The 710,432-nt window shown below is 59.0% G+C and carries 634 protein-coding genes, 2 tRNA genes, 1 other RNA gene, 11 pseudogenes and 2 riboswitches; of the genes and pseudogenes, 340 read left to right on the top strand and 308 right to left on the bottom strand.

Going from position 1 to position 710,432, the window contains the following annotated elements; translation table 11 throughout:
- The first annotated feature begins 580 nt into the window (after positions 1–580).
- The 23 genes and pseudogenes from rpmH (at position 581) to D3Z90_RS27510 (ending at position 23,017) form a co-directional block, all read left to right on the top strand.
- Positions 581–715 carry a 50S ribosomal protein L34 gene (gene rpmH, locus D3Z90_RS26715; protein WP_002551315.1) on the top strand — a complete coding sequence of 45 codons (135 nt, stop codon included), beginning with the start codon at positions 581–583 and terminating at the stop codon, positions 713–715.
- Positions 716–728: 13 nt separating this feature from the next.
- Positions 729–1,133 (top strand): ribonuclease P protein component, encoded by a 405-nt coding sequence (gene rnpA, locus D3Z90_RS26710; RefSeq protein WP_045186563.1) that lies wholly within the window; start codon positions 729–731, stop codon positions 1,131–1,133.
- On the top strand, positions 1,126–1,371 hold the full coding sequence (gene yidD / locus D3Z90_RS26705) for a membrane protein insertion efficiency factor YidD (protein ID WP_082071379.1): 246 nt from the start codon (positions 1,126–1,128) through the stop codon (positions 1,369–1,371). Before rnpA ends, yidD begins: the two co-directional genes overlap by 8 nt.
- A 2-nt stretch (positions 1,372–1,373) precedes the next feature.
- On the top strand, positions 1,374–3,056 hold the full coding sequence (yidC, locus tag D3Z90_RS26700) for a membrane protein insertase YidC (RefSeq protein ID WP_136478853.1): 1,683 nt from the start codon (positions 1,374–1,376) through the stop codon (positions 3,054–3,056).
- An 84-nt stretch (positions 3,057–3,140) separates the two neighbouring features.
- The gene (mnmE, locus tag D3Z90_RS26695) at positions 3,141–4,511 is read left to right on the top strand and encodes a tRNA uridine-5-carboxymethylaminomethyl(34) synthesis GTPase MnmE (protein ID WP_136478852.1); all 1,371 of its coding nucleotides are present in this window, start codon (positions 3,141–3,143) and stop codon (positions 4,509–4,511) included.
- 515 nt (positions 4,512–5,026) lie between these two features.
- Complete coding sequence (mnmG, locus tag D3Z90_RS26690) at positions 5,027–6,919, top strand: tRNA uridine-5-carboxymethylaminomethyl(34) synthesis enzyme MnmG (RefSeq protein ID WP_136478851.1); 1,893 nt, start codon at positions 5,027–5,029, stop codon at positions 6,917–6,919.
- A complete protein-coding gene (gene rsmG, locus D3Z90_RS26685; protein WP_136478850.1) occupies positions 6,916–7,560 on the top strand; it encodes a 16S rRNA (guanine(527)-N(7))-methyltransferase RsmG in 645 nt (214 codons plus the stop codon). Before mnmG ends, rsmG begins: the two co-directional genes overlap by 4 nt.
- 18 nt (positions 7,561–7,578) lie before the next feature.
- The gene (locus D3Z90_RS26680; protein ID WP_045186348.1) at positions 7,579–8,370 is read left to right on the top strand and encodes a ParA family protein; all 792 of its coding nucleotides are present in this window, start codon (positions 7,579–7,581) and stop codon (positions 8,368–8,370) included.
- A gap of 9 nt (positions 8,371–8,379) precedes the next feature.
- Positions 8,380–9,252 carry a ParB/RepB/Spo0J family partition protein gene (locus tag D3Z90_RS26675; protein ID WP_136478849.1) on the top strand — a complete coding sequence of 291 codons (873 nt, stop codon included), beginning with the start codon at positions 8,380–8,382 and terminating at the stop codon, positions 9,250–9,252.
- Positions 9,253–9,401: 149 nt separating this feature from the next.
- Positions 9,402–9,809, top strand: a complete 408-nt coding sequence (locus tag D3Z90_RS26670; RefSeq protein WP_136478848.1) for a F0F1 ATP synthase subunit I — start codon at positions 9,402–9,404, stop codon at positions 9,807–9,809.
- A gap of 16 nt (positions 9,810–9,825) precedes the next feature.
- Positions 9,826–10,695, top strand: coding sequence for a F0F1 ATP synthase subunit A (gene atpB, locus D3Z90_RS26665; RefSeq protein ID WP_136478847.1), 870 nt, complete (start codon positions 9,826–9,828; stop codon positions 10,693–10,695).
- 143 nt (positions 10,696–10,838) lie between these two features.
- A complete protein-coding gene (gene atpE, locus D3Z90_RS26660) occupies positions 10,839–11,096 on the top strand; it encodes a F0F1 ATP synthase subunit C (protein WP_002555987.1) in 258 nt (85 codons plus the stop codon).
- A gap of 57 nt (positions 11,097–11,153) precedes the next feature.
- Positions 11,154–11,624 carry a F0F1 ATP synthase subunit B gene (locus tag D3Z90_RS26655; protein WP_136478846.1) on the top strand — a complete coding sequence of 157 codons (471 nt, stop codon included), beginning with the start codon at positions 11,154–11,156 and terminating at the stop codon, positions 11,622–11,624.
- A 12-nt stretch (positions 11,625–11,636) separates the two neighbouring features.
- The gene (locus tag D3Z90_RS26650; RefSeq protein WP_136478845.1) at positions 11,637–12,173 is read left to right on the top strand and encodes a F0F1 ATP synthase subunit delta; all 537 of its coding nucleotides are present in this window, start codon (positions 11,637–11,639) and stop codon (positions 12,171–12,173) included.
- Between the two features lie 21 nt (positions 12,174–12,194).
- Positions 12,195–13,739, top strand: coding sequence for a F0F1 ATP synthase subunit alpha (gene atpA, locus D3Z90_RS26645; protein ID WP_136478844.1), 1,545 nt, complete (start codon positions 12,195–12,197; stop codon positions 13,737–13,739).
- Between the two features lie 50 nt (positions 13,740–13,789).
- Entirely contained in the window at positions 13,790–14,650 is an 861-nt protein-coding gene (gene atpG, locus D3Z90_RS26640; protein ID WP_136478843.1) for a F0F1 ATP synthase subunit gamma, read from the top strand.
- Between the two features lie 27 nt (positions 14,651–14,677).
- Entirely contained in the window at positions 14,678–16,054 is a 1,377-nt protein-coding gene (atpD, locus tag D3Z90_RS26635; protein ID WP_136478842.1) for a F0F1 ATP synthase subunit beta, read from the top strand.
- Between the two features lie 44 nt (positions 16,055–16,098).
- Positions 16,099–16,518 (top strand): F0F1 ATP synthase subunit epsilon, encoded by a 420-nt coding sequence (locus D3Z90_RS26630; RefSeq protein WP_045186333.1) that lies wholly within the window; start codon positions 16,099–16,101, stop codon positions 16,516–16,518.
- Positions 16,519–16,641: 123 nt separating this feature from the next.
- On the top strand, positions 16,642–18,009 hold the full coding sequence (gene glmU / locus D3Z90_RS26625) for a bifunctional UDP-N-acetylglucosamine diphosphorylase/glucosamine-1-phosphate N-acetyltransferase GlmU (protein ID WP_136478841.1): 1,368 nt from the start codon (positions 16,642–16,644) through the stop codon (positions 18,007–18,009).
- A gap of 186 nt (positions 18,010–18,195) precedes the next feature.
- The gene (locus D3Z90_RS26620) at positions 18,196–18,975 is read left to right on the top strand and encodes a DeoR/GlpR family DNA-binding transcription regulator (protein WP_136478840.1); all 780 of its coding nucleotides are present in this window, start codon (positions 18,196–18,198) and stop codon (positions 18,973–18,975) included.
- Positions 18,975–20,810 (top strand): glutamine--fructose-6-phosphate transaminase (isomerizing), encoded by a 1,836-nt coding sequence (gene glmS, locus D3Z90_RS26615; protein WP_136478839.1) that lies wholly within the window; start codon positions 18,975–18,977, stop codon positions 20,808–20,810. Before D3Z90_RS26620 ends, glmS begins: the two co-directional genes overlap by 1 nt.
- Positions 20,811–21,142: 332 nt before the next feature.
- Positions 21,143–22,159, top strand: a pseudogene (locus D3Z90_RS27515) (cache domain-containing protein); the annotation flags it as partial.
- A gap of 93 nt (positions 22,160–22,252) precedes the next feature.
- The gene (locus D3Z90_RS27510) at positions 22,253–23,017 is read left to right on the top strand and encodes a methyl-accepting chemotaxis protein (RefSeq protein ID WP_371922342.1); all 765 of its coding nucleotides are present in this window, start codon (positions 22,253–22,255) and stop codon (positions 23,015–23,017) included.
- A gap of 64 nt (positions 23,018–23,081) precedes the next feature.
- Here the strand turns inward: D3Z90_RS27510 and D3Z90_RS26605 are convergent, their stop codons facing one another.
- From D3Z90_RS26605 to D3Z90_RS26565, 9 genes are all read right to left on the bottom strand, one after another.
- Entirely contained in the window at positions 23,082–25,031 is a 1,950-nt protein-coding gene (locus tag D3Z90_RS26605; RefSeq protein ID WP_136478837.1) for a response regulator, read from the bottom strand.
- Entirely contained in the window at positions 25,021–25,896 is an 876-nt protein-coding gene (locus D3Z90_RS26600) for a sensor histidine kinase KdpD (RefSeq protein WP_136478836.1), read from the bottom strand. Before D3Z90_RS26600 ends, D3Z90_RS26605 begins: the two co-directional genes overlap by 11 nt.
- Complete coding sequence (locus tag D3Z90_RS26595) at positions 25,889–26,899, bottom strand: ATP-binding protein (protein WP_136479054.1); 1,011 nt, start codon at positions 26,897–26,899, stop codon at positions 25,889–25,891. Before D3Z90_RS26595 ends, D3Z90_RS26600 begins: the two co-directional genes overlap by 8 nt.
- Positions 26,896–27,300: an anti-sigma regulatory factor gene (locus D3Z90_RS26590; RefSeq protein WP_136478835.1), complete on the bottom strand. Its 405-nt coding sequence runs from the start codon at positions 27,298–27,300 to the stop codon at positions 26,896–26,898. Before D3Z90_RS26590 ends, D3Z90_RS26595 begins: the two co-directional genes overlap by 4 nt.
- Positions 27,297–27,659: an STAS domain-containing protein gene (locus D3Z90_RS26585; protein ID WP_136478834.1), complete on the bottom strand. Its 363-nt coding sequence runs from the start codon at positions 27,657–27,659 to the stop codon at positions 27,297–27,299. The genes D3Z90_RS26590 and D3Z90_RS26585 overlap by 4 nt, the downstream gene beginning before the upstream one ends.
- Before the next feature lie 3 nt (positions 27,660–27,662).
- Complete coding sequence (locus D3Z90_RS26580) at positions 27,663–28,511, bottom strand: STAS domain-containing protein (RefSeq protein WP_136478833.1); 849 nt, start codon at positions 28,509–28,511, stop codon at positions 27,663–27,665.
- Between the two features lie 250 nt (positions 28,512–28,761).
- Positions 28,762–31,917 carry a CusA/CzcA family heavy metal efflux RND transporter gene (locus D3Z90_RS26575; protein WP_136478832.1) on the bottom strand — a complete coding sequence of 1,052 codons (3,156 nt, stop codon included), beginning with the start codon at positions 31,915–31,917 and terminating at the stop codon, positions 28,762–28,764.
- Between the two features lie 24 nt (positions 31,918–31,941).
- Positions 31,942–33,180 (bottom strand): efflux RND transporter periplasmic adaptor subunit, encoded by a 1,239-nt coding sequence (locus tag D3Z90_RS26570; RefSeq protein WP_136478831.1) that lies wholly within the window; start codon positions 33,178–33,180, stop codon positions 31,942–31,944.
- Between the two features lie 68 nt (positions 33,181–33,248).
- Positions 33,249–34,520: a TolC family protein gene (locus D3Z90_RS26565; RefSeq protein ID WP_136478830.1), complete on the bottom strand. Its 1,272-nt coding sequence runs from the start codon at positions 34,518–34,520 to the stop codon at positions 33,249–33,251.
- A gap of 303 nt (positions 34,521–34,823) precedes the next feature.
- On the opposite strand from D3Z90_RS26565, the gene D3Z90_RS26560 reads away from it, so the two are divergent.
- The 4 genes from D3Z90_RS26560 to hcnC all read left to right on the top strand — a co-directional run bounded on the left by D3Z90_RS26560 (position 34,824) and on the right by hcnC (position 39,566).
- Positions 34,824–36,167: an OprD family porin gene (locus D3Z90_RS26560; protein WP_136478829.1), complete on the top strand. Its 1,344-nt coding sequence runs from the start codon at positions 34,824–34,826 to the stop codon at positions 36,165–36,167.
- Between the two features lie 437 nt (positions 36,168–36,604).
- Positions 36,605–36,919 (top strand): cyanide-forming glycine dehydrogenase subunit HcnA, encoded by a 315-nt coding sequence (gene hcnA, locus D3Z90_RS26555; protein WP_136478828.1) that lies wholly within the window; start codon positions 36,605–36,607, stop codon positions 36,917–36,919.
- Positions 36,916–38,310, top strand: coding sequence for a cyanide-forming glycine dehydrogenase subunit HcnB (hcnB, locus tag D3Z90_RS26550; RefSeq protein ID WP_136478827.1), 1,395 nt, complete (start codon positions 36,916–36,918; stop codon positions 38,308–38,310). The genes hcnA and hcnB overlap by 4 nt, the downstream gene beginning before the upstream one ends.
- Positions 38,311–38,312: 2 nt before the next feature.
- Positions 38,313–39,566 carry a cyanide-forming glycine dehydrogenase subunit HcnC gene (gene hcnC, locus D3Z90_RS26545; RefSeq protein ID WP_136478826.1) on the top strand — a complete coding sequence of 418 codons (1,254 nt, stop codon included), beginning with the start codon at positions 38,313–38,315 and terminating at the stop codon, positions 39,564–39,566.
- A gap of 16 nt (positions 39,567–39,582) precedes the next feature.
- On the opposite strand, the gene D3Z90_RS26540 is transcribed toward hcnC, so the two are convergent.
- A complete protein-coding gene (locus tag D3Z90_RS26540) occupies positions 39,583–40,458 on the bottom strand; it encodes a LysR family transcriptional regulator (protein WP_136478825.1) in 876 nt (291 codons plus the stop codon).
- Between the two features lie 124 nt (positions 40,459–40,582).
- Between D3Z90_RS26540 and D3Z90_RS26535 the strand changes: the two genes are divergently transcribed.
- The 12 genes from D3Z90_RS26535 to D3Z90_RS26480 all read left to right on the top strand — a co-directional run bounded on the left by D3Z90_RS26535 (position 40,583) and on the right by D3Z90_RS26480 (position 53,028).
- Positions 40,583–41,539 carry an AraC family transcriptional regulator gene (locus D3Z90_RS26535; protein ID WP_136478824.1) on the top strand — a complete coding sequence of 319 codons (957 nt, stop codon included), beginning with the start codon at positions 40,583–40,585 and terminating at the stop codon, positions 41,537–41,539.
- 147 nt (positions 41,540–41,686) lie between these two features.
- Positions 41,687–43,018: an aromatic acid/H+ symport family MFS transporter gene (locus D3Z90_RS26530; protein ID WP_136478823.1), complete on the top strand. Its 1,332-nt coding sequence runs from the start codon at positions 41,687–41,689 to the stop codon at positions 43,016–43,018.
- Between the two features lie 117 nt (positions 43,019–43,135).
- On the top strand, positions 43,136–44,389 hold the full coding sequence (locus D3Z90_RS26525; protein ID WP_136478822.1) for an OprD family porin: 1,254 nt from the start codon (positions 43,136–43,138) through the stop codon (positions 44,387–44,389).
- Positions 44,390–44,536: 147 nt separating this feature from the next.
- Positions 44,537–45,493, top strand: coding sequence for an AraC family transcriptional regulator (locus D3Z90_RS26520; RefSeq protein WP_136478821.1), 957 nt, complete (start codon positions 44,537–44,539; stop codon positions 45,491–45,493).
- Between the two features lie 106 nt (positions 45,494–45,599).
- A complete protein-coding gene (benA, locus tag D3Z90_RS26515; protein ID WP_136478820.1) occupies positions 45,600–46,958 on the top strand; it encodes a benzoate 1,2-dioxygenase large subunit in 1,359 nt (452 codons plus the stop codon).
- Positions 46,955–47,443 (top strand): benzoate 1,2-dioxygenase small subunit, encoded by a 489-nt coding sequence (gene benB, locus D3Z90_RS26510; RefSeq protein ID WP_136478819.1) that lies wholly within the window; start codon positions 46,955–46,957, stop codon positions 47,441–47,443. The genes benA and benB overlap by 4 nt, the downstream gene beginning before the upstream one ends.
- Positions 47,444–47,467: 24 nt before the next feature.
- Positions 47,468–48,478 (top strand): benzoate 1,2-dioxygenase electron transfer component BenC, encoded by a 1,011-nt coding sequence (gene benC, locus D3Z90_RS26505; RefSeq protein ID WP_136478818.1) that lies wholly within the window; start codon positions 47,468–47,470, stop codon positions 48,476–48,478.
- Between the two features lie 65 nt (positions 48,479–48,543).
- Positions 48,544–49,305, top strand: a complete 762-nt coding sequence (locus D3Z90_RS26500; RefSeq protein WP_136478817.1) for a 1,6-dihydroxycyclohexa-2,4-diene-1-carboxylate dehydrogenase — start codon at positions 48,544–48,546, stop codon at positions 49,303–49,305.
- 17 nt (positions 49,306–49,322) lie between these two features.
- Entirely contained in the window at positions 49,323–50,444 is a 1,122-nt protein-coding gene (locus tag D3Z90_RS26495) for a muconate cycloisomerase family protein (protein ID WP_136478816.1), read from the top strand.
- An 11-nt stretch (positions 50,445–50,455) separates the two neighbouring features.
- The gene (gene catC / locus D3Z90_RS26490) at positions 50,456–50,746 is read left to right on the top strand and encodes a muconolactone Delta-isomerase (RefSeq protein WP_136478815.1); all 291 of its coding nucleotides are present in this window, start codon (positions 50,456–50,458) and stop codon (positions 50,744–50,746) included.
- Between the two features lie 41 nt (positions 50,747–50,787).
- Positions 50,788–51,720, top strand: coding sequence for a catechol 1,2-dioxygenase (gene catA, locus D3Z90_RS26485; RefSeq protein WP_136478814.1), 933 nt, complete (start codon positions 50,788–50,790; stop codon positions 51,718–51,720).
- Positions 51,721–51,822: 102 nt separating this feature from the next.
- A complete protein-coding gene (locus D3Z90_RS26480; RefSeq protein ID WP_136478813.1) occupies positions 51,823–53,028 on the top strand; it encodes a benzoate/H(+) symporter BenE family transporter in 1,206 nt (401 codons plus the stop codon).
- A gap of 2 nt (positions 53,029–53,030) precedes the next feature.
- On the opposite strand, the gene lpdA is transcribed toward D3Z90_RS26480, so the two are convergent.
- Positions 53,031–54,431 carry a dihydrolipoyl dehydrogenase gene (gene lpdA / locus D3Z90_RS26475; RefSeq protein ID WP_136478812.1) on the bottom strand — a complete coding sequence of 467 codons (1,401 nt, stop codon included), beginning with the start codon at positions 54,429–54,431 and terminating at the stop codon, positions 53,031–53,033.
- A gap of 209 nt (positions 54,432–54,640) precedes the next feature.
- Between lpdA and cfaB the strand changes: the two genes are divergently transcribed.
- Entirely contained in the window at positions 54,641–55,825 is a 1,185-nt protein-coding gene (cfaB, locus tag D3Z90_RS26470) for a C17 cyclopropane fatty acid synthase CfaB (protein ID WP_136478811.1), read from the top strand.
- Between the two features lie 6 nt (positions 55,826–55,831).
- Here the strand turns inward: cfaB and cls are convergent, their stop codons facing one another.
- The gene (cls, locus tag D3Z90_RS26465; RefSeq protein ID WP_136478810.1) at positions 55,832–57,271 is read right to left on the bottom strand and encodes a cardiolipin synthase; all 1,440 of its coding nucleotides are present in this window, start codon (positions 57,269–57,271) and stop codon (positions 55,832–55,834) included.
- Between the two features lie 128 nt (positions 57,272–57,399).
- Here cls and D3Z90_RS26460 point away from each other — a divergent pair, with 128 nt between their 5' ends.
- The gene (locus D3Z90_RS26460) at positions 57,400–57,927 is read left to right on the top strand and encodes a DUF3617 domain-containing protein (protein WP_136478809.1); all 528 of its coding nucleotides are present in this window, start codon (positions 57,400–57,402) and stop codon (positions 57,925–57,927) included.
- 7 nt (positions 57,928–57,934) lie between these two features.
- On the opposite strand, the gene folE2 is transcribed toward D3Z90_RS26460, so the two are convergent.
- Complete coding sequence (folE2, locus tag D3Z90_RS26455) at positions 57,935–58,822, bottom strand: GTP cyclohydrolase FolE2 (RefSeq protein WP_136478808.1); 888 nt, start codon at positions 58,820–58,822, stop codon at positions 57,935–57,937.
- Between the two features lie 27 nt (positions 58,823–58,849).
- The gene (locus tag D3Z90_RS26450) at positions 58,850–59,206 is read right to left on the bottom strand and encodes a glutamine synthetase (protein WP_136479053.1); all 357 of its coding nucleotides are present in this window, start codon (positions 59,204–59,206) and stop codon (positions 58,850–58,852) included.
- 164 nt (positions 59,207–59,370) lie between these two features.
- Here D3Z90_RS26450 and zigA point away from each other — a divergent pair, with 164 nt between their 5' ends.
- Together zigA and D3Z90_RS26440 are read left to right on the top strand one after the other, a co-directional pair.
- Positions 59,371–60,579: a zinc metallochaperone GTPase ZigA gene (gene zigA / locus D3Z90_RS26445; RefSeq protein ID WP_136479052.1), complete on the top strand. Its 1,209-nt coding sequence runs from the start codon at positions 59,371–59,373 to the stop codon at positions 60,577–60,579.
- A 76-nt stretch (positions 60,580–60,655) separates the two neighbouring features.
- Positions 60,656–61,627 (top strand): GTP-binding protein, encoded by a 972-nt coding sequence (locus tag D3Z90_RS26440; protein ID WP_136478807.1) that lies wholly within the window; start codon positions 60,656–60,658, stop codon positions 61,625–61,627.
- Here the strand turns inward: D3Z90_RS26440 and D3Z90_RS26435 are convergent.
- Positions 61,624–62,016: a DUF3301 domain-containing protein gene (locus tag D3Z90_RS26435; protein WP_136478806.1), complete on the bottom strand. Its 393-nt coding sequence runs from the start codon at positions 62,014–62,016 to the stop codon at positions 61,624–61,626. The two genes, D3Z90_RS26440 and D3Z90_RS26435, sit on opposite strands and share 4 nt — an antisense overlap.
- Positions 62,017–62,134: 118 nt before the next feature.
- Here D3Z90_RS26435 and pdxY point away from each other — a divergent pair, with 118 nt between their 5' ends.
- Entirely contained in the window at positions 62,135–63,007 is an 873-nt protein-coding gene (gene pdxY / locus D3Z90_RS26430; protein ID WP_136478805.1) for a pyridoxal kinase PdxY, read from the top strand.
- On the opposite strand, the gene D3Z90_RS26425 is transcribed toward pdxY, so the two are convergent.
- Entirely contained in the window at positions 63,004–63,489 is a 486-nt protein-coding gene (locus D3Z90_RS26425) for an acyl-CoA thioesterase (RefSeq protein WP_133213681.1), read from the bottom strand. The two genes, pdxY and D3Z90_RS26425, sit on opposite strands and share 4 nt — an antisense overlap.
- A 314-nt stretch (positions 63,490–63,803) precedes the next feature.
- On the opposite strand from D3Z90_RS26425, the gene D3Z90_RS26420 reads away from it, so the two are divergent.
- Positions 63,804–65,564: a cation:proton antiporter gene (locus D3Z90_RS26420; RefSeq protein WP_136478804.1), complete on the top strand. Its 1,761-nt coding sequence runs from the start codon at positions 63,804–63,806 to the stop codon at positions 65,562–65,564.
- 138 nt (positions 65,565–65,702) lie between these two features.
- Here the strand turns inward: D3Z90_RS26420 and D3Z90_RS26415 are convergent, their stop codons facing one another.
- From D3Z90_RS26415 to uvrD, 3 genes are all read right to left on the bottom strand, one after another.
- Entirely contained in the window at positions 65,703–66,110 is a 408-nt protein-coding gene (locus tag D3Z90_RS26415) for an SMI1/KNR4 family protein (RefSeq protein WP_136478803.1), read from the bottom strand.
- A gap of 111 nt (positions 66,111–66,221) precedes the next feature.
- Complete coding sequence (locus D3Z90_RS26410; protein ID WP_136478802.1) at positions 66,222–67,076, bottom strand: Tim44 domain-containing protein; 855 nt, start codon at positions 67,074–67,076, stop codon at positions 66,222–66,224.
- A gap of 108 nt (positions 67,077–67,184) precedes the next feature.
- The gene (gene uvrD, locus D3Z90_RS26405) at positions 67,185–69,368 is read right to left on the bottom strand and encodes a DNA helicase II (RefSeq protein ID WP_136478801.1); all 2,184 of its coding nucleotides are present in this window, start codon (positions 69,366–69,368) and stop codon (positions 67,185–67,187) included.
- 224 nt (positions 69,369–69,592) lie between these two features.
- Between uvrD and D3Z90_RS26400 the strand changes: the two genes are divergently transcribed.
- Positions 69,593–72,472 (top strand): EAL domain-containing protein, encoded by a 2,880-nt coding sequence (locus tag D3Z90_RS26400; protein WP_256658291.1) that lies wholly within the window; start codon positions 69,593–69,595, stop codon positions 72,470–72,472.
- A 36-nt stretch (positions 72,473–72,508) separates the two neighbouring features.
- Here the strand turns inward: D3Z90_RS26400 and D3Z90_RS26395 are convergent, their stop codons facing one another.
- Complete coding sequence (locus D3Z90_RS26395) at positions 72,509–72,841, bottom strand: hypothetical protein (protein WP_136478799.1); 333 nt, start codon at positions 72,839–72,841, stop codon at positions 72,509–72,511.
- Between the two features lie 88 nt (positions 72,842–72,929).
- The gene (gene zwf / locus D3Z90_RS26390; protein WP_136478798.1) at positions 72,930–74,372 is read right to left on the bottom strand and encodes a glucose-6-phosphate dehydrogenase; all 1,443 of its coding nucleotides are present in this window, start codon (positions 74,370–74,372) and stop codon (positions 72,930–72,932) included.
- Positions 74,373–74,475: 103 nt separating this feature from the next.
- Here zwf and hexR point away from each other — a divergent pair, with 103 nt between their 5' ends.
- On the top strand, positions 74,476–75,342 hold the full coding sequence (hexR, locus tag D3Z90_RS26385; RefSeq protein ID WP_038616018.1) for a transcriptional regulator HexR: 867 nt from the start codon (positions 74,476–74,478) through the stop codon (positions 75,340–75,342).
- A gap of 111 nt (positions 75,343–75,453) precedes the next feature.
- Positions 75,454–75,672 carry a PA3496 family putative envelope integrity protein gene (locus D3Z90_RS26380; RefSeq protein WP_136478797.1) on the top strand — a complete coding sequence of 73 codons (219 nt, stop codon included), beginning with the start codon at positions 75,454–75,456 and terminating at the stop codon, positions 75,670–75,672.
- Here D3Z90_RS26380 and D3Z90_RS26375 read toward each other — a convergent pair.
- Positions 75,614–76,576 (bottom strand): LysR family transcriptional regulator, encoded by a 963-nt coding sequence (locus tag D3Z90_RS26375; protein WP_136478796.1) that lies wholly within the window; start codon positions 76,574–76,576, stop codon positions 75,614–75,616. The genes D3Z90_RS26380 and D3Z90_RS26375 overlap by 59 nt on opposite strands.
- A 189-nt stretch (positions 76,577–76,765) precedes the next feature.
- Between D3Z90_RS26375 and D3Z90_RS26370 the strand changes: the two genes are divergently transcribed.
- Both D3Z90_RS26370 and oadA read left to right on the top strand, forming a co-directional pair.
- A complete protein-coding gene (locus D3Z90_RS26370; RefSeq protein WP_136478795.1) occupies positions 76,766–78,181 on the top strand; it encodes an acetyl-CoA carboxylase biotin carboxylase subunit in 1,416 nt (471 codons plus the stop codon).
- Positions 78,182–78,192: 11 nt separating this feature from the next.
- On the top strand, positions 78,193–80,001 hold the full coding sequence (gene oadA / locus D3Z90_RS26365) for a sodium-extruding oxaloacetate decarboxylase subunit alpha (protein WP_136478794.1): 1,809 nt from the start codon (positions 78,193–78,195) through the stop codon (positions 79,999–80,001).
- 114 nt (positions 80,002–80,115) lie between these two features.
- On the opposite strand, the gene D3Z90_RS26360 is transcribed toward oadA, so the two are convergent.
- From D3Z90_RS26360 to D3Z90_RS26350, 3 genes are read right to left on the bottom strand one after another with little or no spacing between them, the layout of a single operon-like run.
- A complete protein-coding gene (locus D3Z90_RS26360) occupies positions 80,116–80,790 on the bottom strand; it encodes a GNAT family N-acetyltransferase (RefSeq protein WP_136478793.1) in 675 nt (224 codons plus the stop codon).
- A gap of 15 nt (positions 80,791–80,805) precedes the next feature.
- Positions 80,806–81,252, bottom strand: coding sequence for a GNAT family N-acetyltransferase (locus D3Z90_RS26355; RefSeq protein WP_136478792.1), 447 nt, complete (start codon positions 81,250–81,252; stop codon positions 80,806–80,808).
- Between the two features lie 11 nt (positions 81,253–81,263).
- Complete coding sequence (locus tag D3Z90_RS26350) at positions 81,264–81,893, bottom strand: FMN-binding negative transcriptional regulator (RefSeq protein ID WP_136478791.1); 630 nt, start codon at positions 81,891–81,893, stop codon at positions 81,264–81,266.
- A 90-nt stretch (positions 81,894–81,983) separates the two neighbouring features.
- Here D3Z90_RS26350 and D3Z90_RS26345 point away from each other — a divergent pair, with 90 nt between their 5' ends.
- Complete coding sequence (locus D3Z90_RS26345; RefSeq protein WP_136478790.1) at positions 81,984–83,513, top strand: PLP-dependent aminotransferase family protein; 1,530 nt, start codon at positions 81,984–81,986, stop codon at positions 83,511–83,513.
- Between the two features lie 19 nt (positions 83,514–83,532).
- Here D3Z90_RS26345 and D3Z90_RS26340 read toward each other — a convergent pair whose 3' ends face one another.
- The 4 genes from D3Z90_RS26340 to aspA form a co-directional block, all read right to left on the bottom strand.
- Positions 83,533–84,561, bottom strand: a complete 1,029-nt coding sequence (locus tag D3Z90_RS26340; RefSeq protein WP_136478789.1) for a histone deacetylase family protein — start codon at positions 84,559–84,561, stop codon at positions 83,533–83,535.
- Between the two features lie 119 nt (positions 84,562–84,680).
- Positions 84,681–85,673, bottom strand: a complete 993-nt coding sequence (locus D3Z90_RS26335) for an AraC family transcriptional regulator (protein ID WP_136478788.1) — start codon at positions 85,671–85,673, stop codon at positions 84,681–84,683.
- A 59-nt stretch (positions 85,674–85,732) separates the two neighbouring features.
- The gene (locus D3Z90_RS26330; RefSeq protein ID WP_136478787.1) at positions 85,733–86,725 is read right to left on the bottom strand and encodes an asparaginase; all 993 of its coding nucleotides are present in this window, start codon (positions 86,723–86,725) and stop codon (positions 85,733–85,735) included.
- Positions 86,726–86,888: 163 nt separating this feature from the next.
- Positions 86,889–88,313, bottom strand: a complete 1,425-nt coding sequence (aspA, locus tag D3Z90_RS26325; RefSeq protein ID WP_136478786.1) for an aspartate ammonia-lyase — start codon at positions 88,311–88,313, stop codon at positions 86,889–86,891.
- 178 nt (positions 88,314–88,491) lie between these two features.
- Between aspA and D3Z90_RS26320 the strand changes: the two genes are divergently transcribed.
- Positions 88,492–89,409, top strand: a complete 918-nt coding sequence (locus tag D3Z90_RS26320) for a LysR substrate-binding domain-containing protein (RefSeq protein WP_136478785.1) — start codon at positions 88,492–88,494, stop codon at positions 89,407–89,409.
- A 6-nt stretch (positions 89,410–89,415) separates the two neighbouring features.
- Here the strand turns inward: D3Z90_RS26320 and D3Z90_RS26315 are convergent, their stop codons facing one another.
- On the bottom strand, positions 89,416–90,036 hold the full coding sequence (locus D3Z90_RS26315) for a hypothetical protein (protein WP_136478784.1): 621 nt from the start codon (positions 90,034–90,036) through the stop codon (positions 89,416–89,418).
- Between the two features lie 268 nt (positions 90,037–90,304).
- On the opposite strand from D3Z90_RS26315, the gene purE reads away from it, so the two are divergent.
- The 5 genes from purE (at position 90,305) to D3Z90_RS26290 (ending at position 94,630) form a co-directional block, all read left to right on the top strand.
- Positions 90,305–90,796 carry a 5-(carboxyamino)imidazole ribonucleotide mutase gene (gene purE / locus D3Z90_RS26310; protein WP_009402441.1) on the top strand — a complete coding sequence of 164 codons (492 nt, stop codon included), beginning with the start codon at positions 90,305–90,307 and terminating at the stop codon, positions 90,794–90,796.
- 10 nt (positions 90,797–90,806) lie between these two features.
- Positions 90,807–91,889, top strand: a complete 1,083-nt coding sequence (locus tag D3Z90_RS26305; protein ID WP_136478783.1) for a 5-(carboxyamino)imidazole ribonucleotide synthase — start codon at positions 90,807–90,809, stop codon at positions 91,887–91,889.
- A gap of 93 nt (positions 91,890–91,982) precedes the next feature.
- Positions 91,983–92,228, top strand: coding sequence for a GlsB/YeaQ/YmgE family stress response membrane protein (locus D3Z90_RS26300; RefSeq protein ID WP_136478782.1), 246 nt, complete (start codon positions 91,983–91,985; stop codon positions 92,226–92,228).
- 44 nt (positions 92,229–92,272) lie between these two features.
- Entirely contained in the window at positions 92,273–92,806 is a 534-nt protein-coding gene (locus tag D3Z90_RS26295; RefSeq protein WP_136478781.1) for a DUF3299 domain-containing protein, read from the top strand.
- Between the two features lie 66 nt (positions 92,807–92,872).
- Positions 92,873–94,630 (top strand): S8/S53 family peptidase, encoded by a 1,758-nt coding sequence (locus D3Z90_RS26290; RefSeq protein ID WP_136478780.1) that lies wholly within the window; start codon positions 92,873–92,875, stop codon positions 94,628–94,630.
- 10 nt (positions 94,631–94,640) lie between these two features.
- Here D3Z90_RS26290 and D3Z90_RS26285 read toward each other — a convergent pair whose 3' ends face one another.
- Both D3Z90_RS26285 and D3Z90_RS26280 read right to left on the bottom strand, forming a co-directional pair.
- Positions 94,641–95,537, bottom strand: a complete 897-nt coding sequence (locus D3Z90_RS26285) for a D-hexose-6-phosphate mutarotase (RefSeq protein ID WP_136478779.1) — start codon at positions 95,535–95,537, stop codon at positions 94,641–94,643.
- Positions 95,538–95,609: 72 nt separating this feature from the next.
- Positions 95,610–96,011, bottom strand: a complete 402-nt coding sequence (locus tag D3Z90_RS26280) for an acyl-CoA thioesterase (RefSeq protein ID WP_009402429.1) — start codon at positions 96,009–96,011, stop codon at positions 95,610–95,612.
- 364 nt (positions 96,012–96,375) lie between these two features.
- Here D3Z90_RS26280 and D3Z90_RS26275 point away from each other — a divergent pair, with 364 nt between their 5' ends.
- The 8 genes from D3Z90_RS26275 (at position 96,376) to D3Z90_RS26240 (ending at position 106,825) form a co-directional block, all read left to right on the top strand.
- Positions 96,376–97,665: an MFS transporter gene (locus tag D3Z90_RS26275; protein ID WP_136478778.1), complete on the top strand. Its 1,290-nt coding sequence runs from the start codon at positions 96,376–96,378 to the stop codon at positions 97,663–97,665.
- A gap of 160 nt (positions 97,666–97,825) precedes the next feature.
- Positions 97,826–98,827, top strand: coding sequence for a phosphate ABC transporter substrate-binding protein PstS (locus tag D3Z90_RS26270; protein WP_136478777.1), 1,002 nt, complete (start codon positions 97,826–97,828; stop codon positions 98,825–98,827).
- 138 nt (positions 98,828–98,965) lie between these two features.
- Positions 98,966–101,254 (top strand): ABC transporter permease subunit, encoded by a 2,289-nt coding sequence (locus D3Z90_RS26265; RefSeq protein WP_136478776.1) that lies wholly within the window; start codon positions 98,966–98,968, stop codon positions 101,252–101,254.
- A 17-nt stretch (positions 101,255–101,271) separates the two neighbouring features.
- Positions 101,272–102,942, top strand: a complete 1,671-nt coding sequence (gene pstA, locus D3Z90_RS26260) for a phosphate ABC transporter permease PstA (RefSeq protein WP_136478775.1) — start codon at positions 101,272–101,274, stop codon at positions 102,940–102,942.
- A 97-nt stretch (positions 102,943–103,039) separates the two neighbouring features.
- The gene (pstB, locus tag D3Z90_RS26255) at positions 103,040–103,873 is read left to right on the top strand and encodes a phosphate ABC transporter ATP-binding protein PstB (RefSeq protein ID WP_136478774.1); all 834 of its coding nucleotides are present in this window, start codon (positions 103,040–103,042) and stop codon (positions 103,871–103,873) included.
- 90 nt (positions 103,874–103,963) lie between these two features.
- Positions 103,964–104,722 (top strand): phosphate signaling complex protein PhoU, encoded by a 759-nt coding sequence (gene phoU / locus D3Z90_RS26250; protein WP_136478773.1) that lies wholly within the window; start codon positions 103,964–103,966, stop codon positions 104,720–104,722.
- 162 nt (positions 104,723–104,884) lie between these two features.
- On the top strand, positions 104,885–105,781 hold the full coding sequence (locus D3Z90_RS26245; RefSeq protein ID WP_136478772.1) for a response regulator: 897 nt from the start codon (positions 104,885–104,887) through the stop codon (positions 105,779–105,781).
- A gap of 147 nt (positions 105,782–105,928) precedes the next feature.
- Positions 105,929–106,825, top strand: a complete 897-nt coding sequence (locus D3Z90_RS26240; RefSeq protein ID WP_136478771.1) for a peptidoglycan DD-metalloendopeptidase family protein — start codon at positions 105,929–105,931, stop codon at positions 106,823–106,825.
- Between the two features lie 6 nt (positions 106,826–106,831).
- On the opposite strand, the gene D3Z90_RS26235 is transcribed toward D3Z90_RS26240, so the two are convergent.
- From D3Z90_RS26235 to phoB, 3 genes are all read right to left on the bottom strand, one after another.
- Entirely contained in the window at positions 106,832–108,172 is a 1,341-nt protein-coding gene (locus D3Z90_RS26235) for a hemolysin family protein (RefSeq protein ID WP_136478770.1), read from the bottom strand.
- A gap of 115 nt (positions 108,173–108,287) precedes the next feature.
- Entirely contained in the window at positions 108,288–109,598 is a 1,311-nt protein-coding gene (gene phoR / locus D3Z90_RS26230) for a phosphate regulon sensor histidine kinase PhoR (protein ID WP_136478769.1), read from the bottom strand.
- A 42-nt stretch (positions 109,599–109,640) separates the two neighbouring features.
- Entirely contained in the window at positions 109,641–110,330 is a 690-nt protein-coding gene (gene phoB / locus D3Z90_RS26225) for a phosphate regulon transcriptional regulator PhoB (protein ID WP_028942483.1), read from the bottom strand.
- Positions 110,331–110,476: 146 nt separating this feature from the next.
- Here phoB and D3Z90_RS26220 point away from each other — a divergent pair, with 146 nt between their 5' ends.
- A complete protein-coding gene (locus D3Z90_RS26220; RefSeq protein ID WP_136478768.1) occupies positions 110,477–110,848 on the top strand; it encodes a hypothetical protein in 372 nt (123 codons plus the stop codon).
- Positions 110,849–110,919: 71 nt separating this feature from the next.
- Here D3Z90_RS26220 and ubiA read toward each other — a convergent pair whose 3' ends face one another.
- Together ubiA and D3Z90_RS26210 are read right to left on the bottom strand one after the other, a co-directional pair.
- A complete protein-coding gene (gene ubiA, locus D3Z90_RS26215) occupies positions 110,920–111,807 on the bottom strand; it encodes a 4-hydroxybenzoate octaprenyltransferase (RefSeq protein ID WP_136478767.1) in 888 nt (295 codons plus the stop codon).
- Positions 111,807–112,370, bottom strand: a complete 564-nt coding sequence (locus D3Z90_RS26210; RefSeq protein WP_136478766.1) for a chorismate lyase — start codon at positions 112,368–112,370, stop codon at positions 111,807–111,809. Before D3Z90_RS26210 ends, ubiA begins: the two co-directional genes overlap by 1 nt.
- A gap of 168 nt (positions 112,371–112,538) precedes the next feature.
- On the opposite strand from D3Z90_RS26210, the gene D3Z90_RS26205 reads away from it, so the two are divergent.
- The 5 genes from D3Z90_RS26205 to D3Z90_RS26185 all read left to right on the top strand — a co-directional run bounded on the left by D3Z90_RS26205 (position 112,539) and on the right by D3Z90_RS26185 (position 115,398).
- The gene (locus tag D3Z90_RS26205; protein ID WP_136478765.1) at positions 112,539–112,706 is read left to right on the top strand and encodes a rubredoxin; all 168 of its coding nucleotides are present in this window, start codon (positions 112,539–112,541) and stop codon (positions 112,704–112,706) included.
- A 34-nt stretch (positions 112,707–112,740) separates the two neighbouring features.
- The gene (locus D3Z90_RS26200; RefSeq protein ID WP_136478764.1) at positions 112,741–113,889 is read left to right on the top strand and encodes an NAD(P)/FAD-dependent oxidoreductase; all 1,149 of its coding nucleotides are present in this window, start codon (positions 112,741–112,743) and stop codon (positions 113,887–113,889) included.
- Between the two features lie 188 nt (positions 113,890–114,077).
- Positions 114,078–114,353: an HU family DNA-binding protein gene (locus D3Z90_RS26195; protein WP_003213368.1), complete on the top strand. Its 276-nt coding sequence runs from the start codon at positions 114,078–114,080 to the stop codon at positions 114,351–114,353.
- Between the two features lie 139 nt (positions 114,354–114,492).
- Positions 114,493–114,900: a hypothetical protein gene (locus tag D3Z90_RS26190; protein ID WP_136478763.1), complete on the top strand. Its 408-nt coding sequence runs from the start codon at positions 114,493–114,495 to the stop codon at positions 114,898–114,900.
- Positions 114,901–115,023: 123 nt separating this feature from the next.
- The gene (locus tag D3Z90_RS26185) at positions 115,024–115,398 is read left to right on the top strand and encodes a helicase (protein ID WP_136478762.1); all 375 of its coding nucleotides are present in this window, start codon (positions 115,024–115,026) and stop codon (positions 115,396–115,398) included.
- 23 nt (positions 115,399–115,421) lie between these two features.
- Here D3Z90_RS26185 and D3Z90_RS26180 read toward each other — a convergent pair whose 3' ends face one another.
- From D3Z90_RS26180 to exbB, 6 genes are all read right to left on the bottom strand, one after another.
- On the bottom strand, positions 115,422–116,822 hold the full coding sequence (locus D3Z90_RS26180) for an aminoacyl-tRNA deacylase and HDOD domain-containing protein (protein WP_136478761.1): 1,401 nt from the start codon (positions 116,820–116,822) through the stop codon (positions 115,422–115,424).
- A gap of 78 nt (positions 116,823–116,900) precedes the next feature.
- Positions 116,901–118,976, bottom strand: coding sequence for an ATP-dependent DNA helicase RecG (gene recG / locus D3Z90_RS26175; protein WP_136478760.1), 2,076 nt, complete (start codon positions 118,974–118,976; stop codon positions 116,901–116,903).
- A gap of 9 nt (positions 118,977–118,985) precedes the next feature.
- Entirely contained in the window at positions 118,986–119,906 is a 921-nt protein-coding gene (locus tag D3Z90_RS26170) for a hydrogen peroxide-inducible genes activator (protein WP_136478759.1), read from the bottom strand.
- A 93-nt stretch (positions 119,907–119,999) separates the two neighbouring features.
- Positions 120,000–120,737 (bottom strand): energy transducer TonB, encoded by a 738-nt coding sequence (locus D3Z90_RS26165; RefSeq protein WP_136478758.1) that lies wholly within the window; start codon positions 120,735–120,737, stop codon positions 120,000–120,002.
- A complete protein-coding gene (exbD, locus tag D3Z90_RS26160; protein ID WP_136478757.1) occupies positions 120,734–121,159 on the bottom strand; it encodes a TonB system transport protein ExbD in 426 nt (141 codons plus the stop codon). The genes D3Z90_RS26165 and exbD overlap by 4 nt, the downstream gene beginning before the upstream one ends.
- Positions 121,160–121,162: 3 nt before the next feature.
- Positions 121,163–122,173 carry a tonB-system energizer ExbB gene (exbB, locus tag D3Z90_RS26155; protein ID WP_136478756.1) on the bottom strand — a complete coding sequence of 337 codons (1,011 nt, stop codon included), beginning with the start codon at positions 122,171–122,173 and terminating at the stop codon, positions 121,163–121,165.
- 196 nt (positions 122,174–122,369) lie between these two features.
- Between exbB and D3Z90_RS26150 the strand changes: the two genes are divergently transcribed.
- A complete protein-coding gene (locus D3Z90_RS26150; RefSeq protein WP_136478755.1) occupies positions 122,370–123,227 on the top strand; it encodes an SDR family oxidoreductase in 858 nt (285 codons plus the stop codon).
- Between the two features lie 12 nt (positions 123,228–123,239).
- Here the strand turns inward: D3Z90_RS26150 and D3Z90_RS26145 are convergent, their stop codons facing one another.
- The 5 genes from D3Z90_RS26145 to D3Z90_RS26125 form a co-directional block, all read right to left on the bottom strand.
- Positions 123,240–123,965 (bottom strand): hypothetical protein, encoded by a 726-nt coding sequence (locus tag D3Z90_RS26145; protein WP_136478754.1) that lies wholly within the window; start codon positions 123,963–123,965, stop codon positions 123,240–123,242.
- Between the two features lie 58 nt (positions 123,966–124,023).
- A complete protein-coding gene (locus D3Z90_RS26140; RefSeq protein ID WP_038615925.1) occupies positions 124,024–124,404 on the bottom strand; it encodes a RidA family protein in 381 nt (126 codons plus the stop codon).
- Between the two features lie 23 nt (positions 124,405–124,427).
- Positions 124,428–126,536 carry a bifunctional GTP diphosphokinase/guanosine-3',5'-bis pyrophosphate 3'-pyrophosphohydrolase gene (gene spoT / locus D3Z90_RS26135; protein WP_136478753.1) on the bottom strand — a complete coding sequence of 703 codons (2,109 nt, stop codon included), beginning with the start codon at positions 126,534–126,536 and terminating at the stop codon, positions 124,428–124,430.
- Between the two features lie 60 nt (positions 126,537–126,596).
- Positions 126,597–126,863, bottom strand: coding sequence for a DNA-directed RNA polymerase subunit omega (rpoZ, locus tag D3Z90_RS26130; RefSeq protein ID WP_028942466.1), 267 nt, complete (start codon positions 126,861–126,863; stop codon positions 126,597–126,599).
- A 202-nt stretch (positions 126,864–127,065) separates the two neighbouring features.
- The gene (locus tag D3Z90_RS26125; protein ID WP_136478752.1) at positions 127,066–127,944 is read right to left on the bottom strand and encodes a LysR family transcriptional regulator; all 879 of its coding nucleotides are present in this window, start codon (positions 127,942–127,944) and stop codon (positions 127,066–127,068) included.
- Between the two features lie 244 nt (positions 127,945–128,188).
- Here D3Z90_RS26125 and D3Z90_RS26120 point away from each other — a divergent pair, with 244 nt between their 5' ends.
- The 4 genes from D3Z90_RS26120 (at position 128,189) to D3Z90_RS26105 (ending at position 133,540) form a co-directional block, all read left to right on the top strand.
- Positions 128,189–129,571, top strand: coding sequence for a glutamine synthetase family protein (locus tag D3Z90_RS26120; RefSeq protein ID WP_136478751.1), 1,383 nt, complete (start codon positions 128,189–128,191; stop codon positions 129,569–129,571).
- A gap of 18 nt (positions 129,572–129,589) precedes the next feature.
- The gene (locus tag D3Z90_RS26115; RefSeq protein WP_136478750.1) at positions 129,590–131,083 is read left to right on the top strand and encodes an aldehyde dehydrogenase; all 1,494 of its coding nucleotides are present in this window, start codon (positions 129,590–129,592) and stop codon (positions 131,081–131,083) included.
- 14 nt (positions 131,084–131,097) lie between these two features.
- A complete protein-coding gene (locus tag D3Z90_RS26110; protein WP_136478749.1) occupies positions 131,098–131,877 on the top strand; it encodes a gamma-glutamyl-gamma-aminobutyrate hydrolase family protein in 780 nt (259 codons plus the stop codon).
- A gap of 112 nt (positions 131,878–131,989) precedes the next feature.
- Positions 131,990–133,540, top strand: a complete 1,551-nt coding sequence (locus D3Z90_RS26105; protein WP_136478748.1) for an APC family permease — start codon at positions 131,990–131,992, stop codon at positions 133,538–133,540.
- Positions 133,541–133,561: 21 nt separating this feature from the next.
- Here D3Z90_RS26105 and gmk read toward each other — a convergent pair whose 3' ends face one another.
- Together gmk and D3Z90_RS26095 are read right to left on the bottom strand one after the other, a co-directional pair.
- Entirely contained in the window at positions 133,562–134,182 is a 621-nt protein-coding gene (gmk, locus tag D3Z90_RS26100; RefSeq protein ID WP_136478747.1) for a guanylate kinase, read from the bottom strand.
- A gap of 13 nt (positions 134,183–134,195) precedes the next feature.
- Positions 134,196–135,059, bottom strand: a complete 864-nt coding sequence (locus D3Z90_RS26095) for a YicC/YloC family endoribonuclease (RefSeq protein WP_136478746.1) — start codon at positions 135,057–135,059, stop codon at positions 134,196–134,198.
- A gap of 241 nt (positions 135,060–135,300) precedes the next feature.
- On the opposite strand from D3Z90_RS26095, the gene rph reads away from it, so the two are divergent.
- Both rph and D3Z90_RS26085 read left to right on the top strand, forming a co-directional pair.
- Positions 135,301–136,023, top strand: coding sequence for a ribonuclease PH (gene rph / locus D3Z90_RS26090; RefSeq protein ID WP_136478745.1), 723 nt, complete (start codon positions 135,301–135,303; stop codon positions 136,021–136,023).
- 25 nt (positions 136,024–136,048) lie between these two features.
- The gene (locus D3Z90_RS26085) at positions 136,049–136,417 is read left to right on the top strand and encodes a DUF4870 domain-containing protein (protein ID WP_136478744.1); all 369 of its coding nucleotides are present in this window, start codon (positions 136,049–136,051) and stop codon (positions 136,415–136,417) included.
- A gap of 63 nt (positions 136,418–136,480) precedes the next feature.
- Here the strand turns inward: D3Z90_RS26085 and D3Z90_RS26080 are convergent, their stop codons facing one another.
- Entirely contained in the window at positions 136,481–137,260 is a 780-nt protein-coding gene (locus tag D3Z90_RS26080; protein WP_028942456.1) for an exodeoxyribonuclease III, read from the bottom strand.
- Positions 137,261–137,341: 81 nt separating this feature from the next.
- On the opposite strand from D3Z90_RS26080, the gene pyrE reads away from it, so the two are divergent.
- Positions 137,342–137,983, top strand: coding sequence for an orotate phosphoribosyltransferase (gene pyrE / locus D3Z90_RS26075; protein WP_136478743.1), 642 nt, complete (start codon positions 137,342–137,344; stop codon positions 137,981–137,983).
- 31 nt (positions 137,984–138,014) lie between these two features.
- Here the strand turns inward: pyrE and D3Z90_RS26070 are convergent, their stop codons facing one another.
- The 7 genes and pseudogenes from D3Z90_RS26070 to coaBC all read right to left on the bottom strand — a co-directional run bounded on the left by D3Z90_RS26070 (position 138,015) and on the right by coaBC (position 144,005).
- Positions 138,015–138,650, bottom strand: a complete 636-nt coding sequence (locus D3Z90_RS26070) for a DUF799 domain-containing protein (protein WP_136479051.1) — start codon at positions 138,648–138,650, stop codon at positions 138,015–138,017.
- A 20-nt stretch (positions 138,651–138,670) separates the two neighbouring features.
- Positions 138,671–139,039 (bottom strand): DUF4810 domain-containing protein, encoded by a 369-nt coding sequence (locus tag D3Z90_RS26065; RefSeq protein WP_136478742.1) that lies wholly within the window; start codon positions 139,037–139,039, stop codon positions 138,671–138,673.
- 33 nt (positions 139,040–139,072) lie between these two features.
- The gene (locus tag D3Z90_RS26060; RefSeq protein ID WP_136478741.1) at positions 139,073–139,750 is read right to left on the bottom strand and encodes a CsgG/HfaB family protein; all 678 of its coding nucleotides are present in this window, start codon (positions 139,748–139,750) and stop codon (positions 139,073–139,075) included.
- A gap of 136 nt (positions 139,751–139,886) precedes the next feature.
- Positions 139,887–140,792, bottom strand: a complete 906-nt coding sequence (gene argB, locus D3Z90_RS26055; protein WP_136478740.1) for an acetylglutamate kinase — start codon at positions 140,790–140,792, stop codon at positions 139,887–139,889.
- Between the two features lie 29 nt (positions 140,793–140,821).
- Positions 140,822–142,201 (bottom strand): annotated as a pseudogene (locus D3Z90_RS26050) (phosphomannomutase/phosphoglucomutase); the annotation flags it as partial.
- A gap of 133 nt (positions 142,202–142,334) precedes the next feature.
- A complete protein-coding gene (gene dut, locus D3Z90_RS26045) occupies positions 142,335–142,790 on the bottom strand; it encodes a dUTP diphosphatase (RefSeq protein ID WP_136478738.1) in 456 nt (151 codons plus the stop codon).
- Positions 142,791–142,796: 6 nt separating this feature from the next.
- Complete coding sequence (gene coaBC / locus D3Z90_RS26040; protein ID WP_136478737.1) at positions 142,797–144,005, bottom strand: bifunctional phosphopantothenoylcysteine decarboxylase/phosphopantothenate--cysteine ligase CoaBC; 1,209 nt, start codon at positions 144,003–144,005, stop codon at positions 142,797–142,799.
- 131 nt (positions 144,006–144,136) lie between these two features.
- On the opposite strand from coaBC, the gene radC reads away from it, so the two are divergent.
- The gene (radC, locus tag D3Z90_RS26035; protein ID WP_136478736.1) at positions 144,137–144,823 is read left to right on the top strand and encodes a DNA repair protein RadC; all 687 of its coding nucleotides are present in this window, start codon (positions 144,137–144,139) and stop codon (positions 144,821–144,823) included.
- On the opposite strand, the gene D3Z90_RS26030 is transcribed toward radC, so the two are convergent.
- Positions 144,807–146,396 (bottom strand): ABC transporter substrate-binding protein, encoded by a 1,590-nt coding sequence (locus tag D3Z90_RS26030; RefSeq protein ID WP_136478735.1) that lies wholly within the window; start codon positions 146,394–146,396, stop codon positions 144,807–144,809. The genes radC and D3Z90_RS26030 overlap by 17 nt on opposite strands.
- Positions 146,397–146,757: 361 nt before the next feature.
- Between D3Z90_RS26030 and rpmB the strand changes: the two genes are divergently transcribed.
- Positions 146,758–146,994, top strand: coding sequence for a 50S ribosomal protein L28 (gene rpmB / locus D3Z90_RS26025; RefSeq protein ID WP_010225868.1), 237 nt, complete (start codon positions 146,758–146,760; stop codon positions 146,992–146,994).
- 11 nt (positions 146,995–147,005) lie between these two features.
- Complete coding sequence (rpmG, locus tag D3Z90_RS26020) at positions 147,006–147,161, top strand: 50S ribosomal protein L33 (protein ID WP_010225867.1); 156 nt, start codon at positions 147,006–147,008, stop codon at positions 147,159–147,161.
- A 72-nt stretch (positions 147,162–147,233) separates the two neighbouring features.
- On the opposite strand, the gene D3Z90_RS26015 is transcribed toward rpmG, so the two are convergent.
- A complete protein-coding gene (locus tag D3Z90_RS26015; protein ID WP_136478734.1) occupies positions 147,234–147,599 on the bottom strand; it encodes a cupin domain-containing protein in 366 nt (121 codons plus the stop codon).
- 196 nt (positions 147,600–147,795) lie between these two features.
- Here D3Z90_RS26015 and D3Z90_RS26010 point away from each other — a divergent pair, with 196 nt between their 5' ends.
- Entirely contained in the window at positions 147,796–149,289 is a 1,494-nt protein-coding gene (locus tag D3Z90_RS26010) for an aldehyde dehydrogenase (protein ID WP_136478733.1), read from the top strand.
- A 94-nt stretch (positions 149,290–149,383) separates the two neighbouring features.
- Entirely contained in the window at positions 149,384–150,523 is a 1,140-nt protein-coding gene (locus D3Z90_RS26005; protein WP_136478732.1) for an MFS transporter, read from the top strand.
- Here D3Z90_RS26005 and D3Z90_RS26000 read toward each other — a convergent pair.
- Together D3Z90_RS26000 and D3Z90_RS25995 are read right to left on the bottom strand one after the other, a co-directional pair.
- Positions 150,520–152,082: a phospholipase D family protein gene (locus tag D3Z90_RS26000; RefSeq protein WP_136478731.1), complete on the bottom strand. Its 1,563-nt coding sequence runs from the start codon at positions 152,080–152,082 to the stop codon at positions 150,520–150,522. The two genes, D3Z90_RS26005 and D3Z90_RS26000, sit on opposite strands and share 4 nt — an antisense overlap.
- 62 nt (positions 152,083–152,144) lie before the next feature.
- Positions 152,145–153,575, bottom strand: coding sequence for a PLP-dependent aminotransferase family protein (locus tag D3Z90_RS25995; RefSeq protein ID WP_136478730.1), 1,431 nt, complete (start codon positions 153,573–153,575; stop codon positions 152,145–152,147).
- Between the two features lie 177 nt (positions 153,576–153,752).
- On the opposite strand from D3Z90_RS25995, the gene D3Z90_RS25990 reads away from it, so the two are divergent.
- Positions 153,753–153,983 carry a DUF1127 domain-containing protein gene (locus D3Z90_RS25990; protein WP_136478729.1) on the top strand — a complete coding sequence of 77 codons (231 nt, stop codon included), beginning with the start codon at positions 153,753–153,755 and terminating at the stop codon, positions 153,981–153,983.
- Positions 153,984–154,047: 64 nt separating this feature from the next.
- Here D3Z90_RS25990 and D3Z90_RS25985 read toward each other — a convergent pair whose 3' ends face one another.
- On the bottom strand, positions 154,048–155,352 hold the full coding sequence (locus D3Z90_RS25985) for an FAD-binding oxidoreductase (RefSeq protein WP_136478728.1): 1,305 nt from the start codon (positions 155,350–155,352) through the stop codon (positions 154,048–154,050).
- 114 nt (positions 155,353–155,466) lie between these two features.
- On the opposite strand from D3Z90_RS25985, the gene D3Z90_RS25980 reads away from it, so the two are divergent.
- Complete coding sequence (locus tag D3Z90_RS25980) at positions 155,467–155,820, top strand: YkgJ family cysteine cluster protein (protein WP_136478727.1); 354 nt, start codon at positions 155,467–155,469, stop codon at positions 155,818–155,820.
- Positions 155,821–155,823: 3 nt separating this feature from the next.
- On the opposite strand, the gene D3Z90_RS25975 is transcribed toward D3Z90_RS25980, so the two are convergent.
- Positions 155,824–156,312 carry an Lrp/AsnC ligand binding domain-containing protein gene (locus D3Z90_RS25975; protein WP_136478726.1) on the bottom strand — a complete coding sequence of 163 codons (489 nt, stop codon included), beginning with the start codon at positions 156,310–156,312 and terminating at the stop codon, positions 155,824–155,826.
- Between the two features lie 156 nt (positions 156,313–156,468).
- Here D3Z90_RS25975 and dadA point away from each other — a divergent pair, with 156 nt between their 5' ends.
- The 6 genes from dadA to D3Z90_RS25945 all read left to right on the top strand — a co-directional run bounded on the left by dadA (position 156,469) and on the right by D3Z90_RS25945 (position 162,489).
- The gene (dadA, locus tag D3Z90_RS25970) at positions 156,469–157,770 is read left to right on the top strand and encodes a D-amino acid dehydrogenase (RefSeq protein ID WP_136478725.1); all 1,302 of its coding nucleotides are present in this window, start codon (positions 156,469–156,471) and stop codon (positions 157,768–157,770) included.
- Positions 157,742–158,095, top strand: a complete 354-nt coding sequence (locus D3Z90_RS25965) for a RidA family protein (protein WP_136478724.1) — start codon at positions 157,742–157,744, stop codon at positions 158,093–158,095. Before dadA ends, D3Z90_RS25965 begins: the two co-directional genes overlap by 29 nt.
- 94 nt (positions 158,096–158,189) lie before the next feature.
- Positions 158,190–159,263 (top strand): alanine racemase, encoded by a 1,074-nt coding sequence (gene alr / locus D3Z90_RS25960; protein WP_136478723.1) that lies wholly within the window; start codon positions 158,190–158,192, stop codon positions 159,261–159,263.
- Between the two features lie 108 nt (positions 159,264–159,371).
- Positions 159,372–159,920: a cupin domain-containing protein gene (locus tag D3Z90_RS25955; RefSeq protein WP_028942437.1), complete on the top strand. Its 549-nt coding sequence runs from the start codon at positions 159,372–159,374 to the stop codon at positions 159,918–159,920.
- Between the two features lie 141 nt (positions 159,921–160,061).
- A complete protein-coding gene (locus D3Z90_RS25950; protein WP_178084197.1) occupies positions 160,062–160,484 on the top strand; it encodes a cytochrome c5 family protein in 423 nt (140 codons plus the stop codon).
- A 139-nt stretch (positions 160,485–160,623) separates the two neighbouring features.
- Positions 160,624–162,489 carry an acetyl-CoA hydrolase/transferase C-terminal domain-containing protein gene (locus D3Z90_RS25945; RefSeq protein WP_136479049.1) on the top strand — a complete coding sequence of 622 codons (1,866 nt, stop codon included), beginning with the start codon at positions 160,624–160,626 and terminating at the stop codon, positions 162,487–162,489.
- 76 nt (positions 162,490–162,565) lie between these two features.
- On the opposite strand, the gene D3Z90_RS25940 is transcribed toward D3Z90_RS25945, so the two are convergent.
- Entirely contained in the window at positions 162,566–163,138 is a 573-nt protein-coding gene (locus D3Z90_RS25940) for a xanthine phosphoribosyltransferase (RefSeq protein ID WP_136478722.1), read from the bottom strand.
- Positions 163,139–163,201: 63 nt separating this feature from the next.
- Positions 163,202–165,211 (bottom strand): DNA helicase Rep, encoded by a 2,010-nt coding sequence (gene rep / locus D3Z90_RS25935; RefSeq protein WP_136478721.1) that lies wholly within the window; start codon positions 165,209–165,211, stop codon positions 163,202–163,204.
- Positions 165,212–165,476: 265 nt separating this feature from the next.
- Between rep and D3Z90_RS25930 the strand changes: the two genes are divergently transcribed.
- A complete protein-coding gene (locus D3Z90_RS25930) occupies positions 165,477–167,141 on the top strand; it encodes a bifunctional diguanylate cyclase/phosphodiesterase (protein WP_136478720.1) in 1,665 nt (554 codons plus the stop codon).
- An 87-nt stretch (positions 167,142–167,228) separates the two neighbouring features.
- Here the strand turns inward: D3Z90_RS25930 and D3Z90_RS25925 are convergent, their stop codons facing one another.
- Complete coding sequence (locus D3Z90_RS25925; protein ID WP_136478719.1) at positions 167,229–168,617, bottom strand: NorM family multidrug efflux MATE transporter; 1,389 nt, start codon at positions 168,615–168,617, stop codon at positions 167,229–167,231.
- 156 nt (positions 168,618–168,773) lie between these two features.
- Here D3Z90_RS25925 and D3Z90_RS25920 point away from each other — a divergent pair, with 156 nt between their 5' ends.
- Positions 168,774–169,694 carry a LysR substrate-binding domain-containing protein gene (locus D3Z90_RS25920; RefSeq protein ID WP_136478718.1) on the top strand — a complete coding sequence of 307 codons (921 nt, stop codon included), beginning with the start codon at positions 168,774–168,776 and terminating at the stop codon, positions 169,692–169,694.
- A 45-nt stretch (positions 169,695–169,739) separates the two neighbouring features.
- Here D3Z90_RS25920 and D3Z90_RS25915 read toward each other — a convergent pair whose 3' ends face one another.
- Together D3Z90_RS25915 and D3Z90_RS25910 are read right to left on the bottom strand one after the other, a co-directional pair.
- Positions 169,740–171,137, bottom strand: a complete 1,398-nt coding sequence (locus D3Z90_RS25915; RefSeq protein ID WP_136478717.1) for a VOC family protein — start codon at positions 171,135–171,137, stop codon at positions 169,740–169,742.
- An 81-nt stretch (positions 171,138–171,218) separates the two neighbouring features.
- The gene (locus D3Z90_RS25910; protein ID WP_136478716.1) at positions 171,219–172,130 is read right to left on the bottom strand and encodes a LysR family transcriptional regulator; all 912 of its coding nucleotides are present in this window, start codon (positions 172,128–172,130) and stop codon (positions 171,219–171,221) included.
- Positions 172,131–172,265: 135 nt separating this feature from the next.
- Here D3Z90_RS25910 and D3Z90_RS25905 point away from each other — a divergent pair, with 135 nt between their 5' ends.
- A complete protein-coding gene (locus D3Z90_RS25905) occupies positions 172,266–173,756 on the top strand; it encodes an aldehyde dehydrogenase family protein (protein WP_136478715.1) in 1,491 nt (496 codons plus the stop codon).
- Positions 173,757–173,867: 111 nt separating this feature from the next.
- Positions 173,868–175,154 (top strand): FAD-binding oxidoreductase, encoded by a 1,287-nt coding sequence (locus tag D3Z90_RS25900; RefSeq protein ID WP_136478714.1) that lies wholly within the window; start codon positions 173,868–173,870, stop codon positions 175,152–175,154.
- Between the two features lie 3 nt (positions 175,155–175,157).
- On the opposite strand, the gene D3Z90_RS25895 is transcribed toward D3Z90_RS25900, so the two are convergent.
- The 8 genes from D3Z90_RS25895 to D3Z90_RS25860 all read right to left on the bottom strand — a co-directional run bounded on the left by D3Z90_RS25895 (position 175,158) and on the right by D3Z90_RS25860 (position 182,833).
- On the bottom strand, positions 175,158–176,588 hold the full coding sequence (locus D3Z90_RS25895) for a mechanosensitive ion channel family protein (protein ID WP_136478713.1): 1,431 nt from the start codon (positions 176,586–176,588) through the stop codon (positions 175,158–175,160).
- A 68-nt stretch (positions 176,589–176,656) separates the two neighbouring features.
- Positions 176,657–177,157, bottom strand: coding sequence for an outer membrane beta-barrel protein (locus D3Z90_RS25890; RefSeq protein ID WP_136478712.1), 501 nt, complete (start codon positions 177,155–177,157; stop codon positions 176,657–176,659).
- 40 nt (positions 177,158–177,197) lie between these two features.
- Positions 177,198–177,881, bottom strand: coding sequence for a DUF3313 domain-containing protein (locus D3Z90_RS25885; protein WP_136478711.1), 684 nt, complete (start codon positions 177,879–177,881; stop codon positions 177,198–177,200).
- Between the two features lie 134 nt (positions 177,882–178,015).
- A complete protein-coding gene (locus D3Z90_RS25880; RefSeq protein WP_256658288.1) occupies positions 178,016–178,495 on the bottom strand; it encodes a hypothetical protein in 480 nt (159 codons plus the stop codon).
- Positions 178,492–179,283 (bottom strand): winged helix-turn-helix domain-containing protein, encoded by a 792-nt coding sequence (locus D3Z90_RS25875; RefSeq protein ID WP_136478710.1) that lies wholly within the window; start codon positions 179,281–179,283, stop codon positions 178,492–178,494. The genes D3Z90_RS25880 and D3Z90_RS25875 overlap by 4 nt, the downstream gene beginning before the upstream one ends.
- Before the next feature lie 140 nt (positions 179,284–179,423).
- Positions 179,424–180,920, bottom strand: a complete 1,497-nt coding sequence (locus D3Z90_RS25870; protein WP_136478709.1) for a YifB family Mg chelatase-like AAA ATPase — start codon at positions 180,918–180,920, stop codon at positions 179,424–179,426.
- A 730-nt stretch (positions 180,921–181,650) separates the two neighbouring features.
- Positions 181,651–182,346 carry a DUF4225 domain-containing protein gene (locus D3Z90_RS25865; RefSeq protein WP_218571414.1) on the bottom strand — a complete coding sequence of 232 codons (696 nt, stop codon included), beginning with the start codon at positions 182,344–182,346 and terminating at the stop codon, positions 181,651–181,653.
- Positions 182,333–182,833 carry an Hcp family type VI secretion system effector gene (locus D3Z90_RS25860; protein ID WP_136478707.1) on the bottom strand — a complete coding sequence of 167 codons (501 nt, stop codon included), beginning with the start codon at positions 182,831–182,833 and terminating at the stop codon, positions 182,333–182,335. Before D3Z90_RS25860 ends, D3Z90_RS25865 begins: the two co-directional genes overlap by 14 nt.
- Before the next feature lie 592 nt (positions 182,834–183,425).
- Between D3Z90_RS25860 and D3Z90_RS25855 the strand changes: the two genes are divergently transcribed.
- The gene (locus D3Z90_RS25855) at positions 183,426–183,728 is read left to right on the top strand and encodes a DUF6124 family protein (RefSeq protein ID WP_136478706.1); all 303 of its coding nucleotides are present in this window, start codon (positions 183,426–183,428) and stop codon (positions 183,726–183,728) included.
- A gap of 41 nt (positions 183,729–183,769) precedes the next feature.
- Here the strand turns inward: D3Z90_RS25855 and D3Z90_RS25850 are convergent, their stop codons facing one another.
- Complete coding sequence (locus D3Z90_RS25850) at positions 183,770–184,033, bottom strand: accessory factor UbiK family protein (protein ID WP_136478705.1); 264 nt, start codon at positions 184,031–184,033, stop codon at positions 183,770–183,772.
- 372 nt (positions 184,034–184,405) lie between these two features.
- On the opposite strand from D3Z90_RS25850, the gene glnK reads away from it, so the two are divergent.
- The 3 genes from glnK (at position 184,406) to sutA (ending at position 186,909) form a co-directional block, all read left to right on the top strand.
- Positions 184,406–184,744 (top strand): P-II family nitrogen regulator, encoded by a 339-nt coding sequence (gene glnK / locus D3Z90_RS25845; protein ID WP_002555808.1) that lies wholly within the window; start codon positions 184,406–184,408, stop codon positions 184,742–184,744.
- A 41-nt stretch (positions 184,745–184,785) separates the two neighbouring features.
- Complete coding sequence (locus tag D3Z90_RS25840; protein WP_136478704.1) at positions 184,786–186,108, top strand: ammonium transporter; 1,323 nt, start codon at positions 184,786–184,788, stop codon at positions 186,106–186,108.
- 474 nt (positions 186,109–186,582) lie between these two features.
- Positions 186,583–186,909 carry a transcriptional regulator SutA gene (gene sutA / locus D3Z90_RS25835; protein WP_136478703.1) on the top strand — a complete coding sequence of 109 codons (327 nt, stop codon included), beginning with the start codon at positions 186,583–186,585 and terminating at the stop codon, positions 186,907–186,909.
- A gap of 61 nt (positions 186,910–186,970) precedes the next feature.
- On the opposite strand, the gene D3Z90_RS25830 is transcribed toward sutA, so the two are convergent.
- The 6 genes from D3Z90_RS25830 to D3Z90_RS25805 are packed head-to-tail and all read right to left on the bottom strand — an operon-like array spanning position 186,971 to position 191,542.
- The gene (locus D3Z90_RS25830) at positions 186,971–187,666 is read right to left on the bottom strand and encodes an HAD family hydrolase (RefSeq protein ID WP_136478702.1); all 696 of its coding nucleotides are present in this window, start codon (positions 187,664–187,666) and stop codon (positions 186,971–186,973) included.
- The gene (gene xerC, locus D3Z90_RS25825; RefSeq protein WP_136478701.1) at positions 187,663–188,562 is read right to left on the bottom strand and encodes a tyrosine recombinase XerC; all 900 of its coding nucleotides are present in this window, start codon (positions 188,560–188,562) and stop codon (positions 187,663–187,665) included. The genes D3Z90_RS25830 and xerC overlap by 4 nt, the downstream gene beginning before the upstream one ends.
- Complete coding sequence (locus D3Z90_RS25820) at positions 188,562–189,299, bottom strand: DUF484 family protein (RefSeq protein ID WP_136478700.1); 738 nt, start codon at positions 189,297–189,299, stop codon at positions 188,562–188,564. The genes xerC and D3Z90_RS25820 overlap by 1 nt, the downstream gene beginning before the upstream one ends.
- A 13-nt stretch (positions 189,300–189,312) precedes the next feature.
- Positions 189,313–190,143, bottom strand: a complete 831-nt coding sequence (gene dapF / locus D3Z90_RS25815; RefSeq protein WP_136478699.1) for a diaminopimelate epimerase — start codon at positions 190,141–190,143, stop codon at positions 189,313–189,315.
- Positions 190,144–190,147: 4 nt separating this feature from the next.
- A complete protein-coding gene (lysA, locus tag D3Z90_RS25810; protein WP_136478698.1) occupies positions 190,148–191,395 on the bottom strand; it encodes a diaminopimelate decarboxylase in 1,248 nt (415 codons plus the stop codon).
- A gap of 9 nt (positions 191,396–191,404) precedes the next feature.
- Positions 191,405–191,542 carry a lipoprotein gene (locus D3Z90_RS25805; protein WP_128321863.1) on the bottom strand — a complete coding sequence of 46 codons (138 nt, stop codon included), beginning with the start codon at positions 191,540–191,542 and terminating at the stop codon, positions 191,405–191,407.
- Between the two features lie 190 nt (positions 191,543–191,732).
- On the opposite strand from D3Z90_RS25805, the gene cyaY reads away from it, so the two are divergent.
- From cyaY to rnk, 3 genes are all read left to right on the top strand, one after another.
- Positions 191,733–192,065, top strand: coding sequence for an iron donor protein CyaY (cyaY, locus tag D3Z90_RS25800; protein WP_136478697.1), 333 nt, complete (start codon positions 191,733–191,735; stop codon positions 192,063–192,065).
- 1 nt (position 192,066) lies between these two features.
- Positions 192,067–192,288, top strand: coding sequence for a DUF1289 domain-containing protein (locus D3Z90_RS25795; RefSeq protein WP_136478696.1), 222 nt, complete (start codon positions 192,067–192,069; stop codon positions 192,286–192,288).
- A 133-nt stretch (positions 192,289–192,421) separates the two neighbouring features.
- Positions 192,422–192,841 carry a nucleoside diphosphate kinase regulator gene (gene rnk, locus D3Z90_RS25790; RefSeq protein ID WP_136478695.1) on the top strand — a complete coding sequence of 140 codons (420 nt, stop codon included), beginning with the start codon at positions 192,422–192,424 and terminating at the stop codon, positions 192,839–192,841.
- 3 nt (positions 192,842–192,844) lie between these two features.
- On the opposite strand, the gene D3Z90_RS25785 is transcribed toward rnk, so the two are convergent.
- The 3 genes from D3Z90_RS25785 to D3Z90_RS25775 form a co-directional block, all read right to left on the bottom strand.
- Positions 192,845–195,691: a class I adenylate cyclase gene (locus D3Z90_RS25785; RefSeq protein ID WP_136478694.1), complete on the bottom strand. Its 2,847-nt coding sequence runs from the start codon at positions 195,689–195,691 to the stop codon at positions 192,845–192,847.
- Positions 195,692–195,813: 122 nt separating this feature from the next.
- Positions 195,814–196,059, bottom strand: coding sequence for a TIGR02647 family protein (locus tag D3Z90_RS25780; RefSeq protein WP_136478693.1), 246 nt, complete (start codon positions 196,057–196,059; stop codon positions 195,814–195,816).
- Between the two features lie 84 nt (positions 196,060–196,143).
- Positions 196,144–196,428 carry a hypothetical protein gene (locus D3Z90_RS25775; RefSeq protein ID WP_136478692.1) on the bottom strand — a complete coding sequence of 95 codons (285 nt, stop codon included), beginning with the start codon at positions 196,426–196,428 and terminating at the stop codon, positions 196,144–196,146.
- A 147-nt stretch (positions 196,429–196,575) separates the two neighbouring features.
- Here D3Z90_RS25775 and D3Z90_RS25770 point away from each other — a divergent pair, with 147 nt between their 5' ends.
- The gene (locus D3Z90_RS25770) at positions 196,576–197,241 is read left to right on the top strand and encodes a glutathione S-transferase (RefSeq protein ID WP_136478691.1); all 666 of its coding nucleotides are present in this window, start codon (positions 196,576–196,578) and stop codon (positions 197,239–197,241) included.
- Positions 197,242–197,295: 54 nt separating this feature from the next.
- Here the strand turns inward: D3Z90_RS25770 and argH are convergent, their stop codons facing one another.
- The gene (gene argH, locus D3Z90_RS25765) at positions 197,296–198,690 is read right to left on the bottom strand and encodes an argininosuccinate lyase (RefSeq protein WP_136478690.1); all 1,395 of its coding nucleotides are present in this window, start codon (positions 198,688–198,690) and stop codon (positions 197,296–197,298) included.
- 219 nt (positions 198,691–198,909) lie between these two features.
- Here argH and D3Z90_RS25760 point away from each other — a divergent pair.
- The 8 genes and pseudogenes from D3Z90_RS25760 to rsd all read left to right on the top strand — a co-directional run.
- A pseudogene (locus D3Z90_RS25760) lies at positions 198,910–199,017 on the top strand (sensor histidine kinase); the annotation flags it as partial.
- Positions 199,014–199,760 carry a LytTR family DNA-binding domain-containing protein gene (locus tag D3Z90_RS25755; RefSeq protein ID WP_136478689.1) on the top strand — a complete coding sequence of 249 codons (747 nt, stop codon included), beginning with the start codon at positions 199,014–199,016 and terminating at the stop codon, positions 199,758–199,760. The pseudogene D3Z90_RS25760 and the gene D3Z90_RS25755, both read left to right, overlap by 4 nt.
- Before the next feature lie 117 nt (positions 199,761–199,877).
- Entirely contained in the window at positions 199,878–200,819 is a 942-nt protein-coding gene (gene hemC, locus D3Z90_RS25750; protein WP_136478688.1) for a hydroxymethylbilane synthase, read from the top strand.
- Positions 200,816–201,583, top strand: a complete 768-nt coding sequence (locus D3Z90_RS27215; protein ID WP_256658286.1) for a uroporphyrinogen-III synthase — start codon at positions 200,816–200,818, stop codon at positions 201,581–201,583. The genes hemC and D3Z90_RS27215 overlap by 4 nt, the downstream gene beginning before the upstream one ends.
- Positions 201,584–201,628: 45 nt before the next feature.
- Complete coding sequence (locus D3Z90_RS27210; protein WP_256658285.1) at positions 201,629–202,723, top strand: uroporphyrinogen-III C-methyltransferase; 1,095 nt, start codon at positions 201,629–201,631, stop codon at positions 202,721–202,723.
- The gene (locus tag D3Z90_RS25740) at positions 202,720–203,958 is read left to right on the top strand and encodes a heme biosynthesis protein HemY (protein ID WP_136478687.1); all 1,239 of its coding nucleotides are present in this window, start codon (positions 202,720–202,722) and stop codon (positions 203,956–203,958) included. Before D3Z90_RS27210 ends, D3Z90_RS25740 begins: the two co-directional genes overlap by 4 nt.
- A gap of 217 nt (positions 203,959–204,175) precedes the next feature.
- The gene (locus tag D3Z90_RS25735) at positions 204,176–204,694 is read left to right on the top strand and encodes a disulfide bond formation protein B (RefSeq protein ID WP_136478686.1); all 519 of its coding nucleotides are present in this window, start codon (positions 204,176–204,178) and stop codon (positions 204,692–204,694) included.
- 222 nt (positions 204,695–204,916) lie between these two features.
- A complete protein-coding gene (gene rsd / locus D3Z90_RS25730; protein ID WP_136478685.1) occupies positions 204,917–205,387 on the top strand; it encodes a sigma D regulator in 471 nt (156 codons plus the stop codon).
- A gap of 16 nt (positions 205,388–205,403) precedes the next feature.
- Here rsd and D3Z90_RS25725 read toward each other — a convergent pair whose 3' ends face one another.
- On the bottom strand, positions 205,404–206,069 hold the full coding sequence (locus tag D3Z90_RS25725) for an FKBP-type peptidyl-prolyl cis-trans isomerase (RefSeq protein WP_136478684.1): 666 nt from the start codon (positions 206,067–206,069) through the stop codon (positions 205,404–205,406).
- A 227-nt stretch (positions 206,070–206,296) separates the two neighbouring features.
- On the opposite strand from D3Z90_RS25725, the gene D3Z90_RS25715 reads away from it, so the two are divergent.
- Positions 206,297–207,409: an AlgP family protein gene (locus D3Z90_RS25715; RefSeq protein ID WP_136478682.1), complete on the top strand. Its 1,113-nt coding sequence runs from the start codon at positions 206,297–206,299 to the stop codon at positions 207,407–207,409.
- On the opposite strand, the gene D3Z90_RS25710 is transcribed toward D3Z90_RS25715, so the two are convergent.
- A complete protein-coding gene (locus D3Z90_RS25710) occupies positions 207,385–207,867 on the bottom strand; it encodes a TIGR02444 family protein (protein WP_136478681.1) in 483 nt (160 codons plus the stop codon). The genes D3Z90_RS25715 and D3Z90_RS25710 overlap by 25 nt on opposite strands.
- A gap of 50 nt (positions 207,868–207,917) precedes the next feature.
- On the opposite strand from D3Z90_RS25710, the gene D3Z90_RS25705 reads away from it, so the two are divergent.
- From D3Z90_RS25705 to D3Z90_RS25685, 5 genes are all read left to right on the top strand, one after another.
- Entirely contained in the window at positions 207,918–209,828 is a 1,911-nt protein-coding gene (locus tag D3Z90_RS25705) for an ATP-binding cassette domain-containing protein (RefSeq protein ID WP_136478680.1), read from the top strand.
- Positions 209,828–210,415, top strand: a complete 588-nt coding sequence (locus D3Z90_RS25700; protein ID WP_136479047.1) for a mechanosensitive ion channel family protein — start codon at positions 209,828–209,830, stop codon at positions 210,413–210,415. The genes D3Z90_RS25705 and D3Z90_RS25700 overlap by 1 nt, the downstream gene beginning before the upstream one ends.
- 85 nt (positions 210,416–210,500) lie before the next feature.
- The gene (locus D3Z90_RS25695; RefSeq protein ID WP_136478679.1) at positions 210,501–211,133 is read left to right on the top strand and encodes a LysE family transporter; all 633 of its coding nucleotides are present in this window, start codon (positions 210,501–210,503) and stop codon (positions 211,131–211,133) included.
- Positions 211,134–211,314: 181 nt separating this feature from the next.
- Positions 211,315–213,213 (top strand): FTR1 family protein, encoded by a 1,899-nt coding sequence (locus D3Z90_RS25690; RefSeq protein WP_136478678.1) that lies wholly within the window; start codon positions 211,315–211,317, stop codon positions 213,211–213,213.
- Positions 213,214–213,272: 59 nt separating this feature from the next.
- Positions 213,273–213,722: a YaiI/YqxD family protein gene (locus D3Z90_RS25685; RefSeq protein WP_136478677.1), complete on the top strand. Its 450-nt coding sequence runs from the start codon at positions 213,273–213,275 to the stop codon at positions 213,720–213,722.
- 8 nt (positions 213,723–213,730) lie between these two features.
- Here D3Z90_RS25685 and elbB read toward each other — a convergent pair whose 3' ends face one another.
- Positions 213,731–214,396 carry an isoprenoid biosynthesis glyoxalase ElbB gene (gene elbB, locus D3Z90_RS25680; RefSeq protein ID WP_136478676.1) on the bottom strand — a complete coding sequence of 222 codons (666 nt, stop codon included), beginning with the start codon at positions 214,394–214,396 and terminating at the stop codon, positions 213,731–213,733.
- A 101-nt stretch (positions 214,397–214,497) separates the two neighbouring features.
- Positions 214,498–215,136 (bottom strand): DedA family protein, encoded by a 639-nt coding sequence (locus tag D3Z90_RS25675; protein ID WP_136478675.1) that lies wholly within the window; start codon positions 215,134–215,136, stop codon positions 214,498–214,500.
- 207 nt (positions 215,137–215,343) lie between these two features.
- Between D3Z90_RS25675 and hemB the strand changes: the two genes are divergently transcribed.
- The gene (gene hemB / locus D3Z90_RS25670; protein WP_136478674.1) at positions 215,344–216,354 is read left to right on the top strand and encodes a porphobilinogen synthase; all 1,011 of its coding nucleotides are present in this window, start codon (positions 215,344–215,346) and stop codon (positions 216,352–216,354) included.
- A gap of 82 nt (positions 216,355–216,436) precedes the next feature.
- Complete coding sequence (ppk1, locus tag D3Z90_RS25665) at positions 216,437–218,617, top strand: polyphosphate kinase 1 (protein WP_371922341.1); 2,181 nt, start codon at positions 216,437–216,439, stop codon at positions 218,615–218,617.
- On the opposite strand, the gene ppx is transcribed toward ppk1, so the two are convergent.
- Positions 218,604–220,106, bottom strand: a complete 1,503-nt coding sequence (gene ppx, locus D3Z90_RS25660; RefSeq protein ID WP_136479046.1) for an exopolyphosphatase — start codon at positions 220,104–220,106, stop codon at positions 218,604–218,606. The two genes, ppk1 and ppx, sit on opposite strands and share 14 nt — an antisense overlap.
- 242 nt (positions 220,107–220,348) lie before the next feature.
- On the opposite strand from ppx, the gene trxA reads away from it, so the two are divergent.
- From trxA to D3Z90_RS25630, 6 genes are all read left to right on the top strand, one after another.
- A complete protein-coding gene (gene trxA / locus D3Z90_RS25655; protein WP_136478672.1) occupies positions 220,349–220,678 on the top strand; it encodes a thioredoxin TrxA in 330 nt (109 codons plus the stop codon).
- A 229-nt stretch (positions 220,679–220,907) separates the two neighbouring features.
- On the top strand, positions 220,908–222,167 hold the full coding sequence (gene rho / locus D3Z90_RS25650; protein WP_038615733.1) for a transcription termination factor Rho: 1,260 nt from the start codon (positions 220,908–220,910) through the stop codon (positions 222,165–222,167).
- A gap of 126 nt (positions 222,168–222,293) precedes the next feature.
- A complete protein-coding gene (gene ubiD / locus D3Z90_RS25645; RefSeq protein WP_136478671.1) occupies positions 222,294–223,760 on the top strand; it encodes a 4-hydroxy-3-polyprenylbenzoate decarboxylase in 1,467 nt (488 codons plus the stop codon).
- Entirely contained in the window at positions 223,761–224,729 is a 969-nt protein-coding gene (locus D3Z90_RS25640; RefSeq protein ID WP_136478670.1) for a CDP-6-deoxy-delta-3,4-glucoseen reductase, read from the top strand.
- A gap of 272 nt (positions 224,730–225,001) precedes the next feature.
- On the top strand, positions 225,002–225,715 hold the full coding sequence (locus D3Z90_RS25635) for a gamma-glutamylcyclotransferase (protein ID WP_136478669.1): 714 nt from the start codon (positions 225,002–225,004) through the stop codon (positions 225,713–225,715).
- Positions 225,716–225,783: 68 nt separating this feature from the next.
- Entirely contained in the window at positions 225,784–226,425 is a 642-nt protein-coding gene (locus tag D3Z90_RS25630; RefSeq protein WP_136478668.1) for an energy transducer TonB, read from the top strand.
- A 22-nt stretch (positions 226,426–226,447) separates the two neighbouring features.
- On the opposite strand, the gene D3Z90_RS25625 is transcribed toward D3Z90_RS25630, so the two are convergent.
- Complete coding sequence (locus tag D3Z90_RS25625; RefSeq protein ID WP_136478667.1) at positions 226,448–227,425, bottom strand: NADPH:quinone oxidoreductase family protein; 978 nt, start codon at positions 227,423–227,425, stop codon at positions 226,448–226,450.
- A gap of 156 nt (positions 227,426–227,581) precedes the next feature.
- On the opposite strand from D3Z90_RS25625, the gene D3Z90_RS25620 reads away from it, so the two are divergent.
- Positions 227,582–227,986 (top strand): flagellar basal body-associated protein FliL, encoded by a 405-nt coding sequence (locus D3Z90_RS25620; protein WP_136478666.1) that lies wholly within the window; start codon positions 227,582–227,584, stop codon positions 227,984–227,986.
- A 12-nt stretch (positions 227,987–227,998) separates the two neighbouring features.
- On the opposite strand, the gene D3Z90_RS25615 is transcribed toward D3Z90_RS25620, so the two are convergent.
- From D3Z90_RS25615 to D3Z90_RS25600, 4 genes are all read right to left on the bottom strand, one after another.
- A complete protein-coding gene (locus tag D3Z90_RS25615) occupies positions 227,999–229,117 on the bottom strand; it encodes an ABC transporter permease (RefSeq protein ID WP_136478665.1) in 1,119 nt (372 codons plus the stop codon).
- Positions 229,117–231,840, bottom strand: coding sequence for a ribosome-associated ATPase/putative transporter RbbA (gene rbbA, locus D3Z90_RS25610; protein ID WP_136478664.1), 2,724 nt, complete (start codon positions 231,838–231,840; stop codon positions 229,117–229,119). Before rbbA ends, D3Z90_RS25615 begins: the two co-directional genes overlap by 1 nt.
- Positions 231,837–232,796: an HlyD family secretion protein gene (locus D3Z90_RS25605; protein WP_136478663.1), complete on the bottom strand. Its 960-nt coding sequence runs from the start codon at positions 232,794–232,796 to the stop codon at positions 231,837–231,839. The genes rbbA and D3Z90_RS25605 overlap by 4 nt, the downstream gene beginning before the upstream one ends.
- A gap of 92 nt (positions 232,797–232,888) precedes the next feature.
- On the bottom strand, positions 232,889–233,338 hold the full coding sequence (locus D3Z90_RS25600; protein ID WP_136478662.1) for an EVE domain-containing protein: 450 nt from the start codon (positions 233,336–233,338) through the stop codon (positions 232,889–232,891).
- A gap of 179 nt (positions 233,339–233,517) precedes the next feature.
- Between D3Z90_RS25600 and D3Z90_RS26895 the strand changes: the two genes are divergently transcribed.
- On the top strand, positions 233,518–233,658 hold the full coding sequence (locus D3Z90_RS26895; protein WP_165392175.1) for a hypothetical protein: 141 nt from the start codon (positions 233,518–233,520) through the stop codon (positions 233,656–233,658).
- Between the two features lie 18 nt (positions 233,659–233,676).
- Here D3Z90_RS26895 and D3Z90_RS25595 read toward each other — a convergent pair whose 3' ends face one another.
- The 4 genes from D3Z90_RS25595 to D3Z90_RS25580 all read right to left on the bottom strand — a co-directional run bounded on the left by D3Z90_RS25595 (position 233,677) and on the right by D3Z90_RS25580 (position 235,087).
- On the bottom strand, positions 233,677–234,285 hold the full coding sequence (locus D3Z90_RS25595; RefSeq protein WP_136478661.1) for a 5-formyltetrahydrofolate cyclo-ligase: 609 nt from the start codon (positions 234,283–234,285) through the stop codon (positions 233,677–233,679).
- Between the two features lie 82 nt (positions 234,286–234,367).
- A non-coding RNA gene (ssrS, locus tag D3Z90_RS25590) (6S RNA) lies at positions 234,368–234,545 on the bottom strand.
- An 18-nt stretch (positions 234,546–234,563) separates the two neighbouring features.
- Positions 234,564–234,881 carry a cell division protein ZapA gene (locus tag D3Z90_RS25585; protein ID WP_136478660.1) on the bottom strand — a complete coding sequence of 106 codons (318 nt, stop codon included), beginning with the start codon at positions 234,879–234,881 and terminating at the stop codon, positions 234,564–234,566.
- Entirely contained in the window at positions 234,878–235,087 is a 210-nt protein-coding gene (locus D3Z90_RS25580) for a TIGR02449 family protein (RefSeq protein ID WP_136478659.1), read from the bottom strand. Before D3Z90_RS25580 ends, D3Z90_RS25585 begins: the two co-directional genes overlap by 4 nt.
- A gap of 152 nt (positions 235,088–235,239) precedes the next feature.
- Between D3Z90_RS25580 and D3Z90_RS25575 the strand changes: the two genes are divergently transcribed.
- The 10 genes from D3Z90_RS25575 to gcvP all read left to right on the top strand — a co-directional run bounded on the left by D3Z90_RS25575 (position 235,240) and on the right by gcvP (position 247,498).
- Entirely contained in the window at positions 235,240–235,794 is a 555-nt protein-coding gene (locus D3Z90_RS25575) for a YecA family protein (RefSeq protein ID WP_136478658.1), read from the top strand.
- A 22-nt stretch (positions 235,795–235,816) separates the two neighbouring features.
- Positions 235,817–237,151, top strand: a complete 1,335-nt coding sequence (gene pepP, locus D3Z90_RS25570; protein WP_136478657.1) for a Xaa-Pro aminopeptidase — start codon at positions 235,817–235,819, stop codon at positions 237,149–237,151.
- A complete protein-coding gene (gene ubiH / locus D3Z90_RS25565) occupies positions 237,148–238,341 on the top strand; it encodes a 2-octaprenyl-6-methoxyphenyl hydroxylase (RefSeq protein ID WP_136478656.1) in 1,194 nt (397 codons plus the stop codon). Before pepP ends, ubiH begins: the two co-directional genes overlap by 4 nt.
- Before the next feature lie 2 nt (positions 238,342–238,343).
- On the top strand, positions 238,344–238,826 hold the full coding sequence (locus D3Z90_RS25560; protein ID WP_136478655.1) for a DUF4442 domain-containing protein: 483 nt from the start codon (positions 238,344–238,346) through the stop codon (positions 238,824–238,826).
- 9 nt (positions 238,827–238,835) lie between these two features.
- Complete coding sequence (locus tag D3Z90_RS25555) at positions 238,836–240,053, top strand: 2-octaprenyl-3-methyl-6-methoxy-1,4-benzoquinol hydroxylase (protein WP_168198529.1); 1,218 nt, start codon at positions 238,836–238,838, stop codon at positions 240,051–240,053.
- 115 nt (positions 240,054–240,168) lie between these two features.
- Complete coding sequence (locus D3Z90_RS25550; protein WP_136478653.1) at positions 240,169–241,170, top strand: extracellular solute-binding protein; 1,002 nt, start codon at positions 240,169–240,171, stop codon at positions 241,168–241,170.
- 113 nt (positions 241,171–241,283) lie between these two features.
- Positions 241,284–242,906: an iron ABC transporter permease gene (locus D3Z90_RS25545; protein ID WP_136478652.1), complete on the top strand. Its 1,623-nt coding sequence runs from the start codon at positions 241,284–241,286 to the stop codon at positions 242,904–242,906.
- A gap of 121 nt (positions 242,907–243,027) precedes the next feature.
- Positions 243,028–244,110, top strand: coding sequence for a glycine cleavage system aminomethyltransferase GcvT (gcvT, locus tag D3Z90_RS25540; RefSeq protein ID WP_136478651.1), 1,083 nt, complete (start codon positions 243,028–243,030; stop codon positions 244,108–244,110).
- Between the two features lie 46 nt (positions 244,111–244,156).
- Positions 244,157–244,540 carry a glycine cleavage system protein GcvH gene (gcvH, locus tag D3Z90_RS25535; RefSeq protein ID WP_136478650.1) on the top strand — a complete coding sequence of 128 codons (384 nt, stop codon included), beginning with the start codon at positions 244,157–244,159 and terminating at the stop codon, positions 244,538–244,540.
- Positions 244,541–244,621: 81 nt separating this feature from the next.
- Entirely contained in the window at positions 244,622–247,498 is a 2,877-nt protein-coding gene (gene gcvP / locus D3Z90_RS25530; protein WP_136478649.1) for an aminomethyl-transferring glycine dehydrogenase, read from the top strand.
- A 50-nt stretch (positions 247,499–247,548) separates the two neighbouring features.
- Here gcvP and D3Z90_RS25525 read toward each other — a convergent pair whose 3' ends face one another.
- The 3 genes from D3Z90_RS25525 to D3Z90_RS25515 all read right to left on the bottom strand — a co-directional run bounded on the left by D3Z90_RS25525 (position 247,549) and on the right by D3Z90_RS25515 (position 250,041).
- On the bottom strand, positions 247,549–247,863 hold the full coding sequence (locus D3Z90_RS25525; RefSeq protein WP_136478648.1) for a DUF2388 domain-containing protein: 315 nt from the start codon (positions 247,861–247,863) through the stop codon (positions 247,549–247,551).
- Positions 247,864–247,917: 54 nt separating this feature from the next.
- The gene (locus D3Z90_RS25520; protein ID WP_136478647.1) at positions 247,918–249,624 is read right to left on the bottom strand and encodes a GspE/PulE family protein; all 1,707 of its coding nucleotides are present in this window, start codon (positions 249,622–249,624) and stop codon (positions 247,918–247,920) included.
- A 96-nt stretch (positions 249,625–249,720) separates the two neighbouring features.
- Positions 249,721–250,041, bottom strand: coding sequence for a hypothetical protein (locus D3Z90_RS25515; RefSeq protein ID WP_136478646.1), 321 nt, complete (start codon positions 250,039–250,041; stop codon positions 249,721–249,723).
- Between the two features lie 126 nt (positions 250,042–250,167).
- Between D3Z90_RS25515 and D3Z90_RS25510 the strand changes: the two genes are divergently transcribed.
- Positions 250,168–250,638: an Lrp/AsnC family transcriptional regulator gene (locus D3Z90_RS25510; protein ID WP_136478645.1), complete on the top strand. Its 471-nt coding sequence runs from the start codon at positions 250,168–250,170 to the stop codon at positions 250,636–250,638.
- Positions 250,639–250,642: 4 nt separating this feature from the next.
- On the opposite strand, the gene D3Z90_RS25505 is transcribed toward D3Z90_RS25510, so the two are convergent.
- Entirely contained in the window at positions 250,643–252,034 is a 1,392-nt protein-coding gene (locus D3Z90_RS25505; RefSeq protein ID WP_136478644.1) for an inorganic triphosphatase, read from the bottom strand.
- Positions 252,035–252,161: 127 nt separating this feature from the next.
- Between D3Z90_RS25505 and argE the strand changes: the two genes are divergently transcribed.
- Positions 252,162–253,319, top strand: a complete 1,158-nt coding sequence (argE, locus tag D3Z90_RS25500) for an acetylornithine deacetylase (RefSeq protein ID WP_136478643.1) — start codon at positions 252,162–252,164, stop codon at positions 253,317–253,319.
- A gap of 114 nt (positions 253,320–253,433) precedes the next feature.
- Positions 253,434–254,732, top strand: a complete 1,299-nt coding sequence (gene argA, locus D3Z90_RS25495) for an amino-acid N-acetyltransferase (protein WP_136478642.1) — start codon at positions 253,434–253,436, stop codon at positions 254,730–254,732.
- A 70-nt stretch (positions 254,733–254,802) separates the two neighbouring features.
- Here the strand turns inward: argA and D3Z90_RS25490 are convergent, their stop codons facing one another.
- Entirely contained in the window at positions 254,803–256,179 is a 1,377-nt protein-coding gene (locus tag D3Z90_RS25490; RefSeq protein WP_136478641.1) for a glutamine synthetase family protein, read from the bottom strand.
- A gap of 581 nt (positions 256,180–256,760) precedes the next feature.
- Between D3Z90_RS25490 and D3Z90_RS25485 the strand changes: the two genes are divergently transcribed.
- From D3Z90_RS25485 to D3Z90_RS25440, 10 genes are all read left to right on the top strand, one after another.
- A complete protein-coding gene (locus tag D3Z90_RS25485) occupies positions 256,761–258,119 on the top strand; it encodes a glutamine synthetase family protein (RefSeq protein ID WP_136478640.1) in 1,359 nt (452 codons plus the stop codon).
- A 48-nt stretch (positions 258,120–258,167) separates the two neighbouring features.
- Positions 258,168–259,526, top strand: a complete 1,359-nt coding sequence (locus D3Z90_RS25480; RefSeq protein ID WP_136478639.1) for an aspartate aminotransferase family protein — start codon at positions 258,168–258,170, stop codon at positions 259,524–259,526.
- Positions 259,527–259,695: 169 nt separating this feature from the next.
- Positions 259,696–260,793, top strand: coding sequence for a polyamine ABC transporter substrate-binding protein (locus D3Z90_RS25475; RefSeq protein ID WP_136478638.1), 1,098 nt, complete (start codon positions 259,696–259,698; stop codon positions 260,791–260,793).
- Positions 260,794–260,955: 162 nt separating this feature from the next.
- A complete protein-coding gene (locus tag D3Z90_RS25470) occupies positions 260,956–262,050 on the top strand; it encodes a polyamine ABC transporter substrate-binding protein (RefSeq protein ID WP_136478637.1) in 1,095 nt (364 codons plus the stop codon).
- Positions 262,051–262,109: 59 nt separating this feature from the next.
- A complete protein-coding gene (gene potA, locus D3Z90_RS25465; protein ID WP_136478636.1) occupies positions 262,110–263,252 on the top strand; it encodes a polyamine ABC transporter ATP-binding protein in 1,143 nt (380 codons plus the stop codon).
- On the top strand, positions 263,249–264,169 hold the full coding sequence (locus tag D3Z90_RS25460; RefSeq protein WP_136478635.1) for an ABC transporter permease subunit: 921 nt from the start codon (positions 263,249–263,251) through the stop codon (positions 264,167–264,169). Before potA ends, D3Z90_RS25460 begins: the two co-directional genes overlap by 4 nt.
- Positions 264,166–265,056 (top strand): ABC transporter permease subunit, encoded by an 891-nt coding sequence (locus tag D3Z90_RS25455; RefSeq protein ID WP_136478634.1) that lies wholly within the window; start codon positions 264,166–264,168, stop codon positions 265,054–265,056. Before D3Z90_RS25460 ends, D3Z90_RS25455 begins: the two co-directional genes overlap by 4 nt.
- Positions 265,057–265,237: 181 nt before the next feature.
- Positions 265,238–266,329 carry an efflux RND transporter periplasmic adaptor subunit gene (locus tag D3Z90_RS25450; RefSeq protein ID WP_136478633.1) on the top strand — a complete coding sequence of 364 codons (1,092 nt, stop codon included), beginning with the start codon at positions 265,238–265,240 and terminating at the stop codon, positions 266,327–266,329.
- Entirely contained in the window at positions 266,326–267,396 is a 1,071-nt protein-coding gene (locus D3Z90_RS25445) for an efflux RND transporter periplasmic adaptor subunit (protein WP_136478632.1), read from the top strand. The genes D3Z90_RS25450 and D3Z90_RS25445 overlap by 4 nt, the downstream gene beginning before the upstream one ends.
- On the top strand, positions 267,393–270,446 hold the full coding sequence (locus tag D3Z90_RS25440) for an efflux RND transporter permease subunit (protein ID WP_136478631.1): 3,054 nt from the start codon (positions 267,393–267,395) through the stop codon (positions 270,444–270,446). The genes D3Z90_RS25445 and D3Z90_RS25440 overlap by 4 nt, the downstream gene beginning before the upstream one ends.
- 110 nt (positions 270,447–270,556) lie before the next feature.
- On the opposite strand, the gene ilvD is transcribed toward D3Z90_RS25440, so the two are convergent.
- The gene (gene ilvD, locus D3Z90_RS25435) at positions 270,557–272,398 is read right to left on the bottom strand and encodes a dihydroxy-acid dehydratase (RefSeq protein WP_136478630.1); all 1,842 of its coding nucleotides are present in this window, start codon (positions 272,396–272,398) and stop codon (positions 270,557–270,559) included.
- A 511-nt stretch (positions 272,399–272,909) separates the two neighbouring features.
- Between ilvD and D3Z90_RS25430 the strand changes: the two genes are divergently transcribed.
- Entirely contained in the window at positions 272,910–273,578 is a 669-nt protein-coding gene (locus D3Z90_RS25430; RefSeq protein WP_136478629.1) for a magnesium transporter, read from the top strand.
- A gap of 103 nt (positions 273,579–273,681) precedes the next feature.
- Here the strand turns inward: D3Z90_RS25430 and D3Z90_RS25425 are convergent, their stop codons facing one another.
- Positions 273,682–274,878 carry a class I SAM-dependent rRNA methyltransferase gene (locus D3Z90_RS25425; protein WP_136478628.1) on the bottom strand — a complete coding sequence of 399 codons (1,197 nt, stop codon included), beginning with the start codon at positions 274,876–274,878 and terminating at the stop codon, positions 273,682–273,684.
- Between the two features lie 152 nt (positions 274,879–275,030).
- Here D3Z90_RS25425 and D3Z90_RS25420 point away from each other — a divergent pair, with 152 nt between their 5' ends.
- Together D3Z90_RS25420 and mutM are read left to right on the top strand one after the other, a co-directional pair.
- Positions 275,031–275,897 carry an HDOD domain-containing protein gene (locus D3Z90_RS25420; protein WP_136478627.1) on the top strand — a complete coding sequence of 289 codons (867 nt, stop codon included), beginning with the start codon at positions 275,031–275,033 and terminating at the stop codon, positions 275,895–275,897.
- A gap of 3 nt (positions 275,898–275,900) precedes the next feature.
- Positions 275,901–276,713 carry a bifunctional DNA-formamidopyrimidine glycosylase/DNA-(apurinic or apyrimidinic site) lyase gene (gene mutM / locus D3Z90_RS25415; RefSeq protein ID WP_136478626.1) on the top strand — a complete coding sequence of 271 codons (813 nt, stop codon included), beginning with the start codon at positions 275,901–275,903 and terminating at the stop codon, positions 276,711–276,713.
- 6 nt (positions 276,714–276,719) lie between these two features.
- Here the strand turns inward: mutM and ggt are convergent, their stop codons facing one another.
- The 6 genes from ggt to D3Z90_RS25385 form a co-directional block, all read right to left on the bottom strand.
- Positions 276,720–278,408 carry a gamma-glutamyltransferase gene (gene ggt / locus D3Z90_RS25410; RefSeq protein ID WP_136478625.1) on the bottom strand — a complete coding sequence of 563 codons (1,689 nt, stop codon included), beginning with the start codon at positions 278,406–278,408 and terminating at the stop codon, positions 276,720–276,722.
- Positions 278,408–278,659: a YfhL family 4Fe-4S dicluster ferredoxin gene (locus D3Z90_RS25405; RefSeq protein WP_017124885.1), complete on the bottom strand. Its 252-nt coding sequence runs from the start codon at positions 278,657–278,659 to the stop codon at positions 278,408–278,410. The genes ggt and D3Z90_RS25405 overlap by 1 nt, the downstream gene beginning before the upstream one ends.
- A 108-nt stretch (positions 278,660–278,767) precedes the next feature.
- Positions 278,768–279,247, bottom strand: a complete 480-nt coding sequence (gene coaD, locus D3Z90_RS25400) for a pantetheine-phosphate adenylyltransferase (RefSeq protein WP_136478624.1) — start codon at positions 279,245–279,247, stop codon at positions 278,768–278,770.
- A gap of 112 nt (positions 279,248–279,359) precedes the next feature.
- Positions 279,360–280,958, bottom strand: coding sequence for a GMC family oxidoreductase (locus D3Z90_RS25395; protein ID WP_136478623.1), 1,599 nt, complete (start codon positions 280,956–280,958; stop codon positions 279,360–279,362).
- Between the two features lie 28 nt (positions 280,959–280,986).
- Positions 280,987–281,520 carry a twin-arginine translocation pathway signal protein gene (locus tag D3Z90_RS25390; protein WP_136478622.1) on the bottom strand — a complete coding sequence of 178 codons (534 nt, stop codon included), beginning with the start codon at positions 281,518–281,520 and terminating at the stop codon, positions 280,987–280,989.
- A gap of 23 nt (positions 281,521–281,543) precedes the next feature.
- Entirely contained in the window at positions 281,544–282,977 is a 1,434-nt protein-coding gene (locus tag D3Z90_RS25385; RefSeq protein ID WP_136478621.1) for a coniferyl aldehyde dehydrogenase, read from the bottom strand.
- Between the two features lie 150 nt (positions 282,978–283,127).
- On the opposite strand from D3Z90_RS25385, the gene D3Z90_RS25380 reads away from it, so the two are divergent.
- Entirely contained in the window at positions 283,128–283,793 is a 666-nt protein-coding gene (locus D3Z90_RS25380) for a TetR/AcrR family transcriptional regulator (protein ID WP_136478620.1), read from the top strand.
- A gap of 39 nt (positions 283,794–283,832) precedes the next feature.
- A complete protein-coding gene (locus D3Z90_RS25375; RefSeq protein ID WP_136478619.1) occupies positions 283,833–284,687 on the top strand; it encodes a sulfurtransferase in 855 nt (284 codons plus the stop codon).
- 3 nt (positions 284,688–284,690) lie between these two features.
- Here the strand turns inward: D3Z90_RS25375 and D3Z90_RS25370 are convergent, their stop codons facing one another.
- From D3Z90_RS25370 to D3Z90_RS25345, 6 genes are all read right to left on the bottom strand, one after another.
- Complete coding sequence (locus D3Z90_RS25370) at positions 284,691–285,683, bottom strand: hydrolase (protein ID WP_136478618.1); 993 nt, start codon at positions 285,681–285,683, stop codon at positions 284,691–284,693.
- Positions 285,684–285,746: 63 nt separating this feature from the next.
- Positions 285,747–287,147, bottom strand: coding sequence for a pitrilysin family protein (locus tag D3Z90_RS25365; RefSeq protein WP_136478617.1), 1,401 nt, complete (start codon positions 287,145–287,147; stop codon positions 285,747–285,749).
- Positions 287,140–288,486 carry a pitrilysin family protein gene (locus D3Z90_RS25360; protein WP_136478616.1) on the bottom strand — a complete coding sequence of 449 codons (1,347 nt, stop codon included), beginning with the start codon at positions 288,484–288,486 and terminating at the stop codon, positions 287,140–287,142. Before D3Z90_RS25360 ends, D3Z90_RS25365 begins: the two co-directional genes overlap by 8 nt.
- A 118-nt stretch (positions 288,487–288,604) precedes the next feature.
- On the bottom strand, positions 288,605–289,198 hold the full coding sequence (gene rsmD / locus D3Z90_RS25355; RefSeq protein WP_136478615.1) for a 16S rRNA (guanine(966)-N(2))-methyltransferase RsmD: 594 nt from the start codon (positions 289,196–289,198) through the stop codon (positions 288,605–288,607).
- The gene (locus D3Z90_RS25350) at positions 289,198–290,697 is read right to left on the bottom strand and encodes a pitrilysin family protein (RefSeq protein WP_136478614.1); all 1,500 of its coding nucleotides are present in this window, start codon (positions 290,695–290,697) and stop codon (positions 289,198–289,200) included. Before D3Z90_RS25350 ends, rsmD begins: the two co-directional genes overlap by 1 nt.
- Complete coding sequence (locus D3Z90_RS25345; RefSeq protein ID WP_136478613.1) at positions 290,690–292,045, bottom strand: pitrilysin family protein; 1,356 nt, start codon at positions 292,043–292,045, stop codon at positions 290,690–290,692. The genes D3Z90_RS25350 and D3Z90_RS25345 overlap by 8 nt, the downstream gene beginning before the upstream one ends.
- Before the next feature lie 230 nt (positions 292,046–292,275).
- On the opposite strand from D3Z90_RS25345, the gene ftsY reads away from it, so the two are divergent.
- The 4 genes from ftsY to rpoH all read left to right on the top strand — a co-directional run bounded on the left by ftsY (position 292,276) and on the right by rpoH (position 296,418).
- Complete coding sequence (gene ftsY, locus D3Z90_RS25335; RefSeq protein ID WP_136478612.1) at positions 292,276–293,757, top strand: signal recognition particle-docking protein FtsY; 1,482 nt, start codon at positions 292,276–292,278, stop codon at positions 293,755–293,757.
- The gene (gene ftsE, locus D3Z90_RS25330; protein WP_065757980.1) at positions 293,754–294,425 is read left to right on the top strand and encodes a cell division ATP-binding protein FtsE; all 672 of its coding nucleotides are present in this window, start codon (positions 293,754–293,756) and stop codon (positions 294,423–294,425) included. Before ftsY ends, ftsE begins: the two co-directional genes overlap by 4 nt.
- Complete coding sequence (gene ftsX / locus D3Z90_RS25325; protein ID WP_136478611.1) at positions 294,422–295,450, top strand: permease-like cell division protein FtsX; 1,029 nt, start codon at positions 294,422–294,424, stop codon at positions 295,448–295,450. Before ftsE ends, ftsX begins: the two co-directional genes overlap by 4 nt.
- Positions 295,451–295,563: 113 nt before the next feature.
- Positions 295,564–296,418 carry an RNA polymerase sigma factor RpoH gene (gene rpoH / locus D3Z90_RS25320; RefSeq protein WP_136478610.1) on the top strand — a complete coding sequence of 285 codons (855 nt, stop codon included), beginning with the start codon at positions 295,564–295,566 and terminating at the stop codon, positions 296,416–296,418.
- A gap of 171 nt (positions 296,419–296,589) precedes the next feature.
- On the opposite strand, the gene D3Z90_RS25315 is transcribed toward rpoH, so the two are convergent.
- Entirely contained in the window at positions 296,590–296,823 is a 234-nt protein-coding gene (locus D3Z90_RS25315) for a hypothetical protein (RefSeq protein ID WP_136478609.1), read from the bottom strand.
- 190 nt (positions 296,824–297,013) lie between these two features.
- On the opposite strand from D3Z90_RS25315, the gene D3Z90_RS25310 reads away from it, so the two are divergent.
- Complete coding sequence (locus D3Z90_RS25310; RefSeq protein ID WP_136478608.1) at positions 297,014–297,523, top strand: DUF1993 family protein; 510 nt, start codon at positions 297,014–297,016, stop codon at positions 297,521–297,523.
- A 63-nt stretch (positions 297,524–297,586) separates the two neighbouring features.
- On the opposite strand, the pseudogene mtgA reads toward D3Z90_RS25310, so the two are convergent.
- Positions 297,587–298,344, bottom strand: a pseudogene (mtgA, locus tag D3Z90_RS25305) (monofunctional biosynthetic peptidoglycan transglycosylase).
- A gap of 33 nt (positions 298,345–298,377) precedes the next feature.
- Here mtgA and D3Z90_RS25300 point away from each other — a divergent pair.
- The 4 genes from D3Z90_RS25300 to trmB all read left to right on the top strand — a co-directional run bounded on the left by D3Z90_RS25300 (position 298,378) and on the right by trmB (position 300,626).
- The gene (locus D3Z90_RS25300) at positions 298,378–298,749 is read left to right on the top strand and encodes a DUF423 domain-containing protein (RefSeq protein ID WP_136478606.1); all 372 of its coding nucleotides are present in this window, start codon (positions 298,378–298,380) and stop codon (positions 298,747–298,749) included.
- A gap of 101 nt (positions 298,750–298,850) precedes the next feature.
- The gene (gene thiS, locus D3Z90_RS25295; protein ID WP_136478605.1) at positions 298,851–299,051 is read left to right on the top strand and encodes a sulfur carrier protein ThiS; all 201 of its coding nucleotides are present in this window, start codon (positions 298,851–298,853) and stop codon (positions 299,049–299,051) included.
- 48 nt (positions 299,052–299,099) lie between these two features.
- Positions 299,100–299,894, top strand: coding sequence for a thiazole synthase (locus tag D3Z90_RS25290; RefSeq protein ID WP_136478604.1), 795 nt, complete (start codon positions 299,100–299,102; stop codon positions 299,892–299,894).
- Between the two features lie 9 nt (positions 299,895–299,903).
- Positions 299,904–300,626 (top strand): tRNA (guanosine(46)-N7)-methyltransferase TrmB, encoded by a 723-nt coding sequence (gene trmB, locus D3Z90_RS25285; protein WP_136478603.1) that lies wholly within the window; start codon positions 299,904–299,906, stop codon positions 300,624–300,626.
- A 46-nt stretch (positions 300,627–300,672) separates the two neighbouring features.
- On the opposite strand, the gene D3Z90_RS25280 is transcribed toward trmB, so the two are convergent.
- The 9 genes from D3Z90_RS25280 to D3Z90_RS25240 form a co-directional block, all read right to left on the bottom strand.
- A complete protein-coding gene (locus D3Z90_RS25280) occupies positions 300,673–300,996 on the bottom strand; it encodes a DUF3392 family protein (RefSeq protein WP_136478602.1) in 324 nt (107 codons plus the stop codon).
- Between the two features lie 9 nt (positions 300,997–301,005).
- Complete coding sequence (gene hemW, locus D3Z90_RS25275; protein WP_136478601.1) at positions 301,006–302,220, bottom strand: radical SAM family heme chaperone HemW; 1,215 nt, start codon at positions 302,218–302,220, stop codon at positions 301,006–301,008.
- On the bottom strand, positions 302,217–302,813 hold the full coding sequence (gene rdgB / locus D3Z90_RS25270; RefSeq protein ID WP_136478600.1) for an RdgB/HAM1 family non-canonical purine NTP pyrophosphatase: 597 nt from the start codon (positions 302,811–302,813) through the stop codon (positions 302,217–302,219). Before rdgB ends, hemW begins: the two co-directional genes overlap by 4 nt.
- A complete protein-coding gene (locus D3Z90_RS25265; RefSeq protein ID WP_136478599.1) occupies positions 302,810–303,244 on the bottom strand; it encodes a DUF4426 domain-containing protein in 435 nt (144 codons plus the stop codon). The genes rdgB and D3Z90_RS25265 overlap by 4 nt, the downstream gene beginning before the upstream one ends.
- Positions 303,245–303,268: 24 nt before the next feature.
- Complete coding sequence (metW, locus tag D3Z90_RS25260; protein ID WP_136478598.1) at positions 303,269–303,889, bottom strand: methionine biosynthesis protein MetW; 621 nt, start codon at positions 303,887–303,889, stop codon at positions 303,269–303,271.
- A gap of 7 nt (positions 303,890–303,896) precedes the next feature.
- Complete coding sequence (locus D3Z90_RS25255) at positions 303,897–305,036, bottom strand: homoserine O-acetyltransferase (protein ID WP_136478597.1); 1,140 nt, start codon at positions 305,034–305,036, stop codon at positions 303,897–303,899.
- A gap of 129 nt (positions 305,037–305,165) precedes the next feature.
- Positions 305,166–305,756: a YggT family protein gene (locus D3Z90_RS25250; protein ID WP_136478596.1), complete on the bottom strand. Its 591-nt coding sequence runs from the start codon at positions 305,754–305,756 to the stop codon at positions 305,166–305,168.
- A 10-nt stretch (positions 305,757–305,766) separates the two neighbouring features.
- Positions 305,767–306,585, bottom strand: coding sequence for a pyrroline-5-carboxylate reductase (gene proC, locus D3Z90_RS25245; protein ID WP_136478595.1), 819 nt, complete (start codon positions 306,583–306,585; stop codon positions 305,767–305,769).
- 37 nt (positions 306,586–306,622) lie between these two features.
- The gene (locus tag D3Z90_RS25240; RefSeq protein ID WP_136478594.1) at positions 306,623–307,309 is read right to left on the bottom strand and encodes a YggS family pyridoxal phosphate-dependent enzyme; all 687 of its coding nucleotides are present in this window, start codon (positions 307,307–307,309) and stop codon (positions 306,623–306,625) included.
- 66 nt (positions 307,310–307,375) lie between these two features.
- Here D3Z90_RS25240 and D3Z90_RS25235 point away from each other — a divergent pair, with 66 nt between their 5' ends.
- The gene (locus D3Z90_RS25235; RefSeq protein ID WP_136478593.1) at positions 307,376–308,404 is read left to right on the top strand and encodes a type IV pilus twitching motility protein PilT; all 1,029 of its coding nucleotides are present in this window, start codon (positions 307,376–307,378) and stop codon (positions 308,402–308,404) included.
- Here the strand turns inward: D3Z90_RS25235 and D3Z90_RS25230 are convergent.
- Positions 308,401–309,021 carry a C40 family peptidase gene (locus tag D3Z90_RS25230; protein ID WP_136478592.1) on the bottom strand — a complete coding sequence of 207 codons (621 nt, stop codon included), beginning with the start codon at positions 309,019–309,021 and terminating at the stop codon, positions 308,401–308,403. The genes D3Z90_RS25235 and D3Z90_RS25230 overlap by 4 nt on opposite strands.
- Positions 309,022–309,176: 155 nt before the next feature.
- Here D3Z90_RS25230 and D3Z90_RS25225 point away from each other — a divergent pair, with 155 nt between their 5' ends.
- Complete coding sequence (locus D3Z90_RS25225) at positions 309,177–309,596, top strand: TM2 domain-containing protein (protein WP_136478591.1); 420 nt, start codon at positions 309,177–309,179, stop codon at positions 309,594–309,596.
- 42 nt (positions 309,597–309,638) lie between these two features.
- Here D3Z90_RS25225 and D3Z90_RS25220 read toward each other — a convergent pair whose 3' ends face one another.
- The 3 genes from D3Z90_RS25220 to D3Z90_RS25210 all read right to left on the bottom strand — a co-directional run bounded on the left by D3Z90_RS25220 (position 309,639) and on the right by D3Z90_RS25210 (position 314,423).
- Positions 309,639–310,328 (bottom strand): SPOR domain-containing protein, encoded by a 690-nt coding sequence (locus D3Z90_RS25220; protein WP_136478590.1) that lies wholly within the window; start codon positions 310,326–310,328, stop codon positions 309,639–309,641.
- A gap of 1 nt (position 310,329) precedes the next feature.
- A complete protein-coding gene (gene argS / locus D3Z90_RS25215) occupies positions 310,330–312,066 on the bottom strand; it encodes an arginine--tRNA ligase (RefSeq protein ID WP_136478589.1) in 1,737 nt (578 codons plus the stop codon).
- A gap of 137 nt (positions 312,067–312,203) precedes the next feature.
- Positions 312,204–314,423 carry a primosomal protein N' gene (locus D3Z90_RS25210; RefSeq protein ID WP_136478588.1) on the bottom strand — a complete coding sequence of 740 codons (2,220 nt, stop codon included), beginning with the start codon at positions 314,421–314,423 and terminating at the stop codon, positions 312,204–312,206.
- Between the two features lie 166 nt (positions 314,424–314,589).
- Here D3Z90_RS25210 and rpmE point away from each other — a divergent pair, with 166 nt between their 5' ends.
- The 3 genes from rpmE to D3Z90_RS25195 all read left to right on the top strand — a co-directional run bounded on the left by rpmE (position 314,590) and on the right by D3Z90_RS25195 (position 317,073).
- Positions 314,590–314,802, top strand: a complete 213-nt coding sequence (gene rpmE / locus D3Z90_RS25205; RefSeq protein WP_107024884.1) for a 50S ribosomal protein L31 — start codon at positions 314,590–314,592, stop codon at positions 314,800–314,802.
- 2 nt (positions 314,803–314,804) lie between these two features.
- Positions 314,805–315,626, top strand: coding sequence for a thermonuclease family protein (locus D3Z90_RS25200; RefSeq protein WP_136478587.1), 822 nt, complete (start codon positions 314,805–314,807; stop codon positions 315,624–315,626).
- Between the two features lie 178 nt (positions 315,627–315,804).
- Positions 315,805–317,073 carry a malic enzyme-like NAD(P)-binding protein gene (locus D3Z90_RS25195; RefSeq protein WP_136478586.1) on the top strand — a complete coding sequence of 423 codons (1,269 nt, stop codon included), beginning with the start codon at positions 315,805–315,807 and terminating at the stop codon, positions 317,071–317,073.
- A gap of 147 nt (positions 317,074–317,220) precedes the next feature.
- Here D3Z90_RS25195 and D3Z90_RS25190 read toward each other — a convergent pair whose 3' ends face one another.
- Positions 317,221–319,668 (bottom strand): penicillin-binding protein 1A, encoded by a 2,448-nt coding sequence (locus tag D3Z90_RS25190; protein WP_371922340.1) that lies wholly within the window; start codon positions 319,666–319,668, stop codon positions 317,221–317,223.
- A gap of 177 nt (positions 319,669–319,845) precedes the next feature.
- Here D3Z90_RS25190 and pilM point away from each other — a divergent pair, with 177 nt between their 5' ends.
- From pilM to D3Z90_RS25135, 11 genes are all read left to right on the top strand, one after another.
- Positions 319,846–320,784: a type IV pilus biogenesis protein PilM gene (gene pilM / locus D3Z90_RS25185; protein ID WP_136478584.1), complete on the top strand. Its 939-nt coding sequence runs from the start codon at positions 319,846–319,848 to the stop codon at positions 320,782–320,784.
- A complete protein-coding gene (locus D3Z90_RS25180) occupies positions 320,772–321,299 on the top strand; it encodes a PilN domain-containing protein (RefSeq protein WP_136478583.1) in 528 nt (175 codons plus the stop codon). Before pilM ends, D3Z90_RS25180 begins: the two co-directional genes overlap by 13 nt.
- A gap of 8 nt (positions 321,300–321,307) precedes the next feature.
- Entirely contained in the window at positions 321,308–322,234 is a 927-nt protein-coding gene (locus D3Z90_RS25175) for a pilus assembly protein PilP (RefSeq protein WP_136478582.1), read from the top strand.
- A gap of 24 nt (positions 322,235–322,258) precedes the next feature.
- Complete coding sequence (locus tag D3Z90_RS25170) at positions 322,259–323,548, top strand: type IV pilus secretin PilQ (protein WP_136478581.1); 1,290 nt, start codon at positions 322,259–322,261, stop codon at positions 323,546–323,548.
- Between the two features lie 4 nt (positions 323,549–323,552).
- Positions 323,553–324,071, top strand: coding sequence for a shikimate kinase AroK (gene aroK / locus D3Z90_RS25165; protein WP_136478580.1), 519 nt, complete (start codon positions 323,553–323,555; stop codon positions 324,069–324,071).
- 100 nt (positions 324,072–324,171) lie between these two features.
- Positions 324,172–325,269, top strand: coding sequence for a 3-dehydroquinate synthase (aroB, locus tag D3Z90_RS25160; RefSeq protein ID WP_136478579.1), 1,098 nt, complete (start codon positions 324,172–324,174; stop codon positions 325,267–325,269).
- A 16-nt stretch (positions 325,270–325,285) separates the two neighbouring features.
- Entirely contained in the window at positions 325,286–326,887 is a 1,602-nt protein-coding gene (locus D3Z90_RS25155; RefSeq protein WP_136478578.1) for an AAA family ATPase, read from the top strand.
- A 362-nt stretch (positions 326,888–327,249) separates the two neighbouring features.
- Entirely contained in the window at positions 327,250–331,695 is a 4,446-nt protein-coding gene (gene gltB, locus D3Z90_RS25150) for a glutamate synthase large subunit (protein WP_136478577.1), read from the top strand.
- 123 nt (positions 331,696–331,818) lie between these two features.
- Positions 331,819–333,237 (top strand): FAD-dependent oxidoreductase, encoded by a 1,419-nt coding sequence (locus D3Z90_RS25145; RefSeq protein ID WP_136478576.1) that lies wholly within the window; start codon positions 331,819–331,821, stop codon positions 333,235–333,237.
- A gap of 174 nt (positions 333,238–333,411) precedes the next feature.
- Positions 333,412–334,476 carry a uroporphyrinogen decarboxylase gene (hemE, locus tag D3Z90_RS25140; protein ID WP_136478575.1) on the top strand — a complete coding sequence of 355 codons (1,065 nt, stop codon included), beginning with the start codon at positions 333,412–333,414 and terminating at the stop codon, positions 334,474–334,476.
- Positions 334,477–334,562: 86 nt separating this feature from the next.
- Entirely contained in the window at positions 334,563–334,910 is a 348-nt protein-coding gene (locus D3Z90_RS25135; RefSeq protein ID WP_136478574.1) for a YgiW/YdeI family stress tolerance OB fold protein, read from the top strand.
- A 76-nt stretch (positions 334,911–334,986) separates the two neighbouring features.
- Here the strand turns inward: D3Z90_RS25135 and D3Z90_RS25130 are convergent, their stop codons facing one another.
- Entirely contained in the window at positions 334,987–336,216 is a 1,230-nt protein-coding gene (locus D3Z90_RS25130) for an MFS transporter (protein ID WP_256658400.1), read from the bottom strand.
- Between the two features lie 153 nt (positions 336,217–336,369).
- Here D3Z90_RS25130 and D3Z90_RS25125 point away from each other — a divergent pair, with 153 nt between their 5' ends.
- Both D3Z90_RS25125 and D3Z90_RS25120 read left to right on the top strand, forming a co-directional pair.
- On the top strand, positions 336,370–337,263 hold the full coding sequence (locus D3Z90_RS25125; RefSeq protein ID WP_136478572.1) for a LysR family transcriptional regulator: 894 nt from the start codon (positions 336,370–336,372) through the stop codon (positions 337,261–337,263).
- A gap of 80 nt (positions 337,264–337,343) precedes the next feature.
- Positions 337,344–338,117 carry a ParA family protein gene (locus D3Z90_RS25120; protein ID WP_136478571.1) on the top strand — a complete coding sequence of 258 codons (774 nt, stop codon included), beginning with the start codon at positions 337,344–337,346 and terminating at the stop codon, positions 338,115–338,117.
- Here D3Z90_RS25120 and trxC read toward each other — a convergent pair.
- From trxC to D3Z90_RS25100, 4 genes are read right to left on the bottom strand one after another with little or no spacing between them, the layout of a single operon-like run.
- Positions 338,114–338,548, bottom strand: a complete 435-nt coding sequence (gene trxC, locus D3Z90_RS25115) for a thioredoxin TrxC (RefSeq protein ID WP_136478570.1) — start codon at positions 338,546–338,548, stop codon at positions 338,114–338,116. The genes D3Z90_RS25120 and trxC overlap by 4 nt on opposite strands.
- Positions 338,549–338,579: 31 nt before the next feature.
- Positions 338,580–340,040 carry a protein adenylyltransferase SelO gene (gene selO, locus D3Z90_RS25110; RefSeq protein ID WP_136478569.1) on the bottom strand — a complete coding sequence of 487 codons (1,461 nt, stop codon included), beginning with the start codon at positions 340,038–340,040 and terminating at the stop codon, positions 338,580–338,582.
- Positions 340,041–340,098: 58 nt separating this feature from the next.
- On the bottom strand, positions 340,099–343,458 hold the full coding sequence (gene mscK, locus D3Z90_RS25105; RefSeq protein WP_136478568.1) for a mechanosensitive channel MscK: 3,360 nt from the start codon (positions 343,456–343,458) through the stop codon (positions 340,099–340,101).
- Between the two features lie 38 nt (positions 343,459–343,496).
- Complete coding sequence (locus D3Z90_RS25100; RefSeq protein ID WP_136478567.1) at positions 343,497–345,239, bottom strand: potassium/proton antiporter; 1,743 nt, start codon at positions 345,237–345,239, stop codon at positions 343,497–343,499.
- 167 nt (positions 345,240–345,406) lie between these two features.
- Here D3Z90_RS25100 and D3Z90_RS25095 point away from each other — a divergent pair, with 167 nt between their 5' ends.
- A complete protein-coding gene (locus D3Z90_RS25095) occupies positions 345,407–347,557 on the top strand; it encodes a dermonecrotic toxin domain-containing protein (protein ID WP_136478566.1) in 2,151 nt (716 codons plus the stop codon).
- Between the two features lie 69 nt (positions 347,558–347,626).
- On the opposite strand, the gene betA is transcribed toward D3Z90_RS25095, so the two are convergent.
- From betA to betI, 3 genes are all read right to left on the bottom strand, one after another.
- Positions 347,627–349,318, bottom strand: coding sequence for a choline dehydrogenase (betA, locus tag D3Z90_RS25090; protein ID WP_136478565.1), 1,692 nt, complete (start codon positions 349,316–349,318; stop codon positions 347,627–347,629).
- Positions 349,319–349,484: 166 nt separating this feature from the next.
- On the bottom strand, positions 349,485–350,957 hold the full coding sequence (betB, locus tag D3Z90_RS25085; RefSeq protein ID WP_136478564.1) for a betaine-aldehyde dehydrogenase: 1,473 nt from the start codon (positions 350,955–350,957) through the stop codon (positions 349,485–349,487).
- A gap of 29 nt (positions 350,958–350,986) precedes the next feature.
- Positions 350,987–351,652, bottom strand: coding sequence for a transcriptional regulator BetI (betI, locus tag D3Z90_RS25080; RefSeq protein WP_136478563.1), 666 nt, complete (start codon positions 351,650–351,652; stop codon positions 350,987–350,989).
- 474 nt (positions 351,653–352,126) lie between these two features.
- On the opposite strand from betI, the gene D3Z90_RS25075 reads away from it, so the two are divergent.
- Positions 352,127–354,073 carry a BCCT family transporter gene (locus tag D3Z90_RS25075; RefSeq protein WP_256658399.1) on the top strand — a complete coding sequence of 649 codons (1,947 nt, stop codon included), beginning with the start codon at positions 352,127–352,129 and terminating at the stop codon, positions 354,071–354,073.
- 202 nt (positions 354,074–354,275) lie between these two features.
- Positions 354,276–358,916, top strand: coding sequence for a dermonecrotic toxin domain-containing protein (locus D3Z90_RS25070; RefSeq protein WP_136478561.1), 4,641 nt, complete (start codon positions 354,276–354,278; stop codon positions 358,914–358,916).
- Between the two features lie 4 nt (positions 358,917–358,920).
- Here D3Z90_RS25070 and D3Z90_RS25065 read toward each other — a convergent pair whose 3' ends face one another.
- The 4 genes from D3Z90_RS25065 to gpmI form a co-directional block, all read right to left on the bottom strand.
- Positions 358,921–359,694, bottom strand: a complete 774-nt coding sequence (locus D3Z90_RS25065; protein ID WP_136478560.1) for a divergent polysaccharide deacetylase family protein — start codon at positions 359,692–359,694, stop codon at positions 358,921–358,923.
- Positions 359,695–359,702: 8 nt separating this feature from the next.
- Positions 359,703–361,031, bottom strand: a complete 1,329-nt coding sequence (locus tag D3Z90_RS25060) for a S41 family peptidase (RefSeq protein ID WP_136478559.1) — start codon at positions 361,029–361,031, stop codon at positions 359,703–359,705.
- A gap of 88 nt (positions 361,032–361,119) precedes the next feature.
- Positions 361,120–362,406: a murein hydrolase activator EnvC gene (locus D3Z90_RS25055; protein ID WP_136478558.1), complete on the bottom strand. Its 1,287-nt coding sequence runs from the start codon at positions 362,404–362,406 to the stop codon at positions 361,120–361,122.
- A 185-nt stretch (positions 362,407–362,591) separates the two neighbouring features.
- Positions 362,592–364,127, bottom strand: coding sequence for a 2,3-bisphosphoglycerate-independent phosphoglycerate mutase (gene gpmI / locus D3Z90_RS25050; protein WP_136478557.1), 1,536 nt, complete (start codon positions 364,125–364,127; stop codon positions 362,592–362,594).
- 214 nt (positions 364,128–364,341) lie between these two features.
- Here gpmI and D3Z90_RS25045 point away from each other — a divergent pair, with 214 nt between their 5' ends.
- Genes D3Z90_RS25045 through secB form a run of 3 tightly spaced genes read left to right on the top strand, consistent with a single transcriptional unit; the run spans position 364,342 to position 365,541 of the window.
- Positions 364,342–364,755 (top strand): rhodanese-like domain-containing protein, encoded by a 414-nt coding sequence (locus D3Z90_RS25045; RefSeq protein WP_136478556.1) that lies wholly within the window; start codon positions 364,342–364,344, stop codon positions 364,753–364,755.
- A 1-nt stretch (position 364,756) separates the two neighbouring features.
- Positions 364,757–365,011 carry a glutaredoxin 3 gene (gene grxC / locus D3Z90_RS25040; RefSeq protein WP_136478555.1) on the top strand — a complete coding sequence of 85 codons (255 nt, stop codon included), beginning with the start codon at positions 364,757–364,759 and terminating at the stop codon, positions 365,009–365,011.
- A gap of 41 nt (positions 365,012–365,052) precedes the next feature.
- Positions 365,053–365,541 (top strand): protein-export chaperone SecB, encoded by a 489-nt coding sequence (gene secB, locus D3Z90_RS25035; protein WP_136478554.1) that lies wholly within the window; start codon positions 365,053–365,055, stop codon positions 365,539–365,541.
- Positions 365,542–365,618: 77 nt separating this feature from the next.
- On the opposite strand, the gene trmL is transcribed toward secB, so the two are convergent.
- Entirely contained in the window at positions 365,619–366,074 is a 456-nt protein-coding gene (trmL, locus tag D3Z90_RS25030; RefSeq protein ID WP_136478553.1) for a tRNA (uridine(34)/cytosine(34)/5-carboxymethylaminomethyluridine(34)-2'-O)-methyltransferase TrmL, read from the bottom strand.
- Between trmL and D3Z90_RS25025 the strand changes: the two genes are divergently transcribed.
- Entirely contained in the window at positions 366,073–366,510 is a 438-nt protein-coding gene (locus D3Z90_RS25025; RefSeq protein ID WP_136478552.1) for a hypothetical protein, read from the top strand. The genes trmL and D3Z90_RS25025 overlap by 2 nt on opposite strands.
- Positions 366,511–366,769: 259 nt before the next feature.
- On the opposite strand, the gene ntrC is transcribed toward D3Z90_RS25025, so the two are convergent.
- The 4 genes from ntrC to glnA form a co-directional block, all read right to left on the bottom strand.
- On the bottom strand, positions 366,770–368,206 hold the full coding sequence (gene ntrC / locus D3Z90_RS25020; RefSeq protein ID WP_136478551.1) for a nitrogen regulation protein NR(I): 1,437 nt from the start codon (positions 368,204–368,206) through the stop codon (positions 366,770–366,772).
- On the bottom strand, positions 368,203–369,288 hold the full coding sequence (glnL, locus tag D3Z90_RS25015; protein WP_136478550.1) for a nitrogen regulation protein NR(II): 1,086 nt from the start codon (positions 369,286–369,288) through the stop codon (positions 368,203–368,205). Before glnL ends, ntrC begins: the two co-directional genes overlap by 4 nt.
- 255 nt (positions 369,289–369,543) lie before the next feature.
- Positions 369,544–370,092, bottom strand: coding sequence for a chorismate mutase (locus D3Z90_RS25010; RefSeq protein WP_136478549.1), 549 nt, complete (start codon positions 370,090–370,092; stop codon positions 369,544–369,546).
- A 131-nt stretch (positions 370,093–370,223) separates the two neighbouring features.
- Entirely contained in the window at positions 370,224–371,630 is a 1,407-nt protein-coding gene (gene glnA / locus D3Z90_RS25005) for a glutamate--ammonia ligase (protein ID WP_045181822.1), read from the bottom strand.
- Positions 371,631–371,961: 331 nt separating this feature from the next.
- Between glnA and thiI the strand changes: the two genes are divergently transcribed.
- Positions 371,962–373,416, top strand: a complete 1,455-nt coding sequence (gene thiI / locus D3Z90_RS24995; protein ID WP_136478548.1) for a tRNA uracil 4-sulfurtransferase ThiI — start codon at positions 371,962–371,964, stop codon at positions 373,414–373,416.
- A gap of 127 nt (positions 373,417–373,543) precedes the next feature.
- Positions 373,544–375,367 carry a translational GTPase TypA gene (gene typA, locus D3Z90_RS24990; RefSeq protein ID WP_136478547.1) on the top strand — a complete coding sequence of 608 codons (1,824 nt, stop codon included), beginning with the start codon at positions 373,544–373,546 and terminating at the stop codon, positions 375,365–375,367.
- Positions 375,368–375,525: 158 nt separating this feature from the next.
- On the opposite strand, the gene D3Z90_RS24985 is transcribed toward typA, so the two are convergent.
- The gene (locus tag D3Z90_RS24985) at positions 375,526–375,933 is read right to left on the bottom strand and encodes a YkgJ family cysteine cluster protein (RefSeq protein ID WP_136478546.1); all 408 of its coding nucleotides are present in this window, start codon (positions 375,931–375,933) and stop codon (positions 375,526–375,528) included.
- 199 nt (positions 375,934–376,132) lie between these two features.
- Between D3Z90_RS24985 and D3Z90_RS24980 the strand changes: the two genes are divergently transcribed.
- From D3Z90_RS24980 to D3Z90_RS24970, 3 genes are all read left to right on the top strand, one after another.
- The gene (locus D3Z90_RS24980; RefSeq protein WP_136478545.1) at positions 376,133–378,583 is read left to right on the top strand and encodes a glycogen/starch/alpha-glucan phosphorylase; all 2,451 of its coding nucleotides are present in this window, start codon (positions 376,133–376,135) and stop codon (positions 378,581–378,583) included.
- 141 nt (positions 378,584–378,724) lie between these two features.
- Positions 378,725–379,735, top strand: a complete 1,011-nt coding sequence (locus D3Z90_RS24975) for a class 1 fructose-bisphosphatase (RefSeq protein ID WP_136478544.1) — start codon at positions 378,725–378,727, stop codon at positions 379,733–379,735.
- 3 nt (positions 379,736–379,738) lie between these two features.
- Entirely contained in the window at positions 379,739–380,335 is a 597-nt protein-coding gene (locus D3Z90_RS24970) for a DUF924 family protein (protein WP_136478543.1), read from the top strand.
- Positions 380,336–380,409: 74 nt separating this feature from the next.
- On the opposite strand, the gene D3Z90_RS27505 is transcribed toward D3Z90_RS24970, so the two are convergent.
- Both D3Z90_RS27505 and D3Z90_RS27500 read right to left on the bottom strand, forming a co-directional pair.
- Positions 380,410–381,210: a methyl-accepting chemotaxis protein gene (locus tag D3Z90_RS27505; protein ID WP_371922339.1), complete on the bottom strand. Its 801-nt coding sequence runs from the start codon at positions 381,208–381,210 to the stop codon at positions 380,410–380,412.
- Between the two features lie 54 nt (positions 381,211–381,264).
- Positions 381,265–382,302, bottom strand: a pseudogene (locus D3Z90_RS27500) (cache domain-containing protein); the annotation flags it as partial.
- A 234-nt stretch (positions 382,303–382,536) separates the two neighbouring features.
- Between D3Z90_RS27500 and bamE the strand changes: the two are divergent.
- From bamE to tssD (D3Z90_RS24950), 3 genes and pseudogenes are all read left to right on the top strand, one after another.
- Positions 382,537–382,791 carry an outer membrane protein assembly factor BamE gene (bamE, locus tag D3Z90_RS24960; RefSeq protein ID WP_136478541.1) on the top strand — a complete coding sequence of 85 codons (255 nt, stop codon included), beginning with the start codon at positions 382,537–382,539 and terminating at the stop codon, positions 382,789–382,791.
- Complete coding sequence (locus tag D3Z90_RS24955) at positions 382,788–383,363, top strand: lipocalin family protein (RefSeq protein ID WP_136478540.1); 576 nt, start codon at positions 382,788–382,790, stop codon at positions 383,361–383,363. Before bamE ends, D3Z90_RS24955 begins: the two co-directional genes overlap by 4 nt.
- A gap of 171 nt (positions 383,364–383,534) precedes the next feature.
- A pseudogene (gene tssD / locus D3Z90_RS24950) lies at positions 383,535–383,879 on the top strand (type VI secretion system tube protein TssD); the annotation flags it as partial.
- Between the two features lie 444 nt (positions 383,880–384,323).
- Here tssD (D3Z90_RS24950) and D3Z90_RS24945 read toward each other — a convergent pair.
- A pseudogene (locus tag D3Z90_RS24945) lies at positions 384,324–384,611 on the bottom strand (amidohydrolase family protein); the annotation flags it as partial.
- A 1-nt stretch (position 384,612) separates the two neighbouring features.
- Here D3Z90_RS24945 and D3Z90_RS24940 point away from each other — a divergent pair.
- The 3 genes and pseudogenes from D3Z90_RS24940 to D3Z90_RS24930 all read left to right on the top strand — a co-directional run.
- Positions 384,613–384,993, top strand: a pseudogene (locus D3Z90_RS24940) (lipocalin family protein); the annotation flags it as partial.
- Between the two features lie 171 nt (positions 384,994–385,164).
- Positions 385,165–385,419: pseudogene (gene tssD / locus D3Z90_RS24935) on the top strand (type VI secretion system tube protein TssD); the annotation flags it as partial.
- A gap of 44 nt (positions 385,420–385,463) precedes the next feature.
- Entirely contained in the window at positions 385,464–385,751 is a 288-nt protein-coding gene (locus D3Z90_RS24930; protein ID WP_136478538.1) for a hypothetical protein, read from the top strand.
- Between the two features lie 55 nt (positions 385,752–385,806).
- On the opposite strand, the gene D3Z90_RS24925 is transcribed toward D3Z90_RS24930, so the two are convergent.
- Positions 385,807–387,171, bottom strand: a complete 1,365-nt coding sequence (locus D3Z90_RS24925; protein ID WP_136478537.1) for a formimidoylglutamate deiminase — start codon at positions 387,169–387,171, stop codon at positions 385,807–385,809.
- A 144-nt stretch (positions 387,172–387,315) separates the two neighbouring features.
- On the opposite strand from D3Z90_RS24925, the gene hutC reads away from it, so the two are divergent.
- The 14 genes from hutC (at position 387,316) to D3Z90_RS24855 (ending at position 404,598) form a co-directional block, all read left to right on the top strand.
- Positions 387,316–388,026, top strand: coding sequence for a histidine utilization repressor (gene hutC, locus D3Z90_RS24920; RefSeq protein ID WP_168198528.1), 711 nt, complete (start codon positions 387,316–387,318; stop codon positions 388,024–388,026).
- The gene (locus D3Z90_RS24915) at positions 388,023–388,595 is read left to right on the top strand and encodes a HutD family protein (RefSeq protein WP_136478535.1); all 573 of its coding nucleotides are present in this window, start codon (positions 388,023–388,025) and stop codon (positions 388,593–388,595) included. The genes hutC and D3Z90_RS24915 overlap by 4 nt, the downstream gene beginning before the upstream one ends.
- A 297-nt stretch (positions 388,596–388,892) precedes the next feature.
- Positions 388,893–390,572 carry a urocanate hydratase gene (gene hutU / locus D3Z90_RS24910; RefSeq protein ID WP_136478534.1) on the top strand — a complete coding sequence of 560 codons (1,680 nt, stop codon included), beginning with the start codon at positions 388,893–388,895 and terminating at the stop codon, positions 390,570–390,572.
- A 67-nt stretch (positions 390,573–390,639) separates the two neighbouring features.
- Positions 390,640–392,172, top strand: coding sequence for a histidine ammonia-lyase (gene hutH / locus D3Z90_RS24905; RefSeq protein WP_136478533.1), 1,533 nt, complete (start codon positions 390,640–390,642; stop codon positions 392,170–392,172).
- A 132-nt stretch (positions 392,173–392,304) separates the two neighbouring features.
- Positions 392,305–393,714 (top strand): amino acid permease, encoded by a 1,410-nt coding sequence (locus D3Z90_RS24900; protein WP_136478532.1) that lies wholly within the window; start codon positions 392,305–392,307, stop codon positions 393,712–393,714.
- Between the two features lie 15 nt (positions 393,715–393,729).
- Positions 393,730–394,935, top strand: a complete 1,206-nt coding sequence (gene hutI / locus D3Z90_RS24895) for an imidazolonepropionase (RefSeq protein ID WP_136478531.1) — start codon at positions 393,730–393,732, stop codon at positions 394,933–394,935.
- A gap of 10 nt (positions 394,936–394,945) precedes the next feature.
- Positions 394,946–395,749 (top strand): N-formylglutamate deformylase, encoded by an 804-nt coding sequence (gene hutG, locus D3Z90_RS24890; RefSeq protein WP_136478530.1) that lies wholly within the window; start codon positions 394,946–394,948, stop codon positions 395,747–395,749.
- 159 nt (positions 395,750–395,908) lie between these two features.
- Complete coding sequence (gene pip / locus D3Z90_RS24885; RefSeq protein WP_136478529.1) at positions 395,909–396,880, top strand: prolyl aminopeptidase; 972 nt, start codon at positions 395,909–395,911, stop codon at positions 396,878–396,880.
- Entirely contained in the window at positions 396,877–397,314 is a 438-nt protein-coding gene (gene dtd / locus D3Z90_RS24880) for a D-aminoacyl-tRNA deacylase (protein ID WP_136478528.1), read from the top strand. Before pip ends, dtd begins: the two co-directional genes overlap by 4 nt.
- A 260-nt stretch (positions 397,315–397,574) precedes the next feature.
- Positions 397,575–399,290, top strand: a complete 1,716-nt coding sequence (locus D3Z90_RS24875) for a glucan biosynthesis protein G (protein WP_305956104.1) — start codon at positions 397,575–397,577, stop codon at positions 399,288–399,290.
- Positions 399,283–401,856, top strand: a complete 2,574-nt coding sequence (gene mdoH, locus D3Z90_RS24870) for a glucans biosynthesis glucosyltransferase MdoH (RefSeq protein WP_136478527.1) — start codon at positions 399,283–399,285, stop codon at positions 401,854–401,856. Before D3Z90_RS24875 ends, mdoH begins: the two co-directional genes overlap by 8 nt.
- 170 nt (positions 401,857–402,026) lie before the next feature.
- Entirely contained in the window at positions 402,027–402,830 is an 804-nt protein-coding gene (locus D3Z90_RS24865) for a transporter substrate-binding domain-containing protein (RefSeq protein ID WP_136478526.1), read from the top strand.
- A 78-nt stretch (positions 402,831–402,908) separates the two neighbouring features.
- On the top strand, positions 402,909–403,871 hold the full coding sequence (locus D3Z90_RS24860; protein ID WP_136478525.1) for an amino acid ABC transporter permease: 963 nt from the start codon (positions 402,909–402,911) through the stop codon (positions 403,869–403,871).
- Positions 403,864–404,598: an amino acid ABC transporter ATP-binding protein gene (locus D3Z90_RS24855; RefSeq protein ID WP_136478524.1), complete on the top strand. Its 735-nt coding sequence runs from the start codon at positions 403,864–403,866 to the stop codon at positions 404,596–404,598. The genes D3Z90_RS24860 and D3Z90_RS24855 overlap by 8 nt, the downstream gene beginning before the upstream one ends.
- A gap of 127 nt (positions 404,599–404,725) precedes the next feature.
- On the opposite strand, the gene D3Z90_RS24850 is transcribed toward D3Z90_RS24855, so the two are convergent.
- From D3Z90_RS24850 to ubiE, 12 genes and pseudogenes are all read right to left on the bottom strand, one after another.
- On the bottom strand, positions 404,726–406,678 hold the full coding sequence (locus D3Z90_RS24850) for a methyl-accepting chemotaxis protein (protein WP_136478523.1): 1,953 nt from the start codon (positions 406,676–406,678) through the stop codon (positions 404,726–404,728).
- A 239-nt stretch (positions 406,679–406,917) separates the two neighbouring features.
- Entirely contained in the window at positions 406,918–407,631 is a 714-nt protein-coding gene (locus D3Z90_RS27495) for a methyl-accepting chemotaxis protein (RefSeq protein ID WP_371922338.1), read from the bottom strand.
- A gap of 141 nt (positions 407,632–407,772) precedes the next feature.
- A pseudogene (locus D3Z90_RS27490) lies at positions 407,773–408,834 on the bottom strand (methyl-accepting chemotaxis protein); the annotation flags it as partial.
- Positions 408,835–408,913: 79 nt separating this feature from the next.
- The gene (locus D3Z90_RS24840; RefSeq protein WP_136478521.1) at positions 408,914–409,621 is read right to left on the bottom strand and encodes a 16S rRNA (uracil(1498)-N(3))-methyltransferase; all 708 of its coding nucleotides are present in this window, start codon (positions 409,619–409,621) and stop codon (positions 408,914–408,916) included.
- Positions 409,618–410,409, bottom strand: a complete 792-nt coding sequence (tatC, locus tag D3Z90_RS24835) for a twin-arginine translocase subunit TatC (RefSeq protein ID WP_136478520.1) — start codon at positions 410,407–410,409, stop codon at positions 409,618–409,620. Before tatC ends, D3Z90_RS24840 begins: the two co-directional genes overlap by 4 nt.
- Positions 410,406–410,786 (bottom strand): Sec-independent protein translocase protein TatB, encoded by a 381-nt coding sequence (tatB, locus tag D3Z90_RS24830; RefSeq protein WP_136478519.1) that lies wholly within the window; start codon positions 410,784–410,786, stop codon positions 410,406–410,408. The genes tatC and tatB overlap by 4 nt, the downstream gene beginning before the upstream one ends.
- Before the next feature lie 3 nt (positions 410,787–410,789).
- On the bottom strand, positions 410,790–411,059 hold the full coding sequence (locus D3Z90_RS24825; RefSeq protein ID WP_136478518.1) for a twin-arginine translocase TatA/TatE family subunit: 270 nt from the start codon (positions 411,057–411,059) through the stop codon (positions 410,790–410,792).
- A gap of 25 nt (positions 411,060–411,084) precedes the next feature.
- Positions 411,085–411,420 (bottom strand): phosphoribosyl-ATP diphosphatase, encoded by a 336-nt coding sequence (locus tag D3Z90_RS24820; RefSeq protein ID WP_136478517.1) that lies wholly within the window; start codon positions 411,418–411,420, stop codon positions 411,085–411,087.
- 1 nt (position 411,421) lies between these two features.
- A complete protein-coding gene (gene hisI, locus D3Z90_RS24815) occupies positions 411,422–411,814 on the bottom strand; it encodes a phosphoribosyl-AMP cyclohydrolase (RefSeq protein WP_136478516.1) in 393 nt (130 codons plus the stop codon).
- 74 nt (positions 411,815–411,888) lie between these two features.
- On the bottom strand, positions 411,889–413,496 hold the full coding sequence (gene ubiB / locus D3Z90_RS24810; RefSeq protein WP_136478515.1) for a ubiquinone biosynthesis regulatory protein kinase UbiB: 1,608 nt from the start codon (positions 413,494–413,496) through the stop codon (positions 411,889–411,891).
- Positions 413,493–414,116 (bottom strand): SCP2 domain-containing protein, encoded by a 624-nt coding sequence (locus D3Z90_RS24805; RefSeq protein ID WP_136478514.1) that lies wholly within the window; start codon positions 414,114–414,116, stop codon positions 413,493–413,495. The genes ubiB and D3Z90_RS24805 overlap by 4 nt, the downstream gene beginning before the upstream one ends.
- Positions 414,116–414,886, bottom strand: a complete 771-nt coding sequence (gene ubiE / locus D3Z90_RS24800; RefSeq protein ID WP_136478513.1) for a bifunctional demethylmenaquinone methyltransferase/2-methoxy-6-polyprenyl-1,4-benzoquinol methylase UbiE — start codon at positions 414,884–414,886, stop codon at positions 414,116–414,118. Before ubiE ends, D3Z90_RS24805 begins: the two co-directional genes overlap by 1 nt.
- 133 nt (positions 414,887–415,019) lie before the next feature.
- Here ubiE and D3Z90_RS24795 point away from each other — a divergent pair, with 133 nt between their 5' ends.
- The 3 genes from D3Z90_RS24795 (at position 415,020) to D3Z90_RS24785 (ending at position 416,713) form a co-directional block, all read left to right on the top strand.
- On the top strand, positions 415,020–415,295 hold the full coding sequence (locus D3Z90_RS24795) for a polyhydroxyalkanoic acid system family protein (protein ID WP_136478512.1): 276 nt from the start codon (positions 415,020–415,022) through the stop codon (positions 415,293–415,295).
- A 223-nt stretch (positions 415,296–415,518) separates the two neighbouring features.
- Entirely contained in the window at positions 415,519–415,938 is a 420-nt protein-coding gene (locus D3Z90_RS24790; RefSeq protein WP_136478511.1) for a phasin family protein, read from the top strand.
- 10 nt (positions 415,939–415,948) lie between these two features.
- The gene (locus D3Z90_RS24785; RefSeq protein WP_136478510.1) at positions 415,949–416,713 is read left to right on the top strand and encodes a phasin family protein; all 765 of its coding nucleotides are present in this window, start codon (positions 415,949–415,951) and stop codon (positions 416,711–416,713) included.
- 71 nt (positions 416,714–416,784) lie between these two features.
- Here D3Z90_RS24785 and D3Z90_RS24780 read toward each other — a convergent pair whose 3' ends face one another.
- The 14 genes from D3Z90_RS24780 to gshB all read right to left on the bottom strand — a co-directional run bounded on the left by D3Z90_RS24780 (position 416,785) and on the right by gshB (position 430,612).
- Positions 416,785–417,399 carry a TetR/AcrR family transcriptional regulator gene (locus D3Z90_RS24780; protein WP_136478509.1) on the bottom strand — a complete coding sequence of 205 codons (615 nt, stop codon included), beginning with the start codon at positions 417,397–417,399 and terminating at the stop codon, positions 416,785–416,787.
- 13 nt (positions 417,400–417,412) lie between these two features.
- Positions 417,413–419,095, bottom strand: a complete 1,683-nt coding sequence (phaC, locus tag D3Z90_RS24775; protein ID WP_136478508.1) for a class II poly(R)-hydroxyalkanoic acid synthase — start codon at positions 419,093–419,095, stop codon at positions 417,413–417,415.
- Positions 419,096–419,199: 104 nt separating this feature from the next.
- Positions 419,200–420,048, bottom strand: a complete 849-nt coding sequence (gene phaZ, locus D3Z90_RS24770; RefSeq protein WP_136478507.1) for a poly(3-hydroxyalkanoate) depolymerase — start codon at positions 420,046–420,048, stop codon at positions 419,200–419,202.
- Between the two features lie 63 nt (positions 420,049–420,111).
- The gene (gene phaC, locus D3Z90_RS24765) at positions 420,112–421,791 is read right to left on the bottom strand and encodes a class II poly(R)-hydroxyalkanoic acid synthase (protein WP_136478506.1); all 1,680 of its coding nucleotides are present in this window, start codon (positions 421,789–421,791) and stop codon (positions 420,112–420,114) included.
- Positions 421,792–422,139: 348 nt separating this feature from the next.
- Positions 422,140–422,517 carry a gamma-butyrobetaine hydroxylase-like domain-containing protein gene (locus D3Z90_RS24760; protein WP_136478505.1) on the bottom strand — a complete coding sequence of 126 codons (378 nt, stop codon included), beginning with the start codon at positions 422,515–422,517 and terminating at the stop codon, positions 422,140–422,142.
- Positions 422,518–422,609: 92 nt separating this feature from the next.
- Positions 422,610–423,947: an ATP-dependent protease ATPase subunit HslU gene (gene hslU, locus D3Z90_RS24755; protein WP_136478504.1), complete on the bottom strand. Its 1,338-nt coding sequence runs from the start codon at positions 423,945–423,947 to the stop codon at positions 422,610–422,612.
- A gap of 77 nt (positions 423,948–424,024) precedes the next feature.
- Positions 424,025–424,555, bottom strand: a complete 531-nt coding sequence (gene hslV / locus D3Z90_RS24750; protein ID WP_136478503.1) for an ATP-dependent protease subunit HslV — start codon at positions 424,553–424,555, stop codon at positions 424,025–424,027.
- 164 nt (positions 424,556–424,719) lie between these two features.
- On the bottom strand, positions 424,720–425,991 hold the full coding sequence (locus D3Z90_RS24745) for a dihydroorotase (RefSeq protein WP_136478502.1): 1,272 nt from the start codon (positions 425,989–425,991) through the stop codon (positions 424,720–424,722).
- Positions 425,988–426,992 carry an aspartate carbamoyltransferase catalytic subunit gene (locus D3Z90_RS24740; RefSeq protein ID WP_038997542.1) on the bottom strand — a complete coding sequence of 335 codons (1,005 nt, stop codon included), beginning with the start codon at positions 426,990–426,992 and terminating at the stop codon, positions 425,988–425,990. Before D3Z90_RS24740 ends, D3Z90_RS24745 begins: the two co-directional genes overlap by 4 nt.
- Before the next feature lie 12 nt (positions 426,993–427,004).
- Positions 427,005–427,523: a bifunctional pyr operon transcriptional regulator/uracil phosphoribosyltransferase PyrR gene (pyrR, locus tag D3Z90_RS24735; RefSeq protein ID WP_136478501.1), complete on the bottom strand. Its 519-nt coding sequence runs from the start codon at positions 427,521–427,523 to the stop codon at positions 427,005–427,007.
- A gap of 54 nt (positions 427,524–427,577) precedes the next feature.
- Positions 427,578–428,012 carry a Holliday junction resolvase RuvX gene (gene ruvX, locus D3Z90_RS24730; protein WP_136478500.1) on the bottom strand — a complete coding sequence of 145 codons (435 nt, stop codon included), beginning with the start codon at positions 428,010–428,012 and terminating at the stop codon, positions 427,578–427,580.
- A complete protein-coding gene (locus D3Z90_RS24725; RefSeq protein ID WP_136478499.1) occupies positions 428,012–428,581 on the bottom strand; it encodes a YqgE/AlgH family protein in 570 nt (189 codons plus the stop codon). The genes ruvX and D3Z90_RS24725 overlap by 1 nt, the downstream gene beginning before the upstream one ends.
- Positions 428,582–428,643: 62 nt before the next feature.
- Positions 428,644–429,549 carry an energy transducer TonB gene (locus D3Z90_RS24720; protein ID WP_136478498.1) on the bottom strand — a complete coding sequence of 302 codons (906 nt, stop codon included), beginning with the start codon at positions 429,547–429,549 and terminating at the stop codon, positions 428,644–428,646.
- Between the two features lie 109 nt (positions 429,550–429,658).
- The gene (gshB, locus tag D3Z90_RS24715) at positions 429,659–430,612 is read right to left on the bottom strand and encodes a glutathione synthase (protein WP_136478497.1); all 954 of its coding nucleotides are present in this window, start codon (positions 430,610–430,612) and stop codon (positions 429,659–429,661) included.
- Between the two features lie 311 nt (positions 430,613–430,923).
- Here gshB and pilG point away from each other — a divergent pair, with 311 nt between their 5' ends.
- From pilG to D3Z90_RS24680, 7 genes are read left to right on the top strand one after another with little or no spacing between them, the layout of a single operon-like run.
- Positions 430,924–431,334 carry a twitching motility response regulator PilG gene (gene pilG, locus D3Z90_RS24710; RefSeq protein ID WP_136478496.1) on the top strand — a complete coding sequence of 137 codons (411 nt, stop codon included), beginning with the start codon at positions 430,924–430,926 and terminating at the stop codon, positions 431,332–431,334.
- Positions 431,335–431,379: 45 nt separating this feature from the next.
- Positions 431,380–431,745, top strand: a complete 366-nt coding sequence (gene pilH / locus D3Z90_RS24705; RefSeq protein ID WP_136478495.1) for a twitching motility response regulator PilH — start codon at positions 431,380–431,382, stop codon at positions 431,743–431,745.
- 11 nt (positions 431,746–431,756) lie between these two features.
- Complete coding sequence (locus tag D3Z90_RS24700) at positions 431,757–432,296, top strand: chemotaxis protein CheW (RefSeq protein WP_371922337.1); 540 nt, start codon at positions 431,757–431,759, stop codon at positions 432,294–432,296.
- 15 nt (positions 432,297–432,311) lie between these two features.
- On the top strand, positions 432,312–434,357 hold the full coding sequence (locus D3Z90_RS24695; protein WP_136478493.1) for a methyl-accepting chemotaxis protein: 2,046 nt from the start codon (positions 432,312–432,314) through the stop codon (positions 434,355–434,357).
- Positions 434,358–434,391: 34 nt separating this feature from the next.
- Entirely contained in the window at positions 434,392–439,707 is a 5,316-nt protein-coding gene (locus D3Z90_RS24690; RefSeq protein ID WP_136478492.1) for an Hpt domain-containing protein, read from the top strand.
- Positions 439,700–440,167, top strand: coding sequence for a chemotaxis protein CheW (locus tag D3Z90_RS24685; RefSeq protein WP_136478491.1), 468 nt, complete (start codon positions 439,700–439,702; stop codon positions 440,165–440,167). The genes D3Z90_RS24690 and D3Z90_RS24685 overlap by 8 nt, the downstream gene beginning before the upstream one ends.
- Before the next feature lie 55 nt (positions 440,168–440,222).
- A complete protein-coding gene (locus tag D3Z90_RS24680; protein WP_136478490.1) occupies positions 440,223–440,840 on the top strand; it encodes a hemolysin III family protein in 618 nt (205 codons plus the stop codon).
- Here the strand turns inward: D3Z90_RS24680 and D3Z90_RS24675 are convergent.
- Together D3Z90_RS24675 and D3Z90_RS24670 are read right to left on the bottom strand one after the other, a co-directional pair.
- Positions 440,837–441,556, bottom strand: a complete 720-nt coding sequence (locus D3Z90_RS24675) for a 16S rRNA (uracil(1498)-N(3))-methyltransferase (protein ID WP_136478489.1) — start codon at positions 441,554–441,556, stop codon at positions 440,837–440,839. The genes D3Z90_RS24680 and D3Z90_RS24675 overlap by 4 nt on opposite strands.
- 99 nt (positions 441,557–441,655) lie before the next feature.
- The gene (locus tag D3Z90_RS24670) at positions 441,656–443,062 is read right to left on the bottom strand and encodes an adenosylmethionine--8-amino-7-oxononanoate transaminase (RefSeq protein ID WP_136478488.1); all 1,407 of its coding nucleotides are present in this window, start codon (positions 443,060–443,062) and stop codon (positions 441,656–441,658) included.
- 190 nt (positions 443,063–443,252) lie between these two features.
- On the opposite strand from D3Z90_RS24670, the gene D3Z90_RS24665 reads away from it, so the two are divergent.
- The 3 genes from D3Z90_RS24665 (at position 443,253) to D3Z90_RS24655 (ending at position 446,458) form a co-directional block, all read left to right on the top strand.
- Positions 443,253–445,058, top strand: a complete 1,806-nt coding sequence (locus D3Z90_RS24665; RefSeq protein ID WP_136478487.1) for a flavin monoamine oxidase family protein — start codon at positions 443,253–443,255, stop codon at positions 445,056–445,058.
- Positions 445,059–445,294: 236 nt separating this feature from the next.
- The gene (locus D3Z90_RS24660; RefSeq protein ID WP_136478486.1) at positions 445,295–445,846 is read left to right on the top strand and encodes a cytochrome b; all 552 of its coding nucleotides are present in this window, start codon (positions 445,295–445,297) and stop codon (positions 445,844–445,846) included.
- Between the two features lie 33 nt (positions 445,847–445,879).
- The gene (locus tag D3Z90_RS24655) at positions 445,880–446,458 is read left to right on the top strand and encodes a YceI family protein (protein ID WP_136478485.1); all 579 of its coding nucleotides are present in this window, start codon (positions 445,880–445,882) and stop codon (positions 446,456–446,458) included.
- Between the two features lie 64 nt (positions 446,459–446,522).
- On the opposite strand, the gene D3Z90_RS24650 is transcribed toward D3Z90_RS24655, so the two are convergent.
- From D3Z90_RS24650 to ahcY, 4 genes are all read right to left on the bottom strand, one after another.
- On the bottom strand, positions 446,523–448,400 hold the full coding sequence (locus D3Z90_RS24650; protein ID WP_136478484.1) for a DEAD/DEAH box helicase: 1,878 nt from the start codon (positions 448,398–448,400) through the stop codon (positions 446,523–446,525).
- Positions 448,401–448,624: 224 nt separating this feature from the next.
- On the bottom strand, positions 448,625–449,410 hold the full coding sequence (locus D3Z90_RS24645; RefSeq protein WP_136478483.1) for an ABC transporter substrate-binding protein: 786 nt from the start codon (positions 449,408–449,410) through the stop codon (positions 448,625–448,627).
- Between the two features lie 85 nt (positions 449,411–449,495).
- A complete protein-coding gene (gene metF / locus D3Z90_RS24640) occupies positions 449,496–450,341 on the bottom strand; it encodes a methylenetetrahydrofolate reductase [NAD(P)H] (protein ID WP_136478482.1) in 846 nt (281 codons plus the stop codon).
- 103 nt (positions 450,342–450,444) lie between these two features.
- Positions 450,445–451,854, bottom strand: coding sequence for an adenosylhomocysteinase (ahcY, locus tag D3Z90_RS24635; RefSeq protein WP_136478481.1), 1,410 nt, complete (start codon positions 451,852–451,854; stop codon positions 450,445–450,447).
- Positions 451,855–451,875: 21 nt separating this feature from the next.
- A riboswitch (S-adenosyl-L-homocysteine riboswitch) is annotated at positions 451,876–451,980 on the bottom strand.
- 182 nt (positions 451,981–452,162) lie between these two features.
- On the opposite strand from ahcY, the gene D3Z90_RS24630 reads away from it, so the two are divergent.
- On the top strand, positions 452,163–452,564 hold the full coding sequence (locus D3Z90_RS24630) for an acyl-CoA thioesterase (protein WP_136478480.1): 402 nt from the start codon (positions 452,163–452,165) through the stop codon (positions 452,562–452,564).
- A 66-nt stretch (positions 452,565–452,630) separates the two neighbouring features.
- On the opposite strand, the gene D3Z90_RS24625 is transcribed toward D3Z90_RS24630, so the two are convergent.
- Positions 452,631–453,866 (bottom strand): sodium:proton antiporter, encoded by a 1,236-nt coding sequence (locus D3Z90_RS24625; protein WP_136478479.1) that lies wholly within the window; start codon positions 453,864–453,866, stop codon positions 452,631–452,633.
- 222 nt (positions 453,867–454,088) lie between these two features.
- Between D3Z90_RS24625 and D3Z90_RS24620 the strand changes: the two genes are divergently transcribed.
- Positions 454,089–454,922 carry an EamA family transporter gene (locus D3Z90_RS24620; RefSeq protein ID WP_136478478.1) on the top strand — a complete coding sequence of 278 codons (834 nt, stop codon included), beginning with the start codon at positions 454,089–454,091 and terminating at the stop codon, positions 454,920–454,922.
- Positions 454,923–454,947: 25 nt separating this feature from the next.
- Positions 454,948–455,334, top strand: a complete 387-nt coding sequence (locus D3Z90_RS24615; protein WP_136478477.1) for an MAPEG family protein — start codon at positions 454,948–454,950, stop codon at positions 455,332–455,334.
- Here D3Z90_RS24615 and D3Z90_RS24610 read toward each other — a convergent pair.
- The gene (locus tag D3Z90_RS24610) at positions 455,331–456,482 is read right to left on the bottom strand and encodes a murein transglycosylase A (RefSeq protein ID WP_136478476.1); all 1,152 of its coding nucleotides are present in this window, start codon (positions 456,480–456,482) and stop codon (positions 455,331–455,333) included. The genes D3Z90_RS24615 and D3Z90_RS24610 overlap by 4 nt on opposite strands.
- Positions 456,483–456,612: 130 nt before the next feature.
- Between D3Z90_RS24610 and D3Z90_RS24605 the strand changes: the two genes are divergently transcribed.
- The gene (locus tag D3Z90_RS24605; RefSeq protein ID WP_136478475.1) at positions 456,613–457,062 is read left to right on the top strand and encodes a cytochrome c; all 450 of its coding nucleotides are present in this window, start codon (positions 456,613–456,615) and stop codon (positions 457,060–457,062) included.
- An 81-nt stretch (positions 457,063–457,143) separates the two neighbouring features.
- Here the strand turns inward: D3Z90_RS24605 and D3Z90_RS24600 are convergent, their stop codons facing one another.
- The 4 genes from D3Z90_RS24600 to D3Z90_RS24585 form a co-directional block, all read right to left on the bottom strand.
- Positions 457,144–457,530, bottom strand: a complete 387-nt coding sequence (locus D3Z90_RS24600; RefSeq protein ID WP_136479044.1) for a DUF1090 domain-containing protein — start codon at positions 457,528–457,530, stop codon at positions 457,144–457,146.
- A gap of 131 nt (positions 457,531–457,661) precedes the next feature.
- Complete coding sequence (ligB, locus tag D3Z90_RS24595) at positions 457,662–459,341, bottom strand: NAD-dependent DNA ligase LigB (protein WP_136479043.1); 1,680 nt, start codon at positions 459,339–459,341, stop codon at positions 457,662–457,664.
- Positions 459,342–459,496: 155 nt separating this feature from the next.
- Entirely contained in the window at positions 459,497–460,687 is a 1,191-nt protein-coding gene (gene metK / locus D3Z90_RS24590; RefSeq protein ID WP_136478474.1) for a methionine adenosyltransferase, read from the bottom strand.
- A gap of 19 nt (positions 460,688–460,706) precedes the next feature.
- Positions 460,707–461,702 carry a metalloregulator ArsR/SmtB family transcription factor gene (locus D3Z90_RS24585; RefSeq protein WP_136478473.1) on the bottom strand — a complete coding sequence of 332 codons (996 nt, stop codon included), beginning with the start codon at positions 461,700–461,702 and terminating at the stop codon, positions 460,707–460,709.
- Between the two features lie 259 nt (positions 461,703–461,961).
- Between D3Z90_RS24585 and tkt the strand changes: the two genes are divergently transcribed.
- The 9 genes from tkt (at position 461,962) to D3Z90_RS24540 (ending at position 471,305) form a co-directional block, all read left to right on the top strand.
- Positions 461,962–463,959: a transketolase gene (gene tkt / locus D3Z90_RS24580; protein WP_136478472.1), complete on the top strand. Its 1,998-nt coding sequence runs from the start codon at positions 461,962–461,964 to the stop codon at positions 463,957–463,959.
- Between the two features lie 118 nt (positions 463,960–464,077).
- Positions 464,078–465,145, top strand: a complete 1,068-nt coding sequence (gene epd / locus D3Z90_RS24575) for an erythrose-4-phosphate dehydrogenase (RefSeq protein ID WP_136478471.1) — start codon at positions 464,078–464,080, stop codon at positions 465,143–465,145.
- Between the two features lie 12 nt (positions 465,146–465,157).
- Entirely contained in the window at positions 465,158–466,321 is a 1,164-nt protein-coding gene (locus D3Z90_RS24570) for a phosphoglycerate kinase (protein WP_136478470.1), read from the top strand.
- A gap of 32 nt (positions 466,322–466,353) precedes the next feature.
- A complete protein-coding gene (locus D3Z90_RS24565) occupies positions 466,354–466,572 on the top strand; it encodes a hypothetical protein (RefSeq protein ID WP_136478469.1) in 219 nt (72 codons plus the stop codon).
- Between the two features lie 51 nt (positions 466,573–466,623).
- Positions 466,624–466,950: an MliC family protein gene (locus tag D3Z90_RS24560; RefSeq protein ID WP_136478468.1), complete on the top strand. Its 327-nt coding sequence runs from the start codon at positions 466,624–466,626 to the stop codon at positions 466,948–466,950.
- A gap of 99 nt (positions 466,951–467,049) precedes the next feature.
- Positions 467,050–468,114, top strand: a complete 1,065-nt coding sequence (gene fba / locus D3Z90_RS24555; protein ID WP_045182031.1) for a class II fructose-bisphosphate aldolase — start codon at positions 467,050–467,052, stop codon at positions 468,112–468,114.
- Between the two features lie 216 nt (positions 468,115–468,330).
- Positions 468,331–470,451 carry a bifunctional diguanylate cyclase/phosphodiesterase gene (locus D3Z90_RS24550; protein ID WP_136478467.1) on the top strand — a complete coding sequence of 707 codons (2,121 nt, stop codon included), beginning with the start codon at positions 468,331–468,333 and terminating at the stop codon, positions 470,449–470,451.
- Positions 470,452–470,490: 39 nt separating this feature from the next.
- Positions 470,491–470,991, top strand: coding sequence for a YgjP-like metallopeptidase domain-containing protein (locus D3Z90_RS24545; protein ID WP_136478466.1), 501 nt, complete (start codon positions 470,491–470,493; stop codon positions 470,989–470,991).
- A gap of 17 nt (positions 470,992–471,008) precedes the next feature.
- A complete protein-coding gene (locus D3Z90_RS24540) occupies positions 471,009–471,305 on the top strand; it encodes a helix-turn-helix domain-containing protein (protein ID WP_136478465.1) in 297 nt (98 codons plus the stop codon).
- 56 nt (positions 471,306–471,361) lie between these two features.
- On the opposite strand, the gene D3Z90_RS24535 is transcribed toward D3Z90_RS24540, so the two are convergent.
- Entirely contained in the window at positions 471,362–471,814 is a 453-nt protein-coding gene (locus tag D3Z90_RS24535; RefSeq protein ID WP_136478464.1) for a GNAT family N-acetyltransferase, read from the bottom strand.
- Between the two features lie 240 nt (positions 471,815–472,054).
- Between D3Z90_RS24535 and D3Z90_RS24530 the strand changes: the two genes are divergently transcribed.
- Positions 472,055–472,792, top strand: a complete 738-nt coding sequence (locus D3Z90_RS24530; protein ID WP_136478463.1) for an ABC transporter substrate-binding protein — start codon at positions 472,055–472,057, stop codon at positions 472,790–472,792.
- Here D3Z90_RS24530 and yccS read toward each other — a convergent pair whose 3' ends face one another.
- The 7 genes from yccS to D3Z90_RS24495 all read right to left on the bottom strand — a co-directional run bounded on the left by yccS (position 472,793) and on the right by D3Z90_RS24495 (position 483,912).
- Positions 472,793–474,973, bottom strand: coding sequence for a YccS family putative transporter (gene yccS, locus D3Z90_RS24525; RefSeq protein WP_136478462.1), 2,181 nt, complete (start codon positions 474,971–474,973; stop codon positions 472,793–472,795).
- Between the two features lie 117 nt (positions 474,974–475,090).
- Positions 475,091–476,272, bottom strand: a complete 1,182-nt coding sequence (locus D3Z90_RS24520; RefSeq protein ID WP_136478461.1) for an NAD(P)/FAD-dependent oxidoreductase — start codon at positions 476,270–476,272, stop codon at positions 475,091–475,093.
- Positions 476,273–476,374: 102 nt separating this feature from the next.
- Positions 476,375–477,712 carry an ATP-dependent RNA helicase DbpA gene (gene dbpA / locus D3Z90_RS24515; protein ID WP_256658398.1) on the bottom strand — a complete coding sequence of 446 codons (1,338 nt, stop codon included), beginning with the start codon at positions 477,710–477,712 and terminating at the stop codon, positions 476,375–476,377.
- Positions 477,713–477,817: 105 nt separating this feature from the next.
- Positions 477,818–479,245: a multidrug transporter subunit MdtD gene (mdtD, locus tag D3Z90_RS24510; RefSeq protein WP_136478459.1), complete on the bottom strand. Its 1,428-nt coding sequence runs from the start codon at positions 479,243–479,245 to the stop codon at positions 477,818–477,820.
- A 58-nt stretch (positions 479,246–479,303) separates the two neighbouring features.
- Complete coding sequence (locus D3Z90_RS24505; protein WP_136478458.1) at positions 479,304–480,635, bottom strand: TldD/PmbA family protein; 1,332 nt, start codon at positions 480,633–480,635, stop codon at positions 479,304–479,306.
- Positions 480,635–482,077 carry a TldD/PmbA family protein gene (locus D3Z90_RS24500; protein ID WP_136478457.1) on the bottom strand — a complete coding sequence of 481 codons (1,443 nt, stop codon included), beginning with the start codon at positions 482,075–482,077 and terminating at the stop codon, positions 480,635–480,637. Before D3Z90_RS24500 ends, D3Z90_RS24505 begins: the two co-directional genes overlap by 1 nt.
- 32 nt (positions 482,078–482,109) lie before the next feature.
- The gene (locus D3Z90_RS24495) at positions 482,110–483,912 is read right to left on the bottom strand and encodes an acyl-CoA dehydrogenase (protein WP_136478456.1); all 1,803 of its coding nucleotides are present in this window, start codon (positions 483,910–483,912) and stop codon (positions 482,110–482,112) included.
- A 157-nt stretch (positions 483,913–484,069) separates the two neighbouring features.
- Here D3Z90_RS24495 and D3Z90_RS24490 point away from each other — a divergent pair, with 157 nt between their 5' ends.
- Positions 484,070–484,690 (top strand): hypothetical protein, encoded by a 621-nt coding sequence (locus D3Z90_RS24490; RefSeq protein ID WP_218571413.1) that lies wholly within the window; start codon positions 484,070–484,072, stop codon positions 484,688–484,690.
- A gap of 81 nt (positions 484,691–484,771) precedes the next feature.
- Here the strand turns inward: D3Z90_RS24490 and putA are convergent, their stop codons facing one another.
- Complete coding sequence (putA, locus tag D3Z90_RS24485; RefSeq protein WP_136478454.1) at positions 484,772–488,725, bottom strand: trifunctional transcriptional regulator/proline dehydrogenase/L-glutamate gamma-semialdehyde dehydrogenase; 3,954 nt, start codon at positions 488,723–488,725, stop codon at positions 484,772–484,774.
- Between the two features lie 354 nt (positions 488,726–489,079).
- On the opposite strand from putA, the gene putP reads away from it, so the two are divergent.
- The 8 genes from putP to D3Z90_RS24445 all read left to right on the top strand — a co-directional run bounded on the left by putP (position 489,080) and on the right by D3Z90_RS24445 (position 498,680).
- Positions 489,080–490,564 carry a sodium/proline symporter PutP gene (putP, locus tag D3Z90_RS24480; RefSeq protein WP_136478453.1) on the top strand — a complete coding sequence of 495 codons (1,485 nt, stop codon included), beginning with the start codon at positions 489,080–489,082 and terminating at the stop codon, positions 490,562–490,564.
- A 143-nt stretch (positions 490,565–490,707) separates the two neighbouring features.
- Entirely contained in the window at positions 490,708–491,544 is an 837-nt protein-coding gene (locus D3Z90_RS24475) for a 23S rRNA (adenine(2030)-N(6))-methyltransferase RlmJ (RefSeq protein WP_136478452.1), read from the top strand.
- Positions 491,545–491,672: 128 nt separating this feature from the next.
- Positions 491,673–493,430 (top strand): carbamoyltransferase, encoded by a 1,758-nt coding sequence (locus D3Z90_RS24470; protein WP_136478451.1) that lies wholly within the window; start codon positions 491,673–491,675, stop codon positions 493,428–493,430.
- Positions 493,414–494,544, top strand: a complete 1,131-nt coding sequence (locus D3Z90_RS24465; RefSeq protein WP_136478450.1) for a glycosyltransferase — start codon at positions 493,414–493,416, stop codon at positions 494,542–494,544. The genes D3Z90_RS24470 and D3Z90_RS24465 overlap by 17 nt, the downstream gene beginning before the upstream one ends.
- Positions 494,544–495,440: an antimicrobial resistance protein Mig-14 gene (locus tag D3Z90_RS24460; protein WP_136478449.1), complete on the top strand. Its 897-nt coding sequence runs from the start codon at positions 494,544–494,546 to the stop codon at positions 495,438–495,440. The genes D3Z90_RS24465 and D3Z90_RS24460 overlap by 1 nt, the downstream gene beginning before the upstream one ends.
- Positions 495,437–496,837 (top strand): PIG-L deacetylase family protein, encoded by a 1,401-nt coding sequence (locus D3Z90_RS24455; RefSeq protein WP_136479042.1) that lies wholly within the window; start codon positions 495,437–495,439, stop codon positions 496,835–496,837. The genes D3Z90_RS24460 and D3Z90_RS24455 overlap by 4 nt, the downstream gene beginning before the upstream one ends.
- 48 nt (positions 496,838–496,885) lie before the next feature.
- The gene (locus tag D3Z90_RS24450; RefSeq protein ID WP_136478448.1) at positions 496,886–497,842 is read left to right on the top strand and encodes a glycosyltransferase; all 957 of its coding nucleotides are present in this window, start codon (positions 496,886–496,888) and stop codon (positions 497,840–497,842) included.
- A 64-nt stretch (positions 497,843–497,906) separates the two neighbouring features.
- Entirely contained in the window at positions 497,907–498,680 is a 774-nt protein-coding gene (locus tag D3Z90_RS24445; protein ID WP_136478447.1) for a glycosyltransferase family 2 protein, read from the top strand.
- A gap of 10 nt (positions 498,681–498,690) precedes the next feature.
- Here D3Z90_RS24445 and D3Z90_RS24440 read toward each other — a convergent pair whose 3' ends face one another.
- Positions 498,691–499,293 carry a toluene tolerance protein gene (locus tag D3Z90_RS24440; RefSeq protein ID WP_136478446.1) on the bottom strand — a complete coding sequence of 201 codons (603 nt, stop codon included), beginning with the start codon at positions 499,291–499,293 and terminating at the stop codon, positions 498,691–498,693.
- A 221-nt stretch (positions 499,294–499,514) separates the two neighbouring features.
- Here D3Z90_RS24440 and msbA point away from each other — a divergent pair, with 221 nt between their 5' ends.
- Positions 499,515–501,329, top strand: a complete 1,815-nt coding sequence (msbA, locus tag D3Z90_RS24435) for a lipid A export permease/ATP-binding protein MsbA (RefSeq protein ID WP_136478445.1) — start codon at positions 499,515–499,517, stop codon at positions 501,327–501,329.
- A gap of 131 nt (positions 501,330–501,460) precedes the next feature.
- Positions 501,461–502,882 carry a bifunctional D-glycero-beta-D-manno-heptose-7-phosphate kinase/D-glycero-beta-D-manno-heptose 1-phosphate adenylyltransferase HldE gene (gene hldE / locus D3Z90_RS24430; protein ID WP_136478444.1) on the top strand — a complete coding sequence of 474 codons (1,422 nt, stop codon included), beginning with the start codon at positions 501,461–501,463 and terminating at the stop codon, positions 502,880–502,882.
- A gap of 48 nt (positions 502,883–502,930) precedes the next feature.
- Here the strand turns inward: hldE and D3Z90_RS24425 are convergent, their stop codons facing one another.
- Genes D3Z90_RS24425 through D3Z90_RS24410 form a run of 4 tightly spaced genes read right to left on the bottom strand, consistent with a single transcriptional unit; the run spans position 502,931 to position 506,308 of the window.
- Positions 502,931–503,893 (bottom strand): metal ABC transporter ATPase, encoded by a 963-nt coding sequence (locus D3Z90_RS24425; protein ID WP_136478443.1) that lies wholly within the window; start codon positions 503,891–503,893, stop codon positions 502,931–502,933.
- Positions 503,894–503,940: 47 nt separating this feature from the next.
- The gene (locus D3Z90_RS24420) at positions 503,941–504,750 is read right to left on the bottom strand and encodes an aldo/keto reductase (RefSeq protein WP_136478442.1); all 810 of its coding nucleotides are present in this window, start codon (positions 504,748–504,750) and stop codon (positions 503,941–503,943) included.
- On the bottom strand, positions 504,747–505,922 hold the full coding sequence (locus D3Z90_RS24415; RefSeq protein WP_136478441.1) for an FAD-binding oxidoreductase: 1,176 nt from the start codon (positions 505,920–505,922) through the stop codon (positions 504,747–504,749). Before D3Z90_RS24415 ends, D3Z90_RS24420 begins: the two co-directional genes overlap by 4 nt.
- Positions 505,923–505,975: 53 nt before the next feature.
- Entirely contained in the window at positions 505,976–506,308 is a 333-nt protein-coding gene (locus D3Z90_RS24410) for a multidrug efflux SMR transporter (protein ID WP_136478440.1), read from the bottom strand.
- An 86-nt stretch (positions 506,309–506,394) separates the two neighbouring features.
- On the opposite strand from D3Z90_RS24410, the gene D3Z90_RS24405 reads away from it, so the two are divergent.
- On the top strand, positions 506,395–507,285 hold the full coding sequence (locus D3Z90_RS24405) for a LysR family transcriptional regulator (protein WP_136478439.1): 891 nt from the start codon (positions 506,395–506,397) through the stop codon (positions 507,283–507,285).
- Between the two features lie 14 nt (positions 507,286–507,299).
- Complete coding sequence (gene waaA / locus D3Z90_RS24400; RefSeq protein ID WP_136478438.1) at positions 507,300–508,568, top strand: lipid IV(A) 3-deoxy-D-manno-octulosonic acid transferase; 1,269 nt, start codon at positions 507,300–507,302, stop codon at positions 508,566–508,568.
- Positions 508,569–508,640: 72 nt separating this feature from the next.
- On the opposite strand, the gene D3Z90_RS24395 is transcribed toward waaA, so the two are convergent.
- Positions 508,641–510,074 (bottom strand): TolC family outer membrane protein, encoded by a 1,434-nt coding sequence (locus D3Z90_RS24395; RefSeq protein ID WP_136478437.1) that lies wholly within the window; start codon positions 510,072–510,074, stop codon positions 508,641–508,643.
- Positions 510,075–510,216: 142 nt separating this feature from the next.
- Positions 510,217–510,321: riboswitch (TPP riboswitch) on the top strand.
- A gap of 162 nt (positions 510,322–510,483) precedes the next feature.
- Between D3Z90_RS24395 and thiC the strand changes: the two genes are divergently transcribed.
- Positions 510,484–512,373, top strand: a complete 1,890-nt coding sequence (gene thiC, locus D3Z90_RS24390; RefSeq protein WP_136478436.1) for a phosphomethylpyrimidine synthase ThiC — start codon at positions 510,484–510,486, stop codon at positions 512,371–512,373.
- 80 nt (positions 512,374–512,453) lie between these two features.
- Positions 512,454–513,746 (top strand): putative hydroxymethylpyrimidine transporter CytX, encoded by a 1,293-nt coding sequence (cytX, locus tag D3Z90_RS24385; protein ID WP_136478435.1) that lies wholly within the window; start codon positions 512,454–512,456, stop codon positions 513,744–513,746.
- Here the strand turns inward: cytX and D3Z90_RS24380 are convergent.
- Complete coding sequence (locus tag D3Z90_RS24380; RefSeq protein WP_136478434.1) at positions 513,715–514,461, bottom strand: RsiV family protein; 747 nt, start codon at positions 514,459–514,461, stop codon at positions 513,715–513,717. The two genes, cytX and D3Z90_RS24380, sit on opposite strands and share 32 nt — an antisense overlap.
- A 185-nt stretch (positions 514,462–514,646) precedes the next feature.
- On the opposite strand from D3Z90_RS24380, the gene D3Z90_RS24375 reads away from it, so the two are divergent.
- The 9 genes from D3Z90_RS24375 (at position 514,647) to D3Z90_RS24335 (ending at position 523,905) form a co-directional block, all read left to right on the top strand.
- The gene (locus D3Z90_RS24375; protein ID WP_136478433.1) at positions 514,647–515,264 is read left to right on the top strand and encodes an NUDIX domain-containing protein; all 618 of its coding nucleotides are present in this window, start codon (positions 514,647–514,649) and stop codon (positions 515,262–515,264) included.
- The gene (locus D3Z90_RS24370) at positions 515,255–515,707 is read left to right on the top strand and encodes a DUF1249 domain-containing protein (protein ID WP_136478432.1); all 453 of its coding nucleotides are present in this window, start codon (positions 515,255–515,257) and stop codon (positions 515,705–515,707) included. The genes D3Z90_RS24375 and D3Z90_RS24370 overlap by 10 nt, the downstream gene beginning before the upstream one ends.
- Positions 515,708–515,791: 84 nt before the next feature.
- Positions 515,792–516,604, top strand: coding sequence for a 3',5'-cyclic-AMP phosphodiesterase (gene cpdA, locus D3Z90_RS24365; RefSeq protein ID WP_256658284.1), 813 nt, complete (start codon positions 515,792–515,794; stop codon positions 516,602–516,604).
- A 103-nt stretch (positions 516,605–516,707) separates the two neighbouring features.
- Positions 516,708–517,316: a YqiA/YcfP family alpha/beta fold hydrolase gene (locus D3Z90_RS24360; RefSeq protein ID WP_136479040.1), complete on the top strand. Its 609-nt coding sequence runs from the start codon at positions 516,708–516,710 to the stop codon at positions 517,314–517,316.
- Between the two features lie 36 nt (positions 517,317–517,352).
- A complete protein-coding gene (gene parE / locus D3Z90_RS24355) occupies positions 517,353–519,257 on the top strand; it encodes a DNA topoisomerase IV subunit B (RefSeq protein ID WP_136478431.1) in 1,905 nt (634 codons plus the stop codon).
- Positions 519,254–520,240: an esterase-like activity of phytase family protein gene (locus D3Z90_RS24350; protein WP_136478430.1), complete on the top strand. Its 987-nt coding sequence runs from the start codon at positions 519,254–519,256 to the stop codon at positions 520,238–520,240. The genes parE and D3Z90_RS24350 overlap by 4 nt, the downstream gene beginning before the upstream one ends.
- Positions 520,237–520,755, top strand: a complete 519-nt coding sequence (locus D3Z90_RS24345; RefSeq protein ID WP_136478429.1) for a TIGR02281 family clan AA aspartic protease — start codon at positions 520,237–520,239, stop codon at positions 520,753–520,755. The genes D3Z90_RS24350 and D3Z90_RS24345 overlap by 4 nt, the downstream gene beginning before the upstream one ends.
- 10 nt (positions 520,756–520,765) lie before the next feature.
- On the top strand, positions 520,766–523,024 hold the full coding sequence (gene parC, locus D3Z90_RS24340) for a DNA topoisomerase IV subunit A (RefSeq protein WP_136478428.1): 2,259 nt from the start codon (positions 520,766–520,768) through the stop codon (positions 523,022–523,024).
- A gap of 176 nt (positions 523,025–523,200) precedes the next feature.
- A complete protein-coding gene (locus D3Z90_RS24335; RefSeq protein ID WP_136478427.1) occupies positions 523,201–523,905 on the top strand; it encodes a membrane integrity-associated transporter subunit PqiC in 705 nt (234 codons plus the stop codon).
- 116 nt (positions 523,906–524,021) lie between these two features.
- On the opposite strand, the gene D3Z90_RS24330 is transcribed toward D3Z90_RS24335, so the two are convergent.
- Positions 524,022–525,521, bottom strand: a complete 1,500-nt coding sequence (locus D3Z90_RS24330; RefSeq protein WP_136478426.1) for a HAMP domain-containing protein — start codon at positions 525,519–525,521, stop codon at positions 524,022–524,024.
- 134 nt (positions 525,522–525,655) lie between these two features.
- On the opposite strand from D3Z90_RS24330, the gene serB reads away from it, so the two are divergent.
- Positions 525,656–526,870, top strand: a complete 1,215-nt coding sequence (serB, locus tag D3Z90_RS24325) for a phosphoserine phosphatase SerB (RefSeq protein WP_136478425.1) — start codon at positions 525,656–525,658, stop codon at positions 526,868–526,870.
- Positions 526,871–526,915: 45 nt separating this feature from the next.
- Here the strand turns inward: serB and asd are convergent, their stop codons facing one another.
- Genes asd through D3Z90_RS24310 form a run of 3 tightly spaced genes read right to left on the bottom strand, consistent with a single transcriptional unit; the run spans position 526,916 to position 530,180 of the window.
- Entirely contained in the window at positions 526,916–527,779 is an 864-nt protein-coding gene (asd, locus tag D3Z90_RS24320) for an archaetidylserine decarboxylase (RefSeq protein WP_136478424.1), read from the bottom strand.
- A 9-nt stretch (positions 527,780–527,788) separates the two neighbouring features.
- Positions 527,789–528,598, bottom strand: coding sequence for a rhodanese-like domain-containing protein (locus D3Z90_RS24315; RefSeq protein ID WP_136478423.1), 810 nt, complete (start codon positions 528,596–528,598; stop codon positions 527,789–527,791).
- Between the two features lie 46 nt (positions 528,599–528,644).
- A complete protein-coding gene (locus D3Z90_RS24310) occupies positions 528,645–530,180 on the bottom strand; it encodes an HDOD domain-containing protein (RefSeq protein ID WP_136478422.1) in 1,536 nt (511 codons plus the stop codon).
- A gap of 130 nt (positions 530,181–530,310) precedes the next feature.
- Here D3Z90_RS24310 and motA point away from each other — a divergent pair, with 130 nt between their 5' ends.
- Complete coding sequence (gene motA, locus D3Z90_RS24305) at positions 530,311–531,162, top strand: flagellar motor stator protein MotA (RefSeq protein WP_136478421.1); 852 nt, start codon at positions 530,311–530,313, stop codon at positions 531,160–531,162.
- Positions 531,163–531,165: 3 nt separating this feature from the next.
- The gene (motB, locus tag D3Z90_RS24300) at positions 531,166–532,185 is read left to right on the top strand and encodes a flagellar motor protein MotB (protein ID WP_136478420.1); all 1,020 of its coding nucleotides are present in this window, start codon (positions 531,166–531,168) and stop codon (positions 532,183–532,185) included.
- Between the two features lie 66 nt (positions 532,186–532,251).
- On the opposite strand, the gene D3Z90_RS24295 is transcribed toward motB, so the two are convergent.
- Together D3Z90_RS24295 and rsgA are read right to left on the bottom strand one after the other, a co-directional pair.
- Complete coding sequence (locus D3Z90_RS24295) at positions 532,252–532,734, bottom strand: TIR domain-containing protein (RefSeq protein ID WP_136478419.1); 483 nt, start codon at positions 532,732–532,734, stop codon at positions 532,252–532,254.
- Positions 532,735–532,996: 262 nt separating this feature from the next.
- Entirely contained in the window at positions 532,997–534,028 is a 1,032-nt protein-coding gene (gene rsgA, locus D3Z90_RS24290) for a small ribosomal subunit biogenesis GTPase RsgA (protein WP_136478418.1), read from the bottom strand.
- A 91-nt stretch (positions 534,029–534,119) separates the two neighbouring features.
- Between rsgA and orn the strand changes: the two genes are divergently transcribed.
- Both orn and D3Z90_RS24280 read left to right on the top strand, forming a co-directional pair.
- Positions 534,120–534,662: an oligoribonuclease gene (gene orn / locus D3Z90_RS24285; protein ID WP_136478417.1), complete on the top strand. Its 543-nt coding sequence runs from the start codon at positions 534,120–534,122 to the stop codon at positions 534,660–534,662.
- 100 nt (positions 534,663–534,762) lie between these two features.
- Entirely contained in the window at positions 534,763–535,374 is a 612-nt protein-coding gene (locus tag D3Z90_RS24280) for a trimeric intracellular cation channel family protein (protein ID WP_136478416.1), read from the top strand.
- A 12-nt stretch (positions 535,375–535,386) separates the two neighbouring features.
- On the opposite strand, the gene queG is transcribed toward D3Z90_RS24280, so the two are convergent.
- A complete protein-coding gene (gene queG, locus D3Z90_RS24275) occupies positions 535,387–536,466 on the bottom strand; it encodes a tRNA epoxyqueuosine(34) reductase QueG (protein WP_136478415.1) in 1,080 nt (359 codons plus the stop codon).
- 63 nt (positions 536,467–536,529) lie between these two features.
- Here queG and D3Z90_RS24270 point away from each other — a divergent pair, with 63 nt between their 5' ends.
- The 12 genes from D3Z90_RS24270 to D3Z90_RS24215 all read left to right on the top strand — a co-directional run bounded on the left by D3Z90_RS24270 (position 536,530) and on the right by D3Z90_RS24215 (position 550,840).
- Positions 536,530–537,390, top strand: coding sequence for an NAD(P)H-hydrate dehydratase (locus D3Z90_RS24270; protein ID WP_136478414.1), 861 nt, complete (start codon positions 536,530–536,532; stop codon positions 537,388–537,390).
- The gene (tsaE, locus tag D3Z90_RS24265) at positions 537,378–537,848 is read left to right on the top strand and encodes a tRNA (adenosine(37)-N6)-threonylcarbamoyltransferase complex ATPase subunit type 1 TsaE (protein ID WP_136478413.1); all 471 of its coding nucleotides are present in this window, start codon (positions 537,378–537,380) and stop codon (positions 537,846–537,848) included. The genes D3Z90_RS24270 and tsaE overlap by 13 nt, the downstream gene beginning before the upstream one ends.
- Before the next feature lie 3 nt (positions 537,849–537,851).
- Entirely contained in the window at positions 537,852–539,276 is a 1,425-nt protein-coding gene (locus D3Z90_RS24260) for an N-acetylmuramoyl-L-alanine amidase (RefSeq protein ID WP_203542832.1), read from the top strand.
- Positions 539,273–541,180 carry a DNA mismatch repair endonuclease MutL gene (mutL, locus tag D3Z90_RS24255; RefSeq protein ID WP_136478411.1) on the top strand — a complete coding sequence of 636 codons (1,908 nt, stop codon included), beginning with the start codon at positions 539,273–539,275 and terminating at the stop codon, positions 541,178–541,180. Before D3Z90_RS24260 ends, mutL begins: the two co-directional genes overlap by 4 nt.
- A gap of 1 nt (position 541,181) precedes the next feature.
- On the top strand, positions 541,182–542,153 hold the full coding sequence (gene miaA / locus D3Z90_RS24250) for a tRNA (adenosine(37)-N6)-dimethylallyltransferase MiaA (RefSeq protein WP_136478410.1): 972 nt from the start codon (positions 541,182–541,184) through the stop codon (positions 542,151–542,153).
- A 97-nt stretch (positions 542,154–542,250) separates the two neighbouring features.
- A complete protein-coding gene (hfq, locus tag D3Z90_RS24245; protein ID WP_136478409.1) occupies positions 542,251–542,511 on the top strand; it encodes an RNA chaperone Hfq in 261 nt (86 codons plus the stop codon).
- A 12-nt stretch (positions 542,512–542,523) separates the two neighbouring features.
- Positions 542,524–543,825 (top strand): ribosome rescue GTPase HflX, encoded by a 1,302-nt coding sequence (gene hflX / locus D3Z90_RS24240; RefSeq protein ID WP_136478408.1) that lies wholly within the window; start codon positions 542,524–542,526, stop codon positions 543,823–543,825.
- A 96-nt stretch (positions 543,826–543,921) separates the two neighbouring features.
- A complete protein-coding gene (gene hflK, locus D3Z90_RS24235) occupies positions 543,922–545,088 on the top strand; it encodes an FtsH protease activity modulator HflK (protein WP_136478407.1) in 1,167 nt (388 codons plus the stop codon).
- The gene (gene hflC / locus D3Z90_RS24230; RefSeq protein WP_136478406.1) at positions 545,088–545,957 is read left to right on the top strand and encodes a protease modulator HflC; all 870 of its coding nucleotides are present in this window, start codon (positions 545,088–545,090) and stop codon (positions 545,955–545,957) included. Before hflK ends, hflC begins: the two co-directional genes overlap by 1 nt.
- Before the next feature lie 275 nt (positions 545,958–546,232).
- Positions 546,233–547,420 (top strand): ATP phosphoribosyltransferase regulatory subunit, encoded by a 1,188-nt coding sequence (locus D3Z90_RS24225; protein WP_136478405.1) that lies wholly within the window; start codon positions 546,233–546,235, stop codon positions 547,418–547,420.
- A 54-nt stretch (positions 547,421–547,474) separates the two neighbouring features.
- Positions 547,475–548,767, top strand: coding sequence for an adenylosuccinate synthase (locus D3Z90_RS24220; RefSeq protein WP_136478404.1), 1,293 nt, complete (start codon positions 547,475–547,477; stop codon positions 548,765–548,767).
- Between the two features lie 138 nt (positions 548,768–548,905).
- Positions 548,906–550,840: a methyl-accepting chemotaxis protein gene (locus tag D3Z90_RS24215; RefSeq protein ID WP_136478403.1), complete on the top strand. Its 1,935-nt coding sequence runs from the start codon at positions 548,906–548,908 to the stop codon at positions 550,838–550,840.
- 84 nt (positions 550,841–550,924) lie between these two features.
- On the opposite strand, the gene D3Z90_RS24210 is transcribed toward D3Z90_RS24215, so the two are convergent.
- The 4 genes from D3Z90_RS24210 to D3Z90_RS24195 form a co-directional block, all read right to left on the bottom strand.
- Complete coding sequence (locus D3Z90_RS24210) at positions 550,925–552,493, bottom strand: iron ABC transporter permease (RefSeq protein WP_136478402.1); 1,569 nt, start codon at positions 552,491–552,493, stop codon at positions 550,925–550,927.
- Positions 552,493–553,506, bottom strand: a complete 1,014-nt coding sequence (locus D3Z90_RS24205; RefSeq protein WP_136478401.1) for an extracellular solute-binding protein — start codon at positions 553,504–553,506, stop codon at positions 552,493–552,495. The genes D3Z90_RS24210 and D3Z90_RS24205 overlap by 1 nt, the downstream gene beginning before the upstream one ends.
- 174 nt (positions 553,507–553,680) lie before the next feature.
- Positions 553,681–553,767, bottom strand: a tRNA-Leu gene (locus D3Z90_RS24200).
- Between the two features lie 87 nt (positions 553,768–553,854).
- Positions 553,855–553,941, bottom strand: a tRNA-Leu gene (locus D3Z90_RS24195).
- A gap of 266 nt (positions 553,942–554,207) precedes the next feature.
- Here D3Z90_RS24195 and rnr point away from each other — a divergent pair.
- The 10 genes from rnr (at position 554,208) to D3Z90_RS24145 (ending at position 567,440) form a co-directional block, all read left to right on the top strand.
- On the top strand, positions 554,208–556,799 hold the full coding sequence (rnr, locus tag D3Z90_RS24190) for a ribonuclease R (RefSeq protein ID WP_136478400.1): 2,592 nt from the start codon (positions 554,208–554,210) through the stop codon (positions 556,797–556,799).
- Positions 556,796–557,542 (top strand): 23S rRNA (guanosine(2251)-2'-O)-methyltransferase RlmB, encoded by a 747-nt coding sequence (gene rlmB, locus D3Z90_RS24185; protein WP_136478399.1) that lies wholly within the window; start codon positions 556,796–556,798, stop codon positions 557,540–557,542. The genes rnr and rlmB overlap by 4 nt, the downstream gene beginning before the upstream one ends.
- Before the next feature lie 243 nt (positions 557,543–557,785).
- The gene (gene rpsF / locus D3Z90_RS24180; RefSeq protein WP_136478398.1) at positions 557,786–558,211 is read left to right on the top strand and encodes a 30S ribosomal protein S6; all 426 of its coding nucleotides are present in this window, start codon (positions 557,786–557,788) and stop codon (positions 558,209–558,211) included.
- 28 nt (positions 558,212–558,239) lie between these two features.
- Complete coding sequence (gene rpsR / locus D3Z90_RS24175; protein WP_009403887.1) at positions 558,240–558,470, top strand: 30S ribosomal protein S18; 231 nt, start codon at positions 558,240–558,242, stop codon at positions 558,468–558,470.
- Positions 558,471–558,506: 36 nt separating this feature from the next.
- Positions 558,507–559,406: a hypothetical protein gene (locus tag D3Z90_RS24170; protein ID WP_136478397.1), complete on the top strand. Its 900-nt coding sequence runs from the start codon at positions 558,507–558,509 to the stop codon at positions 559,404–559,406.
- 21 nt (positions 559,407–559,427) lie between these two features.
- Complete coding sequence (gene rplI / locus D3Z90_RS24165) at positions 559,428–559,874, top strand: 50S ribosomal protein L9 (RefSeq protein ID WP_136478396.1); 447 nt, start codon at positions 559,428–559,430, stop codon at positions 559,872–559,874.
- Positions 559,875–559,984: 110 nt separating this feature from the next.
- On the top strand, positions 559,985–561,382 hold the full coding sequence (gene dnaB / locus D3Z90_RS24160) for a replicative DNA helicase (RefSeq protein ID WP_136478395.1): 1,398 nt from the start codon (positions 559,985–559,987) through the stop codon (positions 561,380–561,382).
- A 100-nt stretch (positions 561,383–561,482) separates the two neighbouring features.
- Positions 561,483–563,786: a YgiQ family radical SAM protein gene (locus tag D3Z90_RS24155; protein ID WP_136478394.1), complete on the top strand. Its 2,304-nt coding sequence runs from the start codon at positions 561,483–561,485 to the stop codon at positions 563,784–563,786.
- Positions 563,787–564,051: 265 nt separating this feature from the next.
- The gene (locus D3Z90_RS24150) at positions 564,052–566,538 is read left to right on the top strand and encodes a circularly permuted type 2 ATP-grasp protein (RefSeq protein WP_136478393.1); all 2,487 of its coding nucleotides are present in this window, start codon (positions 564,052–564,054) and stop codon (positions 566,536–566,538) included.
- Complete coding sequence (locus D3Z90_RS24145; RefSeq protein ID WP_136478392.1) at positions 566,538–567,440, top strand: transglutaminase family protein; 903 nt, start codon at positions 566,538–566,540, stop codon at positions 567,438–567,440. The genes D3Z90_RS24150 and D3Z90_RS24145 overlap by 1 nt, the downstream gene beginning before the upstream one ends.
- Here D3Z90_RS24145 and D3Z90_RS24140 read toward each other — a convergent pair.
- Positions 567,437–568,024 (bottom strand): TIGR00730 family Rossman fold protein, encoded by a 588-nt coding sequence (locus D3Z90_RS24140; RefSeq protein WP_136478391.1) that lies wholly within the window; start codon positions 568,022–568,024, stop codon positions 567,437–567,439. The two genes, D3Z90_RS24145 and D3Z90_RS24140, sit on opposite strands and share 4 nt — an antisense overlap.
- A gap of 350 nt (positions 568,025–568,374) precedes the next feature.
- Between D3Z90_RS24140 and azu the strand changes: the two genes are divergently transcribed.
- Positions 568,375–568,821, top strand: coding sequence for an azurin (gene azu / locus D3Z90_RS24135; RefSeq protein WP_136478390.1), 447 nt, complete (start codon positions 568,375–568,377; stop codon positions 568,819–568,821).
- A gap of 79 nt (positions 568,822–568,900) precedes the next feature.
- Here the strand turns inward: azu and nadE are convergent, their stop codons facing one another.
- Both nadE and pncB read right to left on the bottom strand, forming a co-directional pair.
- The gene (gene nadE, locus D3Z90_RS24130; RefSeq protein WP_136478389.1) at positions 568,901–569,728 is read right to left on the bottom strand and encodes an ammonia-dependent NAD(+) synthetase; all 828 of its coding nucleotides are present in this window, start codon (positions 569,726–569,728) and stop codon (positions 568,901–568,903) included.
- Between the two features lie 3 nt (positions 569,729–569,731).
- A complete protein-coding gene (pncB, locus tag D3Z90_RS24125; RefSeq protein WP_136478388.1) occupies positions 569,732–570,934 on the bottom strand; it encodes a nicotinate phosphoribosyltransferase in 1,203 nt (400 codons plus the stop codon).
- Between the two features lie 469 nt (positions 570,935–571,403).
- On the opposite strand from pncB, the gene D3Z90_RS24120 reads away from it, so the two are divergent.
- The 6 genes from D3Z90_RS24120 (at position 571,404) to D3Z90_RS24095 (ending at position 577,921) form a co-directional block, all read left to right on the top strand.
- Complete coding sequence (locus D3Z90_RS24120; RefSeq protein ID WP_136478387.1) at positions 571,404–572,540, top strand: branched-chain amino acid ABC transporter substrate-binding protein; 1,137 nt, start codon at positions 571,404–571,406, stop codon at positions 572,538–572,540.
- 158 nt (positions 572,541–572,698) lie between these two features.
- The gene (locus D3Z90_RS24115; RefSeq protein ID WP_136478386.1) at positions 572,699–573,613 is read left to right on the top strand and encodes a branched-chain amino acid ABC transporter permease LivH; all 915 of its coding nucleotides are present in this window, start codon (positions 572,699–572,701) and stop codon (positions 573,611–573,613) included.
- 2 nt (positions 573,614–573,615) lie between these two features.
- Complete coding sequence (gene livM / locus D3Z90_RS24110; protein WP_136478385.1) at positions 573,616–574,899, top strand: high-affinity branched-chain amino acid ABC transporter permease LivM; 1,284 nt, start codon at positions 573,616–573,618, stop codon at positions 574,897–574,899.
- Complete coding sequence (locus tag D3Z90_RS24105) at positions 574,896–575,771, top strand: ABC transporter ATP-binding protein (RefSeq protein ID WP_136478384.1); 876 nt, start codon at positions 574,896–574,898, stop codon at positions 575,769–575,771. The genes livM and D3Z90_RS24105 overlap by 4 nt, the downstream gene beginning before the upstream one ends.
- Positions 575,768–576,484, top strand: coding sequence for an ABC transporter ATP-binding protein (locus tag D3Z90_RS24100; protein WP_136478383.1), 717 nt, complete (start codon positions 575,768–575,770; stop codon positions 576,482–576,484). The genes D3Z90_RS24105 and D3Z90_RS24100 overlap by 4 nt, the downstream gene beginning before the upstream one ends.
- A 669-nt stretch (positions 576,485–577,153) precedes the next feature.
- The gene (locus D3Z90_RS24095; RefSeq protein WP_136478382.1) at positions 577,154–577,921 is read left to right on the top strand and encodes an SDR family oxidoreductase; all 768 of its coding nucleotides are present in this window, start codon (positions 577,154–577,156) and stop codon (positions 577,919–577,921) included.
- Between the two features lie 33 nt (positions 577,922–577,954).
- On the opposite strand, the gene D3Z90_RS24090 is transcribed toward D3Z90_RS24095, so the two are convergent.
- From D3Z90_RS24090 to D3Z90_RS24080, 3 genes are all read right to left on the bottom strand, one after another.
- The gene (locus D3Z90_RS24090) at positions 577,955–579,064 is read right to left on the bottom strand and encodes an AGE family epimerase/isomerase (protein WP_136478381.1); all 1,110 of its coding nucleotides are present in this window, start codon (positions 579,062–579,064) and stop codon (positions 577,955–577,957) included.
- 55 nt (positions 579,065–579,119) lie between these two features.
- Positions 579,120–579,752, bottom strand: coding sequence for a TetR family transcriptional regulator (locus D3Z90_RS24085; RefSeq protein ID WP_136478380.1), 633 nt, complete (start codon positions 579,750–579,752; stop codon positions 579,120–579,122).
- 133 nt (positions 579,753–579,885) lie between these two features.
- Positions 579,886–580,254, bottom strand: coding sequence for a hypothetical protein (locus D3Z90_RS24080; protein WP_136478379.1), 369 nt, complete (start codon positions 580,252–580,254; stop codon positions 579,886–579,888).
- 328 nt (positions 580,255–580,582) lie between these two features.
- Between D3Z90_RS24080 and D3Z90_RS24075 the strand changes: the two genes are divergently transcribed.
- Entirely contained in the window at positions 580,583–582,643 is a 2,061-nt protein-coding gene (locus tag D3Z90_RS24075; RefSeq protein ID WP_136478378.1) for an AsmA family protein, read from the top strand.
- A 79-nt stretch (positions 582,644–582,722) separates the two neighbouring features.
- Here the strand turns inward: D3Z90_RS24075 and D3Z90_RS24070 are convergent, their stop codons facing one another.
- The gene (locus D3Z90_RS24070; RefSeq protein WP_136478377.1) at positions 582,723–583,253 is read right to left on the bottom strand and encodes a bacterioferritin; all 531 of its coding nucleotides are present in this window, start codon (positions 583,251–583,253) and stop codon (positions 582,723–582,725) included.
- An 87-nt stretch (positions 583,254–583,340) separates the two neighbouring features.
- A complete protein-coding gene (gene osmE / locus D3Z90_RS24065; protein WP_136478376.1) occupies positions 583,341–583,694 on the bottom strand; it encodes an osmotically-inducible lipoprotein OsmE in 354 nt (117 codons plus the stop codon).
- Positions 583,695–583,817: 123 nt separating this feature from the next.
- Here osmE and D3Z90_RS24060 point away from each other — a divergent pair, with 123 nt between their 5' ends.
- Complete coding sequence (locus D3Z90_RS24060) at positions 583,818–584,708, top strand: triacylglycerol lipase (RefSeq protein ID WP_136478375.1); 891 nt, start codon at positions 583,818–583,820, stop codon at positions 584,706–584,708.
- On the opposite strand, the gene D3Z90_RS24055 is transcribed toward D3Z90_RS24060, so the two are convergent.
- Positions 584,689–585,585: a DMT family transporter gene (locus D3Z90_RS24055; protein ID WP_136478374.1), complete on the bottom strand. Its 897-nt coding sequence runs from the start codon at positions 585,583–585,585 to the stop codon at positions 584,689–584,691. The genes D3Z90_RS24060 and D3Z90_RS24055 overlap by 20 nt on opposite strands.
- Before the next feature lie 98 nt (positions 585,586–585,683).
- Here D3Z90_RS24055 and D3Z90_RS24050 point away from each other — a divergent pair, with 98 nt between their 5' ends.
- Together D3Z90_RS24050 and D3Z90_RS24045 are read left to right on the top strand one after the other, a co-directional pair.
- Entirely contained in the window at positions 585,684–586,484 is an 801-nt protein-coding gene (locus D3Z90_RS24050) for a helix-turn-helix domain-containing protein (protein ID WP_136478373.1), read from the top strand.
- Between the two features lie 46 nt (positions 586,485–586,530).
- On the top strand, positions 586,531–587,538 hold the full coding sequence (locus D3Z90_RS24045; protein WP_136478372.1) for an AI-2E family transporter: 1,008 nt from the start codon (positions 586,531–586,533) through the stop codon (positions 587,536–587,538).
- A 69-nt stretch (positions 587,539–587,607) separates the two neighbouring features.
- Here the strand turns inward: D3Z90_RS24045 and D3Z90_RS24040 are convergent, their stop codons facing one another.
- Positions 587,608–588,873, bottom strand: coding sequence for an Hsp70 family protein (locus D3Z90_RS24040; protein WP_136478371.1), 1,266 nt, complete (start codon positions 588,871–588,873; stop codon positions 587,608–587,610).
- Between the two features lie 159 nt (positions 588,874–589,032).
- Here D3Z90_RS24040 and cbpA point away from each other — a divergent pair, with 159 nt between their 5' ends.
- Both cbpA and D3Z90_RS24030 read left to right on the top strand, forming a co-directional pair.
- Complete coding sequence (cbpA, locus tag D3Z90_RS24035) at positions 589,033–589,980, top strand: curved DNA-binding protein (protein ID WP_136478370.1); 948 nt, start codon at positions 589,033–589,035, stop codon at positions 589,978–589,980.
- Between the two features lie 2 nt (positions 589,981–589,982).
- Complete coding sequence (locus D3Z90_RS24030; RefSeq protein ID WP_136478369.1) at positions 589,983–590,288, top strand: chaperone modulator CbpM; 306 nt, start codon at positions 589,983–589,985, stop codon at positions 590,286–590,288.
- Between the two features lie 46 nt (positions 590,289–590,334).
- On the opposite strand, the gene D3Z90_RS24025 is transcribed toward D3Z90_RS24030, so the two are convergent.
- From D3Z90_RS24025 to cbiE, 23 genes are all read right to left on the bottom strand, one after another.
- Positions 590,335–590,856: a GNAT family N-acetyltransferase gene (locus tag D3Z90_RS24025; protein ID WP_136478368.1), complete on the bottom strand. Its 522-nt coding sequence runs from the start codon at positions 590,854–590,856 to the stop codon at positions 590,335–590,337.
- Positions 590,857–590,862: 6 nt separating this feature from the next.
- Positions 590,863–591,393 (bottom strand): GNAT family N-acetyltransferase, encoded by a 531-nt coding sequence (locus tag D3Z90_RS24020; RefSeq protein ID WP_136478367.1) that lies wholly within the window; start codon positions 591,391–591,393, stop codon positions 590,863–590,865.
- A 36-nt stretch (positions 591,394–591,429) separates the two neighbouring features.
- Positions 591,430–592,128, bottom strand: a complete 699-nt coding sequence (gene urtE, locus D3Z90_RS24015; RefSeq protein ID WP_136478366.1) for an urea ABC transporter ATP-binding subunit UrtE — start codon at positions 592,126–592,128, stop codon at positions 591,430–591,432.
- A gap of 31 nt (positions 592,129–592,159) precedes the next feature.
- On the bottom strand, positions 592,160–593,020 hold the full coding sequence (gene urtD, locus D3Z90_RS24010) for an urea ABC transporter ATP-binding protein UrtD (RefSeq protein WP_371922236.1): 861 nt from the start codon (positions 593,018–593,020) through the stop codon (positions 592,160–592,162).
- Positions 593,017–594,096: an urea ABC transporter permease subunit UrtC gene (gene urtC / locus D3Z90_RS24005; RefSeq protein WP_136478365.1), complete on the bottom strand. Its 1,080-nt coding sequence runs from the start codon at positions 594,094–594,096 to the stop codon at positions 593,017–593,019. Before urtC ends, urtD begins: the two co-directional genes overlap by 4 nt.
- Entirely contained in the window at positions 594,096–595,592 is a 1,497-nt protein-coding gene (gene urtB / locus D3Z90_RS24000) for an urea ABC transporter permease subunit UrtB (protein WP_136478364.1), read from the bottom strand. The genes urtC and urtB overlap by 1 nt, the downstream gene beginning before the upstream one ends.
- A gap of 96 nt (positions 595,593–595,688) precedes the next feature.
- Positions 595,689–596,954 (bottom strand): urea ABC transporter substrate-binding protein, encoded by a 1,266-nt coding sequence (urtA, locus tag D3Z90_RS23995; protein WP_136478363.1) that lies wholly within the window; start codon positions 596,952–596,954, stop codon positions 595,689–595,691.
- 204 nt (positions 596,955–597,158) lie between these two features.
- A complete protein-coding gene (gene cycA / locus D3Z90_RS23990; protein ID WP_136478362.1) occupies positions 597,159–598,574 on the bottom strand; it encodes a D-serine/D-alanine/glycine transporter in 1,416 nt (471 codons plus the stop codon).
- Between the two features lie 109 nt (positions 598,575–598,683).
- The gene (locus D3Z90_RS23985; protein WP_136478361.1) at positions 598,684–599,694 is read right to left on the bottom strand and encodes an iron ABC transporter permease; all 1,011 of its coding nucleotides are present in this window, start codon (positions 599,692–599,694) and stop codon (positions 598,684–598,686) included.
- Complete coding sequence (locus D3Z90_RS23980; RefSeq protein WP_136478360.1) at positions 599,691–600,638, bottom strand: ABC transporter substrate-binding protein; 948 nt, start codon at positions 600,636–600,638, stop codon at positions 599,691–599,693. Before D3Z90_RS23980 ends, D3Z90_RS23985 begins: the two co-directional genes overlap by 4 nt.
- A complete protein-coding gene (locus D3Z90_RS23975) occupies positions 600,635–601,423 on the bottom strand; it encodes an ABC transporter ATP-binding protein (RefSeq protein ID WP_136478359.1) in 789 nt (262 codons plus the stop codon). Before D3Z90_RS23975 ends, D3Z90_RS23980 begins: the two co-directional genes overlap by 4 nt.
- 126 nt (positions 601,424–601,549) lie before the next feature.
- Entirely contained in the window at positions 601,550–602,917 is a 1,368-nt protein-coding gene (locus tag D3Z90_RS23970; protein WP_136478358.1) for a PepSY domain-containing protein, read from the bottom strand.
- Between the two features lie 57 nt (positions 602,918–602,974).
- Positions 602,975–605,041, bottom strand: coding sequence for a TonB-dependent copper receptor (locus D3Z90_RS23965; protein ID WP_136478357.1), 2,067 nt, complete (start codon positions 605,039–605,041; stop codon positions 602,975–602,977).
- Between the two features lie 80 nt (positions 605,042–605,121).
- Positions 605,122–605,526, bottom strand: coding sequence for a DUF2946 domain-containing protein (locus tag D3Z90_RS23960; RefSeq protein ID WP_136478356.1), 405 nt, complete (start codon positions 605,524–605,526; stop codon positions 605,122–605,124).
- A 19-nt stretch (positions 605,527–605,545) separates the two neighbouring features.
- Positions 605,546–606,016: a copper chaperone PCu(A)C gene (locus D3Z90_RS23955; RefSeq protein WP_136478355.1), complete on the bottom strand. Its 471-nt coding sequence runs from the start codon at positions 606,014–606,016 to the stop codon at positions 605,546–605,548.
- A 46-nt stretch (positions 606,017–606,062) separates the two neighbouring features.
- Entirely contained in the window at positions 606,063–606,449 is a 387-nt protein-coding gene (locus D3Z90_RS23950) for a DUF2946 domain-containing protein (protein ID WP_136478354.1), read from the bottom strand.
- A 120-nt stretch (positions 606,450–606,569) separates the two neighbouring features.
- Positions 606,570–607,427 (bottom strand): SPFH domain-containing protein, encoded by an 858-nt coding sequence (locus D3Z90_RS23945; RefSeq protein WP_136478353.1) that lies wholly within the window; start codon positions 607,425–607,427, stop codon positions 606,570–606,572.
- 23 nt (positions 607,428–607,450) lie between these two features.
- Positions 607,451–607,888 carry an NfeD family protein gene (locus D3Z90_RS23940; protein WP_136478352.1) on the bottom strand — a complete coding sequence of 146 codons (438 nt, stop codon included), beginning with the start codon at positions 607,886–607,888 and terminating at the stop codon, positions 607,451–607,453.
- A 102-nt stretch (positions 607,889–607,990) separates the two neighbouring features.
- The gene (vapC, locus tag D3Z90_RS23935) at positions 607,991–608,401 is read right to left on the bottom strand and encodes a tRNA(fMet)-specific endonuclease VapC (protein WP_136478351.1); all 411 of its coding nucleotides are present in this window, start codon (positions 608,399–608,401) and stop codon (positions 607,991–607,993) included.
- On the bottom strand, positions 608,401–608,631 hold the full coding sequence (gene vapB / locus D3Z90_RS23930; RefSeq protein ID WP_136478350.1) for a type II toxin-antitoxin system VapB family antitoxin: 231 nt from the start codon (positions 608,629–608,631) through the stop codon (positions 608,401–608,403). Before vapB ends, vapC begins: the two co-directional genes overlap by 1 nt.
- A gap of 59 nt (positions 608,632–608,690) precedes the next feature.
- Positions 608,691–609,422 (bottom strand): cobalt-precorrin-6A reductase, encoded by a 732-nt coding sequence (locus D3Z90_RS23925; RefSeq protein ID WP_136478349.1) that lies wholly within the window; start codon positions 609,420–609,422, stop codon positions 608,691–608,693.
- The gene (locus D3Z90_RS23920; protein WP_136478348.1) at positions 609,419–610,516 is read right to left on the bottom strand and encodes a cobalt-precorrin-5B (C(1))-methyltransferase; all 1,098 of its coding nucleotides are present in this window, start codon (positions 610,514–610,516) and stop codon (positions 609,419–609,421) included. The genes D3Z90_RS23925 and D3Z90_RS23920 overlap by 4 nt, the downstream gene beginning before the upstream one ends.
- Positions 610,509–611,720 (bottom strand): precorrin-6y C5,15-methyltransferase (decarboxylating) subunit CbiE, encoded by a 1,212-nt coding sequence (gene cbiE, locus D3Z90_RS23915; protein ID WP_136478347.1) that lies wholly within the window; start codon positions 611,718–611,720, stop codon positions 610,509–610,511. The genes D3Z90_RS23920 and cbiE overlap by 8 nt, the downstream gene beginning before the upstream one ends.
- A gap of 117 nt (positions 611,721–611,837) precedes the next feature.
- Here cbiE and cobG point away from each other — a divergent pair, with 117 nt between their 5' ends.
- From cobG to D3Z90_RS23880, 7 genes are all read left to right on the top strand, one after another.
- Complete coding sequence (gene cobG, locus D3Z90_RS23910; protein WP_136478346.1) at positions 611,838–613,175, top strand: precorrin-3B synthase; 1,338 nt, start codon at positions 611,838–611,840, stop codon at positions 613,173–613,175.
- Complete coding sequence (locus D3Z90_RS23905; protein ID WP_136478345.1) at positions 613,168–613,794, top strand: precorrin-8X methylmutase; 627 nt, start codon at positions 613,168–613,170, stop codon at positions 613,792–613,794. The genes cobG and D3Z90_RS23905 overlap by 8 nt, the downstream gene beginning before the upstream one ends.
- Positions 613,791–614,525 carry a precorrin-2 C(20)-methyltransferase gene (locus D3Z90_RS23900; protein WP_371922235.1) on the top strand — a complete coding sequence of 245 codons (735 nt, stop codon included), beginning with the start codon at positions 613,791–613,793 and terminating at the stop codon, positions 614,523–614,525. Before D3Z90_RS23905 ends, D3Z90_RS23900 begins: the two co-directional genes overlap by 4 nt.
- Positions 614,525–616,225, top strand: coding sequence for a precorrin-3B C(17)-methyltransferase (gene cobJ, locus D3Z90_RS23895; protein ID WP_136478344.1), 1,701 nt, complete (start codon positions 614,525–614,527; stop codon positions 616,223–616,225). Before D3Z90_RS23900 ends, cobJ begins: the two co-directional genes overlap by 1 nt.
- Positions 616,226–616,326: 101 nt before the next feature.
- A complete protein-coding gene (locus D3Z90_RS23890; protein ID WP_136478343.1) occupies positions 616,327–617,016 on the top strand; it encodes a hypothetical protein in 690 nt (229 codons plus the stop codon).
- A gap of 65 nt (positions 617,017–617,081) precedes the next feature.
- Positions 617,082–617,774, top strand: a complete 693-nt coding sequence (locus D3Z90_RS23885; RefSeq protein ID WP_136478342.1) for a hypothetical protein — start codon at positions 617,082–617,084, stop codon at positions 617,772–617,774.
- Entirely contained in the window at positions 617,767–618,390 is a 624-nt protein-coding gene (locus D3Z90_RS23880; RefSeq protein ID WP_136478341.1) for a hypothetical protein, read from the top strand. The genes D3Z90_RS23885 and D3Z90_RS23880 overlap by 8 nt, the downstream gene beginning before the upstream one ends.
- Here the strand turns inward: D3Z90_RS23880 and D3Z90_RS23875 are convergent.
- The 14 genes from D3Z90_RS23875 to D3Z90_RS23810 form a co-directional block, all read right to left on the bottom strand.
- Complete coding sequence (locus D3Z90_RS23875; protein WP_136478340.1) at positions 618,387–618,983, bottom strand: MarC family protein; 597 nt, start codon at positions 618,981–618,983, stop codon at positions 618,387–618,389. The two genes, D3Z90_RS23880 and D3Z90_RS23875, sit on opposite strands and share 4 nt — an antisense overlap.
- A gap of 56 nt (positions 618,984–619,039) precedes the next feature.
- Positions 619,040–621,811 carry a hybrid sensor histidine kinase/response regulator gene (locus D3Z90_RS23870; protein WP_136478339.1) on the bottom strand — a complete coding sequence of 924 codons (2,772 nt, stop codon included), beginning with the start codon at positions 621,809–621,811 and terminating at the stop codon, positions 619,040–619,042.
- Between the two features lie 135 nt (positions 621,812–621,946).
- Positions 621,947–623,242, bottom strand: a complete 1,296-nt coding sequence (gene purD, locus D3Z90_RS23865; RefSeq protein WP_136478338.1) for a phosphoribosylamine--glycine ligase — start codon at positions 623,240–623,242, stop codon at positions 621,947–621,949.
- Between the two features lie 168 nt (positions 623,243–623,410).
- Positions 623,411–625,018, bottom strand: coding sequence for a bifunctional phosphoribosylaminoimidazolecarboxamide formyltransferase/IMP cyclohydrolase (gene purH / locus D3Z90_RS23860; RefSeq protein WP_136478337.1), 1,608 nt, complete (start codon positions 625,016–625,018; stop codon positions 623,411–623,413).
- A gap of 82 nt (positions 625,019–625,100) precedes the next feature.
- The gene (fis, locus tag D3Z90_RS23855; protein WP_003186237.1) at positions 625,101–625,421 is read right to left on the bottom strand and encodes a DNA-binding transcriptional regulator Fis; all 321 of its coding nucleotides are present in this window, start codon (positions 625,419–625,421) and stop codon (positions 625,101–625,103) included.
- Entirely contained in the window at positions 625,418–626,431 is a 1,014-nt protein-coding gene (dusB, locus tag D3Z90_RS23850; RefSeq protein WP_136478336.1) for a tRNA dihydrouridine synthase DusB, read from the bottom strand. Before dusB ends, fis begins: the two co-directional genes overlap by 4 nt.
- Before the next feature lie 222 nt (positions 626,432–626,653).
- Positions 626,654–627,940: a DUF3426 domain-containing protein gene (locus D3Z90_RS23845; RefSeq protein ID WP_136478335.1), complete on the bottom strand. Its 1,287-nt coding sequence runs from the start codon at positions 627,938–627,940 to the stop codon at positions 626,654–626,656.
- A gap of 40 nt (positions 627,941–627,980) precedes the next feature.
- Positions 627,981–628,859: a 50S ribosomal protein L11 methyltransferase gene (gene prmA / locus D3Z90_RS23840; RefSeq protein WP_136478334.1), complete on the bottom strand. Its 879-nt coding sequence runs from the start codon at positions 628,857–628,859 to the stop codon at positions 627,981–627,983.
- Between the two features lie 950 nt (positions 628,860–629,809).
- A complete protein-coding gene (accC, locus tag D3Z90_RS23835) occupies positions 629,810–631,165 on the bottom strand; it encodes an acetyl-CoA carboxylase biotin carboxylase subunit (RefSeq protein WP_136478333.1) in 1,356 nt (451 codons plus the stop codon).
- 17 nt (positions 631,166–631,182) lie between these two features.
- Complete coding sequence (gene accB / locus D3Z90_RS23830; RefSeq protein WP_136478332.1) at positions 631,183–631,641, bottom strand: acetyl-CoA carboxylase biotin carboxyl carrier protein; 459 nt, start codon at positions 631,639–631,641, stop codon at positions 631,183–631,185.
- A 98-nt stretch (positions 631,642–631,739) separates the two neighbouring features.
- Positions 631,740–632,192 carry a type II 3-dehydroquinate dehydratase gene (gene aroQ, locus D3Z90_RS23825; protein WP_136478331.1) on the bottom strand — a complete coding sequence of 151 codons (453 nt, stop codon included), beginning with the start codon at positions 632,190–632,192 and terminating at the stop codon, positions 631,740–631,742.
- A gap of 173 nt (positions 632,193–632,365) precedes the next feature.
- The gene (locus D3Z90_RS23820) at positions 632,366–634,159 is read right to left on the bottom strand and encodes a protein-disulfide reductase DsbD (RefSeq protein ID WP_136479037.1); all 1,794 of its coding nucleotides are present in this window, start codon (positions 634,157–634,159) and stop codon (positions 632,366–632,368) included.
- Between the two features lie 109 nt (positions 634,160–634,268).
- Entirely contained in the window at positions 634,269–635,048 is a 780-nt protein-coding gene (locus D3Z90_RS27485; protein ID WP_371922336.1) for a methyl-accepting chemotaxis protein, read from the bottom strand.
- 1,294 nt (positions 635,049–636,342) lie between these two features.
- On the bottom strand, positions 636,343–637,956 hold the full coding sequence (locus D3Z90_RS23810) for a PleD family two-component system response regulator (RefSeq protein WP_136478329.1): 1,614 nt from the start codon (positions 637,954–637,956) through the stop codon (positions 636,343–636,345).
- Between the two features lie 281 nt (positions 637,957–638,237).
- On the opposite strand from D3Z90_RS23810, the gene D3Z90_RS23805 reads away from it, so the two are divergent.
- The 4 genes from D3Z90_RS23805 (at position 638,238) to speA (ending at position 642,485) form a co-directional block, all read left to right on the top strand.
- Entirely contained in the window at positions 638,238–639,311 is a 1,074-nt protein-coding gene (locus D3Z90_RS23805; protein WP_136478328.1) for a DUF2333 family protein, read from the top strand.
- A 3-nt stretch (positions 639,312–639,314) separates the two neighbouring features.
- On the top strand, positions 639,315–639,851 hold the full coding sequence (locus D3Z90_RS23800; RefSeq protein WP_136478327.1) for an NUDIX hydrolase: 537 nt from the start codon (positions 639,315–639,317) through the stop codon (positions 639,849–639,851).
- Positions 639,852–640,046: 195 nt separating this feature from the next.
- Entirely contained in the window at positions 640,047–640,418 is a 372-nt protein-coding gene (locus D3Z90_RS23795) for a translation initiation factor Sui1 (protein ID WP_136478326.1), read from the top strand.
- A 153-nt stretch (positions 640,419–640,571) separates the two neighbouring features.
- The gene (speA, locus tag D3Z90_RS23790; RefSeq protein WP_136478325.1) at positions 640,572–642,485 is read left to right on the top strand and encodes an arginine decarboxylase; all 1,914 of its coding nucleotides are present in this window, start codon (positions 640,572–640,574) and stop codon (positions 642,483–642,485) included.
- A gap of 117 nt (positions 642,486–642,602) precedes the next feature.
- On the opposite strand, the gene D3Z90_RS23785 is transcribed toward speA, so the two are convergent.
- The 12 genes from D3Z90_RS23785 to D3Z90_RS23725 form a co-directional block, all read right to left on the bottom strand.
- Positions 642,603–643,499, bottom strand: a complete 897-nt coding sequence (locus D3Z90_RS23785; RefSeq protein WP_136478324.1) for a hypothetical protein — start codon at positions 643,497–643,499, stop codon at positions 642,603–642,605.
- Positions 643,496–644,437 carry a hypothetical protein gene (locus D3Z90_RS23780; RefSeq protein ID WP_136478323.1) on the bottom strand — a complete coding sequence of 314 codons (942 nt, stop codon included), beginning with the start codon at positions 644,435–644,437 and terminating at the stop codon, positions 643,496–643,498. Before D3Z90_RS23780 ends, D3Z90_RS23785 begins: the two co-directional genes overlap by 4 nt.
- Complete coding sequence (locus D3Z90_RS23775) at positions 644,434–645,366, bottom strand: hypothetical protein (RefSeq protein WP_136478322.1); 933 nt, start codon at positions 645,364–645,366, stop codon at positions 644,434–644,436. Before D3Z90_RS23775 ends, D3Z90_RS23780 begins: the two co-directional genes overlap by 4 nt.
- Positions 645,363–646,280, bottom strand: a complete 918-nt coding sequence (locus D3Z90_RS23770) for a hypothetical protein (protein ID WP_136478321.1) — start codon at positions 646,278–646,280, stop codon at positions 645,363–645,365. The genes D3Z90_RS23775 and D3Z90_RS23770 overlap by 4 nt, the downstream gene beginning before the upstream one ends.
- On the bottom strand, positions 646,277–647,224 hold the full coding sequence (locus D3Z90_RS23765) for a hypothetical protein (RefSeq protein ID WP_136478320.1): 948 nt from the start codon (positions 647,222–647,224) through the stop codon (positions 646,277–646,279). Before D3Z90_RS23765 ends, D3Z90_RS23770 begins: the two co-directional genes overlap by 4 nt.
- Complete coding sequence (locus tag D3Z90_RS23760) at positions 647,221–648,147, bottom strand: hypothetical protein (protein ID WP_136478319.1); 927 nt, start codon at positions 648,145–648,147, stop codon at positions 647,221–647,223. The genes D3Z90_RS23765 and D3Z90_RS23760 overlap by 4 nt, the downstream gene beginning before the upstream one ends.
- A complete protein-coding gene (locus D3Z90_RS23755; protein ID WP_136478318.1) occupies positions 648,144–649,076 on the bottom strand; it encodes a hypothetical protein in 933 nt (310 codons plus the stop codon). The genes D3Z90_RS23760 and D3Z90_RS23755 overlap by 4 nt, the downstream gene beginning before the upstream one ends.
- The gene (locus tag D3Z90_RS23750; protein WP_136478317.1) at positions 649,073–649,990 is read right to left on the bottom strand and encodes a hypothetical protein; all 918 of its coding nucleotides are present in this window, start codon (positions 649,988–649,990) and stop codon (positions 649,073–649,075) included. The genes D3Z90_RS23755 and D3Z90_RS23750 overlap by 4 nt, the downstream gene beginning before the upstream one ends.
- Positions 649,987–653,247, bottom strand: a complete 3,261-nt coding sequence (locus tag D3Z90_RS23740; protein ID WP_256658283.1) for a toxin VasX — start codon at positions 653,245–653,247, stop codon at positions 649,987–649,989. Before D3Z90_RS23740 ends, D3Z90_RS23750 begins: the two co-directional genes overlap by 4 nt.
- Entirely contained in the window at positions 653,244–654,095 is an 852-nt protein-coding gene (locus D3Z90_RS23735) for a DUF4123 domain-containing protein (RefSeq protein WP_136478316.1), read from the bottom strand. The genes D3Z90_RS23740 and D3Z90_RS23735 overlap by 4 nt, the downstream gene beginning before the upstream one ends.
- Entirely contained in the window at positions 654,092–656,158 is a 2,067-nt protein-coding gene (locus D3Z90_RS23730; RefSeq protein ID WP_136478315.1) for a type VI secretion system tip protein VgrG, read from the bottom strand. Before D3Z90_RS23730 ends, D3Z90_RS23735 begins: the two co-directional genes overlap by 4 nt.
- A 174-nt stretch (positions 656,159–656,332) precedes the next feature.
- The gene (locus tag D3Z90_RS23725) at positions 656,333–657,673 is read right to left on the bottom strand and encodes an MATE family efflux transporter (RefSeq protein WP_136478314.1); all 1,341 of its coding nucleotides are present in this window, start codon (positions 657,671–657,673) and stop codon (positions 656,333–656,335) included.
- A gap of 101 nt (positions 657,674–657,774) precedes the next feature.
- Here D3Z90_RS23725 and D3Z90_RS23720 point away from each other — a divergent pair, with 101 nt between their 5' ends.
- Positions 657,775–662,667, top strand: a complete 4,893-nt coding sequence (locus tag D3Z90_RS23720; RefSeq protein ID WP_136478313.1) for an alpha-2-macroglobulin — start codon at positions 657,775–657,777, stop codon at positions 662,665–662,667.
- A gap of 69 nt (positions 662,668–662,736) precedes the next feature.
- On the opposite strand, the gene D3Z90_RS23715 is transcribed toward D3Z90_RS23720, so the two are convergent.
- Positions 662,737–663,030: a hypothetical protein gene (locus tag D3Z90_RS23715; RefSeq protein ID WP_133216558.1), complete on the bottom strand. Its 294-nt coding sequence runs from the start codon at positions 663,028–663,030 to the stop codon at positions 662,737–662,739.
- A 104-nt stretch (positions 663,031–663,134) separates the two neighbouring features.
- Between D3Z90_RS23715 and pbpC the strand changes: the two genes are divergently transcribed.
- Positions 663,135–665,489, top strand: coding sequence for a peptidoglycan glycosyltransferase PbpC (gene pbpC / locus D3Z90_RS23710; RefSeq protein ID WP_371922234.1), 2,355 nt, complete (start codon positions 663,135–663,137; stop codon positions 665,487–665,489).
- A 118-nt stretch (positions 665,490–665,607) separates the two neighbouring features.
- Positions 665,608–667,272: a ShlB/FhaC/HecB family hemolysin secretion/activation protein gene (locus D3Z90_RS23705; RefSeq protein WP_136478312.1), complete on the top strand. Its 1,665-nt coding sequence runs from the start codon at positions 665,608–665,610 to the stop codon at positions 667,270–667,272.
- Between the two features lie 60 nt (positions 667,273–667,332).
- Here D3Z90_RS23705 and D3Z90_RS23700 read toward each other — a convergent pair whose 3' ends face one another.
- Both D3Z90_RS23700 and D3Z90_RS23695 read right to left on the bottom strand, forming a co-directional pair.
- Positions 667,333–667,740, bottom strand: a complete 408-nt coding sequence (locus tag D3Z90_RS23700) for a response regulator (RefSeq protein ID WP_136478311.1) — start codon at positions 667,738–667,740, stop codon at positions 667,333–667,335.
- 48 nt (positions 667,741–667,788) lie between these two features.
- Positions 667,789–667,995 carry a Flp family type IVb pilin gene (locus D3Z90_RS23695; RefSeq protein WP_136478310.1) on the bottom strand — a complete coding sequence of 69 codons (207 nt, stop codon included), beginning with the start codon at positions 667,993–667,995 and terminating at the stop codon, positions 667,789–667,791.
- Positions 667,996–668,317: 322 nt separating this feature from the next.
- On the opposite strand from D3Z90_RS23695, the gene cpaB reads away from it, so the two are divergent.
- Genes cpaB through D3Z90_RS23655 form a run of 8 tightly spaced genes read left to right on the top strand, consistent with a single transcriptional unit; the run spans position 668,318 to position 675,751 of the window.
- Complete coding sequence (cpaB, locus tag D3Z90_RS23690) at positions 668,318–669,247, top strand: Flp pilus assembly protein CpaB (RefSeq protein ID WP_136478309.1); 930 nt, start codon at positions 668,318–668,320, stop codon at positions 669,245–669,247.
- Positions 669,248–669,267: 20 nt separating this feature from the next.
- Complete coding sequence (locus tag D3Z90_RS23685; RefSeq protein WP_136478308.1) at positions 669,268–670,518, top strand: type II and III secretion system protein family protein; 1,251 nt, start codon at positions 669,268–669,270, stop codon at positions 670,516–670,518.
- Positions 670,515–671,705: a pilus assembly protein gene (locus tag D3Z90_RS23680; protein WP_136478307.1), complete on the top strand. Its 1,191-nt coding sequence runs from the start codon at positions 670,515–670,517 to the stop codon at positions 671,703–671,705. The genes D3Z90_RS23685 and D3Z90_RS23680 overlap by 4 nt, the downstream gene beginning before the upstream one ends.
- Positions 671,702–672,973 carry a CpaF family protein gene (locus tag D3Z90_RS23675; RefSeq protein ID WP_136478306.1) on the top strand — a complete coding sequence of 424 codons (1,272 nt, stop codon included), beginning with the start codon at positions 671,702–671,704 and terminating at the stop codon, positions 672,971–672,973. Before D3Z90_RS23680 ends, D3Z90_RS23675 begins: the two co-directional genes overlap by 4 nt.
- A 32-nt stretch (positions 672,974–673,005) precedes the next feature.
- Entirely contained in the window at positions 673,006–673,851 is an 846-nt protein-coding gene (locus D3Z90_RS23670; protein WP_136479034.1) for a type II secretion system F family protein, read from the top strand.
- Position 673,852: 1 nt separating this feature from the next.
- Positions 673,853–674,740, top strand: coding sequence for a type II secretion system F family protein (locus D3Z90_RS23665; protein WP_178084196.1), 888 nt, complete (start codon positions 673,853–673,855; stop codon positions 674,738–674,740).
- 14 nt (positions 674,741–674,754) lie between these two features.
- Positions 674,755–675,480 carry a tetratricopeptide repeat protein gene (locus D3Z90_RS23660; protein ID WP_136478305.1) on the top strand — a complete coding sequence of 242 codons (726 nt, stop codon included), beginning with the start codon at positions 674,755–674,757 and terminating at the stop codon, positions 675,478–675,480.
- A gap of 7 nt (positions 675,481–675,487) precedes the next feature.
- Complete coding sequence (locus tag D3Z90_RS23655; protein ID WP_136478304.1) at positions 675,488–675,751, top strand: DUF3613 domain-containing protein; 264 nt, start codon at positions 675,488–675,490, stop codon at positions 675,749–675,751.
- Between the two features lie 3 nt (positions 675,752–675,754).
- Here the strand turns inward: D3Z90_RS23655 and D3Z90_RS23650 are convergent, their stop codons facing one another.
- Together D3Z90_RS23650 and D3Z90_RS23645 are read right to left on the bottom strand one after the other, a co-directional pair.
- Positions 675,755–676,537, bottom strand: a complete 783-nt coding sequence (locus D3Z90_RS23650) for a response regulator transcription factor (protein WP_136478303.1) — start codon at positions 676,535–676,537, stop codon at positions 675,755–675,757.
- Between the two features lie 110 nt (positions 676,538–676,647).
- Entirely contained in the window at positions 676,648–677,118 is a 471-nt protein-coding gene (locus D3Z90_RS23645; RefSeq protein ID WP_136478302.1) for a prepilin peptidase, read from the bottom strand.
- A gap of 74 nt (positions 677,119–677,192) precedes the next feature.
- Between D3Z90_RS23645 and D3Z90_RS23640 the strand changes: the two genes are divergently transcribed.
- Positions 677,193–677,636: a TadE/TadG family type IV pilus assembly protein gene (locus D3Z90_RS23640; protein WP_136478301.1), complete on the top strand. Its 444-nt coding sequence runs from the start codon at positions 677,193–677,195 to the stop codon at positions 677,634–677,636.
- A complete protein-coding gene (locus D3Z90_RS23635; RefSeq protein WP_136478300.1) occupies positions 677,633–680,329 on the top strand; it encodes a PAS domain-containing sensor histidine kinase in 2,697 nt (898 codons plus the stop codon). The genes D3Z90_RS23640 and D3Z90_RS23635 overlap by 4 nt, the downstream gene beginning before the upstream one ends.
- Here D3Z90_RS23635 and D3Z90_RS23630 read toward each other — a convergent pair.
- The 7 genes from D3Z90_RS23630 to D3Z90_RS23600 form a co-directional block, all read right to left on the bottom strand.
- Complete coding sequence (locus D3Z90_RS23630) at positions 680,314–682,254, bottom strand: pilus assembly protein TadG-related protein (RefSeq protein WP_256658282.1); 1,941 nt, start codon at positions 682,252–682,254, stop codon at positions 680,314–680,316. The two genes, D3Z90_RS23635 and D3Z90_RS23630, sit on opposite strands and share 16 nt — an antisense overlap.
- Before the next feature lie 82 nt (positions 682,255–682,336).
- On the bottom strand, positions 682,337–682,897 hold the full coding sequence (locus D3Z90_RS23625; protein ID WP_136478299.1) for a DUF4136 domain-containing protein: 561 nt from the start codon (positions 682,895–682,897) through the stop codon (positions 682,337–682,339).
- A gap of 20 nt (positions 682,898–682,917) precedes the next feature.
- Complete coding sequence (locus tag D3Z90_RS23620) at positions 682,918–683,580, bottom strand: DUF4136 domain-containing protein (protein ID WP_136478298.1); 663 nt, start codon at positions 683,578–683,580, stop codon at positions 682,918–682,920.
- A gap of 19 nt (positions 683,581–683,599) precedes the next feature.
- A complete protein-coding gene (locus tag D3Z90_RS23615; protein ID WP_136478297.1) occupies positions 683,600–684,349 on the bottom strand; it encodes a methyltransferase domain-containing protein in 750 nt (249 codons plus the stop codon).
- Positions 684,346–684,651 (bottom strand): MazG-like family protein, encoded by a 306-nt coding sequence (locus D3Z90_RS23610; RefSeq protein ID WP_136478296.1) that lies wholly within the window; start codon positions 684,649–684,651, stop codon positions 684,346–684,348. The genes D3Z90_RS23615 and D3Z90_RS23610 overlap by 4 nt, the downstream gene beginning before the upstream one ends.
- Before the next feature lie 61 nt (positions 684,652–684,712).
- Positions 684,713–685,567 (bottom strand): MaoC family dehydratase, encoded by an 855-nt coding sequence (locus tag D3Z90_RS23605; protein WP_136478295.1) that lies wholly within the window; start codon positions 685,565–685,567, stop codon positions 684,713–684,715.
- A gap of 2 nt (positions 685,568–685,569) precedes the next feature.
- Positions 685,570–686,922, bottom strand: coding sequence for a 3-oxoacyl-ACP reductase (locus tag D3Z90_RS23600; RefSeq protein ID WP_136478294.1), 1,353 nt, complete (start codon positions 686,920–686,922; stop codon positions 685,570–685,572).
- Positions 686,923–687,092: 170 nt separating this feature from the next.
- Here D3Z90_RS23600 and D3Z90_RS23595 point away from each other — a divergent pair, with 170 nt between their 5' ends.
- Positions 687,093–688,370 (top strand): acetyl-CoA C-acetyltransferase, encoded by a 1,278-nt coding sequence (locus tag D3Z90_RS23595; RefSeq protein ID WP_136478293.1) that lies wholly within the window; start codon positions 687,093–687,095, stop codon positions 688,368–688,370.
- Here D3Z90_RS23595 and D3Z90_RS23590 read toward each other — a convergent pair.
- Complete coding sequence (locus tag D3Z90_RS23590) at positions 688,357–689,376, bottom strand: bile acid:sodium symporter family protein (RefSeq protein WP_136478292.1); 1,020 nt, start codon at positions 689,374–689,376, stop codon at positions 688,357–688,359. The two genes, D3Z90_RS23595 and D3Z90_RS23590, sit on opposite strands and share 14 nt — an antisense overlap.
- Positions 689,377–689,463: 87 nt before the next feature.
- Between D3Z90_RS23590 and D3Z90_RS23585 the strand changes: the two genes are divergently transcribed.
- A complete protein-coding gene (locus D3Z90_RS23585; RefSeq protein ID WP_136478291.1) occupies positions 689,464–690,252 on the top strand; it encodes a helix-turn-helix transcriptional regulator in 789 nt (262 codons plus the stop codon).
- A 32-nt stretch (positions 690,253–690,284) separates the two neighbouring features.
- Here D3Z90_RS23585 and D3Z90_RS27480 read toward each other — a convergent pair whose 3' ends face one another.
- Positions 690,285–691,013, bottom strand: coding sequence for a methyl-accepting chemotaxis protein (locus tag D3Z90_RS27480; protein ID WP_371922335.1), 729 nt, complete (start codon positions 691,011–691,013; stop codon positions 690,285–690,287).
- Between the two features lie 129 nt (positions 691,014–691,142).
- Positions 691,143–692,231: pseudogene (locus tag D3Z90_RS27475) on the bottom strand (cache domain-containing protein); the annotation flags it as partial.
- Between the two features lie 279 nt (positions 692,232–692,510).
- Between D3Z90_RS27475 and D3Z90_RS23575 the strand changes: the two are divergent.
- Positions 692,511–693,404, top strand: coding sequence for a PA4780 family RIO1-like protein kinase (locus tag D3Z90_RS23575; protein ID WP_136478289.1), 894 nt, complete (start codon positions 692,511–692,513; stop codon positions 693,402–693,404).
- A 4-nt stretch (positions 693,405–693,408) separates the two neighbouring features.
- Here the strand turns inward: D3Z90_RS23575 and cueR are convergent, their stop codons facing one another.
- Genes cueR through D3Z90_RS23560 form a run of 3 tightly spaced genes read right to left on the bottom strand, consistent with a single transcriptional unit; the run spans position 693,409 to position 696,649 of the window.
- Positions 693,409–693,813 (bottom strand): Cu(I)-responsive transcriptional regulator, encoded by a 405-nt coding sequence (gene cueR / locus D3Z90_RS23570; protein WP_136478288.1) that lies wholly within the window; start codon positions 693,811–693,813, stop codon positions 693,409–693,411.
- A complete protein-coding gene (locus D3Z90_RS23565; protein ID WP_136478287.1) occupies positions 693,810–696,212 on the bottom strand; it encodes a heavy metal translocating P-type ATPase in 2,403 nt (800 codons plus the stop codon). The genes cueR and D3Z90_RS23565 overlap by 4 nt, the downstream gene beginning before the upstream one ends.
- Positions 696,213–696,262: 50 nt before the next feature.
- Positions 696,263–696,649, bottom strand: a complete 387-nt coding sequence (locus tag D3Z90_RS23560; protein WP_136478286.1) for a hypothetical protein — start codon at positions 696,647–696,649, stop codon at positions 696,263–696,265.
- A gap of 147 nt (positions 696,650–696,796) precedes the next feature.
- On the opposite strand from D3Z90_RS23560, the gene D3Z90_RS23555 reads away from it, so the two are divergent.
- Both D3Z90_RS23555 and D3Z90_RS23550 read left to right on the top strand, forming a co-directional pair.
- The gene (locus D3Z90_RS23555; RefSeq protein WP_136478285.1) at positions 696,797–696,994 is read left to right on the top strand and encodes a heavy-metal-associated domain-containing protein; all 198 of its coding nucleotides are present in this window, start codon (positions 696,797–696,799) and stop codon (positions 696,992–696,994) included.
- Between the two features lie 116 nt (positions 696,995–697,110).
- A complete protein-coding gene (locus D3Z90_RS23550; protein WP_136478284.1) occupies positions 697,111–698,292 on the top strand; it encodes a multidrug effflux MFS transporter in 1,182 nt (393 codons plus the stop codon).
- Here the strand turns inward: D3Z90_RS23550 and D3Z90_RS26890 are convergent.
- Together D3Z90_RS26890 and D3Z90_RS23545 are read right to left on the bottom strand one after the other, a co-directional pair.
- Positions 698,276–698,440, bottom strand: coding sequence for a hypothetical protein (locus D3Z90_RS26890; protein WP_168198498.1), 165 nt, complete (start codon positions 698,438–698,440; stop codon positions 698,276–698,278). The two genes, D3Z90_RS23550 and D3Z90_RS26890, sit on opposite strands and share 17 nt — an antisense overlap.
- A gap of 123 nt (positions 698,441–698,563) precedes the next feature.
- Positions 698,564–699,577 carry a zinc-binding alcohol dehydrogenase family protein gene (locus D3Z90_RS23545; RefSeq protein ID WP_136478283.1) on the bottom strand — a complete coding sequence of 338 codons (1,014 nt, stop codon included), beginning with the start codon at positions 699,575–699,577 and terminating at the stop codon, positions 698,564–698,566.
- Positions 699,578–699,696: 119 nt separating this feature from the next.
- Between D3Z90_RS23545 and D3Z90_RS23540 the strand changes: the two genes are divergently transcribed.
- Both D3Z90_RS23540 and D3Z90_RS23535 read left to right on the top strand, forming a co-directional pair.
- Entirely contained in the window at positions 699,697–700,626 is a 930-nt protein-coding gene (locus D3Z90_RS23540) for a LysR family transcriptional regulator (RefSeq protein ID WP_136478282.1), read from the top strand.
- Positions 700,627–701,090: 464 nt separating this feature from the next.
- Positions 701,091–701,804, top strand: coding sequence for a helix-turn-helix transcriptional regulator (locus tag D3Z90_RS23535; protein WP_136478281.1), 714 nt, complete (start codon positions 701,091–701,093; stop codon positions 701,802–701,804).
- 56 nt (positions 701,805–701,860) lie between these two features.
- Here the strand turns inward: D3Z90_RS23535 and D3Z90_RS23530 are convergent, their stop codons facing one another.
- Positions 701,861–702,814, bottom strand: a complete 954-nt coding sequence (locus D3Z90_RS23530) for an adenosine deaminase (protein ID WP_136478280.1) — start codon at positions 702,812–702,814, stop codon at positions 701,861–701,863.
- 147 nt (positions 702,815–702,961) lie between these two features.
- Between D3Z90_RS23530 and D3Z90_RS23525 the strand changes: the two genes are divergently transcribed.
- On the top strand, positions 702,962–704,041 hold the full coding sequence (locus tag D3Z90_RS23525) for a calcium:proton antiporter (RefSeq protein ID WP_136478279.1): 1,080 nt from the start codon (positions 702,962–702,964) through the stop codon (positions 704,039–704,041).
- A 9-nt stretch (positions 704,042–704,050) separates the two neighbouring features.
- Here the strand turns inward: D3Z90_RS23525 and D3Z90_RS23520 are convergent, their stop codons facing one another.
- From D3Z90_RS23520 to D3Z90_RS23505, 4 genes are all read right to left on the bottom strand, one after another.
- Positions 704,051–704,731 (bottom strand): SDR family oxidoreductase, encoded by a 681-nt coding sequence (locus D3Z90_RS23520; RefSeq protein ID WP_136478278.1) that lies wholly within the window; start codon positions 704,729–704,731, stop codon positions 704,051–704,053.
- Between the two features lie 333 nt (positions 704,732–705,064).
- The gene (locus D3Z90_RS23515) at positions 705,065–705,649 is read right to left on the bottom strand and encodes a YigZ family protein (RefSeq protein ID WP_136478277.1); all 585 of its coding nucleotides are present in this window, start codon (positions 705,647–705,649) and stop codon (positions 705,065–705,067) included.
- Positions 705,650–705,659: 10 nt separating this feature from the next.
- Positions 705,660–706,322, bottom strand: a complete 663-nt coding sequence (locus tag D3Z90_RS23510; RefSeq protein WP_136478276.1) for a TetR/AcrR family transcriptional regulator — start codon at positions 706,320–706,322, stop codon at positions 705,660–705,662.
- A gap of 62 nt (positions 706,323–706,384) precedes the next feature.
- Complete coding sequence (locus tag D3Z90_RS23505) at positions 706,385–707,302, bottom strand: LysR family transcriptional regulator (protein ID WP_136478275.1); 918 nt, start codon at positions 707,300–707,302, stop codon at positions 706,385–706,387.
- 118 nt (positions 707,303–707,420) lie between these two features.
- Between D3Z90_RS23505 and D3Z90_RS23500 the strand changes: the two genes are divergently transcribed.
- Positions 707,421–708,767: an aspartate aminotransferase family protein gene (locus D3Z90_RS23500; RefSeq protein WP_136478274.1), complete on the top strand. Its 1,347-nt coding sequence runs from the start codon at positions 707,421–707,423 to the stop codon at positions 708,765–708,767.
- Between the two features lie 73 nt (positions 708,768–708,840).
- Positions 708,841–710,334, top strand: a complete 1,494-nt coding sequence (locus D3Z90_RS23495; RefSeq protein ID WP_136478273.1) for a CoA-acylating methylmalonate-semialdehyde dehydrogenase — start codon at positions 708,841–708,843, stop codon at positions 710,332–710,334.
- Positions 710,335–710,432 lie beyond the last annotated feature (98 nt).

Raw genomic sequence — 710,432 nt, 5'->3', positions numbered from 1 at the left:
GGATATCCCCTGAGTTGAAAGCCGGTGAGGCAAAAACAAGCGCCCATTGTACCGAGCACCAGCGCAGTTATCCACATGCACCTGCTACGAGCACAGCGATAAATCAGCAATTTAGTGGCAAAAATGACCCTTTGGCCTTGTGCATAAGCTCTGTGGATAACCGCACTTGAGGTCTATGCACAACTGGGGGTTGAAATCGGTGGATAACCGCCCTGTGGATAACAAGCTATTTAATCCACAGCTTTTCCGAGCCTACAGCACAGTAAAAACACCTCTTCTCGACAAGGTTTCAATTCCTTGTACATGACGTTTCACAAGGCCTGCAGCAATCTATCCACAGAAATGATCGGCTTAAGCTTTATAAGATTTACAGAAAAGCTTTAAATAATTCCTCTCTTTTTTTTTATGTTTAAGCGTTCGCAGGTTTAGTCCGTCCCCAGGCTCCACCGCAACGAAGAACTTTCCGTCTATAAGGAAAAGCTGGTTGGAAATTGACCTACGGCCGCGCTTTCTCTAGAATCGCCGGTCTCTTAAAACGGGGGCCATTCCGGCCCGTAGTCGACGAACCAGGTAACACGCCATGAAACGTACTTTCCAACCAAGCACCATCAAGCGCGCTCGCACTCACGGTTTCCGTGCTCGTATGGCCACCAAGAACGGTCGTGCCGTTCTGTCGCGTCGCCGTGCCAAAGGCCGTAAGCGCCTGGCAGTTTGATTTTTCGGCACTGGTGGTGAGTCAGGACTTCAGTCGGGAAAAGCGTCTGCTTATTCCCCGACACTTCAAAGCGGTCTTCGACTCCCCAACCGGCAAGGTTCCAGGGAAAAACCTCCTGCTCCTTGCTCGCGAGAACGGTCTGGATCATCCCCGTCTGGGGCTTGTGATCGGGAAAAAGAGCGTCAAGCTCTCCGTTCAACGCAATCGCCTGAAACGCCTGATGCGCGATTCGTTTCGCCTGAACCAGCACTTGCTTGCAGGTTGGGATATCGTGATCGTCGCGCGCAAAGGGTTGGGCGAGATTGAAAACCCAGAATTGCACCAACATTTTGGCAAGCTCTGGAAGCGCCTCGCACGTAGTCGGCCCGCTCCAGTGGTTAACACCGACTCTGTGGGGGTAGACAGTCAAGATGCGTAAACTGGCACTCGTTCCGATCCAGTTTTACCGCTATGCCATTAGTCCTCTGATGGCCAGTCACTGTCGTTTCTACCCCAGTTGCTCCTGCTACGCGTTAGAAGCCATCGAAAACCATGGTCTTTTACGTGGCGGGTGGCTTACCGTTCGTCGCCTGGGGCGTTGTCATCCGTGGAATGCCGGCGGTTTTGACCCGGTTCCGCCTGCTCCCTCTTCCCGTTCTTCTTCGATAGCCGAGTAATCATGGATATTAAACGCACGATCCTGATCGTCGCCCTGGCAATCGTGTCCTATGTCATGGTCCTTAACTGGAACCAGGACTACGGCCAAGCTGCCTTGCCGACTCAGAATACTGCTGCCAGCAACGTTGCCCCGGCGTTGCCGGATACCGCGCAGGCCGGAAACACTGGCGCCAGCGCCGATGTGCCGAGTGCCAACGCTGAATCCAGCCCTGCCGAACTGGCGCCAGTTGCCGTTAGCAAAGACCTGATTAGGGTCAAAACTGACGTACTCGACCTGGCTATCGATCCAAACGGTGGTGACATCGCCCAGTTGATGCTGCCCAAGTATCCGCGCCGCCAGGATCATCCAGACATTCCATTCCAGTTGTTCGATAACGGTGGTGAACGTACTTACCTGGCTCAAAGTGGCCTCACTGGCACCAATGGTCCGGATGCACGTTCGAGCGGTCGCCCGTTGTACGCTGCCGACAAGAAAAGTTATCAACTGGCTGATGGCCAGGATCAACTGGTAGTCGACCTCAAATTCAGCGATAACGGTGTCAACTACATCAAGCGCTTCAGTTTCAAGCGCGGCGAGTATGATCTGACCGTTACTTACCTGATCGATAACCAGAGCGCACAGCCTTGGACCGGTAATCTGTTTGCACAACTGAAGCGTGACGCCAGCTCGGATCCGTCTTCCAGCACTGCAACTGGTACTGCGACCTACCTGGGTGCTGCCCTGTGGACAAGTTCAGAACCCTACAAAAAAGTGTCGATGAAAGACATCGACAAGGGAAATCTGAAAGAAAATGTTACCGGTGGATGGGTAGCCTGGCTCCAGCACTACTTCGTTACTGCCTGGATTCCGAACAAGTCTGAAAACAATATCGTTCAGACGCGTAAAGACAGCCAAGGTAACTACATCATTGGTTTCACTGGCCCGGCGTTGAATGTTGCCGCTGGCGCTACCGGCGAAACCAGTGCCATGTTGTACGCAGGTCCTAAGATTCAGGACAAACTCAAAACGTTGTCCCCAGGCCTGGAACTGACTGTCGACTACGGCATTCTGTGGTTCATCGCCCAGCCAATCTTCTGGTTGCTGCAACATATCCACAACCTGCTCGGCAACTGGGGCTGGTCGATCATCGTCCTGACCATGCTGATCAAGCTGTTGTTTTTCCCACTGTCGGCTGCCAGCTACAAGTCGATGGCGCGCATGCGTGCCGTTGCACCAAAACTGGCCGCACTGAAAGAACAGCATGGCGATGATCGGCAGAAAATGTCGCAGGCCATGATGGAGCTGTACAAGAAAGAGAAGATCAACCCGTTGGGTGGCTGTCTGCCGATTCTAGTGCAGATGCCAGTCTTCCTTTCGCTGTATTGGGTACTGCTTGAAAGCGTCGAGATGCGTCAAGCACCTTGGATGTTCTGGATTACCGACCTGTCGATCAAGGATCCGTTCTTCATCCTGCCGATCATCATGGGCGCAACCATGTTCATCCAGCAGCAGCTGAACCCGACGCCTCCGGATCCGATGCAGGCCAAGGTAATGAAAATGATGCCTATCATCTTTACCTTCTTCTTCCTGTGGTTCCCTGCAGGTCTGGTGCTGTACTGGGTTGTGAACAACTGCTTGTCGATCGCGCAGCAGTGGTACATCACTCGCAGCATCGAGAAGGCTACAAAGAAAGCCGCTGCATAACGGGTTAGCCAGCTAACCTGTGGATAAACGCCCCCTCGTGGGGCGTTTTGCTATCTGTCGTTTTTTGTCGTGAGGCCTTCGAGCATGAATACTGTTCGTGAAACCATTGCCGCCATTGCTACCGCCCAGGGGCGTGGGGGCGTTGGAATCGTGCGACTCTCCGGACCTTTGGCGCAGCAAGCCGGGCTGGTCATCTGCGGAAAATCGCTGACTCCTCGGCATGCGCACTACGGACCGTTTCGCGCCGATGATGGCTTGATAATCGATGAAGGCATTGCTCTGTTTTTCCCTGGTCCGAACTCATTCACCGGCGAAGATGTATTGGAGTTGCAGGGACACGGCGGCCCTGTAGTGCTCGACATGCTCCTGCAGCGCTGTGTACAACTGGGATGTCGTCTGGCTCGTCCAGGGGAATTCAGCGAACGTGCGTTCCTCAATGACAAGCTCGACCTGGCTCAGGCCGAGGCGATTGCCGACTTGATCGAAGCCAGTTCTGCACAGGCTGCGCGCAATGCCTTGCGTTCATTGCAGGGTGAGTTTTCCCGTCGTGTGGATAACCTTACGGAAAAGCTGATCAGCTTGCGGATTTACGTCGAGGCGGCAATCGACTTCCCTGAAGAAGAAATCGATTTTCTTGCCGATGGCCATGTTCTGGGCATGCTCGATGATGTCCGTACCCACTTATCCACCGTACAGCGAGAGGCAGGGCAGGGGGCATTGCTGCGCGACGGCATGACTGTTGTGATCGCTGGCCGCCCCAACGCCGGTAAATCCAGCTTGCTTAACGTGCTGGCCGGTCGCGAGGCCGCCATTGTTACTGACATCGCCGGTACCACTCGGGATATTTTGCGCGAACATATCCACATTGATGGAATGCCGCTGCATGTCGTCGACACCGCAGGGTTGCGCAATACCGATGATCATGTGGAAAAGATCGGCGTCGAACGTGCGCTGAAGGCCATCACTGAAGCTGATCGAGTGCTCTTGGTAGTCGACTCGACGGCGCCCGAAGCAAGTGATCCTTTTGCCTTGTGGCCTGAATTTCTCGATCTGCGTCCAGATCCAGCAAAGGTCACGCTGATACGGAACAAGGCTGACTTGAGCGGTGAGCGCATCACGATGGAAAAAAGTGACGATGGCCACGTCACGATCACCTTGAGTGCCAAGGATTCCGACCAAGGGCTTGAGCTGCTGCGCGAGCACCTAAAGGCCTGCATGGGCTATGAACAAACCGCGGAGAGCAGCTTCAGCGCCCGCAGACGCCATTTGGAGGCACTGCGAAGGGCTAGCGCACACCTAGAACACGGACGTGCTCAATTGACCTTGGCAGGAGCCGGTGAACTGCTGGCAGAGGACCTGCGTCAGGCCCAGCAAGCGCTGGGCGAAATCACCGGAGCATTCAGCTCCGACGATTTGCTCGGGCGTATTTTCTCCAGCTTCTGCATCGGTAAATAATTTTCTTATCCACAGCCGGGTCCGCAATGGGCCTGGCCGCTGCGCTTTTTCCCACCTATTTCCCTTCCCATAGAGCTGCCTTCGGCACGACCTCTGCGCGTTCGCCTGTGCGCCTGACTTCAATTCGCATAAATAAGCCCTGTGGAAAACCTAGCCTCAGCTCCGTTGATAACTAGCCCTAAAAGCTGAAGATAACGACGCCTGTGGGTAAGTGACGTTTTAATCCACAGGCTTAAGACGCTTATCCAGAGTGCTCATGGTCGGTAGACCACAGGGTTATAAATCTCTGTACAGTACGAAAATAAAGGCTTGTAGATCTTTATCCACAGAAAATGTGCTCTATAGAAATAAACATAAAAACAAAGCTTTAATAAATTTCTCTCTTTTAATTTCTATTGCTCACCATTCATCCACAGCCTGGTTAAATTTTGTGCAAAAGGTTCCTTTAGAGGGGGGGAAGTCCCTATACTTGTGCGTTATCCCTATCTATTCCCGAAACAGGCACGAGGTGCGTGGTGGATTTCCCTTCCCGTTTTGAAGTGATCGTCATCGGCGGCGGCCATGCCGGTACCGAGGCTGCGCTTGCGTCTGCACGCATGGGCGTAAAAACCCTACTGCTGACCCACAACGTGGAAACCCTCGGTCATATGAGTTGCAACCCGGCCATTGGTGGTATCGGCAAAAGCCACCTGGTTAAGGAAATTGATGCGCTCGGCGGCGTCATGGCATTGGCCACTGACAAGAGCGGTATCCAATTCCGTGTTTTGAACAACCGTAAAGGCCCGGCTGTACGGGCTACACGCGCACAAACCGACCGCGCTATCTACAAGGCGGTGGTACGTGAAATTCTTGAGAACCAGCCCAACCTGTGGATATTTCAGCAGTCGTGCGATGACTTGATCGTCGAGCAGGACCAGGTACGCGGCGTGGTGACTCAGATGGGTCTGCGTTTCTTCGCTGATTCAGTAGTGCTGACGACCGGGACCTTCCTCGGTGGACTTATCCACATTGGATTGCAGAATTACTCCGGCGGTCGCGCGGGTGACCCGCCAGCGATTGCCCTGGCGCATCGCTTGCGCGAGCTTCCGTTACGTGTAGGCCGCCTGAAAACCGGTACGCCGCCGCGTATCGATGGCCGCTCTGTGGATTTCTCGGTGATGACTGAGCAACCTGGCGACACACCGATTCCAGTGATGTCTTTCATGGGCTCCAAGGAACAGCACCCACGTCAGGTCAGTTGCTGGATTACCCACACCAATGCCCGCACCCACGAAATCATTGCCTCGAACCTTGACCGTTCGCCGATGTACTCCGGGGTCATCGAAGGTATTGGCCCACGCTATTGCCCGTCGATCGAGGACAAGATCCATCGCTTTGCCGACAAGGAAAGCCATCAGGTGTTCATCGAGCCTGAAGGCCTGAATACCCACGAGCTTTACCCCAACGGAATATCCACATCACTGCCATTCGATGTGCAGTTGCAGATCGTCCGTTCGATCCGCGGTATGGAAAACGCCCACATCGTGCGCCCGGGCTATGCCATCGAATACGATTACTTCGATCCACGTGATCTGAAGTACAGCCTGGAAACCAAGGTTATTGGTGGGTTGTTCTTTGCCGGTCAAATCAATGGTACGACTGGCTACGAAGAGGCCGGTGCACAAGGTTTGCTGGCTGGAACCAACGCGGCACTGCGTGCTCAGGGCCGTGAAAGCTGGTGCCCACGTCGTGACGAGGCGTATATCGGTGTGCTGGTCGACGACCTGATTACTCTGGGTACCCAGGAACCGTACCGAATGTTCACTTCGCGTGCCGAATATCGGTTGATCCTGCGCGAGGACAACGCTGATTTGCGCCTGACCGAAAAAGGTCGTGAGCTTGGTCTGGTCGATGATCAACGTTGGGCTGCCTTCAGCGCCAAGCGCGAGGGCATTGCCCTGGAAGAGCAGCGACTGAAATCGACCTGGGTTCGTCCAGACACCGCACAGGGGCAAGCGATTGCTGAGAAGTTCGGCACGCCGTTGAGCCATGAGTACAACTTGCTCAACCTGCTGACCCGCCCGGAAATCGACTACGCTGGCCTGATGGAGGTGACGGGTGGCAGCGATGTCGACCCGCAAGTCGCCGAGCAAGTTGAAATCAAGACCAAGTACGCCGGTTATATCGACCGGCAACAGGAAGAAATCGCCCGCTTGCGTGCCAGTGAAGACACCCGCCTGCCCGACGATATCGATTACAGCGGTATTTCCGGTCTATCCAAGGAAATTCAGAGCAAGCTCGGTCAAACCCGGCCTGAAACTTTGGGTCAGGCATCGCGTATTCCTGGTGTAACCCCGGCAGCAATCTCCCTGTTGCTGATTCATCTGAAAAAACGCGGCGCAAGCCGTGAGTTGGAGCAAAGCGCTTGAGTTCTCAGGTCACCCCTCAACACGCTGAAGAGTTGTCCACAGGTGCCCGCCAACTCGGCGTCGAGTTGAGCGAAACGCATCACGCGCAACTGCTGGCTTACCTGGCCCTGCTGATCAAGTGGAACAAGGCATACAACCTGACCGCCGTGCGCGATCCGGACGAGATGGTTTCTCGGCATCTGTTGGACAGTTTGAGCGTCATGCCATTTATCCACAGCGAGCGCTGGCTCGACGTTGGCAGCGGCGGCGGGATGCCCGGTATTCCGCTGGCTATCCTGCATCCGGACAAACAAGTCACGGTTCTGGATAGCAATGGCAAGAAGACTCGCTTCCTGACCCAGGTGAAACTGGAGCTGAAGTTGGACAACCTCACAGTTATCCACAGCCGGGTCGAAGCGTTTCAACCGACGATGCCTTTCACTGGAATTGTTTCTCGTGCTTTCAGCAGCATGGAGAACTTTACCAACTGGACTCGGCACCTTGGCGATGCGCAGACGCAGTGGTTGGCAATGAAAGGGCTGCATCCTGCCGATGAGCTGGTAGCATTGCCGGCAGATTTCAGAGTAGATAGCGAGCAGGCCTTGACCGTACCGGGTTGCCAAGGCCAGCGCCATCTGCTGATACTGCGCCGCACGGCATGATTGGGAACACAAGCAAGAATGGCTAAGGTATTCGCTATCGCGAACCAGAAAGGTGGTGTGGGTAAGACCACCACCTGTATCAACCTCGCAGCATCGCTGGTCGCGACCAAGCGCCGGGTGCTGCTGATCGATCTCGATCCACAGGGCAACGCCACCATGGGTAGCGGTGTGGATAAACACGTCCTGGAACATTCGGTCTATGACTTGCTGATCGGTGAATGTGATCTGGCCCAGGCCATGCACTTCTCCGAGCACGGTGGTTACCAGCTATTGCCGGCCAACCGCGACCTGACAGCAGCGGAAGTCGTGCTGCTGGAAATGCAGATGAAGGAAAGCCGGTTGCGCACGGCGCTGGCGCCTATCCGCGAGAATTACGATTACATCCTGATCGACTGTCCGCCATCGCTGTCGATGCTGACGCTCAACGCCCTGGTTGCTGCCGATGGCGTGATCATTCCGATGCAGTGTGAGTACTTTGCGCTGGAAGGCTTGAGCGACCTTGTGGATAACATCAAGCGTATTGGTGAGCGTCTGAACCCGCAGCTCAAGGTCGAAGGCCTGCTGCGGACCATGTACGACCCGCGCCTCAGTCTGATCAACGATGTGTCAGCGCAACTCAAGGAACACTTCGGCGACCAGCTCTACGATACGGTGATTCCGCGCAATATCCGTCTCGCCGAGGCGCCGAGCTTCGGCATGCCGGCGCTGGCTTACGACAAGCAATCTCGTGGTGCGCTGGCCTATCTGGCCCTGGCAGGGGAACTCGTACGCCGTCAGCGCCGTCCATCACGCACTGCACAAACAACTTAAGGAATCCGTATGGCCGTTAAGAAACGGGGTCTCGGACGTGGGTTGGATGCACTGCTCAGTGGTCCCACCGTCAGTGCGCTCGAAGAGCAGGCTGTCAAGGTCGACCAGAAAGAACTGCAACACCTGCCGCTCGACTTGATCGAGCGCGGAAAATACCAGCCTCGTCGGGACATGGACCCGCAAGCGCTGGAAGAACTGGCTAACTCGATCAAGAGCCAGGGCGTGATGCAGCCTATCGTGGTCCGCCCGATTGCTGAAAACCGCTACGAAATCATCGCCGGTGAGCGTCGCTGGCGTGCCAGCCAGCAGGCTGGCATGGAAACTATCCCGGCCATGGTCCGCGATGTGCCCGACGAAGCGGCGATTGCCATGGCCCTGATCGAGAACATCCAACGCGAAGACCTCAATCCAGTGGAAGAGGCGATTGCACTGCAGCGCCTGCAAGTGGAATTTCAGCTCACCCAGCAGCAAGTAGCTGACGCTGTGGGTAAGTCGCGGGTGACCGTGGCGAATTTGCTGCGACTGATTTCGCTGCCGGATGTGATCAAGACCATGCTGTCCCACGGTGATCTGGAAATGGGTCATGCGCGGGCACTTCTGGGTTTGCCGGAAGAACAGCAGGTTGACGGGGCGCGTCATGTTGTCGCACGTGGGCTGACTGTACGTCAGACCGAAGCACTGGTTCGCCAGTGGCTCAATGGTAAGCCGGAGCCGGTCGAAGCGGCTAAACCAGACCCGGATATCACCCGCCTTGAACAGCGTCTGGCAGAGCGTTTGGGCTCGGCAGTACAGATACGTCACGGTAACAAGGGTAAAGGTCAGTTAGTTATCCGTTACAACTCGCTAGATGAGTTGCAAGGTGTGCTGGCTCACATCCGCTGAAACAATTCGATTTGTAGCGCATAGTCGGAAATCACTACCCAGCAGTTGAATAGGGGTTAAACCGCCCCTATACTCTGCGCGCATTTTGTCGGCACAAATTATGCCAAGTCATAGCTGACTGGCTGGTCGACTTTTGAGGAGCAGTTGTGATGGAAACCCGCACGCCAAACCGCTTGCCTTTCCATCGCTGGGCGGTTTTTCCGGTACTGTTGGCTCAATGCGTAGTGTTTTTGCTGGCAACTTTGGTGTTGTGGCAGTGGCATGGGGCAGTTACTGGATATTCAGCACTCTGCGGAGGGTTGATTGCCTGGCTGCCTAATGTGTATTTCGCCTGGAAGGCTTTTCGTTACACGGGAGCCAGGGCAGCGCAGGCTATCGTCAAGTCGTTTTACGCTGGCGAAGCAGGCAAATTGATTTTGACGGCAGTGCTGTTTGCACTGACGTTTGCAGGAGTGAAGCCATTGGCGCCGTTAGCAGTCTTCGGTGTCTTTCTGCTGACCCAGTTGGTCAGCTGGTTCGCGCCCCTGCTGATGAATATAAGACTTTCGAGACCTTAGGGCGTTTGAGGCAACCATGGCAGCAGAAACCGCTTCGGGCTATATCCAGCACCACTTGCAGAACCTGACCTTCGGTCAACTACCAGACGGCGGTTGGGGCTTTGCCCATTCCGCAGCAGAAGCCAAGGCAATGGGCTTCTGGGCTTTCCACCTGGATACCCTGGGTTGGTCGGTCGCACTGGGTCTGCTTTTCGTATTCCTGTTCCGTATGGCAGCCAAGAAGGCAACTTCTGGCCAGCCTGGCGGCCTGCAGAACTTCGTTGAAGTGATGGTGGAATTCGTCGACGGCAGCGTCAAGGACAGCTTCCACGGTCGCAGCCCAGTGATCGCCCCACTGGCGCTGACCATTTTCGTCTGGGTTTTCCTGATGAACGCCATCGACCTGATCCCGGTCGACTGGATTCCTCAGCTGGCCATGTGGATCTCCGGTGATCCGCACATTCCATTCCGTGCGGTCTCGACTACCGATCCGAACGCTACCCTGGCCATGGCCTTCAGCGTTTTCGCCCTGATCATTTTCTACAGCATCAAGGTCAAGGGTATTGGCGGTTTCCTCGGCGAACTGACCCTGCACCCGTTCGGCAGCAAGAACATTTTCGTTCAGATCCTGCTGATTCCGGTCAACTTCCTGCTTGAATTCGTTACCTTGATCGCCAAGCCGATCTCGCTGGCCCTGCGTCTGTTCGGCAACATGTATGCCGGCGAGCTGGTGTTCATCCTGATCGCTGTAATGTTCGGCAGCGGCCTGCTGTGGCTGAGCGGCCTCGGTGTGGTGCTGCAATGGGCGTGGGCTGTGTTCCACATCCTGATCATCACCCTGCAAGCGTTCATCTTCATGATGCTTACCATCGTCTACCTGTCGATGGCTCACGAAGATAACCATTAAGACCGCCTGGCGTGTCTGATGGCCCTTCCGCAGGTGCTGGGGAGGGTCGAAAAAGTCCGCAAGGGCAGTTGTACAAAACGATTTTGTTTTACCGCTTCAAACTAAAAAACCTAACCAATACGACGTAAAAGTCGGGAGGAAAGATGGAAACTGTAGTTGGTCTTACCGCTATCGCTGTTGCTCTGCTGATCGGCCTGGGTGCCCTGGGTACCGCCATTGGTTTCGGCCTGCTGGGCGGCAAGTTCCTGGAAGGCGCAGCTCGCCAGCCAGAAATGGTTCCAATGCTGCAAGTTAAAATGTTCATCGTTGCCGGTCTGCTCGACGCCGTAACCATGATCGGTGTTGGTATCGCACTGTTCTTCACCTTCGCTAATCCTTTCGTTGGTCAACTCGCCGGCTAATCACTCGAATTCTCGAGTGGTTTGGTGTGATGGACAAAGAACGAGCGAGGTGTTGGCGTGAACATTAATGCAACCCTGATTGGTCAGTCCGTTGCGTTCTTCATTTTTGTGCTGTTCTGCATGAAGTTCGTGTGGCCTCCGGTCATCGCGGCATTGCAAGAACGTCAGAAGAAGATCGCGGATGGACTGGACGCTGCCAACCGAGCAGCTCGCGACCTGGAGTTGGCCCAAGATAAAGCGGGTCAGCAACTGCGCGAAGCGAAAGCTCAGGCAGCCGAAATCATTGAGCAAGCCAAGAAACGCGGTACACAGATCGTCGAGGAAGCCCGTGACCAGGCCCGCGTCGAAGCTGACCGTGTGAAGGCTCAGGCTCAAGCCGAGATCGAACAGGAAATTAACAGTGTCAAAGACGCGCTGCGTGCCCAAGTGGGTAGCCTGGCCGTTGACGGTGCTGAAAAGATCCTTGGCGCCACAATCGATCAAAACGCGCATGCGGAGCTGGTTAATAAACTGGCCGCTGAAATTTAAGCGAGGGCGATCATGGCAGAACTGACCACGTTGGCCCGACCTTACGCTAAGGCGGCCTTTGAGCACGCACAGGCCCATCAGCAACTGGCCAATTGGTCAGCCATGCTCGGCCTGGCTGCTGCAGTGTCGGAAGACGACACTATGCAGCGCCTGCTCAAGGCCCCGCGACTGACGAGCGCAGAAAAGGCCGCCACGTTCATTGACGTGTGCGGTGACAAGTTCGATGCACAGGCACAGAATTTCATTCATGTTGCCGCGGAAAACGATCGTCTCCTGCTTTTGCCGGAGATTTCGGCCCTGTTCGAGCTGTACAAAGCTGAACAAGAGAAATCCGTGGACGTGGAAGTCACTAGTGCTTTTGCGTTGAACCAAGAACAGCAAGACAAACTCGCCAAGGTTCTCAGTGCACGGCTCAGCCGGGAAGTGCGCCTGCATGCGACGGAGGATGCCTCCCTTATCGGTGGTGTCGTAATCCGCGCAGGCGACCTGGTAATCGATGGCTCGGTTCGCGGCAAAATCGCGAAACTGGCTGAAGCATTGAAATCTTGAGTTTGAAGGGGCAGCAGAGCAATGCAGCAACTCAATCCTTCCGAAATAAGTGAAATCATCAAGGGCCGCATCGAGAACCTCGATGTAGCCTCTCAAGCCCGCAACGAGGGTACCGTCGTCAGCGTTTCTGACGGTATCGTGCGGATTCACGGTCTGGCCGACGTAATGTACGGCGAAATGATCGAGTTTCCAGGCGGCGTGTACGGTATGGCCCTCAACCTGGAGCAAGACTCCGTTGGTGCGGTAGTACTGGGCGCGTACGACTCCCTCGCTGAAGGCATGAGCGCCAAGTGCACCGGCCGCATCCTCGAAGTTCCAGTTGGTAAGGAACTGCTGGGTCGCGTTGTTGACGCACTGGGCAACCCAATTGATGGCAAGGGCCCACTGGGCAACACCGAGACCGACGCGGTCGAGAAAGTTGCTCCGGGCGTTATCTGGCGTAAGTCGGTAGACCAGCCTGTACAGACTGGCTACAAATCCGTCGACGCCATGATCCCTGTCGGCCGTGGCCAGCGTGAGCTGATCATCGGTGACCGTCAGATCGGTAAGACCGCCATGGCGATCGACGCCATCATCAACCAGAAAGACTCCGGTATTTTCTGTGTTTATGTCGCTGTCGGCCAAAAGCGTTCCACCGTTGCCAACATCGTTCGCAAGCTGGAAGAAAACGGCGCCCTGGCCAACACCATCGTGGTTGTTGCCAGTGCTTCGGAATCCGCCGCACTGCAATTCCTGGCGCCATACGCCGGTTGCACCATGGGCGAGTTCTTCCGTGACCGCGGTGAAGACGCTCTGATCGTTTACGATGACCTGTCCAAGCAGGCTGTTGCCTACCGTCAGATCTCCCTGCTGCTGCGCCGTCCACCAGGACGTGAAGCGTACCCAGGTGACGTGTTCTATCTCCACTCCCGTCTGCTGGAGCGTGCTTCGCGCGTTTCTGAAGAGTACGTTGAGAAGTTCACCAACGGTGCTGTAACTGGCAAGACCGGTTCTCTGACCGCCCTGCCGATCATCGAAACCCAGGCTGGCGACGTTTCCGCGTTCGTTCCGACCAACGTGATTTCCATCACCGACGGTCAGATCTTCCTGGAATCGGCCATGTTCAACTCGGGCATCCGTCCTGCAGTTAACGCCGGTGTTTCGGTATCCCGTGTGGGTGGTGCCGCTCAGACCAAGATCATCAAGAAGCTCTCCGGTGGTATCCGTACCGCTCTGGCTCAGTACCGTGAACTGGCGGCATTCGCTCAGTTCGCTTCTGACCTGGACGAAGCCACCCGTAAGCAACTCGAACACGGTCAACGTGTTACCGAGCTGATGAAGCAGAAGCAATACGCTCCAATGTCCATCGCGGACATGGCGCTGTCGCTGTATGCCGCTGAGCGTGGGTTCCTGACCGACGTTGAAATCCCTAAGATCGGTAGCTTCGAACAAGCGCTGATCTCTTACTTCAACCGTGATCACGCCGAACTGATGGCGAAGATCAACGTGAAGGGTGACTTCAACGACGAAATCGACGCTGGCATCAAAGCCGGTATCGAGAAGTTCAAGGCCACCCAAACCTGGTAAGCCGCAGCGGGGGCTTTGCAGCCCCCGCTTGCTAACCTGATAGGTGTTACATGGCAGGCGCAAAAGAGATTCGCAGTAAGATTGCGAGCATCAAAAGCACGCAAAAAATTACCAGCGCCATGGAAAAAGTGGCGGTCAGCAAGATGCGCAAGGCTCAAATGCGCATGGCTGCTAGCCGTCCTTACGCGGAGCGTATCCGCCAGGTTATTGGTCATCTGGCCAACGCTAACCCGGAATACCGCCACCCCTTCATGATCGATCGCCCTGTAAAGCGCGTCGGTTATGTAGTTGTGAGCAGTGACCGTGGTTTGTGCGGTGGCTTGAACACCAACCTGTTCAAGGCTCTGGTCAAGGACATGGCGGTCAACCGCGAGCAAAGTATCGAGATCGATCTTTGCGTGGTTGGCAGCAAAGGTGCGGCGTTTTTCCGCAGCTTCGGCGGTAACGTCGTTGCAGCGATCAGCCACCTGGGCGAAGAGCCGTCGATCAACGATCTGATCGGCAGCGTCAAGGTCATGCTGGACGCTTTCCTGGATGGTCGTATCGATCGTCTGTCCGTGGTATCGAACAAGTTCGTCAATACCATGACGCAAACTCCAACGGTCGAGCAGTTGATTCCGTTGGTTGCAACCCCGGATCAAGAACTCAAGCACCACTGGGACTACCTCTACGAACCTGACGCCAAAGAGCTGCTGGACGGCCTGATGGTGCGTTACGTGGAGTCGCAGGTCTACCAGGCGGTGGTCGAGAACAACGCAGCTGAACAAGCTGCCCGGATGATCGCAATGAAGAACGCCACCGACAACGCCGGTGATTTGATCAGCGAATTGCAGCTGATCTACAACAAGGCGCGTCAGGCTGCGATCACCCAAGAGATCTCGGAAATCGTCGGCGGCGCTGCCGCGGTTTAACGGTTCAAATATTCAGAGGATCCAGCTATGAGTAGCGGACGTATCGTTCAAATCATCGGCGCCGTCATCGACGTGGAATTCCCACGTGACAGCGTTCCGAGTGTGTATAACGCACTGAAAGTACAAGGCGCGGAAACTACCCTGGAAGTCCAGCAGCAGCTGGGCGACGGCGTAGTCCGTACCATTGCGATGGGCTCGACCGAAGGCTTGAAGCGCGGTCTGGAAGTTGCCGATACTGGCGCAGCCATCTCCGTACCTGTCGGTAAAGCGACCCTGGGCCGGATCATGGACGTCCTGGGTAACCCAATCGACGAAGCTGGTCCTATCGGTGAAGAAGAGCGTTGGGGCATCCACCGCGACGCTCCTTCGTTCGCTGACCAGGCAGGCGGCAACGACCTGCTGGAAACCGGCATCAAGGTTATCGACCTGGTTTGCCCGTTCGCCAAGGGTGGTAAAGTCGGTCTGTTCGGTGGTGCCGGTGTAGGCAAAACCGTAAACATGATGGAACTGATCCGTAACATCGCCATCGAGCACAGCGGTTATTCCGTGTTCGCCGGTGTGGGTGAGCGTACTCGTGAGGGTAACGACTTCTACCACGAGATGAAGGATTCCAACGTACTGGACAAGGTTGCTCTGGTATACGGCCAAATGAACGAGCCACCAGGAAACCGTCTGCGCGTAGCGCTGACCGGCCTGACCATGGCTGAGAAGTTCCGTGACGAAGGTAACGACGTTCTGCTGTTCGTCGACAACATCTATCGTTACACCTTGGCCGGTACTGAAGTATCCGCACTGCTGGGCCGTATGCCTTCGGCAGTAGGTTACCAGCCGACCCTGGCTGAAGAGATGGGCGTTCTGCAAGAGCGTATCACTTCGACCAAGGAAGGTTCGATCACCTCGATCCAGGCCGTTTACGTTCCTGCGGACGACTTGACCGACCCGTCGCCAGCGACCACTTTCGCCCACTTGGACGCCACCGTCGTACTGTCCCGTGACATCGCTTCCCTGGGTATCTACCCAGCGGTCGATCCACTGGACTCGACTTCGCGCCAGCTGGACCCGAACGTTATCGGCAACGAGCACTACGATACCGCTCGCGGTGTTCAGTACGTGCTGCAGCGCTACAAAGAGCTGAAGGACATCATTGCTATTCTGGGTATGGACGAACTGTCCGAAACCGACAAGCAGCTGGTATCCCGTGCTCGTAAGATCCAGCGCTTCCTGTCCCAGCCGTTCTTCGTGGCAGAAGTCTTCACTGGTTCTCCAGGCAAATACGTTTCCCTGAAAGACACCATTGCTGGCTTCAGCGGCATCCTCAAAGGTGACTACGACCACTTGCCAGAACAAGCGTTCTACATGGTCGGCAGCATCGAAGAAGCGGTCGAGAAAGCCAAGAAACTGTAATCCCGGCGCCCCGCAAGGGGCGCTAATCAGGTTGAGGCAAGCAGATGGCTATGACAGTCCATTGCGATATCGTCAGCGCGGAAGGAGAGATTTTCTCCGGTCTGGTCGAGATGGTGGTTGCGCACGGTAACCTGGGTGATCTTGGTATCGCTCCAGGCCACGCGCCGCTGATCACTAATCTGAAGCCAGGTCCGATCACGCTGACCAAGCAGGGTGGCGCCCAAGAGGTGTTCTACATCTCTGGTGGTTTCCTCGAGGTCCAGCCGAACATGGTCAAGGTGCTTGCCGATACCGTGCAACGTGCTGCCGACCTGGACGAAGCTCAGGCTCAGGATGCCCTCAAGGCTGCTGAGAATGCCCTGCACGAAAAAGGCGCGGAGTTCGATTACGGCGCCGCAGCCGCTCGTCTGGCCGAGGCCGCAGCTCAGCTGCGTACCGTCCAGCAAATGCGCAAAGGCAAGTAATCCGGTTCAGGCCGATCACTTCCGTTGCGATTGAGTTAAAGGGTAGCCTCGGCTACCCTTTTTCTTTTTCCGCGTTTTATATTCTGGTCACACCACTGGCCTTCTAGGATTGGTAGCCCGTCAATGTCTCTCGATATCGTTATTCTCGCTGCAGGCCAAGGTACCCGCATGCGCTCTGCGCTGCCCAAGGTACTGCACCCGGTTGCTGGCGACTCTATGCTCGGCCATGTTATCCACAGCGCCCGGCAGCTACAGCCTCAAGGGATTCATGTGGTGATCGGTCACGGTGCAGAGCTGGTACGTGAGCGTTTGGCGGCTGATGACCTGAACTTCGTCCTGCAGGACAAACAGCTGGGTACTGGTCATGCCGTGGCCCAGGCGTTGCCGGCGTTGACTGCCGAAACCGTGCTTATCCTCTACGGTGATGTGCCACTGATCGAAGTCGATACCCTCAACCGCCTGTTGTCCAAAGTTACGCCGCAGCAACTAGGTTTGCTGACGGTCACGCTGGAAGATCCAACCGGTTACGGGCGCATCGTGCGAGATGCCTTAGGTCAGGTTGCAGCCATCGTCGAACACAAGGATGCCAGCGACGCACAGAAAGCAATTCAGGAAGGCAACACCGGAATTCTCGCGGTGCCTGGCACGCGTTTAGCTGAGTGGCTGGGCCGCTTGTCGAATAACAACGCCCAGGGTGAGTACTACCTCACAGATGTTATTGCCATGGCCGTTGCTGATGGCTTGGTCGTTGCCACCGAGCAACCGCTCGACCCGATGGAAGTACAGGGCGCCAATGACCGTCGCCAACTGTCGGAACTCGAGCGTCATTATCAGTTGCGTGAGGGCCGTCGCCTGATGGCTCAAGGGGTGACGCTGCGTGACCCGGCGCGTTTCGATGTGCGCGGTGAAGTGACCGTTGGTCGCGATGTACTCATCGATGTCAACGTCATTCTTGAAGGCCGTGTAGTCATCGAAGACGACGTGGTGATTGGTCCGAACTGCGTAATCAAGAACACTACCCTGCGCAAAGGCGCTGTGGTTAAAGCTAACAGCCATCTTGAGGGCGCGATCATGGGCGAAGGTAGCGATGCCGGTCCTTTCGCCCGCCTGCGTCCTGGTAGCGTGCTGGAGGCCCGTGCCCATGTGGGTAACTTTGTCGAACTGAAGAACGCCCACCTCGGTGAAGGCGCCAAGGCCGGTCACCTGACCTACCTGGGCGATGCTGAAGTCGGCGCCCGCACCAACATTGGTGCCGGTACCATCACCTGCAACTACGATGGTGCGAACAAGTTCAAGACGGTCCTTGGTGAGGACGTGTTCATCGGCTCCAACAACTCCCTGGTTGCGCCTGTGGATATCCTTGATGGTGCCACCACGGCTGCCGGTTCGACCATCACCCAGAACGTCGAAACCGCACAACTGGCGGTTGGCCGCGCGCGGCAGCGCAACATCAATGGCTGGAAGCGACCAGAGAAGATCAAGAAGAGCTGAGTTATGCACAGCTGAACAAAAAGGCCGACTGAACTGTGTATAAGTCGGCCTTTTTCATTCTGTGGATAAATAAGCGGAACGCTTCAGGTTACTCAAAGGTGAAAATTTCATCTCTCTGCTTGACGCTTTTCGTCCTTTAGGTTTTGATTGGCATCACTAACTTTCGAAACGAAACTTAAAGACGCCATGTCGAAACGTAACACCCCCCAGCGCCGACACAATATCCTCGCCTTGCTTAACGAGCAGGGGGAAGTGAGCGTTGATGCCCTGGCCAAGCGTTTCGAAACATCGGAAGTCACCATTCGCAAGGATCTGGCGGCCCTGGAAGCCAACGGCTTGCTTCTGCGCCGCTACGGTGGTGCGGTAACCATGCCGCAGGAGCTGATCGCCGATCAGAGTCAGCCCGTCTCCCTTTATAAACAAGCTATCGCCCGGGCCGCCGTCGAACGTATTCGTGAACACGCGCGCATTATTATCGACAGCGGCAGCACCACGGCAGCGATGATTCCCGAGCTCGGTCACCAGCCCGGCCTCGTGGTGATGACTAACTCGCTGAATGTCGCGCGCGCCTTGAGTGAGCTTGAACACGAACCGGTGTTGTTGATGACCGGCGGCACCTGGGATCCGCACTCCGAGTCCTTTCAGGGGCAGGTCGCCGAGCAGGTTCTGCGTTCTTACGATTTCGACCAGCTATTCATTGGTGCTGATGGCATCGACCTGGCGCGCGGCACCACCACTTTCAATGAGCTGCTCGGCCTGAGCCGGGTAATGGCTGAAGTGGCCCGTGAAGTGATCGTGATGGTGGAGTCGGACAAGGTTGGGCGCAAGATTCCCAATCTCGAACTGCCCTGGAGCAGCGTCAGTACCCTTATTACCGATGAGCGTCTTTGTGATGAGGCGCGTAAACAAATTGAAGCCCGCGGCGTCCATGTGATTTGTGCCGCACTCTCCAAGGAGCAAAACTAATGTGTGGAATCGTTGGCGCCGTCGCTGAACGTAACATCACCACCATCCTGATCGAAGGACTAAAGCGCCTGGAATATCGCGGCTATGACAGCGCGGGTCTGGCAGTTCTCACTCAGCAAGGGAATCTCGAACGCCGCCGCCGTATCGGTAAGGTCAGTGAGCTTGAAGCCGCTGTCGCTGCCGAACCGCTGGCCGGTACGTTGGGTATTGCCCACACCCGTTGGGCGACCCACGGCGCGCCTACCGAGAGCAATGCACACCCGCATTTTTCCGGTCACGAATTGGCTGTAGTGCATAACGGCATCATCGAGAATCACGAAGCGCTGCGTGAGCAGCTCAAGGGTATGGGCTACGTATTCAGCTCCGAGACCGACACTGAGGTCATCGTCCACCTGTTGCACCACACCCTGAAGGCCATTCCAGATCTGGCCGACGCCCTGAAAGCGATCGTCAAGCAACTGCACGGTGCCTACGGCCTGGCAGTGATCAGCGCGCATCAGCCTGATCGCCTGTTGGCTGCTCGCAGTGGCAGCCCGCTGGTTATTGGCTTGGGTCATGGTGAGAACTTCCTGGCTTCGGACCAACTGGCCCTGCGTCAGGTAACTGACCGTTTCATGTACCTGGAAGAAGGCGACATCGCCGAGATTCGCCGTGACCAGGTAACCATCTGGGATTTGTCTGGCAAACAGGTACAACGCGAGTCCGTGCAGTACCACGAGGGCGCCGAGGCTGCCGATAAGGGCACGTATCGCCACTTCATGCTCAAGGAAATCCATGAGCAACCGACTGTCGTCCAACGTACTCTGGAAGGGCGTCTGGGCAAGGACCATGTCATGGTTCAGGCTTTCGGTCCGCAGGCCGCAGAACTGTTCGCCAAAGTGCGGAACGTACAGATTGTTGCCTGTGGCACCAGCTACCACGCCGGCATGGTTGCGCGTTACTGGTTGGAAGAACTGGCCGGCATTCCTTGCCAGGTCGAAGTAGCCAGCGAGTTCCGCTACCGCAAAGTGGTGGTGCAGCCCGATACCCTGTTCGTTTCAATCTCTCAGTCGGGCGAAACCGCCGACACCCTGGCAGCGTTGCGCAACGCCAAGGAACTTGGTTTCCTCGGCAGCCTGGCTATCTGCAACGTCGGTATCAGCTCGCTGGTACGCGAGTCGGACCTGACGCTGCTGACCCAGGCCGGTCCGGAAATTGGCGTAGCATCGACCAAAGCCTTTACCACCCAATTGGTATCGCTGATGCTGCTGACCTTGTCCTTGGGTCAGGTTCGTGGAACCTTGGCTGCTGGTGTCGAGGCCGAACTGGTCGAAGAACTGCGCCGCTTGCCAACTCGCCTGGGTGAAGCCCTGGCCATGGATGCCATCGTCGAGAAAACCGCCGAGCTGTTTGCCGATAAGCACCACACATTGTTCCTTGGCCGTGGCGCGCAGTTCCCGGTCGCGATGGAGGGAGCGCTCAAGCTCAAGGAGATCTCCTATATCCACGCTGAAGCCTACCCAGCCGGTGAGCTCAAGCATGGTCCGCTGGCGTTGGTGGACAATGACATGCCTGTGGTCACGGTGGCACCGAACAATGAACTGCTGGAAAAGCTCAAGTCCAACCTGCAGGAAGTCCGCGCCCGTGGCGGTCAACTGATCGTCTTCGCTGATGAGGCCGCCGGAATGAGCAATGGTGAAGGTACCCATGTAATTGCCGTTCCGCACATCATCGATGCCCTGGCGCCGATTCTGTACACCATTCCCCTGCAACTGCTGTCGTACTACGTGGCCGTACTCAAAGGCACCGACGTTGACCAGCCGCGTAACTTGGCGAAATCTGTGACGGTTGAGTAACGATTGCGGCTGTTTTAGAAATATTCATCTGCAATAAATAACGACTGCGGTAGCTCCCCCCAGGGGAAGCTCCCGCAGTCGTGTTCGCCTCGACGCTGGCATCTGCCAAGGCCTCATGTTTTGCCTGTGGGCCGGCTATCTTTGTCTGCATGGCGTTGATCTGAGTAACGCAGCGTAAGCTTGGTTGAGTAGTGCCGCAGGTACGCTATTCAATCCACTCGTCTTCGGTCTTGATCTTGGATGGCAAATAGCCATCATTGTGTACTCAAGATGTTCCCCCCCACGGCCGATACCGTGCAAACGCCCCGCAAAGACGAGTGAATTCACGCCCCATGAACAGAAGTCTTCGTTTCAGTCACAAAATTTTGATTGCCGCGTCATTGATCGTAATGGTCGCTTTCGCCCTTTTCACGTTGTACAACGACTACCTGCAGCGCAATGCCACCCGCACCAGTTTGGAAAACTACCTGGCTGAAATGGGCGAATCGACCTCCACCAACATCCGTAACCTGCTGGAAGGGCGGATCAGTCTGGTGGAAAACCTGGCGCAGAACATTGCCCAAGACCCCGCAGATGCTGAAACCTTGATGGGGCAGAAAGCCCTGATTTCGAGCTTCCTCACCGTGTACCTGGGGAAGGTCGACGGTGGCTTTAGCGTTCGGCCGGATTCGACGATGCCTGATGGTTACGATCCGCGTACGCGGCCTTGGTACCAGGATGGGATGGCTGCCAGCGGTGCCGTGCTCACTGAACCTTACATTGACCTGACCACCAACAAGATGGTCATTGGTATCTTGAGCAAAGTGTCCAGTAGCGTTGGTGTGGTTGGTGGCGACCTGTCGTTGGACGGACTGGTGCAAATCATCAACTCGCTGAAATTCGGCGGCATGGGCTATGCCTTCCTGGTTAACGACCAAGGCAAGATTCTGGTCCATCCGGATCAATCACTGGTGATGAAGTCGTTAGCGGATCTGTACCCAGGACGCACACCTGAATTGTCCAGCGAGCTGACTGAGGTTCAGGTAGACGGCCAGGACCGTCTGCTGACTTTTACGCCGATCAAAGGCCTGCCGTCGGCCAACTGGTACATTGGCTTGTCTATCGATAAGGACAAGGCCTACGCAATGCTCAGCGAGTTTCGCACGTCGGCGATCATTGCCACGGTGATTGCGCTGGCCATCATTATCGGTCTACTGGGCTTGCTGATTCGAGTGTTGCTGCAACCGCTGCTGACCATGACCCGTGCCATGGAAGACATCGCCGAAGGTGAAGGGGATCTGACCAAGCGCCTGGCCATTCACAGCCAGGACGAGTTCGGTGACCTGGGTAAGGCGTTCAACCGTTTTGTCGAACGTATTCACACCTCGATCCGTGAGGTCTCCTCGGCTACCGAACAAGTCAATGAAGTAGCGCTGCGCGTGGTCAGTGCCTCGAACTCCTCGATGGTCAATTCTGACGAGCAATCCAATCGCACCAACAGCGTGGCGGCCGCGATCAATGAGCTTGGCGCCGCGGCGCAGGAAATTGCCCACAACGCCGCCCAGGCTTCGCAGCAAGCGAGTTCGGCACGTCACCTGGCAGAAGAAGGTCAGCAGGTGGTCGATCGCAGCATCGCCGCCATGAACCGTCTCTCGGACCTGATTTGCACCTCGAGCTCGCATATCGAGACGCTCAACAGCAAGACGGTGAACATCGGCCAGATTCTTGAAGTGATCACCAGCATCTCCCAGCAAACCAACCTGTTGGCGCTCAACGCCGCGATCGAAGCTGCTCGGGCGGGTGAGGCCGGTCGCGGCTTTGCTGTGGTAGCAGACGAAGTGCGCAACCTCGCGCATCGCACCCAGGAGTCTGCACAACAGGTGCAGAACATGATCGAGGAGCTGCAAGTCGGCGCCCGCGAGTCGGTTGACACCATGGGCCAGAGCCAGCGCCACAGCCAGGACAGCGTCGAAATCGCCAATCAGGCGGGCGAGCGACTTGGCAGCGTGACTGTGCGCATCGGCGAGATCGATGGCATGAACCAGTCGGTGGCAACCGCCACCGAAGAACAAACCGCCGTGGTTGAGTCGATCAACATGGACATCAACGAAATCAACATGCTGAACCAGGAAGGCGTGGAGAACCTGCAGTCGACCCTGCGCGCGTGCGCTGACCTTGAGCAACAGGCCACTCGCTTGAAACATCTGGTTGGCAGTTTCCGTATCTAAACGCTTCTGCGCTAAATGCCCACGCCTTTTACTTGCATTCACAGGCGTGGGTCATGCGGTTCTTTCAGTTGCAACTGCTGGCAAGCATGAGCCTGACTTTCCCCAGCAGCTCTGTTACCTGAAACGGTTTGACCAGCATATCCATATGGCGACCCAGGAACGTCTGCCGATTGAGTGCCGGTTCGGCGTAACCGGTCATGAACAAGATCGGCAAATCCTGGTTCCAGCCCCTGGCAATGTCCGCAAGCTCTCGTCCGCTCATGCGCGGAAGTCCAACGTCGGTCAGCAAGAGATTGATCGAGGGGTCATTCTGCAGTCGTTCCAGTGCGGACTCGATGTCGCTTGCCTGGGTGCAGCGGTAGCCCGCATCCTCCAACGCTTCGGCGACAAACATGCGCACTGAGGCCATGTCTTCAACGACAAGAATGTGCTCGCCTGCACCTTGGTGGTCGAATTCCACGGGTGCGCTTCTGGGGTCCGATGAGTCGCTGGTCGCGGGCAGTAGAATCGTTACTTCGGTACCGCGCCTGGCCACACTGCGGATCTGCGCGTTTCCTCCAGATTGACGGGCGAAGCCATAGATCGTCGAAAGTCCGAGCCCCGTGCCATGGCCAAGCGGCTTGGTGGTGAAGAATGGATCGAACACCTTGTCGATCACCGAGTGCTCGATACCGGTACCGTCATCACGAACCGAAACGGCGATATAGGAACCGTCCGCCAGGTCTGGATCACCGTGGGAATAGGCGGCGTAGGTGCTGACCCATATATTGCCACCTCCCGGCAAAGCGTCGCGGGCATTGATCACCAGATTGAGCATGGCGCTTTCCAGCTGGATGGGGTCAACCAGCGCGATGGCGGCTTTGGTGCTCAACTCCAGCTTGAGGGCAATGCGTTCACCGATGGTGCGGGTCAGCAGATCCTCAAGCGAGCGGATGTGCTCGTTGATATCCACAGGGCGAGTGTCGAGCGGCTGCTGGCGCGAGAAGGCCAGCAGGCGGTGGGTGAGAGAGGCTGCGCTCATGGCCGAGTTCAGCGCTGCCTCGATGTAGAACTGGACCTTGTCGGTACTGGCAGCGGCGATTCGCTTCTGAAGCAACTCCAGGCTCGTGATGATCCCGGTGAGTAGGTTGTTGAAGTCGTGGGCGATGCCCCCGGTCAATTTGCCCAGCGCATCCATTTTTTGCACTTGTAGCAGTTGGGCCTCGGTACGTGCGCGTTCGGCCACTTCCTTGGCGAGTTGCGTGGTCGCATCGTCAAGTCGTGCCAAGTGGGAGCGTTCGCGGTGACGATGCTCGGTGACATCCTCGACAAAAACCAGGCTCAGCGCTGGCGTACGGTAAGGTGAAATCTGCCACTCGGTTTCTCGCACTTCACCCTGTACACGCATGCTAAGGGTACCCTTCCAGCGTTCTCCCTCGGCCACGCGCAAGCGCAATTCTTCAATGATCGCCACCTGATCTTCGGCAAAGCACTCACACAGCGTAGAGGGTTCGCGATTATCCTGAATCAATTGAGCGAAGGCATGGTTGCATTCATGCACCTTCAGCTCGGCGTCCAGTACCGCTATGGGCGCCGACACGTTGAAGAAAATTTCGCGAAAGCGCGCCTCGCTTTCACGCAGGGCGTTTTCTGTATCCCGCACACGCAGAAGCGTACGCAGCGTTGCCAGGAGAACATCGGGGTCTACCGGATGCACCAGGTAAGCATCGGCGCCAGCGTTCAGGCCGGTGATGATGTCACCTGTCTGGATCGAGGCTGCAGACACGTGAATGATTGGGAGTAGGGCGGTAGCAGGATCGGCACGTAACCTACGAACGATGTCGAATCCACTCATATCCGGCAGATTGACATCGAGAATCAGCGCGTCAATCTTCTCGCTGGCGATGAGTGCCAGTCCCTCGTTACCAGTACCGGCTTCGAGCACTTTATAGTCGTGAGGCTCCAGACGTCGACGCAAGGCGTAGCGGGTAGCGATGTTGTCATCGACGATCAATAAGTGGATTTCACGCTTCATCGGCAGGCTCCAGCGCGATGGCTAGCGGGATGATCACGAAAAAGGTCGATCCGTTACCCGGTGTGCTCTGCACCCCGACTTCGCCACCCAATAACCCGGCGAAGCGTTTGCACAAGGATAATCCTAGCCCAGTGCCGCGAAAGCGCTTCTGCAGCGGTGAATCGACTTGGGAAAAGTCTTCGAACAAGGCGCCGTGAAGCTCTGGTGCGATGCCGATGCCTGAGTCGGTCACGGCAAATCGCACGCGTTCGTTGTCCAACAGTTGCGCTGAAACGCGGACTTCCCCTTGTGTGGTGAATTTCAGTGCATTGGAGATGAAGTTGCGGAGGATCTGCGCAAGTTTCTTGTCATCGGTAAACAAGCGCGGCAGCCCCACCGGCTCCTCGAAAATCAGGTCGACCGCGGAGGTATCGACTATCGGACGGAACATGCCACGCAGCGCGGTAAACAAATCGAGCATGTCGAACCAGGCCGGAAAAATAGTGATGCGTCCAGCTTCTATTTTTGCCAGATCAAGCAAGTCGTCGACCATATCGCTCAGTTCGCGGGCGGAAGTACTGATAAACCCCATCTGCTTGTGTTGCTCGGGACTCAAGGGCCCGTCCAGTTCGTCGGTAAGCAGGCTGGCGATACTCAGTATCGAACCCAGGGGGGTGCGAAACTCATGGCTCATGTACGACAAGAAGCGGCTTTTCAGATCTGATGCCTGACGCAACTGTTCGGCTTGAGTGTCGAGTTCGGCATAAAGCGCCAGTACACCCTGGTTGGTTTCATCCAGCTCCAAACGCAGGGCATCGGCTTCTTGCTGCAGTTGCGCGATTCGTGCCGCTTGGTCGTCGAGTGGTTTTTCAGGTAACTCAGGCATGGGCTGCCTCCAGAGCGATGACCAGCACTGTGACGTCATCTCGCCCGCGACAGAAGTCACGGTGGAGGATGGCGGCAATCACGGCGGGATGTCGGTATATCAGGCCTGGGTAATCCTGCAGTTTCCAGCGCGACTGCAGGCCATCGCTGTGCATGATCAGCAGTTGCCCGTTCACCTCGGCGTACTCGAACGGTTGTGCCCGTCGATACTGGCCGCCAACGATCCCAGGGTGTGAGGCCAGTCCACGGGACTTGTCCACAGTGACCAGGCTGGCGCCGATATTGCCGATTCCGACAAACGTCAGCGCCCCATTGTCAGGGGCGAACTGCGCGATGGCTACCGCGCCTCCACGCGTTGCGGTCATGGCGCGATGGATATGTTCCAGCGCCTGCGCGGGAGGGATGAAAGGCGCTTGGGCAAAGGAATGCTCTCCGGCCCGGGCTGCGCGTTCAGCGTCCACACCATGACCCAGGCCGTCGATGACCAGAGCGCTGATGTGCGCCCCGTCGAACGCCAAGTGCCAAACGTCACCGCATGCCGGGTCATTGTGCAGCGAGTGCTGGCTGATACCGAAGCGTTGATCCGCTGCTTTGTCTTGACGCGAGTAAAGTCGCGCCAACAGCACCGCACCCCGTGAGTCGGCGTAGCTGTCGAACACTTCGGTCTGACGTGAGATAGCACCGAGTCCGATACCTTGGGTGCCTCCGGTGGAGTAGCCATCGGTAAGGCAAGCCTGCAGATCAAAACCTTGCGCGCGGTCTATCGCGAGCATTTCGATGCCAGCGCCATTCGTACGCGGCAACATTCGCAGATGTAGTTCACCTCGGGTGGCATGCTTGAGAATGTTACTGGCGAGTTCGGTTGCCACCAGCGCCGCGCGTCCGCTATCGGTATCGTCAAAGCCGCATTGATGAGCCAGTTGCTGTACGGTGCGCCGGGCGTGCCCCACCTGACTGCTGTCTTCGACCATGAGTACCTGGGTCGTGGTTCCGGCGATGTTCATGTCCATCGCGTGATCGTCACGCGAGTGCCCTGACCGGGTGCGGTTTCAAGTTCAAACTCATCCACCAGACGTTTTGCGCCTGTCAGACCCAGACCGAGGCCGGCTCCCGACGTCCAGCCGTCGGTCATCGCCAGTGCGACATTAGCGATACCTGGCCCTTGATCACGAAAGCTCAGGCGCAGGCCTACACGGCTGCCATCTTCGAGGATCTGCCACTCCATATCTCCGCCACCGCCATACACCACGGTGTTACGCGCCAATTCGCTCACGGCAGTGACCAGCTTGGTCAGGTCGATCAGGCGCATGCCACATTCGGTGGCCAGCTTGCGCGCGGTCTGACGCGCCAGCACTACGTCCTGTTCGAGATGGATGGGTTGAGTACCACTATCGCGCGGGGTCATTGTTGATATACCCGGCCCTGAAGCAGCTGCATTCCGCGTTCGACGTTCAATGCAGTACTGACGCCAGGCAAGGTCAGGCCAAGTTCGACCAGCGTGATGGCAACCGCTGGTTGCATACCGACCAGTACGGTTTCGGCATCCATGATTTTCGAGAGACCGGAAATGGTGCCGATCATTCGCCCGATAAAGGAGTCGACCATGCCCAGCGCCGAAATATCGATCAATACGCCGTGAGCCGAGGTCTTGCTGATACGTTCAGACAAGTCGTCCTGCAAGGTGAGGGCAAGTTGGTCATGCATGTCGACCTGGATGGTCACCAACAGAAAATCGCCCATCTGGAGAATCGGTATGCGCTCCATGGCTCAAACCGTCTTGCCGAGGGTGATATCCAGGCGAGTCAGCGCCAGTTTCAAGGCATCGGCCAGGTTGGCCTTGGTCACCACACCTTGCAGGTCGAGTCCCAGGTGCACAATGGTTTGGGCAATTTGCGGGCGCACGCCACTGATGATGCAGTCTGCACCCATCAAGCGGATCGCAGTCACGGTTTTCAGCAGATGCTGGGCCACCAGGGTGTCGACAGTCGGGACGCCAGTGATGTCGATGATGGCGATCTCGGAACCAGTATCGACGATGCGTTGCAGCAGGGATTCCATCACCATCTGGGTACGCTGCGAGTCGAGGGTACCGATCATTGGCAGGGCCAGGACGCCATCCCAGAGTTTGACCACTGGGGTCGAGAGTTCCAACAGTTCTTCCTGCTGGCGCTTGATGACCTCCTCCCGGGACTTCTGGAAGGTGCCGATGGTATGCATGCCCAGATCATCGAGTAAGCGGGATATTTCCCAAAGCTGTTCGGCCAGCAGCGCCGGACTGTCCTGATACTGATTCTGCAGGAGCGCGAACAAGGGGCCTTTGAGTGCAAAGATGAAGTGTGCAGTTTGCTGCGAGTCATGGCCCAGCAGAGCGCGGCTGCGGGACAGCTTTTCCAGAAACAGGCGAATTTCATCCCATCCCTTGGCGGCGATCATCTTCTCATCGTTGTCCGCCAGGCCGTTTATGACCAGTTGCAAAAACTCCGAGGTCTGTTGCTGCAAGTCCTGATCTTTCAGATTACGTGTGGCGCCACTGGCTTCCAGGCCGCTTTTCCATTGCGCAAGCAATTGAGCCTGGTTGTTCCTCATCGCATCGAGTGTGCTCTGCAGTGCTGCCATGTGCCTGTTGCTCCGTACAAATGGGGCGAGTCGGGAAAGATGAGTCGCGCGAAGTGAGTGACATTGGAACGACGCAATAGTTGTATGGCCCACGCAAATTAGTGACGCTCGTCGGCCAATTCCTAGGGACTAGAGTAGTTCGCAATTGAGAAAGCACTCACTGCATGCGTTTGCGTGGTATCGGCCGTACCAGAAACTTTTCTCAGGCAACGCCCACAACAGGCGTTGTGGGCGCTATTTCAGGCAGGTATCAAGGTTTTGCTTGCTCGCCGTCCTCGTCCTTGCGATGTGCCCAGTGATAAAGAGCCGGTAGTACCAGCAAGGTCAGTGCGGTGGATGACAGGATGCCGCCAATGACCACGGTCGCCAGCGGGCGTTGAACTTCAGCGCCGGTGCCGGTGGCCAATGCCATCGGGATGAAGCCAAGCGAGGCGACCAGCGCGGTCATCAGTACCGGCCGCAGTCGAGTCAGCGCACCCTCATCAACTGCGACGCGCAGGGTGCGGCCTTCTTCGCGTAGGTTGCGGATGAAGGAAATCATCACCAGACCATTAAGCACCGCCACCCCCGACAGGGCGATGAAACCAACTCCGGCAGAGATCGACAGGGGGATGTCGCGCAGCCACAGTGCGAGTACGCCGCCGGTCAATGCGAAGGGGATGCCGGTGAACACCAGCATGCCGTCCTTGAGGTTGTTGAACATCAGGAACAACAAGGTCATGACCAGCAGCAGGGCGACGGGTACGACGATCTGCAGGCGTTTGGCTGCAGATTGCAACTGTTCGAACTGACCGCCCCACGTGGTCCAGTAACCAGCAGGAATCTCGACGCTGGAAGCGAGGGTTTCGCTGGCTTGCTCGACGAACGAGCCCAGGTCGCGACCGCGAACGTTCGCGCTGACCACCACGACACGTTTGCCGTTTTCCCGACTGATTTGGTTGGGTCCCAGTTGCAGGTCGAGATTGGCTACCTGGGACAGCGGGATGAAACCGATCTGACTTGCACCTTGAGCGGCATTCGCCGGCACCGGTATCAGCAGGCTCGACAGGCCATTGACGTCGGTGCGCAGCGTTTCTGAAAGTCGCACGACCATGTCGAAGCGCCGGTCGCCCTCATACAGCGTGCCAGTCTGGCGCCCACCTACGGCGATGGCCACAGCATCTTGTACGGCACCAATGTTCAGGCCATAGCGAGCCGCTTTCTCTCGGTCGATGTTGATGGTCAGGACGGGCAAGCCCGTGGTCTGCTCCACCTTCACCTCGGAGGCCCCCTCAACGCCTTGTAGTGTGGAGGCAATTTTCGCGGCGGTACGGTTCAGCACATCCATGTCATCGCCGAAGATTTTCACCGCCACGTCACTTCGCACACCGGAAATCAGTTCGTTGAAGCGCAACTGAATGGGTTGTGACATTTCATAGTTGCTGCCTGGCACGCTGGCGGCGGCTTTTTGCACCTCGGCAATCAGTTCATCGCGCGACTTCTTCGGATCTGCCCACTGATCCTTAGGCTTGAGCATGACGTAGGCATCGGAAATGTTGGGTGGCATCGGATCGGATGCAATTTCTGCGGTGCCGGTACGGGCGAACACACGTTCAACCTCCGGCACTTGCTCGATCACCGCTTTTTCCAAGCGCTGTTGCATATCGACCGATTGCGTCAGGCTGGTTCCAGGCACACGTAGCGCCTGCAAGGCAAAGTCGCCCTCGCTGAGACTGGGTATGAACTCGCTGCCCATGCGACTTGCCATTACACCGGTGAGCAGTACCACGCCAACGGCTGCCGAAAACGCCAGATTGCGGTGGCCGAGTACCCAACGCAGGATCGGCGCATAGCGCAGACGAGCGTGGCGCATTACCAGGCCTTCCTCTTCCTTGACCTTGCCAGTCACGAACATGGCAATCGCTGCCGGCACGAAGGTGACGGAAAGAATCATCGCGCCAAGCAGAGCGATCACCACAGTGAAGGCCATCGGGTGGAACATCTTGCCTTCGACACCGGTGAGGGCAAAGACCGGCAGGTACACCACCATAATGATCAACTGACCGAAGATTAACGGTCGTCGAGCTTCGCCGGCAGCGGCGAACACTTCATGGAAGCGCTCGGCCTTGGTCAGCAGGCGTCCATGTTTATGCTGGGCATGGGCGAGGCGGCGGACCGCGTTTTCAACGATTACCACCGCACCGTCAACGATGATGCCGAAGTCCAATGCGCCAAGGCTCATCAGGTTGGCGCTGACTTTGTTGGTATACATGCCCGTGAACGTAAACAGCATCGACAGTGGAATCACCATGGCGGTAATCAGTGCTGCACGGATGTTGCCAAGGAACAGGAAGAGGATGGCGATGACCAGAATCGCCCCTTCGATGAGGTTCTTTTTAACTGTCGCAATCGCTTTTTCTACCAGGTTGGTGCGGTCATAAACGGTAATGGCGACCACGCCTTTGGGCAGCGTGCGGTTGATCTCGGCAAGTCTGGCCGCTACCGCCTGGGACACTGTCCGGCTATTCTCGCCAATCAGCATGAACACCGTACCCAGTACTACTTCACGACCGTTTTCGGTGGCGGCACCGGAGCGCAACTCTTTGCCGATACCGACCTCTGCAACGCTGCTGACTCGAATAGGCGTGCCATCCACACTTGAAATGACGATGTTGGCAATGTCGTCGATGCTGCCGACCTGGCCTGGCGCGCGAATCAGCAATTGCTCGCCGCTACGCTCCACATAGCCGGCGCCGATGTTGGCATTGTTGCTTTCCAGTGCCGCAACCAGATCGTTGAGGGTTAATTTGTAGGCGGCCAGACGCTTGGGATCCGGTGCAATCAGATACTGCTTGGCATAACCGCCGATGGTGTTGATCTCGGCCACACCCGGCACGTTGCGCAACTGCGGCTTGATGATCCAATCCTGGATGACGCGCAGGTCCGTTGGTGTGTAGGGCGTGCCATCTTCCTTGACCGCACCTTCCTCGGTTTCGACGGTCCAGAGGAAAATTTCACCCAAGCCAGTGGACACCGGGCCCATCAAGGCTTCGACACCTTCGGGCAATTGCTCCTTCGCCACTTGCAAGCGTTCGTTGACCAATTGGCGCGCAAAGAAAATGTCGGTGCCATCTTCGAAGATGACTGTTACCTGGGACAATCCGGAGCGCGACAAGGAGCGGGTTTGCTTGAGCCCAGGCAGGCCGGCCATTGCCGTTTCAACGGGAAAAGTAATGCGCTGCTCGGTTTCCAGCGGCGTATAGCCAGGCGCTGCAGCGTTGATCTGCACCTGAACGTTGGTGATGTCTGGCACTGCATCGATAGGTAGCTTTTGATAGCTGTAGATGCCGATACCGGCCATCAAAAGCACTGCGATCATTACGACGATGCGCTGCTCGATGGCGAACCTGATGAGACGTTCAAACATGTGTAGTCACCCCTTCCATTCGCATCAGTGGCTGTGCTCGGCGGACGCTTTACCAAGCTCGGACTTGAGTGTGAAGCTGCCACTTGCTGCTACTTGGGCACCGGGCGCGAGGCCCTCGATGATCTCCACAAAGCCGTCATCACGACGACCCAGTTTCACTGCCAGGGTGTCGAAACCTTCTGATGTACGGGCAAACACAGAAGGTTTTTCCTCCACGGTTTGCACTGCAGATTCCGGAACGGCGACCGCTGCGCGCGTGGTCTGCATCGTGACGGCAATGTTCACGAACAAGCCCGGGCGCCAGGCTCCGTTTGGATTGGTCAACGTCACACGCACGGTGGCAGCGCGATTCTGTTCGCCGAGCAAACTGCCGACGTAGCCAATCCTGCCATCGACCTGAGCATTCATATCGGGTGAAGAGACCCTGACTTCGCGTCCAGTCACGACCTTGCTCAGCTCGCCAGGAGGAACGGCAAAGGTGGCCCAGACCTGGCTCAGGTCGGACAGAATGAAGGCGTTGGTGGCTTCGCTGACCACTTCACCAATAGCCAGGTGCTTTTCAACGACAACAGCGTCGAAGGGCGCGCGTAGCTCGTAGCGGTTGCCACCTGCAGAACTGACTGAGGCGCCGATGGCCGCCACTTTCTGTCGCGCATTGGCCAGGGAAATTTCCGCTTCCTGCATCGCTTGGCGTGCTTGCAGGTAGTCTTGCTCGGCGGAGATCTTGTCCTGCCAAAGTTGTTTCTCGCGCTCGAAGGTCAGGCGTGCCAGTTCCATTCGACGCTGTGCAGCTTGCTGTTCACTGCGCAGATCGGAAATCTGCTGGCTGGCAATCACTGCAAGCAGTTGACCTTTCTTGACCGACTCACCCAAATTGGCATGAACGCTTTCTACTACCCCTGGAACCCGCGGAACGATGTGTGCGGTGAGGTCTTCATTGAAGCGAATTTCGCCAGGAAAGCTGGCAATCATACCCAGCTCCCTGGGCGCGGCAACGACCAGTTCGATCCCGGCAGTCTTGATCTGCTCGACACTGAGCGTCAGCTTGCCTTCCTCGTCATGCCCAGCTTCTCGATGAGCATCTTCATCGCCATGCTGGTCTGCGCTTGGCAAGGCTTTTGGGTCATGATCATGACCATCTTCCTCGCCGTGTTCGGCACTGCCGGGGGCCTGCTGCTTGGCGTTGGAATCCCAGGCTAGGCTGCCAAACCCCAGGGCTGCCACCACGGCAACGGCAAGGGCGATCTTGCGTTTCGTATCCATTGTTACTCCTGCTGATCGTAGGCATGGATGCGGTCAGGCGCGCATGCCGAAGAAAATCTCTGGTCTGCTCAGCGACTGCCGGCAAAAGATTCGAGGTCGCCGAAAACCCTTTCCACTTGAGCACGAGCGTTGGTTGCAGCTTCCAGGGAGCCGAGGTACTGGCTGCGAGCGGCGATCAACGTGCGCTGGGCGTCCAGTACTTCGATAAAGCCGAATTTGCCCATCTCGAATCCGCGGGTTGCGGTGTCGACTGCTTGCTGGGCCGAGGGCAGGATGCTCTTGTCGTAGGACTCAACCTCCTGCATGGCGGTGGTCCATTGGTTAAGCGCTGTCTGGGTTTCGCTGCGCAGCCTCAACTCCACAGCGTTTCGTTGGTCGCGGGCCTGATCGGCGCGTCGCGCAGCAGAAAGAATGTTGCCTTGGTTACGATCGAACAGCGGTAGGGGCATCGACAGTCCGACGACGTTGACCTGCTCGCGAACGGAGCGGTCATATTGGCTACCCACGCTCACCGTCAAATTTGGGATGCGCTGGGCCTTTTCCGAACCCAGCGAGGCGTCGCTTTGGTCGATCTGTGCAAGTGCTTGGCGCATCTCGGCGGTTTGCTCAAGCGTGCTCAACAACGTTGCCGAGCGTGGTGGCATACCCGGGGACAAGGAGGGAGCGTCGAGCCGGTCGAATGCGGTAACGGCACTGCCGGTCACTTGGGCCAACTGTTGATAGGCATTGGCTTTATCCGTTTGCGCACGGCGCAGTTGCAGTTTGGCTTCCGCCAGTTGCACCTGGGCCCGAGTCGCCTCTACCGGTGACGATTTCCCAGCCCGGACGCGACCGTCGACAATGCGCAATCCACGTTCTGTAAGCGCTAGCGACTGATTGGCCAACTCGACACCGGCTTGCGCACGCAGGGCGGCGTAGAACGCTTGCACGACGTCTGCTCGCAGGCTGTTCACACTGCGTTCCAATGCCATCTGAGCGATGCTCTGGCCAACCGTCGCCACTTCGATTCGGGCAGACCGCTTGCCGCCCAGTTCCAGCGGTTGGGCGAGGGTGACGGTAGTGGTGCTGGAGTCTCGATCGGTGTCCTCGATCTCGTATGAAAGCTCGGGGTTGGGGATAAGTCCTGCTTGCTGGCGAGCGCCTTGGGCGATGCCGATTTCCTGACGTGCTGCTGCCAGATCCGGGTTTGCCTCCATGGCAGTGGACAGTGCCTCGGACAGGCTGATGCTTTGCTGCGCGAATGCTGCGGGGGCGATAGTCCCCGCTACGAGTGCGCAGAGCGCGGCGCACTTCCAGGAAACAGGGATCTTGAACAAGGCATTTCGGCTGTACCAGGGCACTAGTAGGGTCCTCGAGCGCAAACTTTCGAGAGCTTGGCGAGAACGCCGGGACAGCAGCCAAGCCCAACGGATAGGTGTTGGCACTCTAATAAGCGCTGGCTATCACAGGGGTGGCTGCAAAATTACAATTCTGTAATCAATGGCGGCGCCATTAAGTGACAAAATTGTAATTCTCTTATCACGCTCCCGTTATCTATCGGCTGCCACTTTTGTTTAGGCGCTGTGACAGGCGTGCGGCCGGACAGAAAAATTAATAACCGCGCCGAAAACATAATAAAAGCTGCCGTATCAGAGGAGCATTGAATGAGCCGAAAACTCTCGCTTTATTTCGCTGCGATGTCCGCGTTATCTGCAAGTTACGTTGTTTCAGCTCAAGCTGAAGAAAAGGCGGAAGGGTTCATTGAAGGCAGTAGCCTCACGGTACTGAACCGAAACTTCTATTTCAACCGTGATAACCGCGATGGCGCCGCCGCAACTTACAACAGCGGTAAGGGCGACACTAACGGCTACTCCGAAACATGGGCACATGCCATCATCACCCACTTCAACTCGGGTTTTACCCAAGGCACAATTGGCTTCGGTGTGGATGCCTTTGCAATGATCGGCTTGAAGCTCGATACGGGTGATGGCAGGAATGGTGGGCGCAGTTCGTTCGACGTTTTGCCCGTCGATCACGATGGTGAGGCGCGTGACGAGTACACCAAGATCGGTGGCGCAGCCAAAGTCCGCTTGCTCGACACCGTGGTCAAAGTAGGTGACGTTTTCCCTGCCAACCCGGTTGTCGCGGCGGGTGACTCACGCCTGCTGCCCGAAAGCTTTCGTGGTGTAACGGCTGAAAATACCAGTATTGAAGGCCTTACCCTGCAGGGCGGGCGTTTGCACTCGATGAGCCAGCCCGTTTCCAGTGACATGCGCGAAAATTTTGCGACGTTCTACGCAGGCGCAGTCAATTCGCCTTGGATTGCTTATGGCGGTGGAGACTATGAAATCAACGATAGGGTTACCGTCAGCCTGTTCAGCAGTCGCCTGAAGGATGTCTGGAATCAATATTATGCAGGCACCAGCCTTACCTATCCATTGAGCGATGACCTGGCACTGATCGGTGGCTTTAACTATTACAAAGCTGTTGATGAGGGCAAACAACTGCTAGGCGAGTTCAACAACAGCATCTGGAGTGGAAAGATTGGTGTTAGTTATGGCGGCCATACCCTGGCACTGTCACATCAGCAGAACAACGGTGATGACGACTTCGACTACCTGCGCCAGTCCGATTCTATATTCTTGGATAACTCGATTCAGTACAGCGACTTCAACTCGCCAAAAGAGCGCTCGTGGATGCTTCGCTATGACTTGAACATGGCCGCCTACGGGATTCCCGGTCTGTCATTCATGACCCGTTACGCCAAGGGCACCGATGCTGACTATTCGAACGCTAACCCGTTCTATATGCGCACTGACGACAACGGCAAGCCGCTGGCTGACCAAAAACGCTGGGAGCGCGACATCGAAGCTAAATACGTGGTTCAGACAGGCCCGGCGAAGGATCTTTCATTTAGGGTACGCCAAGCCAATACGCGCGCCACAGCCTTTGAGTCCGATCTGGATGAAGTACGGCTAATTGTCGAATATCCACTGTCGCTACTGTAAGTGCCGGTGAATAGGTTTCCTCAGGGGCCGATTCACTTCGGCTGTCCAAAAGTGGCAGTTCAATGTATTCACCCCTTGCTCCTTTGGTAAACGGTGAATGTTTGGCGCCTTTAATGGCGCCTTTTTTCGCAGCATCAAAACCGCAACGTATTTTTTCTCGGTATAAATTTGACTCATACCCTAGGAGATGTTGGGTACCTGCTTGAAAAGCGCTGACAGATAGTGCGGGTTTCTTACAGAACTGTTTGGAAACTGATATGAACCAATAGTGTTAGATTGATATACAGCTTCCTTCAATTGGATCCCGCAAGCCGTTAGTCGAGCAACTTTCAAGATCAACAGGAAAGTTGGTTGAAAACTGGCCTGGATCAATAGTTTTGCAGCGCGCTTGGCATAGGGTGAAAAGACCACTTAACTTTTCACGGATGAAAAGCGCTATGAAAACACTGGATCGAACACTCGACATTCAGCCCCTGCCGGGGGCAAACATCACTATTTATCTCAACGGCCAAGCGGTCGAAGTTGCTTTTGGCGAGACAGTGCTCACCGTTCTTAACGCCGTGGGCCTGCGTCAGGTTGCGCGTAACGACCATGCTCAGACGACAGGGGCCTTTTGTGGCATGGGTGTGTGTCACTGCTGCCTGGTTTCAATCAATGGCCGGCCCAAACGCCGTGCCTGTCAGACAGTCGTGCAGCCGGGTATGCGAGTAGAGACCCTGAGCAACCGCTTCAACGAAGAGGAAGCCCCATGAGCATACGACCTGTAATTGTCGGTGGTGGCTCGGCGGGTATGGCCGCTGCCATTGAGTTGGCCCGCCACGGGGTTGCCAGCACAGTGTTCGATGAAGCATCGCGGCCGGGCGGGGTGGTGTATCGCGGTCCGCTTCGTGACGGTGTCGATCCGGGCTATCTCGGGTCTCGCTATAGTAAGGCTCTGGCGGCCTTGCACAAAGAGTTCGCAAGCTGCGTCGAGCGTATTGATTTGCACTTGAACAACCGAATTGTAGGGGGGGATACGCAGCGTTTGATGGTCCTCGATGACAAGGAGCGCCTTAAGGAAGTGGACTACTCGCATTTGCTGCTGTCGGTCGGTTGCCATGAGCGCAATGTACCGTTTCCTGGCTGGACCCTGCCCGGTGTCCAGCTTTTAGGCGGGTTGCAGCTGCAGATCAAGAGCGGGGTGGTCAAACCATCAGGTGTAACGTTGATTGCCGGGACTGGGCCATTGCTTCCGCTGGTGGCCTGTCAATTACATGCGGCGGGGGCAAAAGTTGCCGGGGTATATGAAGCCTGTGCCTTCGGCAAGATCGCCAAGGAAAGCCTGGCATTGCTGAACAAGCCGCAACTTTTCCTCAACGGCTTAAGCATGCTTGGCTATATGAAGCTCAACGGCATTCCGCTGTATTACGGCTGGGGCGTGGTCGAGGCAAAAGGCGAGGGCGAACTTGCTGAAGTCATTTTGGCGCCTTATGACAAAAACTGGCAGCCCGACCATTGCCGCGCTCAGCGCGAGCATGTGCAAACCCTTGCGGTTGGCTACGGTTTCATCCCGCGTACGCAGTTGAGTCAGCAGTTAGGGCTGGAGCATTGCTTCCATGACGATGGCTACCTGCATGCGCGTAGCAACGGATGGCAGCAAAGCAGCCAGCCGCACATTCATCTGGCGGGTGACATGGCTGGCATTCGTGGCGGCGAGGCGGCCATGCTCACCGGGCGCATTGCCGCGGTGTCGATATTGCTCCAGCGCGGCGTACTCAATGCCGAGCAAGCCATTGAGCTGCGCGAGCAGTATCTCGGCCAGTTGGCAGCAATCAAACGCTTTCGCGCTGGTGTCGAGCGCTACACCGAGCGGGGAGCGCGGCAACTTGATCTGCCGCAGGCCGATACGGTGATCTGTCGCTGCGAACATGTGCACCGCAGTGACATCGACCTGGCCTTGGAGCAGGGGGTGCAAGACATGGCCGGATTGAAAATGCGCACCCGGGTGAGCATGGGCGATTGCCAGGGTCGCATGTGCGTTGGTTATTGCAGTGATCGCTTGCGCGAAGCGACCGGTCGCGCCGATGTGGGCTGGCTGCGCCCGCGATTTCCCATAGACCCGATTCCGTTCTCGGCATTTCAGAAATCTGGCGCAAAGGTGTGAACATGAACAGAATCTATGACGTGGTGATCGCTGGCGGTGGTGTCATTGGTGCTTCCTGCGCGTATCAATTGTCCAAACGCAAAAACCTCAGAATCGCTCTGATCGATGCCAAGCGCCCTGGCAATGCTACACGCGCTTCAGCTGGCGGGCTGTGGGCCATAGGTGAGTCGGTTGGGCTCGGCTGCGGGGTTATTTTCTTTCGCATGATGTCAACGCAGCGCAAGCGCGAGGCTCAAGGGGCTGCCGTTGTGGTGGATGCCAACACCCCGCACATCTTGCCGCAGTCGTTCTTCGACTTTGCCTTACAGTCGAATGCACTTTATCCACAGCTGCATCGTGAGCTGATCGATCGTCACGGTATGGACTTCAAGTTTGAGCGCACGGGCCTCAAGTATGTGATCTACGACGATGAAGACCAGCTATACGCCGAGCACATCGTTGCGCAGATTCCGCACCTGACTGAGCAGGTGCGCTGGCTCGATCAAAACACGTTACGCCAGGCGGAGCCAGCTGTCAGTCATCAGGCACGTGGGGCCCTGGAGTTTCTTTGCGATCATCAGGTCAGTCCGTTCCGCTTGGCCGACGCCTATGTGGAAGCGGCACGACAGAATGGCGTAGACCTGTTCCACAACACCAATGTGACGGGTGTGTTGCATCAGGGGTCGCGGATCAGTGCCGTACAAACCGCCGAAGAAGGTACGTTTCACTGCCAGACCCTGATCAATGCCGCTGGCGCCTGGGCGGCCGATCTCAGCGAACAGGCCTGCGGTCTGCGCATTCCAGTCAGTCCGGTGAAAGGCCAGATTATCCTTACTGAGCGCCTGCCCAAACTGTTGCACGGCTGCCTCACCACCAGTGACTGCTACATGGCTCAGAAGGATAACGGCGAAATTCTGATTGGCAGCACGACTGAAGATAAAGGCTTCGACGTGAGTAACACCTTGCCGGAAATCAGTGGCCTGGTGCAGGGCGCGATTCGCTGTATTCCTGAACTGGCGCAGATCAACCTGAAGCGAGCCTGGGCGGGATTGCGCCCAGGTTCGCCGGACGAACTACCGATACTGGGTCCGGTTCCGGAGGTTTCCGGTTATTTGAATGCCTGTGGACACTTTCGCACTGGCATTCTCACGTCGGCCATTACCGGGGTGATGATCGATAAGGTTATGCATGGAGAAACCTCGCCTGTGGATATCACCCCATTCCTGGCTGAACGCTTCTTTAAATCGCCTGTGGATAACAGTCCTTCGTTGGGATAACTACCGGATGACCGGCTTAAGGGCCGGTCATTTGTGCGATCAGTTCCAGGCAGTGCCTGACCTGCGCAGAGTTATCCCCAACCCGTCGGCTAAGGATAATGGGAGAAACCGCCGCGGTCTCACTCAAGGGGGCGAATACGATATCGTCGCGTTGCTGGCGTTGTACCGAGCCTGGTACCAATGTTATCCCCAGGCCCGCTGCCACCAGCCCCAGCGCGGTCTGCAATTCGTTGGTCCACTGGATAACCTGCACGCTCAGGCCCTGGCTGGAAAACAACCCCATGATGTGGTCTGCATAACTCGGACGGGGCGTTGCGGGATAAAGGACAAACGGTTCAAAGGCCAGGCGAACAAGGTCAATGGGTTGGCCTATCAGCGGATGGCCGCAGGGCAGCGCGACAACCAGTGGGTCTTCGCGCAGCACTTGCTGCTCGATAGCGGGGTCGTTGATGTGGATGCGTCCGAAGCCGACGTCGATACGCCCAGCTTTCAGGGATTCGACCTGCTGCAAGGTAATCATCTCCTGCAAGCCCAGCTCCAGAGCGTCATTGCGTCGTAACTGCCGAATAAGATCGGGCAGTAGGTCGTAGAGCGTCGACGGTGCAAATCCGATTCGTAGCCATTGGCGTTCGCTATTGGCGATGCGCCGGGTCCCTTCACACATCTGCTCAAGTTGCTCGAGCAGCATCGCACTTTGTTCATAGAAATAGCGTCCAGCCTCCGTCAGACGCAGGGGCCGGCTGCGTTCCAGCAATTCGACGCCGAGGGTTTCCTCCAACTGGCGAATTTGCCGGCTCAGCGGCGGCTGTGCAATATGCAACTGCTCGGCTGCGCGGGTGAAGTTCAAGGTTTGCCCAAGCACCCGGAAGTAACGTAGATGGCGCAGCTCCATGATACCTCCTGGGTATTGTATGTACTCAACAGATATTGGACTGCCTGTCGGTGCTGGCGCAAGCTCATCCTCTGTGGATAACCAGACCCTGTGGATATCGTCCAGAACAAGAAGAGGGCAGCCCATGAGCAGCCACCTGTTGAGCGAGCGCAGCAGTGTATTCCAGCGCGCCGACCCGTATGCCGTGTCCGAGTACGTCAACCAGCATGTGGGTGGCCATCGCCTGCGCTTGCCGCGAACCGGCGATCTGCAGGCGAGTATCAACCATCGCAAATTCGCCAGCCTCGATCTGTGCCGTCTGAGCTATGGCGGTAAAGCGCGGATTACTTCACCGGCGCTGGGTACCCTGTATCACCTGCAGATTCTGCTTAAAGGGCATTGTCAGTCCAGTTGTCGCGGCAATGAGCATCACTATGTGCCCGGGGAGCTGATGCTGATCAACCCAGACGATCCGGTGGATCTGACTTACTCGGCCGACTGCGAAAAATTCATACTCAAATTGCCGGTCGGTCTGCTCGAGCAGGCTTGTGTAGACCAGCGCTGGCAGGTGCCCGAAGGAGGCATTCGCTTTACCAGCGCTCGTCATGTGACGGGGGAGCTGGAAGGGTTTATCGGCCTACTTGGGCTGATTTGCGAAGAGGCGGAGTCTTCCCAGTCATTGGCTCAAGTGCAGGAGCACTACGGGCGTATTGTCGCCAGCAAATTGCTCAGCTTGCTGGGCAACAACGTCCAGCGTAGCGAGCCCGCGCAGCACGCCCATTCATTCGAGCAACTGGCAGCCTATATCGATGCGCACCTGCACACGGACATCAACATTGCACAGCTGATGAACGTTGCACGAGTGAGCGAGCGTACCCTGTATTCACTGTTCGAACGCCATGCGGGGTTATCACCTAGAGGGTACATTCGCCAGCGCAAACTCGAGCGCATACACGGGGCACTTCAAGACCCGACCAGCACCGTGCGCAACGTCACCGAAATTGCCTTGGACTATGGCTTTCTGCATCTGGGGCGTTTCGCCGAAAGCTACCGCCAGCGCTTTGGTGAGCTGCCCTCAGTCACGTTCAAACGTCATCGCTGACCCCTGATCGGTCATTGCGCAAAGTGGATATCGATTCGCAGTAAACGGCTATTGGCCCTTTTGTCCTGCTCCTAACCTGAGGCTGCGAAGGCTGCTTGGCAGATTCGCCCAAGGGTTTCGATAACAACAACAAAAGAGACACGCCTCATGCGAACGATCGATATCAATAGCCTGATCGATCAGGCGAAGTTCAATGTCTTCCACTGGCGTGTACTGTTCTGGTGCGCGCTGATCATAATCTTCGACGGTTACGACCTGGTCATTTATGGCGTGGTGTTGCCGGCGTTGATGCAGGAGTGGGGCATGACCCCGCTTCAGGCAGGCGCCCTGGGCAGCTACGCCTTGTTTGGCATGATGTTCGGCGCACTGATATTTGGCCCATTGTCCGATCGCATTGGTCGTAAAAAGGCCATCATGATCTGTGTGATTCTGTTCAGCGGCTTCACCGTGCTCAACGGCTTTGCCCGCAATCCAACAGAGTTTGGTGTCTGTCGCTTCCTCGCCGGTTTGGGCATTGGTGGCGTGATGCCCAACGTGGTTGCGCTGATGAACGAATACGCGCCAAAGCGTAGGCGCAGCACGCTGGTCGCCATCATGTTCAGTGGCTATTCGGTGGGCGGCATGCTCTCGGCCGGCCTAGGCATTGTGTTGTTGCCGGCGTTCGGTTGGCAGTCGGTGTTTCATGTGGCAATCATTCCACTGCTGCTGTTGCCATTGATTCTGCGTTTCTTGCCTGAGTCGCTGGGCTTTCTGGTTCGCCAGGGCCGTACCGAGCAGGCCAGCCAGTTATTGCAACGGGTTGAACCGAGTTACCAGCCCCAGAGCGGTGATCGTCTGGAGGTTGTCACCGGCACGCAAGCGGGTGGCTCAGTTTCACAATTGTTTCGAGAAGGCCGAGCGCTGAATACCTTGATGCTCTGGGTCGCATTTTTCTGCTGCCTGTTGATGGTCTACGCCCTCAATTCCTGGTTGCCAAAACTGATGAGCAACGCAGGTTACGGCCTTGGCTCAAGCCTGGCGTTCCTGTTGGTGCTCAACTTCGGGGCAATCTTTGGTGCCGTTGGCGGTGGCTGGATTGGTGACCGATTCAAGCTCGATCGGGTGTTGGTGGTGTTCTTTGCCATCGCGGCATTGTCGATCAGTCTGCTCGGCTTCAAGAGTCCAACCCCGGTGCTGTACCTGTTGATCGCTGTCGCCGGAGCGACAACCATCGGTACCCAGATCCTCGCGTATGCCTGTGTTGCCCAGTTCTATCCAATGGGTATTCGCTCCACCGGCTTGGGTTGGGCCTCGGGTATTGGTCGTAGCGGAGCCATTGTCGGCCCGTTGCTGGGCGGGCTGTTGCTGGGGATTCAGCTGCCGCTGGCGCTGAATTTCATGGCCTTTGCCATACCCGGAGCGGTAGCTGCAGTGGCGATGATGGTGTTTGCCAGTCGTGGCACCGCCAAGAGTGGCGCAGCGTTGCAATCGGCGACCTAGCTGATTGCCTACACGCACGCTGGGCCGCAGCGCTGACTGTGTTGGCGGCTGCGGGCCGGCGCTGGAAACGCCGCAGTTCTTGAATCACAAACAACAATAAGAAAGAGCACGCCAATCATGAACAACCTCCGTGGAATCGGGTTGCTGTCTTCATTCGCCCTGAGTTTTACCGCCCAAGCCGCTGAACCTGACTTCTTCAAGGACGCTACCGCTACCTTACAAGCCCGTAATTACTACTTCAGCCGCGACTTTTCCGACATCGTTGGTGCAAACAAACAGTCCAAGGCTGAGGAGTGGGGGCAAGGATTCATCTTCAACTTCAAGTCCGGCTACACCCCCGGCACCGTTGGCGTGGGCGTCGATGCCATTGGCTTGCTCGGGCTCAAGCTCGATAGCAGCCCGGATCGCACCGGTACCGGTCTTCTGCCGGTGCACGATGATGGCCGGGCTGCTGATGAATACAGTCGGGTGGGGGGAACACTGAAGCTGCGCTATTCGAAAACCGAGCTGAAAGTGGGTGAACTGCAGACCAATCTGCCGATCCTGCAGTACAACGATTCGCGCCTGCTGCCGCCTACCTACCAAGGCGCCAGCATCACTTCCGCCGAGATCAGTGGGCTGACGCTGCAAGCGGGACATTTGAGTTCGACCAGCCTGCGTAATGAATCGGGCGACGAGAAAATGATCGCCATGCTCGGACATCTGCCTCAGCGCCAGGCCGACAGCGATGCCTTCAACTTCGCGGGTGGCGACTACAGCTTCAACGCCAATCGCAGCACCTTGAGCCTTTGGTATGGCCGCCTGGAGGACATCTATCAGCAGGGCTTTGTCGGTCTCAAGCACAACCAACCCGTGGGCGACTGGGTGCTGGGTGCCAACCTGGGCTATTTCAGCGCCAAGGAGCAAGGGGAAAGCCGCATCGGAGATATCGATAACCAGGCGTTCTACTCGTTGCTGTCTGCCAAGCGCGGCGGTCATACCTTCAGCGTCGGCTACCAGGGGATTTTTGGCGAGAACGCGTTTCCGCGGGTGTTTCCGAACATTTCGCCGTTGGGCAACGAGGTGCCCACTTACGAGTTCTCGTATGCAGACGAACGCTCTTGGCAGGTGCGGTATGACTACGATTTCGTAGCCATGGGCGTACCGGGCCTGACGGCCACTGTGCGTTACCTCAAGGGCAACAACGTCGATACCGGATTGGGCTTCGAGGGCAAGGAGCACGAGCGTGACCTGGACCTGGGGTACGCGGTGCAGAGCGGGTTGTTGAAGGGCTTGGGAATCAGGGTGCGTAATGCAGTGGCGCGCTCCAATTACCGTTCGGATATTGACGAGAACCGGGTGATCCTTTCGTACACCTGGACGCTGTTGTAGGGTTTTCGCGGGGAAAGTCCGCTCCTGCCGAGTAGAAGAGGGGGCGGGCTTTGCGATGCGTTTGGAAACACACCGTCCATCCCTCGGTTGGTCGTGGGCCAGTGCTATCGCTTAGACTGCCAGGACAACTACAACGAGTGTCTTGGTATGGAAAGTCCCCTGCTCAGTGAGCGCAGCCGGGTTTTCGATCGTGCCGATCCTTATGCCGTGTCGACCTACGTCAATCAGCATGTTGGCGTGCACCACATCCGCCTGCCGCGCTACGGGCTGCCCGAGGCGTGTCTGAACCATCGTAAATTCGCCAGCCTCGATCTGTGCCGAATCAGCTATGGCGGCGAAGTGCGGGTGATGTCTGAAGCCTTGGAGAATGTGTTTCATCTGCAGATTTTGTTGCGTGGCCATTGCCTGTGGCGGCGCGGGCGTGCCGAACGCCAGCTCGGTCCCGGCGAGTTGTTGCTGATCAATCCGGACGAGCCGGTAGACCTTGCCTACTCGGCAGATTGCGAAAAATTTATCCTCAAGCTGCCAAACCGTTTACTCGAAAGCGTCTGCGACGAACAACGCTGGCAGCGTCCGAGCGAGGGCGTGCGTTTTATCCAGAGCCATTATCAGTTGCTGGCGCTGGAAGGTTTCGCTGGGTTGCTGGCAATGGTTTGTCACGAAGCCGAGGCCAGCGAGCCGCTGCTGCGAGTTCAGGAGCACTACAGCCAGATCGTCGCCAGCAAGATGCTGACCTTGATGCCGACCAACGTCAGCCGTGAGGCCCTGAATAACCAGGCAGTGACGTTCGACCGCATTGCCGGTTACATCGAAGGCAACCTCAAGCTCGATATGTGCAGTGAACAGCTGGCGCGCCAAGCGAGCATGAGCCTGCGTTCGTTGTATGCGCTGTTCGAGCGCAATGCGGGCACCACGCCAAAAATCTACATCCGCCAGAAGAAGCTCGAGCGCATCCACGCCTGCCTCTGCGATCCCAACTGCCCGGTGCGCAGCATTACCGAACTGGCCATGGACTACGGCTTTGTCCACCTTGGCCGCTTCTCGGAAAACTACAAGTCGCTGTTCGGCGAACTCCCCTCCGATACCCTCAAGCGTCGCTCCTGACACTTTGCAGAAAACGGATAAAGGTCTGCACAAAGCGGATATTTGCCGTCCCCCTCGCTGCTTAACCTGACATGGCCTGAACACAATAACAACGGAGGCCCCGGCCATGTCCCTGGGATTCGATTACCTTAATTCCCTGCTTGAAGAAGATCAGGAGAAGGGCGTCTTTCGCTGCAAGCGCGAGATGTTCACCGACCCCCGTCTGTTCGATCTTGAGATGAAACACATTTTCGAGGGCAACTGGCTGTACCTTGCCCACGAGAGCCAGATTCCTGAAAAGAACGACTTCCTTACCACCACCATGGGGCGCCAGCCGATCTTTATCGCGCGCAACAAGGAGGGTGTGCTCAATGCTTTCCTCAATGCCTGCAGCCACCGCGGTGCGATGCTGTGCCGCCACAAGAGCGGTAACCGCTCCTCTTACACATGCCCGTTCCACGGCTGGACGTTCAACAACTCCGGCAAGCTGCTCAAGGTCAAGGACCCGGTCGATGCCGGCTATCCTGCGAGCTTCAATTGCGAAGGCTCCCATGATCTCACCAAGGTTGCTCGTTTCGAGTCCTATCGGGGTTTCCTGTTTGGCAGCCTGAACCCGGATGTCGTGCCTCTGCAAGAGCATCTGGGCGAGTCGGCCAAAATCATCGACATGATCGTTGACCAGTCGCCGGAAGGCCTGGAAGTGCTGCGTGGATCCTCGTCGTACATCTACGAAGGCAACTGGAAGCTGACAGCCGAGAATGGCGCCGACGGCTACCACGTCAGTGCCGTGCACTGGAACTACGCTGCGACCCAGAACCAGCGCAAACAGCGCGAGGCTGGCGATGAAGTCAAAACCATGAGCGCCGGCGGCTGGGCCAAGAGCGGTGGTGGCTTCTACTCGTTCGAAAAAGGTCACCTCTTGCTCTGGACCCGCTGGGCCAACCCTGAGGACCGTCCGCTGTTCGAGCGCCGCGATGAGCTGGCGGCTGATTTTGGCCAGGCCCGCGCCAACTGGATGATCGAGAACTCGCGCAATTTGTGCCTGTACCCGAACGTTTACCTGATGGATCAGTTCAGTTCGCAGATTCGTATTGCCCGGCCAATTGCCGTGGACAAGACCGAGATCACTATCTACTGCATCGCGCCCAAGGGTGAGAGCGCCGAGGCACGGGCCCAGCGTATTCGCCAGTACGAGGATTTTTTCAACGTCAGTGGCATGGCCACTCCGGACGACCTGGAAGAGTTCCGTTCCTGCCAGATGGGTTACCAAGGTGGGCGTGGCTGGAACGATATGTCCCGTGGCGCAACGCATTGGGTTGACGGTGCCGATGCTGCTGCCCAGGAAATCGACCTGCACCCGCAGATGAGTGGCGTGCGCACCGAAGACGAAGGGCTGTTCGTGCTGCAACACAAGTACTGGCAGGAAACCATGCTCGAGGCGCTTGCCGCTGACCAGCAATTGATTCCAGTGGAGGCCGTGCAATGAGCATTTCCTTCGAGCAAGTGCGCGACTTCCTGTTTGAAGAAGCGCGCTACCTGGACGACAGCCAATGGGATAGCTGGTTGGAATGCTATGCCGCTGACGCCACCTTCTGGATGCCAGCCTGGGACGATAACGATCAACTGACCGAAGACCCGCAACGAGAAATTTCGCTGATCTGGTACGGCAACCGTGGTGGCCTGGAGGATCGTGTGTTCCGGATCAAGACCGAGCGCTCCAGTGCGACCATGCCCGACACTCGAACCTCGCACAACATCAGCAACATCGAACTGCTGGAACAGGGCGATGGCGTCTGCAAGGTGCGCTTCAACTGGCACACCCTGAGCTTTCGCTACAAGACAGTGGACAGTCACTTCGGCACCAGCTTCTACACCCTTGATGTGCGCGGCGATCGGCCGCTGATCAAGGCCAAGAAGGTAGTGCTCAAGAACGACTACGTGCGTCAGGTCATCGACGTTTACCACATCTGAATCCCGCTTTTTGCGAGGTGCGCCATGCACAAGATCGCCTTGAATTTCGAAGACGGGGTTACCCGTTTCATTGACGCCACTGCTGATGAGACGGTCGCCGACGCGGCCTACCGCCAGGGCATCAACATTCCCCTGGACTGCCGCGATGGCGCCTGCGGAACCTGTAAGTGCTTTGCCGAAGCCGGACGTTACGACTTGGGCCAGGAATACATCGAAGACGCGTTGAGCGAGGAAGAAGCCGCGCAGGGTTACGTTCTGACCTGCCAGATGCGCGCTGAGAGTGATTGTGTGGTGCGCATCCCGGCGTCGTCCCAGGTGTGCAAGACCGAGCAGTCCAACTATCAGGCGAGCATCAGCGCAGTACGCCAGCTTTCCGATAGCACCATTACCTTATCGATCAAGGGCGATGCTCTGAGCCGCCTGGCTTTCCTGCCAGGGCAGTACGTCAATCTTGGCGTGCCGGGGAGTGAACAGACGCGCGCTTATTCGTTCAGCTCGTTGCAAAAGGACGGCGAGGTCAGCTTCCTGATCCGCAACGTGCCGGGTGGACTGATGAGCAGCTTCCTTACCGGCCTGGCGAAAGCGGGCGACAGCATGACTCTGGCGGGGCCACTGGGTAGTTTCTATCTGCGTGAAATCCGTCGTCCGTTGCTGCTGTTGGCAGGGGGTACCGGGCTTGCACCGTTCACTGCGATGCTGGAAAAAATCGCCGAGCAAGGCAGCGAGTACCCCCTGCACCTGATCTACGGCGTGACCAATGATTTCGATCTGGTCGAGCTGGACCGCCTGCAGGCTCTGGCCGCTCGTATTCCTAACTTCAGCTTCAGTGCCTGTGTGGCCAACCCCGAGAGCCAGCACCCGCTCAAGGGCTATGTCACCCAGCACATCGAGCCACGTCATCTCAATGAAGGTGATGTCGATGTGTACCTGTGTGGTCCGCCGCCCATGGTTGAAGCGGTCAGTCAGTACATCCGCGAACAGGGCATTACGCCGGCGAACTTCTATTACGAAAAATTCGCTGCCGCGGCTGCCTGAACCCGTTTTATGGGGCCGGGCGCATCGTGCGGGTACGGTCGGTCCCTTTTTTATTCGAGGTTGTCATGAACAACAGATTCGACAACAAGGTCGTGCTGGTGACAGGTGCGGCGCAGGGCATCGGCCGGCGCGTGTGTGAGCGGTTGCTGGAAGAGGGCGCGACCCTGATTGCAGTGGATCGCTCGGAGCTGGTGCACGAGCTGGACGCTGAGGGTGTGCTGAGCCTGACTGCAGACCTGGAGCAACACAACGATTGCAGTCGTGTAATGGCGGCAGCCGTGGAGCACTTTGGTCGCCTGGATGTGCTGGTCAACAACGTTGGCGGCACCATTTGGGCGAAGCCGTTCGAGCATTACGAAGCGGCGCAGATCGAAGCGGAAGTGCGACGCTCGTTGTTTCCCACCTTGTGGTGCTGCCATGCGGCGCTGCCGTACATGCTCGAGCAGGGCAGTGGAGCGATCGTCAACGTTTCCTCGATCGCCACCCGCAGCGTCAACCGAGTGCCTTATGGCGCAGCCAAAGGTGGTGTGAACGCCCTGACTGCCTGCCTGGCATTTGAAACGGCCGGTCGTGGAGTGCGGGTTAATGCGACTGCACCCGGTGGCACCGAGGCGCCACCTCGGCGAGTGCCGCGCAACAACGCCGAGCAGAGCGGCGACGAGAAAATCTGGTACCAGCAGATCGTCGACCAGACCCTCGATAGCAGCCTGATGAAGCGCTACGGCAACCTTGACGAACAGGTTGGCGCAATCCTCTTTCTTGCCTCCGACGAGGCTTCCTACATCACCGGCACGGTGTTGCCGGTCGGTGGCGGCGACCTCGGCTGAGTGCCCCGGAGATCTCGATGAGTCATCCCCTGATTGAACGCATCTCGACGGTTATCGTCGACCTGCCCACGATTCGCCCGCACAAGCTGGCGATGCATACCATGCAGAAGCAAACCCTGGTGATCATCCGCCTGCAGTGTTCGGATGGCATCGAAGGACTCGGCGAGTCCACCACCATTGGTGGCCTGGCCTATGGCAATGAAAGCCCGGAAAGCATCAAGCAGAACATCGACAGCTATTTTTCCCCCCTGTTGATCGGCCAGGACGCCAGCAATATCAATGCGGCGATGCAACGCCTGGACAAGACCATCAAGGGCAACACCTTCGCCCGCTCCGGGATCGAAAGTGCCTTGCTCGATGCGCAAGGCAAGCGCCAGGGCCTGGCCGTAAGTGAACTGCTGGGCGGGCGTGTGCGCGACAGTCTGGAAGTGGCCTGGACCCTGGCCAGTGGCGACACCACACAAGACATCGCCGAAGCGGAGCAGATGCTCGACCTGCGTCGTCATCGCATCTTCAAATTGAAGATTGGTTCCAACCCGGTCGCCCATGACCTGAACCATGTGATTGCGATCAAACGCGCGCTTGGCGAACGCGCCAGCGTGCGCGTCGATGTCAATCAGTACTGGGATGAATCCCAGGCCATTCGTGCCTGTCAGGTACTGGGCGACAACGCTATCGATCTGGTTGAGCAGCCTATTTCACGTATCAATCGCGCAGGTCAGGTGCGCCTGAATCAGCGCAGCCCGGCACCGATCATGGCCGATGAATCCATTGAAAGCGTAGAAGACGCCTTCAGTCTGGCTGCCGAGGGTGCCGCCAGCATTTTCGCCTTGAAGATCGCCAAGAACGGCGGACCGCGTGCGGTATTGCGCACTGCCCAGATTGCCGAAGCCGCCGGTATCGCCCTGTACGGCGGCACCATGCTCGAAGGCTCGATCGGCACCCTGGCCGCGGCCCATGCCTTTGTCACCTTGAACAAGCTGACCTGGCACACCGAACTGTTCGGCCCTCTGCTGCTGACCGAAGAAATCGTGATCGAAGCGCCGGTGTATCGCGACTTCGCGTTGCACGTACCCAGCACCCCGGGCTTGGGCCTGACCCTGGACGAAGAGCGCTTGGCGTTCTTCAGCCGCAAGTAAGGAGAGATGCCATGTTGTTCCACGTGAAAATGACCGTGAACCTGCCCCTGGACATGGATCCGGCGCTGGCCACTCGGCTCAAGTCTGATGAGAAAGAATTGGCTCAACGCCTGCAGCACGAGGGCATCTGGCGCCACCTGTGGCGTATCGCCGGGCATTACGCCAACTACAGCGTTTTCGACGTGCCTAGCGTCGAAGCGTTGCACGACACCCTGATGCAACTGCCGCTATTCCCCTACATGGCCATCGAAATCGATGGTCTGTGTCGCCACCCGTCATCTGTCCACAGCGATGACCGCTGAATCACCGAAGCATCGATAACAACAATTCGAGGTACTCCATCATGACCGTGAAAATTGCTCACACTGCCGATGTTCAGCGTTTTTTCGAAGAAGCCAGCGGCTTGAACAACGACCTTGGCAGCCCGCGCATGAAACTGGTGACCAACCGCATCATTAACGATGTGGCGCGCATTATCGAAGACCTGCAAGTAACCCCGGATGAGTTCTGGAAAGCCGTGGATTACTTCAACCGCCTGGGTTCCCGTCAGGAAGCTGGACTGCTGGTGGCCGGATTGGGCGTTGAGCACTATCTGGATTTGCAGTTGGATGCCCAGGATGCCCAGGCCGGCATCAGCGGTGGCACCCCGCGCACCATCGAAGGCCCGCTGTATGTAGCGGGTGCGCCGATGGCCGAAGGCGAAGTGCGGATGGACGACGGCCTGGATGCGGGCACGGTAATGTTCCTGCAGGGTCGCGTCGTGGATGACCAAGGGCGACCGGTTGCAGGCGCCGTTGTCGATCTGTGGCATGCCAACACCCAGGGCACCTATTCATACTTCGACAGCACTCAATCGGACTACAACCTGCGCCGACGTATCATCACCGATGCCGAAGGCCGTTACCGTGCTCGCAGCATCGTGCCGTCCGGCTATGGCTGCCCTGAAGATGGTCCGACCCAAGAGCTGCTTGACCAACTGGGGCGCCACGGCAATCGTCCGGCGCACATTCACTTCTTCATCTCGGCGCCGGGTTTCCGCCACCTGACCACTCAGATCAACCTGGCCGGTGATCAATACCTGTGGGATGACTTCGCCTACGCTACGCGTGATGGTTTGATTGGCGAGCTGCACTTTGTCGACGATGCGGCGGCAGCCGACGCTCGCGGGGTGCAAGGGCGCTTTGCTGAAATGAACTTCGACTTCCAGTTGCTCGCCACACCCGCACCCGCGGGCGAAAAGCGCAGTAAGCGGCCGCGAGCGTTGCAGGACGCCTGAGGTTTAGGTTGAATTGCGCGCGGGGCAAGCGCGCTCCTACAGCTACGTGTAGGAGCGGGCTTGTCCCGCAATGCTTTTCAAAGCTTTCAACTGGAAAATCCAATGAAAACAATACTCCAGGACTTCTCTCTCTCTGCCTTGGTCGCCGGCTTCATCGCTACTCTGATTTCTTATGCTGGCCCCCTGGTGATCGTTTTCCAGGCCGCCCACAGCGCACACCTGTCGGCGGCCGAGCTGTCTTCGTGGGTGTGGGCTATTTCTATCGGCAGTGGGGTCCTGGGCGTGGTCCTGAGCCTGCGCTTTAAAGTACCGCTGGTGATCGCATGGTCGGCGCCAGGATCTGCCTTGCTGGTAGCACTGTTGCCGGATATCGCTTTTGCCGAGGCGGTAGGGGCCTACATTGTCGCGAACCTGGTCATCCTGTTGGTGGGCGTGTCGGGTGCCTTCGACCGTATTGTCGGCAAGCTGCCGCCTGCCATCTCGGCGGCAATGCTGGCGGGAATTCTGTTCAGTTTTGGCACCGGCCTTTTCACCTCTCTGAAATCGCAGCCGCTGCTGGTGCTGGCAATGTTTGTCACCTATCTGGTGTTCAAGCGTATCGCTGCGCGCTACGCGGTATTGGCCGTGCTGATATGCGGGGTGGGTATTGCGGTGTTCAGTGGCGATATGAACAGCTCGGCACTGGTAGCAGGCCTGGCCACACCGGTATGGACCACGCCAGTGTTCACCTGGAATGCCTTGCTGAGTATCAGTCTGCCGCTGGTCATGGTCGCTCTGACCGGACAGTTTGTGCCGGGTATCGCCGTGTTGCGCAACGATGGCTACCCAACCCCGGCCAGCCCGATTATTTCCAGCAACGCGCTGACTAGTTTGATACTGGCACCTTTTGGTTGCCATGGTCTGAACCTGGCTGCAATCACAGCAGCCATCTGCACCGGTCGCGAAGCGCATGATGATCCGGGCAAGCGCTATTGGGCGGGTGTGAGTGGTGGCGTGTTGTATTTGCTGCTGGGGGTATTCGGCGCGACGTTGGTATCGCTGTTCACCGCCTTCCCAGCAGCCTTGATTGCGGCGCTGGCCGGGCTGGCCCTGTTCGGTGCTATTGGCGGCGCTCTGGCAGGCGCGATGAGTGTTCCGAGTGATCGAGAGGCGGCCTTGATCACCTTTCTGGTGACGGCCTCGGGCATGTCATTCCTGGGCTTGTCGGCGGCGTTCTGGGGATTGATCTTCGGCTTGTTCGCCCATGTGCTGCTCAACCTGCGGCGACCAGCGCCACAGGCAAGCAGGGTAGGAGTGCGGGCTGACTGAGGTCAGATCTGCATGGCCATGCCTTCGACGTTCATGGCTGCCTGGCGCAAGGCTTCAGATCGCGTCGGGTGTGGGTGGCAGGTCAGAGCAATGTCTTCGGCCGAGGCAGAGAATTCCATGGCCACACAGAATTCGCCGATCATCTCGCTGACACTCGGGCCAACCAGGTGTACGCCCAGCACTTCGTCGGTGTTGGCGTCGGCCAGCACCTTGGCGAAGCCTTCGGTCTCGTGGTTGATCTTGGCGCGGCTGTTGGCGGTGAAGGGGAATTTACCGACCTTGTACGCACGCCCTTCGGCTTTGAGCTGTTCTTCGGTCTTGCCGACGCTGGCCAGCTCCGGAAGGGTGTAGATCACGCCGGGAATGAGGTTGTAATTGACCTCGTGGGCCTTGCCAGCGATGCGTTCGATACAGGCGACAGCCTCATCTTCGGCCTTGTGCGCAAGCATTGGGCCGGAGGTGACGTCACCTATAACCCAGACGCCAGGCGCGGCAGTACGGTGATGTTCATTGGCAAGCATGCCGCGCTTGTCGGTTTCCAGGCCAACACTTTCAAGGCCAAGGCCCTCGGTGTACGGACGGCGACCGATCGCTACCAAGACATAGTCCGCTTCCAGGTTTTCGCTGGCGCCGCCTGCGGCTGGCTCCAGGCTCAAGCTGACAGTATCTGTCGATGCCGTGGCCTGAGTGACCTTGCTGCCCAGCTTGAAGCTGATGCCTTGTTTGGCCAACGCACGTTGCAGCGTTTTGGCGGTTTCTTCATCGGTGCCCGGACAGATTCGATCCAGGTACTCGATCACCGTTACCTGGCTTCCCAGACGACGCCAAACCGAGCCAAGTTCCAGGCCGATCACACCGGCACCGATCACCACTAGGTGCTTGGGCACGCTGGGCAGCGAGAGTGCGCCGGTGGAATCGATGATCCGCTGGTTGTCGATGGTCACCCCTGGCAGAGGTGTCGGCTCTGAACCGGTGGCGATGACGATGTCCTTGGCCTGCAGCTCGGTGATGCTGCCGTCTTCGGCACTGACATTCACCCGACCCGCTCCCGCCAGTTGGCCCCAGCCTTTGATCCAGTCGACCTTGTTCTTGCGGAACAGGAACTCGATGCCCTTGGTCAGTCCGGTGACGCTGTCATCCTTCTGCTTCATCATCTGGGTGAGGTTCAGGGTCGGTTTGACCTCGATGCCCAGGTTGGCGAATTCGCTTCCCGCCGCTGCTTCGTAAAGCTCCGAAGCGTGCAGCAACGCCTTCGAGGGCATGCAGCCGACGTTCAGGCAGGTGCCTCCCAAGGTTGAGCGGCCTTCTACACACGCCACACTCATGCCCAGCTGGCCCGCGCGGATAGCTGCGTTGTAGCCGCCAGGCCCGCCGCCGATGATCACTACATCATAGGTTTTCATTGTTTTACTCCAGGATGAAGAATCGACAATGGCGCCAAGATTAGTCTGCTGGAAGGCTGATTGTATACAATTTATCTGGCGTCTCAATGAGTCCGCAGTGGTCTGGAATGGGAATGTCAGGGCAGACTATGGTCTCGATTAGCTGAAACTTTCAGCAGATGAACTACCCTTTCGCCGTGACGTCCGATAAAGAAAGGGAGGTTCAGTTCATGCTTGCGCAACTTCCGCCTGTTCTGCAAAGCCTGCGATTACCACTGCGTCTGAAGCTGTGGGACGGCCATGAATTCGATCTGGGCCCCAAGCCCAAGGTCACTATTGTGGTCAAGGATCCGCAACTGATCAGCCAATTCACTCACCCCAGCCTGGACGAACTAGGCGCAGCTTTCGTTGAAGGAAAGCTGGAGCTGGAGGGCACCATCAGTGAGGTAATTCGCGTTTGTGATGAGCTCAGCGAAGCGTTGCTCAAGGATGAGGCGGATGATCAGCCGGTGCGCCGCAAGCACAACAAGGCCACTGACGCTGCTGCGATTTCTTACCATTACGACTTGTCCAATGACTTCTACCAGCTATGGCTGGATCCGGACATGGCGTACTCCTGTGCCTATTTCAGAACCGATCAAGACACCCTGGAGCAAGCGCAACAGAACAAGTTCGAGCACCTGTGCCGCAAGTTGCGCCTGAACAAAGGCGACTACCTGCTTGATGTCGGGTGCGGCTGGGGAGGGCTGTCACGATTTGCCGCTCGGGAGTTCGGTGCCAAGGTTTTGGGCATCACCCTGAGTAAAGAGCAACTCAAATTGGGTCGTGAACGGGTCAAGGCTGAGGGCTTGCAAGACCAAGTCGATCTGCAGATCCTCGACTACCGGGACCTGCCTCAAGATGGCCGCTTCGACAAGGTTGTCAGTGTCGGTATGTTCGAGCACGTCGGCCATGCCAACCTGGCGTTGTATTGTCAGCGTTTGTTTGGGGCGGTACGTGAGGGTGGCCTGGTAATGAATCATGGCATCACCGCCAAGCACGTGGACGGGCGACCAGTAGGGCGAGGTGCGGGCAGCTTTATCGAGCGCTATGTGTTTCCGCATGGCGAGCTACCGCACTTGTCCATGATCGCTGCCAGCATCAGTACTGCAGGTCTTGAGGTAGTCGACGTGGAAAGCCTGCGCTTGCACTATGCGCGCACGCTCGAACAGTGGAGCAACCGTTTGGAGAGCCAGTTGCAGAAAGCCTCCACCTTGGTACCGGAAAAGGCCTTGCGCATCTGGCGTCTGTATCTGGCTGGTTGTTCCTATGCCTTTGCCAAAGGCTGGATCAATCTTCACCAAATTCTGGCGGTGAAACCTTTTGCCGATGGTCATCACGAGTTACCCCTGACCCGTGAGGATCTCTACCGTTGATGGCGGTCAGAGGATCGGCGAAATAAGACGCGCAATACGCATCCCCAATTGCTGTAGGCGGTGGGTGTCTTTGCTGTCTTCGGCACTGATCTCACGCGCCTGGTTGAAGTCATGGATAAGCATGGCTTCGACCTGATCGGAAAAGGCTCGGTCGACTGTTAGCAGCATCACTTCGAAATTGAGACGAAACGAGCGGTTGTCCAGGTTGGCGCTGCCGATGGCGCTGATCTCGTTGTCGATCAGCACCACTTTCTGGTGCAGGAACCCAGGCCCGTAGCGGAACATTCTGACCCCCGCGCGCACCGCTTCGAATGCGAACAGGCTAGAGGCTGCATAAACAATACGGTGGTCGGCTCGTGACGGCAGGAGGATACGGACATCTACGCCACGCAGTACGGCCAGACGCAATGCAGCGAACACCGCTTCATCGGGGATGAAGTAGGGGCTGGTAATCCAGAGTCGCTCCCGGGCCGAGTGAATCGCTTCGACGAAAAACAGTGAACAGGTTTCCTGAGGGTCTGCCGGACCGCTCGCCAGGACTTGGCAAAGGACGCCGTCCTCTGGATAAGTGTCGGGCAGGATCAGTGGTGGCAGCTCGCGCGCAGCCCAATACCAGTCTTCGGCAAACGACTCCTGCAGGCAAGCCAGCACCGGCCCGCTGACTTGCACATGCGTATCGCGCCATGGCGAAAGTCTTGGCTTGTCTCCCATGTATTCATCGCCGACGTTGTGCCCACCCACGAAGCCTTGCAAACCATCGACGACGACAATTTTGCGATGGTTGCGGAAATTCACCTGAAAGCGGTTGAACCATCCACGTCGTGTGGCGAAAGCGCGAACATTTACCCCCGCATCGCGTAGGGTCTGGGCATAAGCAGAGGGCAGGGCGTGGCTGCCAACGCGGTCATACAGCACATACACCTTTACCCCTTGCGCTGCTTTTTTCAGCAACAACGATTGCAGGGCGCGCCCGAGCTTGTCGTCATGGATGATGAAGAACTGCACCAGCACCGTATTTTGGGCTTGCTCGATAGCGGAGAAGATTGCCTCAAAAGTCGCTTTGCCATCGATCAGCAGGCGTACCTGATTATTGGCCAGACACGGCATGCGACCTAACCTGGGCATGGCTCGCAGGGCGCCGTATGACTCTGAGTTGCGGGCTGCCAGTGCCTCGTCGACCCAAGGGCGCCAGTTCAAGTCAGCCATCGCCACGTGCATTTCCCGGTTGGCCTGGCGTCTGGCCTGGATGTAGGCGTCGAAGGTTCGGCTGCCGAATATCAGGTAGGGAATCAGAGTGAGGTAGGGAATGAACAAAAGCGACAAGGCCCAGGCGATTGCCCCTTGAGCTGTGCGCACGGTGAGCACTGCGTGCATGGCAGCGATAGCGCCGAGCAAATGCAGGGCACCGATGAGGTAACCGAAGAAGTAGGGGCTGTGGTAATCCATACGCATCCTGCTGTCCAAAGGCACTGCCTTCTAACAGAGCATGTTCCTCTATGTACTTGCAACCGAAAGGACAAATTGACGTCTAAGCTTTGATCCAGCTTGGGGCTGGACTATCGAGGAGCCACTACATGAAGAGTCGTCTGCCGATGCTGGCATTGGTCGTGGGGCTGGCGAGCCCGTTGGTGCATGCACAGATGTTACAACCGGGGTTGTGGGAGCTGACCACCAGCAATATGCAAGTTGATGGCAAGCCGCTTCCGGACATGGGCTTCATGCTTGGCCAACTGAAGAACCTGCCGCCCGAGCAGCGGGCAATGATCGAAGGCGGTTTGGCCAAGCAGGGGATTAGTGTGGCAGGACAAGGTGTGCGCTCGTGCCTGACACCTGAACAGGTAAAGACTAACGATATCCCGCTGCAGGACCCGAAGTCCGGTTGCACTCAGAAGATTACCGAGCGCAGCGGCAACGTCTGGAAGTTCACCTTCACGTGCCCAAAAGCACAGGGTGCCGGGCAAGCTACCTTCCTCAGTGACCGCGAATTTCTCACAGAGGTCAGTGGCACCTTCAATGCTTCAGGTGTTCAGCAGCAGGGCAGCATGAATACGCGCGCTGTTTGGCTGGGCAATGACTGTGGTGCTGTGAAACCACGGACTTGATATTCGCTCACCAATGCCACTGACTGTGGGCGACAGCGTCGTGGGCATGCAGGCTTTCAGCATGTTCCACGCGCAACGCAAAGCCACTCAACCATGTGATGCTTCGTAGAGCCTGGTGCAGTCTTCGAGCGGCATCCTCGCAGAACATCAGATTTTGGCCATTGGCCAAGGCAAAAGCCTGCTCATCGGCTCGCTTGACGGCTGTCTGCACTGCCGTTCCCAGCACCGCTTCCGCTCGGTCGATCAGCGCCTCGATTGGCAGGGCATCGATGTCGCTACCCAGACGAACTTGCAGTTTGGCAGTGCTGCGCTGACTGTGAGGTGTTGCAACTACTCCTTGGGTACTGCCTAACCAGGTAAGCAGGTCGTCATGATTCAGTGCCCGCTCGTTGAAGTCGGCCAAAAATTGTTGCTGAATCATTTGCCGGGCCAAAGCCGCCGAGCATGGGCAAGTGGAGGAATAGTCGAGTTCCACGTTTAGTTCCACGTGGAACACTTCATCTTTTAGCTGAGCGGCTAGGGTGACAGGATAGGCTTTCCACCCTGCCAACGGGCTGACTGCTGCTGGCCGCTTTAGCATGAGATCGAAACGCAAAGTAAGGAACGCAGCAGCAGACAAGCCACTATGACTTTGCAGAAATCCATCCAGAACCTGGCGTAGCAGCGAAAGCGTCAAGGGCCGATGCTCAAATACCTCGAGTGCCAAGTACAAGCGCGACATGTGGATGCCGCGTGCCGTCCCATCGTCCAAACTGACGCCAGCGTCGGCACTTGCCGGCAGTGTGCGGCCATCGAGTAACACCGGAACAGCGATTTTGCACATGCCGACCCAATCGAGTGGCAAAAAAGTGTGGGTTGCTTGGGCGGCAATATCTGGAAGCGTGAGGGCTGTCATATCGGTCTCGTTGTCTGGATGATTCAGTTAGTCGCAGCCGCTCAGTCGATTGCAGCGCACGCTGAAGCGTTGGCCACCGGAGCTCGATACTCGGTTCAAGGTGGTCCAGCCAACTTTGCGGCTGTATCCCACCCAGGTTTCACCGTCGCTGGCCAGTCCGGTATAGAAGGTTAGTTGTCCATATCGACTGTTGGTCTGCGACCACAGTCGCTTACCCGTCACCTCGTAGCCGCGTAGATAGGTTGTGCTGCCTTCGGTCCGTACGCTGTAGTAATTACCCTGCGCGTCGCCACACGCCAGCAAAGTGGCGCTGCGTGTACATAGCGCGAGGCCCGCGCTCATTGGCGCCGCTTCGGTATCAGCTACTGACAGACACAGCGGCATCGCTGCTGCCGCGGCGAACAAACGCAACGATTTCATTTCCTGGCGTCCTTCTCGGGGCCTTTGGGTCGAGTTGAAGCAAAGTCGATTGGCAAGATTATATTGTTATACTATAACATCATGCAATGCATCGCTCGAATGCACTTTGCTCTGATGAGGACCTGATGATGCGCCACCGTCTTCCCGTTACCGTGCTTTCCGGCTTTCTCGGCGCCGGAAAAAGCACTCTGCTCAACCATGTCCTGCGTAACCGTGAGAACTTGCGGGTCGCGGTTATCGTCAACGACATGAGCGAAATAAACATCGATGCCAGTGAGGTGCAGCGAAATGTCACACTTAACCGTGCCGAAGAAAAGCTCGTGGAAATGAGCAATGGTTGCATTTGTTGCACCTTGCGGGAGGATTTGCTCGAAGAGGTTGGGCAACTGGCACGAGAAGGTCGCTTTGATTATTTATTGATCGAGTCCACTGGCATTTCCGAACCCCTGCCGGTTGCCGAGACATTCACTTTCAGGGATGAACAGGGCCGAAGCCTGGCGGATCAGGCACGACTGGATACCATGGTCACCGTTGTTGATGGCGTGAATTTTCTCCGTGACTACCAGGCAGCGGAAAGCTTGGGCAGCCGTGGCGAGACCTTGGGTGAAGGCGATGAACGCTCTATCACCGAACTGCTCATCGAGCAGGTTGAGTTTGCCGATGTGCTTCTGGTGAGCAAGATTGATTTGATCAGTAGTCACGAGCGCGAAGAGCTTAGTGCCATCTTGCGCAGCCTTAACGGCAGCGCTCGGATTGTGCCGATGGTGATGGGCCAGGTGCCTTTGGAGTGGATACTCAATACGGGTTTGTTCGATTTCGAGCGTGCCGCCCAGGCGCCGGGCTGGCTGAAGGAGATGCGCGGCGAGCATATACCGGAAACTGAAGAGTACGGCATCGCTGCCAGTACTTGGCAGGCACGGCGGCCGCTGCATCCACAGCGCTTTTTCGACTTTATCAACGGTCCGTGGCGCAACGGTCGGTTGCTGCGTTCGAAGGGCTTTTTCTGGCTGGCCAACAAGCACCAGGATGCCGGTAGCTGGTCGCAGGCCGGTGGAGTGATGCGCTACGGCTATGCTGGGCGCTGGTGGCGCTTTGTGCCGCGCGAGCAATGGCCGCAGGATGAACAAAGCGCTGCGGCGATTCACAAGAATTGGGTAGCGGAATGTGGAGATTGCCGTCAGGAACTGGTGTTCATTGGCCAGAATATCGATTTTGCCCTGCTCAAGGCTCAGCTCAGCGCATGTTTGCTAACTGACGCAGAGATGGCCGAGGGCATCGAGAGTTGGTCTCAATGGGCAGATCCTTTCGGCCCCTGGTACGAAGAGGAGGCGGCCTGAGCGCACATGCTCAGGTATTGACTGGTGGATATGATTTCAAGGCATAGTGACGAAAATTCCAGGCTTGTATCTTCAAATGCTGCAGAACATACCCACCCATGTAATTGCCGGTCCGTTGGGAGCCGGCAAGACCAGCCTCATTCGCCACCTGCTAGGCCAACGGCCTGCAAATGAACGGTGGGCGGTACTGATCAACGAGTTTGGTCAGATAGGTCTCGATGCAGCTCTGCTCAGTACCGATGATCAGGGTATTGCCATGGGAGAAGTGGCGGGCGGTTGTCTTTGCTGCGTCAACGGCACGCCCTTTCAGGTTGGGTTGGGCCGTTTGTTACGCAAAGCCAAGCCGCATCGGTTATTTATCGAGCCCTCCGGGTTAGGGCATCCACTTCAGTTGCTGGAACAGCTTCGACAGGAACCTTGGCGTGGGGTGTTGGCGGTGCAGCCGGCTGTAATGGTGCTGGATGCGCAACACTTGGCTGAGCGCATACCCTTGCCAGAGGCACAGGTGCAAGCCCTGGCCGGTACAGGCCTGCTGGTTCTGAACAAATCACTGGATTTGACTAAGGAACAGCGCCTGTGGATAAGTTCTCAGCTTCCAGGCAAGCCCATTTTCTGGACCGATCAGGGTCGTCTGCCGCTCATGGCGTTACCCAGCCAAGTGCTCGAGGATGGGACCACCCCCGCTGTGGAGAATCTTGTTTTGCCCAATGGATCCGGGCCTCTGCCAACCCTGTGGATAACTTCTGGCACGCCGATCTTTGAGATTCAGAATGCAGCAGAAGGTTGGAGTATCGGCTGGCGTTGGCATCCACAGCAGGTGTTTGACCGCTCGCGCATCGAACAGTTTCTGCGCAGTTTCGCCTGGCGCCGGGCGAAACTGGTTATCCACAGCCCTGAAGGTTGGCAGTCGATAAATGCTTTGCAGGGGGAAAGCCCTCTGCAATGGCAGTTCAGTGAATGGCGGCGGGACTCACGTATCGAGCTGATATTTGCTCAGTCTCAAGATGGCGACAGGCTTCAGCAGGCTATGCAGGCTTGCCTGGTCTAGTTGCGCCAGCGGTTATGGTCCTGGCGCCACTGATTCATTTCGATGACGTTGTCGGCTTGCTGCGCAGGTTTGATTTCAAACGGGTAGGGCGCCAGTTCTATCTGCATGCTGTGTGCACCGAATTGGGTGACGGTGCCCGGATGGCGCTGTTCGCCGGTAACGGTAAATTCGAAGTTATACACACGAGCCAAGCGCTTGCGGCCGTTGGCGTCGCGGACAAAGCCAATTCGCTTTAGCGCAACGTTGCCGTCGAGCAACTCCAGATCAAGTTTTGCGCAATGCTGCTTGACCCTTTCCAAGGCCTTTTCACGCAATCCGTGGTTGTGCCATAGCCAGGCGCCGGCGGTGGCCAGCAACATCAGCACGGAGAGATTACCCAGGGTCAACATTTGCGAATGCTCCAACGAATTATGCCAAGCTTAACTGCCTCCCTGGTCTGTCGTACAGGTGGCTGTTGGCGCCATACTGCACGCCTTGAATTTCATCTAATTGCTTCGGAAGCCTTGCATGAAACGTACGCCGCACCTGCTTGCCATTCAGTCCCATGTAGTTTTCGGCCATGCCGGTAATGGCGCGGCAGTGTTTCCGATGCAGCGGGTCGGTGTGAATGTATGGCCTCTGAACACCGTACAGTTCTCCAACCACACTCAGTATGGCCAGTGGACGGGAGAAGTGCTTGCGCCAGCTCAAATTCCCGCACTGGTAGAGGGGATTGCAGCGATAGGAGAGTTGGGCAACTGCGATGCAGTGCTGTCCGGCTATTTGGGCAGTGCCGAACAAGGACGAGCTATTCTCAGTGGGGTGGCGCGAATCAAGGCGGCTAACCCGAAGGCCATCTATCTCTGTGATCCGGTGATGGGGCATCCGGAAAAAGGCTGCATCGTTCCGGCGGAAGTCAGCAGCTTTTTGCTCGAAGAAGCAGTGGCAGTCGCTGATGTGTTGTGCCCAAACCAGCTGGAACTGGACAGCTTTTGCGATCGCCGGCCTACATCGCTGGAAGATTGCGTGGTAATGGCTCGCAGCTTGCTGGCGCGCGGACCGAAAGCGGTGCTGGTCAAACACCTGGTCTACCCTGGACGGGGCGCTGATGATTTCGAGATGCTGCTGGTTACTGCGCAAGGCAGTTGGCACCTGCGTCGGCCGCTGTTGGCGTTCCCGCGACAACCCGTGGGCGTCGGCGATCTGACTTCAGGGCTGTTCCTGGCGCGGCTGTTGCTGGGCGACAGCTGGTTGGCAGCGTTCGAGTTCGCGGCAGCAGCGGTGCACGAGGTGCTGTTGGAAACCCAGGCCTGCGCCAGCTATGAACTTGAGCTGGTGCGGGCCCAGGATCGCATCGTGCATCCACGTGTGCGCTTTGAAGCGCAACTTCTCGGCTATTAAAGCGTGTCGCCCTTGAGTTCCTGGTAACGCTTTTCCAGCTCCTGGCGGATCAATCGGCGCTGCTTGCCTTGCAGGAAGCGGCGCTTCTCTTCACTGGTTTCCGGCTGACGCGGTGGAACTGCCACCGGCTTGCGGTCGTCATCGACGGCAACCATGGTAAAAAAGCAGCTGTTGCTATGTCGCACTGAACGTTCGCGGATGTTTTCAGTGACGACTTTAATGCCAACTTCCATCGAGGTATTGCCGGTGTAGTTGACCGAGGCCAGAAAGGTCACCAGCTCACCGACATGTACCGGCTCACGAAAGACCACCTGGTCTACCGACAGGGTTACCACATAGCGACCGGCATAGCGGCTGGCACAAGCGTAAGCCACTTCATCCAGGTATTTGAGCAGCGTACCGCCATGAACGTTGCCAGAAAAATTGGCCTTGTCCGGGGTCATCAGGACGGTCATCGACAGCTGGGCGTTTCCAGGTTCCATAGTGTGCTCACGGTGAGGTTGCGCTGAGGCGGGGTGGCGACTGGTATTCACGCTTCTTTCCCCTATTTCGATTCCCATTAAAAGACGGGACGCTGACAGCGGCCTTGCCGTCACGCTATTAGTGCCATACACGGCGTTGAATTGGTCGATCTGTTACCACTTATTGCATCGGTTTTTCGCGACAGGTGGCGGTGTTAACCTGAATAAGCCCATGCAAGATGGGCGTTCTGTATTAAATCATTATGTACCCGCAACTCGATCCACGTGCAGGAGTTGCGTTGTGTCCATGGTCCCAAGGTAAGGAGTACCACGCCGTGCATGCCATCAGCTTCATCCAGGACCTGGCGGTGATCATGTTGGTTGCCGGCGTGGTGACCATCCTGTTTCACCGCTTCAAGCAGCCGGTCGTACTGGGTTATGTCGTCGCCGGCTTTATTATCGGCCCGCATACCCCACCTTTCGGATTGATTCACGACGAAGACACCATCAAGACGCTTGCCGAGCTTGGGGTGATTTTCCTGATGTTCTGCCTGGGGCTCGAGTTCAGCCTGCGAAAGCTCTTCAAAGTGGGTGCCACGGCGTTCATCGCGGCGTTCCTGGAAATCGTGCTGATGATCTGGATCGGCTTCGAGATCGGCCGCTGGTTTGGCTGGAGCACCATGGACTCATTGTTCCTGGGCGCCATCCTGGCGATTTCCTCGACCACCATCATTGTCAAAGCGCTCAACGATCTGAAGATGAAGAACGAGCGCTTCGCACAACTGATCTTTGGTGTGCTGATCGTCGAAGACATCCTCGGCATCGGTATCATTGCTTTGCTTTCAGGGATCGCTGTCAGCGGTTCGGTCAGCTCCGGCGAAGTATTCTCCACGGTCGGCAAGCTATCGCTGTTCATGATTGTGGCGTTGGTTATCGGCATTTTGCTGGTGCCGCGCCTGCTGGCTTATGTCGCCCGATTCGAAAGCAATGAAATGCTACTTATCACCGTATTGGGACTATGTTTCGGCTTCTGCCTGCTGGTCGTGAAACTCGAATACAGCATGGTGCTGGGCGCGTTCCTGATCGGTGCGATCATGGCTGAGTCGCGTCAATTGATTAAGATCGAACGGTTGATCGAACCGGTTCGCGACTTGTTCAGCGCTATTTTCTTTGTCGCCATCGGCATGATGATCGACCCTCAGGTGCTGGTCGAATATGCCTGGCCGATCGTGGTCATTACCGTGGCCGTGGTGTTGGGCAAGATGCTTTCCTGTGGCATGGGGGCTTTTATCGCTGGCAACGATGGGCGTACCTCGCTACGTGTGGGCATGGGCCTTTCTCAAATTGGCGAGTTCTCATTCATCATTGCAGCGTTAGGCATGACCTTGCAGGTCACCAGTGACTTTCTGTATCCGGTGGCGGTTGCCGTGTCGGCTATTACCACGCTGCTCACACCCTACCTCATCCGTGGCGCCGACCCATTGTCGCTGAAGCTTGCCAAGGTGGTTCCGCGCCCCCTGGCGCGAGTGCTGTCGCTGTATGGGGAGTGGCTGCGCAGTATTCAGCCACACGGCGAGGGTGCGTTACTGGCGTCGATGATCAGGCGCATCCTGTTGCAGGTGGGGGTAAACCTGGCCTTGGTGGTGGCGATATTTTTCAGTGGCGGTTACTTCGCAGCGCGTATCGGCGAATACCTGGGTGAATGGGTTAGCGATGTGGGCCAGCAGAAGGCGCTTATCTGGGGCGCCGCATTGTTGCTGTCGCTGCCATTTTTGATAGCTGCCTATCGCAAGCTCAAGGCGCTGTCTATGCTGCTGGCGGAGATGGGCGTCAAGCCAGAAATGGCCGGCCGTCATACTCAAAGGGTTCGTCGGGTGATTGCCGAGGTAATCCCATTGCTGTCGCTGCTGGTGATCTTCCTGCTGTTATCGGCACTTTCGGCAAGCATTCTGCCCACCAGTGAATTGCTGGTGTTGATTGTTGTGGTCGCGGCGGGGGTCGTGGCATTGCTCTGGCGTTGGCTTATCCGCGTGCATACGCGCATGCAGATTGCGTTGCTGGAAACACTGGAAAACCACCAGGAAAATAACCACTAGAAGTGGACGCTTCCTGCACGAGACGACTCGAATGTCCGAGGGGATGGAGCGGTAACGAAATCGCCACGCACAGGAAGGCATGGCGATTCTACGAACATTAATGGCAAACGGCCATTAATTTATGAGGATATTTCTCATTCAGCTTTCAAGCCAGACATCCCGAGCCCAGTGCCAGACCGATTCCCAGCTTTCCTCAGTGACGAGCTCTTCTTCGCCCGACCAGAACACCACGGTGCCATCTTCCTCGACACAGTAGTAGTCGTCGCCATCCTGACAGATTGGGATCAACTCACGCGGAACGCCCATGTCCCAGGCCGTAGCGGCTACTTCTGGCAAATAGGTGTGTGACTGCGGATCGGTGACTGTCACGGGCTCCAGGCTGCCATAGACCACATCGCTGACCGTCAGCAGGAACTCCTTGAAGACGAACGGAATATTAATGAACAACTGTTCTTCGATTTCGACCAACTGGTCTTCGTCAGGCAACTCAAGCGGCACCGGTACCGGTTCGTTGGCTTCTCGGAGCTGTTCGATGACTTCTTCCACGGTTCTATCCTCTAACCTTTACGACACGCTGCGCGTTATACCCTAGTAGCCCACCGCGCTAAAAGCAAAACCCCGGGACTAGCCCGGGGTTTTTTGTGCAATGCCTCAAGATCAGCCGTTCTGGCGGATCCCTGCGACCAGCCAAGGCTGGTTCTCGCCTTGGGCGCGTTCCATGTTCCAACTTTCGCTGAACTGTTCGCCTTGGTCGAAGCGTGAGGTTTTCGACACACCGCTGAACGTCAGGGTGGCGATGGTCTTGTCGGCGCGGTCTTCGACGCCTTCAAGTTGCACGTCGAGGTTGTCGATGTAGGTAGATTGGAAGCCGTCGCCCAGATCAGCACGTTCCTGCTTGAGGAACTGCAGCATCTGCGGGGTGACGAACTCGGCAATCTTGTCCATTTCGTTGGCGTCCCAGTGCTGTTGCAGCGTCTGGAAGTGATTGCGCGCAGCGGCCAGAAAGTTCTGTTCGTTGAACCAGGCTGGTGCATTGATTACCGGACGGGCGGCGGCAGCAGGTGCGGCGGAGCCGCCGAAGATCGACGGCTGGGCAGTAGGCTGGTGAGCTTCGCGCTGGAACGGTGCGTGACCGGCGGCGGCCATTTGTGGCTGCTGCTTGCGACGACGGGCGGCGATGAAGCGGAACACCAGGAATGCGATCACAGCCATGATCAGGATGTCGAAGATCTGCATGCCTTGGAAGCCATCGCCCATGAACATCGAGGCCAGCAGGCCACCGGCGGCGATACCGGCCAGAGGACCGAGCCAGCGCGAGGCACCGCTGGCAGCTGCAGGTGCGCGACCTGGAGCGGTTGGCGAGGCGGCTGGGGTAGTCGGCGCAGCCTGGCGGGTTTGGTGCATAGGCGCGGCGCCCGAGCTTTTGCCGCCACCGAGGCGTTTGGCGTTCGCGTCGAGGCTCATCGTCAAGCCGATGCACAACGCCAGGGCGATGCTAAGAAAACGTTGCATAGAAGGGTATTCCCGTTTTGTGGATTGCACGCGCGTCATGTTGCACAGGTTGGAACGCGCATGACCAGAGCCAAGATGTTTCCATCTTTTGCCTAAGCAGGCTTTCCTCTACAGCGCTTCTAGCTTGGCATAGCCAAGCATCAGCCATTTGCTGCCTTCTGCGAAGTTTACCTGGACCCGTGCTTGGGCTCCGGAACCTTCGAAGTTGAGGATTACACCTTCGCCGAAAACAGCGTGTTGCACACGCTGGCCGAGGTTGAAGGCGGTCTGCGGAATGTTGGCATTGGCAAACAAACTGCTGCTGCTTTGCTGTTGTCCCGAGCCGAAAGGACGGCTGACGCTGTTGGACAAGCGCACTTCCTGGATCAGCCCAGCCGGAATCTCGCGTACGAAACGAGAGACCTTGTTGTAGGTTTCGCTGCCATAAAGGCGTCGGGTTTCGGCGTAGGTCATCACCAACTGCTGCATGGCGCGGGTGATACCGACATAGGCTAGACGACGTTCTTCTGCCAGGCGGCCTGGTTCCTCCAGGCTCATTTTATGCGGGAACAGTCCCTCTTCCATGCCCACCAGGAAGACATGAGGAAACTCCAGGCCTTTGGCGCTGTGCAGGGTCATCAGCTGAATGCTGTCTTCATGTTCGTCGGCCTGGGCATCGCCGGCTTCCAACGACGCGTGACCAAGGAAGGCTGCCAGCGGGGAAAGTTCGGCGTCTTCTTCGCTGGTTTCAAAGTTGCGCGCGGCGCTGACCAATTCCTCGAGGTTTTCTACTCGTGCCTGCCCCTTCTCACCTTTTTCTTCCTGGTGATAAATGATCAGCCCGGACTGCTCGATGACGGTCTGGGTCATCAGGTGCAGCGGCATTGCCATGACTTTTGCGGCAAGGTTCTCAATCAGCTCGATGAATGCCGCCAGGGCGCCTGCTGCGCGGCCTTTGAGGGCTTTGTTGGTGACCAGCAGGTTCATCGATTCCCACATCGACACTTCGGTATGCCGCGCGTGGTCGCGAATCGCCTCGACGGTTTTTTCACCGATGCCCCGTGGCGGAACGTTGATCACCCGCTCGAGAGCGGCGTCGTTGCCGCGTCCTTCGAGCAAACGCAGGTAGGCCATGGCATTCTTGATTTCGGCTCGCTCGAAGAAGCGTTGACCACCATAAATGCGATAAGGGATACGCTCGCGCAGCAAGGCCTCTTCAAGTACACGGGACTGGGCGTTGGAGCGGTACAGGATGGCAATGTTGCTGCGGGCCAGGCCCGTCTTCAACACGCTTTCGATGGTTTCGACCACATAGCGCGCTTCGTCATGTTCGTTGAAGGCGGCGTAGAGGCTCAACGGTTCACCATCGCCACCATCGGTCCACAGCTCTTTGCCCAGGCGATCGCTATTATTGGCAATCAGGGCGTTGGCTGCCTTGAGGATCCCGGCGGTAGAGCGATAGTTCTGCTCCAGACGGATCATTTCGGCGTCGGGGAAGTCGGCGCTGTACTGGTGAATATTCTCGATCTTGGCGCCGCGCCAGCCATAAATGGATTGGTCGTCGTCACCGACAACCATCAGGCTGTCACCGCCTTTGCAGAGCAGGCGCAGCCAGGCGTACTGCACGGCGTTGGTATCCTGGAACTCGTCCACCAGCACATGGCGGAAGCGCCTCTGATAGTGTTCGAGCAGGCCGGGGTGGTCGCGCCATAGATCCAGCGCGCGCAGTAGCAGTTCGGAGAAGTCGATGACGCCGGCACGTTGGCACGCGGCTTCGTAGGCTTCATAAATGCTACGCATGGTGCCCAGGTACAGATCACCACTGGCCTGGATGTGCTGTGGTCGCAACCCTTCGTCTTTTTGCCCATTGATGAACCACTGAGCCTGGCGCGCTGGCCATCGTTGCTCATCGAGTCCCAGTTCGCGGATGACTCGCTTGACCAGTCGTTGCTGGTCATCGCTGTCGAGGATCTGGAAGTTCTGGTTCAAGCCGGCTTCCTGCCAATGTGCACGCAGCAGACGATGGGCCAGGCCGTGGAAGGTGCCTACCCACATGCCGGCTGGGTTGATGCCCATCAGTTGCTCGATACGCTGGCGCATCTCGGCAGCGGCCTTGTTGGTGAAGGTCACCGACAGAATCGAGTGTGGCGAGGCCTGCTCGACCTGGATCAACCAGGCGATACGGTGCACCAGCACCCGGGTTTTGCCAGAGCCGGCACCGGCCAGGACCAACTGACGACCGACGGGGGCCGCTACGGCCTGACGTTGGGCGTCGTTGAGAGAGTTCAACAGGAGAGAGAGATCATCGCGCATCCGAGCATTTTAGAGGCGCGAGCAACCCTTGGGCAAATATACAGTAGAAAAACTTGTTGCCGCTGACCAGTCGGTCATCGGTCTGTAGCCCAAGGCCTGCGTGCTTGAGCGCTTTTCGTCGCAAAGGCGGATAGCAAAATAATGATCCAGAGCATTTTGGCGTGGCTGTCTGCTTGTGTATGCTCCGTGCACGTTTAGGGCTGACCATTACAAGAACACTGCCTATGACATCTGGTTCCAGCCCCGTTGATGTGCCGCTGGGCGCGCGCGGGAGCATTCGCAAACAGTTCGCTACGCAACTGGCGGTAGAGCGCACCCGTCTGCTCTATCAAGGCTCGCTGCTGCCCACTTTATTCATGCTGCTCAATGGACTTGTCTGTGCCTGGATGCTGTGGAGCCCGGCGCGTTACCTACAGGTCAGCGTCTGGGTAGTCTGGTTGATGGCGTTGGTAGCACTCAGAGTTATCCAGGTCGCAGCGTTTGACTCCGCGATGCCGGAGCGCCAGGCCAAGCCAGCCTGGTGGCGAATGTTTTTATTCGGTTCGGCCTTCAGCGGACTCACCCTGGCCAGCGCAGCCATTGCCCTGGTCCCTGTGGATAACTTTGTGCAACAGGCGTGGGTGTTCGGCTTGCTCGGGGCGGCGACGTTGTCCGCCAGCATCGCCTACGCAGTCAGTCTGCCCGCCTTCCTCAGCTTCACTTTGCCGTGCTTGCTGCCTCCTATTGTCTTTTTGTTCTGCACTGGCGATGAGCAACAACGAGGCTGGGGCTGGCTGGGCCTGATTTTGCTCGGTGCCTTGCTGGTAGTCGCCTGGCAGGTCAATCGGCTTATCGAAGGCGGCCTGCTCAAGCGCTTCCAGAACCAGGCGTTGATTGAACATCTGCAGGCCGTGCAGTTGCGCAGTGAGCGTCTGAATCAGGCTCTGGCTGGCGAAGTTGAACAGCGACGACAGGTAGAAGAGCAACTGCGGGAGGCCCAGACGGGATTGGAGTCGCGGGTAGCTCAGCGCGGGCTGGAGTTGGACCAGGCCAATCAAGCGCTAGGCAAGAGTGAGCAGCGCCTGGCATTGGCCTTGGAGGCCAGCGAGCTGGGCTTGTGGGACTGGAACCTGGAAACAGATGAAATCCATCATACCCAGCTTCGAGAGCTGTTCGGCCTCGAACAGGCCCAGGTACGCAGTGTACGCAACGACCTCAAACCTCGTCTGCACCCCGATGATCTGCCGCTTTTACGACGCACACTGGTTGAGCATCTCAAGGGTCGCACCGAGGATTACCGGGTCGAGTACCGCATACGCCATAGCCACGGACACTGGTGCTGGATCGAAGACCGGGGCAAGGCGGTGGAGCACGACGCCAACGGCAAGGTCTTGCGCATGCTAGGTACGCGTCGCGATATTTCTGCGCAGAAGGCACAGGAAGAACAGCAGCGCCTGGCAGCAACAGTGTTCGAGGCGGCCAGCGAAGGCATTGCCATTCTTGGTCCTGATTTCGAATTGCTGGCGGTCAACCAGGCGTATTGCGAAGTCACCGGTTATTGTCGTGAAGAGTTGCTTGCGCGCAATGCCTTGGAATTGCCCTGCAGCCGCGATGCAAGACGGCACAGTGCCGCCATCGAACAGGCGCTGGATCAGCAGGGGCGCTGGCAGGGTGAGCTCGTCGAAGCGCGCAAGAATGGAGACCTGTACCCACAGTGGCTGCAATTGAACGGTGTACGCGACGCTCGCGGTAGCATCAGCAACATTGTGGGTTTCTTTACCGATCTATCGACTCGTCGTGAGTCGGAAGAGCGCCTGCGTTACCTGGCCCATTACGACGAACTGACGGGACTTGCCAATCGAGCACTTTTCCGCCTGCGCCTGCACGATGCCGGTCAGCGGGTTCGCGTTAATGGCCGGAGCCTGGCGTTACTGCACATTGATCTGGATCGTTTCAAGCTGCTCAACGAAGGTCTTGGTCATGAGCTGGCGGACCAGTTGCTCAAGAAAATGGCCCGACGTATCGCCAATGCAGTGCCCGAGGCCGACACCGTGGCGCGTTTGTCGGGTGACGAGTTTGCCGTGTTGTTCGATGGCTATAACAACCTTTCCAGTCTGGTCAGGGTCACAACGCGTCTACTCGACAAATTACGTGTGCCGCAGCGTCTGGATGGCCACGAGGTGGTGATCAGTGCGTCCGTAGGCATCAGTTTGTTGTCAGATGCCACCTTCGACGTGGGTGCTCTGGTCAGCCAGGCAGATATGGCCAAGCAACATGCCAAGCATCTGGGCGGCGACAGCTTCCAGTTCTACACCGAGAATCTTCGAGCCAGCACACTTGAGCGGCTGCAGTTGGAGAACCATTTGCGCAAAGCCATCGAGGAGCGACAACTGCTGGTCTATTACCAGCCCAAGTTGTGCTTGCGTCAGGGGCGACTACTGGCGGCCGAGGCGTTGGTGCGTTGGCAGCACCCACAATGGGGCATGGTGCCGCCAAGTGAATTTATCGGACTTGCTGAGGAGACAGGTCTGATCGCGCCTATTGGCGAATTCGTACTGCGCCAGGCGTGCTGGCAGGCCCGCGAATGGCAGCGCCAGGGTTTGACGCCGATTCGGGTCTCGGTGAACCTGTCGGTGCACCAGTTGCGACAGGGCAAATTGGTCAGCCTGGTCCGTCAGGTCTTGGAAGAGAGCGGTCTGGAGCCGCATCTGTTGGAACTGGAACTGACCGAGAGCCAACTGCTCGATAGCGTCGAACACATCATTACAACCTTCGAGCAATTGCATGAGCTCGGCGTAAAGCTGGCTATCGATGATTTTGGAACCGGTTATTCGTCACTCAGCTATCTCAAGCGCTTTCCGGTGGACTACGTAAAGATCGATCAGGCCTTTATACGTGGCCTGCACGAAGGCAGTGAAGATGCGGCCATAACCCGGGCGATCATTGCAATGGCCAAGAGCCTGGAGCTTAAAGTGGTGGCCGAGGGCGTGGAGACGATGGAGCAGCTTACCCTGCTGCGTGAACAGGGGTGTGACGAAGTGCAAGGCTACTTGATCAGCAAGCCCGTAGGCGCGGCTGCATTCAGTGCCCTGCTCGGACGAAGCATGGCGAGCTTCATGGAGTAGCAGGCCTTTCAGAAATGAAGGCCTGCCACGAGAACATCAGTATGTGGTCATGATGTCGTTGATGGTGCACAGCAAGTTACCCTCGTAATGCACACGTACGCAAGTGATGTCGCGGTTGCTCTCACGCATTTCGAAGGTGACCTGTTTCTCGGTAACGACCGTAAGGAATGTGCCTTCTTTTCGCTCGAGTATCAGTTCCAGGTCGATGCCTTCAGGTTCATTCATAACCATTAACTTCTGAGCCATGAGCAGTACTGGAGTGACTGCTGGGCTGTCCACGGTTACGGTGCCGTGGACTCGAAAACATGGGCCTTCAGTACTTGGCATGCGGTCATATTGAGCATGCCAGTCTTTGCTTTGGATAGTCATATCTTTCATTCCTCGATAAAGGGTTTGCAATGCGGATTGCAGGTCCATCATCGAGCAATAGAGGCTGTCAGATTCAGCAGGAAAACCTTCAGTCGTGCCAGGCGCGGCTTTGGCGTGCCAGCAGGCTATGAGCCTGCTCAGGTCCGTTGGCGCCGGCAGGATAAGGACGTGGGGCCTGAAAGTGCTCCTGCCAGCCATTGAGGATTGGGTCGATCCAGGTCCACGCCGCTTCGACTTCATCACGGCGCATGAATAGGGTCGAGTCGCCTGAGAGCACATCCAGCAGCAAGCGCTCGTAGGCATCCCATCGGCGTGTCTGGCCGAATACCTGCGCCAGGTTCAAATTCAGTTCGACGGGCTCCAGGCGCATCCCCTTGCCGGGCGTTTTGGTCATCATTTGCAGGCTGATGCGCTCATCGGGCTGCAATTGGATCAGCAACTGGTTAGCCTGGTCGCCCTCGAACAGGCGATGAGGCACGGGTTTGAACTGGATGACAATCTGCGAGGAGCGCTTACCCATACGCTTGCCGGTGCGCAGGTAGAAGGGCACGCCGGCCCAGCGCCAGTTTTCTATATGGGCTTCAACGGCGACGAACGTTTCGGTATCACTGTCGTTATCGACATCTTTCTCGAAGTAGTACGCAGGAACCTCTTGCCCGCCGATCTTGCCCGCACCGTATTGGCCGCGTACGGTTTTGTCTTGCACGTCCTGACCGCAGATCGGCTTCAGCGCTCGCAGGATCTTTACCTTTTCATCACGCACAGCCTCGGCTTCGAACTGCGCGGGTGGCTCCATTGCGACGAGGCAAAGTAGCTGTAGTAGGTGGTTCTGCAGCATGTCGCGGGTGGCGCCGGCACGGTCGTAATAGGCGCCGCGATTTTCCACGCCGAGCGTTTCGCAGACGCTGATCTGAACATGATCGATCTGGCTGTTACGCCATACCGGTTCGAGCAGGGCATTGGCAAAGCGCAGCGCCATGAGGTTCTGCACGGTTTCCTTGCCCAAGTAGTGGTCGATTCGAAAAACCTGTGACTCATCGAAAACTGCGCCGATGGCCTGGTTGATAGCCGTGGCCGATTCCAGCGAGTGGCCGATAGGCTTTTCCAGAACGATGCGCGCCTCATTATCGGCCAGACCCGACACTTTCAGATGGTTGGCGATGGGTACGAACAGGTTCGGGGCAGTAGCGAGGTAGTAAACGCGAGTCAAGCCGCCGGCTTCGCCAAGAAACCGCGCCAGACGGCCAAAGTCGGCGCTTTGGGCGGCATCCATGGAGAAGTAGTCCAGACGCGCGCAAAAGCGTGCCCAGACATCTTCATCGAAGTCATTGCGGGCAATTTGCGCGCGACAGTGGCGTTCCACCAGCTTCAGGTATTCGCTGCGTGGCAGGTTGCGCCGGGCCAGGGCAATGATGCGTACGGCAATATGGAGACGGCCCTCGCGATACAGGTGATAGAGCGCCGGAAGTAGCTTATGCAGGGCCAGGTCACCGGTGCCGCCGAACACCATGATGTCGCACGGGATAGTCAAATCACTACTCTCACAGTTCGTTTAGCTGGGCGGGTCGCCGGTCATGTAGTATAACTACAAGAAAGCTACAACCCGGTCAGTCGATCATAACCGAGTCCTGCCCTTGAATCTGTTGCAACACATCGCCCAGTCGCGCCATCTGCTACGCAAATCGGAACTCAAGGTTGCCGATCATGTGCTGCTGGATCCAGCAGCCGTCATGCACAGCTCCATGGCCGATCTTGCCCACAGCGTTGGAATCAGCGAGCCGACCATCGTACGTTTTTGTCGCGCCATTGGTTGCTCAGGGTTCCAGGATCTCAAGCTCAAGCTGGCACAAAGCCTGGCGGCCGGCGCCAGTTTTGGCCAGTTTGCCATTCATGAAGACGACTCGGTCGCCGACTATAGCCTTAAGATTTTCGACACTACACTGCACACCCTGATGGAAGTGCGCGAGCATCTCGATCCCCAGGCCCTGCAGCGGGCAGTGTCCGCCATGGCCCAGGCCCAGCGCGTCGAGTTCTACGGCTTTGGCGCTTCCGGTGCGGTAGCGGCGGACGCCCAGCACAAGTTTTTCCGCCTGCTGCTTACGGCGGCAGCTTACTCCGACCCGCACATGCAGGCGATGTCGGCGGTAACGCTCAAGCCTGGCGATGTAGCTATCTGTATTTCCCAGTCGGGTCGCTCGAAGGACTTGCTGATTACGGCCAACCTGGTGCGTGAGAGCGGGGCCACGTTGATTACACTGTGCCCTAGTCAGACGCCTCTGGCTGAATTGTCGACGGTCAATCTGGCCATCGACGTGCACGAAGATACCGAAATCTATACTCCTCTGACGTCGCGTATTGCGCACTTGGTGGTGATCGATGTGCTCGCCATGGGCGTGGCCATGGCGCGTGGCCCAAGCTTGGTCAATCACCTCAAGAGCGTTAAGCGCAGCTTGCGCAGCCTGCGTTTGTCGCCCAAGTCGATCAAGGCAATGGACGACTGATACGGATTTACCCTGGCTCTTCGGGTTCATCGATTTGTCATTGGCACGCCGCCAAACCGTAATGCCGCGAGGTCAGGCTGAAACTCCCGCACTCGATCAGGGAGATATGCAATGGCTCGTGAATTCGATGGCTCGTATCAGCCCAGCGCCAAGTCCCGCAAGCAACAGGAGAAAGATCAGCGCCGCATGGAGTTTCGCCGCGCGATTGAAAGTTACTCCGAGCAGCGTCGCCTGCTCCAGGAAATCGCCGACTACCCGGAGTTGAAGGCGATTAACCTGTGGCAGGTATCTGCGGCAGAGTCCCCGAAAAACGCTCAACAAGTGTGCTGATTTGCGCACGTTCGCTGCGAATGAATGCTAGAAAGGCCAAGGCCACCGGTGATTGCCGTTTTGCCTTGGCCTGCACCACGCACCAACTGCGATAAAGCGGCAGCTCTTCAACGGGTAGCTCCCGTAGTACGCCGGTAGCCAACTCCAGGTTAAGCGCATGGCGAGTCAGCAGGGCAATGCCCAGGCCTGCAATTACGCACTCGCGCTGGGCATCGGTCGAAGCCACCTCCAGGGTCTGGGCGAAGTGCACGCGCTTTTCCTTGAAGTACTCCTCGCAGGCCTTGCGTGTTCCCGAGCCTTGCTCGCGAACCAGTAGAGTATGCGGCTCCAGATCCTGCAGGCGCAGGTTTTCCAGCTTGCACAGTGGGTGGTCGGGAGGGGCGACGGCGACGATTGGATTGTTGAGGAATGGCAGGAATTCGAGGCCCATGTCCTGTGGCACCATGGACATGATGATCAAGTCGTCCCGGTTGTCCGAGAGGCGGCGGATAGCCTGGGCACGGTTGACCACGTTGAGTGTCAGGTTAACCTCAGGATGCATGCGCTTGAAGGCGGCAAACAAGTGCGGGACGAAGTACTTGGCGCTCGACTCCACCGCAAGCTTCAGTTGCCCTTGTAGTGAGCCCTGCATGTCGGAAAGCTGCATATCGAGGCTTTCGAGGCGGCCGAATATATCGCGGCTAGCGCGTTGAAGCGCTTCTGCTGCCTCGGTCAAATAGAGCTTTTTTCCGACGTACTCGAACAAGGGCTGCCCCACCAGTTCTTCGAGCTGGCGGATTTGTAGACTAACGGCGGGTTGCGTCAAATTCATCTCTGCAGCTGCGCGACTGTACGAACGCAAATCACAGACCTCATTGAAGATCTGCAATTGACGCAATGTCATACGCATCAATGACTTACGCATTTTTCCTGGTGCTCCAGCAAAACCCTGTAACAGCACTATAAGCTTTTGCTAATGCACACCCTAATAAATATTGATTTTTGTTTATCCAGAGACAGCGCTAAGTTAAAGATGCGACTGGCCAGCGACGACTGGTCACGCGCCGACCGGCACCGCCGGCTCGTTTGTTCTAGCGGCCTTGGGAATACTCCAGTGATAAAAAAAATCCTGATCGCCAACAGGGGTGAAATTGCAGTTCGGATCGTGCGTGCTTGCGCCGAGATGGGCATTCGCTCCGTGGCGATCTACTCCGACGCCGACCGCCACGCCTTGCACGTCAAACGTGCTGATGAGGCGCACAGCATTGGTGCTGAGCCCCTGGCTGGCTACTTGAACCCGCGCAAGCTGGTGAACCTGGCAGTGGAAACCGGATGTGATGCATTGCATCCCGGTTATGGCTTTCTGTCGGAGAACGCTGAACTTGCGGACATCTGCGCTGAGCGTGGTATTAAGTTCATCGGCCCGGCAGCGGAAGTCATTCGTCGCATGGGTGACAAGACTGAAGCTCGCCGCAGCATGATCAAGGCCGGTGTGCCGGTAACGCCAGGCACAGAAGGCAACGTCGCGGACATCCACGAAGCACTTGAGGAAGGTGACCGCATTGGTTACCCGGTCATGCTCAAGGCAACCTCCGGCGGCGGCGGCCGCGGTATTCGTCGCTGCAACAGCCGCGAAGAACTGGAACAAGCATTCCCACGGGTGATTTCCGAGGCGACCAAGGCTTTTGGTTCGGCGGAAGTCTTCCTGGAAAAATGCATCGTCAACCCCAAGCACATCGAAGCCCAGATTCTTGGCGACAGCTTCGGTAATGTTGTGCATCTGTTCGAGCGCGACTGCTCGATTCAGCGTCGCAACCAGAAGCTGATCGAAATTGCCCCCAGCCCGCAACTGACCCCGGAACAGCGTGCCTATATTGGCGACCTGTCGGTGCGCGCAGCCAAGGCCGTGGGGTATGAGAACGCCGGCACCGTGGAGTTCCTGCTCGCCGAAGGCGAAGTGTACTTCATGGAAATGAACACCCGGGTGCAGGTGGAGCACACCATCACCGAGGAAATCACCGGTATCGACATCGTTCGCGAGCAAATTCGTATTGCTTCGGGCCTGCCGCTGTCGGTCAAGCAGGAAGATATTCAGCACCGCGGCTTTGCTCTGCAGTTCCGGATCAATGCTGAAGACCCAAAGAACAACTTCCTCCCCAGCTTCGGCAAGATCACGCGTTACTACGCCCCAGGCGGCCCCGGCGTACGTACCGATACGGCGATCTATACCGGCTATACCATTCCACCGTTTTACGACTCCATGTGCCTGAAACTTGTGGTGTGGGCATTGACCTGGGAAGAAGCCATGGACCGCGGCCTGCGCGCCCTGGATGACATGCGCGTGCAAGGGGTGAAGACCACTGCCGCCTATTACCAGGAAATCCTGCGTAATCCGGAGTTCCGCAGCGGTCAGTTCAATACCAGCTTCGTTGAAAGCCATCCGGAACTGACCAACTACTCGATCAAGCGCAAACCCGAAGAGCTGGCCCTGGCCATCGCTGCCGCCATTGCCGCCCACGCAGGCCTGTGAGGAAACCCATAATGTCCAAGAAGATCTTTGTTACAGACACAATCCTGCGCGACGCCCACCAGTCCCTGCTGGCCACTCGCATGCGTACCGATGACATGCTGCCGATCTGCGACAAGCTCGACAAAGTCGGCTACTGGTCGCTGGAAGTCTGGGGCGGGGCGACTTTCGACGCCTGCGTGCGTTTCCTCAAGGAAGATCCGTGGGAGCGTTTGCGCAAACTTCGTGCTGCGCTGCCTAACACTCGCCTGCAGATGCTGCTGCGCGGCCAGAACCTGCTGGGCTACCGTCACTACAGTGATGACGTGGTCAAAGCCTTCGTGGCTAAAGCCGCTGTCAACGGTATCGATGTGTTCCGTATCTTCGATGCCATGAACGACGTGCGGAACCTGCGCGTGGCCATTGAAGCGGTCAAGGCTGCCGGCAAGCACGCCCAGGGCACCATCGCCTACACCACCAGCCCTGTACACACCATCGACGCTTTCGTCGCTCAGGCCAAGCAGATGGAAGCCATGGGGTGCGATTCGGTCGCGATCAAGGACATGGCGGGCCTGCTGACCCCTTATGCCACCGGCGAATTGGTCAAGGCTTTGAAAGCCGAGCAGTCACTGCCAGTGTTCGTTCACTCTCATGACACCGCTGGCCTGGCCGCCATGTGTCAGCTCAAAGCGATCGAGAATGGTGCCGATCATATCGACACGGCCATCTCCAGCTTTGCCTGGGGCACCAGCCATCCAGGTACCGAGTCGATGGTGGCCGCCCTCAAGGGTAGCGAGTTCGACACCGGCCTGGACTTGGAGCTACTGCAGGAAATCGGCCTGTACTTCTATGCCGTGCGCAAGAAGTACCACCAGTTCGAAAGCGAGTTCACCTCTGTCGACACCCGCGTTCAAGTAAACCAGGTTCCAGGCGGAATGATTTCCAATCTGGCCAACCAGCTCAAGGAGCAGGGCGCTCTCAACCGCATGAGCGAAGTGCTGGCTGAAATCCCGCGCGTGCGTGAAGACCTGGGTTTCCCACCGCTGGTTACGCCAACCTCGCAGATCGTCGGTACCCAAGCGTTCTTCAACGTGTTGGCAGGTGAGCGTTACAAGACTATCACCAACGAAGTAAAGCTGTACTTGCAAGGCGGCTACGGCAAAGCGCCAGGTGTGGTCGATGAGAATCTGCGTCGCCAGGCCATCGGTAGTGAAGACGTTATCGATGTGCGTCCGGCAGACCTGCTCAAGCCGGAAATGGCCAAGCTGCGTGCCGATATCGGCAACCTGGCCAAGTCCGAAGAGGACGTGCTGACGTTCGCCATGTTCCCGGATATCGGGCGCAAGTTCCTCGAAGAGCGTGAAGCCGGCACCCTGACCCCAGAAGTGCTGCTGCCAATTCCTGAGGCCGGCGCGGTGGCATCGGCCGGTGGTGAAGGTGTGCCAACCGAATTCGTTATCGACGTTCACGGTGAGACCTACCGCGTTGATATCACTGGGGTTGGCGTCAAGGCTGAAGGCAAGCGTCACTTCTACCTGTCCATTGACGGCATGCCGGAGGAGGTGGTGTTTGAGCCGCTCAATGAATTCGTTGGCGGCGGGAGCAGCAAGCGTAAGCAGGCCAGCGCACCGGGTCATGTCAGCACCACCATGCCGGGCAACATCGTCGATGTGCTGGTCAAGGAAGGTGACATGGTCAAGGCTGGTCAGCCCGTACTGATTACCGAAGCGATGAAGATGGAGACTGAAGTCCAGGCGGCCATCGCCGGCAAGGTCACTGCCATTCACGTGGCCAAGGGCGACCGCGTGAACCCGGGCGAGATCCTGATCGAGATCGAAGGCTGATTTACACGCCTTCATCTACAAGCGGTTAACCTCTGGGGAGCATTTGCTCCCCTTTTTTTGCCTAGGTCTGCGATAGCAGCGAGCACAGCCCGCTGCGAAGTTTATACGCCAACGCTAGCGGGCACTCCGGCAGGCTTGCAGTGTGAGCAGCTGGCCTGTTGGTCGCTGGTTGTCTTCCCCTAGCCAGCGCTCAAAGCCTGCCGCAATCGCAGGCCATTCATCGTCGGTAATCGAGAACCAGGCTGTGTCGCGGTTACGATCCTTAATCACCATGTGCTTGCGAAACACGCCTTCGAAGCTGAAGCCGAAGCGTTCGGCTGCTCTTTTTGAACGGGCGTTGTCGTTATTGCACTTCCACTCCAGGCGGCGGTTGCCCAGTTCGAACCCCAACTTACCCAGCAGGTATACGGCCTCTGTGCCCTTGGGTGAGCGTTGCATGGCTGCGCCAAAGGCAATATGGCCGATCTCGATGCGGCCTTGGTCGGGCACGATGGACATCAAGCTGAGAATCCCTTGAGCCTGGCCACTGGCCAGATCAATGACGCTGTAGAACAGCGGATCGCTGCTGGCTGCGTTGCTATCAAGCCAATGGTCGAAGTCTTCTCGTTCAGTAAAGGGGCCGTAGGCAAGATAGTCCCAGAGCGTGGGGTCCGATTCCGGTCCTTGAAACACCTGCCAGAGGTCTTCACGATCGCGCCGGGGATCGAGTTTCTCCAGGCGAATGAAGCGACCTACCAGGGTTTTGGCTTGCGGACGTTTGGCCGGGTGCCAGTTCAACGATGCACTCATGTGAAGGCTCCAGGTTTACAACGGTTTGCGAAACTGGATAAACCCAGGACGCTCGGCAACCTGTTCGTAGAGACTGATTGCGGTGGCGTTGGTTTCGTGGGTCAGCCAGTGAACCTTGGCGCAGCCAGCTTCGCGGGCGGTGGCGTAAACAAATTCGATCAATTGGCGGCCAACGCCGAGGCCACGTTGTTCGCTTCGGACAAACAGATCCTGCAGGTAGCATGCGTTCTCGATGCTCCAGTTGGATCGATGATAGATCCAATGAACCATGCCTACTGCCTTGCCATCGACCCAGGCCAGCGCGGCATTGGTGGGCTCACCTGGATCAAGCATGCGCTCCCAGGCCACTGCTGTCACTTCGTCGTCAAGATGGGTTTCGTAGAAGCTCAGATAAGCCTGCCAGAGTGGCAGCCAGACATTGTGGTCGTCAGCGCAGACGGGACGAATAGTTACGGTTGGCATAGCAGGTTCCCTCAAGGTTGGCGCATCAGTGTGGCCAGTTGGTTGTCCATGGGATCAGAGCTGTTGGCCAGGGCCGAGCGAACGCCTTCGATATCGACGGCTGAGCGGTTCTGACTGAGTTTTCGGGTACCTTGCAGGCGATCGATAGGCAGCGCAAAACCGACAATGGCCTTGAGCATCCCGGCCATGTAGTCGCTGGGTGCGTCGTCTACCGACCAAGGTTTGGCCTGGCGCTGTTCATGGTGGTCGCTCAAGCGGCGGACGATATCGAGCAAACGCTCGGCATCGTGAAACACCTCGGCTTGACCCCAGGCATGCACGGCCTGGTAGTTCCAGGTTGGCACGGTGCGGGGATCTTCAAGCTTGCTTGGATAATAGCCAGCACTGACGTAGGCGTCGGGACCGGCAAACACCACCAGTGCCTCGGCGCCGTCGGCCAATTCCTGCCATTGGCGATTGGCGCGGGCAAAGTGTCCATAAAGCGTACCGTTGCTGCCCTTGCTACGATCCAGCAACAGCGGCAAGTGACTGGCCTGCAAACCCTGCTCGCCGTGAGTAACCAGAACGGCCAAGCGTGTCTGTTCGATTTGCTGTTGCAGTTGGGAAAGGTCGGTTTCCTTGTAGCTCGAAGGTGTGAACATGAGGATTGTCCTTGGCGAATGGCTCAATCCTAGGCAGGCTAATGGTCTATGTTAAGAGCCATTTACAGCTAATTTGATAGGTCCATTGTTATGAGCGAGCGTCCGTTTTGCTTGCCGTTCGACCCCACGGGTATTGTTCTTGATCGCCGCCAAGGCTTGAGCCGTCAGCTGTACCAAGAGCTGCGCGTACGGGTGCTGGATGGCCGTTTGAGCAGTGGCACGCGCCTACCGGCGACTCGAGACATGGCCGCTGCGTTGGCGTTGTCACGTAACAGTGTGGTGCGCGCCTACGACCAGCTGTATGCCGAAGGCTTCATCGAAAGCCGGGTGGGTGACGGGACCTACGTCAGTCAGCTTCCAAAACTATCCACAAAAATATCCACAGGGTTATCCCTGGGCTTTTCCACAGGTTTATCCACAAATTCGCCTGAAAGCACTGATATTTTATCCAGTGAAGTTATCCACAAAGGGCCCTTGGAGCGCCTGCAGCGACATCATTTGCCTGCGCCAAAAAGTGGTCCTCCACGGGCTTTTCGCGTCGGTTTGCCGGCGCTGGACCTGTTTCCTTTTGACGTCTGGGCCAAGCTGCAGGCGGGATTCTGGCGCAACCCGGATCCGCAGGCCTTGGGGTATGGGGATCCGGCAGGAGAGACTCAACTTCGTGAATTGATTGCGACTTATTTGCGTCGATCTCGCGGACTTTCCTGCAGCGCTGAACAAATTGTGATCACCAGCGGCGCGCAGCAAGCCATTAGCCTTTGTGCACAGTTGCTGCTGGAGCCTGGGGATGGGGTGGCTGTGGAAAACCCTGGGTATCGTGCTGCTGGTAACGCCTTCGCTCTGACGGGAGCGCAGGTGCATGGCATTGCGGTGGACAGCGAGGGGCTGGACTGTGCTGCACTTGATGCCATGGTGCAGTGTCGCTTGAGCTATGTGACGCCCTCGCACCAGTACCCCACTGGCGTCACGATGAGTTTGGCCCGGCGTCTGGAGCTGCTGGAATGGGCACAGCGCAAGGGTGGCTGGATCATCGAGGACGACTACGACGGCGAATATCGTTACAGCGGCGCGCCTCTGGCACCGTTGGCAGCGCTGGATCGCAGCGGGCGTGTACTGTATGTCGGCACGTTCGGCAAAATTGCTTTTCCTGCATTACGACTGGGCTATCTGGTGCTGCCGCTACAGTTGGTGCAGGCCTTTTCTCGCTGTCGGGCGCTGGCTGTCAGGCATTCGGAAGTGGGTACCCAGGCTGTCTTGGCGAAATTCATGGCCCAGGGGCATTTTCAGCGACATATTCGCCGAGTACGGCGTGCCGCCCTGAGTCGGCGAAATGCGCTTCAGATGGGGTGGCCTGTGGATATCCCGGGAATTGGTCCCATGCCCGAGGTAGCGGCAGGGCTGCACTTGAAAATCGATGTCGACAGCTACGCGCGTGAGCAGACGTTGATCGCCCAGGCCGAAGCGGTCGGCGTTGAGCTCAATGCCTTGAGCGACTACTGGCTGCCAGACTCGGCAACACCTGTGGATGAGCGCGCTGGATTAGTGCTGGGTTTTGCCGCAGTGGACGAAGCGCATATTGCTGATGCGCTCGTACGTCTGCGGCGTGCGTGGGGCGGCTAGATGCGCCGCTGCCGTGCGGTTAAGCGCGTTCGAATCCTTCCAGGACGTTAACGGCGTTTATACCGATTTCTTCGACGGCATAGCCACCTTCCATGACAAACAAGGTCGGCTTGCCTAGACGAGCAATGCGCTCGCCCATCTGCAGGTAGTCCGGGCTGTCGAGCTTGAACTGGGAGATGGGGTCGTCCTTGAATGTATCGACCCCCAATGACACCACGATCACGTCTGGCGCATAAGCGGCAATGCGTTCACAGGCTTGCTCCAGAGCATTGCTCCAAGTGGCCCAGTCACTGCCTGCCGGTAGTGGGTAATTGACGTTGTAACCCAGGCCCTCACCTTCGCCTTCCTCGTCGGCATAACCCAGGAAGAATGGAAACTCGGCCTGCGGGTCGCCGTGAATCGAGGCGAAGAGTACGTCGCTGCGCGAATAAAAGATTTCCTGGGTGCCATTGCCATGGTGGTAGTCCACGTCAAGGATGGCCACTTTGCTGTGGCCTTGATCAAGAAAGGCCTGGGCAGCAATGGCGGCGTTGTTCAGGTAGCAGTAGCCGCCCATCACATCGCTTGCCGCATGGTGTCCTGGTGGGCGGCATAGGGCAAAGGCGCTGCGCGCACCGGCTTGCACTGCCGCTTGGGCGGTCAGCGCAACCTGCGCGGCACTATAGGCTGCCTTCCAGGTGCCAGCAGTGATCGGGACTCCCGCGTCGAAGCTGTAATAGCCCAGTTCACCATGCAGGCCCTTGGGTTTGATGCTACGCAAGGTTCGTGCTGGCCAGGTAAAGGGCAGCAGGTCACCCTCGTGGCCGAGGGCGGACCAGCGCTGCCAGGCACCCTCGAAGAAATTCAGGTAATCGGCGCTGTGCACGCGTAGCAGTGGTGCGCGGCCAAAGTCTGTCGGACCCTGTACCGGGCCCAATTCACGGGTCTTGACCCGCTCAAGTACATGGTCTGCACGTGAAGGCATTTCAAAGCAGGGCATGAGTTGCCCATCGATCAACTCGCAGCGGCCGTGATGAAGGCGATGATCGTCAGAATAAATTGTCAGCATTTATTGTTCTCCGGAGTCTCTGGCGTGGGCCCATTGTTGATGGACCAGCTCCGGTTCTGAACGGCGAAAACGGCCAAAAGGGGATCGATATGGCCAGTCTGGCCGTCCGCTTTTCGCCGCTAGGTGCGGAAATGGCTGGGTGCTACGCCGCTCCAGCGCAAGAACGCATGACGAAAGCTGGCCGTTTCGCTGAAGCCCAGCACCTCTGCGATTTGATAGATCGGCAGTTGGTCCTCGGCCAGCAATTGTTTGGCACGCTCGAATCGCAACTCATCGAGCAACTGCTGATAGCTGCTGCCCAACTCCTGCAGATGTCGTCGCAGGGTGCGCGATGAACAATTCATCTGCTTGGCCAGGCCCTCCAGTCCAGGCGCGGCATTCAACTGATCGAGAAGCAGTTGGCGGATGCGCCCCAACCAGGCTTGGCGACCGGTGAACTCCAGATTCTGCCGCCGGCAGCGCTCGCTCATGGCGCGGTGGGTTATCTGGTCTGCCAACGGCAGTGGCATGTCCAGCCAGCGACGTTCAAAGGCAAAGGCATTGTCGCCGGCACCGAAATGCAGTGGGCAGTTGAAAGTTTCAGCGTACAGCGATTGGTAATCGGGGCAGGTATGGTTGAAGCGGGAAGCGATCAACGGCAGTGTCTGCCCGAGTAGGTCATCGCAAATCACTTTCAGTGAGGTCAGGCAAAATTCGGCGTTGAATGCAGCCAGGCAAGGATCCGCACGATAATTGCTGGCGCTGAACCAGATGCGCTCACCGTCTTCGATCAGGCGTAGCTGAAAAAGTGTTCCCAACAACGCCGGATACTGCATTGCCAGGCGCAAAGCGTCACCTAAGGTGGCACTGGAGAGCAGGGCGTAACCAAGCATGCCGTAGCAGGAAACGTGCATGCGTCGTCCCAATTCCAAGCCCACTTCGCGACGTCGTGCCACAGCATTGGCACACACCAGCATCTCCTGGCGGGTGGTGATGCGTGAATCGGCGCGGCCCAGGTCTGACGGGCTGATACCGCTACCTTCGAGCAGCGCAGAAGCCTCGATGCCGTCATCCTTGAAGGCTTGAATAACCAACGACACAGCATTGAGCGTTGTGAGGTGTGAGTGGAGCATGGCGGGGCTTCCTGCTGAAGGGCTATCTGCAAACCAGCAATATGCGTGCCTTGCTGGAATCAGCACAGCTCTCCACACAGATCCAGTTCGATCAGGCGCCGTATTTCTGCTGGCGGCAAACCCGTGCCGAGCAGTAGCTGCAGCTTGCCGAATGCCGCTTCACGGGTCATTCCGCCGCCCGATACCACACCAACCTGGCGCAAACGGCTGCCCGCTTCATAAACGTCCAGTTCGACGCCGCCCTCATGGCATTGGGTGATTGCCACCACCACTACATCTTTGCTCTGGGCTTGCCTCAGCACATCGAGAAAGCCGGCGTCGTCGGCCGGACCGGTGCCGCTGCCGAAACACTCCAGGATAAGGGCCTGCGCACCGCTGTCGAGCGCCGCTTGCAACAAAGCAGCGCCGAACCCGGGTACCAGTGGCAATACAGCGACAGTCGCAGGTTGCCAGGCTTGTCGGTAGTTCAGCGCTGCTGGTAAAGGCTGCGCCTTGGGTGCGCCGCCCAAGCGTTTGAGCATGACGAATGGATGCCGACCGAAACTGCGCACCTTGGCGGTTCGATTGGGTTCGAGCAGTTCTCCATGAAAATACAATTGCACGCCCGCGACTGCGCCTTGAGTTAGCGCTTGCAGGGCCCCGACGAGGTTTTCCCAGGCATCGCTGTCGGCTGTGCCCGCGGGTAGCATGGAACCTGTGAGCAGTACGGGCGCTGGCAAACCAATGAGCTGGAAACTCAGGGCGGCAGCGCTGTAGGCGAGGGTGTCGGTACCGTGCAGTATCAGCACCGCGTCGCAGTGCTGTACCTCGATGGCATCGATGATCGCTACACGCAGGCGCTGCCAGTAGCGGGGCGTCATGTTGGCGCTATCGATCAGCGGCTGCATTTCGCGAAACTGCCACTGCGTTATATCGGTACGCCCGGTCAGGTGTTCGCGCATCCTTTGCTCGAGTCCCGACGCCGGAACCAGGCCGTTGGCACTGGCCTGCATGCCAATGGTACCTCCGGTGTACAGCACCATGATCTTACGAGCGGGATATGCAGTAGCCATTACGCTGTCTCCGTGGTCGGCCAGGGTTTAGCCGAGCACAGTACGTCATCATCAGCCTGGCTGTCAGCGGGCATAAAAAAAGGGCCCGGGGAATGATCCCTGGGCCCTCAAAAGGTGAGAGGTGTCTAGTCCCTCGACCTGGTGAGCGGTGTTACAGCATCGGTTACGCTTTGAGCGGGACCAGACGCGGAGCAATCATGTTTTCCGGACGCAGGATGTCGTTGAGCATCTCTTCGTCCAGCAGGCCTTCCTCGCGGACCAGTTCCAGCACACCACGGCCACTTTCCAGGGCGATGGCAGCGATACGGGTGGCGTTCTCGTAGCCGATGTACGGGTTCAAGGCAGTGACCAGACCGATCGAGTGTTCGACCAGTTCACGGCAGCGTTGTTCGTTGGCGGTGATGCCGACGATGCAATGCTCGCGCAGCATGTCCATGGCGCGCTGCAGCAGGCGGATCGAGTCGAAGATCTTGTAGGCGATCAGCGGCTCCATGACGTTCAGCTGCAGTTGGCCACCTTCAGCGGCAACGGTCAGGGCCAGGTCGTTACCCATGATGGCGAAGGCCACCTGGTTGACTGCTTCCGGGATAACCGGGTTGACCTTGCCTGGCATGATCGAGCTGCCTGGCTGGCGCGCTGGCAGGTTGATCTCGTTGATGCCGGTACGTGGACCGCTGGAAAGCAGGCGCAGGTCGTTGCAGATTTTCGACAGCTTGACCGCGGTACGCTTGAGCATGCCGGAGAACAGGACGAAGGCGCCCATGTCCGAAGTCGCTTCAATCAGGTCGGCGGCAGGTACCAGCGGCTGGCCGCTGATGGTCGCCAGGCGCTGTACCGCCAGGGACTGATAGCCAGGGTCGGCGTTGATGCCGGTGCCGATGGCGGTACCACCGAGGTTGATTTCGGTCAGCAGTTCTGGCGCCAGGGAGCGCAGGCGGTTCAGGTCTTCGGTCATGGTAGTGGCGAAGGCACGGAATTCCTGGCCCAGGGTCATCGGCACAGCGTCCTGCAGCTGGGTACGGCCCATCTTCAGTACGTGGTCGAATTCCTGGCCCTTGGCGGCGAAGGCCTGGATCAGGCTGTCGAGGCTGGCCAGCAGCGCATCGTGACCCAACAGCAGACCCAGACGGATCGCAGTCGGGTAGGCGTCGTTGGTGGACTGCGCCATGTTCACGTCGTTGTTCGGGTGTAGATACTTGTACTCGCCCTTCTGGTGACCCATGGCCTCCAGCGCAATGTTGGCGATTACTTCGTTGGCGTTCATGTTGGTAGAAGTACCAGCACCGCCTTGAATCATGTCAACCACGAACTGCTCGTGGTAATCACCGCGGATCAGGCGGGCGCAGGCCTCGCTGATGGCGGCGTGCTTGGCATCGCTCAGGTGACCCAGTTCACGGTTGGCGTCGGCAGCGGCCTGTTTGACCATGGCCAGGGCAACAACCAGTTTAGGGTAGTGCGACAGCGGAACACCGGAGAGGTGGAAGTTGTTGGCAGCGCGCAGGGTCTGGATGCCGTAATAAGCATCAGCAGGGACTTCAAGGGTGCCAAGCAGGTCTTTCTCAACGCGGAACGATGCAGCAGCGGACATGATAGATATCATCTCGAATTTGACCCGGCACATGCCGGAATGGCGCTAATGCTAGGCCGGGGGGGATTTTGCGGCCAATGCTGTTGCACGCTAACCTATGCACAAACGGCATAATGGTTGATGTGACGCCAACCGACATTCGAGCGTGTGCCATTTTGGTGCATGCCTGGAGAGACAAATGAACCTCGAAAGCAAATGGCTGGAAGACTTCAGCGCCTTGGCGGCGACCCGCAGCTTTTCCCAGGCCGCCGAGCGCCGATTTGTAACGCAGCCGGCCTTCAGTCGACGCATACGCAGTTTGGAAGCCGCACTGGGACTGCAGTTGGTGAACCGTTCCCGCACGCCCATTGAGTTGACCGCAGCGGGGCAGCTGTTTCTAGTGACTGCGCGCACCGTTGTCGACCAGTTGGGCGAAGTTCTCCGTCATTTGCATCACTTGGAAGGTGGTCAGGGGGAGGTTATCCAGATCGCAGCAGCGCACTCGCTGGCGTCCGGCTTTTTTCCGCGCTGGGTCGCTCAACTCCGCAACGATGGTTTGAACATTGCTACGCGCCTAGTCGCTACTAACGTGGGCGATGCGGTGCATGCGCTGCGTGAGGGTGGCTGTGACTTGATGCTGGCCTTCTACGATCCGGACGCAGCCCTGCAAATGGATGCCGAGATATTTCCATCGCTACACATGGGGACGACCGAAATGTTGCCGGTGTGTGCGCTGGGAGCCGATGGCAAGCCGCTGTTCGATCTGGAGGGTGAGGGCAGCGTGCCCCTGCTGGCCTACAGTGCGGGTGCATTCCTTGGTCGCTCGGTTAACTTGCTATTGCGCCAGCGTAACCTGCGCTACACCACTGTCTATGAGACTGCTATGGCCGATAGCTTGAAGAGCATGGCGCTGGAAGGGATGGGGGTTGCCTGGGTGCCACGACTGTCCATGCGTGGCGAGTTGGAGCGGGGTGAGCTGGCAATTTGTGGTGCAAGCCAATGGCATGTGCCTTTGGAAATTCGTCTTTATCGGTGTGCCTTGGTACGCAAGGCCAACGTGCGGTTGTTGTGGCGCAAGCTGGAATCCACAGGCGTGCACGCTGGCCAGGCTGAATGAGGATGTCTACTCGCTGAGCATACGGTCCAGGTGTTCAGCGATGGTGGCACGGTTAGCATCGCTGTATCGGTAGCAATTGGAGCGCAGTGGGTGGCGTTCGGGGTAGACGTAGGTCTCGCAGATCCATGGGTTGTAGCGCAATTCAGCGGCTTCGTGAGTGGCTCCCATCAAATGGCCCAGCTCATGTGCCAGTGCAGTGTAGGTGGTGAGTGATGCGACGCCGTAAGGGTAAAGCCTGCTGGCAAGACCGGCGACGGTGCCGGCCTCCGGCCCATCGAGGGGGCCGAAACCATTGCGAGTGAGCAGCAATGCTTTTCCATACTCGGGCGCAGGCGCGGTTTGACGAAAGGTCTTCAAGGTGTTTTCAGGTGAACTCTGCCAGTACGCAATGTCGGTAACACCCGCGACGTTGCGCTGAAAAATCACCTCGATGGAATGCTGGGTGATCTGGCGCATTTCATCTAGCCAGGGTTGTACATAGCCTTTGCGTAGCTGCTCGTCGCTGGTGTCGGCCAACTCGTCATGAGGGTACAGCATGACGATGAATGATGAGGCGGCCATGGCTTGGCCAAGATGTGTACAGGCAAGTAGGACAACAGTCATTGCGTAACATTTGAAGTGATTCATCTGGCGCCCCTCCTTGGGACTTGTTTGGGTGCCCAATGATGTTTTGGAATCGGCGCAAGCAGCATTCGGAAAATTGCCCAGCAATAAACTCAGCCTTTGATCTGTCGGAGTGCGCCAAGGGGTGGGCGTGTGTATACGCCATGGGCTATAATCCCGCGCCTTCGGCCACACCGGTCGATTCAGAATCCGAATGACAAGCCACGCCGGTCCACCTGCGTGGCTTGTTGCTTTTAGCGCGCCGCACGGCGCTTGCAGGAGAGGCTCGACGATGAGTGCACTGGTTGGCGTGATCATGGGCTCCAAGTCCGATTGGTCCACCCTTAGCCACACCGCCGATATGCTGGAAAAACTCGGCATTCCCTACGAGGTCAAGGTGGTTTCCGCCCACCGCACCCCGGATTTGTTGTTCCAGTATGCTGAAGAGGCCGAAGGCCGTGGCATTGAGGTGATCATCGCTGGAGCGGGGGGCGCTGCCCACCTGCCAGGCATGTGCGCCGCCAAGACCCATCTGCCTGTCCTGGGTGTGCCGGTACAGTCGTCGATGCTCTCCGGAGTCGACTCGCTGTTGTCGATCGTACAGATGCCAGCCGGTATTCCGGTCGCCACCTTGGCTATCGGCAAAGCTGGCGCCATCAACGCTGCGCTGCTCTCGGCGAGCATTCTGGGCGCCAAGCACCCGCAGTTCCACACGGTGTTGAAGCAGTTCCGCGCTGAGCAGACAGACAGCGTTCTGGATAATCCAGATCCGCGTCAGGCTTGAGGTCCAACCCATGAAAATCGGTGTAATCGGTGGCGGCCAATTGGGTCGTATGCTGGCTTTGGCGGGAACTCCGCTGGGCATGAACTTCGCCTTCCTTGACCCCGCCCCGGATGCATGTGCAGCCCCCTTGGGCGAACACCTGCGCGCCGATTACGGTGACCAGGACCATCTGCGTCAGTTGGCCGACGAAGTCGACCTGGTAACCTTCGAGTTCGAAAGCGTACCGGCTGAAACCGTTGCCTTCCTCTCGCAATTCGTGCCGGTCTATCCGAGTGCAGAATCGTTGCGGATCGCACGTGATCGCTGGTTCGAAAAAAGCATGTTCAAGGACCTGGGCATTCCGACCCCGGCGTTTGCCGATATCCAGTCGCAAGCCGATTTGGACGCTGCAGTCGCCACGATTGGCCTGCCTGCCGTGCTCAAGACCCGTACCCTGGGTTATGACGGCAAGGGTCAGAAGGTGCTGCGCACGGCCGAGGATGTGGTAGACACTTTCGCTGAACTGGGTAGTGTGCCTTGCTTGCTGGAAGGCTTCGTTGCGTTCAGCGGCGAAGTCTCGCTGATTGCCGTGCGTGCTCGCGATGGTGAAACCCGTTTTTATCCGTTGGTGCACAACACCCACGAGAACGGCATCCTGCGTCTGTCGGTGGCCAGTGAAGACCATTTGCTTCAGAAACTGGCCGAAGATTACGCGGGTCGTGTGCTCAAGCAACTCGACTACGTCGGTGTGCTGGCATTCGAATTCTTCGAAGTCGATGGCGGCCTGAAAGCCAACGAGATCGCACCACGCGTACATAACTCCGGGCATTGGACCATCGAAGGGGCCGAGTGCAGCCAGTTCGAGAACCACCTGCGCGCCGTTGCCGGCCTGCCGCTTGGTTCGACTGCCAAGGTCGGCGAGAGCGCAATGCTCAACTTCATCGGCGAAGTCCCAGCAGTACACCAGGTGGTTGCCATCGACGAATGCCACCTGCATCACTACGGCAAGGCCTTCAAGGTCGGCCGCAAGGTGGGTCACGCCACCCTGCGTTGTGATGACATGGCGACCCTGGAGCAAAAAATCCAGAAGGTCGAAGCGCTGATTAAGGGTTAATTGGAACCTTCCCCCACCGCTGTCCCTCTGATGGCAGGATGCCAAAGCGCTGACTAGGCTTTGGCATGCGCCATTTCATTCAGAGGGATTGCCATGGGTATCATCGGAACCATCTTCATCGGCCTGATCGTCGGATTGCTGGCACGCTTCATCAAGCCTGGCGACGACAGCATGGGCTGGATCATGACCATTCTCCTGGGTATTGCCGGTTCGCTTGCTGCGACCTACGGCGGTCAGGCGCTGGGCATCTACCAGGCTGGCGAAGGCGCGGGCTTCCTGGGTGCGCTGGTGGGGGCGGTCATTCTTCTGGTGATCTACGGTATGGTCAAAAAGAACTGACAGCAGGCTAGAATGCTCGGCAATTTTCGTTGTCGAGCATTTTTATGCGCCGTGTATTGCTGCTTTCATTGTTGCTCATCAGCAGCCTCGCCCGTGCTGAGCTTGCGGAGACCGACTGGCTTGAATTGATGCCCGAGTCGGATCAGAAAGCCCTTGAGCTGATGCCTGAAATTGATCACAACTCCCCCGAGGCCATGGGCACTTTTACTGCCAAGGGCGGCCTTAAGCAGAGCAAGGGCTTGCCTGCGGTGATGTATTCAAGCAAGACCGTGCCCGCAATGAATGGCAAACAGATCCGTCTGGGTGGTTACCCCGTGCCGCTGGAATCCGATGCCAAGGGCAACAGCACGCTGTTTTTCCTCGTGCCTTATCCAGGTGCCTGCATCCACGTGCCGCCACCGCCACCTAACCAACTGGTGCTGGTTCGTTACCCCAAGGGCCTGAAGATCGACGATATCTACACGCCGCTGTGGGTCAACGGCACGCTGAAAGTGGAGAAGGTCACCAATGACCTGGCTGACGCGGCATATGCAATAGACGCGGCCCAAGTGAAAGTAGTCGAAGAAAGCGATCTCTGATCTTCCTGAACGTTGACTGGTGCTGACAGTCCGATATTCAAGGATTGTCATGGAGCGTCATGTCTCATGAAAGGACCCATTGCGCTGCTGGCCTGCCTGGGCCTGATTTGGCCGCTGGCGTCAGCTGCTCAAGCGCCGCTACGAATCACTCAGATGCAACGTTGCGGCGACATACTGGCGACTGCTGAGCAACAGTGGTGCCTGCATGTCAGCGGGCTGGGAAATCAACGTCCCACCGTCTGGCTCGGTGATAAGGCTTTGGCGCCTGAAGCAGTGCAGCTCAAGGGTGAGTCTGTGCAGGTACGCGTGAACAAGCGCGATCACGTAAGCGCTTCAGTATGGCTGGAACTGGCGGACCGACGCAGCAACCCCGTATGGCTGTCGGTGAGCAATAGCCACATAGTTGCGGCGCGGTCTGACGAAGTAGCCAGGAATATGGATGGTCTGGTCACCTACGTGGATCTGATCAGCCTACTGATCGAGGAACAGCACGACGGATTGATCGAGGCGCGTCGTCTGGCTGAAAAATATGGTGCCAAGGTCGTAGGCGCCATCCCTGCGCTCAATACCTACCAATTGCGTATACCCGCACGTGACCTTATCCAGCGTGATGCCCTGTTGTTGCGCATGGGCAGCGAAGCCAGCGTTGATGCTGTCATTGTCGAAGAATCGGCTCCGGAACGTGGTGAAGAGACTGCCGTCGACAACACCCGTCCACCTACGGCGGGCAAAGAGTGGGCCGCCAATCGGTTCATGGATGCGGTGTACTACTACCGCAAACGCATTCCGGCAGTGAAGGCTCCAATCAAGGTGCAGCAAGTGCGAGTGGGTATCATCGAGCGGGATGTGGATTTCGATTCACCGGACTTCGCTGCTTATCGGGGGGGCTGTAAAGCAGGTGCTGGGAAGATGTGCGTGTTTGCCCGTGATTCGAGCAAACCGGATAACCACGGCTCAAGCGTTGCCGGCATCATTGCGGCGGCTTGGCAGGCCGGAGGTAATCGTGGGTTCCTATCGGGCTTGGACGCTGCCAGCCCTGGCTTCGAGGTGATCGTCGAGCGCAGCTCTGATGCGGGCATCACCGCCAACATTGCCGCTTCGGTGAATCTGGTCGAAGACGGGGTGCGGGTGCTCAATTGGAGTTGGGGAGTACATCGTGTCGGGACCAGGAGCATCGAGGGGGACGAAATCGATTCATTGGTGCGCTCCGGGCTGGCTATCGGTGGTTACGAAGAACTTCTCGAAGAATTTTTCCTGTGGCTGCGAGCCGAGCATCCGGATGTCATTGTGGTCAATTCGGCAGGTAACGGTTCATCCAGGTCCGATGACGACGAGTATCGCCTACCGTCTTCATTGGTGGCCGATCAGCTTCTGGTGGTCGGTGCTCATCAGCGTAGCGGGCAGGACGTGAGGCGAGATGACCCGGATTACGTGATTAAGCGCGGCAGTTCAAATATTGGAAGGCGTGTTGATATTAGCGCTGCAGCCTGTGTTCATGCCTCTACAGCAGAAATGGGCAAGCCTGGCACGGTGCATTGCGGTACCTCGTTCGCGACGCCTTTGGTGACGGCTGTTGTAGCAGCCATGCTGTCGATCGATCCGGCACTTACTCCGCAACAAGTACGCATGCTATTGCGGCGTAGCGCAATGACTTTGGGGCCGCGGCAAGACTTCGAGGCCATGGATGGCGAAGATCTCACCGCGCCCATTCTACCGTCCGAGCGTGACAGTCAGCTGGACCATGCTGACTTGGGACGCTCGGCACGACTGGACATGCAAAAGGCGCTTGAACTGACCATACAAGGCAGCGGTAGAGTGCGCTGAGGTTATTGTCCTAGAGCGGTTCGCTGCTGATGCACAGGCTCAGGGAATGTGTTGCTCCCGGTGCGAGTGTCACAATGTCGTCCCACACATTGGCGGTCTCGATACATAGCATGCGTTGCCAGCCATCGTTGGCCATGTCAGCCAGTTCCGCAGCGCGGTCAGTCCAGGGGTTCCAGATCACCGCCGAGCGCGAACCGCTGCTGGTCAAGGTAATGCGCCGGTGCCATGCCGGATCGACAATGTGCAGTTGCTCAGGGCTCTGCAAATAGATGCGGTCGGTTTCACCGGCAAAACCTAGCGTGCCTTGTTGTGTGCGTTGTTGCCAATCCGCCAGGGTTTCGATGTAGCTCAGGTCGTCAACGCCTTCGACCAGTACCTGGCGCACATCGCTGACGGCAAAGTAGCTATGCAGTGCCTGGCTGAGGGTGACTGGAGCGTTGTCCAGGTTATAGCTGGAGAGGGTGACGGTCAGTTGCTCGCCCATGACGATGGCCAACGTGAGCTCGACGTTGTGCGGCCAGTCGGGAAGATCGCCCTGAGTGGCTGGCAATGTGAATTCGACACGAACACTTTCGCCACTGCTGTCGATACCGAGCAGTTGCCAGTCGCGACCACGAACCAAGCCATGAGCTGGCCCCTCCTCGGCACCATACATGGCTTGCACCGTAGCAGGGTTGCGCTTGAGATTGCCAAACCAGGGCCAGCATACCGGTACTCCGGCACGCACAGATTTGCCCTGTTTGAAAATGGCTTGTTCGCTGAGCCACAGCAAAGGCGGCTCACCGAGCCGCTGATAGCTCAGAACTTGCGCGCCCTGCTGGGCGACCAGCAGTTCGGCATGGCTGCTGGTGATACGCCAGCAGTTAAGCTCGCCATGCTGTTCGGATTCGACCTTGGGTGTGGACATGCGCTTGATCTCATTGGTTTGCCGTACGGTTTTGGACCGTTTGCATTCCGTCGAGTTTACCGCGCAGCCGTGTCAGCGACGAGGAGGAACCGAGCGAGTGCGGCCGCTGCCATCGATGGCGACAAACACGAAGACCGCTTCGGTAACCTTGCGCCATTCACTGGACAGCGGATCGTCGCTCCACACCTCGACCATCATCTGGATCGAGCTACGGCCGATTTCCAGGGTCTGGGTATAGAAAGACAATTGTGCACCCACGGCCACAGGTACCAGGAAGGCCATGCGGTCGATAGCCACGGTTGCTACCCGGCCACCAGCGACTCGGCTGGCCATGGCCGTGCCGGCCAAGTCCATTTGCGCGACTAGCCAGCCGCCGAATATATCGCCAAAACCATTGGTTTCACGCGGTAGTGCGGTGATCTGCAAGGCCAGGTCGCCTTGCGGGATAGGATCTTCTTGTTCGAGTTCAATCATGCCGGGGGTGCCTCTGACCCGTGACGCTTCGTTGGTTGGCGCTAACACAGACGCCTCGAAAAACGATTCAGCACAACCATAATACGCTGCTTTCGCTTTGCCAGGCGGCGAAGGGAAACTCTGCGAAACCGACTAAGCACATCTAGCTGCGTTTTCGCACAACATCCTTCATGACATCCAACCCTTCTACAGGCGGCCAGTATATAGAGCCGACAGCGCAGCGACGACCGTGCAGTCATTAAACTTGTATTGAATTTGTACTGCTATGTGCTTTTTCCAGCAATTTGCTATGGTTCGATGCTTCCCAGGCCGAAAGCCGCGTCGTAGCTGGCCTGAACATAAGAAAGACCTATAAGAGATATCCATGACCTCCGTGCCCGGTAGTATCGCGCAGCCTTCGAGGCCGCTCACCCGCAGTGACTATAAGACCCTGTCGCTTTCCGCTTTGGGCGGGGCACTGGAGTTCTACGATTTCATCATTTTCGTATTCTTCGCCACCGTCGTCGGCCAGTTGTTCTTTCCTGCCGACATGCCGGATTGGCTGCGCTTGATGCAAACGTTTGGCATTTTTGCCGCCGGCTACTTGGCGCGCCCGCTGGGCGGCATTGTCATGGCCCACTTTGGCGACCTGCTGGGGCGCAAGAAAATGTTCACGTTGAGCATTTTCATGATGGCCGTACCCACGCTGATCATGGGTCTGCTGCCAACGTATGCGCAGATAGGTGTGATGGCGCCGTTCCTGCTTTTGCTGATGCGGGTGATCCAAGGTGCGGCGATTGGCGGTGAAGTGCCAGGCGCGTGGGTATTTGTGTCCGAACATGTGCCGGCACGTAATACAGGTTATGCCTGCGGCACGCTGACCGCTGGGCTAACGGCCGGGATCCTCCTTGGCTCCCTGGTGGCAACCCTGATCAACACGATTTACACCACCGAGGAAGTAGCGGACTACGCCTGGCGTATTCCATTCCTGCTGGGTGGTGTGTTCGGATTGTTCGCGGTCTACCTGCGTCGTTGGCTACATGAAACCCCCGTCTTTGCCGAAATGCAGGCACGCAAGGCACTGGCTGAGGAAGTACCGCTGCGGGCAGTGTTGCGTGATCACCGAGGCGCCATTGTTCTTTCGATGTTGCTGACCTGGTTGTTATCAGCCGGCATTGTCGTGGTCATCCTGATGACGCCTGCGTTGCTGCAGAGCCTTTATCACATCACCCCGCTCGATTCGCTGAAGGCTAACAGCATGGCGATTGTCTTGCTCAGCCTGGGCTGCATAGGTACCGGTGCGCTGGCTGACCGTATAGGGGCTGGACGGGTATTCGTCGTCGGTAGTCTGATGTTGCTGGCGTCCTCCTGGACCTTCTATCACACCCTGCCAACCCATTCAGAATGGATGTTCCCGCTGTACGCCTTGACTGGGCTGTGTGTGGGCATCGTGGGTGCGGTTCCGTATGTCATGGTCAAGGCTTTCCCGCCTGCGGTACGTTTCAGTGGCCTGTCTTTTTCCTACAACATGGCCTACGCGATCTTCGGCGGCCTGACGCCGATGGTGGTAACGGCGTTGCTCAAATTCAGCCCTATGGCTCCGGCCTACTATGTGGCCGGTATCTGCGCCATCGGTCTGCTGGTTGGCATCTATCTGCTGACCAAAAAACGCTGAAGCCGTTCTAACACAGCTCTCGCAACATTTTGAAAGGCCATCATCGATCTCCGGTGATGGCCTTTCATCTAATTGTCACATTCCATTCATAGAGTGTTCATACGGCCTGCAGATACTTGGGCCCGATCCATCTCACCCCAATTCCTGCTAGGAGCAAGGCATGAAACTGAAGCGTTTGATGGCGGCCCTGACTTTCGTCGCCGCTGGCGTTGCCACCGCCAATGCGGTTGCCGCTGTTGACCCTGCTATTCCGACCTACACCAAGACCACTGGTGTGTCGGGCAACCTCTCCAGCGTCGGTTCCGATACCCTGGCGAACCTTATGACCCTGTGGGCTGAGGCCTACAAGAAGGAATACCCGAACGTAAATATTCAGATCCAGGCTGCTGGTTCCTCGACTGCGCCACCTGCGCTGACTGAAGGCACCGCCAACCTCGGCCCGATGAGCCGTAAAATGAAGGACGTCGAGCTGCAGGCGTTCGAACAGAAGTATGGCTACAAGCCAACTGCTATTCCGGTTGCTGTCGACGCACTGGCTGTATTCGTCCACAAGGACAATCCGATCAAAGGCCTGACCATGGCCCAGGTCGATGCGATCTTCTCGTCGACCCGCCTGTGCGGTGCTAAAGCTGACGTTAAAACCTGGGGTGACCTGGGTGTGACCGGCGACCTCGCCAACAAGCCAGTGCAACTATTCGGTCGTAACTCGGTATCCGGCACCTACGGCTACTTCAAGGAAGAAGCCCTGTGCAAAGGCGACTTCAAGCCTAACGTCAACGAACAACCGGGCTCGGCTTCGGTGGTGCAGTCGATCAGCAGCTCGCTGAACGGTATCGGTTACTCGGGTATCGGTTACAAGACTGCCAGCGTCAAGACTGTGCCTCTGGCCAAGAAAGACGGCGGCGCATTCGTTGAAGACAACGAAGCCAACGCTCTGAACGGCACCTACCCGCTGTCGCGCTTCCTCTACGTCTACGTAAACAAAGCGCCGAACAAGCCTCTGGCCCCGCTGGAAGCCGAGTTCGTCAAACTGGTTCTGTCGCAGGCAGGCCAGCAGGTGGTAGTGAAAGACGGTTACATCCCACTGCCTGCCAAAGTGGCTGAAAAAGCCCTGGCGGACCTGGGTCTGAACCACGCCGCCAAAGGCGTCGCAGCAAACTAAGAGTGAGCTAGGCGGGGTCTGGGAATGACCAGATCCCGCTGCAAATTGCGAGTCCGTTGCCAGCATCCCTGAGCGGCGGGCTTTTTTGCGTCACTGCACTGTCATGTTTTTGTAATACGGGACCGCTAGGGTGTGCGCATGAATGATCTGGCCAACTCCACCATGACCCAAAATTCTCCCCCCGTGCGGATTGATTTCAATACGCCCGAATTGCAACGCAAGCGCCGTATGCGCGCGTTCAAGGATCGCCTGACTCGCTGGTATGTACTGGTGGGCGGGCTTGCCGTGCTGGCAGCGATCACCTTGATCTTCTTTTACTTGGCCTATGTGGTCGTGCCCCTGTTCCAGGGCGCCACACTGACCAGCAAGAAGGCGCTGGAGCCTACCTGGTTGAGCCAGGATGCCGGCAAGCCGCTGATGATCGCTCTGGAAGAGCAAAACCTGGTCGGCATGCGTGTGTCCGACAAGGGCCAGGCGCTGTTCTTCGACACCAAGACCGGTGCCGAGCTCAAGCGCGTAGAGCTGCCTCTGCCTGCTGGCACCCAGGTGACCTCGATCGGTAACGATCAGCCGGGTAATCCGCTGGTGGTGCTGGGCTTGTCCAATGGACAGGCGTTGGCATTCAGCCACAGCTACAAGATCACCTACCCGGACAACAAGAAAACCATCACCCCCGCTATCGACTATCCCTATGGCCAGGAGCCGTTTGTACTCGATGAGCAGGGCCGTGCGCTGGAACACGTGAGCCTCAATGTGAACGGCGAAACCCTGGTGGTTGCCGGTTCCACCGGGGCGCACTTGCAAGTGGTATCGCTGAGCCGCGAAGAAAACATGATGACTGGCGAAGTCACCAGCGAGCAGAACCGTATCGACCTGCCGCAGATGACCGAGCCGGTCAAGGCGATCTTCATCGATCCGCGCCAGCAGTGGCTGTATGTGATCAATGGGCGGGCTCAGGCGGACGTATTCAGCCTGCGGGACAAGAGCCTCAATGGCCGTTACAAGCTGCTTGATGACGGTGATGCCGAAGTTACCGCCAGCGCTCAGTTGGTGGGCGGTATCTCTTTGATCATCGGCGACTCCAAAGGTGGTCTGGCCCAATGGTTCATGGCCCGTGATCCCGATGGCGAGCAGCGCTTCAAGCGTATTCGCGAGTTCCAGATGGGCAAGGCGCCGATCGTGCAGATCGATGCCGAAGAGCGTCGTAAGGGTTTCGTGGCCCTGGATGCCAGCGGTGAACTCGGCGTGTTCCACAGCACTGCGCACCGTACCCTGTTGGTTGAGCCGGTAGCTGAAGGTGCGGGTATTCTCGCGCTGTCGCCTCGGGCCAACCGCATCATTATCGAAGAAGGCGGCAAGCTGCTGCCACTGTCGTTGAAGAACCCGCACCCGGAAGTCTCCTGGAGCGCGTTGTGGAGCAAGGTCTGGTACGAGAACTATGACGAGCCGAAGTATGTCTGGCAGTCGACCGCCTCGAACACCGACTTTGAACCCAAGCTGAGCCTTTCGCCGCTGACCTTCGGTACGTTGAAGGCTGCGTTCTACGCCATGATCCTGGCCGCTCCGCTGGCCATCGCGGCCGCTATCTACACGGCCTACTTCATGGCCCCGGGCATGCGCCGCAAGGTCAAGCCGGTAATCGAGCTGATGGAGGCGATGCCGACGGTTATTCTCGGTTTCTTCGCTGGTCTGTTCCTGGCGCCTTACCTGGAAGGACACCTGCCGGGCGTGTTCAGTCTGTTCCTGCTGATGCCGATTGGCATTCTGGTCGCAGGTTTCAGTTGGAGCCGCTTGCCTGAGTCGATCCGCCTGCGGGTCCCGGATGGTTGGGAAGCTGCGATTCTGATCCCGGTGATTCTGCTCACTGGTTGGTTCGCCTTGTACATGAGCCCGCTGCTGGAGACCTGGTTCTTCGGGGGGGACATGCGCCTGTGGATCACCAATGACCTGGGTATCACCTACGACCAGCGCAACGCCTTGGTAGTGGGTATCGCCATGGGCTTTGCGGTCATTCCAAACATTTATTCGATCGCTGAAGACGCCGTGTTCAGTGTGCCGCGCAGTCTGACCCTGGGCTCGCTGGCATTGGGTGCGACGCCATGGCAGACCCTGACCCGTGTGGTCATTCTCACCGCCAGCCCGGGTATCTTCTCAGCGCTGATGATCGGTATGGGCCGCGCTGTTGGTGAAACCATGATCGTGCTGATGGCTACCGGCAACACGCCGGTCATGGAAATGAACCTGTTTGAAGGTATGCGTACCCTGGCGGCCAACGTTGCGGTCGAGATGCCGGAGTCGGAAGTTGGTGGCAGTCACTATCGTGTGCTGTTCCTCGCCGCGCTGGTGTTGTTGATGTTCACCTTCGTGATGAACACCTTGGCCGAGCTGATTCGCCAGCGTCTGCGCAAGAAATACTCGTCGCTTTGATAGAAAGGTAGAGATCCGTGAAAAAGGATTCCCTCAAAAGCTGGTTCAAGAGCGGCGCCCCTGGCGTCTGGGTCAGCGGTGGCGCGGTCGCCATCGCGGTGATCATGACCATCGGTCTGCTCTCCGTGATCGCCGTGCGCGGCCTGGGCCACTTCTGGCCGGCCGACCTGATCCAGGCAACCTATAAGGTCCCGGGTCAGCCTGACCATGTAGTGGTCGGTGAAGTCGTACAGAAAGAAGAAGTGCCTCTGGCGCGTTTGAAAGGAGCTGGCTTGCCGGTTCCTGAAAATGGCCCGGAGTTCATGACGCGTGAGTTGATCAAGGTCGGTAACCGCGACCTCAATGGCAGTGACTTCACCTGGGTAGTAGGCGATTGGCTGACTGACCAGAAGACACCAGCGGAGCTGATTGCCCTTGAGCGACGCGAGTGGGGTAACTTTTACGGTTATCTGGTGAGCGTCAAGGAAAACGGCAAGGTCGTCGCCGAAGGCCAGGCTGCCTGGTCTGAACTGCAGACGCGCCTGAAGCGTGCCGATAAGCTGGCGGGCGAGCTGCAAAAGCTTGAGAAGAAGGACATTGGTGCCATTAACTACGGCCTTGAGCGCTTGCGTTTGCACGCTCGCAAGCTGGAACTAAATGGCAAGCTCGATGCCGCCGCCCAGGCAGACATGGACGCCGAACGCGCCGAGCTGAACAACCGCTACAAAGCGATTGAAGAGCGTTTGGGCAGCCTGCATCAGGACTTCGGTCGCGACAGCTTGGTCGTCAAAGACGGCAATGGTCGTGAAATCGAGATCAGCCTGGACAAGGTGGTTCACGCCTACCAGCCGAACGCCATGGGCAGCTTCACCAAGCTCGGTGTGTACTTCGCCAAGGTCTGGGAATTCCTCAGTGACGACCCGCGTGAAGCCAACACTGAAGGCGGGATCTTCCCGGCTATCTTCGGTACGGTGATGATGACCCTGATTATGGCCGTGATCGTCACGCCCTTTGGTGTGCTGGCTGCGGTCTACCTGCGGGAATACGCTCGCCAGGGTCCGGTAACTCGCCTGATCCGTATTGCAGTGAACAACCTGGCTGGCGTACCGGCAATTGTCTACGGTGTGTTCGGCCTGGGCTTCTTCGTCTATGTATTGGGTGGCTCGCTCGACCGTTTGTTCTTCCCTGAAGCATTGCCAGCCCCAACGCTGGGGACTCCAGGCCTGCTCTGGGCCTCGCTGACCCTGGCCTTGCTGGCGGTGCCGGTGGTAATCGTGGCCACTGAAGAAGGCTTGGCGCGTATCCCTCGCACAGTGCGCGAAGGCTCGCTGGCGCTCGGTGCGACCAAGGCCGAGACCCTGTGGAAGATCGTGCTACCCATGGCCAGCCCGGCGATGATGACCGGGATGATTCTCGCCGTGGCGCGTGCTGCCGGTGAGGTGGCGCCGCTGATGCTGGTGGGTGTAGTGAAGCTGGCGCCATCGTTGCCAGTCGACGGTAACTACCCGTATCTGCACCTGGACCAGAAGATCATGCACCTGGGCTTCCACATTTATGACGTTGGCTTCCAGAGTCCTAACGTCGAGGCCGCGCGGCCGTTGGTGTACGCCACCGCGTTGCTGCTGGTGCTGGTCATCGCCACGCTCAACCTTTCGGCGGTATGGATTCGTAACCACCTGCGCGAGAAGTACAAGGCGCTGGATAGCTGATTGAAAGTCTTTAGCCATGAGCGGCAAGCTTCACGCCGCTTTTGCACAAACTTGCAGCGTGCAGCTTGAAGTCTGCTGCTACAAATGGAGTGAAACCATGCAACATGAAACCCATGCTCACGGTATCGATATGTCGGCCCTGGGCCGCACCAAGCAGAGCCTGCAATTGGCGGACGAAACCGTTGCCATCGAAGTGCCTGGCCTGAACCTGTTCTACGGTGACAAGCAAGCGCTGTTCGACGTTGGTATGAACATCCCAAAACAGCGCGTGACTGCGTTCATCGGGCCGTCCGGCTGTGGTAAATCCACGTTGTTGCGTACCTTCAACCGCATGAACGACCTGGTTGACGGTTGCCGCGTTGAAGGTGAAATCAACCTGTACGGCAACAACATCTACCGCAAGGGCGAAGACGTAGCTGAATTGCGCCGCCGCGTCGGTATGGTGTTTCAGAAGCCTAACCCGTTCCCCAAGACCATCTATGAAAACGTGGTCTATGGCCTGCGTATCCAGGGCATCAACAAGAAACGCGTGCTTGACGAGGCTGTGGAGTGGGCGCTCAAGGGCGCAGCGCTGTGGGATGAGGTCAAGGACCGCCTGCACGAGTCGGCACTGGGCTTGTCCGGTGGTCAGCAGCAGCGTCTGGTAATTGCCCGCACCATTGCCGTTGAACCTGAAGTACTGTTGCTCGACGAACCTTGCTCGGCACTCGACCCGATTTCGACGCTGAAGGTCGAAGAGCTGATCTACGAGCTGAAGTCCAAGTACACCATCGTCATCGTTACCCATAACATGCAGCAGGCGGCACGGGTTTCCGACTACACCGCGTTCATGTACATGGGCAAGTTGATCGAGTTTGGTGATACCGACACGCTGTTCACCAACCCGGCGAAGAAGCAGACCGAAGACTACATTACCGGCCGTTATGGCTAGTTTGCGGCGAACAGACAACGGTGCCCGGTATTACACGTATGACTTGAAGCTTGCAGGTTGAAGCTTGCAGCTTTTTCGCGGAGCCAAAGCATGATCAGTAAAGACAGCCTTACCCACCATATCTCCCAGCAGTTCAATGCCGAGCTCGAAGAGGTGCGCAGCCACCTCCTGGCAATGGGGGGCCTGGTCGAGAAGCAGGTCAATGACGCAGTAACCGCGCTGATCGAGGCCGACTCGGGCCTGGCTCAGCAGGTGCGTGAAGTCGATGAACAGATCAACCAGATGGAGCGCAACATCGACGAAGAGTGCGTGCGAATTCTCGCCCGTCGCCAGCCGGCTGCTTCCGATCTGCGCCTGATCATCAGTATCTCCAAATCGGTCATCGACCTGGAGCGTATCGGTGACGAGTCGACCAAGATTGCCCGCCGCGCCATTCAGTTGTGTGAAGAGGGTGAGTCGCCCCGTGGTTACGTTGAAGTTCGTCACATTGGTGACCAGGTGCGCAACATGGTGCGTGATGCGTTGGATGCGTTCGCCCGTTTCGACGCCGACCTGGCGCTGTCGGTTGCTCAGTACGACAAGACCATCGATCGCGAGTACAAGACCGCGTTGCGTGAGCTGGTTACCTACATGATGGAAGACCCGCGCTCGATTTCGCGGGTACTCAGCGTGATCTGGGCCCTGCGTTCGCTTGAGCGGATCGGCGACCATGCACGCAACATTGCCGAGCTGGTGATTTACCTGGTGCGTGGTACCGACGTACGTCACCTGGGTCTGAAGCGGATGAAAGAAGAGGTCGAGGGCGGTAGCGAAAAGGCTAATGTTCCAGCCGAAGCTGACGATAAGTAAGACTGCCCCGAGAAGAACGCCCGGCCCTGGCCGGGCGTTTTCGTTTGTGGGGCGTGCACCTAAAGGCAGCCGCGAACCCAACCACGAGTCCCGGCGTGAGCCAATTTTTGGCAAATGGCCATCAGTCAGCGTTATGCTAGTCGGGATTCAATAGGAGTGGCGATGAGTAAAGTCAGTGTGTTGGTTGTGGATGATGCGCCGTTCATTCGCGATCTGGTGAAGAAGTGCCTGCGCAACTATTTCCCGGGAATTGTCATCGAAGACGCAGTCAACGGTCGCAAGGCCCAGACATTGCTGTCGCGCCAAGCCTTTGACCTGGTCCTGTGCGACTGGGAAATGCCAGAAATGTCCGGCCTGGAATTGTTGACCTGGTGTCGCCAGCAAGAGTCGCTGAAGGCACTGCCGTTCATCATGGTGACCAGCCGTGGCGACAAGGAAAACGTGGTGCAGGCGATTCAGGCTGGTGTGTCCGACTTCGTCGGCAAGCCGTTCACCAACGAGCAACTGCTGACCAAAGTGAAGAAGGCCCTGACCAAGGTCGGTAAGCTCGATACGTTGCTGGCCAGTGCCCCGACCCGCGCTACTTCCGCCTTTGCCAACGACTCGTTGAGCGCACTGACCGGTGGACGTGCCGAATCAGTGAAAGCCTCGGCGCCGGTTGCGCCGGTGGTGGCTGCCCAGCCGCTCGTCAGTGCCCCTAGACCGACCGCCGCCGCACCTGCTGGTCGTGGTCAGGGTCAACTGCGCTTGCCTAGCGGGGTGCAGCCCTGCGTGATCAAAGCGCTGAGCCTCAAGGAGGCGTTGCTGGTGGTGCGCCGGGGTGAAACCCTGCCACAGGTACTCGAAGGCGCCGTACTCGACCTGGAGCAGGGCGAGAACGCCGAGATTGCCCGACTCAATGGTTATTTGCACGCTGTTGCGGCGTTGGAGCCCAAGCCGGACAGCGATTGGTTGCAGCTGACTTTCAAATTCGTTGATCAGGATGCGCAGAAACTCGATTACCTCTCGCGGCTGATCGCTCGCGGTACAGCGCAGAAGCACTTCGTTCCAGGCGCCTAATCATACCGCCGATCGCCAGGCTGATAGGTGGATGTCGATCAGTACACCACTCGTCTCCTGGCACGGCGCTGAAACACTCTCGCCATTCCTCTGCTGAAATTCGCTGCTAGGCTTCGACAGATATCAACTGTCATAAAGCCACTAGTCATGCCTGCACGCTCGCTACTGTTTTGTGCCTTGCTCGTGGCTTGTGGCCCGGCACTGGCCTCGACGCTCTACAAAAGCACCGATCCCTACGGGGTGGTTTCTTATTCCGATCGTCCGCTAGCGGGCACCAAGGCCTTCGTCTTCGGTGAGCGGATGGTCGAGCAATTGGAAGGCCAGGTGAAACTGCATGCCATCAAGTTCGCTACGGGAGTGAGCTTCAGCGCCCGCAATGACACCTTTGCGCCGGTGGAAGTCGAACTGCGGTTGGAGCGCCTTGGCAATGCCAAGGGTGCTGGTACGCGGCTGGTACGTCGCGTGGTGCCTGCCCGTGCAGCGGTGTTGCTGACAATAGTCAACGCACAGAAACCGGACCAGCCGGTGAGTTATCAAGAGAAGTTCTCCTACGCACTGGGGAATCCTGGGCAGCGTTATCAGGCGTTTCGGTATCCGTTGCCGTGGCGCGGCGGGCCGTTTCATTTAACTCAAGGCCCAAATGGGCGCTACAGTCACTTCGGCCCCAAAGGACGCTATGCGATGGACATCGCGATGCCGGAAGGCACGCCAATCATCGCCTCGCGGGCAGGCATAGTGATCAAGACCGAGAACAGTCAGAGCGGGCGTGGCACTCACCCAGCAGGCAATTACGTGCGGATTCTGCATGACGACGGCACCATGGGCGTCTATCTGCACCTGATGCGTGGTTCTGTGGTGGTGCGGGAGGGCCAGCAAGTGGTGTTCGGGACCGCTCTGGCGAAATCCGGCAACACCGGTAACAGCACGGGCCCGCATCTGCACTTTGTTGTGCAGCGCAACGTCGGGCTCGAGCTTGTATCCATTCCTTACCAGTTCAATCAGCCTGTCGCTGGGTTGCCGAACTTTACTGCCGGCAACCCATAAGGCGACTCAATCGAGTTTGAGTACCTTCGCCAGGACGATTTTCGGGCCTTTCATCTTCTTGATGATGATGCGCAGGCCCTCGACTTCCATCTGCTCTTCTTCTTCAGGGACGCGTTTGAGAGTCTCGTACACCAGGCCGGCAAGGGTTTCGGCCTCGATGTGATCCAGATCCACGCCCAACAGACGCTCGACCTTGAACAACGGCGTGTCGCCACGAACCAGCAACTTGCCTGGCTGGTAGGCGAGGATGCCGCGTTCGGCCTTGCGGTGCTCGTCCTGGATGTCTCCTACCAGCACTTCCAGCACGTCTTCCATGGTCAGGTAGCCGATCACCTTGCCGTCAGCTTCTTCAACCAGGGCAAAGTGCGCTCCGCCCTTGCGGAACTGTTCGAGCAGATGCGACAGCGGCATGTGTCGGGACACGCGCTCCAGCGGTCGGGTCAGCTCGGCGAGATTGAACGACTCGGGGATATGCTCCAGATCGGCCAGCTCCAGCAGCAGATCCTTGATGTGCAACAGGCCGACGAACTCACCGCGCTGGGCGTCGAACACTGGGTAGCGGCTGAACTTGTGCCGACGGAACATCGCCAGGATTTCTTTAAGCGGTGCATGTGCTTCCAGGCAGACCATGTCCTCACGGGAGTTGGCCCAGTCGACCACTTCCAGCTCGCCCATTTCCACCGCAGAAGCCAGAACACGCATGCCCTGGTCGCTAGGGTCCTGGCCGCGGCTGGAGTGCAGGATCAGCTTCAACTCATCGCGGCTGTAGTGATGTTCGTGGTGCGGGCCGGGTTCACCTTGGCCGGCAATACGCAAAATGGCGTTGGCGCTGGCGTTGAGCAGGTAAATAGCCGGGTACATTGCCCAGTAGAACAGATACAGCGGTACTGCAGTCCACAGCGACAACAGCTCGGGTTTGCGAATGGCCCAGGACTTGGGCGCCAGCTCACCCACCACGATGTGCAGGTAAGAGATCACGAAGAAGGCACTGAAGAACGACACGGCCTTGATGACTTCCGGCGACTGCACGCCAATAGCCGCCAGCAAAGGCTCGAGCAAGTGGGCGAAAGCAGGCTCACCGACCCAGCCCAGGCCCAGCGAGGCGAGGGTGATACCCAACTGGCAGGCGGAAAGATAGGCGTCTAACTGGTTGTGTACGGTGCGCAGGATTTGCCCACGCCAGCCATGCTGCACGGCAATCGACTCGACCTTTGTCGAACGCAATTTGACCATGGCGAACTCGGCAGCAACGAAAAATCCGTTGAGCAGTACCAGCAGCAGAGCAAAAAGAATCATGCCGAAATCGGCAAAAAGTGAGGCGAAGCTAATACCAGGGGATGGGTCCATGATGGGGTTTTACGGGGTCCGTCATTTGAAAATAGGAAGAAATGCTGTGCCAGCATTCGCTGGCACAAGTCCGCCAATGTAGCGGGTGAGGGCGCAATTGCCTAGTGGCGAACCTTCAGGCGGACGTGCGCTGGGCAATCTGGGTGGGCGCGAAATGACAGGTAAAGGTGCTGCCATGGCCTGGCACGCTACTGATCTCAAGACGTGCGCGGTGGCGCAAGAGTACGTGCTTGACGATCGCCAGACCAAGACCGGTACCGCCAGTATTTGAGGCTCGACTGGAGTCGACCCGATAAAAACGTTCGGTCAGACGTGGCAGGTGCTTGGCATCAATTCCAATCCCCGAGTCTTGAACGCTCAAGTGCGCTCCGTGTTCGTCAGCCCACCAGCGGATGCGGATCTGCCCTTCATCCTGTGTGTACTTGACGGCATTGAAGACCAGATTGGAGAAGGCGCTGCGCAACTCCGCCTCACTGCCTTTGAGACGGATGCCGGGGGCGGCTTCCAGCGTGATGCGCTGGTTGCGTTGACCCGACAGCGCCTGGGCATCGTTCTTGATCGTTTGCAGTAATGGCTCTACGGCCACTGGCTGGTTGTCGGAGGGGTAGTCCGTGGCCTCAAGCTTGGCCAACAGCAGCAGGTCGTTGAGCAGGGTCTGCATGCGCACGCCTTGTTGCTGCATCTGCTGCAGCGCCCGGACCCAGCGCGGATTCACTTGCTCGACGTTGTCGAGCAAGGTTTCCAGATAGCCGGCAATGACGGTCAACGGCGTGCGTAGCTCATGGGAGACGTTGGCTACGAAGTCCTTACGCATCTGTTCGAGCTGATGGATAAGGGTCACATCGCGAACCAGCATCAGGTGTTCATTGTTGCCATAACGGGTGATATGCAGCTGCACGCGCAGGCGGTCGTTGATCGGTGACGGAATTTCCAGCGGTTCGACGTAGTTCTCCTGTTCGAAGTACTCCTTGAAGCGCGGGTGGCGAACCAGGTTGGTCACCGGTTGACCGCTGTCCTGTGGGGTTTTCAGGCCAAGCAGGGTTTCCGCAGCACGGTTCCACCATTCCAGGTTGCCGTCACTGTCGAGCATGATCACTGCATCCTTGAGGGCCGCGGTGGACTCCTGCACGCGATCGATCACTGCCTGCAGGCGGCCACGCACGCGTTGGTCGCGGCGTTGCAAGTGATAAATGCTGTCGAACACCTCGCCCCACAAGCCGTAGCCATCGGGAGGTGCCTCATCGGGCTTGTGCAGGCGTAGCCACTCGTGCAGGCGTAGCAACTGCTTGAGTGTCCAGCCCAGGTAAAGCGCCAGGCCAAGGGCCAGGCTCCAGCCGTAATAGCCACTGATCAAACCAACCAGCAGGCAGGCGGTAATCAACAGCAACATGTGGCGAATCAGGGTGCCATGCCAGTTCTGGTTCAATTAACGATGCGTCCTTTCCTATACCTTGGCCTGATTATCGATTCAGCTCTTGGTCGAGAAGCGATAACCGGTCCCACGCACGGTTTGTACCAGATTCTCGTAAGCCTCACCCAGTGCCTTGCGCAGACGGCGAATATGCACATCGACGGTGCGCTCTTCGACATAGACATTGCCGCCCCAGACCTGGTCGAGCAATTGGCCACGTGTGTAGGCACGTTCCTGGTGGGTCATGAAAAATTGCAGCAAGCGATATTCGGTCGGCCCCATTTCAGCAGGTTTGCCGTCGATGGTGACCCGGTGACTGATGGGATCGAGCAGCAAGCCGCCGACTTCAATTGGCGCTTCGCCGTCGCTCGGACCTGCACGGCGCAGCACGGCCTTCAAGCGAGCTACCAATTCGCGAGGTGAGAAGGGCTTGGTGATGTAGTCATCAGCGCCCACTTCAAGACCCTGGATCTTGTTGTCTTCCTCACCCTTGGCGGTGAGCATGATGATCGGGATATCGCCGGTCAGCTCGTCGCGCTTGAGGCGTCGGGCCAGCTCGATGCCAGAGGTGCCCGGGAGCATCCAGTCAAGCAGGATAAGGTCCGGTTTACGGTCGACGATGATGGCGTGGGCTTGCTGGGAGTTTTCTGCTTCCAGGCAGTCATAGCCGGCCATCTCCAATGCAACGGCGATCATTTCGCGAATTGGCGCTTCGTCGTCAACGATGAGAATGTTTCTGCCAACCATGCTTAAACCTCTTCCATTTAAGGTGTCTTGGCCCGCATTAGATAACGGAATTATTGCAGTCGTGTGACAAGACGTGGGCGATAGCAGCAACATTCTGTTACTGGGCTAGGCTTACATTCCCTCTCCCGAGAAACATGGTGGATCCAATGACACGACATACGCTGAACTGGATGGCGCTTTTCACTGCAGTGGCACTGGCCTTGCCGGGAATCGCTTCCGCCCATCATGCCATGATGAAAGATGGTGTGATGGTCGACCATGCAGGCATGACGCTTTATACCTTCGACAAGGACTCGGGCGGAAAATCCATGTGCAACGATGAGTGCGCCAAGAACTGGCCGCCGTTGCTGGTCAAAGATGGTGATATGGCCGAAGAGGGGTGGACGCAGATCAAGCGCGATGACGGCTCAATGCAATGGGCTTACAAAGGTAAGCCGGTCTACACCTTCATCAAGGACAAGAAAGGCGGGGATATGACGGGTGATGGCATGAAGGATGTGTGGCATGTGATCAAGTAACCGCGACGTTGATCACGGGGCACGCCCGCTCCCACTGCTGCTCGGGTGGGAGTAGGCTTGCCCTGCGCTGGTCAGAAACTGTAGTCCAGCACAATCCCCACGAATATCAGCAGCCCAGCCCAGTGGTTGTGCAAAAACGCCTTGAAGCAGGACTCGCGGTCGAGGTTGCGCGTCGACCAGAACTCCCAGACAAAGCACAGCAACGCTGCCATCAGGCCCAGATGGAACCAGCCGCCCAATTCGAAGCGCAAGCCAGCCAGCAACAGGCAGCCCAGCGACAGCACCTGCAAGGTCAGGATGATGACTCGATCAGCTTCGCCAAACAGAATGGCAGTGGATTTCACCCCAATCTTCAGATCGTCATCGCGATCGACCATGGCGTAGTAGGTGTCATAACCCACTGTCCACAGCAAGTTGGCAATGTATAGCAGCCAAGCGATGGCCGGCAGCTCGCCGTTAGCGGCGGTGAAGGCCATGGGAATGCCCCAGGAATACGCGGCTCCGAGCACTACTTGTGGATAGTAGGTGTAGCGCTTCATGAACGGATAGCACGCCGCTAGCGCCACGGCGCCGAATGACAGCCACACGGTCTTGGTGTTGGTGCACAGCACCAGCAGGAAGCTTGCGCCCACTAGCACGGCAAACAATACCAGTGCTTCGCGGGCATTGATTCTGCCCGCGGCGAGCGGGCGGTCCGCTGTGCGTTTGACGTGGCCATCGACCTTGCGGTCGGCGAAATCGTTGATAGCGCAACCGGCCGCACGCATCATCACCACACCGAGGGTGAAAATCAGCACGTTGGCCAGGGTTGGCATGCCCTTGGCGGCAATCCACACAGCCGAAAGTGTTGGCCAAAGCAGCAGATAAATGCCGATCGGCCGATCCATGCGGCTGAGTTGGATAAAATCCCAGGCCCTTGGGTGCAGGCGATTGAGCGACTTGAGCAGTTGCAGGTACATCAGCGGATCTCCCCGGCAATCTCGGTAGCCTGCCACAGTGAAGGCAGGAAGACTTCGGCGACCAATATGCTCAGCGCGTCACGGTCGAAGCGTGAGCGCCGTCCCCAGAGCGTGTCGCTGGCGTCGATTGTCGGTAGCCAGGCCTTGGGGTAATGACAAACTTCAATGGCGCGGCGGGTGAAGGCATGGTCGCAGAACAGCAGTTCCCCCAGGGAGCGACTGCCCAACGCTTCCATATCCAGGCCGCCGCTTTCCAGAGCGCTACGTGCGGCGACGCTTCGGGCGAACACCCAGGCCTGGCCGTGGCCTCGCAAATACACTTCGCGTACCCAGCCTTCGCTTTTCGGGGCCAGGCCTAATGCCTGGCACTCGTCATCACGCAGCGGCTGCCATCCTTCATAAAGGGGTGTAACGGAAAAGTGGTCGGCGGATAATCGAGTCAGGCGACGGGTCAGAGATCCTTGATCGAACAACCAGTCCAGAAGCGCGGGCGTTGCGCTGTCTGCTACCTGAGAGTGCTGCAACCATTCTGCAGCGGGCGCTTGCAACGTTTCGTACGACACGATGGTATGGATTAACAGGCCAAAGAGACGGCGAGCTTAGCATGATTGCCCGATCCGGCTTGCATGCTGGCACCTGGCTCCAGTACAAAGCCCTTCCTTAGATGGTCGCCAGTGTAATTTTGTCTAGAGCGGCCACTCCAAAGCCTGAATTCGTTGAGGAAAAGCGTGATGAAAAAGTGGCAGTGTATTGTTTGCGGTCTGATCTACGATGAGGCCGAGGGCTGGCCGGATGACGGCATTGCTCCTGGCACACGCTGGGAAGATGTTCCGCAGGACTGGCTGTGTCCGGACTGTGGCGTAGGCAAGATGGACTTCGAAATGATCGCTATCGGCTGATCATTTTTCAATCAAGACTTGAGGAAAGCATGGCATGACGGCTCCAGTGGTAATTGTCGGAACAGGATTGGCGGGGTACAACCTGGCCCGCGAATTTCGTAAGCTCGACGGCGATTCGCCGCTGCTACTGATTACCGCCGATGATGGCCGTTCCTACTCAAAACCAATGCTTTCCACCGGCTTTGCCAAGAACAAAGACGCAGATGGGTTGAGCATGGCCGAACCCGGAGCCATGGCCGAGCAGCTCAACGCCGAAGTACGCACCCACACCCGTATCAGCGGAATCGACCCAGGTCACAAGCGCCTGTGGATTGGTGAGGAACAGGTTATCTACCGCGACCTGATTCTGGCTTGGGGGGCGCAAACCGTTCAGGTTCCGGTTGAAGGCGATGCCGGTGACGCGATTTTTCCGATCAACGACCTTGAGGACTACGCTCGTTTTCGCGCCGCTGCCGCGGGCAAGCAGCGAGTGTTGATTTTGGGCGCCGGGCTGATCGGCTGTGAGTTTGCCAATGACATGAGCCTGGGAGGCTTCCAGGTGGATTTGGTGGCACCCTGTGAGCAGGTGATGCCGACTCTATTGCATCCGGCTGCCGCAGCCGCCGTGCAAGCTGGCCTGGAAGGGCTGGGGGTGCGCTTGCACCTGGGACCGGTGCTGACCCGGCTGCAGCGGGTTGGCGCCGGCCTTGAGGCGCATCTGTCCGACGGCCAGGTCATCGCGTGCGATCTGGTGGTCTCTGCTGTCGGCTTGCGTCCGCGTATCGATATGGCCGCTGCTGCTGGCTTGCAGGTCAACCGAGGTGTGGTGGTCGACCGACAGTTGCGCACCTCCCATGCCAACATCTACGCCCTGGGCGACTGCGCTGAAGTCGATGGGTTGAATCTGCTTTATGTCATGCCGCTGATGAGTTGCGCGCGCGCCTTGGCGCAAACCTTGGTAGGCAACCCCACCGCGGTTGCCTATGGCCCCATGCCGGTGACGGTGAAAACCCCCGCTTGCCCGTTGGTGGTATCTGTGCCGCCTCATGGTTGTGAAGGGACCTGGCACGTTGAAGGCCAGGGCATCGACCTCAAAGTGCTTTGTCACGATGCTGAGGGCAACCTGCTGGGCTATGCCCTTACGGGCTCGGCAGTCATGGAAAAGCTGGCTCTAAATCGGCAACTTCCAGCGCTTATGGCGTAAACGGCCTGCATTCTGTCGGATTACCCCTGTGTTTGCGTGAACAATGGCCGCCCAGAGACTGGCGCGGCCTCTGACGGCATGCCATTCTCACTTCCGTCTGCCGCAGTTTAGAGCCTGCGGTGCCTTGGGCGCTGCTTGCGAAGAGCAGCACGGCATAAAAACAAAAAACCGTCTAAGAGGCTTCACCTATGCGCAAACCAGAACTCGCCGCAGCTATCGCTGAAAAGGCCGATCTCACCAAAGAGCAAGCCAATCGCGTGCTCAACGCCGTTCTCGAAGAAATCACTGGCGCACTGCACCGCAAAGACAGTGTGACTCTGGTCGGATTTGGCACTTTCCTGCAACGTCACCGCGGTGCTCGCACTGGCAAAAACCCGCAAACCGGTGAGCCTGTCAAAATCAAAGCCAGCAATACCGTTGCGTTCAAGCCAGGCAAGTCCCTGAAGGACAGCGTCAATCCTTGATGCCTCGCATGGATTGATTGCATTGGAAGACGGGTACCCGCGCGGTGCCCGTTTTCATTACCGCTGTCAGACAGCGGACCACGTCCAAGGAGGGACGCAAGATGTTGCGCTGCACGACCTCGAACGCCAGGGGTGCCCTATGATCCGGCGCCGTCTTCTGCTCAATTTCGCTCTGCACACCTTGGCATGTGTGCTCTTTGTACTGCTCAACGATTACGCGGTCAGCTACTACAAACAGAATTTTGGCGGTTTCACCGCCCGCGGCGTGGCTGCTGGTATGGTCGCCTGGGGGGCCTGGTATTTGCTGATGATCTTCAGCATTCCTATCGCCATGATCATGCGCTTGCGTGTTCGTATCTTGCTGACGCTGGCCCAGGCTGCGTTGATCCTCTATTGGTTGATGCCCGAGCACCCGGTACGCGCGCTGTTTTATGCCAGCCTAAATGGCAGCCTGACCTTGATGGCGGTGCTATTAAGCGAGGGCATCGGGCGGCGTTTGAAGCCCTTTGTCAGCACTCAGGCGCAGGCTAGAATTGCCGGGTTGTGATCAGGATTGGCCCTGTTACAAAGCAAATTACCTTGATCTTCGCGAAATGAGTAGCAAAGTATGGTGTTTTTATAGCGAGACTATAAACTGCTTCGCCAGTCACTTTTTAGCCGAGGCGCGCAAATGAAGTTTCGCTTTCTCCTTTGGGCCATGGGGCTGTTGATGGCCAAGGCCAGCCGCAAGAACCCTGCGTTCCAGCAACAATTGGCCGACAAGGACCTGGTGTTCCAGCTGCAGACGCTGGATGGCAAGGTTGCACGTCACTTCATCGTCAAAGACATGCGTATCGGCAGTCGCTCGGGCACTCATCCCCAGCCGGCGTTTGCCATTGCCTTCAAAGATTCGGCCTACGGCTTTGCCACCTTGCAAGCGAAGAACAAGCAATTGGCATTCATGCAGGGGATTCAGGAAAAAAACATCCAGATCAAGGGCAACCCGGCGCTGGTCATCTGGTTCCAGGGGCTTATGAAGTACCTGAAGCCGAAGAAAAAGGCCTGACCCCGCAGGGACAGGCCACAGGCTTAGTGGTGATTGAATTGCGAGGCCAGCTCGCGCAACAGCGCTTCGGCCTCCAGTACTTTGTTCACCACATCTGCCGCTTTTTCGCGGGATATGTTCAGGCGTTCCAGCAATTCGTCCGGGATTGATTCATCCGGGCCCGAACCTATGCCGCGAGTGCGCAACAGGCGTACAGCCAGGCACACCAGGTTCGGGAACGCGGCATGGTCGCCGGCGTAGTACGGGTCGTGCTGAAAGCGTAGTGCCGTGGACAGCTCTTCGGGCATATCCCAATAACGCATCAGCCAGGCGCCAATCTGCTCGCGGCTGATGCCTAGCAGGTGCTGTTCGACATAGCTGTGGCACAGGTGCGGGTTGACCTCCAGATGGCGGCAGATCAGCGAGAAGTGCGGCGGAAACACATGCGCCAGCAGCAGGTAGCCGAAGTTGTGCAGCAGCCCGGCCAGGTAGGTCAGCCCGGCTTCCGGGCGCTCGGCACGGGGCATGGCACGGGTCAGCCCTTCAATCACGGCAGCGGTGTAGATCGACTGTTGCCAGTAGGGCGTGGTGTCCTGTGGGTGATCCTTGGGCAGGCTCAGGGTTTTGCCCAGCGCGAGTCCCAGTGCCAGGTTGATCACCAGATCAAAGCCCAGCACACGGACGATAGCGTCCTCCACTGAACGAATCTTGCCCGGAGAGGCGTAGTAAGGCGAAGCAGCCCAACTGACCACTTGCGCAGCCAGCGCCGGGTCCGTTTCGACGACGCCGGTAATATCGTCGATGGTGGCGTTGGGATCGACGCGTAGCTTGATGATCTTCTGCGCGGTTTCAGCCAGAGGCGGAATTTCGATGGTGCTTTCCAGGCGTTGCTGGATACGGCGCGCGGTGAAGGCCTGGACCGCCTGAGTGATCTCGTCGCGATCATCGATCGGACGATCGAGGTTCGGACGAATACTGCTCAGGGGCTCACCAAAGCTGCCGGCACTGGCTTTGCTGAGCATCTTCTTGAAATCGTCACGTTCGATCTCCAGCAACAACCCTGCTTCGCCGGAATGAATCAGCAACTTTTCTGGCTTGAGCAGGCTCTCCTCGTAGAGGCAAGGTGAGCTGGTAAGCGCAGGAATGCCAGGCAGGAGCTTCAGGCCGTGCTTGTCGAGCATCAGCTTGAGGCGGTCCAGGGGCACGGCAGCAAGCTTGCGACCAGTCAGCTCGGTCAGGCGGTTGAGGTCCAGCAACTGATTTTGCGCAAACAACACCATCAGCGCGCCCACGGCGTCGTCGAGCAGGACAGCCTGTACCTTGCGCTCTGGCAGCAGGTTTGGATGGTCCAGCACTTCACCATAGGCGATGCCAAGCTTTTCCAGCAGCAGCCGGATAACAGGCGGAGCGTGGGGGATTGCGGTGTCCAGGGCAACTTCAGTCATGGCCTGCATCCAGAAATTTTATAATCGCAAGAGTATAACCAGCTTGTGTCGCAAGATGGATCCATTCTGAGACGGACGTCACACTTGTCCGTACTGCTGCCCATGTCGCAGCCAACGCTCGAGCAACGGGCTGACATGACCTGGCCAGCGCGCCAGCAGCGTCTGCGCAGCGTCTCTCACTGCGGGTAACAGGTCTGCGTCACGCATCAGGTCGGCGACCTTGAACTGCAACAGGCCAGTCTGACGAGTGCCAAGCATTTCCCCAGGCCCACGCAGCTCCAGGTCTTTCTCGGCAATGATGAAGCCGTCATTGGTTTCACGCATGATGCCCAGACGCTCGCGCCCGATCTGTGAAAGCGGCGGATGGTAAAGCAGGACACAATGGCTTACTGCACTGCCTCGACCCACCCGGCCGCGCAACTGGTGGAGTTGCGCAAGACCAAGACGCTCCGGGTTTTCGATGATCATCAAACTGGCATTGGGAACATCCACCCCGACCTCGATCACCGTGGTGGCGACCAGCAATTGCAGGTTGCCCTGTTTGAACTCGGCCATGATCGCGGCTTTCTCCGCAGGTTTCAGACGCCCGTGGATCAAGCCGACGCGTAATTCACCCAAAGCACTGCCTAGCTCCTCGAAGGTTGTTTCGGCAGCCTGGCAGGTTAGCTCTTCAGACTCTTCGATCAGGGTGCACACCCAATAGGCCTGACGCCCTTCAGCGCAGGCAGCACGTACCCGCTCGACCACTTCGAAACGTCGACTGTCAGCAACCAGTACGGTATTGACCGGTGTGCGCCCGGGCGGCAACTCATCGAGAATAGAGGTATCCAGATCGGCATAGGCGCTCATTGCCAAGGTGCGCGGGATAGGTGTAGCCGTCATGATCAACTGATGAGGGCACAACTGACCGCCTACGCCTTTTTGTCGCAGGGCCAGGCGCTGTTGAACACCGAAGCGGTGCTGTTCATCGATGATCGCCAGGGCCAGGTTCTTGAACTTCACCTCTTCCTGAAACAGCGCATGAGTGCCCACCACCATTGGCGCGCCTCCGGCAATTTGCTCCAGAGCGCTGGCGCGGGCTTTGCCCTTGAGTTTGCCAGCCAGCCAGGCGACTTCGATGCCAAGTGGCTCAAGCCAGCGCTTGAAAGTAATGAAGTGCTGCTCGGCGAGAATCTCGGTGGGCGCCATCAATGCCACTTGATAGCCGGCCTCGAGCGCCTGCAGGGCTGCCAGCGCAGCCACTACGGTCTTGCCCGCGCCCACATCACCCTGGACCAGGCGCAGCATCGGTTCCGGCTGGCTAAGGTCGTAGGCAATCTCGTTGCCGACCCGTTGCTGGGCGCCAGTGGGTGCGAAGCCGAGATTGGCCAGGTACTGCGCGGGCAAGTGGGTGGCTTTGGGCAGCGCCGGAGCGCGTTGAGCGCGCAGGCTCTCGCGCAACCGTTGTTGGGACAACTGATGGGTCAACAGCTCTTCGAACGCCAGGCGGTGCTGGGCCCAATGCTGGCCTTCGGCAAGTTCATCGACATCGGCATCGGCGGGTGGATGATGCAGATAGCGGATCGCATCGTCCAAGGGTGCCAGTTGGTAGTCACGCGCCAGTTCTGGCGGGAGCCAGTCTGGCAGGCTGCGTGGGCCGAGCATGGCCAGGCTCTGCTGGCACAGCTGGCGCAGCCGTTGCTGGGTCAGGCCTTCGGTGGTTGGGTAGATCGGCGTCAGGGTTTGCTCCACCGGAGCAGGCTCGTCGCCGGTCAGGGCGCGGTACTCAGGGTGGTAGATTTCCAGTCCCGATGCGCCAGGGCGGGCTTCACCGTAGCAGCGCAGGTGCGTACCCCGTTTGAGGCCTTCTTTCTGCGCATTGCTGAAGTGGTAGAAGCGCAGGCTCAGCACGCCGGTTCCGTCACCCAGGCGAACCAGTAGGCTGCGGCGCTTGCCCATCACCACATCCGTGCCGCTGACGACACCCTCGATCACCGCATCCTGACCAGGACGCAGGGCGCCAATCGGGACCACACGGGTGCGGTCCTGATAGCGCAACGGCAAGTGAAAAAGTACGTCCTGAAGGTTTTCCAGTCCGACCTTGGCCAGCTTTTCAGCCATGGCTTCGCCGACACCCTTGAGTGCGGTTACCGAAACCTGAGACAACTCCGGCATATCAGCTTCCTACTGACTCGCAGATGGCTTGGCCACCGAGCACAGGCGGATGGAGTCGGCAAGAATCTCGATCGCCTTGGGCCGCGGAAAGCTGGCGCGCCAGGCAATCGCCACCGTGCGAAACGGTGCCGGTGGGCTCAGTGGGCGCACTTCGAGCACTCCAGGCGCATAGTGATGGCTATGCACTGCCGACAACGGCAGGATCGATACACCAAGGCCCGAGGCCACCATATGGCGGATGGTTTCCAGCGAGCTGGACTCAACCGTGGTGTGCTTGGCGCCGTCGCTACCTTTGGTCAGGGTTGGGCAGGCTTCCAGCACCTGGTCACGGAAGCAATGGCCTTCGCCCAACAGCAGCAGGCTCTTGTCGTTGAGCAGGCTGGAATCGATGGTCTGCTTCTTGGTCCAGGGGTGTTCGCTGGGCATCAGCACATAGAAAGGTTCATCGTACAACGGCAAGGTCAGGACATCGGCTTCGTTGAACGGCAAGGCAATGATCACTGCGTCCAGCTCACCGTTGCGCAACTTGTCGCGCAGGATGTGAGTGAAGTTCTCTTCGATGTACAACGGCATCTGCGGTGCGACACGGTGCAGTTGCGGGATCAGGTGTGGGAACAGATACGGGCCTACCGTGTAGATCGCACCGACTTTCAGCGGAGCGGTCAGTTGGTTCTTGCCTGCCTGGGCCAGCTCGCGGATACCTTGAGCCTGTTCGAGAACTTTTTGAGCCTGAGCGACGATTCCTTCGCCAACCGGGGTCAGGCGAACAGCGCTTTTGCTGCGCTCGAAGATCAATACACCGAGCTCGTCCTCAAGTTTTTTCACGCCCACCGACAGGGTCGGCTGGCTGACATGACAGCGCTCGGCCGCGTGGCCGAAGTGCTGTTCTTGAGCGAGGGTGACGATGTAGCGCAATTCTGTGAGGGTCATAACGGGCGTCCATGAATTTGCGGCCCCAGCATAGCGGCTGCAATCGATAGACGCACGTTATCAGAGTTGCCCGTTTGTGACAGAAACAATGCGTCAGCGCTTATCCAGCGAGTAGACGAATGGCGCGATCACTTCGATGCTGCCGTTGTTGAGCAATTCCTTGGGCGGTGGTGGTACGGGTTGAGCACGACGGATCATCTCCAGGGTTGCTCTGTCCAGTGCCGCACTTCCCGAACCGCCAGCCAGGGCGTAGGAGAGTATCTTGCCCTCGCCATCGACTACGAAGCGCAAACGGTTGATACCTTCCATGCGCATGCGCCGAGCGTTCTCCGGATAGCGCTTGTACTTGGCCAAGTGGCGCAACAGGTCGCTCTGCCAGGTTGGCAAGGCATTGCTGTTGGTGGCGATGCTTGGAGCAGGCGCTGCGGATTTCTGCGCTGGCGCGTTGCTTGGCGGCGTGTCGACCACTTGCTCGTCGGTAGGCTTGTCTTGTGGCGGCTCAGGCTTCTTCTCAGGCTTGGGCGGCTGCGGTTTGGCCTTCGGCTTGACTTGCTTGGCAACGGCGATCTTCGGCTTCGGTGCCTCAGCCAGTTTCGGCAGCGGCAATTCTTCGACCGGCGCTGGCGGCTGAGGCGGAGTCACTACCTTGGGCGGTGGTGGTGGAGCAGGTACCGGCAGCGGTGCCATCTCGATCATCATCGCCGCAGGCGGTAATTCGATCGCTTGGGGTACCGACCAATTGAGCGTCAGCAGCACGGCAATGGCATGGATACCCAGCACAATCGCCAGACTACTGCTGTAACGCGCCAGCTTATGCCGCGTCTTGATCATTTCTTGGCTGCCGTCTCAAGCCCGACCAGACCGACTTTCAGGTAACCGGCCGCGCGCAGCGTATTCATGACTTCCATCAGATCGCCGTAGTCCACGCCTTTGTCGGCCTGGAAGAAGATCGTCGTGTCCTTGTCGCCTTTAGTCTTGGCATCGAGCAGCGCGCCGAGTTGCTCGCGCTGGACCTGCTCTTCACCGACGTAGACATTCTGGTCAGCCTTGACGCTGAGGAAGATTGGTTTCTCCGGTCTCGGTGCCGGTTTGGCGGTAGAGGCTGGTAGGTCGACCTTGATATCAACGGTTGCCAGAGGCGCTGCCACCATGAAGATGATCAGCAGGACCAACATCACATCGATAAACGGTGTGACGTTGATTTCGTGGTTCTCGGCGAGGTCATCGCCACCTTCGTTAAGATGCAGGCCCATGGCTTACCCCACTTTCACCATGTGAGGCGCGCTGGCGCGGTCACTTGGCTGGTGGTCCAGATCACGGCTGACCAGCAGCAGCACTTCTGCAGAAGCGTCGGATACTTGCGCTTTGTACCCAGCGATAGAGCGGGCGAAGACGTTGTAGATAACCACGGCCGGGATCGCTGCAACCAGGCCCAACGCTGTAGCCAGCAGGGCTTCGGCAATACCTGGAGCTACTACCGCCAGGTTGGTGGTCTGGGTTTTTGCAATGCCGATGAAGCTGTTCATGATGCCCCACACGGTTCCGAACAGACCGACAAACGGTGCGGTCGAACCAATGGTGGCCAGTACGCCGGTGCCGCTGCTCATGTTGCGGCCGCTGGCCGCTACCAGGCGCTCAAGACGGAAGCTGACGCGTTCCTTGATGCCTTCTTTCTCGCGGGTATTGGCCGAAAGGCGCATTTCATCAAGGGCATCATGGACCAACAGGTGCGCCAGGGTGCCTTCCTTGTTGGCGCCATCGCTGGCTTCCTTGAGGGTGGTAGCCTTTTTCAGGGCGGCAATTTCGCCACGCAGACGACGCTTGGCACCCAGCAGCTCGAAGCCCTTGGCGATCCAGATGGTCCAGGTAATGATCGAGGCAATCGCCAAGCCGATCATGACTATCTTGACCACGATGTCGGCGTTTTTGTACATGCCCCATGGGGACAGGTCATGGGCCATGCCCAGGCTGGTTTCTTCAACCAGGCCTTGCTCACCGGTGTCCGGGACTTGACCGTCTACGGGGGCCACTGTCGGTGCTGCAGCCGGATCGACAGGTGCTGCAGCTTGTTCGCCGTCAGTTGCAGGCGCGGCGGCAGGTGCAGCAGCGGGTGCGGCAGCTGGGGCAACGGCAGCAGGTGTGGCGGGTGCATTGACAGGATCATCGGCCATGACGGCGGGGGCCAGTACCAGGCTGAACATCAGCGCGGCAATGGCGCGCCATACGCGCGGCGTGGTTGGCGAAGCGGAAGGTTGAATACGTGTCATGCTGGCCGGACCTGATGAAGAAGAAAGAGTTGGATGTCCTTCAAGGCCTCGAGACGGGCCGAGAACAAAATTTGGGCGGCCATTATTGCAAGTAATTCTTGTTAGCAGAAGTAATAAAGTTACTTTTTTTCTATCATAGCTAGCCGCCTATCGATTTGTTTGGATAGGCTGGACCTTTGATTTGCGGAGTTTCGAGATGTCTGCGCCATCAGTTCTTATTGTCGGTTGTGGTGATGTGGGTAGCCGCTTGGCCAAGCAGATGCTGGCTTGTGGCTGGCAAGTGAGCGGCCTGCGTCGCAATGTCGAGCTGTTGCCCACTGGGGTCAAAGGGGTGGCTGCCGATCTCTTTGACCGTCGCTGTCCCGACACCTGGCCTGAGGTGGCGCCGGATTATCTGGTGTATTGCGCGGCAGCTAGCCAGCACGACGAAGCAGGGTATCAGGCCGCTTATGTCGAGGGCTTGCAGCACGTTCTCGGTTGGTTGGCAGCGAACGAGCAAAAGCCGCGGCGCTTGCTCTTCGTGTCCAGTAGCAGTGTGCATGCCCAGCAGAATGGTGAGTGGGTCGATGAAACGTCGGCGACCGAGCCGCAAGGTTACTCGGGTACGGTCATGCTGGAGGCGGAAAAACTGGCGCTGGCCAGCGCTATCCCGGCCTCGATTGTGCGCCTTACAGGAATTTACGGGCCAGGGCGTGAATGGCTATTGAGCCAGGTGCGTCAGGGATACCGAGTAACCGAAGAGCCTCCACTGTACGCCAATCGGATTCACGCCGACGATGCCGCGGGTCTGCTCGCCTTTCTGCTCAAGGCCGATACCCAGGGGCGTACCTTGGACGATTGCTACATCGGTGTGGACGACGCGCCAGCACCTTTGGCCGAAGTGGTGGCATGGTTGCGCCAATACATGGGCGTAACGCAGTGGTCTGAGCAGGAGCGGGTGCGTCGTACCGGTAGCAAGCGCTGCAGTAACGCTCGTGCCCGGGCATTGGGCTGGGAGCCACAGTACCCGAGCTTCAAGGAAGGCTACGCCGCAATCCTGGGCGATAAAGCCTGAGGCGCTAACCGATCAGTCGCGCTCGAGCAGCCATTGGCGAGCGCCTGGAGTGAGCTGCGGTTTCTCATCCGGCTGAGCGCTGTTGAGCGCCTGCAGAATTTCCAACTGATCACCGTTACGTTTGAAGATCCAGGGCGCGCCTTTCTGATTGCGCTCCAGCCACAGGCTGTCGTATGCGCCGCTCATGTCGGCGCAGTCGCCAGCCAGGCAAAGCGCGTAGCGGTCCAGATTGGGCAAGCCTTCAACGCTGCCATTGTCGCGAAAACGTACCTGGGCGCCTTGGCCTGGGCCTTCAATGATTTTCCACTCACCACCCATGTAGGCGCTGTACAGGGCCTGCTCGAAGGTAGTGCCGGTACGTGCTCCCATTGGCGCAGGCGTGCGCGCCTTCTCGAAGCGTTGTGGCGGGGTGGATTTTTGCACCAGCTCATTACCGTCCAGCTCCAGGGTTTCGACCTGGTCGCCAGGGAATTCAGCCTGGTACTGCTTCTCTCCAGCCTTGAGCTGGCCTTTAGCGATTTCGAAGCCATTGTCGAAGCTGGCCTGGGCCGCCGCAATATTGAGCTTCCACTCAAAATTGGGGCCGTTGTCTTGCAGCGCCTGGCGCAGGCTGACGCCTTTGGCGGCGGTGTCGATGGCTTTCTGGTTGATCCAGATACCGTTGTAATCTTCAGGTTTGTGGCTAGCGCAGCCGCCGAGCAGTGCGGCAGCCAGGGTCAGGGCGAGCGCGTGACGCATAGCGGGGTCCTTTCCGGGGCAAAGCGGGGCGAGCCGGGTGACTCGCCACGCGAGGGTATTACTCGAGGACCAGAATCGCGTCCATTTCAACCTGCGAGCCGCGCGGCAGGGCGGCAACGCCAATGGCGGCGCGGGCAGGGTATGGCTGTTCGAAGTACTTGCCCATGATCTCGTTGACCTTGGCGAAGTGGCTCAGGTCGGTCAGGAAGATGTTCAGCTTGACGATGTCCTTGAACGAACCGCCAGCGGCTTCAGCAACAGCCTTGAGGTTTTCGAAGACCTGTACGGTCTGGGCTTCGAAGCCTTCAACCAGTTCCATGGTTTTCGGGTCCAGAGGGATCTGGCCGGACATGTACACAGTGTTGCCGGCCTTGATTGCCTGGGAGTAGGTGCCGATGGCGGCTGGGGCCTTGTCACTGGTGATGACGGTCTTGGTCATGATGATTCCTTGCTGTTATTGGGCTACGTGCGCATGCGGGTGATGCGAATCACCCCGGTCAGGGCGCGCAGTTTTTTGATCACACGGGCCAGGTGCACGCGGTCGTGTACGCTTACCACCAGTTGAACCACGCTGATGCGACCATCGCGTTCGTCCATGCTGATTTTTTCAATGTTGCCGTCGGCGGCATTGACGCTACTGGCAAGCAGGGCGATCAGGCCGCGCTGATGCTCCAGCTCGACGCGCAGTTCGACGTTGAACTCGCCGGTGACATCCTTGGCCCAGGACAGCTGCACGCATTTTTCCGGGTTGTGACGGATTTCACTGATGTTCCGGCAGTTCTCGAGGTGCACGACCATCCCTTTGCCCGCAGACAAGTGGCCAACGATCGGATCACCCGGGATGGGCGTGCAGCACTTGGCGTAGCTGAGTACCAGGCCTTCGGTTCCGCGAATGGCCAGTGGTCCTTCTGGAGTCGAGAGCTGTTCGCCTTCTGTAGAGAGCAGGCGGCGGGCAACGACATAAGCCATGCGATTGCCCAGGCCGATGTCTTCGAGCATGTCCTCGATCTGCTCCAGGCGATATTCGCTGAGCATGGCCTGGACGCGTTCCTGAGGGATTTTGTCCAGTGCACTGTCGAAGCCATTCAGCACCTTGTTCAGCAGGCGTTCGCCCAGGCTGATGGACTCGGAACGGCGTTGCAGTTTGAGAGCGTGGCGAATATGCGTGCGGGCCTTACCGGTGACCACGAAATTGAGCCAGGCAGGATTAGGCCGCGCGCCGGGGGCGCTGACGATCTCGACCGTCGAACCGCTCTGCAAAGGTTCGGACAGCGGTGCCAGGCGCCGATTGATTCGGCAGGCGATGCAACTGTTGCCGACGTCGGTGTGTACCGCGTAAGCAAAATCGACCGCGGTGGAGCCTTTGGGCAGCTCCATGATGCGGCCCTTGGGCGTGAACACGTAGACCTCGTCCGGGAACAGGTCGATCTTCACGCTTTCGATGAATTCCAAGGAGTTGCCAGCCCGTTGCTGCATTTCCAGCACGCCTTTGACCCACTGGCGGGCACGGGCATGGGTGCCTTTGGGCTGCTCGTCGTCGCTGGACTTGTACAGCCAGTGGGCAGCAATGCCGTTGTTGGCCATCTCTTCCATTTCGCGGGTGCGAATCTGGATCTCGATTGGCACGCCGTGCATACCGAACAAGGTGGTATGCAGCGACTGGTAGCCGTTGGCCTTGGGAATCGCAATGTAGTCCTTGAAACGCCCCGGCAGTGGCTTGTACAGGTTGTGCACGGCGCCGAGTACGCGGTAGCAGGTGTCTACCTTGTCGACAATGATGCGAAACGCATAGACATCCATGATCTCGTTGAAGGCGCGGCGTTTGCCACGCATCTTCTTGTAGATGCCATAGAGATGTTTCTGCCGGCCGCTGACTTCGCCTTCGATGCCGTCGACGGCAAGGCAGTGGGCGAGCGACTCTTCGATCTTGTTGACCAGTTCCTTGCGGTTGCCGCGGGCCCGCTTGACGGCTTGGTAGATGCGCGCAGAGCGCATCGGGTGCATAGCCTTGAAGCCCAGGTCTTCGAACTCCACGCGCACGCTGTGCATACCCAGGCGATTGGCGATGGGTGCGTAGATTTCCAGGGTTTCCTTGGCTATGCGTCGGCGTTTTTCGCCTGACAGCACCTCGAGTGTGCGCATGTTGTGCAGGCGGTCGGCGAGCTTGACCAGAATTACGCGGATATCCCGGGCCATGGCCATGGCCATTTTCTGGAAGTTTTCCGCCTGGGCTTCGGCCTTGGTCTCGAAGTTCATCTGAGTCAGCTTGCTGACTCCATCGACCAGCTCGGCCACCGTCTCGCCAAACTGCGAGCTGAGGGCTTCCTTGGCGATGCCGGTGTCTTCGATCACGTCATGAAGCATGGCCGCCATCAGGCTTTGATGGTCCATGTGCATGTCGGCGAGGATGCTAGCCACCGCCAGCGGATGCGTGACGTAAGGCTCACCGCTACGACGGCGTTGGCCGTCGTGGGCTTGTTCGGCGTAGAAATACGCTCGGCGTACCAGGTTGACCTGATCTGGGCCGAGGTAGGTCGACAGACGATCGGCGAGGGCGTCTATGCTCGGCACAGGATTACCTCCTGCCGAGGAAAGGGGACCTGCGCCGTACTACGTCGACCAGGCATGGGCTTAGACGGCCTCGTTGGCCTCTTCCTCACTGCCGAAGGCGAAAGCGGGCTCGACTTCGACAATGGATTCGGCAGCGATGAACTCAGGGGTGCAGATGCCTTCAGCGATTTCACGCAGTGCAACGACGGTAGGTTTGTCGTTTTCCCATGCCACTTTCGGCTCTTTGCCGCCGGTGGCCAGCTGACGGGCACGCTTGGTAGAGAGCATGACCAGCTCAAAACGGTTATCCACGTGTTCTAGGCAGTCTTCAACGGTTACGCGGGCCATGGTCTTCCTCAAGTAGCAAATGCGGTGTTCAGCCCAAATGGGCGAGCGGACTCGATAGTTTAAAAAATCACCAGCCTTTAGGGAAGCGCTGATTTCGTTTCGGGTCCTTATTGCCCTGACGATACCTAGATAGGGGGCTCTAGCACAACCGTCTTGTATCGGTTGCAATCGAATATGCCCAGACGGGAGGCGCGCCGCGATACTACTGGCGACTCAAGGCATCGCGCAGGCGCGGGGTAAGTTCGTCGAACAAGGTCTGCACCGAGCGCAACGCACGGCAATCAGGACGTGTCAGCAGCCATAACTCGGTATCGCAGCCGGGCAAGGCATCGCTCAATGCTTCGACGCCTGGCAGGGTATGGGCCATGTAGTCGGGCAGGGCGGCCACGCCCAGGCCAGCGGTTACCAGCTGCGCAATGGCAGAGATGCTGCTGCACTTATAACGCGGGTTCACAGCGGGTAGGTACTCGCTGCGCCAGACCACAGTGGAGTGGTCCTGCATGGTGTCGTCCGGGGCAATCCACGGCAGGCTGGCCGGGATTTGTTTAAGTTTTTCCCGATATTCCTCGCGGCCACACACCACGTAGGAAGCTGAACCGAGGCAGCGGCCAACCAAGTGCTCAGGTGGCGAGTTGGTCAGGCGTAAAGCGAGATCGGCATCGCGTCGACTCAGGTTAGCGAAGGTGTTGGAGGTTGCCAGCTCCAGCGACAACGCCGGGTAGGCTGGCATGAACTCGGCCAGTGCTGGCAGTAACAGGCTGTGCAGTACGGCATCGGTACAGGTCAAGCGCACGGTGCCGCTAACCACCTGTTCACCGTGTTCCAGTGCTACCCGGGCAGCATCCAGAGCTTGTTCGGCGCGCTCGGCCTGCTCGGCCAGGGCCTGAGCCGTGCCAGTAGGTATATAGCCCTTGCGGCTTTTTACAAATAACGCGGTACCCAGGGCAGCTTCCATGCGCCGAATCGAGCGAAATACCGTCGAAACATCAACCCGCAGTAGCTCTGCGGCTTTTGCCAGTGAGCGCCCGCGTACCAGGGCGAGTACCAGCGAGAGGTCGGCGTGACTGATCTGATATTGCATGGGTGCACTCTTTGCTTGCCTAAATGCCAATGTCTGTTGCGCTAGGGCCATTCTATAGTGAGCCAGCAGTCGTGAATCAACTCGCGGCGTTGTCAGGATGTGGAACGTGAGTCCCAGATGGCATCGCCCTGCAGTTCCCCACGATGGGACTACTTAAAAGAACAAACTAAACCATCGCCGCTCTCAGTAGCGCCGCAGTACCTCCTTCACAATCGTTCGATAAAAGATCAAAGGATGCCTAGCCATGACGTCGGTCTCCCCGCGCGCCATCCCTCTCGACGAGATGGGTGAATTTCTCAAGGCCCACCCTGAGGTGCAATTTGTCGATTTGCTGATTGCCGACATGAACGGAGTGGTACGAGGCAAGCGCATCGAGCGTGCGAGCCTGGTCAAGGTTTACGAAAAAGGCATCAACCTGCCAGCATCGCTGTTTGCCCTGGATATCAATGGTTCCACCGTGGAAAGCACCGGTCTGGGCCTGGATATCGGCGACGCAGACCGCATTTGCTTCCCGATTCCCGGCACCCTGAGCTACGAGCCCTGGCAAAAGCGCCCTACCGCTCAGTTGCTGATGACCATGCACGAGCTGGACGGTGCGCCGTTCTTTGCCGACCCGCGAGAAGTGCTGCGCGGTGTGGTCGAGAAGTTCGACGCGCTGGGCCTGGATATTTGCGCGGCGTTCGAGCTCGAGTTCTACTTGATCGACCAGGACAACCTCAACGGTCGTCCGCAGCCACCCCGCTCGCCAATCTCCGGCAAGCGCCCGCAATCGACCCAGGTCTACCTGATCGATGATCTTGATGAGTATGTGGACTGCCTGCAGGACATGCTCGAAGCGGCGAAAGAGCAGGGTATTCCAGCCGACGCCATCGTCAAGGAAAGCGCTCCTGCGCAGTTCGAGGTCAACCTGCATCACGTTGCTGATGCAATCAAGGCCTGCGACTACGCGGTGTTGCTCAAGCGTCTGATCAAAAACATCGCCTACGACCATGAAATGGACTCCACCTTCATGGCCAAGCCGTACCCAGGCCAGGCGGGCAACGGTCTGCATGTGCATATCTCGTTGCTGGACAAGAAAACCGGCAAGAACATCTTCACCAGCGATGACCCGGAACAAAGCGAAACCCTGCGCCACGCGATCGGTGGCGTGCTGGAAACCATGCCGGCTTCGATGGCCTTCCTGTGCCCGAACGTCAACTCCTACCGCCGTTTCGGTGCCCAGTTCTATGTGCCGAATGCACCTAGCTGGGGCCTGGACAACCGCACAGTAGCGGTACGCGTACCTACCGGCAGCAGCGATGCAGTTCGTATCGAGCACCGCGTAGCGGGCGCAGATGCCAACCCGTATTTGATGATGGCGGCGATTCTGGCAGGCATCCATCACGGTCTGACCAATCAGATCGAGCCAGGTGCGCCGATTGAAGGTAACTCCTACGAACAGTTGGAGCAGAGCCTGCCGAACAACTTGCGCGATGCGTTGCGTGAGCTCGATGACAGCGAAGTGCTGAACAAATACATCAGCCCGGACTACATCGACATTTTCGTTGCCTGCAAGGAAAGCGAAATGGCTGAGTTCGAGGTGTCGATTTCCGACCTCGAATACAACTGGTACCTGCATACCGTGTGATGCCCGGAGAAAACAATAATGACAATTGCACCACGTGAACACTGGGAACAGCTGTTCCAGACCCTGAAGATCGAAGGCCGTGCCTTTGTCGATGGGCAGTATTGTGCCAGTGTTTCTGGTGACACTTTCGACTGTTCAAGTCCGGTCGATGGTCGCCAGCTGGTGCAGGTCGCCAGTTGTGACAGTGCGGATGCCGAGAGTGCTGTTGCCGCAGCCCGACGCAGTTTTGACAGCGGCGTCTGGGCGCAGCAGGCACCAGCGCAACGTAAGCGGGTGTTGATCGCTTTCGCCGACCTGCTTCTGGCCAACGCCGAGGAACTGGCGCTGCTGGAAACCTTGGACATGGGCAAGCCGATTGCCGATTCCTTGAACATTGATATTCCGGCTGCGGCCAATGCCATCCGTTGGCACGCCGAAGCCATCGACAAGATATACGACGAAGTTGCTGCAACCGCGTCCGACCAGTTGGGTCTGGTCACCCGCGAGCCGGTCGGCGTGGTTGCGGCCATTGTTCCGTGGAACTTTCCACTGATGATGGCCTGTTGGAAGCTCGGTCCGGCCTTGGCCACCGGTAACTCGGTGATTCTCAAACCGTCCGAAAAGTCACCACTGACCGCGATCCGCGTCGCTCAGTTGGCACTCGATGCCGGAATTCCGGCGGGTGTGCTGAACGTGTTGCCTGGATACGGCCACACCGTGGGCAAGGCCTTGGCCTTGCACATGGACGTGGACACCTTGGTGTTTACCGGTTCTACCCGTATTGCCAAGCAATTGATGGTGTATGCCGGTGAATCGAACATGAAGCGTGTCTGGCTGGAGGCCGGCGGCAAGAGCCCGAACATCGTGTTTGCCGACGCTCCCGATCTGCAAGCGGCTGCCGATGCGGCAGCGGCTGCCATTGCCTTCAATCAGGGCGAGGTATGCATTGCCGGTTCACGTTTGCTGGTTGAGCGCAGCATCAAGGAGCGCTTCCTGCCCATGGTGGTCGAGGCGCTCAAGGCCTGGAAACCGGGACACGCCCTGGCCCCTGATACCCGTGTCGGCGCATTGGTTGACAGCACTCAGCTAGACACCGTGCTGGGTTACATCGCGGCCGGCAAGGCAGATGGCGCCACGTTGCTAACGGGCGGAGAGCGTGTGCTGGAAGACACCTGCGGCGTCTATGTGCAGCCGGCGATTTTCGATGGCGTAACCAACGCCATGCGTATCGCTCGCGAGGAAATCTTCGGGCCAGTGCTTTCGGTCATCACCTTCGACAGCGCCGAAGAGGCCATTGCCATCGCCAATGACTCGCCATTCGGCCTGGCCGCAGCAGTCTGGACCAGTGACATCTCTCGTGCCCACAAGAGTGCCCGCGCCTTGCGTGCCGGCAGCGTCTGGGTCAACCAATACGACGGCGGCGATATGACTGCGCCATTTGGCGGGTTCAAGCAGTCGGGTAATGGTCGGGACAAGTCGCTGCACGCATTTGATAAATATACCGAACTCAAGGCGACCTGGATCAAGCTGTAAGGGAGGGTGAACCCATGCAAACTACCAATGACCTGCCGCCTTTGATTGGCATTTCTGCCTGTCGTCAGCAATTGGGCAATAACTCGTCGCACACGGTCGGCGATAAATATGTCGAAGCAGCAGGTTTTGCCGGGATCCCTGTGATCCTGCCTGCTCGCGCCGAGCCGGTTGATCCGCAGCGCGTGCTAGAGCGCCTAGATGGCATTCTTTTTACCGGTTCGCCTTCTAATGTCGAGCCGCATCATTACAATGGCGCCCCCAGCGTGGAAGGTACGAAGCACGATGTGTTTCGTGACCGGCTGACTCTGCCTCTGTTGCAGGCCGCCATTGCCACCGGTGTGCCGGTGTTTTGCATCTGCCGTGGTTTTCAGGAATTGAACGTTGCCTTGGGCGGCACACTGCACCAGCGAGTGCAGGAGCTACCAGGTTTCCTTGATCACCGTGAGCCGCAGGATGCCCCGCTGGAAGAGCAATACAGCCCACGTCATAGCGTTACTGTGCAGCCCGGCGGGCTGTTCGAGCGACTGGGGCTGGAGCAAAGCTTCATGGTCAATTCGCTTCACAGCCAAGGAATCAATCGCCTGGCTGACGGCCTGCGGGCCGAGGCCCTGGCGCCGGACGGACTGATCGAAGCCGTGTCCATGGAGGATGCGCCGGGCTTTGTGGTCGGTGTGCAATGGCACCCCGAATATCGCTTGGCCGAAAATCCGGTTTCGTTGCGTCTATTCCAGGCGTTTCGGGAAGCATGCCTGGCCCGTGCAAGGGGTGAGCGGCACCGGGAGACGACCGTATGAGGTCATCCGGTTGATCCGGAGTTCAAGCAACACGTAACAGGATTCATTGAGTGCAAGCGGGCGTGCTGTGGGGCGCCCTGAAAAACAATAGTAAAAGCGGCGGCAACTACTCATGAGTGAATACGAAGCAGGCCTGTCTCCAGGTATTGGACAGGCTCGCGCCGAGGAAAACGGTGTATCGAAAGCTTCCAAGGGGCTGGCCAAGGGTCGGCTTGGACTGCTGGCGAGCATTGTCCTGGGCATCTCTACCATTGCACCGGTCTACACCCTCACGGGTGCGCTCGGCCCTACAGTGCGCGAAGTCGGCGCTCATTTGCCGGCGGTGTTCATCGTCGGCTTCCTGCCGATGCTCCTGGTAGCCTTGGGTTATCGCGAGTTGAACGCGGCTGAACCTGACAGCGGCACCTCCTTCACCTGGTCGGCACGGGCTTTCGGTCCGATGATCGGCTGGATTGGCGGTTGGGGCCTGGTAACTGCCACAACCATTGTGCTGTCCAACCTTGCGGGGGTGGCAGTCGACTTCTTCTATCTGTTCCTCGGGCAAATATCCGGTAGTCACGAGGTGGCAGCGCTGGCGGACAACCTGTTAATCAACGTTGTCACCTGTTGCGTGTTCATCGCCATGGCGGTTTGGATCTGCTGCCGCGGGATCGCCACGACCATGACAGTGCAGTACGGCCTGGTCGCACTGCAATTAGTGGTGTTAGTGGGCTTTGCAATGGCTGCATTTGGCGAGTCTTCTGTAACGCCACCGCTGGAATTCGATCTCGACTGGTTCAACCCATTCGGTGTCGAATCGTTCTCGGCATTTACTGCCGGCCTGTCATTGTCGATCTTCATTTTCTGGGGCTGGGATGTCTGCTTGAGCATCAGCGAAGAGTCGGTGGGTAGCGGAGATACCCCTGGCCGCGCGGCGACCCTGACCGTGCTGCTGATCCTGGGTCTGTACCTGGTAACGGCGATTGCCACCCTGCAGTTCGCCGGGATTGGTGATATCGGTCTGGGCCTGAACAATCCGCGCATTCAAGAGAACGTCTTCGCTCACCTGGCGGGGCCAGTCATGGGACCATTGGCGATCCTGATGTCCATCGCCGTGCTGGCCAGTACCGCAGCATCGCTGCAGTCGACTTTCGTGTCGCCGGCCCGAACGTTGCTGGCGATGGGGTACTACGGCGCGGTTCCGGAGCGGTTTGCCAATATCTGCCCGCGCTCGAAAACGCCGCGGTACGCGACAATCTGTGCCGGTGTAGCGGCAGGCGTGTTCTACGTCACCATGCGGACCCTGAGTGAAAACGTGCTGGCGGATACCATTACCGCGCTGGGCATGATGATCTGCTTCTACTACTCGCTGACTGCTTACGCCTGCGTCTGGTACTTCCGCCACAGCTTGTTCGACAGCGTACGCCACTTCCTGATGCGTGGCCTGTGCCCGCTGCTTGGTGGCGGTATTCTTTCGGTGATCTTCCTGCAGACGGCCATCGACAGTGCATCGCCGTCGTTCGGCAGCGGTTCGCATGTAGGGGGCTTGGGTCTGGTGTTCGTGATCGCAGTGATCATCACATTGCTGGGGCTGGGGCTGATGATGCTGTCACGCCTGCGTGCGCCGGCGTTCTTCCTGGGTATGACGCTGCAGCGTCACGCCACAGTCTCCAACCGCCGCTAAGCGGTTGGAGTTACCCGCTGCTCAGGCAAGCAATTGCTTGAGCAGTTGGCCATGACGCTGCTGCTGGTGAGCCTGCAGCAAGCGGTTGGCGCGGAATACCGCTTTGAGGTCTTCCAGCGCAGTGGCGAAGTCATCGTTGATGATGACGAAGTCATACTCGTCGTAGTGGCTCATCTCACTGACTGCTTCGCGCATGCGGCCTTCGATGATCTCGTCGCTGTCCTGGCCACGGTTGGTCAAGCGTTGGCGCAGGGCTTCCTGGGTTGGCGGCAGGATGAAGATCGAGCGCGCTTCAGGCATCAATTTGCGCACCTGCTGAGCACCTTGCCAGTCGATTTCCAGAATCAGGTCATGACCTTGGTCCAGGGACTGCTGCAGCGCGCTGCGCGATGTCCCATAGAAATTGCCGAAGACTTCGGCCTGCTCGAGGAAGTCGCCTTGCTCGATCATCAGCTTGAATTCGGTGTGCTCGACGAAGTGATAGTTCACGCCGTGAACTTCGCCTGGACGCATCGCGCGAGTGGTGTGCGATACCGAAACCTGGATGCTGTTGTCAGCGTCGATCAGGGCCTTGACCAGGCTGGTCTTGCCTGCGCCTGACGGGGCGGAAACGATATAAAGGGTGCCGCTGCTTTGATTCATGGTCGGGGTGGCCTTACTCAATGTTCTGTACTTGTTCACGCATCTGCTCGATCAGTACCTTGAGGTTGACCGCGGACTGGGTGCTGCGTGGGTCGAAGGCTTTGGAGCCCAGGGTATTGGCTTCGCGATTGAGCTCCTGCATCAGGAAGTCCAGGCGCCGACCAGCGGCACCGCCGGACTTGAGTACCCGGCGTACTTCGGTGATGTGGGTGCTCAGGCGATCGAGTTCTTCGGCAACGTCGCTCTTCTGTGCCAGCAGGACCATTTCCTGTTCCAGACGCTGCGGATCGAGTTCAGCCTGCATGTCGGCGAAGCGATCGAGGATTTTCTGACGCTGGGCGGCGAGCATCTGCGGCACCAGGGCACGCAAGGTGGTGACCTCGCTGGCCATGCCATCCAAGCGTTCGTTGATCAGGCGCGCCAACTCGCTGCCTTCGCGGTTGCGGCCACTCTTCAGTTCATTCAGCGCTTCGACGAACAGCGCCATGGCTTCACTGTTGAGGGTTTGTGGGTCATTGGCATCGGCGACCAGTACGCCTGGCCAGGCTAGCACTTCCAGGGGATTGAGCGCTGCTGGCTGTTTGATCAGGCTGGCGACGGTTTCGGCGGCAGCTACCAACTGGGCAGCACGCTCACGGTCAACCTGCAGGGGTTTGCCGGTGCTCTCTTCGTTGAAGCGCAAGGTGCACTCTACCTTGCCGCGTGACAGGCCTTGGCGCAGGGCTTCGCGCACGGCTCCTTCAAGGTCTCGCAGAGCTTCGGGCAGGCGCAGGTGCGGCTCAAGGTAGCGGTGGTTCACCGAGCGAAGTTCCCAGATCAGGGTGCCCTGGCTACCTGCGCGCTCGACGCGAGCAAAAGCGGTCATGCTGTGCACCATGGGAAGTACCTCGCAAAAAGGGGTTAAGGGAAAGCCAACCGGCTGCAAAGGCGCAAGATTGTAGCGCAGTGCGGTGCTGGCTCCCAATCCACTGATGTTACAAACAGTCTGGAAAAACCCGGAAAAAACCGACCAACGCCTCTGGGCCCGCTGTTTCACGGGCTGCGACAATAGACGTGTCCTCGAGCCCCAGCGCGCTCTATAATGCTGGGCAGATTCAAACCCAGTACAGGTATCCCAAATGAAACGTCCAAGTGGTCGCGTTGCCGATCAGCTCCGCTCGATCCGCATCACCCGCAACTACACCAAACACGCCGAGGGATCAGTGCTGGTCGAGTTCGGTGACACTAAAGTCGTCTGTACGGTCAGTGTCGAGAACGGTGTACCTCGGTTCCTCAAAGGCCAGGGCCAAGGCTGGCTGACTGCTGAGTACGGCATGCTGCCACGCTCCACTGGCGAGCGTAACCAGCGTGAAGCCGCGCGTGGCAAGCAAGGTGGCCGTACCCTCGAAATCCAGCGTCTGATCGGGCGCTCGCTGCGTGCCGCCCTGGACATGAGCAAGCTCGGTGACATCACCCTGTATGTCGACTGTGACGTGATCCAGGCCGACGGTGGCACCCGCACCGCTTCCATCACAGGCGCCATGGTCGCCCTGATCGATGCGTTGCGTGTGGTCAAGAAGCGTGGCGGCCTGAAAGGTGGCGATCCACTCAAGCACATGATCGCTGCCGTCTCGGTTGGCATGTACCAGGGCGAAGCAGTGCTTGACCTGGACTACCTCGAAGACTCGGCTGCAGAAACCGACCTGAACGTGGTCATGACCAGCAAAGGTGGTTTCATCGAAGTCCAGGGTACCGCTGAGGGCGCGCCGTTCCAGCCAGAAGAGCTCAATGCCATGCTGGCGTTGGCACAAAAGGGCATGGCTGATCTGTTCGAATTGCAGACAGCTGCGCTGGCTGACTGATAGTCGACAAGGCAAGGAGCAGAGCATGAGCGAGCAACCACTACAGTTGCCTACCCCCAATGCCGAGATTCGTCAGTGGGCGATGTTCTGTCACCTGGCCGCCCTGCTGGGGTTGGTCGTGCCTTTTGGCAACCTGCTGGGTCCGCTGGTGATGTGGATATGGAAAAAGGACCTCGATCCGTTCATTGATGCCCAGGGCAAGGAAGCGCTGAATTTCCAGCTCACGGTGTTCCTAGCCTCGATCATCTGCTTTGCGCTGATGTTCGTGCTGGTAGGGATCGTACTGTTCGGCATGCTTATGGTTGCTGTGCTGATCCTCACCATCGTTGCCGGGGTCAAGGCCAACGATGGCCAGCCTTACCGCTACCCGCTGACCTGGCGGCCGATCAAATAACGATCAGTTGCAGACAGCCATAAAAAAAACCGACGTGATGTCGGTTTTTTTATGGCTGAACGATCAGATCGTCAGTGTCCAGTCGTAGTCCACGATCAGTGGCGCGTGCTGGGAGAAGCGTGGCTGACGCGGCAGGCGAGCGCTGCGCACGAAGCGACGCAAGCCTGGGGTCAGTAGCTGGTAGTCAAAACGCCAACCCAGGTTGAGCATCTCGGCCTGCTCGTTGTCTGGCCACCAGCTGTACTGGTCGCCTTCACGGCTGACTTCACGCAGCGCATCGACATAACCCATATCACCGACGACGGTATCCATCCAGGCACGCTCAGGTGCCAGGAAACCCGGTGATTGCTGGCCATCACGCCAGTTTTTCACGTCGAGTTTCTGCTGCGCCACGTACAACGAGCCGCAGTAGATATATTCACGACGCTTGCGTCGCTGCTTGTCCAGGTACTTGGCGAAGTCGTCCATCAACTTGAATTTCTGATTCAAGTCTTCGTCGCCGTTCATTCCCGAAGGCAGCAGCAGCGTTGCGATGCTTACCTTGTCAAAATCGGCCTGCAGGTAACGTCCGTAGCGGTCGGCTGTCTCGAAGCCCAGGCCGCTGATGACTGCCTTGGGCTGCAACCGCGAATAAAGTGCCACACCGCCTTGGGCGGGGACTTCTGCGTCGCAGGCATAAAGGAAGTAGCCATCAAGCTGAAAAGCTGGGTCGTCGAGTTCAAAGGCCGAGGCGCGGGTATCCTGAAGGCAGATGACGTCGGCATTCTGGGCTTGCAGCCAGCTGAGCAAACCACGCTCGACTGCAGCCTGAATGCCATTTACGTTCACACTGATGATCCGCATAAATGGCCCCAAAAATCTCGTGCGTGTATGATACCCGAGCTGTACTCATTTAGCTAAATCCGTGGTAATCCGGGACTTTTCATGCAGCCGTATCAGCGCGATTTCATACGTTTTGCCATCGATCGTGGGGTTCTGCGCTTCGGTGAGTTCACTCTCAAGTCCGGGCGCACTAGCCCGTACTTCTTCAATGCCGGCCTGTTCAACAGTGGTTCGGCCCTGGCTCAGCTCGGGCGTTTCTATGCTGCGGCGATCGTCGACAGCAAGATTCCGTTCGACGTCCTGTTTGGCCCGGCCTACAAAGGTATTCCGCTGGCGGCAACCACCGCAGTGGCTCTGGCCGAGCATCACGATCTTGACCTGCCATGGTGTTTCAACCGCAAGGAAGCCAAGGCTCACGGCGAAGGCGGCAGTCTGGTCGGCGCACCGCTGACGGGCGAGGTGCTGATCATCGATGACGTAATCACCGCTGGCACCGCTATCCGTGAAGTCATGCAGATTATCCAGGGCCAGCAGGCCAAGGCTGCAGGCGTATTGATCGCGTTGAACCGCCAGGAGCGCGGCAACGGCGAGTTGTCAGCTATCCAGGAAGTGGAGCGCGACTTCGGCATTCCAGTGGTCAGCATTGTTTCGCTGACCCAAGTGCTGGAATTCCTTGCCGACGATCCGGCGCTCAAGCAGCACTTGCCGGCTGTCGAAGCTTATCGAGCCCAGTACGGGATCTAAAAAAGGGCCGCATCCGCGGCCTTTTTTTTGGTCAGTCCGTGCCGTATTTCGGCGAGCGAGGCCCGTAGAGCAGCCCGCCGTTCTGGTAAGGCGATAACAGACGTGCGCCAGTCATGCCAGCAATTGGATAGCTGGCGTCATCCAATGTGGTGTTGATGATTTGCTTGACCGCAGCGGTGATCAACATACCGACCAGGCCGCCGGCGTTGTTATTTCCTTCTTCGCTAGACGCCGTGGCGGTGCCGGTCCACAGGGTAGTACCGGTTTTAAGATCGACAAGCTTAGCGCTGGCAGTCACGATCGATGCGCTGCTAATCACCATGTAGCGTGTGCCGTAGTCGCTGACGGTCACATAAAGCCCCGCGTCCGCACCAAATATTTCGTTGAGCTTATTGGTTGGCAACTGATGGATATCGGCTGGCGTGGTCAGCCCATTCTGACGGAATGTCTCGTCGACCAGAGCGACAGGCAGCACATAGTAGCCGGCCTCAGCCAGCGGGTAGGTAACCTGCGAAAGCATGCTGTAGCTGGCTTTAACATCCGGCGACTCGTTCAGCGGAGGCAAAATGAGGATCGAGCGCGGACGAGCTTGCTTGAAGGCTGAGTAGTCGACCGTCTTGCGCTCGGCGCAGCCTGCGAACAACGACAGGATGCACGCGCCAACCATCAATTTTATAAGACGACTGATCACTGTTTGGCTCCTTGCTGGGCATTTTTCATCAAGAAGTCCATGTAAGCGGTCGACTCTGGAAACAGGGCTTTCTCCGTCTGGAACTGCTGAATCATTTGGTCATCCTTGCCCAGGCTCGAGTAGAGCAGGCCGAGCTGAGCGTGATAGCCGGGCGGTACAGCACCACTTTTGGCGCGGATCTTCTGCAGGTCGCGCTCAAGCGCCTCCGCTTGGGCTTCTTTCGATTCCCCTTTGAAGTACTGATACACCTGGGGCTGGTAACTCTCCCACTGGTACAGCGGCTTATGTGAGGTGCAGCCAGTTAGCAAGACACCGCCCAGCAAGACGCCGACGACCATGCGCCAGGCAAAATTTGCGTTACTCATTCTGTGTTCGTCCGGGTGAATTGAGTCTTCGTATTAAGACGCAGGCTTCCAGGCGCCGCTTTCTACTGCATCGACAAGCTTGTTGACGGCTTCGCGCATAGCCAGGTCAAGTACTTTGCCGTTAAGGGTAGAGTCGTAACTGGCAGTGCCGCCGAAGCCGATCACTTCACGATTGGACAGGGCAAACTCACCCGCACCCTGGCTCGAATAGACCACTTCAGAGGTGCTGATGTTGACGATGTTCAGGGCGACCTTGGCATAGGCGACCTGGGTTTTGCCGCGGCCGAGAATGCCGAACAACTGATGGTCACCCACCTCTTTGCGTCCGAACTCGGTGACATCGCCGGTCACGACGAAGTCAGCACCCTTAAGGCGTTGGGCTTGGCCTTTGATGGCCGCTTCCTGCTGGATTTCACCCATGTTGTCGCGGTCCAGTACGTTGAACCGGTTGGTCTGTTGCAAGTGGGTAATCAGGATGGTCTTGGCTTGACCGCCGAGGCGATCGACGCCGTCGGAGAAGATGCCGCGCATGTAGCTGGAACGGTTGTCGAACTTGCCTACAGCGATGGGGGTGCGCAGGCCACTGTAGGGGCGGTTGACGCTTTCGACTTGTTGTACCGCGACGGCCCTTGAGGTTTCTGTTGCACAGCCTGCAATAGAGCCCAATGCGATGGCGGCTGCCAGCACGAGTCCTTGTGACGCATATTTCACACTACTTCTCCCGGGTAAATACAAATGGTTTGCATCTAATTGTGCCAGCTGTTTCGGCTGGCAGGCAATTTCCTTGAGGGGGAAGCAGGAGACGCAAGGAACAATTGCGGGGCAGGTGTGCCCCGCAATCAAGGCGTTAGCGCGGTTTGTGATTGGTGATCAGGGTACCCACACCGCTGTCGGTGAAGATTTCCAGCAGTACTGCGTTTGGTACTCGGCCGTCGATGATATGCGAACTGTTGACGCCGCCTTGCACGGCTTCCAGGGCGCAGCGGATCTTCGGTAGCATACCGCCGTAGATAGTGCCGTCGGCAATCAGCTCGTTGACCTGCTCGGTCGTCAGGCCAGTCAACACAGTGCCTTGCTTGTCCATCAAGCCTGCAATGTTGGTCAGCAGCATCAGCTTCTCAGCCTTCAGTGCTTCTGCCACCTTGCCTGCTACCAGGTCGGCGTTGATGTTGTACGACTCGCCATTCTCACCGACGCCGATCGGGGCGATCACCGGAATGAAATCGCCTTTGACCAACATGTTCAGCAGGTCGGTATTCACCTTGACCACTTCGCCTACATGGCCGATGTCGATGATTTCCGGAGTGGTCATCTCAGGCGTCTGGCGGGTAACGGTGAGCTTCTTCGCGCGGATCAGTTGAGCGTCTTTTCCGGTCAACCCGATGGCACTGCCGCCATGACTGTTGATCAGGTTGACGATGTCCTTGTTCACCTGGCCGCCGAGCACCATTTCGACCACGTCCATGGTCTGCGCATCGGTGACGCGCATGCCATCGATAAAGTGGCTTTCAATCGACAGACGTTTGAGCAGGTCGCCAATCTGCGGGCCGCCACCGTGAACCACCACCGGGTTGATGCCGACAGCTTTCATCAGCACCACATCGCGAGCAAAGCCGGTTTTGAGCTCTTCGCTCTCCATCGCGTTGCCGCCGTATTTGATCACCAGGGTCTTGCCGACAAAGCGGCGGATATAAGGCAGCGCTTCGGACAAAACCTGGGCGACATGGGTGGCGGCATCGCGATCGAGGGTCATGCAGGGCTCCAATTGGAACAAATAGTCGGTCAGAACTTGGGTTGCAGATCAGGAGCAACGCGCTTCAACTGAGCGCGGAATATTTCCTGGATACGCTGCAGTTCGGCGGTGTTGTCGGCTTCGAAGCGCAATACCAGCACCGGTGTGGTGTTGGAGGCGCGAACCAGGCCCCAGCCATCGGGGTAGTCGACCCGCACACCATCAATGGTGGTCAGGTTGGCGTCTTGGCCCCAATCAGCTTCGCGTTGCAGTGCATCAATGATGCTGAATTTACCTTCGTCGGTCACATCAATGTTGATTTCCGGTGTGGAAATATCATTTGGGAACGCGGCGAACAGCTGTTCGGCATCGGTGGATTCTTTACTGAGGATCTCTAGCAGGCGCGCAGCACTGTAGATGCCGTCGTCGAAACCGTACCAGCGTTCCTTGATGAAAATGTGTCCGCTCATCTCGCCGGCCAGCAGTGCGCCGGTCTGCTTCATCTTCTTCTTGATCAACGAATGACCGGTCTTCCACATTAGCGCGCGGCCACCATACTGCTGGATCAGCGGGGTCAGGCGACGCGTACATTTGACGTCGAAGATGATCTCGGCACCCGGGTTGCGCTCGATAACGTCCTTGGCGAACAACATCAGCAGGCGATCGGGATAGACAATGCTGCCGGTGTTGGTGACGACACCGACGCGGTCGCCGTCGCCATCGAAGGCCAAGCCCAGGTCGGCACCGGTTTCCTTGACCTTGGCAATCAGGTCGACGAGGTTTTCAGGTTTGCCTGGATCCGGGTGATGATTAGGGAAGTTACCGTCGACTTCGCAGAACAACGGAATCATTTCGCAACCCAGGGCTTCGATCAGTTGCGGGGCAATCACGCCAGCGGCGCCGTTGCCGCAGTCGACAACGACCTTGAGTTTCTTCGCCAGCTTGATGTCGCCGGTGATCTGTTTGAAATAGCGCTCGAGGATTTTGACCTGTTCGACACGGCCTTCGCCGCGGGTCAGGTCGTTGGTTCTCAGGCGTGTCAGCAGTGCCTGAATTTGTTCGTTGGCCAAGGTGTCGCCAGCGATGACGATTTTGAATCCGTTGTAGTTCGGTGGGTTGTGGCTGCCGGTGAGCATTACACCGGACTTACCTGCCAGGACGTTGGCGGCGTAGTACAGGGCAGGCGTCGGCACCAGGCCAACATCACTTACCGTGCAGCCTGCTTCGACCAGGCCTTTGATCAACTGCTCGACCAGCATAGGGCCGGACAGGCGGCCATCACGGCCAACCGAGATGTTCGGTTCGCCTTGAGCCAGGGTTTGCGCACCAATGGCGCGGCCGATCCAATAGGCAGTCTCGGCGGTCAGGGTGTCACCTACCACGCCACGGATGTCGTAAGCGCGAAAGATGCTTTCTGGAAGTGCAGGTGCTAGGTGTGCCATGTCGTTCATCTCTGGGGAGCTCCAATATCGAGGGCGTGCAGGGCAGGCTCAAACTGAACGCTTTGACGGTCTTTTCGCCAGAGAGTTCGCCATCCTTGGCGCACAGTGGGCAGTGGTTCGATCAGTTGCTGCCGGAATGTCCAAAGCCGCCTGCACCGCGCTGGCTCTCGTCGAAGGTTTCGACGATATCGAAATGAGCCTGCACCACAGGCACCAGGACCAGTTGCGCGATACGTTCGCCAATGGTGATGGTGAATGGGGTTTGGCCACGGTTCCAGCAGGAAACCATAAGCTCGCCCTGGTAGTCGGAATCGATCAGGCCGACCAGATTGCCCAGCACGATGCCGTGCTTGTGGCCCAGGCCCGAGCGCGGCAGGATCAGCGCAGCCAGACCAGGGTCGCCGATGTAGACCGAAAGGCCGGTGGGGATGAGCAGGGTCTGACCAGGCTCCAGGACGGTGTCTTCCTTGAGCATGGCGCGAAGGTCGAGGCCCGCCGAGCCCGGAGTGGCGTATTGCGGCAGCGGGAATTCGTTACCGATGCGTGGATCAAGAATCTTGGCTTGTAGAGCGTGCATGCAGAGTTAAACCTGGTTGAGACGTTCGGCGATGAAAGCAACCAGCTGACGGGCGATCTTGCCTTTGCTGGTCTGTGCGAAGAGTGTTTCATGAAGCTGGCGATCGATCACGCTGCAGGCGTTCTCCTCGCTGTTGAAGCCGATGCTGGGGTTGGCGACATCGTTGGCGACAATCAGATCGAGGTTCTTGTCCTTGAGCTTGCGCGCGGCATAATCGAGCAGGTGTTCGGTCTCGGCGGCAAAGCCGACGCTGAACGGGCGATCGGGACGGGTGGCGATACTGGCCAGGATGTCCGGATTGCGAACCATCTGCAGTAATAGGCCGTCACCTGTCGTAGGGTCTTTCTTGAGTTTCTGTGGTGCGACCACTTCTGGGCGGTAGTCAGCAACAGCGGCCGAAGCGATGAAAATGTCGCAAGGCATCGCAGCTTCGCAGGCGGCCAGCATGTCGCGGGCACTGACCACGTCGATGCGAGTGACGCGATCAGGCGTTGGCAAATGCACCGGACCACTGATCAGCGTGACTTTGGCGCCCGCTTCGACAGCGGCTTCTGCAAGGGCAAAACCCATTTTTCCAGAGCTGTGGTTGGTGATGTAGCGCACCGGATCGATGTTTTCCTGGGTCGGGCCGGCAGTGATCACGACGTGTTTGCCAGTCAGCGACTCACGCTTGAAGCTCTCGGCCGCGCACCAGGCCAGGTCGGTGGCTTCGAGCATACGGCCTAGGCCCACGTCGCCACAGGCCTGGCTACCGGAGGCGGGGCCAAACACCTTGATGTCGCGGCTTTGCAGCAGTTCGAGGTTTGCCTGAGTGGCCGGGTCACGCCACATTGCCTGGTTCATGGCCGGTGCCACGGCCACGGTGGCGTCGGTGGCCAGTACCAGGGTGGTCAGCAGGTCGTTCGCAACGCCTTGCGCCATACGCGCGAGCACGTCGGCTGTGGCTGGGGCAATCAGAACCAGATCGGCCCATTTAGCCAGTTCGATATGGCCCATCGCCGCTTCGGCAGCAGGGTCCAATAAATCCATGTGCACCGGGTGACCGGACAGTGCTTGCAGGGTGAGCGGAGTGATGAACTCCGCGCCACCGCGGGTCATGACGACGCGCACCTGCGCACCGTGTTCCAGGAGTCGGCGAATCAGTTCGGCACTCTTGTAGGCGGCGATGCCGCCGCCGACGCCGAGAACGATGCGCTTACGATACAGCCGCTGCATAGGCTTGCCTTTTGCTCAGTGATTGCACGCGGCGACGACGCCTCCCCAGGCCGAATCGTCGCGTAAAAATGAGCGGGTAATGTAGCACAGGGCGGAAAAACCGCAGTAACTGATAGACAAGGAGGTGGTGGATGAGCATCAGGGATTGGCCGGCGGCGGAGCGCCCGCGGGAAAAGTTACTGGAGCAAGGGGCGCTCAGCCTCTCGGATGCAGAGCTACTGGCGATCTTTTTGCGCACCGGGGTTCGCGGCTTCAGTGCGGTGGATCTGGCCCGTCATCTGCTCGGGCAGTTTGGCGGCCTGCGCGGCTTGTTGGAGGCTGATAGCAAGCGATTCAACCGCGAGTTCGGTCTCGGGCCTGCGAAGTTCGCCCAATTGCAGGCGGTGATGGAAATGTCTCGGCGTCATCTGGCCGACCGGCTACGCCGCGACTCGGCGTTCGAAAGCCCGCAGGCGGTCAAGGACTACCTCAAGGCGCAATTGCGGCATGAGCCGCACGAAGTTTTTGCCTGTCTGTTCCTGGATGCCAAGCACCGCTTGCTTGCATTCGAAGCGCTGTTCAATGGCACCATCGACACGGCCAGCGTTTACCCCCGGCAGGTGGTAAAACGTGCATTGGCGAACAATGCCGCGGCACTGATTCTGTGCCACAACCATCCATCGGGAGTGTCCGAACCCAGCTCGGCAGACCTGCATCTGACCTTGCGCCTCAAGGAGGCGCTGGCACTGGTGGATGTGCGGCTGCTCGACCACTTCATTGTCGGCGACGGCGAGCCGTTGTCGATGGTCGAGCACGGGTGGTTCAGCGTGTCGAGCTGACCTTGGCGAAGTCCTGACGACCGAACGGGCTGACCTGGTAACCCTGGACATTCTGGCGTACCAGGGCGGCAGCGGTGGGGTGCGCAAGGGGCAACCACAGCGCTTGTTGCTGGATCAGGGCCTGGGCTTGCTGGTACAGGCGACTGCGTACACTTTGGTCCGTAGTCGTCCTACCCGCGCTGATCAATTGATCGAGGCGCTGGTCGCAGTAGCGGGCGAAGTTGGTGCCCGACTTCACTGCAGCGCAAGCGAATTGCGGGCTGAGGAAGTTGTCCGGATCGCCGTTGTCGCCGGCCCAGCCCATGAACAGCAAGTCGTGCTCGCCGGCCTTGGCTCGGCGAATCAGCTCGCCCCACTCAATGACACGAATGTCTGCCTTGATGCCGATCTTGGCCAGGTCGGCCTGGAGCAACTGGGCACCGAGGCTCGGGTTGGGATTGAGCAAGCTGCCTTGCGGGCGTGTCCAGATCGTGGTGCTGAAACCGTCCTTGAGCCCGGCCTTGGCCAGCAGCGCTCGTGCTTTGTCGAGATCGGTCGGGTACCCCGGCAGGTCCTTGGCGTAGCTCCAGGTATTGGGCGGGTAGGGGCCATTGGCGGCCACTGCGGTGTCCTCGAACACCGCCTTGAGGTAGCTGGCTTTATCGAAAGCCAGGTTGATGGCCTGACGTACCTCGGGTTTATCCAGCGGCGCGTGTTGGCTATTGATAGCGACGAAGGCGGTCATGAAGGCCTCGGTCTTTTCTACTTTCAGCGTCGGATCCTGGGCAGCGGCAGCGACGTCCAGCGGCTTCGGTGACAAGGCTATCTGGCACTCATTGCGCTTGAGCTTTTGCAAACGCACGTTGGCGTCAGGGGTAATGGCGTAAATCAGCGGGTCGACACCTGGCTTGCCGTTGAAGTAGTCCGGATTGGCTCGATAGCGAATGACCGCATCTTTCTGGAAGCGGTTGAAGACAAACGGCCCGGTGCCAATCGGCTGGCTATTGAGCTTTTCCGGGGTGCCGGCCTTGAGGAGCTGGTCGGCGTACTCGGCAGAGTAGATTGAAGCGAAGCCCATGCTCAGGGTGGCGAGGAATGTCGCGTCCGGATGATTCAGGGTGAAACGTACCGACTGCGGCTCTGGCGCTTCAATCTGCTTGATCAGGCTTGGTAGCTGCAACGACTGGGCGTGCGGATAGCCGCTCTGGGCGATTTTGTGCCAGGAGTGAGCGGGGTAGATCATGCGCTGGAAGCTGAACAGCACATCGTCTGCGTTCAAGGTTCGGCTGGGTTTGAAATAGCCGGTGCTGTGAAACTTGACTTCCGGGCGCAGCTTGAACTCATAGATCAAGCCATCGGCTGAAACCGTCCAGCTTTCGGCCAGGCTTGGCACCACTTCGCCTTTTCCGGCGTCAAATTCCACCAGGCGGTTCATCAGCACGTCTGCCGAAGCATTGGTAGTGGTCAGCGAGTTGTACTGAACCACATCGAAGCCTTCGGGGCTGGCTTCGGTGCACACACTTAACGCGGCCGCTTGAGCGAATACAGGGCCGAGCAGGGTGGCGAACAACAGGGGTAGAGTAGCAACGCGCATAAAATTCCTTGGCTGATCGATGGCCCATCTGCCAGTGCAGTCTGGAAAAGTCCTACCCTAGTTCGCCGGACCGGAAATAACCATAGGCTTTTTTATCAATCTCGCGACGAGTGGTCGACACCTCTGCGGGCCAGTCGTTATGCTGCACCGGCGTGTCAGTCAGCAAGCCAAAGCACATCTTCTGTTGTTGTGCTCTGGTCTTTCTGGTATAAAGCAGCGCTCTTTTCTAGGGGCTCGGCTCGTCGCATCTGCTGATTGAGTCGATAAGACCCTGAAGAAACACGGCGCCTAGCGCCATTGACTGAGAGATTAAGCGGCCAACCCATGCCGGGTTGGGCATGTGGTTTTAGAGGGCTGAGGCATGTCGAGAGTCTGTCAAGTTACCGGTAAGGGTCCGGTGACTGGGAATAACATTTCCCACGCAAACAACAAAACCCGTCGTCGTTTCCTGCCGAACCTGCAGCATCATCGCTTCTGGGTCGAGTCCGAGAAGCGTTTCGTGCGTCTGCGCGTATCTGCCAAAGGCATGCGCATCATCGACAAGCGCGGCATCGATGCCGTTCTGGTCGACATTCGCCGTAACGGCGCTAAGGTCTAAGGGAGAGAATCATGCGTGAATTGATCCGTCTGGTGTCGACCGCTAATACCGGCCACTTCTACACCACCGACAAGAACAAGCGCACCACTCCGGACAAAATCGAAATCAAAAAATTCGATCCGGTTGTTCGCAAGCACGTGATCTACAAGGAAGCCAAGATCAAGTAATTGATCTAGCTGACGAAAAAAGGGCCCGTATCTCAGGATACGGGCCTTTTTTTTGCCTGTAGCGGCGGGCCGTTAATTGGTTTTCTGTTCGAACATCACGTAGATCTTGCGGCACGGCTCCAGAACTTCCCAGGTGCCCTTGAAGCCTGCCGGAATGACGAAGCGATCACCGCCACGCAGGGTTTTTGCCCCACCGTCTGCATCGCGCAGCACCGACACGCCCTGAACGATTTCACAGTACTCGTGTTCAGTGTAATTGACGGTCCATTGGCCGACTTCACCTTCCCACACGCCCGCAGCAAATTGTCCACATGGGCTGGAGTAGTGGTTATAGACCGCTTGTTCCGGGTCGCCTTTGAGCACCTTTTCGGCGGCAGGACGATAGCGTTCGGCTTCGGTAAGAACTTGGGCGAAGTCGATGATTTGATCAATGCGCATGGTCTGTTCTCTTGTTTGTTTAATAAAATGAACATCAGTAGGCGTTTGGTGCAATTATGTCAAATATATTGATAATTGGCCCGTCAGTGGTTTAGGGTGGCAGGTGCCTGTGCGCGTATCTCGCCCAGCCAGAATTTTTGACAGTGCCCGTGAGACCTCGTGCGGCACTGCACCTTAACAAGAGGAGGAGTTTCGTATGACCACCCTGACTCGTGCGGATTGGGAACAGCGTGCCCAACAACTGAATATCGAAGGTCGCGCTTTCATCAATGGTGAATACACCGCCGCCGTTTCCGGCGCGACGTTCGAATGCCTCAGCCCGGTCGATGGCCGTCTGTTGGCACAGGTTGCCAGCTGTGATGATGCCGATGCCCAGCGTGCCGTGGAAAACGCCCGCACCACCTTCGCCTCCGGCGTCTGGTCGCGCCTGGCTCCAGCCAAGCGCAAGGCCACCATGATCCGCTTTGCTGCCTTGCTCAACGCAAATGTCGAGGAGCTGGCGCTGCTGGAAACGCTGGACATGGGCAAGCCGATCAACGATTCGCTGACCATCGACGTACCTGGCGCTGCCCAGGCGCTGAGCTGGAACGGCGAAGCGATCGACAAGATCTACGATGAAGTCGCAGCGACTCCCCATGACCAGTTGGGCCTGGTGACGCGCGAGCCGGTAGGTGTGGTTGCCGCTATCGTGCCGTGGAACTTCCCATTGCTGATGGCCTGCTGGAAACTTGGCCCGGCCTTGGCTACCGGTAACTCGGTAGTGCTCAAGCCTTCGGAAAAATCGCCGCTGACAGCCATCCGCATCGCCCAGCTGGCAATCGAGGCCGGTATTCCGGCAGGCGTCCTCAACGTGCTGCCAGGTTATGGCCACACTGTGGGCAAGGCCCTGGCCCTGCACATGGACGTCGATACGCTGGTCTTCACCGGTTCGACCAAGATCGCCAAGCAATTGATGATCTACGCGGGCGAATCGAACATGAAGCGCGTATGGCTGGAAGCCGGTGGCAAGAGCCCGAACATCGTTTTCGCCGATGCTCCAGACCTGAACGCGGCTGCCGAAGCCGCAGCCAGCGCCATTGCCTTCAACCAGGGTGAAGTCTGCACTGCGGGCTCGCGTCTGTTGGTCGAGCGCTCGATCAAGGACAAATTCCTGCCACTGGTGCTCGATGCGCTCAAGGCCTGGAAACCGGGCAACCCGCTGGACCCGGCTACCACCGTAGGTGCGCTGGTCGATGCACAGCAGATGAACACCGTGCTGTCGTACATCGAAGCTGGTCACACTGACGGCGCCAAGCTGCTGGTCGGCGGCAAGCGCATTCTCGAAGAAACCGGTGGTACCTACGTGGAACCAACGATTTTCGACGGCGTCAGCAACGCCATGCGTATTGCCCAGGAAGAAATCTTCGGCCCAGTGCTGTCGGTACTGTCCTTTGATACCGTCGAGGAAGCCATCGCTATCGCCAACGACACGCCTTACGGCCTGGCTGCGGGTGTGTGGACTGCCGACATTTCCAAGGCTCACCTGACCGCCAAGGCACTGCGCGCCGGCAGCGTGTGGGTCAACCAGTACGACGGTGGCGACATGACCGCTCCGTTCGGTGGCTTCAAGCAGTCGGGTAATGGCCGTGACAAGTCCTTGCACGCGCTCGACAAGTACACCGAGCTGAAGGCGACCTGGATCAAGCTGTAACCGCAACCGTTCGATCCAGTTCACAGCCGGACCTTGCTCGACGCAGGTCCGGCTGTGTTGTTTCTGCAGATCCACAACAGCCTGGGAGGCTGCGATGCGTTGGGGAACCTATTTCGCCGTGCTGTCGGCGGTGCTCAGTGTCGGCCTTGCGCTGGGCGTGAGCATGCCGCTGGTGTCCTTGCGTCTGGAAGGCTGGGGTTATGGTAGCTTTGCCATTGGCGTGATGGCAGCGATGCCGGCTATCGGTGTGTTGCTGGGCGCCAGCTTGACCAGTCGGCTAGCTGCCCGTTTTGGTACGCCGGGGCTGATGCGCATGTGTCTGTGGGCAGGTGCGTTGTCCATCGGTTTGTTGGCGCTGCTGCCCAGCTATCCGCTGTGGCTGGTGCTGCGCCTGCTGATTGGCATGATCTTGACCATTGTGTTCATCCTCGGTGAAAGCTGGATCAACCAACTGGTTGTGGAGCAATGGCGAGGTCGCCTGGTGGCTTTGTATGGCAGTAGTTATGCCTTGAGCCAATTGGCTGGCCCGCTTTTACTGGGGGTACTGGGTTCAGAGGACGATTTTGGTTTCTGGGTCGGTGCAGGCTTATTGCTGCTGGCGCCCCTGGTGTTGCTCGGGCGTAACGGGGCGCCCACGGCGGAGTCCTGCAGCGTGACGCTTTTCGATTTGATTGGCTTCTGCCGACGGTTGCCGGTGATTGCCTGGGCGATCGCCTTGTTTGCTGCTTTCGAGGCGATGATTTTGACCTTGTTGCCGGTGTATTGCCTGCAGCAAGGCTTCACCACCGAGATTGCCTTGTTCATGGTTAGTACGGTGGTGATTGGCGATGCGCTGCTGCAACTGCCTATCGGCGCACTGGCCGACCGCATGTCCAGGCGTACGTTGTTCAGCGGCTGCGCGATGACCTTGCTGCTGTCGAGCCTGGCTATTCCAGTGATGCTGCAGACATGGATGATCTGGCCTCTGTGGGTGTTGTTCGGTGCCAGCGCCGGGGGCTTGTTCACGTTGTCGTTGGTGCTGATCGGCGAACGGTACCGCGATGATGCCCTTGTGCGCGCCAATGCACACGTCGCGCAGTTGTGGGGTATTGGTTGCCTGATCGGGCCGCTGGTTGCAGGTGCAGGTAGCCAGTGGGTCAGCGGGCATGCGTTGCCCCTGTTGATGGCTGCTGGCGCTGCCGGGCTGGTGGTACTTGCCCGGCGCCCGAATGCCTTCGAGCCTGCTCCGGCCTAAAGCATGCGCTCCAAGCCAACGGCCTTGCTGATCCAGGCATTGAAACGGCGCCACAGTCCGCCGGGTTCGGTGGTCAGCGTGTGCAGGCGGTGGTTGTCTTCGGTTACCCAGACCAGTTCGCCGTCGACCAGCCGCGGCTGGTAGCTCAGTGCCGGAGACATACCCTGTACCGCCAACTCGCGGGTGTATTCGGCAAGCTCCGGGCTGTCGACCAGTACGCCGACCTCGGTGTTCCACAGCACAGACCGAGGATCGAAGTTGAACGAGCCAATGAAGGTTTTGCGCCGGTCGAAGATGATCGCCTTGCTGTGCAGGCTCGAATCGGAACTGCCATAAAGGCTCAGGGTGCGTTTGGAACCGGGATCACCCGGCTGGCGACGTAGTTCATACAAGTGCACGCCATGCTTGAGCAGCGCCCGCCGATACGGCGCGTAGCCGCCATGCACCGCAGGCACATCGGTCGCCTCCAGGGAGTTGGTCAGCAGCTTGACCGAGACACCGGCATCGGCATGGCTGGTCAGGTACAGCAGACCGGTTTCACCGGGAACGAAATAGGCCGAGATCATGATCAGCTCATGCTGCACGTCGTTCATTTCCGGACCCAGCTGGTGAGTCATGAGCAACTGCGGGTCAGGCTCATCACGGGCCAGAACCTTGCTGGGTGCATCCCACAATGCCTGGTTATGGGCCCAGATCAGTTCGTTGCGCCACACGCCCAGACGGGGATTTGTCTTGTAGGCCATCAGGCGGTCGTACAGTGCTTTGCGTTCGACCTGGGCCGCGGCGAGCGAGGCTTCCAGGCGCTGGCGGCTGGCGCTCAGGTCTTCGGCGTCAGGCTGAGTCAGCATGAAGTCGCCAATCGGCTGGCTTAGAGCACTGTTCCAGTATTGATCGAAGCTATGACCCAGTTGTTCGGCTACCGGGCCGACGCCCAAGAGATCGATATCGGTGAAGTTGAGGTTGGGCTCGGCATCGAAGTACTCATCGCCCAGGTTGCGGCCGCCCACAATGGCCATGCTGTTGTCTACCAGCCACAGCTTGTTGTGCATGCGTCGATGTTGCAGGTTAAGGTTGAACAGCCTGCCCAAGGCGCGGGTCACGCCGGTGCTGCGGCCAAGGTGTAGCGGGTTGAAGACGCGAATATGGACGTTCGGGTGGGCGGCGAGGGTGGCTATCTTGTCGTCGATGCCGTCACTGGTGGTGTCGTCGAGCAGAATACGAACCCGCACGCCCCGGTCGGCAGCCAACAGTAGCTCATGCACCAAGGCACGGGTGCTGAGGCCGTCATGCACGATGTAGTACTGCAGGTCGATACTCGACTGGGCATTACGAATCAGTTCGGCGCGAGCGCGGAAGGCTTCATTGCTGTTGGGCAGCAGGCGAAAGCCGGAGCGGCCGTCATAGGCAGCAGCCTGGCGTTGTACTGAGCGGCCGAAGGCTGAGTCGCTGGCGGGCAGTGCTTGAGTAACTTGCCGTGGTTGTCCGACACTGGCGCATCCACTCAGGCCAAGCGTCAGCAGCAGCGACAGCAACAGGGGCAGCGCGCACAGGCTTCTCAAGGCAAACGGGTCCTTTGGTTCAATTGCTTATGGATATATCGACCGCGAACGGCGGCGGAAAGTTACCCGTCGTTGTCAGCTTCGGCCAGTAGACGAATGGCGGTCTCACCAACCTTGCGTACAGCGGCTTCGATTGCGGCTGTGGGGCGTGCCGCAAAATTCATCCGCAGGCAATTGCGGTACTTGCCGGAGGCGGAGAAGATACTGCCGACGGCAATTTGCACACCTTGCCCAAGTAAAGCCCGGTTCAGGCGAAGCGTGTCGAAACTTTCGGGCAACTCCACCCACAGCATGAACCCGCCCTGCGGTCGGCTGGCGCGAGTGCCTGGCGGAAAGTAGCGGGTGACCCAGTCGCTCATTTGATCGCGACTGCGTTGGTACTGGCTACGCATACGGCGCATATGCGGCGGGTAGTGGCCGGCCTCGATAAAGTCGGCAATGGCCAACTGCGGTTGGGTCGCGGTGCAACCGGTACTGATGTATTTCATGTGCAGCACCCGCTCCAGATATCGGCCAGGGGCTACCCAGCCAATACGCAGCCCTGGCGCCAGGGTTTTGGAGAAGGAACTGCACAGCAGCACCCGGCCGTCTTCGTCGAACGACTTGATGGTGCGCGGACGCGGGTAGGTATAGGCCAGGTCGCCATAGACATCGTCTTCCAGGATCGCTACGTCGAAACGCTGGGCCAGGATCAACAAGGCCTTCTTGCGCGCCTCGGGCATGATGTAGCCCAGAGGGTTGTTACAGTTCGGGGTGATCTGGATGAGCTTGATCGGCCACTGCTCAAGCGCCAGTTCCAGGGCCTCGAGACTTATGCCTGTGAGCGGGTCGGTGGGGATCTCCAAGGCTTTCATGCCCAGGCCCTTGAGGGTTTGCATGGCGCCGTGAAAACTCGGCGAGTCCACCGCGACGATATCTCCAGGCTGGCACACGGCGCGAATGCTGGCCGACAGTGCCTCGTGGCAGCCGGTGGTCACGACGAGGTCAGCCGGATCGATACTGCAGCCGGAGTCGAGCATCAGGCGGGCAATCTGTTCGCGTAGGGCCAGGGTACCGGAAATGGTGTCGTAATACAGGCCGGGCATGTCCTGGCGGCGGCTGAGTTGGGCCAGGCTGCGCAGCAGCGGCTTGAGCGTGGGGCTATCGATGTCGGGCATGCCACGGCCTAGTTGCACGACGTCTTTACTGGGTACGCTGCGCACCAATTCGATGACTTGTTCCCATTGGGAAATTTCCACGGGCCGTTGCGCCGGACGGCTCACCGCGGGCAGCGCAGGCAGGCTACGGTCGGTCGGCACGAAGTAGCCGGATTTAGGGCGCGGCGCTGCCAGGCCGTTATCTTCCAGCAGGCGATAGGCCTGCTGCACAGTGCTCAAGCTGACGCCATGCTCGACACTCAGCGCCCGTACAGACGGCAAGCGATCACCCGGGCGGTACAAGCCTTGCTCGATGCGGGCGCTGAGCAACTCAGCGAGATTGACGTAGAGGGTCATGGCATACTCCCGTGGCGCCGTGGGGCGGTCTACCAATACAGATGCTGAAAAAATACAGCATTCAGTGGGAAAACTGCCAATTCTGTATGGAAATAATATCGCTGCTTTGAATCTGTATTGCTTGCGCATGATCGCGCAAGCTTTTCCTACGGTTATTCAGACCCGGAGGATCAGGTGATGAGCGGTATTAGCGATGTGCGTCTTAAATTGCACGCTGAAGAACTGAGGCGTGAACAGCGTTTGAAGTTGTTCAATGTTCCAGTTGAGCTTGGGCGCTGGGGCTTGATGGCGCATCGATGGAACAGTCGTCGTGAGCTGTTGGAACTGACCCCCGAGCAATTGCGCGATATCGGCCTTACACCGGAGCAGGCACGCCAGGAGGGCTTGAAACCTTTCTGGCGTGGCTGAAGCTGAGTTCCTGACGCATAGGCAGCCGATCGCGGGGTATGCCGCTGCGGCAGGACGCAACAGTTCAGACCAACTCTTTCAGTCGGTGCCAGAGCATGCCCAGGGCCAGCAGTGGTGAGCGTAGGTGCTTGCCACCCGGGAAGGTGATGTGCGGCACTTTGGCGAACAGGTCGAAACGTCCGCTGTGCTGGCCGCTGATGGCCTCACCCAGAAGCTTGCCCGCCAGGTGGGTGGCATTGAGGCCGTGACCTGAGTAGGCCTGGGCAAAATAGACGTTTGGCTGGTCTGCCAGGCGACCGATCTGCGGCAGGCGGTTGGCGCCGATGCCGATCATGCCGCCCCACTGGTAGTCGATGCGTACATTGGCCAGTTGCGCAAAGACCTGAAGCATCTTTGGCCGCATATAGGCGGCGATGTCCTGCGGATCACGTCCGGAATAGTGGCATGCGCCTCCGAACAGCAGTCGGCGGTCAGCGCTGAGACGGTAGTAGTCCAGCGCTACGCGCTGGTCGCAAACCGCCATGTTCTGCGGCAGAAGTTCGTGAGCCAGCTCTTCGCTCAAGGGTTCGGTGGCGATGATGTAGCTACCGGCAGGTAGCACCTTGCCGCCCAGTTCAGTGTTGAGGTCGTTCAAATAGGCATTGCAACCGAGTACCAATGTACTGGCGAGCACTGATCCTTGGGCAGTGTGCACGCGCACCTGTGAGCCATAGTCGATACGGGTAACTGTCGACTGTTCGAATAGGCGAACCCCAAGCTTCTTGGCCACGCCTGCCTCGCCCAAGGCCAGGTTCAGGGGGTGCAGGTGCCCGGAGCCCATGTCGATCAGACCGCCCACGTAGCGGTCCGAGCCCACCACTGTGTGCATCTGTTCGGGTTGGACCAGGCGTAGTTCATGGCGGTAGCCCAGACCGCGTAGCTCTTCGGCATCTTCGGCGAAGCCTTGCAAATCCTTGGGCTTGTTGGCCAGATCGCAGTAGCCCCAGGTCAGGTCGCAGCTTATCGCGTGCCGCTCGATGCGCTGACGCACGATGTCCACCGCTTCCAGGCCCATCAATTTCAGTTCGCGTACACCGTCGCTGCCCAGCAGCGGGGTGAACTGATCAAGACCGTGCCCGACGCCGCGAATCAACTGCCCACCATTGCGACCACTGGCGCCCCAGCCGATTTTGCGGGCCTCCAGCAAGATGACATTGAGGCCGCGTTCAGCCAGTTCAATCGCTGTATTGAGCCCCGAAAAACCTCCCCCCACCACGCATACGTCGCAGCTCAACGCGCCGAGCAGCACCGGAAATTCGGGCTGCAACTGGCTGCTGGCTGCATAGTAGGAGGCGGCGTGGGAAGCAGGTGATTGAACAGGGGCGCTCATCGATGAGTCCTGATTTTAGTGTTTGGAAAAATTGACGCAGGATAAGCTGCACTTTCGATACGGGGCAACCATGGGGCAAAATACCGTCGTCCCCGTTCCCCACCGCAGGCCGCCATGAGTTGTAACAGCCACAAGATCCGATTCCTGCGCGATCAGATCCCATCTTTCGAGTGTGTGCCCGGCTGCCATGACTGCTGCGGGCCGGTGACCACGTCTTCGGAAGAAATGGCCCGCTTGCCGCGCAAGAGTGCGGCCGAACAGGAAGCCGCCCTGGCCGAGCTGAATTGTGTGCACCTGGGGCCTGATGGCTGCACCGTGTACGAAGAGCGGCCGCTGATCTGCCGACTGTTCGGTACCACAGAGCGCCTGCCATGCCCCAACGGTCGCGGGCCGGTCGAAATGATTGACCCGCAGGCAGAGAAGCTGGTGCATCAGTTCATTGCCAGTACCCGCCAGGTGCTGGTCTAGGGCTTAGTCTGGAATCGGCAGGTTAAGGCTCTCCTTCACTTCTTCCATGACGATGTAACTCTTGGATTCGCGAACGTGCGGCAATTTTAGAAGAATATCGCCTAATAGCTTGCGATAAGACGCCATCTCCGAGATTCGTGCTTTCACCAGGTAGTCAAAGTCGCCCGACACCAGGTGGCATTCCAGCACATGGGGAAGTTTCAGTACCGCGCGGCGAAATTCTTCGAACGTGTCGCCAGACTTGTAATCCAGGCCTATCTCGACGAACACCAGCAAACTGCCCTTCAGGTGCTGCGGGTTGAGCCGGGCGTTGTAGCCCATGATGATGCCTTCTCGCTCCAGGCGCCGCACTCTTTCGGTGCATGGCGTCGTCGAAAGACCCACCTTCTCGCCCAGTTCAGTAAACGAAATGCGTCCATCGGATTGCAGTATGCGCAGGATGTTGCGGTCGATCTTATCCAGTTCACGTTTGCTTTGGTGCTGGGTTCTCATAGTGGATGCCCCTCCGTAAAAGCCAACCTTGCCGAGAATTCTCGCCAAATATAGGCTTTTATACAGTGAAAAGCACTGGTCATACCTTCCTATACTGCGCCCATCTACGCCACTAACAACAAATGTCAGCTATACGCTGCGTCGAGGGTAATAAACATGCGAGTTCTGGTACTTGGTAGCGGTGTCATCGGAACCGCCAGTGCCTACTATCTGGCACGGCAGGGTTTTGAAGTCGTTGTGGTCGACCGCCAACCGGCAGTCGCCATGGAAACCAGCTTTGCCAACGCCGGCCAGGTCTCGCCAGGCTACGCTTCGCCGTGGGCTGCTCCCGGTGTGCCACTGAAGGCCATCAAATGGCTGCTCGAGCGTCACGCACCGTTGGCAATCAAAGCCACTGCAGACATCGATCAGTACCTGTGGATGGCGCAGATGCTGCGCAACTGCACAGCCAACCGTTATGCCGTGAACAAAGAGCGCATGGTGCGTCTGTCCGAGTACAGCCGTGATTGCCTCGACGAGTTGCGTGCAGAAACCGGCATCGCCTACGAAGGCCGTATGCTGGGTACTACCCAACTGTTCCGTACCCAGGCGCAACTCGATAGCGCCGCCAAGGACATCGCTGTGCTTGAGCAGTCCGGCGTGCCGTACGAAGTGCTCGACCGTGAGGGCATTGCCCGCGTCGAGCCAGCCCTGGCTAACGTTACCGATATCCTTGCTGGCGCCCTGCGTTTGCCAAACGACCAGACGGGCGACTGCCAGATGTTCACCACCCGCCTGGCGGAAATGGCGATCAAGCTGGGGGTCGAGTTCCGCTTTGGCCAAGACATTCAGCGTCTGGACTACGCCGGTGACCGCATCAACGGTGTGTGGATCGATGGCAAGCTGGAAACGGCCGACCGCTACGTCCTGGCATTGGGCAGCTATTCGCCGCAACTGCTCAAGCCGTTGGGTATCAAGGCGCCGGTTTATCCACTCAAGGGTTACTCCCTGACCGTGCCGATCACCGACCCGGCAATGGCGCCGACTTCGACCATTCTCGACGAAACCTACAAAGTAGCGATTACCCGTTTCGACAACCGTATTCGTGTTGGTGGCATGGCTGAAATCGCCGGTTTTGACCTGTCGCTGAATCCGCGTCGACGCGAAACGCTGGAGATGATCGTCAACGATCTCTATCCTCGCGGCGGCGATCTGAGCGAGGCCAGTTTCTGGACCGGCCTGCGCCCGACCACGCCGGACGGTACGCCGATTGTAGGTGCCACACCGTTCCGCAACCTGTTCCTCAATACCGGTCACGGTACGCTGGGCTGGACCATGGCGTGCGGTTCGGGCCGCTTGCTGGCGGATTTGATCGCACGTAAAAAGCCACAGATCAGTGCCGAAGGCCTCGATATTTCTCGTTACGGAAAACACCAGGAGCCTGCAAAACATGTCAGTCCAGCGCCAGCTCACCAATGAGCGCATGAGTCAGATCGTCACCCACAATGGCACCGTCTATCTGGCGGGCCAGGTGGGGGACGACATGAATGCGGGAATTGAGCAGCAGACCCGTGAAACCCTGGTCAACATCGAGCGTCTGCTGGATCTGGCCGGTACCGACAAGAGCCGCTTGCTCTCGGTGACCATCTATTTGAAGGACATCGATGCGCACTTCCAGGGCATGAACAGTGTCTGGGACACGTGGCTGCCCAAAGGCGTCGCGCCTGCACGCGCGACTGTCGAAGCCAAGCTGTGCGAGCCGGAAATTCTCGTAGAGCTGTCGGTAGTGGCTGCACTGCCGTAATAGCAATCCCTCACCCGGTGCCGTTGGTGGCCTACAAGCTGCAATCGAGCACCGGGTTTTTTACTATAACCAGACTGCCAAGAAGGCTGCCGCCATGCGTCCTGCTCGTGCCCTGATCGATCTTCAAGCTCTGCGTCACAACTACCAACTGGCTCGCGAATTGTCCGGTGCCAAGGCCTTGGCCGTGATCAAGGCTGACGCCTATGGCCATGGTGCCGTGCGTTGCGCCTTGGCGCTCGAGCAGCAGGCCGATGGTTTCGCCGTAGCTTGCATCGAAGAGGCGTTGGAGTTGCGAGCGGCGGGGATCAAGGCGCCGGTATTGTTGCTCGAAGGTTTTTTTGAAGCCAGCGAACTGGAGCTGATTGCCCAGCATGACCTGTGGTGTGTTGTGCATTCGCTGTGGCAGTTGGAAGCTATCGAGCAGGCGCGCTTGAGCACGCCGATCACCGTCTGGCTCAAGCTCGACAGCGGCATGCACCGGGTAGGTTTGCATCCCAAGGATTACCAGGCGGCCTATCAGCGCTTGCTCGCCAGCGGCAAGGTCACCCGTGTGGTGTTGATGAGTCACTTCGCCCGTGCGGACGAGCTCGACAGTGCTGCCAGCAACGATCAGGTCGCGGTATTTCAAGCCGCCCGTCAGGGCCTGAGTGCCGAAATCAGCCTGCGTAACTCGCCGGCTGTGCTGGGTTGGCCGGCCATTCCAAGTGATTGGGTGCGCCCGGGCATCATGCTCTACGGCGCCACGCCGTTTGAAGTGCCGCAAGCTGAAGCTGTCCGTCTGCAACCGGTTATGACCCTGCAATCACGCGTGATCAGCGTGCGCGAATTGCCTGCCGGTGAGCCAGTGGGCTATGGCGCTAAATTCATCAGCCCGCGCCCGACTCGCGTCGGTGTGGTTGCCATGGGATATGCCGATGGCTACCCGCGTCAGGCGCCGACCGGTACTCCGGTCATGGTCGCAGGCAAGCGCAGTCAGTTGATTGGCCGAGTGTCGATGGACATGCTGTGCATTGATTTGACCGACGTACCGGAAGCCGGCATCGGCAGCCCGGTAGAGCTATGGGGCAAAAATGTGCTGGCCAGCGATCTGGCGCAGCAGGCGGGAATGATTCCGTACCAGATATTCTGCAACCTCAAACGTGTGCCGCTGGACTATATCGACGATTGAGGCGCCAAAGCGGACAGGCTGCGGGTCGAAGTGTTGTAAATACTGAACGCTGTTGCGATGATATCGTTCAATTTCGACCCCACTCGTTCGTTTAGGAGGGCTCCAGCATTGGACGTCGGTGAACGACTGCAAGCCATTCGCAAGCTCAAGGGCCTGTCCCAGCGTGAACTCGCCAAACGGGCGGGCGTCACCAATAGCACTATCTCGATGATCGAGAAGAACAGCGTAAGCCCTTCAATCAGCTCGTTGCGTAAAGTGCTGGGCGGTATTCCGATGTCCATGGTCGAGTTTTTCTCGGAAGAACTTCAGCCGGAAAACCCCACGCAAATCGTTTACAAGGCTCATGAGTTAATCGACATTTCTGACGGTGCCGTAACCATGAAACTGGTCGGTAAGGCGCATCCGAGCCGGGCGATTGCATTTCTTAACGAAGTGTACCCACCGGGTGCCGATACCGGTGAAGAAATGCTCACTCACGACGGTGAGGAAACCGGGATTCTCCTTGAAGGGCGCCTGGAACTGGTGGTCGGTCTGGAAACTTTTATTCTCGAAGCGGGCGATAGCTACTATTTTGAAAGTACCAAGCCGCACCGTTTCCGCAACCCCTACGATGAGCCGGCTCGGCTGATCAGCGCAGCGACGCCGGCCAACTTCTAAAGTGTGTGACACGCGGCGGATTGTCGCGGCTAAGACCCTTTGGACATTAGGGTTGTTTCGGTATGGCAGGGTTCCCGTTATACTTGCGCCGCCTGCGAAACCGTGGCCGCGGGCGTGACTAGCCACCATGAGGGTGTACGCGTGAATCTAATCAAGAAAATGCTGGCCGTACCAGCTGCCGTATTGGCCCTTTGGGCAGTCAGCGCAACAGCTGCGACCAACGACGACATTGCCAAGCGACTCGAACCAGTCGGACAAGTGTGTGTACAAGGTCAAGAATGCAAGGGCATGGAAGTTGCTGCTTCCGCAGGCGGCGGCGCTGCCAAGACCCCGGACGATATTATCGCCAAGCACTGTAATGCCTGTCATGGCAGTGGCTTGCTGGGCGCACCGAAAATAGGTGACACCGCTGCCTGGAAAGAGCGTGCCGACCACCAAGGTGGCCTGGACGGTATCCTGGCCAAAGCAATCACCGGCATTAACGCCATGCCGCCTAAAGGCACTTGCGCGGATTGCTCGGATGACGACCTGATGGGCGCCATCAAGAAAATGTCCGGCCTGTAAGCCTGCAATTTCGACAACAAAGCCCGCCACGAGCGGGCTTTGTTGTTTCTGCAGGCCAGGCTCGCTCCCGCTGGTGTGGACTGGGGAGCAAACTCAAGCCATGCTCGGTCCAACCTGCAAGGATGACCGGGAGGCGCAGATGCCACAGAGTTGCTCAATCGAAAAGGCAGTAGACGAAGTGTTGGCGCGTTTGCCCGCACATATCCACATGGGGCTGCCCTTGGGCCTCGGCAAGCCCAACGCTTTCGTCAACGCCTTGTATGCGCGTGTTCGGCAACTGCCCCAGCGGCGTTTGACGATTTATACCGCGCTCAGCCTGGGGCGGCCTGATCTAGGCGACGGCCTGCAGCGGCGCTTTCTCGAACCGTTCCTCGAACGGGTATTTGCCGACTATGAAGAGCTCGAGTACCTGAGCGACCTGCGCAAGGATTGTTTGCCAGCCAACATTCGCGTCGAGCAGTTTTTCATGCAGCCCGGCAGCCTACTGCACAGCGCCACGGCTCAACAGGATTACGTCAGCAGTAACTACAGTCACGCAGCGCGGGACATCAATGCGAAAGGTTTGAACCTGGTGGCGCAGTTGGTAGCGCAGGATACGCAGTACCCAGACCACCTGAGCCTCAGCTGTAATCCGGATATCACGCTCGATCTGCTGCCGATGATCGAGCGCCGTCGTGCTGCCGGGGAAACCATCCTGCTGTTGGGTCAGGTGCACGCCGAGCTTCCCTACATGCCCGGTGGCTCGGAATTGCCCCGTCAGGATTTCGACTTACTGATTGATTCGGTTGAGCGCAGGCGGCTGTTTTCCACACCGAATATGCCAGTCACGCCCCAGGATCATTTCATCGGCTTGCATGCCAGCACCCTGGTGCGCGACGGCGGCACCCTTCAGATCGGCATCGGGGCCATGGGCGACGCCCTGACCGCGGCGCTCCTGGCGCGAGAGTCTGAGAGCCAAGCCTACCAGGCACTCCTGGGTGCGATGAACCTGCATCCCTGGCACGCCTTGATCGAGCGCGAAGGCGGCACCGAGCCTTTCGTTCACGGCTTGTATGGCTGTAGCGAAATGTTCGTCAACGGCCTGTTGGCACTGTTGGAAGCAGGCATTATCCGGCGCCCGGTCGCTGGCGGCGTGTTGGCACATGGCGGCTTCTTCCTCGGGCCTCGGGCGTTTTATCAGCGCTTGCGCGACATGCCGCTGGAAAGCCGCAAACGTATCGACATGTGCGCAATCAGCTACATCAACGAACTGTTCGGCGAGGAAGCGCTCAAGCGTTCGCAGCGCCTGGATGCACGCTTCATCAATACCGTGTTCACCATGACCCTCATGGGGGCCGGGGTTGCCGACCAGTTGGAAGACGGACGGGTACTCAGCGGCGTTGGGGGGCAATACAACTTTGTCGCTCAGGGTCATGCCCTGGAAGGTGCACGCTCGATTCTACTGCTGCGTAGTTGGCGGGAGTCGGCTGGGGAGGTGAGCTCGAATCTGGTCTGGGAGTACGGCCACTGCACTATTCCAAGGCACCTGCGTGATGTGGTCGTCACTGAGTACGGGATCGCCGACCTGCGCGGGCAGACCGATGCCGAAACCATCCGGCGACTTCTGCAGATCTGCGATTCGCGTTTTCAGGCCGGGTTGATCGCACAGGCGCAGAAGGCCGGCAAGCTGCCGTCCGACTTTGCCTTGGCGCCACGCTTTACCGACAACACACCGCAGCGCTTGCAACGCTTGCGTGACGGGCACGCGCAGTTGTTCCCCGAGTACCCGTTGGGCAGTGATTTCACTGAGCAAGAGCGCGATTTGTTGCGTGCGTTGAACTGGCTCAAGAGCAAATTCAAATTGAGCGAGGTACTGTCGTTGGGCAAGGCCGCCTTGGACGCTCCGGCACCGGAGGCTTATCCACAGCAGTTACAGCGCATGGGACTGGCGCAGCCGCAGGGGCTCAAGGATGAGCTGTACCAGCGCTTGCTGCTGGCGGGGTTGCAGGCGACTTCGTCGGTTTGAGGACACTATCGCAGGGCAAGCCCGCTCCCACGACTTTTGTGTGGGAGCGGGCTGTCCCCGCGACATGAGCGCCGGCTTACTCGATGAAAGTAACCACGCCATCCTTGAGCGACTTGACCCGGGCCAGCGACTCAACGCGGTAGCCCTGGCTGTCCAGTTCGGCACGGCCGCCCTGGAACGACTTCTCGATAACGATACCCAGGCCGGCAACGGTAGCGCCAGCTTGTTTGATGATCGAAATCAGGGCCTGAGAGGCTTTGCCATTGGCCAGGAAGTCGTCGATCACCAGCACGCGATCGCTGCTGTTGAGGTGGCGCGGGGAGATCGCCACGGTGTTTTCAGTCTGCTTGGTGAAGGAATATACCGACGCGGTCAGCAGGTTTTCGGTCAGGGTCAGCGACTGGTGCTTGCGCGCGAAAATCACCGGTACACCCAGCTTCAAGCCGGTCATCACCGCCGGGGCGATACCCGAGGCCTCGATAGTGACGATCTTGGTGATGCCGGAGTCGGCGAACCGACGGGCAAACTCGTCGCCAATCAGTTGCATCAGCGCAGGGTCGATCTGATGGTTAAGAAACGCATCGACTTTGAGAACCTGATCGGAAAGCACGATGCCTTCTTCGCGAATCTTCTGGTGCAGTGCTTCCACTGTGGTATTTCCTCGATGTAGCAAGAGTGGCCACGGCAGTACGCCGCAGCAAAGGTTGATTATCTAACGTTTAAGCATGGCGCGGATATCGGCCAATGCATTATTGCCGCGTGCGGCCTTCACTTCGGTCGGCGCATCGTCAAGGCCTTCCCAGGCCAGGTCATCATCCGGCAGCTCGTCGAGGAAGCGGCTTGGCGAGCAATCAATGATCTCGCCGTACTGCTTGCGCTTGGCTGCAAAGGTGAAAGCCAGGGTCTGGCGTGCGCGGGTAATGCCCACGTAGGCAAGACGTCGTTCTTCCTCGATGGTGTCAGCTTCGATGCTGGAGCGGTGGGGGAGAATCTCTTCCTCCATGCCCATGATGAACACATAAGGAAACTCCAGGCCCTTGGACGCATGCAGCGTCATCATTTGCACGCCCTCGGCACCGTCTTCCTCTTCCTGCTGACGTTCAAGCATGTCACGCAGGACCAGCTTGCCAATGGCCTCCTCGATGGTCATTTCACCGTCTTCATCCTTTTCGAGGGTATTTTTCAATGCCTCGATCAGGAACCAGACGTTGCCCATTCGAAAGTCTGCAGCTTTGTCGCTGGAACTGTTGGTGCGAATCCAGTTTTCGTAATCGATGTCGGTGACCATGCCGCGCAAGGCCGCGATAGGGTCTTCCAGAGCGACTTGCTCACGAACCTTGTCCATCCAGCGCTTGAAGCGCTGCAGACGGTCGGTGAAACGGCTGTCCAGATGCTCGCCCAGGCCCAGCTCTTCACTGGCGGCGTACATCGAAATCTTGCGGTCGGTGGCGTAGTTGCCGAGCTTTTCCAGGGTGGTTGAGCCAATTTCGCGGCGCGGCACGTTGATCACGCGCAGGTAGGCGTTGTCGTCATCCGGATTGACCAGCAAGCGGAAGTAGGCCATCAGGTCTTTGACTTCCTGACGCCCGAAGAAACTGTTGCCGCCAGACAGGCGATACGGCACCTGATGGTGCTGCAGCTTCAACTCAATCAGCTTGGCCTGGTAGTTGCCGCGGTAAAGAATGGCGAAATCGCTGTAGGGGCGATCGGTACGCAGGTGCAGGCTGAGAATTTCCATGGCCACCCGTTCGGCCTCGGCTTCCTCGTTCTTGCAGCGGATCACACGAATCTCGTCACCATGGCCCATCTCACTCCACAACTGCTTTTCAAAGGCATGCGGGTTGTTCGAGATGAGCACGTTGGCGCAGCGCAGAATACGGCTGGTGGAGCGGTAGTTCTGCTCCAGCATCACCACCTTCAGTGACGGATAGTCCTCTTTGAGCAGCATCAGGTTTTCTGGACGTGCGCCGCGCCAGGCGTAGATCGACTGGTCGTCGTCGCCCACCACGGTGAACTGGTTGCGCGTGCCGATGAGCATTTTCACCAGCAAATACTGGCTGGCGTTGGTGTCCTGATATTCATCCACCAGCAGGTAGCGAACTTTGTGCTGCCATTTTTCCAGGATGTCGGCGTGCTCCTGGAACAACTTGACCGGCAGCAGGATAAGGTCGTCGAAGTCCACCGCGTTGAACGCCTTGAGCGTGCGCTGGTAATGGGCATAGACGATGGCGGCGGTCTGCTCCTTGGGATTGCGCGCCTTTTCCAATGCTTCAGGCGGCAGGATCAGATCGTTTTTCCAGGCGCCGATCATGTTCTTGATCTCGTCGACGCCATCGTCGCCCGAATACTCTTTCTGCATGATGTCGGTCATCAAGGCTTTGACGTCAGTCTCGTCAAAGATCGAGAAGCCCGGTTTGAAACCCAGGCGCTGATGCTCCTTGCGGATAATGTTCAGGCCCAGGTTGTGGAATGTCGACACAGTCAGGCCGCGCCCTTCGCCTTTGCGTAGCAGGGTGCCGACCCGCTCTTTCATCTCGCGCGCGGCCTTGTTGGTGAAGGTCATCGCCACGATGTATTGCGCACGAATGCCGCAATTCTGGATCAAGTGCGCGATTTTACGGGTGATCACGCTGGTTTTGCCGGAACCGGCACCGGCGAGCACCAAAAGAGGGCCGCCGACATAGTTCACGGCTTCTTGTTGCCGGGGATTGAGTCGGGACATGAAGAAAACCGGGGTCGCCTGAAAAATAGCCGGGCATTTTAGCAGGCGTAGAGAGATTCTGCCGCGACCGTCTGACAGTGTGACGTACCACTCGATCTAAATTTGCCGCTTTTGATACTTTCCCGCAGGATGCATGGCGAAACCTGCGGGATGTCGGCAAATGGATAGGCGCGACTTTAAGTGAAAATCATTTTCACTAATGGTTTAGGATGAGCCTCTCGCTGCCCATTGTCATTTGACTGCGTCCACGTCCTAAGGAGCCAGCTTGTCTACGCCTGTCGAACCCTTGCGTTTGCTGTTGCTGGCTGATGAGCCCGAATGGGCCTCGGCCCTGCGTGATTGTCTGGCACCGCTGGCGGGTAGCGCGGTGATGTTGACCGCACCCAGCTGGGACGCGGTCGATAGTTTGTTTGCCAATGACCGCAACGCATTGGTACTGGCAACGCCGCAGCTGCAGCCTGCGCCAGGGCGCTGCATCCTGCCGATGGTGTTGTTGCTTGAGCAGGAACCGCAATCGCCACCACCGGGCGTCAGCGACTGGCTGGTGCTTGATCAGTTGGGCCCCGATATCCTGCGCCGTAGCCTTCGTCATGTACGTGAGCGTGGCGTGCTGGAAGCCACCTTGCAGCGCCTGGCCGAGCAGGACCCGTTGACCGGTATCGCCAATCGCCAGGGCTTCCAGACCCTGCTGGCCGCACGCCTGGCCGACAATGAGGGACGGGGCGTCGCCCTTGGGCATCTGGACTTGGATAACTTCCGTCGAGCCAACGACGCGCTGGGTCACCAGGCTGGCGACCGCTTGATTCTGCAGGTGGTCGGGCGTTTGAAGAGCCAGCTTGAGGCCGGTGACCAGGTGGCGCGCCTGGGCAGTGATGAATTTGCCCTGCTGATCGATACGCGACGTGAACCGCAACGTGCCGAGTGGATGGCCGAACGCATTACCGAGGCCTTGGCCGAGCCCTATTGGGTCGATGGCGAGAGCTTGCTCCTCGGCTGCAGCCTGGGTGTTGCCCATGCGCGTGCGCAGGGTGGCGCTGATCCTTTGATGTGGCACGCTCACATTGCCATGCAGCAGGCCAAAGGTACCCAGGGTTGCACCTTTCATATCTTCAACGAGCGAATAAACCGCAACGCTCGCAGCCTCGCTGATCTGGAGAGCGAGTTGCGCCGCGCCCTGCGTCGCGATGAACTGGAGTTGCACTATCAGCCTCGGCTGGACATGACCGACGGGCGCATCGTTGGCCTGGAAGCGCTGGTGCGCTGGCGGCATGCCGAGCGTGGTTTGTTGCCACCCAGTGAGTTCGTGCCGCTCGCCGAGCAGAGTGGTTTGATTGTGCCCTTGGGGTACTGGGTAATCTCACGAGCCCTGCGCGACATGCAGGCGCTGCGGGAAAAGGGCCTGGCGCCCTTGCACATGGCGGTGAACCTGTCGTTCCGCCAGTTTCAGGACAGCCAGCTGTTGGCGACGCTGAGTCGGCTGATCATCGAGCATGGCGTGGATGCGCGATGGCTGGAGTTCGAACTTACCGAGACGGCGGTGATGCGCCGTAACGATCTGGTCGAGCAAACCATGGATGCCCTTGGGCGGCTGGGCGTGCGCTTTTCTCTCGATGACTTTGGCACTGGTTTCTCATCCTTCGTCCACCTCAACAGCCTGCCGATTACCCTGCTCAAGGTCGATCGCAGTTTTGTCGGTGGCATGGAAAAGCGTGAGGAGAACCGCAAGCTGGTCCACGCCATGATCAACCTGGCGCATAACCTTAACCTCGAGGTGGTGGCCGAAGGGGTGGAAACCCCCGAGCAATTGGACCTGCTGCGCAGTTTCAACTGTGACCAGGTTCAGGGGTTTCTGATCAGCCGGCCGTTGCCAATCGATGAGCTGATGACGTTTCTACTCAGTGGCGCGGCGCAGCAATCCATCGCCTTGTAGTGGGGCAACCGTGGTCTGGGAGCAGGCGTTGCTGGCGTTGGGGCTGCTGCGCAGCCCTTCGCGGATAAATCCGCTCCGAGTGCAGTTTTACGCCGCTGATACGGCAGTTTTCAAGCTGCCAGCATTGCGCAGTAAGCGCTTCATCCGCCACTCGAACGCCAGTGTCAGGCTTATTGCCGCACAGGCCAGGCCCACTGCCAGGCCCCACCAGACGCCGACCGCACCCATCCCGAGGGTAAAGGCCAGCAGCCAGGCTGCCGGAGCGCCAATCACCCAGTAACAGAACAGTCCCACCAGGAAGGTGGTCTTGGCATCCTTGAGGCCACGAATCGAGCCCATGGCGATGGTTTGTACGCCATCGAACAGCTCGAACCAGGCCGCAACCATCAGCAGGCTCACGGCCAATTGGATAATGTCGGCGAAGGCGGGATCACCGTGATCGAGGAACAGCCCCACCAACGGATCAGGCAACAGCCAGAACAGGATGGCGAACATCAGCATCATCGTCGCCCCGAAACCGATGCCGACCCGCCCGGCATGCCGCGCGCCAGGTAGATTACCCGCGCCATAGTAGAGGCCGACGCGCATGGTGACCGCATAAGACAGCCCGGCCGGGATCATGAAGGCGGTGGAAACGATCTGCAGGGCAATCTGGTGGGCTGCCAGTTCCGTGCTGCCCAGTACGCCCATGCACAGCGCGGCAAAAGCGAACAAGCCGACTTCCACCGTATAGGTTCCGCCAATGGGCAGTCCCAGGCGCCAGAGCTCACGCAGGGCTGGCCAGGAGGGGCGGCTCAGGCCAGTGCGAATCGGATAAGGGGCATAGGCCGGGTGCCAGCGTATGTATAGGGCCATGGCCACGGCCATGCAGTTGGCAACGACGGCCGTGACCAGGCCGATTCCGACCAGGCCCAGCTTGGGCAAGCCGAACATGCCTTCGATCAGCGCATAGTTGAGCAGGAAGTTGGCCACCGTGCCGATCAGGCTGATGACCATTACTGGCGTCGAGCGGCCGATGGCGCTGGTGAAGCCGCGCAAGGCCATGAAGCTCAAGTAGCCGGGAAGGGCCAGAGGAAGCAGGAGCAGGAATTGGGCGGCGGCTTCGACGTTGTTCGGGCTTTGGCCCAGTAGCAGCAACACCGGTTCAAGGTTCCACAGCGCTAGCGCTGCGACAATGGCCATGGCCCAAGCCAGCCACAGTCCGGCCTGAGTCAGGCGGGTAGCGCCGGGTATGTCACCGGCACCTTTGCGTATCGCCACCAGGGTACCGACGGCAGCAATCACTCCCAGGCAGAAAATCGACACGAACGAATAGCTGGCCGCACCCAGGCCACCGCCGGCCAGGGCCTGTGGGCTGATGCGGGCCATCATCAGGGTGTCGGTCAGCACCATCAGCATGTGGGCCAACTGCGAGGCGATCAGCGGACCGGCCAGGCGCAGCAGAGCCTTGAGTTCATGTGTGGGTGCGACCTGCATTGAATCGTCCTTTTTTGAAGCTGATTTCGGAAAGTTTGAAATTCTCATCTTTTGTAAGGTTTTGCACAAAAGGATAAAAGCGATCATTGGCATGATTAAAACTCATGCCGGTATGATGTTGACCAACACTCAGGCAGCACCTGCAGGATTGACCACATGTCCCGTCGTTTACCGCCGTTGTATGCGTTGCGAGCCTTTGAGGCTGCTGCCAGGCACAGCTCGTTCACCCGCGCCGGGGATGAGTTATCAATCACCCAGAGCGCAGTCAGCCGACACATCCGCACATTGGAAGAACATTTCGCCTGCCGGTTATTCGTGCGCAATGGCCGCAGCTTGCAGCTCAGTGAGGCGGCCCGCTTGCTGCTGCCCGGGGTGCGCGAAGGTTTTGCCGCGCTGGAACGTGCCTGCAATACGCTACGCAGTGAGGACGACATCTTGCGCATGAAGGCACCTTCGACGCTGACCATGCGTTGGTTGCTCGCGCGACTCAGCCGATTTCGTCATCTGCAACCGGGCAACGAGGTGCAACTGACAAGTGCTTGGATGGATGTTGATCACGTCGATTTCAACCATGAGCCATTCGATTGTGCGGTGTTGCTGGGCGATGGGCGCTTTCCCCCGGACTGGGAAGTGGTACGGCTGTTTTCTGAGCTATTGATTCCGGTGGGCGCGCCCGATCTCCGGGCGGACGGCCCCTGGGACGCCAAGCGCCTGGCAGGCATCGAGTTGCTCCATCCGACACCTGACAAGCGCGACTGGCGCAGTTGGCTGGCGCGCATGGGCCTGACCGACAAGGTCTCGCTGAAGGGTGGGCAAGTGTTCGATACCCTGGAGCTGGGCATGATTGCGGCAGCCCGGGGGTATGGCGTATCGATGGGTGATCTGCTGATGGTGGCCGAGGACGTGGCTCAGGGGCGTTTGAGCCTGCCCTGGCCAACGGCGGTAGCCAGTGGTCTGGATTATTACCTGGTGTGGCCAAAGACCCGGCCGGGGGGCGAGCGGTTGCGCCGCTTGAGTGACTTCCTGCAGGGCGAAGCCGCCGCGATGGACCTGCCGAAGGTGCAGGTCCTCAGTTAATTATCGCGGCAGTTGTCGGCGCGGGCTGGCCCGGCGATGACGCCGTTACAACTCAGGCAAGTCCAGCGCTCGGGCACACGCCTGCAACGAACGCTGCTGACTTTGGGCATACAGCGCCAGCTCATCCTGTACCGACCTGCCCAATGCCTGTTCGAACGCATCGCGATTGGCATTGCTGCCGTACTCGCTATGGGCATCGTCCCCCAGGTTGGACTGGAAGATCCCCGCAGCGCTGACCGGTAGGAAGTCTTCGTACACCAGTGCTGCAAATTGCACATGCCCGGCGTCGATCAGTCCTTGTAACGAGGTTGGGCGCTGGGTTTCTCCACGTGCTGCAAGGCCACGTTCGGTCGGGAAGTAGTGAAAGTACGCCAGGTCCTGTTCACGCATTTGCGCCAAGTCGTCCGGAAATGCCTGAAAGCTTTCCTCGAGCAAGTTCATGTAGCGCTCGGCGTTGGCTTCTGCCGGCACGCCACCCAGCGAGTCACGCGCGGCATCAAGCAGTTGGTCATACAGCTGGCGACCTTTGGGCGTCAGTGCTGCGCCGCGCTGCTCGATCTCGCCGAAACGGGCGGTATGGCTGCCGCTGGCAGCGCCCTGCTGATCGCTGAAGGCGACCTTTTCCTGCAGGGCTTTGAAACTGGTCTGGCGCAGCAGGATAGGGCAGCGACGCGGTGGTGGACCTTCGATCACGGCCTTGGGTGAAATGCCTTTGGCTGGCATGCCTGCCTGAATGGCGTCGATGTCGAGGGTTCGCGGTGTCAGGTGATTGATGTGCGGGCCTTTGAACGCCACGACATCGGCGATCAACCGGTGTTGATCGTGCAACTGTTGATACTGCTGCGCTGTCACGGTGGCGTCCTGGTGCCAGCGGAAAGTGTGCAGGGCTTCACTAACAAAGGCGTCGGCATCGCTGGCGTTCAAGCCGCCATCACGCTCGCACTGCTGAACCAGCTCCAGGGCGCGTGGAGTGAAGATCTGCCGTTTGGCGAGAATCTGCCGTGACAGTTCTCGCAGCGCTGGGTTGTCGATCAACTCCAGACGCAGCAACGAAGTGAATACCCGGAACGGACTGATGTGCAACGATTGCTCATGAACGGCCCGAAAGGCAGTTGAATGTACCGGTACGCCAGCGGAACTGAGGTCGTAGTAACCCACCGGGTGCATACCCATCACCGCGAACAGGCGGGCGATGGTGGCAAGCTCCTCGGCGGTGCCGACTCGGATTGCGCCATGACGCTCCTGGTCCAGGCGCTCGATCTCGCCGGTCAGGCGCAGGGCTTGAGCCACTTGCGGCTGCTCGGCCATGACCTGCTGGTTGACTTCGCTCACCAGCGTCAGCAGCGTGCCATAGAGCGGCACCTCTTGTTTGTACATGAGCGACATGGCGGCCGAGAACTGCGCGCGAATGCTGTCCGGGCTAACGAAATCTTGAGCGGGCATCGAAAGCTTCCTGGTGAAGTGGGCACCGCTACATGAAAGCGAGGAATGCACTACTCCCGCAAGCGAAAAAAAGTCGATCAATTATTCCGTAAATTCGTGATCTTCCGGCGCCAATTCGGTAGCGATCCATTCGACCAGTGCGCGCACTTTCGGCACCTCCGCTGCATGCTCGGCAAACGCCAGAAAATGTGAGCCATTGCTGCGCATGCTGTGCTGCCAGGGCACGACCAACTTGCCCTCAGCCAGCTCCTGCGCCACCAGATAACGCGGCACCAGGGCCACACCGCAGCCGGACTGGGCAGCACTGAGGCTCATATAGAAGGTGTCGAAGCGTGGTCCGTGGTAGCTATGGGCCGAGTGCAGGCCTTGTTCCAGGAACCACTCATGCCAAGCCTCGGGGCGCGATGTGCTTTGCAACAGCACAAGCTCGGACAATTCGCTGGCGTCTTTGAGCGTGCGGCCCTGCACCAACTCCGGTGCGCAAACCGGCACAACCTCTTCGCCGAATAGCTCCACACAGGTAGCTCCAGGCCAAGTGCCTTGGCCGAAGAAAAACACCACGTCGGCTTTACCCTGCAGCAGCGCGAAGGGTTCCATCTCGTTGCGGATATCCAGATGGATATTCGGGTGGCGTTTGCCGAAGCCTTTTAGGTGAGGAATCAACCAGCGCACGCCAAAACTCGGTTGAGTGGCTACTTTCAATACTTCGGTCTGCTGACCGTAGGAGAGGATGTAGCGGCTGGACATGTCTACCTGGGTGAGGATCTTGTTGACCTCGGCCAGGTAAAGCGCACCAGCAGGTGTCAATTGCAGGCGGCGGCGGATGCGCAGGAAAAGGTGATGGCGCAGCATCTCCTCAAGTTGGGCGACCTGTTTGCTCACCGCGCTCTGGGTCAGATGCAATTCTTCGGCTGCGCGGGTAAAGCTCAGGTGCCGGGCGGCAGCCTCGAAACACTGCAGGGCGGCCATCGATGGCACCAGACGTTTGGACATAGCAGTCTCTAAGCGGGTAGATCATTACCTGGCGGAATGATATGCAGAATAAAGGTCGTTTGTTGCGCCAGAGTGATCGGATTAATACTGATCCGGATCACTAATTCAACCACTCATCGCATGCAGGAGAAGAAAATGGTTGATGGACTGCTTGACCGCCTCGGTGTCCCGGCCACTGCCTACACCCATGGCAACCATCCCGTTCACACCCCTATCGATGGCAGCGCGATTGCCTCGGTGCACCTGGAAAGCAAAGCCCAGGTCGTGGCAAAAATCGACAAGGCTGCGCAAGCATTTCAGGCTTGGCGCAATGTTCCGGCGCCGCGTCGCGGTGAGTTGATTCGCCTGTTCGGCGAAGTACTGCGTGAAAACAAGGCTGCCCTGGGTGAATTGGTTTCGGTCGAAGCCGGCAAGATTACTCAGGAAGGTCTGGGTGAAGTGCAGGAGATGATCGACATTTGCGACTTCGCCGTGGGTCTATCGCGCCAGTTGTACGGTTTGACCATCGCCTCTGAGCGCCCTGGCCACCACATGCGTGAAACCTGGCACCCGCTTGGCGTGGTCGGCGTCATCAGCGCCTTCAACTTTCCGGTTGCCGTTTGGGCCTGGAACACCACGCTGGCGCTGGTTTGCGGTAACGCCGTGGTGTGGAAGCCTTCCGAGAAAACCCCGCTGACCGCGCTGGCCTGCCAGGCGCTGTTCGAGAAAGCCCTGAAAGCCTTTGGCGATGCGCCAGAAGGTCTGAGCCAACTGATTATCGGTGATCGTGAAGCCGGTGAAGCGCTGGTCGACGACCCGCGTGTGCCGCTGGTCAGCGCCACCGGCAGTACCCGCATGGGGCGCGAAGTCGGTCCACGGGTTGCCGCCCGCTTTGGTCGCAGCATCCTCGAACTGGGTGGCAACAACGCCATGATCCTGGCGCCTAGCGCAGACCTGGACCTGGCCGTGCGCGGCATCCTGTTCAGCGCCGTCGGTACGGCCGGTCAGCGTTGCACCACCCTGCGTCGTCTTATCGTGCATCGCTCGATCAAGGACGAGGTGGTTGCACGGGTGAAAGCTGCCTACGCCAAAGTGCGTATCGGTGATCCGCGCAAGGACAACCTGGTTGGGCCACTGATCGACAAGCAGTCCTTCAGCGCCATGCAGGATGCCCTGGCGCGTGCTCGCGATGAAGGCGGCCAAGTGTTTGGTGGTGAGCGTCAGTTGGCAGAGCAGTATCCGAATGCGTACTACGTATCGCCAGCCATTGCCGAGATGCCGGCGCAAAGCGCCGTGGTGTGCCACGAAACCTTCGCCCCGATCCTCTACGTGCTGGCCTATGACGACTTCGAAGAGGCCCTGCGCCTGAACAACGAAGTACCGCAAGGCTTGTCCTCGTGCATTTTCACCACCGACCTGCGTGAAGCAGAGCGCTTCCAGAGCGCTTCGGGCAGCGACTGCGGTATTGCCAACGTCAATATCGGCACTAGCGGAGCGGAAATTGGGGGGGCCTTCGGCGGCGAGAAAGAAACCGGTGGCGGTCGTGAGTCGGGCTCTGATTCGTGGAAAGCCTACATGCGTCGTCAGACCAATACCGTGAACTACTCGCGTGAGCTGCCATTGGCGCAGGGGATCGTGTTCGACTGATCCGGTTGTTCGCGGGTCCAGCCCGCTTCTACAAGTCTCAATGATACTGTGGGAGCACGCTGGCTCCGCGACAAGCGCTCCACCGAACAACAATAATCAAGGAAGCCGGCCATGCCAGAGCTGCGTCAACACTGTTTGTGGGAACACGTAACCACGCTCGCTGCGCCGGTCGATAAGCTGGCCACCGAACTCAAGGCCGACGTCTGCGTCATTGGCGGTGGCATTACCGGTCTTAGCGCCGCGCTGCACCTGCTTGAAGCTGGCAAGTCGGTGATCCTGCTGGAAGCCTGGAAGATCGGCCACGGCGGTTCGGGTCGCAACGTCGGTCTGGTCAATGCCGGTACCTGGATTCGTCCCGATGACGTTGAAGCTACGCTTGGCCAACAGCAAGGCAGTCGCCTGAACAAGGTCCTCGGCGAGGCACCTGCTGAAGTTTTCGCCACTATCGAACGCTTGGGCATCGACTGCCAGGCACACAATACTGGCACCCTGCATATGGCGCATAACGCCACCGGAGTAGCCGACTTGCAGGCGCGTCATCAGCAGTGGAGCCGTCGCGGAGCCGACGTCGAATTGCTTACTGGCGCAGCGTGTGAGGAATACTGCGGTACCGACAAGATTTCCGCCGCGCTGCTCGACCGCCGCGCTGGCACCATCAACCCCATGGCCTACACCCAAGGCCTGGCGGCAGCCGTCAGCCGCCTGGGTGGGCAGATTTTCCAGCAGTCCGCTGTCGAGGGACTGGAGCGCGAAAACCGCGGCTGGCGAGTGAAAACTGCCAATGGCGCGGTCAGCGCCGACAAAGTGGTTATCTCCACCGGCGCGTACACCGAAGGCGATTGGACCTCGCTGCAGAAGCACTTTTTCCGGGGCTACTACTACCAGGTCGCCTCGGCGCCGCTGCAAGGCGCTGCGGCTGATAACGTGCTCAAGCACGGGCAAGGCTCCTGGGACACTCGCACCGTGCTGAGCAGCATTCGTCGTGATGATGAAGGCCGGCTGCTACTCGGTAGCCTGGGTCGGGTCGACAACAAGCCAAGCTGGTTCATTCGCAGCTGGGCCGACCGTATCCAGAATCACTACTTCCCGCAGTTGGGCAAAGTCGAGTGGGAAATGCACTGGACCGGCTGCATCGACTTCACCCCTGATCACTTGATGCGCCTGTTCGAGCCGGCCCCGGGCCTGGTCGCGGTCACCGGCTACAACGGCCGGGGCAACACCACCGGAACGGTGATCGGCAAGGCCTTTGCGCAGTTCCTCCTACAAGACAACCCGGATACCCTGCCTGTTCCGTTTTCGCCAATGAAGCCGGTTTCAGCACCGGCCCTGCGCACCGGCTTCTATGAAACCGGCTTCTCGCTGTATCACGCCGGGCAATGTTTGCGCGTGGTGTTGTAACGGCTACTTGTGCAGCCAACTGAGAAAGCCGCCTTTCTTGATGGCTGCCGGCTTTTGTTCCAGCAGCGACTGCCGCGTTTGCTGACGGATACGTTGAAGCTTGATCAGCGCTGTCTTGACTTCGCCCCGTTGCTCAAGACAGCTGCGCACTTCGTCTTTGTCGATGCGGTACAGAAGACAACTGGACAAGGTGCGAAACTCAGCCGTTGAGTCTTCAGCCTCAAGTAGGTTCTCAACCCCCAGGATCTCGCCCGGCCCCATGCGTCCGGCCTCGATCAGCTTGTCACCGTCCCGCACCACCACCGACACCACGCCAGTGCCTATCACCAGCAGATAGTCCGAGTTATCACCCACGCCCAGGATCACCTGATCAGCCAGGTATTCGACTGACGTCATGCGTTGGCTGAGGTTGTCTTTTTCCTCGCTGCTCAGTGAGCGGAAAATGCGTACGTCTTCCAACAGCGCACGCTGGCGGGTCCAGGTTTGGGATGGCAGACTGTCGGTATTCCACACCACGCCAGTTGCTTCGAGGTGGCGATGAGCGAGGTCGAACAGGTGATTGCGTGTATCGGTTTTCTGGCTCATTGAACTGACAAAACCGCTGGCTTCGTATTCGACCGATTCCAGCGTGGAGCTTTTAATGGTGACCTTGGGTGGCGGCGTGCTCAGCAGCGTACGCGTACCTTGCAGGGCTTTCTCCAGCGCATCGAACACGCGCCGAGGACGGACTCTCGCCGGAATCACCACGCTGATCGACACGCCGTGTACATCGTTTGGCTGACTGAAATTGAGCAGTTTGGCCTTGGCCGCTACCGAGTTGGGAATTACCGCCAGGCTGCCGTTGCCGGTCAGCAGGCGGGTGGCGCGCCAGTCGATATCGATGACCTTGCCTTCAGTGCCGTCGATGCTGATCGAGTCACCTATCTGATAAGGGCGGGTGGTGTTGAGGACAATCCCGGAGAACACATCGCTCAGGGTGCTTTGCAGCGCCAGGCCAATGACAATCGCCATTACCCCCGAGGTCGCCAGCAGCCCCTTTACCGGTAGCTGCAACACGTAAGCGGCTGCGGCGACAATAGCCACTAAAAAGATCACCGCACCGAGTACGTCTTGCAGCAGGCGGCCGGTATGGCTACTGCGCGCTACCAAAATCACGCCGATCACAACGGTCATGGTCCGCGCTGCGAATAGCCACCAACCAATGCCCAGAACAGTTGCCAACAGATTGCGGGCTACATCGTCGGTCCAAGGCGCTGGCTGCAACGGGCTTACCCCGGAACTGATCAACACCCAGGTAAACAACAGGAACACACCCAGGCGCAGGCCGATACGCAAGGCGCGCCGCTTGAGCGGGGTCACTTGCCAGAGCAGAATATCGAGTGCGATCAGAACGATACCGATCAGCAATGGGTAACTCTGGATAAGAGCGAACATACCGATCTCGCGGCGGTGGGGTGTTGCTAGTAAAGAGCAGGTTTGCGGCAATTACTACTGGTGGGTACCTAGAACATGAAGTAGACACTGGCGCTGGTCTGGTCCAGATCGATATCACCCACCTTGAGCACTTCTTGCTCCAGGCGCACGCCAATGTTGCGCAACACATCGACCTCGACGCCAAGGCCGTAGGTCATGTCCAAATCACTGCTGTCGCCGGCGACGTCTTTGTCCGCATCCCAGGCGTGGACGCCGGCGCTGGCGAACAGGCGTATGCGTTGACCTATGGGAAAGCCGAGGTGCGCGGTGGCTTGCAGCGAGTGGCCTTCGAAGTCCGCGTACTCACCATCGAATTTGCCCAGGTCTACCCAGGCACCTTCGAGCGCCAGGTATGGGTTCAGCCGGTAGCCTACAAAGGCCTTGTAGGCGTTGTCGTCATCGCTCAATTGATGCTCGTCGGTGTCAACCTTGGTGAGGCCGCCGCCCAGATAAAGGCCACGGTCATCCGCCATGACGCCGACAGAGCTGAATACGACCAAAGCGGCTACAAACTGTTTTGCGAATTTCATTGTTCATCCAATGTGGGTTGGTTAATGGGAAGGGGGTCTATCAAACCGAGCCCTTGGGCTGGAATTCTCTGTCCAGCCGTTCGCGAATCAACCGCGCAGCGGTATCCATGGCGGGATAGATGTCTTCGACGACAGGCCCTTTGTCTTGCCCGATATTGCGACCGCTGGCCCGGTCTACGGCGCGGCCAAGGGTTACACCGGTCAGGCTGTCGCTGACTTCGCTCTGGAAGAACAAGTAAAGCGTCTCGTCACGCACTCCCGTGGCGTGCAGGGAAAGCCCGACCAACATACCGATGGGAATGTATTCGGTGACATTCGGATCACGCGGGGCGCGTTCGATGTCGGCAATCGAAACTTGAAGCGCGAGTGCCCCATGGGTTGGCTTGTCTACTACGCGATAACCCGCAGCAGTCAGCTGCTTTTCCAGTTGCGCGCGAAAGTGCGAGCGAAGCTTGTTTGCGTCGCCATCAAAGTTGGCAAGTCTGGGATCGGTAGTGTCGAAGGAAATGGCTTTTGGCAAATTGATGAATATTGTCTTGTCATAATCCTTCGACAAGGGCGCGGAGGATTTCTTCCAGGCAAGGCTACTGTCATCGTGCTCGATAACAGTGAGGGAAGTATTTGCTCGTTGCTCGGGCGCTATAGCGGTGTCGATGGTGGGAGCCATCGAGCAGCCAAATAGGCTCATCGAGAGCAAAAGCAGAATTAACGTTCTGAACGGCATGGAGGATTCCTGTTGGCGCCACCCTGATGTGACTGGCGCATCGCACTCTGAAGCTGGAGTGGAAAAAGCAGGAATCAAAAATCGTTATTTATGGCCTGTAGGGCGCGCCCGACTGGACGCGGCGGTCCCCGCGGTCAGTCGTTCATGCACCTCAAACGGTCGAGCTCAAGCATGTAGTAGCAAAGCGTATCGCCACCTGAAGGAATGACCGCCAGGTTGAGAATTGAGCCTAACCTGAAGTACTGGCGAGCAAACAGCAATTCCGAATTGCGGCGCACGTCGAACAGCTCTTCATGGCTGCTGGCCTGCAGGTCTTCAACCTTGATCTTCAATCGCCAGCGAGAGACATCGACAAACGACGTACCGACGGCTACGTGTCGTTCCTTGTCGCCTAATCGTTCAAGCACGCTAATAACCGCGCTCGGTTCGCTTATGGTCAGCCCCTCCTTGGAGTCCAGAACATTCTGAGCCATGAAGTTATGCCCTTCGGTTCGATAAGGCTGGCTGTTCTTGAACGGGCGGGGAAGCTCAATGAAGAGCGCCGCCAGGCTCGCAGACACCACAATTGCGATGACAAGCCAGTGGGGCCATGCAGTTCGAATATTTTTCATCATTCAGCGGCCACACATTTTTTTAGCATGCTGGCGAGGGACTCATCATGCAACTGGAACTCAGCGTTGTAAGTAAGTCCCGTTGTTCTGATGCACGATATATTAAAGCGTGGGCCGGTTCGGCTTATAAACGCTTGACCTTTCATTCCTTGTGTTGGCAAGTCTAGTTCTGCAATATAAGATTTAAGTTTTTCGACTTCATGCTTGTTTTTACCGACCGCTGAAATTGAAAGTTCACCCTGCTTTATAACGACTACCTGCAGCTCGTTAACCGGTTCATACCAAGCATATATCCGCCATACAGCGAACACTGCCAGTACTGCCGCAGCCAGGTAACCCAGTTGGACTGGTCTGCCAATTCCTCGCTTACGACTGGGCGCTGGCGGGGACGGCTCGCTGCTTGAAGGGCCTTGTTCCAGGTCTTCTTGCTCAGGCGCTGCTGATGCCTCGGGTCCGTTGATCAGGTAGTCGCTGTTGAAGCGATAGCCTCGGCGCGGCACGGTGATCAGGATCTCGTGATCCTTGCTGTCGCCGAGGATATTCCTGAGCATGAATATCGACTGGTTGAGGCTGCCGGTGGAGACGATACGATCATCCCAGGCGAACTCTTGAATGGCTTCGCGTGAGCAGGTTGTACCAGGGCTCATCAGCAAAAGTTCGAGTATGCGCGAATCTGCTCGCGCCAGTGATACTTCCTCGCTGGTGCCGGGTGATTTCTCGATAATTATCTTGCAGTGTTCGGAATTAAACTCCACAAGAGCGCTGTTTTTCAGTCGAAAATGGTAGATCATCAAGCATTACGCGTGCCGTGAAATGTGTGGCTATTATAGGCCTGCGCATCGGTGTGGCAAGTCGACGGACAGCGCTTGCCATTGTCTTAGTGCATAAATAAAATAGTGCACTATATATATTTCAAGTTTGAAATAATTGCTCAGGCTGCTGTAGTCGGTCGGTACTGCAAGGCTTCGGCGAGATGGTTTCTATCTATGTGCTTGGCATGCTCCAGATCGGCCAGCGTGCGAGCCACCTTCAGCAACCGATGCGCCGCTCGCAACGATAACGTCAGCCGCTCGCAGGCGCTTTCCAACCAATGCTGGTCGGCTGTGGATAACTCACAGTGCTTGCGCAAGCCTGGCAGGTCGAGAAAAGCGTTGGCGCAACCTTGGCGTCGCTGCTGAAGCTCGCGCGCAGCTGCGACCTGTGCCGCAATACAGGCACTGCTCTGGCCGTTGCTGGCAACCGGGGACAGGGCGGTGGCTTCGCGGGCGACGGTCAGATGCAGGTCGATGCGATCAAGCAGGGGACCGGAAAGCTTGTTGCGGTAGCGCTGAATCTGATCACTGCTGCAACGACAGCGCCCGGTAGGGTCGCCGAGATATCCACAGGGGCAGGGGTTCATTGCTGCGACCAGTTGGAAGCGTGCCGGAAAGCGGATCTTGTCTTTGGCGCGGGCGATAACAATCTCGCCGGACTCCAGTGGTTCACGCAGCACCTCAAGCACCCTTCGTTCAAATTCAGGCAGTTCATCAAGAAACAGCACTCCGTGGTGAGCGAGTGTGATTTCACCAGGTTGCGGACGACTGCCGCCACCCACCAGCGCAGCCCCGGACGCCGAATGATGAGGATGTCGGAAGGGCCGTTGCGGCCAACTACTGAGCGGCACATGGCTGGCAACTGATTGAATCGCTGCCACTTCCAGCGCCTCGCGTTCATCCAGTGGCGGCAACAGGCCAGGCAAACGGCTGGCGAGCAGGGTTTTCCCGGTGCCGGGAGGGCCGCTGAAGAGTAGATTGTGAGCGCCCGCGGCAGCTACCAGCAGGGCGCGTTTTGCGGCTTGCTGGCCCTGCACCTCATTGAGATCAGGGTAGGGGCGCACTTGCAGCAGCAAACCATTGGCGGCATAAGGGGCAAGAGGCGTCTGGCCATTGAGGTGAGCTACCAGCTCCAGCAGGTGGCCGACAGCAAACACCACCAAGCCCGATGCCAGACAGGCTTCTTCGGCATTCTCTTGTGGCACCACCAGCGCCCGCCCGGCTTCCCGAGCCGCTAAGGCCGCAGGAAGAACGCCTTGCACCGGTCGTATGGCGCCCGAAAGCGCCAGCTCTCCGAGGCATTCCAGATCCCCCAGGGCCGTTCCTGGAAACTGCCCGTTGGCAGCCAGAATGCCCAAGGCGATTGCCAGATCAAACCGCCCGCCGTCCTTTGGCAGATCTGCTGGCGCGAGATTGAGCGTGATGCGGCGGGCGGGAAATTCCAGCCCTGAATTAAGAATCGCGCTGCGCACGCGGTCCTTGCTTTCCTTCACCGTGGCTTCCGGTAAACCGACCAGGGTCAGCGCGGGTAAACCGTTGGCAAGATGGGCTTCGACACTGACAGCCGGGGCAGACACACCCACTTGGGCGCGACTGTGGACAAGGGCGAGGGACATGAACACTCCATGATCAATGCGGGGCCGCGTCCTGCGGCTTTGTAAGGATAGTGGAGGGATGAGGGGGGAGATAAGGAATAGTAAGTCTGATTTTTTCCAGGACTGAGCCCTGACCGGGTCTGTGACAAAACCGGCTACATTTTCAAACATGTCGAGATAGCGTTTGAATTGTGAAGTACACAATTTTTGCTAAATTTCCATGGACTGATTTATTTCTGATCGCATACTACGCGCACAACACCTGCGTCGATGCTAACTTCTGACAACGCTGATCGCGATTTTCCACAGGCAGTTAATTTGGTCGGTGCATCCGTGTCCGTCGATCTATTGCTGATGTGCAACCCATGCTCTATCTCAGGGGCGGCGAATTTTGGTGTATTTTGCGTCAGTACTTGTATTGCCTGATGCCTCCTGAAACGAGCTAAAGGGTGTTTGTAATCCTTATTATGTAGTAGTCTATAGTTTCTTTGGCTGGTGTATTGAATGGCTGGATGGTTATGAGTTTGAATGATGTTCGCTATTATATTGCCTTGTCATGTGCTGTTTTAGGACCTTCAATCTTGTACACGGGACTGGTTGCTTGGCCTATAAGAGCCGCCTACCAACTTGAGGGTAGGCAATTGCATGTTCTATATCTGGCACTATATATAGTTATTGTTTTTATTGGATTTATTTTTTACAGGAAAAGGCTGCGCGGTATAATTTAAGGAGGGTGATGCTGCGTATGCTTCTATTGCGGCTTTTCGGGAGGTTCTATCTGCATTATTGTTTTGACAGAATAGTAATCCACCAATACTTCGAAGGCTAGAGCGGTTTTGCCCGCTTGCTGGTATGCTCGCCTGTAATTAATCGGGTCCTTTATGAATAATTCTACCGACCCAGCGGTTCGTACTTGTTTCGCCATGCCTAATATCGATAAGACTATATCTGCTGAATAATAAGCAATATCTCCATCAGATGGGTTGTCGACTATTTTTCGATAAAGTTCCCTTGTTGGTCCGACTACGCTAGGAGCACTGTAGCCATTATAGATGTTCCCAAGTCCTTCATAAATATTGTTGGTTCCGTGTGCGATTAATATGCCTCCGATGGGGGCGCCGACTACAGTCGAAATCATAGCTGTGCCAGCTTCAACTTGCACGGCGCCACCCAAAACCCCTACCGCATTTTGTGCATAAAAGGACGCCTTTTCGTAAAGATCAGCGTACTCTTGCTGTATCTCCTGCATTCCTTCCCAAGCACTGATTGCACCGTCCTCAACCGCCCTAATAACTCCATCTACATAGGAGGCAACAAAGGTGTTGAATTGGAGTTGTTTGGTGCCGTCATCAAAATGGGTGGCGCCGAGTGTGCAACTGAGAGAAACTAAGTTTTTGGCGGATCTAGCTACATCATGAATGTCGCATGACGCTTCATTCATTTTCATTTCCCCACGTGCTGTGTGCTGTTGTACTTGCGTGGTGGTGGATCCAAGTAATCTCACGGTATCGTAAAGACATAATCTCTTGTGGTTCTGCATCATTCATATTGATGGCATGTGGAATTTGAATGTTTAAAGTTGCGACTCGAGCGCCTTCTAAAGCTACCGTAAAGTATTTTTCGTTTATTCCAGTAGGTGATGCCCTATAGAAATGTATCCTGCACTCTAACTCCTCACCATCATTTAGAGCCCTGGCTAAAAGCGGCGTTGACTTATCAATATTTTTAACAATTACAACAGGCATGTGTTTTCCGCGACCGCCGGCTACACCACCATCATTGCCTGCGGTCATATTGTGAGAATATGACAAAACCATTATTTCGTTCTCGTGACCAATTTGGCATTTATGACCGATAGATGGAGTGCCGGAGCAGCCAGATGAAATCAGACCTTGTTTTTTACCAGTAATTGTCATGTAGCTGACATTGGCCATGTTCTCTCCTTTTTGCTGCTGTTTGTAAGTTGTTTTCAGCTGCTTTCGAACAGTGCACGAGAGTGCCTGAAAGAGAATTTTTGCTCAACGTCTCGCGGCGGGCGCCGCAAAATTCAGAAGTTTCCTACAAGTGCAGCGTGTTGTGGCTGTTGGTATGTGACGTCTAGTAAGTTTGCGTAATGTCTTCACAACAATGAACAGGTGTGAGTTTCGAGGGGATGCGAGGATGGCGTCTAAAAGTAAGTCTAATTTTTACAATAATTTTTCCCTTCAAGGGGTGCGTAGGTGTTTTCTGTCAGACTCTTCTGAATCATACTTTGGGCGCCGTTACTCTGTTGCGCCTGCCAAGGTGCGTGCCTACCCTGCGATGGTCGTTGCCAATTCAACGACAGGATTTAGCAGTCCTGGGCATAAGCAGAGTTCCATCTCCCAAAAGCAGATTTCCCCGTCTCTTTTTGGTTAATGGCGGCTGTGCGTGTGGGCACCTTCGGGTGCACCGGTTCCTATGCCCGGTCTGCTAACCCGCGTACAGCTGCCACCCTATTCGTTTAGCAGCGAACGGTGGTCGCTCCATTTGCATAGGAGTTACCCAATGAAAAAGCCTGTTCCTGATCCACCCGATTTGCCCTTTGTCGAAACTGTCGAAAGGGCGGTCGCCAGTTGTCCCGAGCATCCGCCGCTGTTCGTTGTTCGTGCAGGTGTCAGCGCCGAGGATGCGCTGGTGCATGCGTCGCTGTATCTCCGATGCGCCAGCGCCAGTGTCGCGCAGGTGCTGGAATATGCCGACGGCCTCGGGCGGGAGCATGCCTGGTCGGTTCAGCATTCGCTGGAGCTGGCTCAAGCCTTGATCGATTCATTGATCGATGGGATTGAACTGCAGCGATTACCGGGCTGAGCCCGCTTTTACTGCTAGGTGCCGTATCTGCAAAAGGCAGCTTATTCGGCAGCAGTTGGATTCAGGCGTGCTTCCATTTCGGCCACTTTGGCTTCCAGCGCTTCGAGGCGAGCGCGGGTGCGGGCCAATACCACCATCTGGCTGTCGAATTCTTCCCGGCTGACCAGTTCCAGTTTACTGAAGCCGCTTTGCAGCAACGCCTTGAACTGGCTTTCAAGTTCAGCCCGAGGTTGTGAGGTGTCACCGCTGAACAGGCGCGAGGCTTGGTCGCTCAGGGCATCGAGAAAGGCTTTGGGCGCGAGCATGTTCGGCTATCCGCTGTATCCAAGTGGGGCGCTAGTGTAGCACGCAGATTTTATCAACCTTGGCCTGCACGCTTTTTGCGCATCGTGGTGAATCGCCACGCACTGTAATTGTGCAGCTAATGGGAGCTGGCGACTGGCCAATGTTGGTTGCTCGCCGCAAGTGCTTGTTATTGGAGGGGTTAACGGATTTGGCAAGGTTTCTGCTAAGACCTTAGTGACCCATGCACTGATGCAGTCAACGTGACGTAGGCGGGTGCAGGTGGAGCATCAAGCTGTTTCGGTCGACGACGCGTTACAAAGCCAGGCGCTGCGCTTAGACTTGAGTCGGGTTTGTTTTCCTGGGGCAAGTCCACCAATTCGGGAGAGAGTTTCATGAAGCTAGTCACTGCCATCATCAAGCCGTTCAAGTTGGACGACGTGCGCGAGTCGCTGTCTGAAATCGGCGTGCAGGGTATCACTGTCACTGAAGTCAAAGGCTTCGGTCGGCAGAAGGGCCACACCGAGCTGTATCGCGGGGCTGAATATGTCGTCGATTTCCTGCCCAAGGTGAAGATCGACGTCGCTATCGACGACAAGGATCTGGACCGGGTCATCGAAGCGATTACCAAGGCTGCCAACACCGGCAAGATCGGTGACGGGAAGATTTTCGTGGTCAATCTGGAGCAGGCGATCCGCATCCGTACCGGCGAAACCGATACCGACGCGATCTAAAAAAAGCCTCACCAAACCCCAACGCCCCAGGAGAAAACAATATGACTCTGCGTCAATTCGCAGGGCTAGGAGCCCTTTTGTCCCTCGTAATGCCCGGCCTTGCCCTGGCAGAGGAGGCAACCCCCGTACTCAACTCCGGCGACACTGCCTGGATGTTGACTGCTACAGCCTTGGTGCTGTTCATGACCATCCCTGGTCTGGCGTTGTTTTACGGCGGTATGGTGCGTTCCAAGAACGTGCTGTCGGTGATGATGCAGTGCTTTGCAATCACTGGCATGATCAGCATTCTTTGGGTGGTCTTCGGCTACAGCCTGGCATTCGATACCACGGGTATGGAAGAAGGCGTGGTCAACTTCAATTCCTTTGTCGGTGGTTTCTCCAAGGTCTTCCTGGCCGGTGTCACCCCTGACAGCCTGACGGCACTGTTCCCTGAGGCGGTGTTCATCACCTTCCAGATGACCTTCGCCATCATTACTCCAGCCCTCATCGTCGGTGCCTTCGCCGAGCGCATGAAATTCTCCGCCATGCTGATTTTCATGGCTGTCTGGTTCACGCTGGTTTATGCACCCATCGCTCACATGGTTTGGGCTGGTGCGGGTGGCCTGATGTGGGATTGGGGCGTTCTGGATTTCGCTGGCGGCACTGTGGTGCATATCAACGCAGGTATCGCCGGTCTTGTGGCCTGCCTGGTGCTGGGCAAGCGTAAAGGCTTCCCGACCACGCCTATGGCTCCGCACAACCTGGGTTACACCTTAATGGGCGCGGCCATGCTGTGGATAGGTTGGTTCGGCTTCAACGCAGGCTCCGCTGCCGCCGCCAACGGCACCGCGGGTATGGCCATGCTGGTAACTCAGGTCGCTACCGCCGCTGCCGCACTGGGCTGGATGTTTGCCGAGTGGATTACCCACGGTAAACCTAGCGCCTTGGGCATTGCATCCGGTGTGGTCGCCGGTCTGGTGGCGATCACCCCGGCTGCTGGCACCGTGGGTCCAATGGGCGCCCTGGTGATCGGCTTGATGTCGGGTGTCATCTGCTTCTTCTGCGCTACCAGCCTCAAGCGCAAGCTTGGCTATGACGATTCCCTGGATGCCTTCGGAGTCCACGGCGTCGGCGGTATCGTCGGGGCAATCCTCACTGGCGTGTTCGCAGCTCCTGCACTGGGCGGCTTCGGTACCGTTGAAGACATTGGTGCACAAGTCTGGATTCAAGCCAAAGGCGTCGGTTTCACCGTGATCTACACGGCCATTGTTACCTACGTGATTCTCAAAGTGCTGGATCTGGTGATGGGTCTGCGGGTTAACGAAGAAGAAGAGTCGGTCGGTCTCGACCTGGCGCAACACAATGAGCGCGGCTACAACCTGTAACGCCCTCGAAAAATCTTGCCCGGCTTGCCGGGCATTTTTTTGTCTGCACGATGTCGATTTCCGGTAACGCAAACGGTTTCCCATGACGTTTTTACGCCTGCTTTCTCGGCTGGCGCCGCACGGGGAGAAAACTTACAGAGCAGAGTGATAGTAAGACACTTTGCTTTTTCTCTGAGCACGCTAGAATGCGCGCCGAAGGGAGCAGACAAGCAGTCCGCAAACTTCGCTACCCTTTGCTAGGCTTGCCAATGAGCAGGCTGATCACGCCAGGGTAGGCCGACAATTCACTATCGGCGGCTCTTTAATTTTGTCAGGCCCTGCCAAGAGCGGGACCTGCACGGTGCACGCCAGCTTTTTTGCGCGCACTCGAGGTGGCGGCAAACCCGCGACCCTTTGAATTTCTTCTGGCGGTTGTCGACTCACGACACTGCTGGTCTATAACTAATCTGCTTTTCGCAAGTCATGAGGTAGAACATGAGCGACGACGATCTGGAAAATGACGACCTCGAAGTAGGCGACGAAGACGACGGTGATGAGGGCCTCGAAGCGGCAGCCGATGATGTGGCTGACGATGGTGGCGACGACAGCCCGGCACCTGCTGCCAAGGGCAAGTCCAAGTCGGCTGCTGTCTCGGTAGATGAAATGCCGAGCATGGAAGCCAAGCAGAAGGAGCGTGATGCCCTGGCCAAGGCCATGGAAGAGTTCCTTTCGCGTGGCGGCAAGGTGCAGGAAGTGGAAGCCAACGTGGTTGCCGATCCGCCCAAGAAGCCAGACAACAAGTACGGAAGCCGCCCTATCTGAGTGGTTCTGTCAGCAAGAAAGCCCGCCGTCGCTGCGGGCTTTTTTGTGCCGTGTGAGAAGGTTAACGCCAGCTGTTGAGCAGTTCGGGCAGTTGCGACAGGCGCTGGATTTCAGCATCAGGGCGGCTCTCAGCCTCCCAGGGTTTGCCCTGCGGGTTGAACCAGATTGCCCGCAGGCCTGCACGTTGCGCCCCGGCAATGTCGTCCCCGGGATGATCGCCGATATGCACCGCTGCATGAGCTTCGACCTGGCCTTGGCGCAGGGCTTCAAGGAAGGGCTGAGGGTCGGGCTTGCCGATGCCGATATCCTCGGCGCACAGGGCAAACTTGAAGTAGTCGGAGAGCCCCAGGCGTCGCACGTCGGCATTGCCGTTGGTAACAACGCCAAGGGTGTAATGATGACGAAGGATTTCCAGTACCGGCTGAACTTCGGGAAAAATGTCGATCTGGTGGCGGGCGTGCAAGAACACTTCAAAACCTTCGTTGGCTAGCTCACGGGCTTTGTTCTCGCTGTAGCCGACGTCTTCGAGGGCGTGAAACAGGACGCGCCGGCGCAGAGCGCTGATGCGATGCTTGAGCCCCGGTTCGGCTTGCACCAGACGTTCGCGGATAGCGTACAGATGCTCCACCGGGACTGTGCCCAGGTCTGGCGCATTGGCCGCCAGCCAGTCACGCAGGATGGCTTCGGCGCTGACAATTACCGGTGCGGTATCCCACAAGGTGTCATCCAGGTCGAAAGTGATCAGTTCGATGCTCATGAATCGCTGCCCTTACTGCGTTTTGCCCGGGGGTGGGCACTGTCATAGACGGCCGCCAAGTGCTGGAAATCAAGGTGAGTGTAGATCTGCGTGGTAGCAATGTCGGCGTGGCCGAGCATCTCCTGTACCGCACGCAGGTCTTGGGACGACTCCAGCAGATGGCTGGCGAAGGAGTGTCGCAACATGTGCGGGTGCAGGTTCTGGCCCAATTCTCGGGCTCCTGCCGCCTGTACGCGCAACTGGATCGCACGCGGACCGAGTCGACGCCCTTGCTGGCTGACGAATACCGCGCCGTCCTGCGGGCTGCTGATACCGCGCAGGGCCAGCCATTGCTCCATTGCCTCACGTGCCTTGCGGCCGACGGGCAGCACGCGAGTCTTGCTGCCCTTGCCATGCACCTGCACCAGGCCGGCAGGTAGATCCAAATGGTCAAGGTTCAGGCTGGTCAGTTCTGACAAGCGCAAGCCAGAGGAGTAGAACAGCTCCAGCATGGCGTGATCGCGGCGTGCGAGAAAGTCGTTTTCCACTGCGCCTTCGAGCAACTGCAGGGCGCGGTCGGCGTCGAGGGTTTTCGGCAAGCGCCGCTCACCCTTGGGCGCCGACAAGCCGTTGGCCGGATCATGGCTGCACAGCCCTTCGCGATTGAGATAGCGATACAACCCGCGCACTGCCGAGAGCAAGCGAGCCAGGCTGCGGGAGGATTGTCCCTGATGATGCTGACGGGCGATCAGTTGGCGCAAGTGCTGGATTTGCAGGTCATTCCAGCTGTCGATCCCGGTTTTGCCGCAAAACGCCAAAACGCTTTCCAGGTCGCGGCGATAAGCCAGCTGGGTGTGCTCGGACACCTGACGTTCATTGCGCAGGTGCGCACTGAAGGCCTGCAGCTGACGTTCCATCAACGTACCGGGCGTAGGGTCTGGGTAAAACGCGGGACGACACGGCCAAGCACTTCGGCGATGTAGCTGAGGAACAGGGTGCCTACTGTGCTTTTGTAGTGCTGCGGATCACGGCTGGCGATGGCCAGCACGCCATGCAGGCCTTGATGGTTGAGGGTCGCCACCGCCGTGGAGCCGACTTCTTTGCGTTGGTCTTCGCCAAACAGAAAGTCCAACTCGTGGTCACGCAAGTTGCCACTGACTGTCTTGCCGCTGCACAACAGGCCGCCGATGGCTTGCTGGGCGTCGGCACTGTTGACCCAGCGGCCGACAGGGGCTGCGCTTTCGCCGAAAAGAATCAGGCTGACGAAGGGTACTTTGAATTCCTGGCGCAGGCTGTCTTCGACTGCCATGACCACGGTTTCCAGGCTGTCGGCATCGAGCAGATCGAGAATCAGTCGACGGGTCTTGTCGAACAACCGGTCGTTGTCTCGGGCTACGTCCATCAACTGCGAGAGGCGATGGCGCATTTCTATATTGCGGTCGCGCAGCAGCTTGAGCTGACGCTCCACCAGCGAAACGCTGTCGCCGCGCTGATGGGGAATGTTCAGTTCGCAGAGCAGATCGTCGTGTTCCGCGAAGAACGTCGGGTTGTCACGCAGGTACGCAACCACGGCATCAGCCCCGAAGGCGGGCGTCGAGCCCTCGGCGCTAAGGTCGGTGGGCTGTTCGGCGGGAGCCTGGGGCTGATCGGTCATGGTTGGCACTCACTCATAGACGAACCTGTCCTTCAAATACGCGAACGGCGGGGCCGGTCATGATGACCGGCTTGCCTGGGCCTTCCCATTCGATCGACAGGCGTCCACCGGGAAGATCTATCAGTAGTGGGGAATCCATCCAGCCCTGGCTGATCGCAGCCACGGCAGCCGCGCAGGCGCCAGTACCGCAGGCTTGGGTTTCCCCAGCGCCGCGCTCCCAGACGCGCAATTGAGCGCGGTGACGGTCAATGATCTGGATAAAACCGACGTTGACCCGCTGTGGGAAGCGCGGATGGTGTTCGATCTGTGGCCCCAGTTCATGAACCGGTGCGTTGTTGATGTCGTTGACGCGTATCACAGCATGGGGGTTACCCATGGATACGGCGGCCAACTCGATCTGTTGTCCGGCTACTTCCAGTGGATAGCTCAACGCCTGGGCCGGTGCATCGAACGGAATGTCGGCAGGCACCAGCCGAGGCGGGCCCATATCGACGCTGATCTGCCCATCACTGCGCACGTCCAGCTCGATGACACCGCTCTTGGTTTCGACCCGAATGCGTTTTTTTGCAGTCAGGCGCTTGTCCAGCACGAAGCGCGCGAAACAGCGTGCTCCGTTGCCACATTGCTCTACTTCAGAGCCGTCGGCATTGAAGATTCGGTAGCGGAAGTCCACTTCCGGATTGCTCGGCGCTTCGACGATCAGCAACTGGTCGAAGCCGATACCGGTGTGGCGATCACCCCATTGCTTAGCGTGCTTGGGCAAGATGTGCGCATGCTGGCTGACCAGGTCGAGGACCATGAAGTCGTTGCCCAGCCCATGCATTTTGGTAAAACGCAGCAGCATGGGTTTACTCCGGCAGCAGGCTTTCGCCAGCGAACAACTCGGCGACAGTTTCCCGGCGACGCACTTCAAACGCCTGGTCACCATCGACCAGGATCTCGGCACAGCGACCACGGGTGTTGTAGTTCGAGCTCATGACAAAACCATAGGCGCCCGCGGACTGCACTGCCAGCAAATCACCTTCGGCCAGGTTCAGCGTGCGCTCTTTGGCCAGGAAGTCACCGGTTTCGCAGATCGGACCGACTACATCATAGTTACGGCCTTCACCGGCACGCGGCTGCACGGCAGTGACGTCCATCCAGGCCTGGTAGAGGGCCGGGCGGATCAGGTCGTTCATGGCCGCATCGACGATGGCGAAGTCTTTGTGCTCTGTGTGCTTGAGGTATTCGACGCGGGTCAACAGGACGCCGGCGTTGGCCACAATGTAGCGGCCCGGCTCGAACACCAGTGCCAGGTCACGGTCGCCCACGCGTTCGCGGATGGCCTTGATGTAGTCGCCCGCCAGTGGCGGTTCTTCGTCACAGTAACGCACGCCGAGGCCGCCACCCAGGTCCAGGTGACGCAGGAGGATGCCACAGTCACCGAGGCGATCGATCAGCGCCAGCAGGCGGTCGAGGGCATCGAGGAAAGGCTCCAGGGTGGTCAGTTGCGAACCGATGTGGCAATCGACACCGACCACTTCCAGGTTGGGCAACTGGGCAGCGCGAATGTAAACCTCTTCAGCATCGGCGATAGCGATACCGAACTTGTTTTCTTTCAGGCCCGTGGAGATGTACGGGTGGGTGCCAGCGTCGACGTCCGGGTTGACCCGCAGCGAAACCGGGGCGCGCAGGCCCATCTCGGCAGCCACCACTTGCAGGCGCTCCAGCTCGTCGGTGGACTCGACGTTGAAGCAGTGAACACCGACTTCCAGGGCACGGCGCATGTCTTCACGGGTTTTGCCGACGCCCGAGAACACTACACGGTCGGCGCTTCCACCAGCGGCCAGGACCCGCTCGAGCTCACCGCCGGACACGATGTCGAAACCTGCGCCCAGACGCGCCAGCAGATTCAGCACGCCAAGATTGGAGTTGGCTTTGACCGCAAAGCAGACCAGGTGCGAAACGCCCTGCAGGGCGTCGGCATAGCTACGGTACTGGGCCTCGATGTGAGCGCGCGAGTAGACGTAGGTTGGCGTGCCGAAACGTTCGGCGATGGCCGACAGGGCCACGCCTTCCGCGAACAGTTCACCGTCGCGGTAGTTGAAAGCGTCCATGGGTTACCCTTACTGATGCTTGTGCGATTGCGACTTTTGACCGTCTTTACTGTCGTCTGGCAGGTACAGCGGACCTTTCTGGCCGCAGGCGGAAACAAGGCAGGCAATCGCGACGAGCGCCGCGAGGGAGGAGATCAGGCGCTTCATGGCGTAATCCTTTGAAATATGCAGTATTGCGCCCGAGTATACCGAGCACCTGCCGCCTTGCCTATGCAGGCAGCCCGCCGTCGGGCGGGGGCTGCTGCGTCAGGCACTGGGCGTTATCCTTTGCATTCGGCGCGCGTCGCTCGTATCTTCCCCGGCTTGCGTGTGTGCAGACATTTTTGAGGTTCTTGCAATGAGTTTGACCGAAGCGCGTTTTCACGACCTGGTCGATGCGACCCAACAGGCCCTGGAAGACCTGTTCGACGACACCGATCTGGATCTGGATATGGAGAATTCGGCTGGCGTCCTGACCATCAAGTTCGACAATGGTAGCCAGTTGATTTTCAGTCGCCAGGAGCCACTGCGTCAGCTGTGGCTGGCTGACAAGTCCGGCGGTTTCCATTTCGACTACGACGAGCAGAGCGGCAAATGGACCTGCGAAAAAACCGAAGAGTTGCTGGGCGAGATGCTTGAGCGCATCGTCTGGGAGCGGGTGGGCGAGAAGCTCGACTTCGAAGAGATCTGAGATGAGCAGCGCGTCGAAGCCGGCCAAGCCGCTCTACAGCAATGTCAGTCCGGCGGTGCCATCGCCTTGCATCAGCACTTGTCGGCTGGATGAGAACAAGGTTTGTATTGGCTGTTTCCGTCATGTCGAGGACATTCGCCAGTGGCGCTCTGCCGATGACCAGCGTCGTCGGCAAATCTGCCAGGAGGCGCAGACTCGTCGGCAACTGGCAGGATCGGCGTAATCCCTTCGGGTATTGTGTATTTACTTGGCTGTGGTAGTGTCGAACTTGCTTCGGCAGTGCCGAATTCCTGCAAACCCCGCCCTTGGGCGGGGTTTTGCTTTATATCGCTCAAAAAAAGGAGCCTGACTGGATCATGAGCACCAAGCCTTCCATTATCGTCACCCGATTGGACGTACAGCGTCTCGAGCGTCTGATCGACAGCCTCGATGAGAAGATGCAGGATACGCCGGGTGTGCTCGCCTTGCAGGACGAGCTGGACCGCGCCGAACAGGTCGGTCACGAGGAAGTTCCGGCCGGTGTCGTGACCATGAACTCCCGGGTTCATTGCCGCGAAGAAGCCAGTGGCAAGGACTACCACCTGACCCTGGTCTACCCGAAGGACGCCAACGCCGACGAAGGCAAGATCTCCATCCTGGCCCCCATCGGCAGTGCGCTGCTGGGCTTGTCGGTAGGTGAGCAGATCGATTGGCCGGCCCCGGGCGGCAAAACGCTCAAGCTGAAGCTGCTGGAAGTTGAATACCAGCCCGAAGCGGCTGGCAACTTCGATCTCTGAGCCTTAGACCTGCGCCAGGGCCTCGTTGAGCGCCTGCTCCAGCTCGCCTTTGTAGCGCAGGTAGAGAGTGCTCGAACCCAGGCCTTCGGCAAGCACGGCAGACAGGTCCAGGTCAGTAATGTAACAACGGTAGCGCTCGGTCTCGCGGCGCTGCTCGATGATCTCGCGGGCGACCATGGTATACAGCTGGTCGCCATGCTCGAGTTCGGAAAACTCCCGCTGATTACAATACAAAGTGACCTGAACGTCATCGCTGGCGCCTGCCTGCAAAATCGCCTGCACTTCGTAGTAAGGCAGGGCGATGGCATTACGCTGCACTTGCTTGGCATCCACCTGGCGGACCTTGCCAGTGCCTGAAGGCAACAATTGGTAATAAAGAATCTCCAGCGAACCTTGAGCGTGAAGATTGTCCAGCGGCAGCCGCGCTTCACGGCGAAAAACCATGGACTGCATGAAGCGCTGTAGCGGCAGTAGCAGGCTGTTTTCGTCATGGTAAGGCAGGCGCTGTTGCCAGAGTGCGTTGTGCTCATCGAGCACATAGACAGTGGCCCAGGCATCCTGCAGTCGATAAAACACCTGAATACAGCGCGGTTGTCCCAGTGGCAGAACCTGGGCCAGGTCCAGCTCCTGCAGGGCGTTGGCATCCAGGTGCAGCGGGCTGTACTCGCAACGTTCCTTGCTTAAATAGTGCGAAACAGCATCCTGGCCCTCAAGCGTTACCAGGTTCACTGCACCGGCCTGCAGCTCCAAGACGTGGGTGTGCTGCTGGACTTGCAACAAATAACGGAAGTTGAGGTGCTGCGCCAGCAGCGCCTGGGCATTGAGAAAAACCTCTTCGACCCGCAGAGCAATGGCTGGGGCTCGGTTGTGGCAGAAGCACTGAACCCGCAACCGTGGTCGATGGCTGCAATCACCCAAACCATTGAGGTAGTCGCGCAAGCACCGCAGCAAGGCATGCTCACCCTCGTAGCGGTGCACCTGAACCTCGTTCCAGCTATTGAGCGTTACCTGATCGAGGGTCAGGACCAGGTTCTCACGTACGCCAGCGTAGCTCAGCGAGTCGGTACGCTCGGTGGTCATCAGAATGTTCAGGTCACGATGGTGGCGTAACGGGTCGATGCCGACATTGATCAACAGGAGAATTTCGTCCGCCACGCTCGACTGTAGTAGGCGCTGTTCGCTGATCATCGGCAAGGGTAGAGGGATGCTTTGTTGCAGGCTGCCCAACAGGTTGAACAGCTCATATTCACTCAGGTCGCTGCTGCCTGGATGCAAGGCCAGGCGTGTAGTGTTGTCGATTACCCCATTGCGATGAGCCCAGGCCAGTAACTCGAGCAGTTCTCGGCAGCGCTTGAGTGGCGCGAAGTGCTCCCATTCGTGCACGCCCAGGTTACCGTTGTACAGGCCCCAGTGAACCTCTCCGGGTTCTTTGCGGTTGGGCGATTGCACCAGCGTAAGGGTATCTTCGGCCAGGTCCGGGGCAATGCCTGGGTTGATGACCTCGACTTTGCCTGCGCGGCGTTCAAACGCTGCATACAGGCGCCGGCCGAGGATGCTCAGGTCACGGTGGTCGATTCGACTTGCTGCATTCTGGTTACGGGCAAACTGGCAGAGGAAGCGATAGCTGTAGTTGAGCTCGGCGACCAGATCGCGGCGTTCGACTGCCACCTGGCGTACCTTCCATTGACTGCGGGCGTCGAGCAATGCCAGTTGGCGCTCGTCCCAACCCCATTCCTCGCTGAGTCGCTCAAGCAGTGCACGCTGCCAGTTGCCGCGTTGGCGCGGCTGGCCACTGAGTTTCCTGTTCACTTTCAGGTACAGGCTGCGACGCACCAGCTCAAGTCGCTGTTGCTCTCCGCGTGCTTGTAGGTACTTCTCGATGCGCCGGTAGACCATCATGTACGGATCGAGCTCGTCGAGATCGAGCTGATTGGCAAATACCGCCTGTTTGAATTGCAGGCTCAGGCAATTCACGTGCGGGTGTTCGCTGGCATAGACCTCGGTCAAGAGCAGTTTCAGCACCGATTTGTAGGGCGACTCGATGCCCTTGAAAAGCTGCCAGAGACCTGCGCCGACATACTCCCCTGGCGGAATATGCGCCAGGTGCCCCAAGTCCAGGTACTCGTCGGCGCGCACGAAGCGCTTGGACAGAAGTGTGTCGATGTACGGGTGGTAACGCGACTCTTCGTAGACTGGCACCAGCCACCACAACGGGGTGCGTCCGGCGAGCCAGATCGCGGTGCGGTAGAACTCGTCCAGTAGTAAATAGTGCTGGGTGGTTCCGCAGTCGTCGGAGCTGAGTTGGCTGTCGCGTGCGCCGCTCACGAAGCGTTGCGGTTCGATCAGAAACAGGTGGGCCTCGGCGCCTTGGCTGGTGGCCCAGTTCTCCAACAGTTGGGCTTTTTTGCGCAGTTCAGCCAGTTCGCTATCGCCGAGATGGGCTGCGTGGCAGACCCACACGTCCATATCACTTTGTTCTGCCTGGGCCAGCGTGCCCAGGCTGCCCATCAGGAACAGCCCGTGGATGGGCATGGATGGCTTGCCATGGCGGGCCTTGTAGGAGAAGGAGCGTGTCAGGCGCTGGGCTTCGGCCAGTATGTTGGCGTCAGGTTCGAAGTTGGCGACCCCTGCGGGCGTGGTTCCAGATACATAGCCAGGAAGCAGCGGGTGATTGACGTGCAGAAACAGCGGCAACAGCGTCAACACTTGCTGCTGACGGCTCGATAATCCTTCCAGGGCTCGGTAGAGTCGCCCCTGATTGAGCGTCAGGAAGCGTTGGCGCAGTTGGCTGAGCACCTTTCGGTCAATGCCCTGTTCGAGGTCGGGGCGAATTTCGTAGGGGTGGTTCATTGCGCGCTAAAACCGGCCGTCTGGGGAGCTGAGGCGAGTTTAAGCGCTAATTTAATTTTGACGCCATTTTATTAGCGTTGAATGCATCGCGGAGCAGATTTGCTCCGCGATGAGCATTGTTTTCAGGCCGGTTGGGCGACTTTCAGGATAGTCAGCAGTTGCTGTGCGTGTTCGGCCGCATCATGCCCCAGACTGGTCAGGTAGCCGCCATCATGCTGGTCGGTCAAACCTTTGTCGTACAGGCGCTGGGCGGCAGCGATGAGCTCTTGAGAGGCAGTGTTGTGAACCTTGATACCTTCCTGGCTGCTATCCAGGTTGAACAGGGCAAGGACTTCCAGCTCGGCAATCAGATCGGGGGTAAACGACATAGTAACTCCGACTTCCAGACAAGGAGGGCAGCACCGTCAGCGGTGCCTGGTTTTGCAGTGTAGTCAGGTAACTCCTGCTTTGCTTCAGTCCTTTTCAGGAGGCAGCTCAGGCAGGGCGCGCAAGGCAGTTTCGTACCACTGGGTGTCAAAGGCGCGGTCATCTTCAAGCATCGCGTCAATCTCGTAGGCCAGCACGTGGGCCATGAGGTTAAGGATGTCTTCGCGCTCGTAACCTACCAGGGTCAGTTTGTTGAACGTGGCTTTGGCGGCAGGTGGATCATCGCTTTCGATTTGGTTTTCGATCGCTTCGATCAGGGTCGACTCGGCGAACTCTTCTTCGTCGTTGTCGATGTCTGTGGGTTCGCTCATGGGCGATTCTCCTCTGAGGGGATGCTCAGTTTGCCACGGGCTAAGCGCCAATGCCTCGCTATCTACAAACTCCATGATGCTGGTCAGTGCCGCGTGCCGGGGCTATAACAACTGCGCCAACCCCTTTACGGCCTGGAGGCTGTTGTCATGCTCAAGCTTCATGGATTCGCGGTTAGCAACTACTACAACATGGTCAAGCTGGCGCTGCTGGAGAAAGGAATTCCTTTTGAAGAAGTTCTATTCTTCGGCGGCCAGAGCCCGCAGGCACTGAAAGTCAGCCCGCGGGGCAAGGTGCCGGTGCTGGAGACCGAACATGGCTTTCTGAGTGAAACCAACCTGATTCTGGAATATATCGAACAGACGCATCCTGATAACAAGCCATTGCTGCCCGCAGATGCCTTCGCCCAGGCCAAAGTGCGTGAGCTGGCCAAGGAAATCGAGCTGTATATCGAGTTGCCGGCCCGTGCGTGTTATCCCGAGGCTTTCTTTGGTGCCAAGGTCGATCCGGTTATCAAGGACAAGGCGAAAACCGAGTTGATGGCCGGGGTGGAAACGCTAAAGCGCAATGGCACGTTCTCGCCATACGTTGCCGGCAACCAGATGACCATTGCCGACATGAAGTTCTGCTTCAGCCTTGATCTGGCCAGTGCAGTGGGCAAGAAGGTTTTTGATATGGATCTGCTGGAGGATTTTCCTCAGGCCCAGACGCTGCTCAATCATTTCAAGCAGAATCCCAACGTGCAGAAAATCGCAGCAGACAAGGATGCGCAGATGCCTGTTTTCCTTGAGATGGTGCGTAGCGGCAAGCGCTAGTCCCTCTCGCGCAGCAGGCTCGCGGCGTAGCGCCGACGAGCCTGTGCGTTGGGCTCAGCGGCTGGCCAGCAAGGCCTGGCCCCGAGCAACGGCTGCGCGAACCTGGCCCGGTGCGGTACCGCCGATGTGGTTGCGGGCGTTGACCGAGCCTTCCAGGGTGAGCACCGCGAAGACGTCCTGTTCGATCTGGTCGCTGAACTGGCGCAGTTCTTCCAGGCTCATTTCAGCCAGGTCCTTGCCGCTATCGACACCGTACTTGACGGCGTGGCCGACGATTTCGTGGCAGTCACGAAATGGCAGGCCACGGCGTACAAGGTAGTCGGCGAGGTCGGTTGCGGTAGAGAAACCACGCAGTGCAGCTTCACGCATGATCGCGTGGCGCGGTTTGATCGCCGGGATCATGTCGGCAAAGGCGCGCAGCGAGTCACGCAGGGTGTCGGCGGCGTCGAACAGCGGCTCTTTATCTTCCTGGTTGTCCTTGTTGTAGGCCAGCGGCTGGCCTTTCATCAAGGTCAGCAGGCCGGTGAGAGCACCGAATACGCGACCGGTCTTGCCACGCACCAACTCTGGAACGTCCGGGTTCTTCTTCTGCGGCATGATCGAACTGCCGGTGCAGAAACGATCAGGCAGATCGATGAACTGGAACTGGGCGCTGGTCCACAGGACGAGTTCTTCAGAGAAACGCGACAGGTGCATCATTGCCACACTGGCGGCTGCGCAGAATTCGATAGCGAAGTCGCGGTCGGAGACGCCGTCCAGCGAGTTGCCGCCCACGGCCTCGAAGCCCAGGAGCTTGCAGGTCAGCTCGCGGTCGATCGGGTAGGTGGTGCCTGCCAGGGCGGCGCTGCCCAGCGGCATGCGGTTGGTACGTTTGCGGCAGTCGACCAGGCGCTCGTAGTCGCGGCTGAGCATTTCGAACCAGGCCAGCAGGTGATGGCCGAAGGTTACCGGTTGGGCGGTCTGCAGGTGGGTGAAGCCGGGCATGATGGTGTCGGCTTCGCGTTCGGCCTGCTCCAGTAGGCCCTTCTGCAAACGGGTGATCTCGGCCAGGATCAGGTCGATCTCGTCTCGCAGCCACAGACGGATGTCGGTAGCGACCTGGTCATTGCGGCTGCGGCCGGTATGCAGCTTTTTACCGGTGATGCCGATACGGTCGGTCAGGCGTGCCTCGATGTTCATGTGCACGTCTTCAAGGTCGACGCGCCAGTCGAAGTTGCCGGCCTCGATTTCACCCTGGATGGTCGTGAGGCCATCGATAATGGTGTCGCGCTCGGCATCAGTGAGCACGCCGACCTTCGCCAGCATGGTGGCGTGGGCGATCGAACCCATGATGTCGTGGCGGTACAGGCGCTGGTCAAAGTTGACGGAGGCGGTGAAACGGGCGACGAATGCGTCGACGGGCTCACTGAAGCGGCCGCCCCAGGACTGATTGGTCTTGTCGGTGCTCATGGATTCACTCGTTGAAGGCGTGAACGGAAAAGTGGCGTCGATGATAACAGGGTTAAGGCCCGGACCGCAGGGCGGCGGTCGGTGCGAATGCGTGATTATGTCGCGCAGAAGGCAGATGACAGCCGTTGCACAACAGGATATTTACCGATTGAACGGCAGCGTTCCGGCAACCGTCTACAGTTGGACAGAGGATCGGCATGTTTCCTGCCGAACCAGTGAATCTTTAGCCATCGTGCGAGTCTGAGCGTGGATCGCCGTGACGGTCGTCACCTCACCTGTCTACGCTACCCTTGTGCGAGACTCACGCAGGAATCCAGCGCAATATGAATGTCCTGATCGTTGATGACGAACCCCAAGCCCGGGAACGGCTGAGCCGACTGCTTGGCGAACTCGGGGGATACACCGTACTGGAGCCCAGCGCCACCAACGGCGAAGAGGCTCTGGCGTTGATAGACAGCCTCAAGCCAGAGGTGGTCTTGCTCGATATCCGCATGCCGGGCCTCGATGGCCTGCAGGTAGCTGCCCGCTTGTGTGAGCGTGAAGCCCCGCCTGCCGTTGTGTTCTGTACGGGTGATGACGAATTCACCGTCCAGTCATTCACGGAAAGCACGCTCGGGTATGTGCTCAAGCCGGTGGCTGCCGATGCGCTGCGCGAAGCCTTGAGAAAGGCCGAGCGACCCAGTCGGGTACAACTGGCTGCGCTTACCCGCCCAGCGGCCGAAAGCGGCAGCGGGCCACGTAGCCATATCAGTGCGCGAACCCGCAAAGGGATCGAGTTGATCCCGCTGGACCAGGTGATCTACTTCATCGCCGACCACAAATATGTAACGTTGCGTCATGAAGGCGGCGAAGTCCTGCTGGACGAGCCCCTCAAGGCGCTGGAAGACGAATTCGGCGACCGGTTCGTGCGGATTCACCGCAACGCCCTGGTCGCCCGCAACCGAATAGAGCGGCTGCAACGCACGCCGTTGGGGCATTTCCAGTTGTTTCTCAAGGGCCTCAACGGTGATGCATTGATCGTTAGCCGCCGGCACGTGGCCGGTGTACGCAAGATGATGCAGCAGCTCTAGGCTGCGATTGGAGAATAGCTCTACCAGGGACGGTTCAATTCTCCTGTGACATAGATCTGCAAGCGGGTCGGAATGAGCTGTTATCATCCGTTGCATCTATCTTGTACGGATCGATCCATGTCCACTCGTGAAATCCGCATTGCCACGCGCAAAAGTGCCCTAGCCCTGTGGCAGGCCGAATACGTCAAAGCACGTCTTGAGCAAGCCCATCCTGGTTTGCTGGTTACTCTGGTGCCTATGGTCAGCCGGGGTGACAAACTGCTCGACTCGCCGCTGTCCAAGATTGGTGGCAAGGGCCTGTTCGTCAAGGAACTGGAAACCGCGCTGCTGGAAAACCAGGCCGACATCGCTGTGCATTCGATGAAAGATGTGCCCATGGACTTCCCTGAAGGCCTGGGGCTGTATTGCATCTGTGAGCGTGAAGACCCGCGCGACGCCTTCGTGTCCAATACCTTCAAAAGCCTTGATGAGCTGTCAGCTGCAAGCGTGGTAGGCACTTCCAGCCTGCGCCGCCAGGCCCAGTTGCTGGCGCGTCGCCCTGATCTGCAGATCCGCTTTCTGCGCGGTAACGTCAACACCCGCCTGGCCAAGCTCGATGCCGGTGAGTACGACGCGATCATCCTCGCTGCAGCCGGTCTTATCCGCCTTGGTTTTGAAGACCGCATTACCTCCGGCATCAGCGTCGACGACAGCTTGCCTGCCGGTGGCCAAGGTGCTGTGGGTATCGAATGCCGCAGCGTCGACAGCGAAATTCATGCGTTGTTGGCTCCTTTGCATCACCAGGACACCGCGGACCGTGTCGTGGCCGAGCGGGCGCTGAACAAGCACCTCAATGGTGGATGCCAGGTCCCGATTGCCTGTTATGCCGTGCTCGAAGGTGATCAACTGTGGCTGCGTGGCCTGGTTGGCGAGCCCAGCGGTGGCAAGCTGCTGACCGCTGAAGCCCGTGCGCCGCGCAGCGATGCGCAGACGCTGGGTGTCCAGGTGGCCGAGGACCTGCTCAAGCAAGGCGCCGAAGACATCCTCAAGGCTGTCTACGGCGAGGCCGGTCACCCGTGAGCGGTTGGCGCCTGCTGCTGACACGCCCGGAGCAGGAGTGCATTGCGCTCTCCCGGGCGCTGGCCGAGCAAGGCATTGCCAGTAGCAGCCTGCCGTTGCTGGAAATCGAACCGCTGAGCCTGGATGAAGCACAGCGCAAACTGCTGCGCGAATTTGACCAGTACGCAGCGGTCATCGTGGTCAGCAAGCCTGCTGCGCGTCTGGGACTGGCCGAGCTGGCTCGTCACTGGTCGCAGCTGCCTCGGCAAGCCTGGTTTACCGTGGGCGCGGCTTCAGCGCAGGTCCTTCAGGCCGAGGGCTGCCAGGTCTGCTATCCAGCGCAGGGCGACGACAGCGAAGCCCTGCTGCACATGCCTCAATTGCACCAGGCGATTGGCGGAACGGCGCCACGTGTGTTGATCATACGTGGCCAGGGCGGTCGCGAACTGCTCGCCGAGCGTCTCGCCGAGCAAGGTGCTAGTGTCGATTATCTGGAACTCTACCGTCGCTACCTACCGGCTTATCCACTGGGCGCGCTGTCTGAACGAATTTGCGCGGAACGCCTGAACGGCCTGGTGGTCAGCAGTGGGCAGGGGTTTGAACACCTGCTGCAACTGGCCGGGGACAATTGGTCGCAGTTGGCCCGCTTGCCGCTGTTTGTACCCAGCCCGCGTGTAGCCGGGCAAGCCCGGGAAGCCGGGGCACAGAATGTAGTGGACTGCCGCGGTGCCAGTGCCGCGGCGTTGTTGGCAGCACTGCAGCAAATGCCTGCACCTGCCCTCTGAAGCGCTAAGCTGATTGGCGACGAGCCCAATGCAAAGGATGGATACGTGAGCGAAACTGTCTTGCCCAACGATGACATGCAAACGACGCCTGAAACGTCTGAACCTTCCGCTGCCACGCCAGGCAAACGTTCGAGCAACAGCCTGGCGATCCTGGCTCTGCTGCTCGGTGCTGCGGGTGTCGCCGTCGGTGGTTGGGGGGTATGGCAGGTGCGCCAGCTCCAGGGCGCTGAGCAAGGCCAGGGCCAATACCTGCAAGCCCTGGGCGAAAAAACCCAGGCCCTGCAATTGCGCGAACAGCAAATATCCGCGCAGTTGGCGGGCTTGCCTGCAGCCACCGAACTCGAAGATCGTCGCCGCCTGGTAGCCCAATTGCAGGGTGACCAGCAGCGTCTGAGCCAGCGCCTTGAAACCGTGCTTGGGGCCAGCCGCAAGGACTGGCGCCTGGCCGAAGCCGAGCACTTGTTGCGCCTGGCCAGCCTGCGGCTTTCTGCATTGCAGGATATTGTCAGTGCGCGTGCGCTGGTCCAGGGTGCCGATGACATTCTGCGAGAGCAGAGTGATCCTGGCGCGTTCGCCGCTCGTGAGCAGTTGGCCAAGAGCCTGGCAACGTTGAACAGCGTTCAGCAACCGGATCGCACCGGTCTGTTCCTGAAACTCGCTGCTCAGCGTGAGCTGGTGCAGCAGCTCAGCGCGGTGTCGCCGGAGTTCAACAGCGACGCCAATGCTCTCGGGGCATTGACCGCCGATGGCGACGGCGCCAGTCGTTGGTCGCAGTGGTGGGCCGAGTTGTCCAAGTATTTCCAGATCGATTTCAATGCTGACGAGAATGTACGGCCGTTGCTTTCCGGGCAGTCGCTCAACCAGCTGCGCCTGGCGTTGAGCCTGACGATCGAGCAAGCTCAATGGGCAGCGTTGAATGGTGAAGCGAAGGTCTACACCCAGGCGCTGGATGATGCGCGCAGCGTTCTGCTCGCCAACTTCAATGCGGACAACCCCCAGAGTAAGGCGATGCTCGACAGCCTCAATGCGTTGGCTGAAGAGCCGGTGTCGGTGGTCGTTCCGGACCTGGCCGACAGCCTGAGTGCTGTCCAGGCCTACCTTGAGCGTCGGCACCTGCCGGTCGAGGAGGCCAAGCCATGAAGCGCGTCTACCTGTTGGCGGTAGTGGCCATTGCGGTCGCTGCTGCGCTCGGGATCGCGATCGCCAAGCACAGTGGTTATGTGCTGATTTCCTACGGCGGCTTTCGCTATCAATCAGGGCTTTGGGCAGCGCTGGCAGCGCTGCTCGGCATCATCCTGACGGTACTGCTGGTGCGCTACCTGGTGGGCCTTGTGCTGACCTCGAGTGGCGTGGTCAATCCCTGGTCGCGGCGCAACCGCAGTCGCCGTACTCAACTGGCCATCGAACAGGGACAGTTGGATCTTGCTGAAGGGCGTTGGGCCAGTGCCCAGCGCCACCTGCAACGTGCCGCCGAAAGCGAGCGTCAGCCGCTGCTGTACTACCTTGGCGCTGCGCGGGCTGCAAATGAACTGGGGCGTATCGAAGACCGCGACAACCTGCTTGAGCGTGCACTGGAGCGCCAACCGCAGGCGGAGCTGGCCATCGCCTTGAATCATGCCCAACTGCAGATGGATCAGGGGGAGAGTGATTCCGCACTGGTCACGCTGCAAGCCATGCAGGAGCGTCATCCACACAATGCGCAAGTGCTCAGGCTGCTGCAGCGGTTGTACCGAGAGCGTGGCGACTGGTCGGCGCTGATTCGGTTGATGCCGGACTTGCGCAAGGACAAAGTCTTGCCCGCTGCCGAACTGGCGGATCTTGAACGTCGCGCCTGGGGAGAAAATCTCAGCCTGGCCGCCAGCCGTGAAGGCGAAGAGCAAAGTGCTCGGCAGTCGCTGGAACGCGCCTGGCAGCAACTGACGGCCGCCCAGCGCCAAGAGCCGCAGCTGGTATTGGCCTATGCCGAACAATTGCGCCAGCTGGGGGCCGAGAATGAGGCCGAAGAAGTTCTGCGCACCGCAATCAAGCGCCACTATGAAAGCCACCTGGCACGGCTCTACGGCTTGGTACGTGGCTCGGATGTCGCACGCCAGTTGCAAACCGCTGAAGGCTGGTTGAAGCAGCATGGCGATGATCCGGGCCTGTTACTCACTCTCGGACGGCTGAGCCTGCAGAATCGCTTGTGGGGCAAAGCCCGTGACTACCTGGAGAGCAGCCTACGCTTGCAGCGCAATCCTGAAGCGTGCGCAGAGTTGGCGCGCCTATTGGCCGGGTTGGGTGATACCGAGCGCAGCAATCAACTGTTCCAGGAGGGCCTGGGGCTGCTTGACGAACGTCTGCTGGCCTTGCCGCTGCCAGAATCCGTCCAGGCGTGAATCGAGCCTTGGGCATGCGCCAGTGCGCGTGCTCAAGGCTGCAGAGAAAATGCCTACACACTCTCACGCTCCCGTCTGACAGTGGTAGGTAAAACTTCAAGTCTTCTCTCGGAATATTCCCTTTGCACTCAGGGACTTGCCCTATTTGTCGCGCCTTGAAACAAGGTACCGCTTTCCTCTACCGTTAAAGCCTGTCCTTCTCGATCCCGGAACTCCCATGCCGTCGGCCTGCTTGCGTTCAATGTTCCTTCCGGCGTTGCTGGTCTCGGCGCTGATGCTGGCTGTGGCCTTTTATCTGGAATGGGGGTTGGCGCTGCAGCCGTGTCCGTTGTGTTACAGCCAGCGCATATGCCTGGGCGGTTTTGCATTGGTCTGTCTGTGTGCGGTAGTGCAGGCACCGGGGTGGTCTGGTTCACGGATCTATGCGGCCCTGGGGCTGTTCTTCGCTACTGCCGGTGCGCTCTTGGCAGCCAGACACGTTTGGTTGCAGGGCTCACCACTTTCCAACGTTGGCTGCCAGCCATCGATGGAATATTTCGTCGCCAATATGCCCCTGGGGCAGGTAATCAAAGCCATGCTGCTTGGCAGCCCGGAATGCGTACCTATCACCTGGAGCTTTCTCGACTTGACCGTTCCTGAGTGGAGCTTGCTGGTGTTTGTACTGCTGGCCGCGCTGCTGCTCGTTCGCCTGTTGGCCTACAGGCATCTGCTGATTCGTCATCTGGCAAAAAACTGAAGCACGCGAGCACGCCTGCAAACGACCAGTGGCACCGGCAAGTGGTATTAAACACTTGTATGAACTTTGTCGTCTGCGTACCTTGAAGCCAAGGGCGCACGGGAATAATCTCCCTGCACGCATACCGAAAATACAGCTGCTCGATGCTGCCCTGCCAACGACCTATGCTCTGCACTTTTGCGAGCGGGGGCAGGGGCATTACCCAGAAGGGATGAGATCGCCATGCTAGATAGTTGTCAGAATGCTCAGGAACGCTGGGGTGGGGTCCATAAGCTCATTGACCGCTGGTTGGAAGAGCGCGCAGAGCTGGTGACAGCCTTCCGTGAGTTACGTGATGCCAAGCCTGCCTTCGCCGACAAGGACAAAAGCCGGGACTTCTGTGCAGTGTTGGTCGACTATGTTTCGGCCTGGCATTTCGAAGTCAGCGAGCAGTTGGTCAGTGAAGCCAAGGCATTTGGCGACACACGCGGCCTTGAGCTAGCCCAGCAGATCAGTCCGCGCATCGACGCGACCACTGAAATTGCTTCGGCGTTCAACGATCATTGCGACAAGGGCAACTGCAACGACCCCGAGCGTTTCGCGAAAAAACTTAGTGAGCTGGGCAGCTTGCTGCATGAGCGCTTCGAGCTGGAAGACTGCCTGATCGAAGTACTGCACAACGCCCATAGCGAAGAAGGCGCCGTGCAGGCCTGATCGATGGGCCGACGCGTCAGTCGGCCACTTCAATCAGTTCGATCTCGAACACCAATGGCGTGTAGGGCGCAATCAAGTCGCCCGCGCCTTCGGGGCCATAAGCCTGCGCCGAAGGAATTACCAAACGCCATTTCGAACCGGTTGCCATTTCGGGCAATGCTACTTGCCACCCCTCGATCACACTGTCCAATTTGAACCATTGCGGCTGTTGATTCTGATCGAAGAGTGTGCCGTCAGGCAACTTGCCGACATAACGCACCTGGACTTTACCGGTCGCTGTGGGTTTGGGTCCGCTACCTTTCACCAATTCTGTTGCCAGAATGCCTGCGGCTAATTCGCGCACACCTGCACGCGCACGTTCAGTGGCGAGAAAACGTTTTTCTGCAGCCAGCATCTGTTCACTTTGTGCTTGTAGCACTGCTTCATTGGCCCGGGTTTCATGTTCGCTGAGTATTACTGCAATGCGTTCTTTGCTCAGCGCCAACGGCTTGTTTTGATAGGCCTGGCTTAGTCCTTCGAGCAACGCGTCCAACTGCAGGTCAGGAACTTCTGTACGCAGGCGTTCACCGAGGCTTGCGCCCAGGCTGTAGGCCAGATCATGTTCGTTTTCCGGGGTGTTGGCAGGCGCGGCCATGAGCGTTGCCGGCAATAGAAAAAGAGCTAACACTAGATGACGCGACACTGGCTCACTCCTGCTTCAGTGGAAATAAAGTATGCCAGCGATCGTCTACGACTACCGTGTAAATATCAGCAACACTTTGTGAAGCATCTACACTTGATTCCAGCTGCAGCGATAACAACTTTGCCCAGGCATGCAACGCGGCGCCTTTAATACTGTCAACATGGCCTAGCGGCGGTAGCAGCAGAAGCATAGTATGAGCCGCACTCTCGTCAGCCAGGAGGTAAATCATGTCGGCCAATAAGAAGCCAGTAAATACTCCGTTGCACCTGCTCCAGCAACTCTCGGGCAGCCTGCTCGAACATTTGGAAACTGCCTGCTCGCAAGCGCTGGCTGATGCAGAAAAGCTGCTCGCCAAGTTGGAAAAACAACGCGGCAAGGCTCAAGAAAAACTGCATAAGTCTCGTCTTAAATTGCAGGATGCTGCCAAGTCCGGAAAGTCCAAGGCTCAGGCCAAGGCCAAATCCGCAGCCGCTGAACTGGAAGAATTGCTCGACTCGCTCAAAGAGCGTCAGTCGCAGACTCGCACTTACATCCTGCAGCTCAAACGTGATGCTCAGGAAAGCCTGAAACTTGCCCAAGGCGTTGGCAAGGTCAAGGAGGCTGCTGGCAAAGCGCTGACTCAGCGCGCGGCCAAACCAGCGCCTGTTGCTGCCAAGCCAGTAGCCAAGGCTGCAAGCAAACCCGCTGCCAAACCTGCAGCAAAAGCGCCTGCGCGTAACGTTGCTGCCAAGCCGGCAGCGGCCAAAGCGGCCACCAAGCCTGCGGCTAAAACCGCAGCTGCAAAACCTGTTGCCGCGAAAGCGCCGGCCAAGCCTGCAGCAGCAAAAGCCACCGCCAAACCTGCGGCACGGACAGCAGCTGCAAAACCTGCGGCCAAGCCAGCAGCCAAGCCAGTAGCAGCCAAAGCTCCAGCCAGGGCTGCGGCCAAACCTGCAGCAGCGAAAGCGCCAGCCAAAGCTGCGGCCAAGCCGGCAGCGGCTAAAGCTCCAGTCAAGGCAGCGGCCAAACCCGTGGCAGCGAAAGCACCAGCCAAAGCTGCGGCCAAGCCAGTTGCGGCAAAAACGCCAGCCAAGCCTGCGGCCAAACCTGCAGCAGCAAAAGCGCCAGCCAAACCCGCGGCCAAGCCTGCTGCGGCCAAAGCACCTGCCCGAGCTGCGGCCAAGCCTGCTGCAAAGGCACCTGCCAAGCCAGCAGCACAACCAGCTGTAGCCAAGCCTGCAGCGACGCCTGCGCCAGCAGCGTCCGTGTCTACGCCAGCAGCTGCGGCTCCGGCAGCCGCCGCGCCGACTACGCCGGCAGCGTCGGTGGCACCAACTCAGACTCCGTCTTCGGCGTCCTGAGTCGACAGCATCACGGCGCGCAACGTATCCAGCGCGTCGTGATGCAAACCGACGTCCCTTGGCGCCAGGTAGTGCAACCAGTCGCTCTCGGCTCCGGTTGCTGAGCACCAGCCTTCACTGGCGATTTGCAGGCGCTCCAGCAACACCCGCTCTGCTTCCAACTCCAAGCCTTTCACTTGTTCGCGCAAGCGCGCCAACTGCGAGTCCTCAATGGCTGCCTGTCGCCATTGCCGGCGCAAGCTGCGTAACGGCCCGGTCACCTCTTTCTGCCAGGTTTCGGCCACTTCACGCAGTGCCTGCATGCGTTGCTCGCTGGCTTGAGCACCACGTGAATTGAGCCATGCCGCACACAGCAGCAGGCACACATCGCCACCCAGGTCTTGCCATTGCAAACACGCTGTTTCTACCCCTGGGCGGGCGTAGACTTTCAAGGCAAAATTCCACAGGTCGGTGTGCATGGTCCTACTCGCGCCAGTTGCCGACGAAGCTGGTAGACTCCGCGGCCATTATGATCAGACTATCGAACCTCACTTTACAGCGTGGTCCCCAGCGCCTGCTAGAAGGCGCTGAGTTAACCCTGCACGCCGGTCACAAGGCCGGCCTGATCGGTGCCAATGGCGCCGGTAAATCCAGCCTGTTCGCCTTGTTGCGCGGAGAGCTGACGCCTGACTCGGGCGATTGTCAGCTGCCGGCCGACTGGCGTATTGCACACATGCGTCAGGAGGTCGATACGCTCGACAGCCTTGCGGTCGACTATGTGCTCGATGGTGACCTGCGCCTGCGCAAGGTCCAGGCCGATCTCGCCGCCGCCGAAGCCGCCCATGACGGTACGGCGCTGGCGCGCCTGCATATCGAACTCGATAGCGCCGATGGCTATACTGCCGATGCGCGTGCGCGCAAGCTGCTGGCCGGCCTCGGCTTCACCAACGAGCAGATGGATCGCCGGGTCGGCGACTTTTCCGGCGGCTGGCGGATGCGTCTGAACCTGGCCCAGGCGTTGATGTGTCCTTCCGACTTGTTGCTGCTCGACGAGCCGACCAACCACTTGGATCTGGATGCGATCCTTTGGCTGGAAGACTGGCTCAAGAGCTATCCGGGCACTCTGTTGCTGATTTCCCACGACCGCGATTTTCTCGATGCGGTTGTCGATCATGTGGCCCACGTCGAACAGTGCAAGCTGACGCTTTACCGCGGTGGCTACACGGCATTCGAGCGCACCCGTGCCGAGCGCCTGGCCCAGCAGCAACAGGCCTACGAGAAGCAGCAGGCGCAACGTGCGCACATGGAAAAGTACATCGCCAGGTTCAAGGCCCAGGCTACCAAGGCACGTCAGGCGCAGAGCCGGATCAAGGCCCTGGAGCGCATGGAGGAGCTGTCGGCGGCGCATGTGGATTCCCCGTTCGACTTCGTTTTCCGTGAGTCGGAAAAAATCTCCAGCCCCTTGCTCGATCTCTCCGAGGGCCGCTTGGGCTATGGTGACAAGACCATCCTTGAGAAGGTCAAGTTGCAGCTCACGCCGGGTGCGCGCATCGGTTTGCTCGGCCCCAACGGCGCGGGTAAATCGACCCTGATCAAAAACCTTGCGGGCGAGCTCGAGCCGCTGAGCGGGCGCTTGGTGCGCGGTGAAAACCTGTCGGTCGGCTACTTCGCCCAGCACCAACTCGACTCGCTGGATAACAAAGCCAGTCCCTTGCTGCACCTGCAACGCCTGGCCCCGACCGAGCGCGAACAGACATTGCGCGATTTCCTCGGTGGCTTTGACTTCCGGGGTAACCGCATCGACGAGCCGGTGCTTAATTTCTCCGGTGGCGAAAAGGCCCGCCTGGCGCTGGCATTGATCGCTTGGGAGCGACCCAACCTGCTGTTGCTCGACGAACCGACCAACCACCTGGACCTGGAAATGCGCCTGGCGCTGACCATGGCCCTGCAGGAGTTCAGTGGCGCAGTGCTGGTGGTATCTCACGATCGCCACCTGCTCAAGAGCACCACCGATGACTTCTTGCTGGTAGCTGACGGTAAAGTCGAAACCTTCGATGGCGACCTTGATGACTACAGCCGTTGGCTGGTCGAGTACCGCCAGCGCAATGCACCTGTCAGTACTGCGCCGGTCAACGCCGACAAGACTGACAAGAAAGCCCAGCGTCAGGCTGCTGCGGCACTGCGTCAGCAACTGGCGCCCCACAAGCGCGAAGCCGACAAACTTGAGCGTGAACTGGGCACCTTGCACGAACAGTTGGCGAAGGTCGATGCAAGCCTGGGTGACAGCGCGCTCTATGAAGCAGCCCGCAAGGATGAGCTGCGCGACCTGCTGGCCCAACAGGCCAAGCTCAAAGTTCGCGAGGCAGAATTGGAAGAAGCCTGGATGGCCGCCCTCGAGGAGCTGGAGACCATGCAGGCGGAGCTGGAGGCGTTGTCTTGATAACGTCCTTGCAGTTGCCGGTACCGCCAGAATGGATCGCACCGTTCTGGTTGGGGCTGCAGATTCTTCTGATCCTCTGCGCCGCTTTTGTGTTGCAGCGCCTGGTTGGGCGCTGTCTCAAACGTCTGGGCGAGCGTTATCCATTGCCACCGGAACTAATGATGCCGGTGCGGGGCGGTTTGCGCTGGTTGATCATGGGCAGTGCGCTGGTCTTCGTGCTCGAGCGCCTGGGCGTTTCCGCCACGGTGCTCTGGACGGCCTTGTCCGGCTTTGTCGCGGTGGCCGCCGTAGCGTTCTTCGCCATGTGGAGTGTGCTGTCGAACCTGCTGTGTGCCGTGCTGATCTTCACCGTCGGACCGTTTCGCATTGGCGACGTAGTGGAGTTGGTCGAGACCATCGACAAGCCCGGCGTTAAAGGTCGGGTAGTGGCTATCAACCTGCTGTTCACGACATTGATCGAGTTGCCCGAAGCTGGCGGGGCCATCGTTCAGGTGCCCAACAGCCAATTTTTTCAGAAGTCGGTACGGCGTTGGCGTGGGGCTGAGTTCGTACCGTTGGTGGGCGAAGACAAAACCTCAGGCAATTGATCGGCGAACTGAAAAAAACCGTGGTGATTTTTTCGCCAGCACACTAGCTTAAAGCTTTGTAACAAAGCTATGGGCGAGGTGTGCGATGTCGTTGGAAACGTGGTTGGCATTTTTTGCCGCTTGCTGGGTGATCAGTCTCTCGCCGGGCGCTGGGGCTATTGCCTCGATGTCGTGTGGGCTGCAGTACGGTTTCTGGCGTGGCTACTGGAACGCCCTGGGCCTGCAACTGGGCCTGGTTCTGCAGATTGCGATCATTGCGGCAGGTGTCGGCGCCGTGCTGGCGGCTTCTGCTACCGCGTTCCAGGTAATCAAATGGTTCGGCGTTGCCTATCTGGTCTACCTTGCCGTCAAACAATGGCGTGCCTTGCCGGCTGACCTGAGCGACGAGTCTGCCGTGCGGCCAATCGGCAAGCCGTTGAGCCTGGTGTTTCGCGGCTTTCTGGTTAATGTCAGCAACCCCAAGGCGCTGATTTTCATGCTGGCGGTGTTGCCGCAGTTCATCAATCCCCATTCGCCTTTGCTGCCTCAGTATCTGATCATCACCGCGACCATGATTACTGTCGATCTGCTGGTCATGGCCGGCTACACCGGCCTGGCGGCGCGAGTCTTGCGTTTGCTGCGTACGCCAAAGCAACAGCGCCGCATGAACCGCACCTTCGCCGGGTTGTTCCTGGGCGCTGCCACACTGCTGGCGACCATCCGCCGGGCGCCGGTCTGAGGCGCAGGCACGTTTCATCGCGGTAAGTGCCGCATTGGTAGAAAAGGCGACCTTCGGGTCGTCTTTTTTGCTTGGAGATGAAATTGTCACTAATTTTTACTGAGATTGCCGGGTAATCCTTGAGCGATGGCCATTGGAAGTGAACAATGCAATACCTCGCATTGTTATTTGAGATTGGCTCATGATTCCCTGCTCCCGTTTGCTTGCCTGGTTACTCTGGCCGCTACTGGCTCTGAGTAGTACCGCGCTTCTGGCCGACTCTGTCGATGATGCCGCCAAAGCGTTGCACCTGATTGGCTACATCGGTGCCGACTATCCGGCAACGGTAGAGGCGGGCAAGGTCGTGGACGATGGGGAGTACCGCGAGCAGCTGGAATTTACCGATGTATTGCAAGGCCTGATCAGCGGACTGCCGGCACGCGCCGAGCAGCGAGCGCTGGAGCAGGGCGTGATCAATCTGCGCCAGGCCATTGTTCAGCATCAAGAGGGCGCCAGCGTCGCCCATCAGGCGCGCCAGCTTGGCGCGCAGTTGGCCGTAGCCTATGAAGTCAGTCAGGCCCCTCTGATCACGCCCGATGCTTCCCGTGGCGCACCGTTGTATGCCCAGCAGTGCTCGGTTTGTCATGGCGACACCGGCGCCGGTGATGGTCCGGCAGGTGTGGGCCTTGAGCCGCCGCCGGCCAACCTGCGCAGCAGCGAACGTCTGTCCCGTCTGAGTTTGTTCGATTTGTTCAATACGCTGGGACAAGGCATCGAGGGCACCGACATGCCGTCGTTTGCCGACCAGCTCGACGAGCGTCAGCGTTGGGACTTGGCCACTTACATCGCAAGTTTTACTGCCGACCCGACCAAGGCCAAGGGCGACACAACCTTCAACCTCGCTGATCTGGCTCGCCAGACGCCTGCCGAGGTCGATGCCGCCCAAGGTCCAGAGGCCGCGGCGGTATTCCGTGCGCAGCGCGCCCAGCCGCCGCAGGTCCAGCGGGGCCCGGGGCAGTTGCTCGACTACACCGCAACGACGCTGGACAAGAGCCTGGCGGCCTTCGAGGCGGGTGATCACGAGCAGGCCTACGACCTGTCTGTTGCAGCCTACCTGGAAGGCTTTGAGTTGGTCGAAAGCTCATTGGACAACGTCGATGCCAACGTACGCAAAGACACTGAGAAGTCGCTGATGGCGTACCGCCAGGCGTTGCAGGATGGCTTGGGTCTCGACCAGGTCAAACAGCGCCTGGAGGTGGCCAAAGGCAAGCTGAAGGAAGCTGCGGATTTGCTCGGTGGAGACGGCTTGAGCTGGACCTTGAGTTTCATTTCCGGCCTGCTGATTCTGCTGCGCGAAGGCCTGGAAGCGATTCTGGTGCTGGCGGCGATCCTGGCCTTTTTGCGCAATACCGGTCAACAGTCGGCGGTGCGCAGCGTCAACATCGGTTGGATCCTGGCATTGCTGGCCGGTTTTGGCACCTGGGCCCTTGCGGCCTATGTGATTGACGTTGGTGGTGCCCAGCGTGAGCTCCTTGAAGGCTGTACGGCGCTGTTTGCCAGCGTCATGGTCCTGTGGTTGGGCGTATGGATGCACGATCGTCGGCATGCAGCTGCCTGGCAGAATTACATCAAGAGCAGCCTGCTGAGCGGCGGAGGGCGTTTCGGTTTTGCCTTGCTGGCGTTCTTCTCGGTTTATCGCGAGTTGTTCGAAGTGATTCTGTTCTACGAAACCCTGTGGCTGCAGGCTGGTCCCGCTGGGCATCAGGCGGTGCTAGCGGGTGGTGCCACGGCGTTGGTCCTGCTCATTGGCCTGGCCTGGGTGATTCTGCGTGGTTCGGCGAAGCTGCCCCTGTCGTTGTTCTTCAGCATCAACGCCGCGTTGCTGTGCGCCTTGTCGGTGGTATTTGCCGGCCACGGCGTCAAGGCCTTGCAGGAGGCCGGCGTGATCGGAACTCGTCCGGTGGCGTTCTTCGATTTCGATTGGCTGGGTATCCACGCTGATGCGTACTCGCTGACCGCGCAAGCAGTAGCGTTGCTTGCAATCGTCGTACTCTACGGGCGCAGCCGCCTGGCCGAGAAGCAACGGGTTTCGGCGGGTTGATTTGAAGCTGAACGGGCGAGCGGGGATACTGACCGTCCGTTCTTGTTGGAATTTTTGTCATGCGTGTCTGGATTGATGCCGATGCCTGTCCCAAGGCGGCCAAGGATCAGGTCGTCAAATTCGCCCTCAAGCGCCAGCTCGAAGTGGTACTGGTGGCTGGCCAGAGTCAGATCAAGCCTGCATTTGCCTGTGTCAGATTGATCGTTGTGCCCAGTGGTCCGGATGCCGCCGACGATTACCTGGTCGAACATGCTGTGCCGGGCGAGCTGGTGATCTGTAGTGATGTACCGCTTGCCGATCGGCTGGTGAAAAAGGGCGTGGCCTGTCTTGATCCGCGCGGGCGCGAGTTCGATGAGCGCAACATGGGCGAGCGTCTGGCGGTACGCAATCTGTTCACCGACCTGCGAGAGCAGGGGCAGGTCGGTGGTGGTCAGGCGCCTTACGGCGATCGTGAAAAGCAGGCATTCTCCAACGCCCTGGACCGCATCCTCACGCGTCTGGCGCGCTGATATCGAACTCAGTCGTTTTCGTGAGTCAGCTCTAGTACGCGGTCAACCAGCTTGTAGATGCCGCCAGCGGCTTCGCTGATCGACTTTGCCGTCATGTAGGCCGGGGTGGTGACCAACTTGCGCTGAGTGTCTTCGACGATGTCATGAACATCGCACTCCTCGTGCGTGCCGCCCATCTTGACGATGGCGGCGCTGGTGTCAGCATCGTTGCCAATGGTGCAGACCACGCCGGGGCCGTAGATTTTCGCCGCCAGGGCAGGGGAGATACAGATCAACCCCACCGGCTTGCCGGCTTCGGCAAATGCCTCGGCCAAGGCCAGAACATCAGGGTGAACGGTGCAACCAGGGCCTTCAACGGCGAAGTTGGACAGGTTTTTTGCCGCGCCAAAACCACCCGGTACGATCAGTGCGTCGAAGTCTTTGGCATCGGCTTCTCGCAGGTCCTTGATTTCGCCGCGGGCGATGCGCGCCGACTCCAGCAGGACATTGCGCGACTCAGGCATTTCTTCGCCGGTCAGATGATTGATTACGTGCATTTGGGCAATGTTCGGAGCAAAGCATTGCACCTGTGCGCCGCGTTGGTCCAGGCGCAGCAGGGTAATCACACTTTCGTGGATTTCGGCGCCGTCGTACACACCACAGCCGGAAAGAATCACTGCAACTTTTTTTGTCATTCTCACTACTCCCGAGTCGAGGTGCTCAATGTCCTATAAATTGGCAAATGTCGCCACAGAGTTTGGATCGTAATCCGCGCCGAGTGTTCACTTGCTGCAGGTCAAGGACGATCGTTGTCTTGATCGGGGGCTGGCGGTTTGCTCTGCTCTGCTTGTTCAGCCAGCAACGCGGCAGCTTCCTTGCGGGCAACGCGCGCGGCCTTGAAGCGCCGACGCAGCCACAGGCACCCGCCAAAGGCCAACAGGCCGCCGAGTACCCACAGCTCGTATTTTTTCACGTTACCCAGCAGGCCTTCGAGAATGGCGCCGAAATGGTAGGCGGCGGTGCCCAAAGCCAAGGCCCAGACTGCCGCGCCGATGCCGTTGAGCAGCAGATAGCGCCGTGGGGGGTAGCCGGACAGGCCGATGGCGACCGGCATAACGGTACGCAAGCCATAGACGAAGCGGAAACTCAGGACCCAGATGTCCGGATGCCGACGGATGTGCTCGAGGGCCTTGTCGCCCATCAGTTGCCAGCGTGGTTTGCGCGCCAGCAGCTTACGCCCGTGCTTGCGCCCCATGAAATACCAGAGCTGGTCACCGGCATAACTGCCGAAGAAGGCCACCAGGACCACCAGGTTGATATCCATGTATCCGCGGAACGCAAGGAAGCCTGCGAGAACCAGGATGGTCTCACCTTCGAAAAACGTACCGAGAAAAAGGGCAAAGTAGCCGAAATCCTGCAGGAATTGTTGGAGCATTTTCTGGGTGCTGGCGAAATGAACGCGCAGCCTAACCCTTCGTGGCCTTTGGGGAAAGTGTCCAAATGTGTCTCGACGTGAACATTTCCTGCTAGGACAATAACTGCGTCCTCAAGTCGCAGGGTTGTCCCTGGCTGTCATTCAAGCGTCATAATGAGCGCTTATAACTGTCGCGCTCGCCCGCCTGCGCGGGCTCAGGAGTCTGCCGTGAGCTTTACCCCCGCTAACCGTTTGTTTCCTGCCACCCGTCTGCGTCGCAACCGTCGTGACGATTTTTCCCGTCGTCTGGTTCGCGAAAACGTACTGACCGTCGATGATTTGATCCTGCCGGTGTTTGTCCTGGATGGCGAAAATCGCCGCGAGGAAGTTGCCTCGATGCCAGGTGTAGAGCGCTTGAGCATCGACCTGTTGTTGGAAGCTGCACAGGAGTGGGTGAATTTGGGCATTCCTGCCCTGGCCTTGTTCCCGGTCACGCCAACAGAGAAAAAGTCGCTGGACGGTGCTGAAGCCTGGAACCCGGAGGGTATTGCCCAGCGTGCCACCCGAGCTCTGCGTGAACGTTTCCCGGAGCTGGGTGTAATTACCGACGTAGCCCTTGATCCGTTCACCACTCACGGCCAGGACGGTATTCTCGACGACGAAGGTTATGTGCAGAACGACATCACCGTCGATGCGCTCGTGCGTCAGGCGCTGTCGCATGCCGAAGCCGGTGCTCAGGTTGTCGCCCCTTCGGACATGATGGATGGCCGTATCCAGGCTATTCGCGAGGCACTGGAGCTGGCCGGTCACGTCAACGTTCGTATCATGGCTTACTCGGCCAAGTACGCCAGCGCCTATTATGGTCCGTTCCGCGATGCAGTCGGCTCTGCGTTGAACCTGGGCAAGGCCAACAAGGCCTCTTACCAGATGGACCCGGCCAACAGTCAGGAAGCCCTGCATGAAGTGGCTGCAGACTTGGCTGAAGGCGCTGATATGGTCATGGTCAAGCCAGGCATGCCGTATCTGGATATCCTTTACCGGGTCAAGGATGAATTCAAGGTCCCGACCTTTGTCTATCAAGTCAGTGGCGAGTACGCCATGCACATGGCCGCGATCCAGAACGGCTGGCTCAGTGAAGGCGTGATCCTGGAATCCCTCACGGCCTTTAAACGGGCAGGAGCTGATGGCATCCTGACCTATTTCGCTGTTCGCGCTGCTCAATTGATGAGAGGGCAGTAACGCCCTTCAGGAACGCTAGATGAATAACGAAGTACAGAGTAGTGATGTCGAAATGAAGCAAGCTCATTCCGTGCCGGAGCAGATGCTCGAAACGCCGCCGGAGCCTGCTGCAGTGCCCGAGCCGGTAGTCGAAGTAGAGGCGCCCGCGCCTTCACCGGCCCCGGCGGCACCCGCCATCGCCATTCCGGGTCTGGATGACAGCAGCCTGTACATTCACCGTGAGCTGTCGCAACTGCAGTTCAACATTCGCGTGCTGGAGCAGGCGCTGGATGAGAACTACCCATTGCTGGAGCGGTTGAAGTTCCTGCTGATCTTTTCCAGTAACCTGGATGAGTTCTTCGAAATTCGTGTAGCGGGCCTGAAAAAGCAAATCACCTTTGCCCGTGAGCAGGCCGGCGCTGACGGCCTGCAACCTCACCAGGCGTTGGCGCGCATCAGCGAAGTGGTGCACAGCGAAGTTGATCGCCAGTATGCGATTCTCAACGATGTGCTGCTGCCAGAGCTGGAGAAGCACCAAATTCGCTTCATTCGTCGCCGCCATTGGAACACCAAGCTCAAGGCCTGGGTGCGGCGCTTCTTCCGCGATGAGATCGCGCCGATCATCACGCCAATCGGCCTCGACCCGACACACCCGTTCCCGTTGCTGGTGAACAAGAGCCTGAACTTCATCGTCGAGCTTGAAGGTGTGGACGCCTTTGGCCGCGATTCTGGCCTGGCGATCATACCGGCGCCGCGTCTGCTGCCGCGGGTAATCAAAGTGCCGGAAGATGTTGGAGGCCCAGGCGCCAACTATGTCTTCCTGTCGTCGATGATCCATGCTCACGCTGACGACCTGTTCCAAGGCATGAAGGTAAAGGGTTGCTATCAGTTCCGCCTGACCCGTAACGCCGATCTGGCGCTCGATTCCGAAGACGTCGAAGACCTGGCGCGTGCCCTGCGTGGCGAGTTGTTCTCGCGTCGGTACGGTGATGCGGTGCGCCTGGAAGTGGCAGACACCTGCCCCAAACATCTCTCGGATTACCTGCTCAAGCAGTTCAACCTGAGCGAAAGTGAGTTGTATCAGGTCAATGGTCCGGTCAACCTGACTCGACTGTTCAGCATTACTGGCCTGGATAGTCACCCAGAATTGCAGTACACCCCGTTCACGCCAGCGATTCCCAAGCTGCTGCAGAACGCCGAGAACATTTTCAGCGTGGTCGGAAAGCAGGACATCCTGCTCATGCACCCGTTTGAATCGTTTACACCCGTGGTCGATCTGCTGCGTCAGGCCGCCAAGGACCCCAACGTTCTGGCCGTACGCCAGACCCTGTACCGCAGTGGTGCCAACTCGGAGATCGTCGACGCGCTGGTCGATGCGGCGCGTAACGGCAAGGAAGTCACTGCGGTGATCGAATTGCGCGCGCGGTTCGACGAAGAGTCCAACCTGCAACTCGCCAGCCGCCTGCAGGCGGCCGGGGCCGTGGTGATCTACGGGGTGGTTGGCTTCAAGACTCACGCCAAGATGATGCTGATTTTGCGTCGCGAAGCGGGTGAGATCGTTCGCTATGCGCACTTGGGTACCGGTAACTACCACGCCGGCAACGCCCGGCTGTATACCGACTACAGCCTGCTGACCTCCGATGATGCGCTGTGCGAAGACGTCGGCAAGTTGTTCAGCCAGTTGATCGGCATGGGCAAGACCCTGCGCATGAAAAAGCTGCTGCATGCGCCGTTTACCTTGAAGAAAGGCATGCTCGACATGATTGCGCGTGAAACCCAGTTTGCCCTCGATGGCAAGCCTGCGCACATCATTGCTAAGTTTAACTCGTTGACCGATCCAAAGATCATCCGCGCCTTGTACAAGGCCAGTCAGTCGGGTGTGCGGATCGACCTGGTGGTACGTGGCATGTGCTGCTTGCGACCAGGAATTGCCGGGGTGTCGCACAACATTCAGGTACGTTCGATCATCGGTCGCTTCCTGGAACACACCCGGGTGTTCTACTTCCTCAATGGCGGCGAGGAGCAGATGTTCCTGTCGAGTGCTGACTGGATGGAGCGTAACCTCGACAAGCGCGTCGAGACTTGCTTTCCGGTCGAGGGCAAAAAACTGATCTTGCGGGTGAAGAAGGAGCTGGAGGGGTATCTGACCGACAACACCCACGCCTGGATCCTGCAGCCCGATGGTCGCTATGTTCGCAGCACGCCGACCGGGAACCAGAACCCACGCAGTGCCCAGGCGGCCCTGCTGGAACGCCTGAGCAACCCTGTCCTCAGCGTACGCTGAGGACGAAACCGACCCGGGTCAGCCACTCCGCCTCCAGGCCGAAGTCGGCCTGGGTCAGCTGATTCTCTTCCAGCCAGCCCGCCGGGAACTCTACATCCAGGCTGTCGCCTTTGGCGTGCAGGGTAACCTTGGGCATCTGCTGGGTGCCACGGATGTGGTGGAACAGGATCGCGAAGCGCAGCAGCACGCACAGGCGAATCAGCTTGGCGCCGTCTTCGCCGAAATCGGCGAACTTGTCCTTGGGAATGTTGCGGCGGTGGCCGCGCACCAGCAACGCGAGCATTTGCTGATCTTCTCGGGAGAAGCCTGCCAGGTCCGAGTGCTCGATCAGGTAGGCGCCATGCTTGTGGTAGTGATAGTGGGCGATGTCCAGGCCCACCTCATGCACCTTTGCAGCCCAGCCGAGCAATTCGCGCCAGATACCCTCTTCCAGGTCCCAGGCCTTGGCCACCTGGTCAAAGGCGTGCAAGGCTTTGCGTTCGACTCGGGCGGCTTGGCCCTGGTCGACGTGGTAGCGCTCCATCAGCGAAGACAGAGTACGCTCACGGACGTCTTCGTGGTGATGACGACCCAGTAGGTCATAGAGCACACCTTCGCGCAGAGCACCATCGCAATGGTCCATGCGTTGCAGTTCCAGTGCGTCGAATATGGCCTCGAGAATCGCCAGGCCCGCAGGGAAAATGGTGCGGCGATCCGGTTTGACGCCCTCGAAGTCGATCTTTTCGGAGTCGCCCAACTTGAATAGCTTGCGCTTGAGCCACGCCAAGCCTTCGGCGTTGACTTCGCCGTTGCCCATGCCGCCCGACTTGAGGGCCAGGCCGATGGCGCGGATGGTCCCGGATGAGCCGATGGCCTCGTCCCAGGTCAGGCGGTGCAGGGCGTTTTCAATGCTCATTAACTCCAGGCGCGCGGCTGTATAGGCCTGGGCATAGCGTGCGGGGGTGATCTTGCCGTCACGGAAGTAGCGCTGCGTATAGCTGACGCAGCCCATTTGCAGGCTTTCGCGCAGCAGTGGCTCGAAGCGTTGACCAATAATGAATTCGGTACTGCCACCGCCGATATCGGCGACCAGGCGTTTGCCGGGGGTGTCGGCCAGGGTGTGGGACACGCCCAGATAGATGAGTCGGGCCTCTTCACGCCCGGAAATCACTTCTACCGGATGCCCGAGAATCTCTTCGGCACGGCGGATGAACTCGCCACGGTTACGCGCTTCGCGCAAAGCGTTGGTGCCGACGATACGCACCGCACCGTCGGGCATGCCGCTGATCAGTTGGGCGAAGCGTTTGAGGCAGTCCAGGCCGCGTTGCATGGACTCTTCATTCAGCTGGCGTTCTTCGTTGATGCCTGCGGCCAGTTGGACCTTCTCGCCGAGGCGCTCAAGAATGCGGATCTCGGTATGGTGGGCCTTGGCCACAACCATATGGAAACTGTTGGAGCCCAAGTCGATGGCAGCGATCAAGGAAAGATTCTTGGCTGTGGTTTGCGGCATGATCATGGCTTCTCGGTCGATAACCCGGCAATCCTGCCACGATCCTGGGCTGACGCCAACGCGCAGCGTATCAAGGCTTGATGCAAGGCAGGTTGAATGAGGAAATATGACTTTCCTGTGACAGCGGTGATATGCGCGGTCATGCACAACTATAGTTACACTCAATCGTCCGCGACTTCCTGTAAGCCGCAGGTGCAGCTATGATGGGCCACGTTTTTTTGCTTACGACCTTGGAGACTTCCATGAGCAGCGATCTTATCAAACACGTCACTGACGCCTCCTTCGAAGCCGATGTACTGAAGGCTGAAGGCCCGGTGCTGGTCGACTACTGGGCTGAATGGTGCGGCCCTTGCAAAATGATCGCTCCGGTTCTGGACGATATCGCCGCTACCTACCAGGGCAAACTGACCGTCGCCAAGCTGAACATCGACGAAAACCAGGAAACTCCGGCCAAGCACGGCGTGCGTGGCATCCCGACGCTGATGCTGTTCAAGAACGGCAACGTCGAGGCCACCAAGGTCGGCGCGTTGTCCAAGTCTCAGTTGGCAGCCTTCCTGGACGCCAATATCTGAGTCATAAAAGCCCCGTATTCTCCGGGGCTTTTCTTTGCCTGATGACTAGACGGCAGAAAAAGCAGGTGTTACATTCGGCCTCGCACTGTTTTTTCAGTGCCCTCTGCACGCCGTCGCCGACGCATCCCTAATTCGAATCAGTACGCGATCCTGTCGCCTTCTTTGCGGCGTGGCTTCATTAAGCCAGAAGCTTAATTTCCCCTTCTTACATGATTACGTCATTCCCCTTATGAACCTGACTGAACTCAAGCAAAAGCCGATTACCGATCTGCTCGAAATGGCCGAACAGATGGGCATAGAAAATATGGCCCGTTCGCGCAAGCAAGATGTGATTTTCTCCCTGTTGAAAAAGCATGCGAAAAGCGGCGAGGAAATCTCCGGTGACGGCGTGCTGGAGATTCTCCAGGACGGTTTCGGCTTCCTGCGCTCTGCTGATGCTTCTTATCTGGCCGGTCCGGACGACATCTATGTCTCGCCAAGCCAGATCCGTCGTTTCAACCTGCGTACCGGCGACACCATTGTCGGTAAGATCCGCCCGCCAAAAGAAGGCGAGCGTTATTTCGCCCTGCTGAAAGTCGATACCATCAACTTCGACCGGCCGGAAAACGCAAAGAACAAGATTCTGTTCGAAAACCTGACGCCGCTGTTTCCTAACAAGCGCCTGAAGATGGAAGCCGGTAACGGTTCCACCGAAGACCTCACCGGTCGGGTTATCGACCTCTGCGCCCCGATCGGCAAAGGCCAGCGTGGCCTGATCGTCGCTCCGCCGAAGGCGGGCAAGACCATCATGCTGCAGAACATCGCGGCCAACATCACGCGTAACAATCCCGAGTGCCACCTTATCGTTCTGCTGATCGATGAGCGTCCGGAAGAAGTAACCGAAATGCAGCGCACCGTGCGCGGCGAAGTGGTTGCCTCCACCTTCGACGAACCGCCAACCCGCCACGTGCAGGTTGCCGAAATGGTTATCGAGAAGGCCAAGCGCCTGGTTGAGCACAAGAAAGACGTGGTCATCCTGCTCGATTCGATCACGCGTCTGGCCCGTGCCTACAACACCGTGATCCCGAGTTCCGGCAAGGTCCTGACGGGTGGTGTCGATGCTCACGCCCTGGAGAAACCAAAGCGTTTCTTCGGTGCTGCTCGTAACATCGAAGAAGGCGGCTCGCTGACCATTATCGCCACCGCGCTGGTTGAAACCGGCTCGAAGATGGACGAAGTGATCTACGAAGAGTTCAAGGGTACCGGCAACATGGAACTGCCGCTGGACCGCAAGATCGCCGAGAAGCGTGTCTTCCCGGCTATCAACATCAACCGTTCGGGTACCCGTCGCGAAGAGCTGCTTACCGCTGACGACGAACTGCAGCGCATGTGGATTCTGCGCAAGCTGCTGCACCCGATGGATGAAGTTGCTGCCATCGAGTTCCTGATCGACAAGCTCAAACAGACCAAGACCAACGACGAGTTCTTCTTGTCGATGAAGCGCAAGTAAACGAGTGCGTTGCGCAAGAGCCGGGGCAACCCGGCTTTTTGCTATCTGTACTTTGGCTATTCAGGCTGGTCGGGTTAGGCGCTACACTCTGCTCCCCGACCGGTACGGCGAATACGAGGCTTTTGCATGCAGTATCGCGATTTGCGCGACTTTATCCGTGGCCTGGAACAGCGCGGCGAACTCAAGCGCATCCAGGTTCCGATCTCCCCAGTTCTGGAAATGACCGAGGTTTGTGACCGCACCCTGCGAGCCAAAGGCCCGGCATTGCTGTTCGAGAAACCCACGGGTTTTGACATTCCAGTGCTAGGTAACCTGTTTGGCACCCCGGAACGGGTGGCCATGGGGATGGGGGCCGAGTCGGTCAGCGAACTGCGTGAAATCGGCAAGCTGCTGGCTTTCCTGAAGGAGCCTGAACCGCCCAAAGGCCTCAAGGACGCCTGGTCCAAGCTGCCGATCTTCAAGAAAGTCGTGTCCATGGCGCCGAAGGTGATCAAGGACGCGGCCTGTCACGAAGTGATCATTGAAGGCGACGACGTCGACCTCGGCATGCTGCCGGTGCAGCATTGCTGGCCGGGCGATGTGGCGCCGCTGATTACCTGGGGCCTGACAGTCACTCGCGGCCCGAACAAGGAACGCCAGAACCTGGGGATTTACCGCCAACAGGTAATTGGCCGCAATAAAGTCATCATGCGCTGGCTCAGCCACCGTGGTGGCGCTCTGGACTACCGCGAGTGGTGCGAAAAGCATCCGGGCCAACCGTTCCCGGTGTCTGTGGCTCTGGGCGCAGACCCTGCGACCATTCTTGGCGCCGTGACGCCAGTGCCTGACACGCTTTCCGAATATGCCTTCGCTGGCTTGTTGCGCGGTAACCGCACCGAGTTGGTCAAGTGCCGTGGCAATGACCTGCAAGTGCCGGCTACTGCCGAAATCATCCTCGAAGGTGTGATTCATCCGGGTGAAATGGCTCCGGAAGGTCCTTATGGCGACCACACGGGCTACTACAACGAAGTCGATAGCTTCCCGGTGTTCACCGTCGAGCGTATCACTCACCGGAAAAACCCGATCTATCACAGCACCTACACGGGACGTCCACCGGATGAACCGGCGATTCTAGGTGTGGCATTGAACGAGGTGTTCGTACCGATCCTGCAAAAGCAGTTTCCGGAGATCACCGACTTCTACCTGCCACCTGAGGGTTGTTCCTACCGCATGGCGGTAGTGACCATGAAGAAACAGTATCCGGGGCACGCCAAGCGCGTCATGCTCGGTGTCTGGTCGTTTTTGCGACAGTTCATGTATACCAAGTTCGTTATTGTCACCGACGACGACATCAACGCACGTGACTGGAATGATGTGATCTGGGCGATCACCACGCGCATGGACCCCAAGCGCGATACGGTGATGATTGAGAACACCCCGATCGACTACCTGGACTTTGCATCGCCGATTTCTGGCCTGGGCTCGAAGATGGGTCTGGATGCAACCAACAAGTGGCCAGGAGAAACCACCCGTGAATGGGGACGGGTCATCGTCAAGGATGAAGCTGTCACCCGGCGGATCGATGAGCTGTGGAACCAGTTGGGAATAGACTAAATGCAGGTAACCTTGCAGCCTTCCGGGGCGGTGCTAGTGCTCAACCCCGGTGAAAGGATTCTAGATGGGGCGCGACGCCTGGGTTATGACTGCCCGCAGAGCTGCCGCAATGGCAACTGTCATGTCTGCGCTGCCTTGCTGGTAGAGGGGCGCGTGCGTCAGGATGGACAGGAGCGTGATCATGGTGAACTGTTCACCTGCATCGCCGAGCCGTTGGAGGACTGTATCTTGTTGTGGGATGGTGTGCTCGCCCTGGGTGAGCTGCCGGTGCGGACACTGGCCTGCCAGTTGAGTGAATGCGTCGACGTCGGTGGCGATGTCTGGCGGATTCGTCTGCGGGCCCCAGCCGGTAAAGTGCCACGTTATCACGCGGGTCAATACCTGATGATCGAGCGTGAAGGCGCTGACAAGGCAGCGTTCTCGCTGGCTTCGGCGCCTCATAGCGGGCGTGAGCTTGAGATGCATGTACTGGCGCGTGAGAACAGCGCCCTGCAGTTGATCGAGCAGTTGCAACGTACGCGCATGGCGCGCGTCGAGATGCCCTTTGGGGATACTCACTTGGCCGAGCTGCCCGACGGTCCATTGGTACTGATTGCCGCTGGTACCGGCATGGCGCAGATGCACAGTCTGCTCGAACATTGCCGGGCCAAGGGCTTTAAGCACCCGGTCCATCTGTATTGGGGCGTACGCCGCCCCGAGGACTTCTACCACATCGAACACTGGGCGGAGTGGGAGCGTTTGCCGAACCTGTTCCTGCACAAGGTGGTCAGTGATCTTTGTGGTTGGGAAGGGCGCTGCGGAATGCTGCATGAGGCGGTGTGCGAAGACCTGAGCGACCTGGCAGGTGTGCACGTCTATGCCAGTGGTTCGCCCAATATGATCTATGCCACCCTCGATGCATTGGTCGAAGCAGGAATGGACGCTCATCAAATGCGTGCCGATGTTTTTGCTTATGCGCCGCGTGATTGAATAGCGGTATAAGGCACGCTGCAACAGCGTGCCTATTTTAATAACCAGCATCGTTGGTGTCTGGCATAAGGCCTTTATTATTGCCTGCGCTGTAAATAACTTTCGCTACACTTGGAATAACACTCGATAGCTTGCCAAACGCCTTGCTGCAGGGCGCTTTCGGGTGTGCAGAGTATTGTGTTCAATGCCCGTCTGCCGTACGGTAAGTACGCGGATGAAGTATTCGTTTACAGTAACTCACTTCACTAGTTACGAGGAATTTGGCGGCAGCTATGTCGGCGATTGAAACTGCATCTTTGAATGTGGCTTATCCTCCGTTGCTCGATTTCGGACAACAACTGTCTCTTGAGCAACTTCAACACTCGGTCCAGCACACCATGTCACGTCACCAGGGCGGTCCCGTCTGGCTGTTTGCCTATGGTTCGCTGATCTGGCGGCCGGAATGCAATGCCGCCGAGCGCCAGCGGGCCAAGGTGCATGGTTATCATCGCGGCCTCTACCTCTGGTCTCATGAGCATCGTGGTACGCCTGAGTCCCCGGGGCTGGTGTTCGGTCTGGATCGGGGTGGTTCATGCGGCGGCTTCGCCTACAGGTTGCCGCAGGAGCGCCTCGAGGACTCTCTGTTGGCGTTGTGGCAGCGTGAAATGCCATACCCGGCCTACCGACCTCATTGGCTTACTTGTCGTCTGGATGATGGCAGCAAGGTCCAGGCATTGGGGTTTGTGCTGGAGCGGCACTTGCCCTGTTATGCCGGCAACCTGCCCGACCATCTGCTCAGTCAGATCTTCGCCAATGCCAGCGGGCGCTACGGCAGCACCCGTGACTATGTCGAGCAGACGTTGAGCGCCTTGCGCAGCCACGCCATGCCGGACCGTAACCTGGAAGCCCGCTTTCGCCGCTGCCATCCGGGCACTGCACAACCGGTAGCGGGCAAGCCCGCGGCTACCCGTTGGAGTTGTGCCTCCAACAGTAATGAGAATTGTTAAATTGCCGCAGAAACTTTGGTTCGCTAATATCGCGCTCTGGAAGAATTCAAGGCAGGCAAGGATCAAGGATGAAGTGGTTAGCAGCACTGCTGTTGGTGGGGGCAGGTATCGCCCATGCCGATATCAAAATGGAATTCGTTGAAAAGGTCATCCCAACCTATCCGCAGGAATTGCTCAAGTCGGCTATTTCCGGCTCTGTCAGAATCGGTTTCGATGTGCTGGCCGACGGTAGCGTCCGAAATGTAAAGGTCCTTCAGAGTAGTGACCCGGCCTTTGCAAATTCTGCGCTGGAAGCGGCCAGGAAATGGCGTTTCAAGCCCTGGACCGTTTCTAGAGAAAACCCTGAAAAAGTGGATGTACAAACAAATCTGTATTTTCGTCTGAATGACAAAGAAGAATGGTGGGATATCTACGAGCGTGCCGGGTTGATCTTGAAGACGTGCAAGCAATTCAACGAAGAAGTGGCTATGTACCGTAAAGATGATGAAAAAAGGCCACTTGACGAGATGAACACGACATTGTTGTCGATTCGCATGATCTCGGACCTCCCGAAAGACGGCACCACCAGCTACGAATACGCCCTTGCTACCTCAAAAGCCTTTAACAAGGCCCTGCCGAAAATAATCGAACAGTGCCGGGCATACCCGGGCGTCGACTATGTCGACCTTTGGCCTGCGGCGTTGCGCGAGCGGCTGGTCCCGCAGCGCTGACGAGCGCTGCGGGAAAACCGGCTCAGCGCATGGTCACGACCAATTTCCCCACGGCCTTGCGCTGACCGAGCAATTCGATGGCCGCGCCTGCCTCGGCCAGTGGGAATGTTTGCGACACCAGTGGCTTGAGCTTGCCCTCGGCGTACCATGCAAACAGTTGCTTGAAGTTTGCTGCATTGTCGTCCGGCTGGCGTTGGGCGAAAGCGCCCCAGAACACGCCGAGCACTGCCGCACCCTTGAGCAGTGCCAGGTTTACCGGTAGCTGCGGGATGCGCCCGCTGGCAAAACCTACCACCAGCAGGCGGCCGTTCCAGGCGATGCCGCGGACAGCCTGGTCAAACAAGTCGCCGCCAACCGGGTCATAGATGACATCGACGCCATTACCACCGGTCAAGCGTTTGATCTCATCCTTGAGGCTGTGCTCGCTGTAGTTGATCAACTCATCGGCACCGGCAGCCTTGGCCACGGCGAGTTTCTCGGCGCTGCTGGCTGCAGCAATCACCCGCGCACCCATGGCCTTGCCGATTTCCACCGCTGCCAGCCCGACGCCGCCCGAGGCTCCCAGTACCAGCAGGCTTTCGCCAGCCTTGAGCTGGGCACGTTGCTGCAAAGCATGCATCGAGGTGCCATAGGTCATGCCAAAGGCGGCTGCACTGTTGAAATCCATGTGCTCTGGAATCGGCAGGACGTTGTAGGCAGGTACTGCAACCTGCTCGGCAAAACTTCCCCAGCCTGTCAGTGCCATAACCCGATCGCCCGGTTTGAGTGTGGTGACCTTCTCACCTACCGCGCTGACAATACCGGCGGCTTCGCCGCCTGGCGAAAAGGGCAAGGGGGGCTGGAATTGATATTTGCCTTCGATGATCAAGGTGTCGGGAAAGTTGACCCCGGCCGCATGCACCTCCATGACGATCTCGTTCTTCTTCGGGGTGGGGTTTGCAACTTCTTCCAGGACCAGATCCCTGGCAGGACCCAGGGCTTTGCACAACACAGCTTTCATCGGGACTATTCCTTTGCGCGTAGTGGCCGATAAGTGTAGGTGGGTGGAGTACCGGGTCAATCAGCATGGCCCGTCCTGATAGGCCGGCATAAGCCTGGGCTTGGGTTTGACCGGTGCGCTGGGTATGCTGGCGCCAACTGTGTGAGGAGCGAATTTGTGAAAGCGTGGATCTTGATGGTATTGGCATTGATGCTGCCGATAGCGGCGATGGCCGAGGAAGCCAAAGAAGGCGAACCGAAGGTTTCTTATATCTCTTTGAGTCCACCCTTCGTTGGCAACTATGCCTTGGATGGCGGGCCGAAACTCCGTGTGTTCAAAGCCGACGTGGCATTGCGCGTTAACAGTGATGCTGCTGCCGCAGCGGTTAAGCATCATGAGCCACTGATCCGCAATCAGTTGGTGGCGCTGTTTACCCAGCAGAATCTGGAAAGCATGAGCAATGTCGAGTCCAAGGAAAAACTGCGTCAGGAAGCCTTGAAGCAAGTCCAGCAAGTCCTGGAAGCCGAAGAGGGCAAGCCTATGGTCGATGATCTATTGTTCAACAACCTTATCGTGCAGTAGTACCGACGCGCTTCAGGATGTGAGGCTGCGTCGAAAGCGCGCCAGGGCGACCGCAAAAAACGCCAGGCCAATGGCTGCCAGGGCCAGCACGTCGGGCCAGACCACTGCCAGGCCGGCGTCGCGAAACAGGATCGCCGCGCTCAGGCTGACAAAGTGGGTTGAAGGTGAAAGCTGCATGACCCACTGTAGCCACTGCGGCATGCTGTCCAGCGGTGTGCTGCCGCCCGACAGCAACAGCATGGGAATGATCACTGGAATCGCCAGCAGGCCGAACTGCGGCGTCGAGCGCGCCAAGGTGGCGAGGAATATGCCTAGCGCTGTACTGGCAAACAAGTACAGGGCGGTGACTGCCAGGAACAACCCGAGTGAGCCGGCCAGCGGCACGCCCAGTGCACCTTTGACGATTACCTCCAGCGACACCCAGGTGCATACCACCACAACCAGTGCGTTGCTGCCGATCTTGGCCAGCATGATTTCCAGTGCGGTCAGCGGCAGCACCAGCAAATGATCCAGGGTGCCATGTTCGCGCTCGCGTAGCAGTGCTGTGCCGGTAAGCACGATGGCAAGGATGGTGATGTTGTTGACGATCTGGATTACCGCCAGGAACCAGCCACCTTCCAGGTTGGGGTTGAACAGGGCCCTCGGGCTGATTGTCGCCGGGCTGTTGGCAGCGGCGGAGCCCTGGTTGGCGTAATCGAGCAGCTCGCGCTCGAATATCCGCCCGATGTATCCCGCCCCCATGAACGCCTGGCTCATGGCTGTGGCATCGACGTTAACCTGCAATTCCGGTGAACGCCCCGCCAGCAGGTCGTTTTGAAAGTTCGTTGGCACGTTGATGACGAAGGTATACAGGCCACTGTCCATGGCCTGGTCGAGCTGGTTGTAAGGCAGCGGCACCGCAGGCTGGAATTCAGGGGGTTGCAAGGATTCGGCAAGCTTGCGCGACAGCTGGCTGTGGTCTTCATCGATCACCGCGACGCTGGCGTTGTGCACACCAATGATCGAGCCTGCCGCCGGCATGTAGATGGCCACGCTGAATGCATAGAGCAAAAACAGCAGCAGAACGCTGTCGTGGCGTAGGCTGGTCAGCTCCTTGAGACCCAGGCGCAGGGTATGTGCCAAACGATGCATCAGACCTCCTGCTTCTTCAGCATGGCCAGGCTCAGGCCGGTGAAGGCAACAAAGAACCCGAACAGGGCCAGGCATTGCGGCCACAGTTCACGCAGGCTCAAGGCCTTGGTGAAGGTGCCGACGGCAACATCGAGAAAGTAGCCGGCCGGGAACAGTTGCCCCATCAGTGCTGCCGATCCATCGAGTGATGAGCGTGGCACGATCAGCCCGGAGAACTGGATGGTCGGCAGGCTGGTGATGATCATGGTGCCGAGGATCGCCGCGATCTGTGTACGGGTGAACGCCGAGATCAACAGGCCAAGGCTAGTGGTTGCCAGCACATACAGTAGACCGCCAACGGCCAGGGCAAATGCGCTGCCTTTGAATGGCACACCGAATAGCCAGCGGTTCATCGCCACCAGCAACGCCAGGTTGATCAGGCTGATCGCCAGGTAGGGGGCCTGTTTGCCGAGCAAAAACTCCAGACGGGTCAGCGGAGTGGCATAGAAGTTGGTGATCGAGCCCAGCTCTTTCTCACGGACAATCCCAAGCGCTGTGAGCATGGCTGGTATGAAGGCAAGGATCAGCGCCATTACTCCGGGGCCAATCGCGTTCACGCTGACCACGTCCTGGTTGTAGCGAAAGCGAGTTTCCAGGCGCACCGGCGATTGTCCAGGTTGTGCCTGGCTGCTCAGGGCTGCCAGTTGCTCGAGGTTGGCCTGGTGCACCGCTTCGACATAGTTACGGCTGGTTTCGGCGCGAAACGGCATGCCGCCGTCGAGCCATGCCGCGACCACTGGCTGGCGCCCGGCATGCAAGTCACGTCCGAATCCTGGCGGGATTTCCAGTGCCAGCTTGATTTCCGAGCGCTGCAAGCGCTGGTGCAGCTGTGCCGAATCGCGGATAGGCGGCTGCTCGGCGAAGTAGCGCGAGCCACGGAATGCTTCAAGATAGGCTCGACTTTGCGGGCTCTGGTCCTGGTCATAAACGGCGAATGCAAGATTCTCGACGTCCAGCGAGATGCCATAGCCGAAGATCACCATCATGAACAACGCACCGAGCAACGCGAACGCCAGACGGACCTTGTCGCGCAGTAGCTCCTTACCCTCGCGGGTGGCAACGGCAAACAGGCGCCTGATGCTGAATCCCCGGGACATCGTTATCGGGGTTGAAGCGCCTGGCTCTTCAAGTGCTGTTGAGGCTGCTGGCGCTTCGGCCAGTCCTTGCGCTTGTTCCAGGCATGTCACGAAAGCGTCTTCGAGGGTGTCTCCGGCAAACTGTTGTTGCAGCGCCGCAGGGGTATCGCAAGCAAGCACCTTGCCCGCATGCATCAGGGAAATTCGGTCGCAGCGCTGCGCCTCGTTCATGAAGTGCGTGGAGAGGAATATGGTCACGCCTTGTTCCCGCGACAACTCGATCAGCAGGCGCCAGAAATCATCGCGAGCCGCTGGGTCCACGCCAGAAGTGGGTTCATCGAGAATCAGCACTTCCGGGCGGTGTAATACCGCCACAGCGAGTGACAGACGCTGGCGCAGCCCCAAGGGCAGCGCCCCGGACTGCTGGTCAGCGATGTTGCCAAGGTCGAAGCGTTCGATGAGCTCAGCGATACGAGTTGTGCTATCGGCTTTGGGCAGATCGAAAAGCCGCGCGTGCAACTCAAGGTTCTGGCGCACGCTAAGCTCGCCATACAACGAGAAGCTCTGCGACATGAAGCCAACCCGCTTGCGGGTTGCCAAGTCTTTGGCGTCTACCGGCCGCCCCAAAAGGGTCGCGCTGCCTTCGCTGGCAGGCATCAAGCCGGTGAGCACTTTCATGGTGGTGGTTTTGCCGCAACCATTGGAACCGAGAAAACCGAATATCTCCCCTCGACCGATGGCGAAACTGACCTTGTTCACCGCAGTGAAGTCACCAAAGCGCAGGGTCAGTTCGTGAGCTTCAATAGCGATTGTTGTTTCGCCGGCGGGGCGTGGAGGAATCTCTAGTGGCTGAGGATCGTGCGCACTGTCACCTTGGTAGTGGGTGAAGGCGTCATCCAGTTTGCCGCTGGCCGTTGCACTGGCCAGTTCCTGGCTGAGTCCCGAGGCGATCAACTTGCCCCGGTCAAGCATCAGGCAGTGTTCGAATTGCTCGGCTTCTTCCATGTAGGCAGTGGCAACCAGCAGGGTGAGCTGTGGTCGCTCGGCACGGACTTGCTCGACCAGTTCCCAGAAGTGCCGACGCGACAGTGGATCTACACCGGTGGTTGGCTCGTCAAGGATCAGCAAGTCGGGATCGTGGATCAGCGCACAGCACAAACCGAGTTTTTGCTTCATGCCTCCGGATAGCTTGCCGGCTGGCCGTTCGGCAAATCGCGCAAGATCGGTAGCGAGCAGCAAGTTGTGCATGCGCTGCTCGCACTGCGCCGCGCTGAGGCCGAACAGGGTGGCGAAGAAGCGAATGTTTTCGCTGATGGATAATTCAGGATAGAGGTTGTTGCCCAGACCTTGCGGCATGAAGGCTATTCGCGGGTACAGGCTGTTGCGGTGACGGCGCTTGCGGATCGATCCGTCGAGTACCTCAAGCTCACCGCTTTGCAGCTTCTTCACCCCGGCGATCAAGCCCAGCAGACTGGACTTTCCAGCACCGTCCGGACCTATCAGCCCGCAACGGGTGCCAGCTGGCAGGTCGAAGGAGATATCTTGCAGGGCCTCGAGTTTGCCATAACGGTGACTGATGCCCTGCGCGTGTAGCGCCAGGGCGTTCATCGCAGATTGGCCGGCCAGTCTACTTCAGCCGTGCGCACGTAACCCGCACCGGGCATGCCGGGCTTGGCCTGAGGCACGGCACTGGGTTCGGTCAGGCGCAGCTTGACCCGAAACACCAGCTTTTGGCGCTCGTCGCGGGTTTCCACCTGTTTCGGCGTGAACTGGGCCTTGGCGGCAACAAATGCGATTTTTGCCGGCAGCGCTTTGTCCGGCAGGGCGTCGAGAATTATCCTGGCTTCATCGCCCACAGTCAGGCGGCCGGTGGTCGAGGCGGGCAGGTACAGGTTCATGTACTGATCGTTCGGGTTGATCAGCATCAGCACGCGGCCTCCGGCGCCCAGCACCTCACCCGGCTCGGCCAGGCGCAGTTGGATAATGCCATCGAGGGGCGCGCGCAGGCTGCTGTCGTCGATCTCGCTGGTAAGCTGGGCGACTTGAGCTTCGGCAGCGCCAATCGCAGCCTTGATCGCGGCCAATTGTGCACGGGCTGCGACCACGGCTGAACTTGCGGTGTCGTAGCGGGCTTGCTGTTGGTCGAGTAGTTGTTGGCTGGCGTATTTGCGCAGGAAAATTTCCTTGACCCGCTTCAACTCCTGGCTGGCCAACAGCAGTTCGCTCTGGCGCAGTTGCACATTGGCCTGGGCGGCGGAGTAATTTTCCTTGGCGCGAAGCACCTCGGCCTCAGCCTGGCTGCGTTGAGCTTCGAGCGTGCGGGTGTCGATACGCGCCAGGAGCTGGCCTTGCTTGACCTTGTCGCCTTCATCGACCAGCACTTCGGCCAGGCGCCCGGGAATCTTGCTGGCGATTTGTACTTCAGTGGATTCAAGCCGGCCGTTGCCCATGCTCAAACCATCAGGCAGGCGGTCGTGCAGGGACTTCCAGTAGCCCAGACCACCAGCGGCCAGGAGTAAGGCGATCAAAGCGCCAGCAAATAATTTTGGAGTATGTTGGCTCATCAGTCTGCCTCCTGCTGCATTCGCACCAAATTGTGGCGCGGCACCGACCCTGGTGCGTTGATGTTCGTCAAAACTCCGCAATCCTACCCTGTTTAACGTAGTGCGAGTACTGCTGCCCACTGTTGCGCAGTAACCGGCATGACTGATAAGCGGCTCCCTTTTTGTACCAGTGGCAGTTCTGCAAGGGCGGTTTGTTGCTTGAGGAAGCCCAAGCCTAGAACTTTCGTGAATGTTTCCACATGGACGACATCGATGGCGCTCCAAGGGTTCTTTTCATCGTTGGCTTTGGCGTCGAAGTAATGGCTCTGAGGGTCGAGGGCGGTCGGGTCAGGGTAAGCGGCGGTGCATATCTGGCCGATCCCGGCGATACCGGGTTCGGGGCAGCTTGAGTGATAAAAGAAAAATTGATCACCCACTGCCATGCTGCGCAGAAAATTGCGGGCCTGATAGTTACGAACGCCGTCCCAGCGCGCTTGCTTGAGGCGGGCCAGATCCTCGATTGATAGTTCTTCGGGCTCGGATTTCATTAGCCAATAGGCCATAGGTGGTGCTCCTGACTAAATTTGAAATAACCTGTTGCATGAAACCGACGGTCGGTTGGCGTCAAGGTTTGCGTGTCGGCGCTGGTTGTCGGAGAATGCGCCACTTTTAAGCTTGACGCTGCTGCAACAACTAAAAACGTTGCTGACAACGTGATCAGTTTGCCTGAGGGGGGCAATCAATGAATCGCAAACCGGACTTGCTCTGGATTCTCGTGTTTCTGTTCGGTTTGGGTGTGGTCACTACCGGTTATGCGCAAAGCCTTTGGGAGCGCAAACTCGATGCTCCCTACGAAATGCCGGTGAATCCGCAACAACGTTGATCGCAGCGTTGACGTTTCTCAGGCTGGCGCCAGGTACCAGCCACGGTCCGAGACCGTCCCTTGTAGCGGCACATCCCAGCTGGCCTGTGCCAGTCGTTGCACTTTTTGACACTCGTGCGCCAGGCCCAGCAGCAAAGGTTTTTTCCAGGCTTTGCGGCGGGCTTGATAGGCCAGGCTTCGATCGTAGAAGCCGCCTCCCATCCCCAGTCGGCCGCCTTCTTCATCAAACCCCACCAACGGCAGCAGGATCAAATCCAGCGCCCAGATAGGTCGTTGTCGCGCCAGGTTGATGTGAGGTTCGGCGATGCGAAAGCGATTGGGTCGCAGTTTTTCGCCGTGCTCGATACGTTGGAAGACCATTTTACTTCTAGGCCAGGCGTGCAAGACGGGCAGATAAGTACGTTTGCCTCGCCGTTGCGCCTCGCGCAGCAGCAAGCGAGGGTCGATTTCACTGTCGTTGGGCAGGTACAGGGCGATGTGGCGGGCGCGACGGAACAATGGATGTTGCGCCAGCTGGCGGTACAACCCGGCTGCGGCCTGACGTTGTTGGGCCGGGCTCAAGGCACGACGGGCGTCACGTAGCAGGCGGCGAAGTTGGGGGCGGGTTAGCTGCGCGGTGTCGGTCATGGCACGGGCGTTCCCAGAGAAGGCTGTTGCGCTTGGGCAACCGCTCAATTTGCCCGCTTTGGAATGCGCGCAAAGGTAATTCAGGCTCCCCGACGAACCGCTGTCGGTGTAGCCCTTGAACCCGAAAGTTCAAGGTGGAGATTGCAGGAGGCGTTAAGGCTTTCCGTCAAGCGGACATGCACACCGGCCCCACGTGCAACCCCCGTGGTTGTGCGTATCGGCTCAGGGACATGACCGACTGGCAAGCACTCCAGGGAGTGGCGCCAGTATACCGATTCTTAACCCTTATTTGTATCTTGATCGTCAGACAGTGCCTGATCGACGCGTTCGAGCAGATCGCGAACCTGTTCGCGGGTGGCGCCACCGGTCGGTGCTTCAGGGCGTTCCTGATTGTGCAGCAGGTCGTGGGTAATGTTCAGAGCGGCCATCACAGCGATCCGGTCGGCGCCGATCACTTTGCCACTGCTGCGGATTTCACGCATTTTGCCATCCAGATAGCGTGCGGCGCTGACCAGATTGCTGCGTTCCTCGGGCGGACAGATGATCGAATATTCTTTGTCGAGGATCTGAACGGTCACGCTATTGCTTGAACTCATGAGTCTTGCTCCAGGGCCTTGAGTCGCAAAATCATCGATTCGACCTTACGCCGGGCGATTTCGTTTTTTTCGATGAGGTGGGCGCGCTCCTCGCGCCAGGACTTTTCCTGAGCTAATAGGAGTGTGTTTTGCCGTTTAAGTTGCTCGACTCGCTCAATCAGCAGTTCGAATCGGCCCATCAGCGTTTGCAGATCGTTCTCTTGCATTGGTTGCCACTCGATTCGGTCTGGCGGGTGGTTGCCCGATTTATGCCCCGGCCTGCTCCGAGTTGGCCGCGTCGATGGTCTTGGCGCGCCTGCCGGTGCTAGGATACAAGGTCTTCATTCTAGTCATTGCGCCGTCTGGCGCCTAGTTGCCCATGCCTATTACCAATTCGCCGTACACCGCTTTCGCCACTTTGCTCACCAGCAACGGGCATCCTGTATCTCCTGCCGAACTGCACGGGCTGTTGCTCGGGCGTAGCTGCGCCGGGGCTGGCTTCGATGCGGAGGCCTGGTTGGCCGATGCCGCCCATCTGCTGGAAAACGATCCGGCAGACAATGTTCGTAACGCTTTGATCGGCCTGCAGGAGATGGTCAAGGGCGAACTCACGGGTGACGATATCACTATCGTACTGCTGCTGCCGGGCGATGAAGCTGCGCTGACTGACCGCGCTGCAGCGCTGGGTGAGTGGTGCAAGGGCTTCCTGTATGGCTTCGGTCTGAACTCCGCCGGCGTGACGCTGAGCACTGAAGCCAAGGAAGTGCTTCAAGACCTGGATGCCATTTCCCAGGTCCAGGACGCCCTGGAAGAGTCCGAAGACGGTGAAAGCGACTATATGGAAGTAATGGAATACCTGCGCGTCGCACCGCTGTTGCTGTACACGGAATTGGCCAAGCCGGTCGAGCCTGCAGCCAAACCTTCGCTGCACTGACTGTAGAGGGACCCCACTGCCCATGAGCCATATCCCCAAGTCGGAATACGCCCGTCGACGCAAGGCGCTGATGGCGCAGATGGAGCCCAACAGTATCGCTATCCTGCCTGCCGCTGCGGTTGCCATTCGCAACCGTGACGTTGAGCATGTGTACCGTCAGGACAGTGATTTCCAGTACCTGAGCGGCTTCCCTGAGCCGGAGGCAGTGATTGCGCTGATTCCTGGTCGCGAGCATGGCGAATATGTGTTGTTTTGTCGTGAACGCAATCCAGAGCGTGAATTATGGGATGGGCTGCGTGCCGGACAGGAAGGTGCGGTGCGTGATTTTGGCGCCGATGACGCTTTCCCGATTACCGATATCGACGACATCCTGCCGGGCCTGATCGAGGGCCGGGACCGGGTGTATTCGGCCATGGGCAGCAACCCCGAGTTTGATCGTCACCTGATGGAGTGGATCAACGTGATCCGTTCCAAGGCTCGCCTTGGTGCCCAGCCACCGAACGAGTTCGTTGCCCTGGATCATCTCCTGCACGACATGCGCCTGTATAAGTCGGCGGCAGAAGTGAAAGTGATGCGTGAAGCGGCAGCCATTTCTGCCCGTGCCCATGTTCGCGCCATGCAGGCTTGTCGTGCAGGCTTGCGTGAGTACAGCCTGGAGGCCGAGCTGGATTACGAGTTCCGCAAGGGCGGGGCGAAGATGCCGGCCTATGGCTCTATCGTTGCTGCCGGACGCAACAGCTGCATTCTGCACTATCAGGAGAACGATGCACTGCTCAAGGATGGTGATCTGGTTCTGATTGACGCCGGTTGTGAGATCGACTGCTACGCCAGTGACATCACCCGGACCTTTCCGGTCAGTGGCCAATTCTCCCCGGAACAGAAAGCGATCTACGAACTGGTGCTCAAGGCTCAGGAAGCGGCATTCGCCGTTATTGCTCCAGGTAAACACTGGAATCACGCGCACGAAGCAACGGTTCAAGTGATCACTGAAGGGCTGGTGGCGTTGGGGTTGCTCAAGGGCAGCGTCGAAGCGTTGATCGAAAGCGAAGCTTACCGGGCGTTCTACATGCATCGCGCTGGCCACTGGCTGGGCATGGATGTACATGACGTCGGCGAATACAAGGTTGGCGGTCAGTGGCGGGTACTCGAACCGGGTATGGCCCTGACGGTGGAGCCTGGCATCTATATCGGTGCCGATAACCAGAGTGTCGCGAAAAAGTGGCGCGGCATTGGCGTACGTATCGAGGATGACGTAGTGGTTACAAAGCAGGGCTGTGAAATCCTGACCTCCGGTGTGCCGAAGACGGTCGCTGAAATCGAGGCCTTGATGGCTGCCGCGCGCAGTGCCGCGGCATGAAACGGGTGAACCTGGCAATTATTGGCGGCGGCCTGGTCGGCGCCAGTTTGGCGCTTGCCCTGCAGGCAGGTGCCAAGGCGCGCGGCTGGACGATCCTGCTGATTGAACCCTTTGCACCCGGCGACACTTACCAGCCGAGCTATGACGCGCGTTCGTCCGCTCTATCGTACGGCACCCGCCAAATTTACGAGCGCCTTGGCCTGTGGGAGCAGATCAGTCGTCGCGCCGAACCCATTCGCCAGATCCAGGTTTCCGACCGTGGCCGCTTTGGTGCCACGCGCCTGGATGCCCTGGAGGAAGGCGTTCCTGCCCTGGGCTACGTGGTGGAGAACGCCTGGCTCGGCCAGTGCCTGTGGAAAGGCCTGGATGCCGATGTGGTCAGCTGGCGCTGTCCGGCTGAAGTGACAGCCATGCAGGCGCTGGAAGACGGCTACCGTCTTTCGCTCAATGACGACACCGTGGTCGAATGCGATCTTGCCGTGCTGGCCGATGGCGGTCGCTCCGGGTTGCGTGAGCAATTGGGCATTCATGTCAGTCAGCGGCCATACAACCAGAGTGCGCTGATTGCCAACATCACACCCAGTGAAGCCCACTGTGGCCAGGCATTCGAGCGCTTCACAGATGAAGGACCGATGGCCTTGTTGCCGTTACCGGAAAACCGCTGTGCGCTGGTCTGGACTCGTGCGGGTATGGATGCCAAGCGCCTGGCGGAACTGGACGAGCGCAGCTTCCTTGGCGAGTTGCAGAATGTGTTCGGCTATCGCCTGGGCGCTTTACGCCAAGTGGGCGCGCGGCATCTTTACCCTTTGTCATTGGTGGAAGCCCAAGAGCAAGTGCGTCCGCATCTTGTCGTTCTGGGTAACGCTGCCCACAGCCTGCATCCTATTGCCGGGCAGGGTTTCAACCTCTCCCTGCGTGATGTGCAGTCGCTGGCTGAAGGCCTGTTGGCAGGCCCTGGTGTGCCAGGTGACTTTGCCACATTGCAAGTTTATCGAGAGCGCCAGCGGCTGGACCAGGACATGACCGTGGGCTTTTCCGACCGAGTAACCCGCTTGTTCGGTAACGCCCAGCCATTGATTGCCACTGGACGTAACCTGGGCTTGCTCGGGCTTGACCTGTTGCCTCCAGCCAAGCGCTGGTTTGCCCGTCAGGCCATGGGCCTGGGAACCCGTCCGGACCCGCGGAGCTGAGCATGGATGACTCGCGTAAACTGGCCCGGCGTGCACGGCTGCTGCGCTGGCTGCTGAATTTTTATCCGCCTTATATTGGCGCCGGTATTCGGGTGTTGAGTATCAGCCCGGATTTGCGCCATGTGAGGGTGCGCATGGGCCTGCACTGGTTCAACCGCAACTATGTTGGTACCCAGTTTGGCGGCAGCCTCTATTCGATGGTCGATCCGTTCTACATGCTGATGCTGATAGAGCTGCTGGGTCGTGAGTACATCGTCTGGGACAAGGCAGCCAGTATCGACTTTATCGCACCGGGCAAAGGACCGGTGTTCGCTGACTTGCGCATCGGCGATGAGTTGCTGGCTGACATTCGCGAGCACACCGCAGGCGGTAAAAAGTACCTGCCAAAACTTCAAGTCGATATCCGTGACGCTGCCGGTGAGTTGGTGGCCCAGGTCGACAAAACCCTATACGTGCGGCTCAAGCCGCAAGCGAGACAGGCTTAAAGCATGGAAATGCGCGCAGATCTGTTGATTGTCGGTGCCGGTATGGTCGGCAGCGCCCTGGCCCTGGCACTCCAGCACAGTGGCCTGGAAATCCTCCTGCTCGATGGCAGTCCGCTGTCGGTCAAACCATTCGACGAGCAGTCTGCTTTCGAGCCACGGGTCAGTGCCCTGTCGATGGCCAGCCAGCGCATCCTGGAGCGCCTGGGCGCCTGGCAAGGGATTGAGGCGCGCCGCCTGAGCCCATATTCGGACATGCGAGTCTGGGACGGCAGCGGCACCGGCCAGATCCATTTTTCGGCGGCCAGTGTGCACGCCCACGTGCTGGGCCACATCGTCGAAAACCGCGTAGTTCAGGATGGCCTGCTGCAGCGCTTGCATGACAGCGAAATCGGTTTGCTGGCCAATGCGCGTCTCGAGCAGATGCGCCGCTCCGGTGATGAGTGGTTGCTGACCCTCGCGGATGGCCGGACCTTGCGTGCACCGCTGGTGGTTGCGGCTGATGGTGCGCACTCGGCGGTGCGCCGCCTGACGGGCTGCAAGACGCGTGAGTGGGACTACCTGCATCACGCCATCGTTACCAGTGTGCGCTGCTCTGAACCGCATCAGGCTACCGCCTGGCAACGCTTTACCGATGACGGTCCGTTGGCTTTCCTGCCACTGCTGCGCGACGGCCAGCAGGATTGGTGCTCGATTGTCTGGTCGACCACTCCAGAGCAGGCCGAGCGCCTGATGAAGTTGGAAGATAGCGATTTCTGCGCACAACTGGAGCGCGCCTTCGAAGGCCGTCTCGGCACTGTACTGCAAGCCGACCCAAGGCTGTGCGTGCCGTTGCGCCAGCGGCATGCCAAGCGCTATGTCGCAGAAGGCCTGGCGCTGATCGGCGATGCTGCCCACACCATCCATCCGTTGGCCGGGCAGGGCGTCAACCTGGGGTTTCTCGATGCAGCCACCTTGGCCGAAGAGCTCCAGCACGCCTATGAGCGGGGGGAGCGATTGGCAGATATCCGCGTCCTGAGCCGATACGAACGCCGGCGTATGCCACACAACCTGGCGCTTATGGCAGCGATGGAAGGCTTCGAACGTTTGTTCCAGGCCGACCAGTTGCCGCTGCGCTGGTTGCGCAACAGCGGCCTGAAATGGGTGGAACAACTGCCCGAAGCAAAGGCCTTGTTTGTACGTCAAGCCCTTGGGCTTAGTGGTGATCTGCCAGAGTTGGCGCGGTCCTGAGGCCAGCCTTGCAAGCGCAGTAACATCTGGTAACTCCTCCCCGATGAGTTCAGTTGAGATGGGAAATGGGATTAACTACCATTTGCACCTCTTTTGAACTTCGAGGACATGCACCATGTTGCCACGCAAGTACGTACTGGCCGCTCTGGCTTTGACCCTGCTGGGCGGTACCGCCCAGGCTGCGGATGAAGTGGTGGTGTATTCCTCGCGTATCGATGAGTTGATCAAGCCGGTTTTCGATGCCTACACGGCCAAGACCGGGGTCAAGGTCAAGTTCATCACCGACAAAGAAGCGCCTTTGATGCAACGCATCAAGGCCGAGGGCAAGAACGCCACTGCTGACTTGCTACTGACTGTCGATGCCGGCAACCTCTGGCAGGCCGAGCAGATGGGCATTTTGCAGCCGATCAAATCCGAAGTGATCGATGCCAATATTCCCAAGCAGTACCGTGCTTCGTCCCACGATTGGACCGGCTTGAGCTTGCGGGCGCGGACCATCGCTTACTCCACCGATCGAGTGAAGCCTGAAGAACTGAGCACTTACGAAGCCCTGGCCGACAAGAACTGGGAAGGTCGTCTGTGCCTGCGCACGGCGAAAAAGGTTTATAACCAATCGCTGACCGCCACCCTGATCGAAACCCACGGCGAGAAGAAGACCGAAGAAATCATCAAGGGCTGGGTCAACAACCTGTCCACGGATGTGTTCTCCGATGACACCGCCTTGCTGCAGGCCATCAACGCAGGTCAGTGCGACGTTGGTATCGTCAACACCTACTACTACGGTCGCCTGCACAAGGAAAATCCGAACCTTGCGGTCAAGCTGTTCTGGCCAAACCAGGCCGACCGCGGCGTGCACGTCAACCTGTCGGGCATTGGCCTGACCAAATATGCGCCACATCCTGAAGCCGCCACCAAGTTGGTTGAATGGATGACGGGTGAAGATGCGCAGAAAATTTTCGCTGGCGTGAACCAGGAGTTCCCGGCCAATCCGAAAGTCGCGCCTTCCGAAGAAGTCGCTGCTTGGGGAACGTTCAAGGCCGACACTATCCCTGTCGAAGTGGCTGGTAAGCGTCAGGCTGAGGCGATTCGCCTGATGGATCGGGCTGGCTGGAACTAAGTCGGTGCCCTGATAGGCCCCTGTGGGAACGGGCTTGCCCCGCGATTGCGAGATGACTGACATAATGCAATCGCGGCGTAAGCCCGTTCCTATTTACAAAGAGATTTGTCCTTTTGGCTCACCCCGCCCAACGTCGCTGGTATCCCCTGGTTTTTGCAGTTGCCGCCCTGGTACTGCTGCCGCTGAGCGTACTGCTGTTGTCCTGGCAGTCGGTCGACATGCAAATCTGGTCGCACCTGCTCGATACCCAGATGAGCCGCTTGCTGGGCAACACCTTGACCCTCATCGTGGGGGTCGGCGTCGGAGTGACCGTGCTGGGTGTCAGCCTGGCCTGGCTAACCAGCCTGTGTGAATTCCCTGGCAGACGCTGGCTGGACTGGGCGTTGATGCTGCCGTTCGCGATTCCTGCTTATGTGTTGGCATTTGTTTTTGTCGGCCTACTGGATTTTTCCGGGCCGGTGCAAACCTTGCTGCGTGAGTGGTTTGGGCCCATGCGTCTGCCTCGGGTGCGTTCCACAGGTGGGGTGATCATCGTCCTGGTGCTGGTGTTCTATCCCTATGTGTATTTGCTTGCCCGTAGCGCTTTCCTGGCCCAGGGCAGAGGCTTGATGGAAGCGGCGCGGGTGCTTGGGCATTCGCCACTGCAGGCGTTCTGGCGTGTGGCGCTGCCGATGGCCCGTCCAGCCATCGGTGCAGGCATCGCCTTGGCGCTGATGGAAACCCTGGCTGACTTCGGCGCCGTGTCGGTGTTCAACTTCGACACCTTCACTACCGCCATCTACAAGACCTGGTATGGCTTCTTCAGCCTTTCGAGCGCTGCGCAACTGGCCAGTCTTTTATTGCTGGCGGTGATGCTGGTGCTTTACGGTGAGCGTCGCGCCCGCGGCGCCGTGCGTGGCAGCAACGAACGGCCCAGGAGCAAGGCGCTGTACCACTTGCACGGCGTGAAGGCATGGGTTGCTAGCTGCTGGTGCCTGTTGGTGTTTGCCTGCGCCTTCGTCATTCCGCTGCTGCAATTGCTGGTGTGGTTCTGGCAGCGCGGCCGTTTCGATCTTGATGAGCGCTACACCAGCCTGATTCTGCATACCCTGTACCTGGGTGCGATGGCGGCGCTGATCACGGTGAGTGTCGCGTTGATGCTCGCCTTCGCCAATCGTCAAGCGCCTACGCCGAGCATTCGTGCCGGAGTAGGTCTGGCCAATCTTGGATACGCCTTGCCAGGCTCGGTACTGGCGGTGTCGATCATGCTGGCATTCAGTTACCTGGACAATCAGTTGGTGGTGCCACTGTCCAATTGGTTGGGCGGTGCCGGTCGGCCATTGTTGCTGGGCAGTCTGTTCGCTTTGCTGCTGGCGTACCTGGTGCGATTTATCGCCGTGGCCTACGGGCCGCTGGAAACCAGTCTGGAGCGTATTCGCCCCTCGCTACCGGAGGCTTCGCGCAGCCTTGGCGTGAGCGGTCCAAAATTATTTTTCAAGGTATATCTGCCGTTATTGGTGCCGGGGGCTTTGAGCGCCGCCTTGTTGGTGTTCGTCGATGTTCTCAAGGAAATGCCGGCGACATTATTGATGCGACCGTTTGGCTGGGACACGCTGGCTGTGCGTGTGTTCGAAATGACCAGCGAGGGCGAGTGGGCGCGGGCTTCGCTGCCTGCCCTGACGCTGATTTTGGTTGGCCTTTTGCCGGTCATCGGTCTGATTCGACGTTCGGCATATCGTGTAGGTCAAACGCGCTGAGGGTGTCAGCCTTCAAGCTTGCAGCTACAATGCGCGGCATTCGCTGCGGCCGGTCCTACAAACCGGGTAGCTGAAATGCTGCCAACAGCCGTAGCTTCGCCACGCCCGGAAGGAGAAACCCATGGGACTGCGCACGCCTCTTTATGACCTGCATTTGGCGTTAGGCGCCAAGATGGTCGATTTTGGCGGTTGGGACATGCCTTTGCATTATGGCTCTCAGGTCGAAGAGCACCATCAGGTGCGTAGCGACTGCGGAGTGTTTGATGTTTCCCATATGACCGTGATCGATGTACATGGCGACCAGGCCCGTGTCTGGCTGCAGTACCTGCTGGCCAACGACGTCGACCGGCTTACCGAGTCCGGCAAAGCTCTGTACAGCACCATGCTCAACGAGCAGGGCAATGTTATCGACGACATGATTGTCTACCGTTGTGAGGACGGTTATCGGCTGGTCGTCAACGCGGCGACACGGGACAAGGACCTGAAGTGGTTGAACGACCACAAAGGCCAGTTCCTGGTCGAGCTCATCGAGCGTCCGGAGCTGGCTATCCTGGCTATCCAGGGGCCGGATGCCCGGGCCAAGGTTGCCGAACTGGTCAGCGCCCCACGGGCTGCGCTGATTCGCGAACTCAAACCCTTCGAAGGCCGCGTCGAAGGCGACTGGTTTGTTGCCCGCACCGGTTATACCGGCGAAGACGGCCTGGAAATCATATTGCCCGCGTTGCAGGCGCCTGCATTCTTCAACGACCTTGTCGGCGCAGGTATTGCCCCGAGCGGCCTTGGTGCGCGCGACACGCTGCGTCTGGAAGCGGGCATGAATTTGTATGGCCAGGACATCGATGAGGCTCATACGCCACTGACGTCGAACCTGGGCTGGAGTGTTGCCTGGGAACCGGCAGAGCGCGACTTCATCGGTCGCAGCGGGTTGTTGGCGGAAATCGAGCATGGCGTCGATCAAAAACTGGTCGGGCTGGTGCTGGAGGAACGCGGCGTGCTGCGAGCCCATCAGGTAGTGCGCGTAGCCAATATTGGCGAAGGGGAGATCACCAGTGGTAGTTTCTCTCCTACGCTGAGCAAGTCGATTGCGTTGGCGCGGGTGCCGATGGCAACCGCAGACCGTGCCGAAGTAGAAATCCGTGGCAAATGGTATCCGGTGCGGGTGGTCAAACCGACCTTCGTGCGCCATGGCAAGATTCTGATCTGAACCTAATTCTGGCGGGCTTACCGCTTACCCTATCGAGGAAAACAAGATGAGCAATATCCCCGCCGACCTGCGTTTTGCCGAAAGCCACGAGTGGGCCCGGTTGGAAGCTGATGGCACGGTAACTGTCGGTATCAGCGACCACGCCCAGGAAGCGCTGGGTGACGTGGTGTTCGTCGAACTGGCGGAAGTCGGCAAAGTTTTTGCCGCAGGCGAGGCTGCCGGTGTGGTTGAGTCGGTCAAGGCCGCCTCGGACATCTATGCACCAGTAGGTGGTGAAGTGATCGCGGTAAATGAAGAACTGGCTGATAGCCCAGAGTCGCTGAACAGCGATCCGTATGCCAGCTGGATCTTCAAGCTCAAGCCAACTGACACTGCCGAACTGGAAAAACTGCTCGACGCTGCTGGCTACAAAGCGGCCATCGGCGAATAGTTTTTCACACAAGCGGCAATCTCTTCCTAGACTCAATATGCCTCGACTGCTCGGGGCTTGGTCTAGGAAGAGAGAGCCGCTATGTCCCAGTCGCCGTCCCTGAGCCAACTTTTCGAAGTTAATCCTTTCCTGTATCGCCATCTGGGGCCAGATGCCTCGGAACAGCAAGCCATGCTCCAGGCCCTGGGGCTCGGCACTCGTCGCGAACTGATCGAGCAGACCGTACCTCCGGGCATTCGCTTGAACCGTCCACTGGAACTGCCCGCTGCCCTGGATGAACAGGCGGCCCTGAGCAAACTCAGAGGTTATGCCGAGCAGAACCAGGTGTGGACCAGCCTGATTGGCATGGGCTACCACGGTACGCTCACGCCGACGGTCATTCTGCGCAACGTGCTGGAAAATCCGGGTTGGTACACTGCCTACACCCCCTATCAGCCGGAGATTGCCCAAGGTCGCCTCGAAGCGTTGCTGAATTTCCAGCAGATGATCATCGACCTCACCGGTCTGGACCTGGCCAACGCCTCGTTGCTTGATGAAGCCACCGCGGCAGCGGAAGCCATGGCCCTGGCCAAGCGCATGGCCAAGTCGAAAAGCAATGTGTTCTTCGCCGATGAACACTGCCACCCGCAAACCCTGTCGGTAGTGCAAACCCGTGCCGAAGGTTTTGGTTTCGAGTTGGTGGTCGATACGCTGGATAACCTGGCCAACTACCAGGTATTTGGTGCTTTACTGCAGTACCCGGATACCCACGGCGACATTGTCGATCTGACGCCACTGATCGAACAGTTGCACAAGCAGCACGCCCTCGCCTGTGTGGCTGCCGACCTGCTCAGCTTGCTGATGCTGACCCCGCCTGGTGAGTTGGGAGCGGACGTGGTGTTGGGGTCGTCGCAGCGATTCGGAGTGCCGATGGGCTATGGTGGCCCACATGCGGCCTATTTTGCTTGCCGTGATGAGTTCAAGCGCGCCATGCCTGGGCGCATTATCGGCGTGTCCAAGGATGCGCGTGGAAACGTGGCACTGCGAATGGCCTTGCAGACCCGTGAGCAGCATATTCGTCGTGAGAAAGCCAACTCCAACATTTGTACTGCGCAGGTGCTGCTGGCCAACATCGCTGCATTCTACGCGGTGTATCACGGCCCTCAAGGCTTGCTGCGCATTGCCCAGCGGGTTCACCGGCTGACGTCCATGCTTGCTGCCGGTTTGCACAGCAAAGGCATCAAACGTCTCAATGAGCACTTTTTCGATACCCTGACCCTGGAAGTGGGCGGCAGCCAGACCGCGATTATCCAAAGTGCCGAAGCTGCTCAGATCAACCTGCGCATTCTCGGCCGCGGCCAGTTGGGCGTCAGCCTTGACGAGACGTGCGACCAGGCAACTGTGCTGCGTTTGTTCGATATATTTCTCGGTGCAGATCATGGCCTGGATATGGACGACCTCGATGCGCAGACCTTGCCCGAAGGTATTCCGGCAGGGCTGCAACGAAGCTCGGCCTATCTCACCCATCCGGTGTTCAACCTGCATCACAGCGAAACCGAGATGCTGCGTTATCTCAAACAACTGGAAAACAAGGATCTGGCGCTGAACCAGTCGATGATCCCGCTAGGCTCATGCACCATGAAACTCAATGCCAGCAGCGAAATGATCCCGATTACCTGGCCGGGTTTTGCGCTGTTGCACCCGTTTGCACCCGCCGCACAGGTGCAGGGCTACAAGGCGATGATCGATGAACTGGAAGACTGGTTGTGTGCGATCACGGGATTCGACGCGATCTGCATGCAGCCTAACTCCGGTGCGCAGGGCGAGTACGCCGGCTTGATGGCAATTGCCAAGTATCACCGTAGCCGCCACCAGAGTCAGCGCGATATTTGTCTGATCCCTTCGTCGGCCCACGGCACCAACCCGGCTTCGGCGCAGATGGCAGGCATGCAGGTGGTGATTGTCGAGTGCGATGAGGCCGGCAACGTCGACCTTGCCGACCTGACCGCCAAAGCGCAGGCCGCAGGCGAGCGTTTGTCGTGTTTGATGGCCACCTATCCATCGACCCACGGGGTGTATGAAGAAGGCATCAGTGAAATTTGCGACGTTATCCACAAGCAGGGCGGCCAGGTGTACATGGACGGGGCCAACCTCAATGCTCAGGTCGGTTTGACCCGGCCAGCTGATATCGGTGCCGATGTTTCACACATGAACCTGCACAAGACCTTTTGCATTCCTCATGGTGGCGGCGGTCCAGGCATGGGCCCGATTGGCGTACGCGCCCATCTGGCCCCTTTTGTCGCCAGCCATCCGGTCATCCCGGTGCCTGGGCCCGATCCACAGAACACTGCGGTCAGTGCGGCGCCTTGGGGCAGCGCCAGTATTTTGCCGATCAGTTGGATGTACATCGCCATGATGGGCCCGCAGTTGGCCGATGCCAGTGAGGTGGCGATCCTGTCGGCCAACTATCTGGCTGAACGGCTAGGAGGGGCGTTTCCGGTGCTCTATCGGGGCCGCAATGAGCGCGTCGCCCATGAATGCATCCTGGATCTGCGGCCGCTGAAAGCCTTGACCGGAATTACCGAAGAGGATGTGGCCAAGCGCCTCATGGATTATGGCTTCCATGCACCGACCATGTCGTTCCCGGTACCGGGGACATTGATGGTCGAGCCTACCGAGAGCGAATCGAAGGCGGAGCTGGATCGCTTTGTCGAAGCGATGCTGAGTATTCGCGCAGAGATTCGTGAAGTGCAGGACGGGAACTGGTCAGCAGACGATAACCCGCTCAAGCATGCGCCACATAGCTTGGCTGATGTATTGGGCGTGTGGGAACGTGCGTACAGCATCGCCCAGGGAATTGCCCCCAGCGACCATGTGCGACAGCATAAATACTGGCCCGCGGTTAATCGGGTGGACAACGTGTTTGGTGACAGGAACCTGTTCTGTGCCTGTGTTCCTGTTGAGGACTATCGCAGTTGATCGCGGACCAGTACGCCCTCGCGGGAGCGTACTGGTCCTGCGAGAGTGAATTACTCGCTTACAGCATTCTTGGCCAGAATGGCATTGGCCAGATCCATGTCGCTCGCTTCCAGGCCGGGATTTTCGGCCCGCACCTTGTGTATGGCAGACTCCAGATAAGGGCCTCGGATAGCACCTTCGCTGGCAACGAAACTGCCTGCATCGTCCTGTGCGGCAAGGACCAGTTTGTGGTCTTTGGAGGTGAGGTAGGTAGAGCCTGTGGTTGCGCCAGAGGAAATGACATTACGCCAGAAGGTATCGGCCATGGCTGAACCGATTGGCAGGGAGAGCAGGGCAAGGGTTGCGACTGCAACGTTGAGACGCATCGAGGGGTGACTCCAACTGAGGTTGACTGACAGCTTCGATCGGATTGCCTCGATCTAGTTCCCTGAAGCCACCCGCAGAACTTCTGTCATGGTGGTCAACCCCGAAGCCACCTTCTGCGCGCCGCGCTGTTGCAAGGTCAGCATGCCGTCGGCGATGGCTTGGCTACGCAGTTTGGCGAGGTCGATATCGCCGTGGACGTAGGTTTTCAGCCCTTCATTCATGTTCAGCAGTTCATAAATACCGGTGCGGCCGAAGTAACCGGTCTGCCGGCACTCATTGCAGCCTCGGGCCAGGTAGCCGGCTTCACCTGGAATTGCCTTTTGCTTACAGGCGCAGAGCGTACGTACCAGGCGCTGGGCCATTACACCAATAAGCCCAGCCTTGATCAGATGCGCTGCCAGGCCTAGCTCAAGCAGGCGAGTGATAGCGCTGCAAGCATCGTTGGTGTGCAGGGTGGACAGCACCAGGTGTCCGGTCAAGGCGGCCTGGAAGGCCACTTGGGCGGTCTCCAGGTCTCGGATTTCTCCAATCATGATGATGTCCGGGTCTTGGCGTAGCAGCGCGCGGGTGCCTTCAGCAAAGCCAAGGTCAATGGCAGGATGTACCTGTAGTTGATTGAACCTGGGCTCGACCATTTCGATGGGGTCTTCCACCGTACACAGGTTGACCTGGGGAGTGGCCAGGTGTTTGAGCGTGGTGTACAGGGTGCTGGTCTTGCCCGAGCCGGTCGGACCTGTGATCAGAATCAATCCATGGCGCTGCCCGATCAATGCCAACCAGCGTGCAAGGTCGTCGCCTTCCAGGCCCAACTGCGCGAAGTCCTGCTGCAGCACCATCGGATCGAAGATGCGCAGCACCAGTTTCTCTCCAAAGGTGGTGGGCAGCGTCGACAGGCGCAGTTCCAGTTCATTGCCAGTGGGCAGGCGCGTCTTGATCCGACCATCCTGCGGCCGGCGCTTTTCCGCGACATTCATGCCAGCAAGGGTTTTCAGGCGACTGACGACAGCCAGGGTTACCGCGCCGGGAAACTGATACACCGAATGTAACAGGCCATCGATGCGAAAGCGCAGGTGGCCCTGGTCTCGACGCGGCTCCAGGTGGATGTCGCTCGCGCGCTGATCAAAGGCGTATTGCAGCAGCCAGTCGGCAATGGTGACTATATGGGCATCATCATCCTCATGCGCCCGGCCATTTGCGCTCAGGTCGAGCAACTGTTCGAGGTTTGCGCGTGGAATCGCGGTCCCTGCCTGGTGACTGGCTCCTTTTACCGAGTGGGCCATATGAAAGAAAGCCTGACTGAACCGGTTAATTTGCACGGGGCTCGCCAGAACGTGCTTGATCGGTCTGCGCAGCACTTGGACCAGATCGGCCTCCCATTTCCTGACGAACGGTTCAGCGCTGGCAACGGTGACACTATTGTCATCCGCCGCTATCGCCAGAATGCGGTGGCGTCGGGCAAACGCGGCAGACATCAGTCCTGTGGTTGCGCCAAGGTCGAGTTGCAGGGGATCGATATGCAGGTAGGGCAGCCCGGCGCGCTTGGCCAGCCACTGGCACAGGCTCTCCAGGTCCAGGTATTGGCCGACCTGGCGCGGATCAGGCAGGTTTTGCGCCGCGATCAGTTCCAGAGGATGTGCATCGCCGGTCTGGCGTAGGCTTCGCAGCGCGTGGGCGGCTTGCGGGCTGATGAGACGTGCGTCGAGAAGCGCAGTGAGAAGACCGCCCAGGCTTAGCCTGCGATCCTGATCGCTGACAGTCATGAGGCGTCCTTGCCTTGCTGCCTGAAGGGGCAACTACAAGCGTAGTCGACAGCAGGGAACAGCAAGGCCGACATGCATTTCCGGGTATTGCCGCACTCAGTCAGCGGCGCGGGCCAATTGCAGGTGTACCTTGTCGACACAAATCAGGTTGCGCATTTTTTGTGCAATCAGCTCGGCGCGGTGCCAGCTCAAGCCGGCAATCTCTATCTCGACCTTGAGCAGATCACCCTCCTGGGCCATCAGCACTTTGTGGGGCGTGAGAAATTGCAGGGCAAACAGGTTCAGGATTCGGCACAGGCTGTCTGGCTCGGCTTCTACCTGGAGTTGATAGTGCACACAGCTATAGATGCTGTCAGCGGCCCAGACATCATCACGCATCGGGGTCACAGGGCTGTCGAAGCGTTCAAGTGCGCTCATGGAAATCTCCGGTTCAAGTGAAAGAAATTTTCACATGCTCAACCGGGTATTTTTTCTCTATGATCAGCAGATAGTATGAATTTTTGAATTGTTCAATTCGTATGCTAACGCACGGCAGGAATAATTATGCAGAGTGAATTGGATCTCTACGATCGGCGAATCCTCGCCCTCTTGCAGGAAGATGCGTCGCTTTCCAGTGCGCAGATTGCCGAGCGCGTAGGGCTCTCTCAATCACCCTGCTGGCGACGGATTCAGCGCTTGAAAGAAGAAGGGGTGATTCGCGCTCAGGTGTCCTTACTGGATCGCAAGAAAATCGGTCTGAACACGCAGATTTTTGCCGAGGTAAAACTGAATGCCCACGGGCGTTCCAACTTCACCGAATTCACCGAGGCAATTCGCGGCTTCCCGGAGGTGATGGAGTGCTACGTGCTGATGGGCGCAGTGGATTTTCTGCTGCGCATCGTCACCCCGGACATCGAAGCTTACGAGCGCTTCTTTTTCGAAAAACTGTCGATGGTGCCGGGGATCCAGGAGGTCAACTCGACCGTGGCCTTATCCGAAATAAAGTCCACGACGAGTCTACCGGTGCTGCGCTGAGGGCCTACTTGCGCAACAGATGTTTCCAGCCGCGACTCTGGAACACAGCCATGGCCTGGTCGGCACGGGCATCCAGTACCGTAGTGCGAACCTCGGCTTCGACCTCGTCGCTGATCGACAGGTTGGCCAGTTCGTGCAGCTTGTTCAGCTCACCGAAAAGGCGGTCCAGGTCTGGGCTCTCAAGCACCTGACGGGCATGGTGCAGCCAGGCAAGCAGACGCTCGATTCGGGGCAATTGCTCTGCCAGGTCTTCGGGCTGGCGATGGTACAGCGGCAGGTTCAGGGCCTTGGCTTCGTCGGCCAGCAGCACATTCAACCAATTGGCCAACTGCGCGGCACCCTGGCGGTCGCCGCGTTTGTTGCGCTCGACGGTCCAGCCGCGAGCCTGCAGCCAGCGCGAGGTCTCCAGAGAGAACTGGCCCCAGCGCGGGTCCTGCAGTTCTTCTGCAAATTGTTCCGGCGCTGCACGGCGGACGTCTTCGTCGTCATTGCCGGCCAGTACCAGTGGGCGCCAGTCTTCCAGCAGGGCATCGAGGCTGCTGCGCAAGGTGGAGGTTGTCGTGCGTGGTGCGGCCTGGCCAAGGCTGCTGGCCAGGGCGCGAAGCTCAGCAAGGGCCTGGACCCAGTCCTGCAGCAGGCGCCAGTGACCGTTGAATCGGTATTGTTCGGCCAGGCGTTGGCTGGTACCGAGCAATTGCCAGGCGAGGGCGGCGAAGCCGTCATCCAGTGGCATTTCTGGGTTCAGCTCGGCAGCCGGCAGACTCAGCGCGTAGCTGGCTGGATCGAGCAAGCGATAGCCCCGCTCGGCTTTGCTGATGTCGCACGGGAACAACGGCAAGCTGGCGGACAGCTCGGCAGCGAGTTCCAGCAATGCTTCAGGTTCACCTTCACGCAGCTCCAACTCCAACTCGCAGATTTCTTCCTTCTGTTTGCCTGCGACCACGCTGCCCAGGTCCAGGGCGGCTTCGATCACCACCTTGGCCTTGCCGCGACCCCAGGCGATTTCTGCATACTCGCGGGTGAAATCAGTGGTGAACAGCGCCTTGATGGCTTTTTTATCCACGTCGGCGAGTTCGGCTGGCCAGCACGCGTCGTCGAGCTTTTTCACGTCCAGCTTGGCCTTGGGCAACTGCCACTCGTGCTCGTTGCGCACCGACAGACCGGCGACGCTCTGGCCACGGGTCTTGAGGGTCTGGATGACCACATCGCCGTCGCGGCGCAGGCGCAGTGCAACCTTGGCGGCAGCCAGGTCACGCTCAGGGGTGTCGAAGTACTGGTTCAGCAGCTCGCGCTGTTGCCAGCCAGACTTGTTGCGCTTCTTCAGCAATGGGTGTTCGCGCAGGGCGGCGAGTGTCTCGCGGCTGACCCGCAGTTTGATTTCGGTTTCTTTGTGCATTGCTGAGTAATCCAGGCTCGGATGACAGGGAGCGTCTTGGCCGTGCAGTGTACAGGAGTCGGCCGTCGACGGTTTATTCCAGGTGCTCGATGGCCCTATGATGGGCTTCGCCTCAAGGAGAATGCGCATGCCTTTGCCATCGCTCAAAGAACAGTTCGCGGCACTGATTGCAGTGCCTTCGGTCAGCTGTACCCAACCTGCGCTGGATCAGTCAAACCGGGCAGTGATCGACCTTTTGGCCGGTTGGTTGGGTGACCTGGGCTTTGCCTGCGATATTCAGCAGGTGACGCCGGGCAAGTTCAACTTGCTGGCCAGTTATGGCAGTGGCCCGGGTGGGTTGGTGTTGGCAGGGCATAGCGATACGGTGCCCTATGATCCGCAATTGTGGCAGACCGACCCGCTCAAATTGACGGAAGTCGATGGCCGCTGGGTCGGGCTCGGCAGTTGCGATATGAAAGGCTTCTTCGCCTTGATCATCGAGGCAGTACAGCCGTTGCTGGCAAACGACTTCAAGCAGCCGTTGCTGATTCTTGCTACCTGCGACGAAGAGAGTTCCATGTCCGGCGCCCGTGCGTTGGCCGAGGCTGGTCGTCCGCTGGGTCGAGCGGCCGTGATCGGTGAACCGACCGGGCTCAAGCCTATCCGCCTGCACAAGGGTGTGATGATGGAGCGTATCGATATCCTCGGTCGCAGTGGCCATTCATCGGATCCGCGCTTGGGCCACAGTGCGCTGGAGGCCATGCACCGGGTGATGGGCGAGCTGATGAGCTTGCGTCAGCAATGGCAGAAGGAATTCAACAATGCTCAGTTCAGCGTCCCGCAGCCGACCTTGAACTTCGGTTGCATTCATGGCGGTGACAATCCCAACCGGATCTGTGGCCAGTGCGCATTGGAGTTCGATTTGCGCCCATTGCCGGGCATGGACCCCGAGGCCCTACGTGCCGCCATTCGGCAAAAGCTTGCACCGCTGGCCGAGCTGCATCAGGTGAAGATCGACTATGCACCGTTGTTCCCCGAGGTGCCGCCGTTTGAACAGGACGCCGACGCGGAGTTGGTGCGGGTCGCCGAACGTCTTACGGGTCATCGCGCTGAAGCGGTAGCCTTTGGTACCGAAGCGCCTTATCTTCAGCGTCTGGGCTGTGAGACCCTGGTGCTCGGTCCGGGCGACATCGCTTGCGCTCATCAGCCTGGCGAATATCTTGAAATGTCACGCTTGCAGCCTACTGTGCGTCTATTGCGTGAGTTGATTGAACATTACTGTCTGAATCCGGTAATTGCCCGTTGAGTTCAGCCGTTACCCAAAGGAGATTGCGCGTGACGCCAAGCCTGTTCCGACGATAACCCTTCGAGCGCTGTGTGCCTTCCCGTTCTTGTCCAATTTTTTACAGGCTTTGTGGTTATGCCCGATTACGTCAACTGGCTGCGTCATGCTTCGCCCTATATCAACGCCCACCGCGACTGCACCTTTGTGGTTATGTTGCCCGGTGACGGTGTGGAACACCCCAACTTCGGCAATATCGTCCACGACCTGGTGCTGTTGCACAGCCTTGGGGTTCGCCTGGTATTAGTGCACGGTTCGCGTCCGCAAATCGAAACTCGCCTGGCCAGTCGCGGCCTCACGCCCCATTACCACCGTGGTATGCGCATCACCGATGCGGCAACCCTGGAATGTGTGATCGATGCCGTTGGTCACCTGCGTATCGCCATAGAGGCGCGTCTGTCGATGGACATGGCGGCTTCGCCAATGCAGGGTTCGCGCTTGCGTGTTGCCGCCGGCAACCTGGTAACGGCGCGGCCGATCGGTGTGCTTGAAGGGGTCGATTATCACCATACCGGTGAGGTGCGCCGGGTCGACCGCAAGGGTATCAACCGGCTGCTCGATGAGCGCTCCATTGTGTTGTTATCGCCGCTTGGCTACTCGCCGACCGGCGAAATTTTCAACCTGGCCTGTGAAGATGTCGCGACCCGCGCGGCGATTGAGTTGGAGGCCGACAAATTACTGTTGTTCGGCGCCGAACGCGGCTTGATCGACGAGCAAGGACGGTTGGTGCGTGAGCTGCGCCCGCAGCAGGTTCCGGCGCATTTGCAGCGTTTGGGCAGTGACTATCAGGCTGAATTGCTGGACGCCGCTGCCGAGGCTTGCCGTGGCGGCGTAGCGCGCAGCCATATCGTCAGCTATGCCGAAGATGGTGCCTTGCTTACCGAACTGTTCACCCGTGATGGTGGCGGCACCCTGGTGGCGCAAGAGCAGTTTGAGAAGGTTCGCGAGGCAGCCATTGAAGATGTCGGTGGTCTACTGGAGCTGATCAGCCCGTTGGAAGAGCAAGGCATTCTGGTGCGCCGTTCTCGTGAGGTGCTGGAACGTGAGATCGAACAGTTCAGTGTGGTCGAGCGCGAAGGCATGATCATCGCGTGTGCTGCGCTGTATCCAATTGCTGAATCGGAAGCTGGTGAGTTGGCGTGCCTGGCAGTGAATCCCGAATATCGCCATGGGAGGCGCGGCGATGAGCTGCTTGAGCGCATCGAGACACGGGCGCGGGAGATGGGCTTGAACACCTTGTTCGTGCTGACGACTCGGACTGCGCACTGGTTCCGTGAGCGCGGGTTTGTGCCCAGTGGCGTCGAGCGGCTGCCCGCAGCAAGGGCTTCGCTGTACAACTACCAGCGTAACTCGAAGATTTTCGAGAAGGCGTTGTAAGGCGTCGCGGGGCAAGCCGGCGCCTACAGGACTTAATCTGTAGACGCCGGCTTGCCCCGCGATTACGCCATCAAACGGTATGCAGGTACCAGTTGTACTCGAGGTCGGAGATGGAGTGTTCGAACTCTTCCAGCTCACTTTCCTTACAGGCCACGAAGATATCGATGTATTTAGGATCGATATACTTGGCCAGGATCTCGCTGTCGTCCAACTCGCGCAGGGCATCACGCAGGTTGTTCGGCAGGCTCTGCTCGTTCTGCTCGTAGGAGTTGCCTTCGGTCGGCGCGCCAGGTTCGACCTTGTTGGTCAGACCATGGTGAACGCCCGCCAATACCGCGGCCATCAACAGGTACGGGTTGGCGTCGGCGCCGGCGACACGGTGCTCGATACGTACGGCATCAGGTGCGCCGGTCGGTACGCGCAGGGCAACGGTGCGGTTGTCCAGGCCCCAGCTTGGCGAGTTGGGTACGTAGAACTGAGCACCGAAGCGGCGGTACGAGTTGACGTTCGGGCACAGGAACGCCATCGACGCCGGTAGGGTCTCGAGCACACCGCCGATCGCATGACGCAGTGCGGCGTTCTGCTCGGGATCCTCGCTGGTGAAGATGTTCTTGCCATCTTTGTCCAGCACCGAGATATGGACATGCAGACCATTCCCCGCCTGGCCTGGATAAGGCTTGGCCATGAAGGTGGTGTCCATTTCATGGTCGTAGGCGATGTTTTTGATCAGGCGCTTGAGCAGTACCGCGTAGTCACAGGCCTTCATCGGGTCGGCAACGTGGTGCAGGTTGACCTCAAACTGCGCCGGGGCGCTTTCCTTGACGATTGCGTCGGCAGGGATGCCCTGTTCCTTTGCGCCTTCGAGGATGTCCTGCAGGCAGTCTACATACTCATCCAGATCGTCGATCAGGTAGACCTGGGTCGACATCGGACGTTTGCCAGAAATTGGCGAGCGTGGCGGTTGTGGACGGCCGTTCACGTTCTCCTGGTCGATCAGGTAGAACTCCAGCTCGAACGCGGCGCAGATGGTCAGGCCCATCTCGTCGAACTTGCTCACCACTTGGCGCAGCACTTCACGCGGGTCGGCGAAGAACGGCTCACCTTCGAGCTCGTGCATGGTCATCAACAGCTGCGCAGTCGGGCGCTTCTGCCACGGCTCGTTGGATAGGGTGTCCGGGATCGGATAGCAGATACGATCGGCATCGCCGATGTCCAGGCCCAGGCCGGTGCTTTCTACCGTTGAACCGTTGATATCCAATGCGAAGAGGGAGGCCGGCAGGTTGATGCCTTTCTCGTAAACCTTGTGGAGGCTGGTGCGCTCGATGCGCTTGCCACGCACCACACCATTCATATCTGCAATCAGAAGGTCAACGTAGAGAACCTCAGGATGTTCCTTAAGGAACGCGTTCGCTTCGTTAAGCTGAACGGCACGCGGGGGTACCGACATGATGCAACACCTTTGTTGTTAAAAATATCAATCAATGGGGGCTTGCTGCTCCAGTCAATCGGAAAGCCATACTGAAGTCAAGCCAACCCCATGATGCCCTAAAATGGCCCTTAAGCGGCATTTTTGCTGCAATCGAGGGCATCGGCAACCGCTACTTTCCTACAAGAACAGCGATTTTTCGACGGGCCGTGTTCTATTTTTTACGGGGGTGTTGTGTAAAAAAATGAACAAGGCTAAGCTCGGTGGCAACCCATAACATCAATAATACCGGGGGTTACATGTCACGCCAGCCGTCAACCGGCTTCACCGTCTGCCGCCCGCAGATTGGCTTCCACGCATTTTACGCGAGCGTCTACCGCTACGCGTCAGTACACGGCACCCCGGCTGAAATAATTGACGGCACGGGCAGCCTGCCTGTTGTCGATGCGCCTTCTACGTTTCTCTTTAATGACTATAGCGGCTCTGGCCGCGGTATGCCCCTGCGCGGCTTTTGCTTTAGCTTCGCGCGGCATCCAGAATGTCTGCGACGCCCACTTCGGGTGTCCTGACGATTGTCCAGACATTTACCTCCTGAGGTATTTATGAGTAACAACCTCGACCAGCTCACCGATTGGTTGAAAGAACACAAGATCACCGAAGTGGAGTGCTTGATCAGCGACCTCACCGGGATCACCCGTGGCAAGATTTCTCCAACCAACAAGTTCATCGCTGAAAAAGGCATGCGCTTGCCCGAGAGTGTCCTGCTGCAAACCGTTACCGGCGACTACGTCGACGACGACATCTATTACGAGCTGCTGGATCCTGCCGACATCGACATGATCTGCCGGCCTGACGAGAACGCGGTGTTTCTCGTGCCTTGGGCCATCGAGCCCACGGCCCAGGTAATCCACGATACCTATGACAAGCAAGGCAACCCGGTCGAGCTGTCGCCGCGTAACGTGCTCAAGAAGGTTCTGAAGCTGTATGCCGACAGGGGCTGGCAGCCAATTGTGGCGCCAGAGATGGAGTTTTACCTGACCAAACGCTGCGAAGACCCAGACTTCCCGCTGCAGCCGCCAATCGGTCGCTCCGGCCGTCCGGAAACCGGGCGTCAGTCGTTCTCTATTGAGGCCGCCAACGAATTCGACCCATTGTTCGAGGACGTCTACGACTGGTGTGAACTGCAGAACCTGGACCTGGACACGCTGATCCACGAAGACGGCACGGCGCAGATGGAAATCAACTTCCGTCACGGTAACGCCCTGGCCCTGGCCGACCAGATCCTGGTGTTCAAGCGAACCATGCGCGAAGCGGCGCTCAAGCATAACGTCGCCGCTACCTTCATGGCCAAGCCGATGACCGGTGAGCCGGGCAGTGCCATGCACCTGCACCAGAGCATCATCGACGTGCACACCGGCAAGAACATCTTTTCCGATGAAGATGGCCGCATGAGCGAGCTGTTCCTGAATCACGTTGGCGGTTTGCAGAAATTCATTCCGGTAGTACTGCCGCTGTTTGCACCGAACGTGAACTCGTTCCGCCGCTTCTTGCCAGACACCTCGGCTCCGGTAAACGTGGAATGGGGCGAAGAGAACCGCACCGTTGGCCTCCGGGTTCCGGATGCGGGTCCGCAGAACCGTCGCGTAGAGAACCGTCTGCCAGGGGCCGATGCCAACCCGTACCTGGCGATTGCCGCCAGTCTGTTGTGCGGATTCATTGGCATGGTCGAAGGTATCAAGCCAAGCGCCCCGGTACAGGGTCGTGGTTACGAACGCCGCAATCTGCGCCTGCCGCTGACCATCGAGGATGCGTTGGAGCGTATGGAGAACTGCAAGGCCCTGGAACCTTACCTGGGCAAGAAATTCATTACCGGCTACGTCGCTACCAAACGAGCCGAGCATGAAAACTTCAAACGTGTAATCAGCTCCTGGGAACGTGAGTTCCTGCTGTTTGCAGTCTGATCAACCCCGGAGCCGCAGGAGCGCGGCCGTCAGAAAACGGAGAAGCACATGAGCGTCAACAACCCGCAAACCCGCGAGTGGCAAGACCTGAGCCGTGATCATCACCTGGCGCCTTTCAGTGATTACAAGCAACTGAAAGAAAAGGGCCCACGAATCATCACCAAAGCTGAAGGTGTGCATTTGTGGGACAGCGAGGGCAACAAAATCCTCGATGGCATGGCTGGTCTGTGGTGTGTGGCGGTCGGTTACGGTCGTGAAGAGCTGGCAGACGCTGCAGCCAAGCAAATGCGTGAGCTGCCGTACTACAACCTGTTCTTCCAGACCGCACACCCACCTGCGCTGGAATTGGCCAAGGCGATTTCTGCCGTGGCGCCGGAAGGTATGACTCATGTGTTCTTCACCGGTTCGGGCTCCGAAGGTAACGACACTAACCTGCGTATGGTCCGTCACTACTGGGCGGTCAAGGGCAAGCCGCAGAAAAAAGTGATTATCGGCCGCATTAATGGTTATCACGGTTCCACCGTGGCGGGCGCCGCGCTGGGTGGTATGAGCGGCATGCACGAACAAAGCGGCACCCTGCCGGACATCGTGCACATCCCGCAGCCGTACTGGTTCGGTGAGGGTGGCGACAAGAGCCCGGAAGAGTTTGGTATCTGGGCCGCCGAACAGCTGGAAAAGAAAATTCTCGAAGTGGGCGAAGAAAACGTCGCTGCTTTTATCGCTGAGCCGATCCAGGGCGCAGGCGGTGTGATCATTCCACCAGAAAGCTACTGGCCGAAGATCAAGGAAATCCTGGCCAAGTACGAAATTCTGTTCATCGCCGATGAAGTGATCTGTGGGTTTGGGCGTACCGGTGAGTGGTTCGGTTCCGACTACTACGATCTCAAGCCAGACCTGATGACCATCGCCAAGGGTCTGACTTCCGGTTACATCCCAATGGGTGGTGTGATCGTACGTGACGAAGTAGCCAAGGTCGTCAGCGAAGGCGGTGACTTCAACCACGGCTTCACCTATTCCGGTCACCCGGTCGCTGCTGCCGTTGGCCTGGAAAACCTGCGGATCCTGCGCGACGAGAAAATTATCGAGCGGGTCAAGGAAGAAACGGCACCGTATTTGCAAAAGCGTTTGCGTGAGCTGAACGATCACCCGTTGGTAGGTGAAGTGCGTGGCCTGGGCATGCTCGGTGCAATCGAGCTGGTCAAGGACAAGGCCTCGCGGACCCGTTACGAAGGCCAGGGCGCGGGCATGATCTGCCGTCAGCACTGTTTCGACAACGGTCTGATCATGCGCGCAGTGGGCGACACCATGATCATCGCGCCGCCGCTGGTCATCAGCCGGGAAGAGATCGACGAGCTTGTGGAAAAGGCACGCAAATGCCTGGACTTGACGCTTGAGGCGCTGAAATAGCCAAGTGCTAGGCTAGCGTAATGGCATCATGGGGTTTCGAGGTGCTCTTTCCTTGAAAGAGCGCCTTGGAACTTGCCAGACTAGCGACTGTTTCAGTCGCCCAGTGCTTGTGCCGTAAAGAGCAGGCCACTGAACAGATGGCTTAATAAAAAATTCTGGAGCATTACGCATGAAGAAATTGGGCAAGACGTTGTTGGCTATGTCCCTGATGGGCGCCATGGCCAGTGCTGTTCAGGCGGATGACAAAGTGCTGCACGTCTATAACTGGTCCGATTACATCGCACCAGACACCGTCGCCAACTTCGAGAAGCAGACCGGCATCAAGGTCGTCTATGACGTCTTCGACAGTAACGAAACCCTCGAGGCCAAGTTGCTGGCAGGCAAGTCCGGTTATGACATCGTCGTACCGTCGAACAACTTCCTGGCCAAGCAGATCAAGGCGGGTGTCTATCAGGAACTCGATCGTTCCAAGCTGCCAAACTGGAAGAACCTTGACGAAGATCTGCTCAAGGCCGTTGGTGATGCCAGCGACCCGGGTAACAAGTACGCATTCCCGTACATGTGGGGCTCTATCGGTATTGGTTACAACCCAGAGAAGGTCAAGGCTGCGCTGGGTGTCGACAAGATCGATTCCTGGGACGTGGTGTTCAAGCCCGAGAACATCGAAAAGCTCAAGAGCTGTGGCGTAAGCTTCCTCGATGCGCCGACCGAAATGATCCCGGCGGCTCTGCATTACCTTGGCAAGCCGACCAACAGCACAGACAAAGCTGACCTGAAGGCCGCTGAAGAACTGTTCCTGAAGATCCGACCGTCGATCAGTTACTTCCACTCCTCCAAGTACATCTCGGACCTGGCCAACGGCAACATCTGCGTCGCTGTGGGTTACTCGGGTGACCTGGAGCAGTCCAAGGCCCGTGCTCACGAAGCCGGTGACAAGGTCAAGCTGGACTACATCATTCCGAAAGAAGGCGCCGGTACCTTCTACGACATGGTTGCTATCCCTAAAGATGCCGCCAATGTCGACGCCGCTTACAAGTTCATGGACTTCCTGATGCAGCCGGAAGTCATGGCGGGTATCACTAACGCAGTACGCTTCCCGAACGGCAACAAGGCGGCAACCCCGCTTGTAGACAAGGATATTTCGGGTGATCCGAGCATCTATCCACCGGCTGATGTGAAGAAGCAGCTGTACGCAATTGCTGACCCAGGCGCGAAAGCTCAACGCGAGATCACTCGCAGCTGGACCAAGATCAAGTCGGGCAAATAAGCCGGCGGTATCCCTGGGCGCGGTGTGAATCACGTCCAGGGATCATTTAGCGGCAAATTTTTTTTGCGACATCAGTGCATCGAAGGTAAGTTGCGCGCCGGTTTGCGTTGATGGCAGGTGTTTCTGTCGTTTGCCACTGGCACTATTGTGAGGACCTCCCACTTGTCTATATCTACATTTCGCAAGGCCATGCTGGCTGGAGCGGGTCTGACGCTGGCGATCAGCGTCCAAGCGGCGCCCACGGTGCACTTTTATAATTGGTCGGACTACATCGGGCAGACGACGCTCGCAGACTTCGAGAAAGCTACGGGCATCAAGCCTGTACAGGACGTCTTCGACTCCAATGAAACCCTGGAAGGCAAACTCCTGGCGGGCCGTACTGGCTACGACGTAGTGGTGCCGTCCAACCATTTCCTCGGTAAGCAGATCAAGGCGGGCGCGTTCCAGAAGCTCGACAAGTCGTTGCTGCCGAACTATTCGAATCTGGATCCGGCACTGATGAAGCGCCTGGAAAAGAACGATCCGGGCAATCAGTACGCCGTTCCATATCTGTGGGGTACCAACGGCATCGGTTACAACGTCGAGAAGGTCAAGGCGGCGCTGGGCACCGACAAGATCGATTCCTGGGCCATGTTGTTCGAGCCGGAAAACATCAAGAAGCTCTCCAAGTGTGGAGTCGCGTTCCTGGATTCGGCCGATGAGATGCTGCCTGCGGTGCTCAACTATATGGGGCGTAATCCCAACAGTACTGATGCCAAGGACTATGCCGACGCTGAGAAGAAGCTGTTGGCAGTGCGCCCTTATGTGACCTATTTCCATTCGTCCAAGTACATCTCGGACCTGGCCAATGGCGACATCTGTGTGGCTGCTGGTTTTTCCGGTGACGTGTTCCAGGCCAAGGCCCGTGCTGAAGAAGCTGGCAAAGGCGTGGACGTGGCGTATGTGATTCCCAAGGAAGGCGGCAACCTCTGGTTCGACATGCTGGCAATCCCCAAGGATTCCACCAATGTCAAAGAGGCCCATGCTTTCATCAACTATTTGCTGAAACCTGAAGTTATTGCTCAGGTCAGTGATTACGTCGGTTATGCCAACCCGAACCTCAAGGCTGGCGATCTGATGGACCAGAGCGTGCGAACCGACGCAGCGGTTTACCCACCGCAAGAAGTGCTGGACAAGTTATACGTTAGCTCCGAGTTACCACCCAAAGTGCAACGTTTGATGACCCGTAGCTGGACCAAGGTCAAGTCGGGCAAGTAAGTATCCAGGGTCCGCCACGGCAGGGGCGGACGCAAAAAATCTTGTTGGGAGTTTCACAAATGGCTGTTGCCTCCGGTGCCTATAAGAAAGCCCTCGAGGGCGACCAGCAACCTAAACAGGTGCTGGTCAAAATCGACCGGGTCACGAAAAAATTCGACGAAACGGTCGCGGTGGACGATGTGTCCCTCGAAATCAAGAAGGGCGAGATCTTCGCTCTGCTTGGCGGCTCCGGTTCGGGTAAATCTACCTTGCTGCGTATGCTCGCCGGCTTCGAGCGGCCAACCGAGGGACGCATCTTCCTCGATGGCGTAGACATTACCGATATGCCGCCCTATGAGCGGCCAATCAACATGATGTTCCAGTCCTATGCGCTGTTTCCGCACATGACCGTCGCGCAGAACATTGCCTTCGGCCTGCAGCAGGACCGCATGCCCAAAGCCGAGATCGACGCCCGTGTTGGCGAGATGCTCAAACTGGTACACATGACCCAGTACGCCAAGCGTAAGCCACACCAGCTTTCCGGTGGCCAGCGCCAACGTGTTGCCCTGGCCCGCTCGCTGGCCAAACGTCCGAAACTGTTGCTGCTCGACGAGCCGATGGGGGCGCTGGACAAGAAGTTGCGTTCGCAGATGCAATTGGAACTGGTAGAGATCATCGAACGTGTGGGCGTAACCTGCGTGATGGTGACCCACGACCAGGAAGAGGCCATGACCATGGCCCAGCGCATCGCCATCATGCACTTGGGCTGGATTGCCCAGATCGGCAGCCCGATCGACATCTATGAGACGCCAACCAGTCGCCTGGTCTGCGAATTCATCGGTAACGTCAACCTGTTCGACGGTGAAGTGGTCGAGGATGCTGAGGGTCACGCGGTCATTGCCAGCCCGGAACTCGAACGCAAAATCTATGTTGGCCATGGTGTTACCACTTCGGTTGAAGACAAGCGCATCACCTACGCACTGCGTCCGGAGAAACTTCTGGTAACTACCGCGCAGCCGACCTGTGAGCACAACTGGTCGCGCGGCAAGGTTCACGACATTGCCTACCTTGGCGGTCACTCGGTGTTCTACGTCGAGCTGCCTGGCGGCAAGATCGTCCAGTCGTTTGTTGCCAACGCCGAGCGTCAAGGCACCCGTCCGACCTGGGACGACCAGGTTTATGTCTGGTGGGAAGACGACAGCGGTGTGGTACTGCGGTCATGAACATGCGCAAGCTCAAGCGAGCGCTCAATCGAATAAAGCCTGAAGGTCGCCATCTGGTTATCGGCGTTCCCTTCATCTGGCTGTTCCTGTTCTTCATGCTGCCGTTCTTCATCGTTCTGAAGATCAGTTTTGCCGAAGCCGACGTGGCGATCCCGCCTTACACCGAGATCTACAGCTACGTTGAAGGCAAGCTGCAGCTGATACTCAACATGGCCAACTACGGCCTGTTGTCCGAGGATGAGCTGTACATCGCGGCCTACCTGGGCTCGTTGAAGATGGCCTTCTTCAGCACGCTGTTGTGCCTGCTGATCGGTTATCCCATGGCCTATGCCATTGCCAATGCGCGCAAGGAAAGCCAGACCGTCCTGTTGCTGCTGATCATGATGCCAACCTGGACCGCGATCCTGATTCGCGTCTATGCCTGGATGGGCATTCTCAGCAACAACGGCCTGCTCAACAGCTTCCTGATGTGGCTGGGCTTGATCGACCAACCGCTGCAGATCCTCAACACCAACCTTGCGGTGTATATCGGCGTGGTCTACTCGTACCTGCCGTTCATGATCCTGCCGCTGTACGCCAACCTGGTCAAACACGACCAGAGCCTGCTTGAAGCAGCATCGGACCTGGGTTCGAGCACCTTCAACAGCTTCTGGAAAATCACCGTTCCGCTGTCCAAGAACGGCATTATCGCTGGCTGCATGCTGGTGTTCATTCCGGTGGTGGGTGAGTTCGTTATCCCTGAACTGCTTGGCGGTCCGGAAACCCTGATGATCGGTAAAGTGCTCTGGCAAGAGTTCTTCAACAACCGTGACTGGCCGGTGGCGTCTGCCCTGGCAGTGGTGATGCTGGCGATCCTGATTGTGCCGATTCTGCTCTTCAACCGTAGTCAGGCCAAAGAGATGGAGGGCAGGGCATGAAGCGTTTCAGTTTCTCCAAGTTGATGTTGATAGTGGGCCTGCTGTTCATCTATCTGCCCATGCTGATCCTGGTGATCTACTCGTTCAATGCCTCGAAACTGGTAACAGTCTGGGGCGGCTGGTCGATCAAGTGGTATGTCGGCCTGCTCGACAACAGCCAACTGATGGGCTCGGTGATGCGCTCGCTGGAAATTGCCTGCTACACCGCGATTGCGGCAGTGGCATTGGGTACTCTGGCAGCGTTCGTGCTCACAAGGGTTACTCGCTTCAAGGGCCGTACCCTGTTCGGTGGCCTGGTTACCGCGCCGCTGGTAATGCCTGAGGTGATCACCGGTCTGTCGCTGTTGCTGCTGTTCGTGGCCATGGCGCAGTTGATCGGCTGGCCCCAGGAGCGTGGCATCGTCACCATTTGGATCGCCCACACCACCTTCTGTGCGGCCTATGTGGCCGTGGTAGTGTCGGCGCGTCTGCGTGAGCTCGACCTGTCGATCGAAGAAGCGGCGATGGACCTGGGAGCACGCCCTTGGAAGGTGTTCTTCCTGATCACTATCCCAATGATCGCGCCTTCGCTGGCGGCCGGCGGCATGATGTCCTTCGCCCTGTCGCTGGATGACCTGGTACTGGCCAGCTTCGTGTCGGGCCCTGGCTCGACCACGTTGCCGATGGAAGTCTTCTCTGCCGTGCGTCTGGGCGTGAAGCCGGAAATCAACGCCGTTGCCAGTCTGATCCTGCTCTCGGTGTCGATTGTGACCTTCATGGTCTGGTACTTCAGCCGTCGCGCCGAAGAACGTCGCCGCCGGGCGATCCAGCAGGCTATCGAGGAAAGTGCTGCAGAGTCGTGGAAACAACCAGACGTAGGTCGCTCACCTTCGCCTGTTTCAGCTTGATCTGAAAAGCGCGGAACAGCCTCGCTCCCATCCAGGGAGCAGGCTGTCCCGCGATGAGCTCTATCCCTCCAGCATCTTCTGTCCGCATAAATCTATTGATTTCGCACAAGCGGCAGCGCTGCGTCTGATCTACGCTAACACTCGCATCTCTCTATCGAACTGGTACATGCAAGGAGCCTGCATGACGGTGTTGCGTCCATTTTTAGTCGCCGGCCTAGGGCTATTGCTGATACTGACAGGGTGTGGTGAAAAGAAAACCGCTGAAGTCGAACTACCCAGGGTAGCCGTACAACACGTTCAACCCAGTGACTTTGCTGCTTCTGTGACCTTGACCGGGGATATACAGGCCCGGGTACAAACGGAACTGTCGTTTCGCGTGGGTGGCAAGATCATTTCTCGAAGTGTTGATATTGGCGATCACGTTAAAGCCAATCAGGTGCTGGCTCGACTTGACCCCAAGGACCTGCAGGCCAATGTCGACTCGGCCAAGGCTGAAGTGTTCGCAGCGCAAGCGCGGGTCACTCAGGCCAGTGCTGCATTTGTCCGTCAGCAAAAGCTGCTGCCCAAAGGCTATACCAGTCAAAGTGAATACGACTCGGCCCAGGCCACGCTACGTAGCAACCAGAGCGCATTGAAGGCCGCGCAGGCGCAGCTCGCCAACGCTCGCGACCAATTGGGTTACACCGCCCTGGTGGCCGATGCCGCAGGGGTCATCACCGAGCGTCAAGCTGAAGTAGGGCAGGTGGTTCAGGCCACGATGCCGGTTTTCAGCTTGGCCCGCGATGGTGAGCGTGATGCGGTGTTCAACGTTTATGAGTCCTTGCTGGTGGCGCCACCAAGTAACGAAACGATCGTGGTCAGTCTGGTCGACAACCCGAAGATCCAGGCCAAGGGCCAAGTGCGTGAAGTGACGCCGACGGTCTCAGCGCAGAGCGGGACGGTGCAGGTCAAGGTAGCGTTGCACGACGTTCCGGACGCAATGGAGCTGGGCTCGCCGGTCACGGCCACTGGCAATGTTCATGGAAAACCAAGTATCGAACTGCCTTGGTCGGCCTTGACCAAGGCGTTGCATGATCCAGCTGTCTGGCTGGTAGGGGATGACAACAAAGTCAGATTGCAGCAGGTCAAGATCGGTCGTTATCTCACCGGCAAGGTGGTGATCGGGGAAGGGCTCAAAGGCGGTGAAATGGTGGTGGTGGCAGGCGGGCAGCTACTCAATCCGGGCATGCAGGTGGAAATCGCGCCCTTTGAGGATATTGGGGTGGCTCAATGAAGACACTCACATTGGCGTTTTGCAGCGTGGTGTTGTTGACAGGGTGTGGCAAGGAAACCGCCGAGCCAGATCCGATTCGTCCGGTGCTGTCGCTGATCGTCGAGCCTCAAGTTCAAGCCGATCTTGGGCGATTTGCTGGCAGTATTCAGGCACGCTTCGAAAGCACCTTGGGCTTTCGCGTTGGCGGGCGTATTGCGCGGCGCTGGGTCGATGTCGGCAGTCAGGTGAAGGCAGGCGATACACTGGCCAGCCTTGATCCGGCCGATCAGCGTAACCAGCTACGGGCAGCCGAGGGTGATCTGGCGAAGGCCCAGGCGCAATGGATAAATGCTCAGGCTGATGCACGCCGGCAGCAACAGCTATTTGATCGCGGCGTGGGTGCGCAGGCACAACTCGATAGCGCGATGACCGATATGAAAACCACAGGCGCTACCCTGGAGCAAGCGCGAGCTGCTGTCGATCAGGCGCGTGATCAACTCGGTTACACCGAGTTGCGATCCGATCATGCGGCGGTGGTCACCGATTGGCAGGCGGAAGCCGGGCAGACCGTCAGTGCCGGCCAGGCGGTTGTCACCTTGGCTCGCCCGGATATCAAGGAGGCGGTTATCGACCTGCCGACCTACCTGGCCGAACAGCTATCTGGTGATTTGAAATTTGTCGTCGCTTCGCAACTTGACCCCGACATCAGCACCACCGCGACGTTGCGTGAACTTGAGCCGCAGGCGGATGCCGCCACGCGAACGCGCCGAGCGCGACTGACCTTGGCCACCACTCCGGATGCTTTTTATCTGGGTACCGCGATCAGTGTCACCTTGACATCGGCGGTATCCCCGCGGGTGGAACTGCCCGCCTCGGCGCTGCTGGAAAGCGACGGAAAAAGCCGAGTCTGGGTGGTCGATCCGCAACAGGAAACGGTCGCTATTCGTGACGTGCAGTTGCTTGAACGAACGCCGACCAGCGTCGTACTGAGTGCAGGTTTGAAGGCCGGGGATCGTGTAGTAACTGCAGGCGTCAACAGCCTCAAGCCCGGTCAGAAAGTATTAGTCGATGAGGACAGTCCACGATGAAAGGAAGCTTCAACCTGTCGGAGTGGGCGCTGAAGCACCAATCCTTTGTTTGGTACCTGATGTTCGTCAGCTTACTGATGGGCGTATTTTCCTACATGAACCTGGGGCGGGAGGAAGATCCTTCTTTCACCATTAAAACCATGGTGATTCAGACGCGTTGGCCTGGGGCAACGCAGGATGAAACCCTCAACCAGATCACCGACCGTATCGAGAAAAAACTCGAGGAACTGGACTCACTCGACTATGTAAAGAGTTACACCCGTCCGGGTGAATCGACCGTCTACGTGAACCTGCTCGATACCACTCCTTCCAAAGCGATCCCCGAGATCTGGTATCAGGTACGCAAGAAGATTCAGGATATTCGTGGCGAGTTTCCCCAAGGTATCCAGGGGCCTGGATTCAACGACGAGTTCGGTGACGTCTACGGGTCGATCTACGCATTTACCGCCGATGGTTTGACCATGCGCCAACTGCGCGACTACGTCGAGCAGGTGCGAGCAGTGATCCGCGAAGTGCCAGGCTTGGGTAAGGTCGAGATGATCGGTACCCAGGACGAAGTGCTGTTCCTGAATTTCTCCACGCGCAAGCTGGCCTCCTTTGGCATTGACCAGCGCCAGGTGTTGCAGGCGTTGCAGAGCCAGAACGCGGTAACGCCGGCCGGGGTGATCGAGGCTGGACCTGAACGCGTGTCGGTCCGTACGTCCGGGCAGTTCGCTTCGGAAAAGGATCTTGAAGCGGTCAATCTGCGTATCAATGACCGCTTCTTCCGTTTGGCGGACATCGCCGAAATCGAGCGCGGCTACGTTGATCCGCCGTCGCCGCAGTTTCGTTTCAATGGTCAGCCTGCCATAGGTCTGGGCATCGGCATGAAAGCCGGTGGCAACATCCAGGCGTTTGGTGCCGACCTGCACAAAACCATGAACCAGGTGATTTCCGAACTACCGGTAGGCGTCGGGGTGCATACCGTATCCGACCAGGCGGTGGTGGTGGAAGAAGCCGTAGGTGGCTTCACCAGTGCCCTGTTCGAGGCGGTCATCATCGTTCTGGTGGTGAGCTTCATCAGCCTGGGCCTGCGCGCCGGTCTGGTGGTGGCGTGCTCGATTCCATTGGTGCTGGCGATGGTGTTCATCTTCATGGAGTACAGCGGCATCACCATGCAGCGGATCTCGTTGGGGGCGTTGATCATCGCCCTAGGGCTGTTGGTAGACGATGCGATGATCACGGTGGAGGTAATGGTAACGCGCCTGGAAATGGGCGAGACCAAGGAGCAGGCAGCAACCTTTGCCTACACCTCGACGGCCTTTCCGATGCTCACGGGCACCCTGGTGACAGTCGCAGGTTTTATGCCGATTGGTCTCAATGCCAGTTCTGCAGGTGAGTACACCTTCACACTCTTTGCGGTGATCGCTGTTGCGTTGCTGGTGTCCTGGGTTGTGGCAGTGGTGTTCGCGCCGGTACTGGGAGTGCATATCCTCAGCGCCAAGGTCAAACCGCACAACGAGGAAACCGGCCGCGTCGGCAGGGCATTCGAACACAGCTTGCTGTGGTGCATGCGCCATCGCTGGCTGACTATCATCGGCACCATCCTGATCTTTCTGCTGGCGCTGTTTTGCATGCGATTCGTGCAGAACCAGTTTTTCCCCGCTTCGGACCGCCCTGAAATTCTTGTCGACCTCAACCTGCCGCAGAACGCCTCTATCGAGGAGACCCGCAAAGCGGTGGATAAGCTGGAGGCCACGCTCAAGGGTGATCCGGACATCGAGCGCTGGAGCACTTACATCGGCCAGGGTGCGATTCGTTTCTACCTGCCATTGGACCAGCAACTGCAGAACCCCTACTACGCGCAGCTGGTCATCGTCAGTAAGAGCTTCGAGTCCCGCGAAATACTCATCAAGCGCTTGAAGGAACGGTTGCGTGAAGACTTCGTCGGCATTGGCAGCACAGTGCAGTCACTGGAAATGGGTCCTCCTGTCGGGTTGCCAATCCAGTATCGGGTAATGGGCAAGGACATCGACGAGGTGCGTAAACACGCCATCGCCTTGGCGACCCTGCTCGACAGCAATGACAACATCGGCCAGATCATTTACGACTGGAACGAGCCTGGCAAAGTCCTGCGAGTCGACATCGCCCAGGACAAGGCACGGCAGCTTGGCCTGTCGTCCGAGGACGTGGCCAACGTGATGAACAGCATTGTCAGCGGCACGACCATCACCCAGGTAAATGACAACATCTACCTGATCGACGTTATTGCGCGCGCCGTAGGCAGTGAACGTAGCTCGCCGCAAACGCTGCAAAACCTGCAGATCGTCACCCCCAACGGTACGTCAATTCCCTTGCTGGCATTCGCTACAGTGCGCTACGAGCTGGAACAGCCGCTGGTCTGGCGCCGCGATCGCAAGCCGACCATTACCATCAAGGCTGCCGTGCGCGGTGACATTCAGCCGACCGACCTGGTAAGAGAGCTCAAACCGCAGATCGACGATTTTGCCAGCAAGTTGCCGGCTGGGTACAAAATCGAAACCGGCGGTACCGTGGAGGCGAGTGGCAAGGCCCAGGGCCCGATTGCCAAAGTGCTACCGCTGATGCTGTTCCTGATGGGCACGTTCCTGATGATTCAGTTGCACAGCGTGCAGAAGCTATTCCTGGTCGCGAGCGTGGCACCGCTGGGCTTGATCGGTGTGGTTCTGGCCCTGGTTCCAACAGGTACACCGATGGGCTTTGTGGCAATTCTGGGGATTCTTGCGCTGATCGGCATCATCATTCGTAACTCGGTGATTCTGGTGACCCAGATCGACGAGTACGAAGGCCAGGGCTTCACGCCGTGGGCTGCGGTTCAGGAAGCTACCAACCACCGCCGTCGGCCGATTCTGTTGACGGCCGCAGCGGCGAGTCTGGGCATGATCCCCATTGCACGTGAAGTGTTCTGGGGCCCCATGGCCTACGCGATGATTGGCGGGATCATCATTGCCACCTTGCTGACATTGCTGTTCCTCCCGGCCTTGTATGTGGCCTGGTACAAGATCAAGGAGCCGCAGAACGCAGAGGGATAAGGCCATTGCAGAGCATCCCCGTCCGCTTCCCGGGGCGGGCAAAGGGAGCGGGAATTGGAATAAAAAAACCGGCGCACAGGGCGCCGGTTTTTTTGTGTTGGCGTTTCGACTTACAAGCCGTCGAGCATTGCCTTGTTGCGAACTGCACCCTTGTCGGCGCTGGTGGCTAGCAGGGCGTAGGCTTTCAGTGCGGTAGTTACTTTACGTGGACGCACTTCCACTGGCTTCCAGCCTTTCTTGTCTTGTTCTACGCGACGTGCAGCCAGCTCTTCATCGCTAACCAGCAGGTTGATCGAACGGTTGGGGATGTCGATCAGTACCTTGTCGCCATCCTGAACCAGACCAATAGCGCCGCCGGCAGCTGCTTCAGGGGAAGCGTGGCCGATGGACAGGCCCGAGGTGCCACCAGAGAAGCGGCCATCGGTCAGCAAGGCACAGGCTTTACCCAGGCCCTTGGATTTCAGGTAGGAGGTCGGGTAGAGCATTTCCTGCATGCCCGGGCCACCTTTCGGACCTTCGTAGCGAATGATGACGATATCGCCTTCCTTCACTTCGTCGGCAAGAATGCCGCGCACGGCGCTGTCCTGGCTTTCGAAGATTTTCGCGTTGCCTTCGAAGACATGAATCGACTCGTCGACGCCGGCAGTTTTCACTACGCAGCCGTCCAGAGCGATGTTGCCGTACAAGACGGCCAGGCCGCCTTCTTGCGAGTAGGCGTGTTCGACACTGCGGATGCAGCCGTTCTCACGGTCATCATCCAGGCTTTCCCAGCGTGTCGACTGGCTGAAAGCGGTCTGGGTCGGAATACCGGCCGGGCCAGCTTTGAAGAAGTGGTGTACGGCTTCGTCGCTGGTCTGGGTGATGTCCCACTTGGCGATGGCTTCTTCCATGCTCGGGCTGTGCACGGTCGGCAGGTCGGTGTGCAGCAGACCGCCACGGGCCAGCGAGCCGAGGATGCTGAAGATGCCGCCGGCGCGGTGGACGTCTTCCATGTGGTACTTCTGGATATTCGGCGCGACCTTGCACAGTTGCGGCACTTTGCGCGACAGGCGATCGATATCGCGCAGGTCGAAATCGATCTCCGCTTCCTGGGCGGCAGCCAGCAAGTGCAGGATGGTGTTGGTCGAGCCACCCATGGCGATGTCGAGCATCATGGCGTTCTCGAACGCCTTGAAGTTGGCGATATTGCGTGGCAGTACGCTCTGGTCGTTTTCGCCGTAGTAGCGTTTGCACAGCTCGACGATGGTGCGCCCGGCTTGCAGGAACAGCTGTTCGCGGTCGCTGTGGGTCGCCAGGGTCGAACCGTTGCCGGGCAGGGCCAGGCCCAGCGCTTCGGTCAGGCAGTTCATCGAGTTGGCGGTGAACATGCCGGAGCAGGAACCACAGGTTGGGCAGGCGCTGCGCTCGTATTCGGCGACTTTTTCATCGGAGGCGGTCGAATCGGCGGCGATGACCATGGCGTCGACCAGATCCAGGCCGTGGCTGGCCAGTTTGGTCTTGCCGGCTTCCATCGGTCCACCGGAAACGAAAATCACCGGAATGTTCAGGCGCAGGGCGGCCATCAACATACCAGGGGTGATCTTGTCGCAGTTGGAGATACATACAATGGCGTCGGCGCAATGAGCGTTGACCATGTATTCGACCGAGTCGGCGATGATTTCTCGGCTAGGCAGGGAATAGAGCATGCCGTCGTGGCCCATGGCGATGCCATCGTCCACCGCAATGGTGTTGAACTCTTTGGCTACACCACCGGCACGTTCGATCTCACGGGCGACCAGTTGACCCAGGTCCTTCAGGTGCACATGCCCCGGGACGAACTGAGTGAACGAGTTGGCGATGGCGATGATCGGCTTTTTAAAATCTTCGTCTTTCATCCCAGTGGCGCGCCACAAGGCGCGTGCGCCGGCCATGTTGCGACCGTGGGTGGACGTTTTCGAGCGGTAATCAGGCATGAAGCACTCCTGGCGGCTAATCAGGTAACAAAAAGGGGAGTGAGCTTCTCTTGTCCTTTGCACCGAAGGCATGTGGCCGCTGGTACGGATGAAGCCGAGATCGCCGCGGGATCGCCGTGCGCTCGGCCAGAGCTCATAAACCCGCCGGGATGACTGGCGATGAATAGCTCGATTCTACACCGCTGGCGCCGCGAAGGAATGGTGATGTAGAGGGTTGGTGGCGATCAGCACCGACATCGACCCGTCATCGGTCTGTCAGACCTTTTGTAAGAGCTTTCTGAATCGTTGAGAAAGCCCCTGAAAGCGGCTGTTTCCCCCAGTCGAACTGGCTATCATCGCTGCGCCGCATGTGCGGCTTACGAGACGACACCCTTAATGGACCTTCCCAGTTTCAGTTCATCGCGAACCTACATTCTGGCACTGAACACAGTGGCGCCAGGGCTGCCCGTCAGCTGACCGATATTCCTTGCGGTCGGCCTCCAGGCACCTGCGCTGCTGCCTGGAGATCGAAATGACATTTATTCACGAATTAAACCGTACCGCCCCGGCATCGTCCAAGGCTCAAGCGCAGACTCATCGCGCAGCCGTCGAGGAGGCAACCGAGGATTTCCACAAGGGCGCCTTGATCTCTACCCCGTTGGGTAACCTGAAGACAGCCACGATTGGCCTGTTGTATCGCAAGCGCGTGTTCTGGCTGGTTCTACTGGTGTTTGGCAACCTGTTTTCCGGGGCTGGAATCGCCATTTTTGAAGAAACCATCGCTGCACATATCGTCCTGGTGTTCTTTCTGCCGTTGCTGGTCGACAGCGGCGGCAATGCCGGGGCCCAGTCGGCAACGTTGATGGTCCGCGCCTTGGCTACAGGTGAAGTGGTCATGCGTGACTGGTTGAGTTTGCTCGGTCGCGAGTGCGGGGTCGCCTTGGCATTGGGATGTACCATGGCCATCGCCGTGGCGTCGCTTGGGGCGTTGCGTGGCGGCCGGGATATCGCGCTGATCGTGGCCAGCAGCATGTTGGTAATAGTGTTGCTTGGCAGCCTGATCGGTATGAGCCTGCCGTTCCTGCTAAGCCGTATCAAGCTCGACCCGGCCACGGCCAGCGGGCCTTTGGTGACATCGATTGCCGATGCCGCTGGGGTGCTGGTGTACTTCGGGATCGCTTCGCAGGTGCTGGATATCTAACCACGCTGGCGACTGTGTTGTGCAGACACGCCCGTTAGCAGCGCGCTTGCCCCGCGATGCGATGTAAATCAATGCTCGCGATCGCAGGGCAAGCTTCACCCGCTTAGCTGTTAGGCAGCAATCGACAGGTAATGCTCTTGATGTAGCGGGTTTCCGGGATCGCTGGGTGTACCGGGTGATCCGGGCCTTGACCGCCGCGCTCGAGCAGCTGGATGTTACGATCCAGATGGCGGGCGCTGGTCAGCAGAATATTCTGCAAATCGTCCTCGGGCAGGTGCATCGAGCACGATGCGCTGACCAGAATGCCGTCCTTGGTCAGCAGGCGCATGGCCTGTTCGTTCAGACGACGGTATGCACCTTCACCGTTTTTCAGGTCTTTCTTGCGTTTGATGAAGGCGGGTGGGTCGGCAACGATCACGTCGAAACGCTCTTCCGAGGCCTTGAGCTCTCTCAGGGCTTCGAATACGTCGCCTTCAATGCAAGTCAGCTTCTCGGCAATGCCGTTAAGTGCTGCGTTGCGTTCAACGCCGTCCAGTGCGAAGCCCGAAGCGTCTACGCAGAACACTTCGCTGGCGCCGAAGGCACCGGCCTGAACGCCCCAGCCACCGATGTAGCTGAACAGATCGAGAACGCGCTTGCCTTGAACGTACGGCGCCAGGCGCGCACGGTTCATGCGGTGGTCGTAGAACCAGCCGGTCTTTTGGCCTTCCATGACCGGAGCTTCGAACTTGACGCCGTTCTCTTCCAGGGCAACCCACTCCGGCACCAGGCCGAACACGGTCTCCACGTAACGATTCAAGCCCTCGGCATCGCGTGCGGCCGAGTCGTTCTTGAACAGGATGCCGCTAGGCTTGAGCACCTGGACCAGCGCAGCGATAACGTCGTCCTTATGCTGCTCCATGGTGGCCGAGGCCAACTGCACAACGACGATATCGCCGAAACGATCCACTACCAGCCCCGGCAGCAGATCGGAATCACCGTACACCAGGCGGTAGAACGGCTTGTCGAACAGGCGTTCACGCAGTGACAGGGCGACGTTGATGCGGTGCACCAGTAGCGATTTGTCCAGCGCCAACTTTGCGTCACGCGACAGCAAGCGGGCACAGATAAGGTTGTTCGGGCTCATGGCGACGACGCCCAGGGCCTTGCCACCTGCGGTTTCCAGGATAGCCTGGTCGCCGGCCTTGAAGCCATGCAGCGGGGTCGCGGCGACGTCGATTTCGTTGCTGTAGACCCATAGGTGGCCGGCGCGCAGGCGGCGATCGGCATTGGCTTTGAGACGAAGGCTGGGCAGGGACATGACGTCGCTCCGGGAAAAAAGAGCGGGAGTATAACCCGATGCCTGGCGCGCCGATGTGAATAGCGACAAATTGCTACATGGCAGAGGCCTTGCTTGCTCCCCTGGCCGGGATGATCGGGTTAGAATCGCCGCTCAGTCCCGAGTGTGTACATATGTCCCAGGAACTCTCCGCCGAACAGATCCAGCACGCCTTGCAAGGCATCAGCGTACCGCCGCAGCCACAGATCATGGTCGATCTGCAGTTCGAGCAATATATGCCTGATCCCGACCTTGAGGTGATCGCCAAGCTGATTTCTCAAGACCCCGGTCTGTCGGGTGCTCTGCTCAAACTGGTGAACTCGCCTTACTACGGGCTGACCAACAAGATTGCCTCGATACAGCGTGCAGTGAATTTGCTCGGTAGCCGTTCGATCATCAACCTGATCAACGCCCAATCGATCAAGGGCGAAATGAGTGACGACACTATCGTTACGCTCAACCGTTTCTGGGATACCGCTCAGGATGTGGCGATGACCTGCCTGACCCTGGCCAAGCGCATCGGCTCCCAGGCGGTGGACGAAGCCTACGCCTTGGGCTTGTTCCATGACTGCGGTGTGCCGCTGATGCTCAAGCGTTTCCCCGATTACATGGGCGTGCTTGAAGATGCCTACGCCAGTGCCGGCCCTGACAAACGGGTGGTCGATACCGAGAACCAGGTGTTCAACACCAACCATGCAGTGGTGGGTTACTACACAGCCAAGTCCTGGCGCCTGCCCGAGCATTTGAGCAATGCCATCGCAAATCACCACAACGCCCTCGCAGTGTTCAGCGATGATTCGGCGCGCAGCAGCCAATTGAAAAACCTGCTGGCGATTCTCAAGATGGCCGAGCACATCTGCTCCTCGTACCGGGTATTGGGCAACCAGAGTGTCGATCACGAGTGGCAGGCCATTGGGCACTTGGTGCTCGACTACGTGGGGCTCTCGGAGTACGACTTCGAGAACCTCAAACAGACCATTCGCGAATTGGGCAGCCACTGACACATGCCGGAACTACCAGAAGTCGAAACTACCCGGCGCGGTATTGCGCCTTACCTGGAAGGCCAGCGCGTCAGCCGGGTAGTCGTGCGTGACCGGCGTTTACGCTGGCCGATTCCCGAGGATCTCGACATTCGCTTGTCCGGGCAGCGTTTCGTCAAGGTCGAGCGCCGCGCCAAGTACTTGCTGCTAAATGCCGAAGTCGGAACGCTGATCAGTCACCTGGGCATGTCCGGCAATTTGCGTCTAATCGAGATCGGCCTGCCTGCCGGCAAGCATGAGCATGTGGACATTGAGTTGGAGTCGGGTCTGGCCTTGCGCTACACCGATCCCCGCCGTTTCGGTGCCATGCTCTGGAGTCTGGATCCGCTCAATCATGAATTGCTGATCAAGCTCGGACCGGAGCCGTTGACCGATCTGTTTGACGGTGAGCGACTGTTTCAGCTGTCGCGCGGCAAGTCCATGGCGGTCAAGCCGTTCATCATGGATAACGCGGTGGTGGTTGGGGTTGGCAACATATATGCGACCGAGGCGTTGTTTGCGGCGGGCGTCGATCCGCGTCGCGCCGCGGGCAGCATTTCACGGGCGCGGTACTTGAAGCTGGCTATCGAGATCAAACGCATTTTGGCCTGTGCGATCGAGCGCGGTGGCACCACCTTGCGCGACTTTGTCGGCGGTGATGGCCAGCCGGGCTACTTCCAGCAGGAGCTGTTTGTCTACGGTCGCCGGGAAGAACCGTGCAAGGTTTGTGGCAGCATCCTGCGCGAGGTCAAACTGGGCCAGCGCGCGAGCGTTTTTTGCCCGCGCTGTCAGAAGTGAAGGCGCTCAGCGGGGGCTGAGCACTTCTGCGCGGCCTACGCCGCGGGGGTCGCTGGCGGCTTCCAGCGTTTGCTTGGCCTTGTCCCAGAACAACACTTGCTGGTTGCCGTATGTGCGGCCCAGATCCTTGAGCTGGTAGCCACGGGCCTGCAGTTGGTGTTGCTGTTCGGCGCTGAAGGCCCCCGGTTCGAGCTCTACGACATCCGGTAGATACTGGTGGTGGTAGCGTGGCACGGCGGGCCAACTGGCGACCGGCTTACCTTCGAGGAAACCAAGCATCGACAACAGCACCATGCTGGGAATCCGGCTGCCGCCTGGCGTGCCAAAGGCAGCGAACTGCGTCGGGCTCTCGATGAAGGTTGGGCTCATGCTCGATAGCGGCCGTTTGCCGGCGGCTACGGCATTGGCTTGACTGCCCGCCAGCCCGTAGCTGTTGCTGCCGTGAGGGTCGGCGGCGAAGTCGTCCATTTCGTTATTCAGTACCACCCCGGTGCCGGGTGCGCTGAAAGCTGCACCGAACGGCAGGTTCACCGACAGCGTCGCGGCGACGGCGTTACCATCGGCATCGATCACTGCAAAGTGCGTGGTGTGATCGCCTTCGCGCCAAGGCGGCGACGGCGGCAGACTGCTGCTGGGCGTAGCCTGGTAGACGTCAATGCTGTCTGCAAGGCCGGTCAAGTAGTTGCGCGACAGCAACTGCGCTACCGGGTTGTGCACGTAATCCGGATCGCCAAGCAGGCCACGGTCGCGGTAAGCCCTGCGCAACACTTCCAGCACGTAATGGCTGCGTTGTACCGGCTCGGCGCTTTGCCAGGGGAGGCGTTGGAGCATCGCCAGACTCTGGGCCAGGGCCACGCCACCGGCGGAGGGTGGTGGGGCGCTGATCAGCTCGCGCTGGTCGGCCAACGGGTAGCGCAATGGCTCGCGCTTGGCCGTGCGATAGTTGGCCAGGTCGTCCAGGCTCCAGATTCCGCCCGCGCCCTGCACACCTTGAACCATGGCCTGGGCAGTAGGGCCCGCGTAGAACCCATCGCGGCCCTGTTCGGCCAGTCGTTGCAGGGTGATCGCCAGTTCGGGTTGGCGGATCTTTGCACCCAGCTCGGGTACTTCACCGTTCGTGAGAAACAGACGGGCGCTCTCTGGGTCGTCACGCAGTGCGCTCAAGCGCATCTTGGCCCGATCCCGGTAGATACGATCGACGGCAAAGCCCTGGTTGGCCAGGCGAATAGCCGGGGCGAGGGTGCTTCTTAGCGGCAGCTTGCCGTAATGCGCTGCAAGATCGGCTAGTGCCGCTGGCAAGCCGGGGATCGCCGCCGCCAAAGGACCATTGATGGACAAGCCGGGCTGAACCTTGCCGTCCCGCAAATACATGGCTTCGCTGGCCTTGGCGGGCGCGCGCTCGCGCGCGTCGATAAAGGCGTAGCGAACCGGTGTGTCACTTTCACGTAGGAGGAAGAACCCTCCGCCGCCAAGTCCGGAGCCGTAAGGTTCGACGACTGCCAGGGCTGCACTGAGGGCAATGGCTGCATCGAACGCGTTGCCACCCTGCTGGAGGATTTCTCGGGCAGCGGCAGTGGCTTCTGTGTGCGGACTGGCGATCGCGGGACGCCCCGGGCCTTGGGCCTGGGCACCGACAGCCCCTAGCGCGAGGGTGGCGCCAAGAACTAACGGGAGGAACCGGGCGACGAACGGCATCAGGCCTTGCCGGTGATCTTGCGGTATTTGGCCATCAGTTCGTCTTCGGTCTCTGGATGCGCTTCATCCAGCGGGATGCAATCGACCGGGCAAACCTGCTGGCACTGCGGTTCGTCGTAGTGACCGACACACTGCGTGCACAGATTCGGGTCAATCACGTAAATCTCTTCGCCCTGGGAGATAGCGGCGTTCGGACACTCGGGTTCGCAGACGTCGCAGTTGATGCAATCGTCGGTGATGATCAGGGACATGGGGACTCCGGCCAGGGCTCAACACCCAGGCATTTGAAAACCAATGGGCACAATTGTGCCGCATTAGCGCCCGCAGTGCACGCGGGCGCCGTGGTCAAATCACCGATGTCACTTCTTGAAGCGTTCGGTCAGGGCTTCGGCCACCACGGGATGGACGAATTTAGTGATGTCGCCACCCAGAGCCGCGATCTCCCGAACCAAAGTCGAGGAAATGAACGAGTAACGCTCGGAAGGGGTGAGGAACAGGCTTTCGACATCCGGTGCCAGTTGGCGATTCATGTTCGCCAGTTGGAACTCGTACTCGAAGTCCGAAACGGCACGCAGACCGCGCAGGAATACATTGGCCTGCCTTTCCTTGGCGAAATGTGCCAACAAAGATGAGAAGCCGATGACTTCGACATTGGGCAGGTGCTTGGTAACCTCACGAGCCAGTTCCACCCGTTGTTCCAAGGGGAACAGAGGGTTTTTCTTCGGGCTGGCAGCGACCGCAATGATCACCTCGTCGAACAGCCGTGAGGCACGTTCGACCAGATCGCCATGGCCCTTGGTAATAGGGTCGAAAGTACCTGGGTACAACACTCGGTTCATCGCGTCGTCCTGGCAGGAGTGCGTTGGGGAGTCGGATGGTATCGCAGCAGTGGCAGTCGGCCAAGTCGCCTGCACATGCTGAAGGCACTATAGACAGTGAGGCCATTTGTTGTCATCTACTGGTAACCAGGCGTTCGATCAGCCCATCAGTGAGTCGGGCGGTCAGGCCGTACACCGACAATTGCGGGTTGGCTCCGATGCTGGTGGGGAACAGCGAACCGTCATGAATCGAGAGGTTGGCCAGTTGATGATGGCGTCCAAGACTGTCGCAGACAGCCTGGCGAGGGTCTTCGCCCATGGCGCAACCCCCCATCACATGGGCGCTGCCCAAGCGCGTGCGGAACAGTTCCAGGCTCAGGCCGTCGATCATTTTCCGGGCTTCTTGCAACGACTTCACGTAGCGACCGTCGCTGTGCACAGGCAGAACGGCCTCGGCACCGGCAGCAAACTGGATTTCAGCCATGCTGTGAAAGGCGCGGCGTACCCCTTCCCAGGCGTAGGGCGTGACGGCGTAATCGAGTACCGGTGAGCCATCGCCGCGCAACTGAACTTCGCCGCCGACACTTTGCGGGTGGAAACCGTCGCGCAGCAGGGCGAGCATCATGTGGGTGTTGGGGAGTTGCTCCATACGGATCGCATTTTCAGTACCCATGCCGCCGAGTAACGTGGCGGCCAGCGCGGGCTGCAGCGGTGGTACTTCAAGTTTGTAGCCGATTGGGCCGGTGACGCCATCGCGCCATTGAAAGTGATCGGAGTAGATCGACTGCGGGGCGCCGTAGAACGGATTGACCTTGTCCTTGAATAACCCTGCACTGAAATTGACCAGATGCAAGAAGGTGCGTTTGCCCAGGCGTTCATGGGGGTCCGGGGCGTCCGAGCGCAACAACAGACCAGGGCTGTTGATTCCGCCGCCGGCGAGAATGTAGTGTCGAGCTTTGACCTGAATCTTGCGCCCTGTCGGGTTGACGCAGCGGGCGTCCATGGCCAGGCATTGCAGGCCGCTGATGTGTTCACCGTCGTGGATCAGACGCTCAGCACGGGCCAGATAAAGCAGTTCGCCGCCTTTTTCCAGGGTGGCGGGAATGGACGTTACCAGCATCGACTGCTTGGCATTGACCGGGCAGCCCATGCCGCAATAACCCAGGTTCCAGCACCCGCGCACATTACGTGGAATGACTTTCCAACTGTAATCAAGGGCTTCACAGCCACGGCGTAGCACTTCGTTGTTGGCATTGGGTGGCATGGCCCACGGCGTAATGCCCAGACGTTGCTCGATACGCTCGAACCAGGGCGCAAGCTCGACACTGCTCAGGCCTTTCACACCATGCTCGCTGGCCCAATGCGCAAGCGTCGGTTCCGGTGTGCGAAAGCTTGAAGTCCAATTGATCAGGGTGGTGCCTCCTACGGCGCGGCCCTGCAGGATGGTGATTGCGCCATCCTTGCTCATGCGGCCGACACCTTCCTGGTAGAGGCTGGAGTACGCCTCGTCTTCGAGTAACTTGAAGTCGCTGCTGGTTTTGAGCGGCCCTTCCTCGATCAACAGCACCTTGAAGCCGGCGGCACTGAGCATTTCGGCACTGGTGGCGCCTCCGGCGCCGCTACCGATGATGGCGACATCGGCTTCCAGGCTCAGGTCTTGGTCCAGGCGCGAGGCGTCACGGGTTTTCCAGCCGCGGCTCATGCCGTCGCGGAACAGGTCTGGTACGGGCATCTTCAGCCTCTTGTCGTTGTCAGTTGATTCAGATCTTCGGAGGGCCTGGGTAGCCGCATCTCGCCCAGGATTGAGGTAACTCGTACCAGGCCATCTGCAACAATTGCAGCAGTGAGGCATGGCCCATACGCAGCAGATTCAGCGAGCTGTTTTCCCAGCGCTGTAAAAAGGCCTGCAGTTGTTCGGTGCTGGCGCTTTCCCATCCACCCCAGATACCCGTGAGTGGCCCGCGGGTAACTGGCAGAGCGAGTACGTCGAACAATTGCTGTGTCAGTTTGAGCATCGCCGGAGACAGGCTGGCAAGCTTGCTGTCCAGCCGGTTGAGCACTGCGTCGACGTTTTCGGCAGCGGAGGTTCCGGCAAGGACCACCGGAATCAGGCTGCGTAGAATCGGCAAGTCACCCTGGCGCAAGGTGATGAAACCGCTGGCCGGCGTTTGCGCCGAGCAGCCGCTGAGGCTTGCGCCCAGGCCGGCTGTCGCCAGGAACGCGGTGGCGCCCAGGCTGAACTTGAGCAGTCCGCGACGACTCAGGGCGGATGTTGCAGGCAGATTTATGGTCATTGTTGTTGTGCCTGGAGTTGTTGTTAGCGAATGAAGAGTTTGTATACCCACTTGATCAGCGGCTTGCTGTAGGGCGGGTAGATCAGGCGTGCGGCGTTCAAGCGTTGCTTGGCGAACACGGCCTTGGCTTTGCTGAAAGTCAGGAAGCCGTCGTGACCATGGTAGTGGCCCATGCCCGAGGGACCGACGCCGCCGAAGGGCAGGTCGTCCTGTGCAACGTGCAACAACGTGTCGTTCAGGCAGACGCCGCCAGAGTGGCTCTGCTCGAGTACCTTCTGCTGTTCGCCACGGTCATAGCCAAAGTAGTAAAGCGCCAAGGGTCGAGGGCGTTGGTTGATGTAGGAAAGCGCCTCATCAAGATGGTCGTAGGGCACCAGCGGCAGTAGTGGTCCAAAGATTTCGTCCTGCATCACGCGCATGTCGTCGTTGACCTGCTGCAGCAGGTGTGGAGGAAGGCGCCGGCCCTGACGGACTTCCTGTGGGTACAGGTCGATGATTTTCGCGCCTTTGTCACGCGCATCACTGAGATAACTCTCCAGGCGTGCCAGGTGACGGGGATTGATGATCGCGGTGTAGTCGGGGTTATCGGCCACGCTCGGGTAGAAGCGATGCACGACCTTGCGATAAGCGTCGGCAAAGTCATCCAGACGTTCACGTGGCACTAAGACGTAGTCTGGCGCCACGCAGGTCTGGCCGGCATTGAGGGTCTTGCCGAAGGCGATCCGTTCTGCCGCATCGGCCAGGGGCACGGTAGCGGAGACGATGGCCGGCGACTTTCCACCCAGTTCCAGAGTAACGGGCGTCAGGTTCTGCGCCGCTGCCAGCATGACGTGGCGGCCGACGCTGGTGGCGCCGGTGAACAGCAAGTGGTCGAAGGGCAGGCGAGAAAATGCTTCGCCGACATCGGCTTCGCCCAACACCACGGTAATCAAATCTTGGGGAAACGCAGACTCCAGCAATTGCTTGAGTAACAAGCCAGTTGCCGGTGTGGCTTCGCTGAGCTTGAGCATGACTCGATTGCCAGCAGCCAGGGCGCAGGTCAAAGGGCCCATGGCCAGAAACAGAGGGTAGTTCCACGGCACGATGATTCCCACCACACCCAAGGGCTGGTACACCACCTTGGCGCTGGCAGGCTGGAACGCCAGGCCGACCTTGCGCGGCGAGTCCTTCAGCCACTGCTTGAGATGGCGTTCGGTATGACGCAGCCCCTGGATGCTAGGCATCACTTCGGCTAGTCGCGTTTCATCGATACTACGGCCGCTAAAGTCCTCACTGATGGCTGCGGCAAGGGCATCCTGGTGCTTGAGCAGCATCTGCCGCAGGCTTTTCAGCCACTGCAGGCGCTGCGCTGCAGGTGGCATGGGGTTGCCGGCGAACGCCTGGCGCTGAACGCTGAACTGGGTGGCGAGATCATCAAGGGTGCTAGAGGGCAAAAGGCGAGCAGCGTCGGCGGTCATGCGAAAACTCCACGGCAGTGTGTTTTTCTAGAGCTTATACTCTAATACGCGCGTTTTGCGACTAGTTTTTAATGACAGGCAGGTACATCCACATTCGGATAAACCGTAAGATGGACCTAATCGATTAAAGCTCGGCATCTGGAACTGATCATGGCCCCGCGCATCAAGACCCGCGACCGCATCGTGCAGACCAGTCTGGAACTGTTCAACCAGCAGGGCGAGCGCAGCGTCAGCACCAATCACATTGCAGCGCATATGGAGATCTCTCCCGGAAATCTGTACTACCACTTCGCCAATAAGCAGGAAATCATTGCCGTGCTCTTCAGTCAGTACGAAGAGCAGGTGGAGAGCTTTTTGCGTCCACCGCAAGATCGCGTTGCCACGGTTGCCGACAAGCGTTTCTACCTCAAGGAGCTGTTAGCGGCGATGTGGGACTATCGCTTTTTGCACCGGGACCTTGAACACCTGCTCGACAGTGACAAAGAGCTGGCGGCCCGTTATCGACGTTTTTCCCAGCGCAGCTTGATCCAGGGCCAGGCAATCTACCGTGGTTTCGTGGAGGCTGGGCTTGTGGCCATGGATGCCGTGCAGATCGAGTCGCTGACACTCAATGCCTGGATTGTGCTGACCTCCTGGGTACGGTTTCTTTGTACTACCCGGGAAAGTTCGGCCTACCTCAGTGAAGACGCCTTCAAGCGAGGTATCTACCAGGTACTGGTCCTGGAGCTCGGTTTTGTTACAGCACAAGCTCGCCCTGCGGTGGACGCCTTGTGCCAGGAATTTTACGTATCGCTAAACCAGGCACTGGAGCAATAAAGCCCAGGCCCTATCCGTTCAATCGTTCAGGAGACTGTCATGCCCCTCGCGCAACTGATCACTGCCCAGCAATTGGCCGAACGCCTGGAGGCGCCGGAGCTGGTGATTCTCGATTGCCGCTTTGCCCTGGAAGATATCGACTATGGTCAGCGTAGTTATGCTGAGGGGCATATTGCCGGTGCGCATTTTGCCGACCTTGAACGCGACCTCAGTGGTCCGATCATCAAGGGCGTGACGGGTCGCCATCCATTGCCCGACCCAGAGCGCTTGGTCGAGCGTCTGCAAGACTGGGGCATCGACAACGACAGCGAAGTCGTTCTGTACGACGACGGTCCCGGTGCCTTCGCTGCGCGTGCCTGGTGGCTGCTCGCCTGGCTTGGCAAGCGTAGCGGCGTGTCGATTCTCGATGGTGGCCTCAAGGCGTGGCACGCAGCAGGGTTGCCGCTGAGCCTGGACGCACCGGTCAAACGCGAAGGTACTTTCAGAGGCGAACCTGATCCTGCAATGGTGCTTGATGCCACGCGGTTGGCACAACGCCTGGGCCAGGCCGACCTGACCCTGCTTGATGCCCGCGGTCTCCCGCGTTTTCGCGGCGAAGTGGAACCTATTGATCCTGTTGCCGGGCATATTCCCGGCGCGCAATGCGCAGCTTTCACCGACAACCTGGGCCCGGACGGTCGCTTCCTGGCTGCTGAGCAGCTCAAAAAGCGCTTTGCCGAAAAATTTGGCACGCGCGCGCCAGAGCAGCTGGTTGCCTACTGCGGTTCAGGTGTGACGGCTTGCCATAACCTGTTTGCCTTGTCGCTGGCGGGGTATCCGCTTGGAAAGTTGTATGCAGGGTCATGGAGTGAGTGGATTACCGACAACCAGCGCCCTGTAGCCACCGGGGATTAGGGTTCACAGGTCTGCCAGCCACTGCGGAATGCGTCTTTCCAGGTAATAGCCGGGATCCCGTACGCTGCCATCGACAAAGCCGACATGACCACCGCGCGAGTGCAACTCCAAGGTGGTCTTCGGCGCCAACTCTTTCGCCTCAGGCAAGCTATGGCTGAACACGAAAGGGTCATCGCTGGAATGGATTATCAACGTGGGCGTGCGGTTTTCGCCCAGGTAATAGCGGCTCGATGCCCTGCGGTAATAGTCCTTGGCGTCGATAAAGCCATTGAGTGGCGCAGTGACCTTGCCATCGAAGTCCCAGAAGGTACGCAGGTTCTCCAGCGGTCCCAGGCGATCCAGGGCTGCCAGTCCCTCCTGGTGGCCGTGGTGTTGGAAGTGACGCTGCTTATCTTTCACATACGCGAGCATGGCGCGCATGAAATGCGCCTGGTAAACCCGCGAAAAACCCAGGCCAATTCGGTCGGCGCATTGGTCCAGGCGAAACGGAACCGACACTGCCACCGCTGCCTGCACCTGGCTCGCCGAACCTACCTCACCCAGATGCTTGAGCAGCACATTACCGCCCAATGAGTAGCCGACCGCGTAGATCGGTGCCAACGGACGACTGCTGCGCAGATGCGCGATTGCTTCGGCCAGGTCTTCGCTGGCGCCAGAGTGATAGCTGCGTGCAAGAAGGTTGGGCTCACCAGAACAGCCACGCCAGTTCAAGGCCACGCTGGCCCAGCCTCGCGCCGCAAGGCAACGCTGCAAACCGATCACGTAGGGTGAGTTGGACGACCCGGTCAAACCATGGAGTAACAGTACCAGCGGCGCATCAGCGCTGTGCGGCCCATGCCAGTCGAGGTCGAGAAAGTCTCCGTCGGCCAACCAGAGCCGCTCGCGCTGACGAGACAAGACAGCCGACTTGCGCCAGAGCGGCCCCCACAATGTCTGCAGGTGTGGGTTGCCCAGCCCCCGGGCGGGCGTGAAGGGGCTGGGCGCAGATGAAGACATTGCGGCGTACTCACAAATCTTGTTACAAGTTAGTGTATGCCGGGTCCCTGAACTTCGCTGCAATCAACCCGCCGGCTGCTCGGGTAAGGGATGCTGCTCGCCTGTAGGGCCGACGCTGATCCGCACCAGCTTGTCGAGCTTGAGGTGTTTTTTCAAGGCGACGTTCAGCTCATCCAGTGTCAGTGCCTGAACGTGCGCGATGAACGCTTGGCGGTAGTCCAGTGGCAACTGATGCACGCCTATACGCATCAGAATCTGACTGAGCTGTTCATTGCTTACCGATTCTCGAAGGTAGACACCGCGCAATTTGTTCTTGGCATCGGTGAATTCTTGTTCAGTCGGGCCATTGTCGGCGTACTCCTGCAACAACTCTTCGAGCAGCGCAACGGCGCCCTCCTGGTATTTGGCTTGAACTTGAGTATTGAACACCCAGATCCCGGTGCCAGTCGGTTGCAGCAGGTGAGAGCTGGCGCTGTAGGTCAAGCCGCGTTGGGTGCGCAGTTGCTCGAAGAGTCGAGACGTTGATCCACCACCGAGTATCAGGTTAGCCAAGGTCAGTGCCGGCGCATCGGGATGATCGATACCGACCCCAGGTATGGCCAATAGCAGGAGTGATTGAGCACCGGGGTGTGCGATGTGATAGATCTCCGGCTCGAACGTTGCCGGTTTCTGCAGCGGCGGCAGGGCCGTGCCTCCAGGCAAGGCAGTGGACAGTTGGGTGGCGATATCCCGGGCCTGCTCTTGAGTGAGGTCGCCAACCAGGGTGATCAGTGCGTTTTCTGCGTTGAACGCATGTTGATGAAATGCCTGGAGGTCGGCGATTTTCAATGTTTCAAGCGTCTGCGGTGTACCAAGCTTGGGCGTGGCATAGGGGTGACCGGCATAGGTATGCGCATACAGCTGCGAGAGCGCTTTGGTCATGGCGTAATCTTTGTTTCGCGCGGACAGGCTGTTCATCTGATCTTTGATCAGTTGCAACTTGTCTTCGGCAAACTGCGGTTGACCTAATACCTCGGCTAACAACGCCACTGCCTTGGCACGGTGCGGCCCTGAGCTGAGGCTACGCACGCTCACGTAGGTGTAGTCGAGATGAACTGATTTTTGGAATTTTGCACCGATTTCGTCAAATTCCTCGGCAATCTGCAGGTCATCGCGCTGAGTTGTTCCCTCATCGAGCATGCCGGTGGTGAGCTGAGCAAGTCCTGACGCGCCATCGTCCCTAGCGCTGCCTGCGTCGAACACGACTCGCACATCGAACATTGGTAGCTTCGGGCTGCGTAGAAACAGCACCTGGCTTCCCTGGGGCGTTTGCCACGATTCGATTGGCAGCTGCAATTGCGCAGGAGAGGCGGGAGGCGTCTTCAATGACTCCAGCTCAAGGACATGGGATTGTTCCTGTGCATGGAGCACGCCGCACACCAGCGCCAGTAAGGCATATAGAAAACTGCTCGTGATTTTATTCATCTTCGGCCTCCTCGGCCTGGAAATAGGCAGCAGCGAAACGCTCGCGGGTGAAGTACGAAGCCGCGACTTGTTGAATTTTTTCCGGCGTTATCAGTGCCAACCTGGCGGCGTCAGCATCCAGTTGGGAGATCGCCAGGTCACTGCCCAGAAGGGCTGAAATGCTGGCTGCCTGACCTTCCAGATGGTCTTGAGCGAAGACCTTTTCAGCCAACAGCAAGGCTTTGGCTCGTTCAAGCTCTTGCGGCTCGGGCGGGGTCTGCTTCAAGTTGTTCAGTTCCGCCCAGATGGCTTTCTGGATCTCCGGCAGTGGGCGAGGTTGGGCGATATTGACCAAGGCGTTGATTTCAAAAAGCGTATCGCCCCTTGATATCGCTTTGTATTTGACCCGGGGAGAGGAAAGGATTGCCTGCTGACGATGCAGGCGGGTGCTGAGTCGTGCCCCCATTCCTGCTCCCAGCAGCGCTTGAATCAATCGCAAGGCCTCTACATCGTCTGCCTGTTCGGCTGTTGCGTAGGTGGGCACGTTGAAGGCCATGTTCAGCAATGGGGTGCTGGACTTATCGAGTACGGTCATTGTTCTCGGGCCTGCCGGAATCGACTGCAAGGGCCGCTTTGTCACTGGCAAGTGTTGCCGGGAGAAGCCCGCGAAGTAGTGTTCAACTTGCGCTTTGACTTCATCGAGTTGCACATCGCCAACGACAACCAAGGTGACGTTGTTGGGTGCATACCAGGTCTTATACCAGGCTTTGAGCTCCTCGTTGCTCATGCGCTCAAGGTCATTCTGCCAGCCGATCACAGGCGTGCTGTAGCTGCTGGTGTAGGCAATGGATTGCAATTGCTCTTGTGTTCTATCGGTGGGGTAACCGTCGACTTCCTCGCGGCGCTCAGATTTTACTGCTTCTATTTCGCGCTCGAATTCGGCAGCGGCGAGGGTGGCGCCCTGAAGCAGGTCAGCGTTCAGCTCCAGTGCCACAGCCAGGCGATCGCTTGGTAAGGTCTGGTAGTAGACCGTCATGTCGCGAGTGGTGTAAGCGTTCTGGCTGCCGCCCAGGCGTTCAATGATTTGCGAGAACTCTCCGGGCGCAGTCTTTGAACTGCCACGAAAGAGCATGTGTTCCAGGGCATGAGACAGTCCCGATTGGCCGGGGTATTCATGGCTAGAACCGACTTTGACGAGCATGTGGGTAGTGACCACCGGGGCTCGGCGATCTTCGCTGACGACCACTTGCAGGCCGTTATTCAGGCTGAAGGTGTGACGGACGGGCAAGTCCGCCAGGGCTTGGCCCGAGAACAGAAGCAAGCCAAGCAGGCCGCTTCCTAGGCAATAACGTCGTTCCATGACGGCGCTCCTTCTGGTTGATGACCAGAGGAACGATCAGCTACAACGAGGGGGCGCAGGGACTATTTAATTACCACACTGTTAGCGGCCCCCGTCTTCACAGGGGCCGCGAGCCAATTCAGCCACGCTGCCAGAGGGCGTAGTACACCTGTCCGGCTTTCTTCTCGCGATGCAGACGCCAGTTACCTGGCAGCCGCAGCGTAGAAGGCGGGGTTTCGCTTTCGGTGTAGATCCAGGCATTGGCAGCCAGCCACTGGCGCTCTTCAAGGAGTGCACAGGTGGTTGGCAGCAGTTCCTGGTGGAACGGTGGGTCGAGGAATACCAGATCGAAAGCAAGCTTCGGCTCGCCTTGCAGGTAGCGCTGGGCATCGCTCTGGATCACCTGGCCGCGAGGGCAGCGCAGGGTCTCCAGGTTTTGCCGCAGGCTGGCAATGGCCGCTGGATTGCTGTCCAGCGCAACAGCTTCGCCGGCTCCACGTGACAGCGCCTCGAGGTACAGGGCGCCGCTACCGGCAAAGGCGTCGAGAACCTTGGCCCCTTCGATGTGTGGCGCCAGCCAGTTGAACAGCGTTTCACGCACTCGATCGGGCGTAGGACGCAATCCTGGGGCGTCAGGAAAGCTCAGGCGGCGGCTGCGCCATTCACCGGCAATGATGCGCAGTTGGCCTTGACCGCTATGTTGCTTGGCCGTTTTTGCGGATGGACTGGCCATTAATGCTCCGGTACACCAAGCGGCTGCTCGGTGGGTTTGTCAGTGGGCGGCGGCAGGGGTTTCTGCGGCACGCTTGGTCCTGCAGTGACAATCACCATCTTGTCAGTTGCGAGGTGCTTATTGAGTGCAGCTTTGACCTGCTCCACAGTCAAGGCCTGGGACTGCTGCATGTAGTCTTCCAGCCAGGTCAACGGTAGGTCGTAGAAGCCAATGGCACCCAGTTGGCCGACGATGCTGGCGTTGCTGGCATTGGACAGCGGAAAACTGCCCGCGAGTTCACGCTTGGCATCGTCCAGCTCTTGCTGGCTCGGGCCGGTCTTGAGGTAATCGGCAAGGATATCCTGGACCAACGTGAGAGTGCCTTCGCTGAGTTCAGCGCGGGTCTGCAGGTTAATCATGAACGGGCCACGTACCTGCATCGGGCTGAACACGGAGTATACGCCGTAGGTCAGGCCGCGTTTCTCACGGACTTCGCTCATCAGACGGGTGCCAAAGGCGCCGCCACCCAGAATCTGGTTGCCCAACGACAGTGCAGCGTAGTCAGGGTCGTTGCGGTCGATACCCAATTGCGCCAGCATCAGGTGCGTCTGGTTGGACGGGAAGTCGATATGTGTAGTGCCAGGCTTTGGCTCCTCAGGCTGAGCCAGCTTGGCCAGTGCTGGCTCCTTGGGTAGGGCTGCCGAAACCTGGGAGGCAATGGCTTCGGCTTCGCTGCGACTGAGGTCGCCAACCAGGGCGATGACGGCATTGCCCGCGGCATAGGCCTTGGCATGGAATGCGCGCAGTTGCTCCAGGGTGATCGGCGTAATGCTCTTGGCAGTGCCATCACTTGGATGGGCATAGGGGTGATTGCCATACAGGTGCTCGAACAACGCAATGCTGGCCAGCTTGCCTGGGTTCTGCTTCTGGTACTCGAAGCCGGCCTGCAACTGGTTCTTAATCCGCTCCAGGGCATCCTGCGGGAAAGTAGGTTTGCCGACGACTTCAGCGAACAGCTTCAGTGCCGGTTCACGCTTATCCGCTGCGCTCAGGCTGCGCAGTGAGGCCACGGCCATGTCGCGATAGGCGCCGTTACCGAAGTCTGCCCCCAAGCCTTCGAAACCTTCGGCAATGGCGGTAACGTCCTTGCCGGAAACCCCTTCATTGAGCATGGCGTTGGTCAGGGTAGCCAGACCTGGAGCGTCTCCATCCTGGCTACTGCCGGCAGCGAAGGTCAGGCGCAGGTCGAACATTGGCAGTTCACGTGCTTCGACGAACAGCACCTTGGCACCTTCGGCAGTGTTCCAGGTCTGGATGTTCAATTGGCGACGGCTGGGCGCCTTGCCATCGAGCTCTGCCAGTGTCTGCAAGGTATTGGTTGGCTTGGCCGCCGCGCTGTTGGCAGGCTGCGCGGCATTGTCCGATTGGGCCGGCTTGGCCAGGAAGAACGCCGAGGCGCCTACCAGCACCAGGATGCCGAGGCCGATCAGGGTGTAACGGGGTGCGCTACGTTCACTCATGAGCGTTCTCCTCGGGCAGTACATGGGCAACGCTCAGGCGTTCACGGGTGAAGTAGGTGCGCGCGGCGTTCTGAATGTCGGCCGGGGTTACGCTCTTGAGTTCATCGAGTTCGCTATCAATCAGCTTCCAGGACAGGCCGACGGTCTCCAGCATGCCGATGGAAGTGGCCTGGCTGCTAATGGAGTCGCGATCGTAGACCAGTCCGGCGATGACCTGGGCGCGTACGCGCTCAAGCTCTTCGGCGGATGGCGGGGTGGTTTTAAGCTCGTCGAGCAGCTTCCAGATACCGCTTTCGACTTCGGCCAGGGTTTTTTTCTTCTGCTGATTCGGTGTGGCCGAGATCAGGAACAGGCTGTCGCCACGGGTAAACGGGTTGTAACTGGATGATGCCCCGGAGACCAACTCCTGGCCGCGCTCCAGGCGACTTGGCAGGCGAGCACTGTAGCCACCGTCAAGCAATGCCGAGATCAGGCGCAGAGCATGCACGGTACGCGGGTCCTTGGCGGTTGCCAGGCCGGGGGCGTTGAAGCCGTAGATCAGGCTCGGCAGTTGGGTGCGCACATGCAGGGTGGTCTCGCGCAAGCCAGGTTCGGCCAGTTCCAACGGCAATTTGGCCGGTGGAATTGCGCGCTTTGGGATAGCGCCGAAGAAGCGCTGGGCCAGACCTTTGACCTCATCGACCGTAACGTCGCCGACTACTACCAGGGTGGCGTTGTTCGGGGTGTACCAGGACTCGTACCAGTGGCGCAGCTCTTCGACCTTCATGCGGTCCAGGTCTGCCATCCAACCGATGGTGGGCGTGCGATAGCTGCTGGCCGGGAAGGCCATGGCGCTGAACAGCTCAAAGGCTTTCGCGTTGGGCTGATCGTCGGTGCGCAGGCGACGTTCCTCTTTGATTACCTCGATTTCGCGGCTGAACTCGTCAGCAGGCAAGCGCAGACTGCTCATGCGGTCGGCTTCCAGCTCCAGGGCTACCGGCAGGCGGTCGCGAGCCAGTACCTGGTAGTAGGCGGTGTAGTCGTCGCTGGTAAAGGCGTTCTCTTCGGCACCCAGGTCGCGCAGGATCCGTGAGGCTTCGCCCGGTCCGAGCTTCTCGCTGCCTTTGAACATCATGTGTTCCAAAGCATGGGAAAGACCCGTCTGGCCAGGGGATTCATAGGTAGAGCCCACCTTGTACCAGATCTGCGAGACCACCACCGGTGCGCGGTGGTCCTCGCGCACGACCACTTTAAGGCCGTTGTCGAGAATGAACTCATGGGTGGGTTGCGGATCGGCGGCAAAGGCCGCGAACGGCAGACAAACTGTGCTGAGCAACAGGCCAGCGGCGCGGCGGGCTAGAGCATTCATACGTTGTTTAACCTGTAGGACTGCCCGCGTGGTCTTAGCGTCAGCGGGCTAGGAGGTGCTAGGATACTGATCCGGTTGCCTGTCGACCATGCCTGTCGTGGATCTGACCTGCAGGCCACAAGACAAAATGCTGCGCATGAACGAGCCGGAATAAAAGTAGTCTGTTCTGCGTGAAAAGAATTCTCGAAGTGCCACAGTGGCGCTTCGCTACCCTGAGATAGCCGTCTTCCATGTTTGGTTCCAACGACGACAAAAAGACGCCGGCCGCGGCTGGTGAAAAGAAAGGCCTGTTCGGCTGGCTGCGCAAAAAGCCCCAGCAACCTGTTGCCGAGCAGCCACAACCTCCCGCACCGATTGAGCCGGAGCAGGTTGCAACGCCGCCAGTCGAAATTATTTCGACTCCGGTTGCAGCACCTGAGCCCGTTCAGATTGCCGCGGTCGAAGCCCCGCACGCGCCGTCCGTCGGGCTGGTCTTGCCGGTTCCTGAAGAGCCGGTAGCACTGGTCGCCGACCTGGAGCCGCATGAACCTCCCCCCATCCCGGAACGTCCGGTACAGGTGGAAGCGGCCCAGCCTGCGCCGCTGGTGGTTGAGCCTATGCCCGTGCCTGTGGTTACAGCGCCAGAACCTGTTGCGCCACCGGTAGTCCTGGCCGAGCCTGCGCCGGTAGCGCCGGTAGCGCCGGTAGCGCCGGTAGCGCCGGTAGCGCCGGTAGCGCCGGTAGCGGTTGCAGAACCTGCGCCTGTCGAAGACGTTGTTCCCGTCAGTACCGAGGAAAGCAAGGGCGGTTTCTTCGCTCGCCTCAAGCAAGGATTGTCCAAGACCAGCGCCAGCATTGGTGAGGGCATGGCCAGCCTGTTCCTGGGCAAGAAAGCGATCGATGATGATCTGCTCGACGAAATCGAGACCCGCCTGCTGACCGCAGATGTCGGTGTTGAAGCCACCTCGACAATTGTCCAGAGTCTGACCCAGAAGGTCGCGCGTAAGCAGTTGGCCGACAGCGATGCCTTGTACAAGTCGCTGCAGGGTGAACTGGCTGACCTGCTCAAACCAGTCGAGCAGCCATTGCGCATCCATTCCCAGGCCAAACCTTTTGTGATTCTGGTCGTGGGTGTCAACGGTGCCGGCAAAACCACCACCATCGGCAAGCTGGCGAAAAAGCTTCAGCTTGAAGGCAAGAAAGTCATGCTGGCAGCCGGTGACACTTTCCGTGCCGCCGCCGTCGAGCAACTGCAGGTGTGGGGCGAGCGTAACAATATTCCGGTTATTGCCCAGCACACTGGCGCCGATTCCGCTTCAGTGATCTTCGATGCTGTCCAGGCTGCGAAGGCGCGGGGTGTTGATGTGTTGATCGCCGATACCGCCGGTCGACTGCATACCAAAGACAACCTGATGGAAGAATTGAAGAAGGTCCGTCGGGTCATCGGCAAGCTCGATGCCGACGCACCTCACGAGGTCTTGCTGGTGCTCGATGCTGGCACTGGGCAAAACGCTATCAACCAGGCCAAGCACTTCAATCAGAGTGTCGAGCTCACAGGCCTGGCCCTGACCAAGCTCGACGGCACCGCCAAAGGCGGCGTCATCTTTGCCCTGGCCAAGCAGTTCGGCTTGCCGATCCGCTATATTGGCGTGGGTGAAGGTATTGACGATTTGCGCACCTTCGAAGCAGAACCCTTCGTGAAAGCACTGTTTGCCGAGCGGGAGCACCCATGATTCGATTCGAACAGGTCGCCAAGCGCTACCCCAATGGTCACGTAGGCCTGCATGAGTTGAGTTTTCGGGTGCGTCGGGGCGAATTCCTGTTCGTCACCGGTCATTCCGGCGCGGGCAAAAGTACGTTGCTGCGCCTGTTGCTGGCCATGGAGCGGCCTACCAGCGGCAAACTGTTGCTGGCCGGACAAGATCTGGGACAGATCAGTAATGCCCAGATCCCCTTCCTGCGCCGGCAAATCGGCGTAGTGTTCCAGAATCACCAACTGCTGTTCGACCGTACCGTGTTCAACAACGTTGCCTTGCCGCTACAGATCCTCGGACTGTCCAAGGTCGAAGTTGCCAAGCGCGTCGACTCGGCGCTCGAGCGCGTAGCGCTTTCGGACAAAGCCGAGTTGTATCCTGGCGATTTGTCCACCGGACAACAGCAGCGCGTTGGTATTGCCCGCGCCATTGTCCATCGCCCGGCCTTGCTGCTGGCGGATGAGCCCACCGGTAACCTCGACCCGCGCCTGGCCGCAGAGATCATGGGTGTATTTGAAGATATCAACCGCCTGGGCACCAGCGTGCTGATCGCCAGTCACGACCTGGCGCTGATTGCGCGTATGCGCCATCGCATGCTGACACTGCAACGCGGTCGCTTGATCGGCGACGGGGAGGCCGGGCAATGAGTGCGACACGCAGTCCCAAAGTTTCCGAGCGCGTGGCCCCCAAGGCCGCCGATCCGCAACCGGAAAAAAACAAACGCAGCAGCCATGACGACGATGGTCCTGACTTTCGCACTCTTCTGCATGCCTGGCTGGAAAGTCATCGCTCCAGCCTGCTCGATAGTTTGCGCCGTCTGGCCAAGCAGCCAATAGGCAGCTTTTTCACCTGCCTGGTGATGGCTGTGGCCCTGAGCTTGCCCATGGGGCTGTCGTTGCTGCTGAGCAACGTCGAGCGTCTGGGAGGATCGTGGCAGCGAGCGGCACAGATTTCCCTGTATCTCAAGTTGGATGCCAGCAGCCGCGATGGCGAAGCGCTGCGTGAGCAGATCAAGGGTTTGCCTGGCGTTGCCGAGGCCGAATACGTTAGTCGTGAAAAAGCCCTGGAAGAATTTCAACAGCAATCGGGCCTGGGCGATGCCCTGCGTGAATTGCCGGATAATCCACTTCCCGGTGTGGTTGTCGTAACCCCGGCGGAGGTCGACAAGCCAGCGCTGGAAGCCTTGCGCCAGCGCCTTGCAGAGCTCCCCAAGGTGGATGTAGCGCAACTGGATCTGGTCTGGGTCGAGCGTCTGGCGGCGATTCTGAAGCTGGGCGACCGTTTTGTGTTCGGCCTGACTGTCTTACTGGTATCGGCGCTGCTTTTGGTAATTGGTAACACAATTCGCCTGCACATCGAGAACCGCCGTACCGAAATTGAAGTCATCAAGCTGGTAGGCGGCACTGACAGCTATGTACGCCGGCCTTTCCTGTACATGGGTGCGTTGTATGGTCTGGGCGCCGGGGTGTTGGCCTGGGGCGTACTGGCATTTGGCCTGAGCTGGCTGAACGACGCGGTTATTGGCCTTTCCGGGCTTTATGGCAGTGATTTCGCCTTGGCCGGGGTTCCGCCTGCCGATGGTCTGTCGCTCTTGCTTGGAGCGGTGTTGTTAGGGTATATCGGTGCTTGGATTGCGGTCGCCCGCCATTTGCGAGAGCTTGCACCGCGATAGTGTCTTTTTGCTGCTATTGACTCTTTTCATATTCAGGGAACTTGTTTCGCGGTTCCCGGTCAATGTTGGCAGTGCCTGAGGGCACGAGTTTAGTGAGTCGGAGGTTTTTTCGTATGACCACTTCGTTGCAACCTGCCTATGCCCTGGTTCCCGGTGCAAACCTGGAGGCCTACGTGCACACAGTCAACAGCATTCCACTGCTGTCGCCTGAGCAGGAGCGTGAACTGGCCGAGAGTCTCTACTATGAGCAAAATCTAGAGGCAGCTCGGCAGATGGTGCTCGCGCACCTGCGCTTTGTCGTACATATCGCTCGCAGTTATTCGGGCTACGGGCTGGCCCAGGCTGACCTGATTCAGGAAGGCAACGTTGGCCTGATGAAAGCGGTCAAACGTTTCAATCCTGAAATGGGTGTGCGCCTGGTGTCCTTTGCTGTGCACTGGATCAAAGCCGAGATTCACGAGTTCATTCTGCGTAACTGGCGCATCGTCAAAGTCGCTACCACCAAGGCCCAGCGCAAACTGTTCTTCAACCTGCGCAGCCAGAAAAAACGCCTGGCCTGGCTGAACAACGATGAAGTTCATCGTGTTGCTGAAAGCCTGGGCGTCGAGCCACGTGAAGTGCGCGAGATGGAGAGCCGCCTGACCGGTCAGGACATGGCCTTTGACCCAGCGTCCGAAGCTGATGACGACAGTGCTTTCCAGTCGCCGGCCAATTACCTGGAAGACCATCGCTACGACCCGGCTCGTCAGTTGGAAGATGCCGACTGGAGCGACAACTCCACCAGCAATCTGCATGAAGCACTGCAGGGCCTGGATGATCGTAGCCGTGACATTCTCTATCAGCGCTGGCTGGCAGAAGAAAAGGCCACACTGCATGATCTGGCCGAGAAATACAGCGTGTCTGCCGAACGCATTCGTCAGCTGGAAAAGAATGCGATGAACAAGGTGAAAGCCTTGATCGCAATCTAAGTCGCGACAAACAAAAAGCCCCGAAGTGTCGGGGCTTTTTTTAGGCATCACGGATTTTCGTGGCTAGATGGGGCAGGGCTGGGTTGTGCACTGCAAATGTATGCTTATCCCGTTACGGCATCATCAAGAGTTACGGCCACCTCCTCTTCGGTACGCCCCCAGGTCAGACAATTAATCGATGTTGCAGGTGAGCTGCAGGATATGGTCGTGTTCGTGAATGGTTCTGTTAGCGAGCACTTCAATCGCCGCCACCTGTTCGCTGGTCAGGTTGTATCCTTCATCCCCTCGCTGGGGCGCTGTCCACCCCATGATTGCCGCTAGCTGTGGATCGCATCCGTCAGGCAGCGCGATTTCATAAGCTAGTTGTTCGGTCTCTCTATCGAATGCTTCGATGATGTATTTCAAGGTTCCACCTCGCGTGCATTGCCCGAAAGTCCTTGGGCAACTTCATATAGGCGCCGAGAGATTGTCATACCGAACCGGCAATCCGTGAAAACCCTTTTTTATGGTGCCGGGCCATTCACGCGACAACGCCGGTCTATAATCGCGCCACGTTGGCCCCGCCACTCTTTCCGCCACCCATGTCGAGACTGTTATGACCATTTCCTTGTATGCCGCTTCTGTTCCTGTTTTCAAGCAAATGCTCAACGCCTTGAGTGAGGTTCTGAACAAGGCCGAAGCTCACGCTACGGCTAAAAACATTGATCCGAGCGTCTTCCTGCAGGCTCGCCTTTATCCGGATATGTTTCCACTGGTTCGCCAGGTGCAGATCGCGGTTGATTTCGCCAAGGGTGTATCGGCACGCCTGGCTGAGGTCGAGTTGCCGAAATACGATGACAGCGAAACCACCTTTGCTGAGTTGCAAGCACTGATCAGTAAGGTTCTGGCTTTCCTGGACGGCGTTGCGCCAGCGCAGATCGATGGCAAGGAAGGTATTGAAATCGTGACCCGTCCGGGTACGCCGAAAGAGAAGCGCTTCACTGGCCAGGCCTATTTGCTGACCTACGGTCTGCCGCAGTTCTTCTTCCATGTCACCACCACTTACGCAATCCTGCGTCACAATGGTGTGGAAGTGGGCAAGCGTGATTACATGGGCGCGTTCTAAGGCATTTACCCCGTAATCGGCAAATAATGAAAACCCGGCAAAGTGTGCGCTTTGCCGGGTTTTTTATTGCTTCCAGGGCGCCTTGCGCGGGCTTTCCAATTGAACCAGGTAACCACTGCCACCCAACTGACGCATCTGTTGCCGAATCCAGCCGGCTCGCCGAGCCACGTAGCTGCTTGGGCGGCTAGCGCTCCAGTTCAGCGGGCTGGGTAGTACTGCTGCGAGCAGGCTGGCCTGCTGGCGGCTAAGGCGGCTGGCATCGACACCGAAATGGTGTTGCGCCGCGGCTTGGGCGCCAAACACGCCTTCGCCCCACTCAGCGCTGTTGAGATAAACCTCAAGAATTCGCTCCTTTGACCAGAGCAACTCGATCAGGGCGGTGAACCAGGCCTCCAGGCCTTTGCGCAGCCAACTGCGCCCTGACCAGAGGAATTGGTTTTTCGCCACTTGCTGGCTGAGGGTGCTGGCGCCGCGAATGCTACCGCCGCGTTCGTTGTGGGCCAGGGCTGCCTGAATGGCAATGAAATCGAAGCCCCAGTGATTGGCGAACTTCTGGTCCTCACCGGCAATGACCGCCACCTTGAGCTCGTCGGATATTCGCTCCCAAGGCTCCCAGTCGCGCTGCAGGTCGATAGGTTGGCCGTTGAACCAGGATTCGATCTTGCGTTCGACCATCAACGCAGTGCCGGGTGGAGGTATCCAGCGCAGCACCAGCACCAATAAGGCACTGCCGGCGGCGAACCAGAGCAGGGCGCGGGTAAGACGGCGGATTATGGAAGACAACATAGAGATGGCTTGGCCGAACCGATTGAGCGGGCCATTATACAGACCCTGTGATGACTAGGAGTCGCCCCATGTTGCGTAGTTTTCTTTTGCTCGCCGCGTTTTTCGGCTTCACTGGCGTCGCCTTGGGGGCATTTGCCGCTCATGGTTTGAAAGGGCGCTTGAGCAGCGAATACCTGGCGATCTTCCAGACAGGTGTAACCTATCAGTTGGTCCATGCCCTGGCGTTGTTCGGGGTTGCCGTACTGGCTACGCAGTTGCCGGGGCGCCTGGTGGGTTGGGCTGGCGGCTTGTTTACCCTGGGTATCGTACTTTTCTCGGGCAGCCTTTACCTGCTGACCCTCAGCGGGATTGGCAAACTGGGCATAATCACTCCAATCGGCGGCATGGCCTTCCTCGGTGGTTGGTTGTGCCTGGGCCTGGCAGCCTGGCGCCTGGGTTGACTCGGCGGTCCGAATCGAGACGAATGGCGATGCTTGGCCTTGGTCGCAGCACCTGATCAGGGCTAGAATGCGGGCCCCTAAAAATAATGGTGGCCGTGCGCATGCGCATTCAATTGAACGGTGAACCCTTCGAGTTGCCCGATGGCGAAAACGTCGAGGCCCTGCTGACCCGCCTGGACCTTGTCGGGCGCCGTGTCGCGGTAGAGCTCAACCTGGACATCGTGCCACGTAGCCAGCATGCAGCCACAGCGCTGCGTGAAGGCGATCAGGTCGAAGTCGTGCATGCCATCGGCGGCGGCTAGAGGCCCAGGATTACCTTGCAAGTCCCTCAACCATTCAGAGGATATCCGATGAGCAACCTTCGCAGCGACAAGCCCTTCACGCTGGCCGGCCGTACCTTTCAGTCGCGCCTGCTGGTCGGCACTGGCAAGTACCGTGACCTTGAAGAAACCCGCCTGGCCATTGAAGCCTCGGGTGCCGAGATCGTCACCGTGGCCGTGCGCCGTACCAATATCGGCCAGAACCCGGGCGAACCGAATCTGCTCGATGTGCTGCCGCCGGATCGCTACACCATTTTGCCGAACACCGCGGGTTGCTATGACGCGGTCGAGGCCGTGCGCACCTGCCGCCTGGCCCGTGAGCTGCTTGACGGCCACAACCTGGTCAAGTTGGAAGTGCTGGCCGACCAGAAAACCCTGTTCCCCAACGTCATTGAAACAATCAAGGCCGCCGAAGTGCTGGTCAAGGATGGTTTCGACGTGATGGTCTACACCAGCGACGATCCAATCATCGCCCGTCAGTTGGCTGAAATCGGTTGTATCGCTGTTATGCCGTTGGCGGGCCTGATTGGCACCGGCTTGGGCATCTGCAACCCGTACAACCTGCAGATCATCCTTGAAGAATCAAAAGTACCGGTACTGGTAGATGCCGGCGTCGGCACTGCTTCGGACGCTACAATCGCCATGGAAATGGGGTGCGAGGCGGTGCTGATGAACTCGGCCATTGCCAACGCCCAGCAACCGATCATGATGGCAGAAGCCATGAAGCACGCCATTGTCGCGGGTCGTCTGGCTTACCTGGCCGGTCGTATGCCGAAGAAACTCTATGCCAGCGCCTCGTCGCCGCTGGATGGTCTGATCAAGTAAGAGCTCCTGATGACTGAATCGCAAGAAACGCCGATCTCCACTGACGGCGAAGAGCGCCAACACCGCCGTATCAAAAGTTTCGTGATGCGCGCCGGGCGTATGACCGAGGGCCAGCAACGTGGCCTGGAGCAGGGTGGTCCACTGTTCATTCTGCCGTTGGCCGATAGCCCGGTCGACTACGACCAGGTATTTGGCCGTTCAGCGCCGCGTACCCTGGAGATTGGTTTCGGCATGGGCCATTCCTTGCTGGAAATGGCTGCTGCGGCACCGGAGCAGGATTTTATCGGTGTCGAAGTACACCGGCCAGGTGTCGGTGCGCTGCTCAATGGCGTGCTGACCCAGGGTTTGAAGAACCTGCGGGTGTATGACTGCGATGCGATCGAAGTGCTGAACAAGTGCGTGGCTGACAACAGTCTCGATCGGCTGATGCTGTTTTTCCCTGACCCATGGCACAAAAGCCGTCACCACAAGCGGCGTATCGTTCAGCCCGAGTTTGCCGAGCTGGTGCGCAGCAAGCTCAAGGTGGGCGGCGTATTCCATATGGCTACCGACTGGGAACCCTATGCTGAATACATGCTGGAAGTGATGAATGTGGCGCCGGGTTACCGCAACCTGGCAGCGGACGGCAAATGCGTAGAGCGTCCGGCTGAGCGCCCGATCACCAAGTTCGAACGCCGTGGCGAGCGACTTGGGCATGGGGTTTGGGATCTGAAGTTCGAAAAGCTGGCGTAAGCCTGTAGCGGGGCAAGGCGAATCGTCGCCCTGCCTCGCGATGCATTCAGCGTCGGTCAGCAACTACGCCAATCAATACCAGCACAACCAGCAACACCGGCGCCAACGCATAGTTGTTGAATTGCGCCAACCCGCGCACTACCCACGGCGTTGCGTAGATCAGCGCAGCACCACTGCCGATCATCACCAACAGCGCCATGAAAGGCACGCGCAAGGCACCTGCCAGGCCGCCCAGGCGTTGTTCCACCCAGCCTTTGATATCCGTGCCAAACAACACCAGCAAGCAGCCTACAAGCGCCAGTGCGATTTCCGATAGATTGCTGCGACTCCAGCGAGAAACTGTCGAGAGCAGGTCGAGTACCAAGTCCATTCGCAATCCTTAGGTCAAGAAATACTGCAGCAGGTCATTGAGAAACAACTGGCCCCGAGGGGTGGCGACCAGTCGCGTCGTTTCGACCTGCAAAAGGCCTTTTTGTTCGGCCTCGCGCCGTGCAGCGGTGAGTTGTTCCAGCGCCAGCCCAGTGCGTTGGCTGAACAGTTCGGCGTCGACCCCCTGGGTCAGGCGCAGGGCGTTCATCAGGAATTCGAAGGGTAGCTCGTCTATCGGCAGCAACTTTTCGCCAGCCTTGAAGGCTTTGGTCGGGTTGAGGTAGTCCTTGGGCAGGCGGGTCTTCCAGGTGCGCAGAATGCGTCCGTCTGGATGGCTGAGTTTGCCGTGGGCGCCGGCGCCGATGCCGATGAAGTCGCCAAAGCTCCAGTAATTGAGGTTGTGGCGCGCGGCGCGGCCGGTCTGGGCATAGGCCGACACTTCGTACTGGTTATAGCCGTGACTGGCCAGCAGGGCTTGGCCGGCTTCCTGGATGTCCCAGAGAATATCGTCTTCTGGCAGCATGGGTGGCTGGTTCCAGAACACCGTGTTGGGCTCCAGAGTCAGCTGGTACCAGGACAGGTGCGTAGGTTGCAGCGCGATAGCCTGGCGCAGGTCATTCAAGGCGTCGTCCAGCGACTGATCAGGCAGGCCGTGCATCAAGTCCAGGTTGAAATTGTCGAAGCCGGCATTGCGCGCCATATCGGCGGCGCGGATGGCTTCGTCGCCGTTGTGGATGCGGCCCAGGGCTTCAAGCTTGGCCTGTTGAAAGCTCTGGATACCAATCGACAGGCGATTGATGCCCAATTGTCGGTAGGCCTTGAACTTTTCCTGCTCGAAGGTTCCTGGGTTGGCCTCCAAGGTGATCTCGATATCGCTGGCAAATGGGATGCGTTGCTCTACCCCCGCCAGCAAACGGCCCAGCGCGCGAGCACTGAACAGGCTCGGGGTGCCGCCGCCGAAGAAGATCGAGCTGATCGACCGCCCATAGACTGCGCCTAGCTCCTGGTCCAGGTCGGCCAGCAAGGCATCGACATAAGCCTCTTCCGGTAGCTCGGGGGTAGCGGCGTGAGAGTTGAAATCGCAGTACGGGCATTTACGCACGCACCAGGGGATGTGAATGTACAGCGCCAGGGGCGGCAGGTGTGTAAGTGCCGCCCGTGGTGTTTGGGTGGTAAAGCCAGCCTCGCCCAGATGCAGTGGCTGTGCCGGCGAATGATCGATCATGCCAGGCCCAGACGTTGACGCAACAGGCTCATGGCACGGGCACGGTGGCTGATCTGGTTCTTGTCGGCGGGGCTCAGTTCGGCGCTGGAACAGTCGCGTTCCGGTACCCAGAACAGCGGGTCATAGCCAAAACCGTGCTCGCCGCTGGCTTCGGTAAGGATGCGCCCGTGCCAGAGTCCTTCGCAGAGGATCGGCAACGGATCGTCGGCATGGCGTACCAGCGCCAGGACACAGACGAACCGGGCGCCGCGTTGCTCTTGCGGTACATCCTTGAGAACGTCGAGGAGCTTGGCGTTGTTGGCTGCATCACCCTTGCCGTCGGCATAGCGTGCCGAGTAGATCCCTGGGGCGCCACCCAGGAAGTCGACGGCCAGGCCGGAGTCGTCGGCCAGCGCCGGCATGCCCGAAATGCGTGCTGCATTGCGTGCCTTGAGGATGGCATTCTCGACGAACGACAGGCCGGTCTCTTCCGGCTCGATGCTGCTGAATTCGCCAATTGAACGCAGTTGCACGGTATCACCGAGCATGGCCTGCAGTTCCTTGAGTTTGCCGGCGTTATGGCTGGCCAATACGATTTGCTGAAAATTCATCATTCGCCTGGGAAAAGCTCTTGGTTGAAACTGATGGTTTCGGTTTTGCCGCCAGTATCAACGTTGATAGTGAATGTACGGGTTTCCTGTTGGTGCACAGGATATTGGGCGATGTAATAGATCGCGCCTTGTTCGTTGATCTGTTTGAACTTCAGCGGGATCGAATTGCTGGTGAGATCCTTGACGCTGCCGCTGACCTGGGTAACCACGGGTTTGCCGGCCTTGATCACCGAAACGTTGATCACGCCCTGGTTTTTGCTACGAACCAGTTCGGCAGCCTTGGCGATGTCCGGTTGCAGGAAGGTCGAGATGAAGGTGCTGTAGTGCACCGTGGTGTCTCCGAAGACTTCCTGGCGTTCGCCCTTGATGGCGTCGGCAGCAACTGCTGTGACACTTAAGCAGGCAGTCAGAAAAAAACTCAACAAGCGACCCATGATCGTTCTCCTCCAGTGTGCGGGTTAAACCGCGACCTTATGTTGGGTAAGGCCGGGGCTGCTGACACGGTAAATGCCGATCTCCCCTAGAAGATTAGGCCATAGCTTGCTTGCCCACCCGTGGCGGTGCAAATGGTCAACGGCCAGGCGGTCGAGAACTTGTGCGCGACGTTCGCTGCACAGCGCCTCGAAATCTTCAAAGGTGCAGAAGTGGATGTTCGGCGTGTTGTACCAGGTATACGGCATGAAGTCCGAGACCGGCATGCGACCTTTGGTCGCCAGGTACCAGCGGCAGCGCCAGTGGCCGAAATTGGGAAAGGTAATGATGCACTGGCGACCCACGCGTAGCATTTCATCGAGGATCCGGTCGGGGTACTCCACGGCCTGCAGGGCCTGGGTCATGACCACGACATCGAAACTGTTGCTGGCAAAATTGCCCAGCCCTTTGTCGAGGTCCTGCTCAATGACGTTCACGCCTTTGGCGACACACTGAGCGATGTTGTCCGGGTCGATTTCCAGGCCATAACCGCTGACCTGCTTGTTGTCGCGCAGTGAAGCCAGCAGTTCACCAGTACCGCAACCGAGGTCGAGTACCCGGCTGCCGGCGGGGATCCAGTCTTGGATGATTTCCAGGTCGGCTCTCATAGGGTCCTCAGCAGACGATGCGGTTCATGTAGTTCGTGAATCCCGTGATGTAGCGCGGGGTCGGGATCAGGAAGGCATCGTGGCCATAGGGCGAGTCGATATCCAGGTAGCAGACGTTCTTGCGTGCAGCGATCAGCGCGTCGACGATCTCCCGCGAACGAGCAGGCGAGAAGCGCCAATCGGTAGTGAAGGACATCACACAGTACTGCGCCGTGACGTTGGCCAGGGCTGCCACCAGGTCGCCGCCGTGGGCAGCGGCGGGGTCGAAGTAGTCCAGCGCCTTGGTCATCAGCAGATAAGTGTTGGCATCGAAGCGGCCAGAGAACTCTTCACCCTGATAGCGCAGGTAGCTTTCGACCTGGAATTCGACACTGTGGAAGTCGTAGTTGAGCTTGTCGCTTTTGAGTTCGCGGCCGAATTTTTCACCCATGGAGTCATCGGACAGGTACGTGATGTGCCCGACCATGCGTGCGAGCATCAAGCCGCGCTTGGGGATTACGCCTTGATCCTGGAACGAGCCACCGTGGAACTCGGGGTCGGTAAGGATGGCCTGGCGGGCGACCTCGTTGAAGGCGATGTTCTGTGCCGACAGCTTCGGTGCCGAAGCGATGTCCAGGCAGTGACGTACGCGATCAGGGTAAGTGATGGTCCACTGCAGGGCTTGCATGCCGCCCAGGCTGCCGCCGATCACGGCTGCCCACTGGGTGATACCCAGGCGGTCGGCCAGGCGAGCCTGACTGTGAACCCAGTCTTGCACCGTCAGCACCGGGAAATCGGCGCCATAAGGCTTGCCAGTGGCCGGATTGATGCTGCTTGGGCCGGTGCTGCCGTTGCAGCCGCCCAGGTTGTTCAGGCTGACCACGAAAAAACGGTTGGTATCGATCGGCTTGCCTGGACCGATGCAACTGTCCCACCAGCCCGGCTTGCGATCGTCCGGGCTATGGTAGCCCGCCGCGTGGTGGTGACCGGACAACGCATGGCAGATCAACACGGCGTTGCTGGCCGAGCTGTTGAGTGTGCCGTAGGTTTCATAGATCAGTTCATAGGCGTTCAGCGAGCGGCCACAGGCCAGGGCCAAGGGCTCGTTGAACTGCGCCAGTTGCGGTGTTACCAGACCGACCGAATCTTCGGGAAAGACAGTGGACATCGACCCTGCTCACGCTTAAATGAGGCGTAAGTCTAAAGACCACTGATGTGTGCGGCAAGGAAGGAAAGCATCACGGGGCACGGCCGTTCCCAGCCTGTGGTACAGGGCTTGCCCCGTGATAGCGTTGAATCAAACCAGCAGGCGCAGAATTTCCGGCATACCGGTCATGGCGGCGAGGTTGTTGATGACCAGCATGTCGATCAGCTTGAGCGCCATGAACGCCAGGATTGGCGAGATGTCCAGGCCACCCAGGTTCGGCAGCAGGCGGCGAAATGGAGCCAGGAACGGATCGCAGATCTGATTGATCAGTTCGGCGCCAGGGTTGTGGCTACCGGGAGCGACCCAGGAAAGAATCACGCTGATGATCAGGGCGAAGAAGAAAATCTTCAAGAACAGGGCCGTAACGCCAATGATCGACCAGATCAGCAGTTGCAGCGGATTGCCGGTGGTGCCATAGGCCAGCAACAGGGTCAGGCCCATGACCAGCATTTGCACAATGATTGCCAGCAACAGCGATGACATGTCCAGGCCGAAGAGGCTCGGGATGATCCGGCGCATTGGTTTGAGCAACGGCTGGGTGGCGCGCACCGCAAATTGGCTCAGTGGGTTGTAGAAGTCAGCCCGAACCAGCTGCAGAATGAAGCGCAGCATGATGATCAGCAGGTAGAGACTACCCAGGGTTTGTACGACGTAAATGGCAGCGTTGTTCAATCCGATCATATTCGGCTCCTTAGTTGCCCAGTTGTTCGGCCATTTCAGCCGAGCGATGCGCGGCAGCGCCCAGCGCTTTTTCCACCAGCGCTTCGAATCCATCGGCCTGGAACGACTTGATTGCCGCCTCAGTGGTGCCGGCAGGGGACGTTACCCGACGACGCAACTCGGCGGCGTCGACATCACTGCTAACGGCCATGTGTGCGGCGCCCAGAGCGGTTTGCAGGGTCAGCTTGGCTGCCGTTTCGCGAGGCAATCCGAGTTTTTCGCCAGCAGCAGTCATAGCTTCGATCAGCAGGAAGAAATACGCAGGACCACTGCCGGAAACTGCGGTGACAGCGTCAAGCTGTTGCTCGGTGTCCAGCCACAGAGCAATGCCCACTGCCGACAACAGTTGTTCGGCTTGCTGGCGTTGCGCCGCCGTCACTTCGTGGGTGGCGTACAGACCACTGACACCCTGGCGTAGCAGCGCCGGCGTGTTGGGCATGCAGCGCACGATTGGCTGTGCGCCGAGCCAGTTGTTCATGCTGGCGCAGGTGATTCCAGCGGCAATGGACACAACCAGTTGTTCGGGCTTGAGGTTGGGCTTGAGCGCTTCACAGACGGCTTTCATGGCCTGCGGCTTGACGGCCAACACCACCACGTCGGCCCCTTCAATGGCCTGGGCGTTATCGGCGAACATTTCGATGCCGTGCTCGGCGTTAACTTTGGCCCGCTGCTCGGCACCCGGGTCACTGGCGCGGATCTGCGAGGCGTCCAGGCCCTGGGCGCGCAGGCCGCCGATCAGGCTGGCGGCCATGTTGCCGGCGCCGATAAAGGCAATACGAGTCTTGCTCATGTCAGGTCCTTTAGGAAATAAGTTGAAAAGGCATAGGTCAGGGCTGGCCGTAATCGCGGGCGCCGAACAATGCGGTGCCGATACGTACCCACGTCGCGCCCTGAGCGATTGCCGCTTCCAGGTCGTGGCTCATACCCATGGAGAGCGTGTCCAGATTCAGCCCGAGACTGTCTTGTAGCTCGCGAACACGTGCAAATGCCGCTTCCTGAGCTGCGCGATCGTCGGTGGGCTCGGGAATCGCCATCAGCCCGCGCAGTTGCAGGTGCGGTAATGCGGCAATGGCGGTGGCCAGTGCAGGTAGTTCTTCTGGCGAGCACCCGGATTTGCTGGCCTCGCCACTGACATTCACTTGCAGACAAATGTTCAGCGGAGCTAGGCCATCTGGGCGTTGCTCGGACAGACGTTGAGCAATTTTCAAGCGGTCCACGGAATGTACCCAGTCAAAATGCTCGGCGATTGCGCGAGTCTTGTTCGACTGAATGGGGCCGATGAAGTGCCAGGTCAAGGGCAGGTCGGTCAATTCGCCTTGTTTGTTCAAGGCTTCCTGCAAGTAGTTCTCGCCGACATCGCGAACCCCGGCGGCAAAGGCTTCACGCACGGCGGCAGCGGGTTTGGTCTTGCTCACCGCCAGCAGGCGGATGTCGGAAGGTGCGCGTCCAGCGGCCTCGGCGGCAGCGCTGATGCGTGCGGCGAGCGTGGAAAGGTTGTCTGCTATGGTGGACATTGATAGATGCCAGCGGCTCTTTGGGTCTGCGGCATTCTACCTGCTTGGCAGCCTTTGGGGAGTCTCATGGATGTGACTGAACTGTTGGCCGTAGCGACAAGGGCTGGAGCCTCGGATATTCACCTGTCGGCAGCAGAGGTACCGGCCCTTCGTGTGGATGGGCGAGTCCGTCGACTGCAACTGCCGGTATTGAGCGCTGAACAAATGCTCGAGATGCTGGCGCAGTTGATGACCAGCGCGCAGAAAAAGGATTTCGAAACACTTCTGGATATCGATTTCTCGGTCGCTGTACCCGGCCTGGCGCGTTTTCGCGTCAATGCCTTTACGCAGAGCAGAGGGCCCGCAGCAGTACTTAGGGTGATTCCGAGTGTGGTGAGCAGTCTCGCTGACCTGGGCTTGGGCAGTGTCTTTCAGCAGATTGCCGAACTGCCTGCAGGATTGGTGCTGGTCACCGGCCCTACTGGGTCGGGGAAGTCGACCACCTTGGCCGCCTTGGTGGATCACCTCAATTGTCAGCGGCAACTGCACATCATTACCCTTGAAGACCCTATCGAATTTGTTCACAGCCCTCGATGCAGCCTGATCAGCCAGCGTGAGATTGGCAGGCACAGCCTTGGCTTTGAACAAGCCTTTCGTGCCGCCCTGCGCCAGGATCCGGATGTGGTAATGCTCGGTGAGCTACGTGATGCGCAGACCATACGCCTGGCCCTGAGCGCTGCAGAAACCGGGCATCTGGTCCTGGCTACGGTGCATGCAGGCTCTGCGGCGAGAACCATTGATCGACTGGTAGACGTCTTTGCGGCGGATGAAAAGCAATTGGTGCGGGTGATGTTGGCGCAAGCGCTGCAGGCTGTGGTGTCACAGGTGCTGGTGGAAAAGGTGGGGGGCGGACGGGTAGCCACCCATGAGGTGTTGCTGGCTACCCCCGCAGTGCGCAACCTGGTGCGCGAGGGCAAGGTGGCGCAGTTGTATTCAACGATGCAAATGGGCGGGGCGTTGGGTATGCAGACCCTGGACAGTAGCCTCGAAGGTCTGCTTGCGCGTGGCTTGATCAGTGTTCAGAGCGCCCGCGCGGGGGCGCACCAATGGTTCTAGCGCTTGGCCAGGGCCAACTGCTGACTTTTCGGCAGAACACGCTTGGCAACTACATAACGGCTGCGCCAGTAAGGCTTGTTAAGTGTGTCGATGCTCACCCGCTTGCCTGTGCGTGGGGCATGGATGAAGCGGTCGTTGCCCAGGTAAATGGCAACATGATTGACCCGCCGGCTCTTGATATTGAAGAAAATCAGGTCGCCTGGCTTGAGGTCATTGCGATCGACTTTCACGCCGTGGCCCTGAGCCATGGCGTTGGAGGTGCGGGGCAGGTCGACTTCATCGATCTCGTGGAAGGCGTACTTGACCAGGCCGCTGCAATCGAAGCCTTTACTTGGGCTGCTGCCGCCCCAACGATAAGGAGTGCCCAGTACATTGACGGCGCGGCTGAGCACATCGCTGCTCTGTTGCGGCGACATTGATGCGACCGGCAGGCTTGGCTTGCTGGAGCGGGTGCTGTGGTGCACCTTGCTGCTGACGTTCTTGGTGGAACGCTCGGCGGCGGAATTTGAGGAGTACCCGGAAAAGCCGTTGGGTAAACGTTGCTCACGGTTGGTGGCGTGGGCTGCCAGTGGCAATAATAGGCAAAGGGTCAGCCATGTCTTGAAAAAAGGACGCATGGGCAGGGCTCTTGTTGGTTAGCGCGCAACTTTATAACAGCTTTTTGATCAATTTCTGATCCGTTGGTCGATTGGCGCAGTGCCATACGTCGCCCTGAAACGAAAAAGTCACATTTTTTCTTAGAAAATTTATCGATAACTCACTGAGGCTAGAAATGAACAGTTATCAGCAGGACGGGCAGTTGCACGACACTCACAGCAAGGTTATCGGTTACCTGTTGTGGATTTTCGGATTCACCGGTGCCCACCGTTTTTATTACGGCAAGCCGGTTACCGGTACTATTTGGTTCTTTACCCTGGGCTTGCTGGGCATTGGCTGGTTGATCGACCTGTTCCTGATCCCGGCGATGGATCGCGAGGCGGATCTGCGCTTTCACGCCGGTCCTCTGGACTACAGCCTGAGCTGGATTCTGCTGACTTTCCTGGGTGTATTCGGCGTGCACCGCATGTATCAGGGCAAGTGGATCACCGGCATCATCTACCTGTTCACCGGTGGGCTTTTCCTGGTGGGGGTCTTGTATGATTTCTGGACGTTGAACACCCAGGTATCGCTGGCCAACGCTCAGCGGCGTTGAAAGTAGCGGCCTTGTCGGTGTCGACAAGGCCGCTGGCGGGACTCACTGGCGGGTCTGGCGTTGCTGCAAGAGCAAGTTGCTGAAGCCGCTGCCGGCCAGTTGCTTCTGGGCTACGGTCAGTTGTTCGCGGTTGCTGAACGGTCCGACCAGCACTCGGTACCACGTTTCTTCCTTGACGGTACCGGACTCCACCTTGACCGCCTGGCCGAGCAGAATGATCTGCGCCCGAACCTTGTCGGCATCCGCCTGTTTGCGGAACGACCCGGCTTGAAGAAAGAACTGGGTCGTTGCTGCAGGCTTGATCACTGGTGGCGCGGGCGGTGGCGTTTGTCCCATCAGCGCCGCCTGTGCGCGCGCCGTATCGATCTTCGCCGCTTCCGCCGGGGTTACCGGAGGTTGCGCAGGCACCGGCGGGGTTTTCTCCGGAACCGCTTCAGGCGGCACGATCACTTCCGACTCGGGCAGCAAGGTGTAGAAGTCGTACTTGGGCTTTACCGGTTGTTGTGGGCTCGGCGCTGTCTTGTTGGCTTCGGCGGCTCTTTCGGCTTTTTGCTGTTCAGGCTTGGTCCGCTTCACCTCTTCGTTGCCTGGCTCAAGCTTCATCAGAAAAACGATGAAGGCGCCAACCGTCAGGCCAATTGCCAGCCACAACCAGCCCGGAATCGGCTGTTTGGCAGGTGCCTGGTTGCGGCTGGCGCCGCGCTTTGGTGCAGGTTTTTTCTTGGCAGCCAACTTACATACGCTCCAGGGTTTCCAGGCCGAGCAGCTCCAGACCTTGCTTGAGGGTGCGGCCAGTCAGGGCAGCCAGGCGCAGGCGGCTCTGCTGTTGTTCAGGTGTCTCGGCAGCGAGGATCGGGCAGTTCTCGTAGAAGCTGGAGAACAGGCCGGCCACGTCGTACAGATAGGCACAGAGTACGTGTGGGGTGCCTTTTTCGGCGACGTTGTTCAGGATTTCGCCGAACTGAGCCAGGCGCGCGGCAAGGTCTTGTTCCTGGGCTGCCTGCAGGACGATCTGCCCGTCTGCCTCATCGAAGCTTTTATTCAGCTTGCGGAATACGCCGGCGACGCGCGTGTAGGCATACAGCAGGTATGGCGCAGTGTTGCCCTCGAAATTGAGCATCAACTCGAAGTTGAAGCTGTAGTCGCTGGTGCGGTGCTTGGACAGGTCGGCGTACTTCACCGCGTCAATGCCCACCACTTGACCGATAGCGCGCAGTTCAGCCTCGGGCAGCTCGGGGTTCTTCTCCTTGACCAGGGCGTAGGCACGCTCTTTGGCTTCGGTGAGCAGATCGATAAGTTTTACCGTGCCGCCGTCGCGGGTCTTGAACGGACGACCATCAGCGCCGTTCATGGTGCCGAAGCCCATGTGCTCCATTTGCATCGGGTGGCCGACGAAGCCGGCCAGGCGAGCTACTTCAAACACCTGGTTGAAGTGTAGGGCCTGGCGCTGGTCGACAAAGTACAGGGCGCGGTCGGCCTTGAGTACGTTGCTGCGATAGCGCACGGCAGCCAGGTCGGTGGTGGCATACAGGTAGCCGCCATCGGCTTTCTGTACGATCACTGGCAGTGGTTCGCCCTCGGCGGTCTTGAACTCCTCAAGGAACACGCACTGGGCACCCTTGCTCTCGACCAGCAGGCCTTTGGCCTTGAGGTCGTTGACGACATTGGCCAGGTCGTCGTTATAGGCGCTTTCGCCCATGACGTCGGCCATGGTCAGCTTGACGTTGAGCAGTTCGTAGGTTTTCTGGCAGTGCGACAGCGAGATGTCCTTGAAGCGGGTCCACAGCTTCAGGCACTCCTCGTCACCCGCTTGCAGTTTGACCACCAGGCCACGGGCACGGTCGGCGAACTCTTCGGATTCGTCGAAACGTTTTTTCGCTGCGCGGTAGAAGTTTTCCAGGTCCGACAGCTCGTCGCTGGTGATCGGGTTTTCCTGAAGGTAGGCCATCAACATGCCGAACTGGGTGCCCCAGTCGCCCACGTGGTTCTGACGAATCACTGTGTCGCCCAGAAATTCCAGTACGCGCGACACGGCGTCGCCGATGATGGTCGAACGCAAGTGGCCGACGTGCATCTCTTTGGCGAGGTTCGGTGCCGACAGGTCAACCACAACCTTCTGTTGAGGGCCGGCTTTGCGCACGCCGAGTTTGCTGTCGGCGAGTGCGGCATCAAGGCGGGCAGCCAGGGCCTGGGTGTTCTGGAAGAAGTTCAGAAAGCCAGGGCCGGCAATCTCGACCTTGCTGATCTGCTCGTCGGCAGGCAGTGCGGCAATGAGTTTTTCTGCCAAGTCACGTGGCTTCATGCCGGCAGGCTTGGCCAGCATCATCGCGATGTTGCTGGCGAAGTCACCGTGCGTTTTGTCCCTGGCGTTTTCCACCTGGATCGCCGGCGTCAGCCCTTCAGGCAACACACCGTCGGTGACGAGTTGGGTGAGGGCTTGCTGGATTAGCTGGCGAATGGTGTCTTTCATGGGCTTCTCTTTCGACCGCAAGCGCGGCGGCGCTTCGATGCGCAGGTGGAAAAACTGGACATTATCCGTTGCCGGAGCGTGGTTGCCAACCTTTGAGGGTGTATCGTGCGGCTAGCCCGCTCCCACTGCGACCCTGGTCAGTACAGATCTACAGGGTCAACATCCAAAGACCAGCGCACTTGGCGCCCGGACGGCATCTGTTCCAACAGTAGCAACCAGGCGCTGATCAGTCGATGCAAAGGCGCACGTGCATTGGCCTGGAGCAATAGTTGTGCTCGAAAACGGCCCGCGCGTCGTTCCATCGGCGCAGGTACCGGGCCAAGCAGCTCGATACCTTGAAGGTTGTGTTCGATCAGCAGCTGTTCTGCAGCGCTGCATGCTTCGTCGAGAAACCCTTCGGCCTGCCCTGGCTTGTGCGCTTCAGCTCGCAGCAGCGCCAGGTGGGCAAACGGTGGCAGGCCAGCAGCACGCCGCTCGCTCAAGGCTTGTTCGGCAAAGGCGAAATAACCTTGTTCGGTCAGTTGTACTAATAGCGGGTGGTCAGCCAGGTGTGTCTGAATGATGACCTTGCCGGGCTCCTCAGCGCGTCCTGCACGCCCTGCGACCTGGACGATCAGTTGGGCCATACGCTCGCTGGCGCGAAAGTCTCCGGAGAACAACCCGCCGTCTGCGTCGAGAATTGCCACCAGGGTTACGCGCGGGAAGTGGTGCCCTTTGGCGAGCATCTGGGTGCCGACCAGGATACACGGCTGGCCGCGCTGGATCGTGGCGAACAGCTGGTTCATGGCGTCCTTGCGCGAGGTGCTGTCGCGGTCCACGCGCAAAACCGGGAAGTCAGGGAACAGAATGCTCAGGCGCTCTTCCGCTCGCTCGGTGCCCGCACCAACGGGGCGCAGGTCAACCTTGTTGCACTGAGGGCACTGGCGCGGCACTCGCTCATCGTAGCCACAGTGATGGCAGCGCAATTCATTGGAGCGCTGGTGAACGGTCATGCGCGCATCGCAGCGCGGGCACTCGGACATCCAGCCGCAATCGTGGCAGAGCAAAGTGGGCGCGAAACCGCGGCGATTGAGGAACACCAACACCTGTTGGCCGGCGGCCAGGGTCTGGCCGATAGCCTGCTGCATCGGACCGCTGATACCGCTGTCCAGCGGCCGGCTCTTGACGTCCAGGCGCAGGAAGCGCGGATGCTGGGCGCCGCCGGCGCGCTGATTGAGGCGCAGCAGGCCGTAGCGCCCGCTGTGCGCGTTGTGCAGGCTTTCCAGGGACGGTGTCGCCGAGCCGAGCAGGATCGGGATGTTCTCCTGCCGCGCGCGCACCAGGGCGAGGTCGCGGGCGTGGTAGCGCAGACCTTCTTGCTGTTTATAGGAGCCGTCGTGCTCCTCGTCGATGATGATCAGGCCGGGATGTTTCATCGGAGTGAACAGGGCCGAACGAGTCCCGATGATGATATCGGCCTCGCCGTCGCGGGCCGCAAGCCAGGCATCCAGGCGTTCGCGGTCATTGACGGCGGAGTGCAGGAGGGCGATGCGGGCGTTGAACCGCTGCTCGAAGCGCGCCAGGGTCTGTGGCCCGAGGTTGATTTCCGGAATCAGAATCAGCGCTTGTTTGCCGGCTTCCAGGGTTTCGCGTATCAGTTGCAGGTACACCTCGGTCTTACCGCTGCCGGTAACCCCGGCGAGCAGGAAGGCATGAAAACTGTCGAATCCCGAGCGTACGGCGTTGAAGGCGGCGCGCTGTTCGTCGTTCAGTGGCAGCTCAGGCTGGGCCAGCCAGTGCTCATGACGCTCCTGTGGCAAGTGGCGGCGTACTTCAACCTGTACCAGCTCTTTGGCTAGCAGCAGGTCGAGGCTGTCTTTGCTCAACATCAGTTTGCTCAACAGCGTGTGTGCGACACCGTGAGGGTGCTGTGCCAGCGTCGCCAGGGCTTCGCGCTGGCGAGGGGCGCGGGCGATACGAGGGTCATCCTGGCGTGCCCCTGGGGCCACCTGCCAGAAGCGTTCCTGGCGTGCTTCGGCGGGTTCGCCCTGGCGCAGTAGCACGGGCAAGGCCCAGCTCAGGGTGTCGCCAAGGCTGTGTTGATAGTACTGGGCTGTCCACAGGCACAGTTTGAACAGCGCCGGGGGCAGGGGCGAAACCGGGTCGAGCAGGGCGATTGCCGGTTTCAGCTTGTCGGCCGGTACTTCGCTCTTGTCGGTGACTTCGACCAGGATGCCGATCATTTCCCGGCGCCCGAAGGGCACGCGAATACGCATGCCAGGGGTTAGCGTGTGGCGCGCCATGCTTGCCGTGGCCCTGTAGTCGAACAGTCGCCGCAGCGGCGAGGGTAGGGCGAGGCGCAGAATGACGTCGGACACGCAGTGAGTTCTCTGAAGGGGTTCCAAGACCTGGCGAGCCTAGCAGACGACAGCCGGTGCAAGCGACAACTTGCGTTGACAGCATGCTCTGGTATTATTCGCCGCCTAATTACGTGCGGTATTCAACAATGGTGTTGGGTGGCGGCACGCAGTCGAGGAAGTGACCATGAAGCCAGAAATTCACCCGAATTACGAAGTAGTCGCAGTCACCTGCAGCTGCGGTAACAAGTTCGAAACTCGTTCGACCCTGTGCGCTCCACTGGGTACCGACGTATGCAACGAGTGCCACCCGTTCTACACCGGTAAGCAGAAGACTCTGGACACCGGCGGTCGCGTCAAGCGCTTCGAAGATCGCTTCGCTGCGTTCGGCAAGAAGTAAGATTGCGCGTAGCTGGCCCGCTGGGCTTGGCATCGCTGCTGAAAAAGGCGTCCCTTGTGGGCGCCTTTTTTGTGGGCGCAACTTGGCAACTGACGGCGCTGGCCTTCTGTCCGATGCCCGTCGATCCGCAGTGGGTCAGCGTGCGCCAGGTGGTCGACGGCGATACCTTGCGTCTGAAAGATGGTCGAAGCGTGCGCCTGATTGGTATCAATGCGCCGGAGATCGGTCGTAAGGGGCGAGCCAGTGAGGCCTTTGCCGAGGCCGCACGCCAACGCCTGCGGGCGCTGGTAGAGGCCAGTGGCGACCGGGTGAGCCTGGTTCCCGGCGCTGAGGCGCGCGACAAATACGGTCGCACGCTGGCGCACGTCTATGGCCACTCTGGCGACAATTTCGAGGCACAACTGCTCAGTGAAGGCCTTGGCTATCGCGTGGCGGTCGCGCCCAACGTCTCGTTGAGCGAGTGTCAGCAGCAGGCCGAGCAGGCTGCTCGTCGGGCTGGAAAAGGCCTGTGGCGCCAGTCCCCGGTGACCCCGTCGAGCCAGATCCGAAAGTCGGGCTTTGCGTTGATCAGCGGCAAGGTACGCAGTATCGAGCGCAATCGCGGCGGTATCTGGATCGAAATTGACGATTCATTGGTTCTGCAGGTGTCCTCGCGGTTGCAGCGTAACTTCCCGCCGTCCTTCCTGACTGATCTAAAAGGGCGATCCGTCGAAGTTCGCGGTTGGGTGCTGGATCGTTCCCGCAAAGGTGGCTTGAAACCCGGGCAGCGGCGCTGGATGTTGCCATTGACCGATCCAACGATGCTGGAAAGGGTCGAAAGATAAAAAATTGTCTACATTTTTTATTTCGATTGTACACATCGAAACCCTTGCGGGCCGCGGCTCTTGGCGGAAAGTCGTAGGTTAAAGGCCTTGACACAAGTGACCGACCAGTCTTGTCGGGCCTTGGCTCTTTGCGTATCCTCGGCGGTCCGTCAGAACAGTAAATAGCGGAATGCCCACCATGTCAGACCTGAAAACTGCCGCTCTCGAATATCATGCTCAGCCTCGTCCGGGGAAACTGAGCGTAGAGCTCACCAAACCTACCGCGACTGCTCGCGACCTGGCGCTGGCCTACAGCCCTGGCGTGGCCGAGCCGGTGCGCGAAATTGGTCGCGACCCGGAGCTGGCCTACAAGTACACCGGCAAGGGTAACCTGGTAGCAGTCATTTCCGACGGTACCGCCATTCTTGGCCTGGGCAACCTCGGCCCGCTGGCGTCCAAGCCTGTCATGGAAGGCAAGGGTGTTCTGTTCAAGCGTTTCGCTGGCATCGACGTATTCGACATCGAAGTCGACTCCGAAAGCCCGCAAGCCTTCATCGACACCGTAAAACGCATCTCCATCACCTTCGGTGGCATCAACCTGGAAGATATCAAGGCACCTGAGTGCTTCGAAATCGAGCGCGCCCTGATCGAACAGTGCGACATTCCGGTGTTCCACGATGACCAGCACGGCACCGCTATCGTGACCGCGGCGGGTATGATCAACGCCCTGGAAATCGCTGGCAAAACTCTGGCTGAAGCCAAGATCGTCTGCCTGGGCGCCGGTGCTGCTGCCATCTCTTGCATGAAGCTGCTGGTCAGCATGGGTGCGCAGATCGAGAACATCTTCATGGTTGACCGTACTGGCGTGATCCACGCTGGCCGTGACGACCTGAACCAGTACAAAGCGGTCTTCGCTCACGCTACCGACAAGCGTACCCTGGCTGATGCCCTGGACGGCGCTGATGTGTTCGTTGGCCTGTCCGGTCCGAACCTGCTGAGCGCTGAAGGCCTGAAGTCGATGGCGCCAAACCCAATCGTCTTCGCTTGCTCCAACCCTGATCCGGAAATTTCGCCGGAGTTGGCTCACGCTACCCGTAGCGACGTGATCATGGCCACGGGTCGTTCCGACTACCCGAACCAGGTCAACAACGTACTGGGCTTCCCGTTCATCTTCCGTGGCGCCTTGGATGTTCGCGCCAAGCGCATCAACGAAGAAATGAAAATCGCTGCGGCCAACGCCCTGAAAGACCTGGCCAAGCTGCCGGTTCCAAAGGAAGTTTGTGCAGCCTACGGCGTTGATGCCCTGGAATTCGGTCGTGAGTACATCATTCCGAAGCCAATGGATGCACGTTTGATCACCGTCGTTTCCGATGCCGTAGCCAAGGCAGCGCTGGAGACTGGTGTGGCGACCCTGCCATATCCGGCCAACTACCCGCTGAAAAGCGTGGATGACGTGTTCAACGGCTAAGCTGTTGTAGCGTTGTAGCAAAAAGCCCCGGCTCGCAAGAGTCGGGGCTTTTTGTTGGGCTGCTGTCTGTGCGTCTCATCGCGGGGCAAGCCCGCCCCCAGGCTGGGCCATGCATGACCGGTGGGAGCGGGTTTGCCCCGCGATCGCTTAGAACAGGTCTATCGGCGCCGCTTCATCAGCCGGTAGTGGGCTGCCTGGGGCCGAACCGCCCAGCTCGTTCACCGATGGGGGGGTGTCTTCTGCCTTGAACAACTCAAAGTAGGCATTGGGCGTACTAGGTGTCGCTGCTCGGCCACTGACAGGATCGATCCGCAGGCTGAGGATGCCCTCCGGCTCTGCCGGCGCGTGGTTGGGTTTGTCCTTGAGAGCGGCACCCATGAAGTTCATCCAGATTGGCAGCGCCACGGTGCCACCATACTCACGGCGGCCCAAGGTTTCAGGTTGATCGAAGCCGCTCCACACTGTGGTTACCAGGTCGGCGTTGTAGCCGGAGAACCAGGCATCCTTGGACTCGTTGGTGGTGCCGGTCTTGCCCGCAAGGTCCGTGCGGCCCAAGGCCAGGGCGCGGCGTCCGGTACCGCGCTTGATTACATCCTGGAGCATGCTGGTAAGGATGTAGGTGGTGCGGCCATCGACAATCCGTTCAGCGACGGCTGGAGGCTGGTCTGCCGCCGCTTCATTGCCTGCAGGTGCGGGAGCCGCCTCACCGGGCAGTTGGGTGCTGATCGGGGCTTCTGGCGCAGCAATGCCTGCTGCGACTTGATCGGCTTGCGGCACCCGTGGCGGGTTGGCGGTAAACAGGGTTTCACCGTTGCGGCTTTCGATGCGTTCGATCAGGTACGGGGTGATTTTGTAGCCACCGTTGGCGAAGGTGCTCCAGCCGGTGGCAATTTCCATTGGCGTCAGCGTCGCGGTACCCAGGGCCAGAGACAGGTTGGGTGGCAGGTCCTGCTTGTTGAAGCCGAACTTGCTGATGTAGTCGATGGTGCGACCAACCCCCATCGCTTGCAACAGGCGGATCGACACCAGGTTGCGCGACTTGTACAGCGCTTCACGCATGCGGATCGGACCGAGGAAGGTGTTGGTGTCGTTTTTTGGTCGCCAGACTTTATCCAGATACTCGTCGACAAACACGATAGGCGCGTCGTTGACCAGGCTGGCGGCTGTGTAGCCGTTGTCCAGTGCTGCGCTGTAGACAAAGGGCTTGAAGCTCGAGCCGGGTTGGCGCTTGGCCTGCATGGCGCGGTTGTAGTTGCTCTGCTCGAAGGAGAAACCGCCGACCAGGGCACGGATGGCACCGGTGTTCGGGTCCAGCGAAACCAGCGCGCTTTGGGCATTGGGTACCTGGCTGAACTTCAGCGTGCCGTCGTCCAGGCGCTGGACGCGGATCAGGTCGCCGACCTGAGCAACATCGGCAGGCTGTTGCGGCGCTCGACCCTGGCTATTGGTATTGAGGAACGGGCGAGCCCACTTCATGGTTTCCCAGGCCACAGTTTCCACTGTGTCACTGCGTGTCAGTACCTGCAGGCCGGTCTTATCGACGTGAGTGACAATGACTGGCTCCAGGCCACCCAATGGGCGCTGTTTACTCAGCTCCTGAAGCCAATCAACATGGGACTTGCCCGCAAAGCGGGCTTCGGGACCGCGATAGCCATGGCGCTCGTCATAGGCACTGAGGCCGTCGAGAACCGCCTTGTTGGCGATTTCCTGCAGGTCGCTCGGTACGGTGGTGGTAACCCGGAAGCCTTCGGTGTAGGCATCGCTACCATAACGGCCGACCATCTCCGCCCGCGCCATTTCGGCGATGTAAGGGGCGCTGACTTCAGGCGTTGGTACGTGGTAGCTGGCGTTGATTGGCTCGGCCAGCGCGGCTTGATAGGCGGCCTGGTCGATTTTGCCGAGTTTGTACATGCGCCCAAGAATCCAGTCGCGACGCTCTTTGGCGCGGACCGGGTTGGCAAGCGGGTTGAAGCGCGACGGTGCCTTCGGCAGGCCGGCGATCATCGCCATCTGCGCCAAACTGATGTCGCGGATCGATTTGCCATAGTAAACCTGTGCTGCGGCTTCGATGCCGTAAGCGCGGTTACCCAGGTAAATCTTGTTGACGTACAGCTCGAGAATCTCGTCCTTGGTCAGCTCGCGTTCGATCTGCAAGGCCAGGAGAATTTCGGTGGTCTTGCGCGAGAAGCTGCGCTCACTGCTGAGGAAGAAGTTCTTTGCCACCTGCATGGTGATAGTGCTGCCGCCGGTTTGAATGTGCCCGGACTTCAGCAATTGTGTTGCAGCACGCATCAAACTAGCCGGGTCGACCCCGTAGTGATTGGCGAAATTGTCGTCTTCTGCCGAGAGCAAAGCCTGGATGAAATGGGGCGGAATGTCGGCGAAACGGATGGGGGAGCGACGCATCTCGCCGAACTCGGCGATGAGTTTTCCGTCACTGCTGTAGACCCGTAAAGGGATCTGCAACTGGATGCTTCTGAGGGCCTCTACCGAGGGCAAGCTGGGGCTAAGATACAGAAACGCGCCGCTCAGACCGAGCACGATGGCGCAAATGACTGCGACGAAAGACCACCAGAAGAACTTCAGCAGGCGTATCAAGGCTTTTGGGCGTCCAGATAAAAGAGTGGGTTGCGCGCAGGGCCAGCGGACAAGGAAAAACGCTGGGCATTATAAGCATTTTTCACGCGGGCGCGTTATTGGTGCGACCGTCAGGAAGGCAGCAGGTTGTTGAGGGCTGACCTCAATACGCCTGTCCAGATCAGGGGAAAACCGATGCTTGGACGCATGGGCAGGGATGCCAGTTCACTTTTGGGAGTAGAAATTACCCCTCCGTTCATCAGGCTGGTGCGGTTGTGCCGGCGCCGAGGTCTTTATCACCTTCAGGGCTGGGCACTCGAACCCTTGCCGACAGGTGTAATGCACCAGGGCTGGATTACTGAGCCAGAACAGGTCGGTGTGGTGTTGCGTGAGGCCGTCTTGCGTTGCGCCGGACAAGGCCGGCGTGGAGCGGTGGCGCTACCTGGTGGGCTGGTCATCGAGAAAGTCCTTTCACTGCCTGCCGACCTTGAAGATCACCTTATGGATGAGCGCCTATCCAGTGACGTCGGCGAGTTTGTTCCTTTTGCCCTCGAGGAGGCGGCAATCGACTTCCAGTCTGTCGGACCGTACCCAGGCAACCCGCTGCACCAGCAAGTAGTTGTTGCCGTTTGCCATCTGGCCTTGCTGGATGCACTACAGGCCAGCGCCGAATGTGCTGACCTGTTTATTTGTGCCGTAGAGCCTGACGCTCATGCCTTGCGCCGCGCAGTGCAGGTGGGCGGGATGCAGGATGCCCTACTGCTACAGCTGGAGGTCGGTGCCCTGGTGATTCACGAGTGTGCGGCAGGGCCTGTAGCGCAGCGCCGGGAAGTGCCTCTGTATGAGTGCCAGGGATCTGTGCCGGTGGTGGTCGCAGCTGTGGATAACTACTTACTGTCCCGCCCCGGCAGGGCGCTCCCTGCGCAGGTATTTCTTACCGGCGGTGGCGCACGCGATCAGAGCTTCGCCGAGCAGCTCGAGCAGCGTCTTGGCATCGAGGTGCGGCATGCAGACCCCTTCCAGTCCGTGGTCCCAGCCCCCGGACTGGATACGCTGCCCTCCAGGGATCAGGCCAAATACCTGGCAGTTGCTTGCGGCCTGGCCATGCGTGAGGGGGATCGATGCTTGAATTGAACCTGCTGCCTTGGCGCGAGCAGCGACGTCAGGCTGCAATTCGACGCCTGCAAGCACTGCTGCTAGGCGTGGGGCTGATGGCAGTACTGGCAACCTGGATGATGGACTACCTGGGGCGACGCGAGCGGCAAGGCCAAGCGCTCGAGCAGGCTTCAATTCGCCAAGACATTGAGCATTTCGATAGCCAGCTGCTACAGGTGGCACGGTACGAGGATATGCATGCGCAGGTTCATCGTCGCCGAGAAGTGCTGGACGCCCTGCACGAGCAGCGCTTGCTCCTGGTCGATCTTTTTCAGCAGCTTGAGCATGCGGTTCCACTCGGCGTTCGGCTCACTACGGTGACCCGAGAAGGTTCGCGCTTGCAGATTCTCGGGGTCGCACAATCGGCGTCATTGGTTGCACAGCTGTTGCGCAACTTGTCCGACGTTTTCGGGGGCACTCATGTACATCAGGTCAAGGCGGTCAATGAGGGCGAAGCATTCGACGTGAGCGTCGCACTGGGGGCCAAGCCTTGAGTGTGTCGATGATGTTTCGATGGCAACAGCTGGCGAGTGCCTCTGGCATCAGGCAAGTGTTTTTTCTGTTGTGTTGTCTGGTGCTGCTGCTCGGGCTGGCTTACGCGTTGCACTTGCGAGTTCTGTTTTCAGGGGTTGAAGCCGCCCATGAGCAGACTCGGCGCATGAATATCGAACGCATCGACAGGGCCAGTCGAGCGCAGGCGCTTGCATCCGCAGAAGCGCAACTGGCTGCAGCCAATGAAAGCCTGAATGTATCGCGCTGGCGCTTGGAAGCAGGCGGTGAGTTGGCTGATCTGCTTGAGGTGGTTGCGCTTCGAGGGCATGCGCACGGGGTGTTTGTCGAACACTTGGAGGTGCTGGCGCAGGTGCTGCATGACCAGCACATTGAGCTGCCCATGCAGCTTCACTTGCGTGGCTCTTACTCTGGGTTGGCGGCTTTTTTCCATGGTTTGGCCCAGTTGCCCCGGCTACTTACCGCGCAGGACTTTTCCCTGTTGGCGGATGAGGAGAACGCCCCGAATGGGCTGCGCATGCAGGTGCGTGTCAGCGCTTATCGCAGCCTAGAGGCAAGCGCATGGCCTGAAGTGCCGGTTGCTGAGCCCGGGCTGGTAGGGCCTGTGCCAGATTCGTTGCGCAACCCTTTTCAGTCTTCGCCACAGACGCTGCCGCGTGAGTACCTGCGGACGTTACCGCTCGAACAGTTCGAAATGGTCGGCAGTCTTGCGCGCAATCAGGTTCGTTTTGCGTTGCTGCGGGCTGCGGGCTTCGTGCATCGCCTGCAATTGGGCGATCGGCTGGGACGTAATAACGGCCGGGTTGTGCGTATCGATGAACGCGAGGTGGAAATCACCGAAGAAGTTTTCGTGCAGGGCGAAGGTTGGGTCGAGAGAACCCGAACGCTGGGCCTGAAAATGCCGGCAAACACCGGATAAGGGGGCGAACCAGGGAGGTCGCAGATGAAGACAAAGTGGAGCGAGGCAGCAATCGCCTGGCTGGTTGCGTGGGGGCTAGTGAACCCGATGGCCGTTGGCAGCGTCGAGCGTGACCGAGCGTTGTCGTTGAATTTTCAGGATGTTGAGGTGCGCGCGGTACTGCAGGTGCTGGCCGACTTCAGTGGGGTAAATCTGGTTGCCAGTGATGCCGTGCAAGGTCGGGTTTCCTTGCGTTTGCAGGAGGTGCCCTGGGAGCAGGCGCTGGATCTGGTGCTGCGCAGCAAAGGCCTGGAAAAACGTGCCGAAGGCAATGTCTTGCTGATAGCGCCGATCGCGGAGCTTGCGGGGTACGAAAAACAGCTGCTCGAAGGGCGTCAGCGGGTGGCTGGGCTGGCGCCGATGCGCCGTGAGTTGCTGCCGATTCATTATGCCCAGGCGAAAGATATTGCCGCAGTATTCCAGACGCTTGCGCCGACTGATCCATTGGCACCCGGGCAGGGGGCGCTGAGTGTCGATGAACGAACCAACACCCTGATCGCTCATCAGCCCCTCGAGCGGCTCGAAGAACTAAAGGAAATGATCACTCGCCTGGATGTGCCGGTGCGCCAGGTGATGATCGAGGCGCGAATTGTCGAAGCCAATGTCGATTTCGAGAAAAGCCTTGGCGTGCGCTGGGGCGCGCAAGCAAGTTCAGGCAGTGGCCTTGGCTCCGCGGCTGGCGACACGTTTGTCGATTTGGGCGTGGAGCGGGCCACCTCGGCCATTGGCCTGGGCCTTGTGCGAGACAACCTGTTGCTGGACTTGCAGCTCAGTGCCATGGAGAAGTCCGGCAATGGTGAAATCATCTCCCAGCCCAAGGTGGTCACGGCCGACAAGGAGACCGCCCGGATTCTCAAGGGCACCGAAGTGCCCTACCAGGAAACCAGCGGCAGCGGCGCTACTTCGGTGACTTTTCGCGAAGCCTCGCTATCGCTGGAAGTGACTCCGCAGATTACCCCGGACAATCGGGTAATCATGGCGGTGAAGGTCACCAAGGACGAACCCGACTACCTCAACGCCCTTGCTCAGGTGCCGGCAATCCGCAAAAACGAGGTCAATGCCAAGGTTCGTGTACGCGATGGGGAAACTATCGTGATTGGCGGCGTGTACTCCACTGTGCAAAGTAAAGTTGTCGACAAGGTGCCATTTTTCGGCGATGTGCCGTATGTTGGGCGGCTGTTTCGTCGCGATGTTCTACAAGAGAAAAAATCCGAGCTGCTGGTCTTCCTGACTCCGCGTATCATGAGTGACCAGGCGATTGCTGTGAGTCGTTGATTCTGTGCGAAATTTGATACTTGTGGGGCCCATGGGTGCTGGTAAAAGCACCATCGGTCGCCTGTTAGCCAAAGAGCTGCGCCTGCCGTTCAAGGATTCCGACAAGGAAATTGAACTGCGCACCGGCGCCAATATCCCGTGGATCTTCGATAAGGAAGGCGAACCGGGCTTTCGAGACCGTGAGCAGGCGATGATCGCCGAGCTATGCGCGTTCGATGGCGTGGTTCTGGCTACCGGCGGAGGTGCGGTGATGCGCGATGCCAATCGTCAGGCTCTGCACGCCGGAGGGCGTGTGGTGTACTTGCATGCTTCGGTAGAGCAGCAGGTTGGGCGCACTTCGCGTGATCGCAACCGACCGCTGTTGCGCACGGCCAATCCGGAGGCGACGTTGCGTGCCCTGCTGGAGGTCCGTGATCCGCTCTATCGCGAGATTGCCGACCTTATAGTGGAAACCGACGAACGGCCACCACGAATGGTCGTGCAGGATATTCTCGAACGCTTGCAGAAGTTGCCGCCCCGTTAAGCCAGGCTTATCCTCGGCGACCAGTCATGCCGTGACAGGGCACACCGTTTATTGCGCGGATCGAGTTATCGAGGTCGCGCCTTGTTCATTGTGGGGACACATGCAGACACTTAAGGTCGAATTGGGCGAGCGTAGTTACCCGATCTACATTGGCGAGGGCCTGCTGGATCAGGCCGAGCTGCTGGCGCCGCATATCGCTGGCAGACAAGTCGCTATCGTATCCAATGAGACTGTCGCGCCCCTGTATCTCGAACGACTGAGCAAGACCCTGGGTGCCTATTCGGTACTTCCGGTGGTCCTGCCTGATGGTGAGTCCTACAAGAACTGGGAAACCCTGCAACTGATTTTCGATGCCTTGCTGACTGCCCGTCACGACCGGCGGACCACCGTGGTTGCCTTGGGTGGCGGTGTCATCGGTGACATGGCAGGCTTTGCAGCTGCCTGTTATCAGCGCGGCGTGGATTTTATCCAGGTGCCTACCACCTTGCTGTCCCAGGTCGATTCGTCGGTGGGCGGCAAGACCGGCATCAATCATCCGCTGGGCAAGAACATGGTCGGCGCCTTCTATCAGCCCAATGCCGTGCTCATTGATACTGCCAGTCTCAACTCCCTGCCACCGCGTGAGCTGTCGGCGGGCCTTGCCGAAGTGATCAAGTACGGTCTGATTTGTGACGAACCGTTCCTGGGATGGCTCGAAGCGAATGTGGCGGCGATGCGCAAACTGGATCAGGCTGCCCTGACGGAGGCGATTCGTCGCTCCTGTGCGGCCAAGGCTGCAGTTGTCGGCGCCGATGAGCGCGAGTCCGGTGTGCGTGCCACCCTCAATCTCGGCCATACCTTCGGCCACGCTATCGAAACCCAAATGGGTTACGGTGTCTGGCTGCACGGTGAGGCGGTGGCTGCGGGTACGGTGATGGCCTTGGAGATGTCCATGCGCCTGGGCTGGATCAGCCAGCAGGATCGCGATCGTGGTATTCGCTTGTTGCAAAGCGCCGGTTTGCCGGTAGTGCCGCCGCAGGACATGACGCCAGCCCAGTTCATGGAACACATGGCAGTAGATAAAAAGGTACTCGACGGTCGTTTGCGTCTGGTCCTGCTCAGCCGCATGGGCGAGGCAGTGGTCACCGACGACTATCCGAAAGAGATTCTTCAGGCCACCCTCGCCGCGGATTACCGCGCGATAGTGGCCCAGCTTTGAGGTTGATGAGCGTCCGATGACTAGTTTGCATGCCGACGAGGCCTTTCTCGGCCATTATCAGTTGAACCACGATCCCTTCGCAGCAAGGGTGCCTGGTTTCAAATTCTTCCCGGCCCAGCGCAAGCCAGTGCTTGGCCAGTTGCATCACCTGGCACGTTACAGTCAGTTGCTGCTGGTTGTAACCGGCCCGCAGGGCAGCGGCAAGACGCTGCTGCGCCAAGCCCTGGTTGCCAGTACCAACAAGCAGTCAGTGCAAAGCGTGGTGGTTTCCGCCCGTGGCGCCACTGACGCTGCCAGTGTGCTCGGCCAGGTCGCTCAGGCCTTGGGTGTCGCCCAGCCTGAAGTTCCCGAATTGCTGGCTCAGGTCGTGCAACTGGCACTGACCGGGCAAGAGGTCTACCTATTGGTGGACGATGCGGAACAACTTGACGAGTCGGCACTCCAAGCCTTGCTGGAATTGGCTGCGGGCACACCGGAGGGACGCCCGCACGTGTTCCTTTTCGGCGAACCGTCGTTGATCGCTGGGCTGGAAGAACTCAATGCTGACCTGGAGCGCTTCCATGTCATCGAGCTTGCACCCTATAGCGAAGAAGAAACCCGGGAATACCTCGAACAGCGCCTGGAAGGTGCCGGACGAGGGATCGAGGTTTTCACCAATGATCAGATCGCCGATATTCACCAAAACTCGGACGGCTGGCCTGGAAACATCAACCAGGTTGCCCGCGATACCTTGATCGAAGCCATGATCGCTAGCCGAACCACGGCGAAGCGACCATCAATGGGGTTCAATATGCCTAAAAAACACGTGCTGGCGCTGTCTGCTGTCGTAGTGGTCGCTGTTGCTGCGGCCGTGCTGATGCCAAAGAAAGGCGATCAAGCGCCCAGCGCCCCCGCAGAGCAGGCTCAATTGCCGCTGGGCCAAGGTCAGCCGGGGAATGCGCAATCGAACAACGGCAGCCCGGCGATCGAATTTGCTGGTAACTCACAGCCAATGCCATTGCCGCTGGTCGGCCAGTCACAGCCGGTCATGCGTGGCCCGCTGGCTGAATCCACTGGCATGGGTGATGGCGAAGATGGTGGCCCGGCCGCCGATACCGCCCTGCAGCCACCGACGGTCACCACCATTGCCCCGCCTGCCGGAGTTAGCGCAGGTCCTGCACCCGCGCCCGCACAGCCGGTAAGTCAGGCTCAGCCAGCAGCTGTACCGCAGCCGGTTGCACCTGTTGCCAGTAAGCCGGTAGCGCCTGTGGCCAAGCCTGCGCCGACTCAGGTTGCAACCGCCAAGCCCGCGCCGAAGCCAGCAGAGAAGCCGGCCGCCAAGCCTGCTGCAGGCGGTAGCTGGTATGCTGGGCAGAAGCCAGGCAATTACGTTGTGCAAATCCTCGGTACCAGCTCCGAGGCGTCTGCCCAGGCATACGTGAAAGCTCAGGGTGGCGACTATCGCTACTTCAAGAAAACCTTGCAGGGCAAGCCGCTGTACGTCATCACTTACGGTAGCTTCTCCAGCCGTGATGCAGCCCTGGCAGCAATCAAATCCTTGCCAGCCAAGGTCCAGGCTGGTAAACCTTGGCCTCGTACCGTCGCCAGCGTTCAACAAGAACTCGCTGCGACCCGCTGATCTAGCTGGTGGCACTACCCCCGCCACCTGCTGAGCGACTCCTGATTTACGGTCAAGCCTGCTGCGTGATACGCGGCAGGCTTTTCTGTCCCAGACTGCCGGCCACAAGCCCATCTTGCAGTCCAGGCTGAAACGCTTCAGACTCAAGCCATTCCGTTACCACGGTGCGCGCTTAAAAACATTCAAAAACGCGACATGGATTTACGAATATTCGTCGTAAATTTGTGGGCTTCCCTGTCGCTGTGCAACAATGGCTCCTCTATTGCCCCCGCAAAGCTGGCATTCGTTCGGCGTGGATGGTAAGTGGTTGTACTAAAAAAAGATTTGCCTTGGTGAGAGGCGAACCTGGTGAGAAAGTGTCTATGAAAACAGGTCTGTACCATCCCGAAGAATTCAAGGATAACTGTGGTTTCGGCCTGATCGCCCATATGACGGGTGAACCCAGCCACCACCTACTGCAAACAGCCGTTCAGGCGCTGACTTGCATGACCCACCGCGGTGGCATCAACGCCGACGGCAAGACCGGTGACGGTTGTGGTCTGTTAATGCAAAAGCCGGATCAGTTTCTGCGGGCTGTCGCCCTGGAACATTTCGGCGCCGAGCTGCCCAAGCAATATGCCGTTGGCATGGTGTTCTTCAATCAAGACGCCACCAAGGCTGAAGCGGCACGCGAAAACATGAATCGCGAGATTCTCGCAGCGGGCCTGCAACTGGTGGGCTGGCGCAAAGTGCCGATCGATACCAGCGTTCTGGGTCGACTGGCCTTGGAGCGCCTGCCGCAGATCGAGCAAGTGTTCATCGGTGCCGAAGGCCTGAGCGATCAAGATTTCGCCATCAAGCTGTTCAGCGCTCGTCGTCGCTCGTCGGTGGCCAACGCCGCCGACACCGACCACTACATCTGCAGTTTTTCGCACAAGACCATTATCTATAAAGGCCTGATGATGCCGGCGGATCTCGTCGCCTTCTATCCAGACCTGGGTGATGAGCGCCTACAAACCGCTATCTGCGTGTTCCACCAGCGTTTCTCCACCAATACCTTGCCGAAATGGCCGCTGGCGCAGCCGTTCCGCTTCCTCGCCCACAACGGCGAGATCAACACTATTACCGGTAACCGCAACTGGGCCCAGGCTCGGCGGACCAAGTTCGAAAACGAACTGATCCCTGATCTGGAAGAACTCGGCCCATTGGTGAACCGTGTCGGCTCCGACTCCTCGAGCATGGACAACATGCTCGAGCTGATGGTCACCGGTGGCATCGATCTGTTCCGTGGCGTGCGCATGATCATTCCGCCAGCGTGGCAGAACGTCGAGACCATGGACGCCGACCTGCGTGCCTTCTACGAATACAACTCCATGCACATGGAAGCGTGGGACGGCCCGGCGGGCGTGGTACTGACCGAAGGTCGCCATGCAGTCTGCCTGCTCGACCGCAACGGCCTGCGTCCGGCGCGCTGGGTCACCACCAAGAACGGCTACATCACCCTGGCGTCGGAAATCGGCGTGTGGGACTACAAGCCTGAAGACGTGATCGCCAAAGGCCGGGTCGGCCCAGGCCAGATCTTTGCCGTGGACACCGAAACCGGTCAGATCCTCGACACGGACGCCATCGACAATCGTCTCAAGTCGCGCCATCCGTACAAGCGCTGGCTGCGCCAGAATGCCTTGCGCATCCAGGCTGACTTGAGCGATGACCAGGGCGTGGCCAGCTACGACACTGATCAGCTCAAGCAATACATGAAAATGTTCCAGGTCACCTTCGAAGAGCGTGACCAGGTGCTGCGTCCGCTTGGCGAGCAAGGCCAGGAAGCCGTCGGCTCGATGGGCGACGATACGCCGATGGCGATTCTGTCCCAGCGCGTGCGCTCGACCTATGACTATTTCCGCCAGCAGTTCGCGCAGGTGACCAACCCGCCGATCGACCCGCTGCGTGAAGCAATCGTCATGTCGTTGGAGATCTGCCTCGGTGCCGAGCGCAACATTTTCCAGGAATCCCCTGAGCATGCCTCACGGGTGATTCTCAGCTCGCCAGTGATTTCGCCCGCCAAGTGGCGTTCGCTGATGAATCTTGATCGCCCGGGCTTCGAGCGCCAGCTGATCGACCTCAACTATGAGGAAAGCATTGGCCTGGAAGCTGCGGTGCGCAACATCGCCGACCAGGCTGAAGAAGCGGTGCGCAGCGGCAAGACCCAACTGGTGCTGAGCGACCGTCATATCGCTCCGGGCAAGCTGCCGGCGCATGCCTCGCTGGCCGTGGGCGCTGTTCACCATCGCCTGACCGAGCTGGGCCTGCGTTGCGACAGCAACATATTGGTAGAAACGGCTACCGCCCGTGACCCGCATCACTTTGCCGTGCTGCTCGGTTTCGGCGCCTCGGCGGTTTACCCGTACCTGGCCTATGAAGTACTGGCTGACTTGATCCGTACCGGCGAAGTGCTCGGCGACCTGGACGAAGTGTTCAAGTACTACCGCAAGGGCATCTCCAAGGGTCTGTTGAAGATTCTCTCGAAGATGGGTATTTCGACCATCGGTTCCTACCGCGGCGCTCAATTGTTCGAAGCCGTCGGTCTGTCCGAAGAAGTGGTGGGCCTGAGCTTCAAGGGCGTTGCCAGCCGTCTCAAGGGCGCACGCTTCGTCGACATCGAGAATGAACAGAAGCTGCTTGCTGCCGAAGCCTGGAGCGCGCGCAAGCCGATCCAGCAGGGTGGCCTGCTGAAGTTCGTTCACGGCGGCGAATACCACGCCTACAACCCGGATGTGGTCAACACACTGCAAGCTGCTGTACAACAGGGCGACTACGCCAAATTCAAGGAATACACCGCGTTGGTCGACACCCGTCCGGTGTCGATGATCCGTGACCTGCTCAAGGTCAAGGTCGCCGATCAGCCGTTGGCCCTGGAAGAAGTCGAGCCGCTGGACGCAATTCTCAAACGCTTCGATTCTGCTGGCATCTCCCTCGGCGCGTTGTCGCCTGAGGCGCATGAAGCGCTGGCCGAAGCCATGAACCGCCTTGGGGCACGCTCCAACTCCGGTGAAGGCGGTGAAGATCCGGCGCGTTACGGCACGATCCGCAGCTCCAAGATCAAGCAGGTTGCTACCGGTCGTTTCGGCGTTACGCCTGAATACCTGGTCAACGCCGAAGTGCTGCAGATCAAGGTTGCCCAGGGCGCCAAGCCCGGAGAGGGCGGCCAACTGCCTGGCGGCAAGGTCAACGGCCTGATTGCCAAGCTGCGCTATGCCGTACCTGGCGTAACCCTGATTTCGCCACCACCGCATCACGACATCTATTCGATTGAAGACTTGTCGCAGCTGATTTTCGACCTCAAGCAGGTCAACCCTCAGGCGCTGGTATCGGTCAAGCTGGTGGCCGAGGCGGGTGTCGGCACGATCGCTGCCGGTGTAGCCAAGGCTTATGCAGACCTGATCACCATCTCCGGCTATGACGGTGGTACTGGTGCCTCGCCGCTGACCTCGATCAAGTACGCCGGTGCACCGTGGGAGCTGGGCCTGGCTGAAACGCATCAGACCCTGCGCGGCAATGACCTGCGTGGCAAGGTCCGGGTACAGACCGACGGTGGTCTGAAAACCGGCCTGGACGTCATCAAGGCAGCCATTCTCGGCGCCGAAAGCTTTGGCTTCGGTACCGCGCCCATGATCGCCCTGGGCTGCAAATACCTGCGTATCTGTCACCTGAACAACTGCGCCACCGGCGTCGCCACTCAGAACGACAAGCTGCGAAAGGATCACTACATCGGCACCGTCGATATGGTGGTGAATTTCTTCACCTACGTGGCCGAAGAGACCCGTGAGTGGCTGGCCAAGCTGGGTGTTCGCAGCCTCGGCGAGTTGATCGGGCGTACCGATCTGCTGGAAATGCTCCCCGGCGAGACCGAGAAGCAGAAGCACCTGGACCTCAGCCCGCTGTTGGGCAGCCCGCACGTGTCGGCCGACAAACCGCAGTTCTGCGAAGTCGACCGTAACCCGCCCTTCGACAAGGGTGTGCTGGCCGAGAAGATGGTCGAAATGGCCCTGCCGGCTATTCGCGACCTGGCCGGTGCCCAGTTCGAACTGGATATCTGCAACTGCGACCGTTCCATCGGTGCACGCATCTCTGGCGAAATCGCCCGTTTGCACGGCAACCAGGGCATGGCCAACGCGCCGATCACCTTCCGCTTCAAAGGAACGGCTGGTCAGAGCTTTGGTGTGTGGAACGCCGGCGGCCTGAACATGTACCTCGAAGGTGATGCCAACGACTACGTCGGTAAAGGCATGACCGGCGGCAAGCTGGTTATCGTGCCGCCTGCAGGCAGCCCGTTCGCCACCCAGCACAGTGCCATTGTCGGCAACACCTGTCTGTACGGCGCCACTGGCGGCAAGCTGTTCGCTGCTGGCACCGCGGGCGAGCGCTTTGCCGTGCGTAACTCCGGTGCCCACGCGATTGTCGAGGGTACAGGCGATCACTGCTGTGAATACATGACCGGTGGTTTTGTCTGCGTTTTGGGCAAGACCGGTTACAACTTCGGCTCTGGCATGACGGGCGGTTTCGCCTACGTACTGGACATGGACAACAGCTTCGTAGACAAGCTCAACCATGAACTGGTGGAAATCCAGCGCATCAGTGGCGAAGCGATGGAGGCCTACCGTAGCCACCTTTCGCGCGTGCTGGGCGAATACGTCGAAGAAACCGGCAGCGAATGGGGGCGTGAGCTCTGGGAAAACCTGGACGACTACGTGCGTCGCTTCTGGCTGGTCAAGCCGAAGGCGGCAAACCTGAAGAACCTGCTGTCCAGCACCCGCGCCAACCCACAGTAAACAACAGCTGCAAGTGGCAAGCTTCAAGCTGCACGTGAGCGCAGTACGAAGTTTGCCCGGCTTAAGTGATCGTCTTGCAGCTTGCGGCTTGAGGCTTGCAACTGCGGTAATGAGGTTTTGAACATGGCTGAACGTCTAAGTAATGACTTCCAGTTCATCGAGGTCGGGCGCAAAGATCCGAAGAAGAAACTGTTGCGTCAACGCAAGAAGGAGTTCGTGGAAATCTACGAACCCTTCAAACCCCAGCAGTCGGCTGAACAGGCTCACCGCTGTCTGGGCTGTGGCAACCCGTACTGCGAGTGGAAGTGCCCGGTGCACAACTTCATCCCTAACTGGTTGAAGCTGGTCTCCGAAGGCAACATCCTCGCTGCTGCGGAGCTGTCGCACCAAACCAACACCTTGCCGGAAGTGTGCGGCCGGGTGTGCCCTCAGGATCGTCTGTGCGAGGGCGCGTGCACCCTCAATGACGGTTTTGGTGCGGTGACTATCGGTTCGGTGGAGAAGTACATCACCGACACCGCCTTCGCCATGGGCTGGCGCCCAGACATGTCCAAGGTCAAACCGACCGGTAAACGTGTCGCAATTATCGGTGCCGGCCCCGCGGGCCTTGGCTGTGCCGACGTACTGGTGCGCGGCGGTGTAACCCCGGTGGTGTTCGATCGCAACCCGGAAATCGGTGGCCTGCTGACCTTCGGCATTCCCGAATTCAAGCTGGAAAAGACCGTGCTGAGCAATCGTCGCGAAGTCTTCACGGGCATGGGTATCGAGTTCCGTCTCAACACCGAGGTGGGCAAGGACATCAGCATGGAACAACTGCTCGAAGAGTACGATGCAGTGTTCATGGGCATGGGTACCTACACCTACATGAAGGGCGGCTTCCCGGGTGAAGACCTGCCGGGTGTACATGATGCCCTGGATTTCCTGGTGGCCAACGTCAACCGCAACCTGGGCTTCGAAAAATCGCCGGAAGACTTCGTCGACATGAAAGGCAAGAAGGTTGTGGTGCTTGGCGGCGGCGATACCGCGATGGATTGCAACCGCACATCCATCCGCCAGGGTGCCAAGGCGGTGACCTGTGCCTACCGTCGTGACGAAGCCAACATGCCCGGTTCGCGCAAAGAGGTGAAGAACGCCAAGGAGGAGGGCGTGAAGTTCCTCTACAACCGCCAGCCAATTGCCATCGTCGGTGAAGACAAGGTTGAAGGCGTCAAGGTTGTCGAGACCCGTCTCGGCGAGCCAGATGCCCGCGGCCGCCGCAGCCCTGAGCCGATCCCGGGTTCCGAAGAGATCATCCCGGCTGACGCCGTGGTCATCGCTTTCGGTTTCCGCCCGAGCCCGGCACCGTGGTTCCAGCAGTTCGACATTCAGACCGACAGCCAGGGGCGTGTTGTGGCACCAGAGAAGAACACCTTCAAGCACCAGACCAGCAACCCGAAGATCTTCGCCGGTGGCGATATGGTTCGCGGTTCTGACCTGGTGGTGACGGCGATCTTCGAAGGACGCAATGCTGCCGAAGGCATCCTGGATTACCTGGAAGTCTGACGTGTCCGGTCGCGGGGTAATTGCGCTCCCATCCAGGGGGAGCAGGCTTAACTCGCGACAAATGCAGCAAATCTATTGATCTGTCACAAGTCGATAGACAAAAGGCACGGTACTTACCGTGCCTTTTCCGTTGGTGTCTGAGAAAATGCCCGCACTTTTTTTCCGGATGCCGACATGACTGCCTTGAAGAACGATCGTTTTCTGCGCGCCCTGCTCAAGCAACCTGTAGACGTCACCCCTGTGTGGATGATGCGCCAGGCCGGCCGCTACCTGCCGGAGTACCGCGCCAGCCGCGCCAAGGCTGGTGACTTCATGAGCCTGTGCATGAACCCGCAGTTTGCCTGCGAGGTCACCATGCAGCCGCTGGACCGCTATCCGCTGGACGCGGCGATTCTGTTCTCGGACATCCTCACCATTCCCGATGCCATGGGCCAGGGCCTGTATTTCGAGACCGGCGAAGGCCCGCGTTTCAAGAAGGTCGTCAGCACCCTGGCCGATATCGAAGCCCTGCCGATCCCTGATCCACAGAAAGACCTCGGCTATGTGATGGACGCTGTCAGCACCATTCGCCGCGAGCTCAATGGCCGCGTACCGCTGATTGGTTTTTCCGGCAGCCCGTGGACCCTGGCGACCTACATGGTCGAAGGCGGCTCGTCGAAAGACTTCCGCAAGACCAAAGCCATGCTTTACGACAATCCGCAGGCCATGCACCTGCTGCTCGATAAACTGGCCCAGTCGGTTATCAGCTACCTCAATGGTCAGATCATGGCCGGTGCGCAAGCGGTGCAGATCTTCGACACCTGGGGCGGCAACCTGTCGGCGGCGGCCTATCAGGAGTTCTCGCTGGCCTACATGCGCAAAATCGTCAGCGGCCTGATCCGCGAACACGAAGGTCGCAAGGTGCCGGTGATCCTCTTCACCAAGAACGGTGGCCTGTGGCTGGAAAGCATCGCCGACGCCGGCGCCGATGCGCTGGGTCTGGACTGGACGTGCGATATCGGAGAAGCCCGCCAGCGCGTGGGCAACAAGGTTGCCCTGCAAGGCAACATGGATCCGACAGTGTTGTACGCCAAGCCTGAGGCCATCCGCGCCGAAGTCGGTCGTATCCTGGCCAGCTATGGTCATGGCACCGGGCATGTCTTCAACCTTGGCCACGGGATCACCCCGGAAGTTGATCCGGAGCATGCAGGTGCGTTCATCAACGCCGTGCACGAACTGTCGGCGCAGTACCACCAGTAAGTCTGGCCGCTGCCACCGAGTTTTAAGCTTGAATTCAGCCTGTCTGGGTAATCTGGCTCCATCGAAACCCAGACAGGATCTGAACCATGAAAACTCGTTATCTCGCTCTGCTGCTTGCCCCTCTGTTCAGCACCGCCGCCCTGGCCGCCGGCTATACCGGTCCAGGCGCTCAGCCGGTGACCACGGTTGCCGCAGCCAACGATGCTGCTGACGACACCCCAGTGGTCCTGCAGGGCTTTGTGATCAAGAAGCTGAACAACGACGACAAGTTCGAGTTCAAGGACAATACGGGCACCATCACTGTCGAAATCGACAATGAAGACATGCCGGCAGTGCCTTTCAACGACAAGACCAAGGTCAAGCTGACCGGTGAAGTCGAGAAGAAACTGATGAGCCGTGAAATTGATGTCGATCTGGTTGAAGTGATCAACTGACTGCTAGGGGCTGTTCCTTAGCCGATTGCCGACAAGGCCGCCGTCCACTGCAATGTGGGGGCGGCCTTGGTTGCATTCAGGCCTTGGCTGGCAACTTGCTCAGATGCAACGCCACCAACAGTGCCACCACCAGCAAACTGCCAATGAACAGGCCGATCCCGTTCCATCCTGCTTCATGCCAGAACACGCCACCGGCTGTACCGGCCACACTCGACCCCGCGTAGTAACTGAACAGGTATAGCGACGACGCCTGGCCCTTGGCTTTGGTCGCACGCCGTCCAATCCAGCTGCTGGCCACCGAGTGCGCGCCGAAGAAGCCGAAGGTGAACGCCAACATGCCGATGATCACCAGCAGCAAGGGGCTGAACAAGGTCAGCAGCAGACCACCAAGCATCAGCACGATAGTGCCCCAGAACACCCTGCGCCGACCTAGTCTGTCCGCCAGGGCGCCAATTTGCGCCGAGCTGTAGATACCAGACAAGTACACCACCGAGAGCAAGCCGACCAACGCCTGGCTCATGTGGTAAGGCTCGGCCAGCAGGCGGTAGCCAATGTAGTTGAACAGCGTAACGAACGCGCCCATCAGCAGGAATGCCTCGAGGAACAGCCAAGGCAATCCGGCATCGCGAAATTGCAGGGTGAAGCCTTCGAGTAGGCTGCGCGGGCCCAACGAGCGTGGGCGGAAGTTACGGGACTCGGGAAGAATCTTCCAGAATACGGCCGCTGCAATCAGTGCCAGGCTACCGATTACCAGCAGCGCTGTGTGCCAGCTTACAAAATCGATCAGTACGCCGGTGATCAGACGACCACTCATGCCGCCGATAGCGTTTCCGCCGATGTATAACCCCATGGCCAGACCGATGTGCTGGGGGTGAATCTCTTCACTCAGATAAGTCATCGCCACTGCCGCCAGGCCGCTCAGCGACAGCCCAAGCAGGGCGCGGCTCAGCAATACGCCGTGCCAACTTGGCATCAGGGCGCTGACGATGGTGCACAACGCTGCGCAGAACAATGCAAAGACCATCACCGGCTTGCGCCCGAAGCGGTCGGAGATTGGTCCGGTGATCAGCAAGCCGATCGCCAGAGTAGCCGTCGATACCGAGAGAATCAGGCTGCTTTGGGCCGCGCTGATGGAAAACTCCTGGGACAACAGCGGCATCATGGGCTGTACGCAATAGAGCAGGGCGAAGGTGGCAAAGCCACCGCAGAACAGCGCCAGCACCGTACGCAGGAAGGCCGGTGTGCCCTTTTCAATCCAGTTCTCGTTGAGGTTGGCGACGATTTCGTCGAGCGGAGCAGGGGACAGTTTGTGGACAGGTGAAGCAACAGCAGTTTTCACGGGTGACCTCGGGGGCGCCACGGCCTGTCAGGCAGTGAAAAAAGCATATAGCTGGCTAATGATCATTTCCAATATATTGTTCGACCTGTTTAAGAGGTTTTACGACCTATTGAGGTGTTCATGGAATTGCGCCACCTGCGCTACTTCATTGCCGTTGCCCAAGAGCTGCATTTTGGCCGGGCGGCGCAGAATCTGGGAATTTCCCAGCCGCCGCTGAGCCAGCAGATTCAAGCGCTGGAGCAAGAGCTGGGAGCGCGCCTGTTTGAACGTACCAATCGTCGGGTCGCGCTCAGCGAGGCGGGGCGGCTGTTTCTCGAGGAGGCACGCTTGGTCCTGGCACAGGTCGACAAAGCGGCGGATGTCGCCCGTCGCGCGCAGTTAGGCGAACTGGGTGAAATGAAAATCGGCTTTACCTCGTCAGCGCCGTTCAACTCCAGCATCCCCAAGGCCATCTACGCCTTTCGCCAGCGTTTTCCGGCGGTGCACTTGAATCTCAGCGAAATGAGCAGTCAGGCGGTCGCCGACGCCTTGCTCGACGAGTCCATCGAAGTCGGGTTGATGCGCCCGCTGGCCCTGCCCGAGAGCCTGGTTGCAAAGGAGCTGTTTCGCGAGCCACTGGTGGCGGTGATCAACGCCGCTCATCCGCTGGCCCAGGGCAACGAAGCGGGCGTGCATTTGGCCGCGCTGGCCGATGAGCCGTTCGTGTTCTTCCCGCGCAGCTATGGCAGTGGCTTGTACGCACAGTTGCTCAATCTGGCACGCCAGGCCGGATTCAGTCCGCACTTTGCCCAAGAGGCGAGTGAGGTGATGACGATCATCGGATTGGTGTCGGCGGGGCTGGGTGTGTCGGTGTTGCCGGCTTCATTCCAGCGTATGCGTATCGATGGCGTGGTGTACCGCCAGCTCCTGGATGAAGGCGCGGACACGGCGGTCTGGCTGGTACAGCGACGAGCCTCTTCGACGACGATGGCCGATGCCTTTGCGAGCCTTTTGTGTGACGAGCAACTTCATTGATTTGAAGGGCTGGATGGTGCTGGCTAAACCGACGCTGCGCCGACATACTCGGTCATTCCCAGATACACGGAGGTCTTTCCATGCGGCGCGTGGTGTTCAATCAGAAAGGTGGTGTGGGCAAATCGAGCATCGCTTGCAACCTTGCGGCGGTGAGTGCCAATGAAGGCTATCGAACCTTGCTGATCGACCTGGATGCTCAGGCTAACTCGACCCAGTACCTCACCGGTTTGACCGGCGAGGACATTCCCATGGGCATTGCCGACTTCTTCAAGCAAACCCTGTCGTCCGGGCCGTTTGCCAAGAAGAACAAGGTGGATATCTACGAGACCCCCTTCGACAACCTGCACGTGGTGACCGCCACTGCCGAGTTGGCTGATCTGCAGCCCAAGCTCGAGGCCAAACACAAGATCAACAAGCTGCGCAAATTGCTCGACGAGCTGGACGAGGATTACGACCGGATCTATCTGGATACCCCGCCAGCGCTGAACTTTTACGCAGTTTCTGCGTTGATCGCTGCTGATCGCGTGTTGATCCCTTTTGACTGCGATAGCTTTTCACGCCAAGCGCTGTACGGCCTGCTGGCCGAAATCGAGGAACTCAAGGAAGACCATAACGAAGACCTGCAGGTTGAAGGCATCGTGGTCAATCAGTTCCAGGCGCGCGCCAGTCTACCCCAGCAGATGCTAGATGAACTGCTGGCCGAGGGCTTGCCGGTACTGCCGGTGTACCTCAACAGCTCGGTGAAAATGCGTGAGTCGCATCAAGCCAGCTTGCCTTTGATTCATCTGGAGCCGCGGCACAAGCTGACTCAGCAGTTTGTCGAACTGCACTCGCTGCTCGAAGAAAACGCCTAGATACCCTGGCTACGCAGCCATTCGAGCAATTGCTGGAGTGGGAACGCACCGCTCTGACGCGCCACTTCCCGGCCATTCTTGAACAGGATCAGGCTGGGGATCGAGCGAATCGCCAATTGCCCCGCCAATTGCTGGTTGGCCTCGCTGTCGAGCTTGGCCAGCCGGCAGCGTCCACTCAGCTGACTGGCTGCTTGCTCGAAAATCGGCGCGAAGGACTTGCACGGCCCACACCAATCGGCCCAGACGTCGATCAACAGCGGCAGATCGCCCTTGATCTGGCTGGCGTAGTCGCCTTGCTTGAGCTCAAAGGGTCTGGTCAACAAGACTGGATACTTGCAGCGACCACACTTGGGCGCATCGCCCAGGCGATCGGCAGGAAGGCGGTTCAGGCCGTTGCAGTGAGGGCAGGGAATCACTAGCGGGTCGGTCATCGATACTCCAGGAATCTAGGGTTCTGTAGGGTCAAGACGAGCAACTGATCTCCAGGTGCTTGCCCCACTCGGGAGGCCGTTGGGCATAGGCCTGCATGCCCGGCTGCTCTTCGAACGGCTTGGTCAGCACCTGGTGCAGTCGTCTCACTTCGGTGTAGTCGCCACCTTCCGCTGCCTCAATGGCGCGTTGCGCCAGGTAATTACGCAGGATGTACAGCGGATTGACGGCGTGCATGCGCTCTCGGCGTCCGTCAGCGTTGCCGGGCTCGCGCTGCAGGCGTGCAAGGTAGTCTTCGGCCCAGAGGTCGAAACCTTCGAGGTCGATAAAGTCGTCGCGCACAACGCGTACCGCTGCGTCGGCAGGCTGCTCGCCGAGCCCGCGGAAGAACAGGGTGTAGTCGACTGCGCCCGGCTGCATCAATTTCAGCAGGCGCTCGATCAGCGCCTTGTCGCCGTCTTCGGCCTGCTGCAAACCCAGGCGTCGGCGCATCAGGTGCAAGTAGTGAGCTTCGTACAGTGGCAGGAACAACGTCAGGGTGTCCTGCAATGCCTCGACACTGATGAACGGCGTCAGCGCCTGGGCCAGGGCGCTCAGGTTCCAGTGGGCGATGGGTACCTGATTGCTATAGCTGTAGCGGCCTTGATCGTCTGAGTGATTGCAGATGAAGTTGGCGTCGAAGTCATCCAGGAACGCGAACGGGCCGAAGTCGAAGGTGATGCCCAGAATCGACATGTTGTCGGTGTTCATCACCCCATGACAGAAGCCATAGGCCTGCCACAGGGCGATCATTTCGGCGTTGCGCTCGACGATGCTGCGAAACATCGCCAGGTAAGGCTCAGGCTCGGTCTGGCATTCGGGAAAGTGCAGGCTCAGCACGTGCTCGGCCAGAATGCGTTGCTGCTCGGGCTGGCGCGTGTAGTAGAAGTACTCGAAATGCCCGAAGCGAATATGGCTGGGCGCCAGGCGTAGCAGCATTGCCGCGCGTTCCTGGGTTTCGCGCCATACCGGCGTGCTCGAACCGATTACGCACAAGGCTCGGCTGCTGGGGATGCCCAAGGCATGCAGGGCTTCGCTGGCGAGGAACTCGCGGATCGAGGAACGCAGCACTGCACGGCCGTCGCCCATGCGCGAATAGGGCGTCAGGCCAGCGCCCTTGAGGTGTAGGTCCCAATGCTCGCCAGCGTCGTTGTACACCTCGCCCAGCAGCAAACCGCGACCGTCGCCCAGGCGTGGGCTGTAGCCACCGAATTGATGGCCGGAATAGACCATCGCCCGCGGCTCGGCTTCGCTCCACAATTTGTGGCCGCTGAAGAGTTCGGCAAACACGGGTGAATGCGCCTCGGTAGGCTCCAGATCCAGCAGGGCCATGGCGGCATCGCTTGCCACCACCAAGCGCGGCTCGGCAATCGGTTCGGGCAGCACCGAGGTTGAGAATGCATCGCCCAGGCGGGCAAAGCGGTTGTCGAAGTTCAGTTCGTCGAGGGCTTTCAACGGCCATCTCCTGCAGAATATCCGATCATTCTGCAAGGGTATGGCCGTCGGCGTCCAGTCAGGTCGGTTTGCCGGTGGCCTCGTCGTCCGGCTTTTTGTCGAGGTCCAGCGCAGTGTTCACCGTGACGGTCTTGTCCATGCTCTCAACGGGTACCATTTTGTATTCCTGGCCCTGCATGTTCTTCAGGTAGATCTCCATCTGTCGAAACGAGATATTGATCTTTTGCTTCTTGAATTCCTTGTTGATGAAGCGGTTGATCTCGTCCAGCACCGGGTTGCGGTCACCCAGGTCACGTACATGCATGCGCAGTTCGTGGTCCAGGGTGCTTTCGCCGAAGTTCAGGAAGTAGACAATCGGTTCTGGCTCTTTGAGTACCCGCGGGTTTTCGCTGGCAGCCTTGAGCAACAGGGTGCGTACCAGGTCCAGGTCCGAACCGTAGTCGACACCAAGCTTGAGTGTGACTCGAGTGATGGTGTCGGTCAGCGACCAGTTGATCAGTTGCCCGGTAATGAAGGTTTTATTCGGGACAATGATGTCTTTGCGATCGAAGTCGGTAATGGTCGTGGCACGGATACGGATTTTACTGACCGTACCAGACAAGTTGCCGATGGTGATGGTGTCACCGATACGCACGGGACGCTCGAACAAGATCATGATGCCGGAGATGAAGTTGGCGAAAATCTCCTGCATGCCGAAGCCCAGACCCACCGACAACGCAGCCACCAGCCACTGCAATTTGTCCCAGCTGACCCCGAGGGCGGAAAGGGTCGAGACAAAGCCGACACCGGCAATCACGTAGGACAGTAGGGTAGTGGTGGCGTAAGCACTGCCTTGCGCCAGATTCAGGCGCGACAGCACCAGCACTTCAAGCAGGCCAGGCAAGTTGCCAGCCAAGGCAATGGTAATACCGATGATTACCAGGGCACCGAGCAGGTCGCTTAGGCTGATCGGCACCATGCTCATGGTTGCGCCGGTGCCGCTGGTGTATTCGTATAGGGTGATGTTGTCGAGGTAGGCAACCACGCTGATCAGATCGGACCAGACCCAGTACAGCGCACCGATGAAACCACCCAGCAAGGCCAGGCGGATGAGGCGCAAGGATTGCTGGTTGACCTGTTCGATGTCCAGGGTCGGTTCTTCGACAATCACTTCGCCGTCCAGGCCTTCCTTGGTGGTCTGCTGGCGTTTGCTCAATGCCCGCTGGTAGGCCAGGCGTCGCGCCGCCACCGCCAGACCGCGCACGAAGGCCGCTTCGATCACCAGCCAGAACATCAGCAGATAGAGGGTATCGATGAGGCGATCGGTAAGCTTCAACGCGGTGTAGTAATAGCCGAAGCAAACGGCGATGAACAAGGCGATCGGCAGGGCGGTGAACGCTACGCCCACGGCCTGGCGGAACAGCGATGTGTTGCGGTGGGCAGGACTGCTGAGCAGCAGCCGGCTAAGCAGCCATGCCATCAGGGCATAACAGGTCAAGACCACGCCGATACCCAGCACGTCGTCCGCCAGTGCCGAAGGTTGGTGCTCGGCCACTGCCACGACACCGACCAAGGCCAGGACCACGGCGCCAAGGCGGCGAATCCAGCGACGCAGGAACTCCACTTGTGGCTTGTCCCATCGGAAGTGCAACTCGGCCACACCGCCCGGGGCAAGCACTCTGTAGGCGGTGTAGAACACCAGCCAGGCCTGGGCGATCTGCCACAGCGCCGCGCCGAGGTTGGCGTTCTGACCACGGGCATCGATCTGCAGGGCAAAACCGCACAACGCCAGGCCGAGGCTCACCGGCAAGGCCAGGAGAATGTTGATCAGAATCGCCTGAGGGGTGTGCCATTGACTGTCGCGCTTGAAGTGACCGACGTCCTGATGAACTTTGTTGAGGCGCTGATACAGGTATTTACGTCGCCACAGCAGGGCACCGATCAACAGCAACAACGGCAGGAATAGCAGCGGACGCTGGGTCAGGCCGTCGCCCAACTCCTTGAGCCCGGAGCCCCAGGGCAGGCTTACCAGTTGCTTCTGCAGGCGTTCGGGGACGGTCTGCAGCCACTCGAGGTCGAGGGGTTTGTTACTCGGAATCCAGAACATCTGCTCGTCGAGCGTGGTGCGCAAGCTCTGAGAGGTGCTGAGCAACTGCTTTTCGTTCAATTGCAGGGTGATGGATTCATTGAGCAGGGCACTCAGTTCGCGATTCAGGCGTTCCAGCAGGTCGCTGCGCGTAATCACCACTTCCAGCAAGGCTTTGCGCAGTTGTGGGGTAACGTTTTCGTTGGGCTGGTTGACGAGCAGTTTGTCGACATAGCTGCTAGGACTGGTGATCTGTTCGCGCTGTTGGTTGATCTCAAACTGATAGAGGCGGATATCGGCGATCTGGTCAGCCAGGTTGCGGTCGACTTTCAGGTGCGGCAGTGCCTGCTTTTGCTTGTAGAGAATCTTCGACAGCAGCAGGCTGCCCTTGAGCACACTGATCTGTTCTTCCAGGGCCTGGTCGGCCTGGGTCAGGCTGTCCAATTGTTGCTTGGTCTTGAGATTCTGCTGGGTCAGCTCGTTGAGGCGGTCGGTGCTGCGCAGCAAGTAATCCGAGAGTTTGAGGTTCGCTGCGCTTTCAGTGGCAAGCAGGGTGCTGCCGCCGGCTTTCTGCGCTTCCAGGGACTGTTCGGTAACGGTCTGTTGGGATTGCGCCAGGCGCTTTTGGTTGACCAGCGTCTGCAGGTCCTGGATTTCTTGTTCAAGACGTGCGGCGCGCTCGATCAGCAGGTCATGCTGGCTGTTGCCCAAGTCTTGCAACAGGCTGTTGCCGGCCAATTCCTGACGACGCAACACGGTTACCGCATTGAGTGCGGCCAGCTCGGCATTGAGCTGGTTGCGCAGGTCGGCTGTCAGCGGTTTGCCGCCATCCTTGCCGAGTTTAAGGATGTTGTTGATCTGCTGGGAGCGGGTCTGGTTGGCACTGATTTCTGCCTGTGAGCGCTCCGGTCGGGTTTGCGAGGTGATGGTCAGGCTGTTGGCTTCAGACAACGCCTTTTGCAGCTCCCCTTGCTCGGTGGTACGTTCGGCCAGCAGCTGTTCCAGTTGCGGCAAGGTCTGCGTGGCATAGCGTTGGGCGGCAGGAACTACCTTGCTTTCATTGAGCTTGGCCAGCTCTCGTTGATTCTCGCTGGTACGCCGAGGCGCTTCACTCAATTGTTGCTTGAGTGCCTGGAGCTTTTTCTCGCTGTCTTCCTTGGTGCTGAGGAAAGCCAGGGTGTTCTCGAGCACCTGTTGCACGGCCTTCTGTTCGGCTTCGGGCAGCTTTCGTTCAGCGATTTTGTCCAGACTGTGTTGAATGGACGCACGGGTTGGCGGCTCTGCGGCCCAGGCGAAGGAGAGTGACAGGCACAGCCCGAGCAGGGCTGCGCATAGGGAAGTGCGCAGGGACATAGGCAGAAAGTTCTTACAACCAGGGGCGAAGTTTGAGTTTAAAGGAACAACCCGGGGCCGGGTCGAGTACCTTCGGGGAATTTGACGCCCACTTTGAGGATCTTGTTCCCCTCCATCACCGCCACTGTCCATAGTGTGTTGTTCCATTCGATCTGGTCGCCGACCACGGGTGCACCGCCAACCTTCTGGGCAATGAAGCGGCTGAGCGGCATATGCGGGTCTTGTCCGTCGAGCTGCAAACCGTACAACGTCGCTACAGCCCCCAGTTCTGCGTCACCTTCGAGAACGAAGTCACCGAAGAAACGTAAATCGAGCCCGCGTTGTGGCGCCTGACTGAACAGCTTGCCAAGGGCCGGCAGGTTGTGTTCGTGGCCGATTACACAGAGCAGATCGTCGGTTTCCAGGGTGGTACTTCCCGACGGATGGAGCAGTTGTTGACCGCGAAAAAGGGCAGCGATACGCGTGCCTTCAGGCATTTTCAGCTCGCGCAGGGCTGCACCGATACACCACTTTTCCGCACTGAGGCGGTAGACGAACAGCTCCCACTCGCTGGTGATATGCACCTCCAGGGCTGAGCGGGAGATCGGTGCCGGGTCTGGCGGCACAGTCACCTTGAGCAGCTTGGCCATCCACGGCAGGCTGGTGCCTTGTACCAACAGCGAGACCAGAACAATAAAGAACGCCAGGTTGAAGAACAGCTGGGCGTCGGGCAAGCCGGCCATCAGCGGGAACACTGCAAGAATGATCGGCACCGCGCCGCGCAGGCCCACCCAGGAAATAAAGGCTTTTTCGCGACCATGGAAGGCCTTGAACGGCAACAGGCTGGCAACCACCGACAAGGGCCGGGCGAAAATAATCATCCACAGCGCCAGGCCCAAGGCGGGCAGGGCTATGGGCAGTAAGTCGTGGGGGGTTACCAGCAAGCCGAGGACCAGGAACATACCGATCTGTGCGAGCCAGGCCATACCATCGAGCATATGCAGAATGCCGTGGCGGCTACGAATTGGCCGGTTGCCCAACACCAGGCCGCACAGATAAACGGCGAGGAAACCACTGCCGTGCAGGGCGTTGGTCAGGGAGAACACCACCAGGCCACCGGCCACGACCAGAATCGGGTAGAGGCCACCCGCCAAATTGATGCGATTGACCATTTGCAGCATCAGCCAGCCTCCGCCAAGACCCAGCAGGCCGCCAATACCGAATTCGCGCAGCAGGTGAGTGAGCAGGCTCCAGTGCAAGCCGGTCTGGCCGCTGGCGATCATGTCGATAAGCGTGACGGTGAGAAACACCGCCATCGGGTCATTACTGCCCGATTCGATTTCCAGCGTCGCGGTGACCCGCTCGTTCAGGCCTTTGCCGCCCAGCAGCGAGAATACCGCTGCAGCGTCGGTGGAGCCTACGATAGCGCCAATCAACAGGCCCTGAATCAGACTCAGGTCGAACAGCCAGGCGGCTACCATACCGGTCAGCCCGGTGGTGATCAGCACGCCTACGGTGGCCAGAGACAGCGCTGGCCACAGCGCCACGCGGAAACTGGCCACGCGCGTGCGTAAACCACCATCGAGGAGGATTACGGCCAATGCCAGGTTGCCCACCAGGTAGGCGGTCGGGTAGTTGTTAAAGATGATGCCGCCGCCATCTACGCCTGCGGCCATGCCGACTGCGAGAATGATGACCAGAATCGGGATGCCCAGCCGGGATGACAGTGAGCTGACCAGAATACTTGCACCTACCAGCAATGCGCCGATCAAGAACAGGCTATTGATGGTGGACGCATCCAAAGGCAGTACTCCAGGGTAAAACAGGCGGGAGGGGTGGTGCTGAACAGGCAGGCTGCATGCGCTCTGATTCTAACCCGATGCCGGCGCGGGCTGTAAAGTGTTACCACATTCAGGGGCTTGTCATGGGTTGAAGTAGTGTTTTAAGCACTCATGGAAGGCAGCAGACTTTGACTACACCCATCGATGAACCCCTTGAACATATCGCCCGGCGATACATCGGGCAGTTTCCTGACTTGCAGGGCCTGGCCCGTCAGGCCGCAGGCCACCTGTTGAGGCGTCATTCAGGTTATTGGCTTGATCCCGACAGCGTCTATTGGCACGAATTCGACTCGGCGGCTTCCAGCTCGTTGAGCTTCACCGGATGGCGGCATTCGCGGCCGCCGCACCGATCACTGACCTTCACCGAACTGGTCATGCAACGCTTCAGCCCGGCGCAGCAGAGCGATACTGATGCACTGTCGGTCTATGGTGGCTTCTACCGGGTCGATAACAGCCATGGCGTGTACGACGAACGTAATGAACTGCGTCTTGCTCCCCAGTGGGTTCTCGAGAGGCTTTGGGAACTGGACTTTTCCGGGCAATACACGCGTTTGCTGGGGAGGTTTCGCCGCGAACGTGGCGACGATTTCTGTACCCTGGCAAGAGCGCGGTTGCTTGCCGCACTCGTCCCAGCGCCACTTACCGAAGCTGAGCGGGAGCAGGTATTGGCCAGCCTGCTGCCGGAAACCCAACTGCCGTTGGCTGTGTCTGCATTGCAGGCTTCAGCAACGGGTTCTGTGCAGGGCGGTTGGGCCGCATTGACTCTCGGTGGAATCGCCGCCCGCACCCTCTTTGTGCTGCCGCTGAGGACGGGGAGACGTTGCCTCTATCGTGCAGATGACCGCGGCGCCCTGGTTGTATTCGAGCGTCAACGAGACCTAAAGGCTTGGCTGCAGGACCAGGTCACGACGCAGGAAGGTCGCGAGCGGATGATGCTGCACTTTGTCGGTGGTGATGTGCTGGCGCAGGCCTTGCGCGGGCAATTGCGCAAATACTTCCAGGTAATGGTTAGCGAGCCGGATTACGTGCGCATCGGCTCTCAGCGCGTGTCTGGTGATTTAATCGTGCACCTGCGCGAGCAGGTCATGGATGAATTGGTCAGTAATGCTCATGAACGGCTGACGTCCAATGCCCAGTTGCGCAAGGCCTCCTGGCTGTCCAGCCTGCAGGCAACGGCGTTGATCATCGCGCCGATGACACCATTGGGTTGGCCGCTGGCGCTGACATCGCTGGGCATCGGCGTAAGCATGTTGGCGCTACACCTGGACATGGCGATCAACGGCAAGGCGGCCTGGCGAGCGAACGCTTGGTGGGCTGTGCTGATGGACATGCTGTTCATTCTGCTCGACGCCGGCATGATCCGTTCCAGCGAGCTGTTTGCACGCTCTCCTGTGCCTACTCGTGTCGCTGGGCAGGTAGGTGCCGTGAGCAGTCCGCAGTGGGAGATTTACATGCGCCCGGCAGCAAACGAACTGCTGGCCTCTTCGGACCAAGCGCTTGCCCGCCAGGAGTCACTGCTGGCTGCAGTGCCGTTGGCCGATGCTGAGGCGGTGGGTGCAGCGGGCGAATACCTTGATGCATTCAGCGAGCCTTTGGCGGTATACCGCGACGAGCTTGGCTTCGGGTCGCCCGCGATCTATGAATACAGCCACTCCCCAGCGCGTTACAACAACCTATGGCGTGGATTGCCGCTGGAGGATGATCTGGTCGACAGCATTCGGCGCAGTCACCGCTTGGCGGAGGCGTTAGAGCAGGTCGGCGTGCACAACAATGTGCGGATGTACCGAGCGGCGTCGAGCATACGAGGAACTGGCACCTTGGCTTTTCGCGAAGGCCGGCTGGGGGTAGGTGATGTGCTGGTCACCACGGATTTTTGCTCGTTCACCGATAACCCTTATGCGCTTTGGGAGGTTTTCAATAACCCACTAGCGCAGGTCAGTGGTGCTGTGATATTCGATGACAGTGCGGTGATTTATAGCCTGGAACCAGGCGAATCAGCGCAAGTGACGCCAGTGGCACCGTTCTCCACCAGACCGGATGAAGTGGAGTCGCTGATGATGCCCGGGCGATATCTGCAGATTGAGCAGGTGACAGCTGTGCAAGGAAAGGCTTATCGCTTCATGGAGGTGCGGTTGAAAGCGTTGGCCGAAGCGCCTGACAGCGCAATCGTGTACGACATGCACAGCGGCGAGCAGTTCGATCGCATGGCAATGACGCAGCGATTGGGTGCTGCTGACGATGACTCATTGATGAGGCGATTTTTTCCGTTGCCGACATGAGTCGCTGACGGCAGGCGGGTATTAGCAAAAAGGCACTCTCGCGAGTGCCTTTTGGTCGTAACGCAGACGTTAAGCCTGTTTCACTTCACGCATCGGCTTGCCTTTGACCGGCGCCTCGTTGGCCACGTAATACTTGGCTGTGCTGCGCGGCAACGATTGGCGGCCACGGATCTTGTCGGAGATTTTCTCGGCGATCATGATCGTGGTGGCGTTGAGGTTGCCGGTGATGATGATCGGCATGATCGAGGCATCGACAACACGCAGGCCCTGCATGCCGTGCACACGGCCCTGTCCATCTACCACGGCCATGTCGTCGATACCCATCTTGCACGAGCAGGAAGGGTGGAACGCGGTTTCGGCGTGCTCACGGATGAATTTGTCCAGTTCCTCGTCGGTCTGCACGTCGGCGCCAGGGCTGATTTCGCGACCCCGGTAAGCGTCCAGTGCAGGCTGAGCCATGATTTCGCGAGTCAGGCGAATGCCGTCACGAAATTCCTGCCAGTCCTGCTCGGTGGCCATGTAGTTGAACAAAATGCTTGGATGTTGGCGTGGGTCTTTGGACTTGGCCTGGATGCGACCGCGGCTTGGCGAGCGCATCGAACCCATGTGCGCCTGGAAACCGTGTTCCTGTACACCATTGCTGCCGTTGTAGTTAATCGCAACCGGCAGGAAGTGGTACTGGATGTTCGGCCACTTGAACTCTTCGCGAGTACGGATGAAACCACCCGCTTCGAACTGGTTGCTGGCGCCGATACCGGTGCCGTTGAACAGCCACTCGGCACCGATGGCCGGCTGGTTGTACCAGAGCAGCGAAGGATAGAGGGACACAGGCTGGGTGCATGCATACTGCAGGTAGAGTTCCAGGTGGTCCTGCAGGTTCTCACCGACACCCGGCAGGTCATGGACCACTGGAATGTCGAGGCTTTTCAGAAGTTCAGCCGGGCCGACGCCAGAACGTTGCAGCAACTGCGGCGAGGCGATGGCGCCGCTGCAAACGATGACTTCCTTGCGGGCACGGGCTTCAACGCGCTCTTCGCCAGCGCCGACCAGGTAGGTCACGCCCACGGCGCGCTTGCCGTCGAACAGGATTCGATCGGTCAGAGCGTGAGTGACGATGGTCAGGGTCGAACGCTTCTTGGCGGTGTCCAGGTAACCGCGAGCGGTGCTGGAGCGACGGCCCTTCGGCGTTACGGTGCGGTCCATAGGGCCGAAACCTTCCTGCTGATAGCCGTTGAGGTCTTCGGTGCGCGGGTAACCGGCCTGTACACCGGCTTCGACCATGGCATGGAACAGCGGATTATTCCCGGCTTTAGGCGTGGTCACGCTGACCGGGCCTTCGCCGCCGTGGTAGTCGTTCGGACCGATGTCACGGGTTTCCGCCTTGCGGAAGTACGGTAGGCAGTCCAGGTAGGTCCAGTCTTCCAGGCCTGGCAATTCAGCCCAGCCGTCGAAGTCCATGGCGTTGCCGCGGATATAGCACATGCCGTTGATCAGCGAGGAGCCACCGAGGCCTTTGCCGCGACCGCATTCCATTCGGCGGCCGTCCATATGTGGCTCGGGATCGGTCTCATAGGCCCAGTTGTAGCGACGGCCTTGCAGCGGGAAGGCCAGGGCGGCTGGCATCTGGGTGCGAAAATCCATGCGGTAGTCAGGGCCACCGGCCTCCAGCAGCAGGACAGTAACGTCTTTGTCTTCGGTCAGGCGCGTCGCCAGGGTGTTACCAGCCGAGCCGGCACCGACGATGATGTAGTCAAATTCCATGGCTTTCTCCGAAAGCAGCTGCAAGCCTCAAGCTCCAAGCCGCTAGAAACAGCGGTTGCGCGAGGCTCGCAAATTAGTGGGAGTTGCAAGTACGCGTCGGCGTAGCGCGCGCCGCCAGGTACTTGCAACTTGCCGCTTGAAGCTGTTGCTTCAGAGGCGTGTCGCCTCAGAAAACCGAGGTGTACCCACCCAGTTCAACCTGTACCGATTTGATACGGGTGTACTGAGCCAGCGAGCTCACGCCGTTTTCGCGGCCGACACCGGACTGCTTGTAGCCGCCAACCGGCATTTCAGCTGGCGATTCGCCCCAAGCGTTGATCCAGCAGATACCGGCTTCCAGTTGATGGATGATGCGGTGGGCGCGGCTGATGTCGTTGGTGCAGACGCCGGCGGCCAGGCCGTATTCGGTGTCGTTGGCACGACGAATGACTTCTTCTTCGCTCTCGTAGGAGAGGATGCTCATCACTGGGCCAAAGATTTCTTCTTTGACGATGGTCATGTCGTCTTGGCAATCGGTAAACACAGTGGGGGCCACGAAAGCACCTTTGGCGAACTCGCCATCGGTCAGACGTTCGCCACCGCACAGTACGCGCGCACCTTCTTCCTTGCCCTTGGCGATGTAGCCCAGCACGCTTTCCATGTGAGCGAAGCTGACCAGTGGACCGAAGTTGGTATTTTCGTCTTCTGGGTTACCAACACGGATTCGCGCAACGCGCTCGGCAATCTTGGCCTCGAAGGCTGCTTTCATCGAAGCAGGGACGAATACGCGGGTGCCGTTGGTGCAGACCTGGCCCGAACTGTAGAAGTTGGCCATCATGGCGATATCGGCGGCGCGATCGAGATCAGCGTCTTCGCAGATGATCAGCGGCGACTTGCCGCCCAGTTCCATGGTGACTTCCTTGAGCGTCGAGCTCGAGGCGCTGGCCATGACCTTCTTGCCGGTAGTGGTGCCGCCGGTGAAGGAGATTTTTTCGATGCGCGGGTGCTCGGTCAGCCAGGTGCCGACTTCGCGGCCGCTACCGGTCAGAACGTTGAACACGCCGTCTGGGAGGCCAGCTTCGGTGTAGATTTCGGCCAGTTTCAGGGTCGTCAGCGAGGTGACTTCGCTTGGCTTGAAGATCATCGCGTTGCCGGCGGCCAGGGCTGGAGCGGATTTCCACAGCGCGATCTGGATCGGGTAGTTCCAGGCACCGATACCCACTGTCACACCGAGCGGCTCGCGGCGGGTGTAGACGAACGAGCTGTCGCGCAGCGGGATCTGCTCGCCTTCGATGGCCGGTACCAGGCCTGCGTAGTATTCCAGCACGTCGGCGCCGGTGACGATGTCGACGTAGCGGGTTTCGGAGTACGACTTGCCGGTGTCCAGGGTTTCCAGGGCGGCCAACTCATCGTTGCGCTCACGCAGAATGTCGACGGCGCGACGCAGGATGCGCGAACGCTGCATGGCGGTCATGGCCGCCCAGACCTTCTGGCCGCGCTCGGCGCTTTCTACTGCGCGCTCGACGTCTGCTTCGGTGGCGCGTTGCACCTGGGCGAGGACTTCGCCGTTGGCCGGGTTGATGGCTTCAAAGGTAGCGTCGCTGGAAGCGTCGACATAACCACCATCAATGTAAAGTTTTTGCAGTTCGAAACGGGCCATAGTGTCCTCGCAAGTGCATTGTGGTTTGGCTATCCGAGCGACGCTCCTGCCTGTTTGGCAATTGCGGCGCGTAGTGGTTCAGAGGTCCGGGTTTGTGTGTTCGGACTCGTCTGCTTCGCCAGTTGTAGATCCATGTATTCGTAAGCGATTTGTTTCGCCTGGTCGGTGTCGAAAGCTTCTCCGGACAGCGCACCGCGCAGCCACAGACCATCGATCAACGCTGCCAGCCCACGCGCCGCAGTGCGTGCCTCAGGCAGCGGCAGGACGCGGCGGAACTGGCAGCACAGGTTGGAATACAAGCGGTGATCGTTGATCCGCTGCAACCTGTGCAAAGACGGCTGGTGCATGCTGGAGGCCCAGAAGGCCAACCAGGTTTTCATTGCCGGGCCGTTGACCTGACTGGCGTCGAAGTTGCCTTCGATGATCACCTGCAGGTGGGCACGCGGGCTGTTGTTCTTGAGCGCCTGCCGGTTGGCGACGACGTTCTCGCTCAGCACGCTCATCAAGTACTGCATAGTCGCTGCGATCAGGCCGTTCTTGTCCTGAAAGTAGTGACTGATGATGCCATTCGACACACCGGCCAAACGGGCGATCAGCGCAATGCTGGCGTCTCCCATGCCGACCTGGTCAATAGCCAGCAATGTGGCTTCGATTAACTGCTGGCGGCGAATAGGTTGCATACCGACCTTGGGCATTTTGCAAATCTCCTCAGGCCTGCGAGCAGACGACGAGCGGCTGCCTCGGCGAAGGCCAGTCTATTTTGTTTTGATTGAACGTTCAATCAACAAAGAATAAGCTCTGCGACAATCTGTGCCATTGACAGGAATTTTCCACTGTTCAGCGACACAAATTGGCACCCCAAAAAGACGTGTAACCCCCGGAATACAAGGCGTTGACGGGCGCAGGCGGCGCGTTGAACAGATCTGCCGAGCGGTAACACATCGCGCGGCGCTACCCTCGGAGCGGGGTATCGGTTCTGTTTTTTTCAACGCAATCGATTCGGGATCACGGTTTTTCAAGGTGCTTTTATAACACCTGACGCAGTGGGGCTATTGCACCATTTGCTCAGGCAAAGGTCGTTTCGTTTCTCTCGCACTGCCCGGAGCCTACGTGCAATGAGTTCCTCACTTATCAAGACCCCTGCCGAGAGGGTCCGGGTCAATAGCGTGGTGTTCTACACCTCGACGCTACTGATCCTGCTTTTGACTGCCTTGCTTATTGCGGTTCCCGAAACAGCTGGCCGCGTGCTCGGCCAGGCCCAGGCCTGGCTGTCGCGCAGCTTTGGCTGGTACTACATGCTGGTGATTGGCGGTTATCTGCTGTTCGTCATCGTTCTGGCCTTCTCCAACTTCGGCAAGCTCAAGCTTGGCGGCAAGGATGACAAGCCGGACTTCAGTTACGGTGCCTGGGCCGGCATGCTGTTTTCTTCCGGTATCGGTATTTCGCTGCTGTACTTCGGTGCTTCCGAGCCGCTGGACCACTACTTCAACCCGCCACAAGGTTCGCCGGCCAGCCTCCAGGCCGCCCGTGAAGGGTTGCAGTTGACCTTCCTGCACTGGGGCCTGCACGGCTGGGCAATCTATGCCCTGGTTGGTCTGGCCGTGGCCTACTTCGCTTATCGCCACAACCAACCATTGGCGTTGCGTTCGGCGCTCTATCCGCTGGTCGGCGAGCGTTGGGTCAAGGGTGCTGCGGGCCACACCGTGGACATCTTCGGCATGTTCGTAACCTTGCTGGGCCTGGTGACCAACCTTGGTATCGGCTCGATGCAGGTGTCCTCGGGCCTGGAATACTTGTTTGGCATGGATCACAGCAAAACCAACCTGCTGATCGTGATTCTGGTGATGAGCACCGTGGCGACCATTGCGGCGGTGTCGGGTGTGGAAAATGGCATTCGTCGCTTGTCCAACCTGAACATCATTCTGTTCAGCGGCCTGTTGCTGTTCGTGTTGCTCAATGGTCCAACCCTGCATTTGCTCAATAGCTTCGTGCAGAACATCGGTGACTACCTCAATGGCGCGGTGCTCAAGACCTTTGATCTTTATGTCTATGAAGGCGACGGCGCCAAGTCCGAACGCTGGTTGGGCTTGTGGACCGTGTTCTATTGGGCCTGGTGGATTTCCTGGGGTCCATTTGTCGGTATGTTCATTGCCCGCATCTCTCGTGGCCGTACTGTTCGTGAACTGGTCGCTGGTGTGCTGCTGATTCCGTTGGGCTTTACCCTGGCCTGGCTTTCGATATTCGGCAACACGGCTCTGGACCTGGTGATCAACCAGGGCGCGGTAGAGCTGGGGCGAACAGCGCTGGAACAGCCCTCGATGTCGATCTACCAACTGCTTGAACACTTCCCGGCAGCCAAGATCGTTGTTGGCGTGGCCATCTTCGTCGGCTTCGTGTTGTTCCTGACGCCGGCTGACTCCGGTGCGGTAATGATGGCCAACCTTTCGTGCAAAGGTGGCAACGTTGACGAAGATGCGCCGCATTGGCTGCGTATTCTGTGGTCGGCAATCATCACCGTAGTCACCGTAGGTTTGCTGTTCGCGGGTAACTTCGAAGCCATGCAAACCATGGTGGTGCTGGCTGGTCTGCCGTTCTCGGTGGTATTGGTGTTGTTCATGTTCGGCTTGTACAAGGCCATGAAGCAGGATAGCCAGATCGAGCAGGAGCAAGCGGAGCTGGCAGCTCGTGGTCGTCGCGGCTTCAGCGAGCGTCTTAGTCAGTTGGATCTACAGCCGACCCAGGCGATGGTCCAGCGCTTCATGGATAAGCAGATCAGCCCGGCCTTGAAGGACGCTGCGCTACAGTTGCAGAACTTAGGCGTGGAGGTAGAAACCCGCATCGGCCAGTCGCGTTCGACCATAGGTCTGCGAGTGATGATGGAAGAGGGCAATCCTTTCGTTTATGAAGTAAGCCTGGACGGCTATCTGGCTGCTCCGAGCGAAGCGCCGGTCGAAGGTGAGAGTGAGGTGCGTCAGCGCTTCTACCGAGCCGAGGTGTACCTGCATAACGGTAGCCAGGAGTATGACCTGATGGGCTTTACACCTGATCAGATCACCCGTGATGTGCTTGATCAGTTCGAGAGCCATCGCCAGTTGCTGGGACGTGTGTACAGCTAACAAGTTATAGAGGTCCGACAAAGGCCCGGTTCGTGAGAATCGGGCCTTTGTCGTTTTGGCCGCCTTTGCACAGTGCTGTGATTGGCCAGCCATATGTACCGCAGGCGCAAGGTGACGCCGAAATACCCTGCGATGCTCTTGCCCACAGGAGCTATCCCACATGCCCAGCAATTCAACTCTTTCAGCGGACTTCCATGCTGCCGTGGCCGCCGAATTCGCTGATCGTCCCACCTTGCGCCAGTTGGCCGGGCACAAGGCCCTGGAAATTCTGGCGACGCACTACCCGGTCGTTGCCGCGGCCCAGCTGCCTGATGGTGGGCCGTTGGTGCTGCAGATCCCAGACGACAACTCACAAATGGCCACGCCCTATCAATCCTGGACACCGCGTTCGTTGGTAGATGTGCTTCTTGAGGCGATGCTCGCGAACCGAAGCCTGCAATCAATGGCAGCGGCAGGGGGCGAATTTCTGGTGTCGGTAACGGCACCCCATTATCTGCACGACGCTGAAGGGAACAAGCTGGAGCACGCTACGGTGTCAGTGAACAAGGCGCTCGGTGAGCTCGACGAGTTGCGTCAACTGCTGGCCGAGCTTTTTTGCCAGGCGCAACTTGATTACTGGGCTGCCGTCGGCAGCCAAGGCGTGAGCCGTGATTGCTGGCTGCAGCAGGTGCTCAAGTCGACGCTGTTGCAAAACCTGCCTCTGCAAGGTCTCGATGCCCAGGAGCGGTTTTGCATTCAGGGGGTGCTCAAGGGAGGAAAGGAGCAGCCGCAGGTGTTCGTGGTCCAGGTTCAGCTCGAACGCTATGGCCTATCGTTCGCTCAGACGCTGCCGAACCTGCTTATCTCGACCGAATTGGACGAACGGCAGTTGGTGGTGTGGGTCGCACCGTCAGGTGTGGTCCGGGCATTTGAATCGCTTGATGACTTCACGCTTGCGCTGCGCGAAACACTGGGCGCGATGTTGTACTTCGACTCGATGACGTGGCATCGCTACGAGCTTGAGGGAGATATTTTCGCCCATCAAACTGCGTTGTTGGTCGATGCACTGTTCCAGCCCTTCGTTCGAGGAGAGTACCTAAGCTGCGTGGATGTGGCAGCGATGGAGCAGTTTTTCGCGGCGCTCAGTGATCCATCGGCCTGGTTTATAAAAGGCTATGTACCGATTGCCGATTCGAATGTGCACGTTCCGCCTGGTCTGATGCGAAGGGAGGCCAATGACAGCTTCGCTTTTCAATGCGGTCTGTTCGATCTTGCATTGGCGCAGCTCGAGTCCGCTGGCGTCGCGGCGCTGGATGGTGTTGCTGATCTTTATAGCTACACCCGCAACCGTTTGAGAGCGCAGTTACTGAGTGACTTTCCAACGGAGGCAAATTACTTTCCCGATGATTTGAAGCTGACGCTGACAACGGTCGCTGGCGCTGCCGGGGGGGCAGGTGCAGGGGTGGGCGACTCAAGTATCGAAACGCGCACTGAAACCCTGAGCGATTTCGCCATAGGTAATTTGAGTTCGCTAGGCGGTGCCACGATTACAGCGATCACTCACCGTGAAGCGCAGTTGATCATGCCGTGGATGACACCCGCCTATGTTCAGTCCCTGGTCCAGCGTGTCGACATCGGTGGCAGCTATCCGGCTTACGTGGCCCGAATGCTCGATGATCCGAGCGCCAAGCCCCAGCGGGTGATTCGTTTTGCCAGGGAGTGGCGGTGTTCGCTGCTGTTCAGTGCGCTTAAAGCAAGGTTGAACGAAACGCTAAGCGAGACTGGATTACAGGTTGTCGCGAGCTATTGCCGATATCAAGTAGATGAAATGCAGCCAAGCATGCAGTTGATGCCATTGGCTTTCACACCTGATGCGCAAGGCAGTGATTATGATCTGGTTCGAGGCATGTATGTTCTGTTCTCGGCGCAGCCTGCGACAGTGATCCTCTTCCGCCCTTTGTACCCCACCCAGACGATACTGGAGTTCGCCAGTATCGAAGCAATGTTGGCTTCGATTCGTGCCTCTGAGTCGCTGCAACAGAGCATTCTTGAATGGATGTTGCCGCAAGCCCGACCCCTCTATGACTTGGGTGGCTTCAGCGAACCGCATTGGAACAGGCCAATTATTGATACTGGATTATTGCCCGAAGCGCCCAAACCACCGACTTTTGCCCCACGGTTCTGGAGGACAGATGTCGATCTGAAACTCTACGAGTCAAACCGTGATCTGCTTGTCGAGCTCGCGGATCGTCAGTCGGTTTCCAACCAGGAAAGTCGCTGGGCCATTCTAAGTGAGGGTGCTTGGCTGCTCTTTCAGGTGGTTTCACTTCCACTCAAAGGTCCGGTTGCCGTATTCGCCTGGATGGTTCAGCTTCTGATGTCACTTAGCAATGACATCAATGCGTTGCAAAAGGGATCGCGAAGTGAGCGTAGTGCAGCTGCGGTGGACCTGATTTTCAATACTGCGATGGTGCTTTTGCATGCAAGGTTGCCTGCGAAGAGCATTCCCGATGTCGTCCCGCGACCTCACCCGACTACATTCGATGGCTTACCTGTGCAGGCGCCGCAGGGGAGCCATTCAACAACCGTTGTACGCCAGGGAGAAACGTTCCTCCCAAGTGCGCTTGCCGCGCAGGGCCAACTGCAGCTGGATCTGTCCTGGCGTGGAAGGCAAGGTTTCAACATGCTCACCGCCGGGCAGCGGGAGGCGTTACTGGCCATGCGCACCGACGTCTCCGTGAATGAGCACGAGCCATTGGCGACTGGGGACACTGCAGGACTCTATCTGATAGCCGGTCATTATTACGTGAGCCTGGCGGGAGATGTATACCTGCTATCGCTTGCCGATGGTCAAGTGCGCATAGCTGACCCGTCAGGGCGTCTCGGCCCATGGATTGTTAGTAAGCATGGCGTCTGGCGCATTGATGATGGGCTGCGTTTGCGTGGCGGAATGCCCAAAAGCCGTGTGCAGCGGCTGCGGGAGGAGAACCAGAAGCGAATGGTGGCGCTCAGGGCAGAAGAAGCGCAGATCATCAGCAAAAGCGAACCGATCCGTGAGACGTTCAATCGGCACCGCGATCAATTGATCGAAAACCAGGGGCAGATTGAAGCGTTGCGGGCCCTGCCTGAGCCCAACGACGTAGAGAAAGACAAGCTCAATTTGCTCATAGGCTTGCACAAACGGATCAATGAGCGAGTCGTTGCCGAGCTGAAGCAGGTTATCGACAACAACCTTGAACACGACAACATACTGAGCGCATTGAACCAGATGAGCTTCATGGAGCCGGGTTTTGTCGATGTGCTTACTCAGCAGCGGAGTTACGTGCGCCAGAGCTTTTTGGAGTACGCAGAGGCTTACTTCAACGAGGTGGCGAAAATACTCAATGAAGAAAACGTCGACAAGCTCAAGGATCGAATTGCGGTTCTACCAGAAACCGAGGCAGAGACGCAGGAGTACAGGCACTTTGTTGCGGTATTGGAAAAGGTTCAGGGATGGGGGGAAAACCTTATTGAAGTGTCGAGCCATATGGATAACCTGCTCGAAGATACGCTCAAGGATCAGTCGATTTTCTTCAAGGATGCAGACGGTGAGAAAGTAAACAGGGATTCGATACTGAAGAAGATGATCAAGCTGAGACAACTCAACGCGGTCGATCTGGAATTTCACCTGCTGGAAGACCTTGCCGAGCTCAGTCTGGATCGGCTGCAGGGCACTGACGAGCAGGTGCTGCAAGAGTACGAAGGGTATTTGGACGGCCCTGCGTTAAAGAGCGCCGGCGCAGCCCATGGTGAACTGGCCGGAAGTGAGCTGACCCTGGCAGAACGCATCGACGTCCTCAATGGCGTACTGGAGTCGTACGAAGAAGCAGCCTGTATGGCTGATTATCTGGCAAGTCTGGGCGGTCCTGCTATCCGAAGTGAGAAACTCAAGCTGTACCGGGCATCGCTGAAGAAGCTTCAGGACTCGGCTAGAAAGGAAATGACTTCGGCGGTACGAGAGCAAGAGCTTGCTGAGCCGCGTCCTGTTCGTACGTACTCGCAGCACTCCCGGGGCGGTAAACGGCGCGTGGTTCTGACGCAAAAGGGTAGGAGCGTACTGGGTGAAGAGTTGGAGGTCGACGGCGCTCCGGTCATCCAACAGAAGGACAGTCAGGGCAATGTCCTGAAAACCTTCGACCCGCGGGGGGTTGAAGAGGTTGCACCGGCCCGCGACCCACTCGCTCCTACCTCGCCTTCGACGCCAGACAACATGCGCGGTATCAGAAAACGTGCGCGTAAATTACTCGATGAAATCAACTCGGTGGTTGATCTTGCGCGGCGTTACAGCAACTCCAAGGAGCCGCTGGGGTTGACGACGGTCATGGAGCAGCACACGCAGAAGTTGCAGGAAGTCATGGCTGGCATAGCGCGGAGTTCAGTGGACGCCCCGCTGTACGAAGAGCTGCGCAGCGGCATCCAACGCCTGGAGTCGAACCAGCGGGATCTGCTCAAGTCGTTGTATTTGACCACCAGCCATCCTTCGGCAAATGGCCTGAAGTATCTGTTCCAGGAAAGACAGGTAACGATAGCTCGTAGTGTGTCGCGCAGGAGATTGGCAGCCCATGACTATTTGGATGTTTATGAAATCAGGCGGCTTCCCGAGTTGGGACAAGACCGGGGAGTGGGCCTTTGGGAGGCGCACTTCCACTACTCCAGCGAGGACGCCGATGACCGTAGCTTCACCCAGGGGCATCTGAAAATCTGGGCACAACGCAAACTTGGGCGGGAGGCGCAAATGCGCGCGGCCCAAAACAACGACGTGCTGGATATCTATCGGGGCAAACTGCGCTTGGCTGATGTGGAGGGCATTATTCCCTTCGAGTGACCAGCTAGCGGTTCTGGTACAGGCCGTGTTTGCCATGGGCTGGCATGGCCAGGTTGCCACGTTGGGCAATCATTTGGCCGATGGTGATCCACTCGATGCCCTGGCTTTTGAGCCGGGGCAGTTCGCGTTCGAGCACTTCGAGGGTCTGCGGGTAGGGGTGGCCGATCAGCACCGCCGACCCCTGCTTGCGCGCCAAGTCGATCCCTTGCTGTAGTTGCGCGGCAATGGCTTCTGGGGTGCGTACATCATCGAGGAACACATCCCGCGACACATGCGCGAGATCGAGTGCTTGAGCCTTGGCCGCGGCCACGGTGGCCGCGCTGGTGCGGCTGTCGATGAAGTACAGGTGACGGCGTTGCAGTTCAGCCATAAGCCAGGCCATCGGCTCGGCTTGCGACGTCATGCGACTGCCCATGTGATTGTTGATCCCAGCGGCATAAGGCACCTTGTCCAGGGCCGCAGCCAGGCGCTGCGCCAGCTCGGGCAGTGGCGTACCCGGATGCCAGGCGTAAGGACCGGTTGCCGGGTCCATGGGCATGTGCAGAATCACCGTCTTTCCAGCCTTGTGGGCCTGGCGGGCGAAGTCTGTGGCATGAGGGGTGTCGGGCATGATCGCCAGTGTTACCGGGCCGGGTAGGGCCAAGGTACGGCTGTCGCGAGCGCTGTTCTGGCCCAGGTCATCGATGATCAGGCTCAGGTAGGCTTTGCCCTGATGGGCAGGCGCCGCAAAAGCGGCGCTGCTCAACAGATACAGAAGGGTGCACAACAGGTAGCGCATGCAGAGCGTCACTTGCTGTGGGTGATGCTCAAGCCCTTGAGCAGGCTGAGGGCCTGGCTGAGCTGGAAGTCGTTGTCTTGTGGCCGCTCTTTGCGCTTGGCGTTGCTGGTTGGCCGGTCGGCACCACCATTACCGTTGCCCAAGTGGCCTTGCAGGTCGGCTTCCTTGAAGTTCTCGGTGTCTTGCTCGGCGGTCAACTTCGCCTGGCGCACCTCGATGTCCGGAACAATGCCCTGGGCCTGAATCGAACGGCCATTGGGGGTGTAATACAGCGCTGTGGTGAGCTTGAGCGCACGATCATTGTTCAACGGCAATACGGTTTGCACCGAGCCCTTGCCGAAGCTGTCGGTCCCCATCAGCACGCCGCGCTTCTGGTCTTGCAGTGCGCCAGCGACAATTTCCGACGCCGAGGCGCTGCCACCGTTGATCAGTACCACAAGCGGTACTGCTTCACTGGCGTCGGCTGGATCGGCAGAGAAGCGCAGCTCGGAGTTGGCAATCCGTCCCTTGGTGTAGACGATCAAGCCTTTGGTCAAGAAGTGGTCTGCCACTTCAACCGCCGATTGCAGTACACCTCCGGGGTTGTTGCGCAGGTCCAGGACCAGACCGCGCAGCTTCTTACCGTTGTCTTTGCGCAGCTTGGCCAGGGCCTTGCCGACTTCTTCACCGGTCTTGACCTGGAACTGGGTAATACGGATATAGCCGTAGCCGTCTTCGAGCAGTTGGCTCTTCACGCTCTTGACCTGAATGACTGCGCGGGCAAGGGTTACGTCGAATGGCGTGCCGCCGTCGCGTACCAGCGTCAGGGTAATTTTCTCACCGATCTTGCCGCGCATCTTGTCGACCGCTTCAGTCATGGTCTGGCCGCGAGTTGGTTGGCCATTGATCTTGACGATCAGGTCGCCGGCTTCGATTCCGGCACGTGAGGCCGGCGTGTCGTCAATTGGCGATACCACTTTGACGAAGCCATCTTCCATACCGACTTCGATGCCCAGGCCGCCGAATTCGCCGCTGGTGCTTTCCTGCAGTTCCTGGAAATCTTCCGGCCCCAGGTAGGCGGAGTGCGGATCGAGGTTGCTGAGCATGCCTTTGATGGCGTTTTCCAGCAGGGTCTTGTCGTCTACAGGTTCGACATAAGCGGCTTTGATCCTGTCCATGACCTCGGCAAAGGTGCGCAGCTCGTCCAGAGGCAACGGTGCCTTGGCGGAAGCGGCAGCCGATACCGTCGTGGCCGGCACCGCGGTGGGCTTGGTCGGCTCGGCCGCGCGGGCCAGGGGCGCGCCAAGGACCATGGCGATGGTCAGGGCCAGCGAGGTGAGGCGAGGCGAATGCAGCATGTCGAACGAACTCCTGATCCTGGTAGCGCTCCGGCTGGAGCTTCGGCACAGCGTGATCTCACGCTAGGCCGTCAAATAAGGGGTGGGCCTATCCTTGGGCACGGCACCATTGTGCGGGGTCGCTGGGGCGACCTTGCTGGCGGATGGCGAAATACAGCCCCGAGCTGTTCTGGCCACCGCTGTCGCCGACGGTGGAAATGGCCTCACCGGCCTTGACCACGTCTCCGGCACTCTTGAGCAGGCTCTGGTTGTGGCCGTACAGGCTCAGGTAACCATTACCATGGTCGAGAATGACCAGAAGTCCAGCGCCGCGCAACCAGTCGGCGAACACGACTCGACCGCCATGCACAGCACGTACTTGGCTGCCGGCAGAGGCACTGATCATTACCCCGTCCCATTTTGCCCGTGAGTCACCGCCACGGGCTTCGCCAAACCGCGCGAGCAATCGACCATTGACCGGCCATGGAAGTTTTCCTCGAGCCGAAGAAAAAGCGCCGCCGAAGGTTTCGCCGCTGCTGGAAACCAGGGGGCCGGGAAGGGCCTTGGGTTTGCTTGGCGTCGCGCTGCTGCTTGCTGCCAGGGCGTCGCGCTGACGCTGCTTTTGCGCTTCCTGGGCCGCGAGCAGCGCCTTTTGACGGGCTGCTTCGGCTTCACGGGCCTGTCGGGCCAGGGTTTCTTCAATGGTTTTGAGAACTTTGCTCAGGTCGGCCTGATCCTGCTCACGAGCCTGCAGTTTCTGGTCGCGGGCTTTGACGTCGGTATTGAGCTTGGCCAGTACTTGCTGGCGTTCGCTGCGTACTTTTTCGAGTTCCTGGCGCTGAGCGTCCAGGTTGCCTTGCTGGGCCAGTAGCTGGGCTTGCTGCAGGCTGATGTCCTGTTCGACGTTGGCCAACTGGCGCAAGGTTTCATTGAAACTGCGCAACTGCGCCAGGCGCGCCTGGCTGAGGTAGTCGTAATAGGTCAGGGTGCGAGCGAATTTTTCCGGGTTCTGCTGGTTGAGCAGCAGCTTGAGGTATTCCTCGCGGCCGTTCTGGTAAGCCGAACGGGCCTGGATGGCAATCAGCCGTTGTTGTTCAACGCGGGCGCTCTGGAGTTTTTTTTTCTCTTGATCAAGGCGCTCCAGCTCGCCCTCGGTCTTTTTTAGTTCCTGTTGCAGGGCCTCCACCTGCTTTTCCAGCTTGCCGATATCGGTTTCGGTATTGCGCAGGTCTTTCTGCACACCGGATTTTTCCTGCTGCAACTGGCCAAGCATTTTTTTCAGCTCGGCAATGTCCTGACGCGTGGCGTCCAGTTGCTGCTGGGTTTGCGCGCGCTCATCGGCAAACGCCGGGCTGAGCAAGCAAGACATGGCTAGAACGATCAGGACGCGGAACATGGAGTGAGCGACACCAGGGATGGAGACTGGCCTAGTATGCCCGCCGCAGGCCGCAAAAAAAACGCCTCAAGGCAACTGCGTTGAGGCGTTGGTCGGCTAAAGCTTCAAGTTGCACGCATCAAGTGGCAAGAAGATCGCGCGCGATTGCGCCTTTTCTTGCCCCTTGGTGCTGATGACTTTTAGCTTCAGCCCTCTACGAGAATCGACTCGCCGGTCATTTCTGCTGGTTTTTCAAGGCCCAGCAGTTTGAGCATGGTTGGCGCGACGTCAGCCAGAACACCGCCTTCGCGGACCTTGACGTTGCGTTTGCCGACATAGATGAAAGGCACCGGCTCGGTGGTATGCGCGGTGTGCGCCTGACCAGTACAGGCATCTTCCATTTGCTCGACGTTGCCATGGTCAGCCGTGATCAAGGCTTCGCCGCCAACCTTGTCGAGAGCTTGGACGATGCGCCCGACACACAGGTCCAGTGCCTCAACTGCCTTGACCGCCGCTTCGAATACACCGCTATGGCCGACCATGTCGCCGTTGGCATAGTTGACCACGATCACGTCGTAACGCTGCTGCTCGATGGCTTCAACGATGCGGTCGGTCACTTCCGGAGCGCTCATTTCCGGCTGCAGGTCATAGGTAGCGACCTTTGGCGATGGAATCAGGATGCGCTCTTCGCCTTCGAACGGTTCTTCGCGACCGCCGGAGAAGAAGAAGGTGACGTGCGCGTACTTCTCGGTTTCGGCAATGCGTAGCTGAGTCTTGCCGTTCTTGGCCAGGTATTCGCCCAGCACGTTGTCCAAGCTGCCAGGGGCAAAAGCGGCAGGGGCCGGGATTTTTGCCGAATACTGGGTCAGGCCGATATAGGCCGCCAATTTCGGCAGGCGTGCTCGTGGGAATTCGTTGAAATCGGCTTCGACGAACACGCGCGACAGTTCGCGGGCGCGGTCGGCGCGAAAATTCATGAAGATTACCGCGTCGCCGTCTTCGACCTTGACTGCTGCGCCAACGCGTGTGGCTTTGACGAACTCGTCGCTCTCGCCACGGGCGTAGGCAGCTTCGAGGCCAGCCTTGGCGTTGTCGGCGGTAAATTCGGCGGCGCTGTCGACGATGAGGTTATAGGCAGCTGCAACACGGTCCCAGCGATTATCGCGGTCCATAGCGTAGTAGCGACCGATCAGGCTGGCGATGCGGCCCTTGCCGAGCTTGGCGAACGTGGCGTCGAGCAGCTCGATGGACGACTGTGCGCTTTTGGGGGGCGTGTCACGGCCGTCAAGGAAGGCGTGCAGGTAGATATTCTCGGCGCCACGCTGTGCGGCCAGTTCGGCCATGGCGATCAAGTGGTCCTGGTGGCTGTGCACGCCACCATCGGAAAGCAGACCGAGAATGTGGACGGCTTTGCCGGCTGATGCGGCTTTGTCGACCGCGCCGCACAGCACGGCATTTTCGAAAAAGTCGCCATCTTTGATGGATTTGGTCACCCGAGTGAAGTCCTGGTAAACCACGCGGCCAGCGCCAAGGTTCATATGACCCACTTCCGAGTTGCCCATCTGTCCGTCAGGCAGGCCGACGTCCATGCCCGAGCCCGAGATCAAGCCATGCGGCTGGGTGGCGCGCAGGCGATCGTAGACCGGCGTGTTGGCCGAGTAGATGGCGTTGTATTCGTGGCTTTCGCTATGACCGAAACCATCCAGGATGATCAGGACCAAAGGTTTTGGCGTGCTCGTCATCAATCGCACTCACGGTTGTTCAGATGATAAAGACACGCATTTTAGGGCAAATTGGCCATGAATGACGAATTTACCTTGCCCGCCGCCCAGCGTTGGCCGACGGACAGCAGGCATAGATGAGAATTACTGGCAGCTAGCCGCTCGGGCGGGCTTTGGCCGACCTAGGGGGCTGTGTATACTGGCCAACATTTTTAATGGCCTGGAACACCCTCCGATGGTTGCTCACCTGATTGAATTCGCAACAAATCACTATCTGCTGGTTGGTATCTTCGTCGTTCTGCTGATTCTGCTGATCGTTACTGAAGCCCGCAAAGGTGGTCGTAGCCTGAGTACCGGCGAGCTGACGGCACTGGTCAACAGCGAGAAAGGCCTGGTTATCGACATCCGTTCGACCAAGGATTACGCGGCTGGCCACATTGTTGGCGCTCTGAATATTCCGCAAGACAAGTTCGCTGCCCGTATCGGCGAGCTGGAAAAGCACAAGGCCAAGACCCTGATCGTGGTCGATGCGATGGGCCAGCATGCCGGCACCACCGCCCGTGAATTGCTCAAGGCCGGTTTTACCGCTGCCAAGCTGTCCGGTGGTGTGTCGAGCTGGAAAGCCGACAACCTGCCTCTGGTGAAGTGATATGAACAACGTCATCGTCTACTCCAGCGACTACTGCCCTTACTGCTCGCGGGCCAAGCACCTGTTGCAGAGCAAAGGTGTGGCTTTCGAAGAGATCAAGGTCGATGGCAAGCCGCAGGTGCGTGCTGAAATGGTCCAGAAGGCCGGCCGTACCTCGGTACCGCAGATATGGATCGGCAGTACCCATGTCGGCGGTTGCGACGACCTGTATGCCCTTGAGCGCTCCGGCAAGCTCGATGGTTTGCTCAAGGCTTGACCAAGAACCCCTATTAAAGACCCTGCAAAGAAGGATCTGTCATGACTGATCAACAGAACAACGAAGCGGCCGCTGCTGACGAAAGCGCTCCACAATTCTCCCTGCAGCGCATCTATGTGCGTGACCTGTCGTTCGAAGCGCCGAAAAGCCCGGCGATCTTCCGTCAGCAGTGGGAACCAAGTGTTGCCCTGGACCTGAACACCAAGCAGAAAGGTCTGGAAGGTGATTTCCACGAAGTCGTGCTGACCCTGTCGGTTACCGTCAAGAACGGTGACGAAGTGGCCTTCATCGCTGAAGTCCAACAGGCCGGTATCTTCCTGATCAAGAACCTGGACCCGGCTTCGATGAGCCACACCCTGGGTGCGTTCTGCCCGAACATCCTGTTCCCGTATGCGCGTGAAGCGCTGGACAGCCTGGTGACCCGCGGTTCGTTCCCGGCCCTGATGCTATCGCCAGTCAACTTCGATGCGCTGTACGCACAAGAAATGCAACGCATGCAGGAAGCTGGCGAAGCCCCCTCGCTGCAATAAGCTTGTTGCAATGTGCCGAAAAAGCGCCCTGATGGGCGCTTTTTTCATGGGGCTGTCGAGGAATCGGGCGATAACCGTCAGGCAAAACCCTGCTGACGCCAAGCCTCATACACTGTCACTGCCACCGTATTAGAAAGGTTCAGGCTCCGGCACCCCGGGCGCATGGGCAGCCGCAGGCGCTGCTGCGCAGGCAGGTTGTCGAGTACCTCGGCAGGCAGGCCCCGGCTTTCCGGGCCGAACAAAAAGGCATCACCAGGCTGGAACGCCGTTTCGTGGTAGGGGTGCGAGGCCTTGGTAGTGAAGGCGAACAGTCGTGGCTGGCCGAGGCTTTCCAGGCAACTGGACAAATCGGTATGACGTTTGAGAGTGGCATACTCGTGGTAGTCCAGCCCGGCGCGACGCAGACGCTTGTCGTCCAGTTCGAAGCCAATGGGCTCGATCAGGTGCAAGTGGCAGCCGCTGTTGGCACACAGCCTGATAATGTTGCCGGTATTCGGCGGAATCTCTGGTTGAAAGAGGATGACGTGAAACATGCACGGCTCCGAACATAAAGATAGCGAGCATTCTACTCCTGAACCGGACCGGCGTTCGCAGCAATGGCCACGAGTGCTGTTTTCGCTGGCGATTGTCGGCATGCTGGTCGGACTGATGATCGGTCGGCTGACCACCCCCGAGCCTCGCGAATTGCAACAGGTACAGATAGTCGAAGGCGGCTTGGACCTGTGGTTCAACGAGGAGCCCAAGCTCCATGGCGAAGAGGTCGATGGCACGGTGGCCTTGCTGTTCGAGGCGCAGGGCAAAGCGGCTCGAGGCCAGCTTGAACAGCAGGGCAAGCCTGTCAGTTGGCGGATTCAGAAAAGCGATGGCGGGTTGCTGGTAACCTTGATCGCGGCCCGACCGCTGCACGGCAACTGGGTCGGAGCGGAGCAAGATGGACGCTGGCGAGTGCAGGTTCGCCTGCACGAATAAAAGAGGGGAATCCCCGGCCTGCCTGTACCAAGGCCCCCGAAACTGGAAGTACCGATACTAATGCAGGGTGTGTGCCAGTTTTGTTTCAACCCTCAAATTAGCGGGTTTTGGCGTCTATATCGGGCTTCTCCCGGGGATTTCTGCTTTGCTGCGGTGCATCGAGCACTGGTTCGGTGCATGTAGAGAAACTGCTGCCAGAAGGCAGGTTGCGGGGCAAGCCCGCACCTACCGCTCCTCCAGCAGGTGAGCCATTGATGAGTCAGGCTTCGTCCTCGCCGTCCTCTTCACCGCCGGCCACTTTCATTCCCAGTTCCTTGATTTTGCGCGTCAAGGTGTTGCGCCCCCAGCCGAGCAGCACCGCAGCATCGCGCCGTCGGCCAGCAGTGTGCTTGAGGGCCGTCTCGATCATGATGCGTTCGAAACTTGGCACGGCGCTGTCGAGCAGGCTCGATTGGCCACGGGATAAAGCCTGGTCTGCCCACTGACGCAATGCCTGTTCCCAGTTGGTCACCGGAGCGGTGTCCTGAGGCAGGTTGAGCAGTTCAGGCGGCAAGTCACCAACATGCACTTCCCGACCCGACGCCATCACCGTGATCCAGCGACAAGTGTTTTCCAGCTGGCGAACGTTGCCTGGCCACGGCAGATTGCGCATGAACTCTTCGGTTTCCGGCTTGAGCAGCTTGGGCTCGACCGCGAGTTCCTGAGCGGCACGGCCGAGGAAGTGTCGCGCCAGTGTCGGGATGTCCTCGCGACGATCGGCCAGGCGTGGAATATGAATACGGATAACGTTCAAGCGATGGAACAAGTCTTCGCGGAACTTGCCGGCTTGTACCAGGGTTTCCAAGTTTTGGTGAGTCGCCGCGATAATCCGCACATCGACCTTGACCGGCACATGACCGCCAACCCGATAGAATTCGCCATCAGCCAGTACACGCAGCAGTCGGGTTTGGGTATCGGCCGGCATATCGCCGATCTCGTCGAGGAACAGCGTGCCGCCGTCGGCCTGCTCGAATCGCCCTCGACGCAGGTTGGCGGCACCGGTAAACGCGCCTTTTTCGTGACCGAACAGCTCGGATTCCATCAGGTCCTTGGGAATGGCTGCCATGTTCAAGGCGATGAACGGTGAAGCCGCACGGGGGCTGTGGCGGTGCAGGGCATGGGCTACCAGCTCTTTGCCGGTGCCTGACTCGCCGTTGATGAGCACGGTGATGTTGGAGTGGCTCAGGCGGCCGATGGCGCGGAACACCTCCTGCATCGCTGGCGCTTCGCCAATGATTTCCGGGGTGCGGGTCAGGGTTGGAGCGGCATCCAGTCCTTGCTGCTCCTGAGCGTGCTGATTGGCCCGTTTGACCAATGACACTGCCTCATCGACGTCGAACGGTTTGGGCAGGTATTCGAAGGCACCACCTTGATAGGAGGCCACCGCGCTGTCGAGGTCCGAATGGGCGGTCATGATGATCACTGGCAGGCGCGGATGCTGTTCGCGAATCTGTGCGAGCAGGTCCAGGCCGCTGGCGCCGGGCATGCGGATATCGGAGATGATCACATCCGGCTGCTGGCGGGCCAGGCGACTCATGACCCCGTCGGCACTGTCGAAGCTCTGGGTGGTCATGCCTTCCTGTTGCAGGGCTTTTTCCAGGACCCAGCGGATGGAACGATCATCGTCGACGATCCAGACGGTTTCACTTCGGCTCATGAGGCGTTGGCTCCTTGTTCCAGCGGCAGGAAAATCGAAAAGATGGTGTGGCCTGGATGGCTGTCACATTCGATCAGGCCCTGGTGCTGGCTGATGATGTTCTGGGTGATGGCCAAGCCCAGCCCGGTACCGTCCGGACGGCCGCTGACCATTGGGTAAAAGATGGTTTCTTGCAGCTCGGCCGGAACACCTGGGCCGTTGTCGATGATCTCGACCTTGGCCACCAGGCGATGGCGTGTGTGGCCAATGGTGAACTGGCGCATGGCCCGGGTGCGCAGACTGATTCGCCCCAGGCGAAGTTCGTTCTGGCCACTGATGGCTTGCATGGCATTACGCACGATGTTGAGTACGGCCTGGATCATTTGCTCGCGGTCGATCAGCACGTCCGGCAGGCTCGGGTCGTAGTCGCGTACCAGGGTAATTCCGCCCTGGGTTTCAGCCTCGACCAGGCTGCACACCCGCTCGAGGACTTCATGAATATTGGTCATCGCCAGCGACGGCAGTTTGTTCGAGCCGAGCATGCGGTCGACCAGGTTACGCAGGCGGTCGGCCTCTTCAATGATCACATTGGTGTAATCCTTGAGGCCTTCCTCGGGCAACTCCCTGGAAAGCAGCTGTGCGGCTCCACGGATGCCCCCGAGTGGGTTCTTGATCTCATGGGCCAGGCCACGCACCAGCAATTTGGTGGTTTCCTGCTTGGACAGTTGGGCCTCCTCCTTGGTGATCCGCAGCAGTCGGTCGCGGGGGTGTACTTCAAGCAGCAACAAGGTTCGCCCGCCACTCAGAATCGGCGTTACCGCATAGTCGACAGTCTGGGTTTGTCCGGTCAAAGAGGTCAGCAGGGCTTCGCGCTTGGTGAATGGATGCGCGTGCTCGACCGCCTGGCGCAATGAATTGAGCGCTTCCGGTGATTCGGTGAACAACTCACTGATGAATTGCCCGTGGCTGCGTTGACCACTGATAGCCAGAAGCATTTCAGCTGCCGGGTTCATGTACTCAAGGCGCAAATCGGCATTGAGCAATATGGTCGCGGTTGTCAGGTTGTCCAGTAGCAGTCGGTGCAGGGCATCGCTGATGGTCATGGGGCGTCTTTGACCTCTTTTGGCTCATGACGACCCCGGCTGTGCCGGGATCGCGGGCGCTGGTTGTCTGCTGGTAACAAGAAAATGCAAAAAACAAACCAAGGCTCCGAAAAGAAGCGGATCTGCCGGATAAAGTCCTGGATTTGCGCTAAATATGGCTGTAAAGCCCTACATTAGCCCTTGGCTTGAACCAAATTGGGCTGGTCCGCTCCTGGTAACGCTGTTCTGTGCACCAATATAGAGCATAGGGGGGGTTCATAGTGCTGGACACAAATGGGCGGTGGCACGAATCAGCGCCAAGGAGCGTTCGGGACTCTTTTTCCGCTTTTCTATGGCTTGAGCCAAGGCTGACGAGCAGGGCTCGGGTCTATGACGATCAAATTCGGCCAGTTCATCGAGCAAGACTTGCTGCAGGCGATCCAGTTGTGGGCGCAGTTGCGTTGCCAGGTCGATGCGTGGTGTCTGTGGGGCGCTGCCTGCTGCATGCCAGCGCGATAACGCGCTGTATTGCAGCAGTTTGTTGGCTTCGATCTGATCGAAAAAAAATACGCCTGCGCGCTGAGCATCGACGCCGGAGCGGAGTGCCTCTGATTGCGCCTGGGCAATGACCTGGCGTTCGCGCTGAGGTGCCTGGACCAGCTGGCCAGAATCCCATTTGCTCAAGGCAACCTGTTCGGATATGTCCAGGCGTTGCTCCATACTGTCCAGCAGCTGGACCAGTGCCGTGTCTGCTGGTGTTGTCGGAGTGCAACCTTGAATTGACAACAAGGGGGCTGTCAGTGCGGCAAGTAGCGGTATGCGCATGGTGGGCTGGCCTCGTTAGAAAAAGCCAGTTTGCCTTTATCCGGTTCCAGTACCTGTCAGTTGTTTCGTATAACGATGTCAGAAAAAAAGAAAAGGCCTCCGAAGAGGCCTTTCTTTAGTGCGTTACTGGATTAGCAGCTGTAGTACAGCTCGTATTCCAGTGGGTGTACGAAGGTACGAACCTTGATTTCTTCTTCGCTCTTCAGAGCGATGTAGGCATCGATGAAGTCGTCGGAGAACACGCCACCTTTGGTCAGGAACGCACGGCCCTTGTCCAGCTCTTCCAGGGCTTCTTTCAGGCTGCCGCAAACCTGTGGAATCTCTTTCGCCTCTTCAGGCGGCAGGTCGTACAGGTTCTTATCAGCGGCATCGCCTGGGTGGATCTTGTTCTGGATACCGTCCAGGCCGGCCATCATCAGTGCAGCGAAGCACAGGTATGGGTTGGCAGCCGGGTCCGGGAAGCGAGCTTCGATGCGACGGGCTTTCGGGCTGGAAACGTATGGAATACGGATCGATGCCGAACGGTTGCGAGCGGAGTAGGCCAGCATTACCGGGGCTTCGAAGCCTGGTACCAGACGCTTGTAGGAGTTGGTAGCCGGGTTGGTGAAGCCGTTCAGTGCCTTACCGTGCTTGATGATGCCGCCGATGAAGTACAGAGCAGTATCGGACAGGCCGGCATAGCCTTCGCCGGAGAAGGTGTTCTTACCTTCTTTGGAGATGGACATGTGTACGTGCATACCCGAGCCGTTGTCGCCGTACAGCGGCTTAGGCATGAAGGTAGCGGTGCGACCGTAAGCGTCGGCAACGTTGTGTACGCAGTACTTGAGAGTCTGAACTTCGTCAGCCTTCTTCACCAGGGTGTTGAACTGCACGCCGATTTCGTTCTGGCCGGCAGTTGCCACTTCGTGGTGGTGAACTTCGATGACCAGGCCCATTTCTTCCATGGCGTTGCACATGGCAGTACGGATTTCGTGGTCGTGGTCGAATGGAGGCACTGGGAAGTAGCCGCCTTTGACGCCTGGACGGTGGCCTTTGTTACCGCCTTCCACGTCCTGGTCGGACATCCACGAGCCTTGCTCGGAGTAGATTTTGAACATCGAGCCGGAGATGTCGGACTTGAACTTCACTTCGTCGAAGATGAAGAACTCAGGCTCTGGACCGACGAATACGGTGTCACCGATACCGGTGGTCTTCAGGTACTCTTCAGCGCGGCGGGCAATGGCGCGAGGGTCGCGGTCATAGCCTTGCATGGTCGAAGGTTCGATGATGTCGCAGACCAGAATCAGGGTCGGCTCTTCGGTGAACGGGTCGAGTACGGCGGAGGAGTCGTCCGGCATCAGGATCATGTCGGAAGCTTCGATGCCTTTCCAGCCAGCAATGGAGGAACCGTCGAACATCTTGCCGGCCTCGAAGAAATCTTCGTCCAGCGCATCACGCGATGGCATGGTGACGTGATGTTGAATGCCTTTGGTATCAGTGAAGCGCAGATCAATCCATTTAACGTCATGATCTTTGATGAGTTGAACCGACTTCGACATAGTGTCCTCCGGGTGGGGTAGAGCTTGCCTGTGCAGCCCTTGAATTTGGGTGATGCCGGGCGCGAATAGTCGGCCAAGGCAACCTGCCTCACAAGGGAGCAAATTGCATGCCAGTGCCCCGGTTTGGAAAGTTTGCCCCATTCCCAAGCGTTTCCGGGCATTGCCAGCAAAATGTCGGGCGGTTTATGCACTGTAACGAGGCGTAATTTTCCTTTGACGACCCATTATGGTGCACGAAAAACCTTCTGCACATTAATTGGTCAAACCTTGAGCAATTTCCGCTATAATCCGCGCCCCACTTTTTTAGTCGGTAGCTCGCGCGCAGTTTTTCATGAAACTAATCGTAAAAGTCTTCCCAGAGATCACCATCAAGAGCCGCCCGGTTCGCAAGCGTTTCATTCGTCAACTGGGCCGCAACATCCGTACCGTGCTCAAGGACCTCGATCCTGCGCTCGCGGTCAACGGTGTCTGGGACAACCTCGAAGTGATCACTCATGTCGAGGACGAAAAGGTTCTGCGCGAGATGACCGAGCGCCTCACGTGCATGCCCGGCATTGCCCATTTCCTGCAGGTTGACGAGTACCCGCTGGGTGACTTCGACGACATCGTCGCCAAGTGCAAGGCGCACTTCGGTCACCTGCTGGCTGGCAAGCGTTTCGCCGTGCGTTGCAAGCGTGGCGGTCACCACGATTTCACCTCGATGGATGTCGATCGTTATGTTGGCAGCCAATTGCGCCAGCAGTGCGGTGCTGCAGGTATCGACTTGCGCAACCCTGAGGTCGAAGTGCGCATCGAGGTGCGTGACAAGCGTCTGTATGTGATTCACAACCAGCACAAAGGCATTGGCGGCTACCCGCTGGGTGCCCTGGAGCAGACCCTGGTACTGATGTCCGGTGGTTTCGACTCTACCGTTGCGGCTTATCAGATGATGCGTCGCGGCCTGATGACCCACTTCTGCTTCTTTAACCTGGGCGGCCGTGCCCACGAGCTGGGGGTGATGGAAGTCGCCCACTTCCTGTGGAAAAAGTACGGTAGCAGCCAGCGCGTTCTGTTTATCAGCGTGCCGTTCGAAGAAGTGGTCGGTGAGATCCTCGGCAAGGTCGATAACAGTTACATGGGCGTCACGCTCAAGCGCATGATGCTGCGTGCGGCGGCGCACATGGCCGATCGTCTGGAAATCGACGCACTGGTAACCGGCGAGGCGATTTCCCAGGTTTCCAGCCAAACTCTGCCGAACCTGGCGATCATCGATTCGGCGACCGACAAGCTGGTACTGCGCCCGCTGCTGGCTAGCCACAAACAGGACATCATCGACCAGGCCAACGAAATCGGCACCGCCGACTTCGCCAAGCATATGCCTGAGTATTGCGGCGTGATCTCGGTAAACCCGACCACTCATGCCAAGCGTCATCGCATGGAACATGAAGAGAAACAGTTCGACATGGCCGTGCTGGAGCGTGCCCTGGAGCGCGCCCGCCTGATTTCCATCGACAATGTGATCGATGAGCTGAGCCAGGATATCCAGGTCGAGGAAGTCGAGCAGGCGCTGGCCGGTCAAGTCGTCATCGATATTCGTCATCCGGATGCCCAAGAAGATGAACCGCTGCAACTGGACGGCATCGAAGTCAAAGTGATGCCGTTTTATGCGATCAATAGCCGCTTCAAGGACCTGGACCCTACGCGCCAGTACTTGCTGTATTGCGACAAGGGCGTGATGAGTCGGCTGCATGCCCATCACCTGCTGAGCGAGGGACATGCCAATGTGCGTGTTTATCGACCGGCATAAGACGCCGGGGTTGTATGGCGGCAGTATCCGCCATCGCCCTCCCGACCGCCGGGCAGTCTGAGCGCCGTTCATTCATATTCGCCACTTAAAATAGTGGCAACCCGAATCCTCTGATCGAGATACACAAGTGATCGAAAATCTACGTAACATCGCCATCATCGCCCACGTTGACCATGGTAAAACCACTTTGGTCGACAAACTCCTGCGTCAATCCGGCACTCTGGAGCGTAACGAGCTCAACGACGAGCGCGTCATGGACTCCAACGACCAGGAAAAAGAGCGCGGTATTACCATTCTGGCGAAAAACACCGCCATCAACTGGAACGGCTACCACATCAACATCGTCGACACCCCAGGCCACGCCGACTTCGGTGGCGAGGTTGAGCGTGTAATGTCGATGGTTGACTCGGTGCTGCTGCTGGTCGACGCCCAAGACGGCCCTATGCCGCAAACCCGTTTCGTGACCAAGAAGGCTTTCGAAGCCGGCCTGCGTCCAATCGTGGTGATCAACAAGGTTGACCGTCCAGGCGCACGTCCTGACTGGGTTCTGGACCAGATCTTCGATCTGTTCGACAACCTCGGTGCTACCGAAGAACAGCTGGACTTCAAAGTCGTCTACGCCTCGGCCCTGAACGGTATTGCCGGTCTGGACCACACCGAAATGGCCGAAGACATGACCCCGCTGTACCAGTCGATCATCGACAACGTACCGGCTCCTGCCGTTGACCGTGACGGTCCGTTCCAGATGCAAATCTCGGCACTGGACTACAACAGCTTCCTGGGTGTTATCGGTGTTGGCCGTATCGCTCGTGGTCGCGTCAAGCCGAACACTCCGGTTGTCGCTATCGATGTCGACGGCAAGAAGCGTAACGGCCGTATCCTGAAGCTGATGGGTCACCACGGTCTGCACCGCATCGACGTTGAAGAAGCGCTGGCCGGCGACATCGTCTGCATCAGCGGCTTCGACGAGCTGTTCATCTCCGACACCCTGTGCTCCCCGGACGCAGTAGAGGCGATGAAGCCACTGACCGTCGACGAGCCAACCGTTTCGATGACCTTCCAGGTCAACGACTCGCCGTTCTGCGGTAAAGAAGGCAAGTTCGTCACCAGCCGTAACATCAAAGAGCGTCTGGACAAAGAGCTGCTGTATAACGTTGCACTGCGCGTTGAAGAAGGCGACTCGGCTGACAAGTTCAAGGTGTCCGGCCGTGGTGAGCTGCACCTGTCGGTACTGATCGAAACCATGCGTCGCGAAGGCTTCGAAATGGGTGTTGGTCGTCCGGAAGTAATCATCCGTGAAGTCGACGGCGTGAAGAACGAGCCGTTCGAAAACGTCACCATCGACATCCCTGAAGATTCGCAGGGCAAGGTCATGGAAGAAATGGGTCTGCGTAAAGGCGACCTGACCAACATGGTTCCGGATGGCAAGGGCCGTGTACGCCTGGAATACAACATCCCAGCCCGTGGTCTGATCGGTTTCCGTAACCAGTTCCTGACCCTGACCAACGGTGCAGGCATCCTGACCTCGATCTTCGATCGCTACGCTCCGATGAAGTCCGGCCACATGTCCGGCCGTCAGAACGGCGTACTGGTTTCGGTTGAAACCGGCAAGGCCCTGACCTACTCCCTGGAAACTCTGCAGGCTCGCGGCAAGCTGTTCGTAGAGCACGGTCAGGAGATCTACAACGGTCAAATCGTTGGCCTGAACAGCCGTGACAACGACCTGGGCGTCAACCCTACCAAGGGCAAGAAGCTCGACAACATGCGCGCTTCGGGTAAAGACGAAACCATCGCTCTGGTTCCGCCTGTTCGCTTCACCCTGGAACAGGCTCTGGAATTCATCCAGGACGACGAGCTGTGCGAAGTAACACCTAAGTCGATCCGTCTGCGTAAGAAGATCCTCGACGAAGGCGAGCGTACTCGCGCTGCCAAGAAAGCCAAAGCTAACTAAGTTAGGCTGAAACGAAAACGCCCCCGGTCGAAAGGCCGGGGGCGTTTTTGTTTGTCTGCTGTAATCAGTCTGGCCCGCGTACTGTAGAAGCGGGCTTGCCCCGCGATTAGCCAACTGGCAGCAATAGCTCCTCGCAGGGCAAACCGATTCCCAGCGGTTTAGCGACGCGCCGCAGGCTTGGGAATATAGGCGCAGTAGCCCGGACGAGGCCCGACGCGCGGATGGTTACGGCAGGTGTCCGGACGCTTGTCATAAATGGTGCACAGACGGCTTTTACGATCCAGGTACAAGCAGTCGTCGTTACTCATTTGCGCCAGGGTGAAAATCCCCGACTTCTGATTGAAACGATCGACGATGCCTTCTTTCTGCAAGCGCTTGGCAATCGACTTTGGCGGCTCGCCTTGCTCGAATTCATCCACCACGCCAATGCGGATCAGGTCTTTCAGCTTCACTTCCACTGGCAATTGGCAGCAGGTGGAATTGCAGCCTCCGCACATATGGCTGACATATTTTTGCCAGGTATCCAGCCGGTCAACTTCGGCGGCGGCAATCAGGGTCGGTTTCATCAGGCTCAGGTTTTAGATGTTCTAGTAGGCGCGCGATCATACCGGAGTTGGTCAAAATGTGAACAACCATTTGCCGGTTCTTGCTCCTGTGCTGCGAGCTTTTGCACAGAAACCCAAGAACCAGAGCCAACGCTCTGTGTCGAACGGTCTAGGCTGAGAAATCTCCATCCGCATTCGTCAACTTGCCCGAGGACGTCGCATGTCTCAGGAACCACTCGCTCGTGACGCAGAGGTGGCTGCTTTTCGCACCGCTGTACTGGATAAATTGACCTATTCGGTCGGTAAGGACCCGGAGCATGCTTTCGATCATGACTGGTTCGAGGCCATTGCCCTGGCAGCCCGTGATCACATGGTCGATCACTGGATGGACCATACGCGGCAGATCTATCGCAAGAGCCAGAAGCGCGTTTACTACTTATCCCTGGAGTTCCTCATCGGTCGCTTGCTGTACGACAGCTTGAGCAATCTGGGGTTGCTGGACGTCGCCCGTGAGGCGCTCGAGGGGCTCGATGTCGATTTGGAGCGCATTCGCCTGTTGGAGCCGGATGCGGCGCTGGGCAATGGTGGTCTTGGGCGCTTGGCGGCGTGCTTCATGGAAAGCATGTCGACCCTGGGCATCGCCGCCCACGGTTATGGCATTCGCTACGAGCACGGTCTGTTTCGTCAGGCAGTGGTCGATGGTTGGCAGCAGGAACAGACCGAGAACTGGCTGGATTTCGGCAACCCCTGGGAGTTCGAGCGCGCCGAGGTGATCTATCCGATCAGCTTCGGTGGCAGCGTCGAGACGGTGCATGACGCCGATGGCCAACAGCGCCAGGTGTGGTGGCCGGGCGAAACGGTACGGGCTGTGGCATATGACACGCCAGTGGTTGGCTGGCGCGGTTCCAGCGTCAATACCTTGCGTCTATGGCGTGCGCGAGCCCTGGAGGAGCTGCACCTGGAGCGATTCAATGCCGGGGATCACTTGGGCGCCGTGGCCGAAGTGGCGCGCGCCGAAAGTATTTCGCGGGTGCTTTACCCCGCCGACAGTACCGAGGCCGGGCAGGAGTTGCGTCTGCGTCAGGAGTACTTTTTCGTCAGCGCCTCGCTGCAGGACCTGTTGCGCCGGCACCTGAACATGCACGACAGCCTGCTCAACCTGCATGAGTCGGCAGCGATCCAGCTCAATGACACTCACCCCTCGATTGCCGTGGCCGAATTGATGCGCCTACTGGTAGACCAGCATGAGGTGCCGTGGGACACCGCCTGGCAACTGACTGTCGATACACTTGCATACACCAACCACACCCTGTTGCCTGAAGCGCTGGAAACCTGGCCCGTCGGCCTGATGGAGCGCATGTTGCCGCGGCACATGCAGATCATCTACCTGATCAATGCCTTTCACATCGATGCGCTGCGGGCCAAGGGCATTCATGACTTTGACGTACTGCGCGCGGTATCGCTGATCGAGGAAGACAATGGTCGGCGGGTGCGGATGGGAAACCTGGCCTTCCTTGGTTCGCATAGCGTCAATGGCGTGTCTGCATTGCACACCAAGTTGATGCGCAGCACGGTGTTTGCCGAGCTGCACAAGCTCTACCCCGAACGGATCAACAACAAGACCAATGGCATTACCTTCCGTAGATGGCTGTACCAGGCCAATCCACAGTTGACCGCTATGCTGGTTGAAGCCTTGGGCGATGGTTTGCTCGACGATCCGGAAGGTCGCTTGCGTGATCTTGAGCCCTTTGCCGACAAGGCAGCGTTTCGCAACCAGTTTGCCGAGCAGCGTTTGCACAGCAAGAGGGCACTGGCCGCTTTGATCCAGGAGCGCCTGGGCATATCAGTCAACCCTGAGGCGATGTTCGATGTGCAGGTCAAGCGCATCCACGAGTACAAGCGCCAGTTGCTCAACCTGCTGCACACTGTGGCCCTGCATCAGGCGATCCGCTCGGAACCGGGAGCGGGATGGGCGCCGCGGGTAAAAATTTTCGCTGGCAAGGCTGCCGCCAGTTACCACCAAGCCAAACTGATCATCAAATTGAGCAACGACATCGCTCGGGTGGTGAACAACGACCCCACGGTCCGCGGCCTGCTCAAAGTGGTGTTCTTGCCCAACTACAACGTCAGTCTGGCTGAAAGCATCATCCCGGCGGCCGATCTTTCCGAGCAGATCTCCACTGCCGGTTATGAGGCTTCCGGGACCAGCAACATGAAATTCGGCCTCAACGGTGCCCTGACCATCGGCACCCTGGATGGCGCCAACGTCGAGATGTGTGAGGAAGTGGGCGCGGAAAACATGTTTATCTTCGGCTTGACCGCGCAGCAGGTCGAGGCTCGCAAGCGCAGCGGCGAATTCGGTGCCAATGCGGCGATAGGCGCCTCTCATCGGCTCAATGACGTGCTCCAGGCCATTCGCAGTGGGGTGTTCTCTCCGGATGATCCCGCGCGATATGTGGGATTGGTGGACTCATTGGTGGCTCATGATCGCTTTCTGGTGTGTGCCGATTTTGATGCCTATTGGGACGCCCAGATGCGCGTCGAAGCGCTCTGGCACGACCCCAAGCGGTGGTGGCGCACAGCTGTGCTCAACACCGCACGGATGGGCTGGTTTTCCTCGGACCGGACAATTCGCGAGTACGCCACGCAAATCTGGAAAGCCCTCGACTAAGCTGTGCAGGACGGTCCGGGAGGGGTGAACTCTCGGGCCAAAGTGCCGTCTGATCGGGCAAGCGTGTCGGATAGCTCGCTAGCGCTTCACTCTCCCTGTAAACTGCGTGGGTTTTTATTACCCCCTTCTTCGGAGCCTTACATGTCCCGCGTTACCCTGAGTCGCTATTTGATTGAGCAGACCCGCAGCAACAGTACTCCTGCCGATCTGCGCTTCCTGATCGAAGTGGTGGCGCGTGCGTGCAAGGAGATCAGCCACAACGTTTCCAAGGGCGCCCTGGGCGGTGTTCTGGGCAGCATGGGTACCGAAAACGTGCAGGGCGAAGTCCAGAAGAAACTGGACGTGATTTCCAACGATATCCTCCTCGAAGCCAACGAGTGGGGCGGCCACCTGGCCGGCATGGCATCCGAAGAAATGGACAATGCCTATCAGATTCCGGGCAAATACCCGAAAGGCGCCTACCTGCTGGTATTCGACCCGCTGGACGGTTCGTCGAACATCGACGTCAACGTTTCGGTCGGTACCATCTTCTCGGTACTGCGTTGCCCCAACGAGTACCTGAGTCAGAACGAAAGCCTCAACGAACAGGCTTTCCTGCAACCAGGCACCAAGCAAGTAGCTGCCGGTTACGCGATCTATGGCCCCCAGACCATGCTGATCCTGACCTTGGGCAACGGCGTCAAAGGCTTCACCCTGGACCGCGAACTGGGCAGCTTCGTACTGACTCATGAAAACATCCAGGTGCCAGAAACCACCGCCGAGTTCGCTATCAACATGTCCAACCAGCGTCACTGGGAAGAGCCGGTGACCCGCTATGTTGGCGAGCTGCTGGCAGGTGAAACCGGCCCGCTGAAAAAGAACTACAACATGCGCTGGATCGCCTCGATGGTTGCCGATGTACATCGCATCCTCACCCGCGGCGGCCTGTTCATGTATCCACGTGACGCGCGCGAGCCTTCCAAGCCAGGCAAGCTGCGCCTGATGTACGAAGCCAACCCGATGTCGTTCATCATCGAACAGGCTGGCGGTGCTTCCACCGACGGCAAACAGCGCATCCTCGACATCCAGCCCGAGAGCCTGCACCAGCGTGTGGCAGTGTTCCTCGGCTCCAAGCAGGAAGTCGAGCGCGTTACCGGTTATCACCAGGAGTAAGTCATGCTCGCACCTTGGCAGCCGTTACTGGAGTGGTGGTTCGGATGGGGCACCAGTCCCAAGGACGTCGCTGACGAGAAGAGCACGCTGTGGTTTGGCAAGCACCACGATGCCGAGGCGCAAGAGCACTTCGGCGACCTGGTCGAGCTAGCCCTGGCGGGTGGTCTGGATGAGTGGCTGCAAAGCCCACAGGGCTGGCTTGGCCTGGTGCTATTGCTCGACCAGCTCCCGCGCATGATCTACCGTGACACTCCGCGCGCCTTCGATGGCGACCGGCGTGCGCAGGTACTGGTGATGCAAGGGTTGGGCAAGCATTGGGACTACCAATTGCTGCCGATCCAGCGGGTGTTCATCCTGCTGGTGCTGGAGCATGCTGAAGTGCTGGATTGGCAGAACGTCAGTGTCGAGCGTTATCAACTGTTGCTCGATGCCCAGCCGGAAAGTGATCGGCGATTGTTCGAAGGCTTCCTCGATTACGCCGAACAGCACCAGCGAGTCATTGCCCGTTTTGGCCGTTTCCCACATCGTAATCTGACCCTGAATCGGCCGAGTACCGACGAAGAGATGGACTTTCTACTGGAGCCGGGCTCAAGGTTCTGAGTTGGTTTTCATCGCGGGGCAGTCCGCTCCCACCGACGCAGGTGGGTTCGGGCTTGCCCCGTGACAGTTTTACTTCAGATCCTGAAGCTGCCTACCAGATGCTTCAGACGACTGGCCTGATTTTCCAGGTCTTTGCAGGCACGCAAGGTCGCTTGCAGGTTTTCCACGCCTTCCTGATTCAGCGTATTGATTTCGGTGATGTCGACATTGATCGACTCGACCACGGCCGTCTGCTCTTCGGTCGCGGTGGCTACTGACTGGTTCATGCCGTCGATTTCACCAATGCGCTGGGTGACACTGCCCAGTCGTTCACCTGCCTGGTTGGCGATGCCGACGCTGTGCTGACTCTGGCTCTGGCTTTCGGTCATGGTGCTGACCGCCACCTGCGCGCCGGCCTGCAGCTCTTCAATGATTCGTTGTACCTGCTGCGCCGAGTCCTGGGTGCGGTGGGCAAGGTTGCGCACCTCATCAGCGACGACGGCGAAGCCGCGGCCGGCTTCACCTGCTCGTGCTGCCTCGATGGCGGCATTGAGCGCCAGCAAGTTGGTTTGCTGGGAAATGCCGCTGATTACCTCGAGGATCTGACCGATGTTCACCGTGTTGGCGTTCAAGGTCTCGATGTTGCTGCAGGAGTCACTGATCTTTGCCGACAGCTGATTCATAACGTCGATGGTTTGATCGACCACATGCTGGCCTTCTTCGGCCAGGTTGCGCGCGTCGCTGGAGTGCTGCGAGGCGAGTGCGGCGTTCTGGGCGATTTCCTGCGCTGCGGCTCCGAGTTGGTTGATCGCGGCCGCAACGCTGCTGGTGCGGCTCGATTGCTGGTCGGCGTTGTGAATCGAGGCATTTGAGGCGCTGACTACGCGCAGGGCCACTTCGTTGACCTGGCCGGTAGCCGAGGAAACTTCACGGATCGACTCGTGAATCCGTTCGACAAAACGGTTGAACGACTGACCGAGGCTACCGAACTCGTCCTGGCCGTGGATGCGCAGGCGCCGGGTAAGGTCGCCTTCGCCCTCGGCAATGTCGTGCATTGCCCGGCCCATGACGTGCAGGGGTTCCATCAATACGCGGATCAGTAGGCCAAGCAGGGCAATAATGATCAGCACGGCAATGACCGTGGCAAAAATCGCCGAGGTACGCAGTTCGCTGAGCATGGCGAAGGCAAAGTCCTGATCGAGCACCATGGCAACGTACCAATCGGCGGACGGCACGCCATTGACCTTGGTGAAGGTGATGAACTGTTTGTGCTCACCTTGTTCGAGCTCTTTCAGACCACTGCCGATCTGTGGGGTGTTCTGCGGATAGGCGTCGTTGAGGCTTTTCAGGGCCAGCTTGGCGTCTGGGTGCACAAGAATCTTGCCATCGCCGTTGACGATAAATGCGTGGCCGTGGCCGTCGAAGTTCAGTGCGTTGATGATCGAGCTGATGCTGTCCAGATCGGTGTCTGCACCATTGACGCCGATCAGGCGGCCTTGGTGCAGAACCGGTGTGGCCAGGGTGATTACCAGTTTGTTCATCGATGCCGAAATGTACGGTTCGGTGACGATGGTCTGGCCGGCACTGGTGGCGGCTTTATACCAACCGCGAACACGTGGGTCATAATCGGCAGCGCGGCTGCCTTGTGGAACCGACTGCATGTAGCCGTCCTGGCCACCGAAGTAGGTCAGGGCGAAGTTGCTGCTGTACACCGGCAGGTTGAGGCTGCGGGTCAGGCTCTCCTTGTCGGCGCCATCGACGGCTACCTGCTGAGACAACGAGTGCAGAATCTGGATGCGGCTTTGCAGCCAGGTCTGGATGTTGCTGCTGGTGAGGCTGCCAAGCTCCTGCATCGAAGCTTCAGTATTGCTGCGCAGCGTCTGGCGCTGGCGATAGTCGTTGAACAGGACAAAACAGGTAAAGGCGACTGCAACCACCAAGGCGGCGGCGAGCAGTATCTTGTGGCTGAACTTCAGGTTTTTTGTCATTGCGAGGTCTGTCTGCACACGGCGGGTCAACGGGGAGGGCGCGGCAATACGTCGCAGCGCGTATCTGTGTCGTCTGCACAAAGAAAAAGATGAGCCCAGAAGCGGTCTATACGACCAAAGGCAGTGAAATGGCGCCAGTAATACGCGGTAGCTCGGGAACCAGAGGTGGTTTTTCCCTTCTAAGCTGTCGGTAGGCCATTGCGCCTGCATCCCCATGTCCAGGAGTGACCTTTCATGTCGTTGCGTTCTCTCGCCCTGCTGTCCTTGTGCGTGTTTCTAACCGCGTGCAACAAGATCAATCAGGAAAACTATTCGAAGCTTCAAGCGGGCATGACCAAGGTCGAGGTCGAAAAACTGTTGGGCGCGCCCAAGGACTGCTCCGGCGCACTGGGCATGTCCAGTTGCACCTGGGGTGACGATAAGAGCTTTATCAGTGTGCAGTACGCCGCCGACAAGGTACTGATGTACTCCGGACAGGGACTCAAATGAAACGCTTACACCTGCTGTTTGCACTGTGTGCCGGCCTGATCCTGGGCGGCTGCGCTCACTCGGGTGCGGGGCCGATCCCGCCGAAGACGGTCGAGAGTGTCGACCTCAAGCGCTATCAGGGCAAATGGTTCGAACTGGCGCGCTTGCCGATGTTTTTTCAACGCGACTGCGCCCAGTCGGAGGCCCATTACAACGTGAGGCCCGATGGTACGGTCGGCGTGCTCAATCGCTGCCAGACCCTTGAAGGTGAATGGCAGGAAGCCAGCGGCACCGCCTCGCCACAGGTCGCCGGCAAGACCGACAAGCTCTGGGTTGTCTTCGATAACTGGTTCTCGAAAGTGCTGCCGGGGCTGGCCAAGGGTGAGTACTGGGTGCTGTACGTCGGCGACGACTACCAGACCGCGTTGGTCGGTAACCCGGACCGAAAATACCTGTGGATTCTTTCCCGCACGCCGAACGTTCCGGCCTGGCAGCGCGAAAGCCTCCTGGCCAAGGCGCGCCAGCAAGGCTACGACACCAATCGCCTGATCTGGCGAGTAGCGGACAAGGACATTGCTGCACATAAACAGTGAGGTCTTTTCGCGGGGCAAGCCCGGTTTCACCGGTTCTGATCGTTGGCCGGTGCAGGCTTGCCCTGTAATTGCAGCTTTAGCCTGCGCTCGTAACAGTTTACGGAAGCATCCTACATACCATCTAATGCCAACGAATTAGGCTTCACTCTCTGATCGCAGGGAGTAAAGCCAATGGCTAGTCACGGCTACATAACCATCACAGGTAAGACGCAAGGGCTTATTTCCGCCGGGTGCTCAAGTCAGGAGTCGATTGGCAACAAATGCCAAGCCGGGCATGCCGATGAAATAATGGTATTGGCAATGAATCACGGTATGACAAATGTTGGCAATATCAAGCGCACCACACATGGTCCGATCGTTATCACCAAAAACATTGATAGATCATCACCGCTCTTGGCGTAGGCGTTGACCAATCGGGAAGCCATTGATTGCACGATCAGCTTCTATCGTACCTCAGCCTTTGGCACACAAGAGAAGTTTTTCACCATCAAGTTGGGCGGGGCGCAGGTCGCCGATTACTATGTTCGATCCTTTAAAGTTGCCGGAGATGTATCTCTTACAATAGAGGGAATGGCGAATCTACAAAGCGTCGACCAGATTCGAGAAGAGCTGAAAAAATGACGCTGTTTCTATATTTGTCTGCTCTTGTTTTAGGGTTATGGCTGGGTCGATTTTTCAAGACTTATTTTACCGGTCCTGATTTAAGCAATGCAGGAGCGTGGTTCTGTATCTTGTTTAATGTTTTTTTGGGTTCTATTCATTTTGGGCTCGTGCAAAATGAAAGGTTTCTGTTTATTGGTGACGTATCCAGTTGGGTGGATGAGTACCCCCTTGTTCTTTGGCCAGCGCTAATTGGTGTAGTTTTACACTCGACTTTTATGCCGGAGAAAACTACGCATTCGTAGAACGATTGACGGAAAATGCCTTGCTCGCTAACAAGAACAAGGCATCTCCAACGCATCAGCCCAACAACGTTCGTAGCACCTCGGTAAACGCCCGGGCGCTTTCTTCCTCGTGAGCATGACGCCCCTGACGCACCACCCACTGGCCATTGACCATTACATCGCGAACCTGACGATCCCCGCCGGCAAACAGCCAGCGGTTGAGGATGCCGTCTTCGCTGGCGGTTGCCAGGTAAGGATCGTTGCCGTCGAGCACCAACCAGTCTGCACGTTTGCCGACAGCCAGTTCGCCAATCGGCTGGCCCAGCGCCTGGGCGCCGCCGCTCAGTGCTGCGTCGTAGAGGGTCCACAACGTGAGGCCCGATGGTACAGTCGGCGTGCTCAATCGCTGCCAGACCCTTGAAGGTGAATAGCAGGAAGCCAGCGGCACCGCCTCGCCACAGGTCGCCGGCAAGACCGACAAGCTCTGGGTTGTCTTCGATAACTGGTTCTCGAAAGTGCCGGGGCTGGCCAAGGGCGAGTACTGGGTGCTGTACGTCGGCGACGACTACCAGATCGCGTTGGTCGGTAACCCGGACCGAAAGTACCTGTGGATTCTTTCCCGCACGCCGAACGTTCCGGCCTGGCAGCGCGAAAGCCTCCTGGCCAAGGCGCGCCAACAAGGCTACGACACCAATCGCCTGATCTGGCGGGTAGCGGACAAGGACATTGCTGCACATAAGCAGTGAGGTCTTAGTGCGGGGCAAGCCCATTTACACCGGTTCTGATCGTTGGCCGGTGCAGGCTTGCCCTGCAATTGCTGATTAATCCTGCGCTCGTAACAAATTACGGAAGCATCCTACATACCATCTAATAGCCACGAATTAGGCTTCACTCTCTGATCGCAGGGAGTAAAGCCAATGGCTAGTCACGGCTACATAACCATCACAGGTAAGACGCAAGGGCTTATTTCCGCCGGGTGCTCAAGTCAGGAGTCGATTGGCAACAAATGCCAAGCCGGGCATGCCGATGAAATAATGGTATTGGCAATGAATCACGGCATGACAAATGTCGGCAATATCAAGCGCACCACACATGGTCCGATCGTTATCACCAAAAACATTGATAAATCATCACCGCTCTTGGCGCAGGCGTTGACCAATCGGGAAGGTGTGACCAACATGGAGAGCGTGATGGCGATTCAAAGTGAGTTGGCGCGATGATGCTTCTGCTCTATTTGATACTTCTAGTTCTTGGGATCTGGCTCGGTTATTTTTTTAAGGTTTTTTTTACCGGTCCAGACTTGAGTTGTCGCGGAGTTTTTTTTTGTTTTATATTTAATTCGTTTCTTGGTGCGCTTCATTCTGGCCTTGTTTTGCGTGAAAAATTATTATTTATTGGCGATGTATCCAGTTGGGTTGATGAATATCCCCTTGTTCTGTGGCCGGCGCTGATTGGTGCATTTGCGCCTGCGATGCTCATGCCAAAGAAAACTGCACGCTCGTAGAACGATTGACGGAAAATGCCTTGCTCGCTAACAAAAACAAGGCATCTCCAACGCGTCAGCCCAACAACGTTCGTAGCACCTCGGTAAACGCGCGGGCGCTTTCTTCCTCGTGAGCATGACGCCCCTGACGCACCACCCACTGCCCATTGACCATTACATCGCGAACCTGACGATCCCCGCCTGCAAACAGCCAGCGGTTGAGGATGCCGTCTTCGCTGGCGGTTGCCAGGTAAGGATCGTTGCCGTCGAGCACCAACCAGTCTGCACGTTTGCCGACAGCCAGTTCGCCAATCGGCTGGCCCAGCGCCTGGGCGCCGCCGCTCAGTGCTGCGTCATAGAGGGTTCGTCCTACCATTGGCTGATCGCCGCGATAGAGGCGATTACGCCGCTGATCACGCAGGCGCTGGCCATATTCCAGCCAGCGCAGTTCTTCAACCACGCTCAGTGACACGTGGCTGTCGGAACCAATGCCCACGCGACCGCCCTGCGCCAGATAATCCACAGCAGGGAATATGCCATCGCCGAGGTTGGCTTCGGTGGTCAGGCACAAGCCGGCAATCGCGCCGCTGCGGGCCATGAGGGTAACTTCGTCGGCTTGCGCATGGGTGGCGTGGACCAGGCACCAGCGCTGGTCGACTTCGACGTTTTCATACAGCCATTGCAGCGGACGACGGCGACTCCAGGCCAGGCAGTCGTCGACTTCCTTTTGCTGTTCGGCAATGTGGATGTGCACCGGGCAGGTTTTGTCGCTGACCGCCAGTACCTGGGCGATCTGCTCTGGTGTCACCGCGCGCAGCGAGTGGAAGCACAGCCCCAGCTGTTGCGCCGGTTGCCTGGCCAGTACAGGACCGAGTTGCTGTTGCAGCTTGAGGTATTGTTCGGTGCTATTGATGAAGCGGCGCTGGCCTTCGTTCGGGGCCTGGCCGCCGAAGCCGGAGTGGCTATACAGCACTGGCAGCAAGGTAAGGCCGATGCCGCTGGCACGCGCCGCTTCGCTGATGCGCAGTGACAATTCAGCAGGATCGGCGTAGGCCTGGCCCTGTGTGTCGTGATGTACATAATGGAATTCAGCAACAGAAGTGTAACCAGCCTTGAGCATCTCGATGTAAAGCTGGCGGGCAATGACTTGCAGTTGTTCGGGGCTGATCTTGCCCACCAGGCGGTACATCAGTTCACGCCAGGTCCAGAAACTGTCATTGGGGTTGCCGGCGACTTCGGCAAGCCCAGCCATGGCGCGCTGAAACGCGTGCGAGTGCAGGTTAGGCATGCCCGGCAACAGCGGGCCTGCCAGGTGCTCGGCAGCCTCGGCCGAACCATTGGCCTGAACACTTGCGAGCAGGCCATGAGCGTCGACCTCGATTCGGACATTTTCGGCCCAGCCCGTGGGGAGCAAAGCGCGCTCGGCGAAGAAGACGGACATCGGCGCAACACCTCATTGTGATTATTTGTATATACATATACAGACGTTTGCCTGCTGGGTAAACTCCGGCAAGCTACCGTTCATTCAACCGAACAAAGGAAAACTTCCGTGCCGACACCTCCTGTCTCCGCGCTGGTTGCCCAGATGGGCGAGGGTCCGGCGCCGCTGTATGCCCGGGTCAAGCAAATGATCGCCCAGCAGATCCAGAATGGCAGCTGGCCGCCGCACCACCGGGTTCCATCGGAAAGCGAACTGGTCAGCCAGTTGGGCTTCAGTCGCATGACCATCAATCGCGCCCTGCGAGAACTCACCGCCGAAGGGCTGTTGGTGCGTATGCAAGGGGTGGGCACCTTCGTGGCCGAGCCCAAGACCCGCTCTGCGCTGTTTGAAGTGAACAATATTGCCGACGAAATCGCTGCCCGTGGTCATCAACATACGTGCCAAGTGATAACCCTCGCCGAAGAAGCCGCCGGTTCCGAGCGTGCCTTGGCCCTGGATATGCGCGAAGGGCAGCGGGTATTTCATTCGCTGATCGTGCATTACGAAAATGGCATTGCGGTGCAAATCGAAGATCGCTTCGTCAATGCTCAGATTGCGCCTGATTACCTCAAGCAGGACTTCACCCGGCAAACACCCTATGCCTACCTGTCTCAGGTCGCGCCATTGACCGAGGGCGAGCATGTGGTCGAGGCGATATTGGCCGAGCCGGAAGAATGCCGTCTTCTGCACATTGAACAAGGCGAGCCGTGCTTGTTGATTCGTCGCCGCACCTGGTCGGGTCGCCAGCCAGTGACTGCCGCTCGTCTGATTCACCCAGGTTCCCGTCACCGTCTGGAAGGACGCTTCAGCAAATGAGCCAGCTACAGGTTTTACGTGCCAAGGATTACCCCCGCATGCCGTGGAAAAACGGCGGCGGTAGCACCGAAGAAATCACCCGGGATGCGGGCGAAGGTCTGGAAGGTTTCGGCTGGCGACTGTCGATTGCCGATATCGCCGAGTCCGGAGGATTTTCCAGCTTTGCCGGATACCAGCGCATTATCACCGTGCTCGAAGGGGAAGGCATGCGTCTGCAGGTTGATGGCCAGGCCACGCGACCATTATTGCCCTTCGATGCGTTTGCCTTCAGCGGCGAAAGCCAGGTGAGCTGCACGTTGCTTGGCAGTTCGATTCGCGACTTCAACCTGATCTACTCCCCGCAGCGTTACCGTGCGCGCCTGCAGTGGCTGGATGGCAGTCAGCGAGTGTTCAGCTCGGCCTCGACGCTACTGCTGTTCGCTGCCGCCTCGCAGGTGGAAGTGGTACTGGCCGGGCAGGGCGATCACATGTTGGGGCGCTATGACTGCCTGCATCTGGATGCCAACACCGATCTGCAGACCTTGAACGTCCAAGGGCGCTGCTGTCTGATCGAGCTTACCGCGCACTGAGTGTGTTACGCCTCGGCCGAATTATTCGGCTGGGGCTGTTACCTAATGACCCAAAGTGGTGCAACGCCACTGGTCGGCTTCCGCTCACTGTCCATCTCCTCAGAATTTTTTCATTCCGCCAAAACCAAGCGCTGCGGGGCTCTGGCGCCGGCATTTCAGCCCCGTAGCTGACAGAAATGATGAGTTGGCATTTCAATTGCCTATGCTTGTACATACAAGTAAAGATGTGTTTGTATGAGCCCCATGACACACCCAATGCCTGGGTTGCTCTGGACTGATTGCTTAGGAGCCATTTCCGTGACCGACAACAACTTCAAAAAATTCCGTGACGTCGAAATCCGCGCAGCACGCGGCAACAAGCTCACCGCCAAAAGCTGGCTGACCGAAGCGCCCCTGCGCATGCTGATGAACAACCTCGACCCGGAAGTTGCCGAGAACCCGAAAGAGCTGGTGGTCTACGGTGGCATTGGCCGTGCCGCGCGTAACTGGGAGTGCTACGACAAAATCGTCGAGAGCCTGACCAACCTCAACGATGACGAAACCCTGCTGGTTCAGTCGGGCAAGCCGGTAGGCGTGTTCAAGACCCACAGCAACGCCCCGCGCGTGTTGATCGCCAACTCCAACCTGGTGCCACACTGGGCCAACTGGGAACACTTCAACGAACTGGATGCCAAGGGCCTGGCCATGTACGGCCAGATGACAGCCGGCAGTTGGATCTACATCGGTAGCCAGGGCATCGTCCAGGGCACCTACGAAACCTTCGTCGAAGCCGGTCGCCAGCACTACAACGGCAGCCTCCAGGGCAAGTGGGTACTGACCGCGGGCCTCGGCGGCATGGGCGGCGCCCAGCCACTGGCGGCGACCCTCGCCGGCGCCTGCTCGCTGAACATCGAATGCCAGCAGAGCCGTATCGATTTCCGCCTCAGCAGCCGTTATGTCGACGAGCAAGCCAAGGACCTCGACGATGCCCTGGCGCGTATCGCCCAGTACACCGCCGAAGGCAAGGCCATCTCCATTGCCCTGCTGGGCAACGCGGCAGAAATCCTGCCTGAACTGGTCAAGCGTGGCGTGCGCCCGGACATGGTCACCGACCAGACCAGCGCCCACGACCCGCTCAACGGCTACCTGCCAGCCGGCTGGACCTGGGAGCAGTACCGCGACCGCGCCCAGACCGAGCCTGCTGCCGTGGTCAAGGCGGCCAAACAGTCCATGGCCGTTCATGTCCAAGCCATGCTCGAGTTCCAGAAGCAAGGCGTGCCGACCTTCGACTACGGCAACAACATTCGACAGATGGCCAAGGAAGAAGGCGTCAGCAATGCCTTCGACTTCCCAGGCTTCGTACCGGCCTACATCCGTCCGCTGTTCTGCCGGGGTATCGGTCCGTTCCGCTGGGCCGCGCTGTCGGGCAATGCCGAAGACATCTACAAGACCGACGCCAAGGTCAAGGAACTGATCCCCGACGATGCCCACCTGCACAACTGGCTGGACATGGCCCGCGAGCGCATCAGCTTCCAGGGTCTGCCAGCGCGTATCTGCTGGGTAGGCCTGGGCCTGCGCGCCAAGCTTGGCCTGGCGTTCAACGAAATGGTGCGCAGCGGCGAGCTGTCGGCGCCGATCGTCATCGGTCGCGACCACCTGGATTCGGGGTCGGTGGCCAGCCCTAACCGCGAAACCGAAGCCATGCAGGACGGCTCCGATGCAGTCTCCGACTGGCCGCTGCTCAACGCCCTGCTCAACACCGCCAGCGGCGCCACCTGGGTTTCGCTGCACCACGGTGGTGGCGTGGGCATGGGCTTCTCCCAGCACTCGGGCATGGTCATCGTCTGCGACGGTACCGACGAAGCGGCCGAGCGTATCGCCCGCGTCCTGCATAACGACCCGGCCACCGGTGTCATGCGTCACGCCGATGCCGGTTACCAGATCGCCATCGACTGCGCCAAGGAACAAGGCTTGAACCTGCCGATGATCACCGGCTGATCTGCGGTAATTGGTTGATACTGATATCTATGCGGGCGGATACGCCTCACGAGTACGGAGCATTAACGTGACTGAATTGACCCTCAAGCCTGGCACCCTGACCCTGGCTCAACTGCGAGCGATCTACAAGCAGCCGGTGAAAATCAAGCTGGACGCCAGCGCTGACCAGCAGATCGACGACAGCGTTGCCTGCGTTGAGCAGATTCTGGCGGAAAACCGTACCGCCTATGGCATCAATACCGGTTTTGGCCTGCTGGCCTCGACCCGTATCGCCAGCCACGACCTGGAAAATCTGCAGCGTTCGCTGGTGCTGTCACACGCGGCAGGTGTTGGCCAGCCCATCGACGATGCCTTGGTGCGCCTGATCATGGTGCTCAAGGTCAACAGCCTGAGCCGTGGTTTCTCCGGTATTCGCCGCAAAGTCATCAATGCGTTGATTGCCCTGATCAACGCCGAGGTCTATCCGCACATCCCGCTCAAAGGCTCTGTGGGTGCTTCGGGTGACCTGGCGCCACTGGCACATATGTCGTTGGTGCTGCTCGGTGAAGGCAAGGCCCGTCACAACGGTCAATGGCTGTCGGCCACAGAGGCGCTGGCCGTAGCCGGTCTTGAACCGCTGACCCTGGCCGCCAAGGAAGGTCTGGCACTGCTCAACGGTACCCAGGCATCCACTGCTTACGCCTTGCGCGGTCTATTTGAAGGAGAAGACTTGTTCGCCGCTGCGACGTCGATTGGTGCGCTGACTGTTGAAGCTGTCCTGGGCTCACGCTCGCCATTCGATGCGCGTATCCACGAAGCTCGCGGTCAGCGTGGCCAGATCGACTCGGCTGCCTGCTACCGTGACCTGCTAGGTGATGGCAGTGAAGTTTCGGCCTCCCATCAGAACTGCGGCAAGGTCCAGGATCCGTACTCGCTGCGCTGTCAGCCGCAAGTCATGGGCGCCTGTCTGACTCAATTGCGCCAGGCCGCCGACGTACTGGTCATCGAAGCTAACGCAGTCTCCGACAACCCGCTGGTATTCGCCAAAGAAGGCGATGTGATCTCCGGTGGCAACTTCCACGCCGAGCCGGTCGCCATGGCGGCGGACAACATGGCACTGGCGATTGCTGAAATCGGTTCGCTGAGCGAGCGTCGCATCTCGTTGATGATGGACAAGCACATGTCGCAACTGCCGCCGTTCCTAGTGGCCAATGGTGGGGTTAACTCCGGCTTCATGATCGCGCAGGTAACCGCTGCCGCCCTGGCCAGTGAGAACAAGGCCCTGGCTCACCCGCACAGCGTCGACAGCCTGCCGACTTCGGCCAACCAGGAAGATCACGTGTCGATGGCGCCGGCTGCTGGCAAGCGTCTATGGGAAATGGCTGAGAACACCCGTGGTGTACTTGCAGTCGAGTGGCTGGCTGCTGCGCAAGGCCTGGACCTGCGCGAAGGCCTGAAAACTTCGCCGAAGCTGGAGCAGGCCCGCCAGGCTCTGCGCGGCAAAGTTGCTTTCTACGAGAAAGACCGCTTCTTCGCCCCGGACATCGAGGCCGCTATAGCCCTCCTGGCCGAAGGCTCCCTCACCGGTCTGCTGCCGGCCAAGGTCCTGCCTAGTCTGTAAATCCTTCGGGGCCGCATTGCGGCCCATCGCGGGGCAAGCCCGCTCCTGCTGCAGGGAGAGCGCGCCGGCCCCGCGATGGTTGTCGAAACAGCCCGATCATTTTCACGACCAGAACAAAAATAAGGACGTGACATGCAACAAGCAGAAGGTCTCAAGCGCGGGCTTACCGCGCGTCACATTCGCTTCATGGCACTGGGGTCGGCAATCGGCACCGGCCTGTTCTACGGTTCGGCCGCCGCCATCCAGATGGCCGGCCCAGCGGTACTGCTGGCGTACCTGATTGGCGGCGCAGCGGTATTCATGGTCATGCGCGCCCTGGGCGAAATGGCCGTGCACAACCCGGTATCCGGCTCGTTCGGCAGCTACGCCAGCACCTACCTGGGGCCCATGTCGGGCTTTATCCTGGGCTGGACCTACGCCTTCGAGATGATCATTGTGTGCCTGGCCGATGTCACCGCATTCGGCATCTATATGGGCTTCTGGTTTCCCGAGGTCGCCCGCTGGATCTGGGTGCTGGGGATTGTTTTCCTGATTGGCGGCCTGAACCTGTGCAACGTCAAGGTCTTCGGTGAAATGGAGTTCTGGCTGTCGTTGCTCAAGGTCGCCGCTATTGTGGCAATGATCTTGGCCGGCTTCGGCATCATGGCCTTCGGTCTTAGCAATGCCAGTGCGGAGCACGCAGTCGGTATCAGCAACCTGTTCGATCATGGCGGCTTCATGCCTAACGGCATCGGCGGTCTGATTGCCTCGTTCGCGGTGGTGATGTTCGCCTTTGGCGGCATCGAAATCATCGGTATCACCGCTGGTGAGGCTAAAGATCCGCAGCGCGTCATTCCCAAGGCAATCAATGCCGTTCCAATGCGCATCCTGCTGTTCTATGTGCTGACCCTGTTCGTGCTGATGTGCTTGTACCCGTGGCCACAGATTGGCAGCCAAGGTAGCCCGTTCGTGCAGATTTTCAGCAACCTGGGAATCGGCTCGGCGGCGACGGTATTGAATATCGTGGTGATTTCGGCAGCGGTGTCGGCGATCAACAGCGATATCTTTGGCGCCGGACGGATGATGTACGGCCTGGCCCAACAGGGACATGCGCCCAAAGGCTTCGCGAAAATCTCTCGTCACGGTGTACCGTGGATGACCGTACTGGTCATGGGTGCGGCATTGCTCGGCGGCGTTGTGCTCAACTACTTGATCCCGGAAAACGTATTCCTGCTGATCGCTTCGATCGCAACCTTTGCTACGGTGTGGGTCTGGCTGATGATTCTGGTGACCCAGGTTGCCATGCGTCGCAGCATGAGCCGTGAAGAAGTGGCCGAACTGAAATTCCCGGTGCCGTTCTGGCCCTATGGTCCGGCGGCAGCGATAGCCTTCATGCTGTTTGTATTCGGCGTGCTTGGTTACTTCCCTGAAACTCAGGCCGCACTGCTGGTCGGCGTAGTCTGGGTATTGTTCCTGGTTGCCTCTTACCTGCTGTGGTGCAAGCCGCGGGCGGCGAAAGCCGAGGCTGCTTTGGCCCAGGACCCTTCACAACTTCAGCGCTAGAAACGGAGACACTGCATGAAAACCCTCTGGCAGCACTGCCACGTGGCGAGCATGGCCCAAGGCACCTACTCGAGCATTGAGGACGCGGCTATCGTCACCAGCGCTGGCCGTATCGAGTGGATCGGCCCGCGCCAGTCGCTGCCGGCCATCGCGGCCGACAGAACGGTGGACCTGGGCAATGCCTGGGTCACCCCAGGGCTGATCGACTGTCACACGCATTCGGTGTTCGGTGGCAATCGCAGCGGTGAGTTCGAGCAGCGCCTGCAAGGCGTCAGTTATGCTGAAATCGCCGCGCAGGGTGGCGGTATTGCCAGCACCGTAAGGGCGACCCGTGCGGCCAGTGAGGATGAACTGTTCGCCAGTGCTCGCCAGCGGGTCCAGGCCTTGATGCGCGATGGCGTTACCACGCTGGAGATCAAGTCCGGCTACGGCCTGGACCTTGCCAGCGAGCGCAAGATGCTCAAGGTTATTCGTCGCCTGGGTGAAGAATTACCGGTGACGGTACGCAGTACGTGCCTGGCGGCTCATGCCTTGCCGCCTGAATACAAAGACCGCTCCGATGACTACATTGCGCATATCTGCGATGAGATGCTTCCAGCCCTGGCGGCTGAAGGGCTGGTTGACGCCGTGGATGCCTTTTGCGAATACCTGGCGTTTTCACCGGCCCAGGTCGAGCGGGTTTTCATCAAGGCCCGTGAGTTGAACCTGCCGGTGAAGCTGCATGCGGAGCAATTGTCGTCGTTGGCGGGCTCGAGCATGGCTGCGCGCTATCAGGCACTGTCGGCTGATCATCTGGAGTTCATGACCGAAGATGATGCGATTGCCATGGCAGCAGCTGGTACGGTCGCGGTGTTGTTGCCCGGGGCGTTTTATTTTCTGCGCGAGACGCAACTGCCGCCGATGGATGCACTGCGTAAACACGGTGTGAAAATTGCCATTGCCAGTGACTTGAACCCCGGCACCTCGCCCGCGCTTTCGCTGCGTTTGATGCTGAACATGGCCTGCACGCTGTTCCGCATGACGCCGGAAGAAGCCCTGGCCGGTGCAACTACCCATGCCGCCACCGCACTGGGATTGGGGCATAGTCATGGTTCGCTGGAAGTGGGCAAGGTCGCCGACTTCGTTGCCTGGCAGATCGAGCGGCCGGCGGATCTGTGCTATTGGCTCGGCGGGGACCTGTCCAAGCGGGTCGTGCGCCTTGGCCAGGAAATTTTCAGCTGAAGGAGGATTAATGGACAAGGTACTGAGTTTTCATCAGGGTCGTTTGCCGCTGCTGATCAGCATGCCCCACGCTGGCCTGCGTCTGACCCCAGTGGTCAAGGCCGGCCTGGTGGCGCAGGCGCAAAGCTTGCCCGATACCGACTGGCACATTCCGCAGCTCTATGATTTTGCCCGTGAGCTGGGGGCCAGCGTGGTGGCTGCCGAGTACTCGCGCTTTGTCATCGACCTGAACCGCCCGGACGACGACAAACCGCTCTATGCCGGAGCCACGACCGGTCTTTACCCCGCCACGTTGTTCGAGGGTGAACCGCTGTTTCAGGCGGGCAAAGAGCCTTCTGTTGAAGAACGCGCGGAATACCTCGAGGGTATCTGGCGCCCTTATCACGACACCATACGCCGCGAGCTGGCACGCATGCGCGAGCAGTTTGGCTATGCGCTGCTCTGGGATGCCCACTCGATTCGTTCGCATATCCCGCATCTGTTTGACGGCAAGCTGCCGGACTTCAACCTTGGCACCTTCAACGGCGCCAGTTGTGATCCGCAACTGGCCGGGCGTCTACAAGGTGTTTGCGCCAAGGCCGAACGTTACAGTCATGTTCTCAATGGTCGCTTCAAGGGCGGGCACATCACTCGGCACTATGGCGATCCAGCCAACAACATTCATGCGGTGCAACTGGAGTTGGCGCAGAGCACGTACATGGAGGAGGTGGAGCCGTTCAAGTACCGCGAAGACCTGGCGCAGCCGACACAAGTGGTGTTAAAGCAGTTGCTTGAGACCATACTGGCCTGGGGGCAGGAGCGTTATTCGGACTGACGACATTGCCGGGCAAGCCCGCTCCCACTGGACTATCTGGCCGGTGTCGGAGCGCGTTTGTCCGGCGATAGAGCCGCAACACCACTTCAGGTACATGCTCTAAGCGCAATTCAGGTTTATGATGCCCCACGGCAGAATAATTTCCACACGGAGTGCGTAATGCAGACCTTGTACCCGCAGATCAAACCCTACGCCCGGCACGATCTGGCCGTGGAAGCTCCACATGTACTGTATGTCGATGAAAGTGGTTCTCCGGAAGGTCTGCCGGTGGTTTTCATCCATGGCGGGCCAGGAGCAGGCTGCGATGCGCAAAGCCGTTGCTACTTTGATCCGAACCTGTACCGCATCATCACATTCGATCAGCGGGGCTGTGGGCGTTCGACCCCTCATGCCAGCCTCGAGAACAACACCACCTGGCATCTGGTCGAAGACCTGGAGCGCATCCGCAAGCACTTGGGGATCGACAAATGGGTGCTGTTTGGCGGTTCCTGGGGTTCTACCCTATCGCTGGCCTATGCCCAGACTCATCCGGAGCGTGTGCATGGCCTGATCCTGCGTGGGATCTTCCTGTGCCGTAAGCAAGAAATCGAATGGTTCTACCAGGCTGGCGCTAGCCGCCTGTTCCCGGATTACTGGCAAGACTACATCGCGCCGATTCCTGCCGAAGAGCGCGGTGATCTGGTGGAGGCATTCCACAAACGCCTGACCGGCAACGATCAGATTGCCCAGATGCATGCCGCCAAGGCCTGGTCGACCTGGGAAGGGCGCACCGCAACCCTGCGTCCCAATCCGCTGGTCGTCGACCGTTTCTCCGAACCTCAGCGCGCGCTGTCGATCGCCCGCATCGAATGCCATTACTTCACCAATAATGCGTTCCTTGAGCCGAACCAGTTGATTCGTGACATGCCAAAGATTGCTCACCTGCCGGCCGTCATCGTGCACGGTCGCTATGATGTTATCTGTCCGCTGGACAACGCCTGGGAGCTGCATCAAGCCTGGCCGAACAGTGAGCTGAAAGTTATTCGCGATGCAGGGCACGCAGCTTCGGAGCCTGGTATCACTGACGCCTTGGTCCGTGCCGCAGACCAGATGGCCCGGCGCCTGCTCGACTTGCCTTTGGAAGAAGCATGAAGGGCCTGCTGCAACGCGTGCGTGGCGCGCGGGTAGATGTCGAGGGCAAGACTGTAGGTGCAATCGACCAGGGACTGTTGGTACTGGTTGCCGTTGAGCCGGATGATACCCGCGCTCACGCCGACAAGCTGTTGCACAAGCTGCTTAACTACCGGGTGTTCAGTGACCCTCAAGGCAAGATGAATCTTTCCCTCAAGGACGTTGCTGGCGGTCTTTTGCTGGTATCGCAGTTCACCCTGGCCGCTGATACCCAGAGCGGTTTGCGCCCGAGTTTTTCCACCGCGGCGACACCTGCACTCGGTGCAGAGCTTTTCGACTATTTATTGGCCCAGGCTCAAGTCCAACACCCCACCGTTGCCAGCGGTCAGTTTGGGGCGGACATGCAGGTGCACCTGGTCAATGATGGCCCCGTAACATTTATGTTACAAATATGAAGGCAAAAAACCCCTGTTTGCGCGAAAACAAGGGGTTTTGTAGCATAAATAGTTTGCTGGCCCTGATGCGTTGTAACGCAGCCTGCTGGATAATCGCGCGCTATGTGGGCCTGCGTTCGTAGGTTCGTTCCACTCTGACTCGAGACTGCCGGAACCGTTTGGGGAATCATTGCGCCCTTTCGGAGTCCGAACAGTGCTCGCCAACTTGGCATATGTCGCTGGCCGTTGGTTTTTTGATCTGTTTTCGGCGAGGGTAGCTCGTGATTGTAAGTTCCTGTAATGCACCAAGAACCCCCGGCATCCGCTTGCGCAAGGCCTTGCTGGCCGGCGCGACGCTGGTAGGCCTGTTTGGCACTGGCCAGCTCTGGGCGTTCAACCTTGATGACGTTGCAACCAAGGCGAAGGATCTTGCCGGACAGAAGTACGAAGCGCCGAAGAGCAATCTGCCGGCGGTGTTCCGTGATATGAAATACGGTGATTACCAGCAGATCCGTTTCCTCACGGAAAAAGCTGAGTGGGCCAAGGACAAGACGCCGTTCAAATTGTCCTTCTACCACCAGGGCATGCATTTCGACACGCCGGTGAAAATCAACGAAGTTACCGCGACCACCGTCGAAGAGATCAAATACGACATGAGTCGCTTTGACTTCGGTAACGTGAAATTCGATCCAAAGGCCACCGAGAACCTCGGCTACGCAGGCTTTCGTGTCCTGTACCCGATCAACAAGGCCGACAAGCAGGATGAAATCATGACCCTGCTTGGCGCCAGCTATTTCCGCGTGGTCGGCAAGGGCCATGTCTATGGTTTGTCCGCTCGTGGCCTGGCCATCGACACCGCGTTGCCGTCCGGCGAAGAATTCCCGCGCTTTACCGAGTTCTGGATCGAAAAGCCCAAGCCTGCCGACAAGCACCTGGTTATCTACGCGCTGCTCGACTCGCCGCGTTCCACCGGTGCCTACAAGCTGACCCTGCGTCCAGGCAGCGACACCATTGTCGACGTCAAGTCCAAGGTGTTCCTGCGTGACCACGTCAGCCGCTTGGGTATCGCGCCACTGACCAGCATGTTCCTGTTCGGCGGTAACCAGCCATCGAAAGTGCCTAACTATCGTCCGGCCCTGCATGACTCCGAAGGTCTGTCGATTCATGCTGGCAACGGTGAATGGCTGTGGCGCCCACTGAACAACCCGAAACACCTGGCAGTGAGCAATTTCAGCGTCGAAAACCCGCGTGGATTCGGCCTGCTTCAGCGCCAGCGTGAATTCAGCCAGTTCGAAGACCTCGATGACAACTATCAGAAGCGCCCAAGTGCCTGGATCGAGCCGGTGGGTGACTGGGGCAAAGGTACTGTAGACCTGGTCGAGATTCCGACCGCCGATGAAACCAACGACAATATCGTTGCGTTCTGGAGTCCGGAAAAACTGCCGGAGCCAGGCACACCGTTCGAGTACGCCTACCGTCTACACTGGACTATCGATGAGTCCGAGTTCCACTCACCGAACCTGGGCTGGGTCAAACAGACCCTGCGTTCCACTGGTGACGTGAAGCAGTCCAACCTGATTCGCGAAGCGGATGGCAGCGTTGCATTTCTGGTCGACTTCGAAGGCCCGGTGCTTGCCAAACTGCCCGAAGATACTGCCGTGCGCAGCCAGGTCAGCATCGGCGACAACGCTGAGCTGGTCGAAAACAACTTGCGTTACAACCCGGAAATCAAAGGCTGGCGCCTGACCTTGCGGATGAAGGTCAAAGACCCGAGCAAGTCCGTGGAAATGCGTGCGGCGCTGCTGCGTGACGTTCCGGTCGAACCTGCCAAACCTGCGAAACCGACTAAACAGGATAAGGCTGCGGCCAAGTCTGCCAAGGCCGAGAAGCCTGCCGAGCAACCAGCCGCCGATGCGGCATCCACCACCGGGACACCGGCCACCACCGAACAGGTGTTGACCGAGACCTGGAGCTACCAGTTGCCTGCCGATGAGTAATTCTCAAGCACGGCCAGAATCGCTCAGCGAGTACCTGGCCCACTTACCAATGAGCGACGAGCAGCGGGCAGAACTTGCCAGCTGCACGTCGTTCAGCGAACTGCATCAACGCTTGTCGGGCCAACCGGCCATTGCTGAAGCCGAAGCCGTGCAAGCTTCGGTGGGAGAGCGCCTGACCCTGACCAGTGCCCAGCAGATGCAAGAAGCCGAGATGCTGGCGGTGGATGGCAGCGGTCGTATCTGCCTCAAGGCTACGCCGCCGATTCGCCGTACCCGGGTGATTCCCGAGCCATGGCGTACCAATATTCTGATCCGAGGCTGGCGGCGTCTGACCGGCCGCACCAATGCTCCCGCCCCGGTCAAGCGCGAGCTGCCCAAGGCGCGCTGGCGCTGGGTCGGCTCCCTGCGCCGCTATATTCTGCTGGCGCTGATGCTGGGCCAGACGATCGTTGCCGGCTGGTACATGAAAGGCATCCTGCCGTATCAGGGTTGGTCGTTTGTCGATCTCGACGAAATCACCCGTCAGCCGCTGTTGCAGACGGCTACTCAGGTCTGGCCGTACGCTTTGCAAACCAGCATCCTGATTCTGTTCGGCATCCTCTTTTGCTGGGTGTCGGCAGGGTTCTGGACCGCGCTGATGGGCTTTCTCGAACTGTTGACCGGTCGCGACAAGTACCGTATTTCCGGCAGCAGTGCCGGTAACGAGCCCATCGAGGCTGGCGCGCGTACCGCCATTGTCATGCCGATCTGCAACGAAGATGTGCCTCGGGTATTTGCCGGCCTGCGGGCGACTTTCGAGTCGGTCGCCGCTACCGGTGACCTGGACCGCTTCGACTTCTTCGTCCTCAGCGATACCAACGACACCGATATCGCCGTTGCCGAGCAACAGGCGTGGCTGGAGGTGTGCCGCGAGGCCAAGGGCTTCGGGCGGATCTTCTACCGTCGCCGTCGCCGTCGCGTCAAACGCAAAAGCGGCAACCTTGATGACTTTTGCCGGCGCTGGGGCAGCGACTACCGTTACATGGTGGTGCTCGACGCCGACAGCGTGATGAGTGGCGAATGTTTGACCAGCCTGGTTCGGCTGATGGAAGCCAACCCGGACGCCGGTATTATCCAGACCGCACCGAAAGCCTCGGGCATGGATACCCTCTATGCGCGTATGCAGCAGTTTGCAACTCGCGTATACGGCCCGCTGTTCACCGCTGGCCTTCACTTCTGGCAGTTGGGTGAGTCGCACTATTGGGGGCACAACGCGATCATCCGCATGAAGCCGTTCATTGAGCACTGCGCCCTGGCGCCGTTGCCAGGCAAGGGGGCTTTCGCCGGTGCGATCCTCTCCCACGACTTCGTTGAAGCGGCGCTGATGCGTCGGGCCGGTTGGGGCGTGTGGATTGCCTACGACCTGCCGGGCAGCTATGAAGAACTGCCGCCGAACCTGCTCGACGAGCTCAAGCGCGACCGGCGCTGGTGCCACGGCAACTTGATGAACTTCCGCCTGTTCCTGGTCAAGGGCATGCACCCGGTGCACCGTGCGGTGTTCCTCACCGGGGTAATGTCGTACCTGTCGGCGCCGCTGTGGTTCTTCTTCCTGGTGCTGTCGACTGCGTTGCTGGCGACCAACACGCTGATGGAGCCGCAGTACTTCCTGGAGCCGCGCCAGCTTTATCCGTTGTGGCCGCAGTGGCATCCGGAGAAGGCCATCGCGCTGTTCTCCACCACGATTGTGCTGCTGTTCCTGCCCAAGCTGCTGAGTATCGTTCTAATCTGGGCCAAGGGTGCCAAAGAGTTCGGCGGACGCTTCAAGGTGACGCTGTCGATGCTGCTGGAGATGCTGTTCTCCATGCTTCTTGCGCCCGTGCGGATGATTTTCCACACCCGTTTCGTACTCGCCGCATTCCTCGGCTGGGCTGCGACCTGGAATTCACCGCAGCGTGACGATGACTCCACCCCGTGGAGCGAAGCAGTGCGCCGCCATGGCCCGCAAACCCTGCTGGGTGTGGCCTGGGCCTTGCTGGTGGCTTGGTTGAACCCAAGTTTCTTGTGGTGGCTGGTGCCTATTGTCGGTTCACTGATGCTGTCGATTCCGGTTTCGGTCATTTCCAGTCGTGTACACCTGGGTTTGCGAGCCAAGGATGAAAGCCTGTTCCTGATTCCCGAGGAATACGCCACGCCAGCTGAACTGCTCGCGACCGATCAGTACACCCACGAAAACCGCTGGCACGCCATGCACGACGGTTTCGTCCGGGCGGTGGTCGATCCACAGCAAAATGCCCTGGCTTGCGCGCTGGCAACTGCGCGTCATGGTGTCGCGGCGCCGATCGAATCGTTGCGCGCCGAGCGTATCGGCAAAGCGCTGGACGTTGGCCCAAGTGGCCTGGACGGCAACACCCGCCTGGCCTTGCTTAGCGATCCAGTTGCCCTGGCGCGCCTGCATACCCGTATCTGGGACGAGAAGAACGAGGCCTGGCTGGGCGTCTGGCGTCAGTCGATCGCCAACGACCCGCACTCGCCATTGTTGCCATTGCATCCAGAGCCTGTGGCGCAGCCATCCATGGCTAGCGCCTGATGCGTCGCGGGGCAGGCCCGCTGCCACAGATAACCCCTGTGGGAGTGGGCTTGCCCCGCGGTAGCTTTCTGCCTTTTTCTGATACCATCCCTCCCGAATATCTCGCACCCGTCTGTAGGACGGTTCGCGCTAAAAATAAAATTCGAGCTTTCTTGCTGGGGGATCTGGTGATGTTTAAAAAATATCTGTCGATGCTACTGGTTGGCGTCACCGCGCTGGTGGCGGTCAATGCTGCCCAGGCAGCCGGCGCCATTGATGAAGCAGTCAAGCGTGGCACGCTGCGTGCGGGCATGGACCCCACCTACATGCCATTTCAGATGACCAACAAGCGCGGTGAGATCGTCGGCTTCGAAGTCGATATCCTCAAGGCCATGGCCAAGTCCATGGGCGTCAAGCTGGAGATGGTGTCCACTTCCTACGACGGTATCATTCCGGCCCTGATGACCGATAAATTCGACATCATCAGCAGTGGCATGACCCTGACCCAGGAACGCAACCTGAAGCTTAACTTCAGCGAACCCTTCATCGTCGTTGGCCAGACCCTGCTGATTCGCAAGGAACTGGCTGAGAAGGTCAAGTCATACAAAGACCTCAACAACGAAGAATACCGGCTCACTTCCAAACTGGGCACCACCGGCGAGATGGTCGCCAAGAAGTTGATCGGCAAAGCCAAATACCACGGTTACGACAACGAGCAGGAAGCAGTGATGGACGTCGTCAACGGCAAGGCTGACGCATTCGTCTATGACGCGCCTTACAACGTAGTGGCCGTGAACAAGGCTGGCGCCGGCAAGCTGGTATTCCTGGACAAACCGTTCACCTTCGAGCCCCTGGCCTTTGGTCTGAAGAAAGGCGACTACGACAGCCTGAACTTCATCAACAACTTCCTGCACCAGATCAAGCACGACGGTACCTACGATCGAATCCACGACAAGTGGTTCAAGGACACCGCCTGGCTCAAGGACATGGAATAAGGCCGAGGCCACAAGCCTGGTTTGAAACCCGACGCGCAGGCAGGTCCTGCGCGTTCGCTTTTACGGAAGTACCCTTAAGTGATCAAACACAAGAAAGCTCAGTGGCCCTGGCATGGGTTGACAGCGCTGGTCCTGATCGGGCTGGCGGCGAGCCTGTACTACGCAACGTCAGTGATTTCCTATGAATGGCGTTGGAACCGAGTGCCACAGTATTTCGCCTACCAGGCGGAAGTAGCCCAACGCGCCGCCGAGAACGGCACCATCGAAGCCATTGTCACCAAGGGCGATATGGCCACCGTTACCGTGCGCGATGAAAGTGGCGCCGAGCAGGTCTTCGACGTTGAGAAGGGCAGCGTGCAACTGTCCCGCGGCGATGATGTTTCGGAAGGTGACCTGATTGGCGTAACCCATCATTGGGCCGCAGGACCACTGGCCTGGGGCTTGTGGACCACGGTGTGGATTTCGGTCGCCTCGGGCGTGATGGGGCTGATAATCGGCTTGTTCGCCGGTCTTTGCAGGTTGTCGAATAACCCGACGCTTCGGGACTTGTCGACGGTCTATGTCGAGCTGGTCCGCGGCACACCGCTGCTGGTGCAGATCTTTATTTTCTACTTCTTTATCGGCACGGTACTCAACCTGTCGCGCGAATTCGCCGGGGTTGCAGCACTGGCGCTGTTTACCGGCGCCTACGTTGCCGAGATCGTCCGCGCCGGCGTGCAATCGATTGCCAAGGGGCAGGGCGAAGCGGCTCGCTCCCTGGGCTTGAGTGCAGGTCAGTCGATGCGTCACGTGGTATTGCCGCAAGCGTTCAAGCGCGTGCTGCCACCGCTGGCGGGGCAGTTCATCAGCCTGGTCAAGGACACCTCGCTAGTGTCGGTGATCGCCATTACCGAACTGACCAAGAGCGGGCGCGAAGCAATTACGACTTCGTTCTCGACCTTCGAGATCTGGTTCTGTGTTGCTGGCTTGTATCTGTTGATCAACCTGCCGCTGTCGCACATGGCCAGCCGGCTCGAGCGGAGGCTTGCGCAAAGTGATTGAAGTCCGAGATCTGGTAAAAGTCTTCGATACGCGCGGCCAGGTAGTGCGTGCGGTCGATCACGTCAGCACCAATGTGGCCAAGGGCGAGGTGCTGGTTGTACTTGGCCCATCGGGCTCGGGGAAGTCGACCTTCCTGCGCTGCCTCAATGGCCTGGAGTCGTTTGACGAAGGCACCGTGGCCATCGATGGGCTGCAACTGGCTGACCCGAAGACCGACGTCAACGCCTACCGGCGCGAAGTCGGCATGGTGTTCCAGCACTTCAACCTGTTCCCGCACATGACGGTGCTGGAAAACCTGTGCCTGGCGCAGAAAGTGGTGCGCAAGCGTGGCAAGGCGGAGCGTGAGGCAAAAGCTCGAGCGTTGCTGGAGAAGGTGGGGATCAGTCAGAAAGCCAATGAATACCCCTCGCGCTTGTCGGGTGGTCAGCAGCAACGGGTAGCGATTGCCCGTGCGCTGGCGATGGAGCCCAAGGTGATGTTGTTCGATGAGCCAACCTCGGCGCTTGACCCGGAAATGGTCGGTGAGGTGCTGGATGTCATGAAGACGTTGGCGCTCGAAGGCATGACCATGGTCTGCGTTACCCACGAGATGGGCTTTGCCCGGGAAGTGGCGGATCGGGTGCTGTTCTTCGACCACGGCAAACTGCTGGAAGACTCGCCACCCGAGCAGTTCTTCACCGCCCCCAAAGACCTGCGCGCCCAGGCGTTCCTGCGCCAGGTGCTCTAGCCCGTCAGATTCTTCGCCGGCCAAGCTGCTCCTATCCCCGGTAGGAGCGGGCTTGGCCCGCGATCGGGCGCAAGGCGCTGGTGAACAAGCAACACATAGTCCAGCTGCGCTCCCGCAAGAACACGCACTACAGGCTGAACCGTCCTACCAGCGTTTGAAGCTGACGCCCCAGCCGCGCCAGTTCAAGACTCGACGCCGCGGTCTCTTCGCTGGCAGCGCTGGTCTGGTCTGACACTTCCCTGACGTTTATCACGCTGCGGTTGATCTCTTCGGCTACCGCACTTTGCTCCTCACTGGCGGTGGCTATCTGCTGGTTCATCCCCTGAATGCTCGACACCGTCTGAGTAATCTGGCTTAGGGCGTCGCCGGCCTTGCGACTCAGCTCGACGCTATCGTGAGTCAGACTTTTGCTGCTGTCGAGCAGGCGGGTGACCTGATCAGTACCTTCATGCAGGCTGCCGATCAGTTGTTCGATTTCTTCGGTTGATTGCTGGGTTCGTTGGGCCAGTCCACGAACCTCGTCAGCGACCACGGCAAAGCCGCGGCCCGCTTCTCCGGCGCGCGCTGCCTCGATGGCAGCGTTCAAGGCCAGCAGGTTGGTCTGTTCGGAAACCGATTTGATCACGTCAAGAATGCTGCCGATCCGCTGACTTTCGCCCGCCAGCTGGTGCATGGCGCTGATCGAGTTGTCCATCTGCTCAGCCAACTGCTCGATTTGCACTACCGCTTCACCCACTACCTGATCGCCCAACTGCGCTTGTTGATCTGCGGCCGTCGCTGCCTGGGAGGCTTGCTCGGCATTGCGGGCCACCTCGTGCACCGTGGCGCTCATCTGGTTCATGGCGGTGGCGACCTGATCGGTTTCGTCTCGTTGCTGCACGACTCTGACCTTGGTCTGCTCACTTACTGCTGAAAGTTGTTCGACGGCGCTGGACAGCTGGGTGATGCCTACGTCGATACCTCCGATCAGTTCACGCAGGCTCACGGTCATGGCCTGCATGCTGTTTTGCAGTTGGCCCATTTCATCGCGCCGCTGCACTCTTTCGGCCAGGTGTAGGTCACCTTTGGCGATACGCTCAGCCAGTGCCAGGGTGTTTTTGAGCGGTGTAGTGATTTGCAGGGTAATCACCCAGGCCGCCAGGCACCCGATCAGCAGGGCCAGGGCAGCTTGGCTGATCAATGCCGTATGCGCCTGGGCAGCTTCGTTATCACGTTGTTCTATCTGCTTGTCACTCAGTTGACGGCTGGCATTGCGAAGCTCGATACCCAACTGCTCCAGAGTAACCTGCACGGTCTCCACTGCGATGGCGGCGCGGCGATATTGCTCCAGGTTATCTTGATACTGGCCAAGGGCCGAGCGAGTGCCAGCCAAAATCTCAGCTTGAACGCCATTTGCTTGTGCCAAGGGTGTCAGTTGGTCGAGCGTCTTGCCGGCAGCTTCGACGGCGACCTGACCGACACTGGAAAAGCCTTCCAGCGGGTCAAAGGTGTAGGCGGGTACCAGGCTTTGCTGATTGACCGCTTCGATGTGTCGGGAAAGCGTTTCGACCAGATTCAGTACCCGGTCCTGGGTGCTTTGCTGGTCTTCGCTACGCATTGTTTCCAGGACTTGGTCCTGCAGCCTGTCGATTAACTCGCCCAGGCGCTGTTCCGTGCCCTGCATGGCTTGTTGCCGATCCTGGCGAAGGGCAACCGCTTGCTGCAACTGCTCGAAACCTTGGGAGAAACGCTGCACGATCTGCAGTTTGCTGGCGATCATCTGCCGATTTTCAGCGCTTTCAAAGCGATTCTGCATCGCCGTGAGTAGCTCCTGTAATGACCGCAGCGACTGCTCGACCTGCGTCTTGCTCTGCAAGTCGTTAAGCACTCGAAAAGTGATACGTTCGGCCCGCAGGTCCTTGCCAATATCATTGAGTCGGGCAATTTCAACTAGCTTCTGCGAGCGATCGATGGCGTCCTCCATTGCGCGCCAGCCGCTGAATGTTATCAATAGTGTCAGTAGCAGTACCAAGGCGAAGGCCAGGGTCAGCTTCAGCCTGACGCTCATGTTGCCTAGCATCCGATTCACAGGTCCGAACATGGGTGTCTCCCGCAGTTGGAAAATGACAAGCGCCCGGACGTGGATCAGGGCACCGCACCTTGCTCATCGGCGGGAAATGGGCGAGCTGGACCTGCAAAACGTGTAGGAAAGTTCGACTCAGTAGCTAGGAAATAGGGCTGAGTTTGGGAAGGGCAGGAAGGTTGCCCAAGGGTATGCAGGCATGGTGTCTGCTGATACTGAACCTGTGCTGCCGCGAAGGGCAGCACAGGTTGTTTATCTTAGAGCTGGAATTTGCCAACCAAGCCTTGCAGGTGGGTGCCCAGACGCGCCAGTTCGACGCTGGAGGCTGCAGTTTCTTCGCTGGCGGCGGAGGTCTGGTCTGACACATCGCGCACGTTCATGACGCTGCGGTTGATCTCTTCAGCTACAGCACTCTGTTGCTCGGCTGCTGCGGCGATCTGCTGGTTCATTGCCTGGATCGAGGATACGGTACGCGTGATGGTCTCCAATGAGGAACCGGCGCGCCGTGTCAGCTCGACACTGCTATCGGTCAGGTTGCGGCTGGCATCCATGGTGCTCGCCACCTGCTGAGTGCCACTTTGCAAACCGGCGATCAGCGCTTCGATTTCTTCGGTCGACTGCTGGGTGCGTTGCGCCAGGCTGCGCACTTCATCGGCGACCACGGCGAAGCCGCGGCCGGCTTCGCCAGCACGGGCCGCTTCGATCGCCGCGTTGAGCGCCAGCAGGTTGGTCTGCTGGGCAACGGACTTGATCACATCCAGCACGCTGCCAATCTTGTCACTTTCGCTCTGGAGCTTGCCCATGGCATCGCTGGAGTGATTCATTTCGCTGGCCAGGCGTTCGATCTGGGCAATGGCTTCGGCGACCACCCGATCACCCTCACGGGCCTGCTGGTCGGCTACCAGCGCTGCCTCGGACGCTTCTTCGGCATTGCGCGCAACTTCCTGGACGGTGGCGGCCATTTCGTTCATGGCGGTAGCGACCTGATCGGTCTCGACCTTTTGGTTGTTAACCCCGGCACTGGTCTGCTCGGTTACCGCCGACAGCTCTTCAGCGGCGCTGGCGATCTGGGTGACACCATCGCCAATACCACCGATCAACTCGCGCAGACTGACAGTCATGCGCTGCATGCTGCGTTGCAGTTGGCCAAGCTCGTCACGGCGCTCGACAATCAGATCCTGGCGCAGATCGCCGCTGGCGACGCGGTCGGCGGCGTTGAGGGTTTGCCGCAGAGGGAGGGTGATCTGTCGGGTGATGGCCCAGGCAGCCAGCACGCCGAGCAGCAAAGCCAGCACCGTGGCCAGGGAGAGCATTGACTTGGCATGCTGCGATTCATCGTCGCGTAGTTGGGTCAAGGTGGTGGTCAGTTGCAGGCTTTGATCGATCAGGACCTGACCTTGTACCGACATCTGCTGGGCGGCCAGTTCAAAGGCCGCCTGCGCGGTGCCGAACTCGATCACCGCTGCGCGGTAGTTGCCCAGGGCACGTGCCGCCTGATTGAGGTTGCTGGTGTAGTTGGCGGGCAGCACATCGGCGAGGGTGGTGAGTTGCGAGATCGCCTGGTCGATGGCTTCGAGGGCAGATTGCTGGAACTCAGGCTTGCCACTGTAGGTGTAGCCGCGCACCTGGAAGCGGGCTTGCTGCAGCAGTTTGCTGGCCCCGACCACGCTATTGAACAGGTTCAGGTCGCTGCCCGTGAGCAGTTGCTGTTCAACCTGAGTGGTCAGGCCTGCAGCCTCGTCGGCGCTGCTGCCCAGTACGGCACGGCTGGCCTCACGCTGGCGGGTCGCTTTCTCGGAAGCATCCAGCCCGAGTCGGTACTGGCGAACGGCTTCTTTCTGCTGCTCGATACGCTGTTTGTTTTGCGTCAGAACAATGCGCTGCTCGACCTGTTGCAGTTGGCGGTCAAGGTTGGCCAGCGCATTGTTGAGGTTCTGCGCTGCGCTGTCATCGCCCTTGATCTGAAGGTTCTGCCGAGCTATGCGCAGTTCGAGGGTCGCCTGCAGGACCTGGGAGATGCTGCCAAGGGTATCGCCGCGCTGGGTGATACCGTTCAGGCCTTGCCAGCCTGTCAGGGTAATGCTCAAGGTCAGCAGCAGCACCAGGCCAAAGCCGATACCGAGCTTTCGATTGACGCTAACGTTACCCAGGTGCTGGGCTAACCAACGGTACATGGCAGGACTCCATTGCGATCGGCAGAGGCGATTGGTTGTTCTAGTGCCTATGCATCGGCGCCAGATCGCAAAACTGAAGTCAGAACAGACGAGCGAGCAGGGCAGTAACGGCCGTCTCTACCCGCAGGATGCGTTCGCCAAGCTGCACCGGGGAAAGCCCGGCCTTGCCCAGCAGGTCGATTTCGTAGGGAATCCATCCGCCCTCAGGACCAATGGCTAGCGTCACCGGTTGGTCTAGCCCGCGGGGGCAGGGAGGGAAAGGTCCTGGGTGGCCGACCAGGCCAAGTGTGCCTTGGGCAATGGCGGGCAGTCGGTCTTCGACGAACGGCTTGAAGCGCTTCTCGATGACCACTTCGGGCAGGATGGTGTCGCGGGTTTGCTCCAGGCCAAGGATCAGTTGTTCGCGGATGGCCTCGGGCTCGAGAAACGGCGTCTGCCAGAAGCTCTTTTCGACCCGGTAGCTGTTAACCAGAATCAGCGTTGGCACACCCATGGTGGCAACGGTCTGGAACACGCGGCGCAGCATCTTTGGGCGTGGCAGGGCCAGCACCAGAGTCAACGGAAGCTTGGCGGGTGGTTGGCGGTCGAAGCTGACTGAAAGTTCGGCCTGGTGGCCTTCCAGGCGCTCCACTCGGGCTTCACCCATCAGGCCGCCGATACGTCCGACGCGCAGGCTGTCACCTACCGCTACGCGGTGAATTTCCTGCATGTGGGTAAAGCGCCGATCAGCCAGGACGACGCGATCGGCCGCAATAAAATCGGCTTCTTCGAGTAACAGCAGGTTCACGGCTGGGTCGCTGGTGGCTGGTCGTTATGATCGTCAGCGGCGTTATCGGGATGCTCGCTGCGTTTGCGGATCAGACCGCCGAACAGCACGCCGATTTCGAACAGCAGCCACATGGGCACGGCCAGTAGCGTCTGCGAGAAGATATCCGGTGGCGTAAGGATCATTCCGACCACGAAGCAGCCGATGATCACGTAGGGGCGAATTTTCTTCAGGTACTTCACATCGACCACGCCGATCCACACCAGCAGCACCACCGCTACCGGGATCTCGAAGGCCACGCCGAAGGCGAAGAACAGGGTCATTACGAAGTCTAGATAGCTGGCAATGTCGGTCATCATCGACACCCCTTCCGGGGTGGCGCTGGCGAAGAAACCGAAGATCAGCGGGAACACCAGGAAGTAGGCAAAGGCCATTCCGGCGTAGAACAGAATTATGCTGGAGATCAGCAGCGGGATTGCGATGCGTTTTTCGTGGCGGTACAGGCCCGGCGCAATAAACCCCCAGATTTGCTGGAGGATCAACGGAATGGCCAGGAACAGCGAGACGATCATGGTCAGCTTGAACGGCGTCAGGAACGGCGAGGCCACATCGGTGGCAATCATCGTCGCGTTGGCCGGCAAGTGCTCGCGCAGCGGGGCGGAGACCAGGGTGTAGATCTGCTGTGCGAAGGAAAACAGCCCGGCGAAGATCAGGAAGATGGCCGCGACGCAGCGCAGCAGACGTGTACGCAGCTCGGTGAGGTGCGAAACCAGGGGCATTGGCTGGTCGTTTTCCGGAATATCGCTCATGGGGCTCGCGGTGGCTGTGTCGGTTCGGTAGTGGCCGCGGCAGTCGGGGCGGCCTCGGTAGGCGCTGCAGCCGGCGTTGCGGCGACTTCGCTGCTGGCAACCGGCGTGGCCGGTGGCTCAGGCTTTACGCTCTGCGGGTTGAGGATCTTGCGCGCTTCCTGCTCCATGGAGAGGATGTGCTCGTTGTGCAACTGGCGACGAATATCGTCGGCACCGATTTCACGCTCCACTTCCTGTTTGATGGAATTGAAACTGCGTTTGAGGCGGCCAATCCACAGCCCGGCCGTGCGCGCGGCACCCGGCAAGCGCTCAGGGCCGAGCACCAGCAGGGCCACAAGGCCTACGAGCAGCAGTTCGCTGAAGCTGATCCCGAACATTGATCAATCTTTCCTGATGGGCTCTTCGACCTTGTGCGCCTGGCCGTCGATAGTCTGCGGCTGGCTCAACGGTGAAGTGGCTTGCGGCTGGACAGGTTGTACCGGCGCTTGAGGCTGTTCTTCAGGCTTGGTCTCTTCTTCGTTCATGGCTTTCTTGAAGCCTTTGATCGATTCGCCCAGGTCACTGCCGAAGTTTTTCAGTTTTTTGGTACCGAACACCAGTACCACGACGACCAGCAGGACGATCCAGTGTTTCCAGTCAAAAATACCCATGGTGCAATCCCTCGAAATAATTCAGTTAGACCGACGGCTGTCGCGCTGCCTTCTCGGCGTGCCCGGACAGACCAAAACGACGGTCCAGCTCATCCAGCACTGCCTGCGGGTGTTGGCCCAGTTGAGCGAGCATCACCAGGCTATGAAACCACAGATCGGCAGTTTCGTAGATGACATCGCTGTAATCACCGCTATGGGCGGCGTCCTTGGCAGCGATGATGGTTTCGATCGACTCTTCGCCGAGCTTTTCCAGAATCTTGTTCAGGCCCTTGTGGTAGAGGCTTGCCACGTAGGAGCTGTCCGGCTCGGCGCCTTTGCGCGCTTCCAGCACTTCGGCCAGGCGGGTCAGGGTGTCGCTCATGTCAGTGTCCTGCGTTGTAGATGGCATGGGGATCTTTAAGGACCGGATCGACAATTTTCCACTCACCCTGCTCGAAGACACGGTAGAAGCAGCTCTCGCGACCGGTATGGCAGGCGATATGCCCCAATTGCTCGACCATCAGAATGATCACGTCGGCGTCGCAGTCCAGGCGCATTTCATGCAATTTTTGCACGTGGCCGGATTCTTCGCCCTTGCGCCACAGTTTGCCACGCGAGCGGGACCAGTAGATGGCCCGCTGCTCGGCGGCGGTCAGGGCAAGCGACTCGCGATTCATCCAGGCCATCATCAGCACGCGCCCGGTCTTGTGGTCCTGGGCGATAGCCGGTACCAAGCCATCGCTGTTCCAGTTGATCTCGTCCAGCCAGTCTTTCATGTACGACTCCAAAGCGAGAGGCCCGATCCTCTGCCGACCCCTTGCGCTAGTTTGCCAGTCGGCGGGCCTGCTGGCTATCGACGTACGATCAGGTAAAGGCCAGCGGCCAGCATCAACCAGGCAGGCCACGCAGCGGGGGCGCTGAGGCTGACGGCTCCGGCTGCCAATGTCGCGCCACCGCCAAGCAGGCCGGCGCCGAGAAGGCGCAAGGCCCAGTGATCGCTTTTTTGTTGCCAGGGCGCTGGCGGATCGGAAAGGTGCGGCTGGGACATGCGCTCAAGCAAGTCGCGGGTCATGCCGGCCAGGTGCGGGATCTGTTCGACCTGGCCGTGCAGGTTTTGCAGCAGCGTTTTGGGGCTGACGCGTTCGCGCATCCAGCGTTCCAGGAACGGTTGGGCGGTGCTCCACAAGTCCAGTTCGGGATAAAGCTGGCGACCCAGGCCCTCGATATTCAGCAGGGTTTTCTGCAGCAACACCAGCTGTGGCTGCACTTCCATGTTGAAGCGCCGCGCGGTCTGGAACAGGCGCATCAGCACTTGGCCGAACGAAATATCTTTTAACGGTTTTTCGAAGATCGGCTCGCAGACCGTGCGGATCGCCGCCTCGAATTCGTTGAGCTTGGTGTGCGCCGGGACCCAGCCCGAATCGATGTGCAGTTGGGCCACGCGGCGGTAGTCACGCTTGAAGAAGGCAAACAGGTTGCGCGCCAGGTAGTCCTGGTCCTCGGGCGTGAGGCTGCCGACAATGCCGCAGTCGATGGCAATATATTGCGGGCTCCACGGTTTGACGGTGCTGACGAAAATGTTGCCTGGGTGCATATCGGCATGGAAGAAGCTGTCACGGAACACCTGGGTGAAGAAGATCTCCACGCCGCGTTCCGCCAGCATTTTCATGTCGGTGCGCTGGTCGGCCAGGGTCGCGAGGTCGGTGACCTGGATGCCGTAGATACGCTCCATCACCAGCACCTTGGGGCGGCACCAGTCCCAGTAGACCTGGGGCACATACATCATTTCGGAACCTTCGAAGTTGCGCTTGAGCTGGCTAGCATTGGCCGCTTCGCGCAACAGGTCGAGTTCGTCGTAGATGGTCTTTTCGTAATCGTTGACCACTTCCACCGGGTGCAGCAGACGGGCGTCGGCCGATACCCGCTCTGCGCCACGGGCGATCAGGAACAACCAGGCCAGGTCCTGGGCGATGATCGGCTTGAGACCGGGGCGCACCACCTTGACCACGACCTCTTCACCACTCTTGAGCTTGGCCGCGTGAACTTGTGCCACCGAGGCTGAAGCCAGTGGCTCAACGTCGAAGCGGCTGAACACGTCGCTGATTTTAGCGCCGAGCTGCTCTTCGATCAGGGCCACGGCTTTTTGAGGATCGAAGGATGGAACGCGGTCTTGCAGCAGCATCAGCTCATCGGCGATATCTTCCGGCAGCAGGTCGCGGCGGGTTGAAAGCAGTTGGCCGAACTTGATGAAAATCGGGCCCAGGTCCTGCAAGGCCAGGCGCAGTCGAGCGCCACGGCTGAGGTCGAGGGTTTTGCGCGGCAACCAGCGCCACGGCATGACGTGCCGCAGGGCCATCAGCCACCAAGGCAGCGGCAGTTCGAACAGCAGATCGTCGAGACGGTAGCGGATGACCACGCTCTGGATGCGCAACAGACGGCGGACGGCAAGCAGCTTCATGCGTTATCGCTGGTATGAAGGGATCGGGCAAGGCGCTCAATACGCGCCTCGAGGCGTTCGATGTCGACTTTTAGCGTGTCGAGTTCGCTGAAGCGGGCTTCGGCTTCGCGTTGGCCAACCAGTGTCCGCGCCTCTTCGGCGAGGTACTCGGAAAGATTCTGGTTGAGTGCAGCCAAGCCTTGGCGTGTCCAGTTGGCGCGGCTGCGCAAATGGCCACTGAGTAATTGGGTGGCCACCGGCCCGAGCCAGCGGGAGACTTCATACTCCCAGTCCAGCTCCAGGTCCTGGAGAACGGCGACCAGGTCCAGCAGCACCGCGCTATCACCTTCAAGCTCGACCTGAGGACTATGCAGTATGGCGCTCTTGTCCTGGCTCAGGGCCAGGCGCACCAGGCTACTGGCCGGCGCACGCAGGGTGCAGTCGGCTTCATTGGCCCAGTGTGCGGCAAGCATCAGGCCTTCGTCGCTGGGTAGAATGAACAGTTGCAGTGCAGGTTGGCGGCAGTCGATGGCGATCACCTTGCCATCTAGTGGACGCAGGCGCGGCAATGCTGTGCTATCCAGGCGCAAAACACGGTTAAGACCGTGTTCGACGCTGGCGAGAAGGCCGGCCAGGAGCATCAGGGCTTGATGCCGCGGTGCAGGGCGACGATGCCACTGGTCATGTTGTGGTAGGTCACGCGGTCGAAACCGGCCTCGACCATCATCGCCTTGAGGGTTTCCTGATCAGGGTGCATGCGGATCGATTCGGCCAGGTAACGGTAGCTTTCCGAGTCGTTGGTGATCAGTTTGCCGGCCAGTGGCATGAAGGCGAACGAGTAGGCATCGTAGACCTTGGACATCAGCTTGCTGGTCGGCTTGGAGAACTCCAGTACCAACAGGCGTCCACCCGGTTTGAGCACCCGCAGCATCGAGCGGATGGCATCTTCCTTGTGGGTGACGTTGCGCAGGCCGAAGGCGATGGTGACGCAGTCGAAATGATTGTCAGGGAACGGCAGCTTTTCAGCGTCGGCCTGGACAAATTCGATGTTGCCGGCGACACCACGGTCGAGCAGGCGGTCGCGACCGACCTTGAGCATCGACTCGTTGATGTCGGCCAGAACTACCTGGCCGGTCGGGCCGACCAATTGTGAGAACTTGGCTGCCAGATCACCGGTGCCGCCGGCGATATCCAGTACCCGGTTACCGCTGCGCACACCAGACAGCTCGATAGTGAACCGCTTCCACAGGCGGTGCATGCCGCCGGAAAGCACATCGTTCATCAAGTCGTACTTGGCTGCTACCGAATGGAAAACCTCAGCGACTTTCTCCGCTTTCTGGCTTTCCGGCACGTTCTGGTAACCGAAATGAGTGGTGGGTTCGGCGTTGTCGCCTTTGCGCTGATCGTTCATATCGCTTCACCGGAAAAAATTACTGGCCATTCTAGGGCGTACGGTCGGATTTGTCTTGGCGGGGTGTGTCGCAGGTCGGGGCGCAGGCATAATAAAAGAATAGAAGTATGCCTCTGAACCCAGGATTGAATAAATGACTCAGATCAGCGTTGAGCGCAAACACAGCCTGGGCCGCGAAGCGGCTCGGGAGAAGGCCCAAGGCCTGGTCGACAAGCTGGCTCGCGAGTATGACCTCACTGCCCGCTGGAATGGCGACCGGGTCGAGGTCAAGCGCAGCGGTGCCAATGGCAGCGTACAGATCGGTGAAGACACCATCAGGGTTGAACTGAAGCTGGGCATGATGCTGTCGATGATGAGCAGCACCATCAAAAGTGAAATCGAACGGGCTCTGGACAAAGCCCTCGCCTAGCGGCTCAAGAGGGCGCTGCAAGCTGCAGACCGCGGGTGGTTGGCTGTGAATTCTCACATGCCAACCACGTTGCAACAGGCGCCGCCCCTCTTGCCGCTTGAAACTGAAAGCTTGCCGCTCCACCCCATTAGGGTGTGAATTCTAATTTTTCTCCCTACCTTGTGCTCAAGCCCAACTTCCATGGGCAGTTCCTCCATATCTTTTCGAGCGTGAGGTGCAGAGCATGGCAAAAGTTATCCTGAAGAAAAAAGAAGACACCCAGAACTCATTGGGTGAGGTGCGCGGCTATGCCCGCAAGATTTGGCTGGCAGGCCTTGGGGCCTACGCCCGGGTCGGTCAGGAAGGCGCCGACTACCTGAAAGAACTGGTCAAGGCCGGCGAGAGTGTAGAGAAGCGTGGCAAAAAGCGTATCGACCACGAGCTCGATGCAGCCAATACCCAGATCGATTCGGTCAAGGGTGAGATCACTAGCGTGAAGGGCAAAGTCGAAGTCCAACTCGATAAAATCGAAAAGGCTTTCGACACACGGGTCGCCAGCGCCTTGAATCGCATCGGCATTCCGTCTAAACATGACGTGGAGGCACTCTCTGCCAAGCTCGATGAGCTGACGGCATTGCTTGAACGTGTCGCACGTAAACCATAAGGAGAGCGGGATGGCTGGCAAGAAGAATAGCGATAAAGAAAGCAGCTCCTGGGTCGGCGGGATCGAGAAGTACTCCCGCAAGATCTGGCTGGCTGGATTGGGTATCTACTCCAAGATCGACCAGGACGGCAACAAACTGTTCGAGTCGCTGGTCAAGGATGGTGAGAAGGCAGAGAAGCAGGCCAAGGGTTCAGTTGATGCGGCCAAAGCTTCGGCCAAGTCCGCCACTTCTCGTGTGGGTGATGTCAAAGACCGCGCCCTGGGTAAGTGGAGCGAGCTCGAAGAGGCTTTCGACAAGCGTCTGAACAGCGCAATCTCGCGCCTGGGCGTGCCGAGCCGCAATGAGGTCAAGGCGCTGCATCAGCAAGTGGATACCTTGACCAAGCAAATCGAAAAACTGACCGGTGCTTCGGTCAAGCCGGCTTCGAGCAAACCCGCCGCGACCAAGGCCGCCGCCAAGCCACTGGCCAAGGCAGCACCGAAAGCGGCAGCTAAACCTGCGGCGAAAACTGCAGCGGCCAAGCCTGCTGCCAAACCTGCGACAAAAACCGCAGCGGCCAAACCCGCTGCAAAAGCAGCCGCCAAGCCAGCAGCCGCCAAGCCTGCCGCGGCGAAAAAGCCAGCGGTGAAAAAAGCGCCGGCCAAACCAGCAGCAGCCAAGCCGGCAGCACCTGCAGCCAGCGCGGCTCCCGCATCAACCGCTGCGCCAGTGACAACTGCAGCGGCGCCCACGCCGGCACCTTCGGCAGCGGTAAGTCCTACCAGTCAGTCCTGATAGGCCTGCTCGCGGGGCAAGTCGAGTCGCCGCACCGCTGGTGTGACGATGCGATTTTCCCCGCGATGCTTTCAGCCGTCCAGATACCTCAGGGCGATTTGCTCGGCTGCATGCCTGGAGCCGGTGTCCAGGTGCGGCGCCACCAGCATCATCACCTGATAGACCACCACACCGACCTCACCCTCGCGCGCCAGCACCCGCTGGTAGTCCAGGGAAAACAGCAGGGTCATGGTTATCTGCTCCACCAACTGACCCAGCGCCCGTGTATCACTGATGACCTGACCCTGAGCCTTGAGGCTGGCTAGCAGCGCTGCCAGGGTACGTTTGAGGGCATTGAGCAGGTTGCGCATACCCCGCGCAAGCTTTGGCAGGCGTCCTGTCAGGTTCGACAAGTCCTGGAACAAAAACCGGTACTGAGCCATGCGCTCGACGATCAAATGCAGGAACAGCCAGTAGTCCTCGGCGTCCAGGCGCACTTCAAGGGGTGGGTCCAGTAGCGGGGTCAGTTCGTCTTCGAATCGCTCGAACAAACCCAGCACCAGGGGTTCCTTGCCGTGGAAGTGGTAATACAGGTTGCCTGGGCTGATCCCCATTTCATTGGCGATTTCCAGGGTTGAGACATTCGGTTCGCCCTGCTGATTAAACAACTGCAGGGCACACTCGAGAATTCGGTCGCGGGTTTTCATCCGTTCTACTTGCTCAGCGCGCCTGCACGTAAGTGCCGGGTGCGGGGTCCATGGGAGGGTAGTTCTGGTCGCCCAGCGTCATCAGCGTTTCGCGCTGGGCACCCGATCGCGCCTGGATCCACTCCAGCCACTGCGGCCACCAGCTGCCGTCCACTTGCTTGGCATCGTAGTACCAGGCCCGTGGGTCGCTGCTCAGATGCGGGTTGTCGATGTAGTGCGCCTTGGGGTTGCCGGGCGGGTTGAGGATGCTCTGCACATGGCCGCTGTTGGCAAGAATGAAGCGCTTGTCGCCGCCCAGCAGTAAGGTCGAGCGGTACACCGCATCCCACGGTGTTATGTGGTCGTTGCTTCCGGCCACACTGAAGCTGTCGACGTTGACCTTCTGCAGGTTGATGGGGGTGCCGCAAACCTCGAGACCTGCGGGGTGAACCAGCGGGTTGTGCTTGAAGAAGTCCAGCAGGTCACCATGCAAGGCAGCGGGCAAACGGGTGTTGTCATTGTTCCAGTAGAGAATGTCGAAGGCTGGAGGCGCCTTGCCCAGCAGGTAGTTGTTGACGAAGTAATTCCAGATCAAGTCGTTGGGACGCATCCAGGCGAAGACTCTGGATATTTCCCGACCATCGAGTACGCCCTGCTGATAGGAGCGGCGCTTGGCCGCTTCCAGGGTCTGCTCGTCGGCGAACAGGCCAGCGGGGCTGTCGATCTCGCTGTCGAGCAGGCTGACCAGATAAGTGGCGCTGCTGACCCTGCGCATTTGACGCTTGGCCTGCAGGTGACCTTGCAGGGCGGCGATGGTCAGACCTCCAGCACAGGCACCGAGCAAATTCACGTCGCGGCTGCCGGTGATGCTGCGGCAGACATTCATGGCCTCTTCCAAGGCTTCGACGTAACTCGACAGGCCCCATTCACGATGACGGGCATCGGGGTTGCGCCAACTGACAATGAAAGTTTGCAGGCCGTTTTTGAGTGCGTACTGGACAAAGCTGTTGGTCGGGCTCAAATCGAAGATGTAGAACTTGTTGATTTGCGGCGGCACGATCAGCAACGGTCGAGCGTACTGTTTTTCACTCATGGGCTTGTACTGGATCAACTCCAGCAGCTCGTTGCGAAAAACCACCGCTCCCGGGGTGGTAGCCAGGTTTTGACCCACCTCGAATGCCTCGGTGTTGACCTGGCGTGGCAGCCCGTCGTTGTGGCGCAAGTCGTCAACCAGATGGTTCAGTCCTCTCAACAGGCTCAGGCCACCCGAGTTGAACAGCTCTTTGACTGCTGCAGGGTTGAGCAACGAGTTGCTTGGTGACAACGCATCGTTGAGCTGCGCAAAAAGGAAGTGCGCACGGGCGCGATCATCGGCGTCCAGTTGGCTTTCGTCGATCCATTGCCGGGTCTGCTTCTGCCAGGCGAGGTAAGCCTGCAAGCCACGGCTATAAAAAGGATTGTGATTCCAGGCCGGGTCCTTGAAGCGGTTGTCGCGTGGGTTGGGCTGGTGCAGGGTGTCGCCGAGCAGAACCCGCCCCAACTGATTGCCCAGGGCGAGCATGTGCCTGGCGGTATGCAGCGGGTGGCGCAGGCTGTGGCGGCTGACATTGCGCAGGGTCGAGAACAGGTCGCGACCGCGCATGCCGGTGATCGCGTTCTGCACGTTCATGTACGAGGCGGGGACCGGTACTGACCCCTTCGCGGGCTTGTCTTTCATCAGGCAACACTCCGTCGTCAGGCCATCAACAAAACAGTTCAATGCAAGAGTGACACCAATCTCCTGGTGGACATCCGGGCGCAGGCGCGAGCCAGGGCCAGGAATCAACCGGGTGCAGGGCGAGGGTGCATGACGGCGCGTTGGCGCTCTTGCTGGAGAAATTTCATGATGATCGGGGCAACCGCTTCTGCCCGGGTGATCAGAAACAAATGACCGTCGTCGATTATGTGTAGCTGGGCATTGGGAATACGCCAGGCCAGCAGGCGCATATTGATCAGTGGAATCAATGGGTCATCGTCGCCGGCAAGTACCAGGGTCGGTTGTCGGATTTTGTGCAGCCAGTGAATGCTGGTCCAGCCGAGCCCGGCGAACAGTTGCCAGTAGTAGCCGAGCTTGCCCGAAGAACGTACTTTTGCGGCATGGGCGGCGGCAAGGCTGGGGTCGCGGCGAAAAGCGCCGCCATAGATCTGCGGAGCAATACGAATGACGTGGGACGGTTGCACATAGCGCCGAGGGCTAGCCATCAGCATGAGCACCTTAGGCTTGCCCGGAACCATGAATGCACCGGCAGCGGTGGCCGCCAGGACGAGTTTTTTGCAACGTTCGGGATAATCGTGGGCGAATTGCTGGGCCAGCGCGCCACCCCAGGAAACGCCGATGGCATTGACCTGGCCATAGTCCAGGTAATCGAGCATGCGCGCGGTCAGCTTGGCCAGCGAGGGAAAGCGGTAAGGACGCTTGGGTGTGGATGAACCACCCACACCGGGCACGTCGAAGGCAATCACCTCCAGGTCCGGATCCAGTGCCTGGATAAAGGGGAAGACCAACTCCAGGTTGGCGCCAATGCCATTGAAGATCAGCAGCGGCGTCAGGTGCGGCTTGCCGGGTCGAACCGCGGTGCGGATGGACTGGCCATCAATGTCGACGGTCCTGAAAATGTACGGTTGCGGCATGCGCGGAGCCCCGTGTTGGATAAAACACCGTGGCTCATCAGTGAACCACGGCGATTGTTGCAATCAACGCTCGTGTACGTAGGTGCCCGGTGCCGCCTCGGCGGCGGCATAGGTTTTGTTGCCCAAGCGCGTGGGTGCCTTCTTCAGATCGCCGGCGCGAGTGGTTAGCCAACTCTGCCAGTGCAACCACCAGGAGTCGGTGTGCTTGGTTGCGTTTTCCTGCCAGTGGTTGGCGTCCTGCGGCATCTCGCTACTGGTCATGAAGCGTGCCTTGGGATTGCCCGGTGGGTTGAGGATGCTCTGGATGTGTCCACTGTTGGACAGCACAAACTCGACATTGCCACCAAACAGCTGGGCCGAGCGGTAGCACGACTGCCACGGGGTAATGTGGTCAGTGGTGCCGGCCAGACAATAGATATCGGTGGTGACGTTTTTCAGGTTGATCGGTGTTCCGCACACTTCCAGTGCATCGGCACGGGTCAGTGGATTACTTTTGAACATTTCGATCAGGTCGCCGTGGAAGGCAGCCGGCAAACGGGTGGTGTCATTGTTCCAGAACAGAATGTCGAACACCGGCGGCTCATTGCCCAGCAGGTAGTTGTTCACCCAATAGTTCCAGATCAGATCGTTAGGCCGCATCCAGGCGAACACTTTGGCCATGTCGCTGCCTTCGAGTACGCCTGCCTGATAGGACTGGCGCTTGGCGGATTCGAGGGTCTGCTCGTCGACGAACAGGGCAACCTGGGTATCGAGGGTGGTGTCGAGCACGCTCACCAGCAGAGTAAGCGCATTGACCTTTTTTTCGCCCAAGGCCGCATAGTGGCCCAGCAGTGCCGTGCAGGTGATACCGCCCGAGCATGCCCCGAGCATGTTCACATCCTTGCTGCCAGTAATCGCCAGGACAGCGTCGACGGCCTCCTTGAGAGCGTCGATGTAGGTCGACAGCCCCCATTCACGCTGGGCCTTGGTCGGATTGCGCCAACTGACAATGAACGTCTGCATGCTGGAGCGCAGGCAGAAGCGCGCCAGGCTCTTCTCCGGGCTAAGGTCGAAGACATAGAACTTGTTGATTTGCGGTGGCACCACCAGCAGTGGGCGGGCGTGCACCTGTTCGGTGATTGGCTGGTACTGGATCAGTTCCAGTACGTCGTTGCGAAACACCACCGAGCCTTCGCTGTTGCCCAGGCTCTTGCCGACCTCGAAGGCTTCCATGTTCACCTGGCTAGGCATGCCCCCGTTGTGAACCATGTCCTTGGCCAGGTTCGACAGACCGTCGAGCAGACTTTTACCGCCGGTTTCGAAGAAACGTTTGACTGCCGCAGGGTTGGCGGCGGTGTTGCTGGGTGCCATGGCCTCGGTCATCAGGTTGATGACGAAATGACCGCGACTGATGTCCTGCTCCGACAGGTTGCTGGTGTCGATCCAGTCGTGCAGTTCTTTACGCCAGGCAAGGTAGGTTTGCAGGTAGCGGCGATACAGGGGATTTTGGCTCCAGGCTGGATCATTGAAGCGACGGTCGTCGCTTTCCGGTCGCAGTGCCGATTTGCCGAAAATCACATTTTTCAGTTCCAAGCCGAAATGCGCCACATGCTTGGCGCTATGCAGCGGCTGGCGAATGGCCTGGCCCAGCACCATTCGAGCAGATGTCAGCAAATCCTTTCGACGCAAGCCAATCACAGGGTTCAGGCCCAGTGTGTTTTCCGAGGCTTGGCGCTGCAGGTCATCGTTGTTTTTGTTACTCATCTACGACGCTCCGTTGTCCTGAGACGAGTACCGGCCTGCTGTGGGCGTTACACAGACGTGTGTCCGGTACTGCTGCTCGGGTGACCAGTGATAACGAACTGCGGTCCTGCGGCCGGATGCAAACGACGATGAGCCATGCGGGTTATTTCTGCTTGAGAAGACTGCCTGCTTTCGCTCGCGACCTCTACATACCGGCCAGACCCTGCTGCATAGCGATGCAGGGAACTTGCCAGATCCATTGGTTACCCGACTTTCGAGTGATGCGCAAGACGGCCATTCCTTGACCGTTGAGCAGGCATTCAAGCAAATAGAATTAGAAAATGCGCTCTAAACCCTGTAATGCCCGAGTTAGAGCATCAGCTTTACGACGGACTCGGAAGGGTCGCGAGATTTCCCGGCTTTTTCCAGCTCACCGAGATAGTCCTCCCACAGTTCCTGCTGACGCAGACACAACTGTTCCAGGTATTCCCAGGTAAACAGACCACTGTCGTGGCCGTCGTCGAAGGTCAGTTTCAACGCGTACTGGCCGGCAGGTTCGAGACTGCTGAGGCCGACGTTGATCTTGCCGTACTGGAGGATAGGATTGCCGTGGCCCTGGACCTCGGCGGAAGGAGAGTGCACGCGCAAGAATTCGGCGGGCAGGTGATACACCTCGTTTGGCCCGTACGTCAGCGTCAGGGTTTTCGAGGCTTTGTGCAGGTTGATGGCGGTTGGCATTCTGGACATGGTTGAAGACTCTTGGGCTATGCGCTGCAAGCTACAAGCTGCAAGACACCGATGTCCAGCTTGCAGCTCGCAACTTGTAGCTTGCCGCTGCGTTACAGGATGTAGCGCGACAGGTCTTCGTTCTGTGCCAGTTCACCGAGGTGGCTGTTGACGTATTCGGCGTCGATGCGGATCGGTGCTTCGCTGTGGGCGCTGGCCAGATCCCCGGCGCTGAAGGACACCTCTTCGAGCAGACGCTCAAGCAGGGTATGCAGGCGGCGGGCACCGATGTTCTCGGTCTTCTCGTTAACCTGCCAGGCGATTTCAGCCAGGCGCTTGATGCCCTCGGGCGCGAACTCGATGTTCAGGCCTTCGGTTTTCAGCAATTCGCGATATTGCTCGGTCAGCGAGGCATGCGGTTCGCTGAGGATACGCTCGAAGTCTTCCGGGCTCAGGGCCTTGAGTTCGACGCGGATTGGCAGGCGGCCTTGCAGCTCAGGCACCAGATCGCTTGGCTTGCTGAGGTGGAACGCACCGGAGGCGATGAACAGGATATGGTCGGTCTTGACCATGCCCAGCTTGGTATTCACCGTGCAGCCTTCGATCAGCGGCAGCAAGTCGCGCTGTACACCTTCGCGGGAGACGTCGGCGCCGCCGACGTTACCGCGCTTGGCCACTTTGTCGATTTCGTCGATGAACACGATGCCGTGCTGCTCGACCGCTTCCAGGGCCTTGGCCTTGAGCTCGTCTTCATTGACCAGGCGGCCGGCTTCTTCGTCGCGTACCAGCTTGAGCGCTTCCTTGACCTTGAGCTTGCGGCTCTTGCGCTTACCCTTGCCCATGTTGGCAAACAGGTTTTGCAGCTGGTTGGTCATCTCTTCCATGCCCGGTGGCGCGGAAATATCGACGCCCATGGCTTCGGCCACTTCGATCTCGATTTCCTTGTCATCCAACTGACCTTCGCGCAGGCGCTTGCGGAACAGCTGGCGGGTGTTGGAGTCCTGGCTGGTGGTCTGGTCTTCGTTGAAGCCGGTGCGTGCCGGTGGCAGCAGGGCGTCGAGAATGCGCTCTTCGGCAGCGTCTTCGGCACGGTGGCCAACGCGGATGATTTCCTGCTCGCGCAGCATCTTGATCGCGGCGTCGGCCAGATCACGGATGATCGATTCGACGTCACGGCCGACATAGCCGACTTCGGTGAATTTGGTCGCTTCGACTTTGATGAACGGTGCATTGGCCAGCTTGGCCAGGCGTCGGGCGATTTCAGTCTTGCCGACGCCGGTCGGGCCGATCATCAGGATGTTCTTCGGTGTTACTTCCACACGCAGCTCGGCAGGGAGCTGCATGCGCCGCCAGCGGTTACGCAGGGCAATGGCGACAGCGCGCTTGGCGTCGTCCTGGCCAATGATGTGGCGGTTGAGTTCGTGGACGATCTCGCGGGGGGTCATGGACATAGTATTGATGGTCCTGGGACTCGATAAATCAGCGTGGAAAAGCCCGGCCACCGGGGCCGGGCGCCAGAACAGCTGATTTACTCGGCCAGGTCCTGCTCCTCGATAGTCAGGTTGTGGTTGGTGAACACACAGATGTCACCGGCAATGTTCAAGGCGGCTTCGGTGATTTCACGGGCCGATAGATCGGTTTTCTGCAGCAATGCCTTGGCTGCGGCCTGGGCGTAGCCGCCGCCGGAACCCATGGCGATCAGGCCGTCTTCGGGTTCGACCACGTCACCGTTACCGGTGATGATCAGTGAGGCATCCTTGTTGGCTACGGCCAGCATGGCTTCCAGGCGGCTCAGGGAACGGTCGGTACGCCATTCCTTGGCCAGCTCGACGGCGGCACGGATCAAATGGCCCTGGTGCTTTTCCAGCTGGCCTTCAAAGCGTTCGAAGAGGGTGAATGCGTCGGCTGTGGCACCGGCGAAACCGGCGATGACCTGACCGTGGTAAAGACGACGGACCTTTTTGGCGTTGCCTTTCATCACGGTGTTGCCGAGAGAAACCTGGCCGTCGCCGCCCATGACGACTTTGCCGTGGCGGCGAACTGAAACGATGGTGGTCAAGGGAGAGTCTCCACGCAGCGGGGCGAAAATGCCGATGCAGACTCATATGGGGGTGCAGGGAAGGATTTCAACCTTGAAGGATGAGTGGTAACGCTTGTCGCGGGGCAAGGCCGCTCCCACAGCAGCGGTACAGAACCTGTGGGGACGGCCTTGCCTCGCGATGATCAGGCTTCGTGGCTGATATGCCCATCGACCAAGGTATAACGCACCGCACCCGGCAGGCAGTGGCCGATGAACGGGCAGTTATCGCCCTTGGAGCGCCACTGTTCGCCTGCAAGCGTCGAAGCGTTGGCATCGAACAACACCAGATCCGCAGCGCTGCCTACCTGCAGCTTGCCGGCAGGTAGGCGCAGGGCCGCCGCCGGTCCAGCTGACAAACGCTGCAACAAAGTTGGCAGATCGAGCAAGCCGTCTTCCACCAGGGTCATCGCCAGTGGCAGCAACAACTCGACGCTGCTGATACCCGGCTCGGTGGCGCCGAATGGCGCGAGCTTGGCATCGCGTTCGTGGGGTTGGTGATGGCTGGATATCGCCTGGATTACGCCGGACTTCACCGCTTCACGCAGGCCATCGCGGTCGGCCTGGGTGCGCAGTGGTGGCTGCACGTGATACAGGCTGGAGAAATCGCGCAGCGCTTCATCGGTGAGGATCAGCTGGTACAGGGCCACGTCAGCGGTCACCGGCAGTCCCAACTCCTGAGCCTGGGCGATCAGGCGTGCACCGCGAGCACTGGTCAATTGGCTGAAGTGCGCACGCACGCCGGTTTGCTCGACCAGCAGCAGGTTGCGCGCCAGGGCTACGGTTTCGGCGGTCTCCGGAATGCCCGGCAAACCGAGGAAACTGGCCATTGCGCCTTCGTGTGCCAGGCCACCTTGGGCCAGGTCACGATCCTGGGAGTGAAAGATCACCGTCAGGTCAAAGGTTGCGGCGTACTCCAGGGCCCGGGCCAGGGTACGGTTGTTGGCAAAAGCATTGAGGCCGTTGCCGAAGGCAACACAGCCGGCATCACGCAACGCGACCAGCTCCGCCAACTGTTCGCCCTCCAGCCCCTTGCTCAGGGCGCCGATAGGGTAAACCTTGCTGTGTCCGGCTTCGCGGGCGCGGTCGAGGATCAGTTCGGTGACTGCCGAGGTATCGAGTACAGGTTTGGTCTGCGGTGGACAGCACAGGCTGGTGACACCGCCGGCAGCGGCGGCACGGGTCTCGCTGGCGATGCTGCCTTTGCGGCTGTAACCCGGCTCACGCAGGGCAACGTTGAGGTCTACCAGGCCGGGGGCGGCGATCAAACCCTGGGCGTCGACACTGCGCGCCGGGGTAAAGCCAGCGGGTGCGGCGCCAATGGCGATGATTTTGCCGGCATCAATGTGCAGGTCGGTGGTCTGGTCCAGGCCGCTCAGGGGGTCGATGACGCGGGCGCCGAGAATGCTGAGAGTCACTGGGCGTTCTCCTGCTCGAATTGACGTTGGGCAGTCTGCCCGCTCATGGCCATGGACAATACCGCCATGCGTACTGCGATCCCGTAGGTGACCTGATTGAGGATGACCGAATGGGCACCGTCGGCAACCGCTGATTCGATCTCCACGCCTCGGTTGATCGGCCCAGGGTGCATGACGATGGCGTCAGGCTTGGCCCCGGCCAGGCGTGCTGTGGTCAGGCCGAACAGGCGGTAGAACTCGCCTTCGCTAGGCAATAGGCCACCGGCCATGCGTTCACGCTGCAGGCGCAACATGATTACCACGTCGACGTCCTTCAGGCCCTGTTCGAGGTCGGTGTAGACCTTTACGCCATACTGCTCGATACCGATTGGCAGCAGGGTTTTCGGGCCGATCACGCGAATGTCCGGGCAACCCAGGGTTTTCAGTGCGAGCATGTTCGAGCGGGCAACGCGCGAATGCAGGATGTCGCCGACAATCGCTACTGAAAGGTTCTCGAAGCCGCCTTTATGGCGACGAATGGTGAGCATGTCGAGCATGCCCTGGGTCGGGTGGGCGTGACGACCGTCACCACCGTTGATGATCGCCACTTCCGGGCAAACATGTTCGGCAATGAAGTGCGCAGCGCCGGAGTCGCCGTGGCGTACCACGAACATGTCGGCTGCCATGGCTTCAAGATTGCGCAGGGTATCGAACAGGGTTTCACCTTTGCTGGTCGAAGAGGTCGACACATTCAGGGTGATGACGTCTGCCGACAGCCGCTGGGCAGCCAGTTCGAAGGTGGTACGGGTTCGGGTGGAGTTCTCGAAGAACACGTTGCAGACGGTCTTGCCGCGAAGCAACGGAACCTTTTTAACGGCCCTGGCGCCAACTTCGAGGAACGAGTCGGCGGTGTCGAGGATTTCGGTCAGCAGTTCGCGGGGCAAACCGTCGAGCGAGAGAAAGTGGCGCAGCTGGCCCTGATCATTGAGCTGCAGCGGGCGCTTGGCGTCGATTGGCGTCATCGCGAGGGACTCTTAAAGGGCGGAAGCGGAAGCGAGGTCCTGGCGCTCGAGAGCGAGCGGCGCGGGTCCGGTCAATTTTACCCGTTCGTGGGCAGCCAACGACAGGGTTGCACCGACCACATTCGGGCGGATCGGCAATTCGCCGGCATCCAGGTCAAGCAGGCAGACCAGAGTGACGCTGGCCGGACGGCCATAATCGAACAATTCATTGAGGGCGGCGCGGATAGTGCGACCGCTCATCAGCACGTCGTCCACCAGGATCAGGTGCTGGCCTTCGATCTCGAAGGGTAGGTCCGAAGGGCGCACTTGTGGGTGCAAGCCGTTCTGGCTGAAGTCATCGCGATAGAAAGATACATCTAGAGTGCCGAGAGCGGCGTCGCTGCCCAGTTCTTCGAGCAGGGCCTGGGCAACCCAGATGCCCCCGGTGCGGATGCCGATAAAGCGTGGCTCGGTAATGTTGCGACGGGCCAGATGGGCACGAAGGTCGACAGCCATCTGCCGGATCAGTTCGGCGGGATTGGGTAGGCTCATGCTTGCTCCTCAAGAGGCCGGGGGCGCAACGCTGACCCGGCTTGAATCCGATGATCAGGACTGCCCGGTATTGGCCTCCAGCCAGCCCTGCAGAAGCAGGGCGGCGGCAATGGCGTCCACCGGGTTGTCGCGGTAACTGCCACGCTGGCCGCCGCGGGCCATCCGTTCGCCCTTGGCTTCGAAGGTGGTCAGGCGTTCGTCGTGGGTATGCACAGGCAGGTTGAAGCGGCCGTTCAGGCGCCGGGCGAACTTTTCGGCGCGGGCACTCATTTCGCTGGGGGTGCCGTCCATGTTCAACGGCAGGCCAACGACGATGGCATCGGGTTGCCATTCCTTTATCAGTTTTTCGACCTGGGACCAGTCCGGTGCACCGTTTTGGGCTTTGAGGGTACACAGCTCGCGGGCCTGGCCGGTAATCACCTGGCCCACCGCAACGCCGATCTGCTTGGTGCCGTAGTCAAAGCCCAGCAGTAGTCGCAACTCTCCCATCAGGCGTGCCCCGCCTGGCTGGTGAGCAGGCTCAGGTTTATGCCCAGGCTTGCCGCTGCCGCCGCAAGACGCTGCTCACAGGCCATGCCGAAAATGATCTCGGGATCGAACGGGCAGTTCAGCCAGGCGTTGTCGGCCAGTTCTGCTTCCAGCTGACCAGCTTCCCAGCCTGCGTAGCCGAGGGTGATCAAGCTTTGTTTGGGTCCCAGGCCATCAGCGATGGCGAAAAGCACATCTTGCGAGGTGCTCAGCGACAGACCGTCCAGTTCGACCGTGGCCTGGAAGCTCTTGTCTGTGGTGTGCAGGACAAAACCGCGGTCGGTCTGCACCGGACCGCCCATGTAGATGGGGACCTGGGTACAGCTGGCCGGCGGCTCGGTGTCCGGGCGCAACTGCTCGAGAATATCGGCCAGATTCAGCTCCTGAGGCCGATTGACCACCAGCCCCATCGCACCATTGGCGTTGTGCTCGACGATGTAGGTCAAAGTATGCGCGAAATGCGGATCAGCCATATGTGGCATGGCGATCAGGAACTGATGCTTGAGGTAACTCGGGCTGAGGTTTTTCATGGTTGATAGTGTGGCGTTGAGGGGGCGGACTGACAAGCCTGTTTGTGTGGGTACCCGCCGGCTCAGTTACTGGACAGGCGGTCGCCGCGGGCAAAGCGCCAGGTGCGGATGATTTCCAGGCGGTCGATGTCGGCCAGATCACCGGTGAACGGGGCGAAGGGTGCCGCCAGGCGGACGATGCGCTGGGCTGCCTGGTCGAGCAAGGGTTGCCCGGAAGACTCCAGCACCAGTACCTCGTAGAGCGAGCCGTCACGGTTGATTGAGACCATTAGTCGCAGATTGCCGTAGATCTGTTGGCGACGGGCTTCATCGGGGTAGTTGAGGTTGCCGATGCGCTCGACCTTCTTGCGCCATTCGTCTTTGTACCAGGCACCTTTGTCACGCATGGTCGATGCAGCGTTGAGGCGGTGGATGCGTGGGCGCTTGGCATACAGTTGCTGTTCGTTGGAAAGCTCGGCTTCGAGGCTGGCGATCTGGCTGGACAGCTGCGAGCTGTCGAAGTCCGGGGTCGCGGCCTTGGGTTTTGGCTGTGGCTTGGCTTCTTTTGGTCGGGTTTCGACTTTTTGTGGCTTAGGCGCCTTGGTGGTGACCACGGCCTTGGGCGGCGTCGGTTGAGGCTGCACTTCAGGCTTGGCGGCGGGCGGCGGCGTGACCTTGTTGATCTTGCTGTCCTGGAACGGCGCTACTTCGGTGGTTTTCGGTACAGCTTTCTTGTCCAGCGTGCCGCTGCCCTGTTGGTTGTCCTGGGCGAGATAGTCGGCCTTGGCCGGCGCCTTCTCGCTTTTGAATGTGGCCAGGGTGATTTCCATGGTGCGGCGGATTTCTTCAGGCTTGGCGAAGGAAAAGCCCAGGCCAAGAATCAGCGCCAGGTGCACCAGGGCGGCCAGAAACAGGGTAAAGCCGAGCCGATCCGCCGCACGAATGCGGGGCGGATTGAAGTCGGCAGGGATGTCAGCAGGCAGCGTCATCAGGTATCCAGCAACCACTAGGCCGGGGCGAAACCGGCAGGGTGGGTGCGCAGGTCAAAAAAACGACCGGCATGATAACCCACTCTGCGCGGTTGCTCTGCGTCGGCTGTCAGCGCGCCTTGAGCTTGCGATCAATGGCATCCATCAACTGCACGCCAATGCGCGTGCCAAAAGCGTTGTCGATTTCACGGATGCAGGTCGGGCTGGTGACGTTGATTTCGGTCAAGTGCTCACCGATAACGTCCAGGCCAACGAACAGCAGGCCCTTTTCACGCAGGGTAGGGCCGACCTGTTCAGCAATCCAGCGATCGCGATCGGTCAGTGGCCGGGCTTCGCCACGGCCGCCAGCGGCCAGGTTGCCACGGGTTTCACCGCTGGCCGGGATGCGCGCCAGGCAGTAAGGCACAGGTTCGCCATCGATCATCAGGATGCGCTTGTCGCCATCCTTGATCGCTGGCAGGTAGGCCTGCGCCATGATCTGCTGGGCGCCAAGGGCTGTCAGGGTTTCAAGAATCACCGAGAGATTCGGATCGCCCACTCGATGGCGGAAGATCGAGGTGCCGCCCATACCGTCCAGTGGCTTGAGGATGACATCTCCGTGTTCGGCGGCGAACTCGCGGATGATGTCCGGGCGACGGCTGACCAGGGTAGGTGGCGTGCACTGCGGGAAAAGCGTGGCAAACAGCTTTTCGTTGCAGTCGCGCAGGCTCTGTGGGCGGTTGACCACCAGTACCCCAGCGGCTTCGGCTTGTTCCAGCAGGTAGGTGCTGTAGACGAACTCCATGTCGAACGGCGGATCCTTGCGCATCAGGATTACATCCAGATCGCTCAAGGCGCAGTCTTGCTCGTCTTCCAGCTCGAACCAGTGCTGCGGGTCGGCGAACACCTTCAGCGCGCGCATCCGCGCGCGGGCCTGGCCCTGGCCTTGATAGAGGTCCTGCTGTTCCATATAGAACAACGACCAGCCGCGCTCCTGGGCGGCGAGCAGCATGGCCAGCGAGCTGTCCTTTTTATAGGAGATGCGCGCAATGGGGTCCATGACAATCCCGAGGCGAACGCTCATGGGCTATATCCTCTCAGCGGCGTTGGGCCGCGTTGGCTCGAATGAAAAGTGGCGTCAGGGTGGCGCCCGCGGCGCTGGCGGTCAAGGGAAAAACGCATCCTGGGCGGCACTGCGGCCAGCGGTGATGCAGGCCGATGGAATGCACCCCCAGAGTATGCTAAAAAGGCCTGGCACGTGGCCTGCACGGGCCTCTCCAGCTGCAAGTCACAAGCCACAAGCTGCAAGAAAAGCATGCCGTGTGAACCTGCTTATTCTTACCCCTTGAATCTTGTAGCTTGCCGCTCATAGCGAGCAGCGATGGTAGAGCAATTATGGAACAGCCCCGCGCGGCACTCAAAGTGATGGTGATCGATGACTCCAAGACGATTCGCCGCACCGCTCAGATGCTGCTCAGTGAAGTAGGGTGCGAGGTCATCACGGCCACCGACGGCTTCGACGCGCTGGCCAAAATTGTCGACCAGCATCCACAAATCATCTTCGTCGATGTACTGATGCCGCGACTCGATGGTTACCAGACTTGCGCCTTGATCAAGCACAACAGCGCCTTCAAGGATACGCCAGTGATTCTCCTGTCTTCACGCGACGGCTTGTTCGACAAGGCCAGGGGTCGCGTGGTTGGCTCTGATCTATTTTTGACCAAACCTTTCAGCAAGGAAGAGCTGCTGGATGCAATCAGGGCCCATGTGCCCGGGTTCGCCGCAGAAGAACAACACGCACCCTGACGCCGCGCCCCGGCAGCAGCGTCCATTCCTTTGATGGGGAACAGCATGGCTCGAGTTCTGATCGTCGACGATTCGCCGACCGAAATGTACAAACTGACTGAAATGCTCGAAAAACACGGGCATCAGGTGCTCAAGGCTGAAAACGGCGCCGATGGCGTGGCCCTGGCCACCCAGGAAAAGCCCGATGCAGTGCTGATGGACATCGTCATGCCCGGCGTGAACGGCTTCCAGGCAACTCGCCAGCTCAGCAAGAGCCCGGAGACCGCTAATATTCCAGTCATTATCGTCACCACCAAGGATCAGGAAACTGACAAGGTCTGGGGTAAACGCCAGGGCGCCAGTGACTACCTGACCAAGCCTGTGGATGAAGAGACCTTGATCAAGGTGCTCAACGGCGTCCTCAAAGGTTGATGACCCAGGCGATGGGCGAATCGCTGACAGCCTTCGAGCTGCTGCTGGACATCGACCGGCGTTGCAGGCTGCTGGCGGCCGACCTGCCCCTGCAGGAAACCCACTTGCAGAGCTGGAGCGGTATCGGTTTTCGTATTGGCGAGCAGTGGTTCGTTGCGCCGATGGGCGAGGTCGCCGAGGTTTTGCACGAGCCGCGCCTGAGTCGAATTCCTGGAGTCAAGCCATGGGTCAGCGGAGTTGCCAACCTGCGCGGGCGCTTGCTACCGGTCATGGACTTGTGCGGTTTTTTCGGCCTCGGTTTGTCGGCCCCACGCAAACAACGCCGGGTCCTGGTGCTCGATCAGGAGGAGCTGTTTGCCGGGTTACTGGTCGATGAGGTGCTTGGCTTGCAGCATTTTCCGTTGCACAGCCTGGAGCTTTCGCCTCCTACACCCTTGCTCAGCGGCGCGGCGCCTTTTGTCCAGGGTCATTTCCAGCGGCAACGCTGCTGGGCCATTTTCAGCCCGCTGGCCCTGGCCCAGGCGCCGGGCTTTCTCGACGTGGCGTTGTAAAGGATTGCCAGATTCGTGACCAAGACCACTACGGCTACTTCAACCCAAGGCTCGCGCAGCAGCGCCCGGATCGCGGCATTGTTCGTCGTGTTGATCCTGTCGATCATCTTGCTGTTCGCCAACTTCGCCTACCTCAACACCCAAGCCAATTACGACAAGCAGTACATCGGTCATGCCGGTGAGCTGCGAGTACTGTCCCAGCGTATCGCCAAGAACGCTACTGAGGCTGCGGCCGGCAAGGCACGGGCGTTTCGCCTGCTCAGCGAGGCACGTAACGACTTCGACCAGCGCTGGGGCTACCTGAAAAAAGGTGATGCCAGCACCGGCTTGCCTCCCGCGCCGCCCGCCGTACGCAATGAAATGGATTCGGTGCTGCGTGATTGGGAAGGCCTGCGTAAAAATACCGACACCATTTTGGCCAGCGAGCAAACCGTGCTGTCGTTGCACCAGGTCGCCGCCACCCTGGCCGAGACCGTGCCGCAGCTTCAGGTCGAGTACGAGAAAGTTGTCGAGATTCTGCTGCGCAGCGGCGCACCGGCCAATCAGGTGGCCGTGGCGCAGCGTCAATCGTTGCTTGCCGAACGTATTCTCGGATCGGTGAATACGGTTCTCGCCGGTGACGAGAATGCAGTGCAGGCGGCCGATGCCTTCGGTCGTGATGCCAGCCGTTTCGGCCAGGTGCTCGATGGCATGCTCGCTGGCAATGCGGATATCCAGATCACACGCGTGCAGGACCCGGATGCTCGCGCCCGTTTGGCGGAAATTGCCGAGTTGTTTCAGTTCGTCGCCGGTTCCGTGGACGAGATCCTCGAAACTTCGCCGGAGCTGTTCCGGGTGCGTGAGGCCGCCGGCAATATTTTCAACCAGTCGCAAACCTTGCTGGATGAAGCGTCGCGCCTGACCAACGGTTTGGAAAATCTCGCCAGTGGACGCACCCTCGATACTGTCGGTGGCTACGTGCTTGGCTTGCTGGCCCTGGCCTCGATCATCCTGATCGGCCTGGTGATGGTCCGAGAGACTCATCGGCAATTGCGTGAAACCGCGCAGATGAACGAGCGCAACCAGCAAGCGATCATGCGTTTGCTTGACGAAATAGAGGATCTGGCTGATGGCGACCTGACCGTGATGGTGTCGGTCACCGAGGATTTTACCGGCGCCATTGCCGACTCGATCAATTACTCCATCGATCAACTGCGTGATCTGGTCGCTACCATCAACCTCAGTGCCGAGGAGGTGGCCAGCGCCGTGCAGGAAACCCAAAATACCGCCCATCAGTTGGCCAAGGCTTCCGAACATCAGGCCGAACAGATCAGCGAAGCGTCGGTGGCGGTCGGAGACATGGCCGAATCCATCGACCGGGTTTCTACCCATGCCTATGAATCGGCCAAGGTTGCCGAGCGTTCCGTTGCCATTGCCAACAAAGGCAACGAGGTGGTGCACAACACCATTCATGGCATGGACAACATTCGCGAGCAGATTCAGGACACCGCCAAGCGAATCAAGCGTCTGGGCGAGTCCTCGCAGGAAATCGGCGACATCGTCAGTCTGATCGATGATATTGCCGACCAGACCAACATCCTCGCCCTCAATGCGGCGATCCAGGCGTCGCTGGCCGGTGAGGCCGGGCGTGGTTTTGCGGTGGTTGCCGATGAGGTCCAGCGCCTGGCTGAGCGCTCGTCCTCCGCCACCCGGCAAATCGAGGCGCTGGTCCGTACGATCCAAACCGACACCAACGAGGCCGTGATCTCCATGGAGCAGACCACTGCCGAGGTGGTGCGCGGCGCGCGCCTGGCGCAGGATGCCGGGGTAGCCCTGGAGGAAATCGAAGGGGTGTCACAAACACTCGCCGAACTTATCCACAGTATCTCCGATGCCGCCCAACTGCAGACCTCATCGGCTGGGCAGATCTCACATACCATGGCAGTGATCCAGCAGATCACTTCGCAGACTTCGGCAGGCTCGAACGCAACCGCCGAGAGCATCGGCGATTTGGCGCGCATGGCCAGTGAAATGCGACGCTCGGTGTCCGGTTTCACCTTGCCACCGACGCCGCCAACTTGAGCGTGCGCACGTGACCATGGCAACGGGAGAAGATATGGCTGAGCGGCACGATACGGTGGCCCTGGCCTGGGTCAAGGGCGCCATTGCTGACTGTCTGGCCCAGGCGCGCCTGGCGCTGGAGCATTTTTGCGCCGAGCCCGGCGATGAAGAGGACCTGGTCGGTTTTATCGACAACCTGCATCAGGTGCGTGGCTGTCTGGTGATGCTGGAGCTCAGTGGTGCCGCACTGCTCGCCGAAGAGCTGGAGCAGTTGGGTATGGCCCTGAGGGAAAAGCGCGTCGCCCAGCGCGGAGAGGCCCTCGGCGCCTTGTTTCGCGGCTTGGAGCAATTGCCGCTGTATCTGGATCGGCTGCGCAGCGCCCGGCGTGACTTGCCGTTGGTAGTGTTGCCCGTGCTGAATCAACTGCGCGCCGAACGCGGCGTTGAACCGTTGGGCCAAGGCAGCCTTTTTGGCGCAGCACCAGCAGCGGCCGAGGAGCTAGCCAATCTCGACTTGTCGTTGGGCTCTTTGCGCGAGCGTCTGCAAGCGGGGCCCGACCGCGATGCCTTGCGCTCGGTGGTGGCAGCGCTGTGCGAAGACTTGATGCGGGCCAAGGAGCGTCTCGACCTGTTTGTGCGCGGCGATCGTCGACGCCTGGACGACCTGCAGCCTTTGCTTGCTCCGCTGCGCCAGATCGCCGATACCCTGGCTGTGCTCAATTTCAACCAGCCCCGGCGAGTCATCATCGAACAGGTGCTGGTACTGCAGAGCCTGGCCCAGGGCCAATGCGCACCGGACGATGCGCTGTTAATGGATGTCGCCGGGGCATTGCTGTATGTCGAGGCCACCCTGGCGGGTATGGTTGGCCCGCTGGAACAGCACGCTAGCCAGAGCCCGTTGCCCGGCACCGATCTGGCCGAAATCCGCCAATTGGTCCTCGAAGAAGCGTATTCGGTCTTGCAGCAGGTCAAGGATCAGATCGGCGATTGCCTCGATGCCGGCTGGCAGCCTCAGCGACTGCTGGTGCTACCGGGGCTGCTGCAGCAGATCCGCGGGGCGCTGGCGATGCTCATGCTGCCGCGACCTGCCACTTTGTTCGGTCATTGTGGCGAGTACATGCACACCCATATGCTCGGTGCCACGCCGCCTGATGCCGCGGCTCTGGCACACCTGGCGGATGCGTTGAGTGCCTGCGAGTGCTATCTGCAATGGTTGATTGCGGATCCGCAGGCCAACCCCTGGCGCTTTCTCGACGCCGCCCAGGCCAGCCTGGCGGCGCTGGGCTATGCCCCCGAGCCAGACCCCGAGCCGGAACAGGTTCAGGTCCAGTCAGCGGTTGCTGAGCCGCAAGTTGTGGATGACGAGTTACGCGAAGTATTCCTTGAAGAAGCTGATGAGCTGTTGCCTCAGCTGAATGAACAATGGCTGCGCTGGCAGGCAGACACGACCGACCGCGATGCCCTGGTAGAACTGCGCCGCGGCTTGCATACGCTCAAGGGTAGCGGACGTATGGTTGCGGCCCAAGGCTTGGCAGAGTTGGCCTGGGCGGCAGAGCACTTTCTTAATCGGGTGCTTGAAGGGCGTGTCGAAATCGGCGCTGCACCGCTGGCCAGTTTGCAGCAAGCCTTGGATTTGATTCCCGGGCTGCTCGCAGCCTTTGCCAACGAGCAGGTGCAGGCGCCTAAGGATGTCGAGCAGTTGGCATTGCGTCTGCACGCGCTGGCCATGAACGACGCGCCTCATGAGCCTGAGACCCGCGATACGATCGATCCGCAGTTGCTGGAGATTTTCCGCGCTGAGGCACTGCTCCACTTGGCCAGCCTCGAGCGTTTTTTGCAGGCTGCTGACCAGCATTTGCCTCAGCCGGTCAGTGACAGCCTGCAGCGCGCGTTTCATACCCTCAAGGGCAGCGCGGCCATGGCCGGAGTCACCGCAATCGCCGAACTGGCCGCTGCGCTCGACCTGCTCGCACGCGAATTCAAGGCCCATCAACTGGCCTTTGACCTTGAAGAAATTTATCTGCTGGAAAGCGCCGAGCCCTTGTTGCGTCGCGGCCTTGAGCAGTTGTCTCGCGCGCCCTTGGCGCCGATTAGCGGCGCCTGGACGCTGATCGAGGAAATCCATCAAGTGGTTGAGGCGCGGTTGTCGGCCTTGCAGCAGGCGCACAACAGCGGTGGGCTGATCAAGCGCGATCCGCAACTGATTGCCAGCTTCCTGGCTCAGGGCATGGATATTCTGCTCGATGCCGAATCGCTGTTATTGCGCTGGCAGGAACATCCCGGTGAACGCCAGGAATTGAGTGCACTACTTGATGAGCTGACCACGTTGGGGCAGAGCGCTCACCTGGCTGATCTCTGGCAAGTGGATGAGCTTTGCGAAGCGTTACTGGACCTGTATGGCGCAGTAGAGGAAAGCAGCCTGGCGGTCAGTGCACGCTTTTTCGAGCAGGCGCAGCATGCCCACGAGGCGCTGATCGATATGCTCGACCAGCTTGCAGCCGGCCAAGAGGTGGCCCCGCGTCCGGAGCGCCTTGAGGCGTTGCGTGAGCTTCTCGATGAAGCGTTGGCACCCGATGCTACTGGTTTGATCAGCCATCAAGATGGACAGGCCCGGATTGCCGATCTCGGTGCGGCTACAGCAGCGCTGGCGCTGGATCCGGCGGTAGTCGAGCTGTTTCTCGAAGAGGCCAGCGATGTGCTGAAAAGCGCCAACCAGGCGCTCGACCGTTGGTTTGCCGATGCCGACAATGCTTCGGCGCTTTCTTCTTTGCAGCGTGATCTGCAGACCCTCAAGGGCGGGGCGCAGATGGCGGGTATTGGCGTGGTCGAAGTGCTCGCTCAAGAGCTTGAGCTGATGTACGAAGGTCTGGTGGATCGACGCTTTGCCTCGTCCCCTGAGCTGTTCGCCTTGCTCAAGCGTAGTCATGCCAAATTGGCCCGCATGTTCGAGCAGCTGCAGGCTGGTCAATCGTCTTCGACAACCGTCGAGTTGCTGGCGGCGCTGCGCGAGTATCGACACAGTGCGCCACCTGCGGTCGCTGTCGATAAAGTGCCAGACCCGGTTCAGGACGCAGGAGACAAGGAGCTTCTGGAGATATTCCTGGAAGAAAGCTCTGACATTGTCGAAAGCTCTGGTGCCGCACTGTTGCGCTGGCAAGCCGAGCCTCGCAATGGAGTTGAGGTGGAGAACCTGTTGCGCGACTTGCACACCCTCAAGGGTGGTGCGCGTATGGTTGAAATCGCCCCCATTGGTGACCTGGCCCATGAACTGGAGTTTCTCTACGAATTGCTGGCGGCTGGCCAGCTGCAGCCCAGTGCGGCGCTGTTCAGTCTGCTACAGAACTGTCATGACCGCCTTGCGCATATGCTTGATGCAGTGCGCCTGCAACAGCCACTCCATGCCGCTACAGCGCTGATCGACTACATCCGCAACTTCAGCAGTGCAGCGCTGGCAGACACCGCTGCGCATCATGCGCAGCTTGAAGTCGCTCCCGTTGAAACACCCGTGGCAATGCCCGAACGCGGCCCGGCGGATATGGTTAAAGTGGCCTCCGAGCTGCTTGATGACTTGGGTAACCTGGCCAGCGAGCATTCAATCATTCGCGGGCGTATCGAGCAGCAGGTCAATGACGCGCAAGTGGCATTGAACGAGATGGAAACCACGCTGGAGCGCATGCGCGACCAGTTGCGCCGGCTGGACATCGAAACCCAGGGGCGAATTCTCAGCCGTCAACACGGTGACGGCGATGGTCAGGTCTACGACGATTTCGACCCCTTGGAAATGGATCGTCATTCACAGCTGCAGCAGCTGTCACGCGCCTTGTTCGAATCGGCGTCCGACTTGCTCGACCTCAAGGAAACCCTGACTGTGCGCGCTCAGGATGCGCAGAGCCTGTTGCAGCAGCAAGGGCGGGTCAACAGCGAGCTGCAAGAAGGTTTGATGAGCACGCGCATGGTGCCTTTCGAGCGGCTGGTGCCTCGATTGCAGCGCGTAGTGAGGCAGGTCGCCAGTGAGTTGGACAAACAGGTCGAGTTGGTGGTCGGCAATGCCGAAGGCGAGATGGACCGCAGCGTGCTGGAACGGATGGTGGCACCGCTCGAACATATGCTGCGCAATGCCGTCGACCATGGCCTGGAGTCTCGGGAAATACGGCGTGCTGCAGGCAAGCCGGAGCAAGGCCTGATCTCGCTGAGCTTGTTGCACGAGGGTGCCGACATCGTCATCGAGATGACCGACGACGGTGCCGGTGTTTCGCTGGACGCTGTGCGGCGCAAGGCGATCAAACGCGGCCTGCTCGATCCTGCGGCAGCACTCAGCGATCATGAAATCATGCAGTTCATCCTTCAGCCAGGATTCTCCACGGCTGAGAAAATTACCCAGATTTCCGGGCGCGGCCTGGGCATGGACGTGGTCCATGAAGAGGTCAAGCAGTTGGGTGGTTCGATGGTTATCGAATCCAATCCAGGCAAGGGGGCACGCTTTCAGATTCGCCTGCCATTCACCGTATCGGTGAACCGGGCCTTGATGGTGCACTACGGCGAGGAACAGTATGCAGTGCCGCTCAATACCATCGAGGGCATCGTGCGCGTGCCGCCTGCCGAGCTGGAAGCGTGCTACCAGCTTGATCCACCGCGTTATGAATACGCCGGGCATCGATACGAACTGCGCTACCTCGCAGAGTTGTTGCAAGGGGCTGTGCAACCACGCCTGCTGGGGCAGAGCCTGCCCTTGCCCGTGTTGCTGGTGCACTCCCATGATCAGCAGTTTGCGATCCAGGTCGACAGCCTGGCGGCCAGTCGCGAGATTGTAGTCAAGAGCCTGGGGCCGCAGTTTGCCAGCGTCCAGGGATTATCCGGGGCGACTTTGCTGGGCGACGGCCGGGTTGTGTTGATTCTGGATCTGCTCGGGCAACTTCGCGGTTTGCAACTGCGCCATGCCCAGCAGGCAAGCAGTGCTGCGCGCATCCTTGCGCCGCAGGTCGGGCAGGTGCCAAAGCGATCGTTGCTGGTGATGGTCGTCGATGACTCTGTGACGGTGCGCAAGGTTACTGGCCGACTGCTCGAACGCCATGGCATGAACGTACTCACCGCCAAGGATGGCGTCGATGCAATGGCGCTGTTGCAGGAGCATCGACCGGACGTCCTGCTGCTGGATATCGAGATGCCGCGCATGGATGGTTTCGAAGTCGCCACGCAGATTCGCCAGGATCCGGAGCTCAAGGACCTGCCGATCATCATGATCACCTCGCGAACCGGACAAAAGCACCGCGACCGGGCCATGTCCATCGGCGTCAACGATTACCTGGGCAAACCCTACCAGGAGTCGGTACTGCTGCAGAGTATTGCGTTTTGGAGTACCCGCCATGCTTGAACAATCTGTCCGCAATGGTCGGCGCAGCAGCCTCACTGGGCTGCTGCTTGCTCTGGATGACCGTTGCCTGGTGCTGCCCAACGTTGCGGTAGCCGAGCTGATCGGCTATCAGGAGGGCACCCCGGCAACCGAACAGCCCAACTGGATGCTTGGCTGGATCGATTGGCGCAACCAGCGTTTGCCGTTGCTCAGCTTCGAGGCCGCTTGTGGTGGCCAGGTGCGGATTGGCGAGCGTGCGCGAATCGTTGTTCTCAACGCGTTGGGGGGTAGTCGACTGCGCTTCATTGCCATGCTGGTGCAGGGCATTCCGCGCTCGTGCAAGCTCGACAGCCAACTCAATTATGTCGATGTGCCGCTGGCCGAACTGGAGCTGGCAGCCGTTCAGGTGGGCGAGCAGATTGCCAAGGTTCCTGACCTTGCCGCACTGGAGCAGTTACTGGAGGACGCGGGGCTGGTTTGAAACATTTGCCTGTGTAGGATGGGAAGCCTGTCCGTTACTTGGAGGACCCAGTCGCATGTATCACGGTGAACGTTTCAATGCCTGGACGCATCTAGTCGGCGCAGTACTGGCCTGTATCGGCGCAATCTGGTTGTTGGTGGTGGCCAGTTTGCAGGGCGATCCGTGGAAGATCGTCAGCCTGTCGATCTACGGCTTTACCCTGTTGTTGCTATACAGCATCTCCACGCTCTATCACAGCGTGCGCGGCAAGGCCAAAGTGGTGATGCGCAAGCTCGATCATCTGTCGATCTATCTGTTGATTGCCGGTAGCTACACACCTTTCTGCCTGGTCAGCCTGCGCGGGCCGTGGGGTTGGAGTTTGTTCGGTGTGGTCTGGGGGTTGGCAGTGATAGGGATGTTGCAGGAGATCAAGCCGCGCTCCGAAGCGCGAGTGTTGTCGATCATCATTTATGCGGTGATGGGCTGGATCGTACTGGTTGCAGTCAAGCCGCTGCTGGCCAGTCTGGGCGCTGCCGGATTTGCCTGGCTGGCTGCCGGTGGTGCGTTCTACACCATCGGCATCATCTTCTTTGCCTATGACAGTCGCTTTCGCCACTGGCATGGCATCTGGCACCTGTTCGTCATCGCCGGCAGCCTGCTGCACTTCATTGCCGTGTTTTTCTACGTCCTTTAGAAATCGCCCCAGAGCTGCTGAGCCACGGCCAACGCTACCACGGGTGCAGTTTCGGTGCGCAGCACCCGTGGTCCCAGGCGCGCGGCATGAAAGCCTGCGGCCTTGGCCTGCTCCACTTCGGCATCGCTCAAACCACCTTCCGGGCCGATCAGAAACGCCAGGCTTTGCGGTGGCTGATGGCTGAGCATGGGTTCGGCTACCGGATGCAGAACCAGCTTGAGCTGCTCATCACACGCCTTGAGCCAGTCGGCCAACAGCACCGGTGCATTGATCTGCGGCACGCTGGAGCGTCCGCACTGTTCGCAGGCGCTTATCGCTACCTGGCGCCAATGGGCCAGGCGCTTGTCGGCGCGCTCGTCCTTGAGGCGAACTTCGCAGCGTTCACTGACAATCGGGGTGATGACATTGGCGCCCAGTTCGGTGGCTTTCTGGATCGCCCAGTCCATCCGCTCGCCGCGGGACAAGCCCTGACCAAGATGGACCTTGAGGCTTGATTCCGCTTGCCCGGCAAAGGCTTCGCTCAACTGCACCCGAACGGTTTTCTTGCCGACTTCGAGCAACTGGCCAAGGAACTCCTGGCCGCTGCCGTCGAACAGTTGCACGGCGTCGCCAGCGGCCATGCGCAGCACCCGGCCGATGTAGTGGGCCTGGGCTTCGGGCAAGTCGTGTTCGCCAAGGCTCAGGGGGGCATCAATGAAGAAGCGGGACAGTCTCATGTGAAAACTCTGGATAGATGTTAGCTGTGGGAGCGGGCTGCCCAGCAGTGTGGGTAGCGCCTGATCACCGGGCAAGCCCGCTCCTGCAGAGGGTCGCTGCTAGCCCGGATCGCGGAAGTCCGGGTGGAAATTGCCCGGCACTGCCACGCTGACGCTGTCGCGCGTGGCAATGTCGATTCCTTCGCTGGCCACTTGCGCCAGAAAGTCGATTTGCTCCGGGGTAATCACGTAAGGCGGCAGGAAGTACACCACGCTCCCCAGCGGACGCAGCAGCGCGCCGCGGGTCAGGGCGTGCTCGAATACTTTCAGGCCGCGACGCTCCTGCCACGGATAAGGCGTCTTGCTGGCCTTGTCCTGAACCATTTCCACCGCCAGGGCCATGCCAGTCTGGCGCACTTCCGCCACATTCGGGTGATCGACCAGGTGTGCGGTGGCACTGGCCATGCGTTGGGCCAGTGCTTTGTTGTTCTCGATGACGTTGTCTTGCTCGAAGATGTCCAGGGTCGCCAGCGCCGCTGCACAGGCCAGCGGGTTGCCGGTATAGCTGTGCGAGTGGAGAAAGGCGCGCAAGGTCGAGTAGTCGTCGTAGAAAGCGTTGTAGACATCATCGGTGGTCATGCACGCGGCCAGCGGCAGATAGCCGCCGGTCAACGCCTTGGACAGACACAGGAAGTCGGGACGGATACCGGCCTGCTCACAAGCAAACATCGTTCCGGTGCGGCCGAAGCCGACGGCAATTTCGTCGTGGATCAGATGCACGCCATAGCGGTCACAGGCTTCGCGCAGCAGCTTGAGGTAAACCGGATGGTACATGCGCATGCCACCGGCACCCTGAATCAGCGGCTCGACGATTACGGCGGCGAGCGTCTCATGATGTTCGGCAAGGGTTTGCTCCATGACCTGGAACAGGGTGCGCGAGTGCTCTTCCCAGCTCACGCCTTCAGGGCGCAGGTAGCAGTCGGGGCTTGGCACTTTGATGGTGTCGAGCAGCAGGGCCTTGTAGGTCTCGGTGAACAGCGGCACGTCGCCGACCGACATCGCCGCAATGGTTTCACCGTGGTAGCTGTTGCTCAAGGTGACGAAGCGTTTTTTTGCGGGCTGGCCTTTGTTGAGCCAGTAGTGAAAGCTCATTTTCAGCGCGACTTCGATACACGACGAACCGTTGTCAGCGTAAAAGCACCGGGTGAGGCCTTCCGGGGTGATCTGTACCAGGCGCTCGGAAAGTTCGATGACCGGTTGATGGCTGAAGCCTGCCAGAATCACATGCTCAAGCTGATCGACCTGATCCTTGATGCGCTGGTTGATACGTGGGTTGGCATGGCCGAAAACGTTGACCCACCAGGAGCTGACCGCATCGAGATAGCGTTTGCCTTCGAAGTCTTCCAGCCATACGCCTTCGCCGCGCTTGATCGGGATCAGGGGCAGTTGCTCGTGGTCTTTCATCTGGGTGCAGGGGTGCCAAAGGACCTTGAGGTCACGTTGCATCCACTGTTGGTTGAGGCCCATTTCATTTCTCCTGGCGACGACAGCGCGGACATGCGCGGCAAGCCTATGCAATGCGCCGCCCGAGAACAACCCGTGGCATGCAATCGGCATGTGGGCGTTGCTGGCGAGGTCGCTTGGCGTGGCGTATCCTTCGACTACTCTTTCCTGGGGGATCCCCCCAATTATCTGTTTCGATCCGGAGTTCGCCAAAATGTCTGCTGGTTGGCTGCGCGCCTGTGCGCTGGTAATGATAGGACTGTTCAGTGGCGCTGCGCTGGCCAAGGACAAAACCCCGACAGCCATCGTCGTCGGCGGTGGTCTGGCAGGCCTTACGGCGGCTTACGAGTTGCAGGCCAAAGGCTGGCAGGTAACCTTGCTTGAAGCCAAGTCGGGCATGGGTGGGCGTTCGGGCCTGGCCACCAGCGAGTGGATTGGCAACAGCAAGGCCCAACCAACCCTCAATCAGTACCTCGATACCTTCAAGATCAACACCCTTCCGGCCCCGGAGTTTGTTCGCGTCCCGGGCTACCTGATCGATGGTGAATACTATAGCGCGACCGACCTGGCTACCAAACAGCCGGTCACTGCCGAGGCACTCAAGCGTTATGAGAAAACCCTCGACGATCTGGCGCGTTCGATCGACGACCCGCAGAACCCGGCAGCCAACAGCACCCTGTTCGCCCTCGATCAGCTGAACGTGTCCTCCTGGCTGGACAAGCTGCAGTTGCCAACCACCGCGCGCCAACTGATCAACCAGCAGATCCGTACCCGTTATGACGAGCCGTCGCGTCTGTCGCTGCTTTACTTTGCCCAGCAAACCCGCGTCTATCGCGGTGTCAGCGACCGCGACCTGCGAGCCGCACGCTTGCCAGGTGGCAGCCCGGTGTTGGCCCAGGCATTCGTCAAACAACTGAAAACCATCAAGACCAGCTCGCCGGTCAGCGCCATTACCCAGGACAAGAACGGTGTCACGGTCAAGGTCGGCAGCGTTGGCTACCAGGCCGATTATGTCGTGCTGGCCGTTCCACTGCGCGCCCTGGCAAAAATCCAGATGATTCCCGGCCTGGACAACAAGCACGTAGCGGCGCTCAAAGGCACCAACTATGGCTGGCGCGACCAGTTGCTGCTCAAGTTCAAGAATCCGGTCTGGGAGAGCCGCGCACGGATGTCTGGCGAAATCTTCAGTAACGCCGGCCTTGGCATGCTGTGGATCGAGCCTGCACTCAAGGGTGGGGCTAACGTGGTGATTAACCTGTCGGGTGATAACGCCCGTCTGTTGCAGGCCTTCGGCGACAAGCAGATGGTCGATCAAGTGCTGATCCGTCTGCATGCGTTTTATCCACAGGCTCGTGGTGCCTTTACCGGCTACGAAGTACGCCGTTACAGCACCGACGCCAACATGGGTGGCGCTTACCTGGCCTATGGCCCAGGGCAGATCAGCAAGTTCTGGCGTCTGTGGGAGCGTCCGGTGCAACGTGTTGCCTTTGCGGGCGAACACACCGATGCGCTTTATCCGGGCACCCTGGAAGGCGCACTGCGCAGCGGTCAACGTGCCGCCAGCCAAGTACAGGACCTGGCAGCGGGCAAGTCGTTCGATCCGGTCAATGCCGCTCCAGTAGCTGCCGCTGCCACTGCAGTGGCAGCAAGCAAGGGCAACTTCTTCTCGAACCTGTTCGGTGGCTCGTCCGATAAGCCTGCCAAAGCGCCAGAGGCGGTGAAAAAGGAAGAAAGCAAACCTGGCTTCTTCTCGCGGATGTTTGGCAGTGACGAAAAGCCGGTCGAAAAACCAGCGCTCAAGCCTGCTGAAGCGGCGGCTGCTCCAGCACCGGTAGCAGCACCTGTGGTGGCACCGGTTGCCAAGGAAGAGCCGGCTAAGCCAGCACCGGTCAAGGCGGCCCCAGCCAAGGCACCCGTCAAGCATGCTCCGGCGAAAAAACCGGTGGCGAAGTCCGAGCAGGCGAAAAAAGCTGCAGCGGTTAAAAAACCAGCAGCCAACGTTCAAGCCAAGGCGCAGTGACACCTGAAGCCTTGAAAAACTGCAGGAGCGGGCCTGCACGGCGATGAGCCTGGCTCTGCCAATCGCCGGTCAAGCCCGCTCCTGCAGTTGCACTTTCCCACCTAGTTAATGTTTCCTTAATAGCGCTGTTACACACTAACAATCGTTTTTCTCGATATTTCAGAGCGAAATTTTCCGCTTTAATTCGATATTTAACTCGTTAGTCTTAGGCACAGTTCTTACAGGGAAACACGGCAATGCAACTGCGCAATTCATCTTCTCGTTATGGTCTGGTCAGCATCGTCATGCATTGGGGCGTGGCTTTGGCCGTTTTCGGACTGTTCGGGCTTGGCCTGTGGATGATGGGCCTGGACTACTACAGCCCTTGGCGTAAGTCGGCTCCAGACCTGCACAAAAGTATTGGCCTGGTGCTGCTGGCTGTCATGCTGGGGCGTGTGGCCTGGCGCTTCATGAGCCCGCCACCACCAGCGCTCCCCAACCACGGCAAACTGACGCGTGCAGCCTCCAAAGCCGGGCACAGCCTGCTTTACTTCGGGCTGTTCGCGGTAATGACGGCCGGCTACCTAATTTCTACCGCCGATGGCGTTGGCATTCCGGTCTTCGGCTTTTTCGAGGTACCTGCACTGATCAGCAACTTGCCTGATCAGGCGGATGTCGCGGGTGAAATCCATTTTTACCTGGCCTGGGGCCTGGTGATCTTTGCCGGTCTGCATGGCCTGGCAGCCCTGAAGCACCATTTTATCGACCGTGACGCGACCCTTAAGCGAATGCTGGGCCGCAAAGCTTGATGTTCTACCTCAACTCCAAAGGGATATAGAAGCATGTTGAAAAAGACTTTTGCCGCTCTGGCGCTCGGTACTGCACTGCTCTCGGCCGGTCAAGCCATGGCTGCAGACTACAAGATCGACAAGGAAGGCCAGCACGCCTTCGTTGATTGGAAAATCAGCCACCTGGGTTATAGCTTCATTCACGGTACCTTCAAGGACTTCGATGGTACTTTCAGCTGGGACTCGGCAAAGCCTGAAGCGAGCAAAATCGCTGTCGATCTGAAAACCGCCAGCCTGTGGTCCAACCACGCTGAGCGAGACAAGCACATCGCCAGCGCTGACTTCCTCGACGTCAAGAAGTACCCAGAAGCCAAGTTTGTCTCCACCAGCGTCAAATCGACCGGCGAGAAAACGGCTGACGTAACGGGCGACCTGACGATGCACGGCGTTACCAAGCCGGTAACCTTCAAAGCGACCTTCAACGGCGAAGGCAAGGATCCATGGGGCGGTGAGCGTGCTGGTTTCAATGCCACCACCACCCTGAACCTGAATGACTTCGGTATCAAAGGCCCGGGCGCTACTTCCCAGACCTTGGACCTGGACATCTCGGTTGAAGGCGTGAAGCAGAAGTAAATTCTGCTGCACCAACAAAAACGCCGCCCTCAGAGGCGGCGTTTTTGTTTCTGCAATTCCCGAATCAGCGATTGCGGGTCAGCAGTGCAGGCTTCTCGCCGCGCGGACGGCTTGGCAACTGCTCAAGCTGTTCAGCCGTCGGGAAACGGTCGATTTTCGACTCTTTGTGCATGATTTTCGGTTGTGGCTGGCCTTCACGTGGATTGCGTACGGCTGGCTCGCCCGACTGGTTGCCGCTGTCCGAGCGGCGATTGCGGGCACCGCCATCGCGGCGTTGCTGACCGCCGCCACCATTGCGCGAACCTCCGCGTTTTTCGCCATTGGCTGCACCACCAGCGCTATTGCGTGGGCCGTTGTTGCGGCCTTGGCCGCCACCGCTACGCTGCTGGCCGTTTGCGCCGGCACCGTTTTGCGCGGGCGCGCCAGGGCGACGGTTACGACCTTGATTGCCTTTGTTCTGATAAGGGCTGACGTAGTCGGCGCGGTTACCAAAATTATCGATGTCGTCATCCAGGAACTCTTCTGGATCACGATTGCCTGACGCCGGCACTGCACTTGCTTGGGTGGACTGTGGCTGGCGTGGCTTCTTGTTATCGCGTGGTTTACGTTCCTGGCGGCCACCAGCAGACTTCTCTGCGGTTTTTTCCTTGTCCTTCTCGCGACCTTTTTCCTTGCCCTGATCTTTGCCTTTGTCCTTGCGCCCGCCGTTGCTGCCATCAGCACGCTGACCACGGCCACCGCGTGGATTGTTCTGTGGGCGCTCGCGGGTTTCAGGTTTCTCGGCTTCTACCTTGGAGACATCGAAGCCCATCAGGTCGCCATCCGGGATTTTCTGGCGGGTAACACGCTCAATGCTTTTGAGCAGTTTTTCTTCGTCCGGGGCAACAAGCGAAATGGCTTCACCGGAACGGCCAGCACGACCGGTACGGCCAATACGGTGTACGTAGTCTTCTTCGACGTTGGGCAGCTCGAAGTTGACCACGTGAGGCAACTGGTCGATATCCAGGCCGCGGGCGGCGATATCAGTGGCAACCATGATGCGCACAGTGCCGGCCTTGAAGTCGGCCAAGGCCTTGGTGCGCGCGTTCTGGCTTTTATTGCCATGGATCGCGGCGGCGGTCAGGCCGTGCTTTTCCAGGTATTCGGCGAGGCGGTTGGCGCCGTGCTTGGTGCGGGTGAAGACCAGTACCTGTTCCCACGCACCGGTGGTGATCAAGTGGGCCAGCAGGGCACGCTTGTGGCTGGCCGGCAGGCGATAGACGCGCTGCTCGATACGCTCGACCGTGGTGTTTGGTGGCGTAACCTCGATGCGCTCGGGGTTATGCAGCAATTTGTCGGCGAGGTCGGTGATGTCCTTGGAGAAGGTTGCCGAGAACAACAGGTTCTGGCGCTTGGCTGGCAGCCGGGCGAGAACCTTCTTCACATCGTGGATGAAGCCCATGTCGAGCATGCGGTCGGCTTCGTCCAGCACCAGTGTCTCGACGTGAGACAGGTCAACGCTGCCTTGGCCAGCCAGATCGAGCAGTCGGCCCGGGCAAGCTACCAGTACATCAACGCCCCGTGCCATGGCCTGAACCTGCGGGTTCATGCCAACGCCACCAAAGATGCAGGCACTGACGAATTTAAGATCGCGGGCATAGACCTTGAAGCTGTCATGCACCTGGGCTGCGAGTTCACGGGTAGGGGTCAGCACCAGAACCCGCGGCTGGCGAGGGCCATGACGCTGGGACTTGTCTGGGTGACCACCTGGGAACAGGCGCTCGAGGATTGGCAGTGCGAAGCCGCCGGTTTTACCAGTACCTGTCTGGGCGGCGACCATCAGGTCGCGACCTTGCAACACGGCGGGAATGGCCCGCTGTTGCACCGGAGTGGGCTGGGTATAGCCAGCAGCCTCGATGGCGCTGACTAGAGCCTCGGAGAGACCGAGGGAAGCAAAGGACATGAGTAATCCTGTTCTTAGTGGGGGCTAAGCCCGATGGGATAATCTTGCCTGGCGCGGTAGGCATCGGCTGATGCACTCGCGTCCGGTCCAGCAGGGTCTTCAATGCACATCCGGATTGCGGCGGGCGGGCTCTTGGCCGCGCAGTCCTGCCGATCGGGATGCCTTTTGCAAGGCCGAGCGTCCGGGCGTAAGCCTGGCGGGAAGGCCAGAGTATAACAGAGCAATCAAGGCGTGCTGCGTTCCTGCTGCTCAACGGTGGCTGGAAAATTTTCTGGAATGCCAGCATAGCGGGCATTCAGCGCCGTAAAGGCGGGTTCTTGCTTGAAATTTCGTAGTTCGATGGCAAAGCGTTGCATGAGTTCCTGCATACCGGCGTTGCGGCGTATGGCCAGGTACTGGCTTTGGGTGCTGACCACCAGCGGCAGTTCGCTGATTTCTCGTTCGAGCCCCAGGTCCTTTCGTAGGTGGCGGCCTACGCGGCGGTCGGTTATCAGCAAATCAATGCGTCCTCGCTGCAGTTTGCCGAAATTCGCTTCATGGGTTGGCGCAGGTTCACGGGTGAACAGCGGCGACTCACTGAAGGCCGAGGCGTACACGTAGCCAGGGGAGGTACCGACAGTCAGGCCGCGCAGATCCTGCAGGCGGTTGATCGAATGGGGGCGGGCATTGGCATAGAAAAGGACAAACTCTACGTTCGATAGCGGTTCATTGGGATAGAACAGCTGGGTGCCGCGTTGCTCAGTCTGGAAGATATCCAGGATGCCATCCGCCAGGCCTTGATCGATCATCGCCAGGCAGCGCTTCCAGGGTAGGAACTGCCATTCCACTTCAACGCCAAGGCGCTTGAAGACTTCGACGGTGACATCGTAATCGATACCTTTTGCCTGACCGTTCTCAAGGTACACATAGGGTGCCCAGGGTTCGGTGACGATGCGAAGCTTCTCGCCATGGGCAAACGCGCTCAGGCAAGTAAGCAGCAGGGCGGTCAATAGGCGGGTGAAATCGGGCATATCTGGAGAGTACGACGTGCGCACGCCCATGGCTAGTAGACGTGCGCAATACGCGTGCCGGGTATCCAGCGGTGGAGCGGATCGATCAACGAGGCAACTTGAGGTTGTTCCAGATCGCCAGGCTTGGATCGGCCTGGTTCAGGGTGTAGAAGTGCAGCCCGGGTGCACCACCTTGCAGCAGTTGTTCGCACATGTGGGTAATGACTTCTTCACCGAACGACTGGATGCTCTTGACGTCATCGCCATAGGCTTCCAGTTGCTTGCGGATCCAGCGAGGAATCTCGGCGCCGCAAGCGTCGGAGAAACGTGCCAGCTTGCTGTAGTTGGTGATCGGCATGATCCCCGGCACTACAGGAATGTTCACCCCAAGCTTCTGCACGCGTTCGACGAAGTTGAAGTAGCAGTCGGCGTTGAAGAAGTATTGGGTGATGGCGCTGTCGGCACCGGCGTTGGCCTTGCGTACGAAATTGGCCAGGTCATCCTCGAAATTGCGCGCTTGAGGATGCATTTCCGGGTAAGCGGCGATTTCGATATGGAAGTGATCGGCGCTTTCCTGGCGAATGAATTCGACCAGTTCGTTGGCGTAGCGCAGTTCCCCACTGGCCATGCCCATGCCCGAAGGCAGGTCACCGCGCAGGGCAACGATACGCTTGATACCGGCGGCCTTGTACTGGGCCAGCAGGCTGCGCAGGTCTTCCTTGCTGTCACCGACGCAGGACAGGTGCGGCGCGGCAGGGACCTTAACTTCGCTTTCCAACTGCAGCACAGTGTTCAGCGTGCGGTCGCGGGTAGAGCCACCGGCACCGTAGGTGCAGGAGAAGAAATCCGGGTTGTAGCTGGCCAGCTGATGAGCAGTGGCGAGCAGTTTTTCATGTCCAGCATCGGTCTTGGTCGGGAAGAACTCGAAGCTGTAACGACGTTCCTGAGACATACAAGATTCCTTGGGCGGCTAGCTACAAGCGGCAAGCGACAGGGTAAAAGCAGGGCAGCGCGAGCCGCGCCTGCTTACCCCTTGAAGCTTGCCGCCATCGGCTTTAGTAGCGATAGGCGTTTGGCTTGAACGGACCTTCGACAGTCACGCCGATGTATTCGGCTTGCTGAGGGGTCAGTTGGGTCACTACGCCGCCGAAGCCGCGGACCATTTCCAGGGCCACTTCTTCATCCAGCTTCTTCGGCAGTACTTCAACCGTGAGGCGCTCGGCTTTCTGAGCTGGCGACAGGTCAGCGTACTTCTGGCCGAACAGGAAGATCTGCGCCAGTACCTGGTTGGCGAACGAGCCATCCATGATGCGGCTTGGGTGGCCGGTGGCGTTACCCAGGTTTACCAGGCGGCCTTCAGCCAGCAGGATCAGGTAGTCATCGTTTTGCGGGTCGAAATCGCCAGCGCCGGTACGGTGGATCTTGTGGACCTGAGGCTTGACCTCTTCCCATGCCCAGTTCTTGCGCATGAAAGCGGTGTCGATCTCGTTGTCGAAGTGGCCGATGTTGCACACCACGGCACGCTTTTTCAGGGCCTTGAGCATGTTTGCATCGCAAACATTGACGTTACCGGTGGTGGTCACGATCAGGTCGATCTTGCCCAGCAGCGCTTTGTCGATGCTTGCTTCAGTACCGTTGTTAATACCGTCGATGAATGGCGAGACCAGCTCGAAACCGTCCATGCAGGCTTGCATGGCGCAGATCGGGTCGACTTCGGTGACCTTGACGATCATGCCTTCCTGACGCAGCGACTGCGCCGAGCCCTTACCCACGTCACCGTAGCCGATTACCAGGGCTTGCTTGCCCGACAGCAGGTGGTCGGTACCGCGCTTGATGGCGTCGTTGAGGCTGTGACGGCAGCCGTACTTGTTGTCGTTCTTGCTCTTGGTGACCGAGTCGTTGACGTTGATGGCCGGGATTTTCAGCTCGCCCTTGGCCAGCATGTCCAGCAGGCGATGTACGCCAGTGGTGGTTTCTTCGGTGACGCCGTGAACGCGCTCGAGCACCGCTGGGTATTTCTTGTGCAGCAGTTCGGTGAGGTCACCACCGTCGTCGAGGATCATGTTGGCGTCCCATGGGGCGCCGTCCTTGAGGATGGTTTGCTCCAGGCACCACTCGTACTCTTCTTCGGTCTCGCCTTTCCAGGCGAACACAGGAATGCCGGCAGCGGCGATAGAGGCAGCGGCCTGGTCCTGGGTGGAGAAAATGTTGCAGGACGACCAGCGTACTTCGGCACCCAGGGCAACCAGGGTTTCGATCAGCACGGCAGTCTGAATGGTCATGTGGATGCAGCCGAGGATCTTGGCACCTTTGAGCGGTTGCTCTTCAAGGTACTTGCGGCGCAGGCCCATCAGTGCAGGCATTTCCGATTCGGCGATGATGGTTTCGCGACGGCCCCAGGCAGCCAGGGAGATGTCAGCGACTTTGAAATCGGTAAAACCGGCAGGCGTAATTACAGCGCTCATGAAGAGCCTCCATTCGTAATGTGCGAATGGGCGCCGTTGTGCGTTTAGTGCCTGCAGGCAAGCCTGGCCAGACAACGCCCTATCCGAGCCTGACAGGTTGAACCTGCTGCAGCGCCCCTCGGACAGGTGGCGGGAACGGTATCAAGTGCAGATGACCGTTTTGAAGCGTCGGCGATTATAGCTGCGTCGTGGCATCTGCCCAAGGTTTTCTGTCGATTAATCGAGACCATAGTCGATGTTAAATGGAGGATCACGGAAGGCTCTGCCATCATTAGCGGCATCGATTGGCAAGACGGTCAGGAGTAGATATGAATTTTCACACCCGCAAATGGGTCAAGCCCGAAGACCTCAACCCTAACGGCACCTTGTTCGGCGGCAGCTTGCTGCGCTGGATCGATGAGGAAGCGGCGATCTACGCGATCGTGCAATTGGGCAACCAGCGTGTGGTGACCAAGTACATTTCGGAAATCAACTTCGTCAGCGCTTCGCGCCAGGGCGACATCATTGAGCTGGGTATCACGGCAACCGAGTTTGGCCGTACCTCAATCACCCTCAAGTGCGAAGTGCGTAACAAGATCACCCGCAAGAGCATCCTGACGGTGGACAAGATGGTCTTCGTCAACCTTGGTGAAGATGGACTCCCGGCAGCTCATGGACGGACCGAGATCAAGTACGTCCAGGATCAGTTCCCGGACACCGCTGTGGAGTAACACAGCATCGCCGCGCAAGCCCGCGCCCATTGATACCCAGGGCGTGGGCTTGCCGCGTAACGGCCGTCAAGGCTGCTCGGTAACCCCGCGCACCACGCGACCAATCGTCAAGCCCTGTAGCAGGATCGACGACAGCACCACGATGTAGGTGATGCTCAGCAGCAAGTCACGTTCGGTGCCTGGCGGCAGCGACAGGGCCAGGGCTACCGATACACCACCGCGCAAACCACCCCAGGTCAGGACCCGGACGGTGCCGCGTGGCACGCTGCGCCAGCGCCGCAGCAAGACTATCGCAGGTGCCACTGTCAGCAAGCGCGACAGAAGGATGGCCACGGCCAGAACCCCGGCCGCTGCCAGGTGCATCCACGAGAACGGTAGCAGCAACAGTTCCAGGCCAATCAAGGCGAACAACAGGGCATTGAGCATGTCGTCGATCAGTTCCCAGAAACCGTCCAGGTAGCGTCGGGTCATGTCGTTCATCGCCAGGTTGCGGCCCAGGTTGCCGATGATCAAACCCGCCACCACCATCGCGATCGGAGCTGAAACATGCAGCTCATAGGCCATCGCCGAACCGCCGATGACCAACGCCAGGGTGAGCATGACTTCAACCTGGTACTGCTCGATGCTTTTGATCATGCGGTAGGTGATATAGCCGACCAGGCCACCAAACAGTGCCCCGCCGATTGCTTCGCGAGCAAAGAGGATCGCGGTGTCGGTTACCGTCGGCGTCTCACCCAGTTGCGCGATTCCCAGCAGCACGGTGAACACCACGACTGCGGTACCGTCGTTGAACAGCGACTCGCCAACGATGGTGGTTTTCAGCGGTTTGGACGCGTTAGCGGTACGCAGGGCACCGAGCACGGCAATCGGGTCGGTAGGCGAAATCAGCGCGCCGAACAGCAAGCAGTAGAGCAGGCTCACGTGCCAGCCGAACAGGGCGAAGATCCAATGGGCCAGGTAACCGATAACCACGGTCGCGATCAGTACCCCAACGGTCGCCAGCAGGCCAATTGGCCAGCGATAGCTGCGCAGGTCGGCGAGGTTTACGTGCAGGGCTCCGGCAAACAGCAGAAACGACAACATCCAGTGCATCAGCAAATCGTTGAAGTCGATCTGGCTCATCAGGCCCTGTACGCGATCTTCCAGTCCCGGGTAGCCAATGACGCTCAAGCCTTGCAGCAATAGGGAGAAGAACAGTGCAGTGACCATGACGCCGATGGTCGGTGGCAGGCCAATGAAGCGGTAGTTGAGGTAAGTAAGCAGGGTGGTCAAACAGATAAACGCAGCGACAAGCTCAAGCATTCCGGGTCCTGTAGTGGCTTTGATTCGGTACCCGATCCCATCGGGCATCCTTTTGATGGTTTTTCGATGGTTTGGGGACACAGTTTTTTGCTTGCATGCGTTGACCACGATCGACGCATTTCGTTTCTCCAGTACGCAATAATGCGCGACGTGGGGCTGAGCTAAGTGCTTATATAGCGGCTGGCCATTGATGACCCGACCTGCACTGCCAAGGACTTTCGCGTGTTAGCCACTTCTCTGGTTCTGGTTGCCGCACTGCTGCATGCAACCTGGAACACCTTGATCAAATTCAGCGGCGAGCGCTTGCTGGTCATCGCCAGCATGGATGCCGTGGCATTGGTGTTTGCACTGGTGATGGTCGCTTTCGTGCAGTACCCGCCTGCCGAAGTCTGGCCATGGCTGCTGGCTTCTGCCCTGTTCGAGCAGTTCTATCGTTTCTTGTTGATTCAGGCGTATCGGGCGGGGGACCTGGGGCTGGTCTATCCGCTGATGCGTGGCCTATCACCGTTGGTGGTATTGGCGCTGACACTGACGTTCGCTGGCGAAACGTTAAGCAATCAGCAGATCATTGGCATCATGCTGATTCCGTGTGGCATGGCTTGCCTGCTGTGGCAGGGCGGTGGCGGTGAGCGCTTGCCCTGGTCGATGTTGCCTGTGGTGGCGTTGATCGGCTTGTGCATTGGCTGCTACACCTGGTTCGACGGCCAGGCGATCCGCCTCTGGTCGCAGCCGTTGGACTATCTTGTCTGGTTGACACTGCTCAGTGCCTGGCCCTTTCCGTTGTTGGCCAGCGTCGCTCGGCGCGCGCCTTTCATTCTGTTCTGGCGCTTGCAGTGGCGGTTGGGCCTGGCGGTGGGGTTGTGCGTGCTGTTGAGCTACGCCCTGGTGCTCTGGGCAATGCAGTTGGGTTCGGTGGCCGAGGCGGCGGCATTGCGTGAGGTCAGCGTAATACTGGTGGTGCTGTTTGGAATGCGCTATCTCAAAGAACCTTTCGGCGGCCCCAGGCTCTTAGCTTGTGCTTTGGTATTGATCGGCATGCTGATCATGAAATTCTGACCGTCCAATCGACAAGGACTTTGCCATGACCGTAGCTCTTTGGTGTGTACTGATTGCGTTGTTCCTGCCGATTCTGTGTACCAGCATCGCCAAATTCAGCAGTGGGCGATTCAATCTGCGCCAGAACCACGACCCGCGTGCTTTTCTCGACAAGCTCGAAGGCTTGCCGCGGCGCGCCCATGCCGCGCAGTTGAACAGCTTTGAGGCGTTCCCTGCCTTTGCTGCAGCGGTCATCATTGCCGACATTGTCGGCAATGCTGAGCAGGTCACCCAGGATGTGCTGGCTGTGCTGTATATCACCAGTCGCCTGCTTTACATCATCTGCTACCTGGCTGACTGGGCCGCAGTTCGCTCGTTGGTCTGGTTCGTTGGCGTGGGACTGATCGTGTCGTTCTTCGTGGTGTCCGCCTAGAGAGCCTTTGGCACCTCTGGCAAGGGTGTGCCTTTGGGCCAAAGCAGCCAGATCTGTCCCTGCTGCTTCATGTTGCCAGCAAGCTCGCCTGCTTCGGCGCCTGTGCCCCAGAACAGGTCGGCGCGTACTTCGCCGGTGATCGCGCCACCGGTATCCTGGGCGGCAACCGGTCGAACCACTGGGGCACCGTCGGGGCGGGTGGTCGATAGCCACAGCAAGCTGCCCAAAGGAATGACCTTGCGGTCAATCGCCACGCTGTAACCTGCAGTCAGCGGCACGTTCAGCGAGCCTCGCGGACCTTCATTGCTGTCTGGGCGGCCACTGAAGAATACGTAGCTGGGGTTGCTCGCCAGCAGTTCCGGCACACGCGTCGGGTTAGCCTGTGCCCAGGCGTGAATGCTGCCCATGGTCACGTCTTCTTTTTTCAGCTGACCCTGCTCGACCAGCCAGCGGCCCACCGGACGATAGGGGTGGCCGTTCTGGTCGGCGTAACCGACCCGCAACTGTCGACCGCTGTCGAGCTGGATCCGCCCGGAGCCCTGGATCTGCAGGAACTGCAAGTCCATGGGGTCGGTCAGCCAGGCCAGGACCGGCGCAGGCACACCTTGTTGATTGATAGCTTCGGCAGTGTCATAGGGCTTGAGTGTCCGGCCATCCAGGCGGCCACGCAGGCGCTTGCCCTTGAGTTCCGGGTAGACGCTGTCCAGCGCCACCACGATCATGTCGTCCGGCACGCCGTAAACGGGCACGTGTGCGCTGTCGGTCCGAGTCAGGCTGCCGGGGTAGACCGGCTCGTAGTAACCGGTGATCAGGCCGTTGGCACTGTTTTCACCTGAGCGCATGCTGTAGACATCCAACTGCGATTGGAGAAAGCTGCGGACCTGGCTGCTGTCGCTCGGTACGTTTGCTGCGGCACTACAGGTGTTGGCCCAGATGGCGTCGCGCTTGAGGCGCTCGCAGGCACTGCGCCAGGCTTCGAAGCCCGCCAGCAGATCGCTGTCGCTTACTTGTGGCAGGTCTTTCCAAGTGCCGCTGACGTAAGTGGCAAGCGCGTGCGGTTTGGGTTTCTCCGGACCGCCGCCGTTGCAACCGGCGAGCAGCGCCAGTGCCGAGAACGCCAATCCCAGATGGCGCAGGGAAAATTTCATAAACAGGGTTTCCTTGGCGGTTTGCCTGGGGTTCAGCTGCCTGGGCAAACCGTAGATTTAATAAGGGTATTGGTCTTTGGCGACGAGGCGAGGATACTGGCCGCCTTTTTTCCCGTGAGCCGACGTTACCATGATGCTCAAGCGACTCTCTGTTGTATTGCTGGCCTGCCTGACTCTGACCGCCTGCGGCGGTGTTGATCCCAACTCGCCATTGGGCCAGCGCAAGACCATTTTCAAACAGATGCTCAAGACCAGTGAAGACCTGGGCGGCATGTTGCGAGGACGACTGGCCTTTGACGGGCAGAAGTTCGCCGATGGTGCGGTCAAGCTTGATAACTTGTCCCGTGAACCGTGGAAGCATTTTCCGCAGGTTCGCGAAGACGATGAAACCAGCGCTCGAGCAGAGGTCTGGGAAAAACAGGCGCGTTTCCAGGACTTGGCCCGTCAGTTGGAAACAGCTACCGGTGAACTGGTTGCCGTCACCCGAACCCAGCCACTGAAGGCTGCCGACCTGGCGGCGCCGACCGACAAGGTTGAGGCAGCGTGCAAAGCCTGTCACACCGAATTTCGTAACCATTGAATACGGCCAGCGCGGGGCGAGTCCACTCTCAGAGACAGTTCAGCTAGCCCTGTGGCAGTGGGCAAGCCTCGCGAAAAAAACCTACTTCTCGAGTTGATCCAGCGCTTCTTGCAGTTCTTTCTTGGACTCGGCGAGCTTGTCCTTGCGCTTGTTGATCTTCTCGGCGTCACCCTTTTTCATGGCCTTGTCCAGGTCCTTGGTGCGCTGCGTCACTTCGTGGCGGGCGTCGAGGACTTTCTGTTCGCGTTCTTTGCGTAGGCTGCTATCAGTGCAATGCTCGTTAACCTCACTCAGGGCTTTTTCAAGGCCGGCTTTTTGATAAGGGTTAACGGCTTTATCAATTTGTTGTTGGATATCGGCCTTTTTAGCCGCGCAACCAGTCAGTGCTTCAGTTGACTCGGCGGCCTGCAGCGAAGTTGCGCCGAAGCCAATAGCGGTCAACAGGACGAGGTTGGAAAAAAATTTCATGAGCGCCTCCATTCGGGGCATGGCAGAAAAAAGTTGGGGAAATCCTGCCCTGATTTCCAGAATTAAGGAACCCTTGGTGGGCAATTCGATGGCACGAAAAGAAAATTCCTACAATTTTCAGCTCGGCACTTTTACTGTGCGCGGTGAAATCCTTCGATACCCTGCGCTACCAATTGCGCAGCCAGCGCCTGCACCTGAGGGTGATTGAAAAATGCCTGCAACTGCTCGGCGCGCGTTGACCCGATGCCGGGCATGGCGGACCACTGGCTGGAAGTTCTCGCGGTCAGTGAGGACCAGTCAGTATTCAGCTCGACGTTTAGCGTTGCCGGTACTCCCAAGGCGCGCAACCATTGATGGAAAGGGCGTGCGCGTGCATGTCCAACCCCTTGCAGCAGTCGTGCTGCGCTAGCCGTACTTAGCCCCGGTAGCGGATGCAATTGTGCGTGGGTCAGGGCCAGCCAGTCGGCAAGGTTGTTTACCAGTCCTGCCTCTACCAGTTTGCGCCATGTCGCGACGCCCACGTGCGGCATATCCAGCCCATGCTTACCGCTTAACCAGGTAAGCCGAGCGATGAATTGTTCCTCGCAGTCGTGGCTGGGCTGCCAGCAGCTCAACGGGTGAAACTGCTCACTGGCCGGTGACAAGACTGGCACCCGCTGAACAGTTCGATGAACCACTTGCTCCAAGCGAGGGATGGTCAGGCCGGCCAAGCTTATTGCGACCTGATCGCCGGGGCGGATGTCTGCGGACTGCCATCGAGCCAGCGAGCCGACATTGACTTGAGTGATACGCCGATCATCCAGGGTGATGGGCTTTAACTGCAGGACTGGCGTGATCTTGCCAGTGCGACCGATTCTGAAGTGCACATCACGTACTTCAGCCAAGGCTTGGCGAAAGGGATATTTCCAGGCAGCAATCCAGTGGGGTGCTTTGGCTTGCCAGCGTTGCGCCGGCGGTCGACTGTCCTGGCGCAGGACCACGCCGTCAGTGGCAAACGGCAGCGCCGATTGGTACCACTGCCGGCGCCAATGGGCGGCTTCTTCCTGGCTTGCGATGGCAACGCTGTAGCGCTGGCTGTCGGCAAAACCCAACTCGGCCAGCTTGGCCAGGCGCTCAAGTTGCGTCGCGGGACCCTCGGGCCAGTCCCAGACGAATAAACCAACACCGGCGCCCAGATCATCGGTCAACTGTTTGCGGGCCATCAGTCCGGCCACGGTACCGCGGGCGCCGATTCCTCCAGCAGTCGATTGCACATGGCTGTCGAGGCGCCAATAAAGCTCCCCTTGGAGGGTGATGTCGAGGGGCTGCGGTAGGGTTCGGGTGATGCTGGCGAGGTAAGGAACATGTCGGCTCCAGTCATGGCCCTGGCGACCATCGCCACGGCTGAGCAGTTGCACCAGTTGGCCCTGCTGGTAGATCAGCGTGACCGCGACGCCGTCTACCTTGGGTTGAATCCAGATGTCCTGTTTGCCGTTCATCCAGCGAGCGACTGCTTGATCATCAATCAGTTTTGCAACGCCTGTGTGTGCAATGGGATGGTCTATCGGACCACGAGCGCTGGCGAGCGGATTATCGACGCCGTGCAGACTGAAACAACCTTGCAGGTACTTCAGGTGTTCACGGCTCTGGTCATAGATTTCGTCGGCCACCAGCGAGATGCCCAAGCGATGGTAGTGTTCATCCCATCTGGTCAGGGATTCGCGTAACTGGGTCACTTCAATACGCGCGCGCTCGGATGTCCACGTTGGGCACTCCTGCGCCTGGGTTGTGGATAAATACAGCGCGAAAAGAACAGCGAGCAGCTTGGGCAACATGGCCAGCATCCTTGCATGGCGAGAACGAATCCTCAGCCTAGGCAATCACCGCGTTCGGTGCGTTCCTCACTTGTCAGTCGATATGTCATGAAAAAGCCCCAGCCGATCACTCGGCTGGGGCTCTCTCGCAACTGAGCGCTTGCGGCTTCTAATTAGAGACCGGCAGCAGCACGCAGGTTGTCAACGCGGTCAGTACGTTCCCAGGTGAAGGTCGTGAAGGTGTCGTCACCCACTGTCTTCTGCTGCGGAGTACGGCCGAAATGGCCGTAGGCTGCAGTTTCCTGATACATCGGGTGCAACAGGTCGAGCATGGTGGTGATGGCGTACGGACGCAGGTCGAAGCACTCACGCACCAGTTGAACGATCTTGTCGTCGGAGATCTTGCCGGTGCCGAAGGTGTTCAGCGAAATGGAGGTTGGCTGAGCTACACCGATAGCGTAGGACACCTGGATCTCGCAGCGCTCGGCAAGGCCAGCAGCGACGATGTTCTTGGCCACGTAGCGACCAGCGTAGGCGGCAGAACGGTCAACCTTGGATGGATCCTTGCCGGAGAAAGCGCCGCCGCCGTGACGGGCCATACCGCCGTAGGAGTCGACAATGATCTTGCGGCCGGTCAGGCCACAGTCGCCCACCGGACCACCGATGATGAACTGGCCAGTCGGGTTGATGTGGAACTGGGTGTCCTTGTGCAACAACTCCGCAGGCAGGGTCTGTTTGACGATCAGCTCCATGACCGCTTCCTGCAGGTCTTTTTGCGACACTTCAGGGTTGTGCTGGGTGGACAGGACCACGGCGTCGATGCCGACGACTTTGCCGCCTTCATAGCGGCAGGTCACCTGGGACTTGGCATCCGGGCGCAGCCATGGCAGCAGGCCGGACTTGCGTGCTTCAGCCTGGCGCTCGACCAGACGGTGGGAGAAGCAGATCGGTGCAGGCATCAGCACGTCGGTTTCATTGCTGGCATAACCGAACATCAGGCCCTGGTCGCCAGCGCCCTGGTCTTCCGGCTTGCTGCGGTCAACGCCTTGAGCGATGTCTACCGATTGCTTGCCGATGATGTTCATGACCGCGCAGGTCGCGCCGTCGAAGCCGACGTCGGAGCTGTTGTAGCCGATGTCGACGATAACCTTGCGGACGATATCTTCCAGGTCTACCCAAGCCGACGTGGTGACTTCACCGGCGATGATCGCAACACCCGTTTTAACCAGGGTTTCGCACGCTACACGTGCGTATTTGTCCTGGGTAATGATGGCGTCCAGCACTGCATCCGAAATCTGGTCGGCGATTTTGTCCGGATGCCCTTCAGACACGGACTCGGAGGTGAAAAGGGAGTATTCGCTCATCTCGACGGGTTCCTAAAATTTACCGATGTTGAGTGTCGCCAGTCGGTCGCTGAAAGTGGCGGACCTGAATCTGGAAACCATTACGTAAGCCCACATATAGGCTGTCCCCGGGAGCCAGTCCCGCTGCGCTGGCCCAACGGGCCAGGTCGTCCTGCTCAAAGCCTAGCCAGATATCGCCACAGGCCTCTCTGGCCCAGCTTTGGTCGTGGCTGCACAACTCTGTTATCAACAGGCTACCGCCTGCCTTCACACGGTTGGCCAACTGCCGCAGGGCTTCGGCCGGGGCGCTGAAATGGTGCAGGACCATGTTCAGCACTACGCAGTCGGCTTCCACATCCGTTGCACTGAGTGCATCGGCCAACTGCAGGTTCACATTGACCAGGCCTTCGCGATGACAGACCTGGCGCGCCAGCTCGAGCATGGTCGGGCTGTTGTCCAGTGCGGTGACCCGAGTGAAGCGTCGGGCCAGCTCGGGCAGAAATTCACCATCGCCAGGGCCCACTTCTAGTGCGCTGGCGTCATGGTCAAAGCTTAGTTTGTCGATCAATGCCAATAGGCTTTCGCGATATTGCGGCAGTCCGGCGATCAGGTCTTGCTGAGCACGAAATTTTTCTTCTGTGCGCAGGAAGAAATCCTGGCTGGTCACGGCCCGGCGTTGCTGGACCTGACCGATGCGATCCTGCACGTCTTGCGCCAGGCTCAGCGCATCGACCTCTTCGAGCAGCGCCGCATGCAGCTTGCCGCCAAGGCGCATCCCATCGGGCAGGGCGCGTCGGTAGAAAATTGCGTTGCCTTCGCGCCGGGTCGCTACCAGTCCGGCCTGGGCCAGGACCTTGAGGTGGTGGCTGATGCCGGACTGGCCAATGGCGAATATCTGCGCCAATTCCAGTACGCCGAAGGAATCGCTGGCCAATGCCCGCAGTACATTGAGGCGCAGCGGATCGCCGCTGGCTTTGCACAAGGCAGCCAGTTCGTCATTTTGCTCGAGGCGGATCGACGACGCAGGAAGGTTCATGGGGCCGCAGTCTAGTCAGGCGGCGGCATCGTCGCAAGGGCAATATCAAAAAGTTTTGATATTGCGTGATGAGCGGGTCAATTCGTCGCAGCGCGTACGACGGATCCTGCTGTTTGCCCTGATTAACGCCTGATTCTTGTCTCAATCACAGGAAAATCATGCTGCATCGACCATCCGTCATTGCCCCCGAGCACGTGCCTGGGCGAAAATGGCCGCCTTTTTTCGTTTCATAATTAATTCAAGCCCCAGGAGATAAGCGATGCCCAGCCGTCGTGAACGTGCCAACGCCATTCGTGCCCTTAGCATGGATGCCGTGCAAAAGGCCAACAGCGGCCATCCAGGTGCCCCTATGGGCATGGCGGATATCGCTGAGGTTCTTTGGCGCGACTATTTGAAACACAGCCCAAGCAACCCGAATTTCGCTGACCGTGACCGCTTTGTGTTGTCCAACGGCCACGGCTCGATGCTGATCTATTCGCTGCTGCACCTGACCGGCTACGACCTGTCGATTGACGACCTGAAGAGCTTCCGTCAGTTGCACAGCCGCACCCCGGGTCACCCGGAATTCGGTTATACCGCAGGCGTCGAGACCACCACCGGTCCGCTCGGCCAAGGTCTGGCCAACGCTGTTGGTTTTGCACTTGCCGAAAAAGTCATGGGCGCCCAGTTCAACCGCCCAAACCATAACATCGTCGACCACCACACCTACGTATTCCTGGGTGACGGTTGCATGATGGAAGGTATTTCCCACGAAGTCGCTTCCCTGGCTGGCACCCTGGGCCTGGGCAAGCTGATCGCTTTCTACGATGACAACGGTATCTCCATCGACGGCGAAGTCGAAGGCTGGTTCACCGATGACACGCCAAAGCGTTTTGAAGCGTACAACTGGCAGGTAATCCGCAACGTCGACGGCCATGACGCCGACGAGATCAAGACCGCCATCGACACCGCTCGCAAGAGTGAGCAGCCGACCTTGATCTGCTGCAAGACCATCATCGGTTTCGGATCGCCAAACAAGCAAGGCAAGGAAGATTGCCACGGTGCCCCACTGGGCAACGATGAAATCGCCCTGGCACGCAAAGAGCTGAACTGGAACCATGGCCCGTTCGAAATCCCGGCCAACATCTACGCCGAGTGGGATGCCAAGGAAGCCGGCAAGGCTGTCGAAGCCGAGTGGGACAAGCGCTTCGCTGCCTACGCGGCCGCCTTCCCTGAGCTGGCCAGCGAGCTCAAGCGTCGTCTGAGCGGCGAGCTGCCGGCTGATTTCTCCGAGAAGGCTGCTGCCTACATCGCTGAAGTCGCCGCCAAAGGCGAAACCATCGCCAGCCGTAAAGCCAGCCAGAACACCCTGAACGCCTTCGGCCCGTTGTTGCCTGAATTTCTCGGTGGCTCGGCAGACCTGGCCGGCTCCAACCTGACCCTGTGGAAAGGTTGCAAGGGTGTCAGCGCTGAAGATGCCAGTGGCAACTACATGTTCTACGGCGTGCGCGAGTTCGGCATGACCGCAATCATGAACGGTGTTGCCCTGCACGGCGGCCTGGTGCCTTACGGCGCGACCTTCCTGATGTTCATGGAATATGCCCGCAACGCAGTACGCATGTCGGCGTTGATGAAGCAGCGTGTGATTCACGTCTACACCCACGACTCTATCGGTCTGGGCGAAGACGGCCCGACGCACCAGCCGATCGAGCAACTGACCAGCCTGCGCAGTACGCCGAACCTGGACACTTGGCGTCCAGCCGACGCCGTCGAATCGGCGGTGTCCTGGAAGCACGCTCTGGAACGCAAGGACGGCCCTTCGGCGCTGATCTTCTCGCGTCAGAACCTGCAGCACCAGGACCGTGATGCCCAGCAGATCGCTGACATCAGCCGCGGTGGTTATGTACTGAGGGACTGCGCAGGCGAGCCTGAGCTGATCCTGATCGCCACCGGTTCCGAAGTGGGCCTGGCGGTTCAGGCTTTCGACAAGCTGACTGAGCAAGGCCGCAAGGCTCGCGTCGTGTCGATGCCATGCACCAGCGTGTTCGACGCTCAGGATGCCGCCTACAAGCAGTCGGTTCTGCCTCTGCAAGTCGGTTCGCGTATCGCTATCGAAGCTGCCCATGCGGACTTCTGGTACAAGTATGTCGGTCTTGAAGGCCGCGTCATCGGCATGACCACCTACGGCGAATCGGCGCCTGCGCCGGCTTTGTTCGAAGCGTTTGGTTTCACCCTGGACAACATCCTGGGTACTGCTGAAGAGCTGCTGGAAGACTGATCCTGGCGGTGTCGGCTTAATCGCGGGGCAAGCCCGCTCCCACAGCTCTCTGCTGTGGGGGTGGACTTGCCCCGCGATGGCCTCACCCGAGAAAACGTTCTGTTCCGTGAGCATCCCCATGCCCCAACCGCGTCCTTACAAAGTTGCACTCAACGGCTACGGCCGTATTGGTCGTTGCGTTTTACGCGCGCTCTTTGAACGAGGGGCGAAGGCGGGCTTCGAGATCGTTGCACTGAACGACCTGGCCGATCAGGCCAGTATCGAATACCTGACACGCTTCGACTCCACCCACGGGCGTTTTCCCGGTGAGGTGAAGGTCGATGGCGACTGTCTGCATATCAATGGCGACTGCGTGAAGGTTTTACGCAGTGCTACCCCGGAAGGTATCGACTGGGCGGCGCTGGATGTCGACCTGGTCCTGGAGTGTTCGGGAGCCTACAACACGCGTGCCGATGCCCTGCGCTTCCTCGAAGCAGGTGCGCCGCGGGTGTTGTTCTCCCAGCCCATGGCCAGTGAAGTCGATGTCGATGCAACCGTGGTCTACGGCATCAACCAGGATTGCCTCGATGGCAGTGAACGGCTGGTTTCCAACGCCTCCTGTACCACCAACTGCGGCGTGCCGCTGTTGCGTGTGCTGGACCAGGCTTTTGGCCTTGAGTATGTGTCGATCACCACGATCCATTCGGCCATGAACGATCAGCCGGTCATCGACGCCTATCACCATGAAGACTTGCGCCGGACACGTTCGGCTTTCCAGTCGGTGATCCCAGTCTCCACGGGGCTGGCGCGAGGTATCGAACGTCTGCTGCCGGAACTTGCCGGACGAATTCAGGCCAAAGCGGTACGTGTGCCTACCGTCAACGTGTCGTGCCTGGACATAACCCTGCAGACCGCCCGCGACACGACCGCGGCCGAGGTCAACCAGGTGCTGCGTGATGCGGCCCTGAGCGGACCGCTCAAGGGCCTGCTGGCCTACACTGAGCTGCCGCACGCCAGTTGTGATTTCAACCATGACCCGCATTCGGCCATCGTCGATGCCAGCCAGACCCGCGTGTCCGGCCCTCGGCTGGTGAACCTGCTGGCCTGGTTCGACAACGAATGGGGTTTTGCCAACCGTATGCTCGACGTTGCAGAACACTATCTGCACGTTGTCAATCAAACCCGCTCCACTTGTAAACAGCCCTGAAGGACTGCATTCATGACCGTGTTGAAGATGACCGACCTCGACCTGCAAGGTAAGCGCGTACTGATCCGCGAAGACCTCAACGTTCCTGTAAAGGACGGTGTGGTTGCGAGTGATGCGCGTATCCTGGCTTCGCTGCCGACCATCAAGCTGGCGCTGGAAAAGGGCGCGGCCGTGATGGTCTGCTCGCACCTGGGCCGTCCGAGCGAAGGTGAATTCTCTGCCGAGAACAGCCTCAAGCCGGTTGCTGAGTATCTGAGCAAGGCGTTGGGCCGTGAAGTGCCACTGGTTGCCGACTACCTGGACGGTGTCGACGTCAAGGCTGGCGACATCGTGCTGTTCGAAAACGTGCGCTTCAACAAGGGCGAGAAAAAGAACGCTGACGAGCTGGCGCAGAAATACGCTGCCCTGTGTGACGTGTTCGTGATGGACGCTTTCGGCACTGCGCACCGCGCCGAGGGTTCGACCCACGGCGTTGCCAAGTTCGCCAAAGTCGCTGCCGCAGGCCCACTGCTGGCGGCCGAGCTGGAAGCCCTGGGCAAGGCCCTGAAAGCCCCGGCCAAGCCGATGGCTGCCATTGTTGCCGGTTCCAAGGTATCGACCAAGCTCGACGTTCTCAACAGCCTGAGCCAGATCTGCGACCTGCTGATCGTTGGCGGCGGCATTGCCAACACGTTCCTGGCAGCCGCGGGTCACCCGGTTGGCAAGTCGCTGTACGAACCTGACTTGATCGACACCGCCAAGGCCATCGCTGCCAAGGTCAACGTACCGCTGCCAGTGGACGTTGTCGTCGCCAAGGAGTTCGCTGAAAGCGCCGTTGCCACCGTCAAGCGGGTTGCCGATGTTGCCGAAGACGACATGATCCTGGACATCGGCCCGCAAACAGCGGCCAGTTTCGCCGAGCTGCTGAACTCGTCCAAGACTGTTTTGTGGAACGGCCCGGTCGGTGTGTTCGAGTTCGATCAGTTCGGTAACGGCACCAAGGTGCTGGCCCAGGCTATCGCTGACAGCGCCGCGTTTTCGATCGCCGGTGGTGGCGACACCTTGGCTGCCATTGATAAATATGGCGTTGCCGAGCAAATCTCCTACATTTCTACCGGTGGTGGTGCATTCCTCGAGTTCGTCGAGGGCAAAGTCCTGCCAGCAGTGGAAGTACTGGAACAACGGGCCAAGGCCTGATCCGCTCAGCGCCTGGCAAAAGGAGCGACCTGATGGTCAAGCGACTGCCGATGTTTGTCCTGGTCGGGATGCTGGGCGCCTGTTCCAGCACGCCGGAGCAAGGGGCCGAAAAGCCGGGCGCGCCGAAAGGCGGTTGCTATCAATCGCAATGGCAGGCGGAAACTGTGCCGGTGATTAACAAGCGCCTCGGCCCGGATGGTCTGGAAAAATATGACGACGAACATCAGCGCCTGGCTCCGGGTTGCCCTTGATCGGTTGACGGCAACCTACCGGCCAGTTTGTGGTCTGCTAGAGGATATTGCATGAAAGGTGTCGTGGCCCTGATGGCCCTGGCAGTTCTGGGCGGATGCTCAAGCTTCACCTCTGCCCCGGCGCCGACCGACAATTGGACCCGCTGGGTGTGTGACAGTCAGGCCGAAGTGCTCTGGCGTTTTGCCGACAGCAGTCGGCAGAGCCTGGACGTTCGTCTGGGTGGCGGTGACCAGGTCTATCGGCTGGACGCCGAGCCGGGTGCGTCGGGTGCGCTGTATAGCGATGGCGTCCTGGCGTTCCACAACAAAGGTGACGAAGGCCTGGTTTACTGGGTCGCCACCAACGATTTGATAGGGCGCGGCTGCAAGGCGCCGTGACTGGCCGGGCCGCATGACGCGGCCCACACTACTTGAATAGCAACCGCCACTGCGGCAGGCTTGCACGAAAAACGACGCTTGTCGGGAGAGAGATACACAATGGCACTCATCAGTATGCGCCAGATGCTGGACCACGCCGCCGAGTTCGGCTACGGCGTTCCAGCTTTCAACGTCAACAACCTCGAGCAGATGCGCGCCATCATGGAAGCTGCCGACAAGACCGACTCCCCGGTAATTGTCCAGGCATCGGCCGGTGCCCGCAAATACGCGGGAGCCCCTTTCCTGCGCCACTTGATCCTGGCTGCCATCGAAGAGTTCCCGCACATTCCGGTGTGCATGCATCAGGATCACGGTACCAGCCCTGACGTTTGTCAGCGTTCGATCCAACTGGGCTTTAGCTCGGTCATGATGGACGGCTCGCTGGGCGAAGACGGCAAAACCCCAACCGACTACGAATACAACGTTCGTGTAACTCAGCAAACCGTGGCCATGGCCCACGCTTGCGGTGTTTCGGTCGAAGGTGAGCTGGGTTGCCTGGGTTCGCTGGAAACCGGCATGGCTGGCGAAGAAGACGGTATCGGCGCTGAAGGGATCCTGGATCACAGCCAGATGCTGACCGATCCGGAAGAAGCGGCCGACTTCGTCAAGAAGACCCAGGTCGATGCCCTGGCTATCGCCATCGGCACCAGCCACGGCGCTTACAAGTTCACCAAGCCACCTACCGGTGATGTCCTGGCGATCGACCGTATCAAGGAAATCCACAAGCGCATTCCTAACACTCACCTGGTCATGCACGGTTCCTCTTCGGTCCCGCAAGAGTGGTTGGCGATCATCAACCAGTACGGCGGCGACATCAAGGAAACCTACGGCGTGCCAGTCGAGGAGATCGTTGAAGGCATCAAGTACGGCGTTCGCAAGGTCAACATCGACACTGACCTGCGCCTGGCGTCTACCGGTGCAATGCGTCGCCTGATGGCCCAGAACCCAAGCGAGTTCGACCCGCGCAAGTTCTTCGGCGCCACCGTAACTGCCATGCGCGATGTCTGCATCGCCCGTTACGAAGCCTTCGGTACCGCCGGCAACGCTTCGAAGATCAAGCCGATCTCTCTGGAAGGCATGTTCCAGCGTTACCTCAAGGGTGAGCTGGCCGCCAAGGTCAACTGAGCCCCGAGTAAACGAAAACCCGCAGAAATGCGGGTTTTTTGTGTCTTTCACGGCAGTAATAGGAAATTAATGGCCTGAGCAGTCAGACCGTTAGTCGGCTTCTGGAACTTTACACCGGTGATGGCAATCTGATGACTTCAGAATCAGGCCCGTCAGGTCTAGAGTTAATCTCGGATTTCAGCCGAAATCCGATGTCAGTTTCAAAAGAGAAGCAGCATGGATTGCGCGCAACCTCATTCAACCGATGGCGGTTCTGTTTTACTGGTCGTCGACGATTATCCTGAAAATCTGATCAGCATGCGTGCCCTGCTGGCCCGTCAGGACTGGCAAGTACTTACCGCAAGCTCCGGAACGGAAGCATTGAGCGCGCTGCTTGAGCATGATGTCGATCTGGTGCTGCTGGACGTACAGATGCCCGGGATGGATGGCTTTGAAGTGGCCCGGCTGATGCGCGGAAGCAAACGTACGCGCCATACCCCAATCATTTTCCTTACCGCCAACGAGCAGTCCCACGCTGCCGTACTCAAGGGCTATGCCAGCGGTGCGGTGGATTACCTGTTCAAACCCTTCGACCCGCAGATACTCAGGCCTAAGGTACAGGCCTTGCTGGAGCAACAGCACAACCGTCGTTCGCTGCAGCGTTTGAGTCACGACCTTGAAACAGAACGGGCCTTCAACGCGTCGGTACTCGAAAATGCCGCCGAGGGCATTCTGGTAGTCGCCGATGATGGCTTGATCCGTTTTGCCAACCCGGCCATATCCTTCTTGCTCGATGCACCCTTCGATCAACTTGAGGGAATAAGCCTGCTGAACTTCATCCAGTCGCCAGATTCGACCCTGTGGGCCGATTCGGCGTTCTATCAGGCTTTTTTGCAGCGCGAAACCCTGCGTATCCATGATGCCGTGCTGCGTACTGCGGGCGGACATCCAATTCCTGTGGCGCTGTCGTGTGCGCCGTTGCCAACTGAGCAGCGCGCCCTGGTGGTCACGGTGCTGGACATGTCCGTGGTGCGCAACCTGCATCAACAACTCGAGTACCAGGCCATCACCGATCCGCTGACCGGCCTGCTCAATCGGCGTGGCTTCTATCAGGTGGCGGAGAGTGCGCTGTTGCTCAATGAACGTTCTGAGCGGCCACAGGCATTGTTGTTTCTGGACCTGGACGGTTTCAAACGTATCAACGACTCATTGGGGCATGAAGCCGGTGATCGCGTACTCAACTGGGTGGCCGGACAATTGAAGGATTGCCTGGGCACCTGTGCGATTCTCGCGCGCATGGGCGGCGATGAATTCACCGCATTGCTCGATTCGCTGGAATACCCCGAGCAGGCTGCGCGTTTTGCCGAAAAGCTCATCGAACGGATGTCGATCTACCAAGAGATCGATGGCCTTGAGGTTACGCTTGGGGTAAGTATCGGGATTGCTACTTACCCTGAGTGCGGCGGCAGCCTCGATGGGCTTCTTCGCGCTGCCGATGCGGCGATGTATGCGGCCAAGCAGTCGGGTCGTCAGCAGTATCGCTACTATGACAAGGACCTCAATGGTCGCGCACGTTCGCGCCTGATGCTTGAAGACAGCGTGCGTGGCGCCATCGAACACAAGGAATTCAGTCTGGTCTACCAGCCCCAGGTGGCCCTGGCCGATGGCCGGCTGCGAGGTTTTGAGGCGTTGCTGCGCTGGCGCCATCCCAGCGTCGGTGATGTGCCGCCGGGTTTGTTCATTCCGCTGCTTGAAGAAGCTCGTCTGATCACCCGACTGGCCAGCTGGATATACCTCAACGGCGCGGCACAACGGCGAGCCTGGTACGAGCGTTACGATGCCGATGTGGTGGTAGCAATCAGCTTGAGCCAAGTGCAGTTCAGCATGCCCAACCTGGTTGATGAGTTGACACGGGTAATTGCCGGCCAGGAGCTTCAACCCCACCAGTTGGAGGTGGAAATTGCCGAGACTTCGCTGCAATACAACCTCGAGGATGGTGTAAAACAGCTGGAAAAACTGCAAGCGCTGGGGGTGAGGATTGCCCTGGACGACTTCGGTGCCAATGCCTGTTCGTTGCGCATGCTGCGCGATCTACCCATCGATACGCTCAAGCTCGATCGACAACTGATCGCGCCATTGCCAGGTTCCACAACGGATGCGGCGATGGTCCGGTGTGTGATCGAATTATGCCGGGAGTACCGGATCACTGTTGTTGCAGAAGGGGTCGAGACAACGGAGCAGGCTGATTGGCTGCGCGCCAACGGCTGTGATTACGTCCAGGGCTTTCTGTTGGCTCATCCCTTGACCGAAGACGATGCGAGCGAGTTTCCGCGCTTTTTTGACTGGCAGCAGGTGTAGTTGGGTAAACTGCTGCTTTGCTCCGCTGCTGCCTGAATCATGATCGCGCTCAAATACCTGCAAGCCTATCCGCCCGCCCTGCAAGACCAGGTCCGCCAATTGATTGCCAGCAATCGGCTGGGCGACTACTTGCAGCAGCGCTACCCGCAACGCCATGACGTGCAGAGTGACAAGGCGTTGTACAGCTATGCCCAGAGCCTCAAGCAGGAATACCTGCGAAATGCGCCAAACCTGGACAAAGTGCTGTTCGACAACCGCTTGGACCTGACCCATCGCGCACTGGGCCTGCATACCGCGGTTTCACGCGTGCAGGGCGGCAAGTTGAAGGCGAAGAAAGAAATCCGTATCGCCTCGCTGTTCAAGGACGCGGCGCCGGAGTTCCTGAAGATGATCGTGGTGCACGAGTTGGCTCACTTGAAAGAAACCGAGCACAACAAAGCCTTCTACCAGCTCTGCGAACACATGCAGCCGGGCTACCATCAACTTGAGTTCGACCTGCGTGTCTACCTGACTTACCGCGAGCTGCCTGTCATAGGGTGAGCCGCGAGGACCTGCCAATGGATGTGAGCAAGACCAAGACCAGCTTCTATCGACGCTTGTACGTTGCCTGGTTGATCGACAGTCAGACTGCCAGCAGTGTGCCGGCCTTGATGGAAGCCACCGGCATGCCGCGACGCACCGCCCAGGACACGATTGCCGCGTTGGCCGACCTGGATATCGTGTGCGAGTTCGAACAGCAAGAAGGCGCTCGCAATCACGCCGGACATTACCGGATTCGTGATTGGGGAGCGATCGACAAAGAGTGGATCATCCAGCATTTACGTCAGATTCGAGAGGTGCTCGGGTACCCCTGAGCAGGGGTTGCAGAAACGGCTGAGTCCGCTTCTGCAAGATCTGCCGCGGCCGCGATTCAGCCGCGGCGCATACCGATATGAGGAATGTTGTCCTCCAGGTACTCCTCGCCTGCCACCAGGAAGCCATAGCGCCCGTAATAGCTCTGCAAGTGTGATTGCGCCGATAGATAGACGGGCACACCAGGCCAGTTTTTTTCCGCCTGTTCGAGCGCCTCTTCCAGCAGCTTGTTGCCCAATCCCTGGCCACGCGCCGAGGGCGCGGTAACCACGCGGCCGATGACCACGTCGCCACCCTGGGATTCGGGGTCTAGCAGGCGCAGATAGGCTTTGAGCTCATCGTTCTGCCAACCCATCAGGTGACAGGTATCGCCCACCAGATCCTGGCCGTCGACTTCCTGGTAGGCGCACCTTTGCTCGACTACAAAGACTTCGGTACGAAGCTGCAGGATTGCATAAAGTTGTTCCTTGCCAAGGTCGCTGTGATGCTTGCAGATCCAGTCAATGGACATAGTAGGTTCCCGGACGGTTGATTGACCTGATCATCGCAGAAGGTAGGGGCAAGGACGAGGGTGAAATTGCCATAATTCAACACAGGAAGTGACGCGGCTCAAGATAGAGGCCATTTGATATCATTGCCTCTGCCTCGAAGCTTTATCTTTGTGTAATCTGCGCAGATGCGCTTCCAGCGTTATCTCTCAAGCAGTTGAAATCAATGACGTGTATTGACGCGTTTACTGAAGGATTTGGGCATGGCAGCACTGCTTCGAGTCTTGGGTTTGCTTGGATTGCTGTTGGCGTTGAACACCGCGCATGCGCAAAAGCTGCGCTTGGTTGCGGATGTCTGGCCACCTTTTACCGGCGCTGATTTGCCCGGCGGTGGTCTGGCGACAGTTATCGTCACCACCGCTTTGCACCGCGCCGGCTACGACAGCGAGTTCGAGCAAGCACCCTGGGCACGGGCGTTGATGGGGGTGGAGGAAGGGCGTTACGACGTGTTGGTAAATGCTTGGTTCAATGACAGCCGCACCCTTATCGGCGCGTTTTCCACCAGCTATCTGACCAACCGTATTCGTCTGCTCAAGCGTAAGGGCGATCCGCTGAAGTTCAAGACCCTGGGTGACCTTTCCCCCTATCCCATTGCAGTTGTTCGCGACTACGCCTATTCGCCTGCGTTCGATACGGATGCGCGTTTGCAGAAGATACCGGTGCGCAACTTTTCTGTTGCGGTACGCATGCTGGCTGCTGGCAGGGTGGGGCTGACGGTCGAAGACGAGCAGGTAGCCCGCTACATGCTGCAACGCGAGCCCCGTTCGCTGCGCGACAGTGTCGAGTTCGTCGACAAGCCGCTTGGCGAAAACACCCTGCACATATTGGTGAGTCTGAAAAATCCCCGGCATGAGCAAATCATTGCCGGCTTCAATCGCGCCATCAAGGAGATGAGGGCAGATGGCAGCTACGATCGACTTCTCAAGCGTTCAGGGTTCTGATCACTGCGGCGTATCTTTGATCAGGTGCGCCGCCAAGGTGCGCAGCGGGCCCAACTGACGGCAGATCAGCGCCAATTGGGTCTGCACCAGTCGCTGGTTTTCCTCAAGCTCTTCGGGCATTTGCTCAAGCTCATTGGCCAGCGCCTCTTCGGCATCGCTGTGAATCGCCACAGGCAGTTTACTGGCCAGTCCTTCGGCGATTTCATCCAGGCTGTTGGCCAGGCTGGCCCCGGCGCCATCGATCAGGTGTTCGTGGACGTCGGCAGGCAATGTAGTCTCGCGGTGCGCACCCAGTCCTGACAGATAGCTGAGCAGCGTATGCGACAGCACCAGGAAGCGAAAGCCGACATCGGCCTCTTTGCGAAAATGCCCAGGCTCCATCAGCATGTTGGCCAAGGTGGTCGACAGTGCCGCATCGGCATTGTGGGCGTTGCGCCGGGCCAGGCGATAGGCCAGGTCGTCGCTTTTACCCTGGGCGTACTGCTGCATGATCTGGCGCAAGTAGGTGCTGTTGCAGCTCAGGGTATTGGCCAGCACTTTGTTCAGGCGCCGGCCCTGCCAGTCCGGAAGAAACAGAAACACCGCGAGGATCGCGATCAGACTGCCAACCAGGGTATCGAACAGGCGTGGAAGAAACAGCCCATAGCCATCGCCGACCTGATTGAAGCAGAACAGCACCATCAGGGTAATTGCAGCGGTGGCCAGGGTATAGCGGGTGGTGCGATTGACGAAGAACACCACGCCTGCTGCAACCGCGAACAGCGACTGGATAATCGGGCTCGGGAACAGGTCGAACAGCGCCCAGCCAACGGTCAGGCCAATGCCGGTGCCCATGATTCGCTGCACCAGCTTGCGCCGGGTTGCACCGTAGTTGGGCTGGCAGACAAACAAGGTTGTGAGGATGATCCAGTAGCCTTGGGTCGGGTGAATCAGATGCACCATGCCATAGCCAATCGACAAGGCCAGTGGCAGTCGCAGCGCGTGGCGGAACAATAGCGAGGTGGGCGTCAGTTGCTGACGCAGGCGATTCCAGACATCGGCCAAGTTTCGCGGCGAACGGTCGAGCAGGCTGCTGTCGCTGGCATCGGCCAGGGTGTCGGGGTTACTTGCATCGCTGAGCAGGCGGTCGAGCGTTGCCAGGTTTGCTGCCAGCGCGCGCAGCGAGCGCAGCAGACCGCGCCAGGCGGGGTTGCTCTGGATACGCAAGTGTTCGAGGGAGGCGTTCAAGTCTTCCAGGGCCTGGGCAAAACCGGTGTCGTAGGTGAACGGCTGGCGTAACTGGATCGACTCGGACAGTTGCTGGCAGGCTACACCTTGTTGGCGCAGCAGGCGCTGACAGCGGAACAGTACGTCGCTGTGGAAGAACGCTTCGGTCAGGGCGTTATAAGGGTAGTGCGATGAGCTGGCTCGCTCATGAATGTCCTGAGCGAGAAAATACAACTTCAGGTAGCGGCTGACCTTTGAGCCTGGGCGACCGTTGCCGACCCGGTGCAAAATGACTTCCTTGGCGGCATTGAGTGCGGCCACTACCCGGCCATTTTGCTGGGCAAGTTCCAGGCGCCGCGCTTCCACGTCCAACTGGCGGATGGGTTCGAACAGGCTGGCCTTGAGTTTCAAGTAACGCCCCAGTTCCCGGAACAGCCGCGCCAGGCTTTGCTGTACCGGTTGATTGGAAAACAGCGCCTGCCACAACACGGAAAGAAAGCCGTACCAGGCGGCGCCGGCCACCAGCAGCAGGGGTTCGTGCCAGAAGTCGGTAACTTCGCCGCCGCGCTGGTCCACGCCGATCATGGTATAGACCGATAGAATCAGCGTGGCCGAGGCAATTGCGCCATAGCGTTCACCCAAGGCGCCGAGCATGGTCAGGGCAAAGCTGGCCAGTGCCAGGGCGCAGACAAATATGAGCGGGTAGGGGAACAGCAACTCCACTGCCAGTGCGGCAACCGTGAAGCACACCAGGGTCACCGCCAAGGCATTCAAGCGGCCTTGCCAGTTATCGTCGGTTTCAGCCAGGGCACTGGCAATAATGCCCAGGAACAACGGGATCAGCAGATTCATCTCATCCTGATACCAGCACAGCAACATGCTGCCGGTCAGAGCGATGAGTACGCGGATGGCATAGCTGAACTTGTCCAGCGCCCAGATACGGCGCAACGATTGGCTGAACGAGGAGGATGACATGTCGGGTAGGCAGGCCTTGGGCGATGATCGAAATTGAGCCAGTCAGATGGCGACCGTATTACGGATGCCTCTGACCAGCAAAATTTGTTCCTTGATGCGCTGATTCTATCGCGAAGGTTAGACGAACTGCGCGGCCGCATAGGCCGATGCCCAGGCCCACTGGAAGTTGAAACCGCCCAGGTGACCGCTGACATCGAGTACTTCACCGATAAAGTACAGGCCAGGGCTTTTCAGCGACTCCATGGTTTTGGAGGACACTTCCCGGGTATCGACGCCGCCCAGGGTCACTTCTGCGGTGCGATAGCCTTCGGTTCCAGCCGGAACCACCTGCCAGGCGCCAAGCTTGTCGCTGACCTTGGCTAGTTCCGCAGGGGTGTATTGCTTCATTGGCTTGGAGTCGAACCAGTGCTCGCTGAGCAGGTTGGCCATTTTCTTGGTGAAGACTTCGCCCAGCAGGGTTTTCAATTCGCTGTTGGGGCGTTCGGCCTGTTGCTGTTGCAGCCAGCTCAAGGCGTCGTGATCCGGTAGCAGGTTGATTTCAACCGTGTCGCCCGCTTCCCAGAACGACGAGATCTGCAGGATTGCCGGCCCGCTCAGGCCACGGTGGGTGAACAGGAGGTTTTCGCGGAAGCTGGTGCCATTGCAACTGGCGATGCAGTCCACGGAACTGCCGGACAGCTCTGTGCAGATCCCCTTGAGCACCGGCTCGGTGATGGTAAACGGCACCAGCGCTGCGCGCGTTGGCAGCAGGTTGTGACCGAACTGGCGAGCCACTTGATAGCCGAAGCCGGTGGCGCCCAGGGTTGGAATCGATAGGCCCCCCGTTGCAATTACCAGCGACTGGCAGCGGAACTGCCCAGCACTGGTTTCCAGCAGATAGCCTGCGTCGACTTTCTCGATCTGGTCAATGCGGGTGTCCATGCGCAGTTCGGCGCCGGCGTTCGCGCACTCGGTGAGGAGCATGTCGAGAATGTCACTGGACTTGTTATCGCAGAACAGTTGGCCAAGCTTTTTCTCGTGATACGGTACGGCATGCTTACCGACCATCTCGATGAAATCCCACTGGGTGTAACGGGCCAGCGCCGACTTGCAGAAGTGCGGGTTCTGCGACAGGAAGTTGGCAGGTTCGGTGTACATATTGGTGAAGTTACAGCGGCCACCACCGGACATCAGGATTTTCTTGCCCGGTTTATTGGCGTGGTCGAGCAGCAGCACCTGACGGCCGCGACCTGCAGCAGTCAAGGCACACATCAGGCCGGCGGCGCCTGCGCCAATGATGATCACTTCGGTGGAGCGCACTGCGAAATCCTCAAGATACGGGAGTGAAACTATCGCGGGGCAAGCTCGCTCCGCTGGGAGCGGGCTTGCCCCGCGATAAATCAGGCAAACTGAACCATCAACTCAAACGATGCGCACGCGCAACGAGCGGCCCTTGATCTTGCCGCTGTTGAGGCGTTGCAGTGCTTGTTTGGCCACTGCTCGCTCGACGGCAACGAAGGCCTGGAAGTCGAAAATCGCGATTTTCCCGACCTGGGTTCCCGGTAGCCCGGCATCGCCGGTCAGGGCGCCGAGAATATCGCCTGGGCGCAGTTTGTCCTTGCGACCGGCAGCGATGCACAGGGTGCTCATGGTCGGCAGCAACGGTGCGCCACTCTGGGCCTTGAGACTGTCCAGTTGCTCCCAGCGCAGGTCGGCTTTCTGCATCTCTTCGATCGCCTTGGCGCGATGACCTTCGGCCGGTGCCACCAGGCTTACCGCCAGGCCTTTCTCGCCAGCGCGACCGGTACGGCCGACACGGTGGACGTGAATTTCGGCATCACGGGCCAGTTCGACGTTGATGACCATGTCCAGTGCATCGATGTCCAGGCCGCGGGCGGCCACGTCGGTGGCTACCAGCACCGAGAGACTGCGGTTGGCGAACAGGGTAAGCACCTGGTCACGGTCGCGCTGTTCCAGATCGCCGTGCAGGGCCTGGGCGGCGACGCCTTTGGCTTGCAGGTGTTCGACCAGCTCCTGGCACTGCTGTTTGGTGAAGCAGAACGCTACGCAGGACTGCGGGCGGAAGTGTCCGAGCACCTTGCTGACGGCTTCCATGCGTTGCTCGGGAGCGATCTCGTAGAAGCGTTGTTCGATCTGGCTGTCGGCATGCAGCGCTTCGACCTTGACCGTCTGTGGGTCACGCATGAAGGCCGCGGCCAATTGCTTGATGCCCGCCGGGTAGGTGGCCGAGAACAGCAAGGTCTGACGACGCTTCGGTGTTTGTTCGATGATGTCGGCGATGGCGTCGTAGAAGCCCATGTCGAGCATACGGTCGGCTTCGTCGAGAATCAGTTTGTTCAGGCCATCGAGCACCAGGGTGCCCTTGCTCAGGTGCTGCTGAACACGGCCTGGGGTACCAACGATGATGTGCGCACCGTGCTCCAGCGAAGCGATCTGTGGGCCGAGGGACACACCACCGCACAAGGTCAGGATCTTGATGTTGTCTTCAGCGCGGGCCAGGCGCCGCAGCTCTTTGGCCACCTGATCGGCCAACTCGCGAGTCGGGCACAGGACCAACGCCTGGCAACCGAAGTAACGCGGGTTGATCGGGTTGAGCAGACCGATGCCGAACGCGGCAGTCTTGCCGCTACCGGTCTTGGCCTGGGCGATCAGGTCCAGGCCCTTGAGAATGACCGGCAGGCTCTGGGCCTGGATCGGGGTCATCTGGGCGTAGCCGAGGGCGTCCAGGTTGGCCAGCATGGCGGCGGACAGCGGCAAAGTGGCAAAGGCGGTGGCAATGGTGGTCACGAGGCGGGCCTGCAAAACAAAATGTCGCGCAGTGTACCAGCCTCGAAGCCATTACCCCTAAGGCTCCATCTCCGGTTCCGGACGAGGAGCGCGCCTTCCGTCTGTCCTGGCCAGCTGCATGAAGATCGCCGCCGCCAGCATGGACATCAGGCCGATGGTCAGAAAGGTCAGCTGGAAGGCGCCCAGGGTGCTCTCCACGCCTTCGGCGCTACCCGCAGCACTGAAGCCGCCGAGCAGGGCGCCAGCACAGGCTACCCCAAGGCTTAGCGCCAGTTGCGCCACCACCGAGAGCAAGCTGTTACCACTGCTGGCACTGGCGTCGTCAAGGTCGATCAGGGTGACAGTGTTCATCGCTGTGAACTGCATGGAGTTGACCGCACCGAGCAGGGCCAACTGGAACAGTAACAAGCCATAGGGCGTGTTTTCGTCTACCAGTCCAAGGCTCGCCAGGAGCACACCGAGCAGCAAGGTGTTGGCGGTAAGAATGTTGCGGTAGCCGAAACGCTCGATCAGCGGGCGTGCGATCGATTTGGCCAGCATTGCTGCCGCTGCCAGGGGAATCATGCTCATGCCGGCCTGGGCTGGTGAGTAGCCAAGGGCAACCTGCAGCAGCAACGGTACGAGGAACGGTAGTGCGCCGCTGCCCAGGCGTGCGAAGAGGTTGCCAAGGATGCCGACGGAAAAGGTCCGGGTGCGAAATAGTTTCGGCGAGAACAGCGGGTTGTCGATGCTGCCTGCTCGCAGCCAGTACGCGGCCAGGCAGGCCATACCGGCAAACAGCAGCAACATTACGCGCAGATGCGGTAGGTGAAGTTCGCCCAGCCCCTCCATGGCGATGGTGATCAGCACCATCGCGGCACCGAACAACACAAAGCCCACACCGTCGAATCGTGTGCGTTCGCTGCCGCGTAAATCGGGGATAAAACGCCACACGGCATAACAGCCAATGGCGCCGACCGGCAGATTGAGCAGGAAGATCCAGTGCCAACTGAGAATCTCCACCAGCCAGCCGCCCATGGTCGGGCCGAGCAATGGACCGAGCAGGCCGGGAATGGTGATGAAACTCATGATTCGTACCAGTTCGGAGCGGGGGTAGGCGCGCAGCACCACCAGCCGCCCGACGGGCAACATCAGGGCACCGCCCAGGCCTTGAACCACGCGCGCGGCGACCAGCATGCTCAGGCTTTCAGCCAGAGCACAGAGGAGCGAACCGAGGCTGAACAGGAGGATGGCGCCGAAGAAAATCCGCTTGGTACCGAAACGGTCGGCGATCCAGCCAGAGGCCGGGATCAGCAGGGCCACGGTGAGCATGTAGGCGATGATCACCGATTGCATGCGCAGTGGATCCTCGGCAAGATCCCGTGCCATGGCTGGCAGCGCAGTGTTGAGGATCGTGCCGTCCAGCGACTGCATGAAGAAGGCGATCGCCACCACCCACGGAATCCAGCGGGCGGTGACAGGGTCCAGCGGGGCGCGGTTGGGCATGGTAGTTATCAATCCTTGAGGGCCCTGTGGGAGCTGGCTCGTCCCGCCATCAGGCACATCACAATGTCAACGTCAGGCGTTTGACCAATGCTCCTGGCAAATGGCTCGAGCTGGTTTGTCGCTGACCGTAGGTACTGGTCGACAGAATCAGCTCGCGCTCTGTGGTCAACGCTTCCAACTGAGAACCCAACAAACTGTAGACGCTGTCATCGAAGCGCATGGTGCTGACTGGCGCCTGGATCTTTCCGTCTTCGACCCAGAATGTGGCGAAACGGGTCAGACCGGTCATGCGCGCTGCCGGCAGGTCGGAGAAGTTCAGGTACCAGAGGTTGCTGATGTACAGCCCGGTACCCAGGCGTGCCAGGACCTCGTGCGCTGATAAATCACCCGCGGCCATGCTTAGCGCGCAGGGAGATTCATGCCCATCTGCACCGTTGGCGGCCAATTCGAACTCGGCGGCGCTGCGGGCGCAGACCAGGCGGTCCAGGCCTTGGCCTTGCTCGATCAGGCGCAGATCGTTGCGAGGCGAACCCTCGTCAGAAAAGCTCGGACTCAACGAGCCGCTGACCTGCTCGGCGATACTCACCTGCTGATTAAGGCGCGCATCGCCAGCGTACAGGCGTTGCAGTGGACTGTTCTTGTTCGCCAGTGACTGTGCGGAGAAGCCTCCCCAGCACAGCATGCCCATGATTTCGTCCATTGCCGCTGGCGCCAGGTAGGCACGGTACTCGCCCGGAAGCAGAGTTTTGAGCGGACGACCAAGGTATTCCAGTTGTTCACGCGCCTGGCGTAGGCGCAAGGCGAAGGTGTCGCTGTCCCAGTGCTGGCCGGCATAGTTGGCTTTGACTGCTTGGCCGTTACTGTGAAACAGGCTCCAGTCGAAGTTGAAGCTGTTGGCCTGGTGCCAGCCAAAAGCGCCGAACGAGCTGGCAAAGCCGCGGTAGATCGGGCCGGCGGCATAAATGCCGACCAGATCCAGGTCTCCGGCGCCTTGATCGATCTGCGTCAGCACCTGATCGATGGCAGGCAGTGCCTGGTCCTGCACACTATGGCTCTGCCAGGCGCTGTCGTTGAATTGCAAGTAAGGGTCGGCTTCCAGCAGCGGTAAGGTGGCGCGCAGCTGTTCCAGTGCCTGGGCCAGACGTTGTTGATCTACCTTCGTGTCGTTGCCGAGGGTGAATTGCAGTTCGGCCTGACGCCCGTCCTTGACCAGTTTCAATACGCAATTGGCCTGCTGTACCTCGCCCGCCTGGCGAACTTTGGCATGGTTGAAACGAATGAACTGCGATTGTTCGGCGCTGTAGCTGAGGGTGAAGTGCTCGGGTGCGCGTACCTGTTCTAGCAGGCTGGACACCAGGCGTTGAAAACTTTGCTGTGCGGTGGCAGCCATCAGGCGTCCCCTCCGAATACGTCGATCTGGCTGAACACACACGCGGGTGAGGCATGGCCGACACGAATCACCTGGTTGGGCTCGCCCTCGCCGCAGTTGGGTGTGCCCAGGACTTGCAAGGTGCTGGCATCGCCAACCGCACTAAGGTTGCCCCAGAACCGAGCGGAAACACCGCGGTAGTTGGGGTTCTTCACCACGCCCTTGAGTTCGCCGTTCTCGATCAATTGACCCCATTCGCAGCCGAACTGGAACTTGTTGCGCGCATCATCGATGGACCAGGAGCGGTTGGTGCGCATCAGGATGCCGTGCTCGATACCATGGATCAGTTGATCGAGACTCTGGTCGCCGGGTTCGATGTTGAGATTGGCCATGCGATCAATCGGCGCGCGATTCCAGCCACAGGCGCGGCTGTTGGCGACACCGTCCAGGCCCGAGCGAAACTGCGACAGCGCGCCGCCCAGCGGACGCAGCAGCAAACCGTCGCGAATCAGGAATGCTTTATCGGCGACGCTGCCGTCATCGTCATGGCTGTAACTGGCCAGTTCTTCGCTGATAGTGGGGTCGAAGGTGACGTTGAGCAATTTCGAGCCGTACTGCAGGGTGCCGAAGTCGCTGGCTTTGACGAAGCTGGTGCCGGCGTAGTTGCGCTCGTCACCGAGGATTCGGTCCATTTCCAGCGGGTGGCCGATGGATTCGTGAATCTGCAGCATCATCTGGTCCGGCATCAGCAGCAGGTCACGCACACCGCTGGGGGTATTCGGCGCAAGCAACAGCTGCAGGGCCTGGTCGGCGACCTTGGCCCCGGCGCCGATCAAACCGCAGCGTTGGATGACATCGAGGCCGCCTTGCTGGCCGAAGTTCTCCCGGCCCAGGGTGCGGCTCTGGCTGTCCTGGCCATCGAAAGCCGTGACGCTGAAGCCAGGGTAAACAAAGCGTTGTGCCTGGCGTAGCTCGGCACCCGCGCTGTTCAGGTAAATCTGCTCGACGTCGCTGATGCCAAGGCTGGCCTGCCAGTTCACCAGACGACTGTCGGCGGGCACGCTGCTCGATTCGCGCGCGAGCAAGTCATAGCACTCGGCCAGAGATGCAAAGGCTTGCTCCAGGTTTGGCGAGCAATAATCGTTGCGTTCAGTGGCAACCGGTTGCTCGCTGAGGTCGAGCAGGGCGCGCGTGGATATCTGCCTGGCCAGCACTTGCGCTTGCTCCAGGGCCCGCTGCAGGCCGGACTGCGACAGGTCGGCCGTAGCGGCATAGGTTTCGACACCCTGCATGCGCACGGTGAGCATTACGCCTTCGTCGCGGTAGAAGAACGGCGGCTCGGCGACATTCTTGCGCACTGAGAGTTGCTGCTGGGACTGCTGCACATAGCGCAGGGAAAAAAATTCGGCATCGCTGCGCAGGGCGGCAAAGCGCTGGCGCAACAATGCGGTCATCTCGAACATGCAAGAACCTCCGTGTGTACGGTGGTTCCCCCTCAGAACCACTCGTCGCGCATGCTCAGGCAGGTGTCGTCGCGGGCCTCGAGCAATGCCAGCTCATTATGGCAGCCCGGCACTTCCCAGGTCAGGAAATAACGTGCGGCCTGAAGCTTGCCTTGATAGAAGTCGCGATCGGCGGGCTGGCCACCAGCCAGTCCTTGCTCGGCATGGATCGCTTGTTCCAGCCAGCGCCAGCCAATCACGCAGTGACCGAAGGCTTTGAGGTACAGCGCCGAGTTGGCCAGGGCACTGCTGACCTGACCTTGGGCCAAGTCAGTGAGTAGCCCCAGGGTGACGCTCTGAAGGTGTACCTGCAGCTTTTCGAGGGGGGTACGCAGAGGGTCCAGGCCGGGATAGCCGCTTGCCCGTTTGCAGGTGCCGGCTATCAGGCGTACCAGTTGCTTGAGACCAGCGCCGTCGTTCTGCGCCAGCTTGCGGCCCAACAGATCAAGTGACTGGATGCCATGAGTGCCTTCATGGATAGGGTTCAGGCGGTTGTCGCGGTAGTACTGCTCGACCGGGTATTCGCGGGTGTAGCCATGGCCACCGAGGATCTGAATCGCCAGTTCATTGGCCTTGAGGCAGAACTCGGAAGGCCAGGATTTGACAATCGGCGTCAGCAGGTCAAGCAGCTCATGGGCTTGCTGGCGCAGGCTTTCAGTTTCGCCGCTCTGGGTTTCATCAAAAAGCCGAGCTGCGTACAGGCCCAGGTCGAAGGCGCCTTCAACATAGGCTTTTTGCGTCAGCAACATGCGTTTCACATCAGTGTGCCCGATGATCGATACGGCGGGGGCCGCCGGATCCTTGTTGTCCGGCAGGCGTCCCTGCGGGCGCTGGCGTGCGTACTCAAGTGAATACAGATAGCCCGCATAGCCCAGCATCACCGCGCCCATACCAACACCGATGCGCGCCTCGTTCATCATCTGGAACATGCATGCCAGACCCTGATGCGGCTTGCCGACCAGATAGCCAACGCATTCGCCGTTGTCGCCGAAATTCAGCGCCGTCGACGTCGTGCCGCGCCACCCCATCTTGTGGAATAGCCCTGCCAAGAGCACATCGTTGCGAGGTCCCAGGCTGCCATCGGTATTGACCAGAAACTTGGGAACGATGAATAGGGAAATTCCCTTCACCCCCGCTGGTGCATCAGGCAGTTTGGCCAGAACCATGTGCACGATGTTTTCCGACAGTGGGTGATCACCGCCGGAGATAAAGATCTTGTTGCCGCGCAGTCGATAGCTGCCATCGGCAGCCGGCTCGGCACGGGTGCGGATATCGGCCAGGGAAGAGCCAGCGTGTGGTTCGGTCAGGGCCATGGTGCCGAAATAGCGACCTTCGATCATCGGCTGCAGAAACAGGTGTTTTTGTTCATCGCTACCAAAGCTTTCGATCAGGTTTGCCGCGCCCATGGTCAGGAACGGGTAGGCCGTGGTTCCGGCGTTGGCGGCCTGGAAATGGGCAAAGCAGGCTTGTGAGAGCAGGGTAGGCAACTGCATGCCGCCAGCGTGGAAGTCGCGGCTGGCATTGAGGAAACCGGCTTCAAGGAAGGCATCAACTGCCGGCTTCACCTCTGGGATCAACACCGCTTCGCCATTTTCGAAACGCGGCTCATGTTCGTCGCCCTTGCGGTTGTGCGGCGCGAAGTATTTCTCGGCGATGGTGCGTGCCGTGTTCAAGGCGGCGTCAAAGGTCTCGCGATTGTGCTCGGCAAAGCGCGGGCGTTGGGTAAGGGCCTCGGCATCGAGCACTTCGTAGAGTTCAAAGGCCAGGTTGCGGGCGCAGAGCAGGGTCTCGGACATGACGGCATTCCTGTTCGGGGATGGCCGAGTCTAGGCGGGGAGACAGGTGCTGCACAGTTTAATAGATGAGGTTGATGGCGAGCTAAAACCAGTTCAGAGCAGTCCTACTTTTCCTGCGGATCGGTCGGACAGATTCTTCACTTTAGATACTGGTTAGATGCCGGGCCAATCGCACAGGGTCTTCCCGATGTCAATAAGTAGCAGTTCCCCGAATAGTCCAGAACTTTCCAATACCGTGGTCGATGGGCCTAAGTTCTTCGTTGTATCGCTGCGCAAACTGATCGTCATGACCATTTTTACTTTTGGCATGTATTGGATTTATTGCTTTTATCGAAACTGGGTACTTTACCAGCGCGCGACAGGGGAGCCCGTCATACCCATTGTACGTACTGTCTTCTCGATTTTTTTTATATACAGTCTGCTAACCAAAGTTGACCGACAAATATGCCTTTCTGGGCGCAGTTATGCGTGGTCGCCACCGGCATTGGTGGGTGGCTTGATTCTGAGTACGTTACTCATATTTGTGACAGGCGCCCCCATCGACCTTAGGCCCATTGAGGCTTTGGTTATTGTGTCGGCGTTGGATGTGGTGCGGATATTTATGATTGTGAGGATTCAACAAGCCATAAATTTTTGCGTGGGCGATCCCGAGGGTGAGGTCAATGCGCGGCTTTCATTTTTTAATTGGCTCTGGATTCTACCCGGCATACCGGCATGGTTTCTGATTGTCGCGGTGCATGTTGACCCAGGTTGGGTGTCGTCAGTGATCAACGCGTAGGTTCAAAAGCATCGCGGTGCAAGCCTGCTCCCACAGCTGGGTGGGAGAGGGCTTGCACCGCGATAGAGGTGCCGCCGACTATCAGCCGATAGTCATCAAGCTTGCGTTACCACCTGCTGCGGCAGTGTTGACGCTCAGCGCGCGCTCGATCACCAGACGCTCCAGAGCAATCGAGGTTTCACCCGACGACAGGCCATGAACACCGACGATTGCACCGGCGCGCTTGGCCACTTGCTCGCAGACTGCGCGCAACTGATCGGAATGACCATGGTGCAGGACGGCGTCGAACACGACTTCATCCTTGGTCCAGTCACCTACCAAAGTGATGCGAGCCTGTACTTCTTTGGGCAGACGATTGCGCAGGGTTTTGCTCAGTTCACCTTCCGGCCATACCGCCGAGCTGCCAACGGCCAGAACCGCAGCCAGTTGAGTCAGCAGGTCGGCCTCGACTTCAGCCAGGCACAACACGTGTTCACGCGGCAGGATGGTGTAGCTATTGCGCTCACCGGTTGGACCGGCCAGCAGACGGCTGATACCACTCTGCGACTGCTTGGCGAACTGGTCGCACAGGCTGCCAAGGTCGTTCAGCTGGTTGCTTGCCGCCCAGGTCTTGAGTGCTTGCAGGGGCTTGCTCAGCTCATCACGCATACGCGTATCAGGGATGTGCTCGCCATCAGTGCGCTGGAACGTTTTTTCGATCGCATCGGCTGGACGGGTCGACAGCAGGCGGTACAGGTACAGCGGGCCACCTGCTTTCGGGCCAGTACCGGAGAGGCCTTCACCACCGAACGGTTGGACGCCAACCACGGCACCGACGATGTTGCGGTTGACATAGACGTTACCGGCATTGACGTTGTCGATGACCTTGGCGATGGTTTCGTCGATCCGGGTGTGAACACCCAGGGTCAGGCCGTAACCGGAAGCGTTGATCTGTTCGATCAGTTGGTCGAGGTTCTTGCGGTTGTAGCGCACCACGTGCAGTACCGGGCCGAAGATCTCGCGTTGCAGTTCGTCGAAGCTTTCCAGTTCGATCAGCGTTGGCATTACAAAGGTGCCGCGTTTGATCTCTTCGCCGTCGGCGATTGCTACCTGGTACACCGAGCGACCTTTGTCGCGCATGCCCTGGATGTGCTTCTCGATGCCGGCCTTGGCTTCGGCGTCGATGACCGGGCCGATATCCACGGACAGGCGCTCTGGGTTACCCAGGCGACTTTCAGCCATGGCGCCCTTGAGCATCTCGATAACGCGATCGGCCGAGTCTTCCTGCAGGCACAGCACGCGCAGTGCCGAGCAGCGTTGACCGGCGCTGTCGAAGGCCGAGGACACTACGTCGATGACCACTTGTTCGGTGAGCGCCGAGGAGTCGACGATCATTGCGTTCTGGCCACCGGTTTCAGCGATCAGTGGGATTGGACGGCCTTGAGCGTCGAGGCGACCGGCAATGTTGCGTTGCAACAGGCGCGCAACTTCGGTGGAGCCGGTGAACATCACGCCTTTGACGCGATCATCACCCACCAGGCGGGCGCCGACGGTTTCACCGCGGCCTGGCAGCAACTGCACCACGCCTTCAGGGATACCCGCTTCGAGCAGCAGGCGTACAGCCTGGGCTGCTACCAGTGGCGTTTGCTCGGCTGGCTTGGCCAATACCGGGTTGCCGGCTGCCAGGGCAGCAGCGACCTGGCCGCTGAAGATAGCCAGCGGGAAGTTCCATGGGCTGATGCACACCACAGGGCCCAGTGGGCGGTGGGCATCATTGCTGAAGTCGTTCCGGGCCTGTACGGCGTAGTAACGCAGGAAGTCGACCGCTTCACGGACTTCGGCGATGGCGTTGGCGAAGGTCTTGCCCGCTTCACGAGCGAGCAGGCCCATCAGCGGCTGGATTTCGGCTTCCATCAGGTCGGCAGCGCGCTCCAGGATCGCGGCACGCTCGGCGGGCGGCGTGGCCTGCCAGATAGGCGCGGCATTGAGGGCGCACTGAATGGCGTTGTCGACGTCAGTGACTGTGGCTTCCTGCACATGTCCCACCACATCGCGGTGATCGGACGGGTTCAGAACAGGGGCAGCGGCTTCGTCGCTGGAAGCGCAGCCAAGCATCGGCGCGGCTTTCCAATCATTGTGGGCACTGGCCAGCAGGGCGCAGGACAGCGACGCCAGGCGATGCTCGTTGGCCATGTCGATGCCGGCGGAGTTGGCGCGCTCGGCACCGTACAGATCGCGCGGCAGTGGAATGCGCGGATGCGGCAGACCGAAATTGCCTTCCTGAGTGGCCATTTGCTCGATGGTCGCGACCGGATCGGCAACCAGTTCCTGAATCGAGATCGACTGGTCGGCAATACGGTTGACGAACGAGGTGTTGGCGCCGTTTTCCAGCAGGCGACGAACCAGGTAGGCAAGCAGGGTTTCATGCGTGCCGACCGGTGCGTACACGCGGCACGGGCGGTTCAGCTTGCCATCGGCAACCTTGCCGACAACCTGCTCGTACAGCGGCTCACCCATGCCATGCAGGCACTGGAACTCGTACTGGCCTGGATAGTAGTTCTGACCGGCAATGTGGTAGATGGCCGACAGGGTGTGGGCGTTATGGGTGGCGAACTGCGGATAGATGACTTCAGGCACCGACAGCAATTTGCGCGCGCAGGCAATGTAGGACACGTCGGTGTACACCTTGCGGGTGTATACCGGATAGCCTTCCAGTCCTTCGACTTGGGCGCGCTTGATCTCGCTGTCCCAGTAGGCGCCTTTAACCAGGCGGATCATCAGGCGATGACGGCTGCGGCGAGCCAGATCGATGACGTAATCGATCACGTACGGGCAGCGCTTCTGGTAAGCCTGGATCACGAAGCCGATACCGTTCCAGCCGGTCAGCTGTGGCTCGAAGCACAGGCGCTCGAGCAGATCCAGCGACAGCTCCAGGCGGTCAGCTTCCTCGGCGTCGATGTTCAGGCCGATGTCGTATTGCTTGGCCAGCAGGGTCAGCGACAGCAGGCGTGGGTACAGCTCTTCCATTACGCGCTCGTACTGGGCGCGGCTGTAGCGTGGGTGCAGCGCCGAGAGCTTGATCGAGATACCCGGGCCTTCATAGATACCGCGGCCGTGGGAAGCTTTACCGATCGAGTGGATCGCCTGCTCGTAGGAGGCCAGGTATTTTTGCGCGTCGTGCTCGGTCAGTGCCGCTTCACCGAGCATGTCATAGGAGTAGCGGAAACCCTTGGATTCGAACTTGCTGGCGTTGGCCAGGGCTTCGGCAATGGTTTCGCCGGTAACGAATTGCTCGCCCATCAGGCGCATGGCCATGTCGACGCCCTTGCGGATCATCGGCTCGCCGCTCTTGCCGATGATGCGGCTCAGCGAGGAGGTCAGGCCGGATTCGTTGTGGGTCGAGACCAGCTTGCCAGTCAGCAGCAAGCCCCAGGTAGCAGCGTTGACGAACAGCGACGGGCTATTGCCCAGGTGCGGCTGCCAGTTACCGGTGCTGATCTTGTCGCGGATCAGGGCGTCGCGGGTGCCTTTGTCGGGGATGCGCAGCAGGGCTTCGGCCAGGCACATCAGTGCAACGCCTTCCTGCGACGACAGGGAGAATTCCTGCAGCAGCCCCTGGACGATACCGGCGCGGCCACCGGCGCTCTTCTGGTTACGCAGCTTTTCAGCGATGCCGGCGGCCAGCTTGTTGGTGGCTTCAGCCATGGCGACCGGCAGACGTGCTTGTTCGAGCAGCATCGGCACCACTTCCGGCTCAGGACGGCGGTAGGCTGCGGTGATGGCCGAGCGCAGGACCGATTGCGGCAAGATGCTTTCGGCGAACTCGAGGAAGCACTGGTGGCTATGGTCGCCCTGTACTTCGCCGGCTTCGTCGCCGTGACCAATGGCCTGACCGTTGAGCTCGGTCAAGGTGGCGCCACCCTCAAGTTTCTCCAGGTAATTGAAGATCGCTTGCTTGATCAACCAATGCGGCGTGCGGTCAATGGACTGCGCAGCTGCTTTGAGTCGCTCACGGGTTGGGTCGTCAAGTTTGACCCCAAGGGTGGTCGTCGCCATTTCTTATCCTCATTATTGCCACAGGGCTGTGGCTTAAGCTGGCGCCAAGATTAGCCGTGCTCGAATTCGGGTGCAACCTAGTGCAACCCAAAATGTGTAGGAAAAAAGTGCAACTCGTCCGGTGGCTAAAACCACACGAGTAAAATGGCTGTTTATGGTGCAATTTCTTCTGTCGCCCCGACTTTTTGCTTCAAAAAGGAGCAAAAAGCCGTGGCGGAGCAAAAAATCCGACGAGGTGCAACTTGAGCGCAAAAACAGGTTGCACCTACTTTGCGTTGTTGCATAGGATTCGCGGCCTGGGTGCAACCTTCTCGAAGGCTGTCACTACATAAAAACAAACGCCAGGGCGCAACAATGAGTTTTAGCAATCCAATTACGATCACGTTCGTGATCTATATCGCAGCAATGGTGATGATCGGCTTCATGGCCTATCGTGCCACCAACAACCTCTCCGACTACATTCTCGGCGGCCGCAGCCTCGGTAGCGTGGTGACTGCGCTTTCGGCCGGTGCCTCGGACATGAGCGGTTGGTTGTTGATGGGCCTGCCAGGTGCCATCTATATGTCGGGTCTGTCGGAGGCCTGGATTGCCATCGGCCTGACCGTCGGTGCTTACCTGAACTGGCTGTTCGTTGCCGGTCGTCTACGTGTACAGACCGAACACAATGGTGACGCGCTGACCCTGCCGGATTACTTCGCCAGCCGTTTCGAAGATAACAGCGGTCTGCTGCGCATTATTTCTGCCGTCGTTATCCTGGTGTTCTTCACCATCTACTGCGCTTCCGGCATCGTTGCTGGCGCTCGTCTGTTCGAGAGCACCTTCGGCATGTCCTATGAAACCGCGCTGTGGGCCGGTGCTGCGGCGACTATTGCCTACACCTTCGTTGGTGGCTTCCTGGCAGTAAGCTGGACCGATACCGTCCAGGCGACTTTGATGATTTTTGCCCTGATCCTGACCCCGGTGATCGTATTGATCGCCACCGGCGGTGTCGACACCACCTTCCTGGCCATTGAAGCCAAAGGTGCTGGCAACTTCGACATGTTCAAAGGCGCAACCTTCATCGGCATCATCTCGCTGATGGGCTGGGGCTTGGGCTACTTTGGCCAGCCGCACATTCTGGCGCGCTTCATGGCCGCCGACTCGGTCAAGTCCATCGCCAATGCCCGTCGCATCTCCATGACCTGGATGATCCTGTGCCTGGCGGGTACCTGCGCTGTTGGTTTCTTCGGCATCGCCTACTTCTCGGCGCACCCGGAGCTTGCAGGCCCGGTTACCGAGAACCACGAGCGTGTGTTCATCGAACTGGCCAAGATCCTGTTCAATCCATGGATCGCCGGTGTACTGCTGTCGGCCATCCTGGCGGCGGTAATGAGTACCCTGAGCTGCCAGCTGCTGGTGTGCTCGAGCGCCCTGACCGAAGACTTCTACAAGACTTTCCTGCGCAAGAGCGCCTCCCAGCTTGAGCTGGTATGGGTGGGTCGCCTGATGGTGCTGGCCGTTGCGCTGATCGCCATCGCCCTGGCTGCCGATCCTGATAACCGCGTACTGGGCCTGGTGGCATACGCCTGGGCTGGTTTCGGTGCGGCCTTCGGTCCGGTAGTGCTGATCTCGGTACTGTGGAAAGGCATGACCCGTAACGGTGCGTTGGCCGGTATCGTGGTCGGTGCAGTAACCGTGATCCTGTGGAAACGATTCGACACCATGGGGCTGTACGAAATCATTCCAGGCTTCATTTTCGCCAGCCTGGCAATCTTCGTATTCAGCAAGTTCGGCAGCCCAAGCAAGTCGATGGTTACGCGTTTCGAAAACGCCGATGCGGCCTATCACGCTGGCAAGTAATGTCGGTTTGATCGGTGCCTGACAACGGCCCGGCTACTTATCAGTAGTCGGGCCGTTGTCATTTCAGTCGATCGCATCACGGGCAAGCCCGCTCCCATAAGGCGGTTTTGCAAGGTAAACTGCACGGTCTTGCAGGAGTTGCCATGAACTATCGTCACGCCTTTCACGCCGGCAACCACGCCGACGTCTTCAAACACCTGGTATTAACCCGACTGATTGCGCTGATGACGCGCAAGGAACAGCCGTTCGCTTACCTGGATACTCATGCTGGCCTGGGGTTGTACGACCTGCAGGGCGACCAGGCGACGCGCACCGGGGAGTGGTTGGAGGGTGTTGGCCGGCTTTGGGGGCGGGATGACTTGCCGGAAGTTACCGCGGATTACCTGAAAATCCTGCGCAAGATGAACCCTGACGGTGAGCTGCGTTACTACCCGGGCTCGCCCGAGTTGGCCCGGCGCCTGGCGCGCCAGCAGGATCGCGTGTTGCTCAACGAGAAGCACCCTGAAGACGGGGCCATGCTCAAGGACAACATGAAGAAAGATCCGCGCGTTGCCGTGCACCTGGGTGAGGGCTGGCACGTTCCGCGTGCGCTGTTGCCGGTGCAGGAAAAGCGTGCGGTGATGCTGATTGATCCGCCGTTCGAGCAGGCTGACGAGCTCAAGCGCTGTACGGTTGCCATGAAAGAGGCAATCAGTCGTATGCGCCAGACGGTCGCAGCGATCTGGTACCCGATCAAGGATCAGCGCCAACTGGTGCGCTTCTATCAGGACCTGACCAGCACCGGCGCACCGAAGTTGCTGCGAGTGGAGCTGTATGTGCATCCCCAGGACAGCCCGCAGGGCCTGAACGGCTCGGGCTTGGCCATTGCCAACCCACCGTGGGGCCTGGAGGAAGAGTTGCGTGCCTTGCTGCCATGGTTGTCCCAGGTGCTGGCGCAGACCCAGGGAAGCTGGCGCATGGATTGGCTAATCGCCGAGTAGAAATGGCGGTCGGCTCAAATGCAGTGAGCCCAGCCGGCGCCCGCACTTTACGTTATAATCCCGCTCTTTCATTGCCGCTCGCCCCACCGGGCCTGGGCGCATATTTACAGTTTGAAGAGGCTAGACCCTTGGCATTGACGATTCTTGGCCTGTCCGGCGCCCTTAGCCATGATCCTTCCGCGGCCCTGTACATCGACGGCAAGCTGATTGCCGCCGCTGAAGAAGAGCGCTTCGTGCGCGACAAACATGCAAAGAACCGCATGCCCTACGAATCGGCGAAGTTCTGCCTGGAGCAGGCTGGCATCAAGCCGTCCGACGTAGACGTGGTGGCCATTCCGTTCGCCCCGATCAGCTTGTTCGGCAAGGCCCGCTGGCACTATGCCAAACGCTACTGGTACGCCCCGGATCGCGCCCTGGACGCGATTCTGATGGGCAACCGTCGCTACAAGCGCTATCGCAAAAAAATCGTCTGGTGCCTGGAACAGCTGGGTTTTGACCCGAAAAAGGTCAAGATCGAGCCGGTCGAGCATCACCTGGCTCACGCCTCCAGCGCTTATCACTGCTCGGGCTTCAAGGAAAAAACCGCGATCCTCGGCATTGACGGCAAGGGCGAGTACGCCACGACCTTCTTTGGCTATGGCGAAAACGGCAAGATCCACAAGATCAAGGAATTCTTCGATCCGGATTCGCTGGGTGGCCTGTACGGTGCAATCACCGAGTTCCTTGGCTTTGAAATGCTCGATGGCGAGTTCAAGGTCATGGGCATGGCGCCGTATGGCGATGCCAGCAAGTACGACTTTTCGCGCCTGGCTTCGTTCGAGAACGGCGAGTTGGTGATCAACACCGATTACGCCAACGTCATCGGCCTGCGCCGTTACAAAGAGAAGGGCAAAGGCTTCTACTTCTCACCGAAACTGATCGAGTGGCTGGGTCCCAAGCGCGAAGGCGACATCGCCGACGAGCCTTACATCCACTACGCAGCCAGCATGCAGGCGCTGTTCGAGAAGATCGCCCTGCAGATGATCGACCACTACCTGGGCGACATCCTCAAAGAAACCGGCAAGCTGGCTTTTGCTGGCGGTTGCGCGCTGAACGTCAAGCTCAACCAGAAAATCATCGCCCGTCCCGATCTCAAGGAACTGTTCGTCCAGCCGGCCTCCGGCGACGCTGGTACTGCGGTCGGTGCGGCAGCCTACGTTTCCCACGCCCGTGGCGTGCCGGTCGAGAAGATGGAGCACGTCTACCTCGGCCCTGAATACTCCAACGAAGACGTGATCGCGGCGTGTGCCCGTCACCCGAGCCAGCCGAAATGGCGCAAGCTCGACAACATGCCTGAGCAGATCGCCAAGATCATGGTCGACGGCAATCCGGTGGCCTGGTTCCAGGGGCGCATGGAATTTGGTCCGCGTGCTCTGGGCGGCCGCTCGATCATTGGTTGCCCAAGCGTTGCCGGCGTTGCCGACCGCATCAACCATCAAATCAAGTTCCGCGAGCGCTGGAGGCCTTTCTGCCCGTCGATGCTCGACACGGTTGCACCGCAAATGATCAAGATCGATCATCCGGCACCCTTCATGACCTTCACCTTCGAAGTTTCCGAAGAGTGGAAAACCCGCGTACCCGAGGTCGTTCACGAGGACGGCACTTCACGTGCCCAGGTGCTCAAGCGCGAATACAACCCGCGCTACTACGACATGATGAAGGCCTTGGAAAACCTCACCGGCAACGGTGTTTCGTTGAACACGTCGCTCAATCGTCGTGGTGAACCGATGATCTGTTCGCCGACCGACGCGCTGAACATGTTCTTCGGCTCGGATCTGCAATACCTGATCATGGAAGACATCCTGGTAGTCAAGGACGGCGCGAACAGTTATGACGTCCAAGGCTGACAAGCGCGTTCTGCAGTTCTGCCACGGCTATGACGGTCCGTTCTTGGACTGTGCGCGGCAGTACGCCAGCCTGTTCAGCGGTAGCGGCTATAAGGTCACCACGGTGTTTCTTACCGGCGCTGCCGACCCTCAGGTCGCTGCTGGCTGTGCCTCGGACGAAGTGATCTTCCTGGAATTCAGCTCCAAGGCCATCAGAGGCCTCAAGCTGGGGGCGATCCGTGCACTACGACGGATCGTGGCCACGCGTGACTTCAGTTTCTGCATCGCCCACCGCTTCAAGCCGATTTATATCACCCTGCTTGCCAGTCGCCTGCCGGTGATTGGTGTGCACCATGCGTTTGGCGACTATCAGCGTTCCAGTCGCCAGTTGTTTGCCAATCTGTTCCGTCGGCGCCTGAGTTTGCTGGGCGTTTCCGACGCGGTACGTGACGATATGCGCAAGTGTCTGCCGAAATGGCCGGTCGAGCGTATCCAGACCCTCTACAACCGTATCGACGTTGAAGCGCTGCAGGCCATCCAGGTATCCGCTGCGCAGGCCCGTGAGGTGCTGGGGCTGGAGTCGCAGGCATGGATTGTCGGCAATGTCGGTCGACTGCACCCGGACAAAGACCAGGCTACCTTGTTGCGCGGCTTCTCCCAGGCATTGCCAGGGCTGCCGGCGGGCGCGCGTCTGGCCATTCTCGGGAAGGGCCGTCTTGAGCAATCGCTCAAGGATCTGGCCGCCGAGCTGGGTATTGCGGCGCAGGTGGATTTTCTCGGTCAGGTACCTGATGCGCGTCGCTATTTTCGCGCCTTTGATGCCTTTGCCCTGAGCTCTGATCACGAACCATTCGGTATGGTTCTGCTTGAGGCGATGGTGGCCGGAGTGCCGCTTCTGGCGACAGCTTGCGGTGGTGCGGTGGAAGTGGTCGAGGGCGTCGGCATCCTCTTTCCGCTCGGCGACGCCGAGCATCTGGGGCAGGGTCTGCAGCATCTGGCTGCGCTGGACGAAGACCAGCGTCGGGAGTGTGCCGAGCGCATGCTCCAGCGCCTGCGTGAGCGTTTCTCCGACTCGGCAGTGCGCGAGGCCTTCTGGCAATTGCCCCACGTCCGTGCGCTAACAGCGGAGGCTTGATGCTCAATCATATTCAAGGCTGGCGCGAGCGAGGCTGGGCGCCAATCGATGCGGCGGCCTATGCGCAGGCATGGGAAAAATTTGGCGGCAGTGTCGCCACGCATCCGCTGGTGATCGAACAACTGGCTGATCTTGCGCAGATCCCGGTGCGCTATCTGGGCTGGTCGCACAATGGCGAGCTCAAGGCGGCGATTCCCACCTGGGGGCGCCATCTGGCGCTGTCCAAGGACGTGCTCAAGCGTCAGGGCAAAAAAGGCCTGTACGACTTGGGCAATGCCGAGCTGATCCTGCCGGCAGCCGCCGACGCTCAGGCGCCCCTGCGCCATGCCGGACGTTATCTGTCCGAGCTCAATCGGGGCCGTTTCGCCAACCTCAAGCCCCAGGCCGAAGCATTGGCAATGGCGCGTACGCCTGAGGACCTGTCGAAGAAATTCCGCTACAACCAGCGCCGCGAGTTGCGTTTGCTGGAAGAGGCGGGTGGCCAGGTGCGCCCGGTCAGCGACTTTACCAGCACTGAGCTGGCGGCAATCTATTGCGACCTGTTCCAGCGCCGCTGGGAGTTCCCGGCGACCGGTGCTGAGCGCATGCATGAAGTGATCGAACGCTTGCGCGAATTGCTGATTGGCTCGGTGCTGTTTCTTGACGAGGCGCCCATTGCCATCCAACTGGTTTACCGCGTGGAAGCACCCGAGTGGATCAGTGTCGAGTACATCAACGGTGGCGTTGACCCGCAAACCAAGGCCTTCAGCCCGGGAAGCGTGTTGAGTTTCCTCAACACCCAGGCAGCCTGGGAGGATGCACGGGCACGCAACAAGCCACTGCGCTTTTCCTTTGGTCGCGCTGATCGCGAGTACAAGGATCGCTGGTGCAACCCCGTGCCGGTATTTCAGGTGTGAGCCGCAAGCAACAGCTGCTCCGCCAGCACCGGCGCAACAAGCGGCTGGGGCTGCTGGTCGGCCTGGTGGTGTTGCTGGCCTTGGGTATTTTCGTGCATTGGTGGTTGCCGCTGTTGCTGCTGCCGTTGCTGTGGGCTGCACACGAGGCCTGGTTTGCCGACCACTTGTTCTACTCGCCCGGTGAAGACTATCAATATCAGTTTCCCCAGGCGTGTGCGCCGCAGCCGGTGACGTTGGTGGACGGCGTTGTGCAGGTGCAAACGCCCTTGCAACTGGACGGTGACGAAACCCTGGTCCTGGCATTGCGCTTGAAAAGCCGCTGGCTTGGCCGCTTCCTCGATCCTGCTGTGGTCGTAGATGACGTCGATTGCCAAACCTTTGAACGGGGTGTGGCCGGTCTTCGTTACCTGAATTTGACCGGTCTTGGCGAGCCACTGGCGGCAGGGCGCCTGCGTTTGCGTGGACGCCATTGTCGCTTGGCTGGTGAAGGGCAATTGTGGGTTGTCCCGGGCAATGATCTGCGCAAGAAGCGGGTGATGGTTATCGCCCCGCACGCCGATGATGCCGAACTCGCTGCTTTTGGCCTTTATAGCCAGGCCGAGGAAACCTGGGTGGTGACGCTGACTGCCGGTGAAATCGAGGCAGAGCATTATCAACAAATGGGCTTGGCTCAGGCCGAGGCTGCTCGCTTGAAGGGCCGTCTGCGTGCCTGGGACAGTATTGCTGTGCCACGCTGGGCGGGTGTGCCGGAATCGCAGTGCGTGCAACTGGGCTATTTCTGCTTGCAGCTCCCTGCCATGCAAGCAGCGCCGGATCAGGTAGTGCCTTCACGCGAGGCGGGGCTGGACGATATCCGGTTGTTCCGGCAGTTCAACAGCATGATGTTACCGGCAGATGAGAATGGCGCGCCTACCTGGAACAACTTATTGGCCGATTTGCGCGCCTTGCTGCTCAAGGCGCGTCCCCAGGTTCTGGTGATGCCACATCCGGTTCTTGACCCGCATCCCGATCATATCTGCGCCCAGGCCGCTGTGCTCGAAGCGTTGCAGGGGTTGGAGTGGCAGCCGGAAACCATTCTGGGCTATGCCAATCACCTGCACGACAACGACCGCTGGCCGATGGGTGACAGTGGCGCCGGTGTTGCGTTGCCGCCACAACTTGAGGGCGGCGAAGGATGGTCTCCGTACAGCCTGACGCTGGACCTGGCGACCCAGCGTGACAAGGCGATGGCGCTTGGCATGATGCATGACCTGCAACCGCCCGCCCCATTCAAGCGTCGTATTCGCCGCCTGCTGCAACGTTGGTTGGCTGGACGTCGCGCATCACCGTATGGAGAAAACGAGTTTTTCCGCAAAGCGGTGCGTCGACATGAATTGTTCTGGCGTCGTGATCTCTAATACCGGCGCATGACTGTTAGCGGTCGAGCAAAGGCCGCAAGGAAAACAATGAAAGTTCTATTTCTGGTGCAGAAAGAACAGCGGGCAATTCTGGATCGTCTGTACGACGGTGTCGCAGCCCATTGCGAATGCGATCTGCGCTGGCTGAGCAGTGACGATCAGCGCAACTTGCGCAGCTATTTCCGTCGCGAAGTCGACGTCGAAAAGTATGATCGGATCGTGTTCTTCTTGCGCTTCAAGCAAGAGATCCGTCAGGTCGGCTTCATTCAAACGGTGCCGAATCTGGTCATCCTCGAGCACGATGCTTATCAGAACTACATCCCGTGCAAATACACCGGCAAATTCAGTGCGCATTATCGCCAGATGCCGTGGGTGCGAGTGATCAGCTCTGGTTACATGGTCAGTGAACGCCTTCGCCAGGAAGGCTTCGACGCCGAGTTCGTCCCCAAAGGCTACGATCAGCAACTGCTCGCCGATCAGGGCCGCGAACGCGACATCGAACTGGCATTTGTCGGCAGCACCAATAGCGTTGCCTACAGTGGGCGCAAAGCATTGCTCGACGAGCTTGCCCAGGTCGAGAACCTGTTGGTTACCCGGACCAAGTCCGGTGAAGAGTACTGCGACACGCTGAACCGTATTCGCTTCTTCGTCAGTGCCGATGTCGGCATGGGCGAGTACATGATCAAGAACTTCGAGGCAATGGCCTGTGGTTGTGTTTTGCTGGCGTTTGACCAAGGTGAAGCAGAGAATCGCGCCTTGGGTCTGCAAGATATGCACAACGTTGTGCTGTATGACAGCATTGCAACATTGCAGGAAAAGCTGAAAGTATTGCGCGCTGACCCCGCGCTGGTTGAACGTATTGGCATAAACGGTCGTGATCTTGCCGTTTCGCAGTTCAGTTTCGCCCAAGTGGGCCGTAGTATCGTTGAAAAAATGCAGCCACCTCTGCGTTCCCGTCCAGCCTTGACCGGTTGGCAGCGCTTGCGTTTGAGACTGGGCATCTAAGCCGTCTGTCCCGTACGCGGGATGTGGTCTTGAGCAATCGAATACAGAAGATGGAGACAATCCGGTGCGATTCAGTGACAACAGTGATGTAACCCTGGTGGTTACCAGTTGCGGGCGCTTCGATCTGCTCAAGCTTACGCTTGAGAGTTTCGATCGCTTCAATACTGCACCGATCCGCGAAGTGTTCATCACCGAAGACTCGGGAGATGACGCGGTCCATCAGGCTATTCCCGAGCACTGGAAACCGCACTGCAAAGTGTTCGTCAATCGTCCCAAGTTGGGGCAATTGGCGTCGATCGACCTTGCTTATGAACAGGTGAAAACCCACTACATCTTCCACTGTGAAGATGATTGGGAGTTTTATCGCCCAGGGTTTGTCGAGGACTCTCGCAACATTCTCGAAGTCAGCCCGCACTTGCTGCAGGTCTGGCTGCGCAGCTATGCGCACGACTTGAAAATACACAGCCCTTATCTGCATCTGGGGGAGCGTCAGTTCATTGCCGGTGTTGCCTGTTATCCCATGCTATCGGATAAGCCGGAGTGGCAAAGCTTCTCGTTGAACCCAGGTTTGCGCCGGTTGAGCGATTATCAGCGTTGCGCCCCGTTTACTGCCTACTCTGGCGAGAAGGCAATATCGAAACGCTACGCGGAGCTGAATCTCACTGCGGTCAGCCTGGAGGCCGATGCGGTGCTGCACACTGGATTTGGCGCGCATATCGGTTTGCCCGAGGAGCGTCGGCGTAAAAAACAGCGCCGCAAACGTGATCGGATCAAGCTTTTCCTGACCTTGGTAGTCGGGGTGATTCTGGGCGTGGGCGTCGGCTTTTTCGCACATTGACCCCTGGGTCTCAGCCCAGTAAGGCGCGTTCCAGTTCTGCCAGTGGGAACTGATCTTCAAGGCGTTCGCGGGCAATGTAGCGGGCGAAGTGTTGTACGTTGCGCTTGACCATGCGGCTGGAAAGCGGCGCTCGCATGAAGCGCATGTCGGCGACATCGATCAGGCCCAGCTCCTGCTCTGGCGTCACGACAATATTGCCCAGGTGCAACGAGCGGAAGTAGATCCCCGACTGGTGCAGTTTACGCACCAGGCCGACCAGCTCCGGAAGGCGCTCCTGCCAACTGAATCCGGCTTTGCGAGACAACTGGCTAAGGGTTTCACCAGGCAGCGGGTGGTACAGCACTGCCGTCATTCCGGGTGCGTCCAGTTTGTAATACTTCAAAACCTTCAGCGTAGGGATACCCTTTTTCTCCAACTGCACTGCGTTGTCGATGAAGCGTTGGGAGTAGGGCCGCAGCAAGGCAGATGAAATCAAGCGCTTGCGCCTGAAAAGCTTAAGAATGTTGCCGTCGTTAAGCAGGTACACTTTGGCGCCGTAGCTATCAGCCTCGAGCACCTGGGCGCCAAGGATGAGTTTGTCGAGGTCGACCTGGTGTAGACGGGAACATTGCATGGAGAATGGCCTTGCCAACGGGCTAGCAAAAGGACCGGCAATAATGCCGAAATTTTTCCGGATGTACCATGCCGGTGTTATGGAAACGACGAGGATGCGGGTGATGCAAGCAAGGCTCAGGCCTTGGTTGTCGCCTGTTTCCCTCTGATATGGCCAGGATGCATGCCCGTTGACCGGGCTGTGATAAAATTTCCGGTTCAATCTGAACAGCGAGCTCGATGATGGCCGAAACACCGCTAAACGCGGAGCAGCAGAGCAGCTCCAGCCTGAAAATCTACTTCCGGCTTCTGAGCTATGTGAAACCGTACATCGGCATTTTTGCGCTGAGTATCCTCGGTTTCGTCATCTTTGCCTCGACCCAGCCCATGCTGGCTGGGATTCTCAAGTACTTCGTCGACGGCCTGAGCAATCCTCAGGCGGTATTGTTTCCCAATGTTCCTTACCTACGCGACCTGCAGTTACTGCAGGCGGTGCCGCTGCTGATCGTATTGATCGCGGCCTGGCAGGGGCTGGGTTCGTTCCTGGGTAACTACTTTCTGGCCAAGGTCTCGTTGGGGCTGGTGCATGACCTGCGGGTCGAGTTGTTCAACAAGTTGCTGGTGCTGCCCAACCGTTACTTCGACAACCATAACTCTGGCCACCTGATCTCGCGCATCACCTTCAACGTGACCATGGTCACGGGTGCTGCCACTGACGCTATCAAGGTCGTGATTCGCGAAGGCCTGACCGTGGTCTTCCTGTTCATTTACCTGCTGTGGATGAACTGGAAGCTTACCCTGGTGATGTTGGCAATCCTGCCAATCATTGCCGTGATGGTCGGCAGTGCGAGCAAGAAATTCCGCAAGCAGAGCAAGAGGATCCAGGTGGCGATGGGTGACGTGACGCATGTCGCGTCCGAAACCATCCAGGGTTATCGTGTGGTACGCAGTTTCGGTGGTGAAAACTACGAGCAGCAGCGGTTTGCCAACGCCAGTCAGAGCAATACCGACAAACAATTGCGCATGACCAAGACCGGGGCGGTTTATACCCCGATGCTGCAGTTGGTGATTTATACCGCGATGGCGGCACTGATGTTCCTGGTGCTGTTCCTGCGTGGCGATGCCACGGCGGGTGATCTGGTTGCGTACATTACTGCCGCGGGTCTGTTGCCCAAGCCGATTCGACAGCTGTCGGAAGTCAGCTCGACTATCCAGAAGGGTCTGGCCGGCGCCGAAAGTATCTTCGAACAGTTGGACGAAAGCCCGGAAATCGATAACGGAACGGTAGAGCTGGAGCGCGTAGAGGGGCGCCTTGAAGTGCGTAACTTGAGCTTCACTTATCCAGGTACGGAACGTCAGGTACTGACCGACATTTCCTTTACTGCAGAACCGGGGCAGATGATTGCACTGGTCGGCCGTTCGGGGAGTGGCAAGTCCACTCTGGCAGGGTTGATTCCACGCTTCTACCACCATGACCAGGGGCAGATCTTTCTGGATGGCGTTGAAATCGAGGATTACCGCCTGCGTAACCTGCGTCGCCATGTTTCGCAGGTGACCCAGCATGTGACCCTGTTCAACGACACCGTGGCCAATAACATTGCTTATGGCGACCTGGCCGGTGCACCGCGTGCCGATATCGAGGCTGCCGCCGCGGATGCCTATGCCAAGGAATTCGTCGACCAGTTGCCGCAGGGCTTCGATACCCAGGTCGGTGAGAACGGTGTGCTGCTTTCCGGTGGTCAGCGCCAGCGCCTGGCAATTGCCCGTGCCTTGCTCAAGAATGCGCCGCTGCTGATTCTCGACGAGGCCACTTCAGCGCTCGATACAGAGTCGGAGCGGCATATTCAGGCTGCGCTCGATCATGTAATGAAAGGCCGGACTACACTGGTCATCGCACACCGCCTATCGACCATTGAAAAGGCCGACATGATTCTGGTCATGGACCAGGGCAAGCTGGTCGAGCGTGGGACTCATTCCGAGCTGCTGGCCGCCAATGGCTACTATGCCCGGCTGCATGCGATGGGTCTGGACGAGCCGGTCAAGGCTGATATTACCTGAGCCTGTTGCCGGAACCCGCCCCGGGTTCCGGCAGACTTCCTGCAATAGCTTGTCAGAAAGGCGGTAATCAAGCCTTTGCCTTGCCTGTGCTAATATCCTGCCCCTGTTAATTTTGTATATATGGGTTGCCCATGAAGTTGTCCATGCCGCGTTTCGATCAAGCCCCGGTACTGGTAGTGGGCGATGTTATGCTCGACCGCTACTGGCATGGCGGTACCTCTAGGATTTCGCCTGAAGCGCCGGTACCGGTGGTCAAGGTCGAACAGATCGAGGACCGTCCTGGTGGTGCGGCCAACGTTGCGTTGAACATCGCCGCCCTGGGTGCTCCAGCAGCACTGGTCGGGGTTACCGGTCAGGACGAGGCTGCCGACAGCCTCGCCAATAGCCTGCAAGCTGCAGGTGTACGCTCGATTTTCCAGCGCATCGCGCACCAGCCGACCATCGTCAAACTGCGGGTCATGAGTCGGCATCAGCAACTGCTGCGCATCGATTTCGAAGAGCCTTTCGCCACCGACCCGCTGTCGCTGGGCGCCGAAGTCGATAGCCTGCTCGATGGCGTGAAGGTGTTGGTGCTGTCGGACTACGGTAAAGGCGCGCTGAAAAACCATCAAAGCTTGATCGAGGCAGCCCGGGCCCGAGGGATTCCGGTGTTGGCCGATCCCAAGGGCAAGGATTTCTCGATCTATCGCGGTGCGAGCCTGATCACCCCGAACCTCAGCGAATTCGAAACCATCGTCGGTCGTTGCGCCGATGAAGCGGAACTGGTGGCCAAGGGTGGCCAACTGATGCGCGAGCTCGACCTGGGTGCCCTGTTGGTGACCCGTGGCGAGCACGGCATGACGCTGTTGCGTCCCGAGCATCCAGCCTTGCACCTGCCAGCCCGTGCCCGTGAAGTCTTCGACGTCACCGGTGCCGGGGATACCGTGATCTCGACCCTGGCTGCTGCTATTGCTGCCGGTGAAGAACTGCCCCATGCCGTGGGTTTGGCCAACCTGGCCGCCGGTATCGTGGTTGGCAAACTCGGTACGGCTGCAATCAGTGCACCTGAGCTGCGTCGCGCCATTCAGCGTGAAGAAGGTTCCGAGCGTGGTGTGTTGAGTCTCGACCAGCTTCTGTTGGCCATAGACGATGCCCGCGCGCACAAAGAGAAGATCGTCTTCACCAATGGTTGCTTCGATATCCTTCACGCCGGTCATGTGACTTACCTGGAGCAGGCGCGGGCCCAGGGTGATCGACTGATCGTTGCGGTCAACGACGATGCTTCGGTAAGCCGTCTGAAGGGCCCTGGGCGTCCAATCAACAGTGTTGATCGGCGCATGGCCGTACTGGCTGGCCTGGGTGCTGTGGACTGGGTCATCAGCTTCCCTGAAGGTACCCCGGAAAACCTGCTCAGCCAGGTCAAGCCAGATGTGCTGGTCAAGGGTGGCGACTACGGGATCGACCAGGTGGTGGGTGCCGATATCGTCAATGCCTATGGCGGTACCGTGAAGGTGCTGGGCTTGGTTGAGAACAGTTCGACCACGGCCATCGTCGAGAAAATTCGTAAGAACTAGGCCGCAGCGCTTCTCTCACAAAAAAGTAACGGATTCTGACCAGAACCGTTACTTGCCAAGCCCCCCGCGCGCCAGTTGCAACAATTCCCTCGCCTTGCCCGTCAGCCGTTGCAATCCGCTGTCGGGCTTTGGCACCGTCAGGCCTTGCTGGCTGACCCAATCCTTCCAGCGAATTCGCTCATCCCTGACCAGCCAACCTTCCTGCCGGGCAAAACTCTCGGCGAGGTACATGCCGCGCGTGCTGGCGGGCAGCAAGCGGTCTTTTTTCAAGGTGTACAGTTCAGCGCGTGGGCGTCCGTCCTCCAGCGGCATCAGGTACAAGTCTGGACGTGAACGGTTGAGACGGGCGACTAGCTGATCGCCCTCAAGGCGTTCATCGACATGAAACAGGCTCAGGGATTTGGCTTCGCGCGGCACCTGCAAGCGCAAGTCGTAGATCAACTGTAACGACGCGGTGGGCAAGTGTACGTATGCGCGCGGCCGCTCCAGCAGTTGCAGGTTGGCGCAATGCACAGGCCTTGCCGCGCCGGAGTGCGGCGTCAGGATGAATGGCAGCGCCTCGCGATAATGCAGGGCGTCAGCATAGGGCGCTGGCAGCCAGGTCTCGTTGAAACGGCCACCCAGCCAGCCTTCCGGGGTTTCCAGCAAGCATTCTTCAGCAACCTCCTGGATGGCGGTGTGCAGCGGCAGGTTCAACTCCTGGGCCGGCACATAGCCAGAAATCAGCTTGAGTACGACATCACCCCGATCCTGGCGGCGCTGGCGTACCAGTACCCAGTAGTCGCGGTTCTGCCAGTGCAGGGTCAGGCGCACGGAAACCCCCAGGTTGGCTAACTCGACAGCAAAACGCTGGTTGTCGGCCAGGTGGATCTGTTTGCGCCGTTGCTGGGTCTGGGCGAAGTTCAGCGGCATGCCGATGCTTTGGTAGCTCAGCCCCTCTGGACTGGCTTCGACGTGCAGCGGCAGGGTTTTGAAGTTGCTCGGATTCTTGCGGATCAATGTTCGCGGCATGTCGGCTCCTTCTTGCGTTGGGGTCGGCCGCGACGGCGGCGTTGGCGTCAGCGATTCAATACAGCAGCAACAGTCGCTACGTTATGGGCCAGGTGCACAGGGTTGATAGTGCCGACGATAGCACTGCTGACACCAGGGTGGCCAAATAGCAGTTCGAAGCTGGCGCGCACCGGGTCCACCCCGGGGCTCAGGCATACATGGCCACTGGCGAGGGCTTTTTTTACCAGGATGGCTTTGCCATGCGCAGCGGCATAGTCGAGCACCGGGCGTTCTGCCTGTTCGTTCAGATTGTAGGTGACCATGGCGCAGTCGCCGCGTTCAAGTGCCTTCAGGCCGCCCTCCACCGTCTTGCCGGAAAGACCATAGCCGCCAATCTTGCCTTCCTGCTTCAGCGCTTCGAGGGTCTGGTACACCTCTTCGTGCTCAAGGATATGCAGGTCATTGCCATCGGAGTGGACCAGCACCAGGTCGATGTGGTCGGTTTCCAGGCGCTGGAGGCTGCGTTCAATGGAGAAGCGTGTGTGGCTGGCGCTGAAGTCGAAACGTGACTGACCCTCGTCGAATTCTTCACCGACCTTGCTGACGATTACCCACTGTTCGCGCTGGCCGCGCAACAGCGGGCCAAGACGCTCTTCGCTGCGGCCATAGGCAGGGGCCGTGTCGATCAGGTTGATGCCCAACTCGCGGGCCTGGGCCAACAGCAGGCGCGCCTGGTCGTCGTCCGGAATGGTAAAGCCGTTAGGGTACTTGACGCCTTGATCGCGCCCCAGCTTGACCGTACCCAGGCCCAGCGGTGATACGCGCAAGCCGGTACTGCCCAAGGGGCGGTGCAGATCGTGAAGAGTCGGCAGGCTCATGGCAGCAGTTGCTCCCAGATTGGCACCGCCAGCGGTGGTTTAGGTAGGTCCAGCGCAGCGGGCTGAGCGCACGGCTTGATGCCGTCGCGCTCGAGGCTGGTCAGCACTCGGTCGGCGAAATCCGGTGCCAGTGCCAGTTTGGTCGGCCAACCAACCAGCAGGCGGTCCTGCTCGGCGAGGAAGGCGTTGTCCGGGCGTACCAGACCAGATTGGGCAGGCTCGGCGCGGTCGATGCGCACGGTAGCCCAGCGCACCTGGCTCAAGTCGACCCAGGGCAGGAGGCTGGCGACTTCTTTTTTTGCGGCCGCAATCTGCGCCTCTGGCTCGCGGGCCACGCCATCTGCTTCGGCCAGGTCGCCACCCAGGTACCAGACCCACTGACCATCGGCTGCGGGATGGCTGGTAACCGTGATGCGTGGCTTGGGGCCACCGCCCAGGCAATGGGCATACAAGGGCTTGAGGCTGGCACCCTTGGCCATGACCATGTGCAGTGGGCGGCGTTGCATGGCGGGTTGGGTCAGGCCGATGCTTTCGAGCAGACCGGCATTGCCGGCGCCAGCGCTGAGCACGATGCGCTGGGCGCGGATCTCGCGGCCATCGACACGCAAGCCAAGCAGAACACCATTTTCCTGCAGCGGCTCGATCTGCTGCCCGGCAAGCAGGCTGTCTCCGGCAAGCTCGGCGAGTCGGCTGAGCAGGCTCGGCACATCAACCACGAGTTCTGCCAAGCGATAGACCTTGCCCTTGAATGCGCGGTCCTGCAGGGCCGCTGGCAATTGCTCGCCCTTGACCTGGTCGACCCGTCCGCGCACTGCCTTGCTGGCGAAGAAGCTGGTCAGGTTGCCGGCAAGGGTGCCGGGTGACCATAGGTAATGGGCGTCGGACAGCAGGCGCACGCCGCTGAGGTCCAGTTCACCGTTGCCTGCCAGGGCTTCGCTCCAGCGTCGCGGCATGTCGGCAATGGCTTCGGAGGCGCCGGTCAACGCACCATGCAGGGCATACTTGGCGCCGCCATGAATGATCCCTTGGGATTTGAGGGTCTGCTCGCCACCGAGGCTGGCACGTTCCACCACAACCGTCGAATAGCCCAGGCGACGCAGGCGAGCATTGAGCCAGAGGCCTGCGACCCCTGCGCCGACGATCAAGACGTCGGTGGAAATAACGGATGGCATGCATGCACCTCACAAGCTTGGACAGAAGCCCAGTATACAGCCTGTGAGGAGAATCAATGCCCGGCGGTTTTCGAGAACACCTGGATCACCACCACGCCGCCCACGATCATGGCCATGCCGAGCATCGCTGGGATGTCGAGTTTCTGACCATAGATCACCAGCGCGGCGATGCTGATCAACACAATGCCCAGTCCCGACCAGATGGCATAGGCGATGCCCACCGGAATGCTGCGTACTACCAAGGTCAACATCCAGAACGCCACGGCGTAGCCACAGACCATCAGCAGTAAGGGCAGGGGAGTGCTCAGCCCTTTTACGGCCTTCATCGAGGCGGTGGCGATGACTTCGGCGCAGATGGCGATAGCCAGGTAGGTGTAGGCATTCATGTGATGTTCCTCTGATCTGGCTGAGCATTCTAGAGCAAGCCTGAATGGGGTAAAGTCATTACCTATCTTTATTGGAGATAGGTTGCATGGCGCAGCAGTGGAATCTGGAGCAGCTTCGATTGTTTGTCGCGGTGGCCGAGCAACGATCGTTTTCAGCGGTAGCGCGCGTGCAGCGCAAGGCACAGTCGGCAGTAAGTAATGCCATCGCCCTGCTCGAGGCAGACTTGGGTGTGACCCTGTTTGAACGTAGCAGCGGTCGTCAGCCTCGGTTGACCGAAGCCGGAGCCGCCTTGGTGGAGGATGCTCGCGAGTTATTGCGCCAGTGTGAGCGCCTGGACGGCCGTGCATTGGCGTTGCTGCGCGGCCAGGAAGCGCAGTTGCGCGTGGCCCAGGACGAAGCGATGCCCTATCAGCCGGTGATCGATAGTCTCGACGAGTTGGCCCAGCAGTTCCCCATGCTGGAGGTGCAGTTGGCCAGCGGTGCGCAAGGGGATGTGGCGCGCAAGTTGGTCGAGCGTCGTGCCGATCTGGGCCTGCTCTTTCATCACGAACGCATGCCGCAGGCACTGGAGCGTCGAGCCTTGGGGCGGGTGGAAATGGTGACGGTCTGCGCGGTCAATCATCCGCTGGCACGGTTGGGCAGGGTCAATCGGCAGCAATTGGCGCGGCATCGACAATTGCTGATCGCCCCACAGGAAAGTGGTTATCCGGGCGGTGAACCGATCAGTCCGCAGATCTGGCGCGCCGACAGTTTTTACGCCATGGCCGAACTGCTGATGCGTGGCTTGGGTTGGGCCTGGCTGCCTCGGCACGTAGTGCAGTATCCGACCTATCACGCGCAAATGGTGGAGTTGTCCTGCGAATGGACACCGCCTGCGCTGGTGGTGGAGTTGGTCTGGCGTCGCGATGAGCCCTTGGGCCCTGCGGCGCAGTGGTTGGCTGAACGCTTCGCCGTGCACTTACGAGCCATTGGCTAGTACACTTCGGCGCCATGAATAGAACACTTTATACCCTGCTGTTTCACCTGGGCCTGCCGCTGGTTGCGCTGCGCCTGTACCTGCGTTCGCGTAAAGCGCCGGCCTACGCCAAGCGTATTGGCGAACGCTTCGCCATCAACCTGCCGGCCATGCGCAAAGGCGGCATTTGGGTGCATGCGGTGTCAGTGGGCGAGAGCATCGCTGCGGCGCCGATGATTCGCGCGCTGTTGCAGGCTTATCCACAGCTGCCGATTACCATCACCTGCATGACTCCGACAGGTTCGGAGCGGGTCCAGGCGATGTTCGCCAATGAGCCACGCATCCAGCATTGCTACTTGCCCTATGACCTGCCCTGGGCGGCGGGGCGTTTTCTCGATCATGTCCAGCCCAAGCTTGCGGTGATCATGGAAACCGAGCTCTGGCCCAACCATATTCACCAGTGTGCCAAGCGTGCTATTCCGGTGGCGCTGGCCAATGCGCGGTTGTCTGAGCGCTCGGCGCGAGGTTATGCCCGTTTTGCCAAGCTGACCCGGCCGATGCTGGCCGAGATGAGTCTGATTGCGGTGCAGACCGAAACCGAAGCGCAGCGCTTTCGCCAGTTGGGGGCCAGGCCTGAATCTGTTCAGGTGACCGGCTCGATCAAGTTTGACCTGAGGATCGACGAGCAATTGCTGCCGCGTGCCAGGTTGCTGCGCGAGCAATGGCAGGCGACTCAACGTCCGCTGTGGATCGCTGCCAGTACCCATGAGGGCGAAGATGAGGTGATTCTGGCTGCCCATCGCCAGTTGCTCGAGCATCACGCCGATGCTTTGTTGATTCTCGTGCCGCGGCATCCTGAACGCTTCAACAGTGTCTTCGAGTTGTGTGCTGCGCAGTTTCCGACGATTCGACGCTCAAGTGGCGACCCGGTGGGTGTCGATACGGCTGTGATGCTCGGTGACACCATGGGCGAGTTGCTGTTTCTCTATGCCTTGGCGGACATCGCGTTTGTCGGTGGCAGCCTGGTGCCAAACGGTGGACACAACCTGTTGGAACCCGCGGCGCTGTCGTTGCCAGTGATCAGTGGCCCGCACCTGTTCAACTTTCTCGAGATTGCAACCATGCTGCGTGACGCTGGGGCGCTGCAGGAAGTGGACGACGCCCAGGGCCTGGCGGCTGCGATTCGACGTCTTATCGAGTTACCGCAGGATGCGCGGCGCATGGGTGAAGCGGGGCGGGCGGTGATGAAGGCCAATCAGGGGGCCTTGCAGCGATTGCTCGAGGGGTTGGGACGATTGCTCTGACGCCGTCGCGGGGCAGGTCCGCTCCCACGGCGGTTGGCGCCTGTGGGAGCGGGCTTGCCCTGCGATGCTTGTTCAAGGCCGGGCGTTGAAGTTGGCCTGTGCAGCAGCAGCCAGGTCTGGTGGCAGGAAGTCCTTGTCCGGGTTGTAGTCCGGTTTCAGGTAGCGGCTCAGATCCGTCAGGTCTTGTGGGCTCAAGGTTCCGGCAGCCTGCTTGAGGCGCAGATTGTCGAGGATGTAATCGTAGCGGGTGTTGTTGTAGTCGCGCACCGAGGTGTACAGCTGGCGCTGGGCATCGAGCACATCGACGATGTTGCGTGTACCGACCTGATAACCGATCTCGGTCGCTTCTAGGGCGCTCTGGTTGGAGATGATCGATTGCTTGCGCGCCTGAACCTGCTCGACGTCGGTGTTCACTGCGCGGTGCAGGTTGCGGGTGTTCTCCACCACCTGGCGACGCAGGCTTTCACGCTGTTGCTCGCTCTGGTTCAGGCGCTGATAGGCCTCGCGCACCTGTGAGCTGGTCAGGCCGCCGCTGTAGATCGGGATATTCAACTGCAGGCCGATAGTGGTCTGTTCCACATCACCCCGGTAATTCTGCCTGGTAAGGTTCGGGTTGGTGAAACCGAGGTTGTCGTTGTCACCTTTCTGGTACTGGGCAACGGCATCGACGGTTGGCGCGTGGCCGGCCTTGCGCTGGCGCAGGGTTTCTTCGGCGGCGCTGACGGCGTAGTTGTTCGCCAACAGGTTGAGGTTCTGTTTGCCGGCAGTCTCGACCCAAGCCTTGGCGTCATTTGGCACCGGGACCTGTACTGGCAGCGTGTGGCGGATGCCTTGAATAGAGGTGTAGTCGCGATTGGTCAGGGTAATCAACGCCTCAAACGCATCGTCAACCTGGCGCTGTGCCACGATCCGGTTGGCGCGGGCGGTGTCATAGCTGGCCTGGGACTGAAGCACGTCGGTCTTGTCCGAGAGGCCCACATCGAAGCGCTCGTTGGACTGGTCCAGCTGGCGTTTGAAGGCAGCTTCTTCAGCCTTGGTCGACGCCAGGTTGTCCTGGGCACGCAGAACCGAGAAATAATTATCGGCAGTTTGCAGGATCAGGTTCTGTTCAGTGGCTGAAAGCTCCAGCGCTGATTGCTCATTGATCGCTTCTGCAGCTTGCAACTGGAACCAGCGATCGGCGCGGAAAATCGGCTGGGCCAGGGTCGCGGACCAGGAGTTGCCACTGCGACTCGAGGTAATCGACGGATCATCGATCTTGGTGCGGGTGTTCAACATTTCGGCACCGGCCGAAAGGTTTGGCAGCAGGCCGGCCCGGGCCTGAGGTACCACTTCCTTTTGCGCACCATAGTTGGCGCGGGCCGCAGCCAGATCGGCGTTGTTATCCACAGCTTCCTGGTAGACGCTGACCAGATCGGTTTTCGCTGACAGGGGCGGGTCTGCTGCCCAGGCCATTCCGTTGGTAGCACAAGACACGGCAAGGGCCAGTGAAAGTTTGCGCAGCATAGGGCGATCCTTGAACAATTGAGTGTTTCTGAACCGGTGAGTGTAGATGCGCAGGCACTTTGCAACAATCCGCCAATTGCGCCATTTATCGTCAGTGCGCTTGTACAGTTGGCTTTGCAGGCAAGAGCAGACTAGACTGGGGCCGTTCTTGTCGGGGTGCCTTGCGTTGAGGCTGAGATCGGATAATCCGGATCCCGTTGAACCTGATCAGGTTAGCGCCTGCGTAGGGAACAAGATTTCTCGCTTTCCCGGCGAGTCTCTTGTGTCAGGTCCGGGAATGTCGAGCCAGCCGAGTAAGTAGCTGCAGACATCTTCGTACATGGCACAGCACCGGTCCAAGGTGCGTCCGTGCTTTTTCAGGTTCTTCTCCCGACATTCCACCGCTAGGAAGCTGTCTGGAGAGCCTGTGATGAGCAAACAAGAAAAAAACATTATCAATCTGAGTGAATCGGCCCAGGTCGATCAGCAGTCCGTACAGCCATTCACCCGTTCGCGCAAAATCTATGTCGAAGGCTCACGCCCAGACATCCAGGTGCCTATGCGTGAAATCAGCCTGGACGACACGCCAACTGACTTCGGCGGTGAAGCCAACGCTCCGGTGCTGGTCTACGACACTTCCGGTCCCTACACCGACCCCAATGTCATTATCGATGTGCGCAAAGGCCTGGGCGACGTGCGTTCGGCCTGGATCGACGCCCGTGGTGACACTGAGCGCCTGCAAGGGCTGTCATCCAACTTTGGCCAGCAGCGCCTGGCCGATGCCGAGCTGACCAAGCTGCGCTTTGCCCATGTACGCAATCCGCGTCGGGCCAAGGCCGGCGCCAACGTCAGCCAGATGCACTATGCCCGCCAGGGCATCATTACCGCCGAGATGGAATACGTCGCCATCCGCGAGAACATGAAGCTGCAGGAAGCTCGCGCTGCCGGCCTGCTCGAGCAGCAGCACCCAGGCCATAGCTTCGGTGCCAGTATCCCCAAGGAAATCACCGCCGAATTTGTCCGTGAAGAGATCGCGCGTGGCCGCGCGATCATTCCGGCCAACATCAACCACGTTGAGCTGGAACCGATGATCATCGGCCGCAACTTCCTGGTGAAGATCAACGGCAACATCGGCAACAGCGCCCTGGGTTCTTCCATCGAAGAAGAAGTGGCCAAGTTGACCTGGGGTATTCGCTGGGGCTCGGACACGGTCATGGACTTGTCCACCGGCAAGCACATTCATGAAACGCGCGAATGGATCATCCGCAACTCGCCTGTGCCAATCGGTACCGTGCCGATCTACCAAGCGCTGGAGAAGGTCAATGGCGTGGCCGAAGACCTGACCTGGGAATTGTTCCGCGATACCTTGATCGAGCAGGCCGAGCAGGGCGTCGACTACTTCACCATTCACGCCGGTGTGCTGCTGCGCTATGTGCCGCTGACCGCCAAACGCGTAACCGGCATCGTCAGTCGTGGCGGCTCGATCATGGCCAAGTGGTGCCTGGCGCATCACCAGGAGAACTTCCTCTATACCCATTTCGACGAAATCTGCGAAATCATGAAGGCCTACGACGTCAGCTTCTCGCTGGGTGATGGCCTGCGTCCGGGTTCGATTGCCGATGCCAACGACGAGGCGCAGTTCGGCGAGCTGGAGACACTTGGCGAGTTGACCAAGATTGCTTGGAAGCATGATGTGCAGTGCATGATCGAAGGCCCGGGGCATGTCCCCATGCAGTTGATCAAGGAGAACATGGACAAGCAGCTCGAATGCTGCGACGAAGCACCGTTCTACACCCTCGGCCCGCTGACCACCGACATCGCCCCGGGTTACGACCACATCACCTCCGGTATCGGCGCGGCGATGATTGGTTGGTTCGGGTGCGCCATGCTCTGCTACGTGACGCCAAAGGAACACCTGGGCCTGCCGAACAAGGATGACGTCAAGACCGGGATCATCACCTACAAGATCGCCGCCCACGCCGCTGACCTTGCCAAGGGGCACCCAGGCGCGCAGATCCGTGACAATGCCTTGTCCAAGGCGCGCTTCGAGTTCCGCTGGGAAGACCAGTTCAACCTCGGCCTGGACCCGGACACTGCCCGTTCTTTCCATGACGAGACCCTGCCCAAGGACTCGGCTAAGGTCGCGCACTTCTGCTCCATGTGCGGACCGAAGTTCTGCTCGATGAAAATCACTCAGGAAGTACGTGAGTACGCGGCCAACCAACGCATTGATGCGGTAGATGTCGCGGTCGAGGACGGCATGCGCGAGCAGGCCGAGCGATTCCGCCAGGAAGGCAGCCAGCTGTACAAAAAGGTCTAACCGCATCGCGGGGCAAGTCGATCTGGCTTGCCCCGCGATAGGGCCCTAAGAACAAAAAACCTCCCTGTCGAGATTCCCTTGTGAGCACACCGAGTCAGTTTTCTCCCGATTATCCGGTTACCGACCAGCAGCGCGTTTTGAGCGGTCGTGACCTCTGTTCCCTATGGTTCTCCCTGGGTATAGGCCTGATGGTCTTGCAAACCGGCGCCTTGCTCGGCCCTGGCCTGGGTTTGGCCAACGCCGTGCTGGCGATCATCCTTGGCACGTGCGTAGGTGTTCTGCTGCTGGCGGCGGTTGCCGTCATCGGCAGTGATACCGGGCTTTCCTCCATGGCTGCCCTGCGCCGCAGCCTTGGCCGCGACGGTGCACGGCTGCCCGCATTGCTGAACCTGATGCAACTGATTGGTTGGGGTTCATTCGAAATTATCGTCATGCGCGATGCCGCCAGCCTGTTGGGCGCTCGCGCCTTCGGCGAGGGCAGCGCCCTGACCAACCCAATGCTATGGACCTTGTGCTTTGGCGCCTTGGCCACCGCCCTGGCCGTCAGCGGGCCTTTGACCTTCGTGCGCAAAATTCTGCGCAAGTGGGGCATCTGGCTGTTGCTGGGTGCTTGCCTGTGGCTGACCTGGAATCTATTTGCCAAGGCCGATCTCGCTGCCCTGTGGGCGCGTGCTGGCGACGGTTCGATGTCGCTGGCAGTGGGTATCGACATCGCGATCGCGATGCCGTTGTCGTGGTTGCCATTGATTGCCGACTACTCACGCTTCGCCCGTCAAGGCAGCCGGGTTTTCCTCGGTACTGCGCTGGGTTACCTGCTGGGCAACGTCTGGATGATGAGCCTGGGTGTGGCGTATACCTTGGCGTTCGCGCCCGCCGGTGAGGTCAACACCTTGCTGTTGGCACTGGCGGGCGCAGGCATTGGTATTCCGTTGCTGCTGATTCTGCTCGATGAGTCGGAAAAAGCCTTTGCCGATATTCACTCGGCGGCAGTCTCCACTGGCTTGCTGGTACGCTTGAAAGTCGAGCACCTGGCGTTGGTCATTGGTGTGCTGTGTACCTTGATCGCCTGTTTTGCACCGCTGGCCCAGTACCAGAACTTCCTGCTGCTGATCGGTTCGGTGTTCGCCCCGCTGTTCGGCGTGGTGCTGGTTGATCACTTTGTGGTGCGCCGCCGGCGGAGCGACAATGCTCCGATCCAGAGCCTGCATTGGCGTGCGCTGGTGGCCTGGGCGTGCGGCGTAGCGACGTATCACGCACTGGCCCACTATGCGGCCGATGTGGGCTCAACCCTGCCTGCGTTGCTGCTGGCAGGGTTCGTCTACTGGGCGGCAGCGCCGTCCGTCAGCCGCGACCGGGAAACAACTCCGGCTTGATCACACCGTTCAGGCGCGGGTAGGGGATTTTAAGTTCGATGTGGCCCATGGAGTACGGGGCAATGGCATACACTTCGTACTTGAGCACTACCGCGCCATAGGTAAGGGCGATGTGTGGCGTCTGCTGGAATGGCCAGGTTTTGACGAACTCGGCGTCCTTGTCCATGCCGGTGCTGATCAGCCAGGCTTTGTGAGCTTCCTGGGCGGTTTTCCAGAATGTTTCTTCCTGGCCCGGTACCAGCATATCCTGCAGCGTCAGCACTTTGTCCTGCTGGCGTGAATAGTTGATAAAGCCGCGGCCAGGCATGCCGTGTGCGCCGCCGGTGTCCAGATAGCTGGACAGCTCGATGATCACCAGGCCGTCATGCTGCTCGCGTACCTTGGCTTGCAGGTAGCTGCTGTTGCGTGTGTCGGCAGTGGCCATGAACTGATCTTCATAGGCCTTGAGCGAAGCGGGCAGGGCACTGTTGTCATTATCCTGGGTCATCTGTAGCAGGCGCTTCTCGACAATTGCATCCAGTTTCGGATTGGCCGGGAAGTGAATGGTGTCGATATTGACCAGTGGACAGTCAGCAGTGTTGCAACCGGGCTTGATGTGCTCCCAACGGTCGCGCTTGACCTCCAGTGGCGTGCGCATGTTCGGCTGGAACAGGCTTTGACAAGCGCCCAGGGCCAAGGCCAGCACGGCCACGGTAGTCAGTTTCACAAGCGTCATGATGATCCTTGTAAGGCAAAGGTGATCGGGCTTGGACCGTCGGCAGGGCCTTCAGTTCGCCACTAAGCTGAATATCAGCAGACTGCCTATCCTCGCAGTCCGGGCGGCAACTTGAAAGGGGTGAAACGCGGCGGTGCGCAGGTTAGGATGGCGCGAAGCGGTACACGAAGTATTAAAGGATTCCTATGTCAGACACATCGAACACTGTGCCCAGCGACGTCGAAATCGTCGAGCGGGTCAACTGCTTCAAGGGCTTCTACCAGCTCGACCGGGTACGCCTGCGCCATGAGCTGTTTGCCGGTGGCATGGGGCGCGAGATCAGTCGCGAACTGTTCGTGCGCCACGACGCAGTGTGTGTGCTGCCCTACGACGCCCAACGTGATGAGGTGGTGCTGATCGAGCAGTTTCGTGTCGGCGCCATGGGCAAGATCGCCAACCCCTGGTTGATCGAACTGGTCGCCGGTCTGATCGACAAAGATGAACAGCCGGAAGAAGTTGCACACCGCGAAGCGCAGGAGGAAGCTGGTCTTGTGTTCAAGGCGCTGTGGCCGATGACGCGGTATTTCCCGTCACCTGGCGGTAGCGATGAGTTGGTACATTTGTATCTCGGTCAGTGCAGTAGTCTTGGGGCCGGCGGCCTGCACGGGCTGGAGGAAGAAGGTGAAGATATTCGCGTCAAGGTCTGGGCGTTCGAAGACGCCATGCAGGCCGTGCGCGATGGGCTGATTGCCAACGCAGCGAGCATTATTGCCTTGCAATGGCTGGCCTTGAACCGGGATGAAGTCAGGGGGCTATGGTCGTGAATCTGTTGCGCGAACGCTACCGGGTCGATCTGGTCGGGTTGCAGGCTGCCTGCGAGGCCAACTATGCGCGTTTGATGCGCCTGTTGCCGGACATGCGCTGCACCATGAGTTCGCGTCGGATCGGCATGACCCAGGGTGACCAGATGCTTGGCGTGCTGGTGCTCGATGTGGTGCTTGCCTGTCCATACACCACCACCCTGCGCGTGCGCCAGGAACACAGTCTGCCGTGGCTGCCGGTGCCGCAGCTGGAAGTTCAGGTGTATCACGATGCCCGCATGGCCGAAGTGGTCAGCGCCGAGCATGCCCGGCGCTTTCGCAGTGTCTACCCGTATCCAAATGCTGCGATGCACCAGCCGGACGAGAAAGCTCAGCTCAACCTGTTCCTCGGCGAATGGCTCAGTCATTGCCTGGCCTGCGGTCATGAGTTGGCAGTTGTTCGCTGAAATGTGATGGCGGTCGTTTTCAAGTATTTGCGCAAGCGCAGCTAGCCGCCATAATCGCGCTGAATCCGTTCGAGGAGTCGGCCCTTGCCGCACCAATCTATTGCGCCTGTTGATGCGCCCGTGCACCTGGTGCAACTGACTGACAGCCACCTGTTTGCCGATGCGCAAGCAACGCTGCTGGGTATGAACACCCGCGAGAGCCTGCAGCGGGTGATCGACAAAGTGCGTGAAGAACAGCCGCGAATCGATGCGGTGCTGGCCACTGGCGACTTGTCCCAAGATGGGTCTGAAGCGTCTTACGCTTACTTTCGTGAATTGACTGCAAGCCTCAAGGCGCCAAGCCGATGGCTGGCTGGCAACCACGACGAACCTATGCCCATGGAGCAGGCTGCGCAAGGTACCGATGTGCTCGAGCCGATCATGGATATCGGCAATTGGCGCATTTTGATGCTCAATTCAGCGATATCAGGCGCGGTGCCGGGGATGCTCGATGCCAGCCAGCTGCAATTGCTCGAGCAATCATTGCAGGCCGCGCCGCAGCGGCATCACCTTATCTGCTTCCATCATCAGCCCGTGGCGATCGGCTGCGCCTGGATGGCGTCGATTGGTTTGCGCAATGCCGATGCCTTGTTTGCCTTGCTCAAGCGTTATCCACAGGCGCGGGGGCTGCTCTGGGGGCATATTCACCAGGAGTGGGACCAGGTGCGTGATGGCGTGCGCTTGCTGGCCTCGCCCTCTACCTGCATCCAGTTCGAGCCGGACAGTGAAGACTTCAAAGTCGGTGAACAGGCGCCGGGTTATCGCTGGCTACGTCTGCATGCCGACGGCCAGATCGAGACTGGGGTATCGCGCGTCACCGACTTCGCATTCACTATCGATCACGCCGATGGCTATTAAGTGTTGCTGAATGGGTGAAAACGCTCCATCTGCCGTCGAACAGGCTAAAATGCGCGCTTTCGCGCCTGGCGCTGCCAGGCAAATCAAGCGTATCGGGGGCGGCATGGCAGGTTCGATTCTCTATATTCACGGGTTCAACAGCGCGCCGTCGTCGAAGAAAGCCTGCCAATTGGTCGCGGTGATGGAGCAGATCGGTCTTGCTGAACAGCTGCGCGTGCCCGCACTGCATCATCACCCCCGCCAGGCCATGGCCCAGCTGGAAGCCGCACTGGCCGAGCTCGAATCGCCATTACTGGTCGGCAGCTCGCTCGGCGGCTACTATGCCACCCACTTGGCAGAGCGCTACGGGCTCAAGGCGCTGCTGGTCAACCCTGCGGTAAATCCGCACCAGATGTTCGATGGTTACCTGGGAACCCAGCAAAACCATTACACCGGGGAAACCTGGGAGTTGACCGAGGACCACGTGCAGGCCCTGGCCGAGCTTGAAGTGGCGCCGCCTGCAGATGCCGGGCGCTATCAGGTCTGGCTGCAAACCGCCGATGAGACCCTTGATTATCGGCGGGCCGAGCAGTTCTACCGGGCCTGTGCATTGCGCATCCAGGCCGGCGGCGATCACAGCTTCCAGGGCTTCGCTGAGCGTTTGCCCGCTTTATTGAGCTTCGCGGGTATTGCCCCGCAGCAGTATCAATCGCTCGATTTTTCTGTATTTTGATGACTTATTTTCACCCACGACTGACGACGAGAACCCATGGCCATTCCCAGCGCTAGCGCCTATAACGCAGACGCCATCGAAGTCCTCTCGGGCCTTGACCCGGTGCGCAAGCGCCCGGGCATGTACACCGACACCAGCCGACCGAACCACCTGGCCCAGGAAGTCATCGACAACAGCGTCGACGAAGCCCTGGCAGGGCACGCCAAGTCGGTACAGGTGATTCTGCACGCCGACCACTCGCTGGAAGTCTCCGATGACGGTCGCGGCATGCCGGTGGACATCCATCCTGAAGAGGGTGTGTCCGGGGTTGAACTGATCCTTACCAAGCTGCACGCCGGCGGCAAGTTTTCCAACAAGAACTATCAGTTCTCCGGTGGTCTGCACGGTGTTGGTATTTCTGTAGTCAACGCCTTGTCCAGCCAGGTGCGGGTCAAGGTCAAGCGTGATGGCAACGAGTACCAGATGACCTTCGCCGACGGCTACAAGTCCAGCGAGCTGGAGGTGGTCGGTACCGTTGGCAAGCGCAATACCGGAACCAGCGTGTACTTCGCGCCGGACCCGAAGTATTTCGATTCGCCGAAGTTCTCCATCAGCCGCCTCAAGCATGTGCTCAAGGCCAAAGCCGTTCTATGCCCGGGCCTGTTGGTCACGTTCGAGGACAAGGCCAGCGGCGAGAAAGTCGAGTGGCATTACGAAGACGGGCTGCGCTCCTACCTGGTCGACTCGGTCAGCGAGTTCCAGCGCCTGCCGGACGAACCCTTCTGCGGCAGCCTGGCCGGAAACAAGGAAGCTGTCGACTGGGCCTTGTTGTGGCTGCCAGAAGGCGGTGACAGTGTCCAGGAAAGCTACGTCAACCTGATTCCTACCGCCCAGGGCGGTACGCACGTCAACGGCTTGCGCCAAGGCCTGCTTGACGCCATGCGCGAGTTTTGCGAATTCCGCAATCTACTGCCGCGCGGTGTGAAACTGGCGCCTGAAGACGTCTGGGAGCGCATCACCTTCGTGCTCTCGATGAAAATGCAGGAGCCGCAGTTCTCCGGGCAGACCAAGGAACGCTTGTCGTCCCGAGAGGCAGCAGCATTCGTTTCCGGCGTGGTCAAGGATGCCTTCAGTCTCTGGCTCAATGCCCACCCAGAGCTGGGTATGCAATTGGCCGAGCTGGCTATCAGCAACGCAGGTCGTCGCCTCAAGGCCAGTAAAAAGGTCGAGCGCAAACGCGTTACCCAGGGGCCGGCACTACCGGGCAAGCTGGCTGACTGCGCTGGGCAAGACCCGATGCGTGCCGAGCTGTTCCTGGTCGAGGGTGACTCCGCGGGTGGATCGGCCAAGCAGGCGCGCGACAAGGAATTCCAGGCAATCCTGCCTTTGCGCGGCAAGATCCTCAACACCTGGGAAGTCGATGGTGGTGAAGTTCTGGCCAGCCAGGAAGTGCATAACATTGCCGTGGCCATCGGCGTAGACCCAGGTGCTGCCGACATGAGTCAGCTGCGCTACGGCAAAATCTGCATCCTCGCCGACGCCGACTCCGACGGTTTGCACATTGCGACCTTGCTCTGCGCATTGTTCGTCCAGCATTTCCGCCCGCTGGTCGAGGCCGGTCATGTCTACGTGGCCATGCCGCCGCTGTACCGCATCGACCTGGGCAAGGAAATCTACTACGCCCTGGACGAGGCAGAACGTGATGGCATTCTTGATCGCCTGGTTGCCGAGAAGAAGCGTGGCAAACCACAGGTCACGCGATTCAAAGGCCTGGGTGAAATGAACCCGCCCCAGCTGCGTGAAACCACCATGGACCCGAACACTCGCCGCCTGGTCCAACTGACTCTCGAGGATCTGGAAGGCACCCGGGAAATCATGGACATGCTCCTGGCCAAGAAGCGTGCCGGAGACCGCAAGAGCTGGCTGGAGTCCAAGGGTAACCTGGCTGAGGTACTGGCTTGATTCGTTACCTGCTGGCGATAGTGCTCGGCGTTTTTGCTCTTTCATCGCAGGCGGCGCCCTGGCCGGAGCTCAAGCTGTTGGCCGAGCATCCGGTCGAGGGCATGCGTGGTGGCAATCTGTCTGGTTTGGCCCTGTGCAAGGGTGAACTGTGGACGGTGTCGGACCGTGATGATGACCTTTTGTACCGCCTCGATACCAAGGCGCAGGTCTGGCAGGCCGAGGCGGTGCCTCTGGTAGCCCCAGCGGTCCCGGAAAGTGGCTTGCCCTGGGGGATTCGTTCGCGTACCTGGGTGGCCGGTCAAGTCCGTGGTGGCGACCTGGATTTCGAGGGCATTAGCTGTGACGCGGCAGGTAATCGTTACGTTGTCAGCGAGGCTCATGCTGCCGTGTTGCAGGTGCCGGTCGATGGTGAGCCCAACTGGTTGAAAATCGACCCGAGCATGGTGCGTCAGGCACGGGCCAGCGGCATGCTTCTGCATTTCAATGCGTTGTTCGAAGGCATTGCGGTAAGCCCGGCCGGCGACCGCATCTGGCTGGCGGCCGAGCGAGAACGCCGCGGTCTGTTGCTGATCAATCGTCAACAGAAGGTATGGAATTGCGGTAATGGTTGTGTGTTGCTCAGCGAGGCCGGTGTTGAGATGCAGCCGCCGCAGATGCCTGAGCCACGAGCATTGCCGCGCGACTTTGCCGATCTTGCGCTGTTCAACGACAAGCTGTTCACCTTGGAGCGTAACGCTCACCGTATCTGCCGTCGCGATGCAGCGACAGCCAAGGTCGAGCGTTGCTGGTCCTATGCCGAAGGCGCTCTGGCCGAACCGCGTCAGTATGCACAGCCATTTGGTTTGGCCGAAGCGCTGGTGATCGATGCCAAAGGTGCCTGGATCGGTTTGGACAACAACGGTGCGACCCGCAATGATGGTGAGTCGAGGCCGATCATTTGGCGCTTCGCCGCACCTGCGGGCGGCTGGAGTGCCAAGTCGTGAGCCAACCACCAGGCAAACGTGCTGGCAGAGTACTGCTGGTCCTGGCCTGGGCAGCCGGATTGTTCCTGGCTACGCGCTTTTTTGGGGATTGGGAGCAGCGTCAGGCCAATCCCAATGCGCAAGTCCGCTCCGAACATGGTGAGGGCTATATCGAAGTGCAACTGGCAGGCAATGGCCAGGGGCATTTTGTCGCCGATGGCCAGATCAATGGTCAAGCGGTACATTTTCTGCTCGATACCGGTGCAACCGATGTGGCCATTCCCGAGCGCTTGGCTGCCAAGCTTGCTCTGCAACGCGGCGCCCCGGTGATGCTGAGTACCGCCAATGGCCGTACCCAAGGCTATCGCACGCGCCTTGAGACACTGCAACTGGGCGACATTTTGTTGCGCGATGTGCGCGCCCTGGTGGTTCCAGGATTGGATGGCGACCAGGTTTTACTGGGCATGAGTGCCCTGAAACAACTCGAATTTACCCAGCGTAGTGGCACCTTGCTGCTGCGCCAGAACCTGAAATGATGAGGCCCGCATGAGCGACTCCCTTGATCTCAGCCTAGATGGCGTAGAGCGCCGGTCACTGGCTGACTTCACCGAACAGGCCTACCTCAACTATTCCATGTACGTCATCATGGATCGTGCCTTGCCGCATATCGGCGACGGCCTGAAGCCGGTGCAGCGTCGTATTGTCTACGCCATGAGTGAATTGGGCTTGGATGCAGACTCCAAGCACAAAAAATCGGCCCGTACCGTGGGTGACGTGCTCGGTAAGTTCCACCCCCATGGTGACTCGGCGTGTTACGAGGCCATGGTGCTGATGGCGCAGCCCTTCAGCTACCGCTATACCCTGGTCGATGGTCAGGGTAACTGGGGTGCGCCAGACGATCCGAAGTCGTTCGCCGCCATGCGTTATACCGAGGCGCGGTTGTCGCGCTATTCCGAAGTGCTGCTCAGTGAACTTGGCCAAGGTACGGCCGACTGGGTGCCGAACTTTGACGGTACGCTGGATGAGCCGTCGGTGCTGCCGGCACGCTTGCCGAACATCCTGCTCAACGGCACCACGGGTATCGCCGTCGGTATGGCGACCGATGTGCCTCCACACAATCTGCGCGAAGTCGCCAGCGCCTGTGTGCGCTTGCTGGATGAGCCCAAGGCTACCGTTGAACAGCTGTGTGAGCATATCCAGGGGCCTGACTATCCGACCGAAGCGGAAATCATCACGCCGCGCGCCGAACTGCTGAAAATCTACCAGACCGGCCGTGGCTCGGTACGCATGCGTGCGGTTTATCGAATCGAAGACGGTGATATCGTCGTCACCGCCTTGCCGCATCAGGTCTCCGGGGCCAAGGTGCTGGAACAGATCGCCGCACAGATGCAAGCCAAGAAGCTGCCGATGGTGGCCGACCTGCGCGATGAATCGGATCACGAGAATCCCTGCCGGATCGTGATCATCGCTCGCTCCAATCGTATCGACCTCGACGAGTTGATGCAGCATCTGTTCGCGACGACCGATCTTGAGTCCAGTTACCGCGTCAACGTCAATATCATTGGTCTGGATGGCCGCCCGCAGTTGAAGAACCTGCGCGCGCTGCTGGTCGAATGGCTTGAGTTCCGCGTGCAAACCGTGCGCCGGCGCCTGCAGTTCCGTCTTGATAAGGTCGAACGTCGCCTGCATTTGCTCGAAGGTTTGCTGGTTGCCTTCCTCAACCTGGATGAAGTGATCCACATCATCCGCACCGAGGAACACCCTAAGACCGCGCTGATTGCCCGATTCGACCTGACCGAAACTCAGGCCGAATACATCCTCGAAACCCGTCTGCGCCAGTTGGCCCGACTGGAAGAGATGAAAATTCGCAATGAGCAAGATGAACTGGCCAAGGAGCAAGCCAAGTTGGTCGCGCTGCTGAGTAGCGAAACCAAGTTGCGCAAACTGGTGCGCGCTGAGCTGATCAAGGACGCTGAAACCTACGGTGACGACCGCCGCTCGCCTATCATCGAGCGCGCGGAAGCCAAGGCTCTGTCCGAAAACGAGTTGATGCCGACCGAGCCGGTAACGGTGGTGCTGTCGGAAAAAGGTTGGGTGCGCTGCGCCAAGGGCCATGATATCGATGCTACGGGCCTGTCCTACAAGGCCGGTGACGGTTTTAAAACCGCTGCTGCCGGACGCTCCAATCAGTTTGCCGTGTTCATCGATTCCACCGGGCGCAGCTATTCGGTTGCCGCGCATACCTTGCCATCGGCCCGCGGCCAGGGCGAGCCACTGACCGGGCGCCTTACGCCACCACCGGGCGCAGGCTTCGAGTGCGTGCTGTTGCCTGAGGACGATGCGTTGTATGTAATCGCTTCCGATGCTGGCTATGGCTTTGTGGTCAAGGGCGAAGACCTGCAGGCCAAAAACAAGGCTGGAAAGGCTTTGCTGAGCCTGCCGAACGGCGCCAAGGTCATCGCGCCCCGGCCCGTGGCTGATCGTGAGCACAACTGGCTGGCGGCGGTGACAACCGAAGGTCGGCTTTTGATCTTTAAAGTCAGTGACTTGCCGCAGTTGGGTAAAGGCAAAGGCAACAAGATCATCGGTATTCCTGGGGATCGGGTCGCCAGTCGCGAAGAATACGTCACCGACCTTGCGGTCATTGCCGATGGCGCCACCCTTGTGTTGCAGGCAGGTAAGCGTACGCTATCTCTGAAGGCCGATGACCTCGAACATTACAAAGGGGAACGCGGCCGTCGAGGGAATAAACTCCCGCGTGGCTTCCAGCGGGTCGATGCACTGTTGGTCGAAAACCTCGGATAAGCCGAGCTAGGGCCCCCGAATCGGCTTTTTCGCGCCCGTTCGGGTTTTAAACACTGGAGTCGAACCGCTATTTCGCGGATGATAGGCCCCTTGCGATACCAGCGTGGCTGTGTATCCGACTGAATCTACATGAGTATCATTGCGGTGTGCCTTGTGGCGGCCGCCTGGATGGGATGATGAAATTTCTGCGTCTTCCGTTGGTTTTACTTTGCGGCGTACTCGGTCTGGCTGGTTGCAGCATGCACCAACCCGTTTCCCTGTATCAGCTCGACAGCGGTGAACCTGGCCAACCTGCGCAAAGCGCGGGTATGGCTGTTGTGCTCGGCCCGGTGTCGGTGGCCGACTACCTGCAGCGTGAAACGTTGCTGCAACGCCAGTCCGACGGCAGCCTGACTGCAGCCACTGAAGGCCGTTGGGCTGGCAGCTTGTCGGCCGATATCGATCAATTGCTGGTACGTCAGCTCGCCTGGCGCCTGGATAGCCAGCGCGTGGTGCTGGCTCCTGGCAATAGCGGTTTCACACCTGATGTGCAGGTCTTGCTGTCGATCACTCGCCTGGACTCCGGCGCCAACCAGCCTGCGGTCCTCGACGCTCAATGGCGTTTGCTCGATCGTCGTGGTCAGGTTCGCGACAACCGCATCGTGCACCTCGAGCAACAGCATCAGGGCAGCACCGCCGCCCAGGTTCAAGCCCAGGGGCAGTTGCTGCAAAAGCTTGCCGAGCAATTGAGCATCGCCCTCAAACCTTTGGCCAATCAACCGCCTATCGTTGAAGAAGCACCGAAGAAAGCTGCGCCGGTGCAAGTGCGTAAAGAGCCAGAAAAGTCGAAGATTCCATTGGCGACACCTATTCGTACTGATTTGGAAGTGTTCCGCTTCTAACCAGTCAGGCACAAAAAAGCCCGCATCGCTGCGGGCTTTTTTGTGCCTGTGGTTTGGCAGGGGTAGTCAGTGCTGGCGCAAATCACTACCCACTCACAGCAAACTGCTCCGGCAAATCAGCTCTTGACCCGACGCTCGTGCATCCGAGCCAGTTGACGCTCCAGCATCGACGGGTAGGGCTCCATCAAGCGCTCGACACAGGACGCCCCTTCAGGGCTGGCAATCGGACGAATACGTGCACGCTGGCGGATCAGGGTGTCTTCGCTGATCTTACGCTCGACCAACAGCAGGTTGCGGCTGTGTTGCGACAGCGCCAGGGCATCCTGGGCTTTCTCGGTCAGCAGCAGGTCGATTTGGCTCAGGCCGTGCAGGTCCTCACCGAGGGCCAGGCCCAACTGCAGTTGCAGAGTAATGCCGCTGTCGGCCACCTCGATCTGCAGGGCATGGCCCAAGGCGCGCAGCAGTTCACCACAGCAAATAGCGTTGGTGAGGTAGTCTTCGCCGCTGTCCTGGCTGTGAAACAGCATCAGGGTGCTGCCGTCGTTCAGGGTGTGCACTTCGCTTTCATACAGTGAGGCAGCCTGGTCCAGGCAATCGCGATAGCGCTCCAGCAGTTCGGTCAGGCGTGCGCGTGGCAAACGACGCAGTTGCTCCTGGGAGCCCAATTGTACCGCCAGTACCGCACTGGCCTGTGGCTCACGACTGACCGCTTGCGGGGCAGGGCGTGGGGCACTGTGCTCCTGATCATCGATCAGGTCGGCAAATGCTTCATCATCTTCGTCATGGTCGGCAGTGACAGGTTTGCTGACTTTGCCCACCGCCGGCGCCTCGTCAAAGCTTGGATCGCGCAAGTTGCGAACTTCGAATTCGGGTTCGTCCTCGTCTTCATCCAGCTCTTCAGGCTCAGGCTCCACTTCGCGCGGCGGCGGCGCAAGTCGGCTGTGCAGTTGGCGAGCCAGATCGCCAATCTCATCCTGGCGCTCGGTGGCCGGGGTGAACTCATTGATGTCCCGCAGCCAGACGCGCAGTTGCAGCAGCGGCGTGGAGATGAAGCGTCCAAGGCGCAGGCTCATGGCCAGCGCCAAGGCCAGGAGGATACCGGCAAGAATGCCCATGCTTTGCAGGCTGATCGTCAGCGGTTGCTGGAACTGGTCCATGTCCAGGCTGATGCGCAGTTGCCCGGCGGTCACGTCCTGGAAGGTGATCTTGGTCTGGTAGAGCCCTTCGGCCTCACCCAGCAGACTGTTCTTCGGACGTTGGCCCGCTTCGGCGAGGATGCGGTTATCAACGCTGTAGATTGCTGCATGGGCAACCAGTGGGTTCTTCACCAGGTTCCCCAGCAGCACATTGAGGCTGAGGATGTCGTTGGACACCAGCAGCTCGGTCGCCGAGGTTGCGGTTTGCGTGGTCAGGCTCTGCCCTAGGGCATCGGCCTGGTCATGCATGGCCTGCTTGAACTGCAAACCCATCACGCAGGCGTAGATCACCAGTGCCAGTGCTACCAGCAGCACGTTGTGGCAGGCGATCCGCAGCGCAAGCGGCACACGACGTTGGCGCAGGGCATGAAAAATCAGCAGGAAGAAGTTGTCGGTTTTAACGGGCGTAGGCCGGTTCACAGAGCGCGGCTCTTTATGTCGGAGAAGTTGCTGCGCAGTATAGCGAGCGCTCAGGGGCCGGCAAAGCATCGGCTGCGCCCGATGGTCAGCGAAAATCGGTAGAATGTGCTTTTTTCCATGTGTCGGAGCCCGTTTTGCGCGAAATCGTTCTGATTAACATCACTGGGGAGGACCGTCCGGGTCTTACTGCGGCCATCACCGGCGTTCTGGCCCAGGGTGGTGTGAACATCCTCGACATCGGTCAGGCGGTGATCCATGACACCCTGTCCTTTGGCATCCTGGTGGAAATTCCGGACACCGAGAAGGCTTCCTCGGTGCTGAAGAATATTCTGTTTGCGGGCTACGAACTCGATCAACAGGTGCGATTCACTCCGGTTTCCGAAGCCGATTACCAGAGCTGGGTCGAAGGGCAGGGCAAGGCTCGCCATATCGTGACCTTGCTTACCCGCAAGGTTACGGCTGAGCAATTGCAGCGAGTCAGCTCGATCACGGCCAAGTATGGGCTGAACATTGATCACATCGATCGACTTTCCGGTCGCGTGGCATTGGATACGCCGGTCGAGCAGGGCAAGGGTTGCATCGAGTTCTCCGTACGCGGTGAGCCGGCCGATCCGCAGGCGATGCGTGCCGAGTTCCTCAGCGTGGCCCAGGAACTCAATGTCGATATCGCCTTCCAGCAGGATTCGCTGTTCCGTCGTAATCGCCGCCTGGCGGTGTTCGACATGGACTCGACGCTGATTGAAGCGGAAGTGATTGACGAGTTGGCCAAGGCGGCCGGTGTAGGTGAGCAAGTATCGGAAATTACCGAGCGAGCCATGCGCGGAGAGCTGGATTTTCGTGCCAGCTTCAAGGAGCGTCTGGCCTTGCTCAAGGGCCTGGATGTGGGCGTGCTTGACGAGATCGGTGCATCGCTGCGCTTGACCGAAGGCGCCGAAACCCTGTTCGCCGAGCTCAAGCGTCTGGGCTACAAGACGGCGATTCTGTCGGGTGGCTTCACGTATTTCGCCAAGCAACTGCAGGCCAAGCTGGGTATCGACTATGTCTTTGCCAACGAGCTGGAAGTCGTTGACGGCAAGGTAACCGGTGTTGCTGTCGAGCCGATCGTCGATGCCCAGCGCAAGGCGGACCTGCTCGGCGAGCTGGCGCTCAAGGAAGGCCTGCAAATGGAGCAGACCATTGCCGTGGGTGATGGTGCCAATGACCTACCGATGCTGGCGATTGCCGGCTTGGGTGTTGCCTTCCGGGCCAAGCCGCTAGTCAAACAGTCGGCCAAGCAGGCGATTTCGACCTTGGGTCTGGATGGTGTGTTGTACCTGCTCGGCTTTCGTGATCGCGATGGTCGCGGCTGAGTTCGCACAATGAAAAAGCCCGCATCGCTGCGGGCTTTTTCAGTTTCAGGCCTGGGTAGGTAGTGCCAAGCGTTGACCCATGCTCACACTGGAGCCTGCGCCAACTTCTTCGGTCCACTTGACCTGCTCTGGACCGAACAGGACCACAGCAGTCGAGCCTAGCTTGAAGCGGCCCAGTTCCGCGCCTTTTTCCAAATGAATCGGAGCGCGGCTGGCTTCGTCGTACCGGAAGGTCTTGAGCTCACGCTTGGGTGGCGTCACCAGGCCGGCCCAGACAGTTTCAATCGAAGCCACGATCATTGCTCCGACCAGCACGACAGCCATGGGGCCGCGTTCGGTATCGAACAGGCACACGACGCGTTCGTTGCGGGCAAACAGCTCCGGAACGTTTTCAGCAGTGGTCTGGTTGACCGAGAACAGGCGACCCGGCACATAGATCATTTCGCGCAGGGTACCAGCCAGCGGCATATGCACACGGTGATAGTCCTTTGGCGACAGGTAGATAGTGGCGAACTCACCGCCCATGAACGGTGCCGCGTTGGCTGGATCACCGCCGAGCAGCTCGAGCGCGCTGAAACTGTGGCCTTTGGCCTGGAAGATGCGACCGTGCTCGATAGGCCCGAGCTGGCTGACTGCGCCGTCGGCAGGGCAGAGGATTGCCCCCGGGGTTTCATCGAGCGGACGTGCGCCAGGTTTCAACGCTCGGGTGAAGAAGGCGTTGAAGTGCTCGTAGGCGCTGAGGTCTTCGACCAGGGCCTGGGACATATCGACCTGGTAGCGTTTGGCGAACCAGCTGGTGAAGGCGTTCTTGAACCAGCGCACGCGGCATTCGGCAATGCAGCCAGCCAGGCGCGACAGCAGGTGATGGGGCAACAGGTACTGACTGATGATGAACAAGCGGGATTTCATTAGGTTTCCTTAAACTTCTACAGGGGTGTCGGGGTGGTTGCCCCATTCGCCCCAGGATCCGGCATAGGCTTTGACCCGAGGGTAGCCCAGATGCTTGGCTACCAGGTAGGTAAAGCCGGAGCGGTGATGAGTCTGGCAGTGGGTGACCACTTCCTTGTCTTTACTGATACCCAGTTGCTCGAGGATTTCGGGCATGTCCTTGCGGATGCGCAAGGCATCGTTCATGTCCATGCCGGCAGTCCACTCGAAGTTGACTGCGCCGGGAATGTGTCCGCCTTTGGCTGCCAACACTTTCTCGCCACGGTATTCGGCGGCGCTGCGTGCATCCCAGATCGCCAGGTCGGCAGCACCGATGCGGCTTTGCAGGTATTCACGGGTGGCCGTGGGCTCTTCGTGCAGCGTCAGGCTGACGGTAGCGCCAGCATGGCTCGGTACTTCAGTGCTCAGGGTGCTCGCCGGCCACGCTTGAGCGCCGCCGTTGAGGTAGTGGTAACGCTTGTGGCCGATGACATCGAGCAGCCAGATAAAGCGTCCAGCCCAGCCACCGCCTTCGTCGTCATATACCACATAGATCGCATTGTCGTTGTGGCCGAGTTCGGCGAACAGCTTTTCCAGATCGGCTTTGGCTGGCAGCAGGCCCGGTGCAGGGGGCTGGCCCAGTTGGGTACGCTTTGGGTCGACAAAGCGAGCGCCCGGAATATGCCCGCTGTTATAGCGGTTGATGCTGGTCAGATCTACCAGGATCAACTCTGGTACATCAAGCCGGGCTTGCAGGTCAGCCGGCTCGATTACCAGGGGCAAGCCAGAAAAGTCAGTCATCCAGAGTCTCCAGGGCGGATCAGAGGGGGCGATTGTAGCGCATGGGTCAGGCGCTGCGGTTGCTGAAGGCAGTCAGGGCTCGCTCGATACATTGCGCGGTTTTGCCAAAGGCTTGCACGCTGACATCGGCCATCGGTTTTCCACCTTGGTCGGCAATCAGCACCATTACTACCCGGCCATTGCTCGACAGCGAGCGCAGCAACACGTGTTCGCTGCGGAAACACGTACGCAGGTGTGGCGGTAACAGGGCGGAAAATTGAACACTATTCTCCGGCGTCAGGCGTAACTGAGCTGATGAGCTCATGAGGCGCTGAAGCAACTTGCTCTGTTCGATCGACACAACCAGGCTGGTGGCTTCTGCCGGAATTCCGGCTGTTTGATGGACGCGTAACTGGGTAGCGGTCTTGTCGGTCATCAACAGCATCACCCGTTGCATGCCACAGGCTACCAAGGCATCACGGGCCACGGTGGTCAGGTGTATGGCATTGCTGAACGGGCTAGGCTCGCTCAATAACTCGGCGCAGAGTTTGCGCCAAGTGCCCAAGGCCTGGGTCGAAGGTGGCGGCGGAGCGATCTGGCCGGGGTGCAGGCGGCGCTGATTCCAGGGCCAGAGCAAGGCCTCGGCCGGGTGGAACAGGTCATGACAGGCATGGTGACGGGCACTGGTGGCTGCCTGTTGGTGCACCAGTTGTTGTACCTCGTCCAGTGATGTTTGCAAATACAGACTGGTGAGCAGTTGCCAGCGTCGGACATGAGGGTTGGTCCAACCCACTTGTGCAGCCAACGCCAAGCCATTGGCCAGCAGTACAGTGTTGGCAGGCTGGTTGAACCAACGTCGCAAGTTCGGCCGTTCGTCCAGGCGTCGCTGCTGGCGCAGGCTGTTTTGGTCGCGGGCAATGTGCAGGGCCTGCGCCAGCAAGCGGCGCTCCTCCTGCAGCAGTTGATAGCCGCGGGTGACCCAGTCTGGAAGTCGCCAGTGTTCGGCCAGCGCCTTGCACAGGCTCAACACGCGCACCCCAAACAACTCCATTTCGACCTGTTGTGCCGATTCACCCTTGTGCACGACGCGCAGCTCCCAGTCTTCGAGAAGCTTGGGGAAGGTCAGTGCCAATGGCCATAAGGGCGAAAGAAACAACAGGCTGCCCCAGTGAATTTCCTGCCAGAGTCGGGCCAGGCGGCTGGCAAACAGGCCGTTGGCCTGCTGGCTGGCGTGCTGGCTGACCATCTGTAACTGACGCAAGGTCGGTGCGATCTCGCACTCAGCAAGGACTGGCAGGCGCTCGAGCAGCTCTGCTGTGCGCGCCAGGCCCAGGCGATTCAAGGCGATTTCCAAGCTCTCGGCAGGCTCGCCGATGCTTGTGTTGGTGTGATGATTGGCCTCGCGCATGACCCCAAGCACCAAGGCTGGGCTGTCCTGCATCAATTCGGCGATATCGCGCAGAGAGCGACGGCTATCGGCAATTGCGGCGTTGACCCGCTCATAGCTGGTGATGGGAATGGGCAATCGAACGCTATCTAGTAGCTTGACCCAGGCAGCGAGTGTTTTCGGTGTTTGATCTGGCACGTTGGTTTCAATAGGCATGCTGGAAGGGGCCGAACTGGCTTTTCGCCTTGACTGACTATAGTCTGGCGCAGATCTGCCGATAAGTAGAAGAAGAGTTTTTTTAACTTCCGTTCACGACCCCGACCACGACAGTAAGTGCTTTCAATCTATGGCTAAAATTATCGGCATCATCGTCGTATTCGCGAGTGTGCTCGGCGGATATGTTCTGTCTCACGGCAAAATTGCGGCACTGATTCAGCCTTTCGAGGTCTTGATCATCGGTGGCGCAGCCTTTGGTGCGTTCTTGCAGGCGAACCCCGGTTACATGACCATGCATGTAATCAAAAAGTCGCTGAAAATGTTCGGCACACGCTTTACCCACACGTTTTATGTCGAGGTGCTCGGGTTGGTCTACGAGATCCTCAACAAAAGCCGCCGCGAAGGCATGATGGCGATCGAGGCCGATATCGAAGATGCCGCCTCCAGCCCGATCTTTGCCAAATACCCGGCGGTGCTGGGCGATGAACGTATGACTGCCTTCATCTGTGACTATCTGCGCATCATGTCCACCGGCAACATGGCTCCCCATGAGCTCGAAGGCCTGTTCGACATGGAGCTGTTGAGCATGAAGGAAGAGCTCGAGCACCCGTCCCATGCCGTGACCGGTATCGCCGATGGCATGCCAGGCTTCGGTATCGTGGCTGCAGTATTGGGTATCGTGGTGACCATGGCCTCGTTGGGCGATGGCGACCAGCAGGCCATCGGCCTGCACGTGGGTGCGGCGTTGGTAGGTACCTTCTTCGGTATTCTCGCGGCCTACGGTTTCTTCGGCCCGCTGGCCACCGCGCTGCGCCAGGACGCCCGCGAAGAACTCAACGTCTATGAAGCGATCAAGGCTTCGCTGGTGGCTTCGGCTTCCGGCATGCCGCCGTCTCTGGCAGTGGAATTCGGGCGCAAGGTGCTGTTCCCGGCCCACCGTCCAAGTTTCGCCGAGCTGGAACAAGCGGTTCGCGGACGCTAAGTCATGGAGAATAATCAGCCCATTATCGTCAAGCGCGTAAAGCGCTTTGGCGACGGCCACCACGGTGGTGCCTGGAAGATCGCCTTCGCCGACTTTGCTACGGCGATGATGGCGCTCTTCCTGGTGCTTTGGTTGATGTCCACTGCCACACCGGAACAGAAAATCGCCATTGCCGGGTACTTCAAGGACCCCATCGGTTTTTCGGAAAGCGGTACGCCCTACATTATTGACCTGGGCGGTTCGCCCGAGCTTGCCCCGGAAAAGACCATCAACCCTGAAGTCAAATCCGAACCGACGCCGGACACCAGCATTCAACTGGATCAGGACAAGGTCGAAAGTATGGCCGAGCAGGTTGAGCGTGAGCGCCTCGAACTGCTTTTGCAGGAGTTGCAGAACAAGGTCGACGAGAACCCGGAACTGCAGAAGTTCAAGGACCAGATTCTGTTCGAGATTACCCAGGATGGCCTGCGTATCCAGATCATGGACGCTGAAAACAGACCAATGTTCGACCTCGGTAGTGCCCGCTTGCAGCCGTATTTCGAAGACATCCTTCTGGCGATGGCCGATACCATCAAGGCTGTACCGAACAAGATCAGTATCAGTGGCCATACCGACGCCAAGCCGTACGCTGGCACCGGAGACTTCGGCAACTGGGAGCTGTCGGCCAACCGTGCCAACGCAGCGCGTCGTGCTCTGGTTGCGGGTGGCTACCCGGATACCCAGGTTGCCCGCGTGGTTGGTTATGCTTCGTCTTCGTTGTTTGATCGGGCCAATCCGCTCAATCCGGTCAATCGGCGTATCGATATTATCGTGCTGACCAAAAAGGCCCAGCGCACCATCGAGGGCGAGCAGCCGCAGCCCGGTGCACCAGAAGGGGCCGCGCCAGGTGCCGACGCCCCGGCACCCAATCCGGCCTCGCCAGCCCCCGCGCCTGTTGACGAGCCCATGCAGCCACGTGAACTGCGTCAGAAGCTGAACATCTTCGAGGATGGCGTATTGAAGATGGACGAGAGCAAGGAGTAATCCCAGCCTTTGCCTGCAACGCCCGTCAACAGCAATGTTCACGGGCGTTGTGCTTTCTGGCGAAAGTCAAAAGCCACGGCGGATCTTGGCCTTGAGGTCAGCGTGGAAGAAGCCGGCATTCAGTCGATTGGTGGCGTCGGCGTGAGCACCTTCACTACAAATAGAGCGGCGGAATGTCTGTTCGTCGTGGTAGGCGAGCACGAACAGATCGATGTGTTCGCGCAGGCTCATGATGGGCCACTTCTCCAGAAATCCAGGCAGCGCGCAGTGTGCGCATTGGTACAGGGCGATGCGACGATTGCCGAGGGTGGCGGCGCCTAATTGGAAGGGTACCCACCAACAGTCGATGGTTTCCGGGGAGAGGACGCTGATCAGGTGAGTACAGCCACTGATGTTGCTGCAGACCTGACCGCTGACGTCATCGGCAGTCATACCGGTTTCGCCGTCGTAGAGGTCCAGTTGGGTGGCAATGCCTTCAAGCTTCAGGCGTTCATTGATAATGAAGGCATCAAGGCGCTCCTGGTGGCGATAGCTGATAACCACAGGCATCAGTTCTGTCCTCCTGGTACACAGGGGGTGAAGGTGTTGCTGGTCAAGGTTGGATTTATCATTGTCGTTTCCTCTCAAGCTCAAAGCATGGAGTTGGGTCACCCGGTGAAAGCGAACCTGAAAGCCGACAATCAATGAAAGAGTTTGTCGCGGCAAGGTATGACCAGCGATAAAGAATGGCCCTACATTGTTTGGTAAATTTTCCTGCAGGTGAGTCCTACATGGAATGCGGTGAGGCTCCTTGCGAGCCTCACCGGTTCACTCAATAGCTATCTTGCGGCAAGCTGGCGATGATCGAGCGGTAGCTGTTCATCCGCTGCTGCTGCACGCGGCCATCTTCCAGGGCTTTGAGCAACGCGCAGCCCGGTTCGCGATCATGTTTGCAGTCGCGAAAACGGCAGGTGCCGAGCAGGTCGTTGAACTCGATGAAGCCGGCTTCGACATCGGCGCGGCTTACGTGCCCCAGACCAAACTCGCGAATACCCGGGGAGTCGATCAGCTCGCCACCTCCCGGGAAGTGGTATAGCCGCGCGGTGGTGGTGGTGTGCGTGCCTTGCCCGGACCACTCTGACAGGTCGCCAACCCGGGTTTGCACGTCAGGCAGCAAGCTGTTGACCAGCGAAGACTTACCAACCCCGGACTGCCCCACGAAGACGCTGATATGACCATCCAGGCGAGCCTGCAATTGCTGCATTCCGTCGCCATGATGGGCCGACACTTCCAGGAGCGGGTAGCCCAGTTGCCGGTACACCGCCAACAAGGCGTTAAGCGCTGGAGCGTTCTGCGCGTCGATCAGGTCGGCCTTGTTCAGCAACAGCAGGGGGTGAATGCCAGCATGCTCGGCGGCGACCAGATAGCGGTCGATCAAATTGGCGTGCGGCTCCGGCGCAGGGGCGAAGACAATCACGATCAGGTCGACGTTGGCTGCCACAGGCTTGAGCTGGCCACGGCTGTCAGGGCGGCACAGCTCGGTGTTGCGTGGCATTTGCGCAACGATTACGCCGATGCCTTGGTTTCCGGCCCGCCAGACAACCCGATCACCAGTAACCAGTGCTGGCAGGTTGGCGCGCAAGTGGCAGCGAAACACCTGGCCTGCATCTTCGCCGTCTTGTGCTTCGACCTCGACCTGCACGCCAAAGTGAGCAATCACCAGACCGAGCTGTTCCGGACCCAGGTCGCCGCCTTCGAGCTCCTGCAGGGTCAGTTGTTCGCGTTTGGCGGCGCGGGCAGCGCGTTCACCCTGGATTTTTTCGATCCGCCAGTTCTGGCGGCGATTGAGCTGGCGTTTGGCCATGAAGGTTCCGTGTTCGGCAAGCATTATTAAACGGCGTGGAGTTTAGCACGCTCCACTAGGCTAAACTGCGCACCTACCGAGGAGCAGAATCATGCAGAACCCACAGAACCTGATCTGGATCGACCTGGAAATGACCGGTCTGGATCCAGACCACGATGTCATTATTGAAATGGCCACCATCGTAACCGACAGCGAACTCAACACGTTGGCCGAAGGTCCGGTGATTGCCATTCACCACAGTGACGAGGTGCTGGCGCGCATGGACGAGTGGAACACTCGTACTCACGGCGGCTCCGGTCTGACTCAGCGAGTCAAGGACAGCAAGGTCAGTATGGCCGAGGCCGAGGCTCAAACCATCGCCTTCCTTGAGCAGTGGGTGCCAAAAGGCAAGTCGCCGATCTGCGGCAACAGCATCTGTCAGGATCGCCGCTTCCTCTACCGTCACATGCGTGGCCTGGAGAATTACTTCCATTACCGCAATCTCGACGTGTCCACGCTCAAGGAGCTGGCTGCACGCTGGGCCCCTGAAGTGCGCGACAGCTTCAAGAAAGGGGGTACCCACCTGGCGCTGGACGACATTCGTGAATCGATCAACGAACTTCGTCACTACCGCGAGCATTTCATCAAGTTCTGATCGCGTTGCCGCACGGTTGTACAGACAATCCGTGCGGCGCCCCCTGTTGGTGCCTGAAGCAACTGGTTAGACTGCGCGCCCCATTGCACGGATCTGCGCCATGTTGTTGATGCTCTACCTCATTGCAATCACCGCTGAAGCGATGACCGGCGCGCTGTCGGCCGGGCGCCGCGGGATGGACTGGTTTGGTGTGGTGCTGATCGCCTGCGTTACCGCGCTGGGTGGTGGCTCGGTGCGCGATGTGCTGCTGGGGCATTACCCGCTGACCTGGGTCAAGCATCCGGAATACCTGGTGCTGACCAGCTTCGCTGCACTGATGACTATCTTCATCGCGCCGCTGATGCGCCATTTGCGTTCTTTGTTTTTGGTGCTCGATGCCTTGGGCCTGGTCGCCTTCACCCTGATTGGTTGCATGACGGCACTGGAGATGGGGCAGGGCATGCTGGTGGCATCGATCAGCGGCGTGATCACCGGTGTGTTCGGCGGGATCCTTCGAGACATTTTCTGTAACGATATTCCGCTGATCTTTCGGCGCGAACTGTATGCGAGTGTTTCGTTCGCCGCGGCCTGGTTTTACCTGGGGTGCGTGCATTTCAACATGCCAGGGGAACAAGCCATCCTGCTGACCTTGTTCGGCGGTCTGTTGCTGCGCCTGTTGGCGATCCGCTTTCACTGGGAAATGCCCAAGTTTCACTACAACGATGAGCACTGAAAGTCATAAGCTTCAGGTGTTGGCGGCGGCTTTTTTAGTGTGTTGATCCAGGGCCCACTTGACGTGTTCGCGTACCAGTTCCGAAGGGTAGTGCTGGCGTGCCTTCAGCGCTTCCAGCACTTGGATGGTCGACGGGGCGTTACCAAGGCCTACGGCCAGGTTGCGTAGCCAACGCTCATATCCGGCGCGGCGCAGTGGCGAGCCTTCGGTACTGTCGAGGAAGGTTTTCTCGTCCCACATGAACAGTTCGGCCAGGTCGGCGCTGTCGAGGTTATGCCGGGGCTTGAAGTCGGTTTCGCCGGTGGGGCGGGCAAAGCGGTTCCATGGGCAGACAATCTGGCAGTCGTCGCAACCGAACACGCGGTTGCCTATCAGCGCGCGCAGCTCTTCGGGGATGGCGTTTTTCAGCTCGATGGTCAGGTACGAGATACAGCGTCTGGCGTCGAGTACGTAGGGGCCGACAAAGGCATTGGTGGGACAGATGTCCAGGCACGCACTGCAGCGCCCGCAGTGTTCGCTGGCTTGCGGGGGATCTACCGGCAGCGGCAGATCGACAAACAGTTCGCTTAGAAAGAAGTAGCTACCCGCCTTGCGGTTGAGCAGCAGAGTATTCTTGCCGATCCAGCCCAGGCCCGCTTGTTCGGCAATGGCTTTCTCCAGCACGGGAGCGCTGTCGACGAAGGCACGAAAGCCGAACGGGCCGATTTCTTTCTGGATACGCTCGGCCAGGTGCTGGACACGCTTGCGGATCAGCTTGTGGTAGTCGCGACCCAGCGCATAGCGAGAGATGTAGGCTTTTTCGGGATTGGCCAGTTGCTGGGCCATGCGCGTGTCACCGGGCAGATAGTCCATGCGCAGTGACACCACGCGCAGGGTGCCGGGGACCAACTGGTCGGGGTGGGAGCGCTTGCTGCCGTGAGCACCCATGTAGTCCATTTCCCCGTGATAGCCCGCTTGCAGCCAGCGTTCCAGGTGTTGTTCATGCTCAGCCAGATCCACCCCGGCGATGCCAACATGGGCAAAGCCGAGTTCTTTGCCCCAATCCTTGATTGATTGGGCCAACGCTGGAAGATCGGGGATGACAGAAGACATGGGAAATAAGGCAAGGCAGACTCAGGTGCGTATAATTCTGCCAGACATCGGAGCCTTTGACCCATGCCTCAGACCAAACATCCTGCAAACCAGCCGTTTATCCTCACCAGTGTTGTTCTTGCACCACTGGCACCACGCCAGCTTGCGGCGCAAAAAGGTGACTTCGGCCATGTGCTGGTCGTTGGTGGTGATCGCGGTACCGGAGGGGCTGTGCTGCTCAGCGCCGAGGCTGCATTGCGCTGTGGTGCCGGGCTGGTTTCCCTGGCGACGCGCAGCGAACAGGTGCCGGCAGCGCTGGCGCGGCTCCCCGAAGTGATGTGCATGGGGGTGCGTTCGGCCAATCAGTTGATGGGAATAATTGAGCGCGCTTCGGTATTGGTGGTCGGGCCTGGGCTCGGTCAGGCTGCCTGGGGGCGTAGTTTACTATCGGCGGTGAACAGTGCCGACAGCCCACAGGTGTGGGACGCCGATGCCTTGAACTTGCTTGCCAGAGCGCCACTGGCGTTGGCGTCGGGCTCGATCATCACTCCGCATCCCGGAGAAGCGGCGCGTCTCCTGGGGATTTCCACCGAGGCCGTGCAGGCAGATCGCCCAGGTGCGGCGCGCAAACTGGCGCGCAAATATGCGGTCGTATGTGTGCTCAAGGGCGCAGGCACCCTGGTAGCCGACCCTGCAGGTCAGCTTGCCCTGTGCGAACGCGGGCATCCGGCGATGGCCGGAGCGGGGCTGGGCGATGTGCTAAGCGGTGTACTTGGCGCGCTTTTGGCTCAAGGCATGTCCAGTTGGGATGCCGCTTGTCTGGGTGTCTGGCTACATGCCTGTGCCGGCGAGCGATTGGGTGCGCAAGGCCGTGGGCTGGCGGCCAGTGATCTGGTTCCGGCAATTCGTCATTTATTGGAGGAGCATTCAGCGTGTCAGGTGTAACCCTGTTTTTGGCCGACGAAGAGGCTATGGTCCGATTCGGTGGGCGTATTGCCGAGGTGACCAAAGGTCACGGCGTAATTTTTCTTGAAGGGGACCTGGGCGCGGGTAAAACCACCCTGTCGCGAGGCATCATTCGTGGCCTGGGGCATCAGGGCGCAGTTAAAAGCCCTACCTTCACCGTGGTTGAACCTTATGAAATTGGCGACGTCCGCGCTTTTCACTTCGACCTCTATCGCCTTGTCGATCCAGAAGAGCTGGAGTTCCTCGGGATTCGTGATTATTTCGAAGATGATGCGTTGTGCCTGTTTGAATGGCCCCAAAAAGGGGCAGGTGTTTTGCCAAAGCCCGACCTGACCATTACCATAAGCCCCCAAGCGAACGGTCGTTCGCTTGACCTGTCGCCACAGGGGGCACGTGGCGAAGCCTGGTGTGCCGCTCTGGCCTTGGAATTCAAATAGAAAATGGGGATAGGTATGCGCATTCGCGCACTGGTTGCAGTCGTAGGATTGCTGCTTACGGCGGTAACCGTTGAGGCTCTGGCCGCCACGCAAGTCAAAAGTATGCGTCTATGGCGTGCGCCGGATAACACACGGCTGGTATTCGACCTTTCGGGTCCCGTTCAGCACAGTGTATTTACTCTGACCGCCCCCGATCGTCTGGTCATCGACATTAATGGCGCGACGTTGGCTGCGCCGTTGACGGCATCGACCGCCAATACCCCGATCACCAGTGTGCGCTCCGCCCAGCGCACACCTACCGACCTGCGTGTAGTCATCGATCTGCGCAAGTCGGTCACCCCCAAGAGCTTTACCCTGGCGCCCAACGCCCAGTATGGCAATCGTTTGGTAGTGGACCTCTACGACCAGGCTGCCGACGCGGTTTCGCCGCCGCCAACGCCTCCGGTTGCAACCACGCCGGCGGTACCCGTGACGCCTGCGCAGCCGGCAATAAAGTTGACCCCAGTGCCCAGTGGCAAGCGTGACATCGTTATTGCCATCGATGCTGGTCATGGTGGTGAAGACCCGGGGGCTTCTGGCTCCAGGGGCCAGCATGAAAAAGATATCGTGCTGTCGATTGCCAAAGAGTTGCAGCGCCAGATCAACCGCGAGAAAGGTTTCCGTGCTGAGCTGACGCGTACTGGCGACTACTTCATTCCGCTGCGCAAACGTACCGAGATCGCGCGCAAGAAAGGTGCCGACCTGTTTATCTCGATTCACGCTGACGCTGCACCATCCAAGGCCGCCTTTGGCGCTTCGGTATTTGCCCTGTCCGATCGCGGTGCCACATCTGAAACTGCGCGCTGGCTGGCGGACAGTGAAAACCGTTCCGACCTGATTGGGGGGGCTGGTAACGTCAGCCTCGATGACAAGGACCGCATGCTTGCTGGCGTACTGCTCGATCTGTCGATGACAGCATCGCTCAGCTCGAGCCTCAACGTTGGCCAGAAAGTGCTGGGCAACATGGGGCGGATAACCCCGCTGCACAAGCGTCGGGTAGAGCAAGCGGGCTTTATGGTGCTCAAGTCGCCTGATATCCCGTCGATCCTGGTGGAAACCGGCTTCATCTCCAACGCCAACGAGGCGGCAAAGCTGGCCACTGCGAGCCATCAGCAATCGCTGGCACGTTCGATTCACAGCGGTGTTCGACAGTTCTTCCAGCAGAATCCGCCGCCAGGCACTTACATTGCCTTCTTGCGTGACAGCGGCAAGATCGCCCAGGGCCCACGTGAACATAGCGTGCGCCCGGGTGAGACGTTGGCGATGATCGCGGTTCGTTATCAGGTCAATGTTGCCAGCCTGCGCTCGGCCAACAACCTCAAGACCGATGAGCTGAAGGTAGGCCAGAGTCTGAATATTCCGACTACTGCCCTGGCGTCCCAGCAATGACCGAGAGTGCACGGATCGAGCTGCTCAGCCCGCGGCTGGCCAACCAGATCGCCGCCGGTGAGGTTGTCGAACGGCCGGCGTCGGTGATCAAGGAATTACTGGAAAACAGCCTGGACTCCGGCGCCCGACGCATTGACGTGGAGGTCGAACAGGGCGGGGTCAAGCTGTTGCGGGTGCGTGACGACGGTCGCGGCATTGCGGCCGATGACCTGCCACTGGCGTTGGCGCGTCACGCCACCAGCAAGATCCGCGATCTCGAAGACCTGGAGCGGGTCATGAGCCTGGGCTTTCGTGGTGAAGCGTTGGCCTCGATCAGTTCGGTCGCACGCCTGACCCTGACTTCGCGCACCCGGAACGCTGACCAGGCCTGGCAAGTGGAAACCGAAGGCCGCGACATGGCCCCGCGGGTGCAGCCAGCTGCACACCCGGTGGGTACCTCGGTAGAAGTGCGTGACCTGTTCTTCAATACCCCGGCTCGACGCAAGTTCCTGAAAACCGAGAAGACCGAGTTCGATCATCTGCAGGAGGTGATCCGGCGTCTGGCGTTGGCGCGTTTCGACGTGGCTTTCCACCTGCGTCATAATGGCAAATCCATTCTCAGCCTGCATGAAGCCCTCGACGATACCGCCCGTGCCCGGCGTGTGGCGGCGATCTGCGGCCCGGGCTTTCTCGAACAGGCCTTGCCGATCGAAATCGAGCGTAACGGTTTGCACTTGTGGGGTTGGGTCGGATTGCCGACTTTCTCGCGCAGTCAGGCCGACTTGCAATATTTCTTCGTCAACGGCCGCGCCGTGCGCGATAAACTGGTTGCGCACGCGGTACGCCAGGCCTATCGCGATGTTTTGTTCAATGGCCGTCACCCGACTTTCGTGCTGTTCCTGGAAGTCGACCCCACCGGTGTCGACGTCAACGTCCACCCGACCAAGCATGAAGTACGCTTCCGTGATGGGCGCATGGTCCATGACTTCCTTTATGGCACCCTGCACCGCGCTCTGGCCGACGTGCGACCCGAAGATCAGTTGGCCGCCCCTGCTGCGACGACCGAGATTGTTCGCCCCAGTGGCGTCCAGGCGGGCGAGTTCGGCCCTCAGGGTGAGATGCGCCTTGCCGCGAATCTGCTCGAGCAACCAGCGTCCGAGCCGGGTATGCGTAACCTTGGTGCCGGCAATGGCAGCGGCGCTGGTGGCGGTTACCAATACCAGTACACACCGCGTCCGGGCCAGGCTGTGCCGGCTGCCGAGGCGCAGAGTGTCTATCGTGAGTTCTTTTCACCACTGGGCGAGGCAGTCCCGACCGCGCTGCCGGAAAGCCAGGGTGATGTGCCGCCATTGGGCTATGCCCTGGCGCAGCTCAAGGGTATTTATATTCTTGCCGAGAACGCCGTGGGTCTGGTGCTGGTAGACATGCACGCCGCCCATGAGCGCATCATGTACGAACGTCTCAAGGTGGCCATGGCCAGCGAAGGGCTGAGTGGCCAGCCGCTGTTGGTACCGGAATCGCTGGCGCTAAGCCAGCGTGAGGCCGATTGCGCAGAAGAGCACGCCGAGTGGTTCCGGCGCCTGGGCTTCGAGTTGCAGCGCCTGGGCCCGGAAACCCTTGCCATCCGCCAGATTCCAGCCCTGCTCAAGCAGGCTGAGGCCAACCGTCTGGTCCAGGATGTTCTGGCCGATCTGATGGAGTACGGTACCAGCGACCGTATCCAGGCGCACCTGAACGAATTGCTTGGGACAATGGCCTGCCACGGCGCCATTCGCGCCAACCGGCGCTTGGCCGTGGCAGAAATGAACGGACTGCTGCGCGATATGGAAAATACCGAGCGCAGCGGCCAGTGCAACCATGGCCGACCGACCTGGACCCAAATGGGCCTGGACGATCTGGACAAACTGTTCCTGCGCGGTCGATAAAATGAGTAGCAAACCTCCCGCGATATTCCTCATGGGCCCGACCGCGGCGGGCAAGACCGACCTGGCCATCGAACTTACCAAAGTGCTGCCCTGCGAGCTGATCAGCGTCGACTCGGCACTGGTTTATCGAGGCATGGATATTGGTACTGCCAAACCTTCCCGGGAAGTGTTGGCGGCGCACCCCCATCGACTGATCGACATTCTTGATCCGGCTGAAAGCTATTCGGCTGCCGATTTTCGCCGTGACGCGCTGGAGGCCATGGCCGACATCACTGCGCGCGGCAAAATACCGCTGTTGGTCGGCGGCACCATGCTCTACTACAAAGCCTTGCTGGAAGGGTTGGCTGATATGCCCGCCGCCGACCAGCAGGTCCGCGCTGAACTTGAAGAAGAGGCCGTGCGCCTTGGATTGCAAGGGCTGCATCAGCAGTTGGCGGCGGTTGATCCGGAATCGGCGGCGCGAATTCACCCCAACGATCCCCAGCGCCTGATTCGTGCGCTCGAGGTTTATCGGGTCAGCGGCATGACAATGACACAACATCGTCAACGTCAATCCGCGGAAAGTAGCGCCGCAGGCCCTTCGGCGGCGGGTCATTTGCCCTATACTGTCGCCAGTCTGGCTATTGCGCCTGCCGATCGTCACGTGTTGCACGAACGAATTGCGCTACGATTCGGGCAGATGCTGGAACAGGGCTTCGTTGACGAGGTCCGATTGCTGCGAGCCAGAAGTGACTTGCATGCGGGGCTACCGTCTATACGGGCGGTTGGTTATCGCCAGGTCTGGGATCATCTTGATGGCAAGTTAACATCAGTTGAAATGCAGGAGCGCGGCGTAATTGCTACTCGCCAATTGGCGAAGCGGCAGTTCACCTGGTTGCGTAGTTGGGCTGACCTGCATTGGTTGGACAGCCTGGCTTGCGACAATCTGCCTCGTACCTTGAAATACCTGGGGTCGGTCTCCATATTGAGCTGAGTCCTTGCAATTGCCGTCTATCCTTGGGGGTGGGGCGGCTTGAGCCATCAGTTTTTCTTTGATTTTTTTACTATTGATCCTTACAGGAGTGCGGCATATGTCAAAAGGGCATTCGCTACAAGACCCTTACTTGAATACTTTGAGAAAAGAAAAAGTTGGGGTTTCGATCTATTTGGTTAACGGCATCAAGCTGCAAGGCACAATTGAATCCTTCGACCAATTCGTGATCCTGCTGAAAAACACCGTCAGCCAGATGGTTTACAAACACGCTATCTCGACAGTAGTTCCTGTGCGTCCGATTCGTTTGCCAAGCGCAACCGAATCCGAGCATGGCGACTCTGAGCCAGGTAACGCCTGATAGGAGTCTGCTTTGTTCTTTGAGCGCCACGGTGGTGGTGAACGAGCGGTCCTCGTTCACTTGGAAGGTCAGAACCCTGAGGCGCGCGAAGACCCGCAGGAGTTTCGGGAACTGGCGTTGTCGGCTGGGGCCGATATAGTCGCGTTCGCCAATGTGGCGCGACATCAGCCCACCGCCAAATACCTGATTGGCAGCGGCAAGGTCGACGAGTTGCGCGACCTGGTCAAAGCCGAGCAGGTAGATTTGGTGATTTTCAATCACACCCTCACTCCCAGTCAGGAACGTAACCTCGAACGCGCTTTCGAGTGTCGCGTGCTTGATCGCACCAGTCTGATTCTCGACATCTTTGCCCAGCGGGCGCGTACCCATGAAGGTAAGCTCCAGGTCGAATTGGCCCAGCTTGAACACATGAGCACGCGGCTGGTTCGCGGCTGGACGCACCTTGAGCGGCAAAAAGGTGGTATCGGTCTGCGTGGTCCAGGCGAAACCCAGCTGGAAACCGACCGTCGTCTGTTGCGGGTGCGCCTGCGTCAGATCAAAGGGCGTCTAGAGAAGGTGCGCAGCCAGCGCGAGCAGGCTCGCCGGGGACGCAAGCGGGCGGATATCCCGTCAGTCTCGCTGGTTGGTTATACCAACGCCGGCAAATCGACCCTGTTCAACGCCCTGACTCAATCCGAGGTCTATGCCGCCGACCAGTTGTTCGCCACCCTCGACCCCACGTTGCGTCGCCTTGAGCTCGATGACGTAGGTCCGATCGTGCTGGCCGATACAGTGGGCTTTATCAGGCACCTGCCGCACAAGCTGGTCGAGGCTTTTCGGGCTACGCTCGAAGAGTCGAGCAACTCTGATCTGCTGCTGCACGTGATTGACGCTCATGAACCTGATCGCATGGAACAGATCGAGCAGGTCATGGCGGTTCTGGGGGAGATTGGTGCAGAAGGCTTGCCGATCCTCGAGGTCTATAACAAACTCGACCTGCTTGAGGGCGTCGAGCCGCAGATTCAGCGCGATGCCGATGGCAAGCCGCAGCGAGTCTGGGTTTCTGCGCAGGATGGACGCGGCCTGGAACTGGTGGGGCAGGCAGTCGCCGAGTTGCTGGGGGATGACCTGTTTATCGGAACCTTGCGCCTGGAACAGCGTTTTGCGCGGTTGCGCGCGAAGTTCTTTGAGTTGGGTGCGGTGCAGGGCGAAGAGCATGACGATGAAGGCAGCAGTCTTCTGGCCGTAAGGGTGTCTCGGGTCGAGTTCAATCGCCTGATCAGCCGTGAAGGCCTGGAGCCGGCAGACTTTATTGAGCAACACACTTTGCAATAAAAGCCCGGCGACGCGGCCGGGCAGCCGTGACAGGCATTCTGTAGCATTGGACGGCGCGCCGTGGGTGCGTCTTTGCTTTATCAGATGGAGAGCGCTATGGCTTGGAATGAGCCGGGTGGCAACTCGAACAATCAGGATCCTTGGGGCGGGCGCCGCGGTGGCGGCGGCGACAAAAAAGGACCGCCGGATCTCGACGAGGCCTTCCGCAAACTGCAGGACAGCCTCAATGGGATGTTCGGCAGTGGCAAGAAACGCGGTGGAGACAGCGGCATCGGCAAGGGCGGTGGCTTCGGCCTGCTCGGCATCGGGCTGGCTGTGCTGGCGGCTATCTGGCTGTACAGCGCCGTGTATGTGGTCGACGAACAGGAGCAAGCAGTCGTGCTGCGCTTCGGCAAATACTACGAAACCGTAGGGCCGGGCCTGAACATCTACTTCCCGCCGATCGATCGCAAGTACATGGAAAACGTCACGCGTGAGCGTGCCTATACCAAGCAGGGGCAGATGCTCACTGAAGACGAGAACATCGTCGAAGTGCCGCTGACCGTGCAGTACAAGATCACCAACCTGCAGGATTTCGTGCTGAACGTCGATCAGCCTGAAGTCAGCCTGCAGCACGCGACCGACAGTGCCCTGCGCCATGTGGTGGGTTCCACCGCAATGGACAAGGTGCTGACCGAAGGTCGTGAGCAAATGGCTGTAGACATCAAGGAGCGTCTGCAACGTTTCCTCGATACCTACCGCACCGGTATCACTGTCACCCAGGTGAACGTGCAGAGCGCGGCAGCCCCGCGTGAAGTGCAGGAAGCCTTCGACGACGTGATTCGTGCCCGTGAAGACGAGCAGCGTGCCCGCAACCAGGCTGAATCCTATGCCAACGGCGTTGTGCCGGAAGCGCGTGGTCAGGCCCAGCGGATCATCGAGGACGCCAACGGTTATCGTGACGAAGTCGTTTCGCGTGCCAAGGGTGAGGCCGATCGCTTTACCAAACTGGTCGCCGAGTACCGCAAGGCTCCTGAGGTAACCCGTCAGCGCCTGTACCTGGACACCATGCAGGAAGTCTACAGCAACACCAGCAAGGTCCTGGTTTCCGGCAAGGATGGCCAGAGCAATCTGCTCTACCTGCCGTTGGACAAGATGGTTGAAGGCAGCCGTACCAGCAGTGCTCCAGTCAGCGTCCCGGCTTCGGTAAACGACGCGGCCAATCGCGCGGCGGCGGAGCTGCAACAGCAGCAAACACAGTTGCGTTCTAGGGAGAGTCGCTGATGAGCAATAAATCGCTGATCGCCCTGATCGTTGGCGTGGTGCTGGCAATCGTGGCCTGGAACAGCTTCTACATCGTGTCCCAGACCGAGCGTGCGGTACTGCTGCAATTTGGTCGAGTGGTTCAGGCAGATGTCCAGCCGGGCCTGCATGTGAAGGTGCCTTACGTCAACCAGGTGCGCAAGTTCGACGCCCGCCTGATGACGCTGGATGCCCCAACCCAGCGCTTCCTGACCCTGGAAAAGAAAGCGGTGATGGTTGATGCCTACGCCAAGTGGCGAGTCAAGGATGCCGAGCGTTTCTACACGGCGACCTCTGGCCTCAAGCAGATCGCCGACGAGCGTCTGTCGCGCCGTCTGGAAAGCGGCCTGCGTGACCAGTTCGGTAAGCGCACCCTGCACGAAGTGGTTTCCGGTGAGCGTGACGCATTGATGGCTGACATCACTGCTTCGCTGAACCGCATGGCCAGCAAGGAGCTGGGCATTGAAGTGGTCGACGTTCGCGTCAAGGCCATCGACCTGCCTAAAGAAGTAAACCGCAGTGTGTTCGAGCGTATGAGCACCGAGCGTGAGCGTGAAGCCCGCGAACACCGCGCCAAGGGTAACGAGTTGGCCGAAGGTATTCGTGCCGACGCTGACCGTCAGCGCCGTGTACTGCTGGCTGAAGCCTATCGGGAATCGGAAGAGGCCCGTGGTGATGGTGATGCCCAGGCGGCGGCGATTTACGCCAAGGCTTATGGTCAGGACCAGGACTTCTACGCTTTCTATCGTAGTCTCAAGGCCTACCGCGAAAGCTTTGCCAACAAGAGCGATGTACTGGTGCTCGATCCGAGCAACGAGTTCTTCCGCTTCATGGACAAAGCCAAGCCGTAAGTTTTCACCCCGCCGGGCGGCTAAAACGCCTGGCGGGGTGTTCCTGTGAGAAAACGGGTGTATGATGCGGCAGCCGGGAAATTCCCGGCTTTTTTGCGTCTGCAAGATCGAACGGCCGCAAGGCATCTCCGGTCTACAGCGCAACCCAAGGTATTTGAGGGTGTCGACACGGCGGTTGCGCTGGAATCAGTGCTGCGCGTCATTGTTTGGCGACACCTGCTTCACTCAAGGCTAGCCCGCGGGCAGGCCGCCCGGACCAAAGGGGAAATGGCGTAATGGCAACGGTAGACCGCTGGCTGCTGCCAGATGGCATCGAAGAAGTACTGCCACCTGAGGCGACGCGTATTGAAATCGCGCGTCGCCAGGTGTTGGATCTGTTCCAGAGCTGGGGTTACGAGTTCGTCGTGACCCCGCATATCGAGTACCTGGAATCGCTGCTCACCGGTGCCGGCCAGGACCTGGATCTGCGGACATTCAAGGTTATCGACCCGCAGTCGGGTCGGCAGATGGGCTTTCGTGCCGACATCACACCACAGGTTGCGCGTATCGATGCGCACACCTTGCGTCGTGAAGGACCGAGCCGTCTATGCTATGCCGGCAGCGTGCTGCATGCCCAGCCACGGGCGCTGTCCAACTCGCGTAGCCCGATCCAGCTCGGCGCCGAGCTTTATGGTGATGCAAGTCCGGTCAGCGACGTTGAAGTCATCAGCCTGATGTTGGCCATGTTGCAACTGGCCGACGTTGCCGATGTGCACATGGACCTCGGTCACGTGGGTATCTATCGTGGCTTGGCTCGCGCCGCCGGTTTGTCCGGTGCGGTAGAGCAGCAGTTGTTCGATGCCCTGCAGCGCAAGGCTGTCGATGAAGTTGTCGCGCTTACCGCCAACCTGCCTGCGGACCTCGCCAACATGCTGCGCTCGCTCACCGAGTTGTGTGGTGGTCGCGAGGTGCTTACCGAGGCACGTGTACGCCTTGGACGTGCACCTGCAGCGGTTCTGGCTGCCCTCGATGACTTGTTGGCCATCGCCGAGCGCCTGGCTGCGCGTTATCCAGATTTGCCGCTGTATTTCGACCTGGGTGAGTTGCGTGGCTACCACTACCACACAGGTGTGGTGTTTGCCGCTTTTGTCCCGGGGGTCGGTCAGTCGATCGCCCAGGGCGGTCGTTATGACGACATCGGAGCAGACTTTGGCCGGGCTCGCCCTGCCACCGGTTTCTCCACGGATTTGAAGACCCTGGTCACACTGGGGCGGGCCGAGGTTGTGTTGCCTTCTGGCGGGATCTGGATGCCCGACAGCAGCGATGCAGCACTCTGGCAGTTGGTCTGCCAATTGCGCAGTGAAGGTCAGCGGGTGGTTCAGGCCTTGCCTGGGCAGCCTTTGACTGCCGCCGTCGAGGCGGATTGCGATCGGCAATTGATTCAGCAAAACGGGCTTTGGCAGGTACTGCCGTTAGCCATTTGAGATTCCCCGCCGGCACGAGCCGGCGCCAAGTTTGCGCGAATGAGGACAAGTGTTATGGGTAAGAATGTCGTAGTCCTGGGCACCCAGTGGGGTGATGAGGGCAAAGGCAAGATCGTTGATCTGCTGACCGAACATGCTGCCGCCGTAGTGCGCTACCAAGGTGGCCACAACGCTGGCCACACGCTGGTGATCGACGGTGAAAAAACCGTCCTGCACCTGATTCCGTCCGGCGTGCTGCGCGAAGGCGTGCAATGCCTGATCGGCAACGGCGTGGTGGTTGCACCAGACGCATTGCTGCGTGAGATCAACAAGCTGGAAGAGAAAGGCGTACCGGTGCGCGAGCGCCTGCGTATCAGCCCATCCTGCCCGCTGATCCTGTCTTACCACGTAGCGCTGGACCAGGCGCGTGAAAAAGCCCGTGGCGAGCAGAAGATCGGTACCACCGGTCGTGGTATCGGCCCAGCCTACGAAGACAAGGTAGCGCGTCGCGGCCTGCGTATCGGTGATCTGTTCCATCGTGAGCGTTTCGCTGCCAAGCTCGGCGAGCTGCTGGACTATCACAACTTTGTGCTGGTCAACTACTACAAAGAGCCAGCCATCGACTTCCAGAAAACGCTGGACGAGTGCATGGAGTACGCTGAGCTGCTCAAGCCGTTGATGCTCGACGTCACTGCTGAGCTGCACAACCTGCGTCGCGCCGAAAAGGACATCATGTTCGAAGGTGCCCAGGGTTCGCTGCTGGATATCGACCACGGTACCTACCCGTTCGTCACCAGCTCCAACACCACTGCCGGCGGTATCGCTACCGGTTCGGGTGTTGGCCCGATGTACATCGACTACATCCTCGGTATCACCAAGGCTTACACCACCCGTGTTGGCTCGGGTCCGTTCCCGACCGAACTGTTCGATGACGTCGGTGCGTTCCTGGCCAAGCGTGGTCATGAGTTCGGTGCAACCACTGGCCGTGCCCGTCGTTGCGGCTGGTTCGACGCCGTTATCCTGCGTCGTGCCATCGACGTCAACAGTATCTCGGGCCTGTGCCTGACCAAGCTGGACGTACTCGATGGCCTCGAAACCATCCGTATCTGCGTTGGTTACAAGAACGAGAACGGTGCCGTTATCGATGCGCCAACCGACGCTGACAGCTACATCGGCCTGGAGCCTGTGTACGAAGAAATGCCGGGCTGGAGCGAGTCGACCCTGGGTGCCAAAACCCTGGAAGAGCTGCCGGCTAACGCCCGTGCCTACATCAAGCGCGTGGAAGAGTTGGTCGGTGCGCCGATCGATATCATCTCCACTGGCCCGGATCGCAACGAGACCATCGTGCTGCGTCATCCGTTTGCCTGATAAACGTCTGGTGTAAAAACAAAGGCCCCTTTTTAGGGGCCTTTGTCGTTTCTGTCCGCTGTTCGGCACAACCTTTGCTGTAAGAATCGCTTCAGGGTTGCCATCATTTTAATGGCCCCAGTAGTAGAGGGTTCTTACGTGTCTGCCGTTCTCTCACTGTTACGAAGTCGCCTGTTGCGGCCTGTCTTTGTTGCCCTCGGTATCGCTCTTTTGGTGCAGGTGCTGGTTGCGGTCGCGCTGACCCGGAGCACGGTCACTGCGCTGGAGGCGGATCTGGGCAAACGATTGGGCGTTGATAGCCAAAAGTTGTCTGCCGAGCTTGAGCAGGCAGGGCAGGAGGTCAGCTCCGGGCTCGATAGCCTCTCCGCGAGCACGCGTCAGCGACTGACTGCGGGTTTGTCGACGCGCCTGCAGGGTGAGCAGGCGCAGTTACGGGCGACCTTGGAGAAAAACCTCAAGGACTCCGCCAACGACATGGCCGAGCTACTGGCCTCGGTTGCGCCAAGGGCAATGTGGGATAACGACGTGCCCACCTTGTCCGAGTTTTCCCGGCGCGCTCAGCGCAATCCCAATGTGTTGTTCGTGGTCTATGACGATGTTCAGGGTCAGCACCTGACTCGCTATTTGAACCGGCAGAACCCGATCAACCAGGCATTATTGGAAAAGGGTCAGGGTGAACGAGCGCTGGACAAGGTCCTGGATGCTGCGCGCAATGATCCGTCGGTGTATTTCGTCGAGGCGTCGATCAATCCCAATGGCGTGGAGATCGGCAAGGTATTGATGGGGGTTTCCACCGCAGCAGTGGACGCCGAGCTGGTTGCCCTCGATAAGCGCTTCTCAGCGCTGATTGCCAGCGGTGACCAGTTGGTGGGCGATAGCCTGGTAGGTGCTGCCGCGGACAGTAATAAAGCCTTGCGCGCACGCCTGGAAGCTGCCCAGGCAAGTGCCGCAGCCATGCAGGCCAATACCTCGCAAAGCGTCCAGGACGCGGCGGCAACCTTGCGCTGGAATATCGGTCTGGGCCTGGCCCTGGTTGGGCTTGGTGTGCTGCTGGTGGTGGCGGTGGTGTTGGGGCGGCGGGTGGTCAACAAGCTGCGCCTGCTTATCGCAGCCCTGAACGACTTGGCCGCCGGGGAGGGCGACTTGACCAAGCGCGTGAGCATCGACAGTCGCGACGAGATTGGCGACATGGCGGCTGCGGTCAACCAGTTCGTCGACAAGCTGCAGCCGATCGTGCGGGAGGCAGGCGAGGTGGCTCAGCGCACAGGCGTTGAAATAGGTGTCATGGCCCAGCGCAATGCCGGTGCCGATGCTGCTGCCGAGCTACAGCGTGATGCCGTGGCGGCTAGCTTGCGCGATCTGTCGACTATGGCTGATGAAGCCCAGGCGGAAAGCCACGCCATGCAGTCTGCCTTGCAGCAAGTGGTGGATATTCGCCAGGCTACGGATGAAAACAGCCGTACCTCGACGCAGGTTGCCAAGCTGATCGAAGCGTTGGCGGGGCAGGTGCAAACCGGTTCAGAAGTCATTGAGCGATTGGCTCAACAAAGTGAGCAGATTGAAGTGGTGCTCACAGTCATTCACGGCATTGCCGAGCAGACCAACTTGTTGGCGCTCAACGCTGCTATCGAGGCGGCACGGGCGGGAGAAACGGGTCGTGGTTTTGCCGTGGTTGCCGATGAGGTCAGGGCGCTGGCGAGCAAGACACAGAGCTCGACGGGTGACATTCAGGCTCACATCGGTGCACTGCAGCAAGGTGCCAAGGAAGCTGTTGCAGCGATCAGCCAGGCGGGACGCCAGGCCAGCGAGGGCTTGCTGGTGTTGCGTGACAGCGCGCGCCTGCAGCAATCGGTGCAGGCCTCGGTCGAGCAGGTGCATGCAGCAATTGGCCTGGCCACCCGAGCGGCTGAACAGCAGGCACACGGTGCTCAGGCGGTACGTGGGCGGGTGCAGACCATTCATGCCCAGGCCGAGCGGGCAGCAGAGGTAGTGATGCAAACCACTGCCAGCAGCAAAGTGCTCGATGACCTGGCGGCTCAGCTCAAAGCCAGCCTGGGCCAGTTCCGGGCCTGAAACGATCGCGGGGCACGCTCGCTCCTGCAGGGTTGTACGCACCCCTGGTAGGAGCGGGCTTGCCCCGCGTAGCGTTCCATAGCCTCAAGCGCGGTTCAGATACATCCGCGTCGTCAGCAGATACACCGGCAGCCCCGACACCAGAATCAGCAGTGCTGCATAAGGAGCCGCTGCTGCGAATTCGACGTTGGCGGTATGTGCCCACACTTCGGTCGCCAAGGTGGTCATGCCTGTGGGGCTAAGCAGTAGCGTCGCCGTCAGTTCTTTCATGGCATCGAGAAACACCAGGGCAAATGCGGCGGCGAGCGCCGGGAAGATAATTGGCAAAGTAACCCGGCAGAACGCGCTGAATTGGCTCGCGCCCAGGGTGCGCGCCGCTTCTTCCAGTTGTGGAGCTGCCTTGTTCAGGGCCGTGCGCACCGGCGCCTGAGCCAGGGGCAAGAACAGCAGGGCGTAAGCCAGCAGCAACAGTCCGGTGGTCTGGTACAGCACCGGCACGTAGTGCAGGGCGAAGTACACCAGGGTCAGGGCTATTACCAGGCCGGGCAGGGCGTGCAGCAAGTACGGCAGGCGCTCGGCCCAGATTGCCAGGCGGCCCTTGTATCGCACCACCAGAAAGCTTATCGGCAATGCCAGGAGCAGGCTCAGGCCGGCGCCTCCCAACGACAGCGACAGCGATGACGCCAGCGCGCGGCTGATATCGGCAACCGGGAAGGCGGCGGAGGAGCCGACGCTCAGCCAGTAGCCAAGCATGCCCAGCGGAATGCCACTGCCGAGCAAAGCCAGGATCAGGCAGTACAGCTGACCTGCCGGCATCCAGACGCGAAGGCGAACAGGTGCGCCGCGACGTGCTACGCCTTGACCAATGCGGACATGGCGCGCCTTTCCACGCACGCGAAGTTCGAACCACAGCAGCAACAGGCACATGAACAACAACACTGCTGAGAGCATCGCTGCGTTGGCATTGCTGAATTCCAGCTCGAATTGCTGGTAGATCGCCGTGGTGAACGTCTGTAGGCCGAGGATCGACAGGGCGCCGAACTCCACCAGCATATGCAGGGCGATCAGCAGGCTGCCACCCAGAATCGAGGGCCACAGCAGCGGTAGGGTGATCTTGAAAAACACGCCCCAGCGGTTTTGCCCAAGTGTTCGTGCCGACTCCTCCAACGAAGTATCGAGATTGCGCAGCGTCGCAGCAACGGGCAGGAATACCAGCGGGTATTTGGATAGGCTCATTACCAGGATTGCCCCGCCCAGGCCTTCGAAGCGTGGGCTCAAGGACACCCAGGTAAAGCCGCTGACGAAAGCGGGTACCGCGAACGGCAGGCACAAGATTACGCCCCACAGTCGTCTGCCTGGCAGGTCGCTTCGTTCCAGCAGCCAGGCGAGTGACACCCCGAGTATCATGCAGACCAGGGTGACGCCGGCCATCAACATCAGCGTATTGCGCATCAGACCCCAGACAAAGGGGCGCCAAAGCAGGTGCAAAGCTTCTCGCCAGCCTGCTTCCCAGGCCTTTAGGCCTACGTACAACAAGGGCAGCAGACTCAGGCCGACCAACAGCAGGACCGGCACCACAACCCAGATCGAAGGTCGCTTGCGCCGAGGGATGTAACGGCTTGCCGCTGCCGGCATGGGTACGGCTACGGTCATCAGAGCAGGCCAACTTCGCGTTCAAGTTCCAGGGCTTCTTCTGCATTGCCCAGGTCGGCCGGGGTGATTTTCGGCGGACGCAGATCCTCGAACGGCTTCAGACCCTGATCCGAGACCATGCCTTTGTGCAAGGGATATTCGGCGGTGGTCTGGGTGATGACTCGTTGGCCTTCTTCGCTGGCCATCCAGGCCAATAGCGCCTGGGCTTCCTTCGGGTGTTTGCTGGCTTTGACGGCAGCAGCGCCGGAAATGGTCATCAAGCCGCCGACGTCGCCATCGGCAAGGTAATACAGCTTCGAATCCAGCTGGCCGCGTTCCTTTTTCAGGGCGTACCAGTAGTAGTTGTTCACCAGTACCGCGGCGACTTCGCCATTTTCCACGGCTTTGAGAGCAACCATATTGTTGGTGTAAGTCTTGCCAAAGGCCTTGAGGCCAGTCAGCCATTCTTCGGCTGCATCGCGACCGTGCAGCTTGAGGATGGCGACGGCTTGTTCCTGGAAGGCACCGCTGGTCGGAACGAAGCCAATCTTGCCGTCCCATTCAGGGTTGGCGAAGTCCATCACAGAAGGTGGCAATTCTTTTTCGTCGATTACCTTTGGATTGAACGCCACTACCCGGGTGCGTGCAGTCACACCCATCCAGGTGCCATTGGCGGCGACGAATTCCTTGGGAAGCATCTGCAGGGTCGAGTCGTCGATCTTGGCCAGCAGGCCCAGCTCGCCCAGGTTGTTCAGGGGCGGTGATTCTTCGGTGTAGATAACATCGGCGGGTGAGCGATCACCTTCTTCGATGATCTGGCTGGCCAGCTGGTTGCTGCTGCCTTTGCGGATGTTGATGTGGATACCGGTCTTGGCCTCGTAGGCCTTGGCGATAGCGTCACCGATTTCCTTGTGCTGGCCGTTGTACAGAGTCAGCGACACGGGGTCGGCAGCCATGGCGACAGGGGTGCCTAACAACAGGGCAAAAACAGAAACGGCCAGGCCGCGCAATAGGGGGGAATTGCGGAACGTCATGCGGGTACTTCCTCGCTTGCGGCTACATATCTGGAAACAATGATAATCGATATCGCTTCTCAAATGGCCCTATGAGGGGAATTTCATGAGCAGGCTATCGGTCGTTTCGGGGCGCAAGGAAGGAATGGCAGGGGTAGAAACGAAAAAACCCGCTTTCGCGGGTTTGATCTGAATTGGTGCCCAGAAGAAGACTCGAACTTCCACGACCGTAAGGTCACCAGCACCTGAAGCTGGCGTGTCTACCAATTTCACCATCTGGGCAAAATGAAGCGGTGTAGCTTGTAACAAAAACAGTGTAGCTTGTTGCTGTAAATCTCAGAAGCGCTGTGCAGTTCTAAGATTTGAAATTGGTGCCCAGAAGAAGACTCGAACTTCCACGACCGTAAGGTCACCAGCACCTGAAGCTGGCGTGTCTACCAATTTCACCATCTGGGCATTTCGCTGAGGTCGCATGATGCTTCACATCAGCTAGCATCTCAACTATAACGACGGTGGCCGTCGCTGTGGTGCGCACTATACGGATGCCCCTGAGAGCTGTAAAGCCCCGTTCAGAAAAAATCTACAAAAATTCAAGTTGTTGTTCCTTATGATGGTTTTGGCAGTATCCAGGGGCTCTGTGAGGGCTGTCCAAGCCTGAAATTTCCGGTTTCAATACGCCTATGCCAAACTAACCCTTATATAGACAAGGTGAACCTCTCCTAATGGCCGATTGGCAGTCCCTCGATCCCGAGGCCGCTCGTGAAGCGGAAAAATACGAAAACCCTATTCCTAGCCGTGAGCTGATCCTGCAGCGCCTGGACGAGCGTGGCTCGCCGGCTGCCCGTGAGCAGTTGGTCGAAGAGTTCGGCCTGACCACCGAAGACCAGATCGAAGCCCTGCGCCGCCGTCTGCGAGCAATGGAGCGTGACGGTCAGTTGATCTATACCCGGCGTGGCACCTATGCCCCGGTAGATAAGCTGGACCTGATCCTCGGACGCATTTCCGGCCACCGTGATGGCTTCGGTTTCCTGATTCCGGATGATGGCAGCGACGATCTGTTCCTCAGCCCTGCGCAAATGCGCCTGGTGTTCGATGGTGACCGCGCCCTGGCCCGGGTTTCCGGCGTGGACCGCCGAGGACGCCGTGAAGGCGTAGTGGTCGAAGTGATCTCCCGTGCTCACGAAAGCATCGTCGGTCGTTATTTCGAAGAAGGCGGTATCGGCTTCGTTACTCCGGACAACCCCAAGGTTCAGCAGGAAGTGCTGATTACTCCGGGACGTAACGGTGGTGCGAAGATCGGTCAGTTCGTCGAAGTGAAGATCACCCATTGGCCGACGCCGCGCTTCCAGCCTCAAGGCGATGTTACCGAAGTGATCGGTAACTATATGGCGCCCGGCATGGAAATCGACGTTGCTCTGCGCAGCTACGATATTCCGCACGTTTGGCCAGAGGCGGTGATCAAGGAAGCGCGCAAGCTCAAGCCGGAAGTCGAAGAAAAAGACAAAGAGCATCGCATCGACCTGCGTCATCTGCCGTTCGTCACCATCGACGGTGAAGATGCTCGCGACTTTGACGATGCGGTCTACTGCGAGAGCCTGGGCAAGTTGCGCCTGTTCTCCGGTGGCTGGCGCCTGTACGTGGCGATCGCCGACGTCTCCAGCTATGTGCGTCTGGGCTCGGCCCTGGATAACGAAGCCCAGGTCCGCGGCAACTCAGTGTACTTCCCTGAGCGCGTGATTCCGATGCTGCCGGAGGAGCTCTCCAACGGTCTGTGCTCGCTGAATCCGCACGTCGACCGGTTAGCGATGGTCTGTGAAATGACCATCAACAAGTCCGGGCAAATGGTTGATTACCAGTTCTACGAGGCGGTGATCCACTCCCACGCACGCCTGACCTACAACAAGGTCAGCAGCATGCTCGAACATGCGCGTACCCGTGAGGGCAAGGCACTGCGCGAGCAGTACAGTGAAGTGGTCCCGGACCTCAAACAACTGTATGCCCTGTACAAAGTTCTGTTGGCGGCCCGTCACACCCGTGGCGCTATTGACTTCGAAACCCAGGAAACCCGGATCATCTTCGGTTCCGAGCGCAAGATCGCCGAAATTCGGCCGACGGTGCGCAATGATGCCCACAAGCTGATCGAGGAGTGCATGCTGGCAGCCAACGTTGCCACTGCCGAGTTCCTCAAGAAGCATGAAATCCCGGCGCTGTACCGAGTTCACGATGGTCCGCCACCGGAGCGCCTGGAAAAACTGCGCGCTTTCCTTGGTGAGCTGGGGTTGTCGTTGCACAAAGGCAAGGATGGTCCGTCGCCCAAGGACTACCAGGCCCTGCTGGCCCAGATTTCCGATCGCCCGGATTTCCACCTGATCCAGACCGTGATGCTGCGCTCCTTGAGCCAGGCGGTGTACAGCGCTGACAACAACGGCCACTTCGGCCTGAATTACGAGGCATACACCCACTTCACCTCGCCGATCCGCCGTTATCCGGACTTGTTGACCCACCGCGCTATTCGCAGTGTGATCCGTTCGCGCCAGGATACACCGCACGTCAAGCGTGCCGGCGCCCCGAGCATTCCCAAGGCGCGCATCTATCCGTATGACGAGCCGACCCTGGAGCAGCTTGGCGAGCAGTGCTCGATGAGCGAACGGCGCGCCGACGAGGCCACCCGCGACGTAGTCAACTGGCTCAAGTGCGAGTACATGAAAGACCGCGTCGGCGAAAGCTTCCCGGGGGTGATCACTGCCGTGACCGGTTTTGGTCTGTTCGTCGAGCTGACCGACATCTACGTCGAAGGCATGGTGCATGTCAGCGCCTTGCCGGGCGACTACTACCACTTTGATCCTGTGCACCACCGCTTGGCCGGTGAGCGCACCGGTCGCAGCTTCCGCCTGGGTGACACGGTCGAAGTGCGGGTCATGCGTGTCGATCTCGAACAGCGCAAGATCGACTTCGAGATGGCCGAGAACACCCTGAAAGCGCCGATTGGTCGCAAGCAGCGCTCCGAAGGTGTGCGCCCGCAGGACGGCAAGCCAGTCCCAGTGCTCGACAAGGCTGAGATGCCGAAGGCCGAGCCTGCGCGTCGGAGCAAGAAGAACGAAACTGCCGAAGCTTATTTCCCTTCGCATGCGGCGGCGAAAAACGCCGAGGTGCGTAAAAGCCGGGAAATGAAAAAGGCGCTGATGTCCGGTGCCAAAAGCTCCAGTGGCAAGTCGTCCTCCAAGGCCGGCAAGTCGTCGGAAAAGCCGAGCAAGCATCGTAAAGGGCCGCCAAAAGCGAGCTCTGGATCACGTAAACCCAAGGCCAAGTCATGAGTCAGTTGGAAAAAATCTACGGCGTTCACGCCGTAGAAGCCCTTTTGCGTCATCACCCCAAGCGGGTCAAGCAGATCTGGCTGTCGGAAGGCCGTAGCGATCCGCGTGTCCAGGTTATTGTCGACCTTGCCGGGCAGAACCGCGTTGCGGTCGGCCAGGCCGAGCGCCGTGAGATGGACGCCTGGGTCGAAGGCGTGCACCAGGGTGTCGTCGCTGAGGTCAGCCCGAGCCAGGTGTGGGGTGAGGCAATGCTCGAAGAGCTGCTCGACCGCACTGAGGGCGCTCCGTTGATCCTGGTGCTCGACGGCGTCACCGATCCGCACAACCTCGGTGCTTGCCTGCGTACAGCAGATGCAGCCGGTGCCCTGGCGGTCGTTGTGCCCAAGGACAAGTCGGCAACCTTGACGCCGGCTGTGCGTAAAGTGGCCTGCGGCGCCGCCGAGGTAATCCCGCTGGTGGCCGTGACCAACCTGGCGCGCACACTGGAGAAGCTCCAGCAGCGTGGCCTGTGGGTCGTCGGTACGGCCGGTGAGGCCGAGCAGGAGTTGTACCAGCAGGACCTGACCGGGCCGACCATTCTGATCATGGGGGCCGAAGGCAAGGGCATGCGTCGTCTGACCCGCGAGCACTGCGACTTCCTGGTCAAGCTGCCAATGGCCGGCAGCGTCAGCAGCCTGAACGTGTCGGTGGCGACGGGCGTGTGCCTGTTCGAAGCCGTTCGTCAGCGTAACGCCAAGAAGTAATAACCAGCTTCAGGCTGCAAGCCGCAAGGTGTGGTGTTTCCCTGGGAAGTGCACTGATCTTGTGGCTTGCAACTGTTCAAATCTTCACCAATGACCTTGCTTGTCCTTCGGTGCTTCTCTACAATTGCGCCCCTTGCCATGTCGGCAGGCGTTCACGCGCCTTCAGCCAAGGCAAGACATACAGTGTCATTCACTCCTTGTCTGACCACCCTGGTGGCAGACTACAACCCGTAAGGAGCATTCATGCGTCATTACGAAATCATCTTTCTGGTCCACCCTGACCAGAGCGAGCAAGTCGGCGGCATGGTTGAGCGTTACACCAAGCTGATCGAAGAAGACGGCGGCAAGATCCACCGTCTGGAAGATTGGGGCCGTCGTCAACTGGCCTACGCAATCAACAATGTTCACAAGGCTCACTACGTGATGCTGAACGTTGAGTGCACTGGCAAGGCCCTGGCCGAGCTGGAAGACAACTTCCGCTACAACGATGCCGTGATCCGTAACCTGGTCATCCGTCGCGACGAAGCCGTCACCGGCCAATCCGAGATGCTCAAGGCTGAAGAAAACCGCAGTGAGCGCCGTGAGCGTCGCGACCGTCCTGAGCATTCTGACAGCGCCGATGGCGATGACAGCAATGACAGCGACAACAGCGATAACGCTGACGAGTAATCCACGGACCTTTTGAGGAGCCTATTACATGGCACGTTTCTTCCGTCGTCGTAAATTCTGCCGCTTCACTGCTGAAGACGTGAAAGAGATCGATTACAAAGATCTCAACACCCTGAAAGCTTACGTATCCGAAACCGGCAAGATCGTTCCAAGCCGTATCACCGGTACCAAAGCTCGTTATCAGCGTCAGCTGGCTACCGCTATCAAGCGCGCCCGCTTCCTGGCCCTGCTGCCCTACACCGACAGCCACGGCCGCTGAGACCGGGTCGTCGACAGGTAGCAAAGGATAGAATGCATGCGTGCCTTAGCTGATTTCATCATGCGCGGTCGCGTGCAAGCCACCCTGGTGGTGGTGGGTTGTGCGGCGTTGCCGCTGTTGTTCTGGTTGAGTGCCGCCGCTGGGAGCCTGGTGTTCCTGCGGCGCGGTTTCAAGGACGCCTCCGCAGTCCTCGCCTGGGCATTATTGCCGGCATTGGTGTGGTGGTTCTTCGGCGAGCCGCGCACCTTGATGGTGTTGCTGGGTACGCTGGGTCTGGCTGCGCTGTTGCGCGCCGGACAGTCCTGGAACCGGGTGCTGTTGTTCAGCATCGCGATGGGCCTGGTGTATGGGGTTGTTCTGGGTTCGGTGTTCCGCGAACCGATCGAAGCGCTGGCTGGCGTGCTTGAAAAAGCCCTGCCGCAGATGCTCGACGGTCTCTACCAACAATTGTCGGTAGAAGAGCGGGCCCGCCTGGGTAGCCTGATCGCACCTGTGCTCATTGGCCTGATAGCGGCATTGATGCAAGCCGTCAGTGTGCTGGCCCTGATGTTGGGTCGTTACTGGCAGGCAGTGTTGTATAACCCGGGAGGTTTTGGTCGCGAGTTTCAAGCGGTCAGGCTTCCTCTGGTGCCAACGCTGGTATTGGTGGTGCTCATGCTGGTGGGGCCGAATTTCGGTTCTGAACTGGCGATGTTGACGCCGCTGTGCAGCGTACCGCTGATGTTCGCAGGGCTTGCCCTGATGCATGGGCTGGTGGCGCAAGGTCGACTGGGTAAGTTCTGGTTGGTCGGGATGTACGTGACACTCCTGCTGTTTATGCAGCTGACTTATCCGTTGCTCGTGGTTTTGGCCATTGTCGACAGCCTGATTGATTTTCGCGGTCGCAAGGCACCCCCTAAAGGTGCTGACAACGATTCCGCGAACGGTGAAGGTTAAAAGTTAAGAGGTTTATACCAAATGGAACTGATCCTGCTGGAAAAAGTCGCCAACCTGGGCAACCTGGGCGACAAGGTAAATGTTAAGGCCGGTTACGGTCGTAACTTCCTGCTGCCATTCGGCAAGGCTACCGCTGCGACCGCCGCCAACCTGGCTGCGTTCGAAGAGCGTCGTGCCGAGCTGGAAAAACTGGCTGCAGACAAAAAAGCTTCGGCTGAAACCCGTGCTGCCCAACTGGCCGAGCTGGAAGTGACCATCACTGCCACCGCCGGTGACGAAGGCAAGCTGTTCGGTTCGATCGGCACCCACGACATCGCTGACGCCCTGACCGCCTCCGGCGTTGAAGTGGCCAAAGCTGAAGTTCGTCTGCCGAACGGCACCATCCGTAACGTCGGCGAATACGACGTTGCCGTGCACCTGCACAGCGACGTTGAAGCCACCGTTCGCGTGGTTGTTGTCGCAGCCTAAGCTGTCCCAATCGGCTAGCACCTTGAGTGTCAGCCGGTTAACATCGGGCACGATCCTGCTTTGCAGGTCGTGCCCTTTGTCTTTTTCATCACCCTGATTCCTGCGTGGCCATGAACGAGATTACCGCCCCCGAGCAATATGATCTGCAAACCTCTGCCCTGAAGGTGCCTCCGCACTCCATCGAGGCCGAACAGGCCGTGCTCGGTGGCCTGATGCTGGACAACAACGCCTGGGAACGAGTGCTTGATCAAGTTTCCGATGGCGATTTCTACCGGCATGACCACCGCCTGATCTTCCGCGCCATTCACAAGCTCGCCGACCAGAACGCCCCCTTCGATGTGGTGACACTGCACGAGCAACTGGACAAGGAAGGTTTGAGTTCGCAGGTCGGTGGCCTGGGTTATCTGGGCGAGCTGGCGAAGAACACCCCGTCGGTCGCCAACATCAAGGCTTATGCGGCGATCATCCGTGAACGGGCAACGCTGCGTCAGCTGATCAGTATCAGCAATGAGATCGCCGACAGTGCATTCAACCCTCAGGGTCGCAATGCCGAAGAGATTCTCGACGAAGCCGAGCGGCAGATCTTCCAGATCGCTGAAGCACGGCCCAAGACCGGAGGACCGGTCGGCGTCAACGAACTGCTGACCAAGGCCATCGATCGAATCGATACGTTGTTCAATACCGACAGCGCAATCACCGGCCTGTCCACCGGCTATACCGACCTCGACGAGAAGACCAGCGGCTTGCAGCCAGCCGACTTGATCATCGTTGCGGGTCGTCCATCCATGGGTAAGACCACCTTTGCCATGAACCTGGTCGAAAACGCCGTGTTGCGTAGCGACAAGGCGGTATTGGTCTACTCCCTGGAGATGCCAGGCGAATCGCTGATCATGCGTATGCTGTCGTCGTTGGGCCGCATCGACCAGACCAAGGTGCGTTCCGGTCAGTTGGAAGACGATGACTGGCCACGCCTGACCTCGGCGGTCAATCTGCTAAACGACCGTAAGCTGTTCATTGACGATACCGCTGGCATCAGCCCTTCGGAGATGCGTGCGCGTACCCGCCGCTTGGTGCGTGAACATGGTGAAGTGGGTCTGATCATGATCGACTACCTGCAATTGATGCAGATTCCAGGCTCCAGCGGTGACAACCGTACCAACGAGATTTCCGAGATCTCGCGCTCGCTCAAGGCCCTGGCCAAGGAATTCAATTGCCCGGTCGTGGCCCTGTCGCAGCTCAACCGTTCCCTTGAACAGCGGCCCAACAAGCGCCCGGTGAACTCCGACTTGCGTGAATCGGGTGCGATCGAGCAGGACGCCGACGTCATCATGTTCGTATACCGTGATGAGGTCTATCACCCGGAAACCGAGCATAAAGGCATCGCCGAAATCATCATCGGCAAGCAGCGGAACGGGCCGATCGGCTTTATTCGCCTGGCCTTCATCGGCAAGTACACGCGCTTTGAGAACCTGGCGCCGGGTAGTTACAACTTCGACGACGACGAGTAAGGCAATTCGAGCAATTCCGACCTTTAACGTCGGAATTGGTCAAAATTTGTGCTATATTCCGCGCCCGCGATTTTTCATCGATTAGCCACCGGTCACTGACATGCAAGCAGCCAAACCACTTTTCGACTATCCCAAGTACTGGGCCGAATGCTTCGGACCAGCACCGTTCCTGCCAATGAGCAGGGAGGAGATGGATCAGCTCGGCTGGGATTCCTGCGACATCATCATCGTGACCGGTGATGCCTACGTCGATCATCCGTCGTTCGGCATGGCGATCATTGGCCGCCTGCTTGAAGCCCAAGGCTTTCGCGTGGGCATCATTGCCCAGCCGAACTGGCAGTCCAAAGACGACTTCATGAAGCTTGGTGAGCCGAACCTGTTTTTCGGTGTCGCGGCCGGCAACATGGACTCGATGATCAACCGCTACACCGCCGATAAAAAGATTCGCTCCGACGACGCCTACACGCCAGGCGGCCTGGCCGGCAAGCGTCCGGACCGCGCGAGCCTGGTCTACAGCCAGCGCTGCAAGGAAGCCTACAAGCATGTACCTATCGTGCTGGGTGGTATCGAAGCTTCCCTGCGCCGTATCGCGCACTACGACTACTGGCAGGACAAGGTTCGTCATTCGATCCTGATCGACGCCTGTGCCGATATCCTGCTGTACGGCAACGCCGAGCGCGCCATCGTGGAAGTCGCCCAGCGCCTGTCTTTTGGCCAGAAGATCGAAGACATCACTGATATTCGTGGCACGGCTTTCATTCGACGCGACACGCCGCAAGGCTGGTTCGAAGTCGACTCCACGCGTATCGACCGTCCGGGTAAGATCGACAAGATCATCAACCCGTACGTGAACACCCAGGACACCCAGGCCTGCGCCATCGAGCAGGAAAAAGGCCCGGACGAAGATCCCAACGAAGCCAGGGTCGTACAGATTCTGGACAGCCCGCGCATGACCCGTGACAAAACGGTCATTCGCCTGCCATCGTTCGAGAAAGTCCGTGCTGACGCCGTGCTCTATGCTCACGCCAACCGGGTGTTGCACCTGGAGACCAACCCGGGCAACGCCCGCGCGCTGGTACAGAAGCACGGGGAGGTTGACGTATGGTTCAACCCGCCGCCCATTCCGATGACCACCGAAGAGATGGACTACGTGTTCGGCATGCCCTATGCGCGCATCCCGCACCCGGCGTACGGCAAGGAGAAGATCCCGGCTTACGACATGATCCGTTTCTCGGTGAACATCATGCGCGGCTGCTTCGGCGGCTGCACCTTCTGCTCGATCACCGAACACGAAGGACGCATCATCCAGAACCGATCCCACGATTCGATCATTCGTGAAATCGAAGAAATTCGCGACAAGGTTCCAGGTTTTACCGGTGTCATTTCCGACCTCGGTGGCCCTACCGCGAACATGTACCGTATTGCCTGCAAGAGCCCCGAGATCGAATCGGCGTGCCGCAAGCCGTCGTGCGTGTTCCCGGGTATCTGCCCGAACCTGAACACCGACCACTCGGCCCTGATCAAGCTGTATCGCAGCGCACGTGAACTGCCTGGGGTGAAAAAGATCCTCATCGCTTCCGGCCTGCGTTACGACCTGGCGGTGGAATCGCCGGAGTACGTCAAGGAACTGGTGACCCACCACGTTGGCGGCTACCTGAAAATTGCCCCGGAGCACACTGAGGAAGGCCCGCTGAATCAGATGATGAAGCCGGGTATTGGCAGCTACGACCGCTTCAAGCGCATGTTCGAGAAGTACTCCAAAGAAGCAGGTAAAGAACAGTACCTGATCCCGTACTTCATCGCCGCGCATCCGGGTACCACCGACGAAGACATGATTAACCTTGCCTTGTGGCTCAAGGGTAATGGCTTCCGTGCTGATCAGGTGCAGGCGTTCTACCCGTCGCCGATGGCCTCGGCCACTGCCATGTACCACTCCGGCAAGAACCCGCTGCGCAAGGTTACGTACAAGAGTGACCCGGTAACCATCGTCAAGAGTGAGCAGCAGCGTCGCCTGCACAAGGCGTTCCTGCGTTACCACGACCCGAAAGGCTGGCCGATGCTGCGTGAGGCACTGGAGCGCATGGGGCGTGCCGACTTGATTGGTTCTGGCAAGCATCAGCTGATTCCGCTGCACCAGCCGTCGACTGACAGCTACCAGAGTGCTCGACGCAAGAACTCCACGCCAGCGGGTAGCCACAAAGTGGCCAAGGATCAGAAGATCCTGACCCAGCACACGGGCTTGCCGCCTCGCGCAAGCGACGGCTCCAATCCGTGGGACAAGCGCGAGCAAGCCAAGGCAGCGGCATTTGCCCGCAACCAGCAGGCTGCCAAAGAGCGTAAAGAAGCAGCCAAAGGCGGTAAAGGCGGTAAGAAACCTGCCCGCCAACCGGCCGTGCCACGCTAGTTAGCAATTCCCTGGCAATGGGAGCGGGCTTGCCCCGCGATGAGGCCAGCGCACCCTGAAAAAAAGGGGGCCGGATCACGCCGCTCCCCTGCAGTTTTTTCTGGAAAAGCCTCGAATCTGTGCAACGCTTGCACGGCAGCCTCTCTGCGGTGCGCTTTTGGTGCACCTGAATGAGTTGCAGGCCGGAATTCACTGACTTGGCCATATGGCACATGTCTTGCGCGGTTCCGCTCTCTGAATCGACTTGCAGACCTCGATCGACGCCATGCCTGACTTGTTTGATGCCTACCGGCCAATCCCGGGTGCTTACCACGAAATGCTCGATGACCAAGGCAAAGTCCGTGGTCACTGGCAGCCAGTGTGTGATTACCTGCAGCGTAGCGGCCCGGCACAGTTGACCCAGCGACAAGCGTCACTGACTCGCCAACTCCGCGAAAACGGCGTCACTCACAGTATTTATGCCGATCCCCAAGGCGCCGACCGTCCTTGGGAACTGGATTTGTTGCCGCACCTGATTCCTGCCTCCGAGTGGCAGGCGTTGGCCTCGGGCATCGTCCAGCGCGCACGTCTGCTCAATGCGGTTCTGGCCGACGTTTATGGTCAGCAACAGCTGATCCGCAACGGGTTGCTGCCAAGCGAGCTGATCTATGGGCACAACAATTTCCTCTGGCCCTGCCAAGGAATCAGCCCGCCCGGTGGGACCTTTCTGCATGTCTACGCGGTGGATCTGGCGAGGGCACCGGATGGTCGATGGTGGGTCACGGCTGACCGTACCCAAGCACCATCCGGCGCGGGTTATGCACTGGAAAATCGGACCATCGTTTCCCGCGCGCTGCCTGAGTTGTATCGCGACCTGCGGGTTCAGCATCTGGCAGGCTTTTTCGCTGCATTGCAGCACACGCTGGTGCGCCTGGCACCCAGCGAGAAGGAGGTGCCACTGGTCGTCTTGCTAACGCCGGGCCGTTTCAACGAAAGCTATTTTGAGCATTTGTACCTTGCCCGCCAATTGGGCTACCCGCTGGTAGAGGGTGCAGACTTGACCGTGCGCAACGCCACGGTCTTTCTCAAGACGCTCAGCGGATTACGCCGGGTTCATGCAATCATGCGTCGTCTGGACGACGATTTTTGCGATCCGCTGGAGCTGCGTACTGACTCGGCACTCGGCGTTCCCGGATTGCTCGATGCGGTGCGTCAGGGTCGTGTTCTGGTAGCCAACGCACTGGGTTCCGGGGTGTTGGAATCGCCTGGTTTGCTGGGCTTTTTACCAGCCATCAACCAACATCTGTTTGCCGAGGAACTCAGCTTGCCATCGATAGCCACGTGGTGGTGCGGCGAACCTGCGGTGATGGCGCAAGCACTGGAGCAGCTCCCGCAGTTGTTGGTAAAACCTGCCTTTCCTTCACAGCGCTTCAATCCAGTATTGGGTCGTGGGCTGAACGAGGCCGAGCGTCAGGCGCTTCGCCAGCGGATTCAGGCGCGCCCTTATGCCTATGTAGCTCAGCAACTGGCGCAATTGTCACAAGCGCCGGTATGGCAGCAGGACCAAGGTCAATTGCGGTCACGGGCCATTGGTATGCGGGTCTATGCAGTGTCAACGGCTGAGGGATACCGGGTCTTGCCGGGCGGCCTTACCCGAGTGGCCGCGCTGGCAGACGCTGAAGTGGTGTCGATGCAGCGTGGAGGCGCCAGCAAAGATATCTGGGTGTTGGGGGACACGGCACCTGTCGATGAGCCGTGGCGGAGCGCGCAGACGCTTGGCGTGGCTGAGCTGGTGCGGCAAGACCCGTACCTGCCGTCACGCGTAGTAGAAAACCTGTTCTGGTTCGGACGGTATTGCGAGCGCTGCGATGCCAGTGCGCGTTTGCTGCGGATCATCCTTACCCGGTATCTCGATGGCGACGATCCCCTGGCCCTGCAGGCCGCGGTGACGCTGGCGGGTGAACGTTCGTTGCTGCCGCCCGAGGGCAGGCTGCTCGAGCGTTTGCGCGCCGCTTTGGCCGGCCAGGACTGGGCCTTCAGCCTCAGTAATAACCTGCAGCGCTTGCACTGGGCAGCGTCACAGGTGCGCGGCAAACTTTCGCGGGAAAACTGGCAGGCGTTGGTGGAGTTGCAACGCGAGGCGCAGAGCCTTGGCGATGACACGGCGGGCCTTGGGGAACAGGTGGATTTTCTCAACCGCCTGGTCATGTCGATGGCGGCGCTGTCGGGCTTTGCCCTGGATGACATGACCCGCGACGAAGGCTGGCGCTTTTTGATGATTGGTCGGCGCATCGAACGCCTGCAGTCACTGTGCAGCAGCCTGGCAGCTTTCCTGCGCGGGCCGGCGGTATACGATCAGGCTGGGCTTGAGTGGCTGCTGGAATTGGGAAACAGCAGCATTACCTATCGCTCACGTTATTTGGCGGTCGCACAACTGATTCCAGTGCTCGACCTTTTGCTGCTGGATGAACAGAACCCGCACGCCGTGATGTTCCAGCTCAACCTACTGGTGCGTACCTACCGACGCTTGTGCGAAGCGTTCGCCAGCCCCGTTGATCCGGGCCTGGCGTTGCTGGCTCAGCAGCTCAAACAGTTCGACTTGCGCAACCTCGAGACCTCGTTGTTTGGCAGCGCGAGTGTTCATGCGGTGTTGACTGGATTGGCCGACCTGTTGCAATCGGTCGCTGCAGCCAGCAGCGGTATTTCCGAGCGCTTGGCCCTGCGCCACTTCGCTCATGTCGACGATGTCAGTCAGCAAACGGTGTCGGTCTGATGAGTGCGCGTTATCATGTTGTTCACGACACCCATTATCGCTATGACAGTCCGGTGTCCCTTGCCCAGCAGTTGGCTCACCTATGGCCACGGCCTTGTGCCTGGCAGCGTTGTACGGAGCAGGTGCTCCAGATCAGCCCCGAGCCGACCCAGCGACGGGACGAATGGGATGTGTTCGGAAATCCGCTTACGCGCCTGGCCTTTGAACGCCAGCATGAGCAGTTGCGTGTGGTCGCGCGCTTGCATGTCGAGGTGTTGCCGCGAAGCGCTCCACAATTGAGTGTTTCACCGGCGTGGGAGCAGGTTCGTGATGCACTGAGCTATACCAGCAAGCCGCTGTCGAGCGAGCATCTGCAGGCTTGTCGCTACCGTTTTGAATCGCCCTACGTGCGTCTGAAGCAGCGTTTCGTTGCTTTCAGCGCATCGTGCTTTGCCCCAGGCCGACCTTTGCTCGCGGGCTCCCAGGCATTAATGGAAAAAATCTTCAGCGAGTTCACCTTCGAGGCCGGCGCGACCCAGGTCGCTACGCCGTTGGAGCAAGTGCTTGAGCGCAGGCGGGGCGTTTGCCAGGACTTTGCTCACCTGATGCTTGCCTGCCTGCGTTCAAGGGGGCTGGCGGCGCGCTATGTCAGTGGCTATCTGCTGACTCGACCGCCGCCTGGGCAACCGCGCCTGGTGGGGGCTGACGCCTCGCACGCGTGGGTCTCGGTATTTTGTCCAATCCAGGGCTGGGTCGACTTTGACCCAACCAACAACCTGCTGCCTGCGCTGGAGCACATCACCTTGGCCTGGGGCCGGGACTTCTTTGATGTGTCACCGCTGCGTGGCGTGATTCTCGGCGGCGGCACGCATGATCCGCAGGTGCAGGTTACGGTGATGCCATTGGAAGGCGCCCAGGCTTAGTCAGGCTTTTTGTCTACCCATTTAGGGGCGACCGGCGCCTGGAAGTTTTCCATGGCGTCGAGTAGTTCGCCAGGGGCGTCGGCAAGTTGCAGCATGGCCCGATGTTGTGGGCGCACAAAGCCTTCTTCCACCACATGGTCGAGGAAGCTGCCAAGTTTGCTGTAGAAACCGTTGACATCGAGCAGCCCCAGGGGCTTGGCGTGGTAACCCAGTTGGCCCCAGGTCCAGACTTCAAACAACTCTTCCAGGGTGCCCAGGCCGCCGGGCAGGGCGACGAATGCGTCGCTCAGTTCAGCCATGCGTGCCTTGCGCGCATGCATACCGTCGACGACTTCCAGGCGGGTCAACCCGGTATGGCCGATCTCGGCGCTTTTCAGAGCCTGCGGGATTATCCCGATAACTTCACCGCCAGCGGCCATGGCCGCGTCAGCCACGATCCCCATCAGGCCGACGGCACCGCCGCCGTAAACCAGGGTGAGGCCACGCTGGGCGATGGTCTGGCCAAGGGCGATGGCTGCATCGCGGTAGGCAGGGTTGACGCCGGTGCTGGCGCCACAGAATACGCAAATGGAACGTACAGGCATTTCATCTCTCCGATAACAAGCACACAGAGAGTAAGGCGCATACCCGCCGCTTCCAAGGGCGGATCTTATTCGGAACGACAGAACTCGCAAGTGGCGCCACTGGCACCGCAGGCATAAGCGGCGAGCAAGCTGTTCATCAAGCTGTTGAGGGACATGGCTTCTACTCCTGAATGAGAGGTTGTTTCATCGTCCCGGAATGGCGCATGATGTGCACTTTGATTGGCTGTATACAATCCATAGAACAAATCTACTGTCCGGCGCTTCTCCGGCCTCTTGATTCATATCAGGGAAGGGATGAAGTGATTCAGGCAGTCTGCAAACTGATCAAAACCCTGCCAAGGAGATTCACGATGTTTGCCAAAGTTGTAGCTGTATCTTTGCTGACTCTGGCCAGCACTCAGGTGTTTGCCGCTGAGTGTAAGGTTACCGTCGACTCCACCGACCAGATGTCCTTCAACACCAAAGACATCGCCATCGACAAAAGCTGCAAGACTTTCACCGTTGAACTGACTCACTCCGGCTCGCTGCCGAAGAACGTCATGGGCCACAACCTGGTGATCAGCAAAGAAGCTGACATGCAGCCAATTGCTACCGATGGCCTGTCGGCTGGTATCGACAAGCAATACCTGAAAGACGGTGATGCACGTGTTATCGCTCACACCAAAGTCATTGGTGCGGGCGAGAAAGACTCGGTTACTTTCGACGTGTCGAAACTGGCAGCGGGTGAGAAGTACGGCTTCTTCTGCTCGTTCCCAGGCCACATCTCGATGATGAAAGGCACCGTTACTCTGAAGTAACGCGTTACCTTTGAAATCGCTGGGCAATCATGCTCCTACAGACAAACTGTAGGAGCGTGCTTGCCCCGCGATGCTTTCATCAAGGCGCGAATGGCATTTCGCGCTTGTGCTGGGTCTTCTCGTAGGTGCCCTTGATAATCTCGAAGGCTTCTTCGCTCACGGGTTCTCCGTGCAGAAACGCATCAATCTGCTCATAGGTAACACCATGAGAAGCTTCGTCCGGTTTACCCGGGGCCAGGTCTTCCAAATCAGCAGTGGGCACTTTCTCTACCAGTGACTCCGGAGCGCCAAAGCTGCGGGCGATTGCCCGTACCTGGTTTTTTACCAGGCCGCTCAACGGGGCCAGGTCGCAGGATCCATCGCCAAACTTGGTAAAGAAACCCATCACCGCTTCGGCGGCATGGTCGGTGCCGATCACCAGGCCCTGGCGAGCGCCGGCGATGGTGTACTGAGCGACCATACGCATGCGTGCCTTGGTGTTGCCAACCACGAAGTCGACCATCGCCGGCTTGCCGTTTTCCAGCGCCTGCACCTCTTTGGCCAGCGCCTGTACCGCTGGGGCGATGTTCACCGTGTGCAGCTCGTCCGGCTTGATCACATCCAGGCAAGCCTGGGCGTCGTGTTCATCCTGCTGCACGTGGTAGGGCAGCCGCACAGCGATGAAGCAATAGGCCGGGTCGCCGGTTTCGCTGCGCAGCTCATTGATGGCCCGTTGCGCCAACAGTGCTGCAGTCAGCGAGTCGACACCACCACTGATGCCCAGGACCAGGGTCTTCATCCGTGCGTTGTTCAAGCATTGCTTGATGAATGCCACGCGCCGGGCCACTTCGGCATCGAGCGCGGCGCGGTCGGCGAATGGCGGCTGGACCTTGAGCGCTTGCGCGATCTCTCGCTGGACGGCTTGCATGAATTACTCCTTGGGCACTTTGAAGACATGGCGCAGGTAAGCGACGAAATTTTCGTCGCGGCATTGGGTCTTGGCTGCCTCGTCGGAAATCTTGGCGACAGGCTGGCCGTTGCAGTCGGTCATTTTAAGCACGATGCTCATCGGCGCCACCCCTGGAATGTCACAGGTCAGGTTGGTACCAATGCCAAAGCTGACATTGATCCGACCGCGCAGGGCACGGAAGATTTCCAGTGACTTGGTCAGGTTCAGGCCATCGGAAAACACCAGGGTCTTGGTCATCGGGTCGATACCCAGCTTGCGGTAGTGAGCGATGGCCTTTTCCGCCCAAAGCACCGGGTCGCCCGAGTCATGGCGCAGACCGTCGAACAGCTTGGCGAAGAACAGATCGAAGTCGCCCAAAAAAGCATCCATGGTGATGCAGTCGGTCAGGGCGATGCCAAGCAGGCCGCGGTACTCACGCACCCAGCAGTCGAGGGCGGCGATCTGGCTGTCGATCAGTCGAGGCCCCAGTTGCTGATGGGCCATGATCCATTCATGGGCCATGGTCCCCAGGGGCTTGATATCCAGTTTTCGTGCCAGGTGAACGTTACTGGTGCCAACGAAACGCGCAGGGAAGTCTTCCTTCAGCACCCTTACCACTTCTTCCTGAACCTTGTAGGAGAAGCGTCGGCGGGTGCCGAAGTCGGCTACCTGCAACTCGGCCAGTTCATCGCTGCTGGCATGGGCCCTGAGCCAGTCGAATTTGCGGTACAGCTGGTCGCGCGCTTCGCTCAGCTTGACCAACGGGTGACGCTGACGGTTGCGCACTTCACTGATGATCGCCAGCAAGGGCACTTCGAAGAGGATTACATGCAGCCAGGGGCCGCGGATGCGCAGGTACAACTGGTCGTTCTCGATGCCCAGGTGCAGATAACGCAAATTGAAGCGAAACAGGCCAAGGAAACGCAGGAAGTCCGGCTTGATGAAGTTGATCTGCTCAAGAAATCCCAGTTGACCATTGGCCAGGCTCAGCTCGCACAACTGGTCGATCTGCTCACGGATCTGCGCCAGATAAGGGCGCAGGTCTTCGCCGTTGCGGCAGCGAAACTCCCACTCCACCTCGACGTTGGGATAGTTGTGCAGCACCGCCTGCATCATGCTCAGTTTGTAGAAGTCAGTGTCGAGCAGGTTCTGCACAATGCGATCGGCGAAGGCGCTCTCGCTCATAAGGGGCTCCGTAAGGGGCGCGCGCCATCATTTGTCAGCAACGACACGCAGACCTTGTCATTGTGCCAGCCTTTTTCTGTCGGCGGGCGGGTACGCCAGGGGTACATCGGTAGCAGGCAACTGTGGCAGCGCTTTTACAGCACACCAGCTAGCCTGTAATGGTGCCCGCTGTAGCAGTCGCGCACCAAGGATGTGCAGTTCGGTTACGCATCCTGTTACAGGCTGGTTGCACGTAAACACTTGCCGGGGTTGCAATGATGGCACTAGGCGGTTGCTCTTTCTGTTTGCAGGCGGTGGCGCTTTGCGTGAAGCAGACGGTTGCACGGCCAATAAAAAAAGGACGCGGTTCAAGCCCCGACAACTTCTTCACGAGTTTTTCCAGAATAAAAAACCAATGGCACGGCCCTTGCTCAGAGCAATTGCTGAACGTTGTAGTGCCAACCAAAAAAACTCCAAGGAGCACCACCTCATGTCGCAGACGTTTTACAAGAAAGGCTTTTTGGCCCTCGCCGTAGCTACGGCGCTGGGTGTTTCTTCGTATGTTCAGGCCGACATCAAGATCGGCGTAGCAGGCCCGATGACCGGTGCCAACGCAGCGTTTGGTGAGCAGTACATGAAAGGTGCCCAGGCAGCGGCCGATGCCGTCAATGCCGCGGGAGGGGTTAACGGCGAGAAGATCGTTCTGGTCAAAGGCGATGACGCCTGTGAGCCGAAGCAGGCTGTTGCGGTGGCCAACCGCCTGGTGGATCAGGACAAGGTGGCGGGCGTGGTCGGGCACTTCTGCTCGTCCAACACCATTCCTGCTTCCGAGGTGTACGACGAAGCCGGGGTCATCGCAATCACCCCAGGCTCGACCAACCCACAGGTTACCGAGCGCGGCCTGAGCGCCATGTTCCGTATGTGCGGGCGTGACGACCAGCAGGGCATCGTCGCCGGTGATTACATCGTTGATGTGCTCAAGGGCAAGAAGGTCGTGGTGCTGCACGACAAGGATACCTATGGCCAGGGTCTGGCTGATGCCACCAAGGCTCAGTTGGCCAAGCGTGGCGTGACCCCGGTGCTGTATGAAGGCCTGACGCGGGGCGAGAAAGACTTCAGTGCCGTGGTGACCAAGATCCGTGCCGCGGGTGCCGACGTTGTGTACTTCGGCGGCCTGCACCCGGAAGCCGGCCCACTGGTTCGCCAGCTTCGTGAGCAAGGCCTCAAGGACGTCAAGTTCATGTCCGACGACGGAATTGTCACCGATGAACTGGTCACCACCGCCGGCGGCGCGCAATACGTCGATGGCGTGTACATGACCTTTGGCGCCGACCCACGTCTGCTGCCAGACAGCAAGGCGGTAGTGGAGGAGTTCCGCAAGGCTGGCACCGAACCTGAAGGCTACACCCTGTATGCCTACGCCTCGGTCCAGGCGCTGGCCGCTGCCTTCAACGGCGCCAAGTCGAACAAGGGCGAAGACGCCGCCAAATGGCTCAAGGCCAACCCGGTGAAAACCGTGATGGGCGAGAAAAAATGGGACTCCAAAGGTGACCTGACTGTTTCTGACTACGTGGTCTACCAGTGGGATGCCCAAGGCAAGTACCACCAACTGGAAAAACAAAAATAACAACGGTATTCGACCCGGGCGCCTGCCCGGGTCGCTACCCGGTTTGCGCAGTACCTGTCTTTTCTCGTAGATCTGCACAACCCTGCGCTGCGAGGGCCGCTTGATCCGGGCCTCACCGTAGTCGGCGCTGTGCAATCTCAAATACGTGAGATTGCGTTATGGATGGTATTTTCCTGCAGCAACTGATCAATGGGCTGACCCTGGGGTCTGTCTATGGTCTGATCGCCATCGGCTACACAATGGTCTATGGCATTATCGGCATGATCAACTTCGCGCACGGCGAGGTTTATATGATTTCCGCCTACCTGGCGGCGATCAGTCTGGCATTGCTGGCTTACTTCGGTATCGAATCCTTCCCGCTGCTGATGCTCGGGACGCTGATCTTCACCATTGTGGTAACAGGCGTCTATGGCTGGACCATTGAACGCATCGCCTACAAGCCCCTGCGAAACTCCACCCGCCTGGCACCCTTGATCAGTGCCATCGGTATTTCGCTCATCCTGCAAAACTACGCACAGATCAGCCAGGGCGCACGCCAGCAAGGCGTACCGACCCTGCTCGAAGGCGCCTGGCGCCTGGAAGTGGGCACCGGCTTCGTGCAACTGACCTACACCAAGATATTCATTCTGATCGCCGCTTTTGTCGGTATGGCCGCGCTTACCTACATCATCAAGTTCACCAAGTTGGGGCGCATGTGCCGTGCTACCCAGCAGGATCGCAAGATGGCTTCGATCTTGGGCATCAACACTGACCGGGTGATTTCCTATGTGTTCGTCATCGGTGCCGTAATGGCTGCGCTGGCGGGCGTACTGATCACCATGAACTACGGCACCTTCGACTTCTATGCCGGCTTCATCATCGGCATCAAGGCTTTCACCGCTGCGGTGTTGGGTGGGATTGGCTCACTGCCGGGGGCCATGCTCGGCGGGATCATCCTTGGTATTTCCGAGTCGCTGTTCTCCGGGATGATCAACTCCGACTACAAAGACGTGTTCAGTTTCTCCCTCCTGGTGCTGATTCTGATCTTCCGTCCCCAAGGCCTGCTGGGTCGCCCTCTCGTGGCGAAGGTGTAAGTATGTCTGCTGCCAAAACCAACTCATTCGATATCAAGCGTAGCCTGATCGACGCGATTCTCGCCGGGCTGATTTCCCTGATTGTCTTCGGACCCATCGTCGGCGTCGTGCTCGACGGCTACAGCTTCAACATGGAGCCCACCCGTGTCGCCTGGCTGGTTGCCGGCGTGATGGCCGGGCGTTTCCTGCTCAGCCTGTTTCTGCAAACTCCTAAAGGCCAGTCGATCCTGCAAGGTTTCGAAGGCAGCGGTTCGGGCGTGCACGTGTTGGCGCCGGACTACAAATCACGCCTGCGCTGGATTATTCCGGCGCTGGTGGTGATCGCCATTGTCTTCCCCTTCTTTGCCAACAAGTACCTGCTCACGGTCGTCATCCTTGGCCTGATCTACGTGCTGCTTGGGCTGGGCCTGAACATTGTGGTCGGGCTGGCTGGGCTGCTCGACCTGGGTTACGTGGCGTTCTACGCCATCGGTGCCTATGGCCTGGCGCTGGGCTATCAGTACCTTGGCCTGGGCTTCTGGACCGTATTGCCACTGGCAGCGATTGCAGCGGCGCTGGCTGGGTGCATATTGGGTTTCCCGGTGCTGAGGATGCACGGTGACTACCTGGCCATTGTGACCCTGGGCTTTGGTGAAATCATTCGCCTGGTGCTCAACAACTGGCTGTCGTTCACCGGCGGCCCCAATGGCATGCCGGTGCCTTCGCCAACGTTTCTGGGCATCGAGTTTGGACGTCGAGCCAAGGACGGCGGGATCCCGTTCCATGAGTTCTTTGGCATCGACTACAACCCCAACGTGAAATTCCTGTTCATCTACATCGTGCTGTTCCTGGTGGTGATGGCGGTGTTGTACATCAAGCACCGGTTGACCCGTATGCCGGTGGGGCGCGCCTGGGAAGCCTTGCGTGAAGACGAAATTGCCTGCCGCTCAATGGGCCTGAACCATGTATTGGTAAAACTTTCTGCGTTCACCCTCGGTGCCTCTACCGCCGGCTTGGCCGGAGTGTTCTTCGCCAGCTACCAGGGCTTTGTAAACCCGTCTTCGTTCACCTTCTTCGAGTCGGCGTTGATCCTGGCCATCGTGGTACTGGGTGGCATGGGCTCCACGGTCGGTGTGGTGATCGCTGCCTTCGTTCTGACTGTTGCCCCGGAACTGCTGCGTAGCTTCTCCGAATACCGAGTGCTGCTATTCGGGGTGCTCATGGTGTTGATGATGATCTGGAGACCGCGTGGCCTGATTCGTATCAGCCGCACCGGTGTAGTTCCGCGTAAAGGAGTAGCGCCATGAGCGACGACGTGATTCTTTCGGTCGACAACCTGATGATGCACTTTGGTGGTATCAAGGCGCTCAGCGATGTCAGTCTCAAGGTCAAGCGCAACTCCATCTTCGCCTTGATCGGCCCGAACGGTGCGGGAAAAACCACGGTGTTCAACTGCCTGACCGGTTTCTACAAGGCCAGCGGCGGCAAGATCGAACTGAACATGCGCGGCACGCGTACCAACGTTATCCAACTGCTTGGCGAACGCTTTCAGTTGAGTGATTTCGTTTCGCCCAAACGCTTCATCAACCGGCTGCACTACAAAATGTTTGGCGGTACTCACCTGGTCAACCGGGCGGGGCTGGCGCGGACTTTCCAGAACATTCGCCTGTTCAAGGAAATGTCGGTGGTGGAGAACCTGCTGGTGGCCCAGCACATGTGGGTAAACCGCAGTCTGCTGGCCGGTGTGCTCAATACCAAGGGCTACCGAAAAGCCGAAAGCGATGCCCTCGATCACGCCTTCTACTGGTTGGAAGTGGTCGACCTGGTGGACTGCGCCAACCGCTTGGCCGGTGAGCTGTCCTACGGCCAGCAGCGCCGACTGGAAATCGCCCGTGCCATGTGCACACGGCCTCAGATCATCTGCCTGGACGAACCGGCAGCGGGCCTGAACCCGCAGGAAACCGAAGCCCTGAGCAGAATGATTCGAGTGCTGCGCGACGAGCACGATCTGACTGTCGTGCTCATCGAGCATGACATGGGCATGGTTATGAGCATCTCTGATCACATCGTGGTACTTGACCACGGCAACGTGATCGCCGAAGGCGCGCCACAGGATATTCGCAACAACCCGACGGTAATCGCCGCCTACCTGGGTGCCGACGAAGAGGAGCTGGTATGACTGCCCCCATTCTCGAACTCAAGGACCTGGATGTGTTCTATGGTCCGATCCAGGCCCTGAAAAAAGTCTCGATGCACATCGACGAAGGCGAAACCGTGAGCCTGATCGGCTCCAACGGTGCCGGCAAGTCGACCCTGCTGATGTCAATCTTCGGCCAACCGCGGGCGGCTGGCGGGCAGATTGTCTATCGCGGTACTGACATCACCCACAAGTCTTCGCACTACATTGCCTCGAACGGCATCGCCCAGTCGCCTGAAGGGCGCCGGGTGTTCCCGGACATGTCGGTAGAAGAAAACCTGATGATGGGCACCATTCCTATCGGCGATAAACATGCCAGTGAAGACATGCAACGCATGTTCGAGTTGTTCCCGCGGCTCAAGGAGCGGCGCAATCAGCGGGCCATGACCATGTCGGGTGGTGAGCAGCAGATGTTGGCCATCGCCCGGGCGTTGATGAGTCGGCCTAAGTTATTGCTGCTCGATGAGCCGTCGCTGGGCCTGGCGCCGATCGTGGTCAAACAGATCTTCGCCACGCTCAGAGAACTGGCCAAGACCGGCATGACCATCTTCCTGGTCGAGCAAAACGCCAACCACGCCCTGAAGCTGTCTGATCGTGCCTACGTGATGGTCAACGGACAGATCCGCCTTACCGGCACCGGGCAAGAACTGCTGGTCAACGAGGAAGTACGAAACGCCTATCTCGGCGGGCATTGATTCGATCGGAAAAACAGCCCTGCGATGCGGGGCTTTTTTTGTCCACAGCTTTGTGGAAAACCTTACGAGTACTTCCTTTGCGCCGCGACACAAAGTCGCTGCAAGCGGATGTTTTGTCGAGGTTTTGAGTTGTCCACCATTGGTGTGGAAGCGGCTGTGGGTAACTTGGTAGCACCTTGCTGTAAGCCTTTATCTATAAGGCTTTCAGCGCTATGATCGTTTTTTGATCAAGTGTTCGATAAAGATTTTTGCCAGCCTTTGTCAAGTCTTTTATAGGTACTCTGCTTTGGCGCAAAACCCCTCTGCGTGCCTGTGGATAAGTCTGTGGGCAAGCATTGGAAAGAACGCTGTAAGCAGCGTGTTGATAGGCCTTGAGCCATCATCGAAAATGCCGTCATGACGGTCGCGGATGGACTGAGGTCAATTCGACAGGTTGCGGTCAAGGAAAATACTTTTGAGTTATCCATCAGGCCAGCAATGCCGAGGAAAAGTTGCCCCCGGATTTTGTGCAAGAGACTGTGGATAAGGTGAGTAAAGCTTGCTACAGCCCTTGTAGATCAAGGTGTTGATGTTTTTGGTTGTTTTTTGTACAGAAGATGTGCGCTTGCTGGCAAGGTTGCCGCCGGGCATTCTGCCGCTCCGTGATACTGACTTTGCAAGGAGTAACCGATGACTTCCACTCTATTCATCACTGGCGCGACCTCAGGTTTCGGCGAAGCCTGTGCCCGTCGATTCGCCGAAGCAGGTTGGTCGCTGGTGTTGACTGGTCGCCGTCAGGAGCGCCTGGACGCGCTATGTGAAGAGCTTGCGAAAAAGACTGAAGTGCATGGCCTGGTCCTGGATGTACGGGACCGTGGGGCCATGGAGGAGGCGATTGCCAATTTGCCGCCATCGTTCGCCAAACTACGCGGGCTGATCAACAACGCAGGCCTGGCGCTGGGGGCCGAACCTGCTCCCAAGTGCGACCTGGACGACTGGGACACCATGGTCGACACCAATATCAAGGGCTTGATGTACAGCACCCGCTTGTTGCTGCCACGTTTGATCGCGCATGGCCGTGGCGCCACCATTTTGAACGTGGGGTCGGTGGCGGGCACTTATCCGTACCCTGGCAGCCATGTCTACGGCGGTACCAAGGCCTTTGTCGCTCAGTTTTCCTCGAGCCTGCGCTGTGACCTGCAAGGCACGGGCGTGCGCGTGAGCAACATTGAGCCGGGAATGTGCGAAAGCGAATTCTCATTGGTGCGTTTCGGCGGCGACCAGGCGCGCTATGACGCCACTTACGCTGGCATCGAAGCGATCCAGCCGCAGGATATTGCCGAGACTATCTTTTGGATTCTCAATCAGCCGGCGCACATCAACATCAACAGCATTGAGCTGATGCCGGTGCGTCAGACTTTGGCCGGGTTTGCAATCGACAGGTCGGGGAAGGCCTGAGGAAGGTATCGCGGGACGCGTCCCGCGATCGCATCAAATCTGCTGCTCAAGCCCCTGCAGGCAGGTGGCCAGATGATAAGGCGTGGTCGACGGCATATCGCTGCGGCTGACAGCACCATTGGCATCGCGGCACTCGTGCCAGCCACCGGCATGCAGGAAGTCGCGTTGTAGCGCTAGGAGCTGGGTGAGCACCTTGTCGGCACTGTTACAGCGCAGGGCCAAGGCCCGCAGGTACTCGGCTTGAGCCCAGATGCGCTGGGTGGCATCGCGGAGCTGGCCCTCGCTGCCGAGCATGGACAAGACCGCCGTACCTTTCACCCCGTATTGTTCGGCGTAGGCAAATGCGCGGTCGAGGGACGCGTGCAGCTCGCCACCACGCAATAGTGGCGAAGACTCGAGTAGATAGAACCATTCGAACTGGTGCCCTGGCTCGAACCAGTTGTCCACAGCGCCGCGAGGCTTTTCCAACATCACCCCATGATCAGGATCGACGAAGTGCGTTTGCATGGCAGCCGCCAGGTTTTGCAACGCGCTCTGCACCGCCGCATCGTCGCGCACGGCCAATGTGGCAAGAAACGCTTCGGCCAGGTGCATCAGTGGGTTCTGAAGCGGACCGCTATGCAGATCCGACCAGTCCTCATCAAGACTGGCTTCATACAGCCCATCATCACGGCCGAAACGCTCAGCGACGATGCTCAGGGCAGCATTGAGCGTGGACTCGACCAATTGTTCACGAACCTGTCCCCAGTAATGAGCGCAGGCAAAAATGATGAAGGCGTGGGTATAAAGGTCTTTGCGCCGATCCAGCGGTTTACCCTGGGCATCGATGCTGTAGAACCAGCCGCCATGCTCGGCATCGTGGAAGTGCCGTTGCAGCGAGCGAAACAGCGCGCCAGCACGCTCGCGGGCACCAGGCTGTTCGATCCGGCTGCTGAACAGGTACAGCTGGCGCGCACAGGCCATGGCCCGGTATCGCTGCACTGGCAGGGGCTGATGCTGGGGATCGAGGGCTTCGAAAGGCAGCGCCATTTCTGCATTCCAGCCCGGACCTTGCCAGAGCGGCACAATGCGCTGGGTAAAGTGCGTTTGCACCTGTTCAAACAGGGCAGGCAGTTCAGGCTGGGCAGTACGAAGGTCGGGCATGGAGAAGTGTCGTCGCGATCAGTGCGTTTGCGCGCATGTTAGCAGGAAACGGCCATCAGATTGGCGTGCCGAGCCCTTGCCAATGCTTGGCACCGACAAAGATGAAGCGCAACTGTTGGGTGATCTTGTCCTGGGCGCTCAGCGACTGTGCGCTGCCGTCGGCGGGCTCGTCGATCAGCTCTGGCAAGGTCGCAAACACGGTTTTCACCACCAGGTCGGCTATGACCGAAAGGGCGTCGTTATCCAGGTGTTGCCAGCGCGGCATGCGGGCAAGGTCAGTGGCCAGGTCCGAGCTGATGCCGTCGCGCAACGTGGCGATCGCCTGGCGCACAGGCTGTGAGCCGCCGTATTGCTCGCGCGCCAGGAATAGAAACTGTGCACGGTTAGCGGCCACCACATCGAGGAAGATCCGCACCGAGGCGTCGGTGATACCACCGAGTTCGATCTCATTGTGGCGCACCAGGCGGATGGTCTGGCGAAAGGTTTCGCCGACTTCGTTTACCAGGGCCAGGCCGAGCTGGTCCATGTCGGTAAAGTGGCGGTAGAAGCCTGTTGGCACGATACCCGCGCACTTGCTCACTTCACGCAGGCTGATACTGCCGAAACCCCGGCCACTTTCCATCAGTTGGCGGGCGGCATCCAGTAGGGCTTGGCGGGTCTGTAGTTTTTGTTCGGCGCGCGGCAGCATGGCGAGTATCGGCTGGCAGTGAAACAGCCCTGCACTCTAATAGCCTGCGCCAGGAAAACAAAGCCCGGTCAGTTGACCGGGCTGGGAGGGGAACCGTTGCAAGGCTGGTAACTCTTGTTTTCTGGCATGGGCGTTAGCTCACGCGTTGGTTTTTTTCGATCAGGCGATCAGAGCCACCTTCAGCAACACGCACGTTGCGCTCCAGCAGACGATCCGAGCCACCTTCGGCGACGCGGTTGTTGCGCTCCAGGAGACGATCCGAGCCACCTTCGGCGACGCGGTTATTGCGCTCCAGGAGACGATCCGAGCCACCTTCGGCGACGCGATTGTTGCGTTCCAACAGACGATCGGAACCGCCTTCGGCCAGGGTGTTCAGCGGTTGCGAGATGACCGTAGTACTGCTACGTGATTCAGCGGTCAGGCTTTGTTCGCTGGCTGGGATGGCGAAAGCATTGGCAGCCAGGATGGACAGGGAAAGGCTCAGCAGCAATTGGCGTTTCATTGTTCGGTGCTCCTAGGTGGGGCTGGAAAGTGAGTACGGAGCCAATGCTACGCCCGGGGGCGGCAGATAAAAGTTCATAAAGATAATGGTAACAATCAACCGAATTGATGTTTTGCAGCGATGGCTCTAGCACAGTCTTTACAGGGCTATCGAGAGAGTTCGCAGGTGCTGCTGGCGAGATTGATTGCGGCGTTCATTGATGAGTGACCGAGGGAAAAACCTGTTTTTTCGTCGTCAATTTAAACCCCTGGGGTTTTCATCAGTCCCATAGTTTAAGTGCCATCAAAACGCCCACCTTTTGTCTGGTGGTCGTCAGGAGAATCATGCAATGACGCGCCCCGTGAAAATCCTTACCTGGACCCTCGCCAGCTTGCTACTGGTCCTCGCACTTGTGGTGATCGTCATTGCCACATTCGACTGGAACCGGATCAAGCCGACCCTCAATGCCAAGGTCTCGGAGGCACTGCACAGGCCCTTCGCCATTAACGGCAACCTCGCTGTACGTTGGCAGCGCGAGCCTGAGGAGGGGGGGTGGCGAGCTTGGGTACCGTGGCCGCGCTTCATCGCGGACGACTTGACGTTGGGTAACCCGCAGTGGCTCAAGGAGCCGCAAATGGTTGGCCTCAAACGTGTCGAGTTTCGCTTGTCGCCCCTGCCGTTGCTGTTCCAGCGTATCGTGATTCCGCGTATCGATTTGAACCAACCCACAGCCAGCCTGAAACGCCTGGCAGATGGGCGCGCCAACTGGACCTTCGACTTCGGCCCCAAGGATGAGAATGCCGAACCGTCGCCGTGGGTGCTGGATATCGGCGCCATTGGTTTCGACAAGGGCCAGGTAAGCCTTGATGACCAAACGCTGAAAACGACCCTGGATGTGCAGATTGACCCGCTCGGCAAGCCCATACCTTTCAGCGATATCGTTGGTAAGGCCTCGGCGCAGAAAGCTGGCAATGCCCAGGACTATGCATTCGGTCTCAAGGCCAAGGGACGTTACAAGGGCCAGGCGCTTTCCGGCTCTGGCAAGATTGGCGGGCTGCTGGCGTTGCAGGACGCCAGTCAGCCGTTCCCTTTGCAGGCCGACATACAGATTGCCGATACCCGGGTAGCCCTTGCCGGTACCCTGACGGATCCGCGTAACCTCGGCGGGCTGGACCTGCGTCTGCGCCTTTCGGGTGCCAGCCTGGGTAATCTCTATCCGCTTACCGGTGTAACCCTGCCGGATTCGCCGCCTTATTCCACTGATGGGCATCTGACGGCCAAACTACATGAGCCTGGGGGGGCGCTGTTTCGCTATCAAGGCTTCAACGGCAAGATCGGTGACAGTGATATTCACGGCGACCTCACCTTCGCCTCCAGACAGCCACGGCCCAAACTCAGTGGCAACCTTGTTTCCAATCAATTGCTGTTCAAGGACCTTGCACCGCTGATCGGTGCAGACTCCAACGCTGAGCAAAAGGCGCGGGGCGGGGCCAGCAAACAACCTGCGGGCAAGGTGCTGCCGGTCGAGGAATTTCGTACCGAGCGTTGGCGGACCATGGATGCCGACGTGACCTTCAGCGGCAAACGGATCGTTCACAGCGAGGATTTGCCCTTCACTGATCTCTCCAGTCACTTTGTACTTGACGATGGCGTGCTGCGCCTGGAGCCGCTGCGCTTTGGTGTGGCAGGCGGCAAGCTCGATGCGCAGATACGTCTCGATGGACGTGCAGTTCCTTTGCAGGGGCGGGCCAAACTCAGTGCCAGAGGCTTCAAGCTCAAGCAGTTGTTCCCGACTTTCGAGCCGATGAAGACCAGCTTCGGCCAGCTCAATGGCGATGCGGACTTGAGCGGACGGGGCAACTCGGTGGCGAAGTTGCTGGCAACCTCAAATGGTGAGCTGAAGATGCTCATCAACGATGGTGCGATCAGCCGCGGCTTGATGGAAATTGCCGGGCTTAATGTTGGCAACTATGTGGTGGGGCAATTGTTCGGTGACAAGGAAGTGAAGATCAACTGCGCGGCAGCCGACTTCGGGATCAAGGACGGCTTGGCGACCACTCGGCTGTTCGTATTCGATACTGAGAACGCGATCATCTATATCGACGGAACGGCCAACTTTGCCAGTGAACAGCTGGATCTGAAAATCAATCCCGAGTCCAAGGGCTTGCGGCTGTTTTCATTGCGCTCGCCCCTGTATGTGCGCGGGCCTTTTGCCAAACCAAGCGCAGGTGTACAGGCGGTGCCGTTGGCCTTGCGCGGCGCGGGTATGGTAGCGCTGGGGCTGGCGGTCGGCCCGGCGGCGGGCTTGCTGGCGTTGGTGGCGCCGGGTGGCGATGTGCCCAATCAGTGCACGCCGTTGCTGGAGCAAATGAAGTCGGGCAAGGCACCGCGATCGGTCAAAGCGGGTTAAAAAGTCCAGGAGGTGTCGCCGATGGGGGAGGGCTTGCTCAGCGATGGAGCAAGCCCTGCTTGCTGGGAGCGGGTAAGGTTCAAAGCCCTTTGAGCAGGTCCGCCATGTCGTCGGCGTGTTCTTCTTCCTGCGCCAGGATGTCTTCGAAGATGCGTCGGGTCGTTGGGTCGGATTCCCCAATGTACTGGATGATTTCGCGGTAGCTGTCGATGGCGATCCGTTCGGCAATCAGGTCCTCGAGGACCATTTCCTTGAGATTGCTGCCGGCAACGTATTGGGCATGGGAGTTTTTACTCAAGTTGTCGGGGTTGAGGTCCGGCTCGCCGCCCAACTGCACGATGCGTTCAGCTAGCTTGTCGGCATGCTCGAGTTCCTGGGTGGCGTGTTCGAGAAACTCGTCAGCGGCTACGCTGGCCTTGATCCCGCTGGCCATGTAGTAGTGCCGTTTGTAGCGCAATGCGCAGACCCACTCGGTGGCCAGCGACTCATTGAGCAGGCGCAGGATTTTTTCTCGGTCGGCGCTGTAGCCTTCGGTCACGGCGCCTTGTTCGACATGCTGGCGCGCACGTTCGCGCAAGGTTTTCACATCGGTCAGTTCAACGGTGCTCATTGTCATCTCCAGGCTGAAAACGGATTGCTTCACGCTCTGTAGGCGCATTGCCTGCGCAAGGTTAGAGCAAGCAATGCGTTGAGAGTTTTATACCTTGGCTTTGGCCTTCTCGACGGCGTCGTCATCTTGCTGACGTTGTTCGCAGGTCTTGAAACCCTTGTCGTCGACATGCCCGGTGGCATCAAAGCGCACGTAGTAGGCCTGTTGCTTGCCTTCATGGTTGAGGATGTAGTTGTTGCAGGTGCCACCATGAGGCAGGTCGATCACCGTGGAAGGGCTGCCGCCAATGGCAATGACCCGTTGCATGGTCATGCCGTCCTGCACTTGTTTCACCAGGGGTGCGTCACGGTAGGTGACGTAGTCGACGGGATTTTCCGGACGGCTGCCGCACGCAGTCAGGGCTGTGGTGGCCAGAAGGATTGCCAGGGTCTGTTTGTACATGGTCATGCTCCTTGCTGAAGGTCTACAGGGTTGGAACCACAGCGAGCGTCTGGAGTTCGATTGCGATTGCCATTGAAGTGCCTGTAGTGTTGGGCGACTTTCCACGGAACGGGGATTGCAGTCATGGCCCAAGGGCTCGCCACGCGTTATCCACTGGTGCTGGTACCGGGCATGCTCGGCTTTGTTCGACTGCTGCTGTACCCCTACTGGTTCGGTATCGTTTCAGCGCTGCGCCGGGGCGGCGCCAAGGTCTTCGCTATTCAGGTATCACCGCTCAATTCCACCGAGGTGCGCGGTGAGCAGTTGCTGCAGATCATTGAAGACATTCGGCGCCGTACGGGGGCCGACAAGGTCAATTTGCTCGGCCACAGTCAGGGCGCACTTACCGCCCGCTATGCGGCGGCCAAACGACCGCAATGGGTGGCTTCGGTGACCTCCATTGCCGGCCCCAACCACGGCTCGGAGCTGGCTGACTATGTGTTGGAACATTACCCCGCCGACAGCGCCCGAGGGCGTTTGCTCAAGGCCTTGCTGCATGCACTCGGGATCCTGATGGGCTGGCTCGAAACCGGCTGGCGCGGCCCCCGGTTGCCCATCGATGTGCGCGCTTCGCACCATGCCCTGACCTGCGCTGGCGTTGCCGTGTTCAATCAGTCTTATCCACAGGGTTTGCCCAGCACGTGGGGCGCAGAGGGGGCGGCCGAAGTCAACGGCGTGCGTTATTACTCCTGGTCCGGGACGTTGCAGCCCGGTTTGACTGACAAGGGCTTGAACCGCCTGGATGGCAGCAACCGATTCTGTCGCTTGTTTGCGCGCACCTTCGTGCGCGAGTCCGGACAGTGCGATGGCATGGTCGGGCGCTACAGCTCGCACCTGGGCCAGGTGATCGGCGATGACTACCCGCTCGACCACCTGGATATCGTCAATCAGTCATTGGGCGCGGTAGGCAAGGGCGCCGATCCGCTAAGGCTGTTCACCGAGCATGCGGCGCGACTCAAGGCTGCCGGGTTGTAGCGGGAACCGGACGCACTGGGGTTTTCCAGCGTTCGGCAAGGATTACGCCGGCCAGGGTCATCAGGCCGCCGACCAGGTGATACAGCGCTAGCTGTTCATTCAATACCAAGGCCGCGATCACCGCCGTGATTGCCGGCAGCAGGTTGAAAAACAGCGTGGTGCGGCTTGGCCCCAGGCGGGTAACGGCTTGCATCCAGGCCAGTGGTGCAACCATCGAGGCGAGCACGCAGGCGTACAGCACCAACCCTATGTTGCCGGTGCCCAGACCGGTCTTTTCCGAGAACAGAAACAGCGGGAACAGCACAATGATCGCCACCAGTACCTGCAGGTACAGCAAGAGCAGTGGCGCAAGCCGTAGCTGCCATTTCTTCAGTAAGGTGCTGTATAGCGCATAGGCCAGCGTGGCGATCAGCATCAGCGCATCGCCGCTGTTAAGGCCATGTTGCAGGAGCAATCCCAGGTCGCCGCCTGACACCACGACCAACACGCCGATAAAAGACACCACCGCCCCGATCAAGGCGCCGAAGGTCAAGCGCAGGCCCAGACTGATGATGGCCATTGCCAGGGACATCAGCGGCATCAACGAGAGGATGATGCCCATGTTGGTCGCACTGGTTACGGCGGCGGCGAAATAGGCCAGGCTCTGGTACACCGCCATACCCAGCACGCCGAGAATGAAGATCTTGCCCAGGTTCGGGCGGATGTGCGCCCAGTTGCGCAGCATCGGCCTCAGCAGGAAGGGCGTGAACAACAGCCCGGCCAGCAGCCAGCGATAGAAACCGATTTCGGCGGGAAAAATGGCCCCGGCCGACATTTTGGTGATCACGGTGTTGCCGGCCCAGATCAGGATAGCCAACAGCGGAAACGCATAATTCATGTCGCAGAAACTCGTATGGGTACAGGACACTATTATCCATGTGTCTGTTCTGTTGCTTATACTTGTATCCAGACAACCGGCCCATTGATCCAGACAACATGTCGCGCAAATACGTCAATATCCCTACATTCACCGCCTTACCGGCACCGGTCTATTTCCGCTACGACGAGTTCGGCGCCGATACTCATGGCCCTGCGCATCGTCATGACTGGGGGCAACTCAATTACACCGCCCACGGCATCATGCACCTGGAAATAGACGGGCAGCGTTTTGTCTCGCCGCCGCACTATGCAGTCTGGGTGCCACCAGGCACTGAACACAGTTGCTACAACCCCCAGGCCATCGTCTACCGCTCGGTGTACCTGGATCGTGCGCTGTGTCAGGCATTGCCGGCGCAGCCGTGCACACTGGTCATCAGCGAGATCCTCAAGGCCATCCTCGGCGACTTTGCCCGGCGTGACGTCAATATTCCCGAGGATGACGCGGATCGGCGACTGGCTCAGGTGCTGGTCGATCAACTGCGCCAGGCACCCACCCAAACCTGCTTTCTGCCCTTCGCTCGCAGTGCCGGCCTGGATGGCATTCTCCAGGCGTTGCAGGCTGCTCCTGCGGACAACCGGCCATTGGCCGATTGGGCCGCCAGTGTCCATGTCAGTGAACGCACCTTGGCGCGTCAATTTTTGCGTGAGTTGGGCATCAGCTTTGGCGAGTGGCGTTTGCGTCTGCGCTTTCTTCGGGCGATCGACGCGCTGGAGCAGAACCTGCCGATCCAGCAGATTGCCTATGACCTGGGCTACAGCAGCCCCTCGGCGTTTATTGCCATGTTCCAGCGTCATGCCAACTGCACGCCAGAGCAATATCGACGTCAGGCTCGTACTGCCACTATGCCTGCCCGGTGAAGGCTGGCAGACTGCGCCTTTCCCTGCAGTTGCCCTTTGAGGTTGTATGACCTTTACCCCGCGCCAGATCAAAATGGCCAGTTGGATCATCGTTTTCGCCGGCCTGCTGCTGGTGCTTCCGCTCAAGTTGTTGCCCAGCCTGTTGGCGGGCCTGCTGGTGTTCGAGCTGGTCAATATGCTCACCCCCAAGTTGCAGCATTTGATTGCTGGAGAGCGTGCGCGCTGGTTGGCGGTGGCGTTGCTCGGCACCCTGGTGGTCAGCACCCTGTCGTTGCTGTTTGCCGGCGCGATCAGCTTTTTGCTGCACGAGGCCGAGAATCCTGGCGCATCGCTGGACAAGTTCATGCTGCTGGTGGATCAGGCTCGCGGACAGTTGCCGCCCTTCGTTGATGCCTACTTGCCCGCCAGCGCAGCGGAGTTCAAGGTGGCTATCGGTGTATGGCTCAAGACCCACCTGGGAGAGTTGCAACTGGTGGGCAAGGGCGCTGCGCATATGTTCGTCACCTTGTTGATCGGGATGATCCTTGGCGCAATTGTGGCGTTGCAGCGTCTGCCTGATATCTCCCGTCGTAAACCGCTGGCCGCGGCGCTGTTCAATCGCCTGGCGCTGCTGGTGCAGGCGTTTCGCAATATCGTTTTCGCGCAGATAAAGATTTCCCTGCTCAACACCTTTTTCACCGGGATCTTCCTGGCGGTGGTGTTGCCGATGTTCGATGTGCACCTGCCGCTGACCAAAACCCTGATTGTGCTGACGTTCCTACTGGGCTTGCTACCGGTGATCGGTAATCTGATCTCCAACACCTTGATCACTATCGTCGGTTTGTCGTTGTCGATCTGGGTGGCCATGGCGGCGCTGGGCTATCTGATTGTTATCCACAAGGTCGAGTATTTTCTCAACGCACGGATTGTCGGTGGGCAGATCAGCGCCAAGTCGTGGGAACTGCTCTTGGCGATGCTGGTATGTGAGGCGGCGTTCGGGTTGCCGGGAGTGGTGGCGGGGCCGATCTACTATGCCTACCTCAAGAGTGAGCTGAGGCAGGCTGAGCTGGTGTAAGGCGTTGCTCACGGGGCAAGCCCGCTCCTGCCGGGAGAGTCCGGTGGAGTGGGCTTGTACGAAAAACCATCAGCCGTAGCGTTTACGCGCCTCAATTGCCAGACCGCTGCCGATGCTGCCAAAGATATTGCCTTCAACATGGCGTGCATTGGGCAGCATGGCCGCCACACTCTGGCGCAACGCCGGAATGCCGCTGGAGCCGCCAGTAAAGAACACCGTATCCACTTGGGCGACACCAACGCCAGCCTTGCTCAGCAGCTCGCTGACACTGCCGCGAACCCGCTCGAGCAGGTTATCGATAGAGGCCTCGAACAGTGCGCGGGACAGGTCCACGCTCAGTCCGGCCTCGACGCGCTTGAGGTCTACCAGGCGGCTGTCGGTATGGGTCAGCTCGATCTTGGTTTCTTCCACTTCCATGGCCAGCCAGTGGCCGGCACGCTGTTCGATCAGTTTGAACAGGCGGTCGATACCATTGGTGTCTTCGATGTCATAGCGCATGCTGCCCAGCGCCAGCTGGGATTTTTGCGAATAGACCGAGTTGATCGTGTGCCAGGTGGCCAGGTTCATGTGGTGACTGGTGGGCATGAACGCGCCGCTTTTCATCCGGCTGCCGTAGCCGAACAGCGGCATCACGCCTTGCAGGCTCAGTTGCTTATCGAAGTCGGTACCGCCGATGTGTACGCCGCCCGTGGCTAGAATGTCACTTTGACGGTCATCGATCATATGGCGCTCAGGGGCCAGGCGTACCAGAGAGAAATCCGAGGTACCACCGCCGATGTCGACGATCAATACCAGCTCTTCACCCTGAATGCTCGACTCATAGTCGAACGCTGCGGCAATCGGTTCATATTGGAATGACACTTCTTTGAAGCCGATTTTCTTCGCAACTTCCGCGAGGGTATCTTCGGCTTCTTGGTCGGCAGCCTGGTCGTCATCGACAAAATGTACCGGGCGGCCAAGCACGACTTCATCGAAAGTTCGGCCAGCGTTGGCTTCGGCGCGCTTCTTCAGTTCGCCGATGAACATGCCCAGCAGGTCCTTGAACGGCAGTGCGGTGCCAAGCACGCTGGTGTCGTGCTTGATCAGCTTGGAGCCCAGCAGGCTCTTGAGCGAGCGCATCAGACGGCCTTCATAACCTTCGAGGTATTCGTGCAGGGCAAGCCGGCCGTAGGCCGGGCGGCGCTCCTCGATATTGAAGAACACTACCGACGGCAGGGTGATCTTGCCGTCTTCCAGGGCGATCAACGATTCCTCGCCAGGGCGATGCCAGCCGACGGTGGAATTGGAGGTGCCAAAGTCGATGCCGCAGGCACGGGCCGGGGATGCGTCACTCATGGGTTGTACTTCCGGGGGAAAAACGGCCGCGCAGTTTATGCCAGTGGCCAGCAGAATCAAGACCGATTATCTGCTTTACAGCAAACCCAAGGGTGCCTTGAAAGGCTATGCTTGACCCCAATCTTCAGAAGCATTGAACAACTGATGGTGATTCCTTAGATGGACTTCAAAGACTATTACAAAATACTTGGCGTAGAGCCCACTGCGGATGACAAGGCGATCAAGACCGCCTACCGCAAGCTTGCGCGCAAGTATCACCCCGACGTCAGCAAAGAACGCGACGCCGAAGAAAAATTCAAGGAAGCCAACGAGGCCTATGAGGCCTTGAGCAACCCGGAAAAACGCGCCGAGTACGACGAGCTGCGCAAGTACGGTCAGCATGGCCGTCCGTTTCAGGGGCCGCCGGGCTGGGAAAACCGCAGTTCGGGCGGATTCGAAGGGGGCGACTTTTCCGACTTCTTCAGCTCGATCTTCGGTGCACGTGGCGGCAACGGCAATCCTTTTGGCCGCGGCCAGCAACGTAGCGCCGGTCGGCGAGGGCAAGACGTGGAAATGGAACTGGCGATTTTCCTTGAGGAAACCCTGTCCGGCGAATCCAAGCAAATCAGCTTCCAGGTTCCGCAGTACAACGCCCATGGCCAGCGTACCGGTTTCACCACCAAGACCCTGAACGTGAAAATTCCGGCCGGTGTAACCGACGGCGAGAAAATTCGCCTCAAGGGCCAGGGTGCTTCGGGTATTGGCGGCGGCGCCAACGGCGACCTGTTCCTGACCGTTCGCATGGCACCGCACCCGCTGTTCGATGTCGAAGGTCATGACCTGATCATCACCGTGCCTCTGGCACCCTGGGAAGCCGCGCTTGGCACCAAGGTGGCGGTACCGACGCTGACCGGCAAGATCAACCTGACCATTCGTCCGGACAGTCAGAGCGGCCAACGCCTGCGCGTCAAGGGCATGGGCCTGGCGAACAAGCAGGGCGAGCGTGGTGATCTCTACGCGCAGTTGAAAGTGGTAATGCCTAGCCAGAGCGACGACGCAACCCGCGAGTTGTGGAGCAAGTTGGCGCAAAAGGCAGCGTTCAATCCGAGGACTCAATGGAGTAACTGATCATGCGCAGTACCCTGGTCGTTCAACTGGACATGCAGACCCTTTGTCGGGAAGCCGATCTACCGGCGGCCTATGTGATCGAAATCGTCGAACACGGCATTGTTGAACCTTCCGGGCGAACGCCGGAAGAGTGGTTGTTTGACGATCAGGCCGCGGTGTTGGCCAAACGCGCGGCGAAACTGCAGCGCGAGCTTGAGCTTGAGTGGGAAGGGGTGGCCCTGGCCCTGGAGTTGCTGGAAGAGGTTCAGCAACTGCGCAGTGAGAACAGCATGCTCAAACAGCGCCTGGGCAGGTTTGTACAAGACTGAAAGGCGATCTCACCATTGGGTGGGGGCGGATTTGCCCCGTGATTCCTTAGAGTAATTTGTAATACAGGGCTGTGGGCCGATAGGTGCCGTCTGGGCTGCAGGCGTACTGGGGAATTTCCCCGGCTTTGGTATAGCCAAGCGACTGATAGAAGGCCTCGGCCCCCGAGCCAGCCTCGGTATCGAGGTACAGCAAGCCGCGCTGCTTCTGCCGTGCCGAGGCTTCCAGCGCCTGCATCAACTGCTGCCCCAACCCCCGGCGCCGGGCCGAGTTATGCACCAGTAACTTTTGCACCTCGGCGCGGTTCAGGCCGTTGAGCTTCTGGCACAACCCCAACTGCACACTGCCCAATACTTCCTGGTTGTTGCTGACAACCCAAAGCAGAAGCTCACCGCTGATCATGCGCTGTTTGACTTCATCGAGGTAGCTGTTGGCCTGCTGCGCATCAATGTGTTCCAGAAAGCCTACCGAAGCGCCGTGGCGTACGGCATCAAGCAACAACGTCACCAAACCGTCGCGGTAGTGAGTAAAGCTTTCATGGGTGACACGATTGAGGTGCGCTGCATTCATAAAGCTTCACTCCAATGCGCGTGGGGAGGCGCCGGGGTTGAGGATCAACTGCATAAAGGTCAGGTCGAGCCAGCGCCCGAACTTGACGCCCACCTGTGGCATTTGCCCGTTCAGGGTAAAACCCAGGCGCTCGTGCACACGGATCGAGGCCGCGTTACCGCTCTCGATGGCAGCGACCATCACATGCTTGTCGCACGCTCGGGCGCGCTCGATCAGTGCCACCATCAGCTTGGGGCCCAGGCCGTTGCCGCGTTGATCGTTGCGGATATAAACCGAGTGTTCGACCGTATGGCGAAAGCCTTCAAAGGGTCGCCAGTCACCGAATGAAGCATAGCCGAGCACTTCATCACTGATGCTGTCCGCCGCCACCAGAATCGGGAAGTGCTGGGCCCGGCGGGCATTGAACCAGGCCTGGCGATTGGCTAGATCAACGGGTTGTTCATTCCAGATCGCCGTGGTGTTGAGCACGGCGTCGTTGTAGATGTCGCGAATGCCCGGCAGATCGGCAGTTCCGGCGTCACGAATCAGATAAGTCATGGCAGCTTCTCGGACGTTTGCAAAATAGTGTTCAGGTTAAATGGTTACCAGGCCGCGTACACCTTCGGCCGCCATGTTTTCGCCGCGTCCGGCCTGAACAATTTCGCCCCGGGACATCACCAGGTACTGGTCAGCCAGCTCGGCGGCAAAGTCGTAGAACTGCTCGACCAGCAGGATGGCCATGTCCCCTCGGGCGGCCAGCTTACTGATAACCGCACCGATCTCCTTGATGACCGAGGGTTGGATACCTTCTGTAGGCTCATCGAGGATCAGTAAACGGGGCTTGCTGGCCAGGGCGCGGCCGATTGCCAGTTGCTGTTGCTGGCCACCCGATAAGTCCCCACCACGGCGGTGCTTCATTTGCAGCAGGACGGGGAACAGCTCATAGATGAATGGCGGGACGCTTTTGGCCTGACTGGCGCCGAAGCGCGACAGCCCCATCAGCAGGTTTTCTTCAACGCTCAAACGCGGAAAAATCTCCCGGCCCTGAGGTACATAGGCAATCCCGGCCTGCACGCGCTGGTGTGGCTTGAGTGCGGTGATGGTCTTGCCTTCCCAGTGCACGCTGCCTTCGCGGGTGGGCAGCAGGCCCATCAGGCAGCGCAGCAACGTGGTCTTGCCAACACCGTTGCGACCCAGCAGGCAGGTGACCTCACCCACCTTGGCCTCGAACGACAGGCCGCGAAGAATATGGCTGCCACCGTAATATTGGTGCAGAGAGTCAATTTTCAGCATGTAGTTGTCCTTGCCCCGCGATAGGGTCAAATCAGCGCCCCAGATAAACCTCGATCACCCGATCATCTGCCTGCACCTGCTCAAGCGAGCCTTCGGCCAGCACGCTGCCTTGATGCAGCACCGTGACATGGTCGGCAATGCTGCCGACAAAGCCCATGTCGTGTTCCACCACCATCAGCGAATGCTTGCCCGCCAGGCCCTTGAACAGTTCGGCGGTAAACTCGGTTTCGGCGTCGGTCATGCCCGCCACTGGCTCGTCGAGCAGCAGCAGTTGCGGGTCCTGCATCAACAGCATGCCGATTTCCAGAAATTGCTTTTGGCCATGCGAGAGCAAGCCGGCCGGGCGCTGAGCTGAGGTGTGCAGGCGAATGGTGTGCAGGACTTCGTCGATACGGTCCTTCTGCTCGCCGTTCAAGCGTGCGAGCAGGCTCGCCATTACCGACTTGTCAGCCTTCTGCGCCAGCTCCAGGTTCTCGAACACACTCAAGGCTTCGAACACCGTGGGCTTCTGGAACTTGCGGCCAATACCGGCCTTGGCGATCTGCACTTCGCTCATGCGGGTCAGATCCAGGGTTTCGCCAAACCAGGCCATGCCTGTTGTTGGCCGGGTCTTGCCGGTAATCACATCCATCAGCGTGGTTTTACCGGCGCCGTTGGGGCCAATGATGCAGCGCAACTCACCGACGCCGATGTACAGATTCAGGGCGTTGAGTGCCTTGAAACCGTCGAAGCTGACACTGATGTCCTCAAGGGTCAGGACGGTGCCGTGCCGTGTATCCAGACCTTCGCCTCGCGCTTGCCCAAGACCGATGGCCTCGCGCCCGCTACCTGCACCAAGGACCGGTTCGAGCATGAATTCCAGATGGACTGGCGGCAGGGGTATCGCTCTCATTGTTCACCTCGTTTCTTCAACAGCCCGACCACCCCTTTGGGCAGGTACAGGGTGACCAGAATGAACAGCGCCCCCAGGCAGAACAGCCAGTACTCGGGGAACGCCACGGTGAACCAGCTCTTCATGCCGTTGACCAGACCTGCGCCCAGCAGCGGGCCGATCAGGGTGCCGCGACCGCCCAGGGCCACCCACACCGCAGCCTCGATGGAGTTGGTCGGCGACATCTCGCTGGGGTTGATAATGCCTACCTGCGGCACATACAGCGCCCCAGCCAAGCCACAGAGCACGGCGCTGAGTACCCAGACAAACAGCTTGAATCCCCGTGGATCGTAGCCACAGAACATCAAGCGGTTTTCGGCATCGCGTAGCGCGGTCAGCACCCGGCCGAACTTGCTTCGCGCCAGGCGCCAGCCCAGGTAAAGGCTCAGTACCAGTAATGCGACAGTCAGCAGGAACAGCACCGCGCGGGTGCTTTGCGCGGTGATCTGAAAACCGAGAATACTGCGAAAGTTGGTGAAGCCATTGTTGCCACCGAAGCCGGTTTCGTTGCGAAAGAACAGCAACATGCCGGCGAACGTCAGGGCCTGGGTCATGATCGAGAAGTACACCCCCTTGATGCGCGAGCGGAAGGCGAAGAAGCCAAACACCAACGCCAGCAAACCAGGCGCCAGCACCACCAGGCACAAGGCCCAGGCAAAGTGCTGGGTGCCCGCCCAATACCAGGGCAGTTCGGTCCAGGACAAGAAGGTCATGAATGCTGGCAAGCCATCACCCGCGGCTTCGCGCATCAGGTACATGCCCATCGCATAGCCGCCAAGGGCAAAGAACAGGCCGTGGCCCAGTGAAAGCATGCCGGCATAGCCCCATACCAGATCAAGTGCCAGGGCAACAATGGCGTAGCAGAGGATCTTGCCGACCAGCGTCAGGGTGTAGGCCGACACCTGCAGGCTGTGCCCCTCGGGCAGCAACGACAGCAACGGCAAGGCCAGCAATACCGACAGGACCATAGCGCCAACCGCCAGGGTCCAACGCGCGCCGGCCTTCTGGCTGGCGATAACAAGCAGAGGCTGGTTCATCAGTCGATTACCCGTCCCTTGAGTGCGAAGAGACCTTGCGGGCGTTTCTGGATGAACAGAATGATCAGCGCAAGGATGAGGATCTTGCCGAGCACAGCACCGATCTGCGGCTCCAGCAGTTTGTTGGCGATTCCCAGGCCGAATGCCGCCCAGAGGCTGCCTGCCAGTTGGCCGACGCCCCCAAGTACCACCACCAGGAAAGAGTCGATGATGTAGCTCTGGCCGAGGTCCGGGCCGACGTTGCCAACCTGGCTCAGGGCAACCCCCCCAAGCCCGGCAATGCCGGATCCCAGGCCAAACGCGAGCATGTCCACGCGCCCGGTGGGTACGCCGCAGCAGGCCGCCATGTTGCGGTTCTGGGTGACGGCGCGCACGTTCAGGCCCAGGCGCGTGCGGTTGAGCAGCAGCCAGGTCAGCAACACCACGAACAGGGCGAAGCCGATGATCACCAAGCGGCTGTAGGGCAGGACAAGATTGGGCAGCACCTGAATTCCGCCAGAGAGCCAGCCAGGATTGGCCACTTCGACGTTTTGCGCGCCGAACAACAGGCGTATGGCCTGGATCAGGATCAGGCTGATACCCCAGGTAGCCAACAGGGTTTCCAAAGGTCGCCCATATAGATGGCGGATCACCGTGCGTTCCAGCAACATGCCCACGCCGGCACTGACGCAGAAGGCCACGGGCAAGGCGATCAGCGGGTAGAACTCGATGGCGCTCGGCGCGTAGCGTTGCAGCACAACCTGCACCACGTAGGTGGCATAGGCACCAAGCATCAGCATTTCACCGTGGGCCATGTTGATCACCCCGAGCAGGCCGAAGGTGATCGCCAGCCCCAAGGCAGCCAGCAGCAGAATCGAGCCCAGTGACAGGCCACTGAAAGCCTGGCCGAGCAACTCGCCAATCAACAACTTGCGCTTGACCTGGGCCAGGCTGGTTTCGGCAGCGGTGCGCACCTTGCTGTCGCTTTCTACGCCCGCTTCGAGCAAGGCTTCAAGCCGTGTACGGGCCATGGGGTCGCCGGTTTCACCGAGCAGGCGCACGGCCGCAAGGCGAACGGCAGGGTCGGCGGCAACCAGTTGCAGATTGGCCAGCGCCAGCCCGAGGGCGGCATGTACGGCGGCGTCTGCTTCGCTGGCGAAACGCCGGTCGAGGAACGCTACCTGTGCGGGTTGCGCACTTTTCTGCAACTGCTGGGCGGCAGCCAGGCGTACCTGGGCGTCATTGCTGAGCAGTTGGTGGCTGGCCAGGGCGTTATCCACAAGCCCGCGCAGTCGGTTGTTAAGGCGCAGCTTGCGCGTGTCGGTGGCGCTCAGGCGGCCTTGCTGCAGTTGAGTGAGCAGTTCAAGCCGGGCAGGGTCCGGTTGCGCTGCCCAGTCCTGAAGCAAGCGAGCCTGCTCGTTGGCTTTGGCAGCAACGAAATAGTCGGCATCGCTGGCCTGGGCGCTGAAGGGCAGCAGCAAGAGACCGAAGAAAAGGCACCAGAGAGCCTTGGGCATGACAATGTCCTTGTGGTGTGGGTGGGGGGCGCTATCGCGGGGCAAGCCCGCTGCCACAGGCGTTCGCGGTGGCAGCGGGTGTGCTCAGCGATTGGCTCAGTTACCCTTCACCGCATAGTCCGGTCGCTTGTCATTGCCGGGAATGAACGGGCTCCAGGGTTGCGCACGCAGCGGCTGCTCGGTTTCCCAGACCACATTGAACTGACCGTCGTCCTGGATTTCGCCGATCATCACCGGTTTGTGCAGGTGGTGGTTGGTCTTGTCCATGGTCAGGGTGTAGCCCGACGGGGCCTTGAAGCTTTGCCCGGCCAGGGCTTCGCGGACCTTGTCGACGTCAGTGGACTTGGCCTTTTCCACCGCTTGGGCCCACATGTGGATGCCGACGTAAGTGGCTTCCATTGGGTCGTTGGTTACCGCTTTGTCGGCGCCCGGCAGATTCTTGGCCTTGGCGTAGGCCTTCCAGTCACTGACGAATTGGCTGTTGACCGGGTTTTCCACTGACTCGAAGTAGTTCCACGCGGCCAGATGCCCGACCAACGGTTTGGTATCGATGCCGCGCAACTCTTCCTCACCTACCGAGAAGGCCACCACTGGCACGTCGGTGGCTTTCAGGCCCTGGTTGGCCAACTCTTTGTAGAACGGCACGTTGGAGTCGCCGTTGACCGTGGAAATCACTGCGGTCTTGCCGCCTGCAGAGAATTTTTTGATATTGGCAACAATGGTCTGGTAATCGCTGTGGCCGAAGGGGGTGTAGACCTCTTCGATGTCCTTGTCTGCTACGCCTTTGCTGTGCAGGAAGGCGCGCAGGATTTTGTTGGTGGTGCGCGGGTAGACATAGTCGGTGCCGAGCAGGAAGTAGCGCTTGGCCGCGCCGCCGTCTTCGCTCATCAGGTATTCCACTGCCGGGATCGCCTGCTGATTAGGCGCAGCACCGGTGTAGAACACGTTGGGCGACATTTCTTCACCCTCGTACTGCACGGGGTAGAACAGCAGGCCGTTGAGCTCCTCGAACACCGGCAGTACCGATTTGCGCGACACCGAGGTCCAGCAACCGAAGACCACCGCGACCTTGTCCTGAGTCAGCAACTGGCGGCCTTTCTCGGCAAACAGCGGCCAGTTCGACGCCGGATCGACCACCACCGCCTCGAGCATCTTGCCGTTGACGCCACCCTTGGCGTTGATCTGCTCGATGGTCATCAAGGCCATGTCCTTGAGTGAAGTCTCGGAGATCGCCATGGTCCCGGACAGCGAATGCAGGATGCCGACCTTGATGGTCTCGGCGGCCTGGATACTCCAGCTCAACCCCATCGCTGCGATGGACGCGCTGAGGGTGAATGCCTTGATCAGACTGCGACGCTTCATAGTGCTCTCTCCGATGAGTTCGAATGTGCGGTAAGGCAGATGGCGACTTCGAGAGAGAGCTTTAGCAAGGGCTGTGCCGGAACCTGCAAGGGCTCTGGCACGGGCATCAGGAGATGGAAAGGCGAAAATCTGCACCGGCCTGGGGCTTTATCCGACAGGCGGTGCAGCCGATTGCGCCGCGTTGGTGCGCAATTGGCTTGAGGATCAGTTCTGCTGGGATTCCAGCTGCTGACGACTACGTCGCACGAACTGATAGGTCACTGCCAACAGTAGGAACCATAGCGGCGTGACGATCAACGCCTGACGGGTGTCGTTTTCAAGGCTCAACAACACCAGGATGAACGCGAAGAACACCAGGCACACGACGGACATGAAACGCCCGCCAGGCATCTTGTACTTCGAGGCCAGGTGCAGCGCCATGCGATTCTTGCGGTAGCTCAGGTACGACAACAGGATCAGGGTCCAGACGAACATGAACAGAATCGCGGACACCGTGGTCACCAGGGTGAAGGCTTCGATCAAGTCGGGAATCACGTACATCAGCGCCGCACCCAGGAGCAGGCAGGTGCAGGAGAAGTACAGGCCGTTGGCCGGCACCTTGCGGCTGGAGAGGTGTTCGAAGCTACGTGGTGCGTCGCCTTGTTGAGCCAGGCCAAAGAGCATACGGCTGGTTGAGAACACACCGCTGTTGGCCGATGAAGCCGCTGAGGTCAGAACCACAAAGTTGATGACGCTCGCCGCCGCCGGCAGACCCGCGAGAACGAACAACTCTACGAACGGGCTCTTGCCCGGCACCACATCGCGCCACGGGGTAACGACCATGATGGTGATCAGCGCGAGCACGTAGAAAATAATGATTCGCACGGGAATCGAGTTGATCGCGCGCGGTAGCGTGCGCTCCGGGTTCTTCGCTTCGGCGGCAGTGGTGCCTACCAGTTCGATACCGACGAAGGCGAACACGGCAATCTGGAAGCCGGCGAAGAAACCCATCAGGCCATGGGGAAACATGCCACCATCGTTCCACAGGTTGGCCAGATCGGCGGTGCGACCGGCGGGCGACTCGAAGCCCACCAGCACCATGTACAGACCGGTGCCGACCAGGGCCAGGATGGCGACGATCTTGATCATGGCGAACCAGAACTCGATTTCACCGAACATCTTCACCGTGATCAGGTTCAGCGACAGCAGCAGGCCGACACAGGCCAACGCTGGCGCCCACTGGGGAATATCGGGAAACCAGAACTGCGAGTAGGCGGAGATGGCAATGACGTCGGCAATACCGGTAATGATCCAGCAGAACCAGTAGGTCCAGCCGGTGAAGTAGCCCGCCCAGGGACCGAGCAGGTCGGCGGAGAAGTCGATGAACGACTTGTATTCCAGATTCGATAGCAGCAGTTCGCCCATGGCGCGCATGACGAAGAACAGCATGAAGCCGATGATCATGTACACGAAGATGATGGACGGGCCAGCCAGACTGATGGTTTTGCCTGAGCCCATGAACAGGCCGGTGCCGATAGCGCCGCCGATGGCGATTAGTTGGATATGACGGTTGGAGAGACTGCGTTCGAGGTGTTCGTGTGCATCAGGCGAGGGGTGTTGCGGGGACAGATTCGCGGTCATAGGCTAGGCATTCCGTTCAGTGCAATTTCTTGTGCGCGTTAGGCTAACACGCGCCTTCCTGGCGCGACCGCGACAATATGCCTCAAGACCAAAGCGCGGTTGACGCCGGTCAACGCTTGCGCATCATGGCGATGAAAAACAGACCGCCGGTAGCTGCGGTGGCAATGCCGATGGGAAGGTCCTCGGGCGAGATCAGCGTGCGCGCGGCGACATCGACCCAGATCAGGAACAGGCTGCCGAGCAACAGACACACCGGTAGCAGGCGCGTGTGTTCGGCACCGACCAGGCGCCGGGCAATATGCGGGATCATCAGGCCGACAAAGCCGATGGAACCGCTGATCGCCACCAGTACACCGGTCAACAGCGAGCAGATCAGAAACGCTGCCAGACGGACCGATCGGGCATTCAAACCGAGGGTCACCGCTGTCTGTTCGCCGGCCATCAGTGCATTGAGCGCCCGGGCCATGCCCAGCAACAGGGTGAGGCCGAGCAATACGCTGATCGCCGGTATCGGCAGCAGCTCCCAGCGAGCCAGGCCCAGGCCGCCGAGCATCCAGAACATGACCGCGGAGCTGGCGCGGTGGTCGCCGAGAAACAGCAGCAGGTTGGCGATAGCCATCATCACGAACGCGACCGCCACGCCGCACAGCAGCAGGCGGTCGCTGTCGAGCCGGCCGCCGCGGCTGGCTATCGCCAGCACCAGCAGCATGCTGCAGAGGGCGCCGATGAACGCTGCAAGTGGCAGCGTCAGCATACCCAGCACTTCACCGATGTGCAGTACCACCAGTACCGCACCGAGGGTGGCGCCGGACGTGACGCCGAGCAGATGCGGATCGGCCAATGGGTTGCGAGTCACCGCTTGTAATACGGCGCCGATCATGGCCAACCCACCGCCGACCAGCGCGGCGAGGAGCATGCGTGGTACGCGAATGAGCCAGACAATATGCTCCTGACCTGTGCTCCAGGCAGGTACTTCGGGGGCGATACCAAAGACCTTGAATGCCAGTACGCGCCACACCACCTCGACGGGCACCGGCGCTGCGCCAAAGCCCAGGGATACCACGCAGGACACCAGCAGCAGGCCAACCAGGGCGAGCAACAGCAACCGATAGCGATTCATGCGCCGTGCAGGCCTGCGGCAATGGCTTCGATGGCCTCGACGTTTTCCAGGCTGGGCGTGGCCGCCACATAGGGAATGACCACGAAGCGCTTGTCGCGGATCGCCTGCACCGACTGTAATGCCGGGTGCTGCTCGAGGAAGGTCTGCTTCTGTGCAGCACTGATTTCGCCGTAGTCGACGATGACGATCACTTCGGGGTTGCGCTCGACCACGCTCTCCCAGTTCACCCGCGTCCAGCTGGCTTCGATATCGTCGAGCACGTTGTGACCACCGGCAGCCTCGATCAGTGCCTGGGGCATACCCAGGCGCCCGGAGGTCATGGCCCGGTCTTCGCCACTGTCATACAGAAACACGCGCGGGCGCTGTGCGGGCAAGCGCTGTTGCACCACGGCGATGCGTTGCTGCATCTGCTCGATCAACTGCTCGGCTCGCGCCTGCACATCGAAGATTCTGCCCAGGTTGCGCAAGTCGGTGTAGGTGTCGTCGAGGCTGGCTGGCGGGCGCTTCATGACAAAGGCACAGGACTCCGTCAGTTCGTACACCGCAATGTCCAGGGGCGCCAGGGTCTGTGGGGTGAGGTCGCCACCGACACGCATACCGTAGTCCCAGCCGGCGAAGAGAAAATCGACATTGGCGTTGAGCAGGGTCTCCACCGAAGGATACTTGCTGGCCAGCTCCGGCAATCCATCGAGCTCTTTGCGCAGTTCAGGGGTGACGGCTTTCCAGCCACTGACACCGCTGTAACCGACCATGCGTTGGCGCAGGCCGAGGGCGAGCATCATCTGCGTCATATTGATGTCATGGCTCAAGGCATGCTCAGGGGCCTTGTTGAAGGTGACCTGGCGATTGCAGCTCTGCACGGTCAACGGGTACTGGGTGGCCTGGGCGAAAACGCGGGTACTGGCCAGCAGGCCCAACAGCAGGAGCAGGGTGATTCGAATCATCGCTGGGTTATCCAGGTAAGGCGTGGGTGGTCGGCGAGAGGGTGGCGGTCGATCAGGGCCTGTACACCAAAGACCTCGTGCAGTAGTTCGGTTGTGAGCACTTCGCTTGGCGTGCCGCTGGCAACGATTCGGCCGTGGTCGAGCACATACAGACGGTCACAGAAAGCCGCGGCCAGGTTCAGGTCGTGAATACTCGCCAGGGTACCGATGCGCAGGCGGCGCACTTGCTGCAAAAGCTCCAACTGATAACGAGGGTCCAGATGGTTGGTTGGCTCATCGAGAATCAATAGCTGTGGCTGCTGAACCAACGCCCGGGCCAGAATCACGCGCTGCTTTTCGCCGCCCGACAGGCTGGCAAAACTGTGGTCGTCAAAACCTTCCAGGCCGACGGCGTGCAACGCCGTTTTCACCAACTGGCGATCTTCGTCGTTGTCGCCATCGAACAGGCCTTTGTGCGGCGTACGTCCCATGGCAACCACTTCTTCGACGTTCAGGCCGAAGGCATCGGGAAATTCCTGCAGTACCACGGCGATGCGCTGGGCACACCATCGCGGCGACTGTCGCCACAGATCGTGCTCATCGAGCCTTACCTGGCCGCGCTCGGGTTTATTGAAGCGGTAGGCACAGCGCAACAGGCTGGTCTTGCCACTGCCGTTGGGGCCGATCAGACCGACGAACTCACCGGCGTTGACCCGCAGGTTGACCTCGCGAAGCTGGAACTGATGATGGCAATGGCCGTGGCCCAACGGCGACCAGTGCAGGTCGCTGATGCTCAGGGTACTCATGACAATCCTGTCGTAAACGGGCGCACATGTTAGCAGCTAACAGCTCGGGTCCGGTGTTATGCCATCCGGACCACAGGCTGGCGCCCACTCAAGACACTGCCCCACAGACGCTGCGCATTAACGGTTTCAGTGGGCAGTTGCTTGCACGCTTCGCACCAGCCACATCCGATCGAGCAACCACACCAGCAGCATCGATCCTCCAACCAATGGGAACACCGCACCCAGTATCAGCATGATCACGGTGGCGGTCTTCCAGCGTGGCAGGTCATGACGCAAGGGTGGCACCCCAAGGCCAGCCTCGGGGCGCCGTTTCCACCACATCACCAGGCCGCTGACGGAGCCGAGCAGGATCATCAGGCACACCAGCAGTATGATGATCTGATTGAGCGGGCCGAACATTTTCCCCTCATGCAACATCACTCCGAGTTCCGTGGCGCGGGCAACGTTGTTGTAGTCCTGCCAGCGCACATCTACCAACACCTTGCCGGTGTACTGGTCGACATGCAGGGTGGCATCGTTGCGGGGATCGTCGGCAAATACGGCAATGGTGTACACGCCGTCGGCGCTGGTGGGCAAGGTGATGCTGTAGCCTGGTTCGACAGCGCGTGTGCTGGCCAGGTTCTGGATTTGCTCCAGGCTGACTTGCGGTGCAGCAGGCGCACTCATCGCCATGGCGTGACCGGCATGCTCGGCATGCGCGCCGGACTGCGGCATGGGCGTGTTTTCAACAGCCCACGGCACTGTCTGGCGCGTGGCGCTGTTGAGCTCACGGGCCTGCTGGTCGGATTTCGGTACATCGTTCCACATTGCCGCGGGGAAGGTGTTCCACACATCGGCATACTTGGCGCCCCAAAAGCCGGTCCAGGTCATGCCGCTGAGCAGCATCAACAGCAACAGGGCCGAGCCCCAGAAGCCGGTGACGGCATGCAGGTCGCGCCATAGCAGGCGCCCGCGGGCATTCAGGCGTGGCCAAAGCACGCCGCCGGTGCGCTTGCCGCGCGGCCACCAGAGGTACAAGCCGGAGACCACCAGCACGATGCCCCAGCCTGCGGCCAGCTCCACCACGCGATCGCCGATGGTGCCGACCATCAACTCGCCATGCAGGGACCGCGCAACCGCCTGCAGGTTGTTCTTGGCATCTTGCTCGCCGAGCAATTGGCCGTCGTAGGGATTGATGAAGACATTCAGTTCGCGCCCGCCGTCCTTGACCACGAACTGCGCGCTACGGTCGGCAGCAATGGCCGGCAGATACTGGCTTACCTGGCCTTTGGGGTAAGCCTGTTGCACGTGCTGCAGCAAGCTGTCGGCGCTTTGTCTGTGGTGCCCGGTCTCGACCACCATCAGGTTGCGATAGAGCAGCGGGTCAAGTTGTGGCTTGAACAGGTAGATGATTCCGGTGATCGCCAGCAGGATCATGATCGGGGCGACGAAAAGTCCTGCATAAAAGTGCCAACGCCAGGCCAGGTTGTAAAAGCTTATCGGGGGTTTGCTCATGGTGTGCTCCCATGTTGGCAGGGGAAGGCGCGATCGACGATCGCGCCTAGAACAGGATCAGAAACTCAGGTCGACCTTGGTCCAGAGCGTACGCCCCGGCTCATTGATTGCCTGTGGATCACTTGCGGGATAGCCGAAGCCGGCATTGCCCGCCAGGTTCAGGTGTTCTGCGTAAGCCTTGTCGAACAGGTTGTCGACCCCGGCGCTGAGCTTGAGGTGCTTGCTGACCTTGTAGCTGCCATTGAGCGAAAACACGCCGAAGCCCGCACTTTTTTCATAGTCCTTGCCGACCACGTTGCCGTAGTTCTCTTCGATACGGTTTTGCGCAGCCACCACGCGCCAGAGCGCGCCAGCGCTCCAGTCGTCACGGGTATAAGTCAGGCCCAGGCGGCTCTCCAATGGCGGCATTTGTGGGAGCGCCGTGCCATCACTGCTGTTCTTGCCCCAAGCGTAGGCCAGGGTTGCGTCAGCTTTCCAGTTGGAGGTCAACCTATACGCTGCACCGAGTTCGCCACCCATGATCCGCGCGTCGATGTTCTGCGCACGGGAGCTGCTCATGCCCATCATGTTGGTACGGTAGTCGAACAGAATGTAGTCGCGGATCTGCCCGACGTAGCCCGATGCCCAGGCCTGCAGGTCGTCAGTCTGGTACTGGATACCGAAGTCCAGCTGGGTGGTCTTCTCCGGCTTGATACTGTCGAAGGCATTGACCGAACCTGCGGGGCCCGACTTGGGTGAAAACAGCTCCCAGTAGTCCGGGAAGCGTTGGGCGTGCCCGAGGCCCACGTAGGTGGTGGCCGGAATTTCCGTCAGGTCATGCTCGTAGCGAACAAAACCGCTGGGCAGGGTATCTGCACGGGTATCGCCGTTGGTGGCGCTGGTTGCCCGATAGTCCTTGGCCGACGCGCGGTCCAGGCGAGCACCGCTAATCACCCGGTCCTGGTCGGCGGCGTACCAGGTCAGTTCGCCGAAGGCACCGTAGTTGTGGAAATCGGCATCTTTGGTCCAGGCCATGTCCTTGTGTACATCGATGCCCATGCCGCCGCGCTGGCGGTGCTCGTTGGTCTGAGCATCGATGCCGGCGATCAGTTGTAGTTCGCTCCAGCGCCAGGTGCCCTTGATGCGCCCGCCGAGGGTGCGCCGGTCGACGTTGCTGACCATTGGCATGCCCATCATGCCCATGCCTGAAGGGGTGCGCAGGCTGTAGTTGTCCATCACGTGGTCGGCATAGTTGTAGTAGACCTGGGCTTCGAGCTTGTCCCAGACCTCGCCAATGTTGGACTTTTCAAAGCGTAGGCCGAGGCTTTCGCGTTTGAATTGCGAACCGTCCATGCCGCGCCCGGCATAACGCGCTTCGCCGTCGCCCTTGCCGGCGGTGAGTTCGACCAGGGTGTCGGCATCGGGCGTCCAGCCCAACGCCACATCACCGTTCCATTTATCCCAACGTGACGGCACGGTGTCGCCATTGCCATCCTCGTAATCGTCGGAGTGCGATTGGTTGCCGACAAAACGCACGTACCCCAGCTGGTTACCCGCTGCGGTGTCGAGGACCTTGTCGAAACGGCCGTTGGAGCCGGCCAGCAGGCTTGCGTTGACGCGACTGCCAAGCTCGCCGAATTTTTCCGGATCTCGGTCAAAGAGAATGGTCCCCGCCGATGCGCCGGGGCCCCAGATCACGCTTTGTGGGCCTTTGATCACGGTCAGGCGGTCATAAGTTTCCGGCGAGATGTATGAGGTGGGTGCATCCATTCGATTCGGGCAGGCGCCGAGCATCACTCCGCCATTGGTGAGGATATTCAAGCGCGAGCCAAACATGCCGCGCAGTACCGGGTCGCCATTGGTGCCGCCAGCGCGGATCGCGGAAAAACCTGGGATGGTTTTCAGGTAGTCCGCACCATCGCTTGCCGGTACCGGTTGGCGTGGGTCTTTGGGGTTGGTGACGATGGTCAACGGCGAGCTTGGAGCAACAGCGGTGATCACCGTCGGACTCAGCTCGGCATTCTCGTGATTGTGTTCCTCGCCTGGCGGGTTGGCCGCCAGGGCGAGGGGGCTGAGCAGGGTGCCGCAGATCACGGCGAGGGTCCCGCGCAGGGACAGACGAAAGACAGCAGTGCAGCTGGACATAGTGATTCCAACATCGATCAGAAATAAGGGCGCGACGGGTCAGCGGCAATACGCCGGACCAGCAAACGCGACAGGGGTGTTCAGACGATGAGGAAGGAGGGTGGCGCGCGGGTCCGGGCTCCCGGAAATACGCTTTGCCGGGCATGGCCTTGGCGTGGTTGAACGATCAGGGTGCTGCTGGCAGGTGCTGCCTCGGTATTGAGCAGGCTCAGCGCTTGCGGCAAGGCTGGGCAGTGGAAGAACAGGCTGCAGTAGCCGCACTTCTCCCAAATCACATGCAAGGAAGGGTTGCTGTCGTGATGACTGTCGCCGTGGCAGGCAGCGCTGTTGTCCATGGCTATGCCACGGTGATCCATCGGCATCGACTGGGAAACCAGTGGACCGATAAAGATCATCAACATTGCAAACAGGCTCAGCCAGCTGCCGCGTGCCCTTTTTATATCAGGGTACGTGGTGCGCGAGAGGCTGCTGCGGACGATGCTCATGGCGAGCTGCCGTCAGCGATCAGTGACTGTGTGCTTCACCTTCGGGGGCCTGCTTTTGAACCGCGACCTCCACGGTTACATCGCCGGCTTTTTCGAAATGCAGGGTCAGGGGGAAGCGCTTGCCGTCGGTTAGCAGGCTGCGATCCTTGGGTTGCATCAACATCACATGGTAGGCGCCAGGGGCGAACACCAGGTCTTTGCCTGCAGGGACCTCGACGCGTTGCACCTGCTGCATCTTCATCAGGCCGTCCTTGTGCACGTGTTCGTGCAACTGGGCGTCGTCGCTGATTGGGCTGTTCACGCTTAACAAGGTATCGGCCGTCGAACCATTGTTATGGACGACAAAGTAGGCGGCAACGTTAGGCGCGTTGGGCGGCAGTTCCTGTGACCACGGATGAGCGATATGCAGATCGCCCTTGGTGTATTCGTGGGCGTTGGCAAAAGTTGCCGGCAGCACCAGGGCAGCCAGCAGCAGGGCATTCTTGAACATGGTGATTCTCCAGTCGATTCAGGTTCGCAACAGTTAGCGTAGTGAATCAGGCCAGAGGGGAGGCGCGGGGATTCAGGGCCGGCCATAGCTGGCGGGGCGTCGGCTGGCTGGCAGTGAGCAGCACAGTTGGACCGGTGAAGTCCTGCGCAGGCAGCAGCAAGCGCGGTGGATGTCCAGGCAATGCCAACAACGGCGCAGCACCGGAGCAGCACCAGCAATGCTGCATGGTCGAATGATCATCGTTTTGCTGGGTACCATCGACGGGCCCCAGGGAAATGGCAATCAACTTGGTGCCGCCAGTGGAACAGAACGCGCCCCAGAGCAATTGCTCGCTCGAAGTTTTTGGCGTGGCAGCAGACAACGGCATAGCCAGCAGGTTGAACAGCACTGCAAAGCAGGCGATCCAGGCATGGGCAAGCCGATGTGAGTGCATGGAAAGATCCGGTCAGGAATCGAATGGTGGCTATTTAGCCAGAGTTGAAAGTATATGTAAAAAAGCCAGGCGTGCGATGAAGTGTCGCAGAGGCCCGGCGTTTTTGATTGTAGCCGGGTATCAAACCGCTTTATTGCGCCCCATCAATCCGCGCACGGTTTCCTGCAGGTCAGCGGGAAGCACCACGACTTTGGCGTTGTTGCTGCTGGCCAGGTTTTCCATGGCACCGATGTAGCGCTCGCCGAGCAGGTACATCGCTGGGGTGATTTCACTGCCTACGGCTTCCTTCACCAGGGTGATCGCCTGAGCCGAGGCTTGCGCCAGGTTGATCTGTGCTTCGGCGTCGAGCTTGGCTGCTTGCAAGCGTGCTTCTGCTTCAAGAATGGCAGCCTGCTTGGCGCCCTCGGCGCGGGTGACGTCGGCTTTACGCTCACGTTCGGCAGCGGCCTGGCGCTCCATGGCGGCCTGCATATTTTCCGAGGGCTTGATGTCCTGGATCTCGACCGAGCGCACGGTGACGCCCCAATCTTCGGTTTGCTCCGACATGGCTTCGCGCAGACGGGCCTTGATTTGTTCGCGGCTGGACAGCGCTTCATCGAGGTCCATGGCGCCGACAATGGCACGCAGCGAGGTCATGGTCAGGCTGGTGACTGCGTAGGCGAAGTCTTGCACGCCGTAGGCAGCTTTCTGCGGGTCAACGACCTTGGCAAAACACAGGGCATTGGCAACGATGACCGCGTTGTCACGGGTGATGATTTCTTGCTGCTGCACGTCGAGGATCATGTCCTTGGTAGGCAGGCGATAGGCGACCACGTCCATGTACGGAATGAGAATGTTCAGGCCTGGCTTCAGGGTGCTGTGGTAGCGCCCCAGGCGCTCGACGATCCATTCTTCGCCTTGCGGCACGATGCGTACCCCTTTGAACAGGGTAATGATGACGAACGCGGCGATAGTACCGGCGACGATGAGACTGGTCATGAGTCAATGCTTCCTTTTACTGATCAGGCCCGGGTGATCCGGACAATATTGCCTTCGATGGCAGAGATACGAACGCGCTCGCCGGAGGGGATCTGGGCATCTGCGACGCACACCCATTCCTCGTTACCGAGGACCGGCTTCTGAAAACGCACCCGGCCTTTCTGGAATTCAGAGACCTGTGCGGTCAGCAGACCGACTTCACCGATAACATTGTCAGCGGTCCAGCGGGTGTCTGGCTTTTTCCTGCGCAAAACCTTGAACCACAACAGGGTGGTGATCGACGAGAACGCAACCCAAAGCAACACCTGCATATCAAGTTGCAGATTGGGCAGCAGATAGGCGATGAGTGAAACCAGCACCGCACCAACGCCGAACCAGAGAATGAAGAACGTCGGCAGTGCGAGTTCGAGCACAATCAGCCCGAAACCGAACACCAGCCAGATCCACCATTGCATTTCCATATGGGCGAATTCTTCCAGGGGAGGAGGGGCGTAGTGTAAGGCAGCAGGGTAGTGGCGGGCATTCAGAAAATTCTGAAGCCACTGTAAAAAACGGTGGGTTTTTTAGTTGGCTGGGTTCAGCCAGTCCTCCACTCGCAATCCCGGAACTCGCTGAAATTCGCGTAGATTATTGCTTACCAAAATAAGGCCCAGCGAACGGGCATGTCCTGCGATCATTTGATCGTAGGGGCCGACGGGTGTTCCAGCCTTGGCCAATTCCGCGCGTAGCTGACCACTGTGGGCCGCTGCAAGATTGTCGTAACTGAGAACTTCAAGGCGTGCGGCAAAGCCTTCGACCACGGATAAATTACGCTCAGGGGCGGCAGATTTTTCGGCACCGTAAAACAATTCCATAAGTGTAATTGTGCTGATGCACAGCTGACCGTGATGGCGGTTGAACGCTTCCCGGACTTCCTGAGGCCGGTTCTTAAGGGTGAATATGCAGATGTTGGTGTCGAGCATGTACTTGAGCATCAGAACCCTTCGCGCTCCTGATCAGCGGGTTGCGCCCGTGAAGCCATGAAATCCGCGCTGACGCATTCGCCCTCGAACCAGCTATCCCAAGCTTCGCCTGCAGGTGTAATGATCCGCGTTCGGCCGATGGCGACCACATCCACGCGGGTAATTTCTTCCGGAAGTGCGACGGACTTTGGCAAGCGGATGGCCTGACTGCGGTTGCTTTTGAAGACGGCACCTTGGTCCATTGAGGGCCTCCTTGGAAAGTCTGAATGTATGTCAAAGTCTATGCTGAATAAGGTATATGTCAATGGGATATACGCGCCGCCGCTAACGCAGCAAGCAACTCATCGACAGCAAAAAACGCTCGATCGACTGGCGGCAACTCCGGCCGCTTAAGCACCAGCACCGGTACGCCACGTTCCCGAGCCACATCCAGCTTGGGCTCGGTGGCAACGCTGCCGCTGTTCTTGCTGATGAGCACATCGATCTGCCGGCGCTCGAACAATGCGCGCTCGTCTTCCAGGCGGAACGGGCCGCGTGCGCCGATCACTTCGCAGCGCTCATTGGCGGGGCAGGCTTCGAGGGCGCGCAGGGTCCAGAAGTGTGTTGCGGGAATCTCATGCAGATGTTGCAAGGGCTCGCGACCCAGGGTGAACAACGGCCGCCTGAATGCTTGGAGCGCGCGCATTAATTCAGTCCAGTCAGCGACTTCACGCCAGTCATCACCCGGCTGAGCTTGCCAGGCGGGTCGTCTCAGGCCCCAGCAGGCAACCTTGCTGAGCTGTGCGGCGCGGGCTGCATTGGCGCTGATTTGTGCGGCATAGGGGTGGGTGGCGTCGATCAACAGGTCGATTTTTTCGGCAAGCAGGTACGCCGCCAAACCTTCAGCTCCACCAAAGCCGCCAACGCGCACCTGGCAGTTCAGGTCGGTGGGTACCCGACCAATCCCGGCCAGGCTGTAGACATGCTCGGGCCCCAGGGTTCGGGCGATGGCCAGTGCTTCGGTGATGCCGCCCAACAACAGAATACGTTTCATGCAAAGCTCCCGGCATGGCCGACGATGCCGCCCTGACGATCAATTGCGAAGACTTCGACCTGCACATGCGCTGGCACCACGCTGCGAGCGAACGCCAGGGCATGGGCGCAAACCGCATCACCGAGGGCGATGCCTGCAGCGCTGGCCATGGCCAATGCCTGCTGGCTGGTGTTGGCCTGGCAGATCGCGGTTTGCAGATCGCGACTGGCGCCGATGTCGGCAGCCCATTGCGCCAGCTGCGGCAAGTCGATGCTTGAGTGGCGGCTGTGCAGGTCCATGTGGCCGCCCGCAAGCTTGCTGATTTTGCCGAAGCCGCCGCACACGCTGAGTTTATCCACAGGCACCTTGCGCAGATGCTTGAGCACGGCACCGACAAAGTCGCCCATTTCGATTAGCGCGATTTCCGGTAGGTTGTAGACCCGGCGCATGGTGTCTTCGCTGGCGTTGCCGGTGCAGGCAGCGATATGCAGGTAACCGTTGGTCTTGGCCACGTCGATGCCTTGGTGGATCGAGGCGATGTAGGCCGAGCAGGAAAACGGCCGGACGATACCGCTGGTGCCGAGAATCGACAGACCACCAAGAATACCCAGGCGCGGGTTCATGGTTTTCAGTGCCAGGCTTTCACCATTCTGGACGTTCACCGTCACTTCGAAGCCGCCGTGATAGGCGCACTCAACCGCCAGTTGCTGCAGGTGTTCGGTCATCATCCGTCGTGGCACAGGGTTGATGGCCGGTTCTCCCACTGCCAGGACCAGGCCTGGACGAGTCACCGTGCCCACACCGGTGCCGGCGACAAAGCGCACGCCCGGCTCCTGCAGCAGTCGCACGCGGCTGAAGAGTAGGGCGCCGTGGGTCACATCCGGGTCATCACCTGCATCCTTGAATGTGCCGGCTTCCGCGCCATCCTCGTACAGACGACAGAACTCCAGGCGCATTTGCACGTGCTTGCCTTTGGGCAGGGTGATCTGCACGGCATCGCTTTCGACGCCACTCAGCAGCAGGCGCGCCGCGGCAAGGCTGGTGGCTGTGGCGCAGCTGCCGGTGGTCAGACCGCTGCGTAATGGCGCGGGTTGTTCCTGAGTTTCGTCACGCATCAGCAGGTTTGATCGCTTCTAGCAGGGTGATGGGCAGGGCCTGGCGCCACGTGTCGAACTCCCCCAGCGGCTGCGCCTGGGCGATGTGGATGCGGGTCAACTCACCGCCATTCTGCTCACGCCAGTTCACCAGGGCCAGCTCGCTTTGCAGGGTTACTGCATTGGCTATCAGGCGCCCCCCCGGGCGCAGCTGCTCCCAGCAGCCTTGCAAAACCCCTGCACGAGTTACGCCACCGCCGATAAAGATTGCATCGGGACGCTCCAGGCCTGCCAGCGCTTGCGGTGCTCGGCCGCGGATCAACTGCAGGCCGGGAACACCAAGGGCATCGCGGTTGTGCTCGATCAACAGCTGGCGCCCTTCATCGGACTCAATGGCCAGCGCCCGACAACTGGGGTGGGCGCGCATCCACTCGATGCTGATCGAGCCACTGCCCGCGCCCACGTCCCAAAGCAATTGTCCCGGCTGGGGTGCCAGGCGGGCGAGGGTGATGGCGCGTACATCACGCTTGGTCAACTGGCCGTCATGTTTGAAGGCCGTGTCTGGCAACCCTGCCAGTGGCGAGAGACGTGGGGCATCGGCGGACGCCAGGCATTCGATGGCGAGTAGATTGAGGTCTGCGACGCGGGTATGCGACCACTGCTCGGCGGTGCCTTGCAGGTGGTCTTCGCCAGCGCCGCCGAGGTGCTCAAATACATGCAAGCGGCTAGGACCGAAGCCGCGCTCGCGCAACAGTCTGGCGATGGCTGCGGGGCTGCTGCCGTCGTTACTCAACACCAGCAAGCGTACGCCGCTGTACACATGGGCGTTTAGCGTCGCCAGCGGACGGGCGACCACTGACAGTATCGTCACCTCCTGTAGTGGCCAGCCCAACCGAGCTGCAGCCAGGCTGCAGGAGGAGGGCATCGACAATACGCGCATTTCTTCAGGTACAAGTTGGCGGGCGAGGCTGGCACCGACCCCGAAGAACATCGGATCGCCGCTGGCCAGTACGCACACTGGCTCCCCACGCAGTGCCAGCAACGGAGCCAGGGAGAAGGGGCTGGGCCACAGCAGGCGTTCGCCGCTTATGCAGCGTGGTAGCAGATCCAGCTGGCGCTGGCCGCCAAAAACCTTGGTGGCGCCCAGCAGCGCGCGTCGGGCAGGTTTGCCCAAACCACTGAAACCGTCTTCACCGATACCTACTACTGTCAGCCAGGGCGACATGTGTTTTCCTCAATACCCAGCAATCCGACCGGCAGGCTTTTCATGCCTTTGGACAAAGCAGGCATAATACCGCGCCTTCTACACTGAAGTGCCTTTTCACGATTCTCGGGTGACCTTTTGAACCAGCCTGTTTCGGCCCACCAGCCCCCTGCTCCGTTACGTCCCTCGGGTTGTCCGGGGTTGCTGCGCATTGTCCAGGCCAAGGATGGTGGAATCTGCCGGATCAAACTGGCCGGTGGCGCGATAACGGCCGATCAAGCCGACGCCGTTGCCACTGCCGCCGAATGCTTTTCGGCTGGCGAAATAGAGGCCACCAACCGTGGCAACTTGCAGATTCGGGGTATCGGCAGCGCACACGCCGGGTTGATCGAGATGTTGCTGGCCAGCGGTCTCGGGCCGCGCGCAGCCGCCGGTGATGATGTGCGCAACCTGATGCTCAGCCCTACAGCAGGCGTAGATCCGCTGATGCTGTTCGACACTCGGCCGCTGGCCGCGCAGGTGCTGGAGTCGCTGGAAACCACTGCGCGCTTGCATGAGTTGTCGGCAAAGTTTGCCGTGCAGATCGATGGCGGCGAAGGGTTGGCGATGCTTGAACACCACCACGACCTGTGGCTGAGTCCGTTGCACCTGGACGACGAGATCTGGCTGGCGTTCGGGCTGGCAGGGTGCCCGGCAGACGACTCGCCGCTCGGCGCTGTTCCTTTGGCCCAGGGGCATGAGTTGGTGCTGGCGGTGTTGAATCGCTTTCTCGACCTGGCCCGGCCGGAGCAGACGCGGATGCGTCACTTGCTGGTCGAGCAGTCACCCGCAGACGTCGTTGCAGGGTTAGGCCTGAGCGTCCGTGCTGATTCGAGCGTGCTGCAATGGCGGCGTGAAACTACCGCAGGCTGCGACTACCTGGGTCGTTATCCACAGCAACAAGCGGGCATCAGCGCTGTTGGCGGCGCCGCGCCACTGGGCCGTTTGAGCCCGAGCATGCTGCGTGGCGCTGCACGGCTTGCGCGCACGTGGGGCGACGGCACCTTGCGCGTGACGCCCTGGCAAAGCTTGCTGCTGCCCAATATTGCCCAGTGCCAGGTAGACCCCGTACTTACCGAGCTGGCCCAATTGGGCCTGCTTTGCTCGGCTGATGAAGCGCTCGCCCGCCTGGTTGCCTGCACCGGCTCGGATGGCTGCGCCAAGGCTCAGGCCGACACCAAAGGCGACGCCCGTCTGCTGGCCACATTGCTTGCCAGCGGCGCACCGGCCAGTGTGCACCTGAGCGCCTGCCCGCGTTCCTGTGCCCTGGCCCATGTCGCCCCGGCGACGCTGTTGGCACAAAGCCCGGGGCACTACGACTTATATCTGCGTGACGCAGGCCTGCCGGGCTTCGGCAGCTTGCACGCACGCAACCTCACACTGAAAGAAGCCGGCGCACTGCTAGACGCCCGCTCACGGAGCACCCTTGATGATTGATTACATCCGCGATGGTCAGGAGATCTATCGCAATTCCTTCGCGATCATTCGACAGGAGGCTCGGCTCGATCGCATTCCTGCCGATCTGGAAAAGCTCGCGGTTCGAGTCATTCATGCCTGTGGCATGGTCGACGCCATCGATGGCCTGCAGTTCTCGCCGGGGGCGGGTGCTGCCGGACGCGAAGCCTTGGCCAAGGGCGCGCCGATTCTCTGTGATGCACGCATGGTGTCCGAGGGCATCACCCGCGCTCGCCTTCCGGCGAACAACGAGGTGATCTGCACCCTGCGCGACGAGCAAGTACCGGCGCTTGCCCGTGAACTGGGCAACACCCGGTCGGCGGTCGCCCTGGAGCTTTGGCGCCCGCACCTGGAAGGTAGCGTGGTGGTGATCGGCAATGCGCCGACCGCCTTGTTCTACCTTCTGGAGATGCTCGATGCCGGCGCACCTAAACCCGCCTTGATTCTTGGCTTCCCGGTAGGCTTTGTCGGCGCCGCCGAATCCAAGGCGATGCTCGCTGCCGATAGCCGCGACGTACCTTTTGTGATCATGCAGGGGCGCCTGGGTGGCAGCGCCATGGCCGCTGCGGCAGTCAATGCTCTGGCCACGGAGGTCGAATGATGCAGGCGCGTGGACGTTTGCTGGGCTTGGGCGTAGGGCCTGGCGATCCAGAACTGATTACCGTAAAGGCCCTGCGCTTGCTGCGCGAATCGCCGGTGGTCGCGTACTTCGTTGCCAAAGGCAAGCGTGGTAACGCCTTCGGCATTATCGAAGGCCATTTGCAGCAAGCCCAGACCCTTCTGCCACTGGTGTATCCAGTGACCACCGAGGTACTGCCAGCGCCGCTGTCCTATGAACAGGTCATCAGCGATTTTTATGATGCTGCCAGCCTGGAAGTCGCCGCGCATCTGGACGCCGGGCGTGATGTCGCGGTGATCTGCGAAGGCGATCCGTTCTTCTACGGCTCCTATATGTACCTGCACGACCGTCTTGCCGAACGTTACGAGGCTCAGGTGATTCCAGGGGTCTGCTCGATGCTTGGCGGCGCTTCGGTATTGGGTGCCCCTCTGGTTTACCGCAATCAAAGCCTGTCGGTACTTTCTGGTGTGCTGCCGCATGCCGAGCTCAAGCGCCGTCTGGCCGATGCTGATGCAGCCGTGATCATGAAGCTTGGACGCAACTTCCCCAAGGTGCGCGAAGTACTGACCGAGTTGGGCATGGCAGATCGCGCTTTGTATGTGGAGCGAGCGACCATGGCCAACCAGAAGATCGTCGCTCTGGATGAGGTCGATCCGCAGTCCTCGCCATATTTCTCGTTGATTATTGTTCCCGGTGAAAGGTGGCAGGGCTGATGACTCGTAAAGCACCGGCGATTGTCATTCTTGGCAAAGGCAGCCTGAGCACTGCTCGCAAGATCCAGCAAATGTACCCCGATGCAGTGATCCATGGACTGCAAGGGCGGGTCGAGGACGTTGACTGCAGCTACCCGGAGTTCGGCGCTACGCTGCGACAGCTCTATCAACGGGACACGCCAATCATCGCCCTGTGCGCTGCTGGCATCGTGATTCGCACCCTGGCGGGCGTGTTGCTGGAAAAAGGTGCCGAGCCGCCGGTACTGGCTGTGGCTGAGGATGGCAGTGCAGTCGTGCCTTTGCTCGGGGGGCTGGGTGGCGTCAACGTCATGGCGCGCGAAATCGCTGCCGGGTTGGGCGTCGCCCCGGCAATCACTACCAGCGGAGAGCTGCGTTTCGGTACTTGCCTGCTCAATCCGCCAACGGGCTACGCCCTGGCCGACCTGGAACTGGGCAAACGCTTTGTTTCCGATTTACTCGCGGGCGAGTCGGTGCGCATCGAGGGGCATGCGCCCTGGTTGGCGCAAGCACAATTGCCGCAAAGCGAGCAGGCACAACTGGCTATTCATGTGGGCTGTGACGCGCGGGAAGTTTCGGCTCAGGAACTCGTCATCTATCCACGCTGCGTGCTGATTGCGGTGAACGCTGCAGTGCCGGCGCTGGCAACCGTAGTGCGTGATGCGCTGCGCGAGCTACGCATTGCCGAGCCAGCACTTGCCTGTCTGTTGGCGAGCGATGCATTGATGGCCGATGCGTCGCTGCACGCGGCAGCAACAGCGTTGAATATACCGGTACGCTTTGCACCCACCGCCCAGAGCGCCAGTGCGCTGGCAGAGCAGGTCATGCCGCAATTGCTGCCACCGCAACCGGTTACCGATGGTTTGGCCATTCTGGTTGCCAATCAGCCGATCGATCCAGCGCAAATTGGCCGTGCTCGCGGACGACTGGCAGTGATCGGTTTGGGGCCTGGCGCGGCCGGGTTCATGGTCCCAGCAGCCAAGGCCGAGCTGGCCCGAGCCAACGACATTCTTGGTTATGAAACCTATGTGCGCATGGCTGGCCCTTTCCGCGCCGATCAGGTCATGCACTGCACTGACAACCGTGAAGAGATGCAGCGTGCCCGGCACGCCTTCGAGCTGGCCGCACAGGGCCGTTCGGTGGTAGTGGTGTCTTCAGGTGACCCTGGCGTGTTCGCCATGGCCGCTGCGGTGCTGGAAGCGTTGCACGAATCGAGCGATCCGCAGTGGCACGCTGTCGACCTGCAAATGCTGCCAGGTGTTTCTGCTTCCCTGGCAACCGCCGCTCAGGCTGGCGCCCCCTTGGGTCATGACTTCTGCGTATTGTCGCTTTCGGACAATCTGAAACCCTGGTCGATTATCGAGAAACGTCTGGACCTGGCTTGCCAGGCCGACCTGGCATTGGCGTTCTACAATCCGATCTCGCGCTCACGGCCTTGGCAATTGGGCCGGGCCCTGGAGATCGTTCGCCAGCATCGTACCGCAGATACCCCTGTGGTACTTGGTCGAGACATTGGCAGGCCAGGGCAGACATTGAAGGTCGTCACCCTCGGCGAACTGCAGCCGGAAATGGTCGACATGCGCACCATGGTGCTGGTCGGTTCGTCGACCACCTGCGGCTTCGACCGTGCTGATGGTGGACAGTGGGTGTACACCCCGCGCTGGTATCCAGCACAGGACTGAGGTTGCAGGGGAAAGCCTTCGATCCTGATCCAAACAGCTGTCTCGAATAGTGTGGGGCCCCGGCGATTGCGACCGGGGCTTCATGAAAAGGACTATTCGAAATGAGCGAAAACACAGAAATCCTGAGCACCAACACCGCTGCCGTCGTTGAGCAATCGTTGATGGCTTTTGGCGCCGGCATGTCGCTGCAAAGCCGCACCGATGTGAAGAACGCCTACCACTTCGCCTCGTTGGTCGCCAGCAAACTTTATGACCAGGAAGGTCAGGGCGAGGCCTGGTTCAAGCAGTTTCTCAAAGTCATGCAGGACTGTGGCTGGGTCACCGCTCGCCGGAGCTACGAGCGGGAAAGCGCCTCTTCCCAGGCGCTGACAATCGCGGCCATCACTTCCAAGGCCATCGGCGCCATGGGAACCGCTGTTCTGGGGGGCGCGCCTGGTGAGCTGTTGAGCAAGCTTGCTGGGGATGCCATGAAAAAACTTGGTCTGGTCAGCGAGGCCCAGAAGCTTTTCGATCGCAACGTCAAAAACAGAAACACCGCCAATATTGGCCTGGCTTCCTGCATCGAGACCAGCGAAGGTGAAGTGGTACTTGCGATGGGCTGTGTCCACACCAATACCTCAAAGCACGATCTGGATCTGTTTGTACTCGAGTGGAACAGCACCGCCGAGGAGTTCTATACGGGCACTGCAGCATTGTCATTCAACAAATCCCTCTATGAGCGTGTACGCAGCGCCATCGAAGACAAGTTGGGCGAGCGTTCCATGGCCAACGTCCTGGATTACGAAATCTGATCACTCGGGATGGCTCGTGCGCGAGTCATCCCGGATGCTCAAACTGATCTGCACAAGGAAGGGACATGAGAACAGACAACTATTCGGTATGGATGGCCGCTGGCACCTTGCTGTTGATTGCACCTGAGGTATCGCTCAGTGAACGCCAGGCGGTGCTCGACTCGCTGCTGTATGCGCAACTGGTGGCCAATAAAGCCGTAGGCTCGCGATTCGCTGATTACCCCCAATGGTACAGCCGCTACCGCCACGGATTGTCCGCGCGCGACTGGATCTTGACCCAGCTGTTCCAGGATACACACACGCCAAGTGGTCGAGCATCGATGGTGGCGCCCATCCAGCCCCTGACTTTGTGGTTGGAAGGCCGACACGCAGGGGCTTCGAGTGTCGTCGAGCAGGGTTTGCAAGCGCTCGGGAGCACGCAGGGTGGCCTGGACATTTTTCGTCCATTTGCCTTTGAAGGCGATGCCAGCGGTACTCGAATTGCGCTGGAAATAGGTTTGGTCCACAAGGGACCGATTATCGATATGTGCAGCATCGCATTGCAGACTTCCTTGCTACTGGAGCAAGTGACGATCGAGCAGCCGCTGTACGCCAATACGATTCAAGGCGATGTACTCATCAAGGGGCAGTCTGCGCAACTGGACTGTGCACTGTTTGAACCGCGCCGCGAAGAGTTGCGCAGGTTGATCGAGCGTAAACAACAGGAACGATGCTACCTGTTGGAACTGGGCAAGAAGCAAGGAGGCAACCATGAATAAGCCACAAGCTGCAGTAATCGGGGCAGGTCTTGTATCGTTCATGGCTGATGTGTCCTTGGCCCAAAGAAGTTCGGTGAAGTTGGCATTACTGCAAGCCGAACAGGAAACCCGCTTTGCCTTTGAGCATGGTCTGATCACGGACTGGTACGGTTTCTACAAGAACAAACTGAAGTTTTATGGCTGGGATGCGTTGCCCGCGAGTGAGGTGCATTGGCCAGACAATGAGCGATCCGAGATCGTCGATAAGGCGCTGTTGGCTATTTCGGCTGTGGCCGGCAGCCAATACGCTAGAGGGATGCAACTGGCCATGCATGGGCTTAATTTAAATACCACGGCCAGGCTGCAGTTCGAGCAGCGAACCCGTGAGCAGGGTGTTTTTCAGTTGTTACCCTGTGCTCCGGCCCGTAATGGCTGCGTGGATATGGTGGTCTACCACGAAGCGCTCGAGCAATCTCAGCTCTGTGCAGGCTTTCTGTTTCGCGAGCGCACACACCAGCGGGTCAAGGCCGAACTGGTACGTTTCAATGTGCGTCTGTTTGAACAGCAGTTCCGCGCCAAAGTGGAAAAAAGCCTTGAGGCTGTTGCTCTGCGCGAGATTATCGAGCTGCAGATCTAGGGCACCAGATAGCCCTTGATCCCGGTAAAGATAATCTGCGCGGCCAGCGCGCAAACAAACAGCCCCATCAAGCGGCTGACAATCTGCAGGCCCTGGTCACCCAGGATCCGTTCGATGCGGTGCGAAAGGTACAGCACCAGGCCGACGGTGAAGCTGGCCAGGGCGATGCTGATGATGGCGAGCAGCTTGTCTTCCCATTCCGGATGGCCGACGCCCATCACCAGCAAGGCGCCGATCGTACCCGGACCAACGGTCAAGGGAATGGTCAGCGGGACAATGGTAACGTCCTGCTGCACATTGTCGGTTTGCACCGTGGATTTACCTTGTGCCATTCCCAATGCGGAAATGAACAGCACACTGCCAGCACCAATGCGAAAGGCGTCGGCGGTAATGCCGAATACGCCAAAGATGGCCCTGCCAAACAAATACAGCACCACGCTTGCGATCAGCGCCGCAAAGGCCACGCGCCAGGCCAATTGCTTACGCTCTTTGGTGGAGTGGCCGCGGGTCAGGCTGATGAAGCACGAGAGCACGAAGAATGGGCTGTAGAGCACAAGCATTTTCATGTAAACGCTGAACAACTCATGGAGCATAGTGGTGGCTCGCGGCAGAAGGGACAGTCAAGCAAGTGTATCAGCGCCTGTCGCGCTCAAGAGGTTGGTATCTCATTGGTTTCCGCTTCTCGGTGTGCAACCCAATGCTCGATCAATGCACGCAACTGTGACAGTTCTACCGGCTTGGCCATGTGGCCATCCATGCCGGCCAGTCGTGCGCGCTCCTTGTGCTCGGCCAGGATGTGCGCAGTCAGGGCCACCACGGGCGTGCGCTTGCGCTGAGTGCTGATTTCCCAGATGCGTAATTGCTGCGTAGCGGAGAAGCCGTCGAGCACGGGCATTTCGCAATCCATCAACACCAGGTCATAGCGGTGGGCCTTCATCAATTGCAGCGCTTCTTCACCGTTGCTGGCGGTATCGGGCTCCAGGCTGAGTTTGCCAAGCATGCCGCGGATGACCTTGGTGGAAATACTGTTGTCTTCAGCCACCAGAATGCGGAAATCACTGGGCAGATGCAGCGGCGTGCCGAGGTTTACCGGAGCCGGGATGATCGGCTGGTCTTTGCTGCGCTGCGACAGCTCCTCCGCCAGGGTGGTCTTGAGGGTGTAGCCCGCGACCGGTTTGGCCAGGATTCGTTTGACCCCCGCATTGCGTGCAATCACCTTGCTTGGTGCATTGCTGATGCCAGTGAGCATGATCAGCAGAATGTCGTGGTTCAGGCTCGGGTCTTCTTTGATCTTGGCGGCCAATTGCATGCCGGTCATGCCTGGCATGTTCTGGTCAAGCAGCACGGCATCGAAGTAGTCGCGCAGGTGTGCCTTGGTGCGCAACATGGCCAGGGCTTCCTTGCCGGAAGGCACGGCGCTGACGTTCATGCCCCAGGCACTGCACTGCTGCACCAGGACCTTGCGACAGGTGTCGTTGTCATCCACCACCAGTACCCGGGCGCCGCGCAGCGGGCCATCGAGGTCGGCGGCAGGCTGTTCGAGACGTTGCGGGTCCAGCGGCAAGGTCAGCCACAAGGTGTTGCCCAGGCCATGGTTGGCCTTGATACCGAATTCGCCCTGCATCAGGGCTATCAGTTGCTTGGCAATGACCAGGCCCAGATGCCCGCCCAGTTTATTGCTGGAAAGGAAATTCTTGCTGTGCAGTTCGGCCTGCAGCAGTGCCTCACGCTCGCCGGGTGCCATGGCCTCGCCGCTGTCCTGCACAGCGATGCGCAGGCGCGGTGAGCTGCCGCGTTGATCGAGTGCCACAACCAGGAGGATTTCGCCCTGCTCGGTCTTTTTCAGGGCGTTTTCCAAAAGGCTCAGCAGCGCCTGGCGCAGGCGTGTCGGGTCGCCACTGATGACCCTTGGCACTTGTGGCTGGGTGAAACTGATCAGCTCTATGTTCTGCTGCTCGGCCTTGGCGCGGAAAATACTCAGGCAATCTTCGATCAGTGCGTTGAGGTCGAACTGCACATCGTCGAGTTCGATCTGCCCCGATTCAAGCTTGGAAATATCGAGAATTTCGTTGATCAGGGTGAGCAGCTCGTTACCTGCACTATGGATGGTCTGCACATAGTCACGTTGCTTTACCGACAGGGGGGTGCCCAGCAGCAACTCGGTCATGCCCAGTACGCCATTCATGGGCGTACGGATTTCATGGCTGATCTTGGCCAGGAACTCGGCCTTGGCGTTGATTTCGGCGTTGCTGGCTGCCAGTTCGCGACTGGCGCTGAAGCGTTCCTCGCTGATCCGCCGCAAGCGCTCGCTGACTGACAGGTTGAGCAGCAATCCGCTCAGGCTGGTCAAGCCCAGCAACGTGAACAGCAACCATTGTGTCGGCGTGCGGGTCAGCCCGAGCAACGCAGGGAGAACCACCAGGCAGCCCAGGTTGAAGAGCAGCATCGCCAAGGCGAACATGCGTGCAGGCGCATAGCCCTTGTACCAGTGGTAACCGGCAATAAGCAGCATGCTCACGCTACCCAGGGCAAACAGCACGTAGGTCATCAGGTTCAGCGGCAGGGTATCGACAAACAGCAGCAGCAAGCCGCAGAGCCCGATCAGGATCATTTCTGCCTGCAGCAGACGGCTCAGGCGCGGTTGGCCGCAGGGGGCAAAAAAACGCAGGGTAAAGGTCAGCCCGGCCAGGCTCGCCAGCAGCGCCGTAAGGTAGGCTGCCGGGGTCTGAGCGGAGTGCCAGAGACTCCACCACGGGCCACTGAGGTTGAGCAGGATCAGGGCGCTGAGCAGCATCAGCCCGTGATACGCCGCCAGGCTCAAGCTGGTTGAGGAGCGCGAATAGGCAAAGCGGATGAGGTTGTGCAGCATCAGCATCAGCAGGCAACCGAACAACAGACCGAACATCAGGGTCTGGCGTTGGTCTGCGGCGACCTTGGTGGCAGGCTCGAGGCTGATGCTAGGGCGCAGTTGGTGCTCGGACACCAGTCGCAGGTAGATGTCCAGCGTGCGTGAACTGTTGGGCAGCGCCAGCTGATGGTCGCTGCTGCGAACACTCAGTTCACCATTATCGGAGACCTGGCCATTGTGTATGTGTTTTACCAGGTGATCGCCGTCCAGGGCATACAGGTCCAGGCGGGAGAGATCCGGTGCAAAGACCCGCAGCAATTGTTCGTGCTGTCCGGGGTCCAGGCGGTAATGCAACCACAGCGCCTCGTTTGGCGTTGCGGCATCGAGTTGGTCTAGCTGGAGGGGGCTGAATTGCGTGCGGTAGCGTTCGGAGCGTACGTCACTGAGTTGCAGGCTTGCCTGTTCGTCGAGCAAAACGGCCCAGCCACTGCCTTGTTCGGCCGCAGCCGGAAACAGGCAGAGCATTGTCAGCAAACTGACGGTGAGGCCTATGGCGATCCTGAGCCAACGCACGACGAGATCCCTTCTTAGCAAAGTGCCGAATGATAACTATGCGCGGCGCGCCAAGGTGAAGGCAAGGCCCACGTGGGGCCCTGTCGACAGGCTGGAAGCAGGGTGCCGTTGGCAGCGCTGCTTTCTGGCGCTTTGTTACTGCTGGTGTTCACCGCGTTCGCGGGCAATGGCGCGGTAGCCGATGTCCTTGCGGTAGAAGCTGCCTTCCCAGTTGATTTCTGCGGCCAGGCGGTAGGCCTGCTGTTGCGCAGCCTCGACGGTTTCGCCCATGGCCGTGGCACAGAGTACCCGGCCACCGGTGGCAACCACGTTGCCGTCCTTCAGGGCAGTACCGGCGTGGAATACCTTGCCGGCCAGTTTGGCGGCAGCGTCCAGACCGTTGATGACAGCACCTTTGCTGTAGTCACCCGGATAGCCGCCAGCGGCCAGGACAACACCCAGGCTAGGCTGCGGGTTCCACTGCGCTTCGACCTTGTTCAGGGCCTTGGCAAATGCGGCCTCGATCAGCAGCACCAGGCTCGACTCCAGGCGCAGCATGATTGGCTGGGTTTCCGGATCGCCGAAGCGGCAGTTGAATTCGATGACTTTCGGGTTACCGGCCTTGTCGATCATCAAACCGGCATACAGGAAGCCGGTATAGACATTGCCCTCTGCAGCCATGCCACGCACGGTCGGCCAGATCACCAGGTCCATCACGCGCTGGTGTACTTCGGCAGTGACAACCGGGGCAGGCGAGTAGGCACCCATGCCGCCGGTGTTCGGGCCGGTATCGCCGTCGCCAACACGTTTGTGGTCCTGGCTGGTGGCCATTGGTAGTACGTTTTCACCATCGACCATGACGATGAAGCTGGCTTCTTCGCCGTCGAGGAACTCTTCGATAACCACGCGCGAACCGGCGTCACCGAAAGCGTTGCCAGCAAGCATGTCGCGTACGGCGTCTTCGGCTTCGGCCAGGGTCATGGCGACGATCACGCCTTTACCGGCGGCCAGACCGTCGGCTTTGATCACGATCGGAGCGCCTTTTTCACGCAGGTAAGCCAGGGCAGGCTCGACCTCGGTGAAGTTCTGGTAGTCGGCTGTAGGGATCTTGTGGCGGGCCAGGAAGTCCTTGGTGAACGCCTTGGAGCCTTCCAGTTGGGCTGCGCCCTTGGTTGGACCGAAGCAGTCCAGGCCGCGGCTGCGGAACAAATCAACGACACCGGCAACCAACGGACCTTCAGGGCCAACGATGGTCAGGGCGACGTTCTGTTCGGCGAAGTCGGCCAGTTGTTCCAGGGCAGTGACGTCGATGTCGACGTTCTCGCACTTGGCTTCGATGGCTGTGCCGGCATTGCCAGGCGCTACGAAAACTTTCTCGACTCGTGGGTCCTGAGCGACTTTCCAGGCCAGCGCGTGTTCACGACCGCCGCTACCGATAATCAAAATATTCATGAAGGCTCCTTCGGAGAAGCTGCGAGCTGCAAGCTAGAGGTCAAAGCAGCCAATGCGGCCCTTTTGTGTAGCTTGCAACGCTGAAATTTAAGGGGCTGCAACTGCAAGAAGATGCGACGCGATGCGCACTTCTTGCAGCTTGCAGCTTGAAGCGTGCCGCAGGCTCACTTAGTGACGGAAGTGGCGCATGCCGGTGAAGACCATGGCGATACCGGCCTCGTCAGCTGCAGCAATCACTTCGGCATCACGCATCGAGCCGCCTGGCTGGATTACCGCAGTGATACCCACTTTAGCCGCGTTATCGATACCGTCACGGAACGGGAAGAAAGCATCCGATGCCATGACTGCGCCCTGCACCTGCAGGCCAGCATGCTCAGCTTTGATTGCAGCGATACGAGCGGAGTTGACGCGGCTCATCTGGCCTGCGCCGACACCGATGGTCTGGCGGTTCTTGGCGTAGACGATGGCGTTGGACTTGACGTACTTGGCCACTTTCCAGGCGAAGATCAGGTCGTGGATTTCCTGCTCGGTCGGCGCACGCTGGGTGACAACCTTGAGGTCATCGGCACCGATCATGCCAATGTCGCGGCTCTGTACCAGCAGGCCGCCAGTTACGCGCTTGAAGTCCCAGGCAGCAGCGCGCTCGGCCGTCCATTCGCCGCAAGCGAGCAGGCGTACGTTGGCTTTAGCGGCTACCACGGCACGGGCTTCGTCGCTGACGCTTGGCGCAATGATCACTTCGACGAACTGACGCTCGACGATGGCCTTGGCGGTTTCGGCGTCCAGCTCGCGGTTAAAGGCGATGATGCCGCCGAATGCCGATTCGGTATCGGTCGCATAGGCCAGCTCGTAGGCCTGGCGGATACCGCCTTCGGCGTCCGGGCTTACGGCTACGCCGCACGGGTTGGCGTGCTTGACGATGACACAGGCTGGCTTGACGAAGCTCTTCACGCATTCCAGCGCAGCGTCGGTATCGGCCACGTTGTTGTACGAAAGTTCTTTGCCTTGCAACTGCACGGCGGTAGCGATACCGGCCTCGGCAGGCTTGGCTTCGACATAGAACGCCGCGCTCTGGTGCGGGTTCTCGCCGTAGCGCATTTCCTGAGCCTTGACGAACTGGCTGTTGAAGGTGCGCGGGAATTCGCTGCGGCCTTCAGTGCTCAGGGTTTCAGCCGTTTGGTTAACGGTGCCCATGTAATTGGCGATCATGCCGTCGTAGGCGGCCGTGTGTTCGAAGGCCTTGAGCATCAGGTCGAAACGCTGGGCGTAGGTCAGGCCACCGGCCTTCAGGCCTTCGAGCACCTGGGCATAGTCACTGGCGTTGACGACGATGGCGACGTCCTTGTGGTTCTTGGCTGCCGAGCGAACCATGGTCGGGCCACCGATATCGATGTTCTCGATGGCGGTAGGCAGGTCACAACCCGGTTTGGAGATGGTGGCTTCGAATGGGTAGAGGTTGACCGCGACCAGATCGATTGGCTTGATGCCGTGCTCGGCCATGATGGCGTCGTCGGTGCCGCGACGGCCAAGGATACCGCCGTGGATTTTCGGGTGCAGGGTCTTGACCCGGCCGTCCATCATTTCGGCAAAGCCGGTGTAGTCGGCAACTTCCACCGCGGCAACGCCGTTGTCCTGGAGCAGCTTGAAGGTGCCGCCAGTGGACAGGATCTCGACGCCGAGCTGTTGCAGCTCACGGGCGAACTCAAGAATTCCGGTCTTGTCGGAGACACTGATCAAAGCGCGGCGGATCGGCAGGCGGGTAGTCTGGTCGGTCATTTCAGATTCCATAACGCGGTGGAGTCAGCAAAAAAGGCGACCTCATCGAATGGGAGCCGCCTTTTCTGGTTTGGATGCTTGCTTACAACAAATCGTACTGCTTAAGCTTTTTTCGCAAGGTGCCTCGGTTGAGTCCGAGCAGCTCGCTGGCCTTGGTCTGGTTACCCTTAACGTAATTCATTACGCTTTCGAGCAGCGGCGCTTCGACTTCCGAGAGCACCAGGTTGTACACGTCCGTGACGGCCGCGCCCTCAAGATGGGCGAAATAGTTGTGCAGCGCCTTTTCCACACTGCCGCGAAGGGTTTGGCCTTCTTCGCTCGGTGTATTCAGGTGCTGTTTCAGGTTGACGTTGTCGCTCACGGGCGTTGTTCCACTCACTAAAGTCTCGGTCATCATCGTCATGCGGCCACCCCTTGTCCGTCCTCTGTCTCAAGGCTCTGTTCACGATCGCGGAAAAAGCCGCGAACGTCGGCGCACTGCGCTTGCGTATCTTCCAAACGATTGAACTGGGCGCGAAACTCCTTGGCGCCCGGAAGCGTTGCCAAGTACCAGCCGACATGCTTGCGGGCGATGCGTACGCCCATCACATCGCCGTAAAAGGCGTGCAGTGCAGTCAGGTGCTCCAGCAAAATGCTTTCCACTTCTTTCAACTGCGGCGCCGGTAATTGCTCACCGGTGCGCAGGTAATGCTCGATCTCGCGAAAAATCCATGGCCGCCCTTGGGCTGCCCGGCCAATCAACAGGCCGTCGGCTCCGGTCGCGTGAAGCACTTCCCGGGCCTTTTCTGGCGAAGTGATATCGCCATTGGCAAAAACCGGGATCGACACCGCCTGCTTGATTGCAGCGATGGTGTCGTACTCGGCGTCACCGGTGTAAAGGTCGGCGCGGGTTCGTCCGTGTACCGCCAGTGCCTGGATCCCGGCCTGTTCGGCAATCTTTGCCACTATCAGGCCGTTCTTGTTCGCTCTGTCCCAACCTGTGCGGATTTTCAGTGTGACCGGCACATCCACGGCGGCAACTACCGCATGGAGGATCTCACTGACCAGAGCTTCATCTTTCAATAAAGCAGAGCCTGCAGCCTTGTTGCAGACTTTTTTTGCCGGACAGCCCATATTGATATCAATGATCTGTGCCCCGGCCTCGACATTGGCTCGTGCTGCAGCGGCGAGCATCTGTGCGTCTCCACCGGCGATCTGTACCGAGCGTGGCTCGGGATCACCTTCGTGAATCATGCGCAGACGCGACTTGCGGCTGTTCCACAAGCTCATGTCACTGCTGACCATCTCCGACACCACCAGGCCTGCGCCCATTCGTCGGCACAACTGACGAAAGGGTTGATCCGTGACCCCGGCCATTGGCGCGAGGATCAGGTTGTTCTGCAGTGTATATGGGCCGATGCGTACCGCCGACATAGGAGTTCCCTGTTGTGGGGCCGGATCATTAGAGTTCGAAAAAGGGTGGGCATGATACCCGCTCTCGGTGACCGGATAAAGATAGATTTGGATAAAATCTGAACAACTGCGGCGTTAGGCCGCGAAGTTGTAAGCGCCAAGCATCAAGCTGCAAGCCAAGGCAGATCGGTGTGTGGCCGACTTTTCTTGTGGCTTGCAGCTCGCAGCTTGCAACTGCCCCGCTCATTCCGGCGAGCGGAAGCTCAAGCTGTAGTTGACCGCCTTGGGCCCCGGATCGAGGATGTCCAGGGCAATGTGGATCGGTACCTGGCTAGGCATTTCACCCTTGCCGGCCAGTTCTCCGCTGAGATACTCGGCGGGTTTGAAGCGCCGGCTGGCAATCAATTGACCATTGAGGTCGGCGAAGCGCAGTTCCAGCAAAGGAAACGGCTGGGAGAAGGGCGCACGGTTGTAGATGATTGCATCGACGATCAGGGCGCCATTGAAGTCCGGGTGACTGCGTACCACCAGGTTGCTGCTTTTGATCCGCTCGATGTCGACGCGTGAAGGCACCTTGCAGCCCACCTGCGGGCAGATCTGCTGGAACCACGGGCGATACTGGTCCTGGCGCGCCAGTTCATCGAAGTGATACCAGATGTACTGACCCGCCAAGGCGGCCGCGGCCAGCAGCACCAGCAGGATCCACAGTACACGCTTACCCCAGTGTGCTTTGGGCTTTTGCCAATCCAGTTGCAGCGGATCGTCGACCAAGTCAAGCATCGGCTCTTTACGCACGGGACGGTTTGATACCGCGCCCAAGCCGGGTTCGCGGCGCTCATCAAGGTCGCTGTCGAGGGTGTCGAGATCGTCCTCGGGCGCTTTGGCCGACAGGCGCTCGCCAGGCATTTCATCAGGATCGGCTGAAATTGGCTGGGAACGATGCGGGGTTTCGTCCAGATCGTCGTCGAGAGTGTCCGGATCCAGCGATAACGACGGCTCGGTGCGCTCGCCCGGTGCTGGCGCGAGGTCCAGTGGTTCTTGCTCAATCAGCGGCTGGGGCTCGTCTGGCTCGGCCACGGGGGCGCGCTCGCTGGCTGGGGTGCTGAACAGGCTGTCGGGCCAGTGCTGGTCGTCGCTCTCCGGCTCGTCGCGCTGGGCACTGAGGCTTTCCTCGCGAGGTGGAACGGCCCTGAACTCGGTGGTCGGCTGGATTTCGCGTTGTTCCAGGCGCGCCAGCTCCTGGTCCAGGTCAAGCTGGTCGAGGTCCAGCTCGGCAGCGCTCCATCCGCGCGTACTGGCAGGCGCCGCGGGAGAGGGAGTCGGTGTAGGTGCTGGCACTGCTGGCTCAACGCTAGTGGGTTCGACCACAGGTTGTTGCGCCGCACTTTGCTCCAACAGCTGTTTGGCAGCGTTGAACACCTGCAGGCAGGCGCCGCAACGCACCACGCCGCGCGCCACGCTCAACTGGTTGTGGTTGACGCGAAAGCTGGTCTGGCAATGCGGGCACTGGGTGACGAAACTGTCGGTCATGCGGCGGTCCGGGTTATACAGAAGTTTATTCTAGGCGCGCTTAACGGCGACGACCACTGATGCGTACCCAGCCGTCACGAACGGTGATCGGATCGAGATCGAAGTCCTTGGCGTAGGCTGCGGCAACCTCTTCGCCTTGCTCGGCGAGGATTCCGGAAAGTGCCAGCAGGCCGCCTGGGCGGACCAGCGTCGACAATTGCGGCGCCAGGGAAACCAGTGGGCCGGCCAGAATGTTGGCGACCAGCACATCAGCCTGCATGGCCGGCATGTGTTCTGGCAGGTACAAGGCGAACTTCTCGTCGGCAATGCCATTGCGTCCGGCATTGTCGCGGGAGGCTTCCAGGGCCTGTACATCGATGTCAGTGCCCACGGCTTCGCGGGCGCCAAGTAGCAGCGAAGCGATGGCCAGAATCCCGGAACCACAACCGAAGTCGAGCACCTGCGCGTCTTTCAGGTCCTGGCCGTCCAGCCACTCAAGGCACAGGGCGGTGGTCGGGTGGGTGCCTGTGCCGAAGGCAAGCCCAGGATCGAGCAACAGGTTGACGGCGTCTGGCTCCGGCGCGGTATGCCAGCTTGGCACGATCCACAGGCGTTGACCGAAACGCATCGGCTGGAAGTTGTCCATCCAGCTTCGTTCCCAATCCTGGTCTTCGATGACCTCTGCCTGGTGCTCGGGCAATGCGGCGTCGGTCAGCAGTTGCAGGTGAGCGAACACGGCGTCGGCATCGGTATCGGCCTCGAACAGCGCCAGCAGGTGCGTGTGCGACCACAACGGTGTGGTGTTGAGGTCCGGTTCGAAAATCGGCTGATCTTCGGCGTCCATGAAGGTGACCGAAACCGCGCCTACTTCGAGCAGGGCATCTTCATAGGTTTCGGCTTGTTCCGGGCTGATGGCCAGACGTACTTGCAGCCAAGGCATGGCGGGCACCTTTGGAAAAATCTACTGGGGCAGCTCAAGGCTGCGCGAAGCCCGCCAGTTTACTTGAGTGGAGGCGGTTTGTGGAAATGCATCGCCTGCTGCGGTGTGCTGAAAAATCGGGTGCAAAAAAAAGGTTCTTCACGGAATCCCGGGGGTATGATCTTGGGGCTGGGCTGGGATTTGAGTCTGCGAGCTTATCCATTCAATGCGGCGCCGCTGTTGGCCCCTTCCGCCCTTACGGCGGGTCCCTTTTGTCTTGGCAAAAGGAACCAAAACCGTGTGTCCCTGCATCCGGCCCTACGCTGCGCTCCGGGTCCCTTCGCTCCGGCATTGCTCCCGTCGGGACCGCACCGAAGGGCCGTCCTGGCCCTACGGTGCTCGCAGGCCATCCATGGCCTGCACCCGACTACGCAATACCTGCACTCAGCCTACTGAAGGGACGATCCAGGGTGTCTGGGCTGGCGATGTACGAAGAGCCAGATCAAAAGCAAAAGCTGCACACCAACGCCTCGCTGTTGCCGGTGCCGTTGCTGTGCTTCTCCCTACACAAATCGTGCAGACGCCACAAATCGTCCCTTCAGTAGGCCGAATGGAACCCTTGCGCAGTGGGGCGACGGCCATGGATGGCCGGCGAGCGCCGCAGGGCCAGGACGGCCCTTCGGCGCGCTCCCCGCGGGAGCAAGGGTGGAATGAGGGAACCCGGAGCGCAGCGCAGGGCCGAATGCAGGGACAAGGGTTTTGCCCACTTTTGCCCCGACAAAAGTGGGTCGCCGTAAAGGCGAAACCAGCCAGTGGTGCCACCACATCAAACGGATATGCCCATCGCCACTCGAGCCACATTCCGGTGCTCACCAGCTAGCAGGCCCGGTGCGTAGTTCCCGGAATTCCGCGAACAACCAAAAAAAGACCCCGGTCAATGGACCGGGGTCTTTTTTACATCACTTGCCGAATCACTCCTGGTTAGCCAGTTTGTGTTCCAGATAGTGAATGTTTACGCCACCTTTGCAGAAACCTTCATCACGCACCAGGTCGCGGTGCAGCGGGATGTTGGTCTTGATGCCGTCGACGACGATTTCGTCCAGGGCATTGCGCATGCGTGCCATGGCTTCGTCGCGGTCTTTGCCGTAGGTGATCAGCTTGCCGATCAGCGAGTCGTAGTTCGGCGGTACCGCGTAGCCGCTGTACAGGTGCGAATCGACGCGAACGCCGTTGCCGCCTGGAGCGTGGAAATGCTTGACGGTGCCAGGGCTCGGGATGAACTTGCGTGGGTCTTCGGCGTTGATCCGGCACTCCAGGGAGTGACCACGAATTACCACGTCATCCTGAGTGAACGACAGCTTGTTGCCTGCGGCGATGCTGAGCATCTCCTTGACGATGTCGATACCGGTGACCATTTCCGAAACCGGGTGCTCCACCTGAACACGGGTGTTCATTTCGATGAAGTAGAAACGACCGTTTTCGTAGAGGAACTCGAAGGTGCCGGCGCCGCGGTAGCCAATCTCGATGCACGCATCGACGCAGCGCTTGAAGACTTCCTGGCGGGCTTTTTCGTCGATACCTGGCGCCGGCGCTTCTTCCAGAACCTTTTGGTGGCGGCGCTGCAGTGAGCAGTCGCGATCACCCAGGTGTACGGCATTGCCTTGACCGTCGGACAGGACTTGAACTTCCACGTGACGTGGGTTGGTCAGGAACTTCTCGAGGTAGACCATCGGGTTACCGAACGCAGCGCCTGCTTCGGTGCGTGTCAGCTTGGCCGAGGCAATCAGGTCCTCTTCCTTGTGCACAACGCGCATGCCGCGACCACCACCACCACCGGCGGCCTTGATGATCACCGGGTAGCCAACCTCGCGGGCGATAGCCAGCGCGGTTTCTTCGTCTTCCGGCAACGGGCCGTCGGAGCCCGGGACAGTCGGAACGCCAGTCTTGATCATCGCGTCCTTGGCCGAAACCTTGTCACCCATCAGGCGAATGGTGTCAGCTTTCGGGCCGATGAAGGCGAAGCCGGAGTTTTCCACCTGCTCGGCGAAGTCGGCGTTTTCCGCGAGGAAGCCGTAGCCTGGGTGAATGGCGGTTGCGCCGGTGACTTCTGCGGCGGCGATGATCGCCGGGATATGCAGGTAGGAGTCCTTGGAGGACGCCGGACCAATGCAAACCGATTCGTCGGCCAGGCCCAGGTGCATCAGTTCACGGTCGGCCGTGGAGTGTACGGCGACGGTCTTGATGCCCATCTCTTTGCAGGCACGCAGGATCCGCAGGGCAATTTCCCCGCGGTTGGCAATCAGGACTTTTTCCAGCTTCGCAGACATCGTTGGCTCTCCGCGGTTCAAACGATGGTGAACAGCGGCTGGTCGTACTCAACCGGCTGACCGTCTTCTACCAGAATGGATTCGATCACACCGCTGGCTTCAGCTTCGATGTGGTTCATCATTTTCATGGCTTCGACGATGCACAGGGTGTCGCCTTTCTTCACGGTCTGGCCGACTTCGACAAAGGCTGGCGAAGTAGGCGAGGCTTTACGGTAGAAGGTGCCGACCATTGGCGAACGCGCAACGGTGCCGTTCAGTTTAGGCGCGGCAGGTGCTTCGGCGGCGGCAGGTGCTGCGGCAGCAGCAGGCGCGGCAACTGGAGCAGCGGCGACTGGAGCCGGAGCGTAGTACTGTTGCGCTGGAGTCTTGCTGTGACGGCTGATCCGTACGGATTCTTCGCCTTCCTTGATCTCCAGTTCGTCGATGCCAGATTCTTCCAGCAGTTCGATCAGCTTCTTGACTTTACGGATATCCATTAATCATCAACTCCCAAGGTTCGGTCAGGGGCGTAAATATAAAAACGTGTTAGCAAACGTTTCTTGTGAGCCCCGGCCTACAGGCCAGGTTCTCGTCATCAGGGCTTTGCGTTAGCAGCCAGGTGTTCCAGGGCAGACTCCAGGGCCAGCCGATAACCGCTGGCGCCCAGGCCGCAGATCACGCCTACAGCAACATCTGAAAAGTAGGAGTGATGGCGAAAAGGTTCACGCTTGTGCACGTTAGAGAGATGCACTTCGATGAATGGGATGCTCACAGCCAGCAATGCGTCACGTAATGCGACGCTTGTATGTGTGAAAGCAGCCGGATTGATCAGGATAAAATCGACTCCCTCGCCGCGCGCGGCATGGATGCGGTCGATCAATTCGTACTCGGCATTGCTTTGCAGATACTGCAGGTGATGGCCGGCGGCGCGAGCCCGCTGCTCCAGGTCCTGGTTGATCTGAGCCAGGGTAATGGCGCCATAGACCCCCGGTTCGCGGGTGCCAAGCAGGTTCAGGTTGGGGCCGTGCAGCACCAGAAGCGTTGCCATCTGTGTTTCCTTTTATCGTTAGGCACAAACGTTGCGCGGCGACTATGCCGTAAACCGGCGGGCAGTGTCCAGTTGCCGACAATAGCCAGCACGATGACCGAGATTCACGCCAAATATGTGACTAATTTATTAATTTCGGTCATTGCTGATGGCATTTCGGCAGCCAGAAGAAGTTATAGACCCAGATCGCCGCCAATGCGCGTCAGATGCTCGGCAAATTCGCCGGCGTTTGTCTCTCCTACTACTCGAGCGCTGGTTTTTTCGCTGCCGTTCGCATCAAAGAACAAAAGGGCGGGAGGGCCGAACAACTGGTAGCGGTCGAGCAAGGCACGTTGGTCGGCGTTGCTTTCTGTCATGTCGAAGCGCACCAGGGTGTACTTCTCAAGCTGACGTTGCACCGCCGGGGCGGTCAGCACCTCGTGCTCGATGACCTTGCAACTGATGCACCAGTCGGCGTACCAGTCCAGCACCACCGGTTTCGCTGCAGCCTTGGCCTGAGCCAGGGCGCTGTCGAGGGCTGCCGGGGTGGTCACGGTCTGCCAGTCGTTGTGGTTACTGGCCTGGGTGACCGCGCCCGAGGCCGATGCTGTGGCGTGTGGCAAAGGCCGCAGAGGATCGGTCTGGCCACTTAATGCGCCATACCAGCAGGCCAGGGCATAGACCAGCAGCAAAAGGCCCAGTAATTGGGCCAAGCGCTGGCGCGTGGTTTTTACTGTGAACTCCAGGGCGCCAAGGAACACGGCAACGCCAGCACTCAGCAAGCCCACCAGCAGCAGGGTGATCTGGCCAGGCAGTACCCGGCTGAGCAGGCCGATGGCCAAGCCCAGCAATAGCACGCCGATGGCGTTTTTCACGGTAACCAACCAAGGACCGCTTTTCGGTAGCCAGGCCGCCCCGCCTGTCGCGACCAACAGCAGTGGCGCGCCCATACCCAAGCCCAGGGCGAACAGTTTCAGCGCGCCGCCCAGGGCATCGCCACTGGCGCTGATATAGAGCAAGGCTCCGGCCAGCGGTGCCGACACGCAAGGTGAAACCAGCAGACTTGAGAACACGCCGAGCACGGCCGCACCGAGCAGCGAGCCGCCCTTGGTCTGGCCAACAAGTCGCTCGAGACGATTACTGATGGCGTGCGGCAGCTTTAGTTCGAAGAGACCGAACATCGCCAGCGCAAACACTACAAAGAACAGCGAAAAAGGCACTAGCACCCAGGCCGACTGCAGGCGCGCCTGCAGGTTCATGCCTGCGCCGAACAGCCCCATCAAGGCACCGAGCACAGCGAAACAGGCGGCCATCGGTAGCACGTAGGCCAGCGACAGACTGAAGCCGCGCCAACCACCCACCTGTCCGCGCAGAACCACGCCGGAGAGAATCGGCAGCATGGGCAATACGCACGGAGTAAAGGTCAGGCCGACCCCAGCGAGGAAAAACAACAATAGCTCTTTCCAGGTCCAGGCGTTTGTATCCACCTGCGGAGCATCGATGGCAGCAGGAGCGACAGCGCTGCCATCGATGCTCAGGCGTGCGGTTTCCGGTGGATAGCACAAGCCTTTATCGGCACAGCCCTGGTAGCCCACCAGCAAGGTAAAGGCACGCTGCTCGGTCGCCGGGCGGGGAATATCGATATCAAGGATGCCGTGGTAAACCTCGACATCGCCGAAGAACTCGTCGTGCTTGGCTTCACCAGGCGGGATCTGCGCTGCGCCCAGGACGATGTCCGCGGGCTCGGTGCGAAATTGGAAGCGATGACGGTACAAGTAGTAGCCATCGGTAGCGACAAAACGCAATTTGATGGTTTGCGCATCGCTTTGGATCACACTCAGTTTGAACGCTTCGTGCACCGGCAGGAAGTCGGCGCTGTTGTTCAGGGATGCCGCTCCCAGCGTCGCACTGGGGCGGTTGTCGAGCAGGCCGGCACCGAAGGCGGGCAGGGCCAGGACCAGGAAAATCAGGCAAAACAGGCGGCGCATGGCGGTCTCGCTGTACAGAACAGCCTGCATGATAACGAAGTTTTGCCAGCGCAGCAGGCGGCCGGCGATTTGCGCTCTGGTGGGCACAGGCCTTGCCTGCGCTATGGCACTACAGCCGAAACGCCCGCACGGCGGTATTCAGTTCGCCGCCCAACCTGAGCAATTGCTCACCCTGTTCACGGCCTTCACCAATGCGTTGAAGGTTGTCTTCGCCCAAATCATGAATGCGCTCGCTGTGGTCGCGAATCTCGCTGACCGCGCCGCTTTGTTGCGCGGTCACATCGGCAATACGCACTGCAGTCGCGGAAATGGTCTGGATCGCTGCGACAATTTCATCCAGTGCGCCATCGGCCGCCTGTGCCTGGCCAGCCGTGGCTTCAGCATGTTCGAGCTGGGCGCGCATACCTTGTACAGACTCGCGTGCAGCAAGCTGCAAACGGCCGATCAAGGTCTGGATTTCACCGGTAGCCCCGGTAGTACGCTGCGCCAGTGAGCGCACCTCTTCTGCGACCACGGCAAAACCACGGCCCATTTCTCCGGCCCGCGCCGCTTCAATTGCCGCGTTCAAGGCCAGCAGGTTGGTTTGTTCGGCAATCGAGCGAATGACGGTGAGTACCCCTCCGATGGTGGCCGACTCTTCGGCCAGTTGTTCGATCATCTGTGCGTTGCCTTGCACTTCATCAACCAGCGCGTGCAGGCCGGTCAGACTCTGGCCGATCACCACCTGGCTTTGCTGCACCGCATGCCCGGCATCATGGCTGGCGTCGGCGGCATGACTGGCATCGCCAGCCACTTGAGAGATGGTGGCCTCCAACTCGCCCAAGGCATCACGTATCTGCGCGGTGTCAGCGGCCTGGCGTTCGGCGCCAGCGTGCAACGCGCTGCTCATACCCGCCAAGGCACGACTACTGCCGGCCACTTGTTCGGCATTGTTGCGAAGGGTCCCGACCAGATCCACCAGGTACAAGCGCAGGCGATTGAGTGAATCCTGGATGTCGTGCATTTCGCGGTTGCTTTTGCCCAGTGCGATGGCGTCAGCGAAATTACCTTCGGCCCAGCGCGAAAGGGCCGGAGCCAGGTTGGTGAGTACCCGTGCCAGGCGCCGTTGCAACGTGTCGATCAGGAGCGCGATCACCAGGATCAGAGCAATCATCAAACCTTGGATCAGCCGCACTTCAGCGTTGATCGCGGCGTGCTGGCTGCGTACTTCAGGTTCAAGTGCAGCAATGGACTGTTGCATGGCATCAAGTTGTTGGTGTGTGCGTTCGGCCAGCCCGCTGCGGCGCTGGATTTGCTCGCGGGTGCGCTGCAACTCACCGGGGTAGCGCTTGAGCAGGCTGTTCAGCTCGCGCTTGAGGGCAACGCCGGTGTCTTCGGTCTCACTGCTGGCCTGGGTCTCCAGCCCCATGAGGGCAGCAAAGTCATCGGCGTTCGACTCCCGTGCGGCACTGACGCCAAGCAGCGGCAGTTCATCGAGTGCCTGGGCCTGGGCGATGATTTGCTGAAGCTCGCGTTCCACCTCGTCCGCCAGCTCGCTACGGCCACTGCTGACCAGCTTGTCGCGGGCAAGCGACAACCGCGAAAGGTGCAACGACGCCTGGAACAGCGGTGTCCAATAACGTGGGGCATCGCTACTGCTGCTGGCTTGAGCGTAGCCGGCCAATTGTTCGAGGCTTGCCCCCAGCTCGCGCTCTGCCTGAAGCAATAACGCCTGCGGATCTGCCGCCAACTTGCCGGCGGCCAGGAGTTCGTTGCCCGCAAAACCCTGCAGGCTGTCCAGGCTTGGGCGCAAGGACGCGGCCAGCGTTGCCGGGAGTTGCGCAAGCTGCTCTTGCAGCGCAGTGGTCGCTTGGACCGCAGCAGCATGGCGCAGGGCATCACCGCTGTTGAGGTAATCGAGGATATTGCGGGCCGCCTGGTTCTGAAACTGCTGCGACAGTGACAGATAACGCTCCATGATCAGGTAAGGGCGTTCCAGCGCGCGCTGAGACCACCATAATGTAGCGCCCAGGGCGATACAGACGGTTACCAGCAACAGGGTATTGAAATTGGTAAGCAGCTTCAGGCGCATGCGCAGGATCTACCAACGGTCGAATGGTAAGCCCCTGAAGTTATTGCGTTTTTATGACCGGGTTATGACGAAGCATGGCCTGATGTTAAAAAAAAGTGGCACTTTGCCTTATTTAATCGACGCGCTGTACCCGATTGCGCCCGGCACCTTTGGCTCGGTACAGCGCTTCATCGGCAGAGGTGGCCATGCTCAGGGCATCGAGCTCATCGCTCAACTGCACCACGCCGGCGCTGAAAGTGCAGAAAAGATCCTTGGGTTGAGCAGGATAGTGGATCTCGGCAAAGCGCCGACGGATCTCGTCGAGCACCTTATGGGCGGCGCTCAGGTCGGTATTGGGCATTACGATGGCGAACTCTTCTCCACCGTAGCGACCGATGAAGTCGGTCTTGCGCAAACGCTGTTTGAGAAACAGTGCCAGGCTTTTGATCACACGATCACCCATCGGGTGACCGTGGCTGTCGTTGACCTTCTTGAAGTGGTCGATGTCGAGCATGGCAAAGCTCAGCGGCTGTTCTTCGCGTCGAGCGCGGAAACTGCAGTCTTCGAGCAGTTGCAGGATATGTGTGTGGTTATACAGACCGGTGAGGCTGTCGCGAACCATCCGTGCCTTCAGATTGCGTGCCCGCGCGGCGCGGTTGCGCACCGTGGTAATCAGGTGGCGTGATCGGATCGGCTTGGTCAGGAAGTCATCGCCGCCTTCGCTCATGGCGTCGAGTTGCTTGTCGAGGTCATCCTCGGCTGACAAATAGATGATTGGCACGCTGACATAACGGTCATTGTGGCGAATCACCTTGGCCAGTTCCGTGCCGGTGCAGTCAGGCATATACATGTCGAGGATGATCAGGTCGGGCTGGAAATCGGCCAGTTCGGCCATGGTACGGATCGGATCAGTGAGCGCCCGGGTGACGATACCGGCACTGTTGAGCAATCGCTCGGTGTGCATGGCCTGGGCCCGGGAGTCGTCGATGATCAGCACCTTGAAAGGCTCGTATTGGGTGACACTGGTGAGCAATTCAACCTTCTCCAGCAGGCTGGAGGCTTCCAGCGTGCCGGTCAGAAACTCCTGGCCCCCGGCGCGCACTGCGGCAAGCCGCGTGGGTGTGTCGGTTTCATGCAGGCTGAAGAACAAAAGCGGTACGCGTTGTTCCAGACCTTGCTGGGCCTGGGCTGCCAATTGCAGGCCAACGCCGCTGCCCGTGAAGTCGACATCCATGACAATGACCGACGGCAAGCGCTCGCTCATGGAGGCGCGGAAGGCATCGGCGCTGTACAGGGCTTGTACACCCAGGCCGAAGAATTCCAATTGTTGAGCCAGACGTTCTGCGCGGTCGTGGTCCTGGAGCATGATGTAGACCGGCTTGCGCAGGGGCGGTAACGGTACCTGTTCAAGCAGGTCGCCCTGGCGCAGGCCGGTGCGCGACAAGCGCTGCATCAAGCGGTTCAGCTCACTGATGAGGGTACTGCTCAAGCGTGCGCTGTTGGCCTCGACCGCCGCCAAGGTTTGGCCGATGGCCTCGGCCAATTGACTGTGTTCGGGCTGTTCGAACCGTTCTGCGTAGCGTTGCAGGCGCAGGTTGGCCTCGCACAGCTCACCCAGATCGCCAGTCGACCACTCGCTGCGCTGCAGGCGCTGCCAGATTTCCAGGATCTGCCTAGCCTGGTGAATGACCCGCTGGGCAAAGTGCTGTTTGAGGCGCTCACGATTGGGGTCTTCTAGCTCGGTCATGTCCTGACTACTTATTTAAGGGTGAGGCAGTTCGAGTAATGGCTCTATGCTAGCACCACTTGCCGGACAATCGAGTGTCTTGTATCAATTATCTGTATAGGTTTGCTTATTCATTTGTTGACTCGATAGTCGCTTATGCGAACCGACCTCCTTGATTTATAGTGCAGCGATACTTGCCGACCCCGGCAGGCGGCGCGCGCGGAAAAACCGTACAGCGCTGGCACGAAGCCCGGGGGTTGCGGTCGAACCCCTTGAACCGACGTGACAGAAAGGACAACGCCATGCTGGATTGGAAAAACCGTACAGGCAAAGCCGAGGCGCGTGAGCGGGTAGAGCCGCGCAGTGCAGCCACTCGCAGTTATTTCGGCGGGTTGTTCTTCAGCCGAGCCCTGGGCACGCTGATTGGCTTGTATCTGTTGGTGTGCATCGGTCTGGGCTGGTACTGGAGTGCCGAACCGGACTTGTTCCCCGTCCAGCAGAATGCCCAGGCTGCCGCCGAGAAGACCGGCCAGCAGATGGTGGTTGGCTACACCACCGTTGAAACCCTGAAAACCGTTGCTGGCACCTTGCTCAACAAGCCGGGTGGTTACATTTCCAACGACCGCTTTCCACCAGGATTGTGGATGGACAATATGCCGAGCTGGGAGTACGGCGTACTGGTCCAGGTCCGTGACCTGAGCCGGGCACTGCGCAAAGATTTCGCCCGTTCGCAATCGCAGTCGACTGAAGATGCTGATCTGGCCAAGGCCGAGCCACGCTTCAACTTCGACAACAAGAGCTGGATCCTGCCGTCGAGCGAATCGGAGTTCCAGGAAGGCATCAACTCCCTGAGCCGCTACCAGAAACGTCTGGCTTCCCCGGATCAGCAGGGCGCGCTGTTTTATACCCGTGCCGATAACCTCAACAACTGGCTGGGCGACGTTGCCACCCGTCTGGGTTCACTCTCGCAGCGTCTGTCGGCCAGCGTCGGTCGGGTCAAGCTCAACAGCAGCCTGAAAACCGAGACAGTGGTCGCCGGCCAGGCGCCGCAACTGGACGAAGAAGTGGTAGAAACGCCTTGGCTGCAGATCGACAACGTCTTCTATGAAGCCCGTGGTCAGGCTTGGGCGCTGTCGCACCTGCTGCGCGCCATCGAGGTGGACTTTGCCGATGTCCTGGCGAAGAAGAACGCTACGGTCAGCGTACGCCAGATCATTCGCGAGCTGGAGGCTTCCCAGGAGCCGCTGTGGAGCCCAATGGTGCTCAACGGCAGTGGCTTCGGCATGTGGGCCAACCACTCGCTGGTCATGGCCAACTACATTTCGCGTGCCAACGCCGCGGTGATCGACCTGCGCCAACTGCTGTCCCAAGGCTGATCGATGGCTATCTCCACGCAGGAGGCTGCGCACCGCGCGGCCTCCGATGCCGAACTGATCGCCTGGGTAGACGAAAGCGACAAGCTCCTGGGCGCCGTACCCCGCGCCGAGTTGCGTGAAAAGGGCTTGATCGGACGCGGCACCTACATTCTGTTGTTCAACACGCTCGGTGAGTTGTGCGTGCACCGGCGTACCGAGAGCAAGGCAATTTATCCGGGCTACTGGGATGTGGCCGCCGGCGGCATGGTCCAGGCCGACGAAAGCTTTGCCGAGTCTGCCGCCCGTGAGTTGGAAGAAGAGCTGGGAGTGGCAGGTGTCGAGTTGACTGCCCACGAACGGTTTTTCTTCGACCAGCCCGGCAACCGGCTCTGGTGCGCGGTGTTTTCAGCCGTCTGGGACGGGCCTTTGCGCCTGCAACCGGAGGAAGTCAGCGAAGCGCGCTTTTTACCCGTCGAGCAGGCGTTGGCAGAGAGTCTCCGGCAGCCTTATTGCCCCGATTCACTGGCTGCATTGCAACGCTACATCGACCGTCGGGCCTGAAGTCGCTAATAGCGTGCAAAATGGCGCAGTTTTGTACTTAGCATTCGCTGCATTTATCGTTACACTGCGCGGCCTTTCAAGGCTGCCGCACTCTGTGTGCGGCAGTTGCGCTGCCCCTGCCAGAGTGGGGCTTCGCGGTCGATACCCCGCCCAGGGCATCGACCAGTTTTTGTCCTCACCGTACGAGGATCAAAAGTGGCCAAAAAAGCCGCATCATTCGCCGCCCTTGGTGGCCTGGTGTTCTCCACTGATGCAGGTCGGCATTGTCCGGACTGCAGCAAACCCATAGATGCCTGCATCTGCAAACAGACGCTCATCCCCGAAGGCGATGGCATTGCTCGCGTGCGCCGCGAAAGCAAGGGCCGTGGCGGCAAGACGGTGACGACCATCAGCGGTGTACCGCTGCCCCTGGAACAGCTCAAGGACCTGGCAACCACGCTCAAGCGTCGTTGCGGAACCGGCGGCGCGTTGAAAGACGGGGTCATCGAAATTCAGGGCGATCACGTCGAGCTGTTATTGGCAGAGCTGATCAAGCAGGGCTTTAAAGCGAAGAAGTCCGGCGGCTGAACAGCGCATCGCGATTTTTTGCAGTTTGCTTTCTAAACTCGTTCCCGTAGGAAGGGTCTATCCCTGAACACGGAAAATCGTCATTTCCAGGTTTTACACTGCGCCCGCCGTCCGCGGGCCGGTGTTATCCGACTTTTTATATAGGGGACTTCAATGTCCGTACGACGCACACGCAAAGACGATGGCAGCCAATGGACAGTTGCGGACAGCCGCAGTGTTTATGGAATTCGCCATTGGGGGGCCGGTTACTTCGCAATCAACGAGGCCGGGCGCGTCGAAGTCCGCCCCAACGGGCCTGGCAGCGCGCCGATCGACTTGTTCGAACAGGTCGACGACCTGCGCAAGAGCGGTTTGTCGCTGCCGCTATTGGTCCGCTTCCCGGACATCCTGCAAGACCGCGTGCGCCAGCTGACCGGTGCCTTTGACGCCAATATCGCGCGCCTGGAATACCAGAGCCAGTACACCGCGCTGTACCCGATCAAGGTCAACCAGCAGGAAGCGGTGGTGGAAAACATCATCGCCACGCAGAACGTCTCCATCGGGCTGGAGGCGGGTTCCAAGCCTGAGCTGTTGGCCGTTCTGGCCCTGGCACCCAAAGGCGGCACCATCGTCTGCAACGGTTACAAGGACCGTGAGTTCATTCGCCTGGCGCTGATGGGCCAGAAGCTTGGCCATAACGTGTTCATCGTCATCGAAAAAGAATCGGAAGTGGCGCTGGTCATCGAAGAAGCGGCCGACCTCAAGGTCAAGCCGCAGGTTGGTCTGCGTGTGCGCCTGTCGTCGCTGGCATCGAGCAAGTGGGCCGATACCGGTGGTGAAAAGTCCAAGTTCGGCCTGTCGGCTGCGCAACTGATCTCGGTGGTGCAGCGCTTCCGTGACGCGGGCCTGGACCAGGGCATCCGTTTGCTGCACTTCCATATGGGTTCGCAAATCGCCAACCTTGCCGACTACCAGCACGGCTTCAAGGAAGCTATTCGTTATTACGGCGAATTGCGTGCCCTGAACCTGCCTGTCGACCACATTGACGTTGGTGGCGGCCTGGGTGTCGACTACGACGGTACCCATTCGCGCAATGCCAGCTCGATCAACTACGACATGGACGATTACGCCGGTGTCGTGGTCGGCATGCTCAAGGAGTTCTGCGATGCCCAAGGCTTGCCGCATCCGCACATTTTTTCTGAGAGCGGTCGCTCGCTGACGGCGCACCACGCCGTGCTGGTGGTGCAGGTTACCGATGTCGAGAAGCACAACGACGAAGTGCCCGTAATCGAAAACAAGGAGAGCCTGCCCGAAACGGTTCAGTCGCTGGCCGATCTGTTGGGCCCGACCGATATCGAGATGGTCACCGAAACGTACTGGCGCGCCACGCACTACATGAGTGATGTGGCAGCGCAGTATGCCGACGGCAAGATCACCCTGGCCGAGAAAGCGTTGGCCGAGCAGTGCTACTTTGCCGTCTGCCGTCGCCTGCACAACTCGCTCAAGGCCCGTCAGCGTTCGCACCGTCAGGTGCTCGACGAACTCAACGACAAGCTTGCCGACAAGTACATCTGCAACTTCTCGGTCTTCCAGAGCTTGCCCGACACCTGGGCCATCGGCCAGGTACTGCCGATTCTGCCGCTGCACCGCCTCGATGAAGAGCCGATGCGCCGCGCCGTGCTGCAAGACCTGACCTGCGACTCCGATGGCAAGATCAACCAGTACGTCGACGAGCAGAGCATCGAGACCAGCATGCCGGTACACGGCATCAACGAAGGTGAGGATTATCTGCTGGGTATCTTCCTGGTCGGTGCCTACCAGGAAATTCTCGGCGACATGCACAACCTGTTTGGTGACACCGACTCGGTGAACATCTACCAAAACCCGAACGGCAGTGTGTACCACGCCGGTATCGAGACCCACGACACCATCGAAGACATGCTGCGTTACGTGCACCTGTCGCCGGAGGAGTTGATGACTCACTACCGCGACAAGTGCGCCAGCGCCAAGATCACAGCGCGTGAACGCACCCAGTTCCTGGATGCGCTGCGCCTTGGCTTGACCCGTTCTTCGTACCTGTCCAGCTGACGCAATCGCGGCGCAAGCTCGCTTCTACTCAGGTTGTCGCACCTGACTTGAGTAGAAGTAGGCCTTGCCGGCGATGGAGCTGCCTAGCAGTCCTCCAGGGCGGACGCCGGTTCCCACTCAGGTTGAAAGCAATTGCGCCTCACGCTGGGCGATGGCAGCTTCGAGCTCAGGCGAACGCTTGGCCCATTGTTCGGGAGGCAGTGGTTTGGACCATTCAATGATGGCGGGGTTGGTTAAACTCGGCGGATGAGACAGCTTCAGGTTCTGCAGTTTTTCCGCAAGATAAGTCCCCAGAATCGTAATGCAGAACAAGCCCCAGAAAACACCAAGCAAGTTCCCCTTACAAAGGTCGGTAATAATCGAGCCGATTTGCGTTTCTTCGTAGGGTGCGACGCCTACCCGGCTATCTGGGACTGCGTCCGGTCCTATCTCCATGTAACTGCGCATGCACTCCCACAGCGCCATCGCGGTGGTGCCACCGCCACAGCCAAAGCCCAGCGAGTAATGTTTGTTATCGTCCTTGGCGAGCGGATCTGGGTTCTCGAAGCCAATGAACAACATGCCCATCGTTGCTCTGCCACCTTGGCTTACTGACGAATGTTGCGTGGCTGCTGCGGTCACGCTTTCCCAGGGGACAATCCAGTACTCGCCATCTGCTTGGGGTACGCATACTTCACGGCGCTGTCGATTGAAACGTACGGGTAAAGGGACTTCGCGGAATAAGCCTAGGATTACATAAAAGATAGGAATGCCTACGATGATAGTTGCGCCCCACATCATTATCGGGTCAGGAGTGATGTAGTACATCAGTGCAAACAGTATCACCATCGGCCAAATAACCATCACCGCCGAACCGATACTGTAAATACCAATGTCGACAAACACGTCGTTCTTGCGCCATATCGTATTGAGTACATCTGCGGGATTTTCGCCGGTAGGGATGGGCAAAGGCGCCAAGTAATCGTTACGCGAGAACAGCCGCTTTTTAGTAGTGCCTGCGGGTGGTGTACTCATGTTTGTTCCGTGTGTTGCGTCTGCGCGAGCAATTCGGCCTCACGCTGGGCGATGGCAGCTTCCAACTCGGGAGAACGCTTGGCCCATTGTTCGGGCGGCAGGGGTTTGGACCATTCGATAATGGCGGGGTAGTCCAGGCTTGGAGGCGGATTCAACTTTTTCCACTGCAGGTAGCCAGCCAATGGGGCATTGAAAATAAACACGCCAAATATACCTTCCCACAGTATCGTCAGAAGCCAGCCGCGGGTTTTAGCTTTATCGCGCATGTAGTCGATGTAGTCGCGCAGGGTCCCACCTAAGTTAAGCGGAACAGCCTCTGGCGCTGCGTCGGGCCCAATCTCCATGTAACTGCGCATGCACTCCCATAGCGCCATCGCGGTGGTGCCTCCGCCACAGCCAAAGCCCAGCGAGTAATGCTTGTTATCTTCCTTGGCGTGCGGATCTGGGTTCTCGAAGCCAATGAACAACATGCCCATCGTTGCTCTGCCACCTTGGCTTACCGACGAATGCTGCGTGGCTGCTGCCGTCACGCTTTCCCAAGGGACAATCCAGTACTCGCCATCTGCTTGCGGTACGCATACTTCACGGCGCTGTCGATTGAAACGTACGGGTAAAGGTACTTCGCGGAAAAGACCCTGAATCAGAAGTAAGGTAGGAGTTCCGATGATAAAAGCGACCATGATCGCAAATATGTGCATATCGTCCTGATCATGCCTGAACAGATATCCCATGAATGCGAACAGCATTACCATTGGCCAAAGCACCATCACCGCCGACCCGATACTGTAATTACCAATATCGAGAAATACGTCGTTCTTGCGCCATATGGTGTTGAGCACATCGGAAGGTTTTCTCCCGGTGGGAATTGGCAATGGCGCCAAGTAGTCGTTGCGCGAAAATAGCCGTTTTTTAGTGGTGCCTGCGGGTGGCGTACTCATGTTTGTTCCGTGTGTTGCGTCTGCGCGAGCAATTCGGACTCACGCTGGGCGATGGCAGCTTCGAGCTCAGGCGAACGCTTGGCCCATTGTTCTGGAGGCAGTGGTTTGGACCATTCAATGATGGCGGGGTAGGTCAAACTCGGCGGATGGGACAGCTTCAAGTTCTGCAGTTTTTCCGCGAGATAAGTCCCCAGAATCGTAATGCAGAACAAGCCCCAGAAAACACTAAGCAAGTTCCCCTTACAAAGGTCGGTAATGATCGAGCCGATTTGCGTTTCTTCGTAGGGTGCGACGCCTACCCGGCTATCTGGGACTGCGTCCGGTCCTATTTCCATGTAACTGCGCATGCACTCCCACAGCGCCATCGCGGTGGTGCCTCCGCCACAGTTAAAGCCCAGCGAGTAATGCTTGTTATCCTCCTTGGCGTGTGGATCTGGGTTCTCGAAGCCAATGAACAACATGCCCATCGTTGCTCTGCCAGCTTGGCTTACCGACGAATGTTGTGTGGCTGCTGCCGTCACGCTTTCCCAGGGGACAATCCAGTACTCGCCATCTGCTTGCGGTATGCATACTTCACGGCGCTGTCGATTGAAGCGCACGGGTAAAGGTACTTCTCGGAAAAGACCTTGAATCAGAAGTAAGGTAGGAATTCCGATGATAAAAGTGACCATGATCGCAAATATGTGCATATCGTCCTGATCATGCCTGAACAGATATCCCATGAATGCAAACAGTATTGCCATTGACCAAAGCATCATCACCGCCGAACCGATACTGTAATTACCAATATCGAGAAACACGTCGTTCTTGCGCCATATGGTGTTAAGCACATCGGAGGGTTTTATCCCGGTAGGGATGGGCAATGGCGCCAAGTAGTCATTACGCGAAAACAGCCGTTTTTTAGTGGTGCCTGCGGGTGGTGTACTCATGTTTGTTCCGTGTGTTGCGTCTGCGCGAGCAGTTCGGCTTCACGCTGGGCGATGGCAGCTTCCAGCTCAGGAGAACGCTTGGCCCATTGTTCGGGCGGTAGGGGTTTGGACCATTCGATGATGGCGGGGTAGGTCAAACTCGGCGGATGAGACAACTTCAAGTTCTGCAGTTTTTCCGCAAGATAAGTCCCCAGAATCGTAATGCAGAACAAACCCCAGAAAACGCCAAGCAAGTTCCCCTTACAAAGGTCGGTAATGATTGAGCCGATTTGCGTTTCTTCGTAGGGTGCGACGCCTACCCGGCTATCTGGGACTGCGTCCGGTCCAATCTCCATATAACTGCGCATGCACTCCCACAGCGCCATCGCGGTGGTGCCACCGCCACAGTTAAAGCCCAGCGAGTAATGCTTGTTATCCTCCTTGGCGTGCGGATCTGGGTTATCGAAGCCAATGAACAACATGCCCATCGTTGCTCTGCCGGCTTGGCTAACTGACGAATGTTGCGTTGCTGCTGCCGTCACACTTTCCCAGGGGACAATCCAGTACTCGCCATCTGCTTGCGGTATGCATACTTCACGGCGCTGCCGATTGAAACGTACGGGTAAAGGTACTTCGCGGAATAAACCCAGGATTACATAAAAGATAGGAATGCCCACGATTATTAGTCCGACTCCCAGTATTAGAAGGTTGGACGTGATGTAATAAATAACCGAAAATTGTATGGCCGTCGGCCAAATAATCATCACCGCAGAGCCGATACTGTAATTACCAATATCGAGAAACACGCCGTTCTTGCGCCATATGGTGTTGAGCACATCGGAGGGTTTTATCCCTGTAGGGATGGGTAATGGCGCCAAGTAGTCGTTACGCGAGAACAACCTTTTCTTTGTGGTGCCTGCGGGTGGTGTACTCATGTTTGGTCCATGTGTTGCGTTTGCGCGAGCAATTCGGCCTCACGCTGGGCGATGGCAGCTTCGAGCTCAGGCGAACGCTTGGCCCATTGTTCTGGAGGCAGGGGTTTGGACCATTCGATGATGGCGGGGTAGGTTAAATCTGGTGGTGGATTCAGTTTCCAGCGCTCAAGCACGTCGATAAGCAGCGTGTTAAAAATGAAAATGCCGCAGAAGCCTTCCCACAAAACGGTTACAAACCACCCTCGTAATTTCGCAGCCTTGATAAGGTCTTCCAGGTATGTGGCCCATATTCCCTTGGATCTGTCGAAACGTGCGGTCTGATCCTCAACCGCTTCCGGTCCAATCTCCATGTAGCTGCGCATGCACTCCCATAGGGCCATCGCCGTAGTACCTCCGCCACAGCCAAAGCCCAGCGAGTAATGCTTGTTATCCTCCTTGGCGTGCGGATCTGGGTTCTCGAAGCCAATGAACAACATTCCCATCGTTGCTCTGCCACCTTGGCTAACTGACGAATGTTGCGTGGCTGCTGCCGTCACGCTTTCCCAGGGGACAATCCAGTACTCGCCATCTGCTTGCGGTACGCATACTTCACGACGCTGTCGATTGAAGCGCACGGGTAAAGGTACTTCTCGGAAAAGACCTTGAATCAGAACTAGGGTAGGAATTCCGATGATAAAAGTAACCATGATCGCAAATATGTGCATATCGTCCTGATCATGCCTGAACAGGTATCCCATGAATGCGAACAGCATTACCATTGGCCAAAGCACCATCACCGCCGAACCGATACTGTAATTACCAATGTCGAGAAACACGTCGTTCTTGCGCCATATGGTGTTGAGCACATCGGAAGGTTTTCTCCCGGTGGGAATGGGTAATGGCGCCAAATAGTCGTTACGCGAAAACAGCCGTTTTTTAGTGCTGCCTGCGGGTGGCGTACTCATGTTTGTTCCGTGTGTTGCGTTTGCGCGAGCAGTTCGACCTCTCGCTGGGTGATGGCGGCTTCCAATTCAGGCGAACGCTTGGCCCATTGTTCGGGGGGGAGTGGTTTGGACCATTCGATAATGGCGGGGTAGTCCAGGCTTGGAGGCGGGTTCAGCTTTTTCCACTGCAGGTAGCCAGCCAATGGGGCATTGAAAATAAACACACCAAATACACCTTCCCACAGTATTGTCAGAAGCCAGCCGCGGGTTTTAGCTTTATCGCGCATGTAGTCGATGTAGTCGCGCAGGGTTCCCCCTAAGTTAAGCGCAACCGCCTCTGGCGCTGCGTCGGGCCCAATCTCCATGTAACTGCGCATGCACTCCCATAGCGCCATCGCGGTGGTGCCACCGCCACAGCCAAAGCCCAGCGAGTAATGTTTGTTATCGTCCTTGGCGTGCGGATCTGGGTTCTCGAAGCCAATGAACAACATCCCCATCGTTGCTCTACCACCCTGGCTTACTGACGAATGTTGCGTGGCTGCTGCCGTCACGCTTTCCCAAGGGACAATCCAGTACCCACCATCCGCTTGCGGTACGCATACCTCACGGCGCTGCCGATTGAAACGTACGGGTAAAGGTACTACGCGGAATAAACCCAGAATTACATAAAAGATAGGAATGCCTACGATGATAATTGCGCCCCACATCATTATCGGGTCAGGAGTGATGTAGTACATTAGTGCAAACAGCATCACCATCGGCCAAATAATCATCACGGCAGAGCCGATACTGTAATTACCAATATCGAGAAACACGTCGTTCTTGCGCCATATGGTGTTGAGCACATCGGAAGGTTTTCTCCCGGTAGGGATGGGCAATGGCGCCAAATAGTCGTTACGTGAAAACAGCCGTTTTTTTGTGGTGCCTGCGGGTGGTGTACTCATGTTTGGTCCATGTGTTGCGTTTGCGCGAACAGTTCGGCCTCACGCTGGGCAATGGCTGCTTCCAGCTCAGGAGAACGCTTGGCCCATTGTTCGGGGGGTAGGGGTTTGGACCATTCGACGATGGCGGGGTAGGTTAAATCTGGTGGTGGATTCAGTTTCCAGCGCTCAAGCACGTCGATAAGCAGCGTGTTAAAAATGAAAATGCCGCAGAAGCCTTCCCACAAAACGGTTACAAACCACCCTCGTAATTTCGCAGCTTTGATAAGGTCTTCCAGGTATGTGGCCCATATTCCCTTGGATCTGTCGAAACGTGCGGTGTCATCCTCCACCGCTTCCGGTCCTATCTCCATGTAACTGCGCATGCACTCCCATAGCGCCATCGCGGTGGTGCCTCCGCCACAGCCAAAGCCCAGCGAGTAATGCTTGTTATCTTCCTTGGCGTGCGGATCTGGGTTCTCGAAGCCAATGAACAACATGCCCATCGTTGCTCTGCCACCTTGGCTTACCGACGAATGCTGCGTGGCTGCTGCCGTCACGCTTTCCCAAGGGACAATCCAGTACTCGCCATCTGCTTGCGGTACGCATACTTCACGGCGCTGTCGATTGAAGCGCACGGGTAAAGGTACTTCGCGGAATAAGCCCAAGATTACATAAAAGATAGGGACGCCCACGATTATTAGACCGCCCCACAATATTATAGGGTTAGAAGTGACGTAATACATCAGTGTAAAAAGCATCACCATCGGCCAAATAACCATCACCGCTGAACCGATACTGTAATTACCAATATCGAGAAACACGTCGTTCTTGCGCCATATGGTGTTGAGCACATCGGAAGGTTTTCTCCCGGTGGGAATGGGCAATGGCGCCAAGTAGTCGTCACGCGAAAACAGCCGTTTTTTAGTGGTGCCTGCGGGTGGCGTACTCATGCTTGTTCCGTGTGTTGCGTCTGCGCGAGCAATTCGGCCTCACGCTGGGCGATGGCAGCTTCCAGATCAGGAGAACGCTTGGCCCATTGTTCGGGAGGCAGTGGTTTGGACCATTCAATGATGGCGGGGTAGGTCAAACTCGGCGGATGAGACAGCTTCAAATTCTGCAGTTTTTCCGCGAGATAGGTTCCCAGAAGCGTAATGCAGAACAAGCCCCAGAACACACCAAGCAAGTTCCCCTTACAAAGGTCGGTAATGATCGAGCCGATTTGCGTTTCTTCGTACGGTGCGACGCCTACCCGGCTATCTGGGACTGCGTCCGGTCCTATTTCCATGTAGCTGCGTATGCACTCCCATAGCGCCATCGCCGTTGTGCCTCCGCCACAGTTAAAGCCCAGCGAGTAATGCTTGTTATCTTTCTTGGCGTGGGGATCTGGGTTCTCAAAGCCAATGAACAACATGCCCATCGTTGCTCTGCCGGCTTGGCTAACTGACGAATGTTGCGTGGCTGCTGCGGTCACGCTTTCCCAGGGGACAATCCAGTACTCGCCATCTGCTTGGGGTACGCATACTTCACGGCGCTGTCGATTGAAACGCACGGGTAAAGGTACTTCTCGGAACAGGCTCAAAATCAAAAAAAAGGCAGCGGGGCCCGTAATACAAGCGCCCAATATCAGAGCATCGGGATCATTGAAGCCGTAAGCCAATGCCGAGAACAACACCACTAACGGCCATATCCCCATCACCGCCGAGCCGATACTGTAAATACCAATGTCGACAAAAACGTCGTTCTTGCGCCATATAGTATTGAGTACATCTGCGGGATTTTCGCCGGTAGGGATGGGTAGGGGTGCCAGGTAATCGCTACGTGAAAACAGTCGTTTTTTTGTGGTGCCGGCCGGTGGCGTACTCATTTTTTATCCTTGGGTCGCAGGTAGTAGGCACCCGGCAGTCCGGCTCCAAGCTCATACTGAGGTACACGGTCCAGTTCCGGGGTTGGATCATCGCCAAGTGCGACCACGCCGCTGTCACTCAGGGTGAAGGCAACGCCCCGCTCGCCGCCAATAAAGCTTTTGGCGCCGAGCATTGCGGTTAAAGGTGTGCGATACCACAAGCGCAGGGAGACTGTGCCGGGGCGTGAGTCAAGTACGCGTGGTTCTGTGTTGAATGCGCCACTCAGGCGTAACCCTTGACCTTCGTCGACGGGTATCCAGCAACAGCTGCTGCTGGACAGCCAGTGCGGAATCATATTCCGCCACGGTCGAGGCGGTTGGACACGGCCTGGGCTGTTTTTTATCAAGTAGGTGTAGTACTCGGAATCAACCGGGTCACCGATCAGGCTCAGTTGCAGGTAAGCACTGCTGGGCTCAGCGCCTGGCAAGTCGATGGTGAGGTAATCAATGGAATTTTCTGCGCTCAGCCCCATAGGGCCATATCCAGTGCTGATCGAGCTGCTCTTCATACTGATCCGGGGCGTATAGAGTATTTTGTAGAGCTGAGTGAGTTCGCTTTGTTGGGCCTTGGTCGGGATAGGATTAAGATTGCCCGCGCGCGATTTTGACCAGCAGCAGGAACCGAGGAAGTTTTGCAGTGGCGTTTGTTGAAAAAACCAGGTGATCAGGTAAAGCACCCCCAGCATCGCAATGACCCAGTTCAGCGGACCCATGTACATCGAGTAGCGCATGATTGCGACTTCAACTTCAACTAAACCTGCCAAGGCTTTGCCTGTTTGTACTATGCCCAATAGTGCTTGGGTCCCATATGCTGCCACTTGACCCCCGACTACGGTTTGACGCATCTCCAGCCATGGATCGATACGAGTCTGTGCACTTTCCAGCTGTGCCTGCAAAGACCTGTGCTCTTCTGCTGCCGCGATCCATGACAAACCACCAATTACCCCACCAAACAGAGTCAGTATTGGGGCCGCAGTCGAACGAATATGAAACCGATCCTTCTTCAACCCCTCCCGCACCTGAACATCAATCACCGCCGTCAAAGCCGCAGCGGTATACAACGTTGCGGAAACAGTATCGTTGGTACGCTGGTCACTCATTCCCTCCAATGTTGCTGCTTGGCTCAGATAGTTGTACGCGTTGAGCGAGTTCAGCAGTAAGACGGCCAGCGGTAAGACGCCACCGCTATTGCTCACTAAAGGGGAGTTCGCGATACCTGCCACGCGCCCGGCGCCGATGGCTTTTCCTGTGGTGTTGGCCCAGTGGGTCAGGTCTTCGGCTTGTTTGCCCACCACAGACCAGATCAGTCGGCCGCCTTCGGTCACTTGTTGCAGGCGCGTGTCGCTACCCAGGCGAGCAGTGATGAAAATGCCAATCCATTCGCCGCTGAAGGTTATGTTGTCTTTGAGCAACAGCAGCGACGCCGACAGGCGGTTGACCAGCAGGGTCCATGGGTTGTGGGGGTTGCGGCCCATGGCCGCGAGGTCATCCAGCAGCGGTTGGCTCAGGGGCTTCAGTGCCTGACGGGTGGCGGCGATATTCTCGGCAGACAGCGCGGTCAGCAATTCGTCCATGCGCGGAGAGACGTTGATGCCGACATCGAGCGAGGGCGTCCAGGCGCGGAACAAGTGCGTTAAAGCACCTCCATCGGCTGCCCGCACGTATTCGGCGTATTGTTCGGCGCCCTGGGCACGAATGCATTGTGCAGTCAGGCACCCGCTGGCCAGTTCGGTCAACCAGTGCCGTGCGTCCAGGTCGTGATAATCGACAAACCAGGTGCCGTTCGCCGAGCGCTTGAGGAACACACCTCGGTCGCTGAACAGGGCTTGATGACGTTGCTCGATCTGTTGGAAGTGCGCGGGGGCGGTGGAGTCGAGCCAGGTGTTCATTGCCTCAAGGTTGATGTATTCGCTCACCTTGGCGCTGAGGAAATCATTGTTGAGGTTGGCCTGCTTTTCGGCGCGATACTCGCGCACAAAGTATTCGGCTTCGTTGTACAGGTCTGCCGGAATGAAGGCCCGTACGGGCCCGACAATAGCGCCAATGCGCGCATCGCGGTTGCTGGCTTCGGCCTGGGTAGGCTGACCACCATAGCGGCGGGCCTCGGTTTCAGCCTTCAGCTCTATATCCAGTCGGTGCTGGCAATCGAGCATGATTTCACCTTGCTCAGGCGTGAGGGTGATATCGCGGCCCTTGTAGCGATAGTTGAGGCTGCCCGCCAGCTCAGCGCCGTCTTCGCTGACCAGGCTGCGAACAAACCCACCGATGCTCAGGCGCAGGTTGTTGTCAGCCATCCACTGTTCGTGACGTGTTTCAACCCATTCCTGCTCATGGTTGATATCACGCAGCACGCCAAGGTCATCGTCCAGGCAGGCAAATACAGCGAACAAACCATTGGCCTGTGCTTTCGTGTTTTCCAGCCAATCCTGGGTGCCCTGGGCCTCCCACCGTTTGGCACTCCACTCGCCCGCGGGCTCATCGCTGGCTTCGGGGTGTTGAGCGATGACATTGTCCCGTTCACGTAGACGCTGCATCACTGTGATGTACGCCTTGATGTTGTCGGTCGTGGGCGCTTTCATCACCGCCTCACCCAGCGCGGCCGTGTTGTCGTCGCCGCGCTGATGGTCAGCCTTCATCGCTCGGGCGTAGGAGGTCGGAATAAGTTCAGCCATGACTTGCTTAGCGTCGGCCAGCGGCGGGCAATGAGGTGCCTGCAGCTCATTGGCGACTGTGCGCAAGGCTATGTGGCGCATGTGTGCGTTGCGCTGGGTACGGTCGCTCAATGCCTTGCAGTGCTCTGCGGGGAGGGGGAACTCGGCGTAGAGCATCCAGGCGTCGTGAGTCTTTTTCAGCGGCAGCCCTGCCAAGGTGCCCTGCAAAACGATGGTGCTTTCACACGCCAGTGTCTGCGCGCTGAGTAGTCCATCCGGTGCGATAGCGTAGCGTTCGAGCGGGCCTTGGTCTTGCCAGAGGTACAGAAAGCCTTCTCGCAGACGCCGTGCCGCCATGGGCCGACTACGGGTAGTAACGCCGGGCGTGCAGCAGGGATGAGGGGCTTTTTCTTCCGCCAGTGCGTACCTCACCGGCACCACGAAGACCTCAGGCTGACTGGCGGGACAAGGCGTCAGATGGCTGTTGATGTCTTCATGGGGCAGTGCCTTGGCGGCGCGGTCGGCCTGGGCCAATCGGTCCAGCAGTTCCAGTTTGCTCGCGCTCATCCAGTGAACTCCTTGTCGGTAAGTAACTGACGATGCAGTTCGGCACTCAGGTTATCGAGGCGCTGCGTCGGCAAAGCGGCTTTGTCGTCGAGAATGTGGCGGTACACGGCGTGATCTGCCGCGTTGGGAAATTCATCACCCAGCACGGCGTGAAAGTTGGCCCAGCGCGTGACTTGATCAATTGCGCTGTAGCCGTGACGTTCAGCATTACGCTGGCACGCCGTTGCCCAGTGTTGTTGGGCAGTGGCATCCAGTCCTTGCAGGCGTTGAGGAAAGTAATGCCGACAATGCTCAAGCAACTGCTCGGTAAGCTTCTGCTGCTTGGCGGCGCTGAGGTGATTCAACTGCTGCATGCCAAGGCATAGCCACGGTTTGTCCGAGTACTGGGCAATGGGCTGTTCGGGGTTTTCCTGCGTGATGCACCCGCCACGCTGAAACGACTTCGGCAGTACGATGCGGCGGATCGGTCCCATCAGTCGATCACGTTCGCGTGGCTCCAGGTCTGTCAGCCACAGGTGCGCGATACGCGGATCGTAGTAGCGAAAAAAGACCGTGACATCGCCCTCGATGCGGGCGTGGATCAGGCTGCGCAGATGTTGCAGCAACACCGCTTCATCCACCTCGGACTCAAGCCAGATGCCCGCTGTGGTGCTCCATTCGTGGGTAAAGGTTTCTGCCAGTGGGCTGTCGGCAACTACGGGTACCAGTACCGGGCTGGTCTTTATCAGCGCGCTGTACGCAGTACGTTGATACAGCGATTGCACTGCGGTGGTGCATCCGAGTTCAAACAGGCGATCCGGCAAGCAATCGATGAGGGCGCCGTCCAGCAGCAAATAGGCCTGGTTCATGCGTTCATCTCCGCGAGTTTTTCACACACGGCGCAGATGGGAGCGGCTTGTCGCGCGGCGTGTATCAGCGCTGCTTTTTGCGCGGCCAGCGACAGCGCAACCAGCGCTGCTGCCACCGGTAAGACCGAAAGGGCCTGCTGGGACGCAACCCCGACCACCGGTGCGCCCCCTGGAACGATGGGCACGCTGCTGAAGATTCCTCCCGCACTGATAATGATGTGTTGCCCGCCAGCCTTGAGGGTCAGGCTCATTCCGGCATCGATCACCACATTGGTGGCGGTGACGTGCGCCTGTGGACCTGCCTGGATCACCAACGTGCCGTCCGCCACAGTGCTGCTATTGCCGGTGATGGAAATCAGGTCGTTACCGCCGATCACTGTATTGCGCAGGCCCTGGGTGGTATGTAGCTCGTCGCCACCGATCAGGCTGGAGCTGTTGTGATCGACCTGTTCATAGCGGTCATTGTTGATCAGGCTGCGACTGTTCTGGCTTATCTGCTCGTGACGGTCGTTTCCGATTTTGGTGTCGCTGTCGTTGAGAATCAGTTGCTCGATATCGCGCTGCGCGCGCAGGTAGATTTTCTCCTGCCCGGCGCGGTCTTCCAGTAACAACTCGTTGTAGCCGCCATTGTGCGGAGAGCTATGGCTACGCAACACGGTTTTGGTTTTGTGCGCGGGTAACGGATACGCCACCGATGTGCGCTTGTTGGCCACGCAGCCAGTGATCAACGGCTGGTCGGGATCACCATTGAGAAAGGTCACCACCACTTCCATGCCGATCCGCGGGATGGTCACTGCGCCAAAACTTTCCCCGGCCCAGCTGGACGCTACCCGCAACCAGCAACTGCTTTTGTCGCTGTTAAGCTCCGCGCGGTCCCAATGGAACTCGACTTTGACCCTGCCATGCTCATCGCAGTAGATCTCTTCGCCCACAGGTCCGGTGACGCGGGCGGTCTCGCACACCAACGCTGCTTTACGCGTGACCAGCGGCGGACGATAGAACACGTCCCAGGGGATAGCGCTGAAGTTGTTGCGATAGCCTTGGCTGAAGCCGTTCTCGGACGGGCAATCGCTGGGGGCCGACTCTTCAAGCACCTGCGGCTGCTTGCCTTCATGGCTTACGCTGAGCAGCAGCCACAAGTCGTTGTACTGCTTGCGCGGGTGATCGGTCAGGCCGAAGAAGTAACCGCTGCGCAGGGTGGGCTGATCGCTCTGACCTTTAACCAACTGATAATCGCTGCGCTGTCGTTCCAGGGCATGGCGGGCACGTTGTTCGCCGAGTTTTGCCGTCTCGATCAGCGTGGGGTAGCGGTAGTCTTCAAGGGGAGGGGCGAATGTGCTGGAGGACTGGCTTTCGAGCACCAGATTTGGGCGTTTCAGATCGTAATCGCGGCGGGTGACCTTGGTGGTCCGGGTGTTGAAACCCATGGCAAATTGGCTGACCACCGGATGCTCTGCCACCAGGCCAGTGCCTTGCTGATAAGGGGTTACATCGAGTTTGGGAAAATAGGTCTGGTGGTCGGTGAACACCAGTTGATGGTCATCCGGGCTGTGCTGGTGGTGCCAGGCGATGCCATCTTCACTGCACAAGCGCTGAATGAAATCGAAGTCACTTTCACCGTATTGAGTACAGTAGACCCGCTGCGGGCTGGTGGTGACATGGAACCTGAAGGTATCGGCCTGAATCCCGTGCCCCTGGAGCACCTGTGTGACGATCTGTGTAACGGTCTGTTGTTGGAAAATCCGCTGGTTATGGCTGAACTGCAGGTAGTGCAGGGCCGGCACCAACGTCAGGTGATAACGCGTCAGGCGTTTGCCCGGTTCACCGACCGATACGTTGTCGATCCGGCCATGGATACCTTCGCCATTGAGGCCAAACGTGAGGAACGCCGGCTGGCTGAGCAAGCTTTCAAGGTTGAAGTCAGGGTACTCGCTGACCAGCTCCACCTGGATCGCGTACAAGCTACTGATTGCTTCAGTCCCGTGAAAGGCCAACACCTTGAAGTCATTGCGAACGGACGGGATCAGTAACGCGAAGTGTGCAGCGTTGGCCGGGGCGAACATACGCTTATCCTTACTCTGAAAAGTGAACGCAGAACGCGATGCCCACGGCAGAAAACCGGGCAAGTTCAAATTTCAGCGCACGCTAACAAGGCGGCTAAGGAATTGATGCAGGGGGCGTCCTAAGAGGACGTGTGAATTTTCTTTTGTCTACCCGAAGGGCGAGCCCCGTGATTTTCAGCGACTAAACCATCCATCCCGGCGCTGCAGTTGCCAACCCATCACCCCCAGGGTCACCCCACGCAGGGCCATGAACAGCAGAAAAGCCATCCACAAACCGTGGTTGCCCAGGTCGCTGGCGGCGTAGGCCACCGGCAGCGCCAAGGCCACACTGAGCAGCATGCCGTTGCGCATCTCGCGGGCACGGGTGGCGCCAATGAACAGGCCATCGAGTAGATAGCTCCAGACTGCAACCAGGGGCAGCAGCGCCAGGTACGGCAGGTACTCGTACGCCGTTGTGCGCACGCTTTCGATGTCTGTCTGCAGGTTGATAAACAGGTGCCCGCCCAACAGAAACAGCACGGCGAAGCCGCTGCTGGCCAGCAGCGACCATCCGCAAGCCACGGTCAGTGAACGGCGCAAGGCCTGGCGATCGCCAGCACCGATGGCGTGGCCGCACAAGGCTTCGACTGCATGGGCCAGGCCGTCCAGGGCGTAGGCGGTGAGCAGCAGACCATTGAGTAGCAGGGCGTTGGCGGCAACGGTGGCTTCACCCAGGCGGGCGCCTTGGACGGTGATCAGGAAGAACACCGCCTGCAACGCCAGGCTGCGGATAAAGATGTCGCGGTTGACCGCAAGCAACGGCCGCCAGCTCTGCCAGCGAGCGAGCAGGGCCCAGGCGATTTTTCCGGGGTAGGCGCGCAAGGCGGGGCGGGTCAGGGCCAGGCCAAGCAGGGCAGCGCTCCACTCGGCAATTACTGAGGCGCGGGCCGAACCGAGTACGCCCCAGTCCAATCCCAGCACGAACCACAGGTTCAGGGCGATGTTCAGCAGGTTCGTGGTCAACAGGATCGCCAACGGCGCCCTGGCGTTCTGGGTACCGAGGAACCAGCCGACCAGGGCGAAGCTCGCCAGTGCGGCGGGCAGGCCCAGCAGGCGAGTGTGAAAGAAGTCCTGGGTGGATTGCTCCAACGCTGCCGACGGCTGCATCAGTTGCAAGGCCAACTGGCTGAAAGGTAGGGCCAGCAACCCCAGGAGCAGTGCGAACAGTAATGCCAGTAGCAGGCCTTGCACCAGCACCTGGCGCAAGGCCGCGCCATCGGCACGCCCGGCAGCCTGGGCGGCAAAGCCGGTAGAGCCCATGCGCAGAAAGCCCATCAAAAAGGCCAGGAAGGTGTACAGGCTGGCACCTACCGCTACCGCGCCAAGCTGATGGGCATGAGGCAGATGGCCAATCACGGCACTGTCTACCAGCGCCACCAGGGGTACGGAGATGTTCGAGAGAATCATCGGTGCGGCCAGGGCCCAGACCTTGCGGTGGGTCAGGCGGTCGCGCCAGTCGGTCAGCAATTGGGACATGTCGGCTCCAGGCAAGCCGCACATTGTAGCCGCAGCGTACGGTGACGACCTGGTTGATATATAGTTCTCCCCTCAGAACCTGCTGCCAAAGAGTTACTTTCATGCTCAACAAAGGATTGTTGCTGGCCTGTGCGCTGGCCTTGCTCAGTGCCTGCGACTCGTCTGCCCCAGACAAGCCGGCCCCCGCGCCAACCCAGGCGCAGGAAGTCGCCCAGCCGGCCCGTGAAGATGCCGCGGCCCTGGCCAAGCGTTATGCCGGTCGCGAGCTGAGCGTGGTGGATGTTTCCGAAGTCCAGGTCGATGGCGCCAGTGCGCTGTCCCTGACGTTCTCGGTACCGCTGGATGCGCAGCAGAACTTTGCCGACCGGGTTCATCTGGTCGACACCGTCAAAGGTAAGGTCGATGGTGCCTGGGAACTCTCCGACAACGCGATGGAACTGCGCCTGCGCCACCTGGAGCCGCAGCGCAAGCTGGTGCTGACCATCGATGCCGGCCTGCAGGCGGTCAACGGCGAGCGCCTGGCCGCCGAATCGGTAAGTCGCCTGGAAACCCGTGACATGCAGGCAACCATTGGTTTTGCCAGTCGCGGCTCACTGCTGCCGACACGCCTGGCCGAAGGGTTGCCGGTGATTGCCTTGAACGTCGACAAGGTCGATGTCGAGTTCTTCCGGGTCAAGCCAGCGTCGCTTTCGCCGTTTCTCAGTGCCTGGGGCCGCAACAGCAGCTTGTATTACTACCAGTCGAAAGAAACCCTGAACATGACCGAGCTGGTCTACAGCGGACGCTTCGACCTGAACCCTGCACGCAACACCCGCGAAACCGTGTTGCTGCCGATTGCTGGAATCAAGCCACTGCAGGAACCGGGGGTCTACCTTGCGGTCATGCGCGCTTCCGGTACCTACGATTATTCGCAACCGGCAACGCTGTTCACCCTCAGTGATATCGGTGTGTCGGCTCACCGCTATCAGAACCGCATGGACGTGTTTACCCAGGGCCTGGAGGGTGGCAAAGCCCTGAGCGGCGTCAATCTCGAACTGCTCGACGCCGAAGGCCGTGTGGTTGGCCAAGGTAAAACCGACAGCGATGGCCATGCCCAATTGCCGATGCCGCCAAAAGCGGAAACCCTGTTGGCGCATCAAGGCGTGCACACCACGATGCTGCGCCTGAACAGTGCGGCGCTGGATCTGGCCGAGTTCGACATTACCGGCCCGCAAGCCAATCCCCTGCAGTTTTTCGTCTTCGGTCCGCGAGACCTGTACCGCCCCGGTGAAACCGTGTTGCTCAACGGCTTGTTGCGTGACCAGGATGGTCGCCCAATCAAGCCACAGCCGGTGACCGTTGAAGTACGTCGGCCGGATGAACAGATCAGCCGCAAATTCGTATGGGAGCCGGGCAGCAACGGCCTGTACCAGTACCATTTGCAGTTGGCCACTGAAGCGCCGACCGGTCGCTGGCAGCTGTTGTTCGATCTGGGGGGCGGCAAGAAACAGATCTATGAATTTCTCGTCGAAGACTTCCTGCCTGAGCGCCTGGCCCTGGAGCTCAAAGGCAGTGATGTTCCTTTGAGTCCTGAACAAAGCGCTGAAATCGACGTTAATGGTCGGTATCTGTACGGCGCGCCTGCCTCGGGCAACCGCTTGAGCGGCCAGGCCTATGTGCGCCCGCTGCGCGAAGCGGTACCCGCGTTGCCAGGCTATCAGTTCGGCTCGATTACCGAGCAGGAACTGACCCAGGATCTGGAGCTGGATGAAGTCAATCTCGATGCCAACGGCAAGGCCACGCTGAGCATCGAGAGCAAGTGGTCCGAGGCGCGCTCGCCGCTGCAACTGACAGTACAGGCCAGTTTGCAGGAGTCCGGTGGTCGGCCGATCACCCGGCGCCTGGAACAGCCGATCTGGCCCGCCGAGCGCTTGCCGGGCTTGCGTGGTCTGTTCGACGGGGAAGAAACCGATAGCGATGGCCCGGTAGAGTTCGAAGTGCTGGTTGCCGACCGCGACGGTAACAAGTTGGCTGCCAATGGCCTCAAGGTGCGCTTGATCCGCGAGCGCCGCGACTACTACTGGAACTACTCCGACAGTGACGGCTGGAGCTACAACTTCAACGAGAAGTTCCTGACCCAGAGCGAGGAGACGGTCAACGTCAAGGGCGGGTCCACTGCCAAGCTCAACTTCCAGGTTGAATGGGGACCCTACCGGGTTGAAGTGGAAGACCCGCAGACCGGCCTGGTTTCCAGTGAGCGATTCTGGGCCGGCTACCGCGCCCAGGACAACGCTGACGGCGGCGCTGTTCGCCCGGATCAGGTCAAGCTTGCTCTGGACAAACCGTCCTATGCGGATGGCGCTACTGCCAACGTCACCGTCACACCTCCTGCTGCCGGTACCGGCTACCTGATGGTTGAGTCGAGCGAAGGTCCGCTGTGGTGGCAAGAGATCGATGTGCCGGCTGAAGGCAAAACTTTCGCCATCAACCTGGACCGCAAATGGGCCCGCCATGACCTGTACGTCAGCGCCCTGGTGATACGTCCCGGCGAGCGTAAGGTAAACGCCACACCGAAACGCGCGGTTGGCGTGCTGCACCTGCCACTGGACCGCGCCGAGCGCAAGCTTGCAGTCACCCTCAGTGCACCGGAAAAAATGCGTCCCAAGCAGCCCTTGACGGTCAAGGTGCAGGCGCGCAATGCCGATGGCAGTGTGCCTGAGCAGGTACACGTGCTGCTGGCCGCGGTCGACGTGGGCATTCTCAATATCACCGACTACCCGACCCCCGACCCCTTCACCGGCATGTTCGGGCGCAAGGCCTATGGCGCCGACCAACTGGATATCTACGGTCAGTTGATCGAAGCCGGTCAGGGCCGTCTGGCCAGCCTCGCCTTCGGTGGCGATGCGGCCATGGCCAAGGGTGGCAAGCGACCCAACACCAGCATCACCATCGTTGCCCAGCAAAGTGCGCCGGTCACCCTGGATGCGAACGGCGAAGGCGAGACCAGCGTCGATATCCCCGATTTCAACGGCGAACTGCGCTTGATGGCCCAGGCCTGGACCGATGATCGCTATGGCGTGGCCGAGGGCAAGACGGTGGTGGCCGCGCCGTTGATTGCCGAATTGTCGGCGCCACGTTTCCTGGCGGGGGGCGACAGCACCACCTTGGCACTGGATATGTCGAACTTGTCCGGCCAGGCGCAGAAGCTCACTGTGCGATTGAGCACGGAAGGCCAATTGGATCTGATGCGCACAGCCGAGCAAACCCTGGACCTGACCCAGGGCAAGCGCGTCACCCTGTTGGTGCCGGTGCAGGCCACAGGCGGCCTGGGCCAGGGCAAGGTCAAGGTCGAAGTGCTGGGCCTGCAACTGCCTGGTGAAAAGGCCGCGGCGTTCACCCGTGAATGGACCCTGGGTATTCGCCCGGCTTACCCGGCGATGCTCAAGCACTATCGGGTGGCGCTCAACGACCAGCCGTGGAGCCTGCCGGAGTCCGATCTGGCCGAGTTCGAACCGGCGGGGCTGGAGGCCACACTGGCATTGTCCAGCCGACCTCCGCTGAACCTGGCTGAACAGATTCGCGCCCTGGAAGCCTACCCTTACGGGTGCCTGGAGCAGACCACCAGTGGCCTTTATCCCTCGCTGTACGCCGATGCCGAAACCCTCAAGCGCCTGGGGATCACTGGAGAACCGGCCGATGTGCGCAAGCGCAAGATCGAAATGGGTATTGAGCATCTGCTCGGGATGCAGCGCTACAACGGTAGTTTTGGCTTGTGGAGTTCGGACAGCGAGGAAGAATACTGGCTGACCGCGTATGTCACCGACTTCCTGCTGCGCGCGCGCGAGCAAGGCTACGCGGTACCGGCCGATGCGTTGAAGAAGGCCAGCGAGCGCCTGCTGCGTTATCTGCAGGAACGTAACCTGATCGAGGTGAACTACAGCAACAATGCCGAGCACAGTCGCTTTGCGGTGCAGGCATATGCAGCGTTGGTTCTTGCGCGTACGCAGCAGGCCCCTTTGGGTGCCCTGCGTAGCGTGTTCGAACGACGCAGCGATGCACGCTCCGGCTTGCCATTGGTACAGTTGGCCATTGCCTTGGAAAAAATGGGCGACAAACCGCGTGCCCAGCAAGCCTTGCAGGCGGGCCTGGCGGTTAGCCGCGACAGCAAAGAATGGCTCGGTGACTATGGCAGCCCGGTGCGTGACCAAGCATTGATTCTGGCCTTGCTGGAAGAAAACAACCTGGGCACCAACAGCGTGGATCAACGCTTGTTCCAGCTGTCTGACCAAGTGGCTGCCAACCAGTGGCTGTCGACTCAGGAGCGCAACGCCTTGTTCCTGGCTGGACGCGGTCTATTGAGCAAGCCCGAAGGCAAGTGGTCGGCACGCCTGGATAGCGCCGGTGAACTACGCGACCTCGATAGCGCGCAGTCGGGCCTTAAGCTTGAAGGTCCGCTGCTGGCCTCGCCATTGACGGTTCAAAACCAGAGTAGCGACACGCTGTACCAGCAATTGACCCTGTCCGGTTATCCACGCCACGCCCCGGCGCCGAGCAGCGCCGGAATGAACATTCGTCGTGAGTATCTGGGGATGAATGGTCAGCCTCTGGACATTCGCGCGCTGAAGAGTGGCGATCTGGTGCTGGTGCACCTGGCCGTTACCGCTACTTCGCGGGTGCCGGATGCGTTGGTTGTCGACCTGTTGCCTGCAGGCCTGGAGCTGGAAAACCAGAACCTGGCGCAGAGCGCGGCGAGCCTGGAAAATGCCAGCAGCGCGGTCAAGCAATGGCGAGAGTCGATGCAGAATGCCAACCTGGTGCACCAGGAATTTCGCGATGATCGCTACGTGGCAGCGTTGCCGGTGGACAGCTATGGCACCACGCATCTGCTCTATCTGGCGCGGGCGGTAACGCCGGGCACCTACCGTGTGCCTCCACCGCAAGTAGAGTCGATGTATCGCCCTAATCTGCAGTCGGTGGGTGAGTCGGCAGGGGATATGGTGGTCAGGGGGCGCTGAGTAACCATCCCTCTGATTGTGCAGGCGTTGGCTTTGCCAGCGCCTGCAGCGACAAGGGCGATACTGCCATCAGTGAATGATCCAGCTCAGTACCCACAGCCCCAGTACCAGCCAGATGATGCCGAGAATGATCGAGGCACGCATGAAGGCACGGATGGCCGAGTACAGCAGCATCAAGCCGATGATCAGGGCGATGATGCTGACCAGCGAGGTGTCCATGCCCAATGTGCGTGCCAGGCCATCGATGAAATTGCCACCGGCGTTGGCCAGCAGGTTGAATAACCCGCTCAAACCATCAACGACAAAGCGGATCAGCGCCCCCAGGGCCTGGCCGAGCCACTCGAAAAAACCTTCTACATGCATAGTTGCTTCCTGATGATCGTCTCGGCGAGTCTGCCGTTGCCAAACCTTTGGCCTTCCAATGTGCTGCTCGGTTCCCTGCCCATTGCTGCTGACAGGGACGTCTGATGCTCATCTTAGCTCGCTCGCTCAGCCCCATGGCGAAACGCTTGAGTGTCGTTTCGGGCGTGCTGGTATTGCTTGCTGCGCTGCTGTGGATCGCTGACCGGGTGTGGCCGCTGCCACTTCCGGCTGATGATTTGGCACGTGTCGTGCTGGCCGAGGACGGCACGCCATTGTGGCGCTTCGCCGATGCCGAAGGGGTCTGGCGCTATCCGGTCAGCGCCGATCAGGTGTCCCCCTATTATTTGCAGGCGCTGCTGACTTATGAGGATCGCTGGTTCTATCAGCACCCTGGGGTCAATCCGCTGGCGCTAGGCCGCGCTGCCTGGCAAAACCTGCGCGGTGGGCGGGTGGTGTCGGGCGGCAGCACCCTGTCGATGCAGGTTGCTCGATTGCTGGACCCGCACGCGCGCACCTTGCCTGGAAAACTGCGCCAACTGTGGCGCACGGCGCAGTTGGAATGGCATTTGTCCAAGGCGCAGATCCTTGAGATCTATCTCAATCGTGCACCTTTCGGCGGCACCTTGCAGGGTGTTGCCGCGGCCAGTTGGGCTTACCTGGGCAAGTCGCCACAGCATTTGACGCCGTCCGAAGCGGCGATGCTCGCGGTATTGCCGCAGGCGCCAAGCCGCTTGCGCCCAGACCGACATCCGGCTCGCGCGCAAGTGGCACGTGACAAAGTGCTCAAGCGCCTGACCGAGTATCAAGTATGGCCGCAGCAACGGATTGCCGAGGCCATGGAAGAACCGTTGCTTCTGGCTCCCCGCCAGGAACCAGCCTTGGCGCCATTGCTGGCGCGACGCCTGAACCGGCCGCACAGCCCGCCCCTGATCCGTACCACGCTCGATGCCTCATTGCAGCGGCGCCTGGAAGACCTGTTACTGGGCTGGCGCGCGCGTCTGCCTGAACGTACCTCGGCCGCGATTCTGGTGGTTGAAGCCCAGAACATGGCCGTGCGCGCCTACCTGGGTTCCGTTGACTTGAACGATGAGCGCCGCTTTGGTCATGTCGACATGATTACTGCACTCAGGTCACCAGGCTCTACCCTCAAACCATTCCTTTATGGCATGGCCATGGATGATGGTCTGATTCATTCCGAGTCGTTGCTCCAGGATGTGCCAAGGCGCTACGGTGATTATCGGCCAGGCAACTTTTCCATGGGCTTCAGTGGCCCGGTGGCTGCCAGTTCGGCGCTGGCATTGTCGTTGAATCTGCCCGCGGTGCAGTTGCTCGAAGCCTACGGGCCGAAGCGCTTTGCGGCGCAGATGCGCAATGGTGGCGTGCCGCTGACACTGCCGCCACTGGCGGAGCCGAACCTGTCGTTGATTCTGGGAGGGGCGGGCAGTCGCCTGGAGGATTTGGTCGCCGGTTACGGGGCATTGTCGCGCGGCGGTTTGAGTGCGCCGATGCGCCTGCAGCCAGACGCGCCATTGCTTGACCGGCGTCTGCTGTCGCCGGGCAGCGCCTGGATCATCCGGCGTATTCTCAGTGGTCAGGCGCGCCCCGACCGCGACCCGCATGCCGAATTGGTACAGCGACCCCTGCTGGCCTGGAAGACCGGCACCAGTTATGGCTTTCGTGATGCCTGGTCGATTGGTGTCGGCCCTCGTTATCTGATCGGCATCTGGATCGGACGCCCCGATGGTACGCCGGTGCCCGGGCAGTTCGGCCTGGCGTCGGCAGCGCCGCTGATGCTGCAGGTGCATGATGTGTTGAGTAACCGTGACAGCCAGCGCGGCATTGCCGTGCCGGTGGCTGCAGTACCCGACAACGTCGGCGTGGCCGCAATCTGCTGGCCGCTCGGGCAACCAATGGCTCGCCAGAATGACAATTGCCGACGCCAGCGCTTTGCCTGGACCCTGGATGGCACTGCCCCGCCGACCTTGCTGGCAGCTGATCAACCCTTGAGCGTCGGTTTGCGTGAAACGGTCTGGCTAAACGCCCAGGGGCAGCGGGTAGACCACAGTTGCAGCGGCGCTCAACCCCGTGAGATTGCCTTGTGGCCGGCACCCTTGGAACCCTGGCTGCCACGCGTAGAACGCCGAGAGGCGCGACTGCCGAAAATTGATCCTGATTGCCCACCCCAGGTACCGGCTAGCGCACCGCCATTGTCGATCGTCGGGGTGCGCCAGGGTGATCAGTTGCGGCGTCCGGCGTCGAGCAGCGAGCCCTTGCGCCTTGAGGTGTCCGCACTGGGCGGCAATGGTCGGCGTTGGTGGTTCCTCAATGGCGTACCGCTGGGCGAATCGCAGGGGCAGGAATCGCTGAGTGCCCGCTTTGAACAGGCAGGGCGTGTAGAGCTCAGCGCGCTGGATGAGAGTGGCCAGACTGCGCGGGTCGAGTTCCAGATCAATCAATGAAGGGGCTGCCTGTCAGGCCCTATTGCGATTAGACGTCAGCGCAGGCACCACCTACGCTTGAAGCTGACGAGGGAACCGTCCCGGTGTTCTCGAATTTGTCGGGATCATGGAGCGCCACATGCGTCCGTTGACCGTCGCGATACTCAGTCTTTGTTGGGCGAGCGGGTCGAGCGCAGAACCCTTGCCAACCTATCTGATCAGCAATGAAGTCGAGCGTAGCCTGCCTGCCGCCAACCTGCCCATCGACAGCTACCGGCCTGCCTCCGCGAGCTTGCAGGTAGCGGTGCCGCCGTCGCAGTCGCTGCAACTTGATAGGCGCACCCGGATACGCTTGCACAAGGTGCGCTTTACCGGCGGCACCGTTTACCCCTTGAGCGATTTGCGCGAGAACTACCAGGAGCTGGTCGATCGTGACGTCACGCTGGCAGAACTGAGCGAGGCAACTCAACGCCTGACTCGACGCTATCAGGAGGATGGCTACCTGCTGTCCTACGCCTACCTGCCGCCACAGGATTTCGCTGATGGGCGGGTACAGGTGGTCTTGGTTGAAGGCTACATTGGTGACTTTGAACTACAAGGCGACATTGGGCCGGCGTCTACCTTTCTGGGTGAAGTGGCCACCCGGCTCAAGGCTGAGCGCCCGCTTACGCGCAAGACCTTGGAGCGCTACACAACATTGATGAGCCACGTGCCGGGTATCACGCTGCAGGCTAAGGTGGCGCCCGGCACCGCCGATGGCGCCAATACATTGTTGGTACAGGCCGCGCACCAAGCGTTTTCGGCGCGGTTGGATGTAGCCGATGGTAACCGCGAAGGACTTCAAGCGCTCTTGGGCGTCAGCAGCAACGCGCTGACGTCGATGGCTGAGCAATTGAGCTTCAGCGCGCTATTTCCGCCGGGCAACGATCATGAGCATTACTATCGCCTGGATTACGACCAATACCTGGACAGCGAGGGGAGCCGGTTGAACCTCTCTGCCTCGCAGTATCGCGGTGACCTGAGTGCTCTGCGGCGATTGAACAATGGCAGCGATCTCCGGCAGCATCGCCAGAGCGACCGCTACTCCGCAGGCCTGAGCCAGACCTTGACCGCCTCACCGAATGAATGGCTCAGCGTTGCCGGGCGCCTGTATGTGGTGAACGACCAAAGCCATTACCAGGCACTGGATTCCGCTCTCAAAACCCGCAGCAGCACGGATATGCGCGCCGTGGCGTTCGAAGGCGACTGGCGCCAGAGTGACCATGGGCGTCTGCGCATCCTCAGTGTCGGTGCCTATCAGGGCATGGATTATTTCGCAGCAGACACCAACAGCGATATCGACCTGGACTTTCTGCGCCTGCGTTTATCCGGATTACAAAGCGACTACTTTTCTGCTAACTGGCAAGGCGTGGCTTCAGCGGCGTTGTACTGGAGTAACGACAGCTTGCCCGACAGTGAGCGTGCCGTGTTTGGCGGCCAGGCTTTCGGCCGTGGCTATCCCAGTGACCAGGCATCGGGGGACAAGGGCTGGGGCGCGGCCTACGAGCTGAACTACAGCTTCAGGTACAGCAGCGACTGGCTCAAATGGGTTCAGCCGTATGTGCTGGTAGATGCTGCGCGCAGTTGGTTCAACGAGTTGCAGGTGCGTGATTCGCGCCTGTCGTCGGCGGCGGTGGGGTTGCGGTTTGGCGATGCACGCTCCTACAACATTGCGGTTGAGGCGGCCAAGCCGATGTCGGACATCGCCCTGGACAGCCTCAATCGGCAACCGCGCTTTACCCTGAGCTTCAGCTACCAGCTTTAGCTGCAGATGTATCCGGCAGGAATGGGCTTGCCCCGCATTGGGGCTGCGGCGCTTCGCGCGTCAGTTCACCAGATGCAATCGAGGTTTTGGAAAAAGGTTGTCCAGGGTTTCCAGCAGGCGGGTGTGATAGATCGGCTTGCGGAACAGGTCCAGCACCTGCAGGCGCAGCAGGTCACTGATGTCGTCCATGTCGGCGTGGCCGGAGGTGACGATCACTGGCAAGTGTTGGCGAGCGGTGTGCTCACGCAGGCGCTTGATCAGGGAAATGCCGCTTTCTTCCGGCATGCGCAGATCGGTGATTACCAGCGCCACGTCCGGGTGGCGGGTGAGCTGTTGCAGGGCGAGTTTTACCGAGGTAGCCGTGTGGCAGCAAAAACCCTCGCCCTCAAGCAGTTCGGCAAGTTCCAGCAGAGCGTCCTCTTCGTCATCCACCAGGAGAATTTGTTGACGTTGGGAGGAGATCGGCATGGCTATACCCATTCGTAGATATCTAGGAGATTGATTGGCAAGAGCCTTTTATGGCTTTTCATTTGTGATCTTGGCAGCATCCAGAGTGGTTTCAATGTTGGTCATAACAGCACTGACCCCTTTTGAAATTGGCTCGATAAAATTCGTCAACACCACTGCCACCATCGCCGCCGCAATTGCGTACTCGATACCCGAGGCACCGTCCTTGCGGTAAAAGAACTCTTTGCAGCTCTTGAAGATTCGGGAAACACGCATGGCACTTCTCCTGGCGCGCAAGGCGCAGATGGCAGGGGCTTGTTCGATGATTCCCCTTTGCCACCACAGCATCGTCAAAGGCTGAAAATCCGGCAAATGTAAGAAGGTATTAATCCAAAAGTGATAGTGGCTTTTTGGCGCCGGCTAACGGTTGTTTTTAGGGGGTGCCGGGATTACGACGCAAAATAATCTGGCGGGTAATGGCATTTTGACTTAGCTGCGCTACCTTCAAATAGCGAAATCGTTACTTCCGATGTCAACGTTGTGCGCTGCCTCACAGCTGGTTGCAAAGGATGAACCCGGGTATTTAGGAAGGGTTGGCATGAGCAGTCGCATTACCATCATCCTCGCTGGTTTTTTTCTGATCGGCGCCTTGCTGGCGGGCTATTGGGGCCTGGTTCTGAGCCGCCCACCTGCCGAGCCTGTGGCTGTTGCTGTTGCGTCGACCCAGGCACCCGTCGCTGCACAGGTGGTGGAGACAGCGGTCGAGGAGGTGCGTCAGCCGGTGGTGGTGTTGCGTCGCGATGTTGCCGCTTACACCCCATTGAGCGCTGAGGACCTGCTGGTTGAGCGCCTGCACGTCGCACCTGCCGGCAGTTTCCAGAGTGTCGAGCAAGTGCTTGGCCGTAGCAGTTGGCGTTCGCTCAGTGCGGGCACCTGGCTTGCGTCGAGCAGCTTTGAAGCCGGTGGGCCGCTGGCGCGAATGATCCATCCTCACGAGCGTGCGCTGGCCTTGGCCATTGATGAGGTGGTCGGCGCCGCGGGGCAGTTGAGCCCCGGTGACTACGTCGATGTGCTGCTCTACCTGCGCGAGGAAAACAACAACCCCCAGGCCAGCGCTCAGGTGGTATTGCCGGCATTGCGTCTGCTCAGCGTCGGCCAGCAGTTGGGGATGGGCCTGGACGGTCAGCCGGTTGCGCCGCCCCAGGATGAAAAAGCCCGTCAGGAACAACAACGCAATGCTGCCCGCACCGTGGTCCTGGCGGTGCCTGAGGCATTGACCCGCCGACTGCTGCTTGCCGCCCAGGCCGGCAGCCTGCGCCTGGCCGTGCGCAGCGCCGAAGAAAAGCGCCTGGCTCAATACTGGGCCGACCCGCACGCTGGCAATCAAGTGGTGGATAACGCCAATCGCGAACTCTTTCGCTTCAGCCAGCTTGCCCAGACACCCGCGGCGCCCTCGATTGCCAGTTCAACGCCACGCCGTGGCATGCAGATTATCCGCGGAAACCAATCCAGCGATCCAACTCCCTGACCAAGCAAGGATGCCCTTAAATGAGCAGTCGTTCCGTGCGGGCAATCAAGTATTTGCTGTGGGTCATCCCCTGGGCGGGGCTGACTGTTTCTGTGGCCCAGGCCGCGAGTAGCGGTTGCGCAGGGCTGGGGCAATTACCCGAGGTGATCGAAATCGATCAGGGTTTGCAGCAGGAGTTGCGTGCACCGGTGAGCATTATCCGGGTGGCAGTGGGCGATTCGAAAATCGTCGATGTCGATGCCAGTGGCGACGATGCCGTCGTGCTCACCGCCCTTAGCCCCGGCGCCACTAGCCTAATGCTCTGGACCGCCTGCTCGAAGACCCCGCGCCAAGCCATGCTGTTTGTCAAAGGCGTGGCCACCACGGACATGGCGGCGACGGCCTTGCCGCCTTCCCAGGATTCATCGCTGCCCAGCCAGGTTCAGGCTGACATTCGCTTTGTCGAGGTCAACCGCACCAAGTTCAAGGAGGCCGGTGCGCGTTTTCTATTCAAGGGCTCCAACAACACCTTGATCGGTTCGCCTGGAACGACCCCAAACACGGTGGCCCGGCCTGGCCATGTTGCTGACGCTATCGCCGGCATTCCGCTGGACAACGATGTCTTCAATATCGTCTGGGGCGGTGGTAGCAGCCGCTTTCTTGCGGCCATCAGCGCCTTGGAGAACAGCGGGTTTGCCTACACCCTGGCGCGTCCCAGTCTGGTCGTGCTCAGTGGCCTGACCGCGAGCTTTCTCGCCGGTGGCGAAATTCCGATACCGGTGCCCAGCAGTGGCAGCGACAGCGTGTCGATCGAATACAAGGAGTTTGGTATTCGCCTGGCGTTGTCACCCACGGTGGTCAGCCATGATCGCATTACCCTCAAGGTTGCGCCGGAAGTCAGTGAGCTGGACTACGCAAATGCCGTGAACATCGCCGGCACCTTGGTACCTGGTTTAACGGTGAGGCGCACAGATACCAGCATTTCTCTGGCCGATGGCGAGAGCTTTGTTATCAGTGGCTTGATCAGCAGTACCACCCGTTCGGCTGTGGATAAGTTTCCAGGGCTGGGCAATATTCCGATCCTGGGCGCGTTCTTTCGCCAATCGACGTTGATGCGCGATGAGACTGAACTGTTGATGATCGTCACCCCGCACTTGGTCCAGCCGTTGGCCGCCAATGCCCAGCTACCGTCGTTGCCGGGTGAAGGGTTGCGCAATTACGACCCAAGCTGGGGCCGCTTGTTCTTTCTCGAAAACGGCGACTTTGAAGGTCGCAGCGGGCTATCCCAATGAGCGAAAGTTTGAGCCAGACTTTTCTCGCCATCACCCGAAACGAGGTCGACCTGCAGTGGTTGCAAGGTGCGCTGGCGCCGTTGGGGCAGGTGGTCGGCGCCGCCAGCGGTAGCCTCGATGAACTGCTTGCGCTGGTTGACGTGACGTTCGCCAACCTGGTTTTTGTCGGTCTGGATCGCGAGCACGTGGTCAATCAGTGCGCACTCATCGAGGGCGTGCTGGAAGCTAAACCGATGTTGGCGATAGTCGCCCTGGGCGATGGCATGGACAACCAATTGGTGCTCAACGCCATGCGCGCCGGCGCGCGGGATTTTGTCGCCTACGGGTCGCGCTCCAGCGAAGTCGCCGGTTTGGTGCGACGCTTGAGCAAGCGCTTGCCGCAAGTCACCAGCAATCCGAGCCTCGGTGGTTTGACCGTACTGTATGGTGCGCAAGCCGCGGCCGATGGTGCCTTGCTGACCACGCACCTGGCGCGGGTGGTACAGCGCAGTGGCCAGCAGACCTTGTTGCTCGACCTGGGCTTGCCGCGGGGGGACAGTCTGGCATTGCTCGGTCTTGAGGCGTCGTTTCATTTCAGCGATGCCCTGCGCCATCTGCGCCGCCTGGACAATACGCTTATCGACAGTGCCTTTACCTGCGAGAGTTCCGGCCTGCGCCTGCTGGCCTACGCCGATGGTGATGAGCCGCTGGAGCGCACCAGTGCCGCTGAGCTGTACATGTTGCTCAGCGCCTTGCGCCAGCATTTCCAGCATATCGTCGTGAACCTCACGGGCCAGGCAGACAGCGAAGCACTGCGGACCTTTGTCAGCCATTGCGACAAGTTGATCTGGTACACCGACCAGAATGTCCTCGACTGCCGGCGCAACCTCGACGTGCTTGCTCAATGGCGGGAGAAGGGTATGAAGCTTGAGCATGCCAGCCTGCTGGTCGATCGCTACCTCAAGGGTGTGGCGCCCGATTCCGACGCCTTGGCCAAGCGCTACGGTTTGCCGCTGCTGGTGGTGTTGCCTTACAGCCCGCACGTGCGCTTGAACGCCAAGAACCAAGGCCTGACCTTGTTCGAACTGGCCCCGCGAGAAACCCTCACTCAGCAGATCAAGGCACTCGGCGAGCGGCTGGCACGGCGATCGGAGAACAACAAACCACCCGGCGGCAACTGGTTCAATCGGCTTTGGGGGCATAAATGAGCAACGTCGATGAGTTGTTTGGCGGTTCGCGGCATAACCTGGGCAACGATCCCCAGGGACTCAAGCGAGCATTGCATCGCTACATCATCGATGCCATCGAGGACAGCGGTCGCAATTTGCTGGAAGGTTCGCGTCCGGCGCTGGCGCAATTTGTGATGGAGCAGGTCGGCGATTACATCGCCCGTCTGCACCTGGCGTTGTCACGCTACGAGATGGAGCGCCTGGCTGAAGAAATTGTCGATGAGTTGACCGGTTTTGGTCCGCTGGAAGTGTTGTTGCGCGACAGCAGTGTCACCGAGATTCTGGTCAATGGTCCGCATCGGGTGTTTGTTGAACGGGCAGGGGTGCTGCAACAGACCGATCTGCGTTTTATCGATGGCCATCACGTCGAGCGCGTTATGCAACGCATCCTTGCGCCCCTTGGCCGGCGCCTCGACGAATCGTCGCCGATGGTCGATGCGCGAATGCCGGACGGCAGCCGGGTCAATGCGATTATTCCGCCGGTGGCGCTGGATGGCCCCTGCCTGTCGATCCGCAAGTTTCGCAAGGACATGCTCAAGAGTGCAGACCTGCTCGCCACGCGTACGGTCGATCACAATATTCTCGAATTTCTCCAACTGGCGGTGACGCGACGCTGCAACATTCTGGTCAGTGGCGGCACGGGCACCGGCAAGACAACCTTGCTCAACATCCTCAGCCAGTTGATCAGCCCCCATGAGCGGCTGGTCAGCATCGAGGATGTCGCCGAGCTGCAATTGGACCATCCCCATGTGGTGCGCCTGGAAACCCGGCCACCCAACGCTGAAGGCCACGGCGAAATCAAATCCAGTGAGTTGATCCGCAACGCCTTGCGTATGCGCCCGGACCGGATTCTGCTGGGCGAGATTCGCGGGGTTGAAGTGCTTGACGTGTTGACAGCTATGAACACCGGCCACGACGGCTCGATGAGCACTGTGCACGCCAACACTGCCCAGGATGCGCTGTTGCGTCTGGAGACTCTGGTGGGCCTGACCGGTCGCTCGGTGGCGGAAAAAACCTTGCGCCAGATGATCTGCGCGGCCCTTGATGTGGTGATTCAACTGACGCGCCTGGCCGACGGTCGACGGTGTGTCAGCGAGGTCCTGGAAGTGGTGGGTGTGCGGGATGATGTCTATGTCACCAACACCTTGTTCCGGCTCGATCGACGTAGCGGCGAAGGCTTCTTGCGTGAAGCGCAGAACCCGGCGAGCGACAAGCTGCGCCGGGTAGTTTCCGAGTCACAGCCGTGATTGTCGTGCTGCTTGGGGTGACCTGCCTGGTGATGCTGGGTCTGTCCCTGAAGCTGTTCTACAGCGGTATGCGCAAGTCCGGAACCGAGCGCACGCTGGAGCGCCTTGGACGGCTGCAGCACAACGCGCCCGCTACGGCCAGCGGGCGCGACTGGCTGGACAAGTTGATGCAACGCGCCGGTCTGGAGCGGCGCAATGATCGCCTGCTGTCGTACCTGCTGTGCTGGGCGCTGTTGTCGTTACTGGTTGCGCTGATGCTGGGCTGGCCGGCGGGCGGCGCGTTGTTGCTGCTCGGTCCGCTGTTGTTCCGCATGTACTTGGGCTGGCGTTACCAGCGGCGTTTGCGGCGCATGATCGAGCAGTTGCCGGTGTTGCTCGACCACAGCGTGCGCAGCCTGAAGTCGGGGCGTACGTTGAGCGATGCCGTTCTGGGCGCTATCGATGCTTCGCGCAATCCGTTGCATGGCGCCATGCAGCGGGTACGGCGCAACGTGCAGATGGGCGTGGATCTGGATGATGCCATGCAGGATCTTGCCGAGCTTTATGATCAGGATGAGCTGCGTCTGTTCGCCTTGGGCTTGCGCATCAATCATCGCTACGGTGGTAACGCCAGCGAGTTGCTGGAGAATTTGATCAAGCTCATTCGCGAGCGTGAGCAGGGTGCCCGGCAACTGCGAGCGATGACCGGCGAAACGCGGATGACCGCCATGGTTCTGGGCTTTTTGCCCGTGGGGATGGCGGCCTATTTCCTGTTCAGCAATCCCAAGTACCTATTGGCCATGTGGAACGACAGTGATGGCCAGTTCATGTTGCTCGGCGCTTTCGGCCTGCAGGTGCTCGGATGCCTGGTGCTGTGGCGCATGTTGCGGAGTATCTGAAATGATCCTGATGCTCAGTGCCGCCCTGTTTTTCGCCGCGTTTGTGCTGTTGCTCGGGCAGTTTCTGCGCCAGCGCCGCAGGCAGCGTCTGGTCGCCCAGCGTTTGCAAGGTCGACTGAACCGTGACAACCGCCTGGATGACTGGATGCAACAGGTGGGCAGCAGTGCGCTTGCCCAGCGACTGCTTAACTTCGACGCGGAAACCCGGCTGCTGCTCGACCGAGTGGGGTGGCGGCGCAGCCGTCAGCGCGCCTTGTTTGCTGCGTGTCAGGTAGGTGTGCCTGTGCTGGCCCTGGGCGTTGGCGTGGCCATCGAGCACACCTTCTATCAGCACAGCCAGAGTGCTTGGCTCGTGGTGCCGATGTGTGCGCTGGGGATTGGTTACCTGCTGCCTAAACGCGTGTTGGCAGTGGCGGCAGCTCGACGTCAGCAACAGATCATTAGTGAAGTGTCGACCTTCATTCCCTTGCTGCGCATTCTGTTCGAATCAGGCTTGGCCGTGGAACAGGGTCTGCGTGTGTTGAGCAAGGAATCGCGGCAACTGCTGCCAGCGCTCAGCGAAGAGTTGCGCGGCATATTGCTTCGGGTCGATTCCGGATTGGCGTTGGCGCCGGAGCTTGAGAAAACTGCACAGCTGTTGGCGGTGGATGAGTTCACTGACACCTGTGTGATTCTTCAGCAGTTGCTTGCCCAAGGTGGCGGGGCGATGAAATCACTGCTGGCGCTCAAGCAACTGCTCGACGACCGGCGGCTGACGCGGATGCAGGAGCGGGTATCGAAGATGTCCGCAAAGATGTCGATGGTGATGATGGTGTTTCTGTTTCCTGCTTTGCTGATTGTGCTGGCCGGTCCCGGCTTCACCGCGTTGGCAAAAGCAATGGGCTCGTGAAGGGAGAGGCATGGATGAAAGCAGTCATGGTAGTCATGAGCCTGTTATTGCTCGGCGGCTGTGCCACCGAGACTGGCGGGCCGTGGTTGGCGTTGCCGGGGAGCAGTGCCAGTTGTGCCAAGCCCGATTCCAGCCAAGAGTTGGCCTTGAGCATGGCGGACGAAATGCTCAATGAAGGCCGTCCCCATGCCAGCCTGGCCCATCTGGAAGTATTGCCTGCCGACATGGCCCAGGTGCGTCTGCGCAAGGCCAAGGTTTTGCGGCTGCTCGGGCGCAGCGAGGCCGAGTCGCTGTATCGCAGTTTGCTCGGTGGTTGCATGGCTGCCGAGGCGGAGCATGGTTTGGGGCAACTGTCGGCAGCGCGCGGTGACAATCTGCAGGCTCAGCGCCATTTGCTGCGTGCCGTTCGCCTGGCGCCCACCAACGAGAAGGTGCGCAATGACCTGGGGGTGGTGTACCTCAATCTGGGCAATGTCGAGCAGGCGCGTTTCGAGTTTCTAACCGCAATTGAGCTCAAGGACAACAATGCATTGGCAGCTGTCAATCTGGTCAGCCTGCTGTTGTATCAGGACAAGTGGCAGCAGGCGGCTGATCTGGTGTCGCGTTTCAACCTCAGCCCCGCGCAATTCAGCGAGGCCAGATCGCGCGCCGATCTGTTGAAAAAATCGGGTACCTCGTCGGTCGCTGCGGATCAGGTGGCGGCGATCCAGGACGGTACTCCTTCACGCGGGCAACAGTGAGGTGTTTATGAAACCAGCAGGGTTACTACTGATTACCTTAGGCTCACTGCCATTGGCTGCCCTGGCAGTTGAGCCACAGCCATCAGCCAAGACGCAAACGGTCACCGAGTCCTGGCTGCAGATACAGGCCAGCAACCGGCAAGCCTCGAAGATCCAGCAGACAGCCACGCCCAAGGAGCGCGAGCAGAGCATGCAGCGCTGGCTGGACAGCTATAAATATGCGCTTCCGGACTTCTACCGTTGGGAGTCGGTCGGTTCGTCCGACAAGTAATCGTCAGTGCGCCGTTACACGCAGATGCAACGGTGAGTTGCCTGGCGCCAGGGCCAATGCCAACTGCGTGCGGTTGTGCATGTGGGTCAGGCGCAGTACCTGCGACACATAGAGCTTGACCGTGTTTTCGGTTATGCCCAGCTCGCAGGCGATCTGGTAGTTGGTCTTGCCTTTGCTGACCAGGCGCGCCACTTCAAGTTGGCGAGGTGAGAGTTTCTCGAAAATGCTCGGAAGGCTGTCGTTGGCAATCGACTCTTCAGCATCGGTAGCACGGCGATGCGCACCCAGGCCGCGGGCTTTTTCCAGGTCTTGATAGAGATCATCGATGGAGTCGGCGAGAAACTGCAGTTTCTGGTTCAGGTCGCCTAAATGCTGGAAGCTCTGCTGGCGTTGCTGCAGCGCAGCCTCCTGGCGCTGCACGCCTTCGAGCAGTTCGTTCAGGTTCACGGGTTTCTGGTAGTAGTCGGCAAAGCCTTCGCGCAACGCCCTGATCAGATCCTGTTTATCATCGCCGCCGGTCAGCATGATGGCTTCGAACAAACGATGCGGGCCGGCAACTACCTTGAGCGCCCTGAACAGCTCTACTCCATCGCACTCCGGCATGTGCAGATCGCACAACACCAGGCCGATGGCGGGATCGGCGGCAAAACACTCAATGGCCTGGGAACTGGACAGGCAGGGCACGCAACAGTAGCCGCTGCTTTGGAGAAACTCGCTTAACTCATCGACGACCAGAGGTTGATCGTCGACCACCAGTATCTTTACCTCACCGACGGCATTTATCACGCGCTGCTCCCTGCTCAGAAGTCCTTGTTTCTTTGGGCCGGGAGCCTTGCAGTTGGCCTCTGGCTCTCTAGAAAGTAGTCGGACTTCGCGATTATGTACACGCGGTGCGACTACTGGACCCACACCGCCGCGAGGATGAACCCTGCAAGGATGAACGGCGCGAAAGGTTGTTTATTTGACGAGTCCTCAGTCAGTTGCTTGATACGGTTCCTAACCTTTTGACTGAGAAGCGACCACAGCCAGCGGCGGCTGGCCAGCCAGAGCAACACCGCAATCCCGGCACCGATAAAAGTGCCCAGCACGTACATGCGATCAGTGGCCAGGGCCAGCGCCGCAAGCAGCTTTACATCACCTGCACCGAAGCGACCGAGCATGTAGCCCGGCAGGGTCAAGAGCATGACGATCGCCAGCGCCCAGCCCCCTTCGCTGGCGTCGGCACCTATCCAGGTGTGTCCGCTAATGAACAAATATCCCAACGCGCATGTCGCTGCGCCCAGGGTCAGGGTGTTGGCAATCTGGCGCTCACGCAGGTCTTGTTCAGCGCACAGGGCAAGCCACATCAGCAGGACAATACTTTGCATCGGCGAAATGCATCCCTTTGTTGTGAATGATTCTATGCTGTCAATCAGGTGTCACTGTCAGGGTAGACGCGATCATGAAAGCAGGCTTGGGGAAACGGCAAAAAGGCGCTGCGGCGCTGGAATTCGTGGCGGTGTTCGTGATCTTTTTCGCAGTCTTCTATGGGGTGGTCAGCTACGGCTTGCCGATGCTGATGCTGCAGTCGTTCAACCAGGCCAGCAGCGAGGCAGTGCGCCGTTGCGTGGCCCTGGACCCAACCAGCGCAAGCTATCGTGATGACGTCGACAAAATGGCCAAGGATGTGCTCGGCAAACAGTTGGCGTGGATGCCCGCATCCTTGGATTTTCAGCTTGCCAGTGATGCCAGCGTTGCGTTGACGCCGGGTAACCTGTTGACGGTAAAAATCGAGTACGCCAAAGCCAAACTGACCGCTGTACTGCCGGTGCTCGACTTACCGGCAATCGGAGAAGTACCGCGATTACCCGCGAGCCTGAAGGCCGAAGCGAGCCTGCAACTTTGAGCGGCGGACAACGGTTGTTCGAGCGTTGGCGTGCGCGCATAACCCCGGTGAGCGTGGTGCCGGAACCTACCGCCCACGTGCCAGCAGTGGGATTGCAGCTATGGCTCGACGATAGTGCCAAGGTACTGCGCATTGCCGGCCCTTTGCGTTCGGCGTTGGCCTTGCCGCAGCACAACGAATCGCGATTGCACGATTACGTGCAGCCCCACAGTTTGCTTGTGCTTGAAGGCGATCTCTTGGACTGGCAGGCCCACCCCCTGGATCTGGATTTCAAGGCGGCCGGTGGCGCCACCCTGCATACCCGTGGCTGGTTGCTGAATCAGTCTGGGGGGTGGTTGTTGCAGCTGTTCGATATCGGCGATCTGTTGCAGCACCGCCAGCAATCGCTGGGCGCCGAACGTCAGCGCCACTTGACCAGCCATTTGGCCGCCGAGTTGCGCAATTGCTCGACTGAACGCTTGGACAAGGTGGCCCAGGAGCAGCTGCAATGGCTGGTTCATCATTGGCGGGCTCATGCCGGACGGGTGTTTTTGCAAGGAGAGCAGGGCTGGAAAACCTATGTCAGCAGCGGTGACCCATTGCATTGGCCCAGCGATGAAACGATCGGGCCGTTGTTGGATCGACTGACGCCGGGACAAGTGGTCTCGAGCACCTCCCATGCAGGCTTGCACAGCCTGCTGGCGCACACCCCTGCTTATTTGCTGCCCTATGGGCAGGGGCACGTGGTCCAGGCCTGGTTGATGTGTTTTGGTTCGTTCGACGCGCTCAACTCGGCAGATGCACTCAGTGCTTGCGCTGCGTATGCCGAGCCGTTGGTGAGCCGTTTGACGACATTTGCTCTGCAACAACAAAGTGAGCGGCTGGACAGCCTGCAACTGCAATTAGGTGCAGGTTGGTGGCAATGGCGATTGTGCGAGACCACTCTGCAACTGGACCCGGGCTTGGCGACAAGCCTGGGAATGCCAACGCAGTTGACCATCAGCCAGTGGCTGAGCCGGGTGCACCCGGCTGACTGCGAGGCCGCGCAACTTGCACTCGGCGAGTTGCAGCGCGATGGCTGTGCCTTGCACCTGAGCCTGCGTTTGCTCGATAACAACCTGGCTGCCAATCCGCGCTGGTATCGCCTGTGCGGACAAGTGCGCGGTAGCGGTGAGCATCGTCACTTGCTGGGCTTCATGCTCGACATCAGTGATAGCAAAAGCCAACAGCTACAGGCCAGCACCGCCCAGGCACGCCTGGAAAACCTGATTGCCAGCTCGCCTGCGGTGATCTACATCCAGCGCTATGTCGAGGGTGCCCTGCAGGCTGAGTTCTTCAGCGCCAGCCTGCAACCGATGCTTGGTTGGACGCAAACAGAGCAAGCACCGCTGCAGCCGGGGCAATGGGTCCACCCCGAAGATCAGGCCCTGTGGCTGGCGCGCACGCGCACGTTGTTGCGCGAGGGTCAGGTACGCAGTCGCTATCGTTTATGTGATCACCATGGCGGTTATCACTGGGTGCTCGATGAAGCGCGCCTGCTGCGAGATGATCTGGGCATGCCGGTCGAAGTCGTCGGGATATGGCTGGATATCACTGAAACAACCGAGGCGACCGAACGTTTGCGGGTCAGTGAAGAACGCTACCGGGTGTTGGTCGAAGACTCTCCGGCAATGATCTGTCGTTACACGCCGGATTTGAACCTGCTGTTCGGCAACCAGCCGCTGGCCGACTACCTGGAGTATCCGCCCGCGCAGTTGAGCGGTATGAACCTGGGACGTTGGATGTCTGCAGCGCAGCGCGAGGAATTTGTTCAACGCCTTGCCAGTCTGAGCGTGGCGCAGCCGGTGAGTACTGCAGAAATCTGCCTGGAGTTGCCGGGGCGCGAGCATGCCTGGTGGGTGTGGGCGGACCGTGGCCTGTTCGACGATCAAGGGCGCTTGGTAGAAGTGCAGGCCGTGGGACGCGACAACACACAGGTGCGCCGGACCCATCAGCAGCTGATGCAAAGTGCAAAAATGGCCACGCTCGGCGAAATGGCCACCGGCCTTGCCCATGAGATCAACCAGCCTCTGAATGTGATGCGCATGGCCGTGGTCAACGCGTTGAAGCGGCTGGAGAACGGCGACGTGCAGATTGACTATCTGCAGGACAAGCTCAAACGTATCGACGCGCAGGTGCTGCGTGCCTCGCGAGTGGTGGATCACATGCGCGTTTTCGGTCGCCGCTCGGCGGTCGAGCCGCAGTTGTTCGAGCCCTGGCAGGCCGCGGACGGTGCCTTGTCGCTGCTAGCCGATGGCTTGCGCGGCAAAGGCGTGGAGCTACGCGTTACCAAACCGCAAGCGCAGTGTCTGGTGAGCGGCCATCAAGACCAGTTGGAGCAAGTGTTGATCAACTTGCTGGTCAATGCGCGTGATGCGTTGCTGGCACGGCGCGAACAGCATCGCCAATTGCAGCCCTGGATCAGCTTGCGCATGGAAGTGGATGAGCCCCAGGTACGGATCTTGGTCGAAGACAATGGCGCGGGTATCGAGCCTCGTCTGCTGGAACGGATTTTCGAACCCTTCTTCACCACCAAGCCTGTCGGTGTCGGCACCGGCCTGGGCTTGTCGGTCAGTTACGGGATCGTCAACGCCATGGGTGGCTGTCTGAGCGTAAAGAACAGTACGGAGGGGGCTCGGTTCTGTATCGAACTCCCCACTCAAAGCACCAACTGAGCACGACTGCTGGAACAGGTCAGGTTGGCCCCGACTTCAACTTTGACCAGATCGATGCCCAGGGCTTTGAGCAAGGCATTGACCAGCGGATCTACCAAGGGGCTCAACAGATGTCTGATCAAGGGCTCGAGAATGGCTTTGACGTCGTTCAGGAGCCCGGCAGTCAGCGTCAATATGCCACCCAGGAGGTTGCCGTTGAGGGGCTTGTATGCCTGTAGCTCAATGCCATCGATGGTCTGGTTCAGACTGCTGATGATGTCACTGGCGGTTGTGCTCAGGTAAGCAGGTGCCTGGTCGATGTTAGGCGGTGTGTGCTCGGCAGGTGCAAATTTGAGGTTAGTGGCAGTGCTTGCCAACAAGGTGGTGTTCACCTTCAGGCCAATGCCTCCTCCGGCAAACGGAACCCGAGTGCCGCACACGGCTGGAAGAAACAGAAGCCGACTGCAAACATTGGTGCCGATATCAATCAGCGGTAGTGGGGTTACCGCATTCACGCCGGTGGCAAAAAAGGCGTTGCGATCCTTGAACTGTCCCACCGCCAGATCGGTTGCTGCACTGTCAGTGCGTGCGGTCAGGGTTTTTTCCGGCGCGCAGCTGTAGCCACTCACCTGGCTGGTAGCGCGTGCTACCTCGATACCGACATCCAGACTGACAGTGCCTGGCAGTAGTTGGATATCACTGACTTTGCAAGGAATGCCCAAGGCACAGGTCAACGACTCCACGGTGCCGAATAAATTGAGGCCAAGCAGATTGTTGAGGATGTTGGTCAAGGGCGTGGCAAGGTCAAGCACGGCGTTGACCAGACCGATGACGGTTTTCAGCACCGGCAGATCGAGGGAAATCAATGTTCGTATCTGTGCTGTGTGCACCTTGATCAGGTCGGTCTGCGGGTTGCCGATGGCAGAAATCTGCTGGGGTTCGATCACCTTGATGCGGACCTTGCCATTGACCAGTCCCAACACGTTGATCGGCATTTCGACGACGGCGGCGCTGTCCTTGGTCGACAGCAGGATCACGCTTTGCAGCAGATCCAGCACTTGCAGACTGGCATCCAGGCCGGCTTTGGTCGTGCCACTTTGCAGGTCGAGTATGTCGCCCAGATGGAGTATCCGAGTACTGTCGACACCAACGACAAGCTTGCTCAGGTTATTCACCACATCGACTGCCGCACCGCCCCTTTGCAGCACTTTCAGGGCGGCTTCGATCAGTTTTGCCGCGCTGGCATCGGCGCGCAGCAGTTGCTGGTAATCACCGGCGCTGACCCCCACTTCGATTGCCAACTGGTCGAGGTAGCTGAGGAGATTTATCTCGGTTTTCGCCAGGCCCTGCCAGCCCAGCAGGTCGAGCTGAACGTGGCCACCCAGGGGATCTACCAACGCATTTAGCAGCGCTGACTGGCGTGTGTCGACAGTCGCCAGGGTGCTGCGAATACGTAGCATCGCCTGCGGCGGTTTAGGGGTGGCGGCGACTGCGCGGGCACTCAAGAGAGTGGTATCGGGGATGCTGTTGCCATTGACCAGAGACCACACCCCTGCGGCGACACTGGTGGCAACCTGGGTAGTGGCGATCACGCGGATTGCTTCGTTGCGCGACAAATCGACACTGAAGCTGCGCAAGCTGTTGGCCCCGGTTTGCAGTCGACCGCAGGTGGTTTCAAGCGATTGCCCGGCACTCAGCTCGAAGCCGTTGCGAGCAGCGCCTACTCGGGCCAAGGTGTCGGCGCGTGGCCCGCTGCCGGTGCAGACAGCACTTTGGCCTGCCGCCTCCAGCGCGGCCATATCGGCAATTCGCTGCAAGCGGCGCTGTTCCAGGTAGAGTCTACTGCTGTCGATCACCATCAACATGAACATCAAGCCCATGCCCAGGGTCAGGGCAGCGATCAGGCCGATAGCACCGCGCTGCCTTGCGGGGAAGCGAGAAGACACGCGCACTCCTTTGCCCCGCGTTGAGGCCCCTGAACTCACACCCAATTGGCAAGAGTGTAGTCAGGTTGCTGGCCATTTGCCTTTAACGTGGTGGATAGTTCGACAGGGCGTTGGTTACAGTCTTCTGGATCGCCTCGCTGCGTTCTTCGGGGCTAGGTGGATAGTTGTTCATGATTTGCTCGGCACTGCCGCGCCAAACCAGCTTGCCATCCTTGCCATCGAACATGTCGACCTGGATGGTTGCCACCTTGTAATCGACGCTACGGGTTTCGTTGTACATCGGCCCGCCCCAGTAGTTGCCCCAGTAGCCACCCCAGGCGCCGCCGTAGTTGGTGGTGATCTGTTGCTGACGGTCCTCGACGATCAGGTATGTCTGTACTTTCAGATCACCTTGGCTATTGCCCTGCGCCGGGCGCAAGCCACGTTGATCGAGTTGGCCGGCGACGGCCTGGCGGATGCGCTGCTCGGTCAGATCGCTCTTGATCCGGGGATCATCGGGGCGGTACTGCAATGCAGGCTCCTGCCAGACCCAGCTGCGATAGGCAGCAAAATCGCGGCTGGCGTCATAGTCCTGAGTCACGTTGTGGTTTGAACAAGCACCCAACAACACCAATAACGAGAGTAAAGCGAAACGGCGCAGCATGATGGATCTCCAATTACCTTTTAACTGGGAGGATAGCCGTTGAGGGCCTTCTTGACCGATTCGCGCAATGCGTCTTCGCGTTCGCGCTGAGTACCCTGGCTGGTCGCCTCGGCACTGGCGCTCCAGACTGCCTTACCGTCGCGGGCGTCGAACAGGTCGACCTGAACTACCATCACTTCTACCTCATAGGTGCGGACCAGCGGAACGCTAATGGCGGCACCATAACCGTCGTGGTACCGGCCAACACTGCCGTAGCCGCCAACACCGCCGTAGGGATAGCCTCCGTAAGGGTAGCCGCCATAGGGATAGCCACCATAGGGATAGTAGTCATCGCGGACCTGACGCAGGCGGCGTTCCAGGTGCAGATTGGCGCTTACCAGCAAATCACCTTGGCCCTCGCGCGCCGGACGCAGGCCGCGCTGGTCCAGGGCGGTGCTCACCGCATCGGCCAATTGCGCGGGTTCAGTCAGGGCGGCACCGCTGGGTAACTGGCCATCGCGCCAGGCCCAGCTACGGTAACGGCCGTAGTCCAGGGTTGGCGCCGGGTAAGCGCTGGCATCAAAGGTTGTGGCCGCCTGCGGTGGCGCAGGCGGCAGCGGACGGGAGCTGGCGACATAAGGGTTGCTGCTCTGGCAGGCTGCCAGTGTCAGGCACAACAGACCCAGGGTAAAACGGTACGGCATGTCACTCTCCCGGCGCGCTTCAGCTTGGTCGACAGATCCAGTGCAGGTAACGCCCCAACCCGGCAAAGGCGGGATGGCGCCGATGCGCCAGCTCCATTTCCAGCAGGTCGAGCAGTTCGGCCTTGGACTGGAACTCCACCGGCATGTAATCGTGAAACACCCGCACTCCGCTTTCTGTTTCGACCTGCCACAGACCTTCAAGTTGCGCCTTGAGCGTGCGCGGATCAAGCGGTTTTTGCGGGGTCAGGCTCTGCTTCTCGCCGGCCATGTCATTGCTTCGCAACTTGCGAAAATGGCCTTTGAGCAGATTGCGATAAACCAGTGCATCGCGATTGTAGAACGCCAATGACAGCAGGCCATCACTGCGGGTCAACTGGTGCAGGACCGGCAGGATGGTTTCCGGCTCGGCGAGCCATTCCAGGACTGCATGACACAGCACAAGATCATAGGGCTCGGTCAGTTGTCCGAGCAGTTCCTGCCAGGGCGCCTGGATAAAGGTGGCCTGCTGGCCGGCTTCGGCAAACCGTGCGCGGGCCCCTTCGAGCATGGGTGCAGCGGGCTCGGCCAGGGTGACCTGATGACCGCGCTCCGCCAGCCACAGGGCCATGTGACCCAGACCAGCACCAATATCGAGCACGCGTAGCGGCCGTTCGGGCAAGGCGTCGGCGAGGTCGGCCTGCAATACCGCAAGGCGGATCGCACCTTTGGCACCGCCATAGATTTTCTCGGCAAAACGCGTGGCCAGGGCGTCGAAATGTCGGTCTTTCATCGCGCAAAACGCCTTTCGCTGTCGGCCAGTTTGGCGCGCACTACCTGCTCCATGTCCAGGCCTAGCTCGCTGCACAGTAGTAGCAGATACAGCACCACATCGCCGACCTCCTGACCTGCATGCGCCAGTTGTTCGGGCGATAGCTGCCGCGACTGGTCCTCGCTGAGCCACTGGAAAATTTCAACCAGTTCGGCCATTTCGACACTGGCGGCCATGGCCAGGTTTTTTGGGCTATGGAAGCCGCGCCAATCATTGTTGTCACGGATGCTGTGCAGGCGTTGGGTCAGTTCGTGCAGGTTCATCAAAGCTCTCCTCAAGCCGCATAGCTTCAGGCGGGCGCCTTCGCAACGCAAGAGCTCCGTTTCACTCCAGTTGCCGCCAGGCACCGCGCATATGCACCAACCCGCCATGACCGTCCAGGCGCAGTTGGCCTTCAATGGCGGTAGGGCTTGCGTTGAGGATCACCTCGCTGGGCAGGCGCACGGGTTTGAGAAAATCCACCGCGAATGCGTATTTGCTCACCGGCAAATGGTTGCGCAAAGCCGCCAGCGTCATGGCCTTGGTCCACATGCCGTGGGCAATGGCGGTGGGAAAGCCGAACAGTTTTGCACTGGTAGCACTCAGATGGATCGGGTTGTAGTCGCCACAGACCTTGGCGTAGCGCCGGCCGATATCGCTGTCGGCGTACCAGCGGGTCAGTTCTTCCAGCGGTTCGTCGGCGGGCGCTTCGCTGGCCGTGGGCTCGCCTGCCAGTTTCACGCCGCGACACAGCATGCGGCTGGTTTCGGACCAGAGCAGACCCAGCGCGTCTTCGGCTTCGGTGATCAGGTCGCAAGTGGCGCCTTTTTCGTGTGCTTGCAGGTTATCCACGTAGACCGAGAAACGCAGGCGGCTGATGCCGCCGAGGGGGCGTACAACGCGGATGCTGTTGTGTAGATGGACCAGACCCAGCAGCGGAAAAGGAAAGGTCTTGTCGGTCAGCAACTGCATCTGCAAGGCAAACGCCATCACATGGGGAAAGGTTGGCGGCAAGCGTCCGTCATCACCGAAATGGCAGAGCTTGCGATAACTTTCCAATTGCTTCGATTGGACGTCCAGGTAACAGCGCAGGCCGATCTCCGGGAGGGTGTCACCGCTGATCTTGCGTTTGCGTACGGCGCGCAGATAGAGACTTGAGAGTGCCAGGGTATTGCTCAGATCCTGCCAGTGTCTAGTCATGGTCAGGCCCCCATTACGGCCTGGCCGCAGACGCGCAGGACCTGGCCGTTGACAGCGCCAGACCCCGGTTGCGCCAGCCAGGCGATGGCTTCGGCGACATCCTGGGGCAGGCCGCCCTGGCCCAACGAACTCATGCGCCGTCCGGCTTCGCGCAGGGCGAAGGGAATAGCGGCAGTCATGCGGGTTTCTATGAAACCTGGGGCCACGGCATTGATACTACCGCCGCGCTCAGCCAGTTTTGTTGACCAGGCCTGGGCCATGCCAATGAGCCCGGCCTTGCTGGCGGCATAGTTGGATTGGCCCCGGTTACCGGCAATGCCACTGATCGATGCCAGCAGGACGATGCGGGCGTTGTCGTGCAGGGTGCCGCTATCGAACAGCGCCTGGGTCAGCAACTGCGGCGCTTTGAGGTTCACAGCCAGCACCGAGTCCCAGTATTCCGGGGTCATGTTGGCGAGGGTCTTGTCGCGGGTAATACCGGCGTTGTGTATGACGATGTCGATACCCTCAGGGAGGGCTTCAATCAGTTGTGCCGGTGCATCGGCGGCACAGATGTCGAGGGTCAGGCTGCGGCCACCCAGGCGTGCAGCCAGGGCTTCGAGGTCGGTTTTGGCTTGGGGAACATCAAGTAGCACAACGTCGGCGCCGTCACGGGCCAGGGTCTCGGCGATGGCGGCACCGATACCTCGGGCGGCTCCAGTAACCAAGGCCTTGCGCCCGGCCAATGGCCGTGTCCAGTCCTGCACCTGGGGCGCGCAGGCTTCCAGACACAGGACCTGTCCGGAAACGAAAGCACTCTTGGGCGAGAGGAAAAAGCGCAGAGCGCCTTCGAGTTGATCGTCGGCTTTGTCGCTGACATACAGCAACTGCAGGGTGCCGCCGGCGCGTAACTCCTTGGCCAGCGAGCGACTGAAGCCTTCCAGGGCGCGCTGGGTGATCTGCGCAGATACATCATCCAACTGCTCCGGTGCCCTGCCGAGTATCACCACATGAGCGCAACTCTGCAGGCTGCGCAGCAGGGGTTGGAAAAATTCGCGCAACTGCTTGAGTTGATCGCTGTCGTTCAGTTCGCTGGCGTCGAAAACCACCGCCTTGAGTTTCGGACCAAGGCCTGCGACCCATTCCGTCGCGCTCAGGTCGGGGCTGGCAAAACTGTAGACCTCATCGGTCAGACGCTGGGCAAAAGCTTCGATTTTGTTTGCCAGAGGGCCTCCGCCCAGCAGCAAGGCACCTTCGACAGGCCGCAGGCGACCAGCGCTCCAACGTTCCAGGCGAGCGGGACTTGGCAGGCCCACGGCACCAACCAGGCGGCGGCCAAGGTCGGAATTGGCGAAGTCGATATAGCGGTCGCTCATGTGCGGCTCTCCCTGAAATTAAGCTTCAAAGTGTGGACCATCTTTGCCCGTTGGTCGTTCGAACCCTGAAAAAAGCACCTACGCTGGTTGTGGTCTGTACCTTCGATACTATCGGGTGACAGCCGTTTCATGATTGACCAGGATTAATTGCCCTACAGAGGACCTTACGCATGCGCTCATTGCGCCGAGTCGCGATTATTGGCGGCAACCGGATTCCCTTCGCACGTTCCAATGGTGCCTATGCCGGCGCCAGCAATCAGGCAATGTTTACCGCTGCCCTCGAAGGACTGATCGAGCGCTACGGCTTGCATGGCCTGCAACTGGGGGAAGTCGCCGCAGGCGCGGTGCTCAAGCACTCCCGAGACATGAACCTGACCCGCGAGTGTGTGCTCGGTTCGCGCCTGTCGGCGCAGACACCGGCCTATGACGTGCAGCAGGCGTGCGGCACGGGGCTGGAGACTGCCCTGCTGGTGGCCAACAAGATTGCCTTGGGGCAGATCGACTGTGGCATCGCCGGGGGAGTTGATACCACCTCCGATGCTCCCATTGCGGTGAGCGAGGGTTTACGTCACATCTTGTTGCAAGCCCACCGCGGCAAAACCATGGCCGACAAGCTCAAGGCGTTTCTCAAGTTGCGTCCTGGGCATTTGAAGCCGGAAATTCCTCGTAACGTTGAGCCGCGCACGGGACTTTCCATGGGCCAGCATTGCGAGTTGATGGCGCAAACCTGGCACATCCCGCGCCTGCCCCAGGACGAATTGGCCCTGCTCAGCCATCAACACATGGCAGCAGCTTTCAGTCAGGGCTGGCATGACGATCTGCTAACCCCTTTTCTGGGTCTGACTCGCGACGACAACCTGCGTGCCGACCTGACCCTGGACAAGCTTGCCAGCCTCAAACCGGTGTTCGAGACCGGTGATAAAGGCACCCTGACTGCCGGCAACTCCACGCCACTGACCGACGGTGCATCGGTAGTTCTGCTCGCCAGTGAAGACTGGGCGCGGGAGCACAACCTTGATGTAATGGCGTACCTGGTCGACGGTGAAACAGCCGCGGTGGACTTCGTCAAAGCCCAGGAGGGGCTGCTGATGGCGCCTACCTACGCGGTGCCACGCATGCTGGCGCGTAATGGTTTGTGCCTGCAGGACTTCGATTTCTATGAGATCCATGAAGCTTTCGCTGCCCAGGTGCTATGTACGCTCAACGCCTGGGAAGATTCCGAATACTGTCGGCAACGCTTGGGATTGACTGAGCCGTTGGGCGCGATCGATCGCAGTAAGCTCAATGTCAAAGGCAGTTCATTGGCGGCGGGGCACCCATTTGCTGCAACCGGGGGCCGCATCCTGGCCAATATGGCCAAGCTGCTGGCCACGACCGGCAAGGGCCGCGGCCTGATTTCGATCTGCGCCGCAGGTGGTCAGGGCGTCACGGCGATCATCGAGCGTTGACCAGCGTGGCTGAAGCGAACGGGGTAGGACGATTGGCATAGTGCTCGGCCATGATCGAGCAGACGATCAGTTGCAGCGGATGGTAGATCATGATCGGCAGCAGGATCAGCCCCAACCCGGGATGCGCACCGAAGATCAACGCAGCCATTGGCGCGCCGGCGGCCAGGGACTTCTTGCTGGCGCAGAACACTGCAGCAATCTCGTCGGCCGGGTTCAAATGCAGCGCCCGGGCTGTGCGAGTGGTCAGCCAAAGGACGAGTGCCAGCAACAGCGCACTGCCCACCAGTGCGGTGAGCAATACCGAGCTACCTTGTTGCTGCCACATGCCCGAGACCATCGAGTTGCAGAACGCGGCATAGACCAGCAGCAGGATCACCACCTTGTCCATGATGTTGGTGTAACGCTTATGCCGGGAGAAAAAACAGCCCAGCCAGGGACGCAGCAATTGCCCGAGTACCAATGGCGCCAACAGCAGCGCACAGAGGTCCAGCAGCGTGGCTCCCAGATCGATGCCGTTGCTGCCGGTGCCAACCACCAGGCTGACCAGCCACGGAGTGATGAATATACCCAGGACACTGGAGAGGCTGGCATTGAGAATCGCCGCCGGGACGTTGCCCCCAGCGCTACCGGTCAAGGCAACCGAGGATGAGATGGTCGAGGGCAGGGCGCACAGGTAGAAAAAGCCGAGCATCAATAGCGCTGGAACATGACTGCCAAGCAGTGTGTTCACCAGCCACCAGAGTGCCGGGAAAACGATGAAGGTGAACCCCTGCACCATCATGTGCAGACGGCTGTTTTTCAGGCCGTGGCCAATTTGTTCACTGGACAGGTTGATGCCGTGCAGGAAAAACACCAGGAACACGCCGACATTGATCACTGATTCGGCATGCAGGGCGCCGCCACTGCGGCCAATGTCGGGAAACAGCCAGGCCAGAAAGGTGGCGAGGAACATGCCGCACAGAAACCAGTCGGTAACGACGCGTTTGAGGTGTTTGAGCACTTGCATAGGCGGGCCTGCGAATCATTTTGTAATCGTTGAGCACACAGGCTACGCTCGGCAGATGGTTACCGTCTTGCGACATAAGGCCAAGTGATGCCGATTAACGGACAACAGCCTGCACCCCGTCAGATTCCAGCACTGGAGCGGTTACCGCGGGCGCTGTATGCACGGGCGGAAAGCCTCGGAGCAGGTTCCTGGACGCCACGGCATCAGCATGACTGGGTGCAATTTTCTTATGCGATCAGTGGCGTGCTCGGTGTCTACACCGATGAAGGCAGCTACTTTGCTCCGCCTCAATGGGGTATCTGGATTCCAGCCGGAGTGGAGCACGAGGTGGTCACCTCGATGCAAGCGGAAATGCGCAGCCTGTATGTACGCCGCGAAGAAGCTGGCTGGGCGCCAGGGCAGTGCCGGGTATTGGAAGTCACGCCGCTGGCGCGAGAATTGATCAAACAGTTCTGCTTGTTGCCGGTGAACTATCCCGAAGGCGACAGCGCTGAAGCACGACTGGTGGCGGTGTTGCTGGATCAGTTGCAGGCATTGCCGCAGGTAGGCTTTTCCTTGCCCTTGCCTAAACACCCGCGCTTGCTTGAAGTGTGCAACGAATTGCTCGCCCACCCGCAGCACGGGCAAACGCTGGGGCAATGGGCGCAGCGCCTGAACACCTCGGAGAAAACCTTGATGCGTTTGTTCCAGCGTGAAACCGGTTTGAGCTTTCGCGGCTGGCGCCAGCGCATGCGCCTACTGTCTTCTCTGACGGCGCTGGAGGCCGGGCAAAGTGTCACCGAAGCCGCGCTAGGTTGCGGTTACGACTCCACCTCGGCCTACATTGCAGCGTTCAAGGGCCTGTTCGGCTTCACTCCGGGTGAGTTGCGCCTTTAGTTACTCCCACGTAGTTAGGCCCACGGCGGCGTTCAGGTACGGAACCTGCGCACCAGCGCATCCAGTTCGTTGGACAAGCCCGCAAGGCTTTGTGAGTCCTGGCGCGCCGAGTTGGCCAGTTCAGCCACCAATTGCGCGTCACCATGAATCTGGCTGATATGCCGGTTGATGTCTTCGGCCACCTGGTGCTGTTCTTCGGCCGCCGTGGCAATTTGGGTGTTCATGTCGCGAATGACGTCGACTGACTCGCGAATCTGTCCAAAACTGCTGCGCGCCATTCCAATGCGGTTGACCGACAATTGCGAGATCTCCAGGCTGGCATGCATTTGCTGGGCGACTTCGCTGGTGCGATTGGCGAGGTTTCCGAGCAGACCGTCGATCTCGGCGGTGGAGTCGGCGGTACGTTTGGCCAAGGCCCGAACTTCGTCGGCTACCACGGCAAAACCGCGGCCCTGTTCACCTGCGCGGGCGGCTTCGATGGCTGCGTTAAGGGCCAGCAGGTTGGTTTGCTCGGCAATCGAACGAATGGTGCCAAGAATCGATTGAATAGCATTGCTGTCACGTTCCAGTTGCTGCATCGATTGCGCTGACTGTTGAATCTCCTGGCTCAGGCGATCGACGCTTTGCACCGCGTCGTCGATCTGCTGCTGGCCTTCGCGCGCCTGTTGTTGACCGCTGTCGGCCGAATCTGCCGCCTGGCTGCAAGAACGGGCAACCTCGTTGGCGGTGGCAACCATTTCGTGGAAGGCTGTCGACACCATATCTACCGCTTCGCGCTGACGCCCGGCCGCTTCGGCCATGTCGTGGGAAACCTGAGTGGAGCTGCTGGAGGTCGCAAGGATTTTACTGGCGGCCTGACCGATGCTCTGAATCAGGTTGCGGATGGCTGCCAGGAACTGGTTGAACCAACTGGCCAATTGCGCGGTTTCGTCGCGCCCGCGAACCTCGAGGCTACGGGTCAGATCACCTTCGCCTTGGGCGATGCCTTCCAGGCCATTGGTAACACTGTGGATCGGTCGCACGATCAGTTTGGCGAAGGTGGCGCCAACCAGTGCGAACACACCCGCCAGCACCAGGGCGATGATCGATACAATCCAGGTCAGTTGAGTAGCGCCCTGCATGACTTCGTCGTGACGTATCAGACCGATGAAGTTCCAGCCCAACTGCTCCGAGGGCCAGACATTGGCCATGTAGCGCTCACCGTCGAGTTCGACCTCGACCAGCCCTTTACCGGCCTTGGCCAGCTGCGCGTAGCCATCGCCGAGGGTGGCCAGGTTTTTGAAGTTGTGTGCGGGGGCGCGGGGGTCGACCAGTACGTTGCCGTTATCTTCGAGCAGCATCAGGTAGCCACTCTCACCCAGTTTGATCTGCTTGATGATTTCGGTCAGTTGCTTGAGCGACACGTCGATGTTGACCACCCCGCCTGGATTGCCAAGCTGGTTGGCGACGGCGCGCACGGTGCTGACCAGCACCGCGTCGTCACTGGCCCAGTAGTACGCGTCGGTGCGCAGGGTCTTGCCCGGACTGGCCATTGCGGCCTGATACCAAGGGCGTTGGCGCGGGTCATAGTTGGCCATCTTTGGATCGCCCGGCCAGAAGGCATAACCACCGTCACTCAGTCCGTAGGACACATAGGCATAGGCCGGATGGCTGGCCGCCAGGCTTGCAAACATATTGAAGAGCTTTTGGTCTTGCTCGCTCTGAACAATCTGCGCAGCATCGGCGCTCATATGCTTCTTGACGTCGTTGCCGCTGGCGCTGATCAACGGCTGAGCGGCCAGATAGTCGACGTTCTGACTGATGCCCTCGAAGAACAGCTGCATGGCGTTGGCCACTTGGCGAATTTCGCGATTACTGCCATCAACGAAACCTTCTTTGGCCTCACTGCGTAAATTGAGGACGACCAGCGTGGCGACCAGGATGACAGGCAAACCGGCGATAACGGCAAAGGCCCATGTCAGTTTTTGTTTGATGTTCATCCGCGCTCCAGAATTTTTCTTGTAAACACACGAGGCTGCTTCAGACTGCATCGGCCATTTGTTTCAGAAATAAAGTCCGACCTCGGTTAAAGTCCGGTATTCATTGGGAACTAACGTCGGAAATGACTACTCCCTCGTCAGTGCCCATAAAAAGAATGGCAAGTCAGACGGATTGCCGTTACAACGCTGTGCGGTCTTGAAACAGCGAAAAGCCGGTGCAGTACCGGTAACCTACAAAAAATTACGTGTCTGGCAGAACAGGACCCCCGACAAAAGCCGATGAAGACTCCAAAACGCATTGAACCACTGGTTGAAGATGGACTGGTCGATGAGGTACTCCGACCGCTGATGAGTGGCAAGGAGGCCGCCGTGTACGTGGTGCGCTGCGGAAAGGAATTGCGCTGTGCCAAGGTCTACAAAGAGGCGAACAAGCGCAGCTTCCGTCAGGCGGCCGAGTATCAGGAAGGGCGTAAAGTACGCAACAGCCGTCAGGCCCGAGCCATGGCCAAAGGCTCCAAGTACGGACGCAAGGAGGCTGAGGACGCCTGGCAGAACGCCGAGGTGGCTGCTCTGTTCCGACTCGCCAATGCGGGTGTGCGGGTGCCGCGCCCCTACGACTTTCTCGACGGTGTACTGCTGATGGAGCTGGTGGCCGACGAACATGGTGATGCCGCTCCTCGGCTCAACGATGTGTACCTGGAGCCGGATCAAGCGCGCGAATATCACGCTTTCGTGATTCGTCAGATCGTGCTGATGCTATGTGCGGGCCTCGTGCATGGCGACTTGTCGGAGTTCAACGTGCTGCTGGGGCCGGAAGGGCCGGTGATCATCGACTTGCCACAAGCGGTGGATGCGGCGGGTAACAACCACGCATTCAGCATGCTGGAGCGTGATGTCGGCAACATGGCGGCGTACTTCGGGCGCTTTGCCCCGGAACTCCGGAAAACCCGATATGCCCATGAAATGTGGGCCCTGTACCAGTCTGGTGACTTGTTGCCGGAGAGCGAGCTTACGGGGCAGTTCGCGCTGGACGAGCACACGGCTGATGTCAAAGGAGTTATGCGCGAGATTGACGCAGCGCGCTTCGATGAGGCCCGTCGGCGTGCCATCAGAGAGGACGCCGAGCGGGGTTCGAGCAAGGACGAGGAACCAGCCCCGCCCTGGATGCAGTAGTGCGTCAGTGACAGCAACTGCCCCCGGCTGCCAGATCCTTGAGGATCGGGCAGTCCGGGCGATCGTCGCCGTGGCAATGAGTGACCAGCTCGCTCAAGGTATCGCGCAGGCTTACCAGTTCTTCGATGCGTCGGTTCAGATCATCGATGTGTTGGCTGGCCAGGGCCTTGACGTCGGCACTGGCGCGCTGGCGGTCCTGCCACAGGGTCAGCAGGCGGGCGACTTCTTCCAGTGAAAACCCCAGATCTCTCGAACGCTTGATGAACGCCAGTTGGTGCAAGTCTTCCTGCTGGTACAAGCGATAGCCACTGTCGCTGCGCACCGCCGGCTTGAGCAAACCAATCGACTCGTAGTAGCGGATCATCTTGGCGCTCAGTCCGGAGCGCCGGGCGGCTTGACCGATGTTCATTGCACGTCGTCCTGTGATGGGGTTTCAGGCTTCCAGGTTTTCAATAGCAGCGCGTTGCTGACCACGCTGACACTCGACAAGGCCATCGCGGCGCCAGCTAGCACCGGGTTGAGCATGCCGAAGGCGGCCAGTGGAATGCCAATGAGGTTGTAGATGAATGCCCAGAACAAGTTCTGCCGAATCTTCGCATAGGTTTTGCGGCTGATTTCCAATGCTGCCGGCACCAGGCGTGGATCACCGCGCATCAGGGTGATGCCCGCGGCTTGCATGGCCACGTCAGTGCCACCGCCCATGGCGATGCCGATATCGGCTGCCGCCAGTGCGGGGGCGTCGTTGATACCGTCACCCACCATTGCCACAACGCCTGACTGCTTGAGCTCGGCAACTTTTGCCGCTTTGTCTCCTGGTAGCACCTCGGCGTGTACGTCGGTAATGCCCAATGCCTGGGCGACGACGTTGGCGCTGCCACGGTTATCGCCGGTGAGCAGGTGACTGCTGATGCCTTGATCGGCGAGCTTCTGCACCGCTTGCCCGGCACCTGGCTTGAGGCTGTCACCGAAGGCAAACAGCCCCAATACGCGCACCTGCGGACTACGCTCGATCAACCAGGACAAGGTGCGGCCTTCGGCCTCCCAGGCTGTGGCGCTGGCTTGCAAGTCACCCGCTTGCAGACCGCTTTCATCGAGCATGCGCCGGTTGCCGAGGGCCAGGTCACGGCCGTCCAGGCTGCCGGCGATGCCACGCCCGGTCAGGGACTGGCTGTTGCTGATGTCCGCGACCGGTAAACCCTGTTCTTCACAAGCGTCGAGCACGGCTTTGGCCAAAGGGTGTTCGCTACCGCGTTGCAGGGCACCGGCAAGTTGCAGCAAATCAGCCGGTTCGCCGACCGCAGCCTGGCTGTGGACGATCCGTGGGCTGCCAGAGGTCAGAGTACCGGTCTTGTCGAATACCACGCGGTTGACCGCATGGGCTCGCTCCAGCGCTTCGGCGTCCTTGATCAGAATACCGTGACGCGCAGCGACCCCTGTGCCAGCCATGATCGCCGTAGGCGTTGCCAGGCCAAGCGCACATGGGCAAGCAATCACCAATACAGCGACCGCGTTGATCAAGGCTGTTTCAATCGGCGCACCGGCTAGCCACCAGCCAACCAGGGTAATCAGCGCCAGCACCAGCACGGCTGGCACGAACACCTGGCTGACGCGGTCCACCAGCTTCTGAATGGGGGCCTTGGCTGCCTGGGCGTCTTCTACCAGGCGAATGATGCGTGCCAGTACCGTTTCGGTGCCCAGGGCCTGGGTGCGCACCAGCAGGCGGCCTTCGCCGTTGATCGCCCCGCCGGTGACCTTGTCGCCCGGTTGTTTGGGCACTGGCAGGCTTTCACCGCTGATCAGCGCTTCGTCAGCATGGCTTTGGCCTTCGCTGACTTCACCGTCCACCGGGAAGCGTTCGCCGGGCTTGACCACAACGGTATCGCCAACACGCAGTTCGCTGATCGCCACATCGCGTTCCTGGCCATCGACCAGCAGCAGGGCGCGTTCCGGCCGCAAGGCTTCGAGGGCACGAATAGCGCTGGCTGTCTGGCGCTTGGCACGGCTTTCCAGGTACTTGCCGAGCAGAATCAGGGCAATGACCACGGCCGAAGCTTCAAAATACAAGTGCGGCATGACACCGGGGCTTGCCTGGGCCCACTCATAGATACTCAAGCCATACCCAGCGCTGGTCCCGATGGCGACCAGCAAGTCCATGTTACCGGCGCCGGCACGTACCGCTTTCCAGGCCGCCACATAGAAACGCGCACCCAGAATGAATTGCACCGGGGTCGCCAGAACGAATTGGGCCCACGCCGGCAGCATCCAGTGAATGCCGAACGGCTGTAGCACCATGGGCAGCACCAATGGCAGTGCCAGTATGACGGCCAAGGCCACCAACCAGCGCTCCTTGCGCAGGCGCCGCTCGGCATCGACCTGGTTCGCCTTCGGGCTTTGCGGCAAGCTGGCGGTGTAACCGGCATGGACAACCGCGTCGATCAGTACCGCGTTATTGATCTGGCCGAGCACCTGCACATGGGCGCGCTCACTGGCCAGATTGACGCTGACGTGTTGCACACCGGGTATCTTGGCCAACGCGCGTTCCACCCTGCCGGCGCAAGATGCGCAGGTCATACCGCCAATCTGCAGCTCAAGGGTTTGGCTTGGCACGTGGTAGCCGGCTTGTTCGACCGCTTCGACAAGGGCCGGCAGGCTATCGGCGGATGCTTGAATTCGCGCCTGTTCGGTGGCGAGGTTGACGCTGACCGTTTCGGCGCCACTGACTTTGCGCAGCGCTCGCTCGACCCTGCCAGCACAGCTGGCACAGGTCATTCCGGAAATGGGCAGATCGAATGTGGTAGATGCAGACATGGCAATCCTCCTGGGTTGGCCACAGCTTCAACCTTTCCACGCTGGTAAGGTCAATACCCCAAGCCAGCTCTTATCAATGTGAGTCCATTCTGATCGGCTGCAACCCGGTATTTATTGATCTGACCGGCCACCAGCTTCAATCGGCTCGAACGCTGGTTCTCCATGCCCGGCTGGCAGCCTGGTACATGCCCAGGCAAGTAGCGCAGGCGCACATCGATTTCACCTGGGGGCAGATTGAATGAGGTCGATTGCTCCTGGAAGACGCGTCCGGCCAATTGATCGTTGATATACACGCCAATCTCGCATGAGGTTGCCACCTCCAGGCGTTCGCGGGAAATGATCAGAATGCTGTAGTCGGCTGGCCCTGCCGCGTTGGCTTGAGCGAACAAGCCAAATACATTCAGCAGGCCGAAAAGGCCCAAAGCTGCCCTGCGCATGAAACGAAACTCCTGCATCTTCAATCGTCAGGAACGCAGCTTGGCCGACCCGGGCGATGATTTCCAGCCCGGCAGCACCAAGAGGAACTTGACCTTACCCTGGTGGCAAGCTTGAAACTCAGGCAAAACCCACAGGAGGCAGAACCCATGCAAGTGTTCAATGTACAAGGAATGACCTGCGGTCATTGCGTCAAAGCCGTCACCCGTGCAGTACATGCTCAGGACGCCGAGGCGATCGTCGAGGTCGATTTGGGTCAGAAACAGGTGAAGGTGCAAAGCTCGTTGCAGGCGCCGCAGATCCTGCAACTGATTCGTGAAGAAGGCTATCAGGCCGAAGCCGTCTGACAGTTGCAGGGCTGCGCTGTGGATAAAAGTTTCACGGCGCAGGTGCAACTCTTCGCAGCGCAACCTTGGCAGGGCGGTTAGACTAGCAGACTTGCTTAGCCTGCTATGGATTCCCGATGAACCTGCGAACCATCCTGATTCTGGGCGCCTTGAGTGCGTTCGGGCCTCTGGCAATCGACTTTTACCTGCCAGGCTTTCCGGCGATGGCGCTGGCCTTCGGTACTGACGAAAAACACATCCAGACAACCCTGGCTGCCTACTTCCTTGGCTTGTCCATCGGTCAATTGGCCTATGGACCGGTGGCTGACCGCTTTGGCCGCCGTATTCCGCTGCTGGTCGGTGTTTGTCTGTTCACTCTGGCGTCAATTGCCTGCGCCTTTGCCCCGAACCTCGATACGTTGATTGCGGCCCGATTCGTCCAGGCGCTGGGCGGGTGTGCCGGCATGGTGTTGTCGCGGGCAATTGTCAGTGACAAATGCGATGCGGTGGCATCCGCCAAGGTATTTTCGCAATTGGTGCTGGTGATGGGCCTCGCCCCCATTCTCGCCCCTATGCTGGGAGGGGTGCTGGTCAATGCCTATGGTTGGCAGTCGATCTTTGTTGCGCTGACCTTGTTCAGCGCCCTGTGTACCCTCGCCGTTGCTCTGGGGCTGCCTGAGAGCTTGCCGGCCAATCTGCCGCGCCAGCCACTTTCCGGCGCTTTGCGCCAGTACGGGCGGCTGCTCAAAGACCGCGTCTTCATTGGGCACGCTTTGACCGGCGGAATCGCCATCGCTGGGATGTTTTCCTATATCGCCGGATCTCCCTTCGTTTTCATCAAGCTCTATGGGGTGCCACCTGAGCACTACGGCTGGTTGTTCGGCAGTAACGCGGCCGGCTTCATTCTGGTTGCCCAGGTGAATGCGCGACTGCTGGCCAAGCGTGGTCCGGCCTTCTTGCTCCGGCGAGCGGTGTGGGTATATCTGCTGGCGGGCCTGACGCTGCTTGCGATCAGTGCGTTGAAGCCGACCAAGTTGTGGCCACTGCTGATTCCGCTGTTCGTCTGTATTGCCAGCCTGGGTTGCATCATCCCCAATGCATCAGCCTGTGCCATGAACGGGCAAGGTGCTCGGGCAGGGAGCGCTTCAGCGCTGCTCGGGTGCATTCAGTTCAGTGTCGCGGCAGGTGCTGCGGCACTGGTGGGCGTGTTGCACGATGGCAGCGCAGTACCCATGGCGCTGGTCATAAGCCTATGCGGCCTGGGCGCAGTGGTGGTGTCGATGGTTACCTACCGCTTGCAGCTCAGCCGACCTGTTTGAGTGTATGCGGGGCCTGCAGGCGGGCCTGCAAGGTGTTGACGAAAGCGCGGGCTTCGGCCTCGCTACGAAAGTTCACTACCTGCTTGTCCAGCCGAACCTGCCAAGGGCAGCCTGGCTTTTGGGCTGATGCGCTGACTTGAATGATCATCGTGGCATACCTGCGGTGAGCGTTGGCCCGAAGATTGTAGCGCTGCTTGCCGGCAGGAAAATGACTTGGATCAGTTGTCGGACTGACGGTCGCCCACCCCAAGTCAGAGGTGGGCGCGATGCCTCAGAACCCTTCCAGGACAATCTTGCCCTTTGCCGCGCCGCTTTCCAGCAGGGCGTGGGCGCGACGCAGGTTGGCCGCATTGATGCTGCCGTAGTGCTCGCCCAAGGTAGTTTTGAGCGTGCCGGCATCAATCAGATCGGCAACCCGATTGAGCAGTTTGTGTTGTTCGATCATGTCGTCGGTTTCAAACAACGAGCGGGTGTACATGAACTCCCAATGCAACGACAGGCTCTTGCGTTTAAGCAGGCCGATGTCTATTTGCTTGGGGTCATCGATCAGCGCAAGTCTTCCTTGAGGGGCAAGGGCTTCGACCAATTGCGCCAGATGCTGGTCGGTCTGGGTGAGGCTGGCAACGTGGGTTACGAATTCGATACCTTCGGCCTTGAGTGCTGCAGCAAGCGGTTGGCTGTGGTCAACCACCTGGTCGGCACCCAGCTGACGTACCCAGTCCTGGGTCTGGGGACGAGAGGCGCTACCGATGACGGTCAGGCCGGTCAATTGACTCGCAAGTTGAGTCAAAATCGAGCCCACGCCACCTGCTGCACCTACGATCAACAGGCGCTGGCCGAGGTCATCTTTTCCTTCTGGAATCTGCAGGCGCTCAAACAACAACTCCCATGCTGTGATCGCCGTCAGTGGCAGGGCTGCCGCTTCTGCGAAGCCCAACGTCTTGGGCATATGGCCAACGATGCGCTCATCGACGACATGCAGTTCGCTGTTGGCCCCGGCGCGAGCGATGGAACCTGCGTAAAAAACCTTATCCCCAGGCTGGAACAGGCTGACATCACTGCCTACCGCCTTGACCACGCCCGCTACGTCCCAGCCCAGTACTTTGGCAACACCTGGTTCTGGCTGGGCATTCTGGCGCACCTTGGTGTCCACCGGATTGACCGAAATGGCTCGTACTTCCACGAGCAAGTCCCGTGGTCCCGGCTCGGGTTCGGGCAGCTCGATGTCTTGCAGGGAGTCCGGGTGGCTGATGTCCAGGGACTGGTAATAGGCAACGGCTTTCATCTGTAGCGTCCTCAGAAGGGAAATCCTTGGTGGCCATGATTGACGCTTTCACTTCATGTTAAAACCCGCTAGAACGACAGATACTTTCAATAAATTTTTGATAATAGCGAGGCCTTGCTGTGCGATTCGATGACCTGCAACTGTTCGTTCGCACCGTGCAGCTGGGTAGCCTGTCAGCTGCGGCTCGGTTGTTGGACCTGTCCCCAGCGGTAGCCAGTGCTGCGCTCAAACGCCTGGAGCAACAATTGGGTGCCCGACTGCTCGCACGCTCGACGCGTAACTTGCGCCTGACAGCCGAAGGCGAAGTTTTTTTGCTGCATGCGCGCAATGCACTGGCCAGCCTGGAAGAAGGGCGGCGTTTGCTGGCGCGAGGGCAGGACGATGTCAGTGGTGTGTTGCAACTCTCTGCACCATCGGACTTTGGACGTAATGTGCTGCTGCCCTGGCTTGATGAATTGCAGCGCCAACACCCGAAGTTATCGGTACGCCTGCTGCTGGGCGACCGCAACGCCGATCTGTTTCGCCAGGCGGCGGATATCGCCTTGCGCTATGGTACGCCGGAAGATTCCAGTCTGGTGGCACTGCCCCTGTGCCCTGACAACCGACGAGTGCTCTGTGCCTCGCCCGCGTACCTGGCGGTTCACGGTGAACCGCAGGATATTGCTCAACTTGCCCAGCACAACTGCCTGCTTTATCAGCTGGGTAGCCGCATTCATGACCATTGGCGGTTTGGTCGGGGCGCAAACGAGGTGGGGGTGATTGTCACTGGGGACCGGTTTTGTGACGACGCCGATGTCGTTCGTCGTTGGGCACTGGCAGGCCTTGGAATCGCCTACAAGTCCTGGTTGGACGTGGCGTTCGACGTTCAGGCTGGGCGCTTGAAGGTGCTGATGGGACAGCTGGAAGGTGAGTCGGCGCCCTTGAACCTTATGTGCACGCACCGAGCGCAATTGGGCAAGCCGGTGCAATTGCTGCGTAACCTGCTGCGGGAGCGGTGCCAGATTCTGCTCGAACAACTTAAGGATGCAGATGAGTTAGCGAATTTTTAGGTTTACAGAATTTTCTGGCTTATTTGTAGTTCTTTGGTAGATGAGTTGTAGGCATTAAATATTATTTTTTTTTGATCAATAGTTATCAAGTTTAAACGAACGGGTATGGGGTGCGGTTTTACAACAAATGTATCTGAAGTTTTCTATAAGTGCTCATGCTTGTCGATGCTTATGGTTGGGCAGAGGATGGAGCCTTTACCCGTTTGTCCGCGCGATGGCCCGGAAATTGTTTCCCTGATGCGGCTTATAATAGATGCAGCAGTCGTTTCCAGCGAGAGAAGCTTCCATGTCATCGGCCGGAAAGTGCCGCCGTTAATTTTACTTTGCCTGATAAACATCCTGGCAATTTGCCGGTGAGTCAACGTTACAACTTCTAGCCGGTCTGGCATCGGAAACCTCGCAGTAAATGCTGCTGACATGGTTGTTCAAACGATTTCAGATGTGATCTCGCAGGGAGTTGAGATATGAAAGCAACAAGTATTAGCCAGATTGCCAGCCTGCTTGCAGATCCCAAGCGCAGCGCAATGTTATGGGCGCTGATCGACGGCATGGCACGGCCTGCCGATGAACTGGCCGACTTGACTGGCCTGACGCCTTCCTCCGCCTGCGCACACCTGGCAAGACTCTCGGCCAGCGGATTGCTCAAGCTCGAGCCGCGCGGACGAAAGCGCTACTTCAGACTCGCCGGGCCTGAAGTTGGCGCGGCGGTGGAAGCATTGGCCAGTGTTCAGGTCACCAGTCGCGAGCAGGCCGCAGGGAGAGAGGACGTTGGTATTCCACAGTCCATGCGTAGAGCGCGCCTGTGTGGTGATCACCTAGGCGGAGAGCTTGCTGCGGACTTGTATCAGCGATTTTTCGATGCTGGGTGGCTGGAGGGCGCGGAGCAGCAAATCGAAGTCACCTCTGAGGGGCGTACTCAATTTGCCCGTCATGGCATTTTTATCGAGGCGCTGGCGCGTTACCAACACAGGGGCTTCAGCAGTTGCCGCTGCTGCAGTGAATGGAGTGACCATCGTCCACATCTGGGCGGTGCGTTGGGTACCAGCCTGCTGAAGCTGTTCATGCAATCTGGGTGGATCCGCGAGAGTGAGACTTCCCGCCGATTGCAGATCAGCTCGGCGGGATTGCGTCAGATCAACCGAATTGCCCAACCGGTGATTCTGCAGTCAGCAAGTTAGCACGCGATAAGCCCGCTCCTGATCGGAGTGGGCTCATCGGTGCTGTCTCTAATCACTCAAGGGCGAAGCAGGCGTGCATCCAGGCTGTTCTGCGCCAAGCGTTGGGCCTGATCCTGGGTCATGCCCAGATGAGTATGCAACGTATGGAAGTTTTCGGTGACATAACCACCGAAGTACGCTGGATCGTCCGAGTTCACGGTGACCTTCACGCCGCGCTCGAGCATGTCGAGAATGTTGTGCTGGCTCATATGATCAAACACACAAAGCTTGGTGTTGGAGAGCGGGCATACGGTCAGCGGGATCTGCTCGTCGATGATGCGCTGCATCAGGCGCTCGTCTTCGATGGCGCGTACACCATGGTCGATACGCTGGATCTTGAGCAGGTCGATGGCTTCCCAGATGTATTCAGGTGGTCCTTCTTCTCCTGCGTGTGCAACCGTCAGGAAGCCTTCGCTGCGGGCACGATCGAATACTCGTTGGAACTTGCTCGGCGGGTGACCCATTTCCGAGCTGTCCAGGCCGACGGCGATAAAGGCATCGCGAAACGGCAGTGCTTGGTCGAGAGTCTTATGTGCCTCTTCTTCGCTCAGGTGGCGCAAGAAGCTTAGGATCAGGCCGCTGCTGATGTCCAGTTGCTGCTGGCCATCCTTGAGTGCCTGGCTGATGCCCCTGAGTACCACTTCGAATGGAATACCACGATCAGTATGGGTTTGCGGATCGAAGAATGGTTCGGTGTGAACCACATTTTGCGCTTTGCAGCGCAGCAGGTATGCCCAGGTCAGGTCGTAGAAGTCCTGCTCGGTGCGCAGTACATCGGCGCCCTGGTAGTAGAGGTCGAGAAACTCCTGCAGGTTGTTGAACGCATAGGCTGCACGCAGGGCTTCGACATCGTTCCACGGCAGGGCAATTTTGTTGCGCTCGGCCAGGGCGAATAGCAACTCGGGCTCCAGCGATCCTTCCAGGTGCAGGTGCAATTCTGCCTTGGGCAGCGCATTAAGCCAGTCGTACATAAAGTCGGTATCTCATCAGGTGCGGTTGCCCGCATTCTACAGAGGTTGCCTGCCCCTGGCCGAGAAAGCTGACCGCAGGGGTGTTTGTCGCAAACCTTCTAGAGTGACTAGAGTCTCTTTGCTGTACACCACTTGAACGGGTTTGCGATGCTTGCCTTGATAAACCAGGAAAAACCCCTGCTGATTGCCATGCTGTTGGCGGTTCTGGCCTGGCCGCTGCAGTCACAGTTGCTGGGGCATGGTCACACGGCTGCTCTGCTGGCGGGGCTGGTGCTGGTGGTGGCGATCATCTGTGCGTCGATGCGCGTGGCCCAGCACGCCGAACAATTGGCCGAGAAGGTCGGTGACCCCTACGGAACCATGATTCTGACCTTATCTGCGGTAATGGTCGAAGTGCTGGTTTTGGCGATCATGATGAGTAACCAGTCTTCGCCAACCTTGGTGCGCGATACCATCTACTCGGCGGTGATGCTCGATATTAATGGCATCCTCGGGTTGGCGGCGTTGATGGGAGGGCTCAAGCACGGCGAGCAGTCGTACAACGATGATTCGGCGCGTACCTACAGCGTGATGATCATGACTGCCATGGGCGTCTCGATGGTGGTGCCCGAATTTATTGCGCGCGAGGACTGGAAGCTGTATTCGGGGTTCACCATTGCCGCGATGATGGTGCTGTACGCATTGTTCCTGCGCATGCAGGTCGGGCCGCACAGCTATTTTTTCAGCTACAGCTATCCACAAAAAAAGCGCCGGGACACATCGCAGGCTCCCGTAAATAAGGTGCGCTCTATCGTCATCCTGATCGTCGGGGTGATGATTATTGGCGTGCTCGCGGAAATCATGTCGCATCCGCTGAACTATGGTTTGGAGGGTAGCGGCGCACCGCCGGTGTTAATGGCTATTGTGGTGGCAACCATTTCTGCGGCACCGGAGATCCTGACCGCCTTGCGTGCAGCCTTGGCCAATCGTATGCAGTCGGTGGTCAACATCGCCTTGGGTGCTTCCCTGTCCACGGTGATATTGACCGTCCCGCTGATGGAAGCGATGGCGCTTTACACCGGCCAGCCCTTTCAGATGGCCATGACACCGGTACAAACGGTAATGATCGCCATCACCCTGATCGTCAGTGCAATCAACCTCAACGATGGCGAAACTAACGCGATCGAAGGCATGACCCACTTCGTGTTGTTCGCCACCTTTATCATGCTGGCTTTTCTCGGGCTCTGAAGTACTGGCTCACCAGATCAGGCTGTCGCCCTTGTAATTGATGAAATGCAGGCCGCCTTTGCCTGCGTTGGCCTTGACCTGCTCGAGCATGCCGCGTGTGCTGGTCAGCACGTCGATCTCGGCGTTCTCACCGCCCATGTCGGTCTTGACCCAGCCTGGGTGCATGGCCAGAACGGTCTGCTGTGGTTGGTTCAAGGTAACGAAGCTGTTGATCATCGAGTTGAGTGCAGCCTTGCTGGCCTTGTACAGACACATTTCGCTGCCATCCGGGATGGCGATGCTGCCCAGGATCGAGCTCATGAACGCGAGGACGCCGCTGTCGCTCAGTTGGGCGACGAAGCGCTGGGCCACGCGGATGGGGGACACAGCGTTGGTCATGAACAGATCGCCTACATCAGCCAACTGCGCGTGCTCGGCGTTCTGATCGCGTGGGCCCATGACACCCGCATTTACGAACAGCAGGTCGAAGGTTTGACCGTGTAGACGTTGCTGCAGCGCATCGAGTTGAGTACCGCTGTTCATCTCCAGGGTTTCTACCCGAACATTTGCCAACGCTGTCAGGCTGCCGGCTTTGGTGCGGTCGCGCACAGTGGCGACCACGTCCCAGCCGTCTTCCAGCAAACGTTCTACCAAGCCTAGGCCCAGGCCGCGGGAGGCGCCGATGATTAGGGCGGTTTTTTGCGAGGACATGAAGAACTCCTTTAATGGGTAACGCAGTGGTCAAAGAATAACCAGTCTAGCCAAGCCTTGGCCGAGCAAGCGATTGGTGCAGGGGTGCACGGCTTATCCACAGCTTGCTCCACAGTATCTGTGAGCAAGCATAAAGTGCGGGGATGAATACTTGAAGGCGAGTTTTGTGAGGGATACATGTGGATAACTAACTGATTTATCGACGGTTGAAGTGCTGTCATCAAATCTTGATCAAAATATGATCGATTGCCTGAAGGCCACGCCGATAAAGGCACGCAGCCGAGTGCCCAGAGCTTATCCACAGCCGGGCCCACAGTGAATGTGGGCAATTGTTCAGCGTTTTTCCAGCAATATTCGTCCTCGGCTCAAGTCTGCCAGTTGGCGTTGCAGTGATTCGATGTGTTCCTCGCCCAGGGCCAGCAGCAGATCCACGCCATTGGCTGTGAAGTGCTCTTCCAGTACCAGACCGTCTGCTTCGGCTACCCGCAGTTTGAGCAGCGCCAGCTCACTGAAACTGCAACTGCAACTGACTTCGCTACGGCTTACCAGCAGGCGTTTCTCGGCTTGCTGCAGGCACTTGTTTGCGCCGCCGCCATAGGCGCGAGCAAGGCCGCCCGTTCCCAGTTGGATACCGCCGTACCAGCGGATCACCAGTACTACCACCTGATCACATTCCTGGGCTTCGATGGCCGCCAGAATCGGGCGTCCGGCGGTACCGCCCGGCTCGCCGTCGTCGCTGCTGCGATACTGAGCACCCAGCTTCCAGGCCCAGCAGTTGTGAGTGGCATCCAGATCGCTGTGTTGGTCGATGAAAGCCATGGCCTCGGCAGGGCTGCTGATGGGCGCTGCCAGGGTAATGAAGCGGCTCTTGCGAATCTCTTCGCGAAACTCGCAGGTGTCGAGCAGGGTAAAAGGCATAAACGCAGGTTCAGTCGGGAAGTTTCAGGCCGCAGCCTTTAAGAATGATGTGGATAAGATTGTTGCTGGCATCTTCCATATCTTGTTTGGTGAGGCGGCTACGGCCCGTGACCTGGCAGATCTGGGTAGCGAAGTCAGCATAATGCTGGGTACTGCCCCAAAGCAGAAAGATCAAATGAACCGGGTCGACCGGGTCCATCTTTCCGGCATCTATCCAGGCTTGGAACACCGCGGCGCGACCTTTGAACCATTCACGGTAGTCCTGGCTGAAATAGTCGCTCAGGCACTTGCCGCCACTGATTATCTCCATAGCAAAGATCCGCGAAGCCTGGGGATTGCGTCGAGAGAACTCCATCTTGGTGCGAATGTAGGTGCTCAGCGCCGTTGCTGGATCGTCCTCGACGCTCAGGGCATTGAAGGTACTGTCCCACAATTCGATGATGTTGCTCAGCACCGCTACGTAGAGGCTCAGCTTATTGGTGAAGTAGTAATGCAGGTTCGCCTTTGGCAATCCGGCCTTGAGGGCGATGGTGTTCATGCTGGTGCCTTTGAAGCCGTGACGCGCGAACTCGTCTTCAGCGGCCTGGATGATGGCTTGTTCGTTCTTCTGACGAATACGCCCGGCGGGCTTGCCCGGGGCGGTGGCACGATGCGCAGGGACTTCGAAGGACATGGACGGTTCCAGACAAGGCAATGGGTATCACTTCTGTTCGGTTAACCTACCAGCATTAGCGCTCAGCGAGTAGCCGCCAGGCTTTCCAGGAAGCTTTCCAGAACCAAGTGCGGTCTTCTTCCTTTGCGTGTTACCCAACATAGGCTCAAGTCATAGAAACGCTGGCTTGGCTTGAGTGCGCGCAATCTGCCCTGTTGTACCCAGAAGCTGGCGTAATGATCTGGCAGGTAGCCAATGTAGCTTCCGGTCAGAATCAGGAACGCCATGCCTTCACGGTCCGATGCGCTGGCGGTGCAGTGGAGTGCCTGGTAATGCGCCTGGACATCGGCTGGCAAACGGAATGTCGGGGCAATGGCATCTTGCACATTGAGCCGATCGTCGTCCAATTGGCGATCATCGGCGTAGAACAATGGGTGACCTACTGCGCAATAGAGCAAGGAACGCTCACTGTACAGCGGTTGATACTCAAGGCCCGAGAGCGGGCTGGTTTGTGGCACCACGCCGACATGCAAGCTGCCGTCGAGCACACCTTGTTCTACCTGGCTCGGTGCAATCATGCGGATCTGGATACGGACATCCGGGCCACGTTCTTTCAACTGCGCCAGTGCGTGAGTAATGCGCATGTGCGGCAAGGTCACCAGATTGTCGGTTAGACCAATGTTCAATTCGCCGCGCAAGTGCTGGTGCAGGCCGTTGACTTCGGTACGAAAGCTCTCCAGAGCGCTGAGTAGTTGCAATGCCGACTGATAAACTTCGCGGCCTTCCTCGGTCAACGAAAACCCGGCGCGGCCGCGTTGACACAAACGCAGGCCCAGGCGCTGCTCTAGATCGCTCATCTGCTGGCTGATAGCCGAACGCCCGATGCCCAACACGTTCTCTGCTGCTGAGAAGCCGCCGCACTCCACCACACTGCGGTAGATCTTCAACAAGCGGATGTCGAAATCGCTGACTTGAGCGAGGGGATCGGGGCGTCGGCTCATAGTTTAGTAATCGTCTATCTGAAGATTAGAAATGTTGGGTTTTCTAGACTTTATCGTCATGACAACTTAGTCGCAACAACACTTGTCGCTGCTCAATTGCCTTGCGAGGATTTGCCCGATGAATCTGCCTGAAAATGCTCCTGTCGGTTTGGCCAGCCAGCTCAAGCTGGACGCCCATTGGATGCCCTACACTGCCAACCGCAATTTTCAGCGCGATCCACGGCTGATCGTTGCTGCCGAAGGCAGTTACCTGACCGATGACAAAGGTCGCAAGATCTACGACGCACTGTCAGGCCTGTGGACCTGCGGCGCCGGTCACACCCGTAAACAAATTCAAGAAGCCGTGTCGCGTCAGCTCGGCGTGCTCGATTACGCGCCAGCTTTCCAGTTCGGCCACCCATTGTCGTTTCAGTTGGCCGAGAAAATCGCTGACCTGGTTCCGGGCAACCTCAATCACGTCTTCTATACCAACTCCGGCTCCGAGTGCGCCGACACCGCAGTGAAGATGGTTCGTGCCTACTGGCGTCTGAAAGGCCAGGCTACCAAGACCAAGCTGATCGGTCGTGCCCGTGGCTATCACGGTGTGAACATCGCCGGTACCAGCCTGGGTGGTGTCAACGGTAACCGTAAGCTGTTCGGTCAGTTGCTGGATGTCGACCATATCCCGCACACCCTGTTGGCAAGCAACGCTTTCACCAAGGGTATGCCGGAGGAGGGTGGTATCGCCCTGGCCGATGAGATGCTCAAGCTGATCGAGCTGCACGATGCTTCGAACATCGCTGCGCTGATCGTCGAGCCGCTCGCAGGTTCCGCAGGTGTACTGCCGCCACCAAAAGGCTACCTGAAGCGTCTGCGCGAAATTTGCGATCAGCACAACATCCTGCTGATCTTCGACGAAGTTATTACCGGTTTTGGCCGTATGGGTGCCATGACTGGCGCCGAAGCGTTCGGCGTGACTCCAGACCTGATGTGCATCGCCAAGCAAGTCACCAACGGCGCCATTCCAATGGGCGCGGTGATTGCCAGCAGCGAGATTTACCAGACCTTCATGAACCAGCCGACTCCGGAATACGCTGTGGAATTCCCACATGGCTATACCTACTCGGCGCATCCAGTTGCCTGTGCGGCCGGTCTCGCTGCCCTGGACCTGCTGGAAAAAGAAAACCTGGTGCAGTCGGCCGCCGAGCTGTCGCCACATTTTGAGAAAGTACTGCACGGCATCAAGGGTGCGAAGCATATCGTCGATATCCGTAACTACGGCCTAGCAGGTGCTATTCAGATTGCTGCCCGTGACGGAGACGCCATCGTGCGCCCTTACGAAATTGCCATGAAGCTGTGGCAAGCCGGGTTCTACGTGCGCTTTGGTGGCGATACCCTGCAGTTTGGCCCGACCTTCAACAGCAAGCCGGAAGAACTGGACCGCCTGTTCGATGCAGTCGGCGAAGCGATCAACCAAGTCAGCTGATCTACATACCTATATATAAGAAGAGGACGCGAGCGAGCTCGCGTCCAGGCACGCCCCCTTTTTGGAGTTTTGCATGAGCACTGTTCAACATTTGATCAATGGCGAGTTGGTAGCTGCTAACGAGCGCACCGCTGATGTTTTCAACCCAGCCACTGGTGAGGTTATCCACAAGGTCGCTCTGGCCAGCAAGCAAACTGTGCAGCAGGCTATCGACGCTGCCAAAGCCGCTTTCCCGGCCTGGCGCAACACCCCACCTGCCAAGCGCGCTCAAGTAATGTTCCGTTTCAAGCAACTGCTGGAGCAGAACGAAGCGCGTATCTCTCAGCTGATTAGCGAAGAGCACGGCAAAACAATCGAAGATGCTGCAGGTGAGCTCAAGCGCGGTATTGAAAACGTCGAATTCGCCTGTGCCGCGCCAGAAGTGCTCAAAGGCGAGTACAGCCGCAACGTCGGCCCAAATATCGATGCGTGGTCCGATTTCCAGCCGCTGGGTGTTGTCGCCGGTATTACCCCATTCAACTTCCCGGCCATGGTGCCCCTGTGGATGTACCCGTTGGCCATTGCGTGTGGCAACTGCTTCATTCTCAAGCCATCCGAGCGCGATCCGAGCTCGACCTTGTTGATCGCCCAACTGCTGCAAGAAGCGGGTCTGCCCAAGGGCGTGCTCAACGTGGTGCACGGTGACAAGGAAGCGGTGGACGCACTGATCGAGGCGCCAGAGGTCAAGGCCCTGAGTTTCGTTGGTTCAACTCCGATTGCCGAGTACATCTATTCCGAAGGCACCAAGCGCGGCAAGCGCGTTCAGGCACTGGGTGGGGCGAAAAACCACGCGGTACTGATGCCAGATGCCGACCTGGATAACGCCGTAAGTGCGCTGATGGGGGCTGCTTATGGTTCGTGCGGCGAGCGCTGCATGGCGATCTCCGTTGCAGTTTGCGTAGGTGACCAGGTTGCCGACGCGTTGATTGCCAAGCTGGAGCCACAGATCAAAGCGCTGAAAATTGGTGCTGGCACTACCTGTGGCCTGGATATGGGGCCTCTGGTTACTGCCGCTGCTCGTGACAAAGTTGTCGGCTACATCGATGACGGCGTAGCCGCAGGTGCTCAATTGGTAGTGGACGGTCGTGGTTACCGGGTTGCTGGTAATGAAGATGGTTACTTCCTGGGCGGCACGCTGTTCGATCGCGTGACAACAGAGATGCGCATCTATAAGGAAGAGATCTTCGGCCCAGTACTGTGCGTAGTGCGTGTAGATAGCCTAGAAGAGGCGATGCGCCTGATCAACGAACACGAGTACGGCAACGGTACCTGTATCTTCACCCGTGACGGTGAAGCGGCGCGCTTGTTCTGCGACGAAATCGAAGTGGGCATGGTTGGCGTCAACGTCCCGCTGCCAGTGCCAGTGGCTTACCACAGCTTCGGCGGCTGGAAGCGTTCTCTGTTCGGTGACCTGCATGCATACGGTCCGGACGGCGTGCGTTTCTACACCCGTCGCAAGGCAATCACCCAGCGCTGGCCGCAACGCGCCAGCCACGAAGCCTCGCAGTTCGCCTTCCCAAGTCTGTAAGAGGGCAACAAGCTGCAAGCTGCAAGAGGGGCGCGGCGTTCGCGTTTGTTCTTGAAGCTTGCAGCTTGCTTCTTATAGCCGAAATGCTCCTCTTGAAA

This window comes from Pseudomonas sp. DG56-2 (genome assembly GCF_004803755.1).
GTDB lineage: Bacteria > Pseudomonadota > Gammaproteobacteria > Pseudomonadales > Pseudomonadaceae > Aquipseudomonas > Aquipseudomonas auratipiscis.
The sequence above is the reverse complement of the archived record's forward strand: the minus strand, read 5'-3'. Positions and strand labels throughout refer to the sequence as shown.

Excerpts from the sequence above, each read along its gene's own strand:
- rpmH (WP_002551315.1), top strand. The coding sequence starts at position 581 with ATGAAACGTACTTTCCAACCAAGCACCATCAAGCGCGCTCGCACTCAC.
- yidD (WP_082071379.1), top strand. The coding sequence starts at position 1,126 with ATGCGTAAACTGGCACTCGTTCCGATCCAGTTTTACCGCTATGCCATT.
- yidC (WP_136478853.1), top strand. The coding sequence starts at position 1,374 with ATGGATATTAAACGCACGATCCTGATCGTCGCCCTGGCAATCGTGTCC.
- mnmE (WP_136478852.1), top strand. The coding sequence starts at position 3,141 with ATGAATACTGTTCGTGAAACCATTGCCGCCATTGCTACCGCCCAGGGG.
- D3Z90_RS26680 (WP_045186348.1), top strand. The coding sequence starts at position 7,579 with ATGGCTAAGGTATTCGCTATCGCGAACCAGAAAGGTGGTGTGGGTAAG.
- D3Z90_RS26675 (WP_136478849.1), top strand. The coding sequence starts at position 8,380 with ATGGCCGTTAAGAAACGGGGTCTCGGACGTGGGTTGGATGCACTGCTC.
- D3Z90_RS26670 (WP_136478848.1), top strand. The coding sequence starts at position 9,402 with ATGGAAACCCGCACGCCAAACCGCTTGCCTTTCCATCGCTGGGCGGTT.
- atpB (WP_136478847.1), top strand. The coding sequence starts at position 9,826 with ATGGCAGCAGAAACCGCTTCGGGCTATATCCAGCACCACTTGCAGAAC.
- atpE (WP_002555987.1), top strand. The coding sequence starts at position 10,839 with ATGGAAACTGTAGTTGGTCTTACCGCTATCGCTGTTGCTCTGCTGATC.
- D3Z90_RS26650 (WP_136478845.1), top strand. The coding sequence starts at position 11,637 with ATGGCAGAACTGACCACGTTGGCCCGACCTTACGCTAAGGCGGCCTTT.
- atpA (WP_136478844.1), top strand. The coding sequence starts at position 12,195 with ATGCAGCAACTCAATCCTTCCGAAATAAGTGAAATCATCAAGGGCCGC.
- atpG (WP_136478843.1), top strand. The coding sequence starts at position 13,790 with ATGGCAGGCGCAAAAGAGATTCGCAGTAAGATTGCGAGCATCAAAAGC.
- atpD (WP_136478842.1), top strand. The coding sequence starts at position 14,678 with ATGAGTAGCGGACGTATCGTTCAAATCATCGGCGCCGTCATCGACGTG.
- D3Z90_RS26630 (WP_045186333.1), top strand. The coding sequence starts at position 16,099 with ATGGCTATGACAGTCCATTGCGATATCGTCAGCGCGGAAGGAGAGATT.
- glmU (WP_136478841.1), top strand. The coding sequence starts at position 16,642 with ATGTCTCTCGATATCGTTATTCTCGCTGCAGGCCAAGGTACCCGCATG.
- D3Z90_RS26620 (WP_136478840.1), top strand. The coding sequence starts at position 18,196 with ATGTCGAAACGTAACACCCCCCAGCGCCGACACAATATCCTCGCCTTG.
- glmS (WP_136478839.1), top strand. The coding sequence starts at position 18,975 with ATGTGTGGAATCGTTGGCGCCGTCGCTGAACGTAACATCACCACCATC.
- D3Z90_RS27510 (WP_371922342.1), top strand. The coding sequence starts at position 22,253 with ATGGTCAATTCTGACGAGCAATCCAATCGCACCAACAGCGTGGCGGCC.
- D3Z90_RS26605 (WP_136478837.1), bottom strand. The coding sequence starts at position 25,031 with ATGAAGCGTGAAATCCACTTATTGATCGTCGATGACAACATCGCTACC.
- D3Z90_RS26600 (WP_136478836.1), bottom strand. The coding sequence starts at position 25,896 with ATGCCTGAGTTACCTGAAAAACCACTCGACGACCAAGCGGCACGAATC.
- D3Z90_RS26595 (WP_136479054.1), bottom strand. The coding sequence starts at position 26,899 with ATGAACATCGCCGGAACCACGACCCAGGTACTCATGGTCGAAGACAGC.
- D3Z90_RS26590 (WP_136478835.1), bottom strand. The coding sequence starts at position 27,300 with ATGACCCCGCGCGATAGTGGTACTCAACCCATCCATCTCGAACAGGAC.
- D3Z90_RS26585 (WP_136478834.1), bottom strand. The coding sequence starts at position 27,659 with ATGGAGCGCATACCGATTCTCCAGATGGGCGATTTTCTGTTGGTGACC.
- D3Z90_RS26580 (WP_136478833.1), bottom strand. The coding sequence starts at position 28,511 with ATGGCAGCACTGCAGAGCACACTCGATGCGATGAGGAACAACCAGGCT.
- D3Z90_RS26575 (WP_136478832.1), bottom strand. The coding sequence starts at position 31,917 with ATGTTTGAACGTCTCATCAGGTTCGCCATCGAGCAGCGCATCGTCGTA.
- D3Z90_RS26570 (WP_136478831.1), bottom strand. The coding sequence starts at position 33,180 with ATGGATACGAAACGCAAGATCGCCCTTGCCGTTGCCGTGGTGGCAGCC.
- D3Z90_RS26560 (WP_136478829.1), top strand. The coding sequence starts at position 34,824 with ATGAGCCGAAAACTCTCGCTTTATTTCGCTGCGATGTCCGCGTTATCT.
- hcnA (WP_136478828.1), top strand. The coding sequence starts at position 36,605 with ATGAAAACACTGGATCGAACACTCGACATTCAGCCCCTGCCGGGGGCA.
- hcnB (WP_136478827.1), top strand. The coding sequence starts at position 36,916 with ATGAGCATACGACCTGTAATTGTCGGTGGTGGCTCGGCGGGTATGGCC.
- hcnC (WP_136478826.1), top strand. The coding sequence starts at position 38,313 with ATGAACAGAATCTATGACGTGGTGATCGCTGGCGGTGGTGTCATTGGT.
- D3Z90_RS26540 (WP_136478825.1), bottom strand. The coding sequence starts at position 40,458 with ATGGAGCTGCGCCATCTACGTTACTTCCGGGTGCTTGGGCAAACCTTG.
- D3Z90_RS26535 (WP_136478824.1), top strand. The coding sequence starts at position 40,583 with ATGAGCAGCCACCTGTTGAGCGAGCGCAGCAGTGTATTCCAGCGCGCC.
- D3Z90_RS26530 (WP_136478823.1), top strand. The coding sequence starts at position 41,687 with ATGCGAACGATCGATATCAATAGCCTGATCGATCAGGCGAAGTTCAAT.
- D3Z90_RS26525 (WP_136478822.1), top strand. The coding sequence starts at position 43,136 with ATGAACAACCTCCGTGGAATCGGGTTGCTGTCTTCATTCGCCCTGAGT.
- D3Z90_RS26520 (WP_136478821.1), top strand. The coding sequence starts at position 44,537 with ATGGAAAGTCCCCTGCTCAGTGAGCGCAGCCGGGTTTTCGATCGTGCC.
- benA (WP_136478820.1), top strand. The coding sequence starts at position 45,600 with ATGTCCCTGGGATTCGATTACCTTAATTCCCTGCTTGAAGAAGATCAG.
- benB (WP_136478819.1), top strand. The coding sequence starts at position 46,955 with ATGAGCATTTCCTTCGAGCAAGTGCGCGACTTCCTGTTTGAAGAAGCG.
- benC (WP_136478818.1), top strand. The coding sequence starts at position 47,468 with ATGCACAAGATCGCCTTGAATTTCGAAGACGGGGTTACCCGTTTCATT.
- D3Z90_RS26500 (WP_136478817.1), top strand. The coding sequence starts at position 48,544 with ATGAACAACAGATTCGACAACAAGGTCGTGCTGGTGACAGGTGCGGCG.
- D3Z90_RS26495 (WP_136478816.1), top strand. The coding sequence starts at position 49,323 with ATGAGTCATCCCCTGATTGAACGCATCTCGACGGTTATCGTCGACCTG.
- catC (WP_136478815.1), top strand. The coding sequence starts at position 50,456 with ATGTTGTTCCACGTGAAAATGACCGTGAACCTGCCCCTGGACATGGAT.
- catA (WP_136478814.1), top strand. The coding sequence starts at position 50,788 with ATGACCGTGAAAATTGCTCACACTGCCGATGTTCAGCGTTTTTTCGAA.
- D3Z90_RS26480 (WP_136478813.1), top strand. The coding sequence starts at position 51,823 with ATGAAAACAATACTCCAGGACTTCTCTCTCTCTGCCTTGGTCGCCGGC.
- lpdA (WP_136478812.1), bottom strand. The coding sequence starts at position 54,431 with ATGAAAACCTATGATGTAGTGATCATCGGCGGCGGGCCTGGCGGCTAC.
- cfaB (WP_136478811.1), top strand. The coding sequence starts at position 54,641 with ATGCTTGCGCAACTTCCGCCTGTTCTGCAAAGCCTGCGATTACCACTG.
- cls (WP_136478810.1), bottom strand. The coding sequence starts at position 57,271 with ATGGATTACCACAGCCCCTACTTCTTCGGTTACCTCATCGGTGCCCTG.
- D3Z90_RS26460 (WP_136478809.1), top strand. The coding sequence starts at position 57,400 with ATGAAGAGTCGTCTGCCGATGCTGGCATTGGTCGTGGGGCTGGCGAGC.
- folE2 (WP_136478808.1), bottom strand. The coding sequence starts at position 58,822 with ATGACAGCCCTCACGCTTCCAGATATTGCCGCCCAAGCAACCCACACT.
- D3Z90_RS26450 (WP_136479053.1), bottom strand. The coding sequence starts at position 59,206 with ATGCCGCTGTGTCTGTCAGTAGCTGATACCGAAGCGGCGCCAATGAGC.
- zigA (WP_136479052.1), top strand. The coding sequence starts at position 59,371 with ATGCGCCACCGTCTTCCCGTTACCGTGCTTTCCGGCTTTCTCGGCGCC.
- D3Z90_RS26440 (WP_136478807.1), top strand. The coding sequence starts at position 60,656 with ATGCTGCAGAACATACCCACCCATGTAATTGCCGGTCCGTTGGGAGCC.
- D3Z90_RS26435 (WP_136478806.1), bottom strand. The coding sequence starts at position 62,016 with ATGTTGACCCTGGGTAATCTCTCCGTGCTGATGTTGCTGGCCACCGCC.
- pdxY (WP_136478805.1), top strand. The coding sequence starts at position 62,135 with ATGAAACGTACGCCGCACCTGCTTGCCATTCAGTCCCATGTAGTTTTC.
- D3Z90_RS26425 (WP_133213681.1), bottom strand. The coding sequence starts at position 63,489 with ATGGAACCTGGAAACGCCCAGCTGTCGATGACCGTCCTGATGACCCCG.
- D3Z90_RS26410 (WP_136478802.1), bottom strand. The coding sequence starts at position 67,076 with ATGCAACGTTTTCTTAGCATCGCCCTGGCGTTGTGCATCGGCTTGACG.
- uvrD (WP_136478801.1), bottom strand. The coding sequence starts at position 69,368 with ATGCGCGATGATCTCTCTCTCCTGTTGAACTCTCTCAACGACGCCCAA.
- D3Z90_RS26400 (WP_256658291.1), top strand. The coding sequence starts at position 69,593 with ATGACATCTGGTTCCAGCCCCGTTGATGTGCCGCTGGGCGCGCGCGGG.
- D3Z90_RS26395 (WP_136478799.1), bottom strand. The coding sequence starts at position 72,841 with ATGACTATCCAAAGCAAAGACTGGCATGCTCAATATGACCGCATGCCA.
- D3Z90_RS26380 (WP_136478797.1), top strand. The coding sequence starts at position 75,454 with ATGGCTCGTGAATTCGATGGCTCGTATCAGCCCAGCGCCAAGTCCCGC.
- D3Z90_RS26375 (WP_136478796.1), bottom strand. The coding sequence starts at position 76,576 with ATGCGTAAGTCATTGATGCGTATGACATTGCGTCAATTGCAGATCTTC.
- oadA (WP_136478794.1), top strand. The coding sequence starts at position 78,193 with ATGTCCAAGAAGATCTTTGTTACAGACACAATCCTGCGCGACGCCCAC.
- D3Z90_RS26360 (WP_136478793.1), bottom strand. The coding sequence starts at position 80,790 with ATGAGTGCATCGTTGAACTGGCACCCGGCCAAACGTCCGCAAGCCAAA.
- D3Z90_RS26355 (WP_136478792.1), bottom strand. The coding sequence starts at position 81,252 with ATGCCAACCGTAACTATTCGTCCCGTCTGCGCTGACGACCACAATGTC.
- D3Z90_RS26350 (WP_136478791.1), bottom strand. The coding sequence starts at position 81,893 with ATGTTCACACCTTCGAGCTACAAGGAAACCGACCTTTCCCAACTGCAA.
- D3Z90_RS26345 (WP_136478790.1), top strand. The coding sequence starts at position 81,984 with ATGAGCGAGCGTCCGTTTTGCTTGCCGTTCGACCCCACGGGTATTGTT.
- D3Z90_RS26340 (WP_136478789.1), bottom strand. The coding sequence starts at position 84,561 with ATGCTGACAATTTATTCTGACGATCATCGCCTTCATCACGGCCGCTGC.
- D3Z90_RS26335 (WP_136478788.1), bottom strand. The coding sequence starts at position 85,673 with ATGCTCCACTCACACCTCACAACGCTCAATGCTGTGTCGTTGGTTATT.
- D3Z90_RS26330 (WP_136478787.1), bottom strand. The coding sequence starts at position 86,725 with ATGGCTACTGCATATCCCGCTCGTAAGATCATGGTGCTGTACACCGGA.
- aspA (WP_136478786.1), bottom strand. The coding sequence starts at position 88,313 with ATGTCCGCTGCTGCATCGTTCCGCGTTGAGAAAGACCTGCTTGGCACC.
- D3Z90_RS26320 (WP_136478785.1), top strand. The coding sequence starts at position 88,492 with ATGAACCTCGAAAGCAAATGGCTGGAAGACTTCAGCGCCTTGGCGGCG.
- D3Z90_RS26315 (WP_136478784.1), bottom strand. The coding sequence starts at position 90,036 with ATGAATCACTTCAAATGTTACGCAATGACTGTTGTCCTACTTGCCTGT.
- purE (WP_009402441.1), top strand. The coding sequence starts at position 90,305 with ATGAGTGCACTGGTTGGCGTGATCATGGGCTCCAAGTCCGATTGGTCC.
- D3Z90_RS26305 (WP_136478783.1), top strand. The coding sequence starts at position 90,807 with ATGAAAATCGGTGTAATCGGTGGCGGCCAATTGGGTCGTATGCTGGCT.
- D3Z90_RS26300 (WP_136478782.1), top strand. The coding sequence starts at position 91,983 with ATGGGTATCATCGGAACCATCTTCATCGGCCTGATCGTCGGATTGCTG.
- D3Z90_RS26295 (WP_136478781.1), top strand. The coding sequence starts at position 92,273 with ATGCGCCGTGTATTGCTGCTTTCATTGTTGCTCATCAGCAGCCTCGCC.
- D3Z90_RS26290 (WP_136478780.1), top strand. The coding sequence starts at position 92,873 with ATGAAAGGACCCATTGCGCTGCTGGCCTGCCTGGGCCTGATTTGGCCG.
- D3Z90_RS26285 (WP_136478779.1), bottom strand. The coding sequence starts at position 95,537 with ATGTCCACACCCAAGGTCGAATCCGAACAGCATGGCGAGCTTAACTGC.
- D3Z90_RS26280 (WP_009402429.1), bottom strand. The coding sequence starts at position 96,011 with ATGATTGAACTCGAACAAGAAGATCCTATCCCGCAAGGCGACCTGGCC.
- D3Z90_RS26275 (WP_136478778.1), top strand. The coding sequence starts at position 96,376 with ATGACCTCCGTGCCCGGTAGTATCGCGCAGCCTTCGAGGCCGCTCACC.
- D3Z90_RS26270 (WP_136478777.1), top strand. The coding sequence starts at position 97,826 with ATGAAACTGAAGCGTTTGATGGCGGCCCTGACTTTCGTCGCCGCTGGC.
- D3Z90_RS26265 (WP_136478776.1), top strand. The coding sequence starts at position 98,966 with ATGAATGATCTGGCCAACTCCACCATGACCCAAAATTCTCCCCCCGTG.
- pstB (WP_136478774.1), top strand. The coding sequence starts at position 103,040 with ATGCAACATGAAACCCATGCTCACGGTATCGATATGTCGGCCCTGGGC.
- phoU (WP_136478773.1), top strand. The coding sequence starts at position 103,964 with ATGATCAGTAAAGACAGCCTTACCCACCATATCTCCCAGCAGTTCAAT.
- D3Z90_RS26245 (WP_136478772.1), top strand. The coding sequence starts at position 104,885 with ATGAGTAAAGTCAGTGTGTTGGTTGTGGATGATGCGCCGTTCATTCGC.
- D3Z90_RS26240 (WP_136478771.1), top strand. The coding sequence starts at position 105,929 with ATGCCTGCACGCTCGCTACTGTTTTGTGCCTTGCTCGTGGCTTGTGGC.
- D3Z90_RS26235 (WP_136478770.1), bottom strand. The coding sequence starts at position 108,172 with ATGGACCCATCCCCTGGTATTAGCTTCGCCTCACTTTTTGCCGATTTC.
- phoB (WP_028942483.1), bottom strand. The coding sequence starts at position 110,330 with ATGGTTGGCAGAAACATTCTCATCGTTGACGACGAAGCGCCAATTCGC.
- D3Z90_RS26220 (WP_136478768.1), top strand. The coding sequence starts at position 110,477 with ATGACACGACATACGCTGAACTGGATGGCGCTTTTCACTGCAGTGGCA.
- ubiA (WP_136478767.1), bottom strand. The coding sequence starts at position 111,807 with ATGTACCTGCAACTGCTCAAGTCGCTCAATCGCCTGCACCCAAGGGCC.
- D3Z90_RS26205 (WP_136478765.1), top strand. The coding sequence starts at position 112,539 with ATGAAAAAGTGGCAGTGTATTGTTTGCGGTCTGATCTACGATGAGGCC.
- D3Z90_RS26200 (WP_136478764.1), top strand. The coding sequence starts at position 112,741 with ATGACGGCTCCAGTGGTAATTGTCGGAACAGGATTGGCGGGGTACAAC.
- D3Z90_RS26195 (WP_003213368.1), top strand. The coding sequence starts at position 114,078 with ATGCGCAAACCAGAACTCGCCGCAGCTATCGCTGAAAAGGCCGATCTC.
- D3Z90_RS26190 (WP_136478763.1), top strand. The coding sequence starts at position 114,493 with ATGATCCGGCGCCGTCTTCTGCTCAATTTCGCTCTGCACACCTTGGCA.
- D3Z90_RS26185 (WP_136478762.1), top strand. The coding sequence starts at position 115,024 with ATGAAGTTTCGCTTTCTCCTTTGGGCCATGGGGCTGTTGATGGCCAAG.
- D3Z90_RS26180 (WP_136478761.1), bottom strand. The coding sequence starts at position 116,822 with ATGACTGAAGTTGCCCTGGACACCGCAATCCCCCACGCTCCGCCTGTT.
- recG (WP_136478760.1), bottom strand. The coding sequence starts at position 118,976 with ATGCCGGAGTTGTCTCAGGTTTCGGTAACCGCACTCAAGGGTGTCGGC.
- D3Z90_RS26170 (WP_136478759.1), bottom strand. The coding sequence starts at position 119,906 with ATGACCCTCACAGAATTGCGCTACATCGTCACCCTCGCTCAAGAACAG.
- D3Z90_RS26165 (WP_136478758.1), bottom strand. The coding sequence starts at position 120,737 with ATGATCAAGACGCGGCATAAGCTGGCGCGTTACAGCAGTAGTCTGGCG.
- exbD (WP_136478757.1), bottom strand. The coding sequence starts at position 121,159 with ATGGGCCTGCATCTTAACGAAGGTGGCGATGACCTCGCCGAGAACCAC.
- exbB (WP_136478756.1), bottom strand. The coding sequence starts at position 122,173 with ATGACACGTATTCAACCTTCCGCTTCGCCAACCACGCCGCGCGTATGG.
- D3Z90_RS26150 (WP_136478755.1), top strand. The coding sequence starts at position 122,370 with ATGTCTGCGCCATCAGTTCTTATTGTCGGTTGTGGTGATGTGGGTAGC.
- D3Z90_RS26145 (WP_136478754.1), bottom strand. The coding sequence starts at position 123,965 with ATGCGTCACGCGCTCGCCCTGACCCTGGCTGCCGCACTGCTCGGCGGC.
- D3Z90_RS26140 (WP_038615925.1), bottom strand. The coding sequence starts at position 124,404 with ATGACCAAGACCGTCATCACCAGTGACAAGGCCCCAGCCGCCATCGGC.
- rpoZ (WP_028942466.1), bottom strand. The coding sequence starts at position 126,863 with ATGGCCCGCGTAACCGTTGAAGACTGCCTAGAACACGTGGATAACCGT.
- D3Z90_RS26125 (WP_136478752.1), bottom strand. The coding sequence starts at position 127,944 with ATGCAATATCAGATCAGTCACGCCGACCTCTCGCTGGTACTCGCCCTG.
- D3Z90_RS26120 (WP_136478751.1), top strand. The coding sequence starts at position 128,189 with ATGACGTCGGTCTCCCCGCGCGCCATCCCTCTCGACGAGATGGGTGAA.
- D3Z90_RS26115 (WP_136478750.1), top strand. The coding sequence starts at position 129,590 with ATGACAATTGCACCACGTGAACACTGGGAACAGCTGTTCCAGACCCTG.
- D3Z90_RS26110 (WP_136478749.1), top strand. The coding sequence starts at position 131,098 with ATGCAAACTACCAATGACCTGCCGCCTTTGATTGGCATTTCTGCCTGT.
- D3Z90_RS26105 (WP_136478748.1), top strand. The coding sequence starts at position 131,990 with ATGAGTGAATACGAAGCAGGCCTGTCTCCAGGTATTGGACAGGCTCGC.
- gmk (WP_136478747.1), bottom strand. The coding sequence starts at position 134,182 with ATGAATCAAAGCAGCGGCACCCTTTATATCGTTTCCGCCCCGTCAGGC.
- D3Z90_RS26095 (WP_136478746.1), bottom strand. The coding sequence starts at position 135,059 with ATGGTGCACAGCATGACCGCTTTTGCTCGCGTCGAGCGCGCAGGTAGC.
- rph (WP_136478745.1), top strand. The coding sequence starts at position 135,301 with ATGAAACGTCCAAGTGGTCGCGTTGCCGATCAGCTCCGCTCGATCCGC.
- D3Z90_RS26085 (WP_136478744.1), top strand. The coding sequence starts at position 136,049 with ATGAGCGAGCAACCACTACAGTTGCCTACCCCCAATGCCGAGATTCGT.
- D3Z90_RS26080 (WP_028942456.1), bottom strand. The coding sequence starts at position 137,260 with ATGCGGATCATCAGTGTGAACGTAAATGGCATTCAGGCTGCAGTCGAG.
- pyrE (WP_136478743.1), top strand. The coding sequence starts at position 137,342 with ATGCAGCCGTATCAGCGCGATTTCATACGTTTTGCCATCGATCGTGGG.
- D3Z90_RS26070 (WP_136479051.1), bottom strand. The coding sequence starts at position 138,650 with ATGGTTGGCGCGTGCATCCTGTCGTTGTTCGCAGGCTGCGCCGAGCGC.
- D3Z90_RS26065 (WP_136478742.1), bottom strand. The coding sequence starts at position 139,039 with ATGAGTAACGCAAATTTTGCCTGGCGCATGGTCGTCGGCGTCTTGCTG.
- argB (WP_136478740.1), bottom strand. The coding sequence starts at position 140,792 with ATGACCCTCGATCGCGATGCCGCCACCCATGTCGCCCAGGTTTTGTCC.
- dut (WP_136478738.1), bottom strand. The coding sequence starts at position 142,790 with ATGCACGCTCTACAAGCCAAGATTCTTGATCCACGCATCGGTAACGAA.
- coaBC (WP_136478737.1), bottom strand. The coding sequence starts at position 144,005 with ATGCAGCGGCTGTATCGTAAGCGCATCGTTCTCGGCGTCGGCGGCGGC.
- radC (WP_136478736.1), top strand. The coding sequence starts at position 144,137 with ATGAGCATCAGGGATTGGCCGGCGGCGGAGCGCCCGCGGGAAAAGTTA.
- D3Z90_RS26030 (WP_136478735.1), bottom strand. The coding sequence starts at position 146,396 with ATGCGCGTTGCTACTCTACCCCTGTTGTTCGCCACCCTGCTCGGCCCT.
- rpmB (WP_010225868.1), top strand. The coding sequence starts at position 146,758 with ATGTCGAGAGTCTGTCAAGTTACCGGTAAGGGTCCGGTGACTGGGAAT.
- rpmG (WP_010225867.1), top strand. The coding sequence starts at position 147,006 with ATGCGTGAATTGATCCGTCTGGTGTCGACCGCTAATACCGGCCACTTC.
- D3Z90_RS26015 (WP_136478734.1), bottom strand. The coding sequence starts at position 147,599 with ATGCGCATTGATCAAATCATCGACTTCGCCCAAGTTCTTACCGAAGCC.
- D3Z90_RS26010 (WP_136478733.1), top strand. The coding sequence starts at position 147,796 with ATGACCACCCTGACTCGTGCGGATTGGGAACAGCGTGCCCAACAACTG.
- D3Z90_RS26005 (WP_136478732.1), top strand. The coding sequence starts at position 149,384 with ATGCGTTGGGGAACCTATTTCGCCGTGCTGTCGGCGGTGCTCAGTGTC.
- D3Z90_RS25995 (WP_136478730.1), bottom strand. The coding sequence starts at position 153,575 with ATGACCCTCTACGTCAATCTCGCTGAGTTGCTCAGCGCCCGCATCGAG.
- D3Z90_RS25990 (WP_136478729.1), top strand. The coding sequence starts at position 153,753 with ATGAGCGGTATTAGCGATGTGCGTCTTAAATTGCACGCTGAAGAACTG.
- D3Z90_RS25985 (WP_136478728.1), bottom strand. The coding sequence starts at position 155,352 with ATGAGCGCCCCTGTTCAATCACCTGCTTCCCACGCCGCCTCCTACTAT.
- D3Z90_RS25980 (WP_136478727.1), top strand. The coding sequence starts at position 155,467 with ATGAGTTGTAACAGCCACAAGATCCGATTCCTGCGCGATCAGATCCCA.
- D3Z90_RS25975 (WP_136478726.1), bottom strand. The coding sequence starts at position 156,312 with ATGAGAACCCAGCACCAAAGCAAACGTGAACTGGATAAGATCGACCGC.
- dadA (WP_136478725.1), top strand. The coding sequence starts at position 156,469 with ATGCGAGTTCTGGTACTTGGTAGCGGTGTCATCGGAACCGCCAGTGCC.
- D3Z90_RS25965 (WP_136478724.1), top strand. The coding sequence starts at position 157,742 with ATGTCAGTCCAGCGCCAGCTCACCAATGAGCGCATGAGTCAGATCGTC.
- alr (WP_136478723.1), top strand. The coding sequence starts at position 158,190 with ATGCGTCCTGCTCGTGCCCTGATCGATCTTCAAGCTCTGCGTCACAAC.
- D3Z90_RS25945 (WP_136479049.1), top strand. The coding sequence starts at position 160,624 with ATGCCACAGAGTTGCTCAATCGAAAAGGCAGTAGACGAAGTGTTGGCG.
- rep (WP_136478721.1), bottom strand. The coding sequence starts at position 165,211 with ATGTCCCGACTCAATCCCCGGCAACAAGAAGCCGTGAACTATGTCGGC.
- D3Z90_RS25925 (WP_136478719.1), bottom strand. The coding sequence starts at position 168,617 with ATGCAGGTCGCACCCACACATGAACTCAAGGCTCTGCTGCGCCTGGCC.
- D3Z90_RS25920 (WP_136478718.1), top strand. The coding sequence starts at position 168,774 with ATGTCCCGTCGTTTACCGCCGTTGTATGCGTTGCGAGCCTTTGAGGCT.
- D3Z90_RS25915 (WP_136478717.1), bottom strand. The coding sequence starts at position 171,137 with ATGCCCGCTCAAGATTTCGTTAGCCCGGACAGCATTCGCGCGCAGTTC.
- D3Z90_RS25910 (WP_136478716.1), bottom strand. The coding sequence starts at position 172,130 with ATGTCCAAACGTCTGGTGCCATCGATGGCCGCCCTGCAGTGTTTCGAG.
- D3Z90_RS25905 (WP_136478715.1), top strand. The coding sequence starts at position 172,266 with ATGGTTGATGGACTGCTTGACCGCCTCGGTGTCCCGGCCACTGCCTAC.
- D3Z90_RS25900 (WP_136478714.1), top strand. The coding sequence starts at position 173,868 with ATGCCAGAGCTGCGTCAACACTGTTTGTGGGAACACGTAACCACGCTC.
- D3Z90_RS25895 (WP_136478713.1), bottom strand. The coding sequence starts at position 176,588 with ATGTTCGCTCTTATCCAGAGTTACCCATTGCTGATCGGTATCGTTCTG.
- D3Z90_RS25890 (WP_136478712.1), bottom strand. The coding sequence starts at position 177,157 with ATGAAATTCGCAAAACAGTTTGTAGCCGCTTTGGTCGTATTCAGCTCT.
- D3Z90_RS25885 (WP_136478711.1), bottom strand. The coding sequence starts at position 177,881 with ATGCCGTTCAGAACGTTAATTCTGCTTTTGCTCTCGATGAGCCTATTT.
- D3Z90_RS25880 (WP_256658288.1), bottom strand. The coding sequence starts at position 178,495 with ATGATGAAAAATATTCGAACTGCATGGCCCCACTGGCTTGTCATCGCA.
- D3Z90_RS25875 (WP_136478710.1), bottom strand. The coding sequence starts at position 179,283 with ATGATCTACCATTTTCGACTGAAAAACAGCGCTCTTGTGGAGTTTAAT.
- D3Z90_RS25870 (WP_136478709.1), bottom strand. The coding sequence starts at position 180,920 with ATGTCCCTCGCCCTTGTCCACAGTCGCGCCCAAGTGGGTGTGTCTGCC.
- D3Z90_RS25865 (WP_218571414.1), bottom strand. The coding sequence starts at position 182,346 with ATGAAAATGAATGAAGCGTCATGCGACATTCATGATGTAGCTAGATCC.
- D3Z90_RS25860 (WP_136478707.1), bottom strand. The coding sequence starts at position 182,833 with ATGGCCAATGTCAGCTACATGACAATTACTGGTAAAAAACAAGGTCTG.
- D3Z90_RS25855 (WP_136478706.1), top strand. The coding sequence starts at position 183,426 with ATGAAAAAGCCTGTTCCTGATCCACCCGATTTGCCCTTTGTCGAAACT.
- D3Z90_RS25850 (WP_136478705.1), bottom strand. The coding sequence starts at position 184,033 with ATGCTCGCGCCCAAAGCCTTTCTCGATGCCCTGAGCGACCAAGCCTCG.
- glnK (WP_002555808.1), top strand. The coding sequence starts at position 184,406 with ATGAAGCTAGTCACTGCCATCATCAAGCCGTTCAAGTTGGACGACGTG.
- D3Z90_RS25840 (WP_136478704.1), top strand. The coding sequence starts at position 184,786 with ATGACTCTGCGTCAATTCGCAGGGCTAGGAGCCCTTTTGTCCCTCGTA.
- sutA (WP_136478703.1), top strand. The coding sequence starts at position 186,583 with ATGAGCGACGACGATCTGGAAAATGACGACCTCGAAGTAGGCGACGAA.
- D3Z90_RS25830 (WP_136478702.1), bottom strand. The coding sequence starts at position 187,666 with ATGAGCATCGAACTGATCACTTTCGACCTGGATGACACCTTGTGGGAT.
- xerC (WP_136478701.1), bottom strand. The coding sequence starts at position 188,562 with ATGGAACGTCAGCTGCAGGCCTTCAGTGCGCACCTGCGCAATGAACGT.
- D3Z90_RS25820 (WP_136478700.1), bottom strand. The coding sequence starts at position 189,299 with ATGACCGATCAGCCCCAGGCTCCCGCCGAACAGCCCACCGACCTTAGC.
- dapF (WP_136478699.1), bottom strand. The coding sequence starts at position 190,143 with ATGCTGCTGCGTTTTACCAAAATGCATGGGCTGGGCAACGACTTCATG.
- lysA (WP_136478698.1), bottom strand. The coding sequence starts at position 191,395 with ATGGACGCTTTCAACTACCGCGACGGTGAACTGTTCGCGGAAGGCGTG.
- D3Z90_RS25805 (WP_128321863.1), bottom strand. The coding sequence starts at position 191,542 with ATGAAGCGCCTGATCTCCTCCCTCGCGGCGCTCGTCGCGATTGCCTGC.
- cyaY (WP_136478697.1), top strand. The coding sequence starts at position 191,733 with ATGAGTTTGACCGAAGCGCGTTTTCACGACCTGGTCGATGCGACCCAA.
- D3Z90_RS25795 (WP_136478696.1), top strand. The coding sequence starts at position 192,067 with ATGAGCAGCGCGTCGAAGCCGGCCAAGCCGCTCTACAGCAATGTCAGT.
- rnk (WP_136478695.1), top strand. The coding sequence starts at position 192,422 with ATGAGCACCAAGCCTTCCATTATCGTCACCCGATTGGACGTACAGCGT.
- D3Z90_RS25785 (WP_136478694.1), bottom strand. The coding sequence starts at position 195,691 with ATGAACCACCCCTACGAAATTCGCCCCGACCTCGAACAGGGCATTGAC.
- D3Z90_RS25780 (WP_136478693.1), bottom strand. The coding sequence starts at position 196,059 with ATGTCGTTTACCCCCGATCTGATTGCCGAGCTGGAAGTCCTTGCCCTG.
- D3Z90_RS25775 (WP_136478692.1), bottom strand. The coding sequence starts at position 196,428 with ATGAGCGAACCCACAGACATCGACAACGACGAAGAAGAGTTCGCCGAG.
- D3Z90_RS25770 (WP_136478691.1), top strand. The coding sequence starts at position 196,576 with ATGCTCAAGCTTCATGGATTCGCGGTTAGCAACTACTACAACATGGTC.
- argH (WP_136478690.1), bottom strand. The coding sequence starts at position 198,690 with ATGAGCACCGACAAGACCAATCAGTCCTGGGGCGGCCGCTTCAGTGAG.
- D3Z90_RS25755 (WP_136478689.1), top strand. The coding sequence starts at position 199,014 with ATGAATGTCCTGATCGTTGATGACGAACCCCAAGCCCGGGAACGGCTG.
- hemC (WP_136478688.1), top strand. The coding sequence starts at position 199,878 with ATGTCCACTCGTGAAATCCGCATTGCCACGCGCAAAAGTGCCCTAGCC.
- D3Z90_RS25740 (WP_136478687.1), top strand. The coding sequence starts at position 202,720 with ATGAAGCGCGTCTACCTGTTGGCGGTAGTGGCCATTGCGGTCGCTGCT.
- D3Z90_RS25735 (WP_136478686.1), top strand. The coding sequence starts at position 204,176 with ATGCCGTCGGCCTGCTTGCGTTCAATGTTCCTTCCGGCGTTGCTGGTC.
- rsd (WP_136478685.1), top strand. The coding sequence starts at position 204,917 with ATGCTAGATAGTTGTCAGAATGCTCAGGAACGCTGGGGTGGGGTCCAT.
- D3Z90_RS25715 (WP_136478682.1), top strand. The coding sequence starts at position 206,297 with ATGTCGGCCAATAAGAAGCCAGTAAATACTCCGTTGCACCTGCTCCAG.
- D3Z90_RS25710 (WP_136478681.1), bottom strand. The coding sequence starts at position 207,867 with ATGCACACCGACCTGTGGAATTTTGCCTTGAAAGTCTACGCCCGCCCA.
- D3Z90_RS25705 (WP_136478680.1), top strand. The coding sequence starts at position 207,918 with ATGATCAGACTATCGAACCTCACTTTACAGCGTGGTCCCCAGCGCCTG.
- D3Z90_RS25695 (WP_136478679.1), top strand. The coding sequence starts at position 210,501 with ATGTCGTTGGAAACGTGGTTGGCATTTTTTGCCGCTTGCTGGGTGATC.
- D3Z90_RS25690 (WP_136478678.1), top strand. The coding sequence starts at position 211,315 with ATGATTCCCTGCTCCCGTTTGCTTGCCTGGTTACTCTGGCCGCTACTG.
- D3Z90_RS25685 (WP_136478677.1), top strand. The coding sequence starts at position 213,273 with ATGCGTGTCTGGATTGATGCCGATGCCTGTCCCAAGGCGGCCAAGGAT.
- elbB (WP_136478676.1), bottom strand. The coding sequence starts at position 214,396 with ATGACAAAAAAAGTTGCAGTGATTCTTTCCGGCTGTGGTGTGTACGAC.
- D3Z90_RS25675 (WP_136478675.1), bottom strand. The coding sequence starts at position 215,136 with ATGCTCCAACAATTCCTGCAGGATTTCGGCTACTTTGCCCTTTTTCTC.
- ppk1 (WP_371922341.1), top strand. The coding sequence starts at position 216,437 with ATGCTCGAAACGCCGCCGGAGCCTGCTGCAGTGCCCGAGCCGGTAGTC.
- ppx (WP_136479046.1), bottom strand. The coding sequence starts at position 220,106 with ATGCCGCAAACCACAGCCAAGAATCTTTCCTTGATCGCTGCCATCGAC.
- trxA (WP_136478672.1), top strand. The coding sequence starts at position 220,349 with ATGAGCAGCGATCTTATCAAACACGTCACTGACGCCTCCTTCGAAGCC.
- rho (WP_038615733.1), top strand. The coding sequence starts at position 220,908 with ATGAACCTGACTGAACTCAAGCAAAAGCCGATTACCGATCTGCTCGAA.
- ubiD (WP_136478671.1), top strand. The coding sequence starts at position 222,294 with ATGCAGTATCGCGATTTGCGCGACTTTATCCGTGGCCTGGAACAGCGC.
- D3Z90_RS25640 (WP_136478670.1), top strand. The coding sequence starts at position 223,761 with ATGCAGGTAACCTTGCAGCCTTCCGGGGCGGTGCTAGTGCTCAACCCC.
- D3Z90_RS25635 (WP_136478669.1), top strand. The coding sequence starts at position 225,002 with ATGTCGGCGATTGAAACTGCATCTTTGAATGTGGCTTATCCTCCGTTG.
- D3Z90_RS25630 (WP_136478668.1), top strand. The coding sequence starts at position 225,784 with ATGAAGTGGTTAGCAGCACTGCTGTTGGTGGGGGCAGGTATCGCCCAT.
- D3Z90_RS25625 (WP_136478667.1), bottom strand. The coding sequence starts at position 227,425 with ATGAAAGCTGTGTTGTGCAAAGCCCTGGGTCCTGCCAGGGATCTGGTC.
- D3Z90_RS25615 (WP_136478665.1), bottom strand. The coding sequence starts at position 229,117 with ATGCATCGTTTGGCACATACCCTGCGCCTGGGTCTCAAGGAGCTGACC.
- rbbA (WP_136478664.1), bottom strand. The coding sequence starts at position 231,840 with ATGAACGCCCTGGCGCTACACGCGCAGGGCATCAGTCACCGTTATGGC.
- D3Z90_RS25605 (WP_136478663.1), bottom strand. The coding sequence starts at position 232,796 with ATGAGCCAACATACTCCAAAATTATTTGCTGGCGCTTTGATCGCCTTA.
- D3Z90_RS25600 (WP_136478662.1), bottom strand. The coding sequence starts at position 233,338 with ATGGCCTATTGGCTAATGAAATCCGAGCCCGAAGAACTATCAATCGAG.
- D3Z90_RS26895 (WP_165392175.1), top strand. The coding sequence starts at position 233,518 with ATGAATCGCAAACCGGACTTGCTCTGGATTCTCGTGTTTCTGTTCGGT.
- D3Z90_RS25595 (WP_136478661.1), bottom strand. The coding sequence starts at position 234,285 with ATGACCGACACCGCGCAGCTAACCCGCCCCCAACTTCGCCGCCTGCTA.
- D3Z90_RS25585 (WP_136478660.1), bottom strand. The coding sequence starts at position 234,881 with ATGAGTTCAAGCAATAGCGTGACCGTTCAGATCCTCGACAAAGAATAT.
- D3Z90_RS25580 (WP_136478659.1), bottom strand. The coding sequence starts at position 235,087 with ATGCAAGAGAACGATCTGCAAACGCTGATGGGCCGATTCGAACTGCTG.
- D3Z90_RS25575 (WP_136478658.1), top strand. The coding sequence starts at position 235,240 with ATGCCTATTACCAATTCGCCGTACACCGCTTTCGCCACTTTGCTCACC.
- pepP (WP_136478657.1), top strand. The coding sequence starts at position 235,817 with ATGAGCCATATCCCCAAGTCGGAATACGCCCGTCGACGCAAGGCGCTG.
- ubiH (WP_136478656.1), top strand. The coding sequence starts at position 237,148 with ATGAAACGGGTGAACCTGGCAATTATTGGCGGCGGCCTGGTCGGCGCC.
- D3Z90_RS25560 (WP_136478655.1), top strand. The coding sequence starts at position 238,344 with ATGGATGACTCGCGTAAACTGGCCCGGCGTGCACGGCTGCTGCGCTGG.
- D3Z90_RS25555 (WP_168198529.1), top strand. The coding sequence starts at position 238,836 with ATGCGCGCAGATCTGTTGATTGTCGGTGCCGGTATGGTCGGCAGCGCC.
- D3Z90_RS25550 (WP_136478653.1), top strand. The coding sequence starts at position 240,169 with ATGTTGCCACGCAAGTACGTACTGGCCGCTCTGGCTTTGACCCTGCTG.
- gcvT (WP_136478651.1), top strand. The coding sequence starts at position 243,028 with ATGGGACTGCGCACGCCTCTTTATGACCTGCATTTGGCGTTAGGCGCC.
- gcvH (WP_136478650.1), top strand. The coding sequence starts at position 244,157 with ATGAGCAATATCCCCGCCGACCTGCGTTTTGCCGAAAGCCACGAGTGG.
- gcvP (WP_136478649.1), top strand. The coding sequence starts at position 244,622 with ATGTCCCAGTCGCCGTCCCTGAGCCAACTTTTCGAAGTTAATCCTTTC.
- D3Z90_RS25525 (WP_136478648.1), bottom strand. The coding sequence starts at position 247,863 with ATGCGTCTCAACGTTGCAGTCGCAACCCTTGCCCTGCTCTCCCTGCCA.
- D3Z90_RS25520 (WP_136478647.1), bottom strand. The coding sequence starts at position 249,624 with ATGACTGTCAGCGATCAGGATCGCAGGCTAAGCCTGGGCGGTCTTCTC.
- D3Z90_RS25515 (WP_136478646.1), bottom strand. The coding sequence starts at position 250,041 with ATGAGCGCACTTGAACGCTTCGACAGCCCTGTGACCCCGATGCGTGAT.
- D3Z90_RS25510 (WP_136478645.1), top strand. The coding sequence starts at position 250,168 with ATGCAGAGTGAATTGGATCTCTACGATCGGCGAATCCTCGCCCTCTTG.
- D3Z90_RS25505 (WP_136478644.1), bottom strand. The coding sequence starts at position 252,034 with ATGCACAAAGAAACCGAAATCAAACTGCGGGTCAGCCGCGAGACACTC.
- argE (WP_136478643.1), top strand. The coding sequence starts at position 252,162 with ATGCCTTTGCCATCGCTCAAAGAACAGTTCGCGGCACTGATTGCAGTG.
- argA (WP_136478642.1), top strand. The coding sequence starts at position 253,434 with ATGCCCGATTACGTCAACTGGCTGCGTCATGCTTCGCCCTATATCAAC.
- D3Z90_RS25490 (WP_136478641.1), bottom strand. The coding sequence starts at position 256,179 with ATGTCGGTACCCCCGCGTGCCGTTCAGCTTAACGAAGCGAACGCGTTC.
- D3Z90_RS25485 (WP_136478640.1), top strand. The coding sequence starts at position 256,761 with ATGAGTAACAACCTCGACCAGCTCACCGATTGGTTGAAAGAACACAAG.
- D3Z90_RS25480 (WP_136478639.1), top strand. The coding sequence starts at position 258,168 with ATGAGCGTCAACAACCCGCAAACCCGCGAGTGGCAAGACCTGAGCCGT.
- D3Z90_RS25475 (WP_136478638.1), top strand. The coding sequence starts at position 259,696 with ATGAAGAAATTGGGCAAGACGTTGTTGGCTATGTCCCTGATGGGCGCC.
- potA (WP_136478636.1), top strand. The coding sequence starts at position 262,110 with ATGGCTGTTGCCTCCGGTGCCTATAAGAAAGCCCTCGAGGGCGACCAG.
- D3Z90_RS25460 (WP_136478635.1), top strand. The coding sequence starts at position 263,249 with ATGAACATGCGCAAGCTCAAGCGAGCGCTCAATCGAATAAAGCCTGAA.
- D3Z90_RS25455 (WP_136478634.1), top strand. The coding sequence starts at position 264,166 with ATGAAGCGTTTCAGTTTCTCCAAGTTGATGTTGATAGTGGGCCTGCTG.
- D3Z90_RS25450 (WP_136478633.1), top strand. The coding sequence starts at position 265,238 with ATGACGGTGTTGCGTCCATTTTTAGTCGCCGGCCTAGGGCTATTGCTG.
- D3Z90_RS25445 (WP_136478632.1), top strand. The coding sequence starts at position 266,326 with ATGAAGACACTCACATTGGCGTTTTGCAGCGTGGTGTTGTTGACAGGG.
- D3Z90_RS25440 (WP_136478631.1), top strand. The coding sequence starts at position 267,393 with ATGAAAGGAAGCTTCAACCTGTCGGAGTGGGCGCTGAAGCACCAATCC.
- ilvD (WP_136478630.1), bottom strand. The coding sequence starts at position 272,398 with ATGCCTGATTACCGCTCGAAAACGTCCACCCACGGTCGCAACATGGCC.
- D3Z90_RS25430 (WP_136478629.1), top strand. The coding sequence starts at position 272,910 with ATGACATTTATTCACGAATTAAACCGTACCGCCCCGGCATCGTCCAAG.
- D3Z90_RS25425 (WP_136478628.1), bottom strand. The coding sequence starts at position 274,878 with ATGTCCCTGCCCAGCCTTCGTCTCAAAGCCAATGCCGATCGCCGCCTG.
- D3Z90_RS25420 (WP_136478627.1), top strand. The coding sequence starts at position 275,031 with ATGTCCCAGGAACTCTCCGCCGAACAGATCCAGCACGCCTTGCAAGGC.
- mutM (WP_136478626.1), top strand. The coding sequence starts at position 275,901 with ATGCCGGAACTACCAGAAGTCGAAACTACCCGGCGCGGTATTGCGCCT.
- ggt (WP_136478625.1), bottom strand. The coding sequence starts at position 278,408 with ATGCCGTTCGTCGCCCGGTTCCTCCCGTTAGTTCTTGGCGCCACCCTC.
- D3Z90_RS25405 (WP_017124885.1), bottom strand. The coding sequence starts at position 278,659 with ATGTCCCTGATCATCACCGACGATTGCATCAACTGCGACGTCTGCGAA.
- coaD (WP_136478624.1), bottom strand. The coding sequence starts at position 279,247 with ATGAACCGAGTGTTGTACCCAGGTACTTTCGACCCTATTACCAAGGGC.
- D3Z90_RS25395 (WP_136478623.1), bottom strand. The coding sequence starts at position 280,958 with ATGCCCGTACCAGACCTGTTCCGCGACGGCATGAGCCGCGGCTGGAAA.
- D3Z90_RS25390 (WP_136478622.1), bottom strand. The coding sequence starts at position 281,520 with ATGACCATAAATCTGCCTGCAACATCCGCCCTGAGTCGTCGCGGACTG.
- D3Z90_RS25385 (WP_136478621.1), bottom strand. The coding sequence starts at position 282,977 with ATGACCGCCGACGCTGCTCGCCTTTTGCCCTCTAGCACCCTTGATGAT.
- D3Z90_RS25380 (WP_136478620.1), top strand. The coding sequence starts at position 283,128 with ATGGCCCCGCGCATCAAGACCCGCGACCGCATCGTGCAGACCAGTCTG.
- D3Z90_RS25375 (WP_136478619.1), top strand. The coding sequence starts at position 283,833 with ATGCCCCTCGCGCAACTGATCACTGCCCAGCAATTGGCCGAACGCCTG.
- D3Z90_RS25370 (WP_136478618.1), bottom strand. The coding sequence starts at position 285,683 with ATGTCTTCATCTGCGCCCAGCCCCTTCACGCCCGCCCGGGGGCTGGGC.
- D3Z90_RS25365 (WP_136478617.1), bottom strand. The coding sequence starts at position 287,147 with ATGAATAAAATCACGAGCAGTTTTCTATATGCCTTACTGGCGCTGGTG.
- D3Z90_RS25360 (WP_136478616.1), bottom strand. The coding sequence starts at position 288,486 with ATGGAACGACGTTATTGCCTAGGAAGCGGCCTGCTTGGCTTGCTTCTG.
- rsmD (WP_136478615.1), bottom strand. The coding sequence starts at position 289,198 with ATGGCCAGTCCATCCGCAAAAACGGCCAAGCAACATAGCGGTCAAGGC.
- D3Z90_RS25350 (WP_136478614.1), bottom strand. The coding sequence starts at position 290,697 with ATGAGTGAACGTAGCGCACCCCGTTACACCCTGATCGGCCTCGGCATC.
- D3Z90_RS25345 (WP_136478613.1), bottom strand. The coding sequence starts at position 292,045 with ATGAATGCTCTAGCCCGCCGCGCCGCTGGCCTGTTGCTCAGCACAGTT.
- ftsY (WP_136478612.1), top strand. The coding sequence starts at position 292,276 with ATGTTTGGTTCCAACGACGACAAAAAGACGCCGGCCGCGGCTGGTGAA.
- ftsE (WP_065757980.1), top strand. The coding sequence starts at position 293,754 with ATGATTCGATTCGAACAGGTCGCCAAGCGCTACCCCAATGGTCACGTA.
- ftsX (WP_136478611.1), top strand. The coding sequence starts at position 294,422 with ATGAGTGCGACACGCAGTCCCAAAGTTTCCGAGCGCGTGGCCCCCAAG.
- rpoH (WP_136478610.1), top strand. The coding sequence starts at position 295,564 with ATGACCACTTCGTTGCAACCTGCCTATGCCCTGGTTCCCGGTGCAAAC.
- D3Z90_RS25310 (WP_136478608.1), top strand. The coding sequence starts at position 297,014 with ATGACCATTTCCTTGTATGCCGCTTCTGTTCCTGTTTTCAAGCAAATG.
- D3Z90_RS25300 (WP_136478606.1), top strand. The coding sequence starts at position 298,378 with ATGTTGCGTAGTTTTCTTTTGCTCGCCGCGTTTTTCGGCTTCACTGGC.
- thiS (WP_136478605.1), top strand. The coding sequence starts at position 298,851 with ATGCGCATTCAATTGAACGGTGAACCCTTCGAGTTGCCCGATGGCGAA.
- D3Z90_RS25290 (WP_136478604.1), top strand. The coding sequence starts at position 299,100 with ATGAGCAACCTTCGCAGCGACAAGCCCTTCACGCTGGCCGGCCGTACC.
- trmB (WP_136478603.1), top strand. The coding sequence starts at position 299,904 with ATGACTGAATCGCAAGAAACGCCGATCTCCACTGACGGCGAAGAGCGC.
- D3Z90_RS25280 (WP_136478602.1), bottom strand. The coding sequence starts at position 300,996 with ATGGACTTGGTACTCGACCTGCTCTCGACAGTTTCTCGCTGGAGTCGC.
- hemW (WP_136478601.1), bottom strand. The coding sequence starts at position 302,220 with ATGATCGATCATTCGCCGGCACAGCCACTGCATCTGGGCGAGGCTGGC.
- rdgB (WP_136478600.1), bottom strand. The coding sequence starts at position 302,813 with ATGATGAATTTTCAGCAAATCGTATTGGCCAGCCATAACGCCGGCAAA.
- D3Z90_RS25265 (WP_136478599.1), bottom strand. The coding sequence starts at position 303,244 with ATGGGTCGCTTGTTGAGTTTTTTTCTGACTGCCTGCTTAAGTGTCACA.
- metW (WP_136478598.1), bottom strand. The coding sequence starts at position 303,889 with ATGAGAGCCGACCTGGAAATCATCCAAGACTGGATCCCCGCCGGCAGC.
- D3Z90_RS25255 (WP_136478597.1), bottom strand. The coding sequence starts at position 305,036 with ATGTCCACTGTCTTTCCCGAAGATTCGGTCGGTCTGGTAACACCGCAA.
- D3Z90_RS25250 (WP_136478596.1), bottom strand. The coding sequence starts at position 305,756 with ATGATCGGATTGAACAACGCTGCCATTTACGTCGTACAAACCCTGGGT.
- proC (WP_136478595.1), bottom strand. The coding sequence starts at position 306,585 with ATGAGCAAGACTCGTATTGCCTTTATCGGCGCCGGCAACATGGCCGCC.
- D3Z90_RS25240 (WP_136478594.1), bottom strand. The coding sequence starts at position 307,309 with ATGTCCACCATAGCAGACAACCTTTCCACGCTCGCCGCACGCATCAGC.
- D3Z90_RS25235 (WP_136478593.1), top strand. The coding sequence starts at position 307,376 with ATGGATGTGACTGAACTGTTGGCCGTAGCGACAAGGGCTGGAGCCTCG.
- D3Z90_RS25230 (WP_136478592.1), bottom strand. The coding sequence starts at position 309,021 with ATGCGTCCTTTTTTCAAGACATGGCTGACCCTTTGCCTATTATTGCCA.
- D3Z90_RS25225 (WP_136478591.1), top strand. The coding sequence starts at position 309,177 with ATGAACAGTTATCAGCAGGACGGGCAGTTGCACGACACTCACAGCAAG.
- argS (WP_136478589.1), bottom strand. The coding sequence starts at position 312,066 with ATGAAAGACACCATTCGCCAGCTAATCCAGCAAGCCCTCACCCAACTC.
- rpmE (WP_107024884.1), top strand. The coding sequence starts at position 314,590 with ATGAAGCCAGAAATTCACCCGAATTACGAAGTAGTCGCAGTCACCTGC.
- D3Z90_RS25195 (WP_136478586.1), top strand. The coding sequence starts at position 315,805 with ATGTCAGACCTGAAAACTGCCGCTCTCGAATATCATGCTCAGCCTCGT.
- pilM (WP_136478584.1), top strand. The coding sequence starts at position 319,846 with ATGCTTGGACGCATGGGCAGGGATGCCAGTTCACTTTTGGGAGTAGAA.
- D3Z90_RS25180 (WP_136478583.1), top strand. The coding sequence starts at position 320,772 with ATGCTTGAATTGAACCTGCTGCCTTGGCGCGAGCAGCGACGTCAGGCT.
- D3Z90_RS25175 (WP_136478582.1), top strand. The coding sequence starts at position 321,308 with ATGATGTTTCGATGGCAACAGCTGGCGAGTGCCTCTGGCATCAGGCAA.
- D3Z90_RS25170 (WP_136478581.1), top strand. The coding sequence starts at position 322,259 with ATGAAGACAAAGTGGAGCGAGGCAGCAATCGCCTGGCTGGTTGCGTGG.
- aroB (WP_136478579.1), top strand. The coding sequence starts at position 324,172 with ATGCAGACACTTAAGGTCGAATTGGGCGAGCGTAGTTACCCGATCTAC.
- D3Z90_RS25155 (WP_136478578.1), top strand. The coding sequence starts at position 325,286 with ATGACTAGTTTGCATGCCGACGAGGCCTTTCTCGGCCATTATCAGTTG.
- gltB (WP_136478577.1), top strand. The coding sequence starts at position 327,250 with ATGAAAACAGGTCTGTACCATCCCGAAGAATTCAAGGATAACTGTGGT.
- D3Z90_RS25145 (WP_136478576.1), top strand. The coding sequence starts at position 331,819 with ATGGCTGAACGTCTAAGTAATGACTTCCAGTTCATCGAGGTCGGGCGC.
- hemE (WP_136478575.1), top strand. The coding sequence starts at position 333,412 with ATGACTGCCTTGAAGAACGATCGTTTTCTGCGCGCCCTGCTCAAGCAA.
- D3Z90_RS25135 (WP_136478574.1), top strand. The coding sequence starts at position 334,563 with ATGAAAACTCGTTATCTCGCTCTGCTGCTTGCCCCTCTGTTCAGCACC.
- D3Z90_RS25125 (WP_136478572.1), top strand. The coding sequence starts at position 336,370 with ATGGAATTGCGCCACCTGCGCTACTTCATTGCCGTTGCCCAAGAGCTG.
- D3Z90_RS25120 (WP_136478571.1), top strand. The coding sequence starts at position 337,344 with ATGCGGCGCGTGGTGTTCAATCAGAAAGGTGGTGTGGGCAAATCGAGC.
- trxC (WP_136478570.1), bottom strand. The coding sequence starts at position 338,548 with ATGACCGACCCGCTAGTGATTCCCTGCCCTCACTGCAACGGCCTGAAC.
- mscK (WP_136478568.1), bottom strand. The coding sequence starts at position 343,458 with ATGTCCCTGCGCACTTCCCTATGCGCAGCCCTGCTCGGGCTGTGCCTG.
- betA (WP_136478565.1), bottom strand. The coding sequence starts at position 349,318 with ATGGAATTTGACTACATCATCGTCGGTGCCGGCTCGGCTGGTAACACC.
- betB (WP_136478564.1), bottom strand. The coding sequence starts at position 350,957 with ATGGCCCGTTTCGAACTGCAAAAACTTTACATTGATGGTGGTTATGTC.
- betI (WP_136478563.1), bottom strand. The coding sequence starts at position 351,652 with ATGCCCAAGGTCGGTATGCAACCTATTCGCCGCCAGCAGTTAATCGAA.
- D3Z90_RS25065 (WP_136478560.1), bottom strand. The coding sequence starts at position 359,694 with ATGCGCTACCTGTTGTGCACCCTTCTGTATCTGTTGAGCAGCGCCGCT.
- D3Z90_RS25060 (WP_136478559.1), bottom strand. The coding sequence starts at position 361,031 with ATGCTGCATTCGCCTCGCCTCACCTCGCTGGCCCTGACCATCGCCATG.
- D3Z90_RS25055 (WP_136478558.1), bottom strand. The coding sequence starts at position 362,406 with ATGTTCCGCGTCCTGATCGTTCTAGCCATGTCTTGCTTGCTCAGCCCG.
- gpmI (WP_136478557.1), bottom strand. The coding sequence starts at position 364,127 with ATGACGAGCACGCCAAAACCTTTGGTCCTGATCATCCTGGATGGTTTC.
- D3Z90_RS25045 (WP_136478556.1), top strand. The coding sequence starts at position 364,342 with ATGGTTGCTCACCTGATTGAATTCGCAACAAATCACTATCTGCTGGTT.
- grxC (WP_136478555.1), top strand. The coding sequence starts at position 364,757 with ATGAACAACGTCATCGTCTACTCCAGCGACTACTGCCCTTACTGCTCG.
- secB (WP_136478554.1), top strand. The coding sequence starts at position 365,053 with ATGACTGATCAACAGAACAACGAAGCGGCCGCTGCTGACGAAAGCGCT.
- D3Z90_RS25025 (WP_136478552.1), top strand. The coding sequence starts at position 366,073 with ATGCACGGCTCCGAACATAAAGATAGCGAGCATTCTACTCCTGAACCG.
- trmL (WP_136478553.1), bottom strand. The coding sequence starts at position 366,074 with ATGTTTCACGTCATCCTCTTTCAACCAGAGATTCCGCCGAATACCGGC.
- ntrC (WP_136478551.1), bottom strand. The coding sequence starts at position 368,206 with ATGAGCCGAAGTGAAACCGTCTGGATCGTCGACGATGATCGTTCCATC.
- glnL (WP_136478550.1), bottom strand. The coding sequence starts at position 369,288 with ATGACCATCAGCGATGCCCTGCACCGACTGCTACTGGACAACCTGACA.
- D3Z90_RS25010 (WP_136478549.1), bottom strand. The coding sequence starts at position 370,092 with ATGCGCATACCGCTACTTGCCGCACTGACAGCCCCCTTGTTGTCAATT.
- glnA (WP_045181822.1), bottom strand. The coding sequence starts at position 371,630 with ATGTCGAAGTCGGTTCAACTCATCAAAGATCATGACGTTAAATGGATT.
- thiI (WP_136478548.1), top strand. The coding sequence starts at position 371,962 with ATGAAACTAATCGTAAAAGTCTTCCCAGAGATCACCATCAAGAGCCGC.
- D3Z90_RS24985 (WP_136478546.1), bottom strand. The coding sequence starts at position 375,933 with ATGAAACCGACCCTGATTGCCGCCGCCGAAGTTGACCGGCTGGATACC.
- D3Z90_RS24980 (WP_136478545.1), top strand. The coding sequence starts at position 376,133 with ATGTCTCAGGAACCACTCGCTCGTGACGCAGAGGTGGCTGCTTTTCGC.
- D3Z90_RS24975 (WP_136478544.1), top strand. The coding sequence starts at position 378,725 with ATGTCCCGCGTTACCCTGAGTCGCTATTTGATTGAGCAGACCCGCAGC.
- D3Z90_RS24970 (WP_136478543.1), top strand. The coding sequence starts at position 379,739 with ATGCTCGCACCTTGGCAGCCGTTACTGGAGTGGTGGTTCGGATGGGGC.
- bamE (WP_136478541.1), top strand. The coding sequence starts at position 382,537 with ATGTCGTTGCGTTCTCTCGCCCTGCTGTCCTTGTGCGTGTTTCTAACC.
- D3Z90_RS24955 (WP_136478540.1), top strand. The coding sequence starts at position 382,788 with ATGAAACGCTTACACCTGCTGTTTGCACTGTGTGCCGGCCTGATCCTG.
- D3Z90_RS24930 (WP_136478538.1), top strand. The coding sequence starts at position 385,464 with ATGATGCTTCTGCTCTATTTGATACTTCTAGTTCTTGGGATCTGGCTC.
- D3Z90_RS24925 (WP_136478537.1), bottom strand. The coding sequence starts at position 387,171 with ATGTCCGTCTTCTTCGCCGAGCGCGCTTTGCTCCCCACGGGCTGGGCC.
- hutC (WP_168198528.1), top strand. The coding sequence starts at position 387,316 with ATGGGCGAGGGTCCGGCGCCGCTGTATGCCCGGGTCAAGCAAATGATC.
- D3Z90_RS24915 (WP_136478535.1), top strand. The coding sequence starts at position 388,023 with ATGAGCCAGCTACAGGTTTTACGTGCCAAGGATTACCCCCGCATGCCG.
- D3Z90_RS24900 (WP_136478532.1), top strand. The coding sequence starts at position 392,305 with ATGCAACAAGCAGAAGGTCTCAAGCGCGGGCTTACCGCGCGTCACATT.
- hutI (WP_136478531.1), top strand. The coding sequence starts at position 393,730 with ATGAAAACCCTCTGGCAGCACTGCCACGTGGCGAGCATGGCCCAAGGC.
- hutG (WP_136478530.1), top strand. The coding sequence starts at position 394,946 with ATGGACAAGGTACTGAGTTTTCATCAGGGTCGTTTGCCGCTGCTGATC.
- pip (WP_136478529.1), top strand. The coding sequence starts at position 395,909 with ATGCAGACCTTGTACCCGCAGATCAAACCCTACGCCCGGCACGATCTG.
- dtd (WP_136478528.1), top strand. The coding sequence starts at position 396,877 with ATGAAGGGCCTGCTGCAACGCGTGCGTGGCGCGCGGGTAGATGTCGAG.
- mdoH (WP_136478527.1), top strand. The coding sequence starts at position 399,283 with ATGAGTAATTCTCAAGCACGGCCAGAATCGCTCAGCGAGTACCTGGCC.
- D3Z90_RS24865 (WP_136478526.1), top strand. The coding sequence starts at position 402,027 with ATGTTTAAAAAATATCTGTCGATGCTACTGGTTGGCGTCACCGCGCTG.
- D3Z90_RS24850 (WP_136478523.1), bottom strand. The coding sequence starts at position 406,678 with ATGTTCGGACCTGTGAATCGGATGCTAGGCAACATGAGCGTCAGGCTG.
- D3Z90_RS27495 (WP_371922338.1), bottom strand. The coding sequence starts at position 407,631 with ATGAACGAAATGGCCGCCACCGTCCAGGAAGTTGCGCGCAATGCCGAA.
- tatC (WP_136478520.1), bottom strand. The coding sequence starts at position 410,409 with ATGAGCGATATTCCGGAAAACGACCAGCCAATGCCCCTGGTTTCGCAC.
- tatB (WP_136478519.1), bottom strand. The coding sequence starts at position 410,786 with ATGTTCGGGATCAGCTTCAGCGAACTGCTGCTCGTAGGCCTTGTGGCC.
- D3Z90_RS24825 (WP_136478518.1), bottom strand. The coding sequence starts at position 411,059 with ATGGGTATTTTTGACTGGAAACACTGGATCGTCCTGCTGGTCGTCGTG.
- D3Z90_RS24820 (WP_136478517.1), bottom strand. The coding sequence starts at position 411,420 with ATGAGCGACACCCTGACCCGCCTGGCCGAAGTGCTGGAAGCGCGCAAA.
- hisI (WP_136478516.1), bottom strand. The coding sequence starts at position 411,814 with ATGAAAGACTGGCTGGACGAGATCAACTGGAACAGCGATGGCTTGGTA.
- ubiB (WP_136478515.1), bottom strand. The coding sequence starts at position 413,496 with ATGAAGCTGCTTGCCGTCCGCCGTCTGTTGCGCATCCAGAGCGTGGTC.
- D3Z90_RS24805 (WP_136478514.1), bottom strand. The coding sequence starts at position 414,116 with ATGCTCCTGGCCGGCCTTCTCGCCAGCGTCGAACACGGTCTTAACCGT.
- ubiE (WP_136478513.1), bottom strand. The coding sequence starts at position 414,886 with ATGAACGATCAGCGCAAAGGCGACAACGCCGAACCCACCACTCATTTC.
- D3Z90_RS24795 (WP_136478512.1), top strand. The coding sequence starts at position 415,020 with ATGACTCAGATCAGCGTTGAGCGCAAACACAGCCTGGGCCGCGAAGCG.
- D3Z90_RS24790 (WP_136478511.1), top strand. The coding sequence starts at position 415,519 with ATGGCAAAAGTTATCCTGAAGAAAAAAGAAGACACCCAGAACTCATTG.
- D3Z90_RS24785 (WP_136478510.1), top strand. The coding sequence starts at position 415,949 with ATGGCTGGCAAGAAGAATAGCGATAAAGAAAGCAGCTCCTGGGTCGGC.
- D3Z90_RS24780 (WP_136478509.1), bottom strand. The coding sequence starts at position 417,399 with ATGAAAACCCGCGACCGAATTCTCGAGTGTGCCCTGCAGTTGTTTAAT.
- phaC (WP_136478508.1), bottom strand. The coding sequence starts at position 419,095 with ATGAAAGACAAGCCCGCGAAGGGGTCAGTACCGGTCCCCGCCTCGTAC.
- phaZ (WP_136478507.1), bottom strand. The coding sequence starts at position 420,048 with ATGCCGCAACCGTACATTTTCAGGACCGTCGACATTGATGGCCAGTCC.
- phaC (WP_136478506.1), bottom strand. The coding sequence starts at position 421,791 with ATGAGTAACAAAAACAACGATGACCTGCAGCGCCAAGCCTCGGAAAAC.
- D3Z90_RS24760 (WP_136478505.1), bottom strand. The coding sequence starts at position 422,517 with ATGTCCAGAATGCCAACCGCCATCAACCTGCACAAAGCCTCGAAAACC.
- hslU (WP_136478504.1), bottom strand. The coding sequence starts at position 423,947 with ATGTCCATGACCCCCCGCGAGATCGTCCACGAACTCAACCGCCACATC.
- D3Z90_RS24740 (WP_038997542.1), bottom strand. The coding sequence starts at position 426,992 with ATGACGCCAATCGACGCCAAGCGCCCGCTGCAGCTCAATGATCAGGGC.
- pyrR (WP_136478501.1), bottom strand. The coding sequence starts at position 427,523 with ATGAGCCTACCCAATCCCGCCGAACTGATCCGGCAGATGGCTGTCGAC.
- ruvX (WP_136478500.1), bottom strand. The coding sequence starts at position 428,012 with ATGGGAGAGTTGCGACTACTGCTGGGCTTTGACTACGGCACCAAGCAG.
- D3Z90_RS24725 (WP_136478499.1), bottom strand. The coding sequence starts at position 428,581 with ATGAAAAACCTCAGCCCGAGTTACCTCAAGCATCAGTTCCTGATCGCC.
- D3Z90_RS24720 (WP_136478498.1), bottom strand. The coding sequence starts at position 429,549 with ATGACGCTGCCTGCTGACATCCCTGCCGACTTCAATCCGCCCCGCATT.
- gshB (WP_136478497.1), bottom strand. The coding sequence starts at position 430,612 with ATGAGCGTTCGCCTCGGGATTGTCATGGACCCCATTGCGCGCATCTCC.
- pilG (WP_136478496.1), top strand. The coding sequence starts at position 430,924 with ATGGAACAGCCCCGCGCGGCACTCAAAGTGATGGTGATCGATGACTCC.
- pilH (WP_136478495.1), top strand. The coding sequence starts at position 431,380 with ATGGCTCGAGTTCTGATCGTCGACGATTCGCCGACCGAAATGTACAAA.
- D3Z90_RS24700 (WP_371922337.1), top strand. The coding sequence starts at position 431,757 with ATGGGCGAATCGCTGACAGCCTTCGAGCTGCTGCTGGACATCGACCGG.
- D3Z90_RS24690 (WP_136478492.1), top strand. The coding sequence starts at position 434,392 with ATGGCTGAGCGGCACGATACGGTGGCCCTGGCCTGGGTCAAGGGCGCC.
- D3Z90_RS24685 (WP_136478491.1), top strand. The coding sequence starts at position 439,700 with ATGCTTGAACAATCTGTCCGCAATGGTCGGCGCAGCAGCCTCACTGGG.
- D3Z90_RS24680 (WP_136478490.1), top strand. The coding sequence starts at position 440,223 with ATGTATCACGGTGAACGTTTCAATGCCTGGACGCATCTAGTCGGCGCA.
- D3Z90_RS24675 (WP_136478489.1), bottom strand. The coding sequence starts at position 441,556 with ATGAGACTGTCCCGCTTCTTCATTGATGCCCCCCTGAGCCTTGGCGAA.
- D3Z90_RS24670 (WP_136478488.1), bottom strand. The coding sequence starts at position 443,062 with ATGGGCCTCAACCAACAGTGGATGCAACGTGACCTCAAGGTCCTTTGG.
- D3Z90_RS24665 (WP_136478487.1), top strand. The coding sequence starts at position 443,253 with ATGTCTGCTGGTTGGCTGCGCGCCTGTGCGCTGGTAATGATAGGACTG.
- D3Z90_RS24660 (WP_136478486.1), top strand. The coding sequence starts at position 445,295 with ATGCAACTGCGCAATTCATCTTCTCGTTATGGTCTGGTCAGCATCGTC.
- D3Z90_RS24655 (WP_136478485.1), top strand. The coding sequence starts at position 445,880 with ATGTTGAAAAAGACTTTTGCCGCTCTGGCGCTCGGTACTGCACTGCTC.
- D3Z90_RS24650 (WP_136478484.1), bottom strand. The coding sequence starts at position 448,400 with ATGTCCTTTGCTTCCCTCGGTCTCTCCGAGGCTCTAGTCAGCGCCATC.
- D3Z90_RS24645 (WP_136478483.1), bottom strand. The coding sequence starts at position 449,410 with ATGCCCGATTTCACCCGCCTATTGACCGCCCTGCTGCTTACTTGCCTG.
- metF (WP_136478482.1), bottom strand. The coding sequence starts at position 450,341 with ATGTCTCAGGAACGTCGTTACAGCTTCGAGTTCTTCCCGACCAAGACC.
- ahcY (WP_136478481.1), bottom strand. The coding sequence starts at position 451,854 with ATGAGCGCTGTAATTACGCCTGCCGGTTTTACCGATTTCAAAGTCGCT.
- D3Z90_RS24630 (WP_136478480.1), top strand. The coding sequence starts at position 452,163 with ATGAATTTTCACACCCGCAAATGGGTCAAGCCCGAAGACCTCAACCCT.
- D3Z90_RS24625 (WP_136478479.1), bottom strand. The coding sequence starts at position 453,866 with ATGCTTGAGCTTGTCGCTGCGTTTATCTGTTTGACCACCCTGCTTACT.
- D3Z90_RS24615 (WP_136478477.1), top strand. The coding sequence starts at position 454,948 with ATGACCGTAGCTCTTTGGTGTGTACTGATTGCGTTGTTCCTGCCGATT.
- D3Z90_RS24610 (WP_136478476.1), bottom strand. The coding sequence starts at position 456,482 with ATGAAATTTTCCCTGCGCCATCTGGGATTGGCGTTCTCGGCACTGGCG.
- D3Z90_RS24605 (WP_136478475.1), top strand. The coding sequence starts at position 456,613 with ATGATGCTCAAGCGACTCTCTGTTGTATTGCTGGCCTGCCTGACTCTG.
- D3Z90_RS24600 (WP_136479044.1), bottom strand. The coding sequence starts at position 457,530 with ATGAAATTTTTTTCCAACCTCGTCCTGTTGACCGCTATTGGCTTCGGC.
- metK (WP_136478474.1), bottom strand. The coding sequence starts at position 460,687 with ATGAGCGAATACTCCCTTTTCACCTCCGAGTCCGTGTCTGAAGGGCAT.
- D3Z90_RS24585 (WP_136478473.1), bottom strand. The coding sequence starts at position 461,702 with ATGAACCTTCCTGCGTCGTCGATCCGCCTCGAGCAAAATGACGAACTG.
- tkt (WP_136478472.1), top strand. The coding sequence starts at position 461,962 with ATGCCCAGCCGTCGTGAACGTGCCAACGCCATTCGTGCCCTTAGCATG.
- epd (WP_136478471.1), top strand. The coding sequence starts at position 464,078 with ATGCCCCAACCGCGTCCTTACAAAGTTGCACTCAACGGCTACGGCCGT.
- D3Z90_RS24570 (WP_136478470.1), top strand. The coding sequence starts at position 465,158 with ATGACCGTGTTGAAGATGACCGACCTCGACCTGCAAGGTAAGCGCGTA.
- D3Z90_RS24565 (WP_136478469.1), top strand. The coding sequence starts at position 466,354 with ATGGTCAAGCGACTGCCGATGTTTGTCCTGGTCGGGATGCTGGGCGCC.
- D3Z90_RS24560 (WP_136478468.1), top strand. The coding sequence starts at position 466,624 with ATGAAAGGTGTCGTGGCCCTGATGGCCCTGGCAGTTCTGGGCGGATGC.
- fba (WP_045182031.1), top strand. The coding sequence starts at position 467,050 with ATGGCACTCATCAGTATGCGCCAGATGCTGGACCACGCCGCCGAGTTC.
- D3Z90_RS24550 (WP_136478467.1), top strand. The coding sequence starts at position 468,331 with ATGGATTGCGCGCAACCTCATTCAACCGATGGCGGTTCTGTTTTACTG.
- D3Z90_RS24545 (WP_136478466.1), top strand. The coding sequence starts at position 470,491 with ATGATCGCGCTCAAATACCTGCAAGCCTATCCGCCCGCCCTGCAAGAC.
- D3Z90_RS24540 (WP_136478465.1), top strand. The coding sequence starts at position 471,009 with ATGGATGTGAGCAAGACCAAGACCAGCTTCTATCGACGCTTGTACGTT.
- D3Z90_RS24535 (WP_136478464.1), bottom strand. The coding sequence starts at position 471,814 with ATGTCCATTGACTGGATCTGCAAGCATCACAGCGACCTTGGCAAGGAA.
- D3Z90_RS24530 (WP_136478463.1), top strand. The coding sequence starts at position 472,055 with ATGGCAGCACTGCTTCGAGTCTTGGGTTTGCTTGGATTGCTGTTGGCG.
- yccS (WP_136478462.1), bottom strand. The coding sequence starts at position 474,973 with ATGTCATCCTCCTCGTTCAGCCAATCGTTGCGCCGTATCTGGGCGCTG.
- dbpA (WP_256658398.1), bottom strand. The coding sequence starts at position 477,712 with ATGCTGGCCAACCTGGACGCCCTCGGCTACGCCCAGATGACCCCGATC.
- mdtD (WP_136478459.1), bottom strand. The coding sequence starts at position 479,245 with ATGCCCAACCGCGCCCCGCTGGACCCTGTCACCGCCCGCTGGATTCCG.
- D3Z90_RS24505 (WP_136478458.1), bottom strand. The coding sequence starts at position 480,635 with ATGGCTGCCACCGCACAGCAAAGTTTTCAACGCCTGGTGTCCAGCCTG.
- D3Z90_RS24500 (WP_136478457.1), bottom strand. The coding sequence starts at position 482,077 with ATGTTCGAGATGACCGCATTGTTGCGCCAGCGCTTTGCCGCCCTGCGC.
- D3Z90_RS24495 (WP_136478456.1), bottom strand. The coding sequence starts at position 483,912 with ATGTCCGAGACCCTGCTCTGCGCCCGCAACCTGGCCTTTGAACTCTAC.
- D3Z90_RS24490 (WP_218571413.1), top strand. The coding sequence starts at position 484,070 with ATGCCGGGCCAATCGCACAGGGTCTTCCCGATGTCAATAAGTAGCAGT.
- putA (WP_136478454.1), bottom strand. The coding sequence starts at position 488,725 with ATGGCGACGACCACCCTTGGGGTCAAACTTGACGACCCAACCCGTGAG.
- putP (WP_136478453.1), top strand. The coding sequence starts at position 489,080 with ATGAGTTTTAGCAATCCAATTACGATCACGTTCGTGATCTATATCGCA.
- D3Z90_RS24475 (WP_136478452.1), top strand. The coding sequence starts at position 490,708 with ATGAACTATCGTCACGCCTTTCACGCCGGCAACCACGCCGACGTCTTC.
- D3Z90_RS24465 (WP_136478450.1), top strand. The coding sequence starts at position 493,414 with ATGACGTCCAAGGCTGACAAGCGCGTTCTGCAGTTCTGCCACGGCTAT.
- D3Z90_RS24460 (WP_136478449.1), top strand. The coding sequence starts at position 494,544 with ATGCTCAATCATATTCAAGGCTGGCGCGAGCGAGGCTGGGCGCCAATC.
- D3Z90_RS24450 (WP_136478448.1), top strand. The coding sequence starts at position 496,886 with ATGAAAGTTCTATTTCTGGTGCAGAAAGAACAGCGGGCAATTCTGGAT.
- D3Z90_RS24440 (WP_136478446.1), bottom strand. The coding sequence starts at position 499,293 with ATGCAATGTTCCCGTCTACACCAGGTCGACCTCGACAAACTCATCCTT.
- msbA (WP_136478445.1), top strand. The coding sequence starts at position 499,515 with ATGGCCGAAACACCGCTAAACGCGGAGCAGCAGAGCAGCTCCAGCCTG.
- hldE (WP_136478444.1), top strand. The coding sequence starts at position 501,461 with ATGAAGTTGTCCATGCCGCGTTTCGATCAAGCCCCGGTACTGGTAGTG.
- D3Z90_RS24425 (WP_136478443.1), bottom strand. The coding sequence starts at position 503,893 with ATGCCGCGAACATTGATCCGCAAGAATCCGAGCAACTTCAAAACCCTG.
- D3Z90_RS24420 (WP_136478442.1), bottom strand. The coding sequence starts at position 504,750 with ATGAGCCTGCCGACTCTTCACGATCTGCACCGCCCCTTGGGCAGTACC.
- D3Z90_RS24415 (WP_136478441.1), bottom strand. The coding sequence starts at position 505,922 with ATGCCATCCGTTATTTCCACCGACGTCTTGATCGTCGGCGCAGGGGTC.
- D3Z90_RS24410 (WP_136478440.1), bottom strand. The coding sequence starts at position 506,308 with ATGAATGCCTACACCTACCTGGCTATCGCCATCTGCGCCGAAGTCATC.
- D3Z90_RS24405 (WP_136478439.1), top strand. The coding sequence starts at position 506,395 with ATGGCGCAGCAGTGGAATCTGGAGCAGCTTCGATTGTTTGTCGCGGTG.
- waaA (WP_136478438.1), top strand. The coding sequence starts at position 507,300 with ATGAATAGAACACTTTATACCCTGCTGTTTCACCTGGGCCTGCCGCTG.
- D3Z90_RS24395 (WP_136478437.1), bottom strand. The coding sequence starts at position 510,074 with ATGCTGCGCAAACTTTCACTGGCCCTTGCCGTGTCTTGTGCTACCAAC.
- thiC (WP_136478436.1), top strand. The coding sequence starts at position 510,484 with ATGAGCAAACAAGAAAAAAACATTATCAATCTGAGTGAATCGGCCCAG.
- D3Z90_RS24380 (WP_136478434.1), bottom strand. The coding sequence starts at position 514,461 with ATGACGCTTGTGAAACTGACTACCGTGGCCGTGCTGGCCTTGGCCCTG.
- D3Z90_RS24375 (WP_136478433.1), top strand. The coding sequence starts at position 514,647 with ATGTCAGACACATCGAACACTGTGCCCAGCGACGTCGAAATCGTCGAG.
- D3Z90_RS24370 (WP_136478432.1), top strand. The coding sequence starts at position 515,255 with ATGGTCGTGAATCTGTTGCGCGAACGCTACCGGGTCGATCTGGTCGGG.
- D3Z90_RS24360 (WP_136479040.1), top strand. The coding sequence starts at position 516,708 with ATGGCAGGTTCGATTCTCTATATTCACGGGTTCAACAGCGCGCCGTCG.
- parE (WP_136478431.1), top strand. The coding sequence starts at position 517,353 with ATGGCCATTCCCAGCGCTAGCGCCTATAACGCAGACGCCATCGAAGTC.
- parC (WP_136478428.1), top strand. The coding sequence starts at position 520,766 with ATGAGCGACTCCCTTGATCTCAGCCTAGATGGCGTAGAGCGCCGGTCA.
- D3Z90_RS24335 (WP_136478427.1), top strand. The coding sequence starts at position 523,201 with ATGAAATTTCTGCGTCTTCCGTTGGTTTTACTTTGCGGCGTACTCGGT.
- asd (WP_136478424.1), bottom strand. The coding sequence starts at position 527,779 with ATGAAATCCCGCTTGTTCATCATCAGTCAGTACCTGTTGCCCCATCAC.
- D3Z90_RS24315 (WP_136478423.1), bottom strand. The coding sequence starts at position 528,598 with ATGACTGACTTTTCTGGCTTGCCCCTGGTAATCGAGCCGGCTGACCTG.
- D3Z90_RS24310 (WP_136478422.1), bottom strand. The coding sequence starts at position 530,180 with ATGCCTATTGAAACCAACGTGCCAGATCAAACACCGAAAACACTCGCT.
- motA (WP_136478421.1), top strand. The coding sequence starts at position 530,311 with ATGGCTAAAATTATCGGCATCATCGTCGTATTCGCGAGTGTGCTCGGC.
- motB (WP_136478420.1), top strand. The coding sequence starts at position 531,166 with ATGGAGAATAATCAGCCCATTATCGTCAAGCGCGTAAAGCGCTTTGGC.
- D3Z90_RS24295 (WP_136478419.1), bottom strand. The coding sequence starts at position 532,734 with ATGCCTGTGGTTATCAGCTATCGCCACCAGGAGCGCCTTGATGCCTTC.
- rsgA (WP_136478418.1), bottom strand. The coding sequence starts at position 534,028 with ATGGCCAAACGCCAGCTCAATCGCCGCCAGAACTGGCGGATCGAAAAA.
- orn (WP_136478417.1), top strand. The coding sequence starts at position 534,120 with ATGCAGAACCCACAGAACCTGATCTGGATCGACCTGGAAATGACCGGT.
- D3Z90_RS24280 (WP_136478416.1), top strand. The coding sequence starts at position 534,763 with ATGTTGTTGATGCTCTACCTCATTGCAATCACCGCTGAAGCGATGACC.
- queG (WP_136478415.1), bottom strand. The coding sequence starts at position 536,466 with ATGTCTTCTGTCATCCCCGATCTTCCAGCGTTGGCCCAATCAATCAAG.
- D3Z90_RS24270 (WP_136478414.1), top strand. The coding sequence starts at position 536,530 with ATGCCTCAGACCAAACATCCTGCAAACCAGCCGTTTATCCTCACCAGT.
- D3Z90_RS24260 (WP_203542832.1), top strand. The coding sequence starts at position 537,852 with ATGGGGATAGGTATGCGCATTCGCGCACTGGTTGCAGTCGTAGGATTG.
- mutL (WP_136478411.1), top strand. The coding sequence starts at position 539,273 with ATGACCGAGAGTGCACGGATCGAGCTGCTCAGCCCGCGGCTGGCCAAC.
- miaA (WP_136478410.1), top strand. The coding sequence starts at position 541,182 with ATGAGTAGCAAACCTCCCGCGATATTCCTCATGGGCCCGACCGCGGCG.
- hfq (WP_136478409.1), top strand. The coding sequence starts at position 542,251 with ATGTCAAAAGGGCATTCGCTACAAGACCCTTACTTGAATACTTTGAGA.
- hflK (WP_136478407.1), top strand. The coding sequence starts at position 543,922 with ATGGCTTGGAATGAGCCGGGTGGCAACTCGAACAATCAGGATCCTTGG.
- hflC (WP_136478406.1), top strand. The coding sequence starts at position 545,088 with ATGAGCAATAAATCGCTGATCGCCCTGATCGTTGGCGTGGTGCTGGCA.
- D3Z90_RS24225 (WP_136478405.1), top strand. The coding sequence starts at position 546,233 with ATGGCAACGGTAGACCGCTGGCTGCTGCCAGATGGCATCGAAGAAGTA.
- D3Z90_RS24220 (WP_136478404.1), top strand. The coding sequence starts at position 547,475 with ATGGGTAAGAATGTCGTAGTCCTGGGCACCCAGTGGGGTGATGAGGGC.
- D3Z90_RS24210 (WP_136478402.1), bottom strand. The coding sequence starts at position 552,493 with ATGACCGTAGCCGTACCCATGCCGGCAGCGGCAAGCCGTTACATCCCT.
- D3Z90_RS24205 (WP_136478401.1), bottom strand. The coding sequence starts at position 553,506 with ATGACGTTCCGCAATTCCCCCCTATTGCGCGGCCTGGCCGTTTCTGTT.
- rnr (WP_136478400.1), top strand. The coding sequence starts at position 554,208 with ATGGCCGATTGGCAGTCCCTCGATCCCGAGGCCGCTCGTGAAGCGGAA.
- rlmB (WP_136478399.1), top strand. The coding sequence starts at position 556,796 with ATGAGTCAGTTGGAAAAAATCTACGGCGTTCACGCCGTAGAAGCCCTT.
- rpsF (WP_136478398.1), top strand. The coding sequence starts at position 557,786 with ATGCGTCATTACGAAATCATCTTTCTGGTCCACCCTGACCAGAGCGAG.
- rpsR (WP_009403887.1), top strand. The coding sequence starts at position 558,240 with ATGGCACGTTTCTTCCGTCGTCGTAAATTCTGCCGCTTCACTGCTGAA.
- D3Z90_RS24170 (WP_136478397.1), top strand. The coding sequence starts at position 558,507 with ATGCGTGCCTTAGCTGATTTCATCATGCGCGGTCGCGTGCAAGCCACC.
- rplI (WP_136478396.1), top strand. The coding sequence starts at position 559,428 with ATGGAACTGATCCTGCTGGAAAAAGTCGCCAACCTGGGCAACCTGGGC.
- dnaB (WP_136478395.1), top strand. The coding sequence starts at position 559,985 with ATGAACGAGATTACCGCCCCCGAGCAATATGATCTGCAAACCTCTGCC.
- D3Z90_RS24155 (WP_136478394.1), top strand. The coding sequence starts at position 561,483 with ATGCAAGCAGCCAAACCACTTTTCGACTATCCCAAGTACTGGGCCGAA.
- D3Z90_RS24150 (WP_136478393.1), top strand. The coding sequence starts at position 564,052 with ATGCCTGACTTGTTTGATGCCTACCGGCCAATCCCGGGTGCTTACCAC.
- D3Z90_RS24145 (WP_136478392.1), top strand. The coding sequence starts at position 566,538 with ATGAGTGCGCGTTATCATGTTGTTCACGACACCCATTATCGCTATGAC.
- D3Z90_RS24140 (WP_136478391.1), bottom strand. The coding sequence starts at position 568,024 with ATGCCTGTACGTTCCATTTGCGTATTCTGTGGCGCCAGCACCGGCGTC.
- azu (WP_136478390.1), top strand. The coding sequence starts at position 568,375 with ATGTTTGCCAAAGTTGTAGCTGTATCTTTGCTGACTCTGGCCAGCACT.
- nadE (WP_136478389.1), bottom strand. The coding sequence starts at position 569,728 with ATGCAAGCCGTCCAGCGAGAGATCGCGCAAGCGCTCAAGGTCCAGCCG.
- pncB (WP_136478388.1), bottom strand. The coding sequence starts at position 570,934 with ATGAGCGAGAGCGCCTTCGCCGATCGCATTGTGCAGAACCTGCTCGAC.
- D3Z90_RS24120 (WP_136478387.1), top strand. The coding sequence starts at position 571,404 with ATGTCGCAGACGTTTTACAAGAAAGGCTTTTTGGCCCTCGCCGTAGCT.
- D3Z90_RS24115 (WP_136478386.1), top strand. The coding sequence starts at position 572,699 with ATGGATGGTATTTTCCTGCAGCAACTGATCAATGGGCTGACCCTGGGG.
- livM (WP_136478385.1), top strand. The coding sequence starts at position 573,616 with ATGTCTGCTGCCAAAACCAACTCATTCGATATCAAGCGTAGCCTGATC.
- D3Z90_RS24105 (WP_136478384.1), top strand. The coding sequence starts at position 574,896 with ATGAGCGACGACGTGATTCTTTCGGTCGACAACCTGATGATGCACTTT.
- D3Z90_RS24100 (WP_136478383.1), top strand. The coding sequence starts at position 575,768 with ATGACTGCCCCCATTCTCGAACTCAAGGACCTGGATGTGTTCTATGGT.
- D3Z90_RS24095 (WP_136478382.1), top strand. The coding sequence starts at position 577,154 with ATGACTTCCACTCTATTCATCACTGGCGCGACCTCAGGTTTCGGCGAA.
- D3Z90_RS24090 (WP_136478381.1), bottom strand. The coding sequence starts at position 579,064 with ATGCCCGACCTTCGTACTGCCCAGCCTGAACTGCCTGCCCTGTTTGAA.
- D3Z90_RS24085 (WP_136478380.1), bottom strand. The coding sequence starts at position 579,752 with ATGCTGCCGCGCGCCGAACAAAAACTACAGACCCGCCAAGCCCTACTG.
- D3Z90_RS24080 (WP_136478379.1), bottom strand. The coding sequence starts at position 580,254 with ATGAAACGCCAATTGCTGCTGAGCCTTTCCCTGTCCATCCTGGCTGCC.
- D3Z90_RS24075 (WP_136478378.1), top strand. The coding sequence starts at position 580,583 with ATGACGCGCCCCGTGAAAATCCTTACCTGGACCCTCGCCAGCTTGCTA.
- D3Z90_RS24070 (WP_136478377.1), bottom strand. The coding sequence starts at position 583,253 with ATGAGCACCGTTGAACTGACCGATGTGAAAACCTTGCGCGAACGTGCG.
- osmE (WP_136478376.1), bottom strand. The coding sequence starts at position 583,694 with ATGTACAAACAGACCCTGGCAATCCTTCTGGCCACCACAGCCCTGACT.
- D3Z90_RS24060 (WP_136478375.1), top strand. The coding sequence starts at position 583,818 with ATGGCCCAAGGGCTCGCCACGCGTTATCCACTGGTGCTGGTACCGGGC.
- D3Z90_RS24055 (WP_136478374.1), bottom strand. The coding sequence starts at position 585,585 with ATGAATTATGCGTTTCCGCTGTTGGCTATCCTGATCTGGGCCGGCAAC.
- D3Z90_RS24050 (WP_136478373.1), top strand. The coding sequence starts at position 585,684 with ATGTCGCGCAAATACGTCAATATCCCTACATTCACCGCCTTACCGGCA.
- D3Z90_RS24045 (WP_136478372.1), top strand. The coding sequence starts at position 586,531 with ATGACCTTTACCCCGCGCCAGATCAAAATGGCCAGTTGGATCATCGTT.
- D3Z90_RS24040 (WP_136478371.1), bottom strand. The coding sequence starts at position 588,873 with ATGAGTGACGCATCCCCGGCCCGTGCCTGCGGCATCGACTTTGGCACC.
- cbpA (WP_136478370.1), top strand. The coding sequence starts at position 589,033 with ATGGACTTCAAAGACTATTACAAAATACTTGGCGTAGAGCCCACTGCG.
- D3Z90_RS24030 (WP_136478369.1), top strand. The coding sequence starts at position 589,983 with ATGCGCAGTACCCTGGTCGTTCAACTGGACATGCAGACCCTTTGTCGG.
- D3Z90_RS24025 (WP_136478368.1), bottom strand. The coding sequence starts at position 590,856 with ATGAATGCAGCGCACCTCAATCGTGTCACCCATGAAAGCTTTACTCAC.
- D3Z90_RS24020 (WP_136478367.1), bottom strand. The coding sequence starts at position 591,393 with ATGACTTATCTGATTCGTGACGCCGGAACTGCCGATCTGCCGGGCATT.
- urtE (WP_136478366.1), bottom strand. The coding sequence starts at position 592,128 with ATGCTGAAAATTGACTCTCTGCACCAATATTACGGTGGCAGCCATATT.
- urtD (WP_371922236.1), bottom strand. The coding sequence starts at position 593,020 with ATGAGAGCGATACCCCTGCCGCCAGTCCATCTGGAATTCATGCTCGAA.
- urtC (WP_136478365.1), bottom strand. The coding sequence starts at position 594,096 with ATGAACCAGCCTCTGCTTGTTATCGCCAGCCAGAAGGCCGGCGCGCGT.
- urtB (WP_136478364.1), bottom strand. The coding sequence starts at position 595,592 with ATGCCCAAGGCTCTCTGGTGCCTTTTCTTCGGTCTCTTGCTGCTGCCC.
- urtA (WP_136478363.1), bottom strand. The coding sequence starts at position 596,954 with ATGAAGCGTCGCAGTCTGATCAAGGCATTCACCCTCAGCGCGTCCATC.
- cycA (WP_136478362.1), bottom strand. The coding sequence starts at position 598,574 with ATGACCGCGAATCTGTCCCCGCAACACCCCTCGCCTGATGCACACGAA.
- D3Z90_RS23985 (WP_136478361.1), bottom strand. The coding sequence starts at position 599,694 with ATGAATCGCTATCGGTTGCTGTTGCTCGCCCTGGTTGGCCTGCTGCTG.
- D3Z90_RS23980 (WP_136478360.1), bottom strand. The coding sequence starts at position 600,638 with ATGATTCGAATCACCCTGCTCCTGCTGTTGGGCCTGCTGGCCAGTACC.
- D3Z90_RS23975 (WP_136478359.1), bottom strand. The coding sequence starts at position 601,423 with ATGAGTACCCTGAGCATCAGCGACCTGCACTGGTCGCCGTTGGGCCAC.
- D3Z90_RS23970 (WP_136478358.1), bottom strand. The coding sequence starts at position 602,917 with ATGAGCAAACCCCCGATAAGCTTTTACAACCTGGCCTGGCGTTGGCAC.
- D3Z90_RS23965 (WP_136478357.1), bottom strand. The coding sequence starts at position 605,041 with ATGTCCAGCTGCACTGCTGTCTTTCGTCTGTCCCTGCGCGGGACCCTC.
- D3Z90_RS23960 (WP_136478356.1), bottom strand. The coding sequence starts at position 605,526 with ATGAGCATCGTCCGCAGCAGCCTCTCGCGCACCACGTACCCTGATATA.
- D3Z90_RS23955 (WP_136478355.1), bottom strand. The coding sequence starts at position 606,016 with ATGTTCAAGAATGCCCTGCTGCTGGCTGCCCTGGTGCTGCCGGCAACT.
- D3Z90_RS23950 (WP_136478354.1), bottom strand. The coding sequence starts at position 606,449 with ATGCACTCACATCGGCTTGCCCATGCCTGGATCGCCTGCTTTGCAGTG.
- D3Z90_RS23945 (WP_136478353.1), bottom strand. The coding sequence starts at position 607,427 with ATGACCAGTCTCATCGTCGCCGGTACTATCGCCGCGTTCGTCATCATT.
- D3Z90_RS23940 (WP_136478352.1), bottom strand. The coding sequence starts at position 607,888 with ATGGAAATGCAATGGTGGATCTGGCTGGTGTTCGGTTTCGGGCTGATT.
- vapC (WP_136478351.1), bottom strand. The coding sequence starts at position 608,401 with ATGCTCAAGTACATGCTCGACACCAACATCTGCATATTCACCCTTAAG.
- vapB (WP_136478350.1), bottom strand. The coding sequence starts at position 608,631 with ATGGACCAAGGTGCCGTCTTCAAAAGCAACCGCAGTCAGGCCATCCGC.
- D3Z90_RS23925 (WP_136478349.1), bottom strand. The coding sequence starts at position 609,422 with ATGAAACGTATTCTGTTGTTGGGCGGCATCACCGAAGCACTGGCCATC.
- D3Z90_RS23920 (WP_136478348.1), bottom strand. The coding sequence starts at position 610,516 with ATGCGTGACGAAACTCAGGAACAACCCGCGCCATTACGCAGCGGTCTG.
- cbiE (WP_136478347.1), bottom strand. The coding sequence starts at position 611,720 with ATGTCGCCCTGGCTGACAGTAGTAGGTATCGGTGAAGACGGTTTCAGT.
- D3Z90_RS23905 (WP_136478345.1), top strand. The coding sequence starts at position 613,168 with ATGATTGATTACATCCGCGATGGTCAGGAGATCTATCGCAATTCCTTC.
- D3Z90_RS23900 (WP_371922235.1), top strand. The coding sequence starts at position 613,791 with ATGATGCAGGCGCGTGGACGTTTGCTGGGCTTGGGCGTAGGGCCTGGC.
- cobJ (WP_136478344.1), top strand. The coding sequence starts at position 614,525 with ATGACTCGTAAAGCACCGGCGATTGTCATTCTTGGCAAAGGCAGCCTG.
- D3Z90_RS23890 (WP_136478343.1), top strand. The coding sequence starts at position 616,327 with ATGAGCGAAAACACAGAAATCCTGAGCACCAACACCGCTGCCGTCGTT.
- D3Z90_RS23885 (WP_136478342.1), top strand. The coding sequence starts at position 617,082 with ATGAGAACAGACAACTATTCGGTATGGATGGCCGCTGGCACCTTGCTG.
- D3Z90_RS23880 (WP_136478341.1), top strand. The coding sequence starts at position 617,767 with ATGAATAAGCCACAAGCTGCAGTAATCGGGGCAGGTCTTGTATCGTTC.
- D3Z90_RS23875 (WP_136478340.1), bottom strand. The coding sequence starts at position 618,983 with ATGCTCCATGAGTTGTTCAGCGTTTACATGAAAATGCTTGTGCTCTAC.
- purD (WP_136478338.1), bottom strand. The coding sequence starts at position 623,242 with ATGAATATTTTGATTATCGGTAGCGGCGGTCGTGAACACGCGCTGGCC.
- purH (WP_136478337.1), bottom strand. The coding sequence starts at position 625,018 with ATGACCGACCAGACTACCCGCCTGCCGATCCGCCGCGCTTTGATCAGT.
- fis (WP_003186237.1), bottom strand. The coding sequence starts at position 625,421 with ATGACGATGATGACCGAGACTTTAGTGAGTGGAACAACGCCCGTGAGC.
- dusB (WP_136478336.1), bottom strand. The coding sequence starts at position 626,431 with ATGTCGGCGGTACGCATCGGCCCATATACACTGCAGAACAACCTGATC.
- D3Z90_RS23845 (WP_136478335.1), bottom strand. The coding sequence starts at position 627,940 with ATGACCGACAGTTTCGTCACCCAGTGCCCGCATTGCCAGACCAGCTTT.
- prmA (WP_136478334.1), bottom strand. The coding sequence starts at position 628,859 with ATGCCTTGGCTGCAAGTACGTCTGGCCATCAGCCCGGAACAAGCCGAA.
- accC (WP_136478333.1), bottom strand. The coding sequence starts at position 631,165 with ATGTCTGCGAAGCTGGAAAAAGTCCTGATTGCCAACCGCGGGGAAATT.
- accB (WP_136478332.1), bottom strand. The coding sequence starts at position 631,641 with ATGGATATCCGTAAAGTCAAGAAGCTGATCGAACTGCTGGAAGAATCT.
- aroQ (WP_136478331.1), bottom strand. The coding sequence starts at position 632,192 with ATGGCAACGCTTCTGGTGCTGCACGGCCCCAACCTGAACCTGCTTGGC.
- D3Z90_RS23820 (WP_136479037.1), bottom strand. The coding sequence starts at position 634,159 with ATGCGCCGCCTGTTTTGCCTGATTTTCCTGGTCCTGGCCCTGCCCGCC.
- D3Z90_RS27485 (WP_371922336.1), bottom strand. The coding sequence starts at position 635,048 with ATGAGCAGCGCGTTGCACGCTGGCGCCGAACGCCAGGCCGCTGACACC.
- D3Z90_RS23810 (WP_136478329.1), bottom strand. The coding sequence starts at position 637,956 with ATGACCGAGCTAGAAGACCCCAATCGTGAGCGCCTCAAACAGCACTTT.
- D3Z90_RS23805 (WP_136478328.1), top strand. The coding sequence starts at position 638,238 with ATGCTGGATTGGAAAAACCGTACAGGCAAAGCCGAGGCGCGTGAGCGG.
- D3Z90_RS23800 (WP_136478327.1), top strand. The coding sequence starts at position 639,315 with ATGGCTATCTCCACGCAGGAGGCTGCGCACCGCGCGGCCTCCGATGCC.
- speA (WP_136478325.1), top strand. The coding sequence starts at position 640,572 with ATGTCCGTACGACGCACACGCAAAGACGATGGCAGCCAATGGACAGTT.
- D3Z90_RS23785 (WP_136478324.1), bottom strand. The coding sequence starts at position 643,499 with ATGAGTACACCACCCGCAGGCACTACTAAAAAGCGGCTGTTCTCGCGT.
- D3Z90_RS23780 (WP_136478323.1), bottom strand. The coding sequence starts at position 644,437 with ATGAGTACGCCACCCGCAGGCACCACTAAAAAACGGCTATTTTCGCGC.
- D3Z90_RS23775 (WP_136478322.1), bottom strand. The coding sequence starts at position 645,366 with ATGAGTACACCACCCGCAGGCACCACTAAAAAACGGCTGTTTTCGCGT.
- D3Z90_RS23770 (WP_136478321.1), bottom strand. The coding sequence starts at position 646,280 with ATGAGTACACCACCCGCAGGCACCACAAAGAAAAGGTTGTTCTCGCGT.
- D3Z90_RS23765 (WP_136478320.1), bottom strand. The coding sequence starts at position 647,224 with ATGAGTACGCCACCCGCAGGCAGCACTAAAAAACGGCTGTTTTCGCGT.
- D3Z90_RS23760 (WP_136478319.1), bottom strand. The coding sequence starts at position 648,147 with ATGAGTACACCACCCGCAGGCACCACAAAAAAACGGCTGTTTTCACGT.
- D3Z90_RS23755 (WP_136478318.1), bottom strand. The coding sequence starts at position 649,076 with ATGAGTACGCCACCCGCAGGCACCACTAAAAAACGGCTGTTTTCGCGT.
- D3Z90_RS23750 (WP_136478317.1), bottom strand. The coding sequence starts at position 649,990 with ATGAGTACGCCACCGGCCGGCACCACAAAAAAACGACTGTTTTCACGT.
- D3Z90_RS23740 (WP_256658283.1), bottom strand. The coding sequence starts at position 653,247 with ATGAGCGCGAGCAAACTGGAACTGCTGGACCGATTGGCCCAGGCCGAC.
- D3Z90_RS23735 (WP_136478316.1), bottom strand. The coding sequence starts at position 654,095 with ATGAACCAGGCCTATTTGCTGCTGGACGGCGCCCTCATCGATTGCTTG.
- D3Z90_RS23730 (WP_136478315.1), bottom strand. The coding sequence starts at position 656,158 with ATGTTCGCCCCGGCCAACGCTGCACACTTCGCGTTACTGATCCCGTCC.
- D3Z90_RS23725 (WP_136478314.1), bottom strand. The coding sequence starts at position 657,673 with ATGTCCCAATTGCTGACCGACTGGCGCGACCGCCTGACCCACCGCAAG.
- D3Z90_RS23720 (WP_136478313.1), top strand. The coding sequence starts at position 657,775 with ATGCTCAACAAAGGATTGTTGCTGGCCTGTGCGCTGGCCTTGCTCAGT.
- D3Z90_RS23715 (WP_133216558.1), bottom strand. The coding sequence starts at position 663,030 with ATGCATGTAGAAGGTTTTTTCGAGTGGCTCGGCCAGGCCCTGGGGGCG.
- pbpC (WP_371922234.1), top strand. The coding sequence starts at position 663,135 with ATGCTCATCTTAGCTCGCTCGCTCAGCCCCATGGCGAAACGCTTGAGT.
- D3Z90_RS23705 (WP_136478312.1), top strand. The coding sequence starts at position 665,608 with ATGCGTCCGTTGACCGTCGCGATACTCAGTCTTTGTTGGGCGAGCGGG.
- D3Z90_RS23700 (WP_136478311.1), bottom strand. The coding sequence starts at position 667,740 with ATGCCGATCTCCTCCCAACGTCAACAAATTCTCCTGGTGGATGACGAA.
- D3Z90_RS23695 (WP_136478310.1), bottom strand. The coding sequence starts at position 667,995 with ATGCGTGTTTCCCGAATCTTCAAGAGCTGCAAAGAGTTCTTTTACCGC.
- cpaB (WP_136478309.1), top strand. The coding sequence starts at position 668,318 with ATGAGCAGTCGCATTACCATCATCCTCGCTGGTTTTTTTCTGATCGGC.
- D3Z90_RS23685 (WP_136478308.1), top strand. The coding sequence starts at position 669,268 with ATGAGCAGTCGTTCCGTGCGGGCAATCAAGTATTTGCTGTGGGTCATC.
- D3Z90_RS23680 (WP_136478307.1), top strand. The coding sequence starts at position 670,515 with ATGAGCGAAAGTTTGAGCCAGACTTTTCTCGCCATCACCCGAAACGAG.
- D3Z90_RS23675 (WP_136478306.1), top strand. The coding sequence starts at position 671,702 with ATGAGCAACGTCGATGAGTTGTTTGGCGGTTCGCGGCATAACCTGGGC.
- D3Z90_RS23670 (WP_136479034.1), top strand. The coding sequence starts at position 673,006 with ATGCTGGGTCTGTCCCTGAAGCTGTTCTACAGCGGTATGCGCAAGTCC.
- D3Z90_RS23665 (WP_178084196.1), top strand. The coding sequence starts at position 673,853 with ATGATCCTGATGCTCAGTGCCGCCCTGTTTTTCGCCGCGTTTGTGCTG.
- D3Z90_RS23660 (WP_136478305.1), top strand. The coding sequence starts at position 674,755 with ATGAAAGCAGTCATGGTAGTCATGAGCCTGTTATTGCTCGGCGGCTGT.
- D3Z90_RS23655 (WP_136478304.1), top strand. The coding sequence starts at position 675,488 with ATGAAACCAGCAGGGTTACTACTGATTACCTTAGGCTCACTGCCATTG.
- D3Z90_RS23645 (WP_136478302.1), bottom strand. The coding sequence starts at position 677,118 with ATGCAAAGTATTGTCCTGCTGATGTGGCTTGCCCTGTGCGCTGAACAA.
- D3Z90_RS23640 (WP_136478301.1), top strand. The coding sequence starts at position 677,193 with ATGAAAGCAGGCTTGGGGAAACGGCAAAAAGGCGCTGCGGCGCTGGAA.
- D3Z90_RS23625 (WP_136478299.1), bottom strand. The coding sequence starts at position 682,897 with ATGCTGCGCCGTTTCGCTTTACTCTCGTTATTGGTGTTGTTGGGTGCT.
- D3Z90_RS23620 (WP_136478298.1), bottom strand. The coding sequence starts at position 683,580 with ATGCCGTACCGTTTTACCCTGGGTCTGTTGTGCCTGACACTGGCAGCC.
- D3Z90_RS23615 (WP_136478297.1), bottom strand. The coding sequence starts at position 684,349 with ATGAAAGACCGACATTTCGACGCCCTGGCCACGCGTTTTGCCGAGAAA.
- D3Z90_RS23610 (WP_136478296.1), bottom strand. The coding sequence starts at position 684,651 with ATGAACCTGCACGAACTGACCCAACGCCTGCACAGCATCCGTGACAAC.
- D3Z90_RS23605 (WP_136478295.1), bottom strand. The coding sequence starts at position 685,567 with ATGACTAGACACTGGCAGGATCTGAGCAATACCCTGGCACTCTCAAGT.
- D3Z90_RS23600 (WP_136478294.1), bottom strand. The coding sequence starts at position 686,922 with ATGAGCGACCGCTATATCGACTTCGCCAATTCCGACCTTGGCCGCCGC.
- D3Z90_RS23595 (WP_136478293.1), top strand. The coding sequence starts at position 687,093 with ATGCGCTCATTGCGCCGAGTCGCGATTATTGGCGGCAACCGGATTCCC.
- D3Z90_RS23590 (WP_136478292.1), bottom strand. The coding sequence starts at position 689,376 with ATGCAAGTGCTCAAACACCTCAAACGCGTCGTTACCGACTGGTTTCTG.
- D3Z90_RS23585 (WP_136478291.1), top strand. The coding sequence starts at position 689,464 with ATGCCGATTAACGGACAACAGCCTGCACCCCGTCAGATTCCAGCACTG.
- D3Z90_RS27480 (WP_371922335.1), bottom strand. The coding sequence starts at position 691,013 with ATGGTGTCGACAGCCTTCCACGAAATGGTTGCCACCGCCAACGAGGTT.
- D3Z90_RS23575 (WP_136478289.1), top strand. The coding sequence starts at position 692,511 with ATGAAGACTCCAAAACGCATTGAACCACTGGTTGAAGATGGACTGGTC.
- cueR (WP_136478288.1), bottom strand. The coding sequence starts at position 693,813 with ATGAACATCGGTCAAGCCGCCCGGCGCTCCGGACTGAGCGCCAAGATG.
- D3Z90_RS23565 (WP_136478287.1), bottom strand. The coding sequence starts at position 696,212 with ATGTCTGCATCTACCACATTCGATCTGCCCATTTCCGGAATGACCTGT.
- D3Z90_RS23560 (WP_136478286.1), bottom strand. The coding sequence starts at position 696,649 with ATGCGCAGGGCAGCTTTGGGCCTTTTCGGCCTGCTGAATGTATTTGGC.
- D3Z90_RS23555 (WP_136478285.1), top strand. The coding sequence starts at position 696,797 with ATGCAAGTGTTCAATGTACAAGGAATGACCTGCGGTCATTGCGTCAAA.
- D3Z90_RS23550 (WP_136478284.1), top strand. The coding sequence starts at position 697,111 with ATGAACCTGCGAACCATCCTGATTCTGGGCGCCTTGAGTGCGTTCGGG.
- D3Z90_RS26890 (WP_168198498.1), bottom strand. The coding sequence starts at position 698,440 with ATGATCATTCAAGTCAGCGCATCAGCCCAAAAGCCAGGCTGCCCTTGG.
- D3Z90_RS23545 (WP_136478283.1), bottom strand. The coding sequence starts at position 699,577 with ATGAAAGCCGTTGCCTATTACCAGTCCCTGGACATCAGCCACCCGGAC.
- D3Z90_RS23535 (WP_136478281.1), top strand. The coding sequence starts at position 701,091 with ATGAAAGCAACAAGTATTAGCCAGATTGCCAGCCTGCTTGCAGATCCC.
- D3Z90_RS23530 (WP_136478280.1), bottom strand. The coding sequence starts at position 702,814 with ATGTACGACTGGCTTAATGCGCTGCCCAAGGCAGAATTGCACCTGCAC.
- D3Z90_RS23525 (WP_136478279.1), top strand. The coding sequence starts at position 702,962 with ATGCTTGCCTTGATAAACCAGGAAAAACCCCTGCTGATTGCCATGCTG.
- D3Z90_RS23520 (WP_136478278.1), bottom strand. The coding sequence starts at position 704,731 with ATGTCCTCGCAAAAAACCGCCCTAATCATCGGCGCCTCCCGCGGCCTG.
- D3Z90_RS23515 (WP_136478277.1), bottom strand. The coding sequence starts at position 705,649 with ATGCCTTTTACCCTGCTCGACACCTGCGAGTTTCGCGAAGAGATTCGC.
- D3Z90_RS23510 (WP_136478276.1), bottom strand. The coding sequence starts at position 706,322 with ATGTCCTTCGAAGTCCCTGCGCATCGTGCCACCGCCCCGGGCAAGCCC.
- D3Z90_RS23505 (WP_136478275.1), bottom strand. The coding sequence starts at position 707,302 with ATGAGCCGACGCCCCGATCCCCTCGCTCAAGTCAGCGATTTCGACATC.
- D3Z90_RS23500 (WP_136478274.1), top strand. The coding sequence starts at position 707,421 with ATGAATCTGCCTGAAAATGCTCCTGTCGGTTTGGCCAGCCAGCTCAAG.
- D3Z90_RS23495 (WP_136478273.1), top strand. The coding sequence starts at position 708,841 with ATGAGCACTGTTCAACATTTGATCAATGGCGAGTTGGTAGCTGCTAAC.